This is a genomic window from Maribacter sp. MJ134, from assembly GCF_003970695.1.
Lineage (GTDB): Bacteria > Bacteroidota > Bacteroidia > Flavobacteriales > Flavobacteriaceae > Maribacter.
In genome coordinates this window covers 634,384-1,557,129 of sequence record NZ_CP034570.1, presented here as the reverse complement: position 1 = coordinate 1,557,129, position 922,746 = coordinate 634,384, and the positions used below count along the sequence as shown (strand labels likewise).

Below are 922,746 nucleotides of genomic sequence, written 5' to 3'. Positions count from 1 at the left end.
AGACCTATTTCACTGAAAGGAACATCAGGACCATTTCCCTTCTGTAACATATTACGAGTGTATTGGTATTCGTAGCCAAATTTGTCATTAAATATATAGTTGGCGTATTTGGTATTGGGAATCGTAGTTTTTGTTCTTTGGTTTGTTTCTCCTAGCATATCCAAGGTGATAATATCTACATAACCATCGTTATTAAAATCAGAGATGTCGTTCCCCATAGAGAACTTGCTTTGGTGCTTTATTTTAGTACTGATTTTATTGGAGAACGTTCCGTTTTTATTGTTGATGTAGAGTAGGTCATTACTCAAGTAATCGTTACTTACATAAATGTCTGGCCAGCCATCATAGTTTATATCGGCTATTGCCAAGCCAAGTCCATAACCCTCTATCAGAATACCAGCCTCTTTACTTACATCCGTAAAAGTACCATCCCCATTATTTCTATACAGCCGATCATTGCTATCTGCCGTACCGTCGGTTATTTTTTTACGGTAGTTGGCCGGAAGCAAATGTATATCAACGTTATTAAGGACGTAGAGGTCTAAAAGCCCGTCTTTATCATAATCGAAAAAAGTTGCTCCCATACTATTTGCGCTACCAGCAATTCCATATGTCTCGGCCATTTCCTTGAAAATGGGTACGCCATCCTTATCCAAACCTTGGTTGACGAAAAGTAGGTTTTTACGCTCTTCGTCGGAAGGAAGCATGGCAGAGCACACATATATATCCAAAAAGCCGTCCAAATTAATATCTGTAACGGCGATACCTGTATTCCAGCTAGCTTCTGCCTGGATATTTGCTTTTTTCGATATATTTTTAAAGGAGAAGTCTCCTTCGTTTAAATAAAGTTGATTTGCTACCTGGTTGCCACTAAAAAATATATCTGGCTTACCGTCATTATTGAAATCGCCAATTCCTACACCGCCCCCATTAAAAATATACTCGCTATTGAGGATATTGAAACTGTCCGTTTCTATGATGTTGTTGTTAAATTGAATATTGGTGTCATTTGAGGAAATCCTTGTAAATAATTTCTTTTCCTCTTGGTTGCAGGAAAGAATTACCAGTATGAATAAGAATAGAAAACCTAGATGTATTTTTCGCATAGCGATATGTATCATATTTAAGATAAAATCGTGATTGAAGTTCGGTATCCTTAGCGGATAATTGACGTATAAATGTATGTTAAACGCAGTTAAAAGAAAAATATATGGCAGGTATAATAGCCGTGATAATGTACTTAAGTAGGAATGCTATAAAAAAGGACAGAGCGTTATCATAACGCTCTGTCCAAGTAATTTTGAAATTTAATGAACTACTTCAATTTAATACCCCGGGTTCTGGGTAAGTACGCCTTGACTTAAATCAATAGCATCTACCGGAATTGGAATTAAATCAAATGTGGCTTGGTACGGTAATACCTTTGGACCAAAGTTTTCGATAACTCTGGTTTCATTGGTGTAATACTGCGGCAATACGGTAGTGGTAACGCCCCACCTTCTTAAATCAAAAAGTCTATGGCCTTCCATACCCAATTCTATTCTGCGCTCGTATCGCACTGCCTGTCTTGCAAACTCCGCATCTGGAAAAGAAGGATAAAGACCTACCACATAGTTGGCAGCAGGACCACTTCCGTCTACAGCTTGTACCACGGAGGTATTAGCGGCTCTATTTCTAACTTGGTTGACATAATTTAAAGCCGTAGCTAAATCACCGGTCTCAACCGCAGCTTCTGCTGCCATTAGAAGTACATCGGCATAGCGCATGATGTTATAGTTGATTCCAGAACGTTCTTGTCCCCAGTCTCCTTGACCGCGGCTTACACCTACTTCGCTTTCTTGATACACGCTCTTTTTTGGAAGGTAAGGACCGGAGATGTCAGCTATAGGAGCTGCGCGTATCCATTCTTTTCCGACATGTACGCCAAAACCATTATAGTCTATCCCCCGTCTTCCTACCGTATAGTCCAATCTTGGGTCTACAGGAGTCGTGGTATCAGGGTCAAAAGCTTCGTCTGACTGAATGTTATAGTCATTTTTGAAAACAGGTATGTCCGTTGTGCCCAAGAATGGTAAACCATCAGCATCAACTTGAAAGGCGTTGGCCAAATCAATAGTCGGCTGATAAAAACCACAACAAGAACCGAAAGGACCACCACCTGGAAAGTTCAGTGTACTTCCAATATTTCCATTGAAAGAAAAACCATCATCAGCTGCGAACTGAATAGCGAATACAGATTCTGGACCGTTTTCGCCGGCAGAAGTAAAATTATCCAAGAATTCGGGAGCTAAAGCAAACTCACCACTATTGATTACCTCGTTAAGAAGTGTCAGTGCAGGACCAAAATCCTGTTGGTATAACAAAGCCTTTCCCAAGAAAGCTTTAGCAACTACGGCTGTTGGTCTTCCTGCATCTGGCTGATCTGCCCTTGTAGCAGGTAAATTATCAATTGCGAATTGAAAATCTGACTCGATTTGATCCCATGCCGGACCAGTATTGGGCTGATTAAACGCCAACTCTTGAAAATTTTCTACTGAAATAATGGAAACATTTCCATATATTTTAGTCAATTCAAAATAATAATGGCCTCTTAAAAATCGGGCTTCACCCTCTTGTTGTGCTAGTTTGGTCACATCCGCTTCCAGCAAGGTGCTCGTGTCGATGTTCTGTATTACATTAAGCGCAGCATTTGCTCTATTCACCCCTGCATACAAGGCGGCAAATTTAGATCTAAAGTACCCATTTCCAGTTCTGATGTCGTTGGTCTCCATTTGAAACAACTCTTCTTGATCCGCATCGTTACTTCCTTTGTGTGCATCGTCAGACATTACATCTGTCCACCAATTATCGCCACTTACGCCAAATTGATTTCCAGGGCTATTATTTCTTTGCCCATCCAATACGGAATAAGCTCCGGTAAGCAATAAATCTACACCGGTGGTGTTTGCCAAGGCATCATCACTTAGTGCACCCACTGCTGGGGTCTCTGAAAAGTCATCACCGCAGGAATATAATCCTATAAAGGCGGCAAGGACATAAATAAATTTCTTTTTCATTTTTTTACAATTTTAAATTAACTCCAAATAAGAATATTCTAGACAAAGGAAAGGTATTATTATCAACACCAATAGTTAAACCATTATTAACGTTACCTGGACGTATCTCTGGATCTAGCCCATTATAGCCCGTAATCGTAAATAGGTTCGTGGCGTTTATATATAACCTAACGTTGTCTATTCCCCACTTATCGGTTAAAGTATTTGGAAAGCTGTAACCAATAGAGAGGTTTTTTAAACGTACAAAAGAACCATCTTCTACAAAGAAGGAGTTCGGATTCGTCTCACTGTTCAAAACAGCAAAGCTTAAGGCTGGTGCGTTACCATTGGGGTTAGTCGTTGGATTAAAAGAATCTAACACTCTCGTACTTCTGCTTCCGTCAGGGAAGGTTCCAAAATCGGTATAGATTCTGTCAAAGTTGTAGATATCATTTCCTACTTGACCAGAGAAAAATGCGCTAAAGTCCCAATTTTTATAATTCGCATTTAAGTTAAGACCTAAAGTGAAATCTGGGTGCGGATTTCCGATAAAATCCCTGTCGTCATCGTTGATAACGTTGTCCCCATTTAAATCACGGTACCTTAAACGACCCACACCGGCCAAATCATTTGGAAAGCCCTGGTCTGGCCCTGCAGCTACTTCCGCTTCTGAACGGTAAATACCATCTACGACCCTACCAAAGAAAGATGCCAATGGCTGACCTACTTGCGTTCTGTTAAAAACACCCGTTCTAAAACCATTTCCTAACTGAAATTCACTTGCCAGTTCCGTAACTTCATTTTTATAAGTAGATATATTCAATGCAGCACCGTAGCTGAAATCATCATTTGCCTGATTTTGGTAAGCAATACTGAAATCTACACCAGTGTTTTCAACCGAACCTAAATTTACAAAAGGAGGGTTGGCATCAATAGCCGTATCTCCAATAACCGTAAAATCTTGTGCAATGAGGTCATTAGTGGTCAGTTTAAAATATTCAACTGACATGGTCAAGGCATTATCAAAAAAGCCCATTTCTGCACCAATATTTAAGGTTTCACTCGTTTCCCAGGTCAAATCAGGATTACCTACCTGAGAAAGAATAGCACCAGTTGCTGCTGTCCCGGTTCCATTAAAAGCAAAGTTTGCCTGCTGATTGTTCAGCGAAGAAATATTCTGTGTAGGATTGCTTACAGGTAATTCTTGATTACCTAATGCACCCCAAGAAAATTTAAACTTTAATCTATTCATAATACCATCCTCTGGGAAGAAGCCTTCGTTACTCATGATCCAACCGGCACTGAAGGCTGGAAAAACACCGCTTTGATTATCTCCTAAGAAACGTGAAGATCTATCTCTACGAACCGTAGCAGTAACTAGGTATTTGTTATCATAAGAGTAATTGGCAGAACCAAATATCGAAGATAAGGTGTTTTCAAAATCGAAAGTTTCACCAGGATTGACAATTGGCGCACCAGACGCGTTACTTAATTGATAAAAATCCGGTGTCTCAAACAAGAAGCCCGTTGCGGATACCTCTAAGGATTTACCGGTAACACTGTTAGCTTCATACCCTAACAAGGCATTAACATTGTGCTTGCCAAAAGTTTTGACATAGTTCAAGGTGTTTGTCCACGTCCAGTTATAGAATTGAGCGTTACGTTCCCTTAAACTATTCGTAGCTCTTGGTTCCGCAGATTCCGGGTCAGTAGCTCTAAAATCGCGAAGATTGTTAAGGCTAATATCTCCACCGATAACAGTTTTTAGATTAAGACCGTCTGCCAATTCTAGGTTAGCGTAAACATCCCCTAAAATACGGGTCTGCTTGTTGAAATCGTCCGCATCCCTATTTAATATTGCCACCGGATTTTCCGCATTGGAAAGACCTCTTGCATTATTGTAAGTTCCTGCAAATCTTCCTTCACTATCTCTGATCGGAACAAGTGGACTTATACGAAGGGCCAATTCGGTAACATTACCTACTCTCTGGTTACTAAAGGATAAATTGGCATGCTCACCTACGGTAAGGCGATCACCGATTTTGTACTCGGAGTTAAAACGAAGTTGTGCCCTCTTAAAGCCAGTATTTAATTGAATACCGTCCCTATTAATGTAACCCGCACTAAAAGAATATTTACCGCTTTCGTTACCGTTTGATATGGTAGCACTAAAATTTTGTGCCGGTGCAACCCTAAAAATTTCCTCTAACCATCTTGTGCCGCCAGGTCTTACAACGGCAGTAACTGCTTCACCAGTACCTTGAAGGCTAACCCCTAATAATTGCGATGGTACTGTTGGAGCACCTCCATTAGGGAAATATTGCGGATGTGTAATGGCGTTCACATCACCACCTGTTCTAATGGCATCATTTAATTTACTCTCAAAGATAACATCTCCCAATTGTTGTGCATTTACTTGGTCAGGAAGGTTTGCTACCGTAGCAAATCCCGAAGAAAATTCAACGTTTACAGATAGTTTATTCTGATTGTAAGCTCCGTTTTTGGTAGTCACAATGATTACACCGTTAGAAGCTCTTGCACCATAAATAGACGCTGCACCATCTTTTAAAACGTTCATCTGTGCGATATCCGCAGGGTTTATGTTATTCAAAATACCAGGGTCAGTGGTCTGTAACCCATCAATTATATAAAGCGGGTTATTGTTGTTCGGCGTACCAAAACCTCTTATACGTACTACTGGATTTCCACCCGGCGTACCTGCGTTGGTAATGGTTACCCCAGTTACCCTACCTTCTAAGGCCTCCGCTACGTTAACAAGTGGTTGCTTTGTAGCTTCCGAAATGTCTACCGACGCTACGGAACCTGTTAAGTCACCTCTAGTTTGAGTAGAATAACCCGTTACAATAACCTCGTCTAATGCAGCCGCATCTTCTGAAAGAGTCGCGTTCACTACGCTATTACCGTTAACTGCAATTTCTTGACTTTTAAAACCAATATAGCTGAATATCAATGTGGCATCACCATTTACGTCCAAGGTGAAATTACCATCAAAGTCAGTTTGAGTACCATTAGTGGTACCTTTTACTACTACACTAGCACCAGGCAATGGGGAGCCTGTGTCATCAGTAACCGTTCCAGTGACCGTTGACTGCATTTTGACGTCAAGTGTTTCGTTCAGAAAAATAGTTCCTTCATTTGCCTGTGCTATTTGAGCACCTAGACAAATAAGCATCGATAAAAGACCCATCTTGAGAGGAAATCCTCTTCTTCGGGATTTTACCGATTTGTAATCATGTTCTTGATTCATAATCTTTTGTTGTTTGTTAGTTTAAAAATAAAATTTTAAAATTTTGCCATTTTTTCCTCATCTGTTGACCACTCAGATGTGTTAAAAAAAACAAAATTTAGCATAATTATAATACAATTAAGTGAAAATAGTGACAACTTCAACTGATTTTTTATAATGGAGGCATATAGATAATATCTTAAATTTTTAATGGATTACCACTGTAGTGCCTATAAAATATAAGTTTCTGTTATTTCGTAAGGAGAATATTGTCATTTCGACAATTTACTTTTTTTAACAATTGCCGGATAAAATGTTATCGATTTATGGCCTCAAGGGTGTCTCTATAACGTTTGAGTAAGCCCTACTATAACGTTATAGAACGCTTTGATTTTTTTGAAATTTTATGTTAATTTTTTACTGCTTCATCCGCTTTAGAAAGAAGCCGTTTTAATGCAGCATATTACAATAAGCCCTTCATTTACATCTTTAGTAAAAAATAGGTATTTCTCCCCACCATCCTTTATTTTCAATCTTTTTCTTATTTCCGAAACGGATTCAGGGAAATTTCTAGCGGTAATATTGGCTTTTGTAGAACGAAGTATCTTTAGTTCAGTTTTATTATAGGGCAAGACTTTAAGTATCTTAAAGCTTCTTCCTGGAAAATCTTCTAAACTTTTAGAGGTATATAAATGAGTATGTTGGCTAATCTTATTGATGTTAAAACGATTACCGATTAATTTGTAGGCGCCTGATTTCAGTATGGCTGCATTAGGTTCGTATAAATAGTTTAAGGGTGAAGAAAAATAAGCTAACGCATCTTTCTCTTCCTGCTCCTTAAATATGAAGGTATCGCTCTTATTTTTTCTTAAGTTGACGGCTCTGATCACAGGTTGGCCCGAAAAGCCTTTTTCTAACTCCCAGATGACTTCTTTAACCTCATTATCCAATGCTACCACGTGAATTGCATTTACACAACTAAGTTGATTTAGCCCCGCCTTAATATCCAACAATGGTCCGGTCTTTATGAGGATATTATTGGATTTGGTGAAAAGAAATTCTAAATGTTCGGTGACGTCCGGTTCGCAATCGGAGAGGAAAAATACTTTTTCCTTGGATTCATTGCGTCTTGAAGGGTCTAGATAAATGAAGTCAAAAACGAGATTAGTCTTTTTTAAAAAATTTAGACCATTTTCAGGTATCGACTTAATATTGGTTGCATTTAGTACCTTGAAATTATACGTGGCAATTTGAGAAAGCTCCGTATTTTTCTCTAAATGCCAAACCTGGTTCATTTTTTTGCTAAATGCATAACTATCTACCCCGAAACCTGCGGTTAAATCTAAAAGAGTTCTACCCTTTACAATATTCGCCTTGTAGGTTGCCGTAGCTTCAGAAGAAGTCTGTGATAGGTTCAACTTGTTGGCGTAGTAGATTCCTTTCTTGTGAAACCAAGAAGGCAGCTTCTTGGCGATTCTAGATTTTGCTTCAATTTGCACCGCTATTTCTTGCGATGTACAGCCTGGGAAGGGCGACTTCTTGAGAACTATTTTGGTGACATCGTCATAAAGATGATCCTCTATATAGTCTTGTACTTCGGGTTTAAGTAAGTTTAAATTCACTCTAACGCTATAAATTCCTTGTAAGAGATTTAACTATTTTATTATCCGATAAAAACTCCTTTAAAATGACCTTAATTGCCGTGTAACCAGGAACGGCAACTATCATTCCTACCACACCAAAGAGAAGTCCGGCAATGATAATCACTAAGAATATTTCCAACGGATGTGATTTAACACTATTGGAGAAAATTAAAGGCTGAGAGAAAAAGTTATCCACTAACTGACCAATGACTAGCCCTATGAGTACATAGCCTGTTTTCGGAAGGATTATAGTACTGAAATCCGAACCAAGATTGCTGGTCATGGTCAACATAATCATGATGACCCCTCCAATAATTGGCCCTATATACGGGATGACATTAAATAAGGCGCATAGGAAAGCGATTACTATTGCATTTTCAATACCTACAATCAAGAGGACTATGGTGTAGATAACGAACAAAATGAATATCTGAAGGAGAAGACCCAGAAAATATCTGGAAAGTAAATTGTTTATTTTATCTATTGAATTGATAGTACCTCCTTCTTTTGTTTTTGGAACAAAAGTTAAAAGTCCATTCTGAAAAAGTTTACTGTCCTTAAGAAAAAAGAAAGAAATAAATAAAACGGAAAATAGACCAATACTCGCTGTTCCTAAAACATCTAAAAACGAGTTCAAAAAATCTGGTATAAACCCCAGGTCTAGTCCCTCCAGGATATTTTTCTCAATTTTCGCATCTTCAATAACATCTTCCACCACCTCAGAAGATAGCCCCAAATACTGGGTTATTTGGTCATACAATTTATTGATGCTGTCCTGAAGTTCGTCTATATTTAGAAGTGATAAATTCTTGCCCTGTTCGGAAATCAGAGGTATGAACAAGGCCACAATACTCGCTAAAATTCCTACCATAATAAGCATGGCCAGGACAACGGCCAAAATGTTCGGGAATTTTAGTTTTCTTCTCAAGAATATAACAATAGGTCTTCCTATCAAAGCAATCACTACGGCTATTGCCAAATATGCTATTACGGAGCGAATGATATAGAGGAAGTATAAAAGAAGTAAAACCCCAGTGATAATCCCGACTGCTTTTAATATGCCATTGGCAATAATCTTCGATGTCATAGTTTAACTTTTAAAAACATAGGAAATTATGTTCGCTCCCATCTTCAGCGCATTAGCTCTAACTTCTTCGGAATCGTTATGTACAGCTGGATCTTCCCAGCCATCACCCAGGTCTGACTCAACCGTAAGTAAGAGCACCAATCTATTATTATGAAAAATACCTAACGCTTGCGGTCTATTACCGTCGTGCTCATGAATTTTGGGAAGCCCTTGATTGAATTTAAATTCTTGAGAAAATAGGGGATGGTCGGCTCCCAATTCCTCCAAAGACTTGCTCGGAAATAATCTAGCGATTTCCCTTATTACGTAAGGCTTCATTCCGTAGTTGTCATCTATGTGAAGAAAGCCGCCTCCTAAAAGATACTGTCTAAGGTTTTCAATTTCAACATCGGTAAATACTACGTTGCCATGTCCTGTCATGTGTAACAGTGGGTATTGAAAAATGAGACTATTGTTTGCTTCTACAGTTCCAGGTTTTTCATTTATCTGTGTACCGATATTGGCATTACAAAACTTAATTAGATTTGGTAATGCCGTAGGGTTGGCGTACCAGTCTCCACCGCCGGGATATTTTAAAATTGCAATATCCTGAGCATTCGTTGTCGAATTCATAAATAAAAGCCAAAAAATGCAAATGGCTGTAAGGTGTTTCATGTCCGTTCGAATAATCCTTTATCAAATTTACATATAATCACTTTGAAACAAATCAAAAGTACGGTTGATAATTGGACCAGTGCTTTAAAATAGTTCAAGTTTTAAATATTCAGTTATGAGAAAATTAATACTTCCGGTCATATTCAGTTTAGTCCTTGTGCTAATGGCGTTTAAAGAGTACAATACAGAAAAAACGGCTACTCTTACGAAGGAATGGAAAAGTTCTGAAGCGGCCAACGGTCTTGTGGTCTTAGAACTTTTTACCTCTCAGGGATGCTCTAGTTGTCCGCCAGCTGATGCATTTCTGCACGATGTTCAAAATTTATATCCGGACAATGTGCTGGCGCTCTCCTATCACGTAGATTATTGGAACTACATCGGCTGGGAAGACCCTTTTAGCTCAAGTGATTATACGCAAAAACAGCGCAATTATAATATCAAGTTTAGAAGTAGAAGTAATTATACACCGCAATTGGTCATTAATGGTAAGGAACATCTCGTAGGGTCTCATAAAACGAAAATCATTAATAAAATAGATTCGTATAAGAACCTAGAGCAAATAAATCCGATCAGTTTTCAAGGGAAAAGGGTAGATGATAAATTTGTTTTTAGTTACGAAGTTGAGGGTAATTTGAAGGATAAGGAATTACGACTTGTTACGGTTTTGAATGAACGTATTACTCAGGTAAAAAGGGGTGAGAATAGAAATAGAAGTCTAAAAAACGCGAACATAGTGGTAGGCGAGAAGACAATTCCCTTAACAGCTGAAAATGGAGAAGGTGCTGTCTTGATTCCAGATATGGTTACAAGTAAAGATAAAGTTTCTGTCTTTCTACTGGTACAGGACCATAATCTTGATATTACGGGAGGAGCTAAGTTAGCCCTTGGCAATTAGCCATTGTTAATCATGGCTATGGTAGCGCATGCTACGATGCCGGCCGTTTCTGTTCGCAACCTATTTCTACCCATGGAAACGGGTAGAAATCCATTCGTAGTGGCTTGTTTGATTTCTTGGGAGCTAAAATCGCCTTCAGGCCCAATTAAGATGGTTACCGGTTTGTCTGGCGCCACCCTTCTTTTAAGTTCATACTTTTCTACATCATCTTCGCAATGTGCAACAAACAGTAAGCCTTCTTTAGGTCGTTCTAAAAATGCTTTAAGGGAAACGGGTTCGTTAACTTTGGGCAAATAGGATTGAAAAGACTGTTTCATAGCAGCTTGCACCACCTTCTTTAAGCGTTCTGTTTTCACTGTTTTTCTTTCGGACCTTTCGCAGATTATGGGTGTTATTTCATTTACGCCAATTTCAGTAGCCTTTTCTAAAAACCATTCAAATCTCTCGTTTGTTTTTGTTGGAGCAACTGCCATATGTAGCCAATATCTTCTTGGAATGGTATGTGATACCTTGGTTATGGTAACGGTGCACTTTTTAACATGGTCATCGGTTATAGTTGCCTCAAAAATAGCGCCCTTTCCATTGGTGATCTGCAATTGGTCACCACGTTTTCTTCTAAGCACTTTAATGATGTGCTTACTCTCCAAGGCATCAAATTCAAAACTTGTGGTGGTTTTGGTCAATTCGGCGTTGAAAAACAATTGCATAATTTCTTATTTTAATTAGATAATATATCTGGCTTTCGCAGTAATATGCTGTGCTGAAAAATCCTTGTTCAAAAACTTTAAATACCCTACGATTCCTATCATACCCGCGTTGTCCGTGCAGTATTCAAATTTAGGACTATAGGTTACCCACCCTAAATTCTCCTCTGCTTCTTGTAAGGCCCTTCTAATTCCAGAATTAGCGGATACCCCGCCACCTATGGCAACTTGCTTTATACCCGTTAGCTTCACCGCTTTTTTAAGTTTACTCATCAATATTTTTACTATGGTATACTGTATGGAGGCACAAATGTCCGTTAGATTTTCTTTGATAAAATTGGGGTCCTCTTTCGTTTTCTTTTGAATGAAATACAGGATGCTTGTTTTTAGTCCGCTAAAACTAAAATTTACACCATCCACTTTTGGTTGGGGAAACTCGAAACGCAAAGGATTTCCCTTAGAAGCGTACTTGTCTATTAAGGGTCCTCCTGGATAGGGTAATCCTAAGATTTTCGCACTCTTATCAAAGGCTTCTCCAACGGCGTCGTCCAATGTTTGACCAAGAATTTCCATTTTAAAATAGTCCTCTACCTTGACTATTTGGGTATGCCCTCCACTAATGGTCAATGCCAAAAATGGAAAACTGGGTGCAGCCATGTGTTCTTCCTTAATAAAATGCGCCAAAATATGGGCTTGCATGTGATTTACCTCTATTAATGGGATATTCAGACCTAATGCTAGAGATTTCGCAAAAGAGGTCCCGACCAAAAGTGAACCCATTAGACCCGGGCCTCTTGTAAATGCTATGGCTGATAACTGTTTTTTATCGATATTTGCCTTAGCCAAAGCTTGATTTACTACGGGAACTATATTTTGTTGGTGTGCACGAGACGCGAGCTCCGGAACCACACCTCCATATTCCTCATGTATTTTCTGATTGGCAACCACGTTACTTAGCACAATATTGTTCTGAAGTACTGCAGCCGAAGTGTCGTCACAAGAAGATTCTATGGCGAGGATATAAATATTTTTGCTTTCTAGCATTTTTGGAATAAAAATTGGATGATAAAGGTAAAACATAAAGCGCTATCAAAAAACTAAGGAAAATACTCATCAGGACTTTGTTAGTGCTGATATTGATATGTGTTTTGGGTACCATAATACTTTCCCTTGAAGTGGTGCAGACCAGATTGGCAAACTATGCTACCACTACTATAAACAAAGAATTTGGCACCAATATTAATATTGAAAAGTTAAGAGTATCGCTAATTACATGGGATACCGCTTTAAGAGGTGTGTATATCGAAGACTATCAAAAAGACACACTTTTTTACGTTAGCGAACTTAAAACATCAATTCTCAGTGTTGGCAACCTTGCCAAAGGAAAATTGGAATTTGGAGATATCGATGTTGATGACCTTCACTTTAAACTCAAAAGTTACTACGGCGAACGTAATACCAATTTGGAAGTATTTATAGATAAATTGGACGATGGCAAACCCAGGAATCCAGGAACTCCGCCGTTTTTCTTCTCTTCTTCTTTCGTAGATATAAAGCGTAGTAAATTTCAATATATAGACGATAATCTTGAGAATGCCGAGGTACTGTTGTTCAAGAAATTAAACATACAGGCAAACGACTTTCAAATACTGGGTCCAGAAGTTTCTGCAGATATAGACGAAATGTCTTTTTACAGTAAACGGGGGCTACAGGTAGAGCGGCTAAAGACAGATTTTAAATATACCAAGCAACAAATGCGTTTTGATTCTTTACATATAAAAACGCCCTTGTCTAACCTGGAAGGCAACTTAATATTTAACTATAATCGAGAAGATTTCAAGGATTTCCTAAATAAGGTCAACGTAGAGGCAGTTTTTCAAGAATCGGTAGTTGCTTTTGATGAAATAAATTTAATTTATAACGAGTTTGGTAAAGGCAAAATAGCCACATTAACAACTAATGTCAACGGCGTTCTCAATGACCTCAATACGGACGATCTATTCTTGTTTTCGGATAATACGGGCATCCGCGGGGATTTTAATTTCAAAAATCTCTTTAACAAACAGAAAAGCTTCATACTAGATGCTAAGATGAAGAACGTAACCAGTAGTTACTATCAATTAAATGCATTGTTACCTAATTTAATAGGTAATTCTTTGCCTTCTACGTTTAGTAAATTGGGACAGTTCACCATTAGAGGAAATGCATTGATAACAGATTCATCCATCGATGCTAAAGTAAATCTCAATACCGCCGTTGGTAGTAGTTATGCCGATATGGTGATAACCGATTTCAATAACATAGATAATGCGGCCTACAAAGGCTTTGTTTCTTTGATAGATTTTGACCTTGGTGATTTCGTGGACAGTAAAAGTCTAGGAAAAACCAGCCTTGATTTTAATGTTGAGGGTAAAGGTTTTGTAAAAGAAAAACTGAACACCGAGGTTATAGGACAGATATATAGCATTGAATTTAACCGATACAATTATAAAGATTTAAAAGTCTCCGGTATTCTAAAAGAACAGTTGTTCGATGGGTCTTTGAGTAGTAATGATGAGAACATTAAGTTCGATTTTAAAGGGTTGGCAGACTTTGGTGAAACTAGGAATAACTTTAATTTCAAAGCGGCAGTAGCCTATGCTGATTTTAAGAAATTGAACTTTATCAACGATAGTGTTTCCATATTTAAAGGTAATGTGGACATGAACATCAATGGAACCACTTTAGACAATATCGTGGGAGATATCAACTTCAGTAAGACCAACTATCAGAATGCCAACGACACCTATTATTTTGATGATTTTTCGGTGACCTCCTCTTTTGAGAACCCAAATACCCGCATCATAAAAATTAATTCCCCCGATATCATAACCGGGTTTATGAAAGGCGATTTTAGAGTAAAAGAGCTAGGGAAATTGGTGCAGAATTCCTTGGGTAGTATCTATACCAATTATAGACCTTTTCAAATATCGGATGGACAGAACCTCACCTTCAATTTTAAAATATATAACAAAATAGTCGATGTTTTTTTTCCGGAAGTAAAGTTTGACCCTAATACTTTTATTAAAGGTAAAATAGTTGCGGATGAGGGAGATTTTAAACTTAATTTTGAGTCCCCGAGTATACAGGCATTCGGGAACAGTGCGGATAATATTGAAGTTAAAATTGATAATAAGAATCCGTTGTTCAATACCTATGTTACAGTAAGTGACCTAAATACACCGTATTATAATTTAAAGGATTTTAATCTCATCAATACCACCCTAAAGGATACCTTATTCTTTAGATCAGAATTTAAAGGAGGAAGCGAGTTCAATGATAGTTACAATCTAAACTTTTATCACACTTTTAATAAAGAAAACAAGTCCGTCATAGGTCTAAAGACCTCGGATGTAAGCTTTAAGGGGAATACTTGGGTCCTTAATAAGGACGGGGATTCCAAGAACAAGGTTATTTTAAACCGCTCATTGGATAGCATTACCATACAAGAAATCGTAATGAACAATGAGCAACGAGAACAGATACGGTTAAGAGGACAATTGGCCGATTCTACCTATAAAGATTTGCAATTGCAGTTTAAGATAGTTTCCCTGAATAAAATAACCCCGGTCATAGACAGCCTTAAACTGCAAGGCGAGGTCAACGGAAATCTCAACGTGCTGCAAAAGGACGGTATTTATTTACCTTCTTCCAATCTTAATATTGAAGGCTTTGGAATCAACGGAATGAGCTTGGGAGATTTGGCTATTAGTATTGTGGGTAATAGAGATTTAACGGAGTTTCAGGTAAATTCTCAACTTTCAGATAACGGGGTCGAAAAATTTGCCGTAGTAGGTAAGTTGGATAATACGAATAAAATGCCAACGGCTAATTTGGTCGCTAATTTCAATGATTTTGATTTAGAACCTTTTAGCCCTTTGGGAGAAGGTGTTATAGATAATATTCGAGGAGACCTGTCCGGCAGGGTCAATATTACGGGAGAGGTGGACAATCCTGATTTTAATGGTCTTTTGACCCTGGATGATGCCGGTATTGCAATTCCTTATCTCAATGTTGATTATGGTTTTGGCCCAAGATCACGGGTGCGACTAGAAAATCAAACCTTTAACTTTGAAAATATAGCATTACAAGATGTGTACAATAGCACAAAAGCTACTTTGGACGGTACCATTTCTCATAGTTATTTTGATAATTGGGTGCTTAATCTAAACGTAGATACAAACAATGATCGTTTCCTTATCCTTAATAAAGATTTTGAGGAAGGTGACCTGTATTACGGCACGGGTTATCTTAATGGTACTGGGCGTATTTATGGCCCCACAACTGCATTGAACATAGATGTTGATGGAGAAACCGCAAGGGGTACCTCTTTAAAAATACCTTTGAGTGATGTAGCTAGTGTCGGTGACTATTCCTTCATCAATTTTATCGAGAAGAACGATCTTAAAACAATAGCTGAGCAACGCCAACTAAAAGATTATCAGGGACTAGAGCTAGAATTTAATCTCGATGTAACGCCCGAAGCTGAGGTAGAAATAGTGACGGACACCAAAACGGGAAGTTCATTGAAAGGTACTGGGGAAGGTATTATTTTGATACAGATCAATACGAACGGTAAGTTTGAGATGTATGGAGACTTTGTTGTAGTAACGGGAGAATTCAACTATAAATTTGGAGGTATTATTGATAAAAAGTTTACCGTGAAACCTGGGGGTACCATTAATTGGGACCAAAAACCATTGGAGGCCAATCTTAGTATGGAGGCGGTTTATGCTTTAAATGCCAACCCCGCTCCTCTATTGGATGACCAAGGGTTTACCAGAAGGATTCCGACCAATGTGGTCATCAAATTAACGGGTGAACTGGAAAATCCGGATATTGATTTTGGAATAGATTTCCCTGGCACTAATTCCATTGTGCAATCCGAATTGGAATACAGATTGCAAGACCCAACAGTGGAAGAAAAGAATGCCATATTCTTATTGGCTCAAGGAACTTTTGTTAATGATCAAAGTGGTATCAATCAGCAAGCCATTACCGGGAATTTAGTGCAAAGTGCATCCGGTATACTTAATTCTATTCTAGGAGGGGGCGATGATAAACTAAACTTTGGCCTTTCCTATGAACAGGGTCTCCAGGATAGGAACGCCGCTATAGAAACAGATGATCGTATTGGGGTAACGGTTTCGACCCAGATAAGCGACAGAGTACTGTTTAATGGAAAAGTAGGGGTTCCGGTAGGAGCTTCCAGTGAAACGCTGGTAGCGGGGGATTTTGAAATACAAGTGTTGTTAAACGAGGAAGGAACTTTAAGCGCTAAATTTTTTAGCCGTCAGAGCGAAATCCAAACATTTTTACCGGACCAACAGGGTTCTACACAAGGGGCAGGGTTATCCTATGAGGTAGACTTCAATAGCTTTAAGGAACTGTTCCGAAAAATACTTCGAAAAAAGGAGCAAGGGAGCGAGGTCGAAAAAAAGAAAATCCCAAATGATAGCTTGCAAATTCCAACCGTCATGGGGAGGGATAGTCTTCTTAACTTTTATGCAAAGCCTAAGTCAATTCAATAAATTTATTGTAATAAAACGATGTCTTTTGTTAGGAAATTGTTAGGAATCTTTGTTTAATCGTTAAAATAACGTAATGAAGGTCTTTTCTATCGTTTTCGTTTCAAAAGCAAGCCAGTAATATTTCTTTATTGCTATAAGTTTTAGTAATTTCGTTGGCTTAATTTTTTTCATGTCAACAAAAATCAAGAAAATAGCGGTATTGACCTCTGGTGGGGACTCTCCCGGTATGAATGCGGCCATTCGTTCGGTGGTTAGAACCTGTGCTTATCTAAAGATAGATTGCGTTGCAATTTATAGAGGCTATCAAGGGATGATAGAGGGAGATTTTAAGCCAATGGACGCTCGTAGCGTTAACAATATAATCAATAAGGGCGGTACTATTTTAAAATCGGCTCGTTGTGAAGATTTTAGAAACCCTGAGGGAAGAAAACAGGCTTATGATCAGTTGGTCAAAGAAGGTATAGATGCCTTTGTTGTAATAGGTGGTGATGGTAGCTTTACAGGAGCAATGATATTCAACCAAGAATACGACTTTCCCGTAATAGGAATACCTGGAACAATAGACAACGATATTTTCGGTACCACGTTTACCTTAGGTTTTGATACGGCATTGAATACCGTTGTAGAGGCTATTGATAAGATAAGGGATACGGCGAGTTCACACAATCGCTTATTCTTTGTTGAGGTAATGGGTAGGGATGTAGGCCATATTGCATTAAATGCAGGAGTAGGGGCAGGAGCTGAGGAAATATTAATACCGGAAGAAAACTTGGGATTGGATCGTTTACTTGAGTCCTTAAAAAGGAGTAAGGAGTCCGGTAAGTCTTCAAGTATCGTTATTGTTGCGGAAGGTGATAAATCTGGAAAGAACGTTTTTGAACTTAAGGAGTATGTAGAGGAGCATTTGCCGATTTACGATGTACGTGTCTCAGTATTAGGGCATATGCAACGCGGTGGAGCGCCCTCTTGTTACGATAGGGTTTTAGCCAGCAGAATGGGTGTTAAGGCTGTAGAAGCACTTTTAGAAGGAAAAACAAGCTTAATGGTTGGTGTCCAGGACAATAAGCTGATATTGACACCAATTAATAAGGCAATAAAAGGACATACAAAAATTGACAAGGAACTTATTAGGGTTTCAGAAATAATGACAACATAATTTTAATTTATAAAAACAAGAGAATGTCAAACTTAAAAATAGGAATTAACGGATTTGGTAGAATCGGGAGACTGGTTTTTAGAACAACAGTAAAAAGAGGTGATGTAGATGTAGTTGCTATCAACGATTTATTGGATGTAGAGCACTTGGCCTACTTACTTAAATATGACTCCGTTCACGGACATTTTGACGGCACTGTTGAGGTGAAGGACGGTCATTTGGTAGTTAACGGAAAAACCGTCCGTATTACTGCAGAAAGAGATCCTAAGAATATAGAATGGGATGCAGTTGGAGCGGATACCGTAGCGGAATGTACCGGTATATTCACTACGCTGGAAACTGCTCAATATCACATAGACGGTGGTGCTAAGAAGGTAGTTATTTCTGCTCCTTCTAAAGATGCCCCTATGTTTGTTATGGGTGTAAACCACAAAGGTGTAAAAGCTTCCGATAGTATTGTATCGAACGCTTCTTGTACTACGAACTGTTTAGCTCCTATGGCCAAAGTATTAAATGATGCTTTCGGAATCGAAGAGGCTCTTATGACCACTGTTCATGCGACTACGGCAACACAAATGACTGTCGATGGTCCTTCCAAAAAGGATTGGAGAGGTGGCAGAAGTGCTATGCTAAACATAATTCCGGCATCTACAGGTGCGGCAGTGGCCGTAACCAAGGTAATTCCAGAATTAAAGGGGAAACTAACAGGTATGGCCTTTAGGGTTCCAACCGCAGATGTATCTGTCGTTGATTTAACCGTACGTTTAGAAAAAGAGACCTCATACGAAGAAGTTAAAAAGGCATTCAAAGCAGCTTCTGAAGGAGAATTAAAGGGTGTTTTAGGGTATACCGAAGAAGCTTTGGTATCTCAGGATTTTATCGGCGATGCAAGAACGAGTATCTTCGATGCTGGCGCTGGAATAGAATTGAACTCAAAGTTCTTTAAGTTGATTTGCTGGTATGATAATGAAGCAGGTTTTTCCAACAAAATGGTTGATTTGATTCAACACGTTAATACATTATAATACGTATAAAGTTAACATTGAATTTTCCTGAAAATGAGGTATTTTTTCCTTATTTTCAGGATTCTTTTTTAAATAGATGAGCATATGGTTTTAATTGTTGATAGTGGCGCAACCAAGTCAGATTGGATAGCATTGGATGATAAGGGTAATCAGCTTTTTTTGACACAGACTTTAGGACTTAGTCCGGAGGTGTTAACTAGAGAGGTAATCGAAGATCGTTTGGCGAACAATTTTGAGCTTTCTAAAAACAAAGAGAAGGTATCTCATCTCTATTTTTATGGTGCAGGCTGCGGAACAGATCGTATGAAAAAGTTCCTTCGTGATATATTCAGTGATTTCTTTCCCAATGCAAAGGCCGAAGTGAAGGAAGATACCTATGCCGCTATATTCGCAACGGTAAAAATAGGTCACCAAGGGATAGTTTGTATTCTGGGTACGGGATCCAACTGTAGCTATTACGACGGTCATCAGTTATTTCAGAAAGTAACTTCCTTGGGCTATATTCCAATGGATGATGGCAGTGGTAATTATTTTGGTCGTAAACTTATACGGGACTACTATTTCCACAAAATGCCTCAGGATTTAGGAATAAAATTTGCTAAACAATACGATCTTGAAGCGGATGTTATTAAAGAAAACCTGTACAAACAGCCCAACCCCAATACCTACCTCGCTACTTTTGCACGGTTTTTAATTGAGAATAAAGATCATCCTTATTCAAAGGGGGTAATAGACAAGGGATTTCAGCAATTTATCAATAATTACGTCATGCAATTTGAATTGGCTACCAAAGTGCCCATCAATTTTGTTGGTAGCATATCGCATTACTTGAAAGAAGAATTGATCAACGTCTTAAAACGAAACGATCTTATTGTAGGTGTTATCAGACAAAGACCTATTGAAGGTTTAGTAGAGTTTCACAGGGATAATATGTAGTTTTTACTTGATAATAGAGATTTGCAATACTTCCGACGCTTGCGTTGAAATAAATGTAGAGTTTGCTTCCAATGTCTTGTGAGTCTGCTCTGAGGTTGTTTACTTGTAAGAACTTAATGAAATAGATTTTTTAAAATTTAAATTCTCACTATTCAACGAAATTGAAATGGTGGTAGTCAGAGTTGAACATCTTATATTAACTACGAACTACGAACTACGAACTACGAACTACTAACTACTGAACTGCAATCATAGAAATTTCGACATTCACGAACTTTGGTAAATTCTCTACTTCAACGGTTTCTCTGGCCGGAGCAGTATCTGCTTTGAAGTAGGTGCCGTATACCTCGTTCACCTCTGAGAATTGATTCATATCGCTTAAAAAAATCGAAGACTTTACCACGTTCTCAAAACTCATTTTTGCCTCTTCCAGTATTACCCTTAAGTTTTCCATGGATTGTTTGGTTTCTTCCTTGATATCTCCTTGAACCAGTAATCCGGTTTCAGGATTCAACGGTATTTGTCCTGAAATATAGAGCGTATTACCGCTAAGAACTGCTTGATTGTAAGGGCCTATCGGGGCAGGTGCTTTTGTTGTGTTTATAATTTTTTTCATACTTGTCTTGTTAATTTCTAATGGGTTGACTTCTGTTTTCCCACTTTAAGTCGCTTAATATGGAAGCGTCGATTCCTATAAAAAAGTACCATCTTTTGAACTGCCCAAAGGGTGTCCAATTAAAACGCATATTAAAACTACCTAAGTTTCGCTCAAACCGTAATTGGGTCAACGTAAATCCTTGATTTTTAAAGTCGTAACCCGAAGAGCCACCAACTTTCCAACGGGGGGAAAGCTCTATGTCCCCAGAGAACATCAGCGAGTGACTACTAAATTCGTTCTGTCTGGCAGAGTTGGTAAAGTTCGCAGAATATGCAAGTCTAAAATTCCAGGGTATCTTGGTCCCGAAAATAGGATTTTCGATATCATCATCCTTTTTAGACCTCCTAACGGGATTATCGGAGAAACTATCTGCGCGTCCAAATAGGTCATCGGTTCGTCCACCACTTTGTGCTACATAATCAAAAGGATCCGTTTCCTCTTCTTCCTCCTCCTTATCTTTATCTTTTTTACCGAACATTTCACTACTAATGGAGTAGGTGATGTTTGCATTGGCCCTAGTTAGTCTTAAAAGACTTCCACCATTATCCACATTAAAGGTGTTAATTCGCCTTCCATTATTGTCTATGGCATAAGGGTCAAGACTAGCCGCAAAGTTGATGGACATTTTATTATCAAGAATATTGGTACCTCCATTAATATTTAACGGGCTGAGTCGTAAGGAATCCGATTCTAGATTATAACCTGTGGTGATATTAAAATTACTTAATATCGGGACCTTTTTCGCTTCTAATTTGGTGGAGTCCTTGTCTCTTACTTTTGCTTCAAGCGTGTTGGCCAGTGAAAAATTAAAGCTGTTAGATTTACCCAATCTCGGCGCTCCGTTCAATGTTCCTTGGAATCTGCTGAATTCAACAACCTCTCCGTTTCCATCAATGTATTCGTCATAAAACTGCTCAAAAGACGGAGCATAGCCATAACTTAGGGAGGGGCGCATCACATGCCTTATAGCTTGTATCTTTTTATCTTCCCCAAAATTAAAGGTACCGTAAACCGTTGTACCTATACTGGCACTGAAATTATATTGGTTGTAGCGGTCAAAGCCGCTGACAGTGTCTATGGCAACCGAGTTTGTTTCCGCATCAAAACTTCTGTCAAACGTTTCTAAGGTCCATACATCCTCATAACTTGCACCCATACTCACACTAAAAAATTTTGCCACCTTAAAATTGGTGCTAATCGGTATACGGTGTCTTGCTCCCACACGTGCATTATCGAACATACGCCCTGTTAAGAAGTCCTCATCGTTGGTCGTAAGACGGTTTTGGGCGTTTAGATCATATTGAAAGTTTATGTTCTGGATAAGCCCTTTTTTTATCCCATCCCGCTTTGCGAAAGGAAAAATCCGCTCCATACTAGCTTGCAATGTGGGTAATGTCATGGTGATATTATCCGTATTAGTAGCCGTGGACGTGGGAGACGTAAGTTGCGAATGCGTAGCTGTTAAACTCATATTCACGGAAGGATACGCCGGAAAGGTCTTAGAATACGATATGGATGAGGACAACGTATTGTTTTGGGTGTTCGGTAAATTTCGTTGTTGCAATGAATTTCTAAAGAACTCGCTACTTCCTAGGTTCACAGATGCAGAGAATCTAGAATTTGGACTAGCTTTTGTGTCTTGGGAATGCGAGAATTGAATGTTGTAGTTCCGCGTTAAGCTATAATCACTGAAGCCTTTTTGACTTCTAACTTGGTTTTCGTATCTAAAATTAATGTTTCCTCGATATTTATATCTCTTCGTGTAAATGGAGGTAGCCCTGACACCCCAGCTTCCGTTAGTATAGAAATCCCCGGTAAAGGTAACGTCCGCATAATCTCCCAAAGGAACATAGTAACCCATGTCCTGTAAAAAATAGCCTGTATTAGGGTCGTTACCGAAGTTAGGCATCAATATACCGGCCGATCTCCCGACGGACAACGGGAAATATGCAAATGGCATTGCAATCGGGGTGGGAACATCCGATATGTATAGATTACTAAAGCCTGCAATTACTTTCTTCTTGGGTACAAATTTAGCTTTACGAACCCTAATATAATAGTCAGGATTTATGGTATCGGATGCGGTCGTTAATTTTCCTTCACTTAAAAAATAGACGGAATCGTTCTCCTTTTTCGTGATTTCCGCATAAACTTTCATGGCATCGCCACCTAAGGCTCCGGCATCTGCTTGTTGCTCTGTGCGCGAGTTCCATATTAAAGCTTTCTGAGTGTCGAAATTGAAGCGAATGGAATCTGGAATAACAACATTTGAGCCTTGTTTGAAATAGGGGAGTTGGGTGTAATTCCCCAAAGAATCAACCATACGGCCGGCATAAACCTCATTTTTAACATAGTCCATTATGATAATACCTGCCTTTAATTCGGTATCCTGATAATAGATTTCCGCTTCGTTGTACAGGTATATCTTGTTCTCTTTTTGACTGAGTTTTACGTAGTCTTTTGCTTTATAAGTAATCTTATCAAGAAGTAGTGGCGGCTTATTATTGAGGGAGTCAATGGCCAGTGAATCGGCAGCTACACTGTCTCTCATTACAGGTACGGGGAATAGTGGCGCTATAATCGTATCCTTTTGTGCTTTTATAGGGAGCGGTACAATTTTATCCTCTTGAGCCTGCAATGATATTACACCAACAAAAAGGAATAACAGGAAAAGTAAGTACTGTTTATTTGATTGCAAGGCTATATATCCTATTTTTGTAAAGGTTTGGTGGTCCAATGAGCCATTGGTTTCAGATGTCAAACTTACATATATTTTTTATTCCCTTCGCAGGGTATTACCATAATTTTAACCATGACAAGGGCGTTCGAAACCCACAGGAATATGAAAATTAAACAGCTATCTACCTTATTTCTTATCGTAGTTTTCTTACTTGTATCTTCATTTCATAACCCAGGGCACGCCACCAGAACTGATGATCCTTTTGTGGTCGTTTTAGATGCGGGACACGGAGGTCATGATCCAGGTAATCTGGGTAATGGATACTTAGAAAAGGATATTGCGCTCAACATAGTCCTGAAAGTCGGTGAAATTTTGAGTACCAATAAGGACATAAAAGTAATTTATACCAGAAAGGACGATACCTTTATTGACTTATTTGTTAGAGGTGAGGTTGCCAATAAGGCCAATGCAGACCTTTTTGTATCCGTGCATTGTGATTCGCATTCGTCCGATGCTCATGGAGCGGGAACATTTGTGCTGGGATTACATGCCAACAAACAGAATTTTGAGATTGCCAAAAAGGAAAATTCGGTAATCTATTTAGAGGACAATTACGAAACTAGATACGCGGATTATGATATTAACTCACCAGAGTCGGTCATTGGTCTAACCATAATGCAAGAAGAGTTCTTGGACCAGAGTATAGCGTTGGCTAAAATTATCCAAGACAACTTCTCAAAAAAATTGAAAAGGACCGATAGGAAAGTAAAGCAAGCTGGTTTTATAGTTCTGCACCAGACTTTTATGCCAAGTGTACTAGTAGAAACAGGCTTTCTGACCAATAAGGATGAGGGTGCTTATCTGAACTCTAAAAAAGGGCAAGAAGAAATGGGAACGGCAATTGCCAATGCTATATTAAATTATAAAGAGCAAACGCAAAACAATGTGGCACCTAGCATTATTGCGAAACAAACGACTATTGCAGAGGATAAACCTGCTACCGAAGTAGCTGTCAAGCAAGAAGAAATAGCTGCCCAGGTAAAAGAGGAGACCCAAATTAAAAAAGCAGAAGAGCCTGCGCCATCACAAGCGAACGAAGTAACCGAGGTAGTCGGCGAAGTCAAAGAGGTAAAACCAGAAATGCCTACTCCCGTCATTGCTAATAAAGAGACGTCAAAAGACCCAAAAGAAGTAGTTTCTGAAAAGCGGGGCACAACTGTAGTTTTTAAAGTTCAGTTAATGGCGAGTGGAAAGAACCTTGACCTAATCCCGGCTAATTTTAATGGACTCGGTAGGCTTTCTAAAGAGCCATATAAGAATTTATACAGGTATCTATATGGTGAGACCGCTTCTCATAGAGAAGCAGAAATGCTGAAGTCTAATGCTGCAATTAAAGGGTATCCAAGTGCTTACATAGTTGCTTATAAGGACGGCGAGCGAATTTCAGTTCAAGAGGCGTTGAAACAGGTTGCACAATAAACCCACTTTGGTGTAATAATTATTCCTAATTTTGTTTGTAACCATAAATCTATTTGCTTGAAATTATCTAGGGAACTTAAAACTGGTGTTATCGTAGTAGGAGGCATTCTTCTATTTATTTTAGGATTCAGTTATTTGAAATCAACACCTCTTTTTGACAATAGTAGAACGCTTTACGCTGTTTATCCCAATGTAGGTGGTTTACAGGCAGGTACGGTGGTATCCATTAACGGTTTTGGCGTTGGTAAGGTCAATGACATCAAGTTCATAGATACTCAAGGCAATTTATTGGTGACGTTTACAGTGAGTAGTGAATTCGAATTTTCAAAGAATAGTAGGGTAGAGCTTTATGATACGGGAATCATTGGTGGCAAGGGGCTACAGATAACACCTATTTTCGATAGTTCTCCAAACGCTACATCAGGAGATACCCTGCAAACGGATACACGTCCAGGACTTACGGAGCTTGCTCAGCAAAAATTAACCCCCTTGTTTAGAAAATTCGAATCTGCGGTCACTGATGCTGATTCGGTATTGATGAACGTGAACAATGTCTTGGACACCAAAACGAAGAAAGACCTTCAGAAAGCAATAAGCGGATTAAGTGACCTTATGGCCAGCCTAAATGGTAGTGCACAGACCTTGAATTCCATCTTAAAAAACAACGAAGGTAAACTAGATGCCTCGCTAACAAATTTTGAGGCCCTTACCGCTAATTTTGCCAAACTATCCGATTCCCTAAATAATGCCGGTTTAGCAAGGACACTATCGAGTCTAGAATCAACGGTAGCCAATTTGGATAAAGTGATGGCTAAAATAGAAAAGGGAGATGGTACTTTGGGCAAATTAATGAACGATAAGGAATTATACTCAAACCTAAATAGTGCCTCACGAGAACTAGATTTGCTACTGCAAGATTTTAGGCTAAATCCCAAGCGCTATGTGAACGTATCGGTATTCGGCAAGAAACAGAAAGAATACGAAGTTCCTGAGGACGATCCAGCTCAAAAAATAGAAAACTAATTTATGGAGTATTTACCAAATGTGATATTCGCGATTCTTCTGGTATTCGGGATAGGCTATTTTGCAAGGAATGTCGGACGGTTAAAACGCAATATTTTTCTTGGAAAGGACGTAGATGTTAGTGATAACAAACCGCTACGCTGGAAAAATATGGCAAAAATTGCATTAGGTCAAACAAAAATGGTTGTCCGTCCAATACCCGGTATTCTGCATATTATTGTTTACGTAGGATTCGTAATTATAAATATTGAAGTACTGGAAATCATCATTGATGGGCTTTTTGGAACACACAGAATATTTGCCGGTTTGGGTAAAGTCTATGATTTTCTAATCGCGTCTTTTGAAATTTTGGCCTTACTGGTAATTATTGCCGTAGTAGTTTTCTGGATACGACGAAATGTAATAAGGTTACAACGTTTTTTAAAGCCAGAAATGGAGGGATGGCCAAAAAAAGATGGTAATCTTATTCTGTACATAGAAGTGGTACTGATGCTGCTTTTTTTGACTATGAACGCGGCCGATTTTCAATTACAGCAACTTGGTTCAGCACATTATGTCCAGGCTGGGGCTTTTCCAGTAAGTGCTTTTATAGCTCCATTATTTCAGGGAATGTCGGAGGCAAACCTTATTATGGTCGAAAGAATTGCTTGGTGGTTACATATATCCGGAATTCTTTTCTTTCTTAATTATTTGTACTATTCAAAGCATCTACATATTCTATTGGCATTTCCTAATACGTATTATGGCAAACTAAGGCCTAAGGGACAATTTAAGAATTTAGAAGCTGTTACGAACGAGGTAAAACTAATGATGGATCCCTCTGCGGATCCTTTTGCAACTCCTGCAGAAGATGCTCCCGTTCCTGAGAAATTTGGAGCTTCGGATGTAAAGGATTTGGATTGGGTTCAATTGTTGAATGCGTATACCTGTACCGAGTGTGGTCGTTGTACAAGTGAGTGTCCGGCAAACCAAACAGGGAAAAAATTATCGCCTAGGAAGATAATGATGGATACTAGGGACCGTCTGGAAGAGGTTGGGAAGAATATAGATTTGAACAAAGGAACGTTCAAGGATGACGGAAAGCAACTTTTGGATGATTATATTACAAGGGAAGAACTTTGGGCTTGTACCTCATGTAATGCTTGTGTTGAAGCTTGTCCTGTGAGTATAGACCCACTTTCAATTATTATGGATATGCGACAGTATTTAGTCATGGAGCAGTCAGCAGCGCCTTCCGATTTGAACAACATGATGGGGAATATTGAAAATAATGGCGCCCCATGGCCTTTTAATCAGATGGATAGACTCAACTGGAGTCAGGAATCTTAAAAAATTATAATATGTCGAGCGAACTAAAAGTACCCACAATGGCGGAGCTATTCGCTGCTGGTAAACAGCCAGAAGTGTTGTTTTGGGTTGGATGCGCAGGAAGTTTTGATGACAGAGCAAAGAAGATTACCAAAGCCTTTGTGAAGATATTGAATAATGCAGGTATTTCGTTTGCGGTATTGGGAACTGAGGAAAGTTGTACCGGAGACCCGGCCAAACGAGCAGGAAACGAGTTTTTGTTTCAGATGCAGGCTGTAACTAACATAGAAGTAATGAATGCCTATGGCATAAAGAAAGTGGTCACTGCTTGTCCTCATTGCTTTAATACGATCAAGAATGAATATCCCGGGCTTGGAGGATCTTATGAAGTAGTGCATCATACCCAGTTTTTAAAATCCCTTTTAAACGACGGTCGTATGGTATTGGAGGGTGGTACCTTCAAAGGAAAAAGAATCACTTTTCATGACCCATGTTATTTGGGTAGGGCAAATGATGTTTACGAAGCTCCAAGGGATTTAATACGTAAGTTGGATGCAGAACTCGTGGAAATGAAGAACTGTAAAAAACGAGGTCTTTGTTGTGGTGCCGGAGGGGCTCAGATGTTCAAGGAACCCGAAAAGGGTGATAAAGATGTTAATATCGAAAGAACGGAACAAGCTTTAGAAACAAAACCTGAAATTATAGCGGCTGGATGTCCTTTCTGTAATACGATGATGACGGACGGCGTTAAGAATAAAGAAAAGGAAGGTGAGATTGCGGTGATGGATATTGCTGAACTTATTGCCACTGCACAAGATTTATAACCACTCGTTAATAGACATCATCAATGCTAGTAGATTTTAATATGTTACCCGACTCTTCAAGAATATGGATATATCAGGCCAGTAGAACGTTTAAAGAAAACGAATTACTCGAAATAACAGGGGCGCTAGATGCTTTTATCCAAAATTGGACAGCACACGGTAACGATTTGAATGCAGGTTATGAAATACGGTACAATAGGTTTATCGTAATTGCCCTTGACCAGAGTTCCCAATCGGCTACAGGTTGTTCTATAGATGCCTCTGTGCATTTTATCCAGCAATTGGAAAAGAAGTATGGCGTGGAGTTATTGGACAAAATGAACGTATCCTATAAACAAGGGGAGTTTGTGGCCTATAAAAAATTATCGGATTTCAAGACCATGGCCAAACAGAAGGCCATTTCTAAAAATACTATAGTCTTCAATAATTTGGTAGCTACCAAGGGTGAATACAAAGAGCATTGGGAGGTGCCTGCTTCAGAAAGTTGGCACGCCCGTTTTGTTTAAACTTTAAAAGCGGTTAATGGCTGTATTTATTAGGTTATATCGATGAAATGCAATATTTTTCATGGTTTTTAGTTATCTCCATACACGTAAAACCTATGCGCCCCAATCTTTACTATTTATTTTTCTTTTTAGGATTACAAGGGCTTTTTGCCCAGAACCCCTTGGTTACTACTGACAGTCTTTTACAGGCTACTTGGGTAAATAATAAGTACGATGCCATGAGCCTAGATGAGAAAATAGGTCAATTGTTCATGGTAAGTGTAGCTTCGAATGAAAGTGGCCAGCGTACGGACCGTATTAAAGAGTTGATTAAGAACCATCATATAGGAGGTGTCATATTTTCTAAAGGAGGACCAAATAGACAGGCTAAACTCTGTAATGAATACCAATCGCTTTCAAAAACACCACTTCTTATTGGTATGGATGCGGAATGGGGATTAGCAATGCGTTTAGATTCCACTTATGCGTTTCCTTGGAATATGACATTGGGAGCTATTCAAAATGACGGAATAGTAGAAAAAGTAGGACGTCAAGTTGGGAAGCATGCCAAACGTTTAGGGGTACATATTAATTTTGCTCCTGATATTGATATCAATACCAATGCGGAGAATCCAATTATTGGCAATCGTTCTTTTGGTGAAGACAGAGAGGCGGTTACTGCAAAAGGAATTGCTTTTATGAAAGGAATGGAAAGCGTTGGAGTACTGTCCAGTGGAAAACACTTTCCAGGACACGGAGATACCGCCGTAGATTCCCATCATGCATTGCCGGTAATTCCCTTTTCAAGGGAACGCTTGGATAGTGTGGAACTATATCCCTATAAAAAATTAATCAAGGAAGGTCTTAGTAGTATCATGGTGGCCCATTTGGAGGTGCCGTCGATGGAACTAAAAGAAGGCTTGCCATCGTCCTTGTCAGAACAGATAATTTCTGGAATATTAAAGGAAGAAATGGGTTTTCAAGGGCTTGTCTTTACCGATGCACTTAATATGAAAGGAGCCACCAAATACGGAGTGGACGGCGAGGTAGAGCTCGCAGCGTTTATAGCGGGTAACGATATGCTCTTAATGCCAGAGAGCGTAGCGGACGCCAAAGAAAAAATTGTACAGGCTTATAATAAGGGGAAAATAAGCGAACAACGCCTAGCGCTATCCGTTAAAAAGATATTGATGGCCAAATATAAGGTTGGGCTTAACAATTATAGACCTATTCAAACAGCGAGTCTATATCAAGACTTAAATTCTTTGGAAGATGATTTGATATACGAAGAGGCAATAGAAAATGCGATTACTGTAGTAAAAAATAAATTTAACTTATTAGGAATACGAAATTTACAAAATAAAAAGATAGCCTACGTAAAATTTGGTGATGCTCCCAACGATGAATTTTTAAAGAGCTTAAAAAGATACGCGAAGGTAACGGAAGTAAACGGGGAGAATATAACGACCTTAAAGACTAAATTGGCGGACTATAATTTGGTGATTATAGGACACCATAAGAGTAATGAGAGCCCTTGGAAAGGATACAAATTTTCCAAAAAAGAGTTGGCTTGGCTACAGGAAATTTCTAATCTTAGGTCTTCTAATTTAATCCTTTGTGTTTTTGCAAAACCCTATGCACTGAAAGAAGTGGCTACCTTTCAGAATATAGATGCGGTGGTGATGTCGTATCAAAATAGTGGTTTGTCACAAAAGAAAACCGCCGAGCTGCTATTTGGGGCTATACCGGCATCCGGTAAATTGCCAGTATCAACAAATATGGAGTTTCCGGCAGGAACGGGTGTCCTATTAAAATCCTTAAAACGTTTGGGTTATAGCATACCGGAAAGAGTTGGTTTCAGTTCTTTAAAGCTGTCTAAAATAGACCAGTTAGTGCAAAATGGTCTAGATAGTTTAATGTACCCTGGAGCTCAAGTAGTGGTAGCAAGAAAAGGCAAAATTGTATATAATAAAAGTTTTGGAAAACCTACCTACAAATCCAATCGAGAGGTTAAGGAGGACGATGTTTATGATTTGGCATCTCTTACCAAAATCCTGGCCACATTGCCCATGGTCATGAAGATGGACGAAGAAAACAAAATTAGGTTAAACGATACTTTTGAAGAACTTGTTCCGGATTATTCGGATACGGAAATTAAAAATGTTACCGTGTTAAAGGCCTTATCGCATTATGGAAGATTACCGGCATGGATTCCTTTTTACGTACGAACGTTGGATAAAAAGAGACAGCCCTCAGAGGAATTTTACAGAAAAGTTCCTACACCTGGCTTTTCTTATAAGGTGGCAGAAAATTTGTATTTAACGGACGCATATAAGGATTCTATCTATAACCGAATAGGACGTCAAGACTTAAAATCCAATCGTTATAGATATAGCGACGTACCTTACTATGTAATGAAAAAATATATAGAAGATACGTATGGTCAACGTTTGGACAAACTCACGTCAGACTTTCTATACGATAAACTAGGTGCGCAACATACGAGTTATAATCCCTTAGAGAAGTTTCCTAAAAACAAAATCATTCCTTCTGAGGAGGATAAATACTATCGCTACCAAACTGTTCATGGATACGTTCATGATATGGGAGCGGCAATGCAGGGAGGTGTAGGGGGTCATGCAGGGTTATTCAGTAATGCAAATGACGTAGCGAAAATTATGCAGATGTACCTTCAGGAAGGTTATTACGGGGGATCTAGATTCTTTACTTCTAGAACCGTCAAAAAGTTCAACACCTGTTACTTTTGCGATAAAAATGTGAGACGTGGCGTAGGTTTTGATAAACCACAACTAGAGAATAGCGGCCCTACTTGCGGTTGTGTTTCAAGAAAGAGTTTTGGACATAGCGGATTTACGGGTACGTATACTTGGGCAGACCCTGAGGAGGAAATTATTTACGTTTTCCTTTCAAATAGAACTTACCCAACGGCTTCTAATACACTGTTAGTTAAATCTGGCTTAAGAACTAGAATTCAACAAGCTATTTATGATTCAATATTAAATTAAATCATAGTTTTGTATCTATGAAAATAGCTATTGTTTGTTACCCTACTTTTGGAGGTAGTGGTGTTGTTGCCACAGAGCTTGGTATAGCTCTAGCCAATAGGGGGCATGAGGTTCATTTTGTAACGTACAAACAACCTGTTCGTTTAGAATTATTGAATAATAATATCTTTTTTCACGAGGTACACGTTCCTGAATATCCTCTTTTTCAGTACCAACCTTATGAGTTGGCACTTTCCAGTAAGCTTGTAGATACCATTAAATTGCATCATATAGATTTGTTGCACGTGCATTACGCAATTCCGCACGCCTATGCAGGTTACATGGCAAAAAAAATGTTGGAAGAAGAAGGTATACACGTGCCAATGGTCACCACACTGCACGGAACCGATATAACCTTAGTAGGAAAACACCCTTTTTATAAACCCGCGGTTACCTTTAGCATCAATGAATCTGACATTGTAACTTCTGTATCACAAAACCTCAAAGAACGTACGTTAGAAATTTTTGACATCAAGGGCGAGATTGAAGTGATACCAAATTTTATAGATGCCAAGAAGTACAGCACTTCTTTTACTGATTGCCAGCGAACCAATATGGCCAGAGATGACGAACGTATAGTAACGCACATAAGTAATTTTAGAAAGGTTAAGCGTATTCCGGATGTTATAAAGGTCTTTCATAATATACAGAAGACCATTCCGTCTAAACTAATAATGGTCGGCGACGGTCCAGAGAAGGCCGGCGCCGAAATCTTATGCGAAAAATTGGGTATTTCGGACAGTGTCATATTCTTAGGGAACAGTAATGAAATCGATAAAATCCTATGCTTTTCCGACTTATTCCTTTTACCTTCCGAATCAGAGAGTTTTGGACTAGCAGCACTGGAGGCTATGATAAATAAGACCCCTGTAATTTCAAGTAACGCAGGTGGAATCCCAGAGGTGAACACAGACGGTGTTACAGGTTTTTTAAGTGATGTCGGAGATATTGAGGATATGGCTGAAAACGCATTGGTAATTCTAGGAAAAGATGAAACCTTAAAGAATTTTAAGCAGAATGCTGTCAATGAAGCCCAAAAATTTGACATCCTTAAAGTGCTCCCACGTTATGAAGAGGTATATGAAAGGGCTTACAAAGCACGATTGAAAAATGTCTAGGCCTATACTTCTCTTGTTATTGACCTCTATAATGCTATTTTCCTGTAAGTCACAAACTATTTCAAACCCGTTAGAGATGGAACTAATTGTTCAGGACAACTATAGCGGAGCAGAAGCTGAGGAATTGTTGACCGTAAAAAATCAAAAAGAATTGAGCTCTTTTTTTGCCAAAATCAATAGAACACGAAAACCTGGACTTCCGGTTCCGGTTGTAGATTTTACGAAGGACTTCCTCATTGTTTGGTGTGCAGGTGAAGCTTATTCCCAGACTCCAACATTGGCTTTGAAGAAAGAAACAGATAAAGAGCTCATATTTGAAAAGAAACGAACTAGAAAAAAGACTGCAAGCAAAGCTGTGGTTAGTCCCTTCAGTATCTATAAACTTCCAATTAGAAACAAAAAAATAGTTTTAGAATAGGTAGGACAACGATGAATTAGCTGTCTTTATCTATCTAACGAATATTCTTACGTTACACAGTTATTATTTTGCCACATTCATTTGATAGAAGTAATTTTACATTTTAAACCCAAATTTAGAATATGAAGACTTCCTCACTTCTCCTACTAATACTGACTGTTGGTGTCATAAACTTTGCCACAAGTCAAGAAAACCTGCAAATAACTCCTAAAGACAGCATTGTTCAAAGCTCTTGGATTATTGGTCTTGGATATAATGCAGTTGATGATTCTGGAAACGTTTTTGACGGTCTATTCAATGTTTCCGATGAATGGAACCTTTTGCCTTATCCTTCTCGGATAAGTATTGGACGATACTTTAAAAATGGCTTAGGGATAGAAGCTATTGGATCTTATAACAAGTATAAGGAAGGAAAAATAATAGATGGTTTGGTTAATACCGAGGACAGGGTCTATTTAGGTTTAGATGCTAGGTTGACTTACGATTTAAACAAGATTATTGGTCAAACGGGTTGGTTTGACCCTTATGTTGGCATAGGATTGGGATATACTGATGCAAATGACCAGTCTAGAGGCACATATAATGCCGTTGTTGGTTTTAGGACATGGTTTTCTGATAAATGGGGTCTAGATTTTAATTCAACAGGTAAATGGTCTATGGGTAACGAGGCTAACGTTACCAACCACCTTCAGCATGCTGCTGGAGTTGTTTATCAGTTTGGTATAGAGAAAGGATTATCAAAAAGAGGGGAGGAGAAGTTAGAATTACTCGCTGCTATCGAAAAAGAAAAACAACGACAACAAGACTCTATTAACGAAGTTAATCGCATAAAAGAAGAGTTGTTATTGGCAGAAAGATTACAAAAAGAAAAAGAACGTGCAGCACTGGCAGCAGCAGAAAAAGCGAAACAGGATGCGGAGAATAAGAGACGACAAGGCCTTACAGATCGCATTAATGATCTAGGATATGTGTATTTTGACCTGAACTCCTCGTTCTTAAATAAAACGTCGAAAAATGTACTTGATTCTCTCGTCAAAATTTTTGACGAAATCCCAACTTTAAAATTAAAAATCACATCACATACGGATTCCCGAGGAAGCTCAAATTACAACGATTGGTTGTCACAAAGGCGTGTAGATAAAACCAAGGAATACCTAATTGCTTCTGGAATTACCCCTGAAAGATTGGTTGCCGAAGCTTACGGGGAGCGTAAACTGTTAAACGAATGCGATGATGATACGTATTGTCCCGAAGAAAAACACCGCATCAATAGAAGGTCAGAATTTATAATTTTGAACTACTAGAAGCTTATTCGACCTGAAAACGGAATATCTCAGAATTTGATTCATTACCTATAAAATCCCTTGTAATAACTTTCCAATAGTAGGTGTTACCTGATATAACGGGGATATCATTAAAAAAACTTGTGGTTACGGATTGTTGTAGTAAACTAGGATTTTCATTTTGACCAAAGTAAACATCATATTCGGCGATATCATCATCTAAATCATTAGCAAGCCAAATTAAGTTTACTGAAGATACTGTTTCTATAATAGCTTCTTGTGCCGGTGCGATGGCCTCAGCGGGGAAAGGAATAAAGGATTCCACTCCGGGACCTGCATTGTAAAAGGTCCAGACCTCACTTCTTGGATTACCCGATAACGAATCAGCAACGAACCAAGAGTAGGGGATACCTCGCTCTAAAATAATGGGTAGTTCGGTATTGTTACTATGATATAGCTCCGTTGAATTTGAAATTAGATTGGTGAGATTTACTTGATAGGTAACATCCTCCTCATTAGCTAACCATCGGAAGACAACTTCACTTAGGCTTTCTGAGATTATGGTACCTTCCGTGCATTCGGAAACATTTTCGGGAAATATTAATTCCACGTCTTCAATTCCTATAAGTGCATCAACTAAATCTTGATCAACACCGCAGGCAGCAGTTAAAACCAGTATCACTAAAACCCAAACTCTTCTCATAATTTAATAAGTTTAAGTGCTTTATCCATTTCCTCATTTTTTACCCTGATAAAATAGATTCCCTTGGCTAGGCTAGACGTGTTCAAAGTTGCCGTACCTTCCGTGGTAACGAACTGATCGGATGACAATTGTACGCCAGATTCGGAATAGAGGCTAATGCGCACGGTCTCCAAGTTAATATGACTGAGGTCTATAGCTACAAAGTCCGTAGCTGGATTTGGATACAGTATTACGGTATTTTTCAGAACTATAGTCTCTTCATAAATCCCTTGGCAGGTTAATCCAGTACTTACTTTAATTGTGTTCACGTCTTCATCCAAAATTAGGGTGATCTCATCCGCTTCGGTTTCAGTCATGCGACCGTTAAGGGAAATGGAATATTTAGAACCACCTGACATTTTAAGTGTTACGCTGTTCAGTTCAAGTTCGTTATCCAATACGGAATCTACTTCTAATGCCTGTGGTGCCGTAATAACAATCTTAGAACAATTTTCGTAATCCGAATAATCTTGGGCGGTAATACAAAGGGTATATTCGCCTGCAACTAATCCTTCAATTTCTAAGGAATCAGTGAATTGGAAGCTATCACTTTCATCTATTGTTATTAAATGAGCCGTATAAAGCCCAGTGCTTTTGGAAACCACATTAATTCTTCCATTAGTGGTAGTCACACAAGAATTTCCATTAGACGTTATTGAAAATTGATTTACTGGTAATGAGGTTATTTCACATCCATCAGAACTCACAATTGCTCCAACAGGCGTATTAGGACAATTGTCATTACTGTTATTTACTCCGTCACCATCTGTATCAAGTTGAGACTCTGAACAACCATCGGCATCAACAGCTTCGCCAGAGGGAGTGTTACTGCATATGTCATTTGAGTTAATAATCCCATCATTGTCTTCGTCTACATTTGGGTTTAATTTCACATTCAGAATAAAAGTTTCTATGCATCCTTCTGTTGAGGTAATCGTATATGTGCCACTGTTGTTAGAACTGGTGGAAGAGATGCTATAAGTTCCATTAACCGTAGAATTATCAGGTAGTGTTATCTGAAAGTATAAATCCTGAACTATGCCTAGGGAAAAAGAACTGTTTTCGGCAATATTTATTTGGTTTTCACCATTTGCAAGATTTCCATTTATTTCATATTCTGGAGTTATACTTGAAGTGATGCATTCTTTGTCAATATTCCAAATTCCTACATTTTTGGCAGAAATTTCTCCTGTCGAAGTAAAGTTACCCCCTGCATACAGGGATAAATCATCAGTACTAAAGCAGAGTGCATTGATAGCGGTTCCTACACCGACGGTTGTGTTTTTTCCAAGAGCTTCCCATCCATTTGTATCGCTATAACGGGCTATGTTGTTCATTATCTCGTTTACATTAGTGATATCTGATGCGGTTTCGAAGGTTCCTCCCACATAAAGATAGGTGCCGTCATGTGCTAGAGAGTTTGCACTTCCACTTAGTCCATTGTTCAGGGATTCCCAAGCAGCTGTGTTTCTATTCCAACGTGCAATTCTATTAACGGTTTCCGAACCTGCCAGACTAAAATTGCCACCGACATAAATATATTCCGGTCTAATTAGAATTCCTTGCACAAAACCACTAGTGCCATTACCAAGCGTAGACCAATTACTTCCGTTCCATATCGCCAACCTGGGCGCACTATTACCACCAGCAGTATCAAAATTTCCACCTATATAAAGGTTATCGCTCTCATCAAAGGCTATAGATCTAATTTCGTTATTGGTACCGGCTACGCCATTCGTAGCATCGTTTAAGGCAGACCAATTGCCACTGGACCAACGGGCAATATTGTTAACGTTAATTCCGCCAGCCGTTTCAAAAGCACCACCAACATAAACCGTATTATTAGAGTCTATTTTAATCTTAGAAACCGGACCGTTCGTGCCTCCGTTCATGGAATTCCAATTGCTACCATCCCAAAATGCTATATTTGAAACTGAAACACCATCAATGATTGAAAACTCTCCCCCAACATAGACTGTACCATTATCCGCAATGGCAATCGAAGAAACCTTGCCATTTGTTCCAGAACCGAAGGTAGACCATCCGGTTGCTTTATTATATGTTGCTAAGTTGGAAACGGTGAGTCCAGATGCTTGCGAGAATAGTCCTCCGACATAAAATGTGTCGGCACCATCGTTCGCTATGGTTTCTACAACACCGTTTACTGAATTTGTTCCTGCATTTAACCAGGAGCCGATACCATTTACTGCTACGGTTGTAGGTTCTGGGTCGGAGTTATCACCCGTAATTCTATAAACTTTTACACTGCTTCCGTAGTCTAAAAAATATAGTTCACCATTTTCATCCTCTCCAAAGGAAGAAATAAACTGGCCGTTTGTTTTAAAAAGTAAATCATTACTTGTAGCTCCCGCGGAGCTGTTATAAGAAAGACCCCATACTCTGCCTGATACATAGTCACCATAGATATATCTATCCTGTAGAGAGGAATTGCTTAGGCTACCCCGGTATTTGTACCCCCCGGTTATAGAAACATCACCTGCACTGTGATCGTAGAATAAAATGGGTTTAACGTCTGGTGAACTTGCTAAGGTAGTGCCAGACCCATAACTGGGTTGGGCGTTTGCTTCAAAACGATTCCAACCATAGTTGCCACCTCTGGTAATTAAATTAATTTCTTCGTAAGTGTTTTGACCCACATCCGCACCCCATAAATTACCACTGGAATCAAATGAGAATTTCCACGTATTCCTAATTCCCCATGCATACAATTCGTCCAGTCCGGAGAGTCCTACTCTGGGATTATCACTCGGAATTTCATAATTACCGCTTGGCGATTCTGGATTTGTTTCTGTGGGATTATTTCCGTCCAAATCAATATCTATACGCAATAAGCTACCAAAAACAGTATTTAGATTTTGACCGTTGCCTTGGGGGTCACCGCCACCGCCACCATCACCAATTGATATATAGAGATATCCATCTGGTCCAAAGGCAATTTTACCACCATTATGGTTAGAATCTCCTTGGTTTTTTGTGAATTGAGCTATAATTGTTCCCGTAGCGGTATCTAAAACATTTGGGTTAGTTTGGCTTACTGTATAGCGGGCAATATTAATTCTGTAGTTACTTGGCCGATCTATATAATAAACAAAGACAAATCCGTTAGAGGCGTAATTTGGATGAAACGCCAACCCCAAAAGTCCTATTTCCTGTCCGGAGCTATAGGATACCGTTGAAGAAATATCTAGATATGTGTCTACTTGGCCTGAAGATACATTCCTGTCATTAGGAAAAACCTTTATTATTCCGGGTTGTTCAACAACAAAAATTCTGTTGGACCCATCTACAGAACCCTGCATTTCTACGGGAAAATTAAATGAGATATTAGGAAAAGCTTCTTGGTAAGCTACGTCAGTTTGAGCTAGCACTAAGTTTATTATCAAAAAGAAAGCAATAAAAATAGAATGCTTATGCCAGCTACGGATGTTCTTCATTATGGGGGTAATGGAAAAACAAATGTACAAGGAATATAACTTAATTTATGGTAAAAATTTTGAATTTTTTGAATCTAATTAACATGGTATTTCATGGATAAGAATCTTGTTAATCAATGTTAAAAAGGATGATTCATTTTATTTTCTATGCGAGACTTTTGAATTGACTATAATGAAATTAAAAAATTATTAGATGATATTTGAAAGCGGCATTGATTTTTAGTTTAGCTGATATATTGAGTAATTCTGTTAATAGCTTCTACAGAGGATAAGGTATAGTTAATGGTTTTATTTATTTTTAAGATAAAATTTTTTTAAAAGTCAGCACAATCAACTTTATGTCAAAAAATAGATTGCGCTTTTCTATATAATCAATATTAAGCTTTAATTTTTTTGGCATTAGAATCTCAACATAATACTTTTCAGGATTCTTTTGATTTTTTAATAGCTCATTTTCATTACTATATTTAATCGACGCTAAATCTGTAATACCTGGTTTTACAGAAAGGACTCTCAGTTGATTCGTAGTGTACAGTTTAACATATTTTCTAACCTCAGGTCTTGGCCCAACAAAACTCATATCTCCAATAAAAACATTAAAAATTTGAGGCAGTTCATCCAATTTGTATTTTCTTAAAAAAACACCAGGTTTTGTAATCCTAGGGTCATTATTGCCAATGGTTATTAAACTTTTTTTATCAGATCCCAAGGACATGGTTCTAAATTTGAAAAGTTTGAAATCTTTATTGTTTTTCCCTACTCTTACTTGCCTATAAAATATGGGCTCTTTTGAATCTAATTTAATTAAGATTGAAATGATAATGAAAAAAGGAATAAGTAAGATAATCCCAATTATAGACGATGAAATATCGAAAATACGTTTCAACATTTATCAATTTATTTTAGAAGTAATACCCATTACTTGCTCGTAACACTCAATTACAGTTCTAATTATAAGTTCAACATCTATATCGGATAGTTGAGGATATATAGGTAAACTAATCTCTGCTTTGTAATTTGAATAAGCTTTTGGTTGCTCATTCATATCGTAACCAAGTTCTTTGAAATATGTTAATAATGGCAATGGAATAAAGTGTACGTTAACTGCAATTTTACGCTCACTGATACATTTAATAATTTGATCTCTTTGTTCCTCTGTAATATTTTTAAAACGCAGTGGATAAAGATGAAATGATGATTCTCTATCTTCTGCGGACATTGGGGGTAAAATAGCCCAGTCAGTTTGTTTAAATATATTATTGTAAGCTTTAAAAATTGATTTTCGTCTTTTTAACAATGTTGGATACTCCCTTATTTGCGCCAATCCGATTGCAGCGTTTACATCTGCCATATTAATTTTCATTCCCAAACCTGTAATGTCATATTTCCAATTACCACCCTGTGATTTGGAAAATGCATCTTTTGTTTGGCAGTTTAAGGTCATTGACCTCAACTCACTATATAATTTGGTATTGTTGAAAGGTTCTGGCATATTAATTACTATGGCACCACCTTCAGCTGTAGTTATATTTTTTACGGCGTGTAACGAGAAAATAGATATATCGCAAAAATGACCGATTCCTTTGTTTTTATAGCTAGCACCTAATGAATGCGCTGCATCTGATATAAATAGAATTCTACCTAGTTTTTTTTGAACTTTGGAATTGGGTTTAAATAATTTTTGAATTTTAGCGTCAACTACTAATTTCTGTATTTCCGAATAGTCACAGGGATAGCCAGAAAAATCTACGGACATTATTGCTTTAGTTCTCGGACTAATAGCTTTTTCTATTGCTTTAACATCTATATTGAAATTATCACAAACATCGACCATAATTGGGGTTCCTCCTGCATGAATAACTGCAAGAGCGGTGGCACTATAAGTGTAAGAGGGTATAATTACCTCATCACCTTTTTCCAGACCTAACCAACGTAATATCATTATAGCCCCGGAGGTCCAGGAATTTACACAAAGAATATTCTCTAGATGCAATAACTGACCGATTTCATTTTCTAGCTCCTTAACTTTTGGGCCAGTTGTTATCCATCCTGATTTTAAGGAGTCTACAACTTCTTTTATAACATCGTCGTTAATATATGGGGGGAGAATGGAATCATGAGTACTACTTTATAAATTTGGTCACATTGTTAATAGCCCAGAATAAATTAAATAAAGCAAATATAAGTTGTCCTATGCTATTTTAAACTAAAAGTAGTACAAACTAGTTTAACTACTTACTTCTATCGATTATTTTAATTTTTCTGGTTTAAAATTACTACAATTTAAGTTTAAACTTGTTAAATCCTTTTTTTTAAAGCATTATAGATATAAAAAGTGAAATAATAGGATGATTTTAAAATACCTAATTTTTCCAACTTATAATATAAGTGCCATACTCTCTTAGCAGCACTTATTTTATTAGCGGATATAGAATTAGAACGAACTCTATATTTTGTTAGTATTTCTGGTATACCGTAAGCTTTAATTCCAGTTTTAAGTAGTGTTATCCATAAGTAGGTATCTTGACGGGTTCTAATATTAACGAATCTAAATTTTTTACCCACCAACTTGGTATCAATCATAGAGGTCGACATTCCAATAATAGTATTTTTTAAATACCCCGTATAATTTATACTTCTAACAACTGGAATAATTTTGTTCAAGGATTTTCCTTTTTCATCAATTAGCTCATATGAGGTGAAGCTAATGGGACAATCATTTTTTATCATAAAAGACAATTGTACTTCTAATTTAGTAGGATACCAAAGGTCATCACTGTCTAAAAATGCTATGAACCTTCCATTAGATTCTTCAAGCCCTCTATTTCTGCTAACAGCAGCTCCTTGATTTCTTTTATTCAGAAAATATTTTATACGAGTATCAATGCCTGATAATTCTTTTAAGATTTCAACGGTATCATCATTGGAATAATCATCCACTACAATGAGTTCCCAATTTCGATAACTTTGAGCAATAATAGAATTTATAGTCAATTTTATATACGGGGCAGAATTATATGAAGGACTAATAATGCTGATTAGCGGGTTTTTATTAATAATCACTTATTACTATGTTTATGGATTAATTAAAACTTATTGACTAAGGCATCAATGACAATAAGGTCATCTGTGGAATTAATTGTATGTGTACCTTTCAAATCATTAGCCCAATCGGGATAAATAGAATTAATATTATATTCTTCGTAGTCATGTTCGTTCAATTTAATTATTTCTTGTATTTTAATTCCATAACCATATCTTTTAGAACAGTTTTGAGCTGGCCTAAAAATACGTTTTCCTTTAAAAAAAATATTTCCAGCAGATCTCGCACAACTAACATCCGAAACTATTGGATTCTTGGGATGTGCTTTCCATTCTCCGTTGATTATGTCATCTGTGTAGTAAAGAAATAATTCTTCATGGGCCGACACACCTTCAATTTGTTTTTCATTGGTGAAAATCCAATATTTATTATCGTGTTCAAAGAAAGTGGTATCTACAGATTTAACGCCCTTCCTTAAGGTCTTAGTATACTCCCATTTATAGGGAAATTCAGAACATTTATATAATTCAATGGTCTTATTACTACCGGTTTCTGGAATCATATACAAATTGTTTTCATGTTCGAATAAAAAGGGGTAGGACATATGGTAGTCATTCTCAATAATTTTTTTGGGCTTGGAGAAAGTCCCATCTTTATAAAGTTCCATTACCGAGATAAAACCTTTATTGTCAGAGAAAAGCATTTCTTCTATAAAGATGTAATACCTCCCATCTTTTACGTACGGAAAAGGATCTGCCCAAATACGATCTTTTGGAGGTTTAATTCTTATATATGACTCTAGATGTTCATTAATAAAAAAGTCATCGGTAAATTTGAATAGCAATATCCACTGCTGAAACCTATATCGGTTTGTTATTTTTTTACTTAATAATTTCAAAGAGGTCTTGAGTGTATGACCCAAAAGATGGGACAGACTTGGTAGCGCATGAATTTTTGTTTCAAGTTCCTTATCTGCTAGAATAGGCTGTAAATCATAAAAATTATTACCTAGGCGATAAAGTTCTGCTAATTTTCTCGTGATGAATAGGCTGTTTTTCCATAAATGGGCATTTTTTGTTCTACTAATGCTTAAATAGTCTACAAAAGATTTTGTGCTAAAAAGAAGGTATTCTTTATTGTCAGAATTTCGGCCTATCAAATGGGAGTCTAGGGTAACTTTTTTTTTGATGATTTCATTAATACCGTCATATTTTTTTAGATGATGGATATTGTCTGCCAACTTCAGGTGCCACATGCCATACTTTGACATATTTAGCACGGAAAAATCAATATTTCTATTACTTAAATTTATTATGACATCTAATTCCATTTTTCTAAGACGGTCCTGTAACGAAGTATAGTCTTTTTGGTCGTAAGGATATTGTATAAATTCGGATAAGTAGTTTTTGTCCAAAGCTACAAGCTCATCGGCATTCGGATTAGGTCTAAATAGTCTATTATCAAGACGTAAGTATTGGTCATACCAAAATGACTTTTTGTTCAAAGAAAAACTACTTTCAATTTTCTCATTTTTATCCGAAAGGTTTAAAACGACAAAATCTTTAAGGTAGCTTGCATTTTCTATAGTATTAATTACCCTATGTTTCCATTTCTCCACTTTTATAGTGTCTATAATAAATGCAATACGTAATTGAGCTTTTTTCATCTATTTTGCTTGCGGGTAAATCCTTTGTCTATCTTTGATTTGCTCCTAATTTGGCCAATACATTTTTAGTTATAATTTGAGCGCTTTTGGAGGTCAAATCTTTTCTTAGACTAGGTGAATTATAGTTATCTAAACCCCAACACCATTGCATACTTCCTGTAGCATATACGGTACCTCCGGAATCTTTTGTGTAGATGGTCATATGAGATTCGTATGTGGTGGATAACTTAATTTTCAAAAACCATAATGTAATAAAGAGTAAAACCATAAAAAAACTGATAAAGAATAGTAAAATACTTATACTATATAAAAGGCTGGCCATAAGGATGGCTATAAGGGCTAATAGCGCCAATTTTGAGGCCAATGAATTTCTTTTTTCTTTAATCCAAGAATTAGGAATAATTTTAATTACGGGTTTTGTTAGTTTATTGGTCATATGCAAAAGTACGTGATGCGTTTTTGATTTTACTTTTCGACATTTTGTCGCGGCCAAAACTGCTATTTCCTCAGGGGATTCTTTTACAACACCATCAATTTCATAACCCAATAAACCTTTTAGTCTAGAACCCTTTTTAAGTCCAGTGCCCTTAAACACCCAGTGTTTTGGATTTGATATTCGTATATCTCCAAGGACCGGATCTGCTAAATACTGTACGCCGATCAACTTGGCTTGAGACCCTATTTCTGGAATATTTTCAAAATTGATACTTACTTTTTTAGAATTCACTGGGTCTAAATCTCGTTCTTTAAAACATACTATGGTTCCACATAATCTGCTGGTCAAAGGATTATCCTCCAAACGTATTTGCCAATACATGGTATTAGAAGAGAAAAAGGCCAAGTTGGTACCCGTATTTCTTGCTTTGGTAAGGTTTTGCCTCATTTCATAGGTCCAGTACTCGTCGTGGCCGTTAGACAAAAATATCTTTATGTTCTCGTAGATTTTGGGATTTATATGAATATCAATATTGGTGCAATATTTAACCTTGTAGTTGTGTTTTTCTAGCCAACGCACCATATTATAATCCCAACCGGCACTACTTATGGGATAGTCATGTGTGGTTACGGGTCTTGTATTGGTGAGGAAATCACCCGCCCCTGTACCGTAGGCTGCTTTTGGATTATTACTCGCCGCGTAGGGGCGATCAAATGAAACTTTTTTAGCTCTTTCTCCCGAGATGGCACCCCAATTTTCTAAAGAACCGCTGCCAAAGGGATACAAACATTTACCCCCCCAATAATTATAGGCCTGGTAGGTGGTAACCGGAAGTTGAAAGAGAATATCCGCATTTGCTTCGTCATCCCTTAACACGAAAATAATATAGCTTTGTTTTTTATATAGGCTTTCTTCTAGTTTTACCAAGTAAACTCCAGATTGCCAGTCTTCGGAAGTTTGTAGAATATACGGATTTTTCCAATCACAGGACACCATACCGTCTTTATCCGGTAAGGGTACGGCCTGAACCTGGCCAGCGATTATTATCGGAGAAACTACTTGTAGTGCTCCGCTACCGTTGTACCAGCCCGTTCTAAAAACGGAAAGACTTAAAGATGCTGCTTTGGTATTTATATATAAGGCAATAGTTTCCCCCTTATTAATACTGCTCATAGAAGCGTATCCTTCAATTTCTCTTTGTGTTGCAGGAGCGTTTAATTCCCAGTTATTATTAGTTTCAATTACCATTATCTGTATTTGTAGACGGCTGAAATTTTAAACACGGTTGACATTCAACTCGTATTTAAATTTGATTAATCCGCCATATTGTTTATGAAATCATTTATTTGATTCGCAACTTCGTGATGTGCGGCGCCATTAGGATGGCCATCATGACTCGACAGATAATATCTATTTTTATTCCGCATATGAATTTTTTCGAAGTTATCAACACCATTGATTACCTTGATTGTGCTGAAATTTAATGTATTGTAATAATTAAGATATTCCTCAAAATATTTGGGATTCCCCAACAGATTGAATTCGGGATAAAGATATAGTATCGTTGTACTTCCAATATTTTTATTTTTTTCATCTAGATAGGTCAACGTATTGTTTAGTTCTCTTTTTTTCTCTTTATAACCATTAGTTCTAAAATAATGAAAGTTCCCAATTGGTAGAGCCATACCTCGTCTTTTTAATAAATTTTGAATATTGGAACTTAGAAAATTAGCTAGTTTAGAATTTCGGTAAACAAAATTTAAAATTTTCCTTAAATGATTCTTATCTTTTTTTTCAGTTGTTTTTTCAGTTGTTTTTTCAGTTGTTTTTCGGTTTTTTTTATTTGAATTAAGTTTTTTATTCAATTCTCCATTTTTGAAAATTATATCGTTCCAATTAATTCCAATAATTACAAGGTCATCATTCTTTAAAGTATTTTCTAACTGATTTAAATGATTTATATAATCAGTCCAATTATCTCCAGAAACTGTTTTGTTAATTAAAGTATAGCCTTTTTTGTTTATTTTGTTTGCTAATCTTTGTTCCTTAGCAATACCCAATCCTTTAGAAAAAGAATCTCCCAGAAGATATATTTTTTTACTTGAGTTGGTAGTAAACGTTGAACTCTCTACTTGAACGTCCTTAAAGGTTTTTACTTCATTAAAATTTAAATGAAGTCTGGCGAGGAGTTCTCCAATTATCAAGAAAGTTATTAGATATGATATGTACTTAGTATTTTTTCTCAAAACTGAAAGTAAATAAATTGAGCTTGTTCATTGTCAAACGAATATAAAATTATTGCCCAAATAAGTATTGAAATATAAACTATATTGGATGATATCGGATAAATATTCCTTTCATCTTTTCGTATAATCCAATCTAAACAAATAAGCACAAGTACATAATATAAGCCTTGGGTTAATCCAAAATCAAAACTAAAATCAAAAAACATTCTTTTTAAATAATCAAAAGCTTTTACTATGGTTTCACTCCTAAAAAAAACCCAACCTAACATCACAAACAAAAATGTGGATAACATTTGAAATAATTCTTTGATTGTAGGTAGATTTTTATTTCCTCCAGAAACTGTACCGATAAACTTTCTATTTTTTTTAAATATAAACGAAGGAATATAGAACAGAGCATGCAACAGACCCCAAAATAGAAAAGTCCAATTTGCGCCGTGCCAGAACCCACTTACTATGAATATCACAAAGATATTTTTAAAGGCTATGAGCTTATTACCTTTGGAGCCACCTAAAGGTATATACAAGTAATCCCTAAACCAAGTCGATAGAGATATATGCCATTTTCTCCAAAACTCACCAATATTTCGTGAAAAATAAGGGAATTTAAAATTTGACATTAATTCAAAACCAAATAATTTCGACGTACCTATAGCTATATCTGAATAACCACTAAAGTCACAATAAATTTGAAATGAGAAGTAAATGGCCCCCAACCACAAAGTAACACCTGATGACGTATTATAATTTTCGAAAATTGTATTTACCAATGGAGATAGTGAATCGGCTATTACAACTTTCTTAAACAATCCCCAGGTTATCAACCGCAGACCTGAAACAACTTGGTTTTTATTAAAAATTCTTTGCTCTAATATTTGTGGCAATAGGTTAGTTGCTCTTTCTATTGGCCCTGCAACAAGTTGTGGGAAAAATGACACAAAAGAAGCGAACGAAATGAAATCCCTAGTAGGCTTTAAGTCTTTCCTGTATACATCAATCGTGTACGACATTGTTTGGAATGTGTAAAATGAAATGCCCACCGGTAAGATAATTTTTAAAGTCCATTGATTCTGCATATCATAACCAATGAATCTAAACATTTCTATAAATGAGTCTAGAAAAAAATTATAGTACTTAAAAAAACCCAAAACACTTAGGTTAAATATAATACTGATACCAAGAAATATTTTTTTCCTTTTTTTTATGGATGAAATGAAAATTTTCTGCGCTATAAAGTAATCAACAATGGTAGACAGTAGAATCAATCCTAAAAATCTGTAATCCCACCATCCGTAGAATAGGTATGAGCTTACTAAAACTAACAAATTTTGCTTCCAAAGTTTATTGTTAAAAACGAACCAGTAAAGTGTGAATACTGAAGGTAAGAACAATAAAAATTCAAAAGAGTTGAAAAGCATTTATTTATATTTCTTTAAGAAAAACACCTATTTTGAGAATAAAATTTACTTCAAATATTAAGTAACGATAAATAATTATAATTATGATTTTAATTATTAAAAATTTTAAAAACGTTAAGCAGCATACTTTTAATGAAATAGGATTACTAAACGAATGTTCATAAGTTCTAGAATAATTTTGGTACTCTTACGTTTCTTTAATAGTTCATGTAACAGCTTTAGTTAAGTTTATTGCATATTAACCTATTATAGCTTCCTAATTAACCAAGAAGAGTTTCATAATTAGTTATTTTTGAGCTTTAAATTTACTTTTGAAAATACTATTAAGGAAATAAATTAATATCTCTTTAAAATTTTAAATATCCCCTGTACTTATTTTAATGGATAATCTTATTAAAATTAATCGGTTTTGTCTTTACCTTCTTGTATTTGCTGCATGCTTTGAATATTGGGATCCTTTCGGTTTTGCAAAAACCATTTCCATAGCTAAAATTGGTACTATTCCATATTTTATAAGTTCTTTACCTTTCCTAAAAGATTATTTGAGATTTTCTTTTTTGTCAAGATACCTGGTTCCTTTACTTATTTTTATTTTGGCAGGTATTTTTGCTACCACCATTAATGATCAGTATGCAGACTCAGTCTTTGATATAATTAATGATCGGCTAGTGCAATTGGTTCTTTTAATGGTATTGATTGCCGCCCATATATATCTAGACAATAAAGTTCTGAGTGGGCTATTAAAAGTTTACGTAGCAGGAATGTTCGTTATGTCCATTCTTTTTATTTTGGGTATTGGAGAGCAATATAAAGGTGGGCGCCTGTTATTATTTGGTGAAAATGCTAATCAAACAGGCATGAAATGTGCTCTCTCCTTGATAATTATTATTTATGAAATTACTAGAAAAAATATTAAGCTCAGAATTAGAATCTTTAATCTAATAATCATAATACCAATTTTGAACTTATTAATATCAAGTGGTTCAAGGGGTGCTTTACTGTCATTAATTATAGGAGTATTTTTATTTATTATGTTTGGAAAAATAAGTGTAGTTAGGAAAATAGGACTTGGATTAGTAGCGTTACTTTTTTCTGCGAGTATTTTGGTTTTTATTTATAACAACGACAGAGATTTTAGAATCAGAATTGAACGTTCTATTGAAAAAGGTGACACTGCCGGGCGAACAGAATTATGGGAAGCAGCTTATCGAATTATAGAAGATAACGTTATTTTCGGAGTAGGTAACCCAGGTATGATGCCAGCTATGCGATTGTACAGCGGTATAAATCAACAACCGCACAATCTGTTTTTAGAACTTTGGTTGACATCAGGAATAATAGGTTTGTTATTTTTTCTTTTATTTCTATTTAGGCTAATAAGGTCCCTGTTTGCTAAATTAAAGAAAGATGGTAATTTGCTTTATTTATCTCTTTTTGTAATCGTAATGCTAAATATGATTAAAAGTGGGGGCAGTTTAGGACTTATATTTGCTTGGATATTTTTTGGAGTGATTATAGGATCCACCGTTGTTCATCATAATAAAAGGTCAGTTGACATGGCGATTTAAAAAGTCAAAATATATGATTTTCAGAAAATTTTGTTTCACTGTTTTATGTCTAAAGATATTTTATTAAATGTCTGTTAATCAAAGAAAAGCTGGCGCTTTATTATCATATGCCGTTCTGGGGTTGAGTAATATTGTTGGTCTATTATACACTCCTTATATGCTCCGTATGATGGGGAAGAGTGAATATGGGCTTTATGCTCTTGTTGGATCTGTAATAGCCTATTTGACTATTTTGGATTTCGGCTTTGGGAATGCAATCATAAGATATACGGCAAAATTTAGGGCAGAGGGTAAACTGCAGGAGCAATATTCTATGTTCGGTCTTTTTATCATACTCTATTCTGCAATTGGGATACTATCTTTTGTGATTGGTTTAGGACTCTATTTTAACGTTGAAAATCTTTTTGGGGATACGATGTCTCAAAGCGAATTAGGCAAAGCTAAGGTAATGATGCTTTTAATGGTCTTTAATATTGCTTTTACCTTCCCACTCAGTATTTTTGGTTCTATAATTTCTGCTTATGAAAATTTTATTTTTGTAAAAATTGTAGCGCTTAGTAGGATAGTGTTGAATACATTGATAATGATTCTCTTGTTGGAAATAGGATACAGGGCGGTAGGGATGGTTGTTCTGGCCACAATCTTAAATTTGCTGACTTTACTTATTAATTACTGGTACTGTAAGAACAAAATAAAAATTAAAATTTCTTTCAAGAACATGAAACTTGGTCTGTTGAAAGAAGTAAGTGTTTATTCCTTCTATATTTTTCTAAATATTATAATGAATAAGGTCTATTGGAGTACTGGTCAATTTGTGTTGGGGATGTATATGGGCACTGCTGCAGTTGCAGTTTTCGCTATAGCTATTCAATTTCAGGGTATGTACATGGGCTTTTCAACAGCCATTTCTGGTGTTTTTTTACCTAAAGTAACGGGTATGATTGCTAGCAAATCCACAAATAAAGAAGTGTCAGATTTATTCATTCGTACCGGTAGAATTCAGTATGTGGTAATGGCTTTTATCTTATCAGGATTTATTTTATTTGGCAGACAATTCATTGTATTATGGGCAGGGGAAGGTTATGAGGATGCTTACTATGTGACACTTTTGTTTTTTGTAGCATTAACAATTCCTTTGATACAAAATCTAGGAATTACTATTCTACAGGCAAGAAATCAAATGGAGTTTAGGTCTTGGCTTTATTTTGCCATGGCTATGTTAAGTTTAGTATTTCAGGTGGGCTTAGCTAAGGAATATGGTGGTTTAGGAGTAGCATTTGCTATTGCAGGATGTCTAGTTCTTGGTAACGTGGTGATTATGAATATCTACTATCATCGCGTTCAGCATATTAACATGTTAGAATTTTGGAAACAAATATTCAAAATGTCATTTGCTCCTCTAATAATCGGCCTAAGTGCTTATTTTATTGTTAGAGATTTAATATTCGATTCTTTTATTGGATTAGGTATAAGCATTGGATTATTTAGCCTTGTATATGTTCCTGCTTTTTGGATTTTGAGTATGAACGCTAATGAGCGGGATTTATTGAAAAAACCAGTTTTAAAGTTAATTAAGCGCGCGGACTGACTATGCAGTTATCAATATAATATATCATTTTATGAAAAAAAGGAAAATAGCAATTTTAACGCTCCCATTACATTCTAACTATGGAGGGCTTTTACAAGCCTTTGCATTACAAGGGGCCTTACAAAATCTTGGACATGAGGTATTGCTGATTAATAACGATGTAAGTAATTATCCTAATTGGCGTAAGCGTCTTTCTTATATAAAACAAAGCTTATTAGGTTTTCTTAATGGTAAAGCTGTTTTGAGACCAGATTTAACCTCTAAAACGAATAAAAAAATTATTGGACAACATTCGGCCACTTTTGTAGAACAGTATATTTCCAAAACAGATTTGGTACCAGCTATTTTCTCCTACCGAGATATTGCTAAATATAATTTTGAGGGCTATGTTGTGGGCAGTGATCAAGTATGGCGTCCTAATTATACTCCTGCCATTGCGAACTATTTTTATGATTTTTTGGATGCTAAAGATGCAGTAAAAAGGATTGCATATGCCGCTTCTTTTGGTGTAGATGCTTGGCGCTTCAACGAAAAGGAGACAACACAGTGTTCAAAATTAGCACAAATGTTTGATGCTATTGCCGTCCGAGAGGACGCGGCTATAAAATTATGTAAAGATTTTCTAAAAGTTGACGCTATAAAAACTTTGGATCCCACGCTCTTAATTCCAAGGGTTGATTATATTAGGCTTGTAGAGAAAGCCCAAGTACCAAAACCAAAAGGTAAACTGTTCTGTTATATCTTAGATCGGTCGGAAGCCAATGTACAAATAGAGAACAAGGCGGCTAATTTTCTGAATACCACACACTTTACAGCTATGCCTAGAAAGGATATGCATAATTTGAATAAATCAAATATTATAGAATTTATTTTTCCTCCAGTGGAAGAATGGATTAGTGGTTTTATGAATGCAGATTATATTATTACAGATTCATTTCATGGGACTTTATTTTCAATTATTTTTAATAAAAAGTTTATTTCAATAGGGAATAAGAGACGGGGGCTTTCTAGGTTTACATCGATTTTAAAACTATTGAATTTGGAAGATAGGTTACTTTTAGATGTTGAAGATTTCAATGTAGAACTATTTAGTCGAGAGATAGATTGGCAAAAGGTTAATGGCTTAGTTGCAGCTGAAAGAGAAAAGTCTATAGGCTTTTTAAAAAAACACCTATAAGTAATTTAGGCATTTGTTAAGATTACATAATGAAATAAAGTTCTAAAGAAAAAGAAAATGCTACTAAAAAGAACACTTTGGTTTGTATTCCTATTATCTATCATTTTTAATTTAGTTTTTTTTAGTGTTGATATTTTTCCAGTTGTAAAGAGAAAATTATCGAAGACAACTTATTTGGTAAATGAGGCGAATGCTAGTGTGGAGAGAAAGGTGGTGAACGCCTCTTTTGAAATGTTTGCTTCTACACAAATTTATATGCCTTATGGCAGACAACTAAACTTCCTTCAAAAGCTTAGAAACTTAGGTTCTGATGAAATAGATCGTATTAGTTACTTCCCTAGGGCTTATCTTGCTTTAGGACTTATAAAATATAGTTCTAAGTTTGACAAAAAATTATTTGATAAAGTGGTAACTCTCTATGATCGCTACTACGTTCGCGATGACACATTAGGTTTTGATTTTGAATATGTAGATCAGGTCCCTTTGGGACATGCGGCCTTGGAACTTTATAAAATAACAGGAAGAGAAAAGTATAAGAATATTGCAGATGTAATTTTTGGTGAATTACAGAAAATGATATCTAAAAAAGAGCAATACTCCTTTGTATTATATAGAGACCACCAAAATGACCTTTTAGTAGATGCTTTAGCTTTAGTAGTTCCCTTCCTTCAGGCTTATGGGGAACAGTTCCAAAACGATTATGCTATTGATTTAGCAAAATCACAAATGGATTTTTTTTTCAAATACGGTTTAGAGGAGGAAACTGGCCTGCCTTTCCACGCAATAGACTTGAAAACTAAAGAAGGATTAGGTCCAAATAATTGGGGTAGGGGTATGGGTTGGTATATGTTGGCATTAAAGTCTATATCTAACATGTCTTCTAAAAAAATGGACTCACTGATTTCATTTAAAAAAAGGGAAGTTTTATTTCTTAGAACTATGAATTCATTAAAAGATTCTATGTACTATACGCAGTTTCCAGGAACTTCAATAGATTTTGATTCATCATCATCAACGATGTTAATGTACGGCGAAAACGTGTTGCGTCCTGGAACCCATACAAAAGAAATGATTATTAATACTTTTAAACCTTTTGTAAAGGATAACGGTGTTTTAGATCAATGTTCTGCCGAAGCTTTTGGCGTAAATAAATATAGTTTAGAATTTGGTGAAAGTGAATTATCACAGGGGATGATTTTACTGTTATTAAGTACTACTTCAGATAATTAATCGTTAATCTTATCGAATATAATCCTTCCATAATGATATCCGTCCTTATTCCCCTTTATAACAAGGAGCACAGTATTGTAAAAACTATACATTCTGTATTGATTCAAACTTATATGGATTTTGAGCTATTGATTATAGATGATGGCTCCACAGATAATAGTTTAAAGGTAGTAGAAAATATTAAGGATGGCAGAATACGTATTATAGCGCAGGAGAACGGCGGTGTTTCTTCTGCAAGAAATACCGGTATAAAAAATGCTACATACGAGTGGATCGCTTTTTTAGATGCTGATGATATTTGGCATAAGGATTTTCTTAAATATGTCACTGAGGTTATTCATAATGAAAAAGAGGTAAACGTAATTACTACCGATTATGAAACGCAAGCAGCCGATGGTACGCTTATAAAGTCTTACGTTTCTGGAAAAAGGGATTACGAGGATTTTTTTGAAATTACTAATACAATCGGGTTTCATATTCTTAACATGTCTAGCTTTTGTGTACGAAAATCTAGTTTGTTGGAATCTGGTATTTTTAGTACAACGATAACCCATGGAGAAGATATGGAAGTGTTTGAAAAGCTGGCCAGAAAACATAAGATATTTATTATAGATAAAGTACTATCCTATTATATCCAAGACTCAGAGAATCGCGCATCAACAACATTGCCCCACCCAAATAAAACCCGTGTTTACCAATTCAATTCTGAAGAGAAATTATCTTTAGAAGAAGTTAAATACCAAAAGAATAGAATACTTGTTTATATGCACGATTATACGGTACAGGGTAGTTTTAGTTATGCCATAAGATTGTTTAGAAAACATATAGGGTTTGTAAAAATATCGGACATTTTACTGTATATTTTTAATAGACTAAAACGAAAATTCACCTCTGGATTTAAGGCATTTGCCTTTATTTCTATGACGCTATAATTAATGAATGATGCAACCTTTAAAAATATGTTTTTTTGTTCCGTTCTATCCTCTAATTAAAGGAGGGGCGGAATATCAATCTAAAATTATTGCACAGGAGCTGACCCGCAGTGGTTATGAGATAGTATTCATTTCCGGCGGGCATTTAGCTGATACGATATCGGAACACGAGGGCTTTAAGGTATATGAGCTTTTTGTAGATAATTCTGCTAAGGAGCAGATGTTGCTGTATCAAAACTATATGGCAAAGGTTTTAAAAATAATAGAACAAGAAGCGCCTAACTTTATTTATCAAAGGATATTGAATACGTTTACTTACCGTTTGTCAGGGTATGCTAAAAAACAACGGATACCATTTCTTTTGCATATCGCCGATAACTATTCTGTTGAATTTACCAAGGGTATCCGTAGTTTATTAAAACGGTATTTATTCAAACAGATATTAGGAGCTAACCCCTTTATTATTTGTCAGACCAGTTATCAAGTAGCCAAAATTAAGGAATGGTCTTATGAACCTAGCTTGAAGATACCCAATATGCACCCTCCCATAAAGGAAGAGGTAATTTCTAGAGATATGAAACGTGTTGTATGGATAGGAAATGCGCGGGAAGTAAAACAACTAGAGCTTTTTTGTAAGGTGGCCCAAGATTTTAAAGATAGTACCTTATGTTTTCATGTTATTGGAGGTGTTCCGGAAAATGAATACGGTCATGATCTTTTAATACAAATGGAGGAGTGCTTTAATTTGGAATATCATGGTCGTAAGGACAATGTATTCATAAACTCATTTTTACAAACAGCTGCACTTTTGGTTAACACCTCTGTTTCCGAGGGGTTTTCCAATACCTTTATACAGGCTTGGATGTGTGGCACACCAGTAGTAGCACTAAACTCTGACCCCGATGGTTTTATGAACCGCTATAGTTTGGGCATTAATTGCGAGGGTAAGGTAGAAGCATTAAAAATGGGCATAGAAAGTATTTTAAAAAATAAAGACTATTTGACCATAAGTGCGGAGATTAAGAAAAAGGCTATAAATCTATTTTCGGTAACGGAGAATGTTACAAAACTTACGGACCTGTTAAGAAAGTAATATTGACAATGAAAAAAAAACAAATACTCTGGATTCATAATTTTGAAAAAGGCACTGGTAAAGGGGGTGGTTGGATGTTTAACCAATACAATTTTATAAAAGATGATGTAGATTTATATTTCTTGGATAACTTAAGAAACCCCTTCTCTTTTATTAAACATATATTTCGATTAAGAAAATTATCCAAACAATACAAAATAGTACATGCGCAATACGGTTCGGCCGTTGGGTTTATTACAAGTTTACTTAGTAGCACTAAAATTATCTCCTTAAAAGGTTCTGATTGGTATTCTGCACCCAATCCGTCATTAGGCGATAAATTAAGAATTTATGTTGGTAATGTTATGACGAAATTTTCTATTAGAAGGGTTGACCATGTAATAGTAATGTCTGATTTAATGAAAAGTCAGGTTTTAGAAAAATTCCCAAAACTCAAGGTAACAACTATTGTTGACCCTATTAATCTAAATCGCTTTAAACCTAGCTCTGAAATAGGTAAAAATGTTAATAAAACGAAAAAAATATTATTTGCTGCAGTAGATATTGAAACCCCGGTTAAACGCTTTGGTTTGGCCAAAGAGGCTTTTGAACTATTAAAAAAACGTAAACCGGATACAGAGCTAGTAATTATGAGTAAAATTCCACATCATGAAGTCTGCGCTTTTATGAACAACATGGATGTAATACTGTTAACCTCTGTTTACGAAGGTTGGCCCAATGTGGTAAAAGAAATGTTAGCCTGTAACAAACCTTTTGTGAGTACTAAAGTCAGTGACCTTGAAAAAGTAGCTCAAAAAACCGTAAGTTGTTTTACTTGTGACGACGACGCCCAAGAACTTGCCATCGCATTAGAAAAATCATTGGGTGCATATAAAGAAAACCTAAGGCAACATGTGGTAGAATTTAATATGGCTCAAACTATGAAAAATCTAAAGTTTATTTACAGTAGTCTTAAAAAAACTAAACCAAAAGAAGTTTAAAAGCTTATAGTATTATCTGTTATATACGATTTTGTAGTTTTCAGGATATTTAATGTTCTGTGTAAGATAAGCCTGATTATAGGCTAATTCACCCCAAAAAGTGCCCTCCGTTTTATTTTCGTTAAAATAGCCTTTTAGCATGTTTTGAAACCTTAATTGTAAAGCCTTATCAAATCTTCCTAAACACATCCAGCCCTCTGGCATAAAATTACGGTATTCATCACCCTCTTTATCTTCGCCATCTAACCAATAATGAATTCGTTTTGTGCCATCAAATTTTTTAGGCCAAAAAATCTCAATTGTATTAATAAGTTTGGCCATATCATTTTGATTGTAATTTCTGTCCTGGTATGTAAAATCTTCAACTAAGTATTTAACTGTTCTGGCTGCGTGACCGTGGTCTGTAATGGTTCTCCCTTGATAAGGAATATCATTAAATTTAGTATTCCATTGATAGGCATTCTCATTAAATCTGTTTGGGTCTAAATGATTTCCGAAACCACCTGTAACACCTGGAATACCAATGTTAAAATTAAATCTTGTGGCTATTGCTTTATAGATAGAATTACCCGTTATATCCCCTAAGTTCCATCCAATATAGGCCCAAGAAGATGAACTGTCCATACCTGAGTGTTGAAAAACAAGACTATTCCTCATAAACCATTTTTCCCAAAAGTTCACCTCTAAAAAATCCAATAGGTAGTCAAAATCTACTTGATAGGTATTACTACTTAATTCATTCCTTTCTGTCCTTAGATTAGGACTATGATGCAACACCCATAGCAGTCTGGATAAGTGCATAAAACTTCTACTTTCTGATAGTTGTTGTTGTCCTAAAATGCCTGTTCTAGTAAGATTTGTTTCGGGGTTACCATACCAACTTAAATACTCATCATTATAACTGGCTCCATTTTGTGATAATTCTCTACTAGGTTTGGCCGCTTTAAAAAGGGTTGTATAGGCCCTAATGACATCGTTCAGATATTTTTTATTGCCTGTTGCTTCAAATAATGCAACCATTCCCTGGAGGGCGTCTAAATTATATATGTCACCTTGGTCGCCATTCTCACAAATTCTTAAAATACGACCGTATTCACCTTGATAGAATTTACTAGAGGTATCATTAATACTAGCAGGTAATATTCTTTCATAAAGCGCATCATCAGCTTTTGCGGCTAAAACATCAACAGAAAGTAAATCGTATGCTTGTTCTTCATTACTAATGGTTATGACCACAGTAGCAGAATCTGTCTCTATTGGTGAATTTACATCTGTTGTCCCCGTAGTATATACTATGGTGTCTGTTACTGATTCCGTGGTTCCTGAGCTTTCGTTATCTGAAATAGAAATGAATTTGAGCGTACTATTTTCTAATATTTCTATCTGGCCATAGCTTGGTTCGGAAACAGAGGTAATGGTAACCCCTTCTGTGGCTCCAATATCATCATTGGCCAATACATCTAATATTTGGGTGCTATTAAACTGAGTAGTAAAGAAATCATCAACTAAAAAGTTTAATGATGATAGTTCTTTTTCTTCATTAATTACATATTCCGATAATAAATCTGAATCTTTACTACAAGAAACCAATTGGGAGATGGCTAAGGCGGAGATATATAAAACCACCATTGAATTTTTAAATTTAATCATAAGTAGGTCTAATCTTTTTAGGTTAAAAACCCGGGACTTTTTGAGATAAAATATGCTTTACCATAATAATACGGGAGATTCGTATGATTAGTCTATTAACTACCTATTTATTCGACGAATTACGCTTGTTTTTAACATACTGGTACCAATTTTACTTTTAATTAAGAAATCACCATAGCTTCACTTTTTGAAAAGTACCACTGCTACAGTCTTTGAAATTAATTCTTGGCTCTGTAGCGTGGGAAAAAATCGGCAGTTTTTCCCTTTGATAAATCTTTGTAAATTTCTTGTATATGAACATAACGCCAAAGCCTAAAGTCCCTATAGTCTTTTGAGAAAGAAGATTTGAAGTTGAATAGCGAATCTTCCTTACCGCCAAGACCACCCCCTAAGTTAAATATCTCATAGCCTTCAGCGGTTGCAAGAAGGCGCATCTCATCCAAAAAAAGATTTGCTGGTGCCCAATTTAGGTATTCCGTCCTAGTGCCGGATAAGTGAAATTGAACAATATTATTGGTTTCCACGAACATGGAGCCAGCCATTGTTTTGCCAGTCTCATTTTCTATTACTAGTAAAACTCTTGTTTTGAAGTCCTTACAATCGAGAAAATTGAAAAAGTACTCTCTAGAAAAATAATAGGTTTTATCTGCCTTTAAACGATCCATGTTTTCATAATAGATGTCTATATATGTATTAAGTTCTTCTTTGGATACTACTTCCTTAACTGTTGCAATGCGCCTGCATTTATTTGTTCTATTTTTAGTACTTTTTCCATACTGTGATCGTTGCTCGTTAATATCTTTGGTTAAATCAATGTTGACCACTTTTCCACAAATTGGTGTTTCACCCATCCCTGATAATATTCTTGTTTGTTGGTCTAAATAGGGGTGGAGCCTAGAAAATATGCTAACAATATTATTTTCGTCTAAATAATTGCGAAACTCAGTAATGAAAGCAGAATTGTCAAAGTCTTCAGTCATATTTTTATAAACAGGACCTGCATATCCGTATACCGATGTTAAATCAAAATAAGAAGTTTCGGGTATCGTTCTTTTTAAAAATGGAATCGCAATTGAAATATTATCTCTATTGTAAAGCAAAAGAACAGGTGTTTCATCCTTGTTTTTAGAAATGTTGTGATAATCGTATGTATGGTAAAAGTCAAATTCACCAATTGTTTCTAAAATATGCATCCACTGATTCTTATCCTTTATCTCTTGCATGGGTCTTAATCTCTATGATTCAAAAAAATTATGTATTCGATTTTTTTTCAATCAGTTGTATCGTATCCAAAATTATCTTTTTACCCATCATGGCAAATTTTGGATAAACAGTTTCAAATGTTTCGCCCTCATCAAACCTTATGGGTTCTTGACACAATATGGTTCCTTCATCAATTTTATCATCAATGATATGAGTTGTAATTCCTGAAATTTTTACTCCAAAATCTAGTGCTTCTTGAATAGCAGTAGTGGTGGCAAGGAAACTTGGAAATAACGATGGATGAATGTTAATTATCCTGTTGGGATAGTTATCCAAAAGTGGCTTTCTAACTATATATTTATAACTCAATAAAAAAACGTAATCAATGTGATGTTCCTTTAACAAAGCAACAAGTTTTTGTTGATATGAAATAGTATCGACAAAGTTTTTTTTAACCAATCTTATTGCAGGAATGCCGGCCAACTGCGCAGCCTCATGCGCTCCAGATGGTTCTGACTGATAGATTAAAAGGTTTATTGATGAGTTTTGGAGCAATCCTTCTTGATAAGCAAGAATTGTATCTTTAGCATTGCGACCCCAACCTGTAGTTAAAATAGCCCATTTAAGCTTTTGCTTTTGATCTATATGCATCTAAATCTGATATTACGGTCCCTGCATCAACAATTACATCCCGTGATGAAAGAACATTTTTAATGGTTTTAAAGAATATCTTAATGTCTAGTTTTAATGATAACTGATCAACATAGTTTACATCAAATGCCAGTTTGTCGTCCCAGTTTATATTGTTTCTCCCAGAAACTTGGGCTAAGCCTGTAATTCCTGGAAGCACACAATGTCTCTTTTTTTCGTTTTCCGTATAAAAATTTAAGTATTTGGGCAATAGGGGGCGTGGTCCTATAAAACTCATATCACCTTTTAGAACGTTTAAAATTTGAGGAAGCTCATCTAAAGAAGTCTTTCTAATGAATTTGCCAATATTGGTTAACCTTTCCTTATCCGGTAGCGGCATTCCCTGTTCATCCCTAGCATCAGTCATTGTCTTAAACTTAATCAAGTGAAAGATGCGTTCATTTTTTCCTGGTCTGGCTTGTACAAAAAACGGTTTTCCTTTGTGATGAATACTTAGTACAACCAGAACGGTTAGTATTACAGGCGCAAGTACCACGAGGATAAAAATTGCAAACATAAAATCTAGAATCCTTTTTAAAAAAAGCCTATACATTCATACTTATTTTAATTAAGTCTTATTTTTTCATAAACCTGCAAGGTTTTATTTGTCATAACCGGTATGGTAAATTCCTCTAATGCCTTTTGCTTGGCTGCAGTTCCAAGTCTTTTGCGTAGGTCAGAATTTTGTATAAGTTCATTGAGGGTTTCTGTGAGCTCTTGTACATTCTCATTTTCGAATAACATACCGTTTACACCATGGTCTATTTGTTCATAGGCCCCTTCCGTATTGCTTCTAATGGGGCAGCACTGACTCATCATCGCCTCTAGTGTTACTAAAGGGAATGATTCCATTCTGGAGGGTAATACAAAAATATCAAAGATATCGTAGAATGGTTTAGGATCTTCAAAAGGCACATAGATGAAAATATCCTCTATCTGTGCTTCCTTAACCAATTTTTTTAGCCATAAGTATTCTTCACTGCCTTGCACACCACCCAGAAAAACAAATTTAATTTTATCTCTCACCTCTTTCTTAATTTCTGATAATGCAGCCGTTAAAATATCACTGCCTTTTCTCAGAGATATACTACCGGCAAAACCTATAACAAGTTTTTCACCGGGAATACCGAGTTTATTTTTTAGTGCTATTTTTTCTGTATCATCTATAGTTTCCGCATAACGAGATGAAACACCATGATGAATAAGGGAAATATTCTTGTCTAATATTCCAAAAGTTTTTTTACTGAATTCGTAAGACTCTTGGCTAATAGCTATTAAATGCGTAGGGTTTTTGAATTTGAAGTTTTTTTTCAAATACAAAATATGAAGTGTCGTTGTATATTTTATTCCCATTAACCACGGAATAAAGGTCATATAAGGAGATTGGCTGTGAACTACATCCGGAGTGTAAGCTTTTATATCTTTTATTACTTTTAAAATTGAGGTAATAGATAAATAGGTTTTTTTTAGAATTGAGCCCCGAGGGGTGTCAAATTCTTTTATGGTAACTCCCATATCTTCAAATTCCCGATAAAAATCATCTACTCTATTTGTGCCATCCAATATTTTTCCTCCAGTAATGAGACAAACCTGATGACCCATATCTATCAAGCCCCTTGCTAAATCTATGGTGTGTGTGGTAACGCCGCTTTGTTCTATTCTACTTAAAAGAAAAACTATTCTCATGGTACATGGTTGCATTAAATCCCTTTTTTAAAACGTCTTTATTTCAAATTCATTTCATAATTTTTGAAAATTAACTATACCAAACGATGTTCGATAAAAATTTTGTCAAATGATTTTAAAAACTGGGGAATCTATGCTTCTGAAACTAGGCTATTTTTCCAATAATTTGTATTCTTTCAAAATCTCGTTCCAAATGAATGATCGGCTATATCTAGAAATTATTAGTTTTCTGATTTGGTCCGGAACAAGTCCTTGATTATTCATATGCAAGGTTACAACATTTCTCATAGATTTCAATAATGCCTCCATATCACTAACAGGAACTATATGTCCATTTTCGTTTTCTATAATAATTTCGTTACAACCATTTATGTTAGAAACAATACTGGGTAATCCCATAGAACCAGCTTCCATTACTACGTTAGGAAAGCCTTCTCGGTAACTGGGAAAAACGAGATAATCTGCAATAGCATAGAACGGGCGAACATCTGCTTGGGTACCTACCGCTATAATACTACTATTGGATTCAAGAATTTTTTCAGAAGACGCTAGTAGCGGGTCTAATTCGTTTTCTCGAGAGCCCACTAGGACTAATCTAATGTTCGAAATTTCTTTTGATAGGATATCAAAGGCTTGTGCCAGCTCATTCATACCTTTATCTGTTACCAATCTACCTACAAAGACGAAAACAAAATCTTTATCAGAAATTCCTAATTTGACCTTTAACTCTTTTTTAGTATCATCCTTAATGAGCTGCGGGTCAAAAAAAGAAGTATCGATACCATTTGAACTACCATTCCCAATTACCTTTAACTTTTCTTCTCTTGTAAAGTTATTTTCGATTATGATATCTCTTAGACCAAAAGAATTTGGATAGATGCGTGTAGAGCACGAATAAGTTAATTTTTCTACGATATTCAGTAATGTTCTTTTTCTTCCTTTGGCGACCAGCAGTGGTAAACCCGCTATGGTGTGTAGTCTATGAGGAACCTTAGCTAAATAAGCAGCTATCATTCCTAATGTCCCTGCTTTAGGAGTATGTGTGTGTACAATAAATGGCTTTTCTCGCTTAAAAAGTCTATAAAGTTTCCATGTTGCTTTTAAATCGGCAATAGGTGTAATCTGTCTGGTCATCTCCACTGCAAAAACCCTGCAACCTTGTTCCTTACCTACATTTTCAAGAACATCTATAAACGCAGTCTTAGCGCCGCAAATTGCAGAGGACACGCCAAGAACTTCGTAATGGTTACTCATAAACTTAAGCTGACCTCTTAAAAGACCACCAAGAGATGCGGGGACTGTGGTTACTCGTATTAATTTTTGATTCATATGATTGTAGACAGACTATAACATTGTTTGTTTAATGGGAATCTTTAAGTTATAACGAAACCTGAACCATTGGATTTTAACCACTGTTTCAGAACTAAAAGTCTCCAAATTAAGGTATAATTATTAGAACTACCATTCATATGATCTTCTATTATCCGTAAAACTTCTTTTGGTCTAATGCAGGGTAGAGCGGCCAGGCTCTCTTCATTTAATTCATCTAGAACATAGCTTTTGAGTTCATCTCTGAACCAATCTTTAAAGGGCATCGTAAAGCCGGCTTTAGGTCTGTCGAAATAATTCTTGGGCACGTACTTATAAAGGACATCTTTTAAAATCCTTTTTTGATTATTACCCTTAAATTTAAAAGAAGTAGGTAGCTTTTTTGCAAACTCAACAACTCTATAATCCATTAATGGAGAACGTACCTCTAAAGAATTTGCCATTGATGCCCTATCAACCTTGGTATTGATATCTAAATTTAAATAGGTTTTTATATCAAAATCAGAGACTCTTTCTAGATTGGATTTATTTTTATTGAATAAATAGGATGAGTTAATATTGTCATAGCTCAAATCCTGTTTTAACCATCCTGCAGATGGATTGGACATTGTAGACATGTACGCCTCATTGATATTATTCTGATTTAGTACATGTGCAATTGTATTTAATCTATAATTGGGAAGTCGTTCTATTACTTTAGCAAATGGAGCTCTTAAGAAATTAGGGAGCGCATAAATATTTGAGATATATTTCATCCAATTATAGCGTTGGTAGCCTAAAAATAGTTCATCTCCTCCGTCTCCTGATAGTGCTACAGTAACATGTTTTTTGGTATGCTTTGCAAGTAGCATAGAGGGTAGGGCAGAAGAATCTGAAAATGGCTCGTCATAATAATAACTAAAGTTTTCAATTAAATCTAACCCCTCTTTATAGTCACATTCTATAGTAGTATGTTCAGTTCTTAAATGGGAAGCCACTTTGGTGGCATATTCGCTTTCATCTAATTTCTTATTATCAAATTTAACCGAGAAGGTTTTTACTTTTTCGGAAGTGCCTTTTGAAGCCAGAGCTGCGATAAGGGAGGAATCTACACCACCAGATAGAAATATGCCCACTGGAACATCTGCAAATAATCTTAATCTCACTGAATCAGTCAATAATTCTTCCAAGTCCCCTAATGCCGTTATGTAGTTCTTGTTAAAGTTCTGTTCTCCTGAAGTATCTATATCCCAGTATTGCTTGATGCTAAGTTCCCCTGATTCCAAATAAAATTGAAATGAATGACCAGCCGGCAACGTAGCTATTTCATTAAATATACTTTTTGTGTCTGGTACATAGCCCCACATTAGATAACTTTCTATAGATGCTTTAGAAATGCTTAAACCAGAATGTTTTAATTGTATAGAAGATATTTGACTTGAAAATTCAAAGTCTAATCCCTTATGGTAATAGTAAAAAGGCTTCTGGCCTAACCTATCTCTGGCTCCAAAAAATTTATTGTTTCCCTTATCGTAAATTACAAAAGCAAACATTCCATTAAAATGGTTTACGCAGTCTTCACCATAAAGTTCATATGCCGCACAGACTACCTCCGTATCGCTAGTGGTATTAAATACATACCCTTCTTTCTCTAAATTATCCCTTATGGCCCTAAAATTAAATATTTCACCATTGAAAACTATATGTGTTTTTTGCATGTAGCGGAATGGTTGATTAGATCTTGGGTCTAAATCTATTATAGATAAACGGTTATGTCCAAAACTAACATTATGACCTTGCTTTTCTATTTTTTCGAATCCCAATTGGTCAGGACCTCTAAAGGAGGTTCTTTTTAGCTTATCTAAAACATCTATTTCCTCATAGGGAATGGTTGTTCCATAAATTCCACACATAAAATTCAGTTATTATTTATAATTCCAATAAGATGGAATCAACAAAATTTTCGATTGTTCTTTTATTCAGGTTTAAATCAAATTTTAAGCGATTTTCCTTTAAATCCGCACTAAGACAATTTCTCATCGTGGCCGCAAGGGCGCTTATGTTGTTGGTTTCACAAGTGTAAAGACCATCTATTTTTTCTATATCTCCTGCACTTAAAGTAGTAACAACTTTTTGGTTTTGAGACATCATCTGTAATAACACATTGGGAAAGCCTTCTATGCGTGATGACATTACACACATTTCAGCATCCCTAAAATAAGGATAAACATTATTGACAAAACCAATTAATATTACCTTATCCTGCAGGGATTCTGAAGAAATTATGCGTTCTAATCTCTTTCGCTCATTTCCTTCACCCAGTATCAATAATTTTAATTGAGGAAAATCTCTCAAAAGTCTTTTAAAGGCAGGAATTAAAATATCAAAACCTTTTACAGGAGCTAATCTTCCGGCAGCAACCAAGAATTTTTCAGGTAATTTAGTGGTCAAAACCTTTTTGGCATTTTTCTTTATCAAATCAATATTAATTGGATTGTTCAGAACAATAATCTTTAGTTTATCTTGCATCCATGGCATCCCTTTTATGAGCTCCGCTTTCATATAACTAGTTTGGCATATTACTAAATCAACACCTGGGTAGCCAATCTTATATGCATTTTTATACATTCTTAGTTTTTTACCGCTGAGTAAATGAAAGATGGAATTTGACTCCCGAGCAATAACCTTTGTCTTTTTGAAAAAGCCCACCCGCTTTAATAAGCCTAGGAGACTATTAATAAGTGTTTGCGAGGTGAACGTTTTTTCTACCGTAGTAGTTAAATTAATTTTCAGTAAAATTGGGATTATGAATAAATAACCTAGATAAACATTATTAAAAGGTAAATATGTTATTTCCGCTTTGTTCTTTAAGGTTTCCCATCTTCCCGATTTTTTTTTACTGAGAAATATAATTTTACATATTTTATTATTTGTAGTGTGATATTCAAATACGTTGTAAAGCAGTTGCTCTGCTCCTCCGCCAAGACTATCTGTTGGAAGTATCGTTAAATAATGAAAAAGTTTGGCCATGTCCTTATGATGCTATTAACTGTTCTATTAAACGTTCCCATTTGCTTCCAACACTTTTGATAGAGAATCTCTCTAGAGTACTCGTGGAATTTATAATTAATTCATTACGTTTTTTTGGATTTTTAATTAGGCTGTCTAATTCTTGAGACATTTTGTAAAGATTTTGATCTTCTACCAAAATCCCGTTTATATTATTATCTATGATATCAGAAGGTCCTGAAACACAATTATAGGCAATACATGACATTCCTTGGGACATAGCTTCTAACAAAACCATAGGAAGACCTTCATTTCTAGAACTAAGTATAAAAATAGAGGATGTAGACATTAGAGACTGTATATCATCTCTGAAACCCAATAGCTCAATGTAACGCTCCATATTCGATGCTTCTATCATCCTTTCCAGTTTAATCCTTCCGGAATCACCAGGACCAATAATCCTTAGTTTCCAATCGGGGTTTTTTGGTAAAACATTTTGAGCTATTTTGATTAGATTATCAAAGCCCTTGTGCTCCAAACGATCAAGATTGCCAATAGCCAATATAGTTTTATCCCTGATTTCGGTTTTTGACTGATTAATAGAAAATGAGCAGGGATTCTCCATGACTATAACCTTTTTAGCTCTTTGTCTAAAAAACGAAAGGTCATACTCAGTTAAAACAGTTACAGCATTTGGATATTTATAAAGTTTGTTCCACAGAAAGTTCCTAAGAGGGTGGTAAACCGGGAATTTATGATTAAAGTGTTCAGATACAATGATTTTGATATTATATAATCTTGCAATAGGAATTGTTACTATTCCTAACATATCAATATGTGAACTTATGACGGTAGGCCTGTTAGTTGCTTTAGAATAAAATTTAATAAGATTTATAAAACCATTTACCAAGACAGACTTAATGATTCCTTTATTGTGAAGTTTAATCCTATCAATTGACTTGTTCAAACTATAGTGATCATCACCATAAAAAGTAACAACTCTAACTGTATAGGAATTTTCTGCAAAATAATTTGCTAGATTTGCCACAACTCTCTCAGCTCCACCGGATGACATTTTACTTATTATAAAGTCTATTTTTAATCTGGACATTTCTCAACTATTGGTAGGTCAAAATACTTCTTTAGAACGTAATTATTTTAATTTCAGTATAGAGGTTGTTTGTAATTCAAAGGAAAGAAAGGAGAATAGAACAATAAGATAAGGTTGGTTAATGATTGTTTGTAGGCTTAACATGAAAATTGTTAAAATTAATAGTACGGACCAAGAGAAATATCGTAATTCTAAAGAAGATGAAAAAGCTTCCTTGTAATAGTTAAATAAAAGGAAAAGAAATAGAATAAAGCTGATTATACCAGCATCTGCCCAAACACCGAATATAGTATTATGCCCTCTGATAAGATCAGAAAAATAGATTCCATTTCCTAGGAAAGGATTTTCATAAACGTACTCCATCATTCTTTTGAAAAGAACATCACGTCCGGAAAGTTCTATCTTGTCAGTATTTAGGGTTACTATGTTTACTACGTTCTCTATTCGCTCTTTTTGTACGGAAGATAGTGTATCGCTTTCCAATGCAAACTTCACCAAGCCAAAAAGGAGAAGCGGCATAACCACTATAATCAGAAAGATTTTTTTTGGATTAAAATATTTATACTGTGATAAAAGTACAACCAGTAATAATACTACTAAGCCGGTTTTAGAAAATGTCAAAAGTAAGCTATAGACCGTCATGGCCATTAAGAGCCATTTTAATCTTTTGAATTGTATTTTGAGTGGCTTATAATAGTAATGTAAAAATACTAGAGAAAGAAGGCAAACTACTGCAGCATTGTTAGCATCTCCATAAACACCTCCTGCCCGGTCTAGCAAATACCTAGCGATGCCATCGGTTTCATCTAAAGAAAAATTAATGTATTTAAAATAAATCAGAAGTATATTTGCTAAGCTAAAAGTAATTAACACGCAATTGACGAAAACTTTTCTATACTCCCTGTCTGAAAGGAAAAAAGTATAGCCAACTAAATAAATAGGTGATATTAAGGTCTTTAGAAATGGAACTTCTGTATTAAACCTGATATTGCCTATGATGCCGATACTATAGAAAGCACATAGAAAAAGGAACCAATATTTTAAAGTAGACGGGAGCGGTCTTATTTCAAGAAATTTAATATAAAGAAATAGACCTAAAAGGACTAGACCAACATTCATGTAGGCAATCACTTGGCTTATACCTACTGAAATAAATTTTTGAATAAAAGCCTGTATACTTAAGGAGCTAAATATAAATGGGACAATAAACAAAATGAGCACAAGTCTTTTCACACTTTAAAATTACAAATTATTAAAAATTGCTTCCCATTTTTTCAAGATAACGGGCATTGCAAATTTGTCTACCGCTTTTAATGCTTTGTTGCCTAAATCATATCTAAGTTTTTCATTAGATATTAATTCTAAAAGCCCTTTCTTCATCTCAGTTTTGTTTTGATCTTCTATCAGCATTCCGTTATAATTGTGCGTAATCATTTCAGATGGTCCTGTTTTGCAATCATAGGCAATACAGGCCATACCTTGAGACATTGCTTCAAGTAAAACCATAGGTAAACCCTCAAATCTAGAACATAAAACAAAAATGGATGCAGATTGCATAATCTTATCTACATCATTCCTGAAACCATCAAAAATTACTTGGTCTTGTAGCTTAGTTTTACCTATTAGACTTTGTAAATATTCTTTTCCTTCACCGCCAGAACCTATGATTCGTAATTTCCAATCAGGGTACTGAAGCAGTACAGGGGTTATTAAATCAATTAAATTGTCAAAGCCCTTATGATAATACCTATCTAAGTTGCCGACGGCTATTATTTCTTTATTTCTTTGGTTGTCCTTGCGAAATACCTTGAACGTGCTGGGATTTGGCATTACAAAGGTCTTAATACCTTTATTTAAATAATAATCTTTATCAAAATTGGTAAGGACGGTTAAAGCATTGGCATACTTATATACATTGTTCCTAGTGAATTTAACCGCTTTATTTTCTACTTGGAGGTAATTAATATGTTCTGAACATATAATTTTAATACCTAATAATCTACTTATTGGGATGGTGACAAGACTTATTGTGGGTAGAAATGAAATCAAGATATTAGGCCTATTCTTCTTATCTCTGTAAAATGAATAAAGTTCAAAATACCTTCTGACAGTGTGATTTTGAATAGAAAATTTGTCTAGACTAACCCGCTTTATCGTATTTTCAATAGTGTACTTGTCATCACCACCAAAAGTAATAATGGTAACATTATGTGTTTTGGCCATTTCAGTTGCTAATAAAACAAGTACTCTCTCCGCCCCACCACCACTTAATGAGCCTATAATAAAATCTATTTTCATGATACTAAATAAATAAAATTAGAATATCCTTTATCCTGATTTACAAAGCTCTGTTCAAATTATACTGTTTGTAAGTATATCCTAAATAAATAAAACTTGATATTATGTATACAATTGTTGTACTCCAAACTAGACCATAAACACCAAACTTTTTTATTAAAACCATATTCAGAATTAAATTTGTTATTAAATTCCAAAATGAAACCCAAGCCATAAATTTGTTCTTATTTAAAGCCGTCAAAAAATTAACACAGATTAAAGTACATAAGTAGAAGGGGACGTACAATAGGGCTATTTTTTGAATGAGTGACACAATTTCAGTATCCTCTGAACTAAAGTTATCTCTCTCAAATAACAAGGCTATAATGTAATCGGAAAATATGATAGTAATTATTGCAATTATAAGGCTAGAAGTAAAAACGAGTTTTAATATCTTATACAATTGCTTGAATGCTTTTTGTATATTATCGCTAATCTCATTTGAAAAGTGTGGTAAGAGTACATTTCCAATAACCATCATAATTATCCCTACAGTAAAGGAGGGTATTTTCATTCCATAGTTCATAGCCGCAATGGATCCAATTATTAATTGTGCAGCAAAAAATTGATCAACAAATGGGTTAATCCCTGTTAAAAGCCCAGAAGTAACTTTCGCAGGATATTGTCTTAACATTAAAATCATATTGAAATTTAAGTTTATATCCCCCAATTTTATTAGATTGTCTTTAGCACAAAATAAAAATAAAAATAGAGTTGATAAAAAACTACCTAGTAGCATGCCTATTACAAGAGTGATTTCCCCTAAATAATTCTTAAAACACAATAGGCAAATAATTATGGCAGCTGGAAGCAATATTTGTGAGGCTGTAGAAATTAAATACTTACCCTTTATCTCCAACAATCCAGTAAATAGCCCAGAAATTCCCCAAAAAAGTAAGCAGGGTAGGGCATAATAAAACTGTGTTCTGATTAAACTGTAATAATCTGAGTTATGATTAGGAAAAACATCGCAAAGAAAGAACTCTGTAAAAATTATTGCGAGAATAGTAAATAAAACTACTATGAGTATTATTGATAATAAAATTAATGATAGAAAATCAGGTCCTTTTTTAGTCGTTTTTAACTCTGTAATATAATTGGGTATAAACAAACCTTTAAGAGAGCCGATAAAAACATTTTGGATAAATGTTGGAATCAATATAGCAATGTAGTAAGTGTCTAATAACTCTGATAAACCAAAAATAGAGGCTACCAGAGTTTCCTTATAGAAGGTGAGCAGCTTAATAAAAAAGGTGATTGAACCAACAATCAACATGTTCCTGATTAAAGAATTATTGATGCTACTTTTTATTGCTTCTTGGATTTTAGCCTTATTTTTTTTTTGCATTAACTCCTTGTTCTTATCGCAAATCTCAAAAATATATTAAATCAATGGGTATAACCCTTCTGATTAATTTTGGTCATAACTTATGGGATTTTCAATTTAAATGGTAAATCTCGTCTTTTTAAGAATATTACACTATAATTTTTGGTTGTTTTCAATATTAAAAGCGGTGAAATTCAATTACTGTTTTAATACTTTGATCCATTAAAAATTATAATAGAAAAGGATATTTTATGGTTAAACTGATATTTCTTAGGTTAAGAAATCCAATAATTAATCTATTTGAAAGTGGGATCTGAATTTTATTTTCTAGCTAATTACAAATAAATCTACCGTGAACTCATTGAATTCCTTAAAATGTTAAAAGTGTAGTTAATCAGTTATCATATTGATTTAATGTAGTAATATAAATTAAAGAGCCCCAAGGTGGTTAAACTTTGGAGCTCTTTAATTAAGAAATTAAATTATTTCTAATCATTTCTTTATGGTCAAATAATGTAAGAACTCTTCAAGATTAGTATATCCATTACCCGAGTCATCTTTACTGCCATCTGAACCATCTTTAGGATTTAAATTACTATACTGGGATTCAAATTCATCTGATATTCCATCTTTATCGGAATCTTTATAAGCAGTTTTGTTACTAATGTCCGGATAATTACTCTCTGCCCATGTAGCTGTTTTCATAGAACCGGATTTAGTACTTACTTCGTCAATAATTCTGATGTCCACCGGGTCATTTCTAAGGGAATTACCTACATTACTTAGAATGGTGGATTCTACTTCATTGGAGGATATAGGGTTAATTCCTGAATTGAATCTTCTTGAGTTTTCCAAATAGGAATTTAGAGAACTAGAAATACTTACCGAGCCACCATTCAGCGTATTATCCGATATGAAACCTTTTGTTCTTGAGATATTCCCGTTAGGACAATTATTGGTCGAAGCCTCTAATCGTATCGTTTCAAATGATGTCGAAGTTGCGGGGCTAGTTTTGTAAACATTTCCGATTATATCAAATTCATTTTCATAAGTTGGTTGAGTTCCATATTTAAATCCATAGACCACATTATTAATCATTTCAAAATTGCTGGAGCAAGTTGAGGACCTTATGTTTCTCTCTGTTAAATGTGCGAAGAGATTTTTATACACGCTAATATTTTTAGAATTTTTGAAAATTAAAAATCCTTTCCCAGTTCCAATATTTTCAGCGATTATTGAATTCTGAACAGTTACATTATTGACAAAAATATTGTCTGCAATACTGCCTATAATAAAGTTTTTGTCCATAGTCCAAGTAACTGAGACATGATCAAAAATCAAATTTTCAATACTTTGTGTGTAGGGAGTAAGTCTAATACCATTAATATTACTTCCAGACACGTTAGAACCTGGCCTGATTGCTATATGACGTATAATGACGTTGGATGCCGAAATCCTTAATTCTGCACCTTTAACTATTATTCCTTCTCCCGGCGCAGTTTGTCCAGCTATAGTTACATTTCCTGAATTAGGTGGAATGTCTAGATAGGATTTGCAATTAATAGTGCCGCTTACTTTAAAAATAATGGTTCTTCTTTCAGTTCTTTTAAGTGCGTTTCTTAAACTTCCACTTCCTGAATCATTTAAATTAGTTACTTCAACGACAATACCGCCTCTACCTCCTGTTGCGTTTTTACCAAAACCTTCAGCACCTGGAAACGCTTTTAATTCACCCATTGCTATAGTAGAACTGCTAATGGTTACTGTGGCTTCTTCCTTTGTCACAGTGTTATCTTCTTCTATTACTTCTGCTACATAAACAAAAGTATCCTCCTCGGTATTGTCATTTGAATTTGTATTTGTTTCTTCCTCATTTGTCGTTGACTGTTCTTCTTCTACAGTTTCTATGTAAGGAGTATAGGTTAATGTGTTATCCTCATTAATAGTAACGCTACCGTTGGACGGCTGTGAAACATCTACTAAACGTATATTGCCGCCGTTGTAAAAATTATCATTTGATAACACATCTAAAATGATGCTATCGTAGGAATCCGTAAAATACATGTCATCCACAACATATTTGCGAAGTTCTAAGGTATTTACATCATCAGTTATGACATAATCAGTCAATAAATCACTATCCTTAGAACAAGATAGTATTAGAACGCAAAGAAAAGTAAGGAAATAAATAGGAGATATTTTTTTAATGGTCATAAGTAGGTTATAATAAAATTAGGTTCAAGAATTTGGTTTGCTAAAATATCAATTTTTTAAATGATTTCGGTTAAAGAGCAATTTTTTTCGATAAAATACATGAAATCAATAAAATATTCCTATTTGATAACGTATAAAAAGTTATTTTGGACTTTGAATGAATAAGATTTTCGTTGAAATGCATTATTTTAATAAAATTTAACATTTTATTAAAATAATGCATTTGTAGGGTGAAGTAGGGGATGATGTTAATTAAGTCATAACGTCAAAACCATTAGTGTTTTTTTGATAAAAAATCACAAATTGATGAACAGAGTATTTTATGGGTCTATTGATTGTTAAAAGTATGAAGTATTTCTTCCCATTGCTTCCCTACTTTAGATATAGAGAATTTTTCTAAAGCTTTAGGAGCATTTTTAGCTAACTTTCTTCTTAATTGAGTATTACTAGTTAACTTATAAAGTTCATCCTGCATCGCTTCAATATTTTGATTTTCTACCAAAATTCCATCCTTATTATGAGTGATGATATCTGAAGGACCTGAAATGCAATCATATGATATACATGGTACACCTTGAGACATGGCCTCAAGAAGTACCATAGGTAATCCTTCAAACCTTGAACTGAGAATGAAAATATCACTATTCGACAAAATTCCCTGAATATTTTTTTGATAACCTGTAAAAATTACCTTCTCACTTAATTGTAAACGTTTCACCTTTTGTTTTAAGTAATCCATACCAAAAGTACCATCTCCAACGATTTTTAATATCCAACCTTCACTACCCTCTAAAACAGGTTTGACAATCTCTATTAAATTATCAAATCCTTTATGTTTATATCTGTCCAGGTTACCTATTGCAACAATTTGCTTTAATTCTGTATTTTTAGTTTTAGTTGTTAAAATGGTTTCAAATGAACATGGGTTGGGTAATACGATTGTATTTTTATTCTTTTTAAGAAAGAATTCCTTGTCAAATTCTGTTAATATCGTAACAAGATCGGCGTACGGATAAAAGTAATTCCAACAAATACTTTGAGCTCTATTATTGTAAGCCAAATGATTATTATGTTCTGAAACTATTATTTTAATATTAAAAATTTTGCAAACAGGTATTGTTATTAAGCCATATAGGTCAATATGACTGCTTACGATATTTGGTCTATTTTGTTTTTTGCGGTAAAAAAACAATAAATTTAGAAACCCATTCAAAAGTATAGTGTTGAAAATTCTTCGCTTATGTAAGCGAACTCTAGTAATAGATTGGTTTAGTTCATAATGGTCTGGTCCCCAAAGCGATATTATTCTAATTTTATATCCTTTTTCCGCGAGATAGTTTGCAATATTACTTATTACTCGCTGAGCTCCACCTGCCTCCATGGAGCCTATTAAAAAATCTACTTTTATAGAGTCTTTCATTTATGCGCTAATCATATATTCTTACAGGCTTAATCTGTTTTGTTAAAATTCACCTTTATTTTTCTTTTAAGAACTCATTAATTTTTTAAAGATACCTTCCCATTGCTTTCCAACTACTTGAATTGAAAATTTATCAAGAGCATCTGGCGCATTTGATTTAATTTTACTTCGTAATTCCCTATTTTCGATAAGTTCCTTAAGATTGGTTATCATTGCCTGTATATTTTGGTTTTCTACTAAAATACCGTTGTGATTATGTGTAATAATTTCTGAAGGGCCAGTAATGCAATCATAGCTTATGCAGGCTGTGCCTTGCGACATAGCTTCAAGAAGAACCATGGGTAATCCTTCAAATCTTGAACTTAGTATAAATATTTCCGCGTTGGAGAGGATTTCATCTACATTATTTACGTAGCCAGTGAACTCAACCTTATCTTGTATATTTAATTTTTGGATTTCTTCCTTCAAAAAAGATAATCCGGATTTACCTTCTCCGATAATTTTAAGGCGCCATTCCGGATTTGTTTCAAAAACGGTTTTCACAATTTGTAACAAATTATCGAAACCTTTATGCTTATAACGGTCAAGATTACCAATAGCGACTATTTCTTTATTTATAGTTTTATTACCTTTTGAGTTCTTTATTTTTTCAAATGGACTTGGATTTGGTACTATAATGGTATTTTTATTTTTTTGTAAAAAAAAATTTTTATCAAACTCGGTTAGAATAGTTACGATATTAGCTTTTGGGTATAAATAGTCCCATAGAAATTTCTGAGCTTTATTATTGTAGGCCAGGTGATTATTATGTTCGGAAACTACAACTTTAATTTTATATAATATCCCATTGGGAATAGAAATAAATCCTAATAAATCTAGATGAGAACTAATAATGTCTGGTCTATTGCTTTTCTTTCTATAATAAGCCATTAAGTTAAAGAATCCGTTTACGATAACAGATTTTACAATTCTTTGCTTGTGAAGTTTTAACCTCTTAATTTTGGGGTTTAAATTGTAATGATCAGGGCCTTCAAAGGTTATAATTCTTATGGAATAACCTCTTTGGACGAGATGGTCCGCAAGAATACTAATTACTCGCTGGGCGCCACCTGCCTCCATTGAGCTGGTTAAAAAATCGATCTTAATGGGTTTATCCATACTTAAATCTAAACCGTTACACCTAAATAACTATTGTACTTTTTTTTAGCTTCTCGTCGAGAAAGTATTAGACAATTTCATCAAACTTATAGGATACCTATAAACTTTATTATACTAAAGTCGTTTCGTCACATGTTCCTTAAGAATTCCCTTTACATCATAAATAACACCGTTATCTTTCAAAAGTTTATCCAAATTAAGATTTAAAAATTCTTTATGACCAACGGCAAGAACGATAGCATCGTAGTTTTTAGTGTTGATTATATTCTTAAATGAGATTAAGCCGTATTCGTGTTTTACTTCATCTGGTGACGCCCAAGGATCAAATATGTCTACATTTGTGCCATAGCTTTCTAGATTTCTAACTACATCAACCGCTTTAGTATTCCTCACATCAGGACAATTTTCTTTGAAAGTAACGCCAAGAACTAAAATCCTTGAACCTTTAACCTTTATATTATTTTGCACCATCAATTTCACTACTTCTGCAGAGACATATTTGCCCATACCATCGTTCATACGGCGTCCTGCTAGAATAATTTCTGGATGATATCCATATTCTTGGGCCTTTTGTGCCAAGTAGTATGGATCTACACCAATACAATGGCCACCCACTAGACCGGGTTTAAATGGTAGGAAATTCCACTTAGTACTAGCGGCTTCTAAAACTTCATGCGTATCAATATCCATAAGGTTAAAGATTTTAGCTAGCTCGTTTACAAAGGCAATATTGATGTCTCTTTGGGAGTTTTCTATAACCTTTGCCGCTTCGGCTACTTTAATAGATGGTGCTAAATGGGTTCCCGCAGTAATTATAGACTTATATAAGTTGTCTACCTTTTGTCCTATTTCTGGTGTTGATCCGGATGTGACTTTCAAAATCTTCTCGACCGTATGTTCTTTGTCACCGGGATTAATACGCTCTGGTGAATATCCTACGAAAAAATCCTGATTAAACTTTAGACCGCTTACTTTTTCTAGAACAGGTACGCATTCATCTTCTGTTACTCCCGGGTATACCGTAGACTCATAAATTACAATATCTCCTTCCTTTAAAACCTGACCTACTGTTTCGCTAGACTTATATAAAGGTGTTAATATAGGTCTATTTGTGCTATCTACAGGAGTGGGTACTGTAACAACATAGTAGTTGCAGTGTTTAATATCATCCAGATTGTTCGAACAATAGAGACCAATATTGTTTCCAGGTTTAGAGACCAAGGTTTCTTTTAGTACGTCGTCAGATACCTCTAAAGTGCTGTCGATGCCTGATTGTAGTTCTTTAACTCTAGTTTCGTTAATATCGAAACCCACTACTGCGTATTTAGTAGCAAATAAACGGGCTAATGGCAGACCAACATAACCTAGTCCAATAACTGCGATTTTAATAGATGACATATTTAGAATTTTAGATACTAATTATTTTTTCCAATTTGATAGTATTCGAAACCTAGGTTTTTCATACGTTCAAAATTATATTGATTTCTACCATCAAAAACGACGGGTTGATTTAATTGAGTTTTGAGTTCTTCAAAATCCGGAGACCTGAATTCTTTCCATTCGGTTAACAGAATCATTGCATCCGCATTTTGTAATGTTTCGTATTTAGAATTGAAATAGGTAATTCCTTTTACATCTTTTAAATAGAAGGATTGGGCTTCTTCCATTGCTTTAGGATCATAGGCCTGAATTTTAGCGCCTCTTTTTATCAATTCTTTTATTACATAAATCGCTGGTGCCTCTCGCATATCATCAGTTTCTGGCTTGAAGGCTAAGCCCCATACGGCGAAGGTTTTTTCATTTAGATTTTCACCAAACTTATTTATAACTTTATTCGAAATGACAAACTTTTGTTTGTTGTTCACATCTTCTACGGACTTTATTAATTTGGCTTCGTAACCATGTTCCTCAGCTGTTTTTTTAAGGGCTTTTACGTCTTTCGGAAAGCATGAACCTCCATAGCCACTTCCCGGATAAATAAAACTGTACCCGATTCTACTATCCGAGCCAATCCCAATACGTACTTTATTAACATCTGCTCCAACTAATTCACATATATTGGCAATTTCATTCATAAAAGAAATTTTAGTAGCCAACATAGCATTAGCCACATATTTGGTCATTTCTGCTGAACGAACATCCATCGTTATTAGACGGTCCACGCTACTTCTAAAAAAAGGTGCGTAAAGCGCTCTCATTTTGTCTTTAGTCTCTTCATTATCCGAACCTATTACTACGCGATCAGGTTTCATAAAATCATTAATAGCATCTCCTTCTTTTAAAAATTCAGGATTGGAGACGACATCAAATGATATGTTTAGCTTTCTCCTGTTAAGTTGGGACTGTATTGTATTTCTAACTTTGTCAGCGGTTCCCACAGGTACAGTAGACTTGTCTACTATGATTAAGGGTTGAGTCATATTAGAGCCTATCTCCTTAGCTACTTGTAAGACATATTTGAGATCTGCGGAACCATCATCGCCCATAGGTGTCCCAACAGCAATAAAAGCAATATCGCATTTTTCCAGATGCTTAGAGAGATTAGTGCTAAAACGTAACGTTTTATTTTGAAAATTACGTTTTACCATAGCTTCTAGACCTGGTTCATAAATTGGGATTATACCTTTTTGGAGATTTAGTATCTTATTGTTGTCAACATCTATACATGTAACGGTGTTGCCCATTTCAGCAAAGCAAGTTCCACTTACCAGACCGACGTATCCAGTACCTATAACAGTTAAATTCATAATTCTAATTAAGAATATTATTTATATAATTTTCAATTGCATTTAGTTTTGTAACTATTTTACAAGGATTCCCCATAACAATAGAATTATCAGGTATATCAATGTTCACATAAGTTAGCGGTGCAATTAGCACGTTGCTCCCAATAACTACTTTTCCTACAATAACACTATTCGGACCAATCCAGACTTTATCACATATAATTGGAGCTCCTTTTTTTACACCTCTATTAGTTTCGGCAATAGTAACGCCCTGGGAAACATTACACCATTTCCCAATTTTCGCTTTACCATTGATAACAATATTACCAAAATGCGATATGTAAAAATCTTTTCCTGTAAGAGCATAATTAGGTATTTGAAACCTATATTCATGTAAATATTTAAGATATTTTATCCTGTAGTAAATATCGTAAAAACCAATTCTTTTAGAATTCTGTATTTTTTTGAGAGCATATGTACATTTGAATCCTGGTATTTTTAAGGCTTTCCTAAACGCTTTATTATTAATAGCACCAATATAACGGAACAGATCGCTTTCTATTATTTTCGGCATCATTTTAAATTATTCCAGTACCATTGAACGGCTTCTCTTAATCCTTCTCTAATATTATACTCTGGATTATAACCAACCAACTCCTTTGCTTTTTCAATAGAGGCAAGTGAATGGGGTACATCTCCTTTTCTTATAGGGCCGTACGTGGTTTTTACAGAACCAATTTTTAAATCAAATTCAGTCAAATATTCTTTTAGTAAATCTAGAAGTTCATTTAAAGAAGTTCGTTTTCCATATGCAACATTGTACACTGTATTCACGGCCAAAGTATTGTTTGTAACTAATGATTTTATATTCATTTGTATAACGTTATCAATATAAGTGAAATCCCTAGAAAAGCTACCATCACCATTAACGTGTGGTGACTCATGATTCATTAATTGCATAACAAATTTAGGAATTACCGCGGCATATGCTCCGGCTGGATCTTGTCTTCGTCCAAAAACATTAAAGTAGCGTAAGCCTATTGTTTCTAATCCATATGTTTTACTGAATACATCCGCATAAAGTTCATTAACATATTTAGTGATTGCATATGGAGATAAAGGTTTTCCAATAACGTCTTCTATCTTAGGCATGTTTTTCGAATCCCCGTAAGTTGAGGAACTGGCTGCATAAACAAATCTTTTAACCTTTGCGTCTCTAGCGGCGACTAACATATTCAAAAATCCTGTAACATTAACATCATTACTAGTTATTGGGTCGTTCATTGACCTTGGAACAGACCCTAAGGCTGCTTGATGTAAAACATAGTCGACTTTCTCACAAGCTTTGTGACAGTCGGATAAGTTTCTGATATCTCCATCGATTAAGGTAAATTTTTTGTTTGATAAAAATGGAGTAACATTGCTTTTTTTTCCTGTTGCAAAATTATCCAAACAGACTACGGTATTGCCGTTAGCAAGTAAAGATTCACATAAATTGGAACCTATAAAACCAGCCCCACCGGTTACTAAGATTCTATATTTTGGATTTAAATTATACAAATTCATCAAAATTATTTTTTAGGCTACGAAGTTGTCAAATAAAACTTAAAAACCTATAACTTATTATATGAAAGTTAACCTTATTCCGATGAATATATTTTTAAGCACTTTTGAAGGGGAATAACTATAGGTTTATTCTAGATATTTTTTATTGCAAAAGTAAAAAACCCATCAGTACTTTTCGCATTACTTTTAATATCCTAGTTTAGAGAAATAACTAATTTAATTTTGGAAATACACGAAATTTAGCAACCATCAAAATTTGATTGTAATTAACACTCTACTTTATAGAAGGTTTTGAACCATTGAACGAATTTTTCAACACCCTCTGTTATAGAAGTTTTTGGTTGATAGTCAAAATCTCTTATTAAATCTTCTACATTAGCCCAAGTTTTTAACACATCTCCAGGTTGCATTGGTAGCATTTCTTTTTTAGCTTTTATTCCAAGAGTTTCCTCAATTGCATTAATGAAGGTCATTAGCTTAACTGATTTATTATTGCCAATATTATATATGTTATATAAACTCTTTTTTGTTAAATTTTCATCAGCCTGAGTTTCAATAATACGAATAACACCTTCACATATATCATCTATATAGGTAAAGTCCCTTTCAAGATTTCCATTATTAAAAACTTTGATGGGTTTTTTATTGAGAATTGCCTTTGTAAATAAAAACATTGCCATATCTGGTCTTCCCCAAGGGCCATAAACAGTAAAAAAGCGTAACCCTGTTGTCCTAAAATTATAAAGATAACTATAGGAATATGCCATTAATTCGTTACTTTTTTTAGTGGCAGCATAAAGACTTACTGGTTGATCTACTTTATCCGAAGTCTCGAATGGTATTTTGATATTAGACCCATAAACACTAGAACTACTTGCATATACCAAGTGTTTGATATCGAAATTACGGCAACATTCTAAAATATTAAGAAACCCTACAATATTACTGTCGATGTAAGCTTCTGGATTTTCCAGACTATATCTTACGCCTGCTTGTGCCGCTAGATTACAAACGATGTCAAAATTTTCAGTTTTGAATAAGGATGGGAGAACACTGCGGTCTTCTATACTAGTACGTATAAATTTTAAATTTTTATACTTATTTCCTAAACAGAGGCTATTATAAACTTCTGCTTGGTCTTTGCTAATTCCAAGTTCAAGTAATCTCGCATACTTTAGTTTAATATCATAGTAATTATTGATGTTGTCTAAACCTACTACACTATGTCCTTTCTCCAATAGCAACTTTGAAACGTAAAATCCTATAAAACCGGCAGCACCCGTGACCAAAATCTTCATAAAATAATTTATTTTAATAATTTCTGAGTTGATTTTCTTAAATCTAATCAGTTATCCGGCTATTGAATTTGGTTAAACCCATAATATCAAATTACATTTAAATAAAGCTATTTAAAAAGTCTCTTCTTTTTAACTTAGGAAGAGACTTTTTATCAAGGTTATCAAATTGAAAGTTTTATCTCAACTTAAGAATTTTCTTTACGGTACTGTCATTATTTTCACCTCTAGTAATTTCTACAATATAGGTGCCAACACTTAGACTTCCAACTTCTACAGTTACTTCTTGGGCATGATTTTTTTGGAAAATATTACTTATTACCATTTTACCATATATATCGTAGAATCTTATCATTACCATTTCATCCATAAAATCATTTAGAATAAATCGTACGTTTCCGTCATATATAGGGTTTGGATAGATTATTACAGCATCAATTGACGTTTGTTCTTCCATGGGTTCAACATTGACTATAATCTGTTGAACACAACCATTCTCTGAATTAAAGATGTAAGTGCCAGCTTGCTCCATAGTAATATTTGAAATATTCAAAACTCCAATAGTGATACTTTCGTTAGGTTGGGTGATGGTATATTGAAAGTTCTCATCACTTATTCCTAATTGTAATGTAGCACCTTCATTTATCGTAATTGATGAATTCCCGCTCTCTTGGACCCCATCAATTGTATAAGTGGGAGTAAAAACAGCGCAGGATAATGGTTCATTACTTATGGTTACGGTTATGGACAAAGTTGTCTCACATCCATTTTCGGAAAGATAGGTGTAAAGTCCTTGTTGTTCCAAGGTTATCGCGCCCAAGTCCAAGACACCGTTGATCACTGCGCCGTCCGGAGCCTGGATAGTATATGCGATGTCCTGCTGAACGATATCCAGTACTACGGATGTGCCTTCCTCGACGGAGATGCTTTCTTGACCGCTGCCCTGGTTCCCGCCGACCGTGTACTGTGCGGTGAAACTTCCCTGCGGACACGGATCAATGATTTCAGTTACGGTTATGGACAAAGTTGTCTCACATCCATTTTCGGAAAGATAGGTGTAAAGTCCTTGTTGTTCCAAGGTTATCGCGCCCAAGTCCAAGACACCGTTGATCACTGCGCCGTCCGGAGCCTGGATAGTATATGCGATGTCCTGCTGAACGATATCCAGTACTACGGATGTGCCTTCCTCGACGGAGATGCTTTCTTGACCGCTGCCCTGGTTCCCGCCGACCGTGTACTGTGCGGTGAAACTTCCCTGCGGACACGGATCAATGATTTCAGTTACGGTTATGGACAAAGTTGTCTCACATCCATTTTCGGAAAGATAGGTGTAAAGTCCTTGTTGTTCCAAGGTTATCGCGCCCAAGTCCAAGACACCGTTGATCACTGCGCCGTCCGGAGCCTGGATAGTATATGCGATGTCCTGCTGAACGATATCCAGTACTACGGATGTGCCTTCCTCGACGGAGATGCTTTCTTGACCGCTGCCCTGGTTCCCGCCGACCGTGTACTGTGCGGTGAAACTTCCCTGCGGACACGGATCAATGATTTCAGTTACGGTTATGGACAAAGTTGTCTCACATCCATTTTCGGAGAGATAGGTGTAAAGTCCTTGTTGTTCCAAGGTTATCGCGCCCAAGTCCAAGACACCGTTGGTCACTGCGCCGTCCGGAGCCTGGATAGTATATGCGACGTCCTGCTGAACGATATCCAGTACTACGGATGTACCTTCCTCAACGGAGATGCTTTCTTGACCGCTGCCCTGGTTCCCGCCGACCGTGTACTGTGCGGTGAAACTTCCTAGCGGACACGGATCAACAATATTTACTTCTAAAATTGCACTGCATCCTTCAATTGATATAAAAGTGTATTGGCCAGATTGGTTGATAACTGTATTTCCCAAATCAAGATCACCATTGTTAATAGTACCGAATGGGTCAGTTATTGTGAAACTTACATTGTCTTCGACTGTTGATAATAGCAAAGAAACCCCTTCATTAATAGTTATGGCGTTCTCACCATTAGATGCTACACCATTTAGAATGTATTCTGGTGTAAATGGCCCACTTAAACAATTTACGTTCAACGTGAGAGTTGTGGAGCAACCTTGTACCGATGTTATGACGTAGTCTCCCGAATCCGCCGTATCGACGTTCTCCAAGAAGTAGTCCTGTTGTCCGGTGTAGAGGTCTGTTCCCTGGTATGAAACGGTGAACTCGACCCCGTTGGGTACCATACTGATGTAGAAGTCGTCTCCCGTCGTGGCCTCTACCGTTACGGGAAGCTCGTCGGGGGCCTCGGAATAGTTGACGTTGTCGAACGACCACTCGGCCTTTATGGTGGTGGCATCACAGACCACGTCGGTAACGTTCAACGTGAGAGTTGTGGAGCAACCTTGTACCGATGTTATGACGTAGTCTCCCGAATCCGCCGTATCGACGTTCTCCAAGAAGTAGTCCTGTTGTCCGGTGTAGAGGTCTGTTCCCTGGTATGAAACGGTGAACTCGACCCCGTTGGGTACCATACTGATGTAGAAGTCGTCTCCCGTCGTGGCCTCTACCGTTACGGGAAGCTCGTCGGGGGCCTCGGAATAGTTGACGTTGTCGAACGACCACTCGGCCTTTATGGTGGTGGCATCACAGACCACGTCGGTAACGTTCAACGTGAGAGTTGTGGAGCAACCTTGTACCGATGTTATGACGTAGTCTCCCGAATCCGCCGTATCGACGTTCTCCAAGAAGTAGTCCTGTTGTCCGGTGTAGAGGTCTGTTCCCTGGTATGAAACGGTGAACTCGACCCCGTTGGGTACCATACTGATGTAGAAGTCGTCTCCCGTCGTGGCCTCTACCGTTACGGGAAGCTCGTCGGGGGCCTCGGAATAGTTGACGTTGTCGAACGACCACTCGGCCTTTATGGTGGTGGCATCACAGACCACGTCGGTAACGTTCAACGTGAGAGTTGTGGAGCAACCTTGTACCGATGTTATGACGTAGTCTCCCGAATCCGCCGTATCGACGTTCTCCAAGAAGTAGTCCTGTTGTCCGGTGTAGAGGTCTGTTCCCTGGTATGAAACGGTGAACTCGACCCCGTTGGGTACCATACTGATGTAGAAGTCGTCTCCCGTCGTGGCCTCTACCGTTACGGGAAGCTCGTCGGGGGCCTCGGAATAGTTGACGTTGTCGAACGACCACTCGGCCTTTATGGTGGTGGCATCACAGACCACGTCGGTAACGTTCAACGTGAGAGTTGTGGAGCAACCTTGTACCGATGTTATGACGTAGTCTCCCGAATCCGCCGTATCGACGTTCTCCAAGAAGTAGTCCTGTTGTCCGGTGTAGAGGTCTGTTCCCTGGTATGAAACGGTGAACTCGACCCCGTTGGGTACCATACTGATGTAGAAGTCGTCTCCCGTCGTGGCCTCTACCGTTACGGGAAGCTCGTCGGGGGCCTCGGAATAGTTGACGTTGTCGAACGACCACTCGGCCTTTATGGTGGTGGCATCACAGACCACGTCGGTAACGTTCAACGTGAGAGTTGTGGAGCAACCTTGTACCGATGTTATGACGTAGTCTCCCGAATCCGCCGTATCGACGTTCTCCAAGAAGTAGTCCTGTTGTCCGGTGTAGAGGTCTGTTCCCTGGTATGAAACGGTGAACTCGACCCCGTTGGGTACCATACTGATGTAGAAGTCGTCTCCCGTCGTGGCCTCTACCGTTACGGGAAGCTCGTCGGGGGCCTCGGAATAGTTGACGTTGTCGAACGACCACTCGGCCTTTATGGTGGTGGCATCACAGACCACGTCGGTAACGTTCAACGTGAGAGTTGTGGAGCAACCTTGTACCGATGTTATGACGTAGTCTCCCGAATCCGCCGTATCGACGTTCTCCAAGAAGTAGTCCTGTTGTCCGGTGTAGAGGTCTGTTCCCTGGTATGAAACGGTGAACTCGACCCCGTTGGGTACCATACTGATGTAGAAGTCGTCTCCCGTCGTGGCCTCTACCGTTACGGGAAGCTCGTCGGGGGCCTCGGAATAGTTGACGTTGTCGAACGACCACTCGGCCTTTATGGTGGTGGCATCACAGACCACGTCGGTAACGTTCAACGTGAGAGTTGTGGAGCAACCTTGTACCGATGTTATGACGTAGTCTCCCGAATCCGCCGTATCGACGTTCTCCAAGAAGTAGTCCTGTTGTCCGGTGTAGAGGTCTGTTCCCTGGTATGAAACGGTGAACTCGACCCCGTTGGGTACCATACTGATGTAGAAGTCGTCTCCCGTCGTGGCCTCTACCGTTACGGGAAGCTCGTCGGGGGCCTCGGAATAGTTGACGTTGTCGAACGACCACTCGGCCTTTATGGTGGTGGCATCACAGACCACAGTTTCAATTGTTAAATCTATAGTAATAGCACAGCCTTCTGAAGACTCCAAAATATAAATTCCAGATTCATTTGTTTGAATATTGTTCAGTTCAAGATTAGTTAAATCGTTTACTATGGAACCATTTGGAAGAACGACATCAAATAACAGTAAGGGATTGTTAGGGTCCCCATCTATATTGTTAGGTAAAAGGCTTAACCGAACATCTTGACCGACAATAGTTGTTATTGCTATATTGTCACCTTCCGTACCGCTATTCCATGTGTTACCACCGTCAAAAGACCATTCAGCTGTTACTGGTGTATCATTGGCATCACAATTACCGACAACATTCAGATTTACTACTGTCATACATCCAGTGGCCGTAGTTAATACATATTGACCATTGTCATCAGAAGATACAAAACCATCATTATCTCCATTTTTGGTACCTGTACTTATTCGATAACCATTGGTTTGATTAAAGTCTGAAACAGAGCTAAAAGTATTGCCATCTATTTCAGTAGTAGTGGCAAAGTATTCACCATTCGCAATTGCACGAATATAGACTTCAGATCCTTCGGGTACATTAATATTGTTTCCGGTATTCCAACTTCCATTTCCTATTCTATATTCTGCAGTAATAGTTCCTGTTGGACAGTTTTGAACACCTTGTAATCCTACTCCTAAGTCATAAAATGCTTTAATTTCTTGCGGCCCAAGTGCTGTATTATAAACTTTTAATTCATCAATTCGGCCATCAATCTCATCGGTAACACCACTTTCATTGTAGTTGTTATCTATAAGTATTTGGTTGCCTACCGGTCTATGTTCATAAAAACCAGATGCAGTAAAGGAAGAAAAGTTTGGGGTGTTGGGCTCAAGATTTATTGTTCCAGAAATATTTCTAGTACAAATTTCGTTTCCATTTGCAAAAAGTCTAGCTATGTTGCCGTCATAGGTGGCTGCTATGTGAACCCATTGCCCAATAGGTGTGTATCCTGAGTAACAGTCCATTACTCCATTAGATGTTTGAAATGCCCATTTATACAAATTGTTATGAAAGCCAAAAAATAGGCTAGGGTAGTCATGGGATAAAATAGAGACGTTATAATCAATATCATCACGATTAACCCACGCCATTACCGTTACCGACTCCTCAATTTCACTAAAAGTACTATCGTATGGTATATCTATAATGGTATTACTTTGGAATTCTCTGCCATCAAACTCTATGGCATTGCCAAATAAACCGTCTGTTGTCCAATTATCCGTACTTGGAATTTTCGTAGCGGTATTATTATCTACAAAAATAACGGCACCATCATTAGAGTTTCCAGAGCTGTCAAACGCCACCGAACCACTCGTTTCTTCAAACTCTAAATGCATTACCAAATTTGGATTAGATTGTAATGGGATTGCGTCGCCTATTCTTATGGTTTCGGCCATACTAGGTACTCCATTAGCATCCATAGCAAATAGCATATAATAGCCAGGGGGCAGTAGATTTCTATCCGGTATGGAAACTGTATAATCGTTTCCTATACTTGTAAACGAAACTGGAATTCTTCGTTGCTCATTATTAGTGCTATGGGTGACTGCAGAGAAACGAACTAAACTAAACTCGCTAATTCCGGGACTTCCGATAACTGATATATCAGTTAAATAATCACTGGTTTCCGGCGCAGATATCGTTGGTCTTGTGGCCAGTGTTCCATTTGGATTAAAAAGATATGGTGGACTGAAGATTTCGGCATCTGGATGATTTACACAACCAGGTGTTGGATCACAAAGACCTCCTCCTCCTACAAAAACTCGACCATCTGTAAGTAAGATGGAAACACTGTGGTAAGTTCTAGGTGAAGCCATCCCTGCCATTTGACTCCAAGAATTAGTCGAGGGGTCAAATAATTCTGCACCTAACTCAGCTCCTACATCGGAAAAGACCACGGCCTGATCTAAACCGCCAGTTATTAAAATTTGACCATTTGGTAAAACTGTGCTATTATGCATGGTACGCTCATTAGCCATGTTCGGAGTCTGTATTACGCTTGGTACGGAAGTACTTATGTCGATGATGTAGGAATTATCTTTTGCTGGAGTATTGCTTGCATAGGATTCAGAGCCTCCAACTTTAAAAACCTTATCGATATCAAACATTACTGTAGTACCCTTAATAGAGTAGGTGTCGTTACCTCTTTGCCCGACATCGGTCATTGAGCCGTTTCCAGTAACGTCAATTCTTTGCATTATTTCTCCAGGTCCAATTTTAAAAAGTTCCCTATTAGAAGATTCCCATAGCCAGACATGGTTATCTAGTCGATATATACCCTGACTTTCTTGGGAAGCGTCGTTGGAATTGTATAAATTATCTCCTTGTATCCCCGGGAGTGAAATCCATCCTGTTTCCGGTGTATACAATTCTGCATTTTTTCCACCATTTGTGGATGGTAAATTCATATCGCTCCATGATCCCCCAACGGTGAATACAGATCCATCTGATAGGGTTACATTACCTTGATAGCCTCTAGGTATATTCATATCCGCTGCTCTTGACCATATCTGAGTCTCCGGATCATAAATAGTAGTTCTCTCACTACTAGTTCCTCCCGCAGCTAAAATTCTACCATCGGGTAAATTATTGATGCCAGGACAAAACATATCGTGGTTGGTAGTGGTTTGTGTAAATGGCAGAGCTTGTCCATGGGGCCCAAGTGCTGGGTCAAAGATTGCCGTGTAAGTCATCCCGTCACCTACTTCGGTATAGGTGTCCGGGAATTTAGAAGACCACGTAATTAAGGTGCCATCTGGAAGATTAGCTGCAGCAACAGGAACTATTCCCATATTGATTATGGGACTCCATTCTCCTTGAGTTGCTTGATTTTGAGCTTTTAAGATGATTCCCGAGAAGAACATCAATAGAATTATATAATAACTAAAAAAATTATTTTTCATCATAACAATTTAATAAGTACAAAAATAATCTTCTATTCCTTTAAACGTTTGATTTTTACGTTGAAATAAATTAAATACTCGTTGTAAATACTTGGATTTTTTACAAAATTAACAGTATGGTACTATGAATTTGAGCTGCTGGGTGTTCAAAATGAATATGCACTTGAATTTCACAAAAAAAAGCAAAAGTTATATTTAGGGATAATTGGACTTTAAACATTCTATTTTTTCACTGAGAATTTTGATAATTAAAATTTTATCCATCTACAATTTTGTTATTTTTGTAGTTAAACGATAATTTCTTTGATTAAACGAATAACAAAGGTTTCGGTATTATTTAATTAGGAGTATCTATTACATTAGCGAAATATTATCCCAAATAATATCATTTTGAATACTGAAACTATAAAAAGGAAAAAAGTTTGGTTATCCTCACCACATATGGGCGGGGATGAGCTTGCTTTTATCCATAAAGCATTTGAATCGAATTGGATAGCTCCGTTAGGCCCTAATGTAGATGGTTTTGAATCAGATTTGAGTCTTTATTTAGGTAATAACTCTAAGATTGCCCTTCTTAATTCAGGAACCTCCGCCATACATTTGGGGCTTAAATTGTTGGGAGTGGAATCAAATGACGATGTGCTATGTCAATCATTTACCTTTTCAGCTTCTGCTAACCCGATAAAATATCTTGGTGCTAATCCTATTTTTATTGATAGTGAAGAGGCGACCTGGAACATGTGTCCATTGTTGTTAGAAAAAGCTATTATTGAAAGAATTAGTAGTGGTAAAAAGCCGAAAGCTATAATAGCAGTTCACCTTTACGGTATGCCATACGATGTTGATAAGATAACTAATATTTCTAAGCAATATGGGATTCCAGTATTGGAAGACAGCGCAGAGGCATTGGGTAGCACATATAATCAGAGGCCGTGTGGTACTTTCGGAGATATTTCGGTTTTATCTTTTAATGGAAATAAGATTATTACCACCTCCGGAGGTGGTGCGCTAGTCACCAAAAATTCCAAGCTAAGGGATGAAGCAGTTTATTTAGCTACGCAAGCTCGAGATTCCGCCCCTCATTATCAGCATTCTGAGATTGGTTTTAACTATAGGATGAGCAATGTTTTAGCAGGAATTGGTAGGGGTCAAATGAGGGTTTTAGATGAAAGGGTAGCGGGGAGAAGAAGCAATTATGAATTTTACAAAGAAGAATTTAAAGGAATTGAACAAATTACCTTTTTGGATGAAAGGGAAGCTAGTTTTTCTAATAGATGGTTAACCTGCATACTTACACCATCATTTAAAATCAGAGAAAAATTCAGGTTAGCGTTAGAAAAAAATAACATTGAGTCCAGACCTTTATGGAAACCAATGCACATGCAACCAATTTTTAAAAATTATCCAAATTATTGTAATGGTGTATGTGAAAATCTTTTTGAAAGAGGACTTTGCCTACCCAGTGGAACAAATCTTTCGATTGAAGATTTGCAAAGAACAGTTGCAATTATCAAAAAAAACACAAAATGATACAGAAATACATTAATGATAATGTGCATAAATATGCTTCTAAATGGCTTATTTTATGCATTGATTTGTGCATAGTCGCTTTTTCTTTAATAGTATCTTACATTATAAGATTCAACCTTACTTTTAATTTTGAGGTTGGTCAACTGCTTGTACAATTGCCTATTGTCATTTTCATAGCTTTAATTTCTTTTCTTTTAGTAGGTTCTTATAAAGGAGTAGTAAGGTATACCGGAGTGCGTGATGTTTATAATTTATTTAATGCTATTTGTTTGTCAAGTATTTTATTGATTATAATGATACTAATTAATAAAGAAATTACTGCTCTTGATAATTTTACTATTCCCTTGTCAATAATAATAATTAATAGTTTAATAGCTTTTGTTGCATTAACGGCTAGCCGTTATATTTTTAAATCTATCTATAGTCATATTTCATTAGGAATGAAAACCTCTAAAAACATCATGATATATGGCGCAGGGGAGTCTGGTATGCTAACTTTCAATGCGTTGACCAATAATTCTAAAACTAAAGCAAGAGTCGTTGGTTACATAGACAATGATAAGGCGAAAGTTGGAAAGAGCATAAATGGTATTAAGGTCTTTTCCGAAAATATTTTAAATGAAGAATTTATTTTAAAGAATGATATTTCGGAAATTATTTTTTCCATTCAAAATATAGATTCGAAAAAGTTAAGACTTTTAGTAGAAGGATTGGTTGATTATCCTGTACTAGTTAAAATAGTGCCCCCAATAGAAGATTGGATTAATGGAGAATTGAAGGCTTCGCAGATAAAAAATGTTCAAATTGAGGATTTGCTTGATAGAGCTCCTATCAATATAAAGAATAGCCATATTTCAGAAGAATTGAATGGGAAAAGTATTTTAGTTACAGGGGGAGCAGGTTCTATAGGTAGTGAGATTGTGAGGCAAATCTGTACTTACTCTTATAAATCACTGATTGTTGTAGATCAAGCAGAATCTGCATTATATGATTTGCAACAAGAATTAAAACAAAATGGGTTTCACAATTTTATTCCTTTGGTTGGTGATGTAAGGGATAAAAATAGGCTAAATGGGATTTTTGATGAATATAAACCTAATATTGTTTTTCATGCAGCCGCCTATAAGCATGTTCCTTTGATGGAATATAATTCTTATGAAGCAATCAAAATTAATATTGCGGGAACGAAAACAGTTGCAGATTTAGCAGTTATTCATGGTATCGAAAAATTCGTGTTTATTTCTACAGATAAAGCTGTAAACCCCACTAATGTAATGGGAGCAAGTAAACGTATTGCAGAGATGTACATAAGTTGCATGCAACAAGAGGGAAGAACAAAATTCATTACAACTAGATTTGGTAATGTGCTCGGCTCAAACGGTTCAGTAATTCCTTTGTTTAGAAAGCAAATAGAGAAAGGAGGACCGTTGACTTTAACACATAAGGACATTACCAGGTACTTTATGACCATCCCAGAAGCTTCGCAATTGGTTTTGGAAGCTGGAGCGATGGGTGAAGGTGGAGAAATCTTTATCTTTGATATGGGTGAATCCGTCAGGATTTATGATTTAGCTAAAAATATGATAAAATTATCTGGATTAAATTACCCAAAAGATATTGATATAAAAATCACGGGGTTAAGACCAGGAGAAAAACTTTATGAAGAACTATTAGCAAATGGTGAAAACACTTTGCCAACATATCACAAAAAGATTAAAATAAGTAAAACTAGAGAAATTAATCATTTAGAAGTACGTTCTAGAATAGATGAGCTTTGCATTACCAATATGTTTTTTAATGGAAATCCAGTTAAGCTAATGAAGGAAATTGTTCCGGAATATGTGTCTAACAACTCTGAATTTTGTAACTACGATAAAGTTAAAAAAAATAAACCTTCTAAGTTGAAAATCGTCGAATCAAAGTAACCTGCCAACCTTAGTATCATTTAAAAAAAATTAAATTTTGAAAAAGACCTTAATTATTATTTCTAAGTCAATTTGTTTCTTTTTAACTCTATTGATATTTTCCTGCGCTTCAAAAAAAGACATTATCTATTTTCAAAATGCTACTGATTTTGAAACTATAGTAAGTGACAATTCACATACAAATAAATTTAAAGTTGACGATGTAATTAGTATTCATATATCTACTTTAGATCAAGAGGCAAGTATTCCATTTAATCTTTTTAAAGGAGCTGAAGAAGGTGGAATAAGAGCTGAACAAGTTGATTATATTGTAGATAAAAACGGTGAAATTGATTTTCCTGTTTTAGGGAATGTTAAAGTTGTAGGTCTATCCCCCGAAGAGGCTAAGGCTATGTTAAAAGAAAAACTCAAGCCGTTTCTCAAAGATCCTATTATTAATATTCGCTTAAAGAATTTTACCGTTACTGTTCTTGGTGAAGTAAATAGACCAGGGACGTATCCAGTTAATGGTGAACAAATAACTATTTTAGAAGCTTTGGGTCTAGCAAATGATTTGACCATTAAGGGTATGCGGCAAAATATTCTCGTAATACGAGACTTCAATGGTACAAAAGTATATACCCGAATAGATCTTACCCAGAAGGAATCTTTGAATTCACCTGTATACTATTTAACACAAAACGATGTCGTCTATGTGGAACCAAACCAGTCCGCAGTTACTTCTTCTAGTTTAGATAATAGGGCGTCAATTTGGGTATCTATTGCCTCCGTACTTATTACATCAACAGTACTGATTATAACAAGAAATTAAGACTTTTAAAAACGTTAAATTAAAATATGGATTCAAAAGGATTTTTAGATTCTAATATCGATATAAATGATCTCATCAAATCATATTCGCGTTATTGGAAATGGTTTCTTCTTTCTATTATATGTTTTATTGTAGGAGCTTTCATCTTCATAAGGTACGCAACACCTGAATACGCTGCAAAAGCCAAGATTCATATATTAGAGGATAAAAACTCTTCATCTGAATTATCTGCTTTCGGAGATTTGGGTATTTTAGGAGGTTCTTCAAACAAAGTTGAAGATGAAATAGAAATTCTTAATTCAAGATCTAATTTTATTTCTGTTGTAAATAAGCTTAAACTTAACCTCAAGTTAAGTCTTATAGGTAACGTTAAGAGCAGTGAGATATATCTTAACAAGCCATTTAAGGTCAATTTTCTTAGGAATGATTCTATTGTTAATAATTCCTATCTATCATTTTTTATTTCACCTATTTCTGAGAGCAAGTTTGAATTTAGCGATGGGGATGACGAAAATGTAGTAATTCACTCCTTTGGAAAAAATATATCGACAGATATTGGAGATATAGTTTTAACTCCAAATATTGATTATATACGGAGTTATTTAGGTAAGAAAATTCAGGTTGAGTTACGACCTATATTTTCCATTGCTGAGAATTATCAGCAAAAAATTGTTATTACCCCTGCCTTAGAATTTTCTAATATCATTAATATTTCGTTGAATAGTCCTATTAAACAAAAAGCTCTTGATGTTATTAATACACTTATTGAAATCTACAATCAAAACGCTATTGAAGATAAGAGGATAGTTGCGGATAGAACTTCTAATTTTATTGATGAAAGAATAAAGGAAATATCAACGAATTTATCGTCTGTGGACCAGAGTGCTGAGGAATTTAAGACAGAAAAGGGAGTCAACGATATTGCGGCCGAATCAAATATAGCATTAAACGTGGGTGCAGCAAGTAGACAGAATTTGGAAAACGCCAAAACTCAATTGAATATTGCCGCGGGAATGAACAGTTATTTATCTGAGGAAGACGGCTTTGAGGTTTTACCGTCTAATGTAGGTTTATCCGACGGGAGTATAGCCAACACAACAGCGAAATACAATGAATTAGTGCTTGAAAGAAAAAGGCTTCTAAAAAGTGCGGATGAACAAAACCCTATAATTGTTAATTTAGATCAACAATTACAAGGACTAAAATCAACAATACAATCTAGTTTGTCTGGAATGGAGAGGAATTTAGGTATGCAGGTTAATAATCTTTCCTCTCAAATGGCTAGGATTAATTCCAAAATTTATAGCGCACCAAAAAACTCTCGTGATTTAAGAGATATAACAAGGAAACAGGAAACCACTGAGTCTTTATATTTATACCTCTTGCAGAAGAGGGAGGAATCTCAAATAACTTTAGCTTCCAGTACACCCAAGTCAAAGGTTATAGATAATGCTCATTTGGTACAACTTGCACCTGTCACACCCAAGAAACCATTGATTTATTTAGCTTCTCTTATTCTTGCGTTCTTGGTGCCATTCTCGATAATATATACCAATCAACTACTGGATAATAAAGTCAACAACAAGGCAGATTTGGAAAAACTTATCAATGATGTTCCTGTGCTTTCTGAGTTACCCAGCGTTTCAAAGAATGAGGAATTATTAATAAAAAAAGACGATAGATCCGTGTTAAGTGAATCTCTTAGAATTTTAAGAACCAATTTGGATTACCTAATAAAGGCCAAAAAAGATATAAAAAATAATGTGATTTTCGTTACATCTAGTGTTCCAGGAGAAGGTAAAACATTTGTCTCCTCCAATTTATCTATGATTTTATCTAGTACAAATAAAAAGGTACTTTTAATTGGAGCCGATATAAGAAATCCTAAATTATATACATTTTTTGCCGGTAAAAACGTTGACAGATTAGGTAAACCCAAAAGAAATGAAGATGCTGGTTTGACAGAGTATTTATACGATGAAAAGCTGACAAGTAAGGACATTATAAATACCTTATTAGTTCATACAAATACTATTGATGTTATTTATTCTGGTAAAATTCCACCAAACCCCTCCGAGTTGTTAATGAGTGATAGAATAAAAGAATTAATTGAAAAAGTATCGATTGATTATGATTATGTTGTCGTTGATACTGCACCTTTGCTTGTGGTTACTGACACTTTACTCCTTACGGAATATGCAAATCATGTATTATATGTAGTGCGTTCCGGTAATACGGAGAAAAAAGTCTTACAGTATCCGATAAATTTAAAAAAGGAAGGTAAACTACCTTCATTAGCTTTTGTAGTCAATGGCGTAAGTTCTTCTAACTTAGGCTATGGTGGAAAATATGGATATGGTTACGGAGAAAATATGAAGAAGCCTTGGTGGAAATTTTCCTAGAAAGTTCCAAAATTATTTGTAGTTCTTTCTATAATTGGAAGAAGTTTAGTCATTAAATCTTTATCTATTTCGATTTCTTTTATATTGTTTAAATGTTTAAATCTATGAACATCAGAGCTTATAAAATCGATTAAATTCTCATTCAAAAGTTGCAATGCTATTTTGTGAGTATCTTTGCCATAATAGTCACTTAAGGATAGTATATTTAACTGAAATATAAGACCCATTTTTTTATATTTTTTATATATTCCTTTTTTGTTATGTAAATATAAATATCGCTCTGGATGAGCAAGTATTGGAAAATAGCCAGCTGATTTAATTCTTGAAATTTCTTGGTCAAAGTTTATGGATGCCTGTATGTAGCTCATTTCAATTAGAAGATAGTTATTCGCCAAGGGCATTATTTTTTTTTCCTCTAAAATAGTCTCGAAATTTGAATCGATCATGTGTTCGGCGGCCACACGAATATTAAACTCGTTTAAATTACTCATTTTTAAGCCATTCTCTAAAACGGCTAAAGATTTATTTATGGTCTCTGGAGTATTGGGGTAATAATTCTCCATAATATGAGGGGTGCATATAAAATCTCTCACCCCAAATTCAGCGAAAGCTTTTAATAGGGCTATCGACTCTTCAACATTTTTGGCGCCATCATCAATACCTGGTAAGATGTGATTATGTATATCAACATATCCCTCTAAATAATCGACTAAGAACTCTTTTTTTGAAAAAAAACTGAACATGAATAAAATTTGGAAAGTTAAATATACAACAAGCTTTTTTGAAGTGGTATTATTTCCCGATACAGAAATTAGAAAAGATGTTTCCGAGTAAATCATCCGTAGAAACGCTTCCCGTGATTTCCCCGAGGTGAAAAAGCGCTTCTCTAATATCAATCGCCATAAGGTCGCTTGACAACTCCATGTCCATGCCTTCTTTAACCTTTTGTATCGCTTCTAGGGCTTTTAATAAGGCATCGTAATGCCTGTTATTGGTCACAATAGTATCATTCTTGCCCATTTGGCCAGCATTGGAAAGTGTCAATAATTTCTCTTTCAATTCTTCAATGCCCTTACCATCTTTGGCGGATAGTAGTACGAGGTCCTTAAATGTGTTTTTTAACTCTTTAACTCTATCCTTTTTTACGGTATCTATTTTATTGGCTAAAAGGAGTATGTTCTTGTCTGTATATTTATTCCGTAAAGCCTCAATCTCCGCTGCTTTGTCTTCAGAGGCCTCAAAAAGATAGATGACTAGCTGTGCCTGTTCAATTTTTTCGTAGGCTCTAGCAATACCTATTTGTTCTATCTTATCCTCTGTATTTCTTATGCCTGCGGTATCAATGAACCTGAAATTTACTCCACCGATAGCTATCTGGTCCTCAACAGTATCTCTTGTTGTTCCTGGAATATCGCTTACAATAGCTCTCTCTTCGTTCAAAATGGCGTTGAGGAGGGTAGACTTCCCCACATTGGGCTCACCTACTATGGCAATGGGAATACCATTTTTGATGACATTTCCAAGGGCAAATGAATCTATTAACCCCTTTAATACTTGAGTTATCTTATCTAGAAGATTATTAAATTGCGTTCTATCGGCGAATTCAACATCCTCTTGGGAAAAATCCAATTCTAGCTCAATGAGAGAGGCAAAGTTCAATAGTTCTTGCCTAAGTTTTTTAATCTCGTTACTAAAACCTCCCCGCATCTGTTGCATGGCAATTTGATGCGCTGCTTCGCTATCGCTTGCAATTAAATCCGCAACGGCTTCGGCCTGACTCAAATCCATCTTACCATTAAGGAACGCTCTCATGGTAAATTCGCCAGCAGCCGCCATACGACAACCGTTTCTCAAAAAAAGCTGAATAATTTGCTGTTGAATATAGACTGAGCCATGACATGAGATTTCAACCACATCTTCTCCGGTGTACGAATGTGGGTTTTTGAAAATAGAGACCAAAACCTGATCTAAAAATTTCTTACCATCAATGATATGTCCCAAGTGAATGGTGTGACTTTTTTGTTCTATTAGTTTCTTATTGATAACAGATTTAAAGTGTTTTGAGACAATATCGACAGCCTGGCCACCGGATATTCTTATTACGGCAATTGCGCCGGCTCCCGAAGGAGTTGCTAGGGCTATAATGGTATCATCTTGAATCATGATGTAAAAGTAAATAATTAATAAGGTAGCCTGTAGTGATTGAAAATAATTTTCGGTTCGTCTATGGTTAATGATAATTATCTACATTAGTATAATAATTTTAAATTCTATAACTGCATGCAAAAGTTCAGGTACGCTTTATTCTTACTTTTATTCGGAGTCATGGTTTCTGGTTCTTACGGACAAACAAACGGATCCACGGAAACTTCAGAGCAATTAAAAATCCAAGAAGAGGAGGAGATGAAGGCTGTTAAACGTAAGGTTGAAAAAGCCAAAAAGGAAGATAAAAAACTTAAAAAGAAGGAGAAGCAAAAGGATAAAAGAGAAAAACTCTTGAAGACTGTAGCTTCCTATAAGAAAGGAATAGCCAAGGATGAGAATCAAGTTCAGAAATTACAATCCAAATTAGAAAAGGGCAAGGCCAAAGGTAAATTGGCACCTGTGGACATAGATAAAATAAACAGTAAGGTCTTGAAACTTAATGCCAAAATCGCCAAGAATAAATTAAAGTTAGAAAAGCTTCTGAAGAAGGTTTAATATTAATTCTTAGGAAAAAGTGTAACATTTATCTGATTGCTACGTCACATTTGTAGTTATTCATCTTAAAATCAATCAGAAAATGGAAATAATTAATCACAACATCGCGTTACGGGAAGACCGAAATCTTTTGGTCGTTGCCCATTTAACCCAATATCTAGATTTCATCACCGGATTTGGAGGACTTATTGTGCCATTGGTACTTTGGCTTACCATGAAGGACTCGGTAGTTGGTATGGACGAACACGGCAAAGCAATAATTAATTTTCAATTGAGTCTAATTCTCTACGTAATCATAGGTATTCCGGCAATACTCTTATTTGGTTTAGGAATCGCACTACTGATATTCGCAGGTGTTTTATCTCTTATAATGCCTATTGTTAATGCTGTAAAAGCGGGTAACGGAGAAGGTCCAAGTTATTTCGGGACGATAAAGTTCATATCATAATATAATGACATTGAAAAGGGGAGCTATTTAGCTCCCCTTTTACTTATTTAAAAATCTGATTATCACTAACTATTTAGCATAACTGGCATTACCAACATTGTTACGTTTTCACCTTCGTCCAGGCCATCTATAGGAGTAAGTATGCCTGCTCTATTTGGCAAGCTCATCTCCAGAGAAACCTCATCAGAGCCTAAATTATTCAACATTTCGGTAAGGAATCTAGAGTTGAATCCTATTTGCATATCATCACCTTGATAACTACAAGTTAAACGCTCCTCCGCTTTGTTGGAATAATCAATATCCTCTGCAGAAATATTTAGTTCCGCACCGGCAATTTTGAGTCTTATTTGATGTGTGGTTTTATTGGAAAAGATAGAGACCCTTCTAACGGAACTTAAAAACTGATTTCTAGCAATAGTTAGTTTGTTAGGATTTTCTTTTGGTATTACAGCCTCATAATTAGGGTATTTACCATCAATTAACCTACAAATCAATTCTGTTTCATCAAAGGTAAACTTTGCATTACTATCGTTATATTCGATAACTACTTCTGATTCACTCCCGGCCAAAATACCTTTAAGCAGTGTAAGTGGTTTTTTAGGCATTATAAACTCAGCTACTTGAGAGGCGGTTACATCCGCTCGTTGATATTTTACCAATTTATGTGCATCTGTAGCCACAAATGTTAGGTTTTCCGGTGAAAATTGAAAAAACACTCCACTCATAACGGGTCTAAGGTCATCATTACCCGCAGCGAATATGGTTTTATTTATCGCCGTGGCTAAAATGTCACCTAAGAGTGCCGTAGAGCTTGGGTTTGAAAGCTCAACCGCCTTGGGAAATTCCGCTCCATCTGCATAGGCCAGTGCATATTTACCATGATTAGAGCTGATTTCAACCGTATTGTTATCAGAAACAACGAAAGTCAACGGCTGCTCCGGAAAGGTTTTCAGAGTTTCCAAAAGTAAACGTGCCGGTACCGCAATAGTTCCCTCATTATCAGAATCTACATTGAGTACGGAACTCATTGTAGTTTCTAAGTCCGATGCGGAAACCGTTAATTTATCCTTGTTTAAATCAAAAAGAAAATTATCCAAAATTGGCAAGGTATTGCTGTTATTGATAACCCCACCTAAAACCTGAAGTTGTTTTAATAAATATGTGCTAGAGACTATGAATTTCATTCTTTATGCTTTGATTTCTTTTATGAGAACTAGGGTGCCGTTGTGAGAATGTCATTCACTATTATCAGCACTTCATCTAAAACAAAGATATTTGAAATGCCTGTTCAACGGAAACAAACTTATCAACAGTAAGGCGGTGGTAACTTCGGTCTAAAAGCACCGTAGAATCAACCAAATAAGGAATCTACACTAGAACATTACTTTAGTTATTAACGTTTTGTGTTTGGGAGGGTGTACCGGCCACCTTCTAAAAAGATAGAAGTGCTTAGTTGTGACCAAAGCGTTCTTAAGTTTCTTATCTTAAAGGAAATCGATAATTATGGTATCTCTGTAATCTAGACCCAATAGGGTAGAAGCTCCTCCTACGGTATTCAAATTACTTTTATAGATGGCCAACTCAATATATCCGGAGGAGTTGAACAATGCCAGTAAATCTCCGTCACCTTTTCGTTTACTTTTATCAAGAGAGAAATCGACGATATCGCTGTAGGCGTTGAATATTGCTTTTATTTTATAGTTTCTGGCCTGTAGTTCAAAAGAACGCCCGTTTCTGTAGGCGTCAAATAAATGTTTTTGAATATTTGTGACCACGTTGCCGTAATTGTCAATATAGATAACACTCCCAATTATTTTTTTTCCATCATCAACAATACGGGGAGCGAACTCTCTTAAGTTTTTTGGTTCGGAAAAAGGCTTTCCTATAACCTCTAAAGTTCCTCCCCTGGCTAAATGGCAAGCTACTTGAACAAAAACACTCATAACGGGAAAAGAACCATGAATAGGGTCTGGAATATTGATTTCCATAACTTTTTCCGGTTTCATTTCTGAAGTTATAAGTCCGATCACTCCGGTATTTGCGCTTATAAAATAATGGCCGTCTACCAACACCGCTATATGTTTGTTTTCTGGTGTAGCCTCAGAATCTACACCTACTATGTGAATAGTGCCTCTTGGAAAATTATGGTACGAATTCTCCAAAATATAAGCACATTCATGAATATTAAAAGGGGTAATGTCGTGGGATATATCAACAATCTTAGCATCTGGCAATGCACTGTAGATAGAACCTTTTAGTACCCCAACAAAGTGGTCTTTAAGTCCAAAATCCGTAGTTAGTGTAATGATTGCCATGAAGCAATGTTGATATGTTTTTGACTGGGCAAAGTGAAAATTTGCTTAAATTTGATATACAAAATTAAACAAAAAAAGAGCCAAGCGAAATTAAACTTCACCTCGGCTTAATCTTATTAAATTCTACTATTTGAACGAACTGGTTTTAGAACTTACCGAAATTAGTCCAAGAGAGTTTTTTGGACAGCAAAATGAGAATATTGATCTTTTAAAAAAATATTTCCCAAAGCTTAAGATTGTAGCTAGGGGGAATAAAATAAAAGTCTATGGCGATGAAAGCCTTTTAGAGGAATTTGATAAACGTTTTGACATGTTGACGGAACATTTCGTTAAATACAATAAATTAGATGAAAATAGTATAGAGCGTGTCCTAACCAGTGAAACTTCCAAAGACTATCAATCTTCTGCAAATAGCGGGGAAACTTTAGTGCATGGTGTAAGCGGAAAACTGATTAAAGCTCAAACGGCGAACCAAAGACGTTTGGTAGATGCTGCCAAAAAAAATGACATGGTATTTGCCATAGGGCCCGCAGGAACAGGGAAGACCTATACAGGTGTGGCTTTGGCGGTAAAGGCCCTTAAGGAAAAGCAAGTGAGAAGAATTATCCTTACCAGGCCTGCCGTAGAGGCAGGGGAGAATCTAGGTTTCCTGCCAGGGGATTTACAGGAAAAACTAGACCCTTACATGCAACCATTATATGATGCGTTAAGGGATATGATTCCTGCGGAAAAATTGGCGCACTTTATTGAAAATGGGACCATTCAAATTGCGCCTATGGCCTTTATGAGAGGACGTACTTTGGATAATGCCTTTGTGATTTTGGATGAAGCCCAAAATACTACACACGCCCAAATGAAAATGTTCCTTACCAGAATGGGAAAAAATGCCCAGTTCTTGATTACTGGTGACCCTGGACAGATAGATTTGCCCAGAAGAACTATTTCCGGATTAAAAGAAGCACTGTTGGTTCTAGCTAATGTAGAAGGTATAGAAATTATATATCTTGATGATAAGGACGTAATACGGCACAGGCTCGTAAAAAAGGTAATTGATGCCTACAGAAATATTGAACACCAAAATTAACTAAAGAATGCCCCAGACTATTTACGATACCAATTTTAACTTTCCGAACCAAGAGCATGTTTACACAGGAAAGGTTAGGGAAGTCTACACCTTGAAGAACGATGTATTGGTGATGATAGCAACGGATAGACTTTCTGCCTTTGATGTGGTAATGCCAAAGGGAATTCCTTTTAAGGGACAAATATTGAACCAGATAGCAACAAAAATGATGGCGCTCACTGCGGATATCGTTCCCAATTGGCTTTCTGCTACACCAGACCCTAACGTAGCTGTCGGTGTACGTTGCGAAGCTTTTAAGGTGGAAATGGTTATTAGGGGATACATGTCCGGGCATGCCGCAAGAGAATATAAGGCAGGTAAGAGGATGCTGTGCGGTGTTCCGATGCCAGATGGAATGAAAGAGAACGATAAATTTCCCACACCCATCATCACCCCTGCCACCAAAGCCGAAATGGGTGATCATGACGAGGATATCTCCAAAGAGGCCATTGTTGAAAAAGAAATCGTTTCTGCGGAAGATTATGCTGTTCTAGAAAAGTATACCTATGCCCTTTTTGAACGTGGTACCCAACTTGCTGCCGATAGAGGACTGATTCTAGTGGATACAAAATATGAGTTTGGAAAGACCAAGGAGGGTAAAATCGTTCTGATAGATGAAATTCATACCCCTGATTCTTCGCGTTATTTTTATGCGGATGGTTATGAAGAAAGGCAGGAGAGGGGAGAGGCTCAAAAACAGTTGTCTAAAGAATTTGTAAGGCAATGGTTAATTTCTAATGGTTTTCAAGGACTTGAAGGTCAGACCGTTCCAGAAATGTCGGACGAATACATTTCCACCGTATCAGAAAGATATATAGAGCTGTATGAGAATATTACAGGAGAAAAATTCGTAAAAGCGAATACGGAAAATATTGAGGAGCGCATAGTACAAAACGTTACTGCCTACCTAAAATCAGTAGAATAGAAACTAAAGTTGTGCTTGCCTAACAATCACTTAAAAATACACCTACGGCTAAGCCGCCCTCTGAAGTTTCTTTGTATTTGGAATTCATGTCTTTGGCAGTCTCCCACATGGTCTGTACAACTTTGTCAAGTGGTACTTTTGCCTCTTTTGGGTCGGACCCCAATGCTAGTTCAGCAGCATTGATGGCCTTTATCGCACCCATTGAATTTCGTTCTATACATGGAATTTGAACCAACCCGCCAATGGGGTCACAGGTTAGCCCTAGATGGTGTTCCATGGCTATTTCCGCAGCCATTAGTACTTGTTCAGGAGAACCTCCCAATAGCTCTGTCAGCGCCCCTGCTGCCATCGCAGAAGAAACTCCTATTTCTGCTTGGCAGCCTCCCATAGCGGCAGAAATTGTAGCACCCTTTTTAAAAATACTTCCTATCTCCCCAGCAACCAGAAGAAATTGTTTGATGTGTTCAAAATTACCCGCATGGTTCTCTATCACCAAGTAATACATTAAAACAGCTGGTATTACACCTGCACTTCCATTTGTTGGTGCAGTGACCACTCTCCCCAATGAAGCATTAACCTCATTGACGCTAAGGGCAAAACAGCTTACCCATTGCAGTATTTGTCGGAACTTAACTTCAGTCTGCCTTATGGACTGTAACCATTCACTAGGGTTAGTGTAGGGAACAATTCCGATAAGGTTTTTGTGCATTTCAAAGGCACGTCGTTTTACGTTAAGGCCTCCCGGTAACTTTCCTTCGGTATGGCATCCGGTATACATGCACTCCAGCATCGTATTCCATATGCGCAGCAATTCCTCGTCTATTTTGGCGTCGGTCCTCAACGATCGTTCGTTTTGCAATACAATTTCCGAAATAGATTTTTTTTCCAGTTCGCAGAAACGTAATAGTTCATCGCCTTTTTGAACGGGATAGGGAAAGGTATTAAATGCGGCTACCTTCTTTTTGGCATTTTTACGTTCTTCAACTACCACAAAACCTCCTCCAATGGAATAATATTTTTTTGAGGTCTTTTTACCCGATTTTAATCTGGCCTCGAACTGTAGACCATTCGCATGATAAGGTAGAAATTTTCTATTAAAAATAATGTCCGTCTTCGGATCAAAATCTAGTTCTAATTTTCCACCGAGATGTAGTTTTTTATTGAGGGTAACGTTTGAGACGAGTTCATGAACCTTATCAATGGGTATGTACTCGGGGTCAGTTCCTAGAAGCCCTAAAATAACGGCATAATCTGTTGCATGGCCCTTACCTGTTAATGACAATGAGCCATACATCTGTACCTTTACCTCTACAACTTCTGTTAAGGTTCCCGATTTTTCTAAATCTTTTATCCATCTTTCGGCCGCTCTCCATGGACCTAAGGTATGCGAGCTAGAAGGCCCTACGCCTATTTTAAGCATATCAAATATGCTAATGCATTCTATTTGCAACATTGGTATTAGATTGTATGCTAATGTACAACGTTTGTCAATCCTACCAAACCAATCAGCGGTATTGTATGAAACTGACTCCGTAAATGACATCCTGTCAGTTTTGTTCCCTTGGCATATTGTTTGACATTTACTAATCGATTAAAAAATAATGCACTAATATTTTAAAACATATAAGATGAGTAAAATTATAGGAATAGATTTAGGTACTACCAACTCCTGTGTTTCCGTAATGGAGGGGAACGAGCCAGTTGTAATACCTAACGCAGAGGGAAAAAGAACAACTCCTTCCGTTATTGCGTTTGTAGAAGGCGGTGAAATTAAGGTAGGTGATCCTGCAAAGCGTCAGGCCGTTACAAACCCACACAATACCATATATTCCATAAAACGTTTTATGGGAAACAAGTTTTCGGAATCTAGCAAGGAGGCCAAGCGTGTACCCTACAAAGTGGTAAAGGGCGATAATGACACACCGAGAGTAGATATAGACGGTCGTTTGTACACCCCACAGGAATTATCTGCAATGATTCTTCAAAAGATGAAGAAGACCGCTGAGGATTATTTGGGTCAGGATGTGTCTAGAGCTGTTATTACCGTACCAGCATACTTTAACGATGCGCAAAGACAAGCTACTAAAGAAGCTGGTGAAATTGCAGGTCTCACCGTAGAGAGAATAATTAATGAGCCTACCTCTGCTTCATTGGCATATGGTATGGATAAAAAAGATACCGATCAAAAAATAGTTGTTTTTGATTTTGGTGGAGGTACGCATGATGTTTCCATATTGGAACTTGGTGATGGTGTATTTGAAGTATTGGCTACGGATGGAGATACGCATTTAGGAGGGGACGATGTTGACCAAAAGATTATAGATTGGTTGGCTGATGAGTTCAAATCTGAAGAAGGTATGGATTTAAGAGAAGACGCTATGGCACTCCAAAGATTGCGAGAAGCAGCGGAGAAAGCAAAAATAGAATTGTCTTCTTCAGCACAAACAGAAATTAATCTGCCTTATGTAACCGCAACGGCTTCTGGACCAAAGCACTTAGTTAGAACATTAACAAAAGCTAAATTTGAGCAGTTAATCGCTGATTTGGTAAAGAGAACTATTGAGCCATGTGCCACTGCTTTAAAAGCAGCCGGACTTTCAAAAAGCGATATTGATGAGATCATTTTAGTGGGTGGTTCTACTAGAATTCCTGCAGTGCAAGAAGCTGTGGAGAAGTTTTTTGGTAAGAAACCGTCGAAAGGAGTTAATCCAGACGAGGTCGTTGCCATTGGAGCTGCAATACAAGGTGGTGTTTTAACGGGTGATGTTAAAGATGTACTTTTATTAGACGTTACACCACTATCGTTAGGTATTGAAACTATGGGAAGCGTTATGACCAAGTTAATAGATGCGAATACCACAATCCCTACAAAGAAGTCACAGGTGTTTTCTACCGCAGCAGATAATCAACCTTCTGTGGAGATTCACGTATTACAGGGAGAAAGACCTATGGCTTCGGATAACAAAACTATCGGTCGTTTTCACTTAGATGGTATTCCACCTGCACAAAGAGGTACACCACAGATTGAGGTTACCTTTGATATTGATGCTAACGGTATCATCAAGGTTTCTGCAACGGATAAGGCAACGAATAAAACGCAGGATATCCGTATCGAGGCATCATCTGGTTTAACCGAAGAAGAAATTCAAAAGATGAAGGCTGAAGCTGAGGCTAATGCGGAATCTGATAAGAAGGCAAAGGAGACTGCTGATAAACTGAACGAAGCCGATGGAATGATCTTTCAAACGGAAAAGCAATTGACCGAGTTTGGTGACAAGCTTTCCGATGATAAGAAAAAGCCAATTGAAGAAGCACTTACCGAGTTGAAAGCTGCTTATGAATCAAAAGATTTGGCTGTAATTGCACCAGCATTGGACAAAATAAACGAAGCATGGAAAGTGGCTTCTGAAGAAATGTACAAGGCACAAGCAGAAGCGCAACAAGCTGGTGGTGCTCCGCAAGGAGAGCCAACTGCTGATGCAGCACCAGAAGGTGATAACGTAGAAGACGTAGACTTCGAAGAAGTCAAGTAGCCTGTCCTGAGCGGAGCCGAAGGGTAGACTTCGAAGAAGTCAAGTAGCTTGTCCTGAGCATTTCGACCGAGCTCAATACAGGCTCCGCCGAAGGGTAGACTTCGAAGAAGTCAAGTAATTTACATAACAATAACATCGAAAAAGGGGCGGTATTCACCGCTCCTTTCTATTTTTGGAACATCTTTTGAAGTTTTTGAAGTAATTTAGATGCCATGGTAAAAAATTACATCCCCCAATTTTTATTTATTTTAATTTGTTTGCCTTTGGTGTTTTATGCTCAAGAGGTCAAAATTTTTACTCTAAAGGATTTTGATTTAAAGGATAGTGTTAAAACATGTTTGGTTAGCACTAGCTATGGAAAAGAGGAATACGACTTTAACCTAAAGGGAGTATTGACCAAATCGGTAACCAGATATAATGAGGCCGATTATGATGTGGTGTATTATAAATATCAAAATGATGAACTCATTGAAAAAAGGTCGGAGTCCTATAGAAACAATACTTTTGACCCAAGTACTTCAATTGCCCACTTCTATAAGCTAGACACCTTAAATAACGTCAAGGTTACCGAAAAAATAGTTTCTTACGAAGAGGAATTTTTAGATCAATACGTGTATCACTATGATGACAAGGGAGATTTGGTTAAAATCATTCGCACCAATAATGATGGTATAGATGAGACTTTAATAGAATACAAAAAATATAAAGGGGAATATACGGTAACGTATCTTATTAATAATGAACCGCTAAAATCCATTAGGACCTCTCAGGTAAATAAAAAGAACGGTACTGTTCAAAAGATAGTGTTAACAAAGGAATATTTAAAGGGAGAAGCCAACAAAGCCTTTGAAGAGGTTTTTAACGAAAAAGGACTTTTGGTAGCACAACAAGAATTTGAATATAATATTGCAGAGAAGACTTTTGTGCCCACTAAAAGAACCACATATACCTATGATGACAATGACATGTTAGTGGGTGAAGCCTCTAAAAATGGCGATGAGGTTATGAAGAAAGAGTACGTTTATCAATATGATAGAGAAGGAGAAGGTAATTGGATTAAACAAATAGTGCGCCCTGAGAATACTTACAAGACTAGAAAAATAACCTATTATGTCCCAGAAGTAGTGGAAAAGTAATAATCCATAGAATTCTACCCTTTAATCTGGATTAAAGTGTTTTGGAGACTTGTACTGAGCCAATTTATTTCTTTTACCTATCCCATTCTTGTTTTAATAGACCATAACAACAAGTATTTCTTTTATAACCATCTAGCAAGTACACATCCTTGCGTAAAACTCCTTCCAAGGTGCACCCCAGTTTTTCCACCGCTTTTCTAGAAACTATATTTCTCTCGTCCACTCTAAATTCTACTTTTTCGAATTCCATTTTCTCGAAAGCATGGGATAACATTAATTGTTTCATATGGCTGTTTAAGCCACTCCCTTGAAATTCTTTACCAATCCAGGTAGCTCCTATATGTAAAACTTTATTTTTTCTATTGATGTGCATGTATCTGGTACTGCCGGCATATGAATTATTTTTCTTGTCATACACTATAAAGGGAATACTTTTTCCTTCTGATTGTTGCGCCAGTGCTAACTGCACATAGCGCTTCAAGGATTTGGGACTGCCTATGTCTGATGGAGAATATTGTATCAGTTTTTCCTCGCTGGCTATAGGAATTAAATGTGCATAGTTTTCTAACGTTAAAGGTGTAAGTTTTACTCTTCTATCTTCCAATATAACGCCCATGATTACCACACTAGTGAATTGATGATTTCCTTTTTAATTTCATGACCGCCATTAAAGGTAATCTGTTTTGCCTTTCGGCGAAAAAGGGAATTCATTTTTTCGGTTTCACTTTTCACACGCTCTTCAGTAAGATATTCGTCCGAGTCACCTATAATACCTATAATTTCTGTTTCCGTATCGCTCAGAAATAGGAAGTCTGATGGTGTTAGTTCGTTCGGAATTCCACCGGCATAAAAAACCAATTTATTACACGGTATTTGATAGTTTGCTACCCATCTTGCCGCAATAGAAACGCCTTGAGAGAAACCGAATATTATTAGCTTACAATTCTTGGGTAAAGTTTCTTCTTTCATAATTGCATTGATGTAAGTCATTACATTTTGCGTTTCTTGTTTGGTGTCTTCTTTGGTGAGCCAACTGGCGCCCACATGCTTAAACTCGTTTTTTAAGTAATATTTAGAAGGCGCTTGCGGAGCAATAATGTAGTTTTCGTCTGCTTCCAATTCTTTAAAATGATTTAAGAAATACCTGCTTAAATAGCCTAGACCATGAAAAACAATCCAAACATTTTTTGTCTTAGGACCTATTTTATTTAGCGTTTCGTAAGAATTAGTGGTAGTATAGGTTATGGTTTTTCTGGTCATTTCGTTCAAATTAGTATCGTTGCCGAGATTGCTAATCTATTCCTTAATTTTACAATAAAAAAGATGAGTGGTCATAAAGATACAATACTAGAGGTTTGTAATGCATCATCCAAGAATACGATGATGGAAACCTTGGAAATAGAATATATAGACGTTGGAGAGAATTTCTTGGTAGGAAAAATGCCTGTTACGTCAAAAGTGCACCAACCAGATGGTGTCCTGCACGGTGGTGCCATGGTTGCTTTGGCTGAAAGTGTTGGAAGTACGGCTTCTTATATTTTTTTGAACGCTCAAGAATATTATATACGAGGTATTGAAATATCGGCCAATCACGTAAAAAGTGTAAAAGAAGGTTTCGTTTTTGCAAAAGCAGTTGTTGTTCATAGAGGACGAACCACTCAACTTTGGGAAATTAAAATTACTAATGAAGCTAATGAACTAGTTTCTATATGCAAGTTGACTACTATTGCACTGCCAAAAAAGTAGTCAAATGAATACACTTTTAGCACTTGCAAAAGAAAGTCTGGGGCAGTCACATCCTTTTGTTCTTTACAAAAAACCAAGAGAAGAAACACTTCATGGAATTTTTCAGAAAGACGATAGTTTAAACTTGGTAAAGGATTTAAAGGAAGTGGGTTTTGTTTTTGCTCCATTTGATAGTAATGCTCCTAGTATTCTCTTGAAGCCGGATAGGGTTATGAAAGGTAGCATTGACTTCGACATCCCTGATAGGGCTTCTGTCAGGAAAAATTTAGATTTAGATCACACAGACCGCACACGATATATGGACTTGGTCTCAAGCGCGGTAGATGCCATAAAATCCAACGAATTCAAGAAAGTCGTATTATCCAGAAAGGTAGAAGTTAGTTATACCGATTCTCCGATTACTTTGCTAAAAAGGCTTATTAAAACCTATGGTAATGCATTCTGTTATTTATGGTATCACCCAAAAGTAGGGATTTGGCTGGGTGCAACCCCAGAGATATTGGTAAAAAGGAGCGGGTCTAGTTTTACGACTATGTCCTTGGCCGGTACGCAAGCTCATAACGATGCACTGAAAACACCCGTGTGGTCCAATAAAGAATTGGATGAACAACGATTGGTTACGGATTATATAGCTGAGAACCTGAGACCTGTAACAACAGAACTTTGTATATCGGCCTTAGAAAGTGTTAGAGCAGGTCAGCTTTGGCACCTGAGAACGAAACTTTCTGGACAAATGGGAACAAATCATTTTGGTGAACTAACTAAGAAGCTTCATCCAACCCCGGCCGTGTGCGGACTTCCTATGACATCTTCCAAAAAATTTATCTTAGAAAATGAAGGTTATCATAGGTCTTTTTACACCGGTTACTTAGGAGAGTTGAACTTTAAGAAAGCTAGCACTCGAAATAGGAACGCTAGAAATACAGAGAACAATGCATACGGAACGGTAACAAGTTCATCGGAATTATATGTGAATTTACGCTGCGTACAACTTAAAGATAAGAAGGCCATAATATATGTTGGTGGGGGTATCACTGCAGAATCTGACCCCTTTAGGGAATGGGAAGAAACCGTACACAAAAGCGGAACCATTTTGAATATTTTGTAGGTTTAGGCAAGTAACTATTGGGTTTTAAAATTTGCAGGTCGTATTTTTGTAAGTAATGAAATACTCCGCAATACCACTGGCCCAGACTATTACTCAGCATTGTCAAGCCAAGGGAATATCTAACATTGTAATTTCACCTGGATCTAGGAACGCACCTTTAATAATTTCCTTTACTGAAAACCCTTATTTTAACTGTTACAGTATTGTCGATGAGCGTTGTGCGGCCTTTTTTGCACTCGGTCTAGCACAGTATTCCGGAAAGCCAGCTGCTGTAGTATGTACTTCTGGCAGTGCACTTTTAAACTATTATCCCGCCGTAGCGGAAGCTTTTTATAGTGAGATTCCATTAATCGTAATCTCTGCAGATAGACCGTCTTATAAGATTGATGTGGGTGACGGCCAGACCATTCGTCAGGATAATGTTTTTGATAGGCATATAGGTTATAGCGCAAACCTTAAACAGGATTTGACACATGCAACGGATAGAATTAAAAGGTACAGGCCAGAATGGATTGATCAGTTATCTGTGGAAAATGAGCAAAACAAGGTTCAGGCATATAATGATAACGAACTCAATAAGGCCATCAACATCAGTATTCATGAATATACTCCGGTTCATATCAACGCCCCTTTTGAAGAACCCTTGTATGAAGTTTTAAAGAAATCTACCCTTCAGCCCAACCTAGATTTCTATGAAAATAGTGAAGCGGCAAGCTCTGTTGACGATGAGATTATATCAGCCTGGCATAATGCGAAAAGAAAGATGGTTCTGGTCGGCGTGAACCCGCCAAATACCATTGCTCAAGGATATTTGGATTGCATAGGGGATGACCCATCGGTTATAGTGCTTACGGAAAATACATCTAATATACATCACCAGAACTTTTTTTCTAGTATAGATACGTTAATCGCTCCTATGGAATTATCAAAGGACAAGGAGGTTTTATTTCAAGAATTACAGCCGGATATTTTATTGACTTTTGGAGGTTTAATCGTATCAAAAAAAATTAAGGCTTTTTTACGTTCTTTTGGTCCTGACCGGCATTACCATGTAGGACAGAAGAAAGCAAACGATACATTTTTCTGTCTAACAAGACATCTCAAAATGCCTGCACAGGATTTCTTATCCAACATATATACAAAAAAGAAAGAAACCGTACACAGTGATTATTATGCCAAATGGAATAGGGTTAGGACCAAATATCTTAGAAAGAGAGAAAGTTATTTAACTCAAATTCAATTCTCGGATTTTTTAGCATTCTATACCATTGCGCAACGAATACCGGATAATTTTCAACTACAGTTAGCCAATAGTTCTACGGTAAGGTATGCTCAGCTATTTGATTTGGATAAAACCATAAAAGTATATTGTAATAGAGGCACTAGTGGAATAGACGGGAGCACGTCAACAGCCATAGGAGCTTCTTTAAACGCTGAATCACCAACACTCTTGATTACCGGAGACTTAAGTTTTTTCTACGATAGTAATGCGTTGTGGAATAATTACATGCGCAAGGATTTTAGAATTATTCTTATTAATAATGGGGGAGGAGGTATTTTTAGAATATTACCTGGCAAGGATGATTCAGAAAACTTTGAACGATTTTTCGAGACCAAACATCAACTAGACGCAAAGGCACTCTGCGCGATGCATGGATTAGATTATAGTGCTGTCAATGAAAAAAAATCGTTAGAAAAAAAACTTGCAACCTTCTTTGAACCTTCCAGTAAATCGCAGCTTTTAGAAGTTTTTACACCAAGGTTGAAGAATAATAAAATTTTGGTGGATTACTTTCATTTCATATCTTAGTTTCTATTAACCATTAATTATAACAAATAAGACACTGTTAATTATGAGTAAAAGAGATGATTTGATTACGAAGTATGCTGCGGACATCAAGGACAAATTTGGTGAAAGTGCAGATATGGATTTGCTAACCAAGGTTACGATTGGCTTAGGCCCTTCGATTTACAATTTGGATGCTTCTAAAGTTTCTGGAGGTGATGAGAAAGAATTACAAACGGTAAAAAATAACTACCTGATTAAAAAATTAGGCTTAAAAGACAGTCCTGAATTGATGGACGCTATTAAAAGTGTACTAGATAAGTACGGTTCTTCTAATAAGAACAAACATAGAGCAGTTGTTTATTACATGCTTTGTAAGCATTTTAATAAAGCATCTATCTATTAGATAATCGACATTAAAAGTTAAAGGCCGTTTCTTAAGAACGGTCTTTTTTTGTTGAATAAATTTAAGATGTCACCAATTGTAATAGTAGTATGGATAGAAAGCTTAATTTTGTCCTATGATCGATTTAGGAAGAAAAAATAAACTGGAAATTCTTAGGGATACAAGCGTTGGCCTTTTCTTGGGTGATGGCGAAGGTAATGATGTTTTATTGCCCAATAAGTATGTGCCGGCCGATTATGAAATAGGGAAATTCATAGAAGTTTTTTGCTATTTGGATTACGATGAAAGACCTGTGGCCACTACTCTTGAGCCTTATATTATGCTTGGGGAATTTCGTCTGTTACAAGTAGCGGAAATTAATGAATACGGAGCTTTTATGGAATGGGGTCTGGAAAAACACCTTCTTGTTCCTTTTAGAGAGCAGCGAGATAAAATGAAGCAAGGGCAATGGTATGTAGTACATTGTTATTTAGATCAAAAATCAGGAAGACTCGTCGCATCTAACAAATTAGATAAATTTCTAAGTAACGACCATTTAGAATTAAAGGAATGGGACCAAGTAGATTTGGTGGTTACGAGGCAAACGGATTTGGGCTGGGAAGTAATTGTTAATGAGCGGCACAAAGGTCTGGTATACTTTAATGAGGTGTTTAAAGCGATTAATATTGGTGACGTCATCCCCGGATGTGTAAAGAAAATTCGAAAGGACAATAAAATTGATATTTCCCTTCAGCCTTTAGGAAGTAGGGTGTTGGAGCCAGCCGCCAATAAGATATATGAAGTGCTTAAGGAAAACGGGGGATTTCTTGCGCTACACGATAAATCTAACCCGGAGGAAATTAGAGATATGATGCAAATGAGTAAGAAGACCTTTAAGAAAGGATTGGGCACACTTTATAAAGCTAGGAAAATTACGATGGAGGAAGATGGTATCAGTATCACTACAGAATAATATAACTATGTAAGATTTTTCTCAATTATTTGATTAGCAGAGTTATAAGAAATTTTATTTATCTATTTCCTAGGATAATATGTCATAAATCTTATTTTTGTGCTACTTAAAGAATTTAGTTAATTTAAGTACTCTTTTTTGACTATCTTAAGACAGAATAAGCCCCTATAAAAGATAAAGATTATGCCATTTATAGAAGAAAGTGATTTATTAGAATTGCATAAGGATGTTGATAAGGCTCAAATTATCAATGAGCGTTTGTTGGATCAAATTAAATTCAAAAATAAAGAACTTAAGAAAAGTAAAATTCAACGTAACATTTTTGCAGGTATAACAGCATTCTTTTTAATAGGAGGACTAGCCTTTGGTTCTCTCGCAGCTGGCTTAAGCATGTCTAACAATTACGACAGACAAAACAATAATCTCCTTGTTTCAATTGACAGTTTGGATGCTATTAAAACAAGAATCGATAATTTAAAGGTTCAAAACGAGGAGTTAAGTTTGGTAAAGGAATTTTATCTGGCCAAGGAATTTTTAGAAAAAGAGAAAATTTACTCAGTGCAGGTGAAATCTTTTGTGGATAACAACGTAACACTGGCTTCAGAAGCGCTCACCAACACATTGTTCGTTAAAACAAATCCATTTTATTCGTACTCACTCGGTAATTTTGAAACGCTTGAAGAAGCACAGTCGTTTAGGAAACAACTGGTTGATATTGGTTTTGAAGATGCTTTTGTAGCTTCGTACAAAGAAGGTAAAAGAATTCAAATAGAAGACCCTTATTAGTGCGTAAACTAAGCGCATGGATTAATGCTGCTAGGCCTAGAACGCTACCCCTATCCATTTCGGGAATACTGATCGGTACTGCTTTAGCGGGCTATCTTGGCGATAGCAATACAACACTTTTCTGGTTGGCAATTTTCACTACCATTGGTTTTCAGATCACTTCAAATTTCGCGAATGACTACGGAGATGGTGTAAAAGGAACCGATAATCATAATAGAGTTGGTCCTAAAAGAGCACTACAAAGCGGGTTGCTGTCACGGACCATCTTAAAGAGGGGTATTATTGTTTCCGTAATTATTAATATGCTTTTGGTCATAGCTTTGATCTATATGGCCTTTGGAGAGGAGAACCTTGTTCTGTCCTTGACATTTCTTCTACTTGGTGCCTTAAGTATATGGGCGGCAATTAAATATACTGTAGGTGATACGGCCTATGGTTACAAAGGTCTAGGGGATGTTTTTGTTTTTGTATTCTTTGGTTTGGTCAGTGTTTTAGGTTCCCTATTTTTATACACTTCTTCCTTCTATCTATTGGGTTTGTTGCCTGCCATAAGTATTGGTTTGCTTAGTGTCGGTGTTTTAAATTTAAATAATCTAAGAGACTTTAACTCCGATAAGGAATCAGGTAAGAATACTGTAATCGTGAAAATAGGTTTCGAAGCAGGAAAAAAGTACCATTACGTACTTCTTTTTGGCTCGTTCATAAGCTTAGCCCTATTTATATTCTTGACGTATAAGCACTGGAGTCAGTTATTATGTCTTCTTTCATTTGTACCTATAGTATGGCATGCGTTCAAAGTTAAAAATACGGCTATTCCCAAAAACTTGGATCCCGAACTCAAAAAGTTGGCGTTGAGTGCTTTTGCAATGGCATTGCTCTTTTATTTTGGATACAATTATTTTTTGTAATTTTGAGTGTAAACCATCTAAACCACAAATAAATTTGGAGCAATCTATTAAAATACTTATCGTGGAGGACAACGTTATCATCGCTGATGATATGCAGTCCATGTTGGAGGAAATCGGTTATGAGATTGTAGACAATGTTATTGTTTATGAGCAGGCTGTCGAAGTGTTGAAAACGCAACAGGTAGACCTTGTTTTAATAGATATAATTCTAGCATCTGACAAGACCGGTATAGATTTAGGAAAGCATATTCGTGAGAATTATGACATTCCTTTCATATTTGTAACTTCAAACTCTGATAGGGCTACCGTAGAAAATGCCAAGACCGTTAAACCAAACGGTTATCTTGTAAAGCCTTTTGAGCAACAAGATCTGTATACTTCTATAGAAATTGCTTTATCTAATTTTATTTATGGCAAACAACCAGGGAATAGCGGTGTAAATGAGGGAACGGTCAACGAGGATGTACCGATGTCCAATTCCATATTAAAAGATTCCATTTTCGTAAAGAAACAACACCTCTATTATAGAATTCAGTTCGGGGATATACAGTTCATTAAGGCAGATAATGTTTACTTAGAGGTGAATACGGTTGATAAGAAGTTCCTGGTAAGGTCTCCTTTAAAGGATTATTTAGAAAAGCTGCCGAAGAATAAATTTTATAGGGCGCATAAATCCTATATCGTTAATGTAGATCATATCGATGCCATCAATTCAAAGGATATTATGATTAATAATACCCTTATTCCTATCTCTAAAGACTTTAAGGAGTTCATTATTTCTGCCATGAATTCATGACGTTCTGAATAACGCATTTTAAAAATCACTTCTTTAGGAGTGATTTTTTTTGGTTCATATGAAATTATTAGGAATCGTGATTTAATCGTCTTTATGCAGCACAACAAATCATCGATGAAATGCAGGTAATAACGCTGAACCGCAAGTCTTTTGGTCTAAACAAAGTTTCACAACAAAATAGGCCCTTTACACAACAATATTCCCATACCTGGTTGCTTATATAATATTTTTGTAAAAGGAGGGTGCTGTTATTCGTTTTAGATTCCAGTTGCACAATTCAATTTGTCCTTATTACGGTGAACCGTGCATTTAAAACCCTTTTGAAACTTTTGGCGGTTATTGATACGGTTGTATTCTTAGAACACCAACTTATTGAAACCGATTAAATTCGTTACACTTCGTTAGAAATTATGATGAAGGGGTAACAACAAAAATTTAGCAATATCAAAGAATAGTTTTAAGTTTGATATGGTGTCCTAATATGATATGAAAAAAAACGTTTGTTCTAATCTTTTTTTAATTACTGTGTTCCTGCTCATGGCCTTTTCGGTTTCTGCTCAGGATTCCCTAGACGCTACTGATTATTACGAGCAATTTCAAGAACTCGAAGATTCAGAGTTGAGGTCTACCTTTTTTTTCGGTACTCCGGATAGATATAATCAGAATTCTGCTTATGATTGGTTAGACACCGTGAACGTTTACTTGAACAGTTCCCAGAAAACAAAGGACTCCACCGGTATTGTTAATTATAAGTTGATGCAAGGTCAACTTTACTACGATTTAGGGGACTATGAAAAAAGTCTCGCCATTGTCAAAGAGCTCTATGAGGAAATGGATTCTTACGATATAGACATCAAATCGCTTATTTTGGAATTGATGGATGCTGATTATGCTAGGTTGGAACTGTATGAAAAGCAAATAGAGGTCAGAAGACGCAAGCGAGAGATAGGTATTACTAAGAACATCGCCTTCTATGACATCTATTCTAGCTTAGGTCAGCACAGAAAGGCTATGAAGGACTATATGACCGAGGAGAAAAAGGAAATTGAAGATGGCGACTTTTATGCACAGGCCGTATATAACAACAATATTGGAAATTATCTGAGGCTAGATAAATCCACACCCACCGCGTTAACACAGTTCAATAAAGCCAATGCCCTGATAGATGTTTATTTTAGCGATGTTATACAGGTAAAATCAGACAACCAACTTGTACAGGCAAACCTCCTAAAAGGCATTATTTTAGGAAATATTGGAAAATGCTATGTTCAGTTAAAGGAGTATGAGGAGGCCATTCCGTATTTGGAAAAAAGCATTGAGGCAATAAAAAAATATAACCCAGGCAAATTTTCGTCAGACTTAGTGGAAAATACCTTGGAAATTGCCGAGTGTCATTTAAACCTGAACAATTTTGAAAAGGCTACGGACTATTTAAGTGATGACTTAACGCCGGTTAAAACGGAGAATATTCTAAAGAAAAATCGTCTATATGCCTCTTACTACGATAAGACCGGAGATTATAGGAGTTCCAATACCTATCTAAAAAGAAATACTAGAATAAGGGATTCTATAGAATTTAATGAGTCAAATATTAGAAATCAGCAATTGGCTGCTGTCATTACTCAAGAAGTAGAGTATTCCAAGGATATGATCGAGCAGCAAAAGGCGGATTTAGAGCAATCAAGAAATGATATTGCCGCTAAGGATGAAAGGATAAGTTTGGTGTTCATTTCATTGATATTCACTTTGCTGGGGTTTGCGGGGTTGGTGTATGCCTACTTAAAGAGTATTAAGAACCAACGTTTAATAGCGGAGCAGAAACATATTATAGAAAACTCATTGGTAGAAAAAGACTCTCTATTAAAAGAAATTCATCATAGAGTGAAGAACAATTTGCAGATGGTTTCGAGCTTGTTGAGCCTTCAGACTAAGAATACGCGAAGTAAGGCTGCAATTGAGGCACTAGAGGAAGGAAAAAGTAGGGTGAAGGCCATGGCGCTCATTCACCAAAAATTGTATCAGAATGACGACTTGTCGGTAATAGAAATGCAGGGTTACATCGAGAGTCTTATTAACAGTGTACAGTCAGTCTACAAGAAGGGTGGTCATAATATTAATATCACTATAGATGCCGAAGGTGTAGAGCTTGATATTGATAGGGCGATACCTTTTGGACTAATATTGAACGAACTTGTTTCTAACTCCTTTAAATACGCTTTCCCGCAAAACGAAGAGGACGGTAAAATATATATTCATCTTAGAAAAATAGCGGGTAGGGAAGGCTTTTTTGAATATACCGATAATGGCGTGGGTCTGCCGAAGGATACCGAAGAACGGGCAAACTCTTCCATGGGTATTCGTCTAATGAATAGACTTGCAAATCAGCTACAGACCAATTTAAATACGGATAAGACCTCTGATGGAGTTCGTTTCTGGTTCAATTTCAAGTAGTACGTATTTAACGAACCGCACTTTTTAGAACAACCCGGTGTAGCATTTTTGGAAAGAAGCGTTTTAGATAGACTCCAAAAGTTTCCTTACCACCGATATATACTTCAAATTTATTTTTCTCTATCGCCTTTATGATTTTAGCGGCGCATTCGTTTGGAGACATTCCATTGGCCGTAGCTTCGTCCTGTTTTCTTTGTTGACTGCCATCTCCTACTAGTGCATTTTTTGCCACATTGGTTTGAATGAATCCTGGACATACAAGTGTAACGTTAATATGGTCTTTTTCATGTTCCATCCGCAAGACATCGAAGAAGCCATGAAGGGCATGTTTAGCACCACAATACCCGGACCTGTAAGGTGAACCAAATTTTCCCATAAGGCTTGTAACCGTAACGAAATGACCACCTTTTTCGGCTAAAAAATACGGAAGTAATGACTTTGTTAATTTTATAGTTCCCAGATAGTTAACGTCTATCATTTTTTGAAAAACTTCAAACTTAGTGTTTTTTATTAAAGAGCGTTGACTTATACCGCCGTTATTAATTAAAATGTCTATTCTGCCATAGAACGCAATAGCTTTTTCGGTTGCTTCGGAGAGTGTGTTAAAAGCTGCTAAATCCAAAGGTAAAATAGATACCTTTTTTGGATTTTTGCAGTTATTTTTAACGCTTAATAATGCTTCAGGTCTCCTTGAGGAAATGATAAGAAAGCAACCTAGTTCGTTCAATCTATAGGTCAATGCTTCACCTATACCAGAGGATGCGCCGGTAATCCATATTTTTTTTCCTTGTATATGCCCCATCTTGTTCTTTTAGACCGCTAAAATATACCTAAATTTATAGGCTTAATATGAAAGCCACTTATAAAAAACACATACTTAATTTTAAACGGCCTAGCGGAACTTCTCGTGGAACCCTAAAGACTAAGGAAACATGGTTCCTTATTTTGGAGGATAGTGGACAGTACGGTATAGGGGAATGTGCTGTATTTAGGGGCTTAAGTTATGATGATGTACCCGATTACGAGGAAAAGCTAGCCTGGGTGTCTCGGAATATTAATCTCGGGGAAGGAGAGTTGATAAAAGAATTGAAACACTTTCCTAGTATTCAGTTTGGTTTGGAACAGGCATTTTTGTCCCTAGCGGCACGAGATTCCTTTAAACTATTTCATACGCCATTTGTTAACGAGTATAAGCCTATAGCAATAAACGGGCTCATCTGGATGGGTGATATCGACTTTATGCATGAACAGATTCAGCGCAAGTTAGTAGAAGGATTCTCTTGTATTAAAATGAAGATAGGAGCGGTTGATTTTAATAAGGAAATAACATTGTTGCAATCCATTAGAAATCGATTTGATAAAGACGAAATAGAATTACGGGTAGATGCCAATGGTGCATTTTCTTCGTTTGAAGCTTTGGATAAATTGAGTATACTTTCAACCCTTGATCTTCACTCCATTGAACAACCCATCAAAGCAGGACAATGGAATTCACTCAAAGAATTGTGTAGTGAGACACCCTTGCCAATTGCATTGGATGAAGAACTGATAGGAATCGTAGATATTGAAAAAAAGGACGAACTGCTAAGAACGGTACGCCCTCAGTATATTATTCTAAAACCAAGTTTGGTCGGTGGTTTTCAGGGTAGTGAGGAATGGATATCTATTGCGGAAAAATATAAAATCGGTTGGTGGGTTACCAGTGCATTGGAAAGTAATATAGGGTTAAACGCAATTGCACAATGGACCTCCGTTTTAAATAGTAATTTACCGCAAGGCTTGGGTACAGGGGCTTTATTCACTAATAATATCGATAGTCCTTTGGAGGTAAGAAACGGAAGTTTATACTATAACCCAAAAAAGGTTTGGGATAACAAATTAATAAAGAATTTATGTACATAGAGCAGGGATATAAGGGTTTAAGCGAAGGGTGGAGATACGTGCTCGGTATTATTGCCGTATTTTTTGTTTGGCAAATATTGGGAGGCGTTCCTTTAGTGGCCGCTTTAATTTTAAAGAGCGACTCCCTTGCTGTCTTAGGGAGTGGTGATTTAGGAGTAATGTCCAATATACTCGGTTCCAACACCTTCTTGTTTCTAATGCTACTAACTTTTGCTATTGGGCTAGGAGCATTATTCCTATTCGTAAAATTTGTTCATAAACAATCGTTGACCTCTTTAACTACGGCAAGAAAGAAAATAGATTGGTCTAGAATACTGTTCGCTTTTGGTCTATGGGCGATTATCTCCGTACTTTTTATTTTTCTGGATATGTATTTGGCACCGGAAGACTATGAATATAACTTTCAAATGACACCGTTCCTCATTTTAGCTGTAATCGCTATCGTGATGATTCCCCTGCAAACCAGTATGGAGGAATATTTTATTAGAGGTTATATGTTACAAGGCTTAGGGGTTATGGCTAAAAACAGATGGTTCCCTCTGGTATTTACATCGTTATTATTCGGACTCATGCATATTCTCAATCCAGAGGTCGAAAAATTGGGTTATGGAATTTTAATCTTTTATATAGGTACGGGTTTTTTCTTAGGTATTGTTACGCTAATGGATGACGGGCTAGAGCTCGCAATTGGCTTTCATGCAGCGAATAATTTAACTGCTGCATTACTGGTCACGGCGGACTGGACAGCTTTTCAGACACATTCCGTTTACAGGGATATCTCAGACCCCGTTCTGGGTTGGGACGTTTTGATTCCGGTTTTTGTGGTTTTCCCAATACTATTATTGATTTTTTCTCAGATATACGGATGGTCCAATTGGAGGGAAAAACTTACCGGCAAAGTATTGTCCATGGAAGAGTTCCAAGCTAGAAAAGAAACTGAAGTTGAACAGCGTTAATGTACATCCTAATTTTGCCCTTAACGGTTTGTCCTGTACGGAGGCGGACCTTACTGAACTGTCTTATAGTTATGTCAAGGAAGGGTCGGAGTTCGAGAAAAAATTGGGTGATTTTTTATTGGACTGGTTACAGCCCTCCCATGAAATTAGTGTCCAGACTTCTGGTTCTACGGGAACACCCAAGCGTATTTCTATTTTGAAGGAACACATGATCAATTCGGCCGTGGCTACAGGGGATTTCTTCGTATTAAAACCAAAGGATACCGTGCTGCATTGTTTACCCATGACCTATATCGCCGGGAAAATGCTAATGGTGCGTGCATTGGTATTAGGGCTACATATTGATGTGATTGAACCTAAATCTAGTCCACTTACATCCGATGGAAAAAAATATAGTTTTTCAGCCATGGTTCCGCTTCAACTTCAGAACAGTGTCAATTTCATAGATTCTATTGAAAAGCTAATTGTTGGTGGGGCTCCTTTTTCTCAAGATTTAAAAAATCTAGTGCAAGATAAAAGGTGTCAAATTTATGAGACCTATGGTATGACGGAGACTATTACACATATTGCTGCTCGAAAAGTCAATGGAGCCGTTCAGGGCGACTCTCGTTCGTCAGCACTTCCTTTTAAGGTGCTCCCAAAAGTTAAGATTTCGACCGATCAAAGGAATTGTCTCGTTATTGATGCGCCACATATCTCGGAGGAAACTGTGTATACCAATGATATTGTTGAACTTACTTCAACATCGGAGTTTCTTTGGTTGGGTAGACATGATAATGTAATCAATTCCGGGGGCATAAAATTATTTCCCGAGCAAATAGAATCAGCACTCTCCGCTTTTATTAATAATCGATTCTTTGTCGCCGGTAAACCGGATAGAATATTAGGTGAGAAATTAGTTTTGATCGTAGAAGGCAAATTAAATCGGGAAGAGGTTCTTATGAAAATAAGGCGTAGCGGTATTCTTGGAAACTATCAAATACCCAAAGAAGTAATTATGGTACCGAAGTTCAAAGAAACTGAAAATGGTAAGATAATGCGTAAGGAGACTGTCAAATTACTTGGCAATTAGTAGGCGTCTATAGCTTCCTTTGCCATCTGTTTTAGTAAATCTGCCGTTGCTTCTTCTAGTGAAGCGGTATAGTCATTTTTAGTGGGGTCCTCGTCATATATGGCATAATAAAACATACTTGCCGCTAGAAAAGAACCTGCTATACTTGGATGCACTCCGTCTGGATTATAAAGGTTAATGGTTTCTCCGTTGGCATTCTTAAAATCTCTAAAAGCTACTCCTACCGGAACAACTTTAGCTTTTAAAAGCACACCCGTCTCTTCATAGGTTTCGATAATTTTGGACAACATTTCTGGCTCATCTTCGTAAGCCCAGGTTAAAAAAAGATAAAGTTGCGTATCATTGTTAGTAACGGCAAACTTAAAGTTTTCCATAGCAACCTTAGCACCAAGCTTGTCGTTGGCCGCTTTAAACGTATTCTCTTGAAGCACTACAATGTCCCATTTTTTTGATTCTAGTATAGAAGTGGTACTGTTGTTTTCTAAATGCTCATCGAGCGTATAGCCATCAAAGGCCGAGCGTTCTATGAATGGTTCGTAAGGGAGGTTTAAGTTGTCTAAAAAACCTTTTAAATAAAAATCCACGCCTTGGTTAAAACGGGTATGACTGTTTCCTATAAAAAGTACGTTCTGTGGTCTAAATGGTGTCTCTACGGTGTCTTCTTTCTCGGGTTCTGCCGTACGGTCTTCGGAGCAACTTATCATTAGAAAAAGTAAGGGTATAAGAACCGAAATTTCTTTCATTTTAAAAATGGAATATTTCATCATTTAAAGGTACTTCTATTTTTCTGTACCTTAAAAAAAACGTATTTTAAACCAAAAATTTAAAAATGCATAACGTTGTTAAACTTATACTTCTACTCATTGTTTTACAGGTTTCTGGACAACAAATTTTACCTGAAAACAAACGGGCCGTGGTGGTCGATGAAATTTTAGAAAATCGTTTTAATAATTTGCTTCCGCAATTGATGGACGCTTCCGATATTGATATGTGGGTCGTTATTTCTAGGGAATATAATGAAGACCCGGTGATCAAGACCATGCTTCCGGCTACTTGGTTAAATGCAAGGAGAAGAACTATTCTTTTATTTTACAGAGATAAGACCAATAATACCATTGAAAAACTAGCGGTTGCTCGCTATAATGTAGGAAAGAGTATTAAATCTGCTTGGGATAAGGAAAAGGAACCAAATCAGTGGAAGCGGCTCATGCAGTTAATTACAGAGAGAAATCCTAAGAAAATAGGGCTCAATTTTTCTAAGGACCACAATATTGCGGATGGATTGGATAAGACAGATTATGACGAGTTCATGCAAAATCTTCCCAAGAGCTTTCAAAAAAGAGTTGTTTCTGCCGAGCAATTGGCGGTGAGATGGATAGAAACCCGAACAGAAAGAGAAATGGTCATTTACAACCAATTGGTAGATATCACCCATGATATTATCGCCGAAGCTTTTTCTGAAAAAGTAATTACTCCAGGGGTAACTACGACCACCGAAGTAGAATGGTGGATGCGTCAAAAGGTAACCGATTTAGGGCTGGAAACCTGGTTTCATCCAACGGTTGATGTACAGCGTTCAAAAGAAGATTTGGTAGGTCACCTCTATTCGTTCTCCGGCAGGCCGGACGATATGGTCATTCTTCCGGGAGATTTGTTGCATTGCGATTTTGGCATTACCTATTTAAGACTCAATACAGATTGTCAGGAATTAGCCTATGTTCTAAAACCAGAGGAAAAAGCTGCGCCTGACTTTTTAATCAATGGATTAAAAGATGGGAATCGTGTCCAAGACTTTTTGACCGGGAACATGGTTACAGGCAAAACAGGGAACGAAATTTTGGCAAAATCATTAGCTGAGGCAAAAGCGGCAGGTTTAAGGCCTTCTATCTATACGCATCCTCTTGGTTTATACGGTCATTCTGCAGGAACAACCATTGGTATGTGGGATGCTCAAGGTGGCGTAATGAAGGACGATGGGGAGAACTATCCGCTAAACCCGAATACCGTTTACGCCATAGAACTAAATACCACGATTACTATTCCAGAATGGAACCGGGATATTAGAATTATGTTGGAAGAAGCAGGTTTTTTTGGAGCGAACGGATTTAGATACGTTAACGGTAGACAAACAGAACTTATGTTAATACCCCGTTTAAAAACGCATCAAGGCAATTAGAAAATATGAAAAGACTAAGTATCCTAGTTATTTTATTGGCAAATCTGCTAACTGCCCAGGGGGTAGAAAACAATACGATTACAATTTGTTGGGACACTTCATTCTCCATGTTGAGCCGAGATATGGAAAAGGAATTTGAAATTTTAGAGAAAATTTTTAAAAGAAGTCCCGACCAAACCGTTCAACTCTTGCTTTTTGATATCGCTATAGAGGAGAAGGTTTTTCAGATTAATAACGGGGATTGGAGCGAATTGAAAACTACCCTAACTTCCGTCGTTCCGGATGGCGCAACAGTCTATGAGGGTCTTGCCGCCAAGATTGCGAATAAAACGGTATATTTTTTTACCGACGGTAATGCCTTAGTGCCTGATGAGGTTTTACCCGTAAAAAAGGGTAATTATGTTATCAGTAGCGCTTTGGACAGGAATGAGGAATTCTTGAAAAAATCTGCTCTAGTAGGTCGTGGAAGATTAATGGATTTTGCAGCCATATTACCGGATAATATAAAAGCCACCGCGGCAGCAAAGGAACTTCCGAATAAAAAAGAAATAACCGGTACGGTTTATATTGACAATGTCCCTACCAACGATATTGAAATTAGAATTATTGGAAGTAACAAGATAATTAAGACAGATAGTAGTGGTAAATTTTCCTTGCCCGCGGTTCCTGGTGATTCTATTCTAATTACCAGCAGGGCAAATAAAACGATGAAAACCGTTCCAATCGGTTACTTTAATAAAAGCTTAGATGTTTTCTTAAAAGCCAATGTAACCACATTGGACGAAGTGGTTGTAACGGAACAACGGGTCAATGCAATCTCAGAAGATCTTGTGAATACGGGAAATGGCCTCAAAAGCAAGGAAGAAATCGGTTATGCGGTGCAATCAATCGATTCGGAAGACATAACCCCTATACAGACAGATATTAGACAATCGGTACAAGGAAGGTTCTCTGGGGTCAATCTTGGTCCTGGAGAAGACCTTACCCAAGTCACTATGCGGACAAACGCCACTATATTGGGTAATAATTACGGACTTATTGTTATCGATGGGGTTCCTATGGAGCAGAACGATTCTTCCTTCGGTAGTTCTAGCAATGCCGCATCGAGCTTTGTAAACCCCGACAATGTAGCTGATATCACGGTGCTTAAAGGTTACGCAGCTACCAATAGGTACGGCTCGGCTGGTAACAATGGTGTAATCTTAATAACGACAAAAACCGCATCTTACGGTGGGGGTACTGGTGGAACAAAAAATACGGCCTTGGCTCAAAATAATGTTTATGACCCTGAGGCAAAAATCACTATTACGAAATCCGCACTTACCAAAGCTCTGGAGACCTATACGGATATGGATAAGGCATATGGTAAGTATTTGACCTTACGAAACTTCAATGAGAACAACGATTCTTTTTACCTAGATGCTTTTGAGTTTTTCAAGGATAAGGACCGCAAGTTAGCTGCTAGAGTGATATCTAATCTATGGGAGAAGAATATTGACAAAGAATCGTACTTAAGGCTTGTAGCCCTGTCCTTGCGATATTTAGGAGATTATGATGCCGTACAAATTCTCAATAACCAGCTAAATACCGTGAAGCCCACCGCATTACAACCCTTTTTCACCGAGGTTAAATTACAACTTGAGCAAAAAGAATATCAAGCGGCATTGGACCGTCTCATTACCCTGGCTAACGGGGGTGCTTATGGTGCAATGGATGTAAGCCCTATAAACAAATCCTTAGAAAGAGAAATCAAGAATTTAATTTTTCAAAAACGAGATGTTTTGGATGTAACCAAGGTAGCGGAACCCTATTTTAAGAATACGCAGATGAATGTGCGTCTCCTAGTGGAGTGGAGCAATGCTAAAACAGAATTCAACGTTCAATTCGTTAATCCTCAAAACCGTTATTTCAATTGGGAGCATACCAGTGCGGCGAATAGTGGTAGAATTGAAGAGGAAGTAAGTTTAGGTTACGCTATGGAGGAGTTTGAATTGTATGACGATCTCAAAGGCAATTGGAAAATAAATGCGGATTTCCTAGGTAACTTAGAGAGGGACAATTCAGAGCCTTTGGTTTTGTTGTGTTCCGTTTACACTAATTTTGGATATCCTTCACAAACAAAGAAATTGGTCTGGCTATATCTAGACGGTCAAAATCCTAAAAAAGAAATTATTGCTTTAAAAATTTAGTTAATCAAATCATAAGATGGCTTAATTCTTGTGGTCTTTTTCTTATCTTAATAAAAAATTGATGCCATGAAAAAAGCCGTTGTCCTATTACTCGTCTGTACTGTTAGTGCATTTTCTTTTGCACAGGAAAAATTGAACACTATAAAAGGAGTGGTCACTTATCTCGATACACCTCTTATTAATGCTGAAATAAAAGTCTCCGGTTCAGAGGAAGCTACCAAAACGGATATGGAAGGCAGGTATACCATTAATGCCAGACCAGGACAATTAGTTTCCTATGCCTATCCCAGCATGCGTACTTTAGAAATAGTGGTTGAAGATGTGACGCGTATTTTAAATATTGAATTGACCCCAGAAGTAAATCAATTGGATGAAGTGGTCGTTGAAAAAACGGTGTTGAAATCGCAGAAACAATTGAGAGCGGAATATGCTACCAATAAAAATCTTATAAACACCGCCTTTGGTATCTTGGATAAGGATGTTACCAGTTTTGCCGTGCGCATTGCAGAAGGTAAAGATTTAAATCCCATAGGTATAGATATAGCTACAGTTTTACAATATCGTTTTCCTGGTGTTAGGGTAGAAAGAAATGGTCTAGATTTTTTAAATCCTACCGTTTACTTACGAGGAGGTGCTCTTGGATTTTTTCCAGCGATTTATGATGTTGATGGATTGATTATTACAGATTTCCCTAATTTTTTACAAATAGAAAATATAGAACGGATTGCTGTAATCAGCGGTCTAGGGGCCGTTACAAAATATGGAGGAGCAGCAAATGGAGGTGTCATAGTCATTAACACCAAAGGAGCTAACTATTTCCCAGAGCCTGGTACGGATAAGCCATATGACATGGCAAGACTTCGGAACAATAAATTTAACGGGGATGTACTTACCAGTGAGGATTTAAAAAAAGATAGACCTATCTACCTTACTAAATTAATGGATAGTAAAAGCGAGGCCGAGGCCATCGCCACATACAATGAGCAGATAAAGGTTTACAGAAGTTCATATTTCTATATTTTGGACGCTTACGACCATTTTTCTAATAGATGGAAAAATACTGATTTTGCAGACGGTATTATTGAAAACAACAAACAAGTCATTTATGATAATCCCCTAGCTTTAAAAGCGCTAGCCTATACCTATCAAGCAGAAGACAGACTCAAAGAAGCCAATGAAGTATATAAAGAAGTTTTTCGTCTTAGACCCAATTACGCGCAGAGTTATATGGATTTGGCCAATAGTTATCGCGAGATTGGAGAAAACCAAAGAGCTGCGGCAATTTATGCTAGATATGGTTACTTGTTGGAAGAAGGCTTCTTAAGAGCTGAGGGAGATTTAGGTATTATCATGGATAGGGAATTGAACAATCTTATTGCTTTAAAAGGTAGAGAATTGTTATCTAGAAGAGAACTAAAGAATTTGGTCTTGGACGATGAGTTCGACGGTACGCGCCTGGTATTCGAGTGGAACGACAGTGAGGCGGAGTTTGAACTACAGTTCGTGAATCCCGAGGGAAATTATTTCAAGTCGGAACATTCGTTGCTGGCCGATGCAGATCGTATCAAAGATGAAAAGATATCAGGATTCTCCAGTGAGGAATACCTTATAGACGACAGTGTAAAAGGAGTGTGGAAAGTAAATGCCAAATACTTCGGCAACAAAAGCCTTACCCCAACGTATCTAAAAGCAACTATATACCATAACTTCGGTAGTGCATCGCAACGTAAGGAGACCAAGGTATTTAAACTAAGCCTAAGGAACGTGAACCAGCAATTGTTTACGGTCTCTAATATGTCCACCGTGGTGGGTAATTAAAGCCTGAATATGTATAGATTCACTGTCATGTTATGGCTGTTTACCTCTATTGTATGGGGTCAACAAAATGAAATCACAGTTACGGGTAAGGTTACGGACGGTCTGGCCCCAATCGGGGATGTTAACATTACCATATCCAATTCGGATGAAGGAACCAAAACGGATGTTAATGGTTTTTATAGCCTCAAAGTAAATGAGGGTACTCTAATAAGGTATAGTCATATTGGCTTTGAAACCGTAGAAATACTTGCCGAGGATATAAGCAGAACATTAAATATCGTCATGGTGCCGGAGGTAAACGAACTGGATAATGTTACCGTGACCAAGACCCTACCACGTAAGACCCAAAAAGAACTCTTTCAAGAATATAACACCAATCCCAATCTAATAAAGACCATGTTTGGGATTTTGGATAAGGATGTTGTGGGCTATTCTATGCGAACCGTTGATGAGAAAGAAATTAAAATTGTCTATCCCGATTTATCCTTCCTAATCAATAATCGATTTGCAGGAGTAGCGTCGAGGTGCAATCCTGCAACGGGTCTTTTGGAGACAACCATGAGGAAAGTTACTTCTTTAGGAAATGCAGGAGGAGGAGGTTCAATTTATGAAGTGGATGGAACGATATTTGATAGCTTGCCGTGTGCAATGGTCGATATTTCTAATATAAAGAGAATTGCAGTTATCCCTTCGTTTTCCGGTTTAACTAAATATGGGACCATGGCTAAGGCAGGTATTGTCATCATCAACACTAAAACGGGTAATTTCTCACCCGGTGCCAATGGTATCGAAAATTATGATCAAGCAAAACTTCGAAACAATATTTATTCAAACGACGCCCTGGCATTCGATACCTCCTCGAACGAGCCGGAATATCTGAGGCAATTTAGGAGTAGTGTAACCGAAGAGGAGGCGAAGAAAATTTATAGGGAACAATCGGCACAATACGGTAAATCCTACCACTTTGTTTTGGATGCGTATCAGTATTTTTCAAAGGAACTAGGGAACGGTGTATTCGCTGACGGTATCATCGAAGAACATAAAGAGCTATTCGCTTCCGACCCTATGGCCTTAAAATCCCTGGCATACCTTTACCAAGAGGAAGGAAGCTTCAAGAAAGCCAATGAGCTTTACAAGGAACTCTTTATCCTTCGAGCCAATTATGGACAGTCCTATATGGACTTGGCGAACAGTTACCGTGAAATAGGGGAGTATAAAAGAGCAGCGACAATGTATGCCAGATACGGTTATCTATTGAAAGAGGGTTTTCTAAGGGCGGAGGACGACCAGAACATTATCATGGAACGCGAGCTGAACAATCTTATCGCCTTTAAGGGTAAAGACCTGTTGAGCAAAAGAGAACTAAAGAATTTAGTGCTGGACGATGAGTTCAAAGGTACGCGATTGGTATTCGAATGGAACGATAGTGAGGCGGAGTTCGAGCTACAGTTCGTAAACCCAGAGGGAAATTATTTCAAATCGGAACATTCGCTCTTTGCCGATGCAGAAAGTTTCAAGAACAAGAAGATATCCGGTTTCTCAAGTGAAGAATATCTTATAGATGAAAGTATTAAAGGGGTATGGAAAGTAAACGCTAAATATTTTGGAAACAAAAGTTTAACACCTACTTATTTGAAAGCAACTATCTACCACAACTACGGTAGTGCGTCACAGCGTAAAGAAACTAAAGTCTTTAAGTTGAGTCTAAAAAACGTAAGCCAGCAATTGTTTACGGTTTCGAATGTGCTTTCAATTGTTTCAAATTAAATTATGCGGAAAATATTATTTATAATTTTAGTCGCCCTTTCCTGCTTACCGATGTATGCACAACAAGATTATAAGGGTCGTGTACTAGACGCTGAAACCAAGGATTTCCTGCCTTATGTAAACATTGGTATCGTCAATAGAGGTGTCGGGACCGTTAGTGATGAAGAGGGCCTATTTCATTTAGAATTGAACAAAGAGGAATATAGCCTTAAGGATTCCTTGCAATTTTCTTCAATCGGTTATAAAACATTTAAACGAGCGGTAAAAGATTTGCAGTTCGCTTATAATGAATACCCTGAAATAGTACTACAGCCAGAAATAGTAAAACTAAATGAGATTGTAGTAACCAATAAGGGCGCTTATGAGATTCAGGAAATTATTGGCTATCAAAATACTGGTGAGAAAATTTATGGCTATTGGAAGGATAATATTGCTTTAGGCGGAGAACTGGCCACAAAAATAAAAGTAAAAAAAGGTCTCAGAAAACTAGAGGACTTGGTTTTTGAAGTTGCCTCCAATGCCTCGGATAGTCTTCTTGTACGCATTAATATTTATGATGAAGACGGTTTTAAGAGTTTTCCGGGCACTAACCTGAATACTTCTGGTAAGAGTATTTTTCATACAATAGGTAAAAACGCGAGGGTATCTAAGGTAGATTTATCGCCTTACGATATCTATGTCAAGAACGATTTTATTCTGAGTTTGGAACTATTAAAAATATATGGAGCCAAAAAAGTGAGCTTGGTGCTCATGGCAGCTCCTAATAAGTATACACACTCTTATAGAAAATACGCGAGTCTGGCGGCGTGGGAAAAATTAGAAAAATCAGCTATGGCGTATCAATTGAATTCTACCTATTATTCCGATAAGCCCGCCCGTAATTCCAAGGCTATGGTGGCTAAGGGAAAGAAAGCGACGAACTTGAATATTTCAGGCTTTGTTTTCTTTGCAGGGCGTGGGGTTTCAGGTGCAACTATTACCAATGAAATGAACGGTGAATCTACCGTAGCCAATGCGCAAGGCAGATATGTCCTAAAGGCCCAAAAAGGGGATTTAATTATCTTTAAAGCAGCGTATATGAAAACCAAACGGATTAAAATTCTAGATAGAACCAGAGTCAATGTCAATTTAGAAAGTGAATAGTTTATACCTGTAAAACGCCCATATTAAAAGCCTTTTCAATCGGTGCATGATTGGCAGCTTCTATACCCATTGAAACCCATTTTCTAGTATCAAGTGGGTCTATGATGGCATCGGTCCATAAACGGGCCGCAGCGTAATAAGGTGATACTTGCCGGTCATAGCGTTTCTTGATTTTATCGAACAGTTCTTTTTCTTTGGCTTCGGTTATCGTTTCACCCTTCTTCTTCAAGGAAGCTTTTTCAATCTGTAAAAGTACTTTTGCCGCAGAATTTCCGCTCATAACCGCTAACTCCGCACTTGGCCATGCGACGATAAATCTGGGGTCATAGGCTTTTCCGCACATGGCGTAATTCCCCGCACCATAGCTGTTGCCAATAACGATGGTGAATTTAGGCACCACGGAATTACTGACCGCGTTCACCATTTTGGCTCCGTCTTTTATGATTCCACCATGTTCACTCTTACTCCCCACCATAAATCCGGTTACGTCCTGTAAAAATACCAGTGGAATCTTTTTTTGGTTACAATTGGCTATAAAACGTGTTGCTTTATCCGCAGAGTCCGAATAGATGACTCCTCCAAATTGCATTTCTCCTTTTTTGGTCTTGACCACCTTTCGTTGATTGGCGACAATACCTACTGCCCAACCATCAATCCGAGCATAGCCCGTTAGGATGCTCTGTCCGTAACCATCCTTATATGCCTCAAATTCCGAATCGTCCACCAGGCGTTGTATAATTTCCATCATGTCATATTGCTCGGCTCTAGAACCCGGTAATATGCCGTAAATATCCTTTGGGTCTTTCTTAGGTGCTGCGGTCTCCTTGCGGTTAAAGCCGGCCTTGGTCGCATCACCTATTTTATCCATTATGTTTTTAATGGTATCAAGTGCAGCCCCATCATCTTTTGCCTTATAATCCGTAACACCGCTGATTTCGCAATGCGTGGTGGCACCTCCTAAGGTTTCATTGTCTATACTTTCCCCAATAGCAGCTTTTACCAGATAACTTCCCGCTAAAAAGATACTACCGGTTTTATCTACGATTAGAGCCTCATCGCTCATAATGGGCAAATAGGCACCACCCGCCACACAACTACCCATGACGGCAGAGATTTGCGTGATTCCCATGCTGCTCATAATGGCATTATTGCGGAAGATGCGTCCAAAATGTTCCTTATCCGGAAAAATTTCATCCTGCATAGGCAGGTAAACCCCTGCGCTGTCCACCAAGTAGATAATCGGTAATTTATTTTCAATAGCAATTTCCTGGGCCCGTAAGTTCTTTTTGGCGGTTATGGGAAACCAGGCTCCTGCCTTAACCGTAGCATCGTTAGCAACTACCAAGCATTGTTTTCCCGAAACATAACCCATCTTTATGACAACTCCACCAGATGGACATCCCCCGTGTTCTTCGTACATGCCATCCCCTACGAATGCTCCTATTTCTATACTTTGGGATGTATTGTCCAATAAATAATCGATACGCTCGCGAGCGGTCATTTTCCCTTGCTTGTGTTGCTTCTCAATTCTGGCTTTACCACCTCCTAAAGCAACCTCGGCTAGTTTTTTTCGAAGCTCGGAAAGCATCAATTTATTTACGTCTTCGTTTTTATTGAACTTAATATCCATTCCAGTAGTTTCAATTTATAGGTTAAAGATAAGCAGGAAAATTGAGTACATTTGGATAAACTTCAAACACCTTTTAGAATGATACGATGGGGAATTGTAGGAGCCGGTAATATTGCTCACACCTTTGCTAAGGATATGGCTTTGGTGAAGGATAATGCCATTACTGCGGTAGCATCAAGAGATGTAACAAAAGCACAGGAATTTGCTGCTCATTATAACGCTCCACACGCTTTTGGAAGCTATGAAGACCTTTTTAAAAGTGATACTGTAGATGTGGTTTACATCGCTACGCCACACACATCGCACGCAGCACTGAGTATTATGGCGATGGATTATAAAAAACATGTGCTCTGCGAAAAACCTTTAGGCATAAATGGTGCAGAGGTGGCCCGTATGCTCGAAAAAGCTAAGGAGAATAAGGTTTTTTTAATGGAAGCCTTATGGACCCGATTTAATCCTACCATTAGAAAGGTAAAGGAACTTGTTGAAAATGGTGAAATAGGTACCCTTGGTTATTTAAAGGCCGATTTTGCCTTCTATGGATTGGATAGGGATGAGAAGGGAAGAATTTTAAATCCAGCTTTGGCAGGGGGCTCTATATTGGATATTGGAATCTATCCTATTTTTCTGGCTTATCTCCTATTAGGAATGCCAGATAACATTACGGCAAAATCAAATTTTCATAAAACCGGGGTTGAAGTTCAGACTTCCATGATTTTCGAATATGAGCAAGCACAAGCCATACTTTATAGCGGTTTATCTTCTAATTCGGAGATGAAGGCGGAGATAGCCGGCAGCAAAGGGTCTATCTATATAAAACCTAGATGGCATGAAACTTTTGGATATATCGTACAAAAAGGGCAGGAAATGACGGATGTTGAGGTTGGTAAAGTTGGCAAGGGATACTCCTATGAAATTCAAGAGGTACAGCACTGTCTGGAAGCAGGTTTATTGCAAAGTCAACTTTGGAGCCATAAGAATAGTACCGATTTGTGTGCGCTATTGGATACGGTAAGGAACAAAGCCGGTGTAAGATTCCCATTTGAAGGGTAAAACCTGTCTAAAAAATCTTGTATTATTTTTTAAATTCACGATATTTGGAGTTACCACAAACCAAAATGAGCATATGAGCATGAATAAGAATACAGTATTGGCATGGGCAACTTGGATTATGATAGGAGTTGGGCTTGGACTTATTGCCTTAGGAGCCTTTAGATATGATGATGTTGCCGGATGGGGTTTTGCCTCTGTAGGCGTTGGTTTTTTTGCCATTGCTTGGGTATTCAATGCATTGAAGGGTAGGGTTTAAAATTTACCATAGCGTTTAAATCAAAGGAATAATAGTCCTTACTTAATCCGCTGATCTTATATAAAATACGTGCGATACTTTCGAACGTTCACCAATTGTTCAATTACATCTAATATTTAATATTAAAAACTTATGTCTGACGATAAGAAGGTCATTTTTTCTATGTCCGGTTTAACCAAAACCTACAAGAATGCGAATACGCCTGTTCTAAAGAACATTTATTTAAGCTTCTTCTACGGAGCAAAAATTGGTATTTTGGGCCTGAACGGTTCAGGTAAATCCACCTTACTCAAGATAATCGCAGGAGTCGATAAAAATTTTCAGGGTGATGTAGTTTTCTCTCCTGGGTATAATGTAGGCTACTTAGAACAGGAGCCGGAGTTGGACGAAAATAAAACGGTTCTTGAGATTGTTAAAGAAGGTGTCGCTGAAACCGTGGCCATTTTAGATGAATATAACAAAATCAATGACATGTTTGGGCTTCCGGAAGTTTATGAAGATGCTGATAAGATGCAGAAACTTATGGATAAACAAGCTTTGTTGCAAGATAAGATAGACGCCTCCAACGCTTGGGAGTTAGATACCAAGTTAGAGATCGCTATGGATGCCCTAAGAACACCTGATTCGGATAAGAAAATAGGAGTGCTATCCGGTGGGGAACGCAGAAGGGTCGCCCTATGTAGATTACTGCTTCAAGAGCCGGAGATTTTACTTTTAGATGAGCCTACGAACCATTTAGATGCTGAATCCGTACATTGGTTAGAACATTATTTGGCCCAATATAAAGGCACGGTAATCGCAGTTACGCACGATAGGTACTTCCTGGACAATGTTGCGGGATGGATTTTGGAACTGGATAGGGGAGAAGGCATTCCTTGGAAAGGGAATTATTCTTCTTGGCTAGACCAGAAATCGAAACGCTTGGCCCAAGAAAGTAAAACGGCCTCTAAAAGACAGAAGACTTTAGAGCGAGAGCTGGAGTGGGTAAGGCAAGGAGCAAAAGGAAGACAGACCAAACAAAAGGCACGTTTGAAGAACTATGACAAATTGATGAGCCAGGATCAAAAGCAGCTGGACGAGAAACTGGAAATATATATTCCCAACGGTCCTAGACTAGGTACAAACGTTATCGAGGCCAAAGGTGTAAGCAAGGCATATGACGACAAGTTGCTCTATGAGGATTTAGCTTTCAACCTGCCACAAGCGGGTATAGTAGGTATTATTGGTCCTAATGGTGCTGGTAAAACGACTATATTTAGAATGATAATGGGAGAAGAAACGCCCGATAAGGGAGAGTTCATCGTAGGTGATACCGCTAAAATTGCCTATGTAGACCAGAGTCACGCTAACATAGATCCTGAAAAAACTATTTGGCAAAATTTCAGTGATGAACAAGAACTCGTTATGATGGGGGGCAGACAAGTTAACTCCAGAGCGTATTTAAGTAGATTCAATTTTTCAGGAAGTGAGCAGAACAAAAAGGTAAATATGCTTTCCGGTGGAGAGCGAAACCGATTACACCTGGCCATGACCTTAAAAGAAGAGGGTAATGTTTTACTTTTAGATGAACCAACGAACGATCTGGACGTAAATACCTTACGAGCCCTAGAAGAGGGCTTGGAAAACTTTGCTGGTTGTGCTGTTGTGATATCTCACGATAGATGGTTTTTAGATAGGATTTGTACCCACATTTTGGCTTTTGAGGGTGATTCGCAAGTATATTTCTTTGAAGGTTCTTTCTCTGATTACGAAGAGAACAGAAAGAAACGTTTAGGTGCGGATATTATGCCGAAGCGAATTAAATACAAAAAGCTGATTCGATAGTAGTCGCGGCTGATGTCAATACTGAAAAAAGCTCCTGAATTTCTCAGGAGCTTTTTTAGTATTACACGTGTTACCTATACTTTAGTAATCCTCATTGGGATACCAATCTAGCTGAACTACTTCAATGTCCTGATTTCCATTATTGACGATTTTTTTGAATTTTGCTACATCACTCACATCAGGTCTTCCTCTGTAATGGTAAGGATATACTTGTTTAGGCTTAAACTGGAGCACTGCACTCGCAGCACTTTCTTCTGTCATGGTATAGGGGAGGTTCATACAGATGAAAGCCTTATCTATATTTTCTAAGGCTCTCATTTCCGGAATATCCTCGGTATCTCCTGAAAAATAAAGACTTTGGCCTTCCTTTGTCAAGACATAACCGTTACCCCTGCCTTTTTCATGGAACTTCAAGGCTTCTTCTCGCAAATTGTACATGGGTATGGCCTTGATGTCAATGTCAAAACGTTCTTTTGTATCACCGTTATTTAGAATATCCAGTTGTGGTACAAATTCATCAGACATTTTATTGGCCACGGCCTGTGGTACAACAATTTTGGACTTCATAGTATTGAGTCCTTGTAGAGTTTCTAAGTTAAAGTGATCGCCGTGAATGTCCGTTATCAATATGAGATCGGGGTCTTTTTGAGATGAAAAGGCTTCAGCACCTCCTACGGGATCAACGTAGATGACAATATCGTCCCACTCTAAAACTGTCGTAGCATGAGAAATAGGTATTATTTTTAATTCGGAATTCTCCGTCACAGCCTCATTACCGGGTAATGCCGCAGTTTGCACTATCTGGGATTTGTTCGTTTCTTTACAGCCTAATATTAGCACTGATAGTAATACTAGACTGACACTAATCTTTTTCATAATTCGTTATTTTTCAATTACGGGAATCAAATTTAATTCCATTTTTATATCACTTCTGGCATAAGGTAAATTTTTTTCCAGTGCAACGGTTTTAAATCCATACTTTCTATAAATATAAAGTGCGCTCGGTAATTTTGTACTAGAGTAGAGAATGATTTTTTCCCAATTCCGTTGTTTTGCAAAGTCTATGGCAAAAGTGAGTAATTGTTGTCCTATTCCTTCTCCCTGGTTTTCCTGGGAAACGGCCATTTTTCCAAGTTCAAAAATTTTAGCTGAGATGGGAATAAGCGAAAAGCAACCCACAGGACGGTTTTCTATTAAGGCAATGAAAATATGCCCTCCCTTATCAATAATGTGCTCTTGGCAGTGCTCCAATAACATCCTGTCTTTTGGCTCTATATAAAAATATTCCTTGAGCCACGCCATATTCAAGTCTCTAAAAGCCGTAGCATACTCTCTTTGAAATGGGACTATGTTAACCATGATAATATATTGATTGGTCTAATTGATTTAACAAAGTTAAGTTATGTAATTAAAGCCGTTTCAATAAATTAACACTTTCAACATCTAAAAAACTGTTCTACTCGTATATAGAGTGATACAAACAAAAACATTTATTGAAAATCAACTAAGATTAATTAAATAGTACATTATGACTGAAACAAAAAATAACAATGGATTAAAGGTATTAGCGGCATTACTTGGTGTTGTGCTTTTAGGTACCATTATTTACACAGTAAGTCTTTATCAAGATAAAAAGAAGACTGAAACTGTTCTTACTAAAGAAAAAGAATTGGTAGTAGAAGATTTAAATAGTTTAAAATCTGAATATGATAAGGCTATTTTAGAGAGCAATGCTACTAACGAGGAATTAGTAAGTGCCAGAGATAATATTGCAAAATATATTGATTCTGTAAAAACGATGAAAGCCGATATTTCTTCTTTAGCAAGATATAGAAGACAAGTGGGTGTTCTTAAAGCGGAAAGAGAGCAATTATTAAAGCAAGTAGATTCGTTAACACGTTCGAACAGCATGATCGCCATGCAGAGAGATAGCACTTACGTGGAGTTAGAGAAGCAAACGGTCTTCAATGATTCTCTTGTAGTTCAAAATACACAATTAGCAGATGTTGTAGAGAAGGGTTCCGCTTTGAATCTTTCAAAAATTAACGTTGATGCCGTTAAGGAGCGTAACAGTGGTAAATTAGTCTCTACTTCAAGAGCTAAAGCTACAGATAAGTTTAAAATCTGTTTTACAGTTGCTGATAACGTTATAGCACAAGCAGGGGACAGAGAGTTCTATATTGAGACATTAGATCCTCAAGGAAACGTTTTAGGAGAGAGTTTTTCTAAGACCAATGATAACGGTGCTTCAATAACCTATAGCAAAGGAACTGGTTTCTACTACGAGAACAAGTCCTTGGATATTTGTGATTATATCAATAAGCCAGCAGGTGATTTTCAAAAAGGACAATATATGGTAAATGTATATGACGACAAGTTGAAATTACTGGGAACTTCTCAGTTTACCTTAAAGTAGGAACACTACCCATTTTATAAGAAAAGGGCAATCCATCATGGATTGCCCTTTTTGTTTTATGGCAAAATAGGACCCTATTTTAAACTACCTACCATAGCTTCGGGCTTTACCCATTCATCATAATCTTCAGCACTTACGTAGCCTAAATTAATAGCTTCTTCTTTTAAAGTAGTTCCATTCTTATGCGCTGTATTGGCTATATCCGCCGCTTTATAGTATCCAATTTTGGTATTTAATGCGGTCACCAACATCAAGGAGTTGTTCAATAATTCTTTGATTACGGAATGATTCGGTGCTATACCCGCAGCACAGTTTTCTTCAAAGCTTACGCAAGCATCTCCTATTAACTGAGCGGACTGTAAAATGTTAGCGGCCATCATCGGCTTAAAAACATTTAATTCATAATGTCCTTGTGTACCTCCAACACCTATGGCCACATCGTTACCCATTACTTGTGCACAGACCATGGTCAGGGCCTCGCATTGCGTAGGGTTCACCTTTCCGGGCATGATCGAACTGCCGGGTTCATTGGCTGGGATAATTATTTCTCCGATACCCGATCTTGGCCCCGAGGCCATCATGCGAATATCGTTCGCTATCTTATTCAATGAAACTGCTAATTGTTTAAGCGCCCCATGACTTTCAACAATAGCATCATGCGCTGCTAGTGCCTCAAATTTATTCTTGGCCGTTACAAATGGAAGACCGGAGAATTCAGCAATATATTTTGCCACCAGGACATCATACCCCTTTGGCGTATTGAGTCCAGTTCCTACCGCGGTTCCGCCCAGTGCTAATTCACTTAAGTGGCCTAAGGTGTTTTTTAAGGCCACTAGACCGTGATCTAGCTGAGAAACATAACCGGAAAATTCCTGACCAAGGGTTAGGGGAGTGGCATCCATAAGATGCGTTCTTCCGATTTTTACAACGGACTTGAATGTTTCACTCTTTTCCTGTAAAGTGTCTCGTAACTGAGTGACACCAGGAATCGTTACTTCCACAATTTTCTTGTAGGCGGCAATATGCATGCCCGTAGGGAAGGTATCATTAGAGGATTGCGATTTATTGACATCATCGTTGGGTTGTATGGTTTTTTCGCCTTCACCAATTTTATGGCCGGCTATCTCATGTGCCCTATTGGCAATAACCTCGTTTACGTTCATATTACTCTGTGTTCCAGAGCCAGTTTGCCAAATGACCAATGGAAACTGGTCATCATGCTTACCTGCCAATATTTCATCACATACTTGGGCTATTAAATCGCGTTTGGATTCGGTTAAAACGCCAAGTTCACAATTGGTATAGGCAGCAGCTTTCTTTAAATAGGCAAAACCGTACACAATGTCCAAGGGCATAGAAGCTACGGGCCCAATCTTAAAATTATTTCTAGAACGCTCCGTTTGGGCACCCCAATACTTATCACTTGGAACTTTTACTTGTCCCATGGTATCTTTTTCAATTCTATATTCCATACTGTACTTTTTTCTATTACAAAGTTAAGGTATACGATAAAAGCTAAAAATAAAGGATTAAATTAATTAGAGCTTATTTTTTATCCTCAACACAAATTAATTTCATTTATAGTTTGCAAAAAATAATAGGTTTATGGTATCTTTGTTATATATATAATATTGATATGTTCGAATTTGACCAATATTTAGGATTTTTAGCATTTTTAACCATACTTACTATCGGGTTTTGGCTAATGATATTTTTATTACTTTTTGCAGTGCCTTATTGGCTGGGAGGTAATATTATAGAACTTTTGAAAGAGAAACGTGACGCCAAACGAGCCAAACGTGACGCATAAAAAAAAGAAGCCTTATGGGCTCCTTTTTTATTTTAGATATTTACGGGGTTTACATTAGCTCTTATTCTTCAAAATCATCATCGTCGTTTCCTCGATTTCCTCCGCGCTCGGGTTTCTTATTCTGGTTTATACGGTACACAAAGGAAAGCGTAATTTGACGCTCTCTCCATTGAAACTCACTTTCCGAGGTAAAAAACGGGGTTACCGTAGATGAAATTCTTTTCCTTGAATTTAATAGGTCGCTAACATTTAACGCGAGCGTACCTTTATCCTTTAGAATATCCTTACTAAAAGCTAAATTCAATGTAAATATGCCTTCATTTTCAGTTTGTGCATTGTTGGTAGGTCCACGGTAAAAGGCGTTGGTCTGCCAATCTATTTTACCGGGTAAGGTTGCTTTTGAACTAAATCTAGAAAACCAACTTGTGTTTGTTGCCCCAAAATCAACACCGTTGAATTCTCCTTCCGAATTAAACTGAAAGAAATTAAAACTACCGTTTAACCGAAGCCATTTAGCCGGATTGTACAACAATCCCAATTCCGCACCCACACGCTCGTTTGTTGCTAGGTTAATAGGGATAGAGCGGATAACTACAATACCGTCTGATGTCACTTGTCCCGTTTCTTCCTGTACACGTTCAAAAGAATTTGTTTCTTTTTGGTAATAGATAGATGAGGTTAAAGTTAATTTTTCCCATCGTTTCAAGTATCCAAGATCAAATGCATTTGCAAATGCAGGGTCCAAATCCGGATTACCTTGAAAAATATTGGTCCGGCTAGATTGTGAAGGGAACGGATTAATAAAGCGTCCTCTAGGCCTGTTGATTCTTCTATTGTAACCTAAGGTTAAATTCTCGTTTTCTGCCAGCTCATAAATAAGGTTTAGAGTAGGGAAAAGGCCCAAATAATTCTTATCAAAATTAATATCTATTCCTTCGCCTACTATCTCTTGCAAACTTTCGACGTCCGCACCTACAATTTCTCCTTGAAGTCGGGTGTTTTCCAATCTAAGTCCGGCCAAATAAGAAAAAGCCCCTAACTTATCTCCATATTGTGTGTAAAAAGAATTCACGTTCTGGTTAAATACAAAGCGGTTGACGAGGCCTGCATTGGGGATAAAAACGCCAGAACCTAAATCGAGTTCTTCTTCCAAATAAAAATCGGTATCCGATTGTTCCCAATTACCTCGGTATCCTGCTTCAAATTGCGCATCTCCCATAGGGAGCACATAATCTACCTGCGCCAAATATTCATTTTGCAGCTCTAATTCTTCTATATTAAGGTTTGCGATGGGTGCGGTACTGGGAAAGATTTGATTTTCTGTAATCGGTGTTGGTTTAAATTCTTCGTCATAGGAAAGCTGTAGGTCTACAGTGAGCTTGTGTCCTTCGGTATTAAAATCATTATTATAATTCAAGGAGAATTGTGCGCTTTTCTCTTCTTCTTGCTCGTCCTCCACACGTAACGCAATACGGTTAATTTCGGCCGCTACGAATCCTGTTGCAATATTTTCAGTGATATCTTCTCCATCGTTAGTCCTAGCGAAGGCGCTTGCGGTAATCGATGAGGTTTCCGTTAAAAAATACTCGACACCTAAATTTAGATTAAAACCGCTGTTTATTCTGTTGATATCTCGCTCTTCTATAATCCTATCAAACTCACTTGCATCGCTAAAGTAAGTGTTGTCGGCAAAACCATTTCCTGGTGGTTCACGATAGGAATATCCTAAGGTAGTAAAGAGATTGTATTTTTCTTTTCTTAAGTTAAGATTAGCAGTAAGTGAAGCTGCTGCGGGAAAACCCACAGTGGTATTAATTGTACCGTTAACCCCACGGGTTTTTTCTTTTTTCAAAACGATATTCAAAATACCTGCGGTACCTTCTGCATCGTACCGTGCCGACGGACTTGTAATAACCTCTACTTTTTCTATTGCATCTGCGGGGAGTTGACGGAGCGCATCTGTTGAGCCAAAACCTGCCAGAGCCGAAGGCCTTCCATTTATAAGTATGCGCACATTACCGTTACCCCTTAAAGCCACAGCACCATCAACATCTACGGTCACGGAAGGTATATTGTCCAAGGCATCACTTATGGTGGCACCACTGTTGGTGAGGTCTTTACCAACATTATATACTTTTTTATCTAACCTAACTTCTACGGTAGTTTTTTCAGCGACAATTTCTACCCCTTCTAATTGTGCGGCGGAAACTTGAAGCTTTACAGTACCGATATCAGTATTCTTCGTGATTTCCTGATTAGCACTCTTATAGGTTTTATACCCTATATATTCAATACTTAAGTTATATTTCCCAGGGGGTGTTTCTACATTAAATATACCATCTATGTCAGTGATTCCTCCTGTTATTTTGTCGGGATTTCTAATGCTTTGCAGTACAAAGGTGGCGTATTCTAAAGGTTGGCTTGTTTCTTGATCTATAACTTTTCCTGTTATTGTTATAGGGCTGGGTCGCTGCCCTTTATTCCCTCCTTGTCTTTGACCGTTAATACTAGTAATACATAATAGAAGGAGTAACAGGAAAATGTTTTTCATAAGGTTAACTTTTGTCTTTTTTGCGTTTCTTTTTTTTCTTTTTATTATTCTTTATGGTCTTGGCCACGCCATTCTTTTGGAGTTCAACGAAGGCTTCGTATTTCTCCGCAGGTAATCCTGCCCTTAACTCTTCATCTTGTCGCTCCGTTATACTTTCATAAACCTCCTTCATTTTCTCTGGAGGTAGTTTCAAAATTTGAGCTTCAATACGTTCTTGCACGTATTTCTTTAAAACCGAACTTAGAACCGCCGTTTCAAATTCGTTAAGCTGCAAAGCTTCCGTTATGGATGGCATGGTACCGTCCACAATTTGTTCCGCTGTTTGGGGCTCCTCTTTTTTTTGAGCCTCTTGGGCTTGTGGAATAGTACTGCGCTGTCTCCCGTAGCCATAGGCTCCCCTGCCACCAAAACCTTGTTGGCCGCGACCGAACTGGGCAAAACTTTCAGAACCGATAAGCAGCAAAACTGCTAAAAGCAATATTCTTGCAAAACTTGATTTCAATAAAATTTTCATGATGTTAGATTATAATGTGATATGTTGGTTTAACCGTAATTGGTTAATTCTTTGTTAATATGTTTAAAAATGAACATTCTCCCCAATTTAGGCAAGAAAATCTTCAATATTCGATAGTGGTCTACCGATTACCGCAGTTCCGTTACTAATGACTATAGGTCTCTCAATAAGCTTAGGATGTGCAATCATGGCATTTAAGACTTCTTCGTCAGAAAGTAATCTATTTCTATAGTTCTCTTTCCAAACCGCTTCGTTTTTACGCACCAGACTTTCTGGTTTTATACCTAGGCAATTTATAACTTCCCGTAATTCTTCTTTAGAAGGAATGTTCTCTAAATATTTTACTACTTCAAACTCCTTGCCAGATTTTTCGACCGCGGCCAATCCTTCCCTGGATTTTCTACATCTAGGATTGTGATATATTTTAATCATAATTTCATTACTATATTATTCTTCGTCTTTTTGTCCCATCATCATGAGATAAGCTTTTAGAAATGCGTCTAAATCTCCGTCCATTACTGCATCCACATTACCTGTCTCATGGGAGGTACGGACATCTTTTACCAATTTATAGGGATGCATTACATAGTTACGGATTTGCGAGCCCCATTCAATTTTCATCTTAGAGGATTCTATTTCTTGCCGTGCTTCCATTTTTTTACGTAATTCTATCTCGTATAATTGGGATTTGAGCATTTTCATTGCGGTTGCCCTGTTATCATGCTGACTTCTGGAATCTGAACATGAAATTTGTATTCCGGTAGGATGGTGAACTAGTTGTACTTTGGTCTCCACCTTGTTTACATTTTGTCCGCCCGCACCACTGGATCGTGCCGTGGTAATCGTTATATCCGCAGGATTTATATCTATTTCGATACTATCATCCACCAAAGGATAAACGTATACGGATACAAAGGAGGTATGTCTTTTAGCGTTACTGTCAAAAGGAGAGATACGCACCAATCTATGAACGCCGTTTTCACCTTTTAGCCAACCAAAGGCAAAATCGCCATCTACTTCTAAGGTCACTGTTTTAATACCGGCAACGTCTCCTTCTTGGTAATTGAGTTCTTTGACCTTATATCCGTTCTTTTCTGCCCACATCATGTACATACGCATCAACATGGCGGCCCAATCACAACTCTCCGTGCCACCTGCACCTGCAGTGATCTGCAGAACGGCCGGGAGTTCATCACCTTCTTCAGAAAGCATGTTCTTGAACTCCATTTTTTCAAGAACGTTCAATGTTTTTTGGTATTGGGCTTCAACTTCGGCTTCAGAAACTTCTCCTTCTTGTAGAAACTCTATAAGGACCTCCAAATCATTGACCAGTACTTCGGCGGCATTGTAATCATCTACCCACTGTTTCTTGGATTGGATGAACTTCATATGCGCTTGCGCCTCCTGTGGATTATCCCAAAAGTCAGGGGCCAAGGTCTTTTCCTGTTCATTTTCAATTTCTATAAGTTTGGCATCGATGTCAAAGATACCTCCTTAACGCACCAAGGCGATCAAAAAGACCTTTATAATGGTCTGTCGTAACTATCATTCCCTAAAATTTTGTGTAAAAATAAGGTTCTTTTTTTGCAATTGTAGCAGTGCAACCCGCCTTTTATTGTTGCTGTTGCTGACTACTGACAAGCACCGTGTGCGAGGTTTCGTTTTTCCCCTGTCCGTAAATAACACCTCTCAAGGGAGAGCAGTCATTGTAGTCCTTTCCGTGAGCCACTTTGATATGGTTATCGTTGGCCAAGAGGTTGTTCGTAGGATCAAAACCTACCCAACCTAAGCTGGGAATATACGCTTCTGCCCAGGCGTGCATTTGCGAATCGCCAAAATAACCGTTGCCTTGATGTAAGTACCCCGAAACGTACCTTGTTGGCACTCCGTTTTGTCTCGCCAAAGCACAAAAAAGATGTGTAAAATCTTGACATACCCCATGCCTATTCGCTATAATATCATTCAGCATGGTCCCAACATCCGTTACCCCGGTCTTAAAATAAATATGAATGTAAGTCCAATCGGTAAGCGCCTTTAGATTTTCAAAGATGGAAAGGTTTGTATCAAATTTAAAAAGCGGACGGTCTAATTTAGGTAAGGTGGTTAAATGCGTAGTTTTTAGAAAAGCATCGAAATCTATTCTAAAGTTAAGTTCTTTTAATCTATTGAATGATGCTACAATATCCTGTTCGGGTTCAAAATCGAACGGGTTCAAATCTTTTTTAATTAATTTGAAATGTGCCTCAAAGGAAATTTGCTTGAATTTCTGTTTTGGGTGCACTCGTATGGTCTTAAAGCCATAACCGTTAATAGAAGTTTCGTTAAATGCGTTAATGGAATTCGAAAATTCGACGGACACATATTCTTGAGAACTATTTTCTTGAGGAATAATTAAAAATTGCCAATGTGCGTTGTGCACCCAGTTTTCGTATTTATTATCCGCTTTATAGGTAATGGAATATTCTTTTGGCATAGGGCTAAGGTACGTTAATTAACCTGTTATTAATAGGTAAAAAACTCTTCTTCTAGCTTATTACTTATTTCTGTTAGGCTTTTTAGAATATGCTCTATGAACGTTTTGATGTCCTTTTCAATTTCTTCTATATATTTAAATTCGTATTCCGCCCTTACCCTACCGATGAGGAAAGCCGTAGAATTCTTGTTATATTTCTTTGTTGGGTCTAAAATTTTCACATTTTTATAAACCTGATTTAACGAATTCATTACGGAGCGTGGACAATTTGGATTCAAAATTAAAAATTCCAAGGTAGAAATACTCGTCGGGGTCTTTTTGTAGAAACGTCTCATCATATCATATGATTCTGCACACTTAAGTAGGGTAGACCATTCAAAACTGTTACTGAACTTATCGCCATAGCTCCCTTGAGCCTTTAGTGCATCATTGTACTTTGTGTTTATGATTCTAGTGATTTGTGTTGCACGTTCTATATTAACTCCCATTAGTATAATGGCATACACGGAATCATGCAATAAGGTACCTCTAATCTTACCTCGTAAAATAGCTGTCATTTCAGTAACATTAACCGTAAAGTCATGTAAACCGTTCTTAACGAATCTGTCCTTTGGATAGTTGAGGACAAAGTGATAAAACTTATTTATTGCCTCGTAGAGTTCCGTAGAGATTAGGTCCCTGGCGCTATTGGCATTTTCGCGAGCGTATTTCACATTGTTGATGATGGAAAACGGAAAATCTGGGTCCAGACCAATTTTGAACAGGACGTCCTCTTCCTGTAATACCACATTTTCGTCCGCTACCGGATCACCGACCATATAGCACATAGATTGAAGTACGAACTGCCTATTCTGTGATTTTATGTTGGGCGCATCCAATGAGGCGAAATAATTTACATTGAGATAACGGGCGATATGTTCTGAACGTTCTATATATCTGCCCATCCAAAAAAGATTATTGGCTACTCTTGCTAGCATAGAATTATTGTTTCTGGTGTAATTATTAAGTATGATTTTTTTTAACCACTTACTATTTTTTCAGTACCCAAGTGTCCTTTGATCCGCCTCCTTGCGAGGAATTCACGATTAAGTTTCCTTTTTGAAGTGCCACACGGGTGAGTCCGCCTTTTAATACAAATTCTTTGTCTTTTCCCAAGACGGTAAATGTTCGTAAGTCTACGTGGCGCTGTTCAAAAGATGCACTCTCATCAATATAAGTGGGATGTACGGATAATGACATTATGGGCTGTGCTACGTATTTTCGAGGGTGGTCAGAGACCTGTTTTTTTACCTTTTCTATTTCTGCTTTTGTAAGTCTATTACCAATAGAAATGCCATAACCGCCAGCTTCATCTACTGGTTTAATGACCAGTTCGTGGATGTGTTCTAAAACATATTTCAGCTCATCGGGCCTACTACAGTGGTAGGTATGTACGTTGTTTAAAATAGGCTCTTCGTCCAAATAGTATTTTATAATTTCCGGCATGTAGGTGTATACCGCTTTATCATCGGCAACACCGGTTCCAGGTGCATTAGCCAAGGTGACATTTCCCTTTTTATACGCTGCGAACAGGCCGGGAACACCTAAAGATGAATCTGGTTTAAATTCTAAGGGGTCTATAAAAAGATCATCAATACGTCTATAGATGACATCTACTTTTAAAGGACCTCGTATTGTTTTCATGTAAACGAAATCGTTTTCTACGAAAAGGTCACGACCCTCTACTAGTTCTACGCCCATAGTCTTTGCGAGGTACGAATGCTCGTAAAATGCAGAATTATACATTCCAGGGGTAATTACCACACAATTGGGAACGTCCACTCCTTTAGGTTTTGCCGACTCCAAAAGTTCGAGCAAATTTTCTGCATAATTGGTTACGGTATGGGTTTGATAGTGGTTAAAAACACCAAAAAGGGCTCTTTTGAGTGCTGTTCTGTTGCAGATAACATAACTTACTCCAGACGGGCATCTTATATTATCTTCCAATACATAATATTTGCCATCGCTATGTTTTATGACATCTGTTCCGGAAATATGATTGTAGATTCCCCCAGGGGGATCTATGCCGTTCATTTGATCCAAATAGTTTTCAGAAGAACTGATTAATTCTAAAGGAACTATACCCTGCTTTAATATTTTTTTATCATGATAGATATCCCAAAGGAAAAGGTTAAGTGCTTTACTTCGTTGTATGGCACCTTTTTCTATGACTTCCCACTCAAGAGGGTCTATAATTCTAGGAAAAAGGTCAAAGGGGAAAATCTTTTCTTGGGTTTCATTGCCTCCATACACCTGAAAGGTAATTCCTTGATTGAAAAATGAGGATTTCGCTTTTGAATTTAAATTCACATAATCCTTAATGGAATGTTCCCCATAAAGATTAAAAAGTTTCTGGTAGACACTTTTTATGGAACCGTCGGTTTCATAGATTTCATCATATAATTCAGGATTTCTTTGGTAAGATGAAAATATTTTATTTTCATTATTCCCCATGGTATACTTGTTTTCTAAAAGGTAGTGGTTTTAAAATAATTATTAGGTAGTTATTCTTTATTAATAGGTTCCATTTTTTAATGAATATTCAATAAATGATGAGATTTTCTATGATTTGTTCTTTAACTCACATGCTCTAAAGAACTAAAATTAGTTTCCCATATTTTGCATATTTTTAGATTCTAAACTAACTAGAATGAAAAACGTATTACTACTTCTCATCGGATTGGTTTCCTTTCAAATGAGTACCGCTCAATTTTCGGAGAAAAAGAAAGATTTTAAGAAATATGAGGGATTTTTTAATTTTTATTATGACGCGGAATCGGACAAGGTTTACTTAGAAGTAGACAAGCTAGATAAAGAGTTTCTTTATGTATATTCTCTCAGTAGTGGTATAGGGAGCAATGATATAGGTTTAGATCGCGGACAATTGGGTAACGAGCAAGTGGTCTATTTTAAGAAAGCAGGAAATAAATTACTGTTGGTGCAACCAAACTTAAAATTCCGCGCCTTAACGGATAATGATTTAGAACGGAAATCCGTTGAGCAGGCCTTCGCTAAATCCATATTGGGAGGGTTTAATATAGAAGAGGAAAAGAATGGTACTTATGTCATTGACATTACGGATTTCTTAATGCAAGATGCGCATGGTGTCTCAAAACGATTGAAAAGAGGGAAACAAGGTTCCTATAGTTTGGATAAAACGAAAAGTGCCATGGCCCTTGAGAGAACTAAGGCTTTTCCCAAAAATGTAGAATTTGATATGACCATGACCTTCAAAGGTGAATCTACCGGGGCCTTCATTAATTCTGTTACGCCAAACCCCGGTCTCATTACGGTTGCCCAGCATTGTTCTTTTATTGAACTGCCCGATGATGGTTTTAAACAACGCAAGTTCGACCCACGTTCAGGTTCCTATCCTTTTATGTACTATGATTACGCCACTCCAGTTGAAGAGTCCATTCTAAAACGTTTCATTACAAGACACCGATTGGAAAAGAAAAACCCTAACGATGCGGTCAGTGAAGCTGTGGCACCCATTATCTATTATTTGGATAACGGAACACCAGAACCAGTACGTTCTGCATTACTGGAAGGTGGTCGTTGGTGGAACCAGGCTTTTGAAGCCATAGGTTATAAGGATGCGTTTCAGGTAAAAATTTTACCGGATGATGCAGACCCTATGGACGTTAGGTACAATGTAATTCAATGGGTTCACCGCTCCACACGTGGGTGGAGTTACGGTAGCAGTATTACTGATCCACGTACCGGTGAAATTATGAAAGGGCACGTAAGTTTGGGCAGTTTACGAATACGACAGGATTATTTGATAGCGCAGGCACTTATGAACAAGCCATTTGCGGAACGAGATGATAATCACAAGCCAATGTTGGACCTGGCAATAGCCAGAATACGCCAACTTTCTGCACACGAAATCGGGCATACGCTAGGTTTTGCACATAATTATGCCGCTAGTACTAATGACAGAGCCTCCGTAATGGACTATCCGCATCCTCAGTTCTCCGTATCTAATGGAGAAATTGACTTTTCAAATGCCTATGCGACAGGAATTGGGGAGTGGGATAAGGTAACGGTAGCCTATTCGTATGCAACCTTTCCAGATAATGTGGAAGAGGAAGAAGCGCTGAACAAAATATTGGATGACGCCAAAGCAAAAGGGTTACGGTACATTACCGACCAAGACGCACGTCCGCAGGGTAGCGCGCATGTTTTGGCGCATCTATGGGATAACGGGGAAGATATTAGTGCAGAGTTGAATGCTATGCTTCAGGTCAGAAAAACTGCTATTCGTAATTTTTCTATCGATAACATAAAAACCAATGAGCCTAACTCCGTTCTCGAGGATGTTTTTGTACCGTTATTCTTTTTCCATAGGTATCAAACAGAAGGGGTTGCTAAAGTTGTAGGCGGTCTGGAGTATAATTATGCGGTTAAAGGAGACGGGCAAGAAGTTGTCCGTACTATTGATAAATCCACTCAAGAAAAAGCTTTAAAGGCAGTATTAAGGACCTTGGAAGCTGAAGAGATTGCTATTCCTAGGGATAAGCTAGAGCTGTTTCCTCCTAGGGCGTTCGGTTATGGAAGAACTAGGGAGTCTATTAACGGTAAGACCGGAGTGTCTTTTGATGCCCTTTCCGCCCCAGAAACCGCTGCGGACATGTCACTAGGGTTGTTGTTACATCCAGAGCGGGCATCCAGACTAGTTCAGCAGAAAGCACTGGAGCCTAGTAATATTGGTCTAGAAAAGGTATTTAATGAATTGGTAGCGAACACCATATTTAAATCGTACAAAGATGTTTACCTACAAGAGGTGCAACGCAACATTAATTATAGAGTCCTGTTTCACTTGATGAATTTAGCGGCACATGATGCGGTTCACCCTCAGGTCAATGCCATTGCCAATGCCCAGTTAACGGCCTTAAAAGCCGCACTAATGTCAAAAGGAAAGGATGCCAATGCTATGGAGATGGTTAGACGAATCAATAATTTTTATGCCCATCCAGATAAATTTGAAGTAATTGCCGCTCCTAAATTACCAGATGGTTCGCCGATTGGAATGGACTGCTTTCACTAAATTTTTTAAACTGAATTATATTAATTAATGAAAGTAAATCTTATAAGCGATACCGTTACACAGCCTTCGGCAGGAATGATGGATGCTATGATGAGTGCCAAAGTTGGGGATGATGTTTTTAAAGAGGACCCCTCGGTAAATGCCTTGGAGGAAAAGGTAGCTACTATGTTTGGTATGGAGGCCGCTCTTTTCTTTCCAAGCGGTACCATGACCAATCAAACGGCAATCAAACTACATACACAGCCTGGAGAGCAACTTATTTGTGATAAATATGCACATGTTTTTAATTATGAGGGTGGTGGTGTAAGTTTTAATAGTGGTGTTTCTTGTCGCTTGGTCGATGGTCATAGGGGTATGATGACCGCAGCGCAAGTTGAAAGCGCAATAAATCCACCAGACTTTTACCATAGTCCCTTGTCTAAGCTAGTATGTATCGAAAATACTACGAATAAAGGTGGTGGGGCTTGTTGGGATTTTAAAGAACTGGAACGGATTAAGGCAGTTTGTGAGAAACACGATCTTAAATATCATTTGGATGGTGCGCGTTTATGGAATGCTTTAGTGGCGAAAGCAGAGACTCCCAAACAATATGGTACCATGTTCGATACCATCAGTGTTTGTCTTAGTAAGGGATTGGGCTGCCCAGTAGGTTCCGTTTTGGTAGGGTATAAGGATACTATTCATCAGGCACTTCGTATTAGAAAAATTTTAGGTGGGGGAATGCGTCAATCCGGATTTTTAGCTGCTGCGGGAATATTTGCACTAGACGAGCATGTAGAACGTCTTTCGGAAGACCATAAAAAAGCTGTCGAAATAGGGAGTACTTTACAGGAGTTAAGTTTTATAAAAAAAGTAGAACCCATAGAAACCAATATTATTATTTTTGAAATTGACGAAACCCATAGCTCTAGCGATGGGTTTACGGAAAAATTACTACGTTCAGATATTCATATCATAAGTATGGGTCAGGGTAAACTAAGAATGGTTACTCACATGGATTACACGGATACTATGCATAGTTATCTTTTAGAGAGGTTACGAAACATGTGATAATTAAAAAGTATCAGTCTTAACGAAGCTGCTTTTGAGATTTTTAATTCCGTTTTCCATTCCGGCTTCGGAACTATAGAGCCCGCTACTCCCGATAACGGTACCATCCTCGTTTTTGAGATTGAACAAAAACTTACCGTCAAAATTTGTTTTACGTTCAAAGTGTTTTAATGGGGAGTTAGCTATATGGAGTCCTTTCAAGGTTCTTTCAACCTCTTTTTTGTTAGAAAAAGGGACACTTTTCAATAATATTTTCCCCGTTTCCGATTTTACCAAAAACTGAAATCCATTCTCATTTTTCTTCTTTATTTCAATCATTTCCAGCGCTTTTCCTTTAAAGATAACCATTCTATCTATTATAGAAAACAAGACTGTTTTTAATTTTTTTCAAATGGATAGTGACTTTTTCAAAAGTTGGGTTTCTTATAGATACACTATTAATTATAAATATCAACCATTATGAAAAAAGTATTATTTGTATTTGCATTTATGACAGCAGCCGTAACCATGGCGCAAGACCTACCAGAAAACCCTGAACCGGGCAAATGTTATGTTCGTTGTACCACACCGGATGTGTACGTCAATGAAACAATGACCTTGACCGTAAAGCCAGCTTACAAAGTTTTGAAAACAATTCCTGCGACTTTCAAAACCGTTACGGAAAGAGTTGAGGTAAAGGCGGCAGGGAAGAAGCTCACTGTCATTCCAGAGAAATGGGGAACAGAAACGGTAACGTACGTTTCCAAAGAAGGAGGAAACACTTTAAGTATTACTCCGGCTAGTTTTAGACCTTCTTCGGAAACGATTGAAATTAAGCCTGCCTACGCGCAATGGGAATTGGGAGCGGCAGCCCCAGACTGTGCATCGGGAAATCCTGATGATTGTAGGTATTGGTGTTACAAGGGCTATCCCGCAGAATTTACCACCGTTAGCACTGAGGTTCTAGGAGCGGATGCGTCCATTTCTAAGACGCCACTCGGTTCAAAGAACGCTTCTTATACCAAAAGAGTATTGTTAGAGCCTGCTAGAGTAGTTGAAGAAATTATCCCTGCAGAATACAGAACTATAACTAAAACGGTACTGGATAAGGACGCTTACACTGTAGAAGAAACTATTCCTGCCGTGACCAAGACAGTTACTAAAGAAGTATTGAAGGAAAAAGGCGGACTTACTACTTGGAAAGAGGTAGAGTGTTCTTTAGTGGAGTATCAAGCCTTACCTATCAACTGGAATCTTGGTAGTGCCTCTTTAACTGCTGACGCAAAAAGAATAATAGACACTAGATTAATGCCGGTATTACAACAAAACCCTGGTGTTAAATTGGAAATTGCTTCACATACGGATGTAAGAGGAAACTCTGGTTCTAATCAGGATTTGTCCGAGAGACGTGCCAAAGCCGTTGCAGATTATTTAATTACTAAAGGAGTTAACTCTAGCCTTTTAGTTGCCAATGGTTATGGTGAGAACAAAGTAAAGAATAGATGTAGAGAGGGAGTTACATGTACAGAAAGAGAGCATGCTGTAAATAGAAGAACTGAATTTAGATTGATCAACAATTAATCCCCCAAAGTTCCCTAAAGTGAAAAGGCTTTCCTTACCGGAAAGCCTTTTTTATTTGTTCTTTTCGAGCAGTTGTACATGATAGCGTACATCGCCATTCATCGCATACCCGGAATATTCGTCTAGGGCTTTCCCTTTATTGTTTATTATTTTAAGTAATGGGAATACACCTTTTTTGTTATAGGTTGCCACTACCGCCTTATTATGCTTCATCTGCTCGGCAGACAGAAGATCTTGATTTCTTGGCATGTCTACGTACAACGTGACATAGTTTTTAGAAACTTCCGTGAACTGGGTGGTTTCAAAAAAATCTTTTTTAAGCATTTTACATGGGGGGCACCAATCACTCCCAGTAAAGTAAATAAGAATGTTCTTATCACTCTTCTTGGCAAGTTTTAATGCTTTTTCAAGATTATATTCCCATTTAGTATCGTTCGATACTTCAATCGGCGCTTGAGCCGATAAGAATAACGGAAGCAACAGTACTAAAAGTAGTTTCTTCATGATATTTTAGTATAATGGTTACTTAAATAACGAATCCATCCCTGGAATATTGGGCATACCTTCTTTGGCTACCGCGGCAAGTTCGGTTTCATTTACCGAAGTTGCTTTTTCAATTGCCTTGTTCAAGGTAAGTATAAGATAATCTTCTAGTTGTTCCTTGTCCTGTAGCAAATCATCCGAGATACTAATTTTCTTCAGCTCTCTATTTGCGGTAATAACCACTTCTAATAGGCCGTCGGCAGATTTTTCATCCAAAAGCACCGTGTCCATGCGTTTCTTGGTGTCTTCTACTTTCTGTTGGGTCTCCTTTAATTTACCCATCATTCCCATCATATCTCCAAACATTGTATATTATTTATAGGTTTCTAAAGTGTAAAAATACTAAATTACTAGAATTTTAATTTAGATAATGAATCATAGAGAATTACAAAAAATACTTCTATTAATTAGTATTATTTTTGCCGCTTCCTGTAAAGATGAACAAAGAGATAAGATGCCCAAAATAGACCCTCCCGTAGCAAAAAAAATCGCCAAAGAACTTGTAGCTCATAACGATGTTAGAATAGATGATTATTACTGGTTAAATAACAGAGAGAATGAGGAAGTGCTTTCTTATTTGAACCAGGAGAACGAATACTACAGGAAGCTTACGGCCCATACCAAGGAGTTTCAAGGAAAACTTTTTACAGAAATGAAGAGTAGGATTAAGGAGGATGACTCCTCCGTACCCTATAAGTTGAACGGATATTGGTACCAAACGCTTTATGAAATTGGCAAGGAATATCCAATTTATTCAAGACATAAAGAACTCCTAGAGGCTCCTAAAGAGGTGATGTTCGACGGAAACGAAATGGCCGCAGGAACGGATTATTTTAAGATTGGAGGTATTGCCATAAGCCCCAATAACAAAATTGCCGCCTATGGTGTAGATAAAGTTAGCCGTAGACAGTACACCATACAGTTCAAAAATCTTGAGACGGGAGAAGTATTTGATGATGTAATAGAAAATACAACGGGTGGCGGTGTTTGGGCCAATGATAACCAAACCTTGTTCTATACCAAAAATGATGCGGTCACCTTAAGGTCGGATAAAATTTACAAGCATAGATTGGGTACGTCTTCATCCGAAGATGAGCTTGTTTATCATGAAAAGGACGATACGTTCACTACGTATGTCTATCGAACAAAATCAAAAAAATACATTGTTATTGGGTCTTCGAGCACCTTGACTTCTGAATATCAAATTTTACCCAGTGATCAACCTGATGGTGTATTTCAGCTTTTTTCTAAGCGAGAAAGGGGTTTGGAATATTCCATATCCCATTATCAGGATAGTTTTTATATCCTTACCAATAAAGATGGTGCTACCAACTTTAAATTAATGAGGACTCCGGAAACTGCGACGGAATCGGTGAATTGGAAGGATTTCATCACGCACAGAGAAGAAGTGCTTTTAGAGTATATGGACATCTTTAAGGATTACTACGTACTTACGGAAAGAGAGAACGGACTCAGTAAAATTAAGATAGTGAAATGGGATGGCTCTTTGGAGTATTATTTGCCATTTGAAAGTGAAACGTATACCGCATACACCAGTGCAAATCCTGATTTTGATACTGAAATTTTACGGTACGGTTATAACTCTTTAAGAACACCTAGTTCCGTTATTGATTTTAACATGCGTACAAAGGAAAAAGAGGTCAAAAAGGAACAACAGGTTCTCGGTGGACACTTTTACAAGGAGAATTACAAAGAAGAACGTATCTGGGCAACGGCACGGGACGGTATTAAAGTTCCTATGTCCCTTATTTATCATAAGGATACTTCTTTAAATCCCGATACGCCTATCTTACAATATGCTTATGGTTCTTATGGTTATACGATAGATCCATCGTTCTCCTCTATTCGTTTAAGTCTTTTGGATAGAGGATTTGTATATGCGATTGCCCACGTCCGCGGTGGCGAATACTTGGGTCGCCCTTGGTACGAAGACGGTAAACTATTGAACAAGAAAAATACCTTTACGGATTTTGTGGACTGTTCCCAATTTTTAATAGATCAAAAAATGACGAGCCCAGAGCATTTATATGCCTCAGGTGGATCAGCTGGGGGGCTTTTAATGGGGGCAATCGTAAATATGGCACCACAGCTCTATAATGGTGTTATTGCTGCAGTACCTTTTGTAGATGTGGTTACGACCATGCTAGACGATACAATCCCCCTTACTACAGGAGAATATGATGAATGGGGTAATCCTAATGAAAAGAACTATTATGATTATATGAAATCTTATTCGCCCTATGATAACGTTAAGCAGCAAGGTTATCCCAATATGTTGGTCACTACAGGTCTACATGATTCTCAGGTACAGTATTTTGAACCGGCGAAATGGGTAGCTAAACTTAGGGACATGAAGAAAGATGACACGCTATTGCTATTCGATATTAATATGGATGCCGGACATGGCGGTGCATCAGGTAGGTTTGAATCACTTAAGGAGGTAGCTAAAGAGTATGCATTTTTACTGGATTTAGAAGGAAAAATACCCTAGTTGAAAAAAAATAGTAGTTTTGTATTGATTTTCTGACCTAAATTGATTGCTGGAAAGTCGTAAAATTAGAATCCCCTTATGAAGAATGAGATAAAGGCTTACAACAATATCTTAGAGCTAGTAGGTAATACTCCCTTAGTAAAACTCAATAAAATCACTAAAGGATTCATTGGTAATTTCTACGCCAAAGTAGAGGCCTTTAATCCAGGGCATTCCGCCAAGGACCGTATCGCTTTACATATCATAACAGAAGCGGAACGAAAAGGAATTTTAACGGAAGGTAGTACAATTATTGAAACAACTTCTGGTAATACTGGTTTCAGCATAGCAATGGCCAGTATCATAAAGGGCTACAAATGTATTTTGGCGGTAAGTTCAAAATCTTCTAAAGATAAGATAGACATGCTAAGGTCTATGGGAGCTACGGTATACGTTTGCCCTGCCCATGTAAGTGCAGACGACCCACGGTCTTATTACGAGGTTGCAAAACGTTTGCATAAAGAAACAAAAGGTTCCATATACATTAATCAGTATTTTAATGAGTTGAACATGGATGCTCATTATAAATCCACCGGACCAGAAATTTGGGAACAAACCGCTGGGCAGATTACACATTTAGTTGCGTGTAGTGGCACTGGTGGCACTATCTCCGGTACGGCTCGTTTTCTAAAGGAGCAAAACCCAAACATAAAAGTCATCGGAGTGGATGCCTATGGCTCGGTCCTGAAGAAGTATCATGAGACGGGTACTTTGGATACCAATGAAATTTACCCTTATAGAATAGAGGGACTTGGAAAAAATTTAATCCCCGGAGCAACGGATTTTAAGATTATAGACGAGTTTATTAAGGTTACCGATGCAGAAAGTGCACATACCGCAAGAGAGGTTTCTAGAACCGAAGGTATTTTTGTGGGGTATACGAGTGGCGCAGTAATGCAAGCTTTGAAGCAACTGAACGAATTAAATACTTTTACTGAGGAAAGTAAGGTCGTGGTAATCTTTCCTGATCACGGTTCTAGATATATGAGCAAAATATATAGCGATCAGTGGATGGAGGACCAAGGTTTTTTAGAGACTAATCCTGTAGAAGAAACACAAGAGATACAATTCGTAAAATAATGCAATCGTACGTATTTGCAGAAAGAGCGGGTTTTTCACCCGCTTTTTCATGTTGTAAATAATTTATGAATGCAACCTAAAAATTTTTACTTTTGCACTTAGAACAAAATGTAGGCAATGACAGATTTATTTGACAGAATTATAGAGAATAAAGGACCATTAGGGAAGTGGGCTTCGCAGGCAGAGGGTTATTTCGTGTTTCCTAAACTGGAAGGACCTATTTCCAATAGAATGAAATTTCAGGGTAAGGATGTAATTACCTGGAGTATTAATGATTACCTAGGTCTTGCCAATCTTCCCGAAATTAAAAAAATTGATGGTGAGACGGCTGCAGAATATGGTGCGGCTTACCCTATGGGTGCGCGAATGATGAGCGGACACACAAAATTCCATGAACAGCTAGAGCAGGAATGTGCGGACTTTGTCAATAAAGAATCGGCTTACCTTTTAAATTTTGGTTATCAGGGCATTATGTCCGCTATTGACGCACTGGTCTCTAAAGACGATATTATTGTTTACGATGTAGATTGCCATGCATGTATTATAGATGGTGTACGGTTGCACATGGGCAAGCGTTTTACGTTTAAGCACAACGACATCGAAAGTCTAGAAGTTAATCTGGAACGTGCCGTAAAAATGGCCGAGCAGACCGGAGGAGGTATTCTGGTAATTTCTGAGGGTGTTTTTGGAATGCGTGGTGAGCAGGGTAGATTAAAGGAAATCGTCGCCCTTAAGAAAAAATACAACTTTCGCCTTTTGGTGGATGATGCACATGGTTTTGGAACCTTAGGAAAGACGGGAGCAGGAGCAGGAGAGGAGCAAGGAATTCAAGATGATATTGATGTCTACTTCGCCACATTCGCCAAGTCTATGGCAAGCATCGGTGCCTTCTTAGCGGCCGATAAAGAAATTATAGATTACTTAAAGTATAACCTGCGTTCGCAGATGTTCGCCAAATCGCTACCCATGCTATATGTTAAGGGAGCTTTAAAAAGGTTGGATATGTTACGTACCCAGCCCGAACTTAAAGCAAAGCTTTGGGAGAACGTTAATGCCTTACAGAACGGATTAAAGGACAAAGGTTTTGATATAGGAAATACCACCAGCTGTGTAACGCCTGTGTATTTGAACGGTAGTATACCCGAGGCAATGGCCTTGGTAAAGGATCTACGAGAAAATTACGGTATTTTCTGCTCTATCGTTGTTTATCCGGTAATACCTAAAGGGCTTATCCTATTAAGGATGATACCGACCGCTACACATACCATGGCTGATATTGACGAAACGCTAGAGGCCTTTTCTGCCATTAGAGAACGATTGGAGAACGGTACATACAAACGACTATCTGCTGCTGTTGCTGCGGCAATGGGAGAATAAAATATATTTTTCAAATTATAAAAAAGCCCGTACAATTGTCCGGGCTTTTTTATTGGTACCTCCAAAAGGGCGGTAGACCCTAAAGTCTGCCTAGAAATTATATGTTCATTTCCTACGAATAACCCGTTGGCTTGCCCCGAGGTGCTCTATTTATAAATCTTTTCGGTACGTTCTTCGTCTTTTGTAAATAACCGAGTCAAAATGTTTCCACATCTGTTTTATCGCTAGGTTCTCCTCAAGTTCTGGCGTTCTATAGCACATTTCTATGCCTTTTTCAGTAAAAGTCTTGTAATATTCATTAAAAATTATTGCCGTTACCCCTTTATTCTGATATTCAGGGTCAATACCAATCAAATAAAAGATAACGTCCTTACTGTTCTTTTTTGCATTCAATAGATGAAATAATCCAAAAGGAAAGAGTTTTCCTTTAGCTTTTTGTAACGCTTCTGAAAAAGAGGGCATGACTATGGCGAAAGCTACAAGCTTATCTTCCTTGTCTTTAATGAACTTTATGTACTCTGGATTTATAAAACTGATATACTTTTTCTTGAAATAGGCCTTTTGAATTTCGGTGATGGGCACAAATGAGGAAAGGCTCGCATATGTTTTATTGAAAAGGTCGAACATCTCATCGGCCAAGGGCAATACTTCCTTTGTTTTGGTAAAATTCAATTCACTTAGGCCATATCTCCTTTTAATAAGGTCATTTAATTTAGTGAATAGTTTGGGGTCTGCATTCCGTGCCGGAAACTTATTCTCCATATATTCCTTCTCTTTTACAAAACCCAAGCGTTCGTAATGTTCTTTGTAATAAGGATGGTTGTACCAGGTAATCATGGTGCCAATGTGATCAAAACCCTCTACTAGCACGCCAACCTTATCTAAATTGGAAAACCCTACCGGACCCTCCATGTATTCCAAGGAATTGGCTGTTCCTATTTCGCTGACTTTTTGTAATAAAGCTTCAGAAACACTCGTATTATCAACAAAATCGAACCACCCAAAACGCATTTTTTTTACGTTTTGTTCTTGTACTTCCAATCTGTTAATAATTGCCGCAACCCGCCCAACAATCTTATCATTTTCATAGGCCAGAAAGAACCATGCGTCCGCATCCTTGAAAACTGGATTTTTGGTCTTGTCAAAGGACTCCAGCTCATCATTGATTATCGGAGGTACCCAATATTTAGAATCTTTGTAAAGAACAAAAGGAAAGGTTACAAATTTCTTTAAATCCGATTTGGAGGAAACCTCTTTTATAGTGATCATCGATGGTTTTTAGAACCATCAATATTAGGGATATTAATCAATACTTAAAAATAGCATTGGTATAAATGTTTCATTGCAATATTATCCTAGAACTCTATTTCTCCAGAGTCTTTTTTCTTTTTCTTTTCGGCCTTTTTTAGTTTTCGAAGTTGTTTTTTGGAAGGCCCCAAATCAATATCTTCGGCACCGCTGCCCTTATTTTTTCTTTTTTTCTTTTTCATGGCGTTCTTTTCGATAGCTCCACCATTTTGATCGGCATCTTGATCTTCAATGGGTACTAAACTGTCTTTATGGAAGTCAAAACGGTAAGAGCCACCGGCACTTACGAATATTCTTGAGGGGGTATTCTTGAAACTAGCGCCTAAATTGAAATCTACTTGTAAGCGTTCATTTAACAAATGTGCAATACCACCTCTGATTAATAGGTCTGCATAGCGGTCGCTTTGAATCCCTTGATGCTCAACAAATGCGCTCCATTTTGGATTTCTAAAAGCATGGGAGAGGGAAATGATATAGCTCATTTCGGGAAACTCCGTCCCTATTCGGTCATGAGCAACATTAGTGATCATAACGAACCTAGGTGTTAATCTACTTTGTGTAGCTAGCATTACCCTGGGAGAAATTGTGGCCTCTCCTGGGTAGTAGGGATTATCTCCTAACACGAAATTTGCACCTGCATAGATTGATACCGCAGGAAGCAGATTTTTAAGTTGAAATTTATTGTTTGCTCTCCAACTATATAAATTGGGCTTATTTCTTTCGGGATTTTTAAAGGGATCGTAAACCAAAAATTTTAATCCTAGTCTATTTCTAGTAAAATCCGTTCTTTTTGCGGTGACATCAAAATTGTTAAATAGGATTTCCTGGTCTTGGAAACTTCCCTCGTAGTTTAATTCTAGTCTTTCAAATAATAATCCGTATCGCAAAGAGATATCCGTTCCCCACATATCGGATTGCGTGTTCAGCAAAGTATGGTCACTTTGTTCATAGAACAGACCTAGTTCCGCTTGCACAACATTTTTCCCAACGGCATAGGCACTTACAGAAAGACCTGGTCTATTCGAATTGATAACATCTGTATATTGACTCTTTAAAGCCAATGGCAGTATGCACAAAAGAAAAAGGATGAAACTTGAAACTCTTTTGATGTAAAAGGGTTTGCTCATGGATACGACTTTATAATTATTTTAATACTTTGAATCTAGTATAACAACGTGATAATTGTATTTTTGATATATATCATTAATAAATAAATGGCTTTTTTAAAAACAATACTGATTATTCTTTTGGGATATTACTTGCTCAAAATCTTGGCAAGATTATTCGCTCCCAAAATAATTAATTACGCAGCAAAGAAAACGGAGTCCCATTTTAAGCAGGCTTTTGAAGGATTTGAACAACAAGCTAATTCCTATAAAACGGATGAAGGGGAAGTGATCATCAATAAAAAATCAACAAAGAGAAAAGGTGATTCCGAAAAAGTAGGGGAGTATATTGATTTCGAAGAACTAGACTAGTTATCTTTGTCTAACCAATCTCCGCTAATCAATATGAAGAAGGGCTTAAAATTCTTTTTGATTCATTTTTTCGTAACTGTCTTTTTTGTTCTAGCAGCAGTTTCTTACTTCCACCCGGTACTTCAAGGTAAAGTCATATATCAACACGATATTGCTCAGTATACGGGAATGGCAAAGGAGCAAAATGATTTCCGTAAAAGGACGGACACTGAACCCTATTGGACCAATAGCGCATTTGGCGGTATGCCCACTTATCAGCTTGGTGCAAATTATCCTCATAATTATATAAAACAATTAGATCGTACCCTTCGTTTTTTACCAAGGCCTGCGGATTATCTGTTTCTGTACCTTATCGGCTTTTATATCCTTTTGTGTTGTTTAAAGGTAGATTACCGATTGGCCATTGTAGGGGCACTTGCATTCGGCTTCTCTACCTATTTAATCATAATAATTGGTGCGGGTCACAACGCAAAAGCTCATGCACTAGGCTATTTGCCATTACTTTTGGCTGGTATAGTTCTAGTATTCAGAAAAAAATACCTCTGGGGATTTCTACTCACGGCAATAGCTATGGCACTCGAAATTGTGGCCAATCACTATCAAATGACTTATTATTTTATGTTGTTGGTTCTGGTATTGGGTATTGTATATCTTATAGACGCCATAAAAAGAAAAGAGCTTAAGCATTTTTTCACCTCGGTCGGTTTGCTATTGGTTGCGGTATTACTAGGTATAGCTACGAATGCTACGGGCTTAATGGCCACAAAGGAATATGCAGATTGGAGTACGCGTGGCAAAAGTGAATTGACCATAAACCCAGATGGTTCTCCAAAAAACAATACGGGTGGTTTAAGTAAGGAATATATTACGCAATGGAGTTATGGCATTACGGAGTCTTTGAATCTTTTTGTTCCACGATTGTTCGGAGGTGCCAGTCAGGAAAACCTGGGCGAGGAATCAAAATCATTTAATTACTTAGTAGACAAGGGACTACCAAGGTCTAGCGCTTTAGACTTTGTTAGCGGAATTCCTTTATACTGGGGTAAACAACCAGGGGTGTCCGGTCCGGCCTACATAGGGGCTATAATTTTTTTCCTGTTTGCACTGGGATTGTTTTTAGTAAAAGGCAAACATAAATGGTGGCTACTTTTTGGTACGTTAATGTCCCTGATTTTATCTTGGGGAAAGAATTTAAGTATACTTACTGACTTCATGATAGACTATTTTCCGCTGTACGACAAGTTCAGGGCGGTGTCTTCCATACAGGTTATTTTAGAACTGTGCGTGCCTATCTTGGCTATTTTAGCTATAAAGAAGTTGTTCAAGGATAAGGTGCCACAGGCAGATAAAATAAATGCGCTCAAATATGCATCGGCAACGGTACTAGGTTTGGGTGTTTTGTTATTTGTTTTTAAGGGAACATTTAGTTTTGTTGGTGCGGCGGATGCTAATTTGAGGATGACCGGACTTGAAGAGCTACCGGAAATGCTTCGCTTAGATCGCAAAGCGGTATACACCAGTGATTTATTACGCTCTTTAGGCTTTGTCTTAGCGACTGCGGTATTGTTATGGTTTTACCTTAGAGGGAAAGTCAAAACCAATATGGTCGTCATAGTTTTAGGTGCTATGATTGTATTTGACCTCGTTGGTGTGAATTTGCGCTACGTCAATGCCGATAATTTCGTTTCTAAAAGAAGAATGTTGGAACCTTTTCAAAAAACAGCGGCCGACCAAATGATTTTAAAGGATGAGGGACAGTTCAGGGTTTTTGACCAAACTGATGGTTTTGACTCTGCTAAAACCGCATATTTTCATAATGCCATAACGGGATACCATGCGGCGAAGCCCGCTGGAATGCAGGATCTTTTCGAGTTTCATGTTTACAAGGGAAACCTTTCCGTTTTTAATATGCTCAATGTCAAGTATCTTGTACGTGAAGATGAGGAGGGGAATAAATTTCCAATAGAAAACCCCAATGCCAATGGTAATGCTTGGTTTGTAGAAAAGTTAGTGCAAGTAACTACTGCGGATGAAGAAATAAAAGCCTTAGATAGTTTGGATACGAAACGTGTCGCAGTAGTGAACACAGAAAAATTTAAGAATATAAATAGGTATGATTATAAGGTAGATTCTCTTGCGGCTATTCGCTTAACGGACTACGAACCCAATCACCTTACCTATACTGCTACCAATGCGAATGCTGGGGTTGCCGTCTTTTCCGAAATGTACTATGCCAATGGGTGGAATGCCTATATAGACGGAGAATTAAAGGAGCATTTTAAGGTTAATTATGTGCTTAGGGCATTAAAAGTCCCCGAAGGAGAACATACTATTGAATTTAAATTTGAGCCTGCGGTAGTAGAACAAGGTAGTTCAGTGACCTTAGCAAGCACAATTTTATTGGGACTCGTTCTTTTAGGCGGAATTGGCTTTTCGTTCTGGAAAAACAAAAAGCAGGAGAAATCATAATGAAAAAGGTGTTGGTCATTACCTATTATTGGCCACCGGCTGGCGGCCCCGGGGTACAGCGCTGGTTGAAATTTGTGAAATATTTAAGGGATTTTGGAATAGAACCAGTGCTCTATATCCCCGAAAATCCACATTACCCGTTAATTGATAAAAGTTTTGAAAGTGATATTCCTGATGATATTGTTATTTATAAACATCCCATTTGGGAACCGTACCGATTCGCAAGTTTGCTTTCTAAGAAGAAAACTGAACGCATTAGTTCTGGTATAATACAGCATAAAAATCAATCTATATTAGAGCAATTGATGCTATGGGTTCGCGGTAATTTCTTTATACCCGATGCTCGCAAATATTGGGTTAGACCTTCGATAAAATTTTTATACGACGTACTAGATAAAGAAGGGATATCCAGTATAATAACCACTGGTCCACCACATAGCGTACATCTTATAGGACACTATTTAAAGGAATTTAAAAAGGTAACTTGGCTTGCTGATTTTCGGGACCCTTGGACATCCATAGGATACCATAAAAAGTTAAAACTCACCGGGATTGCTCGTAACAGACATCAAGAACTGGAGCATTTAGTGTTAAACAATGCCGATAAAATTGTGGTCACAAGCCAAACAACTAAAAACGAGTTTCAACAACTGACCCGTAAACCTATACATGTAATCACCAATGGTTTTGATAGCGTAACCCCAGCTAAAGTTAATTTAGATAAGAAGTTTACAATTTCTCACGTAGGCTCCATGCTTTCCGCACGGAACCCCGAAAATTTTTGGAAGGTATTATCAGAATTGGTCAATGAGCATAGTGCTTTTAAAGCGGCATTGGAACTTCGTTTTATAGGTGTTGTTAGCGAGGATATTTTAAAATCTCTAAAATCCTTTGGTCTCGATAATTACCTGCATGTAGTAGGTTACGTAAAACATGATGAGGCAGTTGCGTATCAACGACGCTCACAAATACTTTTGCTTGCTGAAATAGATGCTCCGGAAACCGTAGGCATTATTCCGGGTAAATTGTTTGAATATATGGCTGCAGCGCGTCCTATTCTTGGTATTGGCCCAGAGGACTGGGAAGTGGCAAAACTTGTAGCGGATACCAAGACAGGAGCAATATTCGATTATAGGGCACATTTTCAATTGAAAAATGTACTTTTAAACTGGTTTCAACAGTATCAAAAGAATGCACTGAACGTTGCCTCCAATAATATTAACCAATATAGTAGGAGGGAGCTTACAAGAAAATTAGCCGAGCATATTTAATGGGGATCGTTTTAAAACAGTCAATGAGCAATACCATAGTCACTTATATTGGCTTTGGTATTGGTGCTGTGAACACTTTGTTTTTGTATACGAAATTCATGCAACCGGAAAACTATGGGCTCGTTCAAGTTATCTTGTCCGTTTCTGCTGTGCTCATGCCCATACTGGCGTTCGGAATTCCAAATAGTTTAGTGAAATTCTACAGTAGCTTCAATGAAAATAGAGCCCAAGATGGTTTTTTGACCATGATGTTATTATTACCATTGGTGCTTATCGTACCCATTGCTTTACTTAGTTTTTTTGCCAACGAAGCCATTGGTAGTTTGTTGGCTAGAGAAAACCCAGTTGTCAGAGATTATGTCTGGCATATATTTCTTATCGGTTTGGCCATGGCTTATTTTGAGGTTTTCTATGCCTGGGTGCGTGTTCGTATGAAATCTGTTTTCGGAAATTTCATGAAGGAGATTTTTTGTAGGGTTTGTCAATCCATACTTCTTGTATTATTCGTTTTCGATTATATCGAAATAGAATTCTTTATCAATGCAGTAGTGGTAAGTTATTTACTCCGTATGCTTATTATGAAATTCTACGCCTATCGATTGCACATGCCAAAGTTAATATGGAATATTCCCGGGAATTGGCGAGATATCGTAAAGTATAGTGCGCTGATTATTCTAGGTGGTTCTACGGCCATTGTATTGATGGAAATAGATAAGGTAATGTTGAACAACTTCTTACCTATAGCCAATGTTGCCTATTATGGTGTTGCCGGTTTTATAGCCGTTTCCATAGCGGTTCCGGCTAGGGCCATGCATCAAATTACTTATCCCATGACGGCGGAATATCTCAATAGAAACGATGTATTCTCCTTAAAAGGGCTGTACCAGAAAAGTTCATTGACCCTTTTTATAATTTCCGGCTTGCTGTTTCTTCTTATTATTTTGAATCTAAATGATTTGTATAAGTTATTGCCAGATGGTTATGCCGGAGGGTTCTTTATTGTTTTTTGGATAGGCCTGGCTAAAGTATTTGATGCGCTTCTGGGCAATAATAATTCCATACTCTACAATTCGGACTACTATCGTTCTATATTGTTTTTTGGAGTTTTACTGGCCCTTATGGCCATAGGACTAAATCTTTGGTTAATTCCTACTTATGGTTTAAATGGAGCTGCCATAGCCAGTTTTTCTGCTTTTTTTGTGTACAATTGCCTAAAGCTGTATTACGTGAAGTTAAAATTTCAAATCTCCCCATTTACAAGGGAAACAGTAAAGGTATTTTCCTTGTTGCTTGTATTGGGCGCTATCTTTTATTATTTACAGTTTTCTTTTCATCCTATTTTGAATATTGCCTTAAAAAGTGCTTTGCTCGTTCTTATGTACACCTTTATTCTATATCGATTTAAGATATCTGAAGATGTTTACGGGATACTTTCTAAATTTCTTAAAAAATAAATGCTGGTAATAGCTAGTCACGCGGTACCTGTCTTGGAAAACCCGGTTCGATTACAAGAATATGGTGTAGGGATTTTTGACGTATTAGTGACCAAATCAGCTTTAAAAAAAGCGATTAAAAAGGAATTGATTCTAGTTAATGAGACAGTTGGAAGTACGGCTACATTTATCAAGGGCGGGGAGCAAATCGAATTACTTGCCTCTAGTCGTAATAGTCTAGCGCGGAGGTTACTATTAAATTTAGAGGTAGTTTACGAAGACGATTACTTGGCTATCATTAATAAACCTGCGGGGATATTGGTGAGCGGTAATAGTTTTAAAACGGTAGCTAATGCCCTAGCTCAGAACCTAATGCCCAGCCAAGAAGCCGATGCCGTAATGCCGCAACCAGTGCATCGACTTGATTATCCGACAACGGGATTATTGCTAATCGGAAAAACGAGCAGAAGTATTATGCTTTTAAGTAAACTATTTGAAGAAAAGAAAATCAGCAAGGTTTACCACGCTGTTACCATTAAGGATATGAAAAGAAAGGGTCTACTACAATACCCGGTAGACGATAAAGCGGCTGAATCTGAATTTGAAGTGCTACAAGTGATACCATCAGAAAGGTTTGAATTCTTAAACTTAGTGAGACTAAAACCTAGCACAGGAAGAAGACATCAGCTTCGTAAGCATCTTTTGACCCTAGGTAATCCTATTTTGGGAGATGCAGTCTACGCTTTCGATGATTTAATTCTAAAGGGAAAGGGTTTGTACCTCCATGCCAGCGAGCTCAAGTTTGTTCATCCTTTCACAAAAGAAGAATTGATTATTAAATGTAGACTTCCAAAAAAGTTCGGGAAGTTGTTTAAAATTGTTTTGTGAGAAGTAATAACTGATCAAACCATATTCGCTTTAAACGGAACATTCTTCTGTACTCAGGGTTAATTCAAGTTGCTATTTTGAAAACTCAAAATAGAGTTCATAAAAAAAGCCCCGCAGTGAAATGGTTTCACTACGGGGCTAAACAACTAACCAACCTAAAAACTATTTTTATAGTCTTCTACTATTTCTTGTAGTAGCGGACCTTGAGTTACTTCTTGTGTTTCTGCTAGGAGCTTTAGCTTTACTCACTGACCTTGATCTTGTGCTTCTACTTACCGTAGATCTTGATCTAGAAGGAGCTTTGCTCGTAGCTCTAGTATTAGAACTTCGCTGCGTTCTTTGTTGTGCAACACTTCTCTGTGTTCTACCTTGAGTGCTACGTACGTTAGAACTTCTACTAACAGGTTTCTTATACGTGGTAGTACTTCTTTTTATTGTGGTACTTCTAGGAGTTCTAGTTACCTCTCTTTTGGTAACCGTTCTTCCTTGATTACCTCTTACCGCGTTGTTATTTCCACGTTTTACCGTAGATGTACTTCGTCTGGTAGAAGTAGTTCTTGAGACATTGTTGTTCCTATTAGAACGTGCGGTGCTATTAGAAGCAACACTTCTCCCGTTTCTTAAACCATCATTCCTTTTGGAAATGGTGTTTCCCCTATTGGAATTATTTCTTTTGGCAACACTTCTATTGCTTCTGAACGAGTTGTCACGTACCGCAACTCTCCTGTCATTTCTATAGATATTAGCTCTTTCTCTACGAACCTTGTTATACCTGTGCTCTCTTCCAATCTGTACATAAGACCTTCTGAAGTTGTTTCTATAAGGATTATAGTAGGTATATCTAATTGGTGCATAGAATCTTCTATAAGGTCTATTCAACACAAAGCTAAATCCTAAGGCCGGTCTTGCGAACCATCTATGAAACGGTCGGTAAACATAATGTCTGTTATATACGTTGATGAAACCAACATGATGGTTGAAAAACCCGCTGTTATTATAAAATACGGTCATACCACCCAATCTTCTAACTCTTCCGTTCCTGTAACGGATATCTACATCACCAATTTGATTTACACGTCCGTAGAAATCGTAAAAAATGGGTACATTTTCTACTTGTATTACTGCTCCGTAATCATCATACTGGGCAAAAGGGCTATAATCAAAGCCAGAATTAAATGTAATCCCGTTTCTTCTGCCTATAACTTGATTTTCAATATAAAAATCAAATTCACCATCTGGGAATACTGAAAACGTAATGCCATTTTCAACAAAGATGAAAGAGTTGTTGTTATAATAAGCATTGCGTGTTGCAACCTTATCTTCTATTGTACTTTTGGCAACAACACCTGTGGTGCCTAAAAGCATCGCCGTAAAAAGGAGTACTAAATTTTTCATGATATAAGGTTTTAAATTCAGAATGTAATTATTCACATTCACTTACCTAATACCAAACAGCGTGCCAAAAAATATTAATTAAATTTAAACATCTAATTATCAATTACTTAAATTAAATTGACATTAAGGTTTTTACTATTTCAGTTCTTATAATTTCTCCTTTAAATACTTCGCCGTAAAAGATTTTTTATTTTTCGCGACTTCTTCCGGTGTACCTTCTGCCAGTAATTGACCACCATTTTCGCCACCTCCAGGTCCAAGGTCAATAATATAGTCCGCACATTTGATCAGCTCAATATTATGTTCTATCACCACAATGGAATGTCCTTTTTTAATAAGGGCATTAAAAGAGGTCAATAGTTTTTGGATATCGTGAAAATGAAGTCCAGTTGTGGGTTCGTCAAAAATAAAGAGCGCCTTGTCTTTTGTAGTCCCTTTTACTAAAAAAGATGCTAATTTTATCCGCTGTGCCTCTCCACCGGATAGGGTAGAAGAGGACTGCCCCAAGGTAACGTAGCCCAAACCTACGTCCTGTAACGGCTTTAGTTTCTTTACAATTTTAGTTTGCTCGCCGGTTTCAAAAAAGGTGATGGCGTCATCAATGGTCATATTAAGGACATCATCAATATTTGCATTATTGAAGGTTACTTCCAAAACATCTTTTTTAAAACGCTTACCCCCACAAGTATCACATTCTAGATGAACATCGGCCATGAACTGCATTTCTACCGTGATTTCCCCCTCGCCCTTACATTTTTCGCATCGGCCACCATCAACATTAAAAGAGAAGTGTTTGGCTTGGTAATTCCGGATTTTACTTAGTTTTTGTGCCGCAAACAGATTTCGGATATCGTCATATGCCTTTATATAGGTAACCGGATTGGACCTAGAAGACCTTCCAATAGGGTTTTGGTCTACGAACTCTACGTGTTTAATATGCTTGTATTTACCCTCTACTGCCGTAAACTGACCCGCTTTTTCACCATAACCACCAACTTCTTTTAAAATGATAGGATAGAGCAGCTTTTTTACTAAGGTACTTTTACCACTGCCGGAAACTCCGGTCACAACGGTTAACATATCTAGGGGAAAGGTGACATTGATATTTTTGAGGTTATGTTCCCTGCAGCCTTTGATTTGAATATGATTTTTGGAAGTACGTCGCTCGGACGGAACTTTTATCACCTTGGTACCATTAAGATAACTTGCGGTAAGGGACGTAGATTTTAATATCTTGGCAAGGGTTCCCTGCGCAACTATATGACCACCATGGGTTCCTGCCTCGGGACCAATATCTATAACTTCATCTGCGGCTTTCATAATATCCTCGTCGTGTTCGACCACGATAACCGTATTACCAAGATTTCTTAGTGAAATAAGTACTTCAATAAGATTTTCGGTGTCTTTTGGATGAAGCCCGATACTAGGTTCGTCCAATATATACATGGAACCGACCAAACTACTGCCTAATGAAGTGGCCAGATTTATACGTTGACTTTCTCCCCCGGATAAGGTATTGGATTTTCTATTTAAGGTCAGATAATTTAATCCTACTTTGTCCAAAAAGCCCAATCGTGTATTGATTTCTTTAAGCAAACGGTCAGCAATTTGGGCATCATTCTTACTTAGCTCTAGTCTACTAAAAAAGATAATGAGCTTTTCAATAGATAGTCCCACTAGTTGCGATATGGATTTTCCACCTACTTTTACATAATCCGTCTCTGGTCTTAGGCGCTTACCGTTGCAGATATTACATTTGGTTTTTCCGCGGTAGCGGGACAACATAACCCTATTCTGTATCTTATAACTTTTCTCCTCTAGTGTATCAAAAAATTTATGCAGGCCAATAAAATGATCATTACCGCTCCAAACCAATTCCTGTTGTTCCTCATTCAGTTCAAACCAAGGTTTGTGAATGGGAAAATTATATTTGTAAGCGGAATTTACCAACTGGTCCCTATACCAGCTCATACTTTCGCCGCGCCATGGAAACACGGCATTTTCATAGATAGAAAGTGCGGTATTAGGTATCACCAAGTCTGCGTCTATTCCTATGACATCACCATAGCCTTCGCATTTTGGGCAAGCCCCATAGGGATTGTTAAAACTAAAAAGATGCACATTCGGTTCCAAAAATTGCATCCCGTCCAATTCAAATTTGTTGCTGAACAATTGCTGTTTTCCATCTTCCAGTTTCTCAATAATACATTGTCCCTTACCTTCAAAAAACGCAGTGTCCACTGCATTTGCTAATCTGTTGTAAAAATCTTCATCATTTTTAGTGATGATACGGTCAACAACTAGGTCGAATTCTTTTTCAATGTTCTCAGGCGCCTTATCTATTCTTAAAACTTCACCTTTGTACTTTATGCGCGCATAGCCCTGCTTTGAGAATAATTGAAGGGATTTTAGCGTATCTCTATCTTCTCTGATTACAATTGGAGCAAGAAGTAGTAGTTTGGTGTTTTCTTGGAACTTTTTAATGTACTCAATAACATCCGTTACCGTATTCTTCTTTACTTCATTTCCTGAAACGGGCGAAAAAGTTTTTCCGATCCGTGCATACAGCAACTTAATGTAGTCATAAATTTCCGTGGTCGTACCTACCGTAGACCTTGGATTGGTAGAATTTACTTTCTGCTCTATGGCAATGGCGGGAGCTATTCCTTTTATATAATCTACTTTTGGTTTATCTAATTTGCCTAAAAACTGTCTGGCATAAGAAGACAGACTTTCTACATAACGTCGTTGACCTTCGGCATAAAGGGTATCAAAAGCCAGACTAGATTTTCCGGAGCCGGACAACCCCGTAATAACGACTAACTTATTTCTAGGTATTACGACATCAATATTTTTAAGGTTGTGCAGTTTTGCACCCTTAATTATGATATTCTCTTTAGGGTTTACTTTAGCAATTGAAGGCATATTTTTCTCTAAGTTCGCAAAGATACAATATGGCCTATTCAATAGCCAGTAAAAGTCTTTTAGGATTTTAAACCCCTTATTTTTTTGGCATTTCTTTGGGAATATTTATTTTTTTCTATCTTTGACATTCATAAAAATTCAATACGCCTATAGCGCACCTTTACTTTTTAAGTTAGAATAGTAACCCACAAGGCCCTTGTTCATTTGAACTTGGGGTCAACTTTTAACCACAAAAAAGTAAAGCTATGGAAGCACAAATTGAAGATTCCCAACTTGTTAAAGAATATATAAACGGTAATGAAAGAGCCATTGGTGTTCTTATCAAACGTCATAATGCCCGGCTCACGGGATTTATTTATTCCAAAGTAGGTGATCGCGAACTAACGGAGGATATTTTCCAAGATACTTTTATGAAGGTTATACGTACCTTAAAACGTGGTGCCTACAGTGAGGAAGGTAAATTTCTGCCTTGGGTAATGCGTATTGCCCATAACCTTATTATAGACCATTTTAGAAAAAACAACAGGATGCCCATGTTTGAGGGCGCAGACAGTTTTAATATTTTTTCCTTAATGGGAGACGAACGCCTCAATGCAGAAAAACAATTGATAAAAGACCAAATAGATTCTGATTTGACTAGGATGATTAAGGAATTGCCACAAGATCAGCAAGAGGTCCTACAAATGCGTATATATAAGGATATGAGTTTTAAGGAAATTTCCGATAATACAGGTGTTAGTATTAATACCGCACTTGGAAGAATGCGCTACGCCTTAATTAACCTGAGAAAGCTTGTTGAAGCAAATAGTATTGTTTTAACGAATTAATTGGCCACAGGTCGAGCAGATCTACTATATTTATTTCCTTGCCGTTCTCTAATTGAACCAAAACGAAAGTAGTATGGAAGAATTATACGCTAAGAAAAAAGACCAGTCTAAATCAGTTGAAGCTAAACCTGAAACAATACAATTTTTATTAAACTACTCAAAGTCGCTGAAAATTACCGAAGCAAAAGGAATAAAATTTGAAAGCAACTTGAATTAAATTAACTAATTATCTCTTCAATATAAATAACCCTAAGGATTTTCCTTAGGGTTTCTTTTTTTAAGAATGACTTGACGCCTATTGTTTCTTTACTACATATCCATTGGAATCAAGTTCTGTCACCACTTTCTCACGCAACTAGTAAAGTATCCATTTATTGTATTGAAAAATAGGTTTTCGTTGTTTCACATCATAAAAAGGCTATTTGACAACATACTTTTTTGAGAAGGAGCGGTTTTATATAGTTTTATCCCAGAAATAAATAACTAATTACAATTACTAACAAGATGCCCAAATCTTTAATCCAAAAGAAAATGACTAATATGAAATTACAAATTGAAGACTCAGAATTAGTAAGAGATTACATCAGCGGAGACGAGAAGGCTCTAGAAGTACTTATTAATAGACATAACCAACGTATAACAAGCTTTATTTATTCTAAAGTTTTGGATCGGGATATCACCGAGGATATTTTTCAAGATACTTTCATAAAGGTTATAAAGACATTAAAAAAAGGTACTTATAGTGAAGAGGGTAAATTTTTGCCGTGGGTAATGCGTATCTCGCACAACTTAATTATAGATCACTTTAGAAAGAACAAAAGAATGCCAATGTTTGAAGGAAGTGATGACTTCAATATCTTTTCAGTTATCGGTGATGACAAATTAAATGCGGAAAAGCAGCTAATTAAAGACCAAATAGATACAGATTTACGTTATTTGGTAGAAGAATTACCGGATGATCAAAAGGAGGTTTTAGTAATGCGCATCTATAAAGATATGAGCTTTAAAGAAATTTCTGAAAACACTGGAGTCAGTATAAATACCGCTCTTGGGAGAATGAGATATGCACTGATTAACCTTAGAAAGATAATTGAGAAAAACAATATAGTTCTTACCAACTAGATTCTTCAAAAACAACATAAACAATATTTCCTTTTTAGTTGCGTTATTTAAAATGTAACAACGTTGGAAATATGGAAAAAATTTACTCTAATTATCAAGAACAGACCGAGTTTAATAAAGTTTGTCCTAAAACTATCAATTTTTTATTGAGTTTTTCACAGGCACTTTATGACATTGAATACAAAAATTTGAGGTTTGAAACCTTTTTAAATTAATAAAGACCCGCTATTTGCGGGTCTTTATTTTTTTATAGTAGTCATCCAAAACAGTTTTTCTTCCTATTGTTTTGGTAATGATATCATTATTCAAATCCCAACCTCTCGCGGGAGAGTAATCTCTTCCGTACCAAATTATTTGTAAATGCAAATCATTCCATAATTCCTTTGGGAATAGCCGTTTTGCATCTTTTTCTGTTTGTACCACATTTTTGCCATTGGTAAAACCCCATCTATACATGAGCCTATGAATGTGGGTGTCTACTGGAAAAGCAGGTATGCCAAAGGCTTGCGAGACAACTACGCTGGCCGTTTTATGACCTACAGCCGGTAATTCTTCTAATAATGCTATATCCCTTGGAACTTCGCCATCGTATTTATCAATTAAAATTTTTGAGAGTCCATGAATACCTTTAGACTTCATTGGTGATAACCCTACAGGACGTATGATATCCCTAATTTCCTCAACGGATAGTTTTACCATATCATAAGGATTATCCGCTTTTTCAAAAAGTAACGGGGTTATCTTATTTACTCGGATATCCGTACTTTGGGCGGACATTAAAACTGCAATTAGTAATGTATACGGATCCTTATGGTCTAAGGGAACAGGAATTACGGGGTAAAGTTCCTGTAGTTTGGTAATCGCAAAATTAACTTTTTCAGCTTTAGTCATATTTGTTTAATTTTACATATTATTTGTTAAACATAATTAATAATAGAATAACTATGAAAACATTAAAAGCAGGTGATAAAGTCCCTGCATTTTCGAGCACCGATCAAGATGGCAATACTATACATTTATCTGATTATTCCGGTAAAAATTTGGTGGTTTTTTTCTATCCTCGTGCAAATACTCCAGGTTGTACGGCTGAAGCCTGTAATTTAAGGGATAACTATAAAGAGCTGCAAGATGCTGGTTATGAGTTGCTTGGAGTAAGTGAGGATTCTCAAAAAAAGCAGGCGAATTTTAGAAATAAGTATGAATTTCCTTTCCCATTACTTGCGGATGAGGACCATACCGTTATCAATGCTTTTGGAGTTTGGGGTCCTAAAAAATTCATGGGTAGGGAGTATGATGGTATTCATAGAATGACCTTTGTTGTAGATGGTGAAGGTAAGGTGAGCAGGGTTATTGAGAAGGTGAAAACCAAAGACCACGCTGCACAACTTTTAGCGTAACCCATAAAAAAAGCCCCTTTAAAAGGGGCTTTGATAATTTACCGGACTTAGTTACTTTGCTTCTGAAATCTGTTCCGTGTCTTTTCTGGTGAAGAGTTTTTTCTCTTTAATAATTTCAGCAATACCTTCTGGTAACATCTCCTCCCAACCATCTTCTCCGTTGATGATTCTTTTGAGTACATCCCTAGAGAAAATATGCATTATTTCTGGCTCATAGTCAATAATGTCCATCACCTTTCCATTGTATTTGAAGAATTTGTAAAGTTCTTTCATTCGTGGATGCACCTTCACATTATTACTGGTCATTACTTGCCCAGTTTCGGTATTCTTCATAGGATAGAGATACACTTGTAAATCTTTAAAGAAAAGCTTTCCAAAGGCTTCCAAAATGCCCCCACTTAAGTGGCGATAATATTTCTCATCGAAAATGTCTACCAAATTGTTCACGCCCATGGTAAGGCCAATTCTATTTTTAGTATAGTTATGTAGGTATTCAACAAGCTTATAATATTCTTGGAATTTTGAAATCATTACCGAATGTCCCAATGAACAGAGTAGTTCTGCACGGTCCATAAAATCCTGCTCATCAATTTCTCCTGACGCCTTGAGGTTGGATAGGGTAATTTCAAAAATAACGATGCTATTGTCCTGGTCTACTTGAGGGTCACGAATAAAAATATCATATGACTTCTCGAACATATCCAGATTTACCTTGGTAACGGGCCTAAAACTACCACGAAGTGCAAGAATATTCTTTTTGTAAAGTACAGCTGCGGGTAATACGTTATTACCATCCGGACCAAACATCACCGCATCGGTCATATCGTTCCTAATCAGCTGTAAACTCATCAACCTGTTATCTACATCCTTAAAACTTGGACCATTAAAATTGACCATGTCAATTTCTACGGTATCCTTATCGATATGATCGTACAAGTATTTAAGCATTTTCTTAGGCTTATGATACTTGTAAAATGCTCCATAAATAAGGTTAACACCCAAAATCCCTAAAGTTTCTTGTTGTAATCGTGCTTCATTCTGTTTAAAACGGATATGAAGGATTATTTCATCGAATTCTTTCTGATTAGGGTCTAATTGGTAGCGAATACCTACCCAACCGTGTCCCTTATATCGTTTTGAAAAATCAATCGTAGCAACGGTGTTCGCATAGGAAAAGAACAGTCTTTCCGGATGCTTTTCCCTACTAATACGCTCTTCCATCAAATTCATTTCATGAGAGAGCATGGTTTTCAGCCGTGCCTGGGTAACATACCTACCGTCCGCTTCTATACCATATATGGCATCACTGAAATCCTTATCATAGGCACTCATGGCTTTGGCAATAGTACCTGAAGCCCCTCCCGATCTAAAAAAATGACGTGCCGTCTCTTGGCCTGCACCAATTTCCGCAAAGGTTCCGTAAATGTCGGGGTTTAAGTTTATTCTTAAAGTTTTTGCCTTTATGGAAGGAATGTTTTCAAAGGCACTATCTCTCTTTAGAACTGAAGCCATTATTTTATGAATTTGCTTTTAACAAAGTTAAAAAGAACAAACTACCTACAGCCTAAACCATAAGAAAATTTGCAATTAGTTTTAAGGGTCTGTCCTTTGTTTTATATTCTTGGGATTACTGTTATAAAACGTCTAATGCTTTGATTTATTCTTGGTAGCTCATAATCAAATATAACTTAACTTTGTTTTGGATGAACGAGACACTTAAAATCACTTTTTTAGGTACCGGAACTTCGCAGGGTATTCCTATAATCGGGAGTAAACACCCTGTTTGCTTAAGTAATGACCCTAAAGATAAAAGACTTAGGGTATCCGTTTTACTTTCATGGGACACCTATAATTTCACTATTGATTGTGGACCAGATTTTAGACAACAGATGCTTACCCATAATGTTTCCAAACTAGACGGTATTTTGTTCACCCATGAACACTCCGACCATACGGCTGGTATAGATGATATTAGACCATTCTTTTTTAGGCAGGGAGACATTCCTATTTATGCCCGTAAACGCGTGGTGAAAGCCTTAAAACGTCGTTTTGATTATATTTTTAATAAAAAAGAAAGATACCCCGGTGCACCGGCAGTAACGGTGAACATCGTTAAGAAAAACAGCACTTTTGAACTTGGTGGAATGACGGTAACTCCTATACAAGCGTTACATAATAGATTGAAGATTTTTGGGTATCGTATAGGGGATTTTACCTATCTCACGGATGTAAAATCCATGGAGAAAAAGGAAATGGATAAAATTATTGGCTCAAAAGTTTTAGTGGTCAATGCACTGCGGATAGAGGCACATCAATCTCATTTTAACTTAGAGGAAGCCCTGGATTTTGTAAACAAAGTAAAGCCAGAGAAGGCATACTTTACACATATTAGCCATCTTTTGGGTTTCCATGCGGAGGTAGAAAAAAATCTTCCTGAAAATGTACATTTAGCTTATGATAATCTCACTATTGAACTATAATTTATGAAAAGTAAAATTTTTCTTTACCTATTTATTTTTGTATCACTTATATGCCTCTACCTATTCGTAAGTAGTGGTAAAATGGCGGATGCCAACAATACGAGCATCGAAAAATTTAAACAAGAGGTTGTGGGTTTAAAGGATTCCATTCAGCAGTCAGAACTGCGTGTTTTAGAGATGCAATACTTTTCTTTGGAAAACAATGATGATGCGCTGGCATACTATGAACATCTAGAGCTTGAAAATCCCGCTGGATATATTGCCGATAAATTGTTGGAAACGAACGAGTCTGCCGGAGATAATCCTTTAATTCCTTATGCCGGTATGCAAAGCGATTTTAAAATCAATAAAATAAAAGTGTTGAACCACAAATGGATATTGACCGATTTTTCCGATGGAAAATACTGGGGTGAACTTCTTATTAAATACGAACTAAAAGATGATTTGGGAGTTGATTTTACGCTAATGGACCATTTGCTATATACAAAAAGTAATTAGAGCTTTTTTTCTAGCCAACTTTTAAAGGAATAGAAATTTTGTGGTGCTACTCCATGTCCTGTTGGGAATTCTTCAAAAACATGTGGTATTTCTAATTGAGATAGAACATCTGGTGCCTTCTGAGCCCATGCTATTGGTATTACTTGGTCTACTTGACCGTGAGAGGCGTAAATCTGTAAGCCCGAATGGTCTTTGCTTTGATAATCTTCTGTTAGAATTCCTTCGTTGATATAGCCACTCAGGGCAATTACGTTTTTAATTTTTTTCGGGTAGGAGAGGGCTACGGCGTAGCTTAGAATAGTTCCTTGACTAAAACCTAATAAGGAAACATTGTGTGTATCTAGATTATAGGTCTTACAGGCCTCTTCTACAAAGGCAAGTATTTTATCCCTAGAGGCAATGGCCTGTTCGTCATCGCTCCATTTTCCGTTTTGGGCATCAAAATTTATGGCATACCACGCATAACCAAAGGGTTGTAATGTATATGGTGCCCTAACTGAAATAATACACAATTCGGTAGGCAGTTCTTCCGCAAAAGAAAAAAGGTCTTCTTCATTACTTCCATACCCATGTAATAAAAAAAGAACCGGAGCCTTTTCACTTTTTAAAGAGGAGGGTCTAATGATGTGTTCTAAAGATAGGGGAGCTGTTGTCATCTTATTGTATTACTGTATAAATGTAAACCATTTCTGAAAATAGGGGCCTAAAACGGGTACTTCCAATTTTTTATTGCTGAGGACACCGCTAAAGCCGTATACCCATAGAATGGAATAGCAAAGAAATAAGCCAAAGAAGGAATATAAGTTTCCCCAATTATTGGAGAGAATACCAAAAGCAATAAAAAGCAAATGCAACCCAAAGGCTTGCCTCGTATGAAACCTTGCAAAATCATGCTTTGGTTCCGAATTCATGGATAGAGCAATTAATGCACCCACTATGGTTAGGTATGCTACGATGGCCGTAGTTTTTCCTTCGACTTTTTTTGAATCAGCCATATTAAAAATTTAATGTCAAAGCATCTTCAACCATAGATCCCAATACTTTTCCTTTTATTGATTTACCTAAGAACATGCTATTCTTTGAGGAGCTCATAATAAGGTCCTTAGAAAATTCGTATTCGGTATCCGGTTCAAAAAGAGTTAAGCAAGCCAAAGCACCTTCCTTGAGTTCCGGAGTGTCCAAACCAAATACTGAACGACCTTTGGTAAGAATTTTTATCACTTCTTCTAGTTCAAATAACGTACGCAAGGAACCAAAAAAGCTTTCTAGGCCAATGGTGCCGAAAGCGGCATTGTCAAATTCTACCTGTTTTAGTTCTATGTTCAATGGCGTATGGTCCGATGTCACAAAATCGATAGTACCATTCTTTACCCCTTTCAATAAAGCGTTTCTATCTCCTTTTGTTCTTAAGGGCGGCATTACCTTATAATCCGTATCAAAATCTATTAAACTATCATCCTTGAACAATAGATTATGGATGGCGACGCTGCAGGTCACGTTCAATCCTTTTTTCTTGGCCGATGCGATAAGCTTAACTGAATTTTCTGTGCTAACGGTCGGTATGTGAAGTTTGCCTCCCGTATACTCGAGTATGAACAAATCTCGTACTATCTGAAGTTCTTCTGCCAAGGCAGGTATGCCTTTTAGACCCAACTTTGTACTGGTAATCCCTTCGTTAACGATTCCTTTTCCTGCAATTTTTTTATCTAACGGAAAAGAGCATACGATTCCGTTAAAATTTTGCGCGTATTGCAAGGCAATTTTTAGCAAATTTGGGTTTGAAACAGCCGCTTTATAGTCGTAAAATCCAACAGCACCGGCGTTCTTCATATCGTACAACTCCGCTAAGACTTCACCTTCGCCTTTCACGGTAAGGTTTCCCAAAGGATGCAATCTGGTTAGGGCGTCCTTCGCAGCATTTTTGAGGAATATAATGTCCGAACTACTGTCTGGAACAGGATTACCTGTGGGGTTCAGTATAATATCCGTAAAACCGCTACTAGCGGCGGTCTTCAGACCATTAACTATGGTCTCTCTCTCTTCATGGCCAGGCTCACCAAAGCTCACACTACTATCAAACCACCCTAATGATACGTGCAGATTTTTATAGGATACTACCTTTGTTTTTGTAGGAGGGTCAATCCGTGAAGCAATCTTTTGTATAACGCCATTGGTAATTAAAATATCCCTTTTCTTAAGGTGGATATCCTTTGTACCGGGATTTATAATCTTTGCCGATTTTATGAGTACGTTCATGCGCTTAGTTGCTCGTTCATTTTGAAGTTACTTTAAAAATCTTTGGAGAATGGTTTCTATAAAAACGAACAATAATGCTAAAATAGCAAACCATTTCCAAAACTCGTTTATGGTATTTTCTTTTTGACTGGTTTCAAAAAAGTCGGTGATAGAACTACTTACAATTGTTGAAGTCCCGGCACCCAGTTCTAGGTAAGACAAGTCACTTTCTTTTCTATCGTAATTGAAACTTATATTGCGCAAAACCTGGTCATTGTCCAGTATTCGATAAACACCGCTTTTTGTTGGATTATCATCAAACAACAATCGTGTCTTTTTAGGAAGAGCTCTTTGCTGGGGAATAAACTCGTAATCCTCACCTAGCAATTTCAGTACGTTGTCTTTGTTCAATACGTAGGGCACATCTACCTGTGTCCGTTTACCAATAACATGGTATAGTTCCGAAGATTTTAGACTGTTGGCCCCTATATTGTAAAAAGTAGGGACTATCAATGGGGAATTTTTAAAATTGGTGTCCTCTAAGGAGGCAGCAAACATATAAACATTATCCCTGCCTATCAAGAAAGGAGCCTTATTCTGCAATGAAAGTGCCGCAGTAGCATTCGTCCTTATGGGGTAGTACGCTTTTACGGTAGGATATTGAAAATTGGAGACGTTTTTTTGGAATACATTATAATAAAGGGGATGTTCAAATGTTATGTTGGATATGGCTACTTCTTGATTTATTTTAGTATCAAAAGTCGTATTTAAATAGAAGGATAATAACCGATTGTATGCGGCCAAATCTATTTTTTGCGCAGGAATAATTGCCAAGCTTCCGCCATCGTCAGTGAACGAACGTAACGCCGTTATAAGACCGGATGGAATTTCCGTAAGCTCATTAAGGACAATAAGATTGTAGGTTTCCAGGGCTCCGTAGTTTAGTTGATTTAAGTTTGTCTTTTGGTATTGAAACTGTGGTGCGATAAAAATTCTTTTCAAATAGTTGGGCGTTGTTCCAATGTCTAAAACCTTAATCTGCTCTGGGGCATTGATGTTGAAGTAAAATTCGTTATCATAGGTGAGCCCATTATCTGCAAGCACTATCCTGCCGTTTATCTCTTCATCTGAAGGAATCGAAAACAAGACCTTGGCCTTATTGTTCGTATCAAAATTGGCTGCCGTTTTTGCAATTAATTTATTACCATTATACAGGGACACGGCCGTGGTCTCTACGCTATAATTTGAGCTGACCAACGCTGTTAAATCCAAGCTACCGTTTTCATTGGGATTGAGATAAATGGAATCGATTGTGATGTTTTCTACTTTTTCTTTAAGTGGATTGATGTAATAAAGATTTGTCGTGGCATTGCTATCATTGGGCAAGTCGCCTAAACGCTGTTGAAAATCGGATATAATAATAGTGTTTCTCTGCTTGCTATTATCTTGGCTATAAAGCGTTTTTGCCTTTAGAACAACTTCCTTTAAGGTCAACTGTTCGGCACTGGGCTTCATTTCTAGCAGATCATTCTTAAGGTCACTTATTTCAACATCCAAAAACGTGTTATCGTTAGTGAACAGATGAAACTTTTCATCTTCTGGAACACGTTGTATAAATTCCTGAACGGTATTTTGGAATAAAGTAGCATTCGCTGTCCTGGCATGCATGCTAAAGGAATTATCCAAGTAGAAAACGTTTTCCTTTTCCCTAACCGCATTTTCATTAGCGCTAAAAGGCTGCGCAAATGCTAGGACCAGACCAGATAAGATGCCGAGCCTTGAAAAGAGTAACAGCCATTTTTTTAAGGTGCTACTTTTTCGGGATTTGGAGACCACTTGTTGCAGTAGTTTTACGTTGGTAAACGGTGTTCTCTTAAATCTCCGGAGTTGAAAAAGATGAATAAAAATAGGGATGAGTAGTAGAAAAAGGGCCCAAAGAAATTCTGGATGTTTAAACTGCATTCCTGTTTTTGATTGCTCAAAGATAACTAAAATATAGAAGTTGATTCTTAATAAAATAGACTGTTTAACGCCAAAAGAACCTCGTTGCTAAGTTTCAATTTATGTAAGTTGGTTTAACAGAAAAAGAAATAATCTTTCATGGAGATTTTCCCCTTTTTATTAAAATAGTCATGTATATGCTTTTGTTCCTCTTCGTTGGCAACGGCGATAATACTTTGGGAGTTTGGTATTTTTTCTAAGGAATTTATAGGTAAAAGTGTTTTGCCGTAAATTTCTTTTCCTATTTTTTTGGGATTATTACATATCCATTGAAAGAGAACTTTTCGTTCAATTAATTTTTTCGCTATCGTTTTTCCTTTATTTCCAGCGCCCCAAATAACCAAATTTTCATTGGGATTATAATGTAGTTTAACAAAATAGCGCAGCTTTATATCCAAAAAGTAGTTGTGTGCATAGTGCTCGCTAGTTCTAGAGGTTCTATGATCATAATCCCTCCATAAAAGTAATATCTGTTTACTAGGGATGACTTTAAGCCCATGCTCATAAAACCTAAAAGTTAGATCATAATCTTCCGGATAATCATCAGGTTTAAAGCTTTCGCAGGCATCTAAATCAACTTTATGTAGCATCCAGCACGGGGAGGGGATTACACATTCCTTATACAGTTCCGAGAAGTTCGTGCCTTTTTCGGTCAATGCGTTTAACCATTTTTCGTACCGTTCATAACCGTCTCCAATACCCTTTTCTGAAAAATATTTAACCTGTCCAATAGCAATATGCCCCATTCCGTATTGTTCTAAATCGGCCACCATAAGCTCCAAACGTTTTGGTGTCATTAGGTCATCAGCGTCCATTCTGGTGATAAATTTTCCTTCGCTATAATCATAGGCAGTTCGGAGCGCTTCAATAATTCCCCGTCCGTTAGTATTGAAAACTTTTATTCTTGGATCTTTGTTCGCATATTTTTGAACAATAGCCAAACTCATATCGCTAGAGTTATCATTTACCGCCAAGACTTGCCAGTTTGTAAAGGTCTGTGAGATAATAGAATCTAGGCAAGCTTCCAGGAAAGGGGCGGTGTTTTTAAAAGGGATGAGTATACTTACCAAAGGTACTTCCATGTTTTATGCTAGTATTGGGAAAAAGTAACAAGGATAAATGTAATAGGCAATAATATATACCCTTTAGTTCGTTTTAATTATAGATTTATTTACCAAAAAGACTTTAATAGATAGAAAAAGCTTTCTATATTTGCACCCGCATTCAGGGAATACCTGATGAGACACTTGGAGAAATGGCAGAGTGGTCGAATGCGGCAGTCTTGAAAACTGTTGAGGGTCACACCTCCGGGGGTTCGAATCCCTCTTTCTCCGCAAAAGAAACCCGAAACGAAAGTTTCGGGTTTTGTATTTTACGGCATGAGCCAAATTTATTTGAGCGAAATAACCTAAAATACAAAACCGACCAAGCGTAGCTTTGGAGTTGGTTTTATGCTTGCTCAGGACTTCCTTTTGGGATGCACGGAGTGAATCCCTGTTGTTTTCGATTGTGCCTTTTTGCATGGGAAACCAACCAAACGTAGCTTTGGTGTGGGTTTTGTGTTTGCCAAGGATTCCTTACTGGGAACACCGAACGTAATCTTGCTATCCACGAGAATAATTATTTCCTAGTTAAATACCGTACAACCCTTTATTTTTGCATTATGGAGGAATGGTATCATTACCCCTTGCTGGTCGTAGTGGGTTTTGCTGTAGGTTTTATTAACACGGTCGCTGGCGGCGGGTCCTTACTATCGCTCCCCGTTCTCATATTTTTAGGACTTCCTTCGAATATTGCCAACGGTACCAATAGGGTTGCTATCGTTATACAGACTGCGCTCGCCACGGCAGGTTTTAAGAGTAAGGGAGTTTCCACTTTTCCCTTTAATGCCTATTTGGGAATAGCTGCATTTCTTGGTTCAATTATTGGCGCCTACATTGCGGTGGATGTCAAAGGGGAGGTATTCAATAGAATTTTAGCTATAGTTATGATTTTGGTGGTGTTCATCATCGTCTTCAGTCCAAAAATTAATTTTAAGGATGTAGAAGAGCGGCTTACCGGAAAATACCTTTGGATAGGAATCGTAGTATTTTTCTTTTTTGGAATTTATGGCGGATTCATTAACGCAGGCCTTGGTTTCCTTATGATTTTATTTTTACATTACGTTAATAGAATGTCTTTGGTACGTTCCAACGCTACCAAGGTTTCGGTCGTTTTTCTATATATGATTTCTGCCTTGGCGGTTTTTGCCTTGAATGATAAGGTAAACTGGAAGATTGGTCTAATTTTGGCTATCGGAAACGGCAGTGGAGCTTGGATTGCAAGTAGATACTCTGTTAAGAAGGGTGACGGATTTATTAAAGTATTTTTAGTGATTATGGTCGTAGCGATGGCCGTAAAACTGTGGTTTTTTTAATTTTATATTGAAGTAATATGCCTGGATTTGAATTGTTTGGAGATAATGAAAAAGCACAAGTACAAACTGTGCTAGATACGGGAGTGCTTATGCGCTATGGTTTTGATGGGATGCGCAACGGACAATGGAAGGCTAAGGAATTAGAAGCCGCTTTGTCCAAAAGAATGGGGACAAAATATGTGCAACTGGTCAGTAGTGGGACTGCCGCACTCACCGTGGCTTTGGCAAGTGCCGGTATTGGAGCAGGGGACGAGGTCATCATGCCAACGTTCACCTTTGTGGCTAGTTTTGAATCTATACTTGCGCTGGGAGCTATACCCGTTTTAGTTGATATTGATGATACTTTAACCTTAAACCCTGCTGCGGTTGAAGCTGCCATAACGGAACGGACCAAGGTAGTAATGCCCGTGCATATGTGTGGTTCCATGGCGGACCTAAGAGCGTTGAAAGCAATCTGTGAAAAACACGGTCTATTACTTTTAGAGGATGCTTGCCAAGCGATAGGAGGTAGTTTTGACGGTAAACCGTTAGGGAGTTATGGAGACTTGGGATGTTTCTCTTTTGATTACGTTAAAACGATTACTTGTGGTGAGGGTGGTGCTTTAATTACCAATAATGAAGAGTTTTATCGCAATGCGGACCACTATTCCGACCACGGCCATGACCATGTGGGAAATGATAGGGGAGCGGAAACGCATCCTTTCTTAGGCTATAATTTTAGAATATCTGAATTAAACGCGGCAGTAGGTTGTGCACAAGTACAACGTTTGGACGAATTTATCGCTATACAAAAGAAAAACTACGGCGTTTTAAAAAACGAAATAGCAGGCGTTAATGGGGTGACTTTTAGAAGGGTGCCTGCCGGAGGGGAAGAGAATTACTCCTTTTTAAATTTCTTCCTTCCTTCGGAAGAAATAGCCAGAAATACACATAAAGCTTTGGTTAATGGAGGTGTTGATGCTTGTTTTTATTGGTTTGATAATAATTGGCATTATTATAAGAAGTGGGAGCATTTGACCAATTTGAAATCTCTAGGAAAGTTACCTAATGAAGTCTCCCATTTTTTGCCGGATTACTCGAAGGCCGATTTTTCCAAATCGGACCAATGGATGGGAAGGACTATCTCCGTTTTGGTAAAACTAAGTTGGACAGAGGAAGAAGTAGCGCAGCGCGCTAAAAAAATGTACTCGATTATTTCTATTATGATCTAATCCCTTTAATCAATAGGTTACGTACTCAACAATCTCCAATCCGTAACCCACGATACCTACACGTTTTCCTTGTCTACTATTGGTCAATAGACGCATTTTGCTGATTCCTAAATCGTGTAGTATTTGCGCCCCGATTCCAAAATCACGCGAATCCATTTCTATTTTGGGCGCTTTAGAAATTCCCTTTTTCTGTAATTCCTGAAGCTCTGCCAACCTATTCAATAAGTTAAGTGATTCTGCATCTTGATTGATAAATACAATAGCGCCTTTACCTTCTTTATTCACAGCATTGAACATATTCTCTAACTTCTGGTCAGGGCTATTGGTCAAGGTGCCTAGAATATCGTTGTTGATTAAGGTGGAGTTAATGCGGGTCAACACCTTTTCATCCTTAGACCAGTTGCCTTTGGTCAGGGCTATATGTACGTGATTATTGGTGGTCTGCTTGTACGCTCGTAACCTGTAATCTCCAAAACGGGTCTTTATTTCAAAGTCGTTCTCCTTATCGATAAGACTGTCGTGTTCCATTCGGTAAGCGACCAAATCTTCAATGGAAACTATTTTAAGGTCAAATTTTTCAGCCACTTTCATCAGCTGTGGTAAACGGGCCATGCTACCGTCATCGTTCATGATTTCAACGATAATTCCAGCGGGCTTTAATCCGGCTAATCGTGCAAAATCGATTGCAGCCTCGGTATGTCCTGTTCTTCGTAGGACACCACCTTCTTTAGCTACTAAAGGGAAAATGTGTCCCGGTCTTGCTAAATCATGCGGTTTGGTTTCCTTATCGGTTAAAGCGCAAACAGTTTTTGAACGGTCCGATGCCGATATTCCCGTGGTAACACCGTTTCCCCTTAAATCTACAGATACGGTGAAGGCAGTCTCCATAGGGTCGGTATTATTGCTGACCATCATGTGGAGTCCAAGTTCTTTACATCTTCCCTCGGTCAATGGCGCACAAATCAACCCTTTTCCGTGAGTTGCCATAAAATTTACGGTTTCTGGTGTGGCCAATTCCGCCGCAGCCAAAAAATCTCCTTCATTCTCCCTGTTCTCATCATCTACCACAATAATGACCTTGCCTTCTCGTATATCGGCAATCGCTTCCTGTATGGTATTCAGCTGAACTGTTTCTGGCATTTGTACTCCCATCTAATCGGTTTCTTTCTTTTTTCGGAACAGATTTTTGAAAAAATCCGTCACCGCACCAAAATTGGTCATTCCTTTATCTTCGGTTGCCCTTTTTGTCAAATAAAAGCCCAAAGGTAGCATAATCAGGGTAGAAACCCATGCCCCTAACATAGGATGAATATTTCCTTCTTTGGCGTAATTGCCTGCAAAAACACCAATGAAATAATACACTAAAAAGAGAACAATGGCAATAACCATTGGAAGTCCCAGGCCTCCCTTTCTGATGATAGCACCCAAGGGAGCTCCAACGAAAAAAAGAATAATACAGGAAAAGGCCAAGGCATATTTATTGTGTAAGGATAAGATGTGGAGGTTGTAGTTCTTATATCTTTTTTGAATTTCATCCTTCTTGCCCGTCACGGAGCCCAGTATTCCCGAGGTCGCATTTTTGGCACTAGTTAGCACTTGTATCCGCTGCCAATCCGGAAAAAGATGTAACAAGTCCGCCTTAATGGAGTCCTGCTTGGGTTTATTCTCTTTAAGCAAGGCTATTTTTGCGGCATTTATCGAGTCCTTTAGTATACGTTCTTTACTCTTTACTATAGAGGTGTCCCTTATGGCTAATGGGGAAAACAGGCCCATTCTGCTAACGATATTCTTGGAAAAAGCACGAACTATCCTAAAATTATCGGTTTTGATAGAATCAATATCTTTTGACAGCCGGCTGATATTTTTCATCTTGGCGGTACTGACATCTCTTTCTTCCTCTAAATCCTCATTGTCCAGTTCCGGCACCTCAATATTCATAATGTAGGTATCAAAACTAGCTTCTGCAAAAGGATATTTAAACTTGTTTTTCTTGCTTTCTATTTCCTCGTAATAATGTCCGTCCGTTAGGACCAACTGAATAATATCGGAAGTTTCACTGCTGATCAATTCTCCTTTTTTGGCCTTGATTACCGTACTATTAATATTAGACTTGGTTTTTTTATGAATGATTACGTTGCGTAAGAAACGATCGTTCTCTCCATATTTTTCATCGACCTTGATGTTCATTCCTTCAAAATCGCTAAAAATACCCTCGGAAACTGCGGCCGCTGGTTTTACCTTGGCAATGTTCTTTCTTAGATTATAGATTTTTCGTTGTGATAGCGGAATAACGTTGTTTGCAAAAAAGAAGGTGACCCCACCTAAAATCGTAACAAAAATGATTAAGCTGAACATAGACCTTTGTAACGATATTCCCGACGCCTTCATTGCGGCGAACTCATAATTTTCGGCAAAGGTTCCAAAAGTAAGTATGGACGATAGCAATACGGTAAGGGGTAGCACTTTCTCAGTTAAATCTGGCATTAAATAGAAAAGGAACTTTCCTATGATAATGATGTCCAAACCTTTACCGGCAAGATCATCAATAAAGAGCCAAATCGTCTGAAATATGAAGATGAACATCAATATAACAAACGAACTGAAAAAATTGAATGCGAACCTTGATAGTATATACCGGTCTAAAATCCTCAAAAGTGCTAATTCTTTATAATGTAGTACCCAGCATCTGTGTACTTCTTTTCATCAAAGGTAAATAAGGTCTCTGAAACAGGCTGATTTGTTTTGAAAGAATTAACGGTAATGGTGGTCTTGGTCCCATTGTTTCCTGTTTCAATGAGTTTGTAGATATGCTTTGTGTTGACATCAATACCTAGTAGCCTACTTTTTATTTCAGAATTGGAATCAATTGGTGTCAATTTTACGTATTGTATTTTTCTACCTTGAACGTTCTGTAAGATATCCCAAGCATAATTATGTCCTTCTTTGTAAAATGTAAGCATTTTGGAAGGCGTTATGGCATCTTCCTCATCAGACTGGTCTTCAATGGTCACTTCTTCATTCTCAGGAACTATAGTGTACACCTTTTTGCCATCGTATAATTGTTGGGAACCCAAATAATTGAAAAGATACTTTTCTCCAGATAGTGTAACGTCTCCTCTTGTTTCTTGTTTAATACCCGCTTCGGCATTATCCAACGCAAATTTAAAATCTACGTAAACATTATCATACCCTTTTACTTTAGTGTATACATCGTCCAATAACGCTTTTGCCTTGGCCGCATCTTGCGCTTGTGCAAATCCTGCGGTTAAAAAGACTACTGTTAAAAATAGGAACTTCTTCATAGTATAATTAATTACTTTCGTTTTCAAAAAATTGTTCTAATGCGATCATATCCGGGATAAGCACTTGTCTCGCCTTGCTACCTTCAAACTGGCCAACGATTCCAGCCGCTTCAAGTTGGTCAATAATCCTACCTGCCCTGTTGTAACCAAGTTTCAATTTTCTTTGTATTAAAGAAGCGGAACCTTGTTGGGCAATTACGATTACTTCTGCAGCTTCTCGAAACATTTTATCCCTATCCGCGATATCAATATCAACACTCGTGCCAGATTCTTCACCCACATATTCGGGGAGTTCGTGGGCCTCTGGATAGGCCCTTTGGCTGCCTATATATTCGGTGATTTTTGCGACTTCCGGCGTATCTACAAAGGCACATTGAATACGGGTTACATCATTGCCTTGGGTGTACAGCATATCTCCACGACCTATAAGTTGGTCTGCGCCCTGTGCATCTAGAATAGTGCGGGAATCTATTTTTGATGTTACCCTGAATGCAATACGCGCAGGGAAATTGGCTTTAATAAGCCCTGTAATTACGTTTACAGAAGGTCTTTGGGTGGCTATTATCAAGTGTATGCCTATGGCCCTTGCCAATTGTGCTAGTCTGGCCACCGGGGTTTCCACCTCTTTCCCTGCGGTCATGATCAAATCGGCAAACTCATCGATTACCAGTACTATGTAAGGCAGAAACTTATGTCCATCGTTCGGGTTGAGTTTTCTTGCTTTGAACTTGGTATTGTACTCCTTTAGGTTTCGAACCATGGCCTTTTTCAATAGTTCATACCTATTGTCCATTTCAATACAAAGGGAATTTAATGTGTTAATAACCTTAGTGTTGTCCGTTATAATGGCCTCTTCCGAATCTGGTAGCTTGGCTAAGAAATGACGTTCTATTTTATTGTAGAGGGTTAATTCTACTTTTTTAGGATCTACCAAAATAAACTTCACCTCCGCGGGGTGCTTCTTGTAGAGTAAAGAGGTGAGGACTGCATTGAGACCTACCGATTTACCTTGCCCTGTTGCACCGGCCATTAATAAGTGTGGCATTTTGGCAAGGTCTACAACAAAAGTCTCATTACTGATGGTCTTACCGAATGCAATGGGTAGTTCCATTTCCGCCTTCTGGAATTTACTGGAAGCGATTGCCGAACGCATAGAAACTATGGTTGCGTTCTTATTGGGGACTTCAATACCAATGGTGCCTTTACCGGGAATGGGGGCAATAATTCGTATGCCAAGTGCAGCTAAAGATAAGGCGATATCGTCTTCAAGATTTTTAATTTTAGAAATACGAACACCGGCATCAGGTACTATTTCATAGAGCGTAACCGTAGGGCCAATAGTCGCTTTTATCTGCGCAATCCCGATTTTGTAGTTTTTAAGGGTGTCTACAATCTTATTTTTATTTTCCTCTAATTCTTCTTGGTTTATGGTAATGCCACCTGTAACACCATGCTGGTCCAAGAGTTCAATAGTTGGGAACTTATAATTGCCTAGCTCCAAGGTAGGATCAAATTCTCCAAAGTCATCGACCAATTTATTGGCCAGTAAATCCAGTTCTTCCGGCTCTTCCACAACTTGTTCCACCTTCATTGCGAGTTCTTCCTCTTCCTCCTGTGGCACGGTAACTTCCAATTCTTTTTCAGCTACTTCTTTTACTATTGGTGGGATATCCTTCTTATGGGTGTAGGTATCAATAACCACCGGTACCTCTTCTTCCTCTTTCGAAAATTCCGTCCGCTGTTCAATTGATTTTTCCTTTGCCGCTTTAAACTCGGAACGTAGCGCTTGTTTCTTAGACCTGAAAAATTGCCCAATACCTTCTGGAGTCACCTTGAACAAGCGTACCATGATGAAAATCAAACCAAAAACAAGTAGCAATAACACACCTATCTTACCGGTGTAATCTTGAAGAAAATCATTCATTTCATAACCCACTAGTCCCCCTAAAAGTGGACTTTCCAAGGCAAAAAAACCGAATGCTATCGAAATCCATATCAAGAAAATTAATCCCCATATCCATTTCTTCAGCATTCCTTTTCGGTCAAGGCCCAAAAACAAATAAATACCGGACAAACACAATAAAAATGGGATTATTAGGGAAGCAATCCCAAAACCTTTGTACACGAAAAAGTGACTGACGCTAGCACCGAATTTATTCAAAAGATTTTTGGCCTCCTCATTACGATCTTTAAACTCCGTAAGTAGGCTTTGATCATCCTGCCACGTAAAATAAAAGGAAACAAAAGAGAAAAATAGCGCAATACTGAAAAGCACCAAAAGGCTCCCGAGAATTATCTTATTCTGCTTTGATAATCCAATGGAAACTTTCTTTTTTACCGGTTTTGATTTTGGCTTAGTTTTAGTAGCCTTTTTTGCCATGAATTCGTTTGTTCTAGGGGTAAAAATACAAATTTACTCGATAAGCGGGACCTAAAATGTCCTTGTGCTTCCGTCGAAATCAATGTTAACTTCCTTTCTAAGCCACGTGTGCTTTACCCGTGATTATTTGCACTACATGCGTCTTATAGAGCCCTATTAAAAAATCTTCGGTATATAGATGATACAACCGATGATAGCCGCTGCGATGGAAACCATCATAACGGCCCCAGCGGAAATATCCTTGATAAAACCAATCTTAGGGTCAAACTCTGGTTGTATGTAATCTGCCACTTTTTCAACGGCGGTATTCATCCCTTCTACTCCCAAGACCATTGCAATGGCGAATATTTGAAGTATCCATTCTATATTGGATATTTCATAATAGAAGCCGAGAGCGGTCATCACAAGGGTGATGAATATCTGTATTTTAATACTGGCTTCCGTTCTAATGAGTAATAGGGCACCCCTAAGGGCAAAGCCTACACTCTTTAGTCGGTTGACCAAAAAAGATTCTTTGGGCATAATTTCAGCGCATGCTTCTTTAATTCATAAGTGCTTCTAGAGCAGCCTTGTAGTTTGGTTCGTCCACTATCTCGGGAACTTGTTCGGTATGAATCACTTTGCCGTTTTCATCAACCACCACAACAGCTCTAGAATGTAAGGGTGCCAATGGACCATCCGTGAATTCTAAATTATACGCTTTACCAAAATTACCATCTCTAAAGTCCGATAACATTTCTACGTTATCAATCCCTTCCGCACCACAAAAACGGGCTTGGGCAAAGGGTAAGTCTTTGGATACGCAAAGGACAATGGTATTGTCTAATTCCGCAGCCTCTTGGTTAAACTGTCTAACGGACTGTGCACAAGTGCCAGTATCTACGCTCGGGAAGATATTAAGTACCACTCTACTACCTTGATAATCGGATAGTTTAACGGTGGATAAATCGTTTTTTGTAAGTTGAAACTCGGGTGCTTTACTTCCAGTTGAAGGTAAAGTTCCTAAGGTATTTATTGTATTTCCCTTTAGGGTTACAGAAGCCATATGCTATAGTTTTATAATTAATACGTGAAATTATAAAATATAGAAGGGATATATAAGGGAATTACAATAAAATTATGTAACAATTTTCTCAGGAGTCTTCATGGCTCCGATTACACTATTCGCCTTCTTTTTTATCGACTAATTGTTTTATCTTAATTCCCAGTCCTGCAAAAATCAAAGTCATGATAGGGCTTAACCAATTGAATATAGCATAAACAAAATATTCCATTACACTTACGCCCAATACGCCACTATGGTAAGCTCCGCAAGTGTTCCAAGGAACTAGCACGGAGGTTACGGTACCGGAGTCCTCTAAGGTCCTACTGAGATTTTCTGGCGCCAGTCCTCTATCTGCATAGGCCTTGGAGAACATTTTTCCTGGAACTACAATGGCAAGATATTGGTCTGAGGCAGTAACGTTCAAAGCCAAACAACTGGCCACTGTACTGGCGAAAAGACCAAAGGTGGTTTTTGCTAAACTTAATAAGGCACTACTAATTCTGGCTAAGGCACCGATACCATCCATGATGCCCCCAAACACCATGGCGCAAACTATAAGCCAAATAGTACCTAGCATTCCTGCCATGCCCTTTGCCGAAAATAAGTCGTTCAAGGCTTCATTATCGGTAGGTATCGCTGTTTGTACGGTAATCGATTTTAAAATACCCTTGTAGCCGGATTCAAAGGTTAGTTCTTTGACATTGGTGATGCCAGCTACAATATCGGGTTGAAAGAAGAGTGCAAATACGGCTCCGAGTAATGTGCCTATAAGTAAAGCGGCCAAGGGTGGTGTTTTCTTTACTATAAGGAAAATGACCGCCACGGGTACTAAAAATAGCCATCCGCTTATGTTAAAGGTGGCGTCAATGGATGTGAGAATACCATCTATATCCGCTGTTCCTGAGGTATCAATATTTAAACCGATAATGATAAAGACCACTAATGTCACCACTATTGTGGGAACGGTGGTAATCGTCATATATTTAATGTGACTGAACAATTCTCCCCCGGCCATAGCAGGTGCTAGGTTCGTCGTATCGCTTAAGGGTGACAATTTATCTCCAAAATAGGCTCCGGAAAGTACGGCACCAGCTGTCATCCCTAAGGATATGCCCAAAGCATCCCCAATTCCTATTAAGGCTATACCAACGGTTGCGGCGGTTGTCCAGCTGCTCCCGGTAGCAATGGAAATAATTGCACAAATGATTACACAAGCTGGCAAGAAAATAGTGGGATTTAATATCTGTAGCCCGTAATAGATCATCGCGGGAATAATACCGCTAATAAGCCATGTACCCGCTAAGGCACCGACCATTAATAGTATAAGTAAGGCACCTGTGGTAGATTTTACGTTTTCGGCAACTTCCGCAAGCATTTGTTTGTAGGAGACTTTGTTCATGAAACCCACTATCGCCGCTACTGCTCCTCCTAATAAAAGAATAAATTGATTTGAGCCACTTAAGGCATCATCTCCAAATACATACACATTATAAGCGAGCATTCCCACCAAAGCAATTACAGGAATTAAAGCCTCATAGATGTTTAATTCTCTATTTTCAACAATATGCTCGTCCTGTCTATGTTTGTTGGATTTTTGGTTTGCCATGTAGCGGTAGTTTGGTTATCTGGTAATATTACGATTTATGCTACGGATGTGCAAACCTGTCTAGCTAAGGCTTTACACTTTCATGGTATCCGATTTCAAGATCTCAAGATGTTCCATACAGGCTTTCATTAAGTCATAGGTTCTTTGGATATCGTCATCCAGACCAACGGAAAAGCGAATAAGACCATCTCCCAAGCCCATAGCTAGTTGCTCCTCCATTGGTATTTCGGACGAAGTAGAGGTTCCGGGAGCGCTGAACAGAGTTTTGTAAAAACCTAAGCTTACCGCGAGGTACCCTAACTTTCTGTCTTGCATCATTTCCATGAGGGCATTCGCTTTTTCAAGGGTACCTACATCAATGGTCATAAGACCACCATAGCCATATTGCGGATTCATTTGACCTTTCAGTGTCAAATGTCCCTGATGGGATTTTAAGCCTGGATATACGACGCGCAATCCGTCCTGCTCAAACCTTTCGGCCAAAAACTGTGCATTTTCGCTATGTTTTTTCATACGTATATGCAATGTGCGCATATTTTTAAGTATGGATGCTCCCCGCAAACTATCCAGCGTGCTTCCCAAAAGCATACCAGCTCCGCTGTTTACATCTTTTAACCGTAGACAAAATTCTTTTGTACCACAGACTACTCCGGCAACACAATCACTAGTACCGTTAATAAATTTCGTTAGGCTATGAATAACAACATCGGCACCGAGTTTAGCAGGACTAATCGTTAAAGGAGAAAAGGTATTGTCCACCACTAAAGGTATATTATGCGCTTTGGCTATTTTGGATAGTGCCGCAATATCGGCAACTTCCAATAGCGGATTGCTTACGCTTTCACAGTAAATCATTTTTGTTTTCGGGGTTATGCTTTTGGCTACCGCATCTAAGTCCGTGATGTCCAGAAAGGAGGTGCTGATGTTGAATTTCTTCAGAAAATTTTTCATGAAAGCATAGGTTCCCCCGTAGATGGTTCGGCTACTGACAATGTGGTCCCCAGCATTACACAGCTCCATGATAACAGCCGTAATTGCACCCATTCCACTGGCGGTGACATTTGCCGTCTCGGTACCTTCCAAAGCTGCCAAGGCTTCGCCCAGGTAAAGGTTGGAAGGGGAGGAGTGTCTGCTGTACAAATAACAGCCCTCCGTATTACCTTCGAACGTATCGAACATCGTTTTAGCAGATAAGAAGGTATAGGTTGAAGAATCGGAAACGGAGGGATTAACACCGCCGTACTCTCCAAAATATTGTAAATCCTGTAAATCGTTGGCTGCTTTCTTACTCATCTCATCTAAATTTTCATTAAAAATACATTTATAATGATGTTTAGTCAATACGAATAGCTATTTTTAGATTATATTTCTATTAATTAATATTAATTTAGATTTTATTTCTTTTTAGAGCTCATTATGAATGATAATCATGAAAATTTGTCCTTATGAAATTCGACGAAACCGACCTTAAACTAATGAGGTTGTTGCAACAGGATTGCAAGAAAACAACGAAAGAATATGCCCTAAGCTTAGGTCTCTCCAACACCGCAGTATACGAGCGAATCAAAAGGCTAGAGAAGTCCAATACCATAAACGGGTATGTGGCATTGTTGAACAAGGAACTGGTGAATCGTAGTTTTACGGTATTCTGTCACATTAAACTCGTGCAGCATACAAAGGACAATATTCAGCAATTCGAAAAGGATGTGCTAAAATTGACCGAAGTGGTGGAATGCTATCATTTAAGCGGGGACTATGATTATCTTATAAAGATACACGTAAAGGACATGCCTGCCTATAGGGAGTTTATGATTTCCAAACTAACCGCTTTACATCATATCGGAAGCACACAAAGTTCATTTTCCATCAGCGAGGTGAAACACACCACAGCGGTTCCCATACTTTAAATGGGTTCAATTAAATTACGTCTTGTAGTCCTCTAAAACATTCGTATTTTTGGGGGATAAAATTTAATATACCATAATCCATTTTTATGAATCAATATGACGTAGCCGTTATCGGCTCAGGACCTGGAGGATATGTAGCCGCCATTCGTTGTGCGCAATTGGGAATGAAAACTGCAATAATTGAAAAATACGCTACGCTAGGCGGTACTTGTCTTAACGTAGGTTGTATACCTTCCAAGGCTTTGTTAGATTCTTCCCACCACTACGAGGACGCTGTGAAGCATTTTTCTGAGCACGGTATCGAAATTCCTGGAGAGGTGAAGTTGAATCTAGAACAGATGATTGCAAGAAAGCAAGGCGTTGTGGACATGACTACCAAAGGGATTCAGTTTTTGATGGATAAGAATAAGATCGATGTCCATGAGGGTTTGGGTAGTTTTAAAGATGCTACACATATCAATATTAAAAAGAGCGATGGCAAAACGGAGACTATCGAGGCTAAAAATATCATCATAGCCACAGGTTCAAAACCCTCTACCTTACCTTTTATTAAGCTGGATAAGGAACGAGTCATAACTTCTACCGAAGCTTTAAAGCTGAAAGAAATCCCAAAGCATATGATTGTTATTGGTGGCGGAGTTATTGGATTAGAGCTGGGTCAAGTGTATAAAAGACTAGGTGCCGAGGTTACTGTGGTAGAGTATATGGACCGTATTATTCCCGGTATGGATGCCGCACTTTCTAAAGAACTTATGAAAGTGATGAAAAAACAAAAAGTGAAGTTTGCCCTATCCCATAAAGTGAAGTCCGTTGAACGTAAGGGAGATAAGGTCATTATAAAAGCCGACGATAAAAAGGGACAAGAAGTAGTTTTCGAAGGTGACTATTGCTTGGTTTCCGTTGGAAGAAAACCTTACACGGACGGTCTTAATGTGGAAGCCGCAGGAGTGAAATTAGATGATAGAGGTAGGGTAGCAGTTGACGGGCATCTCAAAACGAACATTTCAAATATTTATGCCATAGGTGATGTGGTCAAAGGGGCTATGTTAGCGCACAAGGCAGAAGAAGAGGGGACTTTGGTAGCAGAGCAATTGGCGGGACAAAAACCGCATATTGATTATAATTTGATACCGGGTGTTGTCTATACTTGGCCTGAGGTTGCTGCGGTCGGTAAGACCGAAGAAGAATTGAAAGAAGCGGGCGTTGCCTATAAAGTGGGTCAGTTTCCTATGAGAGCATTAGGGAGGTCTAGGGCAAGCATGGATATCGACGGATTCGTGAAAATACTCGCTGATAAAACGACCGACGAGGTTCTTGGGGTGCATATGATTGGAGCACGTTGTGCGGATTTAATTACAGAAGCCGTCACAGCGATGGAATTCCGCGCATCTGCAGAGGATATTGCTCGTATGAGCCACGCACATCCTACCTATGCGGAAGCGGTGAAGGAAGCGGCGCTAGCGGCTACCGAGGATAGGGCCTTACATATTTAGGTAAGTAAGTAATAGATTAAAAAAGGATGCGGCTCTTAGCCGCATCCTTTTTTTATGGGCACCGCCAAAGGGTATAACACCCCGAGGAAGTTTACTAACTATTTTAATGCACAGCGGAGCAAAAACTCTATTGTCAGCAAATAATGTACTTTATTATTTCACTAAAATGGTATCAGGAAATGCGGCCTTATAACCAAACCAAAAGGCATTGTGTGTCGGTAATCTTTCAAGGATTTTTCCGTTACCGCCCACGAGTTGGTCCTCTTCTAACTTCCAATCGGTCCCGGAATCGTCGGTAGCCGAAATCTTTCGGTCATAATTTTTAAACTTAATTCCTTCTGAAAAATAAGCACGGTGCGCGCCACTCTTATCAGTAAAGATGACATAGGATTTGCCGGCAATTTTAGCTTGATAAATAGGATTCTTTTTTAGGAACTTACTGGCAATAGCATAGTTTTCCGTAGTATCATCCGCTAAACGAACGGACAAAATTTCATCTTTGTTTTTTAAGGAGGTATCTATTTTTGGGATGGTAAACATCAGGTCGTCCGTGCCAAAATAACTTTTATAAGCCACGCCCTCACCATAATCTCTTCGGTGGCCCGTATTTAGCGATAATACCTTGGTGCTTGGGTGCAAATCTTTCCATGCTCCCCAAGTAGTGGTAACAACACTTAAAAAGTCTAATTGGATGCCTTTGTTGGTCAATGGGCCTATTACGGGTTCTCCCTCCAAGGTGCTCCAGAGCGATTGTGTTTTCTTATCATACATTAATTTATTGGAACGGTATAGAAAACCGCTCGTACCCAATTCATAGTTGATGCCTTTATGTTCTGTCTTATATAGGATTACGGTACCGCAAAGTGTGCAGTACACCCCTGCAACCGGTATATCCCCTACGGTATCTACGAACATCTCGTGCCACGCCAGTATACGTTTTGGATATGCCCTAACGTCTCTATTGATTTCAATACCGAAAACCACGTCATCTTCATCCAAATATGTCGCCTCGGCGGCCGTTAACATTTGTGGTTGGCGTAAGGGAGGAATACCGTCTTGCAGGACACCACCCCAACGTACTTCATCTAAACGAATGTTACTTTGGTCCGCTCTCCCTGAGAAGTATGTATAAAATTTAGGGTCTATTGCTTGGTGTAGCTTCGCTTTAAATTCAAAATAATTTTCTGTGTATGTCGGTTCTTTGTTCCAGATATATTGAAACGTTTTATCATAATTACGTACGATTTCCTTTTGAGTCTTTTTCTCCAATAGTTTCCGTAATGCAAGTCTTACTCTGGAATCATTCGAAAAATAAAGGGTTTCTAGAGCCATAATTTCGTAACGCTCTTTCCAGTTTTTATCGATTTTATCGACAAGGGTAGTAATGGTATTTTCGTCGCTAGTGGTCGCTAACTTTAGAAAATCAGAAATGGGTACATCAGCTTCAATGCTATAGAGGGTTTTTGCGCCTGTATTCGTTTCTGGCGTTAATTCCGGTAATATAACAACGTAGCTAAGCAGGCCTATTAAGAAAGGCAAAAGCATGAGACCGCTTCTGTAATTGAACATAATCATAAGTATTTTATGAACTATGTCGTTTAAGAACTACAGGTCTTAGAAGTTTAACAGTACTTTAATAGCTTAAAGCGATGAAGTTGGGCTTATGTTGACTCAGCTATTGTTATGGGACCCATCGCAATATGGAGGGTTTCCGGTCTTTTTGCACGTACACAGATAGGCCTGTTTATCTTCTTCAACAGTGAACCCCAAGGAAGGCGGTTTATTATGTGCTCTGTGGGCACCATCGCAAAAGGGCTGGTTGGCGCTGTGACTACAGGTGCACCAAGCGTAACGTTTATCTTTTTCTAAATCAACTGCGATGGGGGCATAATTTTTCTCTTCCATGAAAATAATTTTTGGTCAATTTAGATAAAAAGAGAAAGCAGAAATAGGGGTAAGACTAATTTTTAGTCAGTCCAAATAATCTTAATAGCTTTATAGAAAGAAATCTTAAAACGCCAAAACTTAACAGTATGGTACGTTCCACATGTAATTTTACCGTGCCAATACCTTTGTTGCTAACGGCTTTTATAGCTGTCTTATGGTCTTCATACAGCAGTGCCAGGTAAGAGCAAACAATCATAAATAACACGGCACCGGTAACCACTAACCAAGGGGATAAGCTATGATGAAAGAATCCATAAAGTCCCAATCCCGTAAAACTCCCATAAAGAATTATAAAATGTATAACGTATATAGATAGGGTACTTTGTCCCAATTTTAGACCTACTTTGTTCGTGAGGAATTTACGCAAAAGCATAAATACGGCAAACACGACCAAGACATCCCCTAATCGAATAAATAAATAGTTATTAAAGAAGATATCTGCAAACAGCTGAATTCCGGTTGCTTGTGAAATTGCCAAAAAGAACTCTGATGAGCCAAAAATTAAAAGCGCTCCCAAAACTATAGAAATACCTATGGCACGGGAATATAGTTTTTCATGATTTTTAAATTTATTAAAGATGATGGACATGAAGCTGCCAAAGGTGGCGTAACCAAACCAAGGTAAAATGGTAAATACAGAGCCATTGGCCTTAGTGAAATAATTTGCGATCCACTGCGGTAGTAAATAAAAGTTTACCTCTTTGTAATAGGGTTCAAATAAAAATAGTGAGGTAGTTATTATTAATAGTACTGAAGGGAACAACCATTTTTTTCTATTTGCCGTTAGGACATAAACTCCTATAATTCCTAGAATGGAAAGCCCAATACAGTGGAGGACATCCACGAGATAGAACGTCGAATAAATCTCTCCCTGAAATAGTCCTAACAGATTAATTCTTAAAAGATAACCGATGAATACTAATTGAAAGCCTCTGCGTATACCTTTCTTTACCCTTGGATTGTCCCATCCTAATTCCGGGACTTTTATCAATAAATAGGTGAATATGAATCCGGAAACGGTAAAGAATACAGGGGCAGTGATGCCTCTAAAATATTTCCAAACATTAAAAATAATATTGGAGTTATCTCTAAAGGCATTGTCCAGAAGGCCATCAATAAAGTGACCCTGGAGCATCATCAAAATTGCCCAAGCCCGGATAGCATCTATAAAATAAAGCCTCGTATCTTTTGTCTGCATCACATTTCTCTTACCCTATATACTTAAATCACAGTATGTTTGGATGTTTTGCGATGCAAAACTATACAAAATAGTGGCAACTCTATAGGATTTGGGCTATTTTCGTATAGCAAACAATCCACGATAATTATGTCCTATATTTTTGGCTTTGCCGGTAGTAATTCATCAACCTCAATAAATTATAAATTGGTAAGGTATACGGCTTCCTTGATAAGTGGTAACGAATTGAAATTGTTGGATATGGCTAATTGCCCATTTCCTATGTATGGTGAGGACTACGAGAAGGAGAACGGTTATTCTAACTCGCTTATAGAGGTCAAGAATACTATACAGAATGCAAAGGGAATTATTCTTTCCGTAAACGAGCATAACAGCAATCCTTCTGCATATTTCAAAAACCTGATTGATTGGTTGTCTAGAGTGGACAAGAATTTTATCGACGGTAAAAAACTGTTCTTGATGTCTACTTCTGGTGGTAAGAGAGGGGCTAAAGGGGCATTTGAGGTAACGGAGAAATTACTTGCCCGTTTTGGAGCGGAGCTTGTAGCATCTTTTTCGCTTCCCGGTTTTCATGATAATTTTGATATGGAAAAAGGTATTCTGGATAAAGACCTATCAAAGTCCCACAAGGAAGCACTTGAAAACTTCATGGAAGCAATTGGCTAATTTTTGAGGCAGACAAAAACCTATACGACCGCTAGTCCCAAGATTTTTAAAGAAGCACTGCTGTCTTGGTCTCAACAGTTTGATGAAGTGGTATGGCTAGATAGCAATCAGCATACAAACTCCTATAGTTCTTTTGATACACTGCTTGCCGTAGACGGATTAACAGCTCTCACTACAGATTGTACCAATGCTTTTGAAAATTTAAAAGAGTATCAATTACAAACCAAAGATTGGATTTTTGGTTATCTGTCCTACGACCTTAAAAACGACGTTGAACCACTATCTTCCAATAATTTTGATGGTCTTAAGTTTCCCGACCTCTATTTTTTTCAACCCAAGAAAATAATTCAAATCATAGATGACGAGATACGTTTTGTTTATCTGAATATGGTTGCCGATGAGATTGAAACCGATTTTTCTGAAATCTCGAATTTTCAATCAAGTAGCACCAAAGCCGCCACGACCAAAAGCAAAGCACATATTAAAATGCGAATCTTTAAGGACGAGTATTTTAGGCAGGTGGAAAAAATGTTGAGTCATATTCGTAAAGGGGACATCTATGAAGCTAATTTCTGCCAAGAATTCTACATGGAGGATTGTTTCATCGACCCCATTGACATCTATAAAAAATTAAACGAAATTTCTAAAGCTCCCTTTGCAAGCTATGTAAAATTGTTCGATAAATTCTTGCTCTGCGCTTCACCAGAACGGTACTTGAAGAAAATAGGAACTAAAATAATCTCACAACCCATAAAAGGTACGGCCAGTAGGTCTACAGACAAAGAAAAAGATATCTTATTAAAAAAAGAGCTGGAAACTAATGAGAAAGAAAGGTCCGAAAATATTATGATCGTTGATTTGGTACGGAACGATTTATCAAAAAGTGCGCTAAAGGGTAGTGTAAGGGTAGAGGATTTGTGCAAGGTGTATTCCTTTGACCAAGTACATCAAATGATTTCCACGATATCTTCAGAAGTAGCCCAAGATATGGAAGCCGTGGACTTGTTGAAGGATACATTTCCTATGGGCAGTATGACAGGCGCTCCCAAGATTTCCGCAATGAAAATAATTGAAGAACTAGAATCCTTTAAGCGGGGCCTTTATAGCGGTGCCGTAGGTTATTTTACACCAGATTCGGATTTCGATTTTAATGTGGTCATCAGAAGTATTCTTTACAACCAGACCAACAAGTACTTGTCTTATGGCGTAGGTAGTGCCATTACCGAAAAATCTATCCCGACGAACGAATATGAGGAATGTTTGCTAAAAGCAAAGGCTATGCGTCAAGTTTTGGAGGAGTAGCGGCCTTAATCCCCGAATTAACTACCTTTGCGGCATGCTTCAGGATTTTACAGACCACATAGAAAAGAATTTTTCAGAACTATTGGAAAATCGATTTTTAATAGCCTGTAGTGGTGGTTTGGATAGTGTAGTACTTGCTCATCTTTGTTATCGATGCCAAATGGATTTTGTCCTCGCACATTGTAATTTTGGATTACGAGGAGCAGCAAGTGATTTGGACGAAGCTTTCGTTAAAAACCTGTCCGTAGTATGGAACAAAAAATTTTACGTCACGCATTTCAATACAAAAGCTTACGTAGACGAAAAGAAGGTTTCCGTTCAAATGGGCGCGCGGGAATTAAGATACCAGTGGTTTAAGAAACTGCTTTCTGAGTATGGTTTAAAGTATATACTAACCGCGCATCACGCCGATGACAACTTGGAAACCTTTCTTATTAATTTATCAAGAGGCTCGGGAATAGAAGGACTCACCGGTATTCCTGAAAAAACAGATAAGATTTACCGGCCTTTGTTAAAATATGCTCGAAAAGATATACAGGACTATGCTGAAAAGAATGGCTTATCATGGCGAGAAGATGCTAGCAATGCGGATACGAAATACCTAAGGAACAACATAAGGCATCAGATTGTCCCCGCCCTCAAAGACCTTCACCCTTCGTTCTTGTCCAATTTTAAGGACAGTATCGCTTACTTGAACCAAACCAATGAACTGGCAAAGCAAGAAATACATACGTGGAAAAAGCAACACTTTCTTTGCGAGGGCGATCACTTTAAAATCGCTATTTCTGCCCTAAATAATTGTCATCCGCTAGAGGCCTATATGTACGGTCTTTTTAGTGACTATGATTTTAGGGAATGGGGTAACGTTAAAGATTTATTAGTAGGCATGAGCGGTAAGTCTGTTGTATCCAAAACTCACCGTTTGTTAAAAGACAGAGAGTATTTGCTATTGTCGGCGCTAAATGACGCCACAGAAATACCGTCTACTTACAGGATAGATAAAGAGCAGGAAGTATTAGAACAACCTATATCCTTGCGTTTTTCAACAGTTACACAAAGAGAAGAAAATAGCGATACTATAATTTATGTGGATAAAAATGCGTTAAAATATCCGCTGGTGTTAAGGAAATGGAATAAAGGCGACTATTTTTATCCCATCGGTCTTCTTGGAAAGAAGAAACTGGCTAAATTTTTCAAGGATGAAAAGGTTTCTCTTATAGCTAAAGAAGCACAATGGTTGCTTTGCTCCGAAGATAAAATTGTTTGGGTCATAGGAAGAAGGGCAGATAATAGGTTTAAAGTTGTGGATACAACGACCGAAATAATGAAAATAGCGATAGCAGTATGAGGTATTTAATTTTTAGTGTTTTCTTTTTGTTGACATCGTTCTTCGTTGTCGGTCAGGATGATGAAAACCCTGTAATTTGGAGCAAGGAGGTAAAGCAAATATCGGACACCGAGTACGATTTGATTCTCAAAGGAGCTATTCATGAGGGCTGGCATATTTTTTCTCAGTTTACCGCTGAGGGTGGTTCATTGCCAAGCACCTTTACCTTTAAGGGAGCCGGTGAAGCTTACCGACTTATAGGCAAAACTAAGGAAAGTGAAACGGTAGAGGAGTACAGTGAAATTTTTGAGGTAGCGGAAACTTTTTTTAAAAATGAGGCCATTTTCACCCAAAGAATACAGGTGCTTAATGCCAATACAAAACAGGTTCAGGTAAATCTTTTTTATCAAATCTGTAAGGAGGTCTGTATTCCAGCAGATGAAGATTTTATCTTTTCCCTGGATGGTTCCGCCATTTCAAAAGAGACTGTTGCTCTGGATGAAAAGAGCAAAGAATTAGGGGCCAAACTACGATTAGATTTAAAGAATAAGGTATTACTGACTCAAGGTCAGGAGAGCATAAGCACAAGTTCTAGTCTGTGGGTATTGTTCGCTCTAGGGTTTTTAGGTGGTTTAATCGCATTGTTAACCCCGTGCGTCTTTCCTATGATACCTTTAACGGTTTCCTTCTTTACAAAACATTCTCAAAAAAAATCGAAAGGAATAGCCAATGCGCTTTTGTACGGATTTTTCATTGTCCTTATTTATTTCTTACTAAGCCTACCCTTTCATTTATTCGATTCTGTAGACTCACAAATACTGAATACGATTGCGACCAATGTATGGCTTAACCTGGCGTTCTTTGCAATTTTTATCTTTTTTGCCTTTTCGTTTTTTGGTTACTACGAACTCACTTTGCCTAGTTCTTGGGCTAATAAAATGGATGCCGCGTCCAGTAAAGTAGGGGGTGCTCTGGGTATATTTTTCATGGCCGTAACCTTGGCCATAGTTTCCTTCTCCTGCACGGGCCCCATCCTTGGTGGACTTCTAGGAGGTACCACTTTAGCAGAGGGTGATGTAGCGATAAACCTTACCGCCGGCATGACCGGGTTTGGTGCGGCACTCGCGCTGCCTTTTATGTTATTTGCGCTCTTTCCGGCTTGGTTAAATTCCTTGCCAAAATCCGGTGGCTGGATGACAACAGTGAAAGTAGTACTCGGATTTTTAGAGATAGGGCTTGCCCTTAAATTCTTGTCCAATGCCGATTTGGTGGGGCATTGGGGCATTCTAAAAAGAGAAATCTTTCTGGCCATTTGGATTGCATTAGGTTTGCTTTTGACGCTCTATTTGTTCGGTATTTTTCGTTTTCCGCACGATGGACCAAAACAGAAGCTATCCTTAGGAAGGAAAATTACCGGAATTCTAAGTGCCGTTTTCACGATATATCTGATGTTGGGTCTTACGAATATGACCAATTTAAAATTGCTGAGCGGATTTCCTCCGCCTGAATTCTACAGCGTTTTTGAACAGGAAAGTGATTGTCCTTTCGGAATCGATTGCTTCAAGGATTTTGAAAGTGGTCTCGCCTTTGCAAAAGAAAAAAATAAGCCCATATTACTAGATTTTACGGGATGGGCTTGTGTAAACTGTCGTAAGATGGAAGAAAACGTTTGGAGCGAGCCGGATATCTATCCAATCCTTAAAAATGATTATGTGCTTATTTCCTTATATGTGGATGATAGAAAAGAATTACCCGTGGAAGAGCAGTTCAAATTTCAATATGATTCTGGTCGTGTTAAGGAGATTACGAATATCGCACAAAAATGGGGGACTTTTCAGGACGTGAATTTTAATGCGGTATCACAACCGTTCTATGTACTTCTTTCACCCGATTTAAAGGTATTGAATACGTCCATCCAAAATACCGATGCGGAAACGTACCGTATCTGGCTACTAGAAGGATTACGAAATTTTAAGGAATAATAGTACAAGTTGTTTTTTGTAGTGTCTCAGCAAATAATCTCAGGGCAAGTCTACGTGGCATTCCTTGAATCGAGTATTTTATTTCGAGGTAAGTCCCTGGGCCTTATAACCTTTGGAGGTGTCAATAAAAAGCAGGAGTACGAGCGTTTTTATTTCAAAAAATAATACTACCTTGAGGTCAAATTCCCCCTAAGACCAACAGATGAAAATTTTAAAGAAAATAACACTCTTTTTGTTAGGACTGCTTTTGGTTGTCCTCATAATCGGAGTGGTAGGCATTCAAATCCTTAAACCGGATTATTCTGGAAAAAAGCTGCTATCAAGTCTTGAAGACGAGGTAGAAGTATATTATGATGACTATGGGATACCACACATTTACGGTAAAACAGATTTGGATGCTTTTCGTGCCCTAGGTTTTGTACATGCTCAAGATAGGCTCTGGCAGATGGAACTACTCAGAAGAGTGGGAAGTGGTAGGTTGTCGGAAGTTTTTGGAAAGGACCTTATTGAAACGGATAAGTTTTTTCTCAATCTTGGTATAGATGAAGCATCAAAAAAAACCGTGGCCGCTGTCGATAGAAACAAAAAATCCATACAACTGGCGGAAGCATATCTTGATGGAATAAACCAGTTTATTGCAGAAGGACCCACACCCATTGAATTTTATTTAACGGGCATTGATAAAACCGAATTTTCATTAGAGGATGTCTATAATACCATGGGTTACATGGCCTTTAGTTTTGCGATGGCCCATAAAACGGACCCGCTGCTAACCAATATTAACAATAAATTAGGGCCAGCTTATCTAACCGATTTAGAGATAATGAGTAGCGCGGATTTAGAATGGATTAAGAACTACGAACCTTCTTCTAAAGATTCCGTTCAAAACACGATTACAGCATCGGTAACAAAGGCGCTAGAAAAGTTAGACTTGCCCATGTTCGAAGGAAGTAATAGCTGGGTCATAGGCCCTGAGAAAACGAAAAATGCTAAGGTGATTTTGGCGAATGACCCTCATATAGGTTTTTCGCAACCTTCTGTTTGGTACGAGGCTCATCTGGAAACACCAACATACTCCAAATATGGATATCATATGGCGGGAATTCCCTTTGCATTATTAGGTCACAATAGAGATCTTGCCTTTGGCATCACCATGTTCGAAAACGATGATATCGATTTTTATTATGAAGAAAATAATCCCGAAAATGAGAATCAATATGCCACCGAAAATGGCTGGGAAGATTATGAGCTTATTACCAAAACTATAAAAGTTAAGGATACGGTCGAGCTCACGTATACCTATAAGAAATCCATTCATGGACCACTTTTGAACGGTGTTCCGGCCCTTGTAAAATATGAGCGACCTATAGCCATGTCATGGATATACACCCAAATGGAAAATAAGGGATTGGATGCTTTTTATGAAATGGGTACGGCTTCCAACGTAACTGAATTCAAAAAAGCGCTTCCAAAATTGCATGCTCCCGGTTTGAACATTATGTACGGCGATGCCGAGAATAATATTGGCTGGTTCGCTACGGCACAACTATATACCATTGCTGATAGTGTGCAGACAAAAATGGTATTTGATAATGATACAGGGCTAGCCGTACAAAAAACACTATTGGATTTTTCAGAAAATCCACAAGCTGTAAATCCCCCATGGAACTATGTTTATTCGGCTAACAATCAGCCAGATTCTATTGCGGGTATGTTATATCCAGGGTATTATTTACCGGAGAATAGAGGTAAAAGAATCGTAGACCTGTTGGAACCTAAGGATGATTGGGATATTGCTTCGGCAAGTGAAATGATTTTGGATGTAACATCATCGGTAGACCCTCTAGTGGTGAAGGATTTTACCAAATTAATGGATGTTTCTAGCCTGAACGATATTGAATTGAAAGCACTGGATTTATTAGGACAATGGCAAGGGGATTATCCTTTGGAAAGTGTTGCCGGTACCATTTATACCCGATGGGTGTATTACTTCTTAAAAAATATTTTCCACGACGAATTAGGGGATGAGCTGTTTCAACAATTCTTGGCGACGCACCTTCATAAAAGGGTAATTGCCCCAATGGCGGCCAAACCAAATTCTGTTTGGTGGGACAATGTTACAACGACTGACAAAGTAGAAACTCAAAAAGATATTGTGGTGGATGCTTTCAAAAAAGCGATTGTATCCTTGAATTCGGATTTTGGTTCTGATAGCTCCAAATGGACCTGGAATAAGGTGCACACCTTGGAACATCCACACCCTATCGGTCAGGTTGCCGCTTTACGGTCATTTTTCAATGTAGGCCCATTTCCCATAAGCGGAACGCGTGAGGTCATCAACAATATGTATTTCGGTTATGATGGGGAAGGATTCTATGAAACGACAAGCGGACCATCTACAAGACGTATCATAGACTTTTCAGATATCGAAAATAGCTTAAGTATTTTACCTACGGGACAATCTGGAAATCCATTTAGTGCGTATTACCGGGACCAAGCAGAATTATATAATCAGGGAATGTTCCGAAAAATGCTCATGAACGAGGCCGAAATTAAGAACTCTAAAGAAATTCTTATTTTTAGGCCAAAGGAGTAATATGCTTACAAAGGTTTATGGTAGCGCTGTTTTTGGTGTGGAGGCCACAACGATAACCGTCGAGGTCAATGTGGATAAGGGCGTTGGATACCATTTAGTTGGTCTGCCGGACAATGCTATCAAGGAAAGTAACTACAGAATAGCGGCCGCACTACAGAATAACGGATACAAGATTCCCGGAAAGAAAATAACCATTAATATGGCTCCGGCAGACCTCCGAAAAGAAGGTTCTGCTTATGATTTAACCTTAGCCCTGGGTATTTTATCCGCCTCTAGTCAAATTCAATCTGAAGAAATTGAGCAGTATATCATTATGGGAGAACTATCCTTAGATGGTAGTCTGCAGCCCATAAAAGGAGCCTTGCCCATTGCTATAAAGGCACAAGAAGAAGGTTTTAAGGGATTTATTCTGCCTAGTCAGAATGCCAAGGAGGCCGCCATTGTGGGCGATTTAAAAGTATATGGTGTAGATAATATTAAACAGGTGCTTGAGTTTTTTGACCAAGGCACGCCTTTGGAACAGACCATTATCGATACTAGGGCTGAATTTTATAAAAGTTTGGATTTTCCTGAGTTCGATTTTTCGGACGTTAAGGGACAAGAGAGCATAAAGCGCTGTATGGAGATTGCCGCCGCAGGCGGACATAATATTATTTTAATCGGTCCGCCAGGTGCTGGCAAGACCATGCTGGCAAAACGCCTGCCTTCCATTTTACCACCTATGACCTTACAAGAGGCTTTGGAAACCACCAAAATACATAGCGTTGTCGGTAAAATAAAAAATATGGGCCTGATGAACCAGCGCCCGTTCCGGAGTCCGCACCATACTATTTCGGATGTGGCTCTGGTAGGAGGAGGAGCGTATCCGCAGCCGGGAGAAATATCCTTATCACATAACGGGGTGTTGTTTTTGGATGAATTGCCCGAATTTAAGCGAGGTGTTTTAGAAGTAATGCGTCAGCCCTTGGAAGATAGGGAAGTAACCATTTCCAGGGCACGTTTTACGGTAACCTATCCTAGTAGTTTTATGCTGGTCGCCAGTATGAACCCCAGTCCCGGAGGTTATTTTAACGACCCAGACGCGCCTGTAACTTCTTCTCCGGCAGAGATGCAACGTTATCTGAGCAAGATATCCGGACCTTTATTGGACCGTATCGATATTCATATTGAAGTAACACCCGTACCTTTTGAGAAACTATCGGAGGATAGAAAAGGAGAAAGTAGTGTGGACATCCGTAAACGTGTTACGGCCGCTAGGGAAATTCAAACCACACGTTTTAAAACCCTAGAAAACGTGCATTACAACGCGCAGATGAGCACCAAACAGATTCGGGAATTCTGTTCGCTGGACGTAGCTTCGAAAGCATTGCTTAAAAATGCTATGGAGCGTTTAAACCTTTCTGCACGTGCCTATGACCGTATCTTAAAAGTAGCCCGTACCATTGCCGATTTGGCCAGTGACGAAGCATTAAACGGAAATCACATCAGTGAGGCCATACAATACCGTAGTTTGGATAGGGAAGGTTGGTTGGGGTGAGGAAGTTTAAAGGTTTAGCGTTGATAAGTTTCGCACTTATGCTCCGTAGCTAGCGTAAACATCCTTGTTGGTACTTTGAAAAAAACACTAGTTGTTTTTAATTAATACCAGTTGATAGCGCGAGCATCTTTTGCTCGTGCCCTTAAAATATCCTTGCTCGTAATTTTAAAAAAACCTTTACTGGTGCGTGATTAGCAAAGCGTGTCACGTTCAATCAAAATAATACTATAATAGTATTGCTTTTTTTAAGTTTGTTGCCCACCGCAATGGATTAGCGTGGTTGTAGGGGCGCCAATAATTGATAATGAAGACATTTTATTGGCACATTATGGTAAAATGGTGTTTAAGAAAATGGCGTGAGTAGAAGCGGTTAGTTTTTATGAAAGGTCACTAGAACCAGGGGCACGAGCGTGACGCTCGCGCCAGCTGGGAAACCATTGAGTTTTTCCGTAAAGGCTTTACGTTTCCAAATTCAAGTTTTTTGATTAATTTTTCCATACAGCACAATATAGGAATTTTCTTAAATTGCCTGTATGAACGAAAAGGACAAAGCAATTTTAAAAAATAGAATACTTGAATTTCTTTACTTGAATAAATCTAGCCTTTGGGGTCTAGATAGGTTAGAAGATAATTACGGAAAAAAAGCACCCTCAAAGGGACACTTTCGGGAATTGATAAAAGAAATGTCCGAAACTGGGTCAAGATATTTTGATTATAATTGGGATGCTGTACCTCATCCTTATTTTAAAGCTAATGACTTTACCAAAGAGTTTTTGGATGCAGGGGGTTTTGTTAATCAGTACGAAAGCAAGAAGGAAGCAGATGAGCAAGCAGCAAGGTTGTTAATGCAAGATGAAAGAATCAAAAACCAAACGGAAGAAAACCTAAGACTTACAACTGAATTAAACAGACAAAGGCTAAAAACCCATTGGATTCCAATAATAATTTCCTTGGTTGGCCTTGGTATTGCCGTAGCATCTTTTTTTAGACCTTCTAACAATCCTTCAAAGCCTGTGGATGATAATAGGTTGCAAATTATAGAAATGAAAATGGAGCAGATAGAAAACGATTTAAAAAAGGATTTAGATAGTTGACAAAAAGAATTGTAGGAAGCTCAAATGCTTATTGATATCTATGAATCTTAGAGTTTTCGATAAGCTACAGAACTGATTTGTAAATGATTAATGGTTAATAACTGTTAACAACTCCTATTTGATATTAGTAGGATAATTCTGAGATTTGTGTTAATTAATTTTATTTGGTTAGCAATGTTCGATATGAATAAAGAATCTAAAAGAAGGATTGAGTATTTAGAGAAGGAAAGAGAGAAGCTGTGGGCACGAATTGTGGAGATTGAACAGAAGGTCGATACAAAACCTTCTGACTATGAGAAGGAAGCAATACAAGCATCGAAGAAAGCCGCTGAATATCGTAATAAAACAGAAAAGCGACTAAATGAAGCTAATGATCTTTATGCAAACTTAGAAGCACTCAAGGGAGAAGTGCTAAAGGAATCTCAAGCTATTACAGCGGCAAATAAAGAAATAAAAACTTTACTAGAGGACTCTACTTCATCGAGTAGAGATATAAGTGATAAGGGTGCATTATTAACGGACAAGTGTAATAGGTTAGATGAAATCTTTGACCAATATCCCAATTTAAAAACAGACATAAATGAGTTGAGTGATCAAATGGCATCCATAGAAGATAGCTCCAATAAGGCTAACTTAACTTACAAAGGTATATTAACCAAGAAAACACAAATAGACTCTCTTCATGGAGAGATTTTAGGGTATGAGGATGAAGATGAAGATGGTGAACCCATTCAAATTGCAGGCTTAAAAGATCAACTAGAAAAAGCCTATGATAAACTTCAAGAGGATTCAGTGGTACTTGAAATCAAGGTTAAAGAGATTGCAACTGAAAGCAATGCCAAGGTAGATGCATTCATTGAAGAGAATAAGAAGGATCTAAAGAAAGTGGCGGATAATTCTAATGCCGAGTATGAAGCCATCAATGCCAAAATAAGCTCATTGTTACCCGATGCAATGACCGCTGGCCTAAGTTCAGCATTCATAGCCAAAAAAGGTGAGGAAGAAGAGTTGTATAAGGAGCATAAGAAAAAGTTTAGTAGAGGAATCCAAACCCTAGCATGGGTATCACTATTACCAATAGCAATAAGTGTGTACTCTTTAGCTTCGGGTGTTGAGCTATCCATAGTTATTCAAAGGGCTCCAAATATAATATTGGCATTCCTACCTCTTTACATCCCATTGGTATGGACTACAATCTCTGCAAATAAAAAAGTGAACCTCTCTAAAAGATTAATTGAAGAATACTCCCATAAGCAGGTATTGAGTATGACTATTGAAGGGCTGTCGAATCAAATTGAGGAAATAGATGATGATGAGGTTGCAGGAGAATTGAGAACAAGATTATTAAGTAACTTCTTGCAAGTAACAAGTGAAAATCCTGGTAAACTTATATCCAATTATCAAAAATCCGATAACCCAATGTTGAACCTACTTGATAGAGATAAAAAGAAAGATAGGGAGAAAGATATTGTGGAAACCGTAAAAGACAAAGCGCAAGATATGGTAGAGGAAGCGGTTGAGGATATAGGGAATAAGGCCGTTGAGAAAATCACAAACCCTTAATAGATATAGTTTCCCCGCTAGCGCGAGCATCATGCTCGTGCCGTCAAGAGTACGTTTTAAATTATCAACCTAGAGTAAACCGTCTGGGATTAGCGTGGTTGTGGGGGTGCCAATAATTGATAATGAAGACGTTTTATTGGCACCTTATGGTAAAAGGGTGTTCAGGAAAATGGCGTGAGTAGAAGCGGTTAGCTTTTATGAAAGGTCATTAGAATCATAGGCACGAGCGTGACGCTCGCGCCAGCTGGGGGTTTTAATAATTAATTTCCCACATTTATCAATCTATTTTTTTAAAAACAAGATAGAATTTAGATATTTACGATATATGGGAGAGTTATCAAATCAAATAGGCCACAAAGGCGAAGAAATAATTGAATCCTTATTTAAGGATTTTTTAGGTTTTCAAAATTACAGAGGAGGGTTAAGTATTAATTGCCATAACCAAAAGGAACACGCCAAACTAAGGAATAACAAATCTAATACACATGGTGTTGATGGTTTAATACATTACAAAACTCCCCTAGATGAAGAAGTTTTAGAAATAGGATTTATTTCAGTTAGAACTACCGATAATGCTTATCCAAAATATCCTCGCGGTAAATTTAAAGAACACTTTATAGACATAGCTACAGCTATGGAGTGTTTTAAATACTCTTCATTATTAACTGACATTCAATCAAATTCTAGAAGAGTAAAAAAAACAAGGATACTAGGAATACTATTCTGGCTATCTAACAATGAGGAATCCAAAAAAGAAGATTTATTAGAAACATTATCCAAATCTCAATTGGAATCTTTACAAATCCGTTTTGATCAAATTATAATTGTGGACAATGCAAGGTTACAATTTATAGTCAGAACCCTAGAAAGAGTAAAACTATTAAGTAATAATAATTTTCAATTTGTATACCCTGCAACAGGATTGAACTATTATGCAAAACATAACGAGAATTTCGGGAAAGCTATGCCTTTAGAATTTTTTGCATACGGTGTACTGCCGCTGAGGTATAAAAGTGATGATTCTACAATTCTTTATTTAGCCAGTAGAGAAACCTTTTCGGAAGAAACTTTAGTACAGATGATAAGTCTTGCAAAAAACTTTGATAAGCTTCAAGCAACACAAAAAATTATAATTGCTTTTCTGAACTACAATTCTTATAGTCATGATAATATAATTGCAAAAGTTAAATTATACTTTGAAGATCAAGATTTTACAGAGCAAATCAGTATTGAAGGAGTAGATTCAGATTTTAGAAATTTATAGATATGGATAAAGAATTAAACGCTGACCAAAAAGACTTTGACTTTCATCTACCAAATGGTGAAATTCTTAGAACAATATTAGTAAGGACTGAGCTTACAGAAAGTAATTTAAAAGCTGTTTTGAAATCAAAAGGAGTTTACTTACCTAAATACTCTAAAGAAGATACAATTCCTCCACTAATGCGAAGTCTTTTAAGCCCAAAGGAATATGATGAAATAAGGGATTTGCAAAAGTTTAAAGTAGAAAAATTTAAATATAGAACGACTCAAATACCTTGGCAAGGAGATAAGAATATATTAGCAAATTTACCTGACCTAGACTTACATCAACTTATAAATGAAAAATATGAATATCATCCTGGCTTTGATTTATTAGGTGTATCCAGTTTTATGCCTGTGGATGATAGACAAGATAAGGTTGAATTACAATTTAAAATTGAAGAACATTCGGATATTGCTTCTATACATAATCGAAATAAAGAATTCGAAGGGAGTATTATAATTGAACTAAAGGAAGACGGTCACCTTCATTTACATAGTACAAAAACTTTTACATCAAAAGGAACTCAAGACATTGTAAATTCTATTGAAAGCAAACTTGAACAGCACTTTAAGTTAACTGGTTCTGTTAAAAAAGAAGATAGCTATGAAAGAATAATATTTAAGCATTTTAGTAACCCTAACCGCTTCTTATTTTTCATAAAATTTATTGACGATATTGATTTTTTAAAGTTCAAAAAAATTGTTAATGTTAATATATCTCCAGACCCGGAAAAAGAGACCCCAGAAGAGGCTAGAGAGTTTTTGAAAGATATTGATAACCTAAATATAAAAGGTAAATCTTTAAAAAGACATGTTATAATTTCTAAATCTGAATACCGTAAATCATTATGGTTATTATCTATTACAGTTCAATATGATTTCCGACATTCAGAGGGTGAAGGTAATTGTGAATTAGAATACGCTTTTCCGGATTTCAAATTAGATGAATCTGAAAATTCAGAGTTTCAGTTTTTTATAAGCAAACTAACCATTGACAAAAAATATAGAGCAACAGCAAAAAAAACAAAAATAGAAAAGGCTATATTTAAAAAAGTTGATGACCATAAAGTATTGAATTACAATTTATTAAAAACATAATACTTTGAATGGATCTGAGTAAAACAGACAACTATCTATTAGAAGAAGATGCTTCCCCGCTAGCGCGAGCATCATGCTCGTGCCGTCAAGAGTACGTTTTAAATGATTAACCCAGAGGAAACCGTCTGGTCAGCAAAGAATAAAAATTACCACAATACCTTCTCCGCTCAGTGACCAGCTCAAAATAACTCGAAAGACAGCGTCGTATCATTTAGTTGCTATTTGTACCGCCTAGCTTCAAAATACTATTCCAAAAGATTCCACTCCGCTTCGGTTGCTCTGGTTTTTTGATATTCCATGACCATTAACCACGTGGTATCACGTTTAATAAGCAAGGCATCAAAATGCACATATTGCTTTGGACTTGTCTTACCAGTGCCATCTTTGGATTGAAAGGCAAAAATTCCAGTTTCGTGGGCCGTTGTTTCGCTGCCTACACGCTGTGAAAAACGGAATGACACACTATTTGCTGTTTTACCAGCTTTGGTGTCTATAAAACCTGGTTTCCAGTTCGCTAGTGCTTTAGCAATGGAAACAGAGGTTTTGTTTGCACCAGTGGTAAAGACAACGACCGCATCTTCATGGTAGGCGGCGGCATAGTCTTCAAAATCTCCCTCCGCTACCGTTCTTGAAACTTCTGCCCAAAAGTGATTCAGTTCCGCTATGCGTAATGAATCATTTAAGATTGCTACACTACTGTTGCTCTTGCTTTTTTTTGTATGTGCATGCGCAAGTGTAACGCTTATGGTCAGCAGTAGGACGATATAGATTTTAGTTGTTCTCATAGGTGAATTTTAATTTACTTGACTATTTATCGCTTTTCAAGATACAGAAATAATTGGTTCTTTGTTTTACGTGATACTAGAACATAGTTTGGATAATGGAAACGGTTTTGGATAGGTTAAAAGTGATGCTACTATAAGTGTGGGACTACAGGTTGTAAAGTATTTATAGCTGTCAAGTGTAAACCAGTAAAGGGTTGTTTAATACTTAAACAACCCTTTAGTTTGAATAATATGTTTGAATGTTATGATGAAGTAATGTTTTCGATATTTTTTTTGTTAAATAAAGTGTTGCTTACCAAGAATGCACCCAGAACAGAAAAGATAGAAGCTAAATACATCCTGTAGTCAGTCAAATATTGCATAACATTATCAAAAGATATTTTCTTATCATAGAAATATAAAAGATAAAGAAATAGTAAAGTATTAGTTGCGATTAAAAAAATTCTAATAGTATAAAAATTCTTTTTTATAAAAGGTTTGAAATATTTCATAAGTTTATAATTTATTGACATACTTGGAAAACCATACTATTGCCAGTATTTCCTATTGGTTCTTCAACTCTTGTACAACCGCCTGCGCTAGTTAATTTCCAAGAACCACCCGAACCCGAAACATCAGTTTGTCCACAAAGAATACCACAATCGGCTGCTGCAAACATCGCCGCAGTCGTAGCTCCATAAATAGCACCTTCTGCTCCTCCAAAAACAGCTCCTGCAACAGCTCCTGTTGCTGTTCCTAAAATTGGAAATACTATTGTGCCACCGCCAGCCCCTATAATTGCGCCTACACCTGCACCAGCAACTGCACCACCTACCATACTACGCGCAATGCCTTTTCCTTGAGAAGCCATACAATCCCAAAAGCAATCACCTTTTGAAGATAGTCCATCTATATTTTTTGACGTTTTTAACGTTGAAAATGATTGTTCAATTGATGTAATTGTTTTCTCTGCTGCATCTAAAATTATGAAAATTTGTTGATATTCCCCCGCTAGCGCGAGCATCCTGCTCGTGCCGTCAAGAGTAATTTTTAAATTATCAGCCCAAAGGAAACCGTCAGGTCTGGTCTACAAAGAATAAAATTACCCCATCACCTTTCGCAGTGCTTTATCAAACAATACCATATCTTCCATAGTTCCGGTACTTATACGCGCCCACTTGTAGAAAGGAGGGAAGGGCCTACCGATAAGTACATTTTCTTGTTCCATGGCAGTAATCATTTCATCAATAGGTCTTCCCGTTTTAAAGAATACAAAATTGGTATGGGACTCCACATAGTCTAAGCCCAAGTCATTTAGGGTTTTGTAAATAGCGGCTTTGGCTTCTGCATTTTTGGCGATACTAAATTTATAGAATTCATCATCCGTTAAGGCTTCTTTGGCCGCTTCGATGGCCAAAAGGTTGGTCATGGCCATGACATGTTTTTTTAAGGTATCCGCAATTTCCGGCCGTGCCACGAGATAACCAATGCGCAGACCGGCCATGCCAAATACTTTGGAAAAGGTCTTGGAAACAATAACGTCCATACCTTCTTTGACCAACGTTATCATGGAAGGATAATCGGGCTCGGTTATAAAATCGTAGTAGGCCTCATCGCTAAAGACCATAGCTTTTTTACTGGTGGCGATACAGAAATCGCGAAGGACATTCTTATCCAATAAAGTCCCTGTGGGGTTGTTGGGGTTACAAATAAAGACCAAACCGGTTTTGGAGTTCATACGGCGCTCCATTTCTTTTAAATCGTGGCCCATGCTTTCATCTACAGGAACACGGTGCACGTAGCCTTTAAAATTCTCAGCATAGGTAAGCATGGACTGGAAGGTAGGGTCTGCCGCTATGATTTCCTTTCCTTGGCTACCGTACGCCAGCCCCGCAGCTTTTAAGCCTTCCGTAGAGCCTCCCGTTAAAACGATGTATTCGGTTGGTACGCCTTCTTTTTCAGCGATTTGTGCAATGAGCGGTTTGTACACCAGCGAGGGGTATCTACAGGCTTTATCAAAGGAATTGACAATAGCCTTACGGACGGCTTTGGATGGTCCATACGGATTTTCGTTAGAATTCAGTTTTGCAATTCTTCCTCCTTCTGTAGTAATGTGTTGTGGTGAGTCCCTTGCCAGCGCAGGCAAACCTCCTAAAAAAGTAAAACTGCCGGATAAACCGGCAGTTTTTAGCCATTGTCTTCGATCTATATTTTTCATAACCTAAACGTTTGGTTTAAGATACGAAAATCTAGAAAAGTAGGTAATTAAAGATTTAGGGCTATGCTTTACAATTGAAATTCTTCGTTATTGGGGTCTTTGTTCATTTCCTTTGCGGGACTGAAAATATCTTTCAATATATATACGGTTACGATACTGAGGCCAACGGTCAATGTAGGTATGGCATATTCCCAGTTGAGCAGATGCATCAAACCACCGGAAATGATGGTTAAGACGCCCACGACCATAGCAAAGTTCCATATGATTTCTATAATACTGTTCTTGGCTTTCCGGTCATCGTCCATAAAATAGGAGGTGCCTTCCATGGCAAACCAAGTAATAAAGGTAATTGCCGTACCTATCTGAAAAATAATAGTGTAGGGGAAGTCCAATATTCTTAAAAGACCGTTGGTGGTCCAAAAAAGTACCAGTACCATTTTAATATAAGCAACGGGTTTCTTGTCCACTTTTTTACTGAACCTAACAAAGTATAATACCGCTATCGCCAAAAATGACATGAAAGTGACCACGGATGCGAACGGTATCTGTAATATACGCATCAACATACCACCTAGTAATGCCGCTAAGGCAAACCGTATGGGAGTTTTTAAGACTTTATGGGAATTTCTCATGGTTTTTGTTTTAAATCACTTTGGTATTTGCTTTTAGCCCCTCTGTAATCCCAATGATATTCCTCACCGTTTCGTTGAGGTAATTGCGTACTACGATATGGGGAATCCTAATGGTGGTAAATCCATTTTTAAAAGAATGCATTGCTTCCTCTAGATTATTAATGGCCTGGTCTTCCGTTAATTTTTCATAGTCGGAGTCTATCTCAATATTCAGTTTTACCCTGGAAAGGGCAATGTCTATCGACTTTTTACCGTCCCACCATTCTAGCATGGCATGGACGCCAGCTTCTTTAAGGCCATAATACAACTGTATGGCTTCAAGGGGTGTGTTGTTCTTTTTAATCAGTTCTTTCATCATGGTATGATGATGGGCGCAGAGTTCTACACCTAGGCTATCCATTGCATTTTTATGGTCTAAATAACCGAGTTCTTTCTTACATTCTAAACAAGTCATTAAGTAGGTTAAATTTGGTTTGGGATTAGTATAACCGTGGCTTTTTTGAATTATTATGAACTATCGATGTATGACACCCAACTTTTAGACGAACTGCATTTTTTTAGATAAACGGCATCAAAAAATGTTAAAACTGTGGTGAAAACAGGCTGGCAACTTGTGGGCATTTACCTAATTTGAACTTATATTTACTCGATAATCGAGATTAAAATGCTCCGACGCTTGTGTCGAAAGTTAACGCGATTTTCCTTTTAATGCCTCGCGGGTTTGCCCGGGGGTAGTTTACGAACTAATTTTAAGAAGCCTTTTTTGCTATGCGCCAATTCATACTTTTATTACTATTCACGACGACTTTATTGATAGGTTGTAAAAATGAGGTAAAAACCGAACTTGCTCAAAGCACAACACATAATCCCCCCACGCTAACCCTTGAAGAGGCAAATCGCTTGGCTACACTTCCTTTGGAATGTATCTCAATTGAGTATCCGAATAAATTGAATCAATCTTTAAACGATAAATCTTTTATTGAGGAGCCTAGTGAGTTGCATCCGGCGTTTTATGGTTGCTATGATTGGCATTCTGCCGTTCATGGGCATTGGTCCTTGATTTCGCTTCTAAAACAATTCCCTAATTTGAATGAAGCCGATAAAATCCGTGAGAAATTAGCGGCCTCACTTTCAGAAGCTAATATCGCATTGGAAGTAGCGTACTTCAAAATTCCCGGCAACGCTTCCTTTGAACGAACGTATGGATGGGCATGGATACTGAAGTTAGCAGAAGAACTGCATACTTGGGATGACCCATTGGCAAGAGACTTAGCGCAAAATTTACAACCGCTTACAGATTTAATGGTACAATCTTATTTGGATTTTCTGCCCAAACTGAATTATCCTATTCGTGTGGGAGAACATTCCAATTCAGCCTTCGGGCTTTCTTTTGCTCTAGATTATGCGGAAACTTTGAACAACACTAGCTTAAAGGAAGCCATTGAGCGAACGGTAAAACGGTTTTACGTCAACGATAATACTATGGGCGGTTGTCCTTTAGAATGGGAACCAAGCGGTTTTGATTTCTTGTCCCCTTGTTTAGAGGAAGCGTATTTGGTCAGTAGGGTTTATGAGCTGGAGAATTTTAAAATTTGGTTCGATGCTTTCCTTCCACAATTGACCAACCCAAAATTCGAGTTGGCCCCAGGAAAAATATTAGATAGAACCGATGGTAAATTGGTGCATTTAGACGGACTCAATTTTAGCAGAGCTTGGTGTTTGTATGGAATTGCGGAAGCATTACCGGAATACGCACACCTCAAAGAAATCGCAAAGCAACATATAACATATTCATTACCGAATATCGTAGATGATAATTATGGAGGTACCCATTGGTTAGGTTCCTTCGCCATCTATGCCCTAAATAACACCAAATAGTATGTTCAAGAAAGTTGGTCCGGGAGTCCTGGTAGCTGCGGCTTTTATTGGCCCGGGTACGGTTACCGCTTGTATTCTTGCAGGGGTAGGCTATGGCTATACCTTATTGTGGGCAATGCTGTTATCCATCATAGCAACGGTGGTGCTGCAGGAAATGTCCGCGCGTTTGGGCATTGTCACCCAAAAGGGACTGGCCGATGTCATTAAGCAGGAATTAAGGACACCATGGTTGCGGAATACCGTACTGGCCATTATCCTTGGGGCTATTGTTATTGGTAATGCCGCCTATGAAGCTGGTAATATCGGAGGTGGAACATTAGGCTTGGAAGCTATTTTTGGGGAAGCTCATATTTCATACTATCCCCTGGTCATTGGATTGCTGGCCTTTGTACTGTTATATCTTGGTAGTTATAAGATTTTGGAAAAGGTATTTGTCTTTCTTGTGATTATAATGAGTTTGTCCTTTGTGCTAACCGCGGCGATAACCCAACCTAATATGCTAGAAGTATTGAAAGGCTTACTAGTACCTACCGTACCTACTGATAGTATCTTAACCATTATCGCCTTGGTAGGAACTACCGTGGTGCCTTACAACCTATTTTTACATGCGTCCTTGGTCAGCGAAAAGTGGAAAAGCACGGCCGACCTTAAAGCGGCAAGAAGGGATACTTTTGTGGCATTGGTTCTGGGCGGATTGGTGTCTATTTGTATTATTATATCCGCTTCGGCCATTCAGAGTACAACGGTGAACGACGTTATGGATATGGCGAAGGGACTTGAACCATTGTATGGTTCTGCTGCCAAATACTTTATGGGTATTGGTCTGTTCGCCGCAGGTATAACCTCTGCCATAACCGCGCCATTAGCGGCTGCATATGTTGCCAATAGTTGTTTTGGATGGAAGGCCGATTTGAAAAATATTAAATTTAGATTGGTATGGATGCTTATCTTAGGTCTGGGCGTATTTTTTCTTTCATTTGGTATAAAACCTATTGAGATTATAAAATTCGCACAGATTGCCAATGGTATTCTTCTTCCGGTAATAGCAGTATTCCTTTTATGGGTGGTTAATAGGGTTTCGGTAATGGGAACGTATAAGAATACCAAATTTCAGAATATCATCGGGATAGTGATTTTGGCGCTCTCTATTTTACTTGGTGCAAAGAGTATATTAAAGGTATTTGGGTTGTTGTAAATGAAACATTATTCTATTGACATAAATTGTGATGTGGGCGAGGGTGTTGGTAATGAAGCTGATCTATTTCCTTTTATCTCTTCCTGCAGTATTGCCTGCGGTGGTCATGCCGGGGATTATGAGAGTATGAAAGCCGTTGTTGCGTTAGCAAAAAAACATCATGTAAAAATTGGTGCGCATCCGTCTTATCCTGACAAGGCAAATTTTGGAAGGGTTTCTATGGTGATAAGTCCGTCCCTGCTACAGGAAAGTATCCAGAAACAGATAGCTGACTTAGCTTTGATTTGTATGGATGAAGCAATAGCGCTTCAGCATATAAAACCTCATGGCGCCTTATATAATGATATTGCCAAGGATGAAAAATTGGCAAATGTCTTTTTAGCGGCTATTGAAATATATAAAACGAGGTTCAAACTTTATGTGCCTCCTGGTTCTGTAGTGGCACACCGAGCCGTGGAAATGGGTTTTCAAATTGTACTAGAGGCCTTTGCTGATAGAAATTACAGGGACGATTTAAGTCTTGTGCCTAGAAAAGAAACCAATGCATTAATAACGGACCCCATTGAGGTTTTAGGGCATGTAGTAATGCTTATTAAAGAAAAATGTGTGCTAACAAGCACTGGAAGAAAAACGCCGATTGTTGCTGAAACTTTTTGTGTACACGGCGATACTTCTTCAGCTTTTCAAATATTAGCGTATCTTTCTAAGGAATTACCAAATCATAATATATTTTTAGCCAAGTGAAACTTCCCTCCATTCACATAAAACCTTATGGTGTTCATGCTATTCTAATAGAATGGCCCAATGAGGTTAACGAAACCATCCTAAATAGCATATTACAGTTTGAAAACTATCTGCACGAATACTGTTTAGAGGGGGAGGATTGGGAAACCGTTCCGGCCTATAATTCACTTTTGGTTTTAAACAGAAATATCCCATTGGATTATGCCGCGTTCAGGGATAAAATTCAAGACTGGTATCAGGAGAAAAAAAAAATTACGAGGGGGCAACGTTATTTGTGGCGCTTGCCTGTGAGTTATGATTTGGAATTTGGAATAGATTTGGAAGACGTAGCGGAGACCTTGGGTATTAGTACGGATGAAGTAATAGCACTGCATACAAAAAATGTATATACCGTTTACGGCATAGGCTTTCTGCCGGGGTTCATGTATTTAGGTGGTTTGCCGGAAGCCTTAGAATTACCAAGAAGGGCAACACCAAGGCTTAAAGTAGCAAAAGGTGCTGTGGGATTGGCGGGTAGGCAAACGGGTATTTATCCACAAGAGTCCCCAGGGGGTTGGAATATTATCGGTAGTTGTACCGTTCCTATTTTCAATCTTAAGAATGAGAGCCCATGCTTTGTGAGTGTAGGCGATAAAATTCAATTCTATCAAATTTCTAGAGCGGAATATGATTTACACAAAATAGAGGCAGAAGTAGGTATTTATCAACCAGAAAAAATTAGGATAGATGCTTAAAGTATTAAAGTCCGGTTTTTACACCACGGTTCAAGATTTAGGTAGATTTAACTTTAGGAACAAGGGTGTTCCCGTTTCTGGCGTCATGGATCAATTATCGGTTTTTAAGGCCAATACGTTATTGGAAAATGACACTACGGATGCTGTATTGGAAATAACCATGACGGGACCAACATTGATATTTGAAGAAGAGACCTATATAACGTTGGCAGGTGCTGAAATGTCCGCTACCTTGAATAATATGCCCATTCAGAATTACAAGGTATATCGGATTAATATTGGGGATATTCTTTCTTACGGAAGATTGGATAAGGGTTTCCGTGCGTATTTGGCCGTAAAGGGAGGCTTTCGATTGCAAAGTATTTTAAGTAGCTTTTCCTTATATAGACCTATAACCAGAGAAAACCGACTCAAGGATGGGGATGTAGTACCTTTTGAATACAATAAGCTTTTTAAGCCAAAGATTCTTGAAATAAAGGTAGACTCGTTCCTAGAGGAAACCGTTTTGGAAGTGTATAGGGCGCCGGAGTACGATTTGTTACAAGAGGAGCAGTTAGCGCAGTTATTTGATGGCGATTTTACGGTGGCAAAAGAGAACAATAGAATGGCCTACCAGTTAGAAGAATGTATTAATGGTCATACAATCAACATGCTGACATCCGCAACCCTTCCGGGTACCGTGCAACTGACTCCGTCCGGTAAATTAATTGTCTTAATGAAAGACGGACAAACAACCGGTGGCTACCCAAGAATATTACAATTATCGGATAAGGCAATCGCCATCTTGGCACAAAAAAGAGCAGGTTCTAAAATCGCTTTTAAGCTGCTGTAGTCTATACTTTTTTGTAGACCTCTTCAAAGGGAACTCTAAAACGGGGCCCATAGATACCGTTTTCATCACGTATGCCGCAGCCGATGACCATATTTATTTCAGCGAATCTTGGAATGTTAAGTATCCTTTTAACTCTTCCCGTATCGCTGCCCTCCATGGGGCAGGTATCATAACCTATTGCCGCCATGCTGATCATAAAATTCTGTGCTGCTAGTCCGGCACTTTTATGTGCAACAACGCGCATGTCGGAATTTCTCACCTGTTTATAGATAGGTCTAAAGAGGCCAATGATTTGGAATACGATATATTTGAACCAACCCAATATGCCCAGAAAATCCGTATAAATAGAGGGTATCAATTTTTGGTAATAGTTCAGGGCAAATTTCTCTCGCTTGCTGTAGTCTTTTGGGTCTTTGTCACCGAAGCTCTTTTTTAAAAAGTTAATATTCGCTTTGGCCCGTTGCCTCCATAAATCTTTTCTAGCAACCACTACAACCAATTGTTGTGCTGTTTTTGCTGCATTTTGGCCAAGACATGCTTCGGTCATTTGTTTAAGAATGGCAGCATCTGTAATATGATAAAATTCCCAAAGTTGAAGATTACTGCTGGTAGGGGCTAGCACGGCATTCCTAAGGCATTGTTTTACTTTCTCATCATCTAGTGCTAGGTCTTTTTTAAAGACCCGTACGGAACGCCTGTATTGTATGGCTTCGGTTGCGGTTTTCTCCATAAAATTTTTTAAAGAAATTTAGGGTTTATAAAGCCACGAAAGTAATTAATTCTTGTTTGCCAATTTTCAAATGAAAATTTTTATGTACTATTGCTTAATGAAAACTAACAAAGTAACGGTCAATGTAATTCTAATTATTCCCGCTAAGGAATGATATAGCTTTTTCATTGATTTAAAAAACCTGTATCAGATGCTTCCGATACAGGTTTTTTTATGTTATTAAATCAAAAGCGATGTTTATTGAATATGATATAAAAAGAAGCGTTATTTTGCTTATAATCAGAAACTTAAACTAATTTTAATGAAATTGAATTTGAACCAGTTGTCTTTGTTAAAATTATTGCGCTATTTAAACTTTTATCTTTGATAGTAGACGAGAATTAAATCGATTAAGCGCTTACGAGAACTAGATTATGGAATTGAACAAATACAGTAAAAACGTTACACAGGATTCTACCCAGCCTGCAGCACAGGCCATGCTTTATGCCATTGGTTTCAAGGATGAAGATTTTAGCAAGCCACTGGTGGGTATAGCGAGTACGGGTTATGAGGGTAATCCTTGTAATATGCATCTTAATGATTTGGCCAAATTGGTTAAGGAAGGCGTTAACACTGAGGAAACTGTTGGATTGATTTTTAACACCATTGGTGTGAGTGACGGTATTTCTATGGGAACCCCTGGAATGCGTTTTTCATTACCTTCTAGGGATATCATTGCAGATTCTATGGAAACCGTAGTACAGGGAATGTCTTACGATGCCTTGGTTACGGTTGTGGGTTGTGATAAGAATATGCCAGGAGCCTTAATGGCTATGCTGCGTCTTAATCGTCCTTCGATTTTAGTATATGGTGGTACAATAGAATCTGGTTGTCACAATGATAAAAAATTAGATATCGTTTCTGCATTCGAGGCTTGGGGAGAGAAAGTAGCTGGAACTATGGGAGAATCGGAATATAAGTCTATTATAAAGAAATCCGTTCCAGGTGCGGGAGCTTGTGGTGGTATGTATACGGCAAATACCATGGCGTCCGCAATTGAAGCATTGGGCATGTCCCTGCCTTACAATTCTTCGAATCCCGCCATAAGTAATAATAAAGAAGCGGAGTGCATTGCCGCAGGAAAACAAATGCGTATTCTTTTAGAGAAAGATATTAAGCCTTTGGATATCGTTACCCGTAAATCTTTAGAGAATGCTATCCGGTTAGTCACCATTATGGGTGGTTCTACCAACGCGGTACTTCACTTTTTAGCTATCGCAAGGGCTGCAGATGTAGAATTTACACTCCAGGATTTTCAACATATCAGTGATACCACTCCGTTTATAGCGGACCTAAAACCAAGTGGAAAATACCTAATGGAAGACGTACACAGGGTCGGTGGTATCCCTGCAGTATTGAAATATTTATTAAAGAATGGTCTCTTACATGGCGATTGTCTTACGGTTACCGGAAAGACCTTGGCGGAGAATTTAGAGAATGTGCCGGATTTAGAAGAAGGTCAAGATGTAATCATGCCCTTGGATAAGCCCATTAAGGCAACGGGCCACTTAAGAATGCTTTACGGAAACCTGGCCACAAACGGTTCAGTTGCGAAAATTACCGGTAAGGAAGGTCTGCTTTTTAAAGGAACGGCAAAAGTGTTCAATAGTGAGTATGATGCCAATGACGGGATTCGTACGGGATTGGTAAAAAAAGGAGATGTTGTCGTTATCCGATACGAAGGGCCTAAAGGCGGACCCGGAATGCCGGAAATGCTTAAACCAACTGCCGCCATAATGGGTGCAGGTCTGGGCAAAGACGTAGCCTTGATAACCGATGGCCGCTTTTCTGGAGGCACCCATGGTTTTGTAGTAGGCCACATATCTCCGGAAGCCCAGGAGGGAGGTACCATTGCCTTGGTTAAGGATGGGGACGTCATCACCATTGATGCGGAGACAAATTCCATTAGTGTAGATGTCTCCGATGAGGAGTTGGCGAAGCGTAAAACTACGTGGGTAGCACCGGAACTAAAGTTTAAAAAGGGCGTGTTATACAAATACGCACGTTCGGTATCATCGGCTGCTCAAGGTTGTGTAACGGACGAGTTCTAACAATAGAGATAGCTATTGGTAAAAAATATAATTTTTGAATGTGAGCGTAAGGCTTGAATTTGAGTTGTACTATGGAAACAATAAAAGAAAAACAAAAGACATCAAAGACAGCATCTACTATTAAGATTTCTGGAGCTGAAGCAATCATTCATTGTTTATTGGCAGAAGGTGTCGATTTGCTTTACGGATATCCGGGTGGCGCAATAATGCCCGTATATGATGAGCTATATAAATTTCAGGATAAATTAACACATATCTTAACCCGGCATGAACAGGGAGCCACGCATGCTGCACAAGGCTACGCAAGAATATCGGGTAAAGTTGGCGTGGCTATGGCCACATCAGGTCCTGGAGCAACCAATTTGGTGACCGGATTGGCAGATGCGCAGATAGATTCCACACCAATGGTCTGTATCACAGGTCAGGTGCCAAGACATTTGCTAGGTTCAGATGCCTTTCAGGAAACCGATATTATCGGTATTTCCACTCCAGTGACAAAATGGAATTATCAAATCACCAGGGCTTCGGAAATTCCGGAGATCATGGCCAAAGCATTTTACATCGCCAAATCTGGAAGACCGGGTCCCGTTTTGGTGGATATTACAAAGAATGCCCAGTTTGAGGAGTTCGATTTTTCATACAAGAAATGCAAAGGAGTTCGGAGTTATAACCCAACACCAAAACCCAAAACTGAAGCAATTGAAGCCGCTGCTAAGCTCATCAACGGGGCAAAAAAACCCTTTATCGTATGGGGTCAGGGCGTTATTTTGGGCAAAGCGGAAGAAGAACTAAAAGCTTTGGTAGAAAAAGCTGGGATACCTGCCGCTTGGACCATTATGGGGGCTTCTGCCTTAGATACGGATCATCCCCTAAATGTGGGTATGGTAGGGATGCATGGTAATTATGGGCCAAACCTTCTTACCAACAAGTGCGATGTATTGTTGGCCATAGGAATGCGTTTTGACGATCGTGTCACCGGTAGATTAGAAGATTATGCCAAGCAGGCAAAAGTGATTCACTTTGAAATAGATCCTGCGGAAATTAATAAAAATGTCCATGCTGATGTAGCTATATTAGGAGATTCCAAGGAAACCTTGAAAAGTTTACTTCCATTGATCGATGCTAAATCTCATGAATCTTGGCATAATATCTTTAAGGAGAAGTATAAAATTGAGTTCGATACGGTTATCAAAAATGATATCCATCCTACAAAAGAAGGTTTGACCATGGGTGAAGTTATCGAGGAAATAAATATCGCCACAGAACATAAGGCTGCCATAGTAACCGATGTTGGACAACACCAGATGATTGCTTGTAGGTATGCTAAATTCAAAGAAACAAAGAGCAATATAACCTCCGGTGGTCTCGGAACCATGGGCTTTGCCCTACCTGCGGCCATTGGTGCTAAAATGGGCGCAATGGACAGAGAGGTCGTTGCCATTATAGGCGATGGAGGCTATCAAATGACCATTCAAGAGCTAGGTGTCATATACCAGCATAACGTACCTGTAAAGATTGTCGTTTTGAACAATGATCATTTAGGAATGGTCCGGCAATGGCAAGAACTATTTTTTGATAAACGCTATGCTTCCACGGTAATGGTTAATCCAGATTTTGTTAAAATCGCTGAAGGATATCATATCGAGGCAAAACGTGTGAGCGAGCGAAAGGATTTAAAGGCAGCGGTCAGAGAAATGATTGCTTCGGACAAACCCTATTTCTTGGAAGTGAAAGTGGAGAAAGAGGATAACGTGTTCCCAATGATTCCATCAGGCGCTGCGGTTTCTGAGGTTCGTTTAAAATAAGGTTTCATAGTATCCTAGAATGACATTAAAGATGCGACAAGAGAATATTACTGATATTCCTAAAATTTATCCAGAGATTCAGCGTAAATCCGAAGAAATAGGTTTTTCCATGCCTTCCGATTTGCTTATTGGTTCTTTACTTAAAACTTTGATTAGTTCCAAGCCCGGAGCTCAAGTTCTTGAGTTAGGTACGGGTATTGGTCTCTCTTTGTCTTGGATGATAGAGGGTATGGATACGAATGCGCATCTAACCACCGTGGATAACGACCCTGAATTGATAGCCATAGCAAAACATTATTTTGGGCATGATGAAAGGCTTACTATTGTCTGTGATGATGGCGCAGCATGGCTTAAGGTAAATAGGGATGTGAAGTTTGACCTTGTTTTTGCGGATGCGTGGCCAGGAAAATATAGTGAGATTGAAACTGTTTTAGAAATGATCAATCCTGGCGGCTTCTATGTGATAGATGATATGACTGCGCAACCTAACTGGCCAGAAGGTCATGATAAGAATGTGGATAAACTGGTCCGTTACTTAGAGGATAGAACAGATTTTAGTCTAACGAAAATGAATTGGTCCACGGGCATCATAATTGCGGTTAAGAAGTAATATGGAACAATTGGAGCAAAAATGGAATACTAATTTATATAACGATAAACACTCGTTTGTATATGCGTATGGGGCTTCTTTGATTGATATTCTAAATCCCAAAATAAACGAACGTATACTGGATTTAGGTTGTGGTTCCGGAGAATTAACGGCTTTAATAAATGAACGAAGTGAGGATGTTGTTGGAATGGACAAATCCGTGGAGATGATAAGTAAGGCAAAAATTCAGTTTCCTTTATGCAAATTTGAAGTGGGAGATGCCAGTCGTTTTAATTTCGACGTCCCTTTTGATGCCATATTTTCTAATGCAGCTCTACATTGGGTTACTAATTATAATGAGGCCATTACTTGCATGTATCGTAATTTGAAGAAGGGAGGAAGAATAGTACTCGAATTTGGAGGTAAGGATAATGTAAAAAAGATTACCACGCAGTTACGGAAGTCCCTTCTGAAGAGAGGATACAAAAATCAAGCTGAGCTTAAGCTTTGGTACTTTCCTTCAATAGGTGAATATACAATTGCATTAGAGTCTGCTGGTTTCTTGGTTAGTTCGGCGCAATGGTATGCCAGACCAACAGAACTCGCGGATGATAAAACAGGAATTAAAGATTGGCTTCAAATGTTTTGCAAACCTTTTTTGGTGGAGGTAGATAATTCGGATGTCAGCGATATTTTAACAGAAGTACAGGAATTTCTCCGATCAGATTTACACGTTGATGGTAAATGGTTCGCAGATTATAAAAGAATAAGAATAGTAGCACATAGATAAATGAGTATGGAAAAGCAATGGTTTACCATATCGGTATATTCCGAAAATAATGTAGGATTACTGAATAGAATATCAGGTATATTTTTAAAGCGGCATATTAATATTGAAAGCTTAAACGTCTCAAAGTCAGAAATTGATGAGGTTTCTAAATTTACCATAGTAGTCTATACGACAAACAAATGGGTTACGAATATCGTAGGGCAGATAGAAAAACAGATAGAAGTCATTAAAGCATTTTATCACAAGGATGATGAGACCATATATCAAGAATCTGCCTTGTTCAAAATTGCGTCCGACCTTTTATTCGATGAAAGACAAATTCAGAATATTATAAAAGATAGTAATGCACAGATTGTCACAGTTGCACGAGACTTTTTTGTTTTGGCCAAAAGTGGTAGAAGGTTTGAAATAGATGAAATGCATGAACAATTAAAACCTTTTGGCATTATGCAATTTGTGAGGTCTGGTCGTATTTCGGTCTCAAAGGACGAGATGCAGATATCAGCTTTAATTAATGAATTTCAACACAATTAATAACAACTATAATAATAAATAACTGCTGGAAATTACCGATGCCAATCGGGGACGGCGCTAAATTAAACAGAACACAAAATGGCAAATTATTTTAATACACTATCATTACGAGATCAGTTAACCCAATTAGGAAAATGTAGGTTCATGGATTCCTCAGAATTTGCTGATGGTGTTACGGCCTTAAAAGGCAAAAAAATTGTCATCGTTGGATGCGGGGCACAAGGCCTTAACCAAGGCTTGAATATGAGAGATTCTGGCCTGGATATTTCCTATACGCTAAGAGATGCGGCGATTAAGGAGAAAAGACAATCTTTTATCAACGCCACGGAAAACGGTTTTACCGTTGGTACGTATGAAGAATTAATTCCTAGCGCAGATGTGGTCATAAACCTTACTCCGGATAAACAACATACAGCGGTAGTCGGTGCGGTAATGCCCTTGATGAAAAAAGGAGCAACCTTGTCTTACTCACATGGTTTTAATATTGTTGAAGAAGGTACCCAAGTACGTAAAGATTTAACGGTTATCATGGTAGCACCAAAGAGTCCAGGTTCCGAAGTAAGGGAAGAATATAAAAGGGGGTTCGGTGTGCCAACGTTGATTGCAGTACACCCGGAGAACGACCCTGAAGGAAAAGGATTGGCACAGGCTAAAGCTTATGCTGCGGGAACGGGTGGCCATAAGGCCGGGGTTTTAGAATCTTCTTTCGTTGCTGAAGTAAAATCGGATTTAATGGGTGAACAGACCATTCTTTGTGGCTTGCTGCAAACAGGGTCAATTTTGTGCTTCGATAAAATGGTCGAAAAGGGAATTGATGCGGGATACGCCTCCAAATTAATCCAGTATGGTTGGGAAACAATAACCGAAGGAATGAAATATGGTGGAATAACCCATATGATGGACCGTTTATCCAATCCGGCTAAAGTAAAGGCTTTTGAGTTGTCAGAGGAGCTTAAGGACATTATGCGTCCATTATTTCAAAAACATATGGACGATATCATGACGGGCCATTTCTCTAAAACAATGATGGAAGATTGGGCCAACGATGATAAAAATCTATTGTCATGGCGTGCCGCAACGGGAGAAACCGCTTTTGAAAAAACCGCTGCCGGAAGCGATGAGATCACCGAGCAAGAGTTTTATGATAACGGTGTTCTAATGATCGCTATGGTTAGGGCAGGAGTAGAGTTGGCCTTCGAATCCATGACCGAATCCGGAATTATAGCAGAATCTGCGTATTATGAGTCTTTACATGAAACACCACTGATCGCCAATACAATTGCACGTAAAAAACTTTTTGAGATGAACCGTGTGATTTCTGATACGGCGGAGTACGGTTGTTATCTTTTTGATCATGCATGTAAACCCTTATTGACGGATTTCATGAAGAAAATAGATGTTGATGTCATCGGTAAACATTTTGGTGAAGGAAAGGATAATGGCGTGGATAATGCCAAATTGATTGAAATAAACAAAATCTTACGTGAACATCCTGTAGAAATTGTTGGTACGAGATTACGAGAATCAATGACCGCGATGAAACCCATCGTTTAATATATAGACCAATCTGATTAGGAAAGGACACATTACATGGAATATTTTCCTAAAATCGAGGATATAGAAAAGGCGGCGTTGACCATCCGGCAGGTAACGGAGGTAACGCCGCTTATGCGTAGTATTCGTTTGTCCAAACTTTTCAGTGCCAATATCTTCTTAAAGAGAGAGGATTTACACAGAGTTCGTTCCTATAAAATAAGAGGGGCGTACAATAAGATAAGCACGCTGCCCAAAGTACAGCATAAAAAAGGGGTAGTCTGTGCAAGTGCTGGTAATCACGCACAAGGAGTAGCGTTTGCATGCAATCACCTTGGTATAAATGCCACTATTTTCATGCCTGCGGTTACGCCAAAACAGAAGGTAGAACAAACTAAGATGTTCGGAGATTCTTGGGTTACGGTAGTTTTAGAAGGAGACACTTTTGACGATGCCTACCTTGCAGCGCTTAAATATGGTAAAAAAGAGGAAATGACGTTTATTCATCCTTTTGACGACCCCAAGGTTATAGAAGGACAGGGAACTGTAGGTTTGGAACTTATTGAGCAAACGAAAGAAGCTATAGATTATATCTTTGTTGCCGTCGGTGGCGGGGGCTTGGCTTCTGGATTACTAGGCGTATTTAATAAGCTATCCCCCAGTACCAGGATTATTGGTGTTGAGCCAGAAGGAGCACCTTCCATGAAAACATCTATCGAGAATAATGCGAACACAACGCTGGCTACTATTGATAAGTTTATTGATGGTGCAGCGGTAAAGCGAGTGGGGGACCTTACTTTTTCTATCTGTAAAGATAGATTGTACAACATGACGACCGTCCCTGAGGGAAAAGTTTGTCAAACGATTTTGGATCTTTATAACAGGGACGCTATAGTTGTTGAACCAGCGGGAGCTCTAAGCATTTCGGTACTTGAACAATATTCCGAAGAGATTAAGGACAAGAACGTTGTCTGCATTATTGGCGGAAGTAATAATGATATTACAAGAACGGCGGAAATAAAGGAGCGGGCCTTGCTCTATGGTAATCTAAAACACTATTTTATAGTACGTTTTCCACAACGCCCGGGAGCGCTGAAAGAATTTGTTGTAGATATTCTGGGTCCCACCGATGATATTACGCATTTTGAATATGCTAAGAAATCGAGCAGGGAGAATGCTCCGGCTGTAGTGGGTATAGAACTCAAGGCTGCTTCCGACCTGCAGCCGCTAGTAAATAGAATGAAGGAAAATAACTTTTATGGCGATTATTTAAACGATAAACCAGACCTATATCAATATTTAGTTTAATTCATAATAGAACACATATATGGCTATTCCAGAAGAATTTCAAATACAAAATACCATAGACCAAAGAACTTACTTGGTGAACGGAGAGCTAAAGCCCTGGAGCGGGGATACCACTGAGGTTTTCTCCACAATTTCAGCTACTGAAGCCTATAAACCTACGCTTTTGGGTAGTATCCCGGACATGGAGGAAAAAGAGGCTTTGGAGGCACTGGATGCCGCTTTAGCAGCTTATGGTAAGGGACAGGGTGTGTGGCCCACCATGCACGTTAAAGATCGTATTGAATGTATGGAAGTATTTGTTTCCAAGATGAAAACCAAGCGCGAGGAAGTTGTAAAATTGCTCATGTGGGAAATTGGAAAGTCCCTGCCCGATTCTAGAAAGGAATTTGACCGTACCATTGAATATATTGAAGATACCATAGAGGATTACAAACAATTGGATAGGGATGCGGCCAAATTTCAAAAACAAGATGGTGTTTATGCTCATATTAAACGCGGTCCTCTGGGTGTCGTTCTTTGTCTAGGACCTTATAATTATCCGCTTAATGAAACATTCGCTTTATTGATCCCTGCAATCATCATGGGAAATACTACCATTTTTAAACCGGCAAAGCATGGTGTACTTTTAATAACACCTTTGTTGGAGGCCTTTCAAAGCAGTTTCCCTAAAGGTGTAGTCAATATCATTTTTGGTCGCGGTAGAGCGGTAGCGGCACCAATAATGAAAACGGGTAAGGTAGATGTTTTGGCTTTGATAGGAAATAGTAAATCTGCAAACGCCTTACAAGAGCAACATCCAAAAAGTAATAGACTACGTTTGGTTTTGGGTCTTGAAGCGAAAAATCCCGCTGTTATTTTACCTGATGCGGATATGGATTTGACCATTAATGAAGTCGTAGCAGGAACCACTTCCTTTAACGGGCAACGTTGTACCGCACTAAAAGTAGTCTATGTGCATAATGAGGCACAGGACGTATTTTTAAAGAAGTTCAGTAAGGCCATAGATGATTTGAAATTTGGAAATCCTTGGGACGAAGGCGTGAAACTGACACCGCTACCAGAACCACAGAAACCCGATTATATTCAAGAATTGATTGATGATGCTCTTGAAAAAGGCGCAAAAATCATGAACGACAAGGGGGGGCAGCGAACAGAAAATTATATTTGGCCCGCCGTTTTGTTTCCCGTGACAAAAGATATGCGTGTCTATCAAGAAGAACAATTTGGACCAGTCATACCTGTAGTTCCGTTTTCTGATATTGAAGAGCCTTTAGATGATATGGCGGAAAGCAACTACGGCCAACAAGTAAGCCTTTTTGGTAAGGACGTGTATGCGCTGGCACCTTTAATCGATACGCTGGTCAATTTAGTGTGTAGGGTTAATTTGAACAGCTCATGTCAACGCGGACCCGATGTATATCCTTTCACGGGGCGAAAAGATTCGGCGCAGGCAACATTAAGTGTTCATGATGCTTTGAGGTCGTTCTCGATTCGAACATTTGTCGCCTTTAAAGACAATGATTTGAATAATGAGACTATTCAGCAGTTGTTAGAAGCCAAATTATCCAACTTTGTAAGTACGGATTATATCCTCTAGCAAGTCCACTTATGTGAGCTTAGTAATATGATTTTGCCCAGCTTTTGGGAGTATTTTTCTTCTGAGTCTAATTAATTCAAACAAAACGGTTTGATGATGAAGTTACTCATATTCCACATCGGTATGAATATCCATGCGCTACGGATGAAAAGAATAATGTCTTAGGGTCTTAAGTTTTAAAAACGGTAAGTAGTAGATAATCGCGATTAATTATACTTTGACGCATGTCTTGTTTCGTTGGACGAATAAAACCTAATACAATAATTTGTCTCGGTTTTTAGTTTATAAAGAGCAATCCAACTTAAAATTCCGTGTTCAAACCTATTAAATCAATTTTTGAAAAGCAGCATAAAACGCTCTGGAGTGTCTTACTACTGTTCATGACATTTCTGATGGTATCTTCATACATCCCTGTGGATTCCATTACTATTTCCAAAAAAGAGGCACTATCAACTACTACTGAAGTTGATGCAGAATCGTTGAAGCGTCATACCCTATTCCAAGCAAATTTAAATAGAGCTTTACGGGATTATTTTAAAATAGCCATAGATTCTGGTGATATAGTAGGCGCAGGAGTAAGTATCGTCTACGGAGATTCCATATTGGTTTCCGGCGGATTTGGTAAACGTGCTGTAGAAGAAAATGATTTTATAGATGGTGAAACGGTATTTCGATTAGGTTCATTGTCAAAAGGATTTGCCGGAGTGCTCATGGCTAGTTTGCAGGAAGACGGGAAACTGGATTGGAACGATAAAGTGGTAGACTACCTTCCGAGTTTTCAATTTGGTGACAGTGCCAATACCAAAAAAATAAAACTTTCACATATTCTCTCCCATACCGCTGGGACACCATATCATAGTTACACCAATTTGGTCGAAGCCGGTATTTCTGTTGAAAAAATTACCGAACGGTTCAAGGAGGTGGAACCTATTAGTGGCCCCGGGACCATGTATAGTTATCAAAATGCCATGTTCTCCCTTAGTCAAGAGGTGGCTAAAAAGGTTACGGGACAAGAAGTAAACGCGCTTCTAGACAACAGGTTTTTTAAGCCGCTTGGGATGACCTCTGTTTCTATGGAACATGATGTTTTGATGAATCAAAAAAATGTTGCGCTCCCACATTCCAAAAGGAATAACCATTGGCGCAGTTTACCGCTGACCGATAAGTATTACAATGCGGTCGTTGCAGGCGGTATCAATGCAAGTTCCTTGGATATGGCGAAATGGATGCGTTTCTTATTAGGACATCATCCAGAGGTATTAAAACCTAAAACCATTGAACAAGTTTTTGAGCCCTTTGTTGAAGTTAATTATAACAACAAATACTATCAACGTTGGCCCGATCATATACAATCGCACTATGGCTATGGTTGGCGAATTCATTCTTTCAAAAATGAGATATCACAACAAGAAAAAACCGTGTGGCATCATGGCGGTAGCGTAAACAACTATAGAAACGAAATTGCCCTTTATCCCGAGGATGATTTGGGTATTTGCGTATTACTTAACGGAAATTCTAGATTGGCACAAACCGTAATCCCCGATGTATACGCCATTGTTTCTGAAGCTTATAGCAACATCTATCATTAGGTCCACGTTTAGCTTTGAAATCTTTTTAATTCTCTTTGTCACTTCCTAACAAACAGAAAAAAGCACCACTCAGAACATAGTCATGTTCTAAGCGATGCTTCTTATTTTATTAAGCGATTAACTTATATATTTGCTGCCAACCAATCTCCAACTTCGCTAGTTTTGTAGGCTTTTGCTCCCTCCGCTAAGTCTTCGGTAACGATGCCTTCTGCGAGTGATTTATTTACTACATCTCTTATTGCTTGCGCCTCTTCCGGTAAGTCCATATCTTCAAATAGCATCGCCGCGGACAGTACGGTAGCCAACGGATTGGCGATATCCTTACCTGCTGCCTGCGGGTAGGAGCCGTGTATAGGTTCGTACAAAGACACTTTGCTTCCTACGGAAGAAGAAGGCATTAGTCCCATAGAACCGGAGATTACCGATGCCTCATCCGTCAAGATATCTCCAAAAAGATTGGCAGTAATCATTACATCATAAGCACTTGGCCATTGCACGAGTCGCATGGCAACGGCATCAACAAACTCGTAAGAGACTTCTACTTCCGGATATTCTTTTTCCATTGCCTGTACGGTCTCTCTCCATAATCTTGAGGATTCCAGAACGTTCGCCTTATCCACACAGCATAGTTTTTTTGAACGTTTCATGGCCATTTTAAAACCTTTATGCGCTAAGCGCTCTATTTCAAAACGTTCGTAGGTCATGGTGTCATAGGCAGTATTACCATCATCTTTTCTCCCACGTTCTCCAAAATAAACCCCCCCTGTTAATTCTCTTAAAATGATAAGATCAGTTCCTTCGATGCGTTCCCTTTTCAAAGGAGATTTATCTATTAAGGAAGGAAAGGTAAAGGTGGGCCGTACATTGGCAAAGAGGCCTAATTTTTGACGCATTTTCAATAAACCCTGTTCGGGCCTTACTTTCGCAGAAGGATCGTTATCAAATCTAGGGTGACCAATAGCACCGAAAAGAACAGCATCGGAATTTGCACAGATTTCGTGTGTTTCTTCTGGATAAGGGTCCCCTACGGCGTCAATTGCCGCTGCTCCCGTCAATGCGGGCTTCCAGTTAATCTCGTGATTATATTTTTTTGCGATTACATTACAGACTTTAACGGCCTGATCTATTACTTCTGGGCCAATTCCGTCACCGGCCAATAAAGCTATGTCTAATTTCATTTCGTATTCTTTTATCGTTGTTTGATGCTTGTAGTTGTCTGTTTAAAGCTATTTTTCTATATTATATTCAACATCTTTTCTGTGGCCTTAATCGCTGAAACCGTCTGGTCGGAATCTAAGCCCCTCGAGGTAAATTCCTTTTTGTTCAAAGACCAGGTAATGACGGTTTCGCAAAGGGCGTCGGAATTACTTCCGGGTGGTATTCTAACCGCGTAATCTATGAGCTCCGGAAGGGTAATTTTTTTGGATGCATATACTTTGTGCAAAGCATTCATAAAAGCATCATATTGCCCGTCTCCTTGTGCGTTCGCCTCAAATACTTCGCCATTTATTTCTACGGAAAGGGTAGTGGAGGGCATCAAACCTTTGGCGTGTGTTAATACGTAAGACTTTACGAATACTTTCTGTTGATGCGTCTCTGTATCCAACACGTCGGATATAATAAAAGGTAAATCCTCTTTGGTGACCCGTTCCTTTTTATCTCCAAGTTCAATGATACGCTGGGTCACTTTTTTTAACTCATCATCATTCAGTTTTAAGCCAAGTTCCTGCAAATTTTTCTGAATATTAGCCTTTCCCGACATTTTACCCAAAGCATATTTGCGCTTTCTACCAAAACGCTCTGGCATTAAATCACTAAAATATAAGTTGTTCTTGGAATCCCCGTCTGCATGAATGCCAGCTGTTTGCGTAAACACACTATCGCCAACAATAGGTTTATTGGCCGGAATGGACAGTCCGGCAAATGCAGATACCAGTTTGCTCACTTTAAAGAGCGAAGATTCGTTAACACCTATTTCTATTTCTGGCAGAAAATCGTTGATGACCGCAATGGCACTGGCCATAGGAGCATTACCAGCACGTTCACCCATACCGTTTACGGTAAGGTGTAAACCATGACAACCCGCCTTTACCGCTTCCATAACATTTGCAACACCTAAGTCATAATCGTTATGACCATGAAAGTCAAAATGAATTTTAGGATAGCGTTGTACGATTTCCTTCAGAAAGTCATAGGTCTCTCTATGAGTTAGTATGCCCAAAGTATCAGGCAATAAAATACGTTTTATAGGTTGTGTGGAAAGGAAATCCAAGAAATCAAAAACATAGGCTTTTGAGTTTCGCATTCCGTTGCTCCAATCCTCCAAATAAACGTTATTGATGATTCCTTTTTGTTTCGCTTGTTCAAAAACTGCTGCTATTTCCGCAAAGTGTTCCTCTGGGGTCTTTTTAAGCTGATGTTTTAAGTGATTCAAAGAACCTTTTGTTAATAGGTTCTGGGATTTAGCCCCAGCTTCCTCCATCCATTTTAACGAAACTCCTCCGTCTACAAAAGTCAATACTTCCACCCGGTCTAGATAATCCTTACTAGCGGCCCATGCCGTAATCTGCTGTACTGCTTGCAATTCGCCTTTAGAGACTCTTGCAGAAGCAACTTCAATGCGGTCTACATGAAGTTCGTCCAACAATAGTTTGGCCAGCGTCAATTTCTCCGATGCGGAGAATGAGACTCCGGAAGTCTGCTCCCCATCCCTGAGGGTGGTATCCATGATTTCCACCTTTCTTTTCATTAGTGTACTCCTTTGGTTGGAAATCTGATTTTAAAGTGGCGTAGTCTTAGCGAAAGATGTTATTTTTTCTTTGATGTTCAAAAGGTAATCGATGTCATCAAACCCATTCGTCATGTTATTTTTCTTGTAGTCATTGATATCGAAAGACTCACTTTCTCCCGTTGCCAATAAGGTAACCTTCTGTTCCGGTAGATTCACTTCTATTTCCGTTTTAGGGTCCGCTTCGATAGCAGCGAAAATCTTTTGCAGAAAAGTTGCACTAACCTGTACAGGTAGTACTCCTATATTTAGACAGTTACCTCGGAAAATGTCCGCAAAGAAGGAGGAGATAACACATCTAAAACCATAATCATAAACGGCCCATGCTGCATGTTCTCTTGACGACCCCGAACCGAAATTTTTACCGCCGACCAATATTTTACCACTGTACTTTTCATCGTTCAGTACAAAATCTTCCTTGATTGAATTATCTTGGTTGTAACGCCAATCCCTAAACAGATTATCACCGAACCCAACCCGTTCCGTAGCTTTTAAGAAACGTGCAGGAATTATCTGATCGGTATCTACGTTCTCTATCGGAAGTGGTACAGCGGTTGTTCTTAATATGTCGAATTTATCGTATGCCATTTTTTCTAGCTTTTTGCTATCGACTGTTTGCCTATAGCTTTAATTTAATATTTATTTGGATAAAGGCCAGTGGCCAATAGCTAAGAGTAAATTGGTTATGCCATCTCTTTTTCCATTAATTCTCTTGGATCGGTAACCTTGCCCGTAACAGCTGCCGCAGCGGCCACTAAAGGACTTGCTAATAGCGTTCTTGATCCTGGGCCTTGTCTACCTTCAAAGTTTCGGTTAGATGTACTTACGGCCAATTTACCCGGTGGTACTTTATCATCGTTCATGGCCAAACATGCAGAACAGCCTGGTTCGCGTAGTTCAAAACCTGCTTCGGTAAGGATGTCCAAAATACCCTCTTCCTTGATGGCACTTTCCACCTTGTGCGAACCGGGTACAAGCCATGCGGTAACGTTGTCGGCCTTTCTGCGCCCTTTTACGATAGAGGCAAATGCCCTGAAATCTTCAATTCTACCATTGGTACAACTTCCAAGAAATACGAAATCTATCGGTTTTCCGATCATGGTGTCGCCTTCATCGAATTTCATATATTCTAAAGACTTTTTATAGGTAGTGGCACCTCCTTGCACCGCATCGGCATTGGGTATGTCGTTAGAAATTCCCATGCCCATACCCGGATTGGTTCCATAGGTAATCATAGGCTCGATCAAGGAACCATCAAAAGTAAGTTCTTTATCAAAAATTGCATCTGGATCGGTGTAAAGGGTTTGCCAGTAGTCCATGGCCTTATCCCACGCTTCTCCTTTTGGTGTAAATTCCCGTCCCTTTACGTAATGGAAGGTCTTTTCGTCCGGAGCAATCATGCCACCACGGGCACCCATTTCTATACTTAGGTTACAAACGGTCATACGGCCCTCCATGGTCATATCCGTAAATACATCACCAGCATATTCTACGAAGTAGCCCGTTGCGCCAGAAGTGGTCAATTGTGAAATGATAAACAGTGCAACATCCTTGGGCGTTACACCATATTGTAGTTCTCCAGTAATATTGATGCGCATGCGCTTAGGCTTTGGCTGCATAATGCACTGCGTTGCTAGAACCATCTCAACCTCGGAAGTTCCGATACCAAAAGCGATAGCGCCAAAAGCACCGTGTGTAGAGGTGTGTGAATCCCCACAAACAATGGTGGCACCTGGTTGCGTTATTCCATATTCGGGACCCACAACGTGAACAATACCATTCTTTTGATGGCCAAGACCCCAGTAGGAAATACCATATTCATTGGCGTTTTCTTCCAACATTTTTAACTGGTTTGCAGACAAAGGGTCGGCTACCGGGAGATGTTGGTTAATGGTTGGGGTATTATGATCTGCGGTTGCAAATGTTTTTTCGGGATGCATTACCCTGATATTCCTGTTTTTTAATCCTAAAAAGGCAACCGGACTCGTTACTTCGTGCACCATGTGCCTGTCTATAAATAGTACATCCGGGCCATCCGTAATTTTATGTACAACGTGAGAGTCCCACACTTTGTCAAATAAGGTCTTTGATACGCTCATAGTATTCTTAATATAAGAGACAAATCTATTAAAACAAGGGGTTTTTTGGAAATTAACTGAAATTGAAATTACGATGTTCAAAAGCTAATGACGACTTTTAAATCAACTTATATAGTTCCAAACATTCTTGTATTTCACTAATTGGGCATAGCTGTGCCTAATAATCAAATTTTCTGGTTTCTCTAGGGATGGGTCGGCCTTTAGAAGCTTTAGAGCATAATAGCGAGTGGATTTAAGTATCTCGTTATCCTTTACAATATCCGCAATTTTTAAGTTAAGAATACCGCTTTGTTGCGTACCCATAATATCACCTGGACCACGCAGTTTTAGGTCTACTTCGGCAATCTCAAATCCGTCATTTGTCCGTACCATAGTCTCCAACCTCGTTTTTGCTTCTGATGAAAGTTTATGGCTCGTCATTAAAATACAAAAACTTTGGTCCGCTCCACGTCCAACCCGTCCCCGAAGTTGGTGTAATTGAGACAATCCAAAGCGTTCCGCGCTTTCAATAATCATAACAGAGGCATTGGGTACGTTAACACCCACTTCTATCACTGTGGTCGCAACCATGATTTGGGTTTCACCATTGACAAAACGCTGCATTTCATAGTCCTTATCTACGGGTTTCATTTGTCCATGTACAATGGATATCTGAAATTCCGGCATCGGAAAATCCCTCACAATACTTTCGTATCCATCCATCAAATCCTTATAATCCAAGGCTTCTGATTCTTGTATGAGTGGATATACAATGTAAACCTGTCTTCCTTTCTTAATTTCGTCTCGGATAAACCGAAATACTTTTAAGCGATTGGAATCATACCTATGTACGGTCTTTATCGGTTTTCTGCCAGGTGGGAGTTCATCAATAACTGAAATATCCAAATCACCATATAAACTCATCGCTAGCGTTCTAGGAATAGGTGTTGCCGTCATTACTAGGATATGAGGTGGAATTGCCCCTCCAACCGCCCCGGAGGGTAGACCTTTTAATGTTCTTTCGATTGTATGCAATACATCATCAATGGCATCGATTACCTCTTCATTTTTAAACCGTATTACTTTATAACCAAAATCATTGAGAATTTGAGTTCTCATAGTATCGGCTTCTTTTAGAGAGGGGTTGTCGTGATATCCTCCATCAACTTCAACAATCAACTTTTTAGAAATACATACAAAATCAACGATAAATTTATCTATATGATGCTGCCTCTGAAATTGACCATATGTTTGTTCTGTCTTCAACCTCTGCCAAAGTAACTGCGCTGCCTCCGAGGTTCGTTTTTTGTTTTCTTGTTGTAATTCTTTTAGTAGCCCATAGGTAGATGGTCTTGCTGTTTGGTATTTGTAATGAATTTCTTTTACTCTCCCTTTGGGAGGGGTTAGGGGTGGGCTACCTTTATGCCAAAGTTTAGATCGCTGTGCCACACCAAAACGATGTTGCTCATCAATTATGGCCAAACCTAAATTTTTAAATTTCACCTTATCTTCCAATAACGCGTGCGTACCAATCAGTATCTGAAGTTCCCCATTTTCCAGTTGTTCATGTATGGGTTTCCGAGCGGACTTTTTTACCGAGCCAGTCAACAGTTCGCAGGTTATCCCCGTATCTTTTAGCAATGCCGAAATACCGGTATAATGTTGATTGGCTAAAATTTCTGTTGGAGCCATTAAACAAGCTTGGAATCCATTATCTATAGCCAACAACATGGTCAATACGGCAACGATAGTTTTTCCGGAACCCACGTCTCCTTGTAATAATCGGTTCATCTGGGCATTGCTCCCCAAATCTGCCCTGATTTCCTTGACGACCCTTTTTTGCGCATTGGTTAATTCAAAAGGTAACTGATTTGCATAAAAATCATTGAACAGTTCTCCTACTTGGTCAAAATTATATCCTTTTATTCGCTGTTTGTGCAGCATGTTCTTAGCAATAAGCTGCATCTGCAGATAGAATAATTCTTCAAATTTCAAACGGAACTGGGCTTTTGCCAGTAGTTCCTGACTCTTAGGAAAATGAATATTGAATAGTGCTTCACTCTTGGATATCAATTTTAGTTCTTGTAAGAGCGCATCGGAGAGTGTTTCGGAAAACTTGCCCTTGGTCTCCAAGAAAAGTTGCTGCATTAATTTACTGATGACTCTATTGGTGACACCTTTGTTGCTAAGCTTTTCGGTCGATGGATACACGGGCTGCATATGCACTTTTAATCCCTGTTGGTGTTCCTTCAGTAGTTCTAGCTCCGGGTGAGGCATAGAGAAGACCCCGTTGAACCAGTTACATTTTCCGAAAATTACGTAGGGTGTATTGAGTTTTAAATTCTCTCGAATCCATTTTTGACCCCGAAACCAAACCAATTCCATTTCACCAGTGTCATCTTGAAATTTGGCTACAAGACGCGTTCCTTTCTTTTGCTCAACCGTCTTCAGATGAACTATTTTGCCAATAATCTGAACATCTGCATTACTTTTCTGTAGCTGGTTTATTTTATAGTATTGCGTCTTGTCTATGTATCTGTTGGGAAAAAGATTCAGTAAGTCTTGATACACATGAATACCCAACTCAGATTGAAGGCTTTCCGCCCGGTTAGGGCCAACGCCTTTTAGATAAGCAACTGGTGTTTGAAGAAAACCGGCATTCATTGCACGAATTTAGGGATAAGACCATTAACCCCCAAAGGGTATGGTCAAAAGCGATGTTGTACCAACGTAATCTTTAATTAAGGGCATATCAAAGCGACTATTGGTCTAAAGTGTTAAATTTGGTGTGTATTTTACCGGTACTACAAAATGAGACAGTGCTTACCTCTAATTTTTGTTTTTTTCTTTTGTGCGATAACGGCCCAGCATCAGGATAAGGTCGATTTTATTCGTGCAGATGTTAGTATTGAATTGATTCCGCAGGAAAAAAGACTAAAAGGCCTTGTAAGCTACCAATTAAAAATACTTGCGGACGTAGATTCTATATTCCTGGATGCTAAGAACATGCATTTCTCTAAAACACTTCTTAATGGGAATCCAATTAGGTCGGAAAATACACAACGTATCATCAAAGTGTACCATCAATTTAAAGAAGGAGAACAGTACGAATTGCTTTTACAATATGATTGCACACCAAAACAGACCGTTTATTTCCTTGGTTGGGATGATAACGTTGAAGGCAATGAGCAGCTATGGACCCAAGGACAAGGCAAATATACCAGTCATTGGTTGCCCAGTTTTGACGATATGGAGGAGAAGGTGGAGTTCGACTTGAGTTTTAAATCAAATCTTAATAAGCCTATTATAATTGCTAACGGCAGAATCAAGGAGGTTAAAAGTGATCATAAAGGAAGCACCATCACGTCTTTCGATATGAAAGAACCCATGAGTAGTTATCTTTTAGCTTTTGTGATTGGTGACTATAAAAAACAAGAGCTGCTTTCCGCTTCAGGGGTGCCTATTGAAAATTACTACTACCCAAAGGATAGTCTTAAGGCGGAACCTACCTATCGTTACACAAAAGAAATCTTCGATTTTTTGGATAAAGAAATCGGTTTTCCCTATCCATGGCAAAATTACAAACAGGTTCCCGTTCGTGATTTTTTATACGCCGGAATGGAAAATACCACGACCACTATTTTTTCGGATACCTATGTCATTGATTCTACTGCTTTTGTAGACAAGAACTACGTAAACGTTAACGCACATGAACTGGCGCATCAATGGTTTGGGAACTTGGTGACCGAAAAAGATGGTAATCATCATTGGCTGCATGAAGGTTTTGCAACCTACTACGCGTATTTGGCGGAGAAAGAACTCTTTGGTAATGACTATTATTATTGGAAATTATACGATACCGCTGTGCGACTAAAAAGCTTATCGGATAAGGGAGAAGGGGAGGCCTTGACCAACCCTAAGGCCAGTAGTCTTACATTTTATGAAAAGGGGGCCTGGGCATTGGTGATGCTTAAGGACCTAGTGGGAGAGGAGAATTTTAGAAACGGAGTTAAACAATATCTAGTCAAACACCAATATAAAAGTGTTACCATAACCGATTTTTTGAACGAAGTAGAACAAGCAAGCGGCTTTGACTTGTCAACTTTTAAGTCAGATTGGCTAGAGCGTACGGAGCTTCCTTTTGATAAAATGAAATCCTTCCTAAGAAATACTTCATCTTCCGTTAATCTCGTCTTTGCGATGGAAGATGAATTTCAAAGTATTCAAAGTGATGATTTGGATTATGAGCGGTATTGGAACAAAAGTGAATCGGTTCACTTTAAGAAATACCTCATAAAAGAGTACCATCGAATTTTACCTGAAGAATTAATTTTTAGTGCTTTTGAAACAGATACTATACCCGTTAGACAAACTTTAGCAGAGGTTTTATATCGCATTTCTGGTGCTCGTGCATCTTCAGAAGGTTTAAAGTCCCGCTATGAAACGCTTCTAGAAGATGATAGCTATCTTACTATTGAAACGGCACTAATTAACTTATGGTCTAATTTTCCGGAATATAGAAGTGTTTATCTAAATCGTACAAAAGACATTGTTGGCCTGCCCAATAAAAATGTACGCTTACTATGGTTAACGCTTGCCTTGGTTACTCCCGAGTATGGCGGTGTGGAGAAAACTAGATGGTTAAATGAGTTGGTGAAGTATACTTTTTCTACTTACAATCCGGAGGTAAGACAGTTGGCTTTTCAGTATTTAACGAATATCAATGCAATGAATGCTAGTGTTTACCGACAACTCATAAAAGCGACCAATCACCATTCGTGGCAATTTCGGAACTTTGCAAGACGTCTTTTGGATGAAAAACTGGAAGATGACACTAGTAAAATGGAAATTCTAAATGCAGCTAGAGAACTAAAGCGTGATGATTTACGTTATCTAAAGACCAAGTTAAATTTACCATGAGAGCATTAGTCATTTCAGGAGGCGGAAGCAAAGGAGCCTTTGCCGGCGGAGTGGCCCAGTTTCTAATACAAGAATCGGGCAAAAAGTACGACCTTTTCGTAGGAACCTCTACAGGTAGCTTGCTTATTTCGCATTTGGCTTTGGGTAAGGTTGATAAAATCAAGGAAATCTACTCCAACGTAAACCAAAAGACCATATTCAATAACTGTCCGTTCGTAGTTCGTAAAAAATACGGCATCAATGAAATATCCATAAATCATTGGAACGTGCTTAAGAATCTTATCCGAGGAAAGAAAACCTTTGGAGAAAGTGAGAATCTTAGAGACCTCATTAGGAACAGTCTTACGGTGGCCGAGTTTAAGGAACTTCAAGAAAGTAATAAGGATGTTGTGGTTACGGTCTCCAATTTGTCTTTGAACCAAGTAGAATATAAGTCTATAGACGAGTGTACTTATGATGAATTCTGCGACTGGATTTGGATTTCATCTAACTATACCCCATTTATGAGTTTGGTACGTAAAAATGGATGCGAATATGCCGATGGTGGTCTGGGCAGTATCGTGCCTATAGAAGAGGCCATAAAAAGAGGCGCCACAGAGGTAGATGTTGTGGTATTACATACCGAAGTGAATTATATGAACCGCATGCCTTCAAGGAATCCGTTTGAACTTTTAACCACTATGTTAAGCTTTATTCTGGACCGTATTGAAAATCAGAACATACGTATAGGAAAATTAGTGGCCAACCAACATAATGCTATTATTAACCTGTATTATACGCCGACCATATTAACCACAAATTCTCTCATATTCGATAAAGATAAAATGACATTGTGGTGGAAAAGGGGGTATCTGTACGCTAAGAATAAAAATGAGGAAACCAACCCAATTGAGCCGAATGAGAATGAATAACTTTTGTAGTCGGTAGTTATTAGCTAGTAGTCTTTTGTCAGTATTTAATAGTTAGTAATCAGTAATCAGTAATCAGTAAGTAGTTTGAAGTAGGAAGTAAACAGTAGGCATTAGATGGTTTGTGAGTTTTGTGGTCTGAGGATATAATTTTAGTATCTGAAATTTACTCTTGCACTTACACTTGGCTTTTCTTACCAAAGCTCTCCCAGTTCCTTTTTAACAAAAGCCAATGCCGTGGCGGACGGAGAAGCTTTTTCCATAGTTTCCGTTAAAATATCTTCTCTGAGTTTGTCCGCTGTTTCCGTTTCGCTCATCGCGGCCTTACGTATCATTTGTACGGTAGCATTTTTTGCGGCCTTAATGATATTCCAACACTCGTCCGTCATGTAAATTTGTTGGGACAGGTTATGGTCAAACTCCGTTTCAATACTTTTTATCAATAAATTCTCATATGCAGCTTTGTCCTTTGTTATCGGAGCCACACGAACTACTAAACTTGGTAATGCCATACGTTCTAAGAACAAGGCCATGCGCTCATACGCTTGTAGTCTAATAGGCAAAGTGTCTTTTTGAGAATCTTTATGCAATAGAAAACGCCTTCTCCCTTCTTCGTTTGTGGTATGCATTCTAAAGAAATAAAAGGCAATGGCCCCAGTAACCACGGATGGCAATAAATAAGCGAATAGTTGAAAAATTTGGTCAGATGTCATTATTAAAATTTACTGGATTAGTAGTTGATTTATGACTTTAGAACGACCAATTTCATCAATTATTATAATACCTAATCGATGAAATGCATATTTTTTCTACATTAAAATCATACAGGATTTTGTTTTCTTAGTTCCATGTAATCTTTATCTTTCAGTCACAGAATTGTTTTTTGGACATAAATTAAAGTTAAGAATGAATTAAAAGCCGACAAAATCCAATTATACAATCCATAAGTATCGAAGTAAGTCAAGAATATTAGCAAAATGTAAATAATGAAGCAAAGAGTAATAAATGCTAAATTTTGTGTGCAAATGTTGTGCTTGTTAATATCGATGGTGTCATGTAAATCTCAGTCGAAACCATCTTCTGATAATAACTCAAATTCCGAAATAGCCTATGACCTATTAAACATGGTTTATGGCCAAAATATGGAGGGCGTACAAGGAAGCCTCTATTACAAAACAAATAATCCTTACGACGTCTCCAGTGACTATTATAGTGATGTCCTGAAGGATGGTTTAGACCAATATATCAACTATCAAAATGAAGAAGAGATAGTTAAATGTCCCGTAGGTAGTTTGTTTACCGCAATGGATAAAAAGCACTTAGACAAAAAAATGATGAATTTAAAAGTGGTACAATTAGATGCCTCTAAATTTGATAATCCTAAAGCTTTAAACTATGAGATTGGTACACATGCCGATTATCAGAATGTAGGTATGGTGAAGAAAGCGGTGCACTTTATTAGTTTTCCAGTTATTATGAATACAGGTAATGGAACTTATGGCGTTTTTATAGACCAAACTCCCTTAGGAGGCTACATTTATATTTATCGTAAAATTGGAGCAAAGTGGAAGAAGTTATGTAGTTCAACGCTATATCTTGTTTAGTATTGGGTCATTTAAAAGCGTTTTTACAACAGTTTGTTATTATCAAAAAGTGTACGATGCGATTGAATTTAAGAAAAACTATAGTCCTCCCAATATTGAGCTTGAATTTGAATTCTTGTCTTTCGAGCAAATTAGTGAAACCTCAGGAAAATGAAATGTATAAGGTTATTAATTCCACCTTAGTTCTTAATCCTAGTAACCCCATGAAAATTTATGAAAGATCATACATAAGCAAGCAATATAATGCTAATTTTATAAGGGACGAAGTATATCATCTTTTTGTGTCATACGCCTATAGCACTGAAATATACCAAACTAATGCTAAGAGCTCGAAAGCTATTGAATCTAGTGAGGAAATACCTGTTGAAAGAAAAAGGGTTCTCTTGGACAGTATTAATCTAAATTTAAAACTCTCAGTATCTGACTTTCTATTTGAAAGGGACAGGGTTTATATGTCTACCATGGCGGACAAAAAACTGAAATGGAACCCTCAAAGTTTGACTTCTAACATTTCTTTAACTAATGACACCAAAGCCATTCGTATCTCCGTTCCTGTTTTTAATCAAGACCACACAATTTCCGCTTACTTTTTGGGAAGTCCAAACGGTTTGGAATTGATTTTTTGTAAATAGGATGAAGCCGGTGAATGGTATCGTTATACAGAATCCTTAGTTTGGATTTCTTAAATTAGTACTTAAATTGAAAAGTACTGATACTGATATCGCACGGTAACGATAGGACATTATATCTTATTGAAAAAATCAAATAAAGTATGAGTAATTATTTCAGAATAACCAGCGCAATTCTGGTGCTAATTAATTCTTCATATCGGCTTTAGCTCCTTCGTAAAAAGCTTTGTAGTCTGGATGTATCTTAATCTGTATGGATTCTTTAAATCCACCATCTCCACTTTTTACATTTAAGCGGGTACCGCTTACCGATTTTTCTTTTATCAAAACCCCTGCAATGGTATTGGCCTGATTCATAGCAATGTCAAACTCCCCGGTTATTGTCATGCCCGTAATGGTTACGGCTGCTTTTGGACTTGCATTGATAAGCTTTGCAACGTTCGTTAACCACTCTTTGGAAGTATCCAAAAGATTGGTGCCCAAACCATCCGCGAAGAAAAAGTCCAGTTTTTCTGAAATAATGACCACACCATCATTCACTTGTACTTTGGCATTTTCACCTAATGTTTTTTTAGCATTGGTCAGCACCACCAAAGCGGTAGAGTCGGCACTAGCGAAACCATTAACAAGCCCCTTTAATTGGGCTTCCTTACGTTCTAATGTCGCTAGGGTCTTATTTATGTTTTCAGAATTCTGACTAGAGAGCGCAGCAAAACTGTTCAGGTTCTTTAAAAGGGTGGCATTGGCCGCTTGTAGTTCCGTTACTTGATTTTGGAGTTCATCAGCCTTTAATACACTTATTTTTTCTCCTTGTATTGCTTTGGAAACAATCCTGTTCACTGAATCCAAGCGATATTTTAAATCTTGATTTTGCGCTATCAATTCACTCTTTTTCTGAGCCTGTATATTTGAAACAAATAAAAAGATACCTATGGAAAGGAGTAAAATTCTCTTCATAATGATACGATTTGATTAAGAATAGGACTAGATTTTATTTGCCGCCAAGATACGAACAGTCTTTTAATTCTTCCACACCTTTGAAGTCAACTTTAACTTTATTGTACCCGTAAGTAGAGGCTAGGCTACGGTTAAGGTCGTTGTCATCAACATTTACCTGAATATCGTCCATGGTAAACTGACACGGGTGTTCATAGCCCGCTGCGTGGGTAATTTCTAGAAACTCTTTTCGGAACGATTTAAAATATTGCGCTAGTCTGTCCGACTTTAGAGGCACGTTAACTCCTTTTTGCAACCACTTGTTCTGTGTGGCAATGCCGGCAGGGCATCTATTGGTATGGCAAACCTGTGCTTGAATGCAACCAATACTCATCATGGCCTCTCGTGCAACATTAATACAGTCTACTCCCATGGCAAAGGCCATGGCCGCTTTCGCAGGAAAGCCCAACTTACCGCTCCCTACGAAGACGATACGGTCCGTTAGTTGTCTATCTAGAAAGACACGATACAAACTAGAAAAACCATAGACCCAAGGTAAGGAAACGTGATCTGCAAAGGAAGGTGGGGCCGCACCGGTACCCCCTTCACCACCATCTACGGTAATGAAATCAGGGCCTTTACCTGTTTTTAACATCAAATCCGCCAATTCTTCCCATTGGTCCAGCTTACCTATGGCTCCTTTAATGCCGACCGGAAGTCCCGTTTCTTGGGCAATATCCTCGATGAAGGCCATAAGTTCAGGAACGTTGGAAAATGCTTTGTGTGTGGCAGGAGAAAGTACGTCTTTACCCACTTCAACCCCACGTATTTCGGCAAGTTCCTCTGTTATTTTTGCACCTGGGAGTACGCCTCCCTTTCCAGGTTTGGCCCCTTGCGACAGTTTTATCTCTATTGCTTTGATACAAGGATTGTCCGCCACCAGTTTTTTCATTTTTTCCATGGAGAAATTACCACCTTCGGTACGTACACCGAAGTAACCTGTGCCAAAATGAAAAACTACATCACCCCCCTGTTTATGATAGGGAGACAATCCGCCTTCTCCCGTATTATGATATGCACCAGCTTTAAATACTCCCTTATTCATTGCTTCTACCGCTGCTGCGGATAAGGAGCCAAAACTCATGGCAGAAACGTTGATAATACTCGCAGGTCTGTACGGGCGTTTTCTTTTATTATAAGCGCCCATGACCTTGGCACAGGGCATAAATGATTTGTCCTCTAGATTAGGATGACCCGCAGGTGCTTGATAGGCCATCATTCTATTTTTTACAAAAACATGTTGATGCGCGTATAAATCCCTATCGGAGCCAAATCCTTCGTAATTGTTCTCTTGTTTGGCAGAGGCATAGATCCATCCTCTTTCTATTCGATTAAAGGGTAGTTCCTCCCTATTGTTCGCAACAAAATATTGTCGCATTTCCGGGCCAATACTTTCTAACCAGTAGCGCAAATGACCCACCACGGGAAAGTTGTGTTTTATGGTGTGCCGTTTTTGGATAAAAACATCCCAAATAGCCACCAATAAGATAAACAAAACAAGCCACGTCCACCAAGGGAGACTAGTTAATAGAGCTGCAATTTCTGACATCTATATTATCCTTTCGGTTTGGTATCCAACCGTGGTGTTTTATCACTGTTCAAATAGTCTAGGCTCATTTCTGTCAAGGTTCTTACGCCTAACAATAAATCACTGTCATCAATCTTAAAATCCGGTGTGTGATGTGGAAATGATTCTGTATTTCCGGGAGTCATTCCCCCTAAAAAGAAGAAGAAACCTGGAGCCTCTCTTTGGAAATAAGAAAAGTCTTCCGCTCCCGTAATCGCTTTTTGGGTTTGGATGTTGGCCTCACCTGCAACGCGTCTCATCGTCGGTAACATCTGTTCTACCAATTCCGGGTTATTATAGGTAATATCCGTAGCATCTTTGATTTCGCAGGTAGCCTCACCACCATAGGCTTTGGCTATGGTACTCACCATTTCTACCATACGTTTGTTCAGTTTGTCTTTCATATCATAATCCAGTGTGCGAATGGTCCCGATCATTTCCGCACTTTCCGGTATAATATTAAAACGTACCCCACTCTTAATCTTACCTACCGTAATTACGGCAGCTTCATTGGTAAGGTTTGTTTCTCTACTGATAATGGTCTGCAGTCCATCAATAATCTTGGCACTTATCAAAATAGGGTCAACACCGCTCCATGGTTGTGAACCGTGACTTTGTTTTCCTTTTACTTTAATCGTAAAGCTTTGAGCGGCGGCCATGGTACCGCCAGATTTGTATCTAATAGTACCTACCGGAGTCTGGGAGTTAATGTGTAAACCAAAAATAGCATCTACTTTTGGATTCTGCATAACACCTTCTTTTACCATGAGTAAAGCACCACCTTCTTCACCAGGTGGCGGACCTTCCTCTGCGGGTTGAAATATAAACTTAACGGTGCCTTTGATTTTATCCTTGTTTTTGGACATGACTTCTGCAACACCCATAAGAATAGCGGTATGCGTATCATGACCACAAGCATGCATTACACCAACATCCTCGCCCATAAAGGTAGAGGTAACGGTAGATTTGTAAGGCAAATCGTTACGCTCGGTCACGGGCAGCGCATCAATATCGGCACGTAAGGCTACAACTTTACCGGGCATGTCACCTTTTAGTAGCCCTACAACACCGGTATGGGCAACACCTGTTTGTACTTCAATACCCAATGATTTCAGATGCTTGGCAATTTTCTCCGCAGTTTTAAATTCGCGATTTCCTAACTCTGGATTTTGGTGGATATCTCTTCTCCAATCAATAACCTTACTTTCTATAGCCTCATAATCCTTACTTAAATTGGGTCCTTGTGCTTGCAAGGAAAAGGCAAATAGCAATAAAGCCAATACTCCTAATTTTCTCATAGTGTATGTTTAAAATTTAATCAATCTATAATTCTCGTTCTGTAATTGTATTAATGCCGTCATGGCAGATAAGGAGAGCTGTACACCGGCAATTAATTCTTCCTTTGGAAAATCCCTAGAAACGGAAGATTGTCCACAAAAAATAACTTCTGCGCCAGCGCCCATTAATTCTTGTAGCATCTTCTCATTTGGGTTTTCAACATTGTATTTACGTTTGTAGGCTTCAGAAGTAATGACATCTTTCGATGCCTTATTATGGACAACCAACGCTACTTTAAGCTGATTTAGAGGAATACCGCTCTGTGCGTGCATATTTAAAAAACGAGCTGCTGTTTCCAAGCTTGCATTTCTTTGTGAAACATCCTCAGGCGAGTTCATGATGTCAAACACGGCTTTGTAGGTCTTTGTGGTATCTACTTTAAAATCCGTGTTTTCTATACGCCATACTTTTCCAAATTCTTCTATTACCGGACCACTTTGTTTTGCTTGAGCCAAGCAATTCGTAACAATTCCGATGGTGAAAAGGTAAAAAAAAGAGGGCATTAATAGTCTTCGACGCATTTTCTAGATAATAAGATGCTAAATATATTCAAATTGAAAGGAAATACCAGTTATTGTTCATAATTCTGAAAAATAGCGCTTCCGCCATCCCGTTATAATGGCTAAATTCACGTTCCTAAACTAAGAGTGAATTGAGTACGTTTATAGATGAATTAAATGAAGCCCAGAAGGCACCCGTTTTACATAAAGATGGTCCCTTAATGGTTATTGCCGGGGCAGGTTCTGGCAAAACAAGGGTGCTTACCTATAGAATAGCCCATTTGATGGCGCAGGGGGTAGATTCCTTTAATATTTTGGCCTTGACCTTTACGAACAAGGCCGCGCGCGAAATGAAAAAACGTATCGCGGACATTGTGGGTACGTCTGAAGCTAAGAACCTTTGGATGGGTACCTTTCACTCGGTTTTTGCCAAGTTACTACGCTTTGATGGTAACAAACTGGGCTACCCAAGTAATTTTACGATTTACGATACACAAGATTCGCAAAGACTCATTGCTTCTATTATTAAAGAAATGGGTCTTGATAAGGACATTTATAAATACAAGCAGATTCAAAACAGGATATCGTCCTTTAAGAACAGCCTTATCACGGTGAAGGCTTATTTTAACAATCCTGAACTCATGGAGGCAGATGCGATGTCCAAAAGACCAAGGGTAGGGGATATTTACCAGAATTATGTAGACCGGTGCTTTAAGGCCGGTGCCATGGATTTTGATGATTTACTACTCAGGACTAATGAATTATTGACCCGCTTCCCCGATGTTCTCATGAAGTATCAAGACCGGTTCCGGTATATTCTGGTAGATGAGTACCAGGATACGAATCACTCCCAGTATCTAATCGTAAAGGCTTTGGCCGATCGTTTTCAAAATATCTGTGTGGTAGGGGACGATGCGCAAAGTATCTATTCGTTCAGAGGGGCGAACATTAGTAATATTTTAAATTTTCAGCGCGATTATGAAAACGTAGGCATGTACCGTTTGGAGCAGAATTATCGCTCTACCAAAAACATCGTTAACGCGGCAAACTCCATAATTGCCAAGAATAAGAATCAATTAGAGAAAGTGGTATGGACCGCGAATGACGAGGGTGCCGCCATTAAAATACACCGCAGTATAACTGATGCCGAAGAAGGTAGGTTCGTTGCAGGCTCCATTTGGGATAACAAGATGCAAAATCAGCTGACTAATGGTGAATTTGCCGTTCTGTACCGGACCAATTCCCAGTCTAGGGCTATTGAGGATGGCTTACGAAAAAGGGACATTCCCTACAGAATATATGGCGGACTCTCTTTTTATCAACGGAAAGAAATAAAGGACGTACTATCTTATTTACGATTGGTTATAAACCCTAAGGATGAAGAAGCGCTAAAACGTATCATTAATTTCCCAACAAGGGGTATTGGGCAAACCACCATCGATAAGCTCGTAGTAGCAGCGAATCATTATGACCGTTCTATTTTTGAGGTCATGGAGAATATTGCTAAAATAGACCTTAAGATAAATGCGGGTACCAAAAGAAAATTAGAGGATTTCGTTACCATGATCAAAAGTTTTCAGATTATGAACGAAGGAGCGGATGCGTTTACCTTGGCGGAACATATCTCTAAAAAAACGGGTATACTTCTAGAATTTAAAAAGGATGGGACTCCGGAAGGTATCGCCAAGATGGAGAATATTGAAGAATTACTGAACGGTATAAAAGATTTTGTCGAGGGACAAAAGGAACTGGCAGATGCTACTGGAGACTTAAGCGAGTTTCTAGAGGATGTAGCCTTGGCGACCGATTTAGATAACGATACAGGAGATGATGACCGTGTGGCTTTAATGACCATTCATTTGGCTAAAGGTCTTGAGTTTCCCTACGTGTATATCGTAGGTATGGAAGAAGATTTGTTTCCTTCTGCCATGAGCATGAACACACGTAGTGAATTGGAAGAAGAGCGTAGGCTCTTTTATGTGGCCCTAACCAGAGCGGAAAAACAAGCCTATTTAACTTATACACAAAACAGGTACCGTTGGGGAAAGTTAATCGATGCGGAACCAAGTCGGTTTTTAGAGGAGATTGATGAGCAATACGTAGAGAACTTAACTCCAGTAGATGGAGGATATCGTTATAAGTCACTGATAGATGCCGATATCTTCGGTGAAGTAGACAAGTCAAAATTAAGACAGGTAAAGCCAAAAGCCGGCACACCACCCCTTGTAGGTCAGCCTAATTTAAACCAGTTAAAGAAATTACGTAAGATAAAACCAGAACTTTCTAGACCCGTAGGTAATACCAATGCGATAGACCCAAATTTGACTGTGGGTTCCTTGGTGAACCATACACGTTTTGGTCGTGGTAAGGTATTGAAGATTAAGGGTGCGGGAAATGATAGAAAAGCTGAAATACAGTTTGATAAAGGGGATATTAAAAAACTGCTATTGCGGTTTGCTAAGTTAGAGCTGCTTTAAAGGCTAGGTTCAGGAATTTCCTTTTTGGTCATTTGAAAGTAAATGAACTTGGGGCAAGCCCAAGAGACATTAGAGGGAAAGCCGTCATTGAATTTGACACGAGTTACGGAGCATAATAAGTCTTGTTTATTAAGTTAAGGAAAAGGGATTTATCTTTTAAGAATACGTGAACTATGGCAGAGTTTATAAAAATTTATGAAGACAATCCAAATCCAAAGGAAATTAATAGGGTAGTAAATGTACTGCGCAAGGGGGGTTTGGTCATTTATCCAACGGATACCGTTTACGGTCTGGGTTGTGATATCACTAATTCAAGAGCTTTGGAAAAATTGGCCCGTATAAAGGGCATAAAGCTTGCCAAAGCAAATTGGTCATTTCTCTGTGCGGATTTAAGCAATCTGTCTGATTACGTGCGTCAAATTGATACTGCTACCTTTAAAATATTAAAAAGAGCCTTGCCGGGTCCTTACACCTTTATATTGCCCGGGAACAACAATTTACCTAAAGATTTCAAAAAGAAAAAGACCGTTGGTATTAGAGTTCCAGATAACAGTATAGCCATTGCCTTAGTGAATGCTTTGGGCCATCCTATAGTATCTACATCTATCAGGGATGACGATGATGTGCTCGAATACACCACGGATTCAGAGCTAATTTATGAGAAATGGGAAAAAATCGTAGACGTTATTGTCGATGGGGGCTACGGCGGCAATGTTGGCTCAACTATTATTGACCTTTCCGAAGGTTACCCAACGGTAGTACGAGAGGGTAAGGGAAGTCTCGATATTCTTTAATCCTTTAAAATATGCGTATAAAAAAAGCGGTTCTTTTAAGACCGCTTTTCATTATACTATTTTGGAATTACTTTCCTCCAATTGCTGGATCCTTCATCCCTTCTTCTATCATACTATAGAATTGGTCAATTTTTGGAAGAACAACTATTCTAGTTCTTCTGTTCTTAGATTTCTCTGTTGCAGATACCGGTACAAACTCGGCTCTACCTGCAGCCGTCATACGCTTAGGGTCAACATTAAAATCGTTCTGTAAAATTCTAACAACGGCCGTTGCACGTTTTACACTTAAATCCCAGTTATCCAATAACACGCCATTCTTTCTGTAAGGAACGTCATCTGTATGACCTTCTACCATAAATTCAAAATCTGGCTTGTTGTTTACAACTTTAGCTACTTTTCCAAGTACTTCTTTTGCTCTGTTCGTTACGTTGTAACTTCCACTGCTGAATAACAATTTATCAGAGATGGAAACAAAAACGACACCTTTTTCAACGCTGATTTCAATATCTTCATCATCCAAGTTTCCTAGAACACCTTTTAAACTCTGAACTAGGGATAGGTTTACAGAATCTCTTCTTGTAATCGCATCGTTTAATTTACGAATGGTCAAATCTTTCTCTTGTAAACTCTCTAATGACTTCTCAAGGTTTTCAGCACCTTTTGTAGTTAACGTTGTCAAGTTGCCCATGTTGTTAATAAGCTCTTGGTTGTTAGACTTTAAAAATGCGTTTTGATCTTCTAAGGTTTGTAGTCTAGAAGCCGCAGTCGCTTTTTCTTCGAGGCAGTCATTTAACTTAACCGTTGCAGAATTTAATAAATCTTGAGTTTCTTTTTGTTTTGCTTCGAGGTCCGCATATTTCTTCTGTGATACACAAGAAGACAATAAAAGCGTTACTCCAAGAAATCCTAAAATGATTTTTTTCATAATTGTTTAACTATATTAATGTTTGTTGTTTACTTGATTTTGCCTTAAGCGAGACCAAAATTATATATTTTGTATTTCGCTAAACCGACTTATTAGTTAATCTTTTACTAAAATGTTAAAATTAGTTATCTGATTTACGAAATAAGACCACACTATGGACTTTGTAGTATAGTATTTTAATAAAAATTTAGTCTTTTCCCTTTTTCTGTACATCCTTCTAAACTGCCTGTAAAAACTAAAATGTGCTCTAAAGATGGCTAAGAAATGTTTAAACCTAAACTGAAAAATAAACCGAACGGCTGCAATACCATCTAGCAGTAGTCGAATGTAAATAATAATAAATGCCTTGTGAAGGGGTAAGTTCTTGGTAATGGAGAAGAGGGAGTTCCTAAAATTCAGATAAGTCTTTTTCGGGTTCATATTGCTTAAGGTAGAACCTCCAAGATGGTATACTTTAGAGGTGCCTATATAATATACCTTATGACCGTGGTTCTTGGCGCGCCAACAAAAATCTACCTCTTCTTGATGGGCAAAATAATCGGCATCAAAGCCCTTGAGTTCCGTAAACACTTCTTTTCTTACGAACATGCAAGCTCCGGTTGCCCAGAAAATTTCCTTATTATCGTCGTATTGTCCGTTATCTTTCTCTAAAGTTTGAAAGATTCTACCGCGACAAAAGGGATAACCCAACTGATCAATGAAACCACCTGCAGCACCCGCGTATTCAAAGTATTCTTTGTTTAGGAGGTCCAGTATTTTTGGTTGAATAATCGCTGCTTTCGGTAGTGTCTTAAAAGCATCTGGTATGGGAGACAACCACCCTTCGGTGACCTCTACGTCCGAGTTTAATAAACAGAAAATATCGGCCTCAATATCTTGCAGAGCTTCATTATAGCCCTGTGCAAAGCCGCCGTTGACCTTGTTTTTAATAATAGCGATTGATGGATAGTTTTTCTCAAGGAATGCAATACTGCCATCAGTAGAAGCATTGTCGGCCACATAAATGGTTGCATCTTTCGAATATTTGACCACAGCGGGGAGAAAACGCTCCAAAAGCACTTCTCCATTCCAGTTCAATATGACTACGGCTATTTTCAAAATGTTGACAAATTAACGGCTAAATTCAGGAATCTGCTTCAAAAATTGATATTTTTCATCACTTTTACTCATCTGACAATAAAAATGAGACATACCATTGGTCACCATTAAATAGGTAGCATCTAAATCTAGGTTGTACCGCGCAATTTGGTCAAAAGTCTCCTGCGATATCTTAATTTCCGGAGCTTTGCATTCTACTAGTAAGTGAATGGTTCCATCAGGATTGAAAACTACAACATCATATCTTTTTTTTAAACCATTGATTACAATCTGTTTTTCGACATTGATATGACTTTGTGGGTATTTTTTGTCATTTATGAGATAAATGACTACATGTTGGCGAACCCATTCCTCTGGAGTCAAAACGATGAACTTTTTCCGGATTAGGTCAAAAATCAGGGCTTTATTTTGACTATTTTTGACTCTAAAGTCGTAACTGGGAAAGTTGAGCAGTTGCATTTTACAAAATTGATGATTTTTTCCGAATGGATGAAGCACTACAGATTGTTAATGATATTCGTAAGGGAAGTATAAGACCTATATACTTTCTTTTTGGGGAAGAGGCCTATTTTATTGATAAGATTTCGGACTACATTGGTAATAAAGTGCTCACAGAAGAGGAGAAAGGTTTTAATCAAATGGTGCTGTACGGCAAAGATGTCACTATAGAGGATATTGTTGGTAATGCTAAACGCTATCCAATGATGGCAGAGCGGCAGGTTGTTATTGTAAAGGAGGCTCAGCATTTATCAAGAAATATCGAGAAATTAGCGAGCTACGTAGAAAACCCTCAGGAAACTACAGTGTTAGTTATCTGTTACAAGTATAAGAAATTAGATAAACGTAAAGCTTTGTACAAGTCCCTTAAGAAGGGAGGAGTGGTTTTTGAAAGCAAGAAACTGTATGAAAACCAAGTAACGGAATGGTTAAGAAAAACATTACTTTCTAGCGGTTACACCATATCTCACAAAGCAGCCATTTTATTGGTGGAATATTTGGGTACTGACCTTAGCCGGATCAATAACGAACTGTCTAAGTTGAAATTGGTACTTCCAGAAAAAAGCGAAATTACGCCACAGGATATTGAAGAACATATAGGCATAAGCAAGGATTACAACAATTTTGAATTGAAAAAGGCCATTGGGGAACGTAATGTGGTAAAAGCCACCAGAATCATTACTTATTTTGCGCAGAACCCCAAGGACAATCCTTTTGTTCTTACGGTAACCTTGCTCAACTCTTTTTTTACACAACTCCTTCAATATCATGGTCTCACCGACCACACCCCTAAAAATGTGGCTAGCGCTTTACGAATCAACCCTTATTTTGTGGGAGAATTTCAGACGGCCGCAAGAAATTACCCAATGAAAAAAGTGAGCCAAATTATTTCCTATTTACGCGAGCTGGACTTAAAAGGGAAAGGAGTAGGTGCTGCCAATACAAATCAGGCAGATTTATTAAAGGAACTGTTGGTAAAAATCTTATAGCTTATTTTTTATCAATGCTAAACTTACCAGGACCTAACAGTGCAATGGTAACGAAAGCCACTAAATAGAACAATGCCTTTTCTTTAGTTCCGAACGGATCTTCTCCGTGCACAATAACTGCCGCTACCAACATTGTAATTGCTGCCGGGATAGCCGCCCATCTTGTCTTGAAGCCAATAATTAGTAATATTGGACAAACGAACTCTCCTATAACGGCTAAGAATAAGGAAGGAGCCGCACCAATTCCAAGCGGATTTCCGAACTCGAAATTACCTGCGATAAGTTTTTGAAATTTTGGAAGACCGTGAAAAAGCATCATAGCGGAAACCGCTATTCTAAAGAAAGCTAAACCAATATCTTTTAAGAGGGAATTTTTCATGATATCAAAATTAATTAATCTTTATAAAAGTATCTCTTTTTAGGATTTCTTCAAAATAATCAGGAGTTCATCTACAAGTTTATTGGCATTTTCTATATTAAAATATAAGGGCGGCTTTATTTTAAGTACACTATCGTAAGGTCCGTCTGTACTGATGAGTATATTTTTCTCACGTAGCTTATTTTTGATATCTGCTGCTAAATCGGTATTAGGTAATCCGTCTAAAGTAATAATTTCAACCCCTAAGAAGAGGCCTTCTCCACGCACATCTGCTATTTGCTCAAAGCGTTCTTGAAGTTGTTTTAGCTTGTTTTTTAAATGGGCACCAACCATTCTTGCATTCTCTTGAAGGTTGTCCTCTTCAATAACTTCCAAGACGGCGTTGCCAATAGCGCAGGAAACTGGGTTTCCGCCAAAGGAACTAAAGAATTCCATACCATTATCAAAACTATCTGCAATCTCGGTAGTGGTAACAACGGCACCAAGCGGATGCCCATTCCCAATTGGTTTTCCTAGAATTACGATGTCTGGAATAACATCATACTGCTCATAGCCCCAAAAGGTACTGCCCAACCTTCCAAAACCAACTTGTACTTCATCGCTGATACAGAGTCCACCTTGTCTTCTTATTTCCGGATAAATCTCGCCTAAATATTTTTTTGGTAACGGCACTTGTCCGGCGCAGCCTACTATAGGTTCTGCAATGAAAGCGGCAATTTTTTCCCTTTGCTCACTTATCCTTGTGTGTGCCTCTTTTACATAATAAGTGGAGGCTTGCTGTTCCGTTTCAAAACCAGAACCGTAAACTTTAGGCAGTTTTGTCTCTATAATATGACTCTTCTTGCCTTTTCCGCCCTTGTGATTGTATTTGTAATGGCTTATATCTATGGCATTTTGTGTATTTCCGTGGTAACCATGTTCCAAAACCATAATGTGCTCTCTATTGGTGTGGTTCTTAGCAATGCGTATCGCCAGATCAGTGGCGGCACTTCCAGAGTTTACAAAGAACACTTTGCTAAGTGATTCTGGAAATTTAGCCAGTAGGGTTTTCGAATAGTTTAGAAGTTCGTCATATAAATAGCGTGTATTGGTATTAAGGTTAGCCATGGCTCTCTGCCCGGCAAGCACCACTTTTGGGTGACAGTGCCCCACTTGCATAATATTGTTATAAGCGTCCAGTATAGTGTTCCCATGACTGTCGTACATAAACTGAAAGGCGGCCTTGCTCATTTGAATGGGTCGGTTGTAGCTGAGCGACAAGGCCTTGCTGATGTTTTTGTCTCTAATTCTTAAATCTTTCTTTAGGGTTTTTTTCTTTATTTGTTGAAACCCACACGATACTCTAAAGGCATCTTTAGCCGCAATCGGGTTAATGGTCAACCACTTTCTTAACAGTGTCCATGCCGGTTTTTCACTAATGGTGATATAGGCTGAGTCCGGTTTACGTTTTTTAGTGTTGGCCGAGTTACAGACACTAGTACACAAACGCGCCGCTATCAGGTAGTAGAGTACATCTAATTCTATCTCTTCTAGCGGAACAATTTCATGATACGCTTTTAACACAGTTTTGGCGATTTCTAGAGGATTGTCCTTTTCCATGAGTAGATAGGTAAGTCCTACTGCCAATTCATTGATCAACCATGAATGACACATATCCCCAAAATCAATAATTCCCGAAAGAGTGCCATCTTTGGTAAGTATGTTCCAATCGTTCGCGTCGTTATGGATGACACTTTTTCTAAATTGATGTTGAATGGGGTATACATGCTCATTGAACTGCAAAAAGAAATAACGGACCAGACTTTTGTCCATCGGATTTTCAATATCATCTATAAACACCCGGTTGTTTATAAAAAACTGTAAATCCCAGTTCGTTTCCTTCCCCTGTATAGCGGAATCGTAATGTCCAAAGAGGCTTTTATCCATTGCTGCCAATGCTGTTCCAAAAGACCTAGCTAATTCCCTTGAATGTTTAATTTCTGCAAGAAAATCACCTTCGATAAAAGGAAGGAGCCTAAAAATTTTCCCATCGGAGAGGGTAAGCGTTTCATTATCTTTATTTTGAATGTCCAGAGGGACTTGAATAGTTTTAATATGCTTTAATTTTTGAAACACTCGGTGCTCCGCTTCCAATAACGCGAACGTTTCCTCTGCATATGAATATGCCTTAAGTACAAACATACCTGAAGCCGTGGTGACTTTATAGTTGGTGCTGTCATAACCTTCTAAGGTTTCTACGTAGTAATCGGTAAGTCCAAAGGACTCGTTTAATATTGGTTTTAGTTCATCCATAGAAAAGCTATACAGAAACACAAATCTATAGTAAGGATTAATAAATGCCTAAAATATGTGTCATTTCTATAAGATTTCAAGAATAATTGTTCTAAAACCAACGAAATCATATATTTACGATAAATCAAAAAATTTACACATCATGAAAAAACTATTTCTCTTTTTACTAGTCGCCATTTGGGGAACTACCCAGATACATGCGCAAGATTTTGAATTCAAAGCAGATCAAATAGACATAAAATATGAGCGTTTTGTTTTGCCAAATGGTTTAACGCTATTGGTGCATGAAGATCATAAAGCGCCTATTGCAGCCGTAAATGTGTGGTACCATGTAGGCTCTAAGAACGAAAAACCCGGGAAAAGTGGATTTGCACATCTTTTTGAGCACTTGATGTTTAATGGTAGTGAAAATTTCAACGATGATTATTTTCAGGCTTTAGAGCGCATTGGTGGAACGGACTTAAATGGAACCACCAATTCCGATAGGACCAACTATTTTCAAAATGTACCGGTATCCGCTCTAGATCAAGTTCTTTTCCTAGAATCCGATAGAATGGGCCATTTATTGGGAGCTATTGATCAGGCCAAATTGGATGAGCAAAGAGGTGTTGTCCAGAATGAAAAAAGACAAGGCGAAAATCAGCCCTACGGAAAACAATGGAACTATCTTACTAAGGCCATGTATCCTAAGGGACACCCTTATTCTTGGACAGTTATTGGAGAAATGGAGGATTTAAACGCTGCTTCCCTAGAGGACGTACAAGAGTGGTTTAAGTCTTATTACGGAGCGGCAAATGCGGTTGTTGCCGTAGCAGGAGATATAAAGCCACAGGAGGTGTATCAAAAAGTATTAAAATATTTTGGTGATATACCCTCGGGTCCAACAATTGAAAGACAGGAAGTTAATATACCGAACAAGGTAAATGATACATATCAGGTATACGAGGACAGAGTGCCGGAAACACGTATTTTATTCGCTTGGAATTCTCCTGAATTCGGTTCTAGGGAGGATTTACATTTTGATTTACTGTCGTCTATTCTAACAACAGGCAAAAATTCTAGATTATATAAACGACTGGTTTATGATGACCAATTGGCGAGTTCTGTTGTTTCCTTTCAAGCTTCAAGTGAAATCGCAAGTCGTTTCATAACCTGGGCAAATGTAAAACCTGGTGAAGATTCGGACAGGGTTCAAGATATTATGGTAGAAGAGCTGACCAGACTTATGAACGAGGGCCCTACTGAAAAGGAATTAAAGCGCGTTAAAGCGGCCTATTTTTCCGGTTTTATAAAAGGTTTGGAAAGAATCGGAGGTTTTGGTGGTGTTTCGGATATTTTAGCTTCTAACGAAACTTATCACGGAGACGCATCATATTATAAAACGCAATTAAAATATGTAGAGGATGCCACTATTTCGGATTTAAAGAATACTGCTCAGAAATGGTTCTCTCAAGGAAAACACATCTTGGTCTGTAATCCCTTTCCAGAGTATGCCGTTGAGAAATCCACAGTAGACCGTTCTAAGTTACCAGAATTGGGTACCACCAAGACGTCGAAGTTTCCAATGTTGGAACGTACTAAATTAGCCAATGGACTTAATGTGGTTTTAGCGAAAAGGGCCGGTGTTCCTACCGTGGTAATGAATATGATGTTTGATGCAGGTTACAAAACAGATTTTCTTTCTAGCCCTGGCACCGCCGATTTGGCTATGAATCTTCTTGATGAAGGAACCAAAGAAATGAATTCACTTGAAATTAATGAGCAGCTACAATTGTTGGGAGCAAGTCTCTCTACATTTTCGAGTCAGGATAATTCTAACGTTTATCTAAATACTCTGAAACCCAGTTTGGATGCAAGTATTGATTTATTCGCGGATGTGGTTTTAAATCCTGCTTTTCCTCAAAGTGAGTTTGATCGTTTAAAAAGTGAGCAAATCAATGCTATTAAACAGGAGAAATCGCAACCAATTTCAATGGCCCTACGTGTAATGAATAAATACTTATATGGCGAAGGTCACCCCTACAGTAATCCCTACACCGGTACCGGTTATGAGGACACCGTTGGTAATTTAACAAGGGATGATGTACAACAGTTCTATAAAACTTGGATCAGACCTAATAATGCAACCTTGGTGGTAACGGGAGACGTTGATATGGTCACGCTGAAAAATAAATTAGAGAAGGCATTTGGAAAATGGAAGAAAGCGACTGTACCGTCAATTACTTTTTCTAAACCTCAAGTAAATTCCAAGAACACCCTTTATCTTATGGATAGGCCAGAATCTGAGCAGTCCGTTATTCTTGCAGGGCATTTAACCAGTAAATATGGAGCTATTCCTCAAATTGCCTTGGAACAAATGGTAAGTATTTTAGGTGGTGATTTCACCTCCAGGATAAATATGAACCTCAGGGAAGATAAGCACTGGGCCTATGGCGCCGGCGGTTTTGTAATTGGGGCCAAAGAAGAAAGGCCATTTATAGTTTATGCTCCCGTACAAACTGACAAGTCTGCGGAATCTGTGACCGAATTGCGAAAAGAAATTTCGGAGTTTATTTCAACGAGACCAGTGACCCAAGAAGAGTTGGACAAAGTAAAGACCAATCAAGTTCTTAGTTTACCGGGACAATGGGAAACCAATAGTGCCGTAAATAGTTCCGTTGCCAATCTGGTGAAATATAACTTACCGGACGATTACTATCAGAATTATGATAGTAACGTTCGTAACCTATCCCTGAAGGAAGTAAGGGATGTAAGTAAAAGTGTGGTAAAACCAGATGCTGTGAATTGGTTTATGGTCGGAGATAGGGCAAAAATCGCTGATAAGCTGGATGAACTTGGTTTTGATGCAATAATTGAAATTGATGCGGACGGTAAACCTAAAATGCCCGCCATGAAGGAAAATGATTCAGACATTAAAAACTAGATATCGCAAGAAAATTAAAAATCCCGCTAAATGCGGGATTTTTTTTGATTCCTTATCGTAGTGTTGGATAATCATTCGGGCTTGCTTCATGCATTATGGCATATACCTTCTCGAAAATGTCCTCTGAATTCGGTTTTGAAAAATAATCTCCGTCCGTTCCATATGCCGGCCTATGTGCTTTTGCGCTCAATGTTTGCGGAGCACTATCCAAAAAGCGGTATGCACCTTGTTTTTCAACGATTTCGTTTAAGATATATGCGGAGCATCCGCCAGGAACGTCCTCGTCTATTACCAATAATCTATTGGTTTTGGCTACGCTTTTTACAACATCCATGTTAATATCAAAAGGCAATAAGGTTTGTGCATCGATGATTTCGGCGTCAATCCCAACTTCTTGGAGTTCTAAAGCCGCTTGTTCTACGATTCTCAAAGTTGACCCGTACGATACTAATGTAATGTCCGTACCCTGTTTCATGGTCTCTATAACTCCTATTGGCGTGCAAAATTCACCGAGATTATCAGGTTTGGGTTCCTTTAGACGATAACCGTTTAAACTTTCTATAACTAACGCAGGTTCATCGCTCTTCATTAAAGTATTGTAAAAACCGGCAGCCTGAGTCATATTTCTAGGTGCCAAAATGTACATTCCTCTTAATAAATGGATTAGACCGCCCATTTCCGAACCCGAGTGCCAAATGCCTTCCAAGCGGTGTCCTCTGGTCCTTACGATTAAAGGTGCTTTTTGCTTTCCTTTTGTTCGGTATAACAGCGTTGCCAAATCATCGGTCAAGGTGGCAAGCGCATAAAAGATATAATCCAAATATTGTATTTCGGCAATGGGACGTAGACCTCTTAGGGCCATACCAATACCTTGCCCTATTATAGTGGTTTCACGAATACCGGTATCTGCAATTCTTAGAGCTCCATACTTTTCCTGAAGACCTTCTAGTCCTTGATTAACATCGCCAATAGCTCCTGTATCCTCACCAAACACAAGGGCATTTGGATATTTTTCGAATAGTTTATCAAAATTATCCCTTAGTATTACTCTGCCATCTACATTTTCATTGTTCGCTGCATAACGAGGCGCTACACCAGCTATCTTGGTGGCATTATTCTCCTTTTCACTGTATAGATGTGAGCTGAACTTTGTCTGTTCTTCTTCCAAAAAATCTGAAGTCCATTTCAATAGTGCTTGTTTCTCAGTAGAGGTTTCGCCTATTAAGTATCGTAACGATTTTCTTGCGGCCTTGGCCATATCCTTTTTAATAGGCTCCTCAATCGCTATTAAATCGTTCTTTAGTCTAACTATAAAATTTTTGTTAGGACTTTTGGAAGCCACCTTATCCAAAAGCTGTACTAACCTTTTTTTGTCCGTTTGATTTTCTTGTAAAAATTCTGACCAAGCTTCTTTTTTGGCCTCTCTTACTTCTCTTTTTATCTGTTTTTCAAGCTTGTCTAGTTCTTCAGTGGAAGCTATGCCAGACTCAATAATCCACTCCTTGAACCTTTTATTACAATCATTGTCCCGCTCCCAGGCCAACCTTTCGTCATCTTTGTAACGTTCGTGGGAACCAGAGGTAGAATGCCCTTGGGGTTGTGTTAACTCCGTTACGTGAATCAATACCGGTACGTGTTCTTGCCTTGCGATGTCCGACGCGTTTTCATAGGCATGCATTAAGGCGGTATAATCCCAGCCTTTTACCTTAAGAATTTCAAAACCTTTATGAGTTTCATCTCTTTGGAAACCTGATAGTATTTTGGATATATCTTCTTTTGTAGTATGATGTTTCGCTGGCACGGATATGCCGTATTCATCGTCCCATACACTAACGACCATAGGTACTTGCAACACCCCTGCAGCGTTTATGGTTTCCCAGAACATGCCTTCACTAGTACTGGCGTTTCCTATGGTACCCCAAGCCACTTCATTTCCTTCCACTGAAAATTTAGACGAATCTATGCCGGGCACATTCCTATAAACTTTGGAAGCTTGTGCCAGTCCCAATAAGCGCGGCATTTGTCCGGCAGTACATGAAATGTCCGAACTGCTGTTCTTTTGTTTGGTCAAGTCCTTCCAACTTCCATCATCGTTTAAACTATAGGTTAAAAAGTGACCTCCCATTTGCCTTCCTGCACTCATGGGCTCCTTCGCCATATCCGTAGTGGCATACAATCCGTGAAAAAAATCTTTAGCCTTTAAATGACCTAGGGCCATCATGAAAGTCTGGTCCCTGTAATAGCCACTTCTGAAGTCACCATTTCTGAACGATTTGGCCATGGCCAATTGGGGTAGTTCCTTTCCGTCGCCGAAGATTCCGAACTTTGCTTTACCCGTTAACACTTCTTTCCTTCCAAGTAAGCTGCAGGACCTGCTGAGAAAAGCAATTTTATAATCGCTTATGATTTGCTCTTTGAAGTCCTCAAACGAGATATCATTGCTAGTCTTGGAAGATACGTCCATATATTTCGGCTATTTCCGCAAAATTACCGAAACTAAAGCATTTTAGCAATAGTGTTATGTCTTAATTTTTTGAATTTTTGTTAAAAATAACAGGTATTAATTAGTAAATACACACTTTAGCAGTAAGGAATGGTTCGAATTTTAGGAATTACGCAATTAAAACCACTGTCTGGTGAATAGTCCGGTGATTGTTTTAATATCCACGGTGACTATAAAACGGATTCTTTCTCCGTAGTTGGGCTGAGCAATTTCCCAGCCGTTATTGGAGTGGAGAGGGAGGTATAGTTCAAAATAATCGGTAACCAAATTAAGCCTGATACCGGAATCATATACAAATTTAGTGGGAAGTCCTTTATTCTTTACCAGTCCCGCATCACCGTACAGTTCTATCCATCTCCAGAGATTAAAACTGGCATTCGTCGTTGCCAACCAATCATTGGAAAACCGGTAACGCTCATCTAAAAATGATTTGAAACCTCCTTCTGCAATGATTATTTGTTGACTGTAAATCCCTGAATCTTCCGATCTTCCCAAGTAGCCGTAATCAAAGAGATAATCTGTGGGTCTGTCCAAGGCAAAGCTGAAGAAGTCCGAGTCTGTTCTATTACTTAAAAACTTACCAGCGAAAAAACGCAGGTTTAACTGTCTATTATTTTCGAATAATTTACGGTACTCGTACTCAAAGGAAACTTTACTAAAGTTATTGGCCAATTGGAAATCTATGAACCACGATTTATAATCCAAAATATCGTTATCCCGGTTAATATACCTAGCGTTAAACACACGATAATCCGGATTTTCAGGGTCAAAAGAATCATTCTGAAGGCCTTCTGCAAAATCCCTGAAAATATTGATGTACCTAAAGGAAAGAAACTCTCTTTTATTGGATATGAGGTCCGCGGGTCTAAAGCCGAGACTAAAGGACGGGGTAAAAGAAATGACCCTTGAGTTGACATTAAAATGCGAGGTAGAGCCGTTTAGGCTGTAATTGGCCACGTAAAGCCCACTCTTGCTTAAATATTTACGGTAACTGAACTTACCGTACCCTACGAAAGCCTTTTCACGAAATGAATAGGAGGGCGCAAAGTCATATACGAAAGGACGTTCCAATAGGGTTTTATTATACAATCTTAGTCCAGGTGCCCATCCGTCATAAATATTAAAATTTACAACGGGAACATAGAATACTTGATTGTAATAGGGGTTTTCAGAATCTTTAAAGAAAGTGAAATGTAGTTTTTTATTACTTGACAAAAAACCTCCTAAAGATTTCCAATTATCCCTCTGATTGAATTCCGGTATTTTTTGATCGTAATTCAACACCAGTTTATCTTCTCCATTATTGGCTACCTGAAACGTTTTCGATTCTGCTATATCCTTAAACCAGTATTTGGAAATGACAGAATCTTTCTTTAATCCGAACATCGAAATAGGAACGTTGGTACCTTCTTTGTTCTTAATGGTAATGCTTAGAGAATCTTCAGATTTTTTGACTTTCTTTATCTTGAAATCTATTTTGCGGTCCGTGGAAACATAATCCTTGAAAAACCAATTGATATCTTTATTGGTTGATCTTTTTAAAATGGATTCAAAATCCAACACTTTAACTTTGTTGAGCTGATAGTATTTAAAAAAGGTTTTAATACTTTCATCTACCTTTTCTTTTCCTATATAGTCCGCCAAATAGGCCAGTCCTAAACCAGCTTTATATTTATTGGCTATTTTCTGATTGAATTTAATGAGGGAGTCGTTAGAAGTACTTAAGGCCTGGTCTAAATTTTTTCGAGCGGTAAGATTATAAAGAAAGGAATATTGATCGTTAAATTCCATTTTAGCCAAATTAAAACTTCTTACTCCCCAAATGCGTGCTAATTTTCCGAGCATTTTCTGATCAGGATAGTATTTTTCCACAAAGGCGAACATTAAATAATTGGCAATAGCACTATTTAACCATTGTTCCTTTCTAGGGTTCAAGAACATAGTTTCCTTTAGAATGCTGTTTAAAGAAGTTTTGAGGAACATCATTTCAAACTGAAATTGCTCTTCATAAGGTCTTATAAAGGAAGGAAGTTGATTTAGACCATAGAGTGGGTCTTTGTCATAGTCAATATCACTAACCAATAGTTTTTTATGTGGATAATCCCCTAAATTCTCATGGATAAAATCCGCTACTTTGCTTATGGATATAGCTTGGCCTATTGGGCTGTATTTTGGAGATGATATATCTGTGACAACCGTAAAATGAGATGTTACATGCGTTGTAAAGTTTTTCGTAGGCTGTAAAATGATTTCAGCATTTTTTTGCCGTTTTGCCCTTAATTGCACATGCTGGCCACCCGGGAATTTACTTACGGCACTTTCAGTTAGATTACTTACTAGATATAAACTGTCCGGATAGGTAAAATCTATTGATGTTTTGGTAATGTTCGTATATAGGTCTTCTAAGTTTTTATTGGAGTACAGGTGCCATTTGCCATCATAGACAGCTGGGGTTAAATACCAATCTTTTAGATAGTATTCACCCTTATTATCAAACCCGTATGGAGTATATTTATTAGGAGGTAGTTTAACGCTATAAGTAAGATATACCCTAGTGGATTCTTTAGGTAGTAAGGGTTTGTTCAGGGTGACCTTTAAAATGTCCAATTCTTTAGTGCGCTCCCATTTTAGCCCCACATATTCGCTATCCACAGCGCTAACAATGGTAGTGTATCCTCTTTCACTCTTTTTTGCTAAATGAAGACTCCTTTTAAACTCTTGGGCAAAGCGTTTTGCCAGGCCTGTATTTTTGTTTGAGTACGCATGAGCCCAATCATTGAAATACAGGATTCCTAATGAAAAGTTAGAGTTGTTATAAAAAACAAATTCTTGCTTAATGTCCAACTCCTTGGTATACTCGTTCAGATTTACCGTAAGCTTGGTTTCATACTGCGCAAATACTACAGAACTCCCCATAAAGAATAGGCAAACCAGTAGGGAAAAAATATGTTGTGGGAGTCTTTTCAATTTGAATTCTAAAAATTTGGGCTTAGGGTATGACCTTTGTAGAAAGCATCGATTATCTCCACCACCTCATCCTCTGTGTCCACAATTTTAATGAGGTTTAAATCTTCTGGACTAATATTTCCAGCTTTAAGCATAGTACCCTTTATCCAATCCATAAGCCCTGTCCAAAAATCGCGACCTACCAAAATAATGGGGAATTTTCCAATTTTATGGGTTTGTATTAAGGTAATCGCCTCAAAAAGTTCATCTAAGGTGCCAAATCCACCCGGCATCACCACAAAACCTTGGGAGTATTTCACGAACATTACCTTTCTAACAAAGAAGTAGTCAAAATCAAGACTTTTGTCGGAATCTATGTAAGGATTGTCATGTTGCTCAAAAGGGAGGTCTATATTCAAACCTACAGAAGTACCTCCAGCGAGGTTTGCTCCACGATTACCAGCTTCCATAATACCAGGACCGCCACCTGTAATTACACCGTAGCCAGACTCTGCTATCTTTTTGGAAACATTTACCGCAAGTTTGTAGTAGGGGTCATCTTCCTTTGTTCTTGCCGAACCAAAAACAGATACACAGGGCCCTATCTTGCTCATTTTTTCAAAACCGTTCACAAACTCTCCCATTATTTTGAATATGGCCCAAGAGTCATTGGTCTTAATTTCGTTCCATCCTTTATGATGTTTTTCTGCTCTCATAAAATGTTTTGTTTGTATATTTTCCTCAATTGGCGAGCTATTTTCTACAGCTTTAATTCTTTACGCAAAAACTCTGCCGTATAACTCTTTTTGTCCTTACAAATTTTCTCTGGCGTTCCCGAGGCCACTAACTGACCTCCAGAACGGCCTCCTTCATAGCCTATGTCAATCACATAATCTACCATTTTGATTACGTCCAAATTGTGTTCTATGACCAATACCGTATTTCCTTTGTCCGCCAATTTGTTCAAAACTTCCATTAAAACCCTAATATCTTCAAAATGGAGGCCTGTTGTGGGCTCGTCCAAGATATAAAATGTATTACCGGTATCCCTCTTGGATAGTTCTGTAGCCAGTTTTATTCGTTGTGCTTCACCACCAGAAAGGGTTGTACTTTGTTGCCCTAAGGATATGTAACCCAAACCAACATCCTGTATCGTTTTTAACTTACGATGTATTTTGGGTATAAGTTCAAAAAAAGATGCGGCTTCATTTATTGTCATTTCTAATACGTCCGAGATGGATTTGCCTTTATAGCGAATTTCTAAAGTTTCCCGATTAAATCTTTTTCCATTACAGGTTTCGCATTCCACATAGACGTCCGGAAGAAAATTCATCTCTATCACTCTAAGTCCACCACCTTGGCAGGTTTCGCAGCGTCCCCCTTTAACGTTGAAACTAAAACGACCCGGTTTGTAACCTCTAATGGCGGCCTCTGGAGTTTTGGTGAACAAGGCTCGAATTTCGCTAAATACCCCTGTGTAGGTGGCAGGATTAGAACGTGGTGTTCTGCCTATCGGAGATTGGTTAATGTCTATTACCTTATCTACATGCTCTAATCCGGTAATCTTTTTATAAGGCATTGGCTTTTTGACGCCGTTAAAATAATGGGCGTTCATAATAGGGTACAGTGTCTCGTTTATCAAGGTAGATTTACCACTTCCGGAAACGCCCGTAACACCAATCATTTTACCTAAGGGGAATTCAACTTTAATATTTTTTAAATTATTTCCCGTGCAGCCGGACAGGATAATTTTCTTACCGTTGCCCTTTCTTCTCGTCTTGGGTACGGCGATCTCTTTAACTCCCGTAATATAATCTGCAGTGAGTGTATTGTGTTTTTTAAGGTGTTCTGGTTTGCCTTCGGAGATAATCTCACCACCGTGCTTACCTGCTTTAGGTCCTATATCTATTACATGGTCTGCGCGTTCTATCATGTCCCTATCGTGCTCTACGACGATAACAGAATTACCGATGTCTCTTAGTGATTCCAAGGACTTTATTAATCGGTTATTGTCCCTCTGGTGTAGACCAATACTTGGTTCGTCCAAAATATAGAGAACGCCTACTAGTTGTGAGCCAATCTGCGTTGCTAATCGTATTCGCTGTGCCTCACCACCCGATAGGGACTTTGAACTCCTGTTCAAGGAAAGATAGTCCAGACCTACATCTAAAAGGAATCTGATTCTAGTGCGTATTTCTTTTATGATTTCCTCAGCGATTTTTAGCTGGTTTCCTTCTAGTTTAGCCTCTAATTTTTCAAAAAATGCAGCAAGTTCGGCGATATCTAGATTTGCCAACTGGGCAATATTCTTATCGTTGATTCTAAAATAGAGGGATTCCTTTCTAAGCCTACTTCCCTCGCAGGCAGGACAACTAATCTTATCCATGTATTCCTTGGCCCATCTTTTAATGGAGGTAGACTCGGCATTATCGAACTGACTTTTTATGAAATTGGAAATACCTTCGTAGTCAATTTTATAGGTACGCTTTACACCTAAAGACTTGGAATCTATTTCAAAACTTTCTTGGCCACCATTTAATAGAATCGCAATAGCCTCTTCAGGAATCTTTTGAATAGGATCAGTTAAATTAAACTCATAACGTTGGGCTATTGTTTCAATTTGTTTAAACGCCCAAGATTTTTTGTATTCCCCCAATGGGGCAATGCCTCCACCTTTAATAGATAGTTTTTTATTAGGGAAGATTTTTAGCTCGTTTACTTCATAGACATGTCCTAGGCCACTACAGCGTTGGCACATTCCCTTAGGGGAATTGAACGAAAACGTATTTGGTTCTGGAGTAGGATAGGAGATACCCGTTGACGGACACATTAGGTCCCGACTAAAATAACGCGGTACTTCGGTCCCTTCCTCTAAGACCATTAATACATTATCTCCACTGTACATGGCGGTATTTATGGTCTCTCCTAGGCGTTTATGTAAATCATCGTTTTCAATAACTTTCAGTCGGTCTATTACAATCTCTATGTCATGAGTTTTATAACGGTCAACCTTCATACCCTTAACAATGTCCTTAATCTCCCCGTCAACCCTCACTTTTACGAAACCTTGCTTTCCGATTTGTTCAAAAAGTTCTCGGTAATGCCCTTTTCTTGATTTTATGATGGGTGCTAAAACGTTGATTTTCTTATCGCGATACGAGGTGATGATGAGCTCTTTTATTTGCGCATCACTATAACTCACCATTTTTTCTCCCGTATTGTAACTATGCGCGTCCCCAGCTCGTGCAAAAAGCAATCGAAGAAAATCGTATACCTCTGTAATTGTCCCTACCGTTGATCTTGGCGATTTTGAAGTTGTTTTCTGCTCTATGGCTATTACCGGGGACAGACCGTCGATTTTGTCAACGTCCGGACGTTCTAGACCACCTAAAAATTGCCTGGCATAAGCGGAGAATGTTTCTATATATCGTCGCTGTCCTTCCGCATAAATCGTATCAAAGGCCAAGGAAGATTTTCCACTACCGGATAAGCCTGTGATTACGACAAGTTTTTCCCTTGGAATGGTAACATCTATATTCTTAAGATTATGAACCCTAGCGCCCTTAACCTCTATATTTTCTTCGTAATTAATCATGTAGTCATAGCAAAGTTGCAAAAGTACAATATTGAGTGCGAAATAAGAACTGAAGGCCATTTCCATTTTGCAGTTTTACTAACCGTGATTACATCAAGTGGCTAGTGATATTTTTTAACGAAATTTATGGCACCGCCATAATGTTTCATACCCCTAGGCATGCCTCGAAATTGAAAATATGTTTCCAACGAATGCCTCGTGGGCTTGCCTCGTGGTAGTTTACTAATAACTTAATGTTTATCGAATTTCAGATATAACGATACTTTTATAAATTGTTTTATTTCATTTTTAAAATTCATAGGGTAATGCGTTTATTACTCTACTGTTTGGAACCAAGAAGTTTCTTCTAGAAAATCAGATTTCAAAATCTACTATGATCAAGGGATGGAAAGTTCTTAAAGGAGGGAATAGTTAGATGACTCTAGCTTAAATACATCCATAAAAAAACCCTAAGAAATGTCCTTAGGGTCTTGTTTTTGTAGCGAGAGAGGGACTTGAACCCTCGGCCTCCGGGTTATGAACTTTAACCGCTATTTTTTAGTTTTACAACCTATTGAAAAACAAGTAGTTATTAAATATATTTTTACTGTATTAGTGTAAACCGTATACGCTACCGTATACGGTTTACTTTATAAAAATATTGAACTTCTATAAATTTTCCTAATAATATTTGTAATGTGCACAATATTAAATAAGAGAAGATTAGTAATAGATAGGGGTTCGAATCCTGCTAACTCTATTTTAATATTTCTTAACATTTAAAACCTAATAATTAATTGATTTTAAAAGGTTTTATCTTTTGGTCTTTTCTTAAAAATGCTTTTTTGACCGGATAATTCTTTTAAGAGGTAAACAAATCGGTCAAAACAACATTCTCAAATTTTAATTCCATTGTAAGCGGGGGAATCCAGAAAAAGGTTTATCGCGTAAAAGGGATTAGAGGTAAAAAGAATCTGTAATGATAAATTGAAATTGTTCTTACACTAGGTGACCTTCATAAAAGATAGAATTTGTAGAAAAAGGAAGTTATAAAAAACAATAAGAATAAAATGAAACGGTACTTGGAATTACGTTATGTGAAAACCTTGAATTAATAGCTAAGCTTTTTAACGGATTATAGCAAGCCTTCTTCATCCAGAGATATTTTTAACTCGGCCTGATTTTTCCAAAATCTATCCTTAATTTTCTGCATAATTTCCTCAAAATCTGGATGGCTCTTTAATGGTTTTATCAATGGTTCATCTTCGATTAATAAAAACCAATACAGATAATTCTCTGTTTCGGAAAATATTCTAAGCTGTTCGATAGCCTCATTGATTTTTCCTTCATAAGCGTATTTCCAAACCAGATTCACACTTCTATAAATGGATTGATCTCCTTCGCAATATTCAGAGAAATCATTAAATAGTTTCTCAGCTTCCTTGTCCAATCCCATCTCTTTATAGACCAGTGCAATTTTGACATTTTCCTGTAAATAAATATCCAGACTATTTGCTTCCCTGGTTTCCACAAATTTTTTAAAATAGAAGTAGGCACTGTCATAATTTTCCTCGATGTAGTACAACTTCCCTATGTCCTGTAAAATATCAAGCCGAGTCGTATCTTTCTTCCATTCCTTTATCAACAAATTCCTTGTACGCTCAATATTACCGTCCTTGGCGAACAGTATAAATGCCTTTAAATGTGGAGCATAAAAATTTTCAGCATTATAATCCAACGAACTGTTAATATATTTTAAAGCTTCATCTGCAAATCCTGACGATACAAGCGCATTACTTAGTTGTAAATACGTATAGCTCTGAGTAATGGAATCACTAGCAACGGTTAGCTGAACCCCTTTTAATGCGTACTCTAGGTATTTATCAGTATTGGGCAGCATATGCGAATAAAATTCCGCAAGCATTTGTACTGCCAACGATGAATTAGGATTATACTCCAGTGCCTTATTAAGATGTGGTAAGGCTAATTTGTACTCCTTAGTTTGTATATAGTAGAAGGCCTTTGCGACCAAGCTTTCGGCGGATTTTGAATCGTAAAGCAAGGCCTTATCCGCAAAGCTGTTAATCTTTTCGGTGTACTGTTTCTCTATTTGCGACATTTCTAGAAGATAGTATGAGATAGCGATGTTGGCATAGGCGAGGGCAAATTCTGGATCCTGTTCTATAGCTTTTTCGAATAATGAAATGGCCTTTTCCAAGCCTTCTTCTGAGCGAGAATAATAAGGGTCCAATGCCTGTAGGTAGTAATCATAGGCCAATAGGTTTTCAGTTGGTTTTTTTTCAATTTGCTCCAGTTCTGTCGGTGTTACGACGGCTGCAATGGCATCTGCAATTTTCTTGGCCACGTCGTTTTGCAATTCAAAAATGTCCTCAACTTCCCGACTGTACTGTTCTACCCAAATAGGGGTGTCCGTAGAAGCGTTGATCAATTGTATGTTGAGCAACACCTGATCACCGACACGCTGACCGCTACCTTCTACCAAGTAGTTCACATGCAGCTCCTCGGCAATCTCTGGAATACCCTTGTCCGTTTTTCTATATTTCTCTACCGAGGTTCTACTGATGACCCGCAGGTCTTCAATCTTCTGAATGTTGTTCAAAGCAGATTCCATCAGTCCGTTTACAAAATAAAGATTGGTGGAATCGCTGCTCTCATTCTTAAAGGGCAATACTGCAATGGATTTTTCAATTTTCGGTTCATTTATAGCATCCTTTTTATTGAACAGTATTATGGCTACAAGTATCAGTGCTAAGGATGTTGCAGCAATAATCGGCCATTGGTATAGTTTCAAATAGTTTGGTTTAATCTGTTCGATTTCAACTTCTACATCACTTTTTCCAAGCTCCCCAGGAGAATATCCGTACTGTTCTCGAAAGCATTTAATGAAATAGGAAGTGCTTCCAAAACCTACTTGATATGAAATTTCGGAAACCGTTGAAGAATCTTCCTTTAGCAGTTTCATTGATTCCTTAAGACGGACTTGACGTATAAACTGGCTTGCAGAAAGCTGTGTCTGTTTCTTGATCTTCCGGAGCAGGTTGGATCGGCTCATGTGCAGAGCTTCCGCAAGTTCGGACACCCCAAATTGTTCGTTGGCCAAATTTTCCAGAATTAGGGCTTCCGCTTGTTCTATAAAGTTTGGTTTTTTGGCCGATGGATTTGACATGTTGTTTTTTGCTGGCTCTAAATTAGGGAAAATATAGAGAATTATGCGTTATCGCCAACGGCCATCGATTTAGAGGAAAAAGCATCTTTTGCGTCATAAGTTACATTGCCGCGCCATAATTTTTATGCCCTCCTGAAACTTTACATAGTTCTGCGCATAGCTCCTACAGGTTGCTGCAAGTTCTATAGCACCTTTGTAACATCAAAAATCATAACGAACAATTTAAAACAATAATTATGAAAGCATCAATCACAAGAACAGCAACGGAGTCAAGAACAGGACAGTACTTCTCATCCTTTAGCGCAAGCAAAAGAACCCAATGGGCACAGTACAGAAACTTTAACCGCTAATCACGATCAATATGAAAAAATCAAAAAACAACACAGTCATGAAATCGAAGATTCACGAATACCTATAAAAATTAAATAACAAAGCCATGAGTAAAACGGGCATCAATCAATCGCCAACGGAATCTAGAAGGTTCACTTTCTTTACCCATTTTGAGGACAGCAAGAGAATCCGTTGGTCACATTCCAGACCTTACCTTCATTTAGAAGCCTAGTTTGTTGGTTTGAAAAAAGGGGTAGGCCCTAATCAAAGTCTATCCCTTACCATAACAAAATTATAACAATAATTAAAAATGTAATTATGAAATCAAAGATTCACGAATACCTATTAAAATTAAATAACAAAGACATGAGTAAAACAATCAAAAAACAAGCTAAGTTAAAAGTGGCGTGTGCTGCCTTTACTTTAATATCTGCACTAGCATTTGCACAAAACATTTCTAACACTCAAAACAGCTTTAACCGAGATGGTTTTATCTTCGAATTTGGTCTAGGTGGCGGTATAATCAGTATAGAAGATAGTGCTGGAACCCAAAGTTTTGATGATACCCAAGGCGGTGGCACTTTTCCTGAATTAAAGTTTGGCTATATGCTGAACAACCGTTTAGCCGTTACCGTTTCTGCACCTGGAATGATTTACACGCTTAATGATAACGACAGGCACTTTGGAGGCATTATACCTTCTGTTCAGTACTGGGTAAAAGACCGGTGGTGGATACATGGTGGTGCCGGTTTAGCCATAGATGGCCCTGCATTATATGATATTGAAGATAACATAAATGAAGATTGGAATACGGGTTTAGCTGTTATGGCGAGCACGGGTTACGAAGTGTACAGAAAAAACAAATTTGCCTTAAACGTCCAATCCAAATTACTCCTGGGTGGTGTAAAGCTAGATAATAATAATGACAGAGAGGTGGTGCAATTTAGTTTAGGAATTGGCTTTAGCTGGTTTTAATCATTTGCACCGCCAAAGGGTATAATATCCCAAGGCTTGCCTCGAAATTAAAAGTCCGTTTCCTACGAATGCATTGCGGGCTTGCCCCGAGGTCGTTTACTAAAGAAAAAATAATAGCAATAATCAAAAAAATATAATCATGAAATCAAAGATTCACGAATACCTATTAAAATTAAATAACATAATCATGAATAAACCATTTAGAATTAACACATTAAGAACCTTGGGATACATGTCATTAGGCCTTCTTTTACTTACGACCGCATGTGGTCAAACAAGCAGTAAATCAAAAACCGAAGTAACCACCAGTACCGAAACCAAGTCGGTAGTTGATGCACCAGAAATGGATATTCAAACAGCGATACTATCGGACAATCTTGAAGCCGTTAAACAGCATATTTCGGCAGGAACAGATTTGAACAAAAAAGACCCTATGACCGGGGCCACACCACTAATCACTGCCGCGAGCTTTGGAAAGCATAAAATTGCGCAAGCCCTTATTGATGCCGGTGCGGATTTATCGGCTAAAAATAACGATGGTGCAACAGCTTTGCATACGGCCGCATTCTTTTGTAGAGTCGAAGTCGTACAGTCACTTATTGATGCCAAAGCCGATAAGACCGCTAAAAACAACTTTGGTATGACACCAAGGGAAAGTGTTATGGGGCCATTTGCAGAAATAAAACCCATTTATGAAATGCTACAGCAGCAATTAGGGCCGATAGGTTTACAAATTGAGTTGACCGAAATCGAAAAAACCCGCCCGGTCATAGCAATGATGTTGCAATAATCGATTTTAAAATTAAACATGATGAAAACTGAAAGAAGATATGATATTGATTGGTTAAGGGTTATTGCCATTGGCTTGCTGCTCATTTATCACATCGCCATTGTATTTCAACCTTGGGCCATGTTCATTGGCTTTATCAGAAGCGATGAATTTCTAGAAGGTTTATGGAAACCAATGACCATGTTAAACGTCTGGCGGATTCCACTTTTGTTCTACGTCTCGGGAATGGGGCTCTATTTTGCCATGCGCAAGAGAAACTGGAAACAATTGCTTCTGGAACGGACAAAGCGTATTCTTTTACCCTTCGTCTTTGGCTTTATAGCCATAACCACCTTACACATGTATATTTTTCAGACGTATTATGATATGCCGTTGGGCTATTATCCGCATGTAGGGCATTTATGGTTTCTAGGGAATATTTTTGCATACGTCCTGCTGTTACTGCCCTTATTTTTCTATCTGAAAAAGAACGAGAATGGAAGATTTAAAAACGGCTTGTCCAAATTCATGGGTAATCCTGTTGGGCCTTTGTCGATTTCTATATTTTTTGTGCTTGAAGCATTACTGGTAAAACCCCAGCTATTCGCCCTATATGCGGAGACTTGGCATGGCTTTTTTATTGGATTTTTGGCCTTCTTTTTCGGCTTTCTTTTCGTGTACAGTGGTAAAACATTCTGGCAGACCGTTTTAAAATGGCGCTGGTTATATATTGGTTTGGCCGCCGTGCTGTTCGGCATAAGATATTTTAATTACGCGACGGAAGCACCCGGTTATCTTACGGCTATCGAATCCAATTGTTGGATTTTCGGCGTTTTCGGCCTCGGATATAAGTACTTGAACAAACCAAGTAAAATCCTGAGTTATTTGAGCCAAGCAGCGTATCCTGTTTATATCATACACATGTTTGTTTTGTACGCAGGGGCTATGTTCATATTGCCATTGGAAATACCTATCTTATTGAAATTCGTAGGTATTGTAGCTTTTACAGGTTTAGCCTGCTATCTCATTTATGAATTTATTATTAAAAGGATTGGATTCTTAAAGCCATTGTTTGGACTTAAATGGAAATCCAATAAAGCAAAAAAGCTCATGAAAATGTATCATCTAAAAATTAAGGACTCTTCAAATTAGTTCCAATTTAAAAAACCGAACGATTGGTCACACTTTTTAAGATACTTTAATGTTACTTTTTTGATAGTCTTGAAAGTTGAAATGTAACAAGCCTCGGTTTATTAAGTGTTCTTTAAAAATATTAAAATGTCGGAAAAATTAAGCCATCCCAAAGAAGTCCGGAAAACGATACTGTTGTTTTTGGGTATTTTGACCCTGCTAAGTACTATCTGTTATTACGCAATACTCAAGCTGAACCCTACAAGCATCTATGTCGGGGCTTTAATGATGAGCCCTGCATTATCCGCCTTTATTACATTAAAGCTACTGAAAAGACCGATTTCAAGTCTTCCATGGGGTCTGAAAAGTTTGAAAAATTTACGCCTATCCTATTTGATTCCGGTAGCCTATATTATGATTGCCTATGTATTGATTTGGGTTTTCGGTTTTGGAAATGTGCTCAATCAGGAAACTATCACCGAGTGGTCGCAAGAATTAGGCATGGAAGGTTTCAGTAGTACAATTATACTATTGACTATGATTGTTCTCTTATCTATTGTTGGTGTTGTAAAGAACATTGGTTCGACATTGGGCGAGGAAATAGGATGGCGGGGATTCTTCAACTACGAACTTCGGAAACTATTTTCCTTTGGTGGTGTTTCCATGATTAGCGGATTGATTTGGGCGATATGGCATTGGCCAATTATCTTTTTGATATACAAGGGAAGTGGAAACCTGTTGCTACACATTACAGCTTTTACCGTAATGATAGTTGCAATTTCGGTCATTTTGGCCTACTATACTTTTAAATCCAACAGCTTGTGGCCTGCGGCCCTATTTCATTCCGTACACAATATATTCATACAGAAGATTTTCACGCCGTTGACGATAACAAATAACTGCACGACTTTTTGGATAGATGAATACGGACTCATGCTACCGATTATTACGACGCTATTTGCCATCTATTTTTGGCGAAAGGCGAAAGTTGAGAACCTCTAGGTTTTAAGACAATAAAATGAAAAAACAAACAATCGTATTATGGCAAAGAAACAATCAAAACGAATACTCAAAATCATATTAATTATGGCAAGCATCAGCTCACTATTCTTTGTGCCATGGATTTTGCTAAGATTACTGTTAACACCATTACCAGATACGGTTCAGGAACAGGTCAATGATGCCATTGGATACGGTTTGGACGGCATGATTGTTTATGTAGACCAAGCTGGAAAGCCACCTGAGTTTTATGCCGCTGGCTGGCAGGATCGAAAAAATAAGATTCCTGCCAACCCAAAAGCTTTATTCCGGATTGCCAGCATTAGCAAGTTGTATGTTGCTGTTGCCGTAGCAAAATTAGTTAATGACAATCAGTTGTCTTTAGACAAAACGCTCGCTGATTATATGCCGGAACTGGTGGGACGAATTGAAAATGCCGATAAAATCACCTTGAGAATGATGGTGCAACATCGGTCTGGTATTCCGAACTACACGGACTTTCCAGGTTTTTGGGTAAACGATTATTCTAAAAACACTAAAGAATCGCTCGATTTGGTCCTCGATACTCCTGCCGATTTTAAACCGGATAAAAAATATAGGTACTCAAATACCAATTATCTGTTGATTGGCGAAATCTTGGATAAAACATTGGGATACAGTCATCACCAATTTATCAAAAAGGAAGTTTTAATGCCCCTTGGGCTCAACGATACCTACAGTTTGCTAAGTGAAGTGAATTTAGACGATGTTATGAGCGGATATGCCGTAGACTATGAGCCAGACCTAAAGCCCAATGATTTTGTAAGCCCTGCCGGCTCCATGGTGGCTACAGCACAGGATGTGGGTATATTCTTGAGGGCGTTGAACGACGGCTCCTTGCTAAATGATAAGGAACAAGCTATTTATACATCAATCTATGTATATGAACATACAGGATTATTACCAGGTTACAGCAGTATTGCCAAGTATCACAAGGATATTGATGCTGTGGTTGTTCAATTTGTAAATACTAGTGGCGGATACTCTTGGAACGTATCAGAAAAAATTAATAATAGAATTGTAAAAATCCTGAAAAGCAGAAAGTAACCAATACCTTAAAATTAAAATCAAATCATTTATGATCGGAAATACAGAACAAAAACAATTGATTAAAACTGCAAGAATAACTGGAGTGTGGTATTTAATGATGGCTATTTCAGGGATTTTAGGGTTTATGGTCTTTCATTCTCAAATATTTGTTTCTGGAAACCCCGAACAAACGCTAACGAATTTGGTAGAATTAGAATCCACCGCAAGAATTAGGTTGCTCTTTGAGTTTGCTATCGTAATATCTCAAGCACTTACCGCAGTTTGGTTTTACAAATTGTTTAAAGATAGTTATGAATTGGAAGCTTGGACTTTAGGTATATGGGGAATGGTAAATGCTTTAGCGATTATGATAAGTGCAATTTCAATCGCCTCTGCAATAGGTGTTGCTAATTCTGACATAAGTGTTATGGAAGATAAGGTTGTACTAATTCAGGTTTTTCAAAATATAATTTCAAATGCTTGGGGTATTGGTGGTCTTTTCTTTGGGCTTTGGCTGTTTCCCATGGGTTATATCGTCATTAAATCTAAAAGGATGCCCGTCTGGTTAGGGAGAGTTATTATTTTAGGGGGTATAGGCTATCTAATTACCACCTTTATCCGCTACGCAGGAATTGATTTTAGCTACAATAGATTCCTTATTCTACCAGCAACCATCGGAGAATTTTGGATGATAGGTTATTTATTAATGTTTGGCATAAGACCTAGCAACGAGTAAAATTAAATTAAAAAGGCATACAACAAAGAGAGTATTACTCCCGAAGCTTTGGGATTATCGAAGTTTTAAGCTTCACCTTAATTACTAACCTTAAAGCTCTCTTTTGTTCTTTCTTATTATACAATCAATTTAAAAAGAATCAAACTTAAGAGGTCTATAAGAACTAGTGATTTGAGTTCTAATTCAAATCGCTATTATTTTTTATTTTGTAAATTACTTTTTGAAAGTTAGTGTTTCTAAATTCGCTACTACACATACACAAAACAGTTGGCAACTTACTGTTAGAACAAACAATTACTTATTTCAATAATTGAATGATATTTGTTTTATACAGTTTACCAATAGGCACAATATGATCTCCAATGTAAATTCTGTTGCCTTCTACACTACGTATATGCTTTTTTGCAACGGCAAAAGACTTATGAACTTGAAGAAAATCATTGTCTGAAAATAATTGTATCGTATCCGATATTTTTTCTCGAATGCTGATGATGCCATCAGTAGTAACAACTTTGGTATAGTTGCCAGAAGCTTCAATAAATAGTATGGAATCTATAGCTAACTGAACATGACTATTATTTTGCTTTAAAAAAATATGTTGTCCTTCAGGCTTTATATTCTGCTGCCTTGCCATACTTATTGTACTAATGGTCGAAGACGTTACTTTATTAATAGCACTCAAAAAACGTTCTAAACTAAAAGGTTTTAACAGGTAATCTACAACGTTTAATTCGTAGCCTTCAATTGCGAATTCACTATAGGCTGTCGTGACAATAACTTTAGGAGGTGATGATAAGGTTCTTAAAAATTCAAATCCTTTTAATTTGGGCATATTTATATCTAAAAAGATTAAGTCAACTTGATGTGTATTCAAATACTCAAGCGCTTCCAAAGCGCTATAACAGTTTTTCTGCAACTTCATATGCGGAAGCATTTCACAATATTCCATGATAATCTTGTGGGCTATATGTTCATCATCTATGATTAGATATCTCATTATTTTAATTTTAGAGATAGTTTAACTTTATAACTATTGGCGGTTACGTCAAAAGAAAGAGAATGCTTATTGGAGTAAACTAGCTCTAATCTTCTCTTTAAGTTTTTTAAACCAATACCTTCTGTATTGGGTGTTTGTTGTAATTCAAAATTATTTTCAATTGTGAAGTTTACGTTATTATCCTTTTCGGTTAAATTAATATGGATATACGCGTCTTTTTCTAAATTTTCCAAGCCATGCTTAAACGCATTCTCTACTAGAATAATAAATAGTAAAGGCATAATTTTAACTTGCGGATGCTCAATTTCAGAATTAAATTGAACATCAGACTTTTTATGATAGCGTATTCCTTGAAGTTCAATATAGTTTTTTAAGTAATCTAATTCTTGTTTGAGGCTAACCCGATCTTTTTGGCCCTCATAAATACTATATCGCATCATATCAGAAAGTTTAAGTACCATTTCCCTTTCCTTAGAATCTTTTTCCATTAATCCATACAAATTGTTGAGTGTATTGAAGAAGAAATGTGGGTTTACCTGACTTTTTAAATGCAGTAATTCTGTTTTTTCTTTTTCATTCTTTAATCGAATAATTGATTTGATCTGTTTAAAAACCCAGTGGGCAATTGTAATGATTAAGAGAATAAAGTACAATACAACAAACTCAGCAAACCCTTCTAATTTACCAAAAGTGTCATTAAAGATTACAATGACTAAACCTATAATTACAAGGGATATCTTATAAACCCTGTTTATAATTTTCTTTTTTCTATCTGATATTTTCAACTTCATAGGTCAAGATTAATTAAATAAAATTCCTCCTACAAATTAGTTGACAAACAATAGATACAGAGGGATAAACACCTACTTAGTAGGGATAAAGTACGTTTGCACCCTTCTTAAGGTCTTGTATCACGCCTAACATGAGATGTGTCACTTTTTGTTTTTTACAATTAAGGCCCACCATAAGTTTGCCTCAATCAATCAAAAAACGAACAGTATGGAACTTAGAATTGACAATCTATCAAAAACGTATTCAAACGGAATCAAAGCTTTACAAAACATTTCACTAGATATACCGACAGGCATGTTTGGTCTATTAGGCCCAAATGGTGCAGGCAAGTCTACGTTAATGCGAACTATTGCAACACTGCAAGAAGCCGATGCTGGTTCCATTATTCTTGGAGACATCGATGTATTAAAACAAAAAAATGAATTGCGGCAGGTATTAGGTTATTTACCGCAACAGTTTGGTTTGTATCCAAAAATATCTGCCGAGGTATTACTCAATCATTTCGCAGTGCTTAAAGGCATCACTAATAAAAACGAACGCAAAGAATTGGTGAAAGCGCTATTGTATAAAACCAATTTATATGAGGTGCGACAACAAAATCTTAAAGGATTTTCTGGTGGGATGAAGCAACGTTTTGGTATTGCACAAGCCTTACTTAACAATCCGAAGTTACTTATTGTAGATGAACCAACAGCAGGATTGGATCCTGTAGAACGCAATCGATTTTACAATGTTCTAAGCGAGCTTGGGGAACATACCGTGGTTATTTTATCCACACACATTGTTGACGATGTCAAAGAACTCTGCACAAATATGGCCATTATTAATAAAGGGCAAGTTTGTTTAAAAGGAAAGCCTCTAAAGATTCTAGAAAGTTTAAAAGGTAGAGTTTATCAAAAAACAATCGAAAAATCAGAATTGAACCTATATAAAGAAAATTATCAGGTCATCAGTGAACGATTATTTCTTGGAAAACCAACCATTCATATCGTAAGTGATACGAATCCAGGAGACGGCTTTTCGCTTATTAATGCCGAATTAGAGGATGTCTATTTTTCGGAAATATTCAATAATACTAACCTTAAATCTAATTAGTTATGTGGTATACTATTTTTAAGTTCGAAATACAATACCGAATTAAACGACCGGACACCTATGTATTCTTCCTTTTTCTATTTCTATTTTCAATTGTTGGTGTTGACTTTATTTTTCAAGGTTCAGACATGGGGTTGATGAAAAATAATTCACCCATAGTGATTGCAAAAACTATGGGAGCCATTACCGGTATATTTATGATTTTAGCGTCAATGATAATGGGCGTTTCCGTACTAAGGGATTTTGAATACAATATTGAATCATTGCTATTTTCTGCACCAATCAACAAAAAAGATTATTTACAAGGTCGATTTTTAGGATCGTTTGCAGTTTTGCTATTTGCATTTACAGGTATTTTATTTGGCATGATGCTAAGCGAATTTATGCCATGGCATAATCCAGAAGATCTATTAGGGTTTAATGCCATTGTTTATATAAAGACATTTTTAATGGTAACGTTACCAACGTTGTTTTTTGGAGCTTCGTTATTTTTTGTTACAGGTGCTTTAAGCAGAAACCTGGTGGTAGTCTATACACAAGGTATTATTTTATTTGTGATTTTTATGCTAACCAAAGCTATCACTCATGAATTTTGGCAAGCCATTCTAGATCCATTTTCGCTAACAACAACCACTTTTGCGACAAAGTCTTGGTCAGCGTTAGAAAAAAGTACACAAGAACTAACTTTTTTAGGGGTATTGATGTATAACAAACTGTTTTGGGTAACTCTAGGAATACTTGCGCTAATCTATGGTTATAAAAAATTCAATTTTAATGTTGTTAAAGAAAAGCAATCAAAGCGAAAACGAATTCAAAAATTGGCAGCTAAAAGTGCCTATGTAAATACTGATATAGAAATCCCTAAAGTTAAAAAACAATATGGTTTACCATCTAAATGGACACAGTTAAAAGAGTTTTCGTGGTTTTACTTTATCAGTATTTGCAAGCAAGCATCATTTTGGGGAATTGTTATTTGTGGGATGATTATCATCCTCATTAATTCCGTAAATCTCGGTACGGTATATGGCGTTGATAGCTATCCGGCAACCTACTTTATTGTTGAAGAACTTCAAGAAACATCCATTTATTTCTTTATCATCGTTTTGGTCTTTTATTCCGGAGAATTGGTCTGGAAGGAGAGGAGTGCAAAGCTCAATCTAATTTATGATGCAACACCCATGTCTAGCTTTTTAAAATTAGCCGGTAAGTACATTGGGTTGAACTTAATTTATGTTGTACTCATGCTCGCTTTAATTGGGTCGGGAATTATATTTCAAACATTAAGAGGGTATTACAAATATGAATTCCAAGTCTATTTTTATGGTTTCTTCTTAGAGATTTTACCGTTTTTAGCACTGTATACATGCATTGCATTTTTTATTCAATCTATGGTAAACCATAAGTTTGTAGGCATAATGTTGGTGATTGTATTTTTTATTGCCAATGTTGCTTTAGGTTTATTCGGGTTTGATCACGATTTATATTTTTTCGGAGGCAGTGCTTTAGGAACGTATTCTGATATGAATGGTTATGGTCATTTTTTAAAACCCTATCTGTTAATTAAATTGTATTGGTTTCTCTTCGGAATACTATTACTAATTATTGGGTCTTTAGTAAACGTAAGAGGTACTGAAACCAATTTAATGCAACGCATAAGAGCTAGCAAAAACAGATTGAGCAAGCCGCTTTTTATAGTTGCTTCTATGGTCTTTTTAGTATTTATACTAATGGGAAGTTTAATCTTTTACAATACGAATATTTTAAACACCTATTGGACCAATACTAAAGCAACTGAATTTAGAGTAGCTTATGAAAAAGAACTCAAACAGTTTGAATATGTACCACAGCCCAAAATAGTAGATGTGAATTTAAAAGTGGAATTGTATCCTTCATCAAGAGATTATACTGTGGAAGGGTATTATATATTAAAAAACACCAATGCGCAACCCATTAATGAGATTCATATTCAGAAACTAATTGAAGAGAATATCACATTAGATGCTGTCACTTTTGATGGAGGCGCAACAGAAAATAATACATACGCTACCTACGATTATACTATCTATCAGTTGCATAGCTCTTTGAATCCTGGAGATTCAATTAAAATGAACTCTAAGCAATCATTCACTACGAATGGATTTGAAGCAGGTAATTCAAATGCTAATATTGTTGAAAATGGAACATTCTTTAACAATAAAGACTTTCCAACATTAGGCTACAACAGAAAATATGAGCTAAGTGATAGGGATGAACGTTCAGAATATAATTTATCTGAAAGAACAAATAGAGCAAATAGAAATGACCCTAAAGAATTAGTTAATGCAAGATCTGGTAGTGATTCTGACGGTATTCATTTTGAAATGGTCATAGGAACAGAAATTAACCAAACAGCTTTAGTTCCTGGGAATTTATTGAGGGAGTGGACAGAAAATAATCGTAATTATTTTCATTATAAAATGGAAATTCCAATGATTGATTTTTACTCAATTGTTTCAGCAAGGTATGACATAAAAAAAGACCAATGGATTTCAAAATCTGATGCTATTTCGAAACAAGTAGATTTAGAAGTTTACTATCATAAAGGTCATGAGTATAACATAGATAGAATGATGATGGCTATGAAAGCCTCATTGGATTACTATAGCACAAATTTCAGTCCGTATCAATATGAACAGTTACGTATCATGGAGTTTCCGCGTTATGCGCAATTTGCACAATCATTTCCGGGCACTGTTCCATTCTCAGAATCTATAGGTTTTGTTTTAGATATTGATGATGAAACCGATGTAGATATGGCATTTTATGTAACTGCACACGAAATTGCCCACCAATGGTTTGCTATGCAAGTAGAAGCCGCAAATGTAAAAGGGCAATACTTTATTTTGGAAACACTTTCTCAATATGCAGCCATGATGGTTTTAAAAGCGCACTATCCAAAAGAAAAGGTTCATCAATTTTTAGAGTTGCAATTAGAGAAATACGAAGAAGGCAAACTCAGAGAATCTGGAGCAGAACCAACGCTAGCATTAGTAGATAATCAAGACTATATTTATTATGCTAAAGGTGCCATTAACATGTATCAATTTCAAAAGGCAATAGGCGAGGAGCAGGTCAATAAAGCTTTAAGACGCTTTTTGGAAAATTGGAATACCACTAACGGTAAGCTTAAAATGAAAACCAATCGCTATGCCACCAGTCAAGACTTGTTAGGCTATTTTAGAGCGGTTACACCAGATTCGTTACAGCATATACTAGTTGATCAATTTGAAAGTGTTAAGCCTGTAGAATTGTAATTTCTTGGCTTATGGCACTTTACCAGGTTGCGAAATTAAGTTTGAACATCTTATAAAAATTATAGTTTATTACGAGGGCCATGAATACCAAACTAAATAACTAACAATGAATATGCTGCAGCGGAAAGTCAGATAAGTATTATTTTAAAAAAAGTAATGACCCGAGTAAACACTAATTATAGGCCCTGGCCCAATAGCTATAGGGGGAGGGGAGGGTAATAGGTATGGGAGAAAAATTTATTTCGAATTACGTTTAAACCTTCAATCGTGCGTCTATGTATTTTTCCTTTCCGAATTTAAAATCAATGTGTTTCTTTGTATATGAATGAATATCAGTACAAAAACACTCAAAAGTAATAGAACAAACGCCCTTTATTGGAAGTGCCAATTACTAGGATGGTGTACTGTTTCTGTTTATTGGGCATACACGGTATACACAAGAGATGACTATGGGGTGTTTTACACTTTCTGTAATTATGTTTTAGATGTTGCCATTGGAATTTTCCTGACCCACATGTACAGAACATATGCTTTAAAGGCAAATTGGAGTCAATTACCCATTAAAAAGCTGCTTGTTCGTGTAATTCCCAGTATACTTTTATTGGCTTTTTTATATGTGCTTTTAAACAATTTGAAGTGGTATGGCTATTGGACCTTGATAGCGGAAGAAGATAAGAATATATGGGTATCGCTTCTTTATTGGGATCCCATATTACTTACCGGTTTACGGTTAATGTCTATCTGGATTTTAGCGTATCATCTGTATCATTATTATCAAAAAGAAGTTGTAACGGCAAGAGAATATGCTCAACTTTCCTTAGTGGCGAAACAAGCACAATTAGATAATTTATCGGCTCAACTAAACCCACATTTTTTATTTAATTCCTTGAATTCCATAAAGTCCTTAATTGTTGAGAACCCTAATGTAGCCAGACGTGGGATAGACTTATTGTCCGACTTATTACGTTCCTCTTTATATGAAAAAGATAAAGACTTAATTTCAGTAAAAAACGAATTAGCTTTAGTAAATGATTACATAGAGTTGGAAAAACTTCGTTTTGAAGAACGATTGGAAATAGACATCACTCTTGATAAGACGTTAGCCCATTTTAAAATTCCAACCTTGAGCATCCAATTATTGATAGAAAATGCCATTAAACACGGAATTGACAAAGTTATTGAAGGTGGGTTAATAACTTTGAAAATTGATAAGAACGGAGATCAAGTCTATATACAAGTTCAAAATCCAGGAAAATTAAATGATACTAAATCTGCAAATGGTTTAGGTTTAATGAACTTAAAGAAGCGCTTGGAGCTTCAATATAATAAAGAGGCTTCTTTTACTTTAGAAGAAATAGCTAATAATATAGTACAAGCGACTATACTAGTACCCTACAGAGCAGATGAAAACATATAAAGCGGTTATTATCGATGATGAACGTTTAGCGCGAGAAGAGGTAAAACGTGCTTTAAAAAAATATCCGGAATTTATCGTGGTTGGAGAGGCAAACAATGTGGATGCGGCTATAAAATTAGTAGCGGACGAAGATCCAGACCTATTGTTTTTGGACATACACATGCCTGAAAAGTCAGGATTTGATTTATTAGAAGAATTAACCACCGTTCCAGAAGTTGTTTTTACAACTGCGTATGACCAATACGCTGTAAAAGCTTTCGAATTAAACGCATTGGACTATTTGGTTAAACCTTTACGGGAAGAACGCTTTGCAAAAACCATAGAAAAAGTAAAACAGGAGTTGGCAGAGAAGGCAAAGGTGTCACAAGATGTTTTGCCCATGCATAAAAAGATTTTTATTAAAGACGGCGAAAAATGTTATTTCATTCCAATTTCTGATATCTACTATATTGAATCGATGGATAATTATGCGCGCCTATACTTTGGTGGTAAAAAGGCTATGATCAAACGTTCATTAAATCTACTTGAAAAAAAGTTAGATACCACCGTGTTTTTTAGAGCCAATAGGAGTCAAATTATCAACACACATTTTATTAAAGAAATTCACCCGCATTTTAATAATAAGCTACACATCATCTTGATTTCTGGTGAAAAGATTGAAGTTTCAAGCCGACAGTCTGTTAAGTTTAAAAACTGGAATAGCTTATAATTGATTGGTTTGTAAATTAATTTTACGCTTATTTTCTTTTATTCACGTTCCTGTACTTTCCCTTTACACATGTATATATTCATCATTTCTTTGCTTCAGAAATAAAATTTTAATTAAAAAAATAGAACGATGTGTAACTTCAAAAATAATTATCACCTACCTGTAATTCTAATTGTTTTGATCATTATGGGACTATATTCATGCACCAATGACACCTTAAAAATCGCTGCGCAACCTACTTTATCCGATTATTCCGTTGGAGAAAAATGGATCTGGAAGTATAAAGGTGTTACTACCGAAGGCGAGGTACGTTCAGAGGGAGAAGATACAAGAGAAGTAGTTATTGCAGATGGTGTTTTGGGGATGACAATGGGTAATGATACGATTCCAATAACAGACATTGTAAAACCGGAAGAAAGCGAAACGCCAAGATATGACTGGCCTTTGGAAGTGGGTAAAAAGTGGAAATATGAAAAAAATTGGACAAGTCAAGATGGTACCACAGGAAAGCAAAGTCAAGATGTAGAGGTTTTATCCTTTAAGGAAGAAACAGTAGAAGCAGGAACATTCATGGCCTATACGATTCAATACAAAGGTGTAATTACAAATTCGAGAGGGTATAATGCCAAAACGGATGAAGTGTGGTTGTATGCTCCGGCTATAAAAAATTTCATAAAACTTATCCAAACCCAAGATGATTTTTTATACGAAGAGGAGTTAAAACTGTATTCAAACTAAAATGAAAATTGAGCATTTTTCAATTGCACTTTTAAAAAGGAAACCATGAAAAGAATATTGCTGATATTATTTCTAATTCATCTTACTTCTTTTGGACAAGGATTTGAATTTAAAACGGTACCAAAGTCCAATGCTAAGGCGCTTGCCAATCAAATGCAAGCTTTGGCTGTATCCTATCCGCTAAAAGAATTGGCAGGATTGGACTTAATCAAGGTTCAAATCGTAAGTGAAAAATATGACGATGCCATAGCAACTATCGAGAAAGAAACTAAGGACAAGCCAAAAACGGAACAGATCTATTTAGATTTATATCACCAGTATGCCAAAGCAAAACTCACACCTAACTTTCAAGTGGCCTTTAGAGAATTATATAAATCCTATGTGACAAAGGCCGATGATTTTCAGGCACTGAATTTAGATGACACATTAATTGCGAGAGATGGTACGGACTATTTTATTGCTGATTTTGAACGTACTTATGAAAATTTAACTACTGAAACGATTTCGAATGATACTGCACAAAATTTAATCCACAAATATTTCTTGAAAATGGTTTATGAATCCACAAGAGATCTGTTTTTTGAAGCAATAAAACAAGACCATAAACGCAGATATCGTATAAATGACAGTATAATAGTGCCCATGAAAGATGGGGCAGAGGTTTCCGTAGTAGTGGTTGAAAGAAAAGAATCTGTTAAAGCGAAGAAACCGGCCATCTTAATTGCTTCTATTTATGCAGGTACCAATGAGACTGGGGCAATGTTATCCGCCTCAAAAGGCTATGTTGGAGTAATCGCCAATACAAGGGGGAAACGATTAAGCAAAGGAGCGGTAAAGCCTCTAGAACATGAAAATACAGATGTTTATGAAGTGATTGATTGGATTAGCAAGCAGCCTTGGTCCAATCAAAAAGTAGGAATGTACGGTGGTAGTTATAACGGATTTACCCAATGGGCATCCATGAAATATAAAGTGCATCCAGCTTTAAAAACCATTGTTCCCATGGTAGCCATTGCACCAGGAATTGATTACCCAATGGAAAATAATATACTACATAATTATTCCTATTCTTGGAATTTTTATGTAACCAATACTAAGTTTTTGGATTTTAAAGCCTCCCAAGATTTTACTCGATGGAATACCTTAAAAAATACGTGGTATACCTCTGGAGTTGCCTTTAATAGATTAGATAGCTTGGATGGACACGTAAATAGATTATGGAATACCTATATGCAGCATCCTAGTTATGATGCTTATTGGAAGAAAATGATTCCTTATAAACAAGAATTTTCAAAAATCAACATTCCAATTTTGACCATAACAGGCTATTATGACGATTCTCAAAGAGGAGCCCTATATTATTATGACCAGCATACTAAGTATGTAAAAAATCCAAATCACTATGTATTGGTTGGACCTTACGATCATTGGACGGCACAAACCCAACCTCAGGAGTTCTTAAGGAATTACAAATTAGATAAAACCGCCTTAATTGACATTAGATATGACTTGGTTTATCAATGGTTCGATTACATCTTAAAAGGTAAAGAAAAACCAAGTATTCTAAAGGATAAAGTGAATTTTCAGGTAATGGGAACCAATACATGGATGCACAAACCGAGTTTAAGTGCCATGACCAACGATACCTTGACTTTTCATTTAAGTGATGCTAAATCGGATGAATTTTATGCGCTTAAATCGAAATCGAATGCTTCCAAAATTAACTTAACCGTTGATTTTAAAGATAGAGAAAGCATGAATAACACAGGGTATTATCCTTGGCCTTTAGAAAAAGAAAACATCAATATAAAGGATGGATTGCTTTTTAAATCGGAACCCTTAGAGGAGGATGTGATTATAAATGGATCCTTCCTCGGAAATCTTGAATTTACTATCAATAAAAAAGATGTGGATTATTCCGTTATCCTATATCACTTAACGCCAGAAGGGAACTACTTTCATTTAAGCTATTATATTGGTAGAGCGAGTTATGCTACAGATCGAGAACAAAGAAATTTATTGACACCGAATCAAAAAACGCAAGTGTCTTTCGACAATTCTAAACTAATCAGTAAAAAGCTACAAAAAGGAAGTAGGATGGTAGCTGTGGTCAATGTGAATAAAAACAATAATGCACAACTTAATTATGGAACGGGGAAGGATGTGAATGAAGAAAATATTAAAGATGCAGAAGTCCCGTTAAAAATTATATTTTCAGGTAATAGTAGTATTTCCTTACCGGTTTGGTATTCCCTAAAGGAATAACCAAATTCTTATTAGTATATCATTGGCAAAAAAGGCCTATTCGATTCTCCTTTTGGCTATTTTTTTCCGTGGACAGGGGCTGCAGGGTTGCACCTATTGATCAAAGCAAAAGTAACGATGCGGTGAGTCCCATTGTAAAGATATTTGAGAAAACGAGCCCCATAGGCTAATTTAATGGATTTGGTATCATCTCACAAATAGTTATGGAATAGAGTGAAGTCCATGACCTTTACTTCCTGTTTTTCGGTATCTAGGTTTAAGGCCCTGAAAAAGTTATTTTGAAAAGGGGTATCATTGATATACATAGAAGTAAATATGGAATCCAAATTGGTTACTTGTTTCTATGGCATTTCAAGCTTTAGAAGTATTTGCAAGGTTCTCCCATATATCGTTAAATAAACTATATGGTTTTTGTAAATTTAGCTTTGAATAATGCCTGTAATCGATAAGAAATCAATAGCTGTCTTGCCATTTGTTAATTTGAGTAATGATATTAACAATGAATATTTCTGCGATGGCTTAACCGAAGAAATAATTAACGCCTTAGCATCTATAAAGGTATTATTAGTGACCTCTCGTACTTCTTCCTTCTATTTTAAAAACAAAAAAGCAACCTCTAAAGAAATAAGGGAAAAACTAAAGGTAGCTACATTTATAGAAGGCAGTGTAAGGACATCCAAAAATAAAATGCGCATTACTGTGCAAATGATAGATGCTTTGGATGACTTTCATTTCTGGTCAGAAACTTTTGATAGAAATCCTGAAAATATTTTTGAAATTCAAGATGAAATTAGTCTGTTTATCGCTGAAAAATTACGCGAACACATAGGGCATCTCGAAATCGAAGATAAGCTAGTAGAAGCTATTGATGTACCTGTAGCTATTTATAGAGAATATTTGAAAGGAAGGTACTACATCATGAAACTAGATTATAAAAACTCTATAAAGGGTATCAATATCTTAAAAGAAGTAATACATAAATCACCCAATTTTTCAAATCCCTATTTAGATATAAATCTAGCCTATGTTAATATGGGAACTATGGGGCTTTTGCCCGCATTTGAAGCATACGAGAAGGCCCAACCTTATTTGTTAAAGGCATTAGAGCTAGACCCAAACTCATCAAGGTCACAATTGAATTTGGCTTGGATAGAATGCTGGCAAAACTGGAATCTTAAGAAAGCTTACGAACATGCCAATAAGGCTTTGGAGATGCAACAAGCAGACGATATTTACTTAACCATTTCTAATTTTTTGACCGTAGAAGGAAAATTAGATGCGGCAAGTAATTATCTTGACAAAGCCTTACAGTTAGATCCTTATGCCGCTATAAATCATCATTACAAGGGTTTTTTATACTACTTGAAGGAAGATTATAAAACTGCGATACCTTATCTAAAAAAGGCATTAGATTTAGACCCTAAGTTACCCTTTCCACCAATTTATATAGGGATTTGTTTATTGATGTCAGGCAAACCAAATGAAGCTTTGACATATTTCGGTTCACTTGAAGGAGTTTCTGTGAAAGACCTCACCAAATTAGGAGGTGAAACCATGTGCTATGCAAAACTCAATGAAACGGAAAAGTGTAATGATGGATTAAAAGAATTAGAGACGTATTTAAATACTGATCTTGTAGATAAGGCATTTACGTTTTTGATATTAGTAAATGCCTTGTTAGGTAATAACGAAAAGGTAATTGATTTAATAACTCAAGCATACAATAATCGTTTGCCCGTAATTTTATTACTTAATCCATCACCAATTCTTAAACCTGTTAAAAATCACAAAAGGTTTAAAGACATCATGCTAAAAGCCATTCCAGATAATTTAAATTATAAACAGAAAAAGAAGTATAAACAGGCTTTACTAGATTCCAACGAAATCAAAAAGTACTGCAAGGAACTAGAGCAAATAATGATAGACTACAAACTGTATTTAAATCCAGACCTATCCTTAAAAGATTTAGCTTCTTACTTGGAACTTCCTGCCAATTATGTCTCGCAATTATTAAACTTGGGGTTTCAAAAAAACTTCTCTGAGTATATCAATACCTTTAGGGTTAACGAATTTAAAGAGCGCGTTCTTCTAGAAGAAAACAAAGGATTAACCATAATGGCTGTGGCATACGATAGTGGTTTTAATTCTAAAACCGTATTTAATACGTTTTTTAAAAAAATAGAAGGCACAACACCAAACACTTACCTAAAAAGTGTCCAAAAAAAGTAGTCTTATATTTCTTACTTTACTTTTATAAGCTCTCTATCGATATAATTTTAGTTAGTTTTTTAAAATAGTATATATTTGAAAAACAATGCCTTACGGATATTTTATAAAATTAAAACCACATTTTTTGTGATTTTTTAGACACTTCATAAACTAATAGAGTGTAATAATCTTTAAATGCATTCAAAAAAGAAATTCATTCAGGATATAAAAGAAAACGAAGGTATTATTTATAAAACTTCTAGAATTTATTCAAATAATACTGAAGATCAAAAGGACCTATACCAAGAAATTGTGTATCAACTCTGGAAATCTTACGATTCTTTTAAAGAGCATTCTAAAATAAGTACTTGGATGTATCGTATTGCACTAAATACCGCAATCAACAATTTGAAAAAAGAAAAAAGAAAAGGAACTCGAATATCCATTGACGATTTTCTTTTAAATAAAATAGACCATGTTGACACGGTTATGGAAGAACGGGTAACACTGTTATATGCGCATATAAAAAAACTCAGCATTGTAGAAAGAGGAATTATACTACTTTATTTGGAAGGTAAAAACTATGATGAAATTGCTACAATAACTGGTTTTACAAATACCAATATTGGTACACGTTTAGGTAGGATTAAAAGCAAATTAAAATCTCAAATTAAGAAATAATAGAATAATGGAACTAGAAGAAATGAAATCCCAATGGGTAGATATGAGTCACAAAGTTGACCAACAAAAAATATTGACAGATCAATTGATTATAGATTTAACCAAGGAACGTTTTAATACTAAAATGCGGGCTATATCTGTCCCAGAATCAATATCAGCACTCATGTGTTTTGCTGCTGTACTGTTTATTATTAGCAATTTTAATTCATTAGATGTATGGTACTTAAAGCTTTCAGGTGTATTTGCAATTATTGCTTGTTTGGTACTACCTGTGCTGTCTTTAAAATCAATTCAAAAAATGAAGTCTGTGCATATATCTAAAAGCACTTTTAAAGAAACTGTAGAAGCATATGCAAAAGGTAAATCAAAGTTTATGCAAATTCAAAAAATAAGTTTTTACACCAGCTTTTTAGTACTGGTAGCTTTGGTTATTGTATTTGGTAAAATCATAAAAGATATCGATGTATTTACAATGACAGAAAAGCTAAATTGGTTAGTCCCTTCTGGTATTGGGGTCTTGTTTATATTCTCACAATGGGTACTAAAAAAATACAAGAAGGCAACAGAGTCAGCAAATACCATATTGCAGGAACTAGAAGACTAGCCCTATCATAATCTAATAATCATAACTAGGTAACGTATTTATTTTAATTCTGAATGTTATTCGGATAGGAAAAATACGTTCAAATTCTAACACATTTAAACTTCATAAAATGAAAAAAATACACATCACATGCGCTATACTTATGTACTCGGTTTTGAGTTTTTCTCAAGACATTACAGGCATATGGAACGGAACAGCAAAATTAGGAGAAGACAAAGAAATCAGTTTTATTTTTAATATTAAAAACATTGAAAATGAATATGTTACGGAGTTTTCAATACCCAAGCAACGTGTTACTGCTCTAAAACCTCAAAAAACGACTTTTGAAAATGGTGTATTACTTATAGATGGTGCAAACTTAGGTGTAAAGTACGAAGGTAAATTCAATCAAACATTAAAACAGTTTGAAGGCACATTTACCGAAGGTGTGAATCAACTTCCTTTAAACTTGAAAAAAGGAAAGCTAAAATTGGAAGCTAAAAATAATAGACCTCAAGAACCTGTTAAACCGTATCCCTATAATGAAGAAGAAGTAGTTTTTGAGAATAAGGAAGCTAATGTATCACTTGTTGGAACATTAACCATACCTAAAAAATCTGGAAAATCTCCAGCTGTTATTTTAATAAGTGGTAGTGGTCCACAAGATAGAGACGAAACATTTGCAAATCACAAACCTTTTTGGATAATTGCAGATCATTTAACTCGCCAAGGTATTGCAGTTTTGCGTTTTGATGATCGTGGTGTAGGAAAATCGACAGGTAATTTTAGTAATGCTACTACAAAAGATTTTTCAACAGATGTAGTAAGTGCTGTAAAGTATCTAAAATCAAGAGCAGATATTGATGCTAATGATATCGGATTAATAGGTCATAGCGAAGGTGGTATTATTGCTCCTTTAGCAGCAAATCAAACAAAAGGCGTGTCTTTTATGGTTTTATTGGCTTCTACAGGAATTCCTGGGAGTGAAATATCATTAATGCAGTCTATATCAATGAGGCCTTTTCCTGTACCAAATGAAGCAGAATATGAACGAGCCATTAGAAAAGCAATTAAAATTGCGTCTTCAGACAACGAATTATCAATAATTAAAAAAGAATTGACAAATCATTACAACAAAACGATTGCTCCTATATTAGAACCATTAGTTGGTAATGATGCCAAAGTGAATGAAATTATTGAAGGTTTAATCGAAACAAGAACTACACCTTGGGTTCGCTATTTTTATAATTACAATCCTGCTACTGAAATCGAAAAATTAAAAATTCCTGTATTGTCCTTAAATGGTAGTAAAGATACCCAAGTAAAAGCCAAAATAAATCAAAATGGAATACGTCAAGCTTTGATTAAAGGAGGTAATCAAGATTATAAAATCATAGAATTAGAAAACTTAAACCACTTTTTTCAAGAGTGTGAAACTGGAAAGATGGACGAATATCAAAAGATAGAGCAAACGTTTTCCCCAATAGCATTAAAAGAAATTTCGAGTTGGATATTAGAGCATGTAAATTAATTCGTTCGGATTCATAAAACAGAATGGTTTAAGAATGGCTTAAACTTAGTTTTGTCTAATAATAAATTTTAAATCATGAGAAAATATATAACTGTAGTTCTGTTATTGTTTACAATGATAACTTTTGCACAGTCTGCTTCCAAAAATCAAAAGAATGTGCTCATAATTGTAAGTAGTTACGGTAAAGATAATGGTAAAACACGACCAGGATTTGAGTTTGAAGAGTTTGTAGATGCCTACAATATTTTTACTTCAAATAATAGTAAGGTTACCGTGGCTAGTCCTAAAGGTGGTAGTGTTGTGGCAGATAAATTTGACGCAACCAAAGAAAAAAATAATGCTTTTTTTACAAATAAGAATACAGCTTCCATACTTTCACAAACAGTAGCCACTTCACAGGTAGACGCAGATGACTATGATGCTATCTATATTATTGGTGGTAAGGGTGCAATGTTCGATGTTCCATATGACCCTTCATTACAAGATATAATACTAAATCTATACAATCGAAAAGGTACAGTTTTGGCTTCTGTTTGTCATGGTACTTCTGCCTTTATTAATGTGAAACACCAAAACAATTATATTTTAGATAATGAAAGGATTACAGGATTTTCTAATGAGGAAGAAAAAATTTTTAAGAGTAAATGGATAGATGAATTCCCATTTTTATTGGAAGATGCCGTAAAGTCTAGAGGTGCAAAATATCAAAAAAGTAGTTTTATGCTAGAAAACGTGGTCATTTCTGGCAAGTTTATAACAGGGCAGAATCCAGCTTCCACAAAAGTTTCGGCGGAAGCTGTGGTGAATGCTTTAGGAGTGAAGCCTGTGCAAAGAGCTAAGGATAGTAAAGAGAAGTTAGAAAAAGGGATGCGTTTAATCACTTTTGGTAAACCTTATTTTTTCAATGAAAACTTTCAGTTATTAGTAGCAAAAACACAGCTGAATCTTCAAAACACAGAACAAGCAAAAAAAAACACTTGAAGAGCTAATTGAAAAAAATCTTTTAAAAGAGGAAGCTACAACGTTACTTAATGGGATTACTAAAAGCTAAATAATGAAGAAAAAAGTTTTATTTTTTTTAAAAGTTAGTTGCGCATTAATTTCTATAGTAGTTATAGTTATGGCAACAGCTTATATATGGCCAACGAATACATTACAACCACCAAAATCTTTCGAAGAAACTATCATTAAAAATGTAAGTATTGTCGATGTTAAAACAGGTAAAATAGCTAAGCATCAGTTTGTTTTAATTGAGCACTCTCGTATTACAAAAATTGATAGTACAAATATCATAGTTTCCGATGATGCTTTAATAATCGATGGCACCGATAAATTCCTAATTCCAGGTTTATGGGATATGCATACCCATTCCGATCAACATTCAGAATGGTTGCATCATCCACTGTACATCGCAAATGGCATTACTGGGGTAAGAGATATGTCTGGTCAATTGAATGAAAAGGATAGTTATTGGGTGGGTAGTAAGGAACGTTTGCAATGGAATAAAGATTTAGAACTTAACACCAGGGTTACACCTAGATACGTATTACAAAGCAGTTACCAAATGGATGGTGTAAAAGCCATTCCTGAAGATGCACCAGACTTTTTTAAACTGCAAAATCCATCCCAAGTAGATTCATTGCTACAATTCTATAAAAATGAAAAGGTGGATTTTATTAAGGTGTACCAACAGCTACCAAAGGACACCTATAAAACATTAGCATTAAAAGCACCAGAATATGGGTTGCATCTAGCAGGTCATAAACCCATGTTTCTAAGTTTGGAAGATGCGGTTAACCTAGGACAAAGAAGTTTTGAACACGGACGAATATTCATGTACGAATGTTTCCCGGAAACGGATAGTTTAAAGCATTCAACGAATTGGAAAGCCTATTTTTCTAAATCAAAAGCAAAGATTGTACACCAGTTTGACAGTGTTCAAGCAAAAGCATTGATGCGTTTAATGCAGCAAAAAAAAGCTTATTGGACACCTACCTTACAGACCTTGAAGTTTGAGGCCAATGCGCATAAAAATGAGTTTACCAACAATGAAAATCTAAAATATGTAACCAACATTAGAAAGCGGTTATGGTGGAAATATGATACAGACCATAACAAAGAAAAAAATCTAGAAAGAAAAGGTGAAAATGTAAGTGAACAATTTTTTGAAGCTTCGAAAAATCAACTATCCATGGCACATAGAATGGGGGTGCCCATTATGGCAGGAACAGATGTTATGGACTCTTATGTGTTTGCCGGATTTAGTTTGCACGATGAATTATACGAATTGACTTCTGCTGGGTTGACCAACCTTGAAGCTTTACAAAGTGCAACTATGGTTCCAGCCACCTACTCAAATGCAATCGAGGATTATGGAACCATTGAAATAGGCAAAAAAGCAGACTTGGTTTTACTGGATAAAAATCCCTTACAGGATATAAATAATACAAAAAGCATCAATGGAGTACTGTTAAACGGTGTGTATTATGATGAAGAAAAACTCAGAGAACTAAAGGCGTTTACAGAAACGGCTGCTGGTAGTTTTCATATGAATGTAAAAACTTTTGTAAGCTTACTGAACAGTCCTTTAATACGCGTGCAGTTTGCCGATTAATACATGTGAAAACAGGAAATGAATCATTTATCGGAAACAAATAATTAATGTCCTTTTAGTTTATGATACAACTCAATTTAAATAATATTGATGATGACTACTTCGCTTCAGCTTGGGGGCTTTATGAAGAAGCCTTTCCAGTTTATGAGAGAAGAACATTGGAGGCACAATCATGTTTACTGGAAAACCCTATTTACAAGTTTGATGTATTCATTGAAAAGAATGTGTTCATCGGTTTCGTTATGTGGTGGGATTTTGAAGATTTTCAATACATAGATCACTTTGCCGTAACAAAATCTCTAAGAAGTAAAGGTTATGGAGCCAAAATATTGGAAGATTTTATAAAGGGAAATTCTAATCCCACTTTATTAGAGGTTGAATTACCAGATAGCTCAATCAATAATAGAAGAATTCGATTTTATGAGCGACTTGGGTTTAAGTTAAACTTACACGAATATAAGGTCCCATCAAGTATTGATGATCGTAAAATTGATTTATTGGTTATGACGTACCCTAACTCGATATCTAATGAAAGCTTCCAAAAGTTTGTTTCCAATAATCACCCTAAAATTTTTAAATCCTTTTAGGGGCTTGAAATTAGTTTTGATTTTTAAACTAGAACTTTTCTTTAAAGTTGACAATTAATTTTACCTCATAAATTATTAACAATAATAGACCGCTTGTTGTTTTCTTTGGTAATATTTAAAAATGCGTCATAATTTATAGTCTTGCCTCATAATTTATAGTACTGCGCTAAACTTATTAACTCTTGCTTCATAACTGTTTACTGTTGCTTCAAGGTTCATCGCATCTTTGTACCATCAAATCGGAACAGTTATTCTAAAAATTCAAAATCAATTAATTAGAATGCTGTTTGCTGATTAAAAGATTTGGTTCTGGTTTTTAAAGTAGAACTTTTTGGTTGCAAAGTCTATTTAATTTTATCAAAAATCTAATAATTATAACAAAAATGAAAATTGAAAAAAGTGGAAAGGGTCTAAAATTAGGAATAGGGATTATACTAGGTGCTATAGTTGGTTACTTGACCTCAAATATGCAATTGTGGTTTGTTTTAGGGATTGCCATAGGTTCAGCATTAGAATATGGTGCCAAAAAAAATCATAAAAAATAAAAATCACTCATTACACATTCCACTTTTTTTTAAGCATTAGCTATTAATGCTTGTAACATCAGAAACAAAAATCAAAAAATCAAAAAGCGAACAATCATGAAATCAATTAAAATGAAAACAATCAAAAAACAAATGGTATCAAGAATGGCTTGCGTAGCCTTTGCATTAGTATCAAGTATAACATACGCTCAAAACGCAAATCCAGAAACAACAACAACACAGCGAGATGGCTTTATTATTGAATTTTCAGTAGGTGGAGGTCTAATCAGTTTAGAAGATAGTGAAGGTATTCAAACGTTCGACACATCTCAAGGAACGTTTGTTTTACCAGATTTAAAGTTGGGCTATATGTTAAATGAAAAACTAGCCATTACTGCCGCAATGCCAGGAAATATTTATGAATTTCAGGATAATGACAGGCATTTCGGAGGTTTTATTCCATCGCTACAATATTGGGTAAAAGATCGTTGGTGGATTCACGGTGGAATTGGTTTAGCAATAGATTCGCCAGCATTATATGATATTAAAGACAATGTAAATGACGATTGGAATTTTGGTTGCGCTGTTATGGCAAGTACAGGTTACGAAATTTACAAAAAGAAAAACTTCGCACTTAATGTGCAGTCAAAACTAGTTTTGGGTCGTGCGTCTTTAGAAGGAGATGCACACAGAGATGCAGTAATCTTTAATATAGGGTTAGGCTTTAGCTGGTTATAAGCTTTAACATAAATAGTGAGTTATCCCCTATTCACAACCCTATTAAAAAGAAACTTTTTATAATTATGAATACAAAAACATTACAAAAACTTGGTGGATTTTGCTCAATTTCACTTGGATTAATCTACATCATAGCGTTTATAGTTTATGGTGGAATATTAGCGTATCCAAAGGCAGACGCAACGGATATTGAAAGAGTAAACTTCTTGTCTGAAAACTATGTAATGCTTTCAACAACAAACTTAATAAGTTATGTTTTATTTGGAATTTTACTTGCTGTATTAGTTGTTTCAATACACCAAAAAATAAAAGATAATTTGCCAAATTTTTCGATACTCGCTTCTGTTTTTGGAGTAATCTGGGTTGGCTTAGTTATAGCCAGTGGAATGATTGCAAATATTGGACTTAATTCTGTCATTAAAATTGGAATTGAGGAGCCACAAAAAGCTATATCAATCTGGACAAGTACTGGTATTGTTTCAGAAGGACTTGGTGGAGGAAATGAAATTGTTGGAGCAATTTGGGTATTACTTTTAAGTATAGCAGCTTTAAAATATTCGTTTTTCTCAAAACCATTGAACTTTTTAGGCCTACTTGTTGCGCTTGCAGGCATTCTAACCATTTTACCTTTCGTCGTATTCAAAGAAATTTTTGGGATTAGTCAGATTGTTTGGTTTGTATGGATTGGAATAGCAATGATTCGTAAACCACATAAATCGTTTGCTCACAAGGAATCAAGTTAATATGCGAACAAAAATTTTTAATTATTCCTAACTAATTGTTAGGTTTCATTCAAACAAGCTAAATGATAAATAAAAGTTTTGAAAAAGCAAAAGAGCAAAGTAAATTATTAGAAAATGATTTGTATAAGAATCCTCAAAAGTACCGCGTATTAACGGGAGATAGACCTACAGGTAATTTGCATCTTGGACACTATTTTGGCTCTATTATAAACCGATTAAAATTACAAAGCTTGGGAATTGAGACTTATATTTTAATTGCTGATTATCAAGTGTTGACAGATAGAAATGTTTTTAATGAAATTTCAAAATTCACCTATGAACTAACTTTGGACTATTTAGCCTGTGGATTAGACCCTGAAAATTATAAAACTCATATTTTTCCACATAGTCATATTCCTGAATTAAATCAACTAACTATTCCATTTCTGACATTAGTTTCCAGTTCAGAATTAAACAAAAATCCAACTGTTAAAGAAGAAATTACTGCTTCAGGACTGAGTAATATTAATGCAGGAATGTATATCTATCCAGTTCATCAAGCTGCTGACATTTTGTTTTGTAAAAGTAATGTGGTTCCTGTTGGAAAAGATCAATTACCTCATATAGAATTAACTCGGAAAATTGCAAAGCGCTTTAATACCAAATTCAATAAAAATATTTTTACAGAACCAGTTGCATTTTTTACTGATACCCCTACTATTCTTGGGTTAGACGGTATTCAAAAAATGAGTAAAAGTCGCAACAATTCAATTATGATAAAGTCAACAGCTGACGAAACAGCAAAACTAATAAAATCTGCCAAAACTGATTCAAGTCGTTACATATCTTACGACCCCGAAAACAGACCAGAGGTTTCCAACTTACTTAAGTTAGCTTCCTTATGTTCAGATAAAAGTCCAACAGATATTGCTGATAAAATTGGCGACCAAGGTTCAGGAAAACTTAAACAGCTAACAGAAGAAGCCATAAACACATATTTTGAGCCTATTAGAAAAAAAAGAATAGAGCTTGAAAAAAATAAAGATTATGTCAGGGATATTTTGCTTAAAGGTATAAGTAAAGCGAGAGAAACAGCTATTGGAACGTTGAGTGAAGTCACTGAGGCAATGAATATGAAAATATAATAGCACTACATCCAGCAAAGAACTGAAATCGGACTCGATTCAATCTTTTTATTTTGAAAGAATAGATTTGATTTTGAATGGAATCTCGAAGAACAAATAAAGCGAACGGAAGCATTTCAAAAAAACAAAATAACTAAAACCATTACTTAATTCTACTTTTTCAAGAAGGTAAACTTCATACAAATATCAATCAATCAATAATCATCATTAATCAAAAAACATCATCATGAAAAAAACTTTAATTACCTTGACTTTGTGCGGACTAACATTAATCGCCAAAGCTCAAAACACAAGTGTAGAAAAATCAACATTCGGATTACAAACTGGAGTTCTAGGAATCTGGGCATATAATGAAGCAAAACTATCAAATACCCTAGCACTGAGAACAGAGATTGGTTTTGATTTTGGTATTTGGGAATCTACGTATTATGATGATTATGATTCTCCATTTCTACTAACACCTGTAATAGTTGTGGAGCCAAGATTTTATTATAACCTCGAAAAACGTTCAAAAAACTCAAAAAGAATTGATGGGAATAGTGGCAACTTTATTGCTTTAAAAATGGGTTATCATCCAGATTGGTTTGTCTTATTCAATACTGACGATGCTCCTGTGGTAAGTGATTTTTCTATTATACCCACTTGGGGAATTAGAAGAAATTTAGGTAAACACTTTAATTATGAAGCAGGTCTTGGTGCAGGATTTAGTTACACATTTGCTAAACGTGCTGGTTATTTAAACAACAAAAGTGAAATGGAATTAAATATGCACTTGCGTATAGGATATAGGTTTTAGCAAAAACAATAATAATTTGAATATCAAAATGGAAAAGACCTTCATAACACTACTTATCGCTGGAATACTTTCTTTGCAATCTTGTGATGCAAAAAAACAAAAAACTAAAGATAATAATATACCAACCATTAAAAACCCATATCTGGGACAAAAACCACCAGGATTAAGACCTTTACCATTTGCTCCAGGTCTTGTGTCTACGGATTTGTATGAAGTCAATAGTGCATTCACCCCAGATATGAAAGCGTTTTATTTTATTAGAAGAGGAGAAGAAAATAAAAAATCAGCTTTTTACGAATACAAATACAGCGAAATTAATGGGGAATGGAAGAAATCTGAAATAGCATCTCCATGGATAGGAAGACCGGTAATATCCCCAGATGGACAAACCATGCATTTAGGTGACAGATATTTAAAAAGAACGGAATCTGGATGGTCAGAATTACAAAAACTAGAACCTCCAACTGTAAGTAATGATTCTATGTATATTATGCGCCTCTCATCATCTTCAAATGGGACGTACTATTTTGACACCTATAAAGAGAATGATTCAACGTTTCCAATTCGCTATTCGCGTTTAATTAACGGTAAACATGAAGAGCCCAAGGCCTTACCCAAAGCAATAAATAAAGGAACCTTTTTGAGCCATCCTTTTATAGCACCAGATGAATCGTATTTGTTATTTGATGCTCAAAGAGAAGATGGTTATGGAGATTCAGATATTTACATCAGTTTTAAACAAAAAGATGGTACTTGGGGTAATGGAATTAATTTGGGAGATAAAATAAACACCAACGCCTGGGAAGCTTCAGCAAGTATAACGCCAGATGGCAAGTACCTTTTCTTTAGTAGAAATGTTGGATCAGACGATTTTGAAAATGTAGATGTTTTTTGGGTAGATGCAAAAGTTATCTATGCTCTTAAAAAGGAATAATGAAAAGGAAAGGTTTGTTCCAATTTCAAAATGCGAACTTTTGTACCCCACATTTTAACCAACTTTGCTATCAACAAAAACAATTATGAAAGCAATAGAATGTCTAAAATATGGGGAGGTAGATAATCTGGTGCTAAGTCATGTAAAAAAACCATCACCAAAAGCTAATGAAGTACTAATAAAGATACATGCAACTTCAGTTACCACAAGCGATGTTCTAATTCGGAGAATGAATGAACCTTTCATTCCTAAACTTATACTCCAACTCATATTTGGTTTTGGCCGTCCAAGAAACCCTGTATTGGGGATGGTAACAGCTGGTATTGTTGAGCGTAAAGGTAAAGATGTAACATTGTTCGAAATTGGGGATGAGGTTTTTGCGTATGGTTCAATCTCGCCTACCAAACTTCGTTTTGGTTCTTATGCAGAATATATTTGTTTACCAGAAGATTGGAATCTAGCCCTAAAACCTGTAAATCTTAGTTTTGAGGAAGCTGCAGCGATACCTTATGGTGGCTTGCTTGCTACTCATTTATTAAAAAAGACGAGCATAAACAAGGGCGACAATGTTTTAATTTATGGAGCGTCAGGAAGTATAGGCACAATGGTCATTCAATTGGCGAAGCATTTGGGTGCTCATGTCACTAGTGTTTGTAGTGGTAGAAACTTCGAATTAGTAACTTCTTTAGGAAGTGATAAGGTGATTGACTACACGATAGAAAATGCTGAAAAACAATTGGAAAGGTATAAATATGTGATTGATGCCGTAGGCAACTCAAAATCATCGATACTAAAAGAAAAGAGCAAAAAAGTATTGGCTTTGAATGGCAAATACATATCCATAGATCATGGCACTCCATTAACACCAAAAGAAGCTTTTTTTAATTTAAAAAGGTTAGCAGAACAAGAGAAACTAAGACCTGTTATTGATAGAGTATATTCTTTAGAAAAAATGGCCGAAGCTCATAAATATGTGGAGATGGGTCATAAAAGAGGAAATGTGGTCATCACTATTTAGCTCGCTATGGATTTTCCCAATTTATAAATCATCAACTCGTGCTGAGCCCAGTCGAAGCATCAAAAAACGAACAGTGTATTTTTGTCAAATCAAAAGAAGGAAAAGAAAAAATATAACCACAACTACCACTTATTTCTGACTGATATAATCTGATGTTTAAATTTAACCAAATGAAAATAGTAAAACGACTTTTAAAAATTGTATTCGCTCTCATTGGCCTGCTTGTGCTAATAGGAATCATTACACTTTGGGTTGATTCATCAGGAACAAATTACCTTGAGATTAATAAGAATGAAACTGCATCTAATAATTCTTACCTGATAAAAAAAGTCAATGTCATCCCAATGAATCAGGACACTGTTTTAGTTGATAAAATGGTGTATATAAAAAAAGGAGTTATTGAAAAGATTGCAGACACTATTGAGGTCAAAGGGATTGAAATTATTAATGCAAAGAACAAATACCTAACACCAGGACTTATAGATATGCATGTGCATGTGTGGGATAGATATGAACTCGGACTCTACCTATCCAACGGTGTAACAGCAGTTAGAAATCTTTGGGGTATGCCAATGCATTTAAGAATTAAAGAAGATGTAATGGAAGAAAATATTTTTTCACCATCGTTTTTTACAACAGGACCAAAACTAACAGGCTCTGAATTCATTGGTGATGACAATTTAAATCTAAGTAATCCGAGTGAAGCTAAAGACAAGGTTGTAGAATATAAAGACAGAGGTTACGATTTCATCAAAACGTATTATGGATTGGATAAGGAAGTTTTTGATGCAGTGATTGAACAAGCCAAGATTTCTGAAATGGACATTGTTGCTCACCCTTCTCAAAAAGTACCATTTTCATATCATTTAAACCCACAAATCAAATCCATTGAACATGCTGAAGAAATTGTGCAGCAACCTTTGCAGTTTGATTTAGATACCCTTAAGCTTCAGGCTGTTATTGATTCTATTTCCGCGTCTAAACATACAAGTTATAGTCCTACACTTACGGTGTTTCATAATATTTATCAAATGATGATGGATGATGACATTTTAGATTCAGAATCATTGAAGTATATGAATCCACTCATTAAAATGGATGATAGCAAAAGACAATTTGAGCGTTGGTATAATGCCAAGCAAGAAGATCCTACGACCGTTGAGCGGATAAAAAAACAGCATGATTTTCACATGAACATCGTTAATAAACTGCATGAAGCTGGAGTACCTATAATTTGTGGCACTGATGGTGGTATTGGAGTTACGCTTCCAGGGTTTTCAATTCATACAGAACTGGCCTTTTACAAAGAAGCTGGCCTTTCTAATTATGAAGTGTTGAAAACAGCTACTGTCAATGCTTCTCGAACGCATTCAATGATGAATCAACTTGGAACTATTGAAGAGGGCAAGATTGCTAATTTGTTATTAGTGGATGAAAACCCGCTTTTTAAGTTGTCTTCGCTTAAAAAACCCACCTATGTTTTTGTGAAGGGGCGAAAATTGGACAGAGCGACTTTGGATTCTTTTAATGAAAAGGCAAAAAATCGAAAGAATTTAATAGCTACTGCTCTGAGGTATTTGGAAAACCTAATCATTGAAAAATAAACTACTGGTAAAAATGTATATGAAATCAGAAAAATTAAAATAAGATTTAATAGAAAGGCTTGTTTGCATCATAATTTATAGAACTGCGTCATAATTTTCAATCTATCATCAAACTTTATACATAAGGCTTCATAAGTGGTTAGAAGCATATTGCTTCTTGATAGATATTTGTAGAAACAAAAATTGAGCTATTAATAATAAAAATTAAAGTGTAACAAATACCTATCATCGCTCGTCATAACATTCAAAATACATCAATCATAATCATCAATCATAATCATCAATCAAAAAACGAACAGTACATGTTTTTCAAATCAAAAGAAGGAAAAGAAAAAATCTTATCCCTTTACAATCAAAAGTTGAATGAGCTGAATATTGAATATTCAGAAAAATTTATAGAAACAAAGTTTGGAGTCACTAATGTTATCATTACTGGCGACACTAAAAACCCTCCATTAGTACTGATTCACGGCACAGGAGGTTGTGCACCACAAATTTTAGATTCTTTCCCCAATCTAGCTTCAAAATATTGTGTCTATGCAGTAGATGTGTTAGCACAACCCAATAAAAGTGCAGAGAATCGATTAGACATGAAATCTTTAGATTATGGAAAATGGCTTATTGAAGTAATCATAAAACTAAGACTGAAAGACGTGACCCTGGTAGGCTTTTCCTTTGGAGGTTTCATTAGCTTAAAAGCACTAGTGTTTAATGAAACGACTATAAAACAGGTATTCTTAATTGCACCAGTCTATATTGTTAATGGTAATCCTCTTGTAGGTTTGTTTAAAATGTTCCTACCATTAAAAAAGTTTATAAAAACTAACAATCAAAAGCACATTAAAAAGGTAATGAACGTACTTTTTTCTGAATACGATGATTTTGCATTAGAGTTTATGTCTTCTACGTTTCAACACTGCAATATGGATTTTTCTCCTTTACCAATACTATCTAAAAATGATGCAAATAGAATAAAAACACCGATTACCATTTTTGCCTGTGAAAAGGATATCATGTTTCCCGGAAAAAAAATGATTAAAAGAGCAAAACGAATATTTTCTTCTATAGAAGAAGTTGTTTTGATTGAAGATGCTAAACACGTACCAAATTCAAAGGATTTTAAAAAAATAGAAGATTTAATTATTGATAAAAACAGGCACTGAAATGATACAAGAAATTAAATCTTTAAAATTTCCCAAATCCAATATAATTTCAATAAATGGAATTGAGTTAGAAGTATTTGAAGCGGGTAAAGAAAATATTGGCAATCCAATTGTACTCTGTCATGGCTTTCCCGAACATGCCTTTTCTTGGCGTTATCAAATACCAGCGCTTGCTAAAGCTGGTTATCATGTCATTGTTCCAAATCAAAGAGGATATGGCAATTCATCGCGCCCTAAAGAAGTAACGGCATATGATATAACCCATTTAACAGATGATTTAGTGGCCTTACTTGATTATTACAACTACAGAGATGCTGTTTTTGTGGGGCATGATTGGGGCGCAAATGTAGTTTGGAACCTTGCACTCTTGCATCCAGAGCGTGTCAATAAAATACTAAATCTTGCATTACCTTATCAAGAACGAGGTGAAAAACCATGGATTCAGTTTATGGAAGAGATTTTTGGTGAAGATTTCTATTTTGTTCATTTTAATAAAAAACCAGGAGTAGCAGATGCTGTGTTAGAGAATCATGCAGAAAACTTTCTTCGTAATTTATTTCGTAAGAATGTGCCTCTTGCACCACCAGAACCAGGAATGTTAATGATGAATCTTGCAAAAGCGGAAAAGCCTTTTGGTGAGCCTATTATGAACGACGTTGATTTGTCTGTATTTGTAACGGCCTTTAAAAATTCTGGGTTTAATGGCGCTATTAATTGGTATAGAAACCTTGACCGAAACTGGCACGTATTAGCAGATATAGACCCAATCATCAAACAGCCTACACTTATGATCTATGGTAATCTAGATATGATTCCAAAATTTGAAAGGCTACAGGATTTTGTTCCGAATCTGGATGTGATTTGTCTAGAGTGTGGCCATCACATTCAACAAGAGTTACCACATGAAACAAATGAATCGATTTTAAAATGGTTGGCAAAATTTAATGGTTAAAAAAGAAATGGAAACAAGAATGGTATTTTATAGAGAAGGAGCAGAATTTGTTTGAGACTATAGACAAGCCTTAATTTTTGAATCCATTTAATTAACAATACTAAAAATACGTATGAAACATTTTCTTTTATTCATCGGATTCCTAATGTTAAACGCTTCAGTTTTTGCACAAACGGAAGTATCTAAAATAGAAAACACGCTTTTAAATTATATAAATGGTACTTCTTACAATAAATCTGCACTTATTGAAAAAGCATTTTATACCAATGCAAACCTGTATTTAGAAAAAAGTAACAAAACACTTTGGACCGTTCCTGTCAAAGAATATGCAAGTTGATATAAAAATAAAAAAGAAGGAGAATTTACGGGAAGAATAGGTAACATTTTATCGATTGACAACTTTGAAGGTGTTGCTACTGCAAAAGCAGAAATTATTATCCCTAAGAGTGGTTTAAGATACATTGATTTGTTTCTTTTAAAAAAAATTGAAAACGAGTGGAAAATTATTAGCAAAACTGCTAGCAGTGAAAAAAGTAACCAAAATGGTGATAAAATATTATTTATAGTATCCAATGCCTCATTCCATGGAACATCTAAACTTCCAACGGGTAATAGCTTCTCTGAAATTGTTAATGCTTATGATACGTTTAAAAAGGAAGGGTTTACTGTGGACTTCGTTAGTCCATATGGAGGTAGTATTCCACTAGCTTATATTAATACATCTGACGCACTCCAAAAAAAACTGCTTTACAGTGAATACTTTATGTATGCTTTAAAACACACCAAAAAGCCTAAAGAAATTATTGCAAAAGATTATAAAGCGGTTCATTATATCGGAGGTGGAAGTGCAATGTATGATGTGCCTAAGAATAAAGAAATTCAAAAAATAACAATGACCATTTTTGAAGAATATAATGGTATTGTCTCTTCAGTATGTCATGGAACGGCTGGTATTGTTGATTTAAAAACAAAAGATGGGAAGTACTTGGTAAATAATAAAATAATTAGTGGATACCCAGAAGCTTATGAAAAAGAGGGTGCCGAATATTTTAAGCAATTCCCTTTTTTAATTCAAAAGACCATAGAAGAAAGAGGTGGAATATTTAAATATTCTCCTAGAAACTCGGTACATGTAGAGGTACAAGGAAATGTAATTACAGGTCAAAATTATTTATCATCTAAAGATGTAGCATTAAAAATAATCGAAAATTTAAATAATCGAGAAATCAGTCAATAAAATGAAAAAAGCCAACCAAATTTCACTAACATATTTTTGCATAATAGTATTGATGGGTAGTACAGTTTCATGCTCAAATGGTGATAATATTGCAGGTTTTAATCGTGCTTATGTAAGCATACCCGATTCAAGTTTTGAAGCGATACTTATAAAAACAGGTGTAGATTCTGATGGTATTATAAATCAGCAAATGCTAAGCAGTGATGCTGAAGGAATAGCTACCCTTGATTTAAGCAATCTAGATTATGGAGCTATTACTGATTTAACAGGAATAGAAGGCTTCACTAGTTTAAGGAAATTAATTGCCACCCAGCATGATATAGCACAAATTGATTTAAGTGATAATTTAAATTTGGATACGTTAAATCTTGCGGGTAATAAATTGTTAAGTATTGATATTAGCAACAACAGTAAACTAGTTTTACTTGATTTGACTGCTAATGAAATGAATTCAGTAGTTGGATTATCAGAATTAGGTGAATTAAAAGACTTGGATTTGTCTTGGAATTATTTTGAAACTTTTAGTATTTCTAGCGAGTCGTTAGAGGTTTTACATATGAGTAATAATGATTTGTATTCACTCGACATTAGTTCAGATCCAAATCTAAAAAACCTACTTTTAACATCAAATAAATTGCAAAGTTTAGAGGTGATTTCAAATAAAAAGTTAGAAACATTACTGGTTTCTGATAATGAGCTGCAAACTATTAATCTCTTAGAAAATAATGATTTAACGCATCTTTATATCACCAGTAATTCACTGGATAGGTTAAACGTGAGTTTTAATCAAAACCTTATTGATTTAAAAGTAGATAGAAATCCAAATCTGTCATGCATTAAAGTTCTTGATGGACAAAGTATACCACAGATTTCTAAATCAGATTATCAAGAGCTAAATGCTGATTGCAATTAAAAACGCCATAAAACTTTGAGATACAATCTATTTAATTTGCGGGCTTACTATAAAATGCAATAGAACAATATTTCATTATAGTAGACATAAGTAAAATTATTGGCACCCTATTTATTTCGGGATTTTACTATCTGATATTGAGCTTGTGGATATTCATGATAATCAAAGAATAGAGTACTATTATTATAATCAAATTTTGAGATGAATATAACCGAACAACTAAACACCATTAATGACTACTATGCTCCAAAAATAATTGGTGAAGTAAATGATGTTTTTATAAAACTGGTGAAAATACAGGGTAATAAAGTTCCTTGGCATCATCATAAAAATGAAGATGAATTATTTCTTATTATCAAAGGAGCGCTTCTGTTTGAAATAGAAAATCAAGAACCGTTTACCATGAAAAAGGGAGACTTGTTTATTGTGAAAAAGGGAATCAGTCATAAGGTAAGTTCTAAAAACGAATGCCATATAATGCTTATTGAAAATAAATCAACATTGCATACAGGAGAGGTTGTTAATGAAATTACTAAGCCTATTAAAAATCAAATCTAGTATGATAATGAACTATAAAAAAAGGTGTTTAAGTCTGCTATTGTTGTTGATTGTAGCATTCGCTTATACACAACCTAAAGAAGCAGATAAAATTAGGATTCTGTATAAATGATTGATATATAATTAATTATAATGAAAAGTTGCAATTCTGCCACCCCGACCGAGAAAATCCAATCATTAAAGGGTTGGATTTTTTTGGAATCATTGCCTTTTTGTGTTTAAGGAACCCATTTGATATCACTAATATCACATAAAGTGTTTACGTTTGGGTGACTATTTGGTACTAAAAAGACGCTTAACCCCTTCCTCATTTACAGAATAGTAAATAATAGTAAATTTAGATTTAGCTTAAATATTATAAACCCGACGGTTTTAGATTTTTAAAGTACAGAATAACAGTATTTTATATGATTTAATTAGTAACCGCATACGCTACCGTATACCGTGAGCTTCAAAAAAAAATCCGTTGATACTGAATGTAAATCATTCAATTTCAACGGATTAGTTGTAGCGAGAGAGGGACTTGAACCCTCGGCCTCCGGGTTATGAATCCGACGCTCTAACCAGCTGAGCTACCTCGCCATAATTCAATTCGTTTAAAACTGTAATGCCTAACTCTAATTTGGGTCTATACAGTATTTTAAAACGGCTGCAAATATATAGTTAAATTTCGTGTTCTTCAACATTAGCTACTTAAAAATTATAAGCTCCTTTTATTTTTTTATCATTTAGAAATATATATATTGGCACTATAAAGATGTTGGAATGAACGATAAAATAAAATTTGAGATAGAATACGTTATACAGTCCTCTCCACAACTGCTATATCAATATTTGGCTACGCCATCTGGTTTGTCCGAATGGTTTGCAGATAATGTGAATTCAAGAGGAGAGAAGTTTATATTTATATGGGACGGTGCAGAAGAGGAAGCGAAATTACTGAAAAGAAAAACTGACGAATTTGTTCGTTTTTCCTGGGATGAAAATGATGATGACTCCTATTTTGAAATGAAAATTATAGTGGATGAGATAACTAAGGATGTCTCTCTCTTTATAACGGACTTCGCCGAAGAGGACGAGGTAGAAGAATCTAAGATGTTATGGGGAAATCAGATTTCCGACCTAAAACAAGTGCTAGGTTCAAAATAATTTCATAGCAATTACAGTATCTTTGGGCCTTAATTTATTTAAGGCTTTTTTAATGGTAAATTTTAATGGTTCTTTGGTTGCCAAGGATAGTAATTATCTTAACCACGAGAACAGAGGACTGCGATACGGGGACTCCTTGTTTGAATCTATTCGGGTTGTAAATGATCATATCTATTTTTTAGAAGAGCATTATTTGAGGTTAATGGCCTCTATGCGCATATTGCGTATGGAAATACCCATGAATTTCACCATGGAATTCTTGGAAGCTGAAATTTTAAAAACCATAGCGGCTAATCCTTCGGTCGCTGCACAGCGGATAAGGGTAACTGTTTTTAGAAAAGAGGGGGGACTTTATTTACCTGATAACAATGAAATTTCCTATTGTATAGAGACGAAAGAACTCCAGGATGTTTTCTTTACGATAACCGATAAAACGTATGAAGTTGAACTTTTTAAGGACTTCTTCATAAACAAGGATATGTTATCGAATCTAAAGACCAATAATAAGGTCTTACATGTTGTGGGTAGTGTATTCGCCAAAGAAAACGGATATGATAATTGCCTGTTATTAAACAATCAGAAACAAGTGGTAGAGGCATTAAACGGCAACCTATTTCTTGTTTCTGGCACCAAAATCAAAACTCCACCCTTAAATGATGGTTGTTTGAACGGGGTATTACGTAAAAAGCTCATTGCTATACTATCTAAATTGGATGCTTTTCAAATAGTTGAAGAGAGTATTTCTCCTTTTGAGCTTCAAAAGGCGGACGAATTGTTTATCACCAATAGCATTATGGGGATAGTTCCTATTAAGAAATACAGAAAAAAATTGTACAGTACTAAAACAAGTTTGGAGTTACTTGGAAAGCTAAATGCCGCAGTTCGTTTGCAAGTGTAATTTAGTTTAAACTCGGATTTTCAGGCGCATTAGACCAGATAACGTAGTCACCGCCAAGTTCTAGCATTTTCTCTTTCCAGAAAGCGTTAGACGACTTTTTAATGATTTGGCTTTCATGTTCATTTTGAACAACAATCCATGATTTTGAGGAAAGCTCTTCGTCCAGTTGTAGGGAGGACCATCCGGAATAGCCCAAAAAGAACCGAATATCATCTTCAGAAATGACTTTTTCGTTAATAAGCGTTACGGTCTTTTCAAAATCTCCGCCCCAATAAATCCCGTCAGCAATTTCAACACTATTATCGATAAGGTGGGGTACTTTGTGTATAAAGTAAAGATTGTCTTGTTCTACCGGACCACCGTTGTATACTTGAAAAGGAATCAATATCTCGGTTACCAGGTCACTGATCTGATACTCTAGTGGCTTATTTAGGATAAATCCTACCGAACCTTCCTCATTATGTTCCGCCAAAAGCACAACTGATCTATTGAAAGAAACGTCTCCCGTCAACGAGGGTTCTGCAATTAAAAGTTTTCCTTTTTTTGGTTTTAAGTAGACCATAGTATTCCTGTCGCTTAATCTAAAATAAGATAATTCCTATCAAATTAAAAATACGACCATAAAAAAAGCGCTTTAAAAAAGCGCTTTTAATTAAATAAGATATACTTATAGACTAGTTTACAGCGTTGCCTAAATCAGCTCCTGCTTTAAACTTAACAACATTTTTAGCTGCAATTTGGATAGTTTTACCAGTAGATGGGTTTCTACCTTCTCTTGCATTTCTTCTAGATACGGACCAAGATCCGAAACCTACCAAAGAAACTCTGTTTCCTTTTTTCAAAGAACCTTCAACATTTCCTAAGAAAGACTCTAATGACTTTTTAGCCGCTGCTTTTGTGATGCCAGCGTCAGCTGCCATTGCATCGATCAATTCTGTTTTGTTCATAATGTGATTAAATTAATTGTTGTTAAAAATAATTTTAAACCTTAGACAAATTTATATGGATTTACGACGAACACAAGTAAAACACAGGGAAATCCCTTGTTTTGTTGATAACTCAGGCCGTTTGTTGATAAAGTAGGGCGTTTTTTACGTTTCTCGCAGCCCAATGAACACGGGGCTTCAGCCGAAATGCGCATTTTGGGCAATTTGTAGTCCATTGAGAACATCCTGTACTGCCATTCTTTTTTTACCCTGCAATTGTATTTCTAATAGGTTAATATAACCATCCTTAACCGCTACTTTCATCTCCTTTTTACTGGAAAGTATGGTTCCAGGTTTTAGATTATGTTGCTCTAATTGTAGTTCAGTCTTAAAAATTTTAGTAAGTATTTCTTCCTTTTCATTGTACAGAGTGCTCCAAGCACTAGGGTATGGGCTAAGACCTCTAATGAAATCATACACTTTCTTGGCAGGGCGCTCCCAATCTACTTCACAAGTTTCTCTTTGTAATTTGTGCGCCAGTTTTAGGTCTGGCATATCTTTCTGTATGGTGGTCTTAAAATTACCTGCTTTAATTCTTTCAACAGTTTTTAATACTAGTTGTGCACCTAAGGTCATAAGTCTATCATGTAAGGCTTCTGCGTTATCTTCTATATAGATAGGCGCTTCTTCCTGAAGAATAATCGCTCCCGTATCTATTTTTTCATCAATAAAGAATGTAGTGACCCCAGTTTTTGTCTCTCCATTCATTATAGCCCAATTTATAGGTGCAGCACCTCTATATTGCGGTAAAAGAGAAGCATGTAAATTAAAGGTCCCATATTCGGGCATTGCCCATACTTTCTTTGGTAACATTCTAAAGGCTACTACAATTTGAAGGTTAGCCTTTAAATCTTCCAAGTTCCTTAAAAAGGTATCATCTTTAAGATTGGTGGGCTGTAAAATGGTTAATCCTTTTTCTATCGCATACTTTTTAACGGCAGACTCATTTAACTTTCTTCCTCTTCCAGCCGGGCGATCAGGCGCGGTTATAACCCCAACGATATTACATTGTTGCCTAACTAGGGAATCAAGTACACCGACAGCGAAATCCGGTGTTCCCATAAAAATTATTCTTAATTCTTTCATATTATTTTTTAAGTATCCGATTTGCCTAGAGTATTGTTCCCATGAAGGATTTACAAACTTTTAAACCGTATATTGATTTTTTGAATTCAGTTTAATTTTTCCATCTTCCAGTAATTCTTTTAGTACAGCTAAGATAATTTCTGACTCTACATTTAATGATGTTTGCATAGTCCTAGATGATGCGGGGTTCGAGTTCAAGATAGTTAGAATGTCCTTTTGCACGCGCTTTGATAAATCCTGTCCGTTTTCATCTCCTAAACAAACATCGCATAGTCCGCAGGGATGCGTTGTTTTTTCCCCAAAGTATTGTAGTAACTGTATACTTCTACAAGTCCTTCTATTGTCAATGTAAGTCAACATCTGGTGTACATGATAGGTTTTAAGGGCATTCTGTTCTTTTAAACTTCCCGCAAATTTATTTATAGTTAGGTCATCTTCTCGTGGCACTAAAAAAGAAATCTCCAGGTCATTGTGTTTTCCCTTATATGAGATGAGTCCGTCTTCTGAAATTCTTTCTAGAACACGTAATACTTTCTGCTCGCTGACCTGTAGTTTTTTTGATAGTAATATTGTATTTACACTTATTTCGTGCTCAAAAATACCTCCATAGGTCCTTAAAATGGTTCTTATAATTTCTGAGATGGACGTATTCTTTTTTAAATAATCAAAAAGTGTATCCTTGTCCACTATAAATTGAATAGTAGATTTTCTTGAAAATGCCGTTGTCAAAGAGATAACAGAGTTTCTGTCAAGAATATTAAGAGCATTGTAGGCGAGTAAGGTATTAAGTTTGTAGATAGCGCAGAAATCATTAAAATTTAGTTGGTGGGTTTCAGTATTGAGTTCTCCATAAGCAATTTGAAAATAGTTGCTAAGTTTCTTGTACACCAACTTTACAAAAGCAACGTCTGGAAGTGTACTTAAAAACTGATTTTTCACCTGTTCCTTATCATTGTCATTCGTAATTAAAATAGCATTGGCACTGTCGCCGTTTCTGCCTGCTCTACCAGCTTCTTGGAAATAATTCTCTATACAATCCGGTATTTGATAATGCAATACTAATGAAACGTCCGGTTTGTCTATTCCCATTCCAAAAGCATTGGTGGCCACCATGATTTTCACCTCATTTTTCACCCATTTTTCTAGCTTCTCTTTCTTCTCTTTTTGAGGAATACCTCCATGATAAAAAGTTGCTGAGATTTTATGTTCAGCAAGATGTCCGGAAATCTCTTCCGCCAGTCTTCTAGTTCTTACATAGACTATACCACTGCTTTTAATCGCAGCACAATATTGTCTCAACCTATACTTTTTATCTTCTTCTAAAATAACTTTGAAAGCGATATTCTTTCTTGAAAAAGAGTCTTTCTGTATCAAAGGATTAATCAATTCAAGCTTTTCGATAATATCCTTGGCTACCCTAGAAGTGGCTGTTGCTGTTAGCGCCATCATCGGAACCGTAGGCTGTAGGGTTCGCAAAGTATTACATGTTAAGTAAGCTGGTCTAAAATCGTGACCCCATTGAGATATACAATGGGCCTCATCTACAACGAGTAGATTTACTGTCATCTGGGCAATACGTTGTTGTACACGTTCTTGCGAGAGGCGTTCTGGCGATAGATAAAGGAACTTGTAATTTCCGTATCTACAATTATCCAATAATACTCCTACTTCCTCTTTACGTAGCCCTCCGGTTAATCCAATGGCCTTTATTCCTAAATTTTTGAGTCCTTCTACCTGATTTTGAATTAAAGCAATTAGAGGGGAAATAACAATGCATATACCTTCTCTCATCATTGCAGGAACCTGAAAACAGATAGATTTCCCACCTCCAGTGGGTAAGAGCCCTAGAACGTCTTCACCATTCAAGGCCGCATTTATAAGTGTTTTTTGCGAACCCTTGAACTGTTTAAAACCCCAATATTTCTCAAGAACTGCTTCTGGGCTGTTGTCCATGATCTATTTTTGGATGTTATGGAGAATAAAATTCATCCTTTCGGCTATACTGGCAAAGGGGACTTCAATAATATCATACCCTAAGGCCGTGTATGTTTTCTCAAGGTGATGGTGTATTTCGGTAGCCTGTGCATAATTCTCTAACCGCTCATTGTCTTGAATGTATATTTCTCGCCACGGTGGTAAGATAAAGATTTGGTCGTACCTGTTCTGCTGACATATCTGAGTAAAATCTTGTTCATAAGACTGGTCAAAATAATCCATATAAGCTAGCACATCCGGCATTCCTCTATCGTAAAAAACTAGTTCTCTATCTAGTTCTTTAGCCTTATTATATTGATTTAGCCTTCCATGGAGAAGATTAAAATTGAATGATTTTGAATCATCTACAAAAGCAATTGGGTTGGTGCCCGGTGTATCTAGATTAAAATCTTTTTTAGCTTCAAGCGTCATACTACGTATGATTTCATGAAAACAATAATGTCCAGAAGATTCAAGGGCATTTATGATTACGGTTTTTCCCGTTCCAGGACCACCCGTTATTACGATTCTCTTTTGCTCCAAATTCTTTATTTATAGCTACAAAAATAGACAAACCCTATAGCATTTAAAAACTAGTGGATTCCTCTTATCTTTGCACTTAAAATTGATATAATGGCCGATAAGAATACAGAGGAATTTTATACACGTTTAAAGGAGCAGTTATTAGACAGTAGTTCGTGGCCTTCTAACTATCTCTACAAGTTCATTGTTGCTTCTGATGAAGATAAAATCAAACAAATACACAAAATTTTTGATAATACGGGAGCGGTTATCGAATCTAAAAAATCAAAAAAAGGGAAATACACGAGTGTATCCATTACGGTAAATCTTGAAAACCCTGATCAAGTAATCCAAAAATATAAGGAAGTAGGCGCAATAGAGGGGGTAATCTCCTTGTAAAATAGTATTTCAGCTATAATTTTCTTAATTTGCGTACGTTATTAGAATATTTCTTCAAACAATTTTAAAGTAAAAATTCCCAATTTGGATTTAGTAGAACACCTAGAATATAATACGGAGCGTCCACATTTGATTATTCCGGAATACGGTCGTCATTTTCAAAAGATGGTAGACCATGCGGTCTCAATAGCCGACCCTGTAGAAAGAAACAAGATTGCTCAATCCATTATCAGTGTAATGGGAAACCTACAACCCCATCTAAGGGATGTTCCAGATTTTCAACACAAATTGTGGGATCAGTTATTTATTATGTCCGATTTTAAATTGGATGTAGAGTCTCCTTTTCCTATAACCTCTAAGGAAGTATTACGTCAAAGGCCAGAGCCTTTGGAGTATCCTCAAAATTTTCCGAAATATCGTTTTTACGGGAATAACATCAAAAGAATGATTGATGTTGCAGTGAGTTGGGAAAAAGGCGATAAGCGTTCAGGATTGGAATATACGATTGCCAATCACATGAAAAAGTGCTACCTGAACTGGAACAAGGACGTGGTCGATGATTCTACCATTTTTAAACATCTTTTTGAACTTAGCGATGGCCAAATTGATTTGGCTGCCGATGGTGAAAGCCTTACCGATAGTGGACAGTTCCTAAAAAATAGAGTAGCCAAAAATCCAAGGTCTAGCTCCAATAAGAAAAATCAAAGAAATAATAATCGCGGTAAAAAACGCTACTAAATCTCTTCTAATATAGATGGGAACATTCAGAATAGAAGGTGGTCACCAACTTTCAGGTGAAATAACGCCTCAAGGGGCCAAAAACGAAGCTTTACAAATCCTTTGTGCAGTACTTCTTACTCCGGAAAAGGTATACATACATAACATACCGGATATCGTAGATGTGAACAAGCTTATTGCCCTTTTAGAGGATTTGGGCGTTAAGATTCAGAAAAAAGGCAAAGGTTCTTATACGTTTAAAGCGGACGACATCAACTTAGATTATCTGCAATCCGATCAGTTTAAGAAAGACGGAAGAGGACTTAGAGGTTCTATAATGTTGGTTGGGCCTTTATTGGCAAGATTTGGTAAGGGATACATTCCGAAGCCCGGTGGAGACAAAATTGGTAGGCGCAGGCTAGATACCCACTTTGAAGGTTTTATCAAACTAGGCGCTAAATTCAGGTACAATCGTGAAGAATATTTCTACGGAGTGGAAGCTAAAAAACTAAAAGGAACTTACATGCTTTTAGATGAGGCTTCGGTAACCGGGACCGCTAATATTGTTATGGCGGCCGTACTGGCGGAAGGGCAGACGACTATTTATAATGCGGCCTGTGAGCCCTACTTACAGCAGCTCTGTAAGATGCTGAACCGTATGGGAGCTAAAATTTCCGGTGTTGGCTCCAATCTTTTGGTGATAGATGGTGTTAAAGAATTAGGTGGTACGGAACACACGATGCTTCCCGACATGATTGAAATTGGTAGCTGGATAGGTCTTGCTGCAATGACAAAGAGCGAACTTACCATCAAAAATGTAAGCTGGGACGATTTGGGACAAATACCCACGGTTTTTAAAAAGCTGGGAATTCAGCTAGAACGAAAAGGTGATGATATTTATATTCCCGAGCATAAAGACGGATATGAGATACAAAACTATATAGATGGTTCTATCTTAACTATCGCAGATGCACCTTGGCCTGGATTAACGCCAGATTTATTAAGTATTATTCTCGTAATGTCCACGCAGGCTAGGGGAGAAGTGGTCATACATCAAAAAATGTTCGAGAGCCGATTGTTCTTTGTGGATAAATTGTTGGACATGGGTGCTAAGATTATTCTTTGTGATCCGCATAGAGCTGCGGTCATGGGACATGATTTTAAATCTAGTCTAAAGGCGACGACCATGACTTCGCCGGACATAAGGGCAGGAGTATCATTATTGATAGCTGCACTTTCCGCAAAAGGCACTTCTACCATCCATAATATTGAGCAAATAGACCGAGGTTATGAAAATATAGACGAACGTTTGCGTGCTATTGGTGCTAAAATTACGAGACTCTAAATTATTTAAGAATATTATTCCAAAGAGAGAGCATAAATAGCAATGTCCATAGGGCAGTTCTAATCCAGTTACGTTGTATCAGTTTTTCGACGGAATCCGCTACTTTTTCACCTTTTGAAATATTGTTGTGCAGTGGTACGAATTGCGTGAAGGTCGATAACCAGACCAATACCACTAGAACTGCACTACAATAGGTAAAAAATTCTTGAGTTTTATATAGTTGATAAGCTACCACAAATGCTTGGGTGAACATTAAGGGTATGACAATACTTGCTAATCTTTTGGTGTATATCCTGTGCCAAGAAAGCAAGTTTTCATGTGTGTAACGTGCAAAGCTTGGATAAATGATGAGTTGTACCATCCAAATGAGTACTACCAATCCAAAATCACTTAACATTCTTATCAAGTTTACGGTCATAACGATTTAAATTTTTGAAACAGCATAGGCCCAATACATGAGTAAGGGATGAATTAAGAGTAGTCTACCCCAAGAAACCCATTCGGGAACACACAATCCATCTTTAACACAAGAGCCCTGTGCTATAAAAAAGATATGGGAAGGTATCAATACTATTAATAATAATATAATGGTGTAACAAGCGAACTTTCTATATTTAGAAGATAAGACTATACAGCCTAAAATTAATTCTATACCGCCAACGGTATAATTTATAAGATAAGGTTGGGGCAGGTAATTGGGGATAAGTTTTAAATAAAAGGAAGGATTTATGAAGTGATATAAACCTGCACTAATATAAAATACGGCCAACGTAGTAGTAATGGCTTTTTTACTCAGGTCAGCTTCCATTTATACTCGTAGTGTACTTTTTTTAGAATAAGAAAGAAGGGAATCCACCATATAAAATCGTTGGTTATTAAGGTGTAAACAAATTCAAACGGGACAATATCTTGCAGGTAGTTGAACAAGAAGCCAAGAGGACCAAAAATTTTTCCAAGAAAACCTACCGCTACAATGGGCCAATGTCTCAAGGGGTCATAGGAAGCCCACCAGTAACCTAGGCCGTATACGCCAATTACCATTCCCATTCCTTGCCATACCATAGGATGATTTAAAGGTTCCATACCTACAATGTCAAAAAAGTGATTAGGAAAAAGTACTACCCATGCACCCCATAATATATTGTATACCGCGGCAAGTTTCAAGGTGAGTTTCATTGTCACATCAAATTTAATCATTCCTAATATACTCAATTGCACGGGCTATTATTTCATCTTCACTGGCTTCAAAGTTTGGGATTATTCTATCACCAAAAGTATTTTTTTGACGGTCAGCTAATACTACTGTGGTAAGTAATAAATTTGAATTGTCGCTTAATGAGAAGCTAGTATTACCAGTAGACAATCCGCAAGTAGACGTCCCAAAGGAGGCACTATTGTCTCTATTTATGAAGGAAATAGCCATTACCTCACCTGAGCTAGCAGTAGCGTTGTCCAAGAGAACTGCAACTTTGGGATTTGGGTTAATTAGATTATATGAATCTTGGATATCAATGATGGTATTAAATCCACTAATAGCTTTTCCTTGTGAAAATTCCCATGAAGTTTCATCACCATTAGCCCCAATGAAATAACCAGCAATTCCTTCGCCCAAAATAGGACCAATTCCTGCTAGCATTGGCCACATGTTACCTCCAGTGTTTACTCGTAAATCAACAATCCAACCTTTCAGGTTAGAACTGTCTTTATCTCTAATGACATCTTGTAACCCCTGTGCAAAAGCAATAATTTCCTCTTCATTTGAACTGCTGAAACCTCGGATAAAGATATAACCGATATCCTCGGGAATATCAGGTCTTGATGGTTGAACTAAAGGGCAAACTGCGGTGGATGCCGAAATAAACTGACCATTTTCTCTTGAGATAAAACTATGGTTGTCATCTAAGAGTGACAATGCTTTTTTTATGGCGCCAGAATTATAAACTTCTTCTATACTTTGGGCTTGTCCGGCCGCTTCAAAAACTTGACTTCTAAAATCTGACCAATCAATCCCATTACGATTTAATGAGTTAAACTCCATTATGTCTATAATTTCATTTATAAAGTTAACTGCCGAAACCGATATGACATCTTCTTCAATAATATCTTCATTATTATCACCGCATGAGAATAAAAGAAGTAAGGTTATTATAAATGAGAAGTTCTTTTGAAACATAATTCCGTCGTTTAATTTAAGTTATGATTTTTCCACTAAAGTACCATCAGGATATTTAGCAAACCTGCCTTTGTCTACTTCGTGTACATTATCTGGGTAGCGCCAAGGCCAACCGCCAAATTGTGTCAATTGGTATTCTTGCATCGCTTTTTGTATTTCATCATCGGAATTCATTACAAAAGGACCATATTTGGCCACTGGTTCCGCTATTGGTTTCCCTTGTAAAAGCAGGAGAGAAGCCGTTTTGGTCTTAGCGCCAATAATGACATCCTCAACTGAATTCAATTGAATACCGTGATTTGGCATTATTTTTTGATTATCTATCTCAATCGCTTCCCCTTCATAAAAATATAAGGTGCGACTTAGATCCTGAGAAGCTTTTGGCAAAATAAAATTGCTTCCAGACTCGATATGAATATTCCAGATGGCGACTTCATTCGTTGTTGTAGCGGCCCAAGAATCTGGCGCAGGCTCAGGGGCGTCAGTATCTTTAAAACTGCCTGCAATCACTTTTATACGAACACCTTCTTGCTGTAAAACAGGAATGTCTTCGTGCCATAACATCTTAAAATGCGGCGGCACAAATTTATTTGCTTTTGGCAGGTTAAGCCATATCTGAAATAGCTCTAGCGTATTATCTTTCTCGGTGTTCAATAGTGGAAACATTTCGGAATGTTGTACTCCGCTTCCAGCGGTCATCCATTGTACATCGCCTTGGCCAAATCTTCCGGCGGCACCTAGAGAATCGGAATGGTCACAAAAACCTTTGTTGACAATGGTAATGGTCTCAAAACCTCGGTGAGGATGTGCGGGAAAGCCTGGAATGCTTTCTCCATGATACATGCGCCAGCCATCTTTCAATGTAAAATCGTTTCCTAAATCTCTACCTTCCAAAGAGGCGTCTGGTCCCATTTCGCCATTGCCCCTGGGATAGTGGTCCAAATGATAAACACAGAATAAAAATGGATCTTGCGTTTGCCAAGGAAAACCTAGTCGAAAAATTTGTTGAATGGGACTACTCATATTTTAAGTTCAAAAATCAATTTAATACTTGTAACTTCCGTTTTTCAATATTGAGTTTAATGTTGGGCGGTATTAATTTCAATCCAATACTCTCATCTGGGTCTTGAATATAAATTTGTTGTACTCCATCTGTCCTCGTGGTAATCGCGTTCTCTTTCCCGGGCCAATCCCAAAATTTGATATTGTTCCTTTTAAGATTGCCTATAACGCTATCTAAATCTTGCGTCGCCAAGCATAGATGCATAGACTTATTTTTTTCAAAGGGAGCGAATTCCTTTTGAATAAGATGTATCTGAGATTTTCCACTTATAGTAAACCATCGAAATCCTGGTTTTTTATCCGGATGCGGGGTTTCTACTAATTTTAAAATAGTACCATAAAATTCTGCGCTCTTATCTACATCGTCTACAACAATCGCAAAATGGTCTATTTTGAAGTCAAAAGACTGTGCCGAAGCAGTGAGACTAAAAATTAGGGTAATAAGTACGCTGATTTTTTTCATAAATGTTTTATCTAAAAGGTAAATGGCCGATGTAGTTATTTTTCTAAGGCGTCTATTTCTTTTTGAACTTTGTCCGCTTCGGCATATTTACCATCACTAGCGGAGCGATTGCTCTTCGAAAGATCAAAGGCTTCCTTCATTAGTTTTTTATATTTTTCTTCTAATTTCTCTTTTTCTGATTTCTTTTTAAACAATCCGAACATAGCTATTTTTTTATAATTAATTAATTTCCATTGATTGGTGCAGGACCATCAATCATTGGTTCGTAAACTTCATCTCCTTTTCTAGTCTTAAACTCCTCTTTCACTTTTGTCACCATTTTTGGATTTTCAAACAAATCCAACATGGTCATACCCATTGCTTTAGCGGCATATACCATTCCTTTATGGCCTATGGACATTCCGCCACAGGCGACCACTGCCCAAGAGTGCCATGGAGTATCTTTAGGAGCTACGGTTACCCCAAGGTTAATGTTGGGAACATTCCAACTAACATCACCAACATCAGTTGAACCGCCACCTGGAGTTTCCTCGGTCTCTTTTAAAGGATATATTTTACTGTCCATACCCACTTCTGGTTTTCCTGTAGCCTTTTGTATGGCTTTGCCAAATGCCGTTTCTTCTTCGGTGTAGGTGATAGGACCCAATAATTCTAAATTCGCCTGCATAATTTCACCTCCAGAGCGGTTCACCAAGGTTTCATAGATACCAGAAACCAAGGAGATTTTATAATCTACATCCGCCATAATGGCGGCACCTTCCGCCATTTCCTTTACTCGCTCATAAGTGGGTAACATTATCTTACGTTTTGGGTCGCGTACACGGACCCAAAGTTTAGCATAGTCCGGTACAACGTTCACTACCTGTCCGCCATCCTGAATATGATAGTGTATTCTAGAACTTGGAAGTATATGTTCTCTATAGTAGTTGATTCCTGTAGTATAAAGCTCTAAGGCATCGGAAGCACTTTTTCCGTTCCATGGATCCGCGGAGGCATGAGCAGTTTGTCCATAGAACTCTACTATAAAATCAATTAGCGAAAGACCGCTTTGTACATCCGCCTCAATACCTGCTGAAGGGTGCCAACTAATATTTACGTCTACATCGTCCCAAAGCCCTGCTTTTACCATCCAGACCTTAGCAAAGTATTTTTCTTCCGCCGGAGTTCCTAGAAATTTAACCGTACCTTTTATTTCACCTGCATCCATCAACTCTTTTATCGCAATGGCAGCACCAAGACTTGATGTGCCGAACATGTTATGACCGCAACCATGACCCGCTGCACCTTCTTTATAAGGTTCTTTTACAGGCGTGGTTTTCTGTGATATACCAGGAAGCGCATCAAACTCCCCCAGTATGCTTATAACTGGCTTTCCAGAACCATAGGTAGCGGTAAAAGCGGTCGGGATATCGGCAACGCCACGGGTGACTTTAAGTCCATTTTTTTCCGCATAATCCGCCAAAATTTTAGAAGAACCTTTTTCATTGAAAGCTGTTTCTGCCAATGCCCAAATAGAATCACTTATTCTAATGAGTTCGTTTTTGTGATTTTCGACAGAAGCAATAATAGCCTTCTTGTTTTTAGATAATTTTTGTCCTGTAGCAACGAAGCAGGATAATAAAATCAAGGTGGTTAAAACAGTGTTTTTCATTCTTTAGGTTTTTTGGTTACCACAATTTATAGTGCACCTAAAGATAATCAAAGTAGTTCTAAATATGTACCGAATTCTTAGCTGTGTTCATCCCAAACCGGTCTTCCTGGGAGAGTATGCTTTTTAACGATTCTTTTACTCTCTATTTGGGTTTTTTTATTTTTTTTGAACGCATACAATGCATCTCCGGCAAATTTTCGCATCGTTTTTAAACAAACGATAGGTTCTGGATAGTCTTTTCCGATAGTGAAACCTAAAAACCCCTGTTCCATTAATGGAATTTTCCATGGTTCATGTAGGTATGCTACGGGAAGGTCCTTCAATTCAGGTACCCATTTTTTAATAAAAACACCCTCTGAATCGTGTTCTAGACTATTTTTTATAGGGTTATAAATACGAATAGTATTAACACCTGTTTCTCCAGATTGCATATTCAATTGCGGAAAATGTATTCCCGGTTCAAAGTCAAGAAAATTTTTGGCCAAATGTTCCGTACAATCTTGCCAAGGTTGCCAGAGCAGATGCGTGAAAAAAGACGCCAGCATGGCACGTAACCTAAAGTTTATAAATCCTGTTTCCATTAAACAGCGCATTGCTGCATCAATTAATGGCACCCCTGTTTTGCCTTCTCGCCACGCTTTTTGTAAGTGGGGTTTTCTTTCCTTTTCTAGTTGATGGTACCCCTTGTTAAGACTTCTGAACTCCATCTCACCCTCCATTTCAAATTTTTGAATAAAGTGTGCCTGCCATCGCATACGTGAAAGAAAAGAACTTAGATTACGTTTGTTTTCCGTCCTCCTTTTATGTCCTGCGGCGTATTGGCATACCTGCCGTGTGGACAGATTACCCCAGGCCAGATATGGCGATAGTCTACTACTATAAAGCCTTGATGTAGCTGGTTTTGAGTAATTATAGTTGTACCCTTTAATACGTTCTTTTAAGAAAGAATCCAGATATTTCACGGCATATTCAGTACCTCCTTTTTGAATTTTTGAGTTGGCGGGTGTTATTAAAGAGACGGGAGTAAAATGTTTTGCTATCAAGTCATCAATCTGAGCGATGCTATAGAATGTACCCACTTCCATATCGGGCTTAAATATATTTGCATTAATAAAAGAAACCCAATCCTCTTTCCATTTTTTTCTATCTCGTCTTCCTCTAAAAACACCGTTTTGAGTACTTTCCTCCCAATGAATCTCATTTGCCTTACACCATTTTGATACGGCAATATCGCGGTCGTACGTAATACGCATTCCTGTCTCTTGATATGAAAATAATCGTTCAATTTTGGTTTGTTGATGCAGGGCTTTAAATGTGTCTAAAATGGGTGTGTGCAAAACCAAAATCTTAGTGTTATAGAAACCTAGTTGGCGTTGTAAACCTTGGAGGCTTTGCTTAATGAAGTTGATATGTTTGCTGCTGTAATGGGCATCCTGTGTCCAAAGAGGTTCAAAACTATATAGCAAAAGTATAGGTAGTCCTGTATTAATGGCCTTGACGAGCGGTTCGTGGTCCAATAGCCTTAAATCTCTTTTGAACCAAACAACTACCATAATAATTCAACTTTTATGCGACTTAAGGAATTTGGTCGATGGTTTATACAAAGGACCATAACTTTGTATAAATATACTATGATAGGTTACAAGAAAGAAGCTCTTTAAAAGTTCTTTTTTTCCTATCCCTGAATTATAATTGCGTATTGGGCAAATCAGCGAACACCATGATTAATGCCTGTTTCTCTAGGAGGTAAGGGTTTTATTACTACTCGTGATTACAATTTATCGATGTATTATCCGTTAGTATTCAATTAATTACAGTTAATTATTTGGTGTCATGAAAAATCTATTTCAGTTATTTACGCTCATTGCTTTGCTTTTATTTTTAGGAGCTTGTAGTGCTACCAATCGTTTAACCATGGGGGTTACGGAACCAGCTAGAATTCCTTTGGATTCCGATATTACTAAAATCGGAATTATTAATAGAAGTATTCCCTCCGAAGGAAATAAGGTAGTTGATGAAATAGATAAAATATTATCCTTAGAGGGAAAAAATTTAGACAAGGAAGGCGCCGAGGCAGCCATTAGAGGATTGGCCGACGAATTGACTAGAGGAGAACGTTTTGACAAAGTTGAAATAATAACAGCTATCGATTCTCAACGAAAAGGTCTTGGAGTATTTCCGGCTGCACTCCCTTGGGATACCGTGGAACAGATTTGTAAAGAGTATGATGTAGATATCTTATTTTCATTAGAGTTTTATGATACGGATACGGCGGCAGATTACGAATTGAGTATGGTTACCATACCTAATAATTTAGGAATAGACGCTAAGGTCCCTGGACATAAGGTGCAATTGAATACAGTCATAAAGAACGGTTGGCGCGTTTATGACCCTGTGGGGAGTGCGCTTTTGGACGAGTACGTTTCTAAGAACTATTTAACTTCAAGGGGCGCAGGGATAAATCCAGTTAAAGCCATTAAAGCTGTAATCGGCAGAAAAGAGGGCGTACAAGAAATTAGCAGCAATTTAGGTAACCAGTACGGTTTGCAGACAAAACCGTTAAGAAGGAGAGTGGCAAGGGATTATTTTGTTCGTGGTACGGATAACTTTTCTATAGCCAGAAGAAGGGCGCAAACTGGAGATTGGAATGGTGCTGCCGATTTATGGGAACGTGAAATTAACCATCCCAAAATGAAAGTAGCCGGACGTGCCTACTACAATATGGCTATTATAAATGAGATAAACGGTAATTTAGAGAAAGCCATTGAATGGGCCTCCAAGGCCTATTCCGATTATGGTAATAATATGGCGCTGGGCTACGTAAATATTCTAAAAAGAAGAGTTGTTGACCAAAGGCAATTGAACAATCAGTTATCAAGTCTAAATTTTGACTAGCTCACGGCTTCCTTGTAGGTTTTTAAACAGCGCTCTCGTGCCATTTTATGGTCTACCATCTTATCCGGGTAACTTAATTCCTGTAATTCTGGAACCCACTTATTAATGTATTCCCTTTGCTTATCAAACTTATCAATCTGTGTCATGGGATTGAAAATTCTAAAATACGGAGCAGCATCTACACCGCTACCTGCTGCCCATTGCCAATTACCAACATTGGCACTCATGTCATAGTCCAGTAGTTTTTCAGCAAAATAGGTTTCGCCCCAGCGCCAGTCAATTAGTAGATGTTTGCATAAGAAACTGGCCACCAACATACGCACGCGGTTGTGCATATACCCAGTGGTATTGAGCTCTCGCATTCCTGCATCTACCAGTGCATAGCCCGTCATCCCATTTTTCCATTTTTCAAATTCATCTTCATTGTTCCGCCATTCTATGCGGTCATATTTTGAGCGAAACGCTTTGTTTCGGGTGTGGGGAAAATGCCATAGAATCTGCATAAAGAATTCCCGCCAAATAAGTTCGCTCCAAAAGATTTCATTTTCTTCGGCAATAGCTTTTTTCATCATTTTACGTACCGATACTGTTCCGAATCTTAGATGTGGACCAAGTCTTGAAGTTCCGTTTTCTATTGCGGGGTAATTGCGTGTATCTTCGTAATTATTAATTAGAGTAGGGGTTACGGTATATGCAGGGACTTTTATCTTTGAGGTTTCAAAACCCATGTCGGATAAAGAAAGGTTCGGTAGCCTTGAGTGTTTGATGAGATTACTCCTGTATTGACTTGTATAATGTACCGTTAAGTGGTCTGCGTTGAACTGGGATTTCCATTTATTCTTATAAGGTGTGTAGACCACATACGGTTCTCCATCATCTTTTACGACCTCACTTTTCTCAAAAATCACTTGGTCTTTGAAAGTATGAAATGAAATGTCATGTTCATCAAGAAAATTTTTTATCTCTTCATCGCGCTTTTTAGCATATGGCTCGTAATCGTGATTCGTAAAAACGCCTTTAATATCGTATTCCTCGATAAGATTCTTGAACACCTCTTGAGGTTTGCCATGGTATAGCGCAATAGAACTATCGTCATTCTCCTGCAAATCTTCTTTCATACTCTGGAGTGTCTCATGTATAAAATTTACACGGGGGTCGTCTTTAGACAGTTTATCTAAAATTTCAGTATCAAAAATGAATATTGGTAACACTGGATAGTCACTTTTAAGTGCCTGCAAAAAACCAATATTGTCATCAAGACGCAAGTCTCTTCTAAACCAAAAAACTGAAACTTCTTTACTCATATTTAGGAAATATTCAAGGTAGACATTCCGCCATCAACTCCCACGATTTGACCGGTCATCCAGGTGCTATCATCACTCAGTAAAAATAAGGCAATATTTGCAATGTCCTCAGGAGTTCCCACTCTTTTAAGCGGATGACGCTGAGACATCATTTCAACTTTTTTGTCATTATTCAAAAGACGCCCTGCTAAAGGAGTATTGACTAAGGAAGGTGCCACTACGTTTACCCGCAACTTTGGTGCGTACTCGGCAGCCATGGATTTTGCAAATCCTTCTATGGCTCCCTTTGCCGCAGCCACACTAGTGTGGAAAGGCATTCCTGTTCCTACGGCTACGGTACTGAAAAAAACCATGCTGCCGCCTTCCGCCATTTTACCAATGATGGTTTTTACAACGCGCACCATACTAAAAAAATTTAGGTGCATATCTTCCTCAAAGGTATCTAAACTCATCATTTTAAATGGTTTTAGATTTATACTTCCCGGGCAGTACACGAAACTATGGATTTCATCAGGCATCTGGGTCATATCCAACTCATCCGTTGTAGCGTCAAAGGGAATATGAGTTACCTCTAAGTCATCTAGCTCTTCTTTAGTACGTGAGGCAATGTAAACATTATTATTGTTTTGCAATTTTTTAGCCAAGGCATGTCCTATGCCATGTGAACCTCCTATTAAAAGTATATTTTTCTTCATAGTCTAAAATGATTTATATGTTATCGTTTTCGGTGCACCCTCAACGGTTCCGAATAACTCGATTAGCTTTTTTTCTCTAAATTCAAAAATTTTTTTCAACTGATTTTTAACAATTATCGGATATGCTATCTGTCCTAGAACACCAAGAGGAATTTTATAATCTATGATATCTTCCATTTCCACCCCGCCATTAATTTCCTTGATAAAATGCTTGTGATGCCATAAAGCATAGGGACCGAAACGTTGTTCGTCTACGAAATAATCACCCTCCTTAACATGAGTTATTTCTGTAACCCATTTTGTGATATAACCGGGAAATGGAGATACTTTGTACTGAATTATCTGTCCTGGAAACATGGGCCTATCTGCACCCGATAGAATGGTAAACCCCATATGTTCTGGAGTAATGACCTTGAGATTACCTGGGTCTGACAAAAAATCCCATGCTTTGGATTTAGAGATGGGTAGGGCTTGTTTGGAATGTAACTGATACAGTTTCATAAATAAGTTTTCACAAATATATATTCATTTATGTTTAGCAAAAAATATAATTAGTTAAACAAAATCTAATATATACCCTAGACTCTCATAATGCGTTGAGGCATATGGTTTTACTTATTTAAGACTTTCTTAACTAATGTAGCCTAGGTTTATCTTTAGTTTTGTACCAACACTAAAATCAAACATAATATGAATAAAGTAGTACTTTTTTTATTAGCAATTGTTGCTTCGTTTTCCTTGGAAGCACAGATTGAGACACCAGCTCCTAGTCCGGCATCTAAGTTGATGCAAACCGTTGGTTTAACAGAAGTTATGGTAGAGTATTCTAGACCTTCTATGCGTGGCAGAGCTGTTTTTGGCGAACTGGTTCCTTATGGGAAATTATGGAGAACAGGCGCCAATGCTTACACTAAAATAAGTTTTGATACGGATGTTACCATATCCGGTCAAGAAGTAAAATCCGGAACATATTCTATCTTTACTAAGCCAGGCGAAAAGAACTGGCAAGTGTTCTTTTATACTGATACCCAAGGTGGAGGAACGCCTAGAGAGTGGGACGATGCCAAGGTCGTAGCAAAAGCAACAGTACCTGTTTATCCGATGGATATGCCCGTGGAGACTTTTACCATTACTATTGATGATGTAAAGAGTAACGGTGCCAACATCGGTATCATTTGGGAGAATGTATACGTGGCTATTCCTTTTGGAGTTCCTGCGGATAAAGCGGTGATGAGCAGCATTGATAAAGCTCTAGCAGGACCTACTGCCGGAGATTATTATACGGCTGCCGTGTATTATTCCAGTGAAAATAAAGATATAAACAAGGCCAAGGAATGGATGGACAAGGCTATGAGTATGACCGAGAAGCCCGCCTTTTGGCAGTTAAGACAGCAGTCTCTTATTTTAGCGAAAGCCGGAGATAAAAAAGGTGCTATCGAAGTTGCGAAAAAATCATTGATGGGAGCTGAGGCTGCTGGTAATGATGATTATGTTAAGATGAATAAAGATTCTTTAAAAGAATGGGGGGCTAAATAAGACCTTCAAACTTCAAATAAAAAAACCTGCATTCCTTTTAGGATAGCAGGTTTTTTATTGCGATATATCCAATAACTGAAGGCCTTCATCGACCTGCAAATGATATACTTCTGCTTCTATTCCCATTTCAGATTTGTATTTGGACAAAATTGATTCAATACTTTCATTTAAGAGGCTGGTCTTCATTAAATTAATAGTGCAACCGCCAAATCCACCGCCCATCATCCTTGCGCCCATTATACCTGTTAATTTTTCACTGGTGCTAACGAGGTAGTCCAGTTCTTTTGTGCTAATTTCAAACTCTTGGGATAAAGCCCAATGTCCTTCCAATAAGATTTTACCGATTTGCTCAGGTTGACCTTTATATAAGGCGGTTTTCATTTTTAGAACTCTGTCATTCTCTTGTAGTACATAAAAACTACGTTTATAATCTACAGGAGATACTACATTCCTTATTCTCTCTAAATCTGCCAATGAAACATCGCGTAAGGACTTTACTTCTTTTCTAAACTCATTTACTTTAGCTACTACTTTTTCACAAGATCTCCTTCGTTCATTATAGGCTTCGTCCACTGCCAAGTTGTGCGTAATATTAGAATTAATAAGTACCCAACTGTAGCCTTTAATATTCGTAGGCACATATTCATATTTTAGACTTTTACAATCCAAGAACAGCACATAGTCTTTTTTACCGAATAATATGGCGTATTGATCCATTAGGCCGCAATTTAAACCTATTCGGTGTTCCGCTCTTTGAGCAATTATTGCAATTTCTTCTTTTGAAATACCTAAGTCCAATACTTCTGAAATACCATATATAAAACCGCAACACAGCGCTGCGGAAGAAGAAAGGCCGGCGCCTATGGGTATATCGCCACCAAAGACGCAATCAAAACCTTTCAATGGATATTTTCTTTCGATTAATATTTCAAGAATAGATTTAAAGTAATTTCCCCAAAAAGAGTTGAAAGGTCTATTATTTCCCTCTACATCGAATATGAGGCGCTCTGGTTGTATTATAAAGGTTTCTACATGAATAGAGTTGGATTGATTTGTTTGAATAGCAAAATATACTCCTTTGTTTATGGATGCGGGTAAAACATAGCCCAAGTTATAATCTGTATGTTCCCCGATTATATTTAACCGGCCGGGGGCTTTTATCAAAAGAGGGTCGCTATTGTAATTGGCCTTAAATGCTGATTTTATTGTTTCTACCATTGTACGTACTAAATAATTATCTTGACAATGAAACCTCGGGATAGTTAAAGGAATGATTTCTAAAGAAGATTCAACCGATAAACTTACCTTAATTAGAAGTTAAAGGTTTGCTCAACATACGGTCAAAGATTTCGAATACAATGGCTATGGTCATTACCAACGCACAACCAATAAAATTCAACCATAGATAACCTAATTTTTCTTCGCCAGAGGGGTAAATATGTATTAGGTTATAATAGACCACGCAGACAATTAGCTGAGTGAGTAAAGCCGCAAAGAAAACTGCATTTCCCCGAACGAACTTCACAAAAAACGCTAGAAGAAAAATACCTAAAACATTACCATAGAATATACTCCCAATAATATTCACGAGTTGTATTAAATTATCAAAAAGGCTGGCAATACAGGCAATTAGGATTGCTATTATACCCCATAGTAGCGTGAAGCCCTTTGAAGCACGAACGTAGTGTTTTTCTGTTAGCACTGTATTCTTATTACCCTTGTAATAGCCGAAAGAAATAAGATTTATAAAAGAGAGTACGCGATTCCCTAGGGACTTATTTCTCTTGTAAACATCCAATGCCGTAATGGTTCCAAGAGCGTTTAATTCGGAGGCTGTAGAGGACATAGCGGCCGAAAGGATAACGGCTAATAATAGACCGATTAAACCTTTGGGTAGGTTATTCAGTATAAAATGAATAAAAACATAATCCTTATCATTGGTCTCTACCGTTTCATCTGCTTGGGCTATGAGTTTTTTTGCGGCGACCCTATTTGCACGATCTTTTTCGTTGATTTTAATAATCTGTTGTTTGGCGACCTCAACCGCTGCATATTCCTTAATTTCTAAGGCAGCGGAAAAATTGTTTTGTGCAATTCGCTTTTCTGCTTCCAATGAAACTTGACCTTCTTGCAACAGTTTATAATCTTCTGCGTATGTTGAGCTCATCACCGCTTGGGTTGCAGAGGGATTAAAATTTAATGGAGATGGATTGTATTGATAAAACACAAAAACCATAACTCCTACCAATAGGATAAAGAATTGCATGGGTATTTTAAATATACCATTGAAAACCAACCCCAATTGACTTTCTCTTATAGATTTACCAGAGAGATAACGTTGTACTTGGCTTTGATCTGTTCCAAAGTAAGCTAGAGCAAGGAAGAGCCCACCCGTGATACCACTCCAGAACGTATATCTGCTAGAGGTGTCCATACTAAAATCGAGGACGTTTAACTTGTTACTGGCTCCTGCAATTTTCATTGCTTTTGTGAACGTTATGTCGGATGGTAAATAGCCGAGGATAAAAAAGAAAGCGATGAACATGCCGGTCATAATAATAAACATCTGCTGTTTTTGAGTGACACTTACTGCTTTTGTACCGCCCGATACGGTGTATATGATGACCAAGGTTCCTATAATAACATTTAAGGTTCGTAAATCCCAACCCAGCACAGCAGATAAAATAATGGAAGGTGCAAAAATGGTTATCCCGGCAGCCAAACCCCTTTGAATAAGAAATAATATAGCCGCCAAGGAGCGTGTTTTAAGATCGAACCTACTTTCTAAAAATTCATAGGCCGTGTATACCTTCATTCTGTGATAAAGTGGTATAAAGACAAGGCAAATGATAATCATGGCCAATGGAAGTCCAAAGTAGAATTGAACAAATCCCATTCCGTCATGAAAAGCTTGTCCGGGGGTAGAAAGGAATGTTATAGCACTTGCCTGTGTTGCCATTACGGATAGACCTATAGTCCACCACTTAGCTTCGTTTCCTCCTCTAACATAGTCATTTACGTTAGTACTTCCTTTGGTTCTCCAAACACCATAAGCTACAATAAAGAGTAGGGTGCCACAAAGAATAGTCCAATCTAATACTCCCATATTACGTGAATGATATCATTAAATAGTAGAATATAAGAATATAAATAAGATTAAGAACAAGCACAAAGGAGTATTCTTTTTTCCAGGTTTTATTTTCGTCCTTTTCTTGACTCATCCTTTTATTTGGTCTTTGTTTTCTAATTTATCCTTTCCGACGGATAACATATTCGAGAATAACTTATACGCTCCAGGAACACCGGCAGGTAGCTCTCTAAAAAAGCTAAGGCCCGTGTAAATATAATTTCCTTCTCCGTAAGGAGCTATTAAAAGGCTTCCTTTCTTAAGGCTTTCCCCCTCATCTTTCATCTCTAAAATTGGCGTAAATTCCTTGCTCCATTTGTTCGGAAAATAAAGTCCCCTTTCCTGAACCCATCCGTTAAAATCATCTTCGGAAATCTTATTGGGATAATTAACTAGAGAATGATTTTTGGCAATAATGGCAACTTCTGAGTTTTCATTGGTAACACGATCCCTAGAAATTTGAAGGTCGTATGGAGCTATATTCTCAAATTGGTTGTTCCACCTTCCCGCTGTGTTGTACTGTACAATAACGTTACCTCCGTTTTTTACATAATCCAGTATGTACTTTTGCTTAAAACTTAGTTCTTTGACCACATTGTAAGCCCTAATTCCTAAAACAACTGCATCATACTTATCCAAAGTGTTTTCAGAGATGTCATTTGGATCAATTTGATGGACATTATAGCCTATTTGTTCCAAACTTGTTGGAACGGCATCGCCTGCACCCATGATATATCCAATATGCTCTCCTACCTTTTCGATATTTAACCGAACTACTTTCGCTTCTGAAGGTAATAAGATAGTTTGGGTAGGAACGTGATCGTAGTCTATGGTCACTAATTCCTTCGTGATTTCCGCGCCATTTAATTTAATAATAGGGGAGATGTAACTTTCATTTTCTGATTGGGGCGGACTAAGGGTGAAGGATACCGTTTGTTCATCTCCTTTTTTAGCTATGCTAAATTCTTTCGTCTCCCTGTCCACATTCCATTCGTTGTCATAACAGAATTGCAAAAGGCCAGAAACGTTATCCTTGTGAGCCTTTATGGTAACAGGGATTTCTTTTGGCGTATCGTTCGAAAAGATAATTACTTTATCGCTAAAACTGGCCGTGGCCTCTGGAACTATTTCAAAAGGTTGGTAAATCTCCCCTTTATCCGGTTGCGCATATTTATACACTATACTAGTGGTTATGGGTATGTTGACACCTTCAAAAGCGAGGTTGAACGTAGCATTGAAGGCTCTTGGTGTTTCAGGAAGCCCAATTAAATCCTTATTATTAACCTTGTAGGTGCCTAAGGTGCCGTTCTCCAGCAGCCAATAAGGACTGGTAAAATTGGTGTTTTTTGGAATTGTAAATTCCGTAGTGCTTTTTACCATCACGTTTTCTTTCAACTCTGATGATGTATCCGCTATTAATTGCCCATTTATTACAACGGATTCCAAAAGTATATTGTTCTCGCTTCGGTTTAAGGCTTCAATATTCACTGATAGGACTTCGCCTGGATTGGAACTAGCAGTAGTAACGAATGCCTGTAAATGAAGACCGGTAATCGCAGCGATTATTGTTTTTAACTCCTCTGATTTTAAATTTCTCCAATGTTCGTTGCTCACTTGTTGCAATAGGTTGTATGCCTTAGTGAGATCAGAAAGATGAATGGCGGGATTTTTAAAATTGAAATTCTGCTCTACCTTATTTAAAAGAGCACCAATTGCTTCGCCTCCCTCGATTCGTGACCAAGTGGTGTTGATGCCTTCAAATAAATTATTCTTGTCCTTTGGCAAATCGCCCTTTAGCAGTTCAACATATTCTGGTTGTGATCCTCTGGAGGTAATCCTACCGAAACCTTGGCATAAATGTTGGCTACTGGCTAATGAAGCTATTTCATTGTTGGATTTTCCTAAAGTGGGATAAAATACACCAACGTCAACATTCAATAGCTTTGATTTATCCGCTTTTTCAAATTTCTCTTGACTTCCGTAAAACCACCAAGAGGTATTAAAAAATAGACGTTGCGGTTGCCATAGTTCCGTAGACTTTAATCTTTCTGGAAATGCATTAGGATCATTCGCCATATCAAAGGCTTCTACACTCAACATGGCCGATGCTGTATGATGGCCGTGCGTGGAACCTGGACTTCTGTGGTCAAACCTATTGATAATAACGTCCGGTTTAAATTTTCTTATGGTCGTTACGACATCTCCTAGGATGGTGCTCTTGTCCCAAATTCTTAGTGTCTCCTTTGGGTGCTTGGAATACCCAAAATCATTAGCACGGGTAAAAAACTGCTCCCCACCGTCCACTCGTCTTGCTGCTAACAGTTCTTGGGTACGAAGAACTCCTAAAAGTTCCCTTAGCTCTGAACCAATCAAATTTTGGCCCCCATCACCCCTTGTTAAGGACAGATAGCCGGTTCTTGCGTGAACGTTATTGGCCAGATACGAAATTAGCCTTGTGTTTTCATCGTCCGGATGCGCAGCAATATATAAGGCAGTGCCCAAAAAGTTGAGTTTTTGCACGGCATGATAAATGTCTGAGGGATTCTGGTTTCTTGGGGTTTGGGCAGTAACAAAGTTTGCTAGCAGAAAACTAAAGGTAAAGATTGCCACAAAGTGTCGCATGGTATGGATTTTAGAGTACTTTCAAAGATAACAAGATTAACACCCTAGGGTACTATTTTACGACTTCTTTAACAAACTAGGCCTCGCCCACATTCGAGATGACTTGACCGTCATAGGTAGAGATTAAGACTACGCCCTTTTGGAGGACCATATTATTGGGGTAGGTTAGAATTTCACCATTGGTTTTCCTTAAATGTAAATGAAAAGCCTTAATGTCCTCTATAGTAAAGGTTTCGCCCTGAGGTTGTTCAGGGTCTAGCAGCTCTTTGTCCAGAATTTTAATCGTGTTTCCGATTTTAAAAGGAAAGGAAAAGAATATAATAACACCGGCCGTGAGGTTACTTAGAATAGACCACTGCGCAAACAACGCAACTCCTATGACTGCGAACACCGAGGAAAGCAATACTCCTAAATCCTTGTAATTTACACCCCATATTAATGTGAAACCAGCAAGAGCTACAATGGTCAGGGCTATAGAAATATACTTTATGATGAGATTTGTCCGTACGGGATTAAAATCACCAATCTTACCAACTTTTTTTGCTGCTTTTGTAAAGGCAAATTTTAATATTAACAATAGTGCAAAAACAATTAAAGTTGAAATTAATTCGTCTTTGTGGTTCAGTAAAAACTCTTCCATATTTTATATTCCTAAACTGTCTCTTAAATACAGATCCTTATTGCCGTTTTGTCTCCAATAGGGGGTATTCAAGGTCTTGATTTTTGTACCTGTCGAAGTCAGGGTTTTAGCATTCGCTCCATAACCACTAATGAAGGAATCTGACCAACTTTCTATGGTATACGGAAATTGAGTACTAAAGTTAATCTTTAAGGTTCTTTTTAATTCTGGATAATTGACTTCATAAGTCTGATGCTTGCCATTGTTTGTTAACGAAGCAGTAGCACTATACGATTTTAATTCCTTGTGGGTCAATCGGGAGAATTCTAAAGAAGGAATCATATTGAAATTTCCCTGGGGTAAATTTTCTGGATTTATGCGAATCTTATTCCAAATTTCATTTTCGAGTACGGCTTTGTCCAATTGTAGTTCTTGATCTGCTTCGCTTTCAAAATAGGAATGAGACGCTACTTCAAATTTAGCTCTGTTATTCAATTGGGTGTAAACCTGTCCACACCACTCCTGAGAGGAAAACGTAAGCTTTAGCGCGTGTTGGTTATCATGAACAGGGTAAAAACTACTGTTCATAATAGAGTACGGGTAAATACCCGTAAGATAGTTTTTGGTGGAATTCAATTTAAGCACTGGAATGTTATCTGGATTATTACCGTCCGCTTTAACTTGTTTGTCATTTAAAAAGGGTTCCGTGACGTAAATCAGTACAGCGTTTCCCTCTCGCATCTCACCATATCTAGCTTGTTCTAATTTGTAGGAAGTAATCTCCGCCTTTCCTGCATACCAATAGGCTTTGAAATCCTTTGATAGTTCATTTTTCTCAAGACTTACGGCTTCTTTGACCCCTTCGTTCAATGCAATGTCCGTGGCTTTGTCTTTTTTGTTTTCGGAACAGGAGACCAGTACAACTAGAGTTAGTGTTAGTAGTGAAAAGCCTTTCGCAATTTTTAAGGTAGATTTCATGGTTTGTTTTTTTACTAAATTACCAAAAAGAGATTAGCTTACCATATGCATTAACGTTTTATAGACTAACTGGGTAGGTAGCCCCACCACATTGGTATAAGATCCTTTTATTTCTTCAATGCCAACTAAACCAATCCATTCTTGAATACCGTAAGCACCGGCCTTATCAAAAGGTTTATAGTTAGTAATATAATAGTTGATTTCATCATCATCTAGCTCCCTAAATTTGACAGATGTTATTCGATTAAAAACCTTCTGACTGTCTGTAGTGGTAAAACATACTGAAGTTATGACCTGATGCCAATCATCGGACAATTTTTTAAGCATTTCAAAAGCCTCCTTGGGTGTGGCTGCTTTTGCAAGGGACTCGTTATCATGCCACACCACAGTATCCGATGTGATAAGTATTTCTTTAGGGTTAAGGTCATCTTTGAAGACGCTAGCCTTTAATGCTGCGAGATAATCGGAGATTTCCGCTCCCTTTAAGTGTTCCGGATAGATTTCTTCAACTGGTCTTAACTGAATTTCGAAATCCAGTCCCATTTCCTCAAAGAACATTTTTCTCCTGGGTGAGCCAGAGGCCAATATAAGTTTGTGGTCTTTTAAAATATTTCGCAGCATGGTCAGTCGTTTGCGGCACTAAAGTTACCCGCCCAGTTACCCTGCACTTTCAATACCTGCTCTATAACATCTCTTACGCAGCCCTGCCCTCCGTTAATGTGAGAAATATATTTACTGACGGCCTTTACTTCCGGAACGGCATTTTGAGGACAGGTCGGCAGCCCCACTGCTTTCATCGGTGGTACGTCCGGTATATCGTCTCCCATATAAAGTACATTCTTGTTTGCGATATCATTGCTTTGCAGATAGTCTTTCAGCGCTTCTATTTTATGATGGGCACCCAAGTAAATGTCTTTAACACCAAGGCCCTTCAAGCGGATTCTTACCCCTTCATTAGTGCCTCCGGTTATAATACATACATGATACCCTTTTTGTAAGGCCACTTTTAAGGCATATCCATCTTTAACGTTCATTTTACGAAGCATTTCTCCTTCTGAAGTAACCAGAAGGCTGCCATCCGTAAAAACCCCGTCTACGTCAAAAACGAATGTGGTAATATGCTCTAAATATTCTTTATAACTTTTTTCCATAGGAAGCTTTAATTGCGTTGCTCATTAATTTATAAATTTCTCTATGTTGAGAATCCTTTAGTAGGTCTAGATGTCCATGAAGCGTTTTTAAATCTCCCCGTTTTGCAGGGCCTGTCTGCGCTTCGGTAGGGCTAAGATAGTCCAGCTTGGAGACTGTTTCTTTAATCAGAGGTTTTAATAGATCAAAATCTAAATCATTTGTTTCACTAATATCATTCGCTATGGTGTACATATGGTTGGTGAAGTTGTTTACAAACACTGCAGCTAAATGAAGTACTTTTCGTTTTTCCGAAGAGACATGTACCATATGATTACTTAAAAGCTGTGCGAATTTCTGTAGTAAATCCAAATCTGTTGGGTCTTTCGCTTCAAGACAAAAAGGCACTTTATCTAAATCGATTATTTTATTGGAAGTAAAGGTTTGTAGGGGATACAATACACCAGAATGGCTATGGTCTGCTAAAACCGCTAGGGGAACACTTCCGGATGTATGCACTATTAGACCATTGATCATTAGATTTTTTGACACTTCCGCAATAGCGTCATCATTAATGGCCAAAATGTAGATGTCCGCTTTTGGTAGTGCATTCCAATCTGTACTGGTTTCTGTACGATTTTTGAAATGGACTAACCCCTTTTCTGACCTTCCTACCACTCGAAGTACATCAATTTCATCACTGTTCAAAAAAGATTCGAAGAGATTCTTAGACACATTACCAGTTCCCAATAAAACCACAGAAATCATTATTCAAAAGTACAAAGAATAAAAGCTCTTTTTAAGATAAAAATTAACACTTTTGTTTAAGTTTTAAAATAGTGGATTTCTGCTGAAAATGGTAAAAACACCGTATTTTTGCTAGCTGAAAACCAATGTCTTTCTTTATGACAGAATTGCTCAAGAAAATTTTCTTTTCTACCCGTTTAATGTCCGTTCTTTTTATTGTTTTTGCCACAGCCATGGCTTTTGGAACTTTTATCGAAAGTTGGTACTCCACGGAAACCGCGCGTATTTGGGTATATAATGCTACTTGGTTTGAAGTGATTATGGTATTTTTTGTGATCAACTTTGCGGGTAATATTTTTAGGTATCGTCTTTTAAGAAAAGAAAAGTGGCCGGTATTATTGCTTCATGTTTCTTGGATATTAATTATCATTGGAGCCTTTGTTACCAGATACATCAGTTATGAGGGTATGATGCCTATACGCGAAGGAAAGACCGAAAATGTTTTCTACTCGGACAAGACCTATTTTACGGCACATGTGGATGGTAAGATTGAAGGCGAACCTCGAAGAAAAATTTTGGAGGACGATTTAATCGTTACTGCGGAGGACATCAAATCTAATTTACCTTGGAATTCTGATTTTAACGGTCAACCGTTCACTATTGCTTATGAAGGTTTTATAGAGGGAGCTAAAGAAGGTCTTGTGCCTGATAATTCTGGTAACACTTATCTAAAAATAGTTGAGGCTGGCGATGGCCAGCGACATGAGCATTATTTAGAGAACGGAAAGGTAAGTAGTATACATGGTGTTTTATTTGCATTGAACGTACCTACGGACGGCGCCATTAATATATCCACTACAAGAAATGTATACGAGATAAAATCTCCCTTCGCAGGAAGTTTTATGCGAATGGCGGACCAATTTCAAGGAACGCTAGAAAAAGATTCCTTACAGCCCTTGCAATTGAGATCCCTATATAATGCAGCCAATATGCAATTCGTTATACCTGATTCTGTTGTTCAAGGAAGTTATGGAGTAGTAGAAATTCCCGAGGCAGAAAAGACCGATTTTGATACCGATGCCTTGCTAATGTCCATTACTTCTAATGGGGAAACTAAAAAAATAAAAGTACTCGGTGGCAAGGGTGGTACCGATTTTACCGATAAGATTACCGTAGGCGGTTTAGATTTTGCATTACGCTATGGTTCTAAAGTACACGAATTACCTTTTAGTATTCAATTGAACGATTTTATTGCGGAGAAATATCCCGGTACAGAGAAAGGATATGCTTCCTTCATGAGTAAAATTACCGTAAAAGACGACCGAACCTTTGATTACGATGTTTTTATGAATCATGTTTTAGACCATAAAGGATATCGTTTTTTTCAGGCAAGTTTTGACCCTGATGAAAAAGGAACGACACTCTCCGTAAATCATGATTTTTGGGGCACATGGATTACGTATGTTGGTTATTTCCTCTTATATATAGGCCTTTTGGGTATTATGTTCTTTGGTAAAACCCGTTTTAAGGACTTGAGCAGTGCTTTGAACAAGCTGAAAGAGAAAAAGAAAAAAGCCCTAGCTACGATAGTCTTACTAATAGGTCTTTGCTTTCCTATGGCGGCACAGGAACATTCTGCGGACGATGGTCATGATCATTCTACGGAACCCACACAACTTCAGGTAGACTCCCTATTAAGAGCATCCATAGTTGCAAAAGAACATGCGGATAAATTTGGAAAATTGGTCATTCAGGATGAAGGTGGACGTATGAAACCAATAAACACTTTCTCATCAGAGCTTTTGAGAAAGCTAAGTTTGAAGGACACCTATTCTGGACTTAGTTCCGATCAGGTATTTCTTTCTATGATGATGAATCCTGCCATTTGGTACAATACCGAGTTTATTGCCGTTGATAAAAAGGCACAGAATGATAGTATTAGAAAAGTTATAGGAATCCCTAGTGGCCAAAAATATATTAAAGCAACAGATTTCTTTGATAGCAAAGGACAATATAAACTTGCACCTTATATTAGGGAAGCTACTACAAAAGCAAGTCCTAATAAATTTCAACGGGACATCAAGGATATCAATATCCGATTGAACTTGCTGGATCAAGCGTTAAGCCAACAAATAGTAAAGATTTTTCCTTTATTGAACGATGAAAATAATAAATGGATTTCTGCAATAGAGTATAGGGGAGGGCAGTACCAAGTAGCAGATTCGTTATACGCCAACTTTATTAAAAATGCTATGCCCTATTATTTGATGACCTTGGGTAAAGCACAGCAATCTGGTGATTATACGGAGGCGGATAAATTACTTGCCGCCTTTAAACAGAATCAAGCGAATCATGGAAGTGAAGTTTTGCCTTCGCAGAATAGAATTGATACCGAGGTCATTTACAATAAATTGGACATTTTTAATAGGCTTTATCAATACTATTTATTAGTAGGTGTTTTGATGTTCATCATACTAATTTTACAAATTTTCAAAGAGCGCGAAATTTGGAAGGCGTCCGTTTATTTCTTGAAGGGTACCATAGTGCTATTTTTCGTTTGGCATACAGCGGGTCTGATTCTTCGTTGGTATATCTCAGGGCATGCCCCTTGGAGTGATGCTTATGAAAGCATCCTGTTCGTTGCATGGGCTACCATGGGCATGGGTATTGCCTTTGGAAGAAAAAGTGATATGACGGTTGCGGCATCTTCTTTCGTAGCAGCCATGCTGCTTTTCTTTGCGCATCAAAACTGGGTAGATCCAACAATCGGGAATTTAGTACCTGTTCTGGATAGTTATTGGTTAATGATTCATACTTCGGTAATTGTGGGGAGCTACGGTCCTTTAACCGTAGGGATGATCCTTGGAGTAGTTTGCTTGTTATTGATGTTGCTCACGACCAAAAAGAATAAAAAGCGAATGGATTTTAATTTAAAGGAACTGACCATTATCAATGAAATATCACTTACCGTGGGCCTCATCATGTTGACCATTGGTAATTTTCTGGGAGGTCAGTGGGCCAATGAAAGCTGGGGACGCTATTGGGGCTGGGACCCGAAAGAAACTTGGGCACTGATATCCATTATGGTTTATGCTTTTGTAATTCATACCAGATTGGTTCCTGGACTACGAGGTAAATGGACCTTTAATTTTCTAAGCGTGGTAGCCTACGGCAGTATTATGATGACCTATCAAGGGGTTAATTTTTATTTGGTAGGTTTACATAGTTACGCCAGTGGAGCACAAGTGGTTACACCAACATTTATCTATTACACCATCGCTGGAGTTGCAGCCTTGGGGGCTATAAGTTATTGGAGGTATAAAGTAAATTATTCCAAATAGTCCTTATTTTTCTTGTAGTAAACGCATTAGTTCTTCAGCGGCTACCCGACCTTTTTCTTTAAGGAAATCGCGAGGAGTATCATCACCTAGTTCAAAAACTATGGCGGGCATTTTATGGTTTACGTAGAAGTAATTCCGAGAAACCATGGTAGGTTCAACCTTTTTAGAGGCGCTTATATTTGTTTTCTTCTGAGGAAGCCTATGGCTAATACTTTCGATCCAGTCAAAAACAATTTTTCCTTTGTCACCCGTAATAGTGCTATCTATGGGGTAATAAATATCGTCCCAGGTAGAATGGAAATCGGCCCCGAATACAAACTCATAGCCCTCATTGTTTTTTTTGTTTAAAAATTGACGAACACTTCTAGTTTCTGGCTGATTAAAATTTTGCCAATCCCTGTTTAAATCAATACCACCCATATTGTGCCGCCAATGCCCATTGTCTACTCCATCAGGATTCATCAAGGGTACCACAAAAACATCAAACTTTGTCCTAAACTCCTGCGCTTGTTGGCTTGCTCCGGCAATAGTTTCAATGAAGGATTTCATGGCTAAAAACCCGGTTACTTCTGGCGGATGTTGCCTAGAGATAATCATCACGGCCTTTTTCGTGTCCTGATTCGCCTTGATTTGCATTAAGTTCATAGCTCTATTTTCAGTACTCCTTCCAATTTCATAGGACGAGATAAAGGGTTTGGTAGACAGTGAGTCAATCCATTTCTTCACTCTTTCTGAAGTGTATAGTTCTTGAGCAGTTATCCAGATTGGTTCCTTTCCAACGTTTACCTTCAACTCTACAAATTCAGGTGCGGCATTGATCCCAAAATCACCCTCACCTTTATTGATTGCTTTATAAGAGGCGCTGTCCAATACCTTGAAATTTAGTCCGTCCGTACTAATTTTAGGATAGTATCTGCTTCTGGAATCTTGGTACGATAATTTTATGGTTATTTCTCTTGGTTTTGTGGTCCATACCTTAAATGCATACCAGGGACTCACATTAATGGGCGTATTTTCGGCGGTTATCCAAATGGTGTAATGGTCATTGCCATCATCTGCGACACCATTTAGTCTTGCCCCATCAAAATCATTCGTAAAAAAGGTATCGTTGGATAAGGACCAAATACCTTTCCATTGCTTTTGAACAGGTCTGTTTACCGTTGGCACAATAGGACTTGGTTTTTGTCCTTGGTAACCAGTTGGCGCCCTATTAGCGATGGCTTTATCCGTGTTTTTGCAAGATGAAGAAATGAAAAATAGTACTATAACGAGCACAAAGGAAAATCTCATATTCGTGGCTTATTATGTTTTAGTGAAAATATTGTTTAGTCCTTCAAAAGAAAAATTATAGAAGAAATTATGTAATCAGTTTTCTAAGGTAGCATAATTTTTCTCATATTTGAGGTGTTATGAAGCTCTAGAAATTTTATTGATACCAATGCTCATTGCCGCTAGGCATAATTGTAAATCGCCGTCCTAACGCCGGTTTATCGGGCTACACTTCTTTTTCAATAATTCAAATTTCTATTTATGAGGTCATATATACAAACTGTTCAACATTTTTTTAATTATTTCTGGATTGCCATAAGTGGTAAGGAATCCGAATTTACTTCAGGAAGCATTCGTAAAGCTATTTTTATGCTTTCGGTTCCCATGATATTGGAAATGCTCATGGAATCCATTTTTGCACTAGTAGATATTGCCTACGTTTCACAGGTAAGTGTAAATGCCGTCGCCACGATTGGGCTTACAGAATCAGTCGTCACTTTAATATACGCGGTTGCCATAGGTTTGAGTATGGCAGCAACTGCCATAGTTGCTAGGAGAATAGGTGAAAAGGATGTACAAGGAGCTAAGGAAGCCGCTGTACAAGCTGTAGGTTTGGGAGTAGTCATTTCAGTGGTTATTGGTGTTCTTGGTTTTTTATGTGCTAAGGACATCCTTTCATTGATGGGAGCGGAGGCTAGTCTTATTGAGGAGGGATTTGGTTATACCAAATTGCTATTAGGTGGCAATATCACCATTATGTTATTATTTCTTATTAATGCCATATTTAGGGGTGCCGGAGATGCATCGGTTGCCATGTGGACATTAGTGCTGTCTAATGGATTGAATATTATTCTAGACCCCCTATTTATTTTCGGCTGGGGGCCAATTCCCGAATACGGTGTTGTGGGTGCTGCCATTGCGACCAATATTGGACGGGGAACAGCTGTGCTGTTTCAACTATGTGTGCTATTTTTTGGTTGGAGTAGTATTAAATTGGCAGCTAAGGATGTAATTTTGAATCTTAAAGTGATGATTAACCTTGTTCGTATTTCTTTAGGAGGAATAGCCCAATTCTTAATAGGAACATCTAGCTGGGTCTTTTTAATGCGGATGATGTCCGAATTTGGCAGTGAAGTACTTGCCGGTTATACCATTGCAATTAGGGTAATGCTATTTTCCCTTATGCCCTCTTGGGGAATGAGTAATGCTGCGGCCACCTTAGTAGGACAAAACTTAGGAGCAAAAAAACCTGATAGGGCAGAGACGTCTGTTTGGAAAACGGGAAAGTACAATGCCTATTTTATGGGTGCTGTTTCGCTTGTCTATTTATTCTTTGCCAAGGAAATTGTAGGATGGTTCAATGACAACCCAGTCGTGGTTGAAAATGGTGGCCTTTGCCTACAAATTATTGCTGCTGGTTATATTTTCTATGCCTATGGCATGGTCGTAACACAAGCGTTTAATGGTTCTGGTGATACTAGAACGCCTACTAGGATAAATGTTATGGCCTTTTGGTTATTTCAACTACCTTTTGCATATATAGCTGCCTTTTATTTTGAATTAGGGGCTTTAGGAGTTTTTATGGCGATTACCTTGGCCGAAGTTTTGTTGGCCATCATTGCAATTATTCTATTTAAAAGAGGAAGGTGGAAACAATTCCAAGTATAAGGTAATTTTGTACCTTTAAATTGTAAATTTTAAAGAAGGATGAACGTTTCTAAAAAAGGATTGAATACGGTTTGTACCCATGTTGGTGAACTCGAGGACAAACAGCACAAAGGGGCCATTTCTCCCCTATATATGAGTACTTCTTACGCGTTTGATGACGTTGACGTAAAAAGATATCCTAGATATTTTAATACGCCCAACCAAGAAGGATTATGTAAGAAAATTGCCGCTTTAGAGCATGCGGAATCGGCTCTTATTTTCGGAAGTGGCATGGCTGCTGTAAGTACGGCCCTAATGTCTTTTTTGAGAGCTGGGGACCATATAGTATTGCAACAAACCCTATATGGCGGTACGTATAATTTAGTAACAGAGGAGTTTGAAAAATACGGTATAGCATATTCCTTCACCGAGGGGTGGGAAGCAGAAGATTTCAAAGTGAAAATTAAGGATAATACGAAGGTTATCTATATTGAAACGCCTTCAAACCCGCTGTTGACCATTACAGATATAGAAGCTGTTGCCGCCCTAGCAAAAAAGCGTGGAATAGTATCCATGATAGACAACACCTTTGCTAGCCCGGTAAATCAAAATCCATTAGATTTTGGTATCGATATTGTTATTCATAGCGCTACGAAATACATGGGTGGACATTCAGATATTTGCGCTGGTGCTGTTGCGGCCAGTGAAGCGCATATGGAACGTATTTTTCATTTAGCGAAAAATTTTGGAGGAAGTTTAAGTGATTATACGGTTTGGCTATTGGAACGTAGTATCAAGACCATGGGCTTACGTGTTAGAGCTCAAAACGAAAATGCCATGGCCATGGCGACCTATTTAAATGGTCATGAGGATATAGATAGCGTATATTATCCAGGCCTTCCTTCCCACAGGGACCATGAACTGGCTAAAAAACAGATGAAAGGCTTTGGCGGAATGTTGTCCTTTGAACTAAAACCGTATTTGAACGCCTCTTTATTTCAAAAATCGCTAGGTTTGATTAAATCGTCCATGAGCCTGGCAGGCGTGGAGAGTACAGTGTTATCTCCGACCCAGACTTCCCATGCACTTATGAGTCCGGAGGTCAGGGCACAACAAGGAATCAAGGATGGCTTAATTCGTTTCTCGGTAGGTATTGAAGAGGTAGCTGATTTAATAGATGATATCGAAGGCGCTCTAACAATTGCAAAAGAGAAGGCTGTCTTTTCTGAGAAAAACTAACACCTAGTAATGTCCGTTAAAAAATTGGACTAACGCTTTATAGCATATAATGGCATTTAAATGAAATTAGACATATTAGTTTTTGGCGCTCACCCTGATGATGCTGAATTAGGGGCAGGGGGGACCATAGCCAAAGAAGTTTCCAAAGGTAAGAAGATTGGCATCGTTGATTTAACAAGGGGCGAACTTGGAACTCGTGGATCAGCTGAAATTAGAGATAAAGAGGCTGCCGCAGCTGGTGAAATCCTTCAAATTCAAGTCAGGGAAAACCTCAAATTTAGAGATGGATTTTTTGTAAACGACGAAGCCCATCAATTAGAGGTAATTAAAATGGTGCGTAAATATCAACCGGAAATTGTGCTTTGCAATGCTATTGATGACAGGCATATAGACCATGGCAAAGGAAGTAAATTAGTAAGCGACGCCTGTTTTTTAAGCGGCCTTATCAAAATTGAAACCGAAGTAATGGGAGTGGTTCAAGAACCTTGGAGACCAAAACTGGTATATCATTATATACAGTGGAAAAACTTGGTTCCCGATTTCGTAGTTGATATTACTGGCTTTATGGATAAAAAAACGGAAGCCATTCTAGCGTACAGTTCTCAATTTCATGACCCGGATAGTGAGGAACCCGAAACACCGATAAGTAGTAAAACATTTATTGAAAGTGTGCGTTACAGAGCACAGGATATGGGAAGGCTAATTGGAAAGGATTATGCCGAAGGTTTTACCGTGGAAAGGATGATAGCGGTAGATTCTTTGAGTGATATCATCTAAGCGGTTATTTTATATTCTTTTTGCGCTTTGGGAACTGTAAAGTAAAAGCTAGAGCCTCTATTAATTGCACTATCTACCCAAATGATTCCTTTGTTCTTTTCTACCATTTCTTTGCACAAGGACAATCCTAAGCCAGTACCTTTTTCATCGTTGGTTCCGTAAGTGGTATGATTGGAACTTTTATTGAAAATTTTCCCTAAGGTCTCTTCGTTCATTCCAACACCATTATCCCTTACGTAGATTTCCCAATATTTAGATTTTTCAACCGCGCCTATGGTGACCATTCCTTTTTCAGGAGTGAATTTAAGAGCGTTACTGATCAAGTTTCGTATAACGATATCGATTTGATTGGTGTCTACCCAGGTCAAGGTATTGGCTTCAATCCGGTTAATTAGTTTTATAGATTTGTTATTGGCGATTTCCGAAAGAAGCGCAATATTTTCCAATACTATTGTTTCTAGTGACGTTACTGTTGGTTTGGTTACCGAACCGTCCATTTGTGTTTGCCCCCAAGAGAGCAAATTGTTCAGGGTAAAGGCGATATGGTCAATGTCAGATTTGAGCTTGGGCACAAATTCCAAGAATTCTTCTTTAGACATTTCACCTTCTTTAAAAAGCTTCATGAGCCCTTGAAAGGCTCCTATTGGACCTCTAAGGTCATGTCCTATAATAGAGAAAAGTTTATCCTTTGTTTGATTCGCATCCTTTAAATGTTCTTCTTTCTTTTCTAAATCTGTCTTTTTGGAGATAAGTTCCTTGTTCAGTTTCTTTTGTATTTTTTCATTTCTTCTTATCAAAATCGTGATGCCTAAAAAGATGAATAGGATAAAAAGGGCTGCGTAAACATAACTTTTCTGTTTGGCTAGTGCCTTTTCGTTTTCTAAAATTAACTGTTCCTTCTGTTGATCATATTCAATTTTGGTCTTGAGCATGGTTAGCCCTTTCTTATTTTCTTTTCGCGTAAGCGTATCGCTTATTTTTTGAAAAAGCTCATGGTACTCCAAAGCGGTAGCAAAATCACCCTTGTTCTTATATATGTTGTAAAGGGTCTTGGCGCAGTTCTTAGTACCAGCGATGTCTTCTATTTTTCTTGAGAGTTTGTGAGCTCTATGAGCGTAAACCTCGGCTATACTATCTTTATTCATATAAAGACTTGCTTCTGCCATACCATTTAAAAGGGGTATTTCCGATCTATCGTCATTAAGCTCTTTGTGTAAGAGCTCACTTTGCCTATACCAATACATGGCCCAAGTATATTTCTTTTGTTTTAGGTACGTTTTCCCCTTTATCTCATAAGCGTATGCAAGCCAATCCATTATTTTTTCGTCTTCAAATACTCGTATAGCACTATTGGCATTGAACATAGCGTGGTCCAATTCTCCCATGTCAGCATAGGCAGAGGCCATATTGCTCATCGTTTCTGCCATAAAGATGGGATTACCGATTTCTTCATTGAGCGATTTCACCTTTTTGTAGAAAAGCATCGCTTGTTTAAAATCTTTCTGCTCTACATATAGTCCGGCAATATTCTCGTTTATGACGGATAACATATCTTTATTATCCACTAGGTCGGCCATTTCCACAGCCCTTAAGTATTCTTTTAGAGCTAATGCGTAATTTCCCTGATAACTATATTCACCTGCTAAATCATTAATCATTAATAGTTTTAAGTCTGTATCATTTAGCTCGTGAGCTATTTCTATAGCTTTTTTGAAGTATTTGATTGCTTCTTTATGTTTACCTCTATCAGAATAAAAAGTTCCAATTCCTGAGTGAGATTCGGCTACACCCCTTTTATAGTTCGACTTTTTACTTAATTCCAAGGCTTTTTTGGAAAGTAACAGCAAACTATCCAATTGGTAATAGCGCTGTGCATTGCCCAACTCCAAAAGAGCACTAATATAAAGGGTGTCCGTACTTTGAAATCCTTTACTTTTTTGAAGTTTAATAATATTGTGCTTAAGACTATCACGTAGATTAACTTGCGAATTAACGTTAAGGGTTATAGCTACTAAGCCCAAAAGCATTATATAACTTGTCCTTATGTAGGTGACCGTTCGAGTTAACGAAATATTTATGGCTAGCATGATTTCTAAAAATCTATTATAGAGATTAAATTTAGTGCTAGTTAGGTCTGGCGAGGCAATTAATGTTGTGAAACGCCCATTTTTGTGTGTTTTGTCGGCAATTTTATGCATTTCATCGATAAAAAGTATGCCTTTAATAGAATTATAAGCTATTGTAATTATCTGAACCTTAACTAGAATGATTGAATTTAGATGTGACTCAAAAAGTATTGGAGCCGTAATTCTGTTACGTATTTGTGGGAAGGTATATGTGAAATTCACTTCCCTTTCTTAATTCACTTTCTACATGAATTGTACCATTATTTTTTTCTATCATTTCTTTGCACAGCAATAATCCTAAACCGGTACCTCTTTCATTGTTCGTACCAAAAGTCGTATAGTGCTCTGCATTCTTGAATAATTTCTCTTGAACTTCTTTACTCATACCGACCCCGTTGTCCTTAATGGTAATTTTTAGTTGGTTTTTTACCTCAATACCATTAATATCAATAGTGCCGTGCTCTTGCGTAAACTTGATGGCATTGCTTATCAAATTCCTAAAAATGATACAGAAGTGGTTCAAATCTAATAAGACTTTAGTTCCGTTTTCTATGTTGTTGTTAAGTGTAATTTTTTTGGTCTCGATATTTTTTTGAAATAACTGTATTATGGCCATCATTTCATCTCTTACATCAATTGTTTCAGCTTTTAACGTCGCACCCATCATTTGGTTTTGACCCCAATTCAAAAGATTGTCCAACATAAAGTGAATGTGGTCTAAATCGTTTTTAAGTTTTGGCGCAAAACGTAAAAAATACTCCTCTCCAGAGTCGCTCTCCAGACTTAGACCTACAAGTTCTTTAAGGGACACAATAGGTCCTCGAAGATCATGCCCGACTATGGAAAATAACTTTTCTTGATTTTTATTGATTCGATTAAGGCTTCTTTGACTTTCGTAGAGTGTTTGCGCTTGATCAGCAAGTTTTTTATTTAAATGTTTTGCCATTCTATTAGACCTGTATATGAACAAGGCCGCCAAAACGGCTATAAAAAATGCAATTAGTGCCCATGCAACATATCTTTTTTGTCTCGCTATAGTGTTGTCCGCCAAAGCTTTAATATTTTCTTTTTCTTTTTTGTAGTTAAGTCTGGCCTCATCCATTAAAAGAATATTCTTGTTTTTTTCAAAAGAGATTGAATCTCCTATTTTACGGGCATATTCTAAATGAACAAGTGATTCCTTCCAACTATTATTACTCTTACTGAGCTTATATAAAATTTCTGATGAACCTAGTAGCCCTTCTAGATACCTATGGTCTTCTGCCAAAACCTTCGCTTTTTTGGCATACTGTTTGGCTAAATCTGGTTGCTTTAATAGAAAATAGGTATTTGCTAATCCTATTTTCATATCTATAGTACCTTTCTTATCCTCAATCTGTTTATGTTCGTTTTCAGCCTTCTTGAAGAATTCAAGTGCTTTTTTTAGGTCGTTTTTTTCGAAAAATACTTTACCCAAGGTCACATAGGTAAATGCTTGCCATTGAGGTATTTGGGATTTCTTGAAAATATCTAGGGCTTTACTTAAGTGGTCTATCGCTTTTTGATATTCTTTTAAATGTAAATAGGAATACCCAATATTTGCATGTACCATACCTTCATTTACTCTTATGTCATAGATTTCTTGATATTTTAAACAATCATTGAAGTAACGCAGCGAATTCTCAAAATCCTTCAGTAATGAGAACATAACGCCTACATTTAGTTTCATTACAATTGTATTTTTGTAGTCCTTATGTTCATATGCATAGTCTATTGCTTCTAAAGAAGTCTTGTATGCCATAGGATAATTACTATTTCGTATGTAGATATAGCATATAGAGTTGTACGTTTCCGTTACGAGTTTATGTTCTTTATTTACTTTTGTATCGACTAAGTTTTTTAGGTGTATCTCTTTCGCTCTTTCATAATCGCCCTTTAGCATATAACCATTACCTATTTCTTTGTTGGAGGCTAGAACGCCGTATTTATAGCCAATGGGATCACTTAATTTTTTGGAAGTCTCTGCATAGACTAACACACTATCCAAATTAATATAACGAAAATTGGTACTTAAATTCAGCAAATGTCGAATGTACACAGTGTCTCTTTCAAAATTAGGATTTGTAGCTTCATAGTTGAAAATGATAGTTCTAAGGCTATCTATTTTAGAGTTTTGGGAAAAACTCTTTAAAAAACTGAGATGAAAGAAAACTAATACAAAAATGCGAAGCTTATACAATAGCTGATTTGTTTTATTTAATATTCCAAAACTAAGAAGTTGATTTGTTGCGTTTTAAAAATAATCAAATAACCAATCAAGTAGAAATAAATTTATAACGTTAAAATGTGTAGTGTAAATCAATCATGCTGATTGCTGACGCTTTGCAATGGGCAGTGCAACGTAAATAATAGTTCCTGAATTCACCTTACTTTCCGGGCAAATAGAACCATTATTTCTCTTCAACATTTCTTTACATAGTTTAATCCCAAGCCCTGTTCCTCTTTCGTTATTGGTACCGAACGTTGAATAATGCTCTGAACTATTGAACACCTTGTTCAAAACCTCTTGGGACATGCCAATACCATTGTCCCTAATGCTGATAACGACGTTACCCTCTTTTTTTACCGCGCTTATGATTACGGTTCCATTTTCGTTAGAGAATTTAGTAGCATTACAGATTAAGTTTCTAAATACGATATTAAAATGATTTCTATCGCAGCTTACTTCTAAATTCTCTGAAAGGTCTTGTTTTAGAGTTATACTTTTTTGGTCTAATGTTTTTTGACAAAATTGGTGTATGGTTTTGAATTCTTCTATAAGGTTTATGGCTTCTTTGCGAATAGTAGCCCCTTTCATTTGCGACTGGCCCCAACTCAGAAGATTGTCCAATGTAAAATGTATGTGGTCTAAATCTTTTCTTAATTTAGGGGCAAACCTGGTGAAATATTCCTTACCTGATTTATTCTCCAAGGTAAAATCAACAAGCTCTCTTAAGGAGACGATAGGACCTCTTAAATCGTGACCAACGATTGAGAAAAGCTTATCTTGATTATTGTTAATTTGATTTAATATTGTCTGACTTTCAGAGAGAATTTTTGTTTTTTCTTCGAGTTGTTTGTTCAGTAGTTTTTCCCTTCTATTAGATTTATAGACAATTAAAGCTATGATGATTGTTGTTAAGAGCGCAGCGGTTATCCACTGAAAATGTTTTTGTTGTGTTAAGTTGTTTCTTAAGTTTTTCAAGTTGAGTTTTTCCTTTTCTTTTGCGAAATCCATCTTAGCTCTAAGTAGCGCTAAATTTTGTACTTTACCGTTCTCATTTAGTAAACTTCTTATTTTTTCACTTTTTTGATGATATGCGTAGGCATTTTTTGTTTGTCCCTCTATTTTTTCTAGAATGTCATACGATTTAGCCTGTGTAAGCGAATCTTTGAAACTCAAGGCCGCTTCCAACGTAATTAATGCATATTTTTTAGCTTCACTCTGATTATTCAAATTGTTAAGGATGGTAGATCTTGTTAAATCAATTTCCATTTGATCTCGTGGATTGTAAATTATGGATAGCGCACTATCGGATTTTTTAATCCATTTTAAAGCCTTTTCGTAATTTTGTTTTTTAATATAATACCTGCATTTTGTTCTATAAACCCTTGATAGCCAAAGCGGCTCATTTTGCTGTTCAAGGATAGCGATACTTTCTTCACTATAACTCTTGCCAAGATTTAAATCTCCTTTTTCTATAGCGTTCAGTGCAATGTTAGATAATGTTGTTGCCCTCTGATACGAATTTCCTTTTGCTAATGTCCAAAGACTATCAGCTATTAAATATTCTACAAGTGCTTCATCATATAATTTATAAGAACTGTAGCAATACCCCAAATTATGCCTTAGTTTGGATTCCAATTCAAACAACTTATTATCGCTGGCTATCTCAATACCTTCATAGGAGGCCTTAACGGTGTTTTCGAGGTTTTGACTTACGAATTCGTGTGTGGCGATACTCTTTAAGATCTCTACTCTTAATATAGGATTACGGGATGCAGCAGCTAACTTTTTCGATCGCGTATACAATTCATTGGCTTTCTCTTCTTTGCCCGTATCGGAATAGTAGTCCGCTTTTCGCAATAAAGAGAAAGCTTTGCCATCAGTATAATTTGTTTTATCGGATAATTTTAAGGCTTCGTCCGCTAATAATAAAATACTGTCCGCGTTTCTGTATCTATACTTTACAGCTAGTTCCGTCAACAAATCAACGTAAATATTACTTTTTATCCCTTGTTCTCCTTCATTTCTAATCGTTTGGATTTGTTGAATTAAACTATCCTTTGATGAATCTTGAGCGTTGAGTAGAAGACCTAAGAGGAAGAAAAGAATGCAAGAGAATGAAATCTTAGATTTGAATATTATTTTTATAATCAATTTAAAGTCCTTGGCTGTTAAATTACCAACTATGGCAATGCGATATGATGTCTAATGTAGATAATAAATTTGAGAATTATGTTTTAAATAAAGCTTCTTTTATTTTGAAATATACTTTAAAAAAATCTACCTTTGCCACCGCTATTATATGGTGGTTGTAGCTCAGCTGGTTAGAGCATCGGTTTGTGGTACCGAGGGTCGCCGGTTCGAACCCGGTCTTCCACCCTAAGAGCGTTAAAACAAGAAACCCGAACTAATGTTCGGGTTTTTTATTGTCGTGTAAATTACCAATATATAATCTCAAAATCTTGTTTAAAGTTGTAGCGGTATAGAATTATTTTCCGGCTTTATCAACTACTACGCGATTTTCTCTGTTCGCTACTTCCCAAGCAGTGTGGAAAATAAGCCTTGACCTATTCTGTAATAAATCATAGTTTATTTTATCGGGTGTATCACTTGGCTTGTGATAATCCGCATGCGTACCATTAAAATAGAATATAATAGGAATGTTATTCTTCGCAAAGTTGTAATGATCGCTTCTATAGTAGAAACGGTTAGGGTCGTTCTCATCGTTATAGGTATAATCTAATTCTATATTTGCATATTTTGAATTTATCTCCTCGGAGAGTTCATGCAGTTCGGTACTTAGCTTGTCCGACCCTATAAGATAAATGTAGTTTCTATCACCTTCTCTCGCGGGGTCTATTCTTCCTATCATGTCAATGTTTAAATTTGCTACCGTTTGATCTAAAGGAAATATGGGAGCTACATCCGTGTAGTATTGAGAGCCTAAAAGTCCTTTTTCTTCTCCTGTTACATGCAAGAATACTATAGATCGTTTTGGTCCGTTACCGGCGTCCTTGGCTTTTTTGAAAGCTTCAGCAATTTCTAAAAGGGCTACAGTTCCAGAGCCATCATCATCAGCACCATTGTTAATTTCCCCACTGGCCGTAACGCCGATATGATCAAGATGAGAAGAAACGATTACGTATTCGTTCGGTTTTTCCGACCCTTCTAGTATGGCAACGACATTTTCCGAATTTACTTCATCATTGGAGCTTTCAAAATTTAAGGAAACCTTTGCTTCTAATAGGGAAGGAGTATGGTTTTCGGCTATTTCGGGAAATATAGCCTTTGCCATAGTTTCATCAATAAAAATACTTGAGAAATCTCCTGACGCATTATCCTTTAGGCTCATGCGCCCGCTGTCATTGGTCCTCATATAATCGAACCTTCTCTTAAAACGACTGAAATTGCTATCGTCATAGTACAACACCCCTCTGGCACCTTTATCCTTTGCGAGCTCAATTCTCTTACCTAATGATTCGGACATGTTACTCCACATTGACCGTTCTTCTGTTCCTGATAATTTATAGGTTCCATCAGTGTTTTTTGGTTCACCGGATTTAACGAGAACAATTTTACCCATTAGGTCCATTCCCTTGTAATCAGAATACGTGTCTTCTTCAACACCATAACCCACGTAGACTATCTCATCATCAGAAAAATCCGCAGCATTGAACGTCAGGACATGTTCTCCCTGTAAATAATCGGTATTGTTAAGGATTAGTTTACCTACAGGAAGTTTACTTACTTCTAGCGGTACTTTTTGAAAATAATCACCATCCTTTTTCGCTGGTGGAATACCCAATTTCTCATAGGCCGTTTTCAAATAAGCAATTGCCTTTTTTTGTCCCGGTTCACCGGTTTCTCGGCCTTCAAATTCATCGGAGGCATAAATGTAAAGATGATCTTTTAATTCCCCTTCTGTAATAGTTTCAGCATATACAACAGGGTCAACAGCTTTAACGGTAACTTGCTGTTCAGAAGGAGTTACCGTTTTCTGAGCGCTGTTACAAGAGGCAAGGATACCCGCAATAATTAATAGCGATTTTTTCATTTTATTAGTCATCAAAAGTTTATCAAAAATAGCAAAAAAGAAGTCTACAGCACATGTCCGATAATAGTTAATTTAAGTGATGATCACGATTTATAACACTCCAACGCTTGGGTCTAACAGAATTTAGGTTTTTAGACTAATACCGCCCATGCTTGCCCTGAGATCATCTGCTTTTTCAGGTGCGTTATTGGTCTTAAAAATTTCGTTTATTAATATCATATGCGTATGTTTTGACTTTCATAGTGATTAATTCTTACAAACAGATATATGAAAGACTTAGCGGATATACATGAATTGGTGTCGGAATTGTTCAATTGGCCTACTACTAAGGAAGAATGGGAACAGTACAGACTTACTAAGGAGCAAGTACAGCATTTTCATGATTTTGGCTATGTGTCGGGTATTAAACTTTTAGATACTGATTGCGTAGAACAATTGTGTAAGGAGTTAGCAGAAATTATAGACCCCAACTATACTGGACATTCGTTGTTCTATGAATTTCATAGTAATGAATCTGCCGATTCTGATAATATATTATTCCATTCTTTAGGACATTGGAGAATTACTCAAGGATTCCACGATGTCTTGTGGAATCCTGCATTTGTAATGGCAGCACATCAACTTTTAGAGAATAAATCTGTACGGTTTTGGCATGACCAGCTTTTCTATAAACCTTCCAAACATGGCGGGGTCGTTGCGTGGCATCAGGATTATTCCTATTGGACAAGAACCGTTGCCATGCAGCATTTAACTTGTTGGACCGGACTGGATGATGCAACGACCGAAAACGGTTGCTTACACTATATTCCCAAGAGCCATAAATGGGGGCTTTTAGAGGCACCGGTGCTAGCGGGTGACATGAATGGAATAATGAACTATCTGACCGAACAACAAAAAGAAGAGTTTAAACCTGTACCCATTGAGCTACAAAAGGGGTACGCTACTTTTCATCATCCGCTACTAGTTCAGGGTTCCTTTGAAAATAAGTCGGACAGGCCTAGAAGAGCATTTGTGCTCAATGTCTTTGCTGATGGTACGGTAAGTAATACGGATGAAGAATTGTTGAAAGGGGTACCACCTATTAAAAAAGGGGAGAAGATGCAGGGTAAGTTTTTTCCGTTACTGTACCAATAAAAATTCAGTATTACGTTTCTACCGATAATTTGGCTTTGGCCCTTTTCTGTCTCAAATCAATCTTTTTCCTAATGTGCTCGGGATAGGTGTTTGCATCTGCCTCAGCTTCTAACACAATTAACTGTTGGTCTGGAAGAGGTTCTTTAAGCTCATCTGGCGTGCATCCTAAAATTACCGCTGCGGTTGCCACACCAGAATGGCTGGCGCCTGCAACGCCATGTGAGAGTATACTGGCACCGCAGAGATACAGGTTTTCTATTTCGCTCTTGGCCTTGAAGGCGAACGGTCCAATATGTTTTAAACTTTTTTCAGTGCCATACACATTACCTTTGGTTGTATTAATGTAATATTCATTAGTAATCGGTGTGCCTAAATCTTTAGAAACAATATGATCTCTGATTCCGGGAACTACTTTTTCTAGTCCATTTATCATTTTATCGGTTAGTTTGGCCTTGAACTCAAGGTAGGCGGAAGATCTTTCATCTGTCTCGTTTTTAAATTTTTCAAAGGCTTGGTAATTGATAAAGGTAATTGCTTCAATACTATGATGCTTGCCATCAAAACTTGTGGGATCTTTTAATGTAGTGCAACTTACAAACATTCCTTCAAACGCTTCTCCCTGTAAAATATCCTTTTGCATAGCGCCATCGTAATAATCATCGGCATCTTTGTCCGGCATCATCCAGATATTACCAGAATCTAGTCCAGATTTTTTAAGGTCCATTTCTACGGTTAAAAATAACATCAAAGAGGTGCAGGAATATATAGTTTTATCTAACTTTTTAAGGAGCTTAGCGCTAAGATTCTCCCGGCCTACCAACTGATTATACGTTATTCCTACATCGGCATTGGAAATTATATTATTAGCAAATAGTGTGGTGCCATTTTCGAGTTCCACGCCAATGGCTTTTTTTTCTACAGAATTATCCAGGACTATTTTACTTACGGCTGTACTTGTTTTAATGACGCCGTCGTGTTTTTTGATGGCATTGGTCATTGCTTTAATAAGAGCACCGCCACCGCCCATGGGATAATATCCTCCTTTAAAATAATGGAACATCAGTGCTGCATGCAAGATGAAAGCTGCTTTTCTAGGCTGCACTCCATGATCACCGCACTGTATGTTTAGAATATTCTTAAGTAATGGATCCTTGATATGCCAATTGATAACCCTGCGGAGACTAAAAAGGCCATACTTTCCAAAATGACGCGTACGGTATGGTAGTGTTAGTTTCTGCCAGAACCCCTTAATGTACGGGAGTGAATAAAGTTCTTCACTTGCTAAGCGGATCAACTTTAAGTATTTCTTTATTCCCTTCTCCTCTTTGGGGAATGCTTTTATTAAACGCTCCTCCAATTCTTTAGGATTATCCGGAAAATCAAAACGATAATCCCCGATATGTACATGTTCATAGGCCTTCGGATTCATCCTAAAGAATACGAGGTCGTTGGCTATTCCCAAGCCCTTGTATAAATCACTTGTAGCTTCTCCCTCGCCTAAAAGACCTATATAATGTACACCCGGTGTAAATCTATGACCATGAAGATAAAAACTATGGCACCAACCTCCGGGAACGTCATGCTGTTCTAGGACCAATACTTTTTTACCGGCTCTAGATAAGCAAATGGCCGCTGCCAGACCTCCGGCACCAGAACCAATTATGATAGTATCCCAATTTGCGTTGGTCTCTTTCAATGAATATTTATTTAAGGGCGGATGCTATAGCAGCTTCTACCATAGGTTCCATTACTTTGTATCCTGCAACGGTTGGGTGAACTTCATCATCTGCATATTTTTTTGGTAATCCGTTACGTTCGTCCGCCATTGCAGAAAAATAATCGAGATAAACATGACCATTCGTCTCTGCATATGCTTTAATCATTGCATTCAATACTGGAATTTTTTCATTGGGCTTTAATCCAGGTCTCCAAGGATAGTCGTAAGCGGGTAGGGTGGAAGATAGTATAACCTTAATATTGTTTGCAGCGGCAAGCTCCGCCATTCCTTTAATATTGTCCAATATCATTGGAAGAGTGGACGGACCTGTATTACCAGCAATATCATTTGTGCCGGCTAAAATTACGACTACCTTTGGCTGAAGGTCTATGACATCTTGCCGAAACCTAATGAGCATCTGTGGTGTCGTCTGACCACTAATACCACGGTTAATATAGGGTTTATCCTTAAAAAAAGAAGGCCTAGCATTCAACCAGCCTATGGTTATGGAATTCCCCATAAATACCACCCTGTCCTCATTTTCTTTTGGCCCCTCTATACGATTATTGGCCTTTTTGAAGTGGCCTAAATCCGCCCAATCTTGTGCTACGGTTTCTTGGAAACCTGTTAGAAAACTAAAAATACCCATAAGTATTAGCGTATAATTTTTCATAATGTCGTTTGTTTTAATAGTACTCGATAAGCGAGATTTATAATACTCCAGACGCATGCGTCGAAAAAAATATTGGCTTTCCTTCCTACGCCCCATAAGCATGTCCATGGTCATTTACTCCAATTCTCTTCTTTGCTCCATAGTTAATGGAATTTCCATTAAGATTTTTTGCTTACTCGGTTTTTGAACGAATAAATAAACCAAAAGGCATACGGTGATAACCAAAGGCAGTGCGTTTCCGGAGTTATAGTATGCGAATAGGGCAAGAAATGCCGGAGCTTCTATCAAAGCGTACTTTAGGTGCGATGCAGATTGATATTTTTTTAGTTTCTCCTCTAAAGAGTCCGTATCAGTAATTCTCATCAGTAATTTTTTAAATAGGAACTGACTTCCGAAATAACCTATCAGCGCTGCAATTGGCACTATATACAGAAGCACATTTTTTGTGTCCGTTTCTGTATTGAAATCCATATTTTGAGTATAAGCAAGCACGGTAAATATAGATAGCCCTATAACAAGTGCCAAATGCATAAAGCTAAGCGTTTTTAAAAATGTTTTTATTTCCATATGGCGTATTAAATACCTAAGATAATATTTTTTAAATCTTGATTTCTGTTTACCGCTCTAATAAAAAGAGTGGTGTTATTCCAATAACCTTGTTGTTTGATATTAATATCTTTGCAATGTTATGAAAAAAGTTTTTGTACTTCTTATACTCCTTTGTTTTATTTGGAAGACCAATGCCCAGGTAGAAAGTGATAAGGCACTTCATTTTTTAGGAGGCAATCTATATGGTCTAGTTGGCGCTGGTGTGGCCAGTCAAATTTCAAAGGGAAACAGGACCTGGACCTTTGTAGGCTCAGTGGGCGGGAGTATTTTGATAGGGCTGGCAAAAGAGAGTATAGACAAGGCCCAATATGATGGTTGGGACAATGACGACTTGTTGGCCACAGTTTTAGGAGGAGCAAGCGTAGGAGTAACCATCGATATTTTTAAGCAACGCAAAAAAAGGCGTCGTGCACAGCAATTTAGGGATGCCATAGGAGCCAATGGTCTCTTAATTCCAGAATTATCTAAAGAGGGGAAACAGGCCTATCCTTCCCTTTACGTACTTGCTATATCCCCAAAAGTACTTCAAGGAAACTAGTATTTGGCACTTTTTCCGTTTGCCAATGTTTTTGAGATAAATGCCCTGATGTCATCATTGGCATTTTTCAAATCTTCCCTTCTAAGGTACATCATGTGCCCAGAACGGTATCCTTTGAAGCTAAAACGGTCTTTCATTCTTCCACTAGGGTCTACCTGCCACATGGTGTACTTTGCATTGAAATATGTAGTGGCACCGTCGTAATATCCGGACTGCACCATCACGTTTAAATATGGGTTTTGTGCCATAGCTAGTCTTAAATCATCCCTAGTATTATCATTTTCATTGTTCCAAGGATGCACAGGGCCGAACATATTATATTTAATATCCGTTTTAAACTTTAGTTCTTCTTGCAAATAATAATTAATAGCCGGCGTAAAGCTATGAAGCCAAGAAGTTAATTCCGAATTATAGTCGGGCCTAGTACCCATAAGGTTTTTGTCTATTCCCAAATAACGGGAATCTAGTCGCCCTACCGTATAACCACCTTTTTCTTTTAAAAGGTTTTTCCAGAAGAAAGATGTGGGTACTGACAGGTTTTGGTCTAAAATATCTTTTTCATTTAAACCGGAATAATAGGCCATTTTTTTCGCAGCTGCTTGGCGCTCACTATCAGAGATAAAACCACCTTTTGCAATTGCAGGGATAAGAGAATTAATGGTATACGCTTCGGACTCGGGTAAAACTTCTAATAAATCTTTAGCCTGTAATTCCGGTGGTAAGGCCTTATGGTGCCAAGCGGCAGCCGTAAAATAGGGTAGTTTTAATGCGTCGGATACGGGTCCGCCAACCCTAATAACCTTATAATCTGCTGGAGAAACCATAATTACTCCGTTGAGATACATCCATTGCTGCTCTTGTAGTGTCAAAGAAAGTCCCATTACCCTAGTGCCTCCATAACTTTCTCCAATGATATACTTTGGGGAACGCCATCTATTGTTGCGAGTCACGAACGTATTTAACCATTCCGCTAAATATTTTATATCCGCATTGATGCCAAAAAACTTTTCGCGATCTACTTCTTTACCAGTTTCGGGAATTGTCCTGGAATACCCCGTATTGGCAGGATTTACATACACAATATCGGTCACGTCTAGAACAGAAAAAGGATTTTCCTTTACACCATAGGGCTGTACAGGATAACCTTCATCATCAATTTTCAGCACTCTTGGTCCGGTATAGGCCAAGTGCATCCACACAGAGCCGGAACCCGGGCCGCCATTAAATGAAATTAATAACGGTCTTGAAGCGCGATTCTTGACATTATTCCTAGTATAATACGTGTAGTGTAGTGCAGCAGTTGGCTTACCCATTTCGTCCCAAACTGGTTGTGTTCCTGTTTTTGCAGTATAACTTATAGGAGTGCCGTTAATCGTTACACTGTGTTGCGTAGTTATTGCTGTATCTATGGGGATAGTTCTTTCCTGTGAAAAGCTAAAAGCCGAAATGGTAAGAACAAGTAAGGAAGAAAGTAATTTTTTCATTTTTTGATTGAATTAGTCCCTCTAAAAATATACATTTTTAATGAAAAGAATTCTATTCTTCTAATCAATTTAATAACAGCTCGTTTCTTAGTATATTTAAGAATAATATAGGATACAACTTATGGACAAACTTTCGAGACGTGATTTTTCCATTACCTTAGGTAGGGGACTCACAAGTGCTGCTCTACTTGGTGGTACCGCGCTGGCCTGTGCAAATACAAATACTCAGAACAAAACCAAATTAGGGGTCGCTTTAGTAGGCTTGGGTAGTTATAGTACCGGGCAACTTGCACCCTCATTACAGGTTACTGATCATTGTTATTTAGCGGGAATAGTCACAGGGACTAAAGAGAAAGAGACTATTTGGAAGCAGAAATACGATATAAGGGATACCAATATCTATAATTATGAAAATTTTGACACCATTGCCGATAATCCTGATATAGACATTGTTTATGTGGTACTACCCAATAGCATGCATGCAGATTTCTGTATTAGGGCAGCAAAGGCAGGTAAACACGTGATATGCGAAAAACCCATGGCAGTTAGCGTTGCCGAATGCGATGCAATTATTGCGGCATGTAAGGAAGCCAATGTTAAATTAAGCGTTGGTTATCGCATGCAATCCGACCCGTATACCAATGAAGTGAAGAAGTATGTGAAAGAAAAAACCTTTGGCGAAGTTACTTTTGTATCTTCTGATGCGGCTTATATTTCAAGAGGAAATCCGGAGCAATGGCGCTTAAATCGTTCCTTGTCAGGAGGAGGTGCTTTAGTGAATATGGGCGTATACTCCATACAGACTTCTATTTATGGTGCCGGACAAAACCCCATATCCGTGAGCGCTCAGGAATTTAGTACAAGACCGGATTATTTTAAGGATACGGACGAGACCATAACAGCGCAATTTGAGTTTGCTAATGGTGCCGTTGCGCATATGATGACTTCTCATAATGCCAATGGTAATCGCTTAAAAGTTCATGGAGATAGGGGTTGGTTTGAACTTGAACCAGCACATAGTTATGGACCTATAAGCGGAAGAACATCCAAGGGAAATGAAATTAAGTTTCCACATAAAAGACAACAGGCTTTACAAATGGATGATTTTTCCAAACATATTCTAAAAGATACAGTAAATGTAGCCCCAGGCGAAATGGGTAAACGGGACATGATTATAGTAGAGGCCATTTATAAATCCATTGCCGAAGGCGGGAAAAAGCAACCCTTGAATCTTGGTAGAATGGGTATTGTTAGTTGAAAAGGTTTCTAAGGTCCCTAGAAAATGGGGTTTGGGGAGCGCTTAACATTAAGTTTATTTGGGCTTTATGATCACCTTACGATTACTTTACATGCTAACGGTTTCTTAAAACTAAAAAAATATAATGCTAATTTTCAGTATACCTTAACCTAAGGTCGTCGTGATAATTTTGAGGAAAATTTATAACCTTAAAACTATTACTAAAATGAAAAAATCAAAAAAATTATTGATCAGGGCAATGTTCTGGTCATTCATTGGTATTTCTTTATGGAGTTGTAACCCGGAAGATGGTATTGATGGTATTGACGGCGTTGATGGTGTTGATGGAATCGACGGTGAGGACGGAAAAGATGGTGAGGACCTCACTATTATGCCTGGAATGTTCGAAAACAAATCTGCCTTAGAGCCTCTGGTAGCCATTCAACCGCAATTCAATTTTGTTAAGGCGTACTCCTTAATTAGCACCAGAGATACATTGTCCAATGGATTCCAATTAGTAGGAGCCCAGGATGGTGCCGGGTTTTTAAGAGACCCAAATAGTGATGGGTATTTATATGTTGTAAATGCCGAAGATGACTATGGTGTTGCTCGTATTAAACTAGATGCAAATTTAAATCCATTGGAAGGAGATTGGTTACTAAATTCTGGAGTAGCTGATTTTGCGAGACAGTGTTCAGCAACCATGTGGGAGGCAGAAATTCACGGTGGTGCTACAGATTTGTTTCTTTCCGCTTCAGAAAGTTTTAATTATGACGTAAAAGGAATAGATCCATATATAGTTACACCAACGCCGACCGCTGATTTTGGTTTGGACGCCCTAGGAGAATTTGCTTGGGAAAATGCGGTGCCGCTACCCAAAGACGCTTATGCCGGTAAGACGGTTATAATAGGCGGGGACGATGATTCTAGTGGTTCTGAAGGTCAAGTAACATTATACTATTCGGAAAATGGAGATGCAGACTTAGATGGAGGAAAAATATATGTACTTAGGTTAAAGCAGGTTTCCGATGGTGCAGGCGGCCTTAAAGATGTTCAGGCGAATACCATTTATAACGAATCTAATTTGGATTTTCAGGTCACATATGACGTGGAGTTTGTGGAAATTGTAGACGGTGCAGCGTTAACCAAATCTGAAATGGAAGATGCTTGTGTTGGTGTTTTTGCTTCTGCTTTTATGAGGGTTGAAGATGTAGATTATCAGAAAGGGTCTGATGCATTGGGTAGAAATATATTCTTTGCGGTAACGGGTAGAGGCCCAGGAAGAGGAACCTACAACGACTGGGGTACGGCCTACAAATTAGAATTGGACGAAGATTCCCCATTAACCGGGAAATTAACCCAGATAATTAGCGGGAATACCGACACCAATAACGCAGATGGTAATCTTGCTGAATTACAAAGCCCTGACAATATTACGGTCACTGAAAATTTTATCTATCTACAAGAAGACCCTAATTCTTTTGATAGAGGTCATGCGGCATACATTTATCAAACGGATTTAAACGGAAATAATTCCAGAGTAGTATTGGAGATGATAGTTAGGCAAGATTTAGACCCGACCGGGAGTACTGGTTTTAGCGGAGAGTTTGGGGCACTCGTAGACATATCCGATAAGGTGGGAGAACCAGGAACCTTCCTTTTAAACTTACAACCGCACTATTGGGAGAGTGATGATTTTAAAGGCTTGGATGGTCATGATATGGAAACCAATGCAGAAGCTATTGCAGCAGGTGCAAGAGAGGATGACCAAGGGGGCCAAATTGTTATTCTTAAAGGTTTGCCCCGTTAATTTTAGATTACGTATTTAAAAGAGGGTCTCCATTGTAAAATGGAGGCTCTTTTAATTTAACTTTTCAATCATAACTAATGAAACTCAACTATAACCTCATTTTTATCTTGATTCTTTTTTTAGGTAGTTCATGTCAAAAGAAAAAAGGAATACCACGCCCAAAATGGGAAAAAGTACAAAACCTTTACTTACAGGCGGCGACTAATTGTGCTCTTTATATGGATACATTATCCACATTAAATCCTTCTAATAGCGAAGCAAAGCGAATTTTTATTTTAGCAAGACAGGAATTTAAAAAGGCAGAACCATATGCCTCATATCTAAATCCAGAAGTAGGGCATAGAGCCAATGGACCTGCACTTCCAGTATACAAGGAGGATACGGGTAAAATTATGAAGCCCTTTGGTCTTCAAAAGATTGAAGAAAGCATCTATGATGGGGCTCTTTCAAAAGAGCAGTTTAAGGTAGAAGTTCGTATGACAAAAGGGCTATTGAAAAATTTAATACAAACAATTGCTAATAGGCCTTTGACTTCCCAGCGATTTTTTATAGCTGTGCATCAGCAGTTATTAAGGATTGTTAGTCACAGTATATCGGGTTTTGATACGCCAGTTAGTCATTTGGGTATTTCGGAAACCTCTATTTCCTTAGAAAATCTGAAAAAATGCTATGAACTAACATTGGCTCAAATAATAAAGGACAAATCAGAAAGTTTAGATTCGTCTTTCATAGGAAATATCAACAAAGCTATTAACTATATTAAAAGAAATGAAGATTTTGATTCTTTTGACAGATTTGTCTTCATAAGGGATTATTTTAACCCTATTACTAGGGACTGGACAGCGATTAGGAATAAAAGCGGTGAATGGGAGAATGTAGATAATAAACCTTTCAATTTTGAAGCGACCACTTTTTTTGAAAACAACTCCTTTAATAAAACTTATTTTACACCGCCTATAGAAAGACACCCGACACCTGAAAAAATAGTATTGGGGAAGAGACTTTTTATGGATAAGAAACTGGCTGCTAATGGTAAAATGGCCTGTGCAACCTGTCATAACCCAGAAAAAGCTTATGCAGATGGGCTAACAGTAAATTTGGATAACGCTCAAAAACCGTTAGAACGTAATACCCCAACATTAATAAATTCTATTTATCAGAAAAATTTCTTTTGGGACGGACGCTCGCCAACTTTAAACGATCAAATTTCTGCTGTATTTACTAATAAAAAGGAATTTAACGCTACGGTACATCAGTTTTCTGATAAGATATTACAAGATACCCTTTATGAAAAAATGTTTAAAAATGTTTTTGGAGATGTGCACTTAAAGAACACTCATGTTATTAATGCGATCTCTGCCTATGTGGGGACCTTAAATGGTTTTAACTCTAAATTTGATAAGAATATAAGGGGAGAAGAAAACACCTTTACTAGTGAAGAAAAACTAGGAATGAATCTTTTTATGGGGAAAGCTTTATGTGCAACATGCCATTTTATGCCCTTGACCAACGGAACGGTACCTCCATTCTACACCGAAACGGAAAAAGAGGTCATAGGTGTGCCTAAAACCAATAGCAACAGAGAACTGGATGACGATTTGGGTTTCTTTTGGAGATTCGAGGAAGAGTTGCACCGTGGAATGTTCAAGACACCTACGGTACGTAATGTCGAAGTAACAGCGCCCTATATGCATAATGGTGTATATGCAACCTTGGAGGAAGTCATGGATTTTTATAATAAGGGTGGAGGAGCAGGAATGGGTTTTGAACTAGAAAGACAAACGCTTCCTTTTGATGAGTTAAACTTAACCAAGAAAGAACAAATGGCTTTGGTAGCTTTCGTAAAAACACTTACAGACGTAAATGTGGACAAGTATTAAAACTTTTCAAAAACCCCTAATCCAAATAGGGCAAAATCATATTTTACAGGATCAAGCGGGTCTAACTTCCTCAAATTTGCATCAAGCTCTGCCAAAGCTTTAGCATCGTTCTGTTTTCGCTTTAATAATTTTAATTTTCGGGCCACGTTCCCGGAATGAACATCGAGCGGACATGAAAGTTTTGAAGCGGGTATGTGCTTCCATAATCCGAAATCGACATCGGTGTTGGCATCTCTCACCATCCATCGGAGAAACATATTAATGCGTTTTGCAGCGGAACCTTTTAGAGGATCGGAAACGTGTTTTGTTGTACGAGTCTGATGCGGAAGCTCAAAAAATATTTCTTTAAATTTAGATATCGTAGGCTGGAGCGAATCCTTCTCTTGATATTTTGTAAAGATGCCTTCCAGACCGTCATGATTTTTGTAAATATGTTGCAGACTATTTACAAAAAAAGCTAAATCTAGTCCGTTAAAGGTACGATGAACGAAATCCTGCAAGTGGTGTAAGTCATCCTCGGTATGGTGCATGACGAACTCAAACGGACTTTCATCCATAAGGCGCATTAATTTTCGGCTGTTGTTGATAATACTTTTGCGGTTGCCCCAAGCTATGGTGGCGGTTAGAAACGCACTGATTTCAACATCTTCCTTGCGGTGAAATCCGTGGGGTATTTGTATGGGGTCCGATTCTAGGAACTTTGGATTATTATAGGCCATTACTTTTTCGTCCAAAAATTCCTTCAATGCTGCTTTGGTCATTCCAAGGGTATATTTAAAACCTTTAACAAAAGTATAGGACCAACCAATAAAAGGTTATAAAGCGCATGAAGACCAATAGCCCAAAGAAGTCCAAAACGGACTCTAATAAAACCTAAAGCACTGCCTACGAATAATTGGGGGGAGACGAGTAGGGGAGACATGAGAATTATGGTAGTGGTTATTTCAAAATTAGTAATATGGTAAAAACCAAATATGAGGGTTAGGGCATAATAGATGATCGGAAAATAAGATTTACGTTTAAAGAAAATCATAGGTCCCCTGAATAGAAGTTCCTCCAAGACAGGAGCCAGCACTACTGCTCCCAAAAAGAGATACACAGGTGGATAATTTTCAACAAGGTCATCTATGGCGTGTTTGCCTAGATCTAATTGAAACAGTCCTTGGAAGGCAGCAATCGTTAACCCAAGCACTATACTCGCCATAATGGAAAGCGCGGTCAAAACTACTAGCGTACGAAATCGATAACTGAAATCTTGATTGGCGTCTTCGGTATAATTTGGATTCTTAATATAACTCCAAAGCTCTTGTAGCATAGATATCACATAATTAAGAAGCTATCACGGCTTTATTTACAATTTTACCATCGACCATGGTAAGCTTCCTATCGGCCATTTCGGCCAGGTCTTCATTATGCGTAACAATAACGAAGGTTTGTCCAAATTTTTCCCGTAGTTCAAAAAATAGATTGTGAAGCTTATCCGCACTCTCAGAGTCTAGATTACCGCTTGGCTCATCGGCGAAAATTATTGAAGGATTATTTATCAGAGCTCTTGCTACGGCAACCCGCTGTTGCTCGCCCCCCGATAATTCGGCTGGTTTATGAAGATAACGGTCTTTGAGGCCTAAGAAATCCAAGAGTTCTTTAGCGCGCTTTTCAGCATCAGGCTTTGAAGTTTTTTTGATAAATGCAGGCAAACAAACGTTCTCTATGGCCGTAAATTCTGGAAGTAGTTGATGAAACTGAAAAATAAAGCCTATGTGTTCGTTCCTAAACCGGGCCAACTCCTTGTCGTTTAAGGAGCTGGTCTCCGTATCATTTATCAACAAACTGCTGTCTTTCCTGTTAGATTGCACATCCAATGTGCCAAGAATCTGTAAAAGGGTTGTCTTTCCTGCTCCTGAAGCACCAACGATGGAAACTATCTCACCTTTTGTAATGTGTAAATCAACACCTTTAAGTACTTCTAAATCTCCATAGTATTTATGAAGGTTTGTTGCTTTTATCATTTAAATTTGTCTAAAGAGTGAAATTAGCGAATGGTGTGGACATGGCAAAATATGAGAAGCCGACCATATTTCAATTTAATCTCTTGAAGAAAATAATATATGGAAATTAAATGCCCACACTTTTTATCTATTGTTTTCGGGTCGTTGAAATTTTAACGTATTATTTTGGCTGAAATGTAGTGCTTGAATAATTAAATCTTTAAATTTGTTTAAAGATTAATTGAAAAATTTAAACAAAATAAATGTCTCCTTATAGAAATTTAGAAGAATACAACTTAGAAATCACGGATGAGGTTAAAAATAGATTCTCATCCATCATCGATGAAATTGGAGAAGATGTTTCTCGAGAAGGTCTTGTCAAGACTCCTGAACGTGCTGCAAAAGCAATGCTTTTCTTAACGCAAGGATACAAGCAAAATGCCGAAGAAATATTAAAAGGCGCCATGTTCAAGGAGGATTATGATGACATGGTTATCATAAAGGATATAGAACTCTATTCTTTATGTGAACACCATATGTTACCATTCTTTGGTAAAGCCCACGTAGCCTACATTCCTAACGGACATATTGTCGGGTTGAGTAAAATACCTAGAATTGTTGATGTTTTTGCGAGAAGACTTCAGGTACAGGAAAGGCTAACGCATGATATTCTGGAGTGTATCAACAATACGCTAAAGCCCAAGGGTGTGGCCGTAGTAATTGAGGCATCTCATATGTGCATGATGATGCGCGGTGTGCAAAAACAGAATTCTGTTACGACAACTTCTGGATTTAGAGGTCAATTTGAGAAAATAGAGACGAGAAACGAATTTTTGAAATTGATCAGTTCTAATTTATCGTAATCTTATACTACTGCTGATAGCCCCTTTGTTATAAGCTTTATATTTGTTTTTGGCATCTTTGTTGTACTATAACAACAGAACATTAATATTTGCACATGTCTAAAACAAAAGATAAAAAATATAAAAATTTATTCCTGGGCCTACTTTTTGATGGAATTGGAATGCTCTCGTTCGCCGTGCCTTTTCTAGGTGATTTCTCGGATATTCTTTGGGCCCCTTTGTCCGGCTGGTTAATGACCCGTATGTATAAGGGTAAAATTGGTCAGGCTGCTGGAATCATTACCTTTATAGAAGAGATAATTCCAGGACTTGATGTTATCCCTACTTTTACTATAATGTGGCTGTATACATACATTTTCAAAGGCAGCAAGAAGGGTAGGACTATAGAGGTTTAGAAACCGCCATGAAATTCGCTAAAAAGTGTAACTTTAAGACATATCTTTTACGCCTTGGAAAGAAGAAATTTTATTAGAAAATCAAGTATAGGCGCATTCTCTGCGTTGCTTGGAGTAGATATTGTTTATAAGGAGTTGATGCCCGAAGGATATCTGCCAATCGCACTACAAGATACAGACCCCTTTAAATTATTTCATAAGCATCCGGAAATGGTGGTTTTAAATGATAAACCATGGAATATGGAAGCCCAAGCACATTTATTGAATGACGCCGTTACGCCTAATAAACACATGTTCATTAGAAATAATGGCTTAATTCCTGAGCACATTGATAGTACTAAGTGGAGCCTAAAGATTGATGGAGAATCGGTAAAAAATTCCAAAGTGTATTCGCTCCATGACCTAAAGACCAAATTTAAACCCTACACTTACCAACTTACACTAGAATGTGGAGGAAATGGCCGTAGCGAATTTAATCCACCGGCCAAGGGAAATCAATGGACAATTGGTGCTGTTTCTTGCGCAAAGTGGACTGGTGTGAGGTTAAAAGATGTGTTGGATGACGTTGGAATAACAGACAATGCCGTTTATATCGGTTACCATGGAGCGGATATTCACTTAAGCCGTAACCCTAATAAAAAGCCCATTTCTAGAGGAGTGCCAATAGCCAAGGCAATACAAGAAGAGACGCTTCTAGCTTATGAGATGAACGGCAAAGATATTCCTTTGGCCCATGGTTTTCCATTACGATTAGTAGCGGGTGGTTGGCCAGCTTCTGTTTCGGGAAAATGGTTAACGGGAATTAGTGTGCGCAATAAAGTGCATGATGGTGAAAAAATGGGCGGTAGCTCTTATCGGGTTCCTTGTGAAACGGTAGCTCCCGGTGAGAAAGTTGCGGATGAAAACATGTGTATTATAGAATCTATGCCGGTTAAATCCCTCATTACCCATCCAAAGACAGGAGCGATAATCAAAGGGGATAGTAATTTAACCATTAAGGGACATGCATGGGCCGGCGAGTTGGAAGTTTCTAAATTGGAATACTCCATTGATTTCGGAAACTCATGGAAAACCGCACAATTAAAAAAACCAATAAATCGTTTGGCGTGGCAACATTTTGAAGCTAGGGTTTCATTTCCTAAGACGGGATATTATGAGGTTTGGGCAAGGGCAACCGATACTGCTGGAAAAAAGCAACCTATGATACTTCCGGGATGGAACCCTAAAGGTTATTTAAATAATGCTTGTCATAGAATAGCGGTAAAGGTTGTATAAATGGGCGATAGAAATAAAAAAACCAATAGAAATAGTTACGGATTGGTGATTGCTTTACCTCTTATATTATCTGTTGGTGTTCTATATTTTTTTTATGTAGAACATCCAACAGAATTTATGGATAAGGCTCCGGATAACATTTCAGGAGGGGAGGAGGTACTTAAAGCTGAAAATCCAAACGCTATAGTAGACGGTATTCACGTAAGAACAGGTTTGTTGGAGGCAGAAGGGTTAATGACCGTTGTTAATAATTGTACTACATGCCATTCAGCTCAATTAGTTACACAGAACAGAATGGGTAGGGCCCAGTGGGAAGCAACTATAAGATGGATGCAAAAAGAACAAGGGTTATGGGAATTAGGAGATAATGAGGAGATTATAATAAATTACCTGACTACAAATTATCCTGTTCTGAAAAAAGGTCGGCGACAAGCACTCACTGCCATTGATTGGTATAATTTAGAAGAGTAGGGGATGCAACAATTTTTAGAAGCGTTTATTTCTGCGGTAAAAGGAAGTCTTCATTGGACATGGAAGTCCATTATCTTTGAAGTACCCTGGTACATCAATTATTTCTGGGGCCTAATATTGATTTCACTTTTGGTATGGGGTTTAGAAATACTATTCCCATGGAGAAAAAACCAGTCTATCTTTCGAAAGGACTTTTGGCTAGATGGTTTTTATATGTTCTTTAATTTTTTTCTCTTTAGTATAGCTATAAGTGGTGTTTATAAAGTACTCGAACTAGTTTTCCGTAGTTATAAAATTAAAATGGACAGTATCGCGGTTATAAACCTATCAGATATGCCAGGATGGCTTCAACTGGCTACGTTCTTTGTGCTCTTGGATTTCGTGCAGTGGTTTACCCACATTTTGCTTCATAAATATCCTTTCTTATGGCAATTTCATAAAATTCACCATAGTGTAAAGGAAATGGGTTTTGCAGCACATTTGCGCTATCATTGGATGGAGAATATTTTTTATAAGCCCTTGAAAACTATCGCTGTAATGCTTCTGGGAGGTTTTGAGCCTGAACAGGCTTACATTGTACATTTTATAGCCATTGCCATTGGCCACCTTAATCATTCCAATATCAAATTATCGTGGGGTCCTTTTAAATATCTATTAAATAATCCCGTGATGCATTTATATCATCATGCTTATAAATTACCTGAGGGTAAATTTGGAGTTAATTTTGGTATTAGCCTTAGTCTTTGGGACTATATCTTTAAAACAAACTACATCCCTGAAGAGAGTGGACAAGTTCTTTTAGGCTTTGAAGGGGACGAAGAAATTCCCACTAGCTTTTGGAAACAAATAACCTTCGGTTTTGGAAAATCAAAACCGAAGGATTTATAATTCTAATTATTCTACTACTACATTGAATGTTTGTGCAATATCGGTCTCTCCTCCTGCATCGGAAAGGGTACCATCATTTGGTTTTTTCGGCTCATGACGTAAGGTTACCTGTAAAGTACCGTTCCCAGCGTCTCCGGTAGTTAAAGTGAACAAAATTCCCAAGGGATTTCCGTCACCATCTTCGTCGGCATAATCAGCACTAGTTAAGCCACCTGTTGTAGCAAAGAAAAACTGGTGTTCATCATCTTCTTCAGCAACTTCTAAGGTTACATCTTCAGCGGGAGTTTCCGTCTCGTTCAACAGTTCTATGCTTCCAGCATATACAGTGTTGGCAGCCAAATTACCTGATATATCAATTATAGGAGCGTTAGGACCGTCACCATCTAAATCTTGTGATTGTAAGGTAATGTTTCCACTTGCCGCTGTGAGTGTTATGTTCATGGTGGTAATAACTTCTTCCTCGTCCACTGCTTCCGGGTCGTCGTCGTCATTGGAGCAGGAGAATGTAAGTAGTCCTACTGTCAAAAGTGCAAGCACTGTTTTTGCATTGAAATTCATGTTTAAATTAGCAATTGTTTTCATAAAGGATTTAATTTAAATTAATAATTATAGATTAGACGTAAACTTATATTCCTACCTAAATCATCAACGAAATAGCGTTGGCGATTTAAATAGTCTCGGTAATTTGTGTTTAATAAATTAGTGGCTCTTAAGCCTATTTTAAAATCGTTATCATTGGTTATGGTAAATGATGTTTCTATATCCAAGGCCAGTAAGTGGTAAGCTTCTGGTGGCGTATTAATGTTCAGCGCTACCTCTTGTTGTTGCTGTGGTGAAAAAACTTGAATATTCGGTGGGAACCTTTGTTGCTCAAAAACATACTGACTTTCCAAAGAGATGTTCAGGTTCTTCAACTTAGAATTGATATAACTTATAACGTTACTTAAGTTAGCGGCGGGAATATTGATCAATGGAATATCGGTTTCCCTATCCGTTCCGCGAACCCACGAAAATTTATGGTCCGTTCTAATTGCGGAAGACCATTTACTATATATAGCGGCATCTATTCCTAGAAGTTGGGCATTGGTTTGGCGGTATGACCACACTGGGAAGGCACCTCGTATGGTAAACTCTACTTCTGTTGGTTCCAAAATTATAAAATCGTTTATACTGTTAAGGAATGGCGCAATAGTATAACCCCAGTTATTTCCTGTCTTTTCAAGAGATACCGATATTTTAGAAGCGGATTCACTTTTAATCCTTAAATCCCCGAGTTCTATCCGAGCTGCAGAGTGGTGGAGGCCATCGCTGAACAATTCTGATGGGTTTGGTGCTCTTTGTGAAAAGGAGTAGTTTAAACGAACAAGATCATTACTTCTAAAATTATATTTTAATCCTCCTGTAGCTGACACATTGTGATAATCAAAAATTGGATTGGTCAATAATTGGGTGCCTAAATCATCTATCACCAAATCATCAAAATCAACATCATAACCACGTTCTTCCCAGCGAGATGTCCTGTAGAACTTCTTAGCATTTATGCGAGTAAAGTCATATCGTAAACCTGCATCGAACGTGATTTGAGGATTAATTTCATATTCAGCAATAGAAAAAATACCAAAATCATATTTGTCATAATCAGGTATGAGTCTTCTAACACCGGTCGCCGGATTGGCAAAATTAGATTGATACCTGCCTAAAAGCCCAATTTTGAGGTCTACATCTTTGTTGGAGTCAATTTTTATGTCAGTAGATAACGAATGCGTCGTAAGCCTTAAATCTATTGATGCTTTGTTGGCATCATCACCAACACGCACATCATATTCCAATCTGCGGTTTCTTTGAAAATCATACTGTACGGACCATTTTCCTAAACCCTCGAAACGTCTATAATAGTTTAGTTTTCCAAGATGATGGGTTACTTCTTGATTGGGTCTAATGATGTCATAACTAAAGTTATTGATAATACTTGGCTCTTCGCTATTAATTGCTTCTATTAGGTCATCTACGTTACCAATATGTGAGGCTCTTAAAATTCCTATATCGGAATCAAATAGTGAGTAGTAGGCTTCCCATCCCTGAACGAAGTCACGTTTACCTATCGTAAAAGCAATACCTTTTTCTTGAATACCCGTATTGGACAATAAGTAGTCGGGCGCCTCCAAGTCACCTAACCTTTTGTAGGAACCTTGTCCTTTTATGTATAACCCGGATTTATAAGATTTTACCAAAGTAGAAGTTAAGTTGCCGCCACGACCATTGGAAAAGAGGTTCATCTGGGTTTTCCCATAGAGTGAATCACTTCGGATTACCGCCAAAGGATTCATAATAATAACACCACCAATAGCATCTCCGCCGTATTCCAATGCTGCAGCACCTTTAATTATACTAATGTTCTGATTGGCATTGATATCCACATTTGGCGCGTGTTCTTCCCCCCATTCCATATCTTGCATACGAACATTATTGTTCAGTATAAGTATTCTACTTCCGTTAAGGCCTTGTATCACAGGTTTTACAATGTTTGCTCCCGTATTTAACGAGGAAACGCCGGTCATTGTCTTTAAGGCATCACCCAAACTAGCCCCACTGAACTTTTCTACATCTTCTAAGCGTAGTCTGTCTTCTTGAGCAGATGTCGTAACATTGTCCGCAGTGCCGGTAACCTTAACCTCATCCAACTCCTCTAAATGATGTTCCAATCTGATTTTTTCATAGGTATCACCCTTGATTCTAACAGTTTTAAATTGTGACTTACAATCCGGGTGTGATACCTCTAGTTCTATAACACCATTGCAGACATCTTTAAAGGTGAATTTGCCTTCGGCCGAGGAAATGAGTTGTTTGGAGGTGCCCGTAATGGTCACAGTAGCACCGGACAAGGGACTATTGTCATGAAAATCGACAATCTCCCCTATTAAAATGGAGCTACATTCTTGAGCCATTAGGGTATTACCAAATGCAAAGGCAATAAATAGAAGTATACTATATTTCATTAAAAAGTAATTACGCTTAAATAAGTCAATGAAGACGCATTGACCATAACTTGTTCGTGCAGATTACCCTACTTGCGGGGGTGGTCTACCAAAGAAGCTATTGCGTAAGAAGAAAGAAGAAATAGTTATGTCTTTAATGACCGGTTGTTCATTAAAAGCACATAAAGGTACTGTGGTAGTACTTGCTAGTGGTACAGGTACAATAAAATCTATATCCGGATTCTCAATAGCCAAATCGCAGATAGCGCAGTTCTCAACGGAGTCTTGAGTAGTATCTTCATGGGTATAGACGTGGAAAGACGATACTTTAAGTACCATCAAAGCAAACAATAGGAATGCTATACTATTTGAAATAAATTTCTTTTCCACATTGCGAAAATAAAGAAAGCGACAGATATTTTTGTTAAAGAAAACTTAACTCTTATCCTTCAGTAGAAAATTCAGCCCCATTCTGCCCAACATTTTCTTTTCAAAAGCCCAAAAGAATTTAAACTGACCAAATAACCAACCATATATCACAAGTAATAGTTGATAAAAGGGGAATATGAGTAAAATGCGCAAAATCCAATACAAGGTTTGACCCCACCATTCTTGTGCGAAGTTACCTTTATCCATTCCAATAAAAGAAAGGAACGGCTTTGCGACATAAACAGAGGAAGAACCTGTAATAGCAAAAACGATAAATATAATAATCAGCTGAAAATTACTTGTAATTCCCCAGCGTTCCTTTAATTTTTCCATGGCTTTCTAAAGCAGGTAAAGGTACTTCTTAAATGCGAGGAACAAAAGGTCCTAAACGCTGGTTATATTTCCTTTGAAAAAAAATAAAGTAATTGTATAATTTATAATTAACCTCGTAACCATAGTCTATGCCGGGTTTATAATCTATTTGCATTAAATATAGGTTTGGGTCGTAATTATTCGGTGTCATCGCTCTTTGATTCCAATTTAGCACTAATAACTGATTTCGATTCTCTAAGAAGGTTTTGGAATAGTAGCCTTCTGGTCTAGCAATGGAGTTTAACCATGTATAGAAACCTGGGTCGATGATAATAATCTCATATTCCGTTTCTTCATTGGAAATTTTAACGGTATCGCCCTCGACAGCCGCAAAAGCTTTTTTTTCTTCTTCTGAGATGGTTAGGGATTCTTTAGAGCTTCCGCAATTGGATACTAAAAGAAGACCTGTAAAAATCGTTAGAACTGTGAAGATTTTTCTCATTGTTATTTTCTTTTTCATCCCCTTAAGATACAAAAAAAGCCATTTGCTATTGCAAATGGCCTCTGTTAAAATAAGTTAAGAATTTTATTTACCGAATAATCCACCAAGAAGACCACCTAGCCCCCCTTTTTTCTTATTACTTCCCATAACCATACCTGCTACGTCGTCCAGAATACTTCCATCTCCATCCGCATCTAACAAAGTAGTAATTAGGCTTTGGTTTTCTTGAGGTTGACCACCAAGCATACTACCCAACAGGGCGTTCATTCCGTTTGAGTCGCTAACGTTGCTTTGAGCCGTTTGCTTTCCTAAGAAGCCCATTACAATTGGAGCGGCTATTTTCAATATTTGGGCTACTGAACCTGCGTCCAAACCAGATTTCTGGCTAAGCGCATTTTCTACTTGTGGCTGTTTGTTTCCGAAAACGTGACCTAGTATTCCTGCACCGTCCTGCAATACGGAATCATCAACACCACCTCCAAAAAGACTTCCCAAGTCATTTAGAATGCTACCGTCATGTTTTCCGGATAAGGCACTCATTAACCCCGCAGCTCCATCCGGAGAGGAAACGTTCTTTTTCATAGCTCCTAAAAGTAAGGGCATTGCCATGCTCAATACATCTGCTGTCTTATTTTCTGGCTGTTGTGTCTGACCAGCAACTCCGCTTATTAATTGTTTGCCCATTGGGCTGTTTAGTAAATCTAGTAATCCTGACATTTTATTAGTTAATTTAATGTTTAGTGCGTAATGTACAAAAAAAGACTTTGAAAACGTTAAACAGCTATTTTAACAATTTGGTTATTTGTGCTGCTAACTCCAATCCTATCCTATCCTGCGCCTCTCCTGTAGCGGCACCAATGTGCGGTGTAAGCGAAATACTAGGATGCATTAAAATACGTATTTCCGGACTAGGCTCTGATTCAAAGACATCTAGACCGGCAAAGGATACTTTCTTATTTTCTATAGCATCGATTAGGGCGACTTCATCAATAACCCCACCTCTTGCCGCATTTATTATTCCAACACCGTCCTTCATCATTTCAAATTCCTTGGCCCCTATGACATAGTCTTTTTGAGCAGGAACATGAGTCGTAATGAAATCTGAATTTTGAAGTAACGATTCCTTATTCGTACTTTTTAGTTGGAAGTCAATTTTTTGGTCATCAAAGAACGATAACTGCAACTTGCATTCTTCGAGGTAAGGATCGTGATAAATCACCTTCATTCCCGCGCCAAGCGCAATTTTCGCTGTGGCTTGACCAATTCTGCCAAATCCTATGATACCAAGAGTGCTGCCTCTTAGCTCCCTACCTTTTCCGTAAGATTTTTTAAGTTGTTTAAACTTGGTGTCTCCATCTAGCGGCATGTTTCGGTTTGCATCGTATAGAAACCGCACTCCACCGTATAAATGCGCAAAGACCAGTTCCGCAACGGATGAAGATGACGCTGCCGGAGTATTGATAACGTGAATCCCTTTGCTCTTTGCGTAAGTCACATCAATATTATCCATACCTACGCCTCCACGACCAATTAGTTTTAAACCCTTGCAAGCGTCTATAAGGTCTTTTCTTACTTCTGTGGCGCTTCTCACCAAAAGACCAGTTACCTTTTTTTCGTTGATAAAGTTGGACAGCTGCTCCTTAGCCACATTGGTGGTGAAAACCTCAAAACCTTCTTTTTCTAAAGCTGTTATTCCTGACTGCGATATTCCGTCGTTTGCTAGAATCCTCATGACTATCCCTTACGTTCCATTTCACTCATTACATCTACCAAAACACCTACGCTATCTAAGGACAGAGCGTTATACATACTTGCTCTGTAACCACCCACTGAGCGATGACCATTTAAACCATTGATACCCGCTTCGTAAAGCATGTTGTCAAAGGTCTCTTTTAAAGCTTCGTCGGTGATGTTGAAAGTGGCATTCATTAAAGAGCGGTCGGCCTTACTGGCATAACCTTCGAAAACAGGATTTAAATCAATTTCCGAATAGAGGAGTTGTGCCTTCTTTTCATTGATTTCTTCAATTGCAGAAATACCTCCTATATTTTTCAGCCATTCTAAAGTAAGCATAGAAGTATAAACGGGAAAAACCGCTGGCGTATTGAACATGCTATCCTTACCAATGTGAACTTGATAATCTAACATTGATGGTATTTTTCGGCTAACTTTACCTAAAACGTCCTCTTTGATAACAACTAAAGTTGTACCGGCCGGACCCATATTCTTTTGGGCCCCAGCGTAAATTAAATCGAACTGTGAAAAGTCTAGTGTTCTAGAAAAAATATCCGAACTCATATCACAGACTAGCGGTGCATCCGTCTTTGGAAACTTCTTTATCTGTGTGCCGAAAATAGTGTTATTAGAGGTTAGATGTAGATAATCTAGCCCGTCAGGAACGGTATATCCCTTTGGGATATAATTGAAATTCTCATCTTTTGATGACCCAACCTCAATAATTTCACCGAACAATTTCGCTTCCTTTATGGCTTTGTCACTCCAAGTTCCCGTATTCAAATAACCAGCTTTTTTCTCTAAAAGATTGTAGGCCACCATGAGAAATTCCATACTTGCCCCACCATGTAAGAATAAAGCTTTATAACCCGTTCCCTCCAGGCCTAGCAATTCTAAGGCCAAAGCTCTGGCTTTCTCCATTACGGCGACAAAATCCTTACTACGATGTGATATTTCTATTAATGAAAGTCCGGAACCGTTGAAATCCATTACTGCTTCTGATGCTTTGAGCAGCACTTCTTTTGGTAAAATACAGGGTCCGGCACTAAAATTATGCTTCTTCATTGTAATTATAATTTAAGATGTTAAAGGTCAGGAATTTGAAGATAAGAACGGTGATGTATTCAAAAATTTTCTAGGATGTTTTTAACAGGAATTCAACAGTGTCTATTCCATCCGCATAGTCGGACAGTGAGGGGCTTTGTGTTTTTCCAAACGGAATTTCCGCTGTTGTGAACCCGGAAGCGACTACGCACTGAATAGCTTCCGCATCCTTCTGAAGTCGTTCTTTGACAGTGGCCTTCGAATCATAAGTTTCATAAAAAACCGAGGCAATGGGTGAGGCGTGACTTTTATCTTCCTTCAGAAGTAAAAATCCGTTATCCAGAATTTTAAATTCGCTCATTAAGTAAACGGCCTTGTTATAATCGTAGTTATTGGCATACTTGGTTTGGTTTACAATGTCCCTGTATCTGAACATCGCCTTAAAGAATTTATCAAAATCATAGTCCTTGGGTACAAACAGTTTAGAAACACTTCTACATCCTAAACCATAATACCTGAAAATATCCTCACCAAGTGCCTCCAACTGAGCATTTGTTTCATTCCCGTTTAGCACAGCTACAGAATTTCTATTCTTTCTAATGATATTCGGTTTTTTACCAAAGTAATATTCAAAATATCGAGCTGTATTATTGCTTCCTGTTGCTATCACCGCATCAAAGTCGGTCAAGCGCCCCTCAGTAAAGGTGATGCTATCTTTAAAAGAAGTTTCTATATCAATTAAGTATTTTGCTATAAGCGGAATAAGCAAGGTGTCATTACTGGATAGTTTTATAATTGCTTTGTTTCCGGTAATCAATACGGAAAGCAAATCGTGAAAACCGACCAAGGGAATATTACCGGCCATAATCAGTGCAACCTGTTTGGTTTTATTCTTTCTTAAATCGTAAGAAGCTAACCATGTCTCTAAATTTTCTCGGGTCAAGATTATACCCCACTGCTTAAAAGCGAAAAGTACGTTCTCTCTGGTAAACCAGCCGTTATGATGGCGAACGCTATCGGCAACTTCGTTGAATTTGTTAATCCATTTGCTATGCGTGGTTTCAGCTACCTGCCCGTTAGATGTAAAATCACAAAATAAGCGGAGAAATTCTCCAAGTTTAACAAAAGCTTCTACGTTGGGGTTGGACTTGGTCATTATATTTGTAAAAGGAAGTATTAGGAATTACCTTTGTGCAAAAATAAGCATGTCCAGAACTTTTTTGGATATTTCATAAGAAAAAGAAAATCATGGCTATTATAATAACAGACGAATGTATCAATTGTGGGGCATGTGAACCAGAATGTCCTAACACGGCAATCTATGAAGGTGCTGATGAATGGAGATACAGTGATGGTACTTCTTTAGAAGGAGACGTGGTACTGCCAAACGGAAAGGCCGTAAACGCCGATGTGGTCCAAGAACCGATAAGTGATGAAGTATATTATATTGCGCCGGATAAGTGTACGGAATGCATGGGCTTCCATGAAGAACCGCAATGCGCCGCTGTTTGCCCAGTAGACTGTTGTGTGCCGGACGAGGATAATGTAGAAACGGAAGAGGTCCTGTTAGGGAAACAGGCTTTTATGCATCCAGATGGATAATAGTAAGATATAAAGTAAAAATTTTCTAGCTCGATGTTTATCATCGAGCTTTTACTTTTTAATAGATTCCAAAACCTTTTTATAAAAATTTATCCCATCAATTGAACTTGATAAGGTGTTATTTCTTGAAGTAAAAACTATATTTGCACGCTAAAATAAGCTCTGATATGAAAGCAGGTATCGTAGGATTGCCAAACGTAGGGAAGTCAACGCTCTTCAACTGTTTGTCCAATGCAAAAGCACAAAGTGCAAATTTTCCATTCTGTACCATTGAACCGAATATAGGTGTTGTGAATGTGCCGGATACAAGGTTAGAAAAGTTAGAGGAATTGGTAAACCCTGAAAAAGTGATTCCTGCAACGGTTGAAATAGTTGATATTGCAGGACTGGTCAAGGGAGCAAGTAAGGGCGAGGGACTCGGGAATCAGTTTCTTGGGAATATTCGGGAAACGGACGCTATTTTACATGTACTACGTTGTTTTGATAATGATAATATTGTTCATGTTGATGGTAATGTTAACCCAATAAGGGATAAGGAGACCATTGATATGGAGCTGCAGCTAAAAGACTTGGAGACGGTAGATAAAAAATTGGACAAAGTAAAAAGAGCTGCTAAGACCGGAAACAAGGAAGCACAGAAAGAAGAGGCAGTACTATTGGCCATCAAGTCAGGTTTAGAAGCGGGTACTTCTGTCAGAGCGGTGACCATAAATAAAGAAGACAGATTAGATTATGTGACGCCGTTACAATTTATTACGGACAAACCTGTGATGTACGTTTGTAATGTGGATGAAGATGCCGCGGTGAATGGGAATGCTTACGTTAATAAGGTCAAGGAAGCTGTAAAGAATGAAAATGCGGAGGTGGTAGTGCTAGCGGTAGGGACTGAGGCCGATATTACCGAATTGGAAACTTATGAGGAACGCCAGATGTTCCTAGAAGATTTAGGCTTGGTGGAGCCCGGTTCCGCAAAACTGATTCGTGGTGCTTATAAATTATTAAACTTGGAAACCTATTTTACCGCCGGCGAAAAAGAAGTACGTGCTTGGACAATTCCTGTTGGAGCTACTGCTCCACAAGCCGCTGGGGTTATACATACGGACTTTGAAAAAGGTTTTATCCGAGCGGAAGTCATCGCTTATGAGGATTATGTGACCTTTGGTAGCGAGGCCAAGGTTAAAGAAGCTGGTAAAATGCGTGTCGAAGGCAAAGAGTATGTCGTTAAGGATGGTGATGTAATGCACTTTAGGTTCAACGTATAAGGATGTAAGCTTTTGCCCGATTCCTATGTTTTTTACGAAGCTTTGAACAAAAATACCTGTAGGTACTGCAGTTTATGGAACTAAGTACGCATAATTGATATCAACAAAATCGTTGATTCCATTGTTAATTACTTTACCAAAGAGGGGTTTTATCTTTTTGATAGTCGTGCTATCTTTAGCAACACTTTCATAATTTTTAGTTAAATGTCCCAAAACACCAAGTATACAGAAGATAATATACGTTCGCTAGACTGGAAAGAACACATTCGTCTTCGTCCAGGGATGTATATAGGAAAACTAGGTGACGGTTCTTCCGCAGATGACGGTATCTATATTCTCTTAAAGGAAGTTATCGACAACTGTATCGATGAATTTGTGATGGGTTCGGGAAAGACCATTGAAATCGTCATAAAGGATAAGACGGTAAAAGTGCGCGATTATGGTCGTGGTATTCCACTAGGGAAAGTGGTGGACGTTGTTTCTAAAATGAATACCGGTGGAAAGTACGATAGTAGGGCCTTTAAGAAATCAGTAGGATTAAACGGAGTCGGTACAAAAGCGGTCAATGCCCTATCCAGTTTTTTTGAAGTACAGTCCTCGCGTGACAATCAAGTTAAAACTGCTCAGTTCAGTTGTGGTAATCTAGAGCATGAAGAAGGACCCATGGACAGTTCTAAACGAAAAGGTACCAAGGTTACTTTTATCCCGGATGAAACTATTTTCAAGAACTACAAGTACCGTAATGAATACGTTGAGCGAATGCTCAAAAATTACGTTTACCTTAATCCCGGGTTAACGATTATTTTCAACGGCGAAAAATTCCATTCTGAAAATGGATTGAAAGACCTTTTAGAGGACAATAACAATGTTGAGGATATGTTGTATCCCGTTATCCATTTAAAAGGTGATGACATTGAAGTAGCCATTACACATAGTAAGACCCAATATAGCGAGGAGTACCACTCCTTTGTTAACGGACAACACACCACCCAGGGTGGTACGCACCAAGCCGCTTTTAGGGAGGCAATCGTAAAGACCATTAGAGATTATTATGGCAAATCTTATGATGCCTCCGATATACGAAAGAGCATCATTTCGGCCATAGCCATAAAAGTCACGGAACCCGTTTTTGAGAGTCAGACAAAAACCAAATTAGGCTCCACCGAGATGGGAGGGGATTTTCCTACCGTGCGCAGTTATATCAATGATTTTATCGGGAAATACCTAGATAATTACCTTCATAAGAATCCAGAGACGGCAGATAAATTGCAGCGCAAGATTATCATGGCGGAAAAGGAACGCAAGGAACTATCGGGTATTCGTAAGCTTGCTAAGGACCGCGCAAAAAAAGCCAATCTCCATAATAAGAAATTAAGGGATTGCCGTGTGCATTTGGGCGATATGAAGAAAGATAATCGCCTGGATAGTACTTTGTTTATAACGGAGGGTGATTCCGCCTCTGGTTCCATTACCAAATCCAGAGATGTGAATACCCAAGCTGTTTTCAGTCTAAGGGGCAAGCCTTTGAATTCCTATGGGATGTCTAAAAAAATAGTCTACGAGAACGAGGAATTCAACCTTCTTCAAGCAGCCTTGAATATTGAAGAGTCCATGGAAGACCTACGTTACAACAATATCGTTATCGCTACGGATGCCGATGTAGATGGAATGCATATTCGATTGTTGTTGATAACCTTCTTTTTGCAATTTTTTCCCGAGTTGATAAAAGAGAATCACTTGTACATTTTGCAAACACCTCTTTTTAGGGTTAGAAACAAAAAGGAAACCATTTATTGCTACAGCGATGAAGAGCGCCAAAATGCGATTAACAAACTGTCCGGAAAGCCGGAAATTACACGTTTTAAAGGATTGGGAGAAATATCTCCGGACGAATTCAAACATTTTATAGGGGATGATATTAGATTAGAGCCGGTAATGTTGGACAAGGCCATGTCCATAGAAGAACTATTGAGTTTTTACATGGGTAAGAATACTCCCGATAGACAAGAGTTTATCATTGAGAACCTAAAAGTTGAGGTGGATTTAATCGAAGAAAAATAATTACAAATAGAATAAATACGATTCCTTCTGAATGGAAGAAAATGAAGAACTGAACGAGGAACAGTTAGATAATACCTCATCCGAAGGGACATCTGGAGAAGAAACTACCGAAGCGCTTACCAGGGTTACCGGGATGTACAAGGATTGGTTTTTGGATTACGCGTCCTACGTAATCCTAGAGCGTGCCGTGCCTGCAATTGAAGATGGTTTTAAACCCGTGCAGCGCAGAATCATGCACTCTTTAAAAGAATTGGACGATGGGCGTTACAATAAAGTGGCCAATGTTGTAGGGCACACCATGCAGTATCACCCACACGGCGATGCCAGTATAGCGGACGCTATGGTACAAATAGGTCAAAAAGACCTTTTGATAGACACGCAAGGAAACTGGGGTAATATTTTAACAGGGGATAGGGCTGCTGCCTCCAGATATATAGAAGCACGTTTATCCAAGTTTGCCCTAGAAGTAGTGTTCAGTCCTAAAATTACTGAATGGCAACAATCCTACGATGGTAGAAAAAAGGAACCGGTAAACCTTCCCGTAAAGTTTCCGCTTTTGTTGGCACAGGGAGCGGAGGGGATAGCCGTCGGACTTTCTACAAAAATTCTCCCCCATAATTTTATTGAGCTCATCGATGCGTCCGTTAAACATTTAAAGGGACAGCGTTTTACCATAGTTCCGGACTTTCCAACATCTGGAATTATAGATGTAACCAATTATAACGACGGACTAAGGGGAGGTAAGATTAGGGTGCGTGCAAAAATTTCTCAACAGGATAAGAACACGCTAGTTATCAACGAGATACCTTATGGAACTAATACTTCTTCTTTAATAGATTCAATTTTAAAAGCCAACGACAAGGGAAAAATTAAAGTAAAAAAGATAGAGGATAATACCGCGGCCGATGTTGAGATTTTAGTACATCTTCCTTCTGGAATTTCTCCCGATAAAACCATAGATGCTCTTTATGCTTTTACAGCTTGCGAATCGTCCATATCGCCATTAGGTTGTATTATTGAAGATAATAAGCCCCTATTTATTGGTGTAACTGAGATGTTAAAGCGCTCTACCGATGCTACCGTAGAATTATTGAAACAGGAGTTGGAGCTTCAGCTCTCAGAACTTGAGGAGCAATGGCATTTTGCGTCATTGGAACGTATTTTCATAGAAAACAGAATTTACCGGGACATAGAGGAAGAAGAGACTTGGGAAGGCGTCATAAAAGCTATTGATAAAGGTCTTAAACCTCATACAAAGCATTTGAGAAGAGCCGTTACCGAGGAGGACATTGTACGATTAACGGAGATACGTATCAAAAGGATTTCCAAATTTGATTTGGATAAGGCGCAACAACAATTAGACTCTTTGGAAGAGAAAATAGCGCAGGTAAAGCACCATTTGGCCCATCTTATTGATTTTGCCATAGATTATTTTAAGAATCTTAAGGCTACCTACGGTAAAGGGCGCGAGCGTAAATCAGAGATTCGTGTTTTTGATGATATCGAAGCTACTAAAGTGGTTATTAGAAACACCAAACTATATGTGAATAGGGAGGAAGGTTTTGTAGGTACCTCGCTAAGGAGGGACGAATACGTAACGGATTGCAGTGATATTGATGATATTATCGTTTTTACCAAAGACGGTAAAATGCAGATTACCAAAGTTGATGCTAAAACGTTCATTGGCAAGAATATTATCCATGTTGCCGTTTTTAAGAAAAAAGACAAGCGAACTACTTACAATTTGATTTACAAAGACGGCAAAGGCGGAGCTACCTATATAAAACGTTTTAACGTTACCTCTGTGACTAGGGATAAGCCTTACGACTTAACGGCTGGAAGTCCTAATTCTCAAGTACTTTATTTCTCCGCAAACCCCAATGGAGAAGCGGAAGTGGTTACAGTAAATTTAAGACAGGCCGGAAGCATTAAAAAACTAAAATGGGATATTGATTTTGCGGACGTTCTAATTAAAGGAAGAGGTTCCAAAGGGAATATCGTAACAAAGTACACTGTAAAACGAATTGAACTCAAGGAGAAAGGCGTATCCACCTTAAAGCCTAGGAAAATATGGTTCGATGACGTGGTGAGGCGTCTAAACGTTGATGGTAGGGGAGAATTAATTGGGGAGTTCAGGGGTGATGACCTTTTGCTGATCGTTACGCAGAAGGGAATCGTCAAAACGATTGCCCCCATCTTAACCTCTCGCTTTGATGACGATATGATCGTTTTGGAGAAATGGAATCCTACAAAGCCCTTATCGGCCATTTATTGGGAAGGAGAAAAGGAACGCTACTATGTAAAGCGTTTCCTTGTAGAGAACGAGCATAAAGAAGAACTCTTCATCTCTGACCATCCTAAGTCCTATTTAGAATTAATCTCAACGGACTGGAGGCCAGTAATTGAAATAGAATTCCCAAAACCTAGAGGTAAAGAAGCAAAGGAAAGCCTTCAAATAGAAGTAGAAAGTTTTATTTCAGTTAAAGGTATAAAAGCACTTGGAAATCAATTGATTACAGAAAAAGTAAAGCATATTAATTCGTTAGAACCACTGCCCTTTGAAGAGGTGAAGTTAGATAAGCCCGCAGATATGGAAGTCGTAGGTGAGGAAGACGTATCGGTGGACACCAAAGGAGAACCGGACACTACTAAGAAAAAGGACTCTCCCGATAAAGGTAATGATGGCGATGAAGGTCAAATTACCTTATTTTAATACTATGAAAAAGCTTTTTCAGGACTTTAAGAATTTTGCGGTCAAAGGTAATATGATAGATATGGCTATCGGTATTATCATAGGTACTGCATTCAATAATGTAGTCAACACCTTGGTGAAAAAAGTGGTCATGCCACCCCTGTCTTTGTTGACGGACGATGTTAATCTAATCAACAAAAAATGGGTTTTAAGGGTTGCATCGGAAGGTGTTGAAGAGGTGGCAATAGGCTATGGTGAATTTTTGGAGGTGCTTATTGATTTTTCTATTATCGCTTTTACCATTTTCATTGTGCTTAAATTCATCAACAAATTCAAGAACAAGGCAGAAGATCCTGAGAATAAAGAAGTTGAAACCCCTAAACAGATTCAGCTTTTATCTAATCTGGAGAAGCTAATGAAGGAGCAGAACCAAATTTTACAAAATAGAAAAGACCTATGAGCCTGTTTAACAATAGCCGTTGTATGCGGTTTCATATGGCTTTAAAGGTTAAACAAGTTACATTGTAGTGGCATTAATACCTATATTTAGCAAAAAATTGAAATAGAGAATGGATTTAACAAACCCCCTCATTTACGGAGTACCCTGTTTTATAGCCCTTATTTTATTAGAATTAACCTATAGTCATACTCATGGCGATGAAGATCTCTATGTTTGGAAAGATCTTATGGCCAGCGGTGCAATGGGCATTGGTTCTGCTATCTTAGGTCCGTTGATTAAGCTTACGGTACTTATCGTTGTTTTCAATTTTACGTATGAATTATTTAATCCTTTAGTAGATGGTGTTCGCACCAATATCATGGGTTATGAGTCTTTTGGTTACGCATGGTACGTTTTTGTATTGTGTCAGCTGGCCGATGACTTTACCTATTATTGGTTCCATAGGGCCAACCATGAAATCCGTGTGCTGTGGGCGGCGCACATTGTGCACCATTCTTCTGATCATTTTAATTTAGGTACCGCCATACGAAATGGCTGGTTTACTTTACTATATAAGCCATTCTTTTACATGTGGATGCCTGCTGTCGGTTTCCCTGTAGAGGTAGTTATATTTGCCCTGGCGATAGAGTCTTTTTGGCAGTTTCAGTTACATTCTAAATACGTTCCTAAAATGGGCTGGGTGGAGAAAATTTTCAATACACATACCATGCATCAAGTGCATCATTCTCAAAACGTAGAATATCTTGACAAAAATCATGGTGGATTCCTCAATATCTTCGATAAGATATTTGGTACTTGGAAAGAATTGGATGATGACGTAGATGTAAAGTTTGGTGTTATCCATGCTCCTCAATCCTATAATCCCTTGGTAATTCTAACACACGAATTCAAGGATATTTGGGCAGATGTAAAAAAGGTAGATAAGCTTTCCCACAAATTGATGTATATTTTTGGCCCTCCAGGTTGGAGCCATGACGGTAGTACCATGACCGTAAAACAACAGCAACGACTATTCAATAAGCAAAAAGCAGAGAATCCTGAAATGGCGTTTAGTAGACCCAATTAAAAACAGGTTCTTACTTCCGGAACCCAATAGATATTGTCTTTTAATTATCCTAATCGGTAAGATAGACGGAATTATAAGCCACGTTCGCGACTCATTACTTTGATGTAGTCTCTTTCAATAACTAGTGAGTTATTTTAATTGAAAGTCCTGATGTCTTAGATTATTTTCAAGATAGAGCCTAAGAGTTCTTCTTGTTTTTCTTCGTCCGTAAATCAAAGAATTCAACCATTAAGGAGAAGGCTATTGCAAAATAAAGGTATCCTTTTGGGATGACACCCACTTCGTTTCCAAAAACAATCAGGTGACTTAAATGTGCAGCCTCTGCGATGAGCATAAACCCAATCAATATTAAGAAGGATAGTCCTAAAATCTGAACTGAGGGATGTCTGTTCACGAAATCACCAACGGGATTAGCGAAGAGCATCATAATGACAACGGAGATCACTACGGCTATTATCATTAGAATTAGGGCGTCATTTGGGTTTGGTGATATACCGTTAGTCATTCCAATGGCGGTCAAAATAGAATCGAAAGAGAATACGATATTAATTACGGTGATTTGTATAATAGCTTTTGTTAGGGTATTGCCTCTGGCATTGGTCACTTCTCTCTCGTCATGACCCCGGTCTTCTACTTTTTCATGGATTTCCTTTGTGCTTTTGTACAATAAGAACAGACCACCGGCAAACAATATGACGGACTGTCCACTGATGCCACCGGTAATCCAATCTCCATCAATGACCCAGAACGGTTTTTTCATAGCAGTGAGCATCGAAATTCCGAATAATAACACAATACGCATCACCATGGCGAGCACAAGACCTATGTTGGTGGCTTTTTTACGTTGACTTTCTTCTAGTTTTCCCGCCGCAATGGAAATGAAGATTATATTATCTATACCAAGAACAATTTCAAGAAAGGTCAATGTCAATAATGCGATCCACGCATCCGGGCTAGTGAAAATTTCAAGCATGATTAGTTGGTTTTATAAGCTGTGCCAGTTTTTACTATAAGTTTTTTATTAGGGTCTTTTACCGCATTTTTGTACTCAAAGGTATAAGAACTATCGGTGGTAGTTATGATTTTGTATTGGATGCCTACTTTGCTTTCCAGGTCCTGTAGAACAAATTCGCAATCGTTGAACCATCTGATGGTAGCGCTATCGATTTTATTATCGAAATAGTCTACACTGTATTTTTCACCTCTAACAAACTTACCTGTTTTTAGGCTATCACCAATTTGGTAGTTAAACGTAAAAGTGCCGGTTCTGTAAGTACTGCAATCACGCTTTGGTTGATAGCAAGATGCTATGGAGCATGCGATGATACCTATAAAAAATACTTTTTTTATCATGGCTGCAAATTAACAAAATAAAGAATTGCCACATTTTTTTTGAGCGAAATTATTCTATTCCGGTACTGGCTTAGACTTCCTTGTGCGACTTAAAAGTGCCGTCAGTATAAAAAATGACAATATAATCAATCTTTTTCTCGTCTGAAGCTACTGCATCCAATCTTTTTGTAGGGGAGGATAATCTCATTGTTTTTTCCTTTTCCTGATGCTCGTCATCCACAAGATTACCCTGACCAAATATCAGCCAGTTGATATTGATATCGGGGAAGGCGGTCTTGACCTTTAGTACAAAGTCTAAACTAGGCTTATTACGACCTTTCAATAAATGCGAAATACTAGATCGTTGTACGCCAATCGTATCCGCAAACGTTGCTGGGGATAAATCATAGTGCGCCATGACATTCTCTATCCTATGTACAATCTCTTTTATTTCCATTTCGTTTACAAAAATAAATAATTGTAGTTACAACTACCATTCAGGAATACTAAGTATTTTATAAATCTAAATTATAATTAATATTATAACTTTATGTGAAGTATTTTAAAATATTGATTTTCAATTAATTGATTTACATCATATTGATTAGCGGATATTCTGTAAACAATTCTAGCAACAATCCTTACAGGGTGTTTACAATTGTAAATTTCTTCCGTTGTACTTTTACACTTTCATAAGAAACATGATACTATCAGATAAGGAATACTCCAAAGTTAAGGTAACCACAATTACCGGTCGGTATATAACAAACGAGCATATTCAAGAATTCTTAAACGGGCTACCGGCCTATTTCAAGATACAGGACATCGGTTTGTCAGTTCAAAAGAAAACTATTCAAAGTATCACTTTTGGTACGGGACCAAAACGTATTTTAATGTGGTCACAGATGCATGGGAACGAATCAACGACCACAAAAGCTGTTCTGGACTTTTTGAATTGTATTCAGCTTCAAATAGATGGAGCATCTAGACTTTTGGAAGAATGTACTTTTAAAATGATACCCATATTAAATCCGGACGGGGCTAAAGCCTATACGCGGGTTAATGCCAATGGGGTGGACCTAAACAGGGATGCACAAGAATTATCACAACCAGAAAGTCAACTCCTGCGAAAGGAGTATGAGCAATTTGCACCTCATTATTGTTTTAATCTGCACGATCAACGTACAATCTTTAATGTTGGGGATACCAAATTACCGGCTACCGTTTCCTTTTTAGCCCCTGCTTTTGATGTGGGTCGCAATATTTCGAGCTCAAGAGAAATTAGTATGCTTCTTATAGCTGCGATGAATAAAACCCTACAAAAGCTTATACCAGGTCAAGTGGGCAGGTATGATGACGGATTCAACCCTAATTGTGTTGGAGATGCTTTTCAGATGTCCAATACACCTACTGTGCTTTTTGAGGCCGGGCATTTTTACAATGATTATAAGCGAGAAGAGACCAGGAAGTTTATCTTTTTAGCCCTACTTACCGCAGTGCATGCCATTGCCGAGGATACGTTCAACTCATATACTATAGCAGATTACAGCAAAATCCCTGATAATAATAAGTTCTATTGTGATATTCTCATTAAAAATGCAGGTATTCTAGAAGGTACGCCTTCCAAGACCAACACTAGATATGTATTGTATAAAGAGGTTCTAGAAAACGGTAATATCTCGTTTGAACCTAAGCTCATGACAGCAGAAGACTCGAAAGATGTGCGGTTTGGGCACATAACCAAAGATTGTAACATGACGGAAGATTTACAATGGTTGGCGGATAATGGCATACTTCGATTGATAAAATGAAGGGTTGAATTTTAATTTTCTATACTTTACTTTACGCTTTTGTTAAATAAACTGTGAATTCGTTGAATTTAATTTTATGATTCTCTATTTTTGCCTCAAAATAATGAATTATGGGTAAGGTTAAATTGGATGAGATAGATCACCAGATATTAGATATGTTAATTGATAATACGAGAACTCCTTTTACGGATATCGCTAAAAAACTATTAATATCAGCAGGTACGGTGCATGTTCGTGTAAAAAAGATGGAAGAGGCCGGTATTATTAAAGGTTCTTCCCTTACGTTGGACTATGTAAAGCTAGGTTATGCATTTATAGCCTATGTAGGTATATTTTTGGAGAAAACGCATCAAACCAAATTTGTTTTGGAACGTTTAAATCAAATCCCCAACGTTACCATTGCACACATAACCACAGGTAAATTCAACATTTTTTGCAAAATAAGAGCTAAAGATACCACACATGCTAAAAATATCATTTTTAAGATTGATGATATTGACGGTATCAGCAGAACGGAAACAATGATTTCCTTGGAAGAAAGCTTCAACGATAAAAAACGATTGATGCACACAATATTCAATGAATTGTAAATTGAAAGAATAGAATATTTAAAAAGCTCGATTATTTATGATAATTGGGCTTTTTTATTATCAAGTTTCAAATGAAAAAATCAGAATTAGGTGCCGAAGAGTTCAATCATTTCTATGCAACTTATCTCAATACGCTGGGTGATGTTGACCTTAATGAGGCACTTTTAAAGGGCAGGGATTGGTTTACGAATTTTTTAAGCGAACTCCCCGAGGAAAAATTGCAGCATCGTTATGCTACTGGAAAATGGACTATTGCAGAAGTTTTACTACATCTAATAGATACGGAAAGGATATTTCAATATAGGGCATTTCGTTTCTCTAGGAACGATATGACTGCGTTACCTGGCTTTGAACAGGATGGATATGTGTTGGAAAGTGAAAGCGAAAAAAGAAGTAAAGAAGATATCCATAAGGAATATTTGACCGTAAGGAACGCTACGATTACACTTTTTGAGCAAATGAGTAATAAAAAACTGAAGCGAGTAGGAACCGCTAGTAATATGCCATGGAGTGTTGCGGCATTAGGTTTTGTTATTAGCGGACACCAAAAACATCATGCCAATATTATAACGGAAAGATATTTGTAATTATTCCGAATCGTTGAATTCCTCTTCCTCCGTCGTGAAGCCCATTTCCATTTCTGGAGTAATTTGCTCTGATACCATGGCATCCGCTGGAGTATTTGACTGCAGCTCTTTCTCTATATTTTCTTCGAAATTGGCGATAAAGTTAGAAAGGCTCTGACTTATTTTAACCAAGTAAAGGGTGTCTGATGTTCTTAGCTCTACGGCCTCGACAATATCTCCACTGCCATTTCTAAATGCAATAATATCTTCGTCACCATAACCGTGAGGGTAGGTGTCTAACAGCAATGTTGCTAACTGATGGTCAAGTTTCTTGTAATCTATTAAACGTCTGGTCATAACTAGAATGGTTGTATTGGTTTATAATTCCTTTACCTAAGCTAGTTGTTTTATCCATGGCATATTCTAAAGAGTTGTGAAATCCTTATTTTAGTATATGAACGTTTTATTCCATGTAGTATGCGAATGCATCTTTAAATAATTCTGTAGGAATTTGTACGTCTATTACCGCTTCTCCTATTCCTTTCAATAACACGAAATTGATCTTACCATGAGAATTTTTCTTATCGTATTTCATTAGCTCCAATATCGCATCGATATCCTCGTTCGAAATAGACACTTTTGCAAATGTTTTTAAGAACGTGGTCTTAATTTCTTCCAATTCAGAAGTCTGTAAGCCTGTCAAGCGATTGGACAGGTAGGCTTCCAAAATCATCCCAATAGCAATGGCCTCGCCATGCAGTAGACTCTTTTTCTCTTTGTTCTCTAAAAAATAGGATTCTATAGCATGCCCCAAGGTATGCCCATAATTCAAAACTTTACGAATGTGCTGTTCAGTAGGATCTTGAAGGACTATATTATTTTTGATAACTACCGAAGGATAAATATGGTTCTTCATTTCCTCCAACTCGGAAATCCCTCTTAATTTGTCCCAGTACATGTTGTCTTGAATAAGTCCGTGCTTCAGCATTTCGGAAAAACCACTTTTCATTTGCCGCACTTCCAAGGTGTCCAAAAAATCTGTGATAACAAGGACCATTTCAGGCTGATTAATCACCCCTACTTGATTTTTAAGTGTACCCAAATCTACACCTGTTTTGCCGCCAACAGAGGCGTCTACCATGGACAACAAGGTAGTAGGTACATTTATAAAATGGATACCTCTTTTAAAGGTCGATGCAACAAAGCCTCCTAAATCGGTCAATACCCCGCCACCAAGGTTAATGACTATACTTTTACGGTCGGCCCCTAATTCAGAAAGTGCTTCCCAAACCCCTACACAGGTTTCTATGTTCTTATTGATTTCGCCGGATTCTATTTCAATAATTTCAAAATGATAGTCGCCTTGGATGCGAGACATGAAATTGGGATAGCATAACTCATGCGTGTTTTCATCCACAAGAAGAAAGATGATGGAATACGCCATTTCTTCAAGATGTCCATTTAATGCTTGGTACGCATTTTCGTTAAAATGAACCGCATAAGAATCTGATACTATAGAGTGCATAAAATGTATTGTTGTTAGTACTGGTAAACGATATGAAGGAACAAAATAAAGGTTATTTTTAATCAATAGAATATAAAATCTGTGATTATCTTTATTGGCTTAAGATTTTAATGGATATGAACCCAATTTTTGAGAATACCGCAACAGCATTTTCGTTAAAAACCGATTCTGAACTTGAACGGGCCTATTTCCTTTTTAAAATGATTGCCAATGAACCATTGGTGAAGATGGGCACATTGATGACAAATTTTGCCATAAGGGCCAAACTCCCTGTAGAAGGACTCATTCGTGCTACTGTTTTTGACCATTTTTGCGGGGGTATCAATGAGGAAGATTGCTTGCCCGTGGTCGATAGAATGTGGGAGAAAAAAGTATGCTCGGTACTCGATTATTCGGTTGAGGGTAAGGAGGAAGAAGACCCGTTTGACAATGCTACCCGAATTATTTTAAAGATTCTGGATTTTGTCAAAGAAAAGGAAGCAATCCCCTTTGCCGTTTTTAAGCCTACGGGGTTCGGGAGGTTTGCGCTATATCAAAAGATTAGTGAGCAAAAAGAATTGTCCGATACCGAGAAGGCGGAATGGCAACGTGTGGTCAAAAGATTTGATCAGGTGTGCAAGAAGGCATATGACCTTGATGTAGCATTATTGATAGACGGTGAAGAGAGTTGGATGCAGGATGCGGCGGACGATTTGGTAGAAGAAATGATGCAGAAGTACAACAAAGAAAAAGCTGTAGTTTTCAATACATTACAGATGTACCGATGGGATAGACTGCCCTATCTAAAAGAACTTCAGAAAAGAGCACAGGAAAAAGGATTTAAGATAGGGGTCAAAGTGGTTCGGGGCGCCTATATGGAAAAGGAGAACGAAAGAGCGAAAGAAAAAGGATACCCTACGCCTATATGCGAATCTAAATTGGCAACGGATATTAATTTTGATGAGACCGTAGCCTATATTATTGAAAATTTAGATATCATTTCCATTTTCTCGGGCACCCATAATGAAGAAAGTTGTTACAAGCTTATTGAACTTATGGATAAAAACGGAATAGCGAAGAACAACAACGGTGTTTGGTTTGGGCAATTATATGGTATGAGCGATCATATTTCGTTTAATCTGGCCGCCAATGGTTATAACGTCGCTAAATATTTGCCTTTTGGTCCTGTACGTGATGTGATGCCCTATTTAATACGAAGAGCGGAAGAGAACACTTCTGTTGCAGGGCAGACCACAAGAGAGTTGTCCTTATTAAAAAAGGAGCGTAAAAGAAGAAAGATATAGCCTTACTGCATAGTGGGTTTAATGGACTCGATAGTGGCTTTATCCTTGCAATTTTTCACTTGTAAAGTCAATTCTTTCTTGGCGTATGAACCCTCTACGATATAGGTCTTACAGTTGGCGGATTTTGTATCACTACTACCAAAATCTACATCTCCCTCTGTAAGGATATATCGTATAGCCAAGGTGTCTATACGCTTATTTGCAAGCATTGTCTGCACCTCATCGGAGTAGTAGAATGGTTTGGACCTGATATCCTTTAATGTTCTACAATTTGGAAGGTAACAGAAATAAACGCCTGTTTCGGCTGATTTCTTTTTAAAGAACATGGCTAAGAATACGAGTCCTATGGACATTCCAAATAAGTAAAATCCTAAACGTTTAATGAATGCCATGTTGTAAAATGAAAGTTAGCCTTGCAAAATTATGGCTTTCAGAAGGAGGAGAAAAGAAAGTATAAGGTAATTCTAAAAAATAAGGAAATTAATATCACTGTACTGCAGGTCAAACCACTCTCCGACAGATTTATTGGTCAAAATTCCATGGTACATATACAATCCGTTTCGTAGCCCTTTGTCAAAACGCAGGGAATTTTCCAATCCGCCGTCTTCGCCTATTTTAAGTAGGTAGGGAGTGAAAATGTTGCTAATGGAAACCGATGCGGTCTTGGGGTAGCGCGCCGGAATGTTGGGTACGCCGTAATGTACAACACCGTATTTTTCTATTGTTGGTTTGTTATGGTCCGTTACCTCACTAGTTTCAAAGCAACCACCGGTATCGATACTAACATCAATGATGACGGCACCTTTTTTCATATGTTCGACCATGGTATTGTTAACAATAACCGGTGACCTCCCTTTTCCTCTAGTGGCACCGATTGCTACATCGCATCGTTTTAAGGCTTTTAATAAGTTTTTAGGCTGTATAGTGCTCGTATAGACCGTTTGTTTTAGGTTGGTCTGTATATTTCGGAGTTTGGTTATGGAATTATCGAATATTTTGATATTCGCTCCAAGACCAATTGCAGAACGTGCTGCAAATTCCCCAACGGTTCCCGCACCAATGATGACTACTTCCACTGGTGGTACACCGCTAATGTTACCGAACATAAGTCCGTTTCCTTTGTTACTTGCGGCCATAAGTTCTGCTGCAATAAGCACGGAGGAAATACCTGCTATTTCACTTAGGGAACGCACGGCAGGATATTTACCGTCATCATCACGAATATATTCAAAAGCTATGGCCGTAATCCGTTTTCTGGCAAGCTCTTCAAAATAGGTCTTATCCTGGGTTTTTATCTGTAGCGCAGAAATGATTGTGGTCTGCGGATTAATGATTTCTATTTCCGCCAGGGTAGGAGGCTCCACCTTTAACAGTAAGGGACATGAAAAAACCTTTTTAGTGTCTTTGGTAATTTCACCTCCAGCATTGGTATAGTCTACGTCCGAAAAATTAGCACCCTTACCCGCACCGGATTCTATAAGTACACGATGCCCGTTAGCGGTAATGGCGTTCACTGCATCCGGAGTAAGGCAAATACGTTTTTCTTGATATTGATTTTCTTTGGGTAATCCTATGAATAGTTCTCCTTTTTGCTTTAAAACCTCTAAGGTTTCTTCTTGTGGTAGTAATTGTTGTTTGCTAAAGGGAGAAGTTGGTTGATTCATAGGATAATATTGAACAAGCTCCAATGTAAGGTCTTACGCTCAAATGTACAATTTTTAGGAAATATAAATTTGATGAAGTAGTGCCGAAATGAATTGTGTCTAAAATTTCAAATGTAACCAGTTTTGTAAACGATGCTGTAACTGTTTCAAGGCATTTTCAATATTGGTAGTAGATAGTTTTCTATCGATTTCCTCCGCTATAGATTCGTTTAGTAATTCCTCCGAAGCCTTTGATTCCGGTTTTTCTACTGATGAATTTTTTAATTCGGGTTTCTCTTTTAATTCTTGAAGCTCAGCATCCATAGCTTCCAAATCAATTCCATGAACATATTTGTCATAGAGCTTTAGTCTAAAGAAATAGACTAAAGGAATGACCACCATACAGATTGGGAGTAACCAAAAAATATTCTCGGTATCAATGTGGTTGTCCGAATCAAAAATCACTTCGAATAATTGAAATGCATACATAGCAATAGGTATGATAATAATATGATACCACCAATCTCTTGATGTTAAAAACCAAACTACTAAGAGATATAGAGGTACAATTTTCGATGTAAGAAACCAAATATAAAAACTAGCATCTTCAAATCCGTTGTTGCTAATCTCAAACCATAAAAGTGAAACTGACCCATCAGCGTTGACAGGAAGATATTCATATAATTTGTATAAAAAAGGAGAAATAGCGATACAAAGAACCACTAAGGATTCAATAAAAATCTTTTTTTTAACAAGCTTTTTTTTAACAATCGATTCCATGAATCAGTATAGGTTACTAATGGCTAACGACTGAGATAATTAATTAGTATAAAAAAAGGGCAATTTTCATTGCCCTCTAATAAATCTGGTTACGTTAAAAATTAAATCTTTTTATTTATTTTTCTTTTATCAATACTTAAATCTTGATCAATAGTGATAACAGGAGCAACTGTCGCTAAAAGAAATATACCTAAAGCTATAGAAGCTAAAAAAGTTCTTTTGTTTTTCATTTTCAATAGGGGTTTTTGTTTGTTGTACAATAGATTCTAGTACAAACGTAAGAAATAAAGGACAAATACAATGTTGTTAAACGTTAAAATTGCACCTTTTAACGTAAAAAAGATACATTTAATCGATTATTTGGCTTTTCATCGAAAAAATACAATAAAAGTGCATGTAAGAACGATGATCTTACGGTAACTATTCTTTCAATTCTTTGTAAGAAAAAAATCAGTCCCATGAAATTTCTCGAGTAGTAGCATCAAGTATTTCAATTTTTAGCTTTGTAATGTTTTCAGGTAAAAGGCTGGGTATTTTCTCGGGCCATTCTATAAAAATCCATTGATCGCTGTAGATGTATTCTTCAATACCCATATCCAAAGCTTCCATTTCATCATCTAAACGATAAAAATCAAAATGATAGGCCAAAACCTGACCATTTTTACTATGATACTCATTGACCAATCCAAAGGTTGGGCTACTTACTTCATCCCTACTGCCCAATGCCTTTATAATGGCTTTGATTAATGTGGTCTTCCCAGCACCCATGGGACCGTAAAAAGCTATGGTTTTGGACTTTGACTCTTGTACGATTTTTTGAGCAATATTAGCAATATCTTTCTGCTCGTATTTCAATTGCATACCAAACTTATTTAGGCTCCAACACCACAAACGGAATAATCATCTCTTCTAAAGAAACACCACCATGCTGGTACGTGTTTCTATAATAGCTTACATAATGGTTGTAATTGTTCGGGTATGCAAAGAACAAGTCATTTTTGGCAAAAATAAAGGAACTGCTCATATTAATGCTAGGCAAGTAAATATGTTTGGGGTCTCTTGCCTCCAACACATCACTCTTGTCATAGGTTAGGCTTCTGCCCGTTTTATACCTTAAATTGGCGCTGGTATCACGGTCACCGACTACTTTTGAGGGAGATTTTACATTTATAGTTCCATGATCTGTGGTAATGATCAGTTTTAATCCCATCCGCTGTGCTTGCTGAATGATTTCAAGCAACGGGGAATTTTTAAACCAGCTTTGGGTCAAAGACCGGTACGCCTTGTCATTGGAGGCCAGTTCTTTTATGACTTCCATTTCTGTTTTTGCGTGCGATAACATGTCTACAAAGTTGTAGACAATTACCGTTAAGTCATTGTCCTGCTGTGATTTAAAATTCTGGGATAAATTTTTTCCTTGTTTGAGACTGCTAATTTTGTGGTATTCCCACTTTATATTTAACCCCAATCGCTTTAATTGCTCCCCTAAAAATTCAGCTTCGAACAGGTTCTTACCGCCTTCGTCTGTATCGTTCTTCCACCATTTGGGATATTTCTTTTCCATATCCAAAGGGGTAAGTCCCGAGAATATGGCATTTCTAGCATATTGGGTTGCCGTTGGTAAGATACTCATATAAGAATCTTCCTTTTGCTTTTTATAAAAAGCCCCTACCGTATCTTCAAAGGCATACCATTGATCATACCTTAAATTATCAACGACCACTAAGAGGGTTTTCTCGTCCTTTACTTCGGGGAGTATCCAGTTTTTGAACAGGGTGTGCGACATTACAGGAGCATCTGCATCTGTAAACCAATCCACGTAATTTTTATCAACAAATTTGCAAAACTGGTTGTTCGCTTCAATCTTTTGGGATTCTAGAATCTCGAACATACCACTGTCCTCGATTTCCTCAAGTTGTAATTCCCAATAAATTAGTTTTTTGTACAGATCTATCCATTCTTCATAAGAATTTACCATGGACAGATCCATCGCAATCTTACGAAATTCCTGCTGATAGTTACTTGTCGTTTTCTCGGAGATTAAACGGGAATGGTCCAGGTTTTTTTTGAGCGATAAAAGAATTTGGTTCGGGTTAACGGGCTTGATCAGGTAATCCGCAATCTTGGAGCCTATGGCCTCTTCCATAATAAACTCTTCCTCACTCTTGGTAATCATGACCACGGGCAAAGAAGCATTGATCAACTTAATTTCGTTTAGGGTCTCTAAGCCGGAAATACCCGGCATATTTTCGTCTAAAAAAACGATATCAACGCTAGTACTTGCCAATTCTTCCAGTGCCTCTTGTCCACTCTGGCAGGTAATTACGGTATAGTTTTTACCTTCTAAAAAGAGGATGTGAGGCTTTAGAAGATCTATCTCATCATCCACCCAAAGTATTATTATGTTGTTCATCTAACTCCTATATTTGCTGTAAATAAAACAGATTTTGTCAAAATCCAATAAACTAAAAATTTTTAATGATCCAATTTACGGATTTATTAGAATCCCCAGTACGCTCATATTCGACCTTATAGCACATCCCTATTTTCAGCGTTTGCGAAGAATTTCTCAAATGGGCCTTTCCTATTTGGTATATCCAGGTGCGCATCATACGAGATTCCACCATGCTTTGGGGTGTATGCATCTTATGCAAAAGTCCATACAAGTACTTCGTTTTAAAGGGGTTGCACTGTCGGAAGAAGAGGAACAAGGACTTCTGTGCGCTATTCTTTTACATGATATAGGCCACGGTCCGTTTTCACATGCCATGGAGCATAGTATTGTAGAGAATATTAGTCATGAAGCGATTTCCCTTCGTTTTATGCAGGAACTCAATACAATGTTTAACGGAAGTTTAACGGTTGCCATTGCCATTTTCAATGGAGAACATGATAGAAAATTTTTAAATCAACTTGTATCCAGTCAATTGGATATGGATCGTCTGGATTATTTAAAACGGGACAGTTTCTATACCGGTGTTGCAGAAGGAAATACCAATGCAGAGCGCTTAATTACGATGTTGAACGTGGTAGACGGTAATTTGGTGGTCGAGGAAAAAGGAATATACTCCGTGGAGAAGTTTCTTATGGCCAGAAGGTTTATGTATTGGCAGGTGTACCTGCACAAGACCGGGGTAGTGGCGGAGCAGCTTTTAATACGAATCTTAAAAAGGGCACGATATCTTATAAAAAGGAAACAGTCCCTAGTAGCTAGTGAAGCATTACTTTATTTTTTAAATCATAGAATAGACATTAAAAATTTTGATGATGCCACGCTGCGATTGTTTTCTAGGTTGGACGATGTAGATGTGTTCGGTGCAATGAAGCTATGGCAATATGCGGACGACTTTATTCTGTCCGAACTTTGTAAAATGATTTTAGACAGAAAACTACTTCATATCAAAATAAAGAACGAACCCTATAAACCAGAAAAATTAAAGGACAAATTCCTGAAGACACAGGAACGATTTAAACTATCCGATGAAGAAACCTCGTATCTGGTCTTTGACGGAGTCATAGCTAACAAGGCCTATGATAGGGATGAGCAAAATATAAATATCCTAAAGAAGAACGGTAAGATTGTAGATGTTGCCGAGTTATCCGATCATTTAAACTTAAACGCACTCTCTAAAACGGTGACTAAATATTATGTCTGTTATCCCAAAAACACGGTCTAATTTAAATAGTCTTTAGGTTTCCCCGAACTAGAATCTTGTTTAACTATTTTTCTTACTTTTGTGCTCATGGTATTTACAGCAGGTCAAATTGCAGGTATTTTAGAGGGTGAAGTACAAGGAAATTCAGAAGTAGCCGTTCATAAGCTTGCAAAAATTGAGGAAGGTGAAAAAGGTTCGCTAACCTTTTTGGCAAACCCCAAATACACTTCTTTCATCTACAAAACAAGGGCATCTATCACTATAGTGAATAGGGATTTTGTTCCGGACCAAAAGTTAGATACCACGCTCATAAAAGTTGAAGATGCCTACAAGGCTTTCTCTAAATTATTGGAGTATTACAATCAAGTTAAGAACAATAAAATAGGTATTGAGGAGCCGGTGTTTAAATCGGATACGGCAACCTATGGTGAGGGTCTTTATTTAGGTGCGTTTTCCTACCTTGGAAACAATGTTAGCCTAGGTAACAATGTAAAGATTTATCCTAACGTATATATCGGTGATAACGTAAGCATTGGCAATAATGTGACTGTTTTTGCAGGAGCCAAAATATATTCTGAAACTAGTATTGGTGACAACTGCGTTGTGCATAGTGGTGTAATATTAGGTGCAGATGGTTTTGGTTTTACCCCGAACGAAAAGGGAGAATTCACGAAGGTGCCCCAGACCGGGAACGTAATCCTTGAGGATAATGTAGATGTGGGGGCAGGTACAACAATTGATAGGGCCACACTGGGATCTACCATTCTCAGGAAAGGGGTTAAACTTGACAATCAAATCCAGATTGCGCATAATGTAGAAATTGGTGAACATACGGTTATCGCTGCCCAGACCGGTATTGCAGGTTCCACAAAAATTGGAAAGTATTGCATGATCGGCGGTCAGGTGGGTATTGTGGGGCATATCGTAATTGGCGATAAGGTAAAGATTCAAGCGCAGTCGGGAATCGGTAGAAATGTAAAGGATAATGAGGTATTGCAGGGTTCACCTGCCTTAAATTACGGGGATTATAATAAGTCCTACGTACATTTTAAGAATTTACCCAAAATAATAAGTAGAATCGACGACTTGGAAAAATAAGTATTGACGATGGAAAAAACCAATGACAAACAAAGAACAATTGCCAAAGAGGTATCCCTCACCGGTGTTGGCTTACATACGGGTGAAAATGTGACCATAAAGTTTCTTCCCGCTGCGGAGAACCATGGCTACGCCTTTAAAAGAGTAGATGTTGAAGGAGAACCTATTATAGAAGCCGATGCCAACTACGTCATCAACACACAGCGTGGCACAAATCTGGAAAAACGAGGTGTTAAGATACAGACTTCGGAACATGTGCTGGCCGCTTTGGTAGGGCTTGAGATTGATAACGTACTCATAGAAATAGATGCGCCGGAACCTCCGATTATGGACGGTTCTTCTAAATTTTTTGTAGAAGCCTTAGAAAGCGCTGGTATTGTTGAACAAGAGGCCTTACGTGAGGTATACGTAGTGAAGGATGTCATCACTTATAAGGACGAAGCTACGGGTAGTGAGATTACCGTGATTCCTTCGGACGAGTACCAAGTTACCACAATGGTGGACTTTGGAACCAAAGTACTGGGCACCCAAAACGCCACACTAGAGCATATATCCGATTTCAAGGCTGAAATTGCTGATGCACGAACTTTTAGTTTCCTGCACGAGTTAGAAATGTTATTGGAAAACGGACTCATTAAAGGCGGTGATTTAAATAATGCTATTGTCTATGTGGACAAGGAAATTTCCGATGCCACGATGAAAAAACTGGAGAAAGCCTTCAATAAGAAAAAGCTTTCCGTGAAGCCCAATGGCATTTTGGACAATTTAACTTTACACCAACCCAATGAAGCTGCCAGACATAAGTTGTTAGATGTCATTGGGGATTTGGCCCTAACCGGTACTAGGATTCAAGGAAAGGTTATTGCGAATAAGCCCGGGCACTACGTGAATACCCAGTTCGCAAAAAAACTTTCTAGCATCATCAAATTAGAAAAGAGAAACAATGTACCCAAGTACGATCTGCACCAAACGCCTTTGATGGACGTTACGCAGATTATGAATATGTTGCCGCATAGACCACCATTTTTGTTAGTGGACAAAATATTGGAATTATCTGACTCCCATGTTGTAGGTGTAAAAAACGTGACGATGAACGAACCGTTCTTCGTAGGTCATTTTCCAGGTGCTCCGGTAATGCCAGGTGTTTTACAAGTGGAAGCAATGGCGCAAACAGGTGGAATTTTAGTTTTAAGTACAGTGCCCGACCCAGAAAATTACCTGACGTTCTTTATGAAGATGGATAACGTTAAATTCAAGAGACAGGTACTACCTGGTGATACCCTAATATTTAAATGTACCTTGATTTCGCCGATTCGTAGGGGTATTTGCCATATGCAGGCCTATGCATATGCTAATGATAAATTGGTTTCTGAAGCCGAATTGATGGCGCAAATAGTTAAAACCAAACAAGAAGCCTAATTATGAATCAACCTCTTGCTTATGTCCATCCGGGCGCAAAAATTGCAAAAAATGTGGTTATAGAACCATTTACGACTATACATAATAATGTAACTATCGGGGATGGGACTTGGATAGGTTCTAATGTTACCATCATGGAAGGTGCCCGTATCGGAAAGAACTGTAATATTTTTCCCGGTGCGGTTATTTCTGCCCCTCCTCAGGATTTAAAATATGATGGGGAAGAAACTACGGTGGTTATTGGAAACGGAACTACCATTAGGGAATGTGCTACGATACATAAAGGTACTTCCGATAGAATGAAGACCGTCATAGGGAAGAACTGCTTAATTATGGCCTATTGCCATGTGGCGCATGACTGTTTGGTAGGGGATAATTGTATCTTCTCAAATAATTCTACCTTAGCGGGGCATGTAACTATTGGGGATAATGTAATATTGGCCGGACTGGTAGCAGTACACCAATTTGTATCTATCGGTCAACATGCATTCGTTACCGGAGGTTCTTTGGTACGAAAAGATGTTCCACCGTACGTAAAGGCGGCAAGGGAACCCTTGTCCTACGTAGGGATTAATTCCGTTGGCTTACGTAGACGTGGATTCGTTTCAGAAAAAATAAGGGAGGTTCAAAACATTTACAGAATCTTATATCAAAAACATTATAATAACACACAAGCGGTGCAGATTATAGAGGCGGAAATGGAAGCAACCCCGGAGCGCGACGAAATTCTCCAGTTCATTAGGGATTCCCAACGTGGAATTATGAAAGGATATTTCAGCAACAACTAAAAAAAATCAAAGAACAAAGCGTGGCCTGTTGGCCGCTTTCAACATAATCAAGATAAACTAGAATGGCATCAACATCAGATATTAGAAAAGGACTTTGCATTAGGTATAATAATGATATTTATAAAATCATCGAGTTCCTGCACGTAAAACCGGGGAAAGGACCCGCTTTTGTTAGAACTAAATTAAAGAGTGTCTCTTCGGGTAAAGTCTTGGATAACACCTTTTCTGCCGGACATAAAATTGAGGATGTTCGTGTAGAAACGCGTTCCTATCAGTTTCTGTATGCCGAAGGGGAAACGTATCATTTTATGAATACGGACGACTACAATCAAATTACATTACAAGAAAGTAGTTTGGACGCTCCGGGGCTATTAAAAGAAGGAGAGGTAGTGAAAATTATGTTCAATACGGAGGATAGCATGCCGTTATCCGTTGATATGCCGGCAAGTGTGGTGTTAGAAGTAACGTATACGGAGCCAGGTGTAAAAGGAAACACGGCAACCAATGCAACTAAACCTGCGAAAGTGGAAACGGGAGCAGAGGTTAATGTTCCTTTGTTCATAAACGAAGGCGATAAGGTTAAAATCGATACGTCTAACGGCTCCTATATGGAACGTGTAAAAGAATAAATTGTATCCTTGAAATTCCCTACGACCTTTACGCTACAACAAATTGCTGAAATTATAAATTCGGACTATGTCGGTGATGCCGATTTTCCGGTAACGGGGATGAATGAAATCCATGTCGTAACGCATGGTGATATTGTTTTTGTAGACCATCCCAAATACTATGATAAGGCACTTTCTTCTAAAGCCACCATTGTCTTAATTAATAAAAAAGTAGACTGTCCCAAGGGAAAGGCGCTGTTAATTTCCGACGACCCTTTTAGGGATTTTAACAAGCTAACGCTTTATTTTAAACCCTTTGTTCCTTCGGAACGGGCTATTTCCAACACCTCAAAAATTGGGGTAAATACCATTGTACAACCTAATGTGTTTATCGGCAACAATGTGCAGATCGGTGATAATTGTATCATCCATGCCAATGTAAGTATTTATGATAACTGTATTATCGGGAACGGGGTAACCATCCACTCAGGAACGGTACTGGGTGCAGACGCTTTTTATTATAAGAATCGACCTGAAGGATTTGACAAATTAAGGTCTGGCGGTAGGGTGGTGCTGGAAGATAACGTAGACCTTGGCGCGCTATGTACTCTAGATAGAGGCGTAACGGGTGACACCAGAATAGGTGAGGGTACAAAAATAGACAACCAAGTACATGTAGGTCACGATACGGTCATAGGAAAAAAGTGTCTTATTGCTTCGCAGACAGGAATTGCCGGCTGTGTAATTATTGAAGACGAAGTCACCCTTTGGGGTCAAGTTGGAACAAATAGTGGCATTACGATTGGCACTAAGGCCGTTATTATGGGTCAAACAGGTGTTACGAAATCTGTAGAAGGGGGAAAGAGCTATTTCGGAACACCTATAGAGGAATCAAGAGAAAAACTGAAACAATTGGCCTACGTCAAGAAGATTCCCGATTTGATAAAAAAGTTCGAAAACAAATAAAGGAGAATACTTTAGTATTCATTATCAAACATATATTTTTGTAAAAATAAAAATCAACAATAGTATGAGCGTTTTAGTTAATAAGGATTCCAAGATAATTGTACAAGGCTTTACGGGGAGTGAAGGCACATTCCATGCCGAGCAAATGATTGAATACGGTACTAATATCGTAGGTGGTGTAACTCCGGGAAAAGGTGGGCAAGAGCACTTGGGAAAACCTGTTTTTAACACTGTCGCAGAAGCTGTTGAACATGTTGGAGCGGACACAACAATTATTTTTGTGCCACCCGCCTTTGCCGCCGACGCCATTATGGAAGCTGCGAACGCTGGCATCAAAGTTATTATCACCATTACCGAGGGTATTCCCGTAGCGGATATGGTTATGGCATCCAACTATATTAAAGATAAAGACTGTCGATTAGTTGGTCCTAATTGTCCAGGTGTTATTACTCCGGGAGAAGCAAAAGTTGGTATCATGCCAGGATTCGTATTTAAGAAAGGTAACGTCGGTATTGTATCTAAGTCAGGAACCTTAACCTATGAAGCAGCGGACCAAGTCGTGCGCCAAGGTTTAGGAATTACTACAGCTATTGGAATTGGTGGTGACCCGATTATCGGAACGACTACGAAAGAGGCCGTTGAATTATTGATTAATGACCCTGAAACGGAATGTGTTGTGATGATTGGGGAGATAGGGGGTCAGTTAGAAGCGGATGCCGCTAAATGGTACAAGGCCAGCGGAAGTAAAAAGCCGGTTGTTGGTTTCATTGCTGGCGAGACAGCGCCTGCCGGTAGAACCATGGGGCACGCCGGAGCAATAGTTGGAGGTAGTGATGATACGGCACAAGCTAAGAAAAAAATTATGCGGGAGCATGGTATCCATGTGGTGGATTCACCTGCGGAAATTGGCATAAAAGTAAAAGAGGTAATGTCTTAGTAAGACGTTAAAACTTATCAAGATCCCGTTTTCGACGGGATTTTTTTTCATCCATAGGGCAACAAAACTTATATTTGATAAAGTACCTAACAAATAGATAATTTATGAAACTGTTAGAAGGAAAAAACGTAATCATCACGGGAGCTAGTCGTGGAATTGGTATGGGCATAGCCAAAGTTTTTGCGGAACACGGAGCAAATGTGGCCTTTACCTATAGTTCAAGTGAAGCCCCGGCAAAAGAATTGGAAAAGGAATTGATAGCTAAAGGCGTTAAAGCAAAAGCATATAAAAGTAATGCTGCTAGTTTTAGTGAGGCGGACGCACTTGTAAACGAGGTATTGAAAGATTTTGACGGTGTTATCGATGTCCTTATCAATAATGCCGGTATTACCAAGGACAACCTTTTAATGCGAATGTCAGAAGCCGATTTTGACACGGTCATAGATATCAACCTGAAATCGGTCTTTAATATGACCAAGGCCGTTCAGAGAACCTTATTGAAACAGCGCAGCGGCTCCATTATAAATATGAGTAGTGTTGTAGGTGTAAAAGGTAATGCGGGACAGACCAACTACGCCGCATCAAAAGCAGGAATGATAGGTTTTACAAAATCTGTGGCGCTAGAGCTAGGATCACGTAATATTCGTTGTAACGCTATAGCGCCTGGATTCATTGAAACCGAAATGACCGATAAGTTAGACGAGAAAACCGTACAGGGCTGGAGAGATGGTATTCCTTTAAAACGAGGTGGGTCTACAGTGGATATCGCCAATGCATGTTTATTCTTTGCTTCGGATTTATCTGCTTATGTTACAGGTCAGGTTTTGAACGTAGATGGCGGAATGCTTACTTAATTCCTAAAAACTTTTATTCATGATTTATGTAACTACGGATCATATTGCCGGAAAAGAGATATCCGAATCCCTAGGTATCGTAAGAGGCAGTACTGTTAGAGCCAGAAATATTGGAAGGGATGTCTTTGCCGGACTAAAAAATCTTGTAGGTGGTGAAATATCAGAATACACCCAATTATTGGCCCAAGCTCGGGAACAGGCCATAAAGCGAATGCTAGACGATGCACAAAGGGTAGGGGCGGATGCGGTCGTGAATGTAAGGTTCAATACTTCTCAGGTGATGCAAGGAGCAGCGGAAATGCTCGCCTATGGCACTGCGGTAAAATTAAAATAGTTAGTCATGGATATATTTCCTGGACTCCTTGTTCTGCTTTTTTATGGGGGATTATTTGTAATCCTGATTTATCTCATCGTCAAACGCATAGAAGACAAGAGAAATGAGGAATTTGAGCAAAGGGATAATTAATATATGGAAACAAAGACCGTTTTAGTCATACTTTTCGCTGCGGTAGTTTCTTTGCTCCTAGTACTGCTTCAATATTATTTTAGGGTAAAAAAAAGAGATAAAACAACACTTTTACTATCATTTTTAAGGTTCTTAGGAGTATTTGGTATACTTCTTCTTTTGATAAACCCTAAGTTTTCTAGTACAATCTATACTGTTGAGCAACCCAATCTCGTAATTTTAGTGGACAATTCTACTTCGGTTGCGGCGTATGATAGTACAATTCAACAAATACGAACTACTATTGATGATTCTCAAGAATTAGCGTATCGTTTTAAAGTAAATTCCTACGGCTTTGGAGCCGATATAGGGGCGTTGGATAGCCTTACTTTTGAAGAGAAGCAAACGAACATTACAAAGTCGTTAGAGGTGTTGTCCCAAGTTTACGCCAGAAAAGAGACGGCCGTACTCTTAATATCGGATGGAAATCAGACCATTGGAGAGGACTATTCCTTTTATAAAACTAATGAGAATCTTAGTATATATCCTGTTACCGTAGGCGACACAACTAACTACGAGGATTTAAGCGTAGGGTCCATCAACACCAATGCTTATGCATTTTTGGACAATCAGTTTCCCGTAGAAACTTTCGTTTCCTATCAAGGAAGGGGGGAGGCGGTAGCCACTGTAACGATTACAATGGACGATAAAATTGTCCATTCGGAAAGACTCCGGTTTTCAAAAAAATCCAATTCGAAAAATATTAAAACGCTGATTAAAGCGGGTAGCGTAGGTAAAAAGGAAATTAAGGTAAACATATCCCAATTACCATCAGAAAGGAATACTGCGAATAATAAAAGGGAAACTATCATCGAGGTCATTGATGAGAAAACAAAAATTGGCCTAGTTTCCGAGATTTTACATCCGGATTTAGGTGCGTTAAAAAAAGCTATAGAAACGAATGAACAACGTAATGTTCAGATTATTCGACCTTCCGCAGTAAACACCGATGTAGAGGATATTGATTTATTCATCCTTTATCAACCCAATGCCGCCTTCAACAATATTTTTCAATTTGCAGAAAAGAAAAAGGCTAACCTGTTAATTGTGACAGGTACAAATACCGATTATAACTATTTGAACTCGGCACAGAATAACTTTGAAATTGAAGGTGGGTATCCCAATCAGGAGGTTTTTGGGGTTCTGAATAAAGGTTTCTCCAAATATGACATCACCAACTTTGACCTTGAGAATTTTCCACCACTTAATAGCGACGCCGGCCCTTTGAACTTTAATGTACCTTATGAAACATTGTTGGGAACAAAAATTAAAGGCCTGGATATGAACACCCCTCTTTTCTCTCTTTTTGAGACGGGCGATAGAAAAATGGCAGTGTTAGCTGGCGAGGGTATCTGGAAGTGGCGCTTGCAGTCATTTAGAAATTACGGAGATTTTACAAATTTTGATGCTTTTGTTGGTAACCTTTTCCGATACCTCTACAGTAATAAAACCAAGGATAGGCTTAATCTAGACTATAACAGCCGATATGAAGGAAATAGTGCCGCTTATATAACAGCAACTTTTTTTGACGAAGCGTATCGTTTTAATCCGAACGCTCAATTAACGATTACAGTAATTAATGAAAGTACTAACAAGAGCCGTACAAGCCCAATGGTTTTAAGAAATGGATATTTTGAAGCCGACCTAACCAATCTTGTGGCAGGTAATTACAGATTTACGGTTAATGCTAAGGACGAGAACATCTCAGAGTCGGGTACCTTTGTTATTTCCAATTTTGATATTGAGAAACAATTTGTTTCCAGTAATGATGATAAAATGAAACTTCTTGCAGAAAACACAGATGGAGCACACTATTACGCTTCAAATTACGAAAATTTACTGTCGGAATTTATTTCTTCTGGCGACTATGTGCCCACACAAAAAAGCACTGAAAATGTCGTATCTTTGATAGATTTTAAAATACTATTAGGCCTCATCATCCTTGCCTTTGCGATGGAGTGGTTGATAAGAAAATATAATGGATTAATCTAAAATAAAGAAGATGGATAAATTACCAAAGATTGCCTTACCGGCAATATTTATAGTCATTGCATTAGTAATACTGATTTCTAAGTCGGCTGTCACCATTGGTTCCGGTGAAGCGGGAGTACTCTATAAAACCTTTGGTGGAGGGGTTGTTACGGATGAGCCGCCTCTGGGAGAAGGTTTTCATATTGTAGCGCCATGGAATAAGGTGTATGTCTATGAAGTACGGCAGCAAGAAGTATTGGAAAAAATGAACGTACTTTCAAGTAATGGTTTGGATATAAAATTAGAGGCTTCGGCTTGGTTTGAACCAATACGCAGCGATTTAGGCAAATTGCATCAGGAGAAGGGCGAGGCCTACATTCAAAGAGTACTATTACCCACGATTAGATCTGCAGCCCGTTCTGTCGTTGGTAGGTATACTCCGGAGCAACTTTATTCAAGCAAGCGTGATGCCATACAACAAGAAATTTTTGACGAGACAAAAAAAATCGTTGAAGGTGAGTATATTCAATTAAATGAAATTTTGGTGCGTGATGTAACCTTACCGCCAACCATTAAAGATGCGATTGAACGTAAATTAAAACAGGAGCAAGAATCCCTTGAATATGAGTTTAGATTGGTTACGGCCAAGAAGGAGGCGGAGAAAGTGACCATTGAGGCTCAAGGTAAGGCCGATGCGAACAGAATTCTAAGCGCATCCCTCACCGACAAGATTTTACAGGATAAAGGTATCGACGCTACTTTGAAATTATCGGAATCTCCAAATGCCAAGGTTATTGTTGTGGGGAGCGGTGATTCTGGTCTTCCTTTGATTTTGGGAAATAATTAAAAAACTGTAAAACATTTTGTTTCATTTTTAACTTTTGTTTTGTGAAGTCAAAAATAGATTTTACTTTTACAGCGTAATGAAAAATAGAACTACACATCATCATATTCATACACACGCTTAGGCGAGGTAGGAATGTATTGTAGTAGTACAACATATTTAAAAACCCGTTTGAGCAATCAAGCGGGTTTTGTTTTTTAACCTGTTCTGGTTACTCAACATTAATAAACATCAATGACAAAAATTAGAATTGCTATTCAGAAATCAGGAAGGTTAAATCAAGATTCCCTTCAAATACTGAAAGACTGTGGAATATCCATTGATAACGGAAAGGACCAATTAAAGGCTTCCAGTAGAAACTTTCCTATGGAAGTGTTTTACCTACGTAACGGAGATATTCCTCAGTACCTTAGGGATGGGGTGGTTGATATCGCTATTATTGGTGAGAACGTATTAATAGAAAAAGGTACGGATATCAGTATTGCTGAAAAACTCGGCTTCTCAAAGTGCAAGGTATCCCTTGCCGTACCCAAATCCTTTAAGTATAATTCTGTAAAGGACTTTGAAGGGAAACGAATCGCCACATCCTATCCTAACACCGTGAAAAATTATCTAGCGGAGAAAGGAGTAAATGTGGACTTGCATATTATTAGTGGTTCTGTAGAAATTGCACCCAATATTGGATTGGCAGATGGCATTTGTGATATTGTTTCAAGTGGAAGCACCTTGTTCAAGAACAATTTAAAAGAGGTGGAGGTAATGCTTAAAAGTGAAGCGGTATTAGCCGTTTCACCAACCATATCCGAAGAACGTAAAGCACTACTCGGTAAACTGCAGTTTCGTATTCAGGCTGTGTTAAAAGCTCGGCAGTCTAAGTATGTACTATTAAATGCGCCTAATGACAAGCTGCAGAGCATCTTGGCCCTGTTGCCCGGCATGCGAAGTCCTACCGTGCTTCCCTTGGCAGAAGAGGGATGGAGTTCGGTACACACCGTAATTAATAAGGACACTTTCTGGGAAGTAATAGATGAGCTAAAACAAGCCGGTGCTGAAGGAATTTTGGTTTGTCCAATCGAGAAGATGGTTTTATAAACCTCTCCTAACCTCCCCAAAGAGGTGGAGCAAACAAGTAATTATGAATAAAATATATAACCCCAAAATAGCAGACTGGAAGGACGTTTTAAGGCGACCTACACAAACCGTGGCCGCTATTGAGGATACTGTGAACAGCGTGTTTTCAGCGGTAAGAGAAGAAGGTGATAGTGCTGTTTTAAGGTATACAGAGGAGTTTGACAAGGTGAAATTAAATTCAATTTTGGTATCCGAAGCAGAACTGAAGGAAGCAGAAGGATTGGTTGCTGATGATTTAAAGGCAGCTATCGATTTGGCAAAATCAAATATTGAGGTCTTTCACAAAGCACAGAAGACCGATAGAATAGAAGTAGAGACCACGGATGGCGTGCTATGCTGGCAAGAAAAACGGGCTATTCAAAAAGTAGGCCTATATATTCCGGGAGGTACCGCTCCTTTATTTTCTACAATCCTTATGCTAGCTATACCAGCGGCCATTGCCGGTTGTAAGGAGGTTGTACTCTGTTCTCCGCCCAATAGCGAAGGAAAATTGGACCCTGCCATATTGTATACCGCATCACTTTGTGGTGTAACTAAAATTGTAAAAGTTGGCGGCATACAGGCTATTGCCGGGATGACCTTTGGTACAGAGACAATTCCGCAGGTCTATAAAATATTCGGACCAGGTAATCAGTACGTCACGGTCGCTAAGCAGATTGCTACCAAATTTGGTGTGGCAATCGATATGCCCGCTGGCCCAAGTGAACTGTTGGTAGTAGCAGATGATTCGGCCAACGCAGCCTTTGTTGCTTCAGATTTGTTGAGTCAGGCAGAACATGGTGTGGACAGTCAGGTAATCCTAGTATCTACCTCTAAGAATATGATAGATGCTGTTGCGGATGAAGTTGCCCTGCAGTTAGAAGACTTACCCAGAAAAGAGATTGCTCAAAAAGCCATTGCCAATAGCAAGCTTATTCTTGTTGAAGATGACCAAACAGCTATTGATTTAATAAATGAGTACGGACCTGAACATTACATTGTCTGTGTCTCTAACGAGGATTTCTATGTAGAAAACACTTTAAATGCGGGCTCCGTGTTCATAGGGAATTACACCCCGGAAAGTGCAGGGGATTACGCGTCAGGCACCAATCATACGCTACCTACAAATGGCTATGCCAAACAGTATAGCGGTGTTAATTTGGACAGTTTTATGAAGAATATGACGTTTCAAAAGATTTCACGGGAAGGCATCCAGAATATAGGCAGTGCTATTGAATTGATGGCCGAGGCAGAAGGATTACAAGCACACAAAAATGCGGTTACACTTCGTTTGAATAGTTTAAAATGAGTTTTGATCTAGATAAAATAATACGTGAGAATGTAAAGGGCTTAAGTCCCTATTCCTCTGCACGTGATGAATATGTATCCGATGGTTCTCGAATGGTGTTTTTAGACGCCAATGAGAATCCCTTCGATAATGGTGTAAATCGGTACCCGGACCCAAAACAACGAAGTTTAAAAGCGCTTTTGGCAGCACAAAGGGGTATTGGGGAAAACAATATTCTTTTAGGTAATGGTAGCGATGAAGTATTGGACTTGTTATTTAGAGCTTTTTGTGAGCCTGGAGAAGATAATGTAATCACCTTACCACCTACATACGGTATGTACGGTGTACTTTGTGGTATTAACAACGTAGCAAACAGGTCTATTTTATTAGAGGCGGATTTTCAGCCTAATGTAGAAGCTATTTTAAATACAGTAGACAAGAATTCAAAGCTTGTTTTTATTTGCTCACCTAATAACCCTACTGGCAATACGATTACTGCTCACAAAATAGAAGAACTCTTAAATACCTTTGGAGGATTGGTGGTGATAGATGAAGCGTATATTGATTTTTCTTCAGAACGAAGTTGGGTCACTAAATTGTCGGAATACCCTAATTTGGTGGTGACACAGACCTTGTCCAAGGCCTACGGTATGGCAGGAATTAGGCTAGGTATCTGTATTGCTTCAGAAGAGGTAATCGGGGTTTTAAACAAGATTAAACCGCCTTATAACGTAAACGAACTAACGCAACAAAGGGCTAAGGAGCGTGTATCTAACGAGAAAGTAGTACAAAAAGAAATTACTGCCATTCTTAAAGAACGCCAACTACTTAAAGATGCATTAGCAGGCGTATCCTTTGTTACTAAGGTTTACCCTTCAGATGCGAACTTTATTTTGGCCAAGGTGGATGACGCTTCCATCCGGTACCAACAACTATTAGAAAAAGGAATTGTAGTTCGTAATCGTACCACACAACCCTTATGCGAGAATACCCTCAGGTTTACCGTGGGAACGCCAGACGAGAATAAAACATTAATTAAAGCTTTAAAATCAATAGTATGATTGAAGATAAAAGCTCCCCCGTGGGCAAAGGAGGAGGCCGTCGCGTTCTTTTCATTGATCGTGATGGAACCATCATTAAGGAGACCGTTGACGAGCAAATAGACGCTTTTGACAAAATGGTTTTTTATCCTAAAGCCTTTACCTATTTGGGGAAAATAGCCAAAGAACTAGATTATGAGTTGGTAATGATTACCAACCAAGATGGTTTAGGAACGGATGTATTTCCGGAACACACATTTTGGCCTGTGCATAATTTCATTATAAAATCATTCGAAAACGAGGAAGTCGTCTTCGATAAGGTTTTTTTAGATAGAACTTTTCCTCATGAGAACGCAAACACAAGAAAACCTGGTACTGGACTATTAACGGAATATTTTTCTGAAAGCTACGACCTCGGAAATTCCTTTGTCATAGGTGATCGGTTAACAGATATAGAGCTAGCCAAAAACCTTGGGGCCAAGGGTATTTTTATCAATGATGACACCAATCTAGGCACGGGTGAAATTACGGTAAAACGAGAGGAGCTTGATGCTACTATCGCCCTAGAAACCAATGATTGGGAAAAAATATATGAGTTTTTAAAACTTAAAGCACGTACGGCGGATATCACAAGAAAGACCAACGAGACGGATATTTGTATTGCACTAAATTTAGATGGTACCGGTAAAAGTGATATTAAGACCGGACTTGCTTTTTTTGACCATATGCTTGATCAGTTGGCGCGTCACGGACAAATGGACCTTACCATCAAAGTAAATGGAGATTTAGAGGTAGACGAGCATCATACCATTGAGGATACCGGTATAGCTTTAGGGGAAGTTTTTGCTAAGGCTTTGGGAAATAAATTGGGTATTGAGCGCTATGGATTTTGCTTACCCATGGACGATTGCCTTGCTCAGGTAGCAATAGACTTCGGAGGGCGTAACTGGTTGGTCTGGGATGCAGATTTTAAGAGGGAAATGGTAGGGGACATGCCCACTGAAATGTTTCACCATTTCTTTAAATCATTCACGGACGGTGCCAAAGCCAATTTAAATGTAAAGGCCGAAGGAACAAATGAGCATCATAAGATTGAGGCTATCTTTAAAGCTTTCGCCAAGGCTATAAAAATGTCCGTTAAGCGCGATGTGGAGAAAATGGTGTTGCCGAGTACAAAAGGGCTATTGTAGAAACGATCGGAGATTTAATAGTATAGAATGAAAATTGTTATTATAAATTATGGCGCTGGTAATATTCAAAGCATCAAATTTGCTATAAAACGATTAGGTTTTGAAGCAATTCTGAGCAGTGATATCCAAGAGATACGAAATGCGGATAAGGTCATCTTTCCTGGAGTAGGTGAGGCCAGTAGTGCTATGAAGAAACTCCGTGATAGCGGATTGGATACCATTATTCCCACCTTAAAACAGCCTGTATTGGGCATCTGTTTGGGAATGCAGCTTATGTGTAAGTCTTCGGAAGAAGGAAACACTAAAGGCTTAGGTATTTTTGATGTAGATGTGGTCAAGTTTACCAATGATGTAAAAGTTCCGCAGATTGGGTGGAACCAAATTACAGGTTTAGAATCAGATTTGTTTAAAGGAATCCAAAACCAAGAGCATATTTATTTAGTCCATAGTTTTTATGCACCGGTTTGTAATGCCACTATTGCTTCATGTAATTATGGTATTCCTTATAGTGCTGCTTTGCAAAAAGATAATTTTTACGGGACCCAATTCCACCCAGAGAAAAGTAGTGCAGTTGGTCAAGAGATATTGGCTAATTTTTTAGAAATGTGATGGGTAAAGATTTTTTTATTTCAAATGATAAGAACTTACTGAATATAAAAGCAATAAAAAGCTTTATAGCGGATGAATATTGGGGTGATGGAAGAACAATTTCAGATGTAGAAAAAACTGTCAAAAACTCCTATTGTTTTGGAATATATAGCCTGGATAATGAACAAATCGGTTTTGCAAGAGTAGTTACCGATTATATCTATTTCGGTTACCTTATGGATGTGGTCATATTTGAACGATTCCAAGGAAAGGGATATGGAAAAAGTCTTATTGAACATGTATTGCAGGACAGCGTTATAAAAGGACTCAAAACAATAGCGTTGAAAACTAAAGATGCCCATGGTCTATACGAACGGTATAACTTTAAAAAGATTGGTAATTCTCCACTATGGATGAGTATTGACAAACAAAAATTAGACTAATAGAATGAGAATAATACCTGCCATAGATATCATAGATGGTAAATGTGTTCGCCTTTCTAAAGGGGATTATGATACCAAGAAAATATACAATGAAAACCCGTTGGAAGTGGCCAAGCGTTTTGAAGCCCACGGTATTCAATATTTACACTTGGTAGATTTGGACGGCGCAAAATCCAAACATATAGTTAACCATAGTATTTTAGAGCAAATAGCCTCAAAGACAAGTTTACAAATAGATTTTGGAGGAGGTTTAAAGACTGATGAAGACTTGCGTATCGCCTTTGAAAGCGGAGCTATCCAGGTTACGGGTGGAAGTATTGCGGTGAAGAATGCGGAAGTATTTTTGGGTTGGATTGCCAAACATGGTTCCGATAAAATCATTTTAGGCGCAGACGCTATGGACGAAAAAGTGGCCGTTTCTGGATGGCAGGAAGAATCTAAAGAGGAACTCATACCGTTTATCGAACAGTATCAGTCCAAAGGTATTCAGTATGTTATTTGTACGGATATTAGTAAAGATGGAATGCTGGAAGGCCCATCGTTTGATTTGTATCAAAAGATTTTGAGTAGTACGTCTAAAGAGCGACCGTTAAAGTTAATTGCTTCCGGTGGTATATCTACCTTTGACGAATTACCCAAATTGGCAGAATTAGGTTGTGAAGGTACCATTATCGGAAAGGCAATATATGAGAACAGAATCAGTCTTAAACAATTGGAAACATATATTATAAGTCGTGGATAAAGAAGAACAATTAGTCCAGGAATTGGTGAACAATGCGCTTTATCGTATGGATGAGAGTACGCGTATGATTAAAAGAAGTCTGGAAAAAGTAAGCGATGAAGAATTATGGTCCAAACCTAATGCTTCCTTAAACAGTATCGCTAATTTATTGCTGCATTTATGCGGAAATATATCACAATATATTATTTCCTCATTAGGGGAAACCGAGGATAAAAGAAAACGAGATGCAGAATTCACTACTGTTGGAGGATTAACAAAAAAGGAGCTGCTACAAAAGCTTGAAGAAACCGTGGACATGGCCAAACGCATCATTTACGATACCGATACCGAACAATTTTTGAAAAAGAGGCAAGTTCAAGGATTTACCTTTTCCGGAGTTGGTATTGTGCTGCATGCAGTGGAACATTATTCGTACCATACGGGACAAATTGCATTTTGGGTAAAACAGTTGAAAAACATTGACCTAGGGTTTTATGACGGTATGGATTTAAATATTAAAAACAAAGATTCATAATGCTAGCGAAGAGAATTATAACATGTCTGGATATTAAGGATGGAAGAACAGTAAAAGGCGTTAATTTCGTTGATTTGCGTGATGCTGGTGACCCGGTAGAGCTAGCAGCCATTTATAGTGAGGAAGGCGCAGACGAGCTAGTTTTTTTAGATATTTCCGCTACGGAACAGAAACGAAAAACCTTGGCAGAGTTAGTATATAAGGTTGGTGAAAGAATAAATATTCCTTTTACAGTAGGAGGAGGTATTTCTTCTGTGGCAGATGTGGATATCTTATTACAGAATGGAGCGGATAAGGTGAGCATCAATTCATCTGCCGTCAAAAATCCGCAGTTAATAAACGATCTAGTAGCCAAATTTGGATCTCAATGTATTGTTGTGGCTATTGATGCGAAACAGATTAACGGTAATTGGATAGTGCATTTAGTAGGTGGTAAAGTACCTACGGAACTAAACTTGTTCGATTGGGCAAAAGAAGTGGAAGAAAGAGGGGCAGGTGAAATTCTATTCACCTCTATGGATAATGACGGCACTAAAGACGGATTTGCCAACGAAGCACTGGCAAAATTATCCACAAGCCTTAAAATTCCCATAATTGCTTCTGGAGGAGCGGGAAATATGCAGCATTTTACCGATACCTTTGTTGATGGTAAGGCAGATGCTGCCTTGGCAGCCAGTGTATTTCACTTTAAGGAAATAAAGATTAAAGATTTAAAAGAAGAATTACAGGAAAAAGGAATTCCAGTAAGACTATAGAACTTGGCTCTTTTTTGATTTATAGTCTTTTCTAAAGAGCACCATCAACAAAAAACGAACAACAAACAACCATGATTATGAAAGTAGATTTCAATAAGAACTCAGACGGATTAGTCCCAGCAATCATCCAAGATGCACGAACCAAAAGTGTATTAATGTTGGGGTATATGAACGAAGAGGCATTAGCGAAAACGCAAGAATCCGGCAGGGTTACTTTTTTCAGTAGGTCTAAACAACGTTTATGGACAAAGGGGGAGGAGAGCGGTAATTTTCTTCATATCATGGACATTACCAATGATTGCGATAAAGACACCCTTTTAATACAGGTGAATCCCGTTGGACCTGTTTGCCATACGGGAAGTGATACCTGCTGGAACGAGAAAAACGAATCCCAATTTGGATTCTTCTCCGAGCTTGAGGATACCATTCAACAGCGTCGTACTGCTGCCGATGGTGAAAAATCCTATGTGGCTTCCCTATTTCAGAAAGGAATCAACAAAATAGCCCAAAAAGTTGGTGAAGAGGCTGTAGAAACGGTCATAGAGGCTATGGATACTAATGATGACCTTTTCCTTTATGAAAGTGCAGACTTGTTGTTTCATTATCTCATATTATTGCAGGCCAAAGGTTATACCTTAAGAGATATTGAAAAGGAACTAATGAAGCGTAAGAAATAGCAAAAGCTCTACGCATCCGCTATAATAAGGTCTTTAAATATTCACGGTTTTTTAAAAGGAAAGATTTTAAAGAAGGTTAGGCTACGCCAAAGCCATTCTAGCGGACCATAATTATAATACGATAACCATATTTTACTTAGCCATACTTGAATCGCAATGAATACTAATGCAATTAAAAAAGTATATAGTTGGCGTAATTCTCCAATGAGACCAAATCCCCAGCCATAAAGTAATAGGGAGCCTATAATACTTTGCAATACGTAATTGGTCAATGCCATTCTGCCATAGGGTGCTAATTTGGACAACCACCTTTCCGGTTTGGTCTTCTTATAAAGTATTACGAAAATAGCGATCCAAAGAAAGGTCATCGCCATATTACCAATATCTACAGCGGATAAGCCTACCATTGCAAACCAACTATCCAGACCGCCATCTGGGCCTACTTGAGAGAATGCCGCAGCAACAAGTCCCAAGGAAACGACGAGGATTACGGAAGACCAAATCACGGTATTCTTTAGTAATTTTTTGTGGTTCCTGTAATTTTTAAAGTATTCTTGCCGTCCTATGAACAACCCTATAAGGAAAAAGGCGAAGGTAAAGTATCCCCTTCCAAAAATACTGAACTGATAATCGGCCTTATCCAAATGGCCTTGTAAGCCATTAGCTTTGAAAACATCCCAAAGACTTCCTTCTTTCAATACGTTATAATAATCAACGACCCATGCCGCATTGTTATCCATTTCTGGACTACCTCCCCAAATACTATCCGTTCCAATAAAAAAGTAAACGATATACCTAGCAATGCCTAAAAACAAAATTGCGGAAATTGCGAGTAGCCATTTCGATTTAATTCTATAAAAAGGGATTAGGAAAAGGCCAAGAAAAGCATAAATGGTTAAAATATCTCCTCTATAGAAAAGGCTGTGAACATATCCAATTGCCAATAAAATAATCAGACGCCATAGAAATCGGCCTCCGAAGGGTTTCCCTTTTTTTGCGCCATTATCCATCTGAATAAAGAAGCTCAGTCCAAATAAAAAAGAGAACAAGGCGATAAACTTTCCTCGGAGAAAAAAGAAGATTAAACCATCAATAATATTATCTATCATCCCAACATGAACTGCGTCGTTAAAGCTTTGGGGCGACATGGAGCCTATATAATTCTCCGTCATATGACAGATTAGAATTCCCGCGAGGGCAAGACCTCTTAGGGAATCAATGATTTCTATTCGAGCGGATTTTGATGATGACATAGGGTTTGATTTTGATTGATGTAAGTGATTGAATAACAATACTATCCGTTAAGATAATCATTATTTTTCGGGACTACCACCAGACCACGAATAATTTTTCATAAAGGCCATTAGCTTTTCGCATCCATACCATAGGCGCCCTTTCTTGTATCATACGCAGATTAATATCCATAAGTATTTCAAAATGCGAAGACCAGCTGACGTTTTCATGGGTCGCTACTACCCATTGTGATTTAAAAGGAATATAATAACTGTAAGAACTAAATTCTTTCCGCTTAAAGTCCTCAAATTTCAACCAGAATCCAACAAGACAATCCTTGTTCAGCGGTCTAATGTGTACCTTATTAATGCCATAGGGGTAAAACAATTGTGCTTTGTAGCAAACTTGATGGTCAATCTGTTCTGTAGATAATCCCATTTGTTCCAATGCTGAAACTGCCGGAGCCGAACGCAACAAGGGAATCTGTTCTTTCTTGATTTTTTCCATCTTGGTAAAAAACATGTCGCGACGATTAGGTCCCATCAGTTGATGAACAGGTGCTGTAATATTGGTATCGATGATGTAGAATTTATAGGTGAGTTCTACATGTACCAAAGCATGTGTAGCCTGTTCCCTTAGTATAAAATCTATCTCTCCTATAGTTTGTTTGCCCGCCCTTACGGGGAGGTTGTGCAAGACCACATCGTATTGCGTATCATATGCTAGCAGTTGTTTACAGAGATATTCCATTTGATGCCCTAATCGAATCCTTTCTGGAATAGGTTCTGGCTGAAAATGCTTTAACTGCAGTTCTGGAAATGCAAATTGTTGGAGCCCAAATTGCTCATTGACCCATAAAGGTGGGGTATTTATAAATCCGATACATTGTTGAAGCAACATGAAATCGAAGTTACTACAAACCTTTAAGTTTTCTTAAAATAAACGAGGGCTAATGGGAAATGTATTATTTTTATACTATGCCTATGAATATAAGAAAAGGATTCCGTTTCGTTCCCTATGAAGCACCTGAACAAAGCACTTTTGATAAGCTTTTTGAAATTTTTCAGGAACTCATTACCCATACTTCTGGAGATTTTGATGAGGCCATAGATTGGTTACGCGAATTGGATAAGGAATACGAACTCACCGATGACGATTACACCATTGAAGATTTTATAGAGGAATTGAAGGCCAAAGGTTACATCCGAGAAGAATTTGAGGACGGTGGCGGTGAAATGGGCGAAGATGGTGAAGAAGGAAAAGGACCCGGTAATGGAGCCATTTCCATAACTGCTAAAATGGAACGTATTATAAGACAGCGCGCTTTGGACCAAATATTCGGAAAACTGAAGCGTAGCGGTTCAGGGAACCATAAGACGGGAAAATCCGGTCAGGGTGATGAACATACGGGCGATTTTAGGGAGTACCGCTATGGAGATGGTCTGGAACATATTTCCATGACGGAAAGTCTTAAGAATGCACAGGTAAATCATGGTATCGGCAGCTTTCAGTTAAGTGAAGAAGATTTAGTGGTGGAAGACACCCAGTACAAAGCACAGATGAGTACCATACTGATGATAGACATTAGTCATAGTATGATTCTTTATGGTGAAGACCGTATAACTCCTGCGAAAAAGGTAGCTATGGCGCTTTCCGAATTAATTACCACGAGATATCCCAAGGATACTTTGGACATTTTGGTCTTCGGAAACGATGCCTGGCCCATATCCATAAAGGAATTGCCTTATTTAAAGGTTGGGCCTTACCATACCAATACGGTAGCCGGCCTACAGCTGGCCATGGATATGTTACGACGTAAACGAAATACCAACAAACAAATTTTTATGATAACCGACGGCAAGCCTAGCTGCTTGCGTATGCCAGATGGCACCTATTATAAGAACAGTGTTGGCCTGGACGATTACATTGTGGAAAAGTGCTATAATATGGCACGGCAGGCACGGAAAATGCATGTCCCAATCACTACCTTTATGATTGCGCAGGACCCTTATTTGATGAAGTTTATCAGGGAGTTCACGGAGGCTAACAAGGGAAAAGCATTTTTTACCGGTCTTAAAGGTCTGGGTGAAATGATATTTGAGGATTACGAATCCAATAGGCGTAAAAAGCTACGATAATGATGACTCCTCTATAAGATGATATGACTGTAAGTTACGTAGGGAGGTATTCCAATTGAAAAAGAAAAAGATTGAAAATAACTATGAATTTGAATTATAAAGAAATTACTACACTAGGAGCGCTTAAAAAATCCGGTTATAAAACAAAGTCCATTAAGGACGAATTACGGGATAATCTTAGAGAACGCATAAAATCAGGGGAAGAAACCTTCACGGGAGTATGGGGTTATGAAAACTCCGTAATTCCTGAATTGGAACGCGCTATTTTATCAAGGCATAACATTAACCTATTAGGGCTTAGAGGTCAAGCTAAAACACGTTTGGCCAGATTAATTGTGAATCTGCTGGACGAGTGGGTGCCGGTAGTAGAAGGTTCTGAAATAAATGACGACCCCTTAAGCCCTATGTCGCGCTTCGCTATGGAACTCATAAAGGAGAAAGGAAATAAGACACCTATAGCCTGGTTGCACCGAGAGCAACGCTTTTCTGAAAAATTGGCCACGCCAGATGTTACCGTTGCAGATTTAATTGGCGATGTGGACCCTATTAAAGCGGCGAACCTAAAACTTTCCTATGCGGATGACCGTGTCATTCATTTTGGAATGATTCCGAGGGCAAATCGCTGTATTTTTGTGATCAACGAGTTACCTGATTTACAGGCACGTATACAAGTATCGCTCTTTAATATATTGGAAGAAGGCGATATCCAGATAAGGGGTTTTAAGCTACGCCTACCTTTGGATATTCAATTTGTGTTTACGGCAAATCCCGAGGATTATACCAATAGGGGAAGTATCGTTACGCCTTTAAAGGATAGGATAGGCTCTCAAATCTTGACCCATTATCCAGATGATATAGAAACGGCCAGAAAAATTACCTCTCAAGAAGCGCATCTGGACGATAGACAGTCTAATGCAGTCTATGTACCGGACATCGCCAAGGATTTATTGGAACAGATAAGTTTTGAAGCCAGGAACAGTGAATATGTAGATGCTAAAAGTGGGGTCAGTGCCCGTACAAGTATTACAGCGTTCGAAAACTTGCTGAGTACGGCGGAACGTAGAGCTCTCTTAACGGGAGCGGACAGTACCATGGTACGTTTAAGTGATTTTCTAGGGGTAATCCCCGCCATTACGGGTAAGATTGAGCTGGTCTATGAAGGAGAGCAGGAGGGGGCCGATGGCGTAGCGGCGATTTTAATCGATGACGCGGTAAAATCCCTGTTTCCCAAATATTTCCCTGAAATAAATAAACTGGAACGTAAAGATGCCGAAACACCGTATGACGAATTGTTACACTGGTTCTTTCAAGGTGAAGGCTTTGAATTGTTAGATGATTTTACGGACGAGGAATACAAACGCTCGTTGGACGGTATTCCAGAACTGAACCAGCTTTTAAAGACCCATCAACCGGATTTTCCCAAGGAAGATGTGTATTTTCTGAAGGAATTGGCACTGTGGGGATTGGTTTCGTTTAAAAAATTAAGTAAACAGCGCTTTGAAGATGGGTATCAATTCAAAGATTTATACGGTAGTTTTATACGCGGACTATAATTCAAAAGCCTTCCAAATTGGAAGGCTTTCTTCATAGCAATTATTTCCCACTATAGCTGATATGCAGGCAAGTTGAAAATAAAAGAACTTCCTTCCTTTGGTTTGCTCAATACGGTGATGGTCGTGTCGTGCAAATCCATAATTTTTTTAACTATGGCCAAACCTAGCCCATACCCTTGTTTCTTGGCACTCTTGTCCACTTGCTTATAGCGGTCAAAGATAAATGGCTGTTCGTTCACCGGAATTCCCGTGCCGGTATCGGTGATATTTATTTCAATATTCTTTCCTTTTTTAAGTAGACTTAGCGTTACTTTTCCGCCCTTTTCGGTATACTTTATTGCGTTTTCAATAAGATTCTGTAGGGCTCGCTCTACCAAGCTTACATCCGCAAAAACCATACAATTAGCTTCTGGATTATCCAGGTTTAGTGTAATGGATTTTTGTGCCGCCAAAACCTTGAATTTGGCAATGAGGTCGTGTGAGAGTTCGGTAATTGAGAAAGGCTCCTTGATGGGGGTTACTTGCTCCGCTTCCAATTTGGAATAATCGAACAATTGATTGATAAGGTTAGACAGTTTGTCAATATTATCGTGGGTAATCCGTAAATACTCTTGTTTTTGTTCCTCGCTCAAAGAATCCCGCTTTATTTGCAAAGTTTCCACATAGCCTTTTAAAATGGCCAAAGGTGTTCGTAAATCATGGGATACATTAGCAATGAGTTCCCTTCTAAGGGTGTCTACGGATTTCATCTTATCCATGTTATCTACTATGGTATCCGCCATTTCATTAAAGGAATGGGCAAAGACCTCAATGTCCGATGCTTCCGGGTTCGGTATTCGTATGTCTAAATCCCCCTCTTGAAATTTTCTGACCGTTTGCGTGATCAAGCGGAGATTTTTGGTCAAGAACCAAATGCTTAGTATACCGATTAATGCTGCAAAAAGCATGGTGAGCAGGGTTGCACCTACACCAAGTTTGGTGAAATATTGCCCAAGAAGATTATCGCTTATGAGCTGAAACTCTTTTCCTGCAAGGATAATGTAAATAAAACCTTCCTTACCATCTACATTAAAGGGTGCTGCGGAGAATATTTTTTGCTCTTCAGGATTCAAAGGGTCATCACCCAAAACAAAGGTAGCCCCATCATTTCTAATAAATTCGTTTATAGGTGCTAAGGATACATGTTTTGCAGGCTCATTTTCATTATGTTCCAAAACCACGGAATATTGAATTTCCCCAGCTTTATTTAATAAATACACTTCAATACTGCGATTTACGGCCATCATATCGTGCATTAAATCTCCAAAAAGTGCTTTGTTAACGCTACCATCCGCTAAAAAAGGAGAGGCATCCTGAAATTTTTCCTGAATTACATGCTCGGCTACATTTGCATTGACACGTTGTGTTATGGCCTGATTGTGTTTGTTGGTGAGATATCCCGTAATAAATATATAGGAGGAACCCATTAACAATACAAGCAGTATAAAGGCTACCCATAATTTCTTCACCAACTTCGGTGTCAATGTTTTTTCAGTGGTACTCATGCGCTAATATCTTCGTTGAATTTGTAGCCCACTCCCCAGGTGGTCAATATATAGGTAGGATTGGCCATGTCCGATTCTATCTTGGCCCGTAGTCTGTTGATGTGAGAGTTTACGGTATGCTCATAACCTTCAAAATTATACCCCCATATCATATTCAGTAACTCTGTTCGGGTATAATTTCGGCCGGGGTTAGAGGCCATTAAGACCAAGAGTTCAAACTCCTTCGGGGAAAGGTCTATCCTTTTGTCTTCTAGCAATACTTTACGCTTATCTATATCAATGAAAAGCCCTTCTGATGCGATAACCGAAGAATCGGTCGCTTTGTCAACAGTAGCGTTCGTACGGCGCATTACGGCTTTTATTCTGGCTAGTAATTCTCTAATACTAAAGGGTTTGGTAATGTAATCATCAGCTCCGATTTCCAGCCCCAAGACCCTATCGATTTCCTCTGATTTGGCGGTTAGCATGATAACAGGGGTATCCTTTTCCGCTCTTAGTTTTTTGCAAATTTCTACACCATCCAACGTAGGCAAGGTCAGGTCTAGAATAATTAAATCAAAATCGGTGTTCAAAGCCAATAACAAACCCTCGGCACCATCAGTAGCCTTTTTGGTCTTGTAGTTTAAATCGCTTAGATGTATATCCAAAAGTTTTATAATTTCCGGATCATCTTCTATAATGAGTATTTCTTTCATAATGGAACTTTACAAAGCAAAACAAAAAGTATCACACAAATGTCACAGCGTAATAGGTGTTGGTGTATTGCCATGACTAGAGGCAACAAACTAAAAGTCAAGCTTCTAATGTATTCCTTACAAAAACAGGTGTTTTTAATTGAAAAGCGTCCTAGAATTATAATGACCGGATAATCACATTTAGTTCCAATGATCTACGTGTTGGTTCATATCATCGAAGAGGTAAGTTCCTATCAATTCTTTTCTGTAACCAAAGATCAGCAAAGTGAGTACGATAAGGGATGCATATAGGACAAGAATTGAAAGTCCCACAGGAAAAAAGGTTTTCGGGAACAATGAATTTTCATAGTCAAAATAGGAGAGTATGATAAAAAGGGTATCAAAGAATTTAAAACAATAAACCAACAGAAGAATGTATAACGAATATTCTAGATTTCGCATTTTAGGGCTTCCGAAGAGGTTCTCCTTTACTTTGTGCCAAAATTGATAGAGATAGCTAAAATGTATTAGCGATAATATGGGAATAATATAATTATCAACTTTAAAGACATAAAACCTATTGCTGTATAGTCCATAGAAGTTAGAGAAATCCAATAACAAAAGGATACTTATAGACAAGACAAGAGCAAGCTTCCAAGTAATGGTTACTTTAGTAGTATTCATTTAAGTAGGTTTCGGGGTCTGGGAACCGTAATCTATAGCTAAAACGTTAGGAGTATTACTTTTATTTCAATAAAATCGATGAACTACGGATACTATTGAAAATAGTTTATGAATGATTGACAATCAATTATCTATTGAAAAAAAATAGGGCTGGTGACCCAACCCTATGCTACTTTATACTGTTCCTAGTTTAGGACAACCATCCTTTTTTGATAGCGGTATTGGCCAATAGCACCAGCGCTATACCAATAATTAACACCATTATGGGCATGATCATGGCACCTGGACCATATACTTCAAAATTGTTACTCATAAAGAAGGAATGGGACATTTGTGCTAAAATCCCTATCAGGGAAATGATAAATACGGGTTTTGCCCATTTCTTTTTTAACAAAAGCGCAATACAGCCTAAGGCACCGCCCCATACCGCAACGGCAAATGCACCAGTTACCCAAGCGGGTTGCGATTCGTAGAGCAGACGCTCTGCCTGACTCATTTGCTCTAAGGTCTCAATGCTCATATAGGCTTGTCCTAGGTAGGCCATGACACCGGCCAAGTTCCAAAGAAGTGCAAGTGCACTTACAATCCAAAACCACATGGGTGGCTTGTTCATTGAATTTGTCATAATATTTTGGTTTAGGTTAAATAGTTGGGTTAATTTACAAAAAAGAAACTAGTCATAGCTGTACTATTGATTGTTGCCTTAACCGCTTTCAATGAACGAGGTAGTATCTTTAAATTATCATGAAACAAAAACGTTATTACTATATCGTACGATTGGCCTATTTAGGGTTTAGATTCAGTGGTTGGCAAAAGCAACCCGGGCAGCGCACCATTGAGGGCATGCTTCAAAAAACGCTAAAATTTATACTTCCAGAGGCTAATTATAAAATTCTTGGTGCGGGAAGAACAGATGCGAAGGTGTCTTCGTTAGACGCGGCATTTGAACTATTCATTGCAGAAGAACCACTACCGGATTTAAACGAATTCATACAACTTTTTAACCGTAATTTACCTCCGGATATTAAAATAACCTCGATTACGGCTACCGATAAGGAGTTCAATATTATTCAGGATAGTAAAAGCAAAGAGTACATTTATTTGTTTTCTTTTGGAACAAAGAACCATCCGTTCTGCGCTCCTTTTATAGCCAATATTATAGAGGAATTGGATGTAGACCTCATGATCAAGGCAGCCAAGCTATTTGAAGGAGAACATGATTTTTCTGCCTATACCGCAAGATTACAGCCCAACGCAAAAGTCATACGGCATATTGATTCCTGTGAAATTACCAACAACACCTATTTTGATGCCACTTTTTTTCCAAAGCAAAGTTATGCCCTTAGCGTTCGTGGTGAAGGATTTATGCGCTATCAAGTACGTATGATGATGGGTGCGCTAATACAATTAGGCAAGGGAGCGTATGACATCGCAACCATAGAAGCTTCTCTTAAAACGGGTTACGACGGACAACTTAATTTTGTTGCCCCAGGCTCCGGACTCTTTCTGAACGGCTTGGATTTTACGCAATGATCCAATTAAAAATACCCAGAGACTTACCCCGAGCATTTTCTTATGGTGACATAGCCGCTTTTAGTATCTTTAGGTAAAATTAGTGTCATGGCCCAAAAAAGAAAATTAAGTCTTCCTAAAAGAAAAAAGAAAGTCTCCCGAGTACAAGGGAAGATGGGGAAAGCACCGGGCACGGTAAGTTATTTGGGTACCAAAGAGAAGGGGGAAAGCATAGTACACGTTATGGAATACAATGCGGATTCCTTTAAAATGTCCGACCCGTTAGATCTTAAGACCATCGTGAACCTAAAAGAATCTCCGGACACCTCTTGGATAAACGTTGTAGGGATTACGGATGAGGCATTTATTGAGGAATTGGGGAAACGATTCAATCTAAATCCGTTACTTCTAGAAGATGCGATTAATACGGACCAAAGACCTAAGATTGATGAGTATGAAGATTATATTTTCGGTGTGTTTCGAATGTTATACCTCAATCAACAAGATGAAATCGTAGGGGAACACATCGCTATGGTACTAATGGAAAAGACCGTACTGGTTTTTCAGGAAGTTGAGGAAGATGTTTTTGATGGGGTACGGAACAGGATACAGTCCAAATTGGGAAGAATAAGGACCAGGGGCGCGGATTACCTGTTTTTTGCCATGTTGGATGCCATCATAGATAATTACTTTTTGGTATTGGAACAGATCAACCACAGGATAGAAGTGCTCGAGGACGAGGTGTATACCAATCCTAAACCTGTAGTAGCCCAAAATATACAACAGCTAAAGAAAGAAGTCCTAAAAGTAAGACGGTGGATATTCCCGGTCAAGGAACTTATCAACCGTCTTATTGAATCGGAACATCCGCTCATACACCAAGATACCAAACTGTTCTTAAGGGATGCTTTGGACCACACCTTAGAAATAAACGAGAGCCTACAGATCTATCGTGAAATGAGTATGAGTCTTATGGAAATGTATATGAGCAACATGAGTAATAAAATGAACGAGGTCATGAAAGTGCTGACCATTATGGCATCCATATTTATACCCTTAACGTTTATTGCCGGGGTGTACGGAATGAATTTTGACCACATACCTGAACTTCATTGGGAAAACGGCTACTATTACGTTTGGGGCCTCATGATCGTACTCTTCTTAGGAATGTTAATCTATTTTAAGAAAAAAGACTGGCTTTAACATTCCTTATGTTAATTCTTACCAACTTCTGTTAAACACCGTTAAATCACTTGACATTTTTCCATATACCCTTATATTAATAGTGTTGGATAATTAAATACATATTCTTTTAAAGGCATTCCGCCAGTAAGGTCGATACTCTTTCGGCCACCAAGAACTTCACTCCAACAATTACACATTTTGTTTAACTTTTAAAAAATCAAATTCATGAACTATTTGAATATAGATGAAAAAAAATTATTACCAACTGTCAAAGAATTGAATACCCTTTTGGCAGATTACCATATGTACTATCAAAAATTAAGAAACTTTCACTGGAATATCTTAGGACATAATTTCTTTGATTTGCACGAAAAATTCGAAGAATTATACGGAGAGGCGAGAGTAAAAATAGATGAGATTGCCGAACGCATTCTAACATTACGTTACCATCCGATAAGTAATTATTCAGAATACCTGAAAACATCATCCATTAAGGAAAGTGATACCAACTTAAGTGATGTGGAAATGGTAAACGAGTTGCTAGAAGCCCATAGTTTATTATTAAAGCAAATGACTACGGTGGTAAATAAGGCAGACGAAATTAATGATGAAGGTACCATTGACCTCATTGGAGCTTACATACGAGAATTAGAAAAGAACAGTTGGATGCTCGATGCCTGGAACAGAAAAAATTCAGAGCGATTGAAAGAAGCTACCGCATAGTAGAACACCCAATAGTAAAAATAATTAATAACTCTAAAAACAATACATTACAAATGAATACTAGAAAAATAAATATTTTAATTGCAAGTTTAATGATGACGACCGGAGTGGCTATTGCCCAAGATAATCCTACCGAGGCCTTAGAAACCACCCAGTCCAAAACATATACGGTAAACACGGGTAACGAAATGGTAAAACGTACCGTGGAGATAAGCACCATGCGAAACACCGCAGTACAGTTGAACGAAGAGGACAGTACAAAAATTGACCAATCCAGAGTAATGGATAGCGTTGCTAAAATCACCAAAACGGTAAAAATCGATAATGACGCGGACGATGCTTTTGACGAGAAAATCGTATTTACCTATAATTCGGACATGCCAGAGGATTTTGTGCTGATATCGAATAAAAATGAGCTAGCCGTGGCCATTGACGAGGGAGAAAACCTAAAAATCGTTGAAAATATGAGTTTGAAATCCAAAAATGACTTTGCGAACAAACAGACCTATATTTTCACGGATAATAACGGAAAAGAGATTGAATTCTTGGTGGAAGAATACACTAAACAAAGCATGAACATGTCAGATTCCAAATAATAGGACCTACATATAAGATAAGAAAGACCCTTCGGGGTCTTTTTTCGTTTTGAAAAGAATGAAACATATTTCGTACATTGAGAAGGTATGTTCAACGCCGTAGATTGGAAATATGTTTTAACGATTGTTGTAATCGTTTATCTTGTGATCAATATCCTCGTATATTTTTTACAGGATTTTTTAATGTTTAAACCGGAGAAGCTGGTAAAGGACTTTCAGTTTTACTATGAAAACCAGGAAATTGAGGAGTATAATATAGAAACCAGGGACGGTGCCATCATAAACGGACTCCGTTTTAAGACGCCAAACCCCAAAGGGGTGGTTTTTTACCTCAAGGGGAACTCCAAAAGCATCAAAGGCTGGGGTAAGTTCGCCGTGGATTTTATGCGTCACGGCTATGATGTTATTATGGTAGATTACCGTGGTTTTGGCAAAAGCACCGGCAGAAGAACCCAAAAAGCCATTAAGCGAGATCTACAGGTGGTCTACAATAAAATAAAGGATAACGTAGCGGAGAAATATATCATTCTTTACGGCCGTTCCCTAGGTTCCGGGTTTGCCACCAAATTGGCTTCCATGAACAACCCGCGCATGCTTATCTTGGACGCGCCTTACTACAGCTTAAGTAAGGTGGCCAAGAAATACGTGCCCTTTATGCCCTTGTCCTTGCTTATTAAATTTCCCATGCCCACCTATAAATGGTTGAAATACGTAAAGTGTCCCATACATATCATCCATGGTACGGATGATAGACTTATTCCCTATAAGACCAGCGTAAAACTTTCCAAAATACAACCTAAATCTACCACCTTACATTCTGTTATCGGTGGCGGACATAAGAACCTGAATACTTTTGAGGCTTACCATAAAATGTTGGCGGACATCATAACGTCCCGTCCAAAACCTGTAAATTTGGAAGGCTCCAGTATTAACGTAAAGCACTCCTCAAGAAAAACGAATGCGTAGACTTAAAAAAATTGGTATCGTACTAGCGGTATTATATGTATTGCTGCTCGGTGTCACCTATGCCTTTCAGGAAAAACTCATCTTTATCCCGTCCAAAATGCCGGCAAATCATGTGTATGATTTTTGCCAACCTTACGAGGAATTCTGGCTAGCCGCTCCAGATGGCGCTCGTTTGAATGCCGTACACATCCAGAACAATTCGCAAAAAGGGGTAGTGCTTTATTTTCATGGGAACTCGGGAAATATCTCGCATCTCATTCACGTAGCTAATTTAGTGACCCGTTACGATTACGATGCCATTTTCGTGGATTATAGAACCTACGGGAAAAGTACGGGAGAACTTAGCGAAGCTGCCATTAAAAGTGATGCGCAACTTTTTTACGACTATACCAAACAGCGCTACGATGAAAGTACGATCGTAGTATACGGGCGTTCTTTTGGGACAGGCGTAGCTTCTGGGTTAGCTGCAGAAAATAATCCTTGTAAGCTAATTTTAGAATCACCCTTTTATAGTGCGGTGGCACTTGGGAAACACCGTTTTCCTATATTTCCTATTGACCTATTGTCTAACTACCGCTTTCCTTCCAATGAATACGTGCAGCGCGTAAAATGCCCCATAACCATTATTCATGGCACGGCGGACCGTATTATTCCCTTTGAACAGGCACAGGACTTATTTACACAAGTACCTGATGGTCAAGGAACCTTTTATACGGTAGAGGGTGGCGGACACAATTACCTACAGGATTTTGATGTTTTTAAGAAGGCTATGGATACCGCTTTAAAATAGGGGTGGGGTTTAGTTATCGGTTTTGTATAGGAATAGTTGCAGGCTTCTAGTCACTTACTTTCGGTTTGTTATGGTAAACACTTTTATACTAGCGGTTAAACCACAATAATTTTACATCGTGTGGTACGGAGACTCTATTCTGTTAATCTACTCGAATAGTCATCTAATTTGTTCATGATTCCAAAAAAAGCATTAAGTCCTTCTTGATTTTGAATGTTGGTATTTACGAATAGAATGCGTCCTATCTTTGTTTTTTGATTAAAGAACATTAAAGACGAAACGCCAGGATCACCACCCGTATGACCTATATTATTAAATGATGAAAAACCCATAAAAATACCTGAGTTATATTCGTCATCATAGGGATTTTTTTCGTCTCTTTTTTCTTTGAAATTTTCCTCTGTCAATTGTATTTTAAAAAGTTGCTTATAACTTTCCTGAGTAAGGATCGTACCGTTCCCCGAATAGCCTTTAAGCAATTCCGTCAAGTATTTTCCTAAATCATTAATGTTCGTAATAAACCCACCATCTGGATATGTTATCAATGAATAAAAGGATAGTTTAGTTTCTCTGTCAGAATATAAAGTGGAGACATTTTCAAAATTAACAGTGTTATAGCTCCAACCTGAATCATTCATTCCCAATGGTTTCAAAATATGTTCAGTCGTGAAATCTGCGTATGATTTATTTGACACGATTTCAATAATATATGCACCTAGTGATGCGCCAACATTTGTATATTCAAAAAATTGATTTGGCTTGCTTGCCGTAAAAGCGTTAGTATTATACCATTTTCCATCTTTAGATAAGTAGTTTTCTAGAAATTCAGCTAAATCAATGTTAGTGTGTTTTGGATTGAAACTTTGAGGAATATTTTCAGGTTGTGCTAATGTGCTATCTACTACATCTTTTAGCACATAGGATTTACCCATATAGTTATCCGTATCTTTTATCGATGACGTATGTGTTGCTAATTGTTTTATGGTGATGTCAGCATCTGGAAAATTTGGATTTCTAACCTCAAAAGGCAGGTATTTGTTTACAGGGTCATCCAAATTTAAAAACCCTTTTTCTTGGGCTTTCATTAGGGCTAAGCCAATAAAGGTCTTTGAAACAGAAGCAATAGGTTGTAGTGTGTTCTCGGTATAAGGTTTTTTAGATTCTACATCTGCAAATCCTAATCCTTCTTTGTATAAAAAGCCTGAAGAATCAACTATTGCGACTCCCAATCCATTAAAATAGTTTTTATTTAAATTTTTGATTTCTACTGTTAAACTGTCCTTTATATAGACATTATTCGCAATTTTCTTGGTAGAATTTGGCTCTTCTTTACAAGATAAGATTAATAAAATTGCTGAAAGAGATAGCAGTAATTTGTTCATTATTATTTGTTTAAAAATGATTTTTTGTCCTATGGATTTTCTTATGCTTTCGTACAACCGTTAGATAAGCGGTATTTCAGTACTTCAATAAGCACAGTACAAATTCCATTTATCGGTTCTTAACGAAGATCGCTATTCTAAAAATTAATTCAAGTGTTCTTTCTGTAGATTATTAGAAAGTTCTGAACAGTAAAAGACGGTTGCTTTAAAAGAACATGGTAATGCAGAAGGTGACGGATACCATTATCTACAGGGTTTTGAAGACTTAAATAATGCCAGGGATATTACTTTAGGATAGGGGTGAAGTTTAGTTATCGGCTCTGTATAGGAATATTTGCGTGCCTGCTTGGGAGGAATTCAAAGGGAAAATCGGACCTAGCGAACGCGCAACTAATTTCGTTTAAGCTTAAAATAACAATTGTTTTTATACGCTATTGCCATTTCCTTGTCTTCTCATTTTATGAATATTACGCTAAATTCTTTTTGTGCTTTTGTTCGTTTGAATATATTAAATCAACGTTTTATTCCGCAACATTTTCAATTCCAATAGAAAGGACAATTCCGAAATTGCTAAATTCAGAAATCAATTCTCATGTATTCTTTTCTTCGCTTTCACGTACTATTACAAAATAGACAACATAAAGCCAACCTAAAATTCCGTGTACTAATGCGTAAAGAATTGATTTATTTCTATCCCAAGAAACGACTACGGCAATTACACTTCCTATACCAATTCCGTTTCTGACAACGGTTTGTTTAAGTCCAGAGACTCCAGTTTGTTGACTAAAGCATTCTAGGGAAAATAGTAGCAAAAAAATTAAGGTGAGTTTTGTTTTATTCATTATCAGTTTTTTTTCAGTTTGAATAAGCACAATGAATGCCTACGCGCACATATGTCGTGTGCTACCATTGTAGCAAGCTCAGATTAGGTTTCAATTATCTGTGATTACATGCGTCTTGGCGGCCCTTAGACGAGATAGCCGTCATGTAATCGTAATGTGTTATTTCTTAATTCCTTTCAATTTAACTCCTTTCCAACCCATTTGAACGTTGAAACTATCGTTTTCATTCTCAACAAACTCAAACGATTCAGGTTCTTTAGGGTCATCAAAGAAAGTGTTTTCTGATTCAGCTTTTAAGGTCGCTATCTGTTCTCCGTCTTGATACACTACCAAATTTTCATGCTCTACTTTAAAGGTCAATTCCAAATTACCCATATCTGCAAACGAATATGTTCCTTCATATCCGTTTAAAATTTCTGCGGATAATTTGATGGATTTTCTATTCAACTCCTTCGGAACATCATAAGGTTTGTTTTCCAATATTTTGGCAAAATCCTCCACTGTTTTTTGAAAAGGAACTTCTTCATAATTCGCTAAAAAGATGAAATTGTAATTGTATTCAAGATTTGTATATATCTCAACCCTAATTCCGTCAGAACCCCCACTTTTCTCAATGACATTTGATTCGTTTTGTAACAGCGAGGCAAATGGCTCATTTTTAACATGGTTTAAAAATTTGTTTAAGTCTGAGGCAGTTGAAAATATTCTCGCAGTTTTCAGTTCATCCGGTAAAACATTATCCACCTGCATAATTTTACCATCATCTTTTTCGTGGTTTTTTGCTAATTTTTTTAAGTTATCCTCTTTAAGGTAGAAATGCGCTCCTGAGTTTTTCATTTCCAAAGGTTGGAAAACATTGTCTGCCAAGCACTGGGCAAAGGATTGGTTAGAAACTTCTTGAATCACAAAATAAACAAGTTCATAAGCAACGTTAGAATATTGTTGCTCTGTTCCGGGTTCGAAAAGTAGCTTTTGCTTTTTGGCGTACTCAACTATTTGTTCTGATGATAAGTTAATGTTATCTTCTTCAACACCTTCTAAATTTCTTGGAAGTCCAGATGTGTGGTTGAGCAACATTTCTATGGTTATTTTGTCGCCATCAGGAAAGTCTGGAATGAACTTTTTAATTGATTCACTTTTTTTGATTTTTCCCTCGATCTCAAATTTTTCAATTAAGTAATGGGCCATTAACTTGGAAACAGAATGAATATCAAATTGACTTTCAGTTGTTACGTAAGTTGTGCTCTTTTTGTCTTGATTTAAATTATATACCTTATTAATAATCAAGGTGTCATTTTTTGAAGCAAATACAACTCCATTAAATTTCCCTATTGTATGAAGTGCCGAAAAGTATCCATCTACTTTTTCATTCAGTTTTTCAGTTTGATGTTGTGTATACTCTTTTGCTTTTTTATCCGTATTATTACAAGAGATTAAAATCATTGTTAGAACAAATATTGATAAAATCTGTCTCATAATTGGTTTGTTTCGAATGCACTACAACGCATAGCTAAGTGGAGTTTCAACACTTCGGCAAGCGCAGCACAGGTTCCATATATTCGTTGTTAACGAAGTTCGGTAATCTTCAAAGTGAAGTCAAGAGTTCTTACTAAAGTATGTACTAAAGTTTTGAACAGCAACCACCTATGATTAAACACTAAACCACAATTTTTTTATATGTTCCTGGTCTTAGTCTTCTCCATTCCGTTGTATATATTTGGGGTATGTTTCTCCATATAAAATTCAGGATTAGGTATTTCCGTAAATCCGAACTTTTTATAAAGCCATTCGGCTGTATCAGTTAATAAAATCCAGCGTCTTAATCCTTGCAGATTTGGGTGCTCCATTACTTCATTTATCAACCATTTACTTAGTCCCTTTCCTCTATATTCCTTAAGAACATAAACATCTCCTAAATATGCAATAGTGGAATAGTCCGAAATTATTCTAGCAAAGCCAATTTGTTCGTTTTTGTAGTAAAGCCCAAAATTTAAAGAGTTTTCAATTGATGTTTTTAAAGTATTGAATGGAATTCCTTTAGCCCAATCGGTTTCGTTTGCAAGGAATTTATGAATGCTTAAAACATCTAATTTATCCTTGTCAGTTGAAATGGTATAATCCTTTCTATGTGTTTCTCTAATTTTCAATTCAGTTTTCTTTGTTATGGCCAACGCTTAATAAGTGGACATCCAATACTTCGTCAAGCGCAGCGTAAGTAGTACTTATCGGTAAATAGCGAAGTTCGCTGTTCCTAAAATTTAATTCAAGTACTCTTTCCTTGGATTATTAGAAAGTTTTGAACACACAAAGACTTTTTTTCGGTAATCAATAAGGTAATTAAGGATAGTTGGAGTCACTTTGAAATTCCTTAGAAGTGATTTTGTAGCTTTTTTGAACTAGTATTTTGTATTTAAACCATTATCGCTTTTACATCGAGTGGTCGGTAGTTTTTATTCCTTACTTATAATGGGTGTGCAAATCTCAATGATAAATCCGTTGATATCTCTTACATAACCAACTTGTTGGCCCCAAGGTTTTGTTACTGTTTCTTCCAAAAGAACAGCACCGTTCTGTAGTGCGTTTTCCATTACTTTTTCGATAGCTAATGTGGTAAATGCTAATTCAATTCCAAACGGCTTTTCTGTCAAAGAACTAGTCATAAACCCTTTCTTAAAATTTGAGCTGCCAAGTTCAATATTGGCAAATGCGATTGTGGTTGTTCCCGATAATATTTCGCCATAGTCATTTTCAGGTGTGAGGAATTTTTCCTCAAATCCAAATGCTTTCTTATAGAACTCCATTGTTCTTGGAACGTCATTTACATAGAGAATGGTGTAAGCGTACTGAATGTCCATTTTTTATATTTTAAGTTCTCAACTAGCCATCTTAGTTTGATGCAAAGTTAGTACGACTCTAATAATTCTACTTTGTAAAAAAGCGACATTACCTAAAGTAGCTTGGGTTTTCTCCTGAAATTCTTTTGATTTCATGGTGCATATGTGCGTGGTCAAAAAATCCCGAATCGAAAGCAATTTCTAAAAGGCTTGTTTCCGTAAGGGATTTTATTAGTTTTTTAGTGTGGTTGAAGCGTACCACGTTTGAAAATTCCTTTATGGTCAAACCAATATAATTTTTAAAACGCCGCTCTAGTTGTCTTAAACTGATATTGTGGGCTATAGCTGCCGAGCCAATATCTATATTCCCTTTTAACGACCTAATCTTTTGTGCCACCGACAACACCAAGTTGTCCTGTCTTTGATAGTTTTTGTACAATGAAGTTAGTACAAGACTTTCTAGAAATTGGACTTTATCTCCCGTTTCTTCCCTATGGTTCAATTGGCTTGTTGTATACTCTTCACACACCGAAACTATCTGAGATAGCTCTGTTCTAAGGTTTTTGGTTTCATAAAGCGGCCTTTTACATAGTGAGCCAAAATTTTCGGTTTTTAAACGAACTCCTATTAAATCGGATTTCTTTGCCACTTTAATCATTTGAAAATTGGACATAATTCCGGATACAAAACCTTTATTCTTGGTCAGGTCAAATATCAAATCAACACATGTGTCAGGCAAAACCTTGAAGCACTCACCAACCTCAGTTGTGGAGAACGTCCAAAAGGAGTCAATTAAATGATTACATCTTTTTGATGGTCTTATTTCTTGGTACACTGTTTTTAAATTACTGTCAACGCTAGAGGAATAGTATCCTGCATTACCACAAACGCGGTACGGGTGTTGATATCGTATTTCACCCTACTTATTTCATTTTCTGACTTTCTTTAGCTAAAAAGTCATTTATAATTTTCACTTGTTTATCAATATCTTTTAGCTTTACGAAGCTATATATTAAACTTCTTTTTTTTCCGTCCGTTAGCTTGTCGAAAATTGCTTTTGAGTCCGAATCTTGCGCAAGAAAAACAGTTAGTACTTCTGGCATGTCAACCCCTAATTGGTCTGGGTCTTCATCAATTCTGTAATCGACTTCTTCTCCGAGCTCCTTATTTAGTTTCTCAAGATATTTTCCAGCCACGATTACATAAAAATTCCCATCGCCTAAATGATTCAAACCACAGCGATAAGAAACGTTAGCATCAATGGTGCAAATTATTCTTGTGGCTCTTTTTTTACTGAATTGGTTTATGATTTCTGTATCGAGTTTTAAGTAATAATAACCTCCCTTTCTTTTTTCGAGTTGTTTAATGGTTTGTTTACCTTGAAACGTTTTCATTACTAAAATACTTTTTGTGCAATAACTACAATTCGTTTTAACCCCAATTTACAAATCTTTAATTTTAGATTTATGGAGTTCAGTTATTGAATAATCCTTTTGTATTGATAATAGTGCCTCAAGGTTCGTAATTGCAGGACAAAGCCAATCGTCCTCAGTTACAGTTCTTATTGTAAAAGTCCACAACCTGAAAAACATATTTAAAGTCCTTTTCGGCTATTTTCTTCTGTGCTTCAGGACAGTCAGAAAGGTAGTCACTAACCGCTTTTTTTGCTATCTGGCTTCGTATATTCTCTGCGGGAATGAAAAAATTATCTTCAGTTTTCTTAATTAAACCAATTGATTCTAGATCGTTATTGTCATGGTCTATCCATTCCAATTCATAGTGAGATAATGTTCCTTTCGAAATCACTTTTAAAAAATGTTGAACACCATCTTGAAAGATATGGTATTCGGTATCAAGAAAACGACCATTTTTAAACAGTTTGGTTTCTTCATTTAATGTATAGCTTTTGTAATCGTATCCGTTTACGTTAAATGAAAGTACTTTTTTCCGCTTAAAGCTTCTTTTTCTTCCATTTACGTCTGTCAGTCTTATTCTCCCGTAAAATTCACTAAGCGCGAACCCTTCCTTAAAATAATCGACCTTGCCGTAAAACTTCTCCCCTGTAATCAGCACAATATGATCTAAAGGTACGTTTTCTGGAAGGGCAATTGTACGGCAGGACGTGAGATACAGCGTGACAACGAGACAAAATAAATACCTTCTAACTTTCATATAATAGTAATGTTTACTGCTGAGATTGATATTTGTGTATATGGTGTCCTAAGGTTCTAAAGGTAGAGTTTAACTACTTCATCAATCACAGCACAGATTCCTTTTATCGGTTCTTTACGAAGTTAACCATTCCCCAATTTCAATTCATATAGTCTCCACTTGGTAGTAAGAAAGTTCTGAACAGCCCTGAATAAGCCATTAGCTGTTAATCGAACAAATCAGAGGACAAGTAACGGTCACCTCTATCACAAATAATGGAAACAATGACCCCTTGGTCCAGTTGAGCGGCCAAACGTAATGCTACGGTCGCTGCACCGCCACTGCTCATTCCAGAGAAGATGCCTTCTTCCTTAGCTAATCTTTTGGCCATACTCCTTGCTTCCGCTTCGCTAACCTCCATGACCGTGTCTACTTTCTTCGCATCAAAAATTTTGGGTAAATAGGCCTTGGGCCATTTGCGTATCCCAGGTATCTTGGAATTATCAGTAGGTTGTACCCCCACAATTTGCACACCTTCGTTTTGCTCTTTTAAATAGGTGGAGGTACCCATAATGGTCCCTGTGGTGCCCATAGAGGAGACAAAATGGGTGACCTGTCCGTTCGTATCGTTCCAAATTTCTGGCCCCGTGGTTTTGTAATGCGCTTTCCAGTTATCCGGATTTCCAAACTGGTTCAGCATAATGAAACCCTCTTTATTCACCTTTTCCTCGGCATAGTCCCGCGCTCCTTCAATACCAACACTTGCTGGAGTCAAGGTAACTTTGGCGCCATAGGCCCGCATGGTCTGTACGCGTTCTTTGGTAGAATTTTCGGGCATCACCAACTCGATGTCCAAACCATAAATACCGGCTATCATGGCCAAAGCAATACCCGTATTGCCGCTCGTGGCTTCTATCAATTTATCGCTGGTTTTTATGCTTCCCGTTTCCAGTCCGCTTTTAATCATATTATAGGCGGCCCTGTCCTTAACGCTACCGCCAGGGTTATGACCCTCCATCTTAAAGAAAAGCTTCACATTGGGATTGGTGTTCAGTACGCGGGATGCTACCAAAGGTGTGTTTCCTATTAAATCTAAAATGCGGTTAGACATTGGGTAAGGTTTTAATTTTTATTTCTGGTGTATGGAACACGGTGGAATGTGCGGGAACTGAAGCGGTAAGCCATGCGTTTCCGCCGATTACGCTGTTGGCTCCGATGACCGTTTCACCTCCTAATATCGTGGCATTAGCGTAAATGGTTACATTATCTTCTATGGTCGGGTGCCGTTTGGTTTTTTGCAAATGCTTGGCCACATAAAGTCCGCCTAAGGTTACACCTTGGTATATTTTTACATCATTTTTTATGATAGCGGTCTCCCCGATAACCACGCCTGTGCCATGGTCTATATGAAAGGATTTTCCGATTTGGGCGCCAGGGTTAATATCAACGCCGGTCTGCCGATGCGCATATTCTGTCATTAAGCGCGGTACGAGCGGAAAACCTGTTTGGTATAACTCATGGGCCAATCTGTAGATGGCAATGGCATAGAAGCCTGGGTAGGCCATATACACCTCTTCAATGGATAAGGAGGCAGGGTCACAGTTCACGGTAGCCTCTGCATCAAGATTTAAACTTTCTAAAATGGTGGGGAGTTTTGCTACGTAGTTTTCCCAGACCTTTTTACAAGGTTTTTCACTTTCCCAGCAGGCTAAATCCACAAGGTTGTCAAACTGTTGTTCTAAGATTTCAAGATTGCCGGAGACCGGAGTTTCGATATCGAATAGGGTATAGAAAAGCAAATTCGTAAAAGTTTCCGTATCTCTTTTAAGACGAAACCTGAGATTAGGCTGTTTCTTATGCTTGTTGATACTGGTAATGATAGATTGATGATCCATAGGTTGTACTTAACTCGGTATCCGAGATTTGAAATAGGCCGAGGTTTTCTCGGGAGTTAATCCTGATTTCCCCGTTCTGCGCCCTGGCTTGTTATAAGGTTATTTCTAAAACCAAAATTAACCAATTAATACTATCGTCTTAAGGGCAAATGGTTAACTTTAGCTTAAAATAACAAGACCTAAGTCGTATGTTACATCCTGCTATTACCAAACCAACGCTACAATTTTTAACGGACCTCAAGGAAAATAATAATCGGGAGTGGTTTGCCGAACATAAGGGGCAATTTAAACTACGGGAAACGGAAGCAAAAGCTTTCTTTAACGAGGTGTTGGAGAAAATGAAAACGCACGATGAAATAGAAAAATTAAAAGTCTTTCGGATTTATAGGGATGTCCGCTTTTCCAAAAATAAAACCCCTTATAAATTTAATTTCTCCGCTTCCTATACTAGAGCGGGAAAACAACGCCGGGGTGGCTATTACCTTCATGTTCAGCCACAGGGTAGTTTTGTCGCTGCTGGTTTTTGGGCACCGGAAAAGGAAGACCTGTTGCGAATTAGAAAAGAATGGCAGATAGACCCGAGCGATTTTCGTGAGATAATGAGCAAAAAAGCGTTCAAAGACGTTTGGGGAGCACTAGCGGGTGATGAATTAAAGACCGCTCCAAAGGGGTTTGATAAGGAAGACCCCAATATTGACCTCATTCGCAAAAAGCAGTATATTTTTGTTAGGAATTTTAGCGATAAAGAGGTCTTGTCAGCAAACTTTTCGGATACCGTCAATGCCTCCTTTAAGGCGATACGACCTTATTTTGATTTAATGAGTGCGGTGTTGACCACTAATCTTAACGGGGAATCGCTATTGGACTAAAGCCTCTTTTTCAAAATATTGAATTTGGTCCTGCAGGCGTTTTATCACCATATTGATGATTCTTTTGTTGAGGGCGGATGAATTTTGAATATAGTTCGTATATTCTTCAACAGTGAACTGCCCCATGATGATACCTTTTACGGAGTTCCTATATTTGATGTCCTTCTGTAGGGCATTGGCAATATAATCCATGCGCTTTTCTAACCGTAATTCATAAAAAGTATTTTTAGTTTTTACGATGTAGTTTTGGAAAGAGGCCAGCAACAAATCGTTCTGAAATTTTATGATGGGGCGGAGGGTTTCATTTTGAAAACGCTCATCCGGACTCATATTAGAATGTATTCTTGCCGAAGTAATTTCTGGACGAATTTGTTTTAAACTGTGGGACCTATCGTGCATGTCAATCTTGTTTTTCTAAAGGTAGCCAATAAGAAAGGGTGCTTTTGAAGTGCGGATATTAGTTTTTAACGGGTTTATAAACAGTGAACCCGACCTCTACACTATAAATTATTGGTTATTTTTATGGGAAATTTGACAAGACATGAAATTTGGAAAGGTAGAGCAGCCAGAAGGTATTGATTTTACATTACCTACGGACCACAAAGAGACGGCCGTGGTGTTAAATAAGATAGACCAAAAAGACCCTTTTACCATGCACGTAGGTTGTGCAAAATGGAACAAGCAAGACCTTAAGAATTTTTACCCTAGGGGCACTAAGGATGAGTTGGCCTATTATTCCACACAGTTTAATTCCATTGAGCTCAACGCTACTTTTTATCGCATATTCCCTTCTGAAACCTATGAAAAGTGGAATGCGAAAACTCCCGCTAATTTTACCTTTTTTCCTAAAATAGTTCAAAATGTAAGTCATTTAAGACGTTTAAATGACCAAGCTTATCCTGTTTTGGACCAGTATTTGACCAATACCGCCAATCTATCCAGTAAGTTGGGTACCATGTTCTTGCAAATGCACAATAATTTTGCACCGAAAGACTGGGACAGGGTAGTACGCTTTGTAGAACGGTGGCCAAAAGAATTTCGGTTGGCAATGGAATTTAGGCATACGGATTGGTTCAATGACGAAAAAGTAGCTCAGGAGCTCTACCATTTACTCGAAGAAAACGGCATTGCCAATATTTTGGTGGATACTGCGGGAAGACGGGATATCATGCACATGAGACTTACCAATGACGAAGCCTTTGTTAGATATGTGGGCGCTAACCATAAGAGCGATTATACGCGCTTGGACGAGTGGGTGACTAGGTTGGAGGCATGGAAGGAACAAGGTCTGAGAAAAGTGAATTTTTTCATTCATCAGAATATGGAATTGGAATCTCCTTTGTTATCGGCCTATTTTATTAAAAAACTTAACGAAAGACTTCATACGGACCTTACGGTTCCTAAAACACTGGTTGACCCACCAAGCTTATTCTAAACGACATAGTACTTGGCTTGATGTTAATTTCCGATGGGGCCATCGGCTAAAGCGGTCTAATTTTGCCTATTTTAAAATTCCAACAGGGTATATTTACTTATTGTTCATTTTCCCGATAGTGTAGTTGGCAATTTGGTAAATCGGAGTGTTAAAAGTGGTTTTGGGTAAGTTTCAAATGATTTTCAATCTAATTTTGTAGTATTAATAATACTATACTATGAAATTTCACACAAGGAAATTAGTTAAGCCAGAGGATTTAAATTCTAACGGTACCCTGTTCGGTGGTAAGGTGTTGGCGTGGATAGATGAAGAGGCGGCCCTATACAGTATTGTTCAATTGGAGAATGCCAAAATCGTTACGAAATATATGTCCGAAATCAACTTTATGAGTGCCGCCGTGCAAGGTGACATCGTTGAGATAGGGATAGAGGTAGTAAAATTCGGTAAAACCTCTTTGACATTGAACTGCGAGGTGCGTAATAAAATGAACCATGAGACCATTGTCACCGTAGACAATATTATCATGGTCAACCTAGGAGAAGATGGCAAGCCCGCGGCTCATGGGAAGACAAAGGTAGAGTTCGTTGCCGATAGGCTCGCTGCCGCTCAGTCTTAATTCATGGCCATTTCTTTGGCTACGGCTTGGACCTCGTCCAGTACACGCAGTAAGTTGGCACCCCAGAGCTTTTCTATTTCCTTTTCCGTGTAGCCTCTTTTCACTAATTCCAAGGTTACGTTAAAGGTTTCGGAAGCGTCCGACCATCCTTCTATTCCTCCGCCACCATCAAAATCGGAACTGATACCTACATGGTCTATTCCAATCAGTTTCACCATATAGTCTATGTGGTCAACAAAGTCGGATACATTTACGGCCTCTGGCACGTCCGTCATTCCCTTAACCATGTCTTTACCCATTTGGGTTACTTTAGGATAATTCTCTAGAAAAGCCTCTTTCTGGTCATCTGTTAAATTTCGAAATTCAGAACGGTCATACCAATCTATGGCTAAAGAGTCCGCTATTTTTTCATAGAGCCCTTTCATATAAGCGGCACGCGCTTCGTGCTTTTCCGTATTCAAATAAGAGCTAAAGGCCACGGTCTGCACTACACCACCGTTTTCTTTCATTAATTTTAGCTGCTCATCGTCTAAATTTCTACTATGACCACAGAGCGCTCTTGCCGAGGAATGTGAGGCAATAATGGGCGCTTTGGACAAAGCGATCATTTGCTTCATGGATTCTTTTGAAGGGTGAGAAACATCAATCATCATTCCCAACCTATTCATCTCTTTTACAGCCTTTTTACCTAAGTCACTTAAACCATTATGTAGCCAAACGGAGTCCTTTTCTCCCGTATTGGAGTCGCAGAATTGACTATGCCCGTTGTGCGAAAGTGATATATAACGCGCACCTAGCTCGTGGTACTTTGTAAATTCGGAAAGGTCCTCACCGATAGGATAGGCATTTTCTACCCCGATCATGGCAACTTTTTTACCTGAGGCATCAATGCGGCGAACATCTTCAGAAGTCAAGGCAAGTTCAATTTCTTCGGGCGCAATTTCTTCACAAAGCCTATGGATGGCATCAAACTTGGCCATGGCATTTTCCTTTGCCTTGGTATAACCTTCTTTGGTAAGTGTATCCTGTCCCGTGTAAACGATGAGCCAAGAAACATCCAATCCACCTTCCTCCATTTTCGGAAGATTAATCTGCGTATTCAAACGTTGGGTGTAGTTGATACTATCCGTAAAATTCTTGACATTGATGTCATTGTGGGTATCAATCGTTATTACTTTTTCATGGATTCGTTTTGCAATATCTTCAGTCGATTCCACTTCCTTTTTCTCCTCGTTCGCACAAGAAAACAGTAATAAAACACAGAGTATGTAGCTTAATCCTTTCATCGTTTATTTTTTTAGACCTACAAATAAAGCCTATTCACAACAAAAAAGGAAGTGTAGGGAACATTTAATTGTCAGCAGTAGCGAAAAGCAGGATTTTTAAGATTGTATGAAACTATATTATTTACCCCAAAAGGAATCTTAACCTATGTCAATTTTGAAAACAAAAGACTTACTGAGTCAATTGGCCCAATTGGAATCATCCCTAAATGATTTTTCCTTTGAGGAGTTGACTACCGAGGAAGCAGCTTTGTTGAAAACGTCTTTCAATACATTTAGAAATCGTTTAGAGAAACGTATTCTAAATCCCAATGAAGTCGTAACTTCTGAAAAGACGAAAAAGAATTCCGAGGATGTTATTAAGAAGGATGCAAACGACAGCAAACTCATTGCCCATATTAGTCACGAGATACGAACGCCGTTAAACGGAATCATTGGTTTTGCCAATTTGCTTCGAGACGAGAAACTTAATCCTAGTCAACTTAAAAAAGTGGACGCTATCCAAAATGCTTCTTATAATCTGCGCGATATTATTAACGAGGTATTGGAATACTCCAAAATTACTTCGGGAGTAGATGGCTTGGATATTATAGACTTTAATTTTCGTGGTCTAGTGAACGATGTCATCTTTCTATGTCAGACCTTAATCCTCGATAAAAGAGTGGATTTAAGGGTTTCTATAGACTCAAAGATACCTAAAACCATAATCGGGGATCCCTCAAAATTGTCCCAAGTGCTGCTGAACCTTTTAGGAAACGCTATAAAATTCGTGGATAAAGGTCATATCGAATTAGCCGTGGGTATACAACGTAAAGCACAGGACGACTACGTATTGGAATTTAAAGTCACGGACACAGGAATTGGCATTCCGCAGGAAAAACTGAAAACGATTTTTGAAAGCTTCAAACAAGCCCAGAAAGATACTTTCAATACCTATGGAGGAACGGGGCTTGGACTAAGTATCGTAAAAGAATTGATAGAAAAGCAAAATGGGGAAATCTCCGTTGTTAGTGTTGAAGGTGAAGGAACAACCTTCACGTTTACCATTCCTTACAAAAAGGGAAAAGCAATCAATATTCCTGCAAAGAAAGTTAATACCATAAATATTGAAAAAGGCAGAGCACTGCTCAGAGGAGCTAAAATTTTAGTTTTTGAAGATAATCTGATGAACCAGCACCTTATTACAGAACAACTTCATAAATGGGGATGTAAGGTGTATATCACTGCAGATGCAGAAAAAGGATTGACCATATTAGAAACCGATGCCATAGACCTTATCCTCATGGATTTGAAAATGCCGAATAGGGACGGTTTCGAGATTTCTGAAGAAATACGATCAAAAACGCATCTAGAACATGTTCCCATAATAGCGCTAAGCGCAGATTTTACGGTACATGACCAAGAGCGCTGCGTAAGCGCCGGGATTAACGATTTTTTACTAAAACCATATACCTTGGACGAACTTCTCATAAAAGTACTCAAAAACAGAAAGGAGAAATCCTTTACGCCAGAAAGCAAGGACTTGCTTAAAAAGGAAACCATCTCAAAAGACACAGCAAATTCATTTGACCTTCAACATATCCTTGGGGAGTGTTTCGGAGAAATAGATATGCTCCGGGAACTGGTAAGACTTTTTAAACAAAATGTCTACGAATTTATAGGAGCAACGAAAATAGGACTTGGAACGAGCGACTTTAAAGAAATTTCATTATGTGCACATAAACTCAAAGCAAGTTTATCCATGTTCAAAGCGCTGCAACTAAGAGATATTATTGTAGCTATGGAGAAAAGCTCTATGGCAAAGAACGGAGAAGAAACGTCTAGGCTGTTTCTAGACTTTTTAAACAGCTACCCGTCTTTTGAGAATCAAATAGATACCGCTTTAAACAAGCTTAAATAGGAATAATGGTAAAGAAACGTGTTTTATTGGCAGATGATGATGAACTCTTGGCTTCCTTGCTTGACTTTAGGTTGAAAAAGAGCGGTTATGAAGTACACCATTCTTCTGATGGTAAGCAGGTAAAGGAATATTTAGAGACCGAAATGCCGGACATTATCGTTAGTGACATCATGATGCCCTATTTTTCGGGAATAGAACTTATAAACTATGTACGTAAGGATTTAGACTCCAAAACCCCGATTATTATCATCTCATCGGCAGGTAATGAAGAGAATGTGCTGAGTGCCTTTGAACTTGGGGCGAATGATTTTATTTCAAAACCCGTGAGTCCCTCTGAACTAATGGTGCGACTCGCCAGAGAGCTAAACAAATCACAATAATTTGCTGAAAATCCCCCAAACACATATTATTAATTCACTGCTTACAGCTCCTAAAATCCCAACGGATTTATTATGGGGGCTTTCTGCGTTCTTCGGGGTGTTGGCATTAGTCTACTTGATATCCGTCTTTATTTTCAGGAATAAAATTTCTAAAGAAACGAGACTGGTTCGGGAAAAGAAAAAGGAGCTTTCACCCATCATCAGTGAATTTCTATTCTATGATGAGAAAGGGGACAAGATCGAGAAAATAAATTATATAGGCTTAAAGGTTGAAATTCGGGAACTCATTAAAGATGATTTTGATAGAAAGGTTTTAACGGAAATTGTTATGGACCTACGTAAAGATGTCTCAGGTACCACAAGACAAGAACTTTTTCATATCTATAAAGATTTAGAGCTTCATAAGGACGCTTATAAAAAACTTAAAAGCTGGCGATGGGAATTGGTTTCTAAAGGAATTTATGAGCTAACACAAATGAACGTAACAGAGTCGTACGGATTAATTACAAGATTCATTAACGACAAGAGAGCTACCATTAGAAAACAGGCAGAAATTGCTACCGTTTCCCTTAAGGAGGACGGTATATCTTATTTTCTGGATAATACCAAGTACAAGATTTCTGAATGGCAACAGTTGAAGCTAATGGATGTTGTTCGAAACAAAGAGAATTTTATTCCACCTGCATTTAGGCTTTGGCTTACTTCCAAAAATAATTATGTGGTTCTTTTTTCTTTAAGACTCATCAAATATTACAATCAGAACGATTCGCATGCCTCTCTAATAGAACTGGTAAAGCACAAAAACAATCATATAAAACGAGAGGCCATTCAATGTATTACCGCCTTTCACATTACCGATGCCATACCGGTGTTAAAAATGGTTTTCAGGAAATGTACGACAGATGTAAAAATGACCATCCTTGAAGCTCTAGGCGAACTGGGGTCAAAAGAGGAGATAGATTTTCTGAAACAGGTTGAAATTACAGATAAAGATTTTACGGTTCGGAACAAGGCCGTGAGGGCTATAAATACGATTAGTCCAGAGGTTATTTTGCCCACAAAGGATATTGCTGAAGCATCAGCGTGGGAGGAAACTGTAATGGAAGAACCACTTGTGGCGGATACGGGCGCACCAGACCCTGAAGCGATAAATGAATTACCAAAACAGTCAGAAGATACAATAGTTCCCCAAGAAAGTAATGAAATCGAATCAAAACCACCGACCATGGAAATTGATCCAGAAGAACTCTCGTTCTTACCACTAGTTACAGCGGAACAGAAAAATAAATCCGAACAACATCAAGAGAAGATCCAACCAACAATTAATGAGCTTCCCGGAGTCTATGAAGAAGTTGCTCCGGGGGAGTCCCTCCTAGAGCTAAATATAGATTTTCTGCCTATTGTTCAACCCGCGCCAAAGGATGATGAAGATGACCCGCTTCAAATGGAGGTGATTTCTCAGGAAGTAACACCTATAACCAAAATTGAGAAGCTAGAAAATATAACAGTAGACTTTGATGAAGTGGTAATAGCATCAGGTCTCGTTTCGGATCATGTACCACCAGCAAAGGAATTACCGCAGAAAACGGAAAGGGTAGATGTTAGGGAATTCGATTTGATTTTTGAAGAAGTAATCATTGAGAATTCGGAGTCCAGTACTAATGAAATGATTATCGACTGGACTACGGCTTTTGAGGAAAACAGCATCGTTGAAGCTACTAATGAGGTGATGGAAATTGAAGTGATGTTGAACGCCGCTGAGATAGTTCAAAACGAGGTACAAGAAGACATCAACCTCTCGATTCCCAAACCTAAATTCTTAGCTAAGCAACCTTTGGAAACTATGATTTTGTTACAGGATATCGCTGAGCTAGGGGACCATAGGGAAATACCTTATTTAAAGCTTTTATTAGAAAAAGAACGTTCTGCTACGGTTAGGCAACGAATTGAAGAACTTATTAATTCCTTCACCGAAAACCGTGCGGAAAACTATTTTAAGATTACCACTATAGCACCAGGCTATAGCATTTTCCATGAGCTTTTTCAGAACAGGGACGTAGAGTCAAAATTGGTACTGCTAAACGAAGTTGCAGCGGTAGGGGATGAGAAAGAAATTCCGCTATTACATTCTTTGTTAGAAGATGAATCGCCAATAATTAGAAAGCACGCTGCCATAACCCTAAAACTTTTGAATGAAAGACTGTTGGAGGAGGTTAGCAATGAAATTTCAGCACTTCCGATAGACGCGGTAATAGCGGATGAAAACGTTTTGGATTCCAGAAATACCTTATCCACGGAGACAAAGACATCGCTTTTGGATATTCCTTTTGAATTAGAGAAATCAGGAGCAATACCTATTGAAAAAGAAAATACAAATGTTACTAGAGAATCGGGAAGCACGCTTTTTGACCATCTCTGTGCGGTATCCACAAAATTTTATAACAAACTAAATGGCTAGTGGTGTTTTAGATATCGTATTAGAGTACATAAACATTGTTTTTTTAGTGTTTACGGTCGTGCTATTTACCATGTTCACAGGTATGGGTTATCTATCCACAAGAAATTCCATCCATTATAGGAACAAGAATAGTTTTGGTGACATGTCCAAACTCATGGCATCACCTTTGGCGCCCAGCATTACCATTATAGCGCCAGCGTACAATGAAGGGATGACTATAGTAGAAAATATACGCTCATTAATGTCGTTGCGTTACGTTAATTATGAGGTAATGGTGGTTAATGATGGTAGTAAGGACGACACCCTACAGAAAATGATAGATGCATACGACCTTGTTAAAATAGAGCAAGAGATTGACCCCGAATGGAAATCGAAACCCATACGGGGTATCTATAAATCACCTCATAAGGCCTTTGCCAAGCTCACCGTTATCGATAAGGAAAATGGAGGGAAATCGGACGCCTTAAATACGGGGATGTCCCTATCTACGAACCAATATGTGGGTTGTATCGATGTGGACTGCCTATTGCTTCCAGACGCCCTATTACACGTGGTGAAGTCTTTTTACCAACGTTCGGAGAAACGGGTCATTGCCGTAGGGGGTGTCATTAGAGTAGCCAATTCATGCGTTATACAAGGCGGGCAACTAGAAGAAATCCGATTACCGAGTAATTGGTTGGCGAGATTTCAACTCTTGGAATATACACGCTCTTTTATTTTAGGTAGAATGGCGTGGGGTCGTATTGATAGTCTTTTGATCATTTCCGGAGCTTTTGGCTTTTTTGACCGTGAAATAGCACTTGCGGTAAACGGCTACGATACCAATACGGTGGGTGAGGACATGGAAATCGTCTTTAAGATGAGGCGTTACATGCACGAACGTAAACTGCCCTATACCGTAGAATATATACCGGACCCTTTATGCTGGACTGAAGTGCCGGAGGACGGTAAAATACTGATCAACCAAAGAGACCGCTGGGCAAGGGGTAATCTCGAGACGCTTTACAAGCATAAGGATATGTTCTTTAATCCAAAATTTGGAAGATTGGGGATGCTGAGCTACCCGTACTGGTTTTTTTATGAATGGATGGCTCCTTTATTGGAGTTTTTCGGGTTTTTTACCATCATCCTTTTCTATTGGCTGGGTATTCTTAATTGGGACTTTTTTATCGCCATTACGGCCACTGTTTACATCTTTTCGGTAATGTTCTCTTTCTATGCCATTCTGTGGGATACATACTCCTACAATGAGTATAAAAAAACAAAGGATATTTTAATTCTCATGTTCTGTGCTATTATAGAGCCTATAACATTTCACCCTATTGTGGTTTGGGCCGCTATCAGGGGCAACTATAAAAAATTATTCAAGGTAAAATCTGGTTGGGGTTCCCAAGTAAGAAAAGGATTTGCCAAAGCAACGTAAAATGCATCAGTTAGATACGGACATACCGGTAAAAGCGCAAAGAACATTAAAGGACTATATTCCTTTAGTGATTACCTTCTTTGTGGGCTTGGCACTTCTGTCCATTTACCAGAATACCATGTTGTATTTCTCAGGTGTACTGGATAGTATTGTGAATAAGAGCCTGTTCATCCATTTATTACACCACTTGGGTTTTACTGCCGTAGCTGCGCTCCTTTTAGCCTTTGTTTTTAATCTTACAGAGAATCAAAAACCCGATCTGGGATTTCGATTCATAAAGCTCATACTAACGATGTTACTCATAGTAGAGGCGATATTGGTTACGTATTATATTAGTAACTACGAGGCCTTAGGTGCTAATTTTATGGCCATTAATGAGGCAAGTGCTTCTCGTTTTTCGTGGATTCGTGCTATTGGTGCCATTGCTGTGACCATTACAGCTTGTCATTTCATACATAAGTACATCGCTTCGTTCTATACGGTAATTAGCAGAATGTATCCTTTTACGATAATCTTGTTCAGTATGTTTTTGGCGACCTTATATTCGGACAGAAAACCGATTAATGAAAACAAAACCCAGTACTTACTCGAGCATGTCTGGCAACAGGCACTGAATTTTAATACCTACGAAGGGGAGAAGGAATACCCTTTACTTAAGCAGGACGACTATAAAACCGAATTGGGTGCCTATTTTAATTTCAAGGCCGAAAAGCCAACCATAAAAATTCTTATCGTAGAAGGTTTGGGTGCAAGCTTGACGAATGAAGATCAAGACTTCAAGGCGTTTATGCCTTTCTTACAGGAACTGCAGAAAAAATCGCTGGTCTGGACCAATTTCTTAAGTAACACTGGCGAGAGTCACGCTGCCTTACCCACCATTATTGGTTCCTTACCTTTCGGTAATCAGGGTTTTACCCATATTTCAAAATTTACCAATAGAAATACAATGTATAGCATTCTTGGTCGTAATGGCTATGAAACTTCCTTTAATTATGGAGGTAATAGTGCCTTACATTACTATGATAAGTTTTTGGATGAGGAGAACGTCAGTTCCATTTTGGATAAAAAGGCCTTCGGTTCGCAATACGATTTACAGGAAGAAGATGCGGCGGGTATCACACTTGGCTATCCGGATAAGGTGTTGTTCCAGAAATATGAACAGCTTAAAACTACCGCAACCGAGCCCAAACTTGACGTTTTTCTGACCTTGAGTTCTAAGGAACCCTATCAAATACCACAACGTGATAGGTATATAGAAAAAGTAGAAGAGCTACTCGCCAACTACGAATTCTCGCACAGGTCCCATAGGGTTATCGAAAACAACGAAGCTTTGTTCGCTAGTTTTCTATATACGGATGAAGCCATCCAACAATTTTTAGCACAGGAAGCTAAGACTTCAACATACCAAAATACCATATATATTATTACGGGAACACACCAGACAGCGGGTTTGCCGCAGCTGACCACTTTGGACAAATACAGGGTTCCCCTTATTATCCATAGTCCTTTACTCAATGCTACAGAACGGTTTGCCACTTTGGCCTCTCATGCAGATATTGCACCCAGTATAATTTCTGCTCTAAGGGAGACATACCCTATTCAAGTCCCTAATGCCAATGCTTGGTTGGGCAAAGATGTGCTAGAGCCCAAGACTGACCAGAAACAAATTCCTTTGTTACGAAATGCGCATAATATTACCGATTACCTTAGTCATAATCATTTTATAACCGATGGTGATGTGTACGCTTTGGATAAAGACTTGAATCTTTTAGACGCCAAAGATGAGGAAATAATTAAAAAGGTAGTGGGCCATTTTGATTACTTCAAATCCGTGAATAACTACATCGCCGAGAACAATAAACTTATCCCCAAAGAATTAGCTCTTGTTAATGACAGGAAGCCTAAATTCAGTAAAGTGGACATGATTTGGATTCAAAGTGTATTCAATGGAAAGGATTTTGACAATGCCTATAGAACGGCGAGGAAATTGGCCATTAGTAAGGATTACGACAGGTCATTATTACTCTGCGATTATATTTTATCAAAAATTCCACGCCATGCGGATACGGAAATACTCATGGGACGCGTTTACTCTTGGAAGCAAGAGTATGATAATGCCATCAAAACACTAAGCAAAGTGGTGGAGAAATACCCCGAATACGAGGATGGATACCTTGCCCTGATGGATGCACTTTATTGGTCTGATAATAATTCTGAAGTTTATAAAATCAAGGAATTGGCGCGCGAAAATCATATAAACAGCATATTGCTAGCAGAAAAAATTAAAAGATCTATACAACGTGTTCAGGCGGCCAAGCTTGAAAATGAAACTAAAGGAATAAATCAAAGTACTGCGCTAGCTCCAAAGAAATAATGAACTTAGTAAAATATCTTATTACAATAATCACCATTTTATGTTGGGTACACTTCACAAGTGCACAAGATATAGCGTACAATGGCGACCCTGATGCTTCTTACTTTGTGGCAAGGGACTTAGCTTTTGCAGGTGATAGAGGTACTGCGCGGGACACCTTAAAACAAATACTTAGCAAATATCCCGATTATACGGATGTGCGCTGCCTTTTGGCCAAAACCTATAGTTGGGATAATGAATATGATAAGGCACGTCTTCAATTCAATCGTATTACAAGTGAAGAACGAAAAAATAAGGAGGTGTGGATTGGTGCCATTAAGAACGAGCAATATGCCAAAAACCTGAATATTGCCTTAGGTATGACCAACAAGGCCTTACTGTTCTTAACCGATGATGCCGATATTTTAAAACTTAAGACAGATATTATTCAACAAATTGAAGAGCAACAACTGCTTCAAAATGTACTTAAGGCTACAAAAAATGAAGATACCAATAAGCAATCCATAACCTTGTCTACCCAAAGCGAAGTATTTGATGCCGAACTGGATGCCATGTATTACGGTAGCTTGGAATACAAAAAAGAAGCTAACTGGGGCGTTTTAATTCCACGGCTTACGTTTAACCGTCGATTTAATATTAACGGGATACAAGCAGAGGTAGATGCTTATCCTACCTTCTCCAAGACTTTAAGTGGCTATTTGAATTATGGATTTTCCACTTCTGCTATATTTCCCAGACATCGCATAGGAGGGGAGGTACTCAAAGAATTGCCAAAGGCCATGGAGGTTTCCGTAGGCTTTAGACATCTTTCCTTTGAAAATGATGATGCCACCATACTTACGGGCACGTTTGGTATATATCGTGGTAATTATTATGCGGTCTTTAGACCATACGTGGTTCCGGATAGTAGAAAAGGTATTGGAGTTTCTGGAAATGTATTGGTGAGACGCTACCTGAAAGACGGAAATAATTTCCTGGGACTAAATCTGGTCTATGGCTTTGATACGGAATTAAATCAATTTGTTGTGGATGGTGAACTGCTGGCAGAAACGCTCTTATATCTAGAAGCGCAACGATTACGTTTGGAATATCAATTTACCAATACAAAGGGCACCAACCTCTATAAAGCTAACCTTGGCGTAAACCGTCAAGAACTGGCATTTAGCTCTGGAGAACTTTTTCTTTCCGTTACGGCAGGTATCTCCTACCAAGTAAAGTTTCGATGAAATACCAATAAATCCGACTAATAACATCCCATTATTGGACATTTTAGTTCTTGTTTTAAAGGATTTTTAACATTCACCTAGTATTTGGCTTAGTTTACAACAAAAATAAATGAGTACACCACATTTTGTTGTGGAAAGTGAAGCTTCTAGATATATTTACAATGTAATTTATGAGTACCCAAATCAAAATATTAATTAATCCCTAATAAATGCTTTACGATACCTACGGTGAAGAATACTTAGTGTTTCTTCAAGACCTAAACGAAATCTTAAGTCTTAACGAATTAACGGAATTGGACTATATGTAGTCTAGACCTATTGAACGAATCCCAAAAAACCTACGAACATGGCACATCAAAATCAGGACAACACGTCCTATCAGAATTTTATTCAAGATTTAAACAGCATACTTGTTGATATCAATATCAGTAAGCTTACGTATTCCTAATCCCTTAGTGAATAATAAAAAAACGCCCGTATAAGCTACGGGCGTTTTTTTGTTTGTATAAATAAGTATTACAATACTATCCTAAATAGGTCTTTAATAATTTACTCCTAGAATTGTGACGCAGTTTCCGAATGGCCTTTTCACGAATTTGACGAACTCGCTCTCTGGTTAAGTCAAACGTTTGTCCAATCTCCGCTAAGGTCATGGATTGTTGATCTCCAATGCCATAATAGAGTTTTACTACATCCGCTTCTCTGGGTGACAAGGTTTCTAAAGCTCTATTGATCTCTGTATTCAGGGATTGTTGCAATAAATGATTGTCCGGTCTTGGTGACTCTCCAGAACGTAACACATCGTATAAGTTCGAATCTTCGCCCTCACGAAGAGGTGCATCCATAGATACGTGTCTTCCCGAGTTTTTAAGCGACTGCTTTACTTCCGTCACGGTCATCTCCAATTCTTTGGCAATTTCTTCCGCAGAAGGGGGTCGCTCATGAGTTTGTTCCAAGTAAGAAAAAGTCTTCTTGATCTTGTTTATTGAGCCAATTTTGTTCAATGGTAAACGAACTACCCTTGACTGCTCGGCCAAAGCCTGCAAAATGGATTGTCTGATCCACCATACGGCGTAAGAAATGAACTTAAATCCACGTGTTTCATCAAAACGTTTGGCTGCCTTGACCAAACCTAAATTTCCTTCGTTAATTAAATCCGGTAATTTTAATCCTTGATTCTGATATTGTTTTGCTACGGATACAACAAACCTTAAATTGGCAGTGGTCAACTTTTCCAAGGCAATCTGGTCGCCCTCACGTATCCTCTGGGCTAATTCTACTTCTTCATTTGCGGTAATCAAATCTATCTTACTGATATCTTGCAAGTACTTGTCCAATGATTTTGATTCGCGATTGGTTACCTGCTTGATAATCTTTAGTTGCCTCATATATGAAAGTTTGTTTTAGGAGTTCTACAAGATTACATAATACATTTTTATTCCCTCTTTTCCAAAGACTTCACTACTTTCTTTTACATTATTTATGAGCGTAGCATAAAAATAGTGGGCATTTAGGGATTTTGATTGTACATGGTGTATTTTTGAAACAACCCTTTGCAGTATGAGTAAGCGAGCTTTAAAAACGTACTTATCCCAGTTATCTAAATCAGCTTTAGAAGAACAGCTCCTAGATTTGTACAACAGGTTTCCCGAGGTAAAGACGTATTACGATTTTGTTTTTAATCCTAAAGAAGAAAAACTGGTGCAGGAAGCTAAGGCAAAAATTTCCAATGAGTATTTTCCACTTAAACGTAGAAGGCCCAAAGCCAGGCGCTCCGTGGCGCAAAAATACATTAAGCATTTTCTTAAACTAGGGATGGAACCGCATCTCATTGCTGATGTTATGTGTTTTAATCTGGAAATTGCTCAAACTTTTGAGGAAGAACGTAATGTTCCCGATGCTTTTTACAAAAGCATGCTCAACTCGTTCACAGAACTAATTCAATACACCACATTACAGGGCTTGATTCCAAATTTTAAAGAGCGAATCGTAAAAATATATACCATAACCCAAGATAAGAACTGGCTTTACGAGGAAGGTTTCTCCAAAGCCTTAGATATAGTAGATTAGATGGCAATAGTGATCATTAGACAGGACGGAAAAATTGAACTCTGGAAAAGTGCGCTTTTACGTGCCAATCCAGAACTTAAGGTCTATAGTTATTTGGAGGAACATCCTAAGGAGGATATTGTAATGGCCTTAATCTGGAAACATCCAGAAGGGAGTCTGACCGGTTATCCAAATCTAAAGTGCATTGCTTCCGCAGGAGCTGGGGTAGATTATATTTTTGAGGATAGCACTGCGCCAAAGCATATACCTATCACACGTGTAGTAGACCCCTATCTGGCTAGTGACATGTCCGAGCATGTGTTGGCCGTTATACTAGCGCATTTAAAAAACCTCAATACCTATAAGCTTCAACAAGTGGACAATCTTTGGAAACCTAGAGCTTATAAGCGTATTAAGGACCTTAACGTGGGCATTTTAGGTTTAGGTGAATTGGGTGCCCTAACTGCTCTTGACCTACTGCGTGTAGGCTTTAGGGTTCAAGGTTGGTCCAGAAGCGAGAAGACTATTGGCGATGTCAAAACCTTTGCGGGCCCAAGTGAACTCGGTACCTTTTTAAATACTACGGATATACTAGTGTGCCTTCTCCCTTTGACTCCGGAAACCAAAGGTTTTATTGATACTCAACTATTGGAGCAACTCCCTAAAGACGCTTACGTTATAAACGTAGCTCGGGGCGGACATGTCGTGGATGCGGATTTGCTGGAGCAATTGGACAAGGGGCATATTTCCGGGGCCTGTTTGGATGTATACCATCAAGAGCCATTAGCGACCTCCCATCCTTTTTGGCATCATAAAAAAGTACACATGACACCACATTACGCCAGTGTATCGGATACGAATTCCGTAGTTCCACAAATATTGGAAAACTATCAAAACGTACTGAACAGTACCGAATTATTAAACGAAGTGGACCGTAACAAAGGGTACTAATTTTTACTAAAGCGGAATTTATATTTCCAATACCGATAAAAATCTTCTAATTTTGTAAGGTTTTCCCCGATGAAACTGAAGTGAACACTAAATTTAGATTGCCAGCCTTTTGAAGCTAGAAAAAGATACTACTGAAAAAACATTGTACGATTATCAGGAAGAGGATTTAAATGCCATTTTTAAGCATTTAGAGGAAAGCCCCGATAATACCAACCTGTTATACCAATTACCCACGGGTGGAGGGAAAACGGTAGTCTTTTCCGAAATCGCCAAGCGATACATAGAGAAAAAAAAGAAAAAGGTCGTAGTGCTTACGCATCGCATAGAGCTTAGTCTACAGACATCAAAAATGCTACATGGTTTCGGGGTCAACAATAAAATCATCAACAGCGAGGTGAAGGAACTCATTGACCAAGATGAGTTCATGTGCTTTGTAGCGATGGTAGAAACCTTAAACAATAGGCTGCAGGAAGAAAAGGTAGAAATCAACAATATTGGTCTGGTTATCATCGATGAGGCGCATTACAACTCCTTCCGAAAGCTGTTCAAGTATTTTGAAAACGCCGTCATTCTCGGGGTTACAGCAACTCCTTTGAGTAGTAACATAAAACTTCCCATGAAGGAAAACTATAAAAAGTTGATCGTGGGGGAGTCCATAGAATCATTGATCGGCAGAAAGTTCCTGGCCAAGGCCAATATGTACAACTACGATGTAAGTCTACAGAGTTTAAAGTTGGGCATTAACGGGGATTACACCGTAAAATCTTCAGATGAGCTTTATGGTAACCATAGTATGTTGGGCAAATTGTTAACGGCCTATACGGAAATTGCTTTGGGCACCAAGACCTTGATATTCAATAATGGTATCAATACTTCCAGGTATGTATATGAAACCTTTAAAAAAGCAGGGTATAACGTCCGTCATTTGGATAATAAAAATACTGCGGCAGAACGTAAAGAGATTTTGCAGTGGTTTTCAGAAACCCCGGATGCCATCCTTAGTTCGGTTAGCATTTTAACTACAGGGTTCGATGAGCCAACGGTAGAAACCATTATCTTGAACAGGGCAACCCGTTCGCTTACCCTTTATTTCCAAATGATTGGTCGTGGGTCGCGCTACCTTCCCAATAAAGAAGAGTTTACGGTGGTGGATATGGGAAATAATATTGCCCGTTTTGGTTTGTGGAGCGCTCCGGTGGATTGGCAAGAAATTTTTCATTTCCCTGATTTCTTCTTAGAGAACATCAAGAACGATGAAGAAATAGAGCGGGAATTTGTTTATGAAATGCCACAGGCGCTTAGGGAACAGTTCGCAAAATCAGAGAACATAGAATTTGATATTAAGGCAGAATACAAGAAAAGCTTTGCCAACGGAGAAAAATCCAAACTGGTCCTCGAAAAGAGTATTGAGCAGCATGCGCAAATTTGCGTGGAGAACGCAGAAGATGTTTTTGACGCCCGTATACTGGCCAAACAACTTAAAGAAGAAATCGCCTACCGGGTACGCCAATATTCCTACTGCATCATGAACAATACCAAGAACTACAAGGAGTGGCTAGAGGAAGATTACGAACGTAAACTGCGTTCCAAAATTTCAAAAAAGTTCGCGGCGAGGATGTAGTTTGTAAGAGTTAGAAAAAACCATCTCTTGTAACACCAGTTTGCACCTAATAAATAGTTAACCATTGCAACAAAAAAACACCGAAAAGGGATTGACCAGAACACTTCTCGTTATCGGTTGCCACTGGCCAGAGCCCAACGCGACGGCGGCTGGGGTGAGGATGCTGCAATTACTTCGTTTTTTCCTAGAGCAAAACTATAAGATTACGTTTGTCGCGGCCATGCAAGAAAATGAGTATGTGCAACCGTTAAAGGATATGGGTGTTCGGACTACTACAATCAGTTTGAACAGTAACTCTTTTGATATTTTTTTGAAGGATTTAGAACCGCAAGTGGTGCTGTTTGACCGTTTTATAACCGAAGAGCAATTTGGTTGGAGGGTTGCCGAACATTGTCCCCACGCTCTACGGGTTTTGGATACGGAGGACTTACATTCCCTGCGTCATGTACGTGAACAGGCTTTTAAAAAAGGAGTCGCGTTTACGGTAGATGCCTGGTTGCAGGAAGATAAGACCAAGCGGGAAATTGCAAGTATATATCGTTGTGACATCGCCTTGATTATTTCTAGCTTCGAAATGGAACTTCTTCAGGAAACACTTCAAATAGATTCGAGCCTACTGCTTCATCTTCCTTTTATGGTTGATGAGAAGGATATACCTAATCCCTTACCAGCATTTAAGGAACGTACCGATTTTGTATTCATAGGAGGTGGAAAGCATGCCCCGAATGTGGATGCTATCAAATACCTGAAACAAGCGATATGGCCTAAAATAAGCGCTGCCTTGCCGAAGGTTAGCTTACATATTTATGGTGCTTATCTTCCGCAACAGATTCATGAAATGCACGATTCAACATCAGGGTTTTTGGTTCATGGAAAGGCTGCCTCGGTAAAAGAGGTGATGCTAGCCAATCGTGTTTGTCTGGGACCTTTGCGATTTGGGGCGGGAATTAAGGGAAAATTACTCCATGCCATGCAATTTGGTACGCCGAGTATTACTACCACTGTTGGTGCGGAAGGCATGTATGGCACGATGGATTGGAACGGGTTTATTAGGGACGAACCGGTGGATTTTGCGAACGCTGCCATCCAATTGTACGGTGATTCCGTTACTTGGACAAGAGCCCAAGAACAAGGTAAAAAAATCATAAATCAGTACTATAATCGCATTCTTCTGGAAAAAGCCTTGGCTGATAGATTACAAGAGACAGCCCAAAATATAGTGGCACACCGCAGACATAATTTTATAGGCAGCCTATTACAGCATCAAACTATGGCCAGTACCAAATACATGAGTAAGTGGATTGAGGAGAAGAACAAAAAATAGTTTAGGAAATAAATACGCTAAATCATTCCGAAACTAATTTGTACAACTGCTTTTGAAGTGGTCACTGAGCGGAGTCGAAGTGAACAAAAAATAGTTCTGGAAATAATTACATTTCATCCATATTTTAAACAAATCTAAAGGAGTGGCGTCCTGAAAGAGACGTTGTATCGAGAACGTTTGGAAGAGAATCCTTCGACTGCGCTCAGGCCAACGTCCTCGGGAACACAAGAGCTTCTCGATACTCCTTGTACTCCCGAAAAGGTCGTAAAAGCCACTCGAAGTGACTTGATGGTTTTAAGTATTATTCTATTTCTACAATGTCAGTTCGAGTGGCGTCCTGAAAGAGACGTTGTATCGAGAACGTTCGGAAGAGAATCCTTCGACTGCGCTCAGGCCAATGCCCTCGTGAACACAAGAGCTTCTCGATACTCCTTTTACTCCCGAAAAGGTCGTAAAAGCCGCTCGAAGTGACTTGATGGTTTTAAATATTATTCTATTTCTACAATGTCGGTTCGAGTGACGTTCTGAAAGAGACGTTGTATCGAGAACGTTCGTGAACACAAGAGCTTCTCAAAACAAATCACTTAATCACCAACACCTTAGGATTTATAGGGTACAACCACTCAATACCACGTTCGGTAATGACCGCATCATCCTCTAAAGGAACACGCAGTTTTTTACCGCCCCATTCCGGAACTTTGGTATAAGCGAACAGTTCAATGGATATCAGATTTGAAGGTTTTAGCTCATACCCCAAACGTACGGGATTGAAAAACGCGATAGACGGACCAATTCCGTGTCCCCAGTTGCCAACGGAGTGACAGCCGATAATAACATCGGTCTTATCCAAATCGGTATATTTATTAAAACCTTTCATTTTGTTGAACCCCGCTTTGGTCAAGGCCGCATATACCGCATCTTCTGCCTTTTGCGCCGTTACACCGGGTTGTATCGTTTTTTTGATAATATCCCGAACCTTTACCCCTTGGTCAAAAGCATTCTTAATGCCTGCGGGAACTTCGGTTTCGCCCTCTTTTAATACGTAGGCCATACGTTTCATATCGGTAAACATGTTCATAAGGCCAACGCCCCAATCCAACATTAGCACATCACCCCGTTGTATGATACGGTCGCTAGAGGTGGCCACAACACCATCTGGACCCGTTATATAAACAGAAGGCATTCCAAAGGAAGAACCCAGATTATTTTTATACTGCTCCTCTTTCATGAACCAGGCCACGTCTTCCAAGGTAGTGACCCCGGGCGTAATTACCTCGTTAGAAAAAGCCCTTTCGGCAATGGTATAGGAGAATTCACCTGCCTCACCGTATATGGCAATTTCACTGGCCACACGACGCGAACGAAAATCAGATACCAATTTTTCAGCGGAAACAAAACGCTTGGCATAATCCTCACCCAGAATTTCCGAAAGCTCTAGATAAGCTGAGTGGGTGAGTCCGTCCGCTCCTCCAAAGTTTTTAGAGATATTAAGACCAATGGTTTTGGGATTTCGTTTCTGAACGAACTCCTTCAATTCGTCCGCTGCACCAAAATAGTCGTACGCACCACCTTCCTTCAGCAAATAGCCCCCTACACCCAACGCTGCACGTTCTATACGTTCTTCACCTGTATCATAAAAGATATAATACGCATTTGCGGTAACGTAGCCTTCGCCCATATCGGCATACAAGGGGTCTAGATTACCTTCTCTATTGGTCACAATCCACATGTCTATGTTGTTTTCCCTCATGGCAGAGGGTAAGACCAAATCAAATTTATCTTGCCGTACTTGATTCATTTTACGCCAACGGCGCATGGCTTCCTGACCAAATAGATTGGTGCATAGGAGTACGAGGAAAAATAAGGGTAATCTTTTCATTAATAGCTATTTTGATGAATTCTAAAAATAGAGATAATTTGTTGAATATTATCTAAAATATATCTGACTACAGCTTGATACTTTAGCCTATTCTGGCCATACCTTTTTAAAGCGTTCACAGACAATAAGCATATCCTCCGTTGGTTGTTCTCCGCTTTCGGCTAAGAAGGATTCAAAAAAAGCCCAATGCGTTTTTTTCCATTTTTCAAGCGGTTGCTCAGTGGTGCCCATATCCGTAGCGGCATATTCCGGTGAGACTTTGTGAAACGGGACAGTATCTACTTGTACGGTTGCTATAATCGCCAGGGCATTACCCTCAAAATCGGTCACGATTTGCATATCGCCTGGGCGGGGAACATCCACCTTATACTCTTGATAAAGCCAATATAGCGAGGAAGCCGCAGTCTTTTCTCCTTCTAGGATAAGCTTTCCCAGCCTATTCGCATCCGCCTCGTTATTGTGAAAAAAATCGGCATCCGGCATGGCAGTGGTGGCGTACTCGGGATATGCGGTGATATAGTCTTGCCATAATATCTCTGGGGTTTTTAGCGCAGGTTCACTTTTACAACAGATGGATAACAGGAAGAACATTAGTATACTGAAATATCGCATAATCATTGGTGTTTAGGATGACCTTATTGACTTACAAATTACGCTATTCTTTGGTTATCCAAACAAGTAAGCGGATGCGGGTGTTCTTTTAGGTCTCCCCAACGTTACGAATTCCTTTCGCATTACAATTCCTAGGATACGCGGTAAGAATAGCGCGCCAGAATCTTTTTCTTTGCAATTAGAAATCACTTATGGTATTTTTTACATGTTTATTTTTTGGATTTATTATCGCTGCATCGGGTAGCATAAGCCCTAGTTTTTTAAACCTTACCGTAGTTAAATTCAGTCTTAAAAGTGGACGCAAATCGGCTTTGTACCTTATAGGGGGTTTCGCAACAGTACTTTTCTTTCAGGCGAACATTGGGGCGTATTTTGCCAGTGTACTCATGAAGAACTCGGAATATATTACCATCATACAGATGATAGGTACCGGTATTCTCATCCTATTATCCCTAAATTTTTTTCGATTGCATTTTAAGTCTAAGGGACAGTTAAAGAAAGTGGAAATAGAGAAATCCAAAGCATATATACATGGTATAGGGATGTCCCTTTTGAATACTTTTGCCATACCTTTTTACTTTACGACTATTTCCTTTTTGATAGGGCTGGATTATTTTGAATATTCCCTTTTTAACAGTTTTTACTTTTCTATCGGCTCTACCATCGGTTCATTTACCATTTACGCAGTATATGCCACCGTTGCCAGTAGAATAGAAGATAGACTAACCACCGCAGCCACAAAAATGAACTTTATCATAGGTTGCTTAACTGGTGTAGTAGGACTGGGGAATCTTTTCTATCTCCTGTAGGTAATACTACCTAACTGGCTATAAATCAATCAAAAAGAAGGTTGAATTCCCTGAATATTCGTATATTACCATATGGAAATACCAAACGAAGCAATCTATCTTATGGTTACCGTAACGCTCGTTGCCGCGGCACTGGGTTTATTTTCGTACATGACCAAGGATAGTAGAAATTTTAGAAGTAGCCGCAATAGAAGGGCTAGAAAGCAGCATTAGTAGTTAACGTTCGATTGAATTGGAACTAGGACGACTTTCATACAAGCGAATCGCTTTCATGTATTTTTGAGCGCCATTCATGGTCAGGTCGTTGATAAATCCGTCCAATTCAGGATGATGCACTTTAGTCCATTGTACCAATTCATTCACTCCTTTTTCCCATAGTTTCCATTTCGCATCCGGACATTCCAAATTATCGATTTGGGCTATTTTTCCTTGTTCAAACTGAAATCGATAAACACAGGTCATGGGGCTATTCTTCAAGAAAACCAATCTAGGGGAAGTTACAGCGACTTTGGCAATGGCTACGTCGTCCTCAATGCGAATATCCTTTAATCGGTACACGGGCCTAAAAACCGAATCCCACTTAAATTTCTCGTAATAACTCTCCCGGGAAAAAGGCATCGTAAAATCGCCCTCGGTGGTGACCAAACTATCGGAAAGCGTGCTTTTAATCTGTTCGTAATCGCCCTTAACAAAACCCTCGTAATAAGCACTCACCAGTTGACTAGCTGTTTGTTGTTTATCCTTACAGCCAAGACCAACAACTAAAATGCTTACGAAAAATATCTTTTTAAGATGGGTAGTTATGATACGTAAAGTGCTTGTCACAGTGTTCTTTTTATTCCCTACTAAAATAACGGTTATAACGTTCTACCACAACAAAAAACAAAGCACCCATGAAATAGAGGAATACATCAATGCCATCTGCGGTATACCGCGAATTAAACTGTGGCAAAAACCATTCAAAATAGCAAGCGTAGCCTAGAGCGAGGATGCCTACAAGTGCTATGGGAAGTTGTATACTACCATCTTTTTTAAGGTAACGCACTGCAAGCTGCGCTATTTTTAGGACAATGGGCATACAGAGCAAATCGTTCAAATAGTTATTGATGAGGGATGGTAAGGCAACGGAAAACCGTTGTAAAGTGTACACTACGAGCGCTATGATTACAAATACTGGAAAATAAAAACGTTTCACATATGTTATGCCACAAGCCTTTAACATTATGCAGCGATATAACCGAACAATAAGGCCAAAAACGACCCGATAGCGATGACCACCAACCAAATGGAATAGAAGAAACGTGCTACATACCGGATGATGAGATTCTCATGGTCCTTGACGTCTTCCAGAAAGCGTGTTACCGCGCTTTTCTTTTTTGGGTCCGCCTGTGATTTTTGCCGTTCTAGAACCTTTGCTTTGCGCTCCAGTTCCCGTTTTAGGGTAATGTTAACGATGTTACCGCAATTGGGGCAATAATCCTCGTTCAAGGATACTTCCCCGCAGTTATTGCATCTTCTATAGGTTTCGTTGCCCATCTTACTGCAAAGATAGTACAGTATGGCGCTTTCACTAACGCGATAACGAGGGATTGTGACTTAAATAAAACTATCAGCGCATAAGGGGATAACCGATAACCACCTCATTTTTCTTACACATGGTTACCCTTACCAAAAATAATAGCAACATAAGTGGTAAGGTTCTTTTCATAATGAGGTTTGATTTATTATAAATTTAAGGACATACTCTTCGGAAGCATAGAAACAAGGTACATTATTTCTTGGATAGTTATATGGGCTTACGTGATAATGGAGCTAATAATTGTCCCGAGAATTGCTTCAAACGAAAAACATTTTCTTTCAGAATTCGTAGCCATCTAAATCTGACGTAATTTACTTTTACCTGCAGGAGACGAAATGCTTCTAAATAGTGAAAAAACTTGGTTATCGGCCGTTGACCTTTTGTGATGAATCAATTAGAAGGTTCCATATAATAGTTTTATAAATCAAAAAATGTAATTCTTCAATCTTAACGCTTTAACGTAAAGTGCCCACTATAAACTTTCTCCTCGTCATATAAGAAGCGGAACCAGTAATCCGAAGAGGGCATCAATTGCCCGGAATAGGTGCCGTCCCAACCAAGACCCTGGGGAGATAATTGCTTTAAAAGTTTGCCATATCTATCATAGATGTATAGCTGTGCATTGGGAAAAAGACCGGCACCTATAATATTCCAGTTATCGTGTACACCATCACCATTAGGGGAAAAGAATTTTTGATAGCCCATAGCAACGATTTCTTGGCTAAGGGTACGGCATTCTAACATATCCCTAACAAAAACGGTATACATTCCAGGGAAAACAATGAACGTATTGCTCGATTGAAAAATTTCTCCGTCTACCGAATATTCAAACGGTCCTGTTCCCGTGACCGAAACGCGTACTTCTATCTGGTCGGAAAAACCATTGGTTTCTACGGTCATCGTTTCCGGTGCACCGGAGGATAATACTTCAAAACGTATGGAATTCTCACAGGTGATACCGTTCAAATTTTGAGTTACGGTCAATTCGTATTCGCCTAGTTCTTCAACATTGAATTCTCTGAGGTCTGAAATTTCAATTCCGTCAGAATTTTTCCATGACCAAGAATCAAAGGCCCCACCATCAATAAGTAATGTTGGACTATCGGGACATATAACATAGCGTTCTTCCAGCACCGGTCGGGGCAGTGGATTAATGATCAGTTCAAGAGAGGTTATTGCGCTACAATATTCCAGACCGATGCGCTCTACCCTTGCATAAAGTGTTTCCTGGGTTTGTGTGTTCGCATAAGAGGTAGCGTTAATGGCGTTGGTATTGTTTTCCGCATCCGACCGATCGGTAAAATACCTTACGTTAAAATCCGCTTCGTCTTGAGTGCCCAGTATTTCAATATTCTTTTGCGTAAGGTCTATCATCTGTAGTCCATTGTCATTAGTATCGCATAGTACAATCGGCGCAGGGGATAGGGCAAATGGCGTATCGAATACTTCAATATCAAAACTTTCCGTTACATAACAGACAGTGCTGGAAACGTTTTCCAAACGGTAGAATACGGTCTGCGGATTACTCGTATTCTCATAAGGACCCGTGATCTCGTTTTGCGACAGATCCGCATCCGTTTGTGTTTCAAAATAACGGAGCGAAAAATCGGATGGATTCTGACCCCCAAGAATTTCTTGGTCCTTTTCATTAAAAATAAAGCTGTAACTACCGTTGTTATCCGTATCGCAAACTGTCCAACCCGTTACTTCTTGTATTATTGGTGTATCGTTGACGATAAGCTCGAACGAAGTGGTTTCGTAGCAGGTGGGGTCCGATACGTTCTGGACCCGTGCATAAATTGTTTGACCGTATGCCGTTGTATTTGTGAAGGAATCGGGCAGTGGTGCGGTATTACTTTCGGCATCTGCCAAGGAATTATGGTAACTAATGCTTAAGCTGGCCGCGTTCTGTGTGCCAACGATTTCCGTTTCGGTATTGCTAAGTTGAAAAGTGAAAAAGCCATCATTGTCGGTATCGCAGACCTCCATATCGTTCGGTGTATTGGCTAGGACTCCGGCATTCACCGCTACCATAAAGCTACCTGTTCTGTAACAGGTGGGGTAGGTGCTGTTCTGAAATCTAAAGAAGATTTCTTCCATTGCCGTTGTATTCGTGTAACTAAACGGTAGGGCATTGGTACCGGCGTCAGCATCGGTTTGGGAGGCGAAGTACAGTAGCTCAAATATTGTTTCATCCTGCCCGTTGAAAATTTCATTGTTTTTCTGGGATAGGTCAAAAGTGTATACTCCATCCGTGTCATCATCACAGACCGTCCAATCCGAAACGGTGTCTATAACAGGGGATTGTCTTGCAATAATATTGAATTGTGTAGTCGTGTAGCAATCTATATTGTTTTTATTTGAAACCCTTATATAGACAGGGGTGGTACCCATGGGAAACGAATGAGTGTTCTCCAAAGGATTCATGTTGGTATCCGCGTCCGTCTGAGATAAAAAATAGTTGACGGAAAAATTAGCGGGGTCCTGTGTGTCCAATACCGAAGAATTGAAGGAGTAGAGGTCGATATTGTAGGTGTTCTGGATAATACAACCTGTTATGTCTCCTAATATTGTAGCCACGGGGATTTCAGAAATTGTAATGTCCTTTGTTTCCATTGTACTATCGGATGCTGTAGTGACAGTAACCGAAACCGTATAGTCCCCTGCACTGCTGTAGGTGTGACTTGGATTTTCAGTGGTGGAGGTATTGCCATCTCCAAAATCCCATGATATAGCTGTTATCGGTTCCGAAACATCGATTTTAAACTCCGTAGTATCGCCTAAACAAAGGTTTTCCGCTTCAATACCTACATAGAAGAAGGACGATATAAAGGGGGGGAGGCCTAGAATTCCTTTTCCACTTGGGCCTAAAGAAACAGCATCGACCTGATAATCGCATCCTACACCCAAAACGTTTGGATTATTAATGGCGTTCAAATATCCATAGTAACGTATAGCTTCATAAATCTTTCCATCAATCCCCATTTGCAGTGCACCCTTATAATAGAATTCTCTGGATTTTAAAACAAGACCGGAGGCGATGATCGTATTTTGATCATAGGTGCTAAGATCAAACTGTGATAAATTATATCTTGTAGCTATATACAACACTTTACCGTTCGGAGAAAATTCCCCGCCATAGGGTCTATTACCTGCGGCGATTCTATTAGCATCAAAAAAACCTTTTAATGAGATATGGTCACTCAAGGTACCGGTTGCGGCATTAAAGCGCATCAGGTCTACCTGAGCATCATTATCCGTTAGGGAGACCAAAAACTTTCCGTCGGGAGAAGTTTTCATGTATCCTAAAGTTGTGTATTCACCTAGTGGAAGCGATGGTCCAATATTGGTCACAACGGGTACGGTATTAACGCCAGAAGCATCCACTAGAAAGCTATAATAAGAATTACCGCCATAGGAACGGGTAATGACCCAAACGCCTTGCCCGTTCGCATGGGCAACAGCAGTAACTTTTTCACTTACGGGACTAATCAATGGAATTTCTTTTTGAGCGGTAATATCGCCCATACCTCCATCAAGATTCATGTCGACTACACTATATTGCAACCCATTGGGTCCACCAGCTTCATCAACGGTGAACAAGAAGAAAACATTAGGTTCATCAGATTTTGGCACGATGATAGCGGATTGCGTACTTGAGATATCACCCTTTAAATCTGTGCCATTGGGCATTATGAGGTGGTTTCTGTTCCAAACGGTAACACCATCGGTATAAAACAGGAGATTACCGTTGGTATCGGAAATGGTGGCACATCCTTCTCGGGTATTTATTTGGCCGTCCGTTAACGCGACCGGTGTTCCAGAGTTGAAGTCCAGCCCGGCATTTTCACCAAAATACCAAATTGCCGCTTCTTTTTGGGCATTTATATGGGTGGCTATCAATAGAAAAAATAAGGGTAGAACGTACTGTAGTCTCAAACTATATTAAGATTTGGTTTTCGTTGGGGAAAATACATCGCTTTTAGGTGCCTGCAAAAGGTTCCTTTTAAAACGTAGGAAAAATCGGTAAATTGTAAAAATCAAGTGTTTTTTCTTCCACGTTTTAGCATCTAATGATAAGCTAAGTACTTCTGCAAAAATGATGTATAGCTATAAACTAAAGTCCCAAAAACTATTACTTCTTTACACCGGATGGTTGGCAAGTCTCATGGTTTGATCACACGTTACCGGCCTTGCTATATCTGTAATCCTGACAGTGCTAAAACCTATAAGGTATGTAGCGATAAAGTTGTGAAACTTGCATGTTCTGCTCATGACCCTATTTTTATTCTTTACGTTATCGTACGTCTCATGCTTCAAATACAAATAGTACTGTCTGCTAACGGGACGTTTACGATTATACATCGCTCATCATCCGCAATCACCTGTAGGAAATGCTCGGTAGGCATAATAGTGCAGTACTTCTTCCAAGGCCATTTTAAGTGCCTTGTTAATGGGTAATAGCATAGCGCCCAGCTTATAATCAATTTGATTTAGCTGCATGTAGTATTCGGTAAAAATGGGAACCTGCATTCCTTTTTCAATGGCTTTTGCAGTAGTATCGTAGTTTTCCGATTGTCCCTCTTTGATAATTTTACAGGTCGCCAAGCGCAGCTTTCCATATTTATCGGTATTGGCGGCCGCCCCGAATAAACGACAGATCAAGCCACGATATTTGTAATCACTACAACGCCCTTGATTTACAACCGAGAGCGGTTGGTATATAACACAGGTAGTAGTTTGGTTAGCACTAAGGGTCTGTAACATCTTTTCGGCCTCGCCATTTAAGAATAAATGAAAGGCCCAAGGTAAAAATTCTAGAGGAGAGGCCTCAACGTCAGGATAAGTGCAACATTTTCCGCAATCGGAAACACAACCTAAACCTGATGCTTTTGCAAACTGAGCGCTTTCGAGCTCTAATTGATAAAAAAGACTTTCTACCAATTGCACTCTTTGCGCTATGGACATTATTTTTTTGGTGAAGGTAGCCTAAATAAAATGGCTTTTTGCTGCAATTGACTCCATTACACCCTTTTTGTCGTTTTTAAGTCATAAAGAAATTGCTGTAGGCTCCCTGCTACAGTGGAGCATTGGCACCTTTTTTTATTTAGCTACCGGTGACGATACGAGCGAGATACTCGCGCTAACGGCGTATCTACTTCTTTCGAGTATATCTGAACTCACTTCTTTTTATCCAATCGGCCGATTCTTCAAATTGGACCTCTTTTCTAATTACAAACACATCTTGGCCAATGCGATAACTGTATCGTATACGTGCCTTTTTACCATCATCTTTAGCATCATGTTCTGTTTTAATTTGAATACTACCATTTTCAAACTCTTCTCGTGAGCTTATCTCATGCTTATTTAATAGTAGTCCATTTTTGCCAATCTTAATTTTGTCGGAATTATTCGCTTTGGGTTCTTTTGGGTAGCTATTGTATAGTACAAGCGTGTTTTCGTTACTGCCTTTTTCAACGAGAAGATTGGCCGGCATTGTAAAAGGTTTATTGCTTTGATAATCGAGATAGGTAATACTACCTTCCCAATCTCCAATAGCCAAGTTCAAATCCTCTGAAGTGATTTTTACTTGGCCATAACAGCTTAAAGATAGTACCAATAGCATTGTGGTTAGCAAACATTTCATCAGGTTCATAGGACTAAAATTTATCTAAAGACAAGGAATTACCTGCTATGTTACAGTTTTTAATCTTCCATAACTAGAAGGAAAAAACACTTTAGTTTATTGCTGACTTACTGTTCTGGTCACTAGTTGTACTTGTCCGCCCTTTTTGGAAGAAACTAGCGCGAACGAGGGGAATAAAGCAACGAACTTTTACTTTTTTAAATGATTGTAAACCGATAATACGATAAAAGAAAATACCAGTATAAAAATCAGTTTAATCCAATCAAAATATCCTTTTGAAAAGTAATCGTAGCTGACAACCCCCAAGGATATCGCCAAAGCTTTTAATATCGTTTCTTTGTCCAATAGTTTCTTCATTTTTAAGTTTGATTTTTAATTGCTCAATTATGATTTTATAGTATTCTTAAATTATTAGAAAGGCAAGCGCATGATGTTTGCTTTACAGTTGTTTAAGCTATTTCTAGCTTACCTTTGCCACCACTAGTTGCACTTGTCCGCCCTTTTTGGAGGAAACTAGCGGTAGCGGGGTCGGTTTAATCATTTTTGAGAAAAAAAGTTAGTAATTAGCGTCCAGTCATTCTTTTTGGCTAAATCCTCATCGCTAAAATTTTTGTAGTCGAACCATCTAAACCCTACTTCTTTCTTTATCTTTCCTGTTCTAGAATTTGGCGTAGATATATAAGCACTGTATACTGCTATAACCTTTTCTACAAAATTGTCATATTTGAAAACATAAAAATCATTTATCCGATCCTCTTTGAGATCGACCAGAACTAAAAATAAATTTTGGTTATTCTTTTTCCTAGTAATTTGTTTGTTCAATTTCCATCCTTGTTTATTGTCTAAACCCATTGTTTTTACTTGAATGGCTACATATTTTGAACCATCAGTATTTGTTGCAATTATATCGAATAAAGGATTATTCTTTGGAGTAATCAGAGGTAGTATATTCTTCTTACTTAATTCCGAGCAGACAAAATATTCACCAGCTGTACCTATCATACTATTTGTCGTTTTCATGTCTTAATTCTGATTATAAGTCCCTAATATCAATTTCCGGTTTTAGGTATTGCCAAAATGATTAGTATAATTCAAATGATTAGTGTTCTATTACTTTTTTCGCTTACTATTTTTGTAACGGTTACCGATGAATGCTAGTGGCGGGGTCTTTCTCAAACCCAAATTCCCTTAATTTTTTCTAGCTCATCATTATCTAAATCATTAGCAAAAACTTCTTCTAGGGTGGACTCATATTTCTCTAACATATAGAGTGTTAAAAATATTTCGGGCTGAGTCAAAAATGGAAATTTGTGGAATTTAGATGAGTAACTATCAAAAACTCTTTCTAGTTTTTCATCGTTTGCTAATACAAAAGTATATACGTTATCGATAAGCTCTTTTTGTTTCTCTTTGGGAAAAGGAAAAAGTAATAATGCTAACCTCATTAAAGAAGTTTGTCTGTCAAAATCGACTTTTGCATATTTAAAGACCTTTCCTTCCAATTTTCTAATAAATTGGTAAGCGATACTATTTTCTTTTTCTTGTAATTCTTTATTAATATTCGAAAATTCATCATCAGCAATCTCATAAAGAGATAATAGTCTATATACTCTACGTTGCAACACCTTAGGTATAGCAGCTTCCTTTTTGTAAGTCAAAATATGTGATGAACTTGACCAAGCATGTTGATTAATAGACCTTACTTGTAATTCAAATACTTTGCCCATATAACTGTCCGGATTATCAAAATGTATTTTATCTGTCTTTACGGTCAAATCATAGTGGTTACTTGTATAATCAAGTCTATTAAAATCCAGCTCTTCTCTTTTATACTCTACTTTTTCTACATTGAAATTATTATGAATTATTTTGTCAACTTCTTCTAGTTGAGAACTAAAAGAGCATATTATTCTAATTCCTAGTTTATCTTTTAAATCATCAAAAGAATATTTTTTTTCTTTTGATTTGCGCTCAATCTTCTTTACAATACTAAGGAGTTCTTTCAGGCGGTAAGATACTTCAGGGTAAATTTCATGTCTTAAAATAGCGTTTTTCAAAAACAAAGAGACTTTAAAACCTATCTCCTCATAGATAGGACTATCAATGGCCCATTTCTCCTCTATGCTGTTATAAAAATCCACTATTTAACCTTATTAATTTGTGAAATCACAGTTGCTTGATGGTCTCCGTTTTTCAACTCTTCAAGTTTAACGTTATTTTCAAAAGTACCTTTACTTCCTAAAATTGAAATACCATTTTTAAAAGAAACCATGAATTTTTCTACTTTCGACTTAATTAATGATAAATCTTTTGCAAAGGATTTGAAATCAAAATCCTTTGTTTTAAGAAATGCTTTGTATTCATCTTGTTCAAACGAGGTTATTAGATACTCATCCGAGAATTCTTTTGGATTTAAAATATTGATATTTCTTTGAAGATACGAGTTCAAATCTTGTAAATATTTCGCTTGTTTTATCTTGTCTGGTATAGATGTTTTAATGAAAACTGAAGTAAGGTTGTAAAAGTTTTGTGTTGTCACTTTAGGATCTCTATATGGTAAACAGCCTAAAAAGTCATCTATAAAAAAAGAAGATAGCTCTTTTCGTTCTTTTATATTAATTTGAAAGTCCATGATGTCACCGTCAAAGTCAATCCCATAATTATCGCGATTAACCAACATAGCTATCTTGAACACCTTTGTTTTTGATGTTAACATTAAGTCTTTGACTTCTGATATGTCAAAAGACTTAGTTACTTCATTCATAGTAAGCCTTGCGCCATCATCTCTTTCTAGTTTCATAATTACACATACTTTATGTTCAGATAAATCACATTTAAGTATGAATAAAATACCCGATGCGTTGTTACCTTTTTGTATGTTGAAAAGGTGTTGCCCAATATCTTTCGACTGAAAAACAAATCTATCTTCAGTCGTAAGTATGCTATTTACACATTTATGAATAGGTGAGTTGCTTTTAGCATTATAAATTATTTTAAAAGCTCTGTCTCTTCCTAATGCTTTAATGATACTTTCTTTAAAAAAGTCTTTTAAACTAGTGGATAGTTCACTTTCTTTCGCACTAAAAGTAGGAGTAATACTAAAGTCTTTTTTCTTATGTTTTGGTATGTCATGAACTATAGCCTGTTGTATATCTAAAGTAGTTAAATCGTAGTATTTTATCATATTTAGTTGGCTCGATTTTTCAAATATATTTTGGTGATATCGGAAATAGTTGTCTATGAATATTGTCACAGATTTTTTTAGTAAATCTAAAGGGTCAACTGCAATATAAATAAACAAAAGAAATAAAATCGTACAAATACCTACGAAAGCCTGACATAAAAGCATCAGTAACGTCCTAATTTTGTGATATTATTTCTACTAATTAAAATTGAGGCAAAAATTTGAATTGTCCTTACGGTTTTCTGTAAAGCTTTTGGCTGTTAGCTATTTGCTATTGGTTATTGGAAGTTGGATTATGTTTATAGTTGACAGTTGTCGGTTGAGAGTTACGAGTTGTTGGTTGATATTGAGGCGAATTTACAATAACGATTGCATCAACTGTTTGACCTCGCTTGTTTTGTAAAGTTCTTGAATCATATCAGTATAGGTGGTAACAAACCGCTCATTCTCCGCAAGCCCCCCAAACAAGGATTCTTGCCTTACAAAAGCTAATGGGTTATTGGCAGTTGTTTTCGCGGCCTTATGCAATTCACCTTGCATCGCATCAATAATTTCTAGGGGTTCTCCGTTTTGGTCAGCTTGTTTATCGCTATAATAACACCAAGCGGCTAGGACCAAGGTGGCGAATTTGATGCTTCCGCCTGTCGCTAAATTCTCGTGAATCGTGGGAATCAAAAACTTGGGCAATTTGGCAGAGCTTTCCGAGCAAATACGGCTGACGCTGTCTTTGATATTCGGGTTGGCAAAACGTTCAAGTAAACTGTCTTTATAATCTTCTAAATTAATACCGATTATCGGCCCTAAGATGGGCGTGGCTTCTTCATCTAGAAAGGCACGTAAATAGGTAGCGAAAAGTTCATCTTCTACACAGGCATTGATGGTGGGGTGGCCGTGAATAGCTCCTAAAATTCCTAATACGGAATGCCCGGCATTGAGCAATCGCAGTTTCATTTTTTCATAAGGCCCTACGTCGGGTACGAATTGTACGCCCACTTTTTCAAAGGCTGGTCTACCATTCGAGAATTTATCTTCTACGACCCAAGGTTTTCATATTCATACTAGGGTCGGGTTGGTATTAGTTCGGTCAAGATAATCAATTTCTAAAAATTGAAAACTCATCGAGAAATAGAGGAAATCGTACGCTAAGAAACGAGAATAGCCTTCAATTCTTTGTTCTAATACCACAGAGAGTATTATTTTTAGTGCTCAAATTTAAAGAATCAGAACTATGCAATCACCCGACTGGCAGACCGCCTTGGAATTTGATGATATCACCTATAAGAAGAGCAACGGTGTGGCGCGAATTGCCTTTAACCGACCCAATGTACGTAATGCCTTTAGACCGCATACGACAAGTGAATTGATCAAAGCGTTTTACGATGCGCAGGAAGACACCGCTATCGGTGTGGTATTGCTTTCCGCCGAGGGTCCGTCTACCAAGGATGGTATTTGGTCCTTTTGCAGTGGAGGCGACCAAAAGGCTAGGGGGGAACAGGGTTATGTTGGCGCGGACGGACAGCATCGTCTTAATATTCTAGAGGTGCAACGTATGATCCGGTTTATGCCTAAAGCGGTCATCGCCGTGGTGCCCGGATGGGCCGTTGGTGGCGGACACAGTCTGCATGTGGTCTGTGATATGACCTTGGCCAGTAAGGAACATGCTATTTTTAAACAGACCGATGCCGATGTTACGAGTTTTGATGGGGGATATGGTTCTGCGTATTTGGCCAAAATGGTGGGCCAAAAGAAAGCGCGTGAAATCTTCTTTTTAGGCCGAAATTATTCCGCCCAAGAGGCCTTTGAAATGGGTATGGTGAACGCCGTAGTGCCCCATGAAGAACTGGAAGCTACTGCTTACCAATGGGCGCAAGAAGTACTGGAAAAATCGCCTACTTCCATAAAAATGCTAAAATTCGCGATGAACCTTACCGATGACGGTATGGTGGGACAACAGGTATTTGCCGGAGAAGCTACGCGCTTGGCCTATATGACCGAAGAAGCAAAAGAAGGACGTAATGCTTTCTTAGAAAAACGTAAACCAGATTTTGGAAAGAACAAGTGGCTGCCTTGATGGTTTATTCCTTCGACTACGCTCAGGACAAGGGTTGATTCCTTCGACTACGCTCAGGACAAGGGTTGATTCCTTCGACTACGCTCAGGACAAGGGTTGATGGTTGATGGTTGATTAAAGAAATAAAATAGTGCATCATTTTCCAAGTAAAAGGAATTTATTATCGGTCACTGAGCGGAGTCGAAGTGAGCGGAGTCCTACCTGTCAGTTCGATTGTTCTTTGTAAATGGTCACTGAGTGGAGTCGAAGTGAGCGAAGTCTCACCTGTCAGTTCGAGTGTTTTTGATATTTTCATCAAAAATGTATCGAGAACAGTTTTATGTGTGCTACTCCCTTATTTCCCTAGGTCACTGAGCGGAGTCGAAGCGAACGAAGTCTTACCTGTCAGTTCGATTGTTCTTTGTAAGCGGTCACTGAGCGTGGTCGAAGTGAGCGGAGTTGAAGTGAGTGGAATCGAAACAAACTAAAAAGAGTCCGATCAATGAAGATCAGACTCTTTTACGAGAACACTATATGAAAATGAAAAATTTTAATTCGTTTTTAATAACACTGTAAATGTAAAGGGAGACCTCGTAAAATTGAAACTATTGTTGTGAGTTAAGCCAAACTTGTTGTGAAGAGGTCGTATGTTGTGGTTAAATAAGAAAAAACTTACAATTAATACCGTTAATCGAATTTATTTTATCGCTTTACAGACCTCACTGAGAAAAGTATTTACATCAAACTCGTCCTCATTGGCCAATCCGGTACGGACTACGACAAGGTCCTTAGAGGGAATAATATACACGCGCTGTCCCTGAAACCCGTTTGCGGAATACAGGTCGCGCGGAACATCGGGATATTTACCGCCAGCGTTTAGCCAGAAATGTGCGCCGTATACACCATCCGAATTCTTTGTGGGTCGGGAAACATAATCCGACCAAGCGGGGGAGAATAACTGCTCCCCGTTCCAATTTCCTTTGTTGAGATAGAGCAATCCAAATTTGGCCCAGTCCCTTGTCGTAGCCCATGCATAGGAGGAACCCACAAAATTGCCGGACATATCGGTTTCGATAAGCATGGAATGCATCCCCATTCTATCAATGAAATCGGTATAAGGAAAATCCAAGTATTCTTGATAGGAATCAAAGTGTTCCCTTAAAATACCCGAAAGCAAATTGGTGGTTCCGGAGGAGTAGTTCCAAACCTCCGTTGGTGCGGCGATGGACTGTTTTAATCTTTGTGGTTTGGTCATATCGGCCTCCAAAAAAAGCATTTTATTGACGTCGGAGATACTGGCATAATCCTCATCCCACTCCAATCCGCTTTGCATACGGAGCAAATGATTTAAGGTGATGGTGTGTTTTAAATCCTTCATTCGAACGTCCTCCGCAAAAGGCTTAAAATCCATACTGATTTTGTTCTGATGCTCTAGGATACCATAGACCGTAGCCAAAACGCTCTTGGTCATAGACCAGCCCAAGACAGGTGTTTTTTCGGAAAACCCTTCAATATACCTCTCCGTTAATAGCGCATTCTTATGGGCAATAAGTACCGTTCGTGTCTTTTGATTTTCATAGTCGGAAAAAGCAAAATCCACGGCCTTATGCAAACGGTCATAATCCACATTAGCAAAAACCGTATCCTTGATACCCTTATTTCCATAGGGAAAGGGCAAATTATTCTCTATACGGGTTCTTTTGGGTTTTAAAAGTACCTGGGTCTTATCATAGGATTCGTTAATCAGTACGCAACCCAGACCGTCCCTACAGACCGTTTCCCGTTCCATAAGTCCAAAAACGGAACTGGTGACATCGTCCCCAATGACCTTTTCTAGTTCGGCCATTTTAATCAAGGGCATGTCATTATCGGTCTCAATTATCTCCGTATATAAACGACCACTGATAAAATGTGCCGAGGCTAAATTCTTTGAGGCGAAACCCGAAATGATATTCAATTTTGGATAATTCGCCCAAACTAAAATTCCAGCACCCACGAGTATTAGGACCAGAACAATTCTTCTTTTCTTCAATTTCATTCTTTTAGGGATTGTCGTAAATTTATCAAAAAGCAATACATGTCAAATATCGGATTAATCATAGAAGAACGCAGCAGGGATATCGGAGATTTTTTAGTGGGACGGCTGATTCCCTTTCGAAAAAAGCGGATGATAGGTCCGTTTATCTTCATCGACCATATGGGACCGACCACCTTAGGTCCCGATACCTATATGGACGTGGACCAGCATCCACACATTGGTTTGTCTACACTCACCTTTATGCTGGAAGGGGAGCTCATGCACGCGGACAGTCTAGGTACGGAACAGCGTATACGACCCGGGTCCGTTAACTGGATGGTAGCCGGCAGTGGAGTTTCACATACCGAACGTACGCCGAATAACCTTAGAAACGGAAGCCGATTCAAAGCACATGGTTATCAGATTTGGGTGGCACTACCGAAGGATTTGGAAGATATTGCGCCCGAATTCCATCATATTCCGGAAACTGACTTACCCCAATGGAACGATGGTAGTACCAGCTTTACCTTGGTGGCAGGGGAAGGCTACGGGAGAAAATCGCCAGTGCCGGTGCATTCCCCCTTGTTCATGATAGAAATTAAAACCACGGATACCTACCAGCTCAATACCATTGGTCAGTTGAAGGGTGAAATCGGGATTTGTATCGTAAGTGGAAGTATAGAAGCCTGTGGAGAAACCGTCACTGAGGGTCATATCGTCGTTAGCAAAGTAGAAGATACCTGTACTACGGTTATTCATGAACATACCCACCTACTACTGTTTGGTGGCGAGGCATTCCCTGAGGAACGCCATATTTACTGGAATTTTGTTTCTCACGATAAAGAAAAGATAACACGTGCCAAGGAAGCTTGGAAGAACAAAACTTTTCCCATGATGGATACTGATGATAGCTACGTTCCGCTGCCCGGCCTATAGTTTCTCCCAAGTCTTGTCCGGTCCCAATTTAAAAGTTCCCAGATGTTCAAAATTACATTCGTGCGGTAAAATCAAGGATAGGAAAGTACTTTGGTCCTTGGAACGATAGAGATGATAGACCTTGCCTACAATAGGTTCAAAATTGAACTTGGCATTGTACACCAGATTGTTGTATTCAAATTCTTGCATCATCCGCTTATATTCTTCTTGAATGGACTCGTATTTTGCCTTAAACTGATTGTTGGCACTAACGATGTTCGTGTTTTTCCAAGAAGTAACGTCCGGAGGCGTTATTTTAGGTGCAGATACACTGCTGGAGTAGGGTAATAGTTTCCCGTTATAACGTTGTGTTTCTTCATCGAAGACCACATAATCCGGCTTTTTCTCTTTTTTCATAGCAGTACAAAATTACAGAAAAGTGAGGATATTTAAGGGTTCAACTAGTGATAATTGGAATTCTTAAACAATTAAACAACAGGAGTAAAAGACGCATTCTATTTCTTATTCGAGTGACTGTCTTTTCTATTTCATTTCTAAATCGAAGAAATCGTATTATCTTAGAAACCAATAATTAGTAATCCCTAGTTTGAGAACTACCCTTTGCATATGTATTTGTTGCTTACTTTTTGGTTGCAAAGAGGAGGTAAAGGATATTGTCCGTTACGATTGGATTCCCTTAGAAGTTACCGCAACAGCCTATAATTCTACTCCAGCGCAAACGTCCTACGAGCATCCAAAGATTACGGCTTGGGGAGATTCCATTACGCCGGGAGTCAAATGGATAGCTGTGTCCAGGGACTTGTTGCGAAAGGGCCTAAGACACAATACCATGGTAAAAATAGATACCTTTAAAGGAATTTACTTGGTAAAGGATAAAATGAACAAACGCTGGACCAACAGAATTGATATTTATATGGATGAAGACGTTAAAAAAGCACGGGAATGGGGGAGACGCAAGGTTCAAATTAAATATGCCGTGAAACGGGATACTGCAAAAAATTTAGCTAAAGAATGAAGTGTTTCCTACCGTTACTAGTATTAGGGTTATTGGTCGTCTCCTGTAGTACCACGAAAACTATTGTGGATAAGCCTATCATTTTTAATGAAGAACGGGAAATACTCACCCTGGAGTATCTTTCCAAACGTTACGGACTTAAAAAGGACGACCCTATAATCGTTCCTAAAATGATAGTCCTCCATTGGACGGTAATCCCAACCCTTGAAAAATCTTTTGAGGCTTTCAATAATCCGAGTTTACCCAACTGGCGGCCCGATATTAAGGATGTCAGCGGTTTAAATGTCTCGTCTCAGTTTATGGTAGACCGTGATGGCACAATATACCGACTTATGCCAGAAACTACCATGGCCAGGCATGTCATTGGTTTAAATCATTGTGCTATTGGTGTTGAAAATGTAGGAGGCGATACGGACCAACCGCTTACCAAAGCACAACTAAAATCCAATATCTGGCTGGTACGCTATTTAGAGGAGAAGTACCCTATTGAATATCTTATTGGCCATTATGAATACACCCGTTTTGAAAATCATCCGCTATGGTTGGAGAAAGATGACGGGTACCGCACTAAAAAAACAGATCCCGGAACGGCATTTATGAGACGTGTAAGAAAGGCCGTAAGCGACTTAAATTTTAAAGATATACCGCAATGAAAAACCTAATTATTGTATTCCTTGCTTACTGTTATTTTGCCCCTGTAAAGGCTCAGGATGCTAATATTACCACACAGCTATACGATTCTTACGAAAAATATAAGGAACCAACCCTGAACAAAAGACGCATTAAGCACCAAGATATTCAACCCTTACTCGCCGCCTTTGCTAAGAACCCAAAGTTTAAGGTGACTAAAGTCGGTAGCTCCATAGGAGGAAAAAGCTTGAACTTAGTTAGCATTGGAACGGGTACTACCGATGTTTTTCTATGGTCACAAATGCATGGCGATGAACCTACCGCCACACAGGCCATTTTTGACATCCTGAACTTTTTGGACAGTCCGGATTTTGCTGAAGAGAAGCAAGCGATTTTAAGCAACCTTACCGTGCATTTTTTACCGATGTTAAATCCGGATGGTGCGGAACTATTTCAACGAAGAAACTTATTAGGGGTTGATATCAACAGAGATGCGTTACGTTTACAATCCCCGGAATCGCAGACCTTGAAAAGAGTTCGCGATAGTCTGGAGGCCGATTTTGGTTTTAACCTGCACGACCAGAGTACTTATTACAATGCGGAACGTACGGAAAAACCAGCTACCATTTCATATTTGGCACCTGCCTACAACTATGAAAAAGATATCAATGAAGTTCGGGGCAACGCCATGAAAATCATCGTCTTTATGAACAGTATCCTACAGAAATATGCTCCTGGGCAGGTAGGCCGGTATAATGACGATTTTGAACCCAGGGCCTTTGGGGATAATATTCAAAAATGGGGCACAAGCACTATTCTCATTGAATCTGGTGGATACCCTGAGGATACCGAGAAGCAGGAAATCAGAAAATTGAACTATGTTTCCATCCTTTCAGCCATCTATACGATTGCCAAAGAAAATTATAAGGATATTCCTATTTCCGAATATGAAAAAATTCCGGAGAACGACCGTAAACTGTTCGATTTAAAAATAACGGGAGCTACCTATGAATTAATGGGGAAACCGTACAAGATAGATTTAGGAATCAATCAAGTAGAAGTAGATTACGAAGACCATAATAATTTTTGGTACAGTAGCCGCATCTGGGACCAGGGTGATTTGTCTACCTATTACGGATATGAGAATTTTGATGCCAGCGGGTATACGATTCGAAAAGCACAAGTTTATCCAAAATTAATTTCCAATATGGAAGCACTAAAAGCATTGAATGCTCAAACTGTTTTGCAGCAGGGTTTTGGATACGTAAGGCTCAAAAATATTCCGAAAGAGGCTTTAAACGCGTCTTTTCCATTTCATATTATCGGTGAAAAGTTTCAAACACCTGACCTCAATTTAAAACCTGGTATTAATCCCACATTTTTTCTTGAAAAAGAGGGCAAACTTAGCCATGCGGTTATCAACGGCTTTCTGATAGATTTGAATTCGGATTCTTTAGAAATTCCAAATAGCATGATTTTCAGATAAGCTATTAATACCCAAATTGCACCGTGATGTGAGACCCGTACGTTATTAAGAGTACCAACATGGTCAACAAGGTGGTAACAATAGCGGAGAACAAAAGCAAAACAAGGCTCTTATATGCGTTTGACAGTACTCCTAGCGCACTTTTCTGAAGAATTTCGTTGATAACATCCATAATTTCTTTCTTTTAGATTCAATAGCATTGGTGTTTTAGGATGTGATTCGTTGTATATGATTCGGGGTTGTTATATAATCCAAACAATTACCGAGCCAAAAACCCTACTCTGTATCGGTGAGAAACGCAAAAGGGAGGCAAAAGCCTCCCTAATCATACTTATGTAGGTTCTATATTATAAACTTGCCGTATCCAATAAAGCAAAGAATTTATCCAAATTTGGAAGAATAACGATCTTAGTTCTTCTATTCTTGGCCATGTTCTCTTTGGAATCGTTCTCCACCAATGGCAAGTAGCTGCTTCTACCTGCCGCAATCAATTGTGTGGGGTCTACATCGTATTTAGTTTGTAACTCCCTAACGATAGAGGTTGCTCTCTTTACGCTTAAATCCCAGTTATCGGTTACCATGGGCGTGTTAATGGTTCTGGAATCGGTATGCCCTTCTACCATAACTTCCATGCTTGGCTCCGACTTAATGACCTCTGCCAATTTGGTCAATATCTTGTCGGCTTTGTTGCTTACTCTGTAGCTCGCGGTATTGAACAACAACTCGTCCGAAATGTTAATCATAACTACCGTTTTGTCTATACTTACCTCTACATCCTCATCGTCGTCCGAAATAGACTGCTTTAGCTTGTATGAAACCGCTAAGTTCATTGAGTCTTGCAAAGTTTTAGCCTCCGCTAATTTTGACGCGTCAACTTTTTCCAAAGTCTTTCGCATATTCGCTTTCGTATTGTTACTCATAACAGCGACATCGTCTACGGTGGTATACTGACTGTCGTTCATTTCTTTAAGCGAATTGATTTTAGAATTGTACTCCGCAACACGCGCTTCAATTTTAGAAAACTTAGTTTCCAATTCTTCTTTTTCCACCTGAGTCTTCGTGAGCATACTTTGCGTCTGCGCCAAGTTATCTTCCAAAGCAACATATTTCTTTTTGGAGACACATGACGTTAAAAGTGCTATGGAAAGTATTCCAACTACTGATAAATTTTTCATTTTCTTAGTTCTTTTAATTAGTATTTACACTTACATCTACGGGGAAAATCGATAAACGGATGTTTCACCATGCAGATGTCTATGCATACTCCAGTCTAGAAACGTCGCTAAATAATTGGCGTTCAATTCCTTATTACAGTTCCTAAAAAATATAAAAAAAGACGCCCGTGGGCGTCTTTAAAAGCTTAGTTTAAGCTGCTGTTAATTACAGCCACCTTCAAATCCTTTAGCATCGAACTTAGTCTGCACGGCGCCTTCTCTCGAACCCGTTTTAACTTCTATGGCCAAATTATTTATTCCACTACCATCCCTTTTAGGACTGCAATACTCAAAGAGGTAAAAGCTATTGGCACGTTCGGATATTTTCTCAGAGATGTCGTTGAACGTATCTTCTAATTCCTCCTTATTCGTTGCAAAAACAGAAGCTGTTTTGCCAATATCCGTTAACACCTGGGTATCTATCTCACTTCCTAATCCAATACTGAAGAAAGAAATATTTGAATCGGCATCTGTTACTTTCTTTAAAGCGGCATCTTTTGTAAATCGAGAGGCTTGATCGGTACCATCCGTAAATATGACAACTGAGGCCGCCCCGATCTTTCCGCCCGTAGTGGTTTCTCTGATAAGGTTAGACGCAATGTCCGTTGACTTGATCACTGCACCGTATAAATCGGTAGAGGGGTCAGAACTGATATCGTCCGTAATACCATCAATAGCGGCAATTAAATCCTGTCTTGACGGTGTTAACTCGTTCAGTAAATGCAACTCATCCTCACCATCGAACCAATATATGGCCATTTGGAAAGATTCTTGAGCCGTATCCGGCATAACGTTATTGATGAAACTGGTACTTGCAATTTTTAGTTCCTCCAAACTACTGTCCAGTACACTATTACTCAAATCGAGCACCAAAAGCGTGTTATTACTGAATATCTGGGCATTCGGAGATATTCTTGCAAAAGACTCCGATGTAGAAATGGTATTGAAACAATCGTCGTTCCTTCCTTGTTCGTAAATTGTAAACTGATCTGCATTTAAGCCAGGAACAGGATTACCGTCCGTATCGGAAACTCTAAAGAAAATAGATACTTTACCGGGTAAGGTGGTAAACTCTTCTTGGATGGACAACACCAATTCCCCTTCCTCCAATCCTAAACAATCGTCCACCGGGACTCCTTTACCAAGGCCGTCACCAAAATTCAAGTTTAGATTTACATCATCATCGGCATTCCCGCAAGAAACGAAAAGTGCCATAAATAAAGTAAATCCAAAGGTCTTCAAAAATAATTTCATAAACATATATTTTGGGTTCAACAAGCAGAACGGTCTTTCTGTCCAGAAATTATAGGGGATTTGAAAAAATATGTTAAACATTGTTAAAGTAGGTCTTGAAGCCTATTGGAAATAGGTAATTTTCAAATGTATACCAACCCTAATTCCACAGCAGGATATCCATGACCCACGAATTAAAGAAAATAGTTAAACAACACCTTGTTTACAAAGCCAACGGATTACAATCCGTTCTTGCTACTGTAGTGGCCTTGGACGGTTCGTCGTATCGGAGGCCCGGTGTGCGCATGCTTATTTGTGAAAACGGGGAACTCACCGGTGCCGTAAGCGGTGGTTGTGTTGAGAAGGAGATTGTTTTTCAAGCGAGTACCGTTTTTGCATCGGGAAAATCAAAAATGATGACCTATGATGGGAGATTCAGATTGGGCTGCGAAGGAATTTTATACATTTTGTTGGAACCTTTTGCGCCCGACAAATCCTTCCTTAATGCGTTCGAAACCATAATCGATCAAAGAAAACCATTTTCTATTACAGCACAATATCTCAAGGAATATGGCGAACACGAGCATCTCGGTTCTATATTTGTTATGGCTGGAAAGGAATATCATCTTCAGCCGAAGCAGCAAAAAGAACCTAAGCTAGAACTATTTGAGCAAGAGATGCTACCTTCCTATAAATTAGTGCTCGTGGGAGGAGAGCACGATGCCGTTCAACTTTCACAATTGGCCCTACAGATGGGCTGGGAGGTCAACGTATGCACCGTGCCCGAAGAAGAAAAGACGCTAACGGATTTCCCGGGAATTGATGCGCTATGGAATACGCAGCCCTTGGAGATGCCCGTAGCACAGATAGATGAACAAACAGCGGTGGTGTTGATGACGCATAGCTATGTCAAGGATTTAAAATACTTGTTCGCACTAAAAAATACTGCCCCGATGTATTTTGGACTTTTAGGACCTTCCAAGAGGAGAGAAAAATTGTTCGGGGAGTTCATTGATCTGTATCCCGATGAGGACTATGACTTCTTCGATACCATTCATGGTCCGGCAGGACTGAATATTGGAGCGGAAACTCCAGAGGAAATCGCCATTGCCATCCTTTCCGAAATATTGGCTGTTATCAGAAACCAAGAACCGATGATGTTGAAGGACAAACGGAAAGGTATTCATCATTGAAAAATACTTCTAAAATAGCGATACTGGTGATGGCCGCAGGTGCCGCTAGCCGTATGCAAAAAGTAAAACAGTTACTGCCTTGGAAAGGGTCTAATCTGCTGTCCCATACACTTAAAACGCTGCGAGAGTTTCAAAAACAGCATTTGTATGTAGTTTTAGGTGCCAACTACGATGCTATTTTTAAGCAAATCGACTTTGCGGCGCTATCTGCCTCGATTATCCATAATACGAGTTGGGAAAAAGGCCTGGGAAACAGTATTTCCTGTGGTGTAGGCCACATTTTAAATCAGGACGAAGATTACGAGGGAATTCTAGTCTGTTTGGCAGATCAGCCCTTGATGGATACTGCCTATTATAAGGCGATGATAAGTGAATTTCAAAGGAAGAATCACCCCATCCTCGCTACCAAATATGCTGCCAAAGCGGGTGTACCGGCTCTTTTTAGGCATGATGTTGTTACGGAATTGACACGTTTAGATGCGGATACTGGTGCTAAGAAGGTATTGGCTAAATATAAGGACGCAATTTATATCTTTGATGCCGGGGCCAGGATTACGGATGTAGACACCCCTGAAGAATATCAAAAGCTTTACGAACAGTATAATTGATGTATCATATGACCAAAAGAAGCATTTCTAAAAATACGACCCTACTGGTTTTTACCTTCATTTTCACAGTGTTCAACGCGGTAGGTCAGGAGATGAGTTTTGAGGAATACAATCCTACATCTACGCTAGTAGTGCCGGGAAAGGAGATAAAGCGGGCTAAATTTCCTTTTATCGATGTTCACAGTCATCAGCGGGATATGTCCGTTGGAAAACTAACTTCATTGGTAAAGGATATGGAGTCCTTAAATGAGGGTATTATGGTAAATCTCAGCGGTGGTTCCGGGGCAAGCCTTAAAAGTAAAGTGGATAACATCAACAAAAGCTTCCCGAACCGATTCGTTGTATTCGCCAATGTCGATTTTTCTAATGTGGATGGTGCCGATTGGGGTGAAAAAGCCGCACAACAATTAGAGCAGGATATAAAAAATGGCGCTAAAGGGCTTAAAATTTTTAAAAGTCTAGGACTGCGCTATAAGGATTCCAATGGCGAAAGATTGGCCATAGACGATGCTCGTTTGGACCCTATATGGGCTAAGTGTGCAGCAATGGGTGTGCCAGTACTCATCCATGCAGCGGACCCCAAATCGTTCTGGGACGATATGAACGGTGATAATGAGCGTTGGCTAGAATTAAAGACACATCCCCGAAGAAAACGTTCCAGTACTGACCCTGCACCTTGGGAACAGATAATACAGGAGCAGCATAATGTTTTTAAAAAGCATCCGAAAACAAAGTTCATTAATGCACATATGGGTTGGTATGCCAATAATCTGGGAAAACTAGGGACACTCCTTGATGCCATGCCCAATATGAACGTGGGCATTGCCGCAGTAATCGCCGAGCTAGGAAGACAACCGCAAAACGCTAGAGCGTTCTTTATAAAATATCAAGATAGAATACTTTTTGGAAAGGACAGTTGGAGACCTGAGGAGTTTCCCACCTATTTCCGTGTGCTCGAAAGTAATGATGAGTATTTTCCATACTATAAAAAATACCATGCTTTTTGGGCAATGTACGGCTTAAACTTGCCGGACGAAGTGCTCCGGAAGGTGTATTATAAGAACGCCCTTGAGTTGATACCTGGTCTGGACAAGACACTTTTTGAAAACCAATAGTTATTGTACTTCCTTTTCTTCTTTGGGAATATTTACAAGACCTTCCACATCTTGAAAAATACCACAGGACAGCTCTTTCCTTACCAGCGATGTGGATTTTTTCCTTTTAGTCAAGGCCTCAATTTCTTTATTTAAGAATTGCATACGATTAATTTATGCCTAAAACGTTCTATATTTCAGCTTGTTGTATAGTTCAGGATTAAAATTTTTCATTTTGTGTGATTTTTTTACTGTTCCGTATACCAATAAGAAAACCGGCAAGGCCAAATGGCTAAAGAACAAGTATTTTCCGCATTAATACGTGAGCATCAAGGGCTACTTTATAAGGTAGCATCGATATATACGAATACGAAACAAGACCAAGAGGACCTCTTTCAGGAAATCGTATACCAACTTTGGAAGTATTTTGATTCGTTCCGAAACGAATCAAAAATAACCACTTGGATGTATCGGGTAGGCATGAATACGGCCATAACCTATTTAAAGAAATCCAAAAGGAAAGAGATCAATGCCGTTCCTATATCCGAAGTCGTTGTGGGCAGTAGTGAAGTATTGGATGAAGTTTACGAAGAGCGTTTAAAGCAGTTATATCATCATATACGACACCTGAACGCCTTGGAAAAAGGACTGATGCTCTTACTGTTAGAGGGAAAAAGCTATAAAGAAATGGCCGAGATTACCGGATTGAGCGGCTCTAATATAGGCACGAAAATCTCCCGGATCAAATCGAAACTAAGAAACAACATGACAAAAAATTAACTCATGGAACTAGAAGAATTACAAACGGCATGGACAGCGATGAGCCACGAATTGGAAAAACAAAAGGAACTTACTAATGATATTATTATGGAAATGACAAAAGAGAAATACAGAGCTAAATTTAGGACCATTACCAATTATGAAAAAGCGGGAACTTTGGTCTGTGTGGCATCCGCGTTATTCATTTTAATACAAGTGAATAAGCTAGATACCTGGTATTTGCTTGCTTGTGGGCTGTTTGCCGTATTATTTAGTATACTCTTGCCTTTCTTGGTCCTGCGTTCCCTTAAGCGTATTCGCCAATTGGATATTATTAATTTAAACTACAAAGACGCACTACTTAAATACACCCAAGCAAAGGCCAATCTGCTGAAAATACAGCGTTATGGGAGTTTTGCCTCCATGTTATATTTGGCTGCTTTTTTACCTACCGTAGCGAAGATACTCAATGACAAAAACCTTTTTTTAGAGCCCTCTAGTTTGCTATGGAAACTTGGCATAATGGCTATTTTTTTGACACTTTTTACCCTTTGGGGTTATGGTCATTACAAGCGTATTACCAATGCTGCGGAGCAATTGATAAAAGATTTGGAATAGGGTGAAAACTCACTCCGTCAACTTTTTCTGAATATAGTTTAAAATTAACATCCAATTCATTTTTAATAGGAGGGAGGCGGTGGGTACATTGTCATCCGCAATGGCGGAAATTATCGCATCATGCTGGTTATCGGATTTGTTATAGAACGAATCGTCCGTCATGAATGCCCTTTCATAAAAGAATATGCGCGTTTTTAAATCATTTAAAATTTGTAAGGTCAAATCGTTTTCATATCCTTTGGTAAGCAATCTATGAAACTCTAAATCGGCTTGTATGCGTGACAGTGCATCCTTTGCGTCTTCAAAAACCTGTTGTTGCAGCTTAAGCGCTTCAATATCCTGCGTATCGAATTCCGAATTTTCAATGGCCATAACCTCTAAACTGGCCACGAGATTGTAGAGGTCTTCCGCTTCTTTTACATCCAGCTCGGCTATAATAAAACCTCTATTGGGTATGGCCTTGATGATATTGGCCTGCTGTAATTGGGTCAGGGCTTCGCGAATAGGGGTAACGCTGATATTCAATTCTCTTGAAAGTGCAGCCAAATTTATGGTTTTTCCTATTTGAAGCTCACCCCTAACCATTTGGCTCAAAAGATGATCCCGTACTTGCGTTCTTAAATTTACTTTCCTTATCATATAATCGTATATCGTATACGATTTAAACTAGAAATTCTAAAGTTTATTGCTGTACACCCCAGTGTTAAGCCATACTAATTAAATGAGTAGTACAAGAATGAATCAATTCTGCTATGTTAAAGTACTAACTATCAACCTAACAACTTATAATAAATTTAATTACCTCCCGTTCATATTATTCACACCCACAAACAAATAATATGAAAATTTCAGTAGCAGTATTTAAAAGAATCGCCCTTATTATGATGGGCGCGGTTGTCATTCTTAGTTGTAGTGATGAAACGGAAACAGAGGAAAACGTGGAACTTACCTCCACAGAACTTAAAACTATTTTGGAAACCGACGATGTTTCCGGATCAGTAGATACGGTTTTATCAGATTTATATATGAATAATAGTACTTCAGGTAAATCGGCTAAAAACGACGATTGCTATAATGCGGAATATACAGACACCGGCTATACGGTGACTTTTAACAACTGTGTTTTAAACGGTAGCGACAATGTGAACGGTACTTTAGTGGTTACCTACAATTTAGATAATGAAACTGCCTCGTATACGGCAGTTTATGAAGATTTTTATGTAGGTGAAATTAAAATAAACGGTACTAGAACCTATGTTTTAAGCGGAAATTCCAACGAAAATGGGGTTTCGTTCGCAGTAACGAGTAATATGTCCCTGGTATTAGAAGATGGTTCCACTGTTTCAGAAAATGGAACAAAGACATTTGGAATTACTTTTGGAGATAGTCTTGAGTCCACCACATTCTCCATTGAAGGTGACTGGACATTAATGGCCGATGGTAACACATATAATGTAAGCGTAATTTCTGCTTTGCAAGGTAATCTAAACTGTGCATACCTTAATACTGGCAACATGACCATAGATAAAAACGGTTTAACGATAGGTGTAAATTTCGGAGACGGTACTTGTGACGACATAGCGTTAGTAACGTACCCCAACGGCGTAGAAGAGGAAATTACCTTGAAGAATTAAGCATAAATTCAGTCATTTAAAAAAACCCCTAATACCATATTAGGGGTTTTCTTTTATTTCATTACAATGGAAGGTAGGAAGCTCGCTTAAATTTTTGAAATAAAGAAAAGGATATGATTGATTAGGTCATATCCTTTATAGCTTAACTGCCGATCCATTAGGAAGTAAATTCCCTTCTCTGTTCCCAACGTATACGCTTACTACCTGAATTACTTGTAAAAAAAGCGAATTTTTTTGATGTCGTTGGGGATAAGTTCCTATAATGCTTCATAACCCCGATTTTTAATGATTGATGATTGTTGTAATTAGTGCATATGGTTCCTAACCTCTGCCCATTGTACCCTTTTGCTATTCCTGAAATTCGAAAAGAAAGAGTGTCTTCTTGATTCTGTTGGTGATTTTCTGTTGAAAGTTCTCATGATGTTCGTTTTTAATGATTGATGAAAATTGATTGATGATTGATGATTGTTGTAATTAGTGCATATGGTTCCTCACCTCTGCCCATTGTACCCTTTTGCTATTCCTGAAATTTGAAAAGAAAGAGTGTCTTCTTGATTCTGTTGGTGATTTTCTGTTGAAAGTTCTCATGATGTTCGTTTTTAATGATTGATGAAAATTGATTGTTGATTGTTATTGTTTTGCTTATGTCTAATAGACGAGGGTGAATAACTTTTGTTACAGTACTATGTAATAAAAGGTACTTTTTTTAACATTATTTAACAAAATAAAAATTATGAAATCATTTAATTAATTGATTTTCAATGTTTTAAATAAATTCATGCGCTACGCTTTAATTAAATAAAAACAGGATAAACGAGTAAAAAGATGCTCAAACACAGCTTCGCATATTCTTGTCTGCACAGAAAATCCTCAGTTTTATACCGTATATGCCTTTGTGAAAGTGGTCGGGCAGTAAGCTTTTAAATGTACTCGATATCGAATTCTGTAATGATACAAAACTTGCGTTTTAATAAATGGAGGCTTTACTTCTAATACCATGTAGCCTGCCTTAGGATCCTTTGCTTTTGATACAGAATAAAAATTGGTACAGAAGAGGACAGGAGGGATGTGTTATTCACACCCCTACCGTATTCGTTTAGAAGGGTATGCCAAAAAAAGGTTACAATGTTTTTAAGTATTCCAAGAGCGCCAATCTTTCGGTATTGGTAAGCTCATCTCCGAATATATGTCCGCCATTACCATAACCTTTAAGGTTAGTGTTATAGGTGTTCTTATCGGACTGGCCTGTTTCTACCGTATAATTCCAACCTACTTTAGTCGTGTCGTAATCAGCGTTATCAAATGACCTTTTCCAAAATTTGGGTCGGGCCTTACTGTTCAACATATCCATTAAAGTGGGTACCGAACCGTTATGAAGGTACGGCGCTGTAGCCCAAATACCATCCAGAGGTGGCGCAACATAACCACCCTCGGGAACTATTTCCAGTGGACTCCCGAATGTTCCGAACCAACCGTTGTTGAACCAATCTAGAAAATACGTGTTGAGCTCAGAAGGAGTGTTGTAATGATTAGATAATTCCGGGTCCGTTTGAATACTTTCCAAAGCCACAAGGAAATTTGGATACGTTTCTGGCTCCCCGTACGTACCATGACAGGAAGAACAGGTGTGTTCAAAAACTACTTTCCCTTCCCCAGCTAAATCCGAATCTACCTCAAAAGGGTAGTCAGGAGCCTCCAAACTATAGATATACGCGAGTATATCTTCTACTTTCTCATCAACTTCAATCGCTTTTTCCGTACCGTCAATGGTTAAAAGACTTGCCCCAATAAAGGACTTACAAAAATCCATTCTTCCCATGCCCGTATAAAACATAGCGTTTTTCTTCTTCAGTAACCACCAGGCAGGTACATCTGTCGGTATTACTTCATCTGTAAGCTCGATCAAAGGTTCATCTTGCCACACTAAAGTGTTCTTATCTCTATGGGAAATTAATACCTCTGTAATTTTATTCGCTGGGTTTACGCCCCTACTTTTAGTTAGAGTTTTTGGGCCAATAGCCAATATACTCTTTGAGAATTGTGCATAAGAAATTGCTTCTGGGCTGTCTGACCCATATATTGAATTAATGGCAGACGTTAGGAGCGGTACATTGTCCGCTCTATTACCCGTGTAATCACCATCATGTTGTCCTAATCCTATCACATAGGAATCATTCACAAAAGAAGAATGACAATTCAAACAGTTTGGCGCTACCGCCCTAACACCGTTTTTTGTCGTAAATGCGGTGTTGTCATAAGAAATAACGGCATTATCACCGGTTCTATTTAGGATGTTGGAATTATCCTCCCCATTTCCAAAAACCCATGCATCATATGGAATACCAGAGCTCATATAATCTCCTGTAAACATATAGGATTCTCCCGCAGCAGCATTTCCTGGCCTCTGGACGGACTCCGGGATTGCGGTAGTTCGTATAATTACGGGTTCAGGTTCTTCTACAACTTCTGGCTCCTCTATAATTTCCAATTCTTCCGCTAAATTTTCACTAGAGCAAGAAGGTAGTACCAGGATAAATGATAGTAAGCAAAGTAATTGAAATTTGTATTTCATCCTTGAATAGAGTCTATATAATCCATAAAAGTAATTAATGCCTTTATATTCTACCGATTATACGGTTAGATGGCCTATTTTGTCGACAAAAGACCTTTGTCAAATACTTACATTGGCTCTTACTTGAAAATTAAAATACAAATCTTATCTTTGCAACAATTCTGATAGCTTAGTAATTACACGTTACTTCCTTAACAAAGCGCAAGAACTTAGTACCATACGTTGTTATAAGTCGTTTATTCAAGTTCCTTTACATTGCTATAACTCAGATGTACAACTTATAATATTTTAAAATTATCAATGGCAAAATCGCAACAGACATTTAATAAAACTGAAAAAGAAAAGAAGCGTTTAAAAAAACGTGAAGAAAAGAGGAAGAAAATGCTTGCTCGGAAAGCAGAAGCTAAGGAGAACGGTACTTCAGGTATTCCTTTGGCTTATGTAGACTTTAACGGAAATTTAGTGGATACACCGCCAGATCCTTCGATGAAAGTGGAAATAGAGGCGGAAGATATCGTCTTAGGTATTCCTAAGAAGGTTCCGGGAGAAGAGGAAGCTTTTGACCCTATTAGAAAAGGAAAGGTCTCTTTCTTCGATTCTTCAAAAGGATTCGGTTTTATAATTGACGCTGAGAACAACGAGAAGTACTTTGTTCATGTAAGTGGTCTTATCGATGAAATCATTGAGAACGACAATGTTTCTTACGAGCTAGAAAAAGGGATGAAAGGCATGAACGCTGTTCGTGTCAAAAAAATCTAAGGCTCTACACCGCCATTATTTGATTTGAGGGAAGCCAAACGTAATACGGGTTTAGTTATATTGGCCTTCTTCGCTATCTATGTTATTTGGGGTTCCACCTATCTATTAAACAAAATTGCAGTAACGGAGTTACCTGCGTTCATGTTAGCAGGTATGCGCTTTGTTGTAGCCGGGTTATTGATTTTTATAATCGCCAAAATCCTAGGTTTTCCCTTAAGGATTACAAAGAAGCAATTTATAAACACCATCAAGGCAGGATTCTTGTTCCTGACCTTTGGTAATGGAGTCGTTGTTTGGGCCCTACAGTTTGTGGATAGTGGCTTTGCCGCTTTGGAGGTTTCCGCTCAGCCTTTGGTAGTATTACTTTTAATGCGCTTACTACAAGGTAAAAGAATTCAACCCATGTCTATTGTAGGCGTCCTATTGGGTATTGTAGGCATCTATCTCTTAGTAAGTCAAAAACAGATTATAACCAAGGATGGTGCGGTTTTGGGCATGATGCTCATCTTCGCATGCATGTTGAGTTGGGCCTATGGTAGCCTGTTCGTAGGTAAGGCCGATTTACCGGCGAACTATTTTGTAAACACCGGTTATCAAATGGTTACCGGCGGCATTTCTATGTTTCTAATAAGTTTGCTAATTGGGGAACAATGGATTTCTCCTGCGGAATGGAGCCTTCCGGTGCTCTGGTCCATGCTTTTACTTATTGTTTTTGGAAGTATCGTAGCCTTTACGGCCTTTAATTATTTATTACAGGTGGTTTCTCCTGAAAAAGTGGCCACCTCGTCATACGTAAATCCAATTATAGCAATGCTATTGGGGTGGTACTTCCTAAATGAAGAAATTACAACGCAGTCCATAATCGCAGCGATAGTTTTATTAACGGGAGTTTATTTTATCAATACCAAAAAGAAGCTTACCCTATTTTCCCGTTTTTCTACAAAACAAGTTTCGGACGAAAAATCATAATACTATCCTTAAAAAGAAGGTAATGTTCAAAAAACTTAAGAAAATTATCTAACGTTAAAGTCATTATCAATCCTAAAAATCCAAGGTTGTAGGAAGCACATCTCCTATACTCATATCTCCAATTCCTATGGTTCCGATGCGTACCCTAACAAGTCTTACCGTAGGGAATCCCACAGCTGCGGTCATTTTTCGAACTTGTCTAAATTTACCTTCGGTAAGCGTAATGCTAATCCATGAAGTTGGTCTGTGCACTCCAATACGCAACTTGGAATCTGCCGGAGGCAAGATGGGAAGCCCTTGTAATTTAGCAACTTGGCAAGGCTTGGTGGTGTAGTTTTTTCCAAATAAGCCAATAATGACCCCTTTACGGAGCTGAATTAGTGCTGCTCTTGTTATAACACCATCCAATTGTGCGTAATATTCCTTTTCTATGTTCGCCTTGTTAATATGATTACTTAATCTTCCATCCGTAGTCATTAACAGTAATCCTTCAGACTTTTCATCCAAACGACCAATTGGCATTATTCCCGGAGAAAAATCATAGAGTTCTCCAAGGAACTTTTTCTTTCTAACCTGTCGCTTCTCACCGGAAGTTAACTGACTTAACATTCCAAATGGTTTATACAATTTGAAATGACTGGACTCGCTCATTTAGATGAAGATAATGAAGAATTTATACGGCAATACTTTCATTGGTCGGAAAGATACCCTTTTTAACCTAATGATTAGCAAAACCCTATAGAACATTGTACCTTTGCAGGCTCCCGAAAAAAGATAGTATGCAAGAGACCTTAATCGAATTACAGGATAAAAAGACGGATAAAGAGTTATATAGTTACCAGCAGGGTGCTATTCAGCAAATATTTGAAAAATTCGATAACGAGCGGGAAGATTACCACCTACTATACCAATTACCTACAGGTGGTGGTAAAACGGTTATCTTTTCTGAAATCGTAAGGCAATACCTGAAAAATCATTCTAAAAAAGTATTGGTAATGACCCATAGGGTGGAGCTTTGCAACCAAACCTCTAATATGCTTACCGATTTTGGCGTCATGAACAAGGTGGTGAACAGTAAGGCCAATTTGGATGACCAAGAGGAGTATAGCTGTTTCGTTGCCATGGTGGAAACCTTGAACAATAGATTAAATGACGACAAGCTGGATATTTCCGATGTTGGTCTCGTTATCATTGATGAGGCGCACTACAATTCCTTCACCAAGTTATTCAAGTTCTTTGAGAATTCGTTTATCCTCGGTGTAACGGCAACACCGCTGAGTTCCAATAAGGATTTGCCCATGAACGGCAATTACGATGAGCTGATTGCTGGGGAATCTATCGAAAATTTAATTGAAAACGATTTTTTAGCCAGGGCAGAGACCTTTCAATATGATATGGGCTTGACCTCGCTAGAAGTAGGTTCTAACGGTGACTACACGGTAAAGTCCTCATCGGACCTATATACCAGTGCTTCTATGTTGAACAAACTATTGGAAGCCTATACCAAGCATTCTAAAGGAAAAAAGACCTTGATATTCAATAATGGTATCGAGACTTCCGTGCAGGTATATTACACCTTTAAGAATGCAGGATTACCTATTATGCATTTGGACAACACCGCTACAAAAAAACAGCGAAAACAGATACTGAAATGGTTTAAGGAAACTCCGGATGCCATTCTTACTTCTGTCAGTATCCTAACCACCGGGTTTGATGAACCCACCATAGATACGATTATCTTGAACAGGGCCACCAAATCATTGACCTTGTATTACCAAATGATCGGAAGGGGCTCCCGTGTGCTTAATAACAAGTCAAAATTTACCGTAATTGACCTTGGGAACAACATGTACCGCTTTGGTCCTTGGGGTGCAGATTTGGATTGGAACGCTATTTTCAAGTCACCTAACTTCTACACGGACCGTATTAAGGACGATGAGGAGATAGAAGGTACTTTTAAGCATGACCTTTCCGAGGAAATAAAAGAAGAGTTCGCCAAATCGGAAAACACCTATTTTGATATTAAGGCAACCTATAAAGAGGCTACCTTCTCAGGGGAAAGTTCAAAAGTGGTTTTGGAGAAATCCATTGCCCAACATGCTTATATATGTATTGAAAACAGCGAAGATGTCTACGATGCCATTGCTTTGGCAAAACTCCTTAAGGAAGATATTGATAACAGAATACAGGTCTACGGTAAATGCATCAGTAAAAGCACCTATAATTTTATCAGTTGGTTAAAACTGGACTACCAGAAAAAACTAAATGCCTACCTCCGTGAGAATTTCGACAGGGTATTTGAGGATATTCATGGGTTTCCGCCAGAGGACTAGTAAACCGTATTCTTTTAACTCGCTGTTTTGGTTACGGATAGAAAACTTCTTTTTATCTATTAGAATTAGTGCATCCTATACCATTCATTTCCTATTTTTACAGGTATGGAAAAGGATTTAAAAATTGCTATTATTGGCGCAGGTGTAAGTGGTCTCATCGCTGCGCAAGTATTAGAAGCCAATGGCTTTTCACCAACTATTTATGAGAAGACCGATAGGGTAGGTGGTCGTGTAAAGACGGATATTATGGATGGCTATCAGTTAGACCATGGTTTTCAGGTTTTGCTAGATGCTTATCCCATGGCCAAAAAATATTTGAATTATGAAGAATTAGCACTTCAAAAATTCCTTCCTGGAGCCTTTATCTATAAAAATGGAAAAAAGGTAGTCATTGGTGACCCTCTAAGAAACCTATCCTTACTCTTCCCGACCCTTACCGCTGGTATAGGAACACTGTCCGACAAAATTGAAATTCTAAAGTTGAATACCGAGCTCAAGAAAAAATCCATAGAAACTATTTTTGAGGAAAAGGAAACCTCCACGATGGACTATCTTAAAAATAGGGGGTTCAGTGATGAAATCATCGACTTATTTTTTCAACCTTTTTTTGCGGGAATTTTTTTAGAGGAAGCACTAAGCACCTCGTCTAGAATGTTTCAGTTCGTTTACAAGATGTTCGGAACGGGTCATGCAACGCTACCAAAAGCAGGTATCGGTGCTATTCCTGAACAATTACACAGTACCCTAAAAACCACTGAGATCGTATATAATACCGCTTTAGTTAGTTGTGAGGATGGCAAACTGTTTTTTAAGGACGGAAGTACCAAAAGAGTGGACTTTATAATCATCGCCACCGAAGGTTCCGGTCTAGTGAAAAACCTGCGTAACCAAAAGGTACACTGGAAATCTTGCCAAACCCTTTATTTCACTACGCCTAAAAACAAGGACACAAGGCCATTGATAGGATTGGTCGCCAAAACGGACGCTTTTATCAACAATATCTTTTTCCATAACACTTTAAGCACGGAGAACTCTGGGTCCGATGAACTATTGTCGGTTACCGTGGTCAAGAATCATGAACTTTCGGAATCGGAATTGATCACCAAGGTAAAGACCGAGCTACAAGCAGAATGTAATATCGGTGACGTAAGCTATTTGAAGACCTACAACATAAAGAAGGCACTACCTGATTTAAAAGCTATTACCGCGAGCATATCCCCAACCGAAACGAGATTAACAGATGCTATTTTTCTAGCCGGAGATTATCTGGTAAACGGTTCTTTGAATGCGGCCATGCTGAGCGGCGAAAATGCGGCCTTGGGATTAATAGAGGTAGCCAAGGGCAAAAGCCTTTAATTGAAATGATAATAAACTTATATTTGATAGTGGGCAGCATCATTTAATCTATTTCTCGTCCTGATGAACAGAAGAATATTCACAAAACATACCGCCGCAGGTCTTGCCCTAGCATTACTTCCTAAACCTATCTTTTCTATGAATAAGAAGAAAAATTATAAGTTAGGATTACAAGCGTTTACCATCAGGGATGCACTGAAGAAAGACCTAATCGGAAGTCTTAAAACTGTAAAGTCGCTGGGTTATGCGGACCTTGAACTATATGGGTTCAACCCAGAGAACACCAATTATTACGGTCATGAAGCAGCTGAGTTTCGCAATATATTGAGCGATTTAGGATTGAGTTCTTCCAGTTGTCACTATGGATTTTCTGACTATATGGAAACATCCAGAGATGAATTAAATCGATATGTAGACGCCTGTATAAGCGGTGCAACCACTCTTGACAACAGCTATATCACCTGGCCATGGATGGCACCTGAACAGAGAACGGAAGCGACTTTCAAAAAGCTTCCGGAACTTTTGAACCATATCGGAGAACGAATTACTAAGGCCGGATTAGGTTTTGCCTATCATAACCATGATTTTGAATTTTTAACCTACGACGGCAAAACAGGTTACGAGCGGATTATTGATGAAACTGATCCGTCTTTGGTAAAACTGCAGTTAGATTTGTATTGGGCCGTACATTCTTCCCAAAAAAGTCCAAAGGAGTTAATCGCCATGGCACCCGAACGCTTTGTCATGTGGCACATTAAAGATATGGACAAGGTTACCCGAGATTATAGTGAACTGGGTAATGGTTCTATAGATTATGTAGCACTACTGCCTCAACTCGATACAAGTGCGTTAAAATATTATTACCTGGAACAGGGTGGTAATTATGCGACAAACTCCATGCAGAGTATTGCCGATAGCGCAGTTCATTTTAAAGAAAATTTACAACAATATTTATGAAAAACTTAAATTCTAGAATAGCAACATTAGTAGTACTATCCGCATTAGTTTTAGGACAATCCTGTAAAGAGAAGCCTACAGAAGAAGCCAAAGGCGAACCTATTGTGCAATATAATGAGCCTGCCTCGGTGCTTCCAATTGATAAATTAAAACTGCCTGATGGTTTTAAAATAGAGGTGTATGCCGACAGTATTGATGGTGCGCGCTCCATGGCCATGGGCGATAACGGCACCCTTTTCGTAGGCACTAGAAACGAAAATACGGTTTATGCCATTCAGGATAGGGACCATGATTTTGTAGCGGACAGAACCATTGTTCTAGACACAACCATGGAAGTTCCAAATGGTATAGCCTTTAAAAACGGCAGCCTTTATGTAGCAGAGGTAAACCGCCTATTGAAATTTTCGGATATTGAATCCCATCTTGATAGCCTGCCCGAACCAGAAGTCATTTATGACGACTACCCAGATGAATTTCATCATGGATGGAAGTACATTGCCTTTGGACCAGATGATAAATTATACATCCCTGTCGGTGCACCCTGCAATATTTGCGATTCCACCGTGGTTGACGAACGTTATGCTACCATCACAAGAATGAACCCGGACGGCTCCGATAGAGAGATCTACGCTAGAGGTGTTCGTAATAGTGTCGGGTTTACGTGGCATCCAGATACTAAGGAAATGTGGTTTACCGATAATGGTAGGGATATGCTAGGAGACGATATTCCCCCATGTGAATTGAATAGGGTTACGGAAGTTGGTCAGCATTTTGGCTACCCCTACTGCCATGGTGGGGTGGTAAAAGACCCTGAATTCGGTGACCAAAAGCCCTGTTCGGATTTCATTGCACCGGTACAAGCATTGGGAGCACATGTAGCTCCGCTTGGCGTTAAATTCAATACGGGTAAAATGTTTCCGGAAAAATATAAGGACTATGCATTTATTGCCGAACATGGCTCTTGGAACAGGAGTAAAAAAGTAGGGTATAGAATTTCTATGGTTAAGCTAGAAGATAATAAGGCAGCAGGGTACGAAACCTTTTTGAACGGATGGCTGGATGAGGCTTCTCAAGAGCGTTTTGGTAGGCCTGTGGACATATTGTTTTTAGAAGATGGCTCCATGTTGATTTCAGACGATTATGGAGATGCCATTTATAGGGTCAGCTACGAAGAACCTTTAGTCGCTCAAGTAAACTGACCCATCTTGTATATTGCTATTGTTCTGTATCTCTTATTTTAAATGAAAATGTGACACTGGCTAATAGCAGCACAAATGCAGACAGTTTAATGAGATAAACTCCATTATGGGGTAGTCCGCCATAATAATCCAAAAAAGGTATTCCGTTCAGGTTGGCATACGTTATAAAGAAGAAAACCATCTCAAATAGTTTTTTACCCTTTGAAATTATTCCGGCGAAGGTTGCCAAAAATAAGAGAAAACCAGCACCTAGAATTATGGCTGCGGCGGAGATAAAATCCTGTAATATGAGCAATCTAACCAACAAGGGTACTGCTAATAATATCAAAAATAACAGGCTTGAAAGTATTTGGGATAGAAACAGTCTTCTTACTGGTAGAAAAGAAGATAGTGTAAGGTAATGAACGTTATGGGCTCGTTCTTTTGTTACAATTCCAGAAATCCGATGTGCCTGTAAGAACCAGAGAATCGGAAGAACCATTTGATGTGCTATGCTCAAGGGAAGGAATGCCAAAAGTACCATTCCTATTAAATTGATGAGCCACAACCATTTCTTACCTCTTCGTACGAGCAATACAAATTCCGTTTTCAGAAGTGGAAGAACACTATAATTAGGTTCAACATGGGGAAGACGGTGTACATCTAGCTCGCCCGAAAATGGGGTAGTCTTAACTTTTTTGGTCATCTCCTTTTTAATGGAGGGCGCCTTTAAGTTAAATCTATGGAAAACCAAAGAAACTATAGCAGTTAGGGCGATACCCAATGCAATCCATAAGAACCTACTGATAATAAACGATATAGGAAAAGTTAGACCTTTAAACGTAAATGATTTTGCTTTGGTAACATTGCCCAATACATAGCCTATAGACAAATCTGTTTTTTCATCGGATTTGGTAATTTCCCTGACTGTCTGCTCAAAATGGTCCATTACAATAGTATTTCCAAATACATCCAATCCATATTGTAACTCGGTTTTTGGTGAGATAAACATAAACGAACAAAAGAGAAAAAAGAAAATTACATTTTGAAGTATAGCGTATTTTCCAAAAATCACCTCAAATAGTACCGCCAATACCGATATAAAGAACATAGAACATACCGTAATGACCAAGTAGGGTGTAATAAACTGTAAGGGTTCAAATGGAAAACCCGCATTATACATTGTGAATAATACAATGCTCATAATAAATACGAGTAGCACTATGGTCATCAGAACAAAGAAATTACTGATGACCTTACTGAACAAATACCTAAAATTACTAACGGGGGTGGAAGCTACAATTTGCCCCACCTTGGTAGCGATATCGGTTTTAATGCTATTGTTAACCAGGTAAAAACCGATTAAGGACAGAAATATACTCGTCATAATAGCGGTGACATAGCCAAACCAAGCTGAATTATAAGCGCCAACATAGTCTGCAATTCTTATGGTAGAATAACTGGCATTGGGTTCTGGCACAAAGGTATAGGCAATTACCAAACTCGCGCAGAGGGTAATTAAGAAGGTATAACTTCTTGTTCGCTGTAAATAATCATGTTTAACGGTGATGAAAAAAGATTTCATGAGTGCTGTTTTAAGGTGAGGGATTAAACAAATTGGGTTGAATTCATTTTGGTTGTATAGAGGTATGCATCCTCTAGATTGGCTTCTTTTTTAATAGCACCTGGGACGGGTGTTTTTGATATGAATCTAACTTTTAAATCATCGGCCTGTCTAGCTGTGCTTACAACCAAATTGTTTTCTCTAAAACTTCGAAGTGTCGCTTTATTCATAGTTGTTTCAAAAACACTTCCTTTAACCTTGGATATCAGTTGCTCCTGACTTCCATGAGCCCGCAGGGTGCCGTCTTTCATAATAGCTACCTTGTCCGCTATGGTATCAATATCCGATACGATATGCGAGGAGAGGATAACAATACAATCATTGGCCAAGTCTGTAATCAAATTTCGAAATCTTACACGTTCCTCAGGGTCTAAGCCTACAGTCGGTTCATCAAAAATCACAATCTTCGGATCATTCAATAGCGCTTGGGCGATACCTACACGTTGTTTCATCCCACCGGAGTAGGTTCCAATAGGCCTTTGAGCAGCATGCGCTAAATTTAGTCCCTCTAGTAATCCATTAATTTTCGATTTTAACTGATGCCCTCCTATGCCTTTCATCGCTGCGATGTATGCTAAAAATTCGATTGCATTTAGGTTTGGATACACCCCAAAATCCTGAGGAAGATAACCAAGTTGTTTTCGCATATAGTTGGGGTCTTTTACGATATTGTTCTTATTTAGAATAATGGCTCCTGAGGTAGGTTTGCCAATAGTGGCCACCAATCGTAATAAAGTAGATTTTCCTGCGCCATTGGGACCTAACAACCCTAGAATTCCTTTATCTATACTAAGGGAAAAATCCTTTAATCCAAATTTGTCTTTTCCATATTTCTTCGATACTTTTTGTATTTCCAATTCCATTGTTTTTGTTTTTAAGAACAGTGCTAAAGTCTCCTTAAAAACAGCCTATGACAAAAAAGAATGACCAACATACTTGGTTTCATGATGTAATATAAAAGGTCGTTAATCATTAAAAAAAGCTCTTTTAAATTGTACAATGAATGTTTCATCACGAAAAAGTGGATTTAAAACGCGTTCTAACTACTTTTGAAATAATCGACCTTGGGGCAAGCCCCATGGGATATCTGAAGAACAGCCAACAATTATTTCGATTCAAGAATCAGAGTATTATTAATATCGATTAGCAAGTAAAGAAAGTGAAGAGTATGATTGATTTAGATCAGTGGATAGATAACAAAATAGTTCAGAATGTCTTTATCTGGTCTTGTCTCTTTCTTATTTTGCTAGGCACGGTACAAGCAGAGAACAAGGTGCTTACCGTATTAGTGATCATAGTTATGATCGCACCTTCCGTATACATAAGCAACTTGTTAATTCTTCCCTATTTTAGAAAACATATTCCTACCTTTTTTATTTTATCCCTGCTCAATGCACTCTGCTTTACAGCGGTTGCCGTTGTTATCCTATCCTACGCCTTGGAACAAACTCCACAGTGGAAAATGTTCTTCAATTTATTTGGAGTCATACTCTTGGCCTTAACCTTTGGAACTGCATTAAAAATGGCCCGGGATAGCTTTGTCCGAAGACAAGAGGAGAAAACTGCAGAACTGAAGCTATTGAAAGCGCAACTAAATCCCCATTTCCTGTTTAATACCCTGAATAACCTTTACGGTCTATCTGTCCTTAAATCTGATAAGTTACCCGAGCTTATGCTAAAACTTTCGGATTTATTACGCTACAGTTTATACGACACTAAGGAGCAGTTCGTTTCCTTGGATAAGGAAATTCAGTACCTTGAAAATTATATCTCCTTAGAGCGGATAAGACTGGAGGACCAGACAGAAATCACCTTTAAAGTAAACGGAGAACCAGGTGATAAAGTTATAGCACCAATGCTTCTAATTGTTTTTGTTGAGAATGCGTTTAAACATTTGGGGAGCGCCCCAGGAATAAAGAGTAGGGTGGAAGTTAGGCTGAGCCTACGTGACAATATGCTTGATTTTTCCTGTATCAATACAACGGACAACTCCCGTAAAGAAACATCCTTGGAAAAAGGCAAGAGTGGTATTGGACTAGCTAATGCTAAAAAGAGGCTTTCATTTCTATACCCAAATACGCACGAGTTGAACGTGGAACAGGATAAAATGATGCATCACATAGGTCTTAAAATCAGGTTTTAATGAAGAAATTACAATGTATTATTGCAGATGACGAACCTATTGCTCGCCAGATACTGGAAAGGTATATTGAAGAGGTTCCCCATCTTGAACTTATTGGCTCTTGTAAAGATGCTTTTGAAGTGATGGAGATGTCACAAAAGCGTGCGGTGGACCTACTATTTTTGGATATTAATATGCCAAAACTCTCCGGTCTTAGTCTTCTAAAGACCATGCGTAACAAACCAGAAGTAATCATAACTACGGCATATGCGGCATATGCGGTTGAGGGATTTGAACTAGAGGTTAGAGATTATTTGTTAAAACCTTTTTCCTTTGAACGTTTTTATCAAGCTGTCCTAAAAGTTCAAAAAGAAGAGCAACCTAGCAATATCAATCAAGTAACGGTAAAGGAATCACCTGATTTTATTTTTGTGAAGAGTGATAAAAAAATCATCAAATTGATGCTATCCGAGATTAGCCATATCGAAGCCTACGGTAACTATGTCAAAATTTATACCGATACAAGAATACTTTCCGCCCATACACTGACGGATTTCTTAAAGAAACTCTCCGATGACTTTATCCGAATACATAAATCCTATGTCATCAATTTTAATCACTTAAGATTGATAGACGGAAATCAAATCATATTAGAAAATGAATTGAAATTTCCAATTGGCAAATCCTATAGAAAAGCTATTCTAGATAAAATATGACGTTTATAACTGGGGTATAATTTTCCTCGATAAACCTACTTCATCTAAATTTTATTTAGTTTTTTTGCCGCATGAAACGGTTAAATTATACACGGCTTACTGTCTTTGTGCACTTTTTAGGATTTTTTGTCCTATCCTCGGTGCTCTTTGCCCAAGAAAATAGCCAATATAATGGTCCATATAAAGTGGGGGATTATCAAGGCAAAGCTGCTTTTAATTATTTCCTTAAGAATAACGATACTATTCTAGACGGTTCGTTCTTAATGCAAAGGTCTAGCCTTGAGGCCTTATTGGAGGAGGAGGACTATTCCTTTCTTTTTAAAGGAAATTTTTCCAACAACTATCCCAACGGCCCATGGGTTTTGCAATTTGGAGAATTTAAATCGGACAAACAATCGGAGGTTATCGATTATGCCTATCGGGTAACCATCAGCGGAATTCAAGAAGAGGCAAAGGGAAGTATTAGTCAAGGAAAGCCAGACGGTAAGTGGTCTTACGAAGTCAATAAGATCGTGGATTCCGAGGTAGAGGAAATCGTATTTAAAAGTACTATTGATTTTGACAAGGGGGTTCCACAAAGTAGTTTCAGTATAGAGAATAGCACCAGAACCTTGGTAGGTCGATTTTTACGGAACGGGTTGGCTCACGATGAATGGGCCTTGTATGATTCGGAAGAATTGGGTGCGTCCGAAAGTTGGATATTCGATGATGGTGTATTAAGGTCTATACAACTTCAAGTAAATGGAACACTCAGGAACATTCCCGTTTTCAGTACGCTTACCGCACCAACGAAAACCGTAAATTTAGATAAGCGATATCTCGAGGCACTTCAGCTACAAAAATCCATTGGAGACACCACCAATATTTTCCGGGAGCGTATGACCAATTTGCTCGAAGAGAATGCAGCCTATTATAAAAAAATCGACACCGTACTTTCCAACTTAGGCGAAGCGGAATTTTTACCGGAGTTTAAGGTAAAATTGCCTTTCTACCCATTAAACGAGGAGGAAGCACAACAGTTGGATAGTATTAGTTCATTATACAGGTCGGCTGCGGCAATAAGCACCTCCTTTTTGGATAATTCCCAGCTGAATATTTTAAAACTTTCGGATAAGCAAGCGTTATACCTGTATACCGTAGTAGCTGCTATTAACGAGGCCTATCTTGTTCCTTTAGGGCAAATGAATATGTATAGGGAGCATGGAATTCTAGAGTTTGTTCCTAGAGCACACCTGATCAGCACATCTTGGATGGAGGGTCCACCTTCTACCACGATTCAATTAAAGGATTCTAGCCTGCAGAAAACTTCTTTCGAATTACCCGGATTCCCAGGTTTTGATATGAATACCAATACTTTATCCGCTGTACTTCAATGGAGCGGATACGCAAAGAATAGCTTGGAATATGTGCAGGATATTTTAAACGAAAAGTTAACCAAGGACAAGCGAGAGCAAGAGCTAATCGCCATAGAAAACCTTTTAATAGCCCAGAAAGAGACGCTAAACACTACGATAGACTCCTTGGAAAATCTTCAGAACAATGCTGGTAAAAAGGCACTGAACAGCATTCAAGAGGTTTCTGATGCCGGACTAAGCACTTATGCCAGTGAAAAAAACGTAAAGCTCAAATTGAGCAGAGCTAAAGCCCTTTCGTCGTGCATGAGACAACTCCAGACCTTAGCCTTGGCCGTAGGAAGTTTACCGGAACAATCAAAAAAAATAGAAAGTGAATACCAAGACCGTATCTGGAACCCCTTTATGGCTAACCTAATGAACGAGGAGGTCAAAAAAAGACTGACTGCAGCATATAGAAAAGTACTGCTCCCTTACTTCTTGGACGAGATACAAACTAATTTAAGTTGTGATAACGCAAGTGAACTTGGGAATTTGCTCCAGGAAACCTATCAACAAATGTTATTGCTTCGAAATGAGGAAACTTCAAAATTAGAACGAAAGTTAAAGAGGACCACGGAACCTAAAGTTGTTTTGGACTTACTTATGAACCATCCAATCGGCAAAGAAGATTAAGAATGAAGTACTTAAATAACATATGTAGTTCGTTATTGGTAGTCTTTCTACTAATGTCTTGTTTATTTTCAAGTGCTCAGGAAGAGGAGAAAGAGGTTTTACCTTTGGAATCTAAGTATAAGGAACCGGTTACAAAGACATGGATAAACACCTATGGAAATATCAGGATATCCAAACGCCTGTTCTGGGTAGCGCAAACGCATTTTAGGTTCGAGGAGACGGAAGCTACCCCGTTTGTAGGGCAAGTGGCTCAAATTTATAATAGACATGCCATTGGATATATCTACAATAAAAAAATCAATGCTGCTTTGGGTGGTGTGCTACGCCTCAATTTTAATACCGATGAAACTTCCGAAGACAGAAATCTAGTACCGGAATGGCGTATTTGGCATCAGTACCAATTCGCCATGCCCTTGTACAGTGCTATGATCTATCATCGGCTGCGTATAGAACACCGATGGACGCAGGGTTTTGAAGATAATAGTGAATATGTCTTCCGAAACCGCTATCGGTATATGTTCAGGGCAAAAATTCCTCTGAACAGTCACAAACTAGAACCTAAAACCCTTTATGTTTCTCCAGAAGCGGAACTTATTATGCAGAGCGGAAAGGTTGTGGTGGCAAGTCCCATGGAAGACCTACGTTTAACCACGACCATGGGGTATATTGTTACACCACGGCTTACGTTTGCCGCCGGCCTTATGTATTCGCAAGGGCAACAATTGAGCAATGGGGGTATATTTAAGCAGGCCTGGACCCTTCGATTTCATATGTATTTCTCTCCCGATTTTAGAAAAGTTAGAGATAAATTGCCTTCCATACATCTAAACGATTAAGGCATCCGTAAATTAAAGAGTAGATTTAAGGAACCATGAAAAAAAGAATTGCGCTACCATACAGCTTATTGATATTAGCAACAGGAGTTGCCGTATTCTTTATGTTTAAGACCAATGGGTTACAACGGGAATTGAACGAGAGCGAAAAGGCCAAAATAGCTTTGGATAATCGGACTTCACAACAAAAAGAACTGTTGCGTATCGATTCTATGCTGGTTGCAGGGAAGTACGAAGAAGCCATTACGTCTTACGGAAATACCCAACAGACCATTGATGATGGAAACAAGGTTATACCCTTAAGAATTGCCTTGGCAAAAAAATTACAAGAATTTAACGCTGAAAAGAGAACGGATTTGCTCTCGGACACCAATCTTAAAGATTCCGCCGCTTCTGAAATTGCGACGCCTAGGGAAATAAGACGTTATGATTCCATCAATTTTGCCCTTGAAAAGGCCAGAGTACAACTGAAAGGGATGCAGGCCCAGTTACGCAAAAAATCTTTCGGGGAATATTTGACCTTCAACAGCAAAAAAGGTAATACGATGCATTACGTGGGGCAGGTTAAAAACGGTATGGCTACCGGTACCGGTATTGCCTTGTTGGACACGGGAAGCCGTTACGAAGGGGAGTGGTTGGCCAATAAACGACATGGGGAAGGTATTTTTTACTGGTCGGATGGTCAACGTTACGAAGGCACCTACGAAGGAGATACCCGAAACGGCCTCGGTACTTATTACTGGCCAAACGGAGAAAAGTATACCGGACAATGGAAAGAGGACAAACGCAACGGCCAAGGTACTTTTTACGGCAAAGACGGTAAAGTTGTCAAAGGCATCTGGAAGAACGATAAATTGGTACAGCAGGCTAAAAAATAAACTTTAACTTTGGGCTGTATGCGGTTCATTTTCCTGAACCATCCCTTCTAGTTCTGTAAAGGTTTGCATTGCCCGCGCTGTTTTGGGCAAGGTCACTGAAAAAGTAGTTCCTTTCCCTTTTCCTTCGGAATCCGCCACAATTTCACCACCATGGGATACCACAATTTGTTTTACCATATATAGGCCTAAACCTGTTCCCTGTACATCGGCGTGAAACCGTTCAAAAGGGGAGAAGAGCTTTTTTAATGACTTGGCATCCATTCCAGAACCATTATCGATTACTTGAAATTTAGCAAAATCGCCTTCATCCAAAACCTTGATCTTGATCATAGGATGCTTTTGGTCACCCATATATTTGATGGCGTTGTCCAACAAATTCCCAAAAACTTGGATAATGCGGTTTCTATCACCATAAATTTGGGGAAGAATTTTTGGAATATCTAGCTTAATCTTACGAACTTCCAGTTTACCCCTGACCAGAACACTGGAATCTTCCAAAATTTGTTTTCCTTCTAAAAGCTCGTTTCTATTTTCTATTTTTCCAATCTTGGCAATTTTGGTAATATCGGCAATAAGCGTAGCCATGGTATCACAGGAAACATTGATCATTTCCAGGTACTTTTCCATATCCGGAAAGTCGTCCATAACCATTTCTAAGGGAATGAGGCTGGCGATACCCTTTATGCCACTCAAGGGGCTTTTTAAATCATGTGAAACGGCATAGGTAAAACGCTGTATTTCATCATTTTTGGTAGAAAGTTCATCCGCAGTTTTCATGAGCTTTTTTTGACTCAGCTGAAGTTCTTTGGTACGCTCATCAATTCTCCTTTCTAGCTTGGCCTGATAATGCCTAATCTTCTTTATTTTGTTATAGTAGTAAAAAAAGACAGCGCCTACGATACCAAGCACCACTAAGGACCTGAACCACCAGGTGGCCCAAAAAGGCGGGGTAATTTTAATGAAGAGCGTAGTTTCTTCATCGTTCCAGACACCATCGGCATTACTTGACTTTACCCGTAATTTATAATCTCCCGGGTCTATATTGGTGTACGTGGCGGAAGTTTTATTGCCCACATAGTTCCAATCTTTCTCAAAACCTTCTAAAAAGTAGGCATATTCAACTTTCTTCGCTGCCTTTAATGTAAGCGCTTGAAAATCAATATTGAAAACAGAGTGTTCGTGACTTAGGGTAATGGAATCAACTTGCCCAATGTCCCGTTTTAATACACCAAAATCGTCATTGGCATACACGGGTTTATTAAAGATTTTTAAACCTGACAAAACCACCTCAGGAACATCGTTCCCCTTTTCCGCTTGGGTTGACGTAAATATGTTAAACCCGTTATTTCCGCCAAACGCTATTTCGTACGTATTGGTTTTATAGAAAGCACTTGCATTGAACTCGTTTCCTTGAAGGCCGTCGAAAATATCGTAATTCAACATCTCCCCGGTATTGTCGTTGTATTTTATGATGCCCTTGTTGGTACTTAACCATAAAAGACCATATTCATCTTGCACAATCCCCTTAATAGCATCGTTCACAAGACCATCTGCCTTCGTTTTTACCTCAAAACGATCAGTAGATGCTATGTATTTGTGAAGTCCCGCCTGTGTGCCTACCCAAAGATTGCCGTAATCGTCCTGAGTAATACTATTGATAAAATCACTACGTATACCGGTTCTTTCGTTAAGGGTATGGTACTGTTTTGTGGACCAGCCAATTGACGTCTCCATCAGTTTAAAGACGCCCATCGTCTGGGTTCCGACCCATACGGCACCTTTATCATCTTGGAACAGTCTCGCAATAGTCCCGACATCCTTACCATCTATTGCGGACCTAATAGGAATGTCTTGATGTTTTTTAGTTTTTAGGTCATAGACCTGTAGGCCGCCATAAAGTGTCGCTATCCAAATTCGATTTTTGCTGTCCTTTAGAAGACCCATTACATTGTTAGAGGCTAAAAAAGAATTCTGGGTATTCCATATCTCATAGTCTTTGGTCTCGGTATTAAAAATACTTATTCCTTTAGCCCATGAACCGATCCACAATTCCTCTTCATCTACGGGAAGCAGCGAGAGTACGACATTGCTGTTCAACTTTCCATTATCCAGATTAAAGTGCTCAAATTCATTTTCCTTTCGGTCCCAATAATTTAGTCCACCACCATCCGTGCCTATCCACATATTACCAAATTCATCCTCACTAAAGCAATTGACGATGTTATTACTTAAAGAATTGGTATTGAAAGGGTCTACGGCCACGTGTTCAAATTTGTCGTAATCAGGATCATAAAAGCTAAGTCCCTTCTTAAAAAGGCCCATCCACATGACACCATCCTTGGTTCTACGAAGAGACCAGATGGAGTTGTTAGAAATAGAAGATGGCTTTTGGTGATTGGCCTTTATGGTGGATATGTTACCATCATAAATAGAATAGATAGAAAGCCCGGCATTTTCCGTAGCCAACCATAGATTACTCTGTACATCTTCCTCCATATCCATGATAGCATAGCCTGGACTTACATTTTTCTCCGCTACCAGTGCCAGTTCATTGCCTACAAGTTCATAATTCAGTAGCTTACCGTCCCTGGTGCCCATAAAAAACTGTAAAGGCCCAAATCTAAACGCACTTCGAATAAATTCAGGTGTTTTAAAGGAGTGTTTTACCTGTAGATTTATATCTATAACATGGCTTGAGGCTTGGGTTACCAAAAAAAACCGACCGTCTAGAAGTTCAAATATTTCAATAATATGGTTCTCATCTGGTTTACCCATTTCATGGGTTTCGAATGCTAAGCGCTTTGTCTCTCCTGTTGCTATGGAATAGCGATACAGCCCGTTTTGGGTAGTTCCCAACAAAAGATACGCTCCTGTTCTATGGATAACATTTATGTATTCGTTCTGTATTTCCTTACCCTGCGGTTTAAAATCGTAGGGCTTTACGATATCCAAGTTACGGTCATACCAATTTAAGCCCTTATATGTTCCTATGTAAATGATACCCTCTTCATCCTCGTAGATACGCTCTACATAACCGTTGGTTAGACCAACAGCACCATCAAGACTTTTGTCAAAAATCTGAAAATCGCTTCCGTTGTATTTATTCAGTCCGTTTGGGGTGCCTATCCATAAATATCCCTGACTATCTTGAAATATTTCGCTTACCGAACTGTGGGACATTCCAGTTTTTATATGCTGAAAGTTCAACGAATCAAGGGGATTCTGCGCCCATAAGTTTTGGGATTGTCCCAAATATAAAAAAGCGAGTGCCATGATAGCTATCGCATATGATTGTTCAACTCGCCCAAGAATCATAATAGTAGTAATTTTCTTTCAAATAACTACATATATTTCCGAATATTAAATTATTGTTGTGAAAGGTTAATAAGTTGTGGTCTATACACTTAGCAGAAGTTTAGTGGAATGCGCATTAGACAGAAACCCTTAGGGCACGTTCCATAAAATAGTTTTTAAACCGTTGCAATTTTGGATGTGATTTTTCTGTGTAAATAACGTACTGACACTTAAGAATACTCTGGGTAATGGATATTAATGCGCTACTGTCCGATTTTTGCAATAAAAACTCGGCATCATCGATACTGAAAATTTTTAGTTGTGAAGTACTTACCCCGTTGAGTAAAAATAATTTATTCATGGACTTTGGGGTGGTAATCAAGATATCTATCCCTTCAAAAATTTCCGACTTTTGCACATCGATATGTAGCTCCTCATACCCTACATAGACCCTTAGGTCATTATACTTGGTGTAATTTATAAACAAATCGTACATGGCCAGGGCTTTTTCCTTGTTTTGCACCAGTACTATTGCTCTGGGAGCGCTACCCACGGCTTCACATTTGAGTTTCTGCAAAGTGGTAAGGATTAAGGTCGTTGTTTTACCACTTCCGTTTGCTGCCATGCAAAAAACGTTTGCGCCACTTTTGATTGCCGGTATACTCTTTTCTTGAAATGGAGTAGGGGTCTTAATTTCTAAACGGGCTAAAGTGTCCAGAATATCCGGATGTAGTTTTTTAAATGGCATAGTGGTGACTTCTATTCAAAAAGGCACAACAAATATAACATCTTGAAACAGAAAACGATTCATGACCACAGGGAATCCTCAATCGCGAATAACTAAAAAGTGTCTTATGAATAAAGAATCAGGAAAACACCGCACATAATTCCTGCTAAGGGAATCAGTTTTTTCCGTTTGTTCTTTTCTTTGAATACCAGTCCGCCCACGACGACCGCAATAAGTATTTGACTACGCTTTATGGCAGAAAGTAACATTATGAGTGCTTCTGGGTCCTGTAGGGCTTTAAAATAAAAGTAATCCGCCGCTACCAATAAAACACCCACCAAGGGTATGGACCAGCGCCATGTAAAGGCTTTTCTCTTTTCTGGATATGGAAACCAAGTAACGGACAGGATAATAAGTAAAAGGAGTACGGTATAAAAGCAGAACCAAAATTGTAAGGTAGGCGGATTCAAATCTAAACCCTGAATCAAGAACTTATCGTATAAGCCGCTTGAAGCTCCTAAAAAGGTAGCTGCTATGATGGCCAGTATCCATTTGTTCTTGGTAAAATGAATCCCTTCTTTTTTACCTATCCTGGAATAGAGGAGTACTGAAAATATGATTAAAAAGAAACCGACCCATTGCCATGGATTGGGTTTTTCTTGATATATGGTGATTGCCCCGATAAAAGTGAAAAAAGGTCCCGCAGAACGGATAGGGGTAACGATAGTAATGGGAAGATGCTTCAATGCCTGATATGCCAATACCCATGATGCAGCCATAATGGCCGACTTAATTAGTATAAATCCGTGTATGCGCCAAGGGATATCCGTTATGTACAGTTGTAATTTGGTCAAGTAATTTTCAAAGAAAAAAGAGCCGAAATAAAAAGGAAGCAATATCAAAAATCCTGATGTTATGGTACCAAGCAAGACAGGAAAGGCCTCATTTCCTTGAACGGCATGTTTTTTACACAAATTATGTAAGCCTAAGAACAAGGCGGCTAAAAGACCCAGGTACATCCACATAATGCGCGCGAAGATAACGCACTTTAAGAAGTCGGACCTTTAGAATGAAGCACAAAGAACTCTAAATTAGCGTTAAAAATTTCGAATCGTTCAAAGATTTAAGTAATATTGTTTAATTATTTATAATTATACTTAAACAATTTTTGAATACTTCGATTATAAAACCTTAAAACAGACCACATGAACTACATCAGTATTGCGCTTCAAATCATTGTTTCTATAAGTATCTTGAACGTATGGCTCGTACAAAATAACAAGGCCACGCAATGGCGTGGCGGGGATGCGAAGAATATCAAGGAAGAATTTAAAGTGTATGGCCTACCGGAATGGTCTTGTTATCTCATAGGAACCTTAAAAGTGATTTTAGCCCTATTATTATTGGTGGCCATCTGGTTTCCAAGCTTAAGACAACCAGCCGCCCTAGGTTTGGCGCTATTATTATTGGGTTCCGTAATTATGCACATACGAATAAACGACCCCTTTAAAAAATCCGTTCCGGCCCTTCTGTTTTTATTGATGTGTCTGTATATAGCGTTTCCCCTTCCTTAACCGACTTACATTATAGATAGTAAACGATAAAGGATGTAGGCATTGATTATTGCGTAAATTAATGATGGTGCAGCCTGTAGTACGTTATCCTTGATCTTTAATCGGACCATAAAACCCAAGAGCATTAGCACTGCTAATCCAGCGGCGGCAGCCATTTGTAAGATTATGGAATAAAACAACCCCATAAGCAGACCTAAACCGCCCAAGACCTGTAAAATGCCCACTGTTTTACGGTAAGACGCTAGTCCGTAACGGAAAAACTCCCTCTTCATCTGGGCCGTGGTAAAACAGGCAATTCCGAAAGCAAGAAAGGAAAAGGCCGAGAAAAGTGTAAGGTAAAAAACGATATTCATATCCACTTCATTTTATAATACGGACAATACTTTTTCAATAGGATACCAAAGTACGCATTTGATCACAAACAATATTCATTTTTGTTTAATCTTATGTTAAATAAATTAAACAATATAAAATAGCTTGTATCTTTGAAGAAATCAAAATATCAAAAAGTAATATGAAAACATTGAAAGTTCTAAGTACACTAGCTCTTACCGCAACATTGTTTGTGTCTTGCGGAGAAAAGAAAAAGGAAATGGAGGCGGAAGCTAAGGAAGAGGTTATGGAGGTCAAGGCCGAAATAAAGGAAGAAACTACGCCTAATATTGTTGGAGTTGCCGCAGGTAACGATTCCTTTACGACATTGGTAGCCGCCGTAAAAGCTGCTGGTCTTGTAGAAACCTTAAGTGGCACTGGTCCTTTTACCGTATTCGCTCCTACCAACGAAGCCTTTGCCAAATTACCCGAAGGGACGGTTGAGAACTTATTGAAGCCGGAAAATAAAGAAGCTTTAACGGGGATATTAACATACCATGTAGTTTCAGGTAAGTATGAAGCTGCCGCAGTAATCGAGGCTATCAACGGTAATAATGGTGCCTTTACGGTAGAAACCGTTCAAGGTGGAACCATTACCTTAAGTCTACAGGATGGTAATGTAATGTTGACTGATGCCAAAGGAGGTACATCTACCGTGGTTATCGCGGACGTAGCAGCATCTAACGGTGTTATCCATGCTTTGGACACTGTGGTGATGCCGTAGTATAATAAATTATGAGAAAGAAGATTAAGGCCATTGCAATTCTGCAATGGCTTTTTTTTATGAATTAACTTCATAGTGGGAAGTGGTGATAGGCTATTTAATAACTATCAAATCTTTAAAAATAGTTGTTCAATACATGTAAAACCTAAACCTAGTCCAGAAATGCACTTAAATTACTTACTGATTTTTTCTTATTTGATACTTCGATAAACTCCATACCCGTGCCACGTCAAATTGTGTTTCGTTTTTGAAACAAGGGTGGGCGCGCTGACGTATTTGGTACTACACTTTCTTTTGTCACCACTATATCTCGTACAAATTTTTAATGATTATTAATCTTTAAAAATTATATCGTCTTCCAAAAAGTTTCTTCTTAAAAGGTAATGAAACCGAGGACCATATTTTGAAATGAGCAAAATTGCTTCTTCCCGAGGTTCATTAATACCCTTAAATAAAAATAAACAAGTAATGAATAAACACTTAATATAAGAGCCCACGAGCCTGTCCGCCGAAGCTTTTCTACGAAGGAGGATAGGAGGGGAGTGTAATGTGTGTGGAATGGGATTCCTGAGTGTAGGTTCATTTCTTTGGAATATAGTTAAATATTCGCTATATTACACCAATAGTATGACGATTTAAACACGTACATTATGGCAACAGTTCGCAAAACGGTAACCTTTACCGAACAGCAAGATAAATGGATAAAAGCGCAAATTGAAGCTGGGGAATATACTAACGATAGTGAATATTTGCGAAATCTTGTGAGGCAAGACCAAGCTAACAATGCTAAATTTCTATCGCTAAAAGCCAAACTCATTGAAGGTCTTGAAAGCGGTGTTAGCACAAAATCGTTACCGGAAATCATGAAAGAAGTAGAAACACGGATGCGCGAAGATGGCCGTTTATAAACTCTCCAGTAAAGCCGAAATTGATTTGGCTGAAATGTATGAGTTTGGCATATCCAAATTTGGGCTATCCCAAGCGCAGAAGTATTTTTATGGTATGCATGATGAAGCATTTGAAATACTTGCAGACAATGTAGACTTGGGTCGTGATGCCTCCGAATTTATTGCTTATTTAAAAAGATTTTCTTCCAAAGCGCACACCATCTTTTATCTGCATACGGCAAGCGGAATTTTTATTCTTAGAGTTCTAAGTTAGCGCATAGACTATGGGCGAAACCTTATAGATCGCTAGGAATTCCCTTAAATTAGGTATAACTTATCGCTATTTGACGTAATGTCGGATTATGTTTCTCTTTTGAAACATAATGTCTTGCGTTATGTAACTTGAGCTTTGGTTAAAAGCGAAAGTATCTAGAATCTTAATTGATTTTTTTCTTTCTAAAAACTTCTTTAAAAAGGTAATGGAACACTTATTAACTGACCGACAGCAGGAGGGAAGGCAATGTGTGTGGAATGGGATTATTCTCTCTTGATATTCAATTAAATACGGAATTCCGTAAAAAATTACTTGTTAATTTTTTTTATATTTGATTTAGACCATTCAACTAAAAAAAGGAATTACCGCACTCGTTTGATGATAGAGCATATAGAGAATTATTTAAGTCTGATTTCTAAAGAAATTGATGAATATTTATATGAAGAATTTAAAATTGATAGCGATAAGTTTATTGACTACACAACCTTTGATTTTGCTAATTTTTATTTAATAAATAGGTACATTCTTGATGATAAAAAGAAAAATGATTTCTTTATAAATATTCCAAAGGATGGTTACAGAGATAATCTTTTTAGTTCTGTCTTTAATTCTCTTGTTCTGATTAAACTATTTCAGAACTACTTTAGCTACGAAAAAAGAACGCCCAAATTAGAGAAAGAAGATTTAATATATTGTAAATTTCAGAACAAGAAAAGGGTATGTGAAATTAAAAGTGTAAATGATAACAGCACAAAAATAAATTTAAAATTTCCTGGGAAAAACGAACATATAAAAAGCTTCAACTTAAAGGGTCGAAATTATACTAAAATCAATCCGAATTTATCTAACGGAAAAAATACTGCTAACAACATAGAAGACTATTCTAACTTTTTAATAGAAAATTTTGGAAAAAACTTTCCCTTTATTACTGATTTTAAGAACAGAACTTTGGTTATTGCTGATAAAAAGTTTTTTAAAGAAAGTAAACACTTACCAATAAGATATACCAATAAAAATGGTAAAATCAGGAATGATTTACCGTTTTTTAACTATTTGGTAGAGTGTTGTAACACATTTGAAACTGCCCAAAATTACTTATTCAATTCAAATCAGAATTTTGATGAAATAATAGTGATTGGTGATTCAAAATATCTACAAAATTTTGATTCAATTTTACACGAAGCCAAATATCAGGGTAAAGTGAAAAACATAATATTAATCGGTACAGAAATACCAATTACGCCAAATCCATTTACAGAATGGTTATGGTCAAACTATGAAGTGAAATTAGCAAATGAGGAAGTCCCTAATTTACCGGAAAAAGTAATTATCAAAAACGAAGCACTTTATTCAAAACTTATTGAGCTTAAAAATGAAATAGATACAATTAAAACTGATATCGAAGTAAATCTTTCTTTCCTGCTAAAGTTTACAAACTTCTATTTCAGAATGCTATTGGTTAATTCAAATATATCAAAAGGTGTATTTCAAGAATATATTGATAGACTCAATAGCTTTTTTAAAAGTGAAAAATTTGAAGAAGAACTAAACAGCTTATTTTATAATAAGGATATTTATGATTCGAGAACAATAGGGAAATGTAAACTTAAAGTTTTAGAGAAATTTAAAGAAATATCTCAGGTCATAGAAAGTAATAATATGAAATGGGACTATATAAAACAACTATCGAAAAATGAACGGGTTTTGTTTTTACTTATTGAAAAGAAAAACTATGATGCTATAAACAATCAATTAAAAAGAGAACGAATTAGAAGTATCAAACTAATTAGTGACAAAAGAATAGATAGTGAAAAGGAATACTTAGATAAATGGTTAAATAGCCTCGAAAACTCAAAAAAGAAGAAAATTGTCGTCCCATATTTAAATAACAATGAATTGTTTGACAAGCTAAAAGCCGTAAGAGGTAAATGTGAAGTTTTATGTTATGAGAATATTGACCAAATATCCTATGAAAATTTGGTTGCCCACTATAATCTAGAGGAAAACCACAGACTAATGCATAAAGACAGATTAAAATTCGTGAATACTGATTTCACATCTGTTAATGAAGTTAAGAAAAGAGAGTTAGATGATATTTTTAAGTTTGATTTAGATAGTAATGACTTCAAAAATAACCCTAACGATAGTATTGATTTGCCAAAGGAAAAAGTCATCTATGAAGTAGAATTTGATGATGGCTCGTTCGATAGTTTTGATTCAACAAAAGGTGTTTTTTTAGTTCAAAAAAAAGAACTAATAAAAACTTGTATAGGTGAGGTATACGATGGTTCAACTATTCGATTTTATCAAAACACTAGTCCAAAAGAGTTTAATCGAATTTTAAAAATTTTTGATTCTGAAAATTTGTTGAAATCATTTGATTTATATTCTGATAGCTGGAAGTCCACACTAAAAAAATTATCTATAAAATATGGAAGTTGCGAAGTATTGTATGAAAAATTATTCGATGAAAATTATAAAATAAATTTTAGCACGTTCAGGCAATATTTTAGTGACAATTCACAAACTAGATTTCCAAGAATTAAAACATTAGAAGTAATTAGGTCTTTTTGTGAACAACAGAGTTTTTTGGATGAACTCATTGTTAAACAATTTGAAAAATTTATTCTTTACTCTAAAAAAGACCATTCAATTAGACAGCAGGCAGGAAAGATTTTAGGCAATGACCTTTTAGATTATATCGCATCTAATAAAACAGAAATAAGCGACTCTCTAAAAAAAATATCGAGTGATGTTTTAAATAAATTAATAGAAACAATTCACGAAAAAACAGTAGTTAAAAAGACAATAGTTGAAGATGAGTAAATATATTAATGAGCCAAGACTAATTTTTAGAGATACAATTAAAAACAACCTTATAGGGCCGGGCTCTGATGTATTTGTTTCTAATTCTGAGGAAGAAATAATTTCCAACTATCCATTAAGTAGATACTTTTCAGGTATTTTATTTCCAGAAAGAGAGGAAGAAAAAACTATTGGCGAAAAACAAGAAAATGATACGAATGCAGAAATTGAGGATGATAAACTTGATGATGTAGATGATTCAGCACCTGAAATTGATAATAGTGAAGTTAAGGAGGAAGACGTTATTAAAAAATCTAGTATTGAAGCCGAAAAGGAATATTCTGAAGCTAATCAATATTTCCCCACAAATTTCGGTTTGACATTTTGTGTACCTAAGGAAACTAAGTCTGTAAATGTTACTTTCAATTTTGCAAAATATAAACAAATAAAGAAGCAAGAGGCAGAAGTAGAAATCAGTTTAAATGATTTTGAGATATTCACTAAACATAACTATTATCCTTTAAGCGATTTGCTATTGTTTGAAAATGGCTCGATGGTTTTAAATCCAAAAAGTCCCTTATTTAATGCAGTTACCGTTTATAATTTAAGAAAGTATTTCGAAGATGAAAATAACGTTGCCTTAAGAAACACAAAAGCCTATTATGCTGCTGATTTATTATTAGGGCAACGATTATGGAAAAGAGTAAGACAAAAGCCAATTGAATTAACTCTAAATTTAAATGAAGCTAATGTTGATGAATCTAAGGAATATGCTTTAGAAGAAGATGCCGAGAATAAAAGAATTCTAACCTGTTATTATAAGAAAGTATATGAAACTGACTATGGTAGATTTATAAAAATTTTAATGGCTAATAGAGAGGAGCATTCAAAAAAGAAATTTTCTCTTGGTAATGAACAACTTAATGCAAAAGCTATTTTTCAAGGTGAAGTTGTTGTAAGTGGCACTTCTTTTAAACCGTACAAGCAATTATCCGAAACTAACCCATTTGATGAAGAACTCAACTTAATCAATTTTCAATATAGAGAAGAGCACTCATACGCCATTGGACACGGCTGTGCAGTTACTTGGGATAATCCGAAAAAACCAACGGAATTAAAAACAACTTTTTTACCTGAAGTTGAGATTAAAAACTATAGCAATAGTTTCAGAAATAATTTTCCGGAAGAGCTAAAAAGTATAACATCTTTAAGGAAGCTGTCTATTTGGACGGACTTAAAAAAAGACATTATTATTGAAAAATTAAAACTTTTTGCAAATCAATATCAGGATTGGATAAAAACCACACAAGAACCAACTAGGGCAGAGGAGAGCTACAAAGAATCTTTAGATGAAATTATTAATAATCAAAAATCCACTTATAATAGGCTTATAAAAAATATAGATTTTCTTGCAAATAATGAGGTCGCATTCAAGTCTTTTCAGTTGGCAAATACTTCTATGTTTATTCAAATGCTTATTTCAAATAAAAATGAATTTGGCACAAAAGGAATTGAGTTGAATGAACTTAATAGTAATATAAATTACAACAGTTTAGATTTTTTTAAAGAAAACACAACTTTTAACCCTCAATATCGACCATTTCAGTTAGCCTTTTTTCTGCTAAATATAGAATCAATAATCAATGAAAAATCAAATGACAGGAATGACATTGTAGATTTACTTTGGTTCCCTACTGGGGGAGGTAAAACGGAAGCTTATCTAGCATTAACTGCATTTTCCATTATAAGTAGAAGGATTTCACATAAATCAAATGCTGATGGGGTCTCTGTGATTATGCGATATACTTTACGTCTCTTAACTGCACAACAATTTGACAGAGCAACTAAACTCATACTTTCATTAGACTTTTTAAGGCGTCAATTTGATGAAGGTCATAATTACTTTTTTGGAACCTCAAAAATTTCAATAGGTATGTGGGTTGGTGCTTCAACAACTCCGAACTACTTTAAGGATGCTAAATCTATCCACAAAAAAATCCTAGATGAAATAACAAAATTGAATAGTGGTAAAATTGGTGACTATAAAAAAGTAAATTCATTTCCAATAACCAATTGTTCATGGTGTGGTTGTAATTTAGTTTCGCAAAACAAATTAGGGTATTATCAACAAGGATATAGTGCAAGTACTTCTAGTTTTTTGACAAAATGTATTAATGAAAATTGTTCGTTTAGTGATGAATTACCAATCTATTTTGTAGATGATAAAATATATACTACACCCCCAACTTTACTTTTTGCAACTGTGGACAAATTTGCAATGCTTTCTCATAGAAAAGAAGGACATAGATTATTTAATTCACTACCAATAAATAATCCTAAACTACCACCAGATTTAATTATTCAAGATGAATTACATTTATTAAGTGGCCCCTTAGGTTCTATTACAGGACTTTATGAGTCTATTGTTGAATTGTTATCCACAAAAGGAAGCCGAAAACCAAAAATAATTGCTTCTACAGCAACCACAAGAAATACTAAGCATCAAGTTGCAATGCTCTATGGAAATAGAAAGTTAAATGTTTTCCCTCCAATGGGAGCCGCATATAATGACAATTTCTTTTCTTTTGTTTCTGAAAACAGTAAGAGAAAGCACATTGGTTTTATGCCAACGGGCAAAACAGCATTGAATTCTCAAATTAGAATTCTAGGAAATTTACTTTTAGCTCGTATTGAGCTTTTTAAATATTTTAAAGAAAAAGAGAATTTAAATGCTGAAGAAATAAAAAAATACGAAAATAACTTTTGGACAATAGTCTCGTTTTACAACAGTCTTCGTGATGTTGGTAAAATCTACAATAAGGTACCTGCAGAAATTACAGATTTTATAAAATTGTTGCATACCAGATATAATCTAAATAAGCAGGCTTATGGTTTTAATTATTTTGGACTTTCATCGAGAACTAAAGAATTAACTAGTAGGGTAGAAAGTAACTCTATAAAAAATCTTCTTAATGAATTAGAGCAGCCTTTTGATGTTATAACAAGTGATAATGGCTGGAGGTTTGTTAAAAATACAGTTGATTTAGTATTGGCTTCTAATATGTTTTCTGTAGGCATTGATATAGAAAGATTAAATGTAATGTTAATGAATGGGCAACCTAAAAATGTTGCAGAATATATTCAAGCTTCAAGTCGTGTAGGGAGAAAGGAACAAGGAATTGTAATCAATTTATTAGATGCTAATAGGTCAAGAGATAAATCATATTTTGAGAATTATGTCCCCTTCAATACAGCCTATTATAAATATGTTGAACCATTAAGTGTTACACCTTTTACAGAAATTTCATTGGACAAGGTTTTGGCTAGTTTATTAGTATGTTTTGTTAGACATAAATTAGGTTTATCAGAAGATAAACAAGCAAAAGATTTCGATGGAAATTATCAAGAATTAAAGGAGTTTATTTCTAACAGAATAAAAAACAGAAAACAACTTGATTACGCGTTGAATAAATTAGAAAGTTTAGCTGAGAAATGGAATAATAAAGAAGGGGAATTGACTTATAAAATATTGATTAAAAAAATATCTGATTTAGATGAATGGAGTTTAATGATGTCAATGCGAGAAATTGATACAAATAGTATAATAAAAATTACAAATAAATAATGGGGCAATTTGAACAAATACAGACAAGAAAAGCGATTAGTTCATATGGGGGAGTTGGCTCTATTATTGAGACAAGAGATGGTTCCATTCTAATTAAACCTTTTGATGAATGGCCTTTTTTTCAATTTGTAAATGAAGAATTTGAAGAACATAACTTAATTAAAGACAAAAGGTTTAAGAATAGGATAAGTAAGTATTTTCAAGAATTAGAAAACCTAATTAGAATTCCTGTAAATGATTTAGAACTAGGCTACAGGTTACCAAGAGGCAATGAACACAAAGTACTTTCCGCTAAGTATTTTCCTGAATGGTTTTATTGTAATCACTGTCAAAAATTTGATAAAATCAGTAATTGGTTAATAAATTGGCAGAACAATGTAGAAACTTATCATAGAGATAGTTTTTATCCACCTAAATGTTATAGCTGCTATGTAAAAAACAGAGATAAAAAGCGGAAGTTTTTTGATTTGGAGCAAGTTCGTTTTATTTTGACAGCACCGAATGGAGATGTAACTGATATTCCTTGGGATAAATGGGCCATGTTAAAGAAGGAAAAAAAGCGTGAGAAGAGTACTAATTCTGAAGATGAAAATATTGAAGAAACTTTAACTTTATCCAATATAGTAGTACCCGAGGATTTAAATTTAGAATATAATACGTCCGATAAATTAGATGATTTAAAAGGTATTTTTATTATTGCTAAAAACAAGCAAGGTGAAAAATTAAATTTCACAACACTTTCTGGATTGTTTAATTTAAGAATCAAAATCCAAGAACTATTTCCTAATACTAATGAAAGTGACATACTATTTAAGCCGGTAATTCGGTCAAGTAATAGTGTCTATTACCCAAATATATTGTCCAGTATTTATATTCCAGCAAATGATGAATTAAATGAGTTTACAATTGAATTAATTAAAGATGAATTTGAAGATGGCGGAAATGCTAAACAAATCGCTAAAAGTTTAAAAAGATATAAAAACATAGAGATTGACTCAAATATTATTCAAAATCTCATTGATAATAACTTTAATGTAAAAGACTTCATAATATCCCAAACAGAAAATCAATACAGATATGATGAATATAGATTTATTATAGATAACGACAGTTCGGATAGGAAGGATGAACTAGTTTTTGAGAAAATTGACGCAACTTTTTTTCAAAACAAACTAATAAAATCCATTTACAGAATGGATAAAATTAAAATTACCTCAGTACAAACATCTTATACAAGGCAAGAGCCTATTTCAACGGATTCATTTTTAAAAGATGATGAAATTGATGAAAGTAATAAAGAGGTAATACTAAAAAAATTCACTTCTAAAAAAGGTCTAAGTGTAAAATATTTACCTGCAATTGAGAGTTACGGGGAAGGAATATTTTTTGATTTTGAAGATGAAAAATTAATTAGTTGGATGCAATCCAATCATTTAATAAAAGAACGAATCTCTATAATAGTAACTAATCATAATAATTTAGATTCAAATTTTAATGAAACTCTAGATATTACTGCTAAATACATTTTGTTACATACATTTTCTCATCTCATAATCAAGGAGTTAGAATATTTGTGTGGTTATCCAGCAACTTCCATTAAAGAAAGGTTATATCTTGATGATGAATTAAAAATGAATGGCTTACTAATTTATACAATTGCTGGTTCAGAAGGAAGCTATGGAGGTCTTACTTCAATATGTGATGACGATAAAATCGGTAAGCTAATTGAATCGGCCATCATAAGAGCTAAAGACTGCGCAACTGACCCAATTTGTTACCACACTAATGGACAAGGTGTAAGCAATTTAAATCTTTCTGCTTGTTTCAGTTGTGCTTTGCTGCCCGAGACATCTTGTGAAATGTTCAATTGTTATTTAGATAGAAGGATATTAATTGACAAGGATTATGGGTATTTTAAAGAATTATAAACAAAATAAATGCCAAGTCCGTTTACACGAATGGAGTGTTGGCAAAACGGCCTAAGAGAATTTTGGTAAAACAATAGGAGAGGGGAGCGGTCATATTCTAGAGGGCTCGCAATACGGTTTGTTGACCAGTATAATGTTTCAAGCAGTTCAAAGAGGTCTTAATGGTTGGAATGCTTTCTAGAATATAGCGACTGAGCCGTACATTGTTTCCAAAATTATCTGTAAGCCTTGATTTTTTTGTTTCTTTTTTTATCAAGAAAAAAAGAAAAGAGAGTTATTTAAAACTAAGTTCTCATCATGGCCAAAACTAAATTGAAGATAGTTTACAAAAAACAAAAACCATATATAATTTGTGATACTAATGTATGGTACGAGATGAGTACAGGCAATTATGAAAAGCCTGATGGTTTTGATTTAATTCCAACTTCGTTTTCTCTAGTCGAGTTGTCCGCATCACAGGCGATGGTTGAAGAGCCTAAATTTTATCAGGATACCATAAAGATGATTTATAAAAACTGCGGTCCGATAATACCCGAAAACCCTTTTGACTACATATTACAGAACCAATTTGAAGATTATACTCCACAAGATTCTAAAGACTTAGTGCAAATGTTAAGTGCTTTTGGGGATTTAATGAATCGGGAGATAAAGGAAGGTAGCACTATAGATAATGAAACAAAGCAAAAAGTAATTGAAGAATGTCAAAAACAACGAGGACATTCTCAGAGCTTAGCAGCTATTGCCAATCAAGATTTACAAGAATTAAGAAAAAATATAAATAAGGGAATAGGAAAAAAGAAACATCTAGAAATTGACCCTTCAGAAGTAAATAAACAAATGGTCATTTCCTTTCTGAATAACTATACTAAGCAAACTAATTATAAAATAAATTGGAACAAATTCGATTGGTCTGCAATTGAATTATTTATGATTGTTACCGAAATTTATTTCAAAAAATTAGAGACTACGAAAGACATGAAGGTTAAGGGAAACGATATTGTAGATTGGTTTAATATAATGTACGTATCCCAAGGTGATAAGTATCTAACGTTTGACAATAAATGGAGAAATTATATTTTAAATGATGATAGGATTAAGGACTATCTAATCACTTAATTTCAATTTGACATAATGTTAGAAGTGCCTAAAGAAAAGATTCAATCAAGACGAGAGGTTAGCAAGGGCTAAGAATTTTGCTCGCAGAGAAAATTTTAGCTGTTGCGGCAAGTTGACGAGAATCTCGTAGAAAAAAATCTTGCACACATTTCCTTTAATACACTAATTTTAAATAAACCTAAAAGGCTAGCTTTTAAATGGCGTTGGCAAGCGGCTGGAAATTGTGTGTAGAAAAAAATGCCTGAGCATTTTATTTATACAAAGCAATCGAGCGTTTGGCAGCGGCTATTTTACATAACGGCAAATTATGAGTACAGACGAAAGGTTTGTCGTCTGGGCTGACGAATTTCGAAGTTTGAAATAAATTTTCTTCTGTGTGGAAAATTTTCTTGTCGCGTAAATTAAAAAGGCTGATGACCCAGTTGGTAATTCTCATAAAAGCTATAAATGCAAGGGATATTTTACATAATAGAATTATGACCTACAGCTAAGAGTTTGAACCTGAAATACTTATATATCAATCTGTATCATAATGTTCCGCGTTATGTAACTTTGCTTGGGTAAAGCAAAGTACTTGGTAGTGCATCTTCTTTAAATTTTTCTTCTAAAAGCTTTCTCTGAAAAGGTAATGGAACACTTATTAACTGACCGACGGTAGGAGGGAAGGCAATGTGTGTGGAATGGTATTTTACTACAAATACAAATTAGTTGCGGAAAACCGTAATTGGATTCTTGTTAATTTTTTATATATTTAGATTCCTCAAATGTCGAATTACCTGCAATTTACTTCCCCTAAGAACTTTGGATAAATACCTATGATTGGGTATTTCACAATATGTTCAAAATATAAATCTTTATCTGATTGAAAACCAACTAAAAGTTTACAAAATGAAAAAAATCTTTTTTCTCTATGCTTCGTTACTTTTAATTCCATCCTTAACATTTAGTCAAGAAGATATCAAGCTTTCTTACAATTCAAAGGAACACCGTATTGAAAAGCCGAATAAGATAATAAGAAAAGGAATTCCTTATAAGATTAAAATAGACGGTATTAATACCGCAACAATGAAATTTTCTGTAACAGCAAAAGATAAGGAATTGGTTTCCCCAATACCTGAGGTTTTAAAACCAATTTTGCTTGATGTTGATGCCGCCATGTCTTTATACAAAAGCACGACCGGTGATGTAGAGAACACAGTATACACCGACCACGAAAAACTGTATAATGCAGCAACTCAAATTCTTGATGACCTGAAAATTTTAGAAGAAAAAGCTAAGGCATTGAATAAGGCAATACGTGTAAAAGGGGTGGATGTAAGCCAAACTAAAATGCTTGCATCAACATGTCTGTCTGATTTAGAGGAGCTTATCCTTAAACCTAAAACCGAAAAAATCAAAAACTCTCCAAAGAGCAAAAACGCTTACAAAGAAGTTTATAATTATTTAATCCAAGGAATCCAAAATATCTCTTCTACTAGACAATTCATGGAATCTCGAATGAATTTTAGATTTACTGCGACCGATGCTATTAGTGAAAAGTTCATTCAACTACACGCCAACCTTGTGGCTTTAGAAAATCAGATTAAAATCAAAAAATATGAAGATTATCTTAAGTTTATTAAAAACGCAGAGGATGCAAAGCCTAACAAAATTTTTGAAAAAGTATATTATAGTAGAAAAGATTTACTTGAGGCGGAAGTTGTTATGTTAGACGCCTTTTCAAAAGATACACTTTTAAAAGAAACAATAGATATCTATACTGAGGGAGGAGGAATACGCTTACGGTTTTCAACAGGATTCTTTTATAATGATATCGTTGAAAAATCGTATTATCTTACTGAACGCGACGAAACCACAAAAGCAGTATTACCGGAAAAATCTCCAGATTTTGATATCGCGGTGGGAGCCCTAGCGCATATTGGGTGGAAATTTTCTTCTCATACAGATATAGCCTTAAATATGGGCTTAGCTTTATCTCCATTGGACGGTAAAACCAGATATCTTCTTGGTGGTGGAATATTAATTGGGAAAAAGAGGGAACTAGGTCTTAATATTGGAGCAGCTATATCTAGAATAGATAAATTGTCTGGTTCTGTGACCAAAAGTGGCAATGAACTTTTTGTACCAATTGCTGTAGAAGCAGTACCCACAACAAAGCAAAATGAATGGGGTCTCTTTTTTGGTGTTACCTATAACTTTAAAAATACCAAAAAATGAGAAAATGGATTTGGTACGTATTGTTTATAATCGTCTTCATAGGTAGTTCATTAAGCATCTATCAATGTAAAGCTTCAAAAAATATAAAGTCAATAGAGAATTTGAAAAAAATGGCAAAGTCAGATGTCGTTTTTAGACAACAAGTCTTATTTGAACTACAAGAAAGGAATGCAGTTGCTTTTACAAATGTTGATTATGAAAATAGAGCGGGAAATATCATAAATATGAGTGAGGACCGCATTGAATTTCCTGTGAGTTTAAACCAAGTTGACCTCAATGATTTTACATCAAGTCAATTACTAGAAATGTTACCAAAAGAGGTTGACAATCGTCAAGATTATTTTTTAGTAGGCAAAAAAGAAGTTAAGGAAAACTTCTCTGGGGTCGCCATGGTTATGAAGAAATCTAGTATAAATGATAATGGGTTTTATACTAGTAAGCAATATAGAGAGTTGGTTTTTCGACTTAATGGTCAAGATTATAAAGGTTGTGCTTCTTACCGTTTTATTGACCAATTTCGAATAGCAAATTGTACGGCTTTTGCTATTTCTCCATATCATATTTTAACTGTAGGTCATGAAGTAAATGATAAAAACTGTTATGACTATGAGTTCGTATTTGATATGTATATGAGTGTCCGTGATGAAGTGGTGCAAAAAATTCCAATTGAACAACGGTTTATTGTAGACTATCCAGTAGACCATGTTTTTGATTCTATCACAATGATGGATTATACGATTCTTAGGGTTTTGAAAAAAATACCAGAGAAAAGAATACTAAGAATAGATTTGAATGAAGATTATCTTGAAAATGAAAGGTTATATGCAATTGGAGCGTCGGAAGGTCTTCCTTTAAAATATAGCCCAGATGGGCAGATATTCAAAAGTTGGAGCGAAGATATTATCAATACCAATTTAAATGTTCATGTTGGTAATTCTGGTTCTCCGGTATTTAACACCGAAAATAATGTTGTTGGAATGGTGGTTAAAGGACAGTCAAAACAAAAGGTGAACAAAATTGATAATTGCATAATGCCTAAAGACTGTATTGACTTTGGTTGTTCAGGGGAATATGTATTAAAAATATCAAGTATTCCAACTCTAAAAGAACTTCTCAAAAAAAATGATTTATTGTAATTAGTTTCTTCACTTAAGACTTAAAATAATACTTATTATGTGACCCGACGACAGGAGGGCGGGCAATTTGTGTGGAATGGTATTCAAATACTTAGTTAAATTTGTGTTAGTAACTATTTGTAAAAGAATAGCTTAAGTCTTTACCCATAACGTGATTTCTGACTATTTTTGTAATCTTTATTTTTTGAATAACTACACAACCATTAACCAGTAATATTAAATGAGTTTAGATTTATCAATAATACCGGAAGACCAGTTAAGCGCAGTTCATAACTTAAAGGGTAAAAAATTAAAAACAGGATGGCTAGTAACAGAACGGGTAAAAGCAAAGCCGGGTTCCTCTGGCGGTCATTTTTCAGTTTGTTATTTAGCAGAGAAAGATGGTCAAATTGGATTTTTAAAAGCTATCAATGTCCTAACATTCTTAAATGATGAAGATGTTGATTTGCCCAAAGCTATGGCTACAACTCTCAACACGTTCAACTATGAGAAAGAGATATTAGAAAAATGTGGGCAGAATGGACTAAACAAGATTTCAAGGTTATTGGATTCTGGTTCAGAGAACATGAACGGTTTTCTTATTAAAAATGTTCACTATTTAATATTTGAAAAAGCAGATGATGATGTAAGAAACCATATAAATTTTTCTGATAAAGTTGATTTTGCATGGAAGCTTAGGTCTCTGCATAATATTGCTGTTGGAGTGAAACAGTTACATGGTATAGAAGTATCTCATCAAGATTTAAAGCCTTCTAATGTTTTTGTATTTAATAAAGACATCTCAAAAATTGGAGATTTAGGCCGCTCCCTAAGTGAGACAGTATTCGGTCCTCATTCGAAAAGGAATTTTGCGGGTGACGTAAGATATGCGCCTCCTGAAGTATTTAATATGTATGTTTTACCAAATTGGAAGGATAAAGTTTTCGCGATAGATTGTTATCTTTTAGGTAGTATGGCTGCTTTCTATATAACGGGTCAAAGTATGACGGCCTTATTGTTTAAAAATATTAATCCTAATATAAGTATAATGGGGCTGTCGTTTGAACAGGCCTTACCTTATTGGGTTGTTGCTTTTGATGACGCTCTAATAAGTATGGAAAATGAGTTAGGAGATTTTCAAGATAAAGACCTCCTTGTTTCAGCAATTAGAATGCTATGTTATCCCGACCCAAATGAAAGGGGGCACGTTAAAAATGTTCAAAGTAAAAATAGCTTTAATATGGAACGTTTTGTTGAAATTTTTAATAGAATCGCTAGTAAGGCAGAAATGAAACTAAGAGGAATTTAATGGCAATATTCTTTGAGGAAAGTAATAGACTAGTATTACCAAATTGGCGTAGTTTTTCCAATACTGCCAAAATAGGTGAGCTAAACGGCAGCAAGAAATTGTTGATTGAAAAGTCTTTTAACCCTGACATTTCCGATTTAATAGATGATTGGGCCGATAATCAAACGATTGGTATGGCTGGTGACCTTATGGGTGTCGCTGTGGTGTGTAATAAAGAAGAAGATGAAAATGTGATAGATGCAGCTAAATTTATCAAATCTAAGGCTGATTCTGTTACTCAGGAATTAGTAAGCACAGCTGATTTAATCCTTAATAGGAGTAAAATAATAGAAAAACCAATTTTAGATGCAAATTCAATAGATGCATTTCAAGAAAGGGCTAATTTATATTTTGTCTATCAAAAAATTAGTGAACTTAAATCAAAATTGAAAACTAATCCTAAAAACTCAATTTTATGGACTGAAATTGCTAGGTTTTACTCAATCATCGGTCAAAATAAAAAAGCTGAAAGGGCAATTAAGAACGCTTTACATTTAAGTCCACAGAATAGGTTTGTCTTGAGGTCTATGGCGCGTTTTTTTACCCATGTTGGGGATGTTGGATACGCACATGATATTATTAGAAAATTACCAATTACTAATTCTGACCCATGGGTTATGGCAACTGAGATTAGTTTGGCAATGAAAAGAGGAAGACAGTCCAGGTTCGCAAAAAAAGGGCTTAACATGGTAAGTTCCGATAATTTTCATCCCTTTAATATTGCCGAACTTAATAGCAGTCTAGGTACTTTAGAGTATGAATCTAGTTGGAAAAAAAGTAGAAAGTTATTCGAAAATTCTCTAAAAAAACCTAACGATAATGTTTTAGCACAAGCCGAATGGATGTCACATAAGGAAGGTAAAATTTCAAAAGTTAACCCAGATGACTTTGATGTAGAAAATTCATTTGAGGCCGATGCAAGAAACTCCTCTGAAAATGGTAAATGGCAAGATGCAATAGACTATGCTAAACTTTGGTTTTTAGATATGCCTTTTTCAAGAGGGGCAATTTTATTTGGAAGCCAAATAGCAGCGTATAATATGGATGACCATGATGAAGCCGCTTACTTGTATAAAGCAGGCTTAACATCACATCCTCAGGACCCTCAAATGATAAATAACCTAGTTTATTCATTATGTCTTAGAAATCGAATTGAGGAAGCAGAGCAATTTCTTGAAAAGTACCCAGCATTTGATCAGACGGATGTTAATAATCAAATCTGTATTACTGCTACAAAAGGTATATTAAACTTCCGTAAGGGCTTTTTGGAAAAAGGTAGAGAATTATACTTCCAAGCAATTGAAAAGGCATCATCAATTAAAAATATTGAGTTAACTAATCTAGCTTTTGTAAATTATTTAAGGGAAGAATATCTTTCTGGTAGTACGGTTGAAGCAGAATTAGTCGAGAAACTCAAGGCTGTTGAAAAAACATCGAAAAACTCTACTACCCAAAAAATCATTAGGGAAATTAATGAATTAAAAGCTAAGGTTTAGGTTCCGGCCTAAGAGAATTTTGGCTAAAACAATAGGGGAGAGGAGCGTTAAGAATTTTAGGGGGCTGGTTACAATAATCGTTGACTGCCATATTGGTGGTTTTGTCTTAAAGCAGTCTTAAGCGTTAGAATGGATCCTAAAATTTAGCGACCGACCCGTACATTGTTTCCAAAATTATCTGTAAGCCTTGATTTTTTTGTTACTTTTTTTATCAAGAAAAAAAGTAAAGAAACGCTATTGAATGGAAGAATTTCGCAAGCAGGCAGAAAATACTTTGAAAGCTAAGTTGACGAAAGTAGGACTTGAAATCAGCCCAAAAGAAAATGGTAGGGAAGGAGTCGATTTTATCGTAAAAAGTGAGAACGGAAAGCAATCTGAAATCTTTTTACAAGCAATGGATTTAATTGCGCAACAAAGCTCAAAAGTTCCAAAAGAAAAGTTAGGTGAACCGAATGAAAATCTTTGGGTGGCATTGATAGGCTTTATCCCTGAGAAAGAACCTCTAATATTCTTGATACCTTCGAAAACCCTTGTAAAACCTGATGGATTCGTATTTTTTGAGAATAATGTTGGGCTGCATACATATCTATCGAATTGGGAAATTAAGGTCTTTATAAAAGGTATGGAGCAGTTAGGTGAGTATATCATTTATAATCAAATAGAGAATTTCAAATAACTGATATATCTCTATATTATGTCAAATAGACTTAAAAAAATGGATTTTTAGGGACACGTAGGGGTAGCAAGTGCTTAGAAATTTGCTCATAGAGAAATTTTAAGCTGTTGCGGCAAGCAGACGAGAATTCCCTGAAAAATTTACGGGCAGACAGTTTCTCATAAATCGCATATTTGAAAAGAATCTAAAAGGTTTTGCTTTTTTTGGCGCTGGCCAAGCGGCTGGGAATTGCGTATAAAATAAAATGCCTGAGCATTTTGATTTTATGAAAGCAATAAGCTGTTGGCCGAGCGGCAATTTTACATAACGACTAATTATGAGTACAGACGGAATGTTTCTCGCTGGAGTTTCTACGAAATTGAAATTCTCTAAAAAGTTTTTTCTGTGTAGAAATTTTGAAGCTACGTAAATTAAACAGCTTGATGACCCCGTTGGTAATTCTCATAAAAGCTATAAACGCGAGGGATATTTTACATAATAGAATTATGACTTACAGATAAGATGTTGAACCTGAAATACTTATATATCAATCTGTATCATAATTTATATTATGTCAAATAGAATATTTTAAGCCTTGTAGGAGCATGTGTTTCTCCTATCCCTTCTATTACCATAAAATTGAAATAGTATGCTGCTTTACAGCTCTTTTCACTTTGAAGTTTCCGTATCCTCAATATCCTGAATTATTCCATTGTAACGGATGGTACTGCGTTGTGTACTGTTCAAACTTAGGTTTCCATTCTTACTAGGAAAAACAGCCATATGTACATCGTAGACTTCGGTATTCTGTTCCATACGAAATGTAATACGATACATACTCTTAATTGTATCGTAGGCTATCTCATAATCACTTAAAATGCCATCGAATTTAATATCCGTATTGGCGCCATAGCCGCCAGATACGCGTCTTTCTCCAAAATACGGTAAATATACCGAGATGCTGTCCCCTATAATCCTAACATAACTTGGATTACCCGTAAGGTCTATACGGCCCGAATTACTCCCCGGCTGTAAAAGTCCGGAATTTGCTACACTAGTAAACGCTTGGGTTTGAAGTGGAAATGCGGCCGTTGCGTTGAACTCAAAACGTCCGTTTTCTATATAGGTTTTAAAAGCTGTCAATTCCACCGGGCTTACAGTCGTTTTTTTAGCACTACTACAACTTAGCACTACCAACAAAACCATTAGTAAAATCCCTATTTGTCTCATAATTAGCTCTTTAAAAACAGACCATTTTGATGTTTAATTACGCCTCCATGCACCTTATTTGTCCAGCTCGTCCTCAAATTTAGTCTCGGCCAAAAGTACCTTCTGTAATCGTTTGGAATTTAAATCCCTGTACAGTTCTTTGATCAGGCGTAATTTTTTCTTTTCGGAGATATCCATCGTATCGATCATACGGCGTTTCTCCAAAATTGCATTTCTACGTTTTAGTTGCTCCGCTACGTAATCGGGTTCAAACTTTAGCATTATGGGACCTTCGTCCTCTTCCGTGATAGTACTTTTATTTTTTTTCGTGGAGTTCGAATCCGATGTTTCGGTCTGTGCATATAGCCCATGACCCATCATGCAAGCCGCACATAGGCTTAAAAAGAATAATTTTTTCATGTGTTTTCAATAGTGTCTCTCTCGAAATTAGCATAAAAAAGTCAAAGTCCCTATTTTCGGCTTATCCGTATCTTTTTACCGATAGTTAAGGGCTTTTCATCCCTAACTTAAAATTTGATTCAGCCAATATTCACTCCTACGGGTGTGCTGCCAACATATAGTTACTTATCCCCTTCTCCAACTGTTTAGCGGCCTGTAACTGCGCCGTAATCTCTCCCAATTCCTTGGTAAGACTATCTTTCTTGTGTTCTAACTGATGTAGCAAATCCAGATGGCCGGCCATCAAAGCCTCCATTTTTAATTTTAACTTTTCCCTGGTCTCAAATAGGCCCGATGTTGTGGGTTCACATAAATAGGAAGACATCTTCTCTTTACACTTCACTAATTCACTATAACTACGTTGTATACGAACCAACGATGAATTCACATCTTTTAGCTCGGTCTTTAAGTGTTTTGCATCCATAACCGGCCATATTTTAAATTAAAGCTATTTCTTACACTCTATAAAGTACGAATTTTTTTCACATCTATTTTTATGATAATTATCACATTATCAATCTTTAACTAAAATTTATCATCAGGCACTCAAAATTAACCCCTTGGTAACATTGAAAATATGAGGGGAAATGTCTACCTTAATCCTAAACAAACGGAAGTATGAATATCAATTTTGAATATGACGATGTAAAGGCCAGTAATAGGCTAGAAATTATGGCAGCCTCTAAGCTCGAAAAGCTGCTGGATAAGTTTGATTTTATTGTTCGTGCAGATGTATTCTTTAAAACGGAAAATACTTCTTCCCCGGATACGGGTATGATTTGTAATATTAGGTTAAGTGCGCCCGGCCCAAGACTCTTTGCGGAGGCGAGCCATTCCAGTTTTGAGGCATCTATCGCGGAGTCCGTTAGCGATTTGGAAAGGCAATTAGAGAAGCGTAAGGCGAAGATGAAATCGCGCTAGCTACTTTTTGGGATTATTGTCGATTTCGTCCTCGAATTCGGTTTCTGCAAGGATGGTTTTTTGAATACGTTCCGAGAAAGGGCTACGTCTTAATTCTCGCATTAACCTACGTCGCTTTCGGTCCGAAATATCCAGAGTATCCAAAATTTTCTTTGTCTGTTGCTGGGATGCAATACGTTTTTCCTTTAGGGCGATTCGCTCATCCACAGGTTTTACAAAATCCGGTTCAAACTTGTCCATCAAGGTGCGCTTCTGCACTTTAATAGGTTTGTTCGCTGTTGACTGTGCCGTAGCCATGAAAATACCGCCTACGAACACAACTAGGCTTTTAGCCCAAATGGTCGTTTTTTTCATAATACTTGATAATGTCCTCTCCCTAAATGTAATCTTTTTTTTAAAACACCGACTATATTTGCACTAGTTTCGGTGTTTATATCGGTAATGGAATACCCTTCATCGGACATTTTAAGGCATCAAACCAAATAGTTACCACATGAAAAATATAATTGTTCTCTTTCTCCTATTCACTATACAGCAGCAGGTTTATGGGCAACAGATTACCAATGCCAACATCAGTTTTACATTTGTAGCTAAGGATGTAGATGGCACCATTGACGGTTTCTCTTCTACTTCTACCATTGATTGGAATACGCCGGAAAATTCAGTCATAGAAGGAACCGTACTTTCTGAAACCATAAAAACCGGTAATTTTTTACGCGATTGGTCGCTAAGGGGAAGTAAATATTTTAATGCGGACGAACATCCGAAAATTTCCTTTAAAAGCACTACCGTAAAAAGGGAAAACGATGCGCTTTTGGTCAATGGAAATCTTACGCTTAAAGGAATCACAAAACCTATAACCATTCGTTTTACCAAAAACGGAAAAAAACTGTTAGGCACCACTACCCTATTCTCCTCCGATTTTGACATTACCATTTTAAAGAAAGGAAGAGAGTCTAACAAGGTCCGCGTTCAGTTCAATTTGGAACTGGAATAACAAGCAGAGCCACCCATATAGCTTCATTTTAACATTTTTTAGCTATAATTATTCCATTTTAAAAATGATGTTTAACTTCGCGCATTCAATTATTACTTTATGCTCGTTTGGACTATTTTCATTGCTTGTATAGTGGTTTTCCTAGCCTTAGACCTTGGTGTTTTTCATAAGAACGACCATGTCATCAAATCTAAGGAAGCGGGCATTTGGACCGCCATTTGGGTAAGCGTAGCCCTAGCTTTTAGTGGTGTTATCTATTGGCTGTTCTCCGCTGGATTAACGGAAAATCCTACCGGACTAACGCCTAACGATGCCGTCTTAAAATACATCACCGGTTACCTTATTGAACTGTCTTTAAGTATTGACAATGTCTTTGTCATCGCCGTCATTTTCTCCGCTTTTAAGATACCGCCACTTTACCAGCACCGGGTGTTGTTCTGGGGGATTTTAGGGGCCATTATATTCAGAGCGCTAATGATTCTCTTTGGAGTGGCCTTAATTACCAAATTCGAGTGGATCATCTATGTTTTTGGTGTATTTCTTCTTTACACGGCCTTTAAGATGCTTAAAAGTGACGATACCGATTTTAATCCCAAGGATTCCTTTGTTTTTAAGCAATTGAAAAAAATCTATCCAATTACATCGCAAATTAACGGTCATGATTTCTTTGTGAAAAAGATGGGCGTGCGTGCCGCCACTCCCCTATTTGTAGCGCTTATCATTATTGAGCTTACCGATATTCTCTTTGCACTGGATAGTATTCCGGCCATTCTTGCCATTACGGCCGACCCTTTCATTGTATTCAGTTCCAATATTTTGGCCATCCTAGGCCTACGGTCCATGTATTTCCTTATCTCGCGCATGCTGGCAAAGTTTCGATTTATCAACTATAGCTTAGTGGTCATCTTGGCTTTTGTGGGACTGAAGATGTTATTCTCCCACTTTATTCATCTACCGGAATGGGTTTCGCTTACCGTTATTTCCGTGTCCTTGGTTTCGGGCGTATTGGCCTCCTTATTGATTCCTGAGAAAGAAAAGGAAGTTTAGCTTTTGATGGTCGATGGTTGGAAATTATTAGAATTTTCTTTTAGGCACTAAATTAAGATAAGACGTATGATGTTTGTCGGTAGTGCATTTTAATTTGAGTACTTCTTCTGTTTCGTAGTTGGAGTGTGTTTTTCACCTTTTTTGAGGTAATACCTAGCTTTCGTAAGTATATAGATGTCCTATTAACTTATTAAGAGGTCTCGATACATTTGATTTAATAATGAAAAGGTTGAAAAATCAAACACTAGAACTGAGACTATTTCAAGTAATGTACTAAATGTGTATCAAACTAACCGTCTCTGAATATAGCCCTGTAAATTTTAGCAACTGCCCAATTCCCAGCAGGAAAATATAGCCCAAAAAATAGTGCCATGCCCAATGCAAAGGTGCGTTCCCCAAAAAGTTGGTCCAACAAATTATTCGGATAGGCATACGAGGTTTCTAGCGCGTAACCGCCAAATTCCAAGAAACACATCGCGATAAGGCCATAGGCATATTGCACATGAAAAGGCTGTTTTCGCAATAAGAGCGAAATGGGTACCATATAAAGAATATAACAGGTAATGACCTGCCACCAATGGGTGAAGCGGGCAATCTCAACTTGTGTTCCGAACCAGTTCATACCCAGACCCCACAGAAAATATACCGTACAGTATACTAATATTAGTTTAGGGTTAACCTTTAGTTGCGCTTTGGCCCAATTAAGAAAATCGTTCATTACAATTATTTGTCAGCCAACTTTTTATCGATGATGGCCATAGCATCCTGTACGGTTTGCATTTGGTCCATATCCTCGTTCTCCAAACGAATATCAAAGGCGTCCTCCACATCGAGCACGATGTCCACCAAATTGGCCGAATTTATGTTCAACTCGGATATAAAATTGCTCTCGGGTTTAATATCATCAACGCTTACATCTTCCGGAAGGTAAGTTTTAACAATATTCTTTAATGAAGTATACTTGTCTTCGTTTTGCATGGGTCAGTTCTAAAAAGGTAATTCTCTTATGGTTCGTCGTTAAAAGCCTTAAAAATAACACAAGCATTTACATCTCCAAAACCGAAACTGGCCTTGGCAATCATTTTTGGTCGGTAAGGGATGGTCTTCCTGGGAATTTTATTTGCTGAAATAACGGAAGTGATATGTGGATTTAAGTCTTCGCAATTGATATTCCCGAACACACAGGCTTCTTCAAACTGTAATATAGCTCCAACACACTCTATACTTCCTGCAGCGGCCAAACAGTGCCCGATCATTCCTTTAAAAGAATTGATATATGGAAAATCAGTATCCTCACGTTCCAAGGCGGCACTCCAATTGGCTATTTCCAGCGCGTCCTTGGTCGTTGCGGTCAGGTGTCCGTTAATGACATCAATGGCCTCCGCCGAAATTCCGGCATTGGTTACCGCATTGCGAATACAGCGCTGAACGGCCGTACTGTTGGGTGCGGTCATGGAACCTTCTCCCCGCTGTCCGCCGCTATTTATTTCCCCGCCCAGAACTTCAGCATAAATTTTGGCTCCTCGCTTTTTGGCACTCTCAAGGGATTCAAGTACCAATGCCCCTGCTCCACTCCCGGGCACAAAACCTTTAGCCGAGGCACTCATTGGTCTACTAGCCTGTGCCGGGTTGTCGTTATAATTTCTAGGAAGTATGCGCATAGCGTCAAATCCGCCCCAAACATAGGGTCCACTATCACTACAGCTACCGGTGAGGATTACTTCTGCCTTCCCTTGGGAAATACGCTCATAGGCCATTAAAATACCTTCTGTTCCTGTAGTACAGGCAGAGGAATTCGTAGTTACCTGATTACCGCAGCCTAACATGCCACCAAGATATGCGCTAATACCACTTGCCATGGTCTGCACTACGGTAGTACTCCCTACGCGCCTTACATTCTTTTCGTCTACCCTATAAATGGATTCCCGCAATTTATCTACTCCGAGAATGCCGGTTCCAAAAAGCACGCCATAATCCCAGTACGGTTCGTTGGCCGTGTTCACTTTTAAACCCGCGTCTTTCCACGCATCCATACCGGCAATAACACCAAATACCAAACCCGATGCGTTCAATCCCCTAAGTTGCAGAGGATTAAAGTATTGATTTAAAAGATTGTCCTTAACCAATGGTTCTCCAGCTATTTGACAACTAAAATTTAGTTCTTGAAGTTTGGACTGATGGCGAATTCCACTTTTACCGACATGCAAGGCCTCCTTAAAGTCTTTTAGCCCTACACCGTTCGGTGCGCATACGCCTAAACCTGTAATAACGACCCGTTTACTCATCCTTATTATTTGTTAGCATACCCGCTAAAATTCCCTTGCAGACCAAATCACCATTCGCATCGTACATCTTTACTTCGCATTTTAGTTTTTGAAAACGAAAATATTTTTTTTTGGAGGTCACCCTTACTTTTTCTCCCGGGAACACGGGTTTTAAAAACTCCATTTCTGAACTGCTAAAACCTATCCCTACCTTATCTAGCGCCACGTTCTCTTTACCTAACAAATGTAACCCTAAACAGACCAGACCTATTTGTGCACAGCATTCCGTTAACAATACGCCAGGAGTTACCGGATTATTTTTAAAATGTCCCTTATAGAAATCCATTTTCGGCTGAAAGGTGAAATAGCCCTCTGCCCCATCATCATCCAAACGGGACAGTCCGTCCACAAATAGAAAGGGAGGCTCATAAGGTAAACTGGCTAGTATATGCTGAAAACTCATCGTTATTGAACTACATTATCGTAAACTTTCTCCGCCATCTACTTTAATTACGGTGCCGGTGATCCATTTGGCCTCATCTTTGGTCAACAAATATGCTGCATTAGCCACATCTTCAGGAGTAGTGAGTCGGCCGTTGGGATTACGTTTTAAGGCATGCTCCTTAATTTGTTCCTGACCGGGTATCATCTGAAAAGACTTGGTAAGGGTAACACCGGCCTGTATGCAATTGGCCTTAATTCCCAAGGGGGCGAATTCCAATGCCATATTACGTGTAAGTGCCTCTAAGGCCACCTTGGCCACGGAAACCGCTCCGTAATTAGGCAGCGCCCTTGTATTCCCTTCACTCGTGAAGGAAATAATCCGAGTATCATCGCCAAAAAGCCCTTGGTCCACTAAAAGTCGGGTCCATTCATAGAGACTTAGCGCCATGGCTTCAAAAGTGATTTTTATATCTTGATTGGACAATGGCATTCCTTCGCTGGCGTGCATGGGTTTTAAGCTGCCTTTGGCAATACTGTGCACTAAAACCTTGATGCGATGGCCTTCAGGAAGAAAGGCTTTCATTTCTTCTATCAATTCCATACGCTTATCCGCACTCAAGGCATCTGCATTAAAGGTTTTTACTTGAACTCCCATAGCGCTCATAGCTTCAAAATTAGCTTCGATAGTATCCATCTCGGAACGTCTATCTCTATGAACAATGCATATATGAAATCCATGCCTTGCCAATTTGGTCGCCGTTGCAAGACCCAAGCCGTTACTTCCCCCTAATATCAAAGCCCAATCTTTTCCCATCTTTTTTATATGATTACCATTCCAATAATACCCGTTGCGCCGAAAATCCTGGGCCAAAACTTAGGATTAACCCCTGTTCTCCTTCCTTTATATCTTTAGCCAGAAATCGCTCTAAAACATATAAAACGGTAGCACTACTCATATTTCCGTACAGTTGTAATACTGCACGTGTATCATCTATATTCTTGCCCAAGCTTCCAAAAAGTGCTTCAACAGTCTGTACTATCTTTTTTCCCCCGGGGTGAAAAATTAAATGATTCACGTTTTCGATGGCACTCCCATATTTTTTTAAGAACGGATGCACGATATCAGGAAAATGGTCTGCAATCGTTTCGGGTACTTTGGGGTCTAAAATCATTTTTAGTCCATGGTTGGTCAAATCAAAACCCATAAGGTGTGTTGCCTCCTTAAAATGGTACATATCTTCTCCGATAATCTTAGGGCCTTCTGCCTCCGCTTCTGAAGATAACAGAACACATGCCGCACCATCACCGAAGATGGCGGCACTCACCATATTGGCCATAGAATAATCGTTGAGCTGAAAGGTTGCTGTTGGACTTTCAACGGAGACCACAGCGATCCGCTTATCCGGATTCGCCTTAAGAAAATTGTTAGCATAGATAATTCCAGAAACTCCTGCCGCACAGCCCATTTCTGTGACGGGCAAACGCACAATGTCCTGTCTTAAATCCAATTCATTTATAAGATAGGCATCCAAGGAAGGTATCATAATTCCCGTGCAACTGACGGTGATGATATAATCCAAAGAATCTGGCGTCCAATGCGCCTCCTTCAAGGCTTTTTCTAAAACCTTACTCCCTAACTTCTTGGATTCCCGAGCATAAATTGCATTTTTCTCCTCAAAAGAAGAGGCCAAGAACACCTCTTCAATAGGCATGATTCCGTACCGCTTATCAACGGCTGCACCCTCGAAAATCTTAACGACCTTACGTCTAAAACGCTCCTCTTGGCCCTGCAGCCAAAAGTCTACGTAGGGAATAATGTCTTTGGTCTCTCGGCAATGTTCTGGTAGTTCTTTAGCTACCGCAACTATTTTTGTAGTATTCATATGCATTTATAGTCGCATTTTACGCATGACCCATACATATCTAAAGGCCCATTTCCATTCTATGATATGGGACACTCCTTTCAAGGCACTTGCGAATGTTTCTAGCTCCTTCTTTCTAAATCCTTTACTAATAGAAATAAGGCCGTCTATCTTAGCAACTTTTGTTTTAATAAAAATAAGGCTAAAAATCTGGAACAAATAATACGCTAGTCTACTTCGTTGTAAGTCATTGACCACTATACCGATAGCGGATAGTTTTATAAATTGACGAATAAACTTAAGTATATCCACATCTTTAAAATGATGCATGGTCAGCGTAGTAATGACAATGTCTACCCTGAAATCAGAAAAATCATCGCTTAAAATGTTCTTTTTAGAATAACTGATCTCGGGATATGTCTCGGAGGCCTTCCGCGCAATTTCCAAAGCATCTTCACTTAGGTCTACCCCTATCAATTTAACGACTACCTGTTCCTTTCTGGCCTTATCCGCTAGTAAACGAAGCATATTACCGTCCGCACAACCCATGTCTAAAATCGTATACGATTCTCTCCTATTCTCTCTAATCAGCCTAAACACAGCGTCTACCGTAATTGAATTTCCTCCGAGGATTCTATTTACCCTCGTAATATCCTTCAACACGGCCTTTAAGGTTTCTTTGCTCCCATCATAGTTGTCCATGATTTCTTCTCGCTCACTTCGCTGCTTAAAATTCATCCTCATATAATTGGTTTGCCATGTGTTTTGCTGATTATATAGCGTAGTACTTTTCCGGAGACGCTCGCTAGCACTACGCCACTATTAACCCATTTTTTATGCAACAACACCTGCTGTAATTTGCGCCCGTACCAGAGTCTTTTCTTAAAAGTGGCGTTCCAACGTCTGCTGTATTCCTGCTCTAAAACGGTGCGATCTCTACTGGCACTTTCAAAGAAGGTACTGATGCAGTCCGAAGCCAATTTTGCGCTATGGATGGCCATTGCCATTCCGTTTCCGCATAAGGGATGAATAAGACCCGCCGTATCCCCGCACATTAAGATATGGTTCACTATTGGCTTCTTCTCTTCAAAGGCGATCTGCGCAATGGTCAAGGGTTTTTCGAACAAGGCTTCCGATTCATGAAAAAAATGTCTCAAGTTCTTGTTCTGGGCGACAATCTTTTGGTTGAACTCTTCTATGTTCGGATATTTCTTAAAGGAATCGTAATGCGCTAAATAGCAGAAATTCACAGCACCACTCTCGGTTTTGGAAAGTCCGCCATAGCCCCCTGGAAAATTATGTAATGCGACCAAGTTGTCCGGAAAATCCGGAGTGCGATAATGTCCCTTTACCGCTAACCAAGAATGTTTTTGAAAGCTGAAGTCCCGCTTTAGGGATTTATCCAATGCATCCCGTTTGCCATAAGCGCCGATTACGATAGGCGAATTATAAACATCGGATTGGGTACGTACTTGAAATATATCGTTTTTAAAATTGATGCTGGACACCTTGGTAAAAATGAACGCTACCCCTACTTCCAGCGCTCTTTTATAGAGGGTATGGTCTAGCTTGTACCTACTGATACCAATACCTCCCAGAGGGAGTTTGGTCTGCGCCATACGACCGCTTGTAGCGCTGATTTGAAAATCGGTAATGGGTACGGCCCCGACCTTATCCAATGCTACTCCGAGTGACTCTAGATAAGGTACCACTTCGTTGGAAACATATTCCCCGCATACTTTGTGGTGCGGATATTGGTTGGGTTCAAAGACCAATACCATATATCCTTTGCGAGATAGGGCTATAGCGGCGGTAAGCCCGGCTAGTCCACCACCAACAATAACAACATCATATTCCTTCACCCTGTGAAAGTAACAACTTTCCAAAAAAAATCCCCGCTAGTGCGAGGATTTAATTTACCGTATTTGAAAATATTATTGCTTTGTTTGCTCTATGGCCTCTTCTTTAAGCTCTTCGCTAGCAACGATTGCCAACTCCACTCTCCTATTCTTTGCCTTACCATCGCTGGTGGCATTATCACCTACAGGCTGTAATTCTCCGTACCATTTGGTGGAAAACCTGCTAGCAGAAATACCTTTAGCTACTAAATAATTGGTAACGGATTCCGCACGTTGCTTGGAAAGGTTCATGTTATAATCTTCCGCACCTGCACTATCCGTGTGCCCTTCTACCAAAATATTGGAATTTGGATATTCGTTGAATATTCCTGCCAGTTTATCCAAGGTAGTTGCGGAAGTTCCCTTCACACTAGATTTATTGGTGTCAAAATAAACACCCGCATCTTCATTAAAGGTAACATTGATACCTTCTCCTACCCTTTTTACTTCTGCACCAGGTATTTCCTCTTCTATACGTTCTGCCTGCCTATCCATACGGTTACCAATATAACCACCGGCAGCACCACCTATAGCAGCTCCCAAAATAGCGCCTAGGGCCGTATTATTTCCGTTACCGATATTATTTCCGAGGACGCCACCAATAACAGCGCCTCCTGCGGCTCCTATTACAGCTCCTTTTTGTGTTTTATTTGCGTTCTTAACTGTACTACAGCTTAGCACTAAAGCTAAGGTTACCATAATACTTGCGCTTCTTTTAAAAATACTTTTTATCATTATATCTAGTTTAAAGTAGGTTTCTATTATTTTTTTGTGAAGTCATATACGACGGTAACCGTTTCACCATCGACCATGACGTTCGATTTTAATTGCATGGACTGCTCGGTCAAGCTTTCAATGTTCAAACGGTATCCAAGACCACCGGAAATATCCTTGCGTTTTTCATCGATAAATTTAAACTGTAATTGACTGGAATAATTTTCATCACGCTCTACTACGGACCATCTGATAAAACGGTCTCCTCCGTTACATAAGGTAGAAGGTGCTATCGTGTAGCGACCTGTACTATTATTGTCGCGAAAGAACCAATCGCTTCCTTCTAAGCATATATCTTCCACATCATTGAACAGAGTTGCTTTGAAGCTCCCAGTATTGTTTGCAAAAGAAACATTATCCAATGTCCAAGAACCACTTAAAAGATTTCTTTTTTCTCTTGCGTCCTTGGATACGGAGCAAGAAGCCAACATGAATACACTTACTCCTAAAAGCAATAGTATTTTTCTCATAACTTATTTAGATTTAAGGTTAATCCTATATACGTTTCTATTTAAAGATTGGACGTATTGATAGATTAAACTATTATTAATGTGGTGCAAAGATGATACATATTAAGGATGTCTATTGACCTTAATCGTACGGATGTTAACGGATTCACTAGTAGGCCAACAAGGCCAACAAGGCTGCTTCAAATTTTGATTTGGCCAGATAATTACGCTCCAGTTCCGCATTAAAGGGTATGGGCGTTTCCATACTGGCGACTCTTTTAATGGGTCCGTCCAGGTACTCAAAACAGTTCTCCATCACCAAACTGGAAATATCACTGGCAATACCGCCGAAGAGACTATCTTCCTGCAGGATAATCAATTTCCCCGTCTTTTTTACGGAACTGCAGATACGCTCCATATCCAGTGGCACTAGCGTCCTTAAATCAAGAAGGTCGGCCTTAATATCCTTGTTCTTATCCAAAGTTTCCAGGGCCCAATGAACACCCGCACCATAACTTACTATGGTAATGGCATCACCCTCACGGAGTAAAGAAGCCTCTCCAAAAGGAATCGTAAAATGATTGGTCGGCACCTCTTGGTATACGCTTCTGTACAATCCTTTGTGCTCAAAGAACAGCACTGGATTGGGGTCTTCAATCGCCGTGGCCAATAAACCCTTGGCATCCACAGGAAATGCAGGATAGACTACCTTTAATCCTGGAGTTTTGGTAAACCATGCCTCATTGGTCTGTGAATGAAAAGGACCGGCGGCCACACCGCCTCCACAGGGCATTCGGATAACAACATCGGCCTTTTCACCCCATCTATAATGGGTTTTTGCTAAATAATTTACGATGGGATTAAAACCGCTGCTCGCAAAATCGGCAAACTGCATTTCCATTACCGCCTTCATTCCGTTAATGGAAAGTCCCATGGCGGCTGCGACTATGGCCGATTCACATATGGGCGTATTCCGAACACGTTCTTTACCAAAAGCAGCTACAAAACCATCCGTTATTTTAAAAACGCCACCGTATTCCGCCACATCTTGCCCCATAATAACCAGATTATCATGCTTTTCCATTGCGCCCCGAAGTCCATCGGAGATGGCATCTACCAGTCGGATATTTTTGGTATGTATATCAGGAGTAACATCTTCTAAATCAATATTAAAATAGACATCACTTAATTCTTTACTTTCATTAAATATAATAGCCTCTTCTTCATAGGCTTGCTGCAAATGCGCATCAATTTCATCACTAATAGTTGCCCTAATCTCTTTTTCCGAGGCATCGTTTAAGAGTTTGTGCTCTTTTAAATAATCCGCAAAATTATCCAAGGGGTCCTTTTGTGCCCATTCCTCCATGAGTTCCTTTGGTACGTATTTGGTGCCGCTCGCCTCTTCATGACCTCGCATCCTAAAGGTCTTAAACTCTAAAAGTACGGGCCTTGGATTGGCGCGTATGTCGGTGCAAAGTGCATTTACTTTGGTATACACCTCTAAGATGTTATTTCCGTCAATGATATGTGATTCCATACCATAACCCGCACCTTTGTCGGCCAAATGTTCGCATCTATACTGCTCCTCTGTCGGTGTAGAAAGTCCGTAGCCATTGTTTTCGATACAGAACAGTACCGGTAAATCCCATACCGCCGCAACATTAAGCGCCTCATGAAAATCTCCTTCGCTGGTGGCCCCTTCACCGGTAAAGACCGCCGTGACTTTATTTTCTCCACGTAGTTTATGCGCCAAGGCAATACCGTCTGCCACTCCTAATTGTGGGCCTAAATGGGATATCATACCTACAATCTTATATTCTTGGGTACCAAAATGAAAACTTCTATCCCTACCATTGGTAAAGCCGCTAGCTTTGCCCTGCCATTGCGAAAAAAGTCGGTACAGCGGAATCTCTCGAGTGGTAAATACGCCCAAATTACGATGCATTGGCAATATATATTCTGAAGCATGTAAGGCACTGGTGACTCCGACGGAGATGGCTTCTTGACCAATACCGCTGAACCATTTAGAGATTTTACCCTGCCGAAGTAGAATCAACATCTTCTCCTCTACCATCCTAGGTTTAAGCATGGCCTTGTGCAGCTTCAGCTTCACGTCATCCGTTACCTTAAATTTTTCGTAATCCATCGAATTAAAAAGCGTTTAAATCCATATAAATATAACAAAGAAGCAAGTTAGTAATAGTATTATAACAATGTGTGAACTAAGCAATAATTTGTAATTTTACCAAAACAAGCAAAGAAAAAAGCATGAGTTTAGTGCCAAGCGTGGATTTATCGGATTTTATTTCCGGTGATGATGCAAGAAAGAAAAAGTTTATTCAGGAAATTGGAAAGGCTTTTGAAGAAATTGGATTTGTAGCCTTAAGTGGCCATTTCTTATCGGAAGAACTGGTGGAAAACCTATATGACGAAATAAAAAAGTTCTTCGCGCTTCCGCAAGATATCAAGGATAGCTACGAAATTCCTGGAATTGGCGGTCAGCGTGGCTATACTTCCTTTGGAAAAGAACATGCAAAGGGTAGAAAGGAAGGTGATCTAAAGGAATTTTGGCATTTTGGACAGTATGTTACCGATAACCCTAAATTAAACGAGGAATATCCTGACAATGTAATTGTTAAGGAGCTTCCTGACTTTAATCAGGTGGGTGAGGAAACGTACAAGATGCTGGAGAAAACAGCGCGTTATGTGTTGCGAGCCCTAGCCCTTCACCTTCATCTTGAAGAAACCTATTTTGATGAATTCATCACCAATGGTAATTCAATTTTAAGGCCTATACACTATCCGCCCATTACATCGGAACCTAAAAATGCCGTCAGAGCAGCTGCACATGGCGACATCAATTTAATTACCCTATTAATGGGAGCTCACGGAAAAGGTTTGCAAGTGAAAAATCATAAAGGGGAATGGATCGACGCTATTGCCAGACCGGACCAGCTGATGATCAACGTAGGCGATATGTTATCGCGACTGTCCAATAACAAGCTTAAATCCACCATACACCAAGTAGTGAATCCTCCCAAAGAACTTTGGGGCACTTCAAGGTATTCCGTACCGTTCTTTATGCATCCCATAAGCGAAATGCCCCTGAATTGTTTGGAGAATTGTATAGACGAAGTACATCCAAAACAGTTTGAGGGCATTACCGCCGGAGAATTCCTGCACGAACGTTTGATAGAGCTTGGACTTATAAAAGAATAAGAATGGACCTGAAAGATCAACTAAAAAATTTATTTCCGGACCATACACCAGAGGAAACACCTCAAGAAGCACCCAAGGATAATATTTGGATGCAGAAAGACCCTATTATCTGTAAGTATGAAAAACGCAAGGGTAAACCCATTACCATTTTAGAAGGATATACTGGTGCGGATGAGGATTTCAAGAAATTAGCCAAAGAACTGAAGACCAAATTAAGTGTGGGCGGAAGTTTCAAGGACGACAAAATTATTATTCAAGGAGATTATAGGGATAAAATTATGGCCATGCTTGTGGAAAAAGGATTTAAGGTAAAGCGTGTAGGGGGCTGATAGAATTGGTCTTTACGTTTTAACCCAGGGGGTTGCGTCTTTTTATGTTAAATTCTTTTGTTTTTTTACTTTAAACCTTACATTTAACTATTAGAACCTAAACCAAACTGGAAATGAGTCCCCTACTGCATATAACTAACGGAGACAGCTTCACAGAGCGTCTAAAATCATTAGATCTTAAAGGAGATATCATCACTTGGCGAGAAATGCTGTGCGAAGGTAAAACCTTAACTACAGTGGGGAGTGAATCTTTTTGGAAAACCCGATATGAATTTCTTCATAAGAACTACAAGGTCTCCAAATCTTGGTTTATTGAAAAAACCCTAAAGGAATATCGGTCTTTGTGCAATCATAAGCAACAGGACCACATTGTACTTTGGTTCGAATACGATTTATTCTGTCAAATAAACATGCTCGCGGTAATTAGCTGGCTTCTGGCCAATAGAAAATACGCGCAGATTTCCTTGGTTTGCAGTGGTAAAGAGGATGAGACGGATAAGTTGTACAGCCTAAACGAACTTTCCGATGAGCAAGTTAGACGTTTGTATGAAAAGCGAACAGTATTATCTCAGGACGATATAGAATATGCAGATTATGTATGGCAATTGTACTGCAGCAACAACCCTATTCGTCTGGAAAACTTGACGGATTTCGAAAACTATAATTTTAATTATCTCGGAGACGCTATCAAATCTCACCTCAAAAGATTTCCAAGTATCGGGAATGGCTTAAACCATATGGAAAACAATATTTTGGAGCTTGCCGTACATGAGCGACCAAAAAATAAGGCTGGTTTACTGAAGACCGTGTTGGAAAATCAGGGTAACCTTGGTTTTGGAGATTCGCAATACGAAAGAGCCATCAGCAGGTTAAGACCCCTATTCAACACATTTAATCCGGTAAGATTATCCAAGAAAGGAAAGGAAATTCTAGAAGGAAAGACCAACTATTATTCTGTTATCCAAGATAATGACGTGTATTTGGGTGGGGCCTTAAAGTATAATTTTCTCTATAACACCACTTCGGACCGCATATTAAAGCTATAATATGCCACTAAGCCCCGCTGAGCTTATCCTGAATAACGACGGTAGCATTTACCACCTCAATTTACGACCAGAAGACATTGCCACGCATATTATAACGGTCGGCGACCCTGACCGCGTTGCTGAAGTATCCAAACATTTTGACCTTATCGAATTGAAAAAGGGAAAAAGGGAGTTTCTCACCCATACCGGGACTTTCAACGGAAAACGCATCAGTGTAATATCTACAGGTATAGGGACCGATAATATTGATATCGTTTTAAACGAGTTGGATGCCTTGGTGAATATCGATTTCGAGACAAGAACTGTCCGTTCAAATCGTATACGATTAAAAATAGTACGCGTGGGTACTTCTGGGGCCGTACAACCTGATATTCCTATAGATTCTTTTTTAATGAGTCGGTTTGCCATCGGTTTTGATGGACTATTACACTTCTATAAGAATGACTTTACAGCGCATCAAGGATTTGAAGACGCCTTTATGGCACAGACCAATTGGTCCGGTTCAAAAGCTAGGCCCTATGTGGTCGAATTTGATAGTGATTTAGGTGCCCATTTTGTTGAAAATCATATACGATTAGGCATAACCGCAACCAATACAGGGTTTTACGGACCACAAGGCAGGTCCCTTAGACTTGCTACAAGTGATGAAGACTTTATAAAAAACCTGGCTGACTTTCACTATGAAAATAAGCGCATCACCAACTTGGAGATGGAGACCTCGGGCATTTATGCCCTATCTAAATTGTTGGGGCACCAAGCAGTTTCATTAAATTGTATTTTGGCCAATAGGGCCACCGGTGAATTTTCAGAGAATCCGGCTAAATCCGTGGAAGAACTCATTAAATTCGTATTACACAAATTGACTAACACGTGAAAACGGTAAAAATTATAGGAGTACCCGAGCATTTTAATCTTCCTTGGCATTTGGCGATTGAAGAAGGTGCTTTTGAGCAACGCGGAATCGACTTGCAATGGACGGATGTACCCGAAGGAACCGGAAAGATGTGTCAGCTGCTAGCAAATGAACAAACGGACTTGGCAATAATCCTTACTGAGGGCATCGTGAAGAGTATTACCGAAGGGAATCGTTCAAAAATTGTACAGGAATACATAGCTACACCGTTACTGTGGGGAATACATGTTGGAGCGCAAAGTGCCCACCAAACTATTGCTGACCTTAAGAACACCAAAGCCGCTATCAGCAGATACGGTAGCGGAAGCCATCTCATGGCCTATGTTCACGCTCAAAACAATCTGTGGGACCTGGACGCCCTTCAGTTCGAGGTTATCAATAACCTTGATGGTGCTGTTGATGGATTAACCCATGGCAAGGCCGATTATTTTATGTGGGAACATTTTACGACCAAACCCCTGGTAGATGACGGTACCTTTAGACGTTTGGGAGATTGCCCTACCCCATGGCCCTGTTTTATGATCGTAGGTACGGAGAAGTTTTTGAGTGGTAATCCTAGAGTCTTAGACCACATATTAGAAATCATCAATATGTACACTAGGGATTTCAAGCATATACCCAGCATAGACCGCACATTGGCAAATCGCTACCAACAAAGACTAGAAGATATACAAGAGTGGATGACGTTAACGCAATGGAGCCAGGAGCAACTGACAGTAACCGCTTTGACAAAAGTCCAAGATACGCTTATGCGCTTAGCTTTGATTGATGATAAAAAACCTTCAGATAATTTTCTACTCTAATCACCGGTTTATGCTGGCGTTAAAGAAAAGTATTTGTTGATTAATTTCTTGAAAGTAGCATCCGATAATGGTTTTTGAGAGAAATCCGCAATGTAAGGATTAGCGGTTGCCTTGGCTTTGTCTTCAGCGTTATCACTAATTGTAACTAAAACAATCACAATTTGTTCTTTCAACTCCTGAGGTACTTGTTCCTCGTACATTTCCATGAATTTCCAACCGTCTACAACCGGCATTCTTAAATCTAACATTACCATACAGGGCATAGCTAGGTGGTCTACACCTTTATCTAGGATGAAATCTAAGGCCTCTTGACCGTTTAGAGCGGCATTAACCTCCACTTCCAGCCCTAATTTATTAATGAATATGGAATGAAGAAAGTTACTGGCTTCGTCATCGTCTACCAATAAAATTGATTTTAAATTGTCGAATTTTCTCATAGTTAATTTGGTCTAAATTTTAAACGTCAGAAATTACGTTAACAAAAATACTAAAAAGTCTTATGTAGAGAACTTACCAGTCTATGATTTTATTGCCTAAACTTGATAAAATTGCATTCGTTCTTGAAAAATGTTGGTTACCGAACCAATATCCACGATTTGCACTTAGTGGGGAAGGATGTCCAGAAGTAAGGATACGATGTTTATCGCCATTGATGAATTTAACTTTCTTTTTGGCAAATCCGCCCCACAGCAAAAATACCAATTGTTCTTTTTCTTCGGACAAGGTCTTGATAACTGAATCGGTAAACCTTTCCCAGCCTTGGCCCTGATGACTGCCTGCCTCGTGTGCCCTTACTGTCAGCGTAGCATTAAGTAGTAATACGCCCTGATTGGCCCATCGCTCTAAATTACCACTCTGAGGGTACGGCACACCTAAGTCGGTCGTAATCTCCTTGAAAATATTGATAAGTGAAGGCGGATGCGAAATGCCATCCTTCACTGAAAAACATAGACCATTCGCCTGACCAGGTCCGTGATACGGGTCCTGCCCTATAATCACAACTTTTGTTTGGTCGAACGGACAATGGTCAAAAGCCGCAAAAATATCGGCACCCTTGGGATAGCAGGTATGCGTTGCGTATTCTTCCTTTATAAAGCTTGTTAAACTCTTAAAATAGTCCTGCTCAAACTCATTTTGCAGTTTTTCTTTCCAACTGGGATGTATTTGTATGGACATGATGTAATTTATGGTGCTAAGCTTCTAGCCTTCTGATAAGTGGTAAAATTAGTCAAAATTCAGGCGATTATGCCATACATGTCCCGTTTGAAATGAATGAACTAAAAGTTTAACTTCGTAATCGTCCAAGAAACGAAGCCCTTGGCCCGTTAGTACCTTGTTTGGATAAACAAACCCTTTTTAAAAAACAGATGACTCACGTTTTAATAGCACAAATGAAGCAATTCACTGAACTATCTTCAGAGGAAGTTTTGGCCATTGAACAGAGTTTTCCCATACGTACGTTTGCTAAGGGCGTCTTTTTATTAGAACAGGGTCAAGTGGCCAAAGACGCTTATTTTGTCGTTGCGGGGTGTGTCCGGAAATATTATCGAAGCGATGGCGATGAGCTTACGGTAGATTTCTATACGGAAGAGCAATCCTTCGCAGATTTTGAGAGTCTGTCCCATCAAACACCCTCAAATTACTGCTACGTTTGCACAGAAGAGACCACATTAGCCGTCTTAAACGCCGATCAGGAAGCGGCTTTATACCAAAAATTCCCTCGGTTTGAGACTATCTGCCGGGTAGAATTTGAAAAGATGATGGGCGCAAAAGTAGCGGATTCAAAGCGTTTCGGCCATTTAAAACCTGAAGAACGCTATGTACAACTACGGAAAGAGCGACCAAATCTCATCCAAAGGGTCCCACAGTATCAAATCGCAAGCTACCTTGGCCTTACTCCACAATCGCTAAGTAGAATACGAAAAAGGCTAGTCCGCTAAAACAAAATTTCTACTCGATAATTGAGCGTAAAAATGCCCCAATCTAATTTACTGCGTAAAGGTCATTTATTAACTTAAGTGAACGATTCTTTATAGGCATCTCGCTTTACTTTGTACTAACCAACCAGGACGCAAATCATATTTTTATTGTGCGTTTTACTTGGTCATTATTAATAAAACAATACGTTGTGCATATAAAAACGAAACTATCCACGCTATGGGTAGTAGTAATGCTGAATCTTATTTTTGCGGATATCCTTTCTATCATTGTTCAATTGATAGACCAAAGCGCTCTAGAAATAATGGGTGATGATGTGCGATTAACTATGGCAATTGCCGCGGTAATTACCAACATTCCCATACTCATGATTTATTTTTCGCGTGTATTACCGTACAGAATCAACCGTTTGCTGAACATCATAGCGGCCATTTTGACGCTAATATTCGTAATTGGAGGTGGTAGTACCCTACCGCACTATCTTATCTGCGCTGGTATTGAGGTAATGCTGTTATTGTTCATTATCTATAGTGCCCTTCAATGGTCATCCACTCCATAAATTGTAAGTCACATAATCCATATTAAAACGATAGGGTCAGCGGATTTCAATTTTAAGTTATCTTTGATTATCAAGTGATCACATTCCACTTTGAAAAATCTAGTATGAGAAATGCAATAATATTCCTGCTCTTCCTATTTGTAACATCAGTCTTTTCACAAGATACTGGCTATAATGTTTCTTCTTACCTGACAGCGGGTACCAAGGCACCCAACACACATTATATTGGAGAAGCCTGGTTGAACGCCATTATTCACGATGATGCCGAATTGGGCTACAATATCACCAAAGCTACCTTTAAAGCAAATTCTACCTTAGATTGGCATAAGCATAGTTCTGCGCAAGTTTTAATTATTGTAGAAGGAGAGGCCTATTATCAGGAGAAAGGAAATGCACCTATAATTTTGAAAGAGGGTGACGTTATTAAGTGCGATAAAGACATAGAACATTGGCATTCTTCCACCAAAACAAGTGACGTAACCTATTTGGCCTTGTATGGAGGCGACCAACCAACAACTTGGACCGAGGTGGTGACGCAAGAATATTACGACGAGGTGGCCCTAACACTGAAAAAATAATGACTTTTGCCACTATTTTTAAGATTTAGCCATCTAAACTAATTTGGTAAAGATTTTCAAAAACTCTTTAGACTTATGCTTTTCTCATTCTTGGGAGGCCAAATAAATTACAGTATCTTTCTACAATATTTTATTTCATTAAAAGACCGACTCAATTTCAATTTTATAATAAATCGTTTTTATGCGTACTACTAAATCCAAATTTCTAACTAGTTTACTACTTTATACGGCCCTTGGCTTCGTGATTAGCTGCACGGAGCAAGTCAATACCACAGCTGCAAAAAAATCCGAAAACCTCGTCAATCCGGAAGATTGGCCCGCCATTAAAGCGCTACCCTTGGACCCCAAGATTGAATCGCAAATAGATGAGATATTGCCCAAATTAACTTTAGAACAGAAGGTAGGACAGGTAATTCAAGCCGATAATGCTTCGGTTACCGTGGAAGATGTTAAAAAGTATCGCTTAGGTTCCGTTCTAAGTGGCGGTAATTCAGCACCAGGTCCACTGCCCTACGCGAACACCAAGGAGTGGTTGGAGTTGGCGGATGCCTATTACAACGCTTCCCTTGACACAACCGGTGTTGAAATAGCTATTCCTACGATTTGGGGAATCGATGCCGTACATGGCCATGCCAACCTTAGCGGTGCAATCGTATTTCCCCACAATGTTGGGCTTGGGGCGATGCGCAATCCAGACCTTATAGAAAAAATCGCCAATATTACCGCAAACGAGCTTACCGTCTCGGGTCACGATTGGACCTTTGCACCCACTCTAGCGGTACCGCAAGATATACGTTGGGGCCGTAGTTACGAAGGCTTTTCTGAGGACCCAGAAATAGTCGCATCGTACGCCGGTCGTATCGTTTACGGATTACAAGGTCGTTTCGGCGAAGATGATTTTATGGGCGCAGGTAGGGTAATCTCCAGTGCAAAGCATTTCTTGGCCGACGGAGCAACCGAAAACGGTGTGGACCAAGGTGACGCTTTGATCAGTGAGGAAGAATTGCGAAAAGTACATGCTGCCGGATACTATGAGGCCATACCGGCAGGAGTCCAAACGGTAATGGCTTCTTTTTCTAGCTGGCAGGGTAGAAAACTCCATGGAGACAAGGAACTACTGACCGATGTCTTAAAAGGGCGTTTAGGATTTAACGGTTTTGTCGTGGGCGACTGGAACGGTCATGGGCAGGTTACCGGTTGTACGAATACGGATTGTGCTCAGTCATTAAATTCGGGGCTTGACATGTTTATGGCCCCTGACAGTTGGAAAGGTCTCTACGAAAGTACCCTGAACCATGTAAAAAACGGAGTGGTACCCATGGAGCGATTGGATGATGCGGTACGCCGTATCCTACGGGTAAAAATCGCTTCGGGCATATTTACCAAAGGAGCGCCCAGCACTCGGAAATATGCGGGAGACGAAAGTATTTTGGGACTTCCTAAAAATAGGGCAATCGCAAGACAAGCCGTACGCGAATCTATGGTTTTACTCAAAAACAACAATGGCGTATTGCCGTTGGACCTTACGAAAACCATTATGGTGGTGGGTGACGGTGCTAACAGTATTTCCAAAGCCTGCGGTGGCTGGACGCTATCGTGGCAAGGTACGGGCCACACCAATGACGAATTCCCTAATGGCGAAACCATACTCGACGGAATTAAAGAAGCTGTTGGTGAAGCGGGTGGTCAAGTAATTTTTTCAGCAGATGCGGAAAGTAACCAGACCGCTGATGTGGTTATTGCCGTTTATGGTGAAGACCCCTACGCAGAGTTTCAAGGGGACCGCAAAAATCTGGATTTTGTACCCAACGGTTTTGATACGGGTAAACTGGTTAAATTTCGTGAAAAAGGTATTCCCGTTGTTTCCGTTTTTCTTTCTGGCCGTCCTTTGTGGAGTAATCCCGAGATAAACTTGTCGGACGCCTTCATTGCAGCCTGGTTGCCGGGCAGCGAAGGTGGTGGCGTATCGGACCTCCTGTTCCAAAGAGACCCGTCTTACGATTTTACAGGGCGTTTGTCGTTCTCATGGCCAAGCACGGCAGTGGTAACCGATAACACCGCTAATCAAGATGCGGAAAGGTTGTTTGAACTGGGCTATGGACTGAATTATGAAAGTAAGGACATAGTGGAGCAACTCCCAGAAGCATCTGGCCTAGAAAATAGTGAGGTAGCCTCAACAGGAGTATTTTACGCCAAAGGTGCGCCGGTTGCTCCGTGGAGTTTATGGCTTAAATCAGGAGATTTGGATAAGCAAATAGCGAGTTTCCCAACGTCTGTTGGCGGATTGATCGTTAGTAAGACCGACCATAAGGCGCAAGAAGATGCGTTACGTATCAATTGGACAACATCCGGTAATGATCAGCTGCGATTAACTGCTGCCGCTCCTGCGGATATGGCCCGCGAAAGCAATGGGGCTATGGAATTGACCTTCTCGGCAAAATCCATGACCAAAAGCGATGTGATGGTTAAAATTGGTATGGGCTGCGATAAGAATACCGCTTGTGAACAAACCCTTGACATTAATATTACCGCAAACGCATGGAAAGAATACCGTATTAGCCTAAGCTGTTTTGATAAATTAGGCGTGGATATGAGTAAAATCCGCACAGCATTTATGATTACCGCAGATGAAGGCGTAGAAATTGGACTGGGCGCTATTCGTCTAGAATCGGACATCGATGCGAAGCCCGGATGTGACGGAAAATAATGGCTTGACTATTTTTTTAACTAGGCAACAACGAACTATTCTGTTAGTTGTTGCCTAGTCTGTTTTATGGTAGGGATGCTTTACGACTTATGTAAACTTTAATCCACCGAGCTCTTGACATACAAATTTGGAAAAGCCACCTTCGTTAACAAAACATAAATAGAGTTACTGCTCCATCTATCTTTATGTTGTAAACATTTGGCTACAGAACTAAATTTTGTAGTCTATTTTTTTATCATTATATTTGACAAATTTTGTCAAGTCAAAATATGGAAAAAAGCTTCGGAAAAACAATTCGCAAATTGAGAGAGGAAAATAATCTTCTTCTAAGAGAGGTTTCCGCAAAATTGGAAATTGATGCTTCTATTTTAAGTAAAATTGAAAACAACAATAGAGTAGCAAAAAAAGAACTTGTTAAAAAATTCTCCAAAATATATAAGGTAGATTACAACGAACTATTAATAATATGGTTTTCTGATAAAATAGTAAATGAGTTAAAAGACGAGAATAATATTGGTGAAATATTAAGAATAGCAGAGCAAAAAATAAAAAATGGGAAAGAATAAATTGATGGATTATCATCGCTTTTTGGATGAAGCTGGGGATACTACATTCTATGGTAAAGGGAAGAAAAACATTATTGGACAAGATGGAGTGTCGAAAACCTTTATTCTTGGTATGATAAAAGTGAAGGACCCATTATATGAAGTCAGAGATAAAATAAATGCGCTTCAAGATAAAATTATTAATGATGAATTTTATCACGTTCCAAGCGTTTTAAAGAAGCTTAATAAAACAGGATATTATTTACATGCGACAGATGATTTGCCAGAGGTTAGAAAGGAAATGTTTGACTTAATGAAAACAATAAATTGCAGTTTTGAAGCAGTTGTTGGAAGAAAAGACATTGAGCGGTATGAAACAAAACATAAGGGTAAAGAAGAGTACTTTTATGCTGATTTACTGTCCCATTTACTTAAAAACAAACTCTCAAAACACGACAAACTCGTTATGCACATTTCAGAGCGTGGAAAAAGCACCAAAAACCATAATTTAGAATTAGCATTTCTCAAAGCCAAACAAAGGTTTGCTAAAATTAACGGAAACAAAGAATCAAAAACTGAAATAGTTTTCAATGTAAATTATCCAACAAAAGACCCATTACTAAATTTAGCTGACTATTTCTGTTGGACTATTCAAAGAGTATTTGAAAGAGGAGAAGTTAGATATTATAACTTTATCAAAGACCAAGTGAAATTGGTAATTGACTTGTACGACACAAAAAAATATGATGGGTGGAAAAATTACTATGACAATAGAAAAAATCCATTAACAGCTAAAAACAAAATAAGCCCACTAAAACACTAATTCCAAATTAAATTTGAAATAACGACGTGGAGTCGACTTTCGTGTTTTGCAGACTTAACAGTTGCAAATATACAAAATATTTAAAAATTAATAAAAAATGTATTCCAATACATTTTTTATGCCTGAGATAAACCTTTCTTTTATTTATAACTTAAAAACGTTACATCGGTCGGAAAATTATTTATTCAATTACGCACTCCTTCCCATATAGAGCACAGACGGCAGATTCTTCCAATTCCTAATCTCAGACCCAATCCGTACCTTTGCCGCTCCTTAATTAATAAAAGTGGCTAACATACATACCAAAACGCTCCAAGACTTAGAGTTCCCTACGGTTTTACAACAGGTGGCTAGCCGTTGCAATACCGAGTTGGGCAAGGAGGCCGCCATGGAAATAGAGCCTTTGTCCACCAAGGAAGAAATACTTAGGGAACTGGGAAAGACCTCGGAATATCTGGGCTCTTTCATTAGTGAAAACCGGATTCCAAACCATGGTTTTGACAGTATTAGTAACGATTTAAAGCTTTTAAAGATTGAAAATACCACTTTGGAGCTATCGGGCTTTCGGCGTATTGCCGGTCTGTGCAATACCGTGGCAACGCACCAAAAATTTTTTAAGAAATTTAAAGAATACTATCCCTTACTGCACGAGTCCGCCTCAACATTGGAGACCAATACGGAAATTCCGCTCCTTATTAATGCGGTAATTGACCGCTTTGGGGAAATCAAGGACAATGCCTCCGACACCTTATTGAGCGTAAGACGACAGATGAACCACGTACGCGGTAAAATAAGTCAAAGCTTTGGGAGTGCGCTGGCCACGTACCAGTCATCGGACTATTTGGACGATATTAGGGAGTCTGTTGTGGAGAACAGGCGTGTTCTTGCCGTTAAGGCCATGTACCGCAAGAAAATTAAGGGAGCGGTCATGGGTACTTCAAAAACAGGCAGTATAGTTTACATAGAACCAGAGGCCGCCTTAAAATATAGCAGGGAACTGAATAATCTGGAGTTTGAGGAGAAGGAAGAAATCCAACGAATCCTGAATCAGCTTACCTATCAAATAAGACCATTTAGAGGGCTTTTAAGCGATTATCAAGATTATTTAAGTCAGATTGATGTTACGGCGGCGAAAGCCAAGCACGCGCAAGATATTAACGCCATAATGCCCAATAGCAATGAGGAAAACCGTTTGTACCTCCGAGATGCGTATCATCCTTTGTTATTTCTGAGCAACAAACGTAAGAATGAAAAGACCTTTCCACAAACGATAGAACTACACCCGGAAAACCGCATCATCGTTATTTCCGGACCCAATGCCGGTGGTAAAAGCATCACGCTAAAAACTATTGGCCTGCTTCAGGTGATGGCACAGAGTGGTTTGCTGATTCCCGTGCACGAGCGTAGCGAGATTTGTTTTTTCGATAAGATTCTAACGGATATCGGGGACAACCAATCCATTGAAAATCATTTAAGTACGTACAGTTACCGCTTAAAGAACATGAACCAGTTTTTAAAGCGCTGTAACGACCGTACCTTATTCCTTATCGATGAATTTGGAACAGGGAGCGACCCCGAACTGGGCGGTGCCCTGGCCGAAGCCTTCCTAGAGGTTTTCTACGAGCGTGGTTCCTATGGTGTAATCACCACCCACTACGCCAACCTAAAAGCTTTAGCGAACGAACTTCCGCACATCAGTAATGCGAACATGCTTTTTGATGGTAAAACCTTGGAACCAACGTTTCAATTAATATTGGGTCAGGCCGGTAGTTCCTTCACCTTCGAGGTGGCGCAGAAAAACGGCATCCCCTACTCGCTTATCAACAAGGCGAAGAAAAAGATAGAGCGGGGTAAGGTGCGTTTTGATGCCACTATTGCCAAATTACAGAAAGAGCGCAGTAAAATGGCACAAACCGGTTCTCGATTGCAAGAAGAGGAATCCAAGGCAAGGGAGGAAGCGGCCCGATTGGAGAAGCTGAACGCCAAAATAAAATCCAAACTAGAGAATTACCAAGAGCTGTACGACCATGACCAGCGGATGATACAGCTGGGTAATAAAGTAAATACAGCTGCTGACAAATATTTTCAGGATAAAAAGAAACGGCCTTTGGTTTCAGAGTTACTACGTATCGTAGAGACCGAAAATAGTAAGCGTAAAAAGAAAACCGCTAAACAAGCCAAGGCAGACCGTTCCAAAAAGGTGCAAGTAGCACAAGAAGTGCAGAAAGAGGTAAAGGTTATTCGAGAGAAAAAGAAGGTGGAAAAGAAAAAGGCCATCATTAAGGAAAAGAACAAACCAAGACCTGTTTTTAAGCTAGGCGACCGTGTGCGTATGCACGATGGTAAGGCCGTTGGCAGTATTGACAAGCTAGAAAAAGGAAAAGCGACCGTAAACTATGGCATGTTTACTACCAATGTGAGTGTGGGACAATTGGAATTGGTAGAACGTAAGAAGTGAGAGGCTAATAAATTTGATTATCAAGCGGTTGTATTATATCGTATACGATTTTAAGATGCTCTGTAATACGTTAAATTCTTTGTTCTATTCTAAATTATATGGGCTTTTAATAAGAACAGCCGGCATCAAGTTGTTGAACCCAACCTGAGCGGCCGACTGTGTTTTTCTAAATTATTTTGTCCGAGTTATTATAAAATGCGCGGTAATACCTTTCTTAAAATTCAATTTTACTGTATCTGGCACATTTATTTTTAAGGTGTTCAAAACAACTAGTTTTATACCTCCTGCATCGCCCAAGCTTTCATTAACTAAAAAACCATAATCGTACAACTCTCCCATGCACTCCACATAATCAGTAGCCATATTAGGCCTGTAAGGCTTAAATGTATAGTCATGATCCTCTATATCATGAGTTTTGTTATCCTGCACATCAACAAACTCTTCCTTACTAACTCTCCAAGTTTCCCCGTCTTCTAAGCCATTGTTATTGAAGTCCAGTCGCTCACCTCCCACGGTCATTCGCAATCTCAAATAGCCATTAACTTCTGTATCGGTCGCCTGTGTGCCTGTTATTTTAGAAATTACTGCGAAATATTCTGGGTAGGCTAAATCACAATTTCTTACCTGGTATTCAGTTGCTAAAACTATTCTTGCAGCTGGAAAACCCTGTTTTACATAACTCAACTTATAGGCCAACGGAGCTCCTGGAGAATCTTTAGAATAATTACCACCTTCTGCAATAAAATCATATATTTTAGAAAGACTGTCATCACCTATAGTTTGTGCAGCACTCGCTCCAGAACCACCAATTATCAATGCTTTGATACTCGACTTTTCCAAAATCTTTTTTGATTCTACATCAAGTTCAAAATCTCCTTCTCTCTTGCCTGCATCTATTGCAGCATCAAATGCAGATTTTATTTCTGAAATACTAGATTCAGATTCCACAGTATACAAAACCATTCGACCATAAGTTACTGAAGAAACATATACTGGATTGGTAGCACCCAAACTTTCAATACTTGGCAGACTGGTAAACAAATCACTCGGAGATTTACCTGGGGAATCCAAATCCAAGGTAAAATATTTTTGAATGAACTTAAGCACATACTTTTTCTTAACCGTTGTGGAATTAAAATCAAAACTGCCCGAAATATCCTTGGTTTTGTCCCGATAATTGGCGCCAAGTGCTACGGCCAACTGTTGTTCCGAATATACCTGAGACTCCTCTACAACAAGTTGAGCGGGCGTGGCACCTGTAACCTCTCTGTTTAATAACTCATTAATACCTTGTCGCACCTCGCTAAGATTATTGGGATTATCAATAGTTACACTTGGGCTTCCGTTAATATTACTCAACGAAATAGACATCGTAATAGGCGCCCTATCTACATTAATTCTTGAATATTCGCCAGTTGGAATGGTTTCTCCCTTTAGCATGGCGCCAGGGTATATAACATCAGTAGTTGGGTCTAAAGTAAATAGCTCATTGAAGCCAGGTGCACCTTTAAAGGTTTGAGTAAAACATTCAAATTCAGTAGAGCCTTCTCTTTCTGGGTCGGTTGAGGCTGTCTCTACTATACTAGATTCATCAGGTTGGCTAAAAGCGGTTAAATTGGCCACTGCCGTATTAAAGTCTGAAGCGTCTTCCTCAGAAAACTCTGGTTGTTCAGGTCCTGGTTCTACTTCACCTTTACTACAACCATTGCAGGCTAAAAAAATTAAACTTAATACAGACACGTAAATACCTGTTTTAAGAATTGATTGATTTGTTTTCATAATTTCTTGGTTTTTAAGATTCAACACTCCAAACCTAGACTTCAAAACAGCTCAACCATAATTTTGAATATGGACAAAGTATGGACAGATACTGCCTAAAATCATCAAAATAACCATGGACAGCATAATGTTTAATTCTTCAAAAATTATTATTAAATATCTGTTATTCAGTATTTTAAATATTAATTCAGTTTTTTAATGCTGTGTAAAAACATGGACATAGTATGGACAGGCGGTTTTATGGATAAGTAAAGATGAATTGATAGTGTAAAATATTTAGTTAACTTGGTATAACCGCTTATTTCTGCCTTATGATTAAGAAACAGCTCTTTTTAAGCATTTTTATTTTATTTCAATTTCTTTCACTGAATGCGCAAGATGACGCATACAGATATCGAAAAATTGATAGTATGCTACAGCTATTGAAAACCCAAAAAGACACTTCACTGGCATATACCTATATGGCTATTTTTTCAACCTATGTCACACGTGACTCTGAGAAAGCCAAACCCTACCTAGATACAGCCCTCGTTATGTCCAAGACACTAAACAATTCTAAAATCAGGGTGCATTTGCTTAAACATCAGGGAATATATCATCAAAATAGAAGTGAGCACGATAAAGCATTGCCCTATTTTAAAAAAGCCATTGATTCGTGTATCGCAAATGAAAATAAGCCTTTATTACAGATTATCTACAACAATATGGGCATTGCGCAAAAGTATCTTGGCGACCTCAAGGGGTCAATGGACTCCTATCTTAAATCCATTGAGGTAAGTAAAGAAATTGGTGACACAGACGATTATAGGGCTCCAAGTTATATGAATATTGGAAAATTACATGCTCAACTTGGAAACTTAAAAGAATCCAATAAATATTATGGACTGACTGAAGCAATTTGCGTTGAATATAACTTGGATTATGGATTGGCAATTACACGTTCCAATATAGCTGAGAATATGGTTACCGAAGGGAAACATGCGGAGGCTATTCCGCTATACAAACATGCCCTAGGGTTCTTTGAAAAATCAAATGATTGGGCTGAAATAGGTGAACAATACAATTTCATAGGTGAGGCCTATTTCAATTTAGATTCCTTGGCGAAATCCAAATCCTATTTTAACAAAGCCCTGCAAATAGGGAAACGAATTAAAGAAAAGAAGATGCTCATGGATAGTTTTCAGAATTTGGGTCGCATAGCAAGCAAGCAAGGAGACTATAGAAATGCATTAGCCAATTTTGAAGAAAGTCTTCGCATTGCCAAGGAGAACAAGAACAACCTTGAAATGATAAAAATTTATCCTGATTTAGCAGAAGCACATGCGGCCTTAAGACAATACGATGAGGCTTTTGAATACAGCAGATTGCATTTTGCAAAATATGATTCCGTTTTTCAAAAGGAGAAGGTTAAACAATTCAATGAACTTGAGGTAAAATACCAAACAGAGAAGAAAGAAGCAGAAATAGCCCTACAAGAAGAAGAAATTAATACGCTAAATGCAAAATCTAGGGCTGATAATCTTCAAAAAGGTCTTTTTGCTGGGGGTATGGCGGCTACCCTAGCCTTATTTGGACTCTCCGTATTTGGTTACCGACAACGTATCAAAAAGAATCGAATCGCCCGTGAAAAACAAGAAGAAATCTATAAAAAGGAAATTGAGCACAAGCAAAAAGAATTGACCAGCCAAACGCTGCACCTTGTACAAAAGAATACCTTTATTCAGGAGCTGATGGAAAACTTAGAGAATGTAAAAAACTCACCAGACAAGTTTAAAACAGAGTTTAGGCGAATAGTTATGCTCTTGAAAAAAGAAAATGCCTCGGACAAGGACTGGGAAGTGTTTAAAACCTATTTTGCAGAAGTCCATAATGATTTTGACCAGAAATTGAAAACACTTGCAGCTGATATCTCCGAAAAGGAAATACGCTTGGCTGCTTTTCTACGTATGAACCTGACTACCAAAGAGATTGCAGCCACCTTAAATGTATTGCCTGATAGTATTCTAAAATCAAAATACCGACTTAAAAAGAAATTAGGACTGGATAAAGAAACCGATTTGACCAGTTTCTTAAATACTTTATAAAATTTAGGTGTTGCACCTCTCCTGGCATATCTTTGTTACGTGGAAGTAACTAAGAAAATTATTCTTTTTGACGGCATTTGCAATCTTTGCAATGGCTTTATTCAGTTTGTTATCAAACGTGATACTGCGGACACCTTTCGCTATGCTTCCCTGCAAAGTGAAATTGGTCAAAAACTGGTGTCGGAACGTGGAATCGATACCGCACGAATTGATTCGGTCGTTTTAATTGAACCGGGAGTTGCCTATTACATCAAATCGGACGCTGCCTTACAAATCGGTAGTCACCTTAAGGGTTTTCGAACCATTTCAAGAATTTTATACTTGATTCCTAGTGATTTACGGAATATCATATACGATTTAATCGCGCGCTATCGCTATGCCTGGTTCGGAAAAAAAGATGCTTGCATGATTCCAACACCGGAACTTCAGTCCAAATTTCTATAAATCCGCTCACTGTTGGTCTCATTTTCCAACATACAGAACAAAGCCTTTTATTTTAGACTAGAATTAATCGTATACGATTTAAGCGGTCTTTACAACTGGTATGAGGTCTCAAATATTTCATTTGAACCAAGCTGATATCGTTAAAAATTTAATCTTTGCGGCACATTTTTTAAATATGACAACAAAAAAGAAAAAGAAAAGAGCCTACAAGAAGAAACGATATGCCGTTCCCGTGAGTATCATTGCTTTCTTAATTCTTTTAAGATTGCTTTTACCCTATGCAGTTAAAAACTATGTCAATAACGTGCTTGCGGAAATCCCTGGTTACTACGGTCAGGTAGATGATATTGATTTGGCTTTATGGCGTGGGGCCTACGTAATCCACGGACTGTACCTCAACAAGGTAGAGGCATCCTCGAATGTTCCCTTTCTCGACTTTGAGAAAACGGATATTTCTATGGAGTGGAATGCACTTCTGGATGGTAGGATTGTGAGTGAAATTACAATGACCCGGCCCAAGTTCATCTACGTATTCGAAGACCAGCAGGTAAATGGCACTGAACCAGAAGTAGAGGACTGGTCCAAGGCGCTTACCGACCTTGTGCCCATAGACATTAATCATCTAGAGATTATAGATGGTACTGCAGCATTTGTTCAACTGCAGGCCGACCCTAATATCGATTTAAACTTAAAGAACATTCAACTTTCAGCATCCAACCTTAGAAACGTGGTGCAAAAAGAGCGCACCCTACCCTCAGAAGTTCATGCCACCGCGGTTTCTATTGGTAATGGTTCGATGCAGCTCGACGGAAAAATGAACATTGTTAAAGAAATACCCGATATGGATATCGCTTTATCCATTACCAATGCCGACGCCACCGCACTGAACGATTTTACAAAACACTATGCCAAGATAGATTTTGACAGCGGTACGTTCGAAGTTTTCGGGGAAATAGCCATTGCAGACGGATTTCTAAAGGGTTCCATTAAACCGATTATCAAGGACAGTAAACTTATTGGAAAGGATGACGGCTTCTTGGGAACGCTATGGGAAGGTTTTGTTGGCTTCTTTAAGTTTGTGCTTAAAAATCAAAAAAACAATACCTTGGCCACTAAAGTGCCTATTGAGGGCGATTTGAATAATGTTGGTCCCAAGATATGGCCTACTGTTACCGGAATCTTTAAAAATGCGTGGATACAGGCCTTTAAAGGGGTTGTGGATGACGACATTGATTTTGAAGATGCGGCCGAAGAAGCGGATAAAGCCCAGGAAAAGGAAGAAAAAAGGCAGGAGCGCAAAACAAAGCGGGAAGCCAAGAAAAATGAGGACTAAAAAGACGTATCTAAACCTATTTAAGATTGTTCAAGATAAAGTCTAGCGTTCTATTGGTATTGTTATTCTGTTGGTACGCTAAATTCTCGTACCTATTTTTCTGTGCAAGACCTACATCCAGTAGATGTTTTATTACGGGCTCGTAGTCTAAGGAAACCTTTCCGGCTAAAAGTGAATCCATGCTCTTCTCCTTTAAGTAGCGCTTATAAATTTTCTTTAGACCGCTTAAGTACAAACGGTCTTTCGTAAACCCACCGCCTCGGTGCGCACGTAAGGTAATGGAGAAGGCATCATTTCTGTTGAGTTTGTACTGGCTATGTATCAAATCGAAAGTATCGGAAAAACTATACCCTTTAATCAGACTATCCGAAGCCAATACCCGATACGCCAACTCCTTCAATCGTTTTAAAGTCAGTGCTCCGCTCATATATTCGCTGAAAACGGCCAAGCCTTCCTGGGTTTCTACATTCTTTGGAAAACCGTTTGAAAAAATTTTTAACGGTTGGTACATCCCATTATAAGTAGTAACCAAGTGCACTCCTATCTCATGGTTGGCAAGGGTGAGCAACTGGTTCTTGCTGAATTTTGTATTTCGCTTAATGAGTAAGGATTGTGACGCATTGCTGACCATAGCATCCGCGGCAATATGCGTAGAGAACTTAATGTTCAACGGAAAATCGTACTGATCGGAAAATTTCTCGAAATATGCTTTCGCCTCTTCTGCCGTATATATCTTATCCATATCCGAAGATTCCGGTTCATTGGCATAATGAAGAATAAATTGGGCATTTTGTACATCTTTCTCGGTCGGTGAACCGTACACCCGCAGGGAATTGTAATAGAAACGCTTATCCTGACCTATGGTTTCAATACATTGAACCATATTGGAGTAGTAATAAATGATGTCTTGATACACTTGACGTATCCGTTCATCCGTAATGCGTTCCAAACGTTGTGAAAAGAAAAGACGGTGTAACTTATACGCATCAAATTTTAACTTGGGGTATCTAAAAACGGGGTCTTCGGTGTATTTTGAAGTAAAGAACCGGTTTTTTGCCTTCTCTATATTCAAAGGATTCACATAGCTGAGCAATTCAATCTTCTTTACCAAACGGTCTAGATTGGCATCGACCTCAAAAAGGTCGGCATATTCCTCCTGCAACGCAATCTGTTGTTTTTCTCCTATCATCCTAAATAATCCTGAAACTCTTTGAGCTGTAAAGGTATCAATTCTTTTAACTGTGACTCCACGGAACGCACTACCTCGGGATAAATTATACCCTCATATTCATTACAGTACACTTTAGCTATTTCCGTGGCCAAAACCAAGGTATTTTTAAAGTTTTGGGTGATGTACTTAAGAAAGTAGCCATTACCTTGAAAAGTATCATTTATTTTTGAGGTCGATTTTATACCGTTCGGTAGATTCATCGTTCCTAATCTTTTGCTCCACGCTGCGGCCAGCGCCCCAAATCTTTCATTATCAATATTGGAGGTGCCTAAATTCCAAGTGGGTACTTCCCTATCCCATCTTTTCCAATTGTAACTATGAATGTCAAAAACAAGGGCTTTTCCGTACAGTGCCTCTATCTTCTGAACCAGTGCCTGTACTACCCTATAAAAATTCTGGTGCTTTTCTAAGCTCTCTTTTCGCTCTTTGGCCGAAATTGGCATTTTCCATAGCTTTTTACCCCAAGCATCCTCGTAAATGGCGGTTTCAGGAGCTCTGTTAAGGTCGTATTCAAATCTGCTATCGCGACCGGCAATAACAATAGGGTGCGATTGTACCATTTCTTTTGTACAAGGGTCTTCTTCATACCACCGGTCATGTTCCGTATGCAAGCAATTCTCCCAAAGCGTTTTTCTAAATTGATGACCATCGTGGACCGCTCCGCAGATGTAGGGCGCGTAATTCGCAATCTTAATGGTAAAGGAGTAATCCGCGGAAACCGCCTCAAAGCGAATTTCCGCATTTATATTGGAAATGATATCGGCAATGGAAAGCTTATGCATTTTCTACCTCGTTACGGAGACGGGAACGTCTGTCAAACGCCTTTAGCTTATCGATTACCTTACTTTCTACAAAATCGATGACCTTTACTTGTATCTTGGTTTTGTATACCTTGTTCATATAGGTAACACCTCCCGGGGACATGACATTGACCTCAACTAATTTCCCTCCTATAACGTCAATACCCACAAAAAAGAGTCCGTCCTTAACCAATTTTGGCCCTATTTGTTTGCAAAGTGCCTTCTCTTGTTTTGTTAAGCTATGCTTTGCCACAGTACCACCAGCAGAAACATTGGAACGGTGGTCGTCCGTACCCGGAACCCTTTTCATGGCGCCGATCACTTCCCCGTTTAAAAGAAGCACGCGTACATCTCCTTGGTCCGCCCCTTCTATATATTCCTGAAGTATCACATAGTTCGATGTACCGTCCGGATTGGTGATGTAAAAATCCAACAAGGACTTTATGCTGCTCATGGCCGACTTTTCAATCAATATGACGCCCGAACCGCCAAAGCCGTTCAAAGGCTTCAAAATCATCTTATCGGCTTTAGCCTCCTTGATTTGCTGAATAAGGTAATTTTTATTTTTGGAGACATGGGTAGCCGGAATAATATTACTGTGGGAATCGCCAAAAGCAGCAGTATACAGTTTGTTATTGGCTTCCCTGATGCCTTGTAGGGAATTCACAATGAAAACGTCGTCCTTGACCGAATCCAAAAAATTGAGCATTATTGGGTCCAGCGGCGGATTGGCCCTCATAAAAATAACATCGAACCCCGCTAGCGGTAACATTTCTTCACGTAGGGTAGCCTGCTTATAAAACGATTTTAAACTTGTGGAAACCTTATCCATACGGTTAAGTACCGTACAAAAAGCGTTCGTAACACTGTTTCTTATGGTGAGATTCGCCGGGGAACACAAGGCAACACCATGTTTTCGTTTTACACATTCGTGTATCAACGCTAAACTGGTATCGTTTTCCGGGTCTATTTCTTCCCAAGGATACATTAAAAAGCAAATGTTCATTTTCAACCGTTTTATTGTTTCTATTTTACTTCGTCATAATGGTCGTCCCAATTCGCCGCCTTCGGATGATCATGTAATTTATCTACCGATTTGGCCACTATAGTGGCCACTGTTGCGTCACCCGTAATATTAACAACGGTTCGCAACATATCCAATGGTCTGTCCACCGCAAATATCAAGGCAAGGCCTATGGCATATTTATCTGGCGGAAAGCCAACGGATTCCAATACGATGACCAGCATTACCATTCCGGCACCCGGAACCGCCGCGGTTCCGATAGAGGCTAGAAGCGCTGTTAAAACTATGGTCAATTGTGCTGGCAGAGGAAGGTCAAAACTCAAGGCCTGCGCTATAAAAACAGCGGCTATACCCTGATACAGACTAGTCCCGTCCATGTTTACCGTTGCCCCGACGGGAAGCACAAAGCTAGAAACCTCCTTGTCCACCCCAATATGCTCCTCTACCCGCTCCATAGTAACCGGAAGTGTAGCCGCACTTGAACTTGTTGAAAAGGCAAGTAATTGTGCGGGACTCAGTTGTTTTAAGAACCAAAAGGGATTCTTTTTTGCAAATACAGAAACTAATGTTGCATAGAAGACTATCATCAAGAACAAGCCCAAAACTACCACTCCCGCATATTTCAAGAGTGCCAGCAGAATTTCCGGGTCGCTAGAGGAGACGACAACATTGGCTAATAGGGCGAATACGGCAAAAGGTGCGGTAAGCATTATAAGATCTACCATTTTTAAGACCACGTCATTTAAGGAATCAAAGAATTTCTTTAACGGTCTCGCACTTTCCTCTCCAATTAACAACATGGAAATTCCCATGAAAATGGTAAAGAAAATAACCTGTAGCATCAATTGATTGTTTCCCAAGGCACTGACCGCGTTATCGGGAACCATATCTTCTAAGAACTTCAATGGTCCGCTTTCTTTTTGACGTGAGGCTTCCTCCAATTTAGCAGTGACCCCTTCATCGTTGGCGTAGGTGGATGTCAATTTCTCGATGGTCTCTTCGGAAATACCATTTCCGGGTTCTATAAGGTTCACCAATACAAGGCCCAAAATAATGGCTACCGTGGTGGTACCCACATAAATACCTATGGTTCTAAGGCCTATATTCCTAAATTTAGAGATGTCCTTTAGGTCAGAAATACCCTTGATCAAGGATGCTAAAATCAGTGGGACTGCAATGAGCTTGAGTAGTTTAATAAATATGGTTCCTAGTGGAGCGATCCAATTGATCACAAATTCTTTCCCCCAGTCAAAATAGGTCATTCCGAAACCAAAAAACAGTCCCAAAACCATACCTATCATTATCTGCCAGTGCAACGCAAGTTTCTTCATACCTAAATTTACATTAGGTCAGTAAGATACCATTTTGAGAGGTATATGTCCAAAAAAGAAAACCTATAATTTAATAGTTCTGTTCAAAAGGGTGTAATCTGCCAGAACCATAGCGGTCATCGCTTCGACTATAGGTACCGCTCTTGGCACGACACAAGGGTCATGCCTGCCTTTTCCTTGGGTTTTCACGGTATTACCTGCTTTATCGATTGTCTCATAAGCCTGTATGACCGTGGCTACGGGTTTGAAAGCGACATTAAAGTAAATGTCCATTCCGTTGCTTATTCCTCCTTGTACACCACCACTATAATTAGTCTTGGTAGAACCATCCGAATTGAATTGGTCATTGTGCGCGCTTCCTTTCATCGTTACGCCTTCGAATCCGCTGCCATATTCAAAACCTTTAACGGCATTGATGGATAACATTGCTTTCCCCAATTCGGCATGTAACTTATCAAAAACGGGTTCTCCAAGGCCGACAGGTACATTCTTTGCCACACAGGTAATAATTCCGCCAATGGTATCTCCTTCTTTTTTAATCGATTTGATGTAGTTTTCCATCTTTTTGGCTGTCTCCGGGTCCGGGCAACGCACGTCATTGGACTCGGTTAAAGAAAGGTCCAAATCCAAATAGCTTTTTTCCAGTTTTAGTACTCCAACTTGGGAAACAAAAGCGTTAATTTCTACACCCTTAAGAAACTGCTTGGCTACAGCACCGGCCACTACCCTACTTGCCGTTTCCCGGGCGGAGCTTCTTCCGCCACCGCGATAGTCCCTGAAACCATATTTCTTATCGTATACGTAATCTGCATGAGAAGGACGGTACGAGTCCTTGATATGGCCGTAGTCCTTGGATTTTTGATTTGTATTATGGATAGCGAATCCTATTGGTGTTCCTGTGGTCTTCCCTTCGAATATGCCGGAGAAAAATTCAACTTCGTCCGGTTCCTTACGCTGCGTCACAATGGCCGATTGTCCTGGTTTGCGTCTATCCAAATCTTTCTGAATCGCATCCATATCCAGAACTATCCCGGAGGGACACCCATCTATGACGCCTCCTATTGCCTTACCATGTGATTCTCCAAACGTACTTACCCTAAATAGGTTTCCAAAAGTATTTCCTGCCATGCCTTCATTAAAAGTATAGAAACAAAGGTAATTTTTAAATCCATCAAAGAAAAATACTGAGCTTACTTAAGATTAAATTAAACTTAGCCCTTGTACGTAAGGATTACTTAACACTTTGCTGATTTAAAGATGACGTACTTTAAATACAAGCTATATACCATTAGGTTTAATTTTGTGACAAATTTGAATCTTGAAAAAAAGAAAGCTAGATATTGTAGTTTTATCTGACCTACACCTAGGTACTTATGGGTGTTATGCCGATGAGCTCTTGGTCTACCTTAACAGTATAGAACCTAGGACATTGATATTGAACGGAGCCATCATAGACCAGTGGCCCTTGAACACCAATAGTTTTCTCCCATCACATCTCAAGGTCATTCAAAAAATCAATGCCATGGCCTCCGAAGGTATTGAAGTCCATTATGTCAAAGGAATTCATGATAAAGCACCTACAGATCTTTTCATAGATCATGTAAAAGTGTATGAAAATCTAGTGTTGGATGTAGATGGAAAAAAAACAGGCTTCTTTCACGGTGCAATTCTGGTACATCCTTTCTTCAATTTAAGCTGGTTCCGCAAATTTGGAAGACACGCCTTCGGCCTATTACGTTACAATAGTAAATTAGTCCATTGGATTTCAAGAAAAAGCATCATAGCAAAATCCGTCTTATCTAAAACGGTCAACTATAAGAAGAAGAATACTGATTTTACCGAACGTTTTAAGTCCACGGTTTCGGATATAGCCAATGCCAATCATTATGATACCGTAGTCTGTGGTTACCTCCATCAACCTGAAAAAACCATTATAGAAAGACCGAACGGCAATGGCAATATCTTGTATCTCAATGCTGGCGATTGGGTGTCGCATTTATCGGCGTTGGAATATTCTCTTAAACGTTGGAAAATCTACAGGTACGAGAATGACAAGCTTGCACCATTCTTCATGGATGCCGAGTTAAAGGAAATGGATATGAACACGCTCGTAAAAAGAATTACTTCCAAGAAAGAAAAAACCGAGAAGGCAACTCATTAAGGAAGTAAGGCCTCTTTTAAAACACTTACCGGATGTTTGGCCACTCTTTTGGTACCATCAAAAATCTGGTGCCTACAACTGGTGCCGTTTGCAGCAATTATGGTTTCCGAGGTGGATTTGTTTACCGCCGGAAATAGTTTGAGGCTGCCAATGTTCATACTTACGTCGTAATGTTCCTTTTCGTAACCAAAAGAACCTGCCATTCCACAACAACCGGATGCGATAATCGTAACCTTGTAATTTTTAGGAAGATTAAGTACATCAAACGTAACCTTTTGATTGCTCAAGGCCTTTTGGTGGCAATGATTGTGAATTTTCACCTGTTTCTCTTCTTCCGTGAATGCACTTGCATCGATTTTATTATCCTTGATTTCATTGGCCAAAAACTCCTCTATTAAAAAAGAAGCGTCCGCAATCTGTTGCGCCTCTTCAGCGTTTTGGGACATTCTTTTGTATTCATCCCTAAAGGATAAAATAGCGGACGGCTCCAACCCCAAAATAGGCCATCCCTTTTTACTGAACTCTAATAAATGTTGACTGTTCCGCTCAGCCAATTTTTTGGCCTGCTTTAGAAACCCTTTGGATAGGAAAGTTCTACCGCTTTCTGCATAAAATAATTCCACATCATACCCTAAACGTACCAAGACCTCAATAGCGTCCTTACCTACTTCAATATCAAGAAAACGTGTAAATTCATCTATATATAAAACAACTTTTCGTTTTTTACCAATGTGTTGTTTTTTTAAATTTTGAAGGTATTTATCGAAATTAAAACTATAGACTTTTGGGAGACTTCTTTCTTGCGCAACACCGCTCGCATTTTTAAGTAAACCGCCTAGTGTTTTTGATTCATAGACCGTATTCGTTAAACCAGCTACTTTGCTCCCTATTTTATTCAATTTGGTATTGTATGCAAAGAGTTTGCTTCGCAAGGGATAGCCATTCGTTTCCTGAAGTTGATACAAAAATTCTGCTTTGAGAGTTGCGATGTCTACATTGCTGGGGCACTCGCGAGCGCAGGCTTTACAACTTAAACATAGGTCAAAAACTTCTTTTAACTCCTTACTGTCAAAAGCGTTGGTATTTTCAGGGTTGGTCAATACCTCTCGTAAGGCATTGGCCCTTCCTCTTGTAGTATCCTTTTCATTTTTGGTGGCATGGTAACTGGGACACATACCGCCCGCCATGTGGTGTGTTTTTCTACAATCCCCACTACCATTACATTTTTCTGCGGCTTTTAAAATGCCCTCACTATCCGAAAAATCCAAAAGGGTTGCCACATCAGGTTCTTTTCGGTCAATCTCGTAACGAAACGATTGATCCATAGGATATGGGTCTACAATTTTACCGGGATTAAGGATGTTGCTTGGGTCAAAATAGGTCTTAATCCTTTTGAGTAGTTCATAGTTCTTGTCCCCAATCATTAACGGAATAAACTCCGCACGTACAATACCATCCCCATGCTCTCCGCTAAAGGAACCTTTATATTTTTTTGTCAGTTTTGCGACATCCGTAGTAATGGCCCTGAACAACTTCACGTCGTCGGATTTCTTAAGATTCAGAATAGGTCTTAGATGCAACTCACCCGCACCTGCATGGGCATAGTAAACTGCCTTTTGGTCATAACCTTCCATAATCTGGGTAAACTCACTAATAAAATCCTTGAGGTCTTCTAGTGCCACCGCAGTATCTTCTATACAGGCAACTGCCTTCATATCCCCAACGATATTGCCCAGGAGACCAAGTCCTGCTTTTCGTAGTTCTATTGCCTTCTTAATATCAATGCCCTTGAGTACCGGGTTGGCATAACTTAGTCCGGATTGCGCAATAGTAGCTTGTAATTCATAAATCTGTTGGTCTAATTCCGCCTCGCTATGTGCACTCACTTGGAGCATTAATAAGGCTTCCGGGTCACCATCTACAAAAAATCGGTTCGCTAGTTGTTGTCGATTGTTCTTAGTGCAATCCAAAATCACCTTGTCCATCATCTCGCACAGCTGCAAAGGGTGTTTCATAACCGGGGCTACATCTAAAAGACAGTCCCCTAATGTTCTGTAATGCGTAACGACCATGGCGGAGTGCCTTGGTGGCAAATCATCCAGATGCAAGGTAATCTCGGTGGTAAAAGCCAGGGTTCCCTCGCTACCACAGAGAAGACTGGCCAAATTCAAACCGTCTTCAGGTCCGCCAAAAAACGAAGATTTCAGCAATTCGTCAACGGCATATCCCGTGTTTCTTCTATGAATTTTAGGTTTTGGGAATTGTGCAACTATTTCATCCTTTATTTGCTTATTTGATAGTTCTTTATATATGTTCTTATAAAGTGATGATTCAAGTGTGTTATTTGTGATTTTATCTTCGAAATCGGTTTTGGTAATGCTTCCGAACTCCGCCTCGCTACCATCCGACAAGATTGTTTTCAAGGACACCACTTTGTCCCTAGTAACACCATATTGAATAGATGTTGTACCAGAAGAATTATTTCCCACCATTCCGCCGATCATACAGCGATTAGAGGTTGAGGTGTTTGGCCCAAAGAATAGTCCAAAGGGTTCTAGGTACTGATTAAGTTCGTCCCTAATAACTCCAGGCTGTACGGTAACTTGTTTCTTTTCTTTATCGAGCGCTATAATTTCCGTGAAACTTTTAGAGACGTCCACTACGATTCCATCACCGACACATTGTCCGGCAAGTGACGTTCCGGCCGTACGGGGAATAAGCCCTATCTCGTTTTTATTCGCAAAATGTATTAACCGTTTAATATCTTCCTTGGTTTTAGGCAAAGCTACGGCTATCGGTATCTTACGGTAAACAGAGGCATCTGTAGCATATAGACTTTTCGTAAGCTTATCATCCAGTAATTCGCCCTCTAGGTCTGTCGCTAGATTGGAGAGTAATTTATTATTCAACTTGGCACAATTTTGGCTACTAAATTAAGTTTTATTGTTTGAGCTACATATGCAGAAAGCTCATTTTATTCATTAATTAAAGAAGAACTTATGAAAATTTTAAAATGTTTAACAGGATTTCTTTTCCTATTCACAATTTCTATGAACGCACAGGAAATTTCTAATCATGCCCTCGGTCTTCGACTAGGGGACAGTGATGGCTTTGGTGCAGAGATATCCTATCAAAAATCGATTGGACGAACGAATAGGGCGGAATTTGACCTGGGCTGGAGAGATAGTAGAAACTTCAGCGCCTTTAAATTAGCCGGACTGTATCAGTGGGTGAGACCCATCGAAGGTGGTTTTAATTGGTATTATGGTGTAGGTGGCGGCCTTGGAAGTGTAGATTTTAGTCCTGTTCTAGGGAACAATGATGACGGTGGGGTATTTGTTTTTGCCGCGGGAGACATTGGTATTGAATACCATTTTGATATTCCCTTACTATTATCGTTAGATTTTAGGCCAGAGGTTGGTTTAATTGGATACGATGGTTTTTCGGACAATTTTGACTTTGATATAGGACTTGGCGTACGCTATTTATTTTAAATCCTATTTCCTATAGTAAGAGACCCTTGCCATTGTGCAAGGGTCTTTTTTTTATGCCATTATATAAGTACCTTTGCCGCTACTAAAAATTTGATTTTATGAAAAATGGCATGCTGTTCCTTTTGGGTTTACTTACATTGGTAGGTTGTAATCAAGAACCAGATGGATTCACCATTGATGGAACTTTAAGAGGTGAAATTGAAGAAGGGACTAAGGTCTTTTTGAAAAAGATAGGGGATAACAATCAGCCTGTAGAAGTAGATACGGCTACCATAGCCAATGGTAAGTTCCAATTTAAGGGAACTGCCACAGCTCCTGAATTACATTATATCTTTGTAGATGAGGCTCAGGGTTACACGGCTGTTATTCTTGAAAACGGAACTATTGATTTTAATGGTCAAAAAGACAGTCTGGGTTTTGCCGTTGTAAAGGGAACATTACAGAATGATGTTTTTAGGGACTATCTAGAGCAATCAAGAGCATTGTCGAACAAAGCAAGGTCCATTCAAGAGGATTTGCAGAGAGCCACAAAAGACGGTAGTCCACAAGCTTCCATTATAGCGTTAAGAGATGAAATGCAGGAACTCCAAGAAGAATATAAAGGCTTTGAGCTCGACTATATCAAAAACAATCCGAACGCTTTGATTTCGGCCTTGCTTTTAGACCGGGCGGTAGCCACCAAAGCTATAGGTTATGAAGAAATACAGACCATGTACGATGCGTTGAGCCCTGAAATTCAAAATTCAAGACCTGGAAAACGTGTGTTAGATGGTATTGAAGGACTGAAAAAATCTGAAGAGGCAGAGAAGAATACCGCCATCGGAGCAAAAGCCCCAGAATTTTCTGGTCCAAATCCTGAAGGGGAAACTGTAGCACTAAGTGATGTTATGGGGAAAGTTACCCTAGTGGATTTTTGGGCAGCTTGGTGTAGACCATGTAGAGCCGAGAATCCCAATGTTGTGGCCGTCTACAATAAATACCATGACAAAGGCCTTAATATTGTGGGCGTTTCTTTGGATAGAACTGCCGAAGCTTGGAAAAAAGCTATTGCCGACGACGGACTTGAATGGAACCATATATCTAACATTGCCTATTTTGACGATCAAATTGCAAAGCTCTACAACGTAGATGCCATTCCCGCGGCGTTCTTGTTGGATGAAAATGGTATTATAGTGGCGAAAAACTTAAGGGGACCGGCCTTGGAGGAAAAGGTGGCCGAGCTACTGAACTAAAGCTAAAAAATATTACAAAAAAAGCCCGGACAACTGTCCGGGCTTTTTGTTTGTTAGGTTGTTATATCATACCTCTTTAGAACTTATTTCTGACATCCCTATAGGTGCCGTCTACTGTAGTGTTGCCATTTCTAGTAACACTTCCAAAGATATTCACTACTGAATTGTCTCCGATAAATTCAACAGTTGCGCCATCGTTCAGTACCAAGTCTCCGTAAATCGTAAGGTTACCTTCAACTCTTAAGGTAGCACCCGCATCTACGATAACATTTCTTCTTCTACTGTTTCGGCCTACCACAAAGGTACCGTTCATTTCAAACAAGGCGTTCTCACCAATGGTAGCATTATTTCTAACGGTCCAGGAACCACATAACAATAGCGAGCCATCCACATTAAAGTTGTTGAATCTTCTTGCCCCTCTAAAAGCACCACCGCTACCACTATTGATCGTTAAGTTAGAACTACCGGAATAGGCAGCTAAATTAGCACATCTTGCAACGAGACTTTCATTTGGTCTATTTAACTTAATGATCTGTAAACCTTCTTTACCGGAAGCTGCAAAAATATAGTCCCCTTTAGAGGCTACAAAGTTGATAGAGCCTTCCAATTGAATTATCCCGACTAAATCGGTATTGTCATTCTGTTCTTCCGACAGGCATAAACCAGCACCACCATTTGCCATTAATAGAACTTCTTCATTCGTCGCAACGGCATTGGTAACTTCATCAACATCGTCAACATTATCCGGATTCAAAAGAATAGGCACATATTCGATAAAGCTTCCGCTAGCGGCATTATAAATTCCAGCGCCCCTTGAGCCCTCGGCTACGATAATATGTTCACCAGAGAAATCCAAGGTTCTTTTAGTATTCAATCCAAAATCGGAATCAATGGCGATATCCCTGACAACATTTAAACTTTGGTCCATAATGCTGACACCTTGGCTAGCATCTAGAACCGCAACAAAATTATCTTGAATTGCAACTGCTCTTAAATCCATGAAAGGGGCTTCTTTCGTTAACGAAAGGTCTGCTTTATTGTAAGCCTTTACAAAACCATCCCGTCCACTGGTGAGGAAAACTTCACTACCATAGACTTCCACATCCGTAGCGTTAAAGCCTTCTTGGAAACCATAGCTTATTCCCGCATCCAAATTCATTCGGCCATTAGCGGCCTGAATCTTAGCTATAAAAGAATTATCCGTGGCACGCACCGACCTTTCCGCATCTACGCCACCAGCTAAGTATATATATCCGTTATCATAGTCAATTGCATTGATGTCCGCATTGGAATAATATAATCTAGAGGTTACCCTAGGATTATTGGGGTCACTTACGTTTATGATATCTACGCCACCGGCATAACCATCTTCTACAGTATTGTAGGATACATAGGCATAATCCCCTTCAACATCTACATGGGAGGCGGTAAGATTTTCACCTCCGTTAAAAGAAGGCACGTCTACCTGTGCTACCAAGGTCAAAGGATAGTCACCTGCTTGGTCGTTTTTAGCCGTAATCGATTTTTTACCGGTTACCGTGGCTTCATCATATATGTCCAGTACACCTGCATTATCATATAAAATACTATTCTCTAATAAAGTTTCGCTGGTTTCTAGCCTCAGGTCATCTTTTGAAGGTTCTTCAAAGACCGTAGTTTCATCACTACAAGAAGATAGGGTCGTGAGTGCTACAGCGGTTAATAGTACTATTTTTTTCATAACTGAAAATAAGATTTGGTTTATTAAGTCATTCAATAACGACCTAAACCTATTTCTCTTATGAACGTGTGATGCTTTTCGACGAACTACATGATTTTATGGTAAAAAATACAATTATTGTATTTTAATTCCTACAATTTCATATTTTTCCAAGTTTTTCCAAAATAAAAAGTAGTACAATTGGAACAGCCAGCAATAGTACCATTACTGTGTCTGATTGCAAAAGACTGGGCATGAATAACAGGGTGGTTACATAACCTCCTATGGCCCCTCCAAAGTGTGCGGTATGTCCTACATTCCCTATTCTACTCTTCATACCATAAATGGAATATAGCAAATAGCCAATTCCTAAGATGTATGCCGGAATGGGTATAGGAATGAACATAATGCCCAGGGAGTCATTAGGCTGCAAAAGAATTGCGGCATATAGAATACCGGTTACCGCACCGCTCGCCCCTACCGCGGAATAATAAGGCTCATCTTTATGAAAGAACAGGGCCAATAAACTCCCTGCCAAAAGACTAATAAAGTAAATGATGATAAATTTTGCAGGTCCAAACCAAGCAATTACAACATCTGCAAAGAAATACAGCGTAAACATATTAAAAAATAGGTGCGCTATATCTACGTGCAGAAAACCAGAAGTCAACATGCGTTCTTTTTGCCCGGCCCTTATGGCACCGATACCAAATTTATACCTGTCAAAAAAGTGGGAATCGTTAAATCCTTTCAATGAAACAAGGATGTTGGCGGCTATTACTGCTATGGTGGCAATGTGCATATTGTTCATAAAGAAACCCTTAAGTTTGGTTTCAAATATAGCTATATTTGCCCATTATATCCTCTAATATGCAACTACTGGTATTTGTTATAACCTACCCTTTTCTGTGGTTCATATCCATACTACCGCACCGACTATTCTATGGTTTTTCAGACTTTGTTTTCTTTCTGGTTTATCGTGTTATCGGCTATAGAAGAAAGGTAGTACTGGACAACTTGAATTTGGTTTTCCCCGAAAAGAGCGAAAAGGAAATACAGCGCATAGAAAAGGAATTTTTTAGACATATGTGTGATATGTTCCTAGAAACGGTGAAGACCATGAACCTGAGCAAAGAGCAGGTTCGAAAAAAGTATGATGTTCGGAATATTGAAGTTTTAAAGGAACTTGAAAAAGAGCGTAGCATTTTAATCGTATGCTCCCATTACGCGAATTGGGAATGGAACGTAAGCATAAACAACTACGTAAAATCAAAAGGCTATGCCGTGTATCAGAAAATTGGCAATGTTTATTTTGATAAATTCATTAAAAAGGTGCGTGCGCGTTGGAATACCACGCTCATAACCCAGCAACAGACTGTAAAGACCGTTGTTCGTAACAAACGGGACGGTGTCATCGGTATTTTCGGCATGGTCAGTGACCAATCTCCCCAAGCACACAGAGCACAATATTGGGCAGATTTTATGGGTATTAAAGTACCGATTTTCAATGGCGCGGAGACCATGGCGCGGAAGTTGGACCTCGCCGTTGTTTTTCTTAAGGTGAGTAAGGTTAAACGTGGTTATTACAAGGCGGAATTCGTTCCCATTGCGGAACGTGGCAAACAGACCAAGGAAAATGAAATTACGGATACTTTTTTACGCCTGACCGAGCAACAGATCAGGGAAAGACCCGAGCACTATCTATGGACACACAAAAGATGGAAGCATAGGGATAAAACCCCCGCGTCCTTTGCTAAAATTGTATAAAAAATGCCCTAAGTTTTGGGCATTTTTTAGTTATCAACAAACGGAGATTTCTAAATCCTAGCTATCGCCTTTATTTCTTCAATTACACGGTCCGCTAAAGCATCGGCCTCCTTCTGGCTTTTTGCCTCCGTATAGATTCTGATGATAGGCTCTGTGTTCGATTTTCTAAGGTGTACCCAATTCTCCGCAAAGTCAATTTTAACCCCATCAATCGTAGAAATTTCCTCATCCTTATATTTTTCGGCCATGGCCTCCAATATACCGTCCACATCCAATCCTGGTGTTAACTGTATTTTCTTCTTACTCATAAAATAACTTGGGTAACTGGCTCTTAGTTCTGCTACCGTGCCTCCTTTCTCAGCCATTAGCATTAAAAACAGTGCGGAGCCTACTAATGAATCCCTTCCGTAATGACTTTCAGGATAAATGATACCACCGTTACCCTCTCCACCAATGATGGCCTTGTTGGCTTTCATCTTGGTAACCACATTTACTTCACCCACAGCAGCGGCTTCGTAGGTACCACCGTGCTTTTCCGTAATATCACGAAGTGCACGTGACGAAGAAAGGTTGGATACCGTATTTCCCTTTGTCTTACCCAATACATAATCAGCACAGGCTACTAGGGTATATTCTTCACCGAACATTTCACCATCATTACTTATAAACGCTAAACGGTCTACATCCGGGTCTACCACAATACCAAAATCGGCCTTCTCCTTCACCACCAAGTCACAGATATCCTTTAAATGCTCCTTTAAAGGCTCTGGGTTGTGTGGAAAATGACCTGTTGGGTCGCAATACAACTCTACGACCTCTACCCCTAACTCTTTAAGAAGCTTAGGGATGGCAATGCCTCCAGTAGAATTCACACCGTCGACGACCACTTTAAATTTAGCTTTACGGATGACATCCGCATCTACTAAGGGTAAATCCAATACTTCATCAATATGTATGTCTATATAACTATCGTTCTTTGATATTTTGCCCAAATCATCAACTTCTGAAAAATCAAAATCCTCCCGCTCCGCAATTTCTAAAATCTTGGCCCCTTGGGCAGCATCCAAAAATTCACCTTTCTCGTTCAAAAGTTTAAGGGCATTCCATTGTTTTGGGTTGTGACTTGCAGTTAAGATGATTCCACCATCCGCCTTTTCCAAAGGAACGGCAATCTCAACCGTTGGCGTTGTCGATAAATCCAAATCTATAACATCGATACCCAAACCTACCAAAGTAGAGACCACGAGATTCTGAATCATTTCTCCGGAGAGTCGGGCATCCCTGCCGATTACAACTTTCAATTTATCTTTCTTGGAATAGTCCTTTAACCAGATACCGTAAGATGCGGCAAATTTTACCGCGTCTATTGGGGTTAGGTTATCTCCAGGCTTTCCTCCTATGGTGCCCCTGATTCCTGATATGGATTTGATTAGTGTCATAAATTCGTTATAAGTTTTTGCAAATATAAAGGTCTATCGGCAATTGAGAGTTTAGCAATTCGTAAATTCGATGGCGACAAAACTATTCTCGTTCAATGAACTTCCTTGCCCATATATACCTTTCTTTTGGTGATAAAGAGATTACCATTGGCAACTTTATTGCCGATAGTATACGGGGGAATAAGTTTAAACATCTTCCTCCAAGGGTGCAACAAGGCATCACACTTCACCGGCATATAGATACCTATACGGACAGCCATAGGATACCCAAAATAAGCAGCAAACGTCTACACAAAAATTATAGCCATTACAGCAGGGTCATCGTAGATATTTTCTACGACCATTTTCTCGCAAAGAACTGGAGCCGGTATTCTGATATCCCTTTAGGGGTATTTGTTGATGATTTTTATGATCTCTTGGAGGATAATTATACAATACTCCCGGATGGCGTTAAACGCATGATGCCTTATATGATTGCTGATAATTGGATTTACAATTACGCCAAAATGGATGGTATTGCCAAAGTGTTGAACGGTATGAACCGTAGGACCAAAAACAAGTCTAAAATGAATTTTGCCATTATGGACCTCGAGGACCACTACGCGGATTTTGAAAAGGAGTTCTCGCTGTTTTTCGAAGAATTGATTATCTTTTCGCAACAAAAATTCAAATCATTATAGCTAATTCAAATACAACATCACCAACTACCTCCTTATGAAAAAAATACTGCTCTTATCCGCTTGTTTGTTCCTTTTTGTTCAATGTAAGGAAGCCCCTGCGGAACCTATGGGATTAGTAACGGATAACGCTATGGTGGTTTCTGCCCGTGAGGAAGCTTCTAAAATTGGCGTAGAGATCATGAAAAAGGGCGGCAATGCATTTGATGCCATGGTAGCGACTGAAATGGCCTTGGTTGTGGCCTACCCTTTTGCGGGCAATCTTGGTGGTGGAGGTTTTATGGTCTATAGAAAAGCGGACGGCAATGTCGGCGGATTGGATTATAGGGAGAAAGCTCCTTTGTCCGGACACAAGGACATGTATTTAGATTCCCTGGGAAACGTTATTCCCAACAAAAGTACGCTAGGTGCAACGGCAGTGGGTGTGCCAGGCACTGTAGCGGGAATCATTGAAGTCCACAAAAAATTTGGTTCTTTACCCCTGGCGGAAATATTTGAACCTGTAATCGCATTAGCGGAAAAAGGCGTGGTCGTTACTGCAAATCAAGAAAAAAGACTGGCCAGTCAACGGGATAAGTTTATTGAAGTAAATGGTGATAGTACCAAATTTGCGACGGTTTTCAAGGAGGGCGATATAATTACCTACCCCGCCCTGGCAGCAACAATGCGGAAAATTGCGGAAAATGGAAGGGATGGTTTTTACAAAGGAGAAACGGCACAAAAGCTAGCTTCCTTTATTCAGGAAAACGGGGGATACATCACCGAGGAAGACTTAGCAAAATATGAAGCCGTATGGCGCCAACCTATCATATTCAACTACAAGGATATCCGTGTAATATCCATGAGTCCGCCCAGTAGTGGTGGGGTTACTATCAATCAAATCTTTAAGATGATGGAGCCTTATGAGATTTCTGAATTTGGTCATAATTCCGCCAAAACGGTACAATTGTTTACGGAGGCTTCGCGCAGGGCGTATGCGGATCGGAACTACTACTTGGGAGATCCCGATTTCGTGGATATTCCTCTTGATGTCATTTTAAGCAACGGTTATCTAAAAGAACGTATGGAGAATTTTTCTTTTGATAAGGCTACTAAATCTTCAGAGGTAGAACGGGGTAGCGTAGAAATCGTAGAAAGCATGGAAACGACGCACTATTCTATTGTAGATGCGGAAGGAAATGCGGTTTCGGTGACCACGACCTTGAACGGAGCCTATGGTTCCAAACTATATTCGGACGAGCTGGGCTTCTTTTTGAATAATGAAATGGATGATTTTAGTGCCAAACCCGGAGTTCCTAATATGTTCGGGTTAATAGGTGCGGAAGCCAATAGTATAGCGGCGGAAAAACGTATGCTAAGCAGCATGACGCCGACCATTGTGGAGCGTGATGGCAAACTGTGGTTGGTCGTGGGGACACCCGGTGGTTCTACCATAATAACAGCCGTGGCGCAAACCATTCTAAATACCTACGAATTTAATATGAGTATGCAAGAGGCAGTGAACGCGCCACGCTTTCACCACCAATGGTTGCCGGATATGGTGATATTTGAACCAGAAGGCTTTTCTAGCGCATTAAAGGATGAAATGAAATCCAAAGGATATATCATCAATGAAGAACGTACACCTATTATTGGTAAGGTCGATGCCATTCGCGTCTTACCTGATGGAAAGTTAGAAGGTGGTGCCGATAAACGCGGGGATGATATGGCGGTCGGGTATTAGCCCCCTAGCTCCCAAAGGGGGAATTTTTATTCCCTAAAATTAAATTGAAAAGTCAGGTATCAAAAACAATTATGAACAAAATTAGTTATGATTCGTAAACTATTAAAAATCTTAGGGGTAATTCTAGTGTTGCTCATCGTTGGTTTTGGCTGTCTCTACTTCGTCTACAACGAAAAATTACCTGAAGGGCAATCGGGTCCTGAAGCTGATGCGCTAGCCCAAAAAATGTTGAACTCCCTGAATTATGAAACCTATCAGCAGACACGTTTTTTGGAGTGGTCTTTTCAAGGAGGGGCCCATAAATACAAATGGGACAAACAAAAAGCTATGGTTGAGGTAAAGTGGGATAACTATTTAGTTCAATTGGATTTAATCTCAACAAAATCTAGCCTTGTCTTTAAGGATAAGGAACGTTTGAACGAGAATGAAAGTGCGTCCATTATCGCAGATGCGTTGGATTATTTTAACAACGATTCCTTTTGGTTAGTGGCGCCTTACAAAGTATTCGACAACGGAACACAGCGCAGCATCGTATCCTTAGAAGATGGTTTAAGTGGTCTGTTGGTTACCTACGCTTCGGGCGGTTCTACACCGGGAGATTCCTATTTATGGATTTTGCAACCCAACGGTTTTCCAAAAAGCTATAAGATGTGGGTGAAAATAATACCTATCGGTGGTATTGAAGCCACGTGGGACGATTGGGCCATTATGGAAAGTGGGGCTTACTTACCAAAAACCCACAAGCTGGGACCTCTTGAGCTTTCTATGGGAGACGTTAGGGGCTATAACCGCTAAAGTTCAACCAAACCAAATTCGTTCAACACGATCTCCCACTCCTTGGTTTCCTTGATATCCAGGATACGTTGCGAGATCAATTGCTCCAACGCAGTATGGGTCTTGGGTAGCCCAAAAGCATACAATTGCACATCGAATTTTAGAGGAAGGATTTCTAGGTCGTTCAAACTGGAATCTTTCTGAATTCTATATTTCAAAATAGGTTCATCATATAAAAAAGCTTCAATTTTTCCTTTTTTCAAATCGGTTAGGCCCGCAACTACCCCAGGATAGGTTTTAACCTTCTTAAAGAAATGTTCGGCCAAGAACGTTCGCGTACCCGATTTGGCTACCGTACCCACTTTTCGCTCCTTAAATTCATTAAATCCATCGGGATTATTGTTCAGCTGGTTCACCGTTAAACTAGAGGCAATACTTGCCGTAAGTCCGGAGATAAACAACAAACCTCCGAACATTAGTACCAAAGCGGAAATCTTACCAAGTTTTGTTTGCGGAGCTTTATCCCCGTAACCTACGGTGGTGAGCGTTACTGCGGACCACCATATTCCGTCCCAAATTCCCCTTGGTCCGGTCCTAAAGGTCTCCGGATTTTCTTTTCGTTCAAACAACCACCCTAAAAAGCCGAAAATAAAGATGATGAGCAATAGCAGCAAAAGCCCCCGAAGGAAATTAGCGTTGAAAAATCCTTTTAAAAAGACCATCAATTTGTCAAAAGAAGATACTTGAGCCACGACCGCAGTGGCATTGGAGGCGAAAAAAGAATGCGTAAACTCCATTTTTCGACTACGATCACTGGTTATGGTCAATGGATTTATGCTTAAATCGATGCCTCCCGTTTGTAAAGAATCCAACATGTCCGAGAAGTTCATGGGAACCAGAGTATACTTCAGCTCTAAATCTTTCGCCACCTCTTTCCACAGCCAAATATTAAGGCCTTCCAAATTTTTACCCTCTTTGACAATAAAGGGAGCTGCCGGTGTATAGCCAACGAGCAAGGTATCGCGTGTAACCTGACCGCTCGCCACGAAACCGATGAAACATAACAAAGCGAATAATAATCTGCTCATAGCCTTAAGTATTCCTATTTTGCAATTAAATATACGTTTTTTAGTGTGTAACGGAAATACATCAAAACCTAATAAAAAACCATTGTGCATTTATAAATTTTATACGAAAATGTCAGTTCAAGAGGTTGATTTTCGATTTTTTCCAATCGAAAATCAAGTAAATAAAGAACCCTTTGAGCCATAAAATGCTTCTGTCCCGAAACTTAGGGAACAATTTTGCTTTATTACTATCTGAAAAATCACTGGAACGGCCGCCTTGTTTTAGTTAAAAGGTTAAAAAAGTATACTTTTAAATATCAAACTAAGAAAATGGAAATAAAGCTACTCGGAAAAGAGGATATTTCTCAAGAATTACAAACGCAACTATCGCAGCTTTACCTGCAACTGAATGCGGAACTAAGACAGCTATCCTTGTCCAATATTTTAAAGCGGTCAGATGCCATAGATATTGCTTGTTGTTTTGATGGACCTAAATTAGTGGGAATTGCCATGATGGCGAATTATAAGGTGGTATCAGGTTATAAGGGTATGATTGAAGATGTTGTGGTTTCTGAAAAGTATCGGGGAAAAGGAATCGGTAGAAAATTGATGGAAAAACTATTGGAGCAAGCCCGTTTACGAAAACTAGACGATGTGCTTCTGTTCAGTGGTCACCATAGAACGGCCGCCATCAGTCTGTATAAAAGTCTAGGGTTCACTCTTAAGAGCAGCGGCTTGTACGTTAAAAAGATGGAGACTGATTAATCTACCTTCTTTACATGTTGCAGTTGATTCTTTAACTCCTGCATCGATTCCTGCAACTGACGCAGCAAACCATTATCTGTTGTAGCATCTACATTAAAGGTAATCTTACTACTCACCTCCCAAATTTCCTGAATCTGAAAAGGTTTAATATCATAGGGTGGATAGGTTTCATTTAACGAAACCAATGTAATGTTATTGGAATTTGGACGCTTCTCTATCTTTTTTACCATTACGGAATCCTGTAAGACCACCACATACATTTTATTGGCACTCACATAATCTATATGTTCAATGGCCCTGGCCAAGACCCATTCCCCTGGATGCAGATTGGGCAACATACTATCCCCTTCTACCTGAAAACCTCTGTACGTCGCATTTCTGAACTCCGGAATAGGCAAATCAAAGGCAGGCAATTGCTCGTACCAACTGGTATCCGCAATATTCTGCGGATAACCGGCCGCCGCCTTGGCATTGACCAAAACCATATTCTCGTTCTCGGCCGCGTTTACGGTAACTACTTTAGGAATAACACTGGTATTGGAAGTTTCCAAATATTGTTGCTCACTCTCCCCGAACAACCAGAGCGGATTTATCTTGAACTGTTTTAAAAGTTCGGAAACCACTTTTCCGGAGAGTTTGGTACGACCACGTTCTATATCTGCGGTGGTATTGGACACGCCTATAAGTGCGGCAAATTCTGCCTGCGTATATCCCAATTCCCGTCTAATATCTGTAAATCGTTTTAAAGTGAGTTCATTTTCCATACTCAAATATACTAAATATGGATTATATCCAAAATATTATTTGGAATATTTCCATAATTAGGAATATATCCATATTTTTGGAATATATACCAGTGCGATGAATTTTGAACGTATTAAAGAGAAACTGAATATTTTGGCCGATGCTGCTAAATACGATGTTTCCTGTTCCAGCAGCGGCAGTAACCGTACCAATAAGAACAAAGGCCTTGGCAATAGCACGGGAATGGGCATTTGCCATAGCTATACGGAAGATGGTAGGTGTGTATCACTTCTTAAGATATTACTGACCAACCATTGTATTTTTGATTGTGCCTATTGTGTCACCCGAAAAAGCAACGATGTACAACGTGCCGCGTTCAAAATTCAGGAGGTGGTGGATTTGACCATCAATTTTTACCGTAGAAACTATATCGAGGGTTTGTTTTTGAGTTCAGGGATTTTTAAAAGTCCTGATTACACCATGGAACGCCTAGTTGCCGTGGCCAAAAAACTGCGGGAGGAAGAGAATTTTAACGGATACATCCATTTAAAGTCCATTCCCGGTGCCAGTGATGAATTAATGTATGAGGCCGGATTGTATGCGGACCGTTTATCGGTCAACATAGAAATCCCCACTATTTCCGGCCTTAAACTATTGGCACCCGATAAGAAGCACGAGGACTTTTTAAAGCCGATGCTGAAGGTGAAAAACGAAATTGTGCGCTATAAGTCCGAAAAGAAACTTATCCGCAGTACCCCCAAGTATGCACCAGCGGGGCAAAGTACACAAATGATTGTAGGTGCAACGGGAGAATCTGACAAGGACATTATGTACTCCGCCACGCACTTTTACAAGAATTACAATATGAAGCGGGTATACTACTCCGGGTATGTACCCGTAGCGGATGACAAAAGATTGCCCGCCATAGGCACTCAAGTTCCTATGCTCAGGGAAAATAGATTGTACCAAACGGATTGGTTGTTGCGCTTTTATGGCTTTGCCGTTAGTGAACTCTTGAACGATGCCCATCCCAATCTGGATATTGAGGTGGACCCGAAGTTGAGCTGGGCGCTACGCAACTTGAACCATTTTCCCGTGGATATTAATACGGCGGACAAACGCCTGTTGGCCCGTATTCCGGGCATTGGAATGTACTCTGTGAGCAAGATTATTAAAGGAAGAAAATTTAGAAAATTGAACTGGGAACACCTCAAGAAAATGGGGGTGGCCCTTAACCGTGCTAAATTCTTTATCCTCTGTGATTCTCCTAATTGGGAACGAAGGGATTTGGATGCGGACCGTATCAAAGGAATGATTCTGCAGAACTCCTCGGGAAAGTTCAGGAATCAGTATAGTAGTCAATTATCATTATTTAATTAAACAGCATGGAATACGTGGATAGCACTTGGGAAGGTATGGGTAAGGTTACTACCAAATTTGGGTTTTTAGAACGTAGCCGAAATGCCATTCTAAACACCGGATATCAGTATGTTGCTTTTAAAAGTAGGGCCAAGAAATATGCCTATACCCTAAAAAGAAAGCTCATTTTGTTTTACTCTAAATCCTAACGAATATGAACACTTCAAAAACATTAATTTACGACGGTAGTTTCAATGGATTTTTAACCGCCGTTTTTATAGGCTTTGAACAAAAGATTGCGCAGGCCGATATTCAACGTAAGGGTCAAGCACAGAACGGACTTTTTACAGAAACGGAAACCATATTCACAAACATCGATAAAGCCAAAAGAGTCTGGAACGGTGTTCGTGGGCGCAGTAACAATGCCATAAAAAGTATTTATTTCGCTTTTCTGAGCGAACAAAAGGGGATAGAACCCCTACTCTACCATTACATTCAAAAACTGATGGCAAGCAAAGAAAATAAGGCTACGGATTTCACCGATGATGCCGTGCTTAAGATAAACCAATTGGCACACCGCGTAGGCAGGGAAAAACACCGTATGGAGGCTTTTGTACGCTTTCAATTGACCAAGGACGAAATCTATTTTGCGAATATTGAGCCTGATTTTGATGTGTTACCCTTAATCTCCAAACATTTCCGTTCCAGGTATGCGGACCAACAATGGATTATCTATGACCTAAAGCGAAAATACGGTCTGTTCTTTAATTTGCAAAGTGTAGAGCTGATTTCGCTAGACCTGCAAGATGCCCATGTAAACAGTATAAAAAGAAATACGGCCTTTACTAATGAGGAGTACAATTATCAAGAACTTTGGAACAACTACTTCCAAAGTACTAATATTAAATCCCGCATCAATAAAAAGCTACATACACAGCATGTACCTAAACGATATTGGAAGTATTTGTCGGAGAAGAAGGTCAGTTAGTTGAGCCATCGTATCCTGAGTGTAGTATCAAGGATGAATAAAAAAAAAGTTCAGTCAGTTCGAGTGGTTTATTTTACAATGATTTCATAGTGAAATCAAGTGTATCGAGAACCCCTTAGCTTTGTTTTGGCTATTTCATTTCAGGATACGAAAGCTTCTCGATACTATTTTCACTCCAGAAAAGGTCGCGAAAATCACTCGAAGTTACATCCATACTTAGGAAACAAGTCGAAATGTACAACGGGTATAGTTCTACAACCGCACCCTGAGCGGAGTCGAAGGGTAATAGAGAATATTGCCTTTGAAATAAAAATTGGAAAAGCTTAATTTCGTCAGTAATAGACAAAAGAAAACTTGTGCTAAATATATTTTAGTCTTAAAACATCACATATCTATACATTGAGTTTATTCTAAAAAAGGTAATCTATCCACGTAATGAGCATTTTCATTTTAGTTTTTATTCTAGTTTTTGGAATTCTTCTGCTTCTCGTGATAAATAGAATTACTAAAAAGAGTAGAAAAAGAAATCAAGATTGGAAGGTATCCAAAAAAGGTAGGGACGGAATTCTTTACGAACAAAAGGTCGCCAGAGAATGGAAGTCCATAGAAATCGATGCAGAATTACTTCTTGGTAAAATAAATCATGTTATTTACTTTAAATCCGAAGACGAATGGACTGAATACCCAAAATGGGCCCAGAACCGGACCGAAATAATTAGTCGGATAAAAACCGTTTTTCCTCCCGCTAAAACAGAATACGAAAACGCTTAATTTATTGAACGTAACAGGGGCAAATCTTCTGCAAACCTTGAGTCTCGAAAAAAATAAAATGATTTAAGTCCTTAAAAAGGTTTTTTTGTTTTTAGTCCGGACCTCCTTCCTCATAGTCTTTTAGACTTAGATTCCTCCAATTCCGTATTTTTGCTCCACCATAAAACACATAACCATGTTCAAAAAAATTAGCCTCCTCCTGATTGTTGCTTTAGTATCCACCTCTTGCTGGAAAGACAAAAGCCCTGAAGACCTTATTCGTTTAAAGGATAAATTTAAATCTACCGTGTCTTCTTTTGAAAAGAAAAAGGAAACGGCCAATAAGAATGTTACCAAAGGTTTGGAAACTTTAAATGCACTTAAAAGTGCTTTGGAGGACACCAAAAATGAAGACAAGGAATTTGCCAAAGTCTATGGCGACTGGGAAAAAGTGAACAAACGTGTGGTAAACCTGAACAAGGAATATGAGGATCTAAAGGAACACGCTTCCAACTTGTTCAACGCTATGGAAACACAGACCAATAGCCTTAGTGATGCCACCAGTAGAAAAACATTGAACAGCGCTATTGAAAAGGCTCGTACCAAATACAACGGCACCTTGGCCAATACCTCCAAGGCCATTGAAAAACTACGTTTGTTGCACGGTGATGCCGTAGAAGTTGTTAAAGCCCTTGAGGTTGCCGCAGCCCTAAATTCTTTTGACAACATCAACGACCAAATGAAAAGTATTGAGGGTCGTGTAGACGGCATTATGCAAGAACTGAACCTAGCCGTGGTAGAAAGCAAAAAGCTCTACGAGAAAAAGATTACGGAGCTGGGAGAAGACTAAAGTTCATCCCCTGCTTTTCGTAAGGATTGGCATGCGGAATTATTTGCTCCGCTCCCCAACGAAATGGTCGCTCTTACTTTTAAATAGCACATTAAAAGAGGTTAAACTTCCGTAAATACGTGTAATGTACTGCTGCAAGTCTATCTTTTCTTGGTCGTCCAGGTTCTTACTGCTGTTTATTTTTTGTTCCATAACCCGTATACGGTCGCGTACCATCACAATCTTATGAAAAAAGCTGTCAATGGGGAGTTCCTTATTGGCCAAGGCATCACCCGGTTCCAGAATTAATTTTCCGCCCTTCCACTTATCGGCGATTGCCACTTTCTCATGGGTATCACTCCATTTTTCTAAAATCTGGACCAAGGAGCTTTCTACATCAAAAAAACTAACGGTATCTACTTCTTCTTCCACCGCTTCGATCACTTCAAAATCACTATCCAAGGCAATGGTTTCTAATCCACCATCCATAAACGTTACCCAATAGTATTTTGTGGAGACATTGGTCACCACACCTTTCCCATATTCCGAATGGTCTATTCTAGAGCCTATTCCTAAAATTTGCATGTAATTATCATTTAAAATTCTTTAACAAATGTAAAAGCTGCTGTATACAAATCCAAGATTATAAAACGCTTTGCCCAAGAAATTTGAATCCCGCTTTTGTTCCATTTTGATATTTCAACTACTTTTAAACTTTTGTCTGATGTATAACAAACGACTCTCTCATGAAAACATTCACTAGTCTCTTTTTACTTGCACTATTAGCGACCGCCTGTGGCGAACAAAAGAAAGAAGCCCCTAAACCAGAACCTGTAGTGAAACAGAAAGTGTTTATCATCGACGGACAGAACAACCACTACATTTGGCCAAAAACTACCCGAATGATGCAGGACTACTTGGAAGAAACGGAATTATTCGAGGTAGACATCCATAGGATGGATTCTGTTTGGTTAGGTATAAAATACAATGAGAACAGACCGGAAGCCTATACCTCCTTTATAGAAAAATATCCTTTAGGAAATGCGGCCTACGCCATTTCCCACGACCCGATTAAAACATCGGATTTCAGTATGGACTTTGACAAGTATGACCTGGTGGTAACCAACTTGGGTTTGGATGCTGCCTCATGGCCTAAAGCTACAAGAAAGGCATTTGAGGACTATATGAAAAATGGCGGCGGACTTATGGTAGTACACGCGGCGAATAATTCTTTTGGCGACTGGGATGAATACAACAACATGATCGGTCTTGGTGCCTGGGGAGGTCGTGATGCGAGTTCGGGCCCTTATGTCTATTACAACGATGCGGGTAAAGTGGTGCGCGACAGTACCGATGGGGTCTGTGGTTCCCACGGAATGGAATATGAATTTGAACTGACTACTAGAGCAAGTGAACATCCTATCATGAAAGGCTTACCCACAACATGGACGCACACCCAGGATGAACTGTATGAGCGCATGCGAGGACCTTTTGAAAATGCCACCATATTGGCCACCGCCTATGCCGATGTTGAAAAGAATGCCCCGCCTTGGGATGAGAGCGTAAAGGGTCTGGGGCAACATGTGCCCATGTTAATGACCATTAATTACGGAAAAGGTAGGGTCTTTCACACGACGCTAGGCCATTTTGACTATTCCATGGAATGTGTGGGTTTTATCACGACATTGCAACGCGGCGCGGAATGGGCGGCTACCGGGAAGGTAACCCAAGAGGTGCCGAGCGATTTTCCAACTGCGGAGAAAACAGCAGCTCGGAAGTGGAGCGAGTAGCCTATTTTCTGGTGAACGTGAAATAAGCTTTACTCGGAGGTGTTTTGGCAGCCTTCCCTCCTTCTGGTATCGATGAGATAGATAATCTTCCAAGTATCCTTTTCCTTGAAAAGCTGAAACGAATTGACACCACAATGATGAAACTCGTTATTCAACCAAAATTCATAAGGCGTCCAGGCATTCGCCATAGCGCCGTCTATCTGAATGGAATAGTCCAAAATTCGCTCTTCAAATTGTACGGAATCAGGTATGCTGGTAATGGAGCGTACCAAATCTTCAAAATTTTCGGTCCGTAAATACTGACTACCATCCTTTTTAGCTCCAACAGTCTGTAGTACAATAGTACTCGAAACTGTAGCTTTCATAGCTACGGAATCTTGTGCATGAAACGATTTAAAGAAGTCCTTTATGGTATTTTTCACTGCTTCTTGACCGTCTTGCGCTGCTGCCATGACAGAAAAAAGACAACAAAGAACGAGTAGTAGTGGTTTCATAGTTTCTCTATTTTAGAACGATACTTTAAAAATAAGGATATTCTATCTGAAAAAGACAGACGCGTTCCTGCAAAAGGAAAACCTATATTCTCACTAAAACTCCTTATTTTTAGCAGCAATAAATTTTAATGCATGTCCATAGCTAAAAAAGAATACAAAAGAGTTACCGTAAAGTCCTTGGTGGACATGAAAAAGAACGGAGAAAAAATCTCCATGCTCACGGCCTACGATTATTCCATGGCCAAAATAGTGGATGCCGCCAACGTGGATGTTATTCTGGTCGGGGACTCCGCCAGTAACGTTATGGCGGGCCATGAGACCACACTACCCATTACCCTGGACCAAATGATCTATCATGCATCTTCGGTCATAAGGGCTATAAACCGTTCCTTAGTGGTCGTAGATTTACCCTTTGGCAGTTACCAGAGCGATCCCAAGGAGGCCTTGCGTTCCGCTATCCGAATTATGAAGGAGAGCGGTGCCCATGCCGTTAAGGTGGAAGGTGGTGCTGAAATCAAAGAGTCCGTAAAACGTATTCTTGCCGCTGGTATTCCCGTTATGGGACATTTGGGCCTCACGCCACAATCCATTTATAAGTTCGGAACCTACACGGTTCGGGCTAAAGAGGAAGAAGAAGCCGAAAAACTCATGGAAGATGCTAAAATGCTGGAGAAATTAGGGTGTTTTGGTCTGGTACTGGAAAAAATACCTGCGGAATTGACGAAAAAAGTTTCTGAAAGCCTTACGATTCCTACCATTGGAATCGGTGGAGGGAAATATGCGGACGGACAAGTATTGGTCATTCATGATCTATTAGGGATGACCCATGAATTCAATCCTCGATTCTTGAGGAGGTATATGAACCTTTACGAGGAAATGGGAAATGCTATTTCCAATTACGTAAAAGACGTAAAAAGCAGGGATTTCCCTAATGACGACGAACAATACTAAAGGTTCATGGAACTGAAAAGAAAACCGTTCTTATCCCGCTTTTACATCATCGTATTAGTGCTTCTGAATATTGGATGTGACCAAATATCAAAGGAAGCGGTGCGCAATAACGTAAGAAGTAAGGACTATATTGAACTTATCGACGATCACTTTATTCTTACCAATATTGAGAATAAAGGCGCCATGTTGGGCTTTGGAGAAAACTTCCCTCCCCTGGTCAAAAAAATTCTTTTACAAGGGCTACCTCTAGTGGTATTGCTTATTCTGCTCTACAGAACACTAATCAAGACCGATTTAAATATTTGGCTTATTGTGGCGTTTGCCTTTGTTATTGGTGGTGGTATCGGTAATTTGATAGATCGCATCTATTACGGTTCCGTAACCGATTTTTTTCAAATACGATTGGGTGTTTTGAAAACCGGTATTTTTAACATGGCGGATGTATCCGTTACGTTTGGGGTGCTTTTACTATTACTCTTAAGTATTACCCATAAGAAACTTTCCATCTAGAACATAGTGCCAAAAAATCAACATTCTAATTCTAAGAATCTTCAGGTGCTACATGAGGATAATCATCTCATTGTAATCAACAAACGACCGGGAGATATCGTACAGGGCGATAAAACAGGCGATACGCCCTTGAGTGAGGTGGTCAAAAAATATATCAAAGTGAAATATAACAAACCGGGCAACGTGTATTTGGGCGTTGTGCACCGTTTAGACCGACCAACTTCCGGTATTGTGGTATTCGCCAAAACATCCAAAGCACTTCCTAGACTGAACAAACTTTTTGCGGAAAGAGGTGCTGAAAAGACCTATTGGGCGATTGTAAAACAACTTCCCCAAAAAACGGAAGATACCCTTGTACATTGGCTTAAGAGAAATCCTAAGCAGAACAAATCCTATGCGCATAAAAACGAAGTGCCAGAAAGTAAAAAGGCCATTCTAGATTATAGGTTGATAAAGGAATTAAATAATTATTACCTACTGGAGGTTGACCTTAAAACCGGAAGGCATCACCAAATACGTTCGCAATTATCGGGAATAGGAAGTCCTATCAAAGGAGATTTAAAATATGGTGCCGACCGCAGTAATCCTGACGGAAGTATTCATCTTCATGCGCGAAAGTTGCATTTGATACATCCGGTGAAAAAAGAACCCTTCACCATTATCGCTCCGTTACCCAAAGACCCTATTTGGGATGCATGTTCTTAATATTCGTATTTTTAAGCACACGAAACACAAAACCATGATACGAAAATTAAGTGCCTTACTCCTATTAGTTCTAATATCCGGCTGCGGAAGTTATAATTCCATTGACACCTTCTACAACGCCCATAAGAACGATAATCAGGTTACCGCCGTGCGGGTACCGCAATTTATGCTTATCCTCATCAGTAATGTTTCTCCTGAAATGCAATCCCTAGTCGGAAATACAAGAGATTTACGATATATGCAGTTCCCTAGCGCCACACCTGCTCGAACGCAGTTTTTAAATAAGCAGATGAACGGTATAACCGGAAATTCGTTCATTGAGGTCTATCGCAAAAATGACGAGTTAAAACGAAATGTGGTTTCCATCCGGGAGAAGAAAAATACGGTGAAAGAAATTTTGATATATAACAATAACAATCAGAATGGTTCCTTTCTTTATTTCAATGGTAACTTTGATCCTGTAAAGGTCAGGGACATGGCCAAGAACAACGAATTTGAAACCCTTGGCGAAGGACTATTGAATCAATTTGGAAGTGGTACACCGAGTATTAATCCGGAACAGTAAGTTTAGGTTTTCTCGTTACCCTAAAACTTTCGATAACCACCGAGGCCAATATCAGTATACCTCCAAAAACAGTTCTTAGGTCCGGAATTTCCCCTAAGAAGATAATTCCTATCACTATACCGTAAACGGGTTGTATGCTGCTTAGAATACTCACCGTGGTGATACTAAAGTGCTTAAAAGTCATGAGGAATAAGGTATGCCCAATGGCGGTAGTTAATAGCGCGAGCACCAAGAGACCCTTCCATTGTCCCAAGACTATAGTGATATCCGTGTAAAACACAAACGGTAATAGGGCCATACCTACAATAGCTACTTGATAGACCATAAGCATAGAACCATGGTATTTTTTTACTTGTGATTTTAACACCAGATTCCGTAACGCATAGCAGAAAGCAGAGAAAACCCCAATACCAATGGCGATGGTGTTCGATTCTTTAATATCAAAGTTGGGTGCTAGAAAATAAATTCCGCTAATGACAAGAGCTCCCAACAGCAAATGCATCCATTGTAATTTCGTCCTTAAGACCAAAGGTTCTAGAAAGGCGGTGATAACGGGGTATGTGAATAAAGATAACATCCCAATAGCAACATTGGACAATTGCAGCGCATAGAAATAGGTCACCCAGTGCAATCCCATCAACAGTCCACTTAATATGATTACCGGGAGGTCCTTACGATTTATGTTAAGTGAAATCTTCTTCCACTTACAAAAGATGTAGAGCAGTAAAAATGCGAGAAGCCCTCTACAAGCAATAGTTACCGGAACAGGAAGTTCAACATACCTGCCCAAAGCACCGGAAGTGCCTATAAATACCATGGCCAGATTAATTTCGAATATGTGCGAGAAGTTATGGCGCTTCATTGCTACGGTCTCTTGCCTATCTCGTATGTAATAAGGCCTTCTCCCTAATGATTTGCGATACAGGCTTGTTCTCTAAGTGACTTTCTAACCATGAAATGATGTCCAAATACAAGAACGCCCTTTTTTCATAGGGATGATTCTCATACTTCTTTAGTTCTGTATGCAATTTCTGGAATTCGTTCCTTAGTTCATTGGGATAAATACCGCCTAAGCTCCTCAGAAACTTGATCATTTCCTTTTGTACGGCGTGCATATCGTTCATTTTCAGCAGGAATTTGTAAGTACTCTTCAATTGTACTTCTAGATGGTAATCCATTCCAGCCTCATAGTGCGCCACCAAACTGAGCACCCTTGCAAAACACATCAAATCCTCACGCATCTTCAAGCTCTTGTTTTCTATAATCTTTTTGAGGTAGAGAATACAGGTTTTATTATCTCCTATGCCAAAATACAGGCAGGCTATTTTATAATACAGGACCATGACGTGATGCGCATCTATACGGTCCCTATGCTTATTGATTCCGTACTCAATAATTTTTACGAGGTATAGTCCTTTTTCAAAAGTTCCATCCAGAAAATGAAGGTTTAGCTTATTTGCATTCAAATAGATAAAAGCAAGGGAGTTAATATTATCATTTTTTGGAAAATCCTTGTCTTTAAGGGTCGTTTCCAATTGTTCAAGTGTTTGTTTAAATTGAGAACTATATCTTACATAAAATAAAGATTCTAGCAAATAATGATTTCCCTTTAAAAAGAAAACGGGATTCAAATAGATCATCTCCTTGTTCTCATAAAATAAATCCACCCACTTATTGGCATATTTATAGCAGGAAAGGAAGTCCTGCGTCAAAAAACTATACCATAAATGCGCTTTGTAGAGCCAAAGTTTTTCACGAAAATCCAAGGTATCCAAATCGTATTTTGGCAATTGCTTATCAAAATAATCCTTCACTTTTTTATAGTCCTCATCACTACGAACGTACCCCACCTTGAGCATCATTCCATACAGTTGCAAGGACAGGTTGGATAGTTTGCTGGTCATTACGTTCTGACCCGATAGTTCCTTTGCCTGTACTGCCAATTCATTGGCCCTGTCCGGAATACTTCTCGTGATGTATTGTGTTTCTATAATTTTTTCTAGCTCAACGATTTCATAGGCAATGTTCTTCTCTTGATTGTCTATAGCGACGGCCTTTGCCTTATCCAATATTTTTAAGCTTTGCTTATAGAGTCCCTTTTGATAAAGAATCGTAGCAAAATCTAACTGTTCCCTAATTTGTACGCGAATGTTCTGGTTTACCGGATTAAGCCGCAAACTGACCAAAATCTGTTTGTACAGGTGCGCTTTTAGGTTAGAAAGTTGGGCTTTTTTGACAATTCCACTTTCTAAAATCACCTTTTCATCGTACTGTTTAATTTTATCCAAAAGATTGAATAATGCCAGAAATTTAGCATCGGCATTCACCCCTAAGCGACCAACATAAAGTTTAAATTGACGCTTCTCCGATTTGGATAATGATTTTACTAAAACGAACAAGGCGTCTTTGTGGGCATTTGTCATCGTAAAAAAAAGAGTTTAAATAATTGAATACCAATGTTTTGAATACACAAAAAAGTGTCTTAACATTGTAAATACCGTAACAAAAATCACATAATTTGTGTACAGCGTTATATATTCGTTTAACTAGCTAAAACTACGTAAATATAATGAGCAAAGATATAGTACAAATTTTTGATACTACGTTAAGAGATGGTGAGCAAGTTCCTGGCTGTAAACTGGACATGGAGCAAAAACTGGTTATCGCGGAACGTTTAGATTCTCTTGGAGTTACCATTATTGAGGCTGGTTTCCCTATTTCTAGTCCGGGAGATTTCAAATCTGTGGAAAGCATTGCCAAATTGGTGAAGAACGCCACGGTTTGTGGACTCACAAGAGCGGTTAAAAAAGATATCGAAGTTGCCGCGGAGGCATTGAAGCATGCGAAAAAACCAAGAATACATACAGGCATAGGCACTTCTGATTCACACATAAAATTCAAGTTCAACTCTAACAGGGATGCTATTATAGAAAGGGCCGTTGACGCGGTCAGTTACGCCAAAACATTTGTGGAAGATGTTGAATTCTACGCAGAAGATGCAGGTAGAACCGATAATGAGTTTTTAGCACGGGTTTGCGAAGCGGTTATCAAGGCAGGTGCTACAGTGCTCAACATCCCTGACACTACGGGCTATTGTCTACCGGAAGAATATGGGGCCAAGATGAAGTATTTAAAAGAAAACGTAACGGGAATCGATAAAGCCATACTTTCTTGTCATTGCCATAACGACCTTGGGTTGGCCACGGCAAATTCAATTGCTGGGGTCATCAACGGAGCGCGACAAATAGAATGTACCATCAATGGCATTGGTGAGCGAGCAGGGAACACCTCTCTAGAGGAAGTGGTGATGATTTTACGACAACATCCTGATCTTAATCTGGATACCACTATCAACAGTAAATTACTGTACGACACCAGCAAAATGGTCTCTCAAAAAATGGGTATGGTCGTACAACCCAACAAGGCCATAGTGGGTGCCAATGCATTTGCCCATAGTTCGGGAATTCACCAAGACGGGGTAATAAAGAATAGGGAAACTTATGAAATCATAGACCCTGCGGAAGTAGGTGTAACCGAATCATCCATTGTGCTTACTGCAAGAAGCGGCAGGGCTGCCTTGGCCTACAGGGCCAAAATCGTTGGTTACGAACTGACCAAACTTCAATTGGATGAAGTGTATGAGGAATTTTTGAAATTTGCCGATAGAAAGAAAGAGATTCTTGATGAAGACATTCATCAAATTATTGAAGCGAGCAGTATCAACTCACAAAGCATTAGCTAATGCATCTAAAAATAGCAGTTCTCGGTGGAGATGGAATTGGGCCAGAAGTTGTGGCACAGTCTATAAAATGCTTACGTTCCGTTGAGGAAACTTTTGGTCATAAATTTACCTTTACAAAAGCGAGGGTCGGTGCCGGTGCCATTGAGAAAAATGGGGATCCTTTGCCCAGCAGAACTTTGGAAATATGCAAACAGTCCGATGCCGTGCTTTTTGGGGCCATAGGCGCCCCGAAATACGATGGGAATCCTTCAGCAAAAGTATGGCCAGAACAGGGTCTTTTACGTTTGCGAAAGGAACTTGGCCTTTTTGCCAATATTAGACCGGTAAAAGTTTTTCCCGCTCTTGTACAACAATCGCCTTTATCAAAGAAAGTGGTAAAAAATACCGATTTGGTTATTTACCGAGAATTATCGGGCGGTATTTATTATGGTGACAAAACAGTGGATGAAACCCGGACTTCTGCAACCGATACCTGTACCTATACCGAAGCTGAAATTAGCAGAATTGCTCATTTGGCCTTCAAGGCCGCTAAGGCAAGGAAAAGAAAAGTCACCCTGGTGGATAAGGCAAACGTATTGGAAACCTCTCGTCTTTGGCGTAGAGTCGTGTATACCATTGCCAAAAGCTATCCAGAAGTTACTTTAGAATCGCTGTTCATCGATAACGCGGCGGTCCAAATGATTCTGGACCCCAACCAGTTCGATGTTATCCTGACCGATAATATGTTCGGCGACATCCTATCCGACCAAGGAAGTGTCATTGCAGGCTCAATAGGTCTGTTGCCTTCTGCCTCCGTTGGAAGCGATTATGCCATGTTCGAGCCCATACACGGCTCTTACCCTGATGCAAAGGATAAAAATGTAGCCAACCCTGTTGCTTCCATTTTAAGTGCTGCCATGTTATTGCAACACTTTAAACTGAACGAAGAATCAGACGCTGTAGTAGCGGCAGTTTTAAAGTCTTTTTCAAAGAAAATTGTTACTGCGGATATTATGGGCAGTAGTAAATACGGAACGGACTATGTGGGTGACTTTATCGCCGATAACATTATGGAATTGGACGGAAGCTTCAACATGAACGATGAGAACATCGATTTAGGGAAATCTACCATCATCTAAAAACACTACTCTTTTAAAAGCGTCGATACGAAGGTGTTGAACTCCTTTTTGAACGCTACATATTTTTCACCCGTAGCAGGTCCGTTAAAACCCGTGTGTATTTTACGTACCGCTCCTTTTTTATCGATAAAAATGGTAGTGGGATACGACAGAACGTGATTTAACATGGGTAATTTTTCTTGGGCTTTTCCTTTGTCGGAAGTGCCGTATTGTGCCAAAAGTATGGGATATGGCACTCCTACCCTGTCCACTAAACGTTTAATGCTTTTTTGCGCCCCTACGGAAGTCTTGGCATACTCAAAAGCCAAACCAACAACCTCTAGATTATCCGCCTTGTTCTTACCTAAATAATCTACCAAAAATTTAGTTTCATCCAAACAGTTGGGGCACCATGTGCCCATGATTTGAACAATAACCACCTTATTCTTAAATCGCCCATCTTCTAATGAAACCATGTTGCCGTCGGCATCAGGAAAAGAAAAAGCCAGTTTCTCATAGCCATCGTTTAAGAACGTTAAGGAATCCGGACTCGGCAACTCATACAACTCATTTCGCTTAGCTACGAACGGTTCCTTAAAATGATTTCCTGAATAAAATGTTCCGTTTAATAGACTGTCCTCTATGCTGCCGGTGAACAAAAATGCATGTGCCCCATCAAAAGCGGATAATTTGAGGGAATCTCCGTCCATCACCCCTTCCAAAAATCGATAGTCTCCGGTTGTGGTCCTGAACGTTCCGGTCACCTTGCCGTTTTTTTGTTCAAAAATACCTTTACCCATATAGTTATCATCGGTTCCCGGGCTAAATTCGGTCTCCCAAATTCCCGATATATCCGCAGTAGCTTTTTCGATATTGGTAAATCTTTCTGAGATTCCAAACTTGGCTTTAAAGGGAACAATCCTATCCAAGCTTTCTTTGATAAATTCTCCTGAGATACTATTTTCAGAAAAGGTTCCCGCAATATATCCTTCAAAAACAGGGGTTTTAATGAGGATAGAATCTCCGTTGATACTGATTTCATCAACCTGAATAGTCTCCTCAGCATTTAAAATGTTCATGCTATATATCCCATTTGGAGTTTTATTCAATTCAAAATTAAAGGGTAACACCTGATTATCCATGACCTCCAACTCCGCCTGCCAAATGCCACTTTTTAACTGAACTTCTTTCTCGTTGGAAGCACACCCGAACAACAAAAGTGTTACAATGAAAACACCGATTCCATTTCTCATATAATAGATTTTAAAAAGGCGAAATAACGACTTAATTGGAAGATTAAAAAATTAAAGGTAAAAGCAAGGTTTCCGTATTGAATGTCTTAGGGCATTGTTTTATCTTTACGCCCTTTAATACCGACTGATGAAGATTTCTTACAACTGGTTAAAGCAGTTTATAAATATAGATTGGGATTCCCAAAAAATGAGTGAACTTTTAACCGACCTAGGCTTGGAAGTTGAAGGCATTACAGCTTTTGAGTCCGTTAAGGGCGGCCTGGAAGGTGTTGTGGTCGGGCATGTGCTCAGCTGCGAGCAGCACAGTAATGCCGATAGGTTAAAACTTACCTCGGTAGATATTGGTCTCCCATCCCCAGTTCAAATAATTTGTGGAGCACCTAATGTAGCCAAAGGACAGAAGGTTCCCGTAGCCACCATTGGCACGAAACTTTACACTCCAGAGGGTGAGGCTTGGACCATTAAGAAGGGGAAAATCCGGGGCGAAGAAAGCCATGGGATGATATGTGCCGAAGATGAACTAGGCTTGGGCAAAAGTCACGACGGTATAATGGTTTTAGATGAAGCGCTACTACCTGGAACCCCTTGTGCGGAGATTTTCGAAGTTGAAAATGATGAGATTTTTGAAATTGGGCTCACCCCGAACAGAGCGGATGCCATGAGCCATTTTGGTGTAGCCAGGGATATAAAAGCCGGTTTACAGCAAAAAGAAATTACCAAAGAATTAATTACTCCTTCCACTAGTCATTACAACATAGACAGTAGAGCATTAAAAATAGATGTTGATGTTCAGGACAACGATTTGGCCCCTAGATATTGCGGAGTAACCTTGAGTAATTTAATCGTGCAACCTTCACCAGACTGGTTAAAGAATAGGCTAAATGCTATAGGCATTACGCCTAAGAATAATATTGTGGATGCCACGAACTACGTACTGCACGAATTGGGTCAGCCACTACATGCTTTTGATGCGAATAAAATAAAAGGCGGTAAGATTGTCGTAAAAACCCTTCCTAAGGGTACCAAGTTTACTACACTGGATGGCTTGGAACGTGAACTACATGAGGAGGATTTAATGATCTGTGATGCGGAAAAGCCCATGTGTATTGCTGGGGTATTTGGAGGGTTACACTCCGGAGTAACGGAACATACTACTTCTATTTTCCTAGAGAGTGCCTATTTTAACCCTGTATCCATCCGGAAATCTGCTAAAAGACATGGATTGAACACCGATGCCTCTTTTAGGTTCGAGCGCGGTATTGATATAGAAAATGTAGAGTACAGCCTGAAGCGAGCAGCACTCCTCATAAAGGAAATTGCCGGAGGTGATATTACTTCTGAAATCGTAGACCTATATCCTAACAAAAGAGAGGATTTTGAAGTTTTTCTCGCTTTCGAGAAAATTAATAAGTTAATTGGTCAGGAGATACCTCAGGATACCATTAAGTCCATTTTGGCCTCGCTGGATATTAAAGTGAAGAATGTAACTGAGACCGGAATGGGACTTTCCGTGCCCTCTTACCGAGTGGATGTTCAGCGCCAGGTTGATGTAATTGAGGAAATTCTAAGGGTATACGGGTATAACAACATTGCGTTCGGTCAAAAACTGAACGCTTCAATTGCCACTACAAATGCCTTTGAAGATCATAAGATACAGTATGCCATTGGAAATTTGTTGGCAGCAAAAGGATACTATGAAATTTTAACCAACAGTCTCTCTTCCCCAAATTATAATGACCTTTTAGAGGGTGCACTAGGGGAACGAACGCCAGTTCAAATGATAAATCCATTGAGTGGTGATCTATCCGTTTTGCGAAAAACCTCCCTATTTTCGGCTTTAGAGGCGGCAAGTTATAATATCAACCGAAAGAGACAGAACCTAAAATTTTTCGAGTTCGGGAAGACCTATCATGCAGCTAATGACGAACGAATTGAAGAAAAGTACCTAAGTATTCTACTTACTGGAGCCACAAATGAAGCTTCGTGGACAGAAGCCACTAAAAAAACGGGATTCTTTCAACTGAAATCCATAGTTGAAACAATACTTTTAAAACTGGGTATAGTGAATACGGTAGCAGATACCCATGACGTCCATTTATTCTCAGAGGGACTACGCATAACCAAAAATCAAAAAGAGCTAGTGAGCTTTGGTGTTGTAAAGCAATCCATTTTAAAAAGTTTCGACATAAAGCAGGAAATACTCTTTGCAGATTTCAAATGGGATACTATTTTAAAAGCCATTCAAAAAAAGGAAGTGCTTTTCACGGAAATACCCAAATATCCGACAGTTAAAAGAGATTTAGCACTATTATTAAACGAGGAAGTAACTTTCAAGGATGTATTGGAGCTTGCCTTCAAAACTGAAAGGAAGATGCTAAAAGAAGTAAATCTTTTTGACGTCTATCAGGGTAAGAACCTGCCTGAAGGAAAAAAATCGTATGCAGTTAGTTTTACACTACAGGACAACAAAGGAACCTTGACGGACAAACAGATTGACAAGGTGATGACCAAAATTACCCAGACTTACGAAAGAGAGCTTGAAGCAACGCTAAGGTAAACTAACTCAAGGCGTCGTAGGAAAGGAACATTTAGTTTCGAGGCTAACCTAGGGGCGATATACGCCACTGATCTGTACCGATAAATTAGAGCTTTACGGGCATGAAAACACTGTCAATTTCATGCATTACGCCGTTACTATGGTTGGAGTCGGCTAGTGTAATTTTAGCTTTGTGACCAAAAATATCGGTTAGAATAATATCTATGCCGTTCATAGTGGCCGTAATCTTCTCTCCTTGAACGGTTGTAAATGTTGCTATACCATTGCCCCTGCACATAGCCCTTAAAATTTTGGATGCAGAAAGTTTCCCTGCTATAATATGATAGGACATCACAGCCTTAAGTTTGGTTTTATTTAAAGGGTTCATTAACCAAGCTACTGTTAGCGGCGGTAACTTTTCAAAGGCCATATTGGAGGGAGCAAAAACGGTAAACTGTCCATCATAACCCAATACATGATCCAAATCGGAGGCGCGCAGGGCGGATAATAAGGTGCTTAGTCTATTAGACGTTTCCGTATTGGAAATGATGGATTGATGTATATCCATTTCGTAAGTGCTAATATCGTTGAGCGCGGCGACTTGGAACTCTTCTTGGGCGTTACAGAATAGAGCAAACAATACCAGGCACAGCGACACGGGGGATGTCCATTTTTTCATTTTCAAGGTTCTAAAATAAGGGGCAATAAAATTAGTGCTCGTTGAAAGGTTCACTTTCATCGACAATATACAATCTTGATCCTAAAGTCAGATGTATATTTTGCCCATGTAAAACATTTTAACATAATTTTAACATTTTAGAAAGTTAAACAGAATTTTATTCAAATCTTTTATTGGCTAACTTTGATAACATTGCTAAAAAGAAAAGAAAATGTTACTACGAAAAACTAATGTTCGGGAAAAGCTGGACTTGGAAAAATCAAAACATTCCCGGTCAGAAGCTGAAGTGTTATCACAAGTACACGATATCTTAAAAGAGGTGGATAAGAACCATGAGCGGATAGCTCAAAACATTACCAAAGGAAAGCACACGCCTGTTAATAATTTTGATTTTGAACTTCTGGAAACTTCTAGAATTTTTCATGTTGATGAAATAAAAAATATCTGTATCAACTACAGGTTGCGTTTTTTAGATTCGAAATATTTTAAAGGCGAAATTCCTGTGGAGGCCATTTCCAAAATAAAAGCCCTAGAAAAACAGCACGACCTAGAACTAAAAGGTTTTAAAATTATCGCTCCGTCTAAACTCTTTAAACTAGAGGACAAGGACGATCCTTTGCTTTTTGCTCCTATTGCTAACAATTATTTTTATTTGATACACCAGTGGGGCAACGATTTACATCCTTTACGACGCGCATTGATGTGGCCCTTTAAAAATATAGTGAATTTAACGGCCTTGGTTTTAGTGATCAGCTATTTCGCAACCCTTTTGGTTCCCAATGGTTTGTTCTCAAAGTCCGATTCTACGATGGAGTTCTGGATAATATATTTCTTTATGTTCAAATGTATTGCCTCCGTAGTAATTTTTTATGGTTTTGCCTTGGGAAAAAACTTCAATCCGGCTATTTGGAACAGTAAGTATTTTAATGTTTGATGCAGTTACCGGTCTGACATTTACAAATCGAAAATCGCAATAGGAATTCCGATAAGGTCGTAGTTGTCCATGAACATAAAATTGGGTGCAGGAGACATTCTCAATATGCCACCTTTGTTTGCCTGTCCTTTCTTCTTATAACCAACGAGTATTAAATCGTTCTTTTCGTCATAACCGACGGCGGTTGCCGATTCAATATTGTATTCAACATCCAATTGGGCAGCGGTTAAAAAATTCTCAAAGTAATATAGCACGGCTGTACTATTACTAAAATCATATACGGCCGGTATTTTTGTACCGCTTTGCGTTTCCATGGTATAGTACATCTTTTGGGAAGTATCAAACGAAAGTGCCATTGTGCTCGAAAACATGGGTTCAGCACCCTCGCCGTATCGTGTGTAGGTAACATTTAAGTCAGATGCGTTCAGCGTAGTATGCAACGTTGGATAGCTAATGATAATATTCCCATCTGGTTTAACGAACATATTACCAACATCCAGACCTAGGTTCATTTCGTGTATAGTTTCTTTAGTGGTTTTTTGAATAACTGAAACGTAATTTTCCTCGGTATTCCCTACATCCTTAGTTAACACGAATAATCGATTATTTGAAACAGCCATTTGCTTTGGTTGCATAGAAATCTCTACATCCTCATAGGTAAGGTTATCTGAAGTTCTTTCTATAAACCGTATAAAGAATTTCTTATCCTTCCCTTCGGATTCAATCATATAGGACAAAAAGACGGAATCCTCATCGTGTGCCATAGTTAATATGGTTAGGCCGCACATTCCTAAATCGTCGAAAACTGAAAAATCGCTTTCCGTAGCGTTCTTAAAATCATACACCAAAACCTCACCGGTACAATTACCTGTGCTCTTGTAAAAACTATATTGGTATTCGCTTCTATAACTTAATTCGGGTATTTGAAATCCAGGAAATCTATTTTGCGCATCGCTTAATTGTAATGCTCTCCCGTCAAAACTAAGAAGTGTACTGTTCAATGTTGTAGCACCTTGTAACAAAATACCATAATCCGAACGGTTCAAATCCGTAGTCCCGTCCGAAGATTCATCTGTAGTTTTACTGCAGGCAAGGAGGAGTAGTGTCAGCACAAGGCTGACCGTGTAGGCGTAGGTTTTCATAAAAGCAAGAATTTGGGTTCAACTTCTACTATACAGGAACAGTATACATTTTGCCCCGCTGCTCCCTTAATGCCTTGTCAGACATATATTCATCAAACGTAGAATAACGGTCAATGTTGCCTTTTGGAGTTAATTCCACGATCCTATTGGCAACAGTTTGCGCAAATTCATGATCATGGGTTGTGAACATCACGGTGCCCTTGAAATTTTTCAGGGAATTATTGAATGCCGTAATACTTTCCAAATCCAAATGATTGGTAGGTTCGTCCAGCATTAGAACATTGGCCCTTAGCATCATCATTCTACTAAGCATGCATCTTACCTTTTCTCCTCCGGAAAGCACCGTACATTTCTTAAGTGCTTCCTCACCACTAAAAAGCATTTTACCCAAAAAACCTCTTATATAGACCTCTTCACGCTCTTCTTCGGTCTTAGCCCACTGTCTTAACCAATCTACCAAATTGTTGTTACTGGTAAAAAAATGGGAGTTATCCGCTGGCAAGTAGGATTGTGTTGTGGTAACGCCCCATTGAAATGTGCCTTTATCAGCTTTTTTATTGCCATTGATGATTTCGTAGAAAGCCGTGGTTGCCCTAGAATCCCTGGATATAATGGCCACCTTATCTCCCTTAGCAAGGTTTAAGTTGATATTTTCGAACAACAAATCCCCATCCTCGGAAGTTGCCGACAGTCCCTCTACATTCAAAATTTGGTCTCCAGCCTCTCGTTCTCTTTCAAAAATAATGGCCGGATATCTTCTGCTGGAAGGTTTTATATCATCAACCTTAAGTTTAGACAACATTTTCTTACGAGAGGTGGCCTGTTTACTTTTGGCAACATTGGCACTAAAACGCATGATAAACTCCTGCAGCTCCTTCGCTTTTTCTTCCGATTTTTTATTTTGTTGCGCTCTTTGTCTTGCAGCTAATTGACTACTCTCGTACCAAAAGGTGTAATTACCGGAATATAGGTTCAGTTTTCCGAAGTCTATGTCCCCTATATGAGTACATACGGTATCTAAAAAGTGACGGTCGTGAGACACGACGATTACCGTATTTTCATAATCCGCTAAAAAGTTTTCCAACCAATTAATGGTCTCATAGTCCAGGTCATTGGTAGGTTCATCCATAATAAGCACATCGGGACTTCCGAACAGCGCTTGTGCAAGAAGAACACGCACCTTTAATTTGGAATCCATATCGGCCATCATAGTGTAATGAAGGTCTTCATTTATTCCTAAATTGGACAATAAGGCCGCTGCATTACTATCAGCGTTCCAACCGTTCATTTCTTCAAACTGTACTTGCAGCTCCCCTATTCTGTCCGCATTTTTATCATCGTAATCCGCATAAAGCGCATCAATTTCCTTCTTAATTTCGTACAGCGGCCTGTTTCCTTTTACAACGGTCTCCAGCACCGTAAAACCATCCGAGGCGTTGTGGTCTTGTTCCAGAATGGACATTCTCTTACCAGGCTCTAAGTGGACATGACCCGATGTAGGTTCGATGTGCCCACCTAATATTTTAAGGAAAGTAGATTTGCCGGCACCATTGGCCCCTATTATCCCGTAACAGTTACCCTGCGTGAACGAAACATTTACTTCATCGAACAAAACTCTTTTCCCAAACTGGACCGATAAATTAGAAACAGATAGCATAAACACTTTTTTAAAATCCGTGCAAAAATACAGAATTTTAGGGGCTAAAACCAACAAACAAGTACTACATCTCCTTTAACGTACCTTATGACTTAAACCCCTAACATTTAACGAGCTATTAACAGGGTGCAACTAGGCGGTTGTTTAATTTTGTTCCACATTTTACTGAAACTGTGTATGAATAGATATTTACTTCTATTACTTATATTTAGTTGTCTTGCATGTGAATCCAACAAATCAGCGTCAAACAACATTTATTTTACAGGAGAAATTGTGAATCCAACGGACGAGTACGTCGTACTCTTCAAAGGAAGCGCGGTGATTGATTCTGCTAAATTAGACGGGAACAATAGATTCTCTTTTAATTTGGACAGTACAGATGATGGTCTCTTCCATTTTAACCATGCCCCTGAATATCAGTATGTTTACCTTGAAAAGGGAGATACATTGTTGGTGCGTTTGAATACGCAAGATTTTGACGAATCCTTAGTATTCTCAGGAACAAACGAAGAGGTAAACAACTTTTTATTAGAGTTGTTCTTAGCTAACGAAGAGGAAGAAAGACTCATACGTAGCGAATATTTTAATTTTGAAGCAGATGATTTCCAAAAGGAAATAGATGCTTTGGCCGATAGTAAAATAGAGGCGCTTAATGCCATTAAGTTAGAATCGGGCTTATCGGAGAAGGCCTATGAAATAGCTAAAGCAAGTATTGATTATACCTACTACGGCTACAAGGAAATTTATCCTTTTGAGCATAAGCGGAAACTTAGGGAAAATACCCTGCATGAGGTAACGGACGATTTCTATGCGTATCGCAAGCACATTGACTATAATAACGAAAGTTTAATTTATCTACGCCCCTATTACGATTTCATGAAATCGCATTTTGGCAATTTGTCCTATATGACCTGTTCGCATTCTTGCGGTATAAAGGGTAATGTGGTGAACAATCAATTACATTTTAACAAGCATAAACTGCATGTTATAGATAGTTTGGTGGTAGAAAAAGAGTTACGTGATAATTTATTTAGGAACGTAGCCTTCAACTATCTACTTAAAGAGCATGATGCACCTGAGAACAACAAGGTATTCTTGGATGAATTTGAGAAGGTCTCCCAAAATAACATGCATATTGAAGAAATAGAAAACCTGTATAACGGTATAAGAAATATTCAGCCTCAAAATAAGATACCGGCAATCCCCGTTGTTTCATTTGATGGTGTTACCACTACCCTAACCGAAATTTCTAAAGACAAGAAAGTAGTCTTCTATTTTTGGTCAGCTACCAATAAAAACCACTACAAAAATATTTTCAAACGAGTGGATAAATTAGAGCAACTGAAAAAAGACCATACTTTCGTAGGTATCAACATAAAAACGGAACCAAATAATTGGGAGGGAATTATAAAAAATTTCAACTTGGACACGAGTACCCAATTTAGAACAGACGATTTTGAAGGAATCACCAATCAGCTTGTTATTTACCCCATGAACAAATGTATTATTACGGAAGATACCCTTATTGTTGATGCATTCTCCAACATTTACGAACGACTTTAGTTAAAGTCGTGATAGTGGTTATTATAGGCCACTGTGACGTAAAATAAGTTGTTCATACCATTTTCCTGGCAAAAGTCTTTTTAGCACTATCGAGAAACGCTGTAAAAAAGAGCCTACTTTGTAGTGTACCTTTGGGTTCTTAGTATTTATAATTTTATGTACTTTTTGGGCAACTAGCAAAGGATTGCCGCCACCATCTACATCTTCATCTATTAAGGTCAATGTTGTGTTATAACTTTCTTTGTACGGGGAGTTTTGCAAAACCGGAGCATGATACCTACCTGAGGCAATATTGGTCGCAAAATCTCCTGGAGCTAAGCTTGTTACGTGAATCCCAAAGTCTTTGGTTTCCATTCGTAAACTTTCCGTAATGAGTTCCATGGCCCCCTTTGTGGCGGAATAGATACCTCTAAAAGGTAGTCCCATATACCCAGCGATGGAAGTAATGTTAATTATCAATCCAGTATTTTGAATGCGCATTTGAGGTAGTACCGCTTTGATAACGTTCAAGGGTCCATTGAAATTGGTGTCAAAAGCATTTAAAACTTCTTGGTTTGGAGTTTCCTCCAAAGGTCCAGTGATACCAATACCAGCATTATTTATTACGATATCCAGTCTTCCTTCAATAGTAACTAACTCAGAAATCGCTTTTTGTATACTTGTCGGATTTCTTACATCCATTTCTAATAACTTGAAATCAGAAAATCCTTTATAATTATTCAAATTCCTAGTGGTGCCATAAACCTTATAATTCTTTGAACTAAGATAACCTCCTATGGCCTTTCCTATTCCTGAAGAACCTCCTGTTATAAGTATGACTTTCTGCTCCATGACGGTTGCAAATTAACGAATTAAATTCAGATGAAACTATCAGTTGAAAAGTTGAAAAGAGTGCTTTACCATCAAATTAGTAGGGTCTGATTATGGCGCCTTAATGGAAGTGTTTCCTTGACTTTAGCGCACAAAAAAAGGCAAGCTACCTACATCGCACCGCTACAACCATATACCCTTGCTGCGTTCCCACCCTGGGGGATTCTACAGGAGCTGGTCGTGTAGGACTTGCCAGCTGCAAATATACAATCTTTTAAAACTTTCCCAATCCTTTTTACATTCTAAATTTTATGAATAAATTGCTCTTTTATGTGCTTTCAATTTAAAACAGCCCGGTTTTATTTAACCTACACTAAGATATATTCCTATGACCTATTTTAAACCCTTCTTTATCAGTACAATTGTATTACTTTTTATGGCCTGTGGTAGTGGAAACCAAAAACCGTCATCACTATTTGAAATCGTTTTGGAAGGAAACTCTACGTCCATAAAACAAAATGAAGCGCTAGGTGTAAGTGTAAAAAACCTAAAGGACAAATCCATTGACAATATCGTTTATTCCGTGGACGACGAGCAAATGCAATTAAATGGAAACAAAATCAAGTTCAATGTTCCCAAACTAGGGAATAAGGTATTAAAGGCGGATGTCACCTATGAAGGCAATACGGTAAGCGTAACCAAGAAAATTAAACTACTCGCCGCTACGGCCCCAGAAATATATACCTATATGATTATAAACGAATATCCCCATGATACCAATGCCTACACGCAAGGTTTAGAGTTCTACAAAGATACCTTATATGAGAGCACCGGTAAGAGAGGTCGCTCTTTTTTAAGGAAGTTAGATTTTAAAACAGGTAAGGTATTTGATCAGATAGATTTGGACAAAACCTATTTTGGTGAAGGCATCACCATCTTACAGGACAGGGTATATCAACTCACATGGCAGAGTGGATTAGGTTTTGTTTACGATGTAGATGGATTAAAAAAACTAGATAATTTCCAGTACGGAAAAAGTAGAGAAGGTTGGGGTTTGGCCAACAATGGAGAAAACATTTTTAAGAGCGACGGTACCGAAAAAATATGGATCTTGAATCCGGAAACACTTATAGAAGAAGGATATATTGAAACCGTGACCAATTCTTCGGTATTCAATAAGGCCAACGAACTAGAATATGTAGACGGGAAGTTATACGCCAATGTATACCAAAAACCAAGCGTCATGATTATTGATAGTAATAGTGGCGCAATTGAAGGTGTCATTAATTTTGGGGGCTTAAGCGATAAGGTAACCAAAACGGATACTTGGGTAGCTACGGATAATGTATTGAACGGAATAGCTTACCACCCTACAAGAAAAACTTTTTTTGTAACCGGTAAGGACTGGGATAAGTTATTCGAAGTTCGAATTCAAAAAAAATAAGATGTCTTTCTACCAAAAGGAAATTGAGGTTTCTGCGGAGGATTTAGACGATTTAAATCACGTTAACAATGTGCGTTACGTGCAATGGATTCAGGATATCTCCAAGGAACATTGGGTAGCTAAGGCACCACAAAATATACAGGAAGAGGTAATCTGGGTGGTAATGACGCATTATATCGAATACAAATCTGCAGCTGTCCTAAACGACCCAATCTTATTAAGGACCCATATCAAAGACAGTAGTGGCGCCAAATGCACTCGTGTGGTAGAAATGTACAACAGCATAACAAATACCCTTTTAGTACGTTCAAATACAGAATGGTGTTTGCTCAACAGACAGAGTCTACGACCCATCAGAATCTCGGAAGAAATCAAGGCAATATTTTCCTAAATATTTAAATACGTGCGGATTAAGGTTTTACTAGTTTTTCTTATAACAGGGCTATTCGTTTGGTTCAGCTCGTGTAGAAAAGATTTTGAATATGCTCCTAGTGCGGGTAACCTTTCCTTTTCCAAGGACACCGTTTACTTAGATACTATTTTCAGCAACATTGGCAGCAGCACCTATAGCCTTAAAGTATATAATCCTACTAGGGACGATGTAATCATCCCATCCATTGGGTTACAGAACGGCCCAACCAGCGCTTACCGATTAAATGTGGATGGAATTGCGGGCAAGACCTTTCAAAACATACCCCTAAATGCCCAAGACAGCCTATTTATCTTCATTGAAACCACGGTGGATATTTCCGATAATGATTTGAATACATTACTCTATACGGATGCCATCCAATTTGATGCTGGTAGTAACATACAAGAAGTACAGTTAGTAACTTTAGTTAAAGATGCCATATTCTTATTCCCCGAAACGGATGCCAGTGGAGAAACCGAAATGATAACCTTGGACTTTGATGCCGAGGGCAATCAAATACAAGTAGAAGGTTTTGAGCTCTCGGACGCGGAATTGAATTTTACCGGTGAGAAACCTTACGTCATCTACGGTTTTGCCGTAGTGCCCGAAGGTAAAGAACTACTAATAGACCCGGGAGCAAGAATACACTTTCATAAAGATTCCGGTTTGCTGATAAAAGAAGGTGCTACCATAACCATTAACGGTGCGTTAAGTGAGAATAGAGAACTTCTGGAAAATGAGGTTATTTTTGAAGGCGACCGTTTAGAACCCAGTTTTTCTGATATCCCAGGACAATGGTCGGGCATATGGATAGCAAGGGGTAGTATTTCGAATGTAATTTCTTATACCACCATCAAAAATGCAACGGTCGGTTTATTTATAGAAGGTGACGGCGTCCTTGATACGCCTACCTTAACCATTGAAAACAGTCAACTCTATAACAACGCTAGCCACAATATTTGGGCGGAGACAGCTTATATAGAAGCGCAGAACGTAGTTTTAGGTTCGTCGGGTTCCTCTTCCCTATATTGTAGTCTTGGAGGTAATTATTCCTTTATCCACAGTACTATTGCCAACTATTGGAGCAATGGTTTTAGAGTTGATGCCGCTTTAGAAATTGATAATTTCATACCTAATCTTGACAATAATGCTAATAGTGCTCATCTGGTAAAGGCCGATTTTAAGAATTGTATCATTGCTGGAAATGGATTTACAGAGCTTTCCTTAACATCAAATGATGAAAACGATTTTAACTTTAATTTCTCCAATTGCTATATAAAGTTCGATGATATTTCCAATAGTTTTCAAACCGACCCTTTGTACGACTTTGAAAATAATTCCAATTATGAAAGCGTCATTCTAGAGGGAGATTTAGACTTTTTTAGGACCAATAGGAATGATTATAGAATTGGACTTGATGCTGAGGTAATCAATCAGGGAAATCCAATTTTCTCCGCAGAAGTACCGCTAGATATTCTCGGCATTAACAGAACATCTAATCCAGATTTGGGTGCCTACCAAGCTCGTGATAAGGAAGAAGACTAATTTTATTGAAAGTTTTTTCTTTCAAATAGGGAGCTTCAACGCATTTTATAACAATATCCTCCACTTTTATAAGGTTTTCCTCGGTCAGTTTGGTATTTACAATTATTAACTTGCTGTAGAACACTATTTATTTTGGAATACAATTACAGTATAATAGACTCCGATGCGGTCTCAAATTTGCAGTTACAGGCATTTTTGGACGAGTATGGCGACTTTAGCTGTGTAGGAAACCTAAAGAGTCCGTCCGATGGTCTGAACAATATTCTCAAGTACACTCCAGATATTATTTTTGTTAATTTAAACGATAAGGCTTCTGCCCTATTTCAAATGGTTGTGGAATTGCATCAGTATGTCACCACCGTTCCCTTGGTCATCGGTATATCCAAAACAAAAGAGCATGCTTACGAAGCGATAAAAAATAATTTCTTCGATTATTGGTTGCTACCGTATAATGAGTTCGACATTAGAAAATCCTTGCTAAAACTAAGGAAAAAGCTTCCAAAGGAAGCTGCACCACAAACCATTTGTCTAAAATCTTATAATGATTTTCAATATCTGGACACCACGGATATTCTGTACCTACAAGCGGATAACAACACTACCGAATTTCATATGATAGGCGGCAACGTTACCCATGCATATAAGACATTAAAAACTTTTGAAAAGCAGCTTCCAAAAAACTTTGTACGTATACATCAAAGTTATATCGTTAATACGGACTATGTTTCTAGAATAAACTTTGGGAAGTCTATCTGCGCCTTAAAGAAAAATAATAAAAGTCTTCCTTTTTCTAAAACTTACCGAGAGAATATGGATAATCTTAAAAAAATCCTTTCCCAAAACTCCGTTTCCAACTTAAATTAACGAATTCTCTCAAAACTAGGCCAAATACTCGTAGACCATCTACAACCACTAGTTATAGGCTCTAAAATAGTATTCACCCTGTCATGCTTATTACCTTGGCAGTATAATAAACGTATACAAACTAAAAAATAAATAAACATGAAAAAGGTAATCAGCATTTTCGCAGTAGCAGCAATGGCATTTGGAGTAACTACTTTTGTAGTGGATAGCAACTCAAACGAATTTAATTTTTTAGATGATATTAGTAGTATGATAGCTTGTGATGATTGTTCTAAATCCGAGGATGATCGAGGTAATGGTAATAATAACGCGTAGTTCTCCAGTTGATAATAATATGTTGAGCCTTGAAGTTGTACTTCAAGGCTTTTTTTTATCTTGTACTTAATGTTGAAAGCTAAACTAATTAAGCGAAATAAAAGGTTAAGGTTTTTTTTAGTAACCTTAGTTATCATATTTGGGCAGTTCACCTTAGGACAAAAGAAAAATTTAAATCAAACCGAAATTACCAATGATAGCGTAAATAGACTTGTCCAATCATTTCAAAATAAAGTTTCCGAACCGGAAGATGAATTTGCCTGGTTAGACCAAGCCTATACTTATGCAAAATCTTTGAGTGATGAACAACTAAAACTAAAACTAGTTTCCAAACTTTCCTTTAAAAGCATTCGTACAAAGGACACGGCTTTGTTTCGAAGGATAAATCACGATGCCATAAGATTGGGGCGTATTGCAAATGATTCGGTAATACTAGCGGAAGCTCACTGGGATTTAGCGGTATTCTTTAAGAGAAGGGCCGTATTGGACAGTGCATATTTTCATTACTACGAAGCTCAGAAAATATATGATTTAAAAGAAAATTATTTAAATTCCGGGAAATTACTATTGTACATTGCAAACATCCAGGAAAGTGTCAAAGACTATGTGGGTGCCGAAACGAATCTCATTTTAGCTATTGAACGCTTGAAGCAAACGGATAGTTATAGAGATTTATTTGAGACCTACAATGATTTAGGAGTTGTATCTGAAGACCTAAAGCAGTATTCCAAAGCTATCGCTTACTTCAATCAAGCACGTACCTATCTAGACAAATTGGACAATGACACCTCCTATCTACTTAGACTTAAAAATAACCTAGGTATTGTATATAGGGAGAGTGGCGACTATAAAAAAGCAATCGAGAAATTCGAAGAGGTATTAGGAACGCCAGATGCAAATAAAATAAACATCAGTTTGTTCGCAAAAACCTTGAACAACTTAGCACTTTGTAAAATCCGTATCGGTGATACCATAGATGTCGAAAGTAAAATAAAGCGGTCCATAGTACTGAACGATAGTTTGGAATCAGGTAGCTTGGTCTCCTCCTATTATAGCATGGCGGAGTTAAGGCTTTTACAGAAAGACACCAGTGCTAGTATTGAATGGGCAGAGAAATCCTTACTATTGGCCCAGAAAAATGAGAACAATAAGCGCATCTTGGAAAACCTTGCATTTTTGGCCAGAATTGATGCCGAAAAAGCCTCGGACTATGCGCAACACTATATTGCACTTACCGATAGTCTTCAATTAGAAGAAAGGAAAATACGTAACAAATTTGCACGTATCCGCTTTGAAACGGACGAGTTTATTGCAGAAAATGAGGAACTTGCCGAAGAAAAGGAAGTGCTTAGCCAGCAGAAACAAATGTGGACGGGGATTGCCTTGGGCTTCTTTTTGCTGGGGCTCTCCGTGTATATTATCATCAACCAAAGAGCGAAAAATCAAAAATTACGTTTTCTACAACAACAGCAAGAAAATAATGAGGAGATTTTTAATCTTATGCTTGCCCAAAAACAGAAGGTAAATGAGGTGAAACGAATGGAACAGAAGCGTATCTCAGAGGAATTGCACGACGGGGTGTTGGGAAAAATGCTAGGAGCACGGATGGTTTTGACAGGTTTGAACAAAAAAACGGATTCCGAGGCTATAAAGGAGCGCTCTTCTGCAATCGTAGCCTTAAAGGATGTTGAAAATGAAATTCGATCTATTTCTCACGAGCTTAGTCATTCCGCTTATACCAGAATCCATAATTTCGTAAATTCCATAGAGGCATTATTACAATCGGCGAAAGGGAACAACAATATAAATACCATCTTTAACTACGATGAGAATGAAGATTGGGACAGCTTGGTAGGAGATGTAAAAATCAATGTTTATCGCATTATACAAGAAACTTTACAAAACGCGGTAAAACATGCAGTCTGTAAAAATTTCTTTGTTAACTTTGAAAGAATAGATAACGAATTTGTCGTTACCATGAGGGATGATGGCAAAGGTTTTAAATTTGAAAAGGAGAAAAAAGGTATTGGCATGCGTAATATAAGGTCCAGGGTCAATAAGCTGAACGGCAATTGGAAAATAAGCTCAAAGCCCGGAAATGGAACCACTATTCAGGTCCAGATTCCTTTAAAGCCGAATTCGTCACTAAAGGACAATACTAAAAATCAATTACAGGACGTTTAAACCTGTACTAGTACGATTATAAAATGGATACCATACGAATATTAGCGGTAGATGACCATGAGATGACGACTTTGGGATACAAGTATATCCTTGAGGAGCAGAAATTTGATAATTTTTCAGTTAAGGTAGAGATCGCAAAAAGTTTTGACAAGGCAAAGGAAAAAATTGAACTCTCCGCAAAGGCTCTTCCCTACGATATTATATTATTGGACATTCAACTATTTCCAGCGGGCTCAAAAGACCCAAGGACCGGGGTAGATTTAGGGGTTATAGCCAGAAATAGTGTCCCTACATCTAAAATAGTATTCATGTCGTCCTTTAGCGACAATTATAGAATAAATAATATATTCGTTACTGTAAACCCAGACGGGTATATGGTGAAATCAGAAATTGACGAACTGTCATTGAAAACCATGGTGGAGACCGTTCTTCGTAATCCACCGTATTATACGTCTAGTGCGTTGGTAGCAATCAGAAAAAAGATGGCCAACGATATTGTCATCGATAATCAAGACCAGAAAATACTTTATCATCTATCGTTGGGTGTGAATACAAGAGATATTGGACCCTTGATTTCTTCAGCAAATACGACCGTAGAGGCAAGAAAACGACAATTGAAGGCCATATTCGGTGTTAAAAACGGTAATGATTTGGCGCTTATTGAAGAAGCCAGAAAAAGAGGGTTTTTATAATTGCAGGTGAATTCCATCTGTATTGTAGTCTAATTCTTTATTTTTTGATATCGCAAGGCATTTTATCATAATATCCTCCGAAAATCTAAGGTTTTCCTAGGTCGAACGAAATTTAATTAAACCTACCTTTATAATAGGATATTAAATAATTTCATTCGTTTATGTCGGCAAACTTAAATAACCAAAGTTCCTCAAATTTTTTACGTCCCAATGTCAATTTTGAAATCAACGGTCTGGACGACTACTTAAAGTTTCTTGGGTATCACTATTTTTCTGAAATCTCACTTAGAAATTACAATATCCATGAGAAAGGCATAGACATGGCACTAGACATGACTTGTAGCATAGATTTGTTAGAAATGCTTGCTCATTTTAATAAGAACAGATGGGGTAAAAGTAACAACTTATCAGATTCTCCACTTCTTAAGGGTTTAAATCATCTGGCAGAAGATAATCCGTCAATCGATTTAGATATTGAAGAACTAACACTTTTTCTAAATGACACCAGTATCATCATAAAGCGCACATCAGAAAAAAGTATAGTGCAACAGTTTAATGCTATTATTACAGAACTTGCTAACCACTATGTCTATTTTACCAGAGGGCTAACCGAAAAACCGTATGAAATTTTTATTCCGGTATTCGAAGATAATATTGACAATCCACAATTAGATACACCGAACAAAACACCCCAAAGTTATTTTGACTTTTGGGGTATTTATCTAGAAACTCAGGAGGATGCCCTGATCTATGATTTAAACAGGAATACGTTCATCCCCGCTGATTTGGACTTATCTATGCACTAGGATTGCTTTCCTTACGCGTTTTGAAGTATATTGAAAATAGGTCTTTCTCCCATCATGGCGTTAACCTCTTTCTTAACAGTATTGATTACGGCACTATCTTCTGGATTCGTAATTACCTTATCTATTAAGGAGACAATAATCTCCATATCGCTCTCTAAGAGTCCTCTAGTGGTTATAGCAGGTGTTCCAAATCTAATACCTGAAGTAACAAATGGTGATTTATCATCGAAAGGAACCATATTCTTGTTCGCCGTAATATCAGCCAGTACTAGGGCCTTCTCAGCATCTTTTCCTGAAATATTCTTGTTCCGCAAATCAATAAGCATCATGTGGTTGTCCGTACCTCCTGATATGATATGATAATCCTTATCAACAAAGGCTTTCGCCATAGCATCGGCATTTTTTTTCACCTGTTCCATATACTGACCAAATTCAGGCGTGAGCGCTTCGCCAAAAGCTACTGCTTTGGCTGCAATGATATGTTCTAATGGACCTCCTTGGTTTCCCGGAAATACTGCCAAGTCCAATAAAGCGGACATTTTTCTCAAGTTTCCGTTCTTCAATTTAATTCCGAAAGGATTTTCAAAATCAGCGCCCATTAAAATGAGTCCTCCTCTTGGTCCTCTTAGCGTTTTATGTGTAGTTGTAGTTACAATGTGGCAATGTGGCAAAGGATTATTCAATAATCCTTTAGCTATAAGGCCTGCAGGATGCGAAATATCCGCTAATAACAGTGCGTCAACGCTATCGGCTATTTCCCTGAACTTTTTAAAGTCCATATCCCTTGAATATGCGGACGCACCTGCGATAATCAATTTAGGTCGTTCTTTTAAAGCAATTTCCTGAATTTTATCATAGTTAAGTAATCCTGTGGCTTCGTCCACGCCATAAAAAACGGGATTGTACAGTCTACCTGAAAAATTGACCGGTGACCCATGCGTTAGGTGTCCGCCATGCGACAAATCAAATCCTAAAATAGTATCTCCCGGCTTAAGGCAAGCATGATAAACCGCGGCATTGGCCTGTGAACCGGAATGCGGCTGAACATTGGCATAAGCCGCTCCGAACAACTCCTTTGCCCTGTCTATAGCCAACTGCTCTACTTTATCTACAACCTCGCAACCTCCGTAATATCTTTTGCCAGGATATCCTTCGGCATATTTGTTCGTTAGCACGGAACCAGAAGCCTCCATTACTTGTGGGCTCGTAAAATTTTCCGAGGCAATTAACTCAATACCTTCTATTTGACGTTGTCTTTCTTCTTCGATTAAATCAAAAATGCGATTATCCCTTTGCATGTCTTTTTGTAATTATTAATAAAGTATAAAAATACAAATACCTATTGGTTAATTGGAAAAATTACGCTTTTTGAGAAATAATTTATCAAACAAAAGTTAACAACTAAACGTATATGTGGGATTAGGTAAAAAACGCCTACTTACGTATTTAAACGAGTTTGTACTATTCTTCATCCTTTTGCGTTATAGCAAAAACCAATTATGGCATAGCTATTGAAATATGCTTTGAAACTTTAAATATTATAGCCATGAAAAAAATTCTACTTTACAGCGTATTAGTTCTTTTATGTTCCTGTAATGGAGTGAAAAGAACGCAGGAGGCCCTGAATACGGGAAACTATGATAGGGCTATTCAAAGGGCGATTGATAATATTGCGGAAAATAAAAACAAAAAGGGCAACCAGCCCTTCATAGCCATGCTAGAGGAAGCCTATAAGAAAAATACGGATAGGGAGCTTCAACATATCAAATTTTTAAAAAAGGACGGTAATCCTGCAAATTTTGAGGAAATTTATACAACCTATTCCAGGTTAAGATCTATTCAACAACAGATCAGACCCTTATTACCTTTGCAATTATTCGATGAAAACAGGACTGCTCAGTTCACTTTTAAGGATTATGATAATAATTTGCTTGCTGCCAAGGATAAGCTATCGGTTTATCTTTACAATAATGCTGTATCGCTCTTGGATAATGCCGTCTATAAAGCAGATTACAGAAAGGCCTACCAGGACCTAAAATATTTAGAGGAGCTTAATCCCAATTTTAAGGACGCGGTTCAAAAAATGGATATCGCTTATAGAAAAGGGATTGATTACGTAATGGTAGAAATGAACAATACCACGGACAAGGTAATCCCCGTTAGATTAGAAGAAGAACTGCTAAACCTTAACACTTTTGGATTGAACGATTTGTGGACGGAATATCATACCAATAAGATTACCGACCAAGAATATGATTATGTAATGGAGGTTGCGTTTCAAGATATCAATATTTCTCCTGAACAAATCAATGAAAGGCAGATTATCAAAGAAAAGCAGATAAAAGATGGTTTCAAATATGCACGAGACCAAAATGGAAATGTGGTGAAAGATAGTCTTGGCAATAAAATAAAGATAGATAACTTTAAGACCGTAAAAGCGGATTTTTACCAGTTCACCCAATTCAAAAGTGCTCAGGTCACAGGTGTTGTTAGCTTTACCGATTTAAGAAAGCAGCAACAAATAAACCAATACCCCTTAGCTAGTGAATTCGTCTTTGAACATGTATATGCGAACTATGATGGCGATAAACGAGCTTTGGATAATGATTTGATATCACTCTTGCAATTGGCACGGGTGCCTTTTCCTAGTAATGAACAAATGGTCTACGACGCGGGTGAAGATTTAAAAAATAATCTTAAAAATATACTGCAAAGACAGCGGTTTAATTGATAAAAGGCTCCCTCTCGGGAGCCTTTTTATATATATTGTTCCAAAGCAATTTCTGATATAGCACCATGGGAACTATGGGCTACAACTACTCCATTCTTAACAACCAGTAATTGCGGTGATTGATGCATCACTTGAAATTTTTGTGCTACACCGTTAGAGACCTCTCGGTGCGCATGTAGGTCCAAAAAATAAAAATCTGCCTGATTCGATTCTAAGGAGTAGCCAGAGGTAAACATATTCAGTACCATTCTACTAATACCACAGGTAGTAGAATGTTTAAAAATAAATTGTGGCTTTCCGGAAGATTTGGCTACTATTTCGTCCAATTGTTCAATACTCGTCAGAGCAATCCACGGTATTTCAGGCTTGCTTTTCTTACCCTCGCCATCTCCCTTTCCAAAAATACCTCCAAATAATCCCATAATTGTTTTTCCTTTTGGTCTGCAACTTTAGTCAACCTTACAAAAATGACTAAATGTCTTGTTAAATACCGATTATAATGACATTTTGTCTTTAATGTTTAATTGGTAGAGTTGTTGCCATTTCAACATCAAAAATAAGATTCAATTTAAAAATACATATAATGAACTTTAATAATTTCACTATAAAATCGCAAGAAGCGATACAGCAAGCGCAACTATTGGCGCAATCCATGCAGCATCAGCAAATTGAGAATGAACATATTTTTAAGGCAATGTCCCAAGTGGAAGAAAATGTTATTCCATTTATCATTAAGAAACTGGGACTCAACCTTCATTTAATCCAACAAATTCTCGATAGGGAGATGCTCAGCTTTCCAAAGGTAGAAGGTGGGGACATAATGCTTTCCAAAGAGGCAGGTAAAACCTTGAACGAAGCTACCATCATCGCCAAGAAAATGGAGGATGAGTACGTGTCCATCGAGCATCTGCTTTTAGCACTGTTTAAATCAAAAAGTAAAATCGCACAAATCCTAAAGGATCAAGGAGTAACAGAGAAAAATATTGATGCGGCCATAAAAGAATTACGAAAAGGAGCCAACGTCACTTCCCAAAGTGCCGAAGAAACCTACAATTCTTTAAACAAGTATGCCAAAAACTTGAATGCACTTGCAGATAGTGGAAAGCTAGATCCTGTTATTGGCAGAGATGAAGAGATAAGACGGGTACTTCAAATATTATCGCGTAGAACTAAAAACAATCCAATGTTAGTTGGCGAACCCGGTGTTGGTAAAACGGCTATAGCGGAAGGTCTAGCGCACCGAATCGTTCAAGGGGATATTCCGGAGAATTTGAAAGACAAAGTACTTTTCTCCCTAGATATGGGTGCTCTAATCGCTGGAGCCAAATATAAAGGCGAATTTGAGGAACGTCTCAAAGCCGTCATTAAAGAAGTTACCGATGCCGAGGGAGAAATCATATTGTTTATCGACGAGATACATACGCTTGTGGGTGCTGGCGGTGGTGAAGGTGCTATGGATGCGGCCAATATTCTGAAGCCTGCCTTGGCAAGAGGTGAATTAAGAGCTATTGGTGCTACTACCTTGGATGAATATCAAAAGTATTTTGAAAAGGACAAGGCACTAGAAAGGCGTTTTCAGAAAATTGTAGTAGACCAGCCGGATACAGAAAGTGCAATCTCCATTCTTAGAGGGATTAAGGAAAAATATGAATCCCACCACAAAGTGCGAATTAAGGATGAGGCAGTCATCGCCGCAGTGGAATTATCCCAACGATATATTACCAACCGTTTTCTGCCGGACAAGGCGATAGACCTCATGGACGAGGCCGCTTCCAAATTGCGAATGGAAATCAATTCTAAGCCAGAGGAACTCGATGTCTTGGACAGAAAAATTATGCAATTGGAAATTGAAATCGAGGCTATCAAAAGAGAGAATGATAAGCCAAAATTGCAAATTTTAAATCTAGAACTGGCAAATATAAAGGAGGAGCGAAATGAAATTTTTGCACAATGGGACAGTGAAAAGTCGGTAGTGGACCATATTCAGAAAACCAAAAAAGAAATTGAGGACCTGAAAGTTGAAGCGGAACGGGCAGAGCGTAATGGAGACTACGGAAAAGTTGCAGAATTACGTTATGGAAAAATAAAGCAAGCAGAGGAAAGTCTTGCTACGTACCATAAGGAGTTACAGGAACAGCAGCAATCTGGCACATTGATAAAAGAAGAGGTTACCAACGAGGATATAGCCGAGGTAGTAGCAAAATGGACCGGAATACCGGTTACCAAAATGCTTCAAAGCGAACGTGAGAAACTATTGAACCTAGAGGATGTACTCCACAAACGGGTCATTGGACAGGATGAGGCCATTGAGGCGGTCTCCGATGCCATTAGGAGAAGTAGGGCCGGTTTGCAGGATAGCAAGAGACCTATTGGTTCTTTCTTGTTCCTTGGTACAACGGGGGTAGGAAAGACAGAATTAGCCAAGACATTAGCATCATATCTCTTTGATGATGAGAGTGCCATGACCAGAATTGATATGAGCGAATATCAGGAAAGGCATTCCGTGAGTAGATTGGTAGGAGCCCCTCCAGGTTACGTGGGGTACGATGAAGGAGGTCAATTGACTGAAGCTGTTAGAAGACGTCCTTATTCCGTGGTACTCTTGGATGAAATAGAAAAAGCACATCCGGACACCTTTAATATTCTTTTACAGGTACTGGACGAAGGTAGACTTACGGATAATAAAGGAAGAGTAGCGGATTTTAAAAATACCATTATTATCATGACCAGCAATATGGGTAGTGAAATCATTCAAGAAAAGTTTGAAAATTCTAAGGATATCTTTAGTGCAACTGAAGCGGCTAGAATAGAGGTTCTTGGTCTTCTTAAAAAACTGATTCGTCCTGAATTCTTGAACAGAATAGATGATATGGTTATGTTCACCCCTCTTAACGAGGATAATATCAAGGACATTGTAAGGCTCCAACTAGAGGCATTGAAAAAAATGCTGGAGAAACAACAAATTACCTTGGATGCCACGGAAGATGCCATTGCTTATCTCTCTAAAAAAGGGTTCGACCCGCAATACGGGGCAAGACCCGTAAAGAGAACCTTGCAAAAAGAGGTACTGAACAATTTATCCAAAGGACTTTTAAGTGGTGATATCAAATCAGATAGTATCATTCTTCTAGACTCTTTTGATAACAGTTTGGTGTTTCGCAATCAGAATGACCTTGTCGTTTAAGGGAGAACATATTAAGAACGAACGTCCTTTCCAGTTGGAAAGGACGTTTTTTTTTATAAACAATATATACCATACAGTATAGATTTTCTATCTTCGTAGAAAACGACCAAACATGTCTACCAAAGCCGAAAGAACTACCGCCTACATTATCAAAACAGTGGCACCCGTTTTTAATAAGCATGGTTATGTAGGCACGAGCATGAGCGATTTAACGGAAGCTACGGGACTCACTAAAGGAGCCTTGTACGGAAATTTTGAGAACAAGGAGGCCTTGGCCCTTTCTGCCTTCGAATACAACAGTAAAATTCTGTTGGCAGCTATCGATGAACAACTGAATCATCCCGGTAACGCTTTGGACAAGGTCTTTAGTCTGACCGATTTTTATAAAAAATATGATATTTTCACCTTAGATATGGGAGGATGCCCCATACTCAATGTAGGTGTGGACGCCCAACATAATAATAGTTTACTGGCCGCAGCTTCAAGGGAGACCCTAAAGGAAATTGAGGGCAAACTGGCTCTTGTTCTGGAAAATGGCATTAATGCAGGTGAATTCAAGATTCCAGTAACTCCGCTGCAATTCGCAAAGCAACTCATAACCATGTTGCAAGGAGCAATAGCAATGGCCACCATCACAAAAGACCGAAAATATTTGCATAATACGGTGACTTATCTCGAGGTCTTGATTAAACGAGAGTTGAAGAACTGAACCCGTCAAAATCTTTTGTTATTCCTATTGATTTCTTCGTGGCGAATAAGCTCGTTGAACCATACGGCACTATTCCCCTACCACTCTAAAAATCCAAGTCTTTTCGGAGTACTGTCCATTAAATTTAGAATCCCTAGCTTTTCTTGCTTCATTAATTGAATCGTATCTTTTTAGGTAGACGTAATTATATTTATTCAATTCTCTGTAGAATGATTTGGGTGCCAAGCCCTTCTTTTTTAAGTCGGCCATAAAGGCGTAGAAATAGCGTTTGGTACCAAAGACATTCGCTATCAAATAATAACCAGGTTCCAATAATCCCTCTGTTACCACTTCTTCATATTTTTCACCTGCTTCTGGTGTAACCACTTCCTTTTGACGCGCTAAGCGTTCTAGTTCTGCTTTCTTCTCTGCTGCTTCAGCTGCGGCCAATTGAGCTTGCGCTATAGAATCCTTACGTTTTTGTCTGGCCAACGCAAGGGCCGTTTCTTCAGCTTTTTTAGCCGCTTGGATGGAATCCGTTTTTCGCTGTTGCGCAATGGCTTCCCTTTCAGCTAGGGCCTGTGCGGTTTTAGCAGCGTTTATAGAATCCGTTTTCCTTTTTAGTTCTCTTCTAGATTCATTAGCAGAGGTTTCGGCATTTCTATTCGCAACTTGAATAGAATCGTTCATTTGTCTTGTTATTTCCTTGTCAAGGCGCTTTTGTTCCCTATCCAGACGTCTTTGCTCCTGAAGTTTTTCTTTTTGTGCCAATGCTTCCGCTTTGGACAATTCTTCTTTAAGCTCCTTTTCTTTTTCAGTTTCAGCGGCAATCAATTCTTCTTCCTTCTTCTCTGCGGCAGTTTCTATTTTACCTAATTTATACGCAGTAACTATTTCAAAGGACGGGTCTTTACCGTCCAGTTCAGAACCGATACCAAACTCAACAATCGCTCCGATTGACAATCGTTTAAAGAAACGACCACCAGCACCACCTGATACACCATAGAAGCTATTATAACCTCCTTGGGCCCAAAATTTACTGGTAGACAGCACGGAATTAAATCCTATTTGAGTATCAAGTCCCGGAATCGTTTTAAAATAAACCGCCGGACGTAAAAAGGAATTGCCATCGGCATTTAAAATACCTACGGGAATATCATAACTGGCAAGTCCAAAAAACATTCTATCGTCAGGGCTGGTATTTCTTTCGTTGGTCGTAAAATTATAATCGAAGAGGTTCTCTGAAACGAAACCAACGCTAAATTTATCCACTCTTAGGTTGATTCCCGGAGCCAGCTGTAAAATAAAATCGTTAGTAGGCGTTCTCTGAAACGGATTTGGTTGAATAAAACGTTGATCCGCGAGTTCTTGCTGGTATCCAAATAAATTTAGACCTACTCCAAGCGTCATCTTAGGACTAAGTTCTATCTGGTAGGCATAGTTCAAAGCGGCACCAGTATTAAGAAATATACCGGTATTATGTTGAAAAAAGCCTGCGGCCGCAGAGGAGGCAGGATTTATCCGTGTCGTATAATTCAAAAAAAGTGAGGTAGGGTCCGCATCTATTGTTTGCCATTGCCATCGAGACCAAAATGCTATAGAAGATGGATTGTTCCGGTCTAAAGAATACGCAGGATTTAACAAGCTTGAATTATAATCAGTAAGATTCTGTTGCCTAAAATCCCCAGGTAACGATGGCTCCTGGGCATGAATACCAAGAACTACAAACAGAATAAGAAGTGCCCCACAAAAATTTTTCATATGCAAAAAAAACAAAAAATAGCCTATTTATAGTACTATTTTCCTGTAATTTTAGTTTTAATAATTACCATTTCAAAATATACCGATGAAAACAATTCAGATATTAACCATAAGCTTTGTACTACTTTTTCTATCCTGCAAGGAAGATAAGCCAGCAAACAACGAACAGGAACCCGTAACGATAAGTACGTTCTATCTGATAAGACATGCTGAAAAGGACAGAAGTGACGCAGAAAACGCAGATCCTGAACTAACCCAAAAAGGATTGGGCCGAGCTATGCACTGGGCAGAAATACTTGATGAAGTTGATCTTGATGCGATTTACACGACCGACTTTAATAGGACATCTATGACGGCAGCTCCCACGTCGGTTAAAAAGAATATTGATATGCAGTACTATGACCCTAGAACAATTGACATAGCGCAATTTAAAATGGACAATCTAGGAAAAAAAGTACTTGTAGTAGGTCATAGTAATACTACGCCAGATTTTGTCAACAAACTCATTGGAGAGGAGAAACATGGTCAGATAGACGATAGTGAAAACGGTAATCTGTACATCGTGCAATTAGTGAATGATATTGCAACGGATTCCAAACTTAATTTTAATTGTAACTGTCCTGAGTAACCTTTATATCTTCCAATTTAATTTCTGAGAGCAACTCCAAGCCTTCATTAGTGTAAAGACTATCAATACTGGAAATGGGTGTAGCTGTGTTTGGGCTTTTGTGATTTTTATAGTCTACAAAGCGTATTCCCTTAACTATTCTTTCGTTATAAGCAACCCTGAAGCGTTGTCCTCCCCCATCAAAATGAAATTCATATGCTAAATAATCTGGCTTATATGTTTTAGTGTTGAACCAATAGATATAGATATCATCAAAATCGTCTCCACCCCCATTTTCATTGAACGTAACTTCTATTTCATAATATTCTGTGGCACCAATTGTAGCCATGCCAAGAAATCTTTTTTGCACGGCCTTATCATTAAGTCCGTAAGGTAAATAAGCAAAATAATGAACGGAGTTGACAGCGTTCGAATAGGCCGTGGCCAGCGTATCGGGAAGTATTACGAGAGAATCGTTCACGAAACGTTCAAATCCGTTTGGAGACCGGACATCAAGAATTTCCGTAGAATCCGTCAAAATTTTTCTTTGAAGAATCTTTTGTTTTCCTTGAGGAATGGATTGATATTTCTTACCCCTAAAATCAAATGAAATGGTATTATACAAATAGTTTTCACCTCCGCATATCTCAATACTTCTGTCGACAATTTCTTGAGCGGTAGGTTCAATTTTAGCTTCTTTACAACCAATAAATAATACGATACCCGTGAGAAGAAGGATTCTATACATGAATAAAGACTTTAGTTAGGAACAACATCAAATTTATCAGTATACAAAGGAAACATTTTAATTCCTTTTAAAATCAAAGCCGATTATATAATTGTTCCTATTTTTGTCCACAATGCAGAAGAACATCAACATAAAGAATAAAAAAGCACGTTTTGAATACGAGCTTCTAGATAAGTATACCGCAGGTATTGTCTTAGCCGGTACGGAAATTAAATCCATCAGATATGGAAAAGCTTCAATTTCCGAGAGTTTTTGTGAATTTAATGAGCGTGGTGAACTTTTCGTCATCAATATGCAAATTGATGAATATTCCCATGCATCGCATTTTAATCACAAACCAAAAGCTGAGCGAAAATTATTGCTTCAAAAAAGAGAATTAAAAAAACTGCATAAAGAAGTCAAAGCTTCGGGACTTACTATAGTGCCATTAAATTTATTCCTTAACGACCGCGGTCTGGCCAAGATACAGATAGCCCTAGCAAAAGGTAAAAAGCTTTATGACAAAAGGGAGTCTATAAAGGATCGTGATAACAAGAGAGATTTAGCACGTATTAAGAAAAGCTTCAACAACTGATTTTAATTCTTATCCTCTAGTAAGGGCACAAATTTGAAAGAACCATAGGTACTCTTCTCAAATTCCTTAGCAGTCGTACGTGTGTATAGCGTCATTATTTGCTCCTCAAAACCCACCGGTATTACCAATCTGCCCCCTACTTTCAATTGTGAAAGCAGCGCTTTGGGCACTTCTGGAGCCCCGGCAGTTACAATAATCTTATCAAAAGGTGCATTTTCAGGTAGTCCCTTATAACCATCACCAAAAATAAATTTTTTGGGCCTATAGCCCATTTTCTTAAAGAAAAGACTGGTTTTTTTGAACAGTTCTAATTGCCGTTCAATGGTATAGACCTTAGCTTTACACTTTAAAAGGACTGCGGTCTGGTAACCACTCCCTGTCCCTATTTCCAAAACGGTCTCATTGGGTTTCAACTCCAAGAGTTCAGTTTGAAAAGCAACCGTGTATGGCTGGGAAATGGTTTGGTTAGCTGCTATGGGAAAAGCTTTGTCTTGGTAAGCATGTCCTTCAAAACTGCTATCCATGAACAGATGTCTTGGTATATCTCGTATGGCATGTAGAACAACCTTATCGGCTATTCCTTTGGATATCAACACTTCCGCGAGCTGATTTCGCATTCCCCTATGTTTTAAGGTATCTTTCAATGGTAGTTGGTTTGGAAACCAAAGTTAGGAAAGTTCCTTTTTCTTAAAGAAGAAGTTTTAAAAAATTTGCAAGCTATCCGCAAATTTGAAAAGACTATTAAAGACATCTTATCAAAGTATGCTTATTTTTGATAAAAAGGAAAAACTATGCTGAAAGTTGGTGTTTTAGGAGCGGGACATTTAGGTAAAATTCACCTTCGTTTGCTAAATGAGTCTAAAGAATATGAATTGGTAGGTTTTTACGACGCGGACGTCATGAACGGAACGGCCGTAGCCGAGGAATTTGGTTATACATATTTCAAGGACATGAACGATTTAATGGACGCGGTTGATGTAATCGATATCGTCACCCCTACACTTTCGCATTATGACTGCGCCAAAAAGGCGATAGAAAAAGGAAAACATATCTTTATCGAGAAACCGATTACCACCACTTACAAGGAAGCTGAGCATTTGTTAGCGCTTGAAAAAGAACATCACATTAAAGGTCAGGTAGGTCATGTAGAGCGTTTTAATCCGGCGTTTACCGCGGTCAAGGATGCCATTCACGAACCTATGTTTATTGAAACGCATCGTTTGGCGGAGTTTAATCCTAGGGGAACCGATGTGCCGGTTGTACTAGATTTAATGATTCACGATATAGATGCCATTTTAAGCGTAGTAAACTCGGATGTTAAACAAATAAACGCCAGCGGTGTATCCGTCATCAGTAAATCCCCCGATATTGCGAATGCCAGATTAGAGTTTCAAAACGGTTGTGTTGCCAACCTAACGGCGAGTAGAATTTCCTTGAAGAATATGCGTAAATCACGTTTCTTTCAAAAAGATGCCTATATCTCAGTGGACTTTCTAGAAAAAAAGGTAGAAGTAGTTAAAATGAAAGACGCCCCGGAAGCACCTGGAGAATTTGATATGGTGTTGCAGAATGCCGAGGGTTTAAAAAAGCAGATTTATTTTGAGAATCCTAAAATTGAGGCAAATAACGCCATATTGGACGAACTGGAATCTTTTGCAGATGCTATTAACAATAACACAACTCCCGTGGTAAGCCTTGAACAAGGAACACAGGCCTTAAAAGTAGCTTTACAGATTATTGAATCTTTTGACACCAAGGAAATATGAAAAATATAGCTGTCATAGGCGCCGGTACCATGGGGAATGGAATCGCCCATGTTTTTGCACAGAAGAACTTTAGTGTGCATCTTATAGATGTCTCGCAGGAAGCTTTAGATAAAGGTCTCGCTACCATTTCAAGGAATTTGGATAGGATGGTGACCAAGGAAAAAATTACTGAGGCGGACAAGTTAAAAACCTTAGAAAACATTACACTGTTTACGGCTTTAGAGGAAGGCGTGCAACATACCGATTTGGTCGTAGAGGCTGCAACGGAAAATATTGACCTTAAGCTTAAAATTTTTAGGGAATTGGATAAACATAGTGGGGAGGGTACCATTTTAGCGACCAATACGTCGTCTATCTCCATCACACAGATTGCAGCGGTTACCAATAGACCTGAATCCGTAATAGGGATGCACTTTATGAATCCGGTACCGATAATGAAATTAGTAGAAATCATAAGGGGCTATACCACTTCTGACGAGACCACGAATACCGTAATGGCGCTTTCCGAAAAATTAGGAAAAACCCCGACCGAGGTAAACGACTACCCCGGATTTGTTGCCAATCGAATTTTAATGCCCACGATAAATGAGGCAATAGAAACCCTACATCATGGCGTGGCGGGAGTTTCTGAAATTGATACGGTAATGAAATTGGGTATGGCCCACCCCATGGGTCCCCTGCAACTTGCAGATTTTATTGGATTGGATGTTTGTCTATCAATATTAAATGTGATGTACGACGGCTTTAAGAATCCGAAATATGCACCATCTCCCCTATTGGTAAATATGGTAACGGCAGGCAAATTAGGTGTAAAATCTGGAGAAGGTTTCTATGATTACAGCACTAACAGAAAAGCCGAAGTAGTTTCCAATCAGTTCGACAAAAAATAAATGGCTACCGTAAAACCTTTTAAAGCCATACGACCTACAAAAGACAAGGCCCCTTTTGTAGTTTCTAGATCATACCAAGAATATTCAAAAAAAGAATTGAACGCCAATCTAAAATTCAATCCGTTTTCCTTTTTGCACATTATAAATCCGGGCTATAAGTTTGATAAGGAAGTGACTGGTACCGAACGTTTTTCCTTAGTCTACAATCGATATCTAGAGTTTTTAGAGGATGCTATTCTTAAAAAAGACAATACCCCTGGTTTTTATCTGTACGAAATTGAACAGAACGGATTAAAATGTAGTGGCTTGTTTTGCGCTACCTCTGTAGCGGATTACGAGAATGACATCATTAAGAAGCACGAGGATACCATTAAAAGAAGGGAACAATTGTTTGCAAACTATCTAAATACAGTAAAGTTTAATGCGGAACCCGTTTTAATGACTTATGAGGATAAAGAGGCCCTAAGCAACTTGTTAATGCGAGAAAAGGAAAAAACGCCAGAATATCATTTTACCACAACCGATAAGGCAACGCATAAGCTTTGGGTGATTGCTGATAAAAAAATCACAGCCCAAATACAGGACTATTTTGAAGAGGTAGATACCTTATATATCGCTGACGGGCATCATAGAAGTGCCTCTTCCTATTTATTATCCAAGATGATGGACGATAAGAAGGAAGGAGATGATAAAGCTTCGGACTATTTTATGAGTTATCTCATCCCAGAGTCCGAAATACAGATTTTTGAATTCAATAGAATGGTCAAAGACTTGAACGGACTCTCCAAAGAGGAGTTTCTTATTCGTTTGGATACCTATTTTAGAATCGAAAATAAGGGCGCAATGCTGTACAGACCAACCAAAAAACATCATTTTAGTATGTATTTGGACGGTGAGTTCTATTCGCTCTACTTGCGAAAGAAAGTTTACGAATTTACAGACCCGCTCAGTGCCTTGGATACCCAGATTCTTTACAAGACCGTATTACAGCCTATTCTAGGTATTTCGGATTTGCGTAACGATGAACGTATTACATATGGGTATGGAAAACACAACATTATCCGCATGAAAGACGAAATTGATGCGCTTAAATACAAGGTTGGCTTTAGCATGTTGCCCGTGACCATATCAGAAATAAAGGAAATTGCAGATGCGGGTCTCGTTATGCCCCCAAAGAGTACCTATATTGAGCCCAAACTAAGAAGTGGCATGGCCATTTACGAATTATAATACCCATATATGTCGATTGAAAAAAAAATAGTAGCACTAAAAGAAAGTATTCCAGCCCATGTGACGCTGGTTGCGGTTTCCAAAACAAAACCAAACGAGGATTTGCAGGAGGCTTATGATGCCGGTCAGCGCATTTTCGGTGAAAACAAGGTTCAGGAAATGACCCGTAAATGGAAAGAACTGCCAAAGGATATTCAATGGCACATGATTGGTCATGTGCAGCGGAATAAAGTGAAATACATGGCCAGTTTTGTTTCCTTAATTCATGGAGTAGACAGCTTTAAGTTATTAAAGGAAATAAACAAACAGGGAAAAAAGAACCATAGAAAAATACCTTGTTTATTGCAGATACATATAGCCGAAGAAAATACGAAGTTTGGGTTTGATGAAAAGGAACTTCTGGAACTGGTTCAGGACAAGGCGTTTTTAGAATTAGACCATGTTGAAATCAAAGGCCTTATGGGTATGGCCACTTTTACCGATGATAAAAATCAAATACGAAGAGAGTTTAAATCCCTCAATACGCTGTTCCAAAGATTAAAGACAAATCTAGACGGACTTGAAATTCTGTCCACGGGTATGAGTGGAGACTACCAAATTGCTATTGAAGAAGGTAGCACCATGGTACGCATAGGAAGTAGTATCTTTGGGGCTAGAAACTATGCATAAGTTTTCAACTTTTCTTCTTATAATCATTAAATAAATACATGTACGTAATACTGGATATTGAAACGACCGGAGGCAAATTCAATGAGGAAGGTATTACGGAAATTGCAATCCACAAGTTTAACGGACACGAGGTGGTGGACACTTTTATTAGCTTGGTTAATCCCGAGAAAGAAATTCAACCTTTTGTGGTAAACCTAACGGGTATTAACAATAAAATGCTAAGGACAGCCCCTAAATTTCATGAGGTTGCCAAACGTATTGTAGAAATAACCCAAGATGCTGTAATCGTCGCGCATAATGCGCAATTTGATTATCGTATTCTACGCACAGAATTTAGAAGATTGGGCTATAATTTTGAACGCAAAACGCTGTGCACTGTAGACTTATCCAAAAAACTTCTGCCGGATGCAGAATCTTACAGTTTGGGTAAGCTCGTTCGTTCTTTAGGTATTCCTGTAAGCGATAGACACCGTGCAAATGGTGACGCGCTTGCCACGGTGCAACTATTTAAACTGTTACTAGCCAAAGACACCGAGAAGACCATCATCCAGGACGTTATACGAAAAGAAGCTCATGGAGAGTTATCTGAAAAACAACTGGATATGGTGCAAAGTCTGCCCAATGAAACAGGGGTATTCTATATGCATAACAAAGATGGAGAAATCATTTATCTGAGCAAGAGCACGGATATAAAGAAGAAAGTGAATCAACTTTTCACTAAGAGCGGCACGAGGTCTAGAAAACTGGCGAAGGACACCAAAAAAGTGACCTTTGAGAAAACCGGAAGCGAATTGGTGGCCCTCCTTAAAGAACATCAGGAATTACTTAAAAACAAACCAAAGTATAGTAGTCTTCCCCGTAAGCGAATGTTTTCTCACGCCTTGTGTAAAACCAAAAACGAAAACGGATATTTTCAGCTAGTAGTTTCAAACGTATCTAACTGTAAAAGTGAGGTAGGTCTCTTTAACGGGGTTTTCAGCGCAAAGAACCATCTATTCAAAATAACCAAAGAGTTTAACCTTTGTGACAAGCTCAATGGATTCAGTGATGCCAAAAAAAACTGCGCTAAATACAATGATAGGGAGTGTTACGGCGCCTGCGTTCAAAAAGAGAGTCCAACTGAATACAACCAAAGACTGGAGGAGGGCCTAAAAAAATATAGTTTACCAACGGATGATATCATCTTAGTGGATAAAGGCCGAGAAGTGGGCGAAAATAGTGCCATCCTGATAAGAAACGGTTCCTTAGTTGGGACAGGATATTACAATTTAAACCATCAAATAAATAATATTCATATATTAGAAAGTATTATAACGCCGATGAACGGAACTGCTAATGCTAATTTTATTATTGAATCCTATCTAAGAAAGAAACGTATTCTGAAGACTATACCTATTACGACCAAGAATTGAAAGAAGAAAAGCACCAGAGCAATTGGAAAAACAGACTTCATGAAATTATTTATGAGGCCGATACCCCCATGGGCAAATGGTTTGATTTAGTTCTTATCTTTCTCATCCTTCTAAGCGTTCTTTTGATATTACTAGAAAGCGTCAAGGAAATTGATGTGGAATACCATCGTACCCTTCTTATACTAGAGTGGATAGTAACTATCTTTTTTACCATCGAATATATCGCAAGGATAATATCCATAAAGCGACCTTTCAAATATATTTTTAGTTTCTATGGTATCATCGACTTTATTTCCACCATTCCATTATATCTATCCTACATATTTGCAGGTTCTCAAGTACTTCTAGCGTTTAGAATATTTAGAATGCTTCGTATTTTCCGGATTCTTAAGCTCGTGCAATTTATCGGGGAGGCTTCACAACTTAAAAAAGCGCTTAAAGCAAGTAGAACCAAAATAGCAGTCTTCATCTACGTGGTATTGATTCTCTCCGTAATCATGGGCACCATTATGTACCTTATAGAAAGTGATGAAGCTGGTTTCACTAGTATTCCCAGAAGTATTTATTGGACCATAGTAACGCTAACTACGGTAGGTTATGGTGATATCGCACCCCAAACCAATCTGGGCCAGTTCATTGCTACCATCATTATGATTTTAGGTTATGGAATTATCGCGGTGCCCACCGGCATCGTTACCGTGGAGTTTTCCAAAAACAACTCGGATAAAGAAGAAGACAAACCAGTTGCTTCGGATAATTTTGATGTACATCTTAATACCCAAGCCTGTCCCTACTGCGCAAAGGAACGCCATAGAGATGACGCAAAACACTGTTATAATTGTGGTAATCTGTTAAATGAATAAGGTTTTAATATCAGTCGTCGGCCCTACCGCAATAGGAAAGACCAAATTGGCTATTCTTCTAGCGGAATATTTTCAAACGGAAATTATTTCCGCTGATTCCAGGCAGTTTTTCAAGGAAATGAGTATTGGTACAGCTGTACCTTCCGACGAAGAACTAGCTGCTGTTCCCCATCATTTTATTCAAAACAAAAGTATTAAGGAATTCTATTCCGTGGGCGACTTTGAAAAGGAAGCACTGCAGAAACTTAAGGAACTGTTTCAAAAAAAAGCCGTTGTAGTCATGGTCGGTGGAAGCGGACTCTACGTCAATGCAGTAACCAAAGGTTTGGATGAATTTCCAAAGATTGCAGAAGGCATTAGAACCGACTTGAATAAAGAGCTAGAAACATTAGGACTAGGGCATCTTCAAACTAAATTAAAAGCCTTAGACCCTGAATATTATAGCAAGGTAGCCATTGAAAATCCACATAGAATTATACGTGCCCTTGAGGTTTGCATAAGCTCAGGAAAGCCATACTCTAGCTTTTTAAAATCATCCTCAAAGCAAAGGGATTTCAAAGTTCTTTCCATTGGTATTAACGCAGAACGCAGTGTTATCTATGAACGTATAAACGCAAGAGTGGATGTAATGATAGAAGAAGGACTTCTGAACGAAGTTACTCGTTTAGAACCCTATAAAGCAATGAACGCCTTACAGACGGTAGGTTATAAGGAGCTCTTTCAGTATTTAGATGAGAACTGGGATTTGGAATTCGCCGTATCTGAAATCAAAAAAAACACCCGTAGATTTGCCAAACGACAACTTACGTGGTTCAAGAAAACAGAGGGTATTAAATGGATTCCACATGATTATGACAAAGACACCATTTTTGAATTGGCAAAAACAGAACTAACCCGTTTGCAACATGTATACTAAGCAGATAATTTATATTATGGGCGTTTCAGGCTCGGGAAAATCTACTATTGGGACTATGCTGTCCAAAGAATTAGGCTACCCGTTTTATGATGGCGATGATTATCATCCTAAGTCCAATATTGAAAAAATGTCCCATGGAAAACCCCTTAACGATGACGACAGAATGGGTTGGCTAGAAAGCTTAAATCGTTTAGCACATGATAATATGGATACCGGAGCGGTCATCGTGTGCTCTGCACTGAAAGAAAAATATAGGGCTATCCTCAAAACTGGACTTGATACGTGCTGCACCTTTTTGTTTTTAGAGGGAAGCTTTGAAACCATCAGTTCCCGGCTTAATCAGCGTAATAATCACTTTATGCCAAAAGAACTACTTCAATCACAATTTGAAGCCTTGGAAGTTCCAGAGAATGCCATAACCATAAACATTACCAATAGTCCAGATAAAATAGTAGCGCTTGCCCTAGAATCTCTAAAAAACTAAAAAGCACCTCTTTCAAGGTGCTTTTTGTTTCATTTATGGAAAGAAGAATTATTATTCGTTCGTCTTTATGACCAAACGGAAACCTTCTCCATGAATATTCAAAATTTCTACAGTATCGTCTCTTTTCAAATACTTACGAAGCTTGGCAATATATACATCCATACTTCTTGAAGTAAAGTAATTATCGTCTCTCCAAATCTTGGTCAAGGCTAATTCTCTAGGCATCAGATCATTTTCATGAAGTGCCAGTAGTCTCAAAAGTTCGTTTTCCTTTGGTGATAACTTAATGGCCTCTTCCTCTTTATACTTTAAAAATCTTAGTTTGGAATTAAGATGAAAACCACCTATCGTAAATTCAAATTTCTTACTGTCCGCTAAGCTATTAGAAGCTTTTCTTTGAAGAATTGCTTTAAGTTTCATAAGAAGTACCTCCGAATCAAAAGGTTTGTTCAAATAATCATCGGCACCAGCCTTATAACCTTTAAGAACATCTTCTTTCATGGTTTTGGCCGTCAAGAAAACGATGGGAACATTTTCATTCTTCTCCCTGATTTCTTTAGCAAGGGTAAATCCGTCCTTGTAAGGCATCATGACATCTAAAATACAGATGTCGTAATTGTCCTTTTTGAACTTTTCAAAACCTTCCATACCGTTCTTGGCCAAGGTTACATCAAAATCGTTCATTGACAAATAGTCCTTCAGAACGATTCCGAAATTCGGGTCATCCTCTACTAAAAGTATCTTCTTATTAATTGTTTCCATAACTTGTTAAATTAGAGGTAATTTAATGAAGAATGTGCTGCCTTTGCCTTTTTCACTTTCTGCATATACATCACCTTGGTGATCGTCTATTATTTTTTTTACGTAGGACAGGCCTAAACCATGTCCCTTTACATTATGTATATCTCCTGTATGTTCTCTGTAGAACTTTTCAAAAACCCTTTTTACGACCGCCTTGCTCATTCCCGCGCCTTGGTCCTTAACCTTTATAATGATATAATTCTTTACTTTCTCTGTGTACACGTCTATTTTCGGGGGCTCTACCGAATATTTCACTGCGTTATCCAACATATTTACGATGACGTTGGTAAAGTGCATTTCGTTCGCCAAAACTTCGGAGCGTTCTGCCTCCAAATGTGTTTTTATGTAACCTCCTTTATCGGCCACAATTAATTCCACATGCGTAATGGCATCCTCAATTATGTCGTGTGCGTCTACCCTATCCTTACTAATGTCTAACTGATTCTTTTCTAACTTGGATATCCTAAGTACGTTCTCTACCTGCGCATGCATTCGTTTATTCTCATCCCGTATCATCTGCAAATAACGCTTCACCTTTTCTTCATCAGCGATTATCTTTGGATTTCGTATCGCCTCTATCGCAAGATTTATAGTTGCTATAGGCGTTTTGAATTCATGCGTCATATTGTTAATGAAATCGGTTTTTATCTCCGAAATCTGTTTTTGCCTTATCAACTGATAAATAGCTCCGGAATAGGCGACAACTATAATCAAAGTGAACAATAAAGACAATAAGGCCAACCCAAGAATGGATTGCACCAAAAAGCGCTTTTTTTTCGGAAAGGAAACGAGCAGGTCAAAATTTGAATTTCCCTCGAAATCAGCGAACATTGCCGATTTATAAATATTCTTTTCAGAATACTTGAATTTTTTAGATTTTACCTTGGTGGGAAACCCATTACTAAAAACTCCATATTCAAAATCAATGTCAACTCCCCTATTCTCTAATTCTCGCTGCACTAACAATTCTATCTCCTGAGTAGACACCCGCTCATGAATGGGTACTCTTTGGGCAAAAGTGTTGAACATTTCCTCCATGGCCACTTTGTCTATTTTGGAAAGACCACCGATTTTCTCAATACGCTGTATGGGTGTTAGCCGATAACCCTTCCCATCTAAATCGTAATCTTCTTTAAATATAGATGTGGTTCTTTTGCTCGTATAATTTCGTATTACTGTGGTATCACTACCGTCAGCATTATCAAAGAACGTGGAAGAAATGCCGTAGTCCTCTTCTAAAATACCATGTTCGTAAAGCAGTATTTCGTTGGAATTGACATCTCGGTCAATAAAAAAGAAATTTTTGAATTGTGCCTCTTTCAGCTCCCCTACACTATCCTTAACTTGGAGATATCTATCGGAATAATTTTTATACTCACGTTTAGAAATCTTGTCCGTAACACTGTTGAGTGCTTCCGAAACCATATTAGAAAACTGATCCTCTTTATCCTCAACGGACTTCTTTATCCAAAAACTTTGAACAAATATTAATCCAATAAGGGATAAGCTCATTAGAACTACTAAGAGCACAAATAACCTCTTGTTCATTTAGTGTTAAAATTAAAGATTTAACAGGAGGTCAATAGTACGTTTAACCTAACCTTAACACAAATGTTAAAATTGCGGGATTCCTAGCAATATTCAAGCAGAGCCGTATGAAGGGCAATTACTTTATCCTTAGTTTCTTCTAAATCTATGTTTTCAATAATATAATCGGAACGCGCAATTTTGACCTTGTCCTCCAATTGATTTTCAATCCGGGACAATACTTGTTTCTCCGAACTCTTATCTCGGTTCATAACACGCGCCACCCTCATCTTTTTTGGCGCCGTTACCAGAATAATCTTATCGTACAAATAATCGGCTTTATTTTCGAATAAGAGCGCTGTCTCTTGCACCACGTAGGGGTGATTTTGCTTCTCCGACCATTTGATGAAATGCTTTCTAACTGCCGGATGAACGATTCCGTTCAGTTTCTCCAATAAATCTTTATCAGCAAACACTGCTTTAGCTATAAAGGGTCTATTCAGTGATTCTCCATCATAGGCTTCCTCCCCCAAAAGGGCAATAATCTTATTTCTAATTTTCTTAGAAGATTCCATTAGACGTTTTGCCTGTGCATCAGAATCATAAACAGGTACGCCCAATGTCCTTAGAAACTTTGCTACCGTAGATTTGCCACTACCTATGCCTCCAGTTAAACCAACAATCATTCTTCTACCCTTAAAATAAATTCTATCTCGTCCGTTGAAAGTGATGCATTACTGATTCCCTCAGGTGCAGCTGTGAGTGCAATTGGAAGTCTACTCTGATTATTTCCTTTTAGATTCAGATAATCTGCCGTCACAATAAAATCAGTAGGATCCAAGCTCTTTAAATCCTCAATCTTACCCTGACACAAAATGATGACGGCATCGGGAAACATCCTAACCTTGGTGCCCTCTGGTACGTTGACCATGGTAACCGGAACTGAAATCTCCTTTTCCGCAAAACGATATACCTTTCCCGATACCTCCACAGCATTAGGCACAAAGGTAGTTTTGTTCAGCTCACGTGATTTAAGGACTACCGTGGTAACCGTAAAATCTTCATCTACATTGGGCATGTCCAGATATGCCGTTCTTACTTGAGCTATCGTGTCAATTTGTTCTTTAGGTCCTTTTATTTTTATGGTCGAAGGACTAACCGTTATCTTATCCTCCAACATATAATTCTTGGCAAGGCTAAAATTAATCCTGGGAACAACGGGTACTTCTTTCGTAATCACTTTAGTGAAGTCTAAAAAAATGGTATCCGTCTCCAATTCTAATAAAGTCATTGTTTTGGGAAGCTGATTCTCAATTTGTCTTCTATACGTCTCTTGAGCTATATAGTATAGTGCTCCTTTTTTATTTGCCTTAGATAAATCTAGTTGTACGACCTTTTTTTTTATACCAAATCCCAAAAATTGAAAACCCACTGCCTTCAACTTTACATCTAACTGACTTTTTGGAATTTCCGATAGTAAAAAGGCATCAGGAATATTTACGTATTCGATATCAAAATTTGTTGTGCTGACAAATGATTGTGAGAGATTATTAATAAGCCAAGCCAAAGTCGAAAAAAACAGAAATACTAGAAACACCCTGAATTTACGTTTCTTTACACCTATTTTTATTCGCTCTAAAATCATTGATTATTCTTAAAAAATAACTTGGGGAAAATCTCCTCAGGACTCCTTTTACTAAAAGTAGTGTAAATCGTTGACTTCAAAAAACCAATTCCATAACCAACGAACTGAACAACTGTGGCAAAGAGTGCCATTAAGGAAACCGCTAAATTTCTAGTCCTTAAAAACGCATCTGTAAACAAAAGAACAAAATAAAAAACGAAAAGATAAAATGGTAAAGGGAAACCAGCGAATAATGCTACAAGTGCTAACAAAAATCCGCAGCAAAACAGTGTTGGAAACCAATAGGTTAATTTTGCGGTAGACGGATGCCACTTATTAAGTATAGGCCGGACCATACCAAATTTATTTACCTGAATATAAAATTTGTTCCAGTCTATCCTTCTTTTATGATAAACGTACGCTTCCGGTATCAGCTTGGTTTCATAACCTGCGTTCCAAATTCGTATGGTCAAATCCGGGTCTTCACCAGGGTGTATGTTACCGTATCCCCCAACATTCTCAAAAGCCTCTTTAGATATACCCATATTAAAACTTCTAGGCTGAAATTTATCTACGGCCTTCTTGCCGCCTCTTATCCCACCAGTGGTTAAGAATGAGGTCATGGCATAATTAATGGCCTTTTGAACCCTACTAAAAGATTCATGGGCAGCATCCGGTCCGCCATAACAATGCACAAAAGCATGAGTAAGACTTTTTTCCGCCTCAACCAAATATTGCGGAGGTAGAATACAGTCAGAATCCAATACAATAAAGTAATTCCCCTTGGCCCGGCGCATTCCATAATTCCTAGAATCACCAGGGCCTGAGTTTGGCTTCTGATAATAGGTAATATTAAGGCTTTCCTTAAAGTTTTCTATCACCTTCTCCGAAGATTGGGTAGACCCGTCCTCAACAATGACTATCTCAAAATCCTTAGTATACGTTTGCTCCAAGAGACTTTCTAAAAGCTCTTGAACTTCATTTGGTCTATTATAAACTGGGATAATAAAGGAAAAGGACAGCTCCATTTTTATTATACTTTAACCCTGAAAGCCATTCTACAACCGACCAGGTTTAATGAGAAAGGGTTTTTAAAACTTGTCGATGACCTCTTGACTAACGCCTGTATTGGAAAAACCACCATCATGAAACAAGTTCTGCATGGTAACTTTTCGGGTTAGGTCAGAAAATAGGGTCATGGTGTAATCTGCACAATCTTGGGCTGTAGCATTGCCCAAAGGGGACATTTTTTCAGCGTAATTGATAAATCCGTCAAAACCTTTAATTCCCTGTCCGGCCGTTGTAGCTGTCGGAGACTGTGAAATCGTATTTACCCTTACTTTCTTCTCTTTCCCAAAGAAGTATCCAAAACTACGGGCTACGGATTCTAAATAGGCTTTATTATCCGCCATATCGTTATAGTCCGGAAAAGTACGTTGTGCGGCCATGTAGGTCAAGGCAACTATACTTCCCCATTCGTTCATGGCATCATGCTTGTACAGGGATTGCATTACTTTGTGAAAAGACAATGCGGATACATCCCACCCTTTTGCGGTAAAATCATAATTCTCGTCCGTGTAGGCGCGACCTTTCCGCACGTTTACGGACATCCCGATGGAGTGAAGGACAAAATCTAATTTTCCTCCCAAGATTTCCATGGATTTGGTTACCAGATTGTCCAAATCTTCTGCATTGGTGGCATCCGCAGGAATGATTTCAGAACCCGTTTTCTCGGCCAAATCCTTAATCTGACCCATTCTCATGGCAATAGGGGCATTTGTCAACACAAAGGTTCCTCCTTCATCGTGTATACTTTGCGCAGTTTTCCAAGCAATGGAATTCTCGTCCAATGCGCCAAATATGATTCCTTTTTTACCTTTTAATAAATTGTAAGCCATGTTCGTTGGTTCTAGTGTTTAAAATTTATAAATCAAAGATATTTAAAATATATCAATCGTTATTTTAATGTTCGCCTTATTAATTCAATAATTGTTTGGCATGTGCTAGCGCCGAATCGGACAGTTCCTTCCCGCCTAGCATTTGTGCAAGTTCTACCACTCTCTCATCATTGGATAGCTTCCTCATATTCGTTTCCGTTCTATCTGCCGTATCTTTCTTAAAGACCTTAAAGTGATGGTTACCCTTTGAGGCAACTTGTGGCAGGTGGGTTATGGAAAATACCTGCATTGCACCGCTCATTTCTTTCATGATATCTGCCATACGGTTCGAGATTTCTCCTGATACACCGGTATCTATTTCATCGAACATAATTGTAGGCAGTTTTTCATATTTTGCCAAGATGGATTTAATCACTAACATAATTCTGGACAATTCACCACCAGAGGCCACTTTCTTCAGTAAACCATAATTACTACCCTTATTCGCCGTGAACAGAAATGACAACTCGTCCATGCCATTGGGTTTAAAACTATCGGATGGCAATAATGAAATGTCAAAAGAAGCACTTGGCATGCCTAAAAGCCCTAAATTGAATTCCAGTTGTTTCTTTAGATTGGGTATTACACTATTCCGCTTTTCCCTAATCAAAAGTGCCTGCTCCTCTAAGGATGACCTTAATTCCTGTAATTCCTTGGTTTTTAATGCAATTTTCTCATCCAGATGGGCAGTTTCAAATACCTTATCCGCCAAATCGTTCTTAATACGGATCAATTCGGAAATCTCACTAGCATTATGCTTTTTCTGAAGATTATATAACAATTGCAGTTTGGTGTTCACCTCTTCCAAAAGCGAAGGATTGGACTCCACACGCTCTTGAAAACCTTGCAGTTCTGTGTTGATGTCATCCAACTCTATAAAGGCCGATTGCACACGTTCGTTTAGCTCTTGATATTGATTGCCAAAACCCGCAAGTTTAGTGAATGTTGCTCTAATCGCTGTCATCAAGGACAGTACGCCTGCCTGTTCATCGTTGAACAACTGTTCACCTTTGGAAAGCCCTTCCATAATAAGCTCTACATTGTTCAATTGCTCGTATTGTTCTTCTAGCTCCTCTAGAATTCCTTCCTTTAATGGGGCGGACTCTAGCTCCGTAAGTAAAAACGAATTGTAGTCTTGTTCCTTTGTGGCATTACTTTGAAATAGGACCAAATCTTGGAGTTCCTTCTCCGTAGTTCTAAATTTTTGTAATTCCTCGGTGTATGCAAGCAAACGCTTGGTGTTATTTGCGAAAGCGTCTATCAGCTTAAACTGAAAATCGTTCTCCGTTAGTTCTAAAGTTTGATGCTGCGAGTGAACGTCTATTAGCCGAGAGCCCAGTTTGGACAATACATCCAAAGTAACGGGTGTATCGTTTATAAAAGCTCTGGATTTACCGCTCGGTAAAATTTCACGTCTTATGACCGTTACATCTTCATAGTCCAAATCGGCCTTAGAGAAAAAAGATTTCAACTTATAGTCCGCGATGGTAAAATCGGCTTCTATAATACATTTTTTTTCCTTGTTACGAAGTGATGATAAATCCGCACGATTGCCTAAGACAAGTGAAAGACCTCCCAAAAGAATTGATTTTCCAGCTCCCGTTTCACCAGTAATTACCGTAAAACCGCTATCAAACCCAACTTTAAGGCTGTCGATTAATGCATAATTTTCAATGGAAAGATGAGCTAACAATACTTTTGCTTTTAGTAAAGCAAAGGTAATCTATATTATGATTTGAAAAAAGAATCAGTATTTTATATCGTTCCAGGTACTGGAATATAGAGGGGCAATGTTATTCAGTGTTTCTTTAAGTTTTACGATATCAACTTTAGGACCGTCGGAGAAAATATTCTGAATCTCTTCTGACTTCGCATCAAAAAAAGTTTGTATCAAAAAAGCATTGGGACGCCTCTTGATCATGGTTTCGAAAAGTTTCATGGTCCCTGCAACGACTTGTTTTCCGGTGCTATTATTATCGCCCATGATATCCATCCCCTTTCTGTGGTAATTATACATGGCCACTCTATACTCACGGAAGGTGTTGGAAAGTAAATTGTCTACCAGCTCAAATCTACTACGGTCGCTGGACTGTCCCCAATCCTTAAATCCTTTTCCCTGAGCTTGGGTGACGATATTCTGCGCTTTTCTAAAGTGATCCGTACCACCTTCTAAACTAAAGGTATCCGCATCCAAGCCTAGCATAATATAGATGTAATAAGAAACAACGCCCACCAGATTAGATTCAAAAACATTTTCATTGAATACCAACGGTTGAAACTCTATATACTGAAAGTTGAACTGGTTGTCCTTATAATTAAATATGGGGCTCTCGTAGGAAGTATTATAAACCGGCCTAGAGGACTGAATCTGAATATTTCCTTTAAACCTGTCGGATTCATACTCTGTTATCGTTATGAACATCTGAGCATTGACCCGTTCATTTTCTTTATAGACCCTGTTCGTCCATTTGTTCTTGTTCACAAAATCGTTCAGGGAGCGCTCTAGCGTCTGAAAAATTTGCTGATTGGTCTGCGATACTTGATCCGAGTTTACGGTAATGGTACAATTTAACTCCTGTGCCTTAATACTCAGGCTTATGAAGAAAAGAGCAATAAAAAATACCAGTTTACGCATAGCGTCTTTTAATAATTTCGTTCAAAATATCCTTGGCCACTGCTGCCTTGGTCTTCAATTCAAACGTTAGTATTTCCAAATTGGTATCTATGAAGCTAATTTTATTGGTGGTCCCGCCAAAACCGGCTCCCTTATCGTTCAATGAATTTAACACAATAGCATCCAGGTTCTTGCGCTGTAGTTTTCCTTTGGCATTTTCAACCTCGTTTTCCGTCTCTAGGGCAAAGCCTACCAAGTACTGGTCTTTCTTAGCTTTCCCAAGAGAAAGGAGAATATCCTTATTCTTTACCAGAGCGATGTTCAACGCTTCATCGGATTTCTTTATTTTCTGCGTGGCCATCGTCTTGGGCTTATAGTCCGCAACTGCTGCTGCACAGATAACAACGTCGGATTCGGGATAGTGATCATGCGCACTTGCGTACATATCATCCGCGCTAACGACCGGCACCAAAGAAATAGCGTGGTTTTTAACGGTGAAGCGCGAGGGGCCGGAAACGAGAACCACTTTTGCACCAAGATTAGCCGCTGCATGTGCCAATTCAAAACCCATGAGCCCTGAGGAATGGTTCCCTATAAAACGTACCGGGTCTATGGCCTCATAGGTTGGTCCGGCGGTAATCAGGACTTTTTTACCATGCAAGGGCAGTCCATCAGATAAATGATTTTCGATAAATCGGAGGATATCCTCAGGTTCTGCCATTCTACCTTCTCCGTGCAGGCCGCTGGCCAATTCTCCGGAGGTTGCCGGAATCATTACATTTCCAAAGGACTGCAGTTTAGTTAAGGTTGCCACTGTACTAGGATGCTTGTACATATCCAAGTCCATTGCCGGAGCAAAGAAAACAGGGCATTTTGCGGATAGGTAACTAGCTAAGAGTAAGTTATCGCAACCACCGGAGGCCATTTTAGACATGGTGTTGGCCGTGGCAGGAGCAATTAACATTAAATCTGCCCAAAGTCCCAGTTCCACATGGTTATTCCAATCGACCGTGGTGGCATCAGATTTGACGAAATCGGTAACAACGGGGTTTTTTGAGAGGGTGGCAAGTGTAAGCGGAGAAACAAAAGAGCTGGCACTATCGGTAAGTATAATCTTAACGTTAGCTCCAGCTTTTATGAAGAGTCGGACTAGGAATGTAGTTTTATAAGCAGCAATTCCTCCGGTAATGCCTAAAAGGATATTTTTGCCGTTCAACATAGACCTATGCGTCTTTCTCTGTATTTCTGTGGTATATTTTATCCATTAACCACTCTTCTACCGCTAGAGCATGTGGTTTAGGTAATTTCTCATAGAACTTAGAAACTTCTATTTGCTCTTTGTTTTCAAAAACCTCTTCTAAGCTATCGCTGTAGGTCGCAAATTCTTCTAATTTCTCTAAAAGCTCTTTCTTAATCTCAGAATTAATTTGAACAGCTCTCTTTGCCGTGATGGAAATAGCTTCATAAATATTCTGCGTCTTGGCATCAAATTCGTTCTTATTGTGGGTTACCGTAGAAACCGCAGCTTTAGAAGTTTTTAAATCGTTCATGTTCATAATTGAAACTATTTATTTGGATTCTGATTCTGTATTGAATTTTTGTAATTCTCTTTCTAATGTTTCCATCAACCTTGAAGCTTCTTTTTCAAAAGCGGTTTCAGGATACTTTTTCTTAAACGATAAATAGGCCGTTTTAGCATTCAGCAAACGTTCTTCTTGTAAACTTTCAAAACTGTTCAGGGCCATATTGGTCAAAGCGTCCACTTTTACTAGCATTGCCTCCTCTCTATAAACGGACCCTGGAAAATCTGAAACAAAATTTTCCGAAGCCTCTACCGCAGATTTCAACATATCAAAGTTGAATTCTCCCAGTTTATTGTATTGCTTCATTATCTCAAAAGCCTTTTTCTCCTTTTTTGTAGTGAGTTCCTTTGCCATAACATTGGATTCGGCAAAAAATTCAGATTCTGAATAGGCGTTGATAAAATTCTGTAATTTCAACAGGGCCTTATCCGTATCCGTTTGGTCCAAAGAATACTTCGGGGATAGCATAAAATAACTTTTGGCACCCAAGAATGATGCTTCCGCTATTTTATCACTTTTGGGATAGGACTTGATAAAACGCTCAAATTGATATCCCGCCATATTGTAATCCTCACGCTCAAAATACGTATTGGCCAAAAAGAACATTACGCGTTCTCCCTGTGGCTTACCTATGTACTTTGGTGCAATTTGCTCCAACAAACGATTAGCTCTCTTGAAATCGCCCTCCTCATAGTATTTTTCGGCCATATCGTACTTAGCCTTTACATCCTCGTTCTTAAGTACTTTTTGGTACTCGTTACAGGATTGAAATGCTATAAGTAAACAACCTAAAAGAAAAATGTGCCTTATTCTAAAAAACATTTTGCAAAATTAATGATTATCAATGGATTTAAAAAACATTTTTAATCCACTAAAATAGGATCATTTTCCTTTCAAATAAGGTCCTTTGGGTAAGTTTTAACTAAAAATAAATTAAGCTGTAACCTTGGACATTGATGCTATAAAATCAGTAAGTTTAGATTTTAGGGCGCCACTGGCAGCTACAAGTGGTAACCTTACGGAAGCTCTTGCCAGGCCCAATACTTCAAAAATGGCTTTAATACCCGCGGGATTCCCTTCTTCAAATATCAACTGCATGCCATCTTGTAGCCTATAATGGTAGACATAGGCTTCCTTGACGTTTCCCTGTAGTCCTAAACGAACCATTGTTGAAAATTCTGTAGGTATGCCCTGACCTAGGACAGAAATAACACCGTCTCCTCCTGCCAGTATGGTAGGTAAGGCCGTTAAATCATCTCCTGAGAGTAGTAAAAAGTCTTGAGGCTTAGAAGCTATGATTTCCATAATCTGTACCATATCTCCGCAGGCTTCCTTTATCCCGATGATATTATCGAAATCCTTTGCGAGCCTAACCGTGGTAGACGGCAGCATATTACTACCGGTTCTACCGGGAACGTTATACATAATAATAGGTTTTGGCGAGGCCACGGCCAGTGCTTCAAAATGCCTGTAGATGCCTTCCTGGGTAGGTTTGTTATAGTAGGGAGAAACGGAAAGAATAGCATCAAAACTGGACAAGTCCAACGTCTTTAGTTCCTGGACTACTGCGGTGGTATGGTTTCCTCCGATTCCTACGACTAGAGGCAGCACTCCATCATTGGCACTAACTATGGTATCCAATACCAGTTGTTTTTCAGTTTTACTCAACGTAACTGATTCTGCCGTGGTTCCCAAAGCCACTAAATAATCTATTCCGCCTTGCTTGCAGAACGATACAATATCAATAAGGGCCTTCACATCAACACCGCCATCTTCTCGAAAGGGTGTTATCAATGCTACTCCAGTACCTCTTAATGCTTCCATATTAAATCTCTTTAAAAACGCCTAAATATTTTTTTAATTCAGCTTTGAACGTTTTAAAATCGGACATCGGTGTGTCCAATATCAGGTCATTGAAACTGGGGTCCACCTCCTTAAAACCCACTTTTAAGCGAGCCTTCGTCTGTACGGACATTAAATTTAAGAGTAGGTTATCCTCATTGTAATAATTGACCAATAAATCATATTCCCTACTTAGAAACTCTAATGCGTAGCTATTCTCGATAGCTCCGTTCCACCCCAAGTCCTTATCAGAAAAAACCGGTGTAGCATAAGGCGAATTTTTATCGTAATAACTCTTATACCCTATAATTTTCACCGCATTGGGCTTCAATTTAAAATCTTCCAAAAACTGATAGAACAAATCAGCATTTTGAAATTTATCCAAATCCACTATGCAACCTAGTTTTGTGATTCCTTTGGACCTCGTGGTTTCGGAAGCACCTTTCTCTAAGGCTTGCTTAATAAATTTACGCCCGGATTTCTGTTTAAACTTGTCCTTAATTCCTTTTAAAAACATGTATTTTTACATTTACACAAATGTAAATAATATCCGTTCAACTCTATGGCGAAGTTAAAACACTTTGGGATTTTAAAAATAAAACATTTTGTTTTATTTGTAACAATACTAGGTTTCAACTCTTGTAAGGAAGATGCTAGAACGCTGCATCGTATCACCGCAGAACGCATTGCAGTGGACCATATGCACGAAGAATCCCAAGCCGTAAAAGATTTTATAAAGCCCTATCACGACCGAGTCAATCAAATGCTGGACAGTACCTTGGCCTATGCCCCTGCTGAAATCTCCAAAATGGACGGGAGGTACAATAGCTCGGCCGGCAATCTTATGGCGGATATTATGCTTTTGGAGGCGAACCCCATATTTCAAGAAAGAACTGGTAAGTCCATCGATTTTGCGCTTATGAACCATGGAGGTATACGTGCCGCTATTTCCAAAGGCAATGTATCTGCCAGAACGGCTTATGAGGTAATGCCCTTTGAGAACAATATTTCCGTGGTGGAGCTAGACGGTAAAGCAGTCTTACAAATGATAGGCTATATCATTAAATCTAAAAGAGCGCACGCTTTAAGCGGTATCCAAGTTGTGCTCAACAGGGACGAGAGCATCAAGACCATAAAAATACAAGGCCAACCATTTGATGTTGACCAACACTATTTCATAGCTACCTCCGATTATTTGGTTAGCGGCGGAGACGATATGGTGTTTTTCAAAAATGCCCTGACCATTACCGATACGGATTACAAGATTAGAAATGCCATGATCGATTATTTTTCAAAGGTCGATACTTTGGCCGCAACTGTGGATGACCGTTTTTACAAAAAAAAGTAGCATGAAAAGAAGAAAGTTTATTCAGCATACCGTAGCCTCAGCTTCATACATAGGAGCTGGTGGACTAAGTTTAAGCTCCTGCTCGGGTGCTAAGACCAGCCATATTACTATTTTACATACCAATGATGTACATAGCCATATCGATGCTTTTCCAAAAGACCACTCCAGTTTTGCAGGTTTAGGAGGCCTGGCGCGGAGAGCGGGATTGGTAAACGCTATTCGCAAGGAGAATCCCAATACCTTGTTGTTCGATGCCGGCGATATTTTCCAGGGAACTCCGTATTTTAATTTCTACGGTGGGGAGTTGGAGATGAAACTAATGACAATGCTAAAGTACGATGCTGCCACAATAGGTAATCACGATTTTGATAATGGGATTGAAGGCCTACTGGCACAGATTCCCTATGGTAAGTTCGACTTTGTTTCTTCCAATTATGATTTTAGCAATACGGTTTTAGCTGGTTTTACCAAGCCTTTTCAGACTTATGAGCGGGATGGTATTAAAATTGGAGTATACGGCCTGGGAATTCAACTAAAGGGATTAGTGACCAAAACACTGTACAAAGAAACACGGTATTTAGACCCCTACGAGATTGCCAATGATTTGGAACAACGCCTAAAAGATGAGGAAAAATGTGATCTGGTCATTTGCCTGTCCCATTTAGGTTATAGCTATGAGGACGAAAATAAACCGGATGATATGAAATTAGCCACAAAAACGAAGCATACGGACCTCATCATCGGCGGACATACCCATACCTTTCTGGATAAACCCAGTATAGTTAAGAATGCTATGGACAAGGAGGTTCTAGTGAATCAAGTAGGATGCTACGGCGTTAATTTAGGCCGTATCGATTTTTATTTTGATACGAACGGTATTACTTCAAACGGGGTTTCCATTACGGTCTGATAAAACATTACTATGGGTCGGATACTACGAACGGATTCGTCAAATACCGATTTTAGAGCCTTAGTGGCCTTGCTGGATGAAGATTTAGCACTACGCGATGGGGAAGACAATGCCTTTTACGCCCAATTTAACGGTATTGCCGTTTTAAAACACTGTGTGGTCTACTATAAAAACGGAATTGCTCTGGGTTGTGGCGCACTGAAAAGTTTTGATGCGAATAGCATGGAAGTAAAACGAATGTTCGTAAACCCAGAAGTACGGGGAAAAGGTATTGCTTCCCTCCTGCTTGTAGCACTGGAAAATTGGGCCAAAGAACTCGGCTACGAACAATGTGTTTTAGAAACCGGTTTACGCCAACCAGAAGCCATTGCACTCTACAAGAAGAACAAATACAACATTATTCCTAATTACCCACCCTATGAAGGCGTAGCCAATAGCGTATGTTTTAGAAAAGTGCTTTAAGCTTTTAAAAGCTCCTCGGCGGCGATAGCCTCATCGATGGCGACTTTCACATACTTGTGACTGCCAAAAAAATACCTTCCGGATACCAAGGTAATGGTAGCTACGGATTGTCCCTTAGCATCCTTGGTTACCCTCGTAACGGTTACTTTTTTCCCTTGTAGATTTTTAAACGATGCTATTCCGCCCCGTTTAATGATGAAATTCGGTCTGGGGAAATGTATGTGTTTGTAGGTATTGGAAGAGGCTTCACCGATAATGAAAACAGCTCCGATTTCCACCGGATAATCTGAGCTTTGAGCCTTACTAGTGACTAAAGATAAGCTTATAAAAAAAACAAATAACACAAATTTTTTCATGATAAATGGATTTTAAGTTCGTCTTTTAAATTTACGAAAAAATAGCCGAAAAACCATCAAAAAATTCCTGTATTATAAGTTGGTCCATTATTAAAAATTGTAGTTGTATACAAGGTATTTTTCTTGGTACTCTTGCCAAGATTAACGAACTTTCCAAAGAAGCATAAACCGACTCCTATGAAAATTTATAGTCTTATCCTTTCTATTATCTTCCTTATCCTTCTTAGTGCCTGCAGAACGGAGACCAAAACTAATGTTCCACCCGAAAAATACCAGTTGGCCACACCGGAAGAGGTAGGGATGATTACTGACAGCTTAAAACAAATCGACCAAATGGTCATGGATTTTGTAGAGGCCAAGAAGTATCCAGGTGCGGTTACCTTGATTGCTAAAAATGGTAAGATCATCTATGAATCCGAAGTGGGGTGGTCAGACTCCTCAAAAACCGAACCTTACCGAAAAGACCACTTGTTCCGAATGGCTTCAATGACCAAGCCTATCGTTTCGGTTGCGGCCATGCAATTGATAGAGAACGGAAAAATGACCTTGGACGACCCCGTGGGAAAATTCATCCCCTCATTTAAAAAAACGGAAGTGCTAACCAGTTTTAATGTCGCAGACACCACGTGGACCAGCGTACCTACGAACAACACCCCTACCGTGCGTCAATTGCTTACGCAATCCGCAGGAGTTCCCTATGGTTTTGTGAATCCGCCAGTGAACGGTGCCATTCTGGCAAAGCACGGCATTCCGGATTTAAGTACGCATTTGCCCATTACCATTGAAGAAACGGCAAGCAAGCTGGGAGACCTTCCCCTTATACACGAACCGGGTGCTCAATGGATGTACGGTCTTAATACAGATGTCCTAGGGCGTGTGGTAGAGGTAGCTTCCGGTCAGGCGCTGGACGAGTATGTTCAAGAGCACATTACGACACCTTTGGGAATTGAAAAGCTTAGCTTCTATTTCAATGATTCGCTTACCAATGACCTTAGCAAAATTTTTATACCTGACCAAAACGGAACAATTAGACAAGCTCCTATGGTCATGGGTAAATTCTATATGGCCAACTATCCCACTCAGGGTGCCAAGACCTACTTGTCCGGAGGCAGCGGAATGACGGGTACGGCACGCGATTATTTTCTGTTCTGCCAAGCGCTTCTTAACGACGGAATACTGGGAGACACCCGCATTTTAAAGTCCGAAACCGCACAAGCGATGCACAAAGACCAGATTGATACTCTTTCCTATCCCTGGGGAACCGCCCGATTTGGATTTGGATTTGACGTGGCAAAAAATCACCCACATAGAGCCGATGGCACCTATAGTTGGAGCGGTGCTTTTAGTACCGTTTTCTGGATAGACCCTGAGAACGAACTCATCGTGATACAACTGCGTCAGGTTTTACAATCCGCTCACAACAATGATATCAATTCTAAATTGGAGGAAATAGTTTATAGTGCCTTGCAACCCTAGTCGACCTGAAACGAAATCGCACTTCCCACTAAAATCATTCGGAGTTGCGTAATTCACCAACCTATGAAGAAGTTTTGGCCTAGCCTATGGAAAACCCAAAATCTAGCGTAGTTTTGCCAAAAATTAGAGTAAAGATTTAGAATCATACCCATGGAGCATCAAAATTTGACAATTATAGCGACTATCGTAGCCAAACCTGAAAAGAAGGAACTGGTTAAAGCAGAACTACTGAAACTCATCGATAAAACTAGAGCTGAAAAAGGTTGTATTACCTACGACCTACACCAGGACAATGAAGATGAAAACAGGTTTCTCTTTTATGAAATCTGGGAAACGAGGGCTTTATGGCAAACCCATATGGCCAATGACCATTTGGCCGATTATTTACAGGCAACCGAGGGAGCCATAGCCGACTTTTCCTTGAACGAGATGACCCATATTGGATAAAATCAATATTTAAGGTCTTTAAACGAGAATGGTTTAGGATAATCCTAGGCCATTCTAACAAAGTGCCCAAACACAGGTAAAAGAACACTAGTAGTTTACTGTAATTTAATCAAGGGTGGTGCGACGTATACATCATCCTTATTAATATCTTCGTGACCTCGTTAACCTCAGCAATTATGGAGCCAAACAAAACAGTAAAGTATATTGAAGGTGTGTTAGAAAATCTACCGCCGGACTGGTTAAATTTAACAACGCATCGACTGGATATCTACGAAGAAGAACTGGCTAAAACTCAGTTTTTATCCCAGTTTGAAAAGCTATATCAAGACAATAACACAACAACAGCAGCACTTAATGACTTACCCACGGCGTATGACTATATACGATTGGGCCATCCCTTATCCTCTGTACTAGAATGGGCAATTGCCGAACAGAACAGGTTAAAAGCTGAAAATGTAATCAGTTTTTCCTCAAAGACGATGCCTATTTTAGCCGTATTGAGAAAAAACGCATTGGAAGGCAGAGACACACAAATTATTTATAAAGGGGAACTCCCAGAAGGCTTTGATGCTGATGTAGTGCGACGCATATATGGTTATGATTTTGATGTAAAGCAAGTTGATGATGTATCAGCGATTGCAACGTTCAATGGTAGTACTATTTTTATTTCCCAAGAAGACACGATAGGTGATTTTAATCTTAATCCAAATATTGATTTTTTCATAGGCCTTTACCCTAAGCTTGGAAGCATTATTGCGGTAAACGGAGCACAGAACCAACCCTACATCGCAGCCATTCAGCATGTAAGAAGAAGGGAGAGCATTGCCATGACCCCGGCGAACGCTCTTATTGCCTTACAAAGGTTAACGGAAACTTCGGATAGTGATGCTAGCCCCAATAATGACTCACATAGTACCAGTGTAGCGCTAAGCGATACGAATAAGCTTGTCTTGGATGCTATTGAAGAAATTACGGATACCGATGTAAAGGCGGTTGTAGGCTCAAGCGGACTTTCCATACAATATGCCGTTGTAATGGGTTTAATTCATCATGCGCTGGACAATCACAAGGGAAAGGCCATTAAAATCCTTGTTCCGCCAAATTGTTATGGCGGTACAAATGACCAAGCCAGACGTGTGGCCGCTAGTGTCTCTAACGTGGAAGTGGTGGACTTACCGGTTGATGGTGATAACGATATGGCCCAAAGTATTGACCGTATTCTAGATGAAATCGCCAACCAAGATGCCATCCCCTATATCATCGCCGAAATACCGACCAACCCTCGGGTGGAAGTTCCGTATATGCAAAAACTAAAAGCGGCGTTAACCAAAGTACGAAAAACACCAAGGGGTAAGCTCGCAATTGAACCTGTTTTTATATTAGACCAAACCTTTTGTCCCAACACCAATTTTTTAGGCGAAGGCGAAGTCCTATCGAACGTTAATACGATTGCCTATGTAAGTGGGTCCAAATTCCCAAGTGGGGGCAAATGTACGGCTGGTTATTGCACTTCCAATAAAAAGGCAGAACGCTATATGGAGAAAATAGCATTACATCTAAAATTATGTGATAATGAGGCTACAGCGCTTCAACAAGAAATACTGGCAACGCAGTTACCTTCTATGAATCAAAGGATTGAAGATGCGTATCAAAATACACGTGCCTTTGTTGATTTTATCAAGGAGACCTTACCCGAAGCGAAAATAAATTTTGTCTCAAAGGAATTGGCAGCGAAAGGATTTACGCCATCCGTGTTTTCATTGGACCTCCCCACAAAAGGAAATACGGCCGAAGAAAAAGAATCCTACAAAAGAGCCTTGAACCATAAGTTGATTCATTTAATGATTACAAAAATACCGCATGAAAGTAAATACTGCGTAAGTTATGGCCAATTAAAAGGATGTTATTGGACCATACCGGCAACGTCTACCCAAGGAACCACCAAGGAAGGTGATAAGGACTATATTGCACGTGTGGCACTTTCACCCGATATGGACCTTGAACTTCATAAAAAAGTCTTTTTGGATTTTGTTGCAACGATTTAGTACGTCCATGTAAATAACATAATAGTAGTTAATTCATGTAATTTAATGGCATCTCTATACGACTAAGACAGCCCAAAAAGGATAAAACACGACACATGGAACAAAAATTTCCACTTCCCCCTTTTAGCTTAGAAGATGCTATTGAAAAAATACAAAAGGCAGAAGATGCCTGGAATAGTAGGAACCCTGAAAAAATCTCCAAGGCCTATTCTAAGGATAGCGAATGGAGAAATAGAGATACCTTCATAAACGGGCGGGAAGAAATAGTTGATTTTTTAACCGGCAAGTGGGAGAAAGAACGCAACTACAAGCTTAAAAAAGAATATTGGGCCCATACGGACAACCGTATCGCAGTTAGGTTCGAATATGAATACCAAACCCAAGAAGGACAATGGTTTAGAGCCTACGGAAACGAAAATTGGGAGTTTGATGCTGATGGATTAATGAAAAAAAGATTCGCTAGCATCAATGATTTGGTCATTACGGAACAAGAGCGAAAATTTAAGTAGACTTCTCCAGGGCAAGCTCGTTGGGCATTCTTAGGAATTAAACACTTCATTTAGAGGTAAGACTCGGGATAGTACCCCCTTTGGCGCTGCCAATAAAAGATATTATATTTACCTCAGGAGAACTTTAGACACGAAATCATGTGTTGTGCTTATTTCTAACATTAGAGAAGGTTTTTGGGAAATAAGTTTCGTTCTTGCGCCGATACTGCGCTACTCTAATAAAAATAATGGATATTTTTATTAGATATGATACCACAAACACCCGTAATACTTACACTTCCCGAAATTCTGAGTCATCTGCCACAGTTAGATTTAGTTTCCGCTATTGAACAAGGCTTTGTGGATTTATCCTTATCAAAAGCCGTAGTACCGCCCGTTGGCGAGTTGCTTTTTGATGACCCGCCAGGCGAAGCACATATTAAATACGGTTATATAAAAGAACAGGATTACTATGTGATCAAAATCGCTTCCGGCTTTTATGATAACCCTACTTTGGGCATTTCTTCTAGCCAAGGCGTTATGCTATTGTTCTCTAAACACACGGGGCAATTACTAGCGGTACTTTTAGATGAAGGTCGGTTAACGGACATACGCACGGTCATTGCCAGTATAATTACCATTAAACACCTAGCACCAAAAGCCATCAAAGCCATTGGAATTATTGGAACAGGAACGCAGGCCAAACTTCAATTAGATTATTTACCTAAGGTTACTGCCTGTAAAAACATCGTAGTTTGGGGGCGGAATCCGGAAAAAACGAATGCATTTAAAGAGCACTTTAAAGACAGTGATTATCAGATTCAGATAGCAAATTCCATAGCGGAGCTAGCCAAAAAATGTAATGTCATCATTACCACAACACCAGCTACCACTCCTTTGTTACAAGCTTCTGAAATAAAAAAAGGCACGCATATTACAGCTATTGGTTCCGATACTTCAGAAAAAATAGAACTGGATACGGCTATTATCCAAAAAGCGGATATCATCATTTCGGACAGTATTGCACAGTCCAAAACAAGAGGGGAAATTTTCAGGGCAAGACAACAGCAGTACCTAGACGAAACTAAACTTGTTGAATTAGGCAACCTGATTCAAAACCCCGCTTTAGGTAGAGTAAACGATAAGCAAATAACCGTAGCGGATTTAACTGGCGTGGCTGTTCAAGATATAATGATCGCTACGGCCGTCTATAATTCCTATAAAAACACAACCGATGAACATTAGAACTTTTGACTTAGAGCGTATTCAATCCCTTTATGAAAATACCGTACCTATTAACCTTACGGAGAGTGGTTTTCACCCGTATACCTTGGAAGAATTACTTACGGCAGAGCAAATAAAAATGCTAACGACCACCGTTTTAGGTTACGGACAAACGAACGGTTCCATTCCGCTGCGTAAGGCCATTACCAACCTCTACCCTATTGGAGACGATGACAATGTGCTGGTAACCAATGGCTCTGCGGAAGCTAATTTCATTGCTTGCCACACCTTGCTAGAAAAAGGGGACGAAGTGGTGATGATGGTGCCCAACTACATGCAGATTTGGGGCATTGTAGAAGAAATGGGATGTACGCCAAAGAAATTTCATCTGGTTGAAGAAAACGGCTGGCAGCCCGATTTAAAAGAACTAGAAGCGCAAATGAGTGCTAAAACAAAGATGATAGCCTTGTGTAACCCGAACAACCCAACAGGTTATGTACTTACGGATGAAGAAATGGCAGCTATCGTTGCTATAGCCAAAAAGTACGGTGCTTGGATTTATTGTGATGAAGTGTACAAAGGAGCAGGTTTAGACGGTGTAGAAGGACCTAGCTTTTACGGAATGTACGATAAGGTCATGGTCAACGGCGGTTTATCTAAAGCCTATGCATTGCCAGGTCTACGTTTAGGCTGGTTAATAGGGCCTAAAGCGCTAATTGCAGATACGTGGGCCTATCACGATTACACGTCCATAACCGCAGGAATCTTAAGTCATAAAATTGGAGAAATAGCCTTGCAACCGGAAATGCGTAAAAAGATACTGAACCGTAACATTACCATGCTTAACGAGAACCTAAAAGTTACGACGGAATGGGCCAAACAATATAAAGACCTTATTGAGTTTGTACCACCAAAAGCCGGAGGTATGGTATTTATTAAATACAAATTCCCGATTAATTCTACCGAACTTTCGGATTGGTTACGTTTGGAAAAAGGCGTATTTATTCTGGCGGGAGATGTATATGGGATGGATAAGCATTTTAGAATAGGAATCGGTGCCGAAAAGAAAGATTTATTAAAAGGCTATGCCATACTAACGGAAGCCTTAAAGGAACGTTTTGGTATCTAAATGACGATAAGGAGATACCATAGAAGGCTATAATAAGAGGATAAGGAAACTTCTCCCCATAAAGGGTACCAAAGGATAAACCACAGAACCGCAAACTATCCTGTTAAAAACTTTCGTGCAAATCATGTAGAAAGCGCTTGATAACTATCTTGGAATCAACGAACTTCGTTGGTGACCGATACATGGAGCAGTTACTTCAAGTGCGACTTTATTCCATTATATCAGCTTATGAATTATAGATGCATTGTAATATTTTTCGTCCTCTGTATACACAGCCCTATTTTTAGTCAGGAAGGAACACTTTTTGAAAATCAAACAGTGCAAAGTGAAGTTTTAAACAGAGGAGTGAAGTACAACGTCTATTTACCTCCCAATTACGATACTTTAAAAACCTATCCAACCCTATACTTCTTACATGGATTCGGGGGAAATAACAATAGCGACCATAGCAAAGGTATTTCCCGAAAAATTGATTCTTTAATTGGTAAAGGACATTTCCCGGAGACCATCATAATCTTTCCCAACGGCGGCAAATCTTGGTACATGGATGACTATGCCGGTAAAGAGAAATATGCGACCATGTTCATCTCAGAATTTATTCCTGAAATGAAAAAACGATATGCTGTGACCAAATCTGTACAAAATACCATTGTTATGGGAATGTCCATGGGAGGATTCGGAGCTTTACGATTTACCATGTTAAATCCAGAAGAGTTCGGGATTTGTGTAAGTTTTATGGGAGCAATAAGCACCAAAAAGCAGATGGTAGAAGATTTGGAACAATATTACCAACGCTTTCATGCGCATTTGTATGGCGAAAATCTAAGACCAACAGAACGCACCAATGAGGTCTATATGAATAACAACCCACGCTACATTGCTGAAAAAATTGATGCGGAAATACTGAAACGCAAAAAGTGGTATATCCAGACCTGCGATAATGATTTTCACTCCCTTCCTAACGCCGAACTGCATGTAGTGTTCCATAAAAAGAAGGTGGAACACGAATTTAGGGTTACTGATGGGGCGCATAACAAAACATGTGTGGCCAATTCAATGTCAGATGCTTTGGACTTTGTAAAAAGTAATTTAAAAGATGAAGAATAAGTACCCCAATTGGCCCTCCTTTAGGACTAATACTCATTGTAAATGAGCAAAACCCAAGCCTATCCTGTTAAAAACTTTCGTACAAGTCCTGTAAGAAACACTTGAAAACTAATTTAGAATCAACGAAATTCGTTAGCAACCGATAAATGAAACTTGTGCTGAGCTTGCCGACGTATTGAAACTCCACTTATCTATGACTTATGGTGCATATAAAAAAATTAAATGAGAGTTGAATTTTTAGGACACGGACTACATAAAGACCATACCAATACGGTTGGACACTATATGATTGATTCGTTCAAAAATGATGACTACTACTCTTTTGTTGGGTTCTCTGCTTTTACGAAAATGTCGGGAATAAACCGAATTAAGAAAGAATTGCTCGAAGCTTCTAAAAAATTTAAATCAATAAAATTCTATCTTGGAATTGTACCAAAAGGAACTTCGAGAGAAGCTCTTCAATTTTTAATCGATAATAACATTGACACTTGGATTTTCTGTACAAGCGACCAAATAATGTTTCACCCAAAAATCTATTTTTTTCAAGGCAAGCACAATTATCGCTTTATTACGGGTTCTTCAAACTTGACAAGTTTTGGGCTATTTGATAATATAGAAGCCTCTACATTTTTTGAGTTTTCAAAGTCTAATCAGCAAGGAAAAAAATTAGTTAGACAATTTGAAGAATACTTTGCCCCAATTCTTAATGAAATAGATAAAAACGTTCAAAAATTGACAACAGAAGTTCTTGTTGACTTGGAACGTTCAGGATTTATTTGGCCTGAATCAAAGACAAATGCAGAATATGAATTTGTAAAGTCAAATAAGAAAGCTTTTGGCAAAAGAATAAAACTAAAATTCGACAAAGGTTCATTAGGGAAAATTGAATCAAAACCGCCTTCATACAATAATGACTCAGCTTATATTCCTTCAATAACTGAAGACTATTTAAACTCTTGGCCTGATTTCTTTCAATTATTTAAAGAGTTTAAAAAGGAAAATCGTGATAAAGGAGAAAAATATAGTGTAACAGTACCAAGAGATTACAAAAACCCTTCTCTTTATAATTGGTATTTGAAACAAAAGATTTATCATAAAAATAAAATACTACCACAAGACCACGAAGAACAACTAAAACGGGAACATTTTTACTTTGGAGATGCCCATAAGTTGTGGCAAGAATGGAAAGCGGAAACTAAATTAAAGTTGCTCCAAGAAGCAGTTGATGAAGGAGAAAATATTGGATTGAGTCAACGATATGAATATAAGGGCGTACGACTTGGTACTTGGATTCAGGGAATAAAAAAAGCCAACAAATCAGACAAAAAGTTAGATATTATGGAAAAAATAAATGACATACTCGATTTGTCTTCAAAAAGTAGAACTCCAATAGATACTGCCACAAGATTTATTAACGACCTTTTAGAAAGAGAAAATCCGAATAAAGCCAATTTTCAAAATAGGTTTAATAGTGCTTTAAGAGATAGAATAGATGAACTTCCCGATGAAATCAAACAAGATATTGTTGATGCTTGGTACTTAGTATTTGACGAAGAGCGTCCATTGGGGAGAATTAGAACTCGTCAAAAAGACAGAACTGAAGAATGGAAATCATTTCGCTATAACAAGTCGATTAATCCAGATGGTATTTGGTCTTTAACCGAATCCAAAATCGGGAATTTGTATTTTTGGATAAGACAGAAAAGGGAAAATAAAACAAGAATGGAATTGATTAGAAAGAACTTTAACGAACAAGAAAAAAGTGAGTTAAGGAGAGAAGGATTTCCAATTTGAAAATAAAATACGACACTACAACAACGGCTATGAGTATTGCGGGTTTTGGTGCTAAATCTAAAGTAACTGAACATAAAAAAACATAACGGAATACTGAAAGTGAAATGCTTTTTAATCCCGCGCTATGCATATACAAGACCGATAACGAACGGTTCTAGTGGCTTCCCAAAACAAACACCACCATTTCCTGTAATTCCTTTTCTAGACTCATTTCGGGATAGCTCGCACCCGCTTGGTGCTCGTTCGCAACGGTTTACATAAAGAAACATATACAACAGTATCGTTAAGAATTTACTATTAGAGCGTAAATACTTTAAGTAAGACTTGAAAACCAGTTAAGAATCAACGAACTTCGTTACAAACCTATAAATGAAATATAGTCTTCACTTTTCTAAGTTTTACCTGCAAAAATCATGAATAACTTATATAATCAATCCGACGTAAACGGAATTATAGAAAGGTTGGAAAAACTAACTCCAAATGCAGAAAGAAAGTGGGGAAAAATGAATACAGCTCAAATGCTAGCTCACTTAAATGCTTTTCTTGAAACCGCGTTGAATATCAATTTCCAAGAAAGAATATTCATAGGAAAAATTTTAGGCAGGTTTTTTAAAGAACGCTATGTAAGTAAAAAACAATTTTCTAAAAATTCACCAACGGGTAAAAATTATATTTTTACTGGTGAAAAGGACTTTGAAAAGGAAAAAAATAGAGCTATGTCGCTAATAAAGCAGTTTTATGATAATGGACCTGAACAGTGCACAAAACAACCTCACCCATTCTTCGGTAATTTAACACCAAATGAATGGGCAATTGCGCAATGGAAACATATTGACCATCATTTAAGACAATTTGATTCTTAACGAATGAACAACAATTTAAAGTGGATTTTTAAAAGTTTACATCTTATCATTTCCTTATCCATAGTAGTTCCTACAGCAATAATTTATGGTTCACCTTCAGTATTGCCCGAACATTTAGATATTGAAGTAAATACGGTTGACCTTTCAAATATGCTGAAAGCTATTATGTGTTTATATCTGGGAATATCGCTCATATGGGCTTTAGGAATCTGGAAATCAAAATATTGGAAAATTGCTACTCAACTGAATGTTTTATTTATGCTAACGCTGGCAACAGGGCGAGCGTTGAGTATGATAATGGATGGATTTCCAACTGGTGGATATATTTTTGGAATATTTGCGGAACTGCTAATTGGACTATTTTCCTTATATCAGTTAAAAAAATATGCAATGGAATAGATTAAATCTTCAAAAAAGACAGCAGGTAACACATCCTGGACATCATGCTAAGGTAAAATTAATGCATATTAATCCGTAATTTTCGGTTATACGAGACCGATGCAAGCGATTCTAATAGCGCTCCAAAACAAACACCACCATTTTCTTTAATTCCGTTTCTAGACTCATTTCAGGATAGCTTTTCCCTGCTTGGCGGTACCAGTACCCGGCATTAAAACGGTCACCTTCTTTGCGGTGTAGGTAGGCATGCATCCAGCTGCCTAGCTCGTTATGCATGTCCTGGGCAATGTTATGGGAACTTTCCCAGTCGCCTTTGGCGTCAAACCACAGGGCTTTGAGGGCTTAGGGCCAGTCCACAGGTGGTATTGATTGCTCAAGTGTTTCCTTAAACTCGGTATAATCCTTAGGTAGCATCAGCGGTTACTTTTTTCACTAGTTTGCCTACGGTAAGCCCTTGACCAATAATGGAGAAGACCACAACGACATAGGTGATGACCAAAAAGAGGTCGCGGTGCATGTCTTGCGTTAAGCCCAATGCCAGGGCAATGGAAATACCGCCGCGGAGTCCGCCCCAGGTCATCACGAGATTGGTTCCGGGTACAAAGTCCAGCTTTTCTTCAAAGAATTTAATGGGTAACAGCAAGGATAAATAACGACAGGCCAATACGATGGGTATGGCCACCAAGCCGGCCACGACATAATTGAATTCAAAGGAGATGACCAGCATTTCCATCCCTATCAATACGAACAAGAGCGTATTCAACAGAATATCCAGCAGCTCCCAAAATTTATCTACATAGGTTTCCGTAGTTTTGGACATGGCGGAATGACGAACGGTATCGTTCCCCACCACCAAACCGGCCGTAACCATGGCCAAGGGTGCGGAGAGGTGGAATTTCTGTGCTACTACGGTGCCCATCATAACGGCGGCAAGGGTAATGATGACCTCAATATCGTAATCGTCTATGGAGCGCATGAGGCGGTAGGTAATCCATCCGATGACCAATCCCAAGACAACACCACCAATGACTTCCACACCAAAAAGTTCGGCGATTTCCAAAGGGGTAATGGCATCCATCCCGGAAGAGGCAATCTGAAAAATGGTCAAGAATACCACGACGCCCACCCCATCGTTAAAAAGGGATTCTCCTACTATCTTGGTTTCCAGTTTCTTTGGTGCTCCCGCTTGCTTTAAAATTCCAAGTACGGCAATAGGGTCCGTCGGAGAAATCAGGGAGCCAAAAAGCAGGCAGTAAATAAAATCTACCTGCAAACTAAAAGCCTGCAATACATAGAACATGATGGTGCCGACCAAGAAGGTGGAGACCAGCACGCCCAAAGTAGAAAATACCAATATGGGCCAGCGTTGTACTTTTAACTGCTCAAAATTGGTGTGCAAGGCCCCTGCAAAAAGCAGAAAACTCAGCATAACATCCAAAAGAACGGTCTTAAAATCGATTTGACTGATGATATACCGTTCGGCATTAAGCAACGTATCATCAAAATAACTGATACCAAAGACCGCAAGGGTAAACACAATGGTTATGAGCATAAGCCCAATGGTATTGGGCAGTTTTAGAAAGCGCACATTGATATAGCCGAATATGGCGGATATAAAAACGAGTACAGCGGCAATGATAAAGTAATCCATAGTTTTATGTTAAAAGCATGCTCCTCTAAATACCGGTTTTATCCCGGAAAAGACATGGTCTAATTTTATAATTGTGGCTTAGCCACTATAGCATTTCCAAAAACTCCTGTTCCGTGATGATGGGCACTCCCAGGTTTTCGGCCTTTGTTCTTTTACTGGGTCCCATTTTATCCCCGGCGACCAAGTAGCTGGTCTTGGAAGATATGGACGACCCTACCTTGCCCCCATTATCCTCAATCAGTTTTTTAAGCTCGTCTCTACTGACCGTCTCAAAAACACCGGAAACCACCACTGTTTTCCCTTTTAGGATTTCGGTCTGATTTTCCAGTTTCTCCGCCGAGAGTTCAAACTGCACACCTTTGGCCTTTAGACGGGCAATAGCCTGTAAGTTCTTTTCGTTACTGAAAAAGGCAACAACGCTCTCTGCAATACGCTCCCCAATTTCGTCCACAGCCACCAATTCTTCTTGGGTAGCGCTAGAAAGGGCATCAATATTTTTATAGGCCTTGGCCAGTTTTTTAGCTACGGTTTCACCCACGTATCTAATTCCCAAAGCGAACATGACCCGCTCAAAGGGAATGCTAACCGATTCCGCCACGCCTTTAATGAGATTGTCAGCGGATTTTTCTGCCATACGCTCCAAGGGCAAGATTTCTTCTTTGGTCAAGTCGTACAAATCGGCATAATCTTTAATCAAGCCTTCTTTGAACAACAATTCTACAGTTTCGCCCCCCAGACCTTCAATATCCATGGCCTTGCGCGAAATAAAATGCTGTATGCGTCCCGTAATCTGTGGCGGACAACCATACTCGTTGGGGCAGTAATGCTTGGCGTCGCCTTCGGTACGTTCCAAAGGGGTATGACATTCCGGACAGTGGGAAATATACTCCGTAGGTACAGAATGAGCCGGTCTTTTGGTAAGGTCTACCGCTATTATCTTAGGGATAATCTCCCCTCCTTTTTCCACAAAAACGGTATCGCCCTCACGGATATCCAATTTTTCAATTTGGTCGGCATTATGAAGCGAAGCCCTTTTTACCGTGGTACCTGCCAACAGTACAGGTGCTAGATTGGCCACGGGGGTAATGGCCCCTGTGCGCCCTACCTGATAGGTAATTTCATTGAGCACGGTAAACACCTGCTCTGCCTTGAATTTATAGGCCATGGCCCAACGTGGCGCTTTGGCCGTGTATCCGAGTTCCTCTTGGTGCTGTAGGCTATTTACCTTGACTACCACGCCATCGGTCTCATAGGGCAAGCTGTGCCGTTTCACATCCCACTCCTCCACAAATTCCATGACTTCTGCCGTACTTTGGCATAATTTGGCCACTGTAGGCACCTTAAACCCCCAAGCACGGGCCTTTTCCAACATCTCAAATTGCGAACTGATTCCCGTATTATTCCCAACGATGCTGTACAGCAAACACTCTAAGGGACGTTGCGCCACCAAGGCACTATCCTGTAATTTTAAACTTCCCGAAGCGGTATTTCTAGGATTCATATAGGGTTCTTCCCCATTGGCAACACGTTCTTCGTTCATTTTCTGAAAACCGTCAAAGGGCAGTACAATCTCTCCACGGATATCGAACTTTGGTGGATAATCACCTTTTAGTTGCAAGGGAACCGATTTTATCGTTTTGATATTCGTCGTGACATCATCGCCCTGAAAGCCATCTCCACGCGTTACGGCACGTACCAATTTTCCGTCCTCATAGGTGATGCTGATAGATGCGCCATCGTATTTCAACTCACAGGTGTAGGCCACGGGAACATCGCCCAGGTTACGTTGAATCCGTTTTTCCCAATCCTCTAAATCATCCTTGGAGTACGAATTGTCCAAGGAATACATGCGATGCTCGTGTACAATGGTCTCAAAGTTCTTGGTGACCATACCACCCACCCGGATTGTCGGGGAACTTTCATCATAGAATTCTGGATGCGCTGCCTCCAAACGCTGTAGCTCCTTCAATTTCATATCAAAATCAAAGTCCGTAATCGTTGGACTATCAAGTACATAATAATTGTAATTATGTCCTCTAAGTTCCTCGCGCAGCGCGTTAATCGTACGTTCAATACTCATTATATCTGTTCTTTAGTCATCCATTGCGGTCTGGGGAGCGGTTGAAACGCTTTCATTTTATCCAGTAGCGCATCGACATTGGTATCCACCAAAATAGCATTGAGATTTTCTGCTTTCACAAAGCCTTTTTCTACCATCTTCGCCAACATCTGTAACAATTCATCATAAAACCCATTGGTATTTAAGACAGCTATGGGGTAAGGATGTAGGCCCAACTGCGCCCATGTGAGCATCTCAAAAAACTCTTCCAAAGTTCCGAATCCGCCCGGGAGCATGATTATGCCGTCGCTAAGCTCATGCATTCTTAATTTGCGGTCGTGCATATTCTGGGTAATGATGAGGTCGGAAAGGCCATCGTGATATACTTCTTTTCGCTTTAAAAATTCTGGAATAACGCCTATTACCTTTCCACCATTTTCGAGCGCGCCTTGGGCGACCTTACCCATAATACCAATTTTAGCACCGCCATATATCAGGTCTATGCCCTGTTTTGCCATGGTAGCACCTAACTCGTGCGCATCATGCGCAAATTTGGGGTCCGCTCCTGTACTACTTCCACAAAAAACTACAATTCCCTTCATTACGACACTATAACGGTTAAAATCAAATATTCCTTAATTAGTATTGAGTACTTGGTAACTAGTATTCAGTACTTAGTAGTTAGTTCAAAATTAAGCTGAACTGTGAAATATGGGATACTCCTTTTCACTAAAACTACCTACTGCCCACTGTCAACTGCCTACCGCCTACTCCCAGCTCTCAACTCACCACCCCTTTTATCATACGGTCATTTCCAAACATATCTTTTCTTAGTTCTATATGCTTAAAATTATGCGTCGCTAGCAACTGCACCATCTCCTCGCCCAAATATTGATTTATTTCTAGATACAGACAACCCTTTTCGGATAAACTTTGTGCTGCAAAATTAACAATCGCCCTATAAAATACCAATGGGTCTTTATCGCTAACGAACAGGGCTACATCGGGCTCGTATTCCAAAACATTTGGACTCATTTCCTTTTTCTCCAACTCCCTGACATAAGGCGGGTTAGATATAATAATATCATATGTAGCTTGGATCTCTAATTGAAAGATATCCGCCTCAAAAAAGTGTACATCCACTGCATTCATCGCTGCGTTTTTCCTTGCGATACGCAAAGCATTCGGTGAAACATCCAAGGCATGTACAACGGCCGACTCTAAATGCTTGGCCAGACTAATGGGGATGCAACCGCTTCCCGTGCCCATATCCAGAATTTGTAACCGCTCCTCTTTTTGAGTATTACAATCCTCTAGAATCCACCGAACCAATTCTTCGGTTTCCGGTCGTGGAATAAGCACCTCCGGGCCCACCTTGAATTTCATGTCCATAAACTCCGTGTACCCTATAATATGCTGTATGGGTTTATGTTGTTTTAGTTCACTTAATCCTGAAAAAAGAGGCTCTTCCTCCGTTTTGGTCAAAACAAGGTTGGGTTGTAAGGCCAGTACAAATCTTTCCAGTCCTAGGTAATGGTCAATTAACAGGTAAAAAAAGCTAGAAACTTCCTGTTCTCCATAAAGCGGATTCAATTCCTCATGGAAAATGTTATTTATTTCGCTTAACAGCATAGCCCCTCTACTAAAGCCTCAACCTGACCGGGAAAGGACTCCGTTAAATTTATACTATGATGTTTTCGTAAAACTTTAGTCACACTTCGACGATTTTAATCCAGCGTTTTTAACATCCAAACGGGACAGGAAAAATGCCCGGTATTGCCCATAGGAGCATCAATATAATTAAATCCCGATTTCTGATACAGTTTTTGAGCTGCCTTCATGAAGGGCATGGTTTCCAAATAGCACTGCTCAAAGCCGTGTTCCCTAGCTTTTTTTAGGCAAATGCTCATCATTTGTGCGCCCAATCCTTTTCCCCTGGCTTCTTCCAGAAAATACATTTTCTGTAGCTCACAAACGTTACCCTCATAGTTCTCCAGTTGGGCAATGCCAGCGCAACCCAGTATCTCGCCATCTTCCTCCACCACATAATAATTGGCCCTGGGTACATCATAATTCTCGTACATGTGGTCTAGAGCGGTATCGGCATAGGCAGTACCTACTTTTGGAACCCCAAGATCAACCAATACTTTCCGAATTACACGAGCTACTTGGGCGTTGTCCGATTTCTTTATTTCCCTGATTAGCGCAGTTGCCATAATATTGCTTTTCAATAGGTTTTAATGTACTATTTTTGATGCGTGAAGATACGTGAATTGCGTATAATCCTAAAGTTTTTAGCGCTAGAAATAAACCCTTGCGACCGATGCCCTACCAAAAGAAGAACAGCCTTTCCACAGACGAACGCTACATGCTGCGTTGCCTAGAAATTGCCAAAAACGGATTGGGTACCACGGCCCCGAATCCTATGGTAGGTGCTGTTATCGTACATAATGGTAAAATCATCGGTGAAGGATATACCAGTCCTTTTGGTGGTCCGCACGCCGAAGTGAACGCTATTGACTCGGTGGACGATACGTCTTTACTTTCCAATGCCTGTCTGTACGTTACCCTAGAACCCTGCTCCCACTACGGAAAAACACCTCCATGTGCGGATTTGATAGTGAAACATAAAATCCCAAGGGTGGTCATTGGGCTGCGGGACCCTCACGAAAAAGTAGCGGGCAAGGGAATACAAAAACTGTTACAGGCCAATTGTGAGGTGGTTACAGGCGTTCTAGAAGAAAACTGCGCTGCACATCACAAACGTTTTCTGACCTTTCACCTTAAAAAGCGCCCTTTTATTATACTAAAGTGGGCCCAGACAATCGATGGTTTTATTGCCCCGGGTAAAGAACGTAGAGCGGCCAATCCTGAACCATATTGGATTACCACGGCCGCTTCTAGGCAATGGGTGCATAAATGGCGTAGTGAAGAACAGGGTATTTTGGTGGGCACAACGACCGTCTTGGAAGACAACCCAAGGTTAGACGTACGGTCCTGGACAGGAAAATCTCCGGTTAGGATTGTTATTGATACGAGTTTAAAGATTACAGATGATTATCATGTATTGGACGGAAGTCAAAAAACGATAGTTTTTACAAGAAAAACGGATACGCCCGCGGACACTGCCAGTATTCGCTGTGAAGTGCTTCGTTCAGAAAACATTGCCCAGGAAATCTGCGATGCCTTATACCGGCTACAACTTCAAAGTATCATTATAGAGGGAGGTACCCAGACTCTACAAACCTTTATTGATACTAATTTATGGGATGAAGCACGCGTATTTACAGGTGTGGTTTCTTTTGAAAATGGTGTCTCAGCTCCTGTTATTAAAGGCCGTATCCTTTCCCAGCAGACGATTCAAAACGACCAATTAACCGTGCTAAAGAATGATTAAGAATATAATTTTTGACTTTGGGGATATCTTTATCAACTTGGATAAACCAGCGATTTTTAAACATATGGCCCTTTTTGGGTTCACGGAACTTACACCGGAATTGGACATCTTGGCAAAGGACTACGAGATGGGCCTGATGAGTTCGGACAGTTATGTGACAGCCCTGAATGAAATTTTTCCGCAGGCGGATAAAGAGCGCATCGTCAGCGCATGGAATTCCATAATCCTTGATTTTCCAGAGCACCGCTTGGACTTTATCGAAAAACTAAAAAAGCAAAACACGTACCGCCTCTTTTTATTGAGCAATACGAATGATTTGCATATTACCTACGTCAAGGAAACCATGGGTTTAGACCGTTATAACCGATTCAAAAACTGTTTTGAGAAATTTTACCTGTCTCACGAAATACACATGCGCAAGCCAAATGCGGATATTTACAAATACGTGTTAGCCCAAAACGGACTCCGCCCTACTGAAACCCTGTTTATTGACGATACCAAAGAAAATACGGATAGCGCATCGTTATTGGGAATAAAGGTTTGGAACCTCAGTGTAGGACAAGAAGATATTACGGAATTAACCAAAAGAATTTAGATGCAATACCTTCTCCTGAGTATACTTTTTTCCAGTTTTATTTTTGTGATCTTTAAACTTTACACCAGGTTTAAAATAGAGACCCTTTATGCCATCATCACCAATTATGTGGTAGCCTGTATCGTAGGGCTATTGTTCTATGAAGGTAAAGTGGAATTGAGCAGTATCCCCCAAAAAAATTGGTTTTTAGGGGCTATGGCCTTAGGAGTCCTGTTCATTCTTGTTTTTAATATCATGGCCGCAACCTCACAAAAACTAGGGGTTTCCGTAGCCTCGGTAGCAACTAAAATGTCTTTTGTGCTGCCTGCGTTTCTAGGGGTGTTCCTCTATAACGAATATCTCGGGTCGGTAAAGATAATCGGGATTATTATCGCCGTTCTCGCGGTGTACTTCGTTTCTGTTAAAAGAAATAGCGATGTCTTTAAACTATCCATGTTGACCCTTCCCTTCTTGGTTTTCTTAGGTTCCGGGGCCATAGACACGGCCATTAAATTCTTTCAAGAGCTGTATGTTCCCGAAAATGAGTTTGCCCTGTTTTCTGCCACCGTTTTTGCGACAGCGGCCGTGGTCGGTCTTATTTTTATTCTAGCGAACAGTAGAAGAAAACCAGTAAAAGTAAATTTTAGAAATATTGGTGGAGGTATTCTTTTAGGAGTGCCTAATTTCTTTTCCATATACTTTCTCTTAAAAGCCCTAGATTATAAAGGTTTAAGCAGCGCTTCCATATTTACCTTGAACAACGTAGGCATTGTAATGCTATCTACCTTTCTCGGTATTTTGTTGTTCAAAGAAAAACTTGAATCTAGAAACTGGCTGGGTATTGGTCTTGCCATCATCAGTATTCTACTCGTAGCATTTTCTTAATTATGGAAGAAAGGGACACGTACAAAACAATTATCAAGGCTACGGAAGAAGTACTTTTCAAAGAAAAGAAGAGCAAATTTTACGGATTTGCCTTTCCTATTAAAAATGAAGAAGATGCTAAACAGTACACCGAAGAACTTAGAAAACGGTTCCCAACCGCGAATCACGTGTGTTATTCTTGGCAGCTAGGCGTTCAAAATCCATCCTACAGGGCAAATGATGACGGAGAACCCAATAATTCGGCAGGAATGCCCATTTATGGACAAATACAGTCCTTTAAGGTTACAAACATCCTTATTGCGGTGGTCCGTGTTTTTGGTGGAACCAAACTGGGAGTAGGTGGTTTAATCAGTGCTTACAGGGAAACTGCTAAACTTGTCTTAGAACAGGCTGTTATTATTGAAAAGGTCATTGAGGCACAGCTATGCCTAAAATTTGAATATGCGGAGATGGACCAAGTGATGCGGTTCATTAAAAAGAAGCAGTTACGAATAAGCTCACAAAAACTGAATTTGGATTGTGAGATTCGTTTAGCGGTCCGCAAGAGCGAAATGAAATCGGTAGTCTATGATTTAAAAACCCTGCATAAAATTGAAGTATCCGCAATGGACTGAACGGTATTCTTTCCTTTTCAAAAAGTATGATCAAGAATCCAATCTGTCTAAGATAAAATCTGGACATTTTATAGGTCTTTTCTTACTAACGTTCATGAACGCTAAAACGGTGTTCGCCTCTACCAAAACTTCTTCCTTCTCATTGGTAATGATATAGTTGAACTCAATCCTCACGGAGGGCGTTTTTTTGAGTATGGTCTTTACAAAAATTAGATCGTCATAATAGGCCGACTTTAAATACTTGATATTGAGATTGATAACAGGTAGCATGATTCCATTTTCTTCCATTTCCTTATAAGAAATGCCCAGTTTACGGAGCCACTCTACTCTCCCCATCTCCAAATATTGAGCATAATTACCGTGATAAACTACACCCATCTGGTCTGTTTCTCCATACCTAACGCGAAAAGAAATTGTATTACATTTCATTTTTTTAAAGTAAAAGGTATATATTTAGAAGCTCCCCCTTTAGGGCAGCGAACATGGTAAAAAAAAAGCTCAAATTCAATAGTAATTGATTTTTTTTTTAGAATTTTTGTTCACATATTTGCCTACCTTATAAGAGCATCAAATCTATATGAAATTGATGCTCCAGCAAACTATTAACTAACCAATAAACGAGAACGTTTACAACTATGAGTGTTACTGCTAATTCCGTTTGGGAAAATTGTTTGGAATTTATCAAGGATAATATCCAACCGCAGGCATTCAAAACTTGGTTTGAACCCATTAAGCCTATCAAATTAACAGAGAATGCTTTGAGCATTCAGGTGCCTAGTAAATTCTTTTACGAGTGGTTAGAGGAGCACTATGTTAAACTATTAAAAGTAGCCCTTACGAAGGAACTAGGTGAAACTGCTAAATTGGTCTATATCATACGTATGGAAAACACGTATGGCAACAAGGAACCCTTTACGGAGAAAATACCAAGTTCAAATCGGGGTAACATGACTCCGCAGGAAATGGATGTTCCTATTAAATCTAAAAATCCTGAACTTCGGAATCCATTTGTTATTCCAGGTATCCGCAATATTAAGATAGAATCGCAACTGAACCCAAATTATAATTTTGATAATTTCTTGGAAGGAGATTCCAATAGGCTTGCGCGTTCTGCCGGTATGGCGGTTGCGAACAAACCGGGAGGTACTTCTTTTAATCCCTTATTGATTTTTGGAGGTGTTGGTTTAGGTAAAACCCATTTAGCCCACGCCATTGGGGTTGAAATAAAAGATAAATATCCAGAACGTACGGTGCTGTATATCTCTGCGGAGAAATTCACTCAACAGTATATAGAGTCCGTAAAAAAGAATACCAGGAATGATTTCATTCATTTCTATCAGCTTATTGACGTATTGATTATTGATGATGTCCAATTCCTTTCTGGTAAGTCGGGAACTCAAGATGTTTTCTTCCACATCTTCAATCATCTACATCAAAACGGCAAACAGGTGGTGCTCACGTCCGATAAAGCTCCTGTAGACATGCAGGATATTGAACAACGCTTACTATCCCGTTTCAAATGGGGCTTATCCGCAGAATTGCAAAGTCCGGATTACGAAACCCGTATTTCTATTCTAAAGAATAAGCTATACCGTGACGGCGTTGAAATGCCCGAAGACATTATCGAGTACGTTGCCAAACACATAAAAACGAATATCCGAGAGTTAGAGGGTGCCATAATTTCACTAATAGCCCAGTCCACGCTGAATAAACGTGAGGTTACTTTAGAATTAGCACAACAGGTAGTTGAGAAATTCGTAAAAAATACCAAACGAGAAGTATCTATAGATTACATTCAAAAAGTGGTGTCCGACTACTTTGAAATGGATGTGGCCACTTTACAGTCCAAGACTAGAAAAAGACATATTGTTCAAGCAAGGCAACTGGCAATGTTCTTTGCTAAGAAGTTTACGAAAGCCTCTCTCGCCAGTATTGGTTCACAGATAGGTAAAAGAGACCACGCCACAGTGCTACACGCCTGTAAAACAGTAGATAATCTTGCTGAAACAGATAAGCAGTTTCGTAAGTATATTGATGACCTGACAAAGAAATTCTCCTAAAATTTAGATGAAAAAGAGTGTTTTAATGGTATGCCTAGGAAATATTTGTAGGTCACCATTGGCGGAAGGTATTCTCAAAAATAAAGTGGATACATCAAATGTTTTTGTAGATTCCGCGGGTACAGCGGGCTATCATATAGGTAATGCGCCGGACCCAAGGTCTATTGCGGTAGCCAAGAAATATGATATAGATATTAGCCAACAAAGGTGCCGGAAATTTACACCCAGTGATTTTGATAGCTTTGACATGATTTATGCTATGGACGAAAGCAACTATAAGAATATCGTTCGTCTAGCTACAACTGCGGATGACATATCAAAAGTAAAATTGCTTTTAGAGGAATCGGACAACGCTGAAACGGAGGTTCCCGACCCCTATTATGGCGAACATGATGGCTTTGAGATGGTGTATCACCTTATTGATAGCGCCTGTGCCAAAATTGCTGCAAAACTTGAAACAAATTATGGCCGATAAACTTGGAAAACTTTATTTGATACCTTCCACTTTGGGAGATATACCGCCATTGGAAGTATTGCCCATTTCCATTAAGAGAGCTATTGAGGAAATTGAACACTATATTGTTGAAAACGAAAAGACAGCACGCCATTTCATAAAAAAAATTAGCCCAAGAAAATCCCAACCATCCCTAAAGTTATTTGCACTCAATAAATTTACCGAGGCCTCTGAAATACCCAGTTTTTTAGACCCCTGTCTAGAAGGTTACGATATGGGCATTCTTTCGGAAGCTGGTTGCCCAGGGGTGGCAGACCCTGGTGCTGCGGTGGTGAAAATAGCACACGAAAAGCATATTAAGGTAGTTCCTTTGGTAGGACCCTCCTCTATCCTTCTTGCTTTGATGGCAAGTGGTCTTAACGGACAGAATTTTGCTTTTAACGGCTACCTACCGATAGATAGTTCGGATAGAAAAAAAGAAATTAAACGCTTGGAGAAAAAATCCAGGGAAGAAGCACAGTCGCAACTCTTTATAGAAACCCCTTATCGCAACAACAAGCTTTTAGAAGAACTACAGAAAACCTTGCTTCCCTCCACTATAGTATGTGTAGCTTGCGATATTACCTTGACCACAGAATATATTGCCACTAAATCTATTGCTCAATGGAAGCACGAGCATATCGATTTACACAAAAGACCCACTATCTTTATTATTCAAGCATAAAAAACCCTGACAACTTAATGCCAGGGTTCCCCATTTTCATATCTAATTTAACTTTTTATATCCTTGGGTTTCTTACCGCTGTGACTACTGAGGTGTCGTATCCAGAAAACTTATGAATGTAGTTGGCTATGGATGTACCATAACCATCGGTCACATCTTTTTTTCCAAAAGAACGTAAGTAGCGCTGCACGTTTCCTGGTCCTGCTAAGTGTGCCGCAGCCAAAATACCGGATTCCGTGATTTTTATTCCGTCGATATATTTACCCTGAAACCTTTTGATATCCCTTCTTAAAATCCATTTGTTCCTAGAAAGATTGATATCAAAAACCTTTTCCTGAAGCTGCGGATCACTTAAAAACTCCTTACCACTGTATACCCCTACCAAATTGAGCGTATTTATACCAAATTGATATTTGCCCAAGTACCCGTAGGTATTTATTACAAAATAATTACCTTGAGATTCCTTAAAAGCCAAGGCCTCTTTAAAACCAGTAAACCTACTCCCTAAAAAAGGAGGGATTACTTCTTGTTCATTAATTTGGCTATGTCGTTGGGGGTTTGCTACTAAAAATGCCTCACTTACCCGTAGTGTTTTTGGCACCTCTACTTTATTAAGGGTAAAGCCGTAGCTAGACAGAATAAATATTACGATAATCGGAAATGCATAATATATCCATTTTCTCATAACTTGCTTTTCTTAAGACTTATAGCATTAAAATTGCGTGCTTAAATTTCACAGTACAAAGTTATGTCGGAGAAAATGAGAGTTTGAGAAGTCTTTGTTAAATTAATACAGATTTAGTTAACATGTCTTAAAATTCCGATTATGGACTACCTGTTGATATTTTTACTATTGATCCATCGGATATACTGCGCCTTATTCCGGTTGTGTTGCGCCAAATTCTCTGCAAACATGTGATATCCGAAGTTTTTAACATTTGCCACAAAATAATAATATTTATGTTTTTCGGAATTGAGGACACCATCAATGGCACTAATATCGGGCATTGTTATAGGTCCTGGAGGAAGACCACCATATTTATAGGTATTGTACGGCGATTCTAATTCAAAATCTTTGTACAGCACTCTTTTGATGACCAGACTAAAGTCATTGGCCTTCTTTTTTATTCCATAAATAAGTGTTGGGTCAGCTTGCAGGAGCATACCGGTTTTGAGTCTATTTAAATACACCCCGGCCACACGTGGCCGCTCATCTACCTTTGCACTTTCTTTATGTACTATGGATGCCAAAGTAATGACCTCGTTAGGTGTTAGCCCCAAAGTTTTTGCCTTTGTCATACGCTCCTTGTTCCAAAACTTTTTGTACTCATTGAGCATACGTGCCCGAAACCCTTCGGCCGTCGTATTCCAGAAGAACTCATAACTATTTGGAATATATAAGGAAATTTGGTTGGCCTCATTAAAACCATTGGACTCTAAAAAATCGTTATCCGTGAATACACGCAGCAGCGACACGCTGTCCGCTTCTATCTGCATAGCTATTCTACCGGCTAAGTCTTCTACGCGTTCCTGATTGTTAAAGGCAACCTTAACGGGGATATTGTTCACTCTCAGGGTGTTTATGATATCATTGTTCGTCATTCCTTTCGCAATACGGTACTTCCCTCCCCGAACGTTTTGGGCGTATCCTTTTCTTTCTGCGGCCGACTCAAACGCATCCAAATCTATCAGTAAGGGTTCTAGGTTGGTCTTAACTTCCGCAAACGAGGCATCAGACGGAATATACACAAAAGCTTCCTCATTATTGAAGGCGGTATTGGGAGTGAAGAATACACTGTAGACCATATAGGCAAAGGCTCCCCCAGCCAAAAGACCGATTATTGCAATAGCTAGTAAAATACGTTTAATATACATTAGTGTTTTATCTTTTGAAATAAGACTTCATTTTTATATTCACCATCGGAGTAAATCCAATCCTTTTTTATACCTACACGTTCAAAACCAAGTTTTTGAAATAAATGAATACTTGCGCTGTTCTCCTCGAGAATATTGGCATAAACTTGTCGTAATCCAAGAGATTTGAAGGCATAAGCGCAGAGTATCTGTAAGGATTCAAAACCAGCACCGTGATTTCTATCCGACTTATCCAAAATAATGATTCCTACACCAGCTCTCTTGTTCTTAGGGTCAAAATCGAACAAGTCTATAAGCCCTATACGTTTATGGTCGGTATTACAAATTACCAGTCGTAACTGCTTTACATCATAAATGTCTCTATGGGCATTCTCTAGATATAGTTCAAGAACATTTTTAGAATAGGGCGTAACGGTTCCGCTGATTTCCCAGACCGCAGTACTGTTCTCTAATTTATATAAAAAATCAAGGTCCTCTTTCTCAAGAGCCCTAAGATAGATATGTTTTCCTTCTAACGTTACCAAGACACCTCTCCTTTAAAAACCTGTTTTGCGGCACCTTTGAGATAAATATTTTGGTAAACACCTTCCTCTAGATCAAAGGATACCTCTAAGGCCCCTCCGAGGGCGTTGACCTTAACCGTATTTGATTTCGTTTTTCCTGAATTATGCATGCCTAAAGCTACTGCAGTAACCCCTGTTCCACAAGACAGAGTTTCATCTTCTACACCTCTTTCATAGGTTCTAATGGAAAATGAATCTGGTGTATCTTGTTGAACAAAATTGATATTTGAACCCGACTCGCCATATAGTCCGTACCTGAGTTTTGCACCTTCTTTTACCACATTAACATCCTTAAGACCTGCTACCAATTGAACGTGATGCGGGGAGCCGGTATCCATAAATAAGGAATTGGTTTTTGATTTAATTTCCGTTACATTCTGCATTTTCAGACTCACCAAATCTTTAGTCACCGTGGCTTCATGTAAACCGTCTACGGCCATAAAAGTGGTATTCATATCGATTATGCCTAAAAACTTGGCAAAAGCGACAATACACCGGCCTCCGTTACCACACATGGAACCTTCTCTACCATCCGCGTTGAAATACACCATTCTAAAGTCTGTAGACGCATCATTCTCTAACAAAATCAATCCATCAGCACCAATACCAAATCTTCTATCGCATAGCTTCGCTATAAGCTTATAATCGTCCTTTGGAAATAAGGACTTTCGATTATCTATCATAACAAAGTCGTTCCCAGTCCCTTGATATTTAAAAAATGTTGTTTCCATGCCGTAGTTAAAGCAACAAAGATAGAACATTATTAAGGGTTTTTTGGCAGTTAAAAAGTCGTTAAATCACAATGAAAAATTATAATTTCAACTAATTTTACAAGGAATAAGTTAAAATCCAAAGCATATGAGAAGAATTGGAAGTCTATTGATAGTAGCAGTATTTGCAGGAGCCATAACTTTAGGGGCCTACAAATTCCTCTTCGAAAAGAATTCGTATACCGTTGTTGCGGCAGATGAAAACAGTTCCTTAATAAATACCAGCTTTACCCCTACTTCGGCAAAAGGTGCAGGTATCAACGAGGTAGATTTTACCTTGGCTGCGGAGAATACCGTGAATGCCGTGGTACACGTGAAAAACGTAACAGTTGGTAAAAGCCCTAACAATATTTTTGATTTCTTCTACGGGTCTGGAGGAAGTAAGTCAGCTCCCCAGGTAGGAACAGGGTCCGGGGTTATTATCTCACAGGATGGCCATATCGTCACCAACAACCACGTCATTGCCAACGCAAGTCAATTGCAGGTTACCTTGAACAACAATAAAACCTATGATGCGCAGCTCGTGGGTAGTGACCCAAATTCTGATATCGCTCTGATAAAGATCGAAACCAATGAAAAGCTTCCTTACCTCGCCTTTGGAGATTCTGATAACACCAAAATTGGGGAATGGGTCTTAGCTGTAGGCAATCCTTTTAATTTAACATCGACCGTAACCGCGGGCATAGTTAGTGCCAAAGCGAGGAGCTTGGATACAAGGTCTAACCAATCCTTTATCCAGACCGATGCTGCGGTAAATCCCGGAAATTCTGGCGGTGCATTAGTGAATACCAACGGAGATTTAATAGGAATAAATACGGCAATTTCCTCACGTACAGGTTCTTATGTAGGGTACTCCTTTGCGGTTCCAAGTAATATCGCTAAAAAAGTAATCGATGATATCCTAGAGTATGGAAATGTACAGAAAGGTGTGCTAGGAATTAATGTGGCTCCCGTAAATACCCCCTATGCCATAGAGAAAGGATTAAACGAAATAGAAGGAGTATACATATCCGGTATCGTTGAAGATTCTGGTGCGGAAGAGGCTGATTTGAGAGAAGGTGACATCGTAAAGATGATAGATAAAATAAAAATTAAGAAATACCCGGACTTAACGGGGTACTTAAGTACCAAAAGACCTGGAGATACGGTAGAGATGCTAATTGATAGAGACGATGAGGAGATTACGGTAGCAGTGACACTAAAAGAACGCCAAACGATTATTGTACCTGAAATGGGTATGGAAGTAAAAAATCTATCCGAAAAGGATAAAAAGCAGTTTAAAACTAAAATCGGCGTCAAAATTACCGGTGTTCCAGAAAGATATAGAGGCTACGGTCTTGATGGGAAAGTTATTATCAAGGTAGATGACAAGGACATTGAAAATATTACCGATGCGAAAAATGCCTTCGGGGGCATCTCCAGGTATGGTAAAACAGTTATTACAATGCTAAACGAAGATGGGGAAAGAGAACGACTGATATTTCAATAGATTATAAGCTATTCGTAAAAAAAAGCATCTGTTAAAAGCAGATGCTTTTTTTGTGCGAAATTGTTACGAAAACGTTTGAAAATAGTAATTTTGCGAAAAAATATAACAACCTATACCCAAAATATGTCACGTAAAGTATCTTACGAAAAAGAATTAGCCTTCCAGGCAGACAGAAGAAAAGCCACCACTGAGTTCATTAAAATAATAAGTGACCTTTGGTATGATAAGTCCATTGAAATAGTCCTTTTTAAAAATCAGGTTATTGATAGAAATGTAAGCGATATTATACACTTGCATGAATATGCGGGCGAGTTCGTTCAAAAACCTATTTCCATTTTTGATTCCGTTGAACTTTTAAGGGCTATCAATGATTTAAAGCTTCCTCCTTCTAAATTGGATATTGGAAAATTAACATATGAATATCACGCCGACGATAACAATTCCAACAACGTTAAAGCCTTCGTCATTGAAAAATTGAAGTCAGCAGCAGATTATGACGGGATTCAACCCAAAGATGTGGTACTTTACGGTTTTGGTAGAATTGGTCGTCTTTTGGCAAGAGAGTTAATGTCTAAAACGGGTAAGGGCAATCAAATGAGGCTCCGTGCCATTGTGGTAAGAGGTACAATGGATGAAGCAGTGCTTGAGAAAAGAGCAAGTCTTTTACGAACGGATTCCGTTCATGGTAATTTTATGGGTACGGTGAGTATTGACAGCAAAAACAAGGCCCTTATCATAAACGGCACTACGGTTCATGTCATAAATGCCAACCAACCCGAAGAAATAGATTATACCAAATATGGGATATCCGATGCACTAATTATTGACAATACCGGCGCTTTCAGAGATAAAAAAGCATTATCCCGGCATTTAAAGGCCAAGGGTGCCTCTAAGGTGCTTCTCACTGCTCCCGGCAAAGAAGTTCCCAACATTGTTCATGGCGTAAACCATTTGGAACATGACCCGGATACTACTAACATATTCTCCGCTGCTTCCTGTACCACCAATGCCATTACACCAATATTGAAAGTGGTGGAAGATTCGCTAGGTATCAGAAAGGGACATTTAGAAACCATACACGCGTATACCAATGACCAGAACCTAGTAGATAACATGCATGGCAAATACCGACGTGGACGCGCCGCTGGTCTTAACATGGTCATTACAGAAACCGGTGCGGGAGAAGCGGTGGCGAAAGCCTTACCCGCTTTAAAGGGTAAACTGAGCTCCAATGCCATAAGGGTTCCCGTACCCAATGGTTCTTTGGCCATTCTAAACTTAGACCTTAAAAATAAAACTTCCTTAAGTGGCATCAACACTATTCTTAAGAAATATGCTCTGGAGGGAGATTTGGTAGAGCAGATAAAGTACTCCCTGAGTAAGGAGTTAGTATCGTCGGACATCGTAGGTACTTCTGCACCTTCCATATACGACAGCAAGGCGACACTGGTATCGGATAACGGGAAAAACCTTATTCTGTATATATGGTATGATAATGAATATGGCTACTCCCACCAAGTAATCAGATTAGCTAAATATATTTCTAAAGTTAGAAGGTATACCTATTATTAAAATTTAATATTTAAGACGTCCACTTCCCCTAGTTGAAACGTACGTTTAAAGAGCTGAACAAGGTTTACCCGTTTTTTTTTCTTAATTGATTTTATTCAATTACTTTAGTTCTCTCTAAATCATTATTTAACGGCAATTTTTTTACAAATGAAAATCACAAGACTATTATATGTTTTGACGGTCCTACTTACTGTTAACATCAATTATGGGCAAGATTCTACTGAAGAGCAAAAATTATCATTAGACGAAGGACCAATAAGCAAACAGTTTGATTATATCTCTAAACGTTCTGGTAATTATAGAGCAGATGGTGTACGGTATGAAGTTGTCAAAGAATCCAATCTCTATAAAATCAGGAAAAATGTACTGGATTCCATCGCCGTAATGAACAAAAAAACGGCGGAATTAAAATCGACCATATCCGGTCATGAAACCACAATTACTTCCTTGAATAAGAAACTTGAGGAAACGACCACCAATTTAACCGCTGTTACGGAAGAAAAGGATAGTATGTCCTTTTTAGGGATACAGGTATCCAAAGGAACTTACAATGTCATTCTTTGGACTATTATAGCTGGACTATTTTTACTTTTAGGATTATTCATTTATAAATTCAGAAATAGTAATATCTTAACACAAGAAGCCAAGCAGAATCTTTCTGAACTGGAATTGGAATATGAAGATCACCGAAGAAGGGCGCTAGAACGAGAACAGAAAATCAGTAGGCAGTTACAGGACGAAATAAATAAACAGAAAAAACCTAAATAATATTTTAGCTCCTTTTAAAGGAGCTTTTTTATACGTTATGATTACTATAAAACAAGCCGACTTATTGGATTTGGAGGATGTAGTTCCCCTGTTTGATCTATATCGTATGTTTTACGATCAACCATCGAATCAGGAAGCAGCGACCGAATTCTTAAAAGATAGGATTACCAAACAGGAGTCCGTTATTTTTATCGCCTATGAAAAGGCGATTCCTGTAGGGTTTACACAACTGTACCAAACTTTCTCTTCAGTATCCTTGAAGCCGTATCTTATTCTGAACGACTTATTTGTTCTGAAAAATCACCGTCAAAAGAAAGTAGGGTCACAACTTCTCGAAAGCGCTAAAAAGTATTGTCGGGAAAAAGGGCAAAAAGGATTGGCCTTGGAGACCGCAATTGACAACCCTGCGCAAAAACTTTACGAGAAACTGGAGTGGAAAAAGGATTCTCATTGTTTTCATTATTTTTGGACAGCCTAAAATTAAATCCTTCAAAGAAATATGCGAATCGATATCATAACGGTGTTACCTGAGTTGTTAAGAAGTCCGTTTGACGCCTCTATTCTAAAAAGAGCCATTGACAAGAATCTTGTTGAAGTTCATTTTCATAATATTAGGGATTATACCGATAAAAGTTATAACCAGGTGGACGATTATCAATTTGGTGGGGGTGCAGGTATGGTGCTCATGATAGAACCTATTGATAAGTGCATCACTGCCCTAACCGAACAAAGAGACTACGACGAGATAATCTATATGACTCCCGACGGAGAGCGGTTAAATCAAAAAATTTCGAATGGCTTATCACTGTCAAAAAATATTATCATTTTATGCGGTCATTATAAAGGTGTTGACCAGAGAGTCAGGGATAGATTCATAACTAAAGAAATTTCCATTGGCGATTACGTTCTTTCAGGTGGCGAGCTGGGTGCCGCCGTACTTTGTGATACAATCATACGATTACTCCCGGGCGTGCTTAACGATGAGACCTCGGCATTAACAGATAGTTTTCAAGATGGTCTTTTGGCACCACCAGTATACACAAGACCATCAGAATATAAGGGCATGAAGGTGCCAGAGGTATTGTTGAGTGGCAATTTTGGAAAAATAGAACAATGGCGAGAAGAACAGGCCCACTTAAGAACGGAAGCACTGAGGCCGGACCTATTAGAATAGACAACCATTAAAAATCTTATAAAAATACTTGTAGGTTCTAATTTTAGAACTATTTTTGCACACTGTTAAATCAACCTCTGACGAAAATCGTGAAAGTTGTTTTGATTCAATTCCAATTTAAAAGACAATGGAATCACTAATAAAATACGTACAGGACGAATTCGTAACAAAAAAAGAATTCCCAAAATTTTCCGCAGGAGATACACTAACGGTTTATTATGAAATTAAAGAAGGTGAGAAAACACGTACGCAGTTCTTTAAAGGAGTCGTAATACAACGAAGAGGATCTGGTACAACGGAAACGTTTACAATAAGAAAAATGTCCGGTACAGTAGGTGTTGAACGTATATTTCCGGTCAACTTACCAGCACTACAGAAAATAGAGGTCAATAAGAAAGGTAAAGTTCGTAGATCACGTATTTACTACTTTAGAGGCTTAACCGGTAAGAAAGCTAGAATTAAAGAAGTAAGGTCTTAAACTTAGCGAAACGATAAACAAAAACACCAATCTAAAGTTGGTGTTTTTTTATGAACATTTGTGAACAACTATGGTTCATAAGGTGTTGATTATTAATTTTTTACGAAATACTATTCCTTATTATTTTTTTCGTATCTTTAAGTATGAACAAAGGGAAACATCGCTAAGGATGTAACTGATGTTCATTATAGAGTTTACGTTCTTTATATTATTGTTCAACTGTTAAGCATTGTATCTTCCATAGGAAGAATATATGCCTACGGTGATTAATAGCTCAAAAGCTGTCGCCTTTGAGGCCTATTATGGATGTGAAAAAATATAGTGAAAACTAAATTTTAAATTGCATTAAGACAATAAGAAGAAATCGGAGCTGTTGCTTGGTGTACTACTGAAGAACAGAAACATTTCACAACGTTGAATTAGTGATGCAGAGGCAATCAATGGTTGCCGTTTCAATTTAAATGTTGGGACAAAAGTCTGTAAGCTATTTCTAAAAAGCCATATCAATGTACTTGTACAATGATATGGCTTTTGTCATTTGAAGAATCTAACAAAATCACCAAATATTCAGCATCACCCAATTATAGATAGGCTAGATAATATTGTATCTTTGCTCCGCTTGAAATAAAACTAACACGCATGTCCAAAATTTTTTACACCAAAACCGACGAAGCGCCTGCTTTGGCAACAGCTTCTTTTCTTCCTATCGTTGAAGCTTTTACTAAAACTTCCGGAATAACGATAGAAACTAAGGATATTTCCTTAGCAGGAAGAATTTGCGCCATATTCCCTGATCGTCTAACAGCTGAACAACGTGTAACCAATGATCTAGAAGAACTTGGTGCAATGGCAAAGCTTCCCGAGGCGAATATTATAAAACTACCGAACATCAGTGCCTCCATACCACAACTTAAAGAGGCCATCACAGAATTACAACAAAAGGGTTATAACGTGCCCAACTACCCGGATGATCCGCAGAACGAATCCGAAAAAGAAATAAAATCCAAATACGACAAAATTAAGGGTAGTGCCGTTAACCCTGTACTGCGTGAGGGAAATTCTGATCGCCGTGCACCAAGGGCCGTAAAAAATTACGCAAAACAGAATCCACATACTATGGGCGCATGGAGCTCCGACTCCAAGACACATGTGGCCACGATGTCGCAGGGTGATTTTAAATCCAACGAAAAATCCCTAACACTAAGCAAGGCCGCCAACGTTAAAATTGTATTACACAAATCTAATGGCGAATCAACGCTTTTGAAAGATAAAGTTGAGCTACAGGAAAAGGAAATCATAGATGCCACGGTGATGAGTAAAAAGGCGTTGTTGGCATTCTTAAAAGAACAGGTCAAGGATGCCAAAGAAAAAGGAGTGCTCTTCTCGGTACACATGAAAGCAACGATGATGAAAGTTTCCGACCCCATTATTTTTGGTCATGTACTGGAAACGTTTTTGGCTCCGCTTTTTGAAAAACATGCTGCGACTTTCAATGCACTTGGGGTTAACCCTAATGACGGACTTGAAAATCTTTATACCAAATTGGAAGGATTACCTGCCAACGAACGTAAAGAAATAGAAAAAGATATAGCGGATATTTTGAGTGAAGGTCCGGCACTAGCTATGGTCAATTCTGACAAAGGCATAACCAACTTACATGTTCCGAGTGATGTTATTATTGATGCTTCTATGCCCGCTATGATACGGAACTCCGGAAAAATGTGGAATGCCGAGGGTAAATCCCAAGATACAAAAGCGGTTATTCCAGATAGTAGTTATGCCGGTATCTACGACGCCACTATAGAATTTTGCAAGGCAAACGGCGCCTTTGACCCCACTACCATGGGAACCGTTCCCAATGTTGGTCTAATGGCACAAAAAGCTGAAGAATACGGTTCGCATGATAAAACATTCGAAATAAAGGATAGTGGTACAGTAAGTGTCGAGGATTTGGCAACGGGAGAAGTATTACTGCAACATACTGTAGAAACCGGAGATATATGGCGCATGTGCCAAGTTAAGGATGCGCCGATTCAAGATTGGGTGAAACTTGCGGTAGGCAGAGCTAAGGCCACGAACGATCCTGCGATTTTTTGGTTGGATGAAGCGCGGGCACACGATGCGGAGTTGATTAAAAAAGTGAATTCGTACCTAAAGGATCATGACACTACAGGTCTGGACCTAAAAATTATGTCTCCCATCAAGGCTACGACCTATACCTTAAAAAGGATAAAAGAAGGTAAGGACACCATTTCAGTATCCGGTAATGTTCTTAGGGACTATCTAACCGATTTATTCCCGATTTTAGAAGTTGGCACCAGTGCCAAAATGTTATCCATAGTGCCATTGATGAACGGCGGGGGATTATTTGAAACCGGTGCAGGTGGCTCGGCTCCAAAACATGTAGAGCAATTTATCGAAGAAGGCCATTTACGTTGGGATTCTTTGGGGGAGTTCCTAGCGCTAGGTGTTTCGTTGGATTTTTATGGTGATAAGAATAACAATACAAAAGCCAAGATTCTGGGCGACGCTCTGGATACGGCCACAGAAAAATTTCTCCTGAACGATAAATCACCCTCTAGAAAAGTAAAAGAGCTAGACACCAGAGGTAGTCATTTTTATTTAGCCATGTACTGGGCAGAAGCACTTGCTGAACAGCACAAGGATGTGGAACTAAAGACCATTTTCGAAAAAATTGATAAAGCCATTAAGGAAAAGGAACAACAGATATTGACCGAGTTGATAGATGCTCAAGGAAGTGGCCAAAATATTGGTGGTTATTATATTCCAGACGAAGCATTGGTCTCAAAGGCCATGCGCCCTAGTGCTGCGTTCAACGAGATTTTAGATATGATATAAGTTAAAACATATTAAACTCAAAAAAAGGTCCGCTTCTTTAGCGGACCTTTTTTTATTGAAAAACTGTTAAGGTTTTCAAACGTCTCACATTTCTGTTTATTTTTAAAAAAACTTTGAATGAATAACCTTAAAAGTCTTCTCCTCGGACTATCTTTTTTTTCCCTAATTACAATAACGGCCCAACAAAAGTATACCCTCAGTGGCACAATTACTGAGGAGAACAGTAACGAAACCCTAATAGGCGTAACCATTGCCTTTCCAGAGTTGCGTACAGGCGTTACCACTAATGAATATGGCTTTTACTCCATAACACTTCCAGAAGGTGAGTATCAAGTTTTGGTAAGCTATTTAGGTTTTAAGGAAATTGTGCAGAACATTGTTTTAGATAAAGACACCAAAATCGATTTTAAGCTCACTGAAGAGGCTGAACAGCTAGAGGAAGTTGTGGTTACCGAGAATGTGGAAAAAATGGATATTAGAAAACCCCAAATGAGTGTAAACACCTTATCTGTGAGCACTATAAAAAAAATACCTGTAATCCTTGGAGAAGCGGATGTTATAAAATCCATTCTCCTATTGCCAGGCGTAACCAACGCCGGTGAAGGGGCCTCTGGTTTTAATGTACGTGGTGGCGCGGTTGACCAAAATCTTATTCTTTTGGATGAAGCCATCATTTTCAATTCTTCACATCTTTTTGGATTCTTTTCTGTTTTTAACCCTGATGCCATTAAAGATATTAAACTGTATAAAGGTGGGATTCCAGCCAGATATGGAGGTAGGGTTTCCTCGGTTTTGGATATTTTTCAGAAAGAAGGTAATAGCAAAGAACTCAAAGTAAACGGTGGTATTGGTGCGGTAGCCAGTAGACTTTTGGTCGAGGGTCCTATAAAAAAGGATAAGGCGGCTTTCTTAATCGGTGGAAGAGCGTCCTATGCGCATTTATTTTTACCGCTCTTTGATGTTGATAATACCGCCTATTTCTTTGATTTGAACACTAAATTAAATTATAAGCTGAATGCAAATAATAATATATTTCTCTCCGGTTATTTTGGTCGAGACGTTTTTGGCATAAACGATAGTTTTGTAAATACCTATGGGAATACCGTGGCCAATTTTAGATGGAACCATTTATTCTCCGATAAATTATTCTCCAACCTATCCTTAATATATTCTGATTACTATTACGGCCTTAAATTGGATTTTGTAGGCTTTAACTGGAATTCTGGAATTCGAAATTTTAATGTAAAATACGACCTCAAGCATTATGTGAACGATAAATTACAGATCAACTACGGTCTTAACAATATCTATTACCAATTTAATCCGGGCAAAATTGAGCCTAGTAATTCGGAATCCGGAATTCTTGAGGAACAGCTTACCCAAAAATACGCAAATGAATTTGCAGCCTATATCGATGTGGAGCATCGGGTGACGGAAAATCTTAGCTTAGGTTATGGTTTACGTTTCAGTAATTTTATACGGCTAGGGCAAGATGAACTTAATATTTATGAAAATGACAATCCGGTGTTATTTGACCCATTTCTGCTCATTTATCAAGAGGCGGAGCCAATAGAGGTAATTAATCCCGGTAGAGGCGGTAGCCTTGCCACCTTCAGTAATTTTGAACCAAGGGCCTCTCTAGCATATACCTTCAACTCTAAAAGTTCGGTAAAAGCGAGTTATACTCGTTTGGCTCAGTACCTGCATTTACTTTCTAACACCAGCTCCCCTACTCCTCTGGATGTTTGGACACCCAGTGGCCCTTTTGTAGAACCCCAGCTTTTGGACCAATACGCCCTTGGTTATTTCAGGAATATAAACGATGGGGAGTATTCAATAGAATCGGAAGTTTTTTATAAAGACATACAGAATAGGATAGATTATATTGACGGGGCAAATCTTATAGCAAACGACGCCATAGAGCAAGTTATTCTCAATGGGGAAGCGAGAGCTTACGGTTTGGAATTCCTACTTCGTAAAAATGAAGGTAGATTTCAGGGGTGGCTGGCCTATACCTTGTCAAAATCGGAACAAAGAACACCAGGAAGGCCTGCGGTTGAAGATAATGGTAGGAGTAACTTAGAAAGTGGAATAAACTTGGGGCAATGGTACAACACCCCTTACGACAAAACACATGATGTCTCCCTTTTTGCGAGTTATGAACTCAACAAGAAATGGAGTTTTAACACCAATTTCGTTTATCAAACAGGGCAACCGACCAATTATCCTGTTGGACAATTTGAATTTCAGGGACTGACCATACCTTATTTTGGGCTTAGAAACGAGGAACGTCTGCCCGACTATCACCGTATTGATGTATCGGCCACTTTAACACCTAAGAAAAATGCCAACAGAAAAGTACAGGGAGAATGGATTTTTAGTATTTACAATTTATACAATAGACGTAATGCGGCATCTATTAATTTTAGAAGAAATCAGGACACGGGCGTTAATGAGGCCATAAGAACTTCCATATTCGGAGTAGTGCCTGCAGTAACTTATAATTTTAAATTTTAACAGATGAAAAGACTGGTATATATTCTAATCGCTACGTTTAGTTTTTTGGCCTGTGAAGATGTCATTGAGATAGAGACGCCGTCGGAGCCTCCCAGATTAAGTGTGGATGCTCTGATACGCATACAAGATAGCTCCGCCATAACCAATATTCAGGTTAAAGTAAGACTTACCAGCTCTTTTTTTGAACCCACTCCCGTTGCTAATCTAGAACAGATTACAGTGACCAATTTAGATGCCTCTACCGATATGGCGGGGAATGTTATGGTGCTGATAGAAGAAGAACCTGGAAGTGGTATTTATGAAAAAACTGTTGATAATAGCCTTCTGACCGAAGGTAGACTTCTTTTGAGTATAAATTATGAAGATGATATTTACGTAGCGCGTACGGAATACGTGCCAACAGTACCCATTGCCAGTTTAGCTCAAGGTACAGAAACACTCTTTAGTGGGGATGAAACGGAAATCATTGTCTCTTTTAATGATGATGCGGAACGTGATGACTTTTATATATTCGATTTTGATTTTAATGAATACTTGGTTACCGAAGACGAATTTTACCAGGGACAAACATTTGAATTCTCCTATTTCTACGATAATGAATTGAATGCTGGTGATGAAGTGGCTATTAATATTCTTGGTGCCGATGAAGGGTTTTACAACTACATGAATCAGCTTATTGTGCAATCTGGAGGTGATCAGGGACCTTTCCAAACGCCGTCTGCAACCGTTCGTGGCAACATTATCAATGCCAGTAACATTGATAACGAAGAGGTTTTTGACAATGTGGGACAACCAGAAAATTTTGTACTGGGTTACTTTGCCGTTGTGCAACAATTCTCAAGAACCATTACTATAGAATAACCTTTTGGATGCGATACCATAGCTTATGAGAAACTTGGCTGTATTTCTAGTTTTTGTATTAGTACTGTCCGGTTGCGAAGATGTAGTGGAAATAAGTTTACCCGAAACGAGACCTAGGCTAGTTGTGGAAGCACTAATACCTGTAAACACCTCATTGAATACGATACCAATTGAAGTAAAGGTTAGTCTCACCAATTCATTTTTCGAGACCATACCTGTTGCCAACCTTTCACAAATTACCTTAACCAATTTGGGAAATGGAACAGATCCAGATGACAGTAATAGTTTTGTTATATTGATAGAGCAAGAGGAAGATAGTGGCATATATAGAGGTGAAGTTGGGACCGAATTTTTGACAGACGGAGAATTGATTCTTCAATTGCGTTATCAGGATAGACTCTATTTTTCCAGAACTAGGTATGTTCCCACCGTGCCTATTGATAGCCTCGTACAAGGCACAAATAGTTTTAACGACGACGAATTAGAAATAATCATACATTATACGGATAAAGAGGATAGAAAGGACTTTTACCTTTTTAATTTTGGGGGTAATACTTTTCAAACTACAGAGGACACTTTTTATCAAGGACAATCCTTTTCCTTCTCTCATTTTTACGAAAATACCATTGAACCTGAGCAGGAGATAATTATTAAAATTATGGGCATAGACCAAGCTTATTATAATTTTATGAATGTTGTGTTGGAACAGAGCAGTGGAGAATTCGATATTTTTGAAACACCCGTTAGTACGGCACGTGGTAATATTTTTGATGTTACGGATATTGACAACGATGATTTTTTCGACAACGTAAATCAGCCTGACAGTTTTCCTCTTGGTTATTTTGCTATATTCCAACAATATTCAGAACGCATTATAATAGAATGAGGAGAACCAATAAAGATATATTAGTAAAGGGTGTTAAGCAGTTAGCCTATACGGTAATGCTTATGTTTTTAGCTCCTATAGTCATATGGCAAGCATTTAAGAATGAAGACCATCCTTTTTACTGGCCTGTTTTAGTAGTCGGGATACTTTTAGCGATGGCCGCCATTGGAATGGGTTTTAGGGGAATCAAAACAATTATGAATTCTCTATTTGGAAAGAAGTAATGTAACCTTAACTCTTGGGTTTGGGTTTTTTCTTCCATTTATTGGATAGATCCGCATAATTATAGTCCAAGACAGATTCTTGACGCTCTAACTTTCCAGCTGCAAAAGCGCGTTGCAATATGTCCTCAATAAGGTAATCTTCCTCTATTTTCTCTGGGTGAAATTCCTCCTTTATGCTAATCTTAAAAAGTTTGGCAGTGGTATTGTACCAGAACGCCCTCCATCCACTCCTAAGCTCTTTTACTAAGTCGAATGCAGTCGTACCCGTTTGCCGGTAGATAAGCTTTACGAGGATTTGTCCTTCTGTTCTTGTTAATTTCTTTAGTTCCTCGGAGAATTCTTCCTCAATGTATTTCTGAACCTTCTTCGTATATTTTTTACGTTTTCCTTTTCTTTTGATATACTTCAGACTATCGTTCAATTCTACCAAACGTTCTGCGGCCAGTTTGGCATACGGATATACTTTTTGTGTTTTCCTACGCAGAATATAGTACCGTAGCTTTTCATCATAAGAGCTAAATTTCAGCCTTCCAAAAACGTAAGCCTCTTCCAAGGCTATGGAACTTTGAACGATAGAATCTCCTTCTATGATTATCAATTTCTCAGAAACCGAATCCAAAGGTTGTTCTGCCACCTGACCTATAGCATTACCTATTAGTAGTAAATCTAGAAATAAGAACCAAAAACCTTTTTTCATAATCCGTTTAAAGCAAAAGCCTTGCCAAAATTAATGATAATTCAGAAAGCATAGTATTCAAAAACAAGCGAATATTGCTAAGTTTGTACGTAAATTACCTTGTAAAAAGTTTAGAGGGTATTGGAAAGGAAGATATCGTATAGTTCCTATGTATTCCTTAGAGCATTTTTAATCTCAACTATCAAGTAAACAAATTATATATGGCCAAAAAAAACATTATCACAAAAAAGTCCCTAGAGTTTTTTGAAAAATACCTGAACAATGCTTCCCCTACGGGTTATGAGTGGGAAGGACAAAAATTATGGATGAACTATCTAAAACCCTACGTGGATACTTTTATTACCGATACGTACGGTTCTGCAGTGGGAGTGATAAATCCTGATGCCGAATTTAAAGTTGTCATCGAGGGACATTCCGATGAAATATCGTGGTATGTAAATTATATTACAGATAACGGCTTACTTTATGTTATCCGCAATGGTGGTAGTGATCACCAAATAGCACCTTCCAAATGGGTAAATATCCATACGAAGAACGGAATTGTAAAAGGCGTTTTTGGCTGGCCGGCCATCCATACCCGAAAGAGCGGTAAGGAAGAACCACCGAAATTGGATAATATTTTTATAGATATTGGAGCAAAGGATAAAAAAGAAGTTGAGAAAATGGGCGTTCACGTAGGATGTGTCATTACCTATCCGGATGAGTTCCATATATTGAACAATGATAAATTCGTCTGTAGGGCCATAGATAACCGAGCTGGAGGCTTCATGATTGCAGAGGTAGCGCGTTTATTACATGAAAACAAACAAGAGCTTCCTTTTGGACTCTATATCACCAACTCCGTACAGGAAGAAATTGGTTTGCGCGGTGCGGAAATGATTACACAGACCATTAAGCCTAATATTGCTATCGTAACGGATGTGTGCCATGATACCACTACCCCATTAATCGATAAAAAGGTTCAGGGACATACCGAAATTGGTGCGGGACCTGTAATTTCTTATGCTCCCGCCGTACAGAACAAACTTAGGGAACGTATCATAGACACTGCCGAAAAAAATAAAATCCCTTTTCAACGTATGGCAGCTTCTAGGTCTACAGGAACGGATACGGATGCTTTTGCCTACAGTAATGGAGGTGTTGCGTCGGCTTTGATTTCCCTGCCTTTGAGATATATGCATACCACTGTTGAAACTGTGCACAGAGATGATGTTGAAAATGTAATACGGCTTATTTATGAAACCCTACTCAACATTAAGGAAGGTGAAACTTTTAGCTATTTTGACTAAAGAGCCCTCCTAAATTCTCCCTAAGGAAAGGATGTTACCGATCTATGGACGAACTACTAGACATTTTAGATTCCAAAGGAGATTATACTGGAAAAATTGAATTGAAGTCCCAGGCGCATCGCATGGGACTTTTTCATGCTACCGTACATGTCTGGTGCTATACCAAAGATGGTGCTATCTTAATTCAACAACGTGGAGAAAAAAAGGACACACACCCATTGCTTTGGGATGTTTCCGTCGCAGGCCATATTGGTGCAGGAGAAGAAATCGAAATTTCTGCGGTTAGGGAAGTAGCAGAGGAAATAGGTTTACCGATTAAGAAGGAACAATTAAAGAAAATAGGTGTTTTTAAATCTGTTCAGAAACATCATGAAAATCTAATAGACTGCGAATTTCATCACACCTATATTTGTGAACTTCAGCTGCCACTACATCAGTTAAAAAAACAGGATAGTGAGGTAGCGGCATTAAACTTGGTTTTAATCGATAAATTTCATGAAGAAATTCAAAATAAGGAACGGCTAAAAAAATACGTTCCTCACGAATCTTCTTATTTTAAGCGAGTAATTAAAGCTATTAGACAACAACTATAGACTATCTATAAAACGTTGAGCCTCTTGTAATTTATAGGTTTTCTGTTCTCCGCTTTCCATATTTTTAACTACGAAAGACTGATTCGTCAATTCTTTTTCTCCTAACAATACTACATAGGGAACCCTGCGGTTATTCGCGTATTTAAACTGTTTTTGAATTTTAGCATCCGTAGGATATAAGTCCGCTTTTAAACCTGCCTTTCTCAAAACTGTGGTTAATTTAAGAGCGGCCATACTTTCTCTAGCACCAAAATTGAGACAGAGCACATCTAGCGATTGGTCTATGGCTTCTGGAAAAAGTTTCAATTCCTCCAACACCAAATAGATACGGTCCAAGCCAAAAGATATCCCGACTCCGCTCACGTCTTTTAGCCCAAAAATGCCGGTAAGGTCGTCATAACGACCACCACCACCTATAGAGCCCATGGCGACACCTTCAGGAGCTGCTACTTCGAAAATAGCTCCCGTATAATAATTAAGTCCCCTAGCTAGGGTCACGTCTATGGTTAATTGAGCTGACTGCAGACCTAGCTCAGCAATAGCCTCAAAAATAAAACGTAATTCAGCTACGCCCTTACTCCCTTCCTCAGATTCGCTCAGGAGGTCTGAGAGGCTGTCCAATTGCTCGGCGTTGCTACCTTTTAAAGAGAATAATGGAGCTGCCTTTTGAATAGCGGTTTCAGCAATGCCTTTGGCCAACATCTCTTTCTTAACGCCCTCCTCTCCTATTTTATCCAATTTATCAAGCGCTACCGTAAAATCTATCAGTTGGTGCTTTGCACCTATGATTTCAGCGATACCAGATAAAATTTTACGATTGTTCATTTTAATGGTAACCCCATTTAAACTTAAATCGAAAAATACGGTATCATATAATTGAATGAGCTCTACTTCCTGCAACAAGGAATCGGAACCTACGACATCTGCATCGCACTGATAGAATTCTCTAAATCTTCCCTTTTGGGGCCTATCCGCTCTCCATACCGGTTGAATTTGATAACGCTTGAACGGAAAATCCAGCTCATTTTGATGCATTACCACATAACGTGCAAAAGGTACGGTCAAATCATAACGAAGGGCTTTTTCGGAGATTTGATCAGAAAAGTGTTTAGAACTTATCTCATTGAGATAATTATAGAATATTTTTTCTTTTAAAGTCTTTAATTCTGAAGTATTAAATTCTATGAAGTTATCATGATTTCCATTTGCTCCTATCCCGCCATAAATAAATCCGTATAGGTCTACAGAATTAAAGACATCGAGAAAGGCTTCATCAATCTTACCTAAATTTTGAGACTGAAATATATCATTAATTAAACTTTTATGATTTACATAATTGTATGGTCCACTATCAAAATCAAATTCTTTCAAGGATTTTTGAAACTCCAGCAGGTTAGCTTCAATTATTTTTTCTATAATTTTAAAATATTTTTCTAAAAAATCACCCGAATTCAATATCTTAAAAATTAGTCTATCCCCTTCTTCTCCGTACTTCCCCAATAAAGTGTCCGAGTTTTCAAAAGAAGGAGTTTCAATGGGTTGGTATCCAAAAGTTTGGAAATGCTTTTTGACAATGTCAAAGATATAGTTGCGCTTGCTAACTTCGGACGGGGTAAAATCCCTTGTGCCTTTGGGTATGGTTGGTTTCTGTGGCATGAAATAAAATTCTCTTGCAAATATAGTCCTACGCTAGGAAACTTCCATCATTGATTCAAACCATTGATATAAATCGCCCTTGGTAATTATGGCCCCTTGACGTATTAATTGAAATTTGTCTAAGTTCTTATCGTCTGTATATGCCTTGGCCGCGGTCATATAGTCCACAAAATCGGATTGCCAATTTTTCTTGAACCATTCAAATCCCAATTTGGTAGTCAAATCAATTTCGGGATTCATCACCTTAACAGCAATGAGTTTCATCTCTTTCTCAGCTAAATGGAAGAGATGCATTTGTTGCTCTGAAATATTCTCTAAATATTTCACCTTGGTCAAAACACCTTCCCATATTAAATCACTGAACACATCAAGCTCTTCTTCTGCAACTTCTGGGGTGTCTTTTTTAATTTTAGCCCACTCTTCTCCTGTAATGGACTGGGTAGCCAAAAAGTTGATGAATTCTTGGTTCAACTCCTCTAATTGTTCTTTAGTAAGTCTTGTATACTTCATAGTTGTAAACTATCTCGGGGCAAGTCCACGAGGTATTGAAAGGAAAATCACATTTAATTTCGATTATCGCCTAAACAAATAAGCCCTTCAGAAAACTGAAAGGCTTATCATTTTAAAGTAATGAAAATTACTTTTTTTCTGCAACTACTTCAAAAGGGAAATCTAAAACGACTTCTCTGTGTAGTCTTATCTGAGCATTGTAAGGGCCTGTTCTTTTTACTGAACCACCTTGTATGCTGATAAATTTCTTATCTATTGCATGACCTTCCTTCTCTAAAGCAGCAGCTAAATCCATTGTAGTAACAGATCCGAACAATTTGTCCCCAGCTCCTGTCTTAGCGGAAATCTTCAATTCTAATGCTTTTAATGCATCAGCCGTTTTATTCGCAGCGTCAACAACTTTCTTCTCTTTGTGCGCTCTTTGCTTTAAATTCTCGGCCAAAACCTTTTTAGCGGAAACGGTGGCCATCGCAGCCAATCCTTGAGGAATAAGGTAATTTCTACCATATCCGTTCTTTACCGTTACCAAGTCGTCTTTAAAACCTAAATTTTCTACGTCTTCCTTTAATATAAGCTCCATGATTCCTTTTCTTTTATTTTAATAAATCACCAACGTAAGGCATTAAAGCCAAATGACGTGCTCTTTTTACAGCCTGGGCTACTTTTCTCTGATACTTCAAGGAAGTTCCTGTAAGTCTTCTTGGCAACAATTTACCTTGTTCGTTTACCAACTTCATCAAGAAATCCGCGTCTTTGTAATCAACATACTTGATGCCAGATTTTTTAAAACGACAGTATTTCTTTTTTGTATTGGTTTCAATGTTCAACGGAGTTAGATACCTAATCTCCCCATCCTTTTTACCTTTCGCTTGTTGTTGTAATGTAGACATAATACTTAAGCTTTAGCTGTTTTGTTTCTTGTTCTCCTTTTTTCTGCCCATGCTATTGCGTGCTTGTCCAGTTTAACGGTCAAAAATCGCATTACACGTTCATCTCTTCTAAACTCTTGTTCGTAAGGCGTAACCACCTCACCGGAGTTAGTAAATTCGAACAAGTGGTAAAAACCACTTTTTTTGTTTTGGATAGGATAGGCCAATTTTTTCAGTCCCCAATTCTCTTTGGCGACCATTTTGGCTCCATTCTTAATTAAGAAATCTTCAAATTTCTTAACTGTTTCCGCAATCTGATCATCAGAAAGCACGGGATTCAAAATGAAAACAGTTTCGTAATGGTTCATAATTATATTTTGTTTTAAGGAGTGCAAAAATAGGTATTATTTTAAAATAAATATAAGAAAAGAGAAAATTCTTCGTTATAGGAAGAAGCAATATTGAAATTAATAAACCAAATCTTAAAACCCATGGTTATCGCCGGTTACACAATTAACAATGCATTGTTTACATCTTTTGTTGCAGTTCAGCGTTGTTTTTCAGTAATTTGTCGATGATTTAACCCCACAAATCAGCCCTTATGAAATTAAGAAGTATTATCGTTGACGATTCATCCATGCAAAGGATGGCCGTTGCAAAACTGGTTAACAACCATCCTAACTTAGCAATGGTAGCTGAATACAGCAATGCGATCGAGGCAAAAAACGGTATTAAAAACAACGAGATAGACCTTATCTTTCTTGATGTTGAGATGCCTATCATCACCGGATTCGACCTACTGGAGTCCCTAGATAACAGTCCTCAGGTAATTTTGATTACCGGAAAACCTGATTACGCCCTTAAAGCTTTTGATTATGATGTAACGGATTATTTACATAAACCGATTACTATGGCACGTTTTGATGCCTCCGTCAAAAGAGCTGTTGCCAAATATGAGCAATTGAACAGGGTAACCGAAGACGAAGAGCATATTTTCGTGAAAAGTAATCTTAAGAAAAGAAAGGTTATTTTAAACGATATTAAGTGGATTGAAGCCCTTGGCGACTACATTAAACTGGTTACAGACGAGGCTAATATCGTAATTTTATCAACAATGAAATCCTTTGAAAAGCAATTGCCAGAGGAGAAATTTTTAAGGATTCACAAGTCTTACATCGTGAATTTGGAAAAAGTTGAGAAATTCAATAGTAAAAACGTAGAGGTTAGTGGAAGATCTATTCCTTTAAGTAGAAATAAGAAAACCGAATTGGCCGAAGCGCTGAGCAACGTATAAAGACTTATATGATATAAATTGTACTTTAAAAAACCGCCTTCTAAGGCGGTTTTTTTATATATGGTCTACATTATAGATTACGCGCACACTGCGGTATGCAGAGATTGCCTTGAACGACTTCTCTATTCTCCTGATATTTCTTTTTGAAATTCCGAGTGATTCGCTCTTATCTATTTTTACCAATATGTTTTTTAAATATTGGTTACGAATACGCGATACTGGTGGGTATTCTGGTCCTAAAACCGTAGCTTTCACCACATTCTTCAATGCGCTACTGAACCAATCGGCAGCCTCGTTCAGAATATTATAATTCTTGTGCTTTAAGGTGATTTTTATAATTCTATTCGTAGGAGGATATTTGTATTGTTCCCTTTCATATAATTGTTCTTGGTACATACCGTCATACTCTCCCGTGGATACCTGCTTTAATATTTGATGATAGGGATTATAGGTCTGGATAATTACTTTTCCCCTTTTTTTGGTCCTCCCTGCCCTGCCCGATACCTGGGTCAACAATTGAAAGGTACGTTCATGGGCGCGATAATCCGGAAAATTCAGAAGGGCATCCGCGTTCATGACTCCAACAAGCCTTACGTTCCTAAAATCCAAGCCTTTTGTAATCATCTGTGTTCCGATCAAGATATCCATCTCTTGTTGTTCAAAAGCCGTTATAATTTTTTCATATGCATACTTGCCTCTGGTGGTATCTAAGTCCATACGCCCCACCTTACTCTTTGGAAATAGTTTTTTTACTTCTTCCTCAATCTGCTCCGTTCCAAATCCTTTTGTATCTAAATCCGAACCTCCACAGGCAAGGCAACTCTCCGGAATTGCCGTAGCGTGACTACAATAGTGACAGCGTAATTGCTTTTTATATTGATGGTAGGTAAGGCTAACATCACAATTAGGGCATTGTGGTGTGTGTCCACAGGTTAAGCATTCCAATACGGGTGCATAGCCTCTTCTGTTTTGAAAAAGAATAATTTGCTCCCCCATTTCCAATGCTTCTGACATTTCTTGGAGTAAGCGTTCTGAAAAATGGCCCTTAAGTCTTTTCTTGCGTTGGGCTTCCTTTATATCCACCAACTCCATATCCGGCATAAGTACATTACCGAACCTCCTACTTATTTCTGCGTAGCCGTATTTTCCTTGTTGCACATTGTAAAAACTTTCTACGCTTGGTGTGGCGGAGCCCAGAACAATTCTGGATTGATGTAAGTTCCCAAGAACTATGGCAGCGTCCCTAGCATGGTACCTTGGTGCGGGGTCAAACTGTTTAAAAGAACTCTCGTGCTCCTCATCAACAATAATTAGTCCCAGTTCCTTAAAAGGTAGAAATAAAGCCGACCTGGCCCCTATGACCAGTTGTGCCTTGGGCTTTTGATGCAATACGTTATTCCAGACCTCTATCCTTTCATGGACGTTATACTTTGAGTGATAGATGGCAATCTTTTCTCCGAAATATTCCTGCAATCGAGAAATAAGCTGTGTAGTCAGTGCAATTTCCGGGAGCAAATAGAGGATTTGCTTTCCTTTCTTAATATAATCGGCAATCAATTTTACATATACTTCGGTTTTACCCGAGGAGGTAACACCATGAAGCAGTGTCACTTTTTCCTCATCCAATGATTTTCTTATATCATTTAGAGCTGCTACTTGGTATTCGTTCAAATCCTTGGTATCGTTATCATCCTTGGAGCCATCAAAACTTACCCTATCTTTTCTAATGAAATAGGTCTCTAGAATACCCTTATCCACCAGTGCCTTGGTCACTGCCGTAGAGGTATTACTGGATTTCTCCAAATCTGTACTGGCTATTGGTTTCTTGGAAGCACCTTGAAGTTGAAAAAGTGCCAACACTGCCTGACTCTGTTTGGGAGCGCGTTTTAAAGATTCTAACAATAGCGCTAAAGCATCATCAGTTTTGTAAACTGACCCAAGCCGAATATATTTGACCAATTTAGGTTTATACTGCTCATAAATCTCTTCCTTTAATAGAATGATTTTCTTTTCTAACAACCGTTGTAAAATTGGCATTACATTCTTACGTTCCGTAATGGCCGAAACCTCATGGACCTTTAGAACGGATTGATGCTGTAGCGCCTCATATACCAAAAATTCGTTATCCATTAAGGTATCTTCATCTACCTCAGCATCCTTATTCAAGAGTACCAACGTTTCACTCTCTAAAAGAAATGCACTCGGCAAGGCGCTTCGTAGCACTTCTCCGAGCGTACACATGTAGTAATTAGCGATCCACTTCCAATGCTGCAGCTGTATAGGAGAAACTATAGGGTAATCATCGAGAATTTGATGTATTTCCTTTGCCTCGTATATTTCTGGGGCTGTTTGATGCACGGCTGCTATAATTCCTGTATATATTTTTGATTTACCAAAAGGTACGGAAACCCGCATACCCGTTTCCACGAACGATACTTCTTCCGTATTTATGGTATAAGTGAACGTCTTTTCTAGCGGAATAGGTAAAATTACATCTATAAAATGTGCCATACGTTTTAGCCCTCCACACGCAACCAGGTTTGCGTACGATAAATAAAAGCAAGATAACCCCTAACTTTTAGTTCATTTGGATTATCGGGGTTCAACCAAATTTTACATCTAAATGTCATCGCCTGTTCTGGGTCGAACAAACGTTTGCCCTTCCATTCTCCGTCTTCATTTTCTTTTGCTGCCGTGATGATTTCCATACCAACAACAGGTTTATCCTTTAATTCTCCATCACATTTAATGCATTTGGCGTTTTCTTTCCCTTTTTCTAAAATATCTTCAACGTATCCATACATTAAGCCATTTTTCTCATAAATATTGATAATCCCCTTGGGTTTACCGGTGCGATCGTCAATGGTTTTCCACTTCCCAAAAACGGACTGAGACATCATTGTGCCTGTGAAGCACACAAAAAATATTATGAGCAATACTCTAACGGAATCTATCATTCTTCTTTCTTAGCAATTTTTCTTAGCGAATTCAAGGAGGCGTTCAACTCAAATCCAAGTAGCAAGATATTAGAATTTAACCAGATGTAAACCATCAAAATCAATAAACCTCCCAATGCGCCATACAGCTCATTATATCTGGCGAATTTTTCTACATATATTCCAAAAAGGTAGGAGGTTACCAAAAATAGAATGGTAGTCATTAACGCCCCTATAGAAAAGAAACGCGCTTGTTTACCTTCCCTAGTTCCAAAATAATATAAGATAGCCGTTGTAAAATAGGATAAAATTACGAAGAATAGCACCTTAGCGATTTGTACGCCCATGATATCATCCTCACCGAGTACATAGCCCCCTTGCCTAGCGGCAAATTCCGTTAAATAACCCAATACGTAGAATTCAAAATAAATGAAGGCAACAAAGCCCACAATGATAAGTATGGCCAAAATAAGCCCTACCATTAGTGCAAACAGGTATTGTCTAAAAAAATTACGCGTTAAATCTATATGATATGAGGTTTCAAAACCTCCAAAAATCGCATTTACCCCATTTGCCACCAAGAATATGGAAATTATGAAAGAAGACGACAATAAGCCCCCTCTTTTTTGGTCCTTGATCTGCTGAAAAATTTCCCCAAAATATTCCCCTGTTGCCGAGGGTAGGAAAGATTCTAGAAAAGAAAGGAATTCGGCATCAAAATTACTGTTCTCAAGACTTACGTACGAGACCAAAAACGGTACCAAGGTGACCATAAATATTAAAAGTGGAAAAAGTGCCATGAACAGACTAAAGGCAATGGCACTTGCTCTGGTAGATAAGGTGCCCTCAAGAATTCCCAAAATATACATCTCTGCGAGATCGTAGATGGATAAACCCTCAAAACCGGGAAGTTTCACGGTTTTCAACAGCCGAACCACCCAATTTACAATAGGAATCTTATCCAATTTTTCCTCGATCTCTACAGACATTTATACCGCTTTAAGGCTTAGGTCCATATTATAAACCGAATGTGTTAGCGCTCCTGAGGAAATATAGTCCACACCGCACTCCGCATAATTACGGATTGTTTCTTCGTTTATACCTCCTGAGGATTCCGTTAGGCATTCGTCACCGATCAGTCTAACCGCTTCTCGCGTATCTTCATAATTGAAGTTATCGATAAGAATACGGTAGACCCCATCTGATTTTAGGATTTCTTTTATCTCTTCGAGGTTTCGGGCTTCGACGATAATCTTTAAATCACGGCCCGTATCGCTTAAATAACGCTGTGTCTTTTCAATGGCCTTTGTAATACCTCCGGCAAAATCGATATGGTTGTCCTTCAACATAATCATGTCATAAAGGGCAAACCTGTGGTTCTCTCCTCCACCAATCTTTACCGCCCATTTTTCCAAAGCCCGTATGCCTGGCGTAGTTTTTCTTGTATCCAGAATTTTAGTATCCGTACCCTCCAGTAAATTGACAAAAAAATTGGTCTTGGTCGCTATTGCACTCATACGTTGCATGGCATTGAGCACTAATCTTTCCGCCTTTAGAATACTTTGTGAGCTCCCTTTTACATAAAACACAATATCACCATGGGTAACTTGGCTGCCGTCTTCAATCAAGGTTTCTACCTCTAGGTTTTCATCAACATATGAAAAGACTTCTTTAGCAAAAGCGATGCCCGCAATTATTCCCTTGTCCTTTACCAATAACTTTGCTTTGCCCATAGCGTCCTCAGGAATACACGCCAGCGAACTATGGTCACCATCACCTACGTCCTCTCGTATGGCATTTGAAATGATGCCTTTAATCTCTTTATTGAACTGTTCTTCTGAAATCATAAAACCGTATTATCACCTGCTAAAATACGAATCCATTTTGGGAAATTGATTTACTTTTGGTGTATGACTATAAAACTATTGGTTATTGGCAAAACAGATAGTACCCAACTGGAACAACTTATTGCCGTGTACCAAAAACGCTTAGGATATTATATCAATTTTAAGATGGAAGTAATTCCCGATTTGAAAAAAACCAAAAACCTTTCCCAAGAACAACAAAAAAACAAGGAAGGAGCATTAATTCTCAAACAGCTGGTTAGCACGGATACCCTTATTCTTTTAGACGAAGGCGGTAAACAATTTTCTTCTATCGATTTTTCCGGGTATCTACAAAAAAAGATGAATTCCGGCCTCAAACAATTGGTATTCGTAATCGGGGGACCCTATGGTTTTAGTGATATGGTTTATAAGGCTGCTTCAGGGAAAATAAGTTTGTCTAAAATGACTTTCTCCCATCAAATGGTGCGGTTGTTCATGGTGGAACAATTGTACCGAGCCTTTACCATTTTAAAGAATGAACCCTATCACCATCAATAGAAAAAAGGGATTCAATTAAAAACTTCGAACTCAATTTAGAAGCCGCCTCTGGTCAATACATGCTATACCCTTTTAAAGTGTCGCTATAATTCAACTAGCAGAAAATCCAGTAGTTAATTATTTTCTATTTGATAACTATTGCAGTGTGGTATTTTAATAGAGCACTCTAAACTTAATGGTATTCTCTACCTTTTTCAAGGCTTTGATGACGTCTTTGTTGTATTCCTTATCCAAATCTGTAATCACGTAACCAACTTCGCTATCGGTTGACAGGTATTGACTGGAAATATTAAGCTCAAACTTCGCCAGTACTTCGTTGATTTTTGCCATAATCCCGGGTACGTTCTTATGAATATGCAAGAAACGGTGTGCTTTATTCTGTTTCGGAAGTCTTATATTAGGAAAATTGACAGCGTCTACCGTATTACCAGAATTGATATAGTCCATGATTTTATTCGGAACAAAATCGGCTATATCTCTTTGTGCCTCCTCTGTACTACCACCTACGTGAGGAGTTAATATCACATTTGAAAAACCTTGGAGTTTAGTCTTAAAATCTCCATTACTTCGGGGTTCTTCAGGATATACATCTACCGCGGCCCCACCTACCTGACCGCTTTCTAGTGCCGCTACCAAAGCATCGATATCCACCACGAAACCTCTGGACAAATTCACTAACATGGCACCTTTCTTCATTTGGTTTATTTCGCGCTCCCCAATAAAATTCTTATTGGCCGGATTGTCATCAATATGAAGCGTTACCACGTCCGATATATTCAGTAAATCCTCTAAGGTGTTGCATTTTTTGGCATTACCAAGTGCAAGACTATCCTCAACATCATAATAATACACCCGCATGCCTATGGCCTCTGCTAGAACGGACAGTTGCTTACCTATGTTACCGTAACCTACAATACCTAAGTTCTTACCACGGACTTCCCTTGATCCAGCGGCTGTTTTTTGCCATTGACCGTTATGGATTTCGGAACTTCTGGCGAATACACTACGCATTAACATGATGATTTCACCTATGGCGAGTTCTACTACGGAACGTGTATTACTGTATGGCGCATTAAAGACTACCACACCCTTCTTTTTGGCATACTCTAAGTTTATTTGAGTAGTACCTATACAAAAAGCACCTACGACCAATAATTTATCCGCGGCATCCAAAACCTTTTGGGTTACCTGTGTTTTTGAACGGATACCTAAAACATGGACGCCCTTAATCTTATCTATGAGCTCCTCTTCTGGCAAACTATGTTTCACCAATTCTACCGAAAAACCTTCGTCCGATAGATTTTCAAAAGCAGCGGTATGCACATTCTCTAACAGAAGAATTTTAATCCTATTCTTAGGATAAGATATATTCCTAGGTAAATCGTTCACGAATAAAAATTCATCCAGACTCGGTGTTACATGGTCGGCATTGTCCGCAGCTTTATCCCTATGAACGTTTTCCGTGTAGGCGAAGAATTTATCGGCTATTCCGGCTTCCCGCATCACATAATCACTATAACCATCACCTATAACCTGTACTTCCCCTTCTAGGTTCATTTGTTTAAGACACTCGATTTTACCATTGTGCTGAGACAGTACATTGTCTTCGTCGAACCCAACAATATTTCCGTCCTCATCAAATGTAAAGGTATTGGCGTATACCCTTTCCGATGGAATATTATACTCCTTTACGATAGGGTCAATAAATTCCTTGAACCCGCAGGAGATTACATAAATATCATCCGCATATTTTTCAAAAAACTCTTTGTTGGAAGCTATGGATTTTGATATTTTTTGACGCAATTCCTCAACGAGGCCTTCGAGATCAGATTTATTGGCTTTTAATAGTTTGATGCGCTTTTCAAGAGATTCCGTAAAGGAAATATCACCATCGATACCCAAGTTGGTAATTTTCTGTATTTCATTGATGATTTCTTCCTTATTGGATTTTCCCTGTAGGGTCATTTCCGCAAGTACATCCAAAGCTTCTACCCTTGTTAACGTACTATCGAAATCAAAAACATATTTTCTTCCTGATTCTACCATTTTTAACGCACTTTCTTATTCCTTGAATTCAAATAAAAACAAGCGGTAAAAATAAAAATTTATTCGACCCGAAGTACAGTAATGTTATCAAAAGTTATCCCTATAACCAAAACCTACGATTTTGATAGGAATTTCGTCACAGCTTAGTGTTTTTGAAGTGTTATGGACATAACGCCCACCTATTTTAGATCCGTACTACAGAAAGTTTAGAATTGCCTTTGAAAATGCCTCCGTTTTATAGGTTCGGTTATGGTCGCCAAGTACAATGATCAATTTACTCTTGCCAAAAGCCTTATGAAGTAATTCTGGATTGCCGTTCTCCAAATCCTTATCTCCCGCGATAACCAAAATTTTAGCCTTTATAGCCCCCAGCTCTTCAATGGAAGTGACAGGTTGGTACTTTTGTTGCAAATGCAAGGAGCGTAAATCTGCCCCTACGGATTTGGCATAGGCAACAGCTCCTTTGGTTTCTTCTGTGACTTCTCCGTCAAAAGCCTTCATAAACATGATTCTCCTATCCCAGTTCGGGTCTGTAAAATCTATACCCATACCCCCTAAAACAGCTTTCTTAATACGTGGCTCTTTGGTCATTAATTTTGCCAGTACAATACTTCCTCTAGAATAGCCAATGGCATAAAATTCTTTTGAATTAAGGTGGCTCATCAGTAGTTTTATATCATTTACTTCCGCATCATTAGCGTACGATTCTTCCGTTTGAGGTTTACCGGAATCACCATTTCCCCTTAAATCCGGAACGATAACACGATAGCCTTTTTTTAGAAGCTGGCTTTTTAATGGTGTCTTATCCCAAGATGTTCTAGAATTAATAAATCCATGAAGAAGTAATACGGGCTTACCAAACCCTTCATCGGAATAGGTAATCTCTACGCCATCAAATGAAGTGAAATAATTGGTTTGTGCCCTAGCATTTGAGAACATCAGGAGAAAGATGCAAATTGAGGAAAACAAATAGCTATGATACCTTTTCATACTTGCATGGTATAAATTAAGCCGGTTACTATGGCTAAACCAAAACTTACTAAAGTACCGATCAGAATATACTCGGTAAGCTTTCTGTTATTGGTCTCCTTTAAATCGTTAAAGCGAAAGACCGATTTGGCCGTAATCAGCAAACCTATAGCTTCCCACCTGCCTATAATTATAAAAATAAGCACAAATAGTCGCTCTATGATTCCTATATATTTTCCCGCGTTGGGTAATGACTTATGGTTCGTCTCTATTTGATTGGACATCCACTCCAATAGTTGTCCCATGATAATCGCTGACGGGGAAGTAACGAATACTATGGCTACTAGCAATGGCCAGTCTAAACTTTGGAACAGTGTTATGGCGTGTTCGGGCAATTCGCTATAGAAGCAACAGAGGTATAAAACCAAAATATGTAGTGCCTGATCCAAGAAAAAGGGAATGTTCTTATTCTTAAATAAAGGATTTATATAAAGTTTAAAAATATCTATGAGAAGATGACTACCTGCGATAATCAGGGCTATCCACCAAAGCGAAAGGTCCCAGAGAACAAGCATATATAAAAACAAGTGGATGATTATATGAAAATATAAGTATTTAGAACCTGCTTTATTGGCTTCTTTATGAATTACCCATTTCAGGGGCTGCAGCATAAAGTCCGCAACCAGATGTGCTAAAAGCAACTTGGCGAATAAAATCATGATTACGGTAATTTAAATAGGTTTTCATAGTAGGCCAACAACTCTAAGACCAGGTCTATACGTGCTCTTTTGAGTCTTTGACTTACCGCAGATTGCTTAATTCCTAGTTTTAGGGCCAACTCCTTCTGAGATGCCTCTAAATTATCCAAGATCATAGTTACTATTTCCGCGGAAACCACGCTCCAATTGTCCATAAAATCCAAAGCAAGCTTTAGCATAAGGTTTATGGTCTTGTCATGGCTTTCGTCTCCCGTAGCTATACTTAGATTTACCTTGCTCTCTTTAAGAGAGTCAAATTTACGACCAGAACGCTGATATGCCGGTCCATTAGATTCACTAACACCTGAACCCGTAAACGTTTCTAGGCCTATTCCTATACCCATGCGGACATCTAAACCCTTTATGGATTTTAAAATCGCTTTGATCTGAATAGCCGTGAACAGAGCATTTTCTTGATTGACCTTTAGTTGAAATTCATCGCCACGATAAATTTCCCAGACCATTGGACTGGTGCCAAAACGAGAAAAATATTCTTTTAAAATAGGAATCCATTCCGAAGAGGGATAATTCTCTGAATTGATAATATCTCCTGTAATAATTGCGATCATAAGTATTAACTAAATGGCTAATATATAAATTAATAAGCTTTTTTGCTAATATTTAGTAATATTACTTTTTTAAATAATTATCACTGCACTAAAACCATCTCCTGGTCTTTGTAACGTACCGCGCATATTCCTTTCCGAACTTATTCCCAAGAATTTTCTCTTCTGGAATAATTTGAAACCGATTCATGTAAAACACAAACCCGGAGGCCAACAGCACGTTAAAGGCATTGCCCAGCTTTAAACCCCAAGCAAGAAGCATTAACAACATCCCCAAATACATAGGGTTTCTAGAGAACTTATAGAGGCCATTAGTAACCAATTGTGTCGTTTTTGACGGTTTGCCCGGATCAACCGTAGTTTTTGTTCTAAAGAATTGAACAATGGATATCGTTAATATACCCACTGCCATTCCTACCAATAATTTGACCAAGACCAGGCGTCCAAAGAAGTCAAAAAAGCCAAAAGGTAAAAACTTGTTCAACAAGAACATGAGCAGTCCAAAAACAAAAAATACGATAACAGGGGGTAGTTTTAACTCCATTTTATAAAATTAGTATTTTTGAATTTGTCAAAATCTTAAATCAAAGAATTAATTATTTTACATGCAACTTGTTTTTGCTACTCATAATGAAAACAAACTAAAGGAAATTCAATCCTTGGTTCCTAAACATATAGAAATACTTTCCCTAACGGATATTCATTGCCATGAACCTATCCCTGAGACCAAGGACACTTTGGAAGGTAATGCAAAATTAAAGGCAGATTACGTTACTGAAAATTATGGTTTACCTTGTTTTGCAGACGATACCGGCCTTCTGGTAACCAGCCTAAACGATGCTCCGGGCGTATTCTCTGCCCGGTATGCAGGGCCAGAAAGTAATGCTCAGGCCAATATGGACAAACTCCTTCATAATCTAAAGAACAAAGCTGACCGGTCCGCCAGATTTAAAACCGTCATCGCATTGAACTTAACCGGTAAGACCTATTTTTTTGACGGAACCGTAGCAGGAGAAATCCTAACGCAAAAGAGAGGGCAAGATGGTTTTGGTTACGACCCTATATTTAAACCCGAAGGTTATGATAAGACCTTTGCGGAACTACCGTTAAAAATTAAGAACAAAATAGGTCACCGCGGGAAAGCTACCATAAAGCTCATTAACTATTTAAATACACATTATGCTACAATCTAAAAATAGTTTGGATACCGTTGAGGTTTCTGTAGCTTCAGAAAGAGCCGAAGCCGTTGGTGGAGTTCTTATTGCATTTTTTGCTGCTCTAATGGCGATTTCCCAGATGGTCAACGGAGAACTGGAGGAACAAATGATGATAGCCCATAATAAGGTAGTCAATTATTCTAGCTGGTACCAATCCAAAAGCATTAAAGAAAGTCTTAAAGAAAGTGAACTAGATTATTTAAACGTACTGGTTACCAGCGGTATTATTCCTGAAGATAAGGTAGTCCCCGTAAACAGCAAAATAGAGGTTGTCAAAAATCAAATCACCAAATACGGTAACGAGAAGAAAGAAATTTTAATAGGCTCCTCTAACATTCCTGTAGAAGACTGGATTCAAGACCTAGATGGTAAACTGGGTATTATTGTAGGGGTAAAGGAATGGGAACAACTGGCGGAGCAATATGACGAGGCTACCAAAAAATTTGACCTCGGTATGCTCTTCTTTCAAATCTGTATTGTTTTGGGCGCAGTTTGTATCATCATATATGATAATCCTAAACTACAGAAAGGGTTTATTATCTTAATGGTGGTCTGTGGCATAATCGGAATAATCATGTCCGTCTATGGTTATAGTATCGCGCCTTAATTTTTGTATTACCATCAAATTATATCATCTCATTAATTAGCAGTACCTTTGCCGCTTTATAAAACGCCGCTGGTATAGCACGTGTTGTTCGGAGTCAACAGGTTATGTTCGATAATCGCTCTATGCAACATTCATATTTGCGATTAAGAAACATAATAGTATGACAAATTTTGAAGCACTAGGACTGCAAAAGTCCTTAATTGATGCTGTCTCGGATTTGGGTTTTGAAAAACCTTCCGAAGTACAGGAAAAAGCAATCCCGATTTTATTGGAAAGTGAGACCGATTTGGTTGCGCTTGCGCAAACAGGAACCGGTAAAACCGCTGCTTTTGGCTTTCCGCTCATCCAAAAGATAGACCGTGATAGCAGAACTACACAGGGTTTAATCCTCTCCCCTACCAGGGAATTGTGTTTGCAGATTACCAATGAGCTAAAATTATACTCCAAATACGAGAAAAATATAAATGTAGTCGCTATTTATGGCGGAGCCAGTATTACGGAACAAGCAAGACAGATTAAGAGAGGTGCCCAAATAGTGGTGGCCACTCCGGGACGTATGAAAGACATGATCAATCGTAAATTGGTCGATATTTCTAAAATTGACTACTGTATTTTGGACGAGGCGGATGAAATGCTCAACATGGGCTTTTTTGAAGATATCAAAGATATTCTTTCCAACACCCCAGATGAGAAATCTACCTGGTTGTTTTCGGCTACAATGCCCAAGGAGGTTTCCATAATCGCCAAGAAGTTTATGCATTCCCCACAAGAAATTACCGTGGGTGCCAAAAACTCCGGGGCTTCAACCGTTCAGCATGAATATTATGTTGTTGGTGGTAGAGATAGATACCCAGCTTTAAAAAGATTGGCGGATACCAATCCCGATATTTTTTCGGTTGTTTTTTGTAGAACAAAAAGAGATACACAGAGAGTAGCGGAAAAACTTATTGAAGACGGTTATAATGCCGGGGCGCTGCATGGTGATTTGAGCCAAAACCAACGCGATTTGGTAATGAACTCGTTCCGTAAAAAACAAATACAAATGTTAGTCGCTACCGATGTAGCCGCGAGAGGTATAGATGTGGACGACATTACCCATGTTATCAATTACCAATTGCCAGATGAAATAGAAACCTACACACACCGTAGTGGTAGAACGGGAAGGGCCGGTAAATCCGGTATTTCCATGGTCATCGTTACGCGTAGTGAAATGCGTAAGATTAAGGCTATCGAGAATAAGATAAAGCAGAATTTCATCTCTAAAAAGATTCCAACAGGGATGGAGATTTGTGAGATTCAACTGTATCATCTGGCCAACAAAATAAAGGATACCGAAATCAACGAAGATGTTGAAAGCTATCTACCAGCGATTAACGATGTCTTAAAGGATGTAGACCGCGAAGAACTCATCAAAAAAATCGTGTCGGTCGAGTTTACACGTTTTTATAACTATTACAACAAATCAAAAGACCTGAATACTTCAGATTCTGGAGAAAGGGGTCGCGATAGAAGCAATAGAGGTGACGCGCCTACTTCTGGTTCGGTGCGCTATTTCATAAACGTGGGTGAAAAAGACGGATACGATTGGATGTCGCTCAAGGACTTCATCAAGGATACCGTAAATCTTGGAAGAGAAGATGTTTTTAAAGTCGATGTAAAAGACAGCTTTTCTTTCTTTAACACCGATGCAGAGGTCACCGATAGAATTCTATCCACCTTTACAGAATTTAAGGTCGATGGCAGATTTGTAAACGTAGAAGTTTCCAAAAATCCCGGAGGCGGTGGCGGAAGACGCAGAAGCGGAGGCGGCGGCTTCAGGGATAAAGGCAAAAGTAGAGGAAATCGTGACGGAAACAGAAGTGGCGATAGATCGCGAAGTAAAGGAAGGGAACGAAGAAATTCTTCTAGTCCCAACTCCGGTAAAAGAAGAAGCAACAAAAGAAAAGGTGATTTCTTTTAGTTAATTCTATATTAAAAAATACGCTTCGGCGTATTTTTTTGTTTTGTTTGTACCTTTAATTATCTCAGCATACGTTTATGGTAAAATATGTACTGGTTATCTTTTGTTTGTATGGTTTCTTGGGTTACGCTCAAGACGAGCCCGAAAGCAGTATCATAAGCGCACTTGTCGTAAATGCACAGACAGACGAACCTATGGAAAGTGTCCATGTCGTCAACTTAAACCAAGTCTTAGGGACCATTACCAACGAAAAAGGTGAGTTTTCAATTACTGCAGCCGTAAATGACACCCTATATTTTTCTTTCTTGGGCTATAAATCCCAAAAAATTAGGATAACCAATGATATGTTCAAGTTCAAGGATACCAAGATTGCCCTAACAGAGCTTGCCTACGCCTTGGAAGAGGTCATTGTGCGCCCATACCAGCTTACGGGATACTTAGAAATAGACGTAAAGAACTTACCCGTAAATAACGCCTATCAATATAGCATTTCTGGACTTTCCGTGGGATATGAAGGCGGAAATAAGAATCCTAGCGCGGTTACCAAAGTTCTAGGAGCAATTCTGAATCCTGCAGATTTATTACGGAACCTCTTCGGGAAAAAGCCTAACCAAATGCGCAAACTTCGTCAAATCAAAGAAGACGACAGAATTCGTGATTTGTTGGCATCTAAATTTGACCGGGAGACCTTAATGGAACTGCTGCAACTGGATAAAATGGACATCCAGGATATTTTGAACAACTGTAATTATTCCAATTCATTCATCACAACCGCCAACGACCTTCAGATTCTTGATGCTATTAGCAGCTGTTATGAAGAGTTCAAAGTGCTAAACCGAAAGAAATAAAATTTTTCTGTTCCATCTGCATTTTATAGCTTTAAGCAAAATAGAATGCACATGAAATACCTACTTATCGTTGCGACGCTTCTCGCGATGCTTTCCTCATGCAAAACAGAGAAAAAAGAAGTTGTCAATAAAACGTCTATCAAGGCGGATACCGTGGCCATAACAGAACCAACGATTCCTTTTGTCTGGGACGGCGCTAATATTTACTTTCTTCTCACCGATAGGTTTTATAATGGAAACCCGGAAAACGACATCAATTTTGACAGAATCAATCCTAGCGGAAAACTACGCGGGTTTATGGGTGGCGATATTCAAGGAATCACGCAAAAAATAAATGAAGGCTATTTTACAAAGCTAGGCATCAACGCCATTTGGTTTACCCCGGTAATAGAACAAATTCATGGGGATACGGATGAAGGCACTGGAAATACCTATGGTTACCACGGATACTGGGCAAAAGACTGGACAGCCTTAGACCCTAATTTTGGCACGAAAGAAGATTTGGGTATGCTTGTAAAAACCGCACACAAGAAAGGTATCCGTGTACTAATGGATGTGGTTCTTAACCATACCGGACCTGTTACCGATAAGGACCCCGTTTGGCCCGAAGAATGGGTTATTACGGACCCCACTTGTGAATTTACCACCTATGAGAACACTACCAATTGTACTCTGGTAGATAATCTACCGGATGTGAATACCTTATCGGATGAAGCCGTTGAACTTCCGGATGCGCTCTTAGCAAAATGGAAAAATGAAGGTCGCTTAAGTGCCGAGTTAGATGAGCTACAGTTATTTTTTGACCGTACGGGCTATCCGAGAGCGCCAAGGTTTTATATTATGAAATGGCTTACGGATTACGTACATGAATATGGTATAGACGGTTTTAGGGTAGATACGGTTAAACACGTCAACGAAAATGTATGGGGAGAACTTTATAAAGAAGCTTCCTATGCCTTTGATACGTGGAAACGAAAACATCCGAACGCTGTTTTGGACGATAATCCTTTCTACATGGTCGGCGAGGTATACAATTATGGAATATCCGGAGGAAGAGCCTTTGATTTTGGTGATAAAAAAGTAGATTTTTTTAGTAACGGATTCCATAGCCTCATCAACTTTGAGCTTAAATATGATGCTGCAAAAGATTATGAAACCATTTTCGCTAAATACAGCAAACTTTTACATACAAAACTAAAAAACAAAAGTGTCGTCAATTACTTGGCATCACATGACGACGGACAACCTTTTGACCAAGAACGGAAAGAAGCCGTACGGGCAGCAAACGTTTTACTGTTAACACCAGGGGCGTCACAAGTGTATTATGGTGACGAGACGGCTAGAAATTTAGTCATCGATAGTACCCAAGGAGATGCCACCTTACGTTCTTTTATGAATTGGGACGAACTGGATAGCATTCCCAAAATACAGCACACTCTTGCCCATTGGAGAAAATTAGGACAGTTTAGAAATGCGCATCCGGCCGTGGGCGCAGGAAAACATAAAAGATTGGGTAAAAAACCCTATGTCTTTAGTAGAACGTATACCAACGGAGATTTTAAGGATAAGGTAGTTGTAGGTCTGGACTTGCCTAAAGGGAAAAAATCACTTTGGGTTAAAGGCTTTTTTGGGGATGGTACTAAACTTTACGATACCTATTCCGAAACGGAGGTTATGGTCAAAAATGGCAAGGTATTGTTAGAAAATGATAACGATATTGCACTTTTGGAACTGTTACAACCCTAAAACACCAAGAAACTAATAATTTGCCTAATAAACGACTTCTGAACGAAACCACCAGGGATTAGAAGAAAAGCCAACAGATATTTCAACCTAAGTGTCGGAGCATTTTTAATCTCGATTATCACTTAAAGATGAAGAATGACTTTCAGTAGAACTATATCAAAGTAGCGCTTACTTAAGTGCCTTATTTGTTAGAATGTAATGCAATCCTATTCCCTTCAGAATCTTTAAATAAGCCCATAAAACCATGTCCGTCTCCGATTTCCGTTTTTTGCTTTAAGACCGTACCACCAGCTTCAACCACCCTACCAAGTTCTTGGGACACATCTAAACAGGTAAAATAAATCAATGGACCATGAGTTTCACTGGGAGAATACATATCGTGCTGCACCAACGAACCAGAAGCACCCGTTTTTTCTGGAGACATAGGAAACCAACCCATGATAAAGCCGCCCAGCTCATGAACGGCAATAGCAATATCGAATACCGTTTCGTAAAATTTCTTTGCACGGTCCATATCCCTCACCGGAATTTCAAACCATCCTACCATATTTGTTTGCATAGGCTGATTTTCCAGTTGGGTTTTTAGGCTCTCTAGACCTTCTTCAAAATCTTTACCTACCATTTTATCCATGCTCATGAAAAGCATCATAATACTAAACGGAAACTTATTTTTCCCCGAAAAACCCCAAGTTACCTTACTCTTTCCTGAAGCAGTTTCCTCTAAATCCATGTAACAATCAGATTCTGACTTCCATGGTTTAAAAAAACGTAGTCTACCTTCAACGCGTTCGCCTTCCACAATCTTGGTAATCTCTTGTTCGCCCTCACCTACTTCTTTATTTCCGTTCCAATAACTTATTGCACCTACTTCACCATCTGTTCCAGTTAATTTTCGTTCCATATCCGGGTCTTTTTTGGCCCATGGAGACCATTCGCTTTGTTTATTAAGAAACTTCAAATACGGAAAGACATTAGCTTTAGGGCTATCTATTTCAATTGTTCTAGAAACATTGTAGGTCTTCGGGGCTATCAGCGCTAAAAAAATAATAAGCACAACGATGCCCAATAAAATATAAATTACTGTAGTCATTTGTTTATCAATTAGTTAGTGGTTGGGGTAAGATAGTGAATTTTCTATTTCGTTGCGTAATACCTTATAAGAATTTCCGAAATACTCTTAATGGATTTCTTGGTCCAATCTAATCGTTTTTCGTTTTTTTCATCATCCGTAAGGCCCCAAGGAAGATTCGTTTTTCTAAGCTTATCTCCTAAATTTTGAAGTATGATGGCAGCGGCAACAGAAATATTAAGACTTTCCGTAAATCCCAACATCGGTATTTTTAAAAATTCATCGGCACTTTCCATGACCTCTTCGCTAAGGCCATCTCTTTCGGTACCAAAAAAAAGGGCTACTTTACCTTCCATCTTAAAATCATCCAAAAGAACAGCATTATGATGTGGTGTCGTGGCAACAATTTTATATCCGTTAGATTTTAACTTTCCAATACAGTCTGCCGTATTCGTATAGCGATAAACATCTACCCATTGTTGGGCTCCCATAGCTATATTTTTATCCAGCCGTTTTCCGAACTTATGCTCTATCACATGGGCATCTTGTATTCCAAAAACCTCACAACTTCTAATAACCGCACTGGTATTATGAAGTTGAAATACATCTTCTATTACCACAGTGATTTGCTTGGTGCGCTGTTCTAGTACAGAAATAAAACGCTCTCGTCTTTCTTCTGAAAGAAAATTTTCTAAATACGACAAAAGATTTTCATCTATCATAAAACCAAGATAATAAAAAGTATATTTTTAACATAAAATAGAAATGTGAAGCAAATTGTAGTTCTAACAGGGGCAGGAATTAGCGCCGAAAGCGGATTAAAAACCTTTAGGGATGCCGATGGACTTTGGGAAGGACATGATGTCATGGAAGTTGCCTCACCACAAGGATTTGCCAGAAATCCTGAACTGGTATTAGAATTCTACAATCAACGCCGAAGGCAATTGTTGAAGGTTACTCCCAATGCAGGACACAAAGCTTTGGTACAGCTTGAAGAAAAATTTAAAGTAGACATCATTACCCAAAACGTAGATAACCTTCATGAACAGGCGGGCAGCGGTAACGTGCTGCACCTACACGGCGAGCTTTTTAAAGTTCGCAGTACGGCCGATGAAAATCATGTGCTCACCTGGAAAAAAGACCTTGTACTTGGTGATTTTGACGAAAACGGCCATCAATTACGCCCTCATATCGTTTGGTTCGGTGAAATGGTGCCTATGCTGGAACCTGCCATAGAAATTGTAGCACAAGCGGACATTGTTATTATTATCGGCACTTCTATGCAGGTGTATCCCGCAGCAAGTTTAGTTAACTATGCAAAATTAGGAACGCCTATTTATCTTATAGATCCCAAACCCAATGTAAACGAAAATGATTTTGAAAGTTTGACCATCATAGCCAAAACTGCTACCATTGGTGTACCTAGCCTGGTGATGCAATTAATAGACCATTAATGACGGCCGATACACTTACTGAAAAATTGAATGGTTCTAGATTGAACAAGAATCAAATTATGCAATTGGTCGATGAATTAAAAACGAGACCTGAACTTACAGCGGTTGTGTTAAAGGTCATTTATGAACAGGATAAACTCAGAAAAAACTTCAACGCGTGCTGGGTCTTTGACCATTTAATGCGCAAAAAACTAGATTACATATTGCCCAATATAAATATATTCATTGAAGGTTTAACCGTTATTAATTGGGAATCGACCCTTCGTCCTATGAGCCATGTTCTAGAAATGGTCAATGAACGATACTTTGTAAAAAAAGATGCTGCCTACATAAAAGCCATTACTTTTAAACAACAAGAAATTATGGCCGAAGTCTGTTTTGATTGGCTTATTGGCCAACATAAAGTAGCTACTAAGGTTTTTGCCATGACCAATCTATTTTATTTAGGTGAACGATTTGACTGGATACGACCTGAACTAAAAAAGGTTTTAGAACAAAGTTATGCCTCAGGTAGCGCTGGCTACAGGACACGCGCATGGATGATTCTCAACAGAATAAAGTAATTAAATGTGCTGAAGTATAGCTGAAGTCCATTTTTAAACTCTAGCAGTTATAGGTATCTTTGGCCTTTTCAATACAAACAAGCCATTTACATGACAGCTCTCGATGAATTAAATGCCATTTCTCCAATAGATGGTCGTTATAGAAATAAAACGGTGGGTCTAGCGCCCTACTTCTCTGAAGCAGCCCTTATTAAATATAGGGTACGGGTTGAAATCGAATATTTTATAGCGCTTTGTGAGATTCCGTTGCCACAACTTGCCCATTTTGACAATTCCAAATTTAGTGTTCTCCGTGAAATCTATAGCAACTTCGACACCAAGGATGCCGAGGATATCAAAGAGATTGAAAAGACCACGAATCACGATGTAAAAGCTGTTGAGTATTTCATAAAAAAGGCGTTCGACAAACTGGGGCTTTCCGCCTTTAAGGAATTCATTCATTTTGGCCTAACCTCTCAAGACATAAATAATACGGCTATTCCGCTCTCCATAAAAGAAGCCATGAACGAGGTTTACGTTCCTCAATATTTTCAACTACTCGAGAAGTTAGAGGAATTAACCGCAGAATGGGCTGCCATTCCCATGCTGGCACGAACACATGGGCAACCAGCTTCTCCCACACGTTTAGGAAAAGAAATATCGGTTTACGTAAAACGCTTAAAAGAACAGTTCAACCTCTTGAACGATATTCCTAGTGCGGCTAAATTCGGTGGTGCGACAGGAAGTTTTAATGCCCACAAAGTAGCCTACCCAACTATTGATTGGAAAAATTTTGGTAGCACTTTTGTTCAGGAAAAACTAGGGCTTCACCACTCCTTCCCTACCACCCAAATAGAGCACTATGACCATGTAGCGGCACTTTTTGATACGATGAAAAGAATTAATACGATTGTATTAGACCTAGACCGTGACTTTTGGACTTACGTGTCCATGGATTATTTTAAACAGAAAATAAAAGCCGGTGAAGTTGGTTCTTCTGCGATGCCGCATAAAGTAAATCCGATAGACTTTGAAAATTCTGAAGGTAACTTGGGTCTGGCCAATGCCATTTTTGAACATTTATCAGCCAAATTACCCGTATCTAGACTACAGCGCGATCTTACGGATAGTACCGTTTTAAGAAATGTGGGCGTACCATTTGCACATACCATAATCGCTTTTCAAGCCACTTTAAAAGGATTGAATAAATTACTGTTGAACAAAGATAAGTTTGAGCAGGATCTTGAAAATAATTGGGCTGTAGTTGCCGAGGCGATTCAGACTATTCTTCGACGCGAAGGATATCCTAATCCATACGAAGCGTTAAAAGGTCTTACCCGCACGAACGAGAAAATCAACCAAGAATCGATAGGAAACTTTATAGATACACTCGAAGTTTCTGAAACCATTAAAAAAGAACTGAAACAGATTACGCCAAGTAACTATACAGGTATATAGAACTTATATGTACCAGAAACAAAAAAAGACCGCTAATTAGCGGTCTTTTCAGTTGCAAAAACTATTCTTATTTGTTAATCTGAACCTCGTGTGGATAAGGAATTTCTATTCCCGCTTTATCCAAGGCTTCTTTCGTACCCTCGATTGTTCCAAAATAAACGTCCCAATAATCTTCTGGCTTACAGAAAGGTCTTACGGCAAGATTTACCGAACTATCCGCTAGCTCCTCTACGTTCACACTTGGTGCTGGGTCCTTAAGTACTAAAGGATTTGCCTCTAACATTGCTAAAAGTACCTCTTTTGTTTTTTTGATATCGGAACCATAATCCACGCCGACAGTTGTATCTACACGCATTTTACCTTCTGCGGTATAGTTAATTATATTTCCGTTGGCCATGGCACCATTTGGCACAATGGCAAGTTTGTTTTGTGGCGTTATCAATTTTGTAGTGAAAATCTCGATTTCCTTAACGCTACCCAATACACCTTGAGCTTCTACCAAGTCACCAATTTTGTATGGTTTAAAAATGATGATTAAAACGCCACCCGCAAAATTCGATAGCGAACCTTGAAGCGCTAGACCAATGGCTAAACCTGCGGCCGCTATTACCGCTGCTAAACTTGTTGTCTCAACGCCTAACGTAGAGATAACCGTAATGATCAAGAATATTGTCAGTGCCCATTTGGCAAGACTCAAAAGAAATTTCTGAAGGGATTTATCGTAGTCAGCTTTGGACATCGTGCCCCGCAGCACCTTCATTATCTTTTTAATTATCCACGAGCCGATAATGTAAATTACTACAGCTCCAATTAGCTTTGGGCCGAATTCGGTGATAAATTCAATTCCTTTATCAATCCATACTTTTGCGTCTTCCATGATAGTTTTCTGTTGTTTTAGTGTTAATATGATTTTTACAATTAGTAAGAAACAAAAATATCTAGAAGGTCACAAAATTAATGTGTCAATTACCGTACAAATTAAAAAATCCCGCTCCGTTTTGAACGAAGCAGGATTCTTTAAAAACCTGTAGTACTATTTTCCTTTGAAAAAATTACCTAAATCTCCAAGACCCTCGCCATTGAAATCAGATTTCTGTAAAGCTTGTAATAATTGAACGAAATGTGCTGGGTTCATTTCTTTTCCCAGTACACGTACAAGAGCAAAACCTGTTTCCTTGTTATCGCCAAATATAATAACCTCGTCTATGGCATCCTCTTCTCCCTTATAACGAATAGCGGCCTTACCGAACTCCGTGTTCATTTTCATTAATTCTGTATAATCGTCATTTGCCAAGATGGCCTTTACATTAGCTTTCTCCGTTTTGTAAGCAGCAACATTGTCCAAGGTTTTTTTAAAGGCTAGAATATTAAGTTTTTTTAAGGACTCAAAAGCACTTCTCTGTTCTGAGGTTAGTTCCGCTTCTTCTAAATTCAAAAGACTGGTAGGAATATCAAAAGACAAAAAATTTGGATTTTCCGAGTTGTCCACATAGTACTCCTGTAAGCTCTGTGTTGAAGAACAAGATGATACAATGACCAGCATTAACAAAAGACAGATTCTAATTATTTTTTTCATACCCATTAGCTTTACAATTCATTAAACCGTCCCGTTTAAGTAAGTTTTCTTAAACGGGACGTTCAATTTTTATTTATTTTCTGCCTGCCTTGTTTAAATCTTTGGGCAAATCCATTTTGTTGGTGATGGTGCCAATTTTGCTCAAATCAATATCGCCGGTTAAACTTACCAGAACAGTTTCTAATTTTCTGCCGTTATGTCCCATCTCAACATTATCCAATCCTGAAACGAACATTAATAGTTCTGACACGTGATCCTTCTTCTTTCCTTCCTTTATGTAAAACTTTACGTTTACATCCTTGTCCTTAACGCGCATTAACTCTTCTAGCTTAGAAGATTTTAAATACTTATTCACAGTTTTGGACATATCTGCAGATACCGCCGCATCTTCTGTCATAAAGACCTTGACCCGATTTAAACCGCTTGCCGCTTCCATAAATTCCTTGGCTTCAGCATCGTCACTCATCGCTCCTAACTTGGAGACTAGATCTATCATCCCTTTATTTACGATTACCGAACCCACTTGATCCATATCTTCATATTTATCAAAGATGGATTGAGAAAAACCAAATGTTGGCAAAAGGGCTATTAAAAATACTGCTACTACTTTTTTCATGATGTTGTTTTTTGATTTGTTATTGATGAATTATTAATAAAAAAGAGTCTTGCCAATACTGTTGTTTTACGATCAGCAATACCCATACGTTCTGCTTGTTATTGCTTTTTACCCGCTTTATTCAATTCTTCGGGTAAGTTCATTTTCCTTGTTAGGGAGCCTATTTTATTTAAGTCGATATCTCCTGTAAGGGAAAGTAATACGGTTTCAAACTTTCTTCCGTTAACGTCCATATCCACGTTTTTCATTCCGGTTACGAACATTAAAAGTTCGCTAACGTGATCTTCGTCCTTACCTTGTTTAATGTAGAACTTTACATTGGCTTCTTTATCCTTCACTCGCATTAGCTCTTCAAGCGAATTGGATTTTAAGTACTTGTTCATTGTACTCATCATATCTGCAGAGATACTTTTGTCCTCGGTAATAAAAACCTTTAAGTTCTTCAAACTTTTGGCGATATCCATAAAGTCTTGTGCTTCCGGATCATCGACTTCTACATCGATATTGGATAATAACCTGAACATACTAGAGTTTACCACTACCGCACTTACATTATCCAAATCTTCGTATTTATCGAACATGGATTGTGAGAATCCGGTATAGCACGCCATTGCCATTACTATTGTAACTATTATTTTCTTCATCATATTTACTATTAATTGTTGTTATAAATTTTTTGTTTTGTTTCTTCGAATTCATTTAAATAAGCTACTTTTTCAGTGCCTTTATTAAAATTAACGGCCAAGAGTGCAAAGGCTTTTTTTGTTTGATTGTAAGCCAACAAAGCTTTTTCTTGATCCGCAATTTGTTGTTCTCGGTAGTCATTACCAAAATAAACTCCAAATGCAAGAACTACTGCCGCAGCAACGGATGCCCACTTATATATATTATTTTTAGCTTTTAATGGGACCTGCCTTGTAAATCGTTCTTCTTTGGCTTTTGAAAAGTATTGAAACATGGGAGCATACTGCTCTAGATGCGTTGCTACACTTTCTTTAGAAAAATAGTCCCTAAGAGTTTCTTCTTCTGCAACTGTAGTAGTTGCTTCAAAATACTTTTCCAATAATTTCTCTATGTTATCCAATTCCATAACTATGTTTTTGCATTAGTTTTTCTCTTACTGTTTTTCTTGCTCTTGACAAGGCCACTCGTATTGCCGTTGGTTTCATGTCTAAAAGCGCTTCTATTTCATCATAATCGTATTGCTCAACATCCCTTAACTGCAATACCATCTTCTGTTGTTCGGGTAATTCTTCCATTATCCGCTCTACCCAGCTGACACTATCCCTTGCCTCTACCTGTTTTTGTAAAGAGGAATTATCATCACTATAATTGCTGTGTACCAATTTAAGGTTCCCTGCTTGCTTAGATTTTAATCGATCTAAACAAAAGTTCTTTGTCATTGTCATCGCAAAGGCTTCTACATTCTTATAGCTACCCATTGCTTTTTTCTTGGACCATAACTTTAAAAGAATTTCTTGCGTAGCATCTTCTGCCTCTTCGCTGGACACCAATAACCGTTTGGCCATTCTGTACAGCTTATCCTTAAAAGGCATTACCACATTTAAAAACTCCGTTTGTTTCATTTGTTGGTTCGGTTGCTCGCAAACCCATTCATTGGTCTACAAAAGGAAGACGACATTCAACGAATTTTGTTACAATAAATTTTTTTTAATACCATATGTAAGTAAATTTAACATCCTTACACTAAAGAATTACGTATCTATCGTAAGATTGTGACGGGAGCAATGAATTTTACCATTTCTGTATTCTGGAATAATTATTGCTTAAAATATTTATATTGCTAAAAAAAGAGATTTATGAAAAAGTACTTTTTATCACTCCTTGTACTCGGAGTCTGTTTCACTGCCTGTAATAAAAATGATGATGCTCCATTAGTGGAAGAAGTCATTGAGGAGGAGGAAGTTGTTGAAGAAAATCCCCAGGTGGTCAATATTGAGGCCCAAAACTTTATGTGGCAGGCCATGAATGCGTTTTATTTCTGGCAAGAAGACGTTCCTGATTTGGCAGATGATCGCTTTGCGACACAAGTGGCCTACGAAGATTTCTTAGAGGATGAGCCTAATCCAGAAGATTTTTTCTATCAAATATGTTATAATCATGAACGCGTGGTCGGTGAAGCTGCTGCCATAGACCGTTTCTCCTTTGCAGCGGAAAATTATAAGGATTTGGTGAGTAGACTTCAGGGAGTATCTAGAAGCAATGGTTTGGAATTTCAACTCTATCTATTTCAAGGTAGTGATGATGTATATGGCGTAGTTACCTATATCGCAAGAGATTCAGATGCCTCAACGAAAGATATCAAAAGAGGTGATATTTTTATCGGGGTTGATGGTCAAAGACTCAATAGAACTAATTTTAGAGATTTGTTGTTCGGTGAGAATACCACGTATACTTTGGATATGGCTGAAATCGTAGACAATAGTATTACCGAGAACAACAAGGAAGTTACTCTAACTAAGGTGGACAATTTTTCAGAAAATCCTATTCTTGTATCCAACGTATTGGAACAAAGCGGAATTAAAATCGGTTATCTTATGTACAATGGTTTCTTAGCCGCTTTTGACGAAGAACTGAACAATGTCTTTGGAAACTTTAAGTCAGAAGGTGTTCAGGAACTCGTGTTAGACTTTAGGTACAATGGTGGCGGTAGGGTCAGTACGGCAGTACAAATCGCAAGTTCTGTTTACGGCACAAACACGAATGACCTTTTCTTAAAGGCGAGGTATAATAATAAGATTCAATCTACTTTTGACCCGGGAGACGGAGAAACAAACTTTTCCAGCACTACTATAGATGGTTCCCCTATAAATGCATTAAATCTGCAACGGGTATATGTGATAACAACGGACCGCACTGCCTCTGCAAGCGAGCTCGTAATCAACGGTCTTGCACCGTACGTGGATGTTGTTCAAATAGGAACAACGACTACAGGTAAGAACGAATTCTCGATAACCTTTGTAGATGATTTAGAAAATAGTTATTTCTACGACCCTGATAGAGAAGCTAACATAAACCCTAATAACCAATGGGGAATACAACCCCTTTTGGGAAGAAACGAGAATGCTGATGGTTTTTCCGATTATACCTCTGGCCTAGTACCTAATTTTGAATTAGAAGAAGATATTTCTAATCTTGGCGTTTTAGGAGACCCTTCAGAACCCCTACTTGCTTTGACTATAAGCCGAATAACTGGAGAAAGCGGTAAAATTGATTTGACACCTGCTATGACCGCGAATACCTTATTTGGGTCCTATGACCTTAAAGAAAATACCAATGTTTCACTTATGGACGGTCTTATGCACTTAGATATGCCCAATAGAAAATAATAGTCTGTTCTAGACGTTACTTTTGTACAGGATAAATTAGTTGGAATTTTTCATGAAAAAATATTATTTCGTTTTACTGGTATTCGTTGCACTATCTTGTTCCAAGACCGATGAATTTGAAATACCGAATACTGTAGACCCAATTTCAGAGGAAGTGGCCGTCCAGGATTTTATGTGGAAAGCCATGAACTTTTGGTATTTCTGGCAAGATGAAGTTCCTGATCTGGCAGATGATAGGTTCGAGAATACTAATGAGGGCCGGGAAGCATACACTTCTTTTTTAGTCTCTGAGGAAAATCCAGCAGATTTCTTCGATGGGAAATTAAAATTTATAGAGGATCGATTTAGCTTCTACAATTCAGATTATCGTGAGCTTACAAACTCCCTGGCCGGTATCTCCAGAAGTAACGGAGTGCAGTTTGGCTTGGTACGGTTTGCTAGCGGTCAAAATCTTTTTGGATACGTGCGCTATATTCTCCCAAACTCGGACGGTGCTACCAAAGACATTCAACGAGGGGACTTATTTACCGGAGTAGACGGCCAGCCTTTGACAGAAGACAACTATATTGATCTTTTGTTCGGTGATAACAGCACCTACACTCTAAATATGGCAACATTTGTTAATGGTGAGGTTACACCCAATGATAGAGAAGTAGAGCTTACCAAACAAGAGGCGCTTGCTGAAAACCCTGTTTTCATTGCCAAAACTTTCGAGATCGGCAATGAGAAAATAGGCTATTTAATGTACAACAAATTCACCAACGAATATGATGATGATCTGTATGATGCTTTTGTTGCCTTTGAATCCTCCGGAGTAAATAATCTTATTGTAGATCTACGATATAATCCCGGTGGTTCGGTGAATACGACACGTTTACTAGCGAGTATGATTTATGGGACGAATACCTCAGATTTGTTCCTTAGAAAACGCTATAACGATAAGATTCAAGCACAGCGTTCAACAAGTCAGCTAGAGGTTTATTTCGCAGACCGCGTCGGCAGCAGAACCATCAATTCCTTAGAATTGCCTAAAGTGTATGTTCTGACCACGAGAAGTTCTGCATCTGCTAGTGAGCTCCTTATAAATAGTTTGGAACCCTATACGGATGTTGTTCAAATTGGCGATGTTACCAGAGGAAAAAATGAATTTTCAACAACCTTGGTAGACGACCGCGAAAACTCTTATTTGTATAATCCGTCCAGAGTAAATAAAATAAACCCTAATAATCAGTGGGCCATTCAACCCTTACTGGGCAGAAATGAGAATGCAGAAGGTTTCTCTGATTTTACGAGTGGTTTGGTTCCGGATATTGAGCAAAAAGAGGATTTAAGTAATCTTGGTACACTTGGTGACCAGAACGAACCTTTATTGGCCAGAGCCATTCAAGAAATAACAGGATTATCCGATAAGCGCAGCTTTACGGTAAAGACACCGATAGATATAATGGGTAGTTCACAAATGACAGAGCCGCTTCACAATAAAATGATAGACGATACCCACTATAACTTAAATTAGTCGGGACATATATCAACGGATTTAAAATATAAAGAGAGCGGCCATAGGCCGCTCTTTTTGTATTAAAAAAGTTTTGAAATTATAATCTTAAGCGCATTCCCAACCGTAGATTTCGTCCTTTTGTGGTAAAATCTATGACCTCAACATATTCTTCATTGAGAAGATTACTGATAGAGAAAAAGAAGCTTATCTTACTGTTCAAATCATGTTTCATATTGAAATCCAAAAGACCAAAAGATTCTAAATCCACCGTGGTGAAGGTAGCAAAATCGGTATCGGAACGCTCAGAAACATATTGGTACGCTAGTGAGAAGAAAGTACGCTCGCTGAAATCATATCCCACATTGGCGTTAATTTTGGTTTTAGGAATTCGCAAAGCTAAACCGTTATCGGCGTCCGTATAGGTATAATTTGCGCTTATATTCAACCTTTCTATTGGTTGCGCCTGCAACTCCACTTCAAGACCATTAAAATTTGCAGTCTCCGCTGCATTCCTGTACTGACTTTCAAAAGTAGTTGGGTCAATGGTAACAAACTGAATTCGTCCGTCTTCTTGTCTATCAAAATAGAGCGCACTGATCCTAAAATTATCAGAAGGTCTATACTCTATACCACCTTCCAAAGTTATATTCTCCTCTGGCGCCAACTCAGCATTAGCCCCAAAAGGTCCGTACAATTGCGATAGGTTGGGTGCAATGAACGAGGTAGCATAGGAACCTAGGAATTTGATGTATCCATCTGTGGTTTTGATAGTATAGGACGGATTAAAATTATAAATAAAGTTACTCCCATAATCGCTATGATTGTTTAAACGCGCTCCAATATTCAGGTTCAATCCAAAGTCACTGACAAAAACGGCATTGGCGTAAGGATCTGTACTGGTGGTATTTTCTTCTTCTGTAAAGACCGTAGTATTTTCAATGATATTAAGGCCTACAATGGTATAAAATTTGTCGCTAAAAGTATATTTATTGAATATATCCAGAACAAACGACTCCGAATCAAAAGCCGACGGAAAGCTGGACTTGAAACTCCTTGTTATCTGGTTAAAAGCACCTTTTACTTGAAAGCTTCCGTTATTATATCTATACTTTGATGCAAGGCCAAAACGAGATTGCTCACTTCTAAAACTAAAATCCGCATCTTCTACAGGAAAACCATTATCAAAGTCTGAATTTAGTTTATTGTAAAAGGCCGATGCGGTAATATCGAATTTTTCCGTGAATCGATAGCCTACGGAAAAGTTACCGTCTATTCTAGAAAAATCATCGGGCTCCTCTCCTATGGCAGCGGAAAGTCCGTCCGTAAATTGATGCCCTCCAGACGCAAGGACGGATAGTTTATCCTGCTTTGCCCTTAAGGTCACCGTATTCGAAAAATCAGAAATATTAGTATTCTGTTCCCCGGAAGATTGATTTGTACCAAAATTTGACAACACCTCTAGGGCGACACCCTCGTTCACTGCTTTTTTAGTGGTAATGTTGATGACGGCGGTAGCGGCCGAGTTTCCGTATAAAGTACTGGCAGCTCCCTTTAATATTTCAATACGTTCTATTTGTGAAGGATTAAGCAATCGCAAGTCATACTCGCCATTTACATTAGATGGGTCAGAGACCTGGATACCGTCAATTACGACCAATACCTGTCTATTATTTCCTCCACGGGCAAAAACGGAGATATTTTGGCCTGCAAAGCTTCTACTACCGTTTACTTCAATACCACTTTTAGTGTTGATGATTTCTGCAAGGGTTCTACCCTGATTTCGTTCCAGTTCCTTGGCTGATATTCTTACGACGGTTTTACCGGAGTTCTCACGTTTTAATGCAAAACGCGAATCACTTACCACAACTTCATCCAACTCTTGAAGTTTCATAGAGTCTTGTTGTTTCTCTTGTCTTTGTTCTTGTGAGAACATGCTAGCGCATAGCAAAGCCAGAGCGCCAAAGCCTAATAATCTTTTGTTCATTTTTAATCTCTTGTTCGAGCGAATAGTATGTCTGTACCCATACGTAAACCTTTATCCCGAAAGTTTAACAATAGTTTTTCGCTGCCATCGGCAGACTTATTTCTGGCAGGTCTCCTGACTTGTCTAAAGTTATTTTGCCTTCCCACCTTTAACGGCAGTGGCTTTAGAAGTAAATAACTCCCTCTTTAAAAGAGGTGCCAAAACAGATTTGGCATAAACTTACAGTTGCGGGAACAGCTCCGGAATTGCACCGGATTCCCTTTTAAGTCCATCATTAAAAAATAACGGACACCAAAATTCAAAACGAAAGTAAACATTTTGTTTAATCTTTCTAAGCAAAGGTGAAATAATACTACTTTTGAAAAATCAATTAAAATTTATTCTTTGAAACAAAACCTATTTTTGCTCCTTCTCCTCTTACATTTTGGTTGTAAGGACGTTCAAAAGGGCCAATTCCCCACACAAACTACGGTAGAGGAAGTTTCCGTAACCCATGCCAACGGTTTTACCATTGAAAAATCAAGAGACCTTACACTCATTAAAATAACATCCCCGTGGCCAGATGCGGAGTCGGTATTTACGTATGCGTTGATTCCAAAGGACAAATTGGCCGCAATGACCTTAAACAAAGAAGCCTACGACGCAATTGTTGGCGTTCCTATAGACAATATAGTTGTCACGTCCACTACGCATATACCAGCACTAGAGGCTTTGGGAGTATTGAATAAGTTATCAGGGTTTCCAGACACACAGTACATTTCCTCTGAGGAAGCTCGTAAACGAATTGATAATGGAGCTATTAAGGAATTGGGCAACAATGAATCCCTAAATACCGAAATGGTCATTGCCCTGAATCCGGAACTTGTTGTCGGTTTTGGAATAAATGCCCAGAACAAGGCTTATGAAACAATTTCGCGTTCTAATATTCCGGTCGTTTACAACGGAGACTGGACAGAAAATACTCCCTTGGGCAAAGCGGAATGGGTAAAGTTCTTTGCCCCTTTCTTTCAAAAAGAAAAAGAAGCAGCCTCCATTTTCAAAGAAATTGAGACAGCGTATTCGGCAGCAGAAGAAATAGCTAAAAAGGCTACCAGCGTGCCAACGGTGATGAGTGGGGCCATGTATAAAGACGTTTGGTACCTTCCTGGTGGCAATAGCTGGGCCGGACAGTTTATAAAAGATGCGAATGCCAACTATCTTTGGCAAGGAACACCTGAAACGGGCAGTCATTCCCTAAGTTGGGAAAGCGTACTCCAAAAAGCGGAGTCGGCCGATTTTTGGGTGGCACCTGCTCAATTTACCGCATATAAGGACATGAAGGATGCTAGCCCGCACTACCCCCAGTTTAAACCTTTTAAAGAAAGGCGTATCTATACTTTGCAAACACGCTTGGAGCAACAGGAGGTTTGCTGTATTATGAATTAGCTCCTCAAAGACCGGATTTGGTTCTAAAAGATTTGATACATATTTTTCATCCAGAATTGTTACCGGAACATCAACCCTTCTTTTTTAAACCGCTTGAATAATTGGAGTATCAAAGAACATATCGTTTTTCATTCCTCTTTTTAATCCTGTTATTAGGGCTTTGTTTTGTACTAAATCTTAGCTTGGGCTCTGTTTCTATTTCTTTATCGGATACAGTAAATGCGATTTTTGGAGGGGAATTAGAGGACGCTTCCTCCGCATACATCATTTGGAATTATCGTATTCCCAAATCCTGTACTGCCATTTTAGTTGGTGGGGGCTTGGCACTAAGCGGGCTTTTGATGCAAACACTTTTCAGGAATCCATTGGCCGGACCTTTTGTTCTAGGAATTAGTTCAGGAGCCAGTTTAGGGGCGGCCCTTCTTATTATGGGCGCTTCCTTTTTTTCCGGATTGGCGACGTTTGGCCTTGCCAACGACGTTGCGCTGGCAATCGCCTCTAGTGTGGGTAGTTTCTTAGTGCTGTTGGCCGTGTTGGTCGTAGCCTTGAAAATAAAGGATACCATGGCATTACTCATTATCGGTCTTATGTTCGGAAGTATTACTGCGGCTATCGTAAGTGTGCTTTCCTATTTAAGCAATGCGGAAAAATTACAACAGTTCATCTATTGGTCCTTTGGTAGTGTCGGCAACCTGTCCTGGTCGCAATTGGCGCTGTTGCTGGGCTTTGTTTGTTTGGGCGTACTGTTAAGTGTACTGTCTATTAAATCCTTAAACGGATACTTGCTGGGAGAGCATTATGCACAAAGTCTAGGTATTAACCTTAAAAAGTCACGTTATATCATCATCATCGCTACAGGATTGTTAGCAGGAAGTATTACGGCCTTTGCGGGTCCCATAGCCTTTGTAGGTTTAGCCGTACCTCATTTAACACGACAAATTTTTGATACAACTGACCATAGAATATTGGTGCCCGCCGTGCTCGTTTATGGAGGAATCATTTTATTAATTTGCGATATGGTTGCGCAACTTCCCGGTTCGGTGAATGTACTACCTATAAACGCTATAACCAGTATCATCGGTGCGCCAGTGGTTATATGGTTATTATTGCGTAGTCGAAAAATGGTATTTTAAATAGTTGTTAGTTGCTAAAAAAATAATTCATTAAAACAAAAGTGAAACATAGCGCCTTAGATGTAAGCGATTTGTCCATTGGCTATAAATCCATATCCATTTGCGATAATATGAACTTTCAACTTCAAAAAGGAGAGCTTACCGCAATCGTTGGTATCAACGGTATTGGTAAATCCACCTTGTTACGGACCCTTGGCAATTTTCAACCTAAAATTTCAGGAAGCATCAAAATAAACGGCAAGAATTTAGAGGATTATGATCCGTTAACTTTGGCCTCTAAAATCAGTGTGGTCCTGACAGAACCGATTGCCTCAAAGAACCTTACAGTACAGGAAATCATAGCGTTAGGTAGACAACCCTATACCAATTGGCTGGGCAAGCTATCCTCCAACGATCTTCTAAAAATTACCGCGGCTATTGAGATGTTGGAGCTTACAAATTTGAAACATCAAAAGTGCTATGAACTAAGCGATGGACAATTGCAACGCGTACTCATTGCCAGAGCTTTTGCCCAGGATACGGATATGATACTACTGGATGAGCCCACTTCCCATTTAGACTTGTATCACAAAGTTCAAATCTTGAAATTGTTACAATCCATTGCGCACCAAACTCAAAAAACAATTCTATTCACAAGCCATGAGATAGAAATGTCCATACAGCTCTGTGATAAAATGGTAATTCTGGATGGTGCTAAAAACCCTTTTGAACAACCTTGTACACTTATCAAAAACAAGGCTTTTGAGCGTCTTTTTCCTTCAGATACCGTAACTTTTGATTCCGCTACGGGAGCTTTTCGTATTCAGAAGTAACCTGTATCTTTACTACGGTTTTTAGAACACACCATGAACGAGACATTGCTTTATATACTAATTGCCCTTGTTTTCCTTGGAATAGGCTATTTTCTTGGGAATTACATCCAAAATTTAAAGACTAAATCTAGCCAGAGTGCCCTAGAGGAACGGGAGCAGCAAATGCATAATAATCTTACCGTCTTAGAGCAGCGTTTACGGGATACGGAAGAACAAAAAATACATTTACAGAACGAGAAAGAACAGCTCGGCAATCAAATAGTTCGTTATCAGGCCGATATGGAAAACCTTCAGCTCAAGAACAGAGAGCAAAAAGAAGAGGTAGAAAAACTGCAGGAAAAGTTTACTAAAGAATTTGAGAATCTTGCCAATAAAATATTGGAAGAGAAGAGTTTAAAATTTACAGCGCGAAACGAAAAAAATATAAAAGACATCTTAACCCCCCTTAATGAGAAGATTCAACTCTTTGAGAAAAAGGTAGAGGAAAGTCAAAAAGAGAACATCAGCATTCACTCAGCGCTCAAAGAGCAACTCTTGAACCTTCAGACCCAAAACCTGAAAATTACCCAAGAGGCGGAAAACTTGACCAAAGCCCTTAAAGGCGATAGTAAAATGCAAGGGAATTGGGGCGAGCTGGTGTTGGAACGGGTGTTGGAAAAATCCGGTTTGGAGAAAGACAGGGAATACACCGTGCAGCAAAGTTTTACCAGAGAAGACGGCTCCCGCGTACTTCCAGACGTTATCATTAACCTGCCAGATGGTAAGAAAATGATTGTGGATTCCAAGGTTTCCCTAACGGACTATGAGCGATACATTAATGCGGAGGACGATTTACAAGAGAAATATCTAAAAGACCACATCAATTCATTACGAAGACATGTGGACCAATTGTCCGCCAAAAAGTATGAAGATTTGTATGAAATGGAGAGTCCGGATTTTGTGTTGATGTTCGTTCCTATAGAACCTGCATTTGCTATTGCGATAAATAATGATAATAGCCTGTATAACAAGGCTTTTGAACAAAACATTGTCATCGTTACTCCATCTACCCTACTCGCTACCTTGCGTACCATAGATAGTATGTGGAACAATGAAAAACAGCAGCGTAATGCTATTGAAATTGCAAGACAGGCCGGAGCCCTCTATGATAAGTTTGAAGGCTTTGTAGGGGACCTGACCAAAGTTGGTAAAAAAATGGACGATGCCAAAGCCGAATATAAAGGTGCCATGAACAAACTGGTCGAAGGTCGTGGAAACATCGTTACGAGTATTGAAAAACTTAAAAAAATGGGCGCCAAGGCTAAAAATCCATTCCAGACCCTATTTTGAAACGTGCCCAAGAAGATGATTTTGCGGAAGAAGAGCCGAAACTAAAATTATAATATGAAAAAAATACTATTCCTATTTATAGGCGGACTCTTTGTGCTGCTAGCCGCATACTACGCATTTATTTATTTTGTGCCCTATAGCGAAGGGGTACGTTCTGGAGAGTTAATTAAAATAAGTCATAAAGGCGTCCTCGTTAAGACCTGGGAGGGAGAAATTAGTCAGGGTATCTCTGGAGCCCAGATTTTTGCGTTCTCCGTCTTGGATAAGGATAAAAAAGTTATTGAAAAGCTAAAGAAGTATCAAGGACAATACGTTAAAGTAAACTATACAGAACGCTTTGCTACTTTTATGTGGTTAGGAGATACCAAATATTTTATTACCGACGTGGTACCCGAAAATTCACCTCATTTTAACAACTAATGGAACAATTTAAAAGCGCAAAGGCATCTAGAGTTTCAATTACCGAATTAATGCTACCCTCCCATTCCAATTTTGGCGGGAAAGTACATGGCGGACATATTCTGAATCTTATGGACCAAATCGCCTTTGCCTGTGCCTCCAAGCATTCTAGGCGTTATTGCGTAACGGCTTCGGTGAATCGCGTAGATTTCCTAAACCCCATTGAAGTTGGAGAGCTGGTCACCCTAAGGGCATCTATTAATTATACCGGAAAGACTTCTATGGTCGTAGGTGTACGTGTAGAATCGGAAAACATTACTACGGGCAAAAAGAAGCACTGTAATTCCTCTTACTTCACTATGGTAGCCAAAGATGAAGAAGGCAATAGTGTAGCCATTCCTGGACTATTGGTAACCGATGCGCAAGGTGTACGACGTTTTGCTAGAAGTAAATTCCGAAAAGAATCGGCCTTTAAAAGAGATACCAAGTTTGATGAAAACAATTTTAAAGTTGATGAATTTCTTGCCGTTCTAGCTTCTGAAAATTGCAAACTTAATCTCCCTTAACCCCTGAAGCCGCACTATGGTCTAAAAACCATACTAAATTTCCCGACTCAGGGTTTACGAGACTTGCCGGATAACTTTTATGTTCCCCAGTTTTGCTTATGATTTCGGTTACTTTTTCTGCTTTACTTTCGCCCGTTACTAAAAAAGCGACTTCCTTGGATTTATTGATCACCTTTCCATTAATGGAAACACGCTCTTGACCAGAATCTGGATGCGTAGCCACAACACAATGATCCTCAGCATGCCATAGCGCTATTTCATGCGGAAAGATAGAAGCTGTATGTCCGTCATCACCCATGCCCAAAATCACCAGGTCAAACTGAGGTATCCCATCTACCCTATCCAAGTTAATCTCCAAAAGATTTGCATAGCGCATCGCCTCTCCCGTTGGATTATTCTCTCCCAAAACACGATGAATATTTTCTTCTGGCATAGTAATCTTAGAAAAAAGATGGTCTACCGTCATTTTATAATTGCTCTGTTCATCCGTGGGTGGTACACAACGCTCATCACCCCAATAAAAATGGATTTTACTCCAATCAATTTTAGCTGCATAATCGGAAGCTAACCTATCAAAGACAATCTTTGGTGTACTTCCTCCTGATAATGCAATATGCACCGTTTCTTTCGCAGCCACAAAATCCGCTAAGTAGCTGGAAAATTCTTTTGCGACTTCGTTTTTATCCTTGTAAATCTTTAATTCCATTTCAAACTTTTTAAAAACCAGGTTTCGACTCCGCCAAACCAGAAATTCAACTTAACTAATCTGTGGACACTCCTCTTTACTCCTTAAATTAGCAAAGCACGCAGAAACCAGGGTCATCCGTCAAATTAGGACCTGGATTTCTCCACGAACCTATTCCGTCAATGAGTTCATCCGCATTTTCAGGTCCCCAAACACCGGCAGCATAACCATACATACGTACGTCCTTTCCGTTCTTCCAGTAGTCCAGAATAGGGTCTACGAATTCCCAAGCCGCCTCTACTTCATCTGCTCTGGCATACAAGGTCGCATCTCCTTGCATGGCATCCAAAAGCAAGCGTTCATAGGCCTCCATAACTTTTGTTTCTGCTAGGCTATCATAATAAAAATCAAGATTGGCGCGCTCCACCTTGAAACCTTGTCCCGGAACTTTCACCCCGAACTTTACCAAAATACCTTCATCTGGCTGTATGCGTATGATCAGTTTATTATCCTTGTTGTGCATACCGGTATCCTGAAAAATTTGATGATGCGGCGTCTTAAAATGGATGACCACCTCTGTGGCTTTAGTGGGCATTCTTTTGGCGGTGCGCACATAGAACGGAACATCTTTCCAACGCCAATTATCCACATAAAATTTAATGGCAGCATAGGTCTCCGTTAAGGAATCTTCCGCTACACCTTCTTCTTCCCGATATCCCTTGACCGCCTTACCATCTATGTTCGAGGCCATATATTGGGCTCTAATGGTATGGTCGTGCAGGGTTTTAGCATCCTTCATTATTCGTAAGGACTTTAATGCCTTTACTTTCTCATTACGGATTTCTTCTGGCTGATCGCCTATTGGTGGTTCCATGACCACCAACGATACTATTTGTAACAGGTGGTTTTGAAACATATCCCGTAATGCACCGGACTTGTCATAGTAACCGCCTCTTTTCTCAACACCCACACTTTCCGCATTGGTTATCTCCACATGGTGTATATAGTTCCTGTTCCACAATGGCTCAAAAATACTATTCGCAAAACGGGTAACTAACAGATTTTGAACGGTCTCCTTGCCCAAATAATGATCGATCCTGTAAATCTGATTTTCCTTAAAATACTGTTGCAGACCATTGTTCAATTGTTGGGCCGTCTCTAGGCTATAGCCAAAGGGTTTTTCAACAATTAGTCGTTTCCAACCGTTGTTTTGCGTACTTAAACCGGCATCGAAGAGACTCTTGGCAATGGATTCGTACAAGGTTGGAGGTGTGGACAGGTAATACATAATGTTCCCTTCTGTCTTTTTCTTATCGTTCAGTTCATGAATACGTTTTTTTAGACCTGAATAATCTCCGTCATAAGTGTCACCCAAATCCTCATAAAAGAATTTAGAAGCAAAAGTCTTCATCTTCTTTTCAGAAACATCCTTACTCTTTTCTTTGAGGTATTCACTTTCTAGGACTACCTTATCTCGAAACGCTTCATCGCTCATATTACTGCGGCTCGCCCCTAGAACCACAAAATTTTTGGGTAGCTGGTCGGCTTTGAAGAGGTTAAAAAGGGCAGGCACTAATTTTCTGGCCGTTAAATCGCCCGAAGCGCCAAAAATAACCAACATCTGGTTTTGTTTTTTTTTCATAAAGGAACATCTTATTCGCGTATAAAAGTATCGAAAAGAAAAGGCAATAGCAATGAGTTTATGGTAAGATAATCCCCTGTAAAGATATTTTCGTTTATTTTTGATTGAATAGAATTTTATTTTAAACAAGTAGTATAATATGGAGCAGAAATATGATTTTGGATTGGTAGGATTGGGTGTAATGGGCAGAAACTTTATCCTCAACGTTGCAGATAACGGTTTTACCGCCTTTGGTAATGATTTGGATACGGAAAAAGTAAGTGCGCTTATTGAAGAGGGGGGTGACAAAACTAAAGTGGACGCCACGACCGATGCCAAGGTTTTCATCAATGCACTGTCCAAACCCCGTAAAATTATGCTTCTGGTCCCTGCTGGGAAGGTGGTGGATATTGTTATAGAAAACCTGCTTCCAGATTTGGAGGAAGGCGATATTATTATAGACGGTGGCAATTCTTTCTTTACCGATACGGACAGACGCGAAGCGTATTTATCCGAAAAAGGAATTAACTTTTTTGGGGCTGGCGTGTCCGGTGGTGCAAAAGGGGCAAGAAAAGGACCTAGCATCATGCCCGGGGGCAATAAAGAAGCTTATCAGCATGTAAAACCTATTTTTGAGGCCGTATCCGCCAAGTACAAAGATGAGCCTTGTGTAGCCTATCTAGGGCCAAAATCTGCAGGAAACTATGTGAAGATGGTGCATAATGGTATTGAATACGGATTAATGCAGCTGACCTCGGAAATTTATGATGTACTCAAAAAAGGAGGTGACTTTTCCAATGATGAATTGCACGCTACCTATGCCAAATGGAATGCAGGTCGCCTACAATCTTTTCTGGTAGAAATAACCTCTGAAATATTTGAACAGGAAGATGATTTGGGTGATGGACGACTCGTTGATAAAATACTGGATAAGGCGAAGCAAAAGGGAACTGGAAAGTGGACCAGCCAAAACGCGATGGATTTAGGTATCCCTGTACCTTCTATAGATGTGGCCGTAAGCATGCGTGAAATTTCCGCTCTTAAGGATGAACGCATTAAAGCGGATGCGCTGTACGACCGACCCAAAGTGGCACATATGGACAAGGCCAAACTGGAGAAATTAAGTGAAGAGGCACTTTACTTTTCTTTTATCATTACTTATGCGCAAGGCCTTCACCAACTTGCAGATGCTTCCAAAGAATACGGGTACGAACTGGATATTGCGGTAATTGCCAAAATATGGCGGGCAGGTTGTATCATCCGTGCCGGACTTTTAGCAGATATCACCGATGCGTTTAAAACGGATGCCAAATTACCTAACCTGTTGCTTTCCCCTACCTTTGTTAAGAAGGTTCAAGGTACCGTTGATGCGGCTCGTGAACTGGTAGCTTATGGCGCAACGAACGGAATACCCTTACCGGGACTTTCCAATTCACTAACTTATTTTGATGCCTATACGTCTTCCAGACTACCGTTGAATCTTATACAAGCACAACGCGATTATTTTGGCTCGCATACCTATGAGCGATTGGACAAAGAAGGTGTATTTCATACGGAATGGAAGGATTAAAGAGAAAATTAGCAAAATGCCTAAAACCGATTAAATAAGGTTGCGTGTTAAATTCCGAAAATTAAAAATGATAAAAAATATACTTTCTCAAGTTGGTTCAATAGCATCGCTTTTTGGATTAATCTTTACCTTAAAATCTGATCAACAAACATTTGGAGGACTAGAGTGGTTTCTTTTGTTTGCATCATTTTTTTTGTGTTTTGTATCCATTTATTTATTGGTAATCGAATACACTTCAAATAAACCTCAGGTTTACAAAAATAAATCTGATATACGAGACTATATGTTTGATTGGATAAAAAACGGAGGAAGAGTAGTAATTTTCACAAGAGATATGAGTTGGGTCAATGACGATGAAATGAAAAATTTATTGAGGAATAAATCAAGAAATAGAGAATGTATTATATGTATGCCCAAGAAAATTGACAAAGCAGTTGAACTTGAAAATGAAGGTGCAATTATCATAGAATATCCATCATTAGATTATACTCCTCTATCGAGATTTACGATTATAAACTATGGCAGAGATGACGCAAAAATAGCAGTTGGCAAATCCATTGATAGCGGAAAGCATTTAATAGAAGAATTTGGAAATGGAGAACACCCCTTTTTTCAAGTAGCCAATGATTTGGTGAGAATATTAGAAAAAAGCGCTAAATGATTCAAGGAGGAAAAAAATATAAAAGTAATAGCGAAATATCGAAGGAATGGGACGCTATTGCGAAAGTCAGGTCAAAGCAATTAAGAAGACATGAAGATATCAGCATGGATAAAGTACTGATTCCAATATTATTGGACATGACCTCTGATAGTAATTTCTCAAATGTCATTGATTTAGGCTGCGGAACTGGATATTCTACTAAACAATTTTATAAAAAGTCCAATAAATTAACAGGAATTGATGTTAGCCCATTATCAATAAAAGAAGCAAAAATATCTTCCCCAGAGATAAATTTCGTCACAAATTCAATTGAAAATCATTCGAAATTAAATAGTAATAAGTATTCTTTGGCTATTTCGAACATGACGTTTATGGACGTCCCTAACTTGGAAGACGTGGTAAAAAGCACGAGTAAGTTATTAAAACTAAATTCGCATTTAGTTTTTACAATAACCCACCCTTACTTCTGGCCATTGTATTGGGGCTATGAAAAACAGGACTGGTTTAACTATTCTCAAGAAATCGAAATTGAAGCGAACTTCAATATCACTCTGAATCATTCATCTTTTAAAACGACGCATTATCACAGACCTTTAGAAACATATGTCAATTTATTAGGTAAATACAATTTCCAAATCATAGAAATGAGAGAGCCTATACCTAACAATGAAATAATGAGTGAATATCCTTCAAAATGGAAATATCCAAGGTTTATTGGCTTAAAATGTATTAAAACCAACGGAAATACCGAATAAATATGTTAAAATGGGTAGTGCTTAATATCATATCCATTTAGACCACGACAACCACAATGAAACTGTCAGGAAAATCCATCAGAACGTTTATCGGCGCTAAGGATTATACTATTTCCAGAAATTTCTATAACGATTTAGGGTTTAAGGAAATCGTAACCTCTGAAAACATGTCCTATTTCTGTAGTGGGGATTTTGGGTTCTATTTACAAGACGCCTACGTCAAAGACTGGGTAGATAATTCCATGGTTTTCTTTGAAGTTACTGATTTAAAAAGCACCTTAACGCACATCAAAAGCCTAAATCTAACGGAAAAATACGATAAGGTTCGCTTATCGGAAATTGTTCATAACGATTGGGGAAGCGAGTTCTTTCTCTACGACCCTAGCGGCATCTTATGGCATTTTGGAAAATTTAAAGCGTACTGATAATTGCCAAAAACCCAATATCATATCTACGTCGTAGAACTCTCTAAAAAGGTTTTTACCGAAAATAGAAAGTTCAGGGAAGCCAATCCGCAATTTAATGGTGTGCTGGAATGTTTATATGTGGGTATGACCAGTAAAAGTCCCAAGGAACGTTTTGAGCAACATAAAACAGGTTATAGAAACTCAAAAGGACATAAATTATCCGCCAATATCGTTCAAAAATATGGACTATACCTTCGTGGTAGTTTATACAACCACATAGCTCCATTATCCAATAGGGCAGCGGCCTTAAAAATGGAAGAAACCTTAGCCTTGGAACTACGACGCAAAAAATATGCTGTCTGGTTCAATTAACCCCTATCTTAAACCTTTACCAATTTTCGTAGTCCTATTGAAAATATAAAATCTAAGATTATGAAAAAGTCCCTTATTTTACTAATCGTTATGTCAATGTGTGGTCTTAGCTCATGTGCCACAAGAATTAGAACTACAACACCCAAACGCGTAGTTACCGTCCAAAAAAGACCTGTAAATTATACCCTTGTTAAAGTAAACGGGAAACGGTATTACCGATGGAATGGCAAAAACTACACTAAAACAAAAAGAGGGTATGTTCTTGTGAAAGTATAAACTACACTCATTTATAAAAGAACAACCCCCAAAAAATATGGGGGTTGTAAATCTTGTAGATATGTATTGAATTACTTACTCAAATACATTTTTCTTCTCGCGTAAAGGTTATAGAATTCATCATCCTTTAAACTGTCAATGAAAAGAATACTTTCTCCTGTACTCTTCATTTCCGGACCTAAATTCTTATTTACGTTAGGAAATTTGTTGAAAGAGAAAACCGGTTGTTTAATGGCATAACCCTCTAATTGTGGATTAAAATCAAAATCCTTTATCTTTTTCTCTCCTAGCATCACTTTAGTGGCATAGTTTACATAAGGCTCTTTATATGCCTTTGCAATAAACGGAACCGTTCTTGATGCACGAGGATTAGCCTCAATGATATAGACCATGTCATCCTTAATCGCAAATTGAATATTTATCAAACCTACCGTATTAAGAGCCAAGGCAATTTTTCTAGTATGATCCTTAATCTGCTGCATCACAAACTCCCCTAAGTTAAATGGTGGTAAGGTAGCGTTGGAATCTCCGGAATGAATACCGCAAGGCTCAATATGCTCCATGATACCAATGATGTAAACATCCTTGCCGTCACAAATAGCATCTGCTTCTGCTTCGATGGCGCCATCTAGATAATGATCCAATAGTAGTTTGTTATTTGGAATCTTACGCAATAAATCTACCACGTGCTCTTCCAACTCTTCCTTATTGATTACAATTTTCATTCCTTGACCTCCCAATACGTAAGAAGGTCTTACCAATAAGGGAAAGTTAAGTTTGTCCGCAAGCTGTAGGGCCTCATCCGCGGTTTCTGCCACACCGAATTCTGGAAAAGGAATATTATTCTCCTTTAACAAGGTGGAGAAACTTCCTCTATCCTCAGCTAAATCGAGCGACTCAAAGCTGGTGCCAATAATCTTAATTCCGTATTTGGATAGTTTTTCGGCAAGCTTTAGAGCCGTCTGTCCACCCAATTGAACGATTACTCCTTCGGGTTTCTCATGACGGATGATATCGTAAATATGTTCCCAGAAAACCGGCTCAAAATACAATTTATCTGCCGTATCGAAATCTGTGGAAACCGTTTCTGGATTACAGTTGATCATTATGGTTTCATAACCGCATTCCGCCGCGGCCAATACACCGTGCACACAACAGTAATCAAACTCAATACCCTGCCCTATCCTGTTTGGGCCCGAACCTAGTACAACTATTTTCTTCTTGTCGGTAACGATACTATCGTTCTCAACATATCTTGTACCGTCCGGTGTTTCTATTTCTTCCTCAAAAGTGGAATAGTAATACGGGGTCATTGCTTTAAATTCAGCCGCACAGGTATCCACCAGTTTATAAACCCTATTAATGTTTAATTCTGTTCGTTTGTTGTAGACTTCACTTTCATAGCAGTCTAGCATATGCGCTATTTGCCTATCCGCAAAGCCTTTTTGCTTGGCCTCTAATAATAGGTCTTTGGTCAAGGTGGCTATCGTGAATTTAGAAATCTCTTTCTCCAATTGGAACAGTTCTTCATACTGCTTCAAGAACCACATATCAATTTTTGTGATTTCATAAATTCTACTCAACGGGATTCCCATTTGAATGGCATCATAAATCACAAAAACCCTGTCCCAACTTGGTATGGTTAGCTTGCTTATAATTTGGTCGTAATCTTTATATCCTTTTCCATCAGCTCCCAAACCGTTTCTCTTGATTTCTAAGGACTGTGTGGCTTTGTGCAGTGCTTCTTGGAAAGACCTGCCTATTCCCATTACTTCTCCAACGGCTTTCATCTGTAGCCCCAAGGTACGGTCAGACCCTTCAAACTTATCAAAGTTCCAACGGGGTATCTTTACAATGACATAATCCAAGGTAGGTTCAAAGAGGGCCGAAGTAGATTTTGTAATCTGATTTTCCAACTCATCCAACGAATAACCTATAGCTAGCTTGGTGGCCACCTTGGCAATAGGATAACCCGTTGCTTTGGACGCCAAGGCCGATGATCTCGAAACTCTAGGATTTATCTCAATAGCTATGATATCTTCATTTTCGTCCGGGCTCACCGCAAACTGAACGTTACAACCACCTTCAAAATCACCTATGCTACGCATCATATGAATGGCCATATCACGCATTTTTTGATAGGTCTTATCCGAAAGTGTCATTGCGGGTGCCACCGTAATGGAATCCCCCGTATGGATTCCCATTGGGTCCATATTCTCAATAGCACAGATGATGACTACATTGTCATTTTTATCCCTTAGTAATTCTAATTCGTACTCTTTCCAACCCATTAGGGCCTTATCTATCATAACCTCATGTATCGGGGAAATCTCCAGACCATGACTCAACAGCGCATCAAAATCCTCGGGCTTATGAACAATTGAAGCACCCGCACCACCAAGGGTATAGGATGCTCTAATCACTAAGGGAAAACCAAATTCCTGAGCAATTTCTTTTCCTTTTAGGAACGAGGTCGCTGTTGCCTGCGGTGCCATACCCACACCAATTTTCAGCATTAGTTCGCGGAACTGCTCCCTGTCTTCGGTTATATTAATAGCATCAATATCCACACCTATCATTTGTACATCAAAATCCTCCCAGATTCCCTTCTTATCGGCTTCTATACACAAATTCAAAGCTGTCTGACCACCCATAGTAGGCAAAACGGCATCGATTTGTGGATGCTCTTTTAAGATTTCTATTATCGATTTTGTAGTCAATGGTTTTAAATAAATATGATCGGCCATGGAAGGGTCCGTCATAATTGTAGCAGGATTGCTATTTATTAAAATAGTTTCAATTCCGTCTTCCTTCAGGGAACGTAGGGATTGTGATCCGGCGTAATCAAATTCGCAAGCCTGACCAATGATTATGGGTCCTGAACCAATAATTAAAATCGAGTTTAAATCTTTTCTTTTCGGCATGTTATGATATAGTGTGTAGTTATTGGACAAAAAAAAGGTGCTACTTTTAAAAAAGTAACACCTTCAATATTTTAAAAAATTGAAATCATTTATTTTTTGTGTCTTGTTTCAGAAGATACGGTTAACTTCTTTCTTCCTTTTGCTCTTCTCCTAGCCAAAACTTTTCTACCATTTACGGAAGCCATACGCTCACGAAAACCGTGTTTATTCTTTCTCTTTCTCTTTGATGGCTGATATGTTCTTTTCTGTCCGGGCATTTTTTAAACCTTTTCGTTGTTGATACTTCACAGAATCATCTGCAAAACTGGGCGCAAATATACAAAGAGTTTTTTCTTTGACAAGTCGTTATGAAAAAAATTTTTTATTAATTCTTTACACTTCAAAACCAAGCTTTTCCCTAATTTTGCCCGAACCGATTTAAAGTAACCAAAGTACACAAATTATACGTCATTTTCAATTCCGAATTAATTTAAAGGACGTAACAAAAACAGCATCATGTTCAACAAAAATATAAAACTTGTAATAGCGGGATTAATCATTGCCTTTGCCGTTTATCAAATGATTGAAGGTTATATAGGAAATGGAATATTCCTAATTTTGTTATCACTCATCTTTATATTCCTCTATTTCAGAAACGAGATTATACTTTTAGCCTTTCTAAGAATGCGAAAGCAAGACTTGACGGGTACCCAAAATTGGCTTAATAAAATTAAGAACCCAGAAGGAGCGCTTACCACGAAACAACAGGGTTACTACAATTATCTGCATGGCATTATCTTTTCACAGACCAATCTAACCCAAGCGGAAAAGTACTTTAAGAAAGCCTTGAAACTTGGTCTTACGATGGACTATGATGTAGCGATGGCAAAATTAAGCTTGGCGGGTATAGCTATGCAAAAAAGACGTAAAAGAGAGGCTACCATGTTACTCAACGAAGCAAAGAAATTGGATAAAAACAATATGCTGACCGAGCAGATTAGAATGATGCAGCAGCAAATGAAGAAGATATAGTTACAGTAATAGGAAGTAGGCAGTTGGCAGTTGGTAGTAGGCGGTTGTGAGTAGGCAAATGGCTGTTGGTAAAATACTATTTTTCCTTAGCTGTAGTTGCTTTCTTGTTGACAACAAGACGTCGCTTCCTATATCAGGATTTATATTATTCCAAATGCCACGCTGTTGCTTTACCTTTAGAAGCAAAAATGCTCTCAGGAATTCTTACGCTTTATCCTTGAGCAATAGGAAAAATTGAATAATTTCGGTAAACGAGCTTCTACTTAGACTCCATATAATATCCCTTGTTCGGAATCTCGATGGTGTATTTCTTTCTAGAGTTGTTATTGAGGTGTGGCTCCCGCAACCAAGGATTGTGCCTTTTTAAAATCTTGTAGGTAATTTCGTATTCCTTGGCAAAATCCGCAAAGCTCGCTACGGGCTCATCAATTTCAACCGTGAACGTAGGTACGGCATTGTACATGTCTTCCTTCTCTATTTGAAAGCCATATTTTTCTGGATTGGAAAGTATCTCCTTTATTGCCATAATTCTAAACACGTATCTACCTGTTTCCTGTCCTAACAGCAAATCATAGTAATTATCAACTTTCTGAATTCTCATGTATTTATTGATTCCGCCTGGTCCAGCATTATAGGCTGCTGCCGTAAGCGTCCAACTCCCGTATTTATTCTTCCATTTGTTAAGGTATTCACAAGCGACCTCCGTAGACTTTTCCAAGTGGTACCTTTCATCTACGTTGGAATTGACCTCCAGACCATACTCACGACCTGTTTCCTTCATAATCTGCCAAAAACCGGTGGCACCGGCATGGGACACGACATTAGTTAAACCACTTTCAGCAACCGCTAAATATTTAAAGTCATCAGGAATTCCGTTTTTAGCCAAAATAGGTTCTATAACCGGAAAATATTTGTGGGCCCGCTTCATTAAAAGCAAAGCGTTGGACTGCCAATAGGTATTCACCAAGAACTCCCTATCCACGCGCTCCATTATTTCCGGGTCTTCCTGAGGAACTATTTCTCCGGCGAAGTTTAAATCCTCTGGAATATCAATAGATGAAATCCGGTAGGATGAAGCAACATTTTTTTCTATACTATCGTTAACAACACTCTCGGTTTCTTTACTCCCAACAGTATTGGATTTTACGGCAAAGATTAGTGTGCCCATAACAAAGACCACTCCCAAAATCATTAAAACATTCTTTAAAATCTTCATCTATCTTGCTTTTAATTACACTCAAAGGTATCAATAGAACAGTCTTATTCCAAAATAATTGTAGGTAGGTGCTCATTAAACCATTTTGCCCTATGAATTACCATGGTATGTGTTCCGTTTTTAACTATTATGCACTGTTTGATATGCTTCACAGGAAAGACGGTATCCTTCTCGCCGTGAATATGCACAAGATTTTTGTCATAAGCCGTTTGCTGCCAATTTACCATTTCATGTATGCACCAATCTATATAGTTTTTGTCCCGTACGGACAGGTACTTTTCATATAGCTCCAATCTTTTCGTAACTGTCTCGCCAAATGCGTATTTGACCAGTAGTTCAACGTTGTTCACCAATCCTGTTGGCAGTAGTTTATGTACGCTCGTATAGCGTGCAAATAACATTCGCTTAGGTAATTCCGATTTTTGCTTAATGCTAGAAATGATAATTACTTTTAACACGGAAATTATTTTTGCCATTTCCTGCACTAGTAAACCTCCAAAGGAAACCCCAATTAGAACAGGACGTTGGTGTCGTACTAGTTTGCACATTTCTTGGGCATACTGCGAAAGAGACTGCCCTTTAAAAGGTATAGTCCATTCTAGGATATGTAGCTCAAATTGGTCCTCAGGCAACCTAATATATTCAAAAATCTTACCGCTGGCGGCCATCCCGGGCATAAAGTAAATATGTATTTTGGAATTGACCATAATATGCGAACACCGTAAAAACTAGGAATTTAGGTATTTTTTTACTAACTTTGAGAACTATAGTTTAAAGGCCTTTTATAGGATTTTAAACCTAATTTAATCATAACAAGGGAAATTACGATTGGAGAACATCGTAATTTTTTTGTCTTATACCAACACTAAAATAAACTATATGAACGATGTTATTATTAAGGACAATGCTTTCTTGCGTCAATTCGAGACCACTGTAGAAGGTCAGCTCGCAAAAATTGAGTATTCTTCTCAGGAAAGAAAAGTGTTTTTGACCAAACTCGTAGTTCCCGAGGGAATTACCAAAGAAGGTTTCAAAGAAAATTTCATCAAATCAGTTCTTCATCACATTCAGGAAAAAAACTTAAGAGTGGTTCCTACCAGCCCTTCTATTGCTGGGTTCTTAAGGAAGAACAGACAGTACAAAGAAATGTTGCCCGTCGGCATTAGAATCTAATAAAAAGCCTCTCATCCGAGAGGCTTTTTTTATAGTATTACTTCACTATTCAAAAATTCAATAGCTACTAACCCGTCCGCTGTTATTTCTTTTAGCTTTACCTTATGCAGTGTATTGACAAGAGACGGATTCCAAGGCGTTCTTACTTTGACGTAATTTTCTGTGAATCCTTGGATATAGCCTCCCCTATTTTCACCTTCAAACAAAACCTCAAATTCCGAACCAACTTGACTTTCATAAAAAGCCCTTCGTTTTTTAACGGATAAAGCCCTTAACATTTTACTCCTTTTATTCCGTACGTTTTTAGGAACGACTCCGTCCATCGTAGCGGCCTCCGTATTGTCTCTTTCGGAATACGTAAAAACATGTAGGTAAGAAATGTCTAACGCGTTCAAAAAATGGTAGGTTTCCAGAAAGTGTGCTTCTGTTTCTCCCGGAAACCCGACGATTACATCCACGCCTATACAGCAATGGGGCATTACTTGTTTTATTCTTTGGATGCGTTCCGTATACAATGCCGTTAAATACCTACGTTTCATCAGTTTTAGTAGCGCATCGCTTCCACTTTGCAATGGAATGTGAAAATGTGGTACAAAAGTCTTGCTGTTGGCCACAAAATCGATGGTTTCATTCTTAAGCAAATTCGGTTCTATAGAGGAAATACGAAGCCTGCTGATTCCTTTTACTTGGTCTAAAGCTTTGATCAGGTCTAAAAAAGTATGCTCGTGTTTTTTGTTTCCAAATTCGCCTTTACCATAATCCCCAATATTTACTCCGGTCAGCACAATTTCCTTAATTCCTTGACTAGCTATCTCAGCAGCATTGTGTAGGACATTCGCTAAAGCATCACTTCTAGAGATGCCTCTTGCCAAGGGTATGGTGCAATAAGTACATTTATAATCGCATCCGTCCTGTACCTTTAAAAAAGCCCTGGTTCTGTCTCCTATGGCATAACTACCTACGTAAAAATCGGCATCGGCTATCTCACAAGAATGAACTTCTCCGAAATCATTTTTAGTAAGGTCATTAATGTAATCCCCGATTTTAAATTTTTCCGTCGCACCCAATACTAGGTCAACACCATCTACGGCAGCAAGCTCTTCGGGTTTTAGTTGTGCGTAACACCCTACCGCAGCAATAAAGGCTTCCGGGTTTCCCTTCTGCGCTTGTTTTACAATCGTTTTAAACTTTTTGTCCGCATTATCGGTTACGGAGCAAGTATTAATAACATACATGTCCGCTTTCTCGGAAAAGTCTACACGCTCAAAACCATCTTTCACCAAATTCCTTCCTATCGTGGAAGTTTCGGAAAAATTAAGCTTACAGCCCAATGTATAAAATGCTACTTTCTTGCTCATGTCTTTTACCTCATATTTGAAAGAGAACTAGTACTTACGCCATTTCTTGGTTTCTTCAAATACATGATTTAATATAGCCGCTTCAATCTCATTAAACGCTACTCCCCTTCTTGCCATCATCACCTTTGCCGCCTCAAAAGCTTTGTTCGGCATATAGGTAGAAAAGCCGGAAGCTCCTCCCCAACTGAAACTGGGTATAAAATTCCTGGGAAAGCCTGGCGTATAAACGTTGACGTTCACCCCTACTACCGTACCCGTATTCAACATGGTATTGATAGCCGTTTTACTATGATCGCCCATCATGAGGCCACAAAATTGCAGGCCTGTCTGTTCAAATTTCTCCGTAGCGTAATTCCACAAACGTACTTTGGCATAATTGTTCTTCAGGTTGGAATTATTGGAATCCGCACCAATATTGCACCATTCCCCAAGTACCGCATTTCCCAGATATCCTTCGTGACCTTTGCTAGAATAGCCAAAAATAACGGAATTGCTTACCTCGCCACAAACTTTAGAATGTGGCCCAATGGTCGTTGGTCCATAAAGTTTACCACCCATTTTAATGGTGGCATTGGCACATAAAGCCAGACCTCCCCTGACGAGACTTCCTTCCCAAATTTCCGCGTTTTTACCTATGTAAATGGGCCCATCGGTGGCATTAAGAATACTGTACTCCACCTTTGCGCCTTCCTCTAAAAAAATACGCTCTGGGTGAATAAGACTATTAGTTTTTGAAATAGGTTGAGATAACCTACCCTTGGTCAGAAACTCAAAATCTGCCTGTAGTGCCTCACCATTTTTGGAAAAGATATCCCAAGTGTGTTCTATATTTAGAATAGCAGCCTCGAATACAACTTTATCCAAAGCGTCAATAGCTTTTTCTTGTAATACCGCACTGGAACGATAGGCTACCAACCCTTCATTAGAAAATAGCGCCTGATTCTCTTTGATTTCCTTAACTGCAGTAACTAGTTGCTCATTAGGCAAAAAAGACGCATTTACAAACACGTTATCCTTTTTTAAGATCAAAGGATATTTTACTCCCAAATAATCCTCGGTATGGTATGAAAAAGTAGCCTTTAGATAAGCTTCCCATTTTTCTTTTATGGTCATAATCCCTATCCTGATTTCCCCTACGGGTCTCGTAAAGGTAAAAGGCAATAGATTATTCCTTACCGAGCCATCAAAAAGAATATAGTTCATGAAATATTTTTTTGCAAAATTAACTATTCTGAAGCTTCTTTAAAGAATTCTTGACCAAGGGCAAGAAACTTAGTTGTTCTAAAACAAAAAACGCCCTCGATATTGAATCAAGGGCGTTTATTTATCTGTAAGAAAATTTTACTCGTCCTCTTTTGCCTTGTCAGCTTCAGGTTTAGCAAATTTTTTGTACTTGTTCTTAAATTTATCAATACGTCCTGCCGTATCCAAGAATTTAGCCTTGCCAGTATAAAACGGGTGAGATGTTCTAGAAATCTCCAATTTAACCAAAGGGTATTCTACGCCATCCACTTCTACCGTTTCCTTGGTATCCGCAGTGGATTTGGTTAAAAACACTTCATCGTTAGACATGTCCTTGAAGGCAACTAATCTATAATTTTCTGGGTGTATTCCTTTTTGCATTGTTTCAAACTTTAACGCACCCATTCCGACGGGCACTGGTTTTAAGGCTGCAAATTTAGTTATTTTCTAGAAATAGGCAATTTATTAATTCAAAAAAGATGAAATAATTTTGTACATTAAACGTAACATTTTATCAGAAAAACATACCAACTACGTAAATCAACCTTAAATAAACACAATTATGGAAGAAAATCAACCTAAAACAGGAAAATACGCACTTAATTACGGTCTACTATCTGGTGGTATTGGAGTCATTTTTGGATTAATGCTCTACTCTATGGATATGCACTACCAAGGAGATTTCATGACTATCATTATAAGTCTCCTGATAACCTTAGGAGTAATCATACTTGCCCTGGTACAATTCAAAAAAGCGAATAATGGATTTATGTCCTTTGGACAAGCGCTAAAAGTTGGAGTTGGGCTTTGTCTTATTGGGGGAATTATTGGTGTAATATTCAACCAGTTAATGGCTAACGTAATTGATCCAGATATGTTGGATAAGGCTATGGAATTTCAGAAGAACAAAATGTTGGAGGGTTCGTCGCTAACTCCTGCCCAGATAGATGAGCAATTGGCCATGGGTAAGAAATTTCAAACGCCCGTAATGCAAATCGCCTTCGGACTATTGGGGAGCATCTTTTTTGGTTTTATTTTGACTTTAATTCCGGCCTTGGTACTAAAAAAACAGGAAAATCTAGACTAAGTTTGTACTTTTGATAGGAATTTCTGAAGCAACCAATGCAGCTATCTATTGTAATTCCTTTATTAAACGAAGAAGAATCGCTCAAAGAGCTTCATGATTGGATTGTATCCGTGATGCAATCCAATCATTTTTTATACGAAATCATATTCGTAGACGATGGTAGTACCGATGCTTCCTGGGCTACCATTTCTAAACTTTCAAAGGAGAATACGAATGTAAAAGGTATTCGTTTCCTTCGTAATTTCGGAAAATCACAAGCATTACATGCAGGTTTTAACGCTGCTACAGGTGATGTGGTCATCACTATGGATGCGGACCTTCAAGATAATCCAGAGGAAATTCCGGCCCTTTACAGTTTAATCAGTTCAGAGGGGTATGACCTTATATCCGGGTGGAAGAAAAAAAGATACGACTCTATCATTTTTAAAAACCTCCCTTCTAAACTTTTTAATTGGGCCGCACGCCGTACTTCCGGAGTTAAATTGAACGACTTCAATTGCGGTCTTAAAGCCTATGACCGTTCTGTGATAAAAACAATTGAAGTTTCTGGGGAGATGCACCGCTACATCCCCGTTTTGGCAAAAAATGCCGGTTTCTCTAAAATCGGAGAGAAAGTAGTACAACATCAATCAAGAAAATACGGGAAAACAAAATTTGGTATGGATCGTTTTATAAACGGTTTTCTGGACTTGATAACCATTTGGTTCGTTTCTAAATTCGGAAAAAGACCCATGCACTTGTTCGGTGCTTTGGGAGTTGTCATGTTTCTTATTGGATTTGGTTTTGCCCTTTATTTAGGTATTGATAAACTATTCCTAAATCCCTTTGGAAGGTTGATTACGGATAGACCACAATTCTATATTGCGTTGACATCAATGGTTATGGGGACCCAGTTATTTTTAGCCGGATTTTTAGGCGAAATTATGATACGCTCCAAGCGAGAGGAAAAAAGATATGTCATTGCCGATAAGATAGCTCTATAGCGCTTCTTGAATATAATTTTCTTTGTAAATTTAAATACTAAACAAAAACAGATTACATGGATAACTTCCTTGATACCGCCAAAAGCTGGATGACCGATTTTTTTGACCCAGCCATTAAAAAAGAAATTCAGCATTTAATTGAAAATGACACCGATGAGCTAAAGGACAGGTTTTATAAAAACATGGAATTTGGAACTGGCGGTATGCGCGGAGTCATGGGCGTTGGTACCAATAGAATCAACAAATATACCTTGGGTAAGAGTACACAGGGTTTAAGTAATTACCTCAATAAAACATATGCCGGCGAGGATATAAAAGTGGTTATTGCTTTTGATTGTCGCCATAACAGCGATACACTGGCTAGAACCGTGGCCGAAGTCTTTTCCGCGAACGGAATTAAAGTATACCTCTTTTCGGAACTGCGCACCACTCCGGAACTTTCTTTTGCGGTACGTCATTTAAATTGCCATGCGGGAATTGTATTGACAGCTTCTCACAACCCTCCGGAATATAACGGTTATAAAGTATACTGGACAGACGGCGGACAAATTGTACCCCCACAAGATGGTGAAATTATTTCCGAGATCAACTCCCTTAGCGTAGAAGATATCAAGTTTCAATCCAACGATAGTTTAATCGAAGTAATTGATAAAGAGGTAGACGAGGCCTTTATTGAAGCATCCGTAGCAAACGGGAATTTCAATGCTGCTGGAAAGGATGATTTCAAAATAGTTTTTACTTCCCTGCACGGAACTTCAATCACCGCCATACCGGAAGTTCTGAAACGTGCGGGCTACAAAAATGTGACCATCATAGAAGAACAGGCTAAACCAGACGGAAACTTCCCAACGGTAAAATCACCAAACCCAGAAGAATCGGAAGCCTTGTCCATGGCCGTTAAAAAAGCGGAAGAAATTGGTGCGGATATGGTTGTAGGTACCGACCCGGATAGTGACCGGTTGGGTATTGCCGTTAGAAATCTAGACGGGGAAATGGAAATTGTCAACGGAAACCAAGCTATGGTGCTGATGACTAAATTCCTATTGGAAAAAAGAAAAGAACAAGGTTTTAAAGGGAACGAATTTATTGCTACCACCATTGTTTCTACGCCTATGATGGAGACGATGGCAAAAGCCTATGGTGTGGAATTCAAAACTGCTTTGACCGGATTCAAATGGATTGGAAAAATGATAAAAGACTTTCCCGAATCCAATTTTATTGGTGGTGGTGAGGAAAGTTTCGGGTACATGGTGGGCGACTTTGTCCGCGATAAAGATGCCGTGACTTCTACCCTACTCGCTTGCGAAATTGCGGCTGAGGCAAAAGCAAATGGCAGTTCTTTCTACAAGGATTTAATAGATTGCTATGTTGACTACGGTTTTTACAAAGAACACTTGGTTTCTATAACTAAAAAGGGCATTAGTGGCGCGGAAGAAATTAAGCAGATGCTAAAAGACTTTAAGGAAAATCCTGTAAGCTCCGTTGCGGGTTCTAAGGTAAAGTGGATAGAGGATTACAATACTTCTACTGCCAAGAATGTCCTTACCGGAGAAGAAAAAGCTATAAATATTCCAAAATCCAATGTTTTGATTTATGAAACCGAAGATGGTACTCGTGTTGCAGCAAGACCAAGTGGTACGGAACCCAAGGTGAAATTCTACATTAGTACCAATACAAAATTGGATACGGCAGCAAATTACAAGGCTGTAGCCGCTACGCTAGATGCAAAAATAGCGCGCATTTTAAGCGAGCTTAAATTGAGTTAATGGATTATTTCAAGAAGATTCTTCGCTTTGCGAAACCCTACAGCCGTTATGGCTATCTAAATATTTTCTTTAATATCCTTTATGCGCTGTTCAGTGCACTTTCGTTTGCAGCATTGATTCCAATGCTTAATGTGCTGTTTGAGCAAACGGAGCCAGTCACTGAACTTCCTGTTTTTGAAGGTATCAGTAACGCTAAAGACTATTTTATAGACTATTTGGGTTACCATGTTACGCAATATGCAGGAGAAGACAAAATGAAAGCACTTATACTGGTTATTGGATTAATCTTAGTCCTCTTTCTACTGAAAAATCTTTTCAATTACTTGGCTATGTATTTTATCACCTTTTTAAGGAATGGTGTACTCAAAGACATCAGGAATAGCATGTATCAAAAAATAACCGAACTCCCTATTTCTTATTATTCAGAAAAACGAAAAGGTGACGTTATCGCTAGAATATCTTCTGATGTATTGGAAATTCAGCATTCATTCCTCTCTATTCTAGAACTTATAGTACGTGAACCGTTGACCATCTTGTTCACCATTCTTATTATGTTCGGAATCAGTGGAAAACTAACGCTATTCGTATTTATTTTCATACCTCTTGCCGGGATGATAATATCTAGAATAGGAAAATCCCTGAAAAAGAAATCTGATGATGTTCAAAGAGAGCAAGGCGAATTTTTATCGGTCATAGAAGAAACACTGAGTGGACTGCGAGTTATAAAGGCATTTAATTCCGAATCCCGTTTTTACCAAACTTTCAGTGCCTCTACTCAACGTTTTTTTAATTTCAGCAATACCCTTCTAAATCGTCAAAACCTTGCTTCTCCTACAGGTGAGTTTTTAGGTATTTTAGTCATAGGGGTGTTATTATGGTTCGGCGGAAAAATGGTTTTGGTCGATGAAACACTAGACCCCGCCTCTTTTATCGCCTACATGGGCTTGGCCTATAATATCCTTACACCTGCCAAAGCCATTAGTAAAGCGTCTTACGGCGTAAAAAAAGGAAACGCTGCGGCAGAACGGGTGCTGGAAATATTAGAGACCAATAATCCTATTGCTGAAATTGATAATGCAATTGAGAAAACAGCCTTTGACAACAATATCACTCTAGAAAACATTTCCTTTAAATACGAGGCCGATTATGTACTAAAGGATTTTAGCCTAAATGTTCCTAAGGGAGGTACGGTGGCATTGGTTGGGCAGTCCGGTAGTGGTAAAAGTACTATTGCCAATCTGGTAACACGGTTTTATGATGTAAACGAGGGTACCATCAAAATTGATGGCATCAATATAAAAGACCTTTCAAAAAAATCGCTTCGAGGTTTATTGGGTTTGGTTACCCAAGACTCCATTCTATTCAATGATTCCGTTCAGAACAATATTGGTCTGGGAAAAGAGGGCGCCTCTTTAGAGGAAATACAGGAGGCCGCTAAAATTGCCAATGCCCATGATTTTATCATGGACCTGCCAAAGGGTTACGACACCAATATTGGCGATAGCGGTAATAAACTAAGCGGTGGTCAAAAACAGCGTTTATCCATAGCACGGGCGGTCTTAAAGAATCCGCCGATCATGATTTTGGATGAGGCCACCTCAGCCTTGGATACAGAAAGTGAACGATTGGTACAGGATGCGTTAGAAAAAATGATGAAGAACCGTACCTCCATTGTAATCGCCCATCGCTTATCTACCATTCAGAATGCGGACAATATAGTAGTACTTCAGAAAGGAGAAATCGTAGAGCAAGGTACACACCTAGAACTCATAGAAAAGAACGGTACCTATAAAAAGTTGGTCACCATGCAATCCCTTGACGCATAACCCATTTTATTACAGCTTACTTGATAATCGAGATTTATAACTTTCTGACGCTTGTGTAGCAATTAATGTTGAGCTTGTTAAGGCTTCAGGGCTTTCCCTAATATCATTTTCCGACGTTATTGCTCCGTAAATAGACCTTTTTGCCAAAAAAGAAACAAATGAAATTAAACTAATTATCAATTTAGTAGTCCAAATAAGAAATAAGCGCTCTTTTGATTGCAGAAGAAACTTTAGTTAACGAATTACAGCATAAAGCGACTCAAGAAAAGGCCTTTGAGGTGTTAGTAAACACGTATAAGGAACGACTGTATTGGCATATTCGTAGAATTGTACTGAATCATGATGATGCAGATGATGTATTGCAAAACACGTTCATAAAAGTGTACCGCAATATTGATGGGTTTAAAGGAGACAGTAAGCTGTTTTCGTGGATGTATCGTATTGCAACGAACGAATCCTTAAGTTTTCTAAAGCAGAAATCAAGAAAGTTAGGCTTGAACGATGGAGCATATCAGGACCGATTGGTGGAAAGTTTAGCGGCCGATGTCTATTTTGAAGGAGATGCCATTCAGCTTCAGCTACAAAAAGCTATTGCTACCTTGCCAGAAAAGCAAAAATTAGTCTTTAACATGAAGTATTTTGAAGAATTGAAATACGAGGAAATCTCGGAAATATTGGACACTTCGGTTGGCGGACTAAAAGCATCCTATCATTTAGCGGTGAAAAAAATTAAGGTACATTTAAAGAAATAACCTTGGAGCAAGCCATGAGCACAACGAAGAAAATTACTATTGATTTAGCCGCAAGCTTTAGCTCATTTTAAATCTGGATTAGCGAGTGAAGATTAAACCTTTTAAAAGATTGACAGTCAAACAATAAAGATGAACGAATTCAATAAATATAATCCTTTTAAAACTCCCGACGGCTATTTTGAAAAGTTGTCGGAATCACTTAAGGATGCTGTAGGCCATGAAGCGCCAAAGCTACCAAAAGAGGATGGCTTTGCCCTACCCGATGGTTATTTTGAAAACTTGCATTCGAATATTCGGCAAAAATTAAACGTAAAAGAAACGAAAGTAGTTCAGCTACATCCTTTCAAAAAATACTATATGGCTGTTGCGTCCGTAGCTGCGCTATTTCTTTTGGTGTTAGGTTTAAATTGGAATACGGAACAACAAGCCTCTTGGGATGATTTGGCAAATTCCGAGATAGATTCTTATTTTGAAAACAACGACTTTGGACTCACTTCCTACGAAATAGCCGAGGAAATACCTGTTGACGGAATGGAGATAAGTGATTTTTTAAATACGCAGTTAAATGAAGCGCATATTGTAGATTACTTGGATGAAAATATTGATGATTTTGATGATTTAAATTTAGAAGATGAGGAATAACTTATTATTAATACTACTGGTATTCTCCATAACCTGCTCTTTTGCCCAGAGCAAGGAGAGACGTGATAAAATAAAATCTTTAAAAGTGGCCTTTTTAACGGAACGTTTGGAGTTGAGCGCTAAAGAAGCGCAGCAATTCTGGCCTGTTTATAATGACTACGAAAATAAAAGAGATGCACTGCGCAAAAAAGAACGCACCCAGATACGGAGTAAAATTAGGGATGCAGCTAATCTTACGGAAAAAGAAGCAGCCAATCTGCTTACACAATATTTGAGTTTTGAGGAGGAAGAAGAAGAACTGGACAAGTCTTTCCTAAAGGACATAAGCAAAGTTATTTCAGCTAAAAAAACCTTGTTGTTGCTGCGTTCGGAGGAAGAATTTAAGCGACAGCTCATCAAGCAATACCGGCACAATAAAGGCGGTGGCGGCGGTCCTAGGTAAATTTATAACTCCCTGTTTTAAAAGCTGGTCGCTTAATTAATCTCTTTTAAAAGTCAATTTAGCAATGCTGTTTTTACCAGCCGCATAGGCAACAGAATCGTTCTGAAAGCGAATGGTGTAAAACGGTGCATCAGACAACTTTTTCCAAGTTGAACCTATATCACTAGAATACGAAATACCGGTAAAACCAAGTGTTACTATTTCTTGACCTTTACTACCGGGAACAAAACGAATACAACTTTTGTATTCAGGATGTTGTCCATCCGCCAGGAGTTTCCAAGTTTTTCCACCATCTTTTGTGATGGCCTTATTGGCCGTACTCACCTCTGGTTTCGTATAATCACCGCCTATGGCAATGCCTAAATTCTCATCCCAGAAATCAATTGAATAAATACCTTCCGCATCGCCCTCATTTATAATAGGTGTTTGAAAGGATTTCCAGGTTTTTCCTTTATCAGGAGAAAAAAGAATACGTCCGCTTGTAGTAGCTATCCAAGCTTTGTCTCCAATTGTTTTAATATTGGTATTGCTGGCTGCAAAGGCACCTTCTCCTTTAATTCCCGCCGGTAGTTCGGAACATGGGATTTTCATCCAATGATGTCCACCGTCTCTTGTGATAATGATGGACAAGCATCCGTTTACACTATCACCTATAGCTATGCCTTCGCGGTTGTTCCAAAAAGTCATCGCATCGTAGAAAACGCCTTCACCTTCTTCTTTGTAGACCAAATCCATCTTACCATCTTCTCCGGTCTTGTATAACAATGCCGGATTTCCGACCGAGAGCATAAAAAAATCGGTAGCATTAAATGCGACCGACCTAAATTCTGGAATATACGTATGGTACTTCTCAATATTGGTCCTGACCGTTCCCGTATTTAACTCCAACGTGCCAAACGTACCTTTGTTGGCCGCAAAGGCCAAACTATTTCCCATTATTTCAATAGCTCGTATACTTAAGGAATCTTCGAATACGCTCTCAATCTTCACAGAAGTAAAATTCTTTTGATTCTTACTTTCAGAACAAGAGATTATTGAAAAGAGAATTAGTAGAATAAGAGCATACCGCATGATATAATTTTTTTCAAAAATAAATGGAATCGCTTCTAAAACAATACCTTTGCAACCTTAAATTTCCGAGATGAAACTCCATAGAAATCTAGTATTTGCTGTTATCGATGCCTTGAACTTAATATTCAATGAAAACGAATATGCGGACAAGGTGGTTCAAAAAGTGTTGAAGTATGATAAACGCTGGGGTTCTAGAGACAGGGGTTTTATTGCTGAAACCACCTATGAAATGGTACGTTACAAGCGACTGTATACTGAAATCGCAGCGACCAAAGCACCCTTTAGTAGGCCGGACCTGTTTCGTATGTGGGCGGTTTGGGCGGTTCTTAAGGGAATTAAACTACCGGACTGGAAGCAGATTGAACCCACTCCCGAAAGACGAATTAAAGGGAAGTTCGACGAACTTTCTAAAATTAGGAAATATCGGGAAGCAGTGCCGGATTGGATTGATGAACTTTGCGAGAAATCGCTCGGAGAAAAGCTCTGGACCGCCGAAATTGCGAAACTTAACGAGCCGGCAGAAGTAATTCTGCGTACCAACACCCTCAAAACGACTAAAGAAAAACTTCGCAAAGCCTTACTCGATGAAGGTATTGTCACCGAACCTATCAAAGGATACGCCTCGGCTCTGCGTTTACCCGAGCGAGCTAATGTTTTCGTTACTCAGAGTTTTAAAAACGGCTTTTTTGAAGTTCAAGATGCTTCCTCGCAATTGGTGTCGGCTATGTTGGATGTAAAACCGGGGCAACGTGTCGTAGATACTTGTGCGGGTGCCGGAGGTAAATCGCTTCACTTAGCGGCCTTAATGGAAAACAAGGGTCAGTTGATTGCAATGGATATCTACGGTAGCAAACTAAAGGAACTGAAAAGAAGAGCAAGGAGAAACGGTGCGCATAATATAGAACCTAGGGAAATCGATTCCACCAAAGTGTTCAAAAAACTATATGGTAGTGCTGATCGCGTATTGATTGATGCGCCTTGTACCGGTTTGGGCGTAATCCGAAGAAATCCGGATACCAAATGGAAAATGCAGCCAGAATTCTTGGATAAAATCACCAAGACACAACAAGAAATCCTTAGGAGCTACAGTAAAATCTTAAAGCCCGGAGGAAAAATGGTCTATGCTACATGTTCCATTTTGCCACAAGAAAATTTAGACCAGGTAAAATCCTTTTTATCGAGTGATGAAGGAAACGACTTTTCCCTAATAAATGATAAGAAAATCTATGCCTCCAAGAGTGGTTTTGACGGCTTCTATATGGCGCTATTGGAAAGAAAATTGGTATAGCGTTTCCTGTTCAATCAAACAAGGGCAATTGATTCGTGCTTTGAGCGGATTTAGTTTTTTTCTTAGTCTGATGTTTAATACCCCATCGCTTCATGGATTGAATTACAGGCATCAAAGACTTCCCGAACGGAGTTAAAGAATACTCTACCCGGGGCGGAATCTCTGGAAATAGTTTCCGCTCCAATATTCCAGATTTCTCCAACTCTTTTAGCTGTTTACTGAGCATTTGCCGATTAATACCGTCAATCTCCTTTAAAAGCCTTGTAAATCTATTAGTTCCCTTAGAGATTCTAAATAGAATAATAGGTTTCCACTTCCCTCCTATTTGAGCCATGCAAAAGGTTACGGCACAGTCCGTTTTTTCTTTCGTATTTTCCGGTGTTGTAGACTTCATAAGTTGATATGCTGTTTCGTAATATAAATTTACCAAGATAACATACCTGGTTTTATTTTCATACTATTACCAGTATTAATCATTAGTCTAGAAATCAAACTATAATATGATGGCTTTATAACTCCAAATAGAGACAAAAAAAATACCCCTACAAACTAAATAACTCGTAGGGGTATATCATACTATGAATTAGGCGGAACTTATTCCTTTAAGGTAGGGTATTCCACACCTAACTGTTCTAAATAAGTGTCGTACTTGGTTTCGTCATAGTAGAATTTTTCTAGCTGAGAACGAAACTGTCCTTGTTTATCGGCATTCAAGTAAATAGGCGGCATATCACTTTCAGAAATCATCGGAATAAACTTGGTCTCCTTAGTCTGTTCGTTATTAAAATAGTCCCAAGCACCCGTTAGCAGTTCTGGTTTCAATAGAAAATCTATGATGGTCATGGCTTCGGCCTTGGCTCCTGCAACCACTCCTTTATGTGCAATAGGTGTTGCCATAGTAATGGCGTTACTCCAGTGGTGCCCTTGCAAACCAGGAATGTTAGAAGGAAAGCGCATGGTTACCGTGGGTACTTTCCAGGAAATATCCCCAATATCATCAGAACCCCCGCTTATAGGTTCTATTACCGGTAATCCTAATGGAGAAAGCTCAGTACCTAAGCCTTCTATTTTTTTGGAATTGACCTCGGTCTGTACCGCCTTGGCCAATGTTTGGTCGGCTTCGGACCAAGTGGGTAGTCCTACCTTTTTTATATTCTCGTACATGGTTTCTGCAATGACCTTATTGTAATGCCTTGGCCATGCGGCTCCGAGTACTTTATGCTTTACGGTTGTTCCGGTCATCATGGCGGCACCTTCGGCCATTTTGTTCGCTTCCTCGTACATTTCCATAATCCCATCGTACTTAATATCCCTAAAATAAAACCAAATGGCGGCCTTGGAAGGCACGACGTTGGGTTGGTCTCCAGCATCCGTAAAGATGGAATGTGAACGTCTTAGCGGGTGCAAATGCTCTCTTTTATAATTCCAAGCGATATTCATCAACTCGGCCGCGTCCAGCGCACTTTTACCACGCCATGGGGAGCCGGCGGAGTGAGCGGATTCTCCCTCAAAAGCATACTCTACAGAGATTAAACCCGTTCCCCTCGTTGGGCCGTAAGAAACACTGAGGTTGCTACTTACGTGCGTAAAAATGCACATATCTATATCGTCGAAAAGTCCGTCTCTAACATACCACGCTTTAGCCGCTACGAGTTCCTCGGCAATACCGGGCCAGACTAGTAAAGTTCCTCCAATATTTTCCCGTTCCATAATTTGTTTTACGGCTAATGCTGAGGAAATGTTCATGGGAATGCCAGCATTATGTCCCTCACCATGACCTGGCGCACCTGCCACGATAGGTTTATGATAGGCCACTCCCGGATATTGTGACGCTTTGGGTATGCAATCCACATCACTACCTAAAGCAATCGTTGGACCTTTGCCATTGCTCCAAGTAGCGAACCAGGCCGTAGGAATACCCGAAATGGAGTTTTCGATTTCAAAACCGTTGTCCGATAAAATTCCTGTAAGGTATTTTGAAGATTCTACTTCTTGAAAACCCAGTTCGGCAAAACTGAAAATTTTATCTACCATTACCTGGGACTGCTTTTTGTTGGCCTCCACGATTGCGGCAGCTTCGGTCTTAAGCTTCTCAATTTGTTTTTTGGATACTTTTTTTTGTGCAAAGGCACTCGTTATACCGCATAGGGCAAGTATAACTAGAATTGTCTTTTGTTTCATAAGGGTTCTTTGAAATTGGTCCTCAAAAAGATACGAAAAAGTCTACGAATAAAGGAAAACACCCATGTTTTTGCCAAATTTGAAATTATAGGGTCGAGGAATTGGGATTTTGTGGACTTATTGGGTTCCTTTTTACACTATTAGAACACCTCCCTTAATCCCTCCTTACTAGGAGGGAAACTGTTTTGTTTTCAAGAGTATCAGGTCCCCACTCTACTAAGCATCTACCGAGCGGAGTCGCAGCGAGGTACTAAAGGATGTATATCAAATTAACTATTTGCTCTTGTAAAAACAAATTACTCCAAGCAATACCTCCCTGCAATTGACACACCTCCCTTGCCAAGGCAACAGCTCGCCCACTGCATACACAACGTTGCCTTACTATGAAAAAAACTGTTATGTTTTACAAGAATATGAGTTTCCCCTCTAATAAGAGGGGATTAAGGGGAGTGTAGCACGATAAACTACCTTACAATTATCCACAGCTTTCTAGCAAGAATAAATGTCCAAAACAACACCTCCCTGCAATTAATATACCTCCCCTTCCTCCCCAACAGCTCGCCCACTGCATATGCAACGTCGCCTTATTGGTAGGGAAACCGTTTTGTTTTCAAGAGTATCAGCCCCCCTTCTAAAAAGCATGTGCCGAGTAAAATCGAAGCAAGGAGATTAAAGGATGTGTCCAATCAAATTTTTATATTTGATTAAGCTCGAAGTAATGATAATTAAGTACAACCCAAAACTAAAGGAACTGGCCCGTCAATTGAGAAACAACTCGACTAAATCGGAAGTTCGGCTTTGGCAAAAACTGAAAAGAGACCAAATGTATGGCTATGATTTTCATCGCCAAAAACCTATTGATGAATTTATCGTAGACTTTTTTTGTAACAAACTTCAACTGGCTATAGAATTGGACGGCTACTCTCACCAAATTCTTGAAGTATGGGAAAAAGACGTGAAGAAGACAAAAAGACTGAATTCGTTAGGCGTACGGGTTTTGCGCTTTTCCGATTATCAAGTGATGAATGATATGGAGAACGTACTCCGAGCTATAGAGGATTACATACTAACCTTTGAAGAAAATGGAGGTGTACCTCCAGATATTGTCGCTGAATGACACCTCCCTAGTCATTAAAACACCTCCCTAGTTGCCGCAACAGCTCGCCCACTGCTCTTGCAACGTCCCCTTATAAAAATGGACTGCTACTGCTGCGGATATTTATTTTTAAATATTTATGGCGCATGAGTTTCCCTCCTAAGAAGGAGGGACTAAGGGAGGTGTAGGAACGATAACTTTAAACTTTCCTTAAGGCTTCAACAATCCCCTAATTTGTACCTTTAGACAACTATTGTAAATTACCTCGAGCCAAGCGCATGAGGCATTTTAAGGAAAGTCAACATTTATTTCGACGCAAGTGTCGGAGCTCTATAAATATCGATTATCGCGTAAAAGAAAATCTCATTTAAATGAAAAAAAGAATTTCACAACTTCTGAGTCTGTTCCTTTTGTTGACTACAAGTTCCCTAGCCGCTCAAGAAAATCGCTATACGCTTAAGGACGGTGACCGCAGCGGTATCGGAAAATGGTATATGGACCGGGAGATTGCGCACGTCATGGGCTACCAAGGCATGCCCTGGTTAGAACGCGATGAACGTGAGACCGAAGAAAACACCACTACCTTATTCGAAAACATGAATATCTCCAAGACCGATGACATTGCGGACGTTGGGGCCGGCTCCGGTTATCATGTATTTCGAATGGCAAGGAAGGCTACGCAAGGAACCATCTACGCGGTAGATATTCAAGAGGAGATGCTGACCGCCATGCGGAATAAAAAATCCGACGGTAAATTCGCAAACGTGACCCTGGTCAAAGGCAGTGAAAAAAACATTAACCTCAAACCCAATTCGGTAGACAAGGTGCTCATTGTGGATGTGTACCACGAAATGAGCTTTCCCTATGAGATGATGGCCTCCATTAAAAAAGCCATGAGACCCAATGGTAAACTATATCTCATCGAATACCGTGGCGAAGACCCGAATGTCCCCATTAAAAAATCACATAAAATGACCGAAGCCCAAGCGGTAAAAGAACTAAAGTCGGTGGGACTGATACTCAAAGAGAATAAGGATAACCTGCCCTGGCAGCATTGTATGGTGTTTGTGAAAGCGTAGGTCTCTGATAGTGAAGGGGAAAGGGTATAAAGGTGTGAGCCAGTAGCCAGTAGCCAACAGCTAACAGCTAACAGCTAAAAAAAATAGAACACTTCAAAAGTTTGATTGCATTAAAATAACACGAATAAATGATGTATCCTTGGCATACCGTATGTTAACTAAATTACTACTACTTACTCTTCTAATTTCCGTTCCTATGACCGCACAGACCATCGTAAATTTTAAAGAAAACCCAACCACGAATAACTGGAAGGTCGTAGACGATGTGGTCATGGGTGGCCGTTCTTCAGGTTCGTTTTCCCTGACCAGCGAAGGTTATGGCCAATTTTCAGGAGAAGTTTCCCTAGAAAATAACGGCGGATTCTCCTCCGTACGTTGCGCTATGGAAACCCTAAGCGTTAGTCCCGAAAGTAAAATTCGTATACGCCTAAAGGGTGATGGCAAGTCCTACCAGTTTCGGGTAAAACATGACCGCAAGGCCTATTACAGTTATATCACGGAATTTGATACTACGGGCGACTGGCAAACCCTAGAATTTACCTTGGCCGACCTCCGCCCTACCTTTCGTGGTAGAAAAGTAGACCTCCCCAATTTTGACCAAAAAACTATTGAAGAATTGCGCTTTTTGATTGGGAATAAAAAGCCACAGGAATTCGAGTTGTTGGTGGAATATATTGAAGCTATTTATGGATTCGACTAATTATTTGTGTTTACTAAATAACTTACCAATCGATTCGACAATCTAAACAATTTACCCCTATATCTAAAAAATTTAAAAAATGTCCGTAAATTTGTCCGTGTACGTAAAAACGTCCGCAAATAATTATGGCAACAATTAATTTTTATTTAGACAAAGCTGACAAAAAAGGGTTCGCCCCAATTCATCTACGAATCAACTGCAATGGAAGTCAAGTTAAAATTTCAACTGGACAAAAAATAGAACCGAAAAACTTCGATAAATCAAAACAAAAAGCAATTGGATTATCTGTAGAATCACACGAAATCAATCATTATTTAGATTTTTTAAGAGAACGAGCTGACGAACTTCTGCACCATTCCAACAAAAAGACTTTTATTCAAGACGAAGTTAAAAGCGTCTTAAATGAACACATAGAAAATTATAAAGAAAATAGCAATGTAAATATCGTAAAAGAACAGGTTTCGCTTTACGGAAAACCATTCACTTTTGTTGATTTATTTGCAGGAGCTGGTGGTTTTAGTGAGGGATTTTTACAAGCTGAACATAATAACAAATTCTTTGATTTTGTAGTAGCTAACGATATAAACGAAAACTGCGAACTCACTCACGTTGTTCGTTACAATCATCAATTGGGTTTAGATGCCAAATTTCTCAAACAAGATATTACTGAACCAGACTTTTTAGACAATTTGTTGGAAAAAATAGATGGTCGAAAAATAGATGTTGTTTGTGGTGGTCCACCTTGTCAAAGTTTTAGCCTTGCAGGAAAAAGAAAGAAATTCGACAAAAAAGACGACTTATTTTCTCATTATTTAGAAGTCATTAAGGTTTTACAGCCGAAATACTTCATAATGGAAAATGTAAAAGGCATTTTAACAAAAGAAAGCGGTAAGATAAAAAAACTTATAATAAAAGAGATAAACTCTATTGTTGACATCAAAGAGATTCCTTCACTTACATCATTTATAAAAAAGGTACGAGATGAATCAAATTCTTTTTTATTTGACAGCATTATAAAGCGTGTTGAAGTTGAAAAGTTACTCGAAAAAGATAAAGAAAGCGGAAAAGTTGATTTTATCAATTTTGTAGAAAATAGATTTAGAAAACTAACACCAAAAATTGTAGATTACAAAACCAGTAAAACGGACGAAAATATAAATACTATTCGTCACGGTTTTAACCTTTTAGCGCGAGCGAAAGAATGGGAAAAACTGAAACGTGATATTATAAAAGAAAAAGACTTTTGCAATATTGATAGTGATAATTTTGTAAATGCTTTTACTGATTTCCTAACAGAAATCAGTTCAGAAAATGTTATATCGAAAATTGAAAATGCTATCAAAATTTTAAAAGTTCCAAATATTTATAAAAAAGATTGTGATGATATCATTACTGCGTTAAAAATCTATACAACTTCTTTTGATGAGTCAATTGAGATATTAAAATCGCATTGCAATAAATCACAGAAAAAGGAATTAGAAACTATTCTTGAAAGTATTAGACTTTACAAAATAGAAAAACCTTTTGTTGCTAACGCCTCAAATTATGGTGTTCCTCAAAATAGGGAAAGAGTGCTTTTCATTGGTTGTCGTAAGGACCAAAAATATATTTCTGAAATTCCTGCAACCGTTTCTGAAGAAGAAAAGGTTACCATTTTTGAAGCTTTGTATGATTTAGATTTTATCGGTAACAATCAAGAAGCTCACCGATACGAATTAGTTGATATTTCAAGTCAATACAATGGAACTGCAAAGAAAATGGCTAAACTTTTAAAGAAAAGAAAAATTGATGGAAAGCCAATTTCTAAAGGTGGAAAATCTTTTGCAGAATGGTCAAGAAAAGGCAGATTAATTGAACGTTTCAAACCTCAAACAAAGCCTTTTTACGTAAGGAATACAGAAGCACTTGAAAATGGGGAAAAATATTTCGACATACTCAATAATCACAAAACAAGTAATCAAAACGAAACTGTTGTTGAAAGACTTGGAGTTATTTTAAAAAATGGAGATTATAAAAAAGCGCAACCAGAATTAGAAAAATTAGGTCTTTCGACAAACAAGCGAAATTATAATGTATTAAAACCAGATGAACAAAGCTCTACAATAATGACAATTGCAGATGATTATATTCATTACAATTCACCAAGGTCATTAACAGTTAGAGAAATGGCACGTTTACAATCTTTTGACGACTCTTTTGTATTTCAAGGAAAACGTTCTACAGGAGGAAATAATAGAAAAACGGAAGTACCACAATACACTTTAGTTGGTAACGCTGTTCCACCTTTATTAGCAAGAGCAGTCGCAAATGAAGTTTTAAAACATATCAAGTGAGAAAACTTACAGACGAAGAACAAGAAAAAATAAAATTACTGACCAAAAACCAAGTTTCTCTTACTTTAATTGAGCCAACCGAAACCGGATTGAAAAAATCCATTATGGATGCGACTGGTTCTGTTCGTAGTTATTTGAAAAATGAGAACATTCACGATTATGAATTGCAGAATCAAGGTACAGAGAGCAAAGTAATGATTCCAGCAATTATTCATACTGGTTTTAAGATTATAAAATCAAAAGCATCTCTATATCGTCCTTCAACTAAAAAAGGAGACCCAAGAATTTGGTTTTATGGTTTAACAAAAGTTGCTAACCCAAACGATATTATTGCAATCACATATTACAACGATAATTTTCAGGTTTTTAACTTGACAAAGTTAAACATCAAGGAATTAATTTATTCTTCGGTTCTAAATCCATTTCAAGAATTGATTAACGCAATCAATGAGACAGAAAATGAGGTTGCTTTTGAGCTTTTAGCAATGTTAAGAAAAATTGCGAATGCTGGCCCAATTCCCTCAATGGTAGATGCTGATACTTCCGTAGGCAGAACACTTGAGACAGCGCTCGGAATTGACATCAACTCTTCAAAACAACCAGATTACAAAGGAATTGAACTTAAATCGTTTAGAAACAATAGAACGAACCGAAAAAATTTATTCGCACAAGTTCCAGATTGGAAATTAAGTAAGTTTAAAAGTTCAGCAGAAATACTTGACAATTTTGGATATGTACGTGATGATGATTTTAAATTATATTGCACAGTTTCTGCAATTACGAGAAACTCGCAAGGATTGAATTTAAGAATTGATAGCGATATAAAACAATTGATTGAGAATTCAGACAAACCAGAGGTTGGAGATTTTGTGGTTTGGACATTGGATAAACTTCACAACCGCCTAAAATCAAAACACAGGGAAACGTTTTGGGTAGAAGCTGAAAGCACAAGAATAAATGACCGAGAACACTTTCAATACAAATTAGTCGAACATACTAAAAAGCCAATTACATCTCAATTTGATTTTCTAATTGAGCAAGGTATTATAACGCTTGACCATTTGATTAAAAGAAACTCAAAAGGAAAAGTGGTCGAAAAAGGACCTCTATTCAAGATTAAACCAAAAGGAATAGAATTACTTTTTCCTCCAAGTGAAAGTTACAATCTAAAAGCTTAATGTAGATAGAAATACTTAATAATCAATCAATGAAAAAACTTCTCCTGCTCAGTCTCCTCATAACCCTCTCCTCCTGCTTTCTGTTTCAGGATAAGGGCATTGTTTTTAAGATTGAGAATACTTCGGATTATCCAGTAACCAATATTAAAATCTCCACTTCGGAGCATTTGGACAGCATTACTTTTGACGAGATCGCACCAAAAGACTACCGCGAAGACTTTTTATCCATGAAGAATAACAAATCGGACGGACATTATACCTTGTCCTTTACCCGCGAAGATGGTACTACGGTCAACGAAAACCACGGCTACTATACCCATGGCGGTTCCCTAGAAAACTGGATTCACTTTGAGATTCAGAACGATACCACGGTTGTCCGTTATGGGGACTTTAAAACTTACTGATTCTTATTAAAGGTGCCTCAATACTATCAACACCAATAGTTGAAAACTAGTCCACCTCCCATTAAAAATTCGCACTTAAAATCGTAAATTTGCATTTTCCATTTTGCGAATATCCCGAAGCAAGTTCGGGATGACAATTTTAATGTTACCATGGCCTACAAGCCATGACGTATTTTTTTAAAACGACCCGTATGATTCACTTCTTTGGAGACCAAGCAACTAAAGTTTTTGCCGTCCAAACTGCTCAAGAAATCACTGCAACCGATATAGAAAAATTAAGCTGGTTGTTCGGCAACCAACCTCAACTAAAAGCGGCGTCTCTAGACGCCTTTTTTGTTGGCCCCCGTGCGGCAATGATTACGCCGTGGAGTACCAATGCCACGGAGATTACGCAAAATATGGGTATTACGGGCATTATCCGTATAGAGGAGTTTAGGGCTTCGTCCAAGGCCGATACCGATTTTGACCCTATGCTTTTTCAAAAATATGAGCAACTGCACCAAGCTATTTTTAAGGTAGACGTGCAACCGGAAGCCATTCTGGATATTGATGATATCGCCGCCTACAACCAACAGGAAGGGTTGGCCCTAAGCGATGAGGAGGTAGCCTATTTAGAAGGACTGACTAAAAAAATAGGTAGAATACTTACCGATTCCGAGGTTTTTGGATTCAGTCAAGTAAATTCCGAACATTGCCGACATAAAATCTTTAACGGAACTTTTATTATCGACGGTAAGGAAATGCCTTCGTCACTCTTTAAACTCATAAAGAAAACATCTCAGGAGCACCCCAACGATATTGTATCGGCCTATAAAGACAATGTTGCCTTCGTCAAAGGACCCACAGTAGTGCAATTCGCTCCTAAAACTGCTGATAAGCCCGATTTTTACCAAGAAGAAGCCTTTGATTCCGTCATCTCCCTAAAAGCGGAAACGCATAACTTTCCTACCACCGTGGAGCCCTTTAACGGTGCTGCTACGGGTTCCGGTGGAGAAATCAGGGATAGGTTAGCGGGTGGAAAAGGTTCGCTTCCCCTAGCGGGAACGGCCGTTTACATGACGGCATTATCACGCTTAGAAGCTGATAGAGCGTGGGAACAAGGCATGGCAGAACGACCATGGCTCTACCAAACGCCTATGGATATACTCATCAAAGCTTCTAACGGCGCGTCCGATTTCGGAAATAAATTCGGTCAGCCCCTAATTGCAGGTTCGGTATTGACATTTGAACACCTAGAGACAGTCGCATCTAGCGGAGATAAGATACCTAGACGCTTGGGCTACGATAAAGTCATTATGCAAGCGGGAGGTATCGGCTACGGCAAAGCGGAACAAGCCCTGAAGGACGAACCCAAAACAGGGGATAAAATCGTAATCCTTGGGGGCGACAACTACCGCATCGGGATGGGTGGTGCTGCGGTTTCCAGTGCCGATACGGGCGAATTCAGTTCAGCCATTGAATTGAACGCCATACAACGGTCTAATCCAGAAATGCAAAAACGTGCCGCCAATGCTATTCGGGGTATGGTGGAAAGCGATAAAAACCCTATTGTCTCCATTCATGACCATGGTGCAGGCGGACATCTGAACTGTCTCTCCGAACTGGTGGAGGAAACGGGTGGTAAAATAGATTTGGATAAACTTCCGGTGGGCGATCCTACCCTATCCGCCAAAGAAATCATAGGCAATGAATCCCAAGAACGCATGGGATTGGTCATTGGTCAAGAAGATGTGGATTTGTTGCAACGTATTGCAGAACGGGAACGCTCGCCCATGTACGAGGTAGGTAATGTTACGGGAGATGACCGTTTTACGTTCGAATCGGCCAGCACTGGAGAAAAACCCATGGATGTGCAGCTCTCGGATATTTTCGGCAGCTCGCCCAAAACCGTTATGACGGACCGTACGGTGAATAGAAACTATGAAAATCCTGAGTATTCCTTAGAATTTTTCCATGATTATCTGGAGCAGGTATTGCAGCTAGAGGCCGTTGCTTGTAAGGATTGGCTGACCAACAAAGTAGACCGTTGCGTGGGCGGTAGGGTTGCCAAGCAGCAATGCGCCGGACCCCTGCAATTACCATTGAACAACGTAGGTGTAATGGCGCTGGATTTTAAAGGAAAAGAAGGTATTGCGACCAGTATTGGGCACTCCCCTATTTCCGGACTTATAGACCCGGCGGCAGGAAGTAAGAATAGTATTGCCGAGGCCTTGACGAATATTATTTGGGCACCGATGAAAGACGGATTGAAATCTGTTTCCCTTTCCGCAAACTGGATGTGGCCCTGCAAGAACGAAGGTGAAGATGCTCGTTTGTACGAAGCGGTGCAGGCAACTTCGGATTTTTCCATTGCACTGGGTATCAACGTACCTACTGGAAAGGATTCGCTCTCCATGAAACAAAAATATAAGGACGGTGATGTTATTGCGCCTGGAACGGTCGTTATTTCCGCTGCCGGAAACTGTAACGATATCAGCAAAGTGGTAGAGCCCGTACTACAAAAAGACGGAGGTGACATCTACTACATCAACCTATCCCAAGATGCTTATAAGCTCGGTGGTTCCTCTTTCGCACAAGTACGAAATGCCATAGGGAATGAAGCCCCGACCATACAGAACGACGCTTATTTCAAATCCGTTTTCGATTTAATGCAAACTTTGATCAAGGAAGGGCAAGTCCTTGCTGGTCATGATGTTGCGTCCGGCGGATTAATAACAACACTATTAGAACTTTGTTTTGCAGATACGGACCTCGGGGCGGATTTGGATTTGACATCCTTAGACGAATCGGATACCATTAAACTCTTGTTTTCCGAGAATGCAGGTATTGTTTTTCAGTTAAAGGATAATGTGATCGTACAAATGCTTTTGGATGCCAAAATTGATATTAAACGCATCGGAAGCGTTACCTCGGAAGCTACACTTCGCATTAAAAATGCAGGTATGGAAATGGGACTGAATATATCCTCGTTGCGGGATACTTGGTTTAAAACTTCGTATTTGCTGGATGACAAACAAACCGCAAACGGATTGGCAAAAGACCGCTTTGATAATTACAAGGAGCAGCCTTTAACATATTTCTTCCCTACTGATTTTAAAGGAAAACTGCCCGTCACTTCGAGCGAAATCGAGAGGCCAAAGGCAGCCATCCTTCGTGAGAAAGGAAGTAATTCCGAACGGGAGATGGCAAACGCCATGTATTTGGCCGGTTTTGATGTAAAGGATGTGCATATGACCGATTTAATTTCGGGACGTGAAACCTTGGAAGATATTCAGTTCCTTGGCGCGGTTGGCGGCTTCTCCAATTCCGATGTATTGGGAAGTGCCAAAGGATGGGCAGGAGCCATTAAATACAACGAAAAAGCGAACAAGGTCATAAAGGATTTCTTTGCAAGACCGGATACCCTATCCGTAGGTATTTGCAACGGCTGCCAATTGTTCATGGAATTGGACCTCATTAACCCAGCGCATAAAACCCATGGAAAGATGACCTATAACGATTCTCATAAACACGAGAGTAACTTTACCTCGGTCCAAGTTCAAGAGAATAATTCGATCATGTTATCCAGTTTGGCTGGAGCCACTTTGGGCGTATGGATTTCGCACGGAGAAGGGAAATTCAGCCTTCCAGAAGATGAAAATCAATACGACATCGTAGCCAAGTATGGTTATGAGACCTATCCTGCAAATCCTAATGGGAGCGATTTTAATACGGCCATGCTGTGCGATAAAACAGGAAGACACTTGGTCACCATGCCACATATAGAGCGTTCTACTTTTCCATGGAATTGGGCGTACTATCCTACGGACCGTAACGATGAAGTCTCGCCATGGTTGGAAGCTTTTACGAATGCTAGGGATTGGGTTTTAAAGAATAACGGATAAGATTACTGTTGCGTTCAGTTTTAGGATTGGATGGTCTTACAACTTAAAGGCGCTTTTAAGTACCTAAAGTTTTGTTAATCAACTATTTTTTAGAAGGTTTTTGATAATTCTTGTTTATTTTACTGATATGGAATTAACAAGATTATACGCTCAAAAACGTACGATTATCAATAGAGGGGTTGTCGCACTTCTAACTATCATTCTTTCTATAGCAAACGGTTCCTTTGTTTATGGAAAACAGGAGCTCGTCGTTAATGACGAACTCCCGCTAGAACAGTTGTACTTACATCTAGATAAGAGCTTTTACGCAGCCGGGGAATCCATTTGGTTCAAAGCCTATCTTATGGACGGTAGAACGCATACGCCTACAGCACTTAGCGAAGTCGTTTATGTGGAGCTTATTGGATCTAGCGGAACTATCCTTTCCAAAAACGTCCTAAAAACTAAAGACGGCTCCGCAGCCGGGGATATTAAACTTTCCGATGTGCCTGCCAGCGGCATTTATTCCATTAGGGCATATACCAATTACATGCGCAACTTTGGTGCGGAACACTACTATACGAAGCATATTTTCGTAAATACGGGGGAGTCCGACCCCATGGTAAACTATAGTAGCACAAATCAAGATAACGCGCTGGATATGCAGTTCTTTCCGGAAGGCGGGTATGCCATAAACGGATTTCTTAACCCGATCGCTTTCAAGGTGCTCGATTCGGACGGAAACGGTGTTTCTGTGTCAGGCCAGATTAAGGATGATTTGGGCAACCAGGTAACCAACTTCAGTACTACCCATTTAGGCATGGGACTTTTTCATTTTATCCCAAAGCCAGATAAAACCTATAGTGCCCATCTAAACCATAATGGCGAAGAACTACAGTTTGAGTTGCCCACCCCGAAAGATCGCGGCGTGCTTATGACCGTTTTAAATTTAGAGGACTTTTACAAAATAGAACTAAGAGCAACATCGGACATACAGCTAAAGGACTATATGCTTGTGGGCAAACAAAAAGGAGCTGTACAGTTTAACCTGGCAGTAAACGCTAATAAACAGGAAAACACCACCCTCATAAAATTAGCAAAGGATATCGTAAATGAAGGGACGCTAGAACTAACACTATGGAACGACCAACAACAACCTATCGCAGAACGTCTCCTATTTCATGAAAGTGGAGATTTCAATGAAAAGGTGACTGTAAAAAGTTCCAAAAATTCTTTTGAAAAAAGAGAACTGGTGACCTTGGAGATAGCCGTAAATAACATGGGTTTCAATGCCGCGAACACGGACATGTCGCTCTCCGTTTCCAATGCGCTGGTCAATGTGGATAATAACCATGCGTTGGACATTAAAACCTACACCCAATTGAGTGCCGTAGTCAGGGGAAAGATTGAACAACCGGGATATTACTTTAATTCCGATGCCCCAGAACGGAAAGCGAATTTAGACCTGTTGATGCGTACGCAGGGATGGCGTCAATATGTTGTGCAGAACAAGCCAATGGCATCTGCCGATTACTTCTTACCGGAAAAAGGAATTAGCCTATCGGGTAAAGTAGTCAGTGCCACCAATAATTCAGAAACACTAACGGGTAGCGTCTCACTTACCGCCAATAATCAAGAGGAAATAATTCAGGACCGCGCAAAAACAGATGCGGACGGTAGATTCCGCTTTCGCGACCTCAACTTTACAGATTCAACGACTGTCTTGCTGAGTGCGAATGTCTACCATCCAAAAAGGAAACGGAACCCTACCTCTAAATATAACATTATATTGGATACACTACGGTCGCCTATAGTGCATCCGATGAATGGGAATGCTTTTATCAATACTATACCATCTAAGGCGTTTAATAGTATTAATGAAATTAATAGACCCTTTCTGTATGATGATGATACCATAGCGCTTGAAGAAGTACTAATAAAGGCTGAAAAAGTGGAGAAGAAGGATACATATGTACAAAAAAGAAAGAAGGTTCTTTACAGAGAGCCCTCCCATACGGTAGATTTTGAAAATTTTAGCGAGCTGGGATTCACAAACCTATTAGATGCCTTAGCTGGAAGGGTACCGGGCCTTACCGTCAGGAGAATGACTACTGGAGAGCGTTTTGTTTATTTAAGAGCAGCTTCCAGTTTAAGTGACGCCGACCCGGAAAGTGGCCCCGGAGCCGGTTCTGCATTGGTTTTATTAGACGGAACTCCTGTTGGCGGTGATATTTTACAGCAAATGCTGCCTTCTAACGTCGATTTTATCGATGTGCTAAAGGGTCCAAGAGCGGCCATTTATGGTTCTAGAGCGGCAAATGGGGTCGTGGCTATATTTTCAAAAGACGGCACAGAAAATACGATTTCGAGAGCAAAACTTGGTGGGTCCTTGAATTTTCAATATCCCGGTTACGATTATTCCAGAAGGTTTTATGAGCCTAAATACGATTCAAATCAGTCTAAACCGGTTGCTAATGATAACCGCACCACCCTACTTTGGAAACCCTATGTTGAACTAGATGAAAACGGAAAAGCATTGGTTTCCTTTTATGCGGGTGATACGCTTGGAGATTATCAGGTAGTTCTTGAGGGTATGTCCTCAGAGGGTATACCAATAGCAACAAAGGCTAATTTTGAAGTGCTTGTTGAGCTCTAATAAGAATACCACAAAAAAACTGCACCCGTCAAACAATATGACGGGCGCAGCTACCAAACATCCAACCTAATTATCTGACTATTAATCTTCCACTCCATATTTTATCCGTACTACTCTTTATCTTATACAAATAAAGTCCTGGAGCTAATCCTTTTCTTCTTATTTCAATGCTGTTCTGACCGGAAACACTATCCCCTTCTAAGTGATGAGAACCTATGCGTCTACCCGTCATGGTAAACAGGTCAAACGTATATGTACTATTTGTCTGTTCATAGAAATAGATGGACGCAGCTTCTACCATAGGATTGGGATATACAACAGATTTGTTGGTATCCGCATCTATGAAGGTTACCGAGGGCTCTCTATTATTAAAATCAATATTAGATAAGTTCATTGATTTCTCCTCACGATAACCGTTCTCAGCGACCAAATTAAAAACAATTACTTTTAAGTCGGCAAAGTCGGTCACTATCTCTCCCTCAAAATCAGTATCGCTCAAAGTGTAGGTATTGAGCTCTTCGGTTAAGTTAACCGTGCTTACATAACTTGTCCCATCTCCCTTTAATAGCTTTACTTCTAGAACACCAGTGCCTTGGGCTTCAAAACTTAACTTTTTGTAAGTACTTAAATCCACCGGAGAAAATCGAGGACTAAGAGCGCGATAAACGCCTAAGTAATCTTGAGTTATTCCTTTCAGCGCAATATTCCGTTCGATAGGGTAACCATCTCCAAGATATGGACCGTCGGCCGGTAATACCATATAGTCATCTACAACTGTTCCTGTAGTACTGGCATCTAGCCCCCATGGAGCGTCGGCTACGAATAAATCATCTGGGGTATCACCCAATCCGGCACTTACTCTAAAACCTAAATCGAATAATGTTCCGGTCTTTAGGGAAACCGTATCCAGGTATCCATCTATCTCAGCAGATACCCCTATGGTTTCCGTAGTACTGGTTTCGGTTAATTTCATGCCGCCTTCTAGATTAATCCGTTCCGATTTATTTCTATTGATTAGATTTAGGAATACCTCTCCGTTCCTATAACTCGCAGATTTAACGAATACGGGAGGTGGTGTTGAACTTGCATAGTTAGCGATAGTTGCATTAGCCTCCAGTAGGTTTAAGATTTCATCTGCTAACAGTAAGAGTCCGTCTACAGAATTGGACCATATTTGAAAATTATAGTACGCCGTATCATTAGGGTAAGCATCAATATTCCAATGCGACTCCACTACAAATTCACTGTTGGTATTTACCCTCGCCGAAAAGGTCAATGCAAATTCTAGACTACCGTCCGGTTGTTTGATGATAGATTTGATAAAATCCTTTTCCCTTAGTTGTATGTTGGAAACAGAAAGTAGCTCTGCCCCTAAAAATCTGTCGCAAATAAACTTACTGTGTTCGTAGACTTGTTCCTCTGTTTTAATCACCATTACGGAAGCTAAATTCTCTATTCCGTTAAGGTAGTCCACGGAGTAAATATCCGATGCATTGGTCAGGTCCAGTAAATCATCTGGAGAAGATTCTATAGTACTGCTTTCTCCTATTATTCCTAGCGGCACTAGAGTTCCTAAGGGTATATTACTAACTCCGTTTTTAGCACTCTTACCATATAATTGGCTCTTGCGTACTTTCTTTGCATCGTTTTTATTGAACGTGTAGTTCGTTTTGGCCCTATTATAATTTCTATTACTTATTAAATTTGCGAGTCTATCATTGCTTTCTAGCCCCCCTTTATTAGCACTGGAGGTTGTTTTTATGACTGGACAACTCGCAACACCCGAGCATGAGGGGTCATCACAATCGGTAAGACCATCGCCATCGTCGTCGACACCATTTTTACAATCTTCTTGCGGTACTGGTGCGGTAGGACAACGGGCACCATCGTTACTTGATGCGGCGGGACCGAAAGCGAAAATATTAGAGTTCATACTTCCGTTTTCTATGTCATGGACACTACTAATCTTATATACCGAACCTGTCTGATTTGCAGACACGTAAAAGTTACCATCTACATCAAAATATACCGCCCCATAGGTATATGAAAAACCGGATAAGATAGGTACTTCCCCTAAGTTCTGTACTTCTCCCGTGCTGGCATCTATTCGTAAAAGAAGATTGGTTTTTTGTTCTACGGTATACAGCATATTGTCCACCGCATTAAAGGCCCAATCGTGTATCTTAACGCTTCGGCTAAGTTGTTGTGTTCCTAAATATTGAAGATAGTTGTTAGATTCAGGATTAAGGTCTACACTGTAATAGCTACTGCCGCCAGCCTTAAAATAGTATACACCTTCAAGGGAGATAGCACCAACGTACTTGTTACCGTTGTTAGGAAGTTCTGGAATCGTATATATTTCTGTACTAAAGTCCTTTCCTATACTAACAAGAGAAATGGAAGGTGAACTTAGATAACCCCATAAGTAACCATCTGCAGAATTATAGGCCGCAGCATTAATCCTACCTTCAGTAATGTCAGGAGCTACCAAGTACGAACTACCCGATGCTAGGTCTAGCGCATATACATCATTGTATTGAAACAGATAAGCGTTAAAATCACAATTGAAAGGTTCTGATTGGGCACTAGTATGGTACATGAAAAAAAGGCTGATGAAAGAGATTAGTATTTCTCTTAGCCTACTGAAAGTGTAATTTGTTTTCATAACGTTTTAATTTGGGACGTTGATTATGAAGCAAATCTATAATATATAATTAAAGATTTTTCCTACAAAAGTATCAAGCGTATATATAACCCGTTCAAAAACGATTTATTGTAGACGAGTGGTTTTAGTCGATAAAAAGATTGTGAATATTTACATTACGGATATGCAGTTAAGTATCCGCTCGGTAGTATTCGAGAATAATTGAACCAGAAAGTTAAGGATTATGAGATGCTCCTATTCCTTAGTGTAATCCACGTAGATGGCCTTTTCAAAAGCTTCCCAATGTTCAGGTTTCATTCGTTCTGGCGTAAATAAACAAATGCCGGTAGCTCCGTTTTCCATAGAAGCCCTAATAGCCGTTCCTATCTCGGAAGGTAATAGTCCATGATTTTCTGGATCGTTCTCTTGGGTTTTATTCTCCGGATTTGGACAAATGAAAAGTCCGCTATAAATCGGTTTCAAGCCTTCAACGGCACGTACTTCCTCATCTACTATAGTTCCTACCCATTCTGGATTTTTTAAATAAAAATCGTTGTAATTCATGGGGTAAACCGCATCTAAATCCCATTTGTTCCACTCTTGACGCACTAGCTTTTTAGCAATGGAAGGACCAGGGAATACCGCGGCATTAATTTCTTTTCCTTCTTTATGGACTACTTTAGCCAAACGACCCACCATTGTTGTGATTAGATCATATCTAAACTGTTTCCATTCTTGCACTTGTGAGGCATCCTCTACCTCTTTAATGGCAATGCCCGTTTGTTCCTTAAAATCGGACGTACACGTATCGCAATAGCAGTAATCATACTCTGGGAATTCTTGATTCATGACTAGTCCGTATTTGTCCCAGAGTCCTTCTGCAAGAATAACATCAGGGAAACGTATATAATCCAAATGTATGCCATCTATCTCCTCTACAGCGGCTACGCTGCCGTATAACTCCGATAAAAACTTATAAGTACCTTCTCTATTGGGACAAAGAAATTTATAATAGTCCACATAAGCCGGTTTATCCCATGCGGATTCCCCATTGCGATTATGAGCGTACAAGTCTTTAGCTATCTTTGGATTTTCGCCTTGGACCATGGTAGGTATCCATGCGTGAAATTCCATCCCCGCTTGCTTTACCAAAGCGCCTACACGTTTATACGTTTCAGGGTCATGTCCTCCGTTAAACATTAATCCGTCAATACCTTTGCCCTTAAAATCATGGAATTTTTCCAGCAGCTCCGTATCCATTGCATCTCCAGGTCCACCGGTCCATGCGTAAACGGGAATTTTGGGTCCTTTTTCAGCACATCCCATCAATATTAACAGTACTAAACAAAAGCTAAATAATTTTTTCATTGGTTCTATAATATAAATCTCTGTTCCTAAAGTAACTAAAAAAGAAAAAGAGTATTTCAATTCTTAGCTAAATAACATATCTCTATCCCTTAACGACAAAGACACCATTTGTAGGGATTGAGAAATTCTAGCCAAGCTTGGACATCTTTTTATATAATTTAATCGAGCTCATTGCGGATAATTAAAAATTATAGCCCTTATTTTACTTATCCTATTTTAATATTGCCGTTCTTTCCCTATTTTGCAATTACTTAAAAGAAACCTAGTATGCAAAAAGTTACCCGTCTTTTCGATTTTCCTTACTATCAGTTAGAGAAATATAATTTGGAAACATCTTTAGTTACCAAATATGACGGACAATGGGTGGCTACCTCCACAAAAGACTACTTGGATAAAGCCAACGCAGTGAGCAGGGCTCTTTTACGAATGGGGATTAAGAAAAATGATAAAGTAGCTGTTATCTCCTCGTCCAACAGAACGGAATGGAACATCATGGATATCGGTGTACTACAAACGGGCGCGCAGACCATACCTATTTACCCTACGATCTCTGCTGAGGAATACGAATATGTGCTGAACCATAGTGAATCTATTTATTGTTTTGTTTCCGACGAAGAGGTATTGGAAAAAGTAAAAAAAGTCCTGCCGAACACGAAATTAAAAGAGATTTTCAGCTTTGATAAAATTGAAGGCTGTAAGAATTATACCGAGCTTTTTGATTTAGGTTCGGATACCGGTAATGCGGAGGAGCTTCAAAAAAGAAAAGATGCCGTAAATCCTGAAGATTTGGCATCGATTATTTATACTTCAGGAACCACTGGAACACCTAAAGGAGTAATGCTTTCACATAATAATATCACCAGTAATGCCCTTGCCGGAGCTAAGCGTTTACCGCTAATGGACGGTGAGACGAAGGTCTTGAGCTTTTTGCCCCTATGTCACATCTTTGAGCGGGTGCTTATTTATATTTATCAATACTCCGGTACAGCGGTCTATTACGCCGAAGGTATCGATAAGATAGGCGAGAATATTAAAGAGGTGAAGCCACAGCTCATGTCCGTTGTTCCGCGTCTACTGGAAAAACTTTTTGATAAGATTTTTGCTAAAGGAACAGAACTTACGGGAATTAAGAAAAAATTATTTTTCTGGGCCGTAGAACTGGGGGAACAATGGAAGCCTTACAGGCAGAACGGAGCGTGGTACGAGTTTAAACTGGGTATTGCCAATAAACTAATTTTCAGTAAGTGGAGAGAAGCGTTGGGCGGTGACCTAGTGACCATGGTCTCGGGTAGTGCCGCATTGCAACCGAGACTCGGGAAGGTGTTCGGCGCTGCAGGCATGCCGGTGATGGAAGGTTACGGACTCACGGAGACTTCCCCTATTGTGTCGGTAGGTATGATGGCGGATAATATGTACCAAGTGGGCAGTGTAGGGAAAGCCATTGAGAACGTAGAAATAAAGATTGCGGATGATGGTGAAATCCTTATAAAAGGTCCTAACGTAATGATGGGATACTATAAAGACCCAGAAAAGACCAACGAAGTGATGACCGGAGATTATTTCCATACCGGTGACAAAGGCGAGGTGGATAGCGAAGGTTTCCTAAAAATAACAGGCCGTAAAAAGGAGATGTTCAAAACCTCTGGAGGTAAATATGTTATTCCCACCCTGCTAGAAAACGAATTAAAACAAAGCCGTTTCATTGAACAAGTAATGGTAGTGGGTGAAGGTGAAAAGATGCCAGCGGCCATTATACAACCTAACTTCGAGTTTGTAAAGGAATGGATTGCCAAAAAGAAAAAGAATGTGGGTGGTTCTCTTGAAGAAATGTCGGCTTCCCCTGAGGTCGTGAAACGTATTCAGAAAGAATTGGATACCTGTAACCAGCACTTTGGTAAATGGGAACAAATCAAAGTATTCCGCTTAACAGCAGATGTGTGGACCCCGGAAGACGGTCACCTCACCCCTACCATGAAAATGAAGAGGAATATCATTAAAGAAAAATACATTGCATTATATAATGATATGTATGGGCATTAGACAAATTCCCAATGTATCGCTTACCTAGAGAGATATAAATGATTTAATGCGCATCTAGTGGTAAACTTGATTGAAAACAAGAAATTTTCTTCCTGCAAATAAAAGAGGTCCTGTGCATTAGATTGCGGCATATATCGACCTACGAAACTAGTTGATACGCCACTGATTTTCCAGTCCCTGCGGTATTTTCACTTTTAACCAATTTTCCTTCCCCATTTCCTGCGGTACTTGATAAAGAAACCAGAAAACGACGAAAAGCTTCTTGAAACTTCATCGTAGTACTTCAAATTTATTCCTTCATCTAATTTCAAGAGATTTATTATGCATGCATAATAAATTTTTCCTATATTTGGATGGCTTAAAAATAACCAATGAAGGAACTGACCATAGATTATGCCCTTCGTGCTACCTGGCAAGCCGTTGCCAGAATGTACAATGAAGAGGCAAAAAGTTTTGAAAGTACCATGGCAGTTGGTTTTACCCTTTTAAGTATTGACCCAAGAACAGGGACACCATCTACTGCGCTTGGACCAAAAATGGGAATGGAAGCCACTAGTCTTTCTAGGATTTTAAAGAGTATGGAGGAGAAGGGACTTATTTTGAGAAAGCCTAACCCTGCGGATGGTCGAGGAGTTTTAATACACCTGACGGAATTTGGACTGGAAAAAAGAAAGGATTCAAAAGACGTTGTATTGAGATTTAATGAAGTGGTAAAACAGCACGTTTCCGATGATAAATTAAAAGGTTTTTTTGAAGTAACGGAGACTATAAACAAGCTTATAGCAGACAAGAATATTTATATTAAAGATAAATCAAATCACTAATACCGCTCATAGTACATGAACAAGCATATTAAAAAAGTAGCTGTTATTGGTTCGGGAATAATGGGAAGTGGCATTGCCTGTCATTTTGCCAATATAGGTGTAGAAGTATTACTTCTCGATATTGTTCCTAGAGAACTCAATGACAAGGAGAAAGCGAAAGGTCTTACCTTGGATGACAAAGTAGTTCGTAACCGTTTGGTCAATGATTCGCTGACCGCTGCCCTAAAATCAAAACCCTCTCCTATTTATCATCAAGCTTTTGCAAAACGTATCGCCACGGGAAATCTTGAGGACGATATCGCAAAGGTGGCCCAAGTTGATTGGATTATTGAGGTTGTGGTAGAGCGTTTGGATATTAAGAAGGTCGTTTTCGAAAAATTAGAAAAGCATAGAACCGCAGGTACGCTTATCACCTCCAATACCTCGGGTATTCCGATAAAGTTTATGAGCGAGGGAAGAAGTGACGATTTCCAGAAGCATTTCTGTGGAACACATTTTTTTAACCCTGCACGTTACTTGAAATTATTTGAAATCATACCAGGTCCAAAGACTTCTCCCGAAGTGTTGGAGTTCTTGAACGGATATGGTGAACAATTTTTAGGTAAAACTTCCGTAATCGCGAAAGACACACCAGCCTTTATTGGTAACCGTATTGGCATCTTTAGTATTCAAAGTTTGTTCCACGCCGTTAAGGAAATGGGAATGACCGTTGAAGAGGTTGATAAACTCACTGGTCCTGTAATCGGTAGGCCAAAATCCGCCACGTTCAGAACCGTAGATGTCGTAGGTTTAGATACCTTGGTTCATGTAGCCAACGGTATTGCGGACAATTGTAAGGACGATGAAAGGTTAGCCTTGTTCGCCCTTCCGGATTTTATCAAGACCATGATGGAGAATAAATGGTTAGGTAGTAAATCCGGACAAGGTTTTTACAAAAAAACAAAAAACGATAAAGGCAAAACAGAAATCCTAACACTGGACTTGGACACCATGGACTACCGCGCCAAAAAAAGTGCTAAGTTCGCCACCTTGGAATTGACCAAGACCATTGATAAGGTAGTGGACAGATTTTCGGTTTTAGTTGGTGGAAAAGATAAAGCGGGGGAATTTTACAGAAAGAGTTTTGGGCAATTATTTGCTTATGTTTCACACCGTATCCCAGAAATAACGGACGAGCTTTATAAGATTGATGATGCCATGAAAGCCGGCTTCGGTTGGGAACACGGGCCTTTCCAGATTTGGGATGCCGTGGGTCTCGACAAAGGTTTGGAATTTATAGCTGCTGAAAATCAAGAAGCCGCAAAATGGGTGTCCGAGATGAAAGCGGCAGGAGTTACCTCCTTTTACAGCGTTAAGGACGGTGCAACCTATTTTTACGATATCCCGAAAAAAGAAATGGTGAAAATTCCGGGACAGGATGCTTTTATCATTTTAGATAATATTAGAAAGTCTAAGGAGGTCTTTAAAAATAGCGGTGTAGTTATTGAAGATTTAGGAGATGGCATTTTGAATGTTGAATTCCAGTCTAAAATGAACACCATTGGCGGTGATGTCCTGGCGGGATTGAACAAAGCTATTGACCTTGCCGAAAAAGACTATCAGGGTCTTGTTGTTGGTAACCAAGCAGCTAATTTTTCGGTGGGAGCCAATATAGGTATGATTTTTATGATGGCGGTGGAGCAAGAGTATGATGAGCTTAATATGGCCATTAAAATGTTCCAGGATACCATGATGCGCATGCGTTATTCTGCCATTCCTACCGTTTCAGCTCCCCATGGAATGACCCTCGGCGGTGGATGTGAACTTTCATTACATGCGGACAAGGTTGTTGCCGCCGCAGAAACATATATTGGATTGGTAGAATTCGGTGTCGGTGTAATACCTGGAGGCGGAGGTTCAAAAGAATTTGCGCTCAGAGCTTCGGATTCTTTTAGAAAAGGAGATGTGGAGCTCAATATACTTCAAGAGTATTTCCTTACCATTGGTATGGCCAAAGTTTCCACTTCGGCCTACGAAGCGTATGATTTAGGAATCCTTCAAAAAGGAAAAGATATTGTCGTCGTGAATAAGGACCGCCAAATTGCCACCGCAAAAGCTCATGCGAAATTAATGGCAGAAGCGGGTTACACACAACCACCTGCTCGTAAAGACGTTAAGGTACTGGGAAAACAGGCGTTGGGTATGTTTTTAGTAGGAACTGATGCGATGGAAGCCAGTAGATACATTAGCGAACACGATAAAAAAATAGCGAACAAACTGGCATATGTAATGGCCGGTGGAGACTTATCGGAACCGACCTATGTTTCAGAACAATACTTGCTAGATATAGAACGAGAAGCATTTTTATCGCTCTGTACGGAACGAAAAACCTTAGAGCGTATTCAACATATGCTGAAAACTGGAAAACCCTTGCGAAACTAGTTTCGCAGTATTTAGAAATGAGCAATTAAGAATTGAGATGCACAAAGTTGAAAATCTTAAAATTTGGGGCAAAGCTATAGAACTTGTAAAAAAAGTCTACCTGCTTGTTTCTGAATTGCCAAAAGATGAGAAATTTGGACTTACTTCTCAAATCAAAAGAAGTTCCGTCTCGATACCATCAAATATAGCTGAAGGTGCGGGAAGAAATTCTCAGAAAGAATTTAAACACTTTATGAGTATTGCTAATGGCTCTGCTTACGAACTACAGACTCAACTAATAATAGTAGTTGAGTTAAATTTAATTAATAAAGAAAAAGTACAACCTATTATTGATTTGTGTATTGAGGTTCAAAAAATGAATTATAGTTTTCAAAAATCTTTAATTAAAACTGAACTAAATACTCAATACTAAAAACTAGTTTCTAAAAATATGAAAACAGCATACATAGTTAAAGGATATAGAACCGCAGTGGGAAAAGCACCCAAGGGTGTTTTCAGATTCAAAAGGACCGACGAGCTAGCGGCCGAAACCATTGAGCATATGATGAAGGAGCTTCCGCAGTTGGACAAGAAACGTATTGACGACGTTATAGTAGGGAACGCAATGCCAGAAGGTTCGCAGGGATTGAACATGGCACGTTTAATATCACTCATGGGACTGGACATAGTAGATGTGCCAGGCGTTACGGTAAACCGTTTTTGTTCCTCTGGTATTGAAACTATAGGAATAGCAACAGCTAAAATACAGGCCGGCATGGCAGATTGTATCATTGCTGGCGGGGCAGAGAGCATGAGTTCAGTACCCATGACAGGGTATAAGACAGAGCTCAACTACGATATCGTTAAAGCGGGTCATGAAGATTACTATTGGGGCATGGGTAACACTGCAGAAGCCGTTGCCCAAGAATACAAAGTGTCCAGAGAAGACCAAGATGAGTTTGCGTACAACTCTCATATGAAAGCACTTAAAGCGCAATCTGAGGACCGTTTTCAAGACCAGATTGTTCCTATTGAGGTGGAACAAACACTTTTAGGTGCCGATGGAAAAAAGACAACTAAAAAATATACCGTAACGAAAGATGAAGGTCCTAGAAAAGGAACTTCCGTGGAGGTACTGAATAAACTACGCCCGGTATTTGCAGCTGGTGGAAGCGTCACCGCAGGGAACTCTTCCCAAATGAGTGATGGTGCTGCCTTTGTCATGGTAATGAGCGAGGAGATGGTAAAAGAGCTAAATCTAGAACCTATTGCGCGCCTAGTAAACTATGCAGCTGCAGGTGTGCCACCTCGTATCATGGGAATAGGACCCGTAGCGGCTGTTCCTAAGGCCTTAAAACAAGCTGGTCTAAAACAGGATAACGTTGAACTAATAGAACTGAACGAAGCTTTTGCTTCACAGTCCTTAGCAGTAATTAGGGAGTTAAAATTAAATCCGGATATCGTAAATGTGAACGGCGGTGCTATTGCCCTTGGACATCCATTAGGCTGTACGGGCGCAAAATTATCAGTACAATTATTTGATGAAATGCGTAAACGCAATATGCAAGGCAAGTACGGCATGGTTACCATGTGTGTTGGAACAGGTCAAGGCGCAGCGGGGATTTATGAATTTTTAAATTAGAAGCCCCTCTAAATCTCCCCAAAGGGGAGAATTGGATGGGAGTACCTTATAAATAATAATGTTTAACAAATAAAAACCTATTAAAGCCCTTCCTTTGGAGGGGTTTGGGGAGGCTTATGGAAACAATAAATAATAAAGACATTCTAAGAGGCGGTCAATTTCTAGTGAAAGAAACGAATTGTGAGGATGTTTTCACATTGGAAGACCTGAACGAAGAACAAAAAATGATGCGTGATAGCACCAAAGAGTTCGTTGACAGAGAACTATGGGCACATTGGGAGCGATTCGAGCAAAAAGATTACGCGTATACGGAAGAGACGATGCGTAAAGCAGGTGAACTAGGTTTACTAAGTGTAGCAGTTCCGGAATCCTATGGTGGAATGGGTATGGGATTTGTGTCCACCATGTTGGTGTGCGATTACATCTCAGGAGCTACAGGGTCTTTTAGCACTGCTTTTGGAGCACATACAGGTATAGGCACCATGCCAATAACCCTTTACGGAACCGAAGAACAGAAACAGAAATACGTACCTCAACTAGCTTCTGGCGAATGGTTCGGTGCGTATTGCCTAACGGAACCTGGGGCAGGTTCGGATGCAAATTCGGGAAAAACAAAGGCTGTACTTTCCGATGATGGTAAACATTACATCATTTCAGGACAAAAAATGTGGATTTCAAATGCAGGTTTTTGTAATCTGTTCATTGTATTCGCAAGAATCGAAGACGATAAGAACATTACTGGTTTTATTGTAGAGAACGACTCGGAGAACGGTATTACGCTTGGTGATGAAGAAAAGAAATTAGGTATTCACTCCTCCTCTACCCGTCAGGTATTCTTCAACGAAACCAAAGTTCCTGTTGAGAACATGTTATCAGAAAGAGGAAACGGATTCAAGATAGCAATGAACGCCCTAAATGTTGGTCGTATTAAGTTAGCCGCAGCTTGTTTGGAAGCGCAACGAAGAGTTATCAACAAAGCGGTGAACTATGCTAATGAAAGAGTCCAGTTTAAGACACCTATAGTTAATTTTGGAGCTATTAAGGCTAAAATTGCCGATATGACGACCAATGCTTATGTTGGAGAATCTGCTTGCTACCGCGCTGCCAAAAATATAGAAGACAGAATAGCCATAAGAGAAGCTGAAGGAAATACACACCAAGAAGCTGAATTAAAAGGCGTGGAGGAATATGCTATTGAGTGTTCCATATTAAAAGTAGCGGTTTCAGAGGATGTGCAAAACACCGCCGATGAGGGTGTTCAGATTTTTGGAGGTATGGGCTTTAGCGCTGATACCCCAATGGAATCTGCATGGAGAGATGCGCGTATCGCACGTATTTACGAAGGTACCAACGAAATAAACCGTATGCTCGCAGTCGGTATGTTGGTTAAAAAAGCTATGAAAGGCCATGTAGATTTGCTTGGACCCGCAACTGCCGTGGGGGAAGAACTTATGGGCATTCCGTCCTTTGACACACCAGATTTTTCGGAATTGTTCGCTGAGGAAAAAGACCTTATCAAACGATTAAAGAAGGTATTTTTAATGGTTGCCGGTAGTGCTGTTCAAAAATTTGGACCGGAATTGGAGAAGCATCAACAATTGATGATGGCGGCTTCCGATATCCTAATTGAAGTTTACATGGCAGAAAGCACCATTCTTAGAACAGAGAAAAATGCCAAACGTTTTGGAGAGGAAGCACAGGCAACACAAATCGCTATGTCAAAATTGTATTTATACAATGCAGTAGATGTGGTTTTGAAGAAAGGAAAGGAAGCTATAGTTTCATTTGCTGAAGGCGATGAGCAGAAGATGATGCTTATGGGCCTAAAACGCTTCACAAAATATACCAATTACCCTAACGTAGTAGCTTTACGCAATCAAATTGCGGACAAAGTAGCTGCCGATAACGGGTACACCTTTGACTAATTCAGATTACCCTTTTGTTTTGTTAGACAGAAGTAAAACCGCTCCCAAAAGGAGCGGTTTTTATTTGTTCAAGTAGTTAGAAGCTTCTAATTTTATCAAATGGACAAATCGCTTTTACATAAGGTTTACGATACCGAAGTTTTCAGGAATAAAGGTCATGAATTAATAGACCAGTTAGCAGACCATCTTGATGATAAGCTACAACAAAAATCTGGTCCTGCCATTCATTGGAACGAACCCGAGGATGAGCTTACCTTTTGGCAAGATTTTCTTAAAAATGGGAATCAAGAGCAGCTATTTACGGAAATTACCAAGAGAACTACCTATATACATCATCCGCATTATATAGGTCACCAGGTTACGCCAACGGCTCCTATCAACGCCTTAACGGGAATGATAAGCGCTATGTTGAATAACGGAATGGCCGTTTACGAAATGGGGATGTCCCCATCTGCCATAGAGCGTGTGGTTACGGATTTGCTCTGCAAAAAGATAGGTTTTGATACGGCTTCTGGTGGATTCATTACCTCTGGCGGAACATTGGCCAATTTAACGGCACTATTGACCGCAAGAAAGGTTATGCTAGAAACGGATATTTGGAACCAAGGCTCCGAACAGCAGTTAGGGATTATGGTAAGCGAAGAAGCGCACTATTGTGTGGATCGGGCAGCAAAAATTATGGGTCTAGGAGAGCAGGGTATTATTAAAATCCCCACTACTGCAAACTTTAGAATGGACACCTCTTTATTGGAGGACAAACATAAAGAAGCGAGCGCAAAGGGTATACATATCTTTGCCATTATCGGGAGTGCGCCGAGCACGGCCACGGGGATGTTCGATGACCTAGAGACAATAGCCGACTTTGCAAAAACTAAAAAGCTTTGGTTTCATGTAGATGGAGCCCATGGCGGAGCAGCAATTTTTTCTACAAAATACAAAACACTTTTAAAAGGTATAGACCAGGCAGATTCCGTGGTCATAGACGGACACAAAATGATGATGATGCCAGCACTCACTACGGCGCTATTGTACAAAAAGAGCGCGCATACCAATGTAACCTTTAGTCAAAAAGCAGATTACCTCTTGACAGAATCGGAACTTGAAGATTGGTGCAACTCGGGCAAAAAGACTTTTGAATGTACAAAGACCATGATGAGTATTCACTGGTTCACCCTATTAAAACTATACGGAGAAGAGGTCTTTGATGCCTACCTTACCCATCTATTTGATATGGGTGTCTTATTCGGTAATATCATCAAGCAGCATGCTGAGTTTGAAATTGCCGTTACCCCAATGTCCAATATCGTCTGTTTCAAATATGTGGACAAAAAGTTATCCGGCGAAGCCCAAAACCGACAAAATGAACGTATTCGCCAAGCACTTTTGGAAGATGGGGAGTTCTATATTGTTCAGACCAAACTTCGGGGAGTTCATTACTTAAGGGTTACGGTGATGAATCCGTTCACCACCGAAACTCATTTTAAAAACTTATTGGATAAAATTAGCAAACTAGCGGTTTCCGTTTAACTGATAGACTCTAAAACCTGCACTTCACTCTCCTTGTTGGAGAACAATACCGCACACTCGATTAAGGCCAAGTGCGAATATGCTTGTGGAAAGTTTCCTAACAATCGTTTGGTCTTAAAATCAATATCTTCACTAAAAAGACCTAAATGATTACTATAAGATAGTAGCTTATCAAATTGTTTCATTGCTTTTTTCTCTTCCCCTATCTTGTAAAGGCTATTAATGAACCAAAAAGTACAAATAGTAAAAGACGAGGAGGGCAATCCAAAATCATCTTCATTCTTATAACGATAAAGCAGACCATCATTGCTGAGTTCCTTTTCTATCGCCTTAACCGTGCTTACGAATTTTGGGTCCTTCGCATGAATAAACCCATAGGATTCCATCAAAAGTACCGAAGCATCCATATCCGTGCTTCCATACGACTGGGTAAAGGCGTTCACCTTTGGATTCCATGCATTTTCAAGAATATCCCTTTTAATTTCCTGTTCCAAAGCTGTCCACTTTTCTAGCTTCCGTGTTTTTTTGAACAGCCGTGCTACTTTTATGGCTCGGTCAATGGCTACCCAACAAAGTACCTTGGAAAAGGTAAAGTGCCTGTCTTCGGACCTAAATTCCCAAATACCTTTATCCGCCTCTTTCCAGTGGTTAGATACGATCCAAACAATTCCCTTCGTTATTCCCCAAAGCTCCTCGCCGTTCTCAATGTCATTACTGTACTTGGAGAGCTGTTCATAGATGACGTCCATCAGAATACCATAAATATCGTTCTGCTTTTGCTTGTAGGCTGCATTACCAACACGTACGGGTGCCGAACCTTTATAACCCGCGAGGTGTTCCAAGGTGTTTTCGGTTAATTTTTTCTCCTTATTGATGCCGTACATAATCTGTAGTTTTTCATCCTTATCAGGGATCAAGTCTACTATAAACTGCAGGTATCTTTTCGCAACGTTGCGGTGACCCAAATCGCCTATCACCTTTATGGCCATAGAAGCGTCACGAATCCAACAAAAACGATAATCCCAATTACGTACCTCCCCTATCGTTTCCGGTAAGGAAGTAGTTGCCGCCGCTAAAACTGCTCCTGTTTTATCATAGCTCAGTAGTTTTAAGGTAATGGCACTACGGCTTATCTGTGCGTTATATTTTTTATAATTGGGTGTTCTGCTGCTCCAATTGAGCCAGTAGACCTTCGTTCGTTCCAACTCCGTGTACATCTTACGAACGGTAGGCTGAAATAGCTTCTCGTTATATCCCATTAAGAAATAACCGTCTTTGGACAACGAGATTTCCCTACCTTCTAGAACGGCATTCTTATTAAAAGAGGTGTACAGAAAACAGGTGTCGAACTTTTCTCCGTGCGTAAGGCTAACGATAAAGTTCTTTTTTACATACGTATCCGTATTGCCCATGGCATACTCTAACTTTGGGTCATACTTTACCTTAAACTGGGGTTTACCGGAGAGGTGTTTAAAATAGCGCACCAATTCCGGGGGCGAATTATAACCTCCTTCTTTGCGGTACCTTGGCATAAAATCCCGTATTTCAAAGGCATTTTCACCTGAAACAAAACGGGTTATTAATATGGCCGTGTGTTTTTTATAACGTTGCGTTATCGTATAGGAATCATCAACTAAAATTTCAAAGCTCCCTCCTATTTTTTCGTCCAGTAAAGCAGCAAAAACAGAGGAAGAATCAAACTCTGGCAAGCAGCACCAATCTATGGAACCGGTTTTAGATACCAATGCTGCACTTCTACAATTTCCTATTATTCCGTAATCTAAATTATTCATTAAGCAATCTCTCTTTTATAAATTATTACCCGCACTGCCTTAAGCTTCGTATCACTAGGCCTTTATACTTCCTTTAAAATGTAAGGGATTAAAATGCGGTTTCACTAAAAATCTTGATTCATATGGGCTTTCAATTGGTATTACCCTTCTTTTTCCCGAAATTGAGAGAAATTAAGTTCAAATCAAAGCAAAACCTGCTATTTATGTCCAAAACTATCATAATCTCAAATAGATTACCCGTACAATTACAAATTAGCAATGGAGACATTACCGCGATACCCAGTGTGGGCGGTTTAGCGACCGGAATGAAATCCGTGCATTCTGGAGGGGACAGCCTTTGGATTGGATGGAGCGGACTTACCGATGAGGAAATTCCCGAAGAATTAGCACCTAAAATTGATAAAGCTTTGGCCGAACATGGTTCCTCTAAAGTGAAACTGACCAAGAAGGAGGTAGATGGTTTCTATTTTGGGTTTAGCAATAGAACGGTATGGCCCCTTTTTCACTATTTTCTAGAATATTCGGAGTTCGAATTGTCCAGTTGGGAAATATACAAAGCGGTAAATCAAAAATTTGCCGATGCCATATTGGAAAAAGCTGGTGACAATGATACCATTTGGGTGCATGACTATCAGCTTATGTTAGTGCCTCAAATGGTGCGTGAAAAACGCCCCAATATCTCTATCGGTTTCTTTCTGCATATTCCCTTCCCGTCCTTTGAAATTTTCAGGACCCTACCCTGGCGTACCGAAATACTTGAGGGATTATTGGGTGCCGACCTCATCGGCTTTCATACCTATGATTACGAACGACATTTCTTAAGTTCCGTTCGCAGGTTACTGGGCTTAGAGGTAAGTTTCAATGATATCTACTTGGATAATAGGGTTATTAAAGTGGACTCTTTTCCTATGGGAATCGACTATAAGAAATTTAACGATGCGGCTACGGAACATGCCCAACGGGACGAAACACAGAAGTCCGAACTACAAAAACGTTTGGACACCCATAAGAAATCCGCTCCGGACGCCAAGTTCTTTTTGTCGATAGACCGTTTGGATTATTCCAAGGGTATTGCCAAGCGATTGAATGCCTACGAGTACTTTTTAAACAAATATCCAGAATACAAAGAAAAGGTCCGGTTGATCATCTTAGCGGTTCCCTCCCGCTCTAACGTGCCGCAGTACCAACTTTTGAAAAAAGAAATCGATGAACTGGTAGGGCGTATTAATGGGGAGCTTTCTACCGTTAGCTGGACACCGATTTGGTATTTCTACCGGTCCATGCCTTTTGATAATTTAATAGACCTATATACTACCTGTGATATTGCTTGGTTAACCCCCATACGTGATGGGATGAACCTTGTAGCCAAAGAATATATTGCAACACGCACGGATAAGACCGGTGTACTTATTCTAAGTGAAATGGCAGGTTCTGCCAATGAAATGAACGAATCTTTACTGATTAACCCGAATAACTTTGAGCAAATTGCGGATACCCTTCATAGAGCGATAACGATGCCTAAGAAAGAACAACAGGAACGCAACACTGTGTTACAAAAAAGACTGGCGCGTTATAATGTGGAAAAATGGGCCAATGATTTTATGACCTCCTTAGTGCAACAGAAGGAAAAAGATCTAACCTACGTATCTAGAAGATTGTCCGTTGACCTCATGAACACGGTTATGAAGGATTATATCAAAGCTGAAAGAAGACTGGTATTCTTGGACTATGACGGTACCCTGGCAGGATTTCATAACGACCCTCAAAAAGCGAGTCCGGACGAGGCCTTGTACAAATTATTGGACGATATTTCCTCACAACCCAATACGGATATGTATTTAATTAGTGGTCGCGATAAGGAAACCTTCACCAAATGGTTTCTTCCTAAAAAGTATAATATGATCGTAGAGCATGGGGTCTGGATTTCCCAAGGCGGTGAGGAATTCAGGATGCTGGAAAATGTAAAAAAAGACTGGATGGAGAAAATACTTCCCGTTCTTGAATCTTTTGTGGACAGAACACCAGGTAGCTTCATCGAGGAAAAAAACTATTCGTTGGCGTGGCACTATCGTAATACGGACCCCGACTTTGGTCAAAAACGTTCCATGGAATTAAACACTGTACTCACAAGTCTTATTGCCAATGACGATTTAAGTGTACTGAACGGCAATAAGGTAATGGAAATTAAAAGTAGTAACGTAAATAAAGGTAGAGCCGCTATGCGCGTATATGCTGAGCATGACTATGATTTTGTGTTTGCCATTGGTGATGATTGGACGGACGAATTTATGTTTCAAGAACTGCCCGAAGACTCCGTAACCGTAAAAGTAGGAAGGCAAAAAACCCAAGCCCGTTATTTTGTGGATAATACGAAGAACGTACGCGATATTTTGGGCCGCTTTGCGGAAAAACGCTAGTGACCTAATTTCAAATTTATAATTGCATTGCTTATGAAACACTGTGTGCTACTTCTTTCTTGTATCTTCCTTTCTTTAAGCACTTTTGCTCAGCAGAACACAGAAGTGTTTTTAGTGGATATGAGGACTGATGATGAAAATACCACTTTGGGTACCCCTCTAAATATTTCAAACAATGAGGGATATGACAATCAACCCTCGTTCTTAGATGACGATACGGTACTATTTTCATCCACTAGAAACGGGCAGACGGATATAGCCTTATATACTATAAGTACGAATACCACAAAATGGATTACCGATACCCCTAAAGGAAGTGAATATTCTCCCTTAAAAATTCCTAGTAAAGAAGCTGTTTCCGCTATTCGATTGGACGCTGATGGCCTACAAAGATTATATAGGTATGATTTACATACCGGTGAATCCAAAGTGCTCCTAAAAGATTTGAAAGTAGGTTATCATATCTGGTACAATCCGCATATTATCGTCTGTACCGTTCTTATTGAAGACCGTATGGATTTGGTCGTGGCCAACCTTAAAGAGGGCACGAACTATACCGTCCAAAAAAATGTGGGTCGGTCGCTACACAAAATTCCGAATACAGATTTGGTAAGCTATATCAGTAAAGAGAATGAAACGGTTGAAATAAAATCGTTACACCCAATCTCTGGAGCAACACAAACAATTAATTTTATCTGGAACGGCAGAGAAGATATGGCTTGGTTATCGGAAGACACCATCATAGCAGGTACAAATAATATTTTGGCCCAAGTGAAAGCGGATACGACTGGGGTTTGGAGTCTATTTCATAAAGTAGACCCCTTACAATGGAACAATGTAACAAGGATAGCTGTGAGCCCTGACCAAGAAAAGCTGGCCATTGTGGCTGAACCACCTGCCGCAGCAATTGTTCAGAAACAGGTAGAAGCATATAATGCCGCAAATCTAGAGCTATTCATCAACTGTTATTCCCCAGAAGTAACCGTTAGTTATTTTCCGGATAAAATTTGGTACGAGGGTCATGAAAAGATGCGTGGAATTTATGAGGGCCTATCCCCTACCAATAAAACGTATCAGGTAGCGGTTGTAAAGCGAATAGCCATTGCCAATAAGGTGGTTGACCACGAAAAGGTTACACGCAATGGTGAATTTCAACAAATGCAAGTGGCAATTTATACAGTGAACGGTGGGGCTATTGAGCGTATGACTTTTATTTTCGACGATGACAAGGCTCCAAATCCCGAAACTATTGTGCAAAAACAATTGGATGCATATAATACCAGAGATATTGATGGATTTATGGATACCTACGGAGAAGACATTAGTTTATACAATTATCCCGCTGAAAAAAGGTCACAGGGGCAAGAGGAAATGCGAAAGAGTTATGCCGATTTTTTTGCTTCTACTCCTGATTTGCATTGCGAACTTAAAAACAGAATTGTTATCGGTAATAAAGTGATTGATGAAGAAAAAATAACCGCAAATGGAAATACGTTTAGCGCTGTTGCCATATATGAAGTTGAAGACGGTAAAATTTCAAAGGTCACTTTTCTACGGTAATATCGTCTTTTGAAATCAAAACCACATATTCTTCCCACAATTATCTTAGCACAATTTGCTTGTACCTCTCCATGGTTTGCTGGGAATACGATCATAGACGAACTCATCATCAAAACAGGTTTTGGAGCGGAATTGGCGGGTTACGTCATCTCATCCGTGCAGTTCGGTTTCATTACGGGAACCTTGGTTTTTGCACTACTGATGCTTGCGGACCGCTTCTCCCCTTCTAAAGTATTTCTTATTTGTGCCTTGTTAGCAGCGCTCTGTAACCTATATCTTTTGAGCGATAGTATTACACAATGGGGCCTACTTTCGGCTCGCTTCGGTACTGGTTTCTTTTTGGCCGGCATCTATCCGGTAGGAATGAAGATTGCTGCGGATTACTACGAGAAAGGTCTTGGGAAAGCACTCGGATTTCTGGTTGGGGCCTTGGTTTTAGGTACTGCCCTTCCTTTTTTGATAAACGGAACGGATTGGGGCAACAGTCCCACAACGGTCATCACCGTCACCTCTATACTTACACTCTTTGGTGGAGCCTTACTTTATATGCTGGTGCCAGACGGTCCTTACCAAAAGAAAAGTACCACACTAAAGCTCAAAGCCGGGCCGGAACTCTTCAAAATTGCGAATTTTAAAAGGGCTGCCTTTGGGTACTTTGGTCATATGTGGGAGCTCTACGCATTCTGGGCGTTTACACCTTTGGCGATAAAAACCTTCAATTCAATTTCCGGAGATACGCTTTCTATTTCTTTATGGACCGGTATTATTATCGCCTTAGGTGGCGTATCCTGTGCCATAGGCGGTATTCTTTCGCAAAGCTACGGCAGTAAGAAAGTGGCTTTTGTAGCCTTATTAGTATCGGGAACCTGCTGTCTTCTTTCGCCTGTATTGTTCTTCTCAACAAGTGAAGTATTTTTAGGCGTCTGGTGTTTTTGGGGTATGGCCGTTACGGCAGATTCTCCCCAGTTTTCCAACTTGGTAGCTTCTGCTATACCAAGCGAATTAAAAGGAACTGGATTAACCTTGGTGAATTGCATCGGTTTTTCCATTACCATTGTCAGTATTCAGTTATTGGCTTATATTTTGGATAGCGTACCGTCTACAACAATTTTCTTGGTTCTTGCACTTGGACCAATCTTTGGTTTATGGCATTTAAAGGCACACAAATCCGATTAATTTTTAATACTTTTAAAGACGATGAGATTTCCGCACAATATTAGCCGAATCGAAGCTTTTAGCGATGCCGTTTTTGCCTTTGCGGCCACACTTTTGGTGGTTAGTCTGGGCACGGATAGCACTGATGCCATCATAGATATCGACGTAAAACTCTTCACGGGCTTTGCCGTAAGTTTCTTTGTTCTGGTCATTCTATGGTTTCTGCACTATAATTTTTTTCGAAGGACTAATTATATGGATAATGTCATCATTGCCGTTAATGCTGTTTTGCTTTTTGTAGTCCTGTACTATGTTTTCCCCCTGAAATCGCTCGTAAATTCTTGGTTTCTGCCACAAGGGATGACCCCGGACAAATTAGCGGGACTCTTTGAGCTCTACGGTTTGGGATTCGCGCTAATATTTCTTTGCCTGTCCTTAATGTATTATAGGGCCTATAAAAAATCCAAACACCTGGAAAATTCCATAACGCTGCTCTTCTATGTGCGCCACTTTGGACTTTTTGTAGTGGTGGCTCTTATAAGTATTATTATTGCCTACCTGCAAATCGGAATCAATTACGGACTTCCTGGTATTTTATATGCCCTTTTGGGTCCCTTCTGTTCCGTACACAGTTATTTATTTTACAAAAAATATAAAACCGATTAAATGAAAAATGTATTGTTCTTTACCCTCTTGACCTTAGCCCTTACCATGTCTGCCCAAACGGACCAGCGCATCTTTGATATTATCGATGCCGTTTCTGCGGAACGTATCGAAAAGGACATCACCACCTTGGCCAATTTTGGAACACGCCACACCTTAAGTGATACCGTTTCACAAACCCGTGGTATAGGTGCCGCAAGACGATGGATAAAAGCAGAGTTCGAAAAAACTTCGGCTGAATGTAACGGTTGTCTAAATGTGTTTTATCAAAAGGATTTGGTAAAGAAAGGTGCGAACCAGCGTATTGTAAAAGATGTAGAGGTGGTGAATGTATTGGCCATCCAAAAGGGTACCAAGTACCCCAATCGCTATATCATCATGAGTGGTGATATTGATTCCCGTGTTAGTGACCCTACCAATTATACGAACGATTCACCCGGGGCCAATGACAATGCCAGCGGTATGGCAGGTACTATTGAGGCAGCTAGGGTACTATCCAAATACAAATTTGAGAATAGTATCATTTACATGGGGCTTTCTGGTGAGGAACAAGGCCTTTTCGGCGGTGGTGGTGTAGCAGGTTACGCTAAGGAACAAGGATGGGAGGTCATCGGTATTTTTAATAATGATATGATTGGAAATATTACGGGCGTGGACGGAATTACCAGTAGTACCGATTTTAGGATATTCTCGGAACCCGTTCCTCCAACCGAAACCGAAAAGGAGCGGAAAGCCCGCCGATTCTATGGTGGAGAAGTGGATGGCATTTCAAGACAGCTGGCACGTTATGTGCATAAAACCACACAGACCTATATGCCGGAGATGAACCCCATGATGATTTACAGATTAGACCGTTTTGGTCGCGGTGGTCACCACAGGCCTTTTAACGACGCTGGTTTTCCCGGTATTCGTATTATGGAGGCTCATGAAAATTACACACAACAACACCAAGATATACGTGTGGAGGACGGTATTGCTTACGGCGACGTACTGGAACACGTAAATTTTGAATACGCTGCCAAGTTGACGGCGGTAAACGCCATAAGCCTAGCTTCCATCGCATGGGCACCACCAGCACCAAAAGAAGTTAAGATTGGAGGCATCGTGGAACCGTCCGCAAAGTTTCAGTGGAGCAAGGTAGACGGAGCCAAAGGGTATAAAATTTATTGGCGGGACACCACCGCTCCTACTTGGGACCACAGCAGGTATGTGGGCGATGTAACCGAATTCACTTTGGACGGTATCGTAATCGATAATTACTTCTTTGGAGTTTCTGCCGTAGGAGCGGACGGATTTGAAAGTCCGGTCGTATTTCCAAATGCTATTTTTAGGTAGGTCGCCATAGCATTAGTTTATTGAGAACACGATCATATCGCGCAAATCCGAGAACTACTAAATAAACGAAAATGAAAAAACTAATTGTATTGCTATGTCTTGTAAGCCTATCCGTGGCCCAAGCACAAGAGTTCACCAAACAGGATACGCTGCGGGGAAGCATCACCCCTGAACGTGCTTGGTGGGATTTAAGCTACTACGACCTCAATGTAAAAGTACAGCCCGAGGAAAAAGCAATCGCTGGCTATAATATTATTCGGTACAAGGTTTTGGAAGAACATGATGTCATCCAAATAGACCTTCAAGAACCCTTAAAAATTACGGGTATTTCTCAGGGCGACCAACAACTAGATTACAGCAAAATAGGTCCGGCCTATTTCATCAACCTAAAGAAAAAACAGATTCCCGGGGAGTACAATGAACTTTACGTACAATATGTGGGGAAACCTAAAGAAGCCGTCAGAGCGCCGTGGGATGGCGGATTCTCTTGGAAAAAGGACGACAACGGCAAACACTTCATCGCTACTTCTTGCCAAGGTTTGGGTGCTAGTGTTTGGTGGCCTAATAAGGACCATATGTATGACGAAGTGGACAGTATGCGCATTGCTATCGATGTTCCCAAGGACCTTGTAGCTGTGGCCAATGGTAGGTTACGGGAAACATACGAATACGAACAAGGCGATTATAAATTATACGAGTGGTTCGTTTCCAACCCCATTAACAATTATGGCGTAAACATTAATATTGGCGACTATGTTCATTTTGGCGAAAAATATGACGGCGAAAAGGGTGTTTTGGATTTGGATTACTATGTGCTGCGCGATAATTTGGAAAAAGCCAAAGAACAGTTTAAAGATGTCCCTAGACTCATGAAAGCTTTTGAGCATTGGTTTGGGCCCTACCCTTTTTACGAGGATAGTTTTAAACTAGTAGAAGTACCCTATCTGGGCATGGAACACCAAAGCTCCGTTACCTATGGGAACCAGTTCCAAAATGGCTATTTGGGTAGGGACCTTTCCAAATCCGGTTGGGGTATGAAGTTCGATTATATTATTATTCATGAAGCGGGACACGAGTGGTTCGCCAATAATATTACCTATAAGGATATTGCCGATATGTGGGTACACGAAGGCTTTACCACCTACTCCGAAGCCCTCTATGTGGACTACCACTTTGGGGAACAGGCAGGAAATGAATACGCTATTGGTATTCGTGGAAACATCCGCAACGAAAGTCCTATTATAGGGGTCTATGACGTAAATCAAAGAGGCAGTGGTGACATGTATCCTAAAGGAGCCAATATGCTACATGCCCTACGCCAAGTGATTCATGATGATGAAAAATGGCGAAGTATTTTGCGAGGGCTGAACAAAGACTTTTACCACCAAACGGTAACCACACAGCAAGTGGAAAATTATATCAGTGAAAAGGCTGAAATGGATTTTTCCAAGGTGTTTGACCAATACCTACGGACCATAAAAATTCCAGTGTTTGAATATAAAATAGAGGCTGACAATGCAATTACATACCGTTATACCAATGTGGTAGATGGTTTTGCAATGCCTATACGCATATTTGCGGATGATAAGGAGCTTTGGTTAAAACCCACGACTGAATGGCAAACAGAAAAAGTGAAGCATGGTGCTGCTGCTTTTACAATGGACCCTAATTTTTATGTAGAAGTGAAGGAGCTGTAAGAAAGCTAAGTCCAATGACAATAATATAAATGCACTAATTTTAGTGGTAGGATAGTAGTAATGATGTAATCTTATTTTTGTGATGCATTTGAAAAAAAATCGTGAATAAAAAAAAACAAATACCTTTAGTAGTATTAAGAGCATTAGAGCCCTTTATTGATAAAATCGGAGAGAATTTCATAAGCGTAGAATCTGAAAATAATCTGATGAGGTTCACAGATGTTGACCCAGATTCTGAATTTTATTTCAACATAGAAAACTATGATATAAAAAACGGATTCAAAGTTTTAGTAGAATATCGACCACATACTGAACAGAATGTGGAAAAACATAGAACTTGGATTAAAGGCTCTGAAATAAACACCTACTTTACTAAATGGGTAACTCTTTTAAAATCTTACGACAAGGTCAGGTCACCATTTGATGACCCAATAATTGAATCTTTTAGAGATGGTTACTATACCGAGTTTGAAATAATTGACGAGGAAAAAGACAAACCTTTAATACCAAAACAGATTTTGTTATTAGATGCTTATTTCGAGAAAATCGAAAACAAAATTGACGAGCATATAACCGACTCGAATGCAGAACAAATAAAAGAAATCAAAAATGACATCTCTGAATTAAGAGATAATCTGTCAAGTAAAACCAAAGTTTGGGTAGTAAATAAAGTCAGCTGGATATGGGCGAAAATGACAAAACTCGGACCTAAATTAATGAAAGACTTTGTTAACGAAGGAAATAAACAAATTGTAAAAGAAAGTGTTGCTCAAATAATCGAATTTGGAAAAAATCTATTATCATAAAAAACGTGTGGTAACAACTTATAACCGCAATTGCGGCGGATTCGACTACCCCTCGACAAGCTCAGGGCAAGCTCAAGCGAATCCACTCGGAATTGCTAAAGTCTTTGCTAAACCGAAAATTAAGGCATATTAACCCGTAACTGACAGTTATACGAAACCGTTGTTTTTAATTTAAGACCACCTAAATATGAAATCAAAATTCCCGGGATATTTTAAACTTACAGAAAGAGAAATAAATAAATTATGGGAAAAGGCATTGTTTGTATTTGATGCAAATATTCTTCTTAATCTCTACAGATATTCGGATGAAACAAGAGATGATTTCTTTAAAATTTTAGAAAAAGTTAAAGATAGAATTTGGATACCTCACCAATCAGCAAGTGAATTTTTTAACAATAGACTTACTGTAATTAACCAACAAGAAAAATCATACGAAGAAGCTTCCAGTTCATTAAAATCAATAGAAAATGAGTTTAAAAACTCTCGTCAACATCCTTTTATTACAGCGAAACTTTTAAAAAAATTCTCGAGTTTAACAAAAGAGATTTGCGAACAACTAACGGAGAGCAAGGAATTTCATAATAAGAGAATTAACCAAGATGATATTTTAGATAAAATAGAGGCTCTTTTTAATGGCAAAGTTGGTAACGAGTATGAAAAAGACAAACTTGAAGAAGTATACAAAGAGGGAGAAAGTCGGTTTTTAGATAAAATACCACCAGGTTATAAAGATGGAGGCAAAAAAGACGACACTTCAAAGGATATACACAAGTATGGAGATTTAATTGTCTGGAAACAAGTATTAGACAAAAGTAAAGAACTAAAAAAAGGAATAATCCTAATTACCGATGATAGAAAAGAAGATTGGTGGGTAAGATTCAAAGGGAAAACGCTAAACCCAAGACCCGAGCTTAAAAAGGAATTTCAATCGGAAACAAAACAAGCCTTTCATATGTATCAATCGGATAGGTTCCTTGAGTTTGCAACTAAATACTTGAATGCGGAAATAAATGCAAACGCGCTTCAAGAGATTCGAGAGTTAAGGAAACTTGATGAAAGAAGACAACTTCAGGAATTAAGAAGAAAAAGGCAATATTCAAAGTATAAACGTGCAAATGAAGAAATATATAAACAAAAACTATCCTTAGAAGAGGAATTAAAATATGTTGAAAATAAAAAAGGTTTTATGGAAAGAGCCATTGAAGAACAACATTTGATTTTAGACAATAGTGACCCTAGTGCATTTGATGATAACAGACTGAAAAATTTGAACCTTGAACTACAATTGTTAACTCGCAAAATAAATGGTATCAAATTTAATTTAGATGAGATAAATAGGAAAGAGTTTAACGAACGAGCTTTGAGAGATAAAACTATGCACAGCAATACCTATAGCAAATAGGGCGGTAAGTGCTATATTTAATGACTTGGACGTATTTGCAAAGTCCGCCAGATTTTTAAATTTGGCTTTTTGAGAAAATTAAGATAAAAAGAAAAATTGAAAAATTCGGCTCGTATCTAATCCGAAACAATAACGTCTTTTAACACGCTACGTTTTATATATGGAGACGTTGTAGTTAAGCTAAAACTAATGAAATTCGACAGTAAAAAAGACATCTTGTTTAGTGTTATAATCCTTGGAATTAGCATATTCTTGACAGGGATTATGGTTTTGGAGATTGTTAGCGGTAAAATGGAAACGGCAGGGTATTGGTCTCTAGTTTTAGTGTTCAGCGTTGTTGGACTACTCCTGTGGTTATATTTCGGGACAAATTATGAATTATCAAAAACTGACGGATTGATTTATAGAAGTGGACCTTTTAATGGAAAAATAAATACGGACAGAATAACGGAGATAATAAAAGGAAAAACTCTCTGGGTTGGTTTTAGACCTGCAACTGCAAGAAAAGGACTGATTATAAAGTATGACAATTACAACGAACTGTATATAAGTCCAAAAACTAACGAAACATTCATTACCAAAATATTGGAATTAAACAGCGGAATTAAAATATCGGAATGACCAGCGGAGTTTAAGGAACGTGCGGAAAAGCCTATCAACAACAACACTTATAAACAATAGGGGATTTGTGCTTAACCGAAAGGTTTGCGTATTTTTATGAAGTTCGCAAAATCTTATGTCTAGAAGCTTCGGGGTTGCTCTGGACAAGAAAAAATAAATCAAAACAAAAAGATTTCGCTATGTGCGTGGCGGAAAGCAAACGCTGGTTTGCTCCCGTACTGTTCGTAGCTCAACCGTTGCGCTTTAGTATAACCAACCACTAACCAATGATAAAATTCTTTCGAAAAATCCGACAAAAACTACTTGCTGAAAACCTCCCCTCTTGGGAGGGGACTGAGGGGTGGGTACTACCATGAGAAAAATAATTCCATACAACCAAGATTTGGTCGCCTACGCCAAGGAACTCCGTAACAACATGACTTTGGGTGAAATCGCCATATGGCGAGAAATCAAGGGTAAGAAATTAGGCGTACGCTTCAGTCGGCAAATACCAATCGACCGATATATTGTGGATTTTTATTGCAAAGATCTTTATCTCGCCATTGAAGTCGATGGCTCAATTCATTTTAAAGAAGGTCACCAAGAAAAGGATATGAAACGACAAAACCAATTGAAAAGCCTTGGGGTTACAGTGATTCGATTTTCGGATTTGGATGTGAAAAACAATCTGGATTGGGTCTTAAAGGAAATCAAGATTGAAATTGAGAAATTAAAACCCACCCCTAGCCCCTCCCAGGAGGGGAAAAGTTCTGAACTATGATAAAATTCTTTAGAAAAATCCGTCAAAAACTACTTGCTGAAAACCGTTTCTCAAAGTACCTCCTCTACGCCATAGGCGAAATTGTATTGGTGGTCATTGGAATCTTGATTGCCCTTCAAATTAACAATTGGAATGAAAATGAGAAGATAAAGGCAGAGGAAAAAATAATAATTGCCGGTTTAATACAAAATATTGAAGATGACATTAAGAATTTGATACGTGTAAAGAAAAACGATAGCATTTTTATAGATGCCAATAGAATACTATTGAGCGCATTAAAGAATGACTCGATAAAGGAAAACAAACCTTTACTTAAACAAAAGATTTATGATGCCTCATTTTCGAGCAGTTTCATACCTAGTCAAATCACTTTTAATCAAATGCAATTTTCAGGTAAGTTGAAGTATATCTTAAACGATTCCATTAAAAGTAAAATTCAAGCCTATTATGATAATGTTTCAAATGTACTCGAAGGTCAGGAATCCAATCTTAATTTAATATATGGATTGGCCATTGAACTGATTCCTTTTTTGGACATTAATTCAGCCTTACAAAACCGTTTACCCGATTTCGCTAAAATGGAAATGGACGCCTTTGACAATTCGTTTTTTTATGAAGCTACAGCGTCTGATAGGGTAAAAGAGTTTGTAGATAAATCAACTCTCAAACAAGCGTTGATGGTACCAGTGTATAGGACGCACAGTGAATTACTTCAAGAAGGAATAGCATTAAGGGAAAGTATGTTTCAATATATAGATGAAAAATAACGAACGCACAACAACCAATTCTGCATTATAACCAACCACTAACCAATGATAAAACTTTTTCGAAAAATACGCTACAACCTTATAAATGAAAATAAGACAGGCAAATACTTTAAATACGCCATTGGCGAAATCATTCTCGTGGTCATTGGGATATTAATTGCGTTGCAAATTAATAATTGGAATCAAGAACGAATACAGAAACTTGAAGAACAAACGATTGTAAAAAACATTCATATTGAATATTTACAAAACAAAGAGAGGATAAAAGTAAAAATTAAGGAAGCTGAATTATGTGAGTCGGCCCTAAGACAATTAATGCACCTTATAGGCAAAGACGAAGCTTATCTTAAAAAGCAAAATGTAGACAGTTTACTTTTTTATGCCTTTGACCCTCCTATATTCAGACCTTCTGAAAATACCATTTCTGGTCTCATACAATCTGGGCGTTTGGAATTGCTCCAGAATCAGGAATTGGTTAATTTAATATATAATTGGGGACGAACGATGAAGGCATTGACAGATAGAACAACCAGATTTACCGCAAAATTAGACAACGAGATTTGGCCATATTTATCAAAAAAATATTCCTTTAAAGATATGGATGCCTATGGCCCATTAAATTGGAAAGAAAAATCAAACCTGAAGGTAGATAAACTTCAAATCTTTAAAGAAATTGAATTCGAAAACAATACTGACGAGTTTTTATACTGGATTGGAGACAACAAAAACCTTTTGATAGAATTAGACCTATTGATTGATAAAATTCTTAAGGAAACCCAATATGATTAAGTTCTTTAGACAAATTAGACAGCAACTACTTTCCGAAAGAAAAACCGGAAAGTATTTCAAATATGCCGTTGGAGAGATTATTCTAGTGGTCATTGGAATCTTGATTGCCCTTCAGATTAATGATTGGAGTCAAGACAAAAAAAACCGAAAATTGGAAGCACAATATTATTGCAGATTACTAGAGGATGTTAATCAAGATTTTACAAATTATAATAATTATTTGGCTTTATTAAACGAAAGAATAGACGGAAATAACACATTAATCCAAAAGTTACAAGACTGTTCAATGCAGTTAGACAGCATTGCACCACTTATTCTAAAATCTGTAAAATACTCAAATAGAAATATTATCGCCACTACAGATGCTTTTGAAGATATAAAATCTAGCGGAAACTTAAATATTATAAAAGATTTATCTGTAAAAAATCAATTAGCAGACTATTACAAGATGTTAGCAAATACAAGTGCTGTTATAGAAAGTAACGGAAAGGCCATTACAGAAAAGCGCTTTTTGGAAAGTGAAGATGTCATAAGTTTTGGATGGATAAAACTCTTAGAAAACGTTAATGCAATAGACACGTCAAAAGTCAATCTAAAATCACTGAAATCAAAGATAAATTTCACAGCTGACATCAGATTAAAAATAACAAACGATGCCGTCTTTTACTTAGGACTCAACTCTCGAAACAAGCAATTGTTGCAATTGCTTGAAAACGACATAGTAGCAATGATCAGTTTACTTCAAACCAAATGCTCTGAACATAATGATTAAATTCTATAGAGGGCCGAACGACAAGCAAAGGTCTGGCAGACCTTTGATAGCGAGGAGCCAGACGGTGCGGAGGACAAAAAACGAAATATATGATTAAGTTCTTTAGAAAGATTAGACAAAATTTATTGTCCGAAGGAAAAACGGGAAAGTATTTTAAATATGCTATTGGAGAGATTATTCTAGTGGTCATAGGGATTTTGATAGCCTTACAGATCAATGATTGGAACCAGAACAAGAAGGACCGAAAATTAGAACAGCAATATTATTGTCGTTTATTGGAAGACGTTAAACAGGATTATAGTAATTATGAATACTCTCTTGAACTGTTGGACCTAAGAATTAACGCGAATAATATCATGATACAGCGGTTATTGGACGATACCACACCTTTAGACAGTATCGGATCATATCTTATAAATTCTGTCAAATTTTCCAATAGAAATTACCGAGCCACTACGGACGCATTTGAGGACATAAAATCGAGTGGTAATCTAAACATCCTAACAGACTTTTCTACTAAAAACAAATTGGCTTCCTACTATGAATCAATGGATAGAACAAGCTCCATCATAGAAACTAACGGAAAAGCTATCACGGACAAACGTTTTTTTGAAACGAAGGATTTCATTAGTTCGGGATGGATAAACATGGTAAACGATTTCAACGGAATAGACACGACAAAAGTGGACCTTGACCTACTGAAATCAAAAGTTAATTTCACAGCTAAAATAAGAGAAATAATGTTAAACGACGCCATGTTTTATTTGGGTATCAACACTCGTAATAAACAAATTTTGAAATCGGTTGAAAATGAAATCCTGTCGATAAAAAGTTTACTTGAAAAAAAATGCCAGAATCAATAGCATTGAACAATCTAAAATAACGAGAGTGCAGCAAAATCTATAGACAATGTAGGCTTTGGACTTAATCGCAGAGTTTGCGTATTTTTATGATGTCCGTAGAATCCTTAATCCTAAAGTTTAGGTTTTGTTTTAGATAAAAAGTAAAATTTGGCTGCGCACATAACATTAATCCGATAATACCGAGTTATGAAAAACGTCTTGAATTTAATTGTTCTCTTTACGGCAACGCTATCCTTAAGCTGCCAAGGACAATCCGGTTTCGTAAAAATTGACGAATCAGAAATCGATACGGTCAAATTAAAATCCGTGCAGAAATTAGCAACAGATATACTGCTTGCACAAAAGCGTGGAACATACTACCAATTAACTAGTGAGCAAGCTACAGCGGCAATGGTAGAAGGGCTGTCGGAAACAGTTCAAAAAAGTTCGCACATACAATTAAAACAATTGTTCGGGGCGTTCAAGGAAATAAAGTTCCACTCCCTTATGGAAAATGAACAGCGCTTCCGCGTGTATAGGTTCAAAGTTGTTTATGAATCTGATGCCGATGTAGAGGTGCGCGCAGTAACCGATTCGGCAGGAAAACTGGCTGGATTCTTCATAAAACCTTGGAACGATAGTTTATAGTTATGCTCAACCATTGGCTACAACGTGTATACCATCCTAAAGGTCAAAAAGCGCGGCTTAATAAAAGTTTCCGAAGTAAAACCGAGATGTTATTTTTCCGCTGACCAAAGAAATGGATTTTGAAATTATCCCAACTGCGGGTTGGACCAAACCCATGGCCGACGAACGCAGTGCTAAATTAAGGGCAATAAGTCAAGATACCATTAGAACTAAGGACTGGCACGCATATACCGAAGCTAATATGTAGCCTTCCCTAAAAATAGGACAGCTTAAAATTAGAATTTTCTAACTTTAAATTTTAACTGTCACATGAAAAAAAGCAAGTTTACCGAGAGCCAGATCATCAAGGCCTTGAAAGAGAACGAACAGGGCCGTAGTGTCGGGGATGTATCCCGCGAACTGGGCATCGACAAGAGCACCTTTTATTATTGGCGCAAGAAATATGGCGGAATGGAGGTCACGCACATGAAACGTCTCAAAGAGCTCCAGGAGGAGAACCGCAAGCTCAAACAGATGTACGCCGACGTAAGCCTGGACGTGCGCATGCTCAAGGACGTACTGTCAAAAAAGTTCTAGGGCCTTCCGACAAGAAGCACCGTGCCAAGTACCTTCAGGATGCCTATTCGGTCCGTGTATCGCGTTCCTGCCAAGTGATCGGGCTTGCCCGTTCGATGTGGTACTACCATACCAAAAAGAACGATACGGAAGTGATCGACGCGCTATCGAGGTTGGCGGAAGAACTGCCGACAAGGGGTTTCGAGGTGTACTATAAACGGCTTCGTCGCGAAGGCCATAAATGGAACAGGAAACGTGTACTTCGGGTTTACAGGAAGATGAACCTGAAGCTGCGCAGAAAACATAAGAAAAGACTGCCCGCAAGGGTAAAGAACCCATTGGAGGCCCCTACGGCGCTCAATGAGGTATGGAGTATGGACTTCATGTCGGACGTTCTCTCCGATGGAAGGAAAGTAAGGGTGTTCAACGTCATGGACGATTGTAACCGTGAGGCACTGGCCATGGATATAGGTCTGAACTATCCGGCAAGAAAGGTCGTGGAGACCTCGGAGTATCTGGAAGAGGAAGTAGGGCTTCCAAAGACGATACGCTGTGACAACGGTCCCGAGTTCATCTCGAAGACCTTGGCGGCGTGGTGCAAGGGAAAAAGAGTGGAACTAAGGTTCATACAACCGGGCAAGCCGATGCAGAACGGTTACATGGAAAGGCTCAACAGGTTTTACAGGGAGGACGTACTTGATGCCTACTGGTTCAACGACCTGCACCAGATCAGGACATTGACCGATAAATGGAAAAAGGATTACAATACGCGGCACCCACATTCATCATTGGGAGATATGCCACCGAGAGAGTATAAAGACCGTTTCGGGGAAGAATTCTTCCCCGAAACGGTCAACGATAAAGATATTTTTATGAATTTAGCGATGTCCTAAAAAGGGTAAGGCTACAAATAAACGTACCGATTCTCTTTATGCAGCTACGGGTAAGGTCAACGACCCCTACTTCATTCACACCCACACTTATGATAGTATACAGGATATTGCCTTACAGACCTACAACAGACTTTTTAATGTAGAATTAGGGCTCGGTGGTTGGGAGAATATCAACATTGCCCATTATTGGAATATTGAAAAAGCTCTAGAGAAACACCGCTATAAGGGTAAACGGTTTTTAATTGTATATGGTGCCGGGCATAAAGGATGGATGCTTAGACAATTGCAAAAGCGAGATGATATTACCCTATTAGAAATGACTCCGTTTTTAGATATTATTGGCCCAAAATAAAATTTAATTCCTTCTACAAATATTTGTAATAAGACGGGATTTATTTCCTGTTCTAGAATTACACATGGTCATTAAAAAACCGTAAGGTTCGTTCTACATGCTTCTGCCAATAAGACCAGTTATGCCCACCATCAAATTCTTCATAGACATGATGAAGGTTAAGTTTTAGCAATTCTTCATGCAAGTTTCTATTTGAGCTTAAGAGACTGTCCTTTATGCCGCAATCGAAACGTAGCGGTGGCATTTTACTTTTATTAGCAGTTATACCTTCAATCACATTTTTATGAATATTGCCAAGTCCATAGGACGCTAAGGGTTCTTCGACAAAACCTTGCATATCTTCGAAGCTGGTAATTGCGCTATGAGCTGAAATTGCCTTGAACTTAAGCGGATGGGCCGCACCAAGATGTAACGCTCCGTAACCGCCCATGGATAGTCCTGCAATACACAATGATGAATTTTTACCAGCCTCTGGAATATTTTCTTTAATTGCTTTAGGTACATCCTGGACTATCCAATTTGCAAAATTCTTACTATTATGATTATGATAAGCAGAACCATCTCCCCAAAGACCATCTGATGGCATCGCAAGAATTACTGGCTTAATCTTACCAGAATCCATGAGACGTTTTGCCGTTTTATGCACACCCCCATTTAAAGCCCAAGACCACGAACTACCGTAAACTCCGTGCAATAAAAGATGTATAGGTAGTTCAGAATTCCCTTCAGGTATTTTAGGAACGTATAAACACAGATTTCCACGCCCTTTGAGGTTATCTGTTTTTACTGTCATGAAGCGGAGTCCATCATTTTCATAACGGTTATCAGAAAGTTCAACAGTTCTAAAACTACCCATAGTTATGAATCAAAAACAATAACTCCTTTTGCGTTTTTCCCCTTCAACATATCGTCAAAAGCTTCCTCTAAATTTTCCAGCGGATATTCTTTGGTAATCATTTCGTCCAAGAGCAAATCTCCATTATTGTATAGTTGCATCAATTTAGGAAAGTCAATCTTGGGGTAACATTTACCATAAAGCGGATTAATATATATCTTATCCCATTCAAAAAGTCGCATATCTATGGTAATTTCCTCTTCTATACCGCTCACCTGAACGGCAGTTCCTGCGTTACGTATCATAGCCAAAGGTGCAGCGCCCAAAGCTGGTATTGCCGTACATTCAAAAGCATAATCCGCTCCACGACCATCACATAGTTTTTTTACGGTTTTTGCCGCATCTAATAATCCTGTGTCTGCAGTACTTGCCAAAATGGTATCCGTAGCTCCAAATTGCCTTGCCAAATGCAATTTATTTACATTTACGTCTATAGCTATAATCTTGGCTGCACCAGATATTCTGCAAGCTTGGATTACATTTAACCCTACCCCGCCACAGCCTAAAACAACGGCGGAGCTGCCTTTATTCAGTCCTGCGCTGTTTACCACAGAACCGTAGCCAGTCATTACACCACAGCTTATTATTGCCGCAGCGGAAAAGTTTAAATTTTCCTTCGCTATCTTAACCAATGCCGATTCTTTCACTAAAGCATATTCACTGAGCGTTCCTAGATTAAAAGAGCGTTCAATAGGTCTACTACGCCATTGTGTTCCTTTCAAGTGGGCATGGCCTGGGGTGTGACCGTTTTCTCCGGCGACGACAGGCGAGTTATTTTCGCAAATATGTTGATTCCCAATTTTACACTGAAAACAGTGCATACAGGGGGTTGCCCAATTTAAGATCACTTGGTCGCCAACTTCAAAATCAGTAATATCCCTGCCCACTTCCAACACGATTCCCGCACCTTCGTGTCCCATTACGATTGGTTTACCCCATGAAAGGGAATCGTAATCGGTATGGCAAAGCCCAGCTGCCTTCATTTGAACCAAAACTTCATCTGACTGTGGTTCTTTAAGAATTACTTCATCAATAGTAAAACTTCCATCTCCTCTAGCTATCGCACTTTTTGATACCATACTATGCTACAATTAAATTTACTGGTTTTAGTTCAACAGCGGAATCTATAAGTTTCTCTTTATCCAATCGTATATTATCCTTTAAAGTTTTAGTCGCAATTACGTACGCCCTAGCATTATTTACGGCATCCACAGCAAGAAGGGTATCCCCTTTGAAATACCAAACAGAAAATACGTTTGCCCTATCTTTTTCCTTACGGACCAGAACCTGGTCATAACCTTCTGAAAGTCCTACCATTTGTAACTTAACATCATACTGATCAGACCAAAACCATGGTATGCTATCATAAACAAGCTTTTTATCACAAATAGCTGCGGCGGCTACCTTGGCTTGATCTACAGCATTTTGAACAGATTCTAACCTTACAAAACGTTCGTAATGCAGATTGTAATGATATGTACAGTCGCCAATAGCATAAATATGAGGGTCATCCGTTCTACAGTATTTATCTACCCTAATACCATTTTCTATCTGTAATTCCGCATCCTTGGCCAAGTCGGTGTTTACCACTATCCCACAACCTAAAATAATAATGGTTGCCTTATAATTACTCGTATCCGCACAATTAATGGTATTGATACCTTTTTCCGTTGTTACCGCAACCACAGACTTATTGGTATGTATCTGTACTCCATTGGAAGTATGTAAATCAGTAAAAAAACTTGATATTTCTGGTGAGGTAACCCTAGCTAAAACTCGTTCTTCTCTTTCTAGAACAGTTACATTAGCTCCTAAGTTTTTGAGAGAGGCAGCGGTTTCCAATCCTATATATCCCCCTCCTATAACCACGATGTTTTGGTTCGTGTTTTTTAAGATTGCCTTCTTTATAGCTCTTACATGACTTAAGTTACGTAACGAATACAGATGCTTTGCCTTTTCCAGGCCAAAAATTGGTGGCTTAAACGGTTTTGCTCCGGTAGCCAATACAAGACTATCGTAAGTTTGGATAGCGTGGCCGTCGTATTCGACATTTTTAGTTTCCTTATTGATTTTAGTAACCCTACAGCCCAACTTTAGTGTAATATCCTCTTTTACATAATTTTCGGTAGGCTTTAAGGCCTGCAGTTCATCAGGATTTTCACTGGTTAGATAACTCTTAGATAAAGGAGGTCTGTGGTACGGCAAAGCAGTGTCTACGTCGAACAGAATAATTTTTCCTTTCCAACCTTCTTTTCTTAATGCAAAGGCACATTGAACACCTGCGTGACTGGCACCGATAATTACGGCTATTTTGGATTTAGTTCCTTCCAAAACTCTAATTGGCCACTTCTAAAACAATACCGTCCAAAGCGTCCGTAATTTCAATTTGACAGCATAACCGACTATGTTCCGTTACGTTTTCATCCAGTTCCAACATGTCTGCCTCTATCTCACCTGCCGCACCTACGACTTTCATATCCTCTGAACGCACATGTACGTGGCATGTAGCACATGAGCAAACCCCACCACAGTCACCGTCAATTCCTTTTACACTATTATTTACAGCAAGCTCCATAACGGAACCTGAGGTTCCTTCTGCTGTGATTTCTTGGTTTTCCTTCGTAATAAATGTGATTTTAGCCATGTTTTTATTGAATACTATTAAACTTTACGTGAATATTATCAAAACCTACTTTTCGCTCAAATTGCTCTAGGTCCTCTATATTTTCCTTATAATCCAAGATTTGGATGTTGTCTATTTTTTGAACTAAAACACTTATCAATATTTTTAATAACTGCCTGGCATGGGTAGCACCCAAGCATTTGTGATGTCCAAATCCGAATCCTACATGCGGATTCATTTTACGGTCCAGCAAAATATCATTTGGCTTTTCAAAAACCGTTTCATCCCTATTTGCTGAAGCCCAACAAAGAGAAACTTTACTATTGGCCTTTACCGCGTGTTCGCAAATCTGGGTATCTTCTGTAGTTACCCTACCCATATGGGTTAATGGAGAAAAATAACGAATGAACTCTTCAACGGCTTTACCGATGACGTCCGGTTCCTCATTTAGTCTTCTTAATGCCTCTGGATGTTCTGCAAAATAGGCAATTGTATTTGTTATTGCATTGATTACCGTGTCCCTGCCACCAGCAAAAATCAATATCATAACACCCTTTATTTCTTCTTTATTTAATTTTCTTCCTTGAAAATCAGCATCTAGTAAAACAGAGTATAGGTCTTCTCCGGGGTTGGCTATGGCCTTATCAATTTGATGGTCTATATAATCGTACAATATGTTGGCCTTATCCTTATCTAAGGCAGTGTCTTCGCTACGAAATACATGTGTGCCCCAATTAATCCAAACTTCAGATTCTTCTAAGGGTATATTCAATAATAAGGTGAGTGCTCTTGACTGTAACAACAATGCCAGTTCGCTAACAATCTCAACGCGGTCTTTTTTAATAACGCTATCGATAATAGTGGCAATCTGGACCCTTAATTTTTCTTCATATTCACTATCCAAAGGCCGCTTAAACCATGCCTCTAGTAGTTCCCGGTACTGCCCATGCTCAGGAGGATCTACTTCAAAAGGTATTTGTCTTGTTTTCCTTATTTTTTCTTCGGAGGGAACTACAATACGTCCAATTTCTTTTCCCCCGGATTGAAAAGTTTTCCAATTATGCGCGGTCTTTCTAAGATCCTTAAGTCTAAGGATCATCTTCACTTTTTCATTCTGATCGGTCATGTGACCTATACCTTCTTCTATCCTGGCGGTCTTAAATGGGTCTTTAAATACACTTTCGTCCATGGTCATTACAATTTTACAGTACGCTATTTACAAATATCTAATTCCCAGAGCGCTCTTGCGTTCTCTTTTTTGATAAAAAAATATACTATTCTATCACTCTTTTTATTATTTTTATGAAAATAAGTCAAAATACGATATAGTTGAAACCATTATTAGAACAAATCGTTTTCGAAAAAGCACAGTCTATATTTGCTTTTGAACATAACAAGGAAAATTTTGAAATGCCTTGGCATTTTCATCCGCAACATGAGCTTACTTATATAGAAGAAAGTGTCGGAACCAAGTTCGTAGGAGATTATGTTGGCCCTTATGAGCCAGGTGAATTAGTTTTGTTACGGTCTAACCTACCGCATTGCTGGAAAAACCATTCGAGATGTAATGGCGTTTCAAAATCCATTGTTATCCAATGGAATCAGAATATTTATGCTAAGGCGCCAGAGTTGGCGCCCGTTTTTAATCTTCTTAAATCAGCATCAAGAGGTGTTTTGTTCAATAAGGAAGAAAGCAAAGACCTCATCTCAAAAATTAAAGGTTTGGTACATCTTAGAGATCAAGATCTCTATATTCAATTACTGTTGGTTTTAGTTGAACTTTCAAAATGTGACTTTACCTATCTTTCGGAAGCAAGTTTCGTCTCTAATTTACCTGAAGAATATGGCAGTAGAATGACTAAAATTAATGATTTTGTAGCCTCTCAATACCATCGGAAAATTTTTTTGAAGGAAGTAGCAGAAATCATTAATATGTCCGAACAGTCCTTTTCTAGGTTTTTTAGTAAGATGATGGGTAGACCGTTTTTTACCTTTTTAAACGAATATCGCATTAATATTGCGGCTAGGAAACTTATAGACACCGACGACTCTATTTCAGAAATAGGATTTTCATGTGGATACGAATCACTACCATTTTTCTTTAAAAAGTTTAAAGATTTTCATAATACCTCTCCAAAACAGTATCGCAAGAAATTTATAGCATAGCAAGAACGCTAAGCAGCTTCTTTTTATCAACTACGATATCTTAATGCGTTAAGCGTAGATTTCCATTTTGTTAGGAATACTATGTTATTTAAACATCAAATATCGATAATCCTATCTTAAACAACATAATAGTTTATTTTTTTATCAAAAAAGGAAACCATATGTCCTAAATGTTGGTAGATATTTGTAAGGGAGGAAGGAGCAACTTTTAATTGTCTTGAACCGATATAACTTCCTAAGATGAGTGAAAAAATTTTAACTTATGGAGATTTTAGAATCAATTTATAACGAAATAATAGGGTTTTTTGGAATTACCCAAGTTTGGGAAATTCTAGAAATCGGAGATTATGAACAATTCAAGACCTATGAAGGTATAGTAGCGCTAATAGCTCCGATAATACCTTTACTTCTGGTCTTTGAATTTGTAGCGGGAATTATTCATAAAAAGCCGCACATGAAAGTATACAAGGTAAATTTCTTGATATACTTCTTCAATCGGGTATTATTTCTTGTTATTTCCCTAGCTACTATAGCATTTTGTATTGGCTTGTTCCAAAAGTATGCGCCTTTCCAAACCGAGCCCACTTGGTATTGGTTCATTTACGCCTACCTAGTATGGGACTTAGGTCATTTCATCTATCACTATTTAGGACATAAAGTACGATTGTTCTGGTGTTTACACTCTACGCACCATGCGCCGGATACTATGAACCTTACCGTGAATTTTGCACATTTTTTCTTAGAATATCCTTACGCAGACATTATACGTACTACAGTATGTATTTTATTGGGGGTATCTCCACCAATGCTATTTCTTATCATGTTCATTGACGGCACCTGGGGTTCCTTTATACATTTAGGTGAGAATGTGATGAAAGATGGCCGACTAGGGTTTCTGAATAAATTAATTTTAACCCCTTCGCATCACAGAGTACATCATGCTAGAAATCCCTTGTACATGGATACTAATTACTGTAATTTATGGAATGTTTGGGATAGGATATTTGGCACCTATCAAGAGGAACGAGCCGATATTGAAATTGAATATGGGATTACTCGTGAAATGGATGCCGGTAATTTTATGGATGTTTATTTTGGAGAAATTGCCGAACTGGTCAAGGATGTAAGGAAGGCTCCCGGACTTAAGAATAAGTTTTTGTATATTTTTATGCCTCCAGGTTGGAGCCATACAGGAAACCATCAAACCGCTAAGGTCGCGCGCCAAGCATTTTTGGAAAATGAGGCTAAAATAAATACTAGTGTCTAACCTAGCTTAAAATAGGAAAACAAAGAGAATGGCTATAAACCTACAGCCTACCTTAGAAAATGAATTGGTGCTTTTACGACCTTTGAAAAGGTCCGACTTTAATGCCTTGTACCAAGCAGCAAGCGACCCTGAAATCTGGAAACTTCACCAAAATCCGGATAGATATAAAAAGGAGATTTTTACTGTATTTTTTGATGGTGCGATGGCCTCCAAAGCTGCATTCGGAATAATCGATAAGAAGACGAATACCATTATCGGTAGTTCAAGATTTAGACTACATAACACATCTGATGAAGCTGTTGAAATCGGGTGGACGTTTTTATCTAAAGCCTACTGGGGCGGAACTTACAATACATCCTTCAAAAATCTAATGATCCAACATGCCTTCCAATATTTCAGATATGTCTTGTTTCACGTAGATCATAAAAACTATCGCTCTCAAAGAGCCGTGCAAAAATTAGGGGCCATTTTAGTAGATAAACAAGGTTTCCTAAAACATTTAAGTACTACCAAAGAAACTGGTATCACCTTTATGCTGGACAGGGAAATCTTTTAATTAAAATTATCTCGAGGCAAGTATCGGGGCGTTTTTAATTTCCATTATCGAGTAAAGATTTTAGCAGGTGTACTAATTAATTACGATTTCATCGATGAACACCCAACTTTTAGCACCCGGATTTTGATGCCATGGCGGATTTTTAAGAATACTCTTTACCTCTACCCTAACATATTTGGCTCTGGTTTTTTTGAACTCTACATCAAAGAAATCCATCATAATTTCAGAAGAGGGCTTCTGTTCCGGTAACTTTACGCTATGCCAAGTCTTAAAATTGCTGCCATCGTTAGATATTAAAATGTTAAAACCTACCGGATAAAAAATATAATCACTAGGGCCTGATAATGCCCCAATAGAAACCGAACTAATTTCTTTGGTTTCTTCAAATGCTATCGTTGCATTGAAGTGAGTGCCTTCGTAACCCAACCATTTGCCATCTACGAAGTTTCTAGAGCCGCGGTCTAAATCTATTAAGGTCTTAGCGCCTTTGGCCGTATACTTTTCATGTGGGGGCTTGTTTAGCGTAATCTTGTCATAATCAATAGTCCTTTTCTTGAAATTAGCGGCGACCACATCACTTTGACCCCAGCCTTCTTTAAAAGTAATAGCCTTTAAAATAGTGGTATTGGTCAGGATTATGGGCGATTCGTAAAGCGTAGCTGTGGTATCTGGAATGGACCCATCTAAGGTGTAAAACATTTGGGTATCGTTAAATGGATAGCTCATCTCCACCTTTAATTCGTCCTTAACGAAATAGGAATCCGTGATAATCGTTGGCGGCATCAATTCCGTAGCCTCAAAAATATCGGAATCGATGGCATGTACCGTTAGCATGCTATTGTCCGCCAGTGCCGTAGCCAGCGTCTCATTGGTAATTTCTGTCTGCCATAGATATAAATCGGTTAGCGCAGATAACGATTTAATATCATCTAAAGCAACATCCGTGATGGCCGTTCCATAAAGGTTTAAAGACTCTAATTTTTCCAACTTTTTAACTTCAGCAAGGGTTTTATCGGTAATTCGGGTGTTCTGTAGCTGTAGTTTAGTGAGATTTTCAAATTTGGGTAGTACACTACTTAGCGAGTCGCTAAAATTAGAACGGCCCAAGTTCATCTCGACAATATTTTCCCCGTATTCCTCCAACATATCGAAAAGCCCCTCGTTCAAATCCATTTTATTGGCCAGATTAACGATGTATAAAGGACTTTCTTCCTTTAATGGGTACGTGGGTATACCTGAATTATTTAGATTAGCCAACCAAGCCTCAGAAGCCGGTTCCAGATTTTTAGCCAGTACGGCCCGTGTGGACGTATCTTCTTCCAAATCGTTTAAATATGCCTGAATTTTTTTGCTTCGCTCCAAATCGGAGGTAATGCAATCAAAGCAATTTTCGTTCGCCAACCACCAATGTATCAAATCTATCTCATTTGGTGTTAACTGTACCTTACCTTTAGGTGGCATGTGTTCTTCGTCCTCAAGGGGCAATACCATGCGATGCGCAAGCAACGGTTTTCCCAAATCTGCGGTATCCAATATACTGCCCGTATCACCGCCGGCTAGGATTTCTGTTTGTGAGGTTAATAGTAAATTGCCTTCGGCCTTTTTTGGGTTATGGCAGCTTACACATTTAGCATCGAAAATGGGTTGTACCACATCATTATAAACCAAAGCTTTGTCAATATCCTCGATGGCTTTACTTTTTGAAGAGGTTTCCTTGGTCAAAAAGTCTTCGCCATGCGTCATACTACCACCCCAGTGGCCCGCTAAGGTCAGCATAATGTTCGCTGCAATGAATAGAGGGAAATAGAGCGTTGCCAAGAACTTTTGTTTCGAATTCTTAGCAAAGAATAAAATAACAGTAACTACGGTAAGGCTTATCGCCATCCACTTATGTCTAAACAATAATTCCTCGTCATAAGCGCCATTAGATTCCAGTAACAGTCCAGTTCCTATAGAAGCCAAAGCACTCAAAACACCGAATCCTATGGCGAGTTTTATGACACCTCCTATGTTCTCCTTGGGTCGTATTCTTTGATAAATTTCAAGGATGAAGGCAAAAATTATAATCCCAATGGGCAAATGAACCAGTACGGGATGAAAATTTCCGATATTTATAAAAAGGTATGTCATGCTCTTATTCTACTAAAATTTCATCGATAAATATAAAAGGTACCGTACCCTTGCCTTGATGCCAAGAGGGAATAGCGTCCATTACATCAATCTTAAGTTCTATACTTTTATAATTTGCTTCTTTTATCGCAATATCCAAAAGTGCTATTTGCTTGGGCTCCATCCATAAAGGTGTATCGTACGTTAATCCGCCTATTTTCTTACCCTTGGAACGTACCTCTATAGCTTGGGGCGCAAAAATCCAAGACCCATGGTCCTTTAAAGTGCTTACTATAAGTTTTGAAATGGGAATCGCCTCGTCAAAATCAATTTTTATGAGTATTTGGTCACTTTGAAAGCCCAGCCAGGCGTTCGTTCCCCTAAACTGAAGTGTACCCTTTTGCAGGTCTACCAGCCCCTGTGCTCCATTACCGCTATAGTTGGGATGCGGGTTTGGTTCTAAGGTGACCTTAGCATTTGAAATATTACGTTTTAATTGTATTAATCTGGTGTATATTTCTTCACTTTTTTGGTAATCCGAATGGAAGGTACGAAAGGCGAACGTTGTCGCTTTCTCTATATTTAGAGCTTCCGTATACAAATCGGAGGTATTTGTTACGGGGCTGCCATCTGTAGTATATCTAATTTCAGCATCTGCCATATTGAAAGAAGCGGAAACTTTTGCCGACTTCGTGAACAGCAAGGAATCTACCGTTATTTTTGGCGCAGCCAGCTCAAAAATTTTATCCGAGGCATACAAAACCTCCTCCTTCGTATTTTGCTTACAAGCGCATAGAAGTACCGCAACAACAATATAAAGGGTTAATTTCTTCAACATTAAACACGATATAACTTAATAGGGTATGTCTTTCCTGAATTCCATTGCGCCACGTATAAATTTTCGTCATCATCTACACAAACATCATGCGGATGGTGAAACACTTTTAAGGTTTGATACATGGGATTTAATTGCCCTTCCTCATACACGGGAGTACTACCGCCGGGAGCGGAAATCAATTTATTATCTTCGTTCAGGATACTTATAAAACCTGTACCTTCCGAACCATCACCAGACCAAATCGTGGCCAGGTAGATATCTTTTTTATGCAACACGGGTCTGCAGATGTATGCACCTGGTAAGTCAATAGCCTCTATATATTTTCCGTCTAGCGTAAAACGTTTCAATTTGTTCTGTTGCCTTGCGGTGATCAATAAGGTGGGGTTGGTCGCATCACGGGTATCCAAACAAATACCGTGGGCATTATCAAAATGATGTGCTTCTGTTCCTCTACCTCCAAATACGTTTAAAAGTTCTCCGGCGGCATTATAATGCATGATATATTGTTCACCGTAACCATCTGCAATATAAACGTCGCCATTTGGAGCTATAGCCGTTTCCGTAGGAATATAGCTTTCTTTGTTCTTGTATTTTCCGGTCTCTTTTGGGTAAGGAAATACTTGTATAACCTGGCCCGTAATCGTAGTTTTTATAACCTCATGGCGGTTATTATCCGAGATGTAAAGTACATCTTCCCCGTTTTCTACATGTAGCGTAAGTCCGTGCGCACCGGGATAATCGGTACCCCAAACCTCCAGCAACTTACCGGAACGGTCGTAGACAATAATATTGTTTTTGGTATGATTGGTCAGCAATAATATTCTCCCTTGGGAGTCCTGCACCATTTCATGACAATCATTTACCGGATAAAAGTTAGCGTTCAATGCTCCCCATTGCAGGTCTATCTTATATTGATGCGAATTGTGACCTATAACTACATCCTTGTATGTCATTAATGAATTTGCTTGCGCAAGACCACTTAGCAGTCCTGTAGTTAGAATACCCGTATTTCTGACGAAAGTTCTTCTTTTCATTAAACCAACAAATCATTTAGGACATGACCTTCCACATCGGTAAGTCGGAAGCGTCTCCCCTGATATTTGTATGTTAACTTTTCATGGTCTATGCCCAGTAAGTGTAGCATCGTAGCTTGAAAATCATGAACGTGTACTGGGTCTTTGACAATATTATATCCAAATTCATCCGTTTCACCGTACACTACCCCCGGTTTAATACCACCGCCGGCCATCCACATAGTAAAACATCTAGGGTGGTGATCACGACCATAATTGGTATCTGTAAGTAACCCTTGGGAGTAATTGGTTCTTCCGAATTCGCCTCCCCAGATGACCAAAGTATCCTCCAAAAGACCGCGCTGTTTTAAATCGGCCACAAGCGCGGCAGAAGCCTGATCCACATCTTTTGCCTGTTTCTCTATAGCGCCCGGTAAGTTATCATGTTGGTCCCAACCCATGTGGTACAACTGGATAAAACGCACATCTTGCTCCGCTAATCTTCTAGCCAGCAAACAATTGGCTGCATAAGTACCTGGAATTTTGGCATCGGCCCCGTACATTTTATAAATATAATCGGGCTCATCGTCGGTCTTCATTACATTTGGAACAGAAGTTTGCATTTTATAGGCCATCTCATACTGCGCTATTCTGCTCTGTATTTCCGGGTTTCCGAATTCCGTAAATTGTTTTTCGTTTAGTTCTGCCAGTTTATCCAACATGGCCCTTTTACCTTCCTTAGTAACTCCTTTAGGGTCGTTTAAATAAAGAACAGGGTCTTTTGCCGCCCTAAACTGTACACCTTGATGAAGTGAGTGCAGAAATCCGTTACCCCATAATCGAGTATATAAAGGCTGCCCGTTGGGCCTTCCCGATCCTCTGGACAACAAGACCGTAAAAGCTGGTAAATTTTTATTCTCACTACCAAGACCATAGCTTAACCAAGAGCCCATACTGGGTCGGCCCGGCTGTTGTGAACCGGTCTGAAAAAAGGTAACCGCGGGATCGTGATTTATAGCCTCGGTATACATCGATTTTACGATACACAGTTCATCTACCATTTTGGCGGTATACGGAAGTAAATCACTTATGTACGTACCGTTCTTACCGTATTGTTTGAAGTCGAATACGGATCCTGCCAAGGGAAAACTATCCTGACCCGAGGTCATACCTGTTAGCCGTTGACCGTTTCTGATAGATTCGGGTAATTCTTCACCTCTTCTCTTAATTAAAGTGGGTTTATAATCGAACAACTCCAACTGAGAAGGTCCACCGCTCTGAAAAAGATAAATTACTCTTTTGGCCTTTGAGGCATGGTGTAAGGCATTCAACATTCCATCGTTACCTCCAAAATCATTAGCCTTGGTAATAATACCGTTCGCATCCTTTCTAAAAAACGATTGTCCAAGTAACGAAGCAAGTGCTACGGAGCCCGCACCTAAGGCCGCCTTACCTAAGAATGACCTTCTGTTCAATAATAGCGAACGTTCCTCTATAATTTTCTTTTCACTCATAACTAACCTCTAGTAATAGTTTCGTCTAAATTAAAAATAGTGTGTGCCACTAATGACAAGGAAGCCAATTCCTTTTGGCTTACATCTGCCTCTGAAATATATTCACCGATAGTAATGTAATCGGACGCCTCGATAATGCCATTGTCTATTTTTGATTGCATGTCCTTGTAATGATCCAATAACATCGTTTTTTCCTCTGCATCGGGTAAACGCGAGGTCGCTTTTTGGAAAACATACGAAATTTGTTTCTCTAGCTCTCGAGGAAATTTCTCAATACTTACAGTGGCCAAAGCTCTAGAGGCCTCTATTAATTGGGGGTCGTTCAATAGTACCAAGGCCTGTAATGGCGTATTGGTTTCTTGGCGTTTTACAGAACATAGGTCCCTTGAAGCACTGTCAAAAGTCATCATACTCGGAGGCGGTACGGTCCGCTTCCAAAAGGTATACAAACTCTTCCGGTATAAATCCTCACCTTCACTCTGTACATAACGAGAGGTACTTCCCCCGCCACCGCCAGTGGTCTCTTCCCATATACCTTCTGGTTGATATGGTTTTACACTTGGTCCGCCTACTTCTTTCGTTAATAAACCACTGATAGCCAGCGCTTGGTCCCGTATCATTTCGGCCGTAAGTCTTAGACGGGGCGCTCTCGCCAGTAGTCTATTTTCCGGGTCTTGCTCCAATAGTTCCGGTGTAGTCACCGCGCGCTGTTTATAGGTGGCGGACATGGCCATGTATTTTAACATTGCTTTCGTGTTCCATCCTTCGTCCCTGAATTTAATGGCCAAATAATCCAACAGCTCTGGATGTGAGGGTAAAGCACCCTGATTTCCAAAATCATAAGAAGAACTCACCAGGCCATTTCCGAACATACGCTGCCAATATCTATTCACGGTTACCCTTGCCGTTAGTGGGTTTTCATTGTCAAAAAGCCATTTAGAAAGTCCCATCCTATTTTTAGGATAGTTCTCTGGGAATGATAAAACGGATTTTGGTGTGTCGGGGAATACTTGGTCCGTCGGTTGGTCGTAAACCCCACGGTTTAAGATAAATGCAGGTTTCCACTCCTCTCGCTCGTACATGACCATGACGGGCACTTCTTTTTTAGGCGCTTTGTCAAAGTTGACAAAATCCAATACACCACTCGCTTCCTTTTCTGTAACGGTAATATATGGTTCTGGAGTTTCCCCTGGTAATGGAATGGACAATTTTTCCTTGTTATTACTAAAGAAGCTAAAAAGCTCAAAATGCTCTTTTTGACTAATAGGGTCGTATTTGTGGTCGTGGCAACGAGCACACTCCAATGTCAATCCCAAAAAGGTGGTACCAAATGTTTGCAATCTATCTTCTACATACTCCACATGGTATTCTTCCGGAATAGTACCTCCTTCAAAGGTAATTTTATGATTACGATTGAAACCAGTAGCCAATATTTTTTCCAAATCGGCATCGGGCATTAAGTCACCGGCCAACTGATAGGTTACAAATTGGTTATAGGGCATGTTTTCATCGAAGGCGTGAATTACCCAATCTCTCCACGGCCACATGGTTCTTTCAAAATCGTCTTGATAACCGTGTGTATCCGCATATCTTGCAATATCCATCCACTCGGCGGCCATGTGCTCGGCATGATCTATGGTCTGTAACAATGAATCTATCAGTTTCTCATAAGCATCCGCAGCAGTATCATTTACAAAAGAATTCACTTGCTCTGGAGAAGGTGGGAGTCCCGTAAGGTCAAAAAACACCCTGCGTACCAATTTTTCTTTGGAGGCCACCTCCGACGGGGCAAGACCGTTTAAGCGCATTTTTTTCAGTACAAATTTGTCTATTTCGTTGTTTGCCCAGGCCGAATCGTTGATTTCAGGTACTTCCGGCTTTACCGGGGCAATAAAGGCCCAATGCTCCTTATATTCGCCTCCCTGCGCTATCCATTTCTCTAGAATAGCTTTCTCTTTGGGCGTTAATTCCAGATTAGATTCTGGAGGCGGCATTAATAAGTTGGCGTCCTCGCTGTAAATACGATGCACTAACTCACTTTCCTCCGGTTTGTTCGGAACAATAGCAAACCGGTCCTTGTTTTCACCCAATGCCGCATAGGCATCTTCTGCAGTATGCAGGGATAAATTACCCTCAATAGCGTTCTTGTCCGGGCCATGGCATATAAAGCAACGGTCAGAAAGAATAGGTTTTACGTCAAATGTAAAATCAATTTTTTCCGGAATACCTTGGATATCAGCTTTAGCGATGACCCTTTCAGAAGTAGAGGGTTTCTGTTCGCACGAATAATAAATACCACAAAATAATAGTATACCTACTCCTACAAGTATTTCCTTAAAGGATGGTTTTATTTTCATAGAATTGTCGATTTTCATAGCAATAAATACTTTCAAAACTTATTTAAAGTTAAGAACTAAAAGAAAATATAGGTAGAAAATTCGACTAACAACAATTCTGAAGTCACTAATATCAGCTAGTTATCCTACTCTTGTAATTTCGTTTCTTCATAAAATTTTATTTTTACGCAAAAGGCGCGGCAAACAAATGGAAGACTCAAACATTCCCGAATTCTATTTTAAAAACGATAAGGAATTTAGAACGTGGTTGCATGTAAATCATAAAACCTATTCAGGTATCTATCTCATTTTTTATAAAGTGGACCATGAAAATGAAAGTATGCGATGGGAAGAAGCCGTCAGGGTTGCACTGTGCTATGGATGGATAGACAGCACCGTAAAAAGTTTGGGAGAGGGAAAACGGAGACAATATTTCTGTCCGAGAAAACCTAAAAGTGTTTGGAGTAAGGTGAACAAAGAGCATCTAAAATCTCTAGAAAAGGCCAATTTAATGCATGAAAGCGGCCGTGATGCTGTGGCCATTGCCAAGGCTAATGGCTCGTGGGTGGCTTTGGACGATGCGGAGAATGGTATTGTTCCAAAAGACCTAGCATATGCCTTCCGTCAAAATACTAAAGCTTTCAAGAATTTTAAACGTTTTACCAAAGGGCAACGCAAAAGCTACCTGTATTGGCTAAATCAGGCAAAACGAGAAGCAACAAGAGAAAAGCGAATAGCAGAAATTGTACGGCTGTGTGCTGCTAACGAAAGATACAGAAATGGCGGACAGCGCTAACTCCCGTAATGTTAAACATCAATTCTATCTGAACTAATTGTAAATTATATGTTATTTTTACATCATGTTCGGAGGGTGTACCAAGCCAGCGTGTTTCCGTTATTGGTTTTCCTTCCCTACCCCCAAAAAATGTCAAAATTACCCAAGGAACACCAATTCTTGGATTTATCGGATTATGGTAGACCTGTTGCGAGAATTATTGCCAATAGTCTAAAACATACTTCCTTCACTCCTATACATGTTACCATAAGTTTTATTATCGCCGGATTAGTGGCAATTGTTTGCTTATTGAACCAGTACTATTGGGCTACCTTGTTCTTTCTCGTCTTGAAGTCTATCCTCGATGCCGCGGACGGGGAATTGGCAAGATTAAAAAAAACACCGTCGTATACAGGACGTTATTTTGATTCTGTTGCGGATATTATTTTGAACCTTCTCATACTCATTGCCATTTGGCACGTAAGCTCTGAATCGTGGTTTTTGACGGTTTTAGCATTCGTTGGATTACAGCTACAGGGCACCCTATACAATTATTACTACGTAATTTTAAGAAAAAATAAATCCGGAGATACCACAAGCCGCATATTTGAAAATGAGACGCCTATTGCTTTAAAAGGAGAGAGCCAGAGGAGCGTAAATATTTTCTTTACGTTGTATAGTTTGCTCTATGGTGTCTTTGACCGTATTATTTATGCGCTGGATCGTAAAGCAGAAAATAGCAATAGCTTTCCCAACTGGTTTATGACCGCAGTTTCTACCTTTGGCTTAGGTTTTCAATTATTGGTCATTGGTTGTATGTTGGTGCTGGGTCTTAGAGATTATATTATTCCCTTTTTTATCGGTTATTCACTCTTCATTTTAATTTTTATCCTGTTGAGAAGATTTATAAATCGCTAATTATTTCTACCTTCCCATGGCTAATTCAATGCTGCCATGGTGAAATCTATATTACGTCATAAACCCCTCTTTTTTCTAATTGTGCTGCTCGTTGCGTGCCAAGGTCAAGAAGAAATCACCTACGACATTGTACTAAACAACGGTTCTATTATAGACTTGGAAACGGGTAAAATATCTAAGCAACATATAGGCATCAATAATGGTATGATTATGGAACTAAAATCTGCATCCGCGGATATTCCACTGAAAGGTAAGCTAGAAATCGATGCGCATGGCAAATATCTTTTGCCTGGATTTTGGGACAACCATGTGCATTTTAGAGGTGGCGATTCGCTCATTGAAACAAATAAAAATTTTCTGAAACTTTTTATGGCCAACGGAATAACCACGGTACGAGATGCTGGTGGGGACCTTACCAAGAATGTTATGGAGTGGAAAAATAGTATTGCCGAAGGAACTTTGGTCGGTCCTACCATCTTTACATCCGGGCCAAAAATAGATGGCAAAGGCGCAACATGGGCAGGCTCTTTGGAGGTCGAGAATGAGGCTGACATTCAAGAAGCATTAGACTCGTTGCAGCGGATACCTGTAGATTTTGTGAAGCTTTACGATAGCCGAATCACTGCCGAGAATTACCTTAAAACCATACAGGAAGCTGAAAAAAGAGGCCTAATCACTTCCGGACATATGCCATTTACCGTTACTTTGGACGAGACCGTAGCCTCTGGCATTGATGCCATTGAACACCTTTATTATATCATGAAAGGCTGCTCGGCCAATGAAGTTTCCGTCACCAAAAAAATGAAATCCGGAGAAATAGGCTTTTGGGACGCCATGCCCTTATTGATGCAAAGTTTTTCGGACACTACGGCGGCTAACACTTTCGCTTCCTTAAAGAAAAACGATGTTTATGTGGTACCTACACTGCATATCGGTAAAACATTGAGTTACTTAGATGAGGATAATCACGAAAACGACCCTTATTTAAAGTATATGACCCCTAGCCTTATCCAGACCTATGAGGGACGGATAAATAGAGTAAAAAATTCCAAACCTGAAGCTGTTGCCAACCGAAAAGCACTGGATGCCTTTTTTGGCGAATTGGCCAAATCCCTAAGTGATGCCGGAGTAGGGCTTTTAGCCGGTTCGGACAGTGGTGCTTACAACTCCTTTGTTTATCCGGGAATATCACTACATCAAGAATTAAAGGAAATGGTAGCTAACGGTATTTCCCCACTGGAGGCCTTGCGGACCTCAGCTTATAACGGGGCCAGGTTCCTTAAGAAAGATTCTGACTATGGTAGTCTTACCAAAGGCAAGGTTGCGGATATTGTACTTTTAGATGCTAATCCTCTGGAGGAAATTGGGAACACGGAAAAAATCCATTATCTCATTAAAAGTAATACAGCCTATTCTGCGCCGAAATTAAAAGCACTACTCGACAGCGCCATAAAAATTGATTAAATGAAAAATGTTATTCTTGTTTTAGTTTGTTTTTTAAGCTTGATGCTCAAGGCACAGACCCTATTGGTACCCGACCGTGTATTTGACGGGGAGGAATTACATTCGGATTGGGTAGTACTAATGGAGGGAAACACTATTACCTATACAGGTACTACAAACGAATTCACCAGACCTGTTAACACCAAAGAAATCAGACTTGCGGGGACAACGCTAATGCCCGGTATTATCGAGGGACATTCCCACCTATTACTACACCCCTATAACGAGACCGATTGGAACGACCAAGTATTAAAGGAATCGCCGGTGGAGAGGGCCATCCGAGGGACTGTACATGCTAAAAACACCCTTATGGCCGGCGTTACCACCACAAGGGATTTAGGGGCCGAGGGAGCGGGTTACACCGATGTTTATTTGAAAAAAACTATTGACGAGGGAATTATTCCAGGACCTCGTATGCTTGTTGCCGGACCTGCCATAGTCGCCACAGGTGCTTACGGACCCAAAGGATTTCACGATGGTGTTACCGTGCCACTTGGAGCGGAGGCGGTTAGTGGAGTGCCGGAAGCTATAACAACGGTGCGACGTCAAATGGGAAATGGTGCCGACTTTATTAAGATTTATGCCGACTACCGTTGGACGCCAGGGGCAATTTCCCAACCTACCTTTTTACAGGAGGAAATCGATGCCATGGTCGCTACGGCCACCAGTGCCGGAAAATACGTTGTCGCGCATGCAAGTACACCCGAGGGAATTAAACGTGCTATAAACGGAGGTGTAGAAACCATAGAACACGGAGATGGGGCTACTTTAGAACTGTTTAAACTCATGAAGGAAAAAGGTATCGGATTCTGTCCGACTCTTGCGGCCGGAGATGCAATTGCACAGTACCGTGGCTGGAATAAAGGAAAAGAACAGGAACCGGAACGCATAAAGAAGAAAAGGGCCTCTTTTAAATTAGCATTGGAATCGGGTGTAGCTATTGTTTTTGGTGGTGATGTGGGTGTTTTTACCCATGGACAAAATTATAGAGAAATGGAATTGCTCGTGGACTACGGAATGAAACCTATGGCGGTACTAACCTCAGCGACTTCCCAGAATGCCCGTATGTTTCATTTGAACAAACTCGGAAACTTAAAGAAGGGGTATTGGGCGGACATCATTGCCGTAAAAGGTGACCCTTTACAAGATATTTCCAGAATGAAGGATGTAGTATTTGTGATGAAGGATGGTATTGTTTATCAAGAAGCGAACTAACTGTTAGCTTTCAACTGTCAACCCCCAACTGTCAACCGTCCACTGCCTACTGTCCACTGCCTACTGCCTACTCCCCACTGTAAACTGTCTACTCCACCTCTTTCAACAACACTTCTATAGATTTTTCTAGTTGTTCATCCCGGCCATTAGCAATGACATCCGGTTGGTTTTTAACTAAAATCTCTGGATTGGTCTCGTTATTCTCCAACCATTCTCCTGCCTTGTTCTTTGCACTTACCGGTACCACACCCCAAACACCTCCATTGGGTAAGCGTTCCCAACCTGCAAAACTGCAGGTTCCTGGTACAGGCATTCCTACGGTCTTTCCGATTTTTAAATCAACATAACCGCTTGCAAAACAAGAACCATCACTATACATAGACTCGTTGAACATGGCTAAGGTGGGCTTTGTCCACCTAGAGGTAGGTTCGCCACCTACGACCCTATCTTCGGTCTCATAGGAAAGAAAGGGTATACCCGTAAAGAACATCGCTAGATCCGCTACCAAATCCCCGCCTCCATTGAATCGCGTATCTACAATTACCGCTTTTTTATCTATGAACTTACCCATCATTTGTTCGTAGATGGTGCGGTAAGGTTCATCGCTCATGCCCGGAATATGCACATAACCCAAGGTTCCCTTACTTTTTTCCAAAACCTCTTTTTCGTTCTGTTTCACCCATCTATCGTACAATAGTCTACTTTCCTGACCTATGGAAATTGGTTTTACGGTAATCTGTTTTCTAGTGTTATTGACTCCAACAATGTCCAACAGCATAAATTCTCCTGCTTTTCTATTAAGATAACTGGCAATATCCTTGGAGGGCAGTATTGTTTCACCGTTTATTTTCTCGATGAGCATCCCGGGCTTCAAATCAAATCTTGCCTTATCCAACGGACCTCCCTTAATGACTTCGGCAATTTTTATACCGTTGCCCGTATGACTGTAATCCATAAAAATTCCCAAAGAAGCGGTAGCATCCCCATTTTTAATATCATCGTTGAAGCGCCCGCCCGCATGCGAGACGTTCAACTCACCCAATAGTTCCGAAACCATTTCAGCAAATTCGTATGAATTACCAATATGTGGTAGGTATTTTTGATATTCCGTGCGCATGGCCTTCCAATCAATTCCGTGAAAATTGGAATGGTAGAAAATACCGTTGGTACGCAACCAAATATGGTCAAACATATACTGACGCTCCGCATCGGCGTCCAACACCATTTCCGACTTTAATTTAACATTCTCCTTTTTACCGGCCTTGATATCTACTTTTGCTATTTTCCCATCGGCAAGTAGAAACAAATTCTCTTGTTTCTCGTCCCATTGTAAACCACCGGATTTGGCTCCTAAGGAAACCAGCATCTTGGTATTCTTGGTCCTGACCTCTATTTCCCAAAGGTTTAAATCCTTCTCAAAACGAGTAAGATAGTATAGCCTTTCACCGTCCTTTGATAGCACAGCATCTGCCAATTTTGAAGAATGTATGGTTAAACGTGCCTTGCGGTCTTGAACATCTTCCAAATCAAATTTTAAAGGTTTTACGGTTTCTTTTTTCTCGTCATCGTTCTTTTTCTTTTTCTTCTTATCCCCTTCATCATCGGCATCCTCATCCTCCTTCTCATCGCCCTCTTCCATCAACTTTATCAAATCGTATTCTTCCTTGGTCATATTAAATTTATCCCATCCATCTTTGGTCAGGAACATGCTATAGACATCAAATTCTGACTGTCCACTGGTGGCATAACTTTTTAATCCGTTTCGATTGGTGAACCAAATAATCTGATTACCATCATTTATCCATTTTGGCGATATATCATAATAACCACTTTCTGTTAAATTGGTACGTGATTTCCCATCGGCGGAAATAAGTAATATTTCGCTATTACTTAGCGTGACGCCCCAGTCTACCAAAAGCCATTTGCTGTCTGGACTCCATTGGTAATACTTATCGCCATCCGAAAAATGATATAACTCGTTGGGTGTAAGTAAGGTAGTAGTCGTATTTGTTTTTAAGTTTTTGACTTTCAACGTTCTACGCCCTTCTATATAGGCCATTAGATTACCATCTGGCGAAAACTCAGGAAGGTATACATCCGTAGTCGTAGTTAGTAAGGTGTCTTCCTTTAAGATGGTGGCCGCGAAAAAATAAGGCTCTTCTTTTCTAATTTTAGAGGTTTTGTAAATACTCCATTTTCCGTCCCGTTCGCTTGCATAGGTCACCGCTTTACCGTCTGGCATGAATTTTACGAAACGTTCCTGCTCCGGTGTATTGGTGAGTCGCTTGGTCAAAGAACCATCTACGGCGGTTACGAACACTTCTCCCCTACTTACAAAAGCGATTTCCTTACCATCTGGCGAAATGTCCATTTCACGAACGCCACCGTTCACAGAAACATATTCCAATGCATTTGTGGCACGCTGCGTTCGTATAAATACCGGTACTTTTTTAGGTGTTTCACCTTCCCTAAGCGTATAGAGTTCACCGTCATAACTAAAACTCATGGTACCATTCCCTATACTTAACGAGCGAATTGGGTGTGTTTTAAGTTGCGTTAGTTGGGCCTTACCAGACCCGTCCGCAGCCATTTTATGCACGTTGTAGGAGCCACTTTCTTCACTTAGGTAATAAATAACCTGATCATTAGCACTATACACGGGATTTCTGTCCTCACCTTTGAAGCTGGTCAACATCCTGTGTTTACCTGTGGCTACATCGTATTCCCAAATATCCCGGGTTATGGCAGATACGTGGTGTTTTCGGAAGGTATCCTCATAACCCTTTTTATCATGGTACACTAGCTTATTGCCTTCCCTATTCGATTGAACATCTTCCGCCGGTACTGTTAGCACTTGGTCCACACGACCTCCTTCGATTGGTACGCTATATAGCTCAGGCTGTCTACTAATTGGATATTGTCTATGGGTTACCGCATCTTGTCTAGCGGCTCCAAAAAGAACATGCTTATCATCTGCCGAAAAACTATAAGGCGTTTCATCGGTGCTATGAAAGGTGAGGCGCTCTGCGGGTCCACCTTCAGCATCCATGGTATAGACATCAAAATTCCCAAATCTGTTGGAAGCAAACGCTAGTTTCTCACTGTTTCCACTCCAAACAACTTCATAATCATGGGCTTTATGAAAGGTCAATTGACGTGCGGTTCCACCGCCAACTGGCACGCTGTATAGGTCTCCCTGATAGGTAAAAGCAATGGTTTGACCATCTGGAGAGATAGACGGGTAACGCACCCATTTTGGGCTTACTTGAGCCATGCTGTAAAGGGAAAAAATGAAGGTGGACAGGATTAAAAAGGAGTTTTTCATAAATGATTTTGGTTGCTAATTTTAAAACTTTCAAGATAGGTAAATGGGGTCATAGTGCAAAGGAAAAATGTGTGGATGGAGGAATTAGGGGTTTAGGGGTTTAGGGGTTTAGGGGTTTAGAAGAAGTAAAACTATTTCAATCATCACAGACTTTTGAACTCCCTAACTTTTGAATTATTTTTGGTGCCTCATCTAAATAGGTATTTTTTCCGCCATGGAAAACCAAGAAAAATATTGGACCGCACGTTATCACAATCAAAGTACAGGTTGGGATATTGGCCACCCCTCCACTCCTTTAAAGGCATATATAGACCAATTACAGGACAAGTCCATTAGCATACTAATTCCTGGAGCGGGAAACGCCTACGAAGCGGAATATTTATGGCAAAATGGGTTTCAGAATATCTACGTGATGGACATCTCTCAAATCCCCTTGACCTCGTTCCAGCAAAGAATTCCTGACTTCCCCAAAGAACAATTACTTCAAGAAGATTTTTTTGAGCACAAAGGCCAGTATGATTTAATTCTAGAACAAACCTTTTTCTGCTCTTTTGTACCTACGGACGAGAACAGGCTTGGATATGCAAAACAGATGGCAAACCTTCTAAAGCCCAATGGGAAACTGGTAGGTGTTTGGTTTAATTTTCCTTTGACCGGCGATATGGAGAAACGTCCTTTTGGGGGCGATAAAGCATTGTACCTGAGCTACTTTAGGCCTTATTTAAAGCCACTGACTTTTGAAATCTGTCACAATTCCATTCCGCCAAGGCAGGGAAAAGAACTGTTTGGGATGTTTATGAAGAAGTAATATTATTTTACTTTTGATAGTAGTAATCTTTTAAGACTATCCACTAATTGATAGATCAAAAAGAAAATCAAGCATAATATACTTCCAAACAGTATGGGAATTATAGCTCCAAAAGCAAATGAAGCACCGAGTACCCAACCCAAATAGTATTCAGATTTAAATAACGGGAATACAAATGCTAGTATGAAAATTAGACCCATGATGTAATCCGTAATTTCTATACCATTTAAAAAGGTTATAGATATACTAATTGCAAATAGCAACCCCGCCATAAAACGTAATCCTACAAGTTTGAGTGAATCTCTATTATCAGCTTTATTTAGTCGCGTAGCAATACGGTACAACAGAAAATAAGTAAAAATGGGTAATACGATACCTCCCCACCAATTTGGAATACCTGGCATATCGTCGCTATGCAAAATGTAATGTGTGGGCACGCCACCATGAAAATAATCCCAGCTAATATGCGCCCATACCAATAGGGTTACAGCAACAGTGATGCTAAGACGAAGTCTTTGACTAAGTTGATTATTCATTGGTTTTGATTTGATTGATGTAATCATAAGACGCCCTAGAGACTCTCTTGTTACATATTCAAAAGATAAAGTATAAGAAAACAATGTATTAAAGGCTTTCCAAGATTTCGAAGGCCTATACAAAGCGTTAGGAATGTCTTTAGTTTAAATAAGTAAATTTCTATGGCGTAACCTTACAAACAGGTCTTTATAGAAGTTAACTCCTTCATCGGATTAGTGTTCTGTAGCGGAAGTAAAGTGAAACCGTTTACCTTGACGTTGGTGATTTGAAAAATACCCTCGTTCTGGTTTTGTCCAGCATCAAAGATTAAAAACGCGTTACCATGAATTGTATATATACTCCAATAGCCATTACTGCCTTCACTGTAATTAATAAATTGATAACGGCCATAGGGTTTTTTGGCTTTTTTATCTAAGTAGTACTGCTCTTTGGTAAATTGTCCCTGAATTCCCTGTATTGCATCGCACTGTTGCTCCACTAAGAATTCCTGTAGTTCTTTTTCGCCCATTTCTAGCTTGTGACTTAAATCTAGCTTTTGAAAAGTATAGCGTTTGTTCTTGGCACCTTTTAAAACGAGCATATTTGGACCAATACTTTCGACCTTGAACTTTCCCTTGGTTCCTTGAATTTTGAACTTACTCTTCTTAGGATTGCTGGTTAGTCGGCTTTTATTTCTGGTGTTTATACTACCTATGGAATTCGTATCAAAATCCATTATCGTTTTACCGGGAAGGGCCGTAGAAACGGTGGCCTTTTGCAGTATGGGATTATCGTTGGACAACCAAACGCCACTGGGCGCTTGAGCTTTTACAAAAAAATTGATAATCAACAATATAGATAAGAAAACAAGCTGTCTCATATGGGCTAAAACGAATTATTTATACTTTTGTTGCTATCCTGCTTTGGGGTAGCGATAAATTTATCCCCTGTTAAAAAAACGAATCGCTTCTTAACACCTTGGCTTTTTCCTATATTTAGGCGACTAATTAACCTCTCTAAAGAATGACTAAAAAGCTATTTTTCCTCTCGATGCTTTTCGCATCCCTATTTACTGTTGCACAAGAATTGGACATGAAACTCATGCAAGACCTAAAACCTAGAAATATAGGTCCCGGTGGTATGAGCGGTAGGGTTACGGCTATTGACGTGGTTACCGATAATCCGGATATGATGTACGTAGGAACCGCTTCTGGCGGGTTGTGGAAATCCAATTCGGGTGGTATAACCTGGGAACCTATATTTAATGAAGAGGTTACCGCATCCGTCGGAGCTGTGGCCATACAACAGTCCAATCCTTCCGTACTTTGGGTAGGCACGGGCGAAGGAAACCCTAGAAACAGCCTAAATGGTGGTTATGGCGTATATAAATCGCTAGACGGTGGTAAAACTTGGAAGGCGATGGGCCTTGAAAAAACAAGACACATCCATAGAATAAAAATAGACCCTACGGACCCCAATACCGTTTATGTAGGTGCTATCGGCTCGCCATGGGGCGAACATGCCGAGAGAGGTGTTTACAAAACTACCGACGGTGGCCTAAGCTGGGAGAAGATACTTTTTGTAAACAACAAAACTGGAGTTGCCGATATGGTAATGGACCCCGACAATCCCAATAAACTATTGGTGGCCATGTGGGAGCATAAACGCGACCCTTGGTTTTTTAAATCCGGCGGTACGGGAAGCGGCTTATATATGACCCATGACGGGGGCGAAAACTGGAAAAAACTGAGTGATGAAGACGGACTCCCAAAAGGTGACCTTGGACGTATAGGAATTGCCATTGCTCCCGGTAAAACTAATGTAGTTTATGCCTTGGTTGAAGCTAAAAAGAATGCCCTCTACAAATCCGAGGATGGTGGTTTCAAATGGAAAATGATCAACAATAAGGAGGATATTGGTAACAGACCATTTTATTATTCAGAAATCTATGTAGACCCCGAGAACGAAAATCGTGTATTCTCCGTATTCACTTACGTCAATGTTTCTCAGGACGAAGGAAAAAACTTTACCCAACTAATGCCGGCATACCGAGCGAACAATGGGGTACATCCCGACCATCATGCCTTTTGGATTCATCCGGAAAATGGGCAGTTTATGATGGACGGGAATGACGGAGGACTCAATATTTCAAAGGACGGCGGAAAGTCTTGGCGCTTTATTGGTAATCTGCCCGTAGCGCAATTCTATCATATCAATGTAGATAACGAGTATCCCTATAATGTCTATGGTGGCATGCAGGATAATGGGTCTTGGAGAGGCCCCGCCTATGTTTGGAGGGACCAAGGGATTCGAAATAGCTATTGGCAGGAAATTGCTTTTGGTGATGGTTTTGACGTAGTACCGGATTTGGATGATTCACAATATGGCTATGCCATGAGTCAGCAAGGTTTTGTTGCTCGCTATGATTGGAAAACAGGAAATAATTACATCGTACGCCCTACCCCACCGGATGCGAAAACTAAATTGCGCTTTAATTGGAACGCCGCTATAGGTCAGGACCCGTTCGACAATAGTACTGTCTATTTTGGGAGTCAATTTGTACATAAAAGCACGGACAAGGGCTTAACATGGGAAGTTATCTCTCCTGATTTGACTACCAATGACCCTGAAAAGCAGAAGCAGAGCGAGAGTGGCGGACTTACCATGGATGCCACCGGAGCGGAAAACCATTGTACGCTACTCGTCATTGAGCCGTCACCCTTAGAAAAAGATATGTTATGGACCGCCTCGGACGATGGTCGCGTACATTATACGCAAAACGGAGGAGCCACTTGGGTAGAGGTAACCGCTAATATTAAAGGTTTACCAAAAGGTAGTTGGATAACCCAGATTAAAGCGTCCAACAAGAACAAAGGAGAAGCCTTATTGGTGGCCAATGATTATAGAAGATTTAATTATACGGCTTATGCCTACAGGACTAAGGACTATGGTAAAACTTGGTCTAGAATCGTCGATGATACGGATGTAGAAAGCTATGTGCTGAGTATCGTTGAAGATATCGAAAACAAGAACCTCTTATTTTTAGGAACGGACGATGGTTTATACATTTCCTTGGATGGCGCCACTTCTTGGCAAAAATGGACGGAGGGCTTCCCAACCGTTTCTACTAAAGATCTCGTAATCCATCCACGGGAACATGATTTGGTTATCGGAACTTTTGGCCGTGCGGCATGGGTTTTGGATGATATCAGACCGTTACGAGCGCTCGCCAGCGATAAGAGTATCCTAAATACCGATGCAAAATTGTTCAGTCCACCGACGGCATATCAAGCGGCATACCAACAACCCACTGGTAGTAGATTTGGCGGCGATGCCATGTATAACGCCGAAAATAGGAAGTCGGGCGCAATGATTACCTACTTTTTAAAAGAAGGGAAGAAAGCCATGAAGAAGGAAAAATCGGATGATAAAGATGATGAGGCCAACACAACGGAAACCGATACGGAGAAAAAAGAATTGACAGGTGTTCAAAAAAAGGATTCCATTCAGTTCGATTTTTATGATGGTGATAGACTCATACGAACCCTTAAGTATAAAACTCCGGAAAAGGCAGGTTTTCACCGTATTTACTGGAATATGGACGAAAAAGGACCGGATAGACCTTCTCGAAAAATAGTAAAGAAGAAGAAAGAATCGGGAGGTGTGGACGTAAAACCGGGCACCTACACGATTAAACTACATTTTGGTGACGTAAAGGACGAAACTACAATCACTGTAAAATCGGACCCAAGACTCAATGTGAATACTGCCTCCATTGCCGAGGTCTATAAGACAGGAAAGGAAATTGAGGAAATGACGCAAACAGCTGCCGATGCCGTTACCCAATTGGTAGAAAGCAAGATGGTTGCGGAAAAATATAGTAAGGAACTTAAAGAAATAGACGAGAAAAAGTACAAAGACCAAATTAAAGCTTCTAAGGATATCGTAAAGCAGATTGATTCTGTAGTAGCACTATATATTGGTAAGGTAGATAAACGCCAAGGTATTACCCGAAATCCGGAAATCACCGTAATGCAACGCATCGGAAATGCAAGTTACTATTCCAGTACTCGTAAAAACGGTATTACCAAAACAGAAAGAGATTTAATTACATATGCGAAAAACGAATTGAAAATGGCCTTGAACGAAACCAATTCCTTCTTTAGGAACAAATGGAAGGCGTACAGAGCATCTATTGAAAGCTTGAATGTTTCACCATTCAAAGAGACGGAAACTTTTAGTTTGGATGAATAATAGATTTTATTTCATATAAAGAGGGTAATACGTTAAAAAGACGCCTCGATTTTTTAACCATATTTAAAACAGAACATCATGAAAAAATTAGTTGTCTTAGTGTCAATTATTCTGGTTTGGGCCTGTAAAGAGGAGCCAAAAACACCTTCTATTGCGGACACTATGCAAACCTATACCATTGAACAAATGATGGATAACGAGGCTATAGGCGGTGGAAGTTTTTCTCCGGATAAGTCCAAATTACTCATTTCAAGTAATCGTTCCGGTATTTACAACATGTACACGGTACCAGCTGCAGGTGGACAGATGGAACCATTAACAAAATCTGACAGTACCTCTATTTTCGCTATTTCCTATTTCCCCAATGACGAACGTATTTTATTTCGAATGGACGGGAATGGTGATGAAATCTATCACATCTATCTCAGGGAAACCGATGGCACCCATACAGACCTCACCCCTGAAGAAGGTGCCAGGGCTAATTTTTATGGTTGGGCTAAGGATAAGAAGAGTTTCTTTTTTGCTTCGAACAAAAGGGATGCACGATACACGGATTTATATGAAATGGATTTAGAGAATTTCTCCTCCAAAATGGTATACAAGAACGAGGATGGCTATTTTCTTGGTGGTTTATCGGACGATAAAAAATACCTTCCGTTGATAAAGCCAATCAATACCAATGATGCCGACCTCTATCTTTATAGTATGGACGATAAATCGATGGTGAAAATCAACGATAACCAAAGTGCCAATAGTCCCGAAGACTTTTCCCCGGACGGTACAGCCCTTTATTACACTACGGACGATGGCAGCGAGTTTGCACAGCTCATGAAATACGATATTGCAAGTAAATCAAAAGAAAGAGTTATGACGCGTAGTTGGGATATCTCCGGTTCTTACTTTACAGAAAATGGGACGTATCAGGTTACCTATATCAACGAAGATGCTAAAAATACGATTGAAATAAAGGAGGTGGCTACGGATAAGAACATACCGTTGCCTACCACTGCCGGCATGGATATCAGTAACGTTAGTTTTTCAGATGATGAGACCCTGATGACTTTTTACGCTGGAGGTTCGCACACACCAAGCAACCTTTACGTCTATAATTTGGAGACAAAAGAGCAAACCCAACTGACCGATGTGCTCAATACTGAAATTGAGGCTCAGGATTTGGTGAACGCGGAGGTTATCCGTTACAAATCCTTTGACGGATTAGAAATTCCGGCTATTTATTATAAGCCGCATCAAGCTAACGCAAAAAATAAAGTACCTGCCTTGGTTTGGGTGCATGGCGGTCCAGGAGGTCAGTCCAGACAGCGATTCAGTTCTTTTATCCAATACTTGGTCAATCACGGTTATGCCGTGCTGGCAGTTAACAACAGAGGAAGTAGTGGTTATGGTAAAACCTTTTATCAAATGGATGATTTAAACCACGGTGATAAAGACCTCAAGGATTGCGTGGAAGGTAAAAATTGGTTAGCCTCACAACCCGAAATCGACAGTGAAAAAATTGGAATTATCGGTGGGTCTTATGGCGGTTATATGACCATGGCCGCACTTACTTATACTCCAGAGGAATTTGATGTCGGTGTAAATCTTTTCGGGGTGACCAACTGGATACGTACGCTACGCAGTATACCGTCTTGGTGGGAGGCCCAAAAAGAAGCACTGTATTTAGAACTAGGCGATCCTAATAGTGCAGATTCGGTTCGGTTGCGTGCCATTTCGCCCTTGTTTCATACGGATAAAGTGACCAAACCACTTATTGTATTGCAAGGCTCAAAAGACCCCAGAGTGCTTCAGGTAGAGTCGGATGAAATTGTAGCTGGTGTAAAGAAGAACGGGGTTCCTGTAGAGTATGTACTATTTGACGATGAAGGCCATGGATTTGTAAAAAAAGAAAACCAGATAGAAGCCTACAGTAGGGTACTGGAATTTTTGAATGTGTACTTAAAAGGTGACAAAGGAAAACCAATAGAAGATGCCGAGTTTATAGAAAGTGAGGTGTAATATTTTCTTCAAGTTCTTAAACATTTATTTACTAATTAAAATTGATAAAGCCCTAGAGTAATCAAGTTTACAATTGCCACTATTTTATGAAAAAAATCCTATTAATACTTTTTGCTATTTTTTACGTCTCCTTAAACGCCCAAGAAAACGGAGAGGATAAGCTAGGTTCTTGGCACATGTACTTTGGGACCAATAGAATATCGGAAAAGTTCAGTATTCATACCGAAGCCCAATTACGGTATTACGAGCAGGCCAAAAATTTTAACCAATTGTTATTACGAACCGGCCTCAACTATCATATTAATCCAGATGCCATAGCCACCTTTGGTTATGCGTACATCAACACGGACCCTAATTTTTCTGATAATAGAATCATATTCGGGGATATATTGACCGAGGATTTGCGGTTAAACGAGCATCGTATTTTTCAACAGTTTATTTTAAAGGATAAAGTTTGGGAGGTGCTCTTTGAACACCGTTACAGATTAGAGCAACGATTCATAACTGTTGGTGAAGAAAGCGACCCAGAGTTCGAAAGAAGAACGGATCACCGTGCCAGGTATCGCCTTCAAGTGACCTTACCCCTGACCGATATTTTCTTCCTGAATTTTTACGATGAAATCTTCATTAACCTACAAAGGGAAGCATTTGATCAAAACCGTCTGTATGCCGCTCTTGGCGTTAACGTAACAGAAAACCTGAGCGTACAGGCCGGTTATTTAAAAAATCATTTTAGAACTGCAAATTTTGACCGATTACAGATAGGAGTTTTTTATAATCCCGACTTAAGAGGTGTATTCAAGAAAAAGTAAAAAATGAGTCTTCAAAAAATAACGTTTCAGAATAAAGAAGGGCAGACACTGGTAGGCCGGTTAGAACTACCTGTGGACCAACATCCACATAACTTTGTGATTTTTGCACATTGTTTTACTTGCAATAAAAATCTTTTGGCGGTAAAGAATATCGGAAAAGCGCTGACCTCTAGTGGGTTTTCCGTGCTTCGTTTTGACTTTACCGGATTAGGTGAGAGCGATGGTGATTTTGCAGACACCAACTTTTCCGGAAATGTATCTGACTTAATAGCTGCCGCGGAACACCTTGAAAAAAACTTTAAGGCGCCTACACTTATTATAGGTCATTCTTTGGGAGGTGCCGCAGCCTTGTTCGCCGCTGCAGAAATAAGTTCTGTTAAAGCGGTTGCGACCATTGGCGCACCCTCGAACCCAAAACATGTACAGCATCTTTTTAAAAGCAACTTAACGGAAATAGAAAAAAGTGGAAAGGCCATTGTCAATTTAAGTGGCAGGGATTTCACCATTAAAAAACAGTTTCTGGACGATTTAGAGCATAAATCCTTACCAAACGTAGTTGAAGGGTTACGTAAACCACTGCTCATTCTTCATTCCCCGCAAGATGATACCGTAGGGATTAAAAATGCAGAGGAAATTTATGTAGCTGCTCGCCATCCAAAGAGTTTTGTATCGCTAGACGGTGCTGATCACTTGCTTATGAGAAAGGAAGACTCCCAGTACGTTGGTAAAGTTATCGCTGGTTGGTCCCAACGATATGTGAGCATTCCAAAAAATGATTCCCTGAAAACAAAACATCAAGTTGTAGCCAGTTTAGGTATTGAGGACGGATTTACAACGAATATGAAGGTAGGTAGTCATTTTATGATTGCGGACGAACCTAAGGATTTTGGTGGTAACGATTACGGTCCGTCTCCATATGAGCTTGTATCCGCAGGGTTATCGGCCTGTACGGCCATGACCATCCAGATGTATACCAAACGTAAAGGCTGGAAAGTAGATTTGGTAGAAGTGCATACTTCCTATGCAAAGTCGCACGCTGAAGATTGTGAGAACTGTGAAACCGATAACGCTAAGATAGATACCTTTCATAGGGAAATAACCCTTACTGGAGACCTGGATGAAAAGCAAAAAATACGTATTCTCCAGATTGCGGATAAATGCCCTGTTCATAAAACCCTTCACAGTAAAACACAGGTAATTACTAAATTGGTTGATTCCTTCGGCTACGCTCAGGAAAAGGGTTGATCCCTTCTGCTACGCTCAGGACAAGGGTTGATGGTTGATGGTTGATGGTTGATGGTTGATAAAAAATATAAAAATTGGAACTCTTAAAAAGTAAACCTTTTGAAATATCCATTACGGGGAATTATTATTCCCTGCTTTTACCCGAGGACATTATAGTCCCATTTCTTGAAAGGAATTTAAAAAGAGTAAAAGTCATTGCCTCTTACGAGGGAAAAGAACTGTCTTTTCATGCCGCCATTCAAAAAAGAAATGGAAATCACTATATGATGTTCGGTAAGCGGTATCAAAAAGAGCTGGGTATCTTTCCCAATGACTACTTTCAAATTCAATTCTTTGAAGACACTTCAAGATATGGCGTAGAGATGCCAGAAGAGTTCGACGCCGTCTTACTGAGCGATTATGAAGCGTTTAAAATTTTTGAAGCGCTGACGGATGGTAAAAAACGAGGTATTATCTATGCTATAGCACGCTATAAAAACCCACAAACCAAAATAGATAAGGCACTCTTGGTATGTGAAAACCTGAAAAGAGGCATCAGGGACAATCGATTAATGTTAAAATCATTTTGATTTGCGTCAATATACCGTTTATAATTTCTTAATTTTAGAGAGTAAATATAAAAACACTAGAAAATGAAAATAATATTCAAGTTACCGTTAGCAGCCATGTCGCTATTAGCGGTCGTAAGTTGTAAAGAGGTAAAAAAAGAAGCTAACGATGCGGCCGATGAAATGGAAGAAGCCGTTGAGGAGGTAAAACAAGAGGTAATGGCTCAGAGCATCAAATTTATGATGGAACCCAAGAGCGATAGTGATGTAAAGGGTGAGGTTACCTTTACCGAAGAAAACGGTACGGTAAAAATGATGGCCAATTTAAGTGGTCTGACCGAAGGTGAGCATGCCATACATATTCATCAAACAGCAGATTGTTCTTCCGCGGACGGAAAATCAACAGGCGGACACTGGAACCCTACTAACGAACCTCATGGGAAATGGGGTGCTGAAGAAGGATATCACAAAGGAGATATCGGAAATTTTGTTGCTGATGCGGCCGGTAACGCGGTAAAAGAGTTTGAAACGGATCAATGGTGTATTGGATGTGAGGACGAGAATAAAAATATTGTTGGTAAAGCGGTTATCGTGCATCAAGGAATCGATGATTTCACGTCACAACCTAGTGGTGCTGCCGGGGCCAGGGTAAGTTGTACAGGAATAATTCAATAATTACAGTACTTTTTAAAAAACGCTGCTTCACAGAGCAGCTTTTTTATTTATTCTCTCTTAGATAGCGAAAAATATGCAGTTAGATGCTTTAGTAGAACGTTTTAAGAACAAGGACGCCTCCGCCTTTGAAGTTCTCTATGGCATGTATTCAGATAACATCTGTGGTGTTATTGAAACCATTGTGCGTAACGAAGGTAGGTCGCAGGAAATTTGCCAAGATGTATTCGTGAAAATTTGGAATAATGCCGAAAGCTACAATTCTTCCAAAGGGCGCTTCTTTACTTGGATACTGAACATTGCCAGAAATGCCGCTATCGATGAAGTACGCAGTAGGTCGTATAAAAATCAAAAAAAGAACCTTTCCGCAGATTACCTCGTAGGTATTTTAGCCCACAAAGAAGATACAGAGGATGGTATAGACACCTCCGGTATCAGAAAAATGGTAAAAAATCTTAAAGAAAAATGTGTTCAAATAATAGAACTCCTATATTTTAGAGGGTATACTCAGAAAGAAGCAGCCGAGGAATTAGAAATACCAGTGGGAACGGTTAAAACAAGAAATAGAAGTTGTATTTCCCAATTGCGGGAAACTATGGATGTCAAGTAAATGGATGTAGAAAAGTACATAGCATCAGGAATACTGGAACTTTATGTTGCAGGGGTACTTTCAGAAAAAGAAAATCTGGAAATAAGCGCCTATGCCCAGGAGTATCCTGCCATTGAGGCTGAAATTGAAGCCATAGAGACGGCAATACTACAACTCACTAAAGAAGCCACCACCGTAAGGGCAAATCCATTTGAAAGGATAGCGGATTATTTAGGTCTTTACAAGACCAAAACAAAGGTTATACCGATAGAAAAATCCAGTACTGTCTGGGCACAGTATCTTGGTTGGGCAGCCTCTATTCTTCTGGCTATAGGACTCTTTTGGACCTATAATCAGAATGAAAAATTAAAATCTGAACTAGAGGTCGTTGAACAACAGAACCTAATGTTAGAAGAGCAAATAGCTAATGCCGGTACTTCCTTAGAAAAGACAAAAGAATTATTAACCACCCTGAGAGACAAGGATATTTCCGTTATTCCTCTAGGAGGCCAAGCAGTGTCCCCCACATCCTATGCCAAAGCTTATTGGAACAAAAAAGAACAGAAAGTGTTTATCGACGCACAAGGTTTACCCGAACCCCCAGATGGTTTCGTTTATCAAGTCTGGTCGCTAAAACTATCTCCTCTAACTCCCACTAACATGGGGCTTCTAGAGAATTTTGATGCTGATGAAAACAAGGTTTTTACACTAGAAAATCCTAACGATTCCGAAGCGTTTGGAATTACGTTGGAACCGGCAGGCGGTAGCCAGTCGCCCACATTGGAACAGTTGTATACATTAGGTGCGGTATCCGCTTCCTAATAATAATTTTTTTCCCGAACAGAAATTTTCTTATTTTTCCGCCATGGATTTAAAGAAACTTTTTGGAACCGTATTAACCCTTTTGGGTATCGGAGGTCTTGTGTATGCAGCAATTTTATTTGGTAATAGTACCGGAACCACCAAAGCCTTGATTGTTTACGGCGTATTAGGAGCTATTTTTTTCTTTTCAGGTATTGGCCTTATCCGTACCACAAAGTCTCAAGAATAATAAAGAACTTTTAGAGATTCTTGGCGATTCGATGAAAACGAAGCGTCTTAACCAACCATTTTGGCAAAGGTTTGTTAGATTTCCTATTTTTCAAACTTAGGTACAGTCCCAATTTCTTAATAATAGGAACTTTATGGGTTTCCACGAGTTCAATTAACGTTCCATCGGGGTCTTCTACATAGCTGAAGTGTCCTGCGGCATCTCCCATATCAAAGCTCTGCGCACTATCAACGGTAAAAGGATTGTTCATAGCCATGGCCTTCTTCCTTAAGCTGTCCATACCTTGAACATCAAAACAGATATGGATATAACCTAAATCTCCCCAAAGTCTATTTTTGTAGATTTTTTCGGGTTGCCGGTCCAAGGCCTGCACCAGTTCTATCTGAGTTGGTCCGAGTAATTCTGCAAAGCCCCCGATCTCTTTTCTGGAATGTCGCATAACCACCTTTCTAAACCGTTCTTTAATAGTATTCGCGGTATTAGCAGAAAGCACAATCTCTTCGTCGCACACGACATCCGTATAGCCCAAGAAATTCTTATAGAAAAGAGTGGAAGTATCCATATCAGAAACTCCGATTACGGCACCCAGAACTCCTCCAACGCCTGTTTTGCTGCTTCCAAATGCATAGGAATCCTGAACCATCTGCACCCTATTGTTCCACGGGTCGTTAAAGTAAAAGTGTAACTCCCCGTAACTTGATTTTGTGATATTGGTTATACCAGAAAGTTTCAAATCGGAAATTTGTAAATGACTTTTCTTAATATCGACCGTTCTTACCTTCATCGCGTTGATGCCTAAATCTCCCCATAAAATCTCATGCTCCGGCCCTTGCGCTACCCGGTCTTTAAACTGCCAAATTTCCAGTCCTCCGCCACCAAGCATATTTAAGGACAGATATGCATCTCTTCTTTGGGGTTCGCCTAAAGTATATTTGGTCATTAAGGAGGCCGTAGCCTCATCTTTGAACAACAAAATATCAAATCCTAAGTGTTCTCGGTACCAGTTAAATACCGCTTTGGTATCGTGGACACCAATTCCTATTTGTTGAATACCGTTTATGCCTTCATCCATTATACGGGGTGCGGAGTAGTTTATCGTGAAGGAACCTAAGCTTCTGGCTAGGATATCCCAATTTAAAAAGCATGACCAAAAGTAAATTAGAGAGGTTTACCCTGAGGTAAGAATTACTTTCATATTTACGGGCAGATACAACAAGGTCATTTTTGATAATAGTATATGGAATCTTATTTTTTTTCATGCGCTTGAAAAACTCAAAATCTTCCATGAGTACTTGTTTCGCATCAAATCCACCAAGTTTCGAAAAAACTGATTTTCGAATAAAAAGGCATTGGTCACCACCACCCGTGAACAAACCGTCCTTAGCGGTGAAAAATGCGTTGATTCCAAGCCAAAAATTATCCTTATCAAACTTGTAGGAAAAGAATCCCGCATCAAACCCCGTAGCAAGAGCACTTTCTATATTACTTAGAAAGTCCTTTGGAGGTCTTACATCGGCATGTAAAAAAGCTACTATCTCTCCCTTGGCATGCTCGGCTCCCTCGTTCATCTGACAGGCTCTTCCCTTCTTCTCACATTTTACCAAACGAACAGATGTTCCGTTCGCAATCTTGGCTATGTCCTCACAACAATCTGGGGACTGGGCGATAATAATTTCATAGGAACCTGAATTATCCATATCTCCAAGGTATGTCACCAATTGTATAAGGTTGGATTTTTCTTTGTGTGCAGGTATTATTATACTAATCATAAAATACTATCTCGGGGAAACTGTCCATTGGAACGGTTTAAGATAAAAGGTTTGCATAAAATTCATTTCAATCTACGTAATAAGAATGAAAAGGGTTCTAAATTTCCAATTAAAAAAGCCATAATTTAGAATGAAAGGTTTGCATGTTTTTTCGACTCATTTTCAAAACCTGTAACACTATCTTTACGTAAGTGAAAATATATTAAGTAAATCATGAAGAACTCCTATTTTGTTTTTTCTCTTTTAGCTATCATGCTCGTTGCCTGCAAAAACAATGTCACTGCTCAAAGTGCAGCTAACATTGATTACAATGAATTATCTGAAAAATTCCTAGCACAAGCTTTGAACGGTGAAGATACTAAAGAAATACGCGGTGTATTCGCAAATTCTACTCTTAAGGACCTAGAACTAGCCTTAGACAACGACAAAAAAAAATTGGCTTTTTGGGTAAATGTTTATAATGCCTACATTTTAGACATACTCAAGGACAATCCTAAACTTTATGAAGATAGGGGTAGTTTTTTCAAGAATGAACAAATACCCATTGCTGGTGATACGATATCATTTGCTAAAATTGAACATGGCATCATTAGAAAATCGCAATGGGAGTATGGTCTTGGACGCATTAGAAAATGGTTTCCGAATAAGTTGGAACGCAAACTCAGAGTGGACAAGAGGGATTACCGAATACATTTTGCGCTTAACTGTGGTGCCAAGGATTGCCCTCCGGTGGCTATTTACGAATGGGAAAGACTTGATGAACAGTTTGATAAGGGTACCGAAAAATACCTATCTGGTTCCACCATCTACGATGCTTCTAAAAAAGAGGTGGCAGTGACATCCTTATTCAGTTGGTTTAGAGGGGATTTTGGTGGCAAAAGTGGTGTTAAGAAAATACTTAAGAATCTGAACCTTATTCCAACCACCAAGGATATTGATATTGCCTATAAAAATTACGACTGGACTCTGGATTTGGACAACTATATTGAGTTATAGTTGAAGTTAAAATGCTTCGTTAATCGTAAAATAAAATTGTCCGCCCTCGGATGAAATCCCATAATCCACTCGGATACGTGTACCTTCTTTTTTATTCACGATATACCGCAAACCAGTACCTACGGCATTTCTGAATCCAGAAGAGAAAGTATCTCCCAAAGTTGGAGAAACGGTTCCTGTTGAGCCAAAAAGCACCCCTCCGAACCTACCGGAAATAGGAAACCGATACTCTACTACTGCGCTGAGTTCTGCGTTATCTTGAAAGCGTCTGGCATTATGCCCTCTTGTACGTCTAGTTCCTAAAGAATTTAAATCAAGGAAAGGTGCATTCTCACTTCTTGTACCAAGAAATACATTACTGGCTAAAATATGGTTCCCTTTTAATTGTTTATAATAACTAGCGTTAATTTCCAATTTACTGTAGGCAAAAGAAGAGCCCAGAAATTTCATGGCAGTGAAAGCACTGGTTTGAAGAAAAAAGCCTTTCGTAGGAAAAAATATATTATCTCTGGTATCATAAAAGGCCACTAGGCCAAGATTGGATACCGTACCTCCATCTTTTCCAATTTCGTTAGAATTATCCAGTAATCCATCAGGTTCTAAATTAATTACGTTGTAACCGTCAAACTCGTAACCCATACCGATGGAAATACCGGGGAAGACTTCTCGCAACGCCGAAAAACGTAGTCTGGGGAAATCTGCATCGTAGGTTTCTAAATCTTCTTCCTGTGAGTTAACGCCCCTACCATAATAGTTGTAGAAGTATTGGTAGTATCCTAATTCCCCTATAAAACGCCACTTTTCATTATCCGAATAAATTTCAAAGGGCATAAAGAACAACAACTGCTTTTTACTTGTAAAAGTTAGGCCCAACTGCACCGAACTTGGTCTGGATTCTTTAGGCTCTCCTTTCAACCGAAAAGTGGAAAGTCCCAGGCCACCAAAACCAAGCCCTGTTTCTGGAAGAAAAAATAAGACCGGAAGTGCCGTTAATTGAAAGTTTTTAGTGCTGTCTCTGACCTTTTTGGTCCGCTTTTGAGCTATTGCTGATAACGGGTACATCAAAGCACAAATTAATACCAAAGCCAAGTAATTCTTTTTCATCGTTACAATTTACCAACTTCCTCTCGCTTGAGCCGTCTTTTTTTGGAGAAAACTGTTCTAGTTTGATTAATTTCGCAGAGGATTCAGAACAAAGACCCCATTCGTATTACATGAACAGTTTTTCTATTTTAAAAAAAATATTCATAGTTCTGTTCATAGGCCTGGGCATACTGTCTGCCTCCGTTCTGGAAAATTTGAAATTCTCTTTCGATTTTAGCCAGTTTTTTCCAGAAGAGGACCCCGATTTGGAATTTTATCAAGACTATGTTGCAGAATTTGGAACGGATGACAACTTTTTATTGGTCGCCGTTAAAAGTGATAGCACCGTTTTTGAACAGGGATTTCTAAATAGATTCCATCAGTTTTCCGAGGAAAGTAAAACTTTTGATTTTGTTACCGAGAGCTCGTCTATAACAACACTTTCTTATCCATTAAAAACCTCATTTGGTTACACCACTCTCCCTATAATTCATAAGGACGATAAAAATCAATATGCAAAAGATTGGTTAAAAATACAGGAAGATGAATTGTTCGTGAATGCACTTATAGACGAGAAAGGAACTTCTTTAGTCGTGGCATTACAAACCATTGATAATCTAGACTATGAGAAGTCTGAAATATTACTAAACCAGTTACGTAACGCGCTTAAGGCCAACGAACTAAACGATTACCATATTCTAGGCAGGGCTTTTTTTTATGAAGCCATTGTAGAGATGCAGAAGAGTGAAGTCCTTAAAACGACCCTTGTTGCCAGTATTCTGGTTTTTATCATACTATTATTGGTCTACAGAAGTATTCCTGTGGTATTCATTTCGGTATTATCCATTGGACTTTCGCTTTTACTTTTTCTTGGCTTGTTGTCTGTTATGGGAAAAGAATTAAACGCCATGGCGGCCTTCTATCCGGTATTGATGCTCATTGTGGGTACTTCCGACGTGATTCATATCACGGATAGCTTTATTAGAAAAATACAGAACGGACTCCATAAATATACCGCTATAGCTTCCTCACTAAAGGAAGTAGGGCTCACCACCTTACTGACCTCGCTTACCACTGCCATTGGTTTTATTACCTTGCTATCTTCGAGGCTGGTAAGTATCCAAGATTTTGGGATTAATGCGGCCATGGGTGTTATAGTGGCCTATTTAACGGTGATTTTTTTTACAGGTTCCCTTTTAATAAGTATCCCCGAAAAGGTACTCATTGGTCAAAAAAGTATTTCCAAGAAATGGGTGAATTATCTACTTCGGATTAATGTGTTTACGAGAAACCATCCAAAAGCCATACTCTATGGAACACTAGTTTTTACGTTGTTGTGTATCATTGGTATCAATCATATCAGCACAAATTATGAGTTTAAGCAAACGCTACCCAACGAGAGCAAAATAGCGGCGGATTTTAACTTTTTTCAAGAAAACTATGCAGGGTTTAGACCCTTGGAAATTGCGGTTATGTCAGAGGGTAGCGCTAAGGTCACGGATTTTTCCGTTGCGCAAGAAATAGAGAAGCTCACGACCTACCTAAAAGAGATAAAGAGCATTGGTAATTTGCAGTCTGCCAACCTACCTTACAAAATTATCAATAAGGCACATCATTTAAATAAATCGGAATATTTTGCACTTCCAGAGAACGAAATTCTTTTTGAGCGCTATAAAAAAGACGCAAAAAAGCTAGCTCGTAAACAACTAGCCCGCTTTGTAAATCCTACGGAGCAAATAGCGAGAATCAATGGAAAACTACAAGACGTAGGCACGGATAGTCTTATGGTGATTTATAAGCAGATAGATGATTTTGCCGCAAGAGAACTAAATCCAAACTTGGTGAAGGTGAAGGTTACGGGGAAAAGTATGTTGTTGGATAAAAATTCAGAATATATCCGCACAAGTTTGTTAGAGGGATTATTATATGGGTTACTTGTCATAGGCGTTATTATGGTCCTTGTTTTCAGAAACTTTAAAATGTTTCTTATATCCTTGGTTCCTAATTTACTGCCTATTGTATTTGCCGGTAGTATTCTAGGTTTCTTGGGAATTCCTTTAGAGGCATCTTTATCCGTAGTCTTCGCTATCGTTTTTGGTATTGCCGTGGACGATACCATTCATTTTCTCGGAAAGTATAAACTGGGAATAGCCCAAGGACTATCACAGGAAAAAGCACTTGAAAAAACTTTTGTGCAAACCGGTAGAGCCTTGGTGATAACGACCATTATACTCTTTTTTGGTTTTCTGGTTATGCTTTTCTCCATTCATCAACCCAGTATAACCATAGGACTCATCATAAGTGTAACCTTGGTAACCGCCCTTGTATTGGACCTTTTACTACTACCCGTATTAATAAGAAAATTGTTAAAGACTAAATAATACTGTTTTTTCTATTCAGTGTTTTTTGAAGTGCGCGGTACGCAATTATGCTTTTGCCTACCATTACAGCCATTGCTAATATCCATAAAGAAAAAAGAAGATATTCCATAACATTATAATTTTAAGCGGTCTACTTTGGTTAAATTCAATTCTTATTTTAAGTGGCTTGGGGCTTCCTTAAAAAATCCAAAATATGCATTTGGTCGATAAATATATGCATTTCATCCATACTAGTCTTAAAGAAAGCTTAATTTTCGATGAAATGCATCATTTAAAAACGCCACGGTCTAAAGACCGTGGCGCTTTCCAAAAAAACAATCCAACCTAAAAACTATCCAGTTGTAAATCCCGAACACCGCAGAAGGGCAATTCTTTGATCTTCGGGAGGGGCAAAAAACTACAAATTCTGGATGTTTTTTTCCATAGTGGGGCCAAGCTCATAAATAGCGCCTAGCAACTCTCCCTTAAGTTCTTTTACTTTCTCCGTAGCTCCATTTGCTTTGTAAATTTCAGCTGCATGGTAGAGTAAGGCAGGTTCAAAGGTTTTACCAAAAACCTCGTCATCAATTATTTTCATTGCCGCATCTTTCTTTCCCATTTTGAGATTGGTATAGGCCAATAAACTAAATGATTCTGGTGTAGGTCTGTTTGCGACCTCTTTTTGTGCTAGCTCCAAGGCTTTTTCGTATTGCGCTGTTTCTTCCAAATAAAGACCAATGTTGTAGGCATTATACATTTCTCCATAGGCGTCATTTTGAACACTATAAAAATAGCGGTCTAAATTTGTCATACGGTTTAAGTCATCATTGGTGTAATCTGCAATTTCCGCTTTCAGCAGGAAGTAATCAGGAGCACTATACGTCTTGGTTATTGAATCTAATATACGCATAGCCTCGTCAGGATTTCTATCGTGGGAAAAGGCAATCCAAGCTATTCCCTTTTTCGCATACGCATTATTCGCATCCAAGGCCAATGCCTTCAGATAATGTTGGTAGGAGTCCTGTATTCTGCCCGCATGACCATAGTAATCGGCGATATTTGTAAAGCTCCAGAGCAATAATTCTTTATTCTTGGAAGCCACTGCCTTTTCTTTTGCCTTTTCCATAAAGGCAATTGTGGTATCCAAATCTCCTTTGTAATCATTCCATTTGGCTACTCTAATGAGATAACCGAAATCTGACATGTTTTTTATGCGCCCCAGGTATTCCTCCGCTACCTCATAATTTCCTAATTCCATATGGATATCAAAGAGAAGGCTATGGGAGTCCTTTAGACCACCGCCTAATTCCTTTGCCTGCTGTGCCATTTCCAGTGCTTCCCTGAATCTATGTTGGGAGATATAATTTCTTGCCAAAGCCCTTAAATAACCCTCTTTACCGATTGCTGCAATATCAACGGCTCTTTGTAAACTTCGTTCCGACTTTTTTAAGAAGCTAATATCACCGGTTTCTTTAAAGTATCTATTGTACTCACCACCGACTATTCCGAAACTAGTAAGTTGCATGCTGTCCGAACGTATCTTTTTATTCCATAGCTCAAAATACTTTGAGGTAGTATCCGTAGGATTTGTAATTAAATATTTATCGTAGTCATTAGACTGTGCTATATCGTTTTTATTTTTGGTATTGCACGAAAGCAATAGAAAACCAAATAGCATATAAATTATAGGTTTCATTTTTTCGTTTTTATTGTTTTTTTGGATGTACTCTTTACTCGTAATAAAAGGGAGGGCTTTGACCACCCTCCCTCAACTCCTTTTTCATAGTCTTATTCAGGAGCTCCCAAATATGGGAATGTTGTAGTTATATCAGCGGTAAGCCCAACACCGTCTGAAGTTAATCTAGGTAAATCCTGAACACCGTCCATATCCGTATCTTGTCCGCTGAACCTATCTCCTTCCATTCCTCCAAATAATAGAATCAATGAAATATCGATAACATCATCTTGTGGAGTTCTACCTGTAAGAGCTACCTCATCTCCGTCTGGAACAAGAATTCTCCCATCCATATCAGCATCCGTTCCAGGATTAAAGTATGTGGTAGGTAAATTAGGTGCTACTTCTAGAACATCGGCAGCTAAATAGCCGGTAAGCGTAGCGGCATCCAAACCAAGAATATTATTCTCATAATTTACATCGGCAGGGTCTGCTCCTAACAAACCGGCATATACATCATGATACGCTTCTAATCTCGCTTCAAAGTCAGCTTGAAATATAGCTCCCATCTCCGACGGAATAGCTAAGTTATGGGCATCCTTAATAGTACCGTCTGCACTAAGAACCGTATTGATTCCTGGTCTTCCCATAAAATCTACCTGAACAAATGTTCCAGAAAAATCCGGCATCGTTTCCATTGGCGGCGTAACACCATCCTCACATGGCTGACAGGTGGTTCCGCCACAATCTACACCGGTTTCATCACCGTTCATTATGCCGTCCGTACAAGTAGGTTCGTTCATAGCTACTTGGTCATCATCATTATTACAAGACGCTAAAACCGCCACTGCGCAACATGATAAGAATATGTATTTTATTGTATCTAATTTCATCTTTTTTGTTTTTATCTTTTCTTAATTATTGTTTTGCATTAGTGGTAACCCAAGTCTTATAAACCGTAAGACCCAGTGCATTTGTACCGGTGGTCTCCCCTAACATGCTATTTGGAATTTCTACTACAATGGACATGGTGTTAGCACCATCAAAAGTGTCCACCCCTGTAGTATCGTCATCATCTGTTGTGTTTGGGTCCCCGGCTGGCTTAAAACCTTCAGGAGCCATTCCGCCTATTACCGCATTGAACTGAAAGAAATCAAAGAAGAAGGCATCTTGTCTTGGGCCGGCAAAGAGTGAAACACCATCGGCGGTGGTTTCTACTATAGCCGTGTCCATAGAAATGGCAACAGACCCAAGAGGTGCGTCTACCATTATCTCTCCACTAGTTCCGGTAGCGCTTGGTACAACTGGTCCAAAGAAATACATTTCACCATCTCTTGCAATAGCTTGTATCACCAAATCCTCTACTAAATCGTTATTGGTATCAATATTGATTTCGGTTAAAATATTCTCATCAAATGTACCGTATGCCAAATCTGGTAGCACATTAGACTGTAAGTCTACCGCAAATACGGTATTGTCCGAACCTTCCGAAGGTTCAAAAGCATAAAAATCGGCGATGTCCGCTGTGGTACCCATTGTACCCGGAGCATCAATGTGATCTGCTGCAACCAACACGGCTCCCGCAATAGCAAGTGCCCCTAGGCCCATAAATAATTTTGATTTTTTCATTCTTAGTTTAATTTTTAGATTAGAATCACTAATACTTACGAGAAATCTTTGGGAGGGTTTGTTTATGAATGTTAAAAAACGTTAAAGTCAAGAAAATGAGCTAAATCAGTTTCAAAAGCTCGGTCCGTTTAATTTTATATTATCTATTTATCCTTTTAATACTATCGGTATTACTCTGATCTCCTTATTTTGTAGTAATTTGGTACTCTAATTCGGTTAAAGAATTTTCTTATGAACCCATCCGCTTCGGGTTGGATTGATAAATTTGGGTCCTTGGCCAAGAGCTACCAAGAAACCTATAAAGACTTCAACACTTTATATTTTGGATTAAGAGAAACAGGTTTTGTCTACGGGATACATACCGGGCTACCGGCCTTTGTTACTCCTGAGCATAAATTATCGGAAGACGAGAAAGCAAAAATAAATTTGCTCAACGCCCTATACTTCACCTTTATCGATAAGCATACTGATGGGAACTTCGCTGATTTTTTAGAATGTATATTCAAGTTTTATGAAACCCTGGAGGTAAATCAGGCTTCTTTTCTTGGAAAAATTTTTACGGGAAGTAAAACTTCTTCCAAGCTGGAGAAACTTATAGATTCTCGGGTATATTTAGAAGATAACATTATCAGTAAAACCTTTAATAGTTTCATCACCAATTCCCTGTTATTCATTGATGTGTTGCTCTTCAAAAGGTATCTAACTAAAGCAGAGAACATAGAGAAACACGCCCAAAAGCTAGAATATTTAGTAATAAACGTTACCTACCACGCCTTAAACTCAAAAGAAAAAAACAAGAAGGATGAAAAACTGGCGCAATTGCTAGCCTCATCGCTGAGTTTTATTGATGGGGATAATCAAAATTTCGATGGTTCTTATAGAAATATACTTTTAGCTAACGATTCTAAATGGGAGAATGCCTATTTGCTAGATATGGCTTGCTTAACGGTATGGGAAGATAATTCTTTGGAGTACAAAGAATCCGAGTTTATATATGGTATAGGAAAAGACTTAGGTTTTGCCCATGAGCATATACAGGAGGCTTTAGCACAGGTAACCCATTTTTTTATTGAGAACGCTGAAACGATTCCATTTTTAAAAGACCAAAATCTGGCCCTGCAATTTTACGATAACATGGGTAGATTGGTCAACAGGCTAATTCTGAGAAATAGCAAACGACTACAGAAAGAACTGTCCGAAAGTGCGGAATTGGTTGCATTGTTGTCAAAATCTACGGTTAAGGACCTTAGTAAGGAGGAGAAAAAAAAAGTACAACGCCAGCTCTTGGACATATTTAAGAGTATTCCCTCACTAGCTATTTTCCTTTTACCCGGAGGAGCGGTGCTCTTACCAATTTTTATAAAATTAATTCCTAAACTACTGCCTTCTTCATTCGATGAAAATAGGATTGAGCAAAGCGAAAAATAGGTCAAAATACAGTATCGATAAAATCTATAATGCTTTTTTAATCAATTATTTTTCAATTTATTAAATTAGTTTACTCTAACCATAACTTGAAGTCCCTTACACGTTCTCTACTGACAATAATTTCCTGCTCAGAAAAGTTCGTTAGTTTAATTTGAAGGCGAGAATTGGTGTAGGATATGATGTCTTTTATATGGTTAACGTTAACGTAAAACTTTCTACTTACACGGAAAAACATTTTAGGTTCCAACTCACTTTCAAGATGTTCCAAAGTAGTATCCAGTAAATAATTCCTACCATCTAGCGTAGCGGCATAGGTTCCTTTATTTTCACTGTAGAAACACTGTACCTCATCCGCATTTATGATTTTTAGATGTTGCCCTACCCTAGCGGTAAATCGTTTTTTAAACTCCCGCTCTAGGGGATTCACAAGTAGTTTCTTTATATCCTCAAAATCCAAGGCCAGTTTTTGACTGCTAGGTTTAAGCGCCTTAAATTTTTTAACGGCGCTTTCCAGTTCTTCATCATCAATGGGCTTAAGCAAATAGTCTATACTATTCAGTTTAAAAGCTTGCAAGGCGTATTCATCATAGGCCGTAGTAAATATAATGGCACTCTTTACCTCGATTACATCGAATATTTCAAAGGATAGCCCGTCTGACAATTGAATATCGAGGAAAATTAAATCCGGGTGTTCATTTTCCTCAAACCAAATAATAGACTCTTCAACTGAGTGTAGCATGGTGGTAACCGGCATATTCAAATCTGCCAATAACCTGCCCAGTCTTCTTGCTGCTGGCTTTTCGTCTTCTATAATAATTACGTTCATCCTGTTATAGCTTTATCCTTCTTTTTAATTTTTAAAATCCAATAGGTAATAAAAACAACCCCAAAAACTGCTGGCAGAAACCAATTTAACAGTGATGGTAAAAATTGATTTACCACCAGAAAAGCAGATACCGCGGCAATATAAGCCCCCATCATTTTACCTAAATGTATTCTTAACGAGCTTGTTTTGTACTTATCTCAACCTTTCAGCTTTATCCTTATCCGCTGCCATATATTTCTCGATTTGACGCTGCTCCCAATTTTTTACAAACACTGAACTATTAGAGAATACCTTTAGACCATGAAAAAATAACCCTATACCCCAAAAAATCCACGTCGCAAAGGTGCTAAAGTGCCAAAGAGGACCTATAAAAGCTTCTCCATAATACGAGTTCCCTATCAGTTTTATGAGTACCAATGCCGTATTAATAACCAAATATATGGTGAGGTGGGTGTAGAACCCTTTCAGCTTTGCCACACGGAGGCGTGCTTTGTCCAGTCTCTCTTTTTCCCCTTTATTTTCCATATTTCCCATTCCTGTTTTCCTCTTCCAAAAATTTCTCCAATTGTCTCTTTTCCCACCTCTTTAAGAATGCTGGCTTTAATTCCTTCCAAGATTTAGCACCGAACTTAAAAACGTAAGCGGCATGTACCAACAAACCTAAACCCCAAATGATAGGAGTTCCTACAATGTTCCAACTTACCCAATCACTAAAGCCAGGGTTTTGAATCCATTCATAATCGTCCTTGAACCAATCTATGAGATTGAATTTTACTACGAGCAATAATAGATTAATTATAATATACACCCGTAAGTGTTTGTAGAAATTTTTAATATGCTCTACCTGCTTTTTAGCTTTTAAAAATTTTTCCGACTGTTTATAATTCCGTTCCATCCTATCTAAATTTTTCCGCCTGTTGTTTGTCTTTCTCTATGTATTTCTGAATTTGACGTTCTTCCCAAGACTTGGAAAAAATAGGATTATACGAGAACACCTTCATCCCATGGAAAAAAAGACCAATACCCCAGAAAAACCATACAGCAAAAGTCCCAAGGTCCAATACCTCAAGAAATGAAGCCCCGTTGCTCATTCTTCCTATTATAGTTGAAATTGTAATAAAGGAATTAACCCCTAAATAAACAGCTAAGTGCCAATAAAATCCTTTTAATTCTTCCAATCGTTTTTTAGCACGATTCAATTTTTCTCTATCTGTCTTCATTATTTCCATTTTTTTGCATCTTCATCATTTTCCATCAGCTCCTTAATTTTTCTATTTTCCCAGTCCTTCCCAAAAAAAGGGTTGAACCCAAATGCCTTGATAGCTTGAAAAACCAAACCTATCCCCCATCCAAAAGCTGCCCATAAAAACCAAGGATATCTCCACTCATCTATCCAATAATTCAGTCCTCCCAGTAGTGCTATGAAGATAATGTAAGACAGTAAGCTAGAATAAAACTTCTTTATCTGGTCTACGCGTTCCCGTGCCCTAAAATATTTGTCCTCTCTATTTCTATCGTCCATGATTGCTATGATTATTAAAGTAAGTAAATCATTTACTAAATATAAGCGATTCCCTAAAAATCGTTACTGTTCATTAACTCCTTAATTTTACGCTCTTCCCAGTTCTTCCCTAAAATGGGATTGTACCCATAGGCATTGGCCCAATGACCAACTAATCCTATTCCCCATCCGAGTGCCGGAAATATTACCCAAGGAAAGCCTGTGGTATTATAATTGACCCAAGCCAAAAATGGGATTACAATGCAGTATGCCAAAAGATTATTATAAAAAGATTTTATAGCTCCTACTCTTTCTTTAGCCCTTCTATACTTATACTCGTTTGAATTTTCCATGTTATTTATTTTAGCGTTATTTAAACTTTACGTTTGTTCTTATCTACACTCCAAATATCCCTAAAGAACCCCTATATTAAAAAAAGGAACTACCGAACTGTGGTTTTTCTAGGATGGATTGATGATATGGATACCGGATGTTGGACATTAGATGCTAGATGTAAGACTTGAGATGCTAGATGCTAGATGCACGATATTAGAGAATGGAGGTTAGATTAAAAAACACACTTTCTATTGAATACTACGAACTGAGCTGCCTACTGCTCACTGAACACTGAACACTGCCTATGTAAGACATTAGATGCTAGACGCTAGATGCTGAATACAAGATATTAGAGAATGGAGGACAGATTAAAAACACACTTTGTATTGAATACTATATACTAACTAAGCTGACTACTGAATACTGCTTACTGCCTACTGACTAATGCTTACTGCTTACTGAAAACTGAATACTGACTTCTAACAACATACAACGCACATGCCAACATCTAAAAATCCTCCTTATCCATGAGCTCTCGTAACTTTTTTTCTTCCCAACGTTTTCCCCAAAGAGGATTGTAACCAAAAGCTTCCATGCCGTGCGTGAGAAGTCCAAAACCCCAACCCAATATGGGAAAGATGACCCAAGGAAAACTTGTTGTTTTATAGTTTAACAAGGCAAGACAGGGAATAACGATACAGTAAGCAATTAGATTACCGTAAAAGCCCTTCACAGCCTCAACCTTTTCCTTTGCCTTTTGATAGCGTTTATCATCAATAAACTCCTCTTGTGTTTCCACAACGGAAACTTGCTGGGTGAGCATGGGTAGCTGTACCGTAAAGTTTGTTCCGTCATTAAAAATCTCCATATTTCTATTGCTTAGGAGATCATAACGCTGCTTAATATTCTGAAGGCCCACACCACTACTTTTTTTGACTACCTGTTTCTCTTGTAGATTGTTAGTGACCTTTAGTAGTCCTTCTTCCTCATAAATACGAATATGTAATGGTTTAGCGGAAGTGACAATATTATGTTTTACCGCATTTTCTAGCAGTAGTTGCAAGGAAAGCGGAACTATTTTAGCTTCTGAATTGATGGCTTTTTCCGGAATATCAAGAACTATACTATCCTCAAAACGCATCTTTAAAAGCTTTACGTAGGTACGGGCAAACTGCAGTTCCTCATCTACAGAAACCAAGTCCTTATTTTTCTGTTCCAGTACGTAACGGTAGACCTTGGATAGGGAAGTAGTAAACTTTTGAGCTTGGTTAGGATCCTCATCAATAAGACTTGTCAACACATTTAAACTGTTGAATAGAAAATGAGGGTCTAACTGATTTTTTAAGGCATCAAACTTAGCCGATGCCGTACCCGCGATTATCTTTTGTTCTTTGACCTTATTCTCTTGTCGATACTTATAGTACCATACCGAGTAGAATATCAAGGCTACGACAATGGAAATTAAAAGAGAAATTCTATAATCCGTTATTTCTTGATCTTCTAAAAATTCTAGTAACGGCTGGTTTTGAATTCCAACCAAAAGAATAAGTTTTGAAATGAAAATTCCTATCAAAGAAAATCCAATGTTTCCCAGAATCGCTTTAATAAACCTTTTGGGGGTAAAAAGATCATATTTGTAAGTATTGAGTAAATACTGAATCCAAATAGCGTTGGCGCAATATATAATCAATGAAAAAATCATCCCTTCATAGTACTCCTCCCAGGCTTCGGCCCAACTTATTCCATTAGGATAGACACCACTTGCGTAAAGTATTGCCATGATAATTATAAATATCAGGGTGCCTACCAGCCATGCATTTCCTAAATGTTTTAAGAATCTATTCACGTGTGCTACTATTTTTTACCACAGTTTTCCAAAGTCGCTTCTGCCCTATCGGCACCCCAATTGGGATGAAAAGCACTTTCCGGTTTAAAGTTAGCGAAAAGTTCTAACGAACGTTCTACATCTGCGCAGTAAGGCGTAATATCCTGCCCAAAATAACGCGCTGAACCCATGTCCCATTCCGCTTTTGAGAAAACAACCCTTGGATTCTCAGGAGCCAATTGCTCTGCTTTTGCATAAAGTGCAGCCACTTTACCTGATAAGGTCATTCCGTACGTGGCCCCATCAAAGGCAATCCAGGCCGTATGTGTCATGGCTTGCTGTACCATTATTTCCGGGTTATTCGGGGATATGGCTTTTGCTATATCTATGAATTCCTGAGCCTTATCTAACTGTTGTTTCAAAACCTTTTCATCCTTCTCACCAAAAGAAGCAATGGTATTAATTTGAGCAACATAGTAATAGGGTAGCCAATTATCCTGTTCAACCGTACTAATTCGTTCAAACATATTAGCAGCTTCGGTAGATTTACCTTCTCCCCATAAAGAAAAGGCCTTTTGCATTCCTTGAGTATACTGGTCTTGCGCAAATAAAAGGGTCGTAAATAATAATGTTAATACAATTATGCTATTTTTCATTTTATCAGATTTAAAAATTACTATAAATGGTTAAAGTGATATTTTTTGATGAACTGTTTTCTCGGTAAGCGTAAATTTGGCATCCTCCCATTTTGGTGGTCCAAACCGTGCGGGTGCATTGTTAGAAGAACCGGTACTTTCTGTAGGAATTCCAAGAAAAGTTTTCAATTTACCGTTGTTATCCTCATCATGAAAAACGGAAATGGCATAAACGCCCAACGGTACATTTTTGAACGTTATCTCAGCGCTTCCGTCGGTAATTTTGGCAACCTTACCCACATAGATTTTGCTAAGCCAATTGTCCTCTGAATCGTATAGCCCAATTAGCATCTGACCTTTGTCATTCTCCATATTATCAATTTGAAGTTGTATTGTCCCAGACTTCTTTTCCTGAGCGGTGATTATTAAAAAACCAAAGAATATTGCAAGCGTCATCAATTTTTTCATGTTATCGGATTTTGTTCTTATTTATGAAGCAAATTTCCTTTAAAGGGATACTATTTTGAAAAAAGAAATACCGAGTTGTTGATTTAAGCTACCGAATTGCGGTAATTTTACACTGTGATTAAAACCCTACAAATACGACTATCACTTCAAGAGGAAGCCCAAGAAGGTATTTTGAAGAAGAAAGCTGCAAAATATTTAAGTCTTGAGGAGCAAACTTTTTCGTTAAAAATCGTACGGAAGTCCATAGATGCGAGAAAACCAAAAATCGTTTTTAATTACAAACTGTTAGCATATATCAATGAGCATGTTCCCGAGGATAAATTCAACTTTGATTATAAGGACGTCTCCAAATCCAAAAAAGTACACATCATCGGTTTTGGTCCGGCAGGTATGTGGGCTGCGCTACGATGTCTGGAGTTAGGCTATAAACCTGTAGTGCTAGAGCGTGGTAAAAATGTTCAGGAAAGAAGAAGGGACTTAAAAGCGATAAATCAAGACCACCTTGTTCACGAAGACTCAAACTATTGTTTTGGTGAAGGTGGTGCAGGTACGTATTCCGACGGTAAATTATACACAAGAAGTTTAAAACGAGGCGATGTAAGGCGGGTGTTCGAAAGTTTGGTCTATCACGGGGCTACTGAGGAGATTCTTGTTGACGCACACCCACATATAGGCACGAACAAGCTTCCAAAAATTGTGCAGAATATCCGTGAAACAATTATCGATAGAGGTGGCGAAGTTCATTTTAATACCAAAGTCACAGACTTTCATATCCAAAACAACACTATTAAATCGCTTGTTTTAAACGATACCGATGAAATGCAAGTAAACCGTGTTATTTTAGCAACAGGTCACTCTGCACGTGATATTTTTTATCTCCTGAACGATAAAAATATTAGCCTGAAAGCGAAATCTTTCGCGATGGGGGTTCGTGTAGAACACCCACAACACATCATAGATTCCATACAATATCATTGTAAGGGCAGGCGAGACGAACTGTTGCCTGCGGCAGCATATAGTCTAGTGCAACAGGTTAAAAATAGGGGCGTATATTCCTTTTGTATGTGCCCTGGAGGTTTTATAGTTCCCGCAGCTACAGCACCTGGTGAAGTGGTGGTAAACGGAATGTCACCTTCAAAACGCAATAACCTGTATGCCAATTCCGGTATTGTCGTGGAGATAAATATTGATCAGGATATTCCCAAGTTTGAAAAATTTGGAGCCCTTAAAGGATTGGAATATCAGAAAAACTTGGAAAGATTGGCATTCACATCTGGTGGAAGAAGCCAAACCGCTCCAGCGCAACGTTTAACGGATTTTGTGGAAGGAACGCTCTCAACCGACCTTAACTCTACCTCCTATCAACCGGGTTTAAACTCGGCTCCAATGCACTCATTACTGCCCAAACTTATAGGTAGTCGTCTAAGGCAGGGATTTGCTGAATTCGGTAAAAAAATGAAGGGCTATTATACGGCAGAGGCCAATATTATCGGGGTAGAATCCAGAACCTCATCTCCGGTAACCATTCCCAGGAACGAGCACTTGGAGCATCCAGAAATCAAGGGGCTTTTTCCATGCGGCGAAGGTGGTGGTTATGCCGGTGGTATCGTATCTGCCGCAATGGATGGTGAACGCTGTGCGGAAGCAGCTGTAGTAGATTTATAAAAGGGTTATCACTAATCCTTTTTAACTCTTAATGTGATTCTTCTATTCGTAATCACTGTGCAACTGCTAATATTTATGGTTGTGGTCGCGGTGAGATTTAAAACTGGGTCTCCACTCATATCTCCATACTCTACCACATATCCCTGAGAAGCGTAGGCGCCTCCTCCTCCATTATTGGGCAAATCGTTCCAAGCACCTATTGGAGCACCACCACGAATGACAGAAGCGGCCGCAATATGGGCATAATCCTCTCCTCCACCCCCAACATTATTAGGCTCTCCCCCGTTCCAATTTGCAAAAGTCAACTCCGTTCCGTTAGCCAGACCCTGCCAAAACTGTGTTCCTGCTTCCGGACCGGTGACCCAGCGCCATTCTCCTTCAACTGCAGCATCCGTTGCACCAATCCAACCAAAACCACTTGCCTGCGACCCAGAAAAATCTGCTTCCTGCTGCGAAGTTAGGGTCACTAAGTAGCCTTGTAATCCAAAATAAGTCCTATTACTTGCTGCTATTTGGGCATCGGTCCAGCTAATTCCTGGGTCGGACACGAATTCATAATAATGTTGTGTACTTGGCAAATAATTGGCTTCGCCAACAGTTATGGAAAACTGTCGTGTACCAGAAGGAGAAGATGCACTAGAGGAAAATTCTGTAGCTAAAATTGCATTTTCAAATTCTGTATAGGTTGCTGGTCCCTGTAGGGTTATTTCTCCTTGTGTTGCATCCCATGTTGCGGTTATGCTAGGATGAGTCCCCGTAAGGGACAATAAATCTTCCCCATTAACATATCCGCTAGAAATTTGTATGTATACGGCCGTGGTGGTGGTATCGTCAGGGTCAGTTATATTTATGCTTTCAGCTATGGGTACCGAACCACTAGGACAATAGATTTGATTTCCAGAACCAGCAACAACCGGAGGCTGATTTGGTAGCTGCGCCGTTATAAGCAAATTGTCTATAAAAATGCGCTCCTGGTTCCCGTCCCAGTCACCATCGGTAGCTATAAATCGTATGGCAGAATCAGCACTTATTTCATTAGGATTTAAATCATAGCTGAAACTTCCCGTTCCAGACAAGATACCGACATTTATAAAACTGGTACCATCAAACAACTGAACGGTAATAGTCTCATCTCCATTCGTACGTTCAAAATCAAGCGTTAATGTAGCATCGATATAGGCGGATAAGTCAAGGGTTCGGGTAATAAACCTACCGTCTAGATTGGTGAAACGCAGTCTGCGATTACTCGCATTGTTGTCAATACGTATTCTACCCGCAGTGGAATTGTTAGTCTCGCCTGTCTCCTGCCATATTCCGGAAAAATTTACAGAACCATCATTGTTAGAATAGCTTCGAACTTCAAAATTATCGGCAAATGTATCCTGAGCACTGCTCACATTGACCAGTATCAAAAAGCAGAATACCAATAAAACTCTTATGGGAGAAGATTTTTTCATGTTTACTATGTAAATATATTTGGGTAATACTGATTTTTCTAAAAAATGTTGTGAAGTAGCGTATTTATGGTATAAAAAGTCCAAATTAGAGTTTTACATGAAGTTACCTGATACTTAATAGGTAATAAAGAAATTTTTATGGCGTATAAGCTTATCTTCGCAGCTGATAAAAAATTATGACTTTTAAAGAACTCGGCCTTGCCGAACCTATACTAAAAGCCTTAGAAGCAGAAGGCTATACCACACCGACACCTATTCAAGAACAAGCGATTCCTATCTTATTAAAAGGAAAGGACCTATTGGGCGTTGCCCAAACGGGAACCGGTAAAACAGCTGCTTTTGGTATTCCCATTCTACACCATTTGTACGAAGGAATTTCATTGCGCCAGAATAAGCGTAAAATTAAAGCCCTTGTGGTAACACCAACACGAGAACTCGCCATACAGATAGGAGAAAGTTTTACCGCTTATGGCAAACATACGGGCCTACGGAACACTGTTATTTTTGGTGGGGTCAAACAAGGCAAACAGGTAAATGCACTACGAGGAGGTATAGATATTCTCATTGCCACTCCAGGTCGTTTATTAGACCTTATGAACCAAGGGTTTATCACATTTAGGGACCTAGAATTTGTTGTTTTGGATGAGGCCGACCAAATGCTGGATATGGGCTTTATACATGATATTAAAAAAATTATTGCAAAGCTACCTCCTCAAAGACAGTCGCTATTTTTCTCGGCCACCATGCCAAAAACCATAGTGGAACTTTCCACCAAAATGCTGGGGGATTTTGAGCGGGTCACTATAAAACCCGAACAGGCAACGGCGGAAAAGGTGGAACAAGGGGTCTATTTTGTAAGCAAACCCAACAAACCTAAGTTATTAGTGCATCTTTTACAGGAAAAACTGAACGAATCCGTTCTTGTTTTTTCACGTACCAAACACGGTGCTAACAAGATTGTGAAAAAACTGGCTCAGGCGGATATACGGTCTGCGGCAATTCATGGAAATAAGTCGCAGGCAGCTAGGCAAAAGGCATTAGGTGCTTTCAAGGACGGAAAACTTAAAGTTCTTGTAGCCACCGATATCGCAGCTCGGGGCATAGATGTGGAAGAACTTTCCCTAGTGGTGAACTATGACCTACCTAATGTTTCGGAAACATATGTGCATCGTATCGGTAGAACGGGGCGTGCCAGCGCCAGTGGTATCGCGCTGTCGTTTTGTGATTTGGAAGAACGTGCCTATTTAAGGGACATAGAGAAACTTATAAAACAACAGGTTCCCCGTATGCCAGAACATCCTTTTACGGATGCAGATTCCGAGCAAGAAAGTCCAAGTCAGCCAAGGATACCAAAAAGTTCTAATCGCACTAGAAATAACAAAAACAAAAACCGTTCTGGAAATTCAAATTTTAGAGGAAGAAACAACAGAAACTCCAACAATAACAGAAACAGAAACAAGGGAGGGTCGTCCGAAAAGTCAAACTCCTAGTATTTCTCTTTAAATTTGAAAAGTTCTCTTTAATTGGTAAGTTCATACCCTACAACGTGAAATGAACCAAATGCAAAGACAACTATTTATCTACGGCAGTGGCAGGCATACCGTACCCTTTTTGGATTATATGGCGAAAGCCACTGGAAAGCAAAATCCCAACCTATGCTTTATTCCTACGGCCAGCGGAGACGATGAAGGTTATATAGAACGATTTCATGAAGTTTGCGATCAGCTAGAGGTACATGCCCATGTAATGAGGGTCTGGGTGAATTCTTATGATGATAAAGAAACTTTTGCGACTATTATCAATCAAATGGACGCTATTGTGGTAGGTGGCGGCAATACGTTGAATATGCTCGCCATATGGCAAGCCCAAGGCATAGACAAAGCCTTGAGGAACGCCTACGAAAATGGGGTTGTTATGGGTGGTGGCAGTGCTGGTTCTCTATGCTGGTTCAATGGAGGAACTACGGATTCTCGCCCGGCAGAATTAAGTATTGTTGAGGGAATGCGGTTTATTGACAAAAGTCATTGCCCGCATTATAATTCGGAAAAATCCAGACGCCCTTTATATCACTCCAATATCCTTAATGGAGATTTGACCGATGGTTATGCCTGCGATGATAGGTCTGCCCTTCATTTTATCAATGAAAAGGTAGTAAAATCAGTTTCGCTAGACGCCGACAATCATTCGTATTACGTACATGCGGAGAATGGACACATCATAGAAGATTTAATTCCGGGAGACATAATTGGTTGATTTTAAAATAATTCGAAGCACATTCGCATTCAATTTGTTATCTTCCATACTTTATACAAACCAACAACAAACCATAAACCATGAGAATCTATTCCACTTTAGTCGCGGTATTCTGCCTGTGTTCTATTTTTGCGCAAACGGATATTGAAAAGACGAAAGAGACCGTTAGTAAATCTAATATAGAAGGCCATATTTATTTCTTGGCGGACGATCTCTTAAAAGGTCGTGCCACCGGTACTCCTGAATTAAAAATTGCGGCTTCCTACCTCGCTAACGCCTTTCGCCGTTATGGGGTAAAGCCAAATCCCAAGACAGGTACGTATTACCAAGAGGTAAAATTAAAAAGTGTTTCTCCCCCATCAGAAGTCAATATTCAAATAAACGATACCAAAATTACCGACTATGCGCTCATAAATCCTGCTCAAATAGCTGTTGAAGGTGATGCTATATTCCTTAAATATGGGCTCTCTCAAGATTATTCTGGAAAAAGCGTTTCAGGTAAAGTTATCGTCGTAAAAGCGGGGGGTCCGGATACCAAAGATGCAAGGGCAGCCTTTGGATTACGCTCGGAAAAACAAAAAATTGCCAAAGAGCATGGAGTTGCTGCCATCATAGAATTACTAGATACCGATGCTAATATGTGGGGTTTCATAGACCATAATTTTAATGAAGCCAGATTAATGGTAGCTGAAGATGAAGAAGATAATAAGGGAAAAGATAACTCAATGGTTCACATTTGGGTATTGGATACTGCCGGTACCATGGCCAAGGAATTGGAAACTTCTACAACCTTAAAGGCCAAAGTTTCCCTTAACGAAGAACAGGAGGAAGCGGTGCTGTCCCAAAACGTTATCGGGATTGTTGAAGGTACGGATCCAAAACTTAAAGAGGAATATATCATTTACTCCGCACACTATGACCATGTGGGTATTGGAACGCCAGATGAAACAGGTGATACCATATACAATGGCGCTAGAGATAACGCCATAGGAACCACGACCGTGCTGAGCATGGCAGAAAATCTGGCGAAATATCCCACCAAACGTTCCGCCCTGTTCATTTTATTTACGGGCGAGGAAAAGGGGCTTCTAGGAAGTGAATATTATGTGGAAAATCCCGTGTTGCCACTAAATCAAATGGTTTATTGTTTTAATAGCGATAATGGTGGGTATAACGACACCTCATTAGCCACCATTATAGGACTAACCCGAACCACTGCGGAAAAAAATATAACTACTGCAGCTACAACCTTTGGTTTAAAGGCGATTGAAGATCCTGCAAAAGAACAGGGTTTATTTGACCGGAGCGATAACGTTAACTTTGCTAAAAAGGGAATACCTGCGCCCACCTTCTCCCTCGGATTTTCATCTTTTGATGGCGATGTTACCAAGTATTATCATAGACCAGGTGATGAGGCGGATACCTTGGATTATGACTACTTGTTCAAATTTTTCAGTGCTTATGTCCTAGCGGGAAGACAAATTGGTAACGACCCCACTACCCCTACTTGGGTGGCCGGGGACAAGTATGAAGCAGCCAGTAAAGCGCTGTACGAAAAAGCGCCAGAAGTACCCATGAAAAATTAATATAAGTTTCAATTTCTAATTATATGAATATGTTGCAGTTAAGACATTAGACACACCATTCTAGAAATGGATTAAATGCCCACATTATTTTGGAAAATAAAGAAAAAACATTGACATCTTTAGAAACAGAGCTACTTAAAAAACTAGAATCTAAAGGTCATGCCGAAGAACTTGTGGATCACTATTGGGGCAGTATAAATTATGTTTTAGGTCTCATAAGAGCATCTGAGGTGAAAGCAGGTCTAATTTTAACATTTTATGGTATCCTGCTAAACTTTATATTTCAACAAATTGAGGTGGTATTAACAGGCGGTCCCAAAGAAATTCTATTGTATATTCTCCTAATCCTTTGGTTCTTATCTACCGTTATCTCTATATACTTTAGTATTCGTTGTTTTATGCCGCGTTTAGAAGGCAATTATGAAAAGAATGTTTTTTATTTCGGAGACGTAATTACCAAATTTGGTTCCATAAAGGAATTTTCAAAAATATTCTACACTACTAGTCTAAAAGAAGAAGAATTGTTCGATCAATTGGGACAACAGATTTATATAATATCCAAAATAGCCACTGCCAAATTCAAATATGTTAATAGATCACTGCAATTTTTAGCTTCTGGACTTATTGTGTTCTTAATTCTTGTGGTTTATTATGCAGTATTAACTCTGGGAGTTTAACCCGCCTTAGTAATTTTTCGAAGTCCACACTAATACTTGCCTCTCATAAATTGTTGACACCACCAAGAGCATTATAAGCTTTTAAGACCTTCTCAATTTTCTGTTCCGCCTCTGGGTCAATAAATTTTCTGCTGTCGTCTTCATTGAGCCAGCTAAGTGTACGTTTAATACCCTCGGTAAAAGGGATAGTCGCTTTAAAGCCCGGCACAAAAGTTTTTATCTTGGTATTGTCAAATATGACGCTTTCTGCCTTATCGGCCAATAGTGTTCCGGTAAAGGAAGGCACTATTTTACATATAAAGTCAGACGCTATATGAACTACCTTCGCCTCTTTCCCTAAGGCCTCCGCGAGTATTTTATAAATCATATTCCAGCTTAATATTTCATCCGAAGTAATATGAAATGCATGACCTATTGCCGTGGTTAAGCCCAGAAGACCCACAAATCCTTTAGCAAAATCATCGGAATGGGTTACCGTCCAAAGTCCGGTACCATCGCCGTGTACAATAATTTCTTTGCCCTGAAGTATTCGTTGTGCCGTATTGTATCTATTAAATCCTCCGATCGCAATGGGAATAACCGTGTCGTAAGTTAGCGAAGGACGCACTACGGTCACAGGGAACCCTTCTTCGCGATAAGCCCTTTGTAAACGATCCTCACAACGTATCTTATCCTGGGAGTAATCCCATAAATTATTACACAAGGGAGTAGATTCTGTAATCACCGGATAACTCAACGGGGTCTGATAACAGGATGCCGAACTAATAAAAATATACTGTTTTGTTCTTCCTTTAAAAAGGTTGATATCGCGTTCTATGTCCTTTGGAGTAAAAGCAATCCAATTGACTACCACATCCCATTGATGCGTTTTAAGCCCCGTTAATTCCTCTGGTTTGTTAATATCTCCGATAATCGTCTTAGCCCCTTTTATGTGGACCTTAGATTTTCCTCTGTTCAGAAGGTATAGGTCTACGCCCCTAGCAAGAGCCAATCTACTGGATGGCGTACTGATATTACCTGTTCCTCCTATAAATAAAACTTTCATGTTCCCTGCTTTTTAAAGTAAGTACTATTTACTTCAAAGTACTATAAATATTTGAAGTTAATCACTATATTCAAAAACATCAGTATAACCACCAAAAATAACATCATGAAAAACGTATTACTATTGCTATTGGTCCTAAGTGGGCCCTTGGCATTTTCCCAAAAGATTTCAAATTTAGACCTACTGGATATTTACAATATGGAATATGTTTCCGACCCCCAGATTTCACCGGACGGGAGCCAAGTTCTGTACGTTCGGAATTTTAAGGATGTGATGACGGATAAGAATCTGTCCAACATTTGGCTCATAAATAGTGATGGTTCCAAAAACAGACCAATTACTACGGGCAACCAGAACGACTTTTATCCCAGATGGTCGCACAAGGGAGATAAAATCATTTTTAAATCCAACAGGCAGGACGATCGTATGAAACTTTTTGTAATGTGGATGGATTCCAAGGAAATTGCCCCGCTGACCAATACACCGAAGTCACCGGGTGCCGTAAGCTGGTCTCCGGACGATAGGTACCTCGCTTTTACCATGTTCGTGCCCAAAGCAAACGAATCGATCATAAAAATGCCGGCAAAACCAGAGGGGGCTAAATGGAATACCCCCCCTACTTATATTGACCAACTCAATTATAGAGGAGATGGCCAGGGCTACATAAAAGGAGGAAACACGCAACTCTTTACCCTATCCATTGATGGAGGAACGCCAAAACAATTGACTACGACCGATTTTGACCATGGTGCTCCTCAATGGGCAAAAGATGGTAAGACTTTATACTTCTCCGCCAATTTTAATCCCGATGAAGCTTTTGAACCCAATGATAGTGAAATCTACGCGCTAAATTTAAATAACAATGAAGTTAAAGCGCTGACGAAACGCTATGGGCCGGACAATACGCCAGTAATCTCTCCCGACGGTACCAAAATGGCGTATACCGGACTAGATGATAAATTACTAGGATATCAACTGAATCAGTTGTACGTAAGGGATGTTACCGGCGGAAGCGCAATGCTATTGTCCGGCGATTTTGATCGTAATATTTCCAATATTCAATGGGACGGCGATGGCAAAGGGCTTTTCTTTCAATATGATGATAAAGGGGAAACCAAAATTGCACATATTTCCCTAAGTGGCAAAATTACGGACAAAGTGGGTAAGGTTGGAGGACTTTCCCTGGGGAGACCCTATAATGCAGGGGCCTTTACGGTAGCCAAAAATGGAAACATTGCCTACACCTTGGGTACTACGGAGCACCCAGCAGATTTAAGCGTTCAAACCAAAAAAGGGAACAAGCGACTTACCTTTGTAAACGACGACCTCTTCTCTTTCAAAACTATCGGTAATGTGGAAGAAATCTGGTGGAAATCTTCCTATGACCAACAAGATATTCAAGGTTGGATCGTAACACCTCCAAATTTTGACCCTTCAAAAAAGTATCCTTTTATTTTAGAGATTCATGGCGGGCCTTTCGCCAGTTATGGTTCGGTCTATTCGGCAGAAATACAAGCTTTTGCAGCGGCAGGGTACGTAGTGCTGTATTCCAATCCACGCGGAAGTACCAGTTACGGTGCTGATTTTGGTAACCTGATACATCACGATTATCCCAACCACGACTATGGTGATTTAATGAGTGGTGTAGATGTAGTGATAGAAAAAGGCTATGTAGATTCGGATAAGTTGTTCGTCACCGGAGGAAGCGGTGGTGGAGTACTCACCGCGTGGATCGTAGGTAAGACCGACCGTTTTAAAGCTGCCGTAGTGGCCAAACCCGTTATCAACTGGGCAAGTTTTGTTCTCTATGCAGATGGTGCCGCATTCTTCTCCAAATATTGGTTCGGTAAAAAACCATGGGAAGACCCAGAGAGCTATTTTAAACGTTCCCCACTGAACTATGTGGCCAATGTAACCACACCCACCATGCTTCTGACCGGTGAGGAAGATTATAGAACACCCATTGCAGAGTCGGAGCAGTTTTATACCGCGCTAAAGCTAGAGGGTGTAGAAACCGCTATGGTACGTATCCCCGGAGCATCGCACGGCATTGCCAACAGGCCAAGCAACTTAATCGCTAAAATAGCGGGTATACTGGCTTGGTTTGAGAAACATAAAGATTAATCGTTGCATAACAATTTAGAGGTGGGAACTGCGCAAAATTGTTCTATAGGAACGGTAGCTAAGAATAATATGGCTTTGCTCGTTACTGCTTTTCTAATTTTTACCGGTACTTTATGTGCACAACAAAAACTAGATTCGCTGCAAAGTATTTGGCTGAACAAAGCCCTACCGGATTCGGCCCGTGCGGATGCGCTACATGATTATATTAATGAAGGACCATTTAACAGTGCTCCTGACAGTGCCTTGATCTTGGCCAATGAGCTGTACCGCTTCACCAAAGAAATTAATTACGCTACTGCAACCGTAGACGCACTGGACCTAAAGGGTTACGTATTATTTAGAAGTGGAAGCTATCCTGAGGCCCTAGCTGCTTATAATGAAGGGCTATCGCTCGCAGAAACTATTGGATATAAAACCGGAGCTGCTGATATTTTATTGAAAACAGGTTATATCTACCATGACAATGAGGATGCTATCAATGCCTTGAAAAACTATGAAAGAAGTCTAAAAATTTCTCAAGAAATTGGTGATTCGGAAGGTGTGAGCGCTATTTATAACGAGTTTGGCAGCATTTATTTTGTGAGAGGTGATCATGATAAAGCCTTGGACTATTATTTTAAGGGCATTGCCATTAATAAGGAGTACGGTAACGAAACGGCCAACTCTTCCCAATATACAAATATTGGGAATGTTTATCTGGATACTGAAGAGTATACGAAGGCCTTGGAGTATTATCAAAAGGCGCTAGCCATTGATGAGAAAAAACAAGACAAATTGAGTATCGCTGCCTCACTTTCCGGTATGGGCATTGTGTTCTATAATCAAGGTGATACGGAACAAGCATTAGACTATCTGGAACGTAGTTTAGCAATCGCAAAAAGTATCCATGACCTACAAGGAAGTACTTCCTATTTACTGAGTATAAGCGATATTTATCTGGATCAGGAAAACTACCAAAAGGCCATACAGCTCTGCACGGAAAGCCTATCCTATGCTAAAATAGTTGGCGATTTAGGTGGGCAGGAGTATTCTTGCGAATGTCTTTACGAAGCTTCTAGAGCCCTCGGTAAAACCAGCCAGGCCTTATCTTACTACGAAGAAATGATCGCAATTTCGGATAGTATACAATCTGAGGAAACCGCCATTAAACTACAGCAAATGGAGTTCTCCAAAAAAGTGGCGGAGGACAGTTTAATACAGATAGAGAAAGATACGGCCGTACGGTTGCAGCACGAGATTGAAGTACAGCAAAAAGATAAAAATAGAAATATTGCTATCGCCGGTGCACTAATCTGCCTGATCCTCGCCATAGGTTTTTTTATTCGCTGGCGGTATATAAAAAAGTCGCGCGCCGTTATAGAAAAGGAAAAAAACCGTTCAGAAAGTTTACTGCTCAATATACTACCTGCTGAAATAGCCGAAGAACTCAAGGAAAAAGGAGAGGCAGCGGCTCGGGATTTTGACCTTGTGTCGATTTTATTTACCGACTTTAAAGGTTTTACCGAAAAATCTGCCGAACTGTCCGCTGGGGAATTAATTGGTGAAATCAACAACTGTTTCAAGGCCTTTGACCATATTTGTGAAAAATACGGTATAGAAAAGATAAAAACCATTGGAGACGCCTATATGGCTGCAGGTGGATTACCTATACCATCGGACGATGCCGTCCATAATACTGTTCTGGCGGCCTTAGAGATGCAGGCTTACATGACACAGAGGTTCATAGAAAAAGAATCAACGGACGGTTTTACCTTTAAAATGCGCTTAGGAATACACACCGGGCCGGTAGTGGCCGGTATAGTCGGAGTTAAGAAATTTCAATATGATATCTGGGGAGATACTGTAAACACGGCTTCGAGAATGGAAAGTAGCGGCGCTGTAGGACAAGTAAATATTTCTCAGGACACTTATGAGTTAATAAAAGACAACCCATTATTCACTTGTACCCATAGAGGCAAAATAAATGCAAAAGGTAAAGGAGAAGTCGATATGTGGTTTGTTGAAAAACTTATAGATGTATAGTTTAACCTGCTTTTCCGATAATTGTATGATAACGCTACTTAAATAGGGTTTACATAAATACAATGAAAAATCAACAAAAGTTATAACATTTTGATTATCAATTGATAAACATATCAAAATAATCACTACATTACCCTAGGTTCATTATGTAGACCTTCTTTTTACTGGTTTAGACCAGATTCTTTATTGTTCTCCCATCTAATTGTTCTCCCACGTATTTGTTCTCCCGACTGGATTACCATCGATTGTTGCCAAATCATTATTGATTGTAATTACTTATTAAGAATAGTAACCAATTAAATATAAGTATTATGAGAACATTAAAAATGAATCTATTATTAGCACTAACCCTTTTATTGATTCCTTCAATTTCTAAAGCACAAGAGTCTACCGTGACCATAGAATTTGATAACGCCGAGACGGCAAGCGAAGTTGTTCAAAACTATATTGCCGCCTTGCAAAAAGGAGATGTAGCCACTATGAATATGCATCTGGCAGATCACGCAATGATCTATGGACTTGGAGGAGGACTGGACTCCTTGAACGTTGCACAACACAAGGAGTATTTTAAAAACAGCACAGATAGTTTCAAACATACGATTACGCAAGATTTATACTTACCCGTAAAAGTTACCAATAATTGGAACGAAGGAGAATGGGTGCTTGCTTGGGGCACCAATACGCTGACCAATAAAGAGACAGCGGAAACTATCGTAATTCCTTACCATACCGCAAATTTGGTAGAAAATGGTAAAATAGTGATGTCTCGTTATTTTTACGATATGATGAATGTTATGATGGCACAGGGTTATAAAATTACTGCGCCAGAATAACTTCTTAACCTCCTTACAAAACTCCAAAACCCGGAATCCTGTTCTGGGTTTTGTTTTAATATATAGTTAACTCTTTAAGATTTATTTCAATACCTTTAAGCAATTACCGCTGATTAGACCAACTAAATGAAACCAACCCAACACTCCTTACCTAGTTATAGGTCTGGCCATTTCTTCTTTATACTTTTTTTACTAGCTATCCTAGGCCCAGAACCCTGTTCCCTCTTTGAATCTGAAGCATGACTTCAACCCTGAAAAAAACAACAATAGCAATACTTCCTTGAAAATCAAAAATCACCGAATACTTCAAATATGCCATTGGTGAAATTATCCTTCTAGTTATTCGGTTTTTAGCTACTATCAATGTCAAATTTAAAAACGAAACCTACCCCTCTTTGGAGGGGCTTAAGGGGATGGGTGATATTATGGGAGAAATCATTCCCTATAATCCAAAACTTGTTGGCTACACCAAAGAGTTATATAAGACTAAAGAGGCCTATTATACTAGTTAAAATGCTTAAAGCTGCTTCTTTTTAATTCTCAAAACCTTATTTTAAAGAAAAAGAAATTTTGAACGGATTTGATATTGTAATGGTTATCGCCGTTATCCTTTTTGCAAGGTTAGGGGTCCGCCTTGTTACAAGGTATATTGAAATGAAGAAGAAAGAAAAAGAAAACTAGGCTAAACGACCTTGAATTAAACTCATGAGGCGTTAGAAAAAACAATATTTACTCTCGACGCTCACGTCGAGGCGATAAATCTGTATGATTGAGTAACGCTATTTTTTACGCATCCCTGTAGAAAGTAAGTCCATTATTGTCAGGGTCGTAAAAGGCAAACTCTTTGGTTCCCCAAGCTGTTTCCCTAAGTAAGGTATGGGCATTAAAAACAGATTTTTCCGAATATTCCTCGTAAAGCGCTTCAATATTTTGGGTAACAATTCTTAACATGGGTCTATCACCGTTCAGCTCCCATTCCTTGGCGTCATGCCATTGCAAATGAATTTCAATATCATCGCGCAGAACACCTGCGTAAGTCGGTTTTTTGGAATCGTCCGCAAATGCGATTTTAAACCCTAATCTATTTACATAGAAATCTAGTGCATGTACCACATCCCTAACAGGTAAAACAGGATGTATTTGATGTAAAAATCCTTTTCTTTCCATACTATAAATATAAAGGGATTATAGCTACCTTGTAATTTTCCACACTACATAGAGATGTTAAAACATATACTTTTTCTTGCTTTGGTAATTTGTACGCGCATGGGATATGGTCAGGAAATGACCGTCATGAGCTACAATATAAAATACGATAATGTCAATGATACCGTAAATAATTGGAACAAAAGAAAACAAGCCATGGTGCGTTTGATCAAACATTACAATCCGCAAGTCTTTGGTACACAGGAGGCCCTTTACCATCAAACCACCTATTTGGATAGTAGCATCACCTCTTACGCCTATGTTGGTGTAGGAAGGGAGGATGGAACGCAAAAAGGGGAATATACGGCTATTCACTATGACAGCACCAAGCTAAAGGTATTGGCAACCGATACTTTTTGGTTGTCGAAGTCACCGGATAAGGTTTCCGTGGGATGGGACGCCGCTTTAGAACGTATTTGTACTTATGCCTTATTCCAAAATAGTATTACTAAAAATCGATTCTATGTGTTCAATACGCATCTTGACCACATTGGTAAAACTGCACGTGCAAAAGCTGCACGGCTTATTATTAGCAAGATGAGAGAACTGAATACCCAAAAATTACCTTGTATCTTAATGGGAGATTTAAATCTTACCCCGGACGAGGCTCCCATTATGTACTTGAGCAAACAGCTCCATGACGGACGTGAGGTATCAAAAAAGCCTCCCTACGGACCTCTTGGAACATTCAATGGTTTTGACTGGAATGCAGTTCTGGATAAGCGTATAGACTATATTTTCGTGGATGGTTTTAAAGTAGAAAGTTATACCCATATAGACGACCGTATGGAAAATAACAAACATATTTCTGATCATTTGCCCGTAATAGCCATGCTTAGCTTTACACCATAAAGGCCCGCTTTTTACACGGGCCCCCTAACTAAAACTATCTCATCCTTATCCTTTTAGGAAATTGATCAAGATATCGTTCAATGCGTCAGCGTGAGTAACATTTAAGCCATGTGGGGCTCCCTTAATGACTTCATACGTGCTTTTGGAAATTCCCTTGGCCGCTAAATCACCTGATGTTTCAATAGGAACGGTCTGGTCTGCATCGCCATGTACTATTAAAGTAGGCACGTCTACGTTTTTAAGCTCCGGTCTAAAATCGGTATGCATCCATGACAAGGCAGCTTGTATCGTGGCTCTTGGAGATGCGTGGGAGGCAACTATAAAATCATATTCCAATTGGCCTTCGCTTACCCTATTCTTATTATCCTCATAATTATAAAAACCTTTGTGGAAATTTTTTAAAAATCCGACCCTGTCCTTTTGTAGGGCACTTTTAATATTATCCAAAACATGCATTGGCACGCCATCTGGATTATCATCTTTCTTCTTTACCAAAGGGATGATAGAACTTATGAGTGCCGCTTTCGCAATATTTTCCGTACCAAAATCCGTACAGTAGCGCACTACCTCGCCTCCACCCATGGAAAACCCTACTAGAACAACATCCTTTAGGTCCAGTTCGGTAATCAGCGTATGTAAGTCGCCTGCTAAAGAGGAATAATCGTAACCGTCCCAAGGCGATGAAGATATTCCAAATCCTCTTCTATCGTACGAAATACATCGGTATCCCTCTTCAACAATCTTCCATACTTGCTGCTCCCATGATTTTCTGCTCAATGGCCAACCGTGGATTAGGATTACTGGTTGTCCCTGTCCGTAATCTTCATAAAAAATAGCTACGGATTCTTTTGCTTTCTCGTTTGTTATAAATGGCATATCTTTTTTTTATTTTGAACAAGGTAGTTTTATAACTGGCATGCTATTACCTCGTTTTAAAAGAATATTTGCTCTATAAATGTTTTACCTAATTTTACACTATGTACATACCCACGCAGTATAGAAACGAGAACCTGTCCGAAGTCAAAGAGTTTTTAGAGCGGAACAGCTTTGGCATTTTGGTAAGTCAGGTCGATGGAAAACCATGGGCCACCCATATTCCGTTGGAATTGGATACCGATAAGGATGGAAACGATATTCTTGTTAGTCACATCGCCAAAGCCAACCCGCAGTGGACTCAATTTTCGGAACAGACCGAAGTCCTTTGTATTTTTAATGGTCCGCACAGCTATATCTCTTCCTCCTGGTACCAAGAAGAGGAAGTTCCTACGTGGAACTATATTGCGGTTCATGTCTACGGTACCCTAAAAATTATAGACGAGGCGGCCGTTCTGGATTCCATGCATAAGCTGGTGAACAAGTACGAGAAAAATTCCGCTTGTCCGGTGGCCATTGAAAATCTGTCCCCAAAAACCATGCGCCAAATAAAAGGTGTTGTCGGATTTAAAATACGGATAACGGACATACAGGCGGCGAAAAAATTATCTCAAGGACGCGAGCATGACCACCCTAGAATCATTGAAGAATTAAATAAACGAGATGCGCAAGCAGCTTCAGTCGCTAGTGCAATGACCAAATCCAATAGTGCATAAATGGGTCGTAAAACCAAACAATTCTTGGTAGTATATGCGGTGCTTTGGTTCCTTAGCTTCATTGTCATTACTATTCTTTTAAGTCGTGGAGATAGAAGCCTTGGCGATAGCGCCTTATTCTTTTTTAACATTGCCGCGAATAAAAATTTCCTCACCGGTTTTCATGTAGTTTTTCTTTTGTGCAGCTTACTGCTATTGGCACTTCAATATTTCATCAAACTTTATCGATCTAAATCAAAATCGGTCTTCCTCAGACAACTGGGTTACCGTTTTATTCTTCCGATCCTGATAGCCTTCTTAGGTTTTAAGACACTTATCTATGCCAATTCCTATGAGTGGCACGATTATCAGTGGGATAATTCCGTAATGAATACTGAGGGAATCGTTAATAACCTTTATGAGGCAGACCAAAAACAAAGAGGCATGAGTGTTTTTGGCTGGTCTCATGATAATAACGAGGTTATAGATGATCTTATCAAGGCCAATGTAGAATGGGTGGCAGTAATTCCCTTTCTTTATCAAGAGGATGAAACCACAAAACGAGTTAATGTTCCAGATGATCCCAATTCTTTTACCAGAAGGGATTCTAGCTTCATAAAAACGATAAGGACGCTTCATAAAAAAGGACTTAAAGTACATCTGAAACCGCATTTGTGGATGAGTAGTGGTTGGCGGAGTAATATTACGTTAGATAGTAATGAAGATTGGGATGCTTGGTTTGAATCTTACCGGATAAACATGATGCGCTATGCAAAAATTGCGGCGCTTACAAAAACGGAACTATTCTGCGTAGGTACCGAACTGCGCACCTCTATAAAAAGACAACCTGAAAAGTGGAACGGACTTATTGATGAAATAAAGGAAATTTATAAGGGCGAACTCACCTACGCCGCAAACTGGTACGATGAGTATGAGCACGTTGGCTTTTGGGACAGGTTAGATTACATAGGGATACAAGCTTACTTTCCCTTGACCAAAATGGAAAATCCGGATTTAGAGACCATCGAAAAGGGATGGGACAAACATATACTGGAATTAAAGGGTGTACATGAAAAATATGAGAAACCCATACTTTTTACAGAAGTGGGCTATAAAAGCGAATCTAATGCTACCATAAAGCCTTGGGAATGGGGTTCAGGCTTTAGTATACTTACTAAAAAGAAATCCGATAAGACCCAACAATTGGCTTTCGAAGCTTTGTTCAACAAATGTTGGGACCAGCCATGGCTAGCGGGTATTTATATTTGGGAATGGAACGTACGGACTACGGAGGAAAGTGCCGCAACCGACCTCAATTTCTCGCCACGTTTTAAGCCCGCAGAAAATGTAATTGCCAAGGGTTTTAAAAATACGGTTAAAAGACCTTAAACTTGAGGTTTCAATTAAGACACTAGAGTTAAGTTTCTAGAATTCAATGGTGTACAAATCAATTGGTTTGTTCTTCCCTCGCAGTACCAACTCCCCTATTCGTTTGAATTTAAATCTAGAAGTACTTTTGTTGTTTAGTTCCCTGTAGAGCTCGCCGGACATTAGTAAGTTGGCCCTATACGTGTTACAGGCCGCCTCTAAACGAGCGGCAGTATTTAAAATATCCCCAGTATAAATGATGTTTCTCTTTATGATGCCTATTTCTCCCGTGGTGACTTCCCCTATATGATAGCCTGCTTTAAATTTTGGTGCTATTCCGAACCTTTCCTGGTACCAATTCCTTTTTGCTTCGAGCGTTTCGGAAATTTTTAGAAAAGAAACAATACAATTATTATTTCTTAGACCAATTTCCTTGGGCCAGGATAAAACAATTTCGTCCCCAACATACTGGTATATTTCTGCCTCGCTATCTAAAATAGCGCTGGTCATATCCGCATAATACTGCTTTAATAAGGCAAAATATTGCTCGTGACCTAGCGATTCCGCAATGCTCGTAGAAGACTTCATATCCAAAAATATAAATATTCTAACTTCTTTCAAAGGCTTGTGATACTTAGAAAACAAAGCATTGTAGAGCACTCCATCTCCCACATATTGTAGCATTTCTGAAAAGAAAATGGCAATACCCGCCACAAATCCCATAAAAACCAATGTACTCCAAAAGGCGAAATTGGCAGAAAATCGTTTTAAGTCGTCTAAAGCATCCGTAAATTGGTATTCTTCGTAATTGTAATAACTGTTGAGAAGGCTGAAAGCTATCAGACTTAGCGCTATAAAAAAAACATAGAATAGCAGCTTTAATAAAATCTTTACCCTGAGCGAGGTATGGGACAGTTTTTTTCTAAACCAAGTGACCTCACATGCCCCTTGTAGTAGACCAACCACGAACGCTCCCAAAACCAAGGGTAAAATGCCATTTTCAAAATCATAAGGGTTTCCCGTAGCGGGGTATTTCTCCAACGTACCCAGCAAGCCATACTCCACTAAGCCATAGACAAAAGCAAAGCCCGCCCATATAAGTCCAAAAGGTACTATTTGTTTTAAAAATCTTTTTATTCGCAAGACGAACCTTCTTAGTTGAATATTTAGTATGAGTAAATAATACTGGGACAACTAATATGCCTCAATATTATTTTTTATAAAAATACTCTAGATTAACGTATGATTTAATGCCAAATTATATGTTGGGAACTACAAATTATATTCTCTTTAATATGAAATACTTATAATGAAATCTTTATTGATGCATAATGAACATTTTGGTATATTTAAGACGCTAACCAAATAACCGACCAAATGACCTTAGATGACGTTCATTACATACCAACTTAAGAAGTGGATTACTCCGTATACCATTGATAGTTTCTTTGTTAATTTCTTTCTGTTCGTACCTCGCTTGGTGACCGGTGGGTTGCTTGCATTTGTTTACGCCCCTAATAAATTTGGAACCCCATGGACCCCAGACGCATTGGAATTGTCTTTTTTGGAAGTTTCGGACGAGTTTGTAGGGCTCATTGCAAATCAAGGTTATCCATTTGATGTATTTCCTGACCTTTTCGCTTGGTCCATTGGCTTTATGGAGGCCTTTGGCGGCCTTCTGCTTATTTTAGGTCTCAATACTCGTGTCACTGCATTTTTTGTCTTTCTTACAATGACCATGGGTATTTTTTTTAGGACTTGGGACGGCACTTGGGACATACTTCCAGTTTTTAGTTTCTTTTGCCTTGGCTTATTTCTCATGGGTTTTGGCTCGGGAAAATGGGGCTTGGATTATTGGTTATCGAAAAAACTACGCTAGTATCAAAGATTATCTAACTGATTGCTCGTTTTATCATCACTTATGGTCCAAAAGAAACCGATTACAAAGAAAGCATCTGCTGTAGGTCGTATGGCACGGCGCTCAAAAATACCGTTCATATTTGGTGTATCTGCATATTGATACCCATTTACATTTTTGAATCCGGTAATGTTACTGACCGAGAAAAACAATATTTTTTGTTGCGAAATCAGGTAAGCCCAGTTCATGTTCAAGCTATTGAAAGATTTAGACTTTTCGGCTAAAAATTCTGGCGTATTCGGATTGTCATATGGCCTTCCTGAACCATGATTGTAGGAAAGGCCTATTTGGGAACGCCAGTCTCCCACCCAGTACTTTGTCACTAAGGAAAGACTATGTGCGGGGGCAAAATTGGGTGTTGCCCTCTCCGGAAAGTTTCGGAAATCCCGTTCGGTATCCAAATAGGAATAGGAGGCCCAATAGTCCAGGTTTTTAATACTCTTATTATCTCTCCAAAAGATATCGATACCCGTGGCATAGCCATTACCGAGATTGTTGAATTCTGAGTTGAACTGCGGAAATTGGGTGTCAAATTTTACCAGTCCGTCATAATCCTTATAATACGCCTCTGCCCTAAAAGTTTTTCCGTCGGATAGATACTGATAATTTAAAATATAGTGTGCTGTCTTTTCAAAGTCTAGACTTTGGTCAAATTTCAGGGATTCTGTCAAAGGGTTTTGATAAAAATCTCCGTAAGCCAGAGAAAACTGTCCCTTTTCGCTACTCTTATAAGCCAATGATACACGAGGTGCAATATTAGTATCATCTAAAAAACTGGAGTGCTCTCCCCTAAGCCCTAGTTTCATTGCAAACTTGTTACTAAAGAAAATATCGGCCTCGGCAAATCCGGCACTTAAATTATCATTAAATCCCGATGCTAAAATAAAATTGTCCGGGGTTGTGAAATCGTCTTTGTAATCGGTAATAAAATGTTCCACTCCCATATTCAATTGAAGTTTACTATTAAAGGTCTTCTTTACCTTCAGTTTTAAATGTCCGGCGGTCTCGCTCGTTAAAATATCGTTGGCTTCAAAACCAATATCGTTTCTATCATAAGAAATACTTGCTCCCGTAGTTACGGTCCATTCCTTATCAAAAAAATGCTTGTAAGTGGTATTGGCGTACAGGTTGCTATTTTTTAAACGAAAGTTGACAAAGTCCTCAAAATTGATATCCTCTTGGTCTACATCTAGGTTCGCCTGATTAAATCCTGTATAAAATTTAAAAATTCCTTTATCCGTTTTACTTCTATACACCGTTTCGCCAGAAAAAGATTGGTAAGGTTTGTTCCAACGGGCACCTTGCTCATTAGGCACGATCCATTGGTACGGTGCCAGATTTATATACTGGGCGTTAACGCTGAGCGATTTGTTGTCCCAAATCATAGTTCGCCCAAGACCTCCGCCAACGGAGAGAACCGATATGTCCGTTTTTTCTTGGTCCGGTTCATCGGTGGTGTTCAATAGAAGCACGCTAGATAGTGCCTGACCGTATTCGGCAGAATACCCTCCGGTGCTAAATGTGATTCCTTTAAAAAGAAATGGTGAAAAACGCCCTCTAGTAGGTACATTATTGGCGGTTGCGTTAAAAGGTTGAAATACCCGTAACCCATCTATAAAAACTTGTGTCTCCCCTGCTTGGCCTCCACGTACAAAGAGGCGACCGTCCTCGCTCACATTTGAAGTACCCGGTAATGTTTGTAGCGCTCCTATAAAATCTCCTGCAGCTCCTGCTGTGGTTACAATATCCAAAGGTTTTAGTACCGATACTTTGGAGTTGTCCCCAGCTTGAAAGCTCCCCGCTGTTAAGGTAACTCCGTTTAATTGGTTAATGGCCTCCCGCAATACAATAGATAAGTCTTTTAAGTAGGATACGTCACCTGCTTGCATATAAGTTTCATAGGAAATCATGGATACAATAAGGTTTTGTGTTCCGGAAGCGGAGGTTTCAAAGCTGAATTTTCCATCTGCATTCGTAGATGCCCCATCATACGTTCCGTCTAAGTAAACGTTCGCACCCGTTATGGAATTACCTTTGCTATCCACAACTGTACCCGAAATAATGGTTTGAGCAGCGCTATTTAATGTGATTAGAAAAACTAGTGTTGTTAAAATTGCCTTCATGGTTTTTGAGTGATGATTACGGGGCAAAATTGAATGTTTATACAGACCTAAACCAAAACGTCTGACCGAAATGTAGATTTTTAAGACTGAAATGTATCGCTGTTTTTCAATGACAATTCACACACAAAAATCAACAACTGGGTACTTCCATTTTTCGGAATGCGTGCTTTCTTTGGAATTTTGAGTCATTCAATAACAATTAAAACTTTATATATTATGAGAATTGCAGCACTTATTTTAGGATTAGTATTGACCAGCTTTTTGAGCAACGCACAGGAAAAGGAAGGTGTGACCCTTACCGTAACTATCGAGAATGTTCTTTCAAATGAAGGTAAGATTATAGGGGCCCTGCATACAGAGGGTACCTTTATGAAAGGAGCCGGCATTGCTACCGAGGTGGTAGATGCCGAAAAAGGGGAAGTAACCTTGACCTTTACAAATGTTGAACCCGGCACCTTTGCCATAATGATTTTGCACGATGGTAATGGGAATAACCGTATGGATTTTGAAGCTAACGGAATGCCCAAAGAGAGTTATGCTACGACGGGAGAATTGGTCTTTGGTCCTCCAAGTTTTAATAGCGCAAAGTTTGAGGTAGTCGACAATGACCTTGATTTTAGAATACGGTTTTAGGTCCTCTACTCTCTCATAGAAAGTAGATTTCTATAACATTCATCAATCAAGAACAAAAAAGGCTTCCAAAAATGGAAGCCTTTTTCTTTAAATCTCTTCTGTTAGCCAAGCTTTCATCATCCAGACCGTTTTCTCCTGTTCGGTTATAAAATCGCTCATCATGCTATTCGTTCCTTCGTCATTGGCATCTGCTGATGCCTCCAAAAGCTTTCGTTCTATTAACAATAGTTCTTTTAAGGAATCCACGATTAAACGAATGGCTTCTTCGTCTTTAGTAATATTTTTACCCGCAGGTACCGTGGCTTGCTCCATGTAATCCTCAAAGGTGTGTAAAGGAACAACTCCTAAGGTTAGAATACGTTCCGCAATTAAATCAACCTTCAGATTAGCATCATCATAAAGTTCCTCGAACTTTACATGCAAATCAAAAAATCGTTTTCCTTTGATGTTCCAATGTATACCTCTTAAACTCTGATAATAACGTTGGAAATTGGCCAAAAGAATATTAAGGTCTGCCCCAATAACTTTGGACTTTTCTGCATCTAAACCAATACTATTTAATTTCATAATTTCTATAATTTTCTATGTAACATTATACTGCCTGCATAATTAACTATAAATTTAAAAAATAAACATGACGATTGTCATAAGTTTTATTGATAGTTTTTATAACTTTATAGTACTAAATTATTGACATGACCATTACACAATTACAATATGTGCTAGCAGTTGCCGAGTATAAAAATTTTACCCTGGCGGCGGAAAAGTGTTTCGTGACGCAACCTACTTTAAGTATGCAGGTTCAAAAGCTTGAGGACGAGCTTGATATACAGATTTTTGACAGAAGCAAAAAACCTATATCCGTTACGGAAGTAGGCAAAAAAATCGTTGCACAGGCCAAGAATATCGTAAACGAAGCGGATCGTATCAAAGATGTGGTGGACCAAGAAAAAGGGTTTATTGGCGGAGATTTCACCTTGGGTATTATCCCTACCATAATGCCTACACTGTTACCCATGTTCTTGAAAACCTTCATAAATAAATACCCGAAGGTAAACCTCATTATCAAGGAGCAGAGCACGGAGAATCTAATCAGGAATATTCAAGATGGCCATCTAGACGCTGCCATTGCTGCTACACCTCTTGAAATTGAATTTATAAAGGAAAGACCCCTTTATTACGAACCATTTGTGGGTTATGTTCCAAAAGACCATAGACTTAGGGCATTAAAAGAAATTACCCCAGACGATTTAAATGTTTCGGATATCCTGTTATTGCAGGATGGGCATTGTTTTAGGGAAGGGGTGCTTAATCTCTGTAAGACCCCAAAAAAATCTGGAGAAGAGCATTTTCAATTGCAAAGTGGCAGTTTTGAAACTCTAATCAATCTTTCTAATGAAGGCTTGGGAATGACCTTATTACCCTTTCTAAATACCTTAGAACTCGATACCACTAAAAAGGAAAATCTTAAGTTTTTCAAGGAACCTTCACCCGCACGGGAAGTAAGCCTTATCTACCATAAAAGCGAATTAAAGATTCAGATAACGGAGGCCTTACGTGACGTCATATCCGGAGTGATCCGAGGGGCGATTAAATTTCAAGATGTAAAAATTATAAGTCCTTTGAACAAGTAGTAGCGATCAATCCTTTCGTTTCAAAGTAAAGGAACAACCTTCTATACAAATTGTAGGACCACCTTGGTAGACAATCAATATATCTCCTTTAAAATCAGGTCTCCACTTCCAAGTGAAGGATTCATCAGATTTGGTGTAGAAGAGCACAATCAATTCCTCTTCTATTTCAAAATTACCGGAGTAATTGAGCGAAGGATTCTGGGTATCGTTATAAGAAAAAGAACCGTTCAAATCAAAGCTATAAAAGCCTCCATCCTCTATTTCTTCATTTATTTGAGGACCTCCTATACTATAGCTGTTAGAAATAATCTGCCAAGTACCAACGATGGCACTCGCTCTTACTGGAGTTTCTATACCGCTAGATTCCTTAAAACACGAAGACAATGACACCACCAATACTAATGCGAGCAGTCTTTTCATAACGACTATCCTTTTTAGTTAGATATCATATATTCAAAGGGTTGCTTTCTAAACAAAAAAAAAGCCACTTTTCAGTGGCTCTTCATTATTTTAGATAGATTAAACTTTGTTGGAGCTCTGGCTTATCCGTAATAAAACGTTCTAACCAGATTTTGAGTTCCACTACCTCTTCAGGTAGTAACAGGTCTACTGCTTTCTTTAGTTCTTTGCAAAATAATTTTACGTCGAAACTAACCTTTTTCAGTACTGTCTTGCTATACTCTAGCATAGTTCTAGTCATATAGTATGTAGTTTTATTGATTAGGTGTTGTGTAAATTTAAACAGAAAAGAAGGTATATTATTGCCCCTAAAAAGTTAAAACTGAATGGCAATATGTTAAACTATGACAAAGGAAGAAACGCTAATTTCATTACTTTTAAACTTCTAGGAATTCTCAACCGAATGAATAGTTATCTAAGTGCCCATACAATAGACTATATGATAAAAAAAGTATCGATTTATTTGTGTACGTTCTTGCTCCTTTTTGGCTGTGCTTCGTTAAAAAAGCAAACTAAGAAAGAGATTGAAACAGTACTTCACTCCAGATTTTTTGAAAATCAATTTACCGGATTTTTGGTTGTGGACCCAAGTACTAGAGATACAATCTACAATCTGAACAGTAACAGATACTTTACTCCCGCAAGTAATACTAAGATTTTTACTTTATACACAGCCCTAAAAATCCTCCCGGAAAAAATACCTGCTTTGCGCTATTTACATCAAAATGACACACTTTACTTTGAGGGTACTGGAGACCCTAGCTTCTTACACCCCTTTTTAAGCGATTCAACGGCCTATAAGTTTCTAAAAGAGCATAAAAACTTGGCCTTTTTTGCGGATAATTTTCTGGATACACCTTTAGGGCCAGGTTGGTCTTGGGATGATTTTCACTGGTACTATTCTCCGGAACGCAGTGCTTTCCCTATTCACGGTAATGTTACCCTAATAACCAGTACGCCGCAGAAGCATGTTTCGCCAACATATTTTAAGGATAGCGTTTTCTATGAAGATTATAACTTTAACCGTCAGCAAGATAAAAACAAATTCTATTTTAATCCTGCCCGTACCGATACTTTAGAAGTGCCCTTTAAGACTGGTAGTAGAACAACCAAAAACGTATTAGAAAGTAGTTTGGGTAAGCCAATACGTCTTGTCTCTAAAATGCCAAAAGGCAACGCGAGAACTCTGGAAGGTATTCATGCAGATTCCCTTTATGTAAAACTCATGCACGAGAGTGATAATTTTATCGCTGAGCAATTGCTAGTACTAGCGGCATCAGAACTAAGGGATACGCTGAACAGTGAAATAATAAGAACACATATATTAGAAAACAACTTGGCCGATTTAAAACAACCACCACGTTGGGTGGATGGTTCAGGGCTTTCTCGGTACAACCTCTTTACCCCACAGTCCTTGGTACATGTGCTACACCAACTTCAACTTGAAACACCCCAAGAAAGACTTTTCAGAATTTTTCCCGCTGGTGGTGTTTCCGGAACCTTGGAAAACTGGTACGGTAACGGTATAAAGCCCTACATCTTCGCTAAATCCGGTAGTTTAGGAAACAATTATTGTCTTAGCGGCTACCTCCTTACAAAATCTGGTAAAGTGCTTCTATTCAGTTTTATGAACAATCATTTTAGAAATCCTTCCTCTGAGGTGAAAATTAGGATGCAGCAGATTTTTGAAATGCTTCACCAGAACTACTGACCTTCCAGCATTTCTTCATTTACGTTTTTTGAAAAACGCTTTAAAAGCATTCCTATTTTTGGAGTTATATGGGTCTCACAAAACGGTTTCTGAGTGTTCTTATAGTAATAGTTCTGAAATTGTTCCGGAGAAGCTCTAAAGTCGCCAAATCCCATAACCTGGGTAATTACTTTTTCTGTGAAACCTCTTTGAGCCTTCTTCATAGCCGCTTTTGCAGTGCCGATATCAGTAGATGAAAACACGTAAACAGCGGAACGGTATTTATGCCGCATACCATGTATCTTAGTACTGGAATGGGTATGTAAATGAATTGTTACAAGTTCCTCCAGGGATATACATGCTGCATCGTAATGGATAATTAACCCTTCAGAAAATTCATTTTCCTCCCCTAAAGGCGCAACGAATCCCTGCGCTACCTTACTAACTCCTTTTAAGGATTTAAAAACCGCTTCCGTACACCAATGACAACCGCCGCCTAGGGCTACTTTCTGTAACGTTTTCATGTACTATTGGTCGTAATATTAGTTAGAAACTAACCTATGTATCTGTGCATATTGTAGCAGTAAAATAGTCTTTGCATCTTTAATCTCACCGGAGGCAATCATCCTAATTGCCGTAGCCATAGGGTATTCCAAGACTTCTATATTTTCTGTTTCGTCTATAGCTCCTCCCCCGTCGCCAACCTTCATTTTTTCCTCATAAGCCCCAACGAACAAATAGAGGATTTCGGTTACCGAACCTGGAGACATGTACGTTTCAAACACCCTTTCAACATCGGCTATTTTATACCCTGTCTCCTCTTCGGTTTCCTTTCTGATGCAATCCTCCGGATTGTCGCCGTCCAATAAACCGGCACATACTTCTATCATCATGCCATCATCGTTACCATTGACATAGGTGGGCATACGGAACTGTTTGGTCAGTATTACCGTTCCCTTCTTCTTGTTGTACAACAGAATTCCAGCACCATTACCCCTATCATAGGCTTCGCGATGTTGTTCCTCCCAAGTACCATCTTCCTTTTGATAATCGAAAGTATATTTATTCAGCGTATACCAATTGTCAGATAATAATTCCTTTTTTATGTTTTTAATCTTTGGGTTTTTCAATTCATTTATAATTTTAAGAATTAATTCTTGCTTAGACTGTTCGAGGATTTTTGTTGTCCCTATTCCTTGTGAATTCTCAAATATAGTTTTCAAATGTCTATAGTCCTAGCCCAATGACATCATCGTTATTTCTTGCAAGGGTAAACCATGAAAACGTTGTAACTTATGCCCTAAGAAAAACCTAGTGAAAATGAATAAATATCTTCTGCTAACAACACTATGTGTCGGGCTGTTTTTTGGCTGCGAACAAAATAAAAAAGAAATTAAAAAACTTCCCCGTATTGCAATAGCAGGTATCGGTATTGAGTCCAGTACCTTCTCCCCTGCCCAAACACATGAAGAAGCATTCCATGCTAGAATTGGTGACTCCATTTTTGGGCGTTATCCATTCTTTGCTGAAGGTACTTCCGTAAGAAAGCGCGCGGAATGGGTACCCACATTACTGGGGAAATCATTACCAGGCGGTATCGTAACGAGAGAGGCATACGAATCCATGGTGACGAAAATATTGAATATGCTTAAGGAAAATGGACCTTATGACGGGCTGTTCTTTGATATACATGGTGCCATGAGCGTGGTAGGTCTACAAGATGCAGAAGGGGATTTAATTAAACGAATACGAGAAGTTGTAGGGACCGAGGTATTGATTTCTACCTCAATGGACCTACACGGTAATGTGACCGAAACGCTAGCTGAACATTCTGACCTTATCACCTGCTATAGAATGGCTCCCCATGAAGATGCGTTGGAATCAAAAGAACGCGCCATTACCAACCTATTGGACCGATTAGAAAGTGGCAAGGGAAAACCAAAATTCAAAGCATGGATTCCTGTTCCGATTTTACTTCCTGGAGAGAAAACCAGTACGCGTATAGAGCCTGGAAAAAGCTTATATGGCAAAATTCCTGCTTTGGTTGCACAAGAGGGTGTTATTGACGCGGCTATTTGGATGGGATATCCATGGGCGGACGAATCTAGGAACCATGGCGTAGTGATGGCGGTAGGTGATAACAAAGAACGAGTGGTCAATGCTGCTGAAGATTTAGCAGAAGCGTACTGGGGAGTACGTAACGAATTTGAATTTGTAGCTCCGGTAGCTCGTTTGGACGAAAGTTTAAAATTGGCTTTAGCTAGTGAAGAAGGGCCTTATATAATTAGTGATATGGGCGATAATCCCACTGCAGGTGGTGCTGGGGATGTCACTTGGACTTTAAAGGAACTTTTGGCAAGAAAGGAGTTTAAGTCCGCTAAAGGTCCCTCTCTGATATACGCGTCTATTCCCGGGCCAGAGTTGATTGAAGAAGCCCTTAAAGTTGGTGTTGGAGGTTCTGTATCGGCCATGGCTGGAGCTCTTGTGGACAATAGATATGCGCCGCCGCTTCAACTAGAAGGTACCGTAACCGCAATCAAAGAAGGTGACCGTGATGCCGAAGTAGAAGTTGTGGTGCGGATAAGCAGTATTAACGTTATCGTTACCAAGAAAAGAAAACCTTATCACAAAGAAAAGGATTTCACTGATTTGGGTCTGAATCCCAGAGAGACGGATATTATAGTAGTAAAAATAGGCTACCTTGTCCCGGAACTTTATGAAATGCGTAAAGGATGGACAATGGCCCTTACTCCTGGCGGCGTAGATCAAGATTTAGAACGTCTTGACTATGAGAACATAAAACGTCCCATGTTTCCATTGGATGCGGATATGGATACACCAAATTTAAAAGCGCGACTACTGTCCGCATCAAATCAGCTGAATTAAAATCATGTACGTAAAAAAGAATTTTGGACTAAAATCTATTCTAATATTTAGCGGTGGGCATATCATTTGGATTGCCATTTGGGCCATACTCATTGCCTTGGTCTATCAATTTACCCCCTTAAAGGATTGGTTGGTCATTCCATGGTTACCACTTTCAGTAATCGGTACCGCAGTGGCATTTTATGTAGGCTTCAAAAATAACAGCGCCTACGACAGGTTATGGGAGGCACGGAAAATATGGGGAGCCATTGTTAATGGTAGCAGAACATGGGGAGCCACTACAAAAGCATTTGTCAGCAATCAATTCAGTGAAGAACATCATGATGAAAAAGAACTTGATATACTACGTAAAAAATTGATATACAGACATATTGGTTGGTTATATGCTTTACGAAGTCAATTATTGATTCCAACGCAATGGGAACATATTAATCAAGGTAAACATGTACGCAAGACAGCTAAAAAAAGAATGGAAAATTTTGGGGTCGGTCTGCACAGCGATGATATTACCGAGAAGCACCTTCGCGAATTCTTACCTACAACAGAATATGATAGACTTATAAATTATAAAAACACGGCCACGCAAATCATAGACCACCAAAGTCAAGATTTAAAACTATTGAGAGAAAAGAATCTTATTGACGATTTTAGGCATATGGAGATGCAAAAACTTCTTGCCGATTTCTACACTTTTCAAGGGCAGTGTGAACGGATTAAAAAATTTCCTTTACCGAGACAGTATGGTAGCATGAGTTTGGTTTTCGTTGGTATATTCATTTTCCTGCTGCCTTTGGGGATGGTTTCGGAGTTTGCAAAATTAGGCGAATTCGGCGTATGGCTTTCCATTCCTTTTACCATCTTGGTGGGTTGGGTTTATATTATGATGGAATTGGTGGGCGATTACTCGGAAAATCCTTTTGAAGGACTTGGTAACGATATCCCTATGCTCTCCTTATGCAGAACTATTGAGATTGACTTGCGGGAAATGTTGGGTGAAACCGAACTTCCTGATGCCATTACGCCTATTAATGATATTTTAATGTAATGCTAAACCGTAATAGCATGGTTTAAATACCTTCTAAACGGAAGCATTTCTTTATAAGTGGCAATAACCTTGTCTTCAAAATCTGAATTAAAAATTTCTTTAGTGGAAAATTCGGTTGCAACTGCAAAGGTTTTATTCCGCAATAAATCTATGTGCGGATGGTCATTGGAAAAACCCTTAGGCGAATTGGTAAGCCTTACATCTTCCCAAAGACCACCGAACATGGCTTTGAAAGACTTTCTATTTAGGATTTCTTGCAACGTTTCCCCATCATAATCGATTGCATCTCTAATGCTTCGCAGCCGTTTAGGTTCCGGTCTCCATAGGCCACCAGCGAACATACCTCTTTCAATTCCTATTTCTACGTAGAAGTCACCTGTATTGGGACGCTTATCTAATCCGGCACCAAAATGGTCTTTATATATGGGTTTATTTGGATGAAACATGAGATTATTATTGATGCGATTTATGCCCTTCTTTCCGGGAGTATCGTAATATTCATCATCAATACTCATTAGTCTAGTATTCATACCATCTAACCAACTTATGAAATCGTCACGGACTTCTTTATACCATTTGCGATTGGCGTCCATCCATTCCTTATTGTTATTTTTCTGGAGTTCTTTGAGGAAATTGATTTGGTTTTTGAAGTTCATTTCTAGTAATTGAATCGCAAAGTTACTTAAATAACTATCGTCAAGTCCAGCGGAGTCGAGATGCATTTATATTCCTGAACTCATTCTGGGCAGCGCCTGTCCTGATCAAAGCCAAAGGCCCGAACTGACAAAAAATCTAATTTGGAAGTCCTTTCTCCTCTTGAAAGGGTAATAAAGAATGGAACTTTAAAACCCTCTATCTCCTCCGATTACATCGCCTAAAGTACCCAATATACTTCCTTCGCCTTTATCCTTTCCTCCCCTTGGGATAGCAGCCAAAACACGACCCGCCAATCTACTGAAGGGTAAGGATTGTATGTATACCGTTCCAGGACCTCTTAGGGTTGCAAAGAAAAGCCCCTCGCCCCCAAAAACCGTATTTTTTATTCCGCCGACAAACTCAATATCGTAATCTACGGTTTGCGAAAAACCGACAATACAACCGGTATCAACTTTAAGAACTTCTCCTACTGCTAGTTCTTTTTTGGCCATGGTTCCGCCCGCATGTACAAAGGCCATGCCATCGCCCTCTAGCTTTTGCATGATGAAACCTTCACCTCCAAAAAGTCCCCTGCCTAATTTCTTGGAAAATTCTATACCGACGGAAACTCCTTTTGCGGCGCAGAGAAAAGCATCTTTCTGGCAAATGAATTTTCCTCCTTTTTCGGATAGGTCAATTGGTAATATTTTTCCTGGATAGGGCGATGCAAAACTAACTTGCTTCTTTCCCTGACCAACGTTCAAAAAGGCGGTCATAAAAAGACTTTCTCCTGTGAGCATTCGTTTTCCTGCGGAAAATATTTTACCTAGGACACTACTGTCCTGGTTGGAACCATCTCCAAAAATGGTGTCCATTTTTATATCGGTATCCATCATCATAAAACTTCCTGCTTCGGCCACTACAGCCTCTTGAGGGTCTAGCTCTATTTCTACATATTGCATTTCTTCCCCGTAAATCTCGTAATCTATTTCATGTGCGTTCATAAGTTGTGTTTTATCATTTCGGCGTATACCGAAATCTAATTGTTTTTTGTTGATACGTATTAGTTGCAATTAATACTATGATTGTTACAATCATAAACAAATTTTAATTTAAGAATCATTAAAATTTAAAATAAACTACCACAGGGAAAGCCCGCGAGGCATTCGTAGGAAATGAACACTTCATTTCAAGGCAAGCCCCAAGTTATAATACCCTTTGGCGGTGCCAATAAAAAAGGCAGCCTTACGGACCGCCTTCATATATTAGGATAAAAAGTTTATTCTAAGAATTATCCACTACCTCCGCATCTGGAGCGTTTTTCTTTACTGAAGCAATACCGTTTTCCATACCATCTTTAGAAGAATACATTTCGCTCTTGCCGATGATTTGACCGTTGGTTGAGTTTAATGTAAAGAAAGGGCTGCCATCCTTAGCCGTCTTGCGCTCAAAACGAGCATCGTCCTGAGAGTTGGTGCGTACCGATTCTATTCCGTTCTTGCATCCGTCTTTGCTGGCATACGATTGACTCGTTAAAATTACTTGTCCGTTACCGGCTTTAAGATTGAACATTGTTTTGCCAGAACTTCCTGTTTTAATTTCAAATTTACCCATTGCTAATTTAATTTATAGTTTCCCTAAAGTTACTAAAAAACAGGAGTACGAGCACTATTGGCCAAAAAATTAACGCACGATAGTACTCACATTTGGAAGAAGTTTTCCAGGCCTAATTTACGGATATGAGGGTAATATCGAATATAAGTACCGCACCGCCGGGTATACCGCTTCTACCTCTAGTGCCATAAGCAAGTCTAGAGGGAATCAAAAGAATACCACTACCACCTTCGTTAAAATAGGTGATGCCTTCCGTCCAACCCGCAATTACACCACTAAGATCAAAAGAGATACCCTCCGAATTACTTTCATCGAAAACCGTACCGTTCGTAAAGTAACCTCTATATGCGACAGTAACATTTGAACTTGCCGTGGGGCTGCTCCCCGAACCGGCTTCGTTTATAACATAGTACAGTCCGGAATCACTTCTTTGTGCATTTAAGCCTTGTGCACTTATATACTCCAGTATTTCCTCTTCATTGGCTGCAGTAAAATCTTTTACGGAATCGTCGGAACCACAATTCATAAAGAGTAAGATCATAAGGGGAATTAAAAATTTTTTCATATCAATTAACTTCAGTTTTTAGTTTGCTGTTCTTTTAAGTAAGGTTAGTACGTAGCAACTAGCGCTAACTTACCAAGGTCATCTTGTATCTACAACCAAATTTATTTCTTAAGACGTACCGTCCATTCAAAGTTAAAGGTACTGACCACCACCCCATCTTCATTGACACCTACGGATTTCATCCATATGGTCTGCCCCTCTCCCGTAGCAATGGTTTTATCCAAAGCATCCTTAATAAGATGGCCATCCTCGCAGGTAAATGTTATTCTTCCTGTCGCTTTTTTAGAAAAATTTGCATTGTTATTGGCAACGAGCATGGAAATTTTCTTGCCGCTTTCTCTAATCTGGTCAATCATCATGGCACCGGTAGATAGCTCTGCCGCCATTCCCTGAACCGCCCAAAACATGCTTTTGAACGGATTTTGATTAAACCATTTGTGCTTTACCGTAACAATTGCCTTCTTTTCGTCTAAATGACGCAAACGCACGCCAGACCACCATGCAGAGGGTAATTTAAAAAAGGTGAACGTATTGAATTTACTAACGCTTTCCGCCATTTTGTTCTTAATTTTTGCTAAAAGTATTGATTTAAATCAACAGTGTAAAATGTTAATATTATGTTAATTATTAGTACTATGTGTTGCATAGTACCTTCTTTTAGATATATATTTGCATAAGAAGTTATTAGGTTATCTATATAATTAGTTTTAGCACAGTAACAGAAATCAATCAATAGTAATGAGCAAATCATGACAGAATCATTAACAAAACACGAACGTAATTTAGCATCGCTCATACATGCGAGCACGTTTTCTAAATTCTTTATTCCCTTCGGGAACTTCATCATTCCATTGGTATTATGGACAGCGAATAAAAAAGAGTACGAGTTTGTAGATTATAACGGAAAGCAAGCTTTGAATTTTCAGATAAGTATGCTCCTCTACTCTATCATCTTAGGTATTATCAGTATTCCCTTCTTTGTTGGTTTTTTACCTAATATTTTTGATTTTGACCATTTTGGATTTAATCACCTAAATGGTTACAACAATCTTAATCTAAATTTTGACAGTGACGATTTTAGGTTCGGTTCTTGGCTTTTACCCATAGGAATATCAGGTTTGGTACAAGGAGCCCTGTTCGTAGTAAATATCGTGTACACCATTCTAGCAACTATTAGGACTAATGAAGGACAAACCTTTCAATATCCTATAACCATAAAATTCATAAAATAATGATCAACTTACTAAAAGCACTCGTATATATCATCGTAGCCTTCTTTACAAGTTTGGCCATGGGCCAAGTGGCTACCGATTCAGAATTACACCAGCAGTTGGCTCAAAAAGATAGCTTGTTATTCCAAGCGGCCTTTGACACCTGCAACACTCCTTTATTAGAGGAACTTTTTACAGAAGATTTTGAATTCTATCACGATAAGGGAGGATTAACAGAAGGTAGGGACGCCTTTATAAACCCTATGAAGGAAAATTGTGCCAATTGGGACCCAAAAGACTTGCAACCTTCGAAAAGAATCCTGATCGCTAACAGTCTTAAAGTTTTTCCACTTTACAAGAACGGAGAACTATACGGAGCCATACAGCACGGGGTTCATCGTTTTGAATCTCTGGACGGTGATAAGATTTATCAGAAGGGAGATATTGCCAAATTTACCCATGTATGGGTGAAAGAAGATGCGCAATGGAGGATAAAGAGGGAATTAAGTTATGACCATCAGTACAAAGAAAATTAAAATCTAGGTACTCATCACACCTAAGGAGTTTATTCATCAACCTGAACCAAAAAGAGTAAAATTATCAATACGCCCTGAACGTTTTTCAGGAACTCACTAATCATGAGCCAAATGTTTATTCATCAATCAAAAAACGAACCGTTAACCCATGCAGACCATTACAGAAAACAAGGAGCAATCCCCACAAAGAAGAAAGCTGCATAAAAAGCAAAAAGACGTTATGAATGTAGAAAATACAAAGGCGCAAATGCGGAAAGGAGTTTTGGAGTATTGCATACTGTCCATCCTAAACGGAGAAGACAAATATGCTTCCGAAATCCTATCAACGCTAAAAGACGCCAAAATGCTGGTGGTAGAGGGAACCATTTATCCTCTCTTAACACGACTAAAGAATGCAGGTCTTCTAAACTATCGTTGGGAAGAGTCTACCTCCGGACCACCAAGAAAATATTATACACTTACAGAGACCGGTAAACTTTTCCTTAAGGAATTGGATACCACCTGGGACGAATTACGTAAAGCCACTAACCTGGTAACCAACTCAAAAAACAGCTAACGATGAACAAGACGATAAATATTAATCTAGCGAACACGCTCTTTCATATGGACGAAGATGCGTACAACAAAATGCGAAGGTATTTGGAAACCGTAAAACGGTCCTTTGCCAATACACCGGGAAGCGATGAAATCTTAGCGGATATCGAAGCTCGTATTGCCGAACTTTTCTATGAGAAATTAGAGAACGAAAGGCAAGTAATTACACAAAAAGAAGTAGACGAAGTCATTGCCATTATGGGCCAACCAGAAGATTATATGGTGGATGAGGATATCTTTGAAGATGAACCTAGGTCCAAAACTTCTACACAACAGACCCGTGTAAAAAAATTGTATCGAGACACGGAGCACAAATATGTGGCCGGCGTATCTTCCGGTCTGGCACACTATTTAGGTATTGACCCGCTATGGGTAAGAATCCTATGGGTCTTTTTGACCATTGGCTCGGGTGGCGGATTTATACTTCTTTATGGTTTACTTTGGATATTGATTCCTGAAGCCAGCACTACTGCACAGAAATTGGATATGCGCGGCGAGGCGGTAAACATCAGTAATATTGAGCGTAAAGTTAAAGAGGGTTTTGAGGACGTTGCGGATCGTGTAAAAAGTGTGGACTACGATAAAGTAGGCGACACCGTCAAAAAAGGGGGCAAAACATTTTTCGATACGCTTGGGGATATCATCATGTTCCTTTTCAAAATTTTTGGAAAGTTCATTGGAATTCTACTGATCATCATAGGAGCTTCTACACTAATTGGTCTATTTATAGGACTACTTTTCGTGGGTGTCATGGATATGGTACATGTTCCCGGAATAGACTTTTACAATGTGGTAAATTCTAGTAACCTACCTATTTGGTTGGTGTCTCTACTGGCTTTCTTCGCTATTGGCATTCCGTTCTTTTTCCTACTTTATTTGGGATTAAAGATTTTAGTGACCAACTTAAAGTCTATTGGCAACATAGCCAAGTTCAGTTTATTGGGATTATGGTTACTTTCCATCATTCTTCTAGTAGTATTCGGCATTCGTGAAGCGGCCAGTCATGCCTACTCTGGCAGTACTACTTCAGAAAGTGAAATCTATATAGAAAACCCGTCCGATACCTTGAACATTAACCTGGTAACTTATGATTACGACAGGGACAATCAAATGCATATGGGCAATATGATCGTTACACACGATGATGACGGGAACAAAATTTTAGTTTCCAGAGATGTAAGATTACGACTGAAAAAGTCCAAGGATTCCCTGTTACGAATGGAAATCCGTAAGGAAGCTAACGGTCCTTCTTTTGCTAGGGCGAAGGAAATAGCGGAAAAAATAAATTACAGCTACCAAGTGGAAGGGAATACCATCGAATTTAATGATTTTCTCGCCACCTCCGGTGATAGCAAATTCAATGATCAGGAGGTACGAGCCAGTCTTTACATACCCGTTGGAACAATACTTACCTATGACAGTGGTACTTCTCGTAGCTGGATGCTCCATGCCGATACCGACAGGGATACGAACGACATAGAAGATTATGCGTGGAAAATGACGGACGCTGGAGAATTGGAATGTTTGGATTGCCCAGATAATCTGGACTATGAGGATGGCGATGGAAATAATCGCATTCGTATTAACGAGAACGGAATAGATATTAACATCAACGAAGACGGAGAAATGGGTAAAATCATTATCAACGAAGACGGAATAGATATAGATGTGCAAGATAACGGGGAGTCCTTTAAAATGAAGTTAGACGAAAATGGCGTAAAGATAAAAGCTAAGGACGACGACCAGTAAAGTGACGGTTCATAGCTCTATTTCAACAACTGGGTACATTATAATCGTATCAAATTAAAAAAATAAAGAGTTTTACATCAATCTTAAAAACAACAATCATGACAACACTAGTTAGAATTTCAATCGCATTATTTTTGGCACTATTCCTATCATCCTGTGCCTTTGACGTTAACTTCGGGGACTTCGGTACCGGAAAAAAAGGAAACGGCGTAGTCGTAGAGGAAAATAGAGATATTACGGACGATTTTACGAACGTTTCCGCATCAGAAGGCATAGAGGTATATGTTACGCAGGCAAGTGATTTCTCCATTTCGGTAGAGGCGGACGAAAATGTAATCGACCTTATTGGAACGGATATTAAAAATGGTAAATTGAGAATTCATGCCATTGAAAATATTGGTAGGGCTACAAAAAAGGTTTTCGTATCACTGCCCAACGTTACTGGTCTGGAAAGTTCCAGCGGAGCACATTTAACGGCCCAGAATACTATTAAGAGTAATGAATTGAGTATCGAGTCCAGTAGCGGGTCTATTCTCACAGCGGAAATAGATGCCACGGAATTGGAATTGGATGCCAGTAGTGGTGCCAATGTTGATGTTTCCGGAAAAGCGAAAGAAGTCTATGTGGATGGTAGCAGTGGTGCCAATATTAGAGCTAAAAACCTGATGGCGCAGGAATGTAGAGCAGAAGCCAGTAGCGGCTCTAATGTCAGTGTTCATGTATCCGAAGCATTAACGGCGGACGCTAGTAGCGGTGGAAATATTTCGTATTCCGGTGAGGCAACGGTTAAAAAGAATAAATCGGTTTCCGGTAGTGTACATAAGTACTAAATACCTCAGATTAAATTAAAATACACCAAAACCCGCTGAAATATCAGCGGGTTTTGGTGTTATCCCCTAAGGCTTATTACTATATTAGTAGTATGCAAATTAGCCTTAAAAAATACGTGCTTTCCTTAAAGCACACTTTTAGTATCTCTAGGGAATCCCATGATCACCAAAACACCTTGATCGTTGGTCTAACACTGAACGGACAAACTGGGTATGGTGAAGCGACCGCCAATCCTTACTACAATGTTTCGGTAGATAGTATGATGGTCGAAATTGAAAGGATACAAACAGAAATTAATAGCTTTAAATTCACGACGCCTGAAATATTCCATGCCTTTTTACTTTCCAAAGGACTAACGAATTTCGCCATCTGCGCGCTAGATTTGGCCGCTCATGATCTCTATGGTAAACTGCTACAAAAACCGCTTCATAAAATTTGGGGTACAAGTACGGATTCCTATCCAACAACGAACTATACCATAGGAATAGCCTCCATAGCGAAGATGGTGGAGAAAATGAAGGAATTTCCTTGGCCCGTTTACAAAATAAAGCTCGGTACAGAAGATGATGTCGCTATCGTAAAAGAACTAAGAGCCCATACGGACGCCGTTTTTCGGATTGATGCCAATTGCGCATGGACCCCTGAGGAAACTATTAAAAATGCACCCTTACTTAAAGATTTGGGGGTAGAATTTTTAGAACAACCCCTAAAGGCAGACGATTGGCAAGGTATGGAACTAGTAATGCATCATAGTGTTTTACCCGTAATTGCAGACGAAAGCTGTATTCTAGAAACAGATGTTGAAAAATGCGGTTTACATTTTAGTGGCATCAATATTAAGCTCACTAAATGCGGGGGCTTGACCCCTGCCCTACGGATGATCAAACAAGGAAAAGAACTGGGGCTTAAGATTATGGTGGGTTGTATGACGGAGTCTACCGTAGGTATATCCGCGATTGCTCAATTATTACCTCAGTTAGATTATGTAGATATGGACGGTGCCCTGCTTCTAAAAGAAGATATTGCCCATGGTGTGCAAATTGCATCTGATGCTACGGTAATATTCCCTAAATTAGGTGGTAGCGGTATAACCCTAGTATAATGGCTATCCAGATAGATTCTTTTCCAGGACGTGAAGTGTATGTTAAAGGTAACCCTTACCTATATTTTGGCGGAACATCTTATCTAGGGTTACAGGACTTACCCGAGTTTCAAGAATTGTTCATCAAACACATCCGAAACTACGGAACCAATTACGGGGCCTCAAGAAAATCTAACGTTCAATTTTCAGTTTTCGATAAGGCGGAAAGGCATTTAGCGCAATTAGCAGGTAGCGAAGCGTGTATTACCCTCTCTTCCGGTTATTTGGCAGGCCAATTCCTTTCGGGGTTCATGCAAGCACAAAAACATAAGCTTTTTTATGTACCACATACCCACTCCGCACTTTTCCGAAAAGCGTCCAAAAGCTATGTTACTTACGCCAGTCTCAATTTCGCCTTAGAGAGCCATTTGAAAAGTACCAATAAAGCAACCCCAGTACTATTTCTGGATTCCATAGACTTTTCGGGAGGAAATTTTCCTGATTTCCAGGGTTTAAAGAATTTGCCTTTGGGCAAACTTATTATGGTAGTGGACGATTCTCATGGCATAGGAATACTTGGGGCCAATGGCGGAGGTATTTACCAAACCCTTAATAGGCTCGGGGCTAAAGAACTATTTGTCTGTTGCTCTTTAGGAAAAGGATTTGGCCTACAGGCCGGAGCTATTTTCGGAAAAAAAGAAGACTTGGAAGTTTTGAAGAAGTCCCCTTTGTATGGTGGTTCTAGTCCTGCTAGTCCTGCTGCAATGGCGACTTTACTTGAGGCAGATACCATTTATGAAAATAGAAGAAACAAGCTGCAGGAAAATTTAGCATTTTTTCTTCAACATTTAGTGCGCAATAAAAAATTACGATATATGGAGGGCCATCCCACCATATCTTTCCAAAACTCGGCCCTTGTTGATTATTTATTTGAAAATAAAATCATTGTTACTGATTTCAAATACCCGAACGAAGACTCGGAAACCATGAGCAGAATTGTTATTTCAGCAAACCATACCAGAGACGATTTAAAAAAATTAATACAGCTACTGAACAGCTTTGATTACGAATAAATAAAATTTTAATGAAATATTTATTTAATCCGTAATTATTAGGTGCATTTCTTATGAATTTAACTTTTTAAATCGTATCTTTTATGGTATTAATAACCATTAAAATAGATAGCCATGAAAAAATTACTTGGATTGGTTTTTTTGATGTTGTTATTGGTATCCGCAACCAATATCACTTCTTCAAAGCTACAAAGCGCCTCCTCCTTAGAGGGCACCTGGGAACTTATTAACCGATACAATTACGACGAATCGGGTGTATCGGACACACTTCAAAACGTTAATGGATACAGACAGATCAAAATTTATAGTAAAGGGAAGGTCATGTGGACGCGTTATGCCCCTGATGATCCTGCTGAATGGTTCGGCTATGGGTCTTACACCAATACGGAAAATGAATTAGAGGAGCGGTTGGAATATGGTTCCGCCGTAATGATGGGGATTCAAGATACCGTTCAGGTCTTCACTTTTGAGTTGATTCTTGATAGCGACCGGTACAGTCAAATTTCATTGGACGATGAGGGGAATAGAACCTTTGCAGAGAATTATCGAAGAATTGACTAATGAAAGTTTAACAATAAAAAAAGCGGCTATTAAGCCGCTTTTTTTATTGTTACTCCAATCAGATTATATATTGTAATCGTCCGCTATCGCTTCCTCTACAGAGCCAATGCTCGCTAAATACCGCTCGGCATCAAGAGCGGCCATACAACCTGTTCCTGCTGCCGTCACCGCTTGCCTATATTCCTTATCCTGCGCATCACCCGAAGCGAATACTCCCGGTAAGTTGGTTTTGGTAGATTTACCCTTTGTAATCAGATAACCCGTTTCGTCCATATCCAATTGCCCCTTAAAGATATCTGTATTCGGTTTGTGACCAATGGCTATGAACAGTCCGGTAATTGCGATATCTTCCTTTTCTCCTGTTTGGTTGTTCACCATCCGTAAACCTTCTACTACTTGATCGCCCAAAACCTCATCAACTTCGGTATTGTAACGCACCTCGATATTTTTGAGGCTATTTACCCTATGCTGCATGGCTTTGGATGCCCTCATATGATCCTTTCTAACCAACATGGTCACTTTATTACAAATATTGGCCAAGTAAGACGCCTCTTCGGCGGCCGTATCCCCTGCTCCAACGATGGCCACATCTTGACCTTTATAAAAGAATCCGTCACATACGGCACAAGCGGAAACTCCACCACCTCGTAACTTTTGTTCACTCGGAATGTTCAAATACTTTGCGCTTGCACCTGTGGAAATAATAATGGTTTCCGCTTCAATAATTTTATCGTTATCTGCCGTAACCTTATGTATTCCGCCGACTTCCTTACTTAATTCCACCGCAGTTATCATGCCAATACGCACCTCTGTTCCAAAACGCTCCGCCTGTTGTTGTAATTGAACCATCATCGTAGGACCATCGATACCTTCTGGGTAACCCGGAAAATTATCTACCTCGGTTGTAGTGGTCAATTGTCCTCCTGGTTCCATTCCCGTATACATGACTGGTTTCAAATCTGCTCTAGCAGCATATATGGCCGCAGTATATCCTGCGGGTCCTGATCCTATTATTAAGGTTTTTACTCGTTCTACTTTATCCGACATGGTCTTTAAATTTCTTTCAAATTATACAGTACAAAAGTAGGTTTTTGTGCAAAAACCTTACAGTGAAGTTATCAACAGTTTATTATAAACTTAATTTTTCAATTCTTAAGCATGGCAACCGAAGCTACCGTCCTGAAACCTGTATGTTCCAGGGAAGAATCCATACTGGAACCCATTCTGGCTGAAACTCTATAACTAGCGCAGTAGGAATCACTACATAAAAAAGAACCGCCTTTAATGATCTTTTCCTTGGCGTACGGATTATTCGGTGTAAACGGACTCGCAGCACCAAGTGGATTTCTTAAAACACTGGATGTAGCGACCATATCTTTATAATAATTTGTATTGTACCAATCACTTGTCCACTCCCATACATTGCCCGCCATATCGTAGAGACCTAAGGCATTGGGCGCATAGGATTTTACGGGAGCACGCAGCTCATAGCCATCTAACTCGGTATTCTTGACAGGAAACTCGCCCTCCCAAGTATTTGCCCTTTTGGAAAGTTCGGTTGCGTCGTCTCCCCAAAAATAGGTTGTGCCATAACTACCAGCTCTAGCGGCCAACTCCCATTCCGCCTCGGTTGGGAGCCTACGACCAGCCCATTCACAATAGGCCAAGGCATCTTCATAAGAAACCTGCACTACGGGATAGTTGTCCTTTCCTTTAATATCACTTTTAGGTCCGTTCGGGTGCTTCCAATTTGCTCCTATGGTCCATTTCCACCATTGCGAAAAATCGTAAAGATTGGGTAGGGAGCTTTCGGTCTTCCTGAAAGTTAATGCTCCCGGCTGCAAGATGGAATCGTGGGGTTTCTCGGTACCCTCAGGAACTTGCTTTTTCAATTCTTCCCAATCAATTGCCCTTTCGGCTACAGTAACATACCCCGTTTCTTCTACAAATTCTCTAAACTGTTGGTTGGTTACCTCTGTTATATCCATGAAAAAGCCATCTACGGACACCTTAACGGCCGGCTTTTCATGCGCCATGGCCATTTTATCCTGTGGTACGGCTCCCTGTTGAAATTCACCCCCGGAGACCCAAATCATGCCATCGGGAGTCTTTACTCCGTCCGGTTGTTCCACTAAAAGCGGCGTAAGTACTTCTGGCTTTGCCTCTTTCTTTGTGAATGCTTTTTCGGCCTCTTTATAAGCCTTATCTTCTTTACAGCTCAAAAAAAGTGCTGTAATACACAAACAAAGTAGGCTTGGAACTAAGAAACGTATTTTCATATGTACGGTAATTAAAAGGTAAAGTTACCCTATTTTTTACTTAAAAGTCCCGTCTCCAATAGCGGTATTACAAATCTATCCGCTTCTGCCTTGGTATGCTCGTTTTTAAAAATATCAGCGGCTTTCTCCAATAGTTCAGGATGCGCTTCCGCAATATTCTTTAGCTCTTTTGGATCGTTCACCAGATTGTATACCTCAATAGTCGCTTTTTCAGGGTTTTTTAAATGCTGACGAACCACCTTAAAATCTCCCATTCGGATGGCTATTTGTCCATCATATTCCGGAAACTCCCAATACAAGAAATCATGTTCTGTTTGATTTTCTTCGGATAGTAAGGTGGGCAGGAAACTAATGCCATCCGTTTCCTTACCAGGTTTAAAACCCGTAATGTCCGCTAAGGTTGCCATCATATCATAGTGAGCGGAAATATGGTCACTTTTGGTGTTTGCCTTTATTTTATTGGGCCACGTAAAAAATGTCGGGACCCTGATACCTCCTTCGTAAACAAACCCCTTCCCTCTTCCGTAACCCCCATCAAAAGGTCTAGCGCTATCAAAAAACGAAGGATCAGCACCACCAGCATAACTGGGTCCGTTGTCCGAGGTAAAAACGATAAGCGTATTGTTATAAATATCCTCTTTTTTTAACTGCGCCACCAACTTCCCAATATTTTCATCCAAATAGGATACCATAGCCGCATAGGCCGCATGCGGATTTTTATGAGAAAAATAGCTGTTCTTACCACCAGAGAGATAAGGAACCTCTGGTCCAAACTTATCTATATAATAATCGACCCACTTTTGAGGTGCCTGCAGCGCAACATGCGGAATTGGAGTTGCCCAATACATGAAAAAAGGAGCTGCTTTGTTACGTGCTACAAACTGCGTTAGCTCGTTGAACATTAAATCGGGTGCGTAATCCGTAAGTGTAAAATCAGCATAGCTTGCAGGGTCCTCGGGGTTTGCACCTTCTGGAAATGGTGTGTGGGGAGCAATGGTATCGTTCGCCAGATGAACACGTTTTCTATTCTTGTAAAGATGCAACGGATAATAAGTATGCGCTTGTCTCTGACCATTGTAACCGTAGAAAAAGTCAAATCCCATTTCATTGGGTATAGATTTAGTATGCGGAGCACCCAAACCCCATTTACCAATCATACCGGTTGTATAGCCTATATCCTTCAAGTAATGTGCAAGGGTCTTGGTATCCAAAGGCATGGGATGCTGGCCTTCTAAGGTAGAATCCTGTGCCATTGCCATATAATTCCAAACATCTCCGCGCTCTCGCCACTCATGGTTACCACGGATAAAGGAATGACCAGCGTGTCTTCCCGTTAAAAACATGTATCTGGCGGGCGCACATACCGGGGCGCTGGTATAGTGCTGCGTAAAAATCATACCTTCCTTAGCTAGCGCATCAATATGAGGTGTTTCAATTTTTTCTTGACCAAAAACACCTATTTCACCATAGCCCAAATCATCCGCAAGGATATAAATAATGTTTGGCCTCGTAATTTTAGTAGCTTCTTTTTCCTTCGTCTCCGTTCCACAAGAAGCAAGCAGTAGCGCAATAAAAACTAGGAGCAAGTAGTCTTTTACCATTAAAAAATCATAGGAACTGTTCTTCATAAATTTTTAATCTTGAGTTACTTATAATCTCTAGTTTTAAAAGATAATGAATATGCTAAAAAAGACCTTAGTAAAATTCATAAAATGAGTAAATTACGCTAGCTAAAGTTAGCAGAAAATTACGTCTGTTTACCTTAACACTAATTTAGATACACGCAAGATGTTCAATTATTTTATCCCCGAAGTTTCTCGTTATTTAGGAATTGCCCTTGTTCTTCTAACTACCCTGGCCTCTTGTAAAAATGAATCTAAAGAAGAAGCATCAAAACATAAATACACCAATGCACTAATCAACGAAACGAGCCCATACTTGCTTCAGCATGCCCATAATCCCGTGGATTGGAGGGCTTGGAGCCAAGATGCACTGGATGAAGCCAAAGAAAAAAATAAGCTTGTTCTGGTAAGTATTGGTTATTCATCTTGCCATTGGTGTCATGTAATGGAAGAAGAGACTTTTGAAAACGATTCCATCGCCCAAATAATGAACGAGAATTTTGTGAATATTAAGGTAGACCGTGAAGAACGCCCAGATGTGGACCAGATTTACATGACGGCCGTTCAACTAATGAAAGGGAACGGAGGGTGGCCCCTAAACGTAATCACCCTTCCAAATGGCAAACCGTTATACGGTGGTACCTACCACACCAAAGAGCAATGGAAAAAAGTCCTTACGGAGATAAGCAGACTCTATAAGGAAGACCCTGATAAGGCCGCGCAATATTCAGATATGGTTGCGGAGGGTATTCAAGAAGTAAATCTCATAGCTCCTTCAGATGATTTTACCCAACTCAAAAAAGAAGCAGTTTTTGAAGGTATAGCAAACTGGAAGCCTTTGTGGGACGAAGTTTGGGGTGGAGATACTAGGGACGAAAAATTTATGCTCCCTTCTAATTTGAATTTTCTTATAGATTACGCATTGCTCACAAAAGATGAAGCCGCTTTGAAACATGTTGAGCGAACCTTGGACAAAATGGCACTTGGTGGAATTTATGATCACATTGGTGGTGGATTTTTCCGTTACAGCACGGATGCTAGATGGAAAGTACCGCATTTTGAAAAAATGTTATACGATAATGCGCAAGCCTTAAGCTTATACTCAAAAGCCTATCAGGTTTTCAAAAAACCTCTATACAAAGAAGTTATCTTGGGGACCATCGAATTTCTTGAACGTGAAATGAAGAATCCAGAAGGCGGTTATTATGCCGCTTTAGACGCGGATAGCGAGGGAGAAGAAGGCAAGTTCTATGTCTGGACCGAAACGGAGCTAAAATCGATTTTGGGCACTGATTTTGAACTTTTTGCCGCCTACTACACTATCGAAGAACAGGCTGTTTGGGAAAACGGTAATTATGTGCTTCATAGACTTATGGACGACACCCAATTCCTAGAGACGAATTCCGTATCCAAATCAGAACTAGAAGACCTGAAGTCCAATTGGAAAGCAACATTGATGGAAGCAAGGAAAAAAAGGACCCGCCCTAGAACCGATGATAAAATTCTGACCTCTTGGAATGCACTTTTAATCAATGGTTACCTAAACGCTTATACTGCGATAGGAACTACTTCCTTATTGGACCATGCGGAACACATCCTACAATTTATTCAAACACGTGGCTATAAAAACAATGAACTTGGACATTCTTATAAAAAGGACAGCAAACATATCGATGCCTTCCTAGAAGATTATAGTCTATTGGCTAACGCCGCATTGAACCTCTACAGTATTACGTTAAACACACAACATTTATCCCTTGCCCAAGAACTGACACGAAAGGCTCAGGATAAATTTAATGATGCCTCCTCTGGGATGTATACCTATAATGAAGGAGATAAATTGATAGCCAAATTAATAAAAACAGACGATGGCGTTATCCCATCCTCCAATGCTATTATGGCACATAACCTCTTTCAACTTGGGCATATATGCTATAACCAAGAGGATATGAAAAAGGCAAAAACCATGGTTTCATCAATGGTGGAAGTTTCAAAGGAAACGCCTTACTCCTATGCTAAATGGAATTCGCTTCTTTTAAACATTTCCTACCCTTTCTATGAGGTCGCGGTAGTGGGTAAAGATGCAGAAAGTATGATTAAAAAAATGGGTGCTACTTATGTTCCCAATATACTTTTAGTAGGCAGCACTACGGAAAGTGATTTGGCCCTTTTTGAAGGCAGGTTTTCTGAAGATGGCACCTACATCTATGTATGTCGTGATAATACTTGTAAATTACCTGTAAAAACAATCGCGGAAGCACTGCGTATTCTAGACCCAACAAATACCTATTTGCAAACACAGGCTTTAGATTTTGGTGGATTGCATTAGCATTAAAATAGTAATACCAATAGCAGACTTATAAGTTGATTTCTCCTTTTTATTGTTTAGCATAAGTTCCTTATTTTTAAGAGGTTCGTGGTAAAAATTTTTTGAAGGTTTGAAGCACTAGCTCGAGCAACTTATGTTAAAAAAAGAAGAAAAATGATTTTAATACTGTTAGTGGCAAGTGTTGCCTTGATTATCTTATTAACCGCCAAATTAAACGTGCATCCGTTTTTGGCCCTTTTGCTGGCCTCTTTTTTTTTCGCGTTGACTACGGGCATGCCGTTCGACCTTATACTTTCTTCCATTGAAGAGGGTTTTGGTGGTACCTTGGGTAAAATAGGATTGGTCATATTGCTTGGTGTGGTTATTGGGGCTTTTTTAGAAAATACAGGCGGCGCTTATAAAATGGCAGCAGTGGTCTTACATCTCATTGGAAGAAAAAATGTTCATGCGGCGATGGGTATCATTGGCTATATCGTCTCCATCCCCGTTTTTGCCGACAGTGGTTTTATAATTCTAAACCCTTTGAACAAATCCCTTTCCAAAAAATCCAAACTCTCTATAGCGGGCACGGGTGTTGCGCTTATGTTAGGTCTAATGCTTACCCACGTTCTTGTGCCTCCTACGCCGGGTCCCATTGCTGCCGCCGGTATCTTAGAAGCAGATATCGGTCTCGTCATGCTCCTAGGTCTAGGCATAAGTCTCTTTGGGCTAATGGTAGCTATTATCTTTTCTAAAAAAATAGCTGGCAAGACGTATATTGACCCTAATCCTGAACTTTCAGAGGCCGATATTGAAAAAAAGATGGCAGACGCACCAAATGCCTTCAGGTCTTTTCTTCCCATTTTGGTTCCTATCCTATTGATAGTTGGTAAATCCTTAATAACCTTTTTTGCCAACGAAGCCATGACCAGCTCATTTCTGTTTCAACTCATTTCCTTTGTTGGCTCCCCGCTTATAGCCTTGATTATTGGGATGTTATTGGCTTTTACTTTACCCAAGAAATTAGATCAATCCTTATTTTCCGAATCTGGTTGGGTAGGCAAGGCTTTTCTAAGTGCCTCTACGATACTTTTGATTACGGGAGCTGGCGGTATTTTTGGAAAAATTCTGCAAAACTCTGGTATCGGTGCTGTGATAGCCGATTTATTTGACGGCATAAGTATGGGCATATGGTTGCCTTTTCTCTTAACCGCTGCGATAAAATCCGCACAGGGTTCTTCTACGGTAGCTTTGATTACTTCGGCCTCTATTATGGCCCCGTTAATGAGCTCCATGGGCTTTGATACGGAACTTCAAAAAGCGCTTTTGGTCGTAACCATAGGTGCAGGCGGACTTGTAGTCTCCCACGCCAACGATAGTGCTTTTTGGGTGGTAACACAACTAACGGGAATGGACGTTAAAACCGGCTATAAACTATATAGCCTAGGCAC

827 protein-coding genes, 3 tRNA genes, 1 other RNA gene, 2 pseudogenes and 1 riboswitch (2 of these 834 cut by a window edge) are annotated in these 922,746 nt (G+C 38.6%); of the genes and pseudogenes, 460 read left to right on the top strand and 373 right to left on the bottom strand.

Translation table 11 applies throughout. The annotated features are described in order from the left end of the window. From EJ994_RS06755 to EJ994_RS06730, 6 genes are all read right to left on the bottom strand, one after another. Positions 1-1,106, bottom strand: the 5' portion of a protein-coding gene (locus tag EJ994_RS06755; RefSeq protein WP_126591772.1) for a VCBS repeat-containing protein. It extends 2,233 nt beyond the left edge of the window; the window shows 1,106 of its 3,339 coding nt (coding positions 1-1,106); the start codon lies at positions 1,104-1,106; its stop codon lies off the left edge, out of view. A 219-nt stretch (positions 1,107-1,325) separates the two neighbouring features. Further along, positions 1,326-3,056: a RagB/SusD family nutrient uptake outer membrane protein gene (locus EJ994_RS06750; RefSeq protein WP_126591771.1), complete on the bottom strand. Its 1,731-nt coding sequence runs from the start codon at positions 3,054-3,056 to the stop codon at positions 1,326-1,328. A 4-nt stretch (positions 3,057-3,060) separates the two neighbouring features. Further along, positions 3,061-6,303, bottom strand: coding sequence for a SusC/RagA family TonB-linked outer membrane protein (locus EJ994_RS06745; protein WP_241240874.1), 3,243 nt, complete (start codon positions 6,301-6,303; stop codon positions 3,061-3,063). Between the two features lie 413 nt (positions 6,304-6,716). Further along, on the bottom strand, positions 6,717-7,904 hold the full coding sequence (locus EJ994_RS06740) for a THUMP-like domain-containing protein (protein ID WP_126591770.1): 1,188 nt from the start codon (positions 7,902-7,904) through the stop codon (positions 6,717-6,719). 7 nt (positions 7,905-7,911) lie between these two features. After that, entirely contained in the window at positions 7,912-9,012 is a 1,101-nt protein-coding gene (locus EJ994_RS06735) for an AI-2E family transporter (protein WP_126591769.1), read from the bottom strand. A 3-nt stretch (positions 9,013-9,015) separates the two neighbouring features. Then, positions 9,016-9,624: a DUF4159 domain-containing protein gene (locus EJ994_RS06730; RefSeq protein ID WP_410504170.1), complete on the bottom strand. Its 609-nt coding sequence runs from the start codon at positions 9,622-9,624 to the stop codon at positions 9,016-9,018. Positions 9,625-9,781: 157 nt separating this feature from the next. On the opposite strand from EJ994_RS06730, the gene EJ994_RS06725 reads away from it, so the two are divergent. After that, positions 9,782-10,561 carry a DUF1223 domain-containing protein gene (locus EJ994_RS06725; protein WP_126591767.1) on the top strand — a complete coding sequence of 260 codons (780 nt, stop codon included), beginning with the start codon at positions 9,782-9,784 and terminating at the stop codon, positions 10,559-10,561. Here the strand turns inward: EJ994_RS06725 and EJ994_RS06720 are convergent. Beyond that, the gene (locus EJ994_RS06720; protein WP_126591766.1) at positions 10,558-11,268 is read right to left on the bottom strand and encodes a 16S rRNA (uracil(1498)-N(3))-methyltransferase; all 711 of its coding nucleotides are present in this window, start codon (positions 11,266-11,268) and stop codon (positions 10,558-10,560) included. The two genes, EJ994_RS06725 and EJ994_RS06720, sit on opposite strands and share 4 nt — an antisense overlap. Positions 11,269-11,283: 15 nt before the next feature. Continuing rightward, positions 11,284-12,309: a tRNA (adenosine(37)-N6)-threonylcarbamoyltransferase complex transferase subunit TsaD gene (tsaD, locus tag EJ994_RS06715; protein ID WP_126591765.1), complete on the bottom strand. Its 1,026-nt coding sequence runs from the start codon at positions 12,307-12,309 to the stop codon at positions 11,284-11,286. Between the two features lie 104 nt (positions 12,310-12,413). Here tsaD and EJ994_RS06710 point away from each other — a divergent pair, with 104 nt between their 5' ends. From EJ994_RS06710 to EJ994_RS06695, 4 genes are all read left to right on the top strand, one after another. Then, on the top strand, positions 12,414-16,835 hold the full coding sequence (locus tag EJ994_RS06710) for a translocation/assembly module TamB domain-containing protein (RefSeq protein WP_241240873.1): 4,422 nt from the start codon (positions 12,414-12,416) through the stop codon (positions 16,833-16,835). Positions 16,836-17,004: 169 nt separating this feature from the next. Next, the gene (gene pfkA, locus EJ994_RS06705) at positions 17,005-17,991 is read left to right on the top strand and encodes a 6-phosphofructokinase (protein ID WP_099572648.1); all 987 of its coding nucleotides are present in this window, start codon (positions 17,005-17,007) and stop codon (positions 17,989-17,991) included. A gap of 23 nt (positions 17,992-18,014) precedes the next feature. Then, positions 18,015-19,016 carry a type I glyceraldehyde-3-phosphate dehydrogenase gene (gap, locus tag EJ994_RS06700; RefSeq protein ID WP_126591763.1) on the top strand — a complete coding sequence of 334 codons (1,002 nt, stop codon included), beginning with the start codon at positions 18,015-18,017 and terminating at the stop codon, positions 19,014-19,016. A gap of 84 nt (positions 19,017-19,100) precedes the next feature. Then, positions 19,101-19,952, top strand: a complete 852-nt coding sequence (locus tag EJ994_RS06695; protein WP_126591762.1) for an N-acetylglucosamine kinase — start codon at positions 19,101-19,103, stop codon at positions 19,950-19,952. A gap of 235 nt (positions 19,953-20,187) precedes the next feature. Here the strand turns inward: EJ994_RS06695 and EJ994_RS06690 are convergent, their stop codons facing one another. Both EJ994_RS06690 and EJ994_RS06685 read right to left on the bottom strand, forming a co-directional pair. Further along, a complete protein-coding gene (locus EJ994_RS06690) occupies positions 20,188-20,568 on the bottom strand; it encodes a RidA family protein (RefSeq protein ID WP_126591761.1) in 381 nt (126 codons plus the stop codon). Between the two features lie 10 nt (positions 20,569-20,578). Further along, complete coding sequence (locus tag EJ994_RS06685) at positions 20,579-23,371, bottom strand: putative LPS assembly protein LptD (RefSeq protein WP_410504169.1); 2,793 nt, start codon at positions 23,369-23,371, stop codon at positions 20,579-20,581. 81 nt (positions 23,372-23,452) lie between these two features. On the opposite strand from EJ994_RS06685, the gene EJ994_RS06680 reads away from it, so the two are divergent. From EJ994_RS06680 to EJ994_RS06640, 9 genes are all read left to right on the top strand, one after another. Further along, complete coding sequence (locus tag EJ994_RS06680; RefSeq protein WP_126591760.1) at positions 23,453-24,769, top strand: N-acetylmuramoyl-L-alanine amidase; 1,317 nt, start codon at positions 23,453-23,455, stop codon at positions 24,767-24,769. A 57-nt stretch (positions 24,770-24,826) separates the two neighbouring features. Continuing rightward, complete coding sequence (locus EJ994_RS06675; RefSeq protein ID WP_126591759.1) at positions 24,827-25,792, top strand: MlaD family protein; 966 nt, start codon at positions 24,827-24,829, stop codon at positions 25,790-25,792. 3 nt (positions 25,793-25,795) lie between these two features. Then, on the top strand, positions 25,796-27,121 hold the full coding sequence (locus tag EJ994_RS06670) for a (Fe-S)-binding protein (protein ID WP_126591758.1): 1,326 nt from the start codon (positions 25,796-25,798) through the stop codon (positions 27,119-27,121). Positions 27,122-27,132: 11 nt separating this feature from the next. Next, positions 27,133-27,924 carry a (Fe-S)-binding protein gene (locus EJ994_RS06665; protein ID WP_126591757.1) on the top strand — a complete coding sequence of 264 codons (792 nt, stop codon included), beginning with the start codon at positions 27,133-27,135 and terminating at the stop codon, positions 27,922-27,924. 23 nt (positions 27,925-27,947) lie between these two features. Further along, positions 27,948-28,430, top strand: a complete 483-nt coding sequence (locus EJ994_RS06660; RefSeq protein WP_126591756.1) for an ABC transporter ATPase — start codon at positions 27,948-27,950, stop codon at positions 28,428-28,430. A gap of 95 nt (positions 28,431-28,525) precedes the next feature. Continuing rightward, a complete protein-coding gene (locus EJ994_RS06655; RefSeq protein WP_126593665.1) occupies positions 28,526-31,435 on the top strand; it encodes a glycoside hydrolase family 3 N-terminal domain-containing protein in 2,910 nt (969 codons plus the stop codon). Positions 31,436-31,452: 17 nt separating this feature from the next. Then, positions 31,453-32,592, top strand: a complete 1,140-nt coding sequence (gene bshA / locus EJ994_RS06650) for an N-acetyl-alpha-D-glucosaminyl L-malate synthase BshA (protein WP_126591755.1) — start codon at positions 31,453-31,455, stop codon at positions 32,590-32,592. A gap of 76 nt (positions 32,593-32,668) precedes the next feature. After that, positions 32,669-33,010 carry a hypothetical protein gene (locus EJ994_RS06645; RefSeq protein WP_126591754.1) on the top strand — a complete coding sequence of 114 codons (342 nt, stop codon included), beginning with the start codon at positions 32,669-32,671 and terminating at the stop codon, positions 33,008-33,010. A 122-nt stretch (positions 33,011-33,132) separates the two neighbouring features. Next, positions 33,133-34,314: an OmpA family protein gene (locus tag EJ994_RS06640; RefSeq protein ID WP_126591753.1), complete on the top strand. Its 1,182-nt coding sequence runs from the start codon at positions 33,133-33,135 to the stop codon at positions 34,312-34,314. 4 nt (positions 34,315-34,318) lie between these two features. Here the strand turns inward: EJ994_RS06640 and EJ994_RS06635 are convergent, their stop codons facing one another. The 9 genes from EJ994_RS06635 to EJ994_RS06595 form a co-directional block, all read right to left on the bottom strand. Continuing rightward, on the bottom strand, positions 34,319-34,996 hold the full coding sequence (locus EJ994_RS06635) for a hypothetical protein (protein WP_126591752.1): 678 nt from the start codon (positions 34,994-34,996) through the stop codon (positions 34,319-34,321). Next, positions 34,993-38,490 carry a PQQ-dependent sugar dehydrogenase gene (locus tag EJ994_RS06630; protein WP_126591751.1) on the bottom strand — a complete coding sequence of 1,166 codons (3,498 nt, stop codon included), beginning with the start codon at positions 38,488-38,490 and terminating at the stop codon, positions 34,993-34,995. The genes EJ994_RS06635 and EJ994_RS06630 overlap by 4 nt, the downstream gene beginning before the upstream one ends. 298 nt (positions 38,491-38,788) lie before the next feature. After that, a complete protein-coding gene (locus tag EJ994_RS06625; RefSeq protein WP_126591750.1) occupies positions 38,789-39,379 on the bottom strand; it encodes a sugar transferase in 591 nt (196 codons plus the stop codon). Between the two features lie 3 nt (positions 39,380-39,382). Then, a complete protein-coding gene (locus EJ994_RS06620) occupies positions 39,383-40,570 on the bottom strand; it encodes a DegT/DnrJ/EryC1/StrS family aminotransferase (protein WP_241240890.1) in 1,188 nt (395 codons plus the stop codon). 218 nt (positions 40,571-40,788) lie between these two features. After that, on the bottom strand, positions 40,789-41,553 hold the full coding sequence (locus EJ994_RS06615) for a glycosyltransferase family 2 protein (protein WP_241240872.1): 765 nt from the start codon (positions 41,551-41,553) through the stop codon (positions 40,789-40,791). Between the two features lie 23 nt (positions 41,554-41,576). Then, entirely contained in the window at positions 41,577-43,199 is a 1,623-nt protein-coding gene (locus EJ994_RS06610) for a hypothetical protein (protein WP_126591748.1), read from the bottom strand. Between the two features lie 28 nt (positions 43,200-43,227). Further along, complete coding sequence (locus EJ994_RS06605) at positions 43,228-44,883, bottom strand: N,N-dimethylformamidase beta subunit family domain-containing protein (RefSeq protein ID WP_126591747.1); 1,656 nt, start codon at positions 44,881-44,883, stop codon at positions 43,228-43,230. 65 nt (positions 44,884-44,948) lie between these two features. Continuing rightward, positions 44,949-45,839 (bottom strand): hypothetical protein, encoded by an 891-nt coding sequence (locus tag EJ994_RS06600; RefSeq protein ID WP_126591746.1) that lies wholly within the window; start codon positions 45,837-45,839, stop codon positions 44,949-44,951. A 38-nt stretch (positions 45,840-45,877) separates the two neighbouring features. Next, complete coding sequence (locus EJ994_RS06595; RefSeq protein WP_317128099.1) at positions 45,878-46,981, bottom strand: MBOAT family O-acyltransferase; 1,104 nt, start codon at positions 46,979-46,981, stop codon at positions 45,878-45,880. Between the two features lie 698 nt (positions 46,982-47,679). Here EJ994_RS06595 and EJ994_RS06590 point away from each other — a divergent pair. From EJ994_RS06590 to EJ994_RS06560, 7 genes are all read left to right on the top strand, one after another. After that, positions 47,680-48,867 carry an O-antigen ligase family protein gene (locus tag EJ994_RS06590; protein ID WP_126591744.1) on the top strand — a complete coding sequence of 396 codons (1,188 nt, stop codon included), beginning with the start codon at positions 47,680-47,682 and terminating at the stop codon, positions 48,865-48,867. A 67-nt stretch (positions 48,868-48,934) separates the two neighbouring features. Continuing rightward, positions 48,935-50,455, top strand: coding sequence for a lipopolysaccharide biosynthesis protein (locus EJ994_RS06585; protein WP_126591743.1), 1,521 nt, complete (start codon positions 48,935-48,937; stop codon positions 50,453-50,455). Between the two features lie 31 nt (positions 50,456-50,486). Next, positions 50,487-51,632, top strand: a complete 1,146-nt coding sequence (locus EJ994_RS06580; protein ID WP_126591742.1) for a polysaccharide pyruvyl transferase family protein — start codon at positions 50,487-50,489, stop codon at positions 51,630-51,632. A gap of 57 nt (positions 51,633-51,689) precedes the next feature. Continuing rightward, a complete protein-coding gene (locus EJ994_RS06575; RefSeq protein WP_126591741.1) occupies positions 51,690-52,862 on the top strand; it encodes a glycoside hydrolase family 88 protein in 1,173 nt (390 codons plus the stop codon). A 32-nt stretch (positions 52,863-52,894) separates the two neighbouring features. Next, positions 52,895-53,794 carry a glycosyltransferase family 2 protein gene (locus EJ994_RS06570; RefSeq protein ID WP_126591740.1) on the top strand — a complete coding sequence of 300 codons (900 nt, stop codon included), beginning with the start codon at positions 52,895-52,897 and terminating at the stop codon, positions 53,792-53,794. Between the two features lie 7 nt (positions 53,795-53,801). Then, a complete protein-coding gene (locus tag EJ994_RS06565) occupies positions 53,802-54,887 on the top strand; it encodes a glycosyltransferase family 4 protein (protein ID WP_126591739.1) in 1,086 nt (361 codons plus the stop codon). Positions 54,888-54,895: 8 nt separating this feature from the next. Further along, positions 54,896-55,867, top strand: a complete 972-nt coding sequence (locus tag EJ994_RS06560; RefSeq protein WP_126591738.1) for a glycosyltransferase — start codon at positions 54,896-54,898, stop codon at positions 55,865-55,867. 12 nt (positions 55,868-55,879) lie between these two features. Here the strand turns inward: EJ994_RS06560 and EJ994_RS06555 are convergent, their stop codons facing one another. The 21 genes from EJ994_RS06555 to EJ994_RS06455 all read right to left on the bottom strand — a co-directional run bounded on the left by EJ994_RS06555 (position 55,880) and on the right by EJ994_RS06455 (position 87,879). Next, positions 55,880-57,517 (bottom strand): Ig-like domain-containing protein, encoded by a 1,638-nt coding sequence (locus tag EJ994_RS06555; protein WP_126591737.1) that lies wholly within the window; start codon positions 57,515-57,517, stop codon positions 55,880-55,882. A 218-nt stretch (positions 57,518-57,735) separates the two neighbouring features. Then, the gene (locus tag EJ994_RS06550) at positions 57,736-58,710 is read right to left on the bottom strand and encodes a peptidoglycan bridge formation glycyltransferase FemA/FemB family protein (protein ID WP_164721435.1); all 975 of its coding nucleotides are present in this window, start codon (positions 58,708-58,710) and stop codon (positions 57,736-57,738) included. A gap of 58 nt (positions 58,711-58,768) precedes the next feature. Next, positions 58,769-59,371: a formyltransferase family protein gene (locus EJ994_RS06545; protein ID WP_126591735.1), complete on the bottom strand. Its 603-nt coding sequence runs from the start codon at positions 59,369-59,371 to the stop codon at positions 58,769-58,771. Continuing rightward, positions 59,343-59,963, bottom strand: a complete 621-nt coding sequence (locus EJ994_RS06540) for a sugar transferase (protein ID WP_126591734.1) — start codon at positions 59,961-59,963, stop codon at positions 59,343-59,345. The genes EJ994_RS06545 and EJ994_RS06540 overlap by 29 nt, the downstream gene beginning before the upstream one ends. Positions 59,964-59,974: 11 nt before the next feature. Then, positions 59,975-61,096, bottom strand: a complete 1,122-nt coding sequence (locus EJ994_RS06535) for a glycosyltransferase family 4 protein (RefSeq protein ID WP_164721434.1) — start codon at positions 61,094-61,096, stop codon at positions 59,975-59,977. A 150-nt stretch (positions 61,097-61,246) separates the two neighbouring features. Continuing rightward, the gene (locus EJ994_RS06530) at positions 61,247-62,425 is read right to left on the bottom strand and encodes a glycosyltransferase family 4 protein (protein WP_126591732.1); all 1,179 of its coding nucleotides are present in this window, start codon (positions 62,423-62,425) and stop codon (positions 61,247-61,249) included. Positions 62,426-62,469: 44 nt separating this feature from the next. Next, on the bottom strand, positions 62,470-64,317 hold the full coding sequence (gene asnB, locus EJ994_RS06525) for an asparagine synthase (glutamine-hydrolyzing) (RefSeq protein ID WP_126591731.1): 1,848 nt from the start codon (positions 64,315-64,317) through the stop codon (positions 62,470-62,472). 16 nt (positions 64,318-64,333) lie between these two features. Continuing rightward, the gene (locus EJ994_RS06520; protein ID WP_126591730.1) at positions 64,334-65,434 is read right to left on the bottom strand and encodes a glycosyltransferase; all 1,101 of its coding nucleotides are present in this window, start codon (positions 65,432-65,434) and stop codon (positions 64,334-64,336) included. Positions 65,435-65,438: 4 nt separating this feature from the next. Continuing rightward, positions 65,439-66,524 carry a glycosyltransferase family 4 protein gene (locus EJ994_RS06515; protein ID WP_126591729.1) on the bottom strand — a complete coding sequence of 362 codons (1,086 nt, stop codon included), beginning with the start codon at positions 66,522-66,524 and terminating at the stop codon, positions 65,439-65,441. A 42-nt stretch (positions 66,525-66,566) separates the two neighbouring features. After that, complete coding sequence (locus EJ994_RS06510) at positions 66,567-67,757, bottom strand: O-antigen ligase family protein (RefSeq protein ID WP_164721433.1); 1,191 nt, start codon at positions 67,755-67,757, stop codon at positions 66,567-66,569. Between the two features lie 9 nt (positions 67,758-67,766). After that, positions 67,767-68,822, bottom strand: a complete 1,056-nt coding sequence (locus EJ994_RS06505; protein ID WP_126591727.1) for a glycosyltransferase family 4 protein — start codon at positions 68,820-68,822, stop codon at positions 67,767-67,769. Between the two features lie 40 nt (positions 68,823-68,862). Continuing rightward, positions 68,863-70,209: a murein biosynthesis integral membrane protein MurJ gene (gene murJ, locus EJ994_RS06500; protein ID WP_126591726.1), complete on the bottom strand. Its 1,347-nt coding sequence runs from the start codon at positions 70,207-70,209 to the stop codon at positions 68,863-68,865. Positions 70,210-70,680: 471 nt separating this feature from the next. Beyond that, the gene (locus EJ994_RS06495; RefSeq protein WP_126591725.1) at positions 70,681-72,402 is read right to left on the bottom strand and encodes a hypothetical protein; all 1,722 of its coding nucleotides are present in this window, start codon (positions 72,400-72,402) and stop codon (positions 70,681-70,683) included. Between the two features lie 328 nt (positions 72,403-72,730). Continuing rightward, on the bottom strand, positions 72,731-73,822 hold the full coding sequence (locus tag EJ994_RS06490; protein ID WP_126591724.1) for a glycosyltransferase family 4 protein: 1,092 nt from the start codon (positions 73,820-73,822) through the stop codon (positions 72,731-72,733). 66 nt (positions 73,823-73,888) lie between these two features. Beyond that, entirely contained in the window at positions 73,889-74,980 is a 1,092-nt protein-coding gene (locus tag EJ994_RS06485; RefSeq protein ID WP_126591723.1) for a glycosyltransferase family 4 protein, read from the bottom strand. 114 nt (positions 74,981-75,094) lie between these two features. After that, positions 75,095-76,378, bottom strand: coding sequence for a nucleotide sugar dehydrogenase (locus tag EJ994_RS06480; RefSeq protein ID WP_126591722.1), 1,284 nt, complete (start codon positions 76,376-76,378; stop codon positions 75,095-75,097). Positions 76,379-76,395: 17 nt separating this feature from the next. Next, positions 76,396-77,727, bottom strand: coding sequence for a UDP-glucose dehydrogenase family protein (locus EJ994_RS06475; RefSeq protein WP_126591721.1), 1,332 nt, complete (start codon positions 77,725-77,727; stop codon positions 76,396-76,398). A gap of 4 nt (positions 77,728-77,731) precedes the next feature. After that, positions 77,732-78,283, bottom strand: coding sequence for a serine acetyltransferase (locus EJ994_RS06470; protein WP_206507184.1), 552 nt, complete (start codon positions 78,281-78,283; stop codon positions 77,732-77,734). After that, positions 78,280-79,272: an SDR family oxidoreductase gene (locus EJ994_RS06465; protein ID WP_126591720.1), complete on the bottom strand. Its 993-nt coding sequence runs from the start codon at positions 79,270-79,272 to the stop codon at positions 78,280-78,282. The genes EJ994_RS06470 and EJ994_RS06465 overlap by 4 nt, the downstream gene beginning before the upstream one ends. Before the next feature lie 266 nt (positions 79,273-79,538). Continuing rightward, positions 79,539-80,570, bottom strand: coding sequence for an NAD-dependent epimerase (locus EJ994_RS06460; protein WP_126591719.1), 1,032 nt, complete (start codon positions 80,568-80,570; stop codon positions 79,539-79,541). 175 nt (positions 80,571-80,745) lie between these two features. Then, on the bottom strand, positions 80,746-87,879 hold the full coding sequence (locus EJ994_RS06455; RefSeq protein WP_126591718.1) for a galactose oxidase-like domain-containing protein: 7,134 nt from the start codon (positions 87,877-87,879) through the stop codon (positions 80,746-80,748). A gap of 438 nt (positions 87,880-88,317) precedes the next feature. Here EJ994_RS06455 and EJ994_RS06450 point away from each other — a divergent pair, with 438 nt between their 5' ends. From EJ994_RS06450 to EJ994_RS06435, 4 genes are read left to right on the top strand one after another with little or no spacing between them, the layout of a single operon-like run. Next, on the top strand, positions 88,318-89,406 hold the full coding sequence (locus EJ994_RS06450; RefSeq protein ID WP_126593662.1) for a DegT/DnrJ/EryC1/StrS family aminotransferase: 1,089 nt from the start codon (positions 88,318-88,320) through the stop codon (positions 89,404-89,406). After that, the gene (locus EJ994_RS06445) at positions 89,403-91,331 is read left to right on the top strand and encodes a polysaccharide biosynthesis protein (RefSeq protein ID WP_126591717.1); all 1,929 of its coding nucleotides are present in this window, start codon (positions 89,403-89,405) and stop codon (positions 91,329-91,331) included. Before EJ994_RS06450 ends, EJ994_RS06445 begins: the two co-directional genes overlap by 4 nt. Before the next feature lie 37 nt (positions 91,332-91,368). Beyond that, positions 91,369-92,142: a polysaccharide biosynthesis/export family protein gene (locus EJ994_RS06440; protein ID WP_126591716.1), complete on the top strand. Its 774-nt coding sequence runs from the start codon at positions 91,369-91,371 to the stop codon at positions 92,140-92,142. 26 nt (positions 92,143-92,168) lie between these two features. Further along, positions 92,169-94,544 carry a GumC family protein gene (locus EJ994_RS06435; protein WP_126591715.1) on the top strand — a complete coding sequence of 792 codons (2,376 nt, stop codon included), beginning with the start codon at positions 92,169-92,171 and terminating at the stop codon, positions 94,542-94,544. Here the strand turns inward: EJ994_RS06435 and EJ994_RS06430 are convergent. Both EJ994_RS06430 and mnmE read right to left on the bottom strand, forming a co-directional pair. Continuing rightward, complete coding sequence (locus EJ994_RS06430) at positions 94,541-95,287, bottom strand: tyrosine-protein phosphatase (RefSeq protein ID WP_126591714.1); 747 nt, start codon at positions 95,285-95,287, stop codon at positions 94,541-94,543. The two genes, EJ994_RS06435 and EJ994_RS06430, sit on opposite strands and share 4 nt — an antisense overlap. A gap of 49 nt (positions 95,288-95,336) precedes the next feature. After that, on the bottom strand, positions 95,337-96,707 hold the full coding sequence (mnmE, locus tag EJ994_RS06425) for a tRNA uridine-5-carboxymethylaminomethyl(34) synthesis GTPase MnmE (RefSeq protein ID WP_126591713.1): 1,371 nt from the start codon (positions 96,705-96,707) through the stop codon (positions 95,337-95,339). Positions 96,708-96,824: 117 nt separating this feature from the next. On the opposite strand from mnmE, the gene EJ994_RS06420 reads away from it, so the two are divergent. Together EJ994_RS06420 and EJ994_RS06415 are read left to right on the top strand one after the other, a co-directional pair. Beyond that, the gene (locus EJ994_RS06420; protein WP_126591712.1) at positions 96,825-97,244 is read left to right on the top strand and encodes a hypothetical protein; all 420 of its coding nucleotides are present in this window, start codon (positions 96,825-96,827) and stop codon (positions 97,242-97,244) included. Between the two features lie 82 nt (positions 97,245-97,326). Continuing rightward, positions 97,327-97,692, top strand: coding sequence for a DUF4870 domain-containing protein (locus tag EJ994_RS06415; protein ID WP_126591711.1), 366 nt, complete (start codon positions 97,327-97,329; stop codon positions 97,690-97,692). A gap of 65 nt (positions 97,693-97,757) precedes the next feature. Here EJ994_RS06415 and dnaN read toward each other — a convergent pair whose 3' ends face one another. Then, the gene (gene dnaN / locus EJ994_RS06410; RefSeq protein ID WP_126591710.1) at positions 97,758-98,876 is read right to left on the bottom strand and encodes a DNA polymerase III subunit beta; all 1,119 of its coding nucleotides are present in this window, start codon (positions 98,874-98,876) and stop codon (positions 97,758-97,760) included. 300 nt (positions 98,877-99,176) lie between these two features. Then, entirely contained in the window at positions 99,177-100,007 is an 831-nt protein-coding gene (locus tag EJ994_RS06405) for an S-adenosyl-l-methionine hydroxide adenosyltransferase family protein (protein WP_126591709.1), read from the bottom strand. Between the two features lie 130 nt (positions 100,008-100,137). Here EJ994_RS06405 and EJ994_RS06400 point away from each other — a divergent pair, with 130 nt between their 5' ends. Both EJ994_RS06400 and EJ994_RS06395 read left to right on the top strand, forming a co-directional pair. Then, positions 100,138-101,091, top strand: coding sequence for a PhoH family protein (locus EJ994_RS06400; protein ID WP_126591708.1), 954 nt, complete (start codon positions 100,138-100,140; stop codon positions 101,089-101,091). Positions 101,092-101,098: 7 nt separating this feature from the next. Continuing rightward, on the top strand, positions 101,099-102,055 hold the full coding sequence (locus tag EJ994_RS06395) for a phosphoribosylaminoimidazolesuccinocarboxamide synthase (RefSeq protein ID WP_126591707.1): 957 nt from the start codon (positions 101,099-101,101) through the stop codon (positions 102,053-102,055). A gap of 19 nt (positions 102,056-102,074) precedes the next feature. Here EJ994_RS06395 and EJ994_RS06390 read toward each other — a convergent pair whose 3' ends face one another. Continuing rightward, positions 102,075-103,499, bottom strand: coding sequence for an L-serine ammonia-lyase (locus tag EJ994_RS06390; RefSeq protein WP_126593661.1), 1,425 nt, complete (start codon positions 103,497-103,499; stop codon positions 102,075-102,077). 184 nt (positions 103,500-103,683) lie between these two features. Here EJ994_RS06390 and dnaK point away from each other — a divergent pair, with 184 nt between their 5' ends. Together dnaK and EJ994_RS06380 are read left to right on the top strand one after the other, a co-directional pair. Then, positions 103,684-105,588, top strand: a complete 1,905-nt coding sequence (gene dnaK, locus EJ994_RS06385) for a molecular chaperone DnaK (protein ID WP_126591706.1) — start codon at positions 103,684-103,686, stop codon at positions 105,586-105,588. A 212-nt stretch (positions 105,589-105,800) separates the two neighbouring features. Further along, positions 105,801-106,724, top strand: a complete 924-nt coding sequence (locus EJ994_RS06380; protein WP_126591705.1) for a hypothetical protein — start codon at positions 105,801-105,803, stop codon at positions 106,722-106,724. Positions 106,725-106,797: 73 nt separating this feature from the next. On the opposite strand, the gene EJ994_RS06375 is transcribed toward EJ994_RS06380, so the two are convergent. Both EJ994_RS06375 and EJ994_RS06370 read right to left on the bottom strand, forming a co-directional pair. Next, positions 106,798-107,340 (bottom strand): GNAT family N-acetyltransferase, encoded by a 543-nt coding sequence (locus EJ994_RS06375; protein ID WP_126591704.1) that lies wholly within the window; start codon positions 107,338-107,340, stop codon positions 106,798-106,800. A gap of 2 nt (positions 107,341-107,342) precedes the next feature. Beyond that, complete coding sequence (locus tag EJ994_RS06370) at positions 107,343-107,984, bottom strand: alpha/beta hydrolase (RefSeq protein WP_126591703.1); 642 nt, start codon at positions 107,982-107,984, stop codon at positions 107,343-107,345. 63 nt (positions 107,985-108,047) lie between these two features. On the opposite strand from EJ994_RS06370, the gene EJ994_RS06365 reads away from it, so the two are divergent. The 9 genes from EJ994_RS06365 (at position 108,048) to EJ994_RS06325 (ending at position 117,663) form a co-directional block, all read left to right on the top strand. Then, positions 108,048-108,470 carry a PaaI family thioesterase gene (locus EJ994_RS06365; protein ID WP_126591702.1) on the top strand — a complete coding sequence of 141 codons (423 nt, stop codon included), beginning with the start codon at positions 108,048-108,050 and terminating at the stop codon, positions 108,468-108,470. Positions 108,471-108,474: 4 nt separating this feature from the next. Further along, a complete protein-coding gene (locus EJ994_RS06360; protein WP_126591701.1) occupies positions 108,475-109,578 on the top strand; it encodes a chorismate-binding protein in 1,104 nt (367 codons plus the stop codon). 55 nt (positions 109,579-109,633) lie between these two features. Continuing rightward, positions 109,634-111,388, top strand: coding sequence for a 2-succinyl-5-enolpyruvyl-6-hydroxy-3-cyclohexene-1-carboxylic-acid synthase (menD, locus tag EJ994_RS06355; RefSeq protein WP_126591700.1), 1,755 nt, complete (start codon positions 109,634-109,636; stop codon positions 111,386-111,388). Positions 111,389-111,431: 43 nt separating this feature from the next. Next, a complete protein-coding gene (locus EJ994_RS06350; RefSeq protein ID WP_126591699.1) occupies positions 111,432-111,770 on the top strand; it encodes a DUF2853 family protein in 339 nt (112 codons plus the stop codon). 115 nt (positions 111,771-111,885) lie between these two features. After that, complete coding sequence (locus tag EJ994_RS06345; RefSeq protein WP_126591698.1) at positions 111,886-112,722, top strand: S1 RNA-binding domain-containing protein; 837 nt, start codon at positions 111,886-111,888, stop codon at positions 112,720-112,722. Positions 112,723-112,905: 183 nt separating this feature from the next. Continuing rightward, entirely contained in the window at positions 112,906-113,508 is a 603-nt protein-coding gene (locus EJ994_RS06340) for an SPOR domain-containing protein (protein WP_099574821.1), read from the top strand. Then, on the top strand, positions 113,508-114,416 hold the full coding sequence (gene menA / locus EJ994_RS06335; RefSeq protein ID WP_126591697.1) for a 1,4-dihydroxy-2-naphthoate octaprenyltransferase: 909 nt from the start codon (positions 113,508-113,510) through the stop codon (positions 114,414-114,416). Before EJ994_RS06340 ends, menA begins: the two co-directional genes overlap by 1 nt. Before the next feature lie 34 nt (positions 114,417-114,450). Next, complete coding sequence (locus tag EJ994_RS06330) at positions 114,451-115,212, top strand: LytR/AlgR family response regulator transcription factor (protein ID WP_126591696.1); 762 nt, start codon at positions 114,451-114,453, stop codon at positions 115,210-115,212. A 486-nt stretch (positions 115,213-115,698) separates the two neighbouring features. Beyond that, entirely contained in the window at positions 115,699-117,663 is a 1,965-nt protein-coding gene (locus EJ994_RS06325; protein ID WP_126591695.1) for a histidine kinase dimerization/phosphoacceptor domain -containing protein, read from the top strand. Between the two features lie 7 nt (positions 117,664-117,670). On the opposite strand, the gene EJ994_RS06320 is transcribed toward EJ994_RS06325, so the two are convergent. Then, positions 117,671-118,465: an SDR family oxidoreductase gene (locus tag EJ994_RS06320; RefSeq protein ID WP_126591694.1), complete on the bottom strand. Its 795-nt coding sequence runs from the start codon at positions 118,463-118,465 to the stop codon at positions 117,671-117,673. A 47-nt stretch (positions 118,466-118,512) separates the two neighbouring features. Here EJ994_RS06320 and EJ994_RS06315 point away from each other — a divergent pair, with 47 nt between their 5' ends. Genes EJ994_RS06315 through EJ994_RS06305 form a run of 3 tightly spaced genes read left to right on the top strand, consistent with a single transcriptional unit; the run spans position 118,513 to position 121,593 of the window. Beyond that, positions 118,513-119,565, top strand: a complete 1,053-nt coding sequence (locus tag EJ994_RS06315) for an o-succinylbenzoate synthase (RefSeq protein ID WP_126591693.1) — start codon at positions 118,513-118,515, stop codon at positions 119,563-119,565. After that, positions 119,556-120,521, top strand: a complete 966-nt coding sequence (locus EJ994_RS06310) for a CPBP family intramembrane glutamic endopeptidase (RefSeq protein WP_126591692.1) — start codon at positions 119,556-119,558, stop codon at positions 120,519-120,521. Before EJ994_RS06315 ends, EJ994_RS06310 begins: the two co-directional genes overlap by 10 nt. Then, the gene (locus tag EJ994_RS06305) at positions 120,508-121,593 is read left to right on the top strand and encodes an AMP-binding protein (protein ID WP_126591691.1); all 1,086 of its coding nucleotides are present in this window, start codon (positions 120,508-120,510) and stop codon (positions 121,591-121,593) included. Before EJ994_RS06310 ends, EJ994_RS06305 begins: the two co-directional genes overlap by 14 nt. On the opposite strand, the gene EJ994_RS06300 is transcribed toward EJ994_RS06305, so the two are convergent. Further along, positions 121,590-122,336: a DUF4886 domain-containing protein gene (locus EJ994_RS06300; protein WP_126591690.1), complete on the bottom strand. Its 747-nt coding sequence runs from the start codon at positions 122,334-122,336 to the stop codon at positions 121,590-121,592. The genes EJ994_RS06305 and EJ994_RS06300 overlap by 4 nt on opposite strands. Before the next feature lie 86 nt (positions 122,337-122,422). Between EJ994_RS06300 and EJ994_RS06295 the strand changes: the two genes are divergently transcribed. From EJ994_RS06295 to EJ994_RS06275, 5 genes are all read left to right on the top strand, one after another. Further along, positions 122,423-123,769 carry a M24 family metallopeptidase gene (locus tag EJ994_RS06295; protein ID WP_126591689.1) on the top strand — a complete coding sequence of 449 codons (1,347 nt, stop codon included), beginning with the start codon at positions 122,423-122,425 and terminating at the stop codon, positions 123,767-123,769. 5 nt (positions 123,770-123,774) lie between these two features. Then, positions 123,775-125,958 (top strand): TonB-dependent receptor plug domain-containing protein, encoded by a 2,184-nt coding sequence (locus EJ994_RS06290; RefSeq protein WP_126591688.1) that lies wholly within the window; start codon positions 123,775-123,777, stop codon positions 125,956-125,958. 66 nt (positions 125,959-126,024) lie between these two features. After that, positions 126,025-127,776, top strand: coding sequence for a carboxypeptidase-like regulatory domain-containing protein (locus EJ994_RS06285; protein ID WP_126591687.1), 1,752 nt, complete (start codon positions 126,025-126,027; stop codon positions 127,774-127,776). A 9-nt stretch (positions 127,777-127,785) separates the two neighbouring features. Beyond that, a complete protein-coding gene (locus EJ994_RS06280; protein WP_126591686.1) occupies positions 127,786-129,543 on the top strand; it encodes a carboxypeptidase-like regulatory domain-containing protein in 1,758 nt (585 codons plus the stop codon). A 3-nt stretch (positions 129,544-129,546) separates the two neighbouring features. After that, the gene (locus EJ994_RS06275) at positions 129,547-130,686 is read left to right on the top strand and encodes a carboxypeptidase-like regulatory domain-containing protein (RefSeq protein WP_126591685.1); all 1,140 of its coding nucleotides are present in this window, start codon (positions 129,547-129,549) and stop codon (positions 130,684-130,686) included. A gap of 1 nt (position 130,687) precedes the next feature. On the opposite strand, the gene EJ994_RS06270 is transcribed toward EJ994_RS06275, so the two are convergent. Further along, positions 130,688-132,316, bottom strand: coding sequence for an acyl-CoA carboxylase subunit beta (locus EJ994_RS06270; protein ID WP_126591684.1), 1,629 nt, complete (start codon positions 132,314-132,316; stop codon positions 130,688-130,690). 51 nt (positions 132,317-132,367) lie between these two features. On the opposite strand from EJ994_RS06270, the gene EJ994_RS06265 reads away from it, so the two are divergent. The 3 genes from EJ994_RS06265 to ettA all read left to right on the top strand — a co-directional run bounded on the left by EJ994_RS06265 (position 132,368) and on the right by ettA (position 135,449). Further along, positions 132,368-133,369, top strand: coding sequence for a Gfo/Idh/MocA family protein (locus EJ994_RS06265; RefSeq protein WP_241240871.1), 1,002 nt, complete (start codon positions 132,368-132,370; stop codon positions 133,367-133,369). A 73-nt stretch (positions 133,370-133,442) separates the two neighbouring features. Beyond that, positions 133,443-133,625, top strand: coding sequence for a CAL67264 family membrane protein (locus EJ994_RS06260; protein ID WP_099574799.1), 183 nt, complete (start codon positions 133,443-133,445; stop codon positions 133,623-133,625). Positions 133,626-133,757: 132 nt separating this feature from the next. Beyond that, the gene (gene ettA / locus EJ994_RS06255; RefSeq protein ID WP_126591683.1) at positions 133,758-135,449 is read left to right on the top strand and encodes an energy-dependent translational throttle protein EttA; all 1,692 of its coding nucleotides are present in this window, start codon (positions 133,758-133,760) and stop codon (positions 135,447-135,449) included. Positions 135,450-135,530: 81 nt separating this feature from the next. On the opposite strand, the gene EJ994_RS06250 is transcribed toward ettA, so the two are convergent. Together EJ994_RS06250 and EJ994_RS06245 are read right to left on the bottom strand one after the other, a co-directional pair. Next, positions 135,531-136,325: an MBL fold metallo-hydrolase gene (locus EJ994_RS06250; RefSeq protein ID WP_126591682.1), complete on the bottom strand. Its 795-nt coding sequence runs from the start codon at positions 136,323-136,325 to the stop codon at positions 135,531-135,533. A gap of 6 nt (positions 136,326-136,331) precedes the next feature. After that, positions 136,332-136,808, bottom strand: a complete 477-nt coding sequence (locus EJ994_RS06245) for a GNAT family N-acetyltransferase (protein ID WP_164721432.1) — start codon at positions 136,806-136,808, stop codon at positions 136,332-136,334. A 169-nt stretch (positions 136,809-136,977) separates the two neighbouring features. On the opposite strand from EJ994_RS06245, the gene EJ994_RS06240 reads away from it, so the two are divergent. Further along, positions 136,978-137,865, top strand: a complete 888-nt coding sequence (locus tag EJ994_RS06240; protein WP_126591680.1) for a hypothetical protein — start codon at positions 136,978-136,980, stop codon at positions 137,863-137,865. A gap of 74 nt (positions 137,866-137,939) precedes the next feature. On the opposite strand, the gene fumC is transcribed toward EJ994_RS06240, so the two are convergent. Further along, entirely contained in the window at positions 137,940-139,337 is a 1,398-nt protein-coding gene (gene fumC / locus EJ994_RS06235) for a class II fumarate hydratase (RefSeq protein ID WP_126591679.1), read from the bottom strand. Between the two features lie 164 nt (positions 139,338-139,501). On the opposite strand from fumC, the gene EJ994_RS17415 reads away from it, so the two are divergent. Further along, complete coding sequence (locus EJ994_RS17415) at positions 139,502-139,675, top strand: hypothetical protein (protein WP_099574789.1); 174 nt, start codon at positions 139,502-139,504, stop codon at positions 139,673-139,675. Between the two features lie 61 nt (positions 139,676-139,736). Here EJ994_RS17415 and EJ994_RS06230 read toward each other — a convergent pair whose 3' ends face one another. The 7 genes from EJ994_RS06230 to EJ994_RS06200 all read right to left on the bottom strand — a co-directional run bounded on the left by EJ994_RS06230 (position 139,737) and on the right by EJ994_RS06200 (position 147,706). Continuing rightward, positions 139,737-142,226: a TonB-dependent receptor domain-containing protein gene (locus EJ994_RS06230; protein WP_126591678.1), complete on the bottom strand. Its 2,490-nt coding sequence runs from the start codon at positions 142,224-142,226 to the stop codon at positions 139,737-139,739. A 4-nt stretch (positions 142,227-142,230) separates the two neighbouring features. Beyond that, positions 142,231-142,740 (bottom strand): hypothetical protein, encoded by a 510-nt coding sequence (locus tag EJ994_RS06225; RefSeq protein ID WP_126591677.1) that lies wholly within the window; start codon positions 142,738-142,740, stop codon positions 142,231-142,233. A gap of 87 nt (positions 142,741-142,827) precedes the next feature. Then, on the bottom strand, positions 142,828-143,172 hold the full coding sequence (arsC, locus tag EJ994_RS06220) for an arsenate reductase (glutaredoxin) (RefSeq protein ID WP_126591676.1): 345 nt from the start codon (positions 143,170-143,172) through the stop codon (positions 142,828-142,830). A 15-nt stretch (positions 143,173-143,187) separates the two neighbouring features. Next, positions 143,188-144,286 (bottom strand): peptide chain release factor 2 gene (prfB, locus tag EJ994_RS06215; protein ID WP_126593659.1). Its coding sequence is split into 2 segments (ribosomal slippage): positions 143,188-144,222 and positions 144,224-144,286, totalling 1,098 coding nucleotides; the frame shifts between segments, so codons are not numbered across the junction. 66 nt (positions 144,287-144,352) lie between these two features. Continuing rightward, positions 144,353-145,213: a transglutaminase-like domain-containing protein gene (locus tag EJ994_RS06210; RefSeq protein ID WP_126591675.1), complete on the bottom strand. Its 861-nt coding sequence runs from the start codon at positions 145,211-145,213 to the stop codon at positions 144,353-144,355. 29 nt (positions 145,214-145,242) lie between these two features. Next, positions 145,243-146,190, bottom strand: coding sequence for an alpha-E domain-containing protein (locus tag EJ994_RS06205; protein ID WP_126591674.1), 948 nt, complete (start codon positions 146,188-146,190; stop codon positions 145,243-145,245). Positions 146,191-146,242: 52 nt separating this feature from the next. Then, positions 146,243-147,706 carry a circularly permuted type 2 ATP-grasp protein gene (locus EJ994_RS06200; RefSeq protein WP_126591673.1) on the bottom strand — a complete coding sequence of 488 codons (1,464 nt, stop codon included), beginning with the start codon at positions 147,704-147,706 and terminating at the stop codon, positions 146,243-146,245. A 196-nt stretch (positions 147,707-147,902) separates the two neighbouring features. On the opposite strand from EJ994_RS06200, the gene EJ994_RS06195 reads away from it, so the two are divergent. Next, positions 147,903-150,302 (top strand): zinc-dependent metalloprotease, encoded by a 2,400-nt coding sequence (locus EJ994_RS06195; RefSeq protein WP_126591672.1) that lies wholly within the window; start codon positions 147,903-147,905, stop codon positions 150,300-150,302. A 27-nt stretch (positions 150,303-150,329) separates the two neighbouring features. Further along, the gene (locus EJ994_RS06190; RefSeq protein WP_126591671.1) at positions 150,330-151,352 is read left to right on the top strand and encodes a threonine aldolase family protein; all 1,023 of its coding nucleotides are present in this window, start codon (positions 150,330-150,332) and stop codon (positions 151,350-151,352) included. 3 nt (positions 151,353-151,355) lie between these two features. Here the strand turns inward: EJ994_RS06190 and EJ994_RS06185 are convergent, their stop codons facing one another. Further along, positions 151,356-151,700, bottom strand: a complete 345-nt coding sequence (locus EJ994_RS06185) for a YegP family protein (protein WP_126591670.1) — start codon at positions 151,698-151,700, stop codon at positions 151,356-151,358. A 111-nt stretch (positions 151,701-151,811) separates the two neighbouring features. Between EJ994_RS06185 and EJ994_RS06180 the strand changes: the two genes are divergently transcribed. Continuing rightward, positions 151,812-152,912, top strand: coding sequence for an OmpA family protein (locus tag EJ994_RS06180; RefSeq protein ID WP_126591669.1), 1,101 nt, complete (start codon positions 151,812-151,814; stop codon positions 152,910-152,912). Between the two features lie 51 nt (positions 152,913-152,963). Here the strand turns inward: EJ994_RS06180 and EJ994_RS06175 are convergent, their stop codons facing one another. Both EJ994_RS06175 and EJ994_RS06170 read right to left on the bottom strand, forming a co-directional pair. Next, a complete protein-coding gene (locus EJ994_RS06175; RefSeq protein WP_126591668.1) occupies positions 152,964-153,416 on the bottom strand; it encodes a thioredoxin family protein in 453 nt (150 codons plus the stop codon). 18 nt (positions 153,417-153,434) lie between these two features. Beyond that, positions 153,435-153,761, bottom strand: a complete 327-nt coding sequence (locus EJ994_RS06170; RefSeq protein WP_126591667.1) for a YbaB/EbfC family nucleoid-associated protein — start codon at positions 153,759-153,761, stop codon at positions 153,435-153,437. A 64-nt stretch (positions 153,762-153,825) separates the two neighbouring features. Here EJ994_RS06170 and EJ994_RS06165 point away from each other — a divergent pair, with 64 nt between their 5' ends. From EJ994_RS06165 to EJ994_RS06155, 3 genes are all read left to right on the top strand, one after another. Further along, complete coding sequence (locus EJ994_RS06165) at positions 153,826-155,967, top strand: S9 family peptidase (protein WP_126591666.1); 2,142 nt, start codon at positions 153,826-153,828, stop codon at positions 155,965-155,967. A 78-nt stretch (positions 155,968-156,045) separates the two neighbouring features. Beyond that, positions 156,046-157,086, top strand: a complete 1,041-nt coding sequence (locus EJ994_RS06160; protein WP_126591665.1) for a PLP-dependent cysteine synthase family protein — start codon at positions 156,046-156,048, stop codon at positions 157,084-157,086. Positions 157,087-157,203: 117 nt separating this feature from the next. After that, positions 157,204-158,463 (top strand): aminotransferase class I/II-fold pyridoxal phosphate-dependent enzyme, encoded by a 1,260-nt coding sequence (locus EJ994_RS06155; protein ID WP_126591664.1) that lies wholly within the window; start codon positions 157,204-157,206, stop codon positions 158,461-158,463. Between the two features lie 150 nt (positions 158,464-158,613). Here the strand turns inward: EJ994_RS06155 and EJ994_RS06150 are convergent, their stop codons facing one another. Then, on the bottom strand, positions 158,614-159,732 hold the full coding sequence (locus tag EJ994_RS06150) for a GTP cyclohydrolase (protein ID WP_126591663.1): 1,119 nt from the start codon (positions 159,730-159,732) through the stop codon (positions 158,614-158,616). A gap of 86 nt (positions 159,733-159,818) precedes the next feature. Next, a complete protein-coding gene (locus EJ994_RS06145) occupies positions 159,819-160,898 on the bottom strand; it encodes a transporter (RefSeq protein ID WP_126591662.1) in 1,080 nt (359 codons plus the stop codon). Between the two features lie 87 nt (positions 160,899-160,985). On the opposite strand from EJ994_RS06145, the gene EJ994_RS06140 reads away from it, so the two are divergent. The 5 genes from EJ994_RS06140 to EJ994_RS06120 are packed head-to-tail and all read left to right on the top strand — an operon-like array spanning position 160,986 to position 167,310. Beyond that, positions 160,986-161,249, top strand: a complete 264-nt coding sequence (locus EJ994_RS06140; protein WP_126591661.1) for a DUF4834 family protein — start codon at positions 160,986-160,988, stop codon at positions 161,247-161,249. A gap of 33 nt (positions 161,250-161,282) precedes the next feature. Further along, complete coding sequence (locus EJ994_RS06135) at positions 161,283-163,718, top strand: YfhO family protein (RefSeq protein WP_126591660.1); 2,436 nt, start codon at positions 161,283-161,285, stop codon at positions 163,716-163,718. Then, positions 163,718-164,989, top strand: a complete 1,272-nt coding sequence (locus EJ994_RS06130) for a glycosyltransferase family 4 protein (protein ID WP_126591659.1) — start codon at positions 163,718-163,720, stop codon at positions 164,987-164,989. The genes EJ994_RS06135 and EJ994_RS06130 overlap by 1 nt, the downstream gene beginning before the upstream one ends. Before the next feature lie 23 nt (positions 164,990-165,012). Beyond that, a complete protein-coding gene (locus tag EJ994_RS06125; protein WP_317128098.1) occupies positions 165,013-166,443 on the top strand; it encodes a lipopolysaccharide biosynthesis protein in 1,431 nt (476 codons plus the stop codon). After that, a complete protein-coding gene (locus tag EJ994_RS06120; protein WP_126591657.1) occupies positions 166,444-167,310 on the top strand; it encodes an RluA family pseudouridine synthase in 867 nt (288 codons plus the stop codon). Positions 167,311-167,478: 168 nt separating this feature from the next. Here EJ994_RS06120 and EJ994_RS06115 read toward each other — a convergent pair whose 3' ends face one another. Both EJ994_RS06115 and uvrA (EJ994_RS06110) read right to left on the bottom strand, forming a co-directional pair. After that, on the bottom strand, positions 167,479-168,705 hold the full coding sequence (locus EJ994_RS06115) for a hypothetical protein (RefSeq protein WP_126591656.1): 1,227 nt from the start codon (positions 168,703-168,705) through the stop codon (positions 167,479-167,481). A 147-nt stretch (positions 168,706-168,852) separates the two neighbouring features. Continuing rightward, a complete protein-coding gene (uvrA, locus tag EJ994_RS06110; protein ID WP_126591655.1) occupies positions 168,853-171,630 on the bottom strand; it encodes an excinuclease ABC subunit UvrA in 2,778 nt (925 codons plus the stop codon). Positions 171,631-171,875: 245 nt separating this feature from the next. On the opposite strand from uvrA (EJ994_RS06110), the gene EJ994_RS06105 reads away from it, so the two are divergent. The 3 genes from EJ994_RS06105 to EJ994_RS06100 all read left to right on the top strand — a co-directional run bounded on the left by EJ994_RS06105 (position 171,876) and on the right by EJ994_RS06100 (position 173,579). Beyond that, positions 171,876-172,457, top strand: a complete 582-nt coding sequence (locus EJ994_RS06105) for an RNA polymerase sigma factor (RefSeq protein ID WP_126591654.1) — start codon at positions 171,876-171,878, stop codon at positions 172,455-172,457. A 73-nt stretch (positions 172,458-172,530) separates the two neighbouring features. Then, complete coding sequence (locus EJ994_RS17410; RefSeq protein ID WP_164721431.1) at positions 172,531-172,674, top strand: hypothetical protein; 144 nt, start codon at positions 172,531-172,533, stop codon at positions 172,672-172,674. Between the two features lie 323 nt (positions 172,675-172,997). Further along, positions 172,998-173,579: an RNA polymerase sigma factor gene (locus tag EJ994_RS06100; RefSeq protein WP_099574754.1), complete on the top strand. Its 582-nt coding sequence runs from the start codon at positions 172,998-173,000 to the stop codon at positions 173,577-173,579. A gap of 225 nt (positions 173,580-173,804) precedes the next feature. Here the strand turns inward: EJ994_RS06100 and EJ994_RS06095 are convergent, their stop codons facing one another. Continuing rightward, complete coding sequence (locus EJ994_RS06095) at positions 173,805-174,470, bottom strand: endonuclease III domain-containing protein (RefSeq protein ID WP_126591653.1); 666 nt, start codon at positions 174,468-174,470, stop codon at positions 173,805-173,807. Between the two features lie 53 nt (positions 174,471-174,523). On the opposite strand from EJ994_RS06095, the gene bcp reads away from it, so the two are divergent. Beyond that, positions 174,524-174,976 carry a thioredoxin-dependent thiol peroxidase gene (gene bcp, locus EJ994_RS06090; protein ID WP_126591652.1) on the top strand — a complete coding sequence of 151 codons (453 nt, stop codon included), beginning with the start codon at positions 174,524-174,526 and terminating at the stop codon, positions 174,974-174,976. 51 nt (positions 174,977-175,027) lie between these two features. Here the strand turns inward: bcp and EJ994_RS06085 are convergent, their stop codons facing one another. Beyond that, positions 175,028-176,488 (bottom strand): nicotinate-nucleotide adenylyltransferase, encoded by a 1,461-nt coding sequence (locus EJ994_RS06085; protein ID WP_099574750.1) that lies wholly within the window; start codon positions 176,486-176,488, stop codon positions 175,028-175,030. A 191-nt stretch (positions 176,489-176,679) separates the two neighbouring features. Here EJ994_RS06085 and EJ994_RS06080 point away from each other — a divergent pair, with 191 nt between their 5' ends. Continuing rightward, positions 176,680-177,456 (top strand): MBL fold metallo-hydrolase, encoded by a 777-nt coding sequence (locus tag EJ994_RS06080; protein ID WP_126591651.1) that lies wholly within the window; start codon positions 176,680-176,682, stop codon positions 177,454-177,456. A gap of 3 nt (positions 177,457-177,459) precedes the next feature. Beyond that, the gene (locus tag EJ994_RS06075) at positions 177,460-177,954 is read left to right on the top strand and encodes a hydrolase (protein ID WP_126591650.1); all 495 of its coding nucleotides are present in this window, start codon (positions 177,460-177,462) and stop codon (positions 177,952-177,954) included. Here the strand turns inward: EJ994_RS06075 and EJ994_RS06070 are convergent. The 5 genes from EJ994_RS06070 to EJ994_RS06050 form a co-directional block, all read right to left on the bottom strand. Continuing rightward, on the bottom strand, positions 177,951-178,610 hold the full coding sequence (locus tag EJ994_RS06070) for an alpha/beta hydrolase (protein ID WP_126591649.1): 660 nt from the start codon (positions 178,608-178,610) through the stop codon (positions 177,951-177,953). The two genes, EJ994_RS06075 and EJ994_RS06070, sit on opposite strands and share 4 nt — an antisense overlap. A gap of 9 nt (positions 178,611-178,619) precedes the next feature. Continuing rightward, positions 178,620-178,949, bottom strand: coding sequence for a hypothetical protein (locus EJ994_RS06065; protein WP_099574743.1), 330 nt, complete (start codon positions 178,947-178,949; stop codon positions 178,620-178,622). A 1-nt stretch (position 178,950) separates the two neighbouring features. Then, positions 178,951-180,210, bottom strand: coding sequence for a dihydroorotase (locus EJ994_RS06060; RefSeq protein WP_126591648.1), 1,260 nt, complete (start codon positions 180,208-180,210; stop codon positions 178,951-178,953). A 27-nt stretch (positions 180,211-180,237) separates the two neighbouring features. Further along, on the bottom strand, positions 180,238-182,151 hold the full coding sequence (locus EJ994_RS06055; RefSeq protein WP_126591647.1) for a BatA domain-containing protein: 1,914 nt from the start codon (positions 182,149-182,151) through the stop codon (positions 180,238-180,240). A 113-nt stretch (positions 182,152-182,264) separates the two neighbouring features. After that, complete coding sequence (locus EJ994_RS06050) at positions 182,265-183,272, bottom strand: glycosyltransferase (protein ID WP_126591646.1); 1,008 nt, start codon at positions 183,270-183,272, stop codon at positions 182,265-182,267. Positions 183,273-183,439: 167 nt separating this feature from the next. Between EJ994_RS06050 and EJ994_RS06045 the strand changes: the two genes are divergently transcribed. The 3 genes from EJ994_RS06045 to EJ994_RS06035 all read left to right on the top strand — a co-directional run bounded on the left by EJ994_RS06045 (position 183,440) and on the right by EJ994_RS06035 (position 185,817). Next, positions 183,440-183,524, top strand: a tRNA-Ser gene (locus EJ994_RS06045). A 329-nt stretch (positions 183,525-183,853) separates the two neighbouring features. Next, positions 183,854-184,606, top strand: coding sequence for a sulfite exporter TauE/SafE family protein (locus tag EJ994_RS06040; RefSeq protein ID WP_126591645.1), 753 nt, complete (start codon positions 183,854-183,856; stop codon positions 184,604-184,606). 17 nt (positions 184,607-184,623) lie between these two features. After that, complete coding sequence (locus EJ994_RS06035) at positions 184,624-185,817, top strand: DegT/DnrJ/EryC1/StrS family aminotransferase (protein WP_126591644.1); 1,194 nt, start codon at positions 184,624-184,626, stop codon at positions 185,815-185,817. Positions 185,818-185,826: 9 nt separating this feature from the next. Here the strand turns inward: EJ994_RS06035 and ribB are convergent, their stop codons facing one another. The 8 genes from ribB to EJ994_RS05995 form a co-directional block, all read right to left on the bottom strand. Then, a complete protein-coding gene (ribB, locus tag EJ994_RS06030) occupies positions 185,827-186,969 on the bottom strand; it encodes a 3,4-dihydroxy-2-butanone-4-phosphate synthase (RefSeq protein ID WP_241240870.1) in 1,143 nt (380 codons plus the stop codon). Further along, a complete protein-coding gene (locus EJ994_RS06025) occupies positions 186,970-188,448 on the bottom strand; it encodes an LptF/LptG family permease (RefSeq protein WP_410504174.1) in 1,479 nt (492 codons plus the stop codon). It abuts the gene before it with no gap. Positions 188,449-188,474: 26 nt separating this feature from the next. Then, the gene (locus tag EJ994_RS06020; RefSeq protein WP_126591642.1) at positions 188,475-189,119 is read right to left on the bottom strand and encodes a LolA family protein; all 645 of its coding nucleotides are present in this window, start codon (positions 189,117-189,119) and stop codon (positions 188,475-188,477) included. Between the two features lie 7 nt (positions 189,120-189,126). After that, positions 189,127-191,499 (bottom strand): FtsK/SpoIIIE family DNA translocase, encoded by a 2,373-nt coding sequence (locus tag EJ994_RS06015; RefSeq protein WP_126591641.1) that lies wholly within the window; start codon positions 191,497-191,499, stop codon positions 189,127-189,129. A 156-nt stretch (positions 191,500-191,655) separates the two neighbouring features. Further along, positions 191,656-192,021: a diacylglycerol kinase family protein gene (locus tag EJ994_RS06010; protein ID WP_126591640.1), complete on the bottom strand. Its 366-nt coding sequence runs from the start codon at positions 192,019-192,021 to the stop codon at positions 191,656-191,658. 19 nt (positions 192,022-192,040) lie between these two features. Further along, positions 192,041-192,544 (bottom strand): thiol peroxidase, encoded by a 504-nt coding sequence (tpx, locus tag EJ994_RS06005; RefSeq protein WP_126591639.1) that lies wholly within the window; start codon positions 192,542-192,544, stop codon positions 192,041-192,043. A gap of 115 nt (positions 192,545-192,659) precedes the next feature. Then, entirely contained in the window at positions 192,660-194,150 is a 1,491-nt protein-coding gene (gene nhaC / locus EJ994_RS06000; RefSeq protein WP_126591638.1) for a Na+/H+ antiporter NhaC, read from the bottom strand. 72 nt (positions 194,151-194,222) lie between these two features. After that, positions 194,223-195,443: an aminotransferase class I/II-fold pyridoxal phosphate-dependent enzyme gene (locus EJ994_RS05995; RefSeq protein WP_126591637.1), complete on the bottom strand. Its 1,221-nt coding sequence runs from the start codon at positions 195,441-195,443 to the stop codon at positions 194,223-194,225. A 152-nt stretch (positions 195,444-195,595) separates the two neighbouring features. On the opposite strand from EJ994_RS05995, the gene EJ994_RS05990 reads away from it, so the two are divergent. Then, positions 195,596-196,057 carry an Lrp/AsnC family transcriptional regulator gene (locus tag EJ994_RS05990; protein WP_126591636.1) on the top strand — a complete coding sequence of 154 codons (462 nt, stop codon included), beginning with the start codon at positions 195,596-195,598 and terminating at the stop codon, positions 196,055-196,057. Positions 196,058-196,143: 86 nt separating this feature from the next. After that, positions 196,144-197,550: a dihydrolipoyl dehydrogenase gene (lpdA, locus tag EJ994_RS05985; RefSeq protein WP_126591635.1), complete on the top strand. Its 1,407-nt coding sequence runs from the start codon at positions 196,144-196,146 to the stop codon at positions 197,548-197,550. A gap of 153 nt (positions 197,551-197,703) precedes the next feature. On the opposite strand, the gene EJ994_RS05980 is transcribed toward lpdA, so the two are convergent. The 3 genes from EJ994_RS05980 to EJ994_RS05970 form a co-directional block, all read right to left on the bottom strand. Further along, positions 197,704-199,119: a DUF3179 domain-containing protein gene (locus EJ994_RS05980; protein ID WP_164721430.1), complete on the bottom strand. Its 1,416-nt coding sequence runs from the start codon at positions 199,117-199,119 to the stop codon at positions 197,704-197,706. A 102-nt stretch (positions 199,120-199,221) separates the two neighbouring features. Then, positions 199,222-199,455 (bottom strand): CDGSH iron-sulfur domain-containing protein, encoded by a 234-nt coding sequence (locus tag EJ994_RS05975; protein WP_126591633.1) that lies wholly within the window; start codon positions 199,453-199,455, stop codon positions 199,222-199,224. A gap of 55 nt (positions 199,456-199,510) precedes the next feature. Continuing rightward, positions 199,511-200,695 carry a heparan-alpha-glucosaminide N-acetyltransferase domain-containing protein gene (locus EJ994_RS05970; protein ID WP_126591632.1) on the bottom strand — a complete coding sequence of 395 codons (1,185 nt, stop codon included), beginning with the start codon at positions 200,693-200,695 and terminating at the stop codon, positions 199,511-199,513. Between the two features lie 129 nt (positions 200,696-200,824). On the opposite strand from EJ994_RS05970, the gene EJ994_RS05965 reads away from it, so the two are divergent. The 10 genes from EJ994_RS05965 to EJ994_RS05920 all read left to right on the top strand — a co-directional run bounded on the left by EJ994_RS05965 (position 200,825) and on the right by EJ994_RS05920 (position 215,165). After that, positions 200,825-201,361 (top strand): NADPH-dependent FMN reductase, encoded by a 537-nt coding sequence (locus EJ994_RS05965; RefSeq protein WP_126591631.1) that lies wholly within the window; start codon positions 200,825-200,827, stop codon positions 201,359-201,361. A 3-nt stretch (positions 201,362-201,364) separates the two neighbouring features. Further along, complete coding sequence (locus EJ994_RS05960; RefSeq protein ID WP_126591630.1) at positions 201,365-202,663, top strand: anthranilate synthase component I family protein; 1,299 nt, start codon at positions 201,365-201,367, stop codon at positions 202,661-202,663. 34 nt (positions 202,664-202,697) lie between these two features. Continuing rightward, the gene (gene tilS, locus EJ994_RS05955) at positions 202,698-204,011 is read left to right on the top strand and encodes a tRNA lysidine(34) synthetase TilS (protein ID WP_126591629.1); all 1,314 of its coding nucleotides are present in this window, start codon (positions 202,698-202,700) and stop codon (positions 204,009-204,011) included. Beyond that, the gene (locus EJ994_RS05950) at positions 204,008-205,972 is read left to right on the top strand and encodes a protein-disulfide reductase DsbD family protein (RefSeq protein WP_126591628.1); all 1,965 of its coding nucleotides are present in this window, start codon (positions 204,008-204,010) and stop codon (positions 205,970-205,972) included. The genes tilS and EJ994_RS05950 overlap by 4 nt, the downstream gene beginning before the upstream one ends. Before the next feature lie 202 nt (positions 205,973-206,174). Then, positions 206,175-208,568: a penicillin acylase family protein gene (locus tag EJ994_RS05945; RefSeq protein ID WP_126591627.1), complete on the top strand. Its 2,394-nt coding sequence runs from the start codon at positions 206,175-206,177 to the stop codon at positions 208,566-208,568. 1 nt (position 208,569) lies between these two features. Then, complete coding sequence (locus EJ994_RS05940; protein WP_126591626.1) at positions 208,570-210,105, top strand: YifB family Mg chelatase-like AAA ATPase; 1,536 nt, start codon at positions 208,570-208,572, stop codon at positions 210,103-210,105. Positions 210,106-210,638: 533 nt separating this feature from the next. Next, positions 210,639-211,199: a hypothetical protein gene (locus EJ994_RS05935; protein ID WP_126591625.1), complete on the top strand. Its 561-nt coding sequence runs from the start codon at positions 210,639-210,641 to the stop codon at positions 211,197-211,199. Between the two features lie 183 nt (positions 211,200-211,382). Next, complete coding sequence (locus EJ994_RS05930) at positions 211,383-212,762, top strand: hypothetical protein (protein ID WP_126591624.1); 1,380 nt, start codon at positions 211,383-211,385, stop codon at positions 212,760-212,762. Positions 212,763-213,087: 325 nt separating this feature from the next. After that, the gene (locus EJ994_RS05925) at positions 213,088-214,026 is read left to right on the top strand and encodes a hypothetical protein (protein ID WP_126591623.1); all 939 of its coding nucleotides are present in this window, start codon (positions 213,088-213,090) and stop codon (positions 214,024-214,026) included. Between the two features lie 2 nt (positions 214,027-214,028). Further along, positions 214,029-215,165: a hypothetical protein gene (locus tag EJ994_RS05920; RefSeq protein ID WP_126591622.1), complete on the top strand. Its 1,137-nt coding sequence runs from the start codon at positions 214,029-214,031 to the stop codon at positions 215,163-215,165. Between the two features lie 245 nt (positions 215,166-215,410). Here the strand turns inward: EJ994_RS05920 and EJ994_RS05915 are convergent, their stop codons facing one another. From EJ994_RS05915 to EJ994_RS05895, 5 genes are all read right to left on the bottom strand, one after another. Beyond that, positions 215,411-215,950: a DUF4440 domain-containing protein gene (locus EJ994_RS05915; RefSeq protein ID WP_126591621.1), complete on the bottom strand. Its 540-nt coding sequence runs from the start codon at positions 215,948-215,950 to the stop codon at positions 215,411-215,413. Between the two features lie 502 nt (positions 215,951-216,452). Then, positions 216,453-216,953 carry a hypothetical protein gene (locus EJ994_RS05910; RefSeq protein WP_126591620.1) on the bottom strand — a complete coding sequence of 167 codons (501 nt, stop codon included), beginning with the start codon at positions 216,951-216,953 and terminating at the stop codon, positions 216,453-216,455. 78 nt (positions 216,954-217,031) lie between these two features. Beyond that, positions 217,032-218,147 carry a pyridoxal phosphate-dependent aminotransferase gene (locus EJ994_RS05905; RefSeq protein WP_126591619.1) on the bottom strand — a complete coding sequence of 372 codons (1,116 nt, stop codon included), beginning with the start codon at positions 218,145-218,147 and terminating at the stop codon, positions 217,032-217,034. A gap of 68 nt (positions 218,148-218,215) precedes the next feature. Next, on the bottom strand, positions 218,216-218,779 hold the full coding sequence (locus tag EJ994_RS05900; protein ID WP_126591618.1) for a hypothetical protein: 564 nt from the start codon (positions 218,777-218,779) through the stop codon (positions 218,216-218,218). 10 nt (positions 218,780-218,789) lie between these two features. Next, positions 218,790-219,233 (bottom strand): hypothetical protein, encoded by a 444-nt coding sequence (locus tag EJ994_RS05895; RefSeq protein ID WP_126591617.1) that lies wholly within the window; start codon positions 219,231-219,233, stop codon positions 218,790-218,792. Between the two features lie 314 nt (positions 219,234-219,547). Between EJ994_RS05895 and EJ994_RS05890 the strand changes: the two genes are divergently transcribed. From EJ994_RS05890 to EJ994_RS05870, 5 genes are read left to right on the top strand one after another with little or no spacing between them, the layout of a single operon-like run. Next, entirely contained in the window at positions 219,548-220,657 is a 1,110-nt protein-coding gene (locus EJ994_RS05890; RefSeq protein WP_126591616.1) for a DUF2891 domain-containing protein, read from the top strand. 1 nt (position 220,658) lies between these two features. Continuing rightward, entirely contained in the window at positions 220,659-221,852 is a 1,194-nt protein-coding gene (locus tag EJ994_RS05885) for an Nramp family divalent metal transporter (protein WP_126591615.1), read from the top strand. Continuing rightward, positions 221,853-222,596, top strand: coding sequence for a 5-oxoprolinase subunit PxpA (gene pxpA, locus EJ994_RS05880; protein ID WP_126591614.1), 744 nt, complete (start codon positions 221,853-221,855; stop codon positions 222,594-222,596). Next, complete coding sequence (gene pxpB, locus EJ994_RS05875) at positions 222,593-223,330, top strand: 5-oxoprolinase subunit PxpB (RefSeq protein ID WP_126591613.1); 738 nt, start codon at positions 222,593-222,595, stop codon at positions 223,328-223,330. Before pxpA ends, pxpB begins: the two co-directional genes overlap by 4 nt. Continuing rightward, positions 223,323-224,162, top strand: a complete 840-nt coding sequence (locus EJ994_RS05870) for a biotin-dependent carboxyltransferase family protein (RefSeq protein WP_126591612.1) — start codon at positions 223,323-223,325, stop codon at positions 224,160-224,162. The genes pxpB and EJ994_RS05870 overlap by 8 nt, the downstream gene beginning before the upstream one ends. 1 nt (position 224,163) lies before the next feature. On the opposite strand, the gene EJ994_RS05865 is transcribed toward EJ994_RS05870, so the two are convergent. Then, positions 224,164-224,892, bottom strand: coding sequence for a nitroreductase family protein (locus tag EJ994_RS05865; RefSeq protein ID WP_126591611.1), 729 nt, complete (start codon positions 224,890-224,892; stop codon positions 224,164-224,166). Positions 224,893-225,305: 413 nt separating this feature from the next. Between EJ994_RS05865 and ilvD the strand changes: the two genes are divergently transcribed. From ilvD to EJ994_RS05820, 9 genes are all read left to right on the top strand, one after another. Further along, the gene (ilvD, locus tag EJ994_RS05860; RefSeq protein ID WP_099574700.1) at positions 225,306-226,982 is read left to right on the top strand and encodes a dihydroxy-acid dehydratase; all 1,677 of its coding nucleotides are present in this window, start codon (positions 225,306-225,308) and stop codon (positions 226,980-226,982) included. 71 nt (positions 226,983-227,053) lie between these two features. Continuing rightward, on the top strand, positions 227,054-228,787 hold the full coding sequence (ilvB, locus tag EJ994_RS05855; protein ID WP_126591610.1) for a biosynthetic-type acetolactate synthase large subunit: 1,734 nt from the start codon (positions 227,054-227,056) through the stop codon (positions 228,785-228,787). Between the two features lie 31 nt (positions 228,788-228,818). Further along, positions 228,819-229,397, top strand: a complete 579-nt coding sequence (locus EJ994_RS05850) for an O-methyltransferase (protein ID WP_126593657.1) — start codon at positions 228,819-228,821, stop codon at positions 229,395-229,397. A gap of 1 nt (position 229,398) precedes the next feature. Continuing rightward, positions 229,399-230,166: a methyltransferase domain-containing protein gene (locus tag EJ994_RS05845; RefSeq protein ID WP_126591609.1), complete on the top strand. Its 768-nt coding sequence runs from the start codon at positions 229,399-229,401 to the stop codon at positions 230,164-230,166. Positions 230,167-230,172: 6 nt separating this feature from the next. Further along, positions 230,173-230,700 (top strand): acetolactate synthase small subunit, encoded by a 528-nt coding sequence (gene ilvN, locus EJ994_RS05840; RefSeq protein WP_126591608.1) that lies wholly within the window; start codon positions 230,173-230,175, stop codon positions 230,698-230,700. A gap of 78 nt (positions 230,701-230,778) precedes the next feature. Continuing rightward, positions 230,779-232,254 (top strand): ketol-acid reductoisomerase, encoded by a 1,476-nt coding sequence (gene ilvC / locus EJ994_RS05835; RefSeq protein ID WP_126591607.1) that lies wholly within the window; start codon positions 230,779-230,781, stop codon positions 232,252-232,254. A 36-nt stretch (positions 232,255-232,290) separates the two neighbouring features. Continuing rightward, the gene (gene ilvA, locus EJ994_RS05830; protein ID WP_126591606.1) at positions 232,291-233,541 is read left to right on the top strand and encodes a threonine ammonia-lyase; all 1,251 of its coding nucleotides are present in this window, start codon (positions 232,291-232,293) and stop codon (positions 233,539-233,541) included. A 19-nt stretch (positions 233,542-233,560) separates the two neighbouring features. Further along, a complete protein-coding gene (locus EJ994_RS05825) occupies positions 233,561-235,138 on the top strand; it encodes an NADP-dependent glyceraldehyde-3-phosphate dehydrogenase (RefSeq protein WP_126591605.1) in 1,578 nt (525 codons plus the stop codon). Between the two features lie 380 nt (positions 235,139-235,518). Further along, positions 235,519-236,727, top strand: a complete 1,209-nt coding sequence (locus tag EJ994_RS05820) for a serine hydrolase domain-containing protein (RefSeq protein ID WP_126591604.1) — start codon at positions 235,519-235,521, stop codon at positions 236,725-236,727. Between the two features lie 122 nt (positions 236,728-236,849). Here the strand turns inward: EJ994_RS05820 and leuB (EJ994_RS05815) are convergent, their stop codons facing one another. The 5 genes from leuB (EJ994_RS05815) to EJ994_RS05795 all read right to left on the bottom strand — a co-directional run bounded on the left by leuB (EJ994_RS05815) (position 236,850) and on the right by EJ994_RS05795 (position 244,257). Next, entirely contained in the window at positions 236,850-237,905 is a 1,056-nt protein-coding gene (gene leuB, locus EJ994_RS05815; protein WP_126591603.1) for a 3-isopropylmalate dehydrogenase, read from the bottom strand. 56 nt (positions 237,906-237,961) lie between these two features. Continuing rightward, entirely contained in the window at positions 237,962-239,476 is a 1,515-nt protein-coding gene (locus EJ994_RS05810) for an alpha-isopropylmalate synthase regulatory domain-containing protein (protein WP_126591602.1), read from the bottom strand. Between the two features lie 30 nt (positions 239,477-239,506). Further along, complete coding sequence (gene leuD, locus EJ994_RS05805) at positions 239,507-240,103, bottom strand: 3-isopropylmalate dehydratase small subunit (protein WP_099574692.1); 597 nt, start codon at positions 240,101-240,103, stop codon at positions 239,507-239,509. A gap of 95 nt (positions 240,104-240,198) precedes the next feature. Beyond that, positions 240,199-241,614, bottom strand: coding sequence for a 3-isopropylmalate dehydratase large subunit (gene leuC, locus EJ994_RS05800; protein ID WP_126591601.1), 1,416 nt, complete (start codon positions 241,612-241,614; stop codon positions 240,199-240,201). 102 nt (positions 241,615-241,716) lie between these two features. Beyond that, positions 241,717-244,257 (bottom strand): DUF559 domain-containing protein, encoded by a 2,541-nt coding sequence (locus EJ994_RS05795; protein ID WP_126591600.1) that lies wholly within the window; start codon positions 244,255-244,257, stop codon positions 241,717-241,719. A gap of 147 nt (positions 244,258-244,404) precedes the next feature. Between EJ994_RS05795 and EJ994_RS05790 the strand changes: the two genes are divergently transcribed. After that, on the top strand, positions 244,405-246,513 hold the full coding sequence (locus EJ994_RS05790; protein ID WP_126591599.1) for a M1 family metallopeptidase: 2,109 nt from the start codon (positions 244,405-244,407) through the stop codon (positions 246,511-246,513). After that, positions 246,510-247,424 (top strand): patatin family protein, encoded by a 915-nt coding sequence (locus tag EJ994_RS05785; protein ID WP_099574688.1) that lies wholly within the window; start codon positions 246,510-246,512, stop codon positions 247,422-247,424. The genes EJ994_RS05790 and EJ994_RS05785 overlap by 4 nt, the downstream gene beginning before the upstream one ends. 191 nt (positions 247,425-247,615) lie before the next feature. Here EJ994_RS05785 and EJ994_RS05780 read toward each other — a convergent pair whose 3' ends face one another. Continuing rightward, a complete protein-coding gene (locus EJ994_RS05780) occupies positions 247,616-248,134 on the bottom strand; it encodes a hypothetical protein (protein WP_126591598.1) in 519 nt (172 codons plus the stop codon). 273 nt (positions 248,135-248,407) lie between these two features. Here EJ994_RS05780 and EJ994_RS05775 point away from each other — a divergent pair, with 273 nt between their 5' ends. Then, positions 248,408-249,025 carry a hypothetical protein gene (locus tag EJ994_RS05775; protein ID WP_126591597.1) on the top strand — a complete coding sequence of 206 codons (618 nt, stop codon included), beginning with the start codon at positions 248,408-248,410 and terminating at the stop codon, positions 249,023-249,025. 203 nt (positions 249,026-249,228) lie between these two features. After that, positions 249,229-249,657, top strand: coding sequence for a hypothetical protein (locus tag EJ994_RS05770; RefSeq protein WP_126591596.1), 429 nt, complete (start codon positions 249,229-249,231; stop codon positions 249,655-249,657). Positions 249,658-249,840: 183 nt separating this feature from the next. On the opposite strand, the gene EJ994_RS05765 is transcribed toward EJ994_RS05770, so the two are convergent. Genes EJ994_RS05765 through EJ994_RS05750 form a run of 4 tightly spaced genes read right to left on the bottom strand, consistent with a single transcriptional unit; the run spans position 249,841 to position 254,076 of the window. Continuing rightward, positions 249,841-250,611, bottom strand: a complete 771-nt coding sequence (locus EJ994_RS05765) for a hypothetical protein (protein WP_126591595.1) — start codon at positions 250,609-250,611, stop codon at positions 249,841-249,843. Positions 250,612-250,645: 34 nt separating this feature from the next. Further along, positions 250,646-252,199, bottom strand: a complete 1,554-nt coding sequence (locus tag EJ994_RS05760) for an FMN-binding glutamate synthase family protein (protein WP_126591594.1) — start codon at positions 252,197-252,199, stop codon at positions 250,646-250,648. Positions 252,200-252,204: 5 nt separating this feature from the next. Then, positions 252,205-253,515, bottom strand: a complete 1,311-nt coding sequence (locus EJ994_RS05755) for an amidohydrolase (protein ID WP_126591593.1) — start codon at positions 253,513-253,515, stop codon at positions 252,205-252,207. Positions 253,516-253,524: 9 nt separating this feature from the next. Then, the gene (locus tag EJ994_RS05750; RefSeq protein ID WP_241240868.1) at positions 253,525-254,076 is read right to left on the bottom strand and encodes a DsrE family protein; all 552 of its coding nucleotides are present in this window, start codon (positions 254,074-254,076) and stop codon (positions 253,525-253,527) included. Positions 254,077-254,207: 131 nt separating this feature from the next. Here EJ994_RS05750 and EJ994_RS05745 point away from each other — a divergent pair, with 131 nt between their 5' ends. Further along, positions 254,208-256,532, top strand: coding sequence for an ATP-dependent helicase (locus EJ994_RS05745; RefSeq protein WP_126591592.1), 2,325 nt, complete (start codon positions 254,208-254,210; stop codon positions 256,530-256,532). 173 nt (positions 256,533-256,705) lie between these two features. Further along, positions 256,706-257,326 carry an L-threonylcarbamoyladenylate synthase gene (locus EJ994_RS05740; RefSeq protein WP_126591591.1) on the top strand — a complete coding sequence of 207 codons (621 nt, stop codon included), beginning with the start codon at positions 256,706-256,708 and terminating at the stop codon, positions 257,324-257,326. Positions 257,327-257,393: 67 nt separating this feature from the next. On the opposite strand, the gene EJ994_RS05735 is transcribed toward EJ994_RS05740, so the two are convergent. The 3 genes from EJ994_RS05735 to EJ994_RS05725 all read right to left on the bottom strand — a co-directional run bounded on the left by EJ994_RS05735 (position 257,394) and on the right by EJ994_RS05725 (position 259,808). Then, the gene (locus EJ994_RS05735) at positions 257,394-258,251 is read right to left on the bottom strand and encodes a flagellar motor protein MotB (protein WP_126591590.1); all 858 of its coding nucleotides are present in this window, start codon (positions 258,249-258,251) and stop codon (positions 257,394-257,396) included. A gap of 96 nt (positions 258,252-258,347) precedes the next feature. Next, on the bottom strand, positions 258,348-259,349 hold the full coding sequence (locus EJ994_RS05730; RefSeq protein WP_126591589.1) for a glycosyltransferase family 2 protein: 1,002 nt from the start codon (positions 259,347-259,349) through the stop codon (positions 258,348-258,350). 12 nt (positions 259,350-259,361) lie between these two features. Then, on the bottom strand, positions 259,362-259,808 hold the full coding sequence (locus EJ994_RS05725; protein ID WP_126591588.1) for a type I restriction enzyme HsdR N-terminal domain-containing protein: 447 nt from the start codon (positions 259,806-259,808) through the stop codon (positions 259,362-259,364). Between the two features lie 26 nt (positions 259,809-259,834). On the opposite strand from EJ994_RS05725, the gene holA reads away from it, so the two are divergent. Continuing rightward, on the top strand, positions 259,835-260,836 hold the full coding sequence (holA, locus tag EJ994_RS05720; RefSeq protein ID WP_099574672.1) for a DNA polymerase III subunit delta: 1,002 nt from the start codon (positions 259,835-259,837) through the stop codon (positions 260,834-260,836). A gap of 1 nt (position 260,837) precedes the next feature. Here holA and EJ994_RS05715 read toward each other — a convergent pair whose 3' ends face one another. Further along, the gene (locus EJ994_RS05715) at positions 260,838-261,215 is read right to left on the bottom strand and encodes a DoxX family protein (RefSeq protein ID WP_126591587.1); all 378 of its coding nucleotides are present in this window, start codon (positions 261,213-261,215) and stop codon (positions 260,838-260,840) included. A gap of 39 nt (positions 261,216-261,254) precedes the next feature. Beyond that, positions 261,255-263,507, bottom strand: coding sequence for an aminotransferase class III-fold pyridoxal phosphate-dependent enzyme (locus tag EJ994_RS05710; protein WP_126591586.1), 2,253 nt, complete (start codon positions 263,505-263,507; stop codon positions 261,255-261,257). Positions 263,508-263,649: 142 nt separating this feature from the next. Between EJ994_RS05710 and EJ994_RS05705 the strand changes: the two genes are divergently transcribed. After that, a complete protein-coding gene (locus tag EJ994_RS05705; RefSeq protein ID WP_126591585.1) occupies positions 263,650-266,430 on the top strand; it encodes a M16 family metallopeptidase in 2,781 nt (926 codons plus the stop codon). 52 nt (positions 266,431-266,482) lie between these two features. Here EJ994_RS05705 and EJ994_RS05700 read toward each other — a convergent pair whose 3' ends face one another. From EJ994_RS05700 to EJ994_RS05680, 5 genes are all read right to left on the bottom strand, one after another. Further along, complete coding sequence (locus tag EJ994_RS05700) at positions 266,483-268,894, bottom strand: thiamine pyrophosphate-dependent enzyme (RefSeq protein WP_126591584.1); 2,412 nt, start codon at positions 268,892-268,894, stop codon at positions 266,483-266,485. A gap of 156 nt (positions 268,895-269,050) precedes the next feature. Then, positions 269,051-271,849 (bottom strand): metalloprotease, encoded by a 2,799-nt coding sequence (locus EJ994_RS05695; protein WP_241240867.1) that lies wholly within the window; start codon positions 271,847-271,849, stop codon positions 269,051-269,053. A gap of 59 nt (positions 271,850-271,908) precedes the next feature. Continuing rightward, complete coding sequence (locus EJ994_RS05690; protein ID WP_099574848.1) at positions 271,909-272,595, bottom strand: TIGR00730 family Rossman fold protein; 687 nt, start codon at positions 272,593-272,595, stop codon at positions 271,909-271,911. Positions 272,596-272,639: 44 nt separating this feature from the next. Continuing rightward, complete coding sequence (gene uvrA, locus EJ994_RS05685; protein WP_126593654.1) at positions 272,640-275,474, bottom strand: excinuclease ABC subunit UvrA; 2,835 nt, start codon at positions 275,472-275,474, stop codon at positions 272,640-272,642. A 1,114-nt stretch (positions 275,475-276,588) separates the two neighbouring features. Continuing rightward, a complete protein-coding gene (locus tag EJ994_RS05680) occupies positions 276,589-278,640 on the bottom strand; it encodes a helix-turn-helix domain-containing protein (RefSeq protein WP_054557957.1) in 2,052 nt (683 codons plus the stop codon). Between the two features lie 436 nt (positions 278,641-279,076). On the opposite strand from EJ994_RS05680, the gene EJ994_RS17710 reads away from it, so the two are divergent. The 7 genes from EJ994_RS17710 to EJ994_RS05650 all read left to right on the top strand — a co-directional run bounded on the left by EJ994_RS17710 (position 279,077) and on the right by EJ994_RS05650 (position 284,648). Then, the gene (locus tag EJ994_RS17710) at positions 279,077-279,202 is read left to right on the top strand and encodes a hypothetical protein (RefSeq protein ID WP_257786209.1); all 126 of its coding nucleotides are present in this window, start codon (positions 279,077-279,079) and stop codon (positions 279,200-279,202) included. A gap of 86 nt (positions 279,203-279,288) precedes the next feature. Beyond that, positions 279,289-279,945, top strand: coding sequence for a hypothetical protein (locus tag EJ994_RS05675; protein WP_241240866.1), 657 nt, complete (start codon positions 279,289-279,291; stop codon positions 279,943-279,945). 139 nt (positions 279,946-280,084) lie between these two features. Continuing rightward, entirely contained in the window at positions 280,085-280,735 is a 651-nt protein-coding gene (locus EJ994_RS05670; protein WP_241240865.1) for an ankyrin repeat domain-containing protein, read from the top strand. A gap of 21 nt (positions 280,736-280,756) precedes the next feature. Next, positions 280,757-281,866 carry an acyltransferase family protein gene (locus EJ994_RS05665; RefSeq protein ID WP_054557955.1) on the top strand — a complete coding sequence of 370 codons (1,110 nt, stop codon included), beginning with the start codon at positions 280,757-280,759 and terminating at the stop codon, positions 281,864-281,866. A gap of 126 nt (positions 281,867-281,992) precedes the next feature. After that, positions 281,993-282,847, top strand: coding sequence for a CPBP family intramembrane glutamic endopeptidase (locus tag EJ994_RS05660; protein ID WP_126591583.1), 855 nt, complete (start codon positions 281,993-281,995; stop codon positions 282,845-282,847). A 39-nt stretch (positions 282,848-282,886) separates the two neighbouring features. Next, entirely contained in the window at positions 282,887-283,930 is a 1,044-nt protein-coding gene (locus EJ994_RS05655) for a serine hydrolase domain-containing protein (protein WP_126591582.1), read from the top strand. A 31-nt stretch (positions 283,931-283,961) separates the two neighbouring features. Next, positions 283,962-284,648: a DUF4386 domain-containing protein gene (locus EJ994_RS05650; RefSeq protein ID WP_126591581.1), complete on the top strand. Its 687-nt coding sequence runs from the start codon at positions 283,962-283,964 to the stop codon at positions 284,646-284,648. Positions 284,649-284,946: 298 nt separating this feature from the next. Here EJ994_RS05650 and EJ994_RS05645 read toward each other — a convergent pair whose 3' ends face one another. Further along, a complete protein-coding gene (locus EJ994_RS05645; RefSeq protein ID WP_317128097.1) occupies positions 284,947-285,645 on the bottom strand; it encodes a response regulator transcription factor in 699 nt (232 codons plus the stop codon). After that, positions 285,645-286,436 carry a sensor histidine kinase gene (locus tag EJ994_RS05640; protein ID WP_126591579.1) on the bottom strand — a complete coding sequence of 264 codons (792 nt, stop codon included), beginning with the start codon at positions 286,434-286,436 and terminating at the stop codon, positions 285,645-285,647. Before EJ994_RS05640 ends, EJ994_RS05645 begins: the two co-directional genes overlap by 1 nt. A gap of 208 nt (positions 286,437-286,644) precedes the next feature. Between EJ994_RS05640 and EJ994_RS05635 the strand changes: the two genes are divergently transcribed. From EJ994_RS05635 to EJ994_RS05510, 27 genes are all read left to right on the top strand, one after another. Then, complete coding sequence (locus tag EJ994_RS05635; RefSeq protein WP_126591578.1) at positions 286,645-287,532, top strand: ABC transporter ATP-binding protein; 888 nt, start codon at positions 286,645-286,647, stop codon at positions 287,530-287,532. A 137-nt stretch (positions 287,533-287,669) separates the two neighbouring features. Continuing rightward, on the top strand, positions 287,670-290,825 hold the full coding sequence (locus tag EJ994_RS05630; protein WP_241240864.1) for an ABC transporter permease/M1 family aminopeptidase: 3,156 nt from the start codon (positions 287,670-287,672) through the stop codon (positions 290,823-290,825). Positions 290,826-291,150: 325 nt separating this feature from the next. Continuing rightward, entirely contained in the window at positions 291,151-292,242 is a 1,092-nt protein-coding gene (locus tag EJ994_RS05625; protein ID WP_054557948.1) for a sensor histidine kinase, read from the top strand. Then, on the top strand, positions 292,229-292,951 hold the full coding sequence (locus EJ994_RS05620; RefSeq protein ID WP_054557947.1) for a LytR/AlgR family response regulator transcription factor: 723 nt from the start codon (positions 292,229-292,231) through the stop codon (positions 292,949-292,951). The genes EJ994_RS05625 and EJ994_RS05620 overlap by 14 nt, the downstream gene beginning before the upstream one ends. A 186-nt stretch (positions 292,952-293,137) precedes the next feature. After that, positions 293,138-293,689 (top strand): hypothetical protein, encoded by a 552-nt coding sequence (locus EJ994_RS05615; RefSeq protein WP_241240863.1) that lies wholly within the window; start codon positions 293,138-293,140, stop codon positions 293,687-293,689. A gap of 45 nt (positions 293,690-293,734) precedes the next feature. Continuing rightward, the gene (locus EJ994_RS05610; protein ID WP_206507180.1) at positions 293,735-295,954 is read left to right on the top strand and encodes a CocE/NonD family hydrolase; all 2,220 of its coding nucleotides are present in this window, start codon (positions 293,735-293,737) and stop codon (positions 295,952-295,954) included. Positions 295,955-296,386: 432 nt separating this feature from the next. Beyond that, on the top strand, positions 296,387-298,183 hold the full coding sequence (locus EJ994_RS05605) for a helix-turn-helix domain-containing protein (RefSeq protein ID WP_054557945.1): 1,797 nt from the start codon (positions 296,387-296,389) through the stop codon (positions 298,181-298,183). Positions 298,184-298,357: 174 nt separating this feature from the next. Continuing rightward, the gene (locus tag EJ994_RS05600) at positions 298,358-298,843 is read left to right on the top strand and encodes an RNA polymerase sigma factor (protein ID WP_054557944.1); all 486 of its coding nucleotides are present in this window, start codon (positions 298,358-298,360) and stop codon (positions 298,841-298,843) included. A 7-nt stretch (positions 298,844-298,850) separates the two neighbouring features. Further along, entirely contained in the window at positions 298,851-299,447 is a 597-nt protein-coding gene (locus tag EJ994_RS05595) for a hypothetical protein (RefSeq protein WP_054557943.1), read from the top strand. A 109-nt stretch (positions 299,448-299,556) separates the two neighbouring features. Beyond that, a complete protein-coding gene (locus tag EJ994_RS05590; RefSeq protein ID WP_054557942.1) occupies positions 299,557-300,957 on the top strand; it encodes an alpha/beta hydrolase family protein in 1,401 nt (466 codons plus the stop codon). Between the two features lie 75 nt (positions 300,958-301,032). After that, complete coding sequence (locus tag EJ994_RS05585) at positions 301,033-301,938, top strand: type 1 glutamine amidotransferase domain-containing protein (RefSeq protein WP_054557941.1); 906 nt, start codon at positions 301,033-301,035, stop codon at positions 301,936-301,938. A gap of 73 nt (positions 301,939-302,011) precedes the next feature. Next, positions 302,012-303,571, top strand: a complete 1,560-nt coding sequence (locus tag EJ994_RS05580; protein ID WP_083467470.1) for an amidohydrolase family protein — start codon at positions 302,012-302,014, stop codon at positions 303,569-303,571. Positions 303,572-303,633: 62 nt separating this feature from the next. Beyond that, on the top strand, positions 303,634-304,158 hold the full coding sequence (locus EJ994_RS05575) for a GNAT family N-acetyltransferase (RefSeq protein WP_054557939.1): 525 nt from the start codon (positions 303,634-303,636) through the stop codon (positions 304,156-304,158). A gap of 383 nt (positions 304,159-304,541) precedes the next feature. Continuing rightward, entirely contained in the window at positions 304,542-304,703 is a 162-nt protein-coding gene (locus tag EJ994_RS05570; protein ID WP_164674148.1) for a hypothetical protein, read from the top strand. A gap of 96 nt (positions 304,704-304,799) precedes the next feature. Then, on the top strand, positions 304,800-305,420 hold the full coding sequence (locus tag EJ994_RS05565) for a hypothetical protein (protein ID WP_241240862.1): 621 nt from the start codon (positions 304,800-304,802) through the stop codon (positions 305,418-305,420). Between the two features lie 65 nt (positions 305,421-305,485). Continuing rightward, positions 305,486-306,163 (top strand): hypothetical protein, encoded by a 678-nt coding sequence (locus EJ994_RS05560; RefSeq protein WP_054557936.1) that lies wholly within the window; start codon positions 305,486-305,488, stop codon positions 306,161-306,163. Positions 306,164-306,225: 62 nt separating this feature from the next. Beyond that, complete coding sequence (gene trpS / locus EJ994_RS05555) at positions 306,226-307,287, top strand: tryptophan--tRNA ligase (RefSeq protein ID WP_054557935.1); 1,062 nt, start codon at positions 306,226-306,228, stop codon at positions 307,285-307,287. A gap of 226 nt (positions 307,288-307,513) precedes the next feature. Continuing rightward, positions 307,514-308,083 (top strand): hypothetical protein, encoded by a 570-nt coding sequence (locus tag EJ994_RS05550; RefSeq protein WP_054557934.1) that lies wholly within the window; start codon positions 307,514-307,516, stop codon positions 308,081-308,083. A 28-nt stretch (positions 308,084-308,111) separates the two neighbouring features. Next, positions 308,112-309,017 (top strand): PD40 domain-containing protein, encoded by a 906-nt coding sequence (locus EJ994_RS05545; protein WP_054557933.1) that lies wholly within the window; start codon positions 308,112-308,114, stop codon positions 309,015-309,017. A gap of 85 nt (positions 309,018-309,102) precedes the next feature. Continuing rightward, on the top strand, positions 309,103-310,035 hold the full coding sequence (locus EJ994_RS05540) for an NAD(P)-dependent alcohol dehydrogenase (protein WP_054557932.1): 933 nt from the start codon (positions 309,103-309,105) through the stop codon (positions 310,033-310,035). A gap of 170 nt (positions 310,036-310,205) precedes the next feature. Beyond that, positions 310,206-311,639 carry an amidohydrolase family protein gene (locus tag EJ994_RS05535; protein WP_054558033.1) on the top strand — a complete coding sequence of 478 codons (1,434 nt, stop codon included), beginning with the start codon at positions 310,206-310,208 and terminating at the stop codon, positions 311,637-311,639. Positions 311,640-311,941: 302 nt separating this feature from the next. Further along, positions 311,942-312,802: an alpha/beta fold hydrolase gene (locus tag EJ994_RS05530; RefSeq protein ID WP_054557931.1), complete on the top strand. Its 861-nt coding sequence runs from the start codon at positions 311,942-311,944 to the stop codon at positions 312,800-312,802. A gap of 1 nt (position 312,803) precedes the next feature. After that, entirely contained in the window at positions 312,804-313,754 is a 951-nt protein-coding gene (locus EJ994_RS05525) for an alpha/beta fold hydrolase (protein ID WP_054557930.1), read from the top strand. A gap of 112 nt (positions 313,755-313,866) precedes the next feature. Beyond that, a complete protein-coding gene (locus EJ994_RS17585; protein ID WP_241240861.1) occupies positions 313,867-314,091 on the top strand; it encodes a hypothetical protein in 225 nt (74 codons plus the stop codon). A 129-nt stretch (positions 314,092-314,220) separates the two neighbouring features. Continuing rightward, positions 314,221-314,991 carry a type 1 glutamine amidotransferase domain-containing protein gene (locus EJ994_RS05520; RefSeq protein WP_241240860.1) on the top strand — a complete coding sequence of 257 codons (771 nt, stop codon included), beginning with the start codon at positions 314,221-314,223 and terminating at the stop codon, positions 314,989-314,991. A 1-nt stretch (position 314,992) separates the two neighbouring features. After that, positions 314,993-315,904 carry a hypothetical protein gene (locus EJ994_RS05515; RefSeq protein ID WP_054557929.1) on the top strand — a complete coding sequence of 304 codons (912 nt, stop codon included), beginning with the start codon at positions 314,993-314,995 and terminating at the stop codon, positions 315,902-315,904. 201 nt (positions 315,905-316,105) lie between these two features. After that, positions 316,106-316,462, top strand: coding sequence for a cupin domain-containing protein (locus tag EJ994_RS05510; protein WP_054557928.1), 357 nt, complete (start codon positions 316,106-316,108; stop codon positions 316,460-316,462). Between the two features lie 508 nt (positions 316,463-316,970). On the opposite strand, the gene EJ994_RS05505 is transcribed toward EJ994_RS05510, so the two are convergent. Continuing rightward, a tRNA-Met gene (locus EJ994_RS05505) sits at positions 316,971-317,044 on the bottom strand. 183 nt (positions 317,045-317,227) lie between these two features. Between EJ994_RS05505 and EJ994_RS05500 the strand changes: the two genes are divergently transcribed. Then, complete coding sequence (locus tag EJ994_RS05500; protein WP_099574666.1) at positions 317,228-317,611, top strand: START-like domain-containing protein; 384 nt, start codon at positions 317,228-317,230, stop codon at positions 317,609-317,611. Between the two features lie 52 nt (positions 317,612-317,663). Next, on the top strand, positions 317,664-318,509 hold the full coding sequence (locus tag EJ994_RS05495; RefSeq protein WP_126591576.1) for an aminotransferase class IV: 846 nt from the start codon (positions 317,664-317,666) through the stop codon (positions 318,507-318,509). A 1-nt stretch (position 318,510) separates the two neighbouring features. On the opposite strand, the gene EJ994_RS05490 is transcribed toward EJ994_RS05495, so the two are convergent. The 5 genes from EJ994_RS05490 to EJ994_RS05470 all read right to left on the bottom strand — a co-directional run bounded on the left by EJ994_RS05490 (position 318,511) and on the right by EJ994_RS05470 (position 323,098). After that, on the bottom strand, positions 318,511-319,071 hold the full coding sequence (locus tag EJ994_RS05490) for a YqgE/AlgH family protein (protein ID WP_126591575.1): 561 nt from the start codon (positions 319,069-319,071) through the stop codon (positions 318,511-318,513). Between the two features lie 112 nt (positions 319,072-319,183). After that, a complete protein-coding gene (locus tag EJ994_RS05485; protein ID WP_099574663.1) occupies positions 319,184-319,456 on the bottom strand; it encodes an HU family DNA-binding protein in 273 nt (90 codons plus the stop codon). A gap of 177 nt (positions 319,457-319,633) precedes the next feature. Beyond that, entirely contained in the window at positions 319,634-320,581 is a 948-nt protein-coding gene (gene fmt / locus EJ994_RS05480) for a methionyl-tRNA formyltransferase (protein ID WP_126591574.1), read from the bottom strand. A 60-nt stretch (positions 320,582-320,641) separates the two neighbouring features. Beyond that, positions 320,642-322,534, bottom strand: a complete 1,893-nt coding sequence (locus tag EJ994_RS05475) for an ATP-dependent DNA helicase RecQ (RefSeq protein WP_126591573.1) — start codon at positions 322,532-322,534, stop codon at positions 320,642-320,644. 3 nt (positions 322,535-322,537) lie between these two features. Then, entirely contained in the window at positions 322,538-323,098 is a 561-nt protein-coding gene (locus EJ994_RS05470; RefSeq protein WP_126591572.1) for an AAA family ATPase, read from the bottom strand. Between the two features lie 90 nt (positions 323,099-323,188). Here EJ994_RS05470 and EJ994_RS05465 point away from each other — a divergent pair, with 90 nt between their 5' ends. The 3 genes from EJ994_RS05465 to murA all read left to right on the top strand — a co-directional run bounded on the left by EJ994_RS05465 (position 323,189) and on the right by murA (position 325,538). Then, complete coding sequence (locus EJ994_RS05465; protein WP_099574660.1) at positions 323,189-323,476, top strand: DUF493 family protein; 288 nt, start codon at positions 323,189-323,191, stop codon at positions 323,474-323,476. 84 nt (positions 323,477-323,560) lie between these two features. After that, positions 323,561-324,214 (top strand): DUF4290 domain-containing protein, encoded by a 654-nt coding sequence (locus tag EJ994_RS05460; protein ID WP_126591571.1) that lies wholly within the window; start codon positions 323,561-323,563, stop codon positions 324,212-324,214. Positions 324,215-324,230: 16 nt separating this feature from the next. After that, positions 324,231-325,538 carry a UDP-N-acetylglucosamine 1-carboxyvinyltransferase gene (gene murA / locus EJ994_RS05455; RefSeq protein ID WP_099574658.1) on the top strand — a complete coding sequence of 436 codons (1,308 nt, stop codon included), beginning with the start codon at positions 324,231-324,233 and terminating at the stop codon, positions 325,536-325,538. 1 nt (position 325,539) lies between these two features. Here murA and EJ994_RS05450 read toward each other — a convergent pair whose 3' ends face one another. From EJ994_RS05450 to EJ994_RS05410, 9 genes are all read right to left on the bottom strand, one after another. Then, on the bottom strand, positions 325,540-325,956 hold the full coding sequence (locus EJ994_RS05450; protein ID WP_126591570.1) for a hypothetical protein: 417 nt from the start codon (positions 325,954-325,956) through the stop codon (positions 325,540-325,542). Between the two features lie 6 nt (positions 325,957-325,962). Beyond that, positions 325,963-326,346 (bottom strand): hypothetical protein, encoded by a 384-nt coding sequence (locus EJ994_RS05445; RefSeq protein ID WP_126591569.1) that lies wholly within the window; start codon positions 326,344-326,346, stop codon positions 325,963-325,965. Beyond that, positions 326,331-326,714 carry an alkyl hydroperoxide reductase gene (locus EJ994_RS05440; RefSeq protein ID WP_126591568.1) on the bottom strand — a complete coding sequence of 128 codons (384 nt, stop codon included), beginning with the start codon at positions 326,712-326,714 and terminating at the stop codon, positions 326,331-326,333. Before EJ994_RS05440 ends, EJ994_RS05445 begins: the two co-directional genes overlap by 16 nt. A gap of 13 nt (positions 326,715-326,727) precedes the next feature. Next, the gene (locus EJ994_RS05435) at positions 326,728-327,711 is read right to left on the bottom strand and encodes a S41 family peptidase (protein WP_126591567.1); all 984 of its coding nucleotides are present in this window, start codon (positions 327,709-327,711) and stop codon (positions 326,728-326,730) included. 21 nt (positions 327,712-327,732) lie between these two features. Continuing rightward, positions 327,733-328,734: a pirin family protein gene (locus EJ994_RS05430; RefSeq protein WP_126591566.1), complete on the bottom strand. Its 1,002-nt coding sequence runs from the start codon at positions 328,732-328,734 to the stop codon at positions 327,733-327,735. A 16-nt stretch (positions 328,735-328,750) separates the two neighbouring features. Beyond that, positions 328,751-329,236, bottom strand: coding sequence for a VOC family protein (locus tag EJ994_RS05425; RefSeq protein ID WP_241240859.1), 486 nt, complete (start codon positions 329,234-329,236; stop codon positions 328,751-328,753). Between the two features lie 35 nt (positions 329,237-329,271). Then, positions 329,272-329,439 (bottom strand): Lacal_2735 family protein, encoded by a 168-nt coding sequence (locus EJ994_RS05420; RefSeq protein ID WP_126591565.1) that lies wholly within the window; start codon positions 329,437-329,439, stop codon positions 329,272-329,274. 20 nt (positions 329,440-329,459) lie between these two features. Further along, complete coding sequence (locus EJ994_RS05415) at positions 329,460-330,887, bottom strand: amidohydrolase (protein WP_126591564.1); 1,428 nt, start codon at positions 330,885-330,887, stop codon at positions 329,460-329,462. A gap of 77 nt (positions 330,888-330,964) precedes the next feature. Further along, positions 330,965-332,440, bottom strand: a complete 1,476-nt coding sequence (locus EJ994_RS05410) for a cryptochrome/deoxyribodipyrimidine photo-lyase family protein (RefSeq protein WP_126591563.1) — start codon at positions 332,438-332,440, stop codon at positions 330,965-330,967. Positions 332,441-332,720: 280 nt separating this feature from the next. On the opposite strand from EJ994_RS05410, the gene EJ994_RS05405 reads away from it, so the two are divergent. Further along, positions 332,721-333,782, top strand: a complete 1,062-nt coding sequence (locus EJ994_RS05405) for a DUF6340 family protein (protein WP_126591562.1) — start codon at positions 332,721-332,723, stop codon at positions 333,780-333,782. Here the strand turns inward: EJ994_RS05405 and EJ994_RS05400 are convergent. From EJ994_RS05400 to EJ994_RS05390, 3 genes are read right to left on the bottom strand one after another with little or no spacing between them, the layout of a single operon-like run. Beyond that, positions 333,779-335,086, bottom strand: coding sequence for a cryptochrome/photolyase family protein (locus EJ994_RS05400; RefSeq protein ID WP_126591561.1), 1,308 nt, complete (start codon positions 335,084-335,086; stop codon positions 333,779-333,781). The two genes, EJ994_RS05405 and EJ994_RS05400, sit on opposite strands and share 4 nt — an antisense overlap. 2 nt (positions 335,087-335,088) lie before the next feature. Next, a complete protein-coding gene (locus tag EJ994_RS05395; protein ID WP_126591560.1) occupies positions 335,089-335,781 on the bottom strand; it encodes an SDR family NAD(P)-dependent oxidoreductase in 693 nt (230 codons plus the stop codon). A gap of 3 nt (positions 335,782-335,784) precedes the next feature. Continuing rightward, positions 335,785-336,282 carry an SRPBCC family protein gene (locus EJ994_RS05390; RefSeq protein ID WP_126591559.1) on the bottom strand — a complete coding sequence of 166 codons (498 nt, stop codon included), beginning with the start codon at positions 336,280-336,282 and terminating at the stop codon, positions 335,785-335,787. A gap of 189 nt (positions 336,283-336,471) precedes the next feature. On the opposite strand from EJ994_RS05390, the gene EJ994_RS05385 reads away from it, so the two are divergent. Beyond that, positions 336,472-337,317, top strand: coding sequence for a DUF2911 domain-containing protein (locus EJ994_RS05385; protein ID WP_126591558.1), 846 nt, complete (start codon positions 336,472-336,474; stop codon positions 337,315-337,317). A gap of 54 nt (positions 337,318-337,371) precedes the next feature. Here the strand turns inward: EJ994_RS05385 and galK are convergent, their stop codons facing one another. From galK to EJ994_RS05345, 8 genes are all read right to left on the bottom strand, one after another. Further along, positions 337,372-338,535 (bottom strand): galactokinase, encoded by a 1,164-nt coding sequence (gene galK, locus EJ994_RS05380; RefSeq protein WP_126591557.1) that lies wholly within the window; start codon positions 338,533-338,535, stop codon positions 337,372-337,374. 88 nt (positions 338,536-338,623) lie between these two features. After that, positions 338,624-340,423 (bottom strand): sodium:solute symporter, encoded by a 1,800-nt coding sequence (locus EJ994_RS05375; RefSeq protein ID WP_126591556.1) that lies wholly within the window; start codon positions 340,421-340,423, stop codon positions 338,624-338,626. Between the two features lie 111 nt (positions 340,424-340,534). After that, complete coding sequence (locus EJ994_RS05370; RefSeq protein WP_126591555.1) at positions 340,535-343,066, bottom strand: PIG-L family deacetylase; 2,532 nt, start codon at positions 343,064-343,066, stop codon at positions 340,535-340,537. A gap of 76 nt (positions 343,067-343,142) precedes the next feature. Beyond that, the gene (locus EJ994_RS05365) at positions 343,143-343,706 is read right to left on the bottom strand and encodes a mechanosensitive ion channel domain-containing protein (protein WP_126591554.1); all 564 of its coding nucleotides are present in this window, start codon (positions 343,704-343,706) and stop codon (positions 343,143-343,145) included. 3 nt (positions 343,707-343,709) lie between these two features. Further along, the gene (locus EJ994_RS05360; RefSeq protein WP_126591553.1) at positions 343,710-344,663 is read right to left on the bottom strand and encodes a septum formation inhibitor Maf; all 954 of its coding nucleotides are present in this window, start codon (positions 344,661-344,663) and stop codon (positions 343,710-343,712) included. Positions 344,664-344,696: 33 nt separating this feature from the next. Beyond that, a complete protein-coding gene (locus EJ994_RS05355) occupies positions 344,697-345,284 on the bottom strand; it encodes a Maf-like protein (protein WP_126591552.1) in 588 nt (195 codons plus the stop codon). Positions 345,285-345,286: 2 nt separating this feature from the next. Beyond that, positions 345,287-345,814: a KdsC family phosphatase gene (locus EJ994_RS05350; RefSeq protein WP_126591551.1), complete on the bottom strand. Its 528-nt coding sequence runs from the start codon at positions 345,812-345,814 to the stop codon at positions 345,287-345,289. Further along, complete coding sequence (locus EJ994_RS05345) at positions 345,798-346,559, bottom strand: Rossmann-like and DUF2520 domain-containing protein (RefSeq protein ID WP_126591550.1); 762 nt, start codon at positions 346,557-346,559, stop codon at positions 345,798-345,800. Before EJ994_RS05345 ends, EJ994_RS05350 begins: the two co-directional genes overlap by 17 nt. A gap of 137 nt (positions 346,560-346,696) precedes the next feature. Between EJ994_RS05345 and ccsA the strand changes: the two genes are divergently transcribed. Next, positions 346,697-349,879 carry a cytochrome c biogenesis protein gene (ccsA, locus tag EJ994_RS05340; protein ID WP_126591549.1) on the top strand — a complete coding sequence of 1,061 codons (3,183 nt, stop codon included), beginning with the start codon at positions 346,697-346,699 and terminating at the stop codon, positions 349,877-349,879. A gap of 3 nt (positions 349,880-349,882) precedes the next feature. On the opposite strand, the gene EJ994_RS05335 is transcribed toward ccsA, so the two are convergent. Then, positions 349,883-351,169, bottom strand: coding sequence for a M14 family metallopeptidase (locus tag EJ994_RS05335; protein ID WP_126591548.1), 1,287 nt, complete (start codon positions 351,167-351,169; stop codon positions 349,883-349,885). 240 nt (positions 351,170-351,409) lie between these two features. On the opposite strand from EJ994_RS05335, the gene EJ994_RS05330 reads away from it, so the two are divergent. From EJ994_RS05330 to bshB1, 3 genes are read left to right on the top strand one after another with little or no spacing between them, the layout of a single operon-like run. Then, positions 351,410-352,816 (top strand): MATE family efflux transporter, encoded by a 1,407-nt coding sequence (locus tag EJ994_RS05330; protein ID WP_126591547.1) that lies wholly within the window; start codon positions 351,410-351,412, stop codon positions 352,814-352,816. 39 nt (positions 352,817-352,855) lie between these two features. Next, complete coding sequence (locus EJ994_RS05325) at positions 352,856-354,034, top strand: trans-sulfuration enzyme family protein (protein ID WP_126591546.1); 1,179 nt, start codon at positions 352,856-352,858, stop codon at positions 354,032-354,034. 60 nt (positions 354,035-354,094) lie between these two features. Further along, positions 354,095-354,811 (top strand): bacillithiol biosynthesis deacetylase BshB1, encoded by a 717-nt coding sequence (bshB1, locus tag EJ994_RS05320; RefSeq protein ID WP_126591545.1) that lies wholly within the window; start codon positions 354,095-354,097, stop codon positions 354,809-354,811. Here the strand turns inward: bshB1 and EJ994_RS05315 are convergent. From EJ994_RS05315 to EJ994_RS05305, 3 genes are all read right to left on the bottom strand, one after another. Continuing rightward, positions 354,808-357,009, bottom strand: coding sequence for a tetratricopeptide repeat protein (locus tag EJ994_RS05315; protein WP_241240858.1), 2,202 nt, complete (start codon positions 357,007-357,009; stop codon positions 354,808-354,810). The two genes, bshB1 and EJ994_RS05315, sit on opposite strands and share 4 nt — an antisense overlap. Positions 357,010-357,124: 115 nt before the next feature. Further along, positions 357,125-358,999, bottom strand: a complete 1,875-nt coding sequence (locus EJ994_RS05310; protein WP_126591544.1) for a tetratricopeptide repeat-containing sensor histidine kinase — start codon at positions 358,997-358,999, stop codon at positions 357,125-357,127. A gap of 279 nt (positions 359,000-359,278) precedes the next feature. Then, complete coding sequence (locus EJ994_RS05305; protein ID WP_126591543.1) at positions 359,279-361,336, bottom strand: sensor histidine kinase; 2,058 nt, start codon at positions 361,334-361,336, stop codon at positions 359,279-359,281. 150 nt (positions 361,337-361,486) lie between these two features. On the opposite strand from EJ994_RS05305, the gene EJ994_RS05300 reads away from it, so the two are divergent. Next, a tRNA-His gene (locus EJ994_RS05300) sits at positions 361,487-361,562 on the top strand. Between the two features lie 108 nt (positions 361,563-361,670). Here the strand turns inward: EJ994_RS05300 and EJ994_RS05295 are convergent. Beyond that, positions 361,671-363,236, bottom strand: a complete 1,566-nt coding sequence (locus tag EJ994_RS05295; RefSeq protein ID WP_126591542.1) for a M28 family peptidase — start codon at positions 363,234-363,236, stop codon at positions 361,671-361,673. Between the two features lie 267 nt (positions 363,237-363,503). Between EJ994_RS05295 and EJ994_RS05290 the strand changes: the two genes are divergently transcribed. Beyond that, on the top strand, positions 363,504-364,370 hold the full coding sequence (locus EJ994_RS05290) for a phytanoyl-CoA dioxygenase family protein (RefSeq protein WP_126591541.1): 867 nt from the start codon (positions 363,504-363,506) through the stop codon (positions 364,368-364,370). A gap of 10 nt (positions 364,371-364,380) precedes the next feature. Here EJ994_RS05290 and EJ994_RS05285 read toward each other — a convergent pair whose 3' ends face one another. From EJ994_RS05285 to EJ994_RS05275, 3 genes are all read right to left on the bottom strand, one after another. Beyond that, on the bottom strand, positions 364,381-366,066 hold the full coding sequence (locus tag EJ994_RS05285) for a phytoene desaturase family protein (protein WP_126591540.1): 1,686 nt from the start codon (positions 366,064-366,066) through the stop codon (positions 364,381-364,383). 7 nt (positions 366,067-366,073) lie between these two features. Next, positions 366,074-366,760: an SGNH/GDSL hydrolase family protein gene (locus tag EJ994_RS05280; RefSeq protein WP_126591539.1), complete on the bottom strand. Its 687-nt coding sequence runs from the start codon at positions 366,758-366,760 to the stop codon at positions 366,074-366,076. 114 nt (positions 366,761-366,874) lie between these two features. Next, a complete protein-coding gene (locus EJ994_RS05275) occupies positions 366,875-367,327 on the bottom strand; it encodes a hypothetical protein (protein ID WP_126591538.1) in 453 nt (150 codons plus the stop codon). A gap of 121 nt (positions 367,328-367,448) precedes the next feature. Here EJ994_RS05275 and EJ994_RS05270 point away from each other — a divergent pair, with 121 nt between their 5' ends. After that, positions 367,449-367,907: a hypothetical protein gene (locus EJ994_RS05270; protein WP_206507179.1), complete on the top strand. Its 459-nt coding sequence runs from the start codon at positions 367,449-367,451 to the stop codon at positions 367,905-367,907. On the opposite strand, the gene EJ994_RS05265 is transcribed toward EJ994_RS05270, so the two are convergent. Beyond that, on the bottom strand, positions 367,904-369,391 hold the full coding sequence (locus EJ994_RS05265; protein WP_126591537.1) for a S10 family peptidase: 1,488 nt from the start codon (positions 369,389-369,391) through the stop codon (positions 367,904-367,906). The two genes, EJ994_RS05270 and EJ994_RS05265, sit on opposite strands and share 4 nt — an antisense overlap. A gap of 121 nt (positions 369,392-369,512) precedes the next feature. Here EJ994_RS05265 and EJ994_RS05260 point away from each other — a divergent pair, with 121 nt between their 5' ends. The 3 genes from EJ994_RS05260 to EJ994_RS05245 all read left to right on the top strand — a co-directional run bounded on the left by EJ994_RS05260 (position 369,513) and on the right by EJ994_RS05245 (position 374,318). Further along, complete coding sequence (locus EJ994_RS05260; protein ID WP_126591536.1) at positions 369,513-370,649, top strand: Gfo/Idh/MocA family protein; 1,137 nt, start codon at positions 369,513-369,515, stop codon at positions 370,647-370,649. A gap of 205 nt (positions 370,650-370,854) precedes the next feature. After that, entirely contained in the window at positions 370,855-372,438 is a 1,584-nt protein-coding gene (locus EJ994_RS05250; RefSeq protein ID WP_206507177.1) for a hypothetical protein, read from the top strand. A gap of 77 nt (positions 372,439-372,515) precedes the next feature. After that, positions 372,516-374,318: a cytochrome-c peroxidase gene (locus EJ994_RS05245; protein WP_126591535.1), complete on the top strand. Its 1,803-nt coding sequence runs from the start codon at positions 372,516-372,518 to the stop codon at positions 374,316-374,318. Here the strand turns inward: EJ994_RS05245 and EJ994_RS05240 are convergent. From EJ994_RS05240 to EJ994_RS05230, 3 genes are read right to left on the bottom strand one after another with little or no spacing between them, the layout of a single operon-like run. Beyond that, complete coding sequence (locus tag EJ994_RS05240) at positions 374,315-375,079, bottom strand: TIGR02757 family protein (RefSeq protein WP_126591534.1); 765 nt, start codon at positions 375,077-375,079, stop codon at positions 374,315-374,317. The genes EJ994_RS05245 and EJ994_RS05240 overlap by 4 nt on opposite strands. Then, positions 375,076-375,633, bottom strand: a complete 558-nt coding sequence (locus EJ994_RS05235; RefSeq protein ID WP_126591533.1) for a CPBP family intramembrane glutamic endopeptidase — start codon at positions 375,631-375,633, stop codon at positions 375,076-375,078. Before EJ994_RS05235 ends, EJ994_RS05240 begins: the two co-directional genes overlap by 4 nt. Before the next feature lie 13 nt (positions 375,634-375,646). Continuing rightward, a complete protein-coding gene (locus tag EJ994_RS05230; RefSeq protein WP_126591532.1) occupies positions 375,647-376,327 on the bottom strand; it encodes an ABC transporter ATP-binding protein in 681 nt (226 codons plus the stop codon). A gap of 242 nt (positions 376,328-376,569) precedes the next feature. On the opposite strand from EJ994_RS05230, the gene folE reads away from it, so the two are divergent. From folE to EJ994_RS05205, 5 genes are all read left to right on the top strand, one after another. Continuing rightward, entirely contained in the window at positions 376,570-377,169 is a 600-nt protein-coding gene (folE, locus tag EJ994_RS05225; RefSeq protein ID WP_126591531.1) for a GTP cyclohydrolase I FolE, read from the top strand. A gap of 95 nt (positions 377,170-377,264) precedes the next feature. Further along, positions 377,265-377,564: a hypothetical protein gene (locus EJ994_RS05220; RefSeq protein WP_126591530.1), complete on the top strand. Its 300-nt coding sequence runs from the start codon at positions 377,265-377,267 to the stop codon at positions 377,562-377,564. A 54-nt stretch (positions 377,565-377,618) separates the two neighbouring features. Then, entirely contained in the window at positions 377,619-378,839 is a 1,221-nt protein-coding gene (locus tag EJ994_RS05215) for a sulfite oxidase (protein ID WP_126591529.1), read from the top strand. Then, entirely contained in the window at positions 378,840-379,310 is a 471-nt protein-coding gene (locus tag EJ994_RS05210) for a monoheme cytochrome C (RefSeq protein ID WP_126591528.1), read from the top strand. Between the two features lie 3 nt (positions 379,311-379,313). Then, positions 379,314-380,198 (top strand): sterol desaturase family protein, encoded by an 885-nt coding sequence (locus EJ994_RS05205; protein WP_126591527.1) that lies wholly within the window; start codon positions 379,314-379,316, stop codon positions 380,196-380,198. 6 nt (positions 380,199-380,204) lie between these two features. Here EJ994_RS05205 and EJ994_RS05200 read toward each other — a convergent pair whose 3' ends face one another. The 9 genes from EJ994_RS05200 to EJ994_RS05160 form a co-directional block, all read right to left on the bottom strand. Beyond that, positions 380,205-380,780, bottom strand: a complete 576-nt coding sequence (locus EJ994_RS05200) for a type 1 periplasmic binding fold superfamily protein (protein ID WP_241240857.1) — start codon at positions 380,778-380,780, stop codon at positions 380,205-380,207. 17 nt (positions 380,781-380,797) lie between these two features. Beyond that, the gene (locus tag EJ994_RS05195) at positions 380,798-383,194 is read right to left on the bottom strand and encodes a TonB-dependent receptor (RefSeq protein ID WP_126591526.1); all 2,397 of its coding nucleotides are present in this window, start codon (positions 383,192-383,194) and stop codon (positions 380,798-380,800) included. A gap of 63 nt (positions 383,195-383,257) precedes the next feature. Further along, positions 383,258-383,563: a hypothetical protein gene (locus tag EJ994_RS05190; protein WP_126591525.1), complete on the bottom strand. Its 306-nt coding sequence runs from the start codon at positions 383,561-383,563 to the stop codon at positions 383,258-383,260. A 45-nt stretch (positions 383,564-383,608) separates the two neighbouring features. Then, positions 383,609-383,935, bottom strand: a complete 327-nt coding sequence (locus tag EJ994_RS05185) for a DUF6787 family protein (protein ID WP_126591524.1) — start codon at positions 383,933-383,935, stop codon at positions 383,609-383,611. 28 nt (positions 383,936-383,963) lie between these two features. Further along, complete coding sequence (locus tag EJ994_RS05180; protein ID WP_126591523.1) at positions 383,964-384,416, bottom strand: DUF6146 family protein; 453 nt, start codon at positions 384,414-384,416, stop codon at positions 383,964-383,966. An 84-nt stretch (positions 384,417-384,500) separates the two neighbouring features. After that, positions 384,501-385,133 (bottom strand): DUF937 domain-containing protein, encoded by a 633-nt coding sequence (locus tag EJ994_RS05175; protein WP_126591522.1) that lies wholly within the window; start codon positions 385,131-385,133, stop codon positions 384,501-384,503. 64 nt (positions 385,134-385,197) lie between these two features. Beyond that, entirely contained in the window at positions 385,198-386,148 is a 951-nt protein-coding gene (locus EJ994_RS05170) for a D-2-hydroxyacid dehydrogenase (protein ID WP_126591521.1), read from the bottom strand. A 2-nt stretch (positions 386,149-386,150) separates the two neighbouring features. Further along, entirely contained in the window at positions 386,151-387,215 is a 1,065-nt protein-coding gene (gene serC / locus EJ994_RS05165) for a 3-phosphoserine/phosphohydroxythreonine transaminase (RefSeq protein WP_126591520.1), read from the bottom strand. A 70-nt stretch (positions 387,216-387,285) separates the two neighbouring features. After that, the gene (locus EJ994_RS05160; RefSeq protein ID WP_126591519.1) at positions 387,286-388,350 is read right to left on the bottom strand and encodes an acyl-CoA reductase; all 1,065 of its coding nucleotides are present in this window, start codon (positions 388,348-388,350) and stop codon (positions 387,286-387,288) included. Positions 388,351-388,442: 92 nt separating this feature from the next. Between EJ994_RS05160 and EJ994_RS05155 the strand changes: the two genes are divergently transcribed. From EJ994_RS05155 to EJ994_RS05130, 6 genes are all read left to right on the top strand, one after another. Further along, positions 388,443-388,796 carry a 4Fe-4S dicluster domain-containing protein gene (locus tag EJ994_RS05155; protein WP_126591518.1) on the top strand — a complete coding sequence of 118 codons (354 nt, stop codon included), beginning with the start codon at positions 388,443-388,445 and terminating at the stop codon, positions 388,794-388,796. 167 nt (positions 388,797-388,963) lie between these two features. Beyond that, positions 388,964-390,058, top strand: a complete 1,095-nt coding sequence (gene ychF, locus EJ994_RS05150) for a redox-regulated ATPase YchF (protein ID WP_126591517.1) — start codon at positions 388,964-388,966, stop codon at positions 390,056-390,058. A gap of 204 nt (positions 390,059-390,262) precedes the next feature. Beyond that, positions 390,263-392,119, top strand: coding sequence for a DNA topoisomerase IV subunit B (locus EJ994_RS05145; RefSeq protein WP_126591516.1), 1,857 nt, complete (start codon positions 390,263-390,265; stop codon positions 392,117-392,119). A gap of 31 nt (positions 392,120-392,150) precedes the next feature. Continuing rightward, positions 392,151-394,832 (top strand): DNA gyrase/topoisomerase IV subunit A, encoded by a 2,682-nt coding sequence (locus EJ994_RS05140; RefSeq protein WP_126591515.1) that lies wholly within the window; start codon positions 392,151-392,153, stop codon positions 394,830-394,832. Positions 394,833-394,836: 4 nt separating this feature from the next. Further along, a complete protein-coding gene (mscL, locus tag EJ994_RS05135) occupies positions 394,837-395,271 on the top strand; it encodes a large-conductance mechanosensitive channel protein MscL (RefSeq protein WP_126591514.1) in 435 nt (144 codons plus the stop codon). A gap of 109 nt (positions 395,272-395,380) precedes the next feature. Beyond that, positions 395,381-396,337, top strand: coding sequence for a sterol desaturase family protein (locus EJ994_RS05130; protein ID WP_126591513.1), 957 nt, complete (start codon positions 395,381-395,383; stop codon positions 396,335-396,337). Positions 396,338-396,515: 178 nt separating this feature from the next. On the opposite strand, the gene EJ994_RS05125 is transcribed toward EJ994_RS05130, so the two are convergent. The 3 genes from EJ994_RS05125 to EJ994_RS05115 form a co-directional block, all read right to left on the bottom strand. After that, positions 396,516-397,310 (bottom strand): TerC family protein, encoded by a 795-nt coding sequence (locus tag EJ994_RS05125; protein ID WP_126591512.1) that lies wholly within the window; start codon positions 397,308-397,310, stop codon positions 396,516-396,518. Positions 397,311-397,312: 2 nt separating this feature from the next. After that, a complete protein-coding gene (locus EJ994_RS05120; protein WP_126591511.1) occupies positions 397,313-397,690 on the bottom strand; it encodes a hypothetical protein in 378 nt (125 codons plus the stop codon). Positions 397,691-397,760: 70 nt separating this feature from the next. Further along, positions 397,761-398,126 (bottom strand): helix-turn-helix transcriptional regulator, encoded by a 366-nt coding sequence (locus EJ994_RS05115; RefSeq protein WP_126591510.1) that lies wholly within the window; start codon positions 398,124-398,126, stop codon positions 397,761-397,763. A 244-nt stretch (positions 398,127-398,370) separates the two neighbouring features. Here EJ994_RS05115 and EJ994_RS05110 point away from each other — a divergent pair, with 244 nt between their 5' ends. The 3 genes from EJ994_RS05110 (at position 398,371) to EJ994_RS05100 (ending at position 400,657) form a co-directional block, all read left to right on the top strand. After that, entirely contained in the window at positions 398,371-399,480 is a 1,110-nt protein-coding gene (locus tag EJ994_RS05110; protein WP_126591509.1) for a M14 metallopeptidase family protein, read from the top strand. A 110-nt stretch (positions 399,481-399,590) separates the two neighbouring features. Further along, complete coding sequence (locus EJ994_RS05105) at positions 399,591-400,070, top strand: Lrp/AsnC family transcriptional regulator (protein ID WP_027066901.1); 480 nt, start codon at positions 399,591-399,593, stop codon at positions 400,068-400,070. 71 nt (positions 400,071-400,141) lie between these two features. Then, positions 400,142-400,657 (top strand): DinB family protein, encoded by a 516-nt coding sequence (locus EJ994_RS05100; RefSeq protein WP_126591508.1) that lies wholly within the window; start codon positions 400,142-400,144, stop codon positions 400,655-400,657. Here EJ994_RS05100 and EJ994_RS05095 read toward each other — a convergent pair whose 3' ends face one another. Continuing rightward, positions 400,658-400,993: a hypothetical protein gene (locus EJ994_RS05095; protein WP_206507175.1), complete on the bottom strand. Its 336-nt coding sequence runs from the start codon at positions 400,991-400,993 to the stop codon at positions 400,658-400,660. It abuts the gene before it with no gap. A gap of 106 nt (positions 400,994-401,099) precedes the next feature. Continuing rightward, entirely contained in the window at positions 401,100-402,161 is a 1,062-nt protein-coding gene (aroB, locus tag EJ994_RS05090; protein WP_126591507.1) for a 3-dehydroquinate synthase, read from the bottom strand. Positions 402,162-402,277: 116 nt separating this feature from the next. Here aroB and EJ994_RS05085 point away from each other — a divergent pair, with 116 nt between their 5' ends. Beyond that, positions 402,278-403,444, top strand: coding sequence for a proline dehydrogenase family protein (locus tag EJ994_RS05085; RefSeq protein ID WP_126591506.1), 1,167 nt, complete (start codon positions 402,278-402,280; stop codon positions 403,442-403,444). A 2-nt stretch (positions 403,445-403,446) separates the two neighbouring features. Here EJ994_RS05085 and EJ994_RS05080 read toward each other — a convergent pair whose 3' ends face one another. The 6 genes from EJ994_RS05080 to EJ994_RS05060 form a co-directional block, all read right to left on the bottom strand. Next, positions 403,447-403,836 (bottom strand): DUF4258 domain-containing protein, encoded by a 390-nt coding sequence (locus tag EJ994_RS05080; RefSeq protein WP_126591505.1) that lies wholly within the window; start codon positions 403,834-403,836, stop codon positions 403,447-403,449. A 72-nt stretch (positions 403,837-403,908) separates the two neighbouring features. Continuing rightward, the gene (locus tag EJ994_RS05075) at positions 403,909-405,108 is read right to left on the bottom strand and encodes an alanine dehydrogenase (protein WP_126591504.1); all 1,200 of its coding nucleotides are present in this window, start codon (positions 405,106-405,108) and stop codon (positions 403,909-403,911) included. A 99-nt stretch (positions 405,109-405,207) separates the two neighbouring features. Beyond that, positions 405,208-405,867, bottom strand: coding sequence for a hypothetical protein (locus tag EJ994_RS05070; RefSeq protein WP_126591503.1), 660 nt, complete (start codon positions 405,865-405,867; stop codon positions 405,208-405,210). Positions 405,868-405,968: 101 nt separating this feature from the next. After that, positions 405,969-406,097, bottom strand: a complete 129-nt coding sequence (locus EJ994_RS17705) for a hypothetical protein (RefSeq protein ID WP_257212822.1) — start codon at positions 406,095-406,097, stop codon at positions 405,969-405,971. 220 nt (positions 406,098-406,317) lie between these two features. Next, positions 406,318-406,728 (bottom strand): tRNA (adenosine(37)-N6)-threonylcarbamoyltransferase complex ATPase subunit type 1 TsaE, encoded by a 411-nt coding sequence (gene tsaE / locus EJ994_RS05065; protein WP_126591502.1) that lies wholly within the window; start codon positions 406,726-406,728, stop codon positions 406,318-406,320. Positions 406,729-406,735: 7 nt separating this feature from the next. Then, positions 406,736-408,280, bottom strand: a complete 1,545-nt coding sequence (locus EJ994_RS05060; protein WP_126591501.1) for a PglZ domain-containing protein — start codon at positions 408,278-408,280, stop codon at positions 406,736-406,738. Between the two features lie 34 nt (positions 408,281-408,314). On the opposite strand from EJ994_RS05060, the gene EJ994_RS05055 reads away from it, so the two are divergent. The 21 genes and pseudogenes from EJ994_RS05055 to hisIE form a co-directional block, all read left to right on the top strand. Then, positions 408,315-409,544 (top strand): HD domain-containing protein, encoded by a 1,230-nt coding sequence (locus EJ994_RS05055; protein WP_126591500.1) that lies wholly within the window; start codon positions 408,315-408,317, stop codon positions 409,542-409,544. Positions 409,545-409,610: 66 nt separating this feature from the next. After that, positions 409,611-410,621, top strand: a complete 1,011-nt coding sequence (gene lpxD / locus EJ994_RS05050; RefSeq protein ID WP_126591499.1) for a UDP-3-O-(3-hydroxymyristoyl)glucosamine N-acyltransferase — start codon at positions 409,611-409,613, stop codon at positions 410,619-410,621. Positions 410,622-410,630: 9 nt separating this feature from the next. Then, complete coding sequence (locus EJ994_RS05045) at positions 410,631-412,040, top strand: bifunctional UDP-3-O-[3-hydroxymyristoyl] N-acetylglucosamine deacetylase/3-hydroxyacyl-ACP dehydratase (protein ID WP_099572260.1); 1,410 nt, start codon at positions 410,631-410,633, stop codon at positions 412,038-412,040. A gap of 2 nt (positions 412,041-412,042) precedes the next feature. Beyond that, positions 412,043-412,828, top strand: coding sequence for an acyl-ACP--UDP-N-acetylglucosamine O-acyltransferase (gene lpxA, locus EJ994_RS05040; RefSeq protein ID WP_099572259.1), 786 nt, complete (start codon positions 412,043-412,045; stop codon positions 412,826-412,828). A gap of 62 nt (positions 412,829-412,890) precedes the next feature. After that, entirely contained in the window at positions 412,891-413,457 is a 567-nt protein-coding gene (gene efp / locus EJ994_RS05035) for an elongation factor P (protein ID WP_126591498.1), read from the top strand. A 9-nt stretch (positions 413,458-413,466) separates the two neighbouring features. After that, positions 413,467-414,402 (top strand): UDP-3-O-(3-hydroxymyristoyl)glucosamine N-acyltransferase, encoded by a 936-nt coding sequence (locus tag EJ994_RS05030; RefSeq protein WP_126591497.1) that lies wholly within the window; start codon positions 413,467-413,469, stop codon positions 414,400-414,402. Positions 414,403-414,466: 64 nt separating this feature from the next. Next, entirely contained in the window at positions 414,467-415,339 is an 873-nt protein-coding gene (gene sucD, locus EJ994_RS05025) for a succinate--CoA ligase subunit alpha (protein WP_099572256.1), read from the top strand. Between the two features lie 104 nt (positions 415,340-415,443). Further along, positions 415,444-416,193 carry a 3-oxoacyl-[acyl-carrier-protein] reductase gene (gene fabG / locus EJ994_RS05020; protein ID WP_126591496.1) on the top strand — a complete coding sequence of 250 codons (750 nt, stop codon included), beginning with the start codon at positions 415,444-415,446 and terminating at the stop codon, positions 416,191-416,193. Between the two features lie 19 nt (positions 416,194-416,212). Then, entirely contained in the window at positions 416,213-416,527 is a 315-nt protein-coding gene (locus tag EJ994_RS05015) for a YbjQ family protein (RefSeq protein WP_126591495.1), read from the top strand. A gap of 135 nt (positions 416,528-416,662) precedes the next feature. Then, positions 416,663-418,690, top strand: coding sequence for a vWA domain-containing protein (locus EJ994_RS05010; RefSeq protein ID WP_126591494.1), 2,028 nt, complete (start codon positions 416,663-416,665; stop codon positions 418,688-418,690). Between the two features lie 10 nt (positions 418,691-418,700). Then, complete coding sequence (locus EJ994_RS05005) at positions 418,701-419,516, top strand: prohibitin family protein (RefSeq protein WP_126591493.1); 816 nt, start codon at positions 418,701-418,703, stop codon at positions 419,514-419,516. Positions 419,517-419,747: 231 nt separating this feature from the next. Further along, positions 419,748-420,605 carry an ATP phosphoribosyltransferase gene (gene hisG / locus EJ994_RS05000; protein WP_126591492.1) on the top strand — a complete coding sequence of 286 codons (858 nt, stop codon included), beginning with the start codon at positions 419,748-419,750 and terminating at the stop codon, positions 420,603-420,605. 43 nt (positions 420,606-420,648) lie between these two features. Next, the gene (hisD, locus tag EJ994_RS04995) at positions 420,649-421,932 is read left to right on the top strand and encodes a histidinol dehydrogenase (RefSeq protein WP_126591491.1); all 1,284 of its coding nucleotides are present in this window, start codon (positions 420,649-420,651) and stop codon (positions 421,930-421,932) included. Further along, positions 421,929-422,972: a histidinol-phosphate transaminase gene (gene hisC / locus EJ994_RS04990; protein ID WP_126591490.1), complete on the top strand. Its 1,044-nt coding sequence runs from the start codon at positions 421,929-421,931 to the stop codon at positions 422,970-422,972. Before hisD ends, hisC begins: the two co-directional genes overlap by 4 nt. Beyond that, positions 422,969-424,141 carry a bifunctional histidinol-phosphatase/imidazoleglycerol-phosphate dehydratase HisB gene (gene hisB, locus EJ994_RS04985; protein ID WP_126591489.1) on the top strand — a complete coding sequence of 391 codons (1,173 nt, stop codon included), beginning with the start codon at positions 422,969-422,971 and terminating at the stop codon, positions 424,139-424,141. Before hisC ends, hisB begins: the two co-directional genes overlap by 4 nt. A 27-nt stretch (positions 424,142-424,168) precedes the next feature. Next, positions 424,169-424,750 carry an imidazole glycerol phosphate synthase subunit HisH gene (hisH, locus tag EJ994_RS04980; protein ID WP_126591488.1) on the top strand — a complete coding sequence of 194 codons (582 nt, stop codon included), beginning with the start codon at positions 424,169-424,171 and terminating at the stop codon, positions 424,748-424,750. Continuing rightward, on the top strand, positions 424,750-425,172 hold the full coding sequence (locus EJ994_RS04975) for a GNAT family N-acetyltransferase (protein WP_126591487.1): 423 nt from the start codon (positions 424,750-424,752) through the stop codon (positions 425,170-425,172). The genes hisH and EJ994_RS04975 overlap by 1 nt, the downstream gene beginning before the upstream one ends. A gap of 4 nt (positions 425,173-425,176) precedes the next feature. Then, positions 425,177-425,914 (top strand): 1-(5-phosphoribosyl)-5-[(5-phosphoribosylamino)methylideneamino]imidazole-4-carboxamide isomerase, encoded by a 738-nt coding sequence (gene hisA / locus EJ994_RS04970; RefSeq protein WP_126591486.1) that lies wholly within the window; start codon positions 425,177-425,179, stop codon positions 425,912-425,914. Beyond that, positions 425,907-426,428, top strand: a complete 522-nt coding sequence (locus tag EJ994_RS04965; protein ID WP_126591485.1) for a DinB family protein — start codon at positions 425,907-425,909, stop codon at positions 426,426-426,428. The genes hisA and EJ994_RS04965 overlap by 8 nt, the downstream gene beginning before the upstream one ends. Continuing rightward, on the top strand, positions 426,428-427,183 hold the full coding sequence (gene hisF, locus EJ994_RS04960; protein WP_126591484.1) for an imidazole glycerol phosphate synthase subunit HisF: 756 nt from the start codon (positions 426,428-426,430) through the stop codon (positions 427,181-427,183). The genes EJ994_RS04965 and hisF overlap by 1 nt, the downstream gene beginning before the upstream one ends. 62 nt (positions 427,184-427,245) lie before the next feature. Then, positions 427,246-427,860 (top strand): annotated as a pseudogene (gene hisIE / locus EJ994_RS04955) (bifunctional phosphoribosyl-AMP cyclohydrolase/phosphoribosyl-ATP diphosphatase HisIE); the annotation flags it as partial. Between the two features lie 41 nt (positions 427,861-427,901). Here hisIE and EJ994_RS04950 read toward each other — a convergent pair. Together EJ994_RS04950 and EJ994_RS04945 are read right to left on the bottom strand one after the other, a co-directional pair. After that, positions 427,902-429,113 (bottom strand): DUF418 domain-containing protein, encoded by a 1,212-nt coding sequence (locus EJ994_RS04950; protein WP_126591482.1) that lies wholly within the window; start codon positions 429,111-429,113, stop codon positions 427,902-427,904. Between the two features lie 73 nt (positions 429,114-429,186). After that, a complete protein-coding gene (locus EJ994_RS04945) occupies positions 429,187-429,993 on the bottom strand; it encodes a DUF1853 family protein (protein ID WP_126591481.1) in 807 nt (268 codons plus the stop codon). Positions 429,994-430,070: 77 nt separating this feature from the next. On the opposite strand from EJ994_RS04945, the gene EJ994_RS04940 reads away from it, so the two are divergent. Further along, positions 430,071-431,231 carry a vWA domain-containing protein gene (locus tag EJ994_RS04940; protein ID WP_126591480.1) on the top strand — a complete coding sequence of 387 codons (1,161 nt, stop codon included), beginning with the start codon at positions 430,071-430,073 and terminating at the stop codon, positions 431,229-431,231. Between the two features lie 83 nt (positions 431,232-431,314). Then, positions 431,315-432,784, top strand: a complete 1,470-nt coding sequence (locus EJ994_RS04935) for an AAA family ATPase (protein WP_126591479.1) — start codon at positions 431,315-431,317, stop codon at positions 432,782-432,784. Between the two features lie 50 nt (positions 432,785-432,834). On the opposite strand, the gene EJ994_RS04930 is transcribed toward EJ994_RS04935, so the two are convergent. From EJ994_RS04930 to EJ994_RS04915, 4 genes are all read right to left on the bottom strand, one after another. After that, on the bottom strand, positions 432,835-434,328 hold the full coding sequence (locus tag EJ994_RS04930; protein ID WP_126591478.1) for a sensor histidine kinase: 1,494 nt from the start codon (positions 434,326-434,328) through the stop codon (positions 432,835-432,837). Further along, the gene (locus EJ994_RS04925) at positions 434,325-435,023 is read right to left on the bottom strand and encodes a response regulator transcription factor (RefSeq protein WP_126591477.1); all 699 of its coding nucleotides are present in this window, start codon (positions 435,021-435,023) and stop codon (positions 434,325-434,327) included. The genes EJ994_RS04930 and EJ994_RS04925 overlap by 4 nt, the downstream gene beginning before the upstream one ends. Positions 435,024-435,203: 180 nt before the next feature. Then, positions 435,204-435,686, bottom strand: a complete 483-nt coding sequence (locus EJ994_RS04920) for a hypothetical protein (protein ID WP_126591476.1) — start codon at positions 435,684-435,686, stop codon at positions 435,204-435,206. Positions 435,687-435,876: 190 nt separating this feature from the next. After that, positions 435,877-436,311 (bottom strand): hypothetical protein, encoded by a 435-nt coding sequence (locus EJ994_RS04915; RefSeq protein ID WP_126591475.1) that lies wholly within the window; start codon positions 436,309-436,311, stop codon positions 435,877-435,879. Positions 436,312-436,430: 119 nt separating this feature from the next. On the opposite strand from EJ994_RS04915, the gene EJ994_RS04910 reads away from it, so the two are divergent. From EJ994_RS04910 to EJ994_RS04885, 6 genes are all read left to right on the top strand, one after another. Continuing rightward, on the top strand, positions 436,431-437,219 hold the full coding sequence (locus EJ994_RS04910) for a tRNA pseudouridine synthase A (protein ID WP_126591474.1): 789 nt from the start codon (positions 436,431-436,433) through the stop codon (positions 437,217-437,219). A gap of 87 nt (positions 437,220-437,306) precedes the next feature. After that, positions 437,307-438,401: a magnesium/cobalt transporter CorA gene (gene corA, locus EJ994_RS04905; protein ID WP_126591473.1), complete on the top strand. Its 1,095-nt coding sequence runs from the start codon at positions 437,307-437,309 to the stop codon at positions 438,399-438,401. 207 nt (positions 438,402-438,608) lie between these two features. Next, positions 438,609-439,106 carry a Dps family protein gene (locus tag EJ994_RS04900; RefSeq protein ID WP_126591472.1) on the top strand — a complete coding sequence of 166 codons (498 nt, stop codon included), beginning with the start codon at positions 438,609-438,611 and terminating at the stop codon, positions 439,104-439,106. A 53-nt stretch (positions 439,107-439,159) separates the two neighbouring features. Next, positions 439,160-439,702, top strand: coding sequence for a hypothetical protein (locus tag EJ994_RS04895; protein WP_126591471.1), 543 nt, complete (start codon positions 439,160-439,162; stop codon positions 439,700-439,702). 87 nt (positions 439,703-439,789) lie between these two features. Beyond that, entirely contained in the window at positions 439,790-440,668 is an 879-nt protein-coding gene (locus EJ994_RS04890; RefSeq protein WP_126591470.1) for an alpha/beta hydrolase, read from the top strand. Then, the gene (locus EJ994_RS04885) at positions 440,661-441,458 is read left to right on the top strand and encodes an alpha/beta hydrolase (protein WP_126591469.1); all 798 of its coding nucleotides are present in this window, start codon (positions 440,661-440,663) and stop codon (positions 441,456-441,458) included. Before EJ994_RS04890 ends, EJ994_RS04885 begins: the two co-directional genes overlap by 8 nt. A 134-nt stretch (positions 441,459-441,592) precedes the next feature. On the opposite strand, the gene EJ994_RS04880 is transcribed toward EJ994_RS04885, so the two are convergent. From EJ994_RS04880 to epsC, 10 genes are all read right to left on the bottom strand, one after another. Continuing rightward, on the bottom strand, positions 441,593-442,840 hold the full coding sequence (locus EJ994_RS04880; RefSeq protein WP_126591468.1) for a serine hydrolase domain-containing protein: 1,248 nt from the start codon (positions 442,838-442,840) through the stop codon (positions 441,593-441,595). Between the two features lie 590 nt (positions 442,841-443,430). Further along, positions 443,431-443,682 (bottom strand): hypothetical protein, encoded by a 252-nt coding sequence (locus EJ994_RS04875; RefSeq protein WP_126591467.1) that lies wholly within the window; start codon positions 443,680-443,682, stop codon positions 443,431-443,433. A 159-nt stretch (positions 443,683-443,841) separates the two neighbouring features. After that, entirely contained in the window at positions 443,842-445,158 is a 1,317-nt protein-coding gene (locus EJ994_RS04870; protein ID WP_126591466.1) for a serine hydrolase domain-containing protein, read from the bottom strand. A 197-nt stretch (positions 445,159-445,355) separates the two neighbouring features. Next, complete coding sequence (locus EJ994_RS04865) at positions 445,356-445,829, bottom strand: GNAT family N-acetyltransferase (RefSeq protein ID WP_126591465.1); 474 nt, start codon at positions 445,827-445,829, stop codon at positions 445,356-445,358. A gap of 303 nt (positions 445,830-446,132) precedes the next feature. Continuing rightward, positions 446,133-446,537 (bottom strand): VOC family protein, encoded by a 405-nt coding sequence (locus EJ994_RS04860; protein WP_126591464.1) that lies wholly within the window; start codon positions 446,535-446,537, stop codon positions 446,133-446,135. 88 nt (positions 446,538-446,625) lie between these two features. Continuing rightward, positions 446,626-447,351, bottom strand: coding sequence for a helix-turn-helix domain-containing protein (locus EJ994_RS04855; RefSeq protein WP_317128096.1), 726 nt, complete (start codon positions 447,349-447,351; stop codon positions 446,626-446,628). Positions 447,352-447,439: 88 nt separating this feature from the next. After that, on the bottom strand, positions 447,440-447,910 hold the full coding sequence (locus EJ994_RS04850) for a DUF1905 domain-containing protein (RefSeq protein ID WP_126591462.1): 471 nt from the start codon (positions 447,908-447,910) through the stop codon (positions 447,440-447,442). Between the two features lie 154 nt (positions 447,911-448,064). Then, on the bottom strand, positions 448,065-448,688 hold the full coding sequence (locus tag EJ994_RS04845; RefSeq protein ID WP_126591461.1) for a hypothetical protein: 624 nt from the start codon (positions 448,686-448,688) through the stop codon (positions 448,065-448,067). A gap of 205 nt (positions 448,689-448,893) precedes the next feature. After that, a complete protein-coding gene (gene cysM, locus EJ994_RS04840; RefSeq protein ID WP_126591460.1) occupies positions 448,894-449,778 on the bottom strand; it encodes a cysteine synthase CysM in 885 nt (294 codons plus the stop codon). After that, the gene (gene epsC / locus EJ994_RS04835; protein ID WP_126591459.1) at positions 449,771-450,562 is read right to left on the bottom strand and encodes a serine O-acetyltransferase EpsC; all 792 of its coding nucleotides are present in this window, start codon (positions 450,560-450,562) and stop codon (positions 449,771-449,773) included. The genes cysM and epsC overlap by 8 nt, the downstream gene beginning before the upstream one ends. Positions 450,563-450,750: 188 nt before the next feature. Between epsC and EJ994_RS04830 the strand changes: the two genes are divergently transcribed. Continuing rightward, the gene (locus EJ994_RS04830) at positions 450,751-451,431 is read left to right on the top strand and encodes a DUF2461 domain-containing protein (protein WP_126591458.1); all 681 of its coding nucleotides are present in this window, start codon (positions 450,751-450,753) and stop codon (positions 451,429-451,431) included. On the opposite strand, the gene EJ994_RS04825 is transcribed toward EJ994_RS04830, so the two are convergent. Continuing rightward, positions 451,420-451,830, bottom strand: coding sequence for a glyoxalase (locus tag EJ994_RS04825; RefSeq protein WP_126591457.1), 411 nt, complete (start codon positions 451,828-451,830; stop codon positions 451,420-451,422). The two genes, EJ994_RS04830 and EJ994_RS04825, sit on opposite strands and share 12 nt — an antisense overlap. Before the next feature lie 142 nt (positions 451,831-451,972). On the opposite strand from EJ994_RS04825, the gene EJ994_RS04820 reads away from it, so the two are divergent. Continuing rightward, positions 451,973-452,866 carry a DUF72 domain-containing protein gene (locus tag EJ994_RS04820; RefSeq protein WP_126591456.1) on the top strand — a complete coding sequence of 298 codons (894 nt, stop codon included), beginning with the start codon at positions 451,973-451,975 and terminating at the stop codon, positions 452,864-452,866. Positions 452,867-453,083: 217 nt separating this feature from the next. After that, on the top strand, positions 453,084-453,482 hold the full coding sequence (locus EJ994_RS04815) for an acyl-CoA thioesterase (RefSeq protein WP_126591455.1): 399 nt from the start codon (positions 453,084-453,086) through the stop codon (positions 453,480-453,482). Here EJ994_RS04815 and EJ994_RS04810 read toward each other — a convergent pair. Next, on the bottom strand, positions 453,479-454,768 hold the full coding sequence (locus tag EJ994_RS04810) for a dipeptidase (RefSeq protein WP_126591454.1): 1,290 nt from the start codon (positions 454,766-454,768) through the stop codon (positions 453,479-453,481). The two genes, EJ994_RS04815 and EJ994_RS04810, sit on opposite strands and share 4 nt — an antisense overlap. A gap of 154 nt (positions 454,769-454,922) precedes the next feature. Between EJ994_RS04810 and EJ994_RS04805 the strand changes: the two genes are divergently transcribed. Genes EJ994_RS04805 through EJ994_RS04780 form a run of 6 tightly spaced genes read left to right on the top strand, consistent with a single transcriptional unit; the run spans position 454,923 to position 464,526 of the window. Next, positions 454,923-456,665: an ATP-binding protein gene (locus EJ994_RS04805; protein ID WP_164721427.1), complete on the top strand. Its 1,743-nt coding sequence runs from the start codon at positions 454,923-454,925 to the stop codon at positions 456,663-456,665. A gap of 5 nt (positions 456,666-456,670) precedes the next feature. After that, positions 456,671-457,045: a response regulator transcription factor gene (locus tag EJ994_RS04800; RefSeq protein WP_126591452.1), complete on the top strand. Its 375-nt coding sequence runs from the start codon at positions 456,671-456,673 to the stop codon at positions 457,043-457,045. A gap of 1 nt (position 457,046) precedes the next feature. Next, complete coding sequence (locus EJ994_RS04795; RefSeq protein ID WP_126591451.1) at positions 457,047-459,503, top strand: HEAT repeat domain-containing protein; 2,457 nt, start codon at positions 457,047-457,049, stop codon at positions 459,501-459,503. Beyond that, entirely contained in the window at positions 459,496-460,926 is a 1,431-nt protein-coding gene (locus EJ994_RS04790; protein WP_126591450.1) for a glycosyltransferase family 2 protein, read from the top strand. The genes EJ994_RS04795 and EJ994_RS04790 overlap by 8 nt, the downstream gene beginning before the upstream one ends. 1 nt (position 460,927) lies before the next feature. Further along, complete coding sequence (locus EJ994_RS04785; RefSeq protein ID WP_126591449.1) at positions 460,928-463,300, top strand: LTA synthase family protein; 2,373 nt, start codon at positions 460,928-460,930, stop codon at positions 463,298-463,300. Continuing rightward, on the top strand, positions 463,300-464,526 hold the full coding sequence (locus EJ994_RS04780; protein ID WP_126591448.1) for a YaiO family outer membrane beta-barrel protein: 1,227 nt from the start codon (positions 463,300-463,302) through the stop codon (positions 464,524-464,526). Before EJ994_RS04785 ends, EJ994_RS04780 begins: the two co-directional genes overlap by 1 nt. Positions 464,527-465,050: 524 nt before the next feature. On the opposite strand, the gene EJ994_RS04775 is transcribed toward EJ994_RS04780, so the two are convergent. Beyond that, positions 465,051-465,914 carry an RNA polymerase sigma factor RpoD/SigA gene (locus tag EJ994_RS04775; protein ID WP_126591447.1) on the bottom strand — a complete coding sequence of 288 codons (864 nt, stop codon included), beginning with the start codon at positions 465,912-465,914 and terminating at the stop codon, positions 465,051-465,053. A 172-nt stretch (positions 465,915-466,086) separates the two neighbouring features. Between EJ994_RS04775 and EJ994_RS04770 the strand changes: the two genes are divergently transcribed. From EJ994_RS04770 to EJ994_RS04755, 4 genes are all read left to right on the top strand, one after another. After that, entirely contained in the window at positions 466,087-466,596 is a 510-nt protein-coding gene (locus tag EJ994_RS04770; protein ID WP_126591446.1) for a DUF6155 family protein, read from the top strand. Beyond that, on the top strand, positions 466,597-467,526 hold the full coding sequence (locus EJ994_RS04765; RefSeq protein ID WP_126591445.1) for a 2-hydroxyacid dehydrogenase: 930 nt from the start codon (positions 466,597-466,599) through the stop codon (positions 467,524-467,526). A gap of 109 nt (positions 467,527-467,635) precedes the next feature. Then, on the top strand, positions 467,636-469,147 hold the full coding sequence (locus EJ994_RS04760) for a DEAD/DEAH box helicase (RefSeq protein WP_126591444.1): 1,512 nt from the start codon (positions 467,636-467,638) through the stop codon (positions 469,145-469,147). 64 nt (positions 469,148-469,211) lie between these two features. Further along, complete coding sequence (locus EJ994_RS04755) at positions 469,212-470,471, top strand: glycosyltransferase (protein ID WP_241240855.1); 1,260 nt, start codon at positions 469,212-469,214, stop codon at positions 470,469-470,471. A gap of 580 nt (positions 470,472-471,051) precedes the next feature. Here the strand turns inward: EJ994_RS04755 and EJ994_RS04750 are convergent. Beyond that, the gene (locus EJ994_RS04750) at positions 471,052-472,350 is read right to left on the bottom strand and encodes a M24 family metallopeptidase (RefSeq protein WP_126591443.1); all 1,299 of its coding nucleotides are present in this window, start codon (positions 472,348-472,350) and stop codon (positions 471,052-471,054) included. Positions 472,351-472,437: 87 nt separating this feature from the next. Continuing rightward, the gene (locus EJ994_RS04745) at positions 472,438-472,962 is read right to left on the bottom strand and encodes an ASCH domain-containing protein (RefSeq protein WP_126591442.1); all 525 of its coding nucleotides are present in this window, start codon (positions 472,960-472,962) and stop codon (positions 472,438-472,440) included. Between the two features lie 191 nt (positions 472,963-473,153). Here EJ994_RS04745 and EJ994_RS04740 point away from each other — a divergent pair, with 191 nt between their 5' ends. After that, on the top strand, positions 473,154-473,771 hold the full coding sequence (locus tag EJ994_RS04740; RefSeq protein ID WP_126591441.1) for a LysE family translocator: 618 nt from the start codon (positions 473,154-473,156) through the stop codon (positions 473,769-473,771). Positions 473,772-473,843: 72 nt separating this feature from the next. After that, the gene (locus EJ994_RS17405) at positions 473,844-473,984 is read left to right on the top strand and encodes a hypothetical protein (protein WP_164721426.1); all 141 of its coding nucleotides are present in this window, start codon (positions 473,844-473,846) and stop codon (positions 473,982-473,984) included. A gap of 3 nt (positions 473,985-473,987) precedes the next feature. On the opposite strand, the gene EJ994_RS04735 is transcribed toward EJ994_RS17405, so the two are convergent. From EJ994_RS04735 to EJ994_RS04690, 11 genes are all read right to left on the bottom strand, one after another. Then, the gene (locus EJ994_RS04735) at positions 473,988-474,596 is read right to left on the bottom strand and encodes a nuclear transport factor 2 family protein (protein WP_126591440.1); all 609 of its coding nucleotides are present in this window, start codon (positions 474,594-474,596) and stop codon (positions 473,988-473,990) included. A gap of 10 nt (positions 474,597-474,606) precedes the next feature. Then, positions 474,607-474,993: a hypothetical protein gene (locus tag EJ994_RS04730; RefSeq protein ID WP_126591439.1), complete on the bottom strand. Its 387-nt coding sequence runs from the start codon at positions 474,991-474,993 to the stop codon at positions 474,607-474,609. Next, positions 474,993-475,307: a hypothetical protein gene (locus EJ994_RS04725; RefSeq protein ID WP_126591438.1), complete on the bottom strand. Its 315-nt coding sequence runs from the start codon at positions 475,305-475,307 to the stop codon at positions 474,993-474,995. The genes EJ994_RS04730 and EJ994_RS04725 overlap by 1 nt, the downstream gene beginning before the upstream one ends. A gap of 490 nt (positions 475,308-475,797) precedes the next feature. Continuing rightward, a complete protein-coding gene (locus EJ994_RS04720) occupies positions 475,798-479,289 on the bottom strand; it encodes a T9SS type B sorting domain-containing protein (RefSeq protein ID WP_126591437.1) in 3,492 nt (1,163 codons plus the stop codon). Between the two features lie 432 nt (positions 479,290-479,721). Then, positions 479,722-480,318 carry a YkgJ family cysteine cluster protein gene (locus EJ994_RS04715; RefSeq protein WP_126591436.1) on the bottom strand — a complete coding sequence of 199 codons (597 nt, stop codon included), beginning with the start codon at positions 480,316-480,318 and terminating at the stop codon, positions 479,722-479,724. Between the two features lie 187 nt (positions 480,319-480,505). Beyond that, positions 480,506-481,006, bottom strand: coding sequence for a hypothetical protein (locus EJ994_RS04710; RefSeq protein WP_126591435.1), 501 nt, complete (start codon positions 481,004-481,006; stop codon positions 480,506-480,508). A 180-nt stretch (positions 481,007-481,186) separates the two neighbouring features. After that, the gene (locus EJ994_RS17400) at positions 481,187-481,354 is read right to left on the bottom strand and encodes a hypothetical protein (RefSeq protein ID WP_164721425.1); all 168 of its coding nucleotides are present in this window, start codon (positions 481,352-481,354) and stop codon (positions 481,187-481,189) included. Between the two features lie 180 nt (positions 481,355-481,534). Further along, positions 481,535-481,999, bottom strand: a complete 465-nt coding sequence (locus tag EJ994_RS04705; protein WP_241240854.1) for an aspartate-ammonia lyase — start codon at positions 481,997-481,999, stop codon at positions 481,535-481,537. A 170-nt stretch (positions 482,000-482,169) separates the two neighbouring features. Further along, complete coding sequence (locus tag EJ994_RS04700) at positions 482,170-483,138, bottom strand: GTP pyrophosphokinase family protein (protein ID WP_164721424.1); 969 nt, start codon at positions 483,136-483,138, stop codon at positions 482,170-482,172. Next, complete coding sequence (locus EJ994_RS04695) at positions 483,138-484,181, bottom strand: nucleoid-associated protein (protein ID WP_164721423.1); 1,044 nt, start codon at positions 484,179-484,181, stop codon at positions 483,138-483,140. The genes EJ994_RS04700 and EJ994_RS04695 overlap by 1 nt, the downstream gene beginning before the upstream one ends. Before the next feature lie 357 nt (positions 484,182-484,538). Further along, the gene (locus EJ994_RS04690; protein WP_241240853.1) at positions 484,539-485,174 is read right to left on the bottom strand and encodes a hypothetical protein; all 636 of its coding nucleotides are present in this window, start codon (positions 485,172-485,174) and stop codon (positions 484,539-484,541) included. 235 nt (positions 485,175-485,409) lie between these two features. On the opposite strand from EJ994_RS04690, the gene EJ994_RS04685 reads away from it, so the two are divergent. Then, on the top strand, positions 485,410-486,252 hold the full coding sequence (locus EJ994_RS04685) for a 1,4-dihydroxy-2-naphthoyl-CoA synthase (RefSeq protein ID WP_126591431.1): 843 nt from the start codon (positions 485,410-485,412) through the stop codon (positions 486,250-486,252). 676 nt (positions 486,253-486,928) lie between these two features. On the opposite strand, the gene EJ994_RS04680 is transcribed toward EJ994_RS04685, so the two are convergent. Next, positions 486,929-488,269, bottom strand: coding sequence for a serine hydrolase domain-containing protein (locus EJ994_RS04680; RefSeq protein WP_126591430.1), 1,341 nt, complete (start codon positions 488,267-488,269; stop codon positions 486,929-486,931). Between the two features lie 39 nt (positions 488,270-488,308). Here EJ994_RS04680 and EJ994_RS04675 point away from each other — a divergent pair, with 39 nt between their 5' ends. Next, a complete protein-coding gene (locus tag EJ994_RS04675) occupies positions 488,309-489,184 on the top strand; it encodes a pirin family protein (RefSeq protein WP_126591429.1) in 876 nt (291 codons plus the stop codon). Here EJ994_RS04675 and EJ994_RS04670 read toward each other — a convergent pair. After that, a complete protein-coding gene (locus EJ994_RS04670; RefSeq protein ID WP_126591428.1) occupies positions 489,179-489,580 on the bottom strand; it encodes a DUF2452 domain-containing protein in 402 nt (133 codons plus the stop codon). The two genes, EJ994_RS04675 and EJ994_RS04670, sit on opposite strands and share 6 nt — an antisense overlap. A 190-nt stretch (positions 489,581-489,770) precedes the next feature. Between EJ994_RS04670 and EJ994_RS04665 the strand changes: the two genes are divergently transcribed. Genes EJ994_RS04665 through EJ994_RS04655 form a run of 3 tightly spaced genes read left to right on the top strand, consistent with a single transcriptional unit; the run spans position 489,771 to position 492,315 of the window. Then, entirely contained in the window at positions 489,771-490,199 is a 429-nt protein-coding gene (locus tag EJ994_RS04665) for a 3D domain-containing protein (protein WP_241240852.1), read from the top strand. Beyond that, positions 490,196-490,852, top strand: coding sequence for a peptidoglycan recognition family protein (locus tag EJ994_RS04660; RefSeq protein WP_126591427.1), 657 nt, complete (start codon positions 490,196-490,198; stop codon positions 490,850-490,852). Before EJ994_RS04665 ends, EJ994_RS04660 begins: the two co-directional genes overlap by 4 nt. Next, complete coding sequence (locus tag EJ994_RS04655) at positions 490,849-492,315, top strand: M14 metallopeptidase family protein (RefSeq protein ID WP_126591426.1); 1,467 nt, start codon at positions 490,849-490,851, stop codon at positions 492,313-492,315. Before EJ994_RS04660 ends, EJ994_RS04655 begins: the two co-directional genes overlap by 4 nt. A gap of 4 nt (positions 492,316-492,319) precedes the next feature. Here the strand turns inward: EJ994_RS04655 and EJ994_RS17395 are convergent, their stop codons facing one another. From EJ994_RS17395 to EJ994_RS04645, 3 genes are all read right to left on the bottom strand, one after another. Then, positions 492,320-492,487, bottom strand: coding sequence for a hypothetical protein (locus EJ994_RS17395; protein WP_164721422.1), 168 nt, complete (start codon positions 492,485-492,487; stop codon positions 492,320-492,322). Positions 492,488-492,662: 175 nt separating this feature from the next. Beyond that, the gene (locus EJ994_RS04650; RefSeq protein WP_099574985.1) at positions 492,663-493,490 is read right to left on the bottom strand and encodes a flagellar motor protein MotB; all 828 of its coding nucleotides are present in this window, start codon (positions 493,488-493,490) and stop codon (positions 492,663-492,665) included. Between the two features lie 201 nt (positions 493,491-493,691). Beyond that, positions 493,692-494,783, bottom strand: coding sequence for a vWA domain-containing protein (locus EJ994_RS04645; RefSeq protein WP_126591425.1), 1,092 nt, complete (start codon positions 494,781-494,783; stop codon positions 493,692-493,694). A 161-nt stretch (positions 494,784-494,944) separates the two neighbouring features. Here EJ994_RS04645 and EJ994_RS04640 point away from each other — a divergent pair, with 161 nt between their 5' ends. The 3 genes from EJ994_RS04640 to EJ994_RS04630 are packed head-to-tail and all read left to right on the top strand — an operon-like array spanning position 494,945 to position 497,678. Beyond that, complete coding sequence (locus EJ994_RS04640) at positions 494,945-495,955, top strand: XdhC family protein (RefSeq protein WP_126591424.1); 1,011 nt, start codon at positions 494,945-494,947, stop codon at positions 495,953-495,955. Continuing rightward, complete coding sequence (locus EJ994_RS04635; protein ID WP_126591423.1) at positions 495,952-496,563, top strand: NTP transferase domain-containing protein; 612 nt, start codon at positions 495,952-495,954, stop codon at positions 496,561-496,563. Before EJ994_RS04640 ends, EJ994_RS04635 begins: the two co-directional genes overlap by 4 nt. Before the next feature lie 8 nt (positions 496,564-496,571). Continuing rightward, a complete protein-coding gene (locus tag EJ994_RS04630; RefSeq protein ID WP_126591422.1) occupies positions 496,572-497,678 on the top strand; it encodes an amidohydrolase family protein in 1,107 nt (368 codons plus the stop codon). Here EJ994_RS04630 and EJ994_RS17390 read toward each other — a convergent pair whose 3' ends face one another. After that, complete coding sequence (locus EJ994_RS17390) at positions 497,679-497,822, bottom strand: hypothetical protein (protein ID WP_164721421.1); 144 nt, start codon at positions 497,820-497,822, stop codon at positions 497,679-497,681. A gap of 123 nt (positions 497,823-497,945) precedes the next feature. Between EJ994_RS17390 and EJ994_RS04625 the strand changes: the two genes are divergently transcribed. Next, positions 497,946-498,437: an RNA polymerase sigma factor gene (locus tag EJ994_RS04625; RefSeq protein WP_126591421.1), complete on the top strand. Its 492-nt coding sequence runs from the start codon at positions 497,946-497,948 to the stop codon at positions 498,435-498,437. A gap of 3 nt (positions 498,438-498,440) precedes the next feature. Further along, a complete protein-coding gene (locus EJ994_RS04620) occupies positions 498,441-499,034 on the top strand; it encodes a hypothetical protein (protein WP_126591420.1) in 594 nt (197 codons plus the stop codon). 9 nt (positions 499,035-499,043) lie between these two features. Here the strand turns inward: EJ994_RS04620 and EJ994_RS04615 are convergent, their stop codons facing one another. Further along, a complete protein-coding gene (locus tag EJ994_RS04615; protein WP_126591419.1) occupies positions 499,044-499,673 on the bottom strand; it encodes a GntR family transcriptional regulator in 630 nt (209 codons plus the stop codon). Positions 499,674-499,873: 200 nt separating this feature from the next. Between EJ994_RS04615 and EJ994_RS04610 the strand changes: the two genes are divergently transcribed. Further along, a complete protein-coding gene (locus tag EJ994_RS04610; RefSeq protein WP_126591418.1) occupies positions 499,874-500,668 on the top strand; it encodes a hypothetical protein in 795 nt (264 codons plus the stop codon). Between the two features lie 1,120 nt (positions 500,669-501,788). Here the strand turns inward: EJ994_RS04610 and EJ994_RS04605 are convergent. Next, positions 501,789-503,240 (bottom strand): hypothetical protein, encoded by a 1,452-nt coding sequence (locus EJ994_RS04605; protein WP_126591417.1) that lies wholly within the window; start codon positions 503,238-503,240, stop codon positions 501,789-501,791. Positions 503,241-503,540: 300 nt separating this feature from the next. Between EJ994_RS04605 and EJ994_RS04600 the strand changes: the two genes are divergently transcribed. Together EJ994_RS04600 and EJ994_RS04595 are read left to right on the top strand one after the other, a co-directional pair. Next, positions 503,541-503,999 carry a cold-shock protein gene (locus EJ994_RS04600; protein WP_099574994.1) on the top strand — a complete coding sequence of 153 codons (459 nt, stop codon included), beginning with the start codon at positions 503,541-503,543 and terminating at the stop codon, positions 503,997-503,999. Positions 504,000-504,023: 24 nt separating this feature from the next. Continuing rightward, complete coding sequence (locus tag EJ994_RS04595) at positions 504,024-504,968, top strand: EamA family transporter (protein WP_126591416.1); 945 nt, start codon at positions 504,024-504,026, stop codon at positions 504,966-504,968. A gap of 72 nt (positions 504,969-505,040) precedes the next feature. On the opposite strand, the gene EJ994_RS04590 is transcribed toward EJ994_RS04595, so the two are convergent. After that, the gene (locus EJ994_RS04590; protein WP_126591415.1) at positions 505,041-505,619 is read right to left on the bottom strand and encodes a pseudouridine synthase; all 579 of its coding nucleotides are present in this window, start codon (positions 505,617-505,619) and stop codon (positions 505,041-505,043) included. A gap of 128 nt (positions 505,620-505,747) precedes the next feature. Between EJ994_RS04590 and EJ994_RS04585 the strand changes: the two genes are divergently transcribed. From EJ994_RS04585 to EJ994_RS04570, 4 genes are all read left to right on the top strand, one after another. After that, entirely contained in the window at positions 505,748-507,301 is a 1,554-nt protein-coding gene (locus tag EJ994_RS04585; RefSeq protein WP_126591414.1) for a DEAD/DEAH box helicase, read from the top strand. Positions 507,302-507,406: 105 nt separating this feature from the next. Further along, positions 507,407-508,657 (top strand): NAD(P)/FAD-dependent oxidoreductase, encoded by a 1,251-nt coding sequence (locus EJ994_RS04580; protein WP_126591413.1) that lies wholly within the window; start codon positions 507,407-507,409, stop codon positions 508,655-508,657. Between the two features lie 63 nt (positions 508,658-508,720). Further along, complete coding sequence (locus EJ994_RS04575; RefSeq protein WP_206507172.1) at positions 508,721-509,614, top strand: sugar phosphate isomerase/epimerase family protein; 894 nt, start codon at positions 508,721-508,723, stop codon at positions 509,612-509,614. Further along, complete coding sequence (locus tag EJ994_RS04570) at positions 509,611-510,813, top strand: PQQ-dependent sugar dehydrogenase (RefSeq protein WP_126591412.1); 1,203 nt, start codon at positions 509,611-509,613, stop codon at positions 510,811-510,813. The genes EJ994_RS04575 and EJ994_RS04570 overlap by 4 nt, the downstream gene beginning before the upstream one ends. Before the next feature lie 16 nt (positions 510,814-510,829). Here EJ994_RS04570 and EJ994_RS04565 read toward each other — a convergent pair whose 3' ends face one another. Together EJ994_RS04565 and EJ994_RS04560 are read right to left on the bottom strand one after the other, a co-directional pair. Then, on the bottom strand, positions 510,830-512,377 hold the full coding sequence (locus EJ994_RS04565; protein ID WP_126591411.1) for a hypothetical protein: 1,548 nt from the start codon (positions 512,375-512,377) through the stop codon (positions 510,830-510,832). Between the two features lie 23 nt (positions 512,378-512,400). Further along, the gene (locus EJ994_RS04560) at positions 512,401-513,279 is read right to left on the bottom strand and encodes an ABC transporter ATP-binding protein (RefSeq protein WP_126591410.1); all 879 of its coding nucleotides are present in this window, start codon (positions 513,277-513,279) and stop codon (positions 512,401-512,403) included. Between the two features lie 305 nt (positions 513,280-513,584). Between EJ994_RS04560 and EJ994_RS04555 the strand changes: the two genes are divergently transcribed. The 5 genes from EJ994_RS04555 (at position 513,585) to EJ994_RS04535 (ending at position 518,992) form a co-directional block, all read left to right on the top strand. Then, complete coding sequence (locus EJ994_RS04555) at positions 513,585-514,559, top strand: sensor histidine kinase (RefSeq protein WP_126591409.1); 975 nt, start codon at positions 513,585-513,587, stop codon at positions 514,557-514,559. Then, positions 514,559-515,254 (top strand): LytR/AlgR family response regulator transcription factor, encoded by a 696-nt coding sequence (locus EJ994_RS04550; RefSeq protein ID WP_126591408.1) that lies wholly within the window; start codon positions 514,559-514,561, stop codon positions 515,252-515,254. Before EJ994_RS04555 ends, EJ994_RS04550 begins: the two co-directional genes overlap by 1 nt. A gap of 71 nt (positions 515,255-515,325) precedes the next feature. Further along, positions 515,326-517,281, top strand: coding sequence for a hypothetical protein (locus EJ994_RS04545; protein ID WP_126591407.1), 1,956 nt, complete (start codon positions 515,326-515,328; stop codon positions 517,279-517,281). Positions 517,282-517,283: 2 nt separating this feature from the next. After that, positions 517,284-518,117, top strand: coding sequence for a DUF2490 domain-containing protein (locus EJ994_RS04540; protein WP_099575001.1), 834 nt, complete (start codon positions 517,284-517,286; stop codon positions 518,115-518,117). A gap of 35 nt (positions 518,118-518,152) precedes the next feature. Further along, positions 518,153-518,992: an MORN repeat-containing protein gene (locus EJ994_RS04535; RefSeq protein WP_126591406.1), complete on the top strand. Its 840-nt coding sequence runs from the start codon at positions 518,153-518,155 to the stop codon at positions 518,990-518,992. Positions 518,993-518,995: 3 nt separating this feature from the next. Here the strand turns inward: EJ994_RS04535 and EJ994_RS04530 are convergent, their stop codons facing one another. The 3 genes from EJ994_RS04530 to EJ994_RS04520 all read right to left on the bottom strand — a co-directional run bounded on the left by EJ994_RS04530 (position 518,996) and on the right by EJ994_RS04520 (position 524,038). After that, complete coding sequence (locus EJ994_RS04530) at positions 518,996-522,307, bottom strand: two-component regulator propeller domain-containing protein (RefSeq protein ID WP_241240850.1); 3,312 nt, start codon at positions 522,305-522,307, stop codon at positions 518,996-518,998. Between the two features lie 115 nt (positions 522,308-522,422). Then, complete coding sequence (locus tag EJ994_RS04525) at positions 522,423-523,034, bottom strand: DEAD/DEAH box helicase (RefSeq protein WP_126591405.1); 612 nt, start codon at positions 523,032-523,034, stop codon at positions 522,423-522,425. A gap of 104 nt (positions 523,035-523,138) precedes the next feature. After that, a complete protein-coding gene (locus EJ994_RS04520; protein ID WP_126591404.1) occupies positions 523,139-524,038 on the bottom strand; it encodes a DMT family transporter in 900 nt (299 codons plus the stop codon). Between the two features lie 180 nt (positions 524,039-524,218). Between EJ994_RS04520 and EJ994_RS04515 the strand changes: the two genes are divergently transcribed. Then, positions 524,219-524,587, top strand: a complete 369-nt coding sequence (locus EJ994_RS04515) for a DoxX family protein (RefSeq protein WP_126591403.1) — start codon at positions 524,219-524,221, stop codon at positions 524,585-524,587. 5 nt (positions 524,588-524,592) lie between these two features. Here the strand turns inward: EJ994_RS04515 and EJ994_RS04510 are convergent, their stop codons facing one another. Next, entirely contained in the window at positions 524,593-524,940 is a 348-nt protein-coding gene (locus EJ994_RS04510) for a DoxX family protein (protein WP_126591402.1), read from the bottom strand. Positions 524,941-525,101: 161 nt separating this feature from the next. On the opposite strand from EJ994_RS04510, the gene EJ994_RS04505 reads away from it, so the two are divergent. From EJ994_RS04505 to EJ994_RS04450, 12 genes are all read left to right on the top strand, one after another. Beyond that, entirely contained in the window at positions 525,102-525,683 is a 582-nt protein-coding gene (locus EJ994_RS04505) for a fasciclin domain-containing protein (protein ID WP_126591401.1), read from the top strand. 650 nt (positions 525,684-526,333) lie between these two features. Then, positions 526,334-526,591 carry a type II toxin-antitoxin system ParD family antitoxin gene (locus EJ994_RS04500; RefSeq protein WP_126591400.1) on the top strand — a complete coding sequence of 86 codons (258 nt, stop codon included), beginning with the start codon at positions 526,334-526,336 and terminating at the stop codon, positions 526,589-526,591. Next, positions 526,578-526,844: a type II toxin-antitoxin system RelE/ParE family toxin gene (locus EJ994_RS04495; protein WP_126591399.1), complete on the top strand. Its 267-nt coding sequence runs from the start codon at positions 526,578-526,580 to the stop codon at positions 526,842-526,844. The genes EJ994_RS04500 and EJ994_RS04495 overlap by 14 nt, the downstream gene beginning before the upstream one ends. 378 nt (positions 526,845-527,222) lie before the next feature. Beyond that, positions 527,223-529,670 carry a hypothetical protein gene (locus EJ994_RS04490; protein ID WP_126591398.1) on the top strand — a complete coding sequence of 816 codons (2,448 nt, stop codon included), beginning with the start codon at positions 527,223-527,225 and terminating at the stop codon, positions 529,668-529,670. Next, entirely contained in the window at positions 529,663-533,274 is a 3,612-nt protein-coding gene (locus tag EJ994_RS04485; RefSeq protein WP_126591397.1) for a helicase-related protein, read from the top strand. The genes EJ994_RS04490 and EJ994_RS04485 overlap by 8 nt, the downstream gene beginning before the upstream one ends. After that, the gene (gene drmB, locus EJ994_RS04480) at positions 533,274-535,202 is read left to right on the top strand and encodes a DUF1998 domain-containing protein (RefSeq protein WP_126591396.1); all 1,929 of its coding nucleotides are present in this window, start codon (positions 533,274-533,276) and stop codon (positions 535,200-535,202) included. Before EJ994_RS04485 ends, drmB begins: the two co-directional genes overlap by 1 nt. A gap of 297 nt (positions 535,203-535,499) precedes the next feature. Then, positions 535,500-536,318, top strand: a complete 819-nt coding sequence (locus tag EJ994_RS04475; protein ID WP_126591395.1) for a hypothetical protein — start codon at positions 535,500-535,502, stop codon at positions 536,316-536,318. Positions 536,319-537,206: 888 nt separating this feature from the next. Further along, positions 537,207-538,535 (top strand): hypothetical protein, encoded by a 1,329-nt coding sequence (locus EJ994_RS04470; protein WP_126591394.1) that lies wholly within the window; start codon positions 537,207-537,209, stop codon positions 538,533-538,535. Next, a complete protein-coding gene (locus EJ994_RS04465) occupies positions 538,532-539,671 on the top strand; it encodes a trypsin-like serine peptidase (protein WP_126591393.1) in 1,140 nt (379 codons plus the stop codon). Before EJ994_RS04470 ends, EJ994_RS04465 begins: the two co-directional genes overlap by 4 nt. A gap of 220 nt (positions 539,672-539,891) precedes the next feature. Further along, positions 539,892-540,959, top strand: coding sequence for a protein kinase domain-containing protein (locus EJ994_RS04460; protein ID WP_126591392.1), 1,068 nt, complete (start codon positions 539,892-539,894; stop codon positions 540,957-540,959). Next, complete coding sequence (locus EJ994_RS04455; protein WP_126591391.1) at positions 540,959-542,494, top strand: tetratricopeptide repeat protein; 1,536 nt, start codon at positions 540,959-540,961, stop codon at positions 542,492-542,494. The genes EJ994_RS04460 and EJ994_RS04455 overlap by 1 nt, the downstream gene beginning before the upstream one ends. 241 nt (positions 542,495-542,735) lie before the next feature. Next, positions 542,736-543,170, top strand: a complete 435-nt coding sequence (locus tag EJ994_RS04450; RefSeq protein WP_126591390.1) for a hypothetical protein — start codon at positions 542,736-542,738, stop codon at positions 543,168-543,170. Between the two features lie 648 nt (positions 543,171-543,818). On the opposite strand, the gene EJ994_RS04445 is transcribed toward EJ994_RS04450, so the two are convergent. The 3 genes from EJ994_RS04445 to EJ994_RS04435 all read right to left on the bottom strand — a co-directional run bounded on the left by EJ994_RS04445 (position 543,819) and on the right by EJ994_RS04435 (position 545,241). Further along, positions 543,819-544,379, bottom strand: a complete 561-nt coding sequence (locus EJ994_RS04445) for a DUF4251 domain-containing protein (protein ID WP_126591389.1) — start codon at positions 544,377-544,379, stop codon at positions 543,819-543,821. 54 nt (positions 544,380-544,433) lie between these two features. After that, positions 544,434-544,778 (bottom strand): hypothetical protein, encoded by a 345-nt coding sequence (locus tag EJ994_RS04440; protein WP_126591388.1) that lies wholly within the window; start codon positions 544,776-544,778, stop codon positions 544,434-544,436. A gap of 136 nt (positions 544,779-544,914) precedes the next feature. Beyond that, the gene (locus EJ994_RS04435; RefSeq protein ID WP_126591387.1) at positions 544,915-545,241 is read right to left on the bottom strand and encodes a hypothetical protein; all 327 of its coding nucleotides are present in this window, start codon (positions 545,239-545,241) and stop codon (positions 544,915-544,917) included. A 194-nt stretch (positions 545,242-545,435) separates the two neighbouring features. Between EJ994_RS04435 and hpf the strand changes: the two genes are divergently transcribed. Continuing rightward, positions 545,436-545,738, top strand: a complete 303-nt coding sequence (hpf, locus tag EJ994_RS04430) for a ribosome hibernation-promoting factor, HPF/YfiA family (protein ID WP_126591386.1) — start codon at positions 545,436-545,438, stop codon at positions 545,736-545,738. Here the strand turns inward: hpf and EJ994_RS04425 are convergent, their stop codons facing one another. Then, entirely contained in the window at positions 545,739-546,092 is a 354-nt protein-coding gene (locus tag EJ994_RS04425; protein ID WP_126591385.1) for a hypothetical protein, read from the bottom strand. Positions 546,093-546,231: 139 nt separating this feature from the next. Here EJ994_RS04425 and EJ994_RS04420 point away from each other — a divergent pair, with 139 nt between their 5' ends. Both EJ994_RS04420 and EJ994_RS04415 read left to right on the top strand, forming a co-directional pair. After that, positions 546,232-546,735, top strand: a complete 504-nt coding sequence (locus EJ994_RS04420; RefSeq protein WP_126591384.1) for a YceI family protein — start codon at positions 546,232-546,234, stop codon at positions 546,733-546,735. A 99-nt stretch (positions 546,736-546,834) separates the two neighbouring features. After that, positions 546,835-547,782 (top strand): TerC family protein, encoded by a 948-nt coding sequence (locus EJ994_RS04415; protein ID WP_126591383.1) that lies wholly within the window; start codon positions 546,835-546,837, stop codon positions 547,780-547,782. A gap of 289 nt (positions 547,783-548,071) precedes the next feature. Here EJ994_RS04415 and EJ994_RS04410 read toward each other — a convergent pair whose 3' ends face one another. The 11 genes from EJ994_RS04410 to EJ994_RS04360 all read right to left on the bottom strand — a co-directional run bounded on the left by EJ994_RS04410 (position 548,072) and on the right by EJ994_RS04360 (position 557,619). Continuing rightward, positions 548,072-548,500 (bottom strand): hypothetical protein, encoded by a 429-nt coding sequence (locus EJ994_RS04410; protein WP_126591382.1) that lies wholly within the window; start codon positions 548,498-548,500, stop codon positions 548,072-548,074. Between the two features lie 5 nt (positions 548,501-548,505). Continuing rightward, positions 548,506-548,760, bottom strand: coding sequence for an acyl carrier protein (locus tag EJ994_RS04405; RefSeq protein WP_099575022.1), 255 nt, complete (start codon positions 548,758-548,760; stop codon positions 548,506-548,508). Between the two features lie 26 nt (positions 548,761-548,786). After that, positions 548,787-550,067 (bottom strand): beta-ketoacyl-[acyl-carrier-protein] synthase family protein, encoded by a 1,281-nt coding sequence (locus tag EJ994_RS04400; protein WP_126591381.1) that lies wholly within the window; start codon positions 550,065-550,067, stop codon positions 548,787-548,789. Continuing rightward, positions 550,060-550,509: a 3-hydroxyacyl-ACP dehydratase FabZ family protein gene (locus tag EJ994_RS04395; RefSeq protein WP_126591380.1), complete on the bottom strand. Its 450-nt coding sequence runs from the start codon at positions 550,507-550,509 to the stop codon at positions 550,060-550,062. The genes EJ994_RS04400 and EJ994_RS04395 overlap by 8 nt, the downstream gene beginning before the upstream one ends. A gap of 15 nt (positions 550,510-550,524) precedes the next feature. Next, on the bottom strand, positions 550,525-551,304 hold the full coding sequence (locus EJ994_RS04390) for an SDR family oxidoreductase (protein WP_126591379.1): 780 nt from the start codon (positions 551,302-551,304) through the stop codon (positions 550,525-550,527). A 13-nt stretch (positions 551,305-551,317) separates the two neighbouring features. Then, positions 551,318-552,373 (bottom strand): type III polyketide synthase, encoded by a 1,056-nt coding sequence (locus tag EJ994_RS04385; protein ID WP_126591378.1) that lies wholly within the window; start codon positions 552,371-552,373, stop codon positions 551,318-551,320. Between the two features lie 6 nt (positions 552,374-552,379). Further along, positions 552,380-553,090 (bottom strand): methyltransferase domain-containing protein, encoded by a 711-nt coding sequence (locus EJ994_RS04380; RefSeq protein ID WP_241240849.1) that lies wholly within the window; start codon positions 553,088-553,090, stop codon positions 552,380-552,382. Positions 553,091-553,092: 2 nt separating this feature from the next. Continuing rightward, positions 553,093-554,214, bottom strand: coding sequence for an NAD(P)/FAD-dependent oxidoreductase (locus EJ994_RS04375; RefSeq protein ID WP_126591376.1), 1,122 nt, complete (start codon positions 554,212-554,214; stop codon positions 553,093-553,095). 72 nt (positions 554,215-554,286) lie between these two features. Beyond that, complete coding sequence (locus tag EJ994_RS04370; RefSeq protein WP_126591375.1) at positions 554,287-554,985, bottom strand: OmpA family protein; 699 nt, start codon at positions 554,983-554,985, stop codon at positions 554,287-554,289. Positions 554,986-555,011: 26 nt separating this feature from the next. Further along, positions 555,012-555,494 (bottom strand): lipocalin family protein, encoded by a 483-nt coding sequence (locus EJ994_RS04365; protein WP_126591374.1) that lies wholly within the window; start codon positions 555,492-555,494, stop codon positions 555,012-555,014. A 148-nt stretch (positions 555,495-555,642) separates the two neighbouring features. After that, a complete protein-coding gene (locus EJ994_RS04360) occupies positions 555,643-557,619 on the bottom strand; it encodes a thiamine pyrophosphate-dependent enzyme (protein WP_126591373.1) in 1,977 nt (658 codons plus the stop codon). Between the two features lie 122 nt (positions 557,620-557,741). On the opposite strand from EJ994_RS04360, the gene EJ994_RS04355 reads away from it, so the two are divergent. The 5 genes from EJ994_RS04355 to EJ994_RS04335 all read left to right on the top strand — a co-directional run bounded on the left by EJ994_RS04355 (position 557,742) and on the right by EJ994_RS04335 (position 561,783). Next, positions 557,742-558,692, top strand: coding sequence for an isopenicillin N synthase family dioxygenase (locus EJ994_RS04355; protein WP_126591372.1), 951 nt, complete (start codon positions 557,742-557,744; stop codon positions 558,690-558,692). Between the two features lie 2 nt (positions 558,693-558,694). Next, entirely contained in the window at positions 558,695-559,021 is a 327-nt protein-coding gene (locus EJ994_RS04350; RefSeq protein ID WP_126591371.1) for a translation initiation factor, read from the top strand. A gap of 113 nt (positions 559,022-559,134) precedes the next feature. Continuing rightward, positions 559,135-560,067: a DUF1835 domain-containing protein gene (locus EJ994_RS04345; RefSeq protein WP_126591370.1), complete on the top strand. Its 933-nt coding sequence runs from the start codon at positions 559,135-559,137 to the stop codon at positions 560,065-560,067. 1 nt (position 560,068) lies between these two features. Next, entirely contained in the window at positions 560,069-560,941 is an 873-nt protein-coding gene (locus EJ994_RS04340) for a nucleoside phosphorylase (protein WP_126591369.1), read from the top strand. After that, a complete protein-coding gene (locus EJ994_RS04335; protein ID WP_126591368.1) occupies positions 560,938-561,783 on the top strand; it encodes a substrate-binding domain-containing protein in 846 nt (281 codons plus the stop codon). The genes EJ994_RS04340 and EJ994_RS04335 overlap by 4 nt, the downstream gene beginning before the upstream one ends. Positions 561,784-561,791: 8 nt before the next feature. Here EJ994_RS04335 and EJ994_RS04330 read toward each other — a convergent pair whose 3' ends face one another. Together EJ994_RS04330 and EJ994_RS04325 are read right to left on the bottom strand one after the other, a co-directional pair. Then, a complete protein-coding gene (locus tag EJ994_RS04330; protein WP_126591367.1) occupies positions 561,792-562,220 on the bottom strand; it encodes a two-component system response regulator in 429 nt (142 codons plus the stop codon). 73 nt (positions 562,221-562,293) lie between these two features. Continuing rightward, on the bottom strand, positions 562,294-562,959 hold the full coding sequence (locus EJ994_RS04325; RefSeq protein ID WP_126591366.1) for a uracil-DNA glycosylase: 666 nt from the start codon (positions 562,957-562,959) through the stop codon (positions 562,294-562,296). Between the two features lie 215 nt (positions 562,960-563,174). Here EJ994_RS04325 and EJ994_RS04320 point away from each other — a divergent pair, with 215 nt between their 5' ends. The 7 genes from EJ994_RS04320 (at position 563,175) to EJ994_RS04290 (ending at position 571,391) form a co-directional block, all read left to right on the top strand. Next, entirely contained in the window at positions 563,175-563,723 is a 549-nt protein-coding gene (locus EJ994_RS04320; RefSeq protein WP_206507170.1) for a Crp/Fnr family transcriptional regulator, read from the top strand. 188 nt (positions 563,724-563,911) lie between these two features. After that, on the top strand, positions 563,912-564,280 hold the full coding sequence (locus EJ994_RS04315; protein ID WP_126591364.1) for a DUF6326 family protein: 369 nt from the start codon (positions 563,912-563,914) through the stop codon (positions 564,278-564,280). A gap of 104 nt (positions 564,281-564,384) precedes the next feature. Beyond that, positions 564,385-564,858, top strand: coding sequence for a cupin domain-containing protein (locus EJ994_RS04310; protein ID WP_126591363.1), 474 nt, complete (start codon positions 564,385-564,387; stop codon positions 564,856-564,858). Between the two features lie 181 nt (positions 564,859-565,039). Then, the gene (locus tag EJ994_RS04305; RefSeq protein ID WP_126591362.1) at positions 565,040-567,565 is read left to right on the top strand and encodes a glycoside hydrolase family 3 protein; all 2,526 of its coding nucleotides are present in this window, start codon (positions 565,040-565,042) and stop codon (positions 567,563-567,565) included. 269 nt (positions 567,566-567,834) lie between these two features. Continuing rightward, the gene (locus EJ994_RS04300) at positions 567,835-568,131 is read left to right on the top strand and encodes a helix-turn-helix domain-containing protein (RefSeq protein WP_126591361.1); all 297 of its coding nucleotides are present in this window, start codon (positions 567,835-567,837) and stop codon (positions 568,129-568,131) included. Next, a complete protein-coding gene (locus tag EJ994_RS04295; protein WP_126591360.1) occupies positions 568,118-568,933 on the top strand; it encodes a DUF3800 domain-containing protein in 816 nt (271 codons plus the stop codon). Before EJ994_RS04300 ends, EJ994_RS04295 begins: the two co-directional genes overlap by 14 nt. Positions 568,934-569,219: 286 nt before the next feature. Next, on the top strand, positions 569,220-571,391 hold the full coding sequence (locus EJ994_RS04290) for an endonuclease MutS2 (protein ID WP_126591359.1): 2,172 nt from the start codon (positions 569,220-569,222) through the stop codon (positions 571,389-571,391). Positions 571,392-571,562: 171 nt separating this feature from the next. Here EJ994_RS04290 and EJ994_RS04285 read toward each other — a convergent pair whose 3' ends face one another. Then, positions 571,563-573,170, bottom strand: a complete 1,608-nt coding sequence (locus tag EJ994_RS04285) for a thiol-activated cytolysin family protein (RefSeq protein WP_126591358.1) — start codon at positions 573,168-573,170, stop codon at positions 571,563-571,565. Positions 573,171-573,580: 410 nt separating this feature from the next. Here EJ994_RS04285 and EJ994_RS04280 point away from each other — a divergent pair, with 410 nt between their 5' ends. From EJ994_RS04280 to EJ994_RS04270, 3 genes are all read left to right on the top strand, one after another. Continuing rightward, positions 573,581-575,254 (top strand): tetratricopeptide repeat protein, encoded by a 1,674-nt coding sequence (locus tag EJ994_RS04280; RefSeq protein ID WP_164721420.1) that lies wholly within the window; start codon positions 573,581-573,583, stop codon positions 575,252-575,254. A 39-nt stretch (positions 575,255-575,293) separates the two neighbouring features. Beyond that, on the top strand, positions 575,294-575,698 hold the full coding sequence (locus EJ994_RS04275) for a thiol-disulfide oxidoreductase DCC family protein (RefSeq protein WP_164721419.1): 405 nt from the start codon (positions 575,294-575,296) through the stop codon (positions 575,696-575,698). 175 nt (positions 575,699-575,873) lie between these two features. Then, positions 575,874-577,031 carry a DUF748 domain-containing protein gene (locus EJ994_RS04270; RefSeq protein ID WP_126591355.1) on the top strand — a complete coding sequence of 386 codons (1,158 nt, stop codon included), beginning with the start codon at positions 575,874-575,876 and terminating at the stop codon, positions 577,029-577,031. A gap of 16 nt (positions 577,032-577,047) precedes the next feature. On the opposite strand, the gene EJ994_RS04265 is transcribed toward EJ994_RS04270, so the two are convergent. From EJ994_RS04265 to aroC, 5 genes are all read right to left on the bottom strand, one after another. Further along, positions 577,048-578,220, bottom strand: coding sequence for a flavohemoglobin expression-modulating QEGLA motif protein (locus EJ994_RS04265; protein WP_126591354.1), 1,173 nt, complete (start codon positions 578,218-578,220; stop codon positions 577,048-577,050). Beyond that, positions 578,217-579,044 carry an N-formylglutamate amidohydrolase gene (locus EJ994_RS04260; protein WP_126591353.1) on the bottom strand — a complete coding sequence of 276 codons (828 nt, stop codon included), beginning with the start codon at positions 579,042-579,044 and terminating at the stop codon, positions 578,217-578,219. The genes EJ994_RS04265 and EJ994_RS04260 overlap by 4 nt, the downstream gene beginning before the upstream one ends. Then, complete coding sequence (gene gshB, locus EJ994_RS04255; RefSeq protein ID WP_099575048.1) at positions 579,037-580,068, bottom strand: glutathione synthase; 1,032 nt, start codon at positions 580,066-580,068, stop codon at positions 579,037-579,039. Before gshB ends, EJ994_RS04260 begins: the two co-directional genes overlap by 8 nt. Before the next feature lie 20 nt (positions 580,069-580,088). Next, positions 580,089-581,417, bottom strand: a complete 1,329-nt coding sequence (locus tag EJ994_RS04250) for a dicarboxylate/amino acid:cation symporter (protein WP_126591352.1) — start codon at positions 581,415-581,417, stop codon at positions 580,089-580,091. Between the two features lie 63 nt (positions 581,418-581,480). Further along, positions 581,481-582,545 (bottom strand): chorismate synthase, encoded by a 1,065-nt coding sequence (aroC, locus tag EJ994_RS04245; RefSeq protein ID WP_126591351.1) that lies wholly within the window; start codon positions 582,543-582,545, stop codon positions 581,481-581,483. 190 nt (positions 582,546-582,735) lie between these two features. On the opposite strand from aroC, the gene EJ994_RS04240 reads away from it, so the two are divergent. Next, the gene (locus tag EJ994_RS04240) at positions 582,736-583,578 is read left to right on the top strand and encodes a UDP-2,3-diacylglucosamine diphosphatase (RefSeq protein ID WP_126591350.1); all 843 of its coding nucleotides are present in this window, start codon (positions 582,736-582,738) and stop codon (positions 583,576-583,578) included. Here EJ994_RS04240 and EJ994_RS04235 read toward each other — a convergent pair. Then, positions 583,575-586,487, bottom strand: a complete 2,913-nt coding sequence (locus EJ994_RS04235; RefSeq protein WP_126591349.1) for an FAD-binding and (Fe-S)-binding domain-containing protein — start codon at positions 586,485-586,487, stop codon at positions 583,575-583,577. The two genes, EJ994_RS04240 and EJ994_RS04235, sit on opposite strands and share 4 nt — an antisense overlap. A gap of 90 nt (positions 586,488-586,577) precedes the next feature. Between EJ994_RS04235 and EJ994_RS04230 the strand changes: the two genes are divergently transcribed. Further along, positions 586,578-587,072, top strand: coding sequence for a hypothetical protein (locus EJ994_RS04230; RefSeq protein WP_126591348.1), 495 nt, complete (start codon positions 586,578-586,580; stop codon positions 587,070-587,072). Between the two features lie 98 nt (positions 587,073-587,170). Then, the gene (locus EJ994_RS04225; RefSeq protein ID WP_126591347.1) at positions 587,171-588,304 is read left to right on the top strand and encodes a redoxin domain-containing protein; all 1,134 of its coding nucleotides are present in this window, start codon (positions 587,171-587,173) and stop codon (positions 588,302-588,304) included. Positions 588,305-588,380: 76 nt separating this feature from the next. On the opposite strand, the gene EJ994_RS04220 is transcribed toward EJ994_RS04225, so the two are convergent. Together EJ994_RS04220 and EJ994_RS04215 are read right to left on the bottom strand one after the other, a co-directional pair. Then, entirely contained in the window at positions 588,381-590,024 is a 1,644-nt protein-coding gene (locus EJ994_RS04220) for a hypothetical protein (RefSeq protein ID WP_126591346.1), read from the bottom strand. 139 nt (positions 590,025-590,163) lie between these two features. Next, positions 590,164-590,814 (bottom strand): rhomboid family intramembrane serine protease, encoded by a 651-nt coding sequence (locus EJ994_RS04215; RefSeq protein ID WP_126591345.1) that lies wholly within the window; start codon positions 590,812-590,814, stop codon positions 590,164-590,166. 59 nt (positions 590,815-590,873) lie between these two features. Here EJ994_RS04215 and EJ994_RS04210 point away from each other — a divergent pair, with 59 nt between their 5' ends. Then, positions 590,874-591,770, top strand: coding sequence for a lysophospholipid acyltransferase family protein (locus EJ994_RS04210; RefSeq protein WP_126591344.1), 897 nt, complete (start codon positions 590,874-590,876; stop codon positions 591,768-591,770). Positions 591,771-591,820: 50 nt separating this feature from the next. On the opposite strand, the gene glmM is transcribed toward EJ994_RS04210, so the two are convergent. Further along, on the bottom strand, positions 591,821-593,209 hold the full coding sequence (glmM, locus tag EJ994_RS04205; RefSeq protein WP_126591343.1) for a phosphoglucosamine mutase: 1,389 nt from the start codon (positions 593,207-593,209) through the stop codon (positions 591,821-591,823). A gap of 95 nt (positions 593,210-593,304) precedes the next feature. On the opposite strand from glmM, the gene EJ994_RS04200 reads away from it, so the two are divergent. The 3 genes from EJ994_RS04200 (at position 593,305) to EJ994_RS04190 (ending at position 596,404) form a co-directional block, all read left to right on the top strand. Then, entirely contained in the window at positions 593,305-593,889 is a 585-nt protein-coding gene (locus EJ994_RS04200; RefSeq protein ID WP_126591342.1) for an ACP phosphodiesterase, read from the top strand. A 34-nt stretch (positions 593,890-593,923) separates the two neighbouring features. Continuing rightward, positions 593,924-595,609, top strand: a complete 1,686-nt coding sequence (ggt, locus tag EJ994_RS04195) for a gamma-glutamyltransferase (RefSeq protein WP_126591341.1) — start codon at positions 593,924-593,926, stop codon at positions 595,607-595,609. Positions 595,610-595,696: 87 nt separating this feature from the next. Beyond that, positions 595,697-596,404 carry a hypothetical protein gene (locus EJ994_RS04190; RefSeq protein WP_126591340.1) on the top strand — a complete coding sequence of 236 codons (708 nt, stop codon included), beginning with the start codon at positions 595,697-595,699 and terminating at the stop codon, positions 596,402-596,404. Here the strand turns inward: EJ994_RS04190 and EJ994_RS04185 are convergent. Further along, positions 596,401-597,471 (bottom strand): transporter substrate-binding domain-containing protein, encoded by a 1,071-nt coding sequence (locus EJ994_RS04185; RefSeq protein WP_164721418.1) that lies wholly within the window; start codon positions 597,469-597,471, stop codon positions 596,401-596,403. The genes EJ994_RS04190 and EJ994_RS04185 overlap by 4 nt on opposite strands. A 309-nt stretch (positions 597,472-597,780) precedes the next feature. Here EJ994_RS04185 and EJ994_RS04180 point away from each other — a divergent pair, with 309 nt between their 5' ends. Continuing rightward, a complete protein-coding gene (locus EJ994_RS04180) occupies positions 597,781-598,215 on the top strand; it encodes a GNAT family N-acetyltransferase (protein ID WP_126591338.1) in 435 nt (144 codons plus the stop codon). Here EJ994_RS04180 and EJ994_RS04175 read toward each other — a convergent pair. Continuing rightward, positions 598,212-598,979, bottom strand: coding sequence for an XRE family transcriptional regulator (locus EJ994_RS04175; RefSeq protein ID WP_126591337.1), 768 nt, complete (start codon positions 598,977-598,979; stop codon positions 598,212-598,214). The genes EJ994_RS04180 and EJ994_RS04175 overlap by 4 nt on opposite strands. 97 nt (positions 598,980-599,076) lie before the next feature. Here EJ994_RS04175 and EJ994_RS04170 point away from each other — a divergent pair, with 97 nt between their 5' ends. The 5 genes from EJ994_RS04170 (at position 599,077) to EJ994_RS04150 (ending at position 602,906) form a co-directional block, all read left to right on the top strand. After that, the gene (locus tag EJ994_RS04170) at positions 599,077-600,339 is read left to right on the top strand and encodes a putative DNA modification/repair radical SAM protein (RefSeq protein WP_126591336.1); all 1,263 of its coding nucleotides are present in this window, start codon (positions 599,077-599,079) and stop codon (positions 600,337-600,339) included. Between the two features lie 5 nt (positions 600,340-600,344). Further along, positions 600,345-600,527 carry a hypothetical protein gene (locus EJ994_RS04165; RefSeq protein WP_126591335.1) on the top strand — a complete coding sequence of 61 codons (183 nt, stop codon included), beginning with the start codon at positions 600,345-600,347 and terminating at the stop codon, positions 600,525-600,527. A 5-nt stretch (positions 600,528-600,532) separates the two neighbouring features. After that, a complete protein-coding gene (locus EJ994_RS04160; RefSeq protein ID WP_126591334.1) occupies positions 600,533-601,306 on the top strand; it encodes a TIGR03915 family putative DNA repair protein in 774 nt (257 codons plus the stop codon). Positions 601,307-601,741: 435 nt separating this feature from the next. Then, positions 601,742-602,077, top strand: a complete 336-nt coding sequence (locus tag EJ994_RS04155; protein ID WP_126591333.1) for a hypothetical protein — start codon at positions 601,742-601,744, stop codon at positions 602,075-602,077. A gap of 175 nt (positions 602,078-602,252) precedes the next feature. Next, positions 602,253-602,906, top strand: coding sequence for a hypothetical protein (locus EJ994_RS04150; RefSeq protein ID WP_126591332.1), 654 nt, complete (start codon positions 602,253-602,255; stop codon positions 602,904-602,906). Positions 602,907-602,945: 39 nt separating this feature from the next. Here the strand turns inward: EJ994_RS04150 and EJ994_RS04145 are convergent, their stop codons facing one another. Further along, positions 602,946-603,470: a hypothetical protein gene (locus tag EJ994_RS04145; protein ID WP_126591331.1), complete on the bottom strand. Its 525-nt coding sequence runs from the start codon at positions 603,468-603,470 to the stop codon at positions 602,946-602,948. Between the two features lie 161 nt (positions 603,471-603,631). On the opposite strand from EJ994_RS04145, the gene EJ994_RS04140 reads away from it, so the two are divergent. Then, on the top strand, positions 603,632-604,675 hold the full coding sequence (locus EJ994_RS04140; RefSeq protein WP_126591330.1) for a ThuA domain-containing protein: 1,044 nt from the start codon (positions 603,632-603,634) through the stop codon (positions 604,673-604,675). A 29-nt stretch (positions 604,676-604,704) separates the two neighbouring features. Here EJ994_RS04140 and EJ994_RS04135 read toward each other — a convergent pair whose 3' ends face one another. Further along, positions 604,705-605,169 carry a nuclear transport factor 2 family protein gene (locus tag EJ994_RS04135; protein ID WP_126591329.1) on the bottom strand — a complete coding sequence of 155 codons (465 nt, stop codon included), beginning with the start codon at positions 605,167-605,169 and terminating at the stop codon, positions 604,705-604,707. A gap of 132 nt (positions 605,170-605,301) precedes the next feature. On the opposite strand from EJ994_RS04135, the gene panB reads away from it, so the two are divergent. From panB to EJ994_RS04115, 4 genes are read left to right on the top strand one after another with little or no spacing between them, the layout of a single operon-like run. Then, positions 605,302-606,120 carry a 3-methyl-2-oxobutanoate hydroxymethyltransferase gene (gene panB, locus EJ994_RS04130; protein ID WP_099575072.1) on the top strand — a complete coding sequence of 273 codons (819 nt, stop codon included), beginning with the start codon at positions 605,302-605,304 and terminating at the stop codon, positions 606,118-606,120. A gap of 6 nt (positions 606,121-606,126) precedes the next feature. Continuing rightward, the gene (lspA, locus tag EJ994_RS04125) at positions 606,127-606,630 is read left to right on the top strand and encodes a signal peptidase II (RefSeq protein WP_126591328.1); all 504 of its coding nucleotides are present in this window, start codon (positions 606,127-606,129) and stop codon (positions 606,628-606,630) included. Between the two features lie 6 nt (positions 606,631-606,636). After that, positions 606,637-607,335, top strand: a complete 699-nt coding sequence (locus EJ994_RS04120) for an RluA family pseudouridine synthase (protein ID WP_126591327.1) — start codon at positions 606,637-606,639, stop codon at positions 607,333-607,335. Between the two features lie 34 nt (positions 607,336-607,369). Next, positions 607,370-607,900 carry a DUF4252 domain-containing protein gene (locus EJ994_RS04115; protein WP_126591326.1) on the top strand — a complete coding sequence of 177 codons (531 nt, stop codon included), beginning with the start codon at positions 607,370-607,372 and terminating at the stop codon, positions 607,898-607,900. On the opposite strand, the gene EJ994_RS04110 is transcribed toward EJ994_RS04115, so the two are convergent. Together EJ994_RS04110 and EJ994_RS04105 are read right to left on the bottom strand one after the other, a co-directional pair. Further along, positions 607,884-608,762, bottom strand: a complete 879-nt coding sequence (locus tag EJ994_RS04110) for a DMT family transporter (RefSeq protein WP_164721417.1) — start codon at positions 608,760-608,762, stop codon at positions 607,884-607,886. The genes EJ994_RS04115 and EJ994_RS04110 overlap by 17 nt on opposite strands. Positions 608,763-608,778: 16 nt before the next feature. Continuing rightward, positions 608,779-610,323 carry a hypothetical protein gene (locus EJ994_RS04105; RefSeq protein ID WP_126591325.1) on the bottom strand — a complete coding sequence of 515 codons (1,545 nt, stop codon included), beginning with the start codon at positions 610,321-610,323 and terminating at the stop codon, positions 608,779-608,781. A gap of 146 nt (positions 610,324-610,469) precedes the next feature. On the opposite strand from EJ994_RS04105, the gene EJ994_RS04100 reads away from it, so the two are divergent. Together EJ994_RS04100 and leuB (EJ994_RS04095) are read left to right on the top strand one after the other, a co-directional pair. Further along, a complete protein-coding gene (locus tag EJ994_RS04100; RefSeq protein ID WP_126591324.1) occupies positions 610,470-611,642 on the top strand; it encodes a 2-isopropylmalate synthase in 1,173 nt (390 codons plus the stop codon). After that, positions 611,642-612,760, top strand: a complete 1,119-nt coding sequence (gene leuB, locus EJ994_RS04095; protein WP_126591323.1) for a 3-isopropylmalate dehydrogenase — start codon at positions 611,642-611,644, stop codon at positions 612,758-612,760. The genes EJ994_RS04100 and leuB (EJ994_RS04095) overlap by 1 nt, the downstream gene beginning before the upstream one ends. Before the next feature lie 5 nt (positions 612,761-612,765). Here leuB (EJ994_RS04095) and EJ994_RS04090 read toward each other — a convergent pair whose 3' ends face one another. After that, positions 612,766-613,992 carry a peroxiredoxin family protein gene (locus tag EJ994_RS04090; RefSeq protein ID WP_126591322.1) on the bottom strand — a complete coding sequence of 409 codons (1,227 nt, stop codon included), beginning with the start codon at positions 613,990-613,992 and terminating at the stop codon, positions 612,766-612,768. 127 nt (positions 613,993-614,119) lie between these two features. On the opposite strand from EJ994_RS04090, the gene pheT reads away from it, so the two are divergent. Continuing rightward, complete coding sequence (gene pheT / locus EJ994_RS04085; RefSeq protein ID WP_126591321.1) at positions 614,120-616,549, top strand: phenylalanine--tRNA ligase subunit beta; 2,430 nt, start codon at positions 614,120-614,122, stop codon at positions 616,547-616,549. Between the two features lie 85 nt (positions 616,550-616,634). Here the strand turns inward: pheT and EJ994_RS04080 are convergent, their stop codons facing one another. Continuing rightward, the gene (locus EJ994_RS04080) at positions 616,635-617,207 is read right to left on the bottom strand and encodes a fasciclin domain-containing protein (RefSeq protein ID WP_241240848.1); all 573 of its coding nucleotides are present in this window, start codon (positions 617,205-617,207) and stop codon (positions 616,635-616,637) included. A 211-nt stretch (positions 617,208-617,418) separates the two neighbouring features. On the opposite strand from EJ994_RS04080, the gene EJ994_RS04075 reads away from it, so the two are divergent. Beyond that, the gene (locus EJ994_RS04075) at positions 617,419-618,141 is read left to right on the top strand and encodes a hypothetical protein (RefSeq protein ID WP_126591320.1); all 723 of its coding nucleotides are present in this window, start codon (positions 617,419-617,421) and stop codon (positions 618,139-618,141) included. Positions 618,142-618,161: 20 nt separating this feature from the next. On the opposite strand, the gene EJ994_RS04070 is transcribed toward EJ994_RS04075, so the two are convergent. Next, entirely contained in the window at positions 618,162-619,283 is a 1,122-nt protein-coding gene (locus EJ994_RS04070) for a hypothetical protein (RefSeq protein WP_126591319.1), read from the bottom strand. Between the two features lie 28 nt (positions 619,284-619,311). After that, entirely contained in the window at positions 619,312-620,940 is a 1,629-nt protein-coding gene (locus EJ994_RS04065; RefSeq protein WP_126591318.1) for an ABC-F family ATP-binding cassette domain-containing protein, read from the bottom strand. Positions 620,941-621,117: 177 nt separating this feature from the next. Here EJ994_RS04065 and EJ994_RS04060 point away from each other — a divergent pair, with 177 nt between their 5' ends. After that, on the top strand, positions 621,118-622,503 hold the full coding sequence (locus EJ994_RS04060; RefSeq protein WP_126591317.1) for a TlpA family protein disulfide reductase: 1,386 nt from the start codon (positions 621,118-621,120) through the stop codon (positions 622,501-622,503). Positions 622,504-622,524: 21 nt separating this feature from the next. Here EJ994_RS04060 and EJ994_RS04055 read toward each other — a convergent pair whose 3' ends face one another. After that, a complete protein-coding gene (locus EJ994_RS04055; protein WP_099575084.1) occupies positions 622,525-623,334 on the bottom strand; it encodes an SDR family oxidoreductase in 810 nt (269 codons plus the stop codon). 135 nt (positions 623,335-623,469) lie between these two features. Next, positions 623,470-623,568: signal recognition particle sRNA small type (gene ffs, locus EJ994_RS04050), an RNA gene on the bottom strand. A 133-nt stretch (positions 623,569-623,701) separates the two neighbouring features. Here ffs and EJ994_RS04045 point away from each other — a divergent pair. The 8 genes from EJ994_RS04045 to EJ994_RS04015 all read left to right on the top strand — a co-directional run bounded on the left by EJ994_RS04045 (position 623,702) and on the right by EJ994_RS04015 (position 631,575). Then, positions 623,702-624,757, top strand: a complete 1,056-nt coding sequence (locus EJ994_RS04045; protein ID WP_126591316.1) for a glutaminyl-peptide cyclotransferase — start codon at positions 623,702-623,704, stop codon at positions 624,755-624,757. A 1-nt stretch (position 624,758) separates the two neighbouring features. Next, the gene (locus EJ994_RS04040; protein ID WP_099575086.1) at positions 624,759-625,148 is read left to right on the top strand and encodes an acyl-CoA thioesterase; all 390 of its coding nucleotides are present in this window, start codon (positions 624,759-624,761) and stop codon (positions 625,146-625,148) included. 12 nt (positions 625,149-625,160) lie between these two features. Next, positions 625,161-626,714 (top strand): hypothetical protein, encoded by a 1,554-nt coding sequence (locus tag EJ994_RS04035; protein WP_126591315.1) that lies wholly within the window; start codon positions 625,161-625,163, stop codon positions 626,712-626,714. Between the two features lie 132 nt (positions 626,715-626,846). Then, positions 626,847-627,578: a LytR/AlgR family response regulator transcription factor gene (locus EJ994_RS04030; RefSeq protein WP_126591314.1), complete on the top strand. Its 732-nt coding sequence runs from the start codon at positions 626,847-626,849 to the stop codon at positions 627,576-627,578. A 138-nt stretch (positions 627,579-627,716) separates the two neighbouring features. Further along, positions 627,717-627,893 (top strand): hypothetical protein, encoded by a 177-nt coding sequence (locus EJ994_RS17385; RefSeq protein WP_164721416.1) that lies wholly within the window; start codon positions 627,717-627,719, stop codon positions 627,891-627,893. Positions 627,894-627,962: 69 nt separating this feature from the next. After that, positions 627,963-630,077, top strand: a complete 2,115-nt coding sequence (locus EJ994_RS04025) for a tetratricopeptide repeat protein (RefSeq protein ID WP_126591313.1) — start codon at positions 627,963-627,965, stop codon at positions 630,075-630,077. 23 nt (positions 630,078-630,100) lie between these two features. Then, positions 630,101-630,769 carry a response regulator transcription factor gene (locus tag EJ994_RS04020; RefSeq protein WP_126591312.1) on the top strand — a complete coding sequence of 223 codons (669 nt, stop codon included), beginning with the start codon at positions 630,101-630,103 and terminating at the stop codon, positions 630,767-630,769. 161 nt (positions 630,770-630,930) lie between these two features. Then, positions 630,931-631,575: a hypothetical protein gene (locus EJ994_RS04015; RefSeq protein WP_126591311.1), complete on the top strand. Its 645-nt coding sequence runs from the start codon at positions 630,931-630,933 to the stop codon at positions 631,573-631,575. 11 nt (positions 631,576-631,586) lie between these two features. Here the strand turns inward: EJ994_RS04015 and glyA are convergent, their stop codons facing one another. Continuing rightward, on the bottom strand, positions 631,587-632,873 hold the full coding sequence (glyA, locus tag EJ994_RS04010; protein WP_126591310.1) for a serine hydroxymethyltransferase: 1,287 nt from the start codon (positions 632,871-632,873) through the stop codon (positions 631,587-631,589). A gap of 248 nt (positions 632,874-633,121) precedes the next feature. Between glyA and EJ994_RS04005 the strand changes: the two genes are divergently transcribed. Next, positions 633,122-634,306, top strand: coding sequence for a hypothetical protein (locus EJ994_RS04005; RefSeq protein WP_126591309.1), 1,185 nt, complete (start codon positions 633,122-633,124; stop codon positions 634,304-634,306). Positions 634,307-634,332: 26 nt separating this feature from the next. Here EJ994_RS04005 and ytxJ read toward each other — a convergent pair whose 3' ends face one another. Continuing rightward, positions 634,333-634,728: a bacillithiol system redox-active protein YtxJ gene (gene ytxJ / locus EJ994_RS04000; protein ID WP_126591308.1), complete on the bottom strand. Its 396-nt coding sequence runs from the start codon at positions 634,726-634,728 to the stop codon at positions 634,333-634,335. A gap of 161 nt (positions 634,729-634,889) precedes the next feature. On the opposite strand from ytxJ, the gene clpB reads away from it, so the two are divergent. Then, on the top strand, positions 634,890-637,490 hold the full coding sequence (clpB, locus tag EJ994_RS03995; RefSeq protein ID WP_126591307.1) for an ATP-dependent chaperone ClpB: 2,601 nt from the start codon (positions 634,890-634,892) through the stop codon (positions 637,488-637,490). 112 nt (positions 637,491-637,602) lie between these two features. Further along, positions 637,603-638,199, top strand: coding sequence for a TetR/AcrR family transcriptional regulator (locus EJ994_RS03990; protein WP_126591306.1), 597 nt, complete (start codon positions 637,603-637,605; stop codon positions 638,197-638,199). A gap of 69 nt (positions 638,200-638,268) precedes the next feature. On the opposite strand, the gene EJ994_RS03985 is transcribed toward EJ994_RS03990, so the two are convergent. Then, on the bottom strand, positions 638,269-639,939 hold the full coding sequence (locus EJ994_RS03985; protein ID WP_126591305.1) for a PorP/SprF family type IX secretion system membrane protein: 1,671 nt from the start codon (positions 639,937-639,939) through the stop codon (positions 638,269-638,271). Positions 639,940-640,024: 85 nt separating this feature from the next. Between EJ994_RS03985 and EJ994_RS03980 the strand changes: the two genes are divergently transcribed. Further along, complete coding sequence (locus tag EJ994_RS03980; protein WP_126591304.1) at positions 640,025-640,567, top strand: SixA phosphatase family protein; 543 nt, start codon at positions 640,025-640,027, stop codon at positions 640,565-640,567. On the opposite strand, the gene EJ994_RS03975 is transcribed toward EJ994_RS03980, so the two are convergent. Next, complete coding sequence (locus EJ994_RS03975) at positions 640,545-641,294, bottom strand: DUF6503 family protein (protein ID WP_126591303.1); 750 nt, start codon at positions 641,292-641,294, stop codon at positions 640,545-640,547. The genes EJ994_RS03980 and EJ994_RS03975 overlap by 23 nt on opposite strands. A gap of 112 nt (positions 641,295-641,406) precedes the next feature. On the opposite strand from EJ994_RS03975, the gene smpB reads away from it, so the two are divergent. Further along, positions 641,407-641,868: an SsrA-binding protein SmpB gene (gene smpB / locus EJ994_RS03970; RefSeq protein WP_099575100.1), complete on the top strand. Its 462-nt coding sequence runs from the start codon at positions 641,407-641,409 to the stop codon at positions 641,866-641,868. A 2-nt stretch (positions 641,869-641,870) separates the two neighbouring features. Here the strand turns inward: smpB and EJ994_RS03965 are convergent, their stop codons facing one another. Continuing rightward, positions 641,871-642,512, bottom strand: a complete 642-nt coding sequence (locus tag EJ994_RS03965; protein WP_126591302.1) for a protein-L-isoaspartate(D-aspartate) O-methyltransferase — start codon at positions 642,510-642,512, stop codon at positions 641,871-641,873. A gap of 147 nt (positions 642,513-642,659) precedes the next feature. Between EJ994_RS03965 and EJ994_RS03960 the strand changes: the two genes are divergently transcribed. The 8 genes from EJ994_RS03960 to EJ994_RS03925 are packed head-to-tail and all read left to right on the top strand — an operon-like array spanning position 642,660 to position 650,098. Then, positions 642,660-643,634, top strand: a complete 975-nt coding sequence (locus EJ994_RS03960) for a Gfo/Idh/MocA family protein (RefSeq protein WP_126591301.1) — start codon at positions 642,660-642,662, stop codon at positions 643,632-643,634. Further along, the gene (locus tag EJ994_RS03955) at positions 643,631-644,524 is read left to right on the top strand and encodes a 3-hydroxyacyl-CoA dehydrogenase family protein (protein WP_126591300.1); all 894 of its coding nucleotides are present in this window, start codon (positions 643,631-643,633) and stop codon (positions 644,522-644,524) included. Before EJ994_RS03960 ends, EJ994_RS03955 begins: the two co-directional genes overlap by 4 nt. Continuing rightward, positions 644,525-645,754 (top strand): DUF1015 domain-containing protein, encoded by a 1,230-nt coding sequence (locus EJ994_RS03950; RefSeq protein ID WP_126591299.1) that lies wholly within the window; start codon positions 644,525-644,527, stop codon positions 645,752-645,754. Positions 645,755-645,763: 9 nt separating this feature from the next. Continuing rightward, the gene (locus EJ994_RS03945) at positions 645,764-646,423 is read left to right on the top strand and encodes a YggS family pyridoxal phosphate-dependent enzyme (RefSeq protein ID WP_126591298.1); all 660 of its coding nucleotides are present in this window, start codon (positions 645,764-645,766) and stop codon (positions 646,421-646,423) included. Between the two features lie 38 nt (positions 646,424-646,461). Then, positions 646,462-647,835, top strand: a complete 1,374-nt coding sequence (locus EJ994_RS03940; protein WP_126591297.1) for an exonuclease domain-containing protein — start codon at positions 646,462-646,464, stop codon at positions 647,833-647,835. Continuing rightward, positions 647,832-648,698, top strand: a complete 867-nt coding sequence (locus EJ994_RS03935; RefSeq protein WP_241240847.1) for an ion transporter — start codon at positions 647,832-647,834, stop codon at positions 648,696-648,698. The genes EJ994_RS03940 and EJ994_RS03935 overlap by 4 nt, the downstream gene beginning before the upstream one ends. Then, positions 648,691-649,614, top strand: a complete 924-nt coding sequence (gene miaA, locus EJ994_RS03930) for a tRNA (adenosine(37)-N6)-dimethylallyltransferase MiaA (RefSeq protein ID WP_126591296.1) — start codon at positions 648,691-648,693, stop codon at positions 649,612-649,614. The genes EJ994_RS03935 and miaA overlap by 8 nt, the downstream gene beginning before the upstream one ends. Beyond that, positions 649,604-650,098, top strand: coding sequence for a gluconokinase (locus EJ994_RS03925; protein WP_241240846.1), 495 nt, complete (start codon positions 649,604-649,606; stop codon positions 650,096-650,098). The genes miaA and EJ994_RS03925 overlap by 11 nt, the downstream gene beginning before the upstream one ends. 51 nt (positions 650,099-650,149) lie before the next feature. Here the strand turns inward: EJ994_RS03925 and EJ994_RS03920 are convergent, their stop codons facing one another. The 13 genes from EJ994_RS03920 to EJ994_RS03860 all read right to left on the bottom strand — a co-directional run bounded on the left by EJ994_RS03920 (position 650,150) and on the right by EJ994_RS03860 (position 662,543). Then, positions 650,150-650,860, bottom strand: a complete 711-nt coding sequence (locus EJ994_RS03920) for a response regulator transcription factor (RefSeq protein WP_126591295.1) — start codon at positions 650,858-650,860, stop codon at positions 650,150-650,152. A gap of 6 nt (positions 650,861-650,866) precedes the next feature. Continuing rightward, positions 650,867-652,447, bottom strand: a complete 1,581-nt coding sequence (locus tag EJ994_RS03915; RefSeq protein WP_126591294.1) for a sensor histidine kinase — start codon at positions 652,445-652,447, stop codon at positions 650,867-650,869. Positions 652,448-652,530: 83 nt separating this feature from the next. Continuing rightward, entirely contained in the window at positions 652,531-653,112 is a 582-nt protein-coding gene (gene coaE / locus EJ994_RS03910) for a dephospho-CoA kinase (RefSeq protein WP_126591293.1), read from the bottom strand. Beyond that, positions 653,109-654,071 (bottom strand): YbbR-like domain-containing protein, encoded by a 963-nt coding sequence (locus EJ994_RS03905; RefSeq protein WP_126591292.1) that lies wholly within the window; start codon positions 654,069-654,071, stop codon positions 653,109-653,111. Before EJ994_RS03905 ends, coaE begins: the two co-directional genes overlap by 4 nt. After that, positions 654,068-655,078: a glycosyltransferase gene (locus EJ994_RS03900; RefSeq protein ID WP_126591291.1), complete on the bottom strand. Its 1,011-nt coding sequence runs from the start codon at positions 655,076-655,078 to the stop codon at positions 654,068-654,070. Before EJ994_RS03900 ends, EJ994_RS03905 begins: the two co-directional genes overlap by 4 nt. Positions 655,079-655,141: 63 nt before the next feature. After that, on the bottom strand, positions 655,142-655,948 hold the full coding sequence (locus EJ994_RS03895; RefSeq protein WP_126591290.1) for an enoyl-ACP reductase: 807 nt from the start codon (positions 655,946-655,948) through the stop codon (positions 655,142-655,144). A gap of 79 nt (positions 655,949-656,027) precedes the next feature. Continuing rightward, positions 656,028-657,680, bottom strand: coding sequence for a DNA repair protein RecN (recN, locus tag EJ994_RS03890; RefSeq protein ID WP_126591289.1), 1,653 nt, complete (start codon positions 657,678-657,680; stop codon positions 656,028-656,030). A 54-nt stretch (positions 657,681-657,734) separates the two neighbouring features. Beyond that, complete coding sequence (locus EJ994_RS03885) at positions 657,735-658,622, bottom strand: DUF4835 family protein (RefSeq protein ID WP_126591288.1); 888 nt, start codon at positions 658,620-658,622, stop codon at positions 657,735-657,737. Continuing rightward, the gene (gene coaBC, locus EJ994_RS03880) at positions 658,615-659,820 is read right to left on the bottom strand and encodes a bifunctional phosphopantothenoylcysteine decarboxylase/phosphopantothenate--cysteine ligase CoaBC (protein ID WP_126591287.1); all 1,206 of its coding nucleotides are present in this window, start codon (positions 659,818-659,820) and stop codon (positions 658,615-658,617) included. The genes EJ994_RS03885 and coaBC overlap by 8 nt, the downstream gene beginning before the upstream one ends. Positions 659,821-659,824: 4 nt before the next feature. Then, positions 659,825-660,157, bottom strand: a complete 333-nt coding sequence (locus tag EJ994_RS03875; RefSeq protein WP_180272380.1) for a DNA-directed RNA polymerase subunit omega — start codon at positions 660,155-660,157, stop codon at positions 659,825-659,827. 12 nt (positions 660,158-660,169) lie between these two features. Next, entirely contained in the window at positions 660,170-661,006 is an 837-nt protein-coding gene (locus EJ994_RS03870) for an outer membrane protein assembly factor BamD (RefSeq protein WP_126591286.1), read from the bottom strand. Positions 661,007-661,117: 111 nt separating this feature from the next. After that, positions 661,118-662,008 carry a 4-hydroxy-tetrahydrodipicolinate synthase gene (gene dapA / locus EJ994_RS03865; protein ID WP_126591285.1) on the bottom strand — a complete coding sequence of 297 codons (891 nt, stop codon included), beginning with the start codon at positions 662,006-662,008 and terminating at the stop codon, positions 661,118-661,120. A gap of 1 nt (position 662,009) precedes the next feature. Beyond that, complete coding sequence (locus EJ994_RS03860; protein ID WP_126591284.1) at positions 662,010-662,543, bottom strand: DUF6913 domain-containing protein; 534 nt, start codon at positions 662,541-662,543, stop codon at positions 662,010-662,012. 45 nt (positions 662,544-662,588) lie between these two features. Here EJ994_RS03860 and EJ994_RS03855 point away from each other — a divergent pair, with 45 nt between their 5' ends. The 3 genes from EJ994_RS03855 to EJ994_RS03845 are packed head-to-tail and all read left to right on the top strand — an operon-like array spanning position 662,589 to position 664,746. Next, complete coding sequence (locus EJ994_RS03855) at positions 662,589-663,374, top strand: 5'-nucleotidase C-terminal domain-containing protein (RefSeq protein WP_126591283.1); 786 nt, start codon at positions 662,589-662,591, stop codon at positions 663,372-663,374. Between the two features lies 1 nt (position 663,375). Continuing rightward, positions 663,376-664,284, top strand: coding sequence for a bifunctional metallophosphatase/5'-nucleotidase (locus tag EJ994_RS03850; RefSeq protein WP_126591282.1), 909 nt, complete (start codon positions 663,376-663,378; stop codon positions 664,282-664,284). 12 nt (positions 664,285-664,296) lie between these two features. Then, positions 664,297-664,746, top strand: a complete 450-nt coding sequence (locus EJ994_RS03845) for a GNAT family N-acetyltransferase (RefSeq protein WP_126591281.1) — start codon at positions 664,297-664,299, stop codon at positions 664,744-664,746. Here the strand turns inward: EJ994_RS03845 and EJ994_RS03840 are convergent. Then, positions 664,743-665,102, bottom strand: a complete 360-nt coding sequence (locus EJ994_RS03840) for a dihydroorotase (RefSeq protein ID WP_126591280.1) — start codon at positions 665,100-665,102, stop codon at positions 664,743-664,745. The two genes, EJ994_RS03845 and EJ994_RS03840, sit on opposite strands and share 4 nt — an antisense overlap. Before the next feature lie 177 nt (positions 665,103-665,279). Here EJ994_RS03840 and EJ994_RS03835 point away from each other — a divergent pair, with 177 nt between their 5' ends. The 10 genes from EJ994_RS03835 (at position 665,280) to EJ994_RS03790 (ending at position 676,074) form a co-directional block, all read left to right on the top strand. Continuing rightward, positions 665,280-666,578 carry a serine hydrolase domain-containing protein gene (locus tag EJ994_RS03835; RefSeq protein ID WP_126591279.1) on the top strand — a complete coding sequence of 433 codons (1,299 nt, stop codon included), beginning with the start codon at positions 665,280-665,282 and terminating at the stop codon, positions 666,576-666,578. Between the two features lie 150 nt (positions 666,579-666,728). Beyond that, the gene (locus EJ994_RS03830; protein WP_126591278.1) at positions 666,729-667,025 is read left to right on the top strand and encodes a putative quinol monooxygenase; all 297 of its coding nucleotides are present in this window, start codon (positions 666,729-666,731) and stop codon (positions 667,023-667,025) included. Between the two features lie 176 nt (positions 667,026-667,201). Continuing rightward, positions 667,202-669,070 (top strand): PLP-dependent transferase, encoded by a 1,869-nt coding sequence (locus EJ994_RS03825; RefSeq protein ID WP_126591277.1) that lies wholly within the window; start codon positions 667,202-667,204, stop codon positions 669,068-669,070. A gap of 95 nt (positions 669,071-669,165) precedes the next feature. Then, the gene (locus EJ994_RS03820) at positions 669,166-669,579 is read left to right on the top strand and encodes a nuclear transport factor 2 family protein (protein ID WP_126591276.1); all 414 of its coding nucleotides are present in this window, start codon (positions 669,166-669,168) and stop codon (positions 669,577-669,579) included. A gap of 246 nt (positions 669,580-669,825) precedes the next feature. Beyond that, positions 669,826-670,803, top strand: a complete 978-nt coding sequence (locus EJ994_RS03815) for an NAD(P)-binding domain-containing protein (RefSeq protein WP_126591275.1) — start codon at positions 669,826-669,828, stop codon at positions 670,801-670,803. Then, positions 670,793-671,911: an aminotransferase class I/II-fold pyridoxal phosphate-dependent enzyme gene (locus EJ994_RS03810; RefSeq protein WP_126591274.1), complete on the top strand. Its 1,119-nt coding sequence runs from the start codon at positions 670,793-670,795 to the stop codon at positions 671,909-671,911. Before EJ994_RS03815 ends, EJ994_RS03810 begins: the two co-directional genes overlap by 11 nt. A 228-nt stretch (positions 671,912-672,139) precedes the next feature. Then, positions 672,140-673,018, top strand: a complete 879-nt coding sequence (locus EJ994_RS03805) for an alpha/beta hydrolase (RefSeq protein WP_126591273.1) — start codon at positions 672,140-672,142, stop codon at positions 673,016-673,018. 222 nt (positions 673,019-673,240) lie between these two features. Continuing rightward, complete coding sequence (locus EJ994_RS03800) at positions 673,241-674,812, top strand: hypothetical protein (protein ID WP_126591272.1); 1,572 nt, start codon at positions 673,241-673,243, stop codon at positions 674,810-674,812. 413 nt (positions 674,813-675,225) lie between these two features. Next, entirely contained in the window at positions 675,226-675,675 is a 450-nt protein-coding gene (locus EJ994_RS03795; protein WP_126591271.1) for a DUF1569 domain-containing protein, read from the top strand. A 3-nt stretch (positions 675,676-675,678) separates the two neighbouring features. After that, a complete protein-coding gene (locus tag EJ994_RS03790; protein WP_126591270.1) occupies positions 675,679-676,074 on the top strand; it encodes a DUF4345 domain-containing protein in 396 nt (131 codons plus the stop codon). 111 nt (positions 676,075-676,185) lie between these two features. On the opposite strand, the gene EJ994_RS17575 is transcribed toward EJ994_RS03790, so the two are convergent. The 6 genes from EJ994_RS17575 to EJ994_RS03760 form a co-directional block, all read right to left on the bottom strand. Further along, on the bottom strand, positions 676,186-676,350 hold the full coding sequence (locus EJ994_RS17575; protein ID WP_241240845.1) for a hypothetical protein: 165 nt from the start codon (positions 676,348-676,350) through the stop codon (positions 676,186-676,188). A gap of 127 nt (positions 676,351-676,477) precedes the next feature. Next, positions 676,478-677,725 (bottom strand): cation:proton antiporter, encoded by a 1,248-nt coding sequence (locus tag EJ994_RS03780; protein WP_126591269.1) that lies wholly within the window; start codon positions 677,723-677,725, stop codon positions 676,478-676,480. Between the two features lie 85 nt (positions 677,726-677,810). Beyond that, positions 677,811-679,805, bottom strand: a complete 1,995-nt coding sequence (ligA, locus tag EJ994_RS03775) for an NAD-dependent DNA ligase LigA (RefSeq protein WP_126591268.1) — start codon at positions 679,803-679,805, stop codon at positions 677,811-677,813. Beyond that, positions 679,805-680,386 carry a TIGR00730 family Rossman fold protein gene (locus tag EJ994_RS03770; RefSeq protein ID WP_126591267.1) on the bottom strand — a complete coding sequence of 194 codons (582 nt, stop codon included), beginning with the start codon at positions 680,384-680,386 and terminating at the stop codon, positions 679,805-679,807. The genes ligA and EJ994_RS03770 overlap by 1 nt, the downstream gene beginning before the upstream one ends. Positions 680,387-680,564: 178 nt before the next feature. After that, the gene (gene prmC, locus EJ994_RS03765) at positions 680,565-681,416 is read right to left on the bottom strand and encodes a peptide chain release factor N(5)-glutamine methyltransferase (protein WP_126591266.1); all 852 of its coding nucleotides are present in this window, start codon (positions 681,414-681,416) and stop codon (positions 680,565-680,567) included. A 95-nt stretch (positions 681,417-681,511) separates the two neighbouring features. Beyond that, entirely contained in the window at positions 681,512-682,000 is a 489-nt protein-coding gene (locus EJ994_RS03760; RefSeq protein ID WP_126591265.1) for a GNAT family N-acetyltransferase, read from the bottom strand. Positions 682,001-682,107: 107 nt separating this feature from the next. Here EJ994_RS03760 and ribD point away from each other — a divergent pair, with 107 nt between their 5' ends. Genes ribD through EJ994_RS03740 form a run of 4 tightly spaced genes read left to right on the top strand, consistent with a single transcriptional unit; the run spans position 682,108 to position 685,254 of the window. Then, on the top strand, positions 682,108-683,181 hold the full coding sequence (ribD, locus tag EJ994_RS03755) for a bifunctional diaminohydroxyphosphoribosylaminopyrimidine deaminase/5-amino-6-(5-phosphoribosylamino)uracil reductase RibD (protein ID WP_126591264.1): 1,074 nt from the start codon (positions 682,108-682,110) through the stop codon (positions 683,179-683,181). After that, positions 683,174-683,776, top strand: a complete 603-nt coding sequence (locus EJ994_RS03750; RefSeq protein ID WP_126591263.1) for an HAD family hydrolase — start codon at positions 683,174-683,176, stop codon at positions 683,774-683,776. Before ribD ends, EJ994_RS03750 begins: the two co-directional genes overlap by 8 nt. Then, positions 683,777-684,640: an EamA family transporter gene (locus tag EJ994_RS03745; RefSeq protein ID WP_126591262.1), complete on the top strand. Its 864-nt coding sequence runs from the start codon at positions 683,777-683,779 to the stop codon at positions 684,638-684,640. It begins immediately after the preceding gene. A 2-nt stretch (positions 684,641-684,642) separates the two neighbouring features. Next, a complete protein-coding gene (locus tag EJ994_RS03740; RefSeq protein ID WP_126591261.1) occupies positions 684,643-685,254 on the top strand; it encodes an IMPACT family protein in 612 nt (203 codons plus the stop codon). Between the two features lie 30 nt (positions 685,255-685,284). Here the strand turns inward: EJ994_RS03740 and EJ994_RS03735 are convergent, their stop codons facing one another. Beyond that, the gene (locus EJ994_RS03735; protein ID WP_126591260.1) at positions 685,285-685,683 is read right to left on the bottom strand and encodes an acyl-CoA thioesterase; all 399 of its coding nucleotides are present in this window, start codon (positions 685,681-685,683) and stop codon (positions 685,285-685,287) included. A 206-nt stretch (positions 685,684-685,889) separates the two neighbouring features. On the opposite strand from EJ994_RS03735, the gene dnaA reads away from it, so the two are divergent. Genes dnaA through EJ994_RS03720 form a run of 3 tightly spaced genes read left to right on the top strand, consistent with a single transcriptional unit; the run spans position 685,890 to position 688,492 of the window. Continuing rightward, entirely contained in the window at positions 685,890-687,314 is a 1,425-nt protein-coding gene (gene dnaA / locus EJ994_RS03730) for a chromosomal replication initiator protein DnaA (protein WP_099574943.1), read from the top strand. Positions 687,315-687,321: 7 nt separating this feature from the next. Then, positions 687,322-687,789 (top strand): low molecular weight protein-tyrosine-phosphatase, encoded by a 468-nt coding sequence (locus EJ994_RS03725; protein ID WP_126591259.1) that lies wholly within the window; start codon positions 687,322-687,324, stop codon positions 687,787-687,789. Beyond that, positions 687,779-688,492: an SAM-dependent methyltransferase gene (locus EJ994_RS03720; RefSeq protein ID WP_126591258.1), complete on the top strand. Its 714-nt coding sequence runs from the start codon at positions 687,779-687,781 to the stop codon at positions 688,490-688,492. Before EJ994_RS03725 ends, EJ994_RS03720 begins: the two co-directional genes overlap by 11 nt. A 55-nt stretch (positions 688,493-688,547) precedes the next feature. Here EJ994_RS03720 and EJ994_RS03715 read toward each other — a convergent pair whose 3' ends face one another. From EJ994_RS03715 to dapF, 4 genes are all read right to left on the bottom strand, one after another. Further along, positions 688,548-689,177, bottom strand: coding sequence for a hypothetical protein (locus tag EJ994_RS03715; protein ID WP_126591257.1), 630 nt, complete (start codon positions 689,175-689,177; stop codon positions 688,548-688,550). A gap of 146 nt (positions 689,178-689,323) precedes the next feature. Next, a complete protein-coding gene (gene mltG / locus EJ994_RS03710; RefSeq protein ID WP_126591256.1) occupies positions 689,324-690,367 on the bottom strand; it encodes an endolytic transglycosylase MltG in 1,044 nt (347 codons plus the stop codon). Beyond that, on the bottom strand, positions 690,367-690,891 hold the full coding sequence (locus tag EJ994_RS03705; protein WP_126591255.1) for a GNAT family N-acetyltransferase: 525 nt from the start codon (positions 690,889-690,891) through the stop codon (positions 690,367-690,369). The genes mltG and EJ994_RS03705 overlap by 1 nt, the downstream gene beginning before the upstream one ends. Further along, positions 690,885-691,661, bottom strand: coding sequence for a diaminopimelate epimerase (gene dapF / locus EJ994_RS03700; RefSeq protein WP_126591254.1), 777 nt, complete (start codon positions 691,659-691,661; stop codon positions 690,885-690,887). Before dapF ends, EJ994_RS03705 begins: the two co-directional genes overlap by 7 nt. Positions 691,662-691,788: 127 nt before the next feature. Here dapF and EJ994_RS03695 point away from each other — a divergent pair, with 127 nt between their 5' ends. The 11 genes from EJ994_RS03695 to EJ994_RS03645 all read left to right on the top strand — a co-directional run bounded on the left by EJ994_RS03695 (position 691,789) and on the right by EJ994_RS03645 (position 704,528). Next, positions 691,789-693,189, top strand: coding sequence for a trypsin-like peptidase domain-containing protein (locus EJ994_RS03695; protein WP_126591253.1), 1,401 nt, complete (start codon positions 691,789-691,791; stop codon positions 693,187-693,189). A gap of 123 nt (positions 693,190-693,312) precedes the next feature. Continuing rightward, positions 693,313-694,761, top strand: a complete 1,449-nt coding sequence (locus EJ994_RS03690) for a glyceraldehyde-3-phosphate dehydrogenase (RefSeq protein WP_126591252.1) — start codon at positions 693,313-693,315, stop codon at positions 694,759-694,761. Positions 694,762-694,908: 147 nt separating this feature from the next. Next, complete coding sequence (locus tag EJ994_RS03685) at positions 694,909-695,529, top strand: tRNA (guanine-N1)-methyltransferase (protein ID WP_126591251.1); 621 nt, start codon at positions 694,909-694,911, stop codon at positions 695,527-695,529. 37 nt (positions 695,530-695,566) lie between these two features. Beyond that, complete coding sequence (locus tag EJ994_RS03680) at positions 695,567-696,007, top strand: GNAT family N-acetyltransferase (protein WP_126591250.1); 441 nt, start codon at positions 695,567-695,569, stop codon at positions 696,005-696,007. 21 nt (positions 696,008-696,028) lie between these two features. After that, a complete protein-coding gene (gene trmD, locus EJ994_RS03675; protein WP_126591249.1) occupies positions 696,029-696,703 on the top strand; it encodes a tRNA (guanosine(37)-N1)-methyltransferase TrmD in 675 nt (224 codons plus the stop codon). A gap of 127 nt (positions 696,704-696,830) precedes the next feature. After that, the gene (rplS, locus tag EJ994_RS03670) at positions 696,831-697,181 is read left to right on the top strand and encodes a 50S ribosomal protein L19 (protein ID WP_099574932.1); all 351 of its coding nucleotides are present in this window, start codon (positions 696,831-696,833) and stop codon (positions 697,179-697,181) included. 639 nt (positions 697,182-697,820) lie between these two features. Further along, positions 697,821-700,040 (top strand): NADP-dependent isocitrate dehydrogenase, encoded by a 2,220-nt coding sequence (locus EJ994_RS03665; RefSeq protein WP_126591248.1) that lies wholly within the window; start codon positions 697,821-697,823, stop codon positions 700,038-700,040. A 117-nt stretch (positions 700,041-700,157) separates the two neighbouring features. Beyond that, positions 700,158-702,557 carry a TonB-dependent receptor gene (locus tag EJ994_RS03660; RefSeq protein ID WP_126591247.1) on the top strand — a complete coding sequence of 800 codons (2,400 nt, stop codon included), beginning with the start codon at positions 700,158-700,160 and terminating at the stop codon, positions 702,555-702,557. Positions 702,558-702,560: 3 nt separating this feature from the next. Next, entirely contained in the window at positions 702,561-703,418 is an 858-nt protein-coding gene (locus EJ994_RS03655) for a DUF4249 family protein (protein WP_126591246.1), read from the top strand. A gap of 25 nt (positions 703,419-703,443) precedes the next feature. Next, on the top strand, positions 703,444-704,304 hold the full coding sequence (locus tag EJ994_RS03650) for a DUF4249 family protein (RefSeq protein WP_126591245.1): 861 nt from the start codon (positions 703,444-703,446) through the stop codon (positions 704,302-704,304). Then, positions 704,301-704,528, top strand: coding sequence for a DUF6095 family protein (locus tag EJ994_RS03645; RefSeq protein WP_126591244.1), 228 nt, complete (start codon positions 704,301-704,303; stop codon positions 704,526-704,528). The genes EJ994_RS03650 and EJ994_RS03645 overlap by 4 nt, the downstream gene beginning before the upstream one ends. 7 nt (positions 704,529-704,535) lie before the next feature. Here the strand turns inward: EJ994_RS03645 and EJ994_RS03640 are convergent, their stop codons facing one another. Then, positions 704,536-705,225, bottom strand: a complete 690-nt coding sequence (locus tag EJ994_RS03640) for a DUF4294 domain-containing protein (RefSeq protein ID WP_126591243.1) — start codon at positions 705,223-705,225, stop codon at positions 704,536-704,538. A gap of 200 nt (positions 705,226-705,425) precedes the next feature. Here EJ994_RS03640 and EJ994_RS03635 point away from each other — a divergent pair, with 200 nt between their 5' ends. Continuing rightward, positions 705,426-706,514 (top strand): M42 family metallopeptidase, encoded by a 1,089-nt coding sequence (locus EJ994_RS03635; protein ID WP_126591242.1) that lies wholly within the window; start codon positions 705,426-705,428, stop codon positions 706,512-706,514. Between the two features lie 44 nt (positions 706,515-706,558). Continuing rightward, positions 706,559-707,107, top strand: coding sequence for an NUDIX hydrolase (locus EJ994_RS03630; protein WP_126591241.1), 549 nt, complete (start codon positions 706,559-706,561; stop codon positions 707,105-707,107). On the opposite strand, the gene hisS is transcribed toward EJ994_RS03630, so the two are convergent. The 5 genes from hisS to rpsF form a co-directional block, all read right to left on the bottom strand. Further along, positions 707,102-708,763: a histidine--tRNA ligase gene (gene hisS / locus EJ994_RS03625; protein ID WP_126591240.1), complete on the bottom strand. Its 1,662-nt coding sequence runs from the start codon at positions 708,761-708,763 to the stop codon at positions 707,102-707,104. The genes EJ994_RS03630 and hisS overlap by 6 nt on opposite strands. A gap of 33 nt (positions 708,764-708,796) precedes the next feature. Further along, a complete protein-coding gene (locus EJ994_RS03620) occupies positions 708,797-709,273 on the bottom strand; it encodes a DUF6495 family protein (RefSeq protein ID WP_126591239.1) in 477 nt (158 codons plus the stop codon). A gap of 127 nt (positions 709,274-709,400) precedes the next feature. After that, a complete protein-coding gene (gene rplI / locus EJ994_RS03615) occupies positions 709,401-709,853 on the bottom strand; it encodes a 50S ribosomal protein L9 (protein WP_126591238.1) in 453 nt (150 codons plus the stop codon). A 13-nt stretch (positions 709,854-709,866) separates the two neighbouring features. After that, the gene (rpsR, locus tag EJ994_RS03610; protein ID WP_047245121.1) at positions 709,867-710,163 is read right to left on the bottom strand and encodes a 30S ribosomal protein S18; all 297 of its coding nucleotides are present in this window, start codon (positions 710,161-710,163) and stop codon (positions 709,867-709,869) included. Positions 710,164-710,168: 5 nt separating this feature from the next. Then, positions 710,169-710,510 carry a 30S ribosomal protein S6 gene (rpsF, locus tag EJ994_RS03605; protein ID WP_099574920.1) on the bottom strand — a complete coding sequence of 114 codons (342 nt, stop codon included), beginning with the start codon at positions 710,508-710,510 and terminating at the stop codon, positions 710,169-710,171. Positions 710,511-710,743: 233 nt separating this feature from the next. On the opposite strand from rpsF, the gene EJ994_RS03600 reads away from it, so the two are divergent. Next, positions 710,744-711,436 (top strand): LytR/AlgR family response regulator transcription factor, encoded by a 693-nt coding sequence (locus EJ994_RS03600; RefSeq protein ID WP_099574919.1) that lies wholly within the window; start codon positions 710,744-710,746, stop codon positions 711,434-711,436. A gap of 54 nt (positions 711,437-711,490) precedes the next feature. Here EJ994_RS03600 and priA read toward each other — a convergent pair whose 3' ends face one another. The 4 genes from priA to nadC are packed head-to-tail and all read right to left on the bottom strand — an operon-like array spanning position 711,491 to position 716,219. After that, positions 711,491-713,947, bottom strand: coding sequence for a primosomal protein N' (gene priA, locus EJ994_RS03595; protein ID WP_126591237.1), 2,457 nt, complete (start codon positions 713,945-713,947; stop codon positions 711,491-711,493). 5 nt (positions 713,948-713,952) lie between these two features. Further along, the gene (locus EJ994_RS03590; protein WP_126591236.1) at positions 713,953-714,393 is read right to left on the bottom strand and encodes a DUF2147 domain-containing protein; all 441 of its coding nucleotides are present in this window, start codon (positions 714,391-714,393) and stop codon (positions 713,953-713,955) included. Next, positions 714,390-715,361, bottom strand: coding sequence for a YihY/virulence factor BrkB family protein (locus EJ994_RS03585; protein ID WP_126591235.1), 972 nt, complete (start codon positions 715,359-715,361; stop codon positions 714,390-714,392). The genes EJ994_RS03590 and EJ994_RS03585 overlap by 4 nt, the downstream gene beginning before the upstream one ends. Then, positions 715,362-716,219: a carboxylating nicotinate-nucleotide diphosphorylase gene (gene nadC, locus EJ994_RS03580; protein ID WP_126591234.1), complete on the bottom strand. Its 858-nt coding sequence runs from the start codon at positions 716,217-716,219 to the stop codon at positions 715,362-715,364. Between the two features lie 63 nt (positions 716,220-716,282). On the opposite strand from nadC, the gene rlmH reads away from it, so the two are divergent. Then, positions 716,283-716,756 (top strand): 23S rRNA (pseudouridine(1915)-N(3))-methyltransferase RlmH, encoded by a 474-nt coding sequence (rlmH, locus tag EJ994_RS03575; RefSeq protein WP_126591233.1) that lies wholly within the window; start codon positions 716,283-716,285, stop codon positions 716,754-716,756. 153 nt (positions 716,757-716,909) lie between these two features. On the opposite strand, the gene serA is transcribed toward rlmH, so the two are convergent. The 5 genes from serA to EJ994_RS03550 form a co-directional block, all read right to left on the bottom strand. Continuing rightward, positions 716,910-718,802 (bottom strand): phosphoglycerate dehydrogenase, encoded by a 1,893-nt coding sequence (serA, locus tag EJ994_RS03570; protein WP_126591232.1) that lies wholly within the window; start codon positions 718,800-718,802, stop codon positions 716,910-716,912. A gap of 195 nt (positions 718,803-718,997) precedes the next feature. After that, positions 718,998-719,792 carry an alpha/beta fold hydrolase gene (locus EJ994_RS03565; RefSeq protein ID WP_241240844.1) on the bottom strand — a complete coding sequence of 265 codons (795 nt, stop codon included), beginning with the start codon at positions 719,790-719,792 and terminating at the stop codon, positions 718,998-719,000. Continuing rightward, positions 719,789-720,490 (bottom strand): DUF3307 domain-containing protein, encoded by a 702-nt coding sequence (locus EJ994_RS03560; protein WP_126591231.1) that lies wholly within the window; start codon positions 720,488-720,490, stop codon positions 719,789-719,791. Before EJ994_RS03560 ends, EJ994_RS03565 begins: the two co-directional genes overlap by 4 nt. Before the next feature lie 2 nt (positions 720,491-720,492). Next, positions 720,493-721,098 (bottom strand): SatD family protein, encoded by a 606-nt coding sequence (locus EJ994_RS03555; RefSeq protein ID WP_126591230.1) that lies wholly within the window; start codon positions 721,096-721,098, stop codon positions 720,493-720,495. Between the two features lie 88 nt (positions 721,099-721,186). Beyond that, a complete protein-coding gene (locus tag EJ994_RS03550; protein WP_126591229.1) occupies positions 721,187-721,639 on the bottom strand; it encodes a methyltransferase family protein in 453 nt (150 codons plus the stop codon). Between the two features lie 61 nt (positions 721,640-721,700). Between EJ994_RS03550 and EJ994_RS03545 the strand changes: the two genes are divergently transcribed. From EJ994_RS03545 to EJ994_RS03525, 5 genes are all read left to right on the top strand, one after another. Further along, the gene (locus tag EJ994_RS03545) at positions 721,701-722,288 is read left to right on the top strand and encodes a non-canonical purine NTP diphosphatase (protein ID WP_126591228.1); all 588 of its coding nucleotides are present in this window, start codon (positions 721,701-721,703) and stop codon (positions 722,286-722,288) included. After that, complete coding sequence (locus tag EJ994_RS03540) at positions 722,275-722,919, top strand: DUF4337 domain-containing protein (protein WP_126591227.1); 645 nt, start codon at positions 722,275-722,277, stop codon at positions 722,917-722,919. Before EJ994_RS03545 ends, EJ994_RS03540 begins: the two co-directional genes overlap by 14 nt. A gap of 160 nt (positions 722,920-723,079) precedes the next feature. Then, the gene (locus tag EJ994_RS03535) at positions 723,080-724,879 is read left to right on the top strand and encodes a DEAD/DEAH box helicase (RefSeq protein WP_126591226.1); all 1,800 of its coding nucleotides are present in this window, start codon (positions 723,080-723,082) and stop codon (positions 724,877-724,879) included. Between the two features lie 77 nt (positions 724,880-724,956). After that, positions 724,957-725,727 carry a carboxypeptidase-like regulatory domain-containing protein gene (locus EJ994_RS03530; RefSeq protein WP_126591225.1) on the top strand — a complete coding sequence of 257 codons (771 nt, stop codon included), beginning with the start codon at positions 724,957-724,959 and terminating at the stop codon, positions 725,725-725,727. A 51-nt stretch (positions 725,728-725,778) separates the two neighbouring features. Beyond that, on the top strand, positions 725,779-727,473 hold the full coding sequence (locus tag EJ994_RS03525; RefSeq protein ID WP_126591224.1) for an alpha-amylase family glycosyl hydrolase: 1,695 nt from the start codon (positions 725,779-725,781) through the stop codon (positions 727,471-727,473). A gap of 181 nt (positions 727,474-727,654) precedes the next feature. Here the strand turns inward: EJ994_RS03525 and EJ994_RS17745 are convergent, their stop codons facing one another. Continuing rightward, complete coding sequence (locus tag EJ994_RS17745) at positions 727,655-728,563, bottom strand: VOC family protein (RefSeq protein WP_317128095.1); 909 nt, start codon at positions 728,561-728,563, stop codon at positions 727,655-727,657. 44 nt (positions 728,564-728,607) lie between these two features. Next, positions 728,608-729,264, bottom strand: a complete 657-nt coding sequence (locus EJ994_RS03510) for a TrmH family RNA methyltransferase (RefSeq protein ID WP_126591223.1) — start codon at positions 729,262-729,264, stop codon at positions 728,608-728,610. 45 nt (positions 729,265-729,309) lie between these two features. On the opposite strand from EJ994_RS03510, the gene EJ994_RS03505 reads away from it, so the two are divergent. From EJ994_RS03505 to purB, 3 genes are all read left to right on the top strand, one after another. Further along, positions 729,310-729,996 carry an SIR2 family NAD-dependent protein deacylase gene (locus tag EJ994_RS03505; protein WP_126591222.1) on the top strand — a complete coding sequence of 229 codons (687 nt, stop codon included), beginning with the start codon at positions 729,310-729,312 and terminating at the stop codon, positions 729,994-729,996. Further along, positions 729,996-730,559, top strand: coding sequence for a hypothetical protein (locus EJ994_RS03500; protein ID WP_126591221.1), 564 nt, complete (start codon positions 729,996-729,998; stop codon positions 730,557-730,559). Before EJ994_RS03505 ends, EJ994_RS03500 begins: the two co-directional genes overlap by 1 nt. Before the next feature lie 90 nt (positions 730,560-730,649). Beyond that, positions 730,650-731,996, top strand: coding sequence for an adenylosuccinate lyase (purB, locus tag EJ994_RS03495; protein ID WP_126591220.1), 1,347 nt, complete (start codon positions 730,650-730,652; stop codon positions 731,994-731,996). Positions 731,997-732,063: 67 nt separating this feature from the next. Here purB and EJ994_RS03490 read toward each other — a convergent pair whose 3' ends face one another. The 6 genes from EJ994_RS03490 to EJ994_RS03465 form a co-directional block, all read right to left on the bottom strand. Beyond that, positions 732,064-732,873, bottom strand: a complete 810-nt coding sequence (locus EJ994_RS03490; RefSeq protein WP_126591219.1) for a mechanosensitive ion channel family protein — start codon at positions 732,871-732,873, stop codon at positions 732,064-732,066. A 156-nt stretch (positions 732,874-733,029) separates the two neighbouring features. After that, positions 733,030-733,572, bottom strand: a complete 543-nt coding sequence (locus tag EJ994_RS03485) for a DUF4252 domain-containing protein (protein ID WP_126591218.1) — start codon at positions 733,570-733,572, stop codon at positions 733,030-733,032. A 73-nt stretch (positions 733,573-733,645) separates the two neighbouring features. Next, positions 733,646-734,188 (bottom strand): DUF4252 domain-containing protein, encoded by a 543-nt coding sequence (locus EJ994_RS03480; protein ID WP_126591217.1) that lies wholly within the window; start codon positions 734,186-734,188, stop codon positions 733,646-733,648. 98 nt (positions 734,189-734,286) lie between these two features. Next, positions 734,287-734,832: a DUF4252 domain-containing protein gene (locus EJ994_RS03475; RefSeq protein ID WP_099574896.1), complete on the bottom strand. Its 546-nt coding sequence runs from the start codon at positions 734,830-734,832 to the stop codon at positions 734,287-734,289. An 11-nt stretch (positions 734,833-734,843) separates the two neighbouring features. After that, positions 734,844-735,278 carry a hypothetical protein gene (locus tag EJ994_RS03470; protein WP_126591216.1) on the bottom strand — a complete coding sequence of 145 codons (435 nt, stop codon included), beginning with the start codon at positions 735,276-735,278 and terminating at the stop codon, positions 734,844-734,846. After that, positions 735,265-735,774 (bottom strand): RNA polymerase sigma factor, encoded by a 510-nt coding sequence (locus tag EJ994_RS03465; protein WP_126591215.1) that lies wholly within the window; start codon positions 735,772-735,774, stop codon positions 735,265-735,267. Before EJ994_RS03465 ends, EJ994_RS03470 begins: the two co-directional genes overlap by 14 nt. Before the next feature lie 234 nt (positions 735,775-736,008). On the opposite strand from EJ994_RS03465, the gene EJ994_RS03460 reads away from it, so the two are divergent. Both EJ994_RS03460 and EJ994_RS03455 read left to right on the top strand, forming a co-directional pair. After that, positions 736,009-737,538, top strand: coding sequence for a S41 family peptidase (locus tag EJ994_RS03460; protein WP_126591214.1), 1,530 nt, complete (start codon positions 736,009-736,011; stop codon positions 737,536-737,538). Between the two features lie 52 nt (positions 737,539-737,590). After that, positions 737,591-739,054, top strand: a complete 1,464-nt coding sequence (locus tag EJ994_RS03455) for a S41 family peptidase (RefSeq protein WP_126591213.1) — start codon at positions 737,591-737,593, stop codon at positions 739,052-739,054. Between the two features lie 79 nt (positions 739,055-739,133). Here EJ994_RS03455 and EJ994_RS03450 read toward each other — a convergent pair whose 3' ends face one another. Then, positions 739,134-741,020, bottom strand: coding sequence for a TonB-dependent receptor plug domain-containing protein (locus tag EJ994_RS03450; protein WP_126591212.1), 1,887 nt, complete (start codon positions 741,018-741,020; stop codon positions 739,134-739,136). Positions 741,021-741,106: 86 nt separating this feature from the next. Beyond that, a riboswitch (cobalamin riboswitch) is annotated at positions 741,107-741,331 on the bottom strand. A 73-nt stretch (positions 741,332-741,404) separates the two neighbouring features. Here EJ994_RS03450 and EJ994_RS03445 point away from each other — a divergent pair. From EJ994_RS03445 to EJ994_RS03420, 6 genes and pseudogenes are all read left to right on the top strand, one after another. Further along, complete coding sequence (locus EJ994_RS03445; RefSeq protein WP_317128094.1) at positions 741,405-742,445, top strand: ABC transporter substrate-binding protein; 1,041 nt, start codon at positions 741,405-741,407, stop codon at positions 742,443-742,445. A 101-nt stretch (positions 742,446-742,546) separates the two neighbouring features. Then, positions 742,547-743,578 (top strand): FecCD family ABC transporter permease, encoded by a 1,032-nt coding sequence (locus EJ994_RS03440; RefSeq protein WP_126591211.1) that lies wholly within the window; start codon positions 742,547-742,549, stop codon positions 743,576-743,578. A 41-nt stretch (positions 743,579-743,619) separates the two neighbouring features. Then, on the top strand, positions 743,620-744,390 hold the full coding sequence (locus EJ994_RS03435; protein ID WP_241240843.1) for an ABC transporter ATP-binding protein: 771 nt from the start codon (positions 743,620-743,622) through the stop codon (positions 744,388-744,390). Between the two features lie 33 nt (positions 744,391-744,423). Beyond that, positions 744,424-745,772 (top strand): annotated as a pseudogene (gene rmuC / locus EJ994_RS03430) (DNA recombination protein RmuC). 1 nt (position 745,773) lies between these two features. Further along, positions 745,774-746,139 (top strand): 6-phosphogluconate dehydrogenase, encoded by a 366-nt coding sequence (locus tag EJ994_RS03425; protein ID WP_099574886.1) that lies wholly within the window; start codon positions 745,774-745,776, stop codon positions 746,137-746,139. Further along, complete coding sequence (locus tag EJ994_RS03420) at positions 746,139-746,684, top strand: acyl-CoA thioesterase (RefSeq protein WP_099574885.1); 546 nt, start codon at positions 746,139-746,141, stop codon at positions 746,682-746,684. The genes EJ994_RS03425 and EJ994_RS03420 overlap by 1 nt, the downstream gene beginning before the upstream one ends. On the opposite strand, the gene pgl is transcribed toward EJ994_RS03420, so the two are convergent. Both pgl and zwf read right to left on the bottom strand, forming a co-directional pair. Beyond that, positions 746,671-747,390 (bottom strand): 6-phosphogluconolactonase, encoded by a 720-nt coding sequence (pgl, locus tag EJ994_RS03415; RefSeq protein ID WP_126591210.1) that lies wholly within the window; start codon positions 747,388-747,390, stop codon positions 746,671-746,673. The two genes, EJ994_RS03420 and pgl, sit on opposite strands and share 14 nt — an antisense overlap. Positions 747,391-747,478: 88 nt before the next feature. Further along, positions 747,479-749,011, bottom strand: coding sequence for a glucose-6-phosphate dehydrogenase (gene zwf / locus EJ994_RS03410; RefSeq protein WP_126591209.1), 1,533 nt, complete (start codon positions 749,009-749,011; stop codon positions 747,479-747,481). A 139-nt stretch (positions 749,012-749,150) separates the two neighbouring features. On the opposite strand from zwf, the gene gndA reads away from it, so the two are divergent. The 6 genes from gndA to EJ994_RS03380 all read left to right on the top strand — a co-directional run bounded on the left by gndA (position 749,151) and on the right by EJ994_RS03380 (position 753,031). Next, on the top strand, positions 749,151-750,560 hold the full coding sequence (gene gndA, locus EJ994_RS03405; RefSeq protein WP_126591208.1) for an NADP-dependent phosphogluconate dehydrogenase: 1,410 nt from the start codon (positions 749,151-749,153) through the stop codon (positions 750,558-750,560). Between the two features lie 67 nt (positions 750,561-750,627). Then, positions 750,628-751,221 (top strand): hypothetical protein, encoded by a 594-nt coding sequence (locus EJ994_RS03400; protein WP_126591207.1) that lies wholly within the window; start codon positions 750,628-750,630, stop codon positions 751,219-751,221. Then, positions 751,218-751,976: a class I SAM-dependent methyltransferase gene (locus EJ994_RS03395; RefSeq protein ID WP_126591206.1), complete on the top strand. Its 759-nt coding sequence runs from the start codon at positions 751,218-751,220 to the stop codon at positions 751,974-751,976. Before EJ994_RS03400 ends, EJ994_RS03395 begins: the two co-directional genes overlap by 4 nt. 56 nt (positions 751,977-752,032) lie before the next feature. Further along, positions 752,033-752,401, top strand: coding sequence for a glyoxalase (locus tag EJ994_RS03390; protein WP_126591205.1), 369 nt, complete (start codon positions 752,033-752,035; stop codon positions 752,399-752,401). A gap of 3 nt (positions 752,402-752,404) precedes the next feature. Further along, positions 752,405-752,755, top strand: coding sequence for a ribose-5-phosphate isomerase (locus EJ994_RS03385; RefSeq protein WP_126591204.1), 351 nt, complete (start codon positions 752,405-752,407; stop codon positions 752,753-752,755). Positions 752,756-752,815: 60 nt separating this feature from the next. Further along, positions 752,816-753,031, top strand: coding sequence for a hypothetical protein (locus tag EJ994_RS03380; protein WP_241240842.1), 216 nt, complete (start codon positions 752,816-752,818; stop codon positions 753,029-753,031). Positions 753,032-753,102: 71 nt separating this feature from the next. Here EJ994_RS03380 and carB read toward each other — a convergent pair whose 3' ends face one another. Together carB and rpmH are read right to left on the bottom strand one after the other, a co-directional pair. Next, positions 753,103-755,955 carry a carbamoyl-phosphate synthase large subunit gene (gene carB / locus EJ994_RS03375; protein WP_099574878.1) on the bottom strand — a complete coding sequence of 951 codons (2,853 nt, stop codon included), beginning with the start codon at positions 755,953-755,955 and terminating at the stop codon, positions 753,103-753,105. Between the two features lie 89 nt (positions 755,956-756,044). After that, complete coding sequence (gene rpmH, locus EJ994_RS03370; RefSeq protein ID WP_027067351.1) at positions 756,045-756,212, bottom strand: 50S ribosomal protein L34; 168 nt, start codon at positions 756,210-756,212, stop codon at positions 756,045-756,047. Between the two features lie 238 nt (positions 756,213-756,450). Here rpmH and EJ994_RS03365 point away from each other — a divergent pair, with 238 nt between their 5' ends. Continuing rightward, positions 756,451-756,966 (top strand): DUF2892 domain-containing protein, encoded by a 516-nt coding sequence (locus EJ994_RS03365; RefSeq protein ID WP_126591203.1) that lies wholly within the window; start codon positions 756,451-756,453, stop codon positions 756,964-756,966. A 259-nt stretch (positions 756,967-757,225) separates the two neighbouring features. Here the strand turns inward: EJ994_RS03365 and EJ994_RS03360 are convergent, their stop codons facing one another. Both EJ994_RS03360 and EJ994_RS03355 read right to left on the bottom strand, forming a co-directional pair. Further along, positions 757,226-758,182 (bottom strand): lytic transglycosylase domain-containing protein, encoded by a 957-nt coding sequence (locus EJ994_RS03360; protein ID WP_126591202.1) that lies wholly within the window; start codon positions 758,180-758,182, stop codon positions 757,226-757,228. Between the two features lie 44 nt (positions 758,183-758,226). Then, positions 758,227-758,889 (bottom strand): alpha/beta hydrolase, encoded by a 663-nt coding sequence (locus tag EJ994_RS03355; RefSeq protein WP_126591201.1) that lies wholly within the window; start codon positions 758,887-758,889, stop codon positions 758,227-758,229. 172 nt (positions 758,890-759,061) lie between these two features. Between EJ994_RS03355 and EJ994_RS03350 the strand changes: the two genes are divergently transcribed. After that, positions 759,062-759,355, top strand: coding sequence for a GNAT family N-acetyltransferase (locus tag EJ994_RS03350; RefSeq protein ID WP_099574874.1), 294 nt, complete (start codon positions 759,062-759,064; stop codon positions 759,353-759,355). Positions 759,356-759,384: 29 nt separating this feature from the next. On the opposite strand, the gene mtaB is transcribed toward EJ994_RS03350, so the two are convergent. From mtaB to EJ994_RS03335, 3 genes are all read right to left on the bottom strand, one after another. After that, positions 759,385-760,713 (bottom strand): tRNA (N(6)-L-threonylcarbamoyladenosine(37)-C(2))-methylthiotransferase MtaB, encoded by a 1,329-nt coding sequence (gene mtaB, locus EJ994_RS03345; protein ID WP_126591200.1) that lies wholly within the window; start codon positions 760,711-760,713, stop codon positions 759,385-759,387. A 27-nt stretch (positions 760,714-760,740) separates the two neighbouring features. Further along, positions 760,741-761,916, bottom strand: a complete 1,176-nt coding sequence (locus EJ994_RS03340) for a GlmU family protein (protein WP_126591199.1) — start codon at positions 761,914-761,916, stop codon at positions 760,741-760,743. Positions 761,917-762,054: 138 nt separating this feature from the next. Beyond that, positions 762,055-762,336 (bottom strand): type B 50S ribosomal protein L31, encoded by a 282-nt coding sequence (locus EJ994_RS03335; protein ID WP_099575127.1) that lies wholly within the window; start codon positions 762,334-762,336, stop codon positions 762,055-762,057. 181 nt (positions 762,337-762,517) lie between these two features. Between EJ994_RS03335 and EJ994_RS03330 the strand changes: the two genes are divergently transcribed. The 7 genes from EJ994_RS03330 to EJ994_RS03300 all read left to right on the top strand — a co-directional run bounded on the left by EJ994_RS03330 (position 762,518) and on the right by EJ994_RS03300 (position 769,453). After that, complete coding sequence (locus EJ994_RS03330; RefSeq protein WP_126591198.1) at positions 762,518-763,042, top strand: DUF4199 domain-containing protein; 525 nt, start codon at positions 762,518-762,520, stop codon at positions 763,040-763,042. 35 nt (positions 763,043-763,077) lie between these two features. Beyond that, the gene (locus EJ994_RS03325; protein WP_126591197.1) at positions 763,078-764,025 is read left to right on the top strand and encodes a glycosyltransferase family 2 protein; all 948 of its coding nucleotides are present in this window, start codon (positions 763,078-763,080) and stop codon (positions 764,023-764,025) included. Between the two features lie 56 nt (positions 764,026-764,081). After that, on the top strand, positions 764,082-765,791 hold the full coding sequence (locus tag EJ994_RS03320; RefSeq protein ID WP_126591196.1) for a phospho-sugar mutase: 1,710 nt from the start codon (positions 764,082-764,084) through the stop codon (positions 765,789-765,791). Next, positions 765,791-767,617 carry an ABC transporter ATP-binding protein gene (locus tag EJ994_RS03315; protein WP_126591195.1) on the top strand — a complete coding sequence of 609 codons (1,827 nt, stop codon included), beginning with the start codon at positions 765,791-765,793 and terminating at the stop codon, positions 767,615-767,617. Before EJ994_RS03320 ends, EJ994_RS03315 begins: the two co-directional genes overlap by 1 nt. 212 nt (positions 767,618-767,829) lie before the next feature. Next, on the top strand, positions 767,830-768,369 hold the full coding sequence (locus EJ994_RS03310; RefSeq protein WP_126591194.1) for an RNA polymerase sigma factor: 540 nt from the start codon (positions 767,830-767,832) through the stop codon (positions 768,367-768,369). A gap of 129 nt (positions 768,370-768,498) precedes the next feature. After that, positions 768,499-769,011: a hypothetical protein gene (locus EJ994_RS03305; protein ID WP_126591193.1), complete on the top strand. Its 513-nt coding sequence runs from the start codon at positions 768,499-768,501 to the stop codon at positions 769,009-769,011. Beyond that, entirely contained in the window at positions 769,001-769,453 is a 453-nt protein-coding gene (locus EJ994_RS03300) for a hypothetical protein (protein WP_126591192.1), read from the top strand. The genes EJ994_RS03305 and EJ994_RS03300 overlap by 11 nt, the downstream gene beginning before the upstream one ends. Before the next feature lie 36 nt (positions 769,454-769,489). Here the strand turns inward: EJ994_RS03300 and EJ994_RS03295 are convergent, their stop codons facing one another. Beyond that, on the bottom strand, positions 769,490-770,524 hold the full coding sequence (locus EJ994_RS03295) for a WD40/YVTN/BNR-like repeat-containing protein (protein ID WP_126591191.1): 1,035 nt from the start codon (positions 770,522-770,524) through the stop codon (positions 769,490-769,492). Positions 770,525-770,594: 70 nt separating this feature from the next. Here EJ994_RS03295 and EJ994_RS03290 point away from each other — a divergent pair, with 70 nt between their 5' ends. Beyond that, on the top strand, positions 770,595-771,812 hold the full coding sequence (locus EJ994_RS03290; RefSeq protein WP_126591190.1) for an RsmB/NOP family class I SAM-dependent RNA methyltransferase: 1,218 nt from the start codon (positions 770,595-770,597) through the stop codon (positions 771,810-771,812). Between the two features lie 10 nt (positions 771,813-771,822). Here the strand turns inward: EJ994_RS03290 and EJ994_RS03285 are convergent, their stop codons facing one another. Together EJ994_RS03285 and EJ994_RS03280 are read right to left on the bottom strand one after the other, a co-directional pair. Beyond that, complete coding sequence (locus EJ994_RS03285) at positions 771,823-772,206, bottom strand: winged helix-turn-helix transcriptional regulator (RefSeq protein ID WP_126591189.1); 384 nt, start codon at positions 772,204-772,206, stop codon at positions 771,823-771,825. A gap of 200 nt (positions 772,207-772,406) precedes the next feature. Then, on the bottom strand, positions 772,407-773,993 hold the full coding sequence (locus EJ994_RS03280; RefSeq protein ID WP_126591188.1) for an amidohydrolase: 1,587 nt from the start codon (positions 773,991-773,993) through the stop codon (positions 772,407-772,409). A 718-nt stretch (positions 773,994-774,711) separates the two neighbouring features. Here EJ994_RS03280 and EJ994_RS03275 point away from each other — a divergent pair. The 8 genes from EJ994_RS03275 (at position 774,712) to EJ994_RS03240 (ending at position 787,302) form a co-directional block, all read left to right on the top strand. Continuing rightward, entirely contained in the window at positions 774,712-775,110 is a 399-nt protein-coding gene (locus EJ994_RS03275; protein WP_126591187.1) for an endonuclease domain-containing protein, read from the top strand. Between the two features lie 350 nt (positions 775,111-775,460). Then, entirely contained in the window at positions 775,461-776,168 is a 708-nt protein-coding gene (locus EJ994_RS03270) for a class I SAM-dependent methyltransferase (protein WP_126591186.1), read from the top strand. 196 nt (positions 776,169-776,364) lie between these two features. Continuing rightward, positions 776,365-776,868, top strand: a complete 504-nt coding sequence (locus tag EJ994_RS03265) for a CIA30 family protein (protein ID WP_126591185.1) — start codon at positions 776,365-776,367, stop codon at positions 776,866-776,868. Positions 776,869-776,993: 125 nt separating this feature from the next. Further along, positions 776,994-779,201, top strand: a complete 2,208-nt coding sequence (dcm, locus tag EJ994_RS03260; protein ID WP_126591184.1) for a DNA (cytosine-5-)-methyltransferase — start codon at positions 776,994-776,996, stop codon at positions 779,199-779,201. Beyond that, the gene (locus tag EJ994_RS03255; RefSeq protein WP_126591183.1) at positions 779,198-780,379 is read left to right on the top strand and encodes an MvaI/BcnI restriction endonuclease family protein; all 1,182 of its coding nucleotides are present in this window, start codon (positions 779,198-779,200) and stop codon (positions 780,377-780,379) included. The genes dcm and EJ994_RS03255 overlap by 4 nt, the downstream gene beginning before the upstream one ends. Positions 780,380-780,408: 29 nt before the next feature. Continuing rightward, positions 780,409-780,783: a hypothetical protein gene (locus EJ994_RS03250; protein ID WP_126591182.1), complete on the top strand. Its 375-nt coding sequence runs from the start codon at positions 780,409-780,411 to the stop codon at positions 780,781-780,783. Between the two features lie 191 nt (positions 780,784-780,974). Further along, complete coding sequence (gene purL / locus EJ994_RS03245) at positions 780,975-784,667, top strand: phosphoribosylformylglycinamidine synthase (protein WP_126591181.1); 3,693 nt, start codon at positions 780,975-780,977, stop codon at positions 784,665-784,667. A gap of 127 nt (positions 784,668-784,794) precedes the next feature. Next, positions 784,795-787,302, top strand: coding sequence for a TonB-dependent receptor plug domain-containing protein (locus EJ994_RS03240; protein ID WP_126591180.1), 2,508 nt, complete (start codon positions 784,795-784,797; stop codon positions 787,300-787,302). 70 nt (positions 787,303-787,372) lie between these two features. Here the strand turns inward: EJ994_RS03240 and EJ994_RS03235 are convergent, their stop codons facing one another. Continuing rightward, positions 787,373-789,967 carry a DUF6923 family protein gene (locus EJ994_RS03235; RefSeq protein WP_126591179.1) on the bottom strand — a complete coding sequence of 865 codons (2,595 nt, stop codon included), beginning with the start codon at positions 789,965-789,967 and terminating at the stop codon, positions 787,373-787,375. Between the two features lie 234 nt (positions 789,968-790,201). After that, positions 790,202-791,314: a hypothetical protein gene (locus EJ994_RS03230; RefSeq protein WP_126591178.1), complete on the bottom strand. Its 1,113-nt coding sequence runs from the start codon at positions 791,312-791,314 to the stop codon at positions 790,202-790,204. Between the two features lie 267 nt (positions 791,315-791,581). Here EJ994_RS03230 and EJ994_RS03225 point away from each other — a divergent pair, with 267 nt between their 5' ends. The 7 genes from EJ994_RS03225 (at position 791,582) to EJ994_RS03195 (ending at position 801,672) form a co-directional block, all read left to right on the top strand. Beyond that, on the top strand, positions 791,582-793,354 hold the full coding sequence (locus EJ994_RS03225; RefSeq protein ID WP_126591177.1) for an AMP-dependent synthetase/ligase: 1,773 nt from the start codon (positions 791,582-791,584) through the stop codon (positions 793,352-793,354). 371 nt (positions 793,355-793,725) lie between these two features. Beyond that, on the top strand, positions 793,726-794,178 hold the full coding sequence (locus tag EJ994_RS03220; protein WP_126591176.1) for a MarR family winged helix-turn-helix transcriptional regulator: 453 nt from the start codon (positions 793,726-793,728) through the stop codon (positions 794,176-794,178). Positions 794,179-794,193: 15 nt separating this feature from the next. Next, positions 794,194-796,599 carry a 3-hydroxyacyl-CoA dehydrogenase/enoyl-CoA hydratase family protein gene (locus tag EJ994_RS03215; protein ID WP_126591175.1) on the top strand — a complete coding sequence of 802 codons (2,406 nt, stop codon included), beginning with the start codon at positions 794,194-794,196 and terminating at the stop codon, positions 796,597-796,599. 37 nt (positions 796,600-796,636) lie between these two features. Next, complete coding sequence (locus tag EJ994_RS03210; RefSeq protein WP_126591174.1) at positions 796,637-797,011, top strand: four helix bundle protein; 375 nt, start codon at positions 796,637-796,639, stop codon at positions 797,009-797,011. Positions 797,012-797,029: 18 nt separating this feature from the next. Continuing rightward, positions 797,030-798,220: an acetyl-CoA C-acyltransferase gene (locus EJ994_RS03205; RefSeq protein ID WP_126591173.1), complete on the top strand. Its 1,191-nt coding sequence runs from the start codon at positions 797,030-797,032 to the stop codon at positions 798,218-798,220. A gap of 116 nt (positions 798,221-798,336) precedes the next feature. Beyond that, a complete protein-coding gene (locus EJ994_RS03200) occupies positions 798,337-800,145 on the top strand; it encodes an acyl-CoA dehydrogenase family protein (RefSeq protein WP_126591172.1) in 1,809 nt (602 codons plus the stop codon). A gap of 99 nt (positions 800,146-800,244) precedes the next feature. Next, a complete protein-coding gene (locus EJ994_RS03195; RefSeq protein ID WP_126591171.1) occupies positions 800,245-801,672 on the top strand; it encodes a pyridoxal phosphate-dependent decarboxylase family protein in 1,428 nt (475 codons plus the stop codon). On the opposite strand, the gene EJ994_RS03190 is transcribed toward EJ994_RS03195, so the two are convergent. Then, on the bottom strand, positions 801,669-803,465 hold the full coding sequence (locus tag EJ994_RS03190; protein ID WP_126591170.1) for a glycoside hydrolase family 15 protein: 1,797 nt from the start codon (positions 803,463-803,465) through the stop codon (positions 801,669-801,671). The genes EJ994_RS03195 and EJ994_RS03190 overlap by 4 nt on opposite strands. Before the next feature lie 203 nt (positions 803,466-803,668). Between EJ994_RS03190 and EJ994_RS03185 the strand changes: the two genes are divergently transcribed. The 17 genes from EJ994_RS03185 to EJ994_RS03110 all read left to right on the top strand — a co-directional run bounded on the left by EJ994_RS03185 (position 803,669) and on the right by EJ994_RS03110 (position 821,147). Next, entirely contained in the window at positions 803,669-805,882 is a 2,214-nt protein-coding gene (locus EJ994_RS03185) for a bifunctional alpha,alpha-trehalose-phosphate synthase (UDP-forming)/trehalose-phosphatase (protein ID WP_126591169.1), read from the top strand. A gap of 33 nt (positions 805,883-805,915) precedes the next feature. After that, on the top strand, positions 805,916-807,442 hold the full coding sequence (locus EJ994_RS03180) for a nuclear transport factor 2 family protein (protein ID WP_126591168.1): 1,527 nt from the start codon (positions 805,916-805,918) through the stop codon (positions 807,440-807,442). 9 nt (positions 807,443-807,451) lie between these two features. Beyond that, positions 807,452-808,618: an MFS transporter gene (locus EJ994_RS03175; protein WP_126591167.1), complete on the top strand. Its 1,167-nt coding sequence runs from the start codon at positions 807,452-807,454 to the stop codon at positions 808,616-808,618. 21 nt (positions 808,619-808,639) lie between these two features. After that, positions 808,640-809,263, top strand: coding sequence for a TMEM175 family protein (locus tag EJ994_RS03170; RefSeq protein WP_126591166.1), 624 nt, complete (start codon positions 808,640-808,642; stop codon positions 809,261-809,263). Then, the gene (locus tag EJ994_RS03165; protein WP_126591165.1) at positions 809,264-810,595 is read left to right on the top strand and encodes a M28 family peptidase; all 1,332 of its coding nucleotides are present in this window, start codon (positions 809,264-809,266) and stop codon (positions 810,593-810,595) included. A gap of 71 nt (positions 810,596-810,666) precedes the next feature. Next, positions 810,667-812,292 (top strand): M1 family metallopeptidase, encoded by a 1,626-nt coding sequence (locus EJ994_RS03160; RefSeq protein ID WP_126591164.1) that lies wholly within the window; start codon positions 810,667-810,669, stop codon positions 812,290-812,292. A gap of 101 nt (positions 812,293-812,393) precedes the next feature. Then, positions 812,394-813,098: a hypothetical protein gene (locus EJ994_RS03155; RefSeq protein ID WP_126591163.1), complete on the top strand. Its 705-nt coding sequence runs from the start codon at positions 812,394-812,396 to the stop codon at positions 813,096-813,098. Positions 813,099-813,285: 187 nt separating this feature from the next. After that, positions 813,286-814,500: a PIN-like domain-containing protein gene (locus EJ994_RS03150; RefSeq protein ID WP_126591162.1), complete on the top strand. Its 1,215-nt coding sequence runs from the start codon at positions 813,286-813,288 to the stop codon at positions 814,498-814,500. 189 nt (positions 814,501-814,689) lie between these two features. Further along, positions 814,690-815,121, top strand: a complete 432-nt coding sequence (locus tag EJ994_RS03145; RefSeq protein ID WP_126591161.1) for a PH domain-containing protein — start codon at positions 814,690-814,692, stop codon at positions 815,119-815,121. A 352-nt stretch (positions 815,122-815,473) separates the two neighbouring features. Beyond that, positions 815,474-815,881, top strand: coding sequence for an endonuclease domain-containing protein (locus tag EJ994_RS03140; RefSeq protein ID WP_126591160.1), 408 nt, complete (start codon positions 815,474-815,476; stop codon positions 815,879-815,881). Beyond that, a complete protein-coding gene (locus EJ994_RS03135; protein ID WP_126591159.1) occupies positions 815,878-816,648 on the top strand; it encodes a DUF6090 family protein in 771 nt (256 codons plus the stop codon). The genes EJ994_RS03140 and EJ994_RS03135 overlap by 4 nt, the downstream gene beginning before the upstream one ends. A 45-nt stretch (positions 816,649-816,693) precedes the next feature. After that, positions 816,694-817,437, top strand: coding sequence for a DUF6090 family protein (locus tag EJ994_RS03130; RefSeq protein ID WP_126591158.1), 744 nt, complete (start codon positions 816,694-816,696; stop codon positions 817,435-817,437). Further along, positions 817,430-818,209: a DUF6090 family protein gene (locus EJ994_RS03125; RefSeq protein ID WP_126591157.1), complete on the top strand. Its 780-nt coding sequence runs from the start codon at positions 817,430-817,432 to the stop codon at positions 818,207-818,209. Before EJ994_RS03130 ends, EJ994_RS03125 begins: the two co-directional genes overlap by 8 nt. Before the next feature lie 89 nt (positions 818,210-818,298). After that, positions 818,299-819,072, top strand: coding sequence for a DUF6090 family protein (locus EJ994_RS03120; protein WP_126591156.1), 774 nt, complete (start codon positions 818,299-818,301; stop codon positions 819,070-819,072). Between the two features lie 186 nt (positions 819,073-819,258). Further along, positions 819,259-819,699: a hypothetical protein gene (locus EJ994_RS03115; protein WP_126591155.1), complete on the top strand. Its 441-nt coding sequence runs from the start codon at positions 819,259-819,261 to the stop codon at positions 819,697-819,699. Between the two features lie 112 nt (positions 819,700-819,811). Continuing rightward, positions 819,812-819,946, top strand: coding sequence for a hypothetical protein (locus tag EJ994_RS17700; RefSeq protein ID WP_262707431.1), 135 nt, complete (start codon positions 819,812-819,814; stop codon positions 819,944-819,946). A gap of 62 nt (positions 819,947-820,008) precedes the next feature. Then, positions 820,009-821,147, top strand: a protein-coding gene (locus EJ994_RS03110) for an IS3 family transposase (protein ID WP_241240841.1) whose coding sequence is annotated in 2 segments (ribosomal slippage) — positions 820,009-820,270 and positions 820,270-821,147 — 1,140 coding nt in all. Because the reading frame shifts where the segments join, the coding sequence is not laid out codon by codon here. Between the two features lie 410 nt (positions 821,148-821,557). Here EJ994_RS03110 and EJ994_RS03105 read toward each other — a convergent pair. The 5 genes from EJ994_RS03105 to EJ994_RS03085 all read right to left on the bottom strand — a co-directional run bounded on the left by EJ994_RS03105 (position 821,558) and on the right by EJ994_RS03085 (position 826,206). Next, complete coding sequence (locus EJ994_RS03105; protein WP_241240840.1) at positions 821,558-822,292, bottom strand: alpha/beta hydrolase; 735 nt, start codon at positions 822,290-822,292, stop codon at positions 821,558-821,560. A gap of 65 nt (positions 822,293-822,357) precedes the next feature. Next, positions 822,358-823,473, bottom strand: coding sequence for a Zn-dependent alcohol dehydrogenase (locus EJ994_RS03100; RefSeq protein WP_126591153.1), 1,116 nt, complete (start codon positions 823,471-823,473; stop codon positions 822,358-822,360). Between the two features lies 1 nt (position 823,474). Continuing rightward, entirely contained in the window at positions 823,475-824,725 is a 1,251-nt protein-coding gene (locus EJ994_RS03095) for an NAD(P)/FAD-dependent oxidoreductase (protein ID WP_126591152.1), read from the bottom strand. 4 nt (positions 824,726-824,729) lie between these two features. After that, on the bottom strand, positions 824,730-825,038 hold the full coding sequence (locus EJ994_RS03090) for a 2Fe-2S iron-sulfur cluster-binding protein (protein WP_126591151.1): 309 nt from the start codon (positions 825,036-825,038) through the stop codon (positions 824,730-824,732). A gap of 4 nt (positions 825,039-825,042) precedes the next feature. Further along, a complete protein-coding gene (locus EJ994_RS03085; protein WP_126591150.1) occupies positions 825,043-826,206 on the bottom strand; it encodes a cytochrome P450 in 1,164 nt (387 codons plus the stop codon). Between the two features lie 140 nt (positions 826,207-826,346). Here EJ994_RS03085 and EJ994_RS03080 point away from each other — a divergent pair, with 140 nt between their 5' ends. From EJ994_RS03080 to EJ994_RS03070, 3 genes are all read left to right on the top strand, one after another. Next, positions 826,347-827,183, top strand: coding sequence for an AraC family transcriptional regulator (locus tag EJ994_RS03080; RefSeq protein ID WP_126591149.1), 837 nt, complete (start codon positions 826,347-826,349; stop codon positions 827,181-827,183). A gap of 262 nt (positions 827,184-827,445) precedes the next feature. Next, positions 827,446-828,450, top strand: coding sequence for a sterol desaturase family protein (locus tag EJ994_RS03075; RefSeq protein ID WP_126591148.1), 1,005 nt, complete (start codon positions 827,446-827,448; stop codon positions 828,448-828,450). Between the two features lie 28 nt (positions 828,451-828,478). Next, positions 828,479-829,006 carry a GNAT family N-acetyltransferase gene (locus EJ994_RS03070; RefSeq protein WP_126591147.1) on the top strand — a complete coding sequence of 176 codons (528 nt, stop codon included), beginning with the start codon at positions 828,479-828,481 and terminating at the stop codon, positions 829,004-829,006. 72 nt (positions 829,007-829,078) lie between these two features. On the opposite strand, the gene EJ994_RS03065 is transcribed toward EJ994_RS03070, so the two are convergent. The 5 genes from EJ994_RS03065 to EJ994_RS03045 are packed head-to-tail and all read right to left on the bottom strand — an operon-like array spanning position 829,079 to position 836,837. Next, positions 829,079-831,136, bottom strand: coding sequence for an FN3 associated domain-containing protein (locus EJ994_RS03065; protein WP_126591146.1), 2,058 nt, complete (start codon positions 831,134-831,136; stop codon positions 829,079-829,081). 4 nt (positions 831,137-831,140) lie between these two features. Beyond that, positions 831,141-831,953, bottom strand: coding sequence for a chitobiase/beta-hexosaminidase C-terminal domain-containing protein (locus EJ994_RS03060; RefSeq protein WP_126591145.1), 813 nt, complete (start codon positions 831,951-831,953; stop codon positions 831,141-831,143). Continuing rightward, positions 831,953-832,987: a 6-bladed beta-propeller gene (locus EJ994_RS03055; RefSeq protein ID WP_126591144.1), complete on the bottom strand. Its 1,035-nt coding sequence runs from the start codon at positions 832,985-832,987 to the stop codon at positions 831,953-831,955. Before EJ994_RS03055 ends, EJ994_RS03060 begins: the two co-directional genes overlap by 1 nt. Further along, positions 832,987-834,480 (bottom strand): DUF1501 domain-containing protein, encoded by a 1,494-nt coding sequence (locus EJ994_RS03050; protein ID WP_126591143.1) that lies wholly within the window; start codon positions 834,478-834,480, stop codon positions 832,987-832,989. Before EJ994_RS03050 ends, EJ994_RS03055 begins: the two co-directional genes overlap by 1 nt. A gap of 2 nt (positions 834,481-834,482) precedes the next feature. After that, complete coding sequence (locus EJ994_RS03045; RefSeq protein WP_126591142.1) at positions 834,483-836,837, bottom strand: PSD1 and planctomycete cytochrome C domain-containing protein; 2,355 nt, start codon at positions 836,835-836,837, stop codon at positions 834,483-834,485. A 187-nt stretch (positions 836,838-837,024) separates the two neighbouring features. On the opposite strand from EJ994_RS03045, the gene EJ994_RS03040 reads away from it, so the two are divergent. The 4 genes from EJ994_RS03040 (at position 837,025) to EJ994_RS03025 (ending at position 841,227) form a co-directional block, all read left to right on the top strand. After that, complete coding sequence (locus EJ994_RS03040) at positions 837,025-837,612, top strand: YdeI/OmpD-associated family protein (RefSeq protein WP_126591141.1); 588 nt, start codon at positions 837,025-837,027, stop codon at positions 837,610-837,612. A 129-nt stretch (positions 837,613-837,741) separates the two neighbouring features. After that, positions 837,742-838,509 carry a CDP-alcohol phosphatidyltransferase family protein gene (locus EJ994_RS03035; RefSeq protein WP_126591140.1) on the top strand — a complete coding sequence of 256 codons (768 nt, stop codon included), beginning with the start codon at positions 837,742-837,744 and terminating at the stop codon, positions 838,507-838,509. Between the two features lie 36 nt (positions 838,510-838,545). After that, entirely contained in the window at positions 838,546-839,973 is a 1,428-nt protein-coding gene (locus EJ994_RS03030; protein ID WP_126591139.1) for an amidohydrolase family protein, read from the top strand. After that, positions 839,974-841,227: a metal-dependent hydrolase family protein gene (locus EJ994_RS03025; RefSeq protein ID WP_126591138.1), complete on the top strand. Its 1,254-nt coding sequence runs from the start codon at positions 839,974-839,976 to the stop codon at positions 841,225-841,227. It begins immediately after the preceding gene. An 88-nt stretch (positions 841,228-841,315) separates the two neighbouring features. On the opposite strand, the gene EJ994_RS03020 is transcribed toward EJ994_RS03025, so the two are convergent. Further along, entirely contained in the window at positions 841,316-844,552 is a 3,237-nt protein-coding gene (locus EJ994_RS03020) for a S41 family peptidase (RefSeq protein WP_126591137.1), read from the bottom strand. 214 nt (positions 844,553-844,766) lie between these two features. Here EJ994_RS03020 and EJ994_RS03015 point away from each other — a divergent pair, with 214 nt between their 5' ends. Further along, a complete protein-coding gene (locus EJ994_RS03015) occupies positions 844,767-845,360 on the top strand; it encodes a methyltransferase domain-containing protein (protein WP_126591136.1) in 594 nt (197 codons plus the stop codon). A 2-nt stretch (positions 845,361-845,362) separates the two neighbouring features. On the opposite strand, the gene EJ994_RS03010 is transcribed toward EJ994_RS03015, so the two are convergent. Further along, positions 845,363-845,896, bottom strand: a complete 534-nt coding sequence (locus EJ994_RS03010; protein WP_126591135.1) for a hypothetical protein — start codon at positions 845,894-845,896, stop codon at positions 845,363-845,365. 173 nt (positions 845,897-846,069) lie between these two features. Further along, positions 846,070-846,756, bottom strand: a complete 687-nt coding sequence (locus tag EJ994_RS03005; RefSeq protein ID WP_126591134.1) for a hypothetical protein — start codon at positions 846,754-846,756, stop codon at positions 846,070-846,072. A 143-nt stretch (positions 846,757-846,899) separates the two neighbouring features. Here EJ994_RS03005 and EJ994_RS03000 point away from each other — a divergent pair, with 143 nt between their 5' ends. The 9 genes from EJ994_RS03000 to EJ994_RS02960 all read left to right on the top strand — a co-directional run bounded on the left by EJ994_RS03000 (position 846,900) and on the right by EJ994_RS02960 (position 857,060). Continuing rightward, the gene (locus tag EJ994_RS03000) at positions 846,900-850,130 is read left to right on the top strand and encodes a WD40/YVTN/BNR-like repeat-containing protein (protein ID WP_126591133.1); all 3,231 of its coding nucleotides are present in this window, start codon (positions 846,900-846,902) and stop codon (positions 850,128-850,130) included. A gap of 78 nt (positions 850,131-850,208) precedes the next feature. Continuing rightward, positions 850,209-852,143 carry an alpha/beta hydrolase family protein gene (locus tag EJ994_RS02995; RefSeq protein WP_126591132.1) on the top strand — a complete coding sequence of 645 codons (1,935 nt, stop codon included), beginning with the start codon at positions 850,209-850,211 and terminating at the stop codon, positions 852,141-852,143. 86 nt (positions 852,144-852,229) lie between these two features. Further along, positions 852,230-852,955 carry a DUF2490 domain-containing protein gene (locus EJ994_RS02990; protein WP_126591131.1) on the top strand — a complete coding sequence of 242 codons (726 nt, stop codon included), beginning with the start codon at positions 852,230-852,232 and terminating at the stop codon, positions 852,953-852,955. A gap of 3 nt (positions 852,956-852,958) precedes the next feature. Next, on the top strand, positions 852,959-854,200 hold the full coding sequence (locus EJ994_RS02985; RefSeq protein ID WP_126591130.1) for a bifunctional alpha/beta hydrolase/OsmC family protein: 1,242 nt from the start codon (positions 852,959-852,961) through the stop codon (positions 854,198-854,200). A gap of 74 nt (positions 854,201-854,274) precedes the next feature. After that, the gene (locus tag EJ994_RS02980; RefSeq protein ID WP_126591129.1) at positions 854,275-854,769 is read left to right on the top strand and encodes a YdeI/OmpD-associated family protein; all 495 of its coding nucleotides are present in this window, start codon (positions 854,275-854,277) and stop codon (positions 854,767-854,769) included. Between the two features lie 63 nt (positions 854,770-854,832). After that, positions 854,833-855,423, top strand: coding sequence for a superoxide dismutase family protein (locus EJ994_RS02975; RefSeq protein WP_126591128.1), 591 nt, complete (start codon positions 854,833-854,835; stop codon positions 855,421-855,423). Between the two features lie 73 nt (positions 855,424-855,496). Beyond that, entirely contained in the window at positions 855,497-856,030 is a 534-nt protein-coding gene (locus EJ994_RS02970; protein ID WP_126591127.1) for an RNA polymerase sigma factor, read from the top strand. Continuing rightward, positions 856,031-856,831 carry an anti-sigma factor domain-containing protein gene (locus tag EJ994_RS02965; RefSeq protein ID WP_126591126.1) on the top strand — a complete coding sequence of 267 codons (801 nt, stop codon included), beginning with the start codon at positions 856,031-856,033 and terminating at the stop codon, positions 856,829-856,831. It begins immediately after the preceding gene. Positions 856,832-856,874: 43 nt separating this feature from the next. Beyond that, positions 856,875-857,060: a hypothetical protein gene (locus EJ994_RS02960; protein ID WP_099573685.1), complete on the top strand. Its 186-nt coding sequence runs from the start codon at positions 856,875-856,877 to the stop codon at positions 857,058-857,060. Positions 857,061-857,070: 10 nt separating this feature from the next. On the opposite strand, the gene EJ994_RS02955 is transcribed toward EJ994_RS02960, so the two are convergent. Next, complete coding sequence (locus EJ994_RS02955; protein ID WP_126591125.1) at positions 857,071-858,132, bottom strand: VOC family protein; 1,062 nt, start codon at positions 858,130-858,132, stop codon at positions 857,071-857,073. Beyond that, positions 858,125-858,829 carry a TIGR04283 family arsenosugar biosynthesis glycosyltransferase gene (locus EJ994_RS02950; protein ID WP_126591124.1) on the bottom strand — a complete coding sequence of 235 codons (705 nt, stop codon included), beginning with the start codon at positions 858,827-858,829 and terminating at the stop codon, positions 858,125-858,127. Before EJ994_RS02950 ends, EJ994_RS02955 begins: the two co-directional genes overlap by 8 nt. A gap of 213 nt (positions 858,830-859,042) precedes the next feature. Here EJ994_RS02950 and EJ994_RS02945 point away from each other — a divergent pair, with 213 nt between their 5' ends. Continuing rightward, entirely contained in the window at positions 859,043-859,825 is a 783-nt protein-coding gene (locus EJ994_RS02945) for a DUF547 domain-containing protein (RefSeq protein ID WP_126591123.1), read from the top strand. Positions 859,826-859,831: 6 nt separating this feature from the next. Here EJ994_RS02945 and EJ994_RS02940 read toward each other — a convergent pair whose 3' ends face one another. Next, positions 859,832-860,929 carry a BamA/TamA family outer membrane protein gene (locus EJ994_RS02940; protein ID WP_126591122.1) on the bottom strand — a complete coding sequence of 366 codons (1,098 nt, stop codon included), beginning with the start codon at positions 860,927-860,929 and terminating at the stop codon, positions 859,832-859,834. Between the two features lie 62 nt (positions 860,930-860,991). Here EJ994_RS02940 and EJ994_RS02935 point away from each other — a divergent pair, with 62 nt between their 5' ends. After that, positions 860,992-863,289, top strand: a complete 2,298-nt coding sequence (locus EJ994_RS02935) for an efflux RND transporter permease subunit (RefSeq protein WP_126591121.1) — start codon at positions 860,992-860,994, stop codon at positions 863,287-863,289. 397 nt (positions 863,290-863,686) lie between these two features. On the opposite strand, the gene EJ994_RS02930 is transcribed toward EJ994_RS02935, so the two are convergent. The 3 genes from EJ994_RS02930 to EJ994_RS02920 all read right to left on the bottom strand — a co-directional run bounded on the left by EJ994_RS02930 (position 863,687) and on the right by EJ994_RS02920 (position 866,572). Further along, positions 863,687-864,964: a tetratricopeptide repeat protein gene (locus tag EJ994_RS02930; RefSeq protein ID WP_126591120.1), complete on the bottom strand. Its 1,278-nt coding sequence runs from the start codon at positions 864,962-864,964 to the stop codon at positions 863,687-863,689. Between the two features lie 92 nt (positions 864,965-865,056). After that, positions 865,057-865,836 (bottom strand): DUF4331 family protein, encoded by a 780-nt coding sequence (locus EJ994_RS02925; protein WP_241240839.1) that lies wholly within the window; start codon positions 865,834-865,836, stop codon positions 865,057-865,059. A gap of 25 nt (positions 865,837-865,861) precedes the next feature. Beyond that, positions 865,862-866,572 carry a DUF4331 family protein gene (locus EJ994_RS02920; protein ID WP_126591119.1) on the bottom strand — a complete coding sequence of 237 codons (711 nt, stop codon included), beginning with the start codon at positions 866,570-866,572 and terminating at the stop codon, positions 865,862-865,864. 231 nt (positions 866,573-866,803) lie between these two features. On the opposite strand from EJ994_RS02920, the gene EJ994_RS02915 reads away from it, so the two are divergent. Further along, positions 866,804-868,000 (top strand): LETM1-related biofilm-associated protein, encoded by a 1,197-nt coding sequence (locus EJ994_RS02915; protein ID WP_126591118.1) that lies wholly within the window; start codon positions 866,804-866,806, stop codon positions 867,998-868,000. 70 nt (positions 868,001-868,070) lie between these two features. Here the strand turns inward: EJ994_RS02915 and EJ994_RS02910 are convergent, their stop codons facing one another. From EJ994_RS02910 to EJ994_RS02870, 9 genes are all read right to left on the bottom strand, one after another. Further along, on the bottom strand, positions 868,071-868,826 hold the full coding sequence (locus EJ994_RS02910) for a LytR/AlgR family response regulator transcription factor (RefSeq protein ID WP_126591117.1): 756 nt from the start codon (positions 868,824-868,826) through the stop codon (positions 868,071-868,073). Between the two features lie 192 nt (positions 868,827-869,018). Beyond that, a complete protein-coding gene (locus EJ994_RS02905) occupies positions 869,019-869,351 on the bottom strand; it encodes a 2TM domain-containing protein (RefSeq protein ID WP_164721414.1) in 333 nt (110 codons plus the stop codon). Further along, positions 869,341-869,721 carry a 2TM domain-containing protein gene (locus EJ994_RS02900; protein ID WP_126591115.1) on the bottom strand — a complete coding sequence of 127 codons (381 nt, stop codon included), beginning with the start codon at positions 869,719-869,721 and terminating at the stop codon, positions 869,341-869,343. Before EJ994_RS02900 ends, EJ994_RS02905 begins: the two co-directional genes overlap by 11 nt. Position 869,722: 1 nt before the next feature. Continuing rightward, positions 869,723-870,046 carry a 2TM domain-containing protein gene (locus tag EJ994_RS02895; RefSeq protein WP_241240838.1) on the bottom strand — a complete coding sequence of 108 codons (324 nt, stop codon included), beginning with the start codon at positions 870,044-870,046 and terminating at the stop codon, positions 869,723-869,725. Further along, positions 870,046-870,348, bottom strand: coding sequence for a 2TM domain-containing protein (locus EJ994_RS02890; protein WP_126591113.1), 303 nt, complete (start codon positions 870,346-870,348; stop codon positions 870,046-870,048). The genes EJ994_RS02895 and EJ994_RS02890 overlap by 1 nt, the downstream gene beginning before the upstream one ends. A gap of 53 nt (positions 870,349-870,401) precedes the next feature. Further along, positions 870,402-870,680 (bottom strand): 2TM domain-containing protein, encoded by a 279-nt coding sequence (locus EJ994_RS02885; RefSeq protein ID WP_126591112.1) that lies wholly within the window; start codon positions 870,678-870,680, stop codon positions 870,402-870,404. Positions 870,681-871,171: 491 nt separating this feature from the next. Beyond that, positions 871,172-872,509: a 2TM domain-containing protein gene (locus tag EJ994_RS02880; protein WP_241240837.1), complete on the bottom strand. Its 1,338-nt coding sequence runs from the start codon at positions 872,507-872,509 to the stop codon at positions 871,172-871,174. Between the two features lie 8 nt (positions 872,510-872,517). Further along, on the bottom strand, positions 872,518-873,144 hold the full coding sequence (locus EJ994_RS02875; RefSeq protein ID WP_126591111.1) for a hypothetical protein: 627 nt from the start codon (positions 873,142-873,144) through the stop codon (positions 872,518-872,520). A 30-nt stretch (positions 873,145-873,174) separates the two neighbouring features. Next, a complete protein-coding gene (locus EJ994_RS02870) occupies positions 873,175-873,591 on the bottom strand; it encodes a DUF2141 domain-containing protein (RefSeq protein ID WP_126591110.1) in 417 nt (138 codons plus the stop codon). A 114-nt stretch (positions 873,592-873,705) separates the two neighbouring features. On the opposite strand from EJ994_RS02870, the gene EJ994_RS02865 reads away from it, so the two are divergent. Beyond that, a complete protein-coding gene (locus EJ994_RS02865; RefSeq protein WP_126591109.1) occupies positions 873,706-875,256 on the top strand; it encodes an NAD(P)/FAD-dependent oxidoreductase in 1,551 nt (516 codons plus the stop codon). A gap of 11 nt (positions 875,257-875,267) precedes the next feature. On the opposite strand, the gene EJ994_RS02860 is transcribed toward EJ994_RS02865, so the two are convergent. After that, positions 875,268-876,713 carry a C-type lectin domain-containing protein gene (locus EJ994_RS02860; protein ID WP_126591108.1) on the bottom strand — a complete coding sequence of 482 codons (1,446 nt, stop codon included), beginning with the start codon at positions 876,711-876,713 and terminating at the stop codon, positions 875,268-875,270. 176 nt (positions 876,714-876,889) lie between these two features. Here EJ994_RS02860 and EJ994_RS02855 point away from each other — a divergent pair, with 176 nt between their 5' ends. The 4 genes from EJ994_RS02855 to EJ994_RS02840 all read left to right on the top strand — a co-directional run bounded on the left by EJ994_RS02855 (position 876,890) and on the right by EJ994_RS02840 (position 881,229). Beyond that, positions 876,890-878,203 carry a DEAD/DEAH box helicase gene (locus EJ994_RS02855; RefSeq protein ID WP_126591107.1) on the top strand — a complete coding sequence of 438 codons (1,314 nt, stop codon included), beginning with the start codon at positions 876,890-876,892 and terminating at the stop codon, positions 878,201-878,203. A 70-nt stretch (positions 878,204-878,273) separates the two neighbouring features. Beyond that, on the top strand, positions 878,274-878,966 hold the full coding sequence (locus tag EJ994_RS02850; protein ID WP_126591106.1) for a peptidase E: 693 nt from the start codon (positions 878,274-878,276) through the stop codon (positions 878,964-878,966). Positions 878,967-879,046: 80 nt separating this feature from the next. Then, complete coding sequence (locus EJ994_RS02845) at positions 879,047-880,552, top strand: M28 family peptidase (protein ID WP_126591105.1); 1,506 nt, start codon at positions 879,047-879,049, stop codon at positions 880,550-880,552. Between the two features lie 89 nt (positions 880,553-880,641). After that, complete coding sequence (locus tag EJ994_RS02840; RefSeq protein WP_241240836.1) at positions 880,642-881,229, top strand: Pycsar system effector family protein; 588 nt, start codon at positions 880,642-880,644, stop codon at positions 881,227-881,229. A gap of 43 nt (positions 881,230-881,272) precedes the next feature. On the opposite strand, the gene EJ994_RS02835 is transcribed toward EJ994_RS02840, so the two are convergent. After that, positions 881,273-882,274 carry an SDR family oxidoreductase gene (locus EJ994_RS02835; RefSeq protein ID WP_126591104.1) on the bottom strand — a complete coding sequence of 334 codons (1,002 nt, stop codon included), beginning with the start codon at positions 882,272-882,274 and terminating at the stop codon, positions 881,273-881,275. A gap of 105 nt (positions 882,275-882,379) precedes the next feature. Between EJ994_RS02835 and EJ994_RS02830 the strand changes: the two genes are divergently transcribed. From EJ994_RS02830 to EJ994_RS02820, 3 genes are all read left to right on the top strand, one after another. Next, positions 882,380-884,398: a S9 family peptidase gene (locus EJ994_RS02830; RefSeq protein ID WP_126591103.1), complete on the top strand. Its 2,019-nt coding sequence runs from the start codon at positions 882,380-882,382 to the stop codon at positions 884,396-884,398. Between the two features lie 3 nt (positions 884,399-884,401). Beyond that, positions 884,402-886,420 (top strand): adenylate/guanylate cyclase domain-containing protein, encoded by a 2,019-nt coding sequence (locus tag EJ994_RS02825; protein WP_126591102.1) that lies wholly within the window; start codon positions 884,402-884,404, stop codon positions 886,418-886,420. Positions 886,421-886,731: 311 nt separating this feature from the next. After that, entirely contained in the window at positions 886,732-887,253 is a 522-nt protein-coding gene (locus tag EJ994_RS02820; RefSeq protein WP_126591101.1) for a nuclear transport factor 2 family protein, read from the top strand. A 786-nt stretch (positions 887,254-888,039) separates the two neighbouring features. Here EJ994_RS02820 and EJ994_RS02815 read toward each other — a convergent pair. Further along, positions 888,040-888,420 carry a glyoxalase superfamily protein gene (locus tag EJ994_RS02815; RefSeq protein WP_099573658.1) on the bottom strand — a complete coding sequence of 127 codons (381 nt, stop codon included), beginning with the start codon at positions 888,418-888,420 and terminating at the stop codon, positions 888,040-888,042. 54 nt (positions 888,421-888,474) lie between these two features. On the opposite strand from EJ994_RS02815, the gene EJ994_RS02810 reads away from it, so the two are divergent. Further along, on the top strand, positions 888,475-889,311 hold the full coding sequence (locus EJ994_RS02810) for an endonuclease/exonuclease/phosphatase family protein (protein ID WP_241240835.1): 837 nt from the start codon (positions 888,475-888,477) through the stop codon (positions 889,309-889,311). A 45-nt stretch (positions 889,312-889,356) separates the two neighbouring features. Here the strand turns inward: EJ994_RS02810 and EJ994_RS02805 are convergent, their stop codons facing one another. Continuing rightward, positions 889,357-890,187 carry an alpha/beta fold hydrolase gene (locus tag EJ994_RS02805; RefSeq protein ID WP_126591100.1) on the bottom strand — a complete coding sequence of 277 codons (831 nt, stop codon included), beginning with the start codon at positions 890,185-890,187 and terminating at the stop codon, positions 889,357-889,359. A 101-nt stretch (positions 890,188-890,288) separates the two neighbouring features. Between EJ994_RS02805 and EJ994_RS02800 the strand changes: the two genes are divergently transcribed. Both EJ994_RS02800 and EJ994_RS02795 read left to right on the top strand, forming a co-directional pair. Further along, complete coding sequence (locus tag EJ994_RS02800; protein WP_126591099.1) at positions 890,289-890,900, top strand: FMN-binding negative transcriptional regulator; 612 nt, start codon at positions 890,289-890,291, stop codon at positions 890,898-890,900. Next, positions 890,901-892,268 (top strand): glycoside hydrolase family 113, encoded by a 1,368-nt coding sequence (locus tag EJ994_RS02795; protein ID WP_126591098.1) that lies wholly within the window; start codon positions 890,901-890,903, stop codon positions 892,266-892,268. Between the two features lie 36 nt (positions 892,269-892,304). Here EJ994_RS02795 and EJ994_RS02790 read toward each other — a convergent pair whose 3' ends face one another. Further along, a complete protein-coding gene (locus EJ994_RS02790) occupies positions 892,305-893,390 on the bottom strand; it encodes an adenylate/guanylate cyclase domain-containing protein (RefSeq protein WP_126591097.1) in 1,086 nt (361 codons plus the stop codon). A gap of 244 nt (positions 893,391-893,634) precedes the next feature. Here EJ994_RS02790 and EJ994_RS02785 point away from each other — a divergent pair, with 244 nt between their 5' ends. Then, positions 893,635-894,126: a DoxX family membrane protein gene (locus tag EJ994_RS02785; RefSeq protein ID WP_126591096.1), complete on the top strand. Its 492-nt coding sequence runs from the start codon at positions 893,635-893,637 to the stop codon at positions 894,124-894,126. Positions 894,127-894,128: 2 nt separating this feature from the next. On the opposite strand, the gene EJ994_RS02780 is transcribed toward EJ994_RS02785, so the two are convergent. Next, positions 894,129-896,288, bottom strand: coding sequence for a TonB-dependent receptor (locus EJ994_RS02780; RefSeq protein ID WP_126591095.1), 2,160 nt, complete (start codon positions 896,286-896,288; stop codon positions 894,129-894,131). A gap of 216 nt (positions 896,289-896,504) precedes the next feature. Between EJ994_RS02780 and EJ994_RS02775 the strand changes: the two genes are divergently transcribed. After that, positions 896,505-896,921, top strand: coding sequence for a DUF2141 domain-containing protein (locus EJ994_RS02775; RefSeq protein WP_126591094.1), 417 nt, complete (start codon positions 896,505-896,507; stop codon positions 896,919-896,921). A gap of 87 nt (positions 896,922-897,008) precedes the next feature. On the opposite strand, the gene EJ994_RS02770 is transcribed toward EJ994_RS02775, so the two are convergent. After that, complete coding sequence (locus tag EJ994_RS02770; protein ID WP_126591093.1) at positions 897,009-897,488, bottom strand: Dps family protein; 480 nt, start codon at positions 897,486-897,488, stop codon at positions 897,009-897,011. Between the two features lie 128 nt (positions 897,489-897,616). Between EJ994_RS02770 and EJ994_RS02765 the strand changes: the two genes are divergently transcribed. After that, complete coding sequence (locus tag EJ994_RS02765) at positions 897,617-898,555, top strand: LysR substrate-binding domain-containing protein (protein ID WP_126591092.1); 939 nt, start codon at positions 897,617-897,619, stop codon at positions 898,553-898,555. 6 nt (positions 898,556-898,561) lie between these two features. On the opposite strand, the gene EJ994_RS02760 is transcribed toward EJ994_RS02765, so the two are convergent. After that, positions 898,562-898,975, bottom strand: coding sequence for a hypothetical protein (locus tag EJ994_RS02760; RefSeq protein WP_126591091.1), 414 nt, complete (start codon positions 898,973-898,975; stop codon positions 898,562-898,564). Between the two features lie 85 nt (positions 898,976-899,060). After that, positions 899,061-899,255 (bottom strand): hypothetical protein, encoded by a 195-nt coding sequence (locus EJ994_RS02755; protein ID WP_099573648.1) that lies wholly within the window; start codon positions 899,253-899,255, stop codon positions 899,061-899,063. Positions 899,256-899,348: 93 nt separating this feature from the next. Between EJ994_RS02755 and EJ994_RS02750 the strand changes: the two genes are divergently transcribed. Further along, positions 899,349-900,725 carry a D-alanyl-D-alanine carboxypeptidase/D-alanyl-D-alanine-endopeptidase gene (locus tag EJ994_RS02750; protein ID WP_241240834.1) on the top strand — a complete coding sequence of 459 codons (1,377 nt, stop codon included), beginning with the start codon at positions 899,349-899,351 and terminating at the stop codon, positions 900,723-900,725. On the opposite strand, the gene EJ994_RS02745 is transcribed toward EJ994_RS02750, so the two are convergent. Together EJ994_RS02745 and nudK are read right to left on the bottom strand one after the other, a co-directional pair. Beyond that, the gene (locus tag EJ994_RS02745; RefSeq protein ID WP_126591090.1) at positions 900,719-901,228 is read right to left on the bottom strand and encodes a peptide-methionine (S)-S-oxide reductase; all 510 of its coding nucleotides are present in this window, start codon (positions 901,226-901,228) and stop codon (positions 900,719-900,721) included. The genes EJ994_RS02750 and EJ994_RS02745 overlap by 7 nt on opposite strands. An 18-nt stretch (positions 901,229-901,246) precedes the next feature. Beyond that, the gene (gene nudK, locus EJ994_RS02740; RefSeq protein WP_126593635.1) at positions 901,247-901,834 is read right to left on the bottom strand and encodes a GDP-mannose pyrophosphatase NudK; all 588 of its coding nucleotides are present in this window, start codon (positions 901,832-901,834) and stop codon (positions 901,247-901,249) included. A 190-nt stretch (positions 901,835-902,024) separates the two neighbouring features. Between nudK and EJ994_RS02735 the strand changes: the two genes are divergently transcribed. Beyond that, positions 902,025-903,590 carry a M81 family metallopeptidase gene (locus EJ994_RS02735; protein ID WP_126591089.1) on the top strand — a complete coding sequence of 522 codons (1,566 nt, stop codon included), beginning with the start codon at positions 902,025-902,027 and terminating at the stop codon, positions 903,588-903,590. Positions 903,591-903,594: 4 nt separating this feature from the next. Continuing rightward, positions 903,595-904,635, top strand: a complete 1,041-nt coding sequence (locus tag EJ994_RS02730) for a bestrophin family protein (RefSeq protein WP_126591088.1) — start codon at positions 903,595-903,597, stop codon at positions 904,633-904,635. A gap of 2 nt (positions 904,636-904,637) precedes the next feature. Here the strand turns inward: EJ994_RS02730 and EJ994_RS02725 are convergent, their stop codons facing one another. The 5 genes from EJ994_RS02725 to EJ994_RS02705 all read right to left on the bottom strand — a co-directional run bounded on the left by EJ994_RS02725 (position 904,638) and on the right by EJ994_RS02705 (position 908,007). Further along, on the bottom strand, positions 904,638-905,291 hold the full coding sequence (locus tag EJ994_RS02725) for a DUF2461 domain-containing protein (RefSeq protein ID WP_126591087.1): 654 nt from the start codon (positions 905,289-905,291) through the stop codon (positions 904,638-904,640). Positions 905,292-905,477: 186 nt separating this feature from the next. Beyond that, the gene (locus EJ994_RS02720) at positions 905,478-906,275 is read right to left on the bottom strand and encodes a TIGR00266 family protein (protein ID WP_126591086.1); all 798 of its coding nucleotides are present in this window, start codon (positions 906,273-906,275) and stop codon (positions 905,478-905,480) included. Between the two features lie 280 nt (positions 906,276-906,555). Continuing rightward, entirely contained in the window at positions 906,556-906,885 is a 330-nt protein-coding gene (locus tag EJ994_RS02715) for a YegP family protein (RefSeq protein WP_099573280.1), read from the bottom strand. A 112-nt stretch (positions 906,886-906,997) separates the two neighbouring features. After that, positions 906,998-907,450 (bottom strand): FKBP-type peptidyl-prolyl cis-trans isomerase, encoded by a 453-nt coding sequence (locus EJ994_RS02710; RefSeq protein ID WP_126591085.1) that lies wholly within the window; start codon positions 907,448-907,450, stop codon positions 906,998-907,000. Between the two features lie 101 nt (positions 907,451-907,551). Next, positions 907,552-908,007 carry a DUF4442 domain-containing protein gene (locus EJ994_RS02705; RefSeq protein ID WP_099573282.1) on the bottom strand — a complete coding sequence of 152 codons (456 nt, stop codon included), beginning with the start codon at positions 908,005-908,007 and terminating at the stop codon, positions 907,552-907,554. A gap of 192 nt (positions 908,008-908,199) precedes the next feature. Between EJ994_RS02705 and EJ994_RS02700 the strand changes: the two genes are divergently transcribed. The 8 genes from EJ994_RS02700 to EJ994_RS02665 all read left to right on the top strand — a co-directional run bounded on the left by EJ994_RS02700 (position 908,200) and on the right by EJ994_RS02665 (position 915,086). Then, positions 908,200-908,682 carry a DUF4870 domain-containing protein gene (locus EJ994_RS02700; protein WP_126591084.1) on the top strand — a complete coding sequence of 161 codons (483 nt, stop codon included), beginning with the start codon at positions 908,200-908,202 and terminating at the stop codon, positions 908,680-908,682. Then, positions 908,682-909,197 carry a nuclear transport factor 2 family protein gene (locus tag EJ994_RS02695; protein WP_126591083.1) on the top strand — a complete coding sequence of 172 codons (516 nt, stop codon included), beginning with the start codon at positions 908,682-908,684 and terminating at the stop codon, positions 909,195-909,197. The genes EJ994_RS02700 and EJ994_RS02695 overlap by 1 nt, the downstream gene beginning before the upstream one ends. Positions 909,198-909,417: 220 nt before the next feature. Continuing rightward, complete coding sequence (locus EJ994_RS02690) at positions 909,418-909,753, top strand: PadR family transcriptional regulator (protein WP_099573348.1); 336 nt, start codon at positions 909,418-909,420, stop codon at positions 909,751-909,753. Between the two features lie 2 nt (positions 909,754-909,755). Then, positions 909,756-911,540 carry a PspC domain-containing protein gene (locus EJ994_RS02685; protein ID WP_126591082.1) on the top strand — a complete coding sequence of 595 codons (1,785 nt, stop codon included), beginning with the start codon at positions 909,756-909,758 and terminating at the stop codon, positions 911,538-911,540. Positions 911,541-911,638: 98 nt separating this feature from the next. Beyond that, positions 911,639-912,370: a head GIN domain-containing protein gene (locus EJ994_RS02680; RefSeq protein ID WP_126591081.1), complete on the top strand. Its 732-nt coding sequence runs from the start codon at positions 911,639-911,641 to the stop codon at positions 912,368-912,370. 92 nt (positions 912,371-912,462) lie between these two features. Further along, positions 912,463-913,473 (top strand): dipeptide epimerase, encoded by a 1,011-nt coding sequence (locus tag EJ994_RS02675; RefSeq protein ID WP_126591080.1) that lies wholly within the window; start codon positions 912,463-912,465, stop codon positions 913,471-913,473. Then, complete coding sequence (locus EJ994_RS02670; RefSeq protein ID WP_126591079.1) at positions 913,473-914,525, top strand: pyridoxal phosphate-dependent aminotransferase family protein; 1,053 nt, start codon at positions 913,473-913,475, stop codon at positions 914,523-914,525. The genes EJ994_RS02675 and EJ994_RS02670 overlap by 1 nt, the downstream gene beginning before the upstream one ends. Positions 914,526-914,639: 114 nt before the next feature. After that, positions 914,640-915,086: a hypothetical protein gene (locus tag EJ994_RS02665; RefSeq protein WP_099573339.1), complete on the top strand. Its 447-nt coding sequence runs from the start codon at positions 914,640-914,642 to the stop codon at positions 915,084-915,086. Between the two features lie 63 nt (positions 915,087-915,149). Here the strand turns inward: EJ994_RS02665 and trxB are convergent, their stop codons facing one another. From trxB to EJ994_RS02650, 3 genes are all read right to left on the bottom strand, one after another. After that, positions 915,150-916,133: a thioredoxin-disulfide reductase gene (trxB, locus tag EJ994_RS02660; protein WP_099573340.1), complete on the bottom strand. Its 984-nt coding sequence runs from the start codon at positions 916,131-916,133 to the stop codon at positions 915,150-915,152. A gap of 98 nt (positions 916,134-916,231) precedes the next feature. Continuing rightward, entirely contained in the window at positions 916,232-917,308 is a 1,077-nt protein-coding gene (locus tag EJ994_RS02655) for a formylglycine-generating enzyme family protein (RefSeq protein ID WP_410504167.1), read from the bottom strand. 86 nt (positions 917,309-917,394) lie between these two features. Beyond that, on the bottom strand, positions 917,395-918,993 hold the full coding sequence (locus tag EJ994_RS02650; protein WP_241240833.1) for an arylsulfatase: 1,599 nt from the start codon (positions 918,991-918,993) through the stop codon (positions 917,395-917,397). A gap of 160 nt (positions 918,994-919,153) precedes the next feature. On the opposite strand from EJ994_RS02650, the gene EJ994_RS02645 reads away from it, so the two are divergent. Together EJ994_RS02645 and EJ994_RS02640 are read left to right on the top strand one after the other, a co-directional pair. Continuing rightward, positions 919,154-921,316, top strand: coding sequence for a thioredoxin domain-containing protein (locus EJ994_RS02645; protein ID WP_126591077.1), 2,163 nt, complete (start codon positions 919,154-919,156; stop codon positions 921,314-921,316). Between the two features lie 153 nt (positions 921,317-921,469). After that, positions 921,470-922,746 carry the 5' portion of a GntP family permease gene (locus tag EJ994_RS02640; RefSeq protein WP_126591076.1) on the top strand. 58 nt of this gene lie beyond the right edge of the window, so only the first 1,277 of its 1,335 coding nucleotides appear in the window; it begins with the start codon at positions 921,470-921,472; its stop codon lies off the right edge, out of view.

Coding starts and splice junctions, on each gene's coding strand:
- EJ994_RS06750 (WP_126591771.1), bottom strand. CDS start 3,056: ATGAAAAAGAAATTTATTTATGTCCTTGCCGCCTTTATAGGATTATAT.
- EJ994_RS06745 (WP_241240874.1), bottom strand. CDS start 6,303: ATGAATCAAGAACATGATTACAAATCGGTAAAATCCCGAAGAAGAGGA.
- EJ994_RS06735 (WP_126591769.1), bottom strand. CDS start 9,012: ATGACATCGAAGATTATTGCCAATGGCATATTAAAAGCAGTCGGGATT.
- EJ994_RS06730 (WP_410504170.1), bottom strand. CDS start 9,624: ATGAATTCGACAACGAATGCTCAGGATATTGCAATTTTAAAATATCCC.
- EJ994_RS06725 (WP_126591767.1), top strand. CDS start 9,782: ATGAGAAAATTAATACTTCCGGTCATATTCAGTTTAGTCCTTGTGCTA.
- EJ994_RS06720 (WP_126591766.1), bottom strand. CDS start 11,268: ATGCAATTGTTTTTCAACGCCGAATTGACCAAAACCACCACAAGTTTT.
- tsaD (WP_126591765.1), bottom strand. CDS start 12,309: ATGCTAGAAAGCAAAAATATTTATATCCTCGCCATAGAATCTTCTTGT.
- pfkA (WP_099572648.1), top strand. CDS start 17,005: ATGTCAACAAAAATCAAGAAAATAGCGGTATTGACCTCTGGTGGGGAC.
- gap (WP_126591763.1), top strand. CDS start 18,015: ATGTCAAACTTAAAAATAGGAATTAACGGATTTGGTAGAATCGGGAGA.
- EJ994_RS06695 (WP_126591762.1), top strand. CDS start 19,101: ATGGTTTTAATTGTTGATAGTGGCGCAACCAAGTCAGATTGGATAGCA.
- EJ994_RS06690 (WP_126591761.1), bottom strand. CDS start 20,568: ATGAAAAAAATTATAAACACAACAAAAGCACCTGCCCCGATAGGCCCT.
- EJ994_RS06680 (WP_126591760.1), top strand. CDS start 23,453: ATGAAAATTAAACAGCTATCTACCTTATTTCTTATCGTAGTTTTCTTA.
- EJ994_RS06670 (WP_126591758.1), top strand. CDS start 25,796: ATGGAGTATTTACCAAATGTGATATTCGCGATTCTTCTGGTATTCGGG.
- EJ994_RS06665 (WP_126591757.1), top strand. CDS start 27,133: ATGTCGAGCGAACTAAAAGTACCCACAATGGCGGAGCTATTCGCTGCT.
- EJ994_RS06660 (WP_126591756.1), top strand. CDS start 27,948: ATGCTAGTAGATTTTAATATGTTACCCGACTCTTCAAGAATATGGATA.
- EJ994_RS06655 (WP_126593665.1), top strand. CDS start 28,526: ATGCGCCCCAATCTTTACTATTTATTTTTCTTTTTAGGATTACAAGGG.
- bshA (WP_126591755.1), top strand. CDS start 31,453: ATGAAAATAGCTATTGTTTGTTACCCTACTTTTGGAGGTAGTGGTGTT.
- EJ994_RS06645 (WP_126591754.1), top strand. CDS start 32,669: ATGGAACTAATTGTTCAGGACAACTATAGCGGAGCAGAAGCTGAGGAA.
- EJ994_RS06640 (WP_126591753.1), top strand. CDS start 33,133: ATGAAGACTTCCTCACTTCTCCTACTAATACTGACTGTTGGTGTCATA.
- EJ994_RS06635 (WP_126591752.1), bottom strand. CDS start 34,996: ATGAGAAGAGTTTGGGTTTTAGTGATACTGGTTTTAACTGCTGCCTGC.
- EJ994_RS06630 (WP_126591751.1), bottom strand. CDS start 38,490: ATGAAGAACATCCGTAGCTGGCATAAGCATTCTATTTTTATTGCTTTC.
- EJ994_RS06625 (WP_126591750.1), bottom strand. CDS start 39,379: ATGTTGAAACGTATTTTCGATATTTCATCGTCTATAATTGGGATTATC.
- EJ994_RS06610 (WP_126591748.1), bottom strand. CDS start 43,199: ATGAAAAAAGCTCAATTACGTATTGCATTTATTATAGACACTATAAAA.
- EJ994_RS06605 (WP_126591747.1), bottom strand. CDS start 44,883: ATGGTAATTGAAACTAATAATAACTGGGAATTAAACGCTCCTGCAACA.
- EJ994_RS06595 (WP_317128099.1), bottom strand. CDS start 46,981: ATGTTTAGATTCATTGGTTATGATATGCAGAATCAATGGACTTTAAAA.
- EJ994_RS06590 (WP_126591744.1), top strand. CDS start 47,680: ATGGATAATCTTATTAAAATTAATCGGTTTTGTCTTTACCTTCTTGTA.
- EJ994_RS06585 (WP_126591743.1), top strand. CDS start 48,935: ATGTCTGTTAATCAAAGAAAAGCTGGCGCTTTATTATCATATGCCGTT.
- EJ994_RS06580 (WP_126591742.1), top strand. CDS start 50,487: ATGAAAAAAAGGAAAATAGCAATTTTAACGCTCCCATTACATTCTAAC.
- EJ994_RS06575 (WP_126591741.1), top strand. CDS start 51,690: ATGCTACTAAAAAGAACACTTTGGTTTGTATTCCTATTATCTATCATT.
- EJ994_RS06570 (WP_126591740.1), top strand. CDS start 52,895: ATGATATCCGTCCTTATTCCCCTTTATAACAAGGAGCACAGTATTGTA.
- EJ994_RS06565 (WP_126591739.1), top strand. CDS start 53,802: ATGATGCAACCTTTAAAAATATGTTTTTTTGTTCCGTTCTATCCTCTA.
- EJ994_RS06560 (WP_126591738.1), top strand. CDS start 54,896: ATGAAAAAAAAACAAATACTCTGGATTCATAATTTTGAAAAAGGCACT.
- EJ994_RS06555 (WP_126591737.1), bottom strand. CDS start 57,517: ATGATTAAATTTAAAAATTCAATGGTGGTTTTATATATCTCCGCCTTA.
- EJ994_RS06550 (WP_164721435.1), bottom strand. CDS start 58,710: ATGCATATTTTAGAAACAATTGGTGAATTTGACTTTTACCATACATAC.
- EJ994_RS06545 (WP_126591735.1), bottom strand. CDS start 59,371: ATGCATATAGATCAAAAGCAAAAGCTTAAATGGGCTATTTTAACTACA.
- EJ994_RS06540 (WP_126591734.1), bottom strand. CDS start 59,963: ATGTATAGGCTTTTTTTAAAAAGGATTCTAGATTTTATGTTTGCAATT.
- EJ994_RS06535 (WP_164721434.1), bottom strand. CDS start 61,096: ATGAGAATAGTTTTTCTTTTAAGTAGAATAGAACAAAGCGGCGTTACC.
- EJ994_RS06530 (WP_126591732.1), bottom strand. CDS start 62,425: ATGAATCAAAAATTAATACGAGTAACCACAGTCCCCGCATCTCTTGGT.
- asnB (WP_126591731.1), bottom strand. CDS start 64,317: ATGTGTGGAATTTATGGAACAACCATTCCCTATGAGGAAATAGATGTT.
- EJ994_RS06520 (WP_126591730.1), bottom strand. CDS start 65,434: ATGGCCAAACTTTTTCATTATTTAACGATACTTCCAACAGATAGTCTT.
- EJ994_RS06515 (WP_126591729.1), bottom strand. CDS start 66,524: ATGTCCAGATTAAAAATAGACTTTATAATAAGTAAAATGTCATCCGGT.
- EJ994_RS06505 (WP_126591727.1), bottom strand. CDS start 68,822: ATGAAAATAGATTTTATTATAGGCTCATTAAGTGGTGGTGGGGCGGAG.
- murJ (WP_126591726.1), bottom strand. CDS start 70,209: ATGCAAAAAAAAAATAAGGCTAAAATCCAAGAAGCAATAAAAAGTAGC.
- EJ994_RS06495 (WP_126591725.1), bottom strand. CDS start 72,402: ATGACCATTAAAAAAATATCTCCTATTTATTTCCTTACTTTTCTTTGC.
- EJ994_RS06490 (WP_126591724.1), bottom strand. CDS start 73,822: ATGAAAGACTCTATAAAAGTAGATTTTTTAATAGGCTCCATGGAGGCA.
- EJ994_RS06485 (WP_126591723.1), bottom strand. CDS start 74,980: ATGGATAAACCCATTAAGATCGATTTTTTAACCAGCTCAATGGAGGCA.
- EJ994_RS06480 (WP_126591722.1), bottom strand. CDS start 76,378: ATGTCATCTATTAAAATCGCAGTTATTGGACTAGGTTATGTTGGTCTG.
- EJ994_RS06475 (WP_126591721.1), bottom strand. CDS start 77,727: ATGAATTTAACTGTTATAGGTACTGGATACGTCGGTCTGGTAAGTGGA.
- EJ994_RS06470 (WP_206507184.1), bottom strand. CDS start 78,283: ATGATGCCGAAAATAATAGAAAGCGATCTGTTCCGTTATATTGGTGCT.
- EJ994_RS06465 (WP_126591720.1), bottom strand. CDS start 79,272: ATGAATTTGTATAATTTAAATCCAAAATATAGAATCTTAGTAACCGGT.
- EJ994_RS06460 (WP_126591719.1), bottom strand. CDS start 80,570: ATGAAGATTTTGGTCACGGGTGCTGCCGGTTTTATAGGATTTTACGTT.
- EJ994_RS06455 (WP_126591718.1), bottom strand. CDS start 87,879: ATGATGAAAAATAATTTTTTTAGTTATTATATAATTCTATTGATGTTC.
- EJ994_RS06450 (WP_126593662.1), top strand. CDS start 88,318: ATGGGCGGGGATGAGCTTGCTTTTATCCATAAAGCATTTGAATCGAAT.
- EJ994_RS06445 (WP_126591717.1), top strand. CDS start 89,403: ATGATACAGAAATACATTAATGATAATGTGCATAAATATGCTTCTAAA.
- EJ994_RS06435 (WP_126591715.1), top strand. CDS start 92,169: ATGGATTCAAAAGGATTTTTAGATTCTAATATCGATATAAATGATCTC.
- EJ994_RS06430 (WP_126591714.1), bottom strand. CDS start 95,287: ATGTTCAGTTTTTTTTCAAAAAAAGAGTTCTTAGTCGATTATTTAGAG.
- mnmE (WP_126591713.1), bottom strand. CDS start 96,707: ATGATTCAAGATGATACCATTATAGCCCTAGCAACTCCTTCGGGAGCC.
- EJ994_RS06420 (WP_126591712.1), top strand. CDS start 96,825: ATGCAAAAGTTCAGGTACGCTTTATTCTTACTTTTATTCGGAGTCATG.
- EJ994_RS06415 (WP_126591711.1), top strand. CDS start 97,327: ATGGAAATAATTAATCACAACATCGCGTTACGGGAAGACCGAAATCTT.
- dnaN (WP_126591710.1), bottom strand. CDS start 98,876: ATGAAATTCATAGTCTCTAGCACATATTTATTAAAACAACTTCAGGTT.
- EJ994_RS06405 (WP_126591709.1), bottom strand. CDS start 100,007: ATGGCAATCATTACACTAACTACGGATTTTGGACTTAAAGACCACTTT.
- EJ994_RS06395 (WP_126591707.1), top strand. CDS start 101,099: ATGCCCCAGACTATTTACGATACCAATTTTAACTTTCCGAACCAAGAG.
- dnaK (WP_126591706.1), top strand. CDS start 103,684: ATGAGTAAAATTATAGGAATAGATTTAGGTACTACCAACTCCTGTGTT.
- EJ994_RS06380 (WP_126591705.1), top strand. CDS start 105,801: ATGGTAAAAAATTACATCCCCCAATTTTTATTTATTTTAATTTGTTTG.
- EJ994_RS06375 (WP_126591704.1), bottom strand. CDS start 107,340: ATGGGCGTTATATTGGAAGATAGAAGAGTAAAACTTACACCTTTAACG.
- EJ994_RS06370 (WP_126591703.1), bottom strand. CDS start 107,984: ATGACCAGAAAAACCATAACCTATACTACCACTAATTCTTACGAAACG.
- EJ994_RS06365 (WP_126591702.1), top strand. CDS start 108,048: ATGAGTGGTCATAAAGATACAATACTAGAGGTTTGTAATGCATCATCC.
- EJ994_RS06360 (WP_126591701.1), top strand. CDS start 108,475: ATGAATACACTTTTAGCACTTGCAAAAGAAAGTCTGGGGCAGTCACAT.
- menD (WP_126591700.1), top strand. CDS start 109,634: ATGAAATACTCCGCAATACCACTGGCCCAGACTATTACTCAGCATTGT.
- EJ994_RS06350 (WP_126591699.1), top strand. CDS start 111,432: ATGAGTAAAAGAGATGATTTGATTACGAAGTATGCTGCGGACATCAAG.
- EJ994_RS06345 (WP_126591698.1), top strand. CDS start 111,886: ATGATCGATTTAGGAAGAAAAAATAAACTGGAAATTCTTAGGGATACA.
- EJ994_RS06340 (WP_099574821.1), top strand. CDS start 112,906: ATGCCATTTATAGAAGAAAGTGATTTATTAGAATTGCATAAGGATGTT.
- EJ994_RS06325 (WP_126591695.1), top strand. CDS start 115,699: ATGAAAAAAAACGTTTGTTCTAATCTTTTTTTAATTACTGTGTTCCTG.
- EJ994_RS06320 (WP_126591694.1), bottom strand. CDS start 118,465: ATGGGGCATATACAAGGAAAAAAAATATGGATTACCGGCGCATCCTCT.
- EJ994_RS06315 (WP_126591693.1), top strand. CDS start 118,513: ATGAAAGCCACTTATAAAAAACACATACTTAATTTTAAACGGCCTAGC.
- EJ994_RS06310 (WP_126591692.1), top strand. CDS start 119,556: ATGTACATAGAGCAGGGATATAAGGGTTTAAGCGAAGGGTGGAGATAC.
- EJ994_RS06300 (WP_126591690.1), bottom strand. CDS start 122,336: ATGAAAGAAATTTCGGTTCTTATACCCTTACTTTTTCTAATGATAAGT.
- EJ994_RS06295 (WP_126591689.1), top strand. CDS start 122,423: ATGCATAACGTTGTTAAACTTATACTTCTACTCATTGTTTTACAGGTT.
- EJ994_RS06290 (WP_126591688.1), top strand. CDS start 123,775: ATGAAAAGACTAAGTATCCTAGTTATTTTATTGGCAAATCTGCTAACT.
- EJ994_RS06285 (WP_126591687.1), top strand. CDS start 126,025: ATGAAAAAAGCCGTTGTCCTATTACTCGTCTGTACTGTTAGTGCATTT.
- EJ994_RS06280 (WP_126591686.1), top strand. CDS start 127,786: ATGTATAGATTCACTGTCATGTTATGGCTGTTTACCTCTATTGTATGG.
- EJ994_RS06275 (WP_126591685.1), top strand. CDS start 129,547: ATGCGGAAAATATTATTTATAATTTTAGTCGCCCTTTCCTGCTTACCG.
- EJ994_RS06270 (WP_126591684.1), bottom strand. CDS start 132,316: ATGGATATTAAGTTCAATAAAAACGAAGACGTAAATAAATTGATGCTT.
- EJ994_RS06260 (WP_099574799.1), top strand. CDS start 133,443: ATGAGCATGAATAAGAATACAGTATTGGCATGGGCAACTTGGATTATG.
- ettA (WP_126591683.1), top strand. CDS start 133,758: ATGTCTGACGATAAGAAGGTCATTTTTTCTATGTCCGGTTTAACCAAA.
- EJ994_RS06250 (WP_126591682.1), bottom strand. CDS start 136,325: ATGAAAAAGATTAGTGTCAGTCTAGTATTACTATCAGTGCTAATATTA.
- EJ994_RS06245 (WP_164721432.1), bottom strand. CDS start 136,808: ATGGTTAACATAGTCCCATTTCAAAGAGAGTATGCTACGGCTTTTAGA.
- EJ994_RS06240 (WP_126591680.1), top strand. CDS start 136,978: ATGACTGAAACAAAAAATAACAATGGATTAAAGGTATTAGCGGCATTA.
- fumC (WP_126591679.1), bottom strand. CDS start 139,337: ATGGAATATAGAATTGAAAAAGATACCATGGGACAAGTAAAAGTTCCA.
- EJ994_RS17415 (WP_099574789.1), top strand. CDS start 139,502: ATGTTCGAATTTGACCAATATTTAGGATTTTTAGCATTTTTAACCATA.
- EJ994_RS06230 (WP_126591678.1), bottom strand. CDS start 142,226: ATGAAAAACATTTTCCTGTTACTCCTTCTATTATGTATTACTAGTATT.
- EJ994_RS06225 (WP_126591677.1), bottom strand. CDS start 142,740: ATGAAAATTTTATTGAAATCAAGTTTTGCAAGAATATTGCTTTTAGCA.
- arsC (WP_126591676.1), bottom strand. CDS start 143,172: ATGATTAAAATATATCACAATCCTAGATGTAGAAAATCCAGGGAAGGA.
- EJ994_RS06210 (WP_126591675.1), bottom strand. CDS start 145,213: ATGCCAAAAGAATATTCCATTACCTATAAAGCGGATAATAAATACGAA.
- EJ994_RS06205 (WP_126591674.1), bottom strand. CDS start 146,190: ATGCTAGCAAGAGTAGCCAATAATCTTTTTTGGATGGGCAGATATATA.
- EJ994_RS06200 (WP_126591673.1), bottom strand. CDS start 147,706: ATGGGGAATAATGAAAATAAAATATTTTCATCTTACCAAAGAAATCCT.
- EJ994_RS06195 (WP_126591672.1), top strand. CDS start 147,903: ATGAAAAACGTATTACTACTTCTCATCGGATTGGTTTCCTTTCAAATG.
- EJ994_RS06190 (WP_126591671.1), top strand. CDS start 150,330: ATGAAAGTAAATCTTATAAGCGATACCGTTACACAGCCTTCGGCAGGA.
- EJ994_RS06185 (WP_126591670.1), bottom strand. CDS start 151,700: ATGGTTATCTTTAAAGGAAAAGCGCTGGAAATGATTGAAATAAAGAAG.
- EJ994_RS06180 (WP_126591669.1), top strand. CDS start 151,812: ATGAAAAAAGTATTATTTGTATTTGCATTTATGACAGCAGCCGTAACC.
- EJ994_RS06175 (WP_126591668.1), bottom strand. CDS start 153,416: ATGAAGAAACTACTTTTAGTACTGTTGCTTCCGTTATTCTTATCGGCT.
- EJ994_RS06170 (WP_126591667.1), bottom strand. CDS start 153,761: ATGTTTGGAGATATGATGGGAATGATGGGTAAATTAAAGGAGACCCAA.
- EJ994_RS06165 (WP_126591666.1), top strand. CDS start 153,826: ATGAATCATAGAGAATTACAAAAAATACTTCTATTAATTAGTATTATT.
- EJ994_RS06160 (WP_126591665.1), top strand. CDS start 156,046: ATGAAGAATGAGATAAAGGCTTACAACAATATCTTAGAGCTAGTAGGT.
- EJ994_RS06155 (WP_126591664.1), top strand. CDS start 157,204: ATGACAGATTTATTTGACAGAATTATAGAGAATAAAGGACCATTAGGG.
- EJ994_RS06150 (WP_126591663.1), bottom strand. CDS start 159,732: ATGATCACTATAAAAGAGGTTTCCTCCAAATCGGATTTAAAGAAATTT.
- EJ994_RS06145 (WP_126591662.1), bottom strand. CDS start 160,898: ATGAGCAAACCCTTTTACATCAAAAGAGTTTCAAGTTTCATCCTTTTT.
- EJ994_RS06140 (WP_126591661.1), top strand. CDS start 160,986: ATGGCTTTTTTAAAAACAATACTGATTATTCTTTTGGGATATTACTTG.
- EJ994_RS06135 (WP_126591660.1), top strand. CDS start 161,283: ATGAAGAAGGGCTTAAAATTCTTTTTGATTCATTTTTTCGTAACTGTC.
- EJ994_RS06130 (WP_126591659.1), top strand. CDS start 163,718: ATGAAAAAGGTGTTGGTCATTACCTATTATTGGCCACCGGCTGGCGGC.
- EJ994_RS06125 (WP_317128098.1), top strand. CDS start 165,013: ATGAGCAATACCATAGTCACTTATATTGGCTTTGGTATTGGTGCTGTG.
- EJ994_RS06120 (WP_126591657.1), top strand. CDS start 166,444: ATGCTGGTAATAGCTAGTCACGCGGTACCTGTCTTGGAAAACCCGGTT.
- EJ994_RS06115 (WP_126591656.1), bottom strand. CDS start 168,705: ATGAAAAATTTAGTACTCCTTTTTACGGCGATGCTTTTAGGCACCACA.
- uvrA (WP_126591655.1), bottom strand. CDS start 171,630: ATGCCTTCAATTGCTAAAGTAAACCCTAAAGAGAATATCATAATTAAG.
- EJ994_RS06105 (WP_126591654.1), top strand. CDS start 171,876: ATGGAAGCACAAATTGAAGATTCCCAACTTGTTAAAGAATATATAAAC.
- EJ994_RS17410 (WP_164721431.1), top strand. CDS start 172,531: ATGGAAGAATTATACGCTAAGAAAAAAGACCAGTCTAAATCAGTTGAA.
- EJ994_RS06100 (WP_099574754.1), top strand. CDS start 172,998: ATGAAATTACAAATTGAAGACTCAGAATTAGTAAGAGATTACATCAGC.
- EJ994_RS06095 (WP_126591653.1), bottom strand. CDS start 174,470: ATGACTAAAGCTGAAAAAGTTAATTTTGCGATTACCAAACTACAGGAA.
- bcp (WP_126591652.1), top strand. CDS start 174,524: ATGAAAACATTAAAAGCAGGTGATAAAGTCCCTGCATTTTCGAGCACC.
- EJ994_RS06085 (WP_099574750.1), bottom strand. CDS start 176,488: ATGGCTTCAGTTCTAAAGAGAGATAGTGCCTTTGAAAACATTCCTTCC.
- EJ994_RS06080 (WP_126591651.1), top strand. CDS start 176,680: ATGAACGAGACACTTAAAATCACTTTTTTAGGTACCGGAACTTCGCAG.
- EJ994_RS06075 (WP_126591650.1), top strand. CDS start 177,460: ATGAAAAGTAAAATTTTTCTTTACCTATTTATTTTTGTATCACTTATA.
- EJ994_RS06070 (WP_126591649.1), bottom strand. CDS start 178,610: ATGACAACAGCTCCCCTATCTTTAGAACACATCATTAGACCCTCCTCT.
- EJ994_RS06065 (WP_099574743.1), bottom strand. CDS start 178,949: ATGGCTGATTCAAAAAAAGTCGAAGGAAAAACTACGGCCATCGTAGCA.
- EJ994_RS06060 (WP_126591648.1), bottom strand. CDS start 180,210: ATGAACGTACTCATAAAATCGGCAAAGATTATAAATCCCGGTACAAAG.
- EJ994_RS06055 (WP_126591647.1), bottom strand. CDS start 182,151: ATGCAGTTTAAACATCCAGAATTTCTTTGGGCCCTTTTTCTACTACTC.
- EJ994_RS06050 (WP_126591646.1), bottom strand. CDS start 183,272: ATGGAAGTACCTTTGGTAAGTATACTCATCCCTTTTAAAAACACCGCC.
- EJ994_RS06040 (WP_126591645.1), top strand. CDS start 183,854: ATGGAGGAATGGTATCATTACCCCTTGCTGGTCGTAGTGGGTTTTGCT.
- EJ994_RS06035 (WP_126591644.1), top strand. CDS start 184,624: ATGCCTGGATTTGAATTGTTTGGAGATAATGAAAAAGCACAAGTACAA.
- ribB (WP_241240870.1), bottom strand. CDS start 186,969: ATGGGAGTACAAATGCCAGAAACAGTTCAGCTGAATACCATACAGGAA.
- EJ994_RS06020 (WP_126591642.1), bottom strand. CDS start 189,119: ATGAAGAAGTTCCTATTTTTAACAGTAGTCTTTTTAACCGCAGGATTT.
- EJ994_RS06015 (WP_126591641.1), bottom strand. CDS start 191,499: ATGGCAAAAAAGGCTACTAAAACTAAGCCAAAATCAAAACCGGTAAAA.
- EJ994_RS06010 (WP_126591640.1), bottom strand. CDS start 192,021: ATGCCCAAAGAATCTTTTTTGGTCAACCGACTAAAGAGTGTAGGCTTT.
- tpx (WP_126591639.1), bottom strand. CDS start 192,544: ATGGCTTCTGTAACCCTAAAGGGAAATACAATAAATACCTTAGGAACT.
- nhaC (WP_126591638.1), bottom strand. CDS start 194,150: ATGGCAAACCAAAAATCCAACAAACATAGACAGGACGAGCATATTGTT.
- EJ994_RS05995 (WP_126591637.1), bottom strand. CDS start 195,443: ATGAGTAAGAAAGCAGCCAACGATTTACAGGATTTACAATATTTTGGA.
- EJ994_RS05990 (WP_126591636.1), top strand. CDS start 195,596: ATGAAATTCGACGAAACCGACCTTAAACTAATGAGGTTGTTGCAACAG.
- lpdA (WP_126591635.1), top strand. CDS start 196,144: ATGAATCAATATGACGTAGCCGTTATCGGCTCAGGACCTGGAGGATAT.
- EJ994_RS05980 (WP_164721430.1), bottom strand. CDS start 199,119: ATGTTCAATTACAGAAGCGGTCTCATGCTTTTGCCTTTCTTAATAGGC.
- EJ994_RS05975 (WP_126591633.1), bottom strand. CDS start 199,455: ATGGAAGAGAAAAATTATGCCCCCATCGCAGTTGATTTAGAAAAAGAT.
- EJ994_RS05970 (WP_126591632.1), bottom strand. CDS start 200,695: ATGCAGACAAAAGATACGAGGCTTTATTTTATAGATGCTATCCGGGCT.
- EJ994_RS05965 (WP_126591631.1), top strand. CDS start 200,825: ATGTCCTATATTTTTGGCTTTGCCGGTAGTAATTCATCAACCTCAATA.
- tilS (WP_126591629.1), top strand. CDS start 202,698: ATGCTTCAGGATTTTACAGACCACATAGAAAAGAATTTTTCAGAACTA.
- EJ994_RS05950 (WP_126591628.1), top strand. CDS start 204,008: ATGAGGTATTTAATTTTTAGTGTTTTCTTTTTGTTGACATCGTTCTTC.
- EJ994_RS05945 (WP_126591627.1), top strand. CDS start 206,175: ATGAAAATTTTAAAGAAAATAACACTCTTTTTGTTAGGACTGCTTTTG.
- EJ994_RS05940 (WP_126591626.1), top strand. CDS start 208,570: ATGCTTACAAAGGTTTATGGTAGCGCTGTTTTTGGTGTGGAGGCCACA.
- EJ994_RS05935 (WP_126591625.1), top strand. CDS start 210,639: ATGAACGAAAAGGACAAAGCAATTTTAAAAAATAGAATACTTGAATTT.
- EJ994_RS05930 (WP_126591624.1), top strand. CDS start 211,383: ATGAATAAAGAATCTAAAAGAAGGATTGAGTATTTAGAGAAGGAAAGA.
- EJ994_RS05925 (WP_126591623.1), top strand. CDS start 213,088: ATGGGAGAGTTATCAAATCAAATAGGCCACAAAGGCGAAGAAATAATT.
- EJ994_RS05920 (WP_126591622.1), top strand. CDS start 214,029: ATGGATAAAGAATTAAACGCTGACCAAAAAGACTTTGACTTTCATCTA.
- EJ994_RS05915 (WP_126591621.1), bottom strand. CDS start 215,950: ATGAGAACAACTAAAATCTATATCGTCCTACTGCTGACCATAAGCGTT.
- EJ994_RS05910 (WP_126591620.1), bottom strand. CDS start 216,953: ATGCTCGCGCTAGCGGGGGAATATCAACAAATTTTCATAATTTTAGAT.
- EJ994_RS05905 (WP_126591619.1), bottom strand. CDS start 218,147: ATGAAAAATATAGATCGAAGACAATGGCTAAAAACTGCCGGTTTATCC.
- EJ994_RS05900 (WP_126591618.1), bottom strand. CDS start 218,779: ATGAGAAATTCCCATAAAGTCTTAAAAACTCCCATACGGTTTGCCTTA.
- EJ994_RS05895 (WP_126591617.1), bottom strand. CDS start 219,233: ATGACTTGTTTAGAATGTAAGAAAGAACTCGGTTATTTAGACCATAAA.
- EJ994_RS05890 (WP_126591616.1), top strand. CDS start 219,548: ATGCGCCAATTCATACTTTTATTACTATTCACGACGACTTTATTGATA.
- EJ994_RS05885 (WP_126591615.1), top strand. CDS start 220,659: ATGTTCAAGAAAGTTGGTCCGGGAGTCCTGGTAGCTGCGGCTTTTATT.
- pxpA (WP_126591614.1), top strand. CDS start 221,853: ATGAAACATTATTCTATTGACATAAATTGTGATGTGGGCGAGGGTGTT.
- EJ994_RS05870 (WP_126591612.1), top strand. CDS start 223,323: ATGCTTAAAGTATTAAAGTCCGGTTTTTACACCACGGTTCAAGATTTA.
- EJ994_RS05865 (WP_126591611.1), bottom strand. CDS start 224,892: ATGGAGAAAACCGCAACCGAAGCCATACAATACAGGCGTTCCGTACGG.
- ilvD (WP_099574700.1), top strand. CDS start 225,306: ATGGAATTGAACAAATACAGTAAAAACGTTACACAGGATTCTACCCAG.
- ilvB (WP_126591610.1), top strand. CDS start 227,054: ATGGAAACAATAAAAGAAAAACAAAAGACATCAAAGACAGCATCTACT.
- EJ994_RS05850 (WP_126593657.1), top strand. CDS start 228,819: ATGCGACAAGAGAATATTACTGATATTCCTAAAATTTATCCAGAGATT.
- EJ994_RS05845 (WP_126591609.1), top strand. CDS start 229,399: ATGGAACAATTGGAGCAAAAATGGAATACTAATTTATATAACGATAAA.
- ilvN (WP_126591608.1), top strand. CDS start 230,173: ATGGAAAAGCAATGGTTTACCATATCGGTATATTCCGAAAATAATGTA.
- ilvC (WP_126591607.1), top strand. CDS start 230,779: ATGGCAAATTATTTTAATACACTATCATTACGAGATCAGTTAACCCAA.
- ilvA (WP_126591606.1), top strand. CDS start 232,291: ATGGAATATTTTCCTAAAATCGAGGATATAGAAAAGGCGGCGTTGACC.
- EJ994_RS05825 (WP_126591605.1), top strand. CDS start 233,561: ATGGCTATTCCAGAAGAATTTCAAATACAAAATACCATAGACCAAAGA.
- EJ994_RS05820 (WP_126591604.1), top strand. CDS start 235,519: ATGACATTTCTGATGGTATCTTCATACATCCCTGTGGATTCCATTACT.
- leuB (WP_126591603.1), bottom strand. CDS start 237,905: ATGAAATTAGACATAGCTTTATTGGCCGGTGACGGAATTGGCCCAGAA.
- EJ994_RS05810 (WP_126591602.1), bottom strand. CDS start 239,476: ATGAAAAGAAAGGTGGAAATCATGGATACCACCCTCAGGGATGGGGAG.
- leuD (WP_099574692.1), bottom strand. CDS start 240,103: ATGGCATACGATAAATTCGACATATTAAGAACAACCGCTGTACCACTT.
- leuC (WP_126591601.1), bottom strand. CDS start 241,614: ATGAGCGTATCAAAGACCTTATTTGACAAAGTGTGGGACTCTCACGTT.
- EJ994_RS05795 (WP_126591600.1), bottom strand. CDS start 244,257: ATGAATGCCGGTTTTCTTCAAACACCAGTTGCTTATCTAAAAGGCGTT.
- EJ994_RS05790 (WP_126591599.1), top strand. CDS start 244,405: ATGAGACAGTGCTTACCTCTAATTTTTGTTTTTTTCTTTTGTGCGATA.
- EJ994_RS05785 (WP_099574688.1), top strand. CDS start 246,510: ATGAGAGCATTAGTCATTTCAGGAGGCGGAAGCAAAGGAGCCTTTGCC.
- EJ994_RS05780 (WP_126591598.1), bottom strand. CDS start 248,134: ATGACATCTGACCAAATTTTTCAACTATTCGCTTATTTATTGCCATCC.
- EJ994_RS05775 (WP_126591597.1), top strand. CDS start 248,408: ATGAAGCAAAGAGTAATAAATGCTAAATTTTGTGTGCAAATGTTGTGC.
- EJ994_RS05770 (WP_126591596.1), top strand. CDS start 249,229: ATGAAAATTTATGAAAGATCATACATAAGCAAGCAATATAATGCTAAT.
- EJ994_RS05765 (WP_126591595.1), bottom strand. CDS start 250,611: ATGAAGAGAATTTTACTCCTTTCCATAGGTATCTTTTTATTTGTTTCA.
- EJ994_RS05760 (WP_126591594.1), bottom strand. CDS start 252,199: ATGTCAGAAATTGCAGCTCTATTAACTAGTCTCCCTTGGTGGACGTGG.
- EJ994_RS05755 (WP_126591593.1), bottom strand. CDS start 253,515: ATGAGAAAATTAGGAGTATTGGCTTTATTGCTATTTGCCTTTTCCTTG.
- EJ994_RS05750 (WP_241240868.1), bottom strand. CDS start 254,076: ATGCGTCGAAGACTATTAATGCCCTCTTTTTTTTACCTTTTCACCATC.
- EJ994_RS05740 (WP_126591591.1), top strand. CDS start 256,706: ATGGCAGAGTTTATAAAAATTTATGAAGACAATCCAAATCCAAAGGAA.
- EJ994_RS05735 (WP_126591590.1), bottom strand. CDS start 258,251: ATGAAAAAAATCATTTTAGGATTTCTTGGAGTAACGCTTTTATTGTCT.
- EJ994_RS05725 (WP_126591588.1), bottom strand. CDS start 259,808: ATGCAACTGCTCAACTTTCCCAGTTACGACTTTAGAGTCAAAAATAGT.
- holA (WP_099574672.1), top strand. CDS start 259,835: ATGGATGAAGCACTACAGATTGTTAATGATATTCGTAAGGGAAGTATA.
- EJ994_RS05715 (WP_126591587.1), bottom strand. CDS start 261,215: ATGAAAAATTCCCTCTTAAAAGATATTGGTTTAGCTTTCTTTAGAATA.
- EJ994_RS05710 (WP_126591586.1), bottom strand. CDS start 263,507: ATGGATGAACTAAAACCAATATTAAACGAGTCCTTTGGACTTACCGAT.
- EJ994_RS05705 (WP_126591585.1), top strand. CDS start 263,650: ATGAAAAAACTATTTCTCTTTTTACTAGTCGCCATTTGGGGAACTACC.
- EJ994_RS05700 (WP_126591584.1), bottom strand. CDS start 268,894: ATGGACGTATCTTCCAAGACTAGCAATGATATCTCGTTTGAGGACTTC.
- EJ994_RS05695 (WP_241240867.1), bottom strand. CDS start 271,849: ATGGGGAGTTCTGTAGTATTTGCGCAGTATGAAACCAAGCTTACGGTA.
- EJ994_RS05690 (WP_099574848.1), bottom strand. CDS start 272,595: ATGAGAGCAGAAAAACATCATAAAGGATGGAACGAAATTAAGACCAAT.
- uvrA (WP_126593654.1), bottom strand. CDS start 275,474: ATGATTAATTACGAAGAAAATATAGAGGTTAAGGGCGCTAGGGTTCAT.
- EJ994_RS05680 (WP_054557957.1), bottom strand. CDS start 278,640: ATGTCAAATCCATCGGCCAAAAAACCAAACTTTATAGAACAAGCGGAA.
- EJ994_RS17710 (WP_257786209.1), top strand. CDS start 279,077: ATGAGTAAAACGGGCATCAATCAATCGCCAACGGAATCTAGAAGGTTC.
- EJ994_RS05675 (WP_241240866.1), top strand. CDS start 279,289: ATGAAATCAAAGATTCACGAATACCTATTAAAATTAAATAACAAAGAC.
- EJ994_RS05670 (WP_241240865.1), top strand. CDS start 280,085: ATGAAATCAAAGATTCACGAATACCTATTAAAATTAAATAACATAATC.
- EJ994_RS05665 (WP_054557955.1), top strand. CDS start 280,757: ATGAAAACTGAAAGAAGATATGATATTGATTGGTTAAGGGTTATTGCC.
- EJ994_RS05660 (WP_126591583.1), top strand. CDS start 281,993: ATGTCGGAAAAATTAAGCCATCCCAAAGAAGTCCGGAAAACGATACTG.
- EJ994_RS05655 (WP_126591582.1), top strand. CDS start 282,887: ATGGCAAAGAAACAATCAAAACGAATACTCAAAATCATATTAATTATG.
- EJ994_RS05650 (WP_126591581.1), top strand. CDS start 283,962: ATGATCGGAAATACAGAACAAAAACAATTGATTAAAACTGCAAGAATA.
- EJ994_RS05645 (WP_317128097.1), bottom strand. CDS start 285,645: ATGAGATATCTAATCATAGATGATGAACATATAGCCCACAAGATTATC.
- EJ994_RS05640 (WP_126591579.1), bottom strand. CDS start 286,436: ATGAAGTTGAAAATATCAGATAGAAAAAAGAAAATTATAAACAGGGTT.
- EJ994_RS05635 (WP_126591578.1), top strand. CDS start 286,645: ATGGAACTTAGAATTGACAATCTATCAAAAACGTATTCAAACGGAATC.
- EJ994_RS05630 (WP_241240864.1), top strand. CDS start 287,670: ATGAAAAATAATTCACCCATAGTGATTGCAAAAACTATGGGAGCCATT.
- EJ994_RS05625 (WP_054557948.1), top strand. CDS start 291,151: ATGAATATCAGTACAAAAACACTCAAAAGTAATAGAACAAACGCCCTT.
- EJ994_RS05620 (WP_054557947.1), top strand. CDS start 292,229: ATGAAAACATATAAAGCGGTTATTATCGATGATGAACGTTTAGCGCGA.
- EJ994_RS05615 (WP_241240863.1), top strand. CDS start 293,138: ATGGGACTATATTCATGCACCAATGACACCTTAAAAATCGCTGCGCAA.
- EJ994_RS05610 (WP_206507180.1), top strand. CDS start 293,735: ATGAAAAGAATATTGCTGATATTATTTCTAATTCATCTTACTTCTTTT.
- EJ994_RS05605 (WP_054557945.1), top strand. CDS start 296,387: ATGCCTGTAATCGATAAGAAATCAATAGCTGTCTTGCCATTTGTTAAT.
- EJ994_RS05600 (WP_054557944.1), top strand. CDS start 298,358: ATGCATTCAAAAAAGAAATTCATTCAGGATATAAAAGAAAACGAAGGT.
- EJ994_RS05595 (WP_054557943.1), top strand. CDS start 298,851: ATGGAACTAGAAGAAATGAAATCCCAATGGGTAGATATGAGTCACAAA.
- EJ994_RS05590 (WP_054557942.1), top strand. CDS start 299,557: ATGAAAAAAATACACATCACATGCGCTATACTTATGTACTCGGTTTTG.
- EJ994_RS05585 (WP_054557941.1), top strand. CDS start 301,033: ATGAGAAAATATATAACTGTAGTTCTGTTATTGTTTACAATGATAACT.
- EJ994_RS05580 (WP_083467470.1), top strand. CDS start 302,012: ATGAAGAAAAAAGTTTTATTTTTTTTAAAAGTTAGTTGCGCATTAATT.
- EJ994_RS05575 (WP_054557939.1), top strand. CDS start 303,634: ATGATACAACTCAATTTAAATAATATTGATGATGACTACTTCGCTTCA.
- EJ994_RS05570 (WP_164674148.1), top strand. CDS start 304,542: ATGAAAATTGAAAAAAGTGGAAAGGGTCTAAAATTAGGAATAGGGATT.
- EJ994_RS05565 (WP_241240862.1), top strand. CDS start 304,800: ATGAAATCAATTAAAATGAAAACAATCAAAAAACAAATGGTATCAAGA.
- EJ994_RS05560 (WP_054557936.1), top strand. CDS start 305,486: ATGAATACAAAAACATTACAAAAACTTGGTGGATTTTGCTCAATTTCA.
- trpS (WP_054557935.1), top strand. CDS start 306,226: ATGATAAATAAAAGTTTTGAAAAAGCAAAAGAGCAAAGTAAATTATTA.
- EJ994_RS05550 (WP_054557934.1), top strand. CDS start 307,514: ATGAAAAAAACTTTAATTACCTTGACTTTGTGCGGACTAACATTAATC.
- EJ994_RS05545 (WP_054557933.1), top strand. CDS start 308,112: ATGGAAAAGACCTTCATAACACTACTTATCGCTGGAATACTTTCTTTG.
- EJ994_RS05540 (WP_054557932.1), top strand. CDS start 309,103: ATGAAAGCAATAGAATGTCTAAAATATGGGGAGGTAGATAATCTGGTG.
- EJ994_RS05535 (WP_054558033.1), top strand. CDS start 310,206: ATGAAAATAGTAAAACGACTTTTAAAAATTGTATTCGCTCTCATTGGC.
- EJ994_RS05530 (WP_054557931.1), top strand. CDS start 311,942: ATGTTTTTCAAATCAAAAGAAGGAAAAGAAAAAATCTTATCCCTTTAC.
- EJ994_RS05525 (WP_054557930.1), top strand. CDS start 312,804: ATGATACAAGAAATTAAATCTTTAAAATTTCCCAAATCCAATATAATT.
- EJ994_RS17585 (WP_241240861.1), top strand. CDS start 313,867: ATGAAACATTTTCTTTTATTCATCGGATTCCTAATGTTAAACGCTTCA.
- EJ994_RS05515 (WP_054557929.1), top strand. CDS start 314,993: ATGAAAAAAGCCAACCAAATTTCACTAACATATTTTTGCATAATAGTA.
- EJ994_RS05510 (WP_054557928.1), top strand. CDS start 316,106: ATGAATATAACCGAACAACTAAACACCATTAATGACTACTATGCTCCA.
- EJ994_RS05500 (WP_099574666.1), top strand. CDS start 317,228: ATGAACGATAAAATAAAATTTGAGATAGAATACGTTATACAGTCCTCT.
- EJ994_RS05495 (WP_126591576.1), top strand. CDS start 317,664: ATGGTAAATTTTAATGGTTCTTTGGTTGCCAAGGATAGTAATTATCTT.
- EJ994_RS05490 (WP_126591575.1), bottom strand. CDS start 319,071: ATGGTCTACTTAAAACCAAAAAAAGGAAAACTTTTAATTGCAGAACCC.
- EJ994_RS05485 (WP_099574663.1), bottom strand. CDS start 319,456: ATGAACAAAACAGAATTGATCGATGCAATGGCAGCTGACGCTGGCATC.
- fmt (WP_126591574.1), bottom strand. CDS start 320,581: ATGAAAGAATTAAGAATAATTTTTATGGGAACACCGGATTTCGCTGTC.
- EJ994_RS05475 (WP_126591573.1), bottom strand. CDS start 322,534: ATGGACAACAGCCCAGAAGCAGTTCTTGAGAAATATTGGGGTTTTAAA.
- EJ994_RS05465 (WP_099574660.1), top strand. CDS start 323,189: ATGGCCGATAAGAATACAGAGGAATTTTATACACGTTTAAAGGAGCAG.
- murA (WP_099574658.1), top strand. CDS start 324,231: ATGGGAACATTCAGAATAGAAGGTGGTCACCAACTTTCAGGTGAAATA.
- EJ994_RS05450 (WP_126591570.1), bottom strand. CDS start 325,956: ATGACCGTAAACTTGATAAGAATGTTAAGTGATTTTGGATTGGTAGTA.
- EJ994_RS05445 (WP_126591569.1), bottom strand. CDS start 326,346: ATGGAAGCTGACCTGAGTAAAAAAGCCATTACTACTACGTTGGCCGTA.
- EJ994_RS05440 (WP_126591568.1), bottom strand. CDS start 326,714: ATGAAACTCACCTTGAAACTTGCCGCGGTATACAATATATTATGGGGT.
- EJ994_RS05435 (WP_126591567.1), bottom strand. CDS start 327,711: ATGTTTCAAAAGAACTTCTCATTTATAATAACCTTACTTCTTTTATTC.
- EJ994_RS05430 (WP_126591566.1), bottom strand. CDS start 328,734: ATGAGTAGTCCCATTCAACAAATTTTTCGACTAGGTTTTCCTTGGCAA.
- EJ994_RS05425 (WP_241240859.1), bottom strand. CDS start 329,236: ATGAAAAAAATCAGCGTACTTATTACCCTAATTTTTAGTCTCACTGCT.
- EJ994_RS05420 (WP_126591565.1), bottom strand. CDS start 329,439: ATGTTCGGATTGTTTAAAAAGAAATCAGAAAAAGAGAAATTAGAAGAA.
- EJ994_RS05415 (WP_126591564.1), bottom strand. CDS start 330,887: ATGAAAAACACTGTTTTAACCACCTTGATTTTATTATCCTGCTTCGTT.
- EJ994_RS05410 (WP_126591563.1), bottom strand. CDS start 332,440: ATGGTAGTTGTTTGGTTCAAAAGAGATTTAAGGCTATTGGACCACGAA.
- EJ994_RS05405 (WP_126591562.1), top strand. CDS start 332,721: ATGAAAAATCTATTTCAGTTATTTACGCTCATTGCTTTGCTTTTATTT.
- EJ994_RS05400 (WP_126591561.1), bottom strand. CDS start 335,086: ATGAGTAAAGAAGTTTCAGTTTTTTGGTTTAGAAGAGACTTGCGTCTT.
- EJ994_RS05395 (WP_126591560.1), bottom strand. CDS start 335,781: ATGAAGAAAAATATACTTTTAATAGGAGGTTCACATGGCATAGGACAT.
- EJ994_RS05390 (WP_126591559.1), bottom strand. CDS start 336,282: ATGAAACTGTATCAGTTACATTCCAAACAAGCCCTACCCATCTCTAAA.
- EJ994_RS05385 (WP_126591558.1), top strand. CDS start 336,472: ATGAATAAAGTAGTACTTTTTTTATTAGCAATTGTTGCTTCGTTTTCC.
- galK (WP_126591557.1), bottom strand. CDS start 338,535: ATGGTAGAAACAATAAAATCAGCATTTAAGGCCAATTACAATAGCGAC.
- EJ994_RS05375 (WP_126591556.1), bottom strand. CDS start 340,423: ATGGGAGTATTAGATTGGACTATTCTTTGTGGCACCCTACTCTTTATT.
- EJ994_RS05370 (WP_126591555.1), bottom strand. CDS start 343,066: ATGCGACACTTTGTGGCAATCTTTACCTTTAGTTTTCTGCTAGCAAAC.
- EJ994_RS05365 (WP_126591554.1), bottom strand. CDS start 343,706: ATGGAAGAGTTTTTACTGAACCACAAAGACGAATTAATTTCAACTTTA.
- EJ994_RS05360 (WP_126591553.1), bottom strand. CDS start 344,663: ATGAAATCTACCTTAAAAATTGCGAAAGGCTTTTCACTACTAACACTA.
- EJ994_RS05355 (WP_126591552.1), bottom strand. CDS start 345,284: ATGCTGCGAAATATTTTAAAAGACCACAAACTTATATTGGCCTCTGGC.
- EJ994_RS05350 (WP_126591551.1), bottom strand. CDS start 345,814: ATGGAAAAAAGTTATAAAGAATATTTAGAGCATATTACCACATTCGTT.
- EJ994_RS05345 (WP_126591550.1), bottom strand. CDS start 346,559: ATGATTTCTGTGGTTTTATTGGGAACTGGTAATGTGTCTAAGAATCTC.
- ccsA (WP_126591549.1), top strand. CDS start 346,697: ATGACAGAATTGCTCAAGAAAATTTTCTTTTCTACCCGTTTAATGTCC.
- EJ994_RS05335 (WP_126591548.1), bottom strand. CDS start 351,169: ATGAGATTTTCCTTTGTGCTCGTTATAGTACTATTTTTCATTTCTTCA.
- EJ994_RS05330 (WP_126591547.1), top strand. CDS start 351,410: ATGAGGTCATATATACAAACTGTTCAACATTTTTTTAATTATTTCTGG.
- EJ994_RS05325 (WP_126591546.1), top strand. CDS start 352,856: ATGAACGTTTCTAAAAAAGGATTGAATACGGTTTGTACCCATGTTGGT.
- bshB1 (WP_126591545.1), top strand. CDS start 354,095: ATGAAATTAGACATATTAGTTTTTGGCGCTCACCCTGATGATGCTGAA.
- EJ994_RS05315 (WP_241240858.1), bottom strand. CDS start 357,009: ATGCATAAAATTGCCGACAAAACACACAAAAATGGGCGTTTCACAACA.
- EJ994_RS05295 (WP_126591542.1), bottom strand. CDS start 363,236: ATGAAAAAATCGCTATTAATTATTGCGGGTATCCTTGCCTCTTGTAAC.
- EJ994_RS05290 (WP_126591541.1), top strand. CDS start 363,504: ATGAAAGACTTAGCGGATATACATGAATTGGTGTCGGAATTGTTCAAT.
- EJ994_RS05280 (WP_126591539.1), bottom strand. CDS start 366,760: ATGAAAAATTATACGCTAATACTTATGGGTATTTTTAGTTTTCTAACA.
- EJ994_RS05275 (WP_126591538.1), bottom strand. CDS start 367,327: ATGGAAATAAAAACATTTTTAAAAACGCTTAGCTTTATGCATTTGGCA.
- EJ994_RS05270 (WP_206507179.1), top strand. CDS start 367,449: ATGAAAAAAGTTTTTGTACTTCTTATACTCCTTTGTTTTATTTGGAAG.
- EJ994_RS05265 (WP_126591537.1), bottom strand. CDS start 369,391: ATGAAAAAATTACTTTCTTCCTTACTTGTTCTTACCATTTCGGCTTTT.
- EJ994_RS05260 (WP_126591536.1), top strand. CDS start 369,513: ATGGACAAACTTTCGAGACGTGATTTTTCCATTACCTTAGGTAGGGGA.
- EJ994_RS05250 (WP_206507177.1), top strand. CDS start 370,855: ATGAAAAAATCAAAAAAATTATTGATCAGGGCAATGTTCTGGTCATTC.
- EJ994_RS05245 (WP_126591535.1), top strand. CDS start 372,516: ATGAAACTCAACTATAACCTCATTTTTATCTTGATTCTTTTTTTAGGT.
- EJ994_RS05240 (WP_126591534.1), bottom strand. CDS start 375,079: ATGACCAAAGCAGCATTGAAGGAATTTTTGGACGAAAAAGTAATGGCC.
- EJ994_RS05235 (WP_126591533.1), bottom strand. CDS start 375,633: ATGCTACAAGAGCTTTGGAGTTATATTAAGAATCCAAATTATACCGAA.
- EJ994_RS05230 (WP_126591532.1), bottom strand. CDS start 376,327: ATGATAAAAGCAACAAACCTTCATAAATACTATGGAGATTTAGAAGTA.
- folE (WP_126591531.1), top strand. CDS start 376,570: ATGTCTCCTTATAGAAATTTAGAAGAATACAACTTAGAAATCACGGAT.
- EJ994_RS05220 (WP_126591530.1), top strand. CDS start 377,265: ATGTCTAAAACAAAAGATAAAAAATATAAAAATTTATTCCTGGGCCTA.
- EJ994_RS05210 (WP_126591528.1), top strand. CDS start 378,840: ATGGGCGATAGAAATAAAAAAACCAATAGAAATAGTTACGGATTGGTG.
- EJ994_RS05205 (WP_126591527.1), top strand. CDS start 379,314: ATGCAACAATTTTTAGAAGCGTTTATTTCTGCGGTAAAAGGAAGTCTT.
- EJ994_RS05200 (WP_241240857.1), bottom strand. CDS start 380,780: ATGAAAACAATTGCTAATTTAAACATGAATTTCAATGCAAAAACAGTG.
- EJ994_RS05195 (WP_126591526.1), bottom strand. CDS start 383,194: ATGAAATATAGTATACTTCTATTTATTGCCTTTGCATTTGGTAATACC.
- EJ994_RS05185 (WP_126591524.1), bottom strand. CDS start 383,935: ATGGAAAAATTAAAGGAACGCTGGGGAATTACAAGTAATTTTCAGCTG.
- EJ994_RS05180 (WP_126591523.1), bottom strand. CDS start 384,416: ATGAGAAAAATCTTCACAGTTCTAACGATTTTTACAGGTCTTCTTTTA.
- EJ994_RS05175 (WP_126591522.1), bottom strand. CDS start 385,133: ATGTCAGGATTACTAGATTTACTAAACAGCCCAATGGGCAAACAATTA.
- EJ994_RS05170 (WP_126591521.1), bottom strand. CDS start 386,148: ATGAGGATTCTAGCAAACGACGGAATATCGCAGTCAGGAATAACAGCT.
- serC (WP_126591520.1), bottom strand. CDS start 387,215: ATGAAGAAGCATAATTTTAGTGCCGGACCCTGTATTTTACCAAAAGAA.
- EJ994_RS05160 (WP_126591519.1), bottom strand. CDS start 388,350: ATGACCAAGTCCAACCCCAACGTAGAAGCTTTTGTTAAACTTGGAGAA.
- EJ994_RS05155 (WP_126591518.1), top strand. CDS start 388,443: ATGGCTATTATAATAACAGACGAATGTATCAATTGTGGGGCATGTGAA.
- ychF (WP_126591517.1), top strand. CDS start 388,964: ATGAAAGCAGGTATCGTAGGATTGCCAAACGTAGGGAAGTCAACGCTC.
- EJ994_RS05145 (WP_126591516.1), top strand. CDS start 390,263: ATGTCCCAAAACACCAAGTATACAGAAGATAATATACGTTCGCTAGAC.
- EJ994_RS05140 (WP_126591515.1), top strand. CDS start 392,151: ATGGAAGAAAATGAAGAACTGAACGAGGAACAGTTAGATAATACCTCA.
- mscL (WP_126591514.1), top strand. CDS start 394,837: ATGAAAAAGCTTTTTCAGGACTTTAAGAATTTTGCGGTCAAAGGTAAT.
- EJ994_RS05130 (WP_126591513.1), top strand. CDS start 395,381: ATGGATTTAACAAACCCCCTCATTTACGGAGTACCCTGTTTTATAGCC.
- EJ994_RS05125 (WP_126591512.1), bottom strand. CDS start 397,310: ATGCTTGAAATTTTCACTAGCCCGGATGCGTGGATCGCATTATTGACA.
- EJ994_RS05120 (WP_126591511.1), bottom strand. CDS start 397,690: ATGATAAAAAAAGTATTTTTTATAGGTATCATCGCATGCTCCATAGCA.
- EJ994_RS05115 (WP_126591510.1), bottom strand. CDS start 398,126: ATGGAAATAAAAGAGATTGTACATAGGATAGAGAATGTCATGGCGCAC.
- EJ994_RS05110 (WP_126591509.1), top strand. CDS start 398,371: ATGATACTATCAGATAAGGAATACTCCAAAGTTAAGGTAACCACAATT.
- EJ994_RS05105 (WP_027066901.1), top strand. CDS start 399,591: ATGGGTAAGGTTAAATTGGATGAGATAGATCACCAGATATTAGATATG.
- EJ994_RS05100 (WP_126591508.1), top strand. CDS start 400,142: ATGAAAAAATCAGAATTAGGTGCCGAAGAGTTCAATCATTTCTATGCA.
- EJ994_RS05095 (WP_206507175.1), bottom strand. CDS start 400,993: ATGACCAGACGTTTAATAGATTACAAGAAACTTGACCATCAGTTAGCA.
- aroB (WP_126591507.1), bottom strand. CDS start 402,161: ATGCACTCTATAGTATCAGATTCTTATGCGGTTCATTTTAACGAAAAT.
- EJ994_RS05085 (WP_126591506.1), top strand. CDS start 402,278: ATGAACCCAATTTTTGAGAATACCGCAACAGCATTTTCGTTAAAAACC.
- EJ994_RS05080 (WP_126591505.1), bottom strand. CDS start 403,836: ATGGCATTCATTAAACGTTTAGGATTTTACTTATTTGGAATGTCCATA.
- EJ994_RS05075 (WP_126591504.1), bottom strand. CDS start 405,108: ATGAATCAACCAACTTCTCCCTTTAGCAAACAACAATTACTACCACAA.
- EJ994_RS05070 (WP_126591503.1), bottom strand. CDS start 405,867: ATGGAATCGATTGTTAAAAAAAAGCTTGTTAAAAAAAAGATTTTTATT.
- EJ994_RS17705 (WP_257212822.1), bottom strand. CDS start 406,097: ATGAAAAACAAAAGAACTTTTTTAGCTTCTATAGCTTTAGGTATATTT.
- tsaE (WP_126591502.1), bottom strand. CDS start 406,728: ATGCAATTGAAATACGAGCAGAAAGATATTGCTAATATTGCTCAAAAA.
- EJ994_RS05060 (WP_126591501.1), bottom strand. CDS start 408,280: ATGAACAACATAATAATACTTTGGGTGGATGATGAGATAGATCTTCTA.
- lpxD (WP_126591499.1), top strand. CDS start 409,611: ATGGTATTTACAGCAGGTCAAATTGCAGGTATTTTAGAGGGTGAAGTA.
- EJ994_RS05045 (WP_099572260.1), top strand. CDS start 410,631: ATGGAAAAAACCAATGACAAACAAAGAACAATTGCCAAAGAGGTATCC.
- lpxA (WP_099572259.1), top strand. CDS start 412,043: ATGAATCAACCTCTTGCTTATGTCCATCCGGGCGCAAAAATTGCAAAA.
- efp (WP_126591498.1), top strand. CDS start 412,891: ATGGCATCAACATCAGATATTAGAAAAGGACTTTGCATTAGGTATAAT.
- sucD (WP_099572256.1), top strand. CDS start 414,467: ATGAGCGTTTTAGTTAATAAGGATTCCAAGATAATTGTACAAGGCTTT.
- fabG (WP_126591496.1), top strand. CDS start 415,444: ATGAAACTGTTAGAAGGAAAAAACGTAATCATCACGGGAGCTAGTCGT.
- EJ994_RS05015 (WP_126591495.1), top strand. CDS start 416,213: ATGATTTATGTAACTACGGATCATATTGCCGGAAAAGAGATATCCGAA.
- EJ994_RS05010 (WP_126591494.1), top strand. CDS start 416,663: ATGGAAACAAAGACCGTTTTAGTCATACTTTTCGCTGCGGTAGTTTCT.
- EJ994_RS05005 (WP_126591493.1), top strand. CDS start 418,701: ATGGATAAATTACCAAAGATTGCCTTACCGGCAATATTTATAGTCATT.
- hisG (WP_126591492.1), top strand. CDS start 419,748: ATGACAAAAATTAGAATTGCTATTCAGAAATCAGGAAGGTTAAATCAA.
- hisD (WP_126591491.1), top strand. CDS start 420,649: ATGAATAAAATATATAACCCCAAAATAGCAGACTGGAAGGACGTTTTA.
- hisC (WP_126591490.1), top strand. CDS start 421,929: ATGAGTTTTGATCTAGATAAAATAATACGTGAGAATGTAAAGGGCTTA.
- hisB (WP_126591489.1), top strand. CDS start 422,969: ATGATTGAAGATAAAAGCTCCCCCGTGGGCAAAGGAGGAGGCCGTCGC.
- hisH (WP_126591488.1), top strand. CDS start 424,169: ATGAAAATTGTTATTATAAATTATGGCGCTGGTAATATTCAAAGCATC.
- EJ994_RS04975 (WP_126591487.1), top strand. CDS start 424,750: ATGGGTAAAGATTTTTTTATTTCAAATGATAAGAACTTACTGAATATA.
- hisA (WP_126591486.1), top strand. CDS start 425,177: ATGAGAATAATACCTGCCATAGATATCATAGATGGTAAATGTGTTCGC.
- hisF (WP_126591484.1), top strand. CDS start 426,428: ATGCTAGCGAAGAGAATTATAACATGTCTGGATATTAAGGATGGAAGA.
- EJ994_RS04950 (WP_126591482.1), bottom strand. CDS start 429,113: ATGTCATCATCAAAATCCGCTCGAATAGAAATCATTGATTCCCTAAGA.
- EJ994_RS04945 (WP_126591481.1), bottom strand. CDS start 429,993: ATGTTGCTTCAACAATGTATCGGATTTATAAATACCCCACCTTTATGG.
- EJ994_RS04940 (WP_126591480.1), top strand. CDS start 430,071: ATGCCTATGAATATAAGAAAAGGATTCCGTTTCGTTCCCTATGAAGCA.
- EJ994_RS04935 (WP_126591479.1), top strand. CDS start 431,315: ATGAATTTGAATTATAAAGAAATTACTACACTAGGAGCGCTTAAAAAA.
- EJ994_RS04930 (WP_126591478.1), bottom strand. CDS start 434,328: ATGAGTACCACTGAAAAAACATTGACACCGAAGTTGGTGAAGAAATTA.
- EJ994_RS04925 (WP_126591477.1), bottom strand. CDS start 435,023: ATGAAAGAAATACTCATTATAGAAGATGATCCGGAAATTATAAAACTT.
- EJ994_RS04920 (WP_126591476.1), bottom strand. CDS start 435,686: ATGAATACTACTAAAGTAACCATTACTTGGAAGCTTGCTCTTGTCTTG.
- EJ994_RS04915 (WP_126591475.1), bottom strand. CDS start 436,311: ATGACAAATTCAATGAACAAGCCACCCATGTGGTTTTGGATTGTAAGT.
- EJ994_RS04910 (WP_126591474.1), top strand. CDS start 436,431: ATGAAACAAAAACGTTATTACTATATCGTACGATTGGCCTATTTAGGG.
- corA (WP_126591473.1), top strand. CDS start 437,307: ATGGCCCAAAAAAGAAAATTAAGTCTTCCTAAAAGAAAAAAGAAAGTC.
- EJ994_RS04900 (WP_126591472.1), top strand. CDS start 438,609: ATGAACTATTTGAATATAGATGAAAAAAAATTATTACCAACTGTCAAA.
- EJ994_RS04895 (WP_126591471.1), top strand. CDS start 439,160: ATGAATACTAGAAAAATAAATATTTTAATTGCAAGTTTAATGATGACG.
- EJ994_RS04890 (WP_126591470.1), top strand. CDS start 439,790: ATGTTCAACGCCGTAGATTGGAAATATGTTTTAACGATTGTTGTAATC.
- EJ994_RS04885 (WP_126591469.1), top strand. CDS start 440,661: ATGCGTAGACTTAAAAAAATTGGTATCGTACTAGCGGTATTATATGTA.
- EJ994_RS04880 (WP_126591468.1), bottom strand. CDS start 442,840: ATGAACAAATTACTGCTATCTCTTTCAGCAATTTTATTAATCTTATCT.
- EJ994_RS04875 (WP_126591467.1), bottom strand. CDS start 443,682: ATGAATAAAACAAAACTCACCTTAATTTTTTTGCTACTATTTTCCCTA.
- EJ994_RS04870 (WP_126591466.1), bottom strand. CDS start 445,158: ATGAGACAGATTTTATCAATATTTGTTCTAACAATGATTTTAATCTCT.
- EJ994_RS04860 (WP_126591464.1), bottom strand. CDS start 446,537: ATGGACATTCAGTACGCTTACACCATTCTCTATGTAAATGACGTTCCA.
- EJ994_RS04850 (WP_126591462.1), bottom strand. CDS start 447,910: ATGAAAACGTTTCAAGGTAAACAAACCATTAAACAACTCGAAAAAAGA.
- EJ994_RS04845 (WP_126591461.1), bottom strand. CDS start 448,688: ATGAAAGTTAGAAGGTATTTATTTTGTCTCGTTGTCACGCTGTATCTC.
- cysM (WP_126591460.1), bottom strand. CDS start 449,778: ATGTCTAACCGCATTTTAGATTTAATAGGAAACACACCTTTGGTAGCA.
- epsC (WP_126591459.1), bottom strand. CDS start 450,562: ATGGATCATCAATCTATCATTACCAGTATCAACAAGCATAAGAAACAG.
- EJ994_RS04830 (WP_126591458.1), top strand. CDS start 450,751: ATGTTACATCCTGCTATTACCAAACCAACGCTACAATTTTTAACGGAC.
- EJ994_RS04825 (WP_126591457.1), bottom strand. CDS start 451,830: ATGCACGATAGGTCCCACAGTTTAAAACAAATTCGTCCAGAAATTACT.
- EJ994_RS04820 (WP_126591456.1), top strand. CDS start 451,973: ATGAAATTTGGAAAGGTAGAGCAGCCAGAAGGTATTGATTTTACATTA.
- EJ994_RS04815 (WP_126591455.1), top strand. CDS start 453,084: ATGAAATTTCACACAAGGAAATTAGTTAAGCCAGAGGATTTAAATTCT.
- EJ994_RS04810 (WP_126591454.1), bottom strand. CDS start 454,768: ATGAAAGGATTAAGCTACATACTCTGTGTTTTATTACTGTTTTCTTGT.
- EJ994_RS04800 (WP_126591452.1), top strand. CDS start 456,671: ATGGTAAAGAAACGTGTTTTATTGGCAGATGATGATGAACTCTTGGCT.
- EJ994_RS04790 (WP_126591450.1), top strand. CDS start 459,496: ATGGCTAGTGGTGTTTTAGATATCGTATTAGAGTACATAAACATTGTT.
- EJ994_RS04785 (WP_126591449.1), top strand. CDS start 460,928: ATGCATCAGTTAGATACGGACATACCGGTAAAAGCGCAAAGAACATTA.
- EJ994_RS04780 (WP_126591448.1), top strand. CDS start 463,300: ATGAACTTAGTAAAATATCTTATTACAATAATCACCATTTTATGTTGG.
- EJ994_RS04775 (WP_126591447.1), bottom strand. CDS start 465,914: ATGAGGCAACTAAAGATTATCAAGCAGGTAACCAATCGCGAATCAAAA.
- EJ994_RS04770 (WP_126591446.1), top strand. CDS start 466,087: ATGAGTAAGCGAGCTTTAAAAACGTACTTATCCCAGTTATCTAAATCA.
- EJ994_RS04765 (WP_126591445.1), top strand. CDS start 466,597: ATGGCAATAGTGATCATTAGACAGGACGGAAAAATTGAACTCTGGAAA.
- EJ994_RS04750 (WP_126591443.1), bottom strand. CDS start 472,350: ATGAAAAGATTACCCTTATTTTTCCTCGTACTCCTATGCACCAATCTA.
- EJ994_RS04745 (WP_126591442.1), bottom strand. CDS start 472,962: ATGCGATATTTCAGTATACTAATGTTCTTCCTGTTATCCATCTGTTGT.
- EJ994_RS04740 (WP_126591441.1), top strand. CDS start 473,154: ATGGTATTTTTTACATGTTTATTTTTTGGATTTATTATCGCTGCATCG.
- EJ994_RS17405 (WP_164721426.1), top strand. CDS start 473,844: ATGGAAATACCAAACGAAGCAATCTATCTTATGGTTACCGTAACGCTC.
- EJ994_RS04730 (WP_126591439.1), bottom strand. CDS start 474,993: ATGTTAAAGGCTTGTGGCATAACATATGTGAAACGTTTTTATTTTCCA.
- EJ994_RS04725 (WP_126591438.1), bottom strand. CDS start 475,307: ATGGGCAACGAAACCTATAGAAGATGCAATAACTGCGGGGAAGTATCC.
- EJ994_RS04715 (WP_126591436.1), bottom strand. CDS start 480,318: ATGTCCATAGCGCAAAGAGTGCAATTGGTAGAAAGTCTTTTTTATCAA.
- EJ994_RS04710 (WP_126591435.1), bottom strand. CDS start 481,006: ATGAACCTGATGAAATGTTTGCTAACCACAATGCTATTGGTACTATCT.
- EJ994_RS17400 (WP_164721425.1), bottom strand. CDS start 481,354: ATGAAGAAACTATTGGACAAAGAAACGATATTAAAAGCTTTGGCGATA.
- EJ994_RS04705 (WP_241240854.1), bottom strand. CDS start 481,999: ATGATAGGTACAGCTGGTGAATATTTTGTCTGCTCGGAATTAAGTAAG.
- EJ994_RS04695 (WP_164721423.1), bottom strand. CDS start 484,181: ATGATAAAATACTACGATTTAACTACTTTAGATATACAACAGGCTATA.
- EJ994_RS04685 (WP_126591431.1), top strand. CDS start 485,410: ATGCAATCACCCGACTGGCAGACCGCCTTGGAATTTGATGATATCACC.
- EJ994_RS04680 (WP_126591430.1), bottom strand. CDS start 488,269: ATGAAATTGAAGAAAAGAAGAATTGTTCTGGTCCTAATACTCGTGGGT.
- EJ994_RS04675 (WP_126591429.1), top strand. CDS start 488,309: ATGTCAAATATCGGATTAATCATAGAAGAACGCAGCAGGGATATCGGA.
- EJ994_RS04670 (WP_126591428.1), bottom strand. CDS start 489,580: ATGAAAAAAGAGAAAAAGCCGGATTATGTGGTCTTCGATGAAGAAACA.
- EJ994_RS04660 (WP_126591427.1), top strand. CDS start 490,196: ATGAAGTGTTTCCTACCGTTACTAGTATTAGGGTTATTGGTCGTCTCC.
- EJ994_RS04655 (WP_126591426.1), top strand. CDS start 490,849: ATGAAAAACCTAATTATTGTATTCCTTGCTTACTGTTATTTTGCCCCT.
- EJ994_RS17395 (WP_164721422.1), bottom strand. CDS start 492,487: ATGGATGTTATCAACGAAATTCTTCAGAAAAGTGCGCTAGGAGTACTG.
- EJ994_RS04650 (WP_099574985.1), bottom strand. CDS start 493,490: ATGAAAAATTTATCAGTAGTTGGAATACTTTCCATAGCACTTTTAACG.
- EJ994_RS04645 (WP_126591425.1), bottom strand. CDS start 494,783: ATGAAATTATTTTTGAAGACCTTTGGATTTACTTTATTTATGGCACTT.
- EJ994_RS04640 (WP_126591424.1), top strand. CDS start 494,945: ATGACCCACGAATTAAAGAAAATAGTTAAACAACACCTTGTTTACAAA.
- EJ994_RS04630 (WP_126591422.1), top strand. CDS start 496,572: ATGACCAAAAGAAGCATTTCTAAAAATACGACCCTACTGGTTTTTACC.
- EJ994_RS17390 (WP_164721421.1), bottom strand. CDS start 497,822: ATGCAATTCTTAAATAAAGAAATTGAGGCCTTGACTAAAAGGAAAAAA.
- EJ994_RS04625 (WP_126591421.1), top strand. CDS start 497,946: ATGGCTAAAGAACAAGTATTTTCCGCATTAATACGTGAGCATCAAGGG.
- EJ994_RS04620 (WP_126591420.1), top strand. CDS start 498,441: ATGGAACTAGAAGAATTACAAACGGCATGGACAGCGATGAGCCACGAA.
- EJ994_RS04615 (WP_126591419.1), bottom strand. CDS start 499,673: ATGATAAGGAAAGTAAATTTAAGAACGCAAGTACGGGATCATCTTTTG.
- EJ994_RS04610 (WP_126591418.1), top strand. CDS start 499,874: ATGAAAATTTCAGTAGCAGTATTTAAAAGAATCGCCCTTATTATGATG.
- EJ994_RS04605 (WP_126591417.1), bottom strand. CDS start 503,240: ATGAAATACAAATTTCAATTACTTTGCTTACTATCATTTATCCTGGTA.
- EJ994_RS04600 (WP_099574994.1), top strand. CDS start 503,541: ATGGCAAAATCGCAACAGACATTTAATAAAACTGAAAAAGAAAAGAAG.
- EJ994_RS04590 (WP_126591415.1), bottom strand. CDS start 505,619: ATGAGCGAGTCCAGTCATTTCAAATTGTATAAACCATTTGGAATGTTA.
- EJ994_RS04585 (WP_126591414.1), top strand. CDS start 505,748: ATGCAAGAGACCTTAATCGAATTACAGGATAAAAAGACGGATAAAGAG.
- EJ994_RS04580 (WP_126591413.1), top strand. CDS start 507,407: ATGGAAAAGGATTTAAAAATTGCTATTATTGGCGCAGGTGTAAGTGGT.
- EJ994_RS04575 (WP_206507172.1), top strand. CDS start 508,721: ATGAACAGAAGAATATTCACAAAACATACCGCCGCAGGTCTTGCCCTA.
- EJ994_RS04570 (WP_126591412.1), top strand. CDS start 509,611: ATGAAAAACTTAAATTCTAGAATAGCAACATTAGTAGTACTATCCGCA.
- EJ994_RS04565 (WP_126591411.1), bottom strand. CDS start 512,377: ATGAAATCTTTTTTCATCACCGTTAAACATGATTATTTACAGCGAACA.
- EJ994_RS04560 (WP_126591410.1), bottom strand. CDS start 513,279: ATGGAATTGGAAATACAAAAAGTATCGAAGAAATATGGAAAAGACAAA.
- EJ994_RS04555 (WP_126591409.1), top strand. CDS start 513,585: ATGATTGATTTAGATCAGTGGATAGATAACAAAATAGTTCAGAATGTC.
- EJ994_RS04550 (WP_126591408.1), top strand. CDS start 514,559: ATGAAGAAATTACAATGTATTATTGCAGATGACGAACCTATTGCTCGC.
- EJ994_RS04545 (WP_126591407.1), top strand. CDS start 515,326: ATGAAACGGTTAAATTATACACGGCTTACTGTCTTTGTGCACTTTTTA.
- EJ994_RS04540 (WP_099575001.1), top strand. CDS start 517,284: ATGAAGTACTTAAATAACATATGTAGTTCGTTATTGGTAGTCTTTCTA.
- EJ994_RS04535 (WP_126591406.1), top strand. CDS start 518,153: ATGAAAAAAAGAATTGCGCTACCATACAGCTTATTGATATTAGCAACA.
- EJ994_RS04530 (WP_241240850.1), bottom strand. CDS start 522,307: ATGATTCTTGGGCGAGTTGAACAATCATATGCGATAGCTATCATGGCA.
- EJ994_RS04525 (WP_126591405.1), bottom strand. CDS start 523,034: ATGCCATTTAAAAAACTACATCCGGATATTCTGGACACTTTAGCCCGT.
- EJ994_RS04520 (WP_126591404.1), bottom strand. CDS start 524,038: ATGTGGATGTACCTGGGTCTTTTAGCCGCCTTGTTCTTAGGCTTACAT.
- EJ994_RS04515 (WP_126591403.1), top strand. CDS start 524,219: ATGAACTACATCAGTATTGCGCTTCAAATCATTGTTTCTATAAGTATC.
- EJ994_RS04510 (WP_126591402.1), bottom strand. CDS start 524,940: ATGAATATCGTTTTTTACCTTACACTTTTCTCGGCCTTTTCCTTTCTT.
- EJ994_RS04505 (WP_126591401.1), top strand. CDS start 525,102: ATGAAAACATTGAAAGTTCTAAGTACACTAGCTCTTACCGCAACATTG.
- EJ994_RS04500 (WP_126591400.1), top strand. CDS start 526,334: ATGGCAACAGTTCGCAAAACGGTAACCTTTACCGAACAGCAAGATAAA.
- EJ994_RS04495 (WP_126591399.1), top strand. CDS start 526,578: ATGGCCGTTTATAAACTCTCCAGTAAAGCCGAAATTGATTTGGCTGAA.
- EJ994_RS04490 (WP_126591398.1), top strand. CDS start 527,223: ATGATAGAGCATATAGAGAATTATTTAAGTCTGATTTCTAAAGAAATT.
- EJ994_RS04485 (WP_126591397.1), top strand. CDS start 529,663: ATGAGTAAATATATTAATGAGCCAAGACTAATTTTTAGAGATACAATT.
- drmB (WP_126591396.1), top strand. CDS start 533,274: ATGGGGCAATTTGAACAAATACAGACAAGAAAAGCGATTAGTTCATAT.
- EJ994_RS04475 (WP_126591395.1), top strand. CDS start 535,500: ATGGCCAAAACTAAATTGAAGATAGTTTACAAAAAACAAAAACCATAT.
- EJ994_RS04470 (WP_126591394.1), top strand. CDS start 537,207: ATGAAAAAAATCTTTTTTCTCTATGCTTCGTTACTTTTAATTCCATCC.
- EJ994_RS04465 (WP_126591393.1), top strand. CDS start 538,532: ATGAGAAAATGGATTTGGTACGTATTGTTTATAATCGTCTTCATAGGT.
- EJ994_RS04460 (WP_126591392.1), top strand. CDS start 539,892: ATGAGTTTAGATTTATCAATAATACCGGAAGACCAGTTAAGCGCAGTT.
- EJ994_RS04455 (WP_126591391.1), top strand. CDS start 540,959: ATGGCAATATTCTTTGAGGAAAGTAATAGACTAGTATTACCAAATTGG.
- EJ994_RS04450 (WP_126591390.1), top strand. CDS start 542,736: ATGGAAGAATTTCGCAAGCAGGCAGAAAATACTTTGAAAGCTAAGTTG.
- EJ994_RS04445 (WP_126591389.1), bottom strand. CDS start 544,379: ATGAGACAAATAGGGATTTTACTAATGGTTTTGTTGGTAGTGCTAAGT.
- EJ994_RS04440 (WP_126591388.1), bottom strand. CDS start 544,778: ATGAAAAAATTATTCTTTTTAAGCCTATGTGCGGCTTGCATGATGGGT.
- EJ994_RS04435 (WP_126591387.1), bottom strand. CDS start 545,241: ATGGATGCAAAACACTTAAAGACCGAGCTAAAAGATGTGAATTCATCG.
- hpf (WP_126591386.1), top strand. CDS start 545,436: ATGAATATCAATTTTGAATATGACGATGTAAAGGCCAGTAATAGGCTA.
- EJ994_RS04425 (WP_126591385.1), bottom strand. CDS start 546,092: ATGAAAAAAACGACCATTTGGGCTAAAAGCCTAGTTGTGTTCGTAGGC.
- EJ994_RS04420 (WP_126591384.1), top strand. CDS start 546,232: ATGAAAAATATAATTGTTCTCTTTCTCCTATTCACTATACAGCAGCAG.
- EJ994_RS04415 (WP_126591383.1), top strand. CDS start 546,835: ATGCTCGTTTGGACTATTTTCATTGCTTGTATAGTGGTTTTCCTAGCC.
- EJ994_RS04410 (WP_126591382.1), bottom strand. CDS start 548,500: ATGAACGATTTTCTTAATTGGGCCAAAGCGCAACTAAAGGTTAACCCT.
- EJ994_RS04405 (WP_099575022.1), bottom strand. CDS start 548,760: ATGCAAAACGAAGACAAGTATACTTCATTAAAGAATATTGTTAAAACT.
- EJ994_RS04400 (WP_126591381.1), bottom strand. CDS start 550,067: ATGAGTAAACGGGTCGTTATTACAGGTTTAGGCGTATGCGCACCGAAC.
- EJ994_RS04395 (WP_126591380.1), bottom strand. CDS start 550,509: ATGAGTTTTCAGCATATACTAGCCAGTTTACCTTATGAGCCTCCCTTT.
- EJ994_RS04390 (WP_126591379.1), bottom strand. CDS start 551,304: ATGGGAAAAGATTGGGCTTTGATATTAGGGGGAAGTAACGGCTTGGGT.
- EJ994_RS04385 (WP_126591378.1), bottom strand. CDS start 552,373: ATGAATACTACAAAAATAGTTGCGGTAGCTAAAGAACTACCAGAACAT.
- EJ994_RS04380 (WP_241240849.1), bottom strand. CDS start 553,090: ATGAATTTTAAGCAGCGAAGTGAGCGAGAAGAAATCATGGACAACTAT.
- EJ994_RS04370 (WP_126591375.1), bottom strand. CDS start 554,985: ATGATAAAAAGTATTTTTAAAAGAAGCGCAAGTATTATGGTAACCTTA.
- EJ994_RS04365 (WP_126591374.1), bottom strand. CDS start 555,494: ATGAGAAAAATACTATTGCTTTTAGGAGTAAGTGTATTCATGTTGGCT.
- EJ994_RS04360 (WP_126591373.1), bottom strand. CDS start 557,619: ATGGATTACGAAAAATTTAAGGTAACGGATGACGTGAAGCTGAAGCTG.
- EJ994_RS04355 (WP_126591372.1), top strand. CDS start 557,742: ATGAGTTTAGTGCCAAGCGTGGATTTATCGGATTTTATTTCCGGTGAT.
- EJ994_RS04350 (WP_126591371.1), top strand. CDS start 558,695: ATGGACCTGAAAGATCAACTAAAAAATTTATTTCCGGACCATACACCA.
- EJ994_RS04345 (WP_126591370.1), top strand. CDS start 559,135: ATGAGTCCCCTACTGCATATAACTAACGGAGACAGCTTCACAGAGCGT.
- EJ994_RS04340 (WP_126591369.1), top strand. CDS start 560,069: ATGCCACTAAGCCCCGCTGAGCTTATCCTGAATAACGACGGTAGCATT.
- EJ994_RS04330 (WP_126591367.1), bottom strand. CDS start 562,220: ATGAGAAAATTCGACAATTTAAAATCAATTTTATTGGTAGACGATGAC.
- EJ994_RS04325 (WP_126591366.1), bottom strand. CDS start 562,959: ATGTCCATACAAATACATCCCAGTTGGAAAGAAAAACTGCAAAATGAG.
- EJ994_RS04320 (WP_206507170.1), top strand. CDS start 563,175: ATGAAGCAATTCACTGAACTATCTTCAGAGGAAGTTTTGGCCATTGAA.
- EJ994_RS04310 (WP_126591363.1), top strand. CDS start 564,385: ATGAGAAATGCAATAATATTCCTGCTCTTCCTATTTGTAACATCAGTC.
- EJ994_RS04305 (WP_126591362.1), top strand. CDS start 565,040: ATGCGTACTACTAAATCCAAATTTCTAACTAGTTTACTACTTTATACG.
- EJ994_RS04300 (WP_126591361.1), top strand. CDS start 567,835: ATGGAAAAAAGCTTCGGAAAAACAATTCGCAAATTGAGAGAGGAAAAT.
- EJ994_RS04295 (WP_126591360.1), top strand. CDS start 568,118: ATGGGAAAGAATAAATTGATGGATTATCATCGCTTTTTGGATGAAGCT.
- EJ994_RS04285 (WP_126591358.1), bottom strand. CDS start 573,170: ATGAAAACAAATCAATCAATTCTTAAAACAGGTATTTACGTGTCTGTA.
- EJ994_RS04280 (WP_164721420.1), top strand. CDS start 573,581: ATGCTACAGCTATTGAAAACCCAAAAAGACACTTCACTGGCATATACC.
- EJ994_RS04270 (WP_126591355.1), top strand. CDS start 575,874: ATGACAACAAAAAAGAAAAAGAAAAGAGCCTACAAGAAGAAACGATAT.
- EJ994_RS04265 (WP_126591354.1), bottom strand. CDS start 578,220: ATGATAGGAGAAAAACAACAGATTGCGTTGCAGGAGGAATATGCCGAC.
- EJ994_RS04260 (WP_126591353.1), bottom strand. CDS start 579,044: ATGCATAAGCTTTCCATTGCCGATATCATTTCCAATATAAATGCGGAA.
- gshB (WP_099575048.1), bottom strand. CDS start 580,068: ATGAACATTTGCTTTTTAATGTATCCTTGGGAAGAAATAGACCCGGAA.
- EJ994_RS04250 (WP_126591352.1), bottom strand. CDS start 581,417: ATGAAGAAACTTGCGTTGCACTGGCAGATAATGATAGGTATGGTTTTG.
- aroC (WP_126591351.1), bottom strand. CDS start 582,545: ATGGCAGGAAATACTTTTGGAAACCTATTTAGGGTAAGTACGTTTGGA.
- EJ994_RS04230 (WP_126591348.1), top strand. CDS start 586,578: ATGAAAATTTTAAAATGTTTAACAGGATTTCTTTTCCTATTCACAATT.
- EJ994_RS04225 (WP_126591347.1), top strand. CDS start 587,171: ATGAAAAATGGCATGCTGTTCCTTTTGGGTTTACTTACATTGGTAGGT.
- EJ994_RS04220 (WP_126591346.1), bottom strand. CDS start 590,024: ATGAAAAAAATAGTACTATTAACCGCTGTAGCACTCACGACCCTATCT.
- EJ994_RS04215 (WP_126591345.1), bottom strand. CDS start 590,814: ATGAACAATATGCACATTGCCACCATAGCAGTAATAGCCGCCAACATC.
- EJ994_RS04210 (WP_126591344.1), top strand. CDS start 590,874: ATGCAACTACTGGTATTTGTTATAACCTACCCTTTTCTGTGGTTCATA.
- glmM (WP_126591343.1), bottom strand. CDS start 593,209: ATGACACTAATCAAATCCATATCAGGAATCAGGGGCACCATAGGAGGA.
- EJ994_RS04200 (WP_126591342.1), top strand. CDS start 593,305: ATGAACTTCCTTGCCCATATATACCTTTCTTTTGGTGATAAAGAGATT.
- ggt (WP_126591341.1), top strand. CDS start 593,924: ATGAAAAAAATACTGCTCTTATCCGCTTGTTTGTTCCTTTTTGTTCAA.
- EJ994_RS04190 (WP_126591340.1), top strand. CDS start 595,697: ATGATTCGTAAACTATTAAAAATCTTAGGGGTAATTCTAGTGTTGCTC.
- EJ994_RS04185 (WP_164721418.1), bottom strand. CDS start 597,471: ATGAGCAGATTATTATTCGCTTTGTTATGTTTCATCGGTTTCGTGGCG.
- EJ994_RS04180 (WP_126591338.1), top strand. CDS start 597,781: ATGGAAATAAAGCTACTCGGAAAAGAGGATATTTCTCAAGAATTACAA.
- EJ994_RS04175 (WP_126591337.1), bottom strand. CDS start 598,979: ATGGAAAATGAACTCACTTTAAAACGATTTACAGATATTAGACGGGAA.
- EJ994_RS04170 (WP_126591336.1), top strand. CDS start 599,077: ATGAATTTTGAACGTATTAAAGAGAAACTGAATATTTTGGCCGATGCT.
- EJ994_RS04165 (WP_126591335.1), top strand. CDS start 600,345: ATGGAATACGTGGATAGCACTTGGGAAGGTATGGGTAAGGTTACTACC.
- EJ994_RS04160 (WP_126591334.1), top strand. CDS start 600,533: ATGAACACTTCAAAAACATTAATTTACGACGGTAGTTTCAATGGATTT.
- EJ994_RS04155 (WP_126591333.1), top strand. CDS start 601,742: ATGAGCATTTTCATTTTAGTTTTTATTCTAGTTTTTGGAATTCTTCTG.
- EJ994_RS04150 (WP_126591332.1), top strand. CDS start 602,253: ATGTTCAAAAAAATTAGCCTCCTCCTGATTGTTGCTTTAGTATCCACC.
- EJ994_RS04145 (WP_126591331.1), bottom strand. CDS start 603,470: ATGCAAATTTTAGGAATAGGCTCTAGAATAGACCATTCGGAATATGGG.
- EJ994_RS04140 (WP_126591330.1), top strand. CDS start 603,632: ATGAAAACATTCACTAGTCTCTTTTTACTTGCACTATTAGCGACCGCC.
- EJ994_RS04135 (WP_126591329.1), bottom strand. CDS start 605,169: ATGAAACCACTACTACTCGTTCTTTGTTGTCTTTTTTCTGTCATGGCA.
- panB (WP_099575072.1), top strand. CDS start 605,302: ATGTCCATAGCTAAAAAAGAATACAAAAGAGTTACCGTAAAGTCCTTG.
- lspA (WP_126591328.1), top strand. CDS start 606,127: ATGGAACTGAAAAGAAAACCGTTCTTATCCCGCTTTTACATCATCGTA.
- EJ994_RS04115 (WP_126591326.1), top strand. CDS start 607,370: ATGATACGAAAATTAAGTGCCTTACTCCTATTAGTTCTAATATCCGGC.
- EJ994_RS04110 (WP_164721417.1), bottom strand. CDS start 608,762: ATGAAGCGCCATAACTTCTCGCACATATTCGAAATTAATCTGGCCATG.
- EJ994_RS04105 (WP_126591325.1), bottom strand. CDS start 610,323: ATGACAAATGCCCACAAAGACGCCTTGTTCGTTTTAGTAAAATCATTA.
- EJ994_RS04100 (WP_126591324.1), top strand. CDS start 610,470: ATGAGCAAAGATATAGTACAAATTTTTGATACTACGTTAAGAGATGGT.
- leuB (WP_126591323.1), top strand. CDS start 611,642: ATGCATCTAAAAATAGCAGTTCTCGGTGGAGATGGAATTGGGCCAGAA.
- EJ994_RS04090 (WP_126591322.1), bottom strand. CDS start 613,992: ATGAGAAATGGAATCGGTGTTTTCATTGTAACACTTTTGTTGTTCGGG.
- pheT (WP_126591321.1), top strand. CDS start 614,120: ATGAAGATTTCTTACAACTGGTTAAAGCAGTTTATAAATATAGATTGG.
- EJ994_RS04080 (WP_241240848.1), bottom strand. CDS start 617,207: ATGAAAAAATGGACATCCCCCGTGTCGCTGTGCCTGGTATTGTTTGCT.
- EJ994_RS04075 (WP_126591320.1), top strand. CDS start 617,419: ATGTTACTACGAAAAACTAATGTTCGGGAAAAGCTGGACTTGGAAAAA.
- EJ994_RS04070 (WP_126591319.1), bottom strand. CDS start 619,283: ATGAAAACCTACGCCTACACGGTCAGCCTTGTGCTGACACTACTCCTC.
- EJ994_RS04065 (WP_126591318.1), bottom strand. CDS start 620,940: ATGCTATCTGTTTCTAATTTATCGGTCCAGTTTGGGAAAAGAGTTTTG.
- EJ994_RS04060 (WP_126591317.1), top strand. CDS start 621,118: ATGAATAGATATTTACTTCTATTACTTATATTTAGTTGTCTTGCATGT.
- EJ994_RS04055 (WP_099575084.1), bottom strand. CDS start 623,334: ATGGAGCAGAAAGTCATACTTATAACAGGAGGTTCTTCAGGAATAGGA.
- EJ994_RS04045 (WP_126591316.1), top strand. CDS start 623,702: ATGACCTATTTTAAACCCTTCTTTATCAGTACAATTGTATTACTTTTT.
- EJ994_RS04040 (WP_099575086.1), top strand. CDS start 624,759: ATGTCTTTCTACCAAAAGGAAATTGAGGTTTCTGCGGAGGATTTAGAC.
- EJ994_RS17385 (WP_164721416.1), top strand. CDS start 627,717: ATGAAAAAGGTAATCAGCATTTTCGCAGTAGCAGCAATGGCATTTGGA.
- EJ994_RS04025 (WP_126591313.1), top strand. CDS start 627,963: ATGTTGAAAGCTAAACTAATTAAGCGAAATAAAAGGTTAAGGTTTTTT.
- EJ994_RS04020 (WP_126591312.1), top strand. CDS start 630,101: ATGGATACCATACGAATATTAGCGGTAGATGACCATGAGATGACGACT.
- EJ994_RS04015 (WP_126591311.1), top strand. CDS start 630,931: ATGTCGGCAAACTTAAATAACCAAAGTTCCTCAAATTTTTTACGTCCC.
- glyA (WP_126591310.1), bottom strand. CDS start 632,873: ATGCAAAGGGATAATCGCATTTTTGATTTAATCGAAGAAGAAAGACAA.
- EJ994_RS04005 (WP_126591309.1), top strand. CDS start 633,122: ATGAAAAAAATTCTACTTTACAGCGTATTAGTTCTTTTATGTTCCTGT.
- ytxJ (WP_126591308.1), bottom strand. CDS start 634,728: ATGGGATTATTTGGAGGTATTTTTGGAAAGGGAGATGGCGAGGGTAAG.
- clpB (WP_126591307.1), top strand. CDS start 634,890: ATGAACTTTAATAATTTCACTATAAAATCGCAAGAAGCGATACAGCAA.
- EJ994_RS03990 (WP_126591306.1), top strand. CDS start 637,603: ATGTCTACCAAAGCCGAAAGAACTACCGCCTACATTATCAAAACAGTG.
- EJ994_RS03985 (WP_126591305.1), bottom strand. CDS start 639,939: ATGAAAAATTTTTGTGGGGCACTTCTTATTCTGTTTGTAGTTCTTGGT.
- EJ994_RS03980 (WP_126591304.1), top strand. CDS start 640,025: ATGAAAACAATTCAGATATTAACCATAAGCTTTGTACTACTTTTTCTA.
- EJ994_RS03975 (WP_126591303.1), bottom strand. CDS start 641,294: ATGTATAGAATCCTTCTTCTCACGGGTATCGTATTATTTATTGGTTGT.
- smpB (WP_099575100.1), top strand. CDS start 641,407: ATGCAGAAGAACATCAACATAAAGAATAAAAAAGCACGTTTTGAATAC.
- EJ994_RS03960 (WP_126591301.1), top strand. CDS start 642,660: ATGCTGAAAGTTGGTGTTTTAGGAGCGGGACATTTAGGTAAAATTCAC.
- EJ994_RS03955 (WP_126591300.1), top strand. CDS start 643,631: ATGAAAAATATAGCTGTCATAGGCGCCGGTACCATGGGGAATGGAATC.
- EJ994_RS03950 (WP_126591299.1), top strand. CDS start 644,525: ATGGCTACCGTAAAACCTTTTAAAGCCATACGACCTACAAAAGACAAG.
- EJ994_RS03945 (WP_126591298.1), top strand. CDS start 645,764: ATGTCGATTGAAAAAAAAATAGTAGCACTAAAAGAAAGTATTCCAGCC.
- EJ994_RS03940 (WP_126591297.1), top strand. CDS start 646,462: ATGTACGTAATACTGGATATTGAAACGACCGGAGGCAAATTCAATGAG.
- miaA (WP_126591296.1), top strand. CDS start 648,691: ATGAATAAGGTTTTAATATCAGTCGTCGGCCCTACCGCAATAGGAAAG.
- EJ994_RS03925 (WP_241240846.1), top strand. CDS start 649,604: ATGTATACTAAGCAGATAATTTATATTATGGGCGTTTCAGGCTCGGGA.
- EJ994_RS03920 (WP_126591295.1), bottom strand. CDS start 650,860: ATGGAAACAATTAATAAGAAGATACTTTTAGTAGAGGATGACCCGAAT.
- EJ994_RS03915 (WP_126591294.1), bottom strand. CDS start 652,447: ATGAACAAGAGGTTATTTGTGCTCTTAGTAGTTCTAATGAGCTTATCC.
- coaE (WP_126591293.1), bottom strand. CDS start 653,112: ATGATTGTTGGTTTAACTGGAGGCATAGGTAGTGGCAAATCTACGGTA.
- EJ994_RS03905 (WP_126591292.1), bottom strand. CDS start 654,071: ATGATTTTAGAGCGAATAAAAATAGGTGTAAAGAAACGTAAATTCAGG.
- EJ994_RS03900 (WP_126591291.1), bottom strand. CDS start 655,078: ATGGAGCTGTCCTTTTCCTTTATTATCCCAGTTTATAATAGACCAAAT.
- EJ994_RS03895 (WP_126591290.1), bottom strand. CDS start 655,948: ATGGCTTACAATTTATTAAAAGGTAAAAAAGGAATCATATTTGGCGCA.
- EJ994_RS03885 (WP_126591288.1), bottom strand. CDS start 658,622: ATGCGTAAACTGGTATTTTTTATTGCTCTTTTCTTCATAAGCCTGAGT.
- coaBC (WP_126591287.1), bottom strand. CDS start 659,820: ATGTTGAACGGCAAAAATATCCTTTTAGGCATTACCGGAGGAATTGCT.
- EJ994_RS03875 (WP_180272380.1), bottom strand. CDS start 660,157: ATGAACATGAACGATTTAAAAACTTCTAAAGCTGCGGTTTCTACGGTA.
- EJ994_RS03870 (WP_126591286.1), bottom strand. CDS start 661,006: ATGTTTTTTAGAATAAGGCACATTTTTCTTTTAGGTTGTTTACTTATA.
- dapA (WP_126591285.1), bottom strand. CDS start 662,008: ATGGAAGCATTAAGAGGTACTGGAGTAGCATTGATAACACCCTTTCGA.
- EJ994_RS03860 (WP_126591284.1), bottom strand. CDS start 662,543: ATGTTTTTAAAAGGAATTAAGGACAAGTTTAAACAGAAATCCGGGCGT.
- EJ994_RS03855 (WP_126591283.1), top strand. CDS start 662,589: ATGGCGAAGTTAAAACACTTTGGGATTTTAAAAATAAAACATTTTGTT.
- EJ994_RS03850 (WP_126591282.1), top strand. CDS start 663,376: ATGAAAAGAAGAAAGTTTATTCAGCATACCGTAGCCTCAGCTTCATAC.
- EJ994_RS03845 (WP_126591281.1), top strand. CDS start 664,297: ATGGGTCGGATACTACGAACGGATTCGTCAAATACCGATTTTAGAGCC.
- EJ994_RS03840 (WP_126591280.1), bottom strand. CDS start 665,102: ATGAAAAAATTTGTGTTATTTGTTTTTTTTATAAGCTTATCTTTAGTC.
- EJ994_RS03835 (WP_126591279.1), top strand. CDS start 665,280: ATGAAAATTTATAGTCTTATCCTTTCTATTATCTTCCTTATCCTTCTT.
- EJ994_RS03830 (WP_126591278.1), top strand. CDS start 666,729: ATGGAGCATCAAAATTTGACAATTATAGCGACTATCGTAGCCAAACCT.
- EJ994_RS03825 (WP_126591277.1), top strand. CDS start 667,202: ATGGAGCCAAACAAAACAGTAAAGTATATTGAAGGTGTGTTAGAAAAT.
- EJ994_RS03820 (WP_126591276.1), top strand. CDS start 669,166: ATGGAACAAAAATTTCCACTTCCCCCTTTTAGCTTAGAAGATGCTATT.
- EJ994_RS03815 (WP_126591275.1), top strand. CDS start 669,826: ATGATACCACAAACACCCGTAATACTTACACTTCCCGAAATTCTGAGT.
- EJ994_RS03810 (WP_126591274.1), top strand. CDS start 670,793: ATGAACATTAGAACTTTTGACTTAGAGCGTATTCAATCCCTTTATGAA.
- EJ994_RS03805 (WP_126591273.1), top strand. CDS start 672,140: ATGAATTATAGATGCATTGTAATATTTTTCGTCCTCTGTATACACAGC.
- EJ994_RS03800 (WP_126591272.1), top strand. CDS start 673,241: ATGAGAGTTGAATTTTTAGGACACGGACTACATAAAGACCATACCAAT.
- EJ994_RS03795 (WP_126591271.1), top strand. CDS start 675,226: ATGAATAACTTATATAATCAATCCGACGTAAACGGAATTATAGAAAGG.
- EJ994_RS03790 (WP_126591270.1), top strand. CDS start 675,679: ATGAACAACAATTTAAAGTGGATTTTTAAAAGTTTACATCTTATCATT.
- EJ994_RS17575 (WP_241240845.1), bottom strand. CDS start 676,350: ATGCATAACGAGCTAGGCAGCTGGATGCATGCCTACCTACACCGCAAA.
- EJ994_RS03780 (WP_126591269.1), bottom strand. CDS start 677,725: ATGGATTACTTTATCATTGCCGCTGTACTCGTTTTTATATCCGCCATA.
- ligA (WP_126591268.1), bottom strand. CDS start 679,805: ATGAGTATTGAACGTACGATTAACGCGCTGCGCGAGGAACTTAGAGGA.
- EJ994_RS03770 (WP_126591267.1), bottom strand. CDS start 680,386: ATGAAGGGAATTGTAGTTTTTTGTGGAAGTAGTACAGGAGCGGACCCC.
- prmC (WP_126591266.1), bottom strand. CDS start 681,416: ATGCTGTTAAGCGAAATAAATAACATTTTCCATGAGGAATTGAATCCG.
- EJ994_RS03760 (WP_126591265.1), bottom strand. CDS start 682,000: ATGGCAACTGCGCTAATCAGGGAAATAAAGAAATCGGACAACGCCCAA.
- ribD (WP_126591264.1), top strand. CDS start 682,108: ATGCCCTACCAAAAGAAGAACAGCCTTTCCACAGACGAACGCTACATG.
- EJ994_RS03750 (WP_126591263.1), top strand. CDS start 683,174: ATGATTAAGAATATAATTTTTGACTTTGGGGATATCTTTATCAACTTG.
- EJ994_RS03745 (WP_126591262.1), top strand. CDS start 683,777: ATGCAATACCTTCTCCTGAGTATACTTTTTTCCAGTTTTATTTTTGTG.
- EJ994_RS03740 (WP_126591261.1), top strand. CDS start 684,643: ATGGAAGAAAGGGACACGTACAAAACAATTATCAAGGCTACGGAAGAA.
- EJ994_RS03735 (WP_126591260.1), bottom strand. CDS start 685,683: ATGAAATGTAATACAATTTCTTTTCGCGTTAGGTATGGAGAAACAGAC.
- dnaA (WP_099574943.1), top strand. CDS start 685,890: ATGAGTGTTACTGCTAATTCCGTTTGGGAAAATTGTTTGGAATTTATC.
- EJ994_RS03725 (WP_126591259.1), top strand. CDS start 687,322: ATGAAAAAGAGTGTTTTAATGGTATGCCTAGGAAATATTTGTAGGTCA.
- EJ994_RS03720 (WP_126591258.1), top strand. CDS start 687,779: ATGGCCGATAAACTTGGAAAACTTTATTTGATACCTTCCACTTTGGGA.
- EJ994_RS03715 (WP_126591257.1), bottom strand. CDS start 689,177: ATGAGAAAATGGATATATTATGCATTTCCGATTATCGTAATATTTATT.
- mltG (WP_126591256.1), bottom strand. CDS start 690,367: ATGTATATTAAACGTATTTTACTAGCTATTGCAATAATCGGTCTTTTG.
- dapF (WP_126591254.1), bottom strand. CDS start 691,661: ATGGAAACAACATTTTTTAAATATCAAGGGACTGGGAACGACTTTGTT.
- EJ994_RS03695 (WP_126591253.1), top strand. CDS start 691,789: ATGAGAAGAATTGGAAGTCTATTGATAGTAGCAGTATTTGCAGGAGCC.
- EJ994_RS03690 (WP_126591252.1), top strand. CDS start 693,313: ATGTCACGTAAAGTATCTTACGAAAAAGAATTAGCCTTCCAGGCAGAC.
- EJ994_RS03685 (WP_126591251.1), top strand. CDS start 694,909: ATGAAAATCACAAGACTATTATATGTTTTGACGGTCCTACTTACTGTT.
- EJ994_RS03680 (WP_126591250.1), top strand. CDS start 695,567: ATGATTACTATAAAACAAGCCGACTTATTGGATTTGGAGGATGTAGTT.
- trmD (WP_126591249.1), top strand. CDS start 696,029: ATGCGAATCGATATCATAACGGTGTTACCTGAGTTGTTAAGAAGTCCG.
- rplS (WP_099574932.1), top strand. CDS start 696,831: ATGGAATCACTAATAAAATACGTACAGGACGAATTCGTAACAAAAAAA.
- EJ994_RS03665 (WP_126591248.1), top strand. CDS start 697,821: ATGTCCAAAATTTTTTACACCAAAACCGACGAAGCGCCTGCTTTGGCA.
- EJ994_RS03660 (WP_126591247.1), top strand. CDS start 700,158: ATGAATAACCTTAAAAGTCTTCTCCTCGGACTATCTTTTTTTTCCCTA.
- EJ994_RS03655 (WP_126591246.1), top strand. CDS start 702,561: ATGAAAAGACTGGTATATATTCTAATCGCTACGTTTAGTTTTTTGGCC.
- EJ994_RS03650 (WP_126591245.1), top strand. CDS start 703,444: ATGAGAAACTTGGCTGTATTTCTAGTTTTTGTATTAGTACTGTCCGGT.
- EJ994_RS03645 (WP_126591244.1), top strand. CDS start 704,301: ATGAGGAGAACCAATAAAGATATATTAGTAAAGGGTGTTAAGCAGTTA.
- EJ994_RS03640 (WP_126591243.1), bottom strand. CDS start 705,225: ATGAAAAAAGGTTTTTGGTTCTTATTTCTAGATTTACTACTAATAGGT.
- EJ994_RS03635 (WP_126591242.1), top strand. CDS start 705,426: ATGGCCAAAAAAAACATTATCACAAAAAAGTCCCTAGAGTTTTTTGAA.
- EJ994_RS03630 (WP_126591241.1), top strand. CDS start 706,559: ATGGACGAACTACTAGACATTTTAGATTCCAAAGGAGATTATACTGGA.
- hisS (WP_126591240.1), bottom strand. CDS start 708,763: ATGCCACAGAAACCAACCATACCCAAAGGCACAAGGGATTTTACCCCG.
- EJ994_RS03620 (WP_126591239.1), bottom strand. CDS start 709,273: ATGAAGTATACAAGACTTACTAAAGAACAATTAGAGGAGTTGAACCAA.
- rplI (WP_126591238.1), bottom strand. CDS start 709,853: ATGGAGCTTATATTAAAGGAAGACGTAGAAAATTTAGGTTTTAAAGAC.
- rpsR (WP_047245121.1), bottom strand. CDS start 710,163: ATGTCTACATTACAACAACAAGCGAAAGGTAAAAAGGATGGGGAGATT.
- rpsF (WP_099574920.1), bottom strand. CDS start 710,510: ATGAACCATTACGAAACTGTTTTCATTTTGAATCCCGTGCTTTCTGAT.
- EJ994_RS03600 (WP_099574919.1), top strand. CDS start 710,744: ATGAAATTAAGAAGTATTATCGTTGACGATTCATCCATGCAAAGGATG.
- priA (WP_126591237.1), bottom strand. CDS start 713,947: ATGGCACATTTTATAGATGTAATTTTACCTATTCCGCTAGAAAAGACG.
- EJ994_RS03590 (WP_126591236.1), bottom strand. CDS start 714,393: ATGATAGATTCCGTTAGAGTATTGCTCATAATATTTTTTGTGTGCTTC.
- EJ994_RS03585 (WP_126591235.1), bottom strand. CDS start 715,361: ATGTCTGTAGAGATCGAGGAAAAATTGGATAAGATTCCTATTGTAAAT.
- nadC (WP_126591234.1), bottom strand. CDS start 716,219: ATGATTTCAGAAGAACAGTTCAATAAAGAGATTAAAGGCATCATTTCA.
- rlmH (WP_126591233.1), top strand. CDS start 716,283: ATGACTATAAAACTATTGGTTATTGGCAAAACAGATAGTACCCAACTG.
- serA (WP_126591232.1), bottom strand. CDS start 718,802: ATGGTAGAATCAGGAAGAAAATATGTTTTTGATTTCGATAGTACGTTA.
- EJ994_RS03565 (WP_241240844.1), bottom strand. CDS start 719,792: ATGAAAAGGTATCATAGCTATTTGTTTTCCTCAATTTGCATCTTTCTC.
- EJ994_RS03560 (WP_126591231.1), bottom strand. CDS start 720,490: ATGATTTTATTCGCCAAGTTGCTTTTAGCACATCTGGTTGCGGACTTT.
- EJ994_RS03555 (WP_126591230.1), bottom strand. CDS start 721,098: ATGATCGCAATTATTACAGGAGATATTATCAATTCAGAGAATTATCCC.
- EJ994_RS03550 (WP_126591229.1), bottom strand. CDS start 721,639: ATGGAGTTAAAACTACCCCCTGTTATCGTATTTTTTGTTTTTGGACTG.
- EJ994_RS03545 (WP_126591228.1), top strand. CDS start 721,701: ATGCAACTTGTTTTTGCTACTCATAATGAAAACAAACTAAAGGAAATT.
- EJ994_RS03540 (WP_126591227.1), top strand. CDS start 722,275: ATGCTACAATCTAAAAATAGTTTGGATACCGTTGAGGTTTCTGTAGCT.
- EJ994_RS03535 (WP_126591226.1), top strand. CDS start 723,080: ATGACAAATTTTGAAGCACTAGGACTGCAAAAGTCCTTAATTGATGCT.
- EJ994_RS03530 (WP_126591225.1), top strand. CDS start 724,957: ATGGTAAAATATGTACTGGTTATCTTTTGTTTGTATGGTTTCTTGGGT.
- EJ994_RS03525 (WP_126591224.1), top strand. CDS start 725,779: ATGAAATACCTACTTATCGTTGCGACGCTTCTCGCGATGCTTTCCTCA.
- EJ994_RS17745 (WP_317128095.1), bottom strand. CDS start 728,563: ATGACTACAGTAATTTATATTTTATTGGGCATCGTTGTGCTTATTATT.
- EJ994_RS03510 (WP_126591223.1), bottom strand. CDS start 729,264: ATGATAGATGAAAATCTTTTGTCGTATTTAGAAAATTTTCTTTCAGAA.
- EJ994_RS03500 (WP_126591221.1), top strand. CDS start 729,996: ATGACGGCCGATACACTTACTGAAAAATTGAATGGTTCTAGATTGAAC.
- purB (WP_126591220.1), top strand. CDS start 730,650: ATGACAGCTCTCGATGAATTAAATGCCATTTCTCCAATAGATGGTCGT.
- EJ994_RS03490 (WP_126591219.1), bottom strand. CDS start 732,873: ATGGAAGACGCAAAAGTATGGATTGATAAAGGAATTGAATTTATCACC.
- EJ994_RS03485 (WP_126591218.1), bottom strand. CDS start 733,572: ATGAAAAAAATAATTAGAATCTGTCTTTTGTTAATGCTGGTCATTGTA.
- EJ994_RS03480 (WP_126591217.1), bottom strand. CDS start 734,188: ATGAAAAAAGTAGTAGCAGTATTTTTAATAGCCCTTTTGCCAACATTT.
- EJ994_RS03475 (WP_099574896.1), bottom strand. CDS start 734,832: ATGAAGAAAATAATAGTTACAATAGTAATGGCAATGGCGTGCTATACC.
- EJ994_RS03470 (WP_126591216.1), bottom strand. CDS start 735,278: ATGGAATTGGATAACATAGAGAAATTATTGGAAAAGTATTTTGAAGCA.
- EJ994_RS03465 (WP_126591215.1), bottom strand. CDS start 735,774: ATGAAACAAACGGAGTTTTTAAATGTGGTAATGCCTTTTAAGGATAAG.
- EJ994_RS03460 (WP_126591214.1), top strand. CDS start 736,009: ATGAAAAAGTACTTTTTATCACTCCTTGTACTCGGAGTCTGTTTCACT.
- EJ994_RS03455 (WP_126591213.1), top strand. CDS start 737,591: ATGAAAAAATATTATTTCGTTTTACTGGTATTCGTTGCACTATCTTGT.
- EJ994_RS03450 (WP_126591212.1), bottom strand. CDS start 741,020: ATGAACAAAAGATTATTAGGCTTTGGCGCTCTGGCTTTGCTATGCGCT.
- EJ994_RS03425 (WP_099574886.1), top strand. CDS start 745,774: ATGAAAAAAATACTATTCCTATTTATAGGCGGACTCTTTGTGCTGCTA.
- EJ994_RS03420 (WP_099574885.1), top strand. CDS start 746,139: ATGGAACAATTTAAAAGCGCAAAGGCATCTAGAGTTTCAATTACCGAA.
- pgl (WP_126591210.1), bottom strand. CDS start 747,390: ATGGAATTAAAGATTTACAAGGATAAAAACGAAGTCGCAAAAGAATTT.
- zwf (WP_126591209.1), bottom strand. CDS start 749,011: ATGAAAAAAAAACAAAACCAGATGTTGGTTATTTTTGGCGCTTCGGGC.
- gndA (WP_126591208.1), top strand. CDS start 749,151: ATGGAGCAGAAATATGATTTTGGATTGGTAGGATTGGGTGTAATGGGC.
- EJ994_RS03400 (WP_126591207.1), top strand. CDS start 750,628: ATGATAAAAAATATACTTTCTCAAGTTGGTTCAATAGCATCGCTTTTT.
- EJ994_RS03395 (WP_126591206.1), top strand. CDS start 751,218: ATGATTCAAGGAGGAAAAAAATATAAAAGTAATAGCGAAATATCGAAG.
- EJ994_RS03390 (WP_126591205.1), top strand. CDS start 752,033: ATGAAACTGTCAGGAAAATCCATCAGAACGTTTATCGGCGCTAAGGAT.
- EJ994_RS03380 (WP_241240842.1), top strand. CDS start 752,816: ATGAAAAAGTCCCTTATTTTACTAATCGTTATGTCAATGTGTGGTCTT.
- carB (WP_099574878.1), bottom strand. CDS start 755,955: ATGCCGAAAAGAAAAGATTTAAACTCGATTTTAATTATTGGTTCAGGA.
- rpmH (WP_027067351.1), bottom strand. CDS start 756,212: ATGCCCGGACAGAAAAGAACATATCAGCCATCAAAGAGAAAGAGAAAG.
- EJ994_RS03365 (WP_126591203.1), top strand. CDS start 756,451: ATGTTCAACAAAAATATAAAACTTGTAATAGCGGGATTAATCATTGCC.
- EJ994_RS03360 (WP_126591202.1), bottom strand. CDS start 758,182: ATGAAGATTTTAAAGAATGTTTTAATGATTTTGGGAGTGGTCTTTGTT.
- EJ994_RS03355 (WP_126591201.1), bottom strand. CDS start 758,889: ATGGTCAATTCCAAAATACATATTTACTTTATGCCCGGGATGGCCGCC.
- EJ994_RS03350 (WP_099574874.1), top strand. CDS start 759,062: ATGAACGATGTTATTATTAAGGACAATGCTTTCTTGCGTCAATTCGAG.
- mtaB (WP_126591200.1), bottom strand. CDS start 760,713: ATGAGCAAGAAAGTAGCATTTTATACATTGGGCTGTAAGCTTAATTTT.
- EJ994_RS03340 (WP_126591199.1), bottom strand. CDS start 761,916: ATGAACTATATTCTTTTTGATGGCTCGGTAAGGAATAATCTATTGCCT.
- EJ994_RS03335 (WP_099575127.1), bottom strand. CDS start 762,336: ATGCAAAAAGGAATACACCCAGAAAATTATAGATTAGTTGCCTTCAAG.
- EJ994_RS03330 (WP_126591198.1), top strand. CDS start 762,518: ATGGAAGAAAATCAACCTAAAACAGGAAAATACGCACTTAATTACGGT.
- EJ994_RS03325 (WP_126591197.1), top strand. CDS start 763,078: ATGCAGCTATCTATTGTAATTCCTTTATTAAACGAAGAAGAATCGCTC.
- EJ994_RS03320 (WP_126591196.1), top strand. CDS start 764,082: ATGGATAACTTCCTTGATACCGCCAAAAGCTGGATGACCGATTTTTTT.
- EJ994_RS03315 (WP_126591195.1), top strand. CDS start 765,791: ATGGATTATTTCAAGAAGATTCTTCGCTTTGCGAAACCCTACAGCCGT.
- EJ994_RS03305 (WP_126591193.1), top strand. CDS start 768,499: ATGAACGAATTCAATAAATATAATCCTTTTAAAACTCCCGACGGCTAT.
- EJ994_RS03300 (WP_126591192.1), top strand. CDS start 769,001: ATGAGGAATAACTTATTATTAATACTACTGGTATTCTCCATAACCTGC.
- EJ994_RS03295 (WP_126591191.1), bottom strand. CDS start 770,524: ATGCGGTATGCTCTTATTCTACTAATTCTCTTTTCAATAATCTCTTGT.
- EJ994_RS03290 (WP_126591190.1), top strand. CDS start 770,595: ATGAAACTCCATAGAAATCTAGTATTTGCTGTTATCGATGCCTTGAAC.
- EJ994_RS03285 (WP_126591189.1), bottom strand. CDS start 772,206: ATGAAGTCTACAACACCGGAAAATACGAAAGAAAAAACGGACTGTGCC.
- EJ994_RS03280 (WP_126591188.1), bottom strand. CDS start 773,993: ATGAAACAAAAGACAATTCTAGTTATACTTGCCCTATGCGGTATAACG.
- EJ994_RS03275 (WP_126591187.1), top strand. CDS start 774,712: ATGATAATTAAGTACAACCCAAAACTAAAGGAACTGGCCCGTCAATTG.
- EJ994_RS03270 (WP_126591186.1), top strand. CDS start 775,461: ATGAAAAAAAGAATTTCACAACTTCTGAGTCTGTTCCTTTTGTTGACT.
- EJ994_RS03265 (WP_126591185.1), top strand. CDS start 776,365: ATGACCGCACAGACCATCGTAAATTTTAAAGAAAACCCAACCACGAAT.
- dcm (WP_126591184.1), top strand. CDS start 776,994: ATGGCAACAATTAATTTTTATTTAGACAAAGCTGACAAAAAAGGGTTC.
- EJ994_RS03250 (WP_126591182.1), top strand. CDS start 780,409: ATGAAAAAACTTCTCCTGCTCAGTCTCCTCATAACCCTCTCCTCCTGC.
- purL (WP_126591181.1), top strand. CDS start 780,975: ATGATTCACTTCTTTGGAGACCAAGCAACTAAAGTTTTTGCCGTCCAA.
- EJ994_RS03240 (WP_126591180.1), top strand. CDS start 784,795: ATGGAATTAACAAGATTATACGCTCAAAAACGTACGATTATCAATAGA.
- EJ994_RS03235 (WP_126591179.1), bottom strand. CDS start 789,967: ATGAAAACAAATTACACTTTCAGTAGGCTAAGAGAAATACTAATCTCT.
- EJ994_RS03230 (WP_126591178.1), bottom strand. CDS start 791,314: ATGAAAAAATTATTTAGCTTTTGTTTAGTACTGTTAATATTGATGGGA.
- EJ994_RS03225 (WP_126591177.1), top strand. CDS start 791,582: ATGCAAAAAGTTACCCGTCTTTTCGATTTTCCTTACTATCAGTTAGAG.
- EJ994_RS03220 (WP_126591176.1), top strand. CDS start 793,726: ATGAAGGAACTGACCATAGATTATGCCCTTCGTGCTACCTGGCAAGCC.
- EJ994_RS03215 (WP_126591175.1), top strand. CDS start 794,194: ATGAACAAGCATATTAAAAAAGTAGCTGTTATTGGTTCGGGAATAATG.
- EJ994_RS03210 (WP_126591174.1), top strand. CDS start 796,637: ATGCACAAAGTTGAAAATCTTAAAATTTGGGGCAAAGCTATAGAACTT.
- EJ994_RS03205 (WP_126591173.1), top strand. CDS start 797,030: ATGAAAACAGCATACATAGTTAAAGGATATAGAACCGCAGTGGGAAAA.
- EJ994_RS03200 (WP_126591172.1), top strand. CDS start 798,337: ATGGAAACAATAAATAATAAAGACATTCTAAGAGGCGGTCAATTTCTA.
- EJ994_RS03195 (WP_126591171.1), top strand. CDS start 800,245: ATGGACAAATCGCTTTTACATAAGGTTTACGATACCGAAGTTTTCAGG.
- EJ994_RS03190 (WP_126591170.1), bottom strand. CDS start 803,465: ATGAATAATTTAGATTACGGAATAATAGGAAATTGTAGAAGTGCAGCA.
- EJ994_RS03185 (WP_126591169.1), top strand. CDS start 803,669: ATGTCCAAAACTATCATAATCTCAAATAGATTACCCGTACAATTACAA.
- EJ994_RS03180 (WP_126591168.1), top strand. CDS start 805,916: ATGAAACACTGTGTGCTACTTCTTTCTTGTATCTTCCTTTCTTTAAGC.
- EJ994_RS03170 (WP_126591166.1), top strand. CDS start 808,640: ATGAGATTTCCGCACAATATTAGCCGAATCGAAGCTTTTAGCGATGCC.
- EJ994_RS03165 (WP_126591165.1), top strand. CDS start 809,264: ATGAAAAATGTATTGTTCTTTACCCTCTTGACCTTAGCCCTTACCATG.
- EJ994_RS03160 (WP_126591164.1), top strand. CDS start 810,667: ATGAAAAAACTAATTGTATTGCTATGTCTTGTAAGCCTATCCGTGGCC.
- EJ994_RS03150 (WP_126591162.1), top strand. CDS start 813,286: ATGAAATCAAAATTCCCGGGATATTTTAAACTTACAGAAAGAGAAATA.
- EJ994_RS03145 (WP_126591161.1), top strand. CDS start 814,690: ATGAAATTCGACAGTAAAAAAGACATCTTGTTTAGTGTTATAATCCTT.
- EJ994_RS03140 (WP_126591160.1), top strand. CDS start 815,474: ATGAGAAAAATAATTCCATACAACCAAGATTTGGTCGCCTACGCCAAG.
- EJ994_RS03135 (WP_126591159.1), top strand. CDS start 815,878: ATGATAAAATTCTTTAGAAAAATCCGTCAAAAACTACTTGCTGAAAAC.
- EJ994_RS03130 (WP_126591158.1), top strand. CDS start 816,694: ATGATAAAACTTTTTCGAAAAATACGCTACAACCTTATAAATGAAAAT.
- EJ994_RS03125 (WP_126591157.1), top strand. CDS start 817,430: ATGATTAAGTTCTTTAGACAAATTAGACAGCAACTACTTTCCGAAAGA.
- EJ994_RS03120 (WP_126591156.1), top strand. CDS start 818,299: ATGATTAAGTTCTTTAGAAAGATTAGACAAAATTTATTGTCCGAAGGA.
- EJ994_RS03115 (WP_126591155.1), top strand. CDS start 819,259: ATGAAAAACGTCTTGAATTTAATTGTTCTCTTTACGGCAACGCTATCC.
- EJ994_RS17700 (WP_262707431.1), top strand. CDS start 819,812: ATGGATTTTGAAATTATCCCAACTGCGGGTTGGACCAAACCCATGGCC.
- EJ994_RS03105 (WP_241240840.1), bottom strand. CDS start 822,292: ATGACAGTAAAAACAGATAACCTCAAAGGGCGTGGAAATCTGTGTTTA.
- EJ994_RS03100 (WP_126591153.1), bottom strand. CDS start 823,473: ATGGTATCAAAAAGTGCGATAGCTAGAGGAGATGGAAGTTTTACTATT.
- EJ994_RS03090 (WP_126591151.1), bottom strand. CDS start 825,038: ATGGCTAAAATCACATTTATTACGAAGGAAAACCAAGAAATCACAGCA.
- EJ994_RS03085 (WP_126591150.1), bottom strand. CDS start 826,206: ATGGACGAAAGTGTATTTAAAGACCCATTTAAGACCGCCAGGATAGAA.
- EJ994_RS03075 (WP_126591148.1), top strand. CDS start 827,446: ATGGAGATTTTAGAATCAATTTATAACGAAATAATAGGGTTTTTTGGA.
- EJ994_RS03070 (WP_126591147.1), top strand. CDS start 828,479: ATGGCTATAAACCTACAGCCTACCTTAGAAAATGAATTGGTGCTTTTA.
- EJ994_RS03065 (WP_126591146.1), bottom strand. CDS start 831,136: ATGACATACCTTTTTATAAATATCGGAAATTTTCATCCCGTACTGGTT.
- EJ994_RS03060 (WP_126591145.1), bottom strand. CDS start 831,953: ATGTTGAAGAAATTAACCCTTTATATTGTTGTTGCGGTACTTCTATGC.
- EJ994_RS03055 (WP_126591144.1), bottom strand. CDS start 832,987: ATGAAAAGAAGAACTTTCGTCAGAAATACGGGTATTCTAACTACAGGA.
- EJ994_RS03050 (WP_126591143.1), bottom strand. CDS start 834,480: ATGAGTGAAAAGAAAATTATAGAGGAACGTTCGCTATTATTGAACAGA.
- EJ994_RS03045 (WP_126591142.1), bottom strand. CDS start 836,837: ATGAAAATAAAACCATCCTTTAAGGAAATACTTGTAGGAGTAGGTATA.
- EJ994_RS03040 (WP_126591141.1), top strand. CDS start 837,025: ATGGAAGACTCAAACATTCCCGAATTCTATTTTAAAAACGATAAGGAA.
- EJ994_RS03035 (WP_126591140.1), top strand. CDS start 837,742: ATGTCAAAATTACCCAAGGAACACCAATTCTTGGATTTATCGGATTAT.
- EJ994_RS03030 (WP_126591139.1), top strand. CDS start 838,546: ATGGTGAAATCTATATTACGTCATAAACCCCTCTTTTTTCTAATTGTG.
- EJ994_RS03025 (WP_126591138.1), top strand. CDS start 839,974: ATGAAAAATGTTATTCTTGTTTTAGTTTGTTTTTTAAGCTTGATGCTC.
- EJ994_RS03020 (WP_126591137.1), bottom strand. CDS start 844,552: ATGAAAAACTCCTTTTTAATCCTGTCCACCTTCATTTTTTCCCTTTAC.
- EJ994_RS03015 (WP_126591136.1), top strand. CDS start 844,767: ATGGAAAACCAAGAAAAATATTGGACCGCACGTTATCACAATCAAAGT.
- EJ994_RS03010 (WP_126591135.1), bottom strand. CDS start 845,896: ATGAATAATCAACTTAGTCAAAGACTTCGTCTTAGCATCACTGTTGCT.
- EJ994_RS03005 (WP_126591134.1), bottom strand. CDS start 846,756: ATGAGACAGCTTGTTTTCTTATCTATATTGTTGATTATCAATTTTTTT.
- EJ994_RS03000 (WP_126591133.1), top strand. CDS start 846,900: ATGACTAAAAAGCTATTTTTCCTCTCGATGCTTTTCGCATCCCTATTT.
- EJ994_RS02995 (WP_126591132.1), top strand. CDS start 850,209: ATGAAAAAATTAGTTGTCTTAGTGTCAATTATTCTGGTTTGGGCCTGT.
- EJ994_RS02990 (WP_126591131.1), top strand. CDS start 852,230: ATGAAAAAAATCCTATTAATACTTTTTGCTATTTTTTACGTCTCCTTA.
- EJ994_RS02985 (WP_126591130.1), top strand. CDS start 852,959: ATGAGTCTTCAAAAAATAACGTTTCAGAATAAAGAAGGGCAGACACTG.
- EJ994_RS02975 (WP_126591128.1), top strand. CDS start 854,833: ATGAAAATAATATTCAAGTTACCGTTAGCAGCCATGTCGCTATTAGCG.
- EJ994_RS02970 (WP_126591127.1), top strand. CDS start 855,497: ATGCAGTTAGATGCTTTAGTAGAACGTTTTAAGAACAAGGACGCCTCC.
- EJ994_RS02965 (WP_126591126.1), top strand. CDS start 856,031: ATGGATGTAGAAAAGTACATAGCATCAGGAATACTGGAACTTTATGTT.
- EJ994_RS02960 (WP_099573685.1), top strand. CDS start 856,875: ATGGATTTAAAGAAACTTTTTGGAACCGTATTAACCCTTTTGGGTATC.
- EJ994_RS02955 (WP_126591125.1), bottom strand. CDS start 858,132: ATGGATGAAGGCATAAACGGTATTCAACAAATAGGAATTGGTGTCCAC.
- EJ994_RS02950 (WP_126591124.1), bottom strand. CDS start 858,829: ATGATTAGTATAATAATACCTGCACACAAAGAAAAATCCAACCTTATA.
- EJ994_RS02945 (WP_126591123.1), top strand. CDS start 859,043: ATGAAGAACTCCTATTTTGTTTTTTCTCTTTTAGCTATCATGCTCGTT.
- EJ994_RS02940 (WP_126591122.1), bottom strand. CDS start 860,929: ATGAAAAAGAATTACTTGGCTTTGGTATTAATTTGTGCTTTGATGTAC.
- EJ994_RS02930 (WP_126591120.1), bottom strand. CDS start 864,964: ATGAAACCTATAATTTATATGCTATTTGGTTTTCTATTGCTTTCGTGC.
- EJ994_RS02925 (WP_241240839.1), bottom strand. CDS start 865,836: ATGAAATTAGATACAATAAAATACATATTCTTATCATGTTGCGCAGTG.
- EJ994_RS02920 (WP_126591119.1), bottom strand. CDS start 866,572: ATGAAAAAATCAAAATTATTTATGGGCCTAGGGGCACTTGCTATTGCG.
- EJ994_RS02915 (WP_126591118.1), top strand. CDS start 866,804: ATGAACCCATCCGCTTCGGGTTGGATTGATAAATTTGGGTCCTTGGCC.
- EJ994_RS02910 (WP_126591117.1), bottom strand. CDS start 868,826: ATGAACGTAATTATTATAGAAGACGAAAAGCCAGCAGCAAGAAGACTG.
- EJ994_RS02905 (WP_164721414.1), bottom strand. CDS start 869,351: ATGGAAAATAAAGGGGAAAAAGAGAGACTGGACAAAGCACGCCTCCGT.
- EJ994_RS02900 (WP_126591115.1), bottom strand. CDS start 869,721: ATGGAACGGAATTATAAACAGTCGGAAAAATTTTTAAAAGCTAAAAAG.
- EJ994_RS02895 (WP_241240838.1), bottom strand. CDS start 870,046: ATGAAGACAGATAGAGAAAAATTGAATCGTGCTAAAAAACGATTGGAA.
- EJ994_RS02890 (WP_126591113.1), bottom strand. CDS start 870,348: ATGGACGATAGAAATAGAGAGGACAAATATTTTAGGGCACGGGAACGC.
- EJ994_RS02885 (WP_126591112.1), bottom strand. CDS start 870,680: ATGGAAAATTCAAACGAGTATAAGTATAGAAGGGCTAAAGAAAGAGTA.
- EJ994_RS02875 (WP_126591111.1), bottom strand. CDS start 873,144: ATGAAAAATAGCATAATTGTATTAACATTATTATTTACGACCCTTTTA.
- EJ994_RS02870 (WP_126591110.1), bottom strand. CDS start 873,591: ATGAAAAAATTGATGACGCTTGCAATATTCTTTGGTTTTTTAATAATC.
- EJ994_RS02860 (WP_126591108.1), bottom strand. CDS start 876,713: ATGAAAAAATCTTCTCCCATAAGAGTTTTATTGGTATTCTGCTTTTTG.
- EJ994_RS02855 (WP_126591107.1), top strand. CDS start 876,890: ATGACTTTTAAAGAACTCGGCCTTGCCGAACCTATACTAAAAGCCTTA.
- EJ994_RS02850 (WP_126591106.1), top strand. CDS start 878,274: ATGCAAAGACAACTATTTATCTACGGCAGTGGCAGGCATACCGTACCC.
- EJ994_RS02845 (WP_126591105.1), top strand. CDS start 879,047: ATGAGAATCTATTCCACTTTAGTCGCGGTATTCTGCCTGTGTTCTATT.
- EJ994_RS02835 (WP_126591104.1), bottom strand. CDS start 882,274: ATGAAAGTTTTATTTATAGGAGGAACAGGTAATATCAGTACGCCATCC.
- EJ994_RS02830 (WP_126591103.1), top strand. CDS start 882,380: ATGAAAAACGTATTACTATTGCTATTGGTCCTAAGTGGGCCCTTGGCA.
- EJ994_RS02820 (WP_126591101.1), top strand. CDS start 886,732: ATGAGAACATTAAAAATGAATCTATTATTAGCACTAACCCTTTTATTG.
- EJ994_RS02815 (WP_099573658.1), bottom strand. CDS start 888,420: ATGGAAAGAAAAGGATTTTTACATCAAATACATCCTGTTTTACCTGTT.
- EJ994_RS02810 (WP_241240835.1), top strand. CDS start 888,475: ATGTTAAAACATATACTTTTTCTTGCTTTGGTAATTTGTACGCGCATG.
- EJ994_RS02805 (WP_126591100.1), bottom strand. CDS start 890,187: ATGCCATTTATAACAAACGAGAAAGCAAAAGAATCCGTAGCTATTTTT.
- EJ994_RS02800 (WP_126591099.1), top strand. CDS start 890,289: ATGTACATACCCACGCAGTATAGAAACGAGAACCTGTCCGAAGTCAAA.
- EJ994_RS02795 (WP_126591098.1), top strand. CDS start 890,901: ATGGGTCGTAAAACCAAACAATTCTTGGTAGTATATGCGGTGCTTTGG.
- EJ994_RS02785 (WP_126591096.1), top strand. CDS start 893,635: ATGACGTTCATTACATACCAACTTAAGAAGTGGATTACTCCGTATACC.
- EJ994_RS02780 (WP_126591095.1), bottom strand. CDS start 896,288: ATGAAGGCAATTTTAACAACACTAGTTTTTCTAATCACATTAAATAGC.
- EJ994_RS02775 (WP_126591094.1), top strand. CDS start 896,505: ATGAGAATTGCAGCACTTATTTTAGGATTAGTATTGACCAGCTTTTTG.
- EJ994_RS02770 (WP_126591093.1), bottom strand. CDS start 897,488: ATGAAATTAAATAGTATTGGTTTAGATGCAGAAAAGTCCAAAGTTATT.
- EJ994_RS02765 (WP_126591092.1), top strand. CDS start 897,617: ATGACCATTACACAATTACAATATGTGCTAGCAGTTGCCGAGTATAAA.
- EJ994_RS02760 (WP_126591091.1), bottom strand. CDS start 898,975: ATGAAAAGACTGCTCGCATTAGTATTGGTGGTGTCATTGTCTTCGTGT.
- EJ994_RS02755 (WP_099573648.1), bottom strand. CDS start 899,255: ATGACTAGAACTATGCTAGAGTATAGCAAGACAGTACTGAAAAAGGTT.
- EJ994_RS02750 (WP_241240834.1), top strand. CDS start 899,349: ATGTTAAACTATGACAAAGGAAGAAACGCTAATTTCATTACTTTTAAA.
- EJ994_RS02745 (WP_126591090.1), bottom strand. CDS start 901,228: ATGAAAACGTTACAGAAAGTAGCCCTAGGCGGCGGTTGTCATTGGTGT.
- EJ994_RS02735 (WP_126591089.1), top strand. CDS start 902,025: ATGAATAAATATCTTCTGCTAACAACACTATGTGTCGGGCTGTTTTTT.
- EJ994_RS02730 (WP_126591088.1), top strand. CDS start 903,595: ATGTACGTAAAAAAGAATTTTGGACTAAAATCTATTCTAATATTTAGC.
- EJ994_RS02725 (WP_126591087.1), bottom strand. CDS start 905,291: ATGAACTTCAAAAACCAAATCAATTTCCTCAAAGAACTCCAGAAAAAT.
- EJ994_RS02720 (WP_126591086.1), bottom strand. CDS start 906,275: ATGAACGCACATGAAATAGATTACGAGATTTACGGGGAAGAAATGCAA.
- EJ994_RS02715 (WP_099573280.1), bottom strand. CDS start 906,885: ATGGGTAAATTTGAAATTAAAACAGGAAGTTCTGGCAAAACAATGTTC.
- EJ994_RS02710 (WP_126591085.1), bottom strand. CDS start 907,450: ATGAAAAAATTTTTAATTCCCCTTATGATCTTACTCTTTATGAATTGT.
- EJ994_RS02705 (WP_099573282.1), bottom strand. CDS start 908,007: ATGGCGGAAAGCGTTAGTAAATTCAATACGTTCACCTTTTTTAAATTA.
- EJ994_RS02700 (WP_126591084.1), top strand. CDS start 908,200: ATGACAGAATCATTAACAAAACACGAACGTAATTTAGCATCGCTCATA.
- EJ994_RS02695 (WP_126591083.1), top strand. CDS start 908,682: ATGATCAACTTACTAAAAGCACTCGTATATATCATCGTAGCCTTCTTT.
- EJ994_RS02690 (WP_099573348.1), top strand. CDS start 909,418: ATGAATGTAGAAAATACAAAGGCGCAAATGCGGAAAGGAGTTTTGGAG.
- EJ994_RS02685 (WP_126591082.1), top strand. CDS start 909,756: ATGAACAAGACGATAAATATTAATCTAGCGAACACGCTCTTTCATATG.
- EJ994_RS02680 (WP_126591081.1), top strand. CDS start 911,639: ATGACAACACTAGTTAGAATTTCAATCGCATTATTTTTGGCACTATTC.
- EJ994_RS02675 (WP_126591080.1), top strand. CDS start 912,463: ATGCAAATTAGCCTTAAAAAATACGTGCTTTCCTTAAAGCACACTTTT.
- EJ994_RS02670 (WP_126591079.1), top strand. CDS start 913,473: ATGGCTATCCAGATAGATTCTTTTCCAGGACGTGAAGTGTATGTTAAA.
- EJ994_RS02665 (WP_099573339.1), top strand. CDS start 914,640: ATGAAAAAATTACTTGGATTGGTTTTTTTGATGTTGTTATTGGTATCC.
- trxB (WP_099573340.1), bottom strand. CDS start 916,133: ATGTCGGATAAAGTAGAACGAGTAAAAACCTTAATAATAGGATCAGGA.
- EJ994_RS02650 (WP_241240833.1), bottom strand. CDS start 918,993: ATGAAGAACAGTTCCTATGATTTTTTAATGGTAAAAGACTACTTGCTC.
- EJ994_RS02645 (WP_126591077.1), top strand. CDS start 919,154: ATGTTCAATTATTTTATCCCCGAAGTTTCTCGTTATTTAGGAATTGCC.